Source organism: Rhizobium albus (assembly GCA_030160035.1).
GTDB lineage: Bacteria > Pseudomonadota > Alphaproteobacteria > Rhizobiales > Rhizobiaceae > Georhizobium > Georhizobium albus.
In genome coordinates, this window is sequence record BSNO01000001.1 from 57,114 (window position 1) to 968,038 (window position 910,925).

Here is a 910,925-nt window from a genome sequence, read left to right on the forward strand (position 1 = left end):
CGTGTGTCCCCTGTGGTGGAGACGGTGACCGGCTCTCCGTTCCTGCCGCGCAGCACGATGGAACAGGTCGCATCGAAGCCGATGCCGGCGACGTCCTCGGCGGCGATGCCGGCTTCAGTAACGGCATCGCGGACGGCGCGGCAGACGGCATTCCAGATGTCTTCGGAATCATGCTCGGCATGGCCGGGCAGCGGACGGTGCATGACGATCGGATGCTCGGTGCGCGCGAGGATGTCGCCATGCACATCGAAAATGCCGGCGCGGGCACTCCCGGTCCCGACATCGACCGCAGCGACGAATGCGCGCTTCACCAACACAACTTTCCCGTCAGGTTCTTGTCCCCAGCAGCGCCGGGAGTTGGCGCATGTTATCGAATATCAAGTCGGGCTCAAGGGCGGCGACACGGGCGTGAAGGTCGAATTGCGCCGCGTGGGAGCCTCCCGTGAAGGCGAAAACCCGCATTCCCGCGCGTTTGGCGGCTTCCACGCCGGGTGCGCTGTCTTCGACGACGAGGCAATTTGCGGGGTCGACACCCATTGCAGCCGCAGCGTGCAGGAAGAGATCGGGCGCAGGCTTGCCGTTTTCGACCATCGTGGCGCTGAAGATGTGAGGCGCGAGCCGGTCGAGAAGGCCGGTAACCTCGAGCGAAAGGGCGATCCGTTCTGGTTGGCTGGACGAGGCGACGCAGCAGGGCATCGCGAGTTTGCCGATCGTCTCGGAAATCCCCTCGATGGGTCGAAGGTCGCTGCGGAAGCGCGCGTAGAGCGCGCGTCGCATGGCTTCGAGATGTGCCTCAGTCACGGCGATACCCGGATCCTCGCCGAGCGCGGTGCAGATGCTGGCCATGCTTTTCCCGAGAAAGCGCTCATAGGCGGCCTGCTCGGGAAGTTCGAAGCCGATGTCTGCGACAAGCTCAATCAGCACGGCGATCGAGATCGGCTCGCTATCGACCAGGACGCCATCGCAGTCGAAGATCACGAGATCCGGCTGATCGTTCAAACGGGCGCTGGTCTCGATCGCCAAGGCCTCGCTCCCTATCCATCGCTCAGGAATTTCTGCAACGTCGCTTTCGTGCCGTCCCGCCAGAGTGCCGTCAAATGATCCGCGAATGCCTTGGCGAAGACCGGGTTCGTGCCGACCGTGCCGAAGATGTCCGAAAGCGCCAGAAACTTCGACGGATCGTCGCGGGCATCGAGTGCGGCAGCTTTCAAGCGTTCGTGGCTGGCATCGTTGGGTGGGATGACGCGGCCGCTGTCGGACATTCCGGCGCAGTAACGGCACCAGAGCGCCGAAACGAGCGCAAGGCCATCGACGGACTTGCCCGCTTGCAGCCGGTCGGCGGTCGAAGGCAGGATGAATTTCGGCTGGCGGTTGGAGCCGTCGAGGCAGAGCCGCGCCACGGTGTCGCCGATCTTCGGGTTGGCGAAGCGGCGCTCGATGAGTGCGAAATAGTCCTGCAGGTCCGTATCCGGCACCGGGGGGACGCAGGGAATGATCTCTTCGCGCTCGACCTTTTCAAGGAAGCCTCGCACCAACGGGTCTTCCATCGCCTCATGGACGAAATGGATGTCCAACAAAGCAGCAGGATACGCGATCGTTGCATGCCCGCCATTGAGGATGCGGATCTTCATCAACTCGTAGGGAGCGACATCCTCGACGAAGGTGACACCGACATCCTCGAGTGCAGGACGCCCGGCCGGGAACTTGTCTTCCAGCACCCATTGCTTGAAATCTTCGCAGAAGACCGGCCATGCGTCTTCGATGCCGAACTCACCGGCCAGGATGCCGATCTCGCGGTCTCCCGTCGCCGGCGTGATGCGGTCGACCATGCCGTTCGGGAAGGCGACGTTGGCGCGCACCCACTGGGCGAGATTCGGGTCGAACTGGTCGGCGAGGCCCGCGACGGCGTTCTCCGTCACATGGCCGTTGCCAGGGATGTTGTCGCAGGACATCACGGTGAAGGCTGGGGTGCCGGCCTTGCGCCGTGCGGCGAGGCCCGCGAGGATCAGCCCGAACACCGTCTTGGGTGCGGCCGGATTGGCAGCATCGTGGCGCATGTCGGGATGGTCGGGATCGAAGCGGCCGGAGGCGGGATCGATGTAATAACCACCCTCGGTGATGGTGAGCGAGACGATGCGGATCGCCGGATCGGCAAGCTTTTCGATGATCGCGGCCGTATCTCCCGGCTCGACGTAGTCGACCATCGCGCCGGTTACGCGCGCGGTCGATCTGTCGGCCTCCTGTTCGACCACCGTCGTCAGGTAATCCTGTTGCTTCAGCTTTTCGCGCAGCGGCTTGTCGGAGGGCAGAATGCCCGCGCCGACGATCGCAAAATCCAGATCACGGCCCTGGTTGAAGAGCGCGTCGAGATAGACCGCCTGGTGGGCGCGGTGGAAATTGCCGATGCCGAAATGGAGAATCCCAGGCGACAGCGCGCCGCGGTCATAGGCCGGCAGAGCGGCCTTGCCTTCGAGTTCGGGTAACGTGGCGAGCGATAGTTTGGTCAGCATCATTTTCATTCCTCGAACGCAGCCTTCAAGGGCGCGTCAGCTCATCCAGTTGCCGCCATCGACATTGTAGGTCTGTGCAACGACGTATTCACTTTCGGGACCGGCCAGGAAGATCGCCATGCCGACGAGGTCCTCGGCGGTCCCCATGCGCCCGAAAGGCACTTCCGCGCCCACAAGGCGCTTCTTCTCGCCACGCGGCCGGTTCTCGTATTGCGCAAAGAGCGCATCGACGCCGTCCCAATGCTCGCCATCGACGACGCCCGGGGCGATCGCGTTGACGTTGATGCGGTGGCGGATCAGGTTCAACCCGGCGGATTGGGTGAGGCTGATGACCGCCGCCTTCGATGCGCAATAGACGGCGACGAGCGCTTCGCCGCGACGGCCCGCCTGGCTTGCCATGTTGATGATGCGACCGGGACGGTCTTGAGCGATCATCGAGCGCGCGGCCGCTTGCATCATGAAGAGCGTGCCGGAGACGTTGATGCGGAAGACGCGGTCGAAGCTTTCGCGCGTGATATCGACGATCGGCGCAAGATCGAAGATAGCGGCGTTGTTGACGAGAATGTCGAGGCCGCCGCACCGTGCTTCCACGGCTGAGATCGCCGCATCGATCGATGCCTGGTCGGTCACGTCGAGAGCGACGGCATAGGCTCCGTCACCGATCTCCGCCGCCGTCTTTTCAGCCCGCTCGACATCGATATCGGCGATCGCCACCGTTGCACCCTCGCGGACATAGGCTTCCGCAAAGGTGCGGCCGATGCCGCGCGCCGAGCCGGTGATCAGTGCGGATTTTCCATCCAAACGCTTCATTTGATTGCCAGGCCCTGCGCATCGAATTTGTGGATCTTGTCGGCCTGCGGCGTGAGATAGACCGTGTCCCCATGGGCGAGCATCACTTCGCCGCCTGTGCGAACGGTGATCGTCTCGTCATTGGGTCCGGCGCCATCGAGGTGAACGTGCAGGAACGTGTCGGAACCGAGATGTTCGGATACGCCGACCTTGCCCTTCCACAACCCGTCCGTCGTCGAGATGTCGAGATGTTCCGGCCGCACGCCGATGGCGCTCGCGTCGTGGCGCTTGGCTTCCGCGCCCTCGACGAAGTTCATCTTGGGCGACCCGATAAAGCCCGCGACGAAACGATTTGCCGGATGCTTGTAGAGATCGAGCGGCGAACCGACCTGCTCGATTCGCCCGGCCTGCAGCACGACGATCTTGTCGGCCATGGTCATCGCCTCGACCTGGTCGTGGGTGACGTAGATCATCGTCGTCTTGAGTTGCTGGTGCAGTTCTGAGATTTCGAGACGCATGTTGACGCGCAGCGCCGCATCGAGGTTCGACAGGGGCTCGTCGAAGAGGAAGGCTTCCGGCTCGCGCACGATTGCACGGCCGATGGCGACGCGCTGGCGCTGGCCGCCGGAGAGCTGGCGCGGCTTGCGGTCGAGATAGTCGGTGAGGTTCAGGACGCGCGCCGCATCGCCGACCTTCTTGTCGATCACCGCCTTGTCGTTGCCGGCCATCTTCAGCGGAAAGGCGATGTTCTGGCGCACGCTCATATGCGGATAGAGCGCATAGGACTGGAACACCATCGACAGGCGCCGCTTGGCGGGTGCGAGGCCCGTCGCGTCCGTTCCGTCGATCATGATCTTGCCGCTGGAGACGTCCTCCAGCCCCGCGATCAGCCGCAGCAGGGTGGACTTCCCGCAGCCGGACGGGCCGACGAAGACGACGAACTCGCCGTCATCGATTGCAAGGTCGATGTCCTTGATCACATGGGTCGTGCCGAAGGATTTGGAGACCTTGTTGAGCGTGATGTTTCCCATGTCTGTCTTCCCTACTTCACGGCGCCGAAGGTGAGGCCGCGGACGAGCTGTTTCTGCGAGAACCAGCCGAGAATGAGGATCGGTGCGATGGCGAGCGTCGAGGCCGCCGACAGCTTCGCGTAGAAATTACCCTGTGGGCTCGAATAGGACGCGATGAAGGTCGTCAGCGGCGCCGCGTTCGACGTCGTCAGATTGAGCGTCCAAAAGGCCTCGTTCCAGGCGAGAATCACGCTCAAGAGAACGGTGGAGGCAATGCCCGGCACCGACATCGGCGCCAGCACATGGGTGATCTCCTTCGAAAGCGACGCGCCGTCCATGCGCGCGGCTTCGAGGATCTCGCCGGGAATTTCCTTGAAGTAGGTGTAGAGCATCCAGACCATGATGGGCAGGTTGATCAGGAACAGAACGACGATCAGGCCGACGCGGCTGTCGAGCAGGCCCCAGTCGCGGAAGATGAGGTAGATCGGGATCAGCACGCCGACGGCCGGCAGCATCTTGGTGGAGAGCATCCACAAGAGCACGTCCTTGGTGCGCGGTGTCGGCGAGAACGCCATGGCCCAGGCGGCCGGGATGGCGAAGATGAGACCGAGCGCGGTGGAGCCAAGCGCGAGATAGACCGAGTTCATCATGAAGCGGAAGTAGTTCGAGCGCTCCTGGACCGTGGCGTAGTTCTCCAGTGTCCAGTCGAAGAAGATCCATTTCGGCGGGATGGAGATCGCGTCGAGCTCGGTCTTGAACGAGGTGAGGATCGTCCAGAGGACCGGGAAGAAGATCAGCAGACCGACCGTCCATCCGATGATGGTGAAGGTGATCTTGCGGCGGGTGGACACTGCGCGGGCCATGATCTCAATCCCTTCAAGCGTCGAGGTTCTTGCCGATGATACGGACAAGGAAGAAGGCAACGATGTTGGCGAGGATGACCGCCACGATGCCGCCAGCGGATGCGCCGCCCACATCGAACTGGAGAAGCGCCTGGCTGTAGACGAGATACGGAATATTCGTCGTCTGCAGGCCCGGTCCGCCCGAGGTCGTCACGTAGATCTCGGCGAAGATGGACAGCAGGAAGATCGTCTGGATCAGGATGACGACAGTGATGGCGCGCGCCATGTGCGGCAGCGTGATGTACCAGAAGATCGACAGCGCGCCGGCGCCGTCCATCTCGGCCGCTTCCTTCTGCTCTTCCGAAAGCGACTGCAGCGCGGTCAAGAGGATGAGTGTCGCGAAGGGCAGCCATTGCCAGGCAACGATGATGATGATGGCGGTCAACGGCGCGTTGGAAAACCAGTCGATCGCGCCGATACCGATCCAGTTGAGAAATTGACCGATGACCCCGTAGACCGGGTTCATCATCATGTTCTTCCAGACGAGTGCCGCCACCGTCGGCATGACGAAGAAGGGCGCGATGACCAGGAGGCGCACGATGTTGACGCCGTAGAACACCTGGTCGAGCAGAAGCGCGAGAAGGATGCCACCGCAGACGGTGATGAAGAGCACGCCGACCACCAGCGTCAGCGTGTTGCGCAGCGCGGTGAAGAAGGCCGGATCAGACAGGAAGAAGCGGTAGTTGGTCAGACCGATGAAGGGCGTGTCGGCGGGATTGAACAGATTGTAGTTGAGCGTCGAGAAATAGAGCGTCAGCGACAGCGGCACGATCATCCAGATCAGCAGGGCGATGACGGCGGGTGCCATCATCAGGCGTGCGGCGGATTTCGTCTGCAGGGTTGCCATGGCAAGGCCGTCCTTGGCGGATCGCTATCGATTGCTGCGCGAAGCTTGGGCGTTTCGAGGTGATATGGAAACTGGTTCACCGTTGCGAGACGCGATAGGTCGAAAGCCTGCAGGTTGCGGCTGCCGACGAAGATGGATCCCGCCCGACGGAGGATCTGGCCGGGCGGGATCGGGCGGGCTTACTGAATGTAGCCGGCCCGTGTCATTTCGCGCACGGCTGCCTGCTGGGCAGACTGAAGCGCCTGTTCGACCGTCATGCTGCCGGAGACAGCTGCGGCCATCTGCTGGCCAACCGCGGTACCGAGACCCTGGAACTCAGGAATGGCTGCGAACTGCAGGCCGACATAGGGCTTGTCGTCGGTGATCGACGGGTCGGCATTGTTGATCGCGGCAAGCGTCTGCTCGGCGAAGGGCGCCTCGGACGTGTACTGCTCGTTTTCATAGAGCGAGGTGCGCGTGCCGGGGGGAACGTTCGACCAGCCTTCGTTCTCGGCCACAAGTTCGAGATAGGCCTTGGAGGTCGCCCAGGAAATGAAGGTCTCGGCAGCCTCGGCCTTCTGCGAGCCGGCCGGGATCGCGAGCGACCAAGCCCAGAGCCAGTTGGCGCCCTGGTTCGGGCAGTTTTCGACGCCGCAGGGGAACGGCGCGAAGCCGACATTCTCGGCGACCTGGCTTTCTTCGGGGTTGGTCACGAAGGAAGCCGCAACGGTCGCATCCATCCACATGGCGCAACGGCCCTGGTTGAAGAGCGTCAGGTTTTCGTTGAAGCCGTTGGAGGCTGCGCCGGGAGGCCCGTAATTCGTCATCATGTCGACATACTGGGTGACGGCCGTCGTCCAGCCTTCGCTGTCGAACTGCGGCTGCCAGCTGGCATCGAAATAATTGGCGCCGTAAGAGCGGGCCATGGAACCCAGGAAGGCCATGTTCTCGCCCCAGCCCGGCTTGCCACGCAGGCAGATGCCGTAGACATCGTCATTGGCTTCGGAAATCTGGCGTGCGGCGTCAGCGATGAAGTCCCATGTCGGAGCCTCGGGCATCTCGATGCCTGCTGCCTCGAACAGGTCGGTGCGATAGAGCGTCATTGCGCTTTCGGCGTAGAACGGTGCTGCGTAGAGCGTGCCATCCTTGGAAAGCGCTTCGCGGATCGCGGGGATCAGATCGTCGACGTCGTAATCGTCGCCGAGATTATCGAGCGGAAGCAGCCAGTCGTTTTCGGCCCAAATCGGCACTTCGTAGGTGCCGATCGTCATGATGTCGAACTGGCCGCCATTGGTGGCGATATCGGTCGTGACGCGCTGGCGCAGCACGTTTTCTTCCAGCGTCACCCAGTTCAGCTGGATGTCCGGGTGCTGTTCGGTGAAGGCGTCGGTCAGACCCTGCATGCGGATCATGTCGCCGTTGTTCACGGTCGCAATTGTCAGTGTTTCCTGCGCGGACGCGCCAACGCTGGTGCCGGCAAGCATGGCCGCGCAGGCGGCAAGAAGCGAAAACCTGTGTCTCATGAGTTCCTCCCAAATGAGTGTCGCCGGCAAGAGCTTCTTGAGCAATTGCCTATGCTGTGAGCAATTACTCACATGTTGGCGAGCGATGTCAACGCAGATTAGTCGCTGCAGCGCAGCATCTGCAGGAGACGATTGCGGCGATGGCTTAGGCGAGGAGGGCGGTGGCCGTGTCTTCGTCGGTGATCAGGCCGTTGATCAGCCGACCTTTCACAGCAGCGGCGATGCCGGGCAGCTTGAGCGGTCCCTTGGCGATGCCGACGACGATGCAGGTGTCGCGCGACGGGATGGGCGAACTCGCGACCCGGTCGTTGATGATGCCATCGATCTGGTGCCCTTCGCGGTCGATCGCCCACCCGACGATCTCGGCCACGGCGCCTGCGGCGGTCAATTCTTCGAGCTCGGCCGGGCTAATGAAGCCATCGATGACGAGCGGTGCACCCGGTCCGAGATCGCCGATGCCGACGAAGGTGATGTCCGCCGTTGCCGACAGCTTGAGGGTCGCCTGGATCATCGGCTGCTGGTGCAGCAATTCACGCTCATGCATCGAAGAAGCGATGACAGGGAGCGGCATGGGAAACGACCGGCACTTCACCTTGTCGGCCATGGTGAAGACGACGTTGTAGAATGCGGCTGAGCCATCCGGCGCAATGTTGCCCGTCAGCGACACGACCTTGTGCTGCGGGCAATCCATGCTGGGAAGTTTTTCGATCGCGGCCTTCAGCGTGCGGCCCGTTCCGATGGCGATCGTCACGGGTTCCGGCGCGGACAGGCGTCGCTCCAATTCGGCGGCTGCGGCTTCGGCAACGCCGACCGTGGTGGATTGTGAACCCGGATCGCTCGGCACGACTTCGACGAGCTTCAGGTCGAAGCGCTGCTTTAGCCGCTGTGCAAGTTCGAGACAACTCGCGATCGGATGGTCGATCCGGACCTTGACGAGACCTTCCTTCACGGCAAGCGAAACCAGACGCTGCGCCGATTGCCGCGAAACGCCGAGCTTGCGCGCGATGTCGTCCTGCGTGTTGCCGGCGACGTAATAAAGCCAGCCGGCGCGGGCGGCGTCATCCAGTCGCATGGTGGGTGTCGTCATAGGTGCGTGTTCTGCCAATTGCACATGTCTTCTACGTATCCACGCGCGCGGCGGCGCGCAATCGGGAACGGGAGCTTCGGGGCTGACCGGCGGCACCGACAAGTGTGTCACGGAATCATCATCGATATGTCACGGACCTGTAATGGGCACGGTCAATAAGCCTGCAGCACCGCCATTCGACGACCCGCCACGAAGAGGAAAAGCCCATGAAACTGTTCGCCGCAGCACTCGCCCTTTCGGCTGCCTTCATCCTTCCCGCTCAAGCCCAGTTTGCGCTCGACTCTCGTTTCACGGATGCCGATGGCGACCTGATCGCCGACATCCCGACCGATGCTGCCGATCTGGTCGACCCGGACACGCTGATCTTCACCTACACGCCCGTCGAAGACCCAGCCGTCTACGCCGATGTGTGGCAGGGGTTTATGGACCATCTGGCGGAAGCCACGGGCAAGAACGTCGAGTTCTTCCCGGTTCAGTCGAACGCCGCGCAGCTCGAAGCGATGCGGGCGGGCCGCCTGCACATTGCCGGCTTTAACACCGGTGGCAACCCGATTGCCGTTGCCTGCGCCGGCTTCCGCCCCTTCGCCATGATGGCTGCCAATGACGGTTCGTTCGGCTACGAGATGGAAATCATCGTGCCGGCCGACAGCGAAGCGCAGGCGATCGAAGATCTGCGCGGCGGTGAAATCGCCTTCACGCAGGAAACGTCGAATTCCGGCTTCAAGGCGCCTTCGGCCATTCTTTCCAGCGAATTCGACATGGTCGCAAATGAAGACTTCACGCCGGTCTTCTCGGGTTCGCACGATACGTCGATCCTGGGTGTGGCCAATGGCGACTATGAAGCTGCCGCCATCGCGAACTCGGTCATGACTCGCATGATCGAACGTGAAGTCGTGTCCCCCGACCAGATCCGCTCGATCTACCAGTCCGCGACCTTCCCGACGACGGGCTACGGCACGGTCTACAACCTGACCCCTGAGCTTCAGCAGCAGATCCGCGATGCGTTCTTCTCGTTCGAGTGGGAAGGCTCGGCTCTCGCTGAAGAGTTCAGTGCGTCCGGCGAAGAGCAGTTTATCGAGATCAGCTTCCAGGAAGACTGGGAAGTCATTCGCCAGATCGATGAGGCGACCGGCGTCTCTTACTCCTGCCAGTAAAATTTGGCCAACACAAGCGGGGACGCAGCCTCAAGTCTGCGTCCCCGCATCGCATTTCTGAAGAGGGTCAGGGGCAGGTCATGCTTGAGGTGGACAGTCTCGAGAAGCGCTACAAAACGGGCGACATGGCGTTGCGCGGCGTTTCCTTCACGGTTGCCAAGGGGCAGGTCGTCGGCCTCATCGGGCCTTCGGGTGCCGGCAAGTCGTCACTTATCCGTTGCATCAACCGCCTGGTGGAGCCAACCGGTGGCGCAATTCGTCTGAACGGGCTCGATCTCACGAAGCTTTCAGGCGGCAATTTGCGCCAGGCGCGCAGGCGCATCGGGATGATCTTCCAGGAATATGCGCTGGTCGAGCGTCTGACCGTCATGGAAAACGTGCTTTCGGGCAGGCTCGGTTATGTGCCGTTCTGGCGCTCCTTCTTCCGGCGTTTCCCGCAGGCGGACGTGGACAAGGCCTTCCAGCTTCTGGATCGTGTCGGGCTGCAGGATCACGTGGACAAGCGCGCGGATGCGCTGTCCGGCGGCCAGCGCCAGCGCGTCGGCATCGCGCGTGCGCTCGAGCAGGACCCGGAACTGCTTCTTGTCGATGAGCCGACCGCATCGCTCGACCCGAAGACATCGCGCCAGATCATGCGTCTTATCTGCGAAGTCTGCCGCGAACGCGATCTTCCGGCGATCATCAACATTCACGACGTGGTGCTGGCCCAGATGTTCGTCGATCGCATCATAGGCCTGCGCGCCGGCGCGGTGGTGTTCGATGGTCCGCCGACGGATCTTACGGACACGGTGCTGACCGAAATTTACGGCGAAGAAGACTGGCATGCCATGCGCAAGACGCGTGAGGAAGATGCGGCTGACGAGAGCGAGACGAAGGCGTTCGAAGCCGAGCGTCTGGCGGAGCTGGTCTAGTGGTCAGCGCAGTCGCACCCGCCGCTTCCCGACGCTGGCGCCGACCCCCGGTCTTCATCAAGAGCCGGTTCTGGCGGATCGCCATCTATGGCGGCTTTTTCGCCTATCTCGTAATGGCGCTCTGGTCGATCGACCTCGACTGGACGCGCATCGTGCAAGGCCTCGACCGCGGCCAACGGTTCATCGAAGGCTTTCTGACACCGGACTTCACGAGCCGCTGGCGCGACATTCGCCAGGGCATGGTGGAAAGCATCACCATGACGGTGTGTGCGAGCGTTGTCGGCATCCTCATTTCCATCCCGATCGGGATCGGCGCGGCGCGCAACATTGCGCCTTGGCCCGTCCATGCCGTGTGCCGCAGCATCATCGCCATTTCTCGCGCGTTTCAGGAAATCATCATCGCGATCCTGTTCGTGGCCATGTTCGGGTTCGGGCCATTCGCCGGTTTTCTGACGCTCTCCTTCGCGACGATCGGATTCATCTCCAAGCTGCTTGCCGACGACATCGAGGAAGTCGATGAGGCGCAAGCCGAAGCCATCCGCGCCACCGGGGCCGGTTGGTGGCAGATCGTCAACTACGCGATCCAGCCGCAGGTCATGCCGCGACTGATCGGGCTTTCGCTCTACCGCGTCGACATCAATTTCCGTGAAAGTTCGGTCATCGGCATCGTTGGTGCAGGCGGCATCGGTGCCACGCTCAACACCTCGATGGAGCGATACGATTACGACACGGCAGGTGCGATCCTCATCCTGATCATCATCTTCGTCATGCTGGCCGAATACGGCTCAAGCCACATCCGTAAGAGGGTGCAGTGATGCCGATTGGACCAGATGCCGCCGACAAGACCTGGTCGAAGCACACCCGTCGGGGCGAATGGATGATCTGGGGCGGCTGGTTCGCGCTCGCGGTCGTCTTCGTCCTGTCCTGGCAGGTGATGAACGAGCGGACGATCTGGGCGTTCGTCGAGGATGCTCCGCGCCAAGGCGCCGACCTTCTCTCGCGCTCCTGGCCGCCGCGCTGGGATTATCTCGGAAATCTCTGGCAGCCGCTTTGGGACACATTGAACATGGCGACGCTCGGCACGCTGCTGGGGACGGCCATGGCCGTGCCGTTGGCGTTCATGGCGGCGCGCAATACGTCGCCGAGCCTGCTCTTCTTGCGGCCGGTCGCGCTGTTCATCATCGTCGCTTCGCGCTCGATCAATTCGTTGATCTGGGCGTTGCTGCTCGTCGCGATCATCGGTCCGGGCATTCTCGCCGGGATCATCGCCATCGCGCTTCGATCCATCGGATTTGTGGGCAAGCTGCTTTACGAGTCGATCGAGGAAATCGACGAGACGCAGGTGGAGGCCGTTCGTGCGACAGGAGCGGGCCAGCTGCAGCTGATCGATTATGCGATCGTGCCGCAGGTTCTTCCCGCATTCGTCGGCATGACGATTTTCCGCTGGGACATCAACATCCGTGAATCCACCATCTTGGGACTGGTGGGTGCCGGCGGCATCGGGCTGCAGCTTCAGGGGTCGCTCAACACGCTCGCCTGGTCGCAGGTTTCCGTGATCTTCGCCGTCATTCTTCTGACGGTGATCGTCGCGGAATGGGTGTCGTCCAAGGTTCGCCGCGCCATCATCTGATCGCCGATTTATCAGCGCGCATTTAAAAGCAATCGCTCAATCAGGAGTCGTGAAGATTCCTGTTGCCGATCAATCCGGATCAATATAGCGTTTCATCGTGGGATGGAGCGACGCGATGCCGATGACGGCGATGCATGTGGATGCGGGCATGACGACCGCTGACAGTGAGGATGAGATCGATCGCCACAGTGCGGTCGTCTCGGACAGTGCCGCGCTGGTGCAACTGCGCGCCTATATTCAGAACGCTGGTTTTCAGCGGGGGCAGAAGCTTCCGCCGGAGCGGGTGCTCGGGCCCGAGCTCGGCCTGCGGCGCTTTGAGCTGCGCAAGGCGATGGAGACGCTTGTCGACGAGGGCGTGCTCTGGCGCCATGTGGGCAAAGGCACCTTCATGGCCCGCCCGACCGATCAATCCGACCAAAATGATCTTACGGCTCTTGCAAGGGCGATCAGCCCGGTCGATGTTATGCGGGCGCGCCTCAGCCTCGAGCCGGCGCTGGCGCGCGAAGCCGCAATCCACGCCCCGGCGTCGGCGATCGCAACGCTCAGGCTGACCATGGAGCGCAGCCATCTTGCCGGCACCTGGCGGGAATATGAGGCGCTCGACAACGATTTCCACCGTCAGATCGCCGAGGCGAGCGGCTCGGTCGTGCTGCTTGCGCTGTTCGATCAGTTGAACACGCTTCGGCGCATGGTCGCCTGGGGCAATCTCGCCCGCACCGGCCCGCGGCCGCCGCGCAGCCATTCGAGCTTCAACGAGCATGACATGATTACCGACGCCATCGAGGCGCGCGATGCGGACGCTGCCCACAATGCCATGCGGACGCATCTGCGTTCGGTCGAAGATCGATTGTTCCGCGCATCATGAGCACACTTCCGAAAATCACGGTTGCCTGTTTCGACCACGACCGGGTGATGCCGGTGATGGACGGCCGCGTGCCGGTGAAAGGCTTCGAGATCGAGCCGCATGTGCTGCCGACGTCGAAACTGTTCCCGCTTGCGGTGCAGGAAGCCCGGTTCGACGTGACCGAACTGTCGCTGTCGAGCCATATCCTGCAGGTGGCGCGGGGCGAGGGGGCGTATGTCGCGATCCCGGCGTTTATCTCACGGGCTTTTCGCCATAACGGCTTTTTCCGGCGCACCGATAGCGGCATAGAGACCCCGGCGGACCTCAAGGGTCGTCGCGTCGGTGTTCCGGAATACCAGATGACCGCTGCGCTCTGGATGCGCGGCATCCTCAAGGACCAGTACGGCGTCGAGGCGACCGACATCGAATGGCACACCGGCGCGCTCGATGCCGGTGTGCGGCACGAGCGGCTGCAACTGACGCCGCCACCAAACCTCAAGATCACGCCGATCAGCGAGGGCGAGACGCTGCAGTCGCTGCTGCTCGACGGCCAGATCGACGCGCTGCTTGCGCCCAATCCTCCGAAGGCTTTCGCCGAGGGCGATCCGAGGATCGAGCGGATATTCCCCGATTTCGAGCGCGTGGAGCAGGACTATAACGGCGAAACCGGGTTCTTCCCGATCATGCATGTCGTGGCGGTGCGGCGCACGCTTGCGGAGAAGTGTCCGGAGCTGCCGATGGCGCTTTACGAGGCATTCTCGACGGCGCGCGATCTTGCGCTCAAGCGGCTCGAAGAGATCTGGCTCGGCTCTGCCAACCGGCTCAGCCTGCCATGGTTGAACGCCTCGATGGAGCGCCTGCGCGCCACGATGGGGCGCGATTACTATGCTTACGGCTTCAAAGGTGCCGAACGCGAGGTGGAGGCCATGTGCCGCTACTCGGTCGAGCAGTATCTCGCTCCGCGGCGCGTTGAAGCTGCCGAGCTCTTTCATCCATCGCTGCTGAACACCTGAGAGGAGAGGCGCACGAACGCAACAAGGCCCGGTCAAACGGAAGACATCCATCATTATCTAGGGAGGAGACTAATAATGAGCCTATTCAAACTCAGTGCATCGCTTGCGCTCTGCGCCACACTCATCGGTGTTCCGTCCGCCTTCGCGCAAGAGGAGATGCGCGCGCCGGAAGGTCCGATCGAGTTTACCGTCGGGTCCGGTGCAGGCGGCTCGCCTGACATCATCATGCGGACCATCGCGCAGATCATGAACGAGGAGGGGATCGTCGAGAACCCGATCGTTATTCAGAACCGCTCGGGTGGCGGGCATTCGAACGCCTACAATCACGTGCTCGGCCTGCCGGGCAATGAATCGACGCTTCTGACGCTGGCGTCGCCCGTGTTCACCACGCCGATCGTTCAGGGCACCGATTCCGTCATCGACCAGATCACGCCGATCGCCGGCTTCGTGCAATCGGAACTCGTCCTTTTGACGACGCCGGACAGCCCGTACAATTCGCTTCAGGATTTCGTCGCGGCAGCCAAGGAGCAGCCGGGGCGTGTTCGCATCGCGGGCGGCGCATCGGGTGGCAACGATCATGTTGCGACGGGCCTCGTCGAGAAGGCGGCCGACATCACGCTCACCTACATTCCGCATGAAAGCGGCTCTGCCGCCCGTGCGACGTTCCTTGGCGGGAATGTCGAAGGCCATTTCGCGACGCTTGCGGAAGGTCTGGAAGCCATCAATGCCGGCCAGGCGAAGGCGCTTGCGATCCTGTCGGCCGAACGCCGCACGGAAGAAGGCTATGCCGACGTGCCGACCGCGACCGAGCAGGGCGTCGATGTCGTCTACACGCAGTTCTGGGGTGTCGGCGGACCGCCGGATCTCGATCCTGCCGTTGCCGCATGGTGGGCCGACAAGTTCGAGCAGGCAACGCAGACGGCACGCTGGCAGGAAAGCCTCGAGGCCAACATGCAGCTCGGCGAATTCTACGGTCTCGACGAGGCCGGCGAGTATTTCGCACGGGAGCAGGAAACCTTCCGCACTGTTCTGACCCAGGTCGGTCTGGCTGCGCAGTGATGCGCCCCAGACCCAGCGAGGGCATATCATGAGCCAACCACTCGCCCCTCTGGCGGCATCTCCGGAAACGGAGGTGCCTGCCGCGCCTGTCTACCGGATTACGGCGCTCGACTACGTGCCGGCAATTGCCATGATTGCCTTGTCGCTTGCCATCTTCATCGGAACGGCAGGCCTCAAATACTGGGACAATGTCACGCCCGGTGCCCGCTTCCTGCCGATATGGCTTTCGGCTGCAGGTGGGCTGCTCGGCATCCTGCTCTTCATCTCGCTTCGGCGAGGCGGGGACGGCGGGGTTCTCGACCTGCCCGATCGCGTCGGCTTGCGGCGCGCGGTTCTTGCGCTTTCATCAATGGCGATCTTCGTCGTCGCGGCGCCGGTGATCGGAATGGTTCCGGTCGCCGGGATATTCATGCTGTTCATGCTGCTTGCCGTTCTCGGCCAGCGGCTCGTTCCAAGCCTCATCACGACGGCCATCGTCGTCTTCGGCCTGAAATTCATTTTCGCTTACGGGCTTTCGGTTCCGCTTCCGGCACCGCTCGGCTTTTGACGCGACCATCTGGCGGGACAAGCCATGATCGATCTTCTGCTTCAGGGATTTGCGGTTGCGTTCCAGCCGAGCAATCTCGCTTTCATCTTTCTGGGTGTCCTGCTGGGGCAGGTCATCGGCGCGCTACCGGGTGTGGGGCCTGCCGCCGGCATGGCGCTTCTCTTGCCGCTGACCTTCGGCCTTGAGCCGGCAACGGCGATCATGATGCTCGCCGGCATCATGTATGGCGGCCAATATGGCGGCACACTCACCTCGGTGCTGATCAACGTACCCGGCGAGGCTTCGGGCGTCATGACGGCGGTCGACGGCCACCAGATGGCCCGCAAGGGGCGCGGCGGGGCTGCGCTCAGCGTTGCGGCCATCGGCTCGTTCATCGCCGGTATCGGCGCGGTTGCGGCGGTTGCCTTCATCACCCCGGCGCTTTCGGGCTTCGCGCTTCGGTTCAATGCGCCGGAATACTTTCTTCTTGCCGCACTCGGCATCATCGCGACGGCAAGCCTTGGCGCCACGCCCATCCGCTCGCTGATGGCCGGCGTGTTCGGTCTGATGATTGCGCTTGTCGGCACCGATCCGCTCGCCGGTACGCCGCGGCTTACATTCGGCCAGCCGGCGCTTTACGAGGGTATCGACTTCATTCCCGTCGCCATCGGTGTCTTCGGCATTGCCGAAGTGCTCGCCTCGCTGGAACGCGCCCACGACATGCACCCGATCCGCACGCGGCTCAAGGACATGTGGCTGACATCGGCGGAGTGGGCGCAAAGCCGCATGGCGATCGTGCGCGGCGGCGTCATCGGCCTCTTCGTCGGCATCATGCCGGGCGCCGGCGCCTCCATCGCCTCGCTGCTTGCCTATCTCACCGAGCGCCGCTTCAGCCGCAATCCGGAGATGTTCGGCAAGGGAGCGATCGATGGTGTGGCAGCGGCAGAAGCTGCGAACAACTCCGCGTCGCACGGTGCGATGATCCCGATGCTGTCGCTTGCCATTCCCGGCAATGCGAGCACGGCCGTGCTTCTTGCCGCGCTGATCCTGCATGGCGTGCGGCCGGGGCCGATGTTGATGACGCAGGAGGCGACGCTCGTCTGGGGGCTCATCGCCAGCATGTTCATCGGCAACGTCATGCTCTTGATCATGAACCTGCCGATGGCACCGCTTTTCGCTTCGCTGCTGCGCATCCCCTATGTCTATCTCGCACCGGGTATCCTCGTGATCTCGCTCGTCGGCGCCTATGCCGCGACGCTCGATTTCGGCACGGTGTGGATGTGTATCTTCTTCGGCCTGCTCGGCTGGCTGATGATGAAGTTCGACATTCCGCGGCCGCCGCTGGTTCTTGCGCTCGTTCTTGCCCCGCTTCTGGAAACGTCGCTCAGGCAGTCGCTGCTGCTCTCCTTCGGCAGCCCGATGATTTTCGTCGAACGGCCGATCTCGGCGGTGCTTCTGGTCGTGGTTGCTTTCGCGCTGATCCTGCCGGTCTGGAGCGCGGTGAAGCGCAGGCGCAATCGCATCGCCTGACCAACGGTGATCGATGAAACAAAAACGGGGGCCGCTGGCCCCCGTTGTCGTTCAAGGCTTTCGGCTCAACCCTTGTGGTGGCTTTCCTGCAGGCCGTAGACCGGGGTGGGAATGCCTTCCATCCGCGCCTTCAGCTGCAGCGACAGGAACTGCGAGTAGTGGCGCGACTGGTGCAGATTTCCGCCGTGGAACCAGAGCGCTTCCTGCTGCGTCGGCTTCCACATGTTGCGTTGCTCGCCTTCCCAGGGGCCCGGATCCTTCGGCGTGCCCGAGCCGAGGCCCCAGCACTTGCCCACCTTGTCGGCGGTCTCCTGGTCGATGAGATCGGCGACCCAGCCATTCATGGAGCCGTAGCCGGTGGCGTAGACGATCACGTCGGCCGGTATCTCCTGGCCGTTGTCGAGCTTCACTCCTGTCTCGGTGATCTCCTCCACCTGACCAGCGACGAGCTTGATCTTGCCGTCGATGATCAGCTGCGAGGCACCGATGTCGATGTAGTAGCCCGAGCCGCGGCGCAGATACTTCATGAAGAGACCTGAATCGTCTGCGCCGAAATCGAGCCGGAAGCCGGCCTTTTCCAGATCCTCGTAGAACTTCGCATCGACCTCGCGGATCTTGTCGTAAACCGGCTTCTGGAATTCGTGCATGATGGCATAGGGCAGAGAGGCGAAGATGAGATCGGCCTTGGCCGTCGTCATGCCGCCCTGAACCGCGCGCTCGGAATAAAGATCGCCGAGGCCGATTTCCATCAAACTGTCGGATTTCACGATATGGGTCGTGGAGCGCTGGATCATCGTGACATCGACGCCGGCTTCATAGAGCGCAGCGCAGATGTCGTGCGCCGAGTTGTTGGAGCCGATGACAGCCACCTTCTTGCCCTTGTAGCCGTCCGGTCCCGGGTGCTGCGAGGAATGGTGCTGCTCGCCCTTGAAGCGGTCCCGACCCTTGAAGTTCGGGATGTTTGCCTTGCCCGACATGCCGGTCGCGAAGACCAGCTGCTTCGGCTTCAGCGTGATCTCCTTGCCGTCGCGCTCGACGACAACTGTCCATTCCTTGGTCGTTTCGTCGTATTTCGCCGATTTGGCCGTGGTGCTGGTCCAGTAATTCAGCTCCATGACCTTTGTGTACATTTCCAGCCAGTCGCCGATCTTGTCCTTTGGCGAGAAGACCGGCCAGTTCTTCGGGAAGTCGAGATAGGGCAGGTGGTCGTACCAGACCGGATCGTGCAGGCAGAGCGACTTGTAGCGCTTGCGCCAAGAGTCACCGGCACGTTCGTTCTTCTCGATGATGATCGTGGGAACGCCCAGCTGGCGCAGGCGGGCACCGAGCGCAATACCGCCCTGGCCGCCGCCGATGATGACGACATAGGGCTGCTTCTCGTAGCCGAGCGTGCGCAGTTCTTCCTCGCGCTCTTCGATCCAGTTCTTCGTGCCGACATCCTGGCCGTGCTTGGCGCCGAGCGGGCGGGTGAAGCCGGACTTTTCCTCGTAGCCCTTGAGCTCGACCATCGTCGTCAGCAGCGTCCAGATCTGGCCGTTCTTCACCCGGATCAGGCCGTAGCCGCGAGCGACGTCCGTCTCGAAAGAAATCCAGCTTTCCATCAGGCCGTCGTTTTCGGTGGCGTCCTCGCCCTCGGCGACCTTCCAGTTCGTCGGCTTTACCTCGGCAAGCCGCGCTTGCAGCATGTCCTTGACCTGGGCGCGACCTTCCATGGTCTTGATGTTCCAGGTGAAGGCCACGAGATCGCGCCAGTAGCACTGGTCGGCAAACATGCCGACCGCCTCGTCGATCTGCCCGCTCTCGAGCGCCTTGCCGAACTTGTCCAGAAAAGCCTGCATGCGCGTGCTGGGTGTCTTGTCGAGCATTTCTCTCTCCCTCTGCTCTCAAGTGTATCGGACGGCTCCTCCGCCGCCCGGATGGATCGATCGTCCTAGCGTGACAGGTCGATCATGATCTTCAGGTGCCGGCCGGCCGGGTCGAGCAGTTGATCGAACCCTTCCGCAACGGCCTCCGATAGGCTGATGAATTTGGTGACGATCTTCTTGGCCGGTATCTGACCGCTGGCAATCAGGCGGGCGACGCGCGGCCAATAATGCGTCGGGTATGCCCAGGAGCCTCGAATATCGATGTCCTTGAAGGTGACATCGAACCAGTTGAGCGGGTTCTCGCCGGGATGCAGGCCCGTCTGAACGACCACACCCTGTTTGCGGACTGCATCTGCGCAGGCCTTCAGAGCGTGTTCGTTGCCCACGCACTCGATCGCGACATCGCAGCCGACGCCGCCTTCGGTATGGGCGCGAACGACATCGCCGACCGACTGTCCTTTCGGGTTGATCGTGATGAGGTCCGGGATGGTCTGGCGGGCCATGTCCAGCCGTGTGTCGTTGACGTCGGAAACGAAGAGCTGGGTGGCACCGGCGGCCCGTGCAGCCATCAGGGTCAGCATGCCGATGGGTCCTGCGCCCGTGACGAGCACGCTTGCCCCGGCGGTGACGCCGGCACGGTCGCAGGCATAGACCGCCACTGCGGTCGGCTCGATCAGGGCTGCCTCCTCATCCGACAGATCGTCCGGGATGGGCTGGACATTGTAGTCGTACAGCAGTGCGGCCTCGGCCATTCCGCCCGAATTCCAGGACAGGCCGGCCAAAGCGAGCTGGCTGCTCAGGTGAAACAGCCCACGCTCGGCATAATAATCGCCGACGCGGGGCATGATCAGCGGCTGGACCGACACCCGGTCACCCGGTTTCACATGGCGCACATCCGACCCGACGGCCTTCACGACGCCGCCGAACTCGTGCCCGAGCACCTGCGGGCCACTTGCCTTGGTGAAGGGGTGAGGCTCCTTCGGAATGAAGATTGGACCGTAGGCATATTCATGCAGATCGGTCCCGCAAATGCCGCAGAACCTGTTTTCGATGATCACCTGATCAGGGGCCGGATCGGACGGCAATGGAACGTCCTCGATCCGCAGATCCTTCGCGGCGTGGAAACGGAGTGCTTGCATGGTTCTTCTCCCGACGCTCAGACCAGCACCATGCCGCCGTCCACGACGAGCGACTGGCCGGTCATGTAATCGGAGGCAGAGGATGCGAGGAAACGACTGACGCCGACCAGATCGTCGGAATGGGACGGCCGGCCCAGCAGAATGCCGGAGGAGAAGTTCTCGAAGGCCTCGTTGTCCCTGCTGGTCAGGCCTTCATCCTTGAAGCCCTTGTCGATCAGTTTCCACATGTCGGTGGCGACCACGCCGGGACAGATCGCATTGACGCAGATTCCGTCGCCGCCAAATGCGCGGGCGGCCGCCTGCGTCAAGGCGACAACGGCAAACTTGCTTGCGCAGTAATGGGCGAGGGGCTCGTAGCCCTGCTTGCCGGCAATGGAGGCGGTGTTGACGATCTTGCCGCCGCCGCCTTGGCTCTTCATCTGGCGAACGGCTTCCTGTATGCCGATCAGCACACCGAGGCCGTTGACGTCCATGACCTTGTGCCAATCGTCTTCGGTGATATCGAGAAACGGCTTCACCTGCGCGATGCCGGCATTGTTGAACATGACGTCGAGCCGGCCGTATTTTTCGACCGTTGCGGCAATCATCGCGCGCACGCTCTCCCGGCTTGTCACATCGACCTCAAGCGCAACGGCCTTGCCGCCTGCGCCATTTATGCTGTCCGCGACCTTGCCGGCGAGATCGTGCTGAATATCCGCCACCACCACGCGAGCGCCGGCATCCGCCAGACCACGCACCATGGCCTCGCCAATGCCGCGGCCGGATCCGGTGACGATGATGGAACGGTCTTTCAGGCTGTCCTGCATGTCTTTCCTCCTCATTTGCTCCCGAAGAGGTGGTGAGCAAGCACCATGCCAAGAGGCACACATCGCTGGATCGCCCACGAAACGGTGCCTTCGCTGCTTTCAGCGACACGCAGGCGTGAGCCGATGCAACAGGGAAGCTGCAACAGGTGTTGCAGCTGTTGCAATCAGCGGTTCAAACGACGGTGGATCGTGGAGCGGTTGACACCGAGCTTGCGGGCGAGTGCGGAAATGTTGTTGTCGCAGGCCTGCAGCGCGGTGCGCAGTGCGTCGGCGTCGGATGTCTTTGGTGAATGTGGCAGTCGATCCGGCTGCAGGTGGTCAGGAAGGCAGTCCGGCCCGATCAAGCCGCCATCGGAAAGCGCGGCGGCGACCTTCAGCGTGTTGGTGAGTTCGCGCAGGTTTCCAGGCCAGTCATGGCGGCGAAGGGCGTCGAGGGTCGCCGGCTGGAGACGGTAGGTCTCGGCATTGTCGCGGCCAATGCGCACAAGGATCTGATCCAAGAGGGCCGCGAAATCCTGGCGCTCCTTCAAGGGTGGCAGCCGCAGCGTCGCCGCGTTGATGCGGTAGAAGAGGTCGGCGCGGAAGCGGCCCGCATCGATCAACGACTGCAGCGGCTGGTGGGAGGCGGACACGAGCTTGAAGCGCACCGGGCGTGGCTTGAGGGCGCCGACTGGCACCACTTCGCCCTCCGAAAGCACACGCAGGAACCGGCTCTGCAGCGCAAGCGGCATGTCGCCGATCTCGTCGAGGAAGAGTGTGCCGCCGCTTGCGGCTTCGATCAGGCCGGTCTTGCCTTTCGGGGCAGCGCCGGTGAATGCGCCCGGCGCATAGCCGAAGAGCTCGGATTCGATCAGGTGTTCGGGGATGGCCGCGCAGTTTACCGCAACGAACGGGCCGCCATCGCTGCGGCTGTCATGGAGTGCACGTGCGAGATATTCCTTGCCGGTGCCGGTCTCGCCCTGGATCAGGATGGCGATGTCTCGACCGGCAAGCTTGGCGGCCTTTGCCTGCACCGCTTCCATGGTGGGATCGCCCAACGAGAGGTCGCGCAACGCGCGCGGTACCGGTTCTTGTGCTTTCGAGAGTATCCCGCCCGCTTGGCGCGAGGTGACGACGGGCGCAAGCGAGCTTGCGAAGAACACTGCACCGTCATGGGCGCGCAGCATGCGCTCGCCACCCGTCTTGCCGCGCATGAAGCGGGGCAGATCATCGATCTCCATCTCGAAGAAGCTGTCGATCTTCTCGCCGATCAGGTCGCTCGCCGAAAAGCCGGTGAGCTTCATGGTGCGCGCGAGTGCATTGAAGCCGCCATGGGTCAGTCCCGTCACGCGGCCAGCGCCGTCGAGCGCGATGGCCGCATCGGGATCGACATCGAGGAAATCCGGCGAGCGGGAGAGCCGCAGCACCCAATCGTTGCGGGTGCGCGCCATGAGATTGGCGAACTCGATGCGTCTCGCCGTCGCCGAAACGAGATGGAGGGCCAGTTGCTGGCTCGCCTTTGCCGTGGGTGAGCGCAGTTGCGAGATATCGAGTACGGCCGTCAGGTCGCCGAGCGTGTCGAAGATCGGCGCTGCGGTGCAGGTGAGGCCGATGTGGCTCGTGTCGAAATGATCGTCCTGGTGGATGATCACCGGTTCGCCGGAGACGATGCAGGCCCCAACCGCGCAGGTGCCGGCGCGGTTTTCTGACCATTCCGAACCCAGATAAAGGCCGGCCTTGCGCAGCTGGTTGTCGAAGGTCGGGTCGCCCATGAAATCGACGGTGACGCCGCGCGCGTCGGACAGGAGAAGCACATAGTGCTGCTCCGCGATCTGGTTGAACAGCGTTTCGAGCCCCGAGCGGCCGATGCGGATCAGTTCCTCGGCCTGCTCGCGGTGTTCCTTCAGCGTCGTTTCGGGAACGATGTAGGCTTCCTGGGCGCTTGCGGGATCGAGCTGGTAATCGTGGACGCAGCGCAGCCATGACTGGACGACCGGCGTATCGCGGCCGCTCGCCTGGCCGCCAAGAGCCACGCGCTCAATCTCCTTGATGTGCGACAGCGTCGACACCATGGCCTATCCTCCCGGCCGGGATGCTGGCACAGCGCGGGGCAGGCGACAAGCGCTCTAACGGATAGTTGATGCAGTGAGACTTCTTCTCGCTGCGCGCGTCAGCGGCGATCCTCGAGGATCATGGCGGCGCCCTTTCCGGCGATCATGATTGTCGGCGAATTGGTGTTGCCGGAGGTGATCGTCGGCATGATGGAGGCGTCGATGACGCGCAGGCGATCGATCCCGCGCACGCGTAGGCGTTCGTCGACGACCGCTTGCGGATCATCCGCCAGGCCCATGCGGGCGGTGCCGACGGGGTGGAAAATCGTCGTGCCGAGGTCGCCCGCCGCCACGAGCATGTCTTCCTCGGATTTGATGTGCGCACCCGGCTTGTGCTCTTCGGGCCTGTAGGGCGCCATGGCCGGCTGGCCGACGATGCGGCGCGCCCATTTGAGCGAATCCACCGCGACGCGGCGATCCTCCTCGGTCGAGAGGTAGTTGGGACGGATGTCGGGCGCGTTCGCCGCTTCCGGTCCGGAGATATGGATGGAGCCACGGCTCGAGGGTCGGAGATTGCAGACGCTTGCGGTGAACGCGTCGAAGGCATGCAGGCCCTCGCCCCAAACATCCAGCGACAGCGGCTGGAAATGGAATTCGAGATTGGCCGTCTCGTATTCAGGGCTCGAGCGCACGAAAGCCCCCATCTGCGATGGCGCCATGGTGAGCGGCCCGCGGCGGCGCAGCGCGTAGTCCACGCCCATCAGCGCGCGGCGGAAGAGTTTTGCATAGTCGCCGTTCAAGGTGCGGATACCGGTCACCTTGTAGATGGGACGGATCTGCAGATGATCCTGCAGATTTGTGCCGACTCCCGGCAGATCAACGATCGGCTCGATCCCGTGCGCGCTGAGCACCGCGCCCGATCCGATGCCCGATCGTTCCAAAATGCCGGGGGAAGCGACCGCACCGGCGGAGAGAATGATTTCGCCGGTCGCGCGGGCGATCACCCGGCGTCCGTTCTGGATATAGGAGATCGTCGCCGCACGGCCGTTCTCGATGCCGACCTTCTCCACCAGCGCGCCGGTTTTGACGATCAGGTTCTGCCGCTTGAGCGCAGGGCGGAGAAAGCCGCGGGAAGCACTCCAGCGGCGGCCGCGCTTCTGGTTCACCTGAAAATAGGACGAGCCGGAATTGTCGCCAGAATTGAAGTCGTCGATCTTGGCGATGCCCGCCTGCTCCGCGGCGTCGCGCAGTCGGTCGAGGATCGGCCAGCTGATGCGGGGCTTTTCTACGCGCCATTCGCCGCCCTGCGCGTGATAGCAGTTCGGCGGCGCTTCGTGGTCTTCATGCTTCATGAAATAGGGCAGCACGTCGTCCCAGCCCCAGCCGGTGAGGCCCATCTGGCGCCAGCCATCGTAGTCGCGCGCCTGGCCGCGCATGTAGATCATGGCGTTGATGGCCGACGAGCCGCCGAGGACCTTACCGCGCGGGTAGGCGAGGCTGCGTCCGTTCAGCCCCGGCTCGGCTGCCGTCTTGAACAGCCAGTCGGCGCGCGGATTGCCGATGGCGAAGAGGTAGCCGACGGGGATGTGGAACCAGATCCAGTTGTCACGACCGCCGCCTTCGAGCAGCAGCACGCGGTTGCGCGGATCGGCCGAGAGCCTGTTTGCAAGCACGCAGCCGGCCGAGCCGGCACCGGCGATGATGTAATCGAACTGGCCGTCGTAACGCGTTTCCTCCACGCGGTTCTTCCCCTTGCGTTCGCCTTAGCTTACGAATTTCGCAATTGTTCGTCCGGCCACTGCCAGAAGGTGCGTTCCTCTTTCTCCAAGAAGCGGCTCAGCACCATCTTGTGGACCTCGTCGGCACCATCGACCAGCCGCGCCTGGCGGGCGTAGCGGTAGATCCATTCCAGAACCGTGTCCTTGGAATAGCCACGCGCGCCGTTGATCTGGATTGCGACATCGGCAGCGTCATGCAGGAGATTGGCGACGTGCACCTTCGCCATGGAAACCTCCTTGCGAGCGTAACTGCCTTGGTCGAGCTCCCATGCGGCCTTCATCACGAGAAGACGGCCGATCTCGATGCGCATGGCGAGGTCGCCCAGCATCATCTGCACGCTTTCGCGCTTTGCCAGAAGCTCGCCGAAGGCGTGGCGTTCGGAGGCGTAGGCGCGGGCGATCTCAACGCAACGCTTCGAAAGGCCGAGCCAGCGCATGCAATGGGTCAGACGTGCGGGTCCGAGCCGGATCTGGGTGACCTTCAGGCCGTCACCTTCGCCCATCAGCACGTCTTCGACAGGCACTTCCAGGCCGTCGAACACCAGCTCGCAATGGCCGCCATGTTCTTCCGGCCCCATGATGTCGATGCGGCGCTCGATCCGCCAGCCCGGTTGATCCTTGTGGAACATGAACGCCGTCAGGCCACGGCGCGGGTCGTCGGAGGTGCGCGCCATCAGGATGAAGTGGCTCGCCTCGGCAGCGCCCGTGATGTACCATTTGCGGCCTGAAATGACGTAGCGATCGCCCTTCTTCTCCGCCTTGGTCAGCATCATCGATGGGTCGGACCCGCTGCCGGGCGCGGGCTCGGTCATCGCGAAGGCAGAGCGTACCGCGCCGCTGACGATCGGGTCGAGCCAGCGCTTCTTCTGCTCAGGCGTCGCGACAGCTTCGAGAACCATCATGTTGCCATCGTCGGGGGCCGCCGAATTGAAGATGACAGGCCCGAAGATCGACCGGTTCATCTCCTCGTAGCAGACCGCCATGCCGACCTTGCCGAGGCCGCGGCCGCCGGTCTCCTGCTTCAGCTGCAGACACCAGAGGCCTTCGGCGCGGGCTTTCGCGCGAAGTTCATCGGCAAGATCGATGCGGATGTTCTCGTGCGCGTCATAGGAAGCCCGGTCGGCCTCGAGTGGCAGAATGTGGGTTTCGACGAAGCGGGCGATGCGCTCCCGGTAATCGGCAATCTCGCGCGGCAGATGAAAGTCCATGCATGCTCCTCCAGTCGGACGGATGCTCCCACACCCGGCCTCGACGCTCTGGATAGCGACCTATGGCGCTGGCTCCAACCCCGGCTTTCGGCGAGGACGCACCCCTGCACTCAATCTTGACGCGTGATCAGCGATTGGCCCGTCATGGCGGCGGGTTGGGGAATGCCGGCCATGGCGAGGATCGTGGGTGCGACGTCGGCGAGAATGCCGTCTCGGATGCTGCATTTTCCAGGCATGCGTACGATCACCGGCACTGGGTTCAGCGTGTGGGCCGTGTGCGGTTGACCGGTGACGACGTCGATCATCTCTTCGCAATTGCCGTGATCGGCGATGACCAAAAGCTGGCCACCAACGCGGTCGAGCGCCGCGCAGACACGGCCGATCGCGTGGTCCACGGTTTCGACAGCCTTGATGGCGGCGTCGATGATGCCGGTGTGGCCGACCATGTCGGGGTTGGCATAGTTGATGACGATGACATCGAAGCGATTGCTGTCGATCGCGCTCACCAGCCGGTCGGTCAATTCGTGCGCCGACATTTCAGGCTGCTTGTCATAGGTCGCGACTGCCGGCGATGCGACGAGGATCCGGTCTTCGCCTTCGAACGGCGTCTCAAGACCACCGTTCAGGAAGTAGGTGACGTGCGGGTACTTCTCGGTCTCTGCCATGTGCAGCTGCTGCAGACCCGCCTTGGAGACCGTTTCAGCCAGGCCGTCTTCCAGCGTCTGCGGCGCAAAAAGCGGGTGAACCAGCGGATCGAGTTCGCTGCCATAGGATACCATGCCGATGGTCGACGAGAACGAGATGGGACGCTTGCGTTCGAAGCCATCGAAATCCGGGTCGGTGAGTGCGCTCAGAATCTGGCGCGCGCGGTCGGCGCGGAAGTTGAAGAAGATCAGCCCGTCGCCGTCGCGCATTCCGGCATAGTCGCCGATCACGGTCGGCAGGATGAATTCATCCGTCAGGCCCCGAGCCGTTGCCGTTTCGATGGCGTCGCTGGCAGAGACCGCGTGCTCGCCTTCGGCTTCGACCATGGCGCCGTACGCCTTCCCGACGCGCTCCCAACGGCGGTCGCGATCCATGGCATAATAGCGGCCGCTGACGGTCACGACCCGGGCGCCGGCCGGAAGTTCGGCCTCGAATGTCGCAAGAAAATCGCGCGCCGAAGCCGGTGGCGTGTCGCGGCCATCGGTGAAGGCGTGGATCAGAACCTCAAGACCCACCTCGGTGAGGATACGGGCGAGCGCCACGGCATGGTGCATATGCGCATGAACGCCGCCATCGGAAACGAGGCCAGCGAGGTGGCATCGCCCGCCGGATGTCTTGGTCTTCTCAAGAATGCCGCTCGCCACGACGGCCCGCTTAAGCTCTCCATCAGCGATTGCCGTATCGATGCGGGGCAGCGTCTGCATCACGATGCGACCGGCGCCGATATTGAGGTGGCCAACCTCGGAATTGCCCATCTGGCCTTCGGGGAGGCCGACGGCCGGACCGAACGTCGTCAGCGTCGCATGGGGGCACGTGGCGCGCAGCTTGTCGAAATTGGGTGTGCTGGCCAGCGCGACGGCATTGCCGGTCGTCTCGGCGCGCTCGCCCCAGCCATCGAGGATCATGAGAAGTGTGGGCTTTGCGCGCTGCATGATCGGCATCCTCTGGTCCAGGTCGTTCATCCGCTTCATGCGCGATGAGACGGCATGAAGCGCTGATGCCGCCCCGCGGAGCAGATGTCAAACACTAGCGCATGCGCAGCCGCGAGCTTGATAAAGAGCAAGCCGGCGTCGGTCGCCTGGCGGCGCCAATGCCAAATCTTGATCGTGATCAAGAGGCGCTGTCCGTCGCAATGCTAGCGTGCAGCTGAAACTGCATGTCAGCCAGCAGGCGACTTTCATGAAATCCGGCGTCCTCCTCTGCTTCATCGAAGAGAATGGCCCTTCGGCGCTTCTGGAGAACGCGATCGCCATGGGGCAGGACGATGGTCTTCATTTGCGTTGTGTCGTGGTTGCAGATGCACCTTTGATGCCGATCGGCACGCGCCGCCCGGAGACGTGGCAGCACTGGAAAGAAGCCCAGAAGCAGGTCAAGGCGGCGCTGGACCATCGAGTGGCCAGCGTCTCGGCGCAGTTGCAGCGTCATGACGTTGAGGGCGAGGTGCTGCATCTCATGATCGAGGGCAACACCATCGCCGATGTGGCGGGCCTCTACGCGCGCTACGCCGACATCACCATCGCCGCATCGCCGAAGAAGGCGTCCAGCAGGTTTCACCGCGAGATTCTGGAGGGGCTGATCTTCCGCAGCGGGCGGCCTTTTCTGCTGGTGCCAGAAACGTCGTCGGCGACATTGAAACCAAGACGCGTCCTGATCGGCTGGAATGGCTCGATCCCGGCTGCACGGGCGCTGACGGCATCGCTCGAAATGCTGGCAAGTGCCGAGGCCGTGACAGTCTGCATGATCGATCCCGTCGCGCGCGAATGGGCGAATGGCGAAGAACCCGGCTTCGACATCGCCGTCTATCTCGCGCATCACGGCGTTCGCGCAGATGTCGAGATTGTCGATTCCAGGGGACAGGATGCCGGCCTCGTCTTACTCGACAAAGCCCGCGAAGAGGGTGCCGACCTGCTCGTGATGGGTGCGTATGGCCATTCGCGGCTGGTGGAATGGATCATCGGAGGCAGCACGCGGGAGGTGCTGGCGGCAGCACATCTGCCGGTCCTGTTTGCCCATTGAACGGCTATTCGGTGCGTTCTCGACCGGCGCAATTCGTCGATAAGCTCATTTCACCGAAGGTGCATCGCGTTATCGCGGCGCTGGCCATCATTTCGCTTGGCGCAGGCTTCGGACTCTGGCTCGCCGACGCACAGACCGTTGCGCATCAAGTCTGGATGGCTGGCACAGTTCCGGCGATCGCACTGCTCGGCCTCGTCATCATCCGATCGATCCTTGAAGGGCGGGTGGGTGTGGATGGGGTGGCGCTGATCGCCATGGGGGCAGCCCTCGTTCTCGGTGAGCCGTTGGCGGGCCTGATCGTCGCGATCATGTATACGGGCGGTACGCTTCTGGAAGCCTATGCGACGGGCCGGGCCGAGCGGGATCTCAAGCGCCTGGAGGATCGGGCGCCACGGGTTGCGCATCGGGTCGTGGATGGACAGGTCGAGACGGTGCCGGTCGGCTCTGTCGCAGTCGGCGATCTCCTGACGGTGCGCGCGGGGGAGATCGTCCCGGTCGATGGTATCGTCGAGGGCGAAGCCTTGGTCGACGAGGCGGCGGTGACGGGCGAGCCTTATGCGGTTGCCAAGACGTCGGGGCAGGCCGTCAGAAGCGGCACTGTCAATGCTGGCGAAGCTTTCCAGTTTCGAGCGACGGCCATCTCAGAAGAGAGCACCTATGCCGGCATCGTGCGGATGGTGCGCGCGGCCGGTGAAGCACGGGCGCCGTTCATTCGAATGGCGGACCGATATGCCGTGCTTTTCCTGCCATTCACGTTGATCGTGGCGGGTGGAGCCTGGGCGATCTCGTCGGATCCCGTCCGCGCGTTGGCGGTTCTCGTCGTCGCCACGCCATGCCCGCTGATCATCGCCGCGCCCGTAGCCTTCGTTGCCGGCATATCGCGGGCCGCGCGGCGCGGCATCCTCATCAAAGGCGGCGCGGTGGTGGAAGCGCTGGCGGACGTGCAGTCTGCAATCTTCGACAAGACCGGAACGCTGACGCTCGGCGGCGCGCGGATCGTGGCTATCGAAACGGCGCCGGGGGTTGATCCTGACGCCGTTCTGCAGCTGGCTGCATCGCTCGAACAGGCGTCGCGTCACAGTCTGGCAACGACGATCGTGGAGACGGCCCGCGTGCGCGGATTGCCATTGGTCCATCCCGGTCAGGTTAAAGAATATCGCGGCTCCGGTCTCGAAGGCGTGGTGGGCGATGTTGCCGTCAAGGCAGGCAGCCTCTCGGTGGTGCATGCCGGCGAAGACCTTCCGCAATGGGCCGAAGTTGCGCTGCGCCGTGCCCGGTGGCGGTCCGCGCTCACGGTCTTTGTAACCGTCGATGGCAAGCTGAGTGGCTGTTTGCTGCTGGCAGATGAATTGCGTACCGAAGCGCCTGGAGCGCTTTCGAGCCTCCGGGCGCTTGGCATTCGTCCGCTGACCATGCTGACCGGCGATGATCCGGATACGGCGGCAATGCTGGCCTCGGGCCTGCCGCTCGATGCCGTCCAGGCTCGTTGCACGCCCGCCGACAAGATCGAGGCGGTTCGCCAGCGGCAGGCGGCAGGCTCGGTTGCCATGATCGGCGATGGGATCAACGATGCTCCGGCGCTCGCGGCGGCCAATGTCGGCATCGCCATGGGTGCGCGCGGCGCAAATGCCTCGACCGAGGCCGCCGACGTGGTACTTCTGGTGGAAAATCTAAACCGCGCGCCGGAGGCCATTGCGATCGCGCGGCGCACCCGGCGGATCGCTTCGCAAAGCGTCATCGGCGGGCTCGGTCTTTCCGTCATCGCGATGGGCTTTGCGGCACTTGGCCATCTGCCGCCCGTGGCCGGTGCGCTGATCCAGGAAGCGATCGACGTGGTCGTCATTGCGAACGCGCTTCGGGCGCTGTCTGGCGCACCCGGGCGGCTCCTGCGCATGGAAAGCGACGATGTGAGCGCGGTCGCCCATGCGCATGCATCGATCAGCCAGGCACTCGCCACATTGCAGGCGCTGGCCGATCGGCTTGAAACCGCAAGCGGCAGCGATGCGGCAGCGCTGATCGGGGAAGCAAGCGCGGTCGTCGACCGCGTTATCCTCGTTCATGAGCGTGAAGACGACCGCGTTCGATATCCCGCACTCTTGTCGTCGCCGCATCACGCTGCCCTGCTCACTTCGCTCGGTTATGCGCATAGTGAGATCATGCGGATCGCTGGTCTGCTGTCGATGATGACCCGCGACCTGGATGAGCGCGCGCCCGACCCGTCGCTGGCTCGCGACGCACAGCGGGCGATCGAGCGCCTGGTCGTCCTCGTTCAACTGCACAACCGACAGGAAGATGCCATCGCCGGCGATTGAAAGTTGCCGGAAGTTGATCTTGCGCAAGGTGCCCCGGGTCCGACCGGTCTATGCACGATACGCGGCTGTGACCAAGGAGATGCGACCGTGACCTTCAAGACAGTGCTGAACATCGTCGGCCATGAGCAGGGCGACGGCGACATCAAGCTTGCGATGGACCTGTGCGAGAGCGCCGACGCGCATCTCAGCCTGCTGGTGATGGGCATCGCCGCGCCGCCTCCGATCGGGGACTACGCCTCGGTAATCTCTGACGCGTGGCTCGAGGAACGCCAGGCGGATATGGAGCGGCTTGGCGAACGCGCGGAGGAAATCGAGGCTCTCGTGGCGCTGCGCGGCGTTTCTGCCGATCTCAGCTCCGAATATGTGGAGACGGCGGCTGCCGACGACGTTGCGGGGCTTCGCGCACGCTACTGCGACGTTGCGGTCATGGGGCCGGACCTTTTGGCAACCCATCACCTCAAATACCGTGTTGCGAACGGCGTGCTCTTTCACGCGCAGCGGCCCCTGCTCCTGATGCCGGCGGGCGTGCCCGTGACGCTTTCCCCGAAGCGCATCGTCATCGGCTGGAATTCGACGCTCGAATCAGCGCGTGCCGTGCGCGAGGCCTTGGACATGATCGATGGAGCCGATGACGTTCGGGTGGTGCTGGTCGATCCGAAAACCTCCGATCGGGCGAATGGGCCGGAGCCTGGGGCAGATATCGCCGCCTATCTGGCGCGTCACGGCGCCAAGGTCACAGTCGAGCGGTTGCCAAGCGGTGGCGAGATGGCGGGCGCCATCCTGATGCAACACGCCCGGGACGTCTCTGCCGACATGCTGGTTCTCGGCGCATACGGGCACTCGCGTTTACGCCAACGCATGTTTGGCGGTGTCACAAGCATGATGCTCGACGCGCCTGAACTGCCGACCTTTCTGGCGCGCTAGGGAGCCTCTGCGGCTAGTCGGTAAAATCCCGTCTAATCGAAGTCGGGACCGAGACCGGCACGACGCTTCAGCTGATCAGGTTCCAGAATGATGACGTTGTGCGGCCCGGTGGCGTCGATGACGCGGTCGGACCGCAAGCGCTTCAGTCCCCGGCACACCGTCTCGACGGTTAGGCCGAGATGATCCGCGATGTCGACGCGTGACATGTCGAGCCGCACCCTGCTGCCGCGGCTTATTGGACCGTTAAGCCTACCAGCCAGCCTGACAAGGAAATAGCTGATGCCTTCATCCGCATCCTTGTGGAGATGCATCAGTGTCTCGGCCTGGATATCCCAGGGTTCCCGATCGAGCGCAGCCTTTACCGCTTCGGCCTGGTCGGCTGGCAGATGCGAAAGCTCCACGCGGTGCACCCGGCGCAACCGGCATTCCTGAAGGGCCTCGGCGGTCAGGAGCCGCATGCCGTCATGGGAGAGGCTGAAAACGCCGTTGCCGACGACGAAGCTCGCAATCATGCGCTTGCCGTTCGGCTGGATGTGGGAGAGCGCGATCAGCCCGCTTTCCAGAAGGTGGATGTCGCTGCCGGGATCGCCTTCCACGAATAGTGCTCGACCCGCTGCGAGCGTCTCCGAACGATGCGCGGAAAATGCGCTCAAGAGGGGGCTCGCCGGCTCCTGATGCAATCGGGGCGGCGGGTCCATGTGGTGATCGAGCCCAGCCGGATGTGGCGGTCCAGCCGTCCTCTTGATTTGTCTGAGATGGATTTGCACGGGTCTGTCCTCGCGTCCTGTGAAATCAATGTGTCTTGCTGAGCGCCTCTCCAACCGCATCGAGCAGCGTGCCGTCATCCGACCCAAGTTCCCACAGGATCACGCCGGCATGGCCCTGACGGCGGGCGAACTCGGTCTTCGCGGCCACGGAGCGGGCGTTGTCGTAGCAAATCCAAACGCCCTCGGCAGCGTTGTAGAGGTAAGGCACCTCCGCTTGCTCGTTCCAGAACACCTGGAAGCCCTGTTGGAGCGGTCGAGCGGCGACAAGGTCCCTGTAGGCGATGCCGTCGCCGCTCCAGATGTCGGTGCCGGCGGGATCGCCGGGCCGGAGCAAGCCATCGCCTGACCCCGAAACCTGCGAGAATGCGCGCCCATAGAACGGAATTCCAACCGCAAGCTTGGAGGCGGCAACCCCGGCTGCCTGCCAGGCTGCCATGCTGGCCGCGATGTTCGCGTCGGACTTTGGATCGCCGGGGATCGGCGCAAGCGGCGCGTTGAAATTGGTGACCGTCGCGCCAGCGTGATAGTCGTAGGTCATGACGTTGATGCGGTCGACGTGGTCCGCGAGATCCTGCGGATAGGTCAATGCGATCATGCCGGGGGAGGCCGCAACGGCGACGGTGAGTTCCAGCGCATCGCCATCGCTGAATCCATCCAGCGCTTCGCGAATGCTTGCGAGCAGCAGGGACAGGTTTTCGCGATCGGCCGGCGTTCCTTCCTCGAGACCCCCGGCGACGGGGTACTCCCAGTCGATGTCGACACCATCGAAGAGGCCGGGATAGGGACGGAAGAACACGTCGAGGATCGATTGTGCAAAGCGCGCCCTGCCGTCTGCCGTGGAGGCCAGGCTGCTGAAGGGCGCCGATCCGGTCCAGCCTCCAAACGCCACGAGGATCTTCAGCTGCGGATGCGCCTGTTTCAAAGCGTGGAGGCGCTGAAAGGTGCCTGCGACCGGAATGCCGATCGTTGATGCGTCGATCGGTTGCGGCTCGCCGTCGCAAGCATCGATCTCCGAGCAGGGATCGGCCAGTGCCGCCTCTCCATCCTCGTCGATCGCGCCAAACGCGTAGATGATGTGCGTCAGCTTGTCGGCAGCGAGGTCATCGAACAGTTCGGGTCGATCGGCAGCGCTCCACCATGACAGATAGCCGGCGACGGTGAAGTCCTCCGCGCGTGCCGTGACAGCCGAAGCCGCAGCGAGCAGCATGGCTGCTGCCATAATGCTGACGAGATGCCGCCGCCGCGCCATCGTCACAGTCCTGCCGTCTGGCGCTCGTCCTTGGCGCTGATGATGTTGAGCATGTCTCCCGGATGCATCTCGGTGAAACTGTGCGCCGGCAGGTGCTCGAGGCCATCCGGCGTGCGCCGTACGATCTCCATGCGCATGTGACCCTCGCCCTCCGCAAAGGTGGCTGTATCGAGCGTCGCCACGCGCGCGAGCACCTGAGCGAGGCTCGACCGCGTCGCTTCTTCCTGGGCGGCGGTTGCGCGCAGGGTCTGCAGCTCGCGCTCGACCGCGATCTGTTGTGCGATCTCGTCGTCACGCTCCTGGAGCTGGACTTCGGTGATGTTGCGCTCAAGCCGCGTCATCGCTGCGCGCAGTTCGTTCCAGGCCGCGCGGGCATTGGACAGTTCGCTCCGTGCCACATGCACATTCTGGTCGGTCGTCGCTCCACGTCGCCGCAATTCGTTGAGCACGTCGACCCGCTGGATCTTTTCCATCATGGTCTCTTCGGCATCCGCGATGCTCTGCTCGATGAGCGCACGTTCGGCGGAGAGTGACGTCAGCATGGTGGCGCGTGCCGCACGGCGGGCTTCGACGCCGTTTCGCTCCAGATCCCGCAATGCGAAAGCTTCCGCCCGCAGATCTTCCGCAGCGCGTGGACCGGCGACATTGCGCAGCTGTTCAACGAGCCGCGAACTGCTGCGGTGCGTTTCGTCCGTCAGCACGGAGGCGCGGGCCAGGACGCCCTTCAGCCGAGACTCTGCTTGGCGGACGCGCTCCCGTTCGCGCACCAGATCGAGTTGACGCCACTGATCGCCATCGACGCGGTCGCTCGCTCCGGCAAGCGCAAGCGCGTGCAGCACCGTCATGCCAGGAACGTAGGGAAAATGTCCCGGCTGCGGGATCGCGCCCGCCACATAGACCGGCTCGCGCGCGGTCAGCTGGATCGCCACCGCGACCTCGCCATTGAAGAGGTCCTTGAACTGCTTCTTCAGCGTGTCTTCCAGTTGCGGGCTCGTCAGCATCGCGGTCTGAACGGGTCCAATCAACGGCAGGAAGATGAATCCATCCTGCTGGATGATGTACTCGCCTGTCAGCTCCGAGCGTTCGACGAGCGCAGAGAGAACGCCGGCGTCGACGCCAGCCATATCCTCGCCGAAGCGCTCGAAAAAGGTGATGCGCAGCGTGTCGCCGATCGCGAACGCCGTGCGGGCCTGTACGGTCGACGGGGGAAGTGTGGCTTGCTCGGTCGCGGGGTGCAGCACCAGGTCTTCAGCCGAGATGACAGGCGCTGGCGCAAGGGCCAGACATGTCAGGGCGGCCCCGGCGAGAAGCCGTGCAAGCGACGAAGGCCTTTGAAGAAAGCGATCTGAGTTCGGAGAATGCATCGGTCTCATTCCTTTTATCGCGGTGGCCGTGAAGCGTTCAGGTCAGGGGCTGCATGACGCGGCCGGTGCGCACCAATTTGCCCCAGCCGACGAAGGTGCCCTTCAGCGCTGCCAGCAGCGCCCGAATGGCGGTGATGTAGAGAAGTTGGCGGTAGGTGATGCGCTGCAGCAGCGCCAGGAAAACGGTATCGAGCGTGACGCGCCCGCCGCCGAGACGGACGCCGATGGCAGCTGCAGTGAGGTCGAGCGTCTGGAACCCGATCCAGAACGCTGCAAGCAGTTGCAGCGTAGGCGCGTCGATCGGCTCCGCCGACAGCAAGAGAGATGTGGCTGTTGCGACAAGCAGCAGGAGGAGTGCTGCGTCCATGATCGGCGCAATCAGCGTGAAGAGGAACTGGAGGATGATGTTGGGCAGTGTGACAAGCGATATGCCGCTTGGCCGCGCCGCCATGGCGCCCTTGTGCTTCCAGGCGATCTGCAGCGTTCCGAAGAGCCAGCGAAACCGCTGCTTGAGGAACGGGCGCAGAGTCTCCGGCGCCTCGGTCAGGGCCACCGCATCGAGGGCATTGACGATTTTCCAGCCCTTGCGCTGGAGAGCGACGGTCAGGTCGCCATCCTCGGCGAGCGTGTCGGTGGAGTAGCCACCCACCTCCACGATTGCCGTGCGGCGCCAGGCCCCGATGGCGCCTGGCACCACGCCGATTGCACCGAAATATTCGAAGGCGGAGCGTTCCAGTCCCTGGCCGATGAGATATTCGAGTGCCTGGAAACGCGTGAGAAGATTGATCGTGTTGCCGACCACGACCTTGCCCGCGACCGCGCCGATCCGCTCGTCGGCAAACGGGCGAATGAGATGCTCCACGGCGTCGGGCAGAAGCACGGTGTCTCCGTCGATGGCAACCAGCACGTCTTCGCGGGACATGGCGATGCCGTAGTTGAGGGCCGCCGCCTTGCCCCCATTCTCCTTGCGGAAGACACGCACGCGGGAATTGCCGGCGAAGGTCTCCCGCACGACGTCGCTCGTGCGGTCGCTGGAGCCGTCGTCGATCACGGTGATGGTCAGGCGCTCGCCGAGCGTCGATGCCAGCAGCCCTGCCACCGTCTTTGCAATGACCTTTTCCTCGTTGAAGGCCGGCACGAGCACAGCGACGCTGCCGGCAAAGGGCGGTCGTATTGCCTGACGTTGCCTGCGCTTGTGCTGGAGGAATGCCGCCGCAATGATGAATGTGAGACGGGCCGTTCCGATAATAGCGGCCGAAATGGCAATCAATGCGAGGACGCCGCTGAACCGGGCACCCACGGCCATCGCGGTTGCGCGAATATGGCTGCCGGCACGATTGGCGAAGGTCTCGGGCACATAGGGCTGGATCAGCGCTTCTTGTGGAACGCCAACAAGTTCATGGGTGGATACGAAGCGATAGCCCTCGGCCGTCAGCGTATCGATGATCTTGGGCAGCGCTTCGAGGGTCCCGCGTCGATCCCCGCCGGAATCGTGCAGCAGCACGACCTGGCCTTTACCGTCTCTGACGTCGTCGATCACGCGCTGTGCAAGTTGATCGCCGGTCCAGACGAAGTAGTCGAACGCATCGATGTCGAGGCCGCCGAAGAGATAGCCGAGCCGGGTTGCCTCACTGTAGAGAGCCGGAACGCCTTCCAGGTAATCGTAACCGGCCATCGCATAGGGCGGGCGGAAAAGCACCGATCGAACGCCAAGTTCGGATTCGAACGCGCGCTGCGTCGCGGTCAATTCGGCTGCGATGCGCTCGGCGCCGCTTTGGAAGAGATTGGGGTGCAGGAAGGAGTGGTTGCCGACATCGTGGCCTTCGGCCAGCATGCGCTGCGCGATCGCGGGGTCGCTCATCACCTTGCTGCCGATCATGTAGAAGGTGGCGCGGGCGCCGCGTTCCTTCAGGATGTCCAGAATCTGCGGCGTGAACACCGCATCGGGTCCATCATCGAAGGTCAAGGCGATCGCTTTGGGATCTGCCGGGAACCAGGCGGCGAACTCCGTCTGGCGAGGAATGTCGGGCATGGTTTCACCAACGATCAGTCCGAGGCTTTCATTGAAGGTGAGACCGCGGGTGCCGGTCGTTCCCGGCGCTGCCGAGAGAAGCACGCCCTTGGCCTGCTCGAATGCGCCATAGCCAGGGTCCGTCGTGGTCAATGCGGCACGTGTCTCGGCGTTGGGGATCAGGCCTTTGGCGAGGAAGCGCCACACCCCCGGATCATCCATGCCGAGCCGCCAGATCGCGATCCCTGCGGGAGTGTTGGCAAGAGCGACGCTTGCCTGATTGAAGACGGTAGCAGCATCCAGCATCCACACGGAGCGCGCCGTGCCACCGGCATCCGTGTAATCGAAGGTCGCGTTCAGCGAGGCCGGATCCATGCGCAGTGCCGCTCCGCTGGCAGCTAAGCGATCCCAAGCCATTTGTACCGACACCAGTTCGCTGGTGCCGTGGGCCTTCCAGTCATAGGCGAAGGAGCCGATCGACATGATCAACTTCTCGCGCGGCAGCACGCGCGTGACCTTCGCCAGATAATCCTCGAACCATCCCTGGCTTGCCGTGGGGCCGGAGCGATGGCGCTCACCAGTGTTGTCGTGCGCCTGGACCAAGACATAGTCGGTCGCCGACGAGACGCTTGCGATTTCAGCCATCGATGCGCCCACCGGGGCAATGAAGATGACCTTTCGGCTGGTGGGCTGCAGCGCTTGCCGCAGCATGGCGATGAATAAGCGCGTGTCGCGGTGACCGGCCGGCAGGGCTTCGGAAAAGTCGAGCGCGATACCGGCAGCGCCGAGCGTGTCCAGTTGAGCGCCGATGCGCTCGACCAGGTCCTGTCGTGTTCGCGCAGAGGCGAAGTAGCGGAGCATGTCGCTGGTTGAGGCTTCCGCTTTCAGCAGCGGATAGAGCGCGAGATCCGGCGCGTTCTGCTTGATCCACGGCAGTGTCGGGCTTTCCGTTAAAGAGCTGACGATCTCTGGCCGGCCGCCAGCCGCTCGCAGGCTCAGCCATTCCGGGATGATGCCGTCCAGCCGGTCGGCATTGCGCATCAACGAGACGAAGGCGCCGGTATCCTCTTCTGCCAGAAACGCGAGGCGGAGCGCCTGGCGTCCGGCTTCGCCGACCCGCCGGTTTCGCGTCGCGACCAGCGCGGGCTCGTTTTTGTCGTGCACCAGTTTGCCGGTCTCGCGGGCCTTCAGCTCGGGATGAAATCCGATCAGTTCGCGGAGCGTTGGAGCATTGACGATGCCGTAGGCGACCACGGCGAGGCCGGTGCACAGGGTGAAGACCAAAGCAAGCATGACGGCGTTGGCGAAGAGCGCCCGGCGACCGGAGACGTCGAAGAATATGTGGCCGGCTCTGTGGGTGGTTTCGCTAGTTTCTACGGATGGTACCGTCGCTGCGGGCACGGCATTGCGCTCTTCACTTTGGCCATCATCTGCCATGTTCCCAGCCTCGTAGGCACGCGCCAGCAATCGACCCAGCAATTGCGCGGTCAGCTTTAACGATCAGCAATGCGATGTTGAGCTTGGTCTACTTGATCGGATCTACGTTGCGAGATCGGCGAATATTATTCAGTAAATCCGGATTGCGTAATTTAAGTTTCGGGTACTTACGTGATATTAGAATGATAACATCGAAATATATTGACGTAATCGGCGTTTTTACTAGGTATCAATACGTATGGGACGCGCTGCGCAGTTGGCGGTGCCGAGGCGGGTCGACGGCGAAATCGCCCTCGACGATCATGGCGAGACGCACGAGTTCGGCCACGTTGCGCGCATTCATCTTGGCCATCACGTTGGCGCGATGAACCTCAACCGTGCGCGGGCTGATCCGCAGCTCGTGGGCGATCGACTTGTTGGGAAGCCCTTCGACGACGCCGCGCAAGACGTTGACTTCACGCGGCGTGAGCCGTGAGAGGCGCGCTCGGACGTCGGCGATCTCATCCAGCTCCTCGGTATCGCTGATCGTGCTGTTATCAATCGCTGCGCGCACCGCGTCGACCAGCGCGTTCGGTTCGAACGGCATCTGAAGGAAATCGGCGGCGCCGGCCTTCATGGCTGCGACGGCAGTTTGAACATCGCCTTCCTGAGCGATGAAGATCACCGGAAGCTGCGTGCCGCTCGCTCGAAGTTCGTGCAGACACTGTGCCTCGGAAGGCGATCTGAGGTCTCGCCCAACGACCAGACAGCCCGGGGAGAGACTTCTTGGAAGCGCCAAAAACTGGCTCATATCCCCGTGAAACCGCACCGCAAATCCGGCGAGAGCCAACATGAAGCTGATGGAATGCCGCACCCCGTCATCGGGATGGATCACGTGTATGACGATTTCTTGGCCCATAAGCGTGCCTCGGAACTGGCGATAACGGCTTGAATAGGAGCCATGCAGGCAAGCCTGAGATCGCGTGTTTGCTAATGCAAATCACCTGCAGCTTCACAATGGTAGCACCGACAATTCCGGCTTACTGCGGACGAAGGTCGGGTCCATTGGCCCGACCCTGCAATCGAACTCTACTTCGTTCGCCTCCGCACATTCGTCGGCTGCGGAGGCGAACACAGCCGTCACACGGTCAGTGATAGGTCAAAATTGCTGGAAACCTCGCCGCCGTCGTTGATCTTGATCAGATAAGAGGCGGGGCTGTCGGAGGCATGGAACTTGAGCGTCGTCAGGCGGGCAATAGCTGTTCACGATCTCCGGCGTTCACCATCGCCTGGGCGGATGCTTCGCCTGAAAGCTCGATGAGATGGAGCCGTGCGCGATTAAGCCGGCTCTTGATGGTGCCAATAGCGCAGCCGCAGATTTGAGCGGCGTCGATGTAGCTGATGCCCAGCATCGAAATGAGAATAAGCACTTCACGCTGCTCGTAAGGCAGTTTGCGAATAGCTTGGGTAATCTCATGGCCGCGCATGGTCCATTCCTGGGTCGGGCTCATCACCGGCTTGGCGGACGCGCAGTCGGCCGCTCCGGGGCTCTCGCGGGCGTAAATCCGTGCCTTCGTGTAGAAGGTATTCCGCATGATGGTGAAGAGCCAGGACTTCAAGCTCGTTCCGGGTGTGAACTGGTGGATGTTCGCGATGCCTTTCAGAAGCGTTTCCTGCACGAGGTCATCAGCATCATTGGGGTTTGGGCAGAAGGTTCGGGCGAAAGCGCGCAGCGGCGCGATCATCGCGACGATCTGGCGGTCTGTATCCGTTTCACGCGGCAAGCGAATGGGTGCGCTCGTCGGCGCCCCGGTCGAAATCGTCGGAATCATATTCATGTCCCTTCACTCCACGCCTGTGGCCGCCCCAGCATGGTCGCTCAACGGGTGATGATTATCGTCGTTCCAAAAGAATAACGCCTCGGGAAATCTTTCTTTTTACTGCGAATTAACATGTGTTATTGACCCAACTCGTCTGGCCGGCCAAGCACTGTCGTAGTTGATTAGGCTTTGCTGACGCACAGGGCGTTCTATTTCGTAGGCTGATGAACTTTCATCCTGTGCCATGCGTTGGGCGCCATTGACGGAGTACAGTCCATGGCACGTAAGACACCTTCGAACCTTCGATCCGGCCCACATCCCCATGCGGATACGCCGCGCGAGGAAGCGACCGAGTCGGCAGAGGTTCTTCCTTCCTATTCGGATGCGGAACTGGAGCGCAGCCTCAGCACACTCATCGGCGAGGATGCCTCGATGGACGGATCAAATGTTTCCATCCATGTCGCCGACGGTGTGGCGGAATTGTCCGGGGAAGTGTCGACCGATGGCGAGGTCGAGAGGGCGGAGGAAGTCGCTTTGAGCCTGCCCGGCATAACTGCCGTCCGCAACGCGCTCATCGTGAGAAGCGGCTCGCACTGAATTTGAGCCGCCAACCGAACGCCCTCAGCTCAGCTGGGACGATTTTCGAATTCCAGAGCAATTCCGCCGATCGTCGCTTCGTCGATGATCATCTGCTCGATGATGAGCGCATCGATGTGAAACCGGCGGACCAGCGTGGCAACGAGATCGTTGACCTGAACGGGCGCATTACCGTTGCGGGCCTCGCTCATGACGCGTGAAATCTCCGCGCCGATCATGCCGTTGTCGTTCATCGAAGCTCACTCCAGTTGTGTGATGACCCTAGGTGCATGAGGATGGGGCGGCACTAACATATGTTCCGTTGGCTGAACCGGACCTCGGATGCCCCCGGCCGTTTCGCCGCCAAGGCTGCCATTAACCTTTGTTATTGCGACGCTTGGACGCAAACATGATGGTCCGGGTCCGTTCCAATGGAAGGACAGCGCCATGGACATCGCCCATGAATTGATCACGATCATCGACGATCCAGCCATTCCAGACAAAGATCGCATCATGAAGACACGGTCGCTGGTCGAGACGATGACCGATCGGCTGGACGACAGCGAGGCCGCCGGTCGGATGCGACGAACCTTCAACGATGCCTATCTCAATCTCCAGCTGGCCGTGATGGCTGACCATCCCAGCATGATCCAGCAGTGTCGCCAGCAGTGCCGATCAATCATCGCAGAGATCGATCTGGCCGCGCGGGCGGCTTCCGGCGAAGCGGCGTGAGGGGTCGCTTCCTGCTTTAATGCGAACCTCGAGCGATCAGCTGGTCGTCCGTTCCCTGGTGCAGCCGTCGTTCTTCGATGGTGATGCCGTTGCCCTTGCGCGGGCCCTCATCGGTGCCACGCTGATCGTGCGTGGGGTCGGTGGACTTGTCGTCGAGACCGAAGCCTATCGACACGATGATGCCGCTTCGCACAGTTCCAACGGTGAAACGGTGCGCAACCGCGCGATGTTTGGCCCACCGGGACACGCCTATGTCTACCGGTCATACGGCATCCATTGGTGCCTCAATGTGGTCTGCGCCAGGGGGCAGGCCGTGCTGTTTCGAGCGATCGAGCCGGGCCTTGGCGTGGACGCGATGCGAGTGCGGCGAGGACGCGACAAGCTTGAGGATTTGTGCGCCGGGCCAGGGCGGCTCGGGCAAGCCTTGGGCATCGATCGGGCCGATGATGGGCAACCGTTCGATGGATGTGATTTGCAGATTCACGTCCCGTCGATGATGTCCCAACGAATACTCGTGGGGCCGCGCATCGGCATCACCAAGAATGCGGACCTCCCTTGGCGCTTCGGCCTGTCGGGGTCACCCCATCTGAGCCGCCGCTTCGCCTAAGCAAGATGGAACATCGAGAGTGCGCGTGGCTTTTGGTCTCGAAGGGATCGTCCGGCGAGGAGAGACGATAGTCCCTGCAACAACGCTTGGAGCCAGTCTTGCCGGTTTATCAGTTCAAGTTCACCAAACAGCACGGCACCGAAACGGTCGACGGGATTTTTCTGGCCAACGAAACTGTCCTCCAGCAGGAAGCAATTCGCAGCGCCCTCGATATCATGCACGAGGGGATAGACGAGGGGTTGGATCGCTCGCAGTGGGTCCTGCACGTGTTTGACGCGCAGGGACGTTTGGTGCTTCATCTTCCTTTCGCAAAACTGCTGCAGCCGGATTAGATCATCCCGCTTGCTCGGTCTCTTGATGACGGCCATGAAGGCGCCACTGTCAGTATAACTCGTTGAATGGAAGATGCATGCCGCATTGCCTCAAGCTCAATCTCTCTGCTCGCGACAGGTTGACCGATGCCGAGTGCGCGATCATCGATCAGATGGGAGCTCGGCAGAAGCTGGTTCCTGCCAAACACGACATCGTGCGTGAGGGCGATATCCCCACCGAAAGCTGTCTCGTCCTCTCAGGGTTTTCTGCGCGCTATCACCTTCTCGCAAACGGGAAGCGACAGATCAGCGCCATCCACGTATCCGGCGATTTCGTCGATCTGCACAGCCTGCTGCTGAACGAAATGGATCATGGTGTGGTAGCGTTGAGCGATTGCCAGGTTGCGCTCGTGCCGCACCGCATGTTGCGCGAGTTGACGGAAACCGAACCGCATCTTTCCCGGCTGTTGTGGCTGTCGACGCTGATCGATGCCGCCGTGCATCGGCGCTGGCTTGTCACCTCCGGACGTCTGTCCGCCAGCGCGCAGCTCGCCCATCTGCTCTGCGAAATCTTCCTCCGGCTGCAGGTGGTGGAACTGGTGGATGGCAACCGGTTCAGTTTCCCGATCAGCCAGGTGGAACTGAGCGACGCGCTGGGGCTCTCGACCGTTCACATGAATCGCACCATTCGCGATCTGCGTGAGCACGAGCTCGTGTCGTGGAAGGGCTCTGAGGTCACGATCCTCAACTGGGACCGGTTGGCGGAGCACGGTGACTTCGATGCGGCCTACCTCAATATTGGCCAGCAGGCGCGCTGACGCCTCACGGGTCCGCGTAACCTTCCACGAAGACCTCGAATTCGACCGTGTCCTGCGGCAGGTAAAGCCCGCCGGTCTTGGTCGAGCCGGCCGAGATATGGTCGAGGTGCACCGAACGCCTTTGCATCTCGCCTGAGCCGTCATCGAAGGCAGCAGAGACAATGACATTGGCTGCGGCGCGTGTGCCATCGTTGCGAACGCTGAAGAGCAATTGGCCGGTCTCGCCGAAATCGGCAGCCCGCTCGGTCGTCACACTGAGGTTCGGTGCTCCGCCGGTTGCCGTGGCCCCACGGTGGACGAGAAATCCGACGATTGCGATGATGACGATCGCCGACACGATCCCGATGGCCCATTCGACCTGCTCGGCCTGCTTCTCGGCGCCGGTTGCTCTCTCGGACTTTTCGCGCATGGATTCTCTTACAGGATGAGGCGTGCAGCAGCAGCGCCAAGGGCCGCCGGAAACGCAAGAACGATCGTCGTCATGACGGTCGGAAGAAAGGCCTCGCCGTCCAGCCGTCCAAAGCTCCACAGCACGAACAGGCTGATGAGGATCGCCAGCATGTAGCCGACGAGCGTGAAGCGCACGAAATCGCTGATCCAGGGCTCGTCGTTGGTGGGCAGCGCACTGCCCTTGAACCCGACGGCATAGACGAAGCCGTGCATGACGAGAAGCGAAAGCGCCAGCAGCAGCACCGCATGCGTCGGCGTCATCATCTGGGCGATCATCTGCATCTCGTCGGTCGGCGCCACGTTGAGACTGAGGAAGAGGGCGCCGACGGCCATGAGGAACATCTCGCCGCAATAGTCGCGCATGGGCGTGGTTGAGGACGCAGTTTCAGCGTTCTCCTTGTCCGCCTCGCCACCCTCATTGCCGAGCTGGCTGCGACCAAGCAGTGCCCCGATACTGGCAGGAATTGCCTGCAGCACGATCTTCCCGATCACTTCATCGAACGACATGCCAGGACCGATCACCTTGAAGACGGAAAGAACGACCGTGGCGGTAAGAAGGCCGATGGCGAAGGCGACGCAGGCATCGCGCACGTCCTCCTGCCAGTCCCAGGTATCCTCGAAGCCGATCCGCCGCGCGAGGCCGACGAGCAGTGGCAGGGTTACGACCACAAGCATCGCGAGGCGGAAACGGTCGAGCATGAAGCCCAGCCACCAGAGCTCCATCGTCATCAGCATCGGCAGCGAGAAGATTAGCGCGCCGCCAAAAGCACGCCCGATGCCAACGACCTTGGCGCGCAAAGGTGCGCGCTTTTCTTCGTCGTGCTGGTCATCTTTCGTACTGCCGTTGCGTGTCGACACGATTGCTTGGGTCCCCATCAGTGGCCGCGTAACAATCAGGGCCGCTTCGAGTTCCGCGAAGCTCATGTTGTGACCATTGACGACAATAGCATACCCAGCCGTAAGCAGCGGTTAAGCATCAGGACGAATTGCGGCGGCCCTGCGCTATCCACACGCCCCGGTTTCAATGTCTGGTAATCGCTGACCAGTAGCGTCCCACATGATTGACGGCATCTATTGCGGCCATCGATGCGATCCCATGCGTCGTAACCGATCGATGTCTTGTGCTGGGGAGATGGCAGATGACGGATCTTTTCGCGAATTTCGGGCCAGAAGCGCGCGCGCTTTGGGGGCATCACGACGTGAAGCTGCGGCACCGGCTGCATGAACGTCCGCTGTTCGGTGACGAGCAGCTCGGGCGCGTTCTGGATGCGATCGAACCGCACCAGATGGCAATCAACACCATGGGCCGCGGCGGTCACGATGTGCGGACCTGGTCCTACTGTCAGCGTGGCGATCTGAGCGGCAAGCAGCTGATCGATGCCGTGCGCCAGGGCCGCATCTGGATCAACGTCACCTCGGTCCACAATGTGGTGCCGGAATTCGGCGCGCTGCTCGAAGAGATGTTTGCCGAAATCGGCGCGCAGGTGCCCGAGATGAAGGTCATCCGCAAATCGATGGGCCTTCTGATTTCCTCGCCCAATGCCCAGGTCTTCTACCACGCCGATGTGCCCGGCCAGTCGCTTTGGCAGATCCGCGGCGAGAAGCGGATCTACATCTATCCGAACGGCGAACCCTTCCTGAAGCCGAAGGATCTCGAAAACATTATCCGCGGGCGCACCGAGGAAGAGGTGCCGTACCAGCCCTGGTTCGATGCCCATGCGCGCATCTACGACCTCAAGCCTGGCGACATGCTGCACTGGCCGCTGAACGGGCCGCACCGCGTGCAGAATGCCGATTGCCTCAACATCTCGCTGACGACCGAACATTGGACACCGGCAATCCGCCGCCATTTCGGCGTGCAATACGGCAATGGACTGCTGCGCCAGCACGGCTATACGCCGCGTTCGGCTTCAACCGACGGCCTTGCAGCCTATGCCAAATGCGGCCTTGCGGTCGCATGGCGTCTTGCGGGCCAGCAGAAGCGGCAGAGCTTCAAGCGCGTAATGCGCTACAAGCTGGATTCGCGCGAGCCGGGCTTTCTGGTTCCGCTCGACCGCCAGCCCGAACCGATGCTGCAGGCAGCCGAGTAGGAGCAGGGTCATTTCCAGACGCAGCGACATTCTGGCGCGATTGTTCGATGCCCGTCGGCGACAGGGCCTGACGGTCATCGGCGTGCGCGTGATCGGGGCAGGGCTTGCGCTCGTTGCCCAGATCCTCGCGGCGCGCATGATCGGGCCGGAGGATTTCGGGCGGTATAGCCTGCTGCTCGTCTGGTTGCTGCTGATGGGCCATGGTGCAACGGTCGGCACCAACCAGCTTATCTGCCGCTTCCTCTCGCAGTATCTCGAGGCAGGCGAGCGGCATGCGGCTGCAGGGCTTCTGCGCGCAGTCTTCGGCGTGGTCGCCTGCCTTGCAGGCAGCCTGGCGCTCGGCGCGATCGGCATGCTTTGGCTCAACCCGTTCGGTTTCGATGGCGCCATGGTGGCGCTCGGCATGATCGCCTTCATGGCGGCGCCGCTTCTGACCCTGCAGGATTATCTCGAGGCGATCGCGCGCGGCATGGACAAGCCGACGCTCGGAATCGCGCCTGCTTATGTGATGCGGCATCTGGGCTTGATCGTCGGTCTTGTCGGTCTTCTGGCCATGGGCGAAAGTGCCGATGCCTTTACGGTGATGACGCTGACGATCGCCGGTCTCGCGGCGAGTTGCCTCCTCCAGTACGTCCTGATCCGCTCACATCTGAAAGAGGCGCTGCAAGGTGCTTCGCCTGCCTTCGGCGAACGGCGCAAATGGCTCCGCGCCGCCTTGCCGATCGCGCTCGTCGATGCGGCGGAGGTGCTGTTCCTCAATGCAGACGTTCTGATCCTCGGTCTCTTCCTGCCGCCGGAGCTCGTCGCATTCTATTTCGCCGCCACTCGTCTGGCGCAGGTGCTGGGCTACGTTCCCTATGGGGTCTCGGCGGTGACGGCACAGCGTTTCGCCGCCCTGTCCGCAAGGGGTGACCGGGCTGGATTGCAGACCATGGTCCGCCAGGCCGCTGTCATCTCCAGCACGCTGACGGCGATCGGCGCGATGGCGTTGAGCATCCTCGCGGCGCCGCTTCTCGGCCTCTTCGGGGAGGGCTTCGAGGCCGCTGCGCTCGTCGTGCCACTGCTTTGCCTCGGCACCGTCATCCGCTGCCTGCTCGGCCCCGGCGAGGACGTGCTGACGATGCTTGGCGAAGAACGCGCCTGCTCGCTCAGTTTCATGATGGCGCTTGCCCTCAACATCGCGCTGAGCTTTGCGCTCGTACCTCTGATCGGTCTCTACGGAGCGGCGATCGCCACTGCGGTGTCGATCACGATGCGCAGCGGCCTGATGGCCTATTTCGGTTACCGGCGGCTCGGCATCATTCTGCCGGTCGGTATCCCCGACAGCTTTGGCACTGCAGCCTTGAAAGGAAATCCGTCATGAGCCAGACGCAGGTCCTCGGCGGCAGCGCAACGCTCACAAACAAACGTCGCGCCCATGAGTTCGACTGGTCGATCGGCGATGCGCGCGCGCTGCTCCAGCTCGATGCGCAGGAATGGGATCATCTGTCCGAAGAGAGCCTCGTGGAGAACCCGTTTTACGCACGGTCCTACCTGCTGGCGGGTCTCGGTCGCGTGGAGCGGAAGGCGGGAAAGCGGGCGCTCGTCATGCGATCGCCCGGCGCCGGTATCGTCGGGCTCTTTCCGTTTCGGAATTTCGGCATCGCGCCCTTCAACGTGGCGCGCGGTGCGGCCAATATCTATCAGGCGAGCGGAGCGCCACTCATACACCGCCGCCACGGCGCACGCGTGATCGCGCAGTTCGTGGACCTGCTTGCGGCCGGGCGCATCGCACCGCTTTTCATTCTTCGCCACATCGACATGAGTTCGGTCTTCGCTACGAGCCTGATGCAGGAGGCGCGCCGCGCCGGCCTGATCGTGGAGGAAACCCATCGCTACGATCGCCCGAAGCTGACCCGCATGGAGGGTGGTTTCGACAGCCATATAGATACCGTGCTCAGCCGCAGCCGCGCCAAGGACCTGCAGCGCAATCTGCGCCGGTTGAAGGAAATCGGGACAGTCAGCTTCGAACGCGTTGATTGCCCCGAGGCAGTCGACCGGCGGCTTGAAGAGTTCCTGCGCATCGAGCATTCCGGCTGGAAGGGTGCGCGCGGCACGTCGTTTCTCGCCAATCCGCGCCATGCGGCTTTCGCGCGGCTTGCCTATGGCGGTACGGCCGGGCTGAGCGTGATCGACAGCCTGCTGCTCGACGGCAAACCGATTGCGGTCAGCATCAACATGGCCAGCGGCACCACGAATTTTACGCCGAAATGCGCTTATGACGAGACTTACAAGCGCTTCAGTCCCGGCCTGCTCCTGGAATACTTCGTCATCAAGGCGTTCTACGAGGACAGGCGCTGGGAGCAGATGGACTCAGCGACCGGTATCCAGGACCACATCATCGGTGGCTTCTGGAACGATACGATGCCGATGGCGGATCTGGCTCTTGCGCCCGACACGGTGCGCGGACGCCTGGCCGTTGCCACCCATCGCCAGACCTTGAACGGCATCTCGATCGCCAAGACTTTGCGCGATCGATACTGCCGCCGTGGCTGACGACCGCTCATCCAGCAACGTGCCTTGCTCAATGGCCCGATGGGGCCGTGGGTAGGGGCCTGCGCCGGACCTCTTCGAGAAGGTCCAGCATCCCCCGCACCTGATGGGCAGCGATCTGCCTGCCCTTGTCAGCCGTCGCTGCAGCGGCATTGCCCACCGCACCGGATGACTGCACGTCGGTCGCGATCCAGGCGTAAGAGGGCATGCCGGTCGGGCGAAGATGCTTGTAGTGCGCCTCATCGGCAACGGCGACCGAGGTGAAATTCTCCGCCCGCTGCATGTCGACGAGGTGCGGCTTGAAGTGCAGCACCAGCGATGTCTCCACATCGCCGCCATGGATGCCATGGCGCTGCTCGTCGTGGTCGATCAGCCCGTCCGGATAGCCGAAGCTCCAGCCCGTTTTTACAACGAACATGCCGTGGCGCACGCGCAGTTCGCGCGCGACGATGCCCATGATGTCGACATTGCCGCCATGGGAATTGACGAAAACGAGCTTGCGGATTCCGGCGCGTGCCACGCTGTCGCCGATCTCCGTCCAAGCGTCGATCAAGGCCTTCGCCGTCTTCGTCACGGTACCCTTGGCGAAGAGATGCTCGTTCGACTTGCCAACGGACTGCACCGGCAGAATGCGCAGATCGAGCGTATCCGGTGTCGCGTCGATCAGTTCGTCGAGCAGACCCTGGTTGATGATCGTATCGGTGCCGACCGGCAGGTGCGGACCATGCTGCTCGATGGCCGCAATCGGCACAAGCGCGATCGTCGCCATCGGATCGCAATTGTCGAAGTCGCTGGCGAGAAAGTCGGTCCACCAGATCTTGCGGGCCATGCTGTGTCTCCTTCAGGCTTTGCCGGCCGCCACGAGTTCGATCTCCACGACGAATTCCGCACGGGCGAAACCGGAAACGATCATTAATGTCGAGGCGGGATAGGGCGCAGCGAACAGTGTGTTTCGAACGCTCATATAGTCCGGCAGGTGGCTGCGATCGGTGACATAAGCGTTGATCCTGACGACGTCCGCCAGGGACAGCCCCTCTTCCCTGAGAATTGCCTCGGCGTTTGAAAAGCACAGCCGAGTCTGGCCGGCGCAATCGCTGGGGATCGTTCCATCGGGCGCGATGCCCAACTGGCCGGAACAGAACACGATGCGGTGACCCTCGGGCACAACGACGCCGTGGCTGTAGGCGGAGAACGGTGGGTGGATGTCGGTGGGGCTGAGGCGCTTCATGCAGCGGACAATAATCGTGCCGTGTCACCATGCAATCGAGAAAAGAATGTCGGCTGATTAATGTGCAGGCAAAGCGGTGTTTGATGAATCTTTGGGCTTAACACCTGTTGGCGTTTCGATAGTCTCAGCGGCAAGCCGGACGGGCGAGCATGAGTGCTCTCATCGTAAGCGGCATGCCAAAAAAGGGGACGCATGATGCCAATGTTTGTGAGGTCGCTTTCGTTGAAGGGTTCTCTTGCCGCCGCGCTCGTTGCATCAACGATGCTGACGCTGCCTGCCGCCGCGCAGGACGCCGAGCTGATCGATGTCAGCTATGGCACCAACTGGCTGGCGCAGGCCGAGCATGGTGGCTTCTATCAGGCAGTCGCCGACGGCACCTATGAGGAATACGGCCTCAACGTCACCATCCGTCAGGGCGGTCCGCAGGGCGCGAACCGGGCGCTGCTCGTGGGTGGCCAGATCGATTTCTACATGGGTGGGGCAACCTCCGCGATCAACGCGGTCAAGGAAGGCATCCCGACCATCACGCTCGCGGCGATTTTCCAGAAGGACCCGCAGGTTCTGATCGCGCATCCTGACCAGGGCTTCGACACCTTCGCCGACCTTTCCGGCGCCAGCCAGCTGATCATGGGCCAGGAAGGGTTCACCACCTATTTCGAATGGATGAAGTCGAATTTCGAAGGCTTCTCGGACGAAATGTACACGCCCTACACGTTCAACCCGGCGCCGTTCATCGCAGACCCGAAAGCGGTGCAGCAGGGCTATCTGACATCGGAGCCGTTCGAGATCGAGCGTCAGGCTGGCTTCGAACCGGTCGTCTATCTGCTCGCGGACGAAGGCTTCGATCCCTATTCGACGACGATCGAGGCGATGAAGCCTTTCGTCGACGCGAACCCGGATGTCGCCAAGCGCTTCGTCGAAGCGACTGCGATCGGTTGGGCCAACTACCTCTATGGCGACAACACGGCGGCGAACGAGCTCATCAAGGCAGACAATCCTGAAATGACGGATGAGCAGCTCGCCTACTCGCTGGAGAAGATGAAGGAATACGGTATCGTCGTTTCCGGTGAGGCCGAGGAACAGGGCATCGGCTGCATGACCGATGTGCGCTGGCAGAACTTCTACGACAACATGGTCGAGGCCGGCGTCTTCGAGGCCGGGATCGATATCAGCCAGGCCTACACGACCGAATATGTCTGCCAGGGCGTGGGCGTCGATCTGATGGACCAGTAGGTCCAGGCCTGCGGGTAAGCGAAGAGGCGGGTGCCGTGAGTTTGGCGTTGAAGACACCTTCGGAACAGGTTGCTACCGGGCGTGCGGCTGCGCGCCCGGTTGTTGCTCTCACCAATGTGTCCAAGGTGTTTTCGAACGGGACGATGGCATTGTCGAACATGACGATGTCCGTGCGTCCCGGCGAATTCGTCAGCCTGCTCGGCCCTTCGGGCTGCGGAAAGTCGACGGCGCTCCGCATCATCGCTGGCCTCGGGGCGCCGAGCAGCGGAACGATCGACTGGCCGTCGTCGCAGATCGACAGCCGCGGCCTGCCCGAGGGCGATGTCGGGTTCGTGTTCCAGGAGCCGACGCTGATGCCGTGGCAGACGGTGTTCGGCAATGTCTATCTGCCGCTGAAGCTGCGCGGAAAGCCGAAGAACGCTGTGAAAGACCAGATCATGGAGACGCTGGCGCTCGTCGGCCTCCAGGATTTTGCCGATGCCTATCCGCGCGAGCTATCCGGCGGAATGAAGATGCGCGTCTCGATCGCGCGCGCCCTGGTCACCAAGCCGAAGCTCCTCTTGATGGACGAGCCCTTCGCGGCACTCGACGAAATCACGCGGCAGAAACTCAATGATGACGTGCTCAAGCTCTGGGCACAGTCGGGTCTTACAGTCATCTTCGTGACCCATTCCGTTTTCGAGTCCGCCTATCTTTCCAGCCGCATCGTCGTGATGAAGGCAAGGCCCGGCCAGGTCTTCGCCGATATCGCGCTTGATCCGCCGCTTCAGCGGGATGATCATTTTCGGACGTCGGAAACGTATCGCGCCATTTGCGCGGAGGTGTCCGATGCGCTGCAGGCGGCGATCGTGAAGGGTGGAGGCGTGCACCATGGCTGATGCCGTCGACCGCGATCTCGCAGCGGCGGCGCCGCTTGCCGACGATGCTGCACCGGCGCCCGTTCCCGCGCGCCCTTCGGGTGTTCCCGACAAGGTTCTGCGCATCGTCGTGCCGCTCGGCATGTTCTGCCTCGCGATCCTTGCCTGGCATCTCTACGTCACCATCAACGAGGTGCCGCACTACATACTGCCGAGCCCCGTGCTCGTGGCGCAGGCTCTGTGGAACGACTGGGGCACGCTTGCTCCCGCACTGTTCGTCACCATCAAGATCACCTTCACAGCGCTCTTTCTGGCGCTCGTCGGCGGGGTGGGACTTGCGATCCTTCTCGTCCAGTCGCGCTGGATCGAGCTCGCCCTCTTTCCCTTTGCGGTCATTCTCCAGGTAACGCCGATCGTCGCGATTGCGCCGCTGCTCTTGATCTATGCGTCGGACACGCAGACGGCCTTGCTCATCTGCGCCTTCCTCGTCGCCTTCTTCCCGATCCTGTCGAACATGGTGCAGGGGCTGAAGAGTGTCGACCACAACCTGATCAACCTCTTCGAGCTCTATGGCGCTAGCCGCTGGCAGACATTGATCCATTTGAAGATCCCGGCATCTCTGCCGTATTTCATGGCGGGTCTTCGTATCGGTGGCGGGCTTGCCCTCATAGCCGCCGTCGTTGCCGAATTCGCGGCCGGCTCCGCCGGTGCCGGTTCCGGGCTCGCCTTCCGGCTGCTTGAAAGCCAGTATCGTCTCAATATTCCGCGCCTCTTTGCTGCGCTCGTCCTGTTGACGGCCACGGGCGTCGCGATTTTTGCCTTGACCTCCTTCATCTCCTGGCTCTCGCTACGGCGTTGGCACGAGAGTGCAATCCGCCGGGAGAATTGATGACCGCCACGACTGCAACCGGGGCAAGCCGTCTTGTCCTTAAAAACGCGCGTCTGCCGGATGCGCTTGCCGGAAAGCCGACATCCAGCGCAGTGCCGCGCGTCGACATCACCATCGCGGATGGTCTTGTCACCGGGATCGAACCCTCGCCAAAGGATGGTGCGGACCGCCCGGCGGAAGCGGGCGCCGACATCCATGACATGCGCGATGGGCAGGTGCTGCCCGCCTTCGTCGACATCCACACGCATCTCGACAAGGGCCATATCTGGCCCCGCAAGCCGAACCCCGACGGGACGTGGATGAACGCGCTGCTTTCGGTTGCCGAGGACCGCGAGCGGCACTGGTCCGCGTCCGATGTCGAGCGGCGCATGGAATTCTCGCTTGCCGCGGCTTACGCGCATGGCACTGCGGCGATCCGCACCCACCTCGACAGCGCCCCGCCGCAGCACGGCATCACCTGGGACGTATTCGAGAAGGTGCGCGAACGCTGGGCCGACCGCATCGAGCTGCAGGGTGTGTCGCTCCTCGGGCCGGACCATCTGCTAGACAAGACCATCGTGGCGGAGGTTGCCCGCCGCACCAAAGCCGGCGGAGGCGTTTTGGGCGGCGCGATCGCCGATCATCCCGAGACGCGTGAGGCAATGCGGAACGTCGTGGAAGCGGCCGGCGAGGCAGGGCTCGATCTGGACATCCATTGCGACGAGACGGGAAACCCGGACGCGTCCGCGCTTTACTGGCTTGCCGATGCGGTGATCGAACTGGGCTACACGGGCCGTGTCGCCGCAGGTCACTGCTGCGCGCTCGCCGTGCAGGACGAGACGACATTCAAGAAAACCGTCGAGCGCGTGGCAAAGGCCGGGGTCGCGGTGATCTCGCTGCCGATGTGCAACATGTATCTCCAGGATCGTGGCGAAAGCGGCGCACGCAAGACGCCCCGCTGGCGCGGTGTCGCGCCGTTGCGTGAGCTGGCGGAAGCCGGCGTGCCTGTCGCCATTGCGTCCGACAACACGCGCGACCCGTTCTATGCCTATGGCGACCTGGACGGTATCGAGGTGTTGCGCGAGGGCGCGCGCATCCTCCATTTCGATCATCCGGCCGATGAAGCCTGGGCCTGGACCCAGAGCATGGGTGCCTGGCCTGCCCGTTTCGCCGGCATGGAGACGCGGGCCGAAATCGTCATCGGCGCACCGGCCGATCTCGTGTTGCTTTCCGCGCGCAGCTGGTCGGAGATGATGGCGCGCCCGCAGTCCGATCGAAAGATCATGCGGGCCGGCCGCATCATCGACGCGACACTGCCCGACTACCGCGACCTCGACGATCTCATGGGAGACACATCATGGACCTGAACGGCTTTCGCGCGGCGCTTGGCGATATCCCGATCGAAGATCACCCGAAGCTCGTGCAGCAGAAGAGCCGCGATCACTATTGGTATTCGCCAATCCTGAAGGCACAGCTCGACCAGGTCACGGCCGATCTCGTCGTCATGCCGCGCAGTGTGGCGGATGTCGTGACGATCCTTGCCGCTGCCTACAAGTTCGACGTTCCGATCACGCCGCGGGGCGCCGGCACCGGCAATTACGGCCAGGCCATGCCGCTTGCGGGCGGGGCCATGCTCGATCTCAAAAACATGGACAAGGTGCTGGAGATCAAGCCGGATCGCGTGCGGGCTGAAGCCGGTGCGATCATGGTGAAGATGGACGAGGAAACGAAGGCTACCGTGGGGGCCGAGCTGCGGTTCCACCCCTCCACCTATCGCATGGCGACGATCGGCGGGTTCATTGCGGGCGGGTCGGGCGGCATCGGATCGGTGCGCTGGGGCGGCCTGCGCAATCTCGGAAACATTCTGGGCCTGAAGATCGTCACCTGCGAGGAAACCCCGCGCGTGCTGGACATTACCGGCGCGGACATCATGAAGCTCGCCCATGCCTACGGCACCAACGGCATCATCGTGGAAGCGGAGATGCCGCTGGCGCCTGCCTATGACTGGGTGGAAGTCGTCGTAGGCTTCGACGATTTCCTCGCTTCCTGCCGCTATGCCGAAGCGCTTGCCGGACAGGATGGCATCCTGCTCAAGGAAATCTCGCCGGTCGCCGCGCCGGTGCCCTACGACTATTTCGGCCGCTATCGGGATTTTCTGAGACAAGACCAGTCGGTGGTGCTGATCATGGTCGCGCCGAATTCCGTCGATGCGCTGACGCTTTTCACCTCGCACCATGGCGGCGAGATCCTGCACCGCAGCGATGTGAACGATCTCGATGCGGCGGGCCGCAAACTGCCGCCGATCTATGAGTTCACCTGGAACCACACGACGCTGCGCGGCCTGAAGATCGACCCGACGATCACCTATCTCCAGACGCAGTATCCGACGCTGGAGCATCTTGAGAAGGTCCATCGGATGCTCGGCGATGAGATGCCGATGCATATCGAGATGACGCGCTTCGACGGGCGCATCGTCTTCTCCGGCTTGCCGATCGTGCGCTACACCGGCGAAGAGCGGCTGGAGGAGATCATCCGCCTGCATGAGGAGAACGGTTGTCTCGTCTTCAATCCGCATCGTTACACGCTGGAAGAGGGCGGGATGAAGCAGACGGATCGCGCCCAGCTTGCCTTCAAGAAGGAGGCCGATCCGAAGGGGCTTCTCAATCCCGGCAAGATGATCGCCTGGGACGACCCGGATTTCGATTTCGATTCCGGCCGCGTGTGGCTTTTTGCAGGATTGGCAGAACAGGCGCGAGGCGCTGCCTGATGCGCGTTCATGTCGTGCATGCCCATCCGGTCGAGACGAGCTTCAACCGGACGCTGTTCAATACCGTTTGTGAGACATTGCAGGGTGCCGGCCACGAGGTCGATCCGCTCAGCCTCTATGACGAAGGCTTCGAGGCTGCGCTCTCGCGCGAAGAGCGGCTGAACTACCATGAGGTGCCGGGAAACGTGACGGACACGATCCGGCCCTATGTGGAGCGGCTCAATGCTGCCGACGCGATGGTTTTTGTCCATCCCGTGTGGAATTTCGGGTATCCGGCCATCCTCAAGGGTTATTTCGACCGTATCTTCGTGCCGGGCGTTTCCTTCACCATGTCGGCGGGGGCCGATCGCGGCAGGCTGGTGCCGAACCTCACCCATATCCAGAAGGTCGTGTTCGTAGCAACCTATGGCGGCGACCGCTGGCGTGCCATGTTGATGGGGGATCCGCCGCGCAAGATGGCGCGCCGCTGGGCGTGGGCCACCTTCCGTGGCAAGCGACCCCCGGACTATCTTGCGCTCTACGACATGAACAACAATGAAGCGCCCGAGCTCAATGGCTTCATCGAGCGCGTGCGGAAGCACTTCGAGCGGTTCTGACCTGCAAATGAGCACTCATCGGGAGACGAGGTGACACAACGGCGTCTCCTGCAGATGACCATCGCGGTCCTTGCGCTCGTGCCGATCGGCGCTGGTCTGGCAGGCGTCCTCACCGGGCCGGCCTTCTTGGCGACATCGCCACCCTGGTCGAACGATCTCGACAGTCACGTCCGCTTCCTGTCCGGCGTCTTTCTTTTGCTGGGACTGGCGTGGTGGAGCTGCATTCCGCAGATTGAGACGAAGACCGAGCGGATACGGTTGCTCGGCGCTGCCACATTCGTTGGCGGATTGGCGCGCCTTTATTCGCTCATCCTCGTCGGCGCCCCAACGATGGGGCACCTGATCGGTCTCGGTCTGGAACTCGTCGCTGTGCCGCTCATCCTTCTCTGGCATCCGAGGCTAAGCGCAGACCCAAGACGAGAGGCCTAGCCCTCGATTTCCTCGCGCAGAACTTCGAGCTCCAGCCATTCCTCTTCCATACGATCGACATCGCCGCGCAATGTTTCAAGCGCCTTGGCATCGCGGGCAAAAGCTTCTGCCTGCTTGGTGAAGTAATCGGGCTTTGCCATGCGCGCCTCGATCGCTGCGATCTCAGCCTGCTTCTTCTCGATTTCCTTGGGCAGTGTTTCGAGTGCGAACTTCTGCTTGTAGGAGAGCTTCCGGCTGGGCGCTGCTGCGGGCTGCGCCTTATCACGGGTGCCTGCCGTAGCCGCCTTCTTCTCGGCAGTTGCCTTCTTGGCCGCGTCTGCGGACAGTTTGCGCTGCGCCATCATGTCGGAGAAGCCGCCGGCAAAGACCGTCCAGCGGCCATCCGGTGCGGAAAGATCGGCTGGCGCGATCACCGATGACACGGTGCGATCCAGAAAATCGCGATCGTGGCTGACGAGGATCACGGTGCCTTCATAGCCCGCGACGAGTTCCTGCAGCAGATCGAGCGTTTCCATGTCGAGGTCGTTGGTGGGCTCGTCGAGGACCAGCAGGTTCGACGGCCGCGAAAGGATGCGCGCCAGCATGAGGCGCGCGCGCTCGCCGCCCGACAATTCGCGGATCGGAGTGCGCGACTGTTCCGGCTGGAAGAGGAAGTCCTTCATGTAGCCGGTCACGTGCTTCTGCACGCCGTTGACGAGGAGCGTGTCGCCCCGTCCGTCGGTCAGATAGTGGGCAAGCGTGTCGTTCTCGTCGAGATCGTCGCGGCGCTGGTCGAGAACCGCGATATCGAGATTGGTGCCAAGGCGCACGAAGCCCGTGTCGGGTTCGAGCCGTCCGGTCAGCATGTTGAGCAGCGTGGTCTTGCCTGCGCCGTTCGGGCCGACGAGGCCGATGCGGTCGCCGCGATGGACCCGCAGAGAAAAGTTGGCGACGGCTGGCGTTTCGCCATAGGACTTGCCGATGGCTTCGGCCTCGATGACGAGCTTGCCCGATTGGGCGACGTCGCTTGCCTGTGCTTCGACACGGCCGGTCGGCCCGCGATGCGTGCGATATTCCTGGCGCATCGACTGGAGTTCGCCGAGCCGCCGCACGTTGCGCTTGCGCCTGGCCGTTACGCCGTAGCGCAGCCAGTGCTCTTCACGCTCGATTGCGCGGCCGAGCTTGTGGAGGTTGCGTTCTTCCTCCTCCATCACCTGGTCGCGCCAGTCCTCGAAATGGGCGAAGCCGCGCTCGAGCCGGCGGGTCGTGCCGCGATCGAGCCAGACGGTGGCGCGCGAAACCTTTTCCAGGAACCGGCGGTCGTGCGAGATGGTGATGATGGCGCCGCGGAAACCGGAGAGCTCCGATTCCAGCCACTCGATGGTCGGCAGGTCCAGATGGTTGGTCGGCTCATCCAGAAGCAGCAGATCAGGCGCGGGAGCCAGCACACGGGCAAGAGCCGCGCGCCTGGCCTCGCCACCTGAAAGGCGGGCCGGCTCTTCTTCGCCGGTCAGGCCGAGATGCTCGAGCAAATAGGTCACGCGATGGGGATCGTCGCCCGGTGCAAGGCCTGCCTCGGCATAGGACCGCACATCCGCAAAGCCGCCGAAATCCGGAGCCTGGAAGAGATAGCGGATCGTGGTCGAAGGATGGCGAAACACCTCGCCCGATTGCGGCTCGGCAAGGCCGGCGGCGATCTTCATCAGCGTTGACTTGCCCGAGCCGTTGCGGCCCACAAGGCAGATGCGGTCGCCGGGCTCGACCTGAAGGTCTGCACCATTCAGCAACGCCGTCCCGCCAAAGGTCAGGTGGATGTCGTCGAGCTTCAGGATGGGTGGTGATGCCAAAGGGTCAGGCTCCAGAAAAGTCGTTCGGGCGGGCAAGCAGCAGGGCCGGGCCACCCGCATGCCGGATCGTCACCGGCCCCTCCGCCACATTGGATATGGTGCGTGTCGTGCCGAATGTGCAGTCGAAATCGTGGAGCGGATAGCGCGCGCCCTCGATCGTCAGGCGTGCGATATCGGCAAACGCCAGCACCGAGAAGAGGCTGCCTTTCGGCAAGTCGAAGGTCAGCGGGGCGCCAGGAAGGGGATACCCTTCCTCCTCGCCTGATGTCAGCGTGACATGGATGCCGCGTTCGTTGAGCTTCACCGCCAGCGCCATGTGCGCGAAGGCGTGGTCGGATCGTTCCCCGCCCAGCGCGCCGACGAGCAGGATCCGGCGCGCGCCACGCTCGATCGCCGTCTCGATTGCGATCTCACCATCGGTCGCGTTCTTTGCCGGTGGGTAGGGCTCCCGCCTGACATCCGGCCAGCTCTCGATCAGGCCCGCATCGGCCGAATCGAAGTCGCCGACCCAAAGTTCGGGTGTGACGCCGAGTGCCGCTGCATGGCGCATGCCGCTATCGGCTGCGATCACGCAGGCACCGTGAATCTGAGACTTCAGCCGTTCCGTCACGGTCACCTCACCGCTCAGGAGAACGGCAAAATGGGCATTTGCGTCGGTCGGGGTCGGTGTGGCCTGCATCGCCCGCTGCTCTAGCAGCTTTCACGCGCCTTGCCAGTGCTGCCGGCGGCGATTACACATGGAGTTGCTCTAACGGGGTGTTGTCCGGAAACGGATGGCTGAGAGGCGCATGCCAACCCGAAGAACCTGATCCGGCTCATACCGGCGGAGGGATTAGACGCGTCACAAAACGCCTATTCCCCTGACATTGCCAAAACGGAGGAGGCGTTGATGACGCTGAAGACATTCTTTCCCATCTTGCTTGCTACAAGTTTCCTGGCGCCCGTGTCGGCCGAGGCGCAGGAGGCGACGCGGTCGCTCACCGTCTACACCTATGACAGCTTCGTTGCCGAGTGGGGCCCGGGACCGCTGATCGAAGAAGCGTTCGAGGCGACATGCGACTGCGATCTCATCTGGGTCGGCGCAGCGGACGGCGTGGCGCTTTTGAACCGGCTGCGGCTTGAGGGCGACCGGGCGGAAGCGGGCGTCGTGCTCGGGCTCGACACCAATCTCGTCGCGGAAGCCAAGGAAATCGGCCTCTTCGCTCCCCATGACATCGACACGAGTGCGATCGACGTGCCCGGCGGCTTCGAGGACGACGTCTTCGTGCCCTACGATTACGGCCACTTCGCCGTGGTCTACGACACCGAAGCGATCAACACGCCGCCGACGAGCCTGAAGGAACTGGTCGAGGGCGATCCGAACCAGAAGATCGTGATCCAGGATCCGCGCACATCGACGCCGGGGCTTGGGCTTCTGCTCTGGATCAAGTCGGTTTACGGCGACGATGCGCCTGCAGCCTGGGCCGAGCTTAAGGACCGCGTTCTGACCGTCGCACCCGGCTGGTCGGAATCCTATGGCCTCTTCACCGATGGCGAAGCGCCGATGGTGCTCTCCTATACGACGTCGCCGGCCTACCACATGGTTTCGGAGGATACGGACCGCTATCAGGCGGCTGCGTTCTCCGAAGGGCATTATCTGCAGATCGAAGTCGCCGGCGTGCTCGCCTCTGCCCCCGATATCGAGCTTGCGCGCGAATTCATGGCGTTCATGACCAGCGAAGGGTTCCAGGATGCCATTCCGACCTACAACTGGATGATGCCTGCGGGCCCCACCAGCGAAGACCTGCCGGAAGCATTCTCGCGCTTGGTTCAGCCGGAAGAAAGCCTGCTTTTCTCGGCGGAGGAAGCTGCCGCCAATCGTCGCGCCTGGGTCGATGAGTGGCTGTCGGTGATGGCCGAATAGTCAAAGAGCAGCCGCGATGCGTGTCTACAGGGCCGATCCTCTGGATATCGCTTTCGGCATCGCGGCTCTTGCCATCATTCTCGGCATTGTCGGCTTCGCCGTCGCCGGGCTTCTGGTGGCGGCAGGGGCGGATGCGTCGCGGTCGACGGCATCCGATGCCTATACGGTGCGCGTCGTACGCTTCACGCTGTGGCAGGCCGGCCTTTCGACGCTGCTTTCGCTGGCTTTTGCCTTGCCATTGGCGCGGGCGCTGGCGCGGCGACCGCATTTTGCCGGTCGTGCCTGGATCCTGCGGCTCTTTGCCGTGCCGCTCGGCCTGCCGGCCATCGTCGCGGCCCTTGGCATCATCGCCATCTGGGGACGCCAGGGGGTGGTGAACGACGCCTATCGCTGGCTGGGAGCGGAGCAGCCGATTTCCGTCTACGGGCTCCCCGGTATTCTGATCGCCCATGTGTTCTTCAACATGCCGCTCGCCACGAGATTGCTGCTTGCAGCGCTGGAGCGCGTGCCGGCGGAATATTGGCGCAATGCCGCGCAACTGGGCCTTTCAGCGGGCACGGTCTTCAGATTGATCGAGTGGCCGGCCATGGCGCGGGTCATCCCGGGCATCGCGGGCCTCGTCTTCATGCTGTGCGCCACGAGCTTCACGCTGGTGCTTCTGCTGGGTGGGGGACCGGCAGCGACGACGATCGAGGTGGCGATCTATCAGGCGCTTCGGTTCGACTTCGATCCTCCGCGCGCGGTTACCCTGGCGCTGATCCAGATCGCGCTGACCGGTGCGCTTCTCGGCGTGCTCGCGCTGTTGCCCCGGCCCGAGGAGGGGCGCGGCGAAGGCGCGCTGCCGCGCCGGTTCGATGCGAGATCACCAGGTGCGCTGGCTGTCGACGTGCTGGTGATCGGTCTTGGCCTCGTCTTCGTCGCGGCACCGCTCGCAGCAACTCTTATTTCCGGCCTTGCTGCCGATCTGATCGCGCTTCTGCGTGAAGCCCTGGTCCAGCGCGCGCTGGTGACAAGTCTCCTCATCGCGGGCGCTGCCGCCTGCTTGTCTGTGGTTATGGCCGGCATGATTGCTCGGGCGCGCCACGCTGCCGGCGGTGCCCGTCGCTATCGCTTCGCGGCCAGTGGGCTTCGGACGTCCCTTGCCGGGGCGGGGTTGCTGATTCTGTTGGTGCCGCCGGTCGTGCTGGGCGCCGGCTGGTTTCTCGTCTTGCGGGATCATGTTGATCCGTTCGCTGCGGCGCCGGCCATCGTTGTTGTCGTCAATGCATTGATGGCGCTGCCCTTCGCGCTCAGGGTGTTGGAGCCGGCCTATGCCGGCCACATGATGCGGACGGAGCGGCTCAGTCTCTCGCTCGGGCTTTCGAGAATGCGCCGGCTGTTGCGGGTTGACCTGCCGGCGCTGGCCCCGACCGTCGGCGCAGCGTTTGCGTTTTCCATGGCACTGTCGCTCGGCGATCTCGGCGCGATTGCGCTCTTCGGGAGCCAGGATCTGGTTACGCTGCCCTATCTGCTGCTGCAGCGGATGGGCAGTTATCGCACCGATGATGCGGCCGGGCTGGCGCTCATTCTCGGTTTTCTCTGCCTTCTGTTCATGATTGCCGGGACCCGCTATGGCGGCGGCAGCGCGCGGGAAAGATGAGCATGAGCGGAATGACGTCACCGGCGATCGAATTCGACGATGTTTGCTTCCGCTATGACCGGGGCGCGCTAGAGATGGCTTTCGATGCCAGCATCCCGGCGGGCAGCATCACGGCCGTCATGGGCCCGTCCGGATCGGGCAAGTCCACGCTCTTTGCGCTTCTGGCGGGGTTCGAGCAGCCGCAGCGGGGTGAAATCCGCATCGGGGCGATCGATGTCACGCGGCTGGCGCCGGCCGAGCGGCCAATCTCCGTGGTGTTTCAGGACAACAATCTCTTTGCACATCTCGACGTCGCCGCGAACATCGCGCTCGGGCAGGGCGCGCGCGAGGCCAAAAGCACTGCCGGCAAGGAGCAGGTGTCCGATGCGCTGGCGCGCGTCGGCCTCGGTGGGTTCGAGCGGCGGCGGCCTGCGTCTCTTTCGGGTGGCGAGCGGCAGCGCGTCGCGATGGCGCGTGCACTGGTCCGAGCAAAGCCTGTGCTGTTGCTGGACGAACCTTTTGCCGCGCTCGGACCCGGTCTGCGCGAGGAGATGCGGGCGCTGATCGCGAATCTTCACGGTCAGAATGCGTTGACGACGCTGATCATCACCCATCAACCGGAAGATGCGCGCGCCATCTGCGACCGCATTCTCTACGTCGAACAAGGCTCGATCCGAGCGAACGAACCGACGCAATCGATGTTCGAACGGGCCGATCTTGCCGGATGGCGGGACTATCTTGGTACGAATTGAGGGGTGCGATTGCCGATCCGGACAAAAATGTCACAGGTCGACCCGCGTCCGTGCGATGGGATCAAGCTGGGCAAGATCGGCCTTTGAACCGACCTTTTGCTGTTGTAATGCTCCAGTCATCGGCTGGCATCCTGCGGGGCGACGAACCTGTTTCAATCGATTGCACATGGCTGGGGACCGCGTCGGCGGGGTGTAACGACTGCGAGCGGCAAGGCCGTCGTGGCGGCGATGCTGCTTGCCTGCTTGGTGGTGCTGTCGGGATGCCAAAGCGTCATCAGCGAGCAGGATACGGTCGTTCTTGCTCCTTCTCAGAACCCGCAGACCGTGGAGCGCCTCGCACGCAATGATCCGCGGGCGCAACTGGGTGCGCGGGAACATCCCCGTATCGTCGCGAGCTATGGTGGCGAATATCGCGACCAGCGTACCGAACTTCTGCTCGCGAGAATTGTCGGAAAACTGACCGAGGTTTCGGAAAATCCGAGCCAGACCTATCGGATCACGGTGCTGAACTCGCCGGCGATCAACGCCTTCGCCCTTCCGGGCGGCTATCTTTACATCACGCGCGGGCTTCTGGCTCTTGCCAATGATGCGGCTGAAGTTGCGGCCGTTCTGTCGCACGAGATGGCGCATGTGACGGCCAACCACGGCATCGAGCGGCAGCAACGCGAAGAGGCCGAGGCGATTGCAGGCCGCGTGGTCTCAGAAGTGCTGTCGGGCGATATTGCCGGGCGCCAAGCGCTTGCGCGCGGCCAGTTGCGGTTGGCCGCCTTTTCCCGCAACCAGGAACTCCAGGCGGACGTGATCGGTATCCGGATGCTCGGTGAGGCCGGCTACGATCCGTACGCGGCGGCACGTTTCCTGGAATCCATGGCGTCCTATTCGCGTTTTCGCTCGGCGGAACCGAACGACGACCCGCAGATGGACTTCCTGGCGAGCCACCCCACGGCGCCCCAGCGCATCGAACTCGCCCGTCGTCACGCGCGCGCATTCGGCCCCGAAGGCGTCGGTACGGCGGACCGGGCCCTTTATCTTGACGGTATTTCAGGCCTTTTATTCGGGGATAGTCCCGATGAAGGCTATGTTCGCGGGCGAAGCTTCCTGCATCCGAACCTGCGCATTCGCTTCGATGTCCCGCAAGGCTTCGAGATCGACAACACGGCTGAAGCCGTTCTGGCGACCGGCCCCAACGATCTTGCGATCCGATTCGATGGCGTCGAGGACCCCGGAACCTCGCTGGCCGACTACATGCGCAGCGGCTGGGTCACCGGCCTTGACGAGGCATCGCTTCGGCCGCTCACGATCAATGGACTGGAGGCGCTCAGTGCCCGTGCAGCCGCCGATCGCTGGTCGTTCGACGTCACGATCGTCAAGGTCGACAACCAGATCTATCGTTTCTTGACAGCGGCTCCCCGCGGCAGTCGGGAGTTGGATAGTGCCGCCAACGTGCTGAAAACGACGTTCCGCCGCATGACGGCCGGGGAGGCGGTTGCCCTGCAGCCGCTTCGTCTACGCGTCGTGACCGCCGGCGCAGGCGATACGGTCGCCTCGCTCTCAGCGCGTATGGAGGGCGATGAACGCCGCGAGGAACTGTTCCGCCTGATCAACGCGCTTGGACCGACCGGTCAGGTGGCGCCAGGCATGCGGGTCAAGCTCATCACCCAATAGTGCGGGCGACAGCGACGGCGCCGGTGGGAGCGGGTATATGCTTTTGCATGCACGGCGCCCAAGAGCATGAATTTGCTCATGTCGGGCCCGTTGCAACGCCACGCTTGCAATGGTGGCTGCGCGGCAAAGCGGCATCTTGCAATGGCGCATTAAAGCCGCTACCCCACCACCACTCACGAAGGACGGCGTGGAGCACGCATGACGTATCTGGTCACCGACAACTGCATCAAATGCAAATATATGGACTGCGTGGAAGTCTGCCCCGTGGACTGTTTCTACGAGGGCGAGAACATGCTCGTCATCCATCCGGACGAGTGCATCGATTGCGGCGTCTGCGAGCCCGAATGCCCGGCCGATGCCATCAAGCCGGACACCGAGCCGGGTCTCGACAAGTGGCTTCAGGTGAACACCGAATTCGCGGAGAAATGGCCGAACATCACGGTCAAGCGCGACTCGCCCGCCGATGCTGCCGAGTTCGACGGTGTGGAAGGCAAATTCGAGAAATACTTCTCCGAAGCGCCTGGCGAGGGCGACTGAGACAATCTGCCGCGCATATTGGCTGTGGATGGCGATTCGCTCCTATCGGCGATTCGGTGTTGGCGCATCGAACGATCTGTCGCGCATGACCGACCGAGCAAATATTTGATTTCGGGTGATTTTTGTGTTAGATAAGCACAATTGTCGTCATGTGGCGGCAATGCGTCGACCGCAACGACACCACGAAAGAACGTTCCCTGTCTTTTCAGCTGTATAAGATGGCGACCCCGAGTTGGCCAGTGCCAACCTTGTTTCGCGGCGTGGCTGCGTCTCGCAGGTACTCACGACGGAATGAAACGGGATGGACATGATCGTCCATTTCACTGTCCGGCTCGACCGGGCCTCATGCTTGTCCCGGCCAGGCCGGGGCGCGTAACAGGGAGTCTCGAGAACGAATGACAATGCAGAATAAGAAATCCAATCAGCGTCAGGGCTTCAAGACAGGCGAAGCCATCGTCTATCCCGCTCATGGCGTCGGTACGATCGTCGCTATCGAAGAGCAGGAAGTAGCCGGTCACAAGCTCGAGCTTTTCGTCATCGACTTCGAGAAGGACAAGATGCGCCTGAAGGTGCCGGTCGCCAAGGCCATGAGCATCGGCATGCGCAAGCTGTCGGAAACAGATTTCGTCGAGCGCGCTCTCAAGGTCGTGCAGGGCCGTGCGCGCGTCAAGCGCACCATGTGGTCGCGCCGTGCGCAGGAATACGATGCGAAGATCAACTCCGGTGATCTGATCTCGATCGCTGAGGTCGTTCGCGATCTTTATCGTGCCGAGAACCAGCCCGAGCAGTCTTATTCGGAGCGCCAGCTTTATGAAGCGGCACTCGACCGGATGGCCCGCGAGATCGGCGCCGTCAACAAGATGTCCGACACCGAAGCCGTGCGCTTGATCGAGGTCAACCTCAACAAGGGTCCAAAGCGCGGCAAGGCCGTCGACGAGGACGAGGCTACGGACGAGGCTTCACAGGACGAAGCAGCCTGATCGGCTCCATCGTTTGTTAGATTTCAGAAAAAGCTCGGGTTGCGGCCCGGGCTTTTTTTGTCGCATTCGATCAAATCGCACAAAACATTTGAATGATCCGCAACCTTTGGCTCTGCGTATTGTTTGCAGATAAGCCGACAAAGAGGGTCCGCTGATGGATAGTGCAGCCCGCAGGCATATGGTGAAGGCGGCTATGGCCGCGCCTTATCTCGAACGTGACGAAGAGCACCAGCTTGCCGTTCGATGGAAAGAGCAGCAAGACCAGGATGCGTTGCATCGCATTACGACCGCTCATATGCGGCTCGTGATCTCGATGGCATCCAAGTTTCGCAACTTCGGATTGCCCATGGGCGACCTGATCCAGGAAGGCCATGTGGGCCTTCTGGAGGCTGCGGCGCGGTTCGAGCCCGACCGTGAGGTGCGCTTCTCGACCTACGCGACCTGGTGGATCCGTGCGTCCATTCAGGACTATATCCTCCGCAACTGGTCGATCGTTCGTGGCGGCACAAGCTCTGCCCAGAAGGCACTCTTCTTCAATTTGCGGCGCCTGCGCGCCCGGCTGTCCCAAGGCAGTGAGATGCTGACCGAAAGCGCGATCCACCAGGAAATCGCCACCGCCCTCGGCGTTCAGGTCAAGGATGTGGCGGTGATGGATGCACGCCTCTCCGGGTCTGACACATCGTTGAATGCGCCGGTCGGTGACGGAGAGTCCGGCAGCTCGGACCGCGTGGATTTCCTGCGCTGTGATGCACCTCTGCCAGACGAGCAGGTTCTGCAGTCGATCGACGACGAGCGTCGCTCGGCCTGGCTGAGAAGTGCGCTGACGACCCTCAATCCGCGCGAGCTCCGCATCATCCGCGAACGGCGGCTGGCGGAAGAAGGTGCCACATTGGAGTCGCTCGGCTCAGAGCTCGGCATTTCGAAAGAGCGTGTGCGGCAAATCGAAAGCCGCGCGCTTGAAAAGCTTCGTCAGGCTCTGTCGCACCAGCTCCCGGCCGTGCAAGCCTGAGGTCAGGCGCCCGATCCGCAAGCGTGCGGGCGCATCGGGGCTGGCGTGCTTGACGTCATGGTCGCCCCTGGGGCACGTACCGCCTCCGGAACGAGCCATGGAGTGGACTTGCAATGCGGTTTGACGGCACGGACGCCTATATTGCGGAAAAGGATCTGACGGTCGCTGTGAATGCAGCGATCGCTTTGCAAAAACCGCTCCTGGTCAAAGGCGAGCCTGGCACAGGCAAGACGGAGCTTGCCCGTCAGCTGGCCCAAGCGCTCGGTCTCGATCTTCTCGAATGGCATGTGAAGTCGACTACGAAGGCCCAGCAGGGGCTCTACGAGTACGACGCCGTATCGCGGTTGCGCGACAGTCAGCTTGGCGACGACCGCTTCAACGACATTGCCAATTACATTCGCCGCGGCAAGCTGTGGGATGCCTTCGACGCCGACAAGCGCGTCGTGCTTCTGATCGACGAGATCGACAAGGCCGACATCGAGTTTCCGAACGATCTTCTTCAGGAACTCGATCGGATGGAGTTCCACGTCTATGAAACCGGCGAGACGATCCGCGCACGCCACCGGCCGATCGTCATCATCACGTCCAACAACGAAAAGGAATTGCCGGACGCCTTTCTGCGTCGTTGCTTCTTCCACTTCATCCGCTTTCCCGACATCGAGACGCTGCATCGGATCGTCGAGGTCCATTATCCGGGCATCAAGCAAAATCTGGTACGCGCCGCGCTGACGCAGTTCTACGAGATCCGCGACGTTCCGGGCCTGAAGAAGAAGCCGTCCACATCGGAAGCGCTCGATTGGATCCGTCTGCTGGTTGCCGACGACGTGGCGCCGGAAGATCTGCGCGGCGACGCTAAGAACGCACTTCCGCGCCTGCACGGCGCGCTCCTCAAGAACGAGCAGGACGTCCACCTCTTCGAACGCCTCGCCTTCATGGCGCGGCGTCAGGGTTAGCGCCCGGCCATGTTCCTCCCCTTCTTCCTCGAACTGAAAGCGGCGGGTGTGCCGGTTTCGCTGCGCGAGTATCTTGCGCTGCTCGAAGGGCTGGAGGCGGAGCTCGTCACCTATGACGTCGAGGGGTTCTATTATCTTTCCCGGGCGACGCTGGTGAAGGACGAGCGGTTCATCGATCGGTTCGACCGGGTGTTTGCCCACGCGTTTCGCGGGGTCGAGGCGGTTGCGGGCGAAGAGGGGCCTTCAAGCGTTGCCTTGCCCGAGGAGTGGCTGCGGCGGCTTGCCGAAAAACATCTGAGCGAAGACGAAAAGAAGCTCGTCGAGGCGCTGGGGGGTTTCGAAAAGCTGATGGAGACGCTCAAGCAGCGGCTCGAAGAGCAGAAGGGCCGCCACCAGGGCGGCTCGAAATGGATCGGCACGGCCGGCACCTCACCGTTCGGCGCCTATGGCTATAACCCCGAAGGCGTGCGTATCGGGCAGGAGGGCAGCCGGCACCGTCGCGCGGTCAAGGTTTGGGACAAGCGCGATTTCCGCGATCTCGACGACCGGGTGGAACTGGGCACGCGCAACATCAAGATCGCGCTGAAGCGCCTGCGCCGGTGGGTGCGGGCGGGCGCGGCCGAGGAGCTCGATCTCGGTGGCACCATCAAGTCGACCGCCGAACACGGTTATCTCGACGTGCGCACGCGGCCGGAACGGCGCAACGCCATCAAGCTTCTGATGTTCTTCGATGTCGGCGGCTCGATGGATGATCACATCAAGACCGTGGAAGAGCTCTTTTCCGCGGCGCGCGCCGAGTTCCGGCATATGGATTATTTCTATTTCCACAACTGCCTCTATGAGGGCGTGTGGAAAGACAACCGCCGGCGCCACGAAGCCGTGCTGCCCACCTATGATCTCATCCGCACCTATGGTTCCGACTACCGGGTGATCTTCGTTGGCGATGCGGCGATGAGCCCTTACGAGATCGTCTATCCGGGCGGGTCCGTCGAGCATTGGAACAAGGAAGCCGGGCAGGTCTGGCTGGAGCGGGTGCTTGCCCATTTTCCCAAGGCCGCCTGGCTGAACCCCACACCGCAGGCGCATTGGGGCTACACGCATTCGATCGGGCTGATCCGGCAGATCGTCAACGATCGCATGTTTCCGCTGACGCTCGGCGGGCTCGAAGCCGCGACGCGGGAATTGACGCGCTGAGGCAGAAGTGGTCGGCCTGAAGGAACGTGATGGCTGCGGCTTCCGTTGTCAGATAGCATCCATCACCACATAACAGTCACCGATAAACGGACAGGGAGAGCGTCATGCTGACACGCACGAGCCAGTATCTGAAGGAAGCCAATCTCATCGATGGCGCGTGGGTCGGTGCCGACAGCGGCGAAACCATCGATGTGGTCAATCCGGCGACGGGCCAGCGGATCGGTTCGGTGCCGAAATCGGGCAAGGCTGAAACGCGCCGCGCCATCGACGCTGCGCATACGGCGTTTCTCGAATACCGGAAGACCTCGGCTGCCGAACGCGCCAAGCTGATGCGCGCGCTTCACGATGCCATTATGGACAACCAGGACGCGCTCGCCGAACTGCTCACCATGGAGCAGGGCAAGCCACTGGCCGAGGCCAAGGGCGAGGTCGGCATGTCGGCCAGCTACATCCTCTGGTACGCGGAGGAAGCGCGCCGGGTCTATGGCGACACGATCCCATCTTCATGGGCGGACCGTCGCATGATGGTCATCAAGCAGCCTGTCGGCGTCGTTGCGGCCATCACGCCGTGGAACTTCCCGTCCTCGATGCTGGCCCGCAAGATCGGGCCGGCGCTGGCGACGGGCTGCACGAGCGTCGTCAAGCCGGCGACAGCCACGCCCTATTCGGGCATCGCCTGGGGCGTTCTCGCCGAAGAGGCCGGCTTCCCGAAAGGCGTGATCAACGTGGTCACCGGCGGTTCGGGCGACATCGGTGGCGAACTGACGTCGAACGAGAAGGTGCGCAAGATCACGTTCACCGGCTCGACGGAAGTCGGCCGTAAGCTGCTCGCACAATCGGCCGAAACGGTGAAGAAGGTGTCGATGGAGCTTGGCGGCAACGCGCCGTTCCTCGTCTTCGACGATGCCGATCTCGACCGCGCCGTCGACGGCGCCATTGCGGCCAAGTTCCGCAACACCGGTCAGACCTGCGTTTGCACCAATCGCTTCATCGTCCAGTCGGGGATCCACGACCGTTTTGTCGAGAAGCTCGCCGAAAAGGCGGCCGCGCTCAAGGTCGGCGACGGGCTCGATGACGGCACCACGCAGGGGCCGCTCATCGACGAGGACCAGCTGGAAACGGTCGAAAAGTTCGTCGCCGACGCCAAGGAGAAGGGCGGCACGATCGTCACCGGCGGCGAGCGGCATGAGCTTGGCGGAACGTTCTACAAGCCGACCGTGATTTCAGGCGCCACGAAGGAGATGCGCTTCACCAAGGAAGAGATCTTCGGCCCGGTCGCGCCCGTCTACAAGTTCGAGACGGAGGAAGAAGGGGTCGCCTTGGCCAACGACACGATCTTCGGCCTTGCCGCTTATTTCTACACGCAGGATCTCGGCCGCACGTTTCGTGTCATGGAAGGGCTGGAGTACGGCCTGGTCGGCGTGAATGAAGGGGTCATCACGGCCGTGGAAGCGCCCTTCGGCGGCGTCAAGCAGTCGGGCCTCGGCAAGGAAGGCGGGCATCAGGGCATCGAGGAATATCTCGAGAGCAAATATGTCTGCCTGGGCGGTCTCGGTTTCTAAAAGCGTTTCCAGGTGAAGTGGACACCGGTTCACCGTCAGGAAACGCGCAAGATCAAAAGCTGAGGGCTGAAAGCGTCAGTTCAGGAGAATGCGTCCGACAACGGCTGGCCGTTCCGAACCTTCGGGGACGGGCCCGACAATCACTGCCTCGCCGTCACGCGGGGCGGTGCCCGTCAGGGCCTGCACAACACCGCTGTGGGTGATGAAAAGCTGGTTGCCGGGGCCCCTGAACCCATTGATGCGATCGATGATGGCATCGAGCTGCTCTTCGTCGCTCATCTCCGTCTGGCCCAAGGGGTCCAGTTCCTCAAGCACTTCGACGCTATATGAGCCGAAGGCGAGATCGGCCGTCTCCTGGGTCCGGCAATATTCACTCGTATAGATGCCGTTGATCGTCACGGCGCGTGCGGCAAAACGTGTTCCCTGGCGCCGTGCCTGGGTGCGGCCCCTATCGGAAAGAACTGCCTGGGTGGCGCAATCCTGAGGATCGACCTCGGATGCATCCCCGCCAAGCGTCTGCGTATGCTGGAGCAAGATCGTGTAGCCGCCATTGGACAGGCGCACCCAAGCCGCTTCAGTGGCAAGTGCGGGGCCGGAAGCGATTGCCGATCCGGCGACCACGGCTATGGCTACTGCGGAGCCGGCGATAAGGTTTCTGAGCTTTTTCATCCTGAACTATATCTAGGTGTAACGCTCCGGGATGTCAGCCCTTGATGTCGTGTATGAGCCAGCATGCGCCGAAATGCGCCATCTTGTCGTCTCAGACGAACGTCACGTCATGCGCGAAGGGCATCCGTCGAAGGCGCTCGCCCGTCAGCGCAAAGATGGCGTTGCCCAGCGCGGCGGCCACGGGCGGCGTGCTCGGTTCGCCTGCACCCCCCATGCGCGGGGCGTTCTGCAGGATCTCGACATGAATGGCCGGGCAGCGATCGATGCGCAGCGCATCGAAATCGTGGAAGTTGCTCTGCTGCACGCGGCCTTCGCTGAGCGTGATCTCCTGGCCGAGAGCGGCCGAGAGGCCGAAGACGATACCCGACATCATCTGCGCTTCGAAAATCCCGGGATCCAGGACAATGCCCGGGTCCGCCGCGCACCAGACGTTCTCAACGCGGATGCCGCGATCATCGCGCGCAATTTCAACCACCTCGGCGACCCAGGTGCCGAAGGACAGTGTGAAGGCAAGGCCTCGCGCCCGTCCCTCCGCCGGCTCAGACCGCCAATCGGACATGTCGGCGACCTTCTCGAGAAGCGCGGTTGCGACCGGGTAGGGCGCCATCAGCTTCAAGCGGTATTCGAGGGGATCGATGCCGCTGGCGGCTGCCAGTTCGTCCATGAAGCATTCATGGAAGAAGCCGTTGATGGAATTGCCGACCGACCGCCAGATGCCCACCGGGACTGGAATGTCCGTCTTCACGCCGGCAACACGGTAGTTGGCGATGGCATAGGGCTGGTTGAAGGCGCCATCGACGATGCTCTTGTCCGGCCCCGGAAGGCTGATGGACGGATAGAAACGCGATGCCATGGGCGAAAAGATCGGCGGGGCAGCCACCACCACGTCCAGGGCTTCGGGCAATCCATCGGCGCCGAGTGCGGCGCGCAGCCGTCCGGTCGCGGCGGGGCGGTAGTAATCGTGGGCGATGTCTTCTTCGCGCGTCCAGATCAGTTTGACCGGTCGCCCGCCTGTTTCGCGCGCTATGAGGGCGGCGTAGACGGCAACGTCCGGTTCGGCGCGACGGCCGAAGCCCCCTCCGAGCGAGGTCGTGTTGACCGTGCAGTCGGCCGTCGGAATATCCAGCGCTGCTGCTGCGACAGCCTGAATGAGGTTGGGTGCCTGGTTCGGCAGCCAGAGATCCAGCCGGCCGTCGGCAAAGCGCGCCGTGGCGTTCATCGGCTCCATGGCGGCATGGGCGAGGTATGGCACATGGTATTCCGCCTCGATGATGCGGTCGCGGGCATGGTCGGCGAAAATGATGTCCGTATCGCCATCGTCGCGCATCACATCGCGTGATCCGGTGCCGACAGCCGCCGCGAGAAGCTCGCTGACAGCCGCATCATCCAGCGTCGAATTCGGCTTTTCCCATTCCACCACAACGGCATCGGCGGCCATGAAGGCGCGCCAGGTGTTGTCGGCAATCACCGCGAAACCGCGTCCGAGTCGGTGATCGATCTCGATGATGGAATGGACGCCGCGCATCTGCCGGGCAGCCTCGGTGTCGAGCGAGAGCACGCCGCCGCCGAAATGGGGATTGATCCGCACGGTGGCGTGAAGCATGTCGGGCAGGGCGACATCGACGCCAAAGATCGGCGCGCCGGTGACCTTGGCGCGCATATCGGTGCGCGGCTGCGACTTGCCGAGCAATTTCCAGTTCTCTGGCGCGCGCAGCGGGATGTCGCGCGAGACAGGTGCCTCAACCGCGTCAGCGGCGAGAACGCCGTAGGACAAGGTTTCGCCGGTGGCGGGATTGCGCACCGATCCGGCGTCCGTCTCGAGTTCCGTCGGCTGGACGCCCCAGCGGGTCGCTGCAGCCTGTTTCAGGGCTTCGCGGGCGGTGGCGCCGGCTTGGCGCATCTTCTCGAACGCATCGACAGTAGACGATGAGCCGCCCGTCACGTGCAGTGCCAGGAATTTGCCGGCGATCCCGACGCCGGAGCGGGCGATGGTCGCCATCGTCGACTCGTCATAGGTCGGGAATGGCAGGCCGTCTTCCAGCATCGCGATATTGGCATAGGCCTCTGACGCCGGCCCATGCTCCACCACCACCTTCTCAAGCGACACGTCGAGTTCTTCGGCCACCAGCGCTGCAAGCGTGGTGCTGACGCCCTGGCCCATCTCCGCGCGTGGCACGAAGATGGTGATCGTCTCGTCAGGGGCTATCGTCAGGTAGGGATTGAAGACAGCCTCTCCGTCATCGGCGCGCGCGACCAGCGGATTTTCGGGCGGGCGCCGGTAGGCGTATGCGCCGACCGCGAGCCCGCCGGCGATCGCGGCGGTGCCGATGAGGAAAGTGCGCCGTGCGATCTTGCCGACCGATGCCATGGGCTCAGCTCCGCGCCGACTGTGTGGATGCGGCTCGCTTTACGGCGGCCCGGATGCGCGGATAGGTGCCGCAGCGGCAGAGATTGCCGGACATCGCTTCATCGATGTCCGCATCGCTCGGCGCGGGATTGGACGCGAGCAGCGCTGTGGCCGACATGATCTGGCCGGCCTGGCAATAGCCGCATTGGGCGACCTGTTCGGCGATCCAAGCTTCCTGCACGGCGGTCAGCACACCGTCACCCGAAAGCCCGTCGATGGTCGTGACGGCGCCTTCGACGTATTGCACGGGCAGGGCGCAGGACCGTTCCGGCACGCCATCGATCAGCACCGTACAGGCGCCGCAGGCGCCGATGCCGCAGCCGAATTTCGGGCCCATGATGCCCAGTTCATCGCGCAGCACCCAAAGCAGCGGCATGTCGCCTTCGATGTCGAGCGAATGGCGTTCGCCGTTGACCGTCAATTCCATGGGAGTTCTCCGTCGCGGCTTGAAGCCTTGTCACAGGTAACGTCGGGTCGTGACCTTCACAAGGCAAGTGCGGCTTTCCAGCGCGAAGGGACGTTGACAATGAAGCGGGGCTATATCACCTGAAGCCAGCCGATGGGCTCGCCTATCGGTCCATCGTTTGAAGGACGCGCCATGCTCGATCGCAACCCGAATTCGGCTCAATCCTACCTGACGGCCCCGCTCTCCCGGCGCGCATCGGTCGCGGTGGATGTCGGCGGCGTCATCGTTGGTGGCGGTGCTCCGGTGGTCGTGCAGTCCATGACGAACACCGATACGGCCGATATCGACGCCACGGTCGCCCAGGTCGCCGCGCTGAACCGCGCCGGATCGGAAATCGTCCGCATCACGGTCGATCGGCCGGAAAGTGCTGCCGCCGTGCCGCGGATTCGCGAGCGTCTCGATCGCCTCGGCATCGACGTGCCGCTCGTCGGCGACTTCCATTATATCGGCCACACGCTTCTTGCCGATCATCCCGATTGCGCCGCTGCGCTCGCCAAATATCGCATCAATCCCGGCAATGTCGGTTTCAAGGACAAGCGCGACCGGCAGTTCACGCAGATCATCGAGCAGGCGATCCGTTACGACAAGCCGGTGCGCATCGGTGTGAACTGGGGCTCGCTCGATCAGGAACTGCTGACGCGCCTGATGGACGAAAACCAGGCCAAGGGCTCTCCCATGACGGCGCGCGAAGTGACGCGCGAGGCGATCATCCAGTCGGCGCTTTTATCGGCCGAGCTCGCCGAGGAAATCGGCCTGCCACGCAACCGCATCATCCTGTCGGCAAAGGTCAGCCAGGTGCAGGATCTGATCGCCGTCAATCTCGAGCTTGCGCTGCGCACGAACCATGCGCTGCATCTCGGGCTGACGGAAGCGGGCATGGGGTCCAAGGGCATCGTCGCCTCTGCGGCCGCCATGGGCATCGTGCTTCAGCAGGGTGTCGGCGACACGATCCGCATTTCGCTGACGCCGGAGCCGAATGGCGATCGCACCCGCGAGGTGATCGTTGCGCAGGAACTGCTGCAGACCATGGGCTTCCGCCAGTTCCTGCCGGTGGTCGCCGCATGCCCGGGCTGCGGGCGTACGACATCGACCGTCTTCCAGGAGCTGGCCCAGACGATCGAAGGTGATCTCAGACGCAACATGCCGGTTTGGCGCGACCGTTATCCGGGCGTCGAGAACCTGCAGGTCGCGGTGATGGGGTGCATCGTCAACGGCCCGGGTGAGTCCAAGCACGCCGATATCGGCATCTCCTTGCCGGGAACGGGCGAAAGCCCGGCTGCGCCGGTCTTCATCGACGGCAAGAAGGCCAAGACGCTGCGCGGTCCGAACATCGCCCAGGATTTCCAGGCGCTGGTGGCAGATTATATCGAGCAGCGTTTCGGCCGTTCTGCCTGAGCGCGTTATCTCGCCTAAGCCGAGAGCGGCTGATCAGGCGCGCCGCAGTTCGCTCAGCTCTGCGAGCCAGTGATTGACCTTGGCGGCCAGCATGTCCGGTGAAATCGGCTTCGACATATAGTCGTCCATGCCAACTTCCAGGCACTTCTCCCGGTCGCCCTTCAGTGCATGCGCCGTGATGCCGACGATCGGCGTGCGCGAGAGGCCAAGCTGCATTTCACGGCGGCGGATCGCAGCGGTCGCCTCGTGGCCGTTCATTTCCGGCATCGAGACATCCATCAGGATCAGCGAGGGACGCAACGCTTCCCACTGCATCAGCGCGAGGCGGCCGTTGCCCACGATCTTGAAGGCGTAGGGCAGTTCCTGCAGCGCCTGCGTGAAGACAATCTGGTTCACCTCGTTGTCTTCGGCGACGAGAATATCGATGCGGTCGGTGTTGGTCCGTGCCGGCTTTTGCCGTGTCTCCGCCATGGCTTGTGACGCGTCCTTCACCGGCTTCGGTGCAGGCGTCTTGAGCTCGGCAGGTGCCCGGCTCTCATGCACGACCGGCCGTGCCCTGGGCGCGCCGCTGCGGGCGGCTTGGATCACGCTGGTTGCCGTTTCCAGAAGCAGCGACGAGCGCGTCGGTTTGTTCAGATGCGCCTCGATGCCGAGTTCGCGCACGAAACGCATCTGCGTGTGCTGATCGACGGAGGAGAGGACGAGGATCGGGACATCGGCCAATCGGGCATCGCCGCGCAGGTGGCGGGCGACATCGCCACCATTCATTTCGGGCATCTGATAGTCGAGGACGATCAGGTCGACCTTGGCACCGAGCGAATGAGCCTCCTGCAGGAACGCGATACCGGCCGGGCCGCTCTCGACCGCCACGCAGTCAAAATGCCAGCTCCGGAACTGCTCGATCAGGATGTCGCGGTTGATCGCGTTGTCCTCGATGATCAAAACGCCCGCGCCGCGCAGATCCGTTGGAAGGATGCGCTGCGGCTTGGCGCCTTCCGCTTCGTGGATCGGCAGCTCGATTGCGAAGGAAAAGGTCGATCCGCGGCCATAGGTAGAGGTGACTGCGATGTCGCCGCCCATGAGATTGATCAGGCGGCGTGCGATCGCCAAACCGAGGCCCGTGCCTTCGTGGCGGCGGGTCGAGGATGCATCGACCTGGCTGAACTTGTCGAAGATCGTGTCGAGCTTGTCGGCGGGGATGCCGATGCCCGTGTCCTCGATGGTGAAAGCGATCTCCACATGGCCTTCGCGTACCGTGCCGGAGACGTCGACGAGGACGTGGCCCGCTTCGGTGAACTTGACGGCGTTGCCGACGAGGTTGGTCAGCACCTGACGCAGACGGCCGACATCGCCGACGAGCATGGCCGGAAGATCGGGCTGCACCCGCACGATCAATTCGAGGTCTTTTTCGGAAACGCGGCCGGAAACCAGGGTTGCCACGTCTTCGACCGTCTCGGCCAGGCTGAAGGGCGCAGGGTCGAGCTCGATCTGGTTCGCGTCGATTTTCGAGAAATCCAGAATGTCGTTGATGATCGTCAGCAATGCGTTGCCGGATTTGACGATGACATCGGTGAAGGTGCGTTGCTTCGCCGTGAGGTCAGTCTTAGCCAGAAGCTCCGCCATCCCGAGAACGCCGTTCATCGGTGTTCGGATTTCGTGGCTCATATTGGCCAGGAACTCGGACTTTGCCCGATCTGCGGCAAGCGCCCGGACCATGGCGCGATCGGTCTCCTTCTGCTTCGCCGAAAGCCGCTTGACGATGCGCTGCACGGCAAAATCCATCGGGATGAAGACGAGGAACAGCAGAGCCAGCAGCGCCGCGATGGTGATAAGCAGGAATTGCTGCAGCGTGTTGCCCTGATTGCGCGACAGTCGCTCGAGATAGGAGCGGACTTCGATCTGCGCCTTCAGATTGGTGACGGAGACATTGTTGTCATAGAGCGAGAAGATTTCGCGCGCGGTCCAATGCATGTCGAATTTCGAACGGGCGCTCTCCACCCGCACGCGATCCAGCATTAGCCGGTAGTGCTGAAAAGGGTCGCGGGCCGACATATAGGGCGACGCGTTGATGATCCGCGTCTGCAGGGTGGCTGGCGCAGCATTCCAATAGACTTCCAGGCCACGCATTTCAGCCTCGGCCTTGTCGAGCCGAAAGCGCAACGCGGCCTTCACCGGCTGAACATCGGGATCGACCGGCTGTGCGGCCAAACGCTCGCGCCGCTCGGCAAGCGTCATGGCGCGAAGCGCGGGTGACAGGCGGGGGCGTTCGGACGGAAAGCGCTGCGCGACGGTTTCGGAATAGGTAGCAAGGTCGGCCATCTGCACATCGAGCTGGGCAAATTGTTCGCCGAGCGCCCCGATGCGGTTGATGTCGATCACCTGCTCGCGCTGCTGCAGGAAGAAATAGAAGCAGATGACGCCGATCAGCACCAGGGACAGGACGTAGCAGCACCGCAGGCTCCAGGCCCAGCGGTTGCTTCCGAAGATGCCGATCGAACTGATCCTCGCCATTGATTTCTTTGTGCCCAGCCCGTTGTTGCCCCGCAGCAAACATCGTCGGTCAGGGTTAAGAAAGCGTGCGTTGCCTGTTCGCAGGCCGGAAGGCCGGCGGTCTCAGTTCCGGCGGTTGGCGATGAAACCGGCCGCCTGGCGCAGCGGCTCGGCGCGGTCGCCGAAGGGTTCCAACAGTTCGACCGCCGCGTCGACAAGACCCCGGAGCTGGGTATGTGCCCATTCTGCCCCATGCAGGCTGACGAGTGTCGCCTTGCCCCGATCGGCGTCCTTGCCCGTTGCCTTGCCCATTGCGGCTTCGTCTGCCGTCAGGTCGAGAAGATCGTCGGCGAGCTGGAAGGCAAGCCCGATCGCTTCCCCGAACCGCGACAGCCGTTCGCGGTCGTCCGGCGTGGCTCCGCACACGATGGCGCCGGCCTCGCAGGCGAAGCGCAGCAACGCGCCGGTCTTCATGGCCTGGAGCGTGACGATCTCTTCTTCCGAAAGGTGTCTGTTCTCTGATGCGAGATCGATCATCTGTCCGCCGACCATGCCGCCGAAGCCGGCCGCTCGGGAAAGCGCGCTGACAAGCGCCACGCGCCGTTCGGGTGCAAGGCTGGTCGAGGGGTCCGTGACCATGTCGAAGGCAAGCGTCAGCAGCGCATCGCCGGCGAGTATTGCGGTCGCCTCGTCATAGGCGATGTGAAGCGTGGGGCGCCCACGCCGCAGCGCATCGTCGTCCATCGCGGGCAGGTCGTCATGCACGAGCGAATAGGTGTGGATGCACTCGAGCGCCGCCGCCACGTCCAGCGCAGCCGCCTCGGTGTCGGCATCGGGCATAAAAAGAGCGGCTGCTTCCATGACGAGGAACGGTCGGATGCGCTTTCCACCACCAAGCAGCGCATAGCGCATGGCCGAGAGGATGCGCGGTGGCAGCACGATCTCTCCCGGGCGCGGCGTTCCGTCCAGCCGATCGGCTAGTCGTCGCTCGACGAGCGTTGCGCGGGCGGCCAGTTGGCTTTCGAAATCGAAGGGCAAGTCCATGGCGCCCTCTTGGCATGGGCCGGGCCTCATCGGCAACGATTTCCTGAAAGCAGTGGCAATGCTCCGGCTGCGAAGCTATGGAGAAATCGAGACGGCAGAAGGATAGGCGGCCTTGTCGCAGCGACACCGGCATTTCGGTGAGAACTTTGAAACGAAACCACGCGGCCGCCGCAAACGGGCGGGCATCGGCCGCTGGATCGGGCGGCTGTTCCTCCTTGGCGTCTTCCTTCTCATCCTCCCCTATCTCCTGATCCTGCTTTACCGCATCGAGATCGTTCGGCCCTGGTCGACGCTGATGGCCTATGGCCTCGTCACGGGCCAGGGCGTCGAGCGCACTTGGGTTCCCTTCGAAGATGTGGCGCCGGTGCTCGTTCAATCGGTGATGATGTCGGAAGACGGCCAGTTCTGCGCCCATGACGGCATCGACTGGGAGGCGCTCAACTCGGTCATCGACGGCGCGCTGGAAGGAGAATCGACCCGCGGCGCGAGCACGATCCCGATGCAGACTGCGAAGAACCTCTTCCTGTGGCCGGGTCGGTCCTTCGTGCGCAAGGCGCTGGAGGTCCCGCTCGCCATGGCTTCGGATTACATTTGGCCGAAGCAGCGAATGATGGAGATCTATCTCAATATCGCCGAATGGGCGCCGGGCGTTTACGGCATCGAGGCGGCGGCACAGCACCATTTCGGCGTATCGGCTGCCAATCTGAATGCCAGCCAATCCGCGCTACTGGCCGTATCGCTGCCCAATCCCCACCAGCGCAATGCCGGTTCTCCGGGCGATGGATTGCGGCGGCTGGCCGGCAACATCGAGGGGCGCGCGCGGCAATCGGGTGCCTATATCACCTGTCTTTATGGATAGATGACGCGATCTGACTGGTGCGACCGAACCTCAACGCTATAGGTTCGCCGCCAGTCGTCGGAGAGCCCCATGTCCCGCCTCACCCTGTTCATCGCCAACAAGACCTATTCATCCTGGTCGTTTCGCCCATGGCTTGCGATGCGCATGGCCGGGATCGAGTTCGACGAGGAACTGATCCCCTTCAGCGATGGCGGCACCAATCCTGCATTTCGGGCGTTCTCTCCGACAGGGAAGGTGCCTGTGCTGCAGGATGGCAACCTCGTCATCTGGGAAACTTTGGCGATCCTTGAATATCTGGCAGAAACGCACCCGACGCTCTGGCCTGCGGACACGTCGGCTCGCGCCCGGGCGCGGGCCATTTCCTCGGAGATGCATGCGGGTTTCCAGGCGCTGCGCAACGAATGCCCGATGAACATGCGGCGTGCTCGGCGCGCCATTCCCGTGAGCGCGGCGGCGCAAGCGGATGTCGCGCGCATCACCGACATCTGGACTTCGGCGCTGGCGCAATCCGGCGGGCCTTTTCTCTATGGCGAATTTTCTGCGGCAGACGCCATGTTTGCGCCGGTGGTCAACCGCTTCGACGTGTATGCATTGACCGAGAATGCCGAAGTTCTGGCCTATATGGAGCGGATGAAGGCGCTGCCTGCCTATCAGGAGTGGGCGGATGCGAGCCGCCAAGAGGCGTGGGTGGTGGCAGAAGAAGAACACTGAGGCGTTTCGTCAAAAAAATGCCGTGGCCGCTGGTCAAACGGCTGCCGACACTGTATGAACCCGCCAAATTTCCGAATTCGGCAACGTCTGTCTTCGACGATCAGTCGAGCAATCAGGCGTTTCTTGTCGCCCGCGAATGGAGTGAACCATGGCTGTACCTAAAAGAAAAACGACGCCGTCCAAGCGCGGCATGCGTCGTTCGGCAGATGCTATCAAGGCCCCGACCTATGTCGAGGACAAGAATTCCGGCGAACTGCGCCGTCCGCACCACGTCGACCTCAAGACCGGCATGTACCGCGGTCGTCAGGTTCTGACGCCGAAGGAAAGCGCATAAGCGCTTGTCCGGCGGTCACAATGGATCGCCGTTTCGATCAGATTTTGCGAAAGGCTGGCTTGCGCCGGCCTTTTTCTGTTGCGGATGCGTGTATCGCGCTCATCATGAGGTGACGAATCCGCTGCCGAGGCGCAGGATCGCCTGTCGATAGACTTGGACGGAGACCGCCGTGCTGACCGCCTTCCCCCTGATGATCGTTCCGTTTGTCCTCTACAACATCGCGATGTTCGGCATCGTCGGCTTCGGAGGGCCGGAATGGCTGGCAAGCGAGGTGACGAGCCTGCAAATGGTATCGGGCGCGGTCTGGACGCTCAGCTTCGGCGATTTGATCATCGTCATCGCGTTGGTGATGCTGTTTGCCGAAATCGTCAAGGCAACGCGCACCGGACCGTTCCAGATCGTCGACCATCTCCTGTCGCTGGTCGTCTTTCTCGTTTTCCTGATCGAATTTCTGCTGTTTCAGAGCGCTGCCACGGACGTGTTCTTCATCCTGACCGCGATCGCCTTCGTCGACGTGGCGGCCGGCTTCACTGTCGCGCTGCGCAGCGCATCGCGTGACGTGTCGATCGGTCTCGGCCGCTAGACTGACCAGCGGCCGAAGAGGCGATCTTGGCGCGCTAGTCCTTCTGCGCGACGAGGCCGGCGGCCTCGATGCCGGCAACGGCTACCGTCTCGTCATTGTCGGCGGTATCGCCGGAGATGCCGACTGCGCCGAGGATGGTGCCTTTCTTGTCCTTGATCAGCACGCCACCAGGCACCGGCAGGATCTTGCCGTCGGAGATGCCGACCATGCCCGTCAGGAAGTGGGGCCGGGTCGCGGCCTGGTCATGCAGCCAGCGCGAGCCCGAGCCGACCGATAGCGCGCCATAAGCCTTGCCGGCACCCATGTCGAAACGCAGCATCGATGCGCCGTCCTGGCGCTGAAACGCCTTCACATGGCCGCCCGCATCCAGAACCACGACGCCAAGCGGTTTCAGTCCCATTTCCTTGGCCTGTGCGAGCGCGCCGGTGATGATGCGATTGCCCTTGGCAAGTGGTAGGTCGGTCATCGGTAAGGATTCACTTTCATTTCAATTGGGTTCGCCGCAGTGGATGCCAGAGCACACGGGTTGCCAAGCCTCCCGAAGGCGAAACAGTTGTTCCATGAAGCGCTAGAGCGGCTCACTCGCCCATGCGGTCGAGCTTCTCCTGAAGGGCGCGCAACTGATCCTTGAGCTCGTTCAGGTCGCGATTGTCGCCGGTCTTCTTGCGTTCCCCTTCTGGGCTCGCTTCCTTCGCCGTGGCGTTGAAGGGTGAAAACATGCGCATTGCCTGCTGGAAGATCTCGGTGTTGCGGCGAACCTGTTCCTCGGCCATCTGCATGGGGATCTGCATGTTGCGCGCCATCGGATTGTCGCCGAATGCCTTCGTCATCTGCTCGCGCATCTGGCCCTGCTGCGATGTGAAGGCCTGCATGGTCTGCTCGAGATAGGTCGGCACGACCATCTGCATCTGATCGCCGTAGAATCCGATGAGCTGGCGCAGGAAAGAGACGGGAAGCAAGGTGTTTCCGGTCTTCGATTCCTGTTCGAAGATGATTTGCGTGAGGACTGAATGGGTGATGTCGTCGCCGGATTTGGCGTCCTGGACGATGAAGTCCTCGCCATTCTTCACCATGACCGCGAGATCATCGAGAGTGACATAGGTGCTCGTGCCGGTGTTGTAGAGACGCCGGTTGGCGTATTTCTTGATGATGATGTCACCGTCTTTTTTGGCCATGCTCTCCCCTTACAACCAAAATCGAACCGGCAGCCATACTGCTGGATGCAAACTGTAGGCGATATGCCGCGCCGTTGACAAATGCTTTGTGCGATGCGGCGAACCTTCTTCTACTGCACCGCAGCACGGTGTGCGTCTCGCTCTCAGATGCTGGCCGAGCGAGGCCAAGACGGATTTGACTTGAGGCGGGAGGTCGGTCAGTTTCTCTGGCAAAGGACGCTGCGGCAGCCAGATTGGCTGCGCGGTTAAGAAAAGCACTCGCAAAACGGGATTTTCATCATCATGGCTTCCGCACAATCGATCGTCATCGCCAGCGCCGCGCGCACGGCAGTCGGCTCTTTCAATGGTTCATTCGCTTCGGTGCCTGCCCATGAACTGGGCGCGGTCGCGATCAAGGGCGCGCTGGAACGCGCGGGCGTCGATCCGAAGGAAGTGAACGAGGTCATCCTCGGCCAGATCTTGACGGCGGGGCAGGGCCAGAACCCGGCTCGCCAGGCCGCCATGGGCGCCGGCATCCCGCAGGAAGCGACCGCCTGGGGCCTCAACCAGCTGTGCGGCTCCGGCCTGCGCGCCGTTGCGATCGGCATGCAGCAGATCGCCACCGGCGATGCCGACATCATCGTTGCCGGCGGGCAAGAATCCATGTCGATGGCACCGCATTGCGCGCATTTGCGTGGCGGCGTGAAGATGGGCGACTTCAAGATGGTCGACACCATGATCAAGGACGGCCTGATGGATGCCTTCTACGGCTACCACATGGGCAATACAGCCGAGAACGTTGCCCGCCAGTGGCAGCTTTCGCGCGACGACCAGGATGCCTTTGCCGTTGCGTCGCAAAACAAGGCGGAAGCTGCGCAGCAGGCCGGCCGCTTCAAGGACGAGATCGTGCCGTTCACCGTCAAGGGCCGCAAGGGCGATACCGTCGTCGATCAGGACGAGTATATCCGCGCCGGCGCCACGCTGGAAGGAATGCAGAAATTGAAGCCGGCTTTCGACAAGGAAGGCACGGTCACGGCCGGCAACGCGTCCGGCATCAATGATGGCGCCGCCGCTGCGGTGCTGATGAGCGAAGCCGAAGCTTCCCGGCGCGGTATCACGCCGATGGCGCGGATCGTGTCCTGGGCCACGGCCGGCGTCGATCCGCAGATCATGGGCACCGGCCCGATTCCGGCTTCCCGCAAGGCGCTGGAGCGTGCCGGCTGGAAGATCGACGATCTCGATCTCGTGGAAGCCAACGAGGCGTTCGCGGCTCAGGCCTGCGCGGTCAACAAGGATCTCGGCTGGAACCCGGAGATCGTCAACGTCAATGGCGGCGCGATCGCCATCGGTCACCCGGTCGGCGCATCGGGCGCACGCATCCTGAACACGCTGCTGTTCGAGATGGCACGGCGCGATGCCAAGAAGGGCCTCGCCACGCTCTGCATCGGCGGCGGCATGGGTGTGGCCATGTGCCTCGAGCGCCTTTGATACCGCAGGTTTGATCTGAGCGAGGGGGCCGACAGAGCCCCCGGCTCCCATGAATTTTCAGTGCATCGGGAGGATGGCAGAGAATGGCACGAGTAGCATTGGTGACGGGTGGTTCGCGCGGGATCGGGGCGGCGATTTCCAAGGCGTTGAAGGATGCCGGCTATACGGTCGCCGCGACCTATGCCGGCAATGACGAGAAGGCTGCGGCCTTCAAGGAAGAGACTGGCATTGCCGTCTTCAAGTGGGACGTATCGAGCTACGACGCCTGCAAAGAGGGTATCGCCAAGGTCGAGGCCGAAGTGGGCCCGATCGACGTGCTCGTCAACAATGCCGGCATCACCCGTGATGCCATGTTCCACAAGATGACGCCCGACATGTGGAACGAGGTGATCAACACCAACCTGACCGGCCTGTTCAACATGACCCATCCGGTCTGGACGGGCATGCGCGATCGCAAGTTCGGCCGTGTGATCAACATTTCGTCGATCAACGGCCAGAAGGGCCAGATGGGCCAGGCGAATTATTCCGCCGCGAAGGCCGGCGATCTCGGGTTCACCAAGGCCCTTGCTCAGGAAGGCGCGCGCGCCGGCATCACGGTCAACGCCATCTGCCCAGGCTATATCGCCACCGAAATGGTCATGGCCGTGCCGGAAAAGGTGCGGGACTCGATCATCGCGCAGATTCCGGCGGGCAGGCTCGGCGAGCCTGAGGAGATCGCGCGCTGCGTCGTTTTCCTGGCATCGGACGAAGCCGGTTTCCTCAACGGCTCCACCATTTCCGCCAATGGCGGTCAGTTCTTCGTCTGATCAGGCCCCGGGGCGCGCATTTTCGAGCTCCGTGGTGAAATAATCCATCCGAAACGGGCAAGTCTGGCACATCGCCGGACTTGCCCTTTCTCGTTGCGTCGCAATAGATAGGGCCGCAGACACCAGGGCGGATGGTGACGTAGGAGGATCTGCACAGGATGGCGACGCTCGAGAAAGCCGTGCGATATCTGGCGCTGACGCTGGCGATCGCCGGCGGACTGGCCCTGATCTACATAACCTTGATGACCATCGTCTCGATTTCAGGTCGGGCGTTAGTTTCCGTTGGTCTCCGGCCCGTCCCGGGCGACTTCGAACTGGTCGAGGCTGCGACCGGCTTTGCCGTGTTCAGCTTCCTCGCCTGGTGTCAGCTCAACCGCGAGCATGCCTCCGTCGAAATTCTGACGATGCGTTTCCCTCCGGTCCTCAATCGCGTCATCGATGTCTTGGTCGATGCGTTGATGCTGCTCGTCGCCGGTGTCCTCACCTATCAGCACTGGCTCGGCACGCTCGACAAGCTCGCGTATGGCGAAACATCCTTCATCCTGCGCTATCCCGTCTGGTGGGCCTACGCGCTGGGACTCGTCGGCGCCATCGGCTTCGTCATCGTTGCCGCCTATTGCCTCATCGCCAGCATAAGGGCGCTTGTGCGGCCTGATGATGCGCCTCCCGTTGGTTCGCAGTCTCAAGGTCCGATCGCGTGACGAATTTCGAAATCGGCCTCTGGTCGTTCCCGGTTCTGCTGGTCCTGATCTTTCTCAGAATTCCAATCGGCCTCGCGATGCTGCTCGTCGGGATCGGCGGCAGCTTCGCGATCAACGGCTCGTTCCTGATGATCATGGCGCAGCTGAAGAACCTGACCTACGGCACGTTCTCCTCCTATTCGCTGTCGATCATTCCGCTGTTCCTGCTCATGGGGCAGTTCGCGGCGCTTGGCGGCATGTCACAGGCCCTCTTCCGGGCAGCCGAAACGTGGCTCGGCCACCGCAAGGGTGGTGTCGCCATGGCTGCCATAGGCGCCTGCGCCGGTTTCGGGGCCATCTGTGGATCGTCGCTGGCGACCGCGGCCACCATGGGCAAGGTCGCGCTGCCGGAACTCAAGCGCTACGGCTATGCAGGCGGTATCTCCACCGCGACGCTGGCCGCAGGCGGTACGCTCGGCATTCTCATTCCGCCCTCGGTCATTTTGGTCATCTACGCCATCCTGACCGAACAAAACATCGCGAAGCTTTTTACCGCTGCTTTCGTTCCCGGCATCCTCGCCGCCATTGGCTACATCATCGTGATCGCCATCTATGCGCGGGTGAAGCCCGAAGCAGTGGGCAAGCGCGAGCGCGCACCGTATTCGGAGCGTTTCCGTGCTCTTCTCGGCATCTGGCCCGTCCTCATCGTCTTCATCGCGGTGATCGGCGGCATCTATACCGGCGTCTTCACACCGACGGAGGCTGCGGCCGTGGGCGCGTTCGGCACGGGCGTGATCGCGCTCGTCAATCGCGGTCTCAACTGGACGACGCTGAAAGAGGCGATCGTCTCAACTGCCGGCGCCACGGGCATGATCTTCTTCATCGTGCTGGGTGCCGCGGTCTTCAACAGCTTCCTCGCGCTTTCCCAACTGCCGCAGACGATGGCCGCCTTCGTGACCGAGCAGGGGTTCAGCCCCTGGATGGTGCTGACGATCATCCTCGTTCTTTACCTCGTCATGGGCTGCTTCATGGATTCGCTGTCCATGATCCTGTTGACCGTGCCGATCTTCTTCCCGATCGTTTTGGTGCTGGATTTCGGCCTCACGGCTGAGGAATTCGCGCTATGGTTCGGCATCCTCATCCTCATCGTGGTGGAGGTGGGTCTGATCACGCCGCCAGTGGGAATGAACCTTTTCGTCATCAACTCGATGTCCAAGGAAACGCGCATCTCGGCCACCTACGCCGCAGTCATGCCCTTCGTCGCTTCAGACATCATCCGCACGGCGATTCTTGTGATCTTCCCAGGGATCTCGCTCGCTTTGGTGCGACTGCTCTACTGAGGCTGGCGGTCCTGGTTCTTCAGCCGATAGGCAGTCGGCTGAAGTCCCGTCTCGCGCTGGAAAAAGCGGGTGAAATAGGCCGTATCGGTAAAGCCTAGTCCCAAAGCGATGGTTTTGATGGGCTGAACGCTGAAAATGAGGCTGCGCTTGGCGTCGTCGATCAGCCGGTCTGCCAGCAGCCGCTGAACGGTTCTGTTCTCGGCGCTTTTCAGTATGCGGTTGAGATGCGTGGGGGAAAGCCCGAGCTCCTGCGCGTAGAAGCCGACGGGGCGATGCTCCCGATAATGCCTCTCGACGAGCTGCATCAGCCTGTCGAGCCGTAGGCGGTCCTTGTCGCGCTGCGCCGGGTCGTCGAGTTCGGCATTGCGCTGGCGTATGGTGCGCACGAGCGAGGCGGTCAGCAGGCTCTCGACCAAGGCTGCATAGCCGGGGCGCCGTGCGGCGTATTCCGCCTGGATTTCCTGAAGCATGCCGTGCACGACACGATGGTCGGCGATATCGTCGCCAAGCGGTTCGACCTGAACCTTGGCGGTACTCAGCGCTGGCAGCAGGTCCACCGCCAGCAAAGTGGCGAGCCGTGATGCGGCGATGGTGAGCACGAAGCCTTCGACGTCGTTCGAGAAGCGAAAGCCGTGCACGGTGCCGACCGGCACCATGACGAGGCATGGCAGTGCCAGCCGGTGATGCGAGTGCCCGTCGCTGAGTTCGGCTGTGCCAGATCGAATGTGCAGAATTTGAAAGTAGCGGCGGTGCCGGTGCGGCTTGATCTCCCAGCCATGCATACGCGAGCGCTCGTAGATATCCTCGCAATGCAACAGAAACTCCGGTGCGCCGGAGGGTTGGTCCGATCGGTTCTCGCCATAGAGATCATAGGTCGGGATGATGCGCATGGGCCTACTTGGATCGAGATGGCGGAAAAGTCCACATCAATGCCAGCTCCGTCCATTTGCCGCGAGAGGCGCAAAAGACATTTTGCAGCGAGATACAGATCGAATGGGAGGAGCACTCGGTGTCCGTCATCCGCACGCAGGTCGCGATTATCGGCTCGGGACCGTCAGGGTTGCTGCTTGGCCGGCTGCTCACTCAGGCGGGCATCGACAGCATCATCCTCGACCGGGTCGATGCGGCCTATATCCTCGAGCGCGTCCGGGCCGGTGTCCTGGAAGAGGGCGCGGTGCGGATGCTGGAGGAAGCGGGCGTTGCCGAGCGCATGCACCGCGAAGGCCTGCCGCATTCGGGTTTCGATCTTACCTTCGACGGGCGGCGCCATCGCATCGATCTTGAGAGCCTGACCGGCGGCAAAAAGGTCATGGTCTACGGCCAGACCGAGGTGACGCACGATCTTCTCGATCAGCGCGCGCGCGATGGCGCGACCTCGATCTATAACGCCGAGGATGTGCAGCCGCACGATTTCGATGGCGAGAAGCCCTATATCACCTATCGCACGGACGGCGTGACGCATCGGATCGACTGTGACTTCATCGTTGGGTGCGATGGCTATCACGGACCAAGCCGCAAGGCGGTACCGGAGAACGCTATCAAGCTGTTCGAGAAGGTCTATCCGTTCGGCTGGCTCGGCATCCTGGCCGATGTGAAGCCAGTCAGCCACGAGCTGATCTATGCCAACCATCCGCGCGGTTTCGCGCTCTGCTCCATGCGGTCGCTGACGCGCAGCCGTTACTACGTGCAGTGTTCGCTCGACGACAAGGTGGAAGACTGGTCGGACGAGCGCTTCTGGGACGAACTGCGTCGCCGGCTGCCGCAGGAGGTTGCGGATGGGCTGACGACGGGGCCTTCATTCGAGAAATCGATCGCGCCGCTGCGCTCCTTCGTCGCCGAGCCGATGCGCTTCGGGCGACTGTTCCTGGTCGGCGATGCCGCGCACATCGTTCCGCCGACGGGGGCCAAAGGCCTGAACCTCGCCGTGTCGGACGTGCATTACGTGATGGAGGGGCTGCGCGAGCACTTTCTGGAGAAATCAGAAGCCGCGCTCGATGCCTATTCGACCCGGGCGCTCGCCCGCGTCTGGAAGGCCGTGCGGTTCTCCTGGTGGATGACGACGATGATGCACCGCTTCGACGATACGGGTCCATTCGGCCAGCGCATTCAGGAGGCCGAGCTCGACTATCTCGTGCATTCGCAAGCTGCATCCGCTTCGCTTGCGGAGAACTATGTCGGGCTGCCTTACTGACCCGGGCTGACCGGGGAAGCGACCGCGTCAGTCCTTCTGCATGTCTCCGTGGCGGGCTAGCGATGACAGCGCCAGCACCACGATGAACAGGATCGGCAGAGCGGTGAACACCGCGGCAAAGCCGGTGTACTCGGCGATGAAGCCGATGACCGACGGCGCCACCAGGATGCCTGAGTACCCCATGAAGGTGACGACCGACAGCGCGATACCCTGCGCGAAACCCGGCAAATTGCCGGCAGCCGAAAAGGCGATCGGCACCATGTTCGAAATGCCGATGCCGGCAATGGCGAAGCCGATGACGGCGACGGTCGCATTGGGAGCCTGACCGGCGACGAGCATGCCCACAATGGCGAACATCGTGCAGATGCGCAGCGTCAGCACCGCACCGAGACGGTCACGGATCGGATCGCCGGCAAATCGCATGACGGCCATGGCTGCCGAGAATGCGCCGAAAGCCATGCCGGAGAGAGCCAGCGTCGCGTCGAGTTCCTGGCGGAGGTAAAGCGCGCCCCAATCGAGGACCGCGCCTTCGGGCGTCATGGAAAAGAGTGCCATGATGCCGATGAGATAGGGCAACACGCTTTTCGGCAGTCTAAGCGGTTGTTTTGTTTCCGTTTCGGGAAGCGCATCGCCGCTGATGAAGCGCAGCGCGATGAAGACGATCGCAGCAAGCACGAGCGTGACGATGATGACGTGGTTCATCGTGCCGACCGCTGCAATCAATACGCCACCGAGCGCCGCGCCGACGAGACCGCCCAGGCTCCAGAAACCGTGGCAGGACGACATGATCGCCCGACGCATGGACTTTTCGACATGGACCGCGTTCGCGTTCATTGCGACGTCCATCGCGCCAAGGAGTCCGCCAAAGAAGAAGATGACGATGACGGCCGCAGGAACGGTGGGCGCAAGCGTCAGGAGAAGCAAGGCCGGAATGCAGGCGATCGCGGTGATGCGGGTGACAAAAGCGGAGCCGAGACGCGCGACCATGGCGCCGCCAACGGGCATCATCACGAGCGAGCCGAGCCCGAAGACGAGGATCATCAGGCCGAGCTGGCTTTCGCTCAGGCCCAGGCGTCCGGCAAAATCCGGGATCTTCGGGGCCCAGCTTCCGACAATGAACCCATTGGCGAAGAAGAGAGCGGAGATGGCCGCGCGCTGACTTGGAAAGAAGCCGGTCGCGGCGCTTGAGTGTCCTGTCGTGCCGTGCATGTCACATATCCCGGGCCGAAGCTCTGCGGGTTCCATTAAATCGATTTGATCGCGTTGGAAATGGGGCAGGCGCGCGTTTTCACATGCCCCACTTCACGATTGATGGCAGATCATTCCGCTGTGTAGGTTGCGAGAAGATCCTTGGCATCGATCTGGTCGCCGGCTTTCACCAGCACTTCGCCAATGACACCATCGCGGTCGGCGTGGATCGCCGTCTCCATCTTCATCGCTTCGATGGAGAGGATCACGTCGCCCGACGCCACCTTTTGGCCTGCAGAGACCGCGATTGTGGAGACGACACCCGGCATCGGCGCGCCGATGTGGTGGTCGTTGCCGGCTTCTGCCTTGCGCTTGACGCCGCTGCCGCCTGCTCCGTGGGCGCGGTCGGGCACTTTCACTCGGCGCGGCTGGCCATTGAGCTCGAAGAAGACGGTGATCATGCCCTTGTCGTTGGTCTCGCCGATCGCCTGGTTGCGCACGACGAGCGTCTTGCCCTTTTCGAGATCGACGAACAGTTCTTCGCCGACATCGAGGCCGTAGAAATAGGCGGGCGTCGGCAGCACGCTGACGGGGCCGTAGGTCTCGGAGGCCAACGCGAAATCCGTAAAGACCTTGGGATACATGAGGTAAGAGGCGAATTCGAACTCGTCGACCTCGCGTTCCAGCGTCTCTTCGATCGACTTGCGCTCAGCGGCGAGATCGGCGGGCTCCAGAAGCGCGCCCGGGCGTTCGGTAAACGGCTTCTCGTCCTTCAGTATTTTCTTCTGCAGGGCTGCAGGCCAGCCGGATGGCGGCTGCCCGAGATCGCCGCGCATCATCGATACGACGGAGTCCGGGAAGGAGATGTCCTTTGCGGGGTTCTCCACATCGGCGACAGACAAATCCTGCGAAACCATCATCAGCGCCATGTCGCCAACGACCTTGGAGGAGGGGGTCACTTTCACGATGTCGCCGAACATGCGGTTGGCGTCCGCATAGGCCTGCGCCACTTCGTGCCAGCGGGTTTCAAGCCCGAGCGAGCGGGCCTGTTCCTTGAGGTTGGTGAACTGGCCGCCCGGCATTTCGTGCAGGTAGACCTCCGAGGCAGGCCCGCGCAGGTCACTTTCGAAAGCGGCATACTGGTTGCGCACCGCTTCCCAGTAGAAGGAAATTCGGCGGATCCATTCCGGGTCGAGACCGGGATCGCGCTCGGTGTTGCGCAGGGCTTCCACGATCGAGCCGAGGCAGGGCTGCGAGGTGTTGCCGGACAGCGCATCCATCGCCGCATCGATGACGTCGACGCCGGCATCGACGGCCGCCAGCACGGTAGCGCCGGCAATGCCCGAGGTGTCGTGGGTGTGGAAATGGATCGGCAGATCGGTGGTGTCGCGCAGTGCCTTGAACAGCACGCGGGCAGCGGCAGGTTTCAGCAGCCCGGCCATGTCCTTCAGCGCGATGATGTTGGCGCCGGCGGCCTCAAGTTCCTTTGCGAGGTTGGTGTAGTAAGCGAGATCGTATTTGGCGCGCTCCGGATCGAGGATGTTGCCGGTGTAGCAGATAGCGGCTTCGCAAAGCCGGCCTGTCTCGCGCACCGCATCCATGGCGACGCGCATGTTGTCGACCCAGTTCAAGCAATCGAAGACGCGGAAGACGTCGATGCCGCCCTTTGCCGCCTGTTCGACGAAATGGCGCACGACGTTGTCGGGGTAATTCTTGTAGCCAACCCCATTGGCGCCGCGCAGAAGCATCTGCAACAGAATGTTCGGCGCACCCTTGCGCACGAGATCGAGGCGCTCCCAGGGGTCTTCCGTGAGAAAGCGCATGGACACGTCAAATGTCGCGCCGCCCCAGCATTCGAGCGAGAAGAGCTCGGGGAGCGCGCGGGCGTAGGTGTCGGAGATGCGCGCGATGTCGTAGGTGCGCATCCGGGTCGCCAGAAGCGACTGGTGGCCGTCGCGCATGGTCGTGTCGGTCAGGAGCACGCGCGTTTCACCGCGCATCCATTCGGCGAACTTTTCCGGACCGAGTGCGTCGAGCCGCTGCTTGGTTCCGTCGGGGATTTCCTTCTTGCCCACGTGGGGAATGCGTGGCGCTGCCGCTTCCGCCGGCACCGGGCGGCCCTTCACTTCGGGGTGGCCGTTGACGGTCACGTCGGCAAGGTAGGTCAGAAGCTTGGTGGCGCGGTCCTGACGGCCCACTTGTTCGAAAAGCTCCGGCGTCTCGTCGATGAAGCGGGTCGTGTAGCTGTTGTCGCGGAATTTCGGGTGACCGATGATCGCTTCGAGAAAGGTCAAATTGGTGGCGATGCCGCGGATACGGAATTCGCGCAGGGCCCTGTCCATACGCAGGATCGCCTCCTCCGCCGTCGGCGCCCAGGCGGTGACTTTCTCCAGAAGCGGATCATAGAAGCGCGTGATGACGGCGCCCGAATACGCTGTGCCGCCATCGAGGCGGATGCCGAAGCCGGTCGCGCCGCGATAGGCGGTGATGCGGCCATAGTCGGGAATGAAGTTCTGCTCCGGGTCCTCGGTGGTGATGCGGCACTGAAGCGCGTGACCGTTGAGCTTGATGTCTTCCTGGCGCGGGACGCCCGATTCCGGAGTGCCGATTTTCTGGCCTTCGAGAATGCGGATCTGCGCCTTGACGATGTCGATGCCGGTCACTTCCTCGGTGACCGTATGCTCCACCTGGATGCGCGGATTGACCTCGATGAAGTAGAATTCCTGCGTGTCGGCATCCATCAGGAATTCGACGGTGCCGGCGCCGACATAGGACGTGGCTTCCGCGATCTTGCGTGCGTAGCTGGCGATCTCGGCGCGCTTCTCGTTCGATAGATAAGGCGCTGGCGCGCGCTCCACGACCTTCTGGTTGCGGCGCTGGATGGAGCAGTCGCGCTCGAAGAGATCGACGACGGTGCCGTGTGTGTCGCCGAGTATCTGGCTTTCGACGTGGCGGGCGCGCTCGACGAGCTTTTCGAGGTAGACTTCGTCCTTGCCGAAGGCAGCCTTCGCCTCGCGCTTGGCTTCCGTCACCTCACGCGCAAGATCGGAGGCCTGGCGGATGACGCGCATGCCGCGGCCGCCGCCACCCCAGGACGCCTTCAGCATGAGCGGGTAGCCGATGGCGTCCGCCATTCTAGCCACTTCGTCCATGTCGTCCGGCAAGGGCTCGGTGGCCGGCACGACCGGCACCCCGACTTCGATGGCGAGATTGCGCGCGGCAACCTTGTTGCCCAAGCGACGCATCGTATCGGGGCTCGGGCCGATGAAGATGATGCCGTGCTCGGCGCAGGCGTCGGCGAATTCCGGGCTTTCGGACAGCAGGCCGTAGCCCGGGTGGATTGCATCGGCGCCTGAGAGCTTTGCGACGCGGATCACCTCGTCGATCGACAGATAGCTTTCGATGGGGCCAAGATCGCGCTCCAGATGCGGACCGCGCCCGACCTGATAGCTCTCATCGGCCTTGAAGCGGTGAAGGGCGAGCTTGTCCTCTTCCGCCCAGATGGCGACGGTCTTGATGCCAAGTTCGTTGGCGGCGCGGAAGACGCGGATGGCGATTTCGGAACGGTTGGCAACGAGAATCTTCGAAATCGGCACAGCGCAGCTCTCCTTCGCGGCACAGGCCCGTGCCGGTCCTTAACTTTGGAATGTCTAGCGCAGAATTGCTGCGGTGCAAACCGATTGAAAGATCAGGAAACAAGTCCAAGCCGAAAGGCGAGCGCGACCGCGTGGTGGCGGTTCTTGGCCTTCAATTTCTGCTGAATGCCGTTCATGTACCAATCGACCGTGTGGTTGGAGATTTCAAGAACCGCAGCGATCTCCGGGGATGTCATGCCGTCGGCCAGGTAATGCAACGACTCCATCTCCCGATGGGTGAGTTTGATGTCATCAAGGGCATCGAGCGGGTGCGCCTGTCCCAGGCCCTTCAGGTCAGCCATTCGCCAATAGGCTTTGCTCGCCAATGCTCCGATCACCGCAAGATCGGCACTTTGAAGGTCGACGGGCTCTCCGCCGATGCTGAGATGCGCCAGAAGCCCCCGGCGTCCATGTACCGGGAAGCTGTAGCCATCCTTGAGACCGGCTTTGCTGGCATCCGCCATCATCCGGTCCATCCGCTTTCCGTGCTTGCCGTTCGCATGCAGATCGGCCGCAGTCTGCCAGCGAAAACCAGAGCGTGACTGGCCGAGATGGCGCACGACCGGGTCGATCAGAAGGTACTTCCGCCTCACATAGGTTTCCGCCCACCCCTCGGGCAGGATCCCCGAAAGCAGCGCGTCGCCCAGCGGTTCGTGCGGCAACTGGGCTCGAACAAGGCCGTGATAGGCCACACCATAAGCTTCGAGCGCCTGCTGCAGGATTTCCGTCACTTCCTCCGACGTCTCAGCGTTGTCGATGCGATCGATGGCGGCAAGAACGGCGCTGACAGTCACCTGCGGGCTCCTTGGAAGGCGGGAGAGACGGGGTTCTCGGCAAGGCGCCTAGGGCGCCCCACAAGCTTATGAGATTCGGTGCATGATGCAACGAGACGATGCATTTTGGATGTTCGACGATGTGCGCATGTCGCGCAGGTTGTAGACGCCAAGCTTCCCGCATTTCTTCGAAACAAAGCGGAACGGTCGCCGCGCGCGATGCGTTTGGCAGGGGAGACGGGGGGAGGCTCACAATCAAAGGAGACGAGCATGCCCAAAATCGAATCTGCAAAAATCGCGATCCTGGCAACCGATGGCTACGAACGTTCAGAACTGCGCGAGCCGCTGGATTTTCTGAAGTCCAAGGGTGCCAAGGTCGATGTCGTGTCGTTGAAGTCCGGCGAGATCAAGAGCTGGGACGAAGACAACTGGGGTGACAGCGTCACCGTCGACAAAACCCTCGATGAAATCAGCGTCAGCGATTACGACGCGCTTGTTCTTCCGGGCGGTCAGATCAATCCTGACCTGCTGCGCGTCGAAGAGAAAGCCGTCAACTTCGTTCGTGAATTCGCCGAATCCGGCAAGACGCTCGCTGCGATCTGCCACGGCCCATGGCTTCTCGTGGAGGCTGACGTGGTGCGTGGCCGCAACGTCACGTCCTACGGCTCGATCAAGACTGACCTGATCAATGCCGGAGCGAACTGGAGCGATCAGGAAGTGGTAACCGACGAGGCCGTGATCACCTCGCGCAACCCCAAGGATCTACCGGCATTCAACGCCAAGATCGTCGAGGAAATCGAAGAAGGCCGTCACGAGCGTCAGATCGCTGCCGAGTAAGCCTTCGACCCACTGAAGATTAAGAGAGCGGCCCTGGTGGCCGCTCTTTTTTTGACCTCAGACGAGTTCGTCAGGCACCAGCCACGACTTCTTGGCGTGCGCGTCGAGGTGATGACGTGGCAGCGGGACGATGAAGCCCTGACGCTCTTCGGCCGTGCCCTTGGCGTTCTTCAGCGCAATGGCGTTCCAGCGCTTCAGATGTTCGGACGTCCAGGTCGACGTGTCCATGTCCAGCGCGTGCTCCCAAAGGCGCACGCGGTACTTTTTCACCGACGTCTCTCCTCGCCAGGCGATTGCCGTCTCGGTGTCCGTCACAAGACTGCGGTCATTGAGGTTTGCCGAGCCGATGATCGCGATCTTGTCGTCGCAGACCATCGTCTTTGCATGAATGTAGATCGTGTTCTTGATGATCTCGTCGGGGTCGTCTTCTTCCGGATCCGGAAGCTTGTCGTCGCGCGGCATCTGCATGCAGTAGATGCCGAGCCGATCGCCGAACGCGTCGTAGAGCATGTCGGTGTTCTTCTCACGCAGATACTGCCCGTGGCGTGTCGCAATGTTGGGCTCGTCTTCGACGAAGGCGTCCTCGGGGATGAGCGGGAGAACCAGCATCAATTCGAGCTGCTTGTTCTTTTTAGCACGTTCGCACAGCGCTTCGGCGATGGCGGTCGATCGGATGTACTGATTTTCGATGTAAATGAAGTCCTCGGCCTTCGAAATGATGTCGAGGTAGGTTTCACGTATCTCCGTGATCTGCGTTGTCGGCGAACGCGAGAGCCACGACCTGCTCTGCTTGGAGATCGTGCGCATCGGCTTGACCTCGACGCCGCCCTTGACCGGCTTCGTTTCCGGAACGTCGGTTGCGAGCTCGGGGATCGTGATGCCGTTCGGCATCTGCTTGATCCCCTCCGGCGCCTTCAGCGATTTCATAAATGCGATGCTTTCCTCGCGTTCCTCATTCCAGCGGCTGCGAAAATGACGGGCGAAAAAGGTTGCGACCGGCCCTTCGAGCCTGCAGGCCACGTCATGCCAGGGGAAAGCGTTGTCGTGGTCCCAGTCGTCCTTGCGCTTGGTGGTGATGTCCAGGCCGCCCAGAAAGACGATCCGGTCATCGATGACGCACAATTTCTCGTGATGTGCCGCAGGGTAGAACCCGGGAAAGGCCGTCGGCTTGATCGAGCAGGTTTTGCCATCGAAATTGATGAAAGGCCAAAGGCCAGGCGCCGTTTCGAGATAGGCTACCTTTTCTTTCTTGGTCTTGAAGGCATTGATGATATTGACCTTTTCCGCAAGCTTCCAGCGCAGGATGGGTTGCGCCGCGGTGCGTGCAGCCGGACCCCAGCGGGTATCGTGGCGCGAACACATGATGGAAAAATGATGCTTCTTGTCCTCGGGCAGAACATCGGCGATTGCATGCAGCTTTCGATAGGCTTTCCAGGCATCGAGATGAAAGGTCGTGCCGATCACGGGATCGAAATCCGCCACGACGATGCGCAAATCGACACCCCGTTCCACGACGTTTTGCATGAGCCCGCTCAGCGTTTTGGCCTTCACCTTGCCGGTCGTCTTAATGGAGGGCTCGAGCGTCCAATAAGCCATGTGGACGGACGATTCTGCCCCATCAATGGCTTCTTCGAGCGCGGCGTAGGTTGCCATGCCGCCGATCAGCGGCTCCACTTCGTGGCCGGCCGTAAAATCCATTCCATCGGGATGGGTCGCGAAAAGGTCGCCATCGTACTTCACGCTCTTCGCCATCGCGTTGCTCCGGATCGGTTGGGTTTTGAGAGTCGCAGCCGGAGTAGTCCGTGATCACGGCCAACTCTTGCAGGTAATGAAACGCTAAAACACATGGGCACGGATGCGGTTCCGGAGAACCAGCCGTGAGCTTGTGCGAACGCCGATCGAATCAGATATTTGGGCCAAGTGATCCGGCAATTGTGACAGTTGCGTAAAGGCACCTATGAAAAAGAAGAATCCGGGCGCCAAAATCGCCGTATCGCCAGAACTGCCTGCACGCAATCTCTACCGACAGACGGTCCTCGCCTTGGTTGGGGCGGGGATTGCGCTGTTGATCGCCAGCGCTTTCGTATCAAGCTGGGCAACGCTTGGGCTCATCAGCGCCATGACGTCGCTCGCGATCTACGCCACGGTGGGGGCGGTCGTTCTATCCCGCATCCTGGCGCATCATCCTTACCGGGTCTTCGGCTGGCCCAATACGGTGACGCTAGTGCGCACCGTTCTCGCGGCGCTCGTCGCGGGCTATACGGCAGAGATCTCTCTGTGGACGCTGCAGCCAAGCCAGCAGCTTGCCTGGTTCTTCGCCGGCATCGCCACGCTTGCCGTGGTGCTTGACGGTGTGGATGGCTGGCTGGCGCGTCGCTTCGGCCCGCGGTCGGACTTCGGCGCGCGCTTCGACATGGAGAGCGACGCACTCTTGATCCTTATCCTTTCAGTGCTGGCTCTGGTTCTCGACAAGGTCGGGCCCTGGGTGCTCCTGATCGGCGCCATGCGCTATCTCTTTGTCGGCGCGTCATACCTCATGCCGTGGCTCGACAGCCCGTTGCCGCCGTCGATGCGCCGCAAGACCGTGTGTGTCATCCAGGGCGCAGCGCTCTGCCTGCTCGCTATGCCGCCAATCGTTGGCGTCGCCGCCACGGGTGTTGCCGGATTTGCGGTTGCCGCCATCATCGCTTCGTTCGCGATCGATATCGTCTGGCTGTTCAAGCATCGCCAGCAGGTGGGCGGACCGCAGGAGGGCACGGCCTGATGGATATTCGCACATTCGCCGGCCTTGTCCGCTCGCTGGTCATCTACCGCGGCCAGCCCTGGAAGCAGCGACGGCTCGCTGCCTTCTACGGCGAGCTCCTGACGCCGGGCGATCTGTGCTTCGACGTGGGGGCCCATGTCGGTAGTCGCTCGCGTGCGATGGTAAAGGCTGGGGCACGGGTCGTCGCGCTCGAGCCGCAGCCGGCCTTCCTCGATTTTCTGCGCCGCTTCGTTCGTTCACCCGACATCGAGATCGTCGGCGCTGCGGCGGGCTCCGAAAGCGGACGGCTGACGCTTCACATTTCAAGGCGCCATCCCACGGTCACCACCATGTCACGCGACTGGATCGACACCGTTGGCAAGACCAAGGCGTTTTCATCCGTCGACTGGGACGAAGCGGTCGAAGTGCCGGTAACGACGCTCGATGCGCTGATCGAAACCCACGGCTTGCCGCGCTTTTGCAAGATCGACGTCGAAGGTCTCGAGCCCGATATCCTCGCCGGGCTCAGCCAGCCTATCCCGATCGTCGCGTTCGAATATATTCCAGAGGCGCTCGATGGTGCGCGTGCCTGTATCGACAGGCTCGAGGCGCTTGGTCGTTACCGCTTCAACTGGGTTGTCGGCGAACGCCACAAGTTTGCCGAGCCGCACTGGCTTTCGGCCGCCGACATGCAGGTCGCGCTGACGCGTGCTTCCGCAAACGGGTCCGGCGACATCTACGCCCGGCTGGAGGCTGCCGACGATCGCTTGAGCAGCACGAGCGCGCCGGGCAGGGCGCCCACGATGCTGATCACGCCGTAAAGCAGCGCTGCCGCCAATCCATCTGATCCTGCAAATCCGGCGAGTGGCCACAGCGCGGCGGCGGCACCTTCGCGCAGACCGAAGCCGCCGATCGAAATCGGCACCAGCATCGTCAAAAGCACCAGCGGAATGAGTGCGGCAGCCGCGAGCAGGCCGAGCGGCGCGCCGATGGCGGCCGAGGCGAGCGCGAAAACGGCGATATAGAGAAGCGCGATCGCAAAGCTCAGCGCGCCTTGGATGAGCCAAGCACTATCCGTCAGCCACGCCTTTCTGATCGATGGGCCGAGTGTTTTCAGCCAGTTCGCAAGTGGGCGCGGTGCCAGTCGCGTGCCGACCCAGGCAAGCAGCACGAGCGAGCCGAGAATCAGAGGCGGTGCGGCAAGCAGCCATCCGGTTCCGACCGGCAACGTGTCTCCCAACAGCAGAGGCCAGCAGGCAATGCCGACGGCGGCGACCATGAAAAACGCCACCTGGCCGGCCAGTCGCTCCAGGATGACGGCGCTTGCTGCAACGCCATAAGCCTTGTCGGCTGCACCTTCGCGGGCCTTGCCTTCCCGCGTGGCGCGCACGGCATCACCGCCGACCCCGCCGGGGAGGACCATGTTGAGGAGGCTTGCCAGATAATATTCCGAGATGGCGCGATCGATCGGCAACGGGCGCCCAAGCCGCTTCGTCGTGAAATGCCACCGATAGGCCGAGAGGACGATCTGACCTTGCACGAGGATGATGGCGAGGATGGTCAGCGAAAGATCGGCATCCAGCAGGCCCGCGAGAGCCGCGTCCAGATCGACTGCAAAAGCGACCGCGACAAGAAGTCCAACCACGGCCACCAGCCGTATGACAAGTTTATGACGATCTGGCATGGTGAGAAACGTAAGGCTCGCCTGTTCTTGGATCTTTTCGGCCGGAAGCCGGAATTATCGCCCCGCGACCCACAGAAGGTCATCGTTCCTCAATTCGGATCGTCCAAGTGATGGCAGATAGATTTCGTTCGGACAATGAAAAGCCCAAGCGGTCTGGCCGCCGGCGGCCCTTCGGGATTTTGTTGCTGATTGCGGCGGTTCTTGCCATTGCCGCGGCACTTCTGTTGCCCAACGACCGATCCCGCTTGGCAGCTGATGCGTTTGCCGCCGTTCCCATCGAGCTGCTCGTCCTGATCATCGCGCTTGCCGTCGTGCCCGGCGTTCTCCGGCCACTGATCCGGTGGGGCGCGGCGCTCCTGCTGGCGATTGTTCTTATCGTGAAGCTCGCCGACATGGCGGCGTTCGAAGCCATGGCGCGGCCGTTCAATCCGGTTCTCGACGCGCATCTCCTGAACGCGGTCTGGGATCTGGCGGTTGGGACGCTCGGACAAGCCGCCGCTGTCGGGCTGACCATCTCAGTCGTCCTCCTGCTTGTGTCGATCATCGTGCTCTCGGGCTTTTTGGTCGGAATCACTGCGTCGGGCGTCAGGCGTCATCGCCTTGCTGCCGTGATTGTTGCAGGCGCTTTGCTTCTGGTCGGTTGGCAAATGCCCAAGCTCTATCCCGCGTCTCAGGGCCTGCATTTCCTTACGGCGTCGACCTCCGGGCTCATGCAGCGGCATGCGACCTCGCTCGCAGCAAGCCTCAAGGATCTCGAGGAATTCGATCGCGAAGCCAGCAATGATCCGGCGGCTGATATTGCCGACGATGTGCTGATGTCGCGGCTTGGCGGCCGCGACGTGCTCTTGTTCTTCGTCGAATCCTATGGCCGGACCGTGCTCGACAATCCGCTCTACGCGCCGTCCATCCGGCCGCTTCTGGCGCAGTTGGATCAGACGGTCGACGACCAGGGCCTGCATGCGGCAAGCGGCTTCCTCACATCGCCCGTGTCAGGTGGCCAAAGCTGGCTCGGTCATGCTTCCACGCTTGCCGGTCTCTGGGTCGACAATCAGCGCCGCTACAACTCGATGCTGGTCAAGAACAGGCAAACGCTCATCGACGATTTCAACCGAGCCGGTTATCGCACGGTGGCGGTGATGCCCGCGATCACGATGGCTTGGCCGGAGGGCACGGCGCTCGGCTACGATATGGTCTATGACGAACCGAACCTCGGTTATGAAGGGCTGCCGTTCAATTGGGTGACGATGCCCGACCAGTACACGCTTGCGGCGCTCGACCGCTTCGAGCGGCTGGCAGATCGAGACCGGCCCCTCTTTGCGGAGGTGGCCCTCATTTCCAGCCACGCGCCGTGGACGCCCATTCCGCGCGTCATCGACTGGGCCACTGTCGGCGATGGTTCGATCTTCTCCGAACAGGCACGGGACGGCGCGACGCCGCAAGAAGTCTGGGCCGATCCGGAACGGGTTCGCACACAGTTTCGCCTGTCGATCGAATATGCTCTGGCAAATCTCGATTCCTATATCGCGGAACGGCTTGCCGACGAGTTCGTTCTGATCATTCTCGGGGACCATCAACCTGCCCGCATCATCACCGGCGAAACGGACAATCGCGACGTGCCCATTCATATCATTTCCGACGATGCGCAGATTGTTTCGGATCTGGCTGTAGCGCTCGGCTTCACGGCAGGCATGACGCCACCGGACGATGCGGTAGCGGAACGCATGAGCGTTTTTCGCGGGCGTGTCGTCGAGACGCTGAGTTCGCCACCAGGCACAGTGAATGACGGGGTTGCCGGCACTCGAAGCGTCGGGCCGACCTGATGCGAGAAGAAGCGGTTGTCGGGGGCGCCCAGGCGTCCTGTCTCACCTATGTCGCACCGGGGCAAGTCGAACTGCGCCCAGCGCCCCTCCGTCTCGGCGGCGGCGACGATCTCGTCGTGTTGCAGGCCCAGCATTCCGGCATCAGCCGAGGTACGGAAAGGCTTGTCTTCAACGGCAAGGTTCCGCCAAGCGAGCATGAGCGCATGCGTGGGCCGTTCCAGCATGGCGATTTCCCGTTTCCCGTCGGCTATGGTTATTCCTGGGTGGGGCACATGGTCGGCGAGGACGGGAAGTCCTATTTCGGCCTGTTCCCGCATCAGGATCACGTAGAGGTTCCACGAGAGGCGCTGACTGCGCTGCCGGAGGGGCTGGATCCCCGCCGCGCCGTGCTCACCGCCAACATGGAAACAGCGCTGAACATCGCCTGGGATAGCGGCGCCGGTCCGGGCGACCGGATATCCGTCGTGGGTGGGGGCGTGCTCGGGCTGCTGGTCGCCGGAGTCGTGTCGGACATTGCCGGTACCGATGTGGAGATCGTCGACATCGACGGCGCACGAGAGACGGTCGCCGATGCGCTTGGCGCCGGGTTCGCAACGCCGGACAGGGCTGCCGAGGATCGCGATGTCGTCATTCACACGAGTGCGAGCGAAGCGGGGCTTGCAACGGCGCTGTCATTGGCCGGAACGGAAGCCACGGTCGTCGAGGCCAGCTGGTTCGGCGCGGCCACGCCCAGCGTCCCGCTGGGCGGCGCCTTCCACAGTCGCCGGCTCGTCCTGAAGTCGTCGCAAGTGGGGATGGTCTCGCCTTCACGTCGCGTGCGCTGGTCCTACAAGCGGCGTCTGGAGATGGCGATGCGGCTTCTGCTCGACGACAAGTATGACCGCCTGATCACCGGTGATGTCGCCTTTGTCGACCTTCCGCAACGCATCGGGGACATTCTTGATCCGAAAGCGGATGGTCTGGCGACGGCCGTGTCCTATCTTTGAACGTTCAACACTTCCCCTTCCTTCACGAGGACTGAGCATTGTCGGAATATTTCGTCGAACTGCGTGACTCCATCATGATCGCCCACTCGCTGCCCGATCCGTTCTTCGGCCCGGCTCAGGGCATGCACGGTGCGACCTTTACGGTCGATGTGCAGTTCGTCGCCGATCGCCTGACTGACAAGAACGTCGTCGTCGATATCGGCAAGGCGATGGAGGCGCTTTCGTCGACGCTGAAGCCGCTGAACTATCAGAATCTCGACGAAATCCCTGCCTTCAAGGGCCAGATCACCACGACCGAGTTCCTGGCCCGGCACATCTTCGACGAGTTGGCCAAGACGGCACGAAGCGGCGGCCTGGGCGAGGGTTCGGAGAACATCAAAGAGATCCGCGTCTATCTCCACGAATCCCATTTTGCCCGCGCCGGCTATAACGGGACCCTCTGATCATGGCAGGCGGTGAGGCTTCGGTCACGAAGCCGATTGCGTTCGTCGTGCCGGGCGACATCGAGACCCTGTCGGGCGGCTATGGCTATGCCCGCGCGGTTATGGCCGCATGGCGTGCTGCGGGCGTGCCCTTCGAGCATATCGTTCTGCCGGGCGATTTTCCGTTTCCGTCGACCGCTTCTCTGGAAGAGACCGAGCGGACGATCGCCGCGATCGATCCGGATCAGCCGATCCTGATCGATGGCCTCGCCTATGGCGCCATGCCCCGGGCTCTGATCGATCGCCTTCAGAGCCGCTTTGTCGTCCTCCTCCACCATCCTCTCGGCCTCGAGACAGGGCTGGACGAGACCCAGGCGAAGGCGCTGATCGAGAGCGAGAAAGCTGCCGTCGATGCTTGCGCGCATGTGATCGTGACGAGTGCGGAGACGGCACGGACGGTCGTCGATCTGTTTGATGTGGCGGAGAGCGCCGTGACCGTGGCGGTTCCGGGGACCAAGCGGCGGCCGCGCGCAGTGGCCGGGGCAACGCCGATGATCCTGGCGCTCGGCTCGTTGACGCCGCGCAAAGGGCACCTCGATCTCATCACAGCGTTGTCGCGGCTCAGGGATCACGACTGGACGGCGCACATCGTCGGTTCCGCATCGGCCTCGCCGCAGACCGCCGACGACATCCGGCGGGCAATTGCCGCCGCGGGCCTTGACGATCGCATTCATGTTCCAGGCGCGCTCGGCGGCGAGGAACTCGACCGCTTGTTTGGCCAGTCCTCCATCTTTGCACTGGCTTCCTATTACGAGGGGTACGGGATGGCGTTTGCCGAAGCGATGGCGGCGGGGCTTCCCATCATCGGCTATCGCGCAGGCGCCGTGCCGGATCTGGTTCCAGCCGAAGCGGGCACGCTTGTCGCCCCAGGCGATATCGATGCGCTGACAGAAGCGCTGGAGGCATTGATCCGTGACGGCGACCATCGCGAGCAACTCGCCGACGGCGCATATCGCGTGGGGCGATCCCTGCCGGATTGGCCGGAGACGGCCGCGCTCATCAATGACACCGTGCGGCAGAAGGCTTGAGCATGACAGAAACGTCCGAAATCAGGGGTTTTGCTGCCGACTGGCTGGCGCTGCGGGAGCCTGCCGATCACGCCTCGCGCAACAAAGAGGTTCAGGCAGCCTTTCTTGCCCACATGGCCCAACTGACAGGCGAAGCGGTGATCGTCGATATGGGCGCCGGCACGGGATCGACCGCGCGCGCCCTTGCGCCGGCGATCGCCAAGGCCAATCCAGGCCTGCGCCAAAGCTGGGTCCTCGTCGATGCCGACAGCCTGCTCATCGAGCGCGCGCGTCAGGAGCTGGCAGGTCTCATCGGCCAGGGCATCGGCATCGAATTCGAGCAGGCCGATCTTGCCAACCGCTCGGCGCTGGAAGGCTACATGGCGCGCGCCGACGTGGTCACCGGCTCGGCGCTGATCGATCTCGTGTCAGCCGAATGGCTCGACTGGGCGGCACAGGCTGCTGCCGAGCACCGAACGGCGCTTCTGTTCGCGCTGAATTATTCGGGCACTGAAACCTGGTCTCCACGACATGCGACAGACGAGGCCGTGCTCGCGGCGTTCTTGGCAGATCAGCGGCGCGACAAGGGGTTCGGCCGTGCTCTTGGACCCGATGCGACCGACTATCTCGCGCAAAAGCTCAGTGACACCTTCACCGTGTCTCGCGGAACAAGCGACTGGCGTCTTGGGCGGGCTGATCAAGCGCTCATCGAGGCCCTTGCAGCAGGGATCGCCGAAGGTATCGCGGCGCATCCCGAACCCACGGCTGCAGTGCGCGAAGAATGGCTCAAGTCACGGAAAGTGGCCGAGACCGTCATCGTCGGGCACGAGGACATTTTCGCGCGCCCGATCTGATCTGCTCGAGCGAATGTCTCGCTTGTTGGCTTACGCTTCCGGTTCTGCCACCCGCTTGCCGATGCCCATGCGTCCGACCACCCCGTCGCGCTTGACGAAGGCGTGGTAGAGCGCCCCGGCGACGTGCAGAATGAGCAGCACGAGAAACACTTTCGACGCGATCTCATGCGCAAAGAGCAGGGTCTCGGCGAGGTCCTCGTCCTTTTCGAGCAGGACGGGGACGTGGAAGAGATAAAAGACGTTGATGCCCTGCGCGCCCGCTCCATAGGCCGATTTGCCGAGCCAGCCCAGGATCGGCACCACGAACAGCATGACGTAGAGCCCGACATGCACGAGATGCGAGAGCGTGCGCTGCCAGCCGGTCAAAACCGCGGCAGGCTTGGGAGCCGTGAAGGCGAGGCGGGATGCCACCCTTGCGATCATGAGCGCCAGCACGGTGAGCCCGATCGACCAGTGTAGCGTGTACATGACGTCGGTGACCGGGTTGTAATCCCGTTCGACCATGATAAGCCCGAGCGGAAAGCCGATCAGGATCAGGAGGAAAATGGCCCAGTGCAAGAAGCGCTGTGCGGGATGATAGGTCCTGCGGATCATCGGCTGCGACCTCCAAGTAGGGGTGAGGTCACGGCAAGACTTCAGTCCGCGGACCACACACTCTGCATCGTGCACTCATATAGCACGTCGCCATCGTCAAACCGGATCAAGCGCACTTCCGGGCGAATGGCGCCGTTGAGGCTGTCGATCGGCGTCAGGTTCAAGCCGCTGACGCCGGATCCGAGGATGATGGGCGCCATCAGGATGTGCAGCTTGTCGATCGCACGGTGATTGATGAAGTGGGAAAGTGTGGAGGCTCCGCCTTCCACGAGAATCCGGCGATAGCCGCGTGCGGCGAGGGCGTTCACCACCGATACCGGATCGAGCATCGGCTTGTCTTCGCCTTCGCCGGGCGGAAGCATCGCAACGCCGATCTCATCTTCGTGCTGGACGTCGTCTTCGCGACGGATGAAGAGCGGCTTTTCCGTGTGGGCTTCGAACAGGCGAGCGTCTGGCGGTGTGCGACGGCCAGGGTCGATCACCACGGCGCGCGGCGACGAGCCATTGCAGCGGCGGACCGTCAGTTGCGGATCGTCCGCAACGACAGTGCCCACGCCCACGATGATCGCATCCGCGTCAGCGCGCAGCGCGTGCAAATGGTCGAGCGCATCGGACCCATTGATGTATTTGGATGCGCCATTGGCACAGGCAATGCGTCCGTCGAGCGTCTGACCCAACTGACCGACCACCACGATCTGGTCAGATTTCGCAGTCTTCAATGCATCCATGTCCACGCTGATGTTCACGTTGAGAATCGCCTTTTGCTGATGCCGCCGCATCGCATTTGCCATGCACTACGACCGTCAGCCTTGAGCGGATTTGTATCGAGGCGGGGTCATGGCGCCGAGACGACGGTCCTCGGCTTCTCATATACGTGATCGAGCGTGGAAAGTTCCGAATGCGATACAGTAGGAAATTCAAAATTATGACAAAGCGGGATGGAACGCGTTTATAAGAAACGGATTAACAGAACCGTTGAGCGCGAATGCGGTGTTTGAAAGCACCGTCACTCACATCACTCAAGCCGCTTGACGACCTCTCAACATATGCGGGCAACGAACGCCGATGAATTTTCAGGACAAGTCCCTCGATGATGGTGCGTTGACCGCAGGTTCGACAGAGCCTCGGGATCCTCGACGATCCAGCAGCGGTGCATCCAGCCGCGCAGCCGTCACCAAAGTCCTGAAGCGTATGAACAAGAACGATTCGATCCGCGCGAGCTATTTGTCCGACGCGGACCTCAAGCAGCTTGGCGCGCGGCTTGCCACGGGCGAGGTGCACACGCTGCCTGAGTTTCGCGCCTTCGATCTCGTGGCGCGCCAAAAGGAAAACGAAGCGGCCATTCTCCAGGCCTATCGCTCGACCCGCGAGGCGAACGAAAGCGGGGAGATGATTACGCCGGCGGCGGAGTGGTTGCTCGATAACCACTATCTGGTCGAGCAGAACATCCGGCAGGTGCGCCAGGATTTGCCGCTCAAATTCTATCGGCAGCTGCCGACGATCGATATGCCGGGTGTCGGCGCTTTGCCGCGCGTGCTGAGCATCGCGTGGATGTACATCGCCCATACGCACAGCGCGCTCTCGATGCAGAGTCTGACGGCGATGGTGGATGGCTACCAGTCGAAAAAAGTTCTGAGGATCGGCGAAGTCTGGGCGCTGCCCTCGATCCTGCGCTTCGTGCTGATCGAAAATCTGAGCCGCATTTCGGTGCGCGTCGAGCATGCGCGCAACATGCGCCGGCTTGCCAACGAGGTGGCCGACCGAATCCAGAAGCTCGAGCCAGGCCAGAGCTGCCGCGGTGTGCTTTCGGAGAACGCCAAGCACACCGAAGACAACGCGTTTGCTGCGCAAATGCTCTATCGACTACGCGACGGTTCGGCCGTCGCCGAGGAAGCGATTTCATGGCTTGAGGCGCGGCTTGAAGAGCGCGGCATGGATGCCGAAGAGGTGCTGGTGCGCGAGCACAGCCGCCTTTCCTTCGGCAATGCCACCATGGGCGCGATCATTCGCTCGCTGCGCAAGATCGACGACACGGACTGGACAGTCTGGTTCGAGACCGTCAGCCGCGTCGACAATATATTGAGAGAGCGGTCGACATTCTCTCGGCTCGACTTCCAATCGCGCGACATCTACCGCGACGCGATCGAGCGTCTCGCCCGCCGGGCCAAGAAGGAAGAGGTTTTCGTTGCCGAGACGGCCCTGGCCATGGCCTCCGATGCGGCCTTGCCGGACGAAGAGCTTGATATCGGACCGTTCGTGGTCGGCGATCACCGTGCCAAGCTTGAAGAGGCCATCGGGTACCATCCATCGATCCGTGACCAGATCTGGCAGCAGGCCAAGCGCTTTGGCTGGCTGTCCATCGCGGTTCCGAACCTCGCACTCGTGCCCGTCTTCATGGCGCTTGCGTGGTGGCTGCTCTCCTCGCTCGGCGTTCCAACCGGGCCGGCCATCCTGTTGCTGGCGTTTTTCCTGCTGCCTGCAACCGAAGCGGCGACGGGTCTCTACAACACGCTGGTCTCGCTCACCGTTCGGCCAACCAGGCTGATTGGGTACGAGTTCAAGGAGGGCATCCCGGAGGACCAGCGCACGCTGCTCGTTGTGCCCTCGCTTATCGGATCGCGCGACGGCGTCGACGAGCTGATCCGCAACCTGGAAGTCCATTATCTCGCTAATACTGCGGGCGAAATCTATTTCGCGATTCTGTCCGACTGGACCGACAGCGATGTCGAGGAGAGCCCCAAGGATCTCGAAATCCTCAATTATGCCAACCAGCAGATCAGGGAGCTCAGCGCGCGCTATGCCTTCGACGGCCGCACGCGCTTTTACCTGCTGCATCGCCGGCGGCTTTATAATCCTGCCGAGGGCGCCTGGATGGGCTGGGAGCGAAAGCGCGGCAAGCTGCACGAGCTGAACCTGCTGCTTCGCGGCGACAAGGACACCACCTATCTCGAGCCGGAAACGCCGCTTCCATCCGACATCCGCTATGTGATGACGCTCGACTCCGACACGCGCCTCACGCGTGACGCCGTCACCAAACTCGCCGGCAAGATGGCGCATCCGATGAACCGGCCGGTGTTCGATGCCGAGACGGGACGCGTGACGAAGGGATACGGCATCTTGCAGCCGCGCGTGACGCCGTCGCTGACGACCGGACACGAGGCGTCCGCGTTCCAACGCATCTTCTCGGTCAATCGCGGTCTGGACCCGTATGTCTTCACCGTATCGGACGTCTACCAGGACATCGGCGAGGAAGGGTCGTTTACGGGCAAGGGCCTCTACGACATCGATGCATTCGAGGCCGCTCTCAGCGGGCGGATCCCCGAAAATGCGGTTTTGAGCCACGATCTGCTGGAGGGCTCTTTCGCCCGCAGTGCGTTGGTGACGGATGTCGAGCTGGTCGAGGATTTTCCTGTCCGCTATCAGGTGGAAGCATCGCGGCAGCATCGCTGGGCACGGGGCGACTGGCAGCTTCTCCCGTTCATCTGCAAGGCAAACAGTGGCGTGACCGCGCTTGGCCGCTGGAAGATGATCGACAATCTCCGCCGCTCGCTGACGCCGATTGCCTGGGTGCTCGGATCGGTGGCCGGCTGGACGATCCTGCCGATTAATGCCGCTCTCTTGTGGCAGATGATCATGATCGTCAGCCTGTTCGTCGCTCCGACCATCGGACTTCTGTCCGGCGCGATCCCGCGGCGAACCGATATCATTCCGCGCGCGCATCTTCAGTCCGTGATCGAGGAATTCGCTTCCGCCACGGCGCAGGTCGTACTGCGCGTCATCTTCATGGCGCACACCGCCTGGATCATGACTGACGCGCTCGGCCGAAGCCTTTATCGCCTGTTCGTCAGCCACGAGAAGATGCTGGAATGGCGCACGGCCGCGCAGGCACATTCCAGCGCGAGCGGCGACATCGCGTCCTATTACAGATCCATGTGGCAAGCGGTCGCCATCGGCCTGCTGGCGTTTCTGATACCGTTCCTGTCGATCGGCAATGGCGGCGAGCTGGTCGCCGTGCCGTTTGCCCTGCTGTGGGTTCTGTCGCCGGCGATCGCCTGGTTCGTGAGCCAATCGGCCGAGACCGAGGATCGGCTCGTTGTCAGCGATGCCGATCGCGACGAACTGCGACGCGTCGCGCGCCGCACCTGGAGCTACTTCGAAACCTTCGTCAACGAAGAACACAACCATATTCCGCCGGACAATTTCCAGGAATCGCCAGCGCCTGTCGTGGCAGGCCGCACATCGCCCACCAATATCGGCATCTATCTGCTCTCCATTGTCTCGGCCCGAGACTTCGGCTGGATCAGCCTTGAGGAATCGGTGCGCCGTCTGGAGCAGTGCGTGCGCACTCTCGACCGCATGGAGAAGCATCGCGGCCATCTCCTGAACTGGTACGATACCCGCACGCTGCAACCGCTGCTGCCGAAATACGTGTCCGCTGTCGACAGCGGCAACCTTGCCGGTCACCTGATCGCCGTTTCGTCGGCCTGCCGCGACTGGGCCGATGCGCCTGCGGCGTTCCTGCAAGGATCGATCGACGGCATCGACGATGTCGCGGGCATTCTGGAGGAGACCTTCAATCAGGTTGCGGACGACCGGCGCACCGTTCGGCCGCTGCGCAAGCGCATATCGGAACGCATCGAAGGTTTCCGCCGGGCGCTCGCACGGTTGAAGCACGAGCCTGAATTCGCTTCTATCCGCACCATCAACCTCTCCGTTCTTGCCCGCGAAATTGAAAAGCTCGCCGACGATCTTCATGGGGAGATCGGCTCGGCGGAGACCGAGCAATTGGTCGCCTGGTCGCGCAGCCTCATCTCCGCCTGCGAGGCGCATGTGGCAGATGCGGTGTTCGAGCCGCAGCAGATCAGCGCGCTGCGCTCGCGCCTCGAAGCGTTGCGTGATCGCACACGCGACATCGCGTTTTCGATGGATTTCCGCTTCCTGCTACGGGCTGAGCGCCGTCTTCTGTCGATCGGCTACCGGGTCGTCGAGAACGAGCTCGACGAAAGCTGCTACGATCTTCTGGCATCCGAAGCGCGGCTCACCAGCCTGTTCGGCATTGCCAAGGGCGACCTGCCCACCGAGCACTGGTTTCGTCTCGGCCGACCGATCGTGCCGGTGGGTGCCCATGGCGCGCTGATGTCGTGGTCGGGATCGATGTTCGAATATCTGATGCCGCCGCTCGTCATGCAGGAGCGCCAGGGCGGCATCCTCAACCAGACCAACAATCTCATCGTCAAGCGCCAGATGGAATATGGCGCGAGCCTCGGTATTCCGTGGGGCATATCGGAAGCGGCCTTCAATGCCCGCGACCCGGAGATGACCTATCAGTACACAAACTTTGGCGTGCCCTCGCTCGGCCTGAAGCGTGGGCTGGGCGAAAATGCCGTTGTCGCGCCTTATGCGACGATCCTTGCCAGCCAGTACCGTCCGCGCGATGCGGTCGAAAACCTCAAGCGCCTGCGCAATCTGGGCGCCATGGGGCGCTATGGCTATTACGACGCGGTCGACTTCACGCCGAGCCGTGTGCCGGAGAAGCAGAAATACGCGGTGGTCAAGAACTACATGGCCCACCATCACGGCATGTCGATCACCGCGATCGCCAATGTCGTCTTCTCGGGTCGCCTCAGAGATCTCTTCCACAGCGATCCGGTGATCGAAGCGGCGGAACTGCTGCTTCAGGAAAAGGCGCCGCGCGATGTGCCGGTCATCACCGTCAAGCATGAGGAAAAGCTGGCGGACAAGGGGACGACCGACCTACGGCGGCCAGCACTGCGGATCGTGGAAAATCCGAAAGTCGCAGATCGGACGGTCGTGCTGCTTTCGAACGGTCATTTTTCCACGATGCTGACGGCTACCGGTTCGGGCTATCAGCGCTGGAACGGCCTTGCCGTTTCGCGCTGGCGGCCGGACCCGACCGAAGACCGCTGGGGATCGTACATTTTCCTGCGCGATACGCGATCGGGTGACTGGTGGTCGGCAACGGTCGAGCCGAAACAGGCTCCGGGTGAGAAGGCGACGGCGATCTTTGCCGACGACAAGGCCGAGTTCTACAAGACGGTTGGCGATATCCGCACCGAACTTGAATGCATCGTCGGCGTGGAAAGCGACGCCGAGGGCAAGCGGCTCACGATCTTCAACACTTCGAAAGAGGACCGCTTCATTGAGGTGACATCGTTCGCCGAACTGGTGATCGGGGCCGATGATGCCGACATGGCGCATCCGGCCTTCTCGAAGATGTTCGTCAAGACCGAGATTGCCCGGCAGGGCGATGCCATCTTCGCGGAGCGCAAGAAGCGGTCGCCCGGCGACCCGGACATGCAGGTGGCACACCTGATCGTCGACAGCTCCAACACAAGCCGTGAGACGCAGGTGGAAACGGACCGCCGAGCCTTCATCGGGCGCGGCCGCACGCTCAGCGAGGCGCAGGCCTTCGACGGGCGCGATGCGTTGTCCGGCAGCCAGGGCTTTACGATGGACCCCTGCCTGTCGCTGAGGCGCACTGTGCGCGTTCCTGCCGGCAAGAAGACGCGGGTGATCTTCTGGACGATCGCGGCACCGAGCCGCTCGGAGCTGGAAGAGGCGGTGGCGCGCTACCGCCATGCGGAAAGCTTCAATCACGAGCTGATGCAAGCCTGGACCCGGTCGCAGGTGCAGACGCGCCATGTGGGTGTCAGCTCGCAGGAAGCCGCCGATTTCCAGCGGCTTGCGCGATACCTCGTCTATCCGGATCTCGAGCTTCGCAGCGGGACGGAATCCTTCACGTCGGGTCTCACGCGGCAGTCGGCTCTCTGGCCGCTCAGCATTTCGGGCGACTATCCGATTTGCGCGCTTCGCATCAACGACGACACCGACCTCGAAATCGTGCGCAAGGCGCTTCTTGGCCAGGAATATCTGCGCGCACGCGGGCTTGTCGCCGACCTCGTCGTGATCAACGAGAAGGCCAGTTCCTACGCGCAGGATCTGCAGAACGCGATCGAATCCATGTGCGAGAATGCGCGCTTGCGCGGCACGGCAGACGGTCCTCGCCAGCACATCTTCGCCGTGCGGCGCGACCTGATGGACCAGGCGACTTACGAGCAGCTGCTCGCCGCCTCGCGGATCGTGCTCCATGCCCGCAATGGCAAATTGTCGACGCAGATCGACCGTGCCGCGGCGGCTGCCCGCGCCTCCGCGGAGGCGGAGCGCAAGTTGAAAGGCCGTCCCGCGCAGGTGGATGACGACCGCCAGGCGTTTGCTGCGCCATCGGTAACATCGCCGGTGGTGCCGGGCCGGGCCGTCAAAGCGCTACCCGGTTCCGCAGCGGTCGACGGCAGCGATCTGGAATTCTTTAACGGCTATGGCGGATTTGCCGAGAAGGGCGCGCATTATGTGATGCGCCTGCGTGCCGGCGAAGCGACGCCCCAGCCCTGGATCAACGTTTTATCCAACGGCACGTTCGGCGGGCACATTGCGGCAGAAGGTTCGGCGTTCACGTGGAGCCTGAATTCACGTGACTATCAGCTGACGCCATGGACCAACGATCCGGTCGAGAACCGGCCGTGCGAAGCCTTCTTCGTTGCCGACCGTCAGTCCGGCCGCGTGATGACACCGTTTGCGGCATTCGCCGAGGATGGGCCCGAAATTTATGAAGTGCGGCACGGGCAAGGGTTCAGCACGTTCACGACCGCGCGCGGCGGTCTCGCGCTCGAGCTCACACAGATCGTCGACCCAGAAAACCCGATCAAACTTTCGCGTCTTACCATTCGCAACGACGGCGAGATCAGCCGGCAGCTCAGGATCTATGGTTACGTGGAATGGGTTCTTGGCGGCAATCGCGGCCGAACTGCCCCCTTCGTGAAATCTGAGCGGCCGTCGGAGAACGTGCTGACGGCCACCAACCCGTACAGTATCGACTATGCCGGCCGCACCGCATTTCTGGCGCTGGACGGTGCCGACAGCTTCACCACCAGTCGGCGCTCATTCATCGGCAGCGGTGGCTCAATCTATCGACCGGAAGCCGTCTATGGACTCTATCCCCTCGACGGTACGCTGGAGCCCGATGGCGATCCGTGCGCCGCACTCGCGAAGGATATCGATCTCGCACCGGGCGAAAGCTGCACGGTGATCTTCGCTCTCGGCGATACGGACAGCACGGCAGAGGCCGAGCGCATCGCCGCGCTCGCATCGCCGGCGCATTTCGATCAGGCCCTCACGGCCATCAACGCCGAATGGAACGGTTTCCTCTCGACGCTTACCGTCGAGACGCCTGACCGGGCGATGGACTTCATGGTCAATCGCTGGCTGCCCTATCAGTCGCTGGCCTGCCGTATCCGGGCGCGGTCCGCATTTTATCAGGCAAGCGGTGCCTATGGGTTCCGCGACCAGCTGCAGGACACGCTGTCGCTGATGCTGCATGACCCATCGCTCGCGCGGGCGCAGATCCTGAATGCGGCGGGGCGGCAGTTCCGCGAAGGCGATGTTCAGCATTGGTGGCTGCCTGCCACGGGCGCCGGCGTCCGCACGATGATCTCGGACGACGTCGTGTGGCTCGGCTACGGAACGGCGGAATATCTTCAGGTGACCGGGGACCGAGCAATCCTCGAAGAACCATTGCCATTCCTGGAAGGTCCGGCTCTTGCGGAAGGTCAGCATGACAGCTTCTTCCAGCCGCAGCTTTCGGACGACACCGCGCCGCTCTACGAGCACTGCGCGCGCGCTCTCGATCTTGCGGTCGAACGCACGGGCCCGAACGGGCTGCCGCTGATCCTTGGCGGGGACTGGAACGACGGTATGAACCGGGTCGGTGAAGGCGGGCGCGGTGAAAGCGTGTGGCTCGGCTGGTTCCTGATCCATGTGCTCGATCGCTTCGCGCCGATCGCGCTGGAGCGCGGTGACACGGAGCGGGCGAATGCCTGGCGCGCCCATATGGAAAAGCTCAGCGCGGCGCTTGCTGGACCCGGTTGGGATGGCGACTACTATCGCCGCGGCTATTTCGACGACGGATCGCCGCTCGGCTCGCATGTCAGCGACGAATGCCGGATCGATTCCATCGCCCAGTCCTGGAGCGTGCTTTCGGGTCTCGGTGATCCGGCACGGTCCGAGCAGGCGATGAATGCGGTCATCGATCATCTCGTCGATGACAATGCGCAGATCATCCGGCTCTTCACGCCGCCTTTCGAAAACTCCGACAAGGAGCCCGGCTACATCAAGGGATATCCGCCGGGGGTGCGTGAAAACGGCGGCCAGTACACCCACGCCGCAACCTGGGTGGTCTATGCCCTGGCCGCGATGGGCCGTGGGGACGAGGCGCATCGTGCGTTTGCGATGCTCAACCCTGTGAACCATGCGCTCGATCGGTCTGCAGCCGACCGCTATCGCGTCGAGCCCTATGTCGTGGCCGCCGACATCTATTCCGGTGGTCCACGCGACGGACGTGGGGGATGGACCTGGTACACCGGCTCCGGCGGCTGGCTCTATCGCGCAGCGGTGGAGGCCATTCTGGGTATCCGGCGACAGGGCGATCGCCTTATCGTTGATCCCAGCCTGCCAATAGGCTGGCCCGGTTTCTCCGCGCAGTTGCGTCTCGAGGACAAGACCTATGACATCGAGGTCAAACGCGATGGGACAGAGCTGCGCATCACCGTCAATGACGTCTTGGTGGAGAATGTGAAGACGGGGATCGCACTATAGCTTGCAACCAAACGCCGCTCGTGGCGTTTGAGTTCGTCCGGCCGATCAAGAAGAAAAACAAGATCACCAATCGGCCGGTGCAGGTTTCAAGGGACATTTTTTGCCGGTAGGGCGCGGGCCAGTGGGTGCGCGCGTGCCTTAAACGGTGTCCACCTTGCGACAGCCATCGAGCGTCGCGGGGCGGCGAAGCTTGGACAGGCTTGAAGACCCGATGAGTTTCTTTGGAAGACAGAATGCGCAGTCCTTGCCGCTGGCTGCGCCATTGACTGACAGCCGTGACAGCCGGCTCGATGTGCTGCGCGCGTTGGCGTTGATCACGATCTTCATCAACCACGTGCCGGGCAACCCCTACGAGATGTTCACCAGCCGGAACTTCGGCTTTTCGGATGCAACGGAGGCCTTCGTGCTGATCTCCGGGATCGCCGTGGGGCTGGCTTATGGATCGAAGTTCCAAGCGGGGCAGCGGCTCGCCAGCACGATCCGAGCATGGCGCCGGGCGTTCACGCTCTATGTCGCGCACATCATGGCCACGATGGTGACGATCGCGATCTTTTCTGCCGGGGCAATCTATTTCTCGGCACCGGATCTGCTTGCCCGCATCAACCTCAAGGCTGTCTTCGAAGACACGCCCATGGCGCTCTTCGGCATCGTCACTCTCGGCCACCAGCTCGGCTACAACAACATTCTCACCATGTACGCGGCCGTCCTCGTCATGGTGCCTGTTCTGCTGCTGATCGGGACGCGCAGCCTGCGGCTCATGCTTGCCGTCTCCGCAACGCTCTGGCTGCTGGCTGGTCTCTACCGCATCGGCCCGCCCCACTTTCCGGGTGGCGGCATCTGGTTCCTGAACCCGCTCTCCTGGCAGTTCCTGTTCGCTATCGGCATGGCCGGCGTCATGCATGTGAAGCGCGGTGGGCGCATCGCCATCCATCCTGGTCTGGTGGGTGCTTCGATCGTCTATCTTCTGGTCAGCCTCGCATGGGTGAAGCTGCCGCTCTGGGGGCTGGAAAAGGCCTTGCCGTTGCCCTTCGTTCTCGGGGATTTCAACAAGACGTTCCTGACGCTGCCTCGGCTTCTGCATGTGCTGGCGCTGGCCTACGTTTTCCTCGCTTTCCCGATCTTCTCCAGGTTCACGCGCCTCGCTCACAGCAATCCACTGGCGGTGATGGGGCGTCACGGACTGCCGGTCTTCGTTGCCGGTACGATCCTCTCCATGGCCGGTCAGGTCGTTAGCCAGGTCACGGAAACGGGCTTCCTGCTCGACACGGCGATCTTGAGTGCCGGCATCGCGCTGCAATTCCTGCTCGCCTACTACCTGGAATGGGAAGCACGGCTTCTGAAAGGCCAGAAGACGCGCGTCAGGACCGTGCAGGGCCCAAGTGTGCCGCCGGTTGTCCCTGCCCGAGGGATGACGCAGACGACAACGCCAGCCGAGCAGCAGATCCCTGCTTAGAGGCTAAGCGGCCCAGTATGCGCATAGGCCCGAGGGTTGCCTGAGCGCATCCCTACGGGCAGCTTCTCACATGCAAAACGGCCCCGGTTTGATCCGGGGCCGCTTCGAATGGCGTCGGCAGGGATCTGGGTTCGGGAGGAAAACCGTCTCGCCGCCGAGGCCGCCAATTTGCGCATTGGGTTGCGGACGACGGGGAGCCCCGTCGTCCGTTTTCGGACTTGCCTATTGCGCTGGAGGAGTTGGCTCCTCGGCGGCCGGTGGCACGGCTTCTTCGGTTGCAGCGGGCGCTGCCGGGTCTTCAGGGGGCGCGTCCGTTGCGTCTGCCGGTGCGACGGGCTGCTGGCTCTGGTCAGTCGCCGGTGGCTCCGTGCCGGATGCGTCGGGCACCGAAGCTGGATCCGTCGCCGCATCATCCGGCGTTCCGGCATCAGCTGGAGCCGGATCACCCGGAACCGCATCCTCGGCATCCGGCACAGCGGCGCCATCCGCCGGTGCCTCGGCGGGAGCAGTGTCGAGCGGAGCCTCCATAGTGTCGCCGTCGTTGCCTTCTGCAGCGGGCATGCCGCTCGCCATCTCTGGAGGGCCGGCCAGTTCCGGATGGTCCTGCAGCATGCTGATCCCACCAAGCGGCTTGTTCACGCCGTTGTGGCAGGTGGAGCAGACGGCCTTCGGCACGTCGCCTTGCGGGCCGAGACGATTAGGCGGGAAAACGCCGGTCAGGGGCAGAATGTAATCCTGGTTGATGTCCCGGACCATGTTGATGCCGTACCAAGCCGTCGTGCGCTGCGTCGGGCTCGTCTCCCAGCTCGCGAAGGAGCGGGTGTTGTGGCAGAAGGTGCAATTCACGCCGAGCGCATCCGACATGTGCATCATCAGGCCGTAGGTATTTTCAGCCGACTGGATGGGCATGAGTGGCTTATCTTCGAGCGGCAAGGCATTGGTCGGCACCACACGGATGACCTGGCGGTCGACGAGGTAGTCGGTCAACGCGTCGTAGGGCAGCGAGGAGTAGGCCGCGACCTCGGTGGCGACGTTCTGCCCGTTGCGGTCGCCCGCCATTCCACCGGCACCCGGGAGGTCCTCGTTCTGGTACCAGACCGACTGCGGCACCGGCTGGCCGAGATGGCAGGTGTAGCAGGTGACGCCGGTTTCGGCGACGTGGTCATCCCAGTTCTGGTTGATGTCCCAGGTCATCTGGATCATCGAGCGGGCGACGACCTTGGTGTAGATTTCGTCGGACGCCATGTTCTCCAGGTTGTGGCAGTAACCGCAACCTTCTTGAGGGGCGACCCATTCGGTGATGTGGGCCATCAGGCGATTGAACTGCGCGTCGGAGAGATCGCCCAGCACCTGGACATTCTCATAGACTTCCGAAGCGCGGGTGCCTTCAGGCGATTCCGGCGGATAAAGCGGCTCCGGGATGGCGATGGCTGCGGCTTGGATACGCGGGTTGGTCACCTGTTCCATCCCGGTGCCGCGATAGCCGATCTGGGTGACCTCCATCGGCGGTCGCTCCCAGGTCAGCATCATGGCGATCGTCAGCAAGGCGGCAGCGACGATGCCGATCAACGACAGTGCGATTCTCATGGCGCCCTCCTACTCGATGGCGAGCGCTGCTGCCGGATCCGGCAGCGGTGCCCATGTTTCGGGATACATCGGCGCGACGCCATGCTTGACGGCCCAGAGGTACCAGTTGTCGACGACGGTGCCCGTAAGCAGGATACCGATGCCGCCGGTCAGCGTGACCAGCACGGCGAACCACCACGCCCAGCGGTGGACCGATTCCATCGTGGCGTTGAAGCCCATGGTCCAGCGCCAAACGAGTGCTGCACGTTCCGAGGCCGTGCCGCGGTCGGTGATCTGCTCGATCTCGCGCTCGCCGCCGACACGCGACACCGCAAGGATGGTAGCGGCGTGCATGGCGAAGAGAACAGCCGACCCGTAGAGGAAGGCGATCGAGAGCATGTGGAACGGGTTGTAGAACAGGTTGCCGTATCTGAGAGAAAAGGCAGCGGTCCAATCCAGATGCGGGAAGATGCCAAAGGGAACGGCTTCCGACCAGCTGCCCATCAGGAGCGGGCGAATGAAGCCGAGCACCAGATAGAGGAAGATGGCAGAGGCGAAGGCCCAGGCGACATGGGTGCCCATACCGAGCGCGCGTGCTCTCGTATAGACGCGCACCCACCACAGAAGAATGGACGTCGTCAGGAAGAAACCTGCCATCAGCCACCAGCCGCCTTCGGACATGGGGGGGATCGTCAGGCCATATTCAGGCCGCGGCGGCTCAAGCGCGAGCCATGGCAACTGGCGCACGAACTGGATGGGGTCCCAGTTGACCGAGGCCCACATGTTGAGACCGATGATCTCGAAAGCGATGACACCGCACATGAGCGAGACGATGCCGGTCCACCCCAGATAGATGGGGCCGACCTGAGCGTTGCCGATCTTGCCGAGCCAGTAGGAGAAGCCGGCATGAGGCTCACGCCCCCATGCACCCGTGCGCATCGGAACGCCCATATCGGGCTCGGATCTGACCTGAACACGCGTGAAGATGTTTTGATATTCGAACATGGTATCGCCTCCTCACGACCAGATCGGCAGGTTGAGCCACCAGGTCCACCATTCCGGCCAGCCACGTGACCAGAAGGGACCGGAGATGATGATGCAGACCGCGCTCCAGAACGCGGCGGAAACGGAGAGGAACAGGCCGAGCCGGTGGATACCGAGCGTGCCGATCGAGTAGCCGATCGTGTCGCGGAAGAAGGTGTCTTCGTGCTCCGGTCCTTTGACTTCCTCACCCTTTGGCGGGTTGGTGGCCGACAGGATCAGGCCGCCATGCATGGAAAGCGCGAGCGCGTTCGTGAAGAAGAACGTGATCGCGATCATGTGCGCCGGATTGTAGTGGAAGTGCAGATACTGGTAGCCGACATTCGACACCCAATCGAGGTGGCTCATGATGCCGTAGGGGAAACCATGGCCCCAGGCGCCGAGCAGAACCGGGCGGATGACGACGAGCGAGATGTAGGCGAAGATCGCAAAGGAAAATGCAAAGGGGATGTGAAGCCCCATGCCGAGCTTGCGCGAGATTTCCGCCTGCCGCAGAGCCCACGAACAGAAAGCGCCGATGGCGCAGATGGTGATGATTTGCCAGAGCCCGCCCTCCTTGAGGGGTGCGAGGCCGAGACCGTAGGAAAGGTCGGGCGGGGCAATCGAGATCTGCCACAGGTTCCATGTCGGCCCAATCGCCGCGCCATAAATGATGAGCGCCGTCCCGAGGAACGAGAAGAAGATCGTCGTGACGCCGAAAAAGCCCACATAGAAGGGGCCGACCCAGAAATCGAAGAGGTCGCCGCCGAGCAGCGTGCCGCCACGCACGCGATATTTCCGTTCGAAACTGAGCATTGCCATGGCGCCATCTCCCTTCCCAGAAGGACCCGTTGCCGCGCTCCCGACGAGGGCGGACTTCGCAGCCTATTTTGCGCGGATGGACGCGGGCGTGGCGGACTGGCCGCCGGCGCCCGCACCGGTCTTGAACCGGCCCTATCCGAGTTGATGCTCGGACGGGTTCGGAACGATCTGTTCGATCGATGCGGCGGCGGGGGCGGCTTGCGGCGCGCCTTCCAGCCAGTTGAACCGTTCCGTGCTGAGCAGGATGAAATGGATCAACAGAGCAAGTGCGAACAGGAACGTGAAAAGCGCGACGAGTGCACGACGCGGATCGAAAAGCAGCCAGATTCTCCACATGGTCTTCTCTCCCTCAGCCGACGAGTGTCTGAAGAGCGCTGAGCGCCGGCTGGATGCCGTCGTTGAGCGAGACGTAGCCTTCCGGTCCCGGCAGCCACGGGCGCCACATCCAAACCAGGATGTGAGCGATGACCGCGACGATGACGAAGCCGATAAAGCTACTCATGAAGACGGAGTGGAATTCCCTGGCTTCTGCTTCGGAAAGCCCCGACAGCGCGCCGTCGATTCTCTCAGCCATGGTCTACCTCCTAGGTTTCGGCCCTTCGGCCATGGTCCCCGACGGCACGGGATCGTGCCGGCTGGGTCTTCGTTGCCGTCTCAGCCCGAAGGCCTCCTCGGCGTTTCCCTTGCGGCGGACCGCAGGGGATCTGTCCCCGTTCAGCGATAGGCGAACGGTATGCAGCTGCTTGCTGCGACCCGAACCTCGGTGAGGATCGATCGCTGGCCGCTCAGGGCGGGAACCGATGCGCGCATTCGGCGCGGCGCGAGCCGCAGCCCGACTGCGACGATCAGGAAGAAGGCGAAAACACCAAAATAGGTGAGCCGGTATTCCCGATACTCCGCGCGGCGCTCGCGCCGGTCGTGTCCGGGTCTCGCGATATCGATGACAGCCATGTGCAGTCCCTCCTGCGGCAAAGCCGCCCCGGCATCACGCCGGCTCCAATTCTCCGTTCAGCACCGAGCGCATGCGCCCGATACCGACTTCCTCTTCGCCCGCATTGCGAGCCTGCCGTTCCGCAGCGTCGCGCAGCCGTTTGGCAGCGGAGATGCGGGTCAAGACGGGATGGGCCTCGATCGCCTCGTCCAGCAGCGCACGCGCTGCCTCGTTCCAGCCCAGCGCACGCTCGGATCGCGCCGGCGTCGCTTCGACACGGTCGAGATCGGTGGCCAGCGGCAGAATGTGGAAGAGCGCATCGAAAAGCGCGTTGCAGACTTCCTGGACGAGATAGGTCGCCCCGGCGTAGCCCATGAACGGCGTGCCCGTGTGTCTGCGGATGATGGCGCCCGGAAACGAGGCTGCGATGAAGGCAGGTCTCGGCCCACGCATCGCGCCGAGCTCGGCGGCATACATGCGCTCGTTGAAGGAGCCGAAAAGCACCAGAGGCGGCGACGCCTTGATGGCTGCGCGCACAGCGTCATTGTCGGTCTTCGCACCGGCCATGCGCGCAAATGCGAAGTTACAGGGCAGTCCCATGTCCTCTTCGAGGAAATGCCGGATGCCGCGCGTATAGGTTTCGCCCGCCACGATGCCGAAGCTTGCCGTCGCATAGAAATCCTGGGTGACGGAGCGCCAGAGATCCCAGATCGGCTTGATCGTCGTGTGCTTTTCGGCAGTGATGAACGGTTCGGGATCGAGGCCGGTGAGTTCGCCGAGCTTGCGCAGGAAAAGCGTGGTCGAGTGAAGGCCGATCGGCGCCTGCAAATAGGGGCGATCGAGGTCCTCGCAGAGCTTGCGCCCGAACTCGCGGTACATGCAGACATTGACGTCGGCATCGATCAGGCGCGGAACGTCGGCGAGGTCCGAACCGAGCGGGAAAATGAGATTGATCTCGGCGCCGATGCCTTCGACGAGGCGGCGGATCTCGGCGACGTCGGAGGGCATGTTGAACATGCCGTAGGCGGGGCCGATGATGTTGACGCGCGGCTTGCCCCCGCGCTTTTCGGCGGCTGCCTTGGCTTTTTCCAGCGCCTTTGCCTTGTTTTTCGGGCCAAAGGTTTTCCAAAGCCAGGCGAGTGCGCGGTCGGCGCTCTGCCATTGATCCTCGTCGATCGTGCGCGGCAGGAAGCGCTGAATGTTCATGCCTTCCGGTGTGACGCCGCCGCCGATCATCTCGGCGATGGAGCCCGTCACGACGACCGAGGGGATAGTCGGGTCAAGCGTCGAATGGGCGCGCTTCATCGCCTGTTCGGTGCCGATCTGGCCGAGTTCCTCTTCGCCGAGGCCTGTGACGACAATCGGCAGTTCATGCGGCGGCAGGGCGTCGGTGTAATGCAGGACGGAGGTCACCGGCAGGTTTTCGCAGCCGACGGGCCCGTCGATTATGACCTGCAAGCCCTTGAGTGCGGTGAAGACGTAAACGGCGCCCCAATACCCGCCAGCACGATCGTGATCGAGGACCAGCATCAGACAGACCCTCCGACCTGCGGCCAGACCCCGGCCGTTGCGCCGGTGCCCACACCTTCGAAGAAGTCCGTCATGCGGTCGAAACGCGCTTTGCCGGCAATTGCGGCGTTAATGACCGTCGCCAGCGAACCGGCGCCGGCGATGCCCATCAGTGGACGGGCGGAGATAAGATTGGTGAAATAGAGCGCCGGAACAGAGCGCTGCTTCACGTGCTGGACCACCGGCGTCGTGCCGATCGCCAAATCCGGCGAAAATTCCTCGAAGGCTGCGATATCGTCTTCCAGCGAGGCACGGAACTTCACCATGACACCATGGGCTTCGAGCCAGGCTGCATCCTCCTGCGACCAGCGGGTCTTCGGGCATGCGGTGCCGACATAGCGCAGATCTGCGCCGGATTCTTTCAGGAGCCGACCGACCAGCAGTTCGGAGCCTTCGTAGCCGGAAAGCGTGATGCGGGCGTTTATCGGCGCTGCCTTCAATGCAGCCGCGATCGGGTTCAGGACGAGGCCTTTGGCAGCGTCGATGATGGCGGGCGCGACGCCGGCTGCGTTGCCGACAGCGTCGAGCCAGGCTGCCGTGCCCGACAATCCGACAGGCGCCGAGCCGACGACGGGACGGCCGGCGGCCTCGAACTCGCGGACACTCGCGGTATAGAACGGATGGATCGCGGCTGCGACCGTGCAGTCGAGCGCGCTATAGAGCTCGCGCCATTCGCGGGTGGGCACCACAGGCCCCGCGGCGAGGCCAAGGGGTTCGATCAGGCGGGAGATGCTGACCGGGTCGGCCGGGAACATTTCACCGATCAGGGCAACAGTCGGCTTGCCGGTGACTGCGTTGCTTGGCTGCGCAACGGGCCCCTGTTCGGCTTCGCGGCGGGCATAGGCGAGCATCGCACCGGCCAGAACGTCTTTCGCCTCCGCATGCGTCGGCACGCCGAAGCCCGGCACGTCGATGCCGATGATGCGCACGCCGTTGATTTCCCTGGGCAGAGCGCGAAGTGGGACGCCCGATGCGGTGGGTACGCAGAGATTGGTGACGACGATCGTGTCGTAGAGTTCCGGATCGGCCAGCGTGTGGACGGCGTCGCGGATGTCCTCGTAAAGCTTGCCGGTCACGAGCGTCTCGGAATTGAACGGAACGTAGCCGACCGAGCGCTTGGCGCCGTAAAAATGGGACGTGAAGGTCAGGCCGTAGACGCAGCAGGCGGAACCCGAAAGCACCGTTGCCGTGCGACGCATGCGCAGCCCGACGCGGAGAGACCCGAAGGCGGGGCACATGGATTGCGGCTGGTCATGCGGGCCCGTCGGGTAGTCCGATTTTAGCTGGTCGAGCATCGCGCTTTTGCCGTTGGCGCGCGCTGCCCGGTCCATCTCGGCCTTGCCGCCATGGCAGGAGCCGGCGGCCGACGCGGGGCGGTCATTGACCACCGAATCCAGGACCGGTGAGCCGTGGTCACTTTCGCGGCCCGTCTCGTCACCGCTTTCGACTGAAAGCGGCGATCCTTGATCCATCTGTGTCGGACGCTCATCCATGATGGTGCTCAAACCACGTCGTAGACGACTTCGAGGGACTGCTTTTCGATGACGATGCCGCCACGCATGTCAGCCTGGCTGGCCGGCTGAAGAACGACATCCGCGCCGACATCACTGCCCTTGAAGAGTGCGAGCAGGCCGTCATGCTCCAGCGGGTTTGGCCGTACCGGTGCTGCTTCGGCCACATTGAGCGCCAGCTCTTCGAAGAGCGATCCCCAGCGCCCGCCGGGCAGGCCGATGATCTCGTAATTGGCGCTCTTGCGGCGGATGTCCTCGTCGGCCGGGATGGCTGCAAGGATCGGTATGCCGACCGATTCCGCAAAGGCGGCTGCCTCGCCGGTACCGTCATCCTTGTTGATCACCATGCCGGCAACGCCGACGTTCCCTCCGAGCTTGCGGAAGTAATCCACCGCCGAGCAGACATTGTTGGCAACATAGAGAGATTGCAGGTCGTTGGAGCCGACGACGATGACCTTCTGGCACATGTCGCGGGCGATCGGCAGACCGAAGCCGCCGCAGACCACGTCGCCCAGGAAGTCGAGCAGCACGTAGTCGAAACCCCATTCATGGAAGCCCAGCTTTTCCAGAAGCTCGAAGCCGTGAATGATCCCGCGTCCACCGCAGCCGCGGCCGACTTCCGGCCCGCCAAGCTCCATGGCAAAGACGCCGCCCGTCTTGAAGCAGACGTCGCCGATCTCAACTTCTTCGCCGGCCGCCTTCTTCTTGGACGAAGTCTCGATGATCGTGGGGCAGGCGCGGCCACCGAAGAGAAGCGATGTCGTGTCGCTCTTCGGGTCGCAACCGATCAGGAGCACGCGTTTGCCCTGCTGCGCCATCATGTGGGACAGATTGGCAAGCGTGAACGACTTGCCTATGCCGCCCTTGCCGTAGATCGCGATGATCTGCGTGGCCTTCTTCGCTTCACCGGTCTCTGGCGTCGCAATCGGCTCGGAGGCTTCAGCCCGCAGCGCCGCATGGAGGTCGTCCATCGCGCCGGATTTCGTTTCGCTCGCGCCGATCTTCACGTGAGAATTCATCGGATGTCTCTCCAGTCGAGGATCATTTTGAGGCAGGAGCGGTCGAAAAAGGCGGTCTGGTAGGCGTTGTCGGCATCTTCCGGGTGGCTGCTGTGGGTGATCAGGCCATCGAGCGTGAGGCGGTTCTCTTCGATCAGTCTGCTGACGGCTGCGAGATCATGGGGGCGCCATTCGGCGGCGATGCGGATCGCACATTCCTTGATAAAGGCGGGGGCGAAGGCAAAGCCCACGCGCTGATCATAGAAGCCAGCGAGAACGACCGTGCCGCCGCGCGAGAGATGGCGGATTGCCGGGTCGAGTATTGCGCTGTCGCCGCTGGCATCGCAGATGCAGACATAATCACGCTGTTGGTCCTCGAGCGGATCGACGACCTTGTAGCCCTCTACACCGGTTCGGCGCTCCGGATCGGTTTCCCAGACGGTGGGCGGAGGGGCGCCGCAGGCGATCGTGAGGCGCGCGATAAGCCGCCCGAGAACGCCGTGGCCGATGATGAGATCAGGCGCCCGGCTCGGGCAGGTCTGCAGAGCATGGTAAGCGGTTGCGGCAAGCGCCAGGAGCACGGATTGAGCGGCGCGCGGCGCAATCGTCGTTCTGTTGCCGGGCGTGATGATGCGGGAGGCAGCGCCGCCGAAGAGGCCGCGCATGTCACGGTAGCAGGAAGCGCCAGGAACGAAGACGAAGTCACCCGGCTTGCGTCCGGATGTCGGGCCGGCTTCCACGATCTCGCCAACTGTTTCGTAACCGGGAACCAACGGATAGCCCATGCCCGGGAAGGGCGGCATCGTTCCGCTCCAGAACAGCTTTTCGGTGCCGGTGGAGACGCCGCTGTAGTGCACCGCCACGACCACGTCGTCGTCTTCCCGGCTCTTCAGCCCGAGATCGACCACCGACAGATTTTTGGGCTCGTGAAGGACTACGGCATGCGCGTTCATGACCTGCTCCTGGTGGTTGCGAAAGATGACACTTCCAGCAACCAAGTGTCAGCATATATTGACACATTAGATTGTCAAATCTTTTGTACAAATTGTGACAGGTGGAGGTCTATCGGATTGCCAGAATGCTGCGCGACAGCAGGGGTTGGCGCGATTGAAGCGCGCGGATCTTTTTGAAGCCGGCGGTCTCCAGCATCATCTCGATTTCGTCGGCGGAGCGGGGGCGTCCCTGGCCCATGGCAAGCAGATAGAAGCCGAAATAGGCGTCGGCCATTGCGCTGGTGCCATCGGTTTCGGACATCGGCTCGCTGAGGAGCAGGCGGCTGCCCGGGCTCATCGACCGATGGAGATTGGTGAGCAATCGCTGAGCGTCACCGTCATCGTGGTCGTGCAGCACGCGGTTCAGTGTCACCAGGTCGGCATCGACCGGAAGAGTGTCGCAGAAGGCACTACCGGCGTGCACGTCGATGCGGTGGCCGAGGGGATGTGCGGCCAGACGCTGGCGTGCGATCGTGGCAACGGCGGGCAGATCGAACAGCGCCAGTCTCGCCTTTGTCGTCCGGCCCGCGACGGCCAGAAGAAAGCTGCCGTCGCCGCCGCCGACATCCAACACAACCGAATGATTGTGGATGGGGTAGACGGAGAAAATTTCTGCCGAGATGAAGGATTGCGAGGCGGCCATCAGGTCACTGTAGCGTGCTGCGGCGTCGTCTTCGCTGCCCTCCGCATCACGGTAGTTCCAGAACCGGCGGAGTTCCGTGTCGGATTTCAGCGTGCGCAAAAGCGCCAGCGGATCGGTGAGATCACGGTAAAGCAGACCATGATGGCGGATCATGGCGATGACGCCAGGATTGTCGACGAGCGCTGCCCCGAGCGTTCCGAGCCCGTAGCGACCGTCGGGCTGCTGGTGAGCGAGGTCCAGGGAGGAGAGCGCGCGCATCAATGTGTGCGCGGATGTGATCGGCATGCCGCCGATTTCGGCAATGTCTGCGGTTGATTGAGGATGGCGCGCCATCCGATCGAAGAGATCGAGCGCGACGGCGGCGGACAGGGCCTGGCTGTACACGAAGCCGGCGGTGAGATCGAAGAGGCGAGACGCGTTGCGGCGCGCGATCGGCCGGGTTAGCGGGAAACGCGCGGCAAAATCTCGAAAGTCCCGCCGTGCAACCTGCCGACTCCGGAATGCGTGGAAGGCCGAAAGCAGGCGGCGTAGCGGCGAACCGGCAAAATAGGGGTGATCCACCATGTCATGCGGGCAGGAGCGCGCTGGACGCCGGAAGGAACCGCGCGGATTCGCGCTGGATCTGATGGCGGAGCGCCTCGCGACCGGGACAATCCGGCACGGCTTCGATCGTTTCATCGATGAGCGATGCGAGGCGGCGGACTGCGCCCTTCAGTCCGAGCGCCTTGACCGCATTCGGGCGGCCCAAAGCATCGTCCTTGCCGATGGGCTTGCCGACTTCCTCCTGTGTGGCGCAGACGTCGCGGATGTCGTCGGCGACCTGAAACGCTTCGCCAAGCCTGTATCCAAGCCCGGCCCATGGTTCGTGTGGCTGCCCTGCCGCTGCGGCGCCGGCCATGGCGGCACCCGCAAAAAGGGAGCCGGTCTTGGCCTGCTGGTAGAGCACGAGGTCGATTTCGGGTTCGCTTTCCCAAGCTTGGCCGGCGACGATGCCGCCCGGCATGCCTGTCGCGCGGGCGAGGATCATCGTGAGTTGCAACGCCCGCTCAGCGCTTGAACCACCGGCCATTGCCAGCGTCTGGAAACCAAGAATGATCAGGCCATCGCCCGCGAGAAGCGCGAGCGGTTCGCCGAAGGCGAGGTGCGCGGAGGCTTTTCCTCGCCGCATGTCGGCATCGTCGAAGCAGGGCATGTCGTCATGCACCAGTGATGCGCAATGGAGGAGTTCGATGGCAGCCGCTGCCGCATTGGCCAGCGCCGGGCGGTCATCGCCGCAGGCGGCAGCGACTGAAAGCGTGAGGCGTGGCCTGATCCGTGCGCCGCCTGGAAACACGGCATGGTGGTAGGCGGCGGCGAGCAGGGGTGGCGCGTGACCGGTGCAGGCGCGGGCCAGTGCTTCCGCCAACGCCTCTTCAATCCGGATGCCGGGATCCTGTCCGGGGTCGATCGCTCGCATGCTTCCCTCCACCGGTGTAAAGTGTCATGATCATCTTGCATGTAAATCGAGATTTACACAAGGAGCCTTGCTTGCCATCAGCGGCGGACATTGCGGGGGCCGAAATCGTGGTGGTCGGCGCTGGGGTCGGCGGCTTGAGCGCTGCCTTGTCCCTGGCAGGAACGGGTGCCTGCGTCACGGTGGTGGAAGCGCAAGAGCATGCAGGTGGAAAGCTGAGAAGCCTGGATGTCTCCGGAACCGCCATCGATTCCGGGCCCACCGTGCTGACGATGTTGGATGTGTTCGAAGGTCTGTTCGAGCGGGCCGGATTGCAGTTCTCCAACTACGTGAAAGTGCGGCCGACGCGGTGCCTTGCCCGGCATTTCTGGCCTGACGGAAGCCGGCTCGACCTCTTTGACGATCTTGAGGAGAGTGCAGCTGCTGTCGCGCGTTTTGCCGGTGCCCGTGAAGCGCGCGGCTACCTCGATTTCAGCCGACGGGCGGAAGATGCGTATCTGGCGCTCAAGGATAGCTTCATGGCTGCGCCAGCGCCCAGTGCGGCTTCACTGACACTGAGCGGCGGCATCGGCGCCATGTTCAAGATCGCGCCGTTTCGCTCGCTCGACGCGGTCATCGGCTATCACTTTAAGGATAGGCGGCTGAGGCAGCTTTTCGGGCGTTACGCCACCTATTGCGGCGGTTCGCCCTATCAGGCGCCAGGGCCGTTGATGACGATCGCCCATGTGGAGCGTGCCGGTGTCTACCTCGTCGAGGGCGGCATGGTGCGGTTCGCCGAGGGGCTTGCGCAAGCGTGTCGGGATCGCGGCGTCCGGTTTCTGATGGGGAGCCGCGTCGAGGCAATCGAGCCCGATCCTGCAACGGGATTCACGCTTCATCTCGGCGACGGGCGCGTGCTCGACGCTCAAGCTGTCATTCACAACGGCGAGCCGTCAACGCTGTCGATTATTGGGCATAGCAGAGACACTGCTGCCGCCGTATGTCCGCCGAAGGAACGATCCCTGTCGGCTGTCACGCTGTCGCTCACGGCTGTCGCCGAAGGGGTCGATCTCATTCGCCACAATGTCTTCTTTTCGAGCGATGGTCGCCGGGAGTTTTCCACGCTGTTCGACCGGCGGGCCATGCCGGACGAGCCGACGCTCTATGTCTGTGCGCAGGACCGGGACGACGATGGGCTGCCAACGCCCGGAGAACCGGAGCGGCTCTTCATTCTCGCCAATGCGCCGGCCAATGGCGACGATCATGTCTCGGACGATAGGGAGCGCCAGCAATGGCAAGCCACGATCTTGATGCGCCTGGCGGAGATGGGGCTGACGTTGCGCGAGGTGACGTGCAGGGTGACGATGCCATCGGATTTCGAGGCGCTGTTTCCGGGATCGGGGGGAGCGCTTTACGGCGCGGCGCCGAACGGAGCGATGTCGTCCTTTCGGCGCCCGAAGGTGCGGACCGGGGTGCCGTTTCTCTACCAGGCAGGCGGGGCGATCCATCCGGGACCTGGTCTTCCGATGGTGGCGTTGTCGGGCATCAACGCAGCGCGGGCGGCCAGGATGGACCTCGCTTCGACGTTCATGTCGGCGAAAACGGCTATTGCTGGTGGTATCTCGACGCAACCAGCGACGATGGCCAGCATGCGCTGACCGTCATCGCCTTCGTCGGCAGCGTCTTCTCGCCCTATTATCGGTTCGCGCGAAGGAACGGTCTGGCCGATCCGGAAAACCATGTGGCGTTCAATGTCGCGCTTTACGGCAAGGGCGCGAACCGGTGGGCAATGACGGAGCGGGGTGCGTCGTCCCTTAGTCGTGATGCAACGCGTTTCTCGGTTGCAGCGAGCAGTGTGGAGCGGACGCCATGGGGGCTTGAGTTTCGCATCGATGAGCGTTGCATGCCCGTGCCGAGGGCGTTGAAGGGCTCGATCAAGGTGCGTTTCGAAAAGGCTTTGCGGGTTGCGTTTCCGCTCGATCGTCAGGGCAAGCATAGTTGGCGGCCGCTTGCGCCACGGTCGCGAGTCGAACTCGCCTTCGACCATCTCAAACTGCGCTGGAGCGGCGACGGTTATCTCGACATGAACCATGGGTCGGAGCCGCTTGAAGCGGCGTTTTCCAGATGGTCCTGGTCGCGCATGCATCTCGGTGACCGGACGCGGCTGCTCTATGATCTGACCGAGAGTGACGGGCGATCCCATTGCGTGGCGGTCGATGCGGTCGACGGCGAGATCGTGCCCTACGAGGCGCCGGGTGTCGAAAGCACCGTCAGCCTTCGCCGGGGCCTCTGGGGCATGGAGCGCTGGACGCGCAGCGATCCCGGTATAGAGCCCACGCTTGTGAAGGCGCTTGAAGATGCGCCCTTCTACACACGCTCGTTGATTGATGCATCCATCGGTGAGCGACGCGGCTTGATGGTGCATGAAAGCGTCAATCTGCGCCGCTTCGTCTCACCGGTCGTCCAGACCATGCTCCCCTTCCGCATGCCGCGGTTGCGTTGATTGCTTCTTTGCGGCTTCGGCCCGTTCGCGGTCGTAGCGGCGCAGATTGCGCAGTTCACGAAAGCCGAAGAATAGCGCAAGACCGAGCACCAGCGTCAGTTCAGCGAAGATGATCCAGCCCGGCGACATCCCCGCTAACCTTCCATTTGAGCCGTGCCGCCAGGTTCGCGACGAGCCTTGATGGCGCCCAGCAATTGCAGCATGCGCACGACACGCGCGTCATAGCGCCACCATGGCGGAAGCGTATCGACGCGCGGAGCGCGGACTTCGGTTTCGACGGCATCGACGAGAAACCGGGTCGCCGTCAACGCCGGTCTGCTCAGGCCGTCGGGAGATGGCGGCGGCATCGCAGCCGCTCTGAGGGCGAGCGCGATCTTGCGGCGTTTCGAGATGATGGCGCGCTCATGGAGCGGATCGACGCCAGCGCGGATTTCGTCACCGATCGCATGATAGAGGAGGCGCGATGCCTGGATGCCGCGTCGGCAATCTGCGGGCAGTTCGGCAATGCCCGGCAGCGCGCGATCGTAGAGGAATTCGGCGCGGTCGAGCAGCCGAAGCGTCATCCGCCGCACCGTTTCCGACTGGGAGGCGTCCGGGTTCGCGACGGCTATTTTCGAGAGCGGTTCCCGGCGCAGCCATTCCTCCGGCAGGTAGTTCCGGCCGGCACGTGCGTCCTCGCCGATGTCGCGGGCGATGTTGGTCAGCTGCATCGCCACGCCGAGATCGGCTGCACGGGCGAGCACGAACGGATCTCGCCTTGCCATGACCAGCGTCATCATCACGCCAACCGTTCCAGCGACGCGGGCCGCATAGTCCTCGAGATCCCCAAGCGTGTCGTAGGTGCGGCCGGCGGCATCCCAGGCAAGGCCTTCGATAAGCGCTGCCGGGATCGCTTGCGGGATGGCGAAACGAGCGACGGTTTCGGCGAAACTGCGATCGACGAAATGGTTTGCGGGTCGCCCGCGATAGATGTTGTCGAGCCGCGCGGTAAGCTCAGCGATTGCCTCCGGGCCGCCACCCGCCTGATCGATCATGTCGTCGGCCATGCGGCAGAAAGCATAGATGGCATAAGCCGGTTCGCGCACGTCGACCGGCAGCAGCAGCGACGCGATGAAGAAGGAGTGCGACCCCTGGCGGATCGACTGCCGGCACTGGGCACAGTCGCGCGGCGTCAGCGGCGATCTAGCGTTTGAAGGCGGCGGCATCGGGCACCATCCTGTCGAGCATGCGGGCAGAGGAGATGACGCCGGGCAGGCCGGCGCCTGGGTGCGTGCCAGCACCGACCAGGTAGAGGTTTTCAGCGGCGTCGCTGCGATTGTGCGGGCGGAACCAGGCGCTCTGGGTCAGGATCGGCTCGAGCGAAAAGCCGGAGCCATAGGGCGAGAGATAGCGTTCGGCGAAGTCATCGGGAACGGCAATCGCCTCGGTGACGATCTCGTCCCGCAAGCCTGGCAGCAGGGTCGATGACAGACGTTCGATGATGGCATCGCGGCGTCTTGCCGTCGCTTCCGCCCAGTCGATGTCGGCGCCGAGATGGGGCACGGGCGTCAAGGCATAGAAGGCGTCGCATCCCGAAGGCGCAACGGATGCATCGCTGGCACTCGGGCGGTGCAGATAAAGGCTGAAATCCTCCGTCAGCGGACGGCGTTTGAAGATGTCGTTCAGCAGGCCTTCATAGCGCGGACCGAGCAGGATGGTGTGGTGGCCGACATCGTCATAGCGCCGCTTGGTGCCGAAGTAGAAAACGACGAGGCCCATGGAATAGCGCGACTTAACCAGTCGTTTCGCCTGGCGTTGGCCATTCGGCAAAAGTGCGCTCGTCACGGCGGGATCGGCATTTGAGATGACGATATCGGCATCGAGCCGCGTGCCGTCGGACAGCCGGACGCCGGAAACCTTGCCGTCGGTCAGCGTGATCCCTGCGACTTCGCTGCGCGTGACTGCGAGATTGCCTTGTCCCCGGATGAGCTTCACCAGTCCATCGACGATCTGGTTGACGCCGCCTTGCGGGTAGTGAACGCCCCAGCGACGCTCCAGCGAGGGGATCAGACAGTAAATCGCCGGCGCGCTTAGCGGATTGCCGCCGATGAGCAGCGGGTGAAAGCTCAGCATGGTGCGCAGCTTGGGGTGCTTTACATGCGCCGAGACAAGGCCGAAGACCGACCTGTAGCCCTGCAGCCGCAAAAGGTCCGGCGCGATGCGCAGCATGTCCGTAACGGTCGAAAACGGCTGGTCGGCGAGTTGCTCGAAACCGAGCGCCATGATCTCGTCGCTGAGCTTCATGAAGCGGCGATAGCCCGGCAGGTCGTCGGCGTTCACGCGCCGCACCTCCGCCTCCATGGCAGCGATGTCTTCCGAGCAGGCGATGGTGTCGCCGTCGTCGAAGCGGAGTTTGTAGAACGGCTTCAGGCGAAGCATCTCCACGTCGTCCTGCATTTTCTTGCCGCAGAGCGTCCACAGTTCCTCGAAAAGATGCGGCGCCGTGACGATCGTCGGGCCGCGATCGAAGGTGAAACCCTCCTGATGGATCACACCGGCGCGGCCGCCGAATTCGTCGAGCCGCTCAAGCACGGTTACGCGATAGCCGCGAGCGCCCATGCGGACGGCTGCGGCGAGGCCACCGAAACCGCTGCCGATAACGATGGCGTGGGGTCGCTTGTCGTCAGCGGCGCGCAACGGGCGTTGATTGTCAACGACGGTCAGCATTCATCGATCCTCGCTCGGTTCGGGCTCGCCCGTTCGCGTCGCGCCGGGCGCGATGGCGGCATCGCTTGCCAGAAGTCGCAGCAGGCGCGCCGCTTCGTCGGGCTGTTCTTCGTGGTAGAGATGGCCGCCCTCATTCAGGATGAGCGTTGTAATTGCTGGAGACAGGGCAGCCACCGACTGGCTGTCGGCGAAGGGTACGGCCTTGTCGCCTCTCGTCGCGACCAGCATGGTCGTCGTCTTCAGCTTGCCAAGGTCTGTGTTGAGGCTTTCGAGATCCCAGTTGGCCATCATGCCAAGCGTGCCAGCCACGTGGCCGGAATGGCGGAAGAGGGCGCGATAGAGCGCTACGCCTTCGGGTTCGATCGTCGAACCGGTGCCGGCGAGCAGCCGTCGGGTGGCATCCATGCTTTCCGCCCGCCAAGCAAAAAGCTTGGGCGCCAGCGGGTTGATGAATAGCAGCCGTGCCAGCGGCCCGTAAATGCCGGAGCCGGCGATCGGGCGGATGGCGGCATTGAAGCCGACGATGAGCTTGCATTGCGCGAGGCGCCCATCGAGCGCCATGCGCAGCAGGATCGCCGCGCCTGCCGAGTGGCCGGCCGCACCGACGATAGCAAGCTTGAGCTCGCCAATCAGTGCCGTGAGCGCGCGCGCCATTCCGGACAGTGTGAGATCGTGCCGGCCGGCACCGTGTGTAAAACCGTGGCCGGGCAAGTCTGGCACGATCACCGTGAAATCACGCGCGAGGTCGGGCAGCATGTGGCGAAAGCTGTGGCTTGCCGCGCCCGTGCCATGGATGAGCAGCAGCGGAGGACCGCTGCCTGCGATCTGCACGTGCCAGGTGAGCGCGCCGGACCGCACGAACCGGCTGTGCTCCCGGTTCGGCCAGTCTTTGCCGAGCACGTTCCAGTCCGGATAGCGGTGGATGGAGAGCGCGTTCATGGCCGTTCAAATCGGCCTGGTATTGGAGGATTGCCGATCCATTCGGCTGCGCACGGCAAGGCTCAGATCCTGCGCGCGGCCGGCGGGAAGCGGCAGATACTCGCCGCCCATGGCCCGTGCAAGATCGGCTGCATGTTCGCGCGGGCGCCGTGCCGTATCGACCAGAACGCTCGAGAGGCCGGCAAGCCGGAACGCGGCGGCCATGCGGCGCGTGTCTGCCTCGGCGCGCTCGCGCCCGGCGGTGCCATCGAGCGCAATATTGGCACGGCCGTCGGTCATCAGGATGGTGATCGCGTTCTGACCTCGCTCCGCAGCCTTGCCAGCTAGAAGTCGGGCAAGCGCCAGCCCGCCGGCAAGCGGAGTCGGGCCGCCGCCCGCCATGGCGACGAGCGCACGCCTTGCGCGCAGCAGCGAACGGGTAGGGGGCAGAACTATCTCGGCTTGCGCGCCCCTGAAGACGATCAACGCCACGGCGTCGCGCCGCGCATAACACTGGCCAAGGAGCGTCTCGATCGCGCCCTTCGCTTCGCCGAGCCGTGCATGGGCCGACGACCCGGACGCATCGACGGCGAAAATCGCGAGCGTTTCCGATGGCGCCGAAAAGCGGGTGTAGCGAAAGTCCTCGCGGCGGATCGCGATCGGCCGATCGGTCGCAGCATCCGAAGCGGTCGCTGTCCGTCGGATCGTCTGCCAGGGAACCGCAGCGCGCAATGTTGCAACTATATCCAATGCGCTGCGACCATTTTCAGGCCGCGGCCGGGCAGCCAAGCGTCGGCCTCGGCTTACGGACCGTTGGCTCGGTCCGCGCTTGCCGGAGGATGCTCCGCCGCGTGCGCCCCGTGCTGCGGCAGCGGCTTGAAGCACATCTTCCGGCAGATAGGCGTCGAGGATGTCGACCGCGATTGTTTCGTCGGCGCCGGCATGCTCCGAATCTTCCAGATCGTGCGGCAGGTTTTCGGCTTGATTGCGCTCGGGTTGAGATTCGGCTGCCGTGTCGTCGAGTTGTGGAATGTCCGGTGACTCCGGGTTTTCACCACTGTCGTCTTCGGCGGCGATGGGGGTGAGACCGAAAACAAGGCCGACTGCTTCACGCAGTGCTTCGGTGCTGGCGGTAGCTTCCCCATCCAAATGCGCGAGGATGCGGGTCACGTTCAGAAGATGCGATGGCGCACGCATGGAAGATCGGTTGAGGGCGAGTGCTAACGCGCAGCAAGCCTCCATCACCGGCTCCGGCACTGCGACCTCGCGTGGGGTTTCCTGAGGTGCTGCCAGCGCCGAGGCGGTATCACCCGGTTTTAGAGGCAAGCGGCCCTTGGAAAGCTCCAGCGTCAGCGCGACGCGATCCAGCAGGCAGGGATGGACGGCTTCGTCCGAAAGACCCTCGTCGAGCAACAGAACTGCGAATTCGCGCCGATCGATCGCCGCAGCGATCAATGCGGCCTGCAGCGCTGTCAGCCTTTCCGCCATGGCAATGACCAGGATGCCGCCCTTGGCACGTGACAACATCCCCGATCGTGCAACCAGTTCGCGTTGCGCGAGCGTCGCAGCGAGATCATATCCATCGACAAGATGATCGTCGGCGATCGATGGCGTCATGCGCAGCCAGGGCAGCTGTTTGGAGATGCGCGACTGCAGAATTTCGATGGCCGCGTCACGCACCGGCCCGGCCTGCGACTTCAGATGTATCCCGCCGAGCAGAAAAGGATCCATGGCGAAGACATCCGCCGCCCTCGCGACGGCGGACCAGATGTCTGGTGCATCCGGCCGCTCAATCATCGGGAGATCGCCGGTGTCGGCTGTCATGCGACTGCAACCGATATGGAGGCGATCGCGCGTTCGACACGGATCGACGAGCCGCTTTCGTCCATCGGATCGCGGCGGAGACGGTGCCGCAGGCAGGATGGTGCAACGGCCAGCAGAAGTTCGGGCGTGACACGTTCGCGCTGTTCGTAGGCTGCAAGCGCACGGGCTGCCCGCATCATGGTCAACTCGCCGCGCGAGCCATCGATGCCGAGTTTGATTGCCAGGCCAGCCGCGATTTCGAGGATTTCGTCGCCGACCGCGATTTCGTTCAGTTCCGCGCGGGCCTTTAGGATGCGCTTGCCAAGCGCTGCGTCCTTGCGCGCCCAGCTGTCGAGAAATTGCGCCGGATCGCGCTCGAACGCATCCCGACGCTTCACTACCTCGATGCGCTCCGCGATATCGGTGGGCGAGGTCACGTCGAGCGACAAACCGAACCGGTCGAGCAGCTGTGGCCGCAGCTCGCCCTCTTCGGGATTGCCGCTGCCCACCAAGACGAAGCGCGCCGGATGGCGCAGGCTCAGCCCGTCGCGCTCGACGAGGTTGACGCCCGATGCGGCAACGTCGAGCAACAGGTCGACGAGGTGGTCCTCCAGGAGGTTGACTTCGTCTACATAGAGGAACCCGCGATGGGCTGCCGCGAGCAGTCCCGGCTGAAACGTCTTTTTGCCCTGGGTCAGCGCCGCTTCGATGTCGAGGGCGCCGGCAACCCGGTCTTCGCTTGCGCCGAGAGGCAGATCGATAACCGGAATCGGGCGCTTGTCGATCTTGAGGCGTGCGTTCGAATTGCGCTGGCAGTCCGGACAATCGACCGTCGGTGCCGCCGGGTCGCAATTGAAACGGCAGCCGAGCACTGTCTTGATCGGGGGCAGGAGCGCTGCAAGTGCGCGCACGGCCGTGGATTTGCCGGTCCCCCGATCGCCGAGGACCAGCACGCCGCCGATCGCCGGATCTATCGCTGCGAGCAGCAGTGCGCGCTTCATTTCATACTGACCGACAATGGCGCTGAAAGGATAGGTCTGCGGCATCCGCGTCTCTCTTTTCGAGGGTCAACTGTATGTCGACAGTGACTGTATTATATGTCAATCTGAATTGACATACCCAATCGTCCATCGGCGGTCACAGATTGCCGGAGGTCATGCGGCCGGGAGAGCCATGATGAGCAGCAGGAAGACGCCTTCACCCACGCCGCTTCTCGATAAGGTGACCGAACCCCGCGACATGAAGCGGCTGAGCGACAGGCAGTTGCGCCAGCTGGCAGACGAACTCCGGAGAGAAACCATCGACGCGGTATCGGTGACGGGCGGCCATCTCGGTGCAGGGTTGGGTGTCGTAGAGCTGACGGTTGCGATCCACGCGGTGTTCGACACTCCCAAAGACCGGCTGATCTTCGATGTTGGCCACCAATGCTATCCGCACAAGATCCTGACAGGCCGGCGCGATCGGATCCGTACCTTGCGTAAGGGCGATGGCCTCTCCGGTTTTACGAAACGCGCTGAGAGCCCCTATGACCCGTTTGGCGCCGCGCACTCCTCGACATCCATTTCAGCCGGGCTCGGCTTTGCCGTGGGCCGCGATTTCCAGGGCAGCGACGACCACGTCATCTGCGTGATCGGCGATGGCGCCATGTCGGCCGGCATGGCGTATGAGGCGCTCAACAATGCCGGCGCGCTCGGCAGCCGGCTAATCGTGATCCTGAACGACAATGCCATGTCGATCGCGCCGCCAGTCGGTGCGATGTCGAAATACCTCGCCCGGCTCTATGCCGCCCGGCCGCTGCAGAATCTGAAATTGGCCGCGCGCAACGCCGTTGACCATCTGCCGCCGCCGCTCCGGGAAGGGGCGAGGCGCGCTCGCACGCTGGTCAAAGGCCTGGTGCCGGGCGCGACGCTGTTCGAAGAACTCGGCTTTTCCTATGTGGGCCCGTTCGACGGACACGACCTGTCGCAGATCCTGCCCATCCTTAGGACCGTGAAGGAGCGGTCGGACGGCCCCGTTCTCCTCCATGCAATCACGCGCAAGGGCAAGGGATATCGGCCGGCGGAGGAAGCAGCCGACAAGTACCATGGCGTTTCCAGCTTCGACGTCGCGAGCGGAACTCAGGTCAAGAGCGTGGCCAAGGCGCCGTCCTACACGAAGGTGTTTGCCGATGCGCTGATCCAGGAAGCAGAACGCGATGCGTCCATCGTCGCGGTCACGGCCGCCATGCCGGACGGCACCGGTCTCGACCGCTTTGCCAAACGCTTCCCGTCGCGCATGTTCGACGTGGGCATTGCCGAACAGCATGCGGTGACGTTCTGCGCCGGTCTTGCCGCATCCGGGATGAAGCCGTTCTGCGCGATCTATTCGACCTTCCTGCAGCGTGGTTACGACCAAATCGTGCACGACGTTGCCTTGCAGCGCCTGCCGGTGCGCTTCGCCATCGATCGCGCGGGGCTCGTGGGCGCCGATGGCCCGACCCATGCGGGATCCTTCGACCTCGCTTTCCTCAGCAATCTACCCGATTTCACCGTCATGGCCGCGAGCGATGAGGCGGAACTGGTGCATATGGTGGCAACGGCGGCAGCGCTGTCGGACGGTCCTTCGGCGGTGCGCTATCCACGTGGCGAGGGCACAGGCGTCGAGATGCCGCGCGTCGGCCAAGTGCTCGAGATCGGACGGGGCCGGATCGTGAAGGAAGGCACGCAGATCGCGTTGCTCTCGCTTGGCACGCGCCTGCAGGAATGCCTGGCAGCGGCCGAACGGCTCGACGCAATGGGGCTTTCGACGACGGTTGCTGATGCACGCTTTGCCAAGCCGCTCGACGAAGCACTGATCCTGTCGCTCGCCAGCGAGCATGCGGTGCTGATCACGATCGAGGAAGGCGCGCGGGGCGGGTTCGGTGCCCATGTGCTGCATCTGCTCGCCGAGCGCGGCGTGCTCGACCGCGGCTGCCGCATCCGCACGCTAACCTTGCCCGACCGCTTCGTCCAGCAGGACAAGCCGGAGGCGATGTATGCGGAAGCCGAACTCGATCGCGGCGCCATTCTCGCCGCAGCCGAAGCCGCCATTGGTCTCGGCACGATCGAGCGCCAGCCCGAGATCGTGCGGCTGCATCGCTTGCGGGACTGATCAGACAGCAACGTCTATGTGGTATGGGGCGGCCGGCTGCGGACGCTCTACCATCTTCAAGAGAACTCGGCTTCGGTCTACCGCGGCGACGAGCTGGTGGGCGAGATCAGATTCCGCACGCGTATGCACCTCGTCCGAGTCAAGAGGCCGCCGAAGGGCTTCATCAAGCCGGAGATGGACTATGAGAGGATCTTCGCGGAGATGGGCGCCTGGCACAACGCGCGGCGGGCAGAGCGTGGCGATCCGCTGTTGCCGGAGATCCCGCTCCCGGCATCGGACGGAACTCCAAAGAGTCCCGCCCGAGATAGTGGATAAAAGTCGGCACCTCCATTGGATCAGCCAGCGTTTTGGCTATGGTGGGTGATCCGCAGTTTCTGCGGGTATCTTCTTAGACCGCCAGTGTGGCTATCAGCATCGCCAGAGAGATTGCCACCTGGAGGGTCTGGAGAGTGAGGCTGAGATCGTCTCTGTTCATCGCGCTTCCTTCTGCACGGCTCGACGAGATGACGTCGATTTGAACCGCGCAGGAAGCATGGTCCGACTTGCGGCCGGGCGGTAAGCCTAAATCAGCAAACCGTCAGTCATTTCCACACCAGCAACCGTGGATCGTGGGGAAATGCCGCCAAGCTGTTGACAGACTGTGGAAGACGGGGGGTCACAAAGGCACAAGCCGGATCCCCTGGACACCGTCGCTATAACTCGTCATGCGGCTGGCGGCATCGTTGCAAAGATTAATGCAATGACTGCCACGGCGAGGCTCAGGACGCTGATGATGAACGCGCCCCACGTTTGCCAAGGCCGGTGCCGGATCTCGATCTCTTTAGCGATATTGCGCCTGAGATCCATTTTCCCCTGATCGGTTAATACCCATACCTGGGTGAAGACAGTGATCTCCTAGTCCTGACCTTCTTTATATGCAGGGACGGCAACGCCCCATGAATCCGCTCTTCGAAGGAGTGCTTGTGTTTCGAGATCACTGAGCTCCTCATCGGCAAGCTGCACTTCAAAGAACGCTTCGCGGCTGATCTCATTGAGATCGGCTGCGCTCAGGCCTTTGGAGCGATGTTCCTCAACTGTATTGGAAGCGATGCGGCGAAGGCGGCGTAACCGTCTGCGTAGCCGCCGAACTCGATATCCATCTTTAACAAGGATCAAGCGCCGGCTTCTCTTTCGATTTCAGCTAGCAGATCACGCAACTGCTCAACCGTCACCTTCATGCTGCAGATCTTGTAGTCTTCGGCGGTTGAGGGGTTGTTGGCCGTCAGGACTTCCAATTCAATCGGCGTTCCGAGCTCCAGTTGCTCGTGGTGGGGCTTGCCGACTTTGATCCACCGATCGGAAATAATGCAGCTGAGGCTTTTCTTTCCCCGGCGGTTTAGATCGCGCTTGTAGTGGGAAATTGGAAATTTCTCGATATCAGCCATGTCGCATCCATGTCGCGTGGAACTGCCGAGCATGACCGGAAACCGTTGGAAATCAAGGGAAGTCTGTTGCAACATGACGCAACAAGAGAACAGCGCGGCATGCCCCCAAAAGCGTTGAATCTGTTGGTGATCCCGGCAGGATTCGAACCTGCGACACCAGGATTAGGAATCCTGTGCTCTATCCCCTGAGCTACGGGACCACGCGGGTCTTTCCATAATCGAGACCGCGGCGTTCGCCAAGGGGTTCAGGCGGCCAGGCGGGTCTCGGCGAGGCGGACCCAGTAGGAGATGCCGTGGGGGATCGCCTCGTCGTTGAAATCGTAGCGGGGGTGATGAAGGCCTGCGGTGTCGCCGTTGCCGATGAAGATGAAGGCACCCGGCCGGGCATTCAGCATGTAGGAGAAATCCTCGCCACCAAGCGTCGGTGCCACGTCGCCATCGACATTGTCGTCGCCGGCGATCGTCGCCGCCGCCTGGATGGCGTGATCTGTCTCTTCGGCATGATTGAAGGTAACGGGATAATTGCGGTCGTACCAGATGGAGACCGTCGCGCCATGGGCGGCTGCGATGCCTTCGGTGACCTGGCGGATGCGCGCCTCGCCGAGATCGCGGTTGTGATCGGAGAGCGACCGCACGGTGCCGGAGAAGACTGCTTCTTCCGGGATTACGTTGTGCGCGAAACCCGCCTTGAACTGCGTGACGGACACGACGATTGCATCGACCGGATCGGCATTGCGCGAGGCGATCATCTGCAACGCCTGCACCATCTGCGCGGCGATGACGATGGGATCGATGGTCTCGTGGGGCATGGCCGCATGGCCGCCGCGCCCCTTCACCGTCACGCGGAACTCATCCGTCGCCGCCATGATCGGGCCCTTGCGGGTTGCGAACGCGCCGATGGGAAGGCCCGGCAGATTGTGCATGCCGTAGACTTCGGCGATCTGGAAGCGCTCCATCATGCCGTCTTTCACCATCTCATTGCCGCCGCCGCCGCCTTCCTCCGCAGGCTGGAAGATGACTGCCACGGAGCCTTGGAAATTGCGTGTGTCTGCAAGATATTTTGCGGCGCCGAGAAGCATGGCGGTGTGGCCATCATGGCCGCAGGCATGCATCTTTCCGGGCGAACGTGAAGCCCAGTCCCTGCCCGTCTGCTCGGTGATCGGTAGCGCATCCATATCAGCCCTGAGGCCAATCGTCCGGCCCTCGCCGTTGCGGCCACGGATGATGCCGACGACGCCCGTGCGTCCGAGCCCCGTCACCACTTCGTCGCAGCCGAATTCCCTGAGCTTGCTTTCGACGAAGGCTGCCGTCTCATGCACGGCGAAAAGGATTTCAGGATGCTGGTGGAGATGACGGCGCCATCCCGCGACTTCTTCCTGCAATTCGGCGGCGCGGTTGAGGATGGGCATGAACGATCCTTGATTTTCTGTGCAAGGCCACGAGATGGCAGCCAGTTCGGTCGCCAATATGTGGACCTCGGGAGCGTCCGGATCAACGATCTTTTTGCCACGGTGGCGCCATATAGGTTAAGTACGGCCTTCGGCTTCGCCGCCACTGTCCAAGGAATGCATGACGTGCTGCAAAGCCGCGCTACACATCTGTCCGCCGCCATCCTTCTTTCGGGAGGTCTTCTTTCTTCGATGGCCGGGTTGTCGGCTGCGGATGCCGCTCCGCGCATGCTGGTGGATGTCGAAACGGGCAGGGTGATCGAGCACGAGGATGCGTTCAAGCGCTGGTACCCCGCTTCACTTACGAAGCTGATGACGACCTATATCGCGCTGCGCGCCATCGAAAGCGGCGAGGCGGATCTGACGTCGCCGGTCACGCTCAGCGCGCGGGCAGCGGCACAGCCGCCGAGCAAGATGTACTATGGCGAGGGCGCCACCATGACGCTCGACAACGCCATCAAGATTATCATGGTCAAGTCGGCGAACGACGTGGCGATGGCGATCGGGGAGTCGCTTGCCGGCACGGACAGGAACTTCGTGGCTCGCATGAACGCCGAAGCGGAACGGCTGGGCATGACGTCGACCCGCTTCATCAACGCCAACGGCCTGCCGGGCGAAGGACAGTACACGACGGCGCGCGACATGGCCTTGCTGGCGCTCGCGATCAAACGCGATTTCCCGCAGTACTCCGATTATTTCAGCATCGAGGCCATCCAGGCGGGCAACGATATTTATCCCAACTTCAACATGCTGATCGGGCGCTATCCGGGCGCAGACGGCATGAAGACAGGATTCATCTGTTCCTCGGGCTTCAACCAGGTATCGTCGGCAAGCCGTAATGGCCGCTCGGTGGTCGCCGTCGTCTTCGGAGCCGAAAGTCTGGCCGACCGGGCGGAAGAATCCGCGCGGTTGCTGGAGGAGGGGCTAACCGAAGCCATACCGGCCAGCGCGACGCCGATCATGCAATTGCAGCCCTATGGCGAAGGCAACGCCGAGGTGGCCGACCTGCGCCCGCAGATCTGTTCGCCCGAAGCGGCTGCGCAGCGGTCCGAAGGCCGCGACGACAATGGCGAGCTGATCCTGAGTTCGGCGTTCATCCGCCCGCTCGAACGCGAATTGGAGCCGGTGGCCGTTGCGCTGGGTGGAACGGGCGGGCGCGTCGCTGCGATCCAGGTGGATGTACCGATCCCCACGCCGCGGCCGCGTCTGGTCGAGCTTGAGGAGGATTCTGCGCCCATGGAAGCCTCACTTGCCACATCCGCGCCGGAAGGCGAGGCGTCGACCGACGGGCTGCGGCCTTCGCTCGATGTGCCGCTGCCCCTGCCGAGGCCGCGCCCATGAAGCGTCACGACCCCATTCCAGTGACCGTGCTGACCGGCTTTCTGGGCTCGGGCAAGACGACGCTGCTCAACCGCCTGCTGAAGGATCCGCAGCTCACCGATACGGCCGTGATCGTCAACGAATTCGGCGATGTCGGCATCGATCATCTGCTCGTCGAGCAATCGAGCGATGGCGTGATCGAGCTTTCGGAGGGCTGCCTCTGCTGCACGGTGCGCGGGGAACTGGTGGATACGCTGGCGGAACTCGTCGACAGGCTGCAGACGGGTCGCATCGAGCGCCTGCGCCGCATCGTGATCGAAACGACCGGCCTTGCCGACCCGGCGCCGGTGCTGCAGGCGGTCATGGGCCATCCCGTGCTCGCGGACAGCCTGCGGCTCGACGGTGTCATCACGACGCTCGACGCTCTGAATGCGATGGGCACGCTCGACCGGCATGAGGAAGCCGTCAAGCAGGTGGCGGTCGCCGACCGGATCGTGCTGACCAAGACGGATCTGGCCGGTGATGCATCGCTCGATGCGCTGCGGGCGCGCATCGGCGTCCTGAACCCGGGGGCGCCGCTTCTCGATGGCCAGGAAGCGCAAACAGGCTATGCGGCGCTTTTCGATTGCGGGCTCTACGATCCCGAGACCAAGACAGCGGACGTTCAACGCTGGCTGCGCGACGAGGCGATTGCGGCGGCCCATCACCATCACCACCATCATCACGATGTAAACCGCCACGATGCGCGCATCCGTGCATTCACGCTTGTGCATGATGGCCTGGTCGATCGCGATGCCATCGCGATGTTCATCGATCTCCTGCGCTCGGCGCACAGCGAACGTGTGCTGCGCATGAAGGGGATCGTCGGGCTCTCGGACAATCCGGAGCGCCCGCTCGTCATTCACGGCGTTCAGGGCACTTTCCACCCCCCGGCACGTCTGCCGTCATGGCCGGATGCCGATCGCCGCACGCGGCTCGTCGTGATCACGTGCGATCTGGGCGAAGATTTCGTGCGGGACCTTTTTGGTGCTTTTGCCGGGCAGCCCGCCGCGGACCGAGCCGATCGCGTAGCGCTGGAATCAAACCCGCTGGTCGTGCCGGGGCACCGGTTCTAGAAACCGGGTCTCACCCATAGGATAGCATTCAGGTTTTTTCGATGCAGAAGCGGTGGCCGCTCTCGACCGTTTCGGTGGAAATGAGTTTGTTGCCGCTTTCCTGACAGAAGTGCGGGATGTCGATGACCGCCATTGGATCGGTCGTTTCCACGACCACGCGTGTGCCCGACGGCAGCGCGGCTATGCGCTTGCGCGTCTTCAGCACGGGCAAAGGGCATTTCAGGCCTTTGAGGTCGTAGGTGATCGTTTCGCCTGATCCAGACGTCAATTCCGACCCCAAAGCGACCAGCGGGGGCGTTCCGCAACCTGCTGGGCAGGTGCCGGCGGAGGCGCTGCGTAGAGCGACGTCGAGGTGCCAAGCGGATTGGCAGCCGGAACGGGCAGGGCCGTCGTCGAAACCGGCGTTGCCGCGGTCGGTGCGCTTGCCTCGGCAGGCACGGTCGCCGAAGCCGGCTGTGCAGCCTCGGCTGCCACAGGTGCGCTCGCGGCTGCAGGCGCGACGACGGCCGGTGCAGCGACGGCAGGCACGGCCGTTACGGCAGCAGCCGATGCCGCAGTAGCAGAAGTCGGGGTCGACTGATTTGCGGGCAGCAGGCGCGACAGCGCGCCGGAGCGGCCGGGCTTCTGGCCCAACTGTTTCTGAAGCGCTTCCTGGAAGGCCGCCTCGTAGTCCTGAACGTAGGTCTGGTAAGCGACCTGCAGGCTTTCAGGCGTCGACATCGTGGGGCAAGCGGCCGAGGCGTCGAAGACGGCGTTTGGCTCGGTTGGCACCTGGTTGAAGACGTATTCCTTATTGCAGACGTCGACCTTCGGTGGCGTCTTGGTCAGCTCGAAGTGGTCGTAGCCGACCTTCAGCATTTTCCAGAATTCGTAATTCGGATTGTCGCGGTGACGCGCCATGTTTTCCGCGGTCATGCGAAACGGCAGCGCCTGGACCTGGAAGCTCTCCTGACCACCCTTGAACGCTTCGCGCGCAAAGGCATAGATTTCCAGCACCTGTTCGTCCGTCATCGAGTAGCAGCCGGCGGACGAGCAGGCGCCATGCACCATGAGGTTCGTGCCGGTGCGGCCATGGGCGCGATCGAACCGGTTCGGATAGCCGAGGTTGAACGAGAGGTAGTAGCTGGAATTGGGGTTCATCTGGTGGCGGTTGACCGTATAGAACCCTTCCGGCGCCTGGCGATCGCCTTCGGCGCGCTTCGGACCGAGTTCACCCGACCATTTGCAGATTTCGTATTCGGCGATCTTTTCGTAGCGGCCGTTGGCTTTGGCCTTCCACACTTCAAGAACGCTTTCTTCCTTGAAGATGCGCATCATGATCGGGGAGGCCTCGGTCATGTCGTAGGCCTTCATGCGGTTGACGACCTTCGTCGGCAACGGATGTTCGACCTTGTTCGAGACGCTCGAGAGCGTATCGCCGCTGTTGCATGCCGCCAATGTGAGGCACAGCCCCGAAACCACAAGAAGTCGATGCCAGCGCATATTGGCTGCCCACCCTGCCCGAATCGCCATGCGGTCATCCCCGCGGTCACTGATCAAGCGACCTCAATAGGCTGAATACAGTTCATAAATTCTTATCGCAAGCGTTAACCCTTGATTTTGGAGTGCGAAGAAACCGTTAAACTGCTGTGCGGCACCTAGACTTCGATAATCGGCAGGGCTTTACGAAGCGCTGGCCAAACCGGATAGTCGGCAAATGACACAGACTTCTCAAGAACGTCGGCGCCTTACGGTTCTGGGCGCGACAGGATCGATTGGCGCGAGCACGTTGGACGTGGTGCGCCATCTGGGCGGCAAGGATGCCTTCAAGATCGCGGCGCTGACGGGGCGCGACAACATCGAGGTTCTCGCGCGGGAGGCGATCGCGCTCGGCGCCGATTTCGTGGCGACGGCGGATGAGGATCGGTATGGGGCCCTTTGCGCGGCGCTTTCAGGAACGGGCATCGCTTGCGGAGCAGGGGCCGACGCTTTGATTGAAGCCGGCGAGCGTGAGGCGGATATCGTGATGGCGGCGATCGTCGGCGTCGCCGGGCTGGCACCAACGCTGGCAGCCGCAAGACGAGGCGCCGATATCGCGCTTGCCAACAAGGAGTGCCTGGTTTCGGCCGGGCAGGTGTTCAAAGCGGAAATGGCTGCGGGCGGCGGGCGTTTGCTGCCGGTCGACAGCGAGCACAACGCCATTCACCAATGTCTCGCCGCCGGGGGCAACGAGGCCCTCGAACGCATCGTCCTGACGGCCTCGGGCGGGCCTTTCCGCAACCACACGCTCGAACAGATGGCGCAGGTGAGCGCAGATGACGCTGCCGCTCACCCGAATTGGAGCATGGGGCGCAAGATTTCCATCGACAGTGCGTCGATGTTCAACAAAGCGCTCGAAATGATCGAGGCGCAGCACCTATTCGATCTGCGGCCGGATCAGGTGGAAGTGGTCATTCACCCGCAGTCCGTTATCCATTCCATGGTCGGCTATGCGGATGGGTCGATGCTGGCGCAGCTCGGCGCACCGGATATGCGTACGGCGATCGGCTATGCGCTCGCCTATCCCGAGCGGCGGAATCTCCCGGTCGAGCGGCTCGATTTCACGCAATTGTCGCGGCTGGACTTTCAGGTGCCGGACGAAGCGCGCTTCCCGGCGGTCAGGCTTGCGCGCGAAGCGATGGAGCGCGGCGGGCTTGCCGGTGCGGTGCTGAACGGTGCCAAGGAACGCGCGCTCGACGCTTTTCTCGCCAAGGAGATCGGCTTCCTTCAGATGGCGGATGTCGTGGAACGTACGATGGAGCGGATGGCCGATGCAGGCGCCGCAACTGGGATCGACGCCGTTTATGCGGCCGACGCGGAGGCGCGCGTCATCGCAGCTGAAGAGATCCTCGGTTTGCGCCGGGCAGCGTGAACTGACAAAGCGGCTTGAACAGTGCTCAAGCCGCTTTCCTGAATATCAGGCGACGGCGCGCGACAGGGCGCAGCGCGACCAGAGCGATGACAGAGCCGAAACGAGATGATCGATATCGGCATCGCTGTGAAGCGGCGACGGCGTGATGCGCAGCCGCTCGGTCTTCTTCGGCACGGTCGGGTAATTGATCGGCTGAACGTAGATGCCGTAATTGTCGAGCAGCAGGTCGGAGATCCACTTGCACTTGGCCGCATCACCAACCATCACCGGCACGATGTGGCTCGGGTTCGGCATGTAGGGGATGCCCGTCGCATCGAGGCGCGCCCGCACGCGGGCCACACGATCCTGGTGGCGCAGGCGCTCGAACTGGCTCTGCTTCAGGTGCTGGATCGAAGCCAGCGCGCCCGCGGCAAGTGCCGGCGGCAATGCAGTGGTGAAGATGAAGCCGGAGGCGAAAGAGCGTACGAAGTCGCAAAGCGCCGCGGAAGCGGCGATATAGCCGCCCATCACGCCGAACGCTTTGCCAAGCGTGCCTTCAATCACCGTCAGGCGGTCCATCAGGCCTTCGCGCTCGGCAATGCCGCCGCCGCGCGGGCCATAGAGGCCGACGCCGTGCACTTCGTCCAGATAGGTCATGGCGCCGAACTCGTCGGCGACGTCGCAGATCTCCTTGATCGGCGCGATGTCGCCATCCATCGAATAGACGCTTTCGAAGGCAATCAGCTTCGGCGCCTTCGGATCGGCGGCTGCGAGCTTTGCGCGCAGATCGGCAACATCATTGTGCTTCCAGATGACGCGTTCGGCTTTCGAATGACGAATGCCTTCGATCATGGAGGCGTGGTTCAGCGCGTCGGAAAAGACGATGCAGCCGGGGATCTTCGAAGCGAGCGTGCCAAGGGCCGCCCAGTTCGAGACGTAGCCTGAGGTGAAGAGGAGTGCCGCTTCCTTGAGGTGAAGATCGGCGAGTTCCTGCTCGAGCAGCACGTGGTAGTGGTTGGTGCCGGAAATGTTGCGGGTGCCGCCTGCGCCAGCGCCACAGCGGTCGATCGCTTCCTTCATGGCCTCGACCACCTTCGGGTGCTGGCCCATGCCGAGATAGTCGTTCGAGCACCAGACGGTGACGCTCTGCTCGCCATTTTCCGTGTAGCGGGTCGCGTGCGGAAATTCGCCCTTGCGCCGTGCAAGGTCTGCGAACACACGGTAGCGCCCTTCTTCACGAAGGCCGTCCAATGCGTTCTGAAAAAATCCGTCGAAATCCATTTCTTACGCTCCAATGACTTCAATCGTTTTCGGTTTGGAACCGTTCTAAGTCAAGCTTGAACCGGCAAATTCCTAGCCGAATGGCGCCGTCTACAGGCGGAAACTACCCAATTGCGACGACCCGCCGCACGATTGCGCAAGCCTCTATCTCCTACAACGGTTCTAAGGTGCTGCGCGATTGACGGCGACGGGCGAAGGTCGAAGCGTTGTCGCGAGCGACAGGACGAAGGTCCGGTCTTCGCGGCAAGACAAAGGGCCGAGAGCTTGCGCTCCGGCCCCTCGCGTTTTCGGCGTCCCTACAGTTATTTGGCCGAAGCCACTGCCCGCTTGGCCATCACCTTCACCAGATTGGCGCGGTATTCGGATGATCCGTGCAGGTCGGACAGCATGCCGCCTGGATCGACCGAGAGATTGGCAACGGCATCGGGCGCAAAGTTCGCCGACAGAGCCTGGGCTGCTTCATCCCAGTGGAAGACACCGTCTGCGCCGGCCCCGGTGACGCCGACACGCACGGTCGAGCCGGTTTTCGCAACGAAGACGCCGCACATCGCATAGCGCGAGGCAGGATTGCGGAACTTCTCGTAGCCGGAAATCTCGGGCGCCGTGAACGAGACGGCGGTTACGATTTCATCGTCGTCGAGCACCGTTTCCAGAAGGCCCACAAAGAATTCCGAGGCTTTGACGGCCCGCTTGCTGGTGTGGATCGTGGCATCGAGCGCGATCATCGCGGCCGGATAGTCGGCAGCGGGGTCGTTGTTGGCCACCGAACCGCCGATCGTGCCCATATAGCGCACCTGCGGATCGCCGAGCACGCTCGCCATGTGGTGCAGGCCGTAGCAGACCGACTTGATCTCATCTGAATTCTTGATCTCGAAATGGGTGACGGCGCCGCCGATGCGGACTTCGCGGCCATTGACCGTGATGCCCTTCATTTCCTCGACGTGACGCAGATCGACGAGATCGGACGGTGCGGCGAGACGCTGCTTCATGGCCGGCAGAAGCGACATGCCACCCGACAGGAACTTGCCCGATTCGGTGGAACCCACGAGGCTGACGGCTTCTTCGACCGAGCTTGGACGATGGTAATTCGTTTCGTACATTGGATGTCTCCCTGAAGACGAAAGGCAAGGGCTTGCAGGGTTCAGTCGCTGCGGTGCCGCTTGCTCTTCGATCCTCTGCTTTCTGATGGGTGTCAGGCGTTGTGCAGGGCGGCCCAGACCTTTTGCGGAGAGGCCGGCATGCTGAGCCCATTGGTGCCGATTGCGTCCGTGATGGCGTTGATCACCGCCGGCGGCGACCCGATCGCACCGGCCTCGCCGCAGCCCTTGATGCCGAGCGGATTGCCCGGGCATGGCGTCGTCTGGTGCGAGATCTGGAACGACGGCAGATCATCGGCGCGTGGCATGGTGTAGTCCATGTAGCTTGCCGTGATCAGCTGACCGGTCTGCGGATCGTAATGACATCCTTCGAGCAGCGCCTGGCCGATGCCCTGAGCGAGGCCGCCATGGACCTGTCCTTCGACGATCATCGGATTGATGATGTTGCCGAAATCGTCGGCTGCGACAAAGTTGAGGATTTCCGTCTTGCCCGTGTCGGGATCGACTTCGACCTCGCAGATGTAGCAGCCGGCCGGGAAGGTGAAGTTGGACGGGTCGTAGAACGCGCCTTCCTTCAGGCCGGGCTCCATGCCGGACGGCAGATTGTGCGCCGTGTAGGCGGCAAGCGCCATCTGGAACCAGGGCAGGGTCTTGTCGGTACCGGCCACTTTCAGTTCGCCGTTCTCGATGACGATGTCGCCCTCGTCGGCTTCCATCAGATGCGCTGCGATCTTCTTGGCCTTGGCCTCGACCTTGTCGAGCGCCTTGACGATCGCGCTCATGCCGACGGCGCCGGAGCGCGAGCCGTAGGTGCCCATGCCCATCTGCACCTTGTCGGTGTCGCCATGGACGATGTTGACGCTGTCGATGCCGACGCCGAAGCGTTCCGCCACCAGCTGCGCGAAGGTGGTCTCGTGGCCCTGGCCGTGGCTGTGCGAGCCGGTCAGGATTTCGATCGTGCCGACCGCGTTGACGCGCACTTCAGCCGACTCCCAGAGACCGACGCCGGCGCCGAGCGAACCGACCGCTGCCGACGGCGCAATGCCGCAAGCCTCGATATAGCAGCTCATGCCGATGCCGCGCTTCTTGCCGCGGCTTTCGGACTCGGCGCGACGTGAAGCGAAGCCTGCATAGTCGATCGCCTGCATTGCGGCGTTCAGCGATGCTTCGAAATCTCCCGTGTCGTAGGTCATGATGACCGGCGTCTGGTGCGGGAAGGAACGGATGAAGTTCTTGCGGCGAAGCTCGGGCGGCGAGACGCCCAGCTGGCGCGCTGCCGTCTCCATCATGCGTTCCATCACGTAGGTCGCTTCCGGGCGACCTGCGCCACGGTACGCATCGACTGGCGTCGTGTTGGTGTAGATCGCCTTCACATTCGCGTGGATCGCCGGGATGTTGTACTGGCCCGACAGCAGCGTCGCGTAGAGATAGGTGGGCGTCGCCGAGGAGAAGAGCGACATGTAGGCGCCGAGATTGGCCTTCGTCTCGACCTTGAGGCCGAGAATGTGGTGGTCGGCGTCAAAGGCCATTTCCGCATGGGTGACATGGTCGCGGCCATGGGCGTCGGTCAGGAAGGCTTCGGTGCGGTCGCAGTTCCACTTGACCGGGACGCCGGTGCGCTTGGATGCCCAGAGGCAGACGATCTCTTCCGGATAGATGTAGATCTTCGAGCCGAAGCCACCGCCGACATCCGGTGCGATGACGCGCAGCTTGTTTTCCGGTGCGACGTTGTAGAACGCGCTCATGACCAGGCGGGCGACGTGCGGGTTCTGCGACGTCGTCCAGCAGGTGTAGTGATCTTCCGCCGCGTCGTAGACGCCAAGCGCTGCGCGCGGCTCCATCGCGTTCGGCACGAGGCGGTTGTTGACGATGTCCATCTTGACGACATGCGCCGCCTTGGAGAACGCGTCGGCGGTCGCCTGCTCGTCGCCGAGCACCCAATCGAAGATCAGGTTGTTCTTGGCCTCGGGGTGGATCTGCGGCGCGCCCTCGGCGAGGGCATCTTCAACGCCGGTCACCACCGGCAGCTCTTCATATTCCACATTGACGAGGTCGGCAGCGTCGCGGGCCTGGGCACGGGTGTCGGCCACCACGATCGCGACGGCATCGCCCACGTAACGGACGGTGTCCTGCGCCAGCGGGCGCCATGCGCCCATGTTCATCGGCGAGCCGTCCTTGGAGTGGACCATCCAGCCGCAGATCAGATTGCCGATCCCGTCTTCCGTCAGCTGCTTGCCGTTGAGAATGCCGATCACGCCCGGCATCGCCTCGGCTTCGCTCGTGTCGATGTTGACGATCTTGGCGTGGGCATAGGGCGAACGCACGAAAACGGCGTGCTTCATGCCGGGAACGACCATGTCGTCCGTATAGCGGCCCTTGCCTGTGATAAAACGCTTGTCTTCCTTGCGCAGAACGCTCGCGCCAATACCTTCGATACCCATCAATTCCTCCTCAATATCCGGGGGCCGGAGACCGGCCTGTTCCTCCGAGAAGGCGCCGGCGAAGCTTGCTTGAGGCGCGCCATCGGCGCTGCCCAAAAGCCTGGCCCGCGCCGCTGATCTTATTCCGCGGCCTGGCGCTGCTCCTGCGCACCGGCGGCGGCCAGAACTGCTTTCACGATGTTGTGATAGCCGGTGCAGCGGCAGATGTTGCCCTCAAGCTCATGGCGGACGGTCTGCTCGTCGAGGTCGGAGCCATGGCGATTGACGATGTCGATCGAGGCCATGATCATGCCTGGCGTACAGAAGCCGCACTGCAGGCCATGATGCTGCTTGAATGCAGCCTGCATCGGATGCAGTTCGCCACCCGTGGCAATGCCTTCGATGGTGACGATGTCGGTGCCCTCGGCCTGTGCCGCAAGGATCGTGCAGGCCTTTACCGCCTGGCCGTTCATGTGGATGGTGCAGGCCCCGCACTGGGTCGTGTCGCAACCGACATGCGTGCCGGTCAGGCCGAGATTCTCACGAAGGAAATGAACGAGAAGGGTGCGTCCCTCGACCTCGCCTGAGACCTGACGGCCATTCACCTTCATCGCAACTTTGGTCATTCGGGTTCCTCCCCTTGAACTCGCTGTCATTCATCGACCGAACGTCAGGCGCCTTCAACATCTATCCTGCAGACGACGCCCCGGAGCGATAGTTTGCGCGGAAGGGATCGTTATGCAAGGTCGACGGCGGATCATGATCGTCGGTGACCTTCTCTTCCTCCCGCACAATCCGGCCCCATCAGCCATCGTGCATGAGCGTGGCGAACAATGGCACGGCTTGAAGAAAAGGACATTGTACTTTGGATGGTCCGCCATGCGCGGCGCTGCGCTTGATCCACGTGCTCTCCCTGGAGAATAGTGGTGGTGGGAAGAGGCGAGAGGCAATGGCCGGATGACCTGCCATATCACGACCTATGCGTGCGGCATCGTTGCGATCCACGGCAGCGGTCTCGGGCTTGATGAATTCGCGGGAACGCTTGCCGTCCAGGCGAAGGTTGCCGGTGCCGAACTCGCTTCGCTCTTTTTCTCCCAAGATGCCATCGATGCGCACCAGATCGCAGCGAACATGGCCGAGCACGCGCCGGGCCTACGTTATGTGGGCTGCTCGACAGCAGGCGAAATTACCCCCGACGGGTACGGCGAAGGGTCGATCATCGCCATGCTGTTTCCCTCCGATAAGTTCAGCGCTTCCGCCTGCTTGATCCGCGACATTTCCACCGCGCGCATGGAAAGCGTGGTCAAGGATGTGCGGGAACTGCGCCGCAGCTTCGAGCCCCAGCGGTTCGCCGGCGGCCGCACCTTCGGGGTCGTCCTGATCGATGGGCTGTCGCGCGCCGAAGAAGCGGTGACATCAGCGCTTTACTGGAGCCTCGACGAGATCCCGTTGGTGGGCGGTTCGGCCGGCGACAATCTGCGCTTTGAGAAAACGACGCTCATTCACAACGGCAATGTGGTGTCCGACTGCGCGATCCTGATGCTGGTGCACAGCGCAGTGCCGTTCGATGTCTTCAAGACGGAGAACTTCAATCCCACGAGCCGGAAGCTCGTCGTCACCGCGTCCGATCCGGATACGCGCACCGTCCATGAGATCAATGCCGAGCCGGCTGCAGCGGCCTATGCCCAGGCCATCGGTCTCGATGCGGGGTCGCTGACGCCGATGAGCTTTGCGTCCTATCCTCTCGTCGTGCGGGTCGGCGGAGAGTATTTCTGTCGCTCGATCCAGAAGGCAAACGAAGACGGGTCGCTGACGTTCTTCTGTGCGATTGACAACGGGATCGTTCTGACACTCGCCGAGCCCATGGGCATGGTGGAATCCACGCGGGCAAAATTGCACGACGTGGCGGCGGGGCTCGGCGGGATCGATGTCGTGCTCGGCTTCGATTGCGTCCTGCGGCGTCTCGACGCGCAGAACCGGCAAAGTCTCGCCGCGATCTCGTCGCTCTATCGTGAGAACAACATCATCGGCTTTGGAACTTACGGCGAGCAATACCGGTCGATGCACCTCAACCAGACGTTCACGGGGATCGCCTTTGCGGCGAGCTCGACGGCATCGGAGTGAAGCGGATGCGCGATACGCTCGGGATTGATGACGTCGAGAAGCTACGCAAGATCAACATGGCCCTCATCGAGCGCGTCGAGCGGTCCATGGATCAGCAGGGCAATGCCTTTTCACTGTTTCAAACGGCGATCGGTCTTGAAGCGCAGGTGCGGCAGCGCACCGATGAACTGACGAGCGCATTGCGACGGATCGAACAGACCAACCGCGCTCTGAACGCCGCCAAGGAAGCGGCCGAAGCGGCCAATATTTCCAAGACGCGCTTCATTGCCGCCGCGAGCCATGACGTGTTGCAGCCTCTCAATGCCGCGCATCTGTCCATTTCCGCGCTGGCAGACCTGCAAACGAGCGATCAGGGCAAGAAGCTTGCCCGACAGGTCGAGCAATCGCTCGACACCATGAACGAACTTTTGCGCACGCTGCTCGATATCGCCAAACTCGACAGCGGCGTGATGAAGCCGGACATCGTGAACCTGCCGCTCGACGCGCTGCTCGGCAGCCTGAGCAGCGACTTTCAGCAGATCGCCGCCGCCAAGGGCCTGCATATCCGCTTTCGTCCGACCGATGCGATCGTGCGTTCGGACCGCGGAATGCTGCGTCGGGTGCTGCAGAACATCATTTCCAACGCCATCCACTATACCAGCCGGGGCGGGGTGCTGATCGGTGCCCGCAAGCGCGGGGCTTTGCTGCGCATCGACATCGTCGATACCGGCATTGGGATCGCCGAGGACCAATACGAGGCGATCTTCGAGGAGTTCCATCGCGGCACGATGCCGGCGGGCGGTGATCTCGGCGGTACGCCGGGGCTTGGGCTGGGACTGTCGATCGTGCAGCGCATGGTGTCGGCACTCGGTCACCACATCACCTTCACCTCGCGGCCTGGCCACGGCACGGCGTTTCACCTTTACGTGCCGTTCGGCCAGCCCGATCTCGTGCGCGGACAGACCCGCGAGTATGCGCCAAGGCTGCCGATCTCCAACCATCTCTTCGGCGCCAATGTGCTTCTGATCGAGAACGACCGCTCGGTCATGGAAGCGATGCTGACCCTTCTGGAAAGCTGGCACTGTTCCGTCAGGATCGCGAGCCACAGCAGCGAGGCGATCGGGCTGCTTGCCGATCCGGCCTGGCGGCCGGACATCGTGATTGCCGACCAGCATCTGGACCACGGAGACCTGGGCTCCGTCACCATCGAACACATCCGCTATTATCTTCGCCGGCAGCTGCCGGCTCTCATCGTGACCGCCGACCCTTCGGCCGGCCTCGAGGCGCGCTGTAAGACCCGAGAGATCGAGGTCATGTACAAACCGCTGAAACCAGCCGAGTTCCGTGCCCTGGTCGAGCATCTGCTTGCGGCGGGAAGAGCGGAGTGAGCGTGGTCTGGCGAGGTAAGTTCAGGAATTATCCCGCGCGAACGCGTTCAGGTCGGCGATATCGAGTTTCGTCATCTCGATGACGGCCTGGGTGCGGCTGTACACGTTCAGCTTTCGCAGGATCTCGGAGACATGGGCCTTGATTGTGGTTTCGCCCACGCCGAGTTCGTAGGCGATCTGCTTGTTCAAAAGCCCCTCGCGGAGCATTTGAAGCACGCGCAATTGCTGAGGTGTCAGCGTTGCGACCCTGCTGATCATGGCCTTGCGCCCGCTGTTGTCCACATGATCGCTCGGAGGTTCGTAAAACTCCGGTACGTAGACTGCACCCGCCATCACGCGCTGAACAGCGATGGTCAGTTCCTGTTTGCGTACGGATTTCGGGATGTAACCGGCAGCGCCGTAGGACAGCGCTTCGGAGATGATCCGCGAATCCTCGTGGCCCGAAATGACCACCACCGGGACACGCGGAAACTGGGAACGGATGGCGAGCAGTCCTTCGAAGCCGGTCACGCCCGGGATGGCCAGGTCGAGCAGAACGAGGTCGAACGTCTTGTGCTCGTTGAGGATCGTCAGCGCACTTTGGAAATCCGCAGCGTCCACGGTCTGTATTTCCGGCCCCGCCAGAGCAAGAGCGCTGGTGAGTGCTTCTCGAAAGAGCGGATGATCGTCGACAATCAGAAAGCGTGGCATCCAGACCCCTTAAATCGGCTCGGCGCATTCGTCACGTATAAAATTCGGAATTTATACTTTACGGCTCTTGGAACGTTTACCTTGTCAAAACTGTTTCGGAACCCAGTTATCGAATCCGGGCTGGTTGGAATACGTTGCGACTGAACAAATTTTTTGCATCTGCGAAGTAGCCTTCACGGCATGTTACAGTGAAAGCGAAAATGTTGCAGGTGCGGACGCAACCATCCCTCTGAAATCCCATTGTGTTTCCTAAATTACCCGATAACGCTGCTGCCGATTGGTGCGGCGCACAAAAGTCGCGTTCGGAGTGGTGTGATGTCTTTGACTGAGATTTATTGGCGGGCCCTGCGTTACCTTGGGCACCAGCGCACGGGCGTTCTGTTCGTCTGCGCGGCCAATATCGTTCTGGCGGTGGTAACGATTGCCGAGCCCATTCTTTTCGGCCGCGTCATCGATGCCATCGCCGAAAAGCAGGGCATCTTCGCCACGCTTGGCCTTTGGGCCGGTTTCGGCGTCTTCAACATCATCGCTTTCGTCATCGTCGCCCGCAGCGCCGACCGCCTGGCCCATCAGCGCCGGGTTCAAGTTCTCGGCGATTCCTTCGAGCGGGTTATCCGCATGCCGCTGTCCTGGCATCATGAGAAGGGCACATCGAACGCTTTGCACACCATGCTGCGCGCGGTCGACACGCTGTTCGGCCTGTGGCTCGAGTTCATGCGCACGCATTTGACGACGGCGGTCGCGCTCGTCCTCCTGGTGCCGACTGCGCTCGTCATGGATCTGCGCCTCACGATGGTGCTGTTCGTTCTCGGCGCATTGTATTTCATGATCGGCCGCTTCGTCATGAAGCGCACCAAGGAAGGTCAGGCGGCTGTCGAGCGCTATCATCATGACGTCTTTGGCCATGTGAGCGATTGCATCTCGAACGTTTCCGTTCTGCAGAGCTACAACCGCATGGACAGCGAAGTGCGCCAGCTGCGCATCCACACGTCCCGCCTGATCAACGCACAGTTCCCCGTTCTTGACTGGTGGGCGCTTGCCAGCGGCTTGCATCGCATGGCGTCGACGATCTCCATGATCGTCATCCTCCTGATCGGAGCCATGTTGGTGTCTGCAGGCGAATTGCGTGTCGGCGACGTGGTGGCTTTTGTTGGCTTCGCCAATCTCTTGATCGGTCGTCTCGACCAGATCATGCAGTTCGTGAACCAGGTGTTCGAGGCACGAGCCAAGCTCGTCGATTTCTATGCACTCGAAGATGCCGCTCCGGCGCTGGACGAGGCAGAGCAGGGCCGGGACATTGGTCGTGTCGAGGGCCATGTGCGCTTCGAGAACGTTTCGTTCTCGTTCCCAAATTCCGGCCATGGCATTTTCGATCTGTCGTTCGAAATTCCTGCCGGCAAGACGGTTGCGATCGTCGGCCCAACGGGTGCCGGCAAGACGACGCTGATCAACATGCTTCAGCGGGTCAACGATCCGGCAGAAGGCCGCATTTTCATCGACGGCATTGATGTGCGGACGGCAACGCGCCGTTCGCTGCGCGATAACATCGCCACCGTTTTTCAAGATGCCGGGCTGCTCAACCGCTCAATTGAGGAAAACATTCGCCTCGGTCGGTCGGAAGCCGGTGATGACGAGGTTCTGCGAGCTGCACAGGCGGCGGCGGCCGATGGTTTCATCCATGGCAAGGCTCAAGGCTTTGCGACGCTGGTCGGCGAGCGCGGCGGGCAGCTTTCCGGTGGTGAGCGCCAGCGTATCGCCATTGCCCGGGCCGTGCTGAAGGATGCGCCGATCCTCGTTCTCGATGAGGCAACCAGCGCGCTCGACGTCGAAACGGAACAGCGCGTCAAGGAAGCGATCGACGAGCTGCGGCGCGACCGCACGACGTTCATCATCGCGCACCGTCTGTCGACGGTGAAGGACGCCGACTTCGTGATGTTCCTCGACCAGGGGCGTCTCGTGGAAGCTGGATCGTTTGGCGAACTCGCTGCATCGAGCGGACGCTTTGCAGCGCTGCTTCGCGCCGGTGGGCTGTTGACCGACGACGAAGTACGCCGCGTCAGCCACCTGGCGGCTGCCGCTTGACCGACTGCGATTTCGCGATCTCACAGTTCCTTGTCGCCCGTCACGATCAGGCGGGCGACAATCCCAATTCCGGCCAGCGCTGCAGATAGATCCGGAACCAGGGCGTGATTGTCTCCGGGTTCAATCGGGCTTCGTGCTGCAGCTCGTCGATTTTCACCCAGCGCACCTCGTCGACTTCTGTCGGATCGAACGGGATAACGGCGTCGGGATCTTCGACAGTGCCTTCGAACACGTGAACCCGCTCGTGCTCCGTCAGCCCTCGACCGACATCGGCCCTGTATTCGATCACCGCGCGCGGCTCGAGATCGATTTCCAGGCCAAGCTCTTCCCACAACCGGCGGGTCGCGCAGGCTGAAGGGTCTTCCTCCCAATCTGGATGGGTGCAGCAGGTGTTCGCCCACTGGCCCGGGCTATGATACTTGCCGCCGGCGCGCCGCTGGACGAGCAGCCGGTTCCCACTGAAGACGAAAGCCGAGATCGCCAGATGCTTGATGCCGCGCCGATGCGCATCGAGCTTCTCGACAGGATAGAGCGCGCCATCATCGTCGATCGCAGCGATGATCCGGTCGTCACCACAGCGGGTCGTGTCTGGGGAGCGCATCAACGGCAAAGGCATATGCTCTCCCCTCTGTTCATGGCGGCTGCGCGCCTTGCTTTAGGCGACAGCGCGCGACAAGGCGCAGTGTGACCAGAGATCGCTCAGTGCATGTAGCATTTCAGCCATCGCCCCATCGTCATGCACCGGGGACGGCGTGATGCGCAAGCGCTCCGTCTTCTTCGGCACGGTCGGGTAATTGATCGGCTGAACGTAGATGCCGTAATTGTCGAGCAAAAGGTCCGACAGCCACTTGCACTTTGTCGGATCGCCGACCATCACCGGGACGATGTGGCTCGGGTTCGGCATGTAAGGCACGCCGATCGCGTCCAGTCCCTGGCGGAACTTCGCCACGCGATCCTGGTGGCGCAGGCGCTCGAACTGGCTCTGCTTCAGGTGCTGGATCGAGGCCAGCGCGCCTGCGGCAAGCGCCGGCGGCAGTGCGGTGGTGAAGATGAAGCCGGAGGCGAAAGAGCGCACGAAGTCGCAAAGCGCGGTGGAAGCGGCGATGTAGCCACCCATCACGCCGAACGCCTTGCCGAGCGTGCCTTCGATCACCGTCAGGCGGTCCATCAGGCCTTCGCGCTCGGCAATGCCGCCGCCGCGCGGGCCGTAGAGGCCGACGCCGTGCACTTCGTCGAGATAGGTCATGGCGCCGAACTCATCGGCGACGTCACAGATCTCCTTGATCGGCGCGATGTCGCCATCCATCGAATAGACGCTCTCGAAGGCAATCAGCTTCGGCGCCTTCGGATCGGCAGCTGCGAGCTTCGCACGCAGATCGGCAACGTCATTGTGCTTCCAGATGACGCGCTCGGCTTTCGAGTGGCGGATGCCTTCGATCATGGACGCGTGGTTCAGCGCATCGGAAAAGACGATGCAGCCAGGGATTTTCGAAGCGAGTGTTCCGAGGGCCGCCCAGTTCGAGACGTAACCCGAGGTGAAGAGGAGTGCAGCTTCCTTGCCGTGCAGATCGGCGAGCTCCTGCTCGAGCAGCACGTGGTAGTGGTTGGTGCCGGAAATGTTGCGGGTGCCGCCGGCGCCTGCGCCACAGCGGTCGATCGCTTCCTTCATGGCCTCGACCACTTTCGGGTGCTGGCCCATACCGAGATAGTCGTTCGAGCACCAGACGGTGACGCTCTGCTCGCCATTTTCCGTGAAGCGGGTCGCGTGCGGGAATGATCCATTCCGACGTTCGATGTCGGCAAAAACGCGGTAATTGCCTTCTTTGCGGAGGTCCTCCAATTGGCCTGCAAAGAAACTTTCGAAATCCATCATCGCGTTTTCCTCCCCCTACTCGACATGAACTTTAGCGGGTGCGACGGGCGCTTTCGCGCCAAGTTGTGTCGCCCCGACCCCAGACCGGCTCCAGTTCCAGATCGCGTCCACCGGCAGCGGCAGGACGAGGAACCAATGCTCGACAACGGCAAGAACCAGAAGCGTCAGAAGCAGCGTCAGGCCGGCGATTTGCGCGGCATCACTTGCGTCGATGAGGGCTAGGCCCATCGCTGTGGCGATGACTGTCGAGATGGTAATCGAAACCGGAAAGAAAGCGTTCATCGAACGCTTTCGTAAGAAGCTTTTCAGATAGGCAAGATGCGGCGGCAAAAGGCTTTCGCCAAGATTGCGCACCCCGAAATGCAGGTTGAGCTTGGCGCTGGCGCGCATGCCCCACAGGATCATGAAGGTCCAGAAACCCACCTGGTTTTCCGCACTCCAAGTCAACAAGGCGATGACGATCGCCGCCGCGACGATCAACAGTTCGTGCCAGATGATCGCGCCGATGGCGTGCCCCATATGGGCGAGCCCGCTGCAATGGGCGTGGCAGGGTCGCGTCCGCGTCCCCGTCACGAAGCCCATGAGGAAACTCATCTCGATGAAGGCCCAGATGGCCAGTGCGCTGGTGAAAGCGCCATAGACCGCCGAAACGCCCGCTTGCGTTCCGGTCCAGGCGAGACCGACGAGACCCGCAACCAACATCACCGTCGCCCCGGCCATACTGAAACCGTATGTGCGCCGGGGTAGCCCATCCAGGAAAAGGATCGCTCCTGTGGCGAACCACCAGAGGAACAGGGCGTAGGCGATGGGTGCGAGATAAGCGCTCACGGCTTTTTGCTTACCAGACCGGCTGGAGGCGGCTTGCCTCCGGCAGTGCATTTTCCTTCACCGGCAAAGCGTAGAGGCGGACGAAGATCGCCCCCGCGCGTGCAATCAGCATGGCGCGCGAAGCTTTCGCCCTCACGCCCTGCTTGCCGTTGAGGTCGTTCAGCTTGGCGTTGATGACGCTGAGCTTTTCCAGGCCGCGCGCGAATTTCGGATTGTCGATGTCGAGCACCAGCGGGAACACCTGGCGGGTGATCTCGCTCGTCAGGTGGAAGACGCGGTAGTCGTACTCGACCGGATCGATGCCGAGCGCCTTGTGGAACTCCGGGCGTGCCTGATCGCGGACATACATCGTGGCGAATACTGCGAGCAGGAAAAAGCGCACCCAGAGCTTGTTGGTGCCGACCAGATAATCGGGATTGGCCCGCATCAGCAAAGCGAAGGCTTCACCGTGCCGGAACTCGTCGTTGCACCACTTCTCGAACCATTTGAAGATCGGGTGGAAGCGGCGCTCCGGGTGACGCTCGAGGTGCCTGTAGATGGTGATGTAGCGCGCGTAACCGATCTTTTCTGACAGGTAGGTGGCGTAGAAGATGAATTTCGGCCGGAAGAAGGTGTATTTCTTCGCCTTCGTCAGGAAGCCGAGATTGACGCCGATGCCGAATTCCTTGAGCGCATCGTTGATGAACCCGGCATGGCGGGCCTCGTCGCGGCTCATCAGGCCGAACAGCTTGACGATGTCCGGGTTCTGACCGCGCTTCTTCATCTCCTTGTAGAGCACGCAGCCAGAAAATTCCGCCGTCAGCGAAGAGACGAGAAAGTCTACGAATTCGTTTCGCAAGCCTTCCGGCAGCGCTTCGAAATCGATCTTGTCCCAGTTCTCGTCGCGCTTGAAATGGCCCTTGTTGGGATCGGCTTCCATTTCGGCGATGAGGGCATCCCACTCGCGGCGCACGGGCTCGACATTGGTGCGGTCGAGCTCCGCGAAATCGGTGGTGTAGAAGCGCGGCGAGAGCATGGTGGTTTCGGTCGCCATGCCCGTCGTGTCGCGCGACTGGAGAGAGAGTGTTTCGATGGTCATAGCCGTTCTCCCGACGAGAAGCTGAATTCCAAGAGTTCCATAAATTCGAAGTCGCCGGTCATGCGCACCCAAAGCTTCTCCGGGGAGGATGCCTTGGTCACCGTTGCCATGCGGTTGAAGATGGCCTTTTCACCATAGGGCACGGCGATCTCCGGGCCGTGGACATGCACGCTGTCGCCTGGCTCTATTTCGATGTCACCGGACAGTTCCATGTGCGCGTGCAGGCTTTCGAAGGTGTGGCACACCTCGATGCGGCAGGGCAGGTCGATCCGGGTGCGCGTGAGCGTGAGCTTTTCCATCATCATGGTCGTTCTCCCTGAGAAGTGGTCGGCAGTGCCGCGGCAAGTTTCCGGTCGTCCAGGAAGCGCTCGAAGGCGGCCCGGTTGGTTTGGCCGAAGGCATCCAGAGCAACGAGCCGGCCGGTTGCCGGATCGGAGAGGAGCACATGGCCGTCCTGCGTGCGCTCAAGCGCGAAGGGGAGGTCGTCAGAGATGTCGCGGCGTTTGCGCTCGTTGGCAAGCCCGCGCATCGTGGCGCGCAGGAAGCCGCCTTCGCCGGGCTTTACGCGCTGCAGCACATGGCCGGTGCGGGCATCGATCACATCAACAGCGCCGTTGGAGCGATCCGCAAAAGAAAGCTGTACCGCGGCGACCGTGTGGGCCGGCCGATCGATTGCGCCCAGGCCGAACCCGCCGACCGCAGCGAAGCCGATCGACAACACCATAACCGCGACCATCCAGGCGAGCGGGCTCGCATAGATGCGCTGCTGGCCGGGCTTTGACATGATGTTGATCGGCGCCATCAGATTATCCCCTTGCCGGTGCGGGCTGCGCTACCTGTTGGGCAGGCCGCTCTACGTTCGAGACAACGGTAAAGCGCGGCTGAACCTGGCCGGCGTCGGCGGCCAGCGCACGGGCAACGTGCTTGGCCACGACATCCGCATCTGCAACGGCACGCAGCATCGGCTGGGGATCGCGCAGCGACAACGGGCGCACATGCGGCCAGAGGAGGAGCCAGGCGATCCGATCCGGACGCGCGACCTTCAAAGCGATATTGCCTGCGCCGGATTTCGTCAGTGGCCGCACAGCGGCACTCTCGATGCGCGCGAAGGGAATGTTGAGCGTGACGGGAAGCGCGAGGCCCGAGCGGATCAGCAGGCGCTTGCTCGTCAGTGTGTAGATCGTGGTCCGCGCATAGGCATAGCCGAGACCGAGCAGGATGCCGATGCCGGCGAGCGCCACCGGCACCATCCAGGCGGCATGGACCAGGGCGGCGGTGACGCCAAGGCCATCATAGAGTGCCGTCACGAAGCGCCATGAAAGCAGCAGCCCGAAGTAGATCGCCACGGCGCGCAGGTGAAAGGCATCCCTTGAAAGCGCGCGCCAGTCCGGCGAGCCCTGCCAAAGAAGGGCCTCGTTCTGGGGTAAGGCTTCGGGCAGGCCGGGGGCGTGGTCGAACGCGAAATCGTCGTGGGAGACAGCGCTCATATCAGGGGCTCCAGACGCTCGGGTATCGCGTAGAGATGGCCTCCCGCGAAATACGCCATGATCTTGTCTTCCTCGAGCAGCGTGATCCGGTCCATTGCTTTGAGACCCGGCACGTCTGCGAATTGGGCAGATGTCAGCGACTTCACGTCGACCTGCGTTTTCTTGATGCGGGCGAGATTGTGCGGGACGAGCACGTGGCGCCCGCCCGTCAGTTCCACCTCGAGATAGCGGACCATGTGCTCGGCCCGATCGACCCAGAGATCGGTGACGGTGGCCGCCTGTCGGCGGTCAACGGCTATCACCGGGAGGCCACGGGGATCGAAATCCCCCATCGCGATCATGAAATGGGTGTCGCTCGACCAAGGCACGATGCGCAGGCGGCCATCATGCGTCATGTCGGGGCGATCATCACGCTCCGCCCAGGCGGCCGGACCGACGCCGTCGACGAGAGGATTGCCGGTTGGCGTCAACGGTGCGCCGGGCCATGGCGCTAGTCGGGCAGCGGCGATCGGGCGGTTGTCACGCTTGTTGTTGGGCACGGTGTAGGGGCCGGCCCCGTGGGGGCGGAAGAAGGTCTTCGGCTCCGCCATCAACAATTCGTTTGGTCGATGAATCTCGCCGGTGGGATCACGCTCGAGCGGATAGCCCTCGCGACGATCTTCGCGACGGATGTAGAAGACGAGGCCGGCGAAGAAGAGCCAGAAGGCGTAAAGCGCCAGCTGAGCAACGTCCATGTAGCCTGTGATTGCGCCGATTTCCATTGCCGTGTCCTTCCTCAAGCCCCGAGCTAGTTGGGGAATTCCATTATGCCGAAGCGTTCGCGCGGTGTGCCGGTCCGTGGCCCCGGGTATCGGGCAAGCGGGCCGATCGCGATGAGCGTGGCGAAGAGCAGTCCAATTTCGATGTGGTAGACGACTCCGTAGCCGGCCGAGACCTGGTCGAAGACCGAGCCTTGCGCGGCAAGGTGCATGACGCCGTCGCGGATAAGGCCGCCGGCGGCGATTCCGAGCCCCATGGAGGTGGCCTGCACCGCGCCCCAAGCGCCAAGCGCAATACCACTGTCGCCATTGTCGGAAAGGTCCATGGCAGCGGTCAGCATGCTGACCGCAAAAAGGCCACCACCGAGCCCGATCAATGCCGTGCCGAGACGGAAGATCAGGGCGGATTCCAGCGGTGCCGCGATGATGACGAGCGAGAAGGCCGGAACACCGACCAGCGCGCCGATGGCCGCGAGGCGATAGGCGTTGAAGCCCGATGACAAAAGACGCGCAGCGATGGCGAGACCGACCAGCGTACCGGTTGCGAGAATGGCCGTGAGCATCGTCGTGGCGCCGACCGGCAAGGCCAGCACCTGCCCGCCATAGGGCTCGAGCAGCACATCCTGCATGGAAAATGCAACCGTTCCCAATGCCAGCGCGGCGAGAAGTCGTCCCGAGCGTCCAGACGCCATGTACGACGCCCAGGCTTCGGCAAAGGCCGGGCGCGGGCGGTCATGGCGGGTGCGTGCCGGATCACGGCCCTCCTGCTTCCAGAGGGCGATCACGTTCAGCGCCATCGTGACCATCGCGGCGCCCTGCACGACTTGGATCAGCCGGAGATGCGAATAGTCGGCGAGCAGGGCGGAGAAGACGATCGCGGAGATGAGCATGCCGACCAAGAGGAAAACATAAAGCAGCGCGACGACCCGCGGCCGGTTTTTCGGTTCTGCGAGATCGCAGGCAAGTGCGAGGCCTGCGGTCTGCGTCATGTGCATGCCGGCGCCCACCAGCAGGAACGCGAGCGCGGCGCCGATTTGCCCGCCCAGCGGCCCGTAGTGGCCATCACCCGAAAGCAGCAGGAGCGCGAAAGGCATGATGGCCAGGCCGCCGAACTGAAGCAGCGTGCCCATCCAGATGAAGGGAACCCGGCGCCAGCCGAGATAGGAGCGATAGGTATCGGAGCGGTGGCCCATGAGCGCACGAAGGGGCGCGGCCACGATCGGCAGCGCCACCATGAGCGCAACCAACGCCGCCGGCACGTTGAGCTCGACGATCATGACGCGGTTCAAGGTGCCGGTCAGCAGCACCATGGCCATGCCGACGGAAACCTGAAAAAGCGAAAGGCGAAGCAGGCGTGCAAGCGGCAGCCCGGGGCTCGCGGCATCGGCAAACGGTAGGAAGCGCGTTCCCACCGAGCGCCAAAGCAACGCCATGCCCGTTTTCTGGCTGCGCGCAGTGCTCATCGCCGCATCAACTCCAGAAGTTCGGAGGTGTAGAAGCCATGGCTGATGCGGTGGCGGCCATAGGCCTGCCAGTCGATCAGCGCCGGTGCGCCGGCGATCTGTGCGACGATGGCTTCCGGCGACGTCGGCGTGACGGAAGGCGCACGGTTGCGCCTGGGAAACAGCCGGCCGGTCAGGTGCATCGCGGCGAGCAGCGGCGTGCGCGGCACATAGGTGAAGAGCAGTGTGTGGCGTGTGCGGGCGCCGAGCCCTGCCAGTGCCTCCACGGCATCCGGCGTGCTGTAGTGAATGAGCGAATCCATCGCCACCACGGCGTCGAACGGACCGAGCCCGCTGTCCAGCATGTCGCCATGACGGAACTCGATTGCGCCGTCACGACAATCGGCCGGAAGGTTCTCTTGCGCGTAGGCGATCGTTTCGGGCGAAAGGTCGACGCCGACCACGCTTGCACCGCGCCGCGCCAGAGCGATGCTGATTGCGCCGGTGCCGCAGCCTGCATCCAGGATGCGCCAGCCCTGCAAGTCGGAAGGCAGGCGCGAGAGGATCGTCTCCCGCATCTGGCTGCGGCCTTCGCGCACGCTGTCGCGAATGCGGCCAAGCGGCGAGCCCCCGGCGAAACGCTTCCAGGCTTCGAGCGCGGTCGAGTCGAAATAGGTGCGGACCTCGTCGCGCCGGGCTTTGTAGGTCGGGCTCTCCATCACTCGAACCCCAGGAAATCGAAGATGTCCCGATCCTTCATCGGCTGCGCATCGAATTCCCGATTGTCGGAAAGCAGCGTGCGGGCGAGCGCCATGTATTCGGCGCGGGCGCGCTCCACTTCCGGCGTCAGGTCCATTTCGAACAGCGTCGACTTCTTCAGTCGCGAGCGTCTGACCGCGTCGAGATCCGGGATGTGCGCGAGCCGTTCCAGGCCGACGGCCGCGTTGAAACGATCGATCTCGTCGGTCGCGTGGGATCGGTTGGCAATCACGCCTCCCAGACGCACATTGTAGTTCTTGGACTTGGCTTTGATCGCCGCGATGATGCGGTTCATCGCGAATATGGAGTCGAAGTCGTTGGCGGCCACGACAAGCGCGCGTTCCGCATGTTGCAGAGGCGATGCAAAGCCGCCGCAGACGACGTCGCCGAGAACGTCGAAGATGACGATGTCGGTGTTTTCCAGGAGATGATGCTCTTTCAGGAGCTTCACCGTCTGGCCCACCACATAGCCGCCGCAGCCCGTGCCGGCTGGCGGTCCGCCGGCCTCGATGCAGCGCACGCCGTTGTAGCCTTCGAAGACGAAGTCTTCCGGCCGCAATTCCTCGGTGTGAAAATTTACCTCTTCCAGGATGTCGATGACGGTCGGGATCAGCGACTTCGTGAGGGTGAACGTCGAATCGTGCTTGGGATCGCAACCGATCTGCAGAACGCGCTTGCCGAGCAGCGAAAACGCCACCGACAGGTTCGACGAGGTCGTCGACTTGCCGATGCCGCCCTTGCCGTAGATGGCGAAAACCTTTGCCGTTTCGATCTTCAGGTCGGGATCGAGGTGAACCTGGACGCTGCCTTCTCCGTCCCCGCGGCCCTTGAGGTCTGGTCGTGTATAGACGTTCATGCTGCGGCCTCCACCGATATGCCTTCGAGACGGTCCTCGAGCTCGTCATTCGCCTCGAGCAAGGCGTCGAGTGTTTCGGCGTCCGGCTGCCAGTAACGGCGCTCATGGGCCTCGATCAGCCGACCGGCGAGACGCGCAGAAGCCTGCGGGTTGAGTTCGGCCATGCGGCGACGCATGGCCTCATCCAGCACGAATGTCTCTGTGATGTTCTGGTAGATCCAAGGCGCGACCTGGCCGGTTGTGGCCGACCAGCCGAGCGTGTTCGTCACGTGGCTCTCGATCTGGCGCACGCCTTCGTAGCCGTGATCGAGCAGCGCCTCGTAGAATTTGGGATTCAGCGTGCGGGTGCGGGTTTCGATCGCGACCTGCTCTGCGAGGGTGCGCACCTTGCCGGCGCCGCGGGTCTGGTCACCCACATAGACCGGAACGTCCGTGCCGCTCGCACGCTTCACCGCACGGCTGATGCCGCCGAGCGTATCGAAATAATGGTCGACCGTGGTGACGCCGAGCTCGACCGATTCCAGGTTCTGATAGGCGGCGTCGACACCGGCCAGGATATCGCCGAGAAGTTCCGCCTGACGCACCGGCTTGCCGTCCACGCCGTAGGCGAAACATTTGCGGCGCTGATAGGCTTCGGCCAGTTCGTCCTCGCCGTCCCAGGCCCCGCTGTCGATCAGCTGATTGACATTGGACCCATAGGTGCCTGCCGCGTTGGAAAAGACGCGCAGTGCCGCGGTCTCCAGCAAACAGCCCGATTGCTCCACATAGCGGGTCGCGTGCTTGCGTACGAAATTCATGTGGAGCGGCTCATCGGCGGCGGCAGCCAACTGGCAGGCTTCCGCGAGAAGCTTCGTCTGCAGCGGCAGGAGGTCGCGGAAGATACCGGAGAGCGTCATGACCACGTCGATGCGCGGGCGGCCGAGTTTTTCAAGCGGGATGAGATCTGCGCCTGCGAGCCGGCCATAGCCGTCAAAGCGGGGGGATGCACCGATGAGCGCCAGCGCCTGGCCGATCGGGCCGCCTTCGCTCTTGATGTTGTCGGTGCCCCACAGCACCAGCGCAATGGATTCCGGCAGTTGGCCTGTATCGGCCATGTGGCGGGCCAGCAGCTTGTCTGCCTGTTCGCGGCCATCGGCGCAGGCAAAGGCGCTGGGGAGCCGGAAGGGATCGAAGCCATGAATGTTGCGGCCGGTCGGTAAAATTTCAGGCGTGCGAACGACATCGCCGCCGGCAACCGGGCGGATGAAGCGGGCATCGAGCGCTGCGATCAGGCCGGTGAGCTCGCTGTCGGTCGAAAGATGCCCGTTCGCCGTGGCCAGGCGTTCGGCGAGAATGAGTTGCGCGCCGGTTGGGGCGATGCCGTGCTCCTTGAGAGCAAGAGAGGGGTTGGCGCCATTCGCGATCATGTCGATCACTTCGGGTGGCAGCGCAGTCTGCTGATCGGCCTCGGCGATTGCCTTGAGAAGATCCACGCGCTCAGATGCGGTGATCGGCTCACCGGCCACATGCATGCCGTGCGGTATGAGCGTTGCTTCCAGGTCAGCGAGATCGCGCATGAGTGCCGCGATTTCATCGCTGCCAGCCCCGTCGAACACGGCATCGTCGGCGACGAGATCGAGTGCGGCTGCCTGCGTGCGGATCAACTGGGCCAACGCGACACGTTCGCGATGCGCGGCTGGAGGGGTGGCGCGCCAGCGATCGATCGCCGATTTCAGATCGACCATGCCGCGATAGAGGCCGGCCTTGGTGACGGGTGGGGTCAGGTAGCTGACGAGCGTCGCACCGGAGCGGCGCTTGGCGAGTGTGCCTTCCGACGGGTTGTTCGCGGCATAGAAATAGATGTTCGGTGCGCTGCCGATGAGGCGATCCGGCCAGCAATCTCCGGAAAGCCCGGCTTGTTTGCCCGGCATGAATTCGAGTGCGCCGTGGGTGCCGAAATGCAGGATGGCATCCGACGCGAAATCCTCGCGCAGATATCGGTAAAAGGCGGAAAATGCATGGGTCGGTGCGAAGCTGCGTTCAAACAGCAACCGCATCGGGTCGCCCTCGTAGCCGAACCCCGGCTGGATGGTGATCAGGATATTGCCGAAGCGCTCACCGAGGATCTGGATGTTCTGGCCATCGGTCAGATCGCGGCCTGGTGCCGGGCCCCACTGCCGCTCGATCTCTTCCAGATGCGGTTCGCGCCGCACATGGTCTTCGGCCGAAATGCGTGCGGTGACGTTGGCCGGTGTACCGAACCGTGCTGCATTTCCTTCGAGCACAGCCTTGCGCAGCGCGTTGGCATTTTCGGGAAGAGCGACGTCATAGCCTTCCGCCTGCATGCGCTTCAACGTGTTGAAGAGCGAGCGGAAGACGGAGAGATAGGCAGCCGTGCCCGTGGCGCCGGCATTTGGCGGGAAATTGAAGAGCACGATCGCTACCTTGCGATCAGCGCGCTTCGAACGGCGCAGATGGACGAGACGCTCAACCCTTGCAGCCAGCATCGCAACGCGCTCCGGCTCCGGCTGCATGTCGCGTCCGCCAGCAGAACCTGCCCGGCCGCCATAGATCATGTGGCCACCCGCGCCGTCGATTTCCGGAAGAGCGACCATCATGGTTGTTTCCACCGGTGTCAGGCCCTCGCCCGAGCGGTGCCATTGGTCCAGACCCTGGAACTCGATGGCACAGGCTGAGAGATACGGCACGTCGAGGCGGGCAAGAAGCGTCTGCGCGGCGTGCGAGTCGTTATAGGCGGGCCCCCCGATCAGGGAAAAACCGGTGAGGGAGACCACGGCATCGACGCGCGGCCGATCGTCACCCAGGAAAAATCGCTCCACGGCCTGGCCGGCATCGAGACCGGCAGAAAAAGCCGGCACGACGTTGAGGCCACGCGCTTCCATGGCGCGGATGACCGCATCGTAATGGGCGGTGTTTCCGGCCAGCACGTAGGAGCGCATGATGATGAGGCCGACGGTGCCGCCGTTACCAGCCTTGCGCGGCAGTGCATCGGCGCGGTCGCTTACGCGTGTTTGGAGGTCCGGATGGTAGACGCCGATTTCGGGATATTCCGTGGGCGCTTCGGCGGCAACCGCTGCGCGCAGGACGGCGCGGTTACCCCTGGCGTAACGGCCGACGAGATAACGCACCATGTTGGCGATGTTCTCGTCGGAACCCGCGAGCATGTATTGCAACGTCAGGAAATACGCGCGCAGGTCCTGCGCCTTGCCCGGAATGAAGCGCAGGATGCGCGGCAGCTGTTTGAGCATGCGCACCTGCTGACGCCCGGCCTGCTGGCCTGACTTAGAGGCGCCGCGCAGGCGCTTCAAAAGTCCGATGATGCCGCCGGTCGGGTTGTTCATGGCGAAATCGCCAAGCCGCGTTACCTTCACCACCTCACCGGCGGACAGACAGCCGACGATGGCATCACAATGATCGCGCCGCGCCGTCAGCCACGGCAGCACGGTGCGGATGTGCTCTTCCATGAAGATCATGTTGGCGATGACGATGTCGGCGCAGGCGATATCGTCGCGGCAGCGATCGGCGGCGAGCGGATCGTCGCCCCATTCGGCCACCGAATGCAGGGTCAGGCGAAGCCCGGGAAGCTCCGGCGCAAGAAGCCGTGCCGCACGCTCGACCGCGCTCGCCATGTGACTGTCGAGCGTCACGATGGTCACGGCGATCGGCGTGGTCTCACCGGCTGTAATGCGCTTTTGCATCGTAGAGCGTCTCGATTGTGATGGTGGACAGACCGTGGTCTGTGGCGAAACGTTCTGTGTTGCGGCGTGCCTTTCCGCGGACAAAAAAGGGAATTTTCTTCAGTTCGCTTTCGGCGTCCTGCGCCCAAGCGGGCGCGCCTGGAGGGACGATCTGCGGTGCTTCCGGCTCGCTGGTCTTCTGGCTTGCAGGAGCCAGGTGCGAAGGGTTGGCCCCGTCGTGAAACTCGAAATCGTCGCGAAACATGCCGAGAAGGTGTTCTTCCAGGCCCATCATCAGCGGGTGGACCCAGCTGTCAAAGATGACGTTTGCGCCCTCCGGCCCCATCTGCGGCGAGTAACGCGCGGGGAAATCCTGCACATGCACCGGTGATGAGATGACCGCACAGGGCACCTTCAGCCTTTTGGCGACATGGCGCTCCATCTGCGTGCCGAGCACGAGTTCCGGCTGCGCCGCGATGATGGCATCCTCGACTTCCAGATGATCGTCGGTGATCAGTGCTTCCAGGCCGTAGGTCTTCGCGGCAGCACGGACGTCGCGGGCAAATTCGCGCGTGTAGGAGCCGAGACCGCAAACGGTGAAGCCGAGCTCGTCGCGGGCAATGCGGGCCGCGGCAATGGCATGCGTCGCATCTCCGAAGATGAAGACGCGCTTGCCGGTGAGATAATTGCTGTCGATCGAGGCGGCGTACCAGGGTGCGCGCGACTGGATCTTGGCGAGCGCAGCTTCGACATCGAGACCTGCCAGTTGCGCCACTTCTGCAACGAAATCGCGGCAAGCGCCGCTGCCGATGGGAACCGTCTTCGTGAAGGGCTGGCCGTGACGCTCCTTCAGAAAACTCGCGCTCGTCGCGGCGATCTCGGGGTAGAGCACGACGTTGAAAGCCGCCTGCGGAAGCCGGGTCAAATCGTGCGCGGAGGCGCCGAGCGGGGCGACCACATTGACCGTTACACCGATCGAGACCAGCAGCTGGCAGATCTCCTCGACGTCGTCGCGATGGCGGAAGCCAAGCGCCGTGGGGCCCAAAATGTTGCAACTGGCCGGGTTGCGGCCCTCGGGCGTCGGGCCAGCGGCGAAGCTGCGCACGAGGCGATAGAAGGTTTCCGCCGCGCCCCAGTTTTCCTTCTTCTGGTAGGAAGGCAGTTCCAGCGCCACGACGGGAATGGAAAGACCGAGAGCCGCGGCAAGCCCGCCTGGATCGTCCTGCAGCAGTTCTGCCGTGCAGGAAGCGCCAACAATCATGGCGTCCGGCTTGAAGCGCGCTTCGGCGTCGGCGCAGGCGGTCTTGAAGATCGCTGCGGTGTCGGCACCGAGATCGCGCGCCTGAAAGGTGGTGTAGGTCACCGGCGGACGCTTGGCGTCGCGCTCAATCATCGTGAACAGCAGATCGGCATAGGTGTCGCCCTGCGGCGCATGCAGCACGTAATGAAGCCCGCGCATGGCGGTTGCGATCCGCATCGCGCCGACATGGGGTGGCCCTTCATATGTCCACATCGCGAGCTGCATTACGCTCTCCCGGTCTGAAGAAGCGCGCGACGGCGCAAGGGGCGGATGAACAGCTCGGCGAGATCGCCGGCCTGGTCGTAGCCCTGAATAGGGGTGAAGACGAGCTCGATCGACCATTTGGTCGCGAACCCTTCCGCCTCGAGCGGATTAGCAAGGCCCATGCCGCAAACTGTGAGATCCGGCGCAGCATCGCGCAGCCGATCGAGCTGGCGGTCGACATCCTGGCCTTCGCTGAGCGTCACATCGGTTGGCAGAAGGTCAAGTTCGGCGGACAGGTGCTGGCGGTTGAGGAACGGCGTTCCGACTTCGATCGGCACCATGCCTGCTTCGCGCGACAGAACGCGGGCCAGGGCTGGTTCCAGCTGTGAATCCGGGAACAGGAAGAGCGTCTTGCCCTCAAGTTCGGAGCGGGCGCGCGTCATCGCGATGCGGGCGCGATCGCGTCCCGGCCGGGTTATGGCCTCGAACCGGCCGGGATCGACGCCGAATGCGTCTGCCGCAGCCTGAAGCCAGGCGGTCGTGCCTTCTTCGCCGAGCGGAAACAGCGGATGCAGCAGCTGACAACCGCGAGACTGCAGGAGACGGGCGGTTTCGGTGAGATAGGGCTGCGCCAGAAGCACCGTGGTCGACGGGCCGATGGACGGCATGACCGTGCTTTCGCGCATGGGCAGAAAATCGACCTGCTCAATACCAAGCGCGGTGAAGATGCGGCGGAACTGGTCTTCCACCACGTCCGCCAGGCAGCCGGCGACGAGCAGGCGCGGTTTGGCGTTCTGTTCCTGCGCGGGCAGGGCCGCCACGAGGCTTGCGAGGAACCGGTCCTCGCCTTCGGTGAACGTCGTCTCTATGCCGCTGCCGGTATAAGTGAGGAAGCGAACGCCGTCGTGTTGGCCGCGGGCCTGCAGCCGTTCGGCCGCCTTGGAAAGATCGAGCTTGATCACTTCCGAAGGGCAGGAGCCGACGAGCACGATCATCCGGATCTCCGGGCGCCGCGCCACGACGCGGGCAACGATGCGGTCCAGCTCGTCATGCAGGTCGGCCATGCCGGCGAGGTCGCGATCCTCGATGATCGCCGTTGCAAACCGGGGCTCGGCAAAGATCATCACGCCGGCGGCAGACTGCATGAGGTGGGCGCATGTCCGCGATCCGACGATTAGGAAGAATGCGTCCTGCAGCTTGCGGTGCAGCCAGATGATGGAGGTGAGGCCACAGAAGACTTCACGTTGACCTCGTTCGCGCAACAGGGGCGCAGGCAAGGTAGAAGGTGTTGCGGGTGCGGCTGTCCGGTCGAGCACGGTGGTCATGACGCTGCGCCTCCTGCATAGGAGGCAGCGGTCGCGTCGTCACTGCGTGAAAGCCGGGCCTGCCGCAGCTTCACGATGAACTGGGCGGCGTTGATGACATAGGTTGCGTAGGCGGCCACCGCCAACCAGAGAAGCTGTGTGGTCTCCAGTGCGCCTGAAAGAAGCGCCGCGAGATAGGCGGTATGAAGCGCCAGCACCACCATCGAGAACATGTCTTCCCAGAAGAAGGCGGGTGCGAAGAGGTAGCGACCGAACACGACCTTCTCCCAGATCGAGCCGGTGATCATGATCGCGTAGAGAAGCAAGGTCTTGACGACGACGGATGCGTGGGCTGCCGTCGCTTCCCCGCCGGTTGCGAGATAGCGCGCAATCAAGAGGGCGGAGACGACGAAGGCGAGGAACTGTATCGGCGCAAGGATCCCCTGAACCAGGGTCCACACGGTCCGGTCCCGGCGGGCGCGCTCTTCAACCGTATAAAGCGCTACGCACTGCCTGGTACTCGATCCCGCCATGCGCCTTGCCTCCTGCTGCACTGAACTGCAGCTGTTGAATGGAGAGTACCGCCGCGCAAAGGCATGTGTCAACTAAACATGACGTACATCTAGATTTACAATGGGCTGCAATTGGGTCATGCTCCAATGACACTGATGATGTGCCGGCGCCGGAGCGACCGACGCCCTTCTTTGGTGCCCGATCAACACCAGTCATGGCGATGGGGTCGTCGAGCGAGGTGGCCCATGAGCGATACTGCACATCGTATCCAAGCGGTCGGCTTGAACGGTCGGCCTGCCGATTACCTGCGGCAGATCGGTGCGCAACGCCCATTTGCGCCGCTGCTGCCTATCGATGACATGATGATTGCGGCTTTTACCGAAACGTTGCGGGCGCCCGGCTTCTGGGCGTGCGAGCGTGCGGTGGACATTTTGCGCGACAGGTTGCAACGGCGACAAACCATTCAGGATGCGGTGTTTGCACCAGCCGCGCGGCTTGCGGGTGCCTATTGGTCCAGCGATGTCTGGTCGTTTCTCGACGTCACGGTCGCTGTCTCAAGATTGAAGCGTCTGCTCGTGCAGGAAGTTCGGCAGCGCCATCGACCGCCCAATGTCGGCGCCCGCTCCATCCTGCTTTCCGCGGCGCCGGGTGAGACGCATGATTTCGGCCTTCATTACGTGGCGCTGGCATTCGAGCGTGCCGGTTACGCCGTCGACTTGCGCACGGGAGCCGACGAGGCCGAACTCATGACGGCACTGGTTATGCACAGATACGATCTGGTAGGGCTGTCTCTGTCTGCCGAATGCTTGCTCGACAGGTTGACATTGTTTATCGGGAACGTGCGTAACAGGGAGAAGACCCGGGACGTTTTATTCCTCGTCGGAGGTAATGCGTTCGTCAGTCGCCCAGAGTACGCCGTTGGTGTCGGTGCGGACTTCTTGGCGACGGATCCCGACACGGCGGTTTTTCTTGCGCAGCTGCGATTGGGATCGCATGTGGGGCGGGAGCAAGCTTTGGTGCGGTAGGTAAAGGAACTGGACGGCCTTGATGGACCATCAACCTGCCGACGAATTCAGTCGCTCCTTTGCGAGCCAGCAGTCCCTGCTGGGTGATCTCGGCCCGGCTGCTATCTTGGCGATCGCTCAGACCGCATCCGACATCACGCTCGTGCTGAACGCCGATGGCACCGTCATCGACGTCGCCTATCGCGACCGCGATCTGTCGAAATACAGGCCGGAATCCTGGATCGGCCGGCTTTTCGCAGAGACCGTGACGCTCGAAAGCCTCGAAAAGGTCGAGGCGCTGCTTGCCGATGCGGCGCGCAATTCACGCACGCGAGCGCGGCAGGTCAATCATCCGGCTCTCGGTTTTCCTGACCTGCCCGTGTCTTATGCGCTTTTGAGCTTCCCGGATCAGAAAATCCATCTCGCTCTCGGCTCGGATCTGCGCAGCGTCGCGCAAATGCAGCAGAGACTCGTGGCAGCGCAGATCGAGATGGAGCGCGACTATCGCCGGCTGCGGGATGCGGAAGCCCGGTATCGCGTGCTGTTTCAGGCGGAGGATGAAGGGCTGGTCGCCCTCGACGGCACAAGCCTGCGCATCATCGATGCCAATGAAGCTGCGGGTCGGCTGTTCGGGCGCCCGGTTGCCAAGCTCATCGGCATGTCCTCGGTCCAGCTGCTGGCTACAAGCGAGCCCGCCGAACTGGCGGCGACGCTTGCCGACGTGCGTGCGCGTGGGGTTTCGGAGCAGATCGTCGTCGATGCCGCCGATGGTATCGGCACTCTCACTCTCTCCATCGTACCGTTTCGCCTTGCAGGGGCGGTGGAACTGCTGATCCGTATCAAGCCGAGCGGAGGCCCATTGGCCGGCGAGGCTTATGGCAAGGATTTCTTCAGCGGCCTGCCCGATGGCCATGTGGTGACCGATCGGCAGGGTGTCGTGCTGGAGGCGAACCCTGCCTTCCTCGATCTCATTCGGGTGCTGAGCCCGGAGCGGGTGGTGGGCAAGTCGCTCGATAACTGGCTTGGCGTTACGGGCGTGGACGTGCAGATCATTCTGTCCAACCTGCGAGAGCACCGGGTCGTCAGCAGGTTTCAGACGATCCTGCGCGATGGTTTTGGCGGGCGGCACGATGTTGAATTGTCGGCCGGACAGATCGACGAGGCTGGCGGCACGTTCGGATTTTCGATCAGGGAAGTTGCGGCTGTTGCTGCCGATGTCGTGCGCACGGCCGGCGAGGGCGGCTTGCCCTATCAGGTGGAGCAATTTGCGGACCTAGTCGGGCGCGTTCCCCTCAAGGATCTCGTTCGGGACACGTCCGATATTATCGAGAAAATGTGTATCGAATCCGCGCTTCGCCTCACGGGCAACAATCGTGCATCGGCTGCCGAAATGCTGGGCTTGAGCCGCCAGAGCCTCTACATCAAGCTGCGTCGCTACAATCTCGCGGACTTTACCGGCGAAGAGTGATGTCAATTTAAATTGACAGTATGACCCGTCAGTCGTAGCTTTTGCTATGGCTCAATTTGCGACCGCGCATCCAAATCCTGCCTACCCCTCGCTTTCCGCGACGATCGCGCTGTTGAAGCCGATCACGTGGTTCGCGCCTATGTGGGCGTTTGGCTGCGGGGTTGTTGCATCCGGCGTGCCGCTGCAGGAGCGCTGGGTCGCCATCGTTCTCGGCATTCTCCTCGCCGGTCCGCTCGTCTGTGGCGCAAGCCAGGCGGCCAATGACTGGTACGATCGGTTCGTCGATGCGATCAACGAGCCGCACCGGGTGGTGCCGTCCGGGCGCATGCCGGGACGCTGGGCGTTCTACATTGCGGCCATAGCCAGCGTCATTTCGCTCTGGATCGGCTTTTTGCTTGGCCCCTGGGTGCTGGGCGCAACCGTGGTGGGCCTCGTTCTTGCCTGGATCTACAGCGCCCCGCCGCTGCGCTTGAAGCGCAATGGCTGGCTCGGCGCCGCCGCGGTCGGTCTGTGCTACGAAGGTCTGCCCTGGTTCACGGCTGCGGCTGCGGCGCTTGGCGGCTATCCGGGCCACAAGACGCTGATCATCGCGCTGCTCTACAGTATCGGCGCGCACGGGATCATGACGCTGAACGATTTCAAGGCTGTCGAGGGCGATCGGCGCATGGGGCTCGCGTCCCTGCCGGTGACGCTCGGAACCGATCGAGCCTGCCGGGTCGCCTGCTTCTTCATGGCTGCGGCGCAAATTGCCGTGGTGGCTCTGCTCATTGTTTGGGGCGCGCCAGTGCATGCCGCCATCGTTGCGGCCCTGATCGTGGTGCAGCTTGGCCTCATGCGCCGGCTTCTCGCCGATCCGGAAGGACGTGCAGCCTGGTACAACGCAACCGGCACGACGCTCTACGTTCTCGGCATGCTCGCTGCGGCATTTGCGCTTCGCGGCCTTCAGGGCGGGCTTTGACGATGGGCGATGCGAGGCAAAGCAATGCCCATGGCGCGCTTGGCTGGATCGATATCCTCCGGCTGGGCCTTGTGCAGGCCTCGCTCGGCGCCATTGCGGTGCTTTCAACGTCGACGCTGAACCGGGTGATGGTCGTTGAGCTGGCGCTGGCGGCCATCGTGCCCGGGATCCTCGTGACGCTTCATTATGCCGTGCAGATCACGCGGCCGCTTTGGGGCCATGGATCCGATATCGGCGGTCGGCGCACATCGTGGATTCTCGGCGGCCTCGCGCTTGCCGGCCTCGGCAGTGTTGGTGCGGCCGCTGCAAGCGCTGTGATGGCGACGAATTTCGCGCTGGGCATGGCACTCGCGGTGGTCGACTTCATTTTGATCGGGATCGGCATCGGTGCTGCCGGCACCTCGCTGCTGGCGCTTCTGGCCACGAATACGGCAGCACCCCGCCGCGCGGGAGCCGCCACGCTCGTCTGGCTGATGATGATTGCAGGAATGGCGATTACGTCCATTGCTGCGGGCGCCTTTCTCGATCCCTTCACGCCGGGGCGGCTCGTCGTCGTCACCGCGATCGTCAGTGCCGCCGCGCTGGCGTTGGCCGGCCTGTCGCTTGCCGGCATCGAAGGCAGATTGCGTCGCAATTCCCAGCTTGCACCCGAGCAGGTGGTGGCAAAGGTGTCCTTTCGTGAAAGCCTGGCCGATGCCTGGGCCGACCGGCAGGCGCGTCGCTTCACCATCTTCGTCTTTCTGTCGATGCTCGCCTTCAGTGCGCAGGATCTCATCCTGGAGCCCTATGCGGGCCTGGTTTTCGCCATGACGCCCGGTGAAACCACTACGCTTTCCGGGATCCAGAGTGGCGGTGTCTTCATCGGCATGCTTCTGGTGGGCCTTCTCGGCAGCAGCCTTGGCCGCACGCGCCCAGGCGTTTTGAAGATCTTCACGGTCGCTGGCTGTATCGCTTCGGCCATGGCGCTTGCTCTGCTCGGGGCATCCTCTCAGAGCCATGGCGCATGGCCGCTGACGGCCAATGTGTTTGCGCTCGGTTTTGCCAATGGCGTGTTCGCGGTTGCTGCGATCGGCTCCATGATGGCGCTTGCCGGTGCTGCCAACGGACCGGGTGAGCGGCCGCGCGAAGGCATGCGCATGGGGCTGTGGGGCGCAGCACAGGCGATTGCCTTCGGGCTCGGCGGATTTGCGGGCACGATCGTCGTCGACATCGCGCGTGCCGTTCTTCCCGTCGAAGAGGCTTACGCGCTGGTGTTCATGATCGAAGCCGGTCTCTTCCTGATTGCCGCCGCCGTCGCTCTCGCAATCGCCATGCCGTCCTCGGCAAGGCCCCGCGCGACGACCTCGCCTTCACCAGATGTTCTGCAACCCGCGGAGTAAGCCATGAGCCCTGCCGAATACGACGTTGCCATTATCGGTGGAGGCCCGGCGGGAGCGACTGCCGCATATGAGCTCGCCAAGTCCGGCGCCAGCGTTCTGCTGCTTGATCGGGAAGGGCGGCCCAAGCCCTGTGGTGGCGCCGTGCCGCCCCGGCTGATCGAGGATTTCGAGATTCCGCCGGAGCAGATCGTGGCGCGGGTCGCCACGGCGCGGATCATATCGCCCAAGTCGCAAGCGGTCGAAATGACGATCGACGGCCATCGCCGCCGTGCCGGCACATCCTATGTTGGCATGGTCGATCGCGGAAAATTCGATCGCTGGTTGAGACAGCGCGCTGAAGCCGCCGGTGCCGATTTGAAGCGAGGCACGTTCGAACACGTGGAAGAACGAGATGGTGGCGGCTTCGCCCTTGACTACCGCGATGCGCAAGGCGCGCGGGTTTCGTGTCGGTCGCGTCTCGTCATCGGCGCGGATGGGGCAAATTCAGCCGTGCGGCGGCAGATGTTTTCACCCGCCGCGCGGCCGCCCTACGTATTTGCCTATCACGAGATCGTTCGTTCGCCCGAAAGCGGAGACTTCGACAAGTCGCGGTGCGACGTCGTTTATGATGGTGCAATATCGCCGGACTTCTACGGCTGGGTATTTCCGCACGGGCCGGTCATCAGCGTGGGCGTCGGTAGTGCCAGAAAGGGCTTCGATCTGAAGGCTGCGACCAGCGAATTGCGGCGCAGGTCCGGCCTTGGAGATGCGGACGTCGTGCGGCGGGAAGGCGCGCCGCTGCCGCTCTATCCATTGAAGCGCTTCGACAATGGCCGCGGCGTTCTCCTGATCGGCGATGCCGCCGGCGTCGTGGCGCCGTCTTCCGGCGAGGGAATATATTACGCCATGTGCAGCGGCGAACTGGCGGGCCGATCCGCTCTGGAAACACTGCGGACCAACGATGTCCGCGCGCTAAAAAGCGTCCGGCACGAATTCTCCCGTATGCATGGCCGGACTTTTTTCATCCTGCGCATGATGCAGTATTTCTGGTACTCGAGCGACGGCCGCCGCGAGCGCTTCGTGTCCATGTGCCGCGATCCCGACGTCCAGAAGCTGACCTGGGAATCCTATCTCGACAAAAAGATCGTGCGGCGCGAGCCGATGGCGCATTTGCGCGTCTTTCTGAAGGACATGTCGCATCTGATGGGCATCGCCAAGGCATGATGGCCTGGCTCCTGGAGGGAGGCGGCGTGGCGCTCCTCGCCCTGGCCGTCCTTTCTGCGGAAACGGTGTTGCTTGCTCGACCGGCGTTTCGCCTGAGCCGAAAGGCAGGGATCGGCTATGTTGCTACCTCGCTCTCGGGCATCTTTCTCATTCTCGCCGTCTACCAGGTGGCGGTTGCCGGGTTGGACGCCGCAGTCCTCGTGCTTCTGACGCTCGCTTTTGTCAGTCACCTGACCGATCTTTGGGCCAGGTTCCGCTAGCCGATGGGGTATGATGACTGCCGTCGGACCGTCACGCACGAGGGCGATCGGAACTTCCGACATCGCGCACCATTGGGTGCAAGAATTGCCTTCATCCGGAGCCAGTCAGGTCCATGGCACTCGCAGTTTTCGTCATTCTCGTCCTTGCCGCCGCTTCCACTGGGGCGATCTTCAAGCCCGGCCCCTGGTACGAGAAACTCGACAAGCCTTCCTGGACGCCGCCGAACATCGCCTTTCCGCTCGTCTGGTCGATCCTCTACGTCATGATCGCGGCGGCGGGCTGGCTGGTCTGGCGCGAGGCCGGCTGGTCGCTGCCGATCATTCTGTGGGGCGCGCAGCTCATCTTGAATGCGGCCTGGTCCTGGCTGTTCTTCGGCCGACGGCGCATGGATCTGGCGCTGATGGAGGTCAGTGTGCTCTGGTTCGCGATCGCAGGCTTTATTGTCACATCATGGTCTGTGTCTTCAACCGCATCCCTTCTCTTCGTGCCCTATCTCGTCTGGGTTTCAATCGCAGCCGCGCTGAACCGATCGGTGCTCAATCGCAACCCTCACGCACAATCGCATGCCGCGTGAGCGGTGAACCGATATTCGGCGTTGACCGTATCCGACGGGCTGACTAGCAAAAGAGGAGGGAAAGCGCTGTCTCGGCGGCGCAGGGCTTCCTGCCCATTCAGAGGAACGACCATTTCATGACGATGAAACTTGCTGTTGCGCTTGCCACTGCTTTTGCCGGACTCTCGACATCGATCGCTCTTGCGGCCGATGCGACCATGGGCGCGGTCCCGATGGGACAGGATCCCGTGATCCAGGAAAGCGGTGGTTTGCCTTTCGGCATCGTCGCCGGTGCCTATGCGTTCGTTTCGCCGGTATACGAAGGCTCGGATGAATACCGCGTCATCGGTTTCCCGATCGTCTATCCGCGCTTTTATGGCGATGGACCTGGTCTCGGTGACCGCTTCACGCTCCGTGGACTCGACGATGTCCGCTTTGCTGTCATCCAGCATCAGGGTTTCGAATTCGGCCCGCTCGCCGGCTATACGTTCGGTCGCGACCAGGATGACGCCGATCTCATCAACGGTATCGGCGATGTCGATGGCGGCCTCATCGTCGGCGGTTATGCCGGCTACAAGTTCGAACCGTTCTTCATCGATGCCGCCTTCGCCACGCAGGTGACCGGCCAGGATGACGCCGGGTACCAGATCAAGGTTGCGGCAGGCGTCGATCACACGATCACCGACCGGCTGGACATGACCGCGACGCTCTCCACGGCCTACGCGTCGGACGACTACATGGACACCTACTTCTCGGTCACTCCAGCGCAGGCGGCTTCATCCGTTGCGGGGCTTGCACCTTATGATGCCGATGGTGGTTTCAAGAACGTGGCGCTCGATCTCGCCTTCGACTACCGGCTGACAGAGCGCGCGACGTTTACGGGCAGCGTCGGCTACTCGCGCCTCATCGGCGATGCGGCAGACAGCTCGATCACCGCTTCGGAAAACCAGTTCCGCGGTGGCGTCGGCCTCACCTATACGTTCGGCCGCATTCAGTAAGCTCGACGCCTTCTCTCTCAGCGATCGATCGCCGCCCCGTCCAATAGCGGGGAGGCATCGATCGCATGAGCGTTCAGCATCGTTGCGACGCGCTCGAGCGATGAGACGATCATCGCCTGTTCCCAGCTCTCCAGTGCCTCGAAGCGCTGAGAAAACAATTCCTGAAGCGCGTCGGGAGCCGTTTCCATCGCCTGGCGGCCTTCAGGCGTCAAGCTAATCCAGATCTGTCGCCGGTCGCTTTCACCCCGAATGCGTGTCGCGAAGCCGCGCCGTTCTAGTTTGTCGATCAAAGACGTCACGGTCGCCTGGCTGATCCGAGCCCGTGCCGCAATATCCTTCGGCGTCGTCTCGCCGGCCTCCCCAATGATCTGCATTAGAACTCTTTGCGCGGCAGTCAGTCCGGTACTGCGCGATAGTGCCCGGGCGTGCTGATCCGTTGCCTTGAGAATGCGCCGCAGCGCTACGAGGCTCGCATGCGTTCGCTCGTGCATTTCCTTAGCCTTTCGAAGGGGTATTCGAACATCGTTTGTCTTTAAAGCGTGCAATGCATTTCGTCTATCGAACGAATTCAGGATCGGCTTTTGTAGAATGCCATTCGCCAAGACGCTCAATCATCCGAGAAAAAAGATCATTATTCCTTGGAACCCCAGCTCTCCTGTAAAAAATGCCTGAAATGCGGCGTGATCGTTGAATCGATCTGTGGGTGCTGTATATTTCGGCTATCAAATAAATAAGACCAAGGCGGACGGGACAATGACACATCAGACGATCGAACTTTCGGGGCACCGCAAGCGGCCGGTTGACGGCGTCAGCTTTCGCAAGCCGAAAAAGAGCGATGGCGCCGACGTGTGGCGACTGATCGCGGGCACCGGTAAGCTCGATGAGAATTCCATGTACTGCAATCTTCTGCAGTGCGATCATTTCGCGGACACCTGCATCATTGCGGAACTGAACGGAGAAATCGTCGGCTGGATTTCGGGTTATATCCAGCCTGATGCATCAGACACCTTCTTCGTCTGGCAGGTTGCGGTGTCGGAAAAGGCCCGGGGGCGGGGGATTGCCAAGCGCATGTTGACCGAACTGATGCGCCGCAAGGAATGCGCCGACATCGAGCGCGTGCAGACGACGATTACTAAGGACAATGACGCGAGCTGGGCGCTGTTCCGCTCGTTCGCCAAGCAGTCAGGCGCCGAGCTGCAGGATCGGCCCTATTTCCGCGAAGACGAGCATTTCGACGGCGAACACGACACCGAGCACATGGTGACGATCACCTTCCAAGATAGCGTACGCATCGCTTTCGCTGCCTGATCAGTTCTCCATTTCACCCTTTGAGACTTTCACCAATCCAGACACTGGAGTGGCACTATGACGACTATGACCATGACCGATAAAACCATCTATGAACGTCGCGAGTCCGAAGCGCGCAGCTACTGCCGCAGCTTCCCGAACGTCTTTTCATCGGCCCGCAACTCGGTGCTGCGCGACGAGAGTGGCCGCGACTATATCGACTTTCTCGCCGGCTGCTCCTCGCTGAATTACGGCCACAACGATCCGGACATGAAGGCGGCGCTGGTCGATTACATTACGAGCGATGGCGTGACTCATGGCCTCGACATGCACACGTCTTCGAAGTCGGCTTTCCTGAAAGCTTTTGAAGAGATCATTCTCGAACCGCGTGGCCTTGACTACAAAGTGCAGCTCACGGGCCCAACCGGTGCTAACGCCGTTGAGGCAGCCATGAAGCTCGCCCGTAAGGTGACCGGCCGCACGAACATCGTTTCCTTCACAAATGGCTTTCACGGCGTGACCATGGGTGCGCTGGCTGCCACTGGAAACGGCTATCACCGCGGCGGCGCATCGGCACCGCTCTCGAACGTGCAGCGCGTGCCCTTCGATGCTTATCATGGCGACGGGATCGACACGGCGCAGATGCTGGAAAAGATGCTCGACGATCCGTCCAGCGGCATCGATACACCCGCCGCAATCATGCTCGAGACCGTTCAGGGCGAGGGCGGCCTCAACGCCGCTTCTGCTGAGTGGGTGAAGCGCATCGAAGAAATCGCTCGCGCCCATGGCGCGTTGCTGATCATCGACGACATCCAGGCCGGCTGCGGCCGGACAGGTACGTTCTTCTCGTTCGAGGAAATGGGTGTGTCGCCCGATATCGTCACCATGGCGAAATCGTTTTCCGGGTTCGGACTGCCGTTTGCGGCCGTGCTGATCAAGCCGGAGCACGACATCTGGGGCCCGGCCGAGCACAACGGCACGTTTCGCGGCAACAACCATGCCTTCGTCACGGCACGTGTCGCTCTGGAAAAATTCTGGAAGGGCGATGCCTTCCAGCAGGACGTCCAGGCAAAGGGCGACTATCTCAAGGAGCGCCTTGAGGCCATCGCCGTCATGGTGCCGGGTGCCCGCCTCAAGGGGCGTGGAATGATGCGCGGTGTGGATGTTGGAACCGGCGAGGTTGCTGGTGAGATCTGCAAACGCTGTTTCCAGCAGGGCCTCATCATCGAAACGTCCGGCGCACATGATGAGGTCGTGAAGATCCTCGCGCCGCTGACGATCGAGCAGGAGCTGCTGGCCAAGGGCCTCGATATCCTGGAGGCTGCGGTTGCCGAAAAATTCTCGGCGCACAAGATGGCGGCTGAATAGCCGCCTCTCCACCGCACCTGCCCAAGAAGACTTAAAAAAAGGACTATCACATGATCGTCAGAGATCTGCACACCGCAAAGAACACCGAGCGCCGCGTGGATTCAGAGGGCTGGAATTCGGTTCGCCTTCTGCTTGCCGGCGACAATATGGGCTTCAGCTTCCACATCACCACGATCTACGCGGGCGGTGAGCTGCAGTTTCATTACAAGAACCATTTCGAGAGCGTCTATTGCATCTCGGGTGAGGGCTCCATCGAAGATTTGGCGACAGGCGAGGTTCACGAAATTCGCCCGGGCGTCATGTACGCGCTCAATGATCATGACCAGCACATCCTGCGCGGCAAGACCGAGATGGTCATGGCCTGCGTATTCAACCCGCCGGTGACGGGGAACGAGGTTCACCGGGCGGACGGTTCCTATGCGAGCGCAGACGAGCATCAGCAGGCAGCCGCGGGCTGAACGCCAGCTGTCGCCTCGCCTGAAGCCCTGGACGCAGACAAGATGCCGCCGCCAGCGGCACGGAGAGTGGAATGAGTATGACCGACAGCATGAACGAGACGCGCGGTGTGCACACGGTGGAGAAGATCGGTGGCACGTCGATCAGCCGCTCGCGCGAACTCATCGATAGCATCTGGATCGGAGATCGCGAGGGCAGCGATCTCTACAACCGTGTCTTCGTGGTCTCGGCCTATGCCGGCATGACCAACGCTCTGCTGGAACACAAGAAGACCGACGAGCCCGGCGTTTACGCCCTGTTCTCGAATGCCGACAACGATCATGGCTGGATGGATCAGCTGAACCGCGTCGGCATCATGATGCGGGAAAAGAACGCCGAGATCCTGAGCGATGCCGGTGATCGGAAGGTGGCTGATGATTTCGTTCGCGAGCGCATCGAGGGTGCCCGCACCTGTCTCTTTGATCTGCAGCGCCTTTGCTCCTACGGCCATTTCAGGCTGGAAGAGCACATGATGACGACCCGGGAGTTGCTATCGGGTCTCGGCGAGGCGCATTCGGCTTTCACAACCGTGCTGCTTCTGCGCCGCCACGGGGTCAACGCGCGCTTCGTGGACCTCACCGGTTGGCGCGATGAGAGCCATCCGGATCTCAACGTTCGGATCGAGACTGCCTTTGCCGACATCGATCTGGCACAGGAACTGCCGATCGCGACCGGTTACGCACAGTGCCGTGAAGGCCTGATGCGCGAATTCGACCGCGGATATTCCGAGGTGACGTTCGCCCGCATCGCTGCCCTGACCAAGGCGCGCGAAGCGGTGATCCATAAGGAATTCCATCTGTCGAGCGCAGACCCGAAGCTCGTCGGCGTCGATGCGGTCAAGAAGATCGGTCGGACGAATTACGACGTCGCCGATCAGCTGTCCAACATGGGCATGGAAGCCATCCACCCCAAGGCTGCGAAGACCCTGCGCCAGGCGGGCATTCCGCTTCGCGTCGCCAATGCCTTTGAACCGCACGATCCCGGTACTCTGATCGATGCCGAGCCGGCAAGCGAACCTCGCGTAGAAATCATCACCGGCCTGCCGGTCATTGCCCTAGAGCTGTTCGAGCAGGACATGGTCGGAGTGAAGGGCTACGATGCGGCCATTCTCGATGCGCTGAAACGTCATCGCGTGTGGATCGTCTCGAAGACATCCAATGCCAACACGATCACGCATTACCTGGAGGGGTCGCTGAAGAGCATTCGGCGGGTCGAGCATGACCTTGCCGCTCTCTATCCCTCCGCCGAGATCAAGGTCCGCAAGGTGGCGATCGTCTCAGCCATCGGACGCGAACTGCGCGGTCTCGACGTGATGCTGAACTCGCTGATTGCGCTCAAGGACGCAGGGATCGAATCGCTCGGCGCGCACGAGACAGGCCGTGGCGTGGATGTCCAGATTGTCGTGGCGCAGGAGGCGATGGATGTCGCCGTGAAGAGCCTGCATCGGACCCTTGTCGAAGGTGAGGCCGCAGTAGAGCTCAAGGCAGCGGCCTGATCGCGGCTGCGGGAATAGCTATCGCAGCGTGATGTCCGCGGGTCCGGAGAGGCGTTTCACCCAAGCGACATTCTGCATGTCGTTGTCGAAGGCACGGCTGATGGCTGCTTCCCTCGACAGTCCGTGATGAAGCCAACGCCGGATGAGGCGCTCCTGGAGAGTGTCGTCTTCCACATCGAGCCAGATCGTCAGGTCGAATTGGGAGGACAGGTCCGCCCATGGGGACCGGTCCACCAAGAGATAATTGCCTTCCGTCACGACGATACGGTGATGCGGTGCGACGACCGCGCCTCCGGCGCGGGCGAGATCGAGCATCCTGTCGAATATGGGTACGGCTATCTCGGTCGCTGGCATGGCGCGAACGCGCTGGAGGATGGCTGCATAACCGAGCGCGTCGAAGGTTTCGGGGGCTCCTTTGCGATGCGTGAGGCCCCGTGCCTCGAGCACGATGTTGTCGAGGTGAAATCCGTCCATCGGCAGCAATGCCGCAATCTCGTTTCGATGGTTCAATACTCTGACCAGCCGCTCGGCTACGGTGGATTTGCCGGCACCGGGCGGACCCGCCAGGGCAACGACGAAGCGGTCGCGATCGGATGCACGCTCTGCGACCTGTTGCGCGAGGTCGTCGACGCTTGGGATCATGCGGCCAGAACATCCTCAGGCGGAGATTTTGCCCCCGTCATGAAGGCGACGGCATCGGACATGGAATGATCGCCCGGCCGGACGACGCACAGCCTTCGCCCGAGCCGGTGAATGTGGATGCGATCGGCCACTTCAAAGACATGGGGCATGTTGTGTGAGATGAGCACGATCGGAATGCCGCGCTTGCGGACATCCAGGATCAGTTCGAGCACGCGACGGGATTCCTTGACGCCGAGTGCCGCTGTCGGTTCGTCCATGATGATGACCTTGGAGCCGAACGCTGCAGCGCGCGCAACCGCGACGCCCTGGCGCTGGCCGCCGGACAGGGTCTCGACCGGCTGGGCGATGTTCTGGATCGTCATGAGGCCGAGTTCGGATAGCTTCTCCCGGGCGATGCGCTCCATGGCGCTCCTGTCCAGCATCTTGAAGATGGAGCCGAGCGGACCTGGCTTACGGATCTCTCGGCCGAGGAACATGTTGTCGGCAATCGAGAGCGCCGGGGAAAGCGCCAGCGTCTGGTAGACGGTTTCGATGCCGGCTTCGCGCGCCTGCATGGGCGAGGAGAAGCGCATCGGCTTGCCATCGAGTTCCATCTCGCCATCGTCGATCGTGACGGCGCCGGAGAGCGCCTTGATCAGCGAGGACTTGCCGGCCCCGTTGTCGCCGATCACCGCGAGGATTTCACCCGGATAGAGGTCGAAATCGGCGTTGTCGAGCGCGGTTACGCGGCCGTAGCGCTTCACGAGGCCGCGTGCCTTCAGGATCGGGCGAGAGGCATTTTCTGAAACCGTGCTCATGCCGAAACCTTTCTGATCCACTGGTCGATCGCGACCGCGATGATGATGAGCCAGCCGATGGCGAAGACCTGCCAGAGAACATCGACACCGACGAGGCGAAGGCCGGACTGGAAGACGCCGACGATCAGGGCGCCGATCAAGGGGCCCATGATGGATCCACGGCCACCAAACAGCGAGATGCCACCAATGACGACAGCCGTGATGGACTGCAGATTGCCTTCATAGAAGCTCTGGGGGGACACCGAGCCGACGCGGCCGATGGAGGCCCAGGCGCCGAGCGCGCAGACCAGGCCTGCCAACGCATAGACCGAGACGAGAATTCGATTTGTGCGGATACCGGCGAGTTCGGCGGCTTCCCGGTCGTCGCCGACCGCATAGACATGCCGGCCCCAGGCGGTGCGGTTCAGCATGTACCAGAGTGCGGCGAAGATCAGCACCATCAGCACGGACCCATAGGAGAATTGCGCGCCGAACATGCCGAAGTTCTGGCCGAAAAGCTTGAGGATCGGCGCCTCGGCATCGATGTCCTGGCTGCGGATCGACTGGGCTCCGGAGAGCCAGAGATTGAGCGCGAAGAAGATGTTCCAGGTGCCGAGCGTCGTGATGAAGGGCGGCAGTTTGAGGCGCGTGACCAAAAGGCCGTTCATGGCGCCGGCTGCGGTGCCGCCGACAAAGCCGATCAGTATGGCGATTGGCGCCGGCACGCCCATGGACACAGCGAGATTGCCCATGATGACCGACATCAGCACCATGATGGCTGCAACGGACAGGTCAATGCCGGCCGTCAGGATGACAAGGCTCTGAGCTGCGGCGAGGATGCCGATGATGGAAACCTGCTGCATGATCAGCGACAGGTTGAATGCGGAGAAGAACCGGTCGCCGGCGACAAACCCGAAGGCAATGACCGACACAAGCAACACGATGACCGGCACCATGGTCGGATTGCCGTGCAGGAAGTGCTGCAACCGCTCGATGACAGTCTGATTGCGCGCTTCGAACTCAGCGACCCTTCGGTCGCTCGCCTCCAGGGTTTCCTCGAAGGATTGCCTGCTTCGCACCGCAGCCGAGGGCTGGTCTGTCGTGGTCATGGTGGAAACTCCCATCGTTCGCGACGAAGAGCGTGAAGCGGAATGGACCGCCAATCAATCTGCGGTGCACAATGGCTTGGGCGAATAGGCCTGTTGATCACGCCAGATGGCGGATCCGGGCGGAAAACAGCTCCTGTCTTCCGCCCGGAAGAAAGCTGTCAACCCCAGCAGAGCTCCAGGCCTTCCTGGACGCTGATCGACTCGACGCCGTCGACCGCCTGATCGGTCACGAGCTGCACGCCGGTATCGTAGAAGTCGAGGCCCGGGGTCGGCTCGGGCTTCTCGCCCGTTTCGGCGAATTTCGCGATGGCCTCGATGCCGAGCGCCGCCATTTCCAGCGGATATTGCTGTGAGGTTGCGCCGATGATGCCTTCCTGCACGTTCTGGACACCCGGGCAGCCGCCATCGACGGAGACGATGATCACGTCGTTCTCGCGATTGAAGGAGCGCAGCGTTTCATAGGCGCCTGCCGCTGCCGGTTCGTTGATCGTGTAGACGACGTTGATTTCCGGATCGACCTGAAGAAGGTTTTCCATGGCGCGGCGGCCACCTTCCTCGTTGCCGGCGGTCACGTCGTTGCCGACGATGCGTTCGTCTTCTTCGTCGCCGATCATGTTTTCATCGCCGAGCTCGATGCCGAAGCCGGACAGGAACCCCTGGTTGCGCAGCACGTCGACGGAAGGCTGGCTGGGCGAGAGGTCCAGCATCGCGATCTTGGCGTTGGCAGCTTCGTCGCCGAGCTGGGCCGCGGCCCACTGGCCGATCAGTTCGCCGGCCTTGAAGTTGTCGGTCGCGAAGGTCGCATCGGCGGCGTCGATGGGCTCGAGCGGCGTGTCGAGGGCGATGACGAGCACGCCGTTGTCACGGGCGGTCTTGAGGACGTCGACGATCGCCTTGGTGTCGGACGCCGTGATGAGGATGCCCTTTGCGCCAGAGGCGATGCAGGATTCGACCGCCTGAACCTGGGTTTCGTGGTCACCATCGACACGGCCGGCATAGGTGGACAGCTCGACGCCGAGTTCTTCGGCCTTGGCAGTGGCGCCTTCCTTCATCTTGACGAAGAAGGGGTTGATGTCGGTCTTGGTGATGAGGCAGGCGCTGACCGTATCCTGCGCTTTGGCGGGCGTGGCCATGATGAGGCCGGCGGTGACGGCGGCAAGGGCAGTCGACGCGAGAATGGCGTAGCGTGTCATGATGTTCCTCCCAGAATGACGATCCGGACCACTCCCTGTCCGGCGCTGGGCAAACGAAACACCAAGCGTCGACGCGTGTCAATAAATAAATCACTCTTATTTAGTTATTGACACGCGGGTCGTGTCGCGCTCATCCTTGTCTCTGCCGGTGAGACCTGCGAAGGACGTTCGGCATCGGCAGGGAGGACATCAATGGCGCTGACGGGCGGGCTGCAAGAGGCCGGCGGCCAGCAATTGCGCGGCTCGAACCAGAGCGGGATGCGCGCCTACAACGAACGGCTCGTGCTGAGCCTCGTTCGTCGCCATGCCGTGTTGGTGAAGACCGAGATCGCCCGCATGACCGGCCTTTCCGCTCAAACCATCTCCGTCATCATGCGGGAACTTGAAGCCGACGGGCTGCTGGTGCGCGGTGAGCCCATTCGCGGCAAGGTGGGGCAACCATCGGTGCCGCTGTCGATCAATCCGGAAGGTGCCTTCTTCATCGGCCTGAAAGTCGGCCGGCGCAGCGCCGATCTCATCGTCATCAATTTCCTCGGCAAGCCGGTCGCAAGCCGGCATGCGGGCTACGCTTATCCGGATCCCGATGCCATTCTGGCCTTCGTGCGCGAGGGACTGGCGGAAATGATCGCGGCGCTCGGTGCCGACCAGCAAAGCCGCATCGCCGGGCTCGGCATCGCCATGCCGTTTCAGCTCTGGAACTGGCACGACGAGGTGGGTGCGCCACAGGCGCAGATGGATCGGTGGCGGCATTTCGACCTGAAGCGCGAGATCGACGCGATCTGCAATTTCCCGGTCTATCTGCAGAACGATGCGACGGCGGCCTGCGCCGCAGAGCTGATCTTCGGCGAACGCGCCAGCCGCCAGGATTTCATCTATTTCTATGTCGGCAGCTTCATCGGCGGCGGCATCGTGCTGAACGGCAGTCTCTATGCGGGGCGCAGCGGCAATGCCGGCGCGCTCGGCTCCATGCCGGTTCCGGGGCGCAGCGGCGGGACGGAGCAACTGATCGACCAGGCTTCCATCATGGTGCTGGAAAAGATGCTGGTCGCCGACGGCATCGATCCCTCGCCACTCTGGCAGACACCGGAGGACTGGTCACAATTCGGCCCGTCTGTGGACCGCTGGATCGCAACCGTCGCCACCGGTCTCGCCTATGCCATCGTGGCATCCGTCTCGATCATCGATTTCGAAACGGTCATCATCGATGGCGGCATGCCGCAGGCCGTGCGCGCGGCGCTCGTGATCGAAACCCGGGCGGCCATCGCCGCGATGGATCTGCAGGGCATCGACACGCCCAATGTCGAGGCCGGCTCCATCGGCTCCATCGCGCGGGCGCTTGGCGCAGCCAGCCTGCCGCTCTTCGACAAATATCTGATCGACCAGCACACATTGATGCGCGAAGCCTGATCGCGCATCCAGCCTTCATGGTGAGCCTATCGAACCGCGGAGCTCGGCGAGATCCGGGCCACCCTCGCCCTTCGACGGGCTCAGGATGAGGGTGGAGTGGGCGGAACGCGACAAGTCAAGGCAGGCTCCGGAAGTGAGATCAGGAGTTTGGTGCCTCTCCAGCCCTCATGGTGAGCTTGTCGAACCACGAGGCTGGGCACGATCTGGGTGACCAGCCCTTTGGCGACGATCAGCCGAAGACTTCGGTCAGTGCGGTGCGCGTGGCGTCGACGATCTTGTCGGCTTCCTCGCGGGTCAGGCAGAGCGGGGGTGCAAAGCCCAGGATGTCGCCCTGCGGCATGGCGCGGCCGATGACGCCCTGCTTCAGGACAGCCGCTGAAACGGCTGGACCGATCTTGCGGGAGGGGTCGTAGAATTTCCGGCTCGCCTTGTCGTCGACGAATTCCACCGCACAGAGCATGCCTTCGCCACGGACATCGCCGACCTGGGGGTGATCAGCAACGGCGTCCCTCATCTTTTCGTTCAGATAGGCGCCGACCGTTCCCGCATTCTCGACGAGACCGAGGTCGTCAACGAGTTTGAGGTTCGCGACGCCGGCGGCCGCGCCGATCGGGTGTGCCGAATAGGTCCAGCCGTGGCCGATCGGCCCCATTTCGTCGGAGCCCTTCACCAGAACCTGCCAGACCTTGTCCGAAATGACCGATCCGGAAAGCGGCGCATAGGCCGAGGTCAGGCCCTTGGCGGTGGTGATGATGTCGGGCTTCAGGCCGTAATGCGCCGAGCCCGTCATGGTGCCGAGACGGCCAAAGCCGGTGACGACTTCGTCGGCGATCAGCAGGATGTCATGCTTGTCGAGCACCGCCTGGATGGCGTCCCAGTAACCGGCCGGCGGGGGAACGATGCCGCCCGTGCCGAGCATCGGCTCACCGATAAAGGCTGCAATGGTGTCGGCGCCTTCCGCCGCGATCATCTCTTCGAGCTTGTCGGTGCAATGGGTGACGAAGTCGGCTTCGCTCATGTCGAGATCGGGCCGGCGGAAATAGGACGGCGTCTCGGTGTGCAGCACTTGGCTGAGCGGCAGGTCGAACTTGTTGTGGAAGGGCGTCAGGCCGGTCAGCGATCCGGTCATCAGGCCCGAGCCATGATAGCCGCGCCAGCGCGAGATGATCTTCTTCTTTTCGGGCCGGCCGAGGATGTTGTTGTAGTACCAGACGAGCTTGATGTTGGTTTCATTCGCGTCCGAGCCGCCAAGGCCGAAATAGACCTTGGACATGTGCTCGGGCATGCGGTCCATCACCATCTTCGCGAGCGTGATGGAGGCTTCCGTGCCGTGGCCGACATAGGCGTGATAGTAGGACAGTTCCTTGGCCTGGGCGGCGATCGCATCAGCGATCTCCTGGCGGCCATAGCCGACATTCACGCAGTAGAGGCCGGCAAAGCCATCCAGCAGGCGGTTGCCGTTGCGGTCTTCGATATAGACGCCCGAGCCGCCGGTGATGACGCGGTTGGCGCTTTCGCCGCGTTCGTGCTGGCCCATATGCGTGGAGGGGTGGAAGAAATTCTCTCGGTCCCACTGGTCGAGCTGGTCGTTCCTGAGCATGGCTACTCCGTCGGGTGGTCTCTTGGTTTCCAGCGCCCTCTTGCCGGCAATTCGATGCAGCGGCCGGGCCTTCGGGCCCCTCCATGGCGCATTTTGCGGCAGAAATCGGAGGTGCGGGCCTATAGGGCCACTTTTGAACCCTTACCCCCCGCCTTGGCAACCCCGAGGGCAAAGGTCGCAATGGCGGTGTCCTGCGCGCCGGTGCCAGTCAGATCGCACATGGTGATCGCATCCTCCGACATGCGACCATGGACTTTGCCCGCAACGATGTCACCCAATTCGACCGGCTGACCTGCTCCCCAAAGCCCGGCTTCCATTGCGGTCCGCAGTTCACCGAGCGTTTCGCACTGGCTTGCACGATCGGCGACGTAGAGATCGGCGCGGGCGAGGGCCTCTGGTTCGATTTCGTTCTTCTCAGGGCTGTCGGAACCCATTGCGGTGATGTGGAGGCCCGGATGCAGCCATTCAGCCTTCAGGATCGGTTCGCGGGCAGGCGTCGTCGTCACGACGAGCTGGCTTTTGGCGACGGCCTTTTCGCCATCCGGTTCGGCGACGACCTCGATGCCAAGCTCTGCGGCAAGATCGGCGGCGCAGGCTTCCGTCTTCGCCCGATCGCGGCCCCAGACGATGAGCTTTCGGAACGGCCGGACGAGATGCGCTGCCTTCATCTGCAGCCGCGCCTGGACGCCGGTGCCGAAGACAGCAGCCGTATCGACCGTGTGCGGCGCGAGATGTTTCGCGGCGACCGCGCCGGCTGCTGCCGTGCGGATGTCGGTGAGGTAGCCATTGTCCATCAGCAGTGCCTCGACGAGGCCCGTGCGTGCTGAAAAGAGGATCATCAGGCCGTTCAGACTCGGAAGGCCGAGCTTCGGATTGTCGAAGAAGCCGGGGCTCACCTTGATGGCAAAGCCTTCGAAGCCGGGAATGAAGGCGGTCTTTACGTCCACCTCGCCATGTGCTTCGGGGATCGCCATGGACAGGATCGGCGGCATCACGACCTTGCCGCTTGCCAAAGCCGCGAATGCTTTTTCCACGACGTTGATGGCTGCATGGTCCAGATGGACGAGTTCGCGAAGGTCGCGCTCGGTGAGGATGAGAACGTCGCGTGGCTCAGCCATGGTCGTAGGTCCTTCCTTTCACGGTGACGTCGCCAAGGACGATATCGTCTCCCGCCATGATGCGGTTGAAGACGCCCATATCGACGTTGCGTCCGGTGATGACGGTCGCGACTGGACCTTCAAGCTCTTTGAGCTTTCCAGCCATGATCGCGGCGATGCCCACCACGCAGGCGCCCTCGGCCACGATGCGCTCCTCGTAGAACAGGGCCTGCATCGCCCGGTAGATCTCGTCTTCGGTGACGAGGATGGTTTCATCCAGGAAGTCCCGGCAGAGCTTGAAAGAGTGCTGGTTCTGGAGCCCGATGCCGCCGCCGAGTGAATCGGCGAGGCTCGCGACTTCGGTGACAGCGACGGGACGGCCGGCGCGGATGCTTTCGTGCATTGCCGCGCCGCGGTCCATCGAGATGCCCACCACCCGGATCGAGGGTTTGATGTGCTTGGCGGCAAGCGCCATGCCCGCGGCGAGACCACCGCCGGAAAGCGGGATCAGCAGCGTTTCGATGTCGGGCCGGTCTTCCAGCATCTCGAGCGTGATCGTACCTTGTCCGGCGATGACATGCGGATGGTCGAAGGGCGGGATATCCACCAGGCCCTCCTCGGCCACCAGGCGCGCCGCTTCCTCCTGCGCATCATCCTGGCTAACTCCCACGATCCGCACCTCTGCGCCGAGCGCCCGGATGCCGTCCACCTTGGTCTTCGGCACAAGCGTAGACATGCAGACGACCGCACGAATGCCACGGGATTTGGCGGCATGGGCGACTGCGCGACCATGATTGCCGGTCGAGCAACAGGTGACACCGGCAACATCGGCCGGAAGCTGCATGATCGCGTTGACGGCCCCGCGCAGCTTGAACGCGCCGATGGGCTGCAGCGATTCCAGCTTCAGGAGAAGCTCGGTGCCGAGGAGACGGGACAATGCCGTGGCTTCAACGAGGGGTGTGCGGAGCACATGGCCTGCGATGGTCGCTTGTGCCTGCTCGATGTCGCTGAAGCTGAAGGAAGCCAATACGGCACGTTCTCCGGTGATTTTCCGAGATTTGATGCGTTCTTGAAGCCGCAAGCCGACCACGGCGGCGTCTGCGCTGTCAAGTTTCGCTCCGTTTCAAGCTCCAGGCGGCTGGATCGTCGCGGCATCCGGACGTCGCATTCAGACAGGTTGTTGCCCGTACTGCTTGTAGTGTAGGCATAGTGTGACGGTGCCTAAAAATGTCGTTTTAGATCAGGAAGTCTGCTGATGCCCGCCAGTGCATTGCCTTTCAGCCACGCCGAATATGAGCGCCGCCTGCGTCTCGTGCGCGACTCCATGCGCAGGCAGGAGATCGATGTCCTGTTCGTCGAGGATCCTTCCAACATGGCATGGCTGACCGGCTATGACGGCTGGTCGTTCTACGTGCACCAGGGCGTGCTCATCTTCCACGATGAAGACCCGATCTGGTGGGGCCGCGGGCAGGATGCCAATGGGGCGGTGCGCACCGTCTACATGGAGGATGCGCGCTGCATCCCATACGCCGACCACTATGTGCAGTCGCGCGACATTCATCCGATGCAGACGCTGGCCGCGCTGATCCGCGACAAAGGCCATTCGTCGTCGCGTATCGGGCTCGAGCTCGACAATTATTACTTCTCCGCCAAAGCCTACCTCGTGCTCGAATACGAGCTGCCGAACGCAACCTTCAGCGATGCGACAGGGCTGGTGAACTGGCAGCGCACGGTCAAGTCGAACGAGGAACTCGCCTTCATGCGCAAGGCGGCGCTGATTGCGGAAAAGGTTGTCGACGGCATCGTGGAGCGCGTCGAGCCGGGCATGAAGAAGAACGAGGTGGTGGCCGAGATCTATGCGGACACGATCCGTGGTCTCGACGACGGCACGGAAGAGGGCATCTGGGGCGACTATCCGGCGATCGTGCCGCTCCTGCCGAGCGGATCGGATGCCGCGGCGCCGCACCTCACCTGGAGCGCGCAGCCCTTCAAACAGGGCGAGGCGACCTTCTTCGAGATCGCCGGCTGCTACCGCCGCTATCACGTGCCGTTCTGCCGGACGGTGTTTCTCGGCAAGCCGCCGCAGTACCTGCTCGACGCGGAAATGGCGGTTGTGCTCGGCCTCGAAGCTGGGCTCGAGACCGCGCGTCCTGGTGCGCGCGCCGGCGATGTCGCGCGTGCCTTCCACTACGAGCTCGAGAAGATCGGCATCGATCGCGGCGCGCGCTGCGGCTATCCGATCGGAATTTCTTATCCGCCAGATTGGGGCGAGCGGACCATCTCGTTCCGCGAAAATGACGACACCATTCTGGAAGCTGGCATGACCTTCCACTTCATGCCGGGACTCTGGATGAAGGATTGGGGTCTCGAGATCACCGAGAGCATCCTGATCCGCGACGGCGCGGCGGCCGAATGCCTCTGCAACCGTCCCCGCAAGATGTATGTGAAGGATTAGCGGGCTTCATGTTGCTGGAGCGGACCCGGGCGATCCTTGCCGATCTCATCGCCTATCCGACGGTGTCGTCGGACAGCAATCTCGACCTGATCGCCTATGCCGCGGACCTCTTGAAGCAATCCGGCGCGGACATTCGCATCTCGCAGGATCCGGACGGGCGCAAGGCGAACCTCTTCGCCTCGCTCGGGCCCGGTGTGGATGGCGGCATCGTGCTTTCGGGGCATTCCGATGTGGTGCCTGTCGAGGGACAGGAGTGGACGAGCGAGCCGTTCGCGCTTCGGGAAGCCGACGGCCTGCTCTATGGGCGCGGCACCTGCGACATGAAGGGCTTTATCGCCGCATGTCTTGCCATGGCACCGGTGTTTGCCGCACGCGATCTCGCCCGCCCCGTGCATTTCGCCTTCACCTATGACGAGGAGGTCGGCTGCCTCGGCGCGCGGACCCTGATTGCCGATCTTTCCGAAGCAGGAATTCGACCGTCGGCCGTCATCATCGGCGAGCCGACAGAGATGCGCATCATCGAAGGCCACAAGGGATGCTTCGAGTACACGACGCATTTCACGGGCTCAGGCGGCCATGCCTCCATCCCCGATGCGGGTGTCAATGCCATCGAATACGCCGTCGGCTACATCACGCGCCTGCTCGACTTGCGCGAGCCGCTGAAGGCGCGGTCGCCCGAAGGCAGCCCGTTCACGCCACCGTGGACGACGCTTCAGGCCGGCGCCATCGTCGGCGGCCCCGCACGCAACGTGGTGGCGAGCGACTGCCGCGTCGACTGGGAAATGCGCCCGGTGACGTCTGCCGACGCCGATTTCGTCAAGGCGGAGATGCGTGCCTTCGTCGACCAAGTGCTGAGGCCGGCTATGCGTGCGGTCGATCCAGCAACCGACATCGTGACCCACGTGATCGGCGAGGTCGAAGGGCTGGAGCCGGCGAGCCATTCCGAAGCGCTCGCCATCGCGCGCGAATTGACCGGCCGCAACGAAGCCGACGTCGTGTCCTTCGGCACGGAAGCCGGCCTCTTCCAAAAGGCCGGCATTTCGGCCGTCGTCTGTGGCCCCGGCTCCATCGCGCAGGCCCACAAGCCGGACGAATTCATCAGCCTCGACCAACTCGACCAGTGCCTCGGCATGCTGAAGCGGCTGGCCGATAAGGTGGGCCGGTGAACATTGACCCGGTAGAGGGTACCAGCAAGCGGATGGGCTCCCTCTGTCCCTTCGGGACATCTCCCCCGCAAGGGGTGAGAATAGCTGCGGCTCGATTTCGCCACTTCTCCACTCTCCCTCCTTGCGGGGGAGAAGTCGGTCCTGAGCTTGTCGAAGGATCCGACAGAGCGAGGCTTCACCGCTTGTTGGTGCTATCGGCCGACATAAGGTGCCCCCAATGCATTCTCACACCGACTTGATCGCGCCGCCGTCGCAGCGGATCAGGCCGCCGGTCACGTAGCTAGCCGGCACCGACACCAGGAACGCGGCGACGGAGGCGAATTCGTCGACGGTGCCGTAGCGGCCGGCGGGGATCGAAGCGCGGGCGGTTTCGCGGATGTCTTCGACTGGCTTGCCGGTGCGCTTGGAATTGGCTTCGTCGAGCTCATCGACCCGCTCGGTCTGGATGCGGCCGGGCAGGAGCATGTTGAAGGTGACGCCCGCGCTTGCGTTCTCGTTAGCCATCGATTTCGACCAGCCGACCAGTGCGGAGCGGAGCGCATTGGAGAGGCCGAGATTGGGGATCGGCTGGATGACGCCGGAGGATGCGACGGTGAGGACGCGGCCGAACCCCTGCTCCTTCATCGCGGGCAGGAAGCGCTGCGTGATCGCCATCACGCGCAGCACCATCGTGTCGAACTGCTTGGCCAGAACCTCGAGCGAGGCGTCGGTCATTGCGCCGGGGGGCGGGCCGCCGGTGTTGTTGACGAGGATGTCGATGCCGCCAAGCTTCTCGGCAACTGCTGCGGCGAGCGTATCCACGACGCCCGGATCGGTGAGGTCGGCTTCGACGAAATCGGCCTTGCCACCAGCTTCGCGGATCGTCGCGACGGCGCGTTCCAGCTTGTCGCGGGAGCGGCCGGACAGCAGCACATGCGCGCCTTCTTCGGCGAGCTTGGTGCCGATGCCGAGACCGAGGCCGCGTGTGGAGGCAAGCACGAGCGCGCGTTTGCCGGTCAATCCGAGATCCATGATGCTCTCCTTTTTCATTATTCGGGCCTCGGTATAGCCGCCGGGAGCCGTGAACAACAAGCGGCGCGGCGATTGTCCTTGGCCGACCGGCTCTGCTAACGAGGATCAACGTTACAGACTTGCGAGACCTCAATGACCGAACTGACCATCCGCCGCCCCGACGACTGGCATTTGCATCTGCGCGACGGGGCGATGCTGGAGGGCGTGCTGCCGCACACGACGGCGCATTTCGCACGCGCGATCATCATGCCGAACCTGGTGCCGCCGGTCGTCACCGCCGCCGATGCGCGCGCCTACCGCGAGCGTATTCTGGCCGCTCGGCCGGATGGGTCGGATTTCGAGCCGCTCATGACGCTCTATCTGACGGAAACGACCGACGCCGACGATCTGGCGGACGCCCATGCCAGCGGTCTCATAACGGCGGTAAAGCTCTACCCGGCCGGCGCGACGACCAATTCGGCGAGCGGGGTGCGCGACATCGACAAGGTCATGCCGATCCTGGAGCGCATGGCATCGATCGGGCTTCCTCTTTGTGTCCATGGCGAGGTCACGGATGCGGCCATCGACATCTTCGACCGGGAAGCGGTCTTCATCGAACGGGTGCTGGCGCCCCTGCGAGCGAGACTGCCGGAACTTAAGATCACGATGGAGCACGTCACGACGAAGGATGGCGTGGATTACATCAAGTCGTCCTCCAGCAATCTCGCCGGGTCGATCACCACCCACCACCTGATCATCAACCGAAATGCGATCCTCGCAGGCGGCATTCGTCCGCATTATTACTGCCTGCCGGTCGCAAAGCGCGAGACGCATCGCCTGGCGCTGCGCGCTGCCGCGACGTCGGGCGACGCGCGGTTCTTCCTCGGCACGGATTCCGCGCCGCATGTGGATGCCACGAAGGAATGCGGCTGCGGCTGTGCCGGCATCTTCACCGCCACCAACACGATGCCGCTGCTTGCGCATGTGTTCGAGGAGGAGGGCGCACTGCACCGGTTGGAGGCGTTCACCTCGCTTAACGGCCCGGCCTGGTACGGCCTTCCGGTCAACTCTGGCACGATGACGCTAACCAAGCGCGCCGAGCCGGTCGCTTACCCAGCCAAGATCGAAACGGGCGCCGGGCCGGTCACGCTCTTCGACCCGATGTTCCCGGTTCACTGGGATGTCGTCTGACGGGTAGCGCCACGCATCGCTTGCTGCTAATCAACCGGCGCCCGGTCTTCCCGCCCGCCCGATCAGACAGTCAAGGATCCGCCGATGTTCGCCAACAGCTTCCCCGACAAGGATGTGGCCGCCGAACTCGTCGCGAAAATGCTGCTTGAGATCAAGGCGGTGCATTTCAAGGCGGACGAGCCCTACAAGCTCGCATCGGGCATGCGCAGCCCTGTCTATATCGACTGCCGCAAGCTCTTGTCCTACCCGCGTGTGCGTTCCGCCGTCATCGATTTTGCCGCTAGTACCCTCCTGCGCAATGCCGGGTTCGAGCAGTTCGACTGCATTGCCGGCGGCGAGACGGCCGGTATCCCCTTCGCGGCCTTGCTTGCCGATCGCCTCGGGCTGCCGATGATCTATGTGCGCAAGGCGCCGAAGGGCCACGGCCGCAATGCCCAGATCGAAGGCCACATGCCGGAAGGCGCGCGCGTGCTCGTCATCGAGGACCTGACGACGGCCGGCGGCAGCATGTTCAAGTTCATCGACGCGATCCGCGCAGCTGGCGGCGTCGTCGACCACGGTATCGCGCTCTTTTTCTACGGCATCTTTCCCGAAGCCGAGCAGCGCTTCGAAAACGGCAATGTGCGGCTCCACTATGTCTCCACCTGGCGCAATGTGCTGGCCGTTGCGCGCGAACAGAAACTCTTCGACGAACAGACGTTGTCGGAGGTGGAAGCCTTTCTCAATGCGCCGCTTGCATGGTCGGCGCGCAATGGCGGTATTTCCGAACTGCCGCAATCCTGATTTTCTTTTCTTAGCTCAAACATTCAACGAGGGAGACAGGCCGTGACGAAGCCGAAGCTCTTGATCGTCGGTGCCGGTGGCGTCGGCCAGGTGACAGTTCACAAGGCAGCCCAGTTCCGCGCCGAGTTCGGCGGGATCGTTCTCGCAGCACGCAACGCGGATAAGCTCGCCGCAATCGCGCAAGAGGTACAGGAGCGTTGGGCTGCGCCAGGCGAGGGTGCCCTGATCGAGACGACGGTCATCGACGCGCGCAACCTCGAGGACGTGAAACGCGTGATCGCCGAGACCAGCGCGCAGATCCTGATCAATGTCGCGTCGCCCTATTGCAACGAGACGCTCCTCGACGCCTGCCTGGCCACAGGCACGCATTATCTCGACACCGCGCTTGGCGAGGACGAGCATGTCGAGGACATCAAGGCGCCATGGTATTCCTACGTGGAGTGGCCACGCCGCGAAAGGTTCGCCGAGAAGAAGCTGAACGCATTTCTCGGCATGGGTTTCGATCCAGGCGTCGTGAACATCTTCTGCGCGCATGCGCGCAAGCATCATTTCGACAGCATATCCTCGATCGACATCATCGACGTCAATGCCGGTAGCCACGGCAAATATTTCGCGACCAATTTCGATGCGGACGTCAATCTGCGCGAGGTGAAGGAAGACGTGATCACCTGGGAAAACGGTGCGTGGAAGACCATCCCGCACCATTCCGAATGGATGGACGTCACCCTGCCGCAGGTGGGCTCGCACCGCGTCTATTCCATGGGGCACGACGAGCTGCAGTCGCTGGCCTACACCTTCCCCGGCACCGAGCGCATCACCTTCTGGATGGGCTTTGGGGAACATTATCTCAAAGTGTTCAACGTCCTCGACAATCTGGGACTCACGTCTTCGATTCCGGTGGAAGTCGATGGGGTCGAGGTGGCGCCGAACCGTCTCGTGAAGGCGCTCCTGCCGGATCCGTCGTCGCTCGCACCGGACTACGAAGGCAAGATCTGCATCGGCTGCGACATTCGCGGCGTGATGGATGGTCAGGAGAAGCGGCTCTTCATCTGGTCGAATTGCGACCATGCGGAAAACTACGAGGAGGTCGGCAGCCAGTCGATTTCCTATTCGACCGGCGTTCCCGTCATCACCGCGATCCGGCTGATGGCGAACGGCACGTGGAACCCTCAGACCATGACCCATATGGAGGAGCTGGATCCCGATCCGTTCCTGAAGCTGATGCCGGAAACGGGCATCGACTGGCACGAGACGGAGCTGCCGCTCGATGGCTCCTGGCCGTTCACCAAGCCGGGTGCGGCCTGATGGCGGGTAATTTCGAGCGCTTCGATCCCAGCCGTGTACCGAGCCCCTGCTATGTCATCGATCTCGCCAAGCTCGAGGACAATCTGAAACTGCTGCAATCCGTCGGCGAGCGCGCAGGCGTGGAGATCCTGCTCGCGCTCAAGGCGTTTTCCTTTCCCGGCGCTGGCGATCTGATCGGTCGATATCTGTCGGGAACGGCGGCCAGCGGGCTTTACGAGGCACGTCTCGGGCGCGAGCAGTTCGGCGGCGCGGTCCACACCTACGCACCCGGGCTTTCGGCCGCCAATATCGACGGGATTCTCGAACATTCCGATCACGTCATCCTGAACTCGCTCCATCAGTGGCAGCGTTTCCAAGGAAAGCTTCAAGCCGCATCGGGCGTTGATTTCGGATTGCGCATCAACCCGGGGCATTCGGAAGTGGCGCAACCGCTTTACGATCCGTGTGCACCGTGGTCGCGGCTCGGCGTACCAGCCGACGCGGTCACCGCAGAGGATCTCGCGCCTTTCGAGGGTCTGCACATTCATGCGCTGTGCGATCATGATTTCGATGCGTTCGACCGCCTGCTGGGCGCCGTCGAAGAGCGATGCGCGCATCTTTTCGGTGCGGTTCGCTGGATCAATCTCGGTGGCGGGCTGCTGATCACCGAGGAGGATTTTCCGGTCGATCGGTTGGTCGAACGATTGCAGGCTTTTCGCGAAAGGACAGGCCTCAAGGTCTATCTCGAGCCTGGCACGGCGGTCGCTTTGCATGCCGGCGCGCTTGTTGCCGAATTGCTGGATATCGCCGAGAACGGAGCAGCCATCGGGATTTTGGATGCTTCGGCAACCTGCCACATGCCCGATGTGATCGAAGCGCCGTTCACGCCGGAACTCATTGGCGCGACAGCTCTGCCGCGTGGCTTGGCAGCGTCCGAAGCGGATGATCTGACGATGCGGCTTGGAGGACCGACATGCTTGGCTGGCGATGTCGTCGGCACCTATCGCTTCGAAACGCCTCCCAGGATCGGCGATCGGCTCGTCTTCCTCGATCTCGCCTATTACACGATGGTCAAGAACACGACCTTCAACGGAACACCGCTGCCGTCCATCGCCACCTGGGATGCACGCACCGAAACCGTGGAGATCGTCAAGACGTTCGGCTACGAGGATTTCGAGCAGCGGCTGGGCTAGCCACGACCGGCGGAATTGATTAAATCGATTGAATGCTTGGGAGGGATGCGATGATCGTCTGCTGTGGAGAAGCCCTGATCGACATGCTGCCGCGCAAATCGGTCACCGGAGAGGACGCTTTCGCACCCTATGCGGGTGGGGCGGTTTTTAATACGGCGATCGCTCTTGGGCGCTTGGGAATTCCCACCGGCTTCTTCACGGGTCTCTCCTCCGACATGTTCGGCGATGTCCTGCGAGCAACGCTCGACAGCTCTCATGTCGATCACAGCCATTGTGCGACCCTCGACCGGCCGACCACGCTCGCCTTTGTGAAGCTCACCAACGGCCATGCGAGCTACGCCTTCTTCGACGAGAATACCGCCGGGCGGATGATCACCGAGGCCGACTTGCCGACGCTCGGTGCGGACGTGAAGGCGCTGCATTTCGGGGCGATCAGCCTGATACCGGAGCCCTGCGGTGCGACCTATGAGGCTCTGATGAAGCGAGAAGCGGCACGCCGCGTGATCTCGCTCGACCCGAACATTCGCCCTGGCTTCATCCGTGACCGGCAGGCGCATCTGGAGCGCATGAACCGGATGATCGCCATGAGCGACATCGTCAAGCTGTCAGACGAAGATCTGGCCTGGTTTGGCTTCGACACGCCTGAGGCGGCAGCCGCGCAATGGTTGAAAATTGGCCCATCGCTGGTCGTGGTCACGAAAGGGGCCGAAGGCGCAGTCGGGCTTTCGATCCGCCACCGCGTCAGCGTGCCGGGCAATCCTGTTGAGGTGGCCGATACGGTTGGGGCCGGCGATACGTTCAACGCGGGTATTCTGGCGTCGCTCGAATGTTCGTCCTTGCTTACCAAAAGCTCCATCGCAGAGCTCGGCGAGCAGGCGATTGCAGACGCGCTCACCCTCGGCGCGAAAGCCGCCTCGGTAACCGTCTCGCGCCCGGGCGCCAATCCGCCCTGGGCGCACGAAATCGGATTTTGAGCATACCGCTCTAGGCGTCAGGCGCCGCGCAGGTCCCGGATCGTTTTCACGAGCCCGAGTGTCGAGGCATCGTGGCCTTCGCCGGCATCCTTGCCTTCGACGACGGGCAGCAGGCCGGTGGCGAGCTCCTTGCCGAGCTCCACGCCCCACTGGTCGAAGGCGTTGATGCCGAAGATCTGCGCTTCGACGAAGACACGGTGCTCATAAAGCGCGATGAGGCGGCCGAGCGCTTCGGGCGTCAGCCTGTCATAGACGAGCGTGATGGAAGGGCGGTTTCCGGTGAAGACCCGATGCGGCGCGATACGGTCGGCGTCTGCATCGGAGGCGCCCTTGTCCTTCAGCTGCTGGCGCGCTTCGGCGAACGTGCGGCCGCGCATCAGCGCTTCCGATTGCGCCAGGCAGTTGGCGATCAGCAATTGGTGCTGATGCGCAAGATCGGGCTCGTGACCGTTCGCCGCGATCATGAATTCCACCGGGATGATGTCGGTGCCCTGATGCAGCAGCTGGAAGAACGCATGCTGGCCGTTGGTGCCCGGCTCACCCCAGACGATGGGCCCGGTTGGCGTATCGACAGGAGTCCCGTCGATGGTCACGCCCTTGCCGTTCGATTCCATATCCAGTTGCTGCAGATAGGCAGCGAAGCGGGAGAGACGCTGGTCGTAAGGGATGATCGCGCGCGAAGCGTAGCCGCAGGCAACGCGATGAAAGAATCCGATCAGGCCGAGCAGCATCGGCAGGTTCTGACGGATCGGTGTCTCTGCGAAATGGCGATCCATCCCGTGGGCGCCATCGAGGAAGCGGCCGAAATTCTCCGCGCCGACGGCGATCATCAGCGGCAGGCCGATGGCCGACCAGATCGAATAGCGTCCGCCCACCCAGTCCCAGAAGCCGAAGGTGCGGTTCTCGCTGATCCCGAAGGCGGAGACCTTGTCGAGCGCGGTCGAAACTGCGCAGAAGTGATCGCCGACGGCCGCTTCGCCGAGCGCTTCCACCAGCCAGCGGCGCGCCGTCTGCGCGTTGGTGATGGTCTCGATGGTCGTAAAGGTCTTCGACGCGATGATGACGAGCGTCGTCTCGGGATCGAGCGGCTTCAGCGTGTCGGCGATGTGCGCGCCGTCGACATTCGAGACGAAATGCGCCTTTGGCCCATCATGATAGGGCGCGAGCGCCAGCGTCGCCATGGCCGGGCCGAGGTCCGATCCGCCGATGCCGATATTGACGATGTCGGTGATCTTCTTGCCGGTCGCGCCGCTGGCCGCGCCAGTGCGGATGGCCTCGGCGAAGTCTCCCATCGCTGTCAGCACGGCCTGCACGTCGCCCATGACATCCTTGCCGTCGACCACGATCGGCTTGCCGGAACGATTGCGTAGCGCCGTATGCAGCACTGCACGGCCTTCCGTCTTGTTGATCGCCTCGCCGGAAAACATCGCGTCCCGCCTGGCCTCGACGTTGCTGTCGATGGCGAGCTGTTCGAGAAGCGCGATGGTCGCATCGTCGATGCGGCATTTGGAATAGTCGAGCACCAGATCGTCGAGCCGAGCCGAAAAGCGTGTAAAGCGCGACGGATCCGCCTCGAACGCTGCGCGCATATCGGCCGGAGCCGCCGTTTGCGCATGGGCTTTCAGGGCGTCGAGCGTGGTCTTGCGAGCATCTGCGGTCATCGTGCGGGCCTGTTTTGCTTGGGGGGCTGGATCGTTCTATGCGCGGTCTTAAAGTGCTGTTCAAGGGCAATGAGGCTTGGCAAAAATTGCCAATGCATGGTGAATGGCTTACGTTGATGCCGAGAACGGAGCCGACCCATGCCGACGATGAATGTGAGCCTCACGGCTGAATTTGCTGAATTTGTGGAGCGGGAAATCGCAAGTGGAAGCTACATGTCCGCAAGCGAGGTCGTGCGCGATGCGTTGCGCATGATGAAGCGCGACCACGAGATGGAGGCGGAAAAACTGCATCTGTTGCGGCTTGAGTTGGAGCGGGGGCTCAACGAGAAAGAGCAGCGTCAGTTTTCCAGCCGCTCCGTGGACGCGATCTTTGAAGAGGCCGTTGAGAACGGCACGCAATGAAGCTGAGGCTGACGCGACAGGCCGATGCCGATCTTGCGGCCATAGCGCGCGACACCATACGCCTCTTCGGCGTCAACCAGGCACTTCGATATCGCGACATCATAAAAGAGGGGCTGGCGATGCTGTCGCGGGAACCAGATCGCCCAGCCACGCAGGATCGATCCGAACTCGGCTTGAATATTCGGTCTTTCCACCTTCAGCATGCAGCGCATCGACGCAGCGGCGCTGCCCACATCGTTTACTTCGTAATGGATGCAGAGAAGGAAGAGATCGTCGTCCTGCGCGTTCTGCATGAGGCGATGGAGCCAAAGCGGCGGTTGACGTCCGCTTTGGCTTTGAAGGAATAACCCTATTCGTCGCGCAGCTTGCGGCGCAGGATCTTGCCGACATTGGTCTTCGGCAGTTCGTCGCGGAACTCCACGTATTTTGGGCGCTTGTAGTTGGTCAGGCCTTCCGCGCAGTGCTTCTTCACGTCTTCTTCGGTCAGCGACGCATCCTTCTTGACGACGTAGAGCTTCACGACCTCACCGGAGTGCTCGTCCGGTAGGCCGATGGCGGCTGCTTCGACGATGCCGGGGTGGGACACGGCGACTTCCTCGACCTCGTTCGGATAGACGTTGAAGCCGGAGACGAGGATCATGTCCTTCTTTCGGTCGACGATCTTGGTGTAGCCGTCCTCGTCCATGTAGCCCATGTCGCCGGAGCGGAAGAAGCCATCCGACGTCATCACCTTGGCGGTCTCGTCGTCGCGCTGCCAATAACCCTTCATGACCTGCGGGCCGCGGATGCAGATTTCGCCGACGTCGCCGATGCCGAGATCCTTGCCGTCCTCGTCGCGGATGGCGATATCCGTGGAGGGCAGGGGCAGGCCGATCGTGCCGGTGAATTCTGCCCGATCGAAGCGGTTCGCGGTGGCGACCGGCGAGGTTTCGGAAAGGCCGTAACCTTCCGAGATCGGGCAGTTGGTCAACTGATGCCAGCGCTCGGCCACCGGACGCTGCACGGCCATGCCGCCGCCGAGCGTCAGGATGAGGTTGCTGAAGTCGAGCTTCTTGAAATCGTCGTTGTTGAGCAGCGCATTGAAGAGCGTGTTGAGGCCCGGGAAGATGTGGACCTCATATTTCGCAAGCTCCTTGACGAAGCCCGGAATATCGCGCGGATTGGGGATCAGGATGTTCTGCGCGCCCTGATCGATGCCCATGATCGCGTTCACCGTCAGCGCGAAGATGTGGTAGAGCGGCAGCGCGCAGACGAAGACCAGCCGATCCGGCCGCTCCTTGTTGAGGAAGGCCGCCTGCAGCCAGAGATTGATCTGGGCACCGTTCGACAGCACGTTCGAATGGCTGAGAACCGCGCCCTTGGAAACGCCCGTCGTCCCGCCGGTATATTGCAGGAAGGCGATATCGTCCGGCTTGACCTTGGCGGGCGTGAAGGCCTTGCTGCGCCCTTCGGAAAGCGCGGTCTTGAAGGGAATGTGGCCGGGCAGGTTCCAGGCCGGCACCATCTTCTTCACCTTGCGAACCACGAGGTTCACGACGTGGCCCTTGAGGCCCATCATGTCGCCCATGGTTGCGACGCAGACGTGCTTGACGTCTGTCTTGGCGACCACTTCCTGCAGCGTGTGGGCGAAGTTTTCGAGGATAATGATCGCCTTGGCGCCGGAATCCTTCAGCTGATGCTGGAGTTCGCGCGGCGTATAGAGCGGATTGACGTTCACGACGACGAAGCCCGCGCGCAGCACGGCTGCAATGGCTACGGGGTTCTGCAGAATGTTCGGCATCATCACGGCGACGCGGTCGCCCTGCTTCAGGCCCTTGCTTTGCAGCCATGCACCGAGCGCGGCGGAATGGGTGTCAAGATCGGCATAGCTGATGGACTTGCCCATGCAGGTGAAGGCTGGCCGCTCGGCAAAACGCTTGCATGCGGTTTCGATCAACTCGCCGATGGAGGCGTAGGCCAGTGGCCCGATGTCAGCCGGCGTGCCCGGCGGATAGGAGTTAAGCCAGAGCTTGGCGGAGTTCTGGTCGGTTGTCCTGATATTTTGTTCCACGATGCCCTCCCGGTATCTTGTGGTCTTTTTGGCATTCCCCTCAAACCTCGGCGCCGTCCCACGCTGGTTTGTGAGGCTAGCAGGATTTGCCGGGTGTGACACCCGCACCGTCCGCGCTAATTAATCTGACTTTGACGTAAACGTCGCCCGCGCGCAACTGTCTGAAACAGGGCCGGCGAGGTTGTTGACTCTTTGCTGAAGCTGAGTCCTAAATAGAACATAGCATGAACATTGAAATTGACCTCCAACCGACGATCGAGCCTGATCTCCATGTCTTCCACCCTTTCCCAGCTCAAGCGGCAACTGGCTGCACTGGAACCGGCGCGATCGCCGGGAGAGAAAGGCTTTACGCTTGGCCTCGATCAGGTCGATGCAGCGTTGGGTGGTGGGCTTCCGCGGGGGTGCCTGCACGAAGTTTTTGCCCATGAAGTGGGTGATGCGGGTGCGAGCGCCGGGTTTGCGCTTGCGCTTGCCCTGCGCGCTGCCGGAGAGGGGCGGCACATCGTCTGGGTGCGGCATGCATTTGCGGTGCTGGAGCAGGGCGATCTCTATGCGCCCGGCCTTGCGCAGTTCGGCATCGATCCGGACCGGGTTCTGCTGATCTCGGCAAAAAGCGAAACGATGGTGCTGCGGGCAGGGCTTGAGGCCTTGCGGTCCCCGGCTCTTGGCGCCGTTCTCCTGGAAATCTGGGGCAAGGCAGGGTTTCTCGACCTGACAGCCAGCCGCCGCATGATGCTGGCGGCCTCACGTTCCGGCGTGACGGGTTTCATCCTTCGGGCGGCGGGGCAGCCGCAGCCCAGTTCTTCACTCACCCGATGGCAGGTAAGGGCGGCACCCTCGGTGGGGCTTGCGGCCGGGGCACCGTCCAATCCTGTCTTCGATATTCTTCTGGACCGTCATCGCGCCGGCATTGCGGGCGGGCGCTGGCATTTGGAGTGGAACCGTGACCGCAAAAGCTTCGATCTCTCCGCAGCACAGCCTGCCCGTTTCGACGAGCCCCTCGCAACACCCAAGCGAAGCGCCGCAAAGCCGCTTCCTGGCTCTGTGGTTTCCCTTCCTGTCGACCGACCGGCTGCATCGCCAGAAGACCAGAAGGCCTTCCGCAAGACAGGCTGAAGACGCGCCGAAAGAGAAAAGTAGCAGCCTGTCCAAGCCTCTCGTCATCGTCGAGAAGGTGAAGGGCGCCTTGCGTCTTGCCGCCGCCGACCCGGCGGCACGGGCGCTAGGCCTCTCGCCCGGGCTCACGCTTGCCGATGCGCGTGCGCGCGTGCCCGATATCGAGGTGTGCGAGACGGCGCCGGAAGCCGACCGGCGCATGCTGGAACGGCTCGCCGATGCCTGCGACCGCTTCACGCCGCTCGTCGGTTTCGATGGCAAGTGTCTCGATGGCACGGGAGGGCTCATGCTGGACATCGCCGGCTGCGTTCATCTCTTCGGTGGTGAAGTGGCCATGCTGAAAGATATCGCGGGCAAGTTCGAAACGGCGGGCTTCAAGACCTTCGCTGCGATTGCCTCGGCGCCGGATACGGCGCGCGCCATGGCGCAGTTCGGGTCAGGCGGTATCGTGGCTGAAGGCAGTGAAGAGCAGGCGGTGCGGCCCTTGCCCGTGGCCGCCCTTGGTCTTGGCGCGGAGGTCGAAAACGGGCTCGCCCGCGCCGGGCTCAGGAGCATCGGTGATGTCGCGGCGCGTCCGCGCGGACCGCTTGTCGCGCGCTTCGGGCCGGAACTCGCCTACCGGCTCGATCTCGTGATGGGGCGGCGCCGCTCATCGATCACGCCGCGCCGCACGGTCGGTGACATCATCGTGGAAAAGCGGTTCGGCGAGCCGATCGGCTACGAGGAGGACATTCGGGCGTGCCTGCGCCACCTTGCGGGGCAGGCGGGAGAACTTCTGCAGGAGCGCGGCAAGGGCGGCCGGCTTTTCGAGGCGGCTTTCTTCAGGGCCGACGGCAAGGTGACGCGCATTCCGGTGGAAACGGCACGGCCTTCGCGCGATCCCGCAGCGTTGATGCGCCTTTACGATGCCAAGCTCGAGGGGCTTGCCGATCCGCTGGATCCCGGCTTCGGCTTCGATCTGATCCGCCTGTCGGTCATCTTCAGCGAAACGCTCGTTCCCGAGGCGCAGGAGCTTTCGTCGAAAGGCGTTCCGACCGAAGAGGCGAGCGAGTTGGTGGAGCGCCTGAGTGCCCGGTTTACGCCCGAGCAGGTGGTGCGCTTCGTTTCGCGCGATACGCATATTCCCGAACGTGCCGCCGAAGCCATTCCGGCATTGTCGTCGGAGCAGTCGGCGATCACATGGGTGGTGCAGGACAGTGGTGAGCCGCCCTTGCGTCCGCTTTTTCTCTTCACGCCGCCCCATGCGATCGACGTTACCGCCTCGGTTCCGGATGGCCCGCCGCATCGCTTCTTCTGGCGCCGGGTCGAGCATGCGATCGTCAAGGCGGAAGGTCCTGAGCGCATTGCGCAGGAGTGGTGGCGCGATGCCGGACAGGCGATGACACGCGATTATTTCCGGCTCGAGGATACCGCCGGGCGCCGGTTCTGGGTCTATCGCGAAGGGCTCTACGGGATGGAAGTCACCAATCCGCGCTGGTTCCTGCATGGGATCTTCGCATGATGCGGTACGGCGAACTTGCGGTCTCCACCAATTTCTCCTTTCTGCGCGGGGCCTCCCATCCGCATGAATTCATCACCCGCGCGCTTGAACTCGGTTATGCGGGCATCGGCATCGCCGATTGCAACACGGTGGCGGGGGTCGTCCGTGCCTATAGCGCTCTCAACGAGCTGAATTCCGATTATGCCGCTCAGTATGGAAAGGGTGCCAGGCTCGATTTCAAGCTGGTGGTCGGCGCCCGGCTCGTCTTCGCCGACGGCACGCCCGACATTCTCGCCTATCCGGAAAACCGGGCCGGTTGGGGCAGGCTTTGCCGGCTTTTGACGAAGGGCAAGATGGGCGACACGAAGAAGGGCGATTGCATCCTGAGCTTTACCGATCTCCTGTCGCTTTCGGCCGATCTTCTGTTCATCGTCATGCCGCCCGATCAGCTTGACCAGGTGGAAGCCACGCTTGCGCAGCTTTCACGCGCGGCGCCCGGCTCCATCTGGCTCGGCGCGGCCATGGGTCGTCGAGGGGATGACCGGCGCCGCCTCGTCGCCCTGAAGTCTCTGGCCGATGCGGCGCGCGTGCCGCTGATGGCGCTCAACGATGTGCTTTATCATGCCCATGAACGCCGCCCCCTGCAGGATGTGCTCACCTGCATTCGCGAGAAGACGACGATCGAGGCGGCCGGCCGCCTGCTTCAGGAAAATGCGGAGCGCTATCTGAAGCCACCGCCCGAGATGCAGCGGCTCTTTCGCGATTGCCCGGAGGCCATCGCCGAAACGACGGACTTTCTGGCCCGCATCGATTTTTCGCTCGATCAGTTGAAATACGAGTACCCGGACGAACCGGTGCCGCCCGGTAAGACGCCGCAGGGCTGGCTGGAGGAATTGACGTGGAAACATGCCGGCTGGGTCTATCCCGATGGCGTTCCGCCCAAGGTGGATGCGCTTCTGAAGCAGGAATTCGCGCTGATCGCGAAGCTCGATTACGCACGCTATTTTCTGACGATCCACGACATCGTGCAGTTTGCGCGCAACCGGGGCATTCTGTGCCAGGGCCGCGGATCTGCCGCCAATTCGGCGGTCTGTTTCGTGCTCGGCATTACCTCGGTCGATCCTGCGACCAGCAATCTTCTCTTTGCGCGCTTTCTGTCGGAGGAGCGTCGCGAGCCTCCGGATATCGATGTCGACTTCGAGCATGAGCGGCGCGAAGAGGTCATCCAGCACCTTTATGAGCGCTATGGGCGGCTGCGCGCTGGTATCGCCGCAACCGTTATCCGCTATCGGCCGCGCAGCGCCATCCGCGAAGTCGGCAAGGTGTTCGGTCTGACCGACGACGTGACGGCCAGGCTCGGCGGCATGGTGTGGGGGAGCTTCGGCGACAGCATTCCCGAAAGCCATGTGCGCCAGGCTGGGCTCGATCCGCACAATCCCGTCATCGCCCGCGCGCTCGATTTCGCTCGCCAGCTTCTCACCTTTCCACGCCACCTCTCGCAGCATGTGGGCGGATTCGTGCTGACCAACGGGCGGCTCGACGAGACGGTGCCGATCGGCAATGCGGCGATGGAGGATCGCACCTTTATCGAGTGGGACAAGGACGATATCGACGAACTCGGGCTGATGAAGGTCGATGTGCTGGCGCTCGGCATGCTGACCTGCATTCGCAAATGCTTCGACCTGATCCGGTTGCACGAGGGCAGGGATCTCGATCTCGCCGCCATCAAGCACGATGACGGTGTCTATCGCATGCTGCAGAAGGGCGATTCCATCGGCGTCTTCCAGGTGGAAAGCCGGGCGCAGATCAACATGCTGCCGCGCCTCAAGCCGAAAGAGTTCTACGATCTCGTCATCCAGGTGGCGATCGTGCGGCCCGGGCCGATCCAGGGCGACATGGTTCATCCCTATCTGAGACGGCGCGACGGACTTGAGGAGGTGCATTTTCCTTCGCCCGCCCCGCCGCATGATCCGGACGAGCTCAAGCATGTTCTTTCCCGCACATTGGGAGTGCCGCTTTTCCAGGAACAGGCGATGCAGCTGGCGATCACGGCGGCGGAATTTACGCCGGACCAGGCGAACGGGTTGCGCAAGGCGATGGCAACCTTCCGCCACAACGGCACGATCGGCCGTTTCGAGGAAATGATGGTGGATGGCATGGCGCGGCGCGGTTACGACCGGGATTTTGCCGAGCGCTGCTTTGCGCAGATCAAGGGTTTCGGCGAGTATGGGTTTCCCGAAAGCCACGCGGCTTCCTTCGCACGCCTCGTCTATGTCTCGGCGTGGATCAAGCACCACTATCCGGCGGTCTTCGCCTGTGGGCTCCTCAATTCCCAGCCCATGGGCTTTTACGCCCCGGCGCAGATCGTGCGCGATGCGCGCGAGCATGGCGTCGAAGTGCGGCCGGTGGACGTGAATTACAGCCACCACGACAACACGCTGGAGCGGGCGGCGAATGGCAAACTCGCCCTGCGCATCGGCTTTCGGCAGATGGATGGGTTTCGCGAGGACTGGTCGCAAGCGCTCGTTTTCCAGCGTGGCCGTGGTTACGCGAGCATCGAGGCTCTGTGGCATGGGGTCGAGCTCGAACACCGCGCGCTGAAGGGCCTGGCCGATGCCGATGCATTCCGGTCGATCGGCGTCGATCGGCGTGATGCGCTGTGGGCCGTGCGGCGATTGCCGGAAGATCGGCCGCTGCCGCTCTTTGCCGCGGCCGCACAGCAGGAACTCGGGTTTGAGCAACCCTCCCGCCTGCCGCCCATGCCGCTCGCCGAACAGGTCGTTGCCGATTATCAGACCGTGAAACTCTCGCTCAAGGCGCATCCGATCGCTTTTCTGCGCGAGCGATTTCGCAGCGAAGGCATCATCTCCTGCGCTCAGTCAGGGGAAATGCCGGACCGTGCGTTCGTCAAGGTTGCGGGGGTGGTTCTGGTGCGCCAACGGCCTGGCAAGGGCAACGCGATCTTCATGACGCTTGAGGACGAGACGGGCGTCGCCAATACGCTTTTATGGTCGCGGCTTTTCGACAGGTATCGTCGCGCCGTTATGAGCGCAAAGCTCGTCGTGGTCGAAGCCCAGATCCAAAGAAGCAAGGAAGGCGTTGTGCATCTCATGGTCACTGCCGTGCATGACCGCACGGGAGATCTCGCGATGCTGTCCGATGTCCATTCCGCCAGCATCGAATTGTCACGCGCCGATGAGGTTACCCACCCAACTTATACCCGCCAGGGCGAGGGCGGGCGCCACCCGCGCAATGTGCGGATCATACCGAAGTCACGCGACTTTCATTGACATGAATATCGGCAGGGATCACACGCCACAGACTATTTCGACGAAATCCGCGCACTTGCTTTCGTGGTCGCAGAGGCTGGTGACGCTGCCATGGTATTGCCAACCGCCACGGCCTCGCCTGCACCGAAGAACTTGTCACGCTCCCGCCAGATCGCCGGCAAGGCGAGCAGACCGATCGAGACGACCGCGATCACCGTCTTCGTAAGCTGCGACAGCTCCGGCGTGCGCTGGTCCACATAATAGACTGCGTAGACGATCACGACGTGCCAGACATAAACCTGAAGGGAGTGACGGCCGAGCAGCTGCAGGAAGCGAAGGGTGAAGACCCAGATCAGTCCCTCGGCCACAGCACGCACCACAGCATTGGAGTGACGCGGGCCCGCGATCAGGAGCCATGCCATACCGAAGGCGACGGCGATGAAGTTGACGAGATAAACCGGGCCGAAATCGGCGCGCACTTCGAGCGAGGCGAACTTGCCGATCATGAAGTCCGGCATGAATCCGTGTGCTGTAGCAACGCGCAGCGGCAAGAAGAACAGTACGGTGAGCAGTGCGACTTTCGGCCAAAAGGTCTTTTCCGGTGCGAAGATCGCCGTCCAATCGATCTTCTTCTGCGCCGTGAGCGTGCCAAGGACCAGCGCTGTGAAGAAGACGATCTGCCAGCCCATCATGTTGAAGCTGACGCGCACGCCCTGTTCGTCCGAGCCTTCAACCAAGGTATCGAGCGGTACCGTGACCAGGCGGTGAACGCCGAGCTGCGCGGCAAACCAGACCAGGAATGAGCCCACCATCACGGTGCGCCACTGCCCCTTGAGCGTCAGCCAGATGAGGGCGGGCGCGAAGAGGAGGTAGACCGTGTATTGCGGCAGGATGTCCATGAAAGTCGGCTGGAAGATGAACGTCGCTATGGCGGCCAGCCGAAGCGGATCGCTGAAATTGGTATCGCCCAGCCAGTTCCACCAGGCTTCGTGGCCACCCGGCAGCACCATCCGCACGAGCAGCACGGCAAGAATAAGCCCCATGGCGTAGCGGTAGAGTTCGAACGCGCGCGAATAGACTTTGCGCGATCCTTCATCCTTGCCGTATTTCAGCATCTTCCGGGCATAGACCAGGCCGATCAGCAGGCCCGACAGAAACACAAAACCCTGAGCGTCTTCGACAAACGCCAGTTGGCGATGGTTGATCTCGACCAGCCAATACCCACCGATGAAGACGAGGTGGTTGATCAGCATGAAAACGAGGAAGTAGCCCCGCATTCCATCAATGATATCGAGGCGTTTCACGGGCGGATAACCTTGGTTGAGCGATGAGAGGCCGTTTGGCCGCTCACCAGGAACAACCATGGACACCAATTCTGCGGACGCAACGAACTTCCATGGGAAAGGTTGCGGCAAAGCCGGACCGTTAGACGGCCCGGCGGGTCACGATCAGCGACTCGTTGCCTTTTTAGTTTATCGGAAGCTCAATAAGCGGCCAATCACGCTTGGCCGACGCGGCCGATCATTCGACCGTGTAGCTGCCCGTCTCGCAAAGATCAGCGGCATCTTCCACGACGTCGCCGTCATCGAAGACCATGCGTAAATCGTAGTCACAGGCGGACCGGCCGTCGGCGATGGTGATCTGGACGCTCTGTCCGGAAGAGAGGACATCCGCGCCGAGAATATCCTCTTCCCAGTTCGATACATCGGTGGGGGAGGCGTAGAATTCCATCAACGTGAAATCGGTGTTGTTGTTCAGCGTGAAGACCAGATCTTCGGCTGATGCGGTGGTTGCCAATGCCAAAGACGCGAAAGCGGCTACGGACAGGACGGCGGACTTCATTGCAGTGTTCCCCAGGCGGCACAGTGCCCCAACAGCCACGTGGAATACGCGGCCGTTCATCTCAATAGCCAAAGGCCGAAAACAGCACAATCGAGCCGAACACGCGATCCGAGTTGATGGTGAACGGGCGAGGGCAGGCGTCAGACGCCCATGAACGACCAACCACCGAAGATGATCAGAAGAATGATGATGACGGCGATTAGTGTGTTGCGGCTCATGACGGCTCCTTTTTGAGTGACAGGCAAACTGCTAAGCGGTGGGAAGGTTCCGGTGCTCTCACCCTTCCGCCTGCATCGTCCGTGCGATCTCCAGAAGCTTGTCGCGATCGGCACCGTGCTCGGCGACGAGTTCCTTCGCCTGAAGCGGTGACATGTCGGTGTTCTCGACGAGATACTTGATCTCCGCCTCGTCGTTATCCTGAGGGTTCGTCCACTCGTTGCGATCATCGGCCATGGCGGTCTCCTTCAAGACCAGAACCGGCGACATCGCAGAGTGTTCCGAGCGCAATCATGTGCAGTCGTCGCGGGATGATCGCAGGAGGGTTTCGAAAGGTGAGAGGGGCAGAAGAAGGATGTCAGCCGCCACCCGGCAAACCCGCTCGGTCTGCTATTTGTTATCGAGCCTCTGTTCGACCTTCTTTCGGCTGTTGCCGACTTCTTTCACCGCTTCCTTGACCTCGGCCTTTGATTTGCCGGTCTTGTCGGCTTCGTAGCGAACTTCGTGGTCCTGCTTGCCGGCGACGCGTGAACGATCCTGCGGTGTGTTTCCCAAGGCGGCCTCCAATGATGTTGGTCCGCGACTAACGCCGGAATTGGCGTGTTGTTCATCCAGATGTCATGGAATTCCGGATGAGATTGCAGCCCGCCCGATGAGGCAGTCTGTTTTGCTTTGAGGAAGGCGCCGTGCCATCGAGGCATACTGGCTTGGAGAAGTGGTGCCGCTTAGGTGACTCGAACACCTGACCCCATCATTACGAATGATGTGCTCTACCAACTGAGCTAAAGCGGCCCGGTGGCTGCCCCGAACAGGGCTGCCACGAAAGGTGCCCGCAGATACCGCGATTGTGCGGGCATTTCAAGCGGGCAAAGGCAAATTCCGATCAGAGCGCGTTCAGGCGCAGATGCGGGCCTTGGCGGCGCGGTATTCCTGTTCCAGCCGGTCGACGAACTGGCCGACGGGAGCGACTTCCTTGACGGCGCCGATGCCCTGGCCAGCGCCCCAGATATCACGCCAGGCCTTGGCGCCGGTTGCAGCGCCATCGAAATCCATCTTCGAGGCATCGGCTTGCGGCAGATTGTCGGGATCCATGCCGGCCTTGGCGATCGACGGTTTCAGATAGTTGCCGGGGATGCCGGTGAAGAAGTTCGAATAGACGATGTCCTTGGCCGTGCTTTCGACGATCATGTCCTTGTAGGCATCGATGGCGCGGGCCTCCGCGGTCGCGATGAAGGGCGTGCCGATATAGGCCATGTCGGCGCCCATGGCTTGCGCGGCGAGAACGGCATCGCCAGTCGCGATCGAGCCCGAAAGCAGGAGCGGACCGTCGAACCATTCGCGAATTTCCTGGACGAGCGCGAAGGGCGAGAGGGGGCCTGCGTGGCCACCGGCGCCGGCCGCGACCGCGATGAGGCCATCGGCACCCTTCTTGATCGCTGAATGGGCGTGGCGGTTGTTGATGACGTCGTGCAGCACGATGCCGCCATAGGAGTGGATCGCATCATTGACTTCCGGCACGGCGCCAAGCGACGAGATGACGATCGGCACCTTGTATTTCACGCACATCCGCAGATCGTGTTCCAGCCGCTGGTTTGAGCGGTGGACGATCTGGTTGACGGCGAAGGGTGCGGAAGGGCGGTCTGGGTTCGCAGCGTCATGGGCCGCAAGCGTCTCGGTGATTTCAGCGAGCCACTCATCGAGCTGCGCTTCGGGACGCGCATTGAGTGCCGGAAACGAGCCGACGACGCCGGCCTTGCACTGCGCGATGACCAGCGGCGGGTGCGAGATGATGAACAGGGGGGCAGCGACAACGGGAAGGCGGAGCCGGTCCTTGAGAATGGACGGAAGAGCCATGGAGCATCACCTCGAGAGCGTTTTGATTGACACTTACGTAAACTGCGCTTGTGGCCACCTATGCCATTCGGAGCGTTTTCCGTCCAGCCCACCTTGGCATGCCTGAGGGCGGCGCGATTGTTCGGTACACATCTCGGTCTTGGTTAACGCCTTGCTTGCGCGGGACGAATTGAGCTTGTACCGGTGAGTTTGACGCAAGATGAACTCAATTTTCGCCCAATGCTCTTGGGCCCAGGTGCCCAGAGCGCCTGCCTTACCGAAAGGCCCGCTCGTGCAAGGTCTCGAAACCGCCCTCCGCAATGCCCTGACACGTGCCGGCAATCCCGATGCCGAAACGCGCCAGCGCGTTTATGCGTCGGCGCGCCAGGCCGTCCAGAACTCGTTCGCGAAGCAGGCGGATGTCGCGCCGGAAGTGATCAACCAGCAGCGCATCGAGGCTGAGAGCGTCATTGCCAGGGTTGAAAAGGAATTCGCAGAACGGGAACGCGCAAGCGCGACTACACCGGTTCCGACGATCGGGTCCATCGCGGATCCAGCGCCTTCTGCTCCCGGTGGTGCACCCGACATCGGCAGCGCCCCGCAGGTCATGCCGGACGATGCGTTCCGGCGCAGGTCCGATGCAGAGCCGCCAATCGTGTCGGTCGATCGCGACGGCAGGGCAGGGCGTGACGTTAACTTCGATGATCGGGCACCTTCGGTCGATCGGTCGGACAGCTTTTCGCTCGATGGTCCGCGCAGCAGCATGGGCCGGCGCGAGCCGGATATGGGTCTTGCGACCGAGCCGACTGCATCAACCGCTTCGGCAGCGGTGGAGGGCGCCGCGTCGCCTTCCGTGGCAGGAGACGTTCGGCCCGGCCGGGGAAAAAGAGGCTTTCTGCGCCGTGGTGGCGGCAAGCCCAAAGTCGAAACGGTCGTCGAAGCGCCGCGTCGCAAGAAGAAGCGTCGCGGCGGTGCGCTGATCGGGCTCGCTCTTCAGCTTGGCTTCGTGCTGCTGCTGATTGCCGGAGCGCTCTGGTTCATTTCCGCCAATGGCGGCATCGAGCAGGTGGGTCGCAATCTCGCCGAATCCGGCGCCGGACTCCTGGCTGAGCCGAGCGAGGATGGTGCCAGCGTGCCCGGCCAACGTGTGGGCGCGGGGCAATTCACTGGTGAATGGATCACGGTCGTCGAAACCGACACCGTCGATAGCGTTTCGGCCGGATCGGCGGCGACGGTCGATGTTGTGGACGATACGAGCGAGCCTTTTCTCAGGATCCAGTCCGTCAGCGCCGGCGAAGATGGCGAAGTGCGCATCGCGCTTCAGGGCGACGTGGCAGAGGCACTGGCCGCAGGACCGGCGACCGTTGCGCTGACCGTCCGTTCGGCCGGCGAGGGCGTGACCCAGATCTATGTGCGGTGCAGCTTCCCGGCCGAAGCCGGATGCGGACGCCGTCGCTTCGAGGTCAACCAGACGCCCGCGGACCTCCTGCTCGACATCGACCTCGGTGCCGCCGGCGGAGCAGCGAACGGCGGAACGGTGATGCTGAACGCCGACGTTGCCGGCGAAGGTGCGGGCATCGATCTCCTCAGCGTTCGTCTGCGGCCGGGCGCGTGAGAGCGTTCCGGCGTTGACCCGAAGCCTCCTCAGGCCTGTAGGGCCAGTTCCGGTCCTCCGATGATGGCCGGTTCCTCCTGCCCGATGGCGCTTGTGTTCTTGCCCTCGTAGGGCAGGCCGAGAAGAACGCGGCGGATGAGATTGAGGCGCGCGCAGCGCTTGTCGTCGGCACGCACCACGATCCATGGCGCGAGATCGGTGTGGGTGCTCGCAAACATCTGATCACGCATGGCGGTGTAATCGTCCCAGCGCTGAATGCTCGCTATGTCCATCGGTGATAGTTTCCACGCCTTCAGAATAGTGTGGCGACGATCATGGAAGCGTTCCAGCTGTTTGGCGCGGCCGATATCCAGCCAGAATTTGAAGAGATAGATGCCGCTTTTGACGAGCATCCGCTCGAAATCGGGTGTTTCAGCCAGGAAGTGCGCATGTTCGTCCGGGGTGCAGAAGCCCATGACCGGCTCCACGCCGGCACGGTTGTACCATGACCGATCGAACATCACGAATTCGCCGGCTGACGGCAGGTGCTCCACATAACGCTGGTAGTACCACTGGCCGCGCTCGCGCTCGGTCGGTTTCGGCAGCGCCACGATGCGGGCGCTGCGCGGGTTCATGTATTCGCGCGTCGCTGCGATCGCACCACCCTTGCCGGCCGCGTCGCGGCCTTCGAACAGCAAGACGACGCGATTGCCGGTCTCCTGCTGCCAGGCCTGCACCTTGACCAGTTCAACCTGCAGCAATTCCAGATCGCGGTCGTAGTCCGACCTGCCCAGTTTGTCCGGCTGGCCGACCGCGCTTTGTTCTTGCAGGGTCTTCACCCAATCGGGCAGGATGGGATCGTCGATGTCGAACCGCCTTCTCGTCCCGCCGATCTCGATCTCGACTGCTCGCTCTTCCTGCTCATCTGTCATAAATGTCTCGCATGGGGGCGTCATGGTTGCCGGATGATTCCGGCGTGCCCGGGATCGTGGAGGATTTGGGCCACAGGGGCGCGGCGAATTCAAGCTGCTCGTCTTTCGTGCGTTCATGTGGAGGATAGAACGAGCCATGTCTGAAGGCGGCCTGCCGATGAACGAGCCGACCGAACGCGGTTCGGTGCGGCTTGCATCCATGAGCCTCAAGGATGCGCGCTACATCCTGATCGCCGGAGCGCTTGCCGTTGCGGCGTTCGCAGCGAGTGGAGCCATCGGGTGGCTGTCGGGCGCGCTTCTCTATCTCATCATCGCGCTTGCCGCCGCGCTGCCGCGGCGATCCCGTTCCATGCGGCTGGCTGCCCGGCAGAAAGCACCGGCGATGGACTGGCGCCAGGCGATCGCCCTGCCGCTGCAGGCCATGGACGAGCCGGCCTATCTCCTGCGGGTCGATGGAACGGTGAAATTCCAGAACGAAGCCGCAGAAGCCCTGTTCGGCGTTTCCGAGCCCAACACACATCTTTCCGGCCGCATCCGGTCTCCAGCCATTCTGGGCATGGTGCAGCAGGCGATGGAGGACGACGAGCCTCGCTCTGTCGATCATTCCGAGCGCGTGCCCTCGGAGCGCTGGTTTCAGGTGCGCTGTTCGCCGATTGCAGGCGCACCCGCCCGAGACCACAGCGGCAAGCTCTACCTGCTTACCTTTCGCGATATGACGGAGGCGCGGCGGATGGATCGCATGCGCAGCGACTTCGTCGCCAACGCCAGCCATGAGCTTCGCACGCCGCTCGCCTCGCTGACGGGCTTCATCGAGACCATCAAGGGGCCGGCCAAGAACGATCGCGACGCGCAGGCACGGTTTCTCGACATCATGTACGAGCAGGCGACGCGCATGACCCGTCTCGTCGACGATCTGATGTCGCTGTCGCGGCTTGAAATGAAGACCCACGTGGCGCCGACAGACCGCGTGGACCTCAACCGTCTCGTCGCCCATGTCACCGACAGCATGAAGCCGCTGGCGGCGGAGATGGGTGTGACGGTGGCGTTGACCGTTCCAGACGAGCGCGTGGTCATCCAGGGGGATCGGGATGAACTGATCCAGGTGCTGCAAAACCTCATCGAAAATGCGTGCAAGTACGGGCAGAGCGGTGGGCGCGTCGATGTGGCGGTTGATGTTCTGCCCACTGACGAAGGCTGCGGAAGTGCCGAGCTGCGCGTGCGCGACTATGGTCCAGGCATTGCGCCCGAGCATGTACCGCGGCTGACGGAGCGCTTCTACCGTGTCGACATAGAGAGCAGCCGGTCGAAGCGCGGCACGGGTCTGGGGCTTGCCATCGTCAAGCACATTCTCACCCGCCACCGGACGAGGTTGGTGGTTCAATCGACACTGGGAGAGGGCACGACCTTCATTGTCAGATTTGAGCGTCAAAAAACGCCGAGTGATGTCGTGCTGCGTCTAATTGATAAGGAGGAACAAGCTCTTAGGGTGTCATAAATCCGTTATGCTCTTGTCATAAAAGGTGGGTCAGCGGGGTGTTAGAACACCGACGGCCTCAAGGGGCACCCACAGGCGCTCTTAAGGCGCCCATTCAAAGAGCTAATAAGCGGGAGACATCCATGAACGCTCTTAAGATTTCCGTCGCTGCCCTCGTGGCATCCACGACGTTTGCCGGTTTTGCCGTCGCCCAGTCGCGCGACACCATCCAGATTGCCGGTTCTTCGACCGTTCTGCCTTTCGCATCGATCGTTGCTGAAGAATTCTCCGCTGCTTTCCCTGATTTCGGCACGCCGGTCGTCGGTTCGGGCGGTTCGTCGGGCGGTCTGCGCCAGTTCTGCGAAGGCGTCGGCGAAAACACGATCGACATCGCAAACTCGTCGCGCCGCATCCGCGCCGGCGAAGTCGAAGCCTGCAACACGGCTGGCGTAGAAGACATCCGCGAAATCCAGATCGGCTACGACGGCATCGTTTTCGCAACGTCTGCTGACCAGGGCGATTTCGCTCTCGAGCCGCAGCACGTCTTCATGGCGATCGCTGCCCAGGTTCCGCAGGACGGCGAAATGGTCGCCAACCCGTACACCAACTGGTCGGAAATCGACGCTTCCCTGCCTGACCAGGCGATTGCTCTTGCAATCCCGGCATCGAACCACGGCACCCGCGAAGTCTTCGAAGAGCGCGTCGTTCTTCCGGGCTGCGAAGCTGCTGAACTGCCGGAAATGTCCGAAGAAGAAATGGAAGCAGCTTGCCTCGCATTCCGCCAGGACGTCGTCGTTGAAATCGCCGGCGACTACACCGAGACGCTTGCTCGCCTGCAGTCGAACCCGGCAACTGTCGGCGTCTTCGGTCTTTCGTTCTACGACCAGAACCGCGACACGCTGAAGGTTGCAACCGTATCGGGCGTCGAGCCTTCGCTCGAGACGATCGCTTCGGGTGACTATCCGGTTTCGCGTCCGCTCTTCTTCTACGTCAAGGGCGAGCACATCGGTGTCATCCCGGGCATCGAAGAGTACGTCCAGTTCTTCCTCTCCGACCAGATGGCCGGTGCAGGTGGCGCGCTTGAAGCTGCCGGCATGATCCCGGCTCCGGCTGAAGAAACCGCTGCCGTTCTGGAAGCCTTCGAAGGCGGCGAATCGCTGACCGTCGAAAGCCTCGGCGCCGAGTAATCTACCAAAAGGGGCTTCGCCATAGCGGCGGGGCCCCATTCTGCTTCCCTGACATTTGGTCATTCAAGGCACGCCGATGAACACCCTGATCATCACTGCGCTGATCCTTGCCTTTCTCGGCATCGCCTACCAGACCGGTTCTTCCAGAAGTCGCGCCTTGGCAGGCACTTCAGGCCGTCGTCTGCATTCGCGCCCATCCTATCATGGCTCTGCGATCGCGATCTGGACGCTCGTTCCGCTGCTTCTCCTGCTTGGTGCCTGGGCGCTTCTCGACAGTTACGTCATCCGCACTTTCATCACCTGGTATCTTCCCGAAAGCCTCGTTGCAGAGGGCGGCAATGCGCTGCGCGCCTCGATCGCGCGCGTTGAGGCTCTTGCAACGGGCTACGGCGTCGTCGGTGAGGTTCAGGAGTTCGAGCGGACAGCTGCGCAGGCCGTCGGAAGGTTTCAGACCACAGCTTTCCTGATTGTCGTGGCGGCAGCCACCACGCTTGCAGCGCTTGGCCTCTTCTATGCCCGCAAGCGCATCACGCCTCAGTTTCGCGCCCGCAACGAAGTCGAGGGTGCAGTCCGCATTCTCCTTCTCGCCTGCTCCGTCGTCGCCATTTTGACGACGTTCGGCATCGTGGCGTCGCTCCTGACCGAAGCCATGCGCTTCTTCTCTTTCGTCAATCCGCTCGACTTCTTTTTCGGGACCGTCTGGAACCCGCGCTTCTCCACGACTGGTGCCGGTGGCGGTGGCGAATATGGTCTGATCCCACTTCTGTGGGGTACGATCCAGATCACCATCATCGCCATTCTGACGGCAGTGCCGATCGGTCTGATGGCCGCAGTCTACCTGTCGCAATACGCCAAGCCGCGTGTGCGCAGCGTGGTCAAGCCGCTGATCGAAGTGCTCGCGGGTATCCCGACGATCGTCTACGGCTTCTTCGCTCTGGTGACTGTGGGACCCTTCCTCGCAAGCTTTGGTGACGCGATCGGCGTCGATATCCGCGCCACCAGCGCACTTACGGCCGGCATCGTGATGGGTGTGATGATCATCCCGTTCATCTCGTCGCTATCCGACGACATCATCCGCCAGGTGCCGACTGCCATGCGCGACGGCTCGCTCGGCCTTGGTGCAACGAAGTCCGAGACGATCCGCCGGGTCATCCTGCCGGCTGCTCTCCCGGGCATCGTTGGCGCCATCCTGCTGGCTGTCAGCCGTGCGATCGGCGAGACGATGATCGTCGTTCTTGCGGCCGGCAACAGCCCGGTGCTGCGCTTCAATCCCTTCGAGCCGACGTCGACGATCACCGTTTCGATCGTCAACCAGCTCACCGGTGACAGTGATTTTGCCGGACCCCAATCCCTCGTCGCCTTCGCGCTTGGCCTGACGCTGTTCGTGCTGACCTTGGTTCTCAACGTCGGTGCGCTCTACATCGTCCGCCGCTTCCGGGAGCAGTATGACTGATCATGGCTAATCTCGACAGCACAACGACAGCCAGCGCCGGCACTGCGGTCACCGCCGAAGAGCGGCGCCAGCGGGTCAAGAAGAGCCTGGGCGCACGGCACCGCAAGGAGCGCCTCTTCCATGGCCTCGGCATTACCGCCGTGGTCCTGGCGCTCGGTTTCGTCGCCATTCTTTTCTACGACGTGCTTCAGCGTGGGCTTCCAGCGTTCCAGCAGGCGCAGGTGACGGTCGACGTCTATTTCGATCCCGAGGTCATCGATCTTGGCGAGCGTCCAGTACAGAGCCCAGGTCAGTCTCCGGCTGACTACAGTGCGCAATTGAATGGATGGCTGCGCGCCGCAGCCCTGCTCAACTGGAACCGTCTGCTGGAGACTTCGATCCGCACGATCGTGCCGGAGTTCGAGGGCGACGCGCGTGACATTGCTGCCATCATCGACAGTTCTCAGCGCTTCGTCATCCGTGATGCGTTCACGAGCGACCCGTCGCTGCTCGGTCAGACCCGCGAATTCTCTCTTCTGGCTTCGGCTGACGCCGATAACTGGCTGAAGGGCACGATCGACCGCAGCTTGCCGGATGCCCGCCAGCAGCTTTCGGCGGATGCGCGGGCGCTTGCTGACGACCTTCTGGAGCGTGGCGAGATTCGCTTCGCCTTCGCGTCGCACCTCTTCACCAATGTCGACTCCCGCTCGGCACCGGCCAGCGCGGGTCTCGCGGGCGCCTTCATGGGCTCGCTCTACATGATGCTGATCGTCATCGTGCTCGCCGTGCCGATCGGTGTCGCAAGCGCCGTCTATCTCGAAGAATTCGCGCCGAAGAACCGCCTGACTGATGTGATCGAGATCACGATCAACAATCTGGCAGCGGTGCCTTCCATCGTGTTCGGTCTGCTGGGTGCGGCGGTCTTCATCAACTATTTCCGCCTGCCGCTTTCCGCGCCGCTCGTCGGTGGTCTCGTCTTGACGCTGATGACGCTGCCGACGATCATCATTGCCACGCGCTCATCGCTGCGCGCCGTGGCGCCTTCTCTTCGCCAGGCAGCCCTCGGTCTCGGCGCATCGCGCACGCAGATGGTCTTCCATCACGTGCTGCCGATCACCTATCCGGGCATCCTGACTGCCGCCATCATTGGTGTCGCTCAGGCGCTCGGGGAAACTGCTCCTCTGCTGCTCATCGGCATGAACGCCTTCGTCGCCAACATTCCGAGCAGTCCCATGGACCAGGCGTCTGCCTTGCCGGTGCAGATCTATCTCTGGCAAGGCAACGAAAACCGTAATTTCTTCGAAGCGCGTACTTCTGCCGCCATCATCGTGCTACTCGGCCTGATGCTGAGCCTCAATGCGATCGCAATCTTCCTTCGGTCGCGACTGGAGAAACGCAAGTGACGTCAGATAGCACCATCACCAAGGATCCCGTCATGGCCTCTGGAATGAACTTTCCACATGCGGAACTCACCCCGAACGCGGAGCAGGCCACGGACCACGGCGCAGCCGAGCTCGCCCAGCGCAGTGTTCGCGTGCGCGCCAGCGACGTGTCGGTCTTCTATGGCGCCAAGCAGGCACTGTTCGACGTTTCGGTCGACATTCCTGACCGTGCCGTTACGGCCTTCATCGGCCCATCGGGCTGCGGCAAGTCCACGTTCCTGCGCTGCATCAACCGCATGAACGACACGATCGAAGGCGCGCGCGTCGGCGGCAAGATCGAACTCGACGGCGAGGACATCTACGATCCCTCGCTGGATGTCGTGGAATTGCGTGCGCGCGTCGGCATGGTGTTTCAAAAGCCCAACCCATTCCCGAAGTCGATCTTCGAGAATGTCGCGTATGGCCCGCGCATTCATGGCCTCATCCGCACCAAGGCGGAAGCCGAGGAGGTGGTCGTATCGAGCCTGCGCAAGGCCGGGCTCTTCAACGAGGTCAAGGATCGCCTTCACGAGCCGGGCACCGGCCTGTCGGGCGGCCAGCAGCAGCGCCTTTGCATCGCGCGCGCCATCGCGGTCGGGCCGGAAGTCATTTTGATGGACGAGCCGTGTTCGGCGCTCGACCCGATTGCAACGGCCATCATCGAAGAGCTGATCGACGAACTGCGCGAGAACTACACGATCATCATCGTGACGCACTCGATGCAGCAAGCAGCGCGCGTATCGCAGAAGACGGCGTTCTTCCATCTCGGCAATCTCGTGGAGGAAGGTCCGACCGACAAGATCTTCACGAACCCGGAAGACAAGCGCACCCAGGATTACATCACAGGCCGGTTCGGCTGACCAACCGGCTGTGGCCACGGAGAGAACAATGAGCGATCCGCATATCGTCTCGTCCTTCGACGAAGAGCTGAAATATCTGATGCGCCGGGTCTCGGAGATGGGCGGCATCGCGGAACGCATGGTGGGCGACTCCGTCGCTGCGCTGGTGGCTTCCGATGCGGGGAGCGCGCAGCGGATCATCGCCGAGGACATCATTCTCGACGATGCCGAACGCGACATCAACGAGCGTGCGATCGTCGTCATCGCCAAGCGCCAGCCTATGGCACACGATCTGCGCGAAGTGATGGGCGCGATCCGTATCGCCGCCGACCTCGAGCGCGTCGGCGACATGGGCAAGAACATCGCTAAGCGTGTGGTCGCCGTCCAGGGGTCGGCCCAGCCTAAGCAGCTGGTGCGGGGGCTCGAGCACCTCTCCGAACTCGCTTTGACGCAGCTGAAGGAAGTGCTCGATGCCTATTCGACACGCTCCGCCGTTGCGGCAAACCAGGTGCGCCAGCGCGACGACGAAATCGACGCGATGTACACGTCGCTCTTTCGTGAATTGCTGACCTACATGATGGAAGATCCGCGCAATATTTCTGCCTGCACGCATCTCCTGTTCTGCGCCAAGAACATCGAGCGCATCGGCGATCATGCGACCAACATCGCCGAGACGATCTACTACATGGCGACGGGCGACCGGCTGCTGGGCGAACGCCCGCGCGGCGACAAGACTGCGACAGTGATGGCCAGCGGCCACTGACGGAGACGATGGGAAGATGCTGCCAAAGATAACGGTCGTCGAGGACGAAGAAGCGCTGAGCGTGCTCCTGCGTTACAATCTGGAAGCCGAAGGCTACAAGGTCGACACTGTTCTCCGCGGCGACGAGGCCGAGATCCAGCTGAAGGAGCGCGTTCCGGACCTGCTCATCCTGGACTGGATGCTTCCCGGCGTCTCTGGCATCGAGCTCTGCCGCCGGCTGCGCGCGCGGCCTGAAACCGAACGCTTGCCGATCATCATGCTGACGGCGCGTGCCGAAGAGAGCGAGCGCATTCGCGGTCTCGCGACCGGTGCCGACGACTATGTGGTGAAGCCGTTTTCGACGCCTGAACTGATGGCGCGTGTTCGCGCCATGCTGCGCCGTGCCAAGCCCGAGGTCATCTCTTCGGTGCTGCAGAGCGGCGACATAACGCTCGATCGCGAAACCCACCGCGTCCACCGCAAGGGGCGCGAGATCCGGCTTGGACCGACAGAATTCAAGCTACTGGAATTTCTGATGTCGTCGCCTGGTCGCGTCTATTCGCGCGCGCAACTGCTCGATGGCGTCTGGGGCCATGACATCTATGTCGACGAGCGCACGGTGGACGTGCATGTCGGCCGGCTGCGCAAGGCGATCAATCTCGCCAATATGCGTGATGTCATCCGCACGGTGCGGGGCGCCGGCTACGCGCTGGAAGGCTGAGCGCCTTCCCCATTTTCATTTCAAATGAAGTGTTTGGCGCGCGATCAGCGCGCCCGGCGTCTTTCGCCCGAGACCTGGAAGGCCAGGCGCGCGTGGTATTTGCAGTAGGGCGTGTTCTCGCCTGAATCGTGACCGCAGAAGTGGAAGTCCTCGTGCATGGGGTCGCCGACCGGCCACTTGCACGTGCGCTCGGTCAGGTCGACCAGCGCGAGACGCTTGGCGATCGGCACGACGACATCGCTGACGGGACGCGTCTGCGGTGCTGCTTCCATGGCGACATCTTCACGCACTGCAGCGGCTGCGCCGTCCCGGGAAATCGTGCGCGGTGCAGCAGGGCGGGCGTTGAAGTTGGAGGCCGGGCGAGGAGCCGGCGCCGGGCGTTTTGCGCGCGGCGCAGGGGTGCCGCCGGATTTTGCGCGTCCCGGCAGGTTCAGGCGATGTACTTTGCCGATGACAGCATTTCGTGTCACGCCACCCAATTGTGCGGCAATCTGGCTCGCGCTGAGGCCGTCGGCCCACAATTTGGTAAGTTTTTCGACGCGCTCGTCGGTCCAATTCATGGCCGCAACTCCAGTTTCGATATAGGGCGCAGCAGAATCCCTCGGCGCTGGCCCGAAGTATCAACGGAACCGCGTCGCCTTAATACTGTGTGATGACTAGGTCCGCCGCATGCAGTCTAGTGCTGTTATTTCAACTTAATGGTCGGCAGACTCCGTGACAAGAGTCCCGGGAATCGGCCGATTCGCTTTTTTGAGTTTTCCCCAACTTGGGGCTTTTTGAGCGATTTGCGTGGTAGCCGGCACAAGGGGCGTTTTCTTGACAGCACCGGGCGAAATGAAGATAGTGCGTCGGGCCGCCGCAGGGCGGCTTTTCAATTTTCAGGCCGCAGTCCTTGAGGTTTGCGACGCGAACCGTCCGACCCTTTTGCGGTGTGGCCTTGAGTGGGAGTTTGCGCCAGATGGCACCGGCGTCGCCGCTTTTCGAGACTTACAACCGCGCTCCGCTCCGCTTCGAGCGTGGCGATGGTGTCTGGCTGACGAGCGAAGACGGCAAGCGATATCTGGATTTCGCGGCTGGCATCGCCGTGAATTCCCTTGGGCATTCCCATCCCCATTTGGTCGCCGCGCTCAAGGAGCAGGCCGACAAATTGTGGCACCTGTCCAATCTCTATGAGATCCCCGGGCAGGAGCGGCTTGCGCGCCGCCTGACGGAGGCGACCTTCGCCGATCGGGCGTTCTTCACCAATTCCGGTGCCGAAGCGCTGGAATGTGCGATCAAGACCGCACGCCGTTATCATCATGCGCGCGGGCAGGGCGAGCGGTTCCGCATCGTCACCTTCGAAGGGGCATTCCACGGGCGGACGCTCGCGACGATCGCTGCCGGTGGCCAGCCCAAATATCTCGAAGGCTTCGGGCCCAAGGTCGAGGGTTTCGACCAGGTACCGTTCGACGATTGGGCAGCGCTTGAAGCTGCCGTCACCGACGAGACGGCCGCAATCCTCATCGAGCCCGTTCAGGGCGAGGGCGGTGTTCGGCCGGTTTCCGACGAACGGCTGCGCCAGCTCAGGGCTCTGTGCGACGAAACTGGTAGCCTCCTGATCTTCGACGAGGTCCAGTCGGGCGTCGGTCGCACGGGCAAGCTCTTCGCGCATGAATGGTCGGGCATTTCGCCGGACATCATGGCGGTCGCCAAAGGCATCGGTGGAGGGTTCCCGCTCGGCGTCTGTCTCGCAACGTCCGAAGCGGCCGCGGGAATGGTGCCCGGCACGCACGGCACGACCTATGGCGGCAATCCGCTTGCCATGGCCGTCGGCAACGCCGTTCTCGACGTCATCCTGGCGGATGGCTTCTTGGAGCATGTGCGCGACCTGTCGCTGGTGGCAAAGCAGGGCCTCGAGGCGATCAAGGATCGCTATCCCGATGTGGTCGCCGAAATCCGCGGTCGCGGCCTGATGCTCGGGTTGAAGACCGTCGTGCCGAACACGGAGATGGTTGCGGGCCTTCGCGCGCATCACATGCTGTCGGTACCGGCTGGCGACAATGTCGTTCGCCTTCTGCCGCCGCTGACGATCACGGCCGAGGAAATGCGCGAAGGGCTGTCGCGCATCGACATGGTCGCTTCTGAACTTTCTTCATCCAAACAGGCAATTTCCGCCTGAAAGCAGGCCGGGGCACGGGGATCATCACCATGGGCGCCAACGGCACGCCACGTCATTTCATCGATCTATCGACCACCACGGCAGACGATCTTCGTGGGATGATCGACAATGCGCGCACGATCAAGGATGCCTTGAAGTCGGGTCAGGGCGACAAGCCGCTCGCCGGCAAAGTGCTTGCCATGATCTTCGAAAAGCCCTCGACGCGCACCCGCGTGTCCTTCGATGTCGGCATGCGCCAGCTTGGTGGCGAAACGTTGTTTCTTTCCGGCACGGAAATGCAGCTCGGGCGCGCCGAAACGATCGCGGATACGGCCAAGGTGCTGTCGCGCTATGTCGACATCATCATGATCCGCACGACTGAACACAGCCGCCTGCTGGAACTTGCCGAACACGCGACCGTGCCGGTGATCAATGCGCTGACGGACGACACCCATCCCTGCCAGATCATGGCCGATATCCTGACCTTCGAAGAGCATCGCGGGCCGATCAAGGGCAAGACGGTCGCCTGGTCGGGCGATGGCAACAACGTGCTGCATTCGCTGATCGAGGCATCGGCGCGCTTTGGTTTCACGATGAATGTCGCGGTGCCGGAAGGCTCCGAGCCGGAGGCGCGGTATGTGGACTGGGCACGCGCCAATGGCGGCATCGTCAATGTGACGAATGACCCGATGGATGCGGTGCGCGGCGCCGATTGCGTGGTGACCGATACCTGGTTCTCCATGGGCCAGGAACATCGCGCGCGCGGCCACAACGTCTTCCAGCCCTATCAGGTGAACGAGGCGCTGATGGCGGAGGCCAATCCGGATGCGCTCTTTATGCACTGCCTGCCGGCGCACCGCGGCGAGGAAGTGACCGATGGCGTCATCGATGGCGCGCAATCGGTGGTGTTCGACGAGGCGGAAAACCGGCTGCACGCGCAGAAGGCCATCATCGCCTGGTGCATGGGCATTTGAGTACCTAAATATCCGGCAAATAGTTCAGCCGTGCGCTTGTTGCCGGCACTTCTTCCCCGGAGAAACCCGATGAATGACCAAAGCCCCAGACTGGGCGAGTTCGACTATGCCGGCGACGATCACGTCGTGCCATTCCAGGTGGAGGCGCTCGATGCGCGTGGCCGTGCGGTGCAACTCGGTCCGATGCTCGACAAGATCATGGCGCGCCACGATTACCCCGAGCCTGTTGCGCGCCTGCTTGCCGAAGCGATCACGCTGACGGTGCTGATCGGCACGTCGCTGAAATTCGAGGGCAAGTTCATGGTGCAGACGCAGGGCGATGGGCCGGTCGACCTCTTGGTGGCAGACTTCACCACCCCTGATGCCGTGCGCGCCTATGCGCGCTTTGACGAGCAGGCGCTTGCGCAAGCGGTCGCCGCGAACCGGCTCGAGCCGCATGAACTGCTCGGTAAGGGCATCCTCGCCTTCACGATCGACCAGGGCGAGTTCATGCAGCGCTATCAGGGCATCGTCGAACTGGATGGCGCGACGCTGGAAGAGATCGCGGGCGCCTATTTCCGGCAGTCCGAGCAGATACCGACGAAGGTTCGGCTTTCGGTGGCGCAGCTTTATGATCGCGATGAGGACGGCCGGCCGCGGCATCAATGGCGGGCCGGCGGCGTCATCGTTCAGTTCCTGCCCGATGCGCCCGAACGCATGCGCCAGAGCGATCTGCCGGGCGGCGATGCGCCGGATGATTTTGAGCCGACGGGCGTCGAGGATGACGACGCCTGGGTCGAAGCCGTCGCCATGGTGGAAAGCATCGATGCGGATGAATTGACCGATCCGCTCGTCGGGTCTGAACGCCTGTTGTTCCGGCTCTTTCACGAACGCGGCGTGCGCGTTTTTGAGCCGGCACCCGTTCTCGACCGGTGCACGTGTTCGCGTGAGAAGATCAAGTCGGTGCTCGACAATTTCACCAGCGACGAAATCGCCGAGAGCACCGAGGATGGCGTCATCGCCGTCACCTGCGAGTTCTGTTCGACCGAATATCGGTTCGAACCCGAAGAACTTGGTCAGGACAGCGCGGAAAGCGAAAGCCACCTCCACTAGAATTCTTGAGCCGCGTCATGCGGCTCAAGTCGCTTTGAGCGGGGCACGCATCGCCTTGAGCCGCGATCACATGACAAAACTTTAATTTGCCTTGTCTTCATCCGTTCGGCATCTAGCTTGAACACATATGAAAGCCGTGCGCCGGGGACGTCGGTCGGATGGCGGTTCTCGCGGGACAAAAGGGCCGAAGCGCCGAGCCCGCGACTATCCCAGACGATGAGTTTGACGGAGCACGCTTATGCTGATCTCTCCCCATGACGAGTCCGTATCGACCGATCGCGTGAACGATGCCACGCGTGCGTCCGGCTCGACGATGCAGCGCACCGGTCGCTTCGTCCTCCAATTTGTGCTGATGCTGGCGATCCTCGTCGGATCCTATGTCGTTATGACGATGGTAATCGCCGCGCGTCCGGAGCGTGTGCCGAGCCCGATCACGCCGACGGTCTATGCGGTTGCTGCGCAGGACGTCGTGATCGAGGATCACCGGCCCGAAATTCTCGCCTATGGCGATGTCGTCGCACAGCGCACGGTGGATCTGCGTGCCCAAGTGACGGGCGAGATCATCGAAGTCAACCCGCAGCTGCGGGCCGGGCAGCGCATCGAGCAGGGCGACTTTCTCGCCCGGATCGACCCCTTCGTCTATGAAGGGCAATTGACCGAGGCGCGCGCGAGCCTGGCGCAGGCACAGGCGGTCTTGAGCGAAATCGATGCGCGCATCGCGGCCGAGCGAGAGCAGCAGCAAAGTGCCGAACTGCAATTGGAGATCGCCGAAAGCGACCTTCTGCGGGCGCAATCTCTCTCCGATCGTGGCGCCGGCACGCAGCAACAGCTCGATGAACGCCGTCTTGTCGTGTCGCAGCGCAGCCAAGCCGTCAGCCAGAGCCGGAACACGCTTCTTGTGGAAGAGGCCCGCCGTAACCAGCAGCAGGCGGAGATCGAGCGACAGGAATGGCTGGTGCGCCAGGCCGAGCGCGCGCTCGCCAACACGATACTCACGGCGCCTTTTGCCGGCGTGATCTCCGAAGCCATCGCGGAGCCGGGGCGTATTGCCGGCAGCGCCGACATCATCGCCTCCATTTACGACGACCGGCTGCTCGAGGCCCGCTTCACGCTCACCGATGCGCAATACGGCCGGATCTCGTCCGATGGCGAACCCCTGATCGGGCGCGCCATCGAGGCATCGTGGGTCGTCGGCACGGAGACGTACCGGTATGAAGGCACGATTGACCGCCTGGGTGCCACGGTTGCGACAGACCGCGGCGGCGTCGAGGTTTTCGCGCGGCTCGCCCCGGCCGATCATGCCGTGCAGTTGCGGCCGGGCGCCTTCGTCGCGCTGTCCGTGCCGGATCGGCTCTATGCCGACACAATCGAACTGCCTGAAAGCGCAGTCTACGATCCCGGGCATGCCTATGTCATCGAAGAGGGCGTGCTGCGGCGCCGCGAGGTGACGGTTCTCGCTTATCAAGGCGACACGGTCCTGCTTCGAGGCGACCTGCAGCCGGGCGAGCGCGTTCTGACGACGCGTCTTACGGAGGCCGATGAGGGCCTTGCCGTGCGCATTGCCGGCGAAGCGAGCGATGCGGATCCTGCGGCCGAGGCTGTCGAGCCTGCAGGTGAACGCAGCGGCGGCAGACGGCCTGGTGGCCGAGGCGCCATGCGCGCCTTCGGAGGCTGACGATGGCGCGCTCTCCCATTCGCCAATCGATGGTGGAAGCCCGCCAGCGTGCCGGACGCGCTGCCGGCGGCGGCATCCTCCGCACCTTCGTGCGGCATCCGAATGCCGCCAACATGCTGATGGCGCTGATGATCATCTTCGGGCTTTTCAGCCTGGCGCGGATCAACACCCAGTTCTTTCCGCCTGTCGAGCAGCCGAGCATCTCGGTGTCGCTCGCTTGGCCAGGGGCAAGTGCCGAAGATGTCGAGCGCAACGTGTTGGCACTGGTCGAGCCGGCGGTGCGCTACATCGACGGCGTCGACGACATGTCGTCCACGGCGAGCGAGGGGTCGGGCTCGATCCGGCTCGACTTCTCCGAAGGCACGGACATGCAGCGCGCGCTGGCGGAAGTGGAAAGCGCTGTGCGCGGCGTCTCCAACCTGCCGACCGACGTGGAGACGCCGCGGGTTACCCGCGCGCAGTTCTTCGAAGGTGTCGCCAAACTCGCAGTGACCGGAGCGGCGTCGGAAGATGTAAAACGCAATTGGGCGAAGCGTATCCGTGACGATCTGGTCGCTCGCGGCATCGACCGCATCGAATTCACAGGCCTGCGCAGCCCCGAAATTGTCGTCGATATCGATGAACGCGAGCTTCGTCGACTTGGCATGACCATCGAGGAGGTCTCGCAGGCGATTTCGGCGAACAGCCGGGATGTGCCTTCGGGCAATGTTGAAGGCTCTGTCGAGCGCCAGGTGCGGCTGATTGCCGAGCGGGAGACGCCAGCGCGCCTCGCCGCCATGGAGATCAAGACCCTGCCGACCGGCGAACGCGTGACGCTAGGCGACGTTGCGCGCATCGACGGTGGATACGATCCCGACGAGCAGCGCGGCTTCTCGAACGGCACGCCTGCGATCGAACTGGACGTTCAGCGTGCCGCCAACGCCGATACCCTGCAGACCGCATCGATCCTCAACACCTATCTGGCCAGCCTCACGCCGCAACTGCCGGCCAATATCGAAATCCAGACCTACGACGTGGCGTCGGATGCGCTCGAAGAACGGGTGTGGCTGCTGATCGAGAACGGTATCGGCGGCTTGCTCGTCGTCATCGTGGTGCTTTTCCTATTCCTCGACTTCCGTATCGCATTCTGGGTCGCCGCGGGCATACCAGTCGCGGTGATGGCCACGCTCGGGCTCATGTATGTGTCGGGGCAGTCGATCAACATGATCTCGATCTTCGCGCTGATCATGATGCTCGGCGTCATCGTCGACGATGCGATCGTTGTTGGTGAGCAGACCAACACGCGGCTCGAGATGGGCGACGATCCGCTGACAGCAGCGGAGAATGGCGTCGGGATGGTCATGACGCCGGTCATCGCCGCCATGGCAACGACGCTCGCCGCATTCGCCCCGATCGTGATCCTCGGCGGGCCGATCGGGCAGATGATGAGTGCTTTGCCGCTCGTGGTCATTGCCGTTCTGGTGGCAAGCCTCGTCGAATGCTTCTTCGTGCTTCCGGGGCACCTGGCCCATTCGCTCGGGCGCAAGCGGCGCGTCGGCTGGTCCTATTGGCGCCATCTCGCCATTGCGCTGATGCTGACGCTTGCGGCGGCCGTTTTTCTGTCGCGTCAATCGGGTCTGGCCGTGGAAAGCGCGTCGCTGCTCGGCCGAGCCTCGCTCGCGCTTGGCACTCTGGCGCCGGCGCTTCAGGCGGCGATCATCGGCGCCGTGGCGCTGCTCATCGCGGGTATGCTGGAATTTGCCATTCAGAAACTGCAGCGCCGTGATGCCAGTTCGTCCGCTTCGCAGAAGAGCCGCTTCCGCGAAGGCTTCGATCGCCGGTTCGAAGGCTTCCGCGACGGGCCGTTCAACCGAGTCGTCTCCGCGGCGTTTCATTGGCGTTACGTGACGGTGGCGCTGTCGGTCGGCGTGATGATGATCGTCAGCGTCGGGCTCCTGCGCGGACAGCACGTGCCTTTTGTCTTCTTTGAATCTCCGGAAGCCGAAACGATCTCGGGCAGCATCGTCTTCAATGCGGGCTTACCGGACGATGAAGCCGTTGCCGCCATCGGGCGCATCGAGGCGGCGCTGCGGGAAGCGGAACGAGGCCTTGCCGAAGAGGGCGCGCTGATCGCCGCCACCTTCACGACGCTCGGCACGTCGGGCCGCAGCGGCGATACGACGGCGCGGATCAATGTGCAGCTGACGACATCCGAAAGCCGCACTATCCGCACGCCGGAGATCGTCGCCGCATGGGAGGAAGCCGCGCCGGACATCGCCGGCGTTCGGCGCTTCTCGATCTTCCAGGCACGCCTCGGGCCGCCAGGGCGTGATGTCGAAATCCGCTTGCAGGGCGACCGCATCGGCTCTCTCAAGGCAGCATCGGACGATGTGATTGCGCTGCTCGCGACGATCCCCGGCGTTTTGGGCGTCGAGGACGATCTTCCCTACGGCAAGCCCGAGCTCGTCATGGAATTGACGACGCGTGGCGCGCTACTCGGCTTCACGACGGACGAGGTCGGCCGGCAGATCCGCAATGCCTTCCAGGGCGCGATCCCGTTCCGCTTTGCGCGCGGTGACGATGAAGTGACGGTGCGCATCAGCCAGACGATGCGCCAGCAAGGCTCCGGCGCGATCCGCAATTTCGAGCTGCGCACGGCCGACGGCAGCTATGTGCCGCTGACCGAAGTTGTATCGCTTTCGGAGCGGCAAGGCTTTTCATCGATCCGACGCCGGGACGGGCAGTCGACCCTTTCGGTAACCGGCGACGTGGATCTGGGCCAAACGACGCCCGATGCGGTTCTTGCGCAGGTGAGAGGCAGCGGCGGGCTTGATCTGATTGCCGCCGAACATGGTGTGGATTTCAATTTCGGCGGCCGCGCGGAAGAGCAGGAAGAGGCGTTCTCAGACCTGACGATCGCCACCATGGCGGCGCTGACGGTGATCTACATCATCCTCGCCTGGGTGTTCGGCAGCTATTGGCGGCCAATCGCTGTCATGCTGATCATTCCATTCGGGCTTGCCGGTGCCGTCTTTGGCCATTGGGTGCTCGGCTTCCCGTTGACGATCATGTCGCTTATCGGCCTGCTTGGTCTCGGCGGAATTTTGGTCAACGACTCCATCATTCTCGTTGACCGTATGGAGGAGCGGCTGAAAGCCGGCAACGCCGTCGATGAGGCGGCCATCGGCGCCAGCCGCGATCGGTTCCGGGCCGTGCTTCTGACGTCGCTGACGACGATCGGCGGCCTGTTTCCGCTGATCTTCGAGACGAGCGTCCAGGCTCAGTTCCTCATCCCGATGGCCGTGACGATCGTGTTCGGCCTCGGCATTTCGACCGTGCTCGTGCTGATGCTGGTGCCGGCGTTCATCGGTATCGGGTACGATATCCGCGGCGCGCTTTCGGCGATCTACGGCCGCCGGGCACCGGTGACACCGGCGTCTCTTTAAGCGTGGATCAGGTTCGCCAGAACCGCGGCAGGAAGAGCACGAGGATCGTGAACAGCTCCAGGCGGCCAAGAAACATGCCCGCCGACAGGATCCATTTCGCCGTATCGTTGAGGCTCGCATAGTTTCCGGCAGGCCCGATCAGATGGCCAAGCCCCGGGCCGACATTGGAGAGCGCCGAACCGGCGCCGGACAGCGCCGTCGTCATGTCGAGGCCGGTCATCATCAGGCCGAGGGACAGAAACGCGAAAGCCATGATGAACAGGAAGAAGAAGCTCATCACCGAGGTGATGACCGATCCTTCGATCGGTCGGCCGTTGAACTTCGGCCGGAAGATGCCGCGCGGATAGAGCACGCGGTAGATGTGTTCCCGCACCGCTTCGAACAGCACGATGAAGCGGAAGATCTTGATCCCGCACGAAGTCGACCCGGCACAGCCGCCGGCGAACATGATGACGAAGAAGAATGCGACGGCGTGCGAGCCCCAGAGGCCGTAATCGGTCGACGCATAGCCGGTGCCGGTGACGACGGAGATCACGTTGAAGGCCGCGTGTCGCAGCGCGTCATGGCCCTGGTGGTAGCCGCTGCGATCGGCGATGCCCCAAGCGATCAGGGAAGCCGCGAGTACGAACAGGAGGAACGCCCGTACCTGATCGTCGTCGAAGAGCGAGCGCGCCCGCCCCTGCAGCAGCTGCACGTAAAGCAGGAACGGGATCGACCCGGCGATCATGAAGAAGACCGCGATCCACTCGATGGAAGCGCTGTCGAAATGGCCGAAAGAGGCATCCTTGGTGGAGAAGCCGCCGGTGGCGACCGTGGTCATGGCATGGATGACCGCATCGGTGATGCCCATGCCGGCGGCGCCGTAGCACATGGCGCAGATCAGCGTGATGCCGATGAACACGAAGGTGATGGAACTGGATATCTGGCGCGCGCGCGGCAGGATCTTCTCGGCCGTATCGAAGGCTTCGGCCTTGAACAGTTGCATGCCGCCGATCTGCAGCATGGGCAGCACGGCGATCGCCATGACGATGATGCCGAGGCCGCCCAGCCATTGCAGCAGGCCGCGCCAGAACAGAACCCCGACCGAGGTGGTGTCGAGCCCAATGATGACGGTTGCGCCGGTGGTCGTCAGACCCGACATGCTCTCGAAAAATGCATCGGTGTAGCTCGGCAGAACGCCGGTCCAGACGAAGGGCAGGGAGGCGAAGAAGACGAGCGCCAGCCACGAGATCACCGTCATCAACAGTGCCTGGCGCCGGGAAAGGCCTTGCGCAGTGCCTCTCGTTGCGGCGAAGAGCGAGCTGCCGACGAGCGTGGTGATCAGCGAACAGACGACGAAGACGGTCCAGTCTTCGTCCTGAGCGGCAAACCCGACCAGCGCCGGAACGAGCATGGCCAGCCCGAGCGCGGCGAGGAGGGTGCCTGTAACAAGAAAAACCGGCCGGAAATCGAGCGCATCGCTCAATTGAGCGTTCTCGCCGCTCCTGGTCGATCCAGCGAGAAAGCGGGAATGGCCACTTCGAAGCTCTCCCCGTCTTCCGACTGCATCTCGTAGAGGCCGTACATGACGCCGGACGGCGTATCGAGCGGGCAGCCCGACTGGTACTCATAGCTGTCGCCGGGGCGCAGGATGGGCTGCTCGCCGACGACGCCAGGGCCGCGAACCTCATCGACGCGGCCTTGCTCGTCGGTGATGTGCCAGTAGCGGCTCTTCAGTTGAACGACCGTGTTGGATTTGTTGGCAATCACGATGCGATAGCCCCAGACATAACGGCTGTCGTCCGGGTCCGATTGGTCGTCCAGATAGAAGGGCTCGACCGTTACTTCGATGTCGCGGGTCAATGCGCGATACATGGTCATTCCTTCCAAGCCGCAACGGCGGCCTATTCTCTCGCTGATATTCTACAGCGGCCACGACACGTCAAGAATCATAGTTTCAGTAGTGTTAACGGCATCCTCACGGCAGCGTGACGCGGCGGTGCTGGCCAGAAGCACCAAGGGACGCTACAGCGGCGTGGCATATCGTCGTCAGGGGCAGGCACAATGCTGGACGGAGCAGCCAAATCCATCATCCAGCCGACCCTCGACCGCATTGGCCGGGGGCTCGCAGGCTGGGGCGTCAGCGCCAATCACATCACGATCGCCGGGCTCTTTATCGGCGTCGTCGCCGCCGTTGCGATCGTTGGCGAACACTTTCTCGCAGCCTTTGTCCTCATTCTGGCCAGCCGTGCCCTCGATGGACTCGATGGTGCGGTGGCGCGCGCGACGGCGCCGAGCGATTTCGGCGGGTTTCTCGATATCGTTCTCGATTTTGCGTTCTACGGCCTCATCCCGCTGGCCTTCATCATGCATGACCCGCAGCAGAACGGCATCGCAGGAGGGCTGCTGCTCCTGTCGTTCTACGTGAATGGCGCAAGCTTTCTGGCTTTCGCGACGATTGCGCAAAAGCGTGGCCTCTCGACCGAGGCGCGCGGCGTGAAATCCTTCTATTTCACCACAGGGCTGGCGGAAGCGTCGGAAACGCTGCTTGTCTTCCTCGCCTTCTGTCTGCTGCCCGGATATTTCGCGTGGATCGCGATCGTCTTCGCGATCCTCTGCTTCTATACGGCGCTGTCGCGGATCGTTGAGGCGCGCAGCCTGTTCGCCGACCCGGACTAGATCGCCGATAGCGCCCGGTCGATGTCCTCGATCAGATCGTCGGTATCCTCGAGCCCGACGGACAGGCGGAGCGTGCCGGCGCCAATTCCGAGTTCCACGCGGTCTTCTTCGGCGAGGTTCTTGTGCGTCGTCGTGGCCGGATGGGTGATCAGGCTCTTGGCATCGCCGAGATTGTTGGAGATGCGGATGATCTCGAGCGCGTTCTGGAACGCGAACGCCGCCTCCTTGCCGCCGTCGATGTCGATGGCAACGAGGGTCGAGCCGCCGCTCATCTGCTTGGCGATGATGTTGGCCTGCGGATGGTCGGCCCGGCCCGGATAGATGACGCGGTTGACGCCCTTGCGGCCATCGAGCGCATCGGCGATGCGGGTCGCGCTTTCCGTTTGCTGACGGACGCGCAGCGGCAGCGTTTCCAGACCCTTCAGCATCGTCCACGCGTTGAACGGCGACATGGACGGGCCGGTGTGGCGGAAATAGTCGTGCAGATTCTCGTCGATCCATTCCTTGTCGGAGAGGATCACGCCGCCGAGACAACGGCCTTGGCCGTCGATGTGCTTGGTGGTCGAATAGACGACGATATGCGCGCCAAGTTCCAGCGGCTTCTGGAAGAGAGGTGTGGCGAACACGTTGTCGACGACGACGCGGGCGCCGATCTCATTGGCGAGCGTTGCGACGGCAGCAATGTCGATGACTTCCAGCGTCGGGTTGGTCGGGCTTTCGAGGAAGAAGACCTTCGTGTTCGGGCGAACCGCCTTCTTCCAGTTCTCGATGTCGCGGCCATCGACCAGCGTGGTCTCCACGCCGTAGCGCGCCATCAGCTTTTCGACGACCCATCGACAGGAACCGAAGAGCGCGCGGGCAGCCACCACATGGTCGCCGGCCTTCACCTGGCAGAGAAGCGCTGCGGAAACGGCGGCCATGCCTGTTGCGGTCGCCCGGGCGTCTTCGGCGCCTTCCAGCGCGCACATGCGCTTTTCGAACATGTCGACGGTCGGATTGGCGTAGCGCGAATAGATGAAGCCTTCCGCCTCGCCCTTGAAGCGCGCTTCGGCGGCTTCCGCACTTTCGTAGACGTAGCCTTGCGTGAGGAAGAGGGCTTCGGAGGTCTCGCCGTGTTGCGATCTCGTAGTGCCGTCGTGGACGAGGGTTGTTGCCGTACGCCAGGTCTTCGATGTCATCGTGCTTTTTCCGTTCTCAACCGCAACGCGGTCACAAAAAAACCGGCCGCATAGCTGGCCGGTTCGTGACACCCGACCATTTTAGCTACTTCTTTAACGTGGCTGCAAGCCGGCCGGCCAAATCACCACGGGATAAGGAGGCTATACCGGCACTCCAATCTTGCGTCAATTCTGCATGGCTGCGAATGATGCGCCCTTGAGACGCTGGCGAGGAAACGACTGTGACACCCGGCATACTGGCCGATGCCGCGATTGCGGCGCTGTTCGAAACGGGAGCGCTTGTCACCGAGCGGCCGCTGGACGGCGACCAGATCCAGCCGGCAAGCCTCGATCTTCGCCTCGGTGCACGGGCCTTTCGCGTCCGCGCGAGCTTCCTGCCGGGGCGGGAAACGCTGGTGCGCACGAAGCTCGATCGCCTGAAGCTGCATGAGGTGGATCTGAGCGAAGGGGCGGTGCTGGAGACAGGCTGCGTCTACATCGTGCCCCTGATGGAAAGGTTGGCGCTGCCTGCGGGCCTGAGCGCTTCCACCAATCCCAAGAGCTCGACCGGCCGGCTCGACATCTTCACCCGCGTCATGGTGGATGGTGGTCAGGAATTCGACAAGGTTCCGGCTGGCTATCACGGCGAGCTTTACATCGAGATCAGCCCGCGCACGTTCCCGATCATCGTGCGTGCCGGCTCACGCCTGTCGCAGATCCGGTTCCGCAGCGGCAATGCACTCCTGAACGAGGAGCAGCTCGTCGATCTGCATTCCTCGGAGCGCCTGGTCAGTACGGGCGATGCCAATATCTCCGGCGGGGGCATTGCGCTTTCCATCGATCTGGAAGGCGATGAGCACGGGCTCATCGGCTACCGCGGCAAGCGTCACACGGGCGTCATCGACGTCGATCGTAAGGCCGCTCATGACGTTCTCGATTTCTGGGAACCGATCCATCGCCGCCAGGCGGCCGAGATGGTGCTCGATCCGGACGAGTTCTACATCCTCGTGTCGCGCGAGGCGGTGCATGTGCCGCCGCTCTTTGCGGCCGAGATGACGCCCTTCGACCCGTTGGTCGGTGAATTCCGGGTGCATTACGCCGGGTTCTTCGATCCCGGTTTCGGGCACGATCCTGCCGGTGGAGCCGGCAGCCGGGCCGTGCTGGAAGTGCGCAGCCACGAAGTGCCGTTCATCCTGGAACACGGGCAGATCGTCGGGCGCCTGGTTTACGAGCACATGGCGGAGCGGCCGAAGGCGCTTTACGGCACGGATCTCTCGTCCAACTATCAGGCGCAGGGCCTGAAGCTCTCAAAGCATTTCCGGTCGATCGACTAGGACTGACTGCTCTCCTTGTGAGCCGCCGCCGGGCTGCCGTTCAGTCGAGCGATCTCTGCCTTCAGAGCGGACAGTTCCGCCAGGATCTTGCGCTGGTTTTCCTTCATGTCGTCGCGCTCGTCCGCGGCGCTTGCCTCATGCTCCTCCTGCATCGCCGACACGATGATACCGATGAAGAGATTGAGCACGGTGAAGGATGTCGCCACGATGAACGGGATGAAGAACAGCCAGGAGAGCGGGTAGGTTTCCATCACCGGCCGAACGATGCCCATGGACCAGCTTTCGAGCGTCATGACCTGGAACAGCGTGTAGGCTGATTCACCGATGGAGCCGAACCATTCGGGGAAGCTCTGCGCGTAAAGATTGGTCGCCATGACCGAGAAGACATAGAAGACGAGGCCGAGCAGGAAGACGATCGATCCCATGCCCGGAAGCGCGTTGATCAGGCCGCCGACGACACGGCGCAAGGACGGCACGACGCTGATGAGGCGCAGCACGCGCAGGATGCGCAATGCGCGAAGCACGGACAGATTGCCAGTTGCGGGCAGAACGGCGATCGACACGACCAGCAGATCGAAAATGCGCCAGGGATCACGGAAGAAGGCCATCCGGTAGACGGCGAAGCGCGCGAGCAGTTCCACGACGAAGATGGCGAGGATCGCGCGGTCGAGCACCCTGAGGAAGCCGCCGGCGCGCTCCATGACGGCAGGCATGGTTTCCAACCCGAGCGTGATGGCGTTGATCACCACCAAGGCGGTGATGAACCATTCAAAACGGCGGGATTCGATCAGGGATTTCAGCGAATTCATGGGGCGGCCTGCAGCAGGGAAGAGCGGCCGTTAGGTGGATTGCGGGGCCCTGCAAGTCAAGCTGTCTCAGAAATCGAAAAGGTCAAAGGGCGGAGGCAGGGACGACGCCGCCCTTTGACTGGAGGCCGGAACCTACTGAATCGCAGTTTCCGGTTCATCATCCACGACTTCGGCGACCGGCGTGGAAAGTTCCGAGGGATCGAGCGCGACGATCATTTCCGCGCAGCGCGATGCTGCATCCCGACCGAGACGGTCGACGCCCGGGATCTGCGCCCATGCTGCCTTCTCGACAAAACCGCGCTGCTGATGCGGCCGCATGCCGGTCAGTTCTTCGAAATCGGCACGGGCCGTGTCCACGCCACGGAAATTGTCGACGCAGACGGAGGCGGCCAGTTCGGCACGCGACGCGTTGGCGGCATCACGCGCCATTTCATTGGCAGTGCCACCGGTAACCCAGCCGCCGAGCGTGAAGCCCAGAACGACCGTTGCCACGGCAGAGCCTGCGGCGACCCAGCCGAGAGTGCCCTTGGTCGGCTCGTACGCGTTCCACTTGTCAGAAATGCCCATCTTTTCCCTCCGGATTTGTTTCGAGCTGTTACGGAGTGTGAGCAGTGGGGGTGGACTTGTCAAACTATCAAAAATTGCCTGCGGCAATCCGTCATCGAGCCAGCCTCGTCTGGCCGGACGACTAGCAGTTCCTAAGCTTTTTCGGCTTGCTGAAAGGCGTTTGCACAGATAGGTTTAGCGGCATCGAGCGGGTGTAGTTCAATGGTAGAACGGCAGCTTCCCAAGCTGCATACGAGGGTTCGATTCCCTTCACCCGCTCCAGAAAAACCCTCAGACACTATGGCGAAATCTGGGCCCGATCAGCGCGCTTTCGGTGAAATGATTCTGTGCCGATCACGCGGGCAGGCCGCTGGCAGACTTTGCTCGGCGGGACTTATCGCAGCGCCCGTTGCCGCCAATGTCGGCCGGTGCGGCGTCTTCGCCCAGTGGTGCGGCCGGCGGAGAAGCTCGTAAAGCGCGGTCCAGGCGGCCCATGTCATCAGCGCCCAGTAGACGGGCAGAAGCATCCAGCGCCATCCCACCCGCAGCCGCTCAAGCGGCGACATCGCGCGCCGGCCGAGCAGGACGAAACAGGCAAAGGTTGCCGTCAGAATGGTGATGTCGGCGACGAACAGGATGGATTCGAAGCTCGTGCGGCCGTGGTCGCCGACCGACAGCGCCGAGATCATCGAAGCGCCGAAGAAGTAGACCATTGCCGGACTGAGCAAGGCAGCAACGAGAAGCCCAATCGTCATAATCTGGAAGGTGGCGGAGCGCACGAAACCGAGCGCGTTCGGTCCGCCGCGCGGGCGACGCAGCATCACCAGCCAGGTCTGCATCCAGCCCTTGAACCAGCGTGTGCGCTGGTTGCGCCAAGTGCGGATATCGGTGGGCGCCGATTCAAGCGTCGGCAGGGAGATGACGCCCAGGCGATGACCGTGCGTCGCAAGCCGAAAGCCGAGATCGGCGTCCTCGGTCACATTGAAAGGGTCCCACGCGCCCACCTCGCGCAGCGTTGCCGTTCGAAAATGGTTGGAGGTTCCACCCAGTGGCAGCGGCAGGTCGTTGCGGGCGAGAAAGGGCAGAAGTCCGCGAAAAAGCACCGCATATTCCAGCGCAAAGAGAGCCGTGATCCAGGAGTGGCGCGGGTTGGCGATGACGAGGGGCGCCTGGACGCAGCCGAGCCGAGGGCCGCCCGCCCTGAAGCGCGCCAGCGCCTGGAGCAGTTGTGCCGGGTGCGGGCGGTCTTCCGCATCGTAGATCACCAGATGTTCGCCGCGTGCGCCGGCCATGGCGTAGTTCAGTGCCTTGGGCTTGGTGTGGGGAAGGACCCGCGGCACGACGACGATCTCGTACTCGGGGCCGAGAGACTGCGCGCGCAAGGCAGAGATGGTCTCAGGATCGTTGGCCTCGCAGACGAACTTGATGTCGAGCTTGGCGCGTGGCCAATCGATCGCATCCAATGCGCGCACCAATTGCCCGGCCATCGCATGTTCGCGGTAGAGCGCCACCATCACCGTATAGACGGGTAGCGTCGGATCGGCTGCGTCGGCCGGCACGATCTCCGGATCGAGGCCAAGCCCATCGACCAAGGCTGTTGCCCGCAGCCATAAAAGGGTGGCGAACAGACTTGTCAGGAAAAGATGCGCCGCAATCGACATGAACACGGGGGAGACGATCAACAAGGCCGCCAGTGCCGTGAAGATCGTTCCGAAGATGAACCCCTGGCTGCCGGTCGCCACGATCCGTGCGCTGGCTGCCTGCTGGGTATCGAACAGATGTCCGACGGTCTCCGCGACCCGTTCGCGGCTGCGGACGGCCCAAACGGCTTGCTTAACCCCCGAAGGTGTCGTGATTGCGAAAGCTGGGCGCAGGCCACCGTGCCGGGAGAGCATCTCGGCAAGGCTGACCAGTCCCGCGAGATCCGGCGCGATCAGTTTGCGCGTTCGTCCGCGCTGATCGATGACGAGCGGTTTGTGCGGCATTATCAGCAGCGCGTCGATCGACGGCGTAACGATGACAAAATGTGGATCGATCGTCTCGATGAAGGCGAGGCCGAGTTCGGCGGCGACCGCCTCGTAATAGGCTGTTTCGGTTACGGCTCGGGCGGCGAGCAATTCGCGATCGACGGAGGTGGAATGCCGCGAGGCGCGGTCCGCCGCTTCGGCCAATTGCTGATCTGAGAGGTTCAGCCGTCTCAGAACGCGGGACAGGATGTCGACCGGGTGCGAGCACTTTTCAGTTGCTGATCTTGCAAGGGGCAGGCTAGCACGAGCGATGGCGCGGCCGAGGCCGCCGGCGTCGGAAGTTGGAACGGAAGTCAAAAGCATACTTCGCCGCGCCGCCGCGGACGTGTATTGGTCTTGTGTCACACAGCCCCAGGCGATGCCTGCCCCACTCTGCTCAAGGCCTAGCATGCTAGCGAGACACCAAAATAAAACATCCCTGGCTTTGTATGGGTTAATTGTTTTTTTACTCTGTTTAGCTGGTCCGCTTGGGGGTTCTGCTTGGGCGCAGTCCGTAAAAGTCCCGAATGTTTTTGATCCGCGCGAGCGCCTGTCACTTCCAGCGCTGTCGGGTGTCACGCGCGTACGGTTCTTGATGACGACGGATTTTCCGCCGTTCAGTTTCCTCGACCAGAGCGGGCGGCTTGCCGGCTTCCACGTGGATCTGGCGCGCGCCATTTGCGATGAACTCGACATCGAGCCTCGCTGCCAGGTCCAGGCGCTGCCATGGGACGAGCTGGAACCGGCGCTTGCGGCCGGCGAGGGCGAGGTGATCATGGCAGGCTTGCAGGTGAGCGAAGAGAGCCGAGAGCGCTATCTTTTCACCCGCACGATCATGGACTTGCCGGCGCGTTTCGTCGTGAAGGCCGCTGAGGCCGGAACCGACCGGGTGGCAGCCGATCATTTCGAACTGGGTGCCCGGATCGGTGTCATCCAACGCTCCGCCCATGCGGCGATGCTTCAGCGCTTCTTTCCTGATTTGACGCCGGTTCCGTTCGCGAGTTCCACCATGCTCTACCGCGCCGTCCAGGGCGGCTGGGTCGACGGGATCTTTGCCGACGGGTTGCAACTGTCGTTCTGGCTCGGCAGTCCGGCTTCCGCAGAATGCTGCGGGTTTCTCGACGGGCCTTTCCTATCACGCGAGTTTCTCGGCAACGGGCTTTCCATCGCCATCAGGAACGATCTGCCCGAGTTGGCGGAAGGCTTCGACTACGCGCTGATGTCGCTCAACAAGAGCGGCCGCTTCGCGGAACTCTATTTGCGCTACTTCCCCAACGGGCTTTACTGAGCTCTAGCTATCGAGCTTGCGAAACGGCAGGGCGAGCGCCCAGCCGAGCCTTGCGGTTTCTTCGCCACGATAGTGCTTGAGGCCGATCTCCATGCCGTCATGGCCGCGCCGCGGCTGGTCGACATAAGTACCGAACAGTCGATCCCAGAAGGGAAAGTTGAACCCATAATTGGAATTGGTTTCGCGCATGTCGGTGGAGTGATGAACACGGTGCATGTCGGGCGTCACGATCACGAGGCGCAGCGGCGCATCCAGCCATTTCGGCAGCCTCAGATTGGCGTGATTGAACATCGACGCGCCGTTCAAAACGATCTCGAAGATCAGAACGGCAAGGGCCGGTGCGCCGAGCAGAATGACGATCACAGCTTTCCAGACCATGGAGAGCACGATCTCCAGAGGATGAAAGCGCAACGCGGTGGTGAAGTCGAAGCCGCTGTCGGCATGGTGCATTCGGTGGATGCGCCACAACAGCGGGAAGCGATGGCTCGCCCAATGTTCGAGCCAGATGGCGAAGTCGAGCACGATGAAGGCGATGAGGCCGGCGAGCCAGACGGGAACGTCGAGCATATTGAAGAGGCCGATGCCGCGGCTTTCCGCCCAAAGCGCGGTGCCGACGGCAGCCAGCGGAAAGACGATGCGCAGGCAGACCGACGACAGCACGACCATGGAGACGTTGGTAACCCAACGCTTCGAGCGCCAGGCACCGACCATCTCGGGCCGCTCCAGCCGGGGTGCTGCCAGTTCCAAAAGTGCCATTGCCGCAAAGATGGCGAGGAAGACGCCCATCCGCACGACCGGTTCGCTCAAGCCGAACAGTTCCATCGCGCGGGGTCGCTCCTTGATTGCCAGTTCCACGGATATGGCGCCGAGCACAGGTTGCCGCAACGCAAACTGCGTTCACGAAGGCGCGAAATGTTGACGCGAAAGGGTCGGCACGGCATAGCTGCGGCCGGCCAGCCCCACGGTCGGCCTTGCGGGTGCTTCAGGCGCCGGCCCCTCTGACAAGCACGGACAATTGAGACGATGAGCGATCCCGAGCGAGGCGCAAGCCTGTCCCATCACGAGAGTTTCGATCCGGATGTGATCGCGGCGGCTCAAGGCGGAAAGGCCTGGCCTTTCGAGGAGGCGCGCAAGCTCGTCAAACGCTATGAAAAGAGCGGCTTTCCGGATGTGGTGCTTTTCGAAACCGGCTACGGTCCCTCGGGCCTGCCGCACATCGGAACGTTTGGCGAAGTGGCGCGCACCTCGATGGTGCGCCACGCGTTCCGCGTTCTGACCGGCGACCGGGTGCCGACCAAGCTCATCTGCTTCTCGGACGACATGGACGGGCTTCGCAAGGTGCCGGACAACGTGCCGAACAAGGAGATGATGGCGACGTTTCTCGGCAAGCCGCTGAGCCGCGTGCCGGATCCATTCTCCGATGCGCACCCGTCTTTTGCCGCTGCCAACAATGCCCGGCTGCGCTCGTTCCTCGATCGCTTCGGCTTCGACTACGAATTTGCCTCCGCCACCGATTACTATACGTCCGGCCGGTTCGACGAAGCGCTTCTGCGCATGTTGGCTGTCTATGACGACGTCATGGCGATCATCTTGCCGACGCTCGGGGAAGAGCGCCGCGCGACCTATTCGCCGTTCCTGCCGATCTGCCCGCGCACGGGCGTCGTGCTGCAGGTGCCGATGGTCGATCGCGACGTCGCGGCGGGAACGGTGACCTACCTGGATCCTGAGACCGGCGAGCGCATGGTAACGCCGGTGACCGGCGGCAACGTCAAGTGCCAGTGGAAGGCTGATTGGGCGCTGCGTTGGTTTGCGCTCGGCGTCGACTACGAGATGGCGGGCAAGGATTTGATCGACAGCGTCACGCTGTCCTCCAAGATCTGCAAGGCGCTCGGCGGAACGCCGCCGGAAGGCTTCAATTACGAGCTGTTCCTGGACGACAAGGGTCAGAAGATCTCGAAGTCGAAGGGCAACGGCCTGACGATCGATGAATGGCTCGCATACGCGCCGAGCGAGAGCCTGTCGCTCTACATGTTCCAGAAGCCCAAGACCGCGAAGCGGCTGCATTTCGACGTCATTCCGCGTGCTGTCGACGAATACTACCAGTTCCTCAGCGCCTACGAGAAGCAGGACTGGTCGACGCGACTCTCCAACCCCGTCTGGCATATGCATGATGGTGAGCCGCCGGCGATCGATCTGCCGGTGCCATTCGCGCTGCTGCTCAATCTCGTCAGCGCATCGAACGCCCATGACAATGCCGTGCTCTGGGGATTCATCTCGCGCTATGCGCCAGGCGTGACGGCCGAAACGCACCCGGAGCTCGACCGGCTGGTCGGCTATGCGATCCGCTATTTCGACGATTTCGTGAAGCCGGCGAAGCGGTTCCGGGCGCCGGATGCGGTCGAGCGGGAAGCCTTGGCGGCGCTGTCGGAAAAGCTTGGCACGCTGCCGGCGGATGCGGACGGTGCGGTGATTCAGGACGCGGCGCTCGACGTGGCGCGCGCCATCGAGCGTTACCAGGATCACGCCAAGAAGAGCCCATCGGGTGGGCCCGGCGTGTCGATCGCGTTCTTCCAGATGATCTATGAGGTGCTTCTCGGGCAGGAGCGCGGGCCTCGTTTTGGTTCGTTTGCCGCGCTTTACGGGATCGCGGAAACGCGGGCGCTGATCGACGACGCTCTTGAGGGCCGCTTAACGGCTGCCTGACCTCCGTCTCAGCGCGGATCGGAGCCATGGATGCCGATGCGGGCCTCGCGCGCCGCATCGGCAAGCTCCGCATAGGCGGAACCCGGCTCGGCATCGACCCAGCCATTGGTGACAAGCCAGGCGGCGATATCGGTCTCTCCCCGCATGCAGTTGGCCGTTGCCGTCCCTTCCCAGTTCGCCTCGTCGAGATCGCAGGCGAGCGCGCGGCCGCGCAGGAAATTGCGGAAGGCGGTGCGGGCCATCATGCCACACGGCCAGCGCTGCCCGCTGTCATCGGGGCAAAACCGGTCGGCCGGCGTCGGCACGATGCCCTCGAGCGCAAGATTGCGGCCGGAAATCGAGACCAGTCCAGCGGACAGGGCAAGCGGCCGGTAGAGGAGCGGCTTTGGTTCCTCGCGCGGCGGTGGCGGTTCGGAGATCGGTTGACGCGCCTCGATCCGTTCCAACTCTCCAGGAGCCGCCGTGAAGGGCTGGCCGAAGAGATCGGGATCAACCGGTCTCGCCAAGTTAGTTTGTGAAGGCGGTTGGGGTGATGCTCGGCGCTGCGGCTCTTCGGGCTCCGGCTCGGCCGATATCTCGGCCGCCTGCTGAGGCGGGCGCTCCACCCCTTCCAGCGCGGCGAAATAGTCCATGGCGGTGAACAGGCCGATCAGCAGGCATGCTATCAGCGTCACCGGCAGGATCAGGCTGCGCAGGAAGCGCTTGATCACTGGCTTGCCCAGATGATGCGGGCGACCCATTCGACGTCCGCCATGTCGAAAACCCGGTTTTCATGCTCGATATTGAGCGATGACAGTTCGATCGTGCGGGCCGTCTGGCGGTGCAGGATCTTGGCCATGACCTCGCCTTCTCGCGTCTTGACCACCACACGGTCACCGCGCCGCACTTGGGCATGGGGCTCCACGATCAACACGTCTCCGTCCCGGTAGAGCGGAAGCATGGATTCGCCTTGAACTTCGAGGGCGTAGACGCCCTTGCCGCCGGGAGCCGTCGGGAAATCGACCATCTCCCAACCCTGGCCGGCCGGAAATCCGCCATCGTCAAAAAAACCGCCGGCGCCGGCCTGGGCGAAACCGAGAAGGGGAATGGCGTTCGAACCGGGTGCGGCACGCTCGGATCCTGCGCCTGCCGCCTGGCCGCGCACCATGGCCATGAACTCTTCCAGCGAGGAGCCCGTCGCTTCGAGCACCTTGGCCACGGACTCGGTCGACGGCCAGCGGGATCGGCCGTCGGACGCCTGGCGCTTGGACTTGTTGAAGGAAGTGGGGTCAAGCCCGGCACGCCGCGCGAGGCCTGATGGCGAGAGCTGATGGCGCTCGGCCAAGGCATCGATCGCTGCCCATATGCGGTCATGGGAAAGCATGGTTGGGATCCCGCTCGATCAGGGCGGCCATTGAATGCGGCTGCGTCTTGATCGTTCTACCGCCAGCACAGCGCTGAGTAAAGGGATGTAGGAATAAAATCCCTAGAATGACCTAGGATTTTGCAGCACTGAACGGAGCGCGGCCGGATGCGAGTGCGCGGTCGAGATCGTCGATGCGGTCCTGGCCCCAGAAGACTTCGCCGTTGAGCACATAGGCCGGCACGCCCACGGCATCGGCGGCGATGGCTTCTTGCGTGTTCTGGCGGCGGCGAGCGGCGACATCTTCGCCTTGCGCGGCGCTCAAAATGGCGTCTCCGTCGAAGCCACAGGCATTGAGGTAGCGCGTGATGACGGCGGGATCGGAGATGTTCTCCTCACGCGCCCAGACGGCGGAGAAGATCTCGAACATGTAGGCCGACGGGTCTTGCTTCTCGTCGAGCAGCGCGATCACGGCCTGGTCGGCGAGCGTCGCATCGACCGGAAAATGCCGCGGCGCGAGATTGATGGGCAGGCCGCGGCGGTCGGCTGCCCGCTGCAGTTCCAGAAGCCGGTAGCGCTGGCGGGCAAGCGGCCGCTCCTTCAGCGGCTTGGCGCCGGAATTGCCGAAGACTGCGGCGATGTCGACCGGCTTGTAGGCGATGCCGCAGCCGTGCTTGGCGGCAGTGTCTTCAAACGCCTTGTGGCCTAGATAGACGAAGGGCGATGCGCCGAAGAAATAATAGTCGATCGTGGCCATCGGGCTGCTCCCTGTGATGTGCCTGTTACCAATAGCGTCCGGTCGTGGCGATCACCACCGTCAGCAGGCCGAGCACGAGGTTCATGCCGACCAATTTGCGGATCTTGTCGAGGTTGCGCGCGCCTTGCGCAAAATCGCCTGCGTCGATCGCTGTTCGGAACCGCTTCCAGGGTGCTGCGACGATGTGGAAGAAAAGCAGCATCATCAGAATGCCGGTCAGCGTCATGACATGGACGGAGACAGGCGCGCCGGCAAAACCGCCGAAGGTGACGAAGGTCATCGCGAACCCCGTAACAAGAAGCGCGATGACGGCCCAGCCGACGGCTGGCAGGAATTTGGCGAAGACGTTGCGCCAGAGCGTCAGCCGGGCGGCTGGATCCAGCGGGGCCGCTGCGGGGCGCAAAACGAGATACGCAAAGGCCATGCCGCCGACCCAGAAGACGGTGGCAAGGACATGGATGGCGAGGAGGAGAATGGTCATGCCCGTTCCCTATCGCGCCCTCGATGCTGCGGCAATGGCATAAAAAAACCCGGCGGAGATCGCCGGGTTTCTGGTTACGCGAAAAGGCGCCGGATCAGGCCGCCTGCTTGACGGCGTCTTCCTGGCCGAAGCGCTGGTAGAAGGTCTCGCCGGATTTTGCGAGTTCCTGCACGATGCGGGTCGGCTTGAAGTGCTTGCCGTAGCTCTTGGCGAGCGTCTTGCAGAGTTCCTCGAACTTCGCCGCACCCATGGCGTCGATGTAGGAGATGGCGCCGCCGGTGTAAGGCGCGAAACCGAAGCCGAGGATCGAGCCGACATCGGCTTCACGCGGATCGGTCACGATGCCTTCTTCCATCGTGCGGGTCGCTTCCAGCGCGATGCCAACCAGGAAGCGCTGCTTGAGGACTTCGACGTCGATATCGTCGGCGTTCTTTTGCGGGAAGAGCGTCTTCAGCTCAGGCCAGAGATGCTTCTTTGCGGGCTTGGCCGGGTAGTCGTAGAAGCCCTTGCCGTTCTTGCGCCCGAGACGTCCATGCTTGTCAACCATCGTGTTGACGAGGTCCATGTGGCGCGGATCGACGGCCTTTTCGCCGAGATCGGCGATGGCGGCCTTCAGGATCTTCTGCGACAGGTCGAGCGCGACCTCGTCATTGAGCGACAGCGGGCCGACAGGCATGCCGGCCATCTTGGCGGCATTCTCGATCATCGCCGGCGGGACGCCCTCGATCAGCATGTTGTAGGCTTCGTTCATGTAGCCGAGCACGCAGCGATTGACGTAGAAGCCGCGGGTGTCGTTGACGACGATCGGCGTCTTCTTGATCGCGGCGACGTAGTCGAGCGCCATGGCCAGCGCCTTGTCGCCCGTCTTCTTGCCGAGGATGATCTCGACCAGCATCATCTTGTCGACGGGCGAGAAGAAGTGGATGCCGATGAAGTTCTTCGGACGCTTGGAGTTCTTGGCAAGCCCGCTGATCGGCAGCGTCGAGGTGTTGGATGCGAAGACCGAAGCCGGCTTCAGCACATCCTCGACCGCCTCGGTGACGGTCTTCTTGATATCGCGATCTTCGAAGACCGCCTCGATCACGAGATCGGCGCCATCGAGATCGGCGTAATCGGAAGACGGCGTGATCAGCGAGAGGAGCGCATCGCCTTCCTCCTGCGTGGTCTTGCCCTTCTGGACGCCCTTCTTCACGATGTCGGCAGAATGCGCCTTGCCCTTCTCGGCCGCTTCCATGTCGCGGTCCACGAGAACCACGGGGATGCCGGCCTTGGCCGTCACATAGGCGATGCCTGCACCCATGAAGCCGGCGCCGACGACGCCGATTTTCTTGAATTTCGTCGGCTTCACGTCGGCCGGACGGCGCGCGCCCTTGTTCAGCTCCTGCATGGAGACGAAGAGCGAACGGATCATGCCGAAGGCTTCCGGCGTCTGCAGGACGTGGGTGAAATAGCGCTGCTCGACCTTGAGTGCGGTATCGAAAGGCAGCTGCAGGCCTTCGAAGACGCATTTGAGGATCGCGAGCGCGCCTGGATAGTTGCCGTTGGTCTCGCGGCGCAGGATGCCGGAGGCGGCAGGCCAGAGCTGGGCGCCCTGCGGCGACCAGACGGCGCCGCCGGGAGCCTTGAAGCCCTTCTCATCCCAAGGCTGAACCGGCTTCAGGCCGTCCTTGATCATCTTCTTTGCGGTGGCGACGAGCTTCTTCGGCTCGGCGATTTCGTGGATCAGGCCCATGGCCTTGGCGCGCTGCGGCGACAGCGACGAACCCGTCGTCATCATCTGCAGGGCATCCTGCGCATTGGTGAGGCGAGGAACGCGCTGCGTGCCGCCGGCGCCCGGGAAGATGCCGACCTTGACTTCCGGCAGGCCCATCTTGACCGACTTGTCGTCTGCCGCGACGCGGCCGTGGCAGGCGAGCGACAGTTCCAGCGCGCCGCCCATACAGGTGCCGTTGATCGCCGAAACCCACGGCTTGCCGCAGGTCTCGATCTTGCGCCACAGCCAGCTCATGCGTCCGGCCGCGTCGAAGAGCTTCTTCGTGGCATTGCCGGCGTCCTTGGCCTTTTCCTCGGCCATCATCGCGAACATGCCCTTGAGCATGGTGAGGTCGGCGCCACCGGAGAAGGTCTTCTTGCCGGAGGTGAAGACGACGCCCTTGACCTTGTCGTCGGCTGTCGTCGCGTCACAGATCGCCTCGATCTCGTCCATCACCTCCATGGTGAAGACGTTCATCGACTTGTCGGGCATGTCCCAGGTGACGAGAGCAATGCCGTCATTGTCGGTTTCGACGGTGAAGTTCTTGTAAGCCATGGTTTCAAATCTCCCCGGTTCTCAGACGCGCTCGATGATCGTCGCCGTGCCCATGCCGGCGCCGATGCAGAGCGTGACCAGCGCAGTGTTGAGGTCGCGGCGTTCCAGCTCGTCGAGCACGGTGCCGAGAATCATGGCGCCGGTGGCACCGAGCGGGTGGCCCATGGCGATGGCGCCGCCATTGACGTTCATCTTGTCGTGCGGGATGTCGAAGGCCTGCATGTAGCGCAGCACGACGGCCGCGAATGCCTCGTTGAGCTCAAAGAGATCGATGTCCTCGAGCTTCATCTTGGCGCGCTGCAGGAGCTTCTCGGTGACATCGACCGGGCCGGTCAGCATCAGCGCCGGGTCGGAGCCAATATTGGCGAAGGCCTTGATGCGGGCGCGGGGCGCAAGGCCCATGGACTTGCCGCCCTTCTTAGAGCCGAGCAGCACGACACCGGCGCCATCGACGATGCCGGAGGAGTTGCCGGCGTGGTGGACGTGGTTGACCGTCTCGATCTCCGGATGCGCCTGGATGCCGACGGCGTTGAAGCCGCCCATTTCGCCAGGCATCACGAAGGAAGCGTTGAGGCTTGCAAGACCCTGCATGTCGGTCGACGGGCGAATGTGCTCGTCATGGTCGAGGATCGTCATGCCGTTGATGTCCTTGACCGGGGCAACGGCTTGTCTGAAGTAGCCCTTCTCCCAGGCATTGGCGGCGCGCTTCTGGCTTTCCACCGCATAGGCATCGACGTCGTCGCGCGAGAAGCCGTATTTCGTGGCGATCAGATCAGCGGAAACGCCCTGCGGCATGAAATAGGCCGGGAAGGCGACGGATGGATCCATGAACCATGCGCCGCCGGCCATGCCGAGACCAATGCGCGACATGGATTCCACGCCGCCGGCGATGACGATGTCGTCCGCGCCCTGCGCGATCTTGGCGGCGCCGAAATTGATGGCGTCGAGACCGGAGGCGCAGAAGCGGTTGATCTGGATGCCAGGCGCCTGGGTCTTGTAGCCGGCCTCGAAGGACGACGCTTTGGCAATGTCGCCGCCAGCTTCACCGACCGCGTCGACGCAGCCGAAGATGATGTCGTCGACTGTTGCGGTATCAAGGCCGTTGCGGTCGCGCACTTCCTTCAGCACATGGGCGCCGAGGCGCACCGATGGCACCTCGTGCAGCGATCCGTCCTTCTTGCCGCGGCCGCGCGGGGTGCGGACGTGATCGTAAACATAAACGTCGGCCATTCGTCAGGTCTCCCTAGATTCGAAGCTTTGGCCACCCGCTCAAAGCGAGCGGGCGATCAGAAGCTTCATGATTTCGTTGGTGCCGCCGTAGATCCGCTGGACGCGGGCGTCGCGGAACATGCGGGCGATGGGGTATTCGTTCATGTAGCCATAGCCGCCGAAGAGCTGCAGGCATTCGTCGGCGACCCGGCACTGCAGGTCGCTCAAAAGGTACTTGGCCATGGAGGCCGTCGTGGTCGTCAGTTCGCCCTTGAGGTGCTGACCGACGCAATGATCGACGAAGACGCGTGCCATCGTCGCCTCGGACTTCAGTTCCGCGAGTTTGAACTGCGTGTTCTGGAACTCGATGACAGCCTTGCCGAAGGCTTTCCGCTCCTTGACGTAGTCGATGGTCACGGCAAGCGCCCGCTCGATCATCGCGATCGCCTGGTTGGCGATCAAAAGGCGCTCCTGCGGCAGTTGCTCCATCAACTGGATGAAGCCCTGGCCCTCCTCGGTGCCGAGCATGTTCGACGTCGGGATGCGGACATCGTTGAAGAAAAGCTCGGACGTGTCGTTGGCCTTCAGCCCGATCTTGTCGAGGTTACGGCCGCGCTCGAACCCTTCGACCTCGTCGGTTTCCACCACCATCAGCGAGGTGCCCTTAGCGCCCTTCGCTGGGTCGGTCTTGGCGACGACGATGATGAGATTGGCGTGCTGGCCGTTGGTGATGAAGGTCTTGGAGCCGTTGATCAGGTACTGGTTGCCGTCCTTCTTCGCGGTCGTTTTCACGCCCTGAAGGTCGGAGCCGGCACCGGGCTCGGTCATGGCGATCGCGCCGACGAGTTCGCCGGTCGCCATGCGCGGCAGCCATCTCTGTTTCTGCTCCTCGGAGCCGTAATGCAGGATGTAGGGAGCGACGATCGCGTTGTGGAGCGCGATGCCGAAGCCGTCGGTACCGGTGCGGCCAAGCGCTTCGATGATCACCGCCTCATGGGCGTAGGAGCCGCCCGACCCACCGTATTCCTCCGGCATGGATGCGCAGAGAAGGCCTGCTTCTCCCGCCTTCGTCCAGCTTTCCCGGTCGACCATCTCCTGCTTTTCGAACCGCTCATAGTGCGGCGCGATCTCGTCCTCGAGCCAGCGCGTCGCCATGTCTTCGAGCATGGCGACGTCGTCTGTCCGCCAGGCGGGCAGGGCGGTGCCGAGAACTTCGGATGGCTGGATCATGACTGTTTCCTCCAAAACAGTTCGGGCAGGCACTGCAAGATGCGCCTGCCCAACGAGGCCGATCGACTTCTAGAACGCCTCGGCTGCCAGTTCCATCATGGAATCCGCACCGGTCTCGATGCGGGCGCGGCGCAGTGCCGTTTCCGGCATGACCTTTTCCATGTAGAACTTTGCCGTGATCAGCTTGTTTTCGAGATAGGTCGACTGGCCGTTCGCACCGGCGGCGAGCTTCTCTGATGCGGCTTTCGCCATCTGCGCCCACATGTAGCCGAGCGCGACGAGGCCAAAGAGATGCATGTAGTCGGTGGAGCCGGCACCGGCATTGTCCGGCTTCGCCATGGCGTTCTGCATGAACCACATGGTGGAGGCCTGAAGGTCGCCGAGGCCCTTCTTCAGGTGCTTGGTGAAGAAGGAGAGCTTTTCGTTCTCGCGGTTCTCGGCGCAGAAATCCTCGACCTCCTTGAAGAAGGCCATGACGGCGCGGCCGCCATTGAGGCCGAGCTTGCGGCCTACGAGATCGAGCGCCTGGATGCCGTTGGCGCCTTCATAGATCATGGCGATGCGGGCATCGCGCACGAACTGGCTCATGCCCCATTCTTCGATGTAGCCGTGGCCGCCATACATCTGCTGGGCAGCAACCGCGTGATCGAAGCCCTTGTCGGTCAGGACACCCTTGATGATCGGGGTCATCAGGCCGAGCACGTCATCGGCGGCTTGCTTTTCCTTCTCGTCGTCGGAACGGTGCGCGATGTCGGACTTCAGAGCCGTCCAGAGGAGCAGCGCACGGCCAGCCTCGTTGAAGGCGCGGATCGTCATCAGCGTGCGGCGCACGTCCGGATGGACGATGATCGGGTCGGCCTTCTTCTCGGGCGCTTTGGCACCGGAGAGCGCGCGGCCCTGGATGCGCTCGCGGGCATAGTTGGCGGCGTTCTGGTAGGCGACTTCGGCAATCGCATGGCCCTGCAGACCGACGGCGAGACGCGCCTCGTTCATCATTACGAACATGGCGTTCAGGCCGCGGTTTTCGGTGCCGACCAGGTAACCTTCCGCCTCGTCATAGTTCATGACGCAGGTCGAGTTGCCGTGGATGCCCATCTTCTCTTCGATGGAGCCGCAGGAAACGCCGTTCTTCTCGCCGGGCTCACCGGCTTCGTTCAGCTTGAACTTCGGCACGATGAAGAGCGAGATGCCCTTGGTGCCTTCCGGCGCACCCTCGATGCGGGCGAGCACCAGATGGACGATGTTCTCGGCCATGTCGTGTTCGCCCGCGGAGATGAAGATCTTCTGGCCGGAAATCTTGTAGGAGCCGTCGCCGTTCGGCACAGCCTTGGTGCGCAGCATGCCGAGATCGGTGCCGCAATGGGGCTCCGTCAGGTTCATGGTGCCGGTCCAGGTACCCTCGATCATCTTCGGCAGGTAGGCCTGCTTCTGCTCGTCGGAGCCATGGACCTGGATCGCGGCGATCGCGCCCTGGGTCAGGCCGGGATACATCATCAACGCCATGTTGGCCGACGACATAAATTCGCCGACGGCGGTGTGCAGCGCGTAGGGCAGGCCCTGGCCGCCATATTCCGGATCCGCGGCGAGACCGAGCCAGCCGCCTTCGCGATACTGCTCGAAGGCCTGCTTGAAGCCGGTGGGCGTCTTGACCTGGCCGTCGGCCAGGCGTTCGCAGCCTTCGCGGTCACCGACCTGGTTCAGCGGAAACAGGACCTCTTCGGCGAACTTGCCGCCTTCCTGCAGCACAGCTTCGACGATGTCGGACGATGCGTCGGAAAAACCGGCGAGATTGTTGTACCGCTCGAAGCCCAGCACATCGTTCAGGATGAACAGGGTATCGTCGACCGGGGCCTTGTACACGGGCATGAATGCCTCCTCATTGAAGCGCGAATACAGCAGGAGCGTTTGGTTGAAGACGGCATAGCAAAAATTGACGTTTGCGTAAACGTCAATTTTATCGCGCAGTCGGGCATATGTGTTGATCGATTCACGTCGACGACGACAGCATCTCGCGCACGACGGCCATCGTCTGTTCCAGTTCGCGGATGGCCGTATCGATCTCCACGCGCTGCTCCTTGAGGCGTTGCAGCTGTTCGCCGCCCTTGTCCAGCGCCACCTTCAGTTGTGTCTTGTTTCGGCCTTCTGGATCGTAGAGCTCGATCATCCGGCGCACTTCTTCCAGCGAGAAGCCAAGACGCTTGCCGAGCAAGATGAGCTTCAGCCTGGCGCGATCGCGACGTGAGTAGAGCCTGGTCACGCCGATGCGACGCGGTTGCAGGAGGCCCTTGTCCTCATAAAAGCGAAGGGTTCTCAGCGTCACGCCGAACTCGGAGGCAAGATCGCCGATGCGAAACAGCTGATCGTCCGGCCCGAATGCACCGTCGTCGGTCTCCGCGCGAGGGCTTGAGAGAATGTCCGTCTCGTCGATCTGGGCTTGCTGGCGACTAGGCAAGCTTCACTCCATCTTCAATCATTAAGAGAACTATACGCGTACACCACTAAAAATTGCATCCAGTCGGAATGCCGTCTCGGTGGGGTGCGATGATACAAGCGCAGCTGGCGAGGTCCATGTCTATTTCCTGTGCTGGATGAAGACCAAGACCCAAAAGCTTAACGGCTTGTTTACCACGTTTGGTGGATTGTGCGGCAACTAGAGGTGAATCCCGACCACAGTATTGCGTCTCTTCGGATTGCCTGACGCGCTTCCGGTAGCTTCGTCCGCATCGTTATGCGGGCACCAGCATCCGGCGGCAAAACCCGGCTTCACCGCGATGGTGGGGCAAACCGAGATGAGCTTCGCAATGAACGATACCTCACGCGATACCCGCAGCCAGTCGCAAGGATCCTCGCCCTTCGATGCGTTGAACAAAACGCTCGAAGCGCTCGAGAGCCGCTTGGACGGGATCATGGCATCGAAAAGCCAGCGTGCTCCTGGTACGTTGACGCCGAGTTCGGCGCGGGTCGAACCGGTCGGCGATCAGGAGCCACGGGCTTCCGTCGCCCAGACCGATGCGGTGGCTCAGATCAAGGAGCGCCAGCGCCGCCTCGACGCTTTCCGCTCGAAAGCCGCCGAACGTCGTGAGGCGTTCGTTGCCAAGCCAGCGGTCGAGCCCGTCGCAGCAGCCGACATGGTGCAGACGGGCGGCGCCAGGATGGAAAGCCTGCTCGACACGTTCGGGAAGAACCTGCGCGACGAGATGCGTCGCGATCTGGGAGAAGACGTTGCACGCCATCTCGGCTCGCTGCGCGGCGACCTCATGCATCTGAAGACGCTCGATCAACTGGAAAGCCTGCCCTCCGAGCTCCATGCGGGGCTGGTTTCGATCGAACAGAAGCTCACCGCGCTCAGCGAAAGCGATGGTGGCGATGCGCTGGTCGAGCTGCGCGCCGAAGTGCGCGGCATCTCCGCCATCGTCGATGGTCTTGCCAAGGATGAGACCGTGCGTGGGCTGGACAATCGCTGGAGCGAGATCTGCGACCTGATCAGCGAGATCGATCCAGCCACCATGCGCGACGAGATCGCGGTCATGGTCAAGCGGCTCGACGAGATGCAGGTGCTGATGACCAGCCTGCCCGACGGCGACTGGACCCGCCAGATCGGCGCCGAAATGCGCACGATCGCCGGTGCCGTCGAAATGATCGCGGGCCAGGGCTCGGACATGGAGGGCGTCGGCCGCGAGCTCGATCGCGCGAACATTCGGCTGGACGAGATTTCGCAAGCCATTCTCGCGGTGTCCGACAAGGCCGACATGGCGATCGACAGTGCGCGGCTTGAGCGGATCGAAGCGCTTCTGGCAGAACTCGCGACCCAGGACGAAGCTGTCGCCGGTGGCATCGCTGCTGCTTTGACGCCGCATCTTGCGCTTCTTGCCGACCAGATCGAACGGCTGGGCGAGGGCGGCACAGACAGCGCGGTGCTGAGCCGCCTCGATGCGCTGTCACATCAGGTGGCCGCGCTTTCTAGCGGTGGCAACCAGGAGCCGTCGCAGGCGGTGGTGGAACATCTGGAGCATATCTCCGAGCAGATCGAGACCCTGACGGTCGCTCAGGCAAGCGTGGACTTCGACCGGCTGGAAGCCCTGGTCGATCGTGCCGAGGCGCGCCTATCGGATCCGCTGCCCGTCGCCGGACTGGAGAGTCTCCACCGGCAGCTTGCCGAGATCACAAGCCGTCTCGATCGCGGCACGGCGACCTCGGCTCCGGCAAGCGACGATGCGATGCGCTCGCTCGAAGCACAAATTCTCACCCTCTCGGAGCATCTTTCCGATCGCTCCGGCCTCGCCGGCCTGGAGCCGCGTCTGGCCGCGATCGAAACGCATCTGACGCATGGCCGCCAGGACGTGATCGAGGCCGCAAGCCGTGCTGCCGAGCAGGCCGTTGCCGCCTTCCTCGAAAGCGGCGCGGACGATTATGAGGGCGGCGCCGAGGATCTGTCGGCGGTAACCGGTCTGGCGGAGGATTTGCGGGCGCTCGAAAAGCTCACCCGGATGAGCAACGACCGCAGCGCGCGCGCCTTCGATGCGGTGCACGACACGCTGATGAAGATCGCAGAGCGTCTCGAGAGCCTCGATCGCGGACTGAACGTCTCGCGCGAGATGCCTGTTGCCGCTTCCGCCCTGGCAGCGCCGGCCTTCGCCGAGCCTGCCATTTCCGTAGGGGCCGCTGCTGCCCCGGACCTCGAAAAGCAGGAGCCGCTTTCAGCCAAGGCCGCCAATGTGGTCAAGGCCGACCAGACAGCGCTTGGCAAGACTGTCAGCACCGCCGCCGTCATGGCAGCCGCAACCGCTTCTGCCGCATCGGCCTCGGCCACTGACACGCAGGCGCCGCGCTCGCTGATCGGCCGCATTGCCGAAAAGGTCCGTCCGCGCCGCCAGGCTGCCGCACCTGAGGCGGCGCCGAAAGTCGAACCCGCAGGCACGCCTGCCGTTGCCCGCGAAACCGTCGAGCCGACCCCACCCATCGATCCCAGCCAGCAGATCGATGCGGGGATCGCCAACGAGCCGCTCGAGCCCGGCTCCGGCACGCCTGACCTCAACCGCATCCTGCAGCGGGTGCGCGATCAGCAGACAAGCGGGTCGCGTGTCGGCAACAGCGTCTACAGCGAAGACGACCGCGCCGATTTCATCGCCGCCGCCCGCCGCGCTGCCCAGGCCGCAGCTGCCGATGTCGAAAATTCCGGCCGCAAACAGTCGGCTGGCAAGGGCGACGACAAACGCACCGATGGCGGGTCCTCCCGTCGCCGGCCGATCCTCATCGCTGTCGGCGCCATCCTGCTTGCGGTCATGTCCTATCCGCTCATCTCCGACATGATGAGTGGCGGCTCTCGCCAGGCTGACGCGCCTGTCGCGGTTCAATCCGTTACTCCGGCGGAGACGGATAGCGCAGCGGTCTCCTCCAGCGACGCCACCGGCTCCGACACTGCACCTGAAATTGCCGTGGAAACCGCTGCGCCTGTACAGGCGCCGGTCGCCGAAGCGCCGATCGTCGCTGAGCCGTCGCCCGATCGCTCGGCCGGTCTTTCACAGCAAGCTTTCGCGCCATCTGTGGATGACGAGGCGTCCATGACGACGTCGAGCCTCGATCGTGACACCGCTGCGCCGGTCGCACAGTCCAGCCTCGAATCGTCTTCTGCCGGCGCCGATGAGCCCGTCTCAACCGAGGGTGCGACCGCTGCGACGACTGAGGCCTCTGGTGCAGATGCGCCGGCTGAAGTGACGCCTGCACTGGCAACGCAGACCGATCCGGCCGAGCGCTCGGCGCGCATCGCGGCTCTGCCGGATGGTGTCGGCACAGCGGCATTGCTTGCGGCTGCCGAAGCCGGCGAGGGCCGGGCGCTGTTCGAGATCGCGTCCCGCTACATGGAAGGTCGCGGCGTCGAAGAGAATGTCGACCAGGCAGCGCAATGGTATCTGGACGCTGCACGGCAGGGTCTGGCCCCGGCGCAGTACCGCATCGGCAATTTCTACGAGCGCGGAACGGGCGTCGAGCGCGATCCCGTCGAGGCGGAGCGCTGGTACCGCGAAGCAGCACTCGGCGGCAATGTCAGCGCCATGCACAATCTCGCGGTGCTGCATGCATCCGGCGGCGTCGATGGCAATTCGGATTTCGACGAGGCTGCACGCTGGTTTGCCATGGCCGCGGAACACGGCGTTTCGGACAGCCAGTTCAACCTGGCAGTGCTCTATGCCCGCGGAAGCGGCGTTGAGCAGGATCTTGGACAGTCCTACAAGTGGTTTGCGATTGCCGCCGACCAGGGCGATGCCGATGCGGCCAACAAGCGCGACGAGGTGGCCAATGCCATGAGCCCGGAGGCGCTGGAGCGCGCCCGTGCCGAAGTCGAGCTTTGGGAGCCGCAGGCGGTCGATCCGGCTGCCAATTCCGTCGAACTGCCGGAAGAGTGGGGCGTTTCGCAGACCCGCACCGCGACCATCGACATGGCCGATGCGGTGCGCAACATCCAGCGCATTCTGAACGACCGTGGCTTCGATGCCGGTACGCCTGATGGTGTGATCGGCGCAAAGACGACGGCAGCAATCCGCGCATTCCAGGAAGCCAACGAACTCGAGCCGACCGGCCGCATCGACGCACCGCTGGTCGAAGCCTTGCTCGCGCAGACAAGCGCCGGCTGAGCCGTCACCTCAAGCCTTCAATTCGCGGACGCCCTGAATTGACAGGGCGTCCCGAAACGCGCAGATGATCGTCCCACAACCGGTCGCGGTTGGGCATCGGGCTTTGCGCCCGGTTTCGTCTTAACGGCGAATAAACCCTGTGCTGCCAACATCCCGTTCAACGTTGCGCAATTGCACTGTTGGCGGGACTTCGGCGTTCGGCCGGCGCCTTGAGCAGTTCGCTTCATCAAAGCGGTCCGCTGCTCCAGGTTTGTGACATACCGCGTTTCCAAACGGTGAACCGGTTAGCATTTCACCTGGAAACGCCCGAGAACCGTGCGGAGCGCTCAGGGGCAAGACGTGACCATCTACCTGCCGATCGCAGAATTATCGGTCAACATCTTCGTCATTCTCGGCATGGGTGCGGCGGTCGGATTCCTGTCGGGCATGTTCGGCATCGGCGGCGGTTTTCTCATCACGCCGCTTCTCATCTTCTACAACATCCCGCCTGCAGTCGCCGTCGCCACCGGCGCAAATCAGGTCGTGGCCTCGTCCTTCTCCGGCTCGCTCTGGCATTTCAAGCGCGGCTCTCTCGATATCAAGCTTGGGGTGGTGCTGCTCATCGGCGGCATCGCGGGGGCGGCCCTCGGCATCTGGATCTTCACGCTTTTGCGGCGGCTCGGTCAGCTCGATCTGATCGTTTCGCTGATGTACGTGCTGTTTCTCTCCATCGTCGGCGGACTGATGCTGTGGGAAAGCATCAATTCGATGCGCCGCGCCGCGCGCAAGGAGACGGTTGCTCTGCGCAAGCCCGGCCAGCACATCTGGGTGCACCGGCTGCCGATGAAGATGCGCTTCAAGAAATCGAAGCTCTATCTCAGCGTCATCCCGGTCATCGCGCTTGGATTTGCCATCGGCGTTCTCACCTCGGTGATGGGCGTGGGTGGCGGGTTCATCATGGTTCCGGCGATGATCTACCTCCTGCGCATCCCGACAAACGTCGTCATCGGGACATCGCTCTTCCAGATCATCTTCGTCACGGCCTTCACCACAATCATGCAGGCGACGACGAACTACTCGGTCGATATCGTTCTTGCTTTCCTGCTCATGGTCGCCGGCGTCGTCGGCGCGCAATATGGCGTGCGGGTCGGGCAGAAACTGCGCGGCGAACAGTTGCGTGCGCTGCTTGCGCTTCTCGTGCTCGCCGTTGGCATGCGCCTCGGGCTCGATCTCCTGCTGCCGCCGGATGAAGTCTATTCGGTGATCATCGAAGGAGCGGCGTTCTGACATGAGGCCGTTCGCAGCACTCTTCGGCATCCTCGTCTGCCTGCTGGCAGGGTCAGCGCTCGCCCAGCAACGTGAGCCTACCGAGCGCCTCGATATCGGCGTTTCGACGAACGAAATCGCGATCACATCGGATTTCACCGGGGCCGACATCACGGTGTTCGGGGCGCTCGACAGTGCCGATCCGTTTCTCCTGGAACTCGGCGAGTACGACATCGTCGTGGCGCTGGTCGGCCCGCAGCGCCAGACGACCGTATGGCGCAAGGAAAGGGTGCTCGGCATCTGGGTCAACCGTCGATCGATGGAATTCGAGCCCGTCGCGGCTTCCTATTCGCTGTCAAGCACGCGGCCGGTGGAGCGGATCACAGGGTCGATCGTGCTCGATCGCTACGAGATCGGGTCCAACAACATCCGGCTCGTGCCGACCGGCGCCATTGGCGACGGCAGCAATATCGCGGTGTTTCGCGATGCGCTCCGGCGTCTGAAGCAGACGAGCGGGCTTTATGAAGCCGCGCCGCACGGCGTCGATTTTGTCAGTTCCAGCCTGTTTCGGGCCTCGATCCGCCTGCCGGCCAACGTGCCGCTCGGCGAGCACACGATCCGCGCCTATCTGTTCAAGAGCGGCAATTTCGTAATGGAGCGCGATCTGCCGCTGCGGGTGGTGAAGACCGGCCTGGAGCAGTTCATCTATTCCGCGGCCTACGAGGATTCGCTGCTTTACGGCATCGTCTGTGTCGTGCTCGCCATGCTGACCGGCTGGGTCGGCAGTGTGATCTTCCGCAAGAACTGAGTCTGATTTGTCGGGTTTCCGAACGGTGAACCGGTATCCACTTCACCTGGAAACGCTCATGCCCTATCCGATCAGATTGGCGAAGCGCACCGAATAGAGCCGCTCACGACCGAGCAGATGCGCTGACAGCGTTGCGCGGTCGAAGAGGCCCTGCATGGCGCGATGGCGTAAATCCAGCCCGCCGGTGGTCACGCCGAAGGCCGGCATGACGAGGCGGGTGCCGTCGGAGGCAAAACACGGGCGGCGCACCGCACGACCGCGGCGCACGACGCGGGCGGATGGATGCAGATGGCCGGCGATTTCGCCCCGGCAGTCGGCGCGCCGTGCGGTCGGTTCGTGGCGAAAGCACAAGCCATCGACATAAAGCGCGTCGGTCGCTTCGCCCGGCAGGTTCGCCGGCCGCTCCGGATCGTGGTTGCCGGAAATCCAGAACCACTGCCGCCCCGCCATGGCGTGGCGCAGCCGCTCCTCATAGATCGCCGGCATATGGGCCGCTCCGATCCGGTCGTGGAAACTGTCGCCGAGGCTGATCACGGCTTTCGGCTCGTAGCGCCGGATCGCCGCTTCCAGGAGATCGAGGGTCGCGGCCGTATCGTAGGGCGGCAGCATCATGCCGCGCCGGGCAAAAGCGGCGCCTTTTTCCAGATGCAGATCGCTGACGATCAGCGTGCCGCTTCGTTCCAGATAGGCCACGCCCAGCGCGTCGCACACGACTTCGACGCCTGCGATCTCGATGGCGATCGTGCGGCCGGGCATGTCAGTTTCGGCGGAGGAAAGCCGCAGGGCGGCATGGTGGTTCATGGCGGGGTCTAATCGTTCTTGGCTTGTTCGTCACAGACCGATACCCGATTCGCCCATGGCTTCTGCAATCAAATCTTCCGACGCTTCTTCCAGAATGGCGTCATTGGCCTCGCCGGCCACCGATTCCTTGCCGACTTCGAGCATGATCGGCACGGCGAGCGGTGAAATATGCGACAGCCGCTTCAAGACGATGTGCCCCTTGATGCGCGCGAGCATATCGGAGAGACGCCGGATGTCGAGAAGTCCCGCCGCGGCATCCGCATGGGTCGCCTGCAGCAGGATGTGATCGGGCTCATGACTGCGCAGGACGTCGTAGATGAGGTCGGAGGAGACCGTGACCTGGCGTCCGGTCTTTTCCTGGCCGGGATGGCGGCGCTCGATCAGTCCCGAGATCACGGCGCACTGCCGGAAGGTGCGCTTGAGCAGCCAGGATTCCGCCAGCCATGCTTCGAGGTCGTCGCCCAGCATGTCTTCGTCGAACAAATCTGAGAGAGCAGGCCGGCGCCTGTCGAAGAGTTCGCCCATGTCGGACAGTGCCCAGATCGCCAGGGCATAGTCGGTCGCCACGAAACCGAGCGGCTTTGCGCGTGCCCGCTCCAGGCGACGCGTCAGGAGCATCCCAAGCGTCTGGTGGGCGAGACGGCCTTCGAAGGAATAGGCCACCATGTAGTGCCGCCGGCCCCTGGGAAAGGTCTCGATCAAGAGCTCGTCGCGCGATGGCAGGATCGATTTCTCCTTCTGGATGCGCAGCCAGTCGCCGACCTGGTCGGGCAGCGCGCCCCATTGGGTGGGGTCGGCAAGCATCGCGCGCACCTGGTCTGCCAGATAGGTCGAGAGCGGAAACTTGCCGCCGGCGTAGGTCGGGATCTTCGCGTCGTTGCTCGGCGACAGCGAAACGATGCATTCGTTCTCGCGAATGCCCTCGAAACGCAGCACTCGGCCGGAGAAGAGGAACGTGTCGCCGGCAACCATCGTCTCGAGAAAGTATTCCTCGATCTTGCCGAGCGTTGGCCCGCCACGCGCTGCCGTCACGCCCGCCTTGCCGCGCTTGACGAGCCGGACGTTCAGCGCGGGGGCTTCCACGATCGTTCCGACATTAAGCCGATATTGCTGGGCGATCCGCGGATGGGAAACGCGCCAGAGGCCGTCTTCGGTCAACCGGATCTTGGCGTAGCGGTCATACGTCTTCAGCGCATAGCCGCCTGTCGCCACGAACTCCAGAACCCGGTCGAATGTGTCGCGCTCGACCTCGCGATAGGGCAAGGCCGAGGTGATTTCTGCGAAGAGCTCATCCGCATCGAAGGGCGACGAGCAGGCCATGCCTAGAATGTGCTGGGCCAGAACGTCGAGCGCACCAGCGCCGATCGGCGGCGTGTCCTGGGCGCCGAGATAGTTGGCGTCGAGCGCCGCCTGACATTCCATGACCTCGAAGCGGTTGGCCGGAACGAGGATCGCGCGGCTCGGTTCGTCCATGCGGTGATTGGCTCGACCGATGCGCTGGGCGAGCCGGCTTGCACCCTTCGGCGCGCCCACATGGATGACGAGATCCACATCGCCCCAGTCGATCCCGAGATCGAGCGTGGAGGTCGCGACCACGGCGCGCAGCGCATTGTCGGCCATCGCCGCTTCCACGCGCCTTCGCTGGCTGACATCGAGCGAGCCGTGGTGCAGCGCGATCGGGAGATTGTCCTCGTTCACGTGCCAGAGTTCGCGGAACAGCATTTCCGCCTGGCTGCGCGTGTTGACGAAGAGCAGGGTCGTCTGATGGTCCTTGATGGCCTTGTAGACGTCCGGGATCGCGTAGCGGGCCGAATGACCGGCCCAGGGCACGCGCTCATCCGATTGCAGGATGCTGATCAAGGGCTTGGCGCCGCCGCTGACGACGATGCGTTCGGCCAGCCGGCGCTCACCGCCATCCTGAGCCACCAGCCAGCCCTGCAGCTCTTCCGGCTCCGTCACGGTGGCCGAGAGCCCGATGGTCACAAGGTCCGGGCGCAGACGCCGGAGCCGCGCAAGCCCGAGCGCCAGGAGATGGCCGCGCTTCGAAGTCACCAGCGAATGCAGCTCGTCGAAGATGACAGTCTTCAGGTTGGAAAAGAACCGATCCGCATCCGGGGAGGCAAGGAGAAGCGCCAGCTGCTCCGGCGTCGTCAGAAGAATGTCGGGCGGATTGGTCTTTTGCCGTGTGCGCTTGGTTTGGGAGGTGTCGCCGGTTCGCGTCTCGGTGCGGATCGGCAGCTTCATTTCGTCGACGGGGCGCGACAGGTTTCGCTCGATATCGACGGCGAGGGCCTTGAGGGGCGAGATGTAGAGCGTGTGGATGCCGTTTCTGGCAGCGCCTGGTTTTGCAGGCCCGCGCTCGGCCAGATCAGTGAGGCTCGGGAGAAAGCCGGCAAGCGTCTTGCCGGCGCCCGTTGGCGCGATCAGCAGAACCGACTTGCCCGACCGGACCTTTGCCAGCAATTCCAACTGATGGGCACGGGGCTGCCAACCGCGCGAGGCGAACCAGTCGATGAATTGCGCAGGCAGGGCAAACCCAGGCCCGTCGCCATCCACCTCGAGTTGTGCTGCCAGTCGCGGGTTATGCTCCATGACCCGTTAAGGTAGGCTCGGCATCGGCAATCGCCAAGGCGCGGACGTTCAGTGCAGCACTTCCGTCGACGCGATATCGGATGAAGCGTCGATCACCGGCAGATCGGCGAGGGTGACGCCCGCGGCCGAGCGCCTGCGCGCAACGACCAGAAGGCCGATGATCGTCTCAGCTCCATCCTTGCGGATCGGCCCGCGCTCGGTCGCGACGATGTCGAAGCCATGCCGATCCAGAAGGGCGCGCAGATAACGTTCGCCGTGCCTGTAGCGCAGCGATGGCTGCAGTTGCCAGTCGACATCGGCTGCGCCGTCTTCGACCGAGAAGGCGAAATAGCCGTTCGTCGCAATGATCGCGGCCGCCGTCGCGAAGACCGGCTCCAGATCGCCGAAATACATGAGGACATCGGCGGCGGTGACGAGATCGGCCTTCAGCGCTTCGTTTTCCGGCAGTGGCACGCCACCGTTGGCGGGGCCACTTGCGAGGTCCGCCGGTGCGAGCTGGTCATAAACCGCCTTTTCCGCAGCCTTCGCCAACATGCCCTTGGAGATGTCGTAGCCCTTGAGGAACGAGACGCGGTTGCGCAGCCGTTCGCCCAAAAGCCCGGTTCCGCAGCCGAGATCGATTGCGGTCTTGAAAGGGTCGGGCGCGCTGGCGACGATCAGCGCGGTGAGTTTCTCGGGAATCGCATAGGACAGGCCCTCGACGAGCGCCAAATCGAAGCGTTCGGCGTAGTCGTCGAAGAGCCGCGCGACATAGGCGGCCGGGGGCTGGCTCGGCGCCTGTGCCTGGCCGAGGGCCGCGAGCTTCAGCCCAGCGCCATAAATATCCGCCGGTGCGAGACGCAGAACCTCGCGAAAGGCCTCGCTCGCCGCTTCGAGACGGCCGGACTTTTCCTCAAGCACGCCGAGCGTGAAATAGCCTGCCGGCCAGGTGGGCACGAGTTCGAGCGCCTGTCGCATGAGATCGGCAGCGGCCGCGAATTCGCCGCCATCGGCGAGCATGCGCGCATAATCGGCGCGCCGATCGGCTACCAGATCGCCGGAGGAAAACGACAGTTGTGTCATGATGATCAAGCGCCAAAGGAGGACGGCGCGGGCTATGCGCGCATGGCGATGATTTGGCAAGCGCCTTTTCGCCACACCACAGGCGCCTTATCTAGAGACGATGCGCCCCGATGATCTGCTCAAGCCGCGCCCTGAGGGGCTCTATTGTCCCCCAGGTGATTTTTACATCGATCCGGTGCGCCCCGTGGAGCGCGCGCTGGTCACGCATGGCCATGCCGATCACGCCCGACCCGGCAACCAGAACGTGCTGGCCACCCGGCAGACGCTGGACATCATGGCGATCCGTTATGGCGAGAACTTCGCCGCCAGCCGGCAGGAAGCGGCAATCGGCGAGAGGCTGACGATCAACGGCGTCACCGTGTCGTTTCATCCCGCGGGCCATGTGCTGGGATCGGCGCAGATCTGCGTCGAGAAGGATGGGCTTCGGATCGTTGCGTCCGGCGATTACAAGCCGCGGCCGGACCCGACCTGTGCAGCGTTCGAGCCGGTGCCCTGCGATGTCTTCATCACCGAGGCGACCTTCGCGCTGCCGGTGTTTCGCCACCCCGACGACCGTGAAGAGATCGGCAGGCTCCTGAAGTCCGTGCGGCAGTTTCCCGAGCGCTCGCACCTGGTCGGCGCCTATGCGCTCGGCAAGGCGCAGCGGGTGATCCGGCTGATCCGTGATGCGGGCTATGACGAGACCATCTACATCCACGGCGCGCTGAAGACGCTCTGCGACTATTACGAATCGCAAGGCGTTGCGCTCGGTCCGCTGGCGCCGGCCACCATCGACAACGGCAAGAAGGGCGATTTCGCGGGCGCGATCGTCGTTGGACCGCCGTCGGCCTTTGCCGATCGCTGGGCGCGGCGCTTTCCCGATCCAGTGTCCTGTTTCGCCTCGGGCTGGATGCGTGTGCGCCAGCGCGCCAAGCAACGCGGCGTGGAACTGCCGATCATTCTTTCCGACCATGCCGACTGGGACGAGTTGATCGACACGATCACCGCCATCTCGCCTTCGGAAGTCTGGGTGACGCATGGGCGCGAAGAGGCGTTGGTTCGCTGGTGCGAGTTGAACGGTATCCGCGCTCGCCCGTTACATCTGGTCGGATACGAGGACGAGGCCGAGTGATGATTGCTAAGCTTTTGGGATCGACCGCAGTTCTGCTCGCGGCCTGTCTGCAACCGGTCTCGGCAGCGTCGCCGGATGCCTGGGCCGAATTCGCCAAGACCGTGGACGAGAAGTGCCGGGCGCTGGCGAAAGGCGAGATGGAGATCGAGGCGGTTCGAGTCGACCCGTTCGGCAGCGAAACGTACGGGCTTGCGATCGTTTCCGGCCGGGTTGGCGAGGCGGCGGTCGAGCGCATCTGCGTGATGGACAAGCAGAGCGAGGAGGCCGAACTTGGCGGTGAATTGCCGATGGCGGCGGCAACCGGCGATGCTCTCGGGTTTCTGGTGAGCGAGGATCGAGCCGACCTCGATACGATGCGGGCAGCTGCGGAGCGGACACTGGCCGAGATCGAGTCGAGCGGCGAGCCGCTCGATGCCGGCGCCATGGACGCTGCCGACAACGCATCGACCGGGCTGAACGACACCTTCTCGGCGATCACGTTGGCGCCGGGCGCCTATGCCTGCACGGTCTACTGGTACGGCTTTCTGGACCAGGGCGCACGCCGGGTCGGCGACCATCGCTGTCGCGTCTCGGAGGCCGAGACCGGCACCATCATCGAGAAGATTTCAGGCGAGCGCCTTGCCGCCAATCTCATCGTGGATGAGGACCGGACGGTCTATGTCGGACGCACCTTCCTCGAAGGTCAGAGCGAGAATGCCTATGATGCGGCCAATCCCGCCAATGCGGGCAATTCGAATTTCGGCAACAAGGTGGGCCTGGCGGCGCAACTCGGAGACAGCGTCTATCTGATTTCGACGCAGGCACGCGGCATGCAGCCGAAGGACGAGACGTTCTTTGAAATCATCGCCCTGACGCCCGCGCCGTGATCCGATGAAACGCTTCGCCGAACTGCTCGACCGCCTGCTCCTGACCCCGTCGCGCAACGGCAAGCTTACACTGCTCGTGGATCACTTCACGACAGTGCCGGACCCTGAGCGGGGCCTGGCGCTTGCAGCGATCACGCGCGACCTGTCGATCGCCTCGGTAAAGCCGGCCATGCTGCGGGCGCTGGTGGAGGAGCGGATCGATCCGATCCTGTTCGGATATTCCTATGATTATGTCGGCGATCTGGCCGAGACGATCGCACTGATTTGGCCGACCGAGGCGAGCGCGCTCGACCGGCGAAACGACGTGCCGACGCTTTCGGAAGTGGTGCAGACGCTGGATGCGACGAGCCGGGCGAAGGCACCGGCGGTCATGGCGGACTGGCTCGACCGCCTCGATGCATCAGGGCGCTATGCGCTGATCAAGCTCGCGACCGGGGGCTTGCGGATCGGCGTGTCGTCGCGGCTCGCCAAGCAGGCGCTCGCGGATTTCGGCAAGGTCGACGTGGTCGAGATCGAGGAGCTCTGGCACGGGCTGAAGCTGCCCTATCTGGAGCTTTTTGCATGGCTGGAAGGCCATGCGCCGAAGCCTGAGAGCCTGGCGGCGGCGCCGTTTCGGCCGGTAATGCTGGCCACCGCCATCGAGGATGGCGATCTCGACAAGCTTGACCCTGCCGATTACGCCGCCGAATGGAAATGGGACGGCATTAGGGTACAGGCGACATCGGAGCGGGGGGTTCGCCGGCTTTATACGCGCACTGGTGACGATATCTCCGGCACGTTTCCCGATATCTTGGAGGCGCTTAACTTCGAAGGCGCGATGGACGGCGAACTGCTCGTTGGCCATAGCCCTGACCTGACGGCGGGCAAGCAGGGTCCGGTCGAGATCGGCACCTTTGGCGATCTGCAGCAGCGATTGAACCGCAAGGCGGTGACCGCAAAGACGATGGAGGCCTATCCGGCCTTCATCCGCGCCTACGATCTCATGCAGGACGGCAGCGAAGACCTCCGAGCGGCGCCTTTTCGCGAGCGACGGGCGCGCCTGGAAGCCTTCGTGCTCGGGCTCGATCCAACGCGGTTCGACATCTCCCCGCTCGTTGAATTCACCGATTGGCAGCAGATCGTCGACTTCCGCACCGAGCCACCGCATCCGATCATCGAAGGGCTGATGCTGAAGCGGTGGGACAGCCCTTACGTGCCCGGCCGGCCGCGCGGCCCGTGGTTCAAATGGAAGCGTGAGCCGTTCACCATCGATGCGGTGCTGATGTATGCCCAGCGCGGCCATGGCAAACGGTCGAGCTTCTACTCCGATTACACATTCGGAGTCTGGAAGGGCGATACGCCGGAAACTGGTGAGCTGGTGCCCGTCGGCAAGGCCTATTTCGGCTTTACGGACGACGAATTGAAGCTGATCGACAAATTCGTTCGCGACAACACGATCGACCGCTATGGGCCGGTTCGGTCGGTCAAAGCGACGCCTGAGGTGGGGCTGGTGCTGGAAATCGCGTTCGAGGGGTTGAACCGCTCCGCCCGGCACAAATCGGGCGTCGCGATGCGCTTTCCGCGCATATCACGGCTGCGCTGGGACAAGCCGGCGCGCGAGGCCGACCGCTTGGAAACGCTGGAACGGATGCTGGACTGACGGGGGCGCCTTGCCAAAGCCGCAAAGGCTTCCTACCTCGCCAACTCTAAGACGCGCTGACAGCTTCGGAAAGGCACCAATGTCGGGCAGGGTGACACGGTTTTTGGGCGATACGCCGGGACGGACGCTGGTCAAGCTTCTCGTCGTCTCCTTCATCGTCGGCGTCGTGATGAACGTGATGGGGTGGTATCCGCTGGATATCTACTACTTCGTCCGCGACTTCGCGCTCTATCTCTGGGATTTGGGCTTCGATGCCTTCGGCAGCGTCGGCAATTACCTGATCCTCGGTGCGATGGTGGTTATTCCCGTCTTCCTTATCCTGCGCATTGTCAGCTATCGGAACTGATCCTTTCATGCAGACCAGACGTTTCGTCCTTCTCGGAAGCGGCGCGGCCGGGCTTGCGCTGATTGCAGGGTGCTCGACGCTCGGCACCCGCAGTTCGATCCCGGGCCAGGTCGTCACCATGGACGCGATCGAGCGGGTGAACGCCTTTCGCGTCGCCAATGGGCGGACGCCGCTGCGCCATGATGCGCGTGCCTCGGAAGCAGCGCTTTCCCATGCACGCACGATGGCCGAAAATCGCCGCATGGCGCACAATATCGGCGTCGGCGCCGATTTCGCGCAGCGCATGAAGGGACAGAACGTGACCTTGCCGGCCGCCGAGAACATCGCGACAGGGCAGGCGACTGTCGATCGCGCGTTGCTCGCCTGGGAAGTCTCGGCAAGCCACCGTGCCAATACGCTCGATCCCCGGTTCACCGGGCTCGGCGTCGCCATGGCACAGGACACCGACAATGGCGGTGCGCCCTATTGGGCGATGATCCTTTCGGGCGGCTGAAGCCGTCGCCCAATCAGTAGCGGCTGTTGCCGGAGCCTTCATCGATGATGGGCGTGTCGACCGCGGCATAGAGACTGGCATCGGAATAGACGACCCTGCGCGCATCTGCGCCAAGGTGGAGGCCGACGACCAAGTTGACGTAGCGGTTGACGCCGATCCGTGTGTCCAGAACGCCGTCAGGGGCTCCATTCAGCGCGATGCCTGTCGTTCGGCCTGCCGACCGGCCAACCCGGGTCGCATCCTGGAACTTGTTGCCATCGATCCAGCCATATTGAGAGGCGGCGTCGCCCACTTCTGCGACGAGCCCGGTCCAGGTGGTGTCCGGCTGCTCTACGAGCAGGTCGTTGCCGGTCACGATGAAGTCGCGGGCGCGCATCAGACGCATGCCCGTTCTGAAGGTCTGGAAGTGGCAGTTGGTGATCCAGAAAAGCGGCTTCCCGGCATTGCCCCCGTCCAGCGGGTGTTCGTCCGCCTCCACGAGCACGCCCTCGTCGCAGGCAACGGCAGAGTGCTTGTCGATCGTGATGCCTTCGTGGGTGCCGATGAGATGCACGCCGCAGCCGGCGAAATAGGCCTGGCAATTTTCGATGGTAAAGTCGACCGGGTGGCTCTCGCCGTCGCCCTGGGCAACGATCGCGCTTCCCTGGCGCTCGCCCGGCACCACGTGGCGGACGCCGTTGTGAATGCAGCCGCGCACGACACCGTGCCGCTGGTTGACGAGGCGAATGCCGGTGCGAAAGCCGCGATCATGATCGGTCGCGCTCGTATGCACATTGGTGATGTCGAAGGTGCGGTAGACGGAGCCCGTACCGCCGCTGGCCGTGAGGGTCAGCGCCCCATGCGGCGATCCGGTGACCGCCGACAGCAGGCCGAAATCGCGCGCGGTCAGGGCGTTGCCTGTCGCAATGCCAATCTCGCCGCAGTCGAAATGCAGCGCGTCGCCTTCGGCGTGATCGACGATGAAATGGTTGCGGCCAAGGCCCTGCAGCATGCTCGGCTGGTCGGTGAAGCCGTTGCCGAAGGTGATGGGCTCCGTCAGCCGATAGGTGCCGACCAGTGCCACGCCAAGGCCAGAATGCAGCGCGCGGCGAACGGCATCCGTATCGTCAGCCATGCCGTCGCCAACCGCGCCGAAGTTTTCGGGCGCCGTCCAGCCAGGCACGATGGCGGCCTGAAATTCGCTCGCCCGCTGCGCCCAGGCCTGCGGCATGCCGAGCAGCAGGGCTGTCACCGCGCCTGCGCCTGACCCGAGGAGCGAGCGGCGCGTGAAATGAGCTACTCGGATCATTTGGTCTTGTCGCTCCTACCAGTCTCAGACGAATTCGCGGGCGACGCGAAAGAGTGTCGCGTGGCGCTCGGCGACCGCATCGACATCCTTGCCGTAGCCGCCGCCGATGACCCCGCAGAGCGGAATGCCGCGTTCCCGGAAGAAGCCGATGACCGCGCGGTCGCGCCGCTTCAGGCCCTCGTCGGTCAGGGAGAGCCTGCCGAGCCGATCATCGGAGTGTGGATCGACGCCGGCGTTGTAGAACACGATATCGGGCCTCGGTCCAAGACATGCGCGCGCGAGCGTATCCTCGAGGATTTCCAGATAGGCATCATCGCGGACCTTGTCGGGCAGCGCGACATCCATGTCCGATGGCACCTTGTCGTTCGGATAGTTGCGTTCGGCATGAACCGACACCGTGAAGACGCGGGGCTCGTCTCGAAAGATGTCGGCAGTTCCATCGCCCTGGTGCACGTCGAGATCGATTACCATGGCCCGACGGATCGTCGCCTCATCGAGAAGCTTGGACGCCGCGACGCCGACATCGTTGAAGGTGCAGAAGCCCGCACCATGGGCGCGCCGCGCGTGGTGGCTGCCGCCGGCGGTGTTGCAGGCAAGGCCGGTTTCCAGCGCGATGCGTGCCGCCAGAAGGGTGCCGGAAGTTGCAGCGCGCGCGCGGCGCGATACGCGCTCATTGACCGGAAAGCCGATGGCCTTCTCGATCCGCTCGGGGACGGCGATTGCGAAAACCTGCGCCACATAGGTCGGGTCATGGGCGAGTGCAAAGACCTCCTGCGGTTCGATCCCGGGCACCTCATGGCCTTGTTCGAGGAGGCCATCGCGTCTCAAAATCTCGATCAGCCGGGTGTATTTGCCCATGGGAAAGCGATGGTCAGCAGAAAACTGCGCATCGTAGTCGGGGGTGTGGACGATCGGGAGCACCATCTCAGACTCGATATAGCGGAAGCCGCCGGCAAATGAAGTGCTGCCGGCTCATCGGTGCCCATCGAAGGGCTTGCGGCCCACCCACGCTTCTCTCCTTTCCAGAAACGATCTAGGGGAAGTGCGGCATCCGCTCCGCTTTCTTCAAGGTCGCTTTCTTGTCGTCCAGCCCAACGAATTCCAACGCGTCCGAAGCCCGGCCGTTCGACGTGACCAGCCGATCGGTGATCGCGATCGCGCTGCCGATGACGCTTGCCTTCATGACGACGCCGCTGATTGGGTTGACCGACACGGCGATCGTGGGCCAGTCGGGCGAGGCCGCACCGCTAGGCGGCCTTGCGATCGGAGCGATCATCTTCGATTTCGTGTTCGTCAGCTGCAATTTCCTGCGGGCGGCAACGACCGGCCTCGTCGCACAGTCGGCAGGGCGCGGCGATGTCGGCGAGCAACAGACGATCTTCTGGCGCGCGCTGATCCTTGCGCTCGGAATCGGCATCGCCTTTGTGGTGCTTGCACCGTGGATCACCGGTGCGGGGCTGGCCTTCATGGAGCCCGGTGCGGACGTGCGCGCTGCCGCCGAAACCTATATGGCGATCCGCTTTCTCTCGGCCCCGGCCGCGCTTGCGAACTACGCGATCCTGGGTTTCGTCCTCGGTCGCGGAGAAGCCAGGCTCGGTCTCGGTCTGCAGGTGTTGATCAACGGCGCCAACATCGCCCTCTCGCTCTATCTCGGCGTGGTGCTGGGATGGGGCATCGAAGGGGTCGCCTGGGGGACGGTTGCAGCCGAGTGCATCGGCGCCGTCTGCGGCTTCGCGGTCATCGTCGGGCGCTTTTCACGCCAGCCACGGCCGGGCTGCTTGTCGCTCTTCGACCGGAAGGCGCTCGTTGCGCTGATGGCGCTCAATCGCGACATCATGATCCGATCGCTGTCGCTTCTCACCGCTTTCGCGCTCTTCACGCGTACCGGGGCGCAATTTGGTCCGGTCATGCTTGCGGCCAATGCAGTGCTGCTCAACTTCTTCATGATCGCCGGCTTCTATCTCGACGGCTTGGCGACGGCGTCGGAGCAGATCGTCGGTCGCTCGATCGGCGCGATGCATCGGCCGGCTTTCGACAAGGCAATTCGGCTGACGGTGTTGTGGGGCTTTGCCTTGTCGGGCATCGCAGCCGCGTTCTTCCTGCTGGCCGGTCCGGCGCTGATCGACATCGTCACCACCGCGCCGGAAGTGCGCGAGGCGGCCCGGATCTATCTTCCATGGGCGGCACTGACAGGACTTTCCGGCGTGCTGGCATTTCAGATGGACGGCGTCTTCATCGGCGCAACCTGGTCGCGCGACATGCGCAACATGATGATCCTGTCGCTGATCGCTTTCGTCGCCATGGTGTGGTTCGTCGTGCCCATGGCCGGCAATCACGGGCTTTGGGCTGCGTTCAACCTGTTTCTCGGCTTGCGCGGCATCTCGCTTTTTCTGCTCGTACCGCGCCGCGCACAGGCGACCTTCAGGCAGTGAGCGCGAGATCCGCCCAGGCATCGACTTCGGTATCACGGTAATCGGCAATGACGGCGACGCCGTCGGCATCGAGGCGTTCGGCAAGACCCTTGGTGATGTCGTGCGCGATGGCAGGGCCGCGATAGATGAGGCCTGTATAAAGCTGCACGAGGTCGGCGCCCGCCTTGATCTTCGTCAGCGCCGCTTCTGCGGAATCGACGCCGCCGACACCGATCAGCACCAGACTTGTCCCCACACGTCGACGCAGGCGCGCCAGCATGATGTTGGAGCGTTCAAACAGCGGGCGTCCGGAAAGGCCACCCGTCTCGCGTGCCTTGTCGCTGTTGGTCAGGCCGGCGCGCGACAGGGTGGTGTTGGAAACGATCACACCTTCGATGGCATGGGCCAGCGCCATTTCGGCGACGTCGTCGAGCGCGGCTTCATCCAGATCCGGCGCGATCTTGAGGAACACCGACAGGCGCTTGCCCGTGATGCTGGCGGCAGCTTCGCGCGCAGCGGTCACTGCTTTCAGCAGTTCGGCCAGGCTTTCGCGCGCCTGCAGATCGCGAAGGCCGGGCGTGTTCGGCGAGGACACATTGATCGTGAAATAGTCGGCGACCGTCGCGAAGGTCTTGATGCCGGCCGCGTAATCGGCAACGCGGTCGTCGCTATCCTTGTTGGCGCCGATATTCACGCCGACGATGCCTGCCCGGCGCGAGCGCTTCTTGAGCCTGGCTAACGCCGCCTCATGTCCGCGATTGTTGAAGCCGAGCCGGTTGATGACGGCTTCGTCCTCCGGCAGCCGGAAGATGCGGGGCTGCGGATTTCCCGCCTGCGGCTTCGGGGTCACCGTGCCGATTTCGACGAAGCCGAAGCCGAGCTGCAGAAGCGCATTCGGCACTTCCGCGTCCTTGTCGAAACCGGCGGCCATGCCGATCGGGTTCGGCAGGATCAGATTGGCGACGCGTGTTTCCAGACGCTTGTCGCGCACCGGGGGCGGGGCAGGCACCAGGCCTGCCGACAGCGCTCGAATGGCCAGTCCATGCGCCGTTTCAGGCTGCAACAGAAACAGAAGCTGGCGGCCGATATCGGCGGTGAAAGACATCAGGCGTCCAATGCCGGAAAATTGTGGGAGCCGTCGGCGTTCAGCGGCAAAGGCTTCACCCAGAGCACGGCCGACAATTCCAGCGGCGTATAGAGATGCGGAAAGAGCTGTCCGCCGCGGGACGGTTCGTAGACCAGATGATCGCCGAACTGCGCCGGGTCGATCGCAACGAGCACCAGATCGTCCTGGCCCTGGAAATGCTTGGCTGCCGTCTCGCGGACCTGATCGGCTGTGGAGAAATGGATGTAGCCGTCGATGAGATCGATCGGCGCACCGACGAACTGGCCTGCTGCTTCTGCTGCTTCCCAGAGCGGGCGCGGCGCGATCTTGTAGATCGGTGCTGTCATGCGAGTCCCTTCGCGTGTAACGATCCGGATATCCTATTTCGGACGCGTTTCAATGGGCATAGTGACTGTGATTAAGCAATTGGAGGCGACGATGTTGCACAAATTTCCCGCCGCCGCGCTGATCCTTGGCCTTTTGGCCGGCCCCGCGGTCGCGCAAGACGATGGGCGCTACTCTATGGAGCGTACCGAAGACGGCTTCGTGCGCATGGATCGACAGACCGGGGAGGTCTCGGTCTGCCGGGAGCAGGGCGAGGATCTCGTGTGCCGGCTGGCGGCCGATGACCGGCAGGCCTTCGAGACGGATCTCGACGCGCTGTCGGACCGTGTCACGGCGCTCGAGGAGCGGCTTGCAGAGTTGTCCTCGGCCGATCTGCCGCCCGAGGAAGAGATCGACCGTGCGATGGGCATCATGGAAAGCTTCATGCGCCGCTTCTTCGGCATGATCCAGGAATTCCAGCAGGAGCTGGGTGCGCCCGAGGATGGCACCCGCACCTGATCGCTATGTGGCGAGCGCCGCATCGATCCGGCTGTTGAGGAAGGTTTCTATCCGCTCCTGGCTCGCTTCGGCCAACTTCGTTTCGAAGCTCTGGAAGACGTGACAGCCGCCCGGCGCAATGGCGATCTCGGCCGTGTTGCCGGCAGCCAGCCAGCGGGCCGCCATGAAAAGCGTATCGTCGATCAAGAGGTCGGCGGTTCCGCAGGAAAACAAAGCCGGCGGCATGTCGACCAGGTCGGCAAAGAGCGGTGAAACGGCGGGATCGCGCCGGTCGATCGTTGCCGGCACGAAATTCTCGACGAATTTTTCCACGTCCCGGGTGTTGAGGATCAGCTTGTCGCTGCCCCAGTTCCTAACGCTCGGAGTAAGCGACAGATCAAAGCAGCCCGCCATGAGATTGGCGGCTGCGAATGGCGTCAGCTGGTACCGATCGCGCAAGGCCACGAGCGTGGCGACGGTAAGGTGTGCGCCGGCGGATTCGCCCCCGATGGCCAGAACGGAGCGGTCAAACTCCGAGCCGCCTTCACCGACGAGCCACAAGGCCGCGGTCAGGCAATCGTCGATGGCGGCAGGGAAGGGGTGTTCGGGCGCAAGACGGTAGTCGACCGACACAGCAGAAAGACCGGTTACTTCGACCAGGCGCCGCAAACGCAGGTCGTTCTCGCGCGCCGTTCCCATCACCCATCCACCGCCGTGAAAATGCAGATAGGTGCCACGCGGAGCGCGTGTCAGCGGATGCAGGATGCGCAGGCCGATCGGATGTCCGTCATCGCCCTCAATGGTCTGCTCGATGGCATGGCGGTCGGGTGGCGGAAGTGGAAACGACCCGCGACCGGCAGCGCGCGCCTTCCTGATCTCCGGCAGGCTGAACGACCAGATGTCGGGTGCCGCAGCCAGCCGGGACAGGATGCTTGCGTTGAGATCCCGGGTTTCCCCGTCGATATTTTCGGGCGCGAAAATGTCGGGACCTGGCCAGTCGACTGAAATCATCACGCACGAACCTCTTCTCAAGACTGTCGTTTTGCCCGTCCTGCACCATATGGGTGCGGTCCAGGATGGCAATGGGCGCGTCGACGAGGAGATATGCAGTTGAGGATCATCATTGGACTTTTCGGACTCGCCTTCGGGTTGCTGATCGTTTGGGCGAGCCTGACGGGCGATTTCTGGGCAACCGGCAGCTTCCTGACGTCTGACCCCTGGGGGATCGTGTCTCTGGTGGATCTCTATCTCGGCCTTATCCTGTTCGGCGTGATCATCGCGCTCGTCGAGCGAAGGCCTCTCGCCATCCTGTTGTGGTGCCTGCCGCTGCCTTTTCTCGGCAATCTCTGGACCGTGCTCTGGTTCGTTGTCCGTTGGCGTAAAATAAAAGAGTGGGCCGGCCATGCGGTTGCGTCCGTTCGTGGACAAGGGCAGAAAGCGCTTTGAGCGCAGGACGTTCGCGTCTAGCATGAGCGTCCAATGTCGGCGCCCGGGCGGAGGTCTAACCGAAGCGCCGTCGGGAGGGGCATTTGACATCGAACACCACAATCATCATCGCCGATGACCATCCGCTGTTTCGCGGTGCGTTGCGGCAGGCGCTCAACGGATTGGGCGAGGCGGTCGAGATCGTCGAATCCGGTGATTTCGATGCAACGCGGCAAGCGGTCATCGACCATCCCGATGCCGACATCATGCTGCTCGATCTCGCCATGCCCGGCGTGAGCGGCCTGTCGGGCCTGATTTCCCTGCGCGCGGAATTCGTCAGCCTGCCGGTGGTCATCGTGTCGGCTTCGGACGATGGGGCAACGATCCGCCGGGTGCTTGATCTCGGCGCCTCGGGCTTCATCCCGAAATCCGCGAGCATCGACGATATCCGGGCCGCCGTGCGGGCCGTGCTGGATGGCGAAGTTTGGGTTCCCGCCTCGATCGACGTGGCGGAAGAAGCCGACACCGAAGTGCAGGATCTCATTCGCCGCCTGCAGACGCTCACGCCCCAGCAGAGCCGAGTGCTCGGTATGCTGGCCGAAGGCTTGCTGAACAAGCAGATTGCCTACGAGCTCAGTGTGTCGGAAGCCACCATCAAGGCCCATGTGTCCGCGGTGCTGCAGAAGCTCGGTGTCGACAGCCGAACACAGGCGGTCATCCAGCTGTCGCGCATCGGCATGGGCGGGTTGAACGCCCTGCCCGAAAGCGCCTCGACGCACTGATGCGTCATTCAGCCGCCTGACGACGCGCAGCGGCAATCCTGGTCAAAAACGCGCGCAGCGCTGCAGGCCGAACCGGCTTGTTCTGGATGGCGATGCCTTCGGCGTCCGCCATGGTGCGCACCTCGACCGTCCGATCCGCCGTGACCATGAGCGCGGGAAGATCGGCCGCAAAGCGCTTGCGCAACCGGATGACTGCGCCGATCCCGTCGCCATCATCGAGATGATAGTCGACGATGAGCGCTTCGGGCACCGGATGGTTGGGCGAAAGCGCGTCGATCTCGGCGATCGAATGCAGGCCGGTGACCGAGCAGCCCCAGCCCGTGAGCAGGGTGATCATGCCTTCGGTAATGCGCTTTTCGTTGTCGAGCACAAGGACACGGAGACCGCCGAGGCTTGTCACGGGTCGTATATCGTGAACGCTGCTCTTTTCTGCCGATGTCGCACGGCTTGCCTTTTCCATCGGAACGGTGACGCGGAAATCGGTGCCGCGTCCGGACACGGAACTCAGGCTGACACGGTGATTGAGCACCCGCGCCATTCGATCGACGATGGAGAGACCGAGCCCGAGGCCACTGGCTGTCCGGATACCTTCCTCAAGCCGCGCAAATTCCTTGAAGACGGTGCGGAATTTGGAGGACGGTATGCCGATGCCCGTATCGATCACCTGGATTTCGACATCCTTGCCCCGCCGGCGGGCGCCGACGACGACGCCGCCGCTCTTTGTGTATTTGAGTGCGTTCGAAACGAGATTCTGGATCAGGCGGCGCAGAAGGTTTGGGTCGGTGCGCACGACGAGCGATGTCTTCATGACCTTGAACCGCAGATTGCCGGCCGCAGCGACCGGCGCGAAGTCCGTCTCGATCCGGCGGAAGAGCTCGTCGAGCGCCACGACGGAGAAACGCGGCTTCATCGCCCCGGTGTCGAGGCGGGAAATGTCCAGCACCGCGCCGAGGATCGATTCCACGGAATCGAGCGAGGAATCGATGTTGGTGGCGAGATCGCGGTTTGCCGTGTCATCCAGACGTTCGACGAGCGCCGACGAATAGAGACGGGCGGCGTTGAGCGGCTGGAGAATGTCGTGGCCGGCCGCCGCGAGGAAGCGGGTCTTGCCGATATTGGCTTCCTCTGCCGTCGCGCGGGCTTCCGCGAGTTCTTCGTTCACCTGCGTCAGCTCAAAGGTGCGCTCGGCAACGCGCTGCTCCAGCGTCTCGTTGATCTGCTTGAGGGCAAGATCGGCCTTCACGCGCTGGGTGATGTCGGCATAGGTGGTGACGATGCCCTTATCGGGCATCGGGTTCGATCGGATTTCGATGATCCGGCCTAGGCTCGGCAATTCGAGCGCGAAGGCCTTGTCCATCACCATGAAGTCGGCAAGCACCTTGTCGGCCTGCTTCGGGTCGATGTCACCGCGCTCCTTCATGATCGCGATGATCTCGCGCAGCGGAAACCCGACCTGCCCGACGGCTTCGGGCAAACCGAGCAGATCGCGAAAACGGGTGTTCCAGACGGTCAGCCGGCTCAGATGATCGAAGACCGTGATGCCCTGGTCCATCTGGCCGAGCGCCGTCTGCAGCAGGTCGCGATTGTACTGCAGGGCCTCCGACGCCTCGTCGAGAAGCCTCGCCGTGGCGGCCGATGTGTCGTCATGCTTCTGGAACAGGAGCGAGAGCACGAGCCGCGAGGACGCGGAGCCGATTGCGCTGCCCAGAAGCTGTTCCGCAAAACGCACCAGGCCCATGTCGACGGCGGATTGGGGCTCCAGCCAACGACCGGTGGTCGTCTCGTAGGTGTGGAACGAGCGTTCGGTCCGCCGCTCGCCCAGATAACGCGCGATCGTTGCCTTCAGGTCCTTGACGGTTACCTTCGTGGACCAGCGGCCGGAAGCTGGGTTTGCCAGTGACCGCTGCGGAATGAAGACGTTCGCCTGCAGCCGTTCAAGCGGCTTGAGATCGCGCGACAACGAGCCCACGACGTAAAGCACGATGTTGAGCCCGAGGCTGAGCACCGTTGCGTTCAGCAGCGGATCGGCCATGGCCGGCGACGTGGCTTCCATTCCCGGAAGGAGGAAACTCAGGATTTGGGCCGACAGCATGGTCTGCTCCGGCCCGCCAAGGCTCGGGATGAAGAGGAGATAGAACCAGACCAGCGTGCCGCCGATGAGGCCGGCCACGACGCCTCGGGCATTCGCACCGCGCCAGATGAGACCGCCGAACAGCGCCGGGGCGAGCTGGGCGATCGCCGCGAACGACAGGAGGCCGATCGACGCCAGGCCTCCGCTGACATCCGATGCGCGGAAATAGCAGTAACCGAGAAAGACCGTGAAGAAGATGGCGGTTCGGCGGATTCGCAGGATGGTCAGGGAGGCGTCGCGGCCGGCGATCGAGCGGCGGAACGAGCTTTGACGCAACAACACCGGCATTACAATGTCGTTGGAGATCATGATCGAGATCGCCACGGAGGCGACGATGACCATGGCGGTTGCGGCGGAAAATCCGCCGATGAAGGTGATGAGCGTGAGCTCTGGTACGTCGAAGGCAAGCGGCAGGGAAAGCAGATAAAGATCCGCGTCGCCGCCGCCATCGAAGACGATGAGGCCGGCGAGCGCTACCGGCAGTACGAAGAGATTGATCGCGATCAGATAGGCCGGGAAGAGGAAGGCTGCCGTCTTCAGTTCGTCGTGGGTACGGTTTTCCACGACGGTCACATGAAACTGGCGCGGCAGGAGAATGATCGCGAAGGCCGAGAGCACGGTCAGCAGGAGCCATCGGCCGAGCGACGTTTCATAGGCCATGGCCTCCACGGCCTGCGCGTTTATCTGCGCCGCCTCGAATAGGGCCCCCGGAGAATCGAAGATCCAGTAGACGACGAAGAGGCCCACCATGGTGAAGGCGATGAGCTTGACGACGGATTCCATGGCGATAGCGAGGATCAGGCCGTCCTGGTGCTCGGTCGCGTCCGTGTGACGGGTCCCGAAGATCACGGCGAAGACGGCGAGCATTCCGGCGACGACCAGCGAGATTTCGGTGACGAGGAAGGACTCGCGGATGCCGTCGGCGCCGTTTGCATTGACGATGGCTGTCACGCTGCTGGAGACGGCTTTCAACTGAAGGGCGATATAGGGAACGGCGCTGATGACGGCGATGAGGGCGACGATGCCTGCCACAAGCGGGTTCTTGCCGTAGCGCGCGGCGATGAAATCCGCGATTGACGTGATCTTTTCGGCTTTGGCGAGGCGCACGATGCGGCGGATGACCGGAAAGCCGATCGTGAACATCAGGATTGGGCCGATATAGATCCCGAGAAATTCGAGACCGCGCTCCGTCGCCAAGCCAACGGAGCCGAAATAGGTCCAGGATGTGCAATAAATTGCGAGGCTCAGCGCGAAAATGACAGGCCGGCCGGCAAGCCGTCGCTTGGGGCGCATGCCGATCTTGTCGCCATAGGTCGCAATGGCGAAAAGCAGCAGCATGTAAAACAGCGCCGAACAGAAAATGACCCAGCCGGCGACCATTCAACCTCCCCAATCGCCTCGTCGTCATAAACGGAAAGGCCGTCGATGACGACATGAAAGCATAGCGCGATCGATACGCTGCGCAAATCATGCGAAAGACGGTGCGCAACGCCTGCCACATGCGTGCAATCGTGTCGCAGTGCACCATGAGTTGTGCTAATTCTGGGCGATGCCGGCTTCAGCACGCCGGCTTGGCCGAGGGGTTTCCGGCCGCCAATTGGAGGGTGTCATATGCTGAACGAGTTCAAGGAGTTCATTGCCCGCGGAAACGTCATGGACCTGGCGGTCGGTGTCATCATCGGCGGCGCTTTCGGTCTGATCGTCTCTTCCGTCGTCGATGACATCGTCATGCCCATCGTCGGAGCGATCCTGGGATCGGGCGTCGATTTCTCGAACTACTTTCTGCCGCTCTCCTCGGACGTCACCGCAAACACGCTTGCAGCTGCGCGCGAGCAGGGCGCGGTGCTCGCCTACGGGAATTTCGTCACCGTCATCTTCAACTTCCTAATCCTCGCCTTCATCATCTTCCTTATGGTGAAGGGCGTGAACCGGCTTCGCCGCAAGCAGGAAGACCCGGCTGTCGCAAGTGCGCCGCCTGCAGACATCCTGCTTCTGACCGAGATCCGGGACCTCCTGAAGAAGTAGGTCTCGTCCATCATCAGCATCGATCCGTCGATCAGTGCTTATGACGTGTGCCCCGCCTCGAATCGCGATAGGCAGTGCCGATCAAGAGGCGGAGCACCTTCATGTCCCTCATGGACCATCTGAGCCCGATCGCGCATTCTGTGCCGGAAAGCGGGATCGTCGAAGTCGTCAATCATGGGCGCAGCCGTGAAGGGCTGATTGCGCTCTGGGTGGGCGAAGGCGACCAACCGACCCCGGCATTCATCTCCGACGCGGCGTCGGCCTCGCTGACGCGCGGCGAGACCTTCTACACCTGGCAGCGCGGCATCCCCAATCTGCGCCAGGAATTGGCGAGCTATCATTCCAGGCATTTCGGCGCATCGTTTGATGCCAACGAGTTCTACGTCACCGTTTCCGGCATGCAGGCAATCCGCATCGGCCTGGAGGCGATCGTTCCGGCAGGATCCGAGGTGCTCTATCTATCGCCGGCCTGGCCGAACTTCCCCGCCGCAGTCACCATCAGCGGGTCGCAACCGGTGCCGGTGCTGCTTGAATTTACCGAGCGTGGCTGGAGCCTCGATCTCGGCAGGCTCGAAGCCTCCATCACGCCGCGCACCAAGGCGATCTTCGTCAACTCACCCTCCAACCCGACCGGCTGGACCGCTTCTGCCGACGACCTGAGACAGATCCTCGATCTCGCCCGGCGTCATGGTCTGTGGATCATGGCGGACGAAATCTACTCGCGCTTCTATTATGCCGGTGGCCGTGCACCGTCGTTCTTCGACATCCGGGAAGAGGGCGACCGCATTCTCTTCGTCAACTCCTTTTCCAAGAACTGGGCGATGACCGGCTGGCGGATGGGATGGATCACGGCGCCGCCGGAAATGGGCCAGGTGCTGGAGAACCTCATCCAGTACGCGACGTCGGGCGTGCCGCATTTCCTGCAGCAGGGCGCTGCGGCAGCGCTCGAACACGGCGACGGTTTCGTGGACGAACAGGTCGAGCGGGCGCGGCAGGCACGCGATCTCTTCTGCGATGCCCTGCTGGCCACCAACCGCGTGCGCCTCGTGAAGCCGGATGGTGCCTTCTACGCGTTCTTCGCGATCGACGGCATCGCCGACCCGAGGCGGGCTGCACTCGACATCGTCGACAGCACGGCAGTCGGGCTTGCGCCGGGCACGGCATTCGGTGCTGGAGGCTCGCCTTTCTTCCGCGCCTGCTTCCTGCGCCGCCTTGATCATGTGACGCAGGCTGCCGACCGGTTGCAGGCGTTCATCGCCGACCGCTGACGTCTGGCAAACCTCCCTTCCAAAGCTTGTTGCAACTTCGCCACAGCGTTGAAATCGTGGAGAAGTTGAACTGGATCGTAAAGGATTGGTTCATATTTTCGGCGATAGTGGCGCCATGGAATTCGCGCGATCCACTCCCCCAACCGGGTCGCCTATGGAGAAGACAATGAAGCACATCATCGCAATCGCACTTGCCTCCACCGTCATGTCCGCATCGGCATTTGCAGCCGACGCCATCGTCTACAACGAGCCTGCTCCGGCAAGCGCTCCGATGATCGCCCCCGGCTTCGACTGGACCGGTCCGTATATCGGTATCCAGGCTGGTTATGCCTGGGCTGATCTGGACAATATCCCAGGTGTTGGGTCGGCTGACGCCGACGGTGTTCTCGGCGGTTTCCATGCCGGTTACAATTACGACTTCGGCGGCTTCGTCGTCGGCGGTGAGCTCGATTACGACTTCGCCAACGTCGAGATCGATGGTGGTCTCGGTGAAATCGACGGCGTTGCCCGCGCCAAGTTGCGCGCCGGTGCCGATCTCGGCCAGGTGCTCGTCTACGGCACGGCCGGCGGTGCTTACGCAACTGCAGACACCGTCCTCGGCGATTTCAGCGACTTCGGCTGGCTCGTGGGCGCTGGCGTAGACTTCGCCGCAACCGACAAGATCATCGTCGGTGCCGAGTATCTCTACCACGACTTCTCGGACTTCGATAACACCGGTCTCGACGTCAACGTCCACACTCTGAAGGCCAAGGCATCCTTCAAGTTCTGATTGCTTCCAGCGACAGCGCTACAAGAAGAGGGGCGAGCGCTGGCTCGCCCCTCTTTGCATATCGGCGACTGAGTGTTTGACCGGTTCGGCTGCCGCCCTGCATTCGCATGGCGATCTCAGACCGGCTGGGCTCCGGTGTTTTCGTCGATCGCACCCTTTGCCACCAGTGCCTGATAGTTTCTCATCTTGCTGCGACATTGCGCGATGGCGAACCGCTTCAGGAGGGTATTGATGCCCGTGCTGAAGGATTTGAGCTTCAGCAGGCTGTCATCCCCCCAGCCATCCACCATGAAACACGCATAACCATCACCTCGCCGTGCACAGCAGATGTTCTGCGGCGTCAGATCACTGACGACGATGGATGCCGCCAGCACCTTGCGGAAGAAGTCTTCAACTGCCTGCTCGGCAGCGGGGTTGAACGTCTTGCGCAGGATCATCTGGCGGACATCCGGCGCAAGCGTGCCATCGTCATCGCGCACGATGCCGACGACCAGCCCTGGCCCAAGATTGGTTTCCAGAAGCCCGCGGATCGGCGTCATGAAATCCGGGTAGCCGCCGAGTGCATAAAGAGCGAACTGCTCGCGCAACTCGTCGATCTGCATGGAATGAGCGCCGGAGCGATAGAAATACCGCTTCCAGCCCTGGAAGGGACGGGTCCAGTTCTTCAGGTCCGGGCGAACGATCTTGATGCAGCAACTGGGATCGCCGGGGTGATGAAACACCCGCCGCTTCGTGCCCTGGCCGATGAGAGGCACATCGGTCAGGTCGAGCACATCGTGATGGCTGCTGGACAAAATCGCGGTTCTCTCCGGCGGGAACAAGGTGGTGGACGAGGATTTGCCCGTCATTGAGCCAAAAAGCTCATGCGTCAAGGCAATCGCGTCGACGACGAGGCTGCATCTGTCCCGTGGGCGCTGGAAAAATTTATCGTTCTTCGTCCGTTACGCTTTGAATCATCCTGTGTCGCCGGCGCATGGCGGGCAAATTTTCCGTGGGGTGACGCAGGAGCCGGAAAAGTTCTCGGAGACCCTGTCCTCCCGGTTTGTCAAAAAGCGCCCGGGCTCATATTTAGCCTTCAAGTTTTCCTTGCTTATTGTCGGAGTTCACAATGCCCCAAGCGCGCAGCCTGCTGATCGCAGCTCTCGTTTCGCCCCTTCTCGCCAGCACGGCATTCGCCGCACCGGATGGCTGGAAGCCGCTTCTCGAGCCGCAGGAATTGTCCGCGATCCTGGCGCAGGACGAGACTGTCCGCATCATTCGCGTCAGCGGTGACAGCGGCTTTATCCCGGGCGCTGTTTCCGCACCCTATGCCGATTGGCGTGGACCCGCGGAGAACCCTGGCGCGCTCCGCGAAGTGGAGTACTACCAGGATCTCGTCCAGAGCCTCGGCATCGAGGCGGACACGCCGGTGGTGCTCGTTCATGAAGGCACCGACACGACCGACATGGGCACCGCAGCGCGCGTCTACTGGACGCTGAAGTCGCTCGGCGTCGAGGATCTCGCGCTGGTGAATGGCGGCTTCACGGCCTGGCGCGAAGCGGGTCTCGATGTGGCGAACGAAGCTGGCTCCGTGACGGCGAGCAGCTGGGAGCCTCAGTGGTCGGATGAGTGGCGTGTCTCCACCGAAGAAGTCGAGCAGCATGTCGCTTCCGGCGATGCCCGCCTGATCGACGCGCGCCCGCAGAGCTTCTTCGAAGGCATCATGTGGACTGTTGCCGATCCAGGCACGCTGCCGGATGCCGGCAACCTCACCTATGAGAGCTGGTTCGAAGGCAACCGCATGGTCGATGCGGCAGCGGCCCGCCAGATTGCCGAGGATTACGGCCAGACCGATGCACCGCTCACGGTCTCCTTCTGCAACACCGGCCATTGGGCGGCGATCAACTGGTTCGCGCTGAGTGAGATGGCCGGCGTTGAAAACACCCGCCTCTATGCCGAAAGCATGGCGGAATGGACCCAGGCGGACCGTCCCGTCGCCAACCAGCCGAACGCCTTCACCTATTACTGGCTTTCGACGAAGCGCTGGGTGGAAAGCCTCTTCTCCTGACCTCGGGATCGGGCCTAACGTACACCTCATTGATCCAGACGTCCGCCGCGCCCTGATCGGGGCGCGGTCCGCATTGTTCAGGTAGTGATTGAAATGATCCTCAACCGTCTGTCGCTGATCGTCGCCAGCCTCGTGCTGGTCGTCGTCGTGTTCGGCCTCGCGGGCCCGCGCGCAGCGCTTCTCGTTCTTGTCGGCATCGGCTTTGGCCTTGCACTCGAAGGGCTTCGCTTCGGCTTTGCCGGCCCGTGGAGGTTGATGATCACCGAAAGGGACGGGCGCGGGCTGGTCGCGCAGCTGCTGGCGATCGGGCTGACTGCGGCCGTTGCCATTCCGCTGCTCGCCTCTGCTCCAGGTGAACTCATCGGTGCGCATGCGCCGATCGGCCTGGCGATGATCGCCGGTGCTTTCGTGTTCGGTGCGGCCATGCAGCTGGTCATGGGCTGCGGATCGGGCACGCTGGTCAATGCCGGCAGCGGCAATCTCATCGGCGCCGTTGCCCTTGTCGGCTTCATCGCCGGCAGCTTTCTCGGCACCTTGCATCTCGACTGGTGGACGGGCCTCGGTGCACTGCCCACGCTCACGATCCAGGGGCTTGCCGGGACCAATGGCGGTCTGGCGCTCACGCTCGTAGGACTTGCTGCGGTTGCCGCCTTCGCGATCGCCCGTTCGGCGCCCGGCAAGAAGATGCCGCCGCGCCGGTTGTGGATTGCGGCGATCCTCATCGCGCTTCTGGCCATCGGCAACCTTATCGTCGCCGGACAGCCCTGGGGCATCGTCTATGGTCTCGGGCTTTGGGGCGCCAAGATCGCCCAGGCGGGCGGCATGGATCTCGCCGCCAATGCGTTCTGGTCGGGCCCCGTGCATGCGGAGCGACTGGAGCAGAGCATTCTGACCGACTACACGTCACTCACCAATATCGGCCTTCTCTTCGGCGCGTTCCTCGTCATGCGGTGGCGTGCTCCCGTGGGTGAGCAGGTTAAGCGCCTCAAACTCGAAAGCTGGGCCGTCATCCTGATTGCCGGTCTCGTGCTCGGCTACAGCGCCCGCATCGCGTTCGGCTGCAATGTCGGGGCGTTCTTCAGCGGCATTTCCACCGGCAGCCTGCATGGCTGGGTGTGGTTTGCGGCAGCGTTTATAGGATCCGGCGTCGGCCTGAAGCTTCGCCCCGTGCTGTTGCGGCCGATGACGCCCCCTGTCGGAGAAGGACAACCCGCATGACGAGCGAACACTACCGCTTTCCCGGCCGCACGCTTGTGGCGCTGACCACGATGCTGGTCGTTCTGGTGCTTGCTGCGTTCGATCTTCAGGCGTCGGGCGGCATCGATCCCTTCAACGCTCCGAGCCCCATTGCGCTCGGCTCCGGTCAGGCACCAGGCGGGGCCCACTGTTCCGGCGCGTAAGCAGCGTGTGTCATGCTTACGCGTAGGGTTTCTCGGCTAACGAGGACGGCGGGCATTGGTGCTCGAATGCGGCAAGTATCTCCAGCCAGGCAGGGGAGAACTTGTCGGATTCGGGATAGGGCGCGAAACGGTCGATAAGTCCCTCGACGTGATCGCCCCTGTCGATCACGGTCCCCACCAGCGCTGGATCGGGAGTTGTATCGACAACCAGCAGTCGTCCCGCACTGTGGGTTCCGAATGCCTCTGCGAGCTTCCTGCGCAGCTCGTCCGGCACGCCCTGATTGTCCTTGACGACGAACACCGCGGCCGGATCTTGAAGGCGCTCCCGGAACTTGTCGAGCAGATGCGCGACTTTGGCCGCTTCCTCGGCATGAATTGCGCGTCGTGTGTCCTCATCGTGGAGCCATCCGCCGCTGTCGGACTTCATGCGGGTGTGGAACGCGATGTCGTATGCCGCGTCGCGCACCATGTCGAAATCCGGCATCAGGTTCTCGAACAGGAAGAGATCGGCAAAGTCCTGCTCGAAGAGTTTCAGCAGCGATGCGGGCGGACAGAAGGCCCAGCGCAGCAACCCGCCTGCTTCACAGCCCAGTGCGCGCTGAACGAAGCCGAATTCGCAATTGATACCGACGTTCTCGAACCGCTCGATTTCCGCGATCGTATGCATGCCTGCTTCCCCCAAAGCCTGAGGGCAGAATGGCGGGCGAAGAGTGCGGTGGCAATCCGGCTGCAACGAAAGATTGAATAGAATTCGCAGCCGTTAATCTTTCGTTAACCCCTTTCACCGCAATTTCTGCGTGTACTTCTTTTGCGGCATGACGCGCGCCTTCTTCAGGATTTCCCCTCAGTGACCAGTGTTTTGACCAATCGTGCCGCCATGGCTGCGAGCGCGACCCTGCGTTCTATTGCCCTTATCTCCAACTCTACGCAGCTTCAGGCGTCCAGCGGTCTGCGCATTGGCAGTGCCAGCGACAACGCCGCATACTGGTCGATTTCGACGACGATGAAATCCGATGCAAAGGCGCTCGGCGCGGTCGGCGATGCGCTTGGTCTCGCGCGTGCCAAGGTCGATGTCGCTTATCAGGGCTTGTCTTCGGTGATCGACGTCCTTAGCGAGTTTCGGGCAAAACTGGTCGCTGCGCAGGAACCGGGCGTCGATCCCACAAAAATTCAAAAGGAACTGGATCAACTCAAAGGCCAGGTGGAGTCCATCGTCGCGTCTTCGAGCTTTAACGGCGTGAATTGGTTGAGCACCGACATTGGTGACATCCATGACCGAACGCTTGATGTCACCCATGTGACATCGACGATGACCCGAAGCGCTCATGGCTTCTCGGCACTGTCCACGATGGAATTTCACCTCTCGGAGACATCGCTCTTCAACACCAGCGGCGGCGGGCTGCTGGAGCCCGACAGCCGCCTTTCTCTCACGCTCGGCGGTATTCGTAACTTCGATAACCACCGGGACCAGGACGGTGAGATCGTCATCGATCGTTTCAATACGCGAGCAGGCGAGCGGGCACGCTTTGAATTCGATTTCACCGGCCCCATGACGTTCGATGATCCATCGGACGCGATCACTTTCGACCTGATCGTCGACAAGGACAATCCGAGCGATGTGGCGCCGCCTCACGATCAAGGCCGCACCACATCGCTGCGCATCGACCGAGCCGTCGTCGACGCGGTTCTGCCGTCAGCCAACGGGGTGATCGGGACGTATCAGGACTATATCCGCGTGCTCGATCACGTGCTCGCTCCAGCAGGTGCGCGAGCCGCACAGATCATAGTATCCAACGGGGACGGAACAACTTCGCCGATACACGATCGCATCCGCCTCTCCACATCCGAAAATTCAGGGCTCGACGGGTCCTACCTAGAGATCAGCGGTCTGACGGCAGTTGGCGTTTCTGCAAGTGGCTTGACAGATCGGCAGGTTTTCGGAACGCGTGGCTCGGGCATGACGCTTTCGTTTTCGCCGTTTATCGTGCATCTGGATGGAAAGTCGGATGACGGCGTGAACGTCTCATTCTCCTTTTCGGCAAATGGCGAGCCTCAGCGCTTCTATGAGTTCGATCGCAGCTATGTGAACGCGCTCTTCGACCGGGATACGGGCAAGGTCGAGACGGTCGAGGAGATGCACGAACTTCTGACCTCCCTAATCGCCGCAGATTGGCCGGACGTGCTGATCGAGGTCGACGGCGCGTCCAACATATCGATACGCACCGATCCTGCCGTCGATCGGCTGGCGGGCGGGCGAACGAGGATCGGGTTCAGCAATATCGACGTCAGCATCGAGCCGCTCGCGGATCTGTCGTTTCGAGCCATAGACATCGCAACCAACCCCGCGATGAAGGGGATTTATCTCAACTACATGGACACAGTGCTGCAGAAGGCGATCGATGGCACTGCGACGCTGGGCGCATTCCAAAAGCGCATCGACCTGCAGACCGACTTCAACGCGAGCCTGATCCAATCGATCGAAAAAGGCGTTGGCAGGCTCATCGATGCCGACATGAACGATGTCTCGACGCGGCTGAAAGCGCTGCAGGTGCAGGAACAGCTGGCCGGACAGTCGCTCGCCATCGCCAACGACAATACCGATCTCGTGATGCAGCTGTTCAACTGAGCAGGACACCCCGCGTCGGTTGAGCGGGATCGTCGAACGCACAGAAAAGCCCGGCGCGAGGCCGGGCTTTTGCTTTTCAGATATGAGATCTTGATCAGAAGCGGAAGTTCACGCCGACCTTGACCGCATGGAAGCTCAGGTCTTCCGCGATCGACACGCCGCCGGCGTTGAAGATCTCGTCGTCACCGAGGTCGGTGTAGGAATACTCCGTTTGGAACGAGATGGTGTCCGTGACGGCGTATTCGACGCCAGCGCCAACCGCGAAGCCGTGCTTGACGTCGTTGTCGGTCGAGACGCTGCCGATGCCGGTTGCCGAAAGCGTTTGCTCAGTTTCGCCATAGGCATAGCCGCCGTGTGCGTAAATGAGCAGATCATCCATGGCGAAACCGGCGCGAGCGCGAACGGTGCCGAGGTACTTCAGCGTGGATTCGGCCTGAACCGCACCGAAGCCCGGAACGGCGGCAGTGATTTCGGCTTCATAGTTGGTTGCTGCAATATCGGCAACCGCGCCGAAGACGAGCTGGCCGAACTGCTGATCGTAGCCGATCTGCGCGCCGCCGAGGAAGCCGCTGCCCGAAACGGAGAGATCCAGCGTGTCGGTGCCGTCCGTGCCGGTGAAATCGTAGTCGCCGGTGGTCACGCCGCCGAAGGCGCCGACATAGAAGCCCGACCAATTATAAGCAGCCGCAACCGGCGCCGCTGCAGGTGCAGATGGAACCGACATGATGGCGTCGGCAGCGTATGAAGCAGTACCAAGTGCGAGAAATGCCGCCGATGCGGCAAGAACGATTTTCATGGGAGCCCCCGTTGAAGTTGATTCGCCTGCAATAGGTACAAGCTATGAGGGCGCGGCACTGTCTCCCTAAGGCAACACAATAGCGATAAGTATTTATTATGTTTGGCTAATTTTATGTTGCTGAGGTGTGTGGTGGTTCGACGGGCGCCTGCTGATGAAATCGAAAAGGATAATGTCCTAAGACGTAGTCCTAGAAAGTCTCTCGTATGGGGGAGGGCTGGTGCTGCGAGAGAGGATTGAACTCTCGACCTCTCCCTTACCAAGGCAACGGCCCGAGTAGCCGATCATCCTTTATTTCCAAACCGATACCGCTTCCGCTCGGAAGCCTGTGCCAGATTTGTGCCAACAGGCCCACTTTGTGCATCGAACTTCTCGGCCAACGAACGGCCCGCTTCCCGGCTGTGCACGTAGGTTTCGAGGAAGAGCTTGGCCGACTTCCACCCGCCGGCATCCATCGCCGTCTTGACGTCGGCGCCGCTCGCGATTGCGTTCGTCCCAAATGAGTGCCGGCCGGCTGAATGGGTCGTCCGCTTCTCGATGCCGGCGCGTTTGCACACGGCTGCGATTCGTCGATTGACGGCCTTCGGATCAGTGTAGCTGAAGACGCGCTTGCCAGGCTGAATATCCAAAGCAGCCATGCGCGCGACGAGCTCGGCCGTCAGATGCCGGACGGACCATTCCTCGGTCTTCGTCTTGGCCAGCACGGCAAGCCTCTCCGACAGATCGACATGCTCGCCCATGAGGTTGACGCCTTCCGAGACACGCGCGGCCGTCTGGTTCATGAAGAGCACCAACGCGGACAGGTGCCAGAGTTTGTCTGCATCCGCTTGCGCCATGAAAGCGTCCAGCCAGGCGCGATCGACCGGCTTGTGCTTCCGCGACTTCGCCACATCGAACATCTTGACCTTGATCGGCCCGCACCAGCCTAGGTCATGGGCGTGGTTGATGACTGCTCGAGCGGGGATGATCGCTTGCCGGTTGCGCGTGGCCGCGGCGGCTGTCGGGTAAAGTTTGATGGCGGCGGATCGGATCTCGCCTGGCTTGATGGTGCCGATCGCCCGCCCCCTGAATTCCTTGAGCAGGGGCGCCATGAACCGCGCTTCCCCGCCTTGCTCCATGTAGCTTGCGGCCGCCTCTTCGAAGAGCCTTACGGCTTCCTCGCCATAGGTATGACGTTTCCAGAGGCGCGCTTCGTATTGCGCGCGGAGCTCTTCGGCGACTTTCTGGTCGCGAGTGCCAAGGCTCTCTCGTATGCGCTGTCCACCGATCGTTCCAACGGCATAGTAGACGCCTTTGCGGTTTTTGAGCTGGAGGCTTGGCATGTCATCACTTCCCGTAGCAGGGCGATGTGCTCCTGATAGAACACCTTCTTCGTGCCGCGGCGCTCATAATGCGGGTGCCGCTTCAGCGTGTCGACGAGAAACCGTCGAGACACGCCGAGCAGGACCGCCGCATCATCCATCCCGACCGGCACAAGGCCCTTTGTCCATTCAGGCAAGGCGGCCATCCTAGCTATCCCCGTTGTTCACAGGGGCGGCCTTCTCCCCCATAGAGCGGATAGCGGATGCGATGGTGAGCGCGGCAACCTGCTCGGAGGCATGGACTAGAGCGTCATTTCGATGACCACTCCTGACTGCTCCGTCTTTCAACTCTCCATAGCTCTTGGCAGCGTCCCGCACGAATTGAGCCATCTCCTCCGCACATACAGCGATGGCGGCACGGGAAAGAGGCACGTAGTAGAGCCATCGTGGGCCGTCGTTTGGCGCTCGCTCGTCGGCATCGATGCCATGTTCGACGCACATGGCCCTCGCCACCTTCTCGGTCAGGTCCATCACTGCCGACCTCCGTCAATTACGCCAAATCGCTTCGGACGCTTGGTGAATTGGGCAACCGTCCATTCCGAACAGCAAGGCTCGAAATTAACATCGTAGCCCTGAGCATCGGCCATGCGCTTGAAGACGGTTTCGTTCTCTCGATGGACGGCAACTTCCGGGGCAATCTCATGCTCGCCGCTCATCAAGCGTTGCCATATCATCCCGGCTTCGAAGCCGTTGACGAAGCTATCAGAGCCATCGGGGAAGGGGACGAGGCAGCGGAATTCGGCTGCGTCTTCGCTTGTATCGTCGGACATCACTGCCCTCCTTCGGCTGCATCGGAGAGGGCGCGGCGCGTTTCGGATTTTGTCGGGTCTGGCCACCCAAGCGGAAGTTCTTTAGGGATGCCGAGCGCTGCCGCAGCGATAGTCCCGGCGTAGCCTCGGTGGCGTCGATCCGAACCGCCTCCTTGCCATGCCCAATCCTTGTCGCTGATACGAATGAGAGCCTCACGCAGCCGCTCGACCTCATCGCTTCCCGCTTCCGGTGCAGGGGAAAGGACTGGACGATACTCGGAAATCATGCGGATCAGTTCGAGCGTGGCACCCTTCACATCCATGTTTCTGATCGATAGACCGAGATCGACGTGCGCCGCTTGGTTCAGCAAACGCTCCCATGCCTCATCCGTCACCGCCCCTTGTCCGACCGGATCGGATGGGGGTGCGGTGTCGTCGCCCTCGGCATAGAGTGCATCCTCTAGATGCTGAAACGGGTTTTGAGGCGCCACGAACACGCCCACCGGCTCCACCGCCTCTCGCGTTCCTGATAGGGCGGCAAAAGCCTGATCTACTGCGACGGATTGTTTCCCAAATGTCGAGATGTTCCCATTCTCACGAATGATGACACCGCCGTCACCGTCATAGACGTGGAGCACCTGATTTACTTCATCACTCATGTTCGTTCACTCCGTATTGGGAGAGGTGGGCGCGAACTGCGGCAAAAGCTTCTTCTGTTGCAACGTCGAAATCGTAGCCGAGCGTCCGGCTGTCTTCAAAATCATCATATGCCAACTTCAGCGCCTTCTCTGCGCTGTCGAGACGGGACAGGAGGGCGTCGATGCCGCGCGATGCCTCGAGGAGAAGCCCGTTGATCTCTTCGGCGTCATCCACGTTGAGATTTTCGAACGTCTCAGGGTCTGCGACATAGGTGCGTAAACGGTCCACTGCTGCCATGCGGTCGGCCTTGCCGTCGATGCGGTCTACCAGTGCCTTTAGTTTATCGTGGTCACTCATGTCCGTTCTCCGATCGCTTTCAATGCGTCTAACCGGGCTTGTTGCAGCTCGTGGAAGGCTTCGGCCGATCCGCCGGCGTCTGGGTGCGCGGTGCGGGCTCGGTCGCGATAGAACGCCTCAATGAGCGCGCGACTGGCCGGGACGTCTGGCAGGATGCCCAGAACCTCGCGCCATGTGCGCTTTGGTTCGGCACCGGGCGCCGGCAGAGCCTCGAAGGCTGAGAAAGCCCGCTCAAGCATGTCGGACGCGCCCCAGCGCTCAATCCCTCGCATGGCCTCAATCGTCTTCTGAATCGCCCGGATGTTGTCCTTCACGAGATCCCAGCGGTCGCAGGCGAATACCATCTGCTTGCCCTTCCGCTCGAAGTAGACAGCCACGCCCGGGTCGTTCGGCGTCTTCTGGCTGGCGTAGGGCAGGCCATCCCGGCGCAGTTCAATGTTCGTAGACAGGACCGGGTAGCGGCCGCCCATGCGCGCGATCTCTTCGAACAGGCCGTCGCGGGCCATGACGAATGACACATCGAAACGCGATCGGGCAGGTTGCTGAGTTCGGGGCCAGCCAGCCGGCCATGACAAGGGCCATGCTTCGGCGCTCATGCTCGCTCCTCCTTCCTCTTCAGGTCGTTGCGGCTCTCGATCTTACGACCGGTCGGCCAGTTGCCTGGCTTCTTCGGCCGCGTCTTCGGCTTCTCCGGAACAATGCCGGCGACGATGATCAGGCCCTTGGCGACCCAGTAGGCGAGGGTCCGCTTGTGTGCCCGGCTGGAATAGAAGAGCTCGTCTTCACGGCTTAGCCGGTGCTGGTCGATCGCCTCATGGCAGGCGTGGCAGCCGAAAGCAGCGTTGAAGTCGTCGGACTTGTTGCCCATGCCCTTCGCATCGCTGGGTAGGTGGCAGAGCACGGTCGTCTCCGGTTCCGAGTTGCAGACGCCGGGGATCTGGAACGTGCACTGGTTGCCGCGCGCGCTGTTGCGGAGCTTATTGGAGATCATGCCCATCAGGCGCCTCCGATCTTGCCGGGGCAGTCAAGCATCTCCTCGAAGAACTCGACGGCGGACTCGTAGGACGTCTTGTCGGCGGCGATCGCCTGCGCGCTGCGGAAAACCGTCTGTGCCTGCTCGATGCCTTCCTCACTGAACGCCGTGAAATACGTGTTCTTCCAGACGGCGTGCATCTTCGTGAGCTTGTCGGTCGCCTTCTCCTTATCGACGCCGATGCAGTCACGGCCGCCGGTCAGCATGGCCGATGCATAGCGGATCAGGACATCGCGTTCCTTGCCGGCGCCTTCCAGTTCTGATTGGTCGGACGGTGACGACTGGGAGGGGATATCGTCGTCACCGTCCTGTTCTGCAGGCGCGGAGGAATCGCCTGCATCATCCGAGACAGTTCGGGAGGGGCTGTCGTCGGAATTGGGGCTCGTGGAGAGCGAGGAGGTCATTTCGTTGACCTTGGAGCGGTCGAACCCTTCGCGCTCGTCTCCGGGCTCGCCAGACGCCGCGCGTGCTTGCTTCAGTCGATCCGAAGTGTCACCGCCGCCGGCATCGTGAACGTCTTGAGTGATCTGATCGGCCGCCGTAGCGATCGACTTGAACGTATCCTTCAGTCCTTCGAGCTTGAGCTGTCGCGGTTTGCCCAGCCCGGTCCACCACGTCATCAGGGCCTTCATGCCCTTGTTCGCGGCTTCCAGACCTTCGCGCTTGCTGGCTTCGAGCTCTTGGTCGATCTCCCGGCCTTGCTCGCTCCATGCGCGGACAGACTTGCCCGCATCGATCGTGACCGGGCGACCAGTCGGGAACGCGCTTTCCAGATCACCGGGGCACTTCTGGATCGTCGGGACATGGTCGCCCTCGGACAGCATCATGGAAACCGTCATCTCGTAGATGAACGACTTCTCCTGCACGACGACGAAACCTTCGTTGACGATCTCGGTCTTGCCGTTCTGGCCTTTGACCTGGACGACCTTCTCCTTGACGCGGCAGCAGAAGATCAGGTGCGCCTTCGTCTGGAGCAGCTCGTTCATCAGTTTTTTGTGGCCGGCCTTCGGCTTCTGCCAACAATGCAGGCCCGCACGGTTCGTCTTCTGCTCGATAAGCTCCGCCTGCTCGAGAACGCCGCCGGTACCCTCCCATTCATGCGAGATGCTGTCGATGACGATGGCGCGGTATCCAGCGGCCTCCAGTGCCCGGATCGCCTCGATGTACCGTTGCGAGGTGAAGGGCGGGTCCATGTCGATCACGTCGAAGCCGCCGGCCACATCCGCATAGAAGCGGGACCGCTTGTTCTCGGTGTCGATGAAGCCGACCTTGCCCTCAGGGCCGACGAGGCCGCGGGCATAGAGCAGGGCGCTATAGGTCTTGCCAGATCCAGACGGGCCGGCGATCGAGGTGAGCGTGAATGTCTGCTCGCGGACTGCGCGTTCGATTTTCATTATGCGGCCTCCGCCGGGATTGAGGGTTCACGCTCGATCTGCTTTTCGAACCAGTCGGGCGGAGAAATCGGGATGCCGGAGCCGTAATAGGTCGGCCATTCCTGCTTGCTCCAGCAGTCGGCGAAGATGTCGAGCGCCGCGCGGCATTGACGCATGCCGATCCAGATCAACTGGTTGTCGATCGGCTTGATGCTGTAGGCGTAGGGACGCTTGGTCTCGATGAAGAGCAGCACATGGTCCGTGACCTGGTGGCCGGAAATCGCCTCCAGCCCCATCACGGCCAAGCCCATCTGCATATGATAGCCATAGTCCAGCAGCGACCGTTGGCAGCCGCGATCCGATGCGTCGGCCGTCGTCTTCAGGTCTGCGATGAAGCCATCGGCCGGGATGGAATCGGGCCGGCTCTTGACCCAGATCCCCGTCTTCTCGTCCTGCCAGATGATGGACCGCTCGATGCGGCCGCGCAGCAGCTCCACGAACGTCTGATCTTTCGACACGCGCTCTGCCATGCCCTGGATCGCATCGAGGTCGGACGGCACCAGCACAGTCTTGCCGGCGGCGATCTCGTGGTCCCGCCATGCCTTCGCGTCCTTCGTGCGCCAATCGGTCCAGACATCCGGCCGAACCGAGAACTGGTCACGGAAGCCGTCCTCTGAAAGCAAAAGCGTGTGGACGGCGCGCCCCAGGCTGAAATGCTGCTTTTCCTCTTCCTTCGCCCGGTGCGGGTTCAGATAGCTGGTGTCCCAGTATTTCAGCGGGCAGCCGTGCGGCGGGGTGATCTGACGCAGGCCGCTCGATGAGATCGACGGGCCAGGGCAGCAGTCCGAGTGATAGACCGACATCGGCACATTGCGCCAAATGCCCGGCTCGCTGATCTTGCCGACGGTATAGGTCTTTTCACCCTTCGCGCCGTGGACAACAGCGGATGCCAGATCCCCGATCGACTGCATGGCGTCGGTGTCTACGTCTACGTGCCGGTTCATCATGCCGCACTTTCGAGTTCGGGTGTCTTGGGATCGGTGAGGTGGATAAGCCAGCGGCTGAGGTCGTCCCTCAGGCCTTTCTCAAGCGGCTCTTGGAGCAGGATTTCGAGTGCTTTGATCTGGTCTTCTTCGGATGGACCGGAGATGTCGCGCTCGGCGCGTTCGCGTTCGGAGCGGGTCATGGGCGCCCCTCGGCCTTGGCAACGGCTGCGTCTACAGCAGCGAGCATTTCGAACGTCACCTTGGTGAGCTCTTCGAAGGCCCGTTCCTCGGCCTCGTCCTTTCGCTCTCCCTCCGAGGCGCGACGCTCTGCGGATGTCTCGCCATCTACAGTGAAGTTCCGCATCGTCTCGACGTAGGCGCGATAGGCGGGCAGGAATGGACGCAGCGCTTCCAGCATCTCAGGAGCAGCGGCGATCAACCGGGCGTCTTTGAGACCTCGACCCGTTTCCATGTCGAAGAATACGGCCGCCACTGCGTCATCATCCGGCCCGACCATGTGCAGTCGTGTATTCCTGCCAATTCGCAAATCGCCGCTATGTCGAGTCCCAGCGACTTGCCAAGGTCCAGGAGTGTAAGCTGTCTTGCTCATACCCGCGCCTCCGCTACCCACCGGGCATGATCAGCGACCAGCGCCTCAATCCCGAACCCGATGCATGCGACAGCCGCAGCGGCAGCGATTAGGATGACGAGAGCGCGCGGAGCCCATCCGGCGTCGGTCAGAAGGTTACGAGCGGCACGGTCTGCTTCGAGACGGGTGCAGGGGATGGTGGGGAGGGTGATCGGGGTCATGCTGCATTCCTCCGCTTGGCCGCTTCTTCGCGGCTGCGTCTGTTGCTGCGCTCGGTCGATCTCCAGTCGGCGACTTGCTGCTGGACGATCTCGTCAAGCTGCTCGTCGGTCAGAAAGTTTTCGGCGCCGAGACGGTAGACGGCCTCGGAAATGGCCTTCTCCAGCGCGTGTGTGCCAAATGCTTTGATGAATCGGATGCGGCGTTCGCGGGTCGTGGTCATGGCTTGACCTCGCTCGTTTCGTTGAGCGCCGCGATCATGGCATCGGCCATGCGCAAGTAGAGGTGCGCGCGGTCTTGAAGGTGTTCAATCGGGAGTTCGTTTGGGTATGCGCCGGTGTAATCGTTCTGAGACGCCCAATCGCCCATCATGGCTTGGCCGGCGTAGTACGCACGCAGGCTCATGCCGTCGTGGTCGTATTGGCTGCTGCGGGCCAGTGGGAACGCCGCGCCACCGTTGTTGATCTCAGCCATCACAGCCGCCCTCCACGAGAGACGCCGGTCTGCGCGTGATTGGTCGTCCGGAAATCCGCCCAAGGATCGAACGCCGGAGCATCCTCCCGGTCACGCTTGGCCTCGCACATGGCATCCCATGCGCAGCTGGTGCGGACATACGGCGGAACCACGTTGCGCTCGCTGGGGAGCGTCCCTGGAAACGCCTGTAGATACCCGGCCGCCACATCTTCCGTGACGTCGACCATCGCGGTCTCGTCGTGGGTGAAGATCATGAACTGGATGACAGACGGCAGCTCGTATTCACGGGCAGCGTCGGCGGCTGTCTCGAAGCTGAGAGCCGGGAAGCCAGACCATTCACGGCCCAGGTCCCCATGGTCGAAGCAGACGAGAAGCGTCTGGCCTTTGTCGATGAACATCGGTCAGGCCTCCGCTTTCGCGTTGCGGATCTGGCCGGCGGCGATCTGCCGAGCGTATCGGGCATTCTGCCGATCGCTGGAGAAGGGATAGGCCTTGCCAGTCGTGATCCGGCTTGGATTGCGTTGAAAGCCGATAGTCCTCGTGAACTCCCACGGCGTCACAAGCATCGGCTGGGCATCGGCGGCGCTAAACGAGCGCATCGCAGTGCCGAACTTCATTGCCTCCATCGCTGCGGCCATCATTCCGTAAACCATTCGCATCTCGGTCATTCCCTCATTGTCTGGGGAGCGGGGGAGCCGCTCGGGTGGAGCGGGGGTCAGGCGGCGCGGCGATCAGCGACGAGCGCGTCGTAGGCGCTGATGGCGTCCTGCTCGGATGCGAACACCGTGTCGAAAGTCATGTGATCGAAGGTGATGACGAAGCCGCCGCGCACGGCGTAGATCGTCCAGTCGAAGCCAACGGCGCCGCGCTGCTCGCGAACGATGCGGGCGGTCGGGTCATTGTTCGACGCGTGGTCTTTAAGCTGGATCGTCTGCATCTGGTCGCCTCCATCGTGCGGCACGAGCCGCTGTGTTCGATGGGGAGATCATACCGGAAATAAATTCCGCTTCAAGTGGGATGCGGAAATTAATTCCGATTTATCTTGATTGGGCTTCCGGACTGGAGCATAAGAAAAGCCCCGGCGGGGTGATCCGACCGGGGCTCTGATAGGCTCCAACAATGCATTCCGGTTATGCCTGATAACTTCAGGTTATACAAGGAAAGAGCCCTTCAGAGGCGCAGATATCGCGGCCTCTTGGGTCTGATCGGCGGTTCCCGCCAAGATGAAGCGATGGAGCGCATGAAGCGGCGGTCTTCCGGGCATTGTCCCGCCGGCACTGATCACCCAGCGCATGAATTCCCAAGCGGTTGCCGATGCCAGGCTCATTGGACGGAACTCGACGGGGTTTGACGGGCCCGACCGGGAACACGAGGAAAGCGCCTCGCCGGTAAACACAGGCACTGAAGCACCACTCATGACTACCTCACGCGCTGTGGCGCGGAGTCGGCAAAGATCGGGCGGACCTACCCATCGCCATTATGATCGCCGGGTGCAGCGGAGAGGCGACCTCCGACATCAAAGATCGAGCCTGTGGGGAATTCGAGTTCGATGCATGCTCAGGCGGCCTCTGGTGGTCGCGCCTTCGGGTCAACTGCGGTGGTGCAGTACCCGTCTATAGATCGAGCTATGCCTACTCGACAGTCAGACCGGATCCTGCTTCCCAGACAGCAAGTGGATTGTTCGAAAGATCGCTGCGGAATTCGATCCGAGCGAAGACGTTGCCAGGACCGGCCGCAGCGCAATTCAACGTCTCGGCCACGTATTCTTTGCGCTCAAAGGGCAGGGCGGCATAGAGCCGATCGTTCACCACGACGACAGGCGTCTCGCCCTCAAGGCCAAACGAACGGACGAGCCCGGCAGACTGCTCGGCCATGAAATCGGCTTGGCATGAGAGCGAGGTGCGCTCGGCAGACGCGATTGATGTCGAGGCCAGTAAGGCGAATGCGCAGAAGGTGGTGCGTGTCATAGCTTCAGGTTCCCTTGGATGCCGCCTTGCTTCGCCATCTTACGCATTCCAGACGGTGGCAGTACCGCGAAAATCTCGCCGATCCATTCGAGCGACACATTCTCGATCGGCGCCGCGTTCCACGAGAATAGGCTCACGCTTCCATCGCTCCCGCGCATCACGGTTTTGATGAAGCGTCGGCCGTCGCTTGTCCGGACGGCTGCGTCTTCACCGAAGAAGGACGCGAGCGGTCTCTTCTGCTCTCGATGCACGACGACGATAGATCCGTCCTTGTAGACGGGTAGCATCGAATCTCCACGAACACCGAAAGCGATCATGTCGTCTGGAACGGCAAAGGGGATGTGGATCTGGTCCAGGCCATCGGGTGGCACTTGTTCGAACTCGGGCTCAATCTCGGCGCCGGCACCGATGAAGCCCATAAGAGGGATCGGCCGGTTCTCAGTCTGGACACCTTCAGCAAGCCATAGACGATCGACGCCGAGAACGTCGGCAAGCTTCTCAAGCGTGTCACCGCGCGGCTGGTCGACTGCGCCCTTCAGGTACTTCAGCACGTTGTCATAGGGCACGCCGGAGCGCTCAGAGAGCACACGCTTGCTCCATCCCGTTCGCTTCCAGACTTCGTTAAGTCTTTGATCCCACGTCATGCAGGCATCGTAGACCGGAAGAAAATTCAGTTGTAAGGAATTCCCCGCTTGAATATCGGAATTTAATTCCGTAATGTCTCGGTTATGCGAACCATTTCCGAGATCATCGCCGCAGCAGGCGGCCCCGCTGTCATCGCCGGAAAGGCCGACAAACTGTCGACCGATGCCGTCTACAAGTGGGCGAAGATTGGCATCCCAGATCGTCATTGGCCAATCCTGATTGAGCTTGCCGGCGCGTCGCCGTCTGAGCTGTTCGAAGCCAATAAGGTCACGCGGTCGCAGGGAGCCGCCGCATGACCGACCTCGACCACACCTGCAGGACAGCGATCGAGAGCGGCCGCATGGCGCGGGTGGCTCTGAGCAGGTTCCCATCGGAGGCGGATGACAACGCCCGACCAACGGCGCCGGCCCGGCGCGCTGCCGATACCAGCCGGGCAATCAATTCGGATGGCGCCGCAATCGGTGCAGTGAAGCGAGCCGATGCGCCGCGACTGCCGAACGCCGCTGGTGTTGAGCCGGCCCCATCCGAACCCCATCCCAAGCGCTACCTGCGTCCCAACTGCCAGCATCGCGACATGTGCCGATCGGGCACGTCGGATCATTGCGGGGCGTGCAGGCGCGCGATCCAGGAGGCAGGCCAATGAAACCGCGCCCGAACGATCTCCCGCACAACGCCGGCGAAGGCGAGGTGTAGCCGTGGAAAACATCGCACTCATCACCCTCGGATACGGCCTTCTGTTCTTCGGCGTCTTCATGCTCGGGGGCCTGACATGACTGGCCTGAAGGCAATCGACTATTTCCGCGCCGGCTTGGACACGTCCCAGATCGCCGCGCTGCTTCGCTGCACTGATCGGACAGTCACCGAGGCCCAGGTCTACAACCTGCTTCACCAGCAGCGGGAAGCCGAGCGAGAGCCGGTCCGCACGCCAAGAGCCAAGAGACGCCCGATCAACCCGGTCTGGCGTGACGAGAAGAAGATCGAATACGCCGGCAAGGAGCGGAAGCCCAAGCGCACGGCGGAAGAGCAAGCCGAGATCAGGCGCAAATCCAATGCTCTGGTGGCTCGCCGGCAACGCGAGCGGCTGTCGGCTCTCAGGCATGCGGCGGTGCTCCCATGAACAAGCTCCCGCCTGTGGCCGACGTGCTCGGCTCTGCGATCGATGATCGTCTTCTCAGTGAATTCGGCATCCGCCGTGTGATCCGCCGCTGCCTCGATCATCGAACGATATCGTCGCAGGGCATCAAGGAAGACACTGGCTATTGCTTCATCTCGTTGCCGCGCGTGTCCATCCTGGACGGCCGGCCCGAGGAAAATCAGACGCGGGCGAGCGGCGGCAACCGCTCTCCGCATAGTCCTGAAATCGAGACACAGGCGCCGGGCTCAATCGCGCTGCCTGCGTTTCACAAAGTCCACCCAGCGGCAATTCCAACTGACGGTCGTCGATCGTCGGGCGGGCGCGGCTTGGGCGGGTCATAGGCTCTCCATCTCCTGTCTCTCGTGGTTCCGATCATTGGAACCTAGCGAGAGAGACGGTCGATGCGGTCAACAAATTTGGTGGAAACGGGCGACGCAATGAGCAGCGCAGTAACAAGTGAGATGCTGGACAAGATCGTTGTCCGAGAGATCGCAAACAGCGGCTCTCGCGAGGCGGCAATGGACAAGATTTGCCGCACCTACGGCTTCACCAGAGCACAGATCAAGCACCTGCGGGGCGGCCGGGCGAAGGACGTGAAGCTGAGCCTCTTTCAGAAGGTTCGGTTCGCGTACCTCGACTACTGCGAGAAGCAGATCGCGGCCCTGCAACACGAAATCCAAATCGAGAAAGCGAAGCACTCGGATGCTGATTTGGGAAATCTTGAAGGCGAAGTGGAAGCTCTTGCGGAGAAAGTTCGCAAGGCGAAAGCGAGGTGAGAAATGAGCAGTGTAGGGCACAACTCCAAGGATCTAACGGAAGACGAGCGCGCGGCCCTTTACGGCTATCTCTGCCGGCAAGAACGCGACGAACTGGCAGTGATCGACGGTGCGCAGGCGAAGCGCAAAGAGAACTTTAAGAAGGCCAAGGAATGGGGTTTCTCGAAAGAGGAAGTGGCGTTCCACGAAAAGGCTCGCAAAGCCGGCGACGGCTCGTCGATCGTCCAGAAGCACTCCCTGCACAAACGAGTTTTGATCAAGCTCGGTCTGATCCCTGACGATCGCGGCGGTGACCTCCTTGTCGACCGTGCCGATCGCCTGCAGCTCATCCGGGCGCGCGGCGAGGCTGATGGCCTGGTCGGCGAGGGCGGCCCCGGTCATGCCGGTTTCGCGCAGAACAGCGACGAGGAGGTCACCTACCTCGAAGGCTGGAAGGCCGGGCAGATGCGCTACGCACAGAATTGGCAAGCCGCGATGGAGAAGGCGATCGCTTCGAAGTCGCGTGAAGAGCCCGAAGCATCCGGCGAAGACCCATTCCCTGCAGCGGCTGAATGAACCCAGGCGGCGGCCTGCACCGGCGACCGCGTCCGTAACGCGGGAGGGAGTGGGCGGCGGCCCCTCCCGATCCTCCCAAGGCTACGAGGGCTCCATGAGATTCAGTATGACATTCGAGGGCAAGCTTGCGGCGCATCTGATCGCCGAAGCTGATCTCCACAAGGTGCGACCGTCGACGCTGGTCCGGTCGGCCGTCGCCACGATGGTCAAGGACGATCTGCTCGACACGATGATCGCAGACGTCGACCTCAAGGAAGAAGACCGCTTCGAGGGCGGATGGCGCGGCAACTACATCCACGAGGGCAGGCGCGTGTCTCTCGCTTCCCTCGCAAGGGAGCACGGCATGTCAGCATCGACGCTCTATCGGCGTGTCAGGCGTCTGGGCTGGTCGATCGACAGGGCGATCAGCGAGCCGATTAAGGGCTCGGAGGGCAGGCCATGAGGATTCTCGGTCTCGATGTCTCCACCTGCACTGGCTATGCCTTCTGGGACACAAGCCGCAACATCTCATCCATTCAGGCTGACGTGATCGAGTTGCCGCCTCCTCGCGAACTGCCCAACGGCAAAAAGGATTACAGCTGGGACGATTGGCGGGTAGCCCAGGTGGGCCCGAAGATCGTCAAGCTGATCAGGCAAATCGGGCCCGACTTCATCCTTTGCGAAGAACGCCTACGGTTCTCGAAAAAGGGAGATGGCGCATTTGCGTTCACTCAGGCGATACATGGCGCGATATACGGCCATTGCTGCAGCTTCGGAATCCCATTCGGAACCATCCCGATCTCCTCGTGGAGAGCGCTCGCCTACGGCAAAGGTTTCAAGCCGGCGGTGGAGCCTGTGCTTGATGCCTACGGCAACCAGAAGCTGGATGACAAAACCGGCAAGCCCAAGTTCAAGACGCAGGACTGGGGCGATATCGCTGTCGAAAAGTGCGAGAGCCTTGGGATCGTTCTGCCTCAGAAGAAGGCGACATCGCACAACGCCGCCGAGAGTGCGCTGATCGCGATGCTTTGGCGGTGCCATAGCCGCATCTCAGTCCCCGGCGACAAGAACCGCGAGAAGTATCTCTCTCTTTTGCAGAAACCCAACGGCTCCTCGGTTGAGCGAAACATTCCGCGCCAAGAGGTGGCGGCATGAGGCTCTTCGACTGGCCCTTCGGCGACATCAACCCGCATTCCTTCGACCTGATTATGGCCGATCCTGCGTGGACCTTCGAGCTCCGGTCGGAGAAGGGCGAGAGCAAGTCGGCCCAGGCGCAATACCAGTGCCAGACGCTCGACGACATCAAGGCCCTGCCTGTGCTTGATCTGGCCAGCTCCGATTCCCTGCTGTGGCTCTGGGCCACCAACCCGATGCTGCCGCAGGCCTTCGAGGTGATGTCGGCATGGGGCTTCACATTCAAGACTGCCGGCGCATGGGGCAAAACCACGGTCAACGGCAAGATCGCATTCGGCACTGGCTACATCTTCCGCAGTGCGCACGAGCCGATTCTCATCGGGACGCGCGGCGAGCCGAAGACGACGAGATCCGTCCGCTCGCTGATCATGGGGCAGGTGCGCGAGCATTCCCGCAAGCCGGAGGAGGCATATCGCGAGGCCGAACGCCTGATGCCGCACGCACGGCGGATCGAACTCTTCTCCCGCACCGATCGGCCCGGCTGGACGACATGGGGCAATGAGGCCGGCAAGTTCGGAGCGGCGGCATGAACATGGCAGCGAGAATTCAAGACATAGACCGAGACGCGCATGGTTTCTCTCAGCGAGACATGCCAAGCGCACTGGAGGCAGAGCAGGCGTTGCTTGGCGCCCTCATGATGAACGCCCAGGCGTCGGCGGAGATCATCGACCGGGTGTCGGCCGAAGACTTCAGCGACCCGATCAATGCCGAAATCTTCCGCATCTGCCTGGAGCAGATCGCCAAAGGCAAGCGCCCGAACCCTGTGACCCTCAAGGCCGCGCTTCCCGAAATCCAGATCGGCGAGAAGACCATCTCGCAATATCTCGCCTCGCTCGCTGCCAATGCCGTGAACGTGGTCAACGCTCCGGACTATGCCGACGCCATTCGCTACTCCGGCGCCCGGCGTACCCTGATCAATCTCGGCGGCCGCATAACGGACGTCGGCGTCAAGCTGGCTGATGAAGTGCTGCTTCTCGAAGAGGTCGATGCGCTGGCAACGCGGCTCACTGAGTGCCGTGCGAAGATCGCCGGGTCCGAGGGTAGCGGAACAAGCTTTGCCGACGCCATGGACCGCGCTCTTGACCGCACAGACAAGGCCCAGCGCGGAGAAGACGACAGCGGCATCGATTGCGGCTTCATGGCCGTGACGCGTCTGGTGGGGCCGCTCACGCCCGGCCAGCTGATCGTGATCGGCGGCGGGACGAAGCAAGGCAAATCGGCTCTCGCCCAACAGATGGGCATGGGCGCCGCGCGCAATGGCTGGCCGGTCTTCTACTACTCCGGAGAGATGGGCGCCGACGAGCTCGCCATGCGCGAGATCAGCCGATCGACCGGGATTTCAGTCTCCAGGCAGAAGCGCGGGTCCGTCTCCGATCAGGAATACGAGCACATGATGGTCGCTCGGTCCGATCTCTCAAAGCTGCCGTGGCACATCCAGGACAAACGCCGGACGCTGGACCAGCTGGAGCGCGAGCTTGAGGCCTTCGTGAAGCGAAGAGGGCAGGCGCTGATTATCGTCGATTCCGTCACGCTGATCGAGCGAGACCAGAACAATCGCCGGGTGGAGAACTGGGCCTTTGCTGAAATGGTCACGGACCGGCTCAAGGGGATCGCCCGGAAGCTGGAGAGCCCGATCCTCGCGCTGTCGCAGCTGAAGAAGAACACCTTCGCCGTCGAGCGGTCATCCTATGCCAAGCAGGTCGACGCTGCCGTCTTCAAGAACGTCGTGAACCGCCGGCCGCGCTATTCCGACATCCTCGGCGCGTGCGAGCGCGATGCGGACCATGTGCTGATCCCGTTCAACCCCGAGCCGATCCTGATGGAACTGGAGCCTGCGGAAGGCACGCCGGAACACCTCGTCTGGGAGACCGTGCTCGAGGAATACAAAGGCAGGGCCGAGATCATCCTTGCCCTGTCCCGCGAGCAGAAGTGGCCCCGCAAGCAAGCGGTCCTCTGGGACGGCACCAGAACGACATTCGAGATGCAGGGCGAGAGCCAGAAAGGGCTTTTCTGATGCGCTATGGCTCTGTCTGCTCAGGCATCGAAGCCGCGACCATGGCCTGGCATACGCTCGGCTGGTCGCCCGCCTTCTTCAGCGAGATCGAGAAGTTCCCGTCCCAGGTGCTCGCTCACCACTACGGCAGCAACATGCCCGGTGCGGAGCCGTCAATGAACGGTGTCCCGAACTACGGCGATATGACGAAATTCGAGGAGTGGCCCGACCATGAAATTGACCTTCTTGTCGGAGGAACGCCCTGCCAGTCCTTCAGCGTCGCAGGACTTCGCCAAGGCCTTGCTGACCCGCGCGGGAACCTCATGCTCACCTATCTTGCCATCGCTCGACGCTATCAGCCCCGCTGGCTGGTCTGGGAGAACGTCCCCGGCGTCCTGTCTTCCAACGGAGGAAGGGACTTTGGAACCTTTATCCGAGGGCTGGAAGAATGCGGGTATCATGCGGCCTGGAGAGTGCTTGACGCTCAGTTTGTCCGAGTGGACGGCTATGAAAGGGCAGTCCCGCAGCGACGGCGGCGTGTGTTCGTTGTCGGATATCTTGGAGACTGGAGACGTGCCGCGGCGGTTCTACTTGAGCCCGAAAGCCTGCGCGGGGATCCTGCGCCGCGCCGACAAGCGGGGGAAGGAGTTGCCCCAACAATTAGCGCACGCCCTTCAGGGGGTGGCGGTCTCGGAACCGACTTCGACTTAGACGGAGGCCTGTTCGTGGATGATGCAGCCCGCTGTGACACAGCGGGCTATGCCCAGCGGATAGACGCCGAAAGCGAGAACTTTGTCGCCTTCAATTCAAGGGAAGACCCAGAGGCTACATGGGACCGTTCCGGCCCGCTCGGCGCTTCTAGTCCGCAGGCGCAAGCTATTGCCTGGTCGATCATGCCTCAGAACAGCGGCAAGGATTACAAGGCCCGCGCCGTCGACGTGGCACAACCAGTCATGGCGGGCGGCCCGGTCGGCGGAAATCAGGGCGGCGACTACATCCAGCAGAGGTGGGCAGTCCGTCGGCTAACCCCGACCGAATGCGAGCGCCTGCAGGGCTTTCCTGACCACTTCACCGACATCCGGCCGAACGGCAAGCCAACGGCCGATGGCCCTCGATACAAAGCCCTTGGCAACAGCATGGCCGTGAATGCGATGCGCTGGCTTGGGCAACGGATCGCCCATGTAGAATCTCTCACGGATGCACTGGAGGCAGCCGAATGAACGAATTCCGAGCTTTCGCGCACCCTGTCCACGGCGGATTTCACGCGATGATCCGTCTCGCTCACCAGGCTAAGCCCGAGCCCGTCAAAGGAAGAGGCGGAGCCCCAATCCTCTATGCGACCGAGCTGGATGCGCACAAAGCGGCCACGGCGCATCTGGAAGCCTATTTCAACGGCAGCCTGACCCGCGACGGTGACACGCTTTCCACGGCCAAGCGTGAAGCCGACGTCGTCTTCGCCAAGTTCACGAAGCAGCGGGGCAAGGAGAAGCGGATCGAGGTGGTGCGCCGGAGGGTAGGGGCATGAGTTGGCAAGACTGGCACATCGGCATGAAAGTCGTCTGCGTTGGCTACGAAGGCACGCCCAAGCCGCCCGGCTTTTGGGAAGAATGGTGCAAGGACTGGGGCATAATCAAGCCTGACCGAGGCTGCGTGTACACCATCCGGGACATGCGCATTATGTCGGACGGTGTCCTGCGCATCCGCCTGGATGAAATACGCAACCCGATTGTCGCCTTTGTTGATGCGCCGAACCAGGAGCCGTGGTTCACCGCGAAAGCCTTCCGCCCGGTTGCCGGCAAGAAAACCGACATATCGGTCTTCACGGCGATGCTTGATGGTGTACGTCAGGTCGAGCCCGCATGACCGATCGCATCGCCTCCATAGCAGCCGAGTACGGCGTGACGCTGATCGGGAAGAGCCGATATCCCGAGCCCGGGGAATCGCGCGCTGTGAAGACAATGCACCGGATATTCAACAAGCAGGGCGAGGCCCATTTCAGGATGGTGCTGGTGACCCTGGCCGAGACCGAGAACAATCACGCCTGCATTGACGAGAGCAGCTTATGGGCGGCCTCAGACCTCATCCGGCACTGGAAGGCCACCATCGACGCAGACGCGAGCGCATGGCTTGCTGTGTGGGACAAACTGCCATTGGGCGAGCTGCAGTTCCTTGCCTACCAGCTTCGCGGTAAAGTGCCGGCGCGATTTGCCCTCGGCGGCATGATCCATGAACGCCTGGTCCGGGTCTTCGGTGAGAAGGCAGGGCAGGGCGACCTTTTCGATGACAGACGCGAGGCGGCGGCATGAACGCAGGTGAAATCGCAGAGCGCATGATCGAAGCCGCGGCGATCGAATACCGTCTGCCAGACCAAGGCACAGGCGGCGGATCGGCATGGGTGGCCTACACCCACACTATCGCCGACATGAACGGCTGGGGCGAAAAGCGCTACCAGGAAGAGCGCGAGCAGTTCTGGAACCGAGTGAAGGCCCAGGTCACGGCGCCCGAGGTCAGCCGCTGGGAAGAGTGCCGGCGATGGATCATCGAGCTCGTCGAGCGACCCGAAGAGCGCCGCGCGCTATGGGCATGGGCAGAAGCGAAAGCCGGCGGTAAGGCCTTCAAGCGCTGGTGCCTCAATAGTGAAAATGTGCATCCAATCACCGGAACACGGCGAAAAGATCGGGCAATCGCTCAAATTGTACGTCATTTCACCGGCAGAGGCTTTCTGAATAGCGAAACCGTGCAAACGTGTGTGTTGCCTGAGACCCCCGAAAACGACTACCTTCCGGATAACATCGCGACACTTCGCACCGAACGAAACGGGGTCCAGGCTTGGGCCGACGATCTGGCCTTTCAGCCCTTCATCGCAAGTGTCGAGCACGACTTCTCATGGGCCGAGAAACGTAATGAGCTGAGGCGCCAACGAGCCGCCCGGCTGAAGAAGACGGCATAGGTTCGCGCTGCTACGGCATGCGCCTCAAGACCGGTGAAAACCTGCACAGTTGCGAGGCGGCGGTACTAAGCCCTCCAAGCCCAAAGCCGAGAGCGTGTCGCTCGTCCGCCTCGCATTCATTTCAGCCCCGCTCCGGCGGGGTTTTGCTTTTGTGGAGAGCGGTATGGACGACGCGGCCTTGGGCAGCTTGACGAGCCAAGAGCGCCTTGTTGTTGCGAAGCTTGTGGACACGTGGAACGAGTTTCTCCTTCTTCCGGTCGAGCACGATGATGACGTGACTGAATTCCGGCGGATCATCCATGCAGCTCAAGAGAAGGTGCTGGCTCGCGTTGGCCGACGGCAGATCAACCGATGAACTCCCTCAAATACCTCACCCGCCAAGGGATCAAGAGAGACGAGGCAGTCCGGCTGATCATCATCGCCCAGGCGAAGGTGGCCAAGATGCCGAAGATCAATCCGAGGGTGCGGTGATGTGGACATGGCGCGACATGCTGATCCTGCATCTCGGACGCTGGTGGGAAGTGGGCTTCAGTCTTCCGTTCTTGTCGGTGTCCGTCGGCTGGGACTTCGTGCGCTACCAACTCGGCCTGAAGCTGCGGTGGGGTCAGGCTAAGCCCGAATTTGGCATGATGCCCTACAGGCGCAACGTGTTCATACCGCTGGCACGGTCTCCGTTGTCGAAGCTGCGTAGGCCTGACGCGCCCATGAACCCCATGAGCTACCGTCCACGCACCAAAGCTTGCAGGCCTGATGGGCCACCTCCTGCGCCGCGGAAGATCTGATGAAGCCTCAGCCACCCGAGGATTGGGCGTCCTACAAGAACACGCCGGAAGATCCCATGGATCTGGAGCAAATCATCCGTAACAAGCAAGACCAGCTGCGCGGCAGGCCTCGTGACTGGCTCGATGATTTCAAGGAATGGCGCAGCGGATTTACCGGCCGCCACATTGAAATCGCCCTCCATTTGGCCTTGGTGCCGCTTACCATGGGAAGCATCATCATTTACCTCGCTCTGTTCTGCGGCGTTGAGTGATCCTCCATATGAAAGTTGACCCAATTCCCTCACGCACGGTTAGAAAAGGGAGAGCCATGAGCGACGTTGGAAAGCTGAGCGTAAAGCTCGAGTGTGACGCTGATGAATTCCTCGCCAAGTGCAACGCCGCGCGCGCCGCTCTGGAAGCGCTGACCAAGGCTGCCAATGAAGCGCAGGCTGCGGTCGCCGCTTTTGCATCGAGCAAAGACGACGTCATCACAGTGACTGATGTTCGTAAGCCTATGCGTTCTCGCCCCATCGTTTCTTGAAGTCGGTCCGCAATCCGACCGTGCCCACCAGCAGCATGGGCCAAGTCCCTTATCACGGCTGAGAACCAACGCGTGGACCGACGGGCTCGCGAGCCTTTCATGCTGACGCGTCAATCTGGGAAATGCTGGGCATGCCTCGACTGAAGACGATCAAGCCAAGACTGGGCATGATCGCGCCACAGGTGCCCAAGCGCACCGAGAAGGATCACGACGCCACAAGGCGCGAGACCCTCGACTATCGCAACTGGTACAAGCTGAAGCGTTGGCAGGATCTCCGAACCCGCGTGTTCGTCCGAGACTGCTACACATGCCAGCAGACAGGCGTGCTCCTCACCGGCAAGGCACCGGCGCCCAACAGCCCAGTGGCCCACCACAAACAGGACCACCGAGGCGATCCCGATCTCTTCTGGGATGAAGAGAACGTCGAGACCGTGAGCAAGGCTTGGCACGACACGACAGCACAGTCGATCGAGCGGAGACGTCGAGACGACGAGGCCAAAGCCGCCCTGTGAAGCATCGTTTCCCACGCAACAATCGTGCGTCGAGGAGACAGAAAGTTACGTGACCGCGCAAGAAAATTGCGGGGGGGTAGGCGAAAGGCTGAAAACAGGCCTCTACCGGACCGGCGCGGGAACCCACCAAAACATTTTTTATCGGCGGAGTGAGTTCAGCCCATGGCTGGAAACAAAAACAGCGGCCGTCCCGAGTATCAGGCGACCGACGAAGAACGCGAGAAGGTGCGGGTTCTCAAGGCCGGAGGCATGTCCAACGAGGCAGTGGCCGAAGCCCTTGGAATTTCAGAGCCGACGCTGCGGAAGCATTTTTCTTCGGAGCTTGATCGCGGCACGGCAAAGGTGCGCGCGGATCTTCTGATGGCCCGGTATCGATCGGCGATGGGTGGCAATGTGGCCGCCCAGAACAAGATGATCGAGCAGGTGGCGGCCTCGTCGGCCCAAGCCAAGATCACGGCCAAAGCTCCGAAGCTCGGCAAGAAGGAAGAGCAGCAGGTCGCGGCCCAGGCGGTCGGCGGCAAGTTCGCCCCACCGCAGGCGCCGAAGCTGGTGGTCGATAACCGGTGACAATGCATTGGACTACTGCCTGTCCAGATTGGCAGGAGAGGATCGTTGCGGGTCGGTCTCTGATCCCATTCGATCCGCTTTTCCCTGACGAGGCAGAGGCGGCGCTGTCGGTCTTCAAATCTCTGAAGATCGTGGACGTGGCCGGGCAGCCGACATTCGGCGAGGCGTGCGAGGAATATGTCTTCGACTTCGTCCGGGCGATCTTCGGCGCCTACGACCACGAGAATGCCAAGCGGCTGATCGAGGAATTCTTCCTCCTGATCGCCAAGAAGAACATCAAGAGCACTATGTCGGCTGGCATCATGCTGACGGCTCTGATCCGCAACTGGAGGCACAGCCAGGAACTGCTCATCCTCGCGCCGACGCGGGAAGTGGCGGAGAATTCGTTCAAGCCGGCGGCCGACATGGTGCGGGCCGATCCCGAGCTGACTGATCTGCTGCATGTGCAGGACAACCTGAAGGAGATCACCCACCGGCTCACGAAGGCGGTGCTGAAGGTGGTCTCGGCCGATTCCACATCGACCGCGGGCAAGAAGGCGGCCTTCGTCCTGATCGAGGAGCTGTGGCTGTTCGGCAAGAAGGCTGGGGCCTCGGCGATGCTTCAGGAAGCGACGGGCGGTCTGATCTCACGGCCCGAGGGTTTCGTGATCTACATATCGACCCAGTCGGACGCCCCGCCGGCTGGGGTCTTCAAGGAGAAGCTGGATTATTTCCGCGGTGTGCGGGACGGCACGATCGACGACCCACGAAGCCTCGCGGTGATCTACGAATTCCCCGACGAGATGGTGAAGTCGAAGGCCTATCTGCAGCCTCAAAACTTCTACGTCACCAACCCGAACATGGGCCGATCGGTGCGCGCCGACTGGCTCGAGCGAAAGCTCGCCAAGGTCCGGTCGGGTGAAGACGAAGACGGCGACACGATCCAGACTTTCCTCGCGAAGCATCTGAATGTCGAGATCGGCATGAACCTCCGGGCGAACCGGTGGGCAGGCGCGGACTTCTGGGCACTGCGCGCGGATCCGAAGATTACGCTCGATTACATCCTGAAGCATTGCGATGTGGTGGTGCCGGGGATCGACGGCGGCGGTCTGGACGACTTGTTCGGCCTCTGCATCCTCGGGCGCCACAAGCAGACGAAGGACTGGCTCGCCTGGTCTCATGCCTGGTGCCACAAGGGCGTTCTGACCCGGCGGAAGTCCATCGCCGACCGGCTGCGGGATTTCGAGAAGGCTGGAGAGTTGACGATCGTCGACGACGAGCTCGACGACATATCGGCCATCATCGAGATCATCCAGCGGATCAAGGACGCCGGTCTTCTCGCGGCGGTCTCGGTCGACCCGGCTGGGCTAGGCGAGATCATCGACGCCTTGGCCGACATCGACGTGACGCCAGAGAATGGCGAGATCATCGGCGCGCCGCAAGGCTACGCCATGATGAACGCGATCAAGACGGCCGAGCGGAAGCTGACGAACGGCACGCTGATGCATAGCGGATCGGGACTGATGTCCTGGTGCGTGAGCAATCTGAAAATCGAGCCCACGGCCACGGCCATCCGGGCAACCAAGCAGACCGCCGGCGACGCGAAGATCGACCCGGCGATGGCGCTTTTCGATGCGGTCACGGTGATGAGCCGTAACCCGGAGCCAAAGCGCAAGCCAGAATACCAGATGCTCGTCTTCGGCTGAGCCCACCCGACGATTCAGAAGAACTGGAGGTCCGTCATGACCGTGACGCGCCGCGCCTACTCGTATCTCACGATCAAGAGCGTCAGCGAAGACCGGCGGGTTATCCGCGGCATCGCCACCACGCCGGCCACAGATCGCGTCGGCGACATCGTCGAGCCCATGGGCGTCAAGTTCAACAACCCGATGCCGTTCCTATGGCAGCACGACGCTTCCAAGCCGATCGGCACGGTGAAGTTCGACAAGCCCACCAAGGACGGCATCACCTTCGAGGCGGAGCTTCCGATCCTGGACGAGCCCGGCACGTTGAAAGATCGCGTGGACGAGGCTTGGCAGTCGATCAAGCTCGGCCTGGTGCGCGCGGTGAGCATCGGCTTCCGCGCCGTGGAATACGCCTTCCTCGACGAGGGCGGCATCCGCTTCATGAAGTCAGAAGTATTCGAGCTGTCGGCGGTGACCATTCCCGCGCAGCCCGAAGCGATCATGACTTCTATCAAGAACATGGACGCGACCGGTGTCGCGATCATCAAGTCCTTCGACCCGAACGCTCCAGCCGCGACCGGCACCATCGAGCGTCCTGCGAAGACCCCTCCCGGCGCTGCGGGAAAATCCCATCAACCCGTTTCACTGCGCCCGAAGGAGGGCACCACAATGAAGACCATTCAGGAGCAGATCGCTGCTCTGGAAGCGAAGCGCACGGCACACGCCAAGCGCATGGAAGAGGTTCTGAGCAAGAGCCTCAACGAAGAGCGCACCACGGACGAATCCGAGCAGGAAGAGTTCGACACGCTTGAGCAGGAAGTCGAGGCCATCGATAAGGATCTGAAGCGTCTGAAGGCGCTTGAGAAGGTCATGGTATCGAAAGCCGCGCCGGTTGGTCCCGGAAACGGCCGCGCCGTTGAAGGCGCAGAACCCCGCACGACCGTCGTGGTCAAGGCGCCGTCCAAGCCCGAGAAGGGCATCGACTTCGCTCGTCTCGCCAAGGCTAAGGCGATCGCCTACCTGGAAACGTCCAAGGGCAACAACGTCAGCGCTGCGGCAGTTGCCAAGCAGTTCTGGGGTGAGCAGTCGGACGTCTACGGCGTGCTGACGAAGGCCAACGTGGTGGCCGGCTCCTCGATCGCGGAAAACTGGGCCTCTGGCCTTGTGGGCGACGAGACGTCTGTCTTCGCGGACTTCGCCGAGTTCCTTCGTCCTATGACCATCGTCGGTCGTATGGGCACGGGCAACTATCCGTCGCTCCGCAACATCCCGTTCCGCACGCCCCTCATCACCCAGACCGGTGGTGGCCAGGGCTACTGGGTGGGTGAAGGCAAGCCGAAGCCGCTCACGGCGTTCGACTTCGACCGGTCCACTCTGGACGAGCTGAAGGTCGCATCGATCACGGTCGTGACCGAAGAGCTTCTTCGGAAGTCCAGCCCATCGGCTGACGCGATCCTTCGTGATCAGCTGGCCCGTGCGGTTGCTGAGCGTGTTGACATCGACTTCATCAGCCCGGCCAAGTCTGCCTCGGCTGGTGTCTCGCCGGCGTCGATCACGAATGGCATCACGCCGATCGGCTCGACCGGCAATGACGCCGATGCGGTTCGCGAGGATATCCGCGCACTGATGGCGACCTTCATTGCCGCCGACAACCCGCCGACCACCGGCCTGTTCATCATGTCGTCGCTGACGGCCCTGGCTCTCTCGCTGATGCGCAATCCGCTCGGTCAGCGCGAGTTCCCGGACATCACGATGGCAGGCGGCACGCTGGAAGGCCTTCCGGTCCTCACCTCGGCGTATTTCGCTCCGGTGTCCGCCGGCGGCTTCGTGGCACTGGTCAACGCATCGGACATCTACTTCGCCGACGAAGGCGGTGTGATGGTCGATGTGTCGCGTGAAGCATCCCTCCAGATGCTGGACAACCCGACGAACGACGTCACCACGCCGACGGCGACCTCCATGGTCTCCATGTGGCAGACGAACTCGGTCGCCTTCCGCGCCGAGCGCATCCTGAACTGGAAGCGTCGTCGGGCGTCGGGTGTTGCACTTCTGAACGAAGTCGCATGGGGCACGCCTACCGGCTCCTAAGCCCAGCCTCTGAATATCGCCGGCCGCGGGAAACTGCGGCCGGTCTCATGCCATCCGGAGACAAGCCATGAACGCCTACCGCACTCGCATGCTGAATGCGCGCGATCCGCGCTATGCCAAGATCCACGATGCGATCTATGGCCGCCGCGATGTCCAGGCTGTCGCGCCTGCTCCGGTCGAGACTCTTGCCGATGTCCGCGCCGAATATGAGCGCGTCCTTGGCAAGCGGCCATTCAACGGCTGGGGCATCGAAGAGCTTCGCGCCAAGATCGCCGCGGCAAAGGCTTGAGCCCATGAAGGTCCTCGGCGTGCGCATCCCGTTCACTCGGCAGCCGGCGCAGCAGCAGAAGGCGCTTGAGCCTGTCGGTTCGCGCGGTTCGGGCTGGTATCGCATCCTTGAAAGCTTTTCTGGTGCTTGGCAGCAGAACGTCGAAGTCAACTTCGACTCCGTGCTCTCCAACCATGCCGACTTCGCTTGCCGCACGCTGATTGCCTCAGATATCGCGAAGATGCGCGTGAAGCTCGTGCAGCGCGATCAGTATCGGATTTGGACCGAAGTCGACAATTTCGGCTATCAGGTTCTGATCAAGCCGAACCGCTATCAGACGCGGATCCAGTTCTTCGAAAGCTGGGTGCTGTCGAAGCTGCAGCGCGGGAACACATACGTCCTCAAGCAGCGCGGCGGGCAGCCAGACGGTCGGGGAGTGACCGCGCTCTATGTGCTCGACCCGTCACTCGTGACGCCTCTCGTGGCCAGTGACGGCTCGGTCTACTACGATGTCCAGCAGGACAAGCTATCCGGCGTCGAAGCGCACATTATCGTGCCGGCGTCGGAGATCATTCACGATCGCTTCAACTGCTTCTTTCATCCGCTGGTCGGTCTCTCTCCGATCTTCGCCGGCGGCCTCGCGGCGACACAAGGTCTCGCGATTCAAGGTGACAGCGCACTGTTCTTCCAAAACGGCGCGCAGCCGGGCGGCGTACTGACCGCTCCGGGCGCTATCGCAGATGAGACGGCACAACGCCTCAAGGCCTACTGGGACACCAACTTCACCGGCAAGAATTCTGGAAAGGTCGCGGTTCTCGGCGATGGTCTGAAATATGAGGCTATGCGCGCCAAGGCGGTCGACAGCCAGCTGATCGAACAGCTCAAATGGTCGGCCGAAGTCATTTGTGGCGTCTATCATGTCCCGGCCTTCATGGTCGGTGTTGGCCAGGCGCCGGCCTACAACAACATCCAGTCTCAGCTCACGATGTATTATTCGCAGTGCCTCCAGGTGCTGATCGAAAGCATTGAGGTGCTTTTGGACGAAGCCCTCGGTCTGAACGGTGAAGCTGGCAGCGGTGCGAGCCTGGGCACTGAGTTTGACCTTGAAGACCTGCTTCGCATGGACACGGCTACGCAGTTCGATGTGGCGGCTAAGGGCAAGGGCATCCTCACGCTGGACGAGCAGCGGCGGAAAGCTGGCTATGCGCCGACTGAGGGCGGTAACACGATCTATCTCCAGCAGCAGGATCACTCGCTCGCGGCGATCGCGGCCCGTGATGAGCAGCTTGTCGAGGCGGCCAGCAATCCGACCGATCCGGCGGCTGCAGCAGAGACGGCCGCGAACGACAACCTCGCTCTCGAGGCCACGCGTGCCATGGCTGAAATCTACAAGGGGCTTCGCTGATGTTTGATGGCAAGGCGTTCGGCGCCGAGATCGTGAGCGCGGTCAAGGCGCATATTGCCGACAGCCTCAAGCCCGTCATGGACCGTATCGATGCGATCGAGCGGCGGCTGGATGAGGCGCCGGCGCCCAAGGAAGTCGATCTGGACGGTCTCCTGGCCCAGGCGAAAGCTGCGGGGCAAGAAGCGGTCGCAGCAGTGGAATCCAGCCTCGAAAGCTTCAAGCCTGATCCGTCCGAGGTAAAGGCCCTGCTGGAAGACTTCGTCGCGCAGCACGTTGCCGCCATTCCGGCTCCCCAGGACGGGAAGAGCGTCACGCTTGATGATGTGGCCCCGCTGATCGAGAAAGCCGTCAGCGAGGCTGTCAGCGCCATACCGGCGCCAAAGGACGGCCGCGACGGGATTGATGGCAAAGACGGCCGCGATGGTCTGGACGTCAAAGAGATGTTCCGGGCCGATGGCGGCCGGCTGATCGCCACGATGACCGACGGCACCACCCGCGATCTCGGCGTGTTCGTCGGCAAGGATGGAGCCCCAGGCCGCGACGGCTTCAACCTCGAAGACTTCGACGCGACGCTGATGGACGACGGCCGCACGGTCCTACTGTCCTTCAAGCGGGGCGATCAGGTCTTCAAGTGCGAGCTTGGCATCCCAACCATGATTTATCGGGGCGTCTTCAACGAGGGCAAGAAATACGAGCGCGGCGACACAGTCACGTTCGGCGGCTCGCTCTGGCATTGCGACGAGGAAACCGACGCGAAGCCGGGCGAGGGCCAGAAGGCCTGGACGCTCGCTGCGAAGCGCGGCCGTGACGGCAAGCCGGGCAAGGACTTCACGCCGCCGGCGCCAAAGCAGCCGATCAAGCTCGGGGGCGAGTGATGCTGGTCACGCTTCAGGAATTGAGCCTGCACCTCAATCTCGATCTTGATGCCATGGGCAGCGGATCGCCGGAGGAAGACAAGGCACAGCAAGTCGGCGAGCAGGCCAGCGACATTGTCGTGGACTATCTGAAGAGCACCAACAGCGGCTGGACTGAAGAGACCACACCGCGCCCGGTGAAGTCCGCCATCCTGATCATCGCCGGCGCGCTCTACGACGACCCGCATGGCACAGGGCATGGCGATTATCTGAAGCCTGACGGTGCGGTTGCAAACCTTCTGCGCCGATACCGGGATCCTGCGCTTGCATGAGCCGGCCTGAATGGTTTCCCGACTGGACCGGCGAGACATGCGTGATCGTCGGCAGCGGCCCGAGCGCATCGTCGGCGCCGATCGACATCGTGAAGGGCAAGGCCAAGGTCATCGCCACGAACACGTCATGGAAGCTCGCCCCGTGGGCTGATGCTCTCATGGCCTGCGACTATGCCTGGTGGGCTCATGCGAAGGGCTGTCCTGAATTTCAGGGCCTGAAGCTGACGGTTGACCAGATCGCGGCGCGGACCTTCGAGGATGTGCGACTGGTCAACTGCCGGAAGGGTGACGATCGACTCTTTCTGGAGCCGATCAACACGGTGGGCTGGGGCGGCAACAGCGGTTTCCATGCCTTGAACCTCGCGGTGCAGTTCGGCTGCTCGAAGATCATCCTCGTGGGGATCGACGCTTCGGTGAAGCACGGGCTCCACTGGCACGGCACGCATCCGAGGGGCCTGAATAACCCGACCTCGGGCAACGTGGAGCGGTGGCGCCGCGCGATCGACAGGGCTTGGACGGTGATCGAACCGCTCGGGATCAAGGTCATCAACTGCAGCACCATCTCGGCGCTGACTGCCTATCCGAAGATGACGCTGCAAGAGGCATTGGACGCATGAACGGGGTTCGGATGGAGGATGTCGTCTTCCGAGGGGCGTTCATTCACGCGAAGGCGCACGTCGACGCAACTGTTCGGATCGGCAAGGGGTCCAAGGTCTGGCAATTCGCCACGGTTATCCGGGGGGCGGTGCTTGGCGCTGATTGCGTTGTGGCCGCCGGCGCCAACCTGGACGGACCAATCTTCGGCGATCGGTGCATCATCTCGCCAGGCGTCGACATGGGGCCGGGCTTCGTGATCGGGAACGATGTGTTCCTCGGGCCCGGCGTGGTGTTCTGCAACGACTGGTGGCCGCGCACGCATAAGGACGGTTTCGACTACGAAGGCCTGCGTTCCGGCAAGGTCGTCTGTGTCCGCATCGGCGATGGCGCGAGCCTCGGGGTTCGGGCGACGGTTATGCCGGGCGTTAGCATAGGCAGGGGCGCGATGATCGCTGCCCACGCCGTCGTCACCCACGATGTGCCGGACGGCTGTCTGTGGACCCGTGAGGGCGAAATTAGAACGATCAGGAATGAACCGGAGCGGATGCGCACATGCTGACTGTCGCCACGTTGCTCTGGGATGCGAACCGCAACTCGCTGCCGTTCTCGCGCATGTACGACGAGACGTGGGTCGAGAAGCTTTACCGCGGGTTCGCCCGCAACCTGTCCGATCCGTTCCGCTTCGTCTGCTACACCGATCGGCCGCGGCACTTCGCAGAGCCGATCGAACAGAAGCGGATGTCCACATCCACGCCCGGCTATGGCGACTGCATCCAGCCTTACGAGATGGGCGAGCCGATGATCCTCTGCGGTCTCGACACGGTCATCACGGGCAACTGCGACGCGCTGGCACGGTTCTGCCTGAAGAGCGACATCATCGCCCTGCCGCGGGATCCCTACAAGCCGAGCCGGGCCTGCAATGGCGTGGCCCTGGTGCCCGGCGGCAAGTCCGACATCTGGACCCGATGGAAGGGCGAGAACGACATGGAGTGGATGCGCGCCCAGCCTCACGTCTATCTGGACGAGGCTTTTCCGGGCGCCGTCGTGTCCTTCAAGGGCAGAGCCAAAGCTGCGGGCATCGGTGGCGCGTCCATCGTCTATTTCCATGGCCGCGAGAAGCCGCACGAGCTGCCGGCAGGCCATCCGATCTTGGAGCACTGGGTCTGATGGCTGCTCCCGTTCTCGACAGGCGGATCACGATCCAGCGCGCGACCACAGCGCCCGATGCATTCAATGAGCCTGTTCAGACGTGGACGGACCTGAAGACGCTTTCCGCCGCGCGCCGCGACGTCTCCGATGGCGAAAAGTTTGCGGCCGGGCAGGTGGGCGCGTCGCTCCAGTCTCGGTTCGTAATCCGGCATTCGTCGATCTCGAAGACGATCACCCCAGTCGACCGGCTCTCTCATGAGGGCGCGATCTGGAACATCATGGGCATCAAGGAAACGCAGGACGGGCGCCGGCGCTTCCTGGAAATCACTGCCGCAAGGGATGCTGACTGATGGCTCGATCGACCGTCCGCATCTCTGGGCTGAAGGAACTGGACCGCGCCCTCGGTGAACTGCCCAAGGCGGCGGCGAAGGCCACGCTCCGCAAGGTGCTGACTGAAGCAGCGGAGCCCATGGCGCGCGCCGCTCGTCGGAATGCGCCGAAGCAAGACTATCACCTCTACGAGAGCATCGACGTTTCGCCGCGGCTGAATGGCCGGCAACGGGCGCTGCATCGCAAAGAGAATTCGCCCACCTTCGTCGAGACCTTCGTCGGCACGAACAACCCCGCCGGCGTCCAGCAGGAGTTCGGCAACGAGCGGCATGCGGCGCAGCCGTTCCTCCGCCCCGCATGGGACGCTGAGAAGAAGCCGACGGTCGAGCGCATCGCCAATTCGCTCTGGACCGAGATCGAGCGCATGGCCAAGCGGGTCGCGAACAAGGCAGCACGAGGCCGATAAGCCCATGGAAGAAGCCTTGACCGCGCTGCTGGCCTCAGTTGCCAGCGGGCGCCGCTATTGGGTGCGCGCGCCTCAGACCGTCGCGAAGCCGTATGTCGTCATGCAGGTGATCGACACGCTGCCCAGCTACTCCATGGCGGGGCAGGCCGACCATATCGCGAGCCGGGTTCAGATCGACGTCTATGCCGACACCTACGGCGCGCTGATCAGCACGACCCGCGCAATCAAGGCGATCCTGTCCGGCTACAAGGGCGGCCAGATCCAAGGCGCTTTCATCGCGAGCGAGCGAAACCTTCCAGCGGCCGACGCCGGCGAGGTGTCGCAGCTCTTCCGAACGTCCATCGACATCATGATCCACCACACCCACGCCTGAACGGAGACATTCCAATGGCTGAAACTGAAGCATTGATCGGCTACGGCAGTGAGTTCCGTCTTGGCGACGGCGCGAGCCCCGAAGTTTTCACACCGGTGGCCGAGGTCAACAACATCACTCCGCCGTCCGACACGGTTGACGTGATCGACGCGACCCACATGGCCAGCCCGAACCGCACCCGCGAGTTCATCGAGGGCCTGATCGATCCAGGTGAAGCATCCTTCGAGATGAACTTCGTCCCGGGCGGCCCAGGCGATGAGGCAATCCAGGAATGGAAGGCGACCGGCGGCCGGCGCAACTGCCAGATCAAGTTCGGCAACACCAACGTGATCTGGACCTTCGCCGGCATCCTCACGGGTTACGAACCCGATGTGCCGACCGACGACAAGATGACCGCGACGGTCACCATCAAGGTCACGGGCTCCTACGTCAGCGGAGTTGAAAGCTGATGAAGACTGACTTCACGGGCGACGTCAGCTTCGAGGCGCTGGGCAAGAGCTACACGCTCAAGCTCGGCACCAAGGCGATGCGGAAGATCGAGATCGCGGTCGGAAAGCCCATGCCGGTCATCGGGAAGATGCTCGACAAGGAAGAGACAGCATCGATCGACCTGGTGGCCAAGGTCTTCTGGGGCGCACTCCAGCACCACCACCCGGAGGTGTCTGTCGATGACGTCGACGACATCCTGGATGCGATCGGCCTCGATCAGGCAGGCCCATTGATCGGGCAGGCATTCGAAGCCGCCCAGCAGCCGAAGAAAGGCGGTGACAACCGCCCTCCGGTAGCGACGACTGGACCGACTGGCCGTCGCTGATCACAACATGGGTGGACGCCGGACAGCCATACGAATTGTTCTGGCAGCTCACGCTTCGCGAAATCAGCGCCATTCTCGACGGCGTGTCAGCCCGGTTGATCCGGGAGCACAACGATCGGGCCTGGATGGTCTGGCACACGGAAGCGCTGTCGAGACAGAAGAAGCTCCCGAAGCTTCAGACGCTCCTCGCCGGGCAAAAGCAGCGGCGACAGCAGACAGTTGAAGAGCAGATCAGGATCGCCATGCAGTGGACTGCGGCGGTGCAGAGGAAGAGGTGACTTGTGGCTTCAGCCGTGATCGGTGCGCTCCGGGTCAACCTCGGAATCGATACCGCCCAATTCTCTGAGGGCCTGAGCAGCGTCCGCGCGAGCATGGCCAAGGCCGGCCGGGACATGCAGGCGTGGGGCGGCAAGCTCTCGACCTATGTGACGGCACCGATCAGTGTTGCCGGCGCTGCTGTGACGGCTGCGGTCATCACCATGGCCCGGGATGTCGAACAGCTGGAGAAGTCTGCCCAGATTTCGAACACGACGTTTGAGCAGTTCCAGCGCCTTGCCTTCGCGGCCCGGACCGTCGGTGTCGAGAGCGAGAAGCTTTCCGACATCTACAAGGACGTCAACGACCGGGTCGGCGACTTCATGTCGACCGGCGGCGGCCCCATGGCGGACTTCTTCGAGAACATCGCGCCGAAGGTTGGGGTCACGGCGGATCAGTTCGCTCGCCTGTCAGGCCCCGAAGCCCTGCAGCTCTATTACGACAGCCTGGTCAAGGCCGGTGCCAGCCAGCAGGAGATGACGTTCTATCTCGAGGCTATGGCTTCGGACACGACGGCTCTCATTCCGCTCCTGCGGGAAGGCGGCGCGGCGTTCAAGGAGCTTGGCGAAGGCGCGGCAGTGCTCACGGCAGAGGATGCGGCCAGCCTGAAGCAATACAACGACGCGATGCGTCTGCTTGGCGAATCCATCCGCGCGCTGACGATCGCCCTGGTGAACACAGGCGTGATCGAGACGCTGACAGGGATCGTGCAGAAGGTCACCGAGTGGACGATGGTCCTCTCCAAGACCAACCCCGAGATCATCAAATGGACGGCGGTCGTCGCTGGCATTGCTGCGGCGGTTGGCCCTGCAGCCATCGCGATCGGTCTGCTGGTCACGGCTCTTGCTGCGGTCTCGGCACCTGTCCTGGCATTCGCCGCGGGTATCGCGGCCGGCACAGCAGCGGCCGTCGCCTTCTGGCCTGAAATCGTCAAGATGAAGGACGCAATCGTCAACTTCATGAGTGGCGACGTGCTGGCGAAGATCACCGACATCGGCAAGCAGATTGTCCAGGGCATCGTCAACGGCATCAAGGCGGCGCCCGGTGCGGTGCGTGATGCGCTCCTGAATGTCGTTAGCGGCGCATGGAACGCGGCGAAGGACTTCCTCGGCATCCGGTCGCCCTCGCGCCTCTTCCAGGAGATGGGCGGCTATGTGGTCGAGGGCCTCGGCCAAGGCATGCAGAGCATGTCCGGTCAGGTCGAAGGGATCGCGAGCAATATCGCGTCCACTGTCTCTCAAGCCTTTCAGGGCCTGATCGATGGATCGAAGACGGTCAAGGATGTGATCAAGGATCTCCTGAGCCAGCTGTCGACCATGTGGATCAATCAGGGCTTCCAAGCGCTGCTCGGCGGCGGCATGGGCGGCGGCGGTGGAGGCGGCATCTTCGGCGGCCTGTTCTCCGGCATCGGCAAGCTGTTCGGTGGGTTCTTCGCAGACGGCGGCCGTCTCGGCGCTGGCAAGTGGGGCATCGCTGGAGAGTTCGGCCCGGAGATCATCAAGGGGCCGGCAAACGTGGTGCCTATGAGCGAGATGGTGAAGTCCGGCGAAGGCGGTGGGGGCAAGTCCGTGAACATCCACCAGACCTTCCAACTGTCGGGCGCCGTCAGCAGCGATGACGTGCAGACCATGGTTCGGCAGGGCGCCGGCCAAGCGGTCCAGTACGTCAAGGAAAGCCTTCCTGATTGGCAGTTCCAGCAGCAGACCTTTGGAAAGATCGCCTGATGCTGCGCACGCTGTACGATTGGCCGGCCTCGCTCATTCCGAGCAAGGGGATCGCGCGTTTCGTTTCCACGGTGGAGGAAGGGCGCGTCTCCCGCCGGGTCTTCGAGAACGATGCGGCCATCCCAGGCGGCCGGGTGCAGATGTCGATGGAGTTCGCCTATTGGCAGCGCACAGTCGACATCGAGGCCGTGTCATGGCTCACGTCGAAGCTGCGCGGGAACATCTTCCGCGTGCCGATCCCGCCATCAGTTCAAGTGGCGCGTAATGCGGACCTCGGCCTGGCAAGCACGGACTATCTCGCCGGAATCCCGTTCGACGGCGATGTGTTCTTCGACGAGGGAGTCGGCTTCGACTTCGAGCCCACGCTCGACACGATCGGCACGGCGCTGGAGGGCACGACCTCGGTCGTCATCGACGAGACCAGATGGCCCGGCCTGCTCCGCTACGGCAAATGGATCGGCATCGGCTTCGGCGCCTACCACATCGCGGACCTCGATCGCTCCGGCTCCACTGTCACGGTCGAGATCGAACCGCCGCTGCGCCGCGATGTGGCTGCCGGCGAATTCGTCTCGCTCCGGCCTTCGCTGATTTGCCAGGCGCGTGATGCCTCCAGCTTTGCGAGCATGTTCGAACCGGCCGACCTGATCCAGCCCGGCTCGCTGGTGCTGACGGAGGTGATCGATGAGCGCTTTTTATGAGGCGCTTGAGGCCGAGATCGAGGCGACCCGCAATAGCGATCGTCAGATCCACGTGGTCGATGCGATCTACATGGACATCGAGGGCGCCGATCCATGGCGCATGGCGGGTGTCGAGGGGACGCTGATCACGCCGGATGGCGCGCGCTGGTCCGGCTGGGTGGTCAATGGCGAGGCCAAGCTGACCCCGCCGCGGATCACCGATATTCGGGACGGCTCGTCGCCGCTCTACGAGTTCACCGTCGGCTATATCGACGAGGAGACCTATCTCCGGCTGCGGGACGACAAGGACAAGGTCAAGGGCCGGCTCCTGATCGTCTACAGCATCTATCTGTCGGGCAACTCGCTCCGGGCCAATGTGCCGCCGGGCGATGCATGGCGGCTGCGGATGAAGTCCACGCGCTTCGTGGAGAAGATCGAGAAGGACGGCGAGGGCGGCTACGTCAAGCGCTATGTCGTCTCGGTCATCGCGAAGAACATCAACGACGGCCGCTCGCGGGCTCATTTCGGCACCATGAGCGACACGGGCCAGCGGGCGCGGTCGGAGCAACTGTTCGGTATCGTCGGCGATGCCTATGGGCAGTTCATCCCGAAATACGCAGGCGGCTACACGATCAACCTGGATGCTTGAGATGCTCAGACTTTTGAAGATGTTCGTGAAGACGGAAGTCGAAAACCTCGCGATGAAGGCCCTGCGCTGGACGATCGAGGACGACAACAAGGCGGCTCACGTTGCCATGTACAATCTATGCTTTGCGCGGCTCTCTCCTGAGGACCAGAAGGCCGCCATAGAGAAAGGACAAGGTCCGATCCTTCCACTATCGCCTGAAGATGTCCGCGCTCTGATGCAACAGTCGGCCGCCGAAGCCGTCGCCGCGGTGAAGGTCAATCTTCCGATGTGGCAACAAGATATCGAGATTTACGGCCGCCCTCAGCCGCACCGGGCCGCCTGAAACCTGCCACCCATGACAATCGAAGAAGCTATCGCGGCCACGCTTGATCGGTGGGGCCGGGAGCCGTTCGCGCGCGGGTCGACCGACTGCGACATGCTCATGGCCGACTACGTCCAGATGCTCACGGGCAAGGACCCGGCTGCGGCATGGCGCGGTCGATACCATGACGATGAGGGCGCCGAAGAGTTTATCCGGCTCGCTGGTGGCAACCTCGCCCTAGTCGAGCAGGGCATGGCCTCGATAGGCCTTTCGCCTGTCAGTGAGCCGCTACGGGGCGACGTGGTCGTGGTCGATATCGGGTGCGATCAGATCACCGGGCTCTTTCTCGACCCGATGACGGCAATGAAGATGAAGCGCGGCGTTCTCCGGACCCGCAGGTTTCCAATCCTGAAGGCATGGCGATGCGTCTGAAGCTCTACAGCTATCTGCTGGCAGGGACGACCGTGCTGTGGCCTGTGCAGGCGCATGCCGGGATTATCGAATTCGCCATCGTGTCGCTCACGGCATCGCTTCAGAGCGCGATAGGCGTGGGCGCGGCGAGCCTGCTGATTGGAGCTGCAAAGCTTGTGGCAGGCGTCGCCCTGTCGGCTCTGGCTTCGTCGTTGCTAACGGATCGGCCATCGGCGCCGCCGCAAGAGGTCCAGGCGAACTTCGCGCTCGAAGTGCCGGATCGATACATGGCCTATGGCGCCAACCGTATCGGCGGCAACCTTGCACTTGCCGAGCAGAAGGGCGGCCAACTGTCGAAGCTGATCGCTCACTGCGACAGCGAGGTCACATCGAACATTCGGTATTATCTGAACGATATCCGGGTGGTGCTGAACGGCAGCAATCAGGTCATCTCGACGGAATATCTGGTCGACGACGAGTTCCCGGTCATCACGATCGAGAGCCGGGCAGGGACGATCACTCAGCCGGCCATGGCTACGCTGGTCGCGCGCTTCGACGAATGGACGACTGACCATAAGGGCGCCGGCATCGCGGACACGCTGATGACCATCGCGGCGATGAAGAAGGAGCTTCGGCCCCAGGTCTACCGGCACCGCGGCATCATCGGCATCGGCGAGCCTGATCTGACACGCCTGGCCTACTGGGGCCGGGTCTATGATCCGCGGCTCGACAGCACGCGGCCGGGCGGCTCGGGCTCTCAACGGGTCACGAACCCAGCCACATGGGGTCCGGCGATGGGCAACCTGGCCCTCATGATCGCGACGCACCGGATCGACCCTGAGCGCTTCGCAATGGATCCGGAAGACGTCAACTGGGAGAACATCGCCCAGCAGGCCACCTACTGCGACGAGTTCGTTGTCGATCGCTACGGCGCGAACGTCCGGCGCTATCACGGCGGCGTCGTCATCAACAAGGCGCAGGAATCGAACATCGCGTCGGAAGACAAGATGCTGGCTGCCTGCGACGGCATCCGGTTTGAAGATGAGGAAGGCCGCTTCGGCATTCATGTCGGCCGCTATTACGAGCCGACCCTGATCCTTGGCGACGAAGATATCTTCGAAATCGCCTCATCTGAGAGCGACGACGGCGAGACGGTCTTCACCCATCTCTATGCGAAATACACCGAGCCGGAGTTCGACTATAAGGCGACCGCCTCGGCGCCATGGATCAACACGGATATCTGGTCCGAAGGCGACAAGATCACGAGCAAGGAAGTCGAGCTCTATGTCGCGCAGCATCACAATCACGCTGTCAGGCTTCTGAAGGCTGCCGGCAAACGATCCAGTGCCTCGCTCCGGCTGCAGCTGCTTGCAGGTCTACGGGCCAAGCGGGCGCGGGTAGAGCGGTTCATTCGCCTGGACTTGGCCGATGAGACCCTGTCGGGCGTCTACGAGCTGCTGAGCTTCGAGCGGAGCAACGATCGCCTCACGGTGCCACTGGGCCTGCTGAGGCTCGAAGGCGACCCGTGGAGCCTGGAAGATGGCGAGGAAGGATCGCGGCCGAACTTCTCCACGGCGATCGAGATTGACCCAAACATTCCGAACATTGCCGAAGGCAATATGGTGATCACGCTGCTGTCGATCGGGACCGGCGCGGCGCGCCTGATTGCTGACTTCCCGGCGCCGACCCGTGAGGATTGGACGGTCGAGATCCAGCATCGCAGTGTCGGCGCTTCGGGTTGGGAGAATTTCGACGTCGACACTCAAGACGGCACGGGTGCATCCGGCGCCGTGGCCGAGGGCGACACGCAAGAGGTTCGCTGGAGGGTCGTGGGCCTGTCCGGAAAGTCGTCGGGCTACTCGGCTATCCGCACGGTCAATGTGATCACGAACCCGACACCGCCGGCTCCAGTGGTCGATCTGGACAGCGTCATCGACGGGTCCGATGTGATCCTGACATGGCGCGCCGCGAATGACGTAAACTATCGATCCTCGCGGGTCTTCCGTGGGTCGACCACGGTCTTCGGCGCCGCAACCGAGATCGCAGGCCCGCTCTTCGGGGTGGCCAACCAGACGGTGACATATACGGACACGCCGGCGTCTGGGACGTGGAGCTATTGGATCGTGGCCTACAACCAGAGCAACATCGCATCCACGCCCACCGGGCCGGAGACGGTGACTATATGAGCGGCCGCGGGATCCATGACTTCCGCCGCTTCATGCGCATGCAGGCGGAGAGCGAAGCGCGCGCCACGATGGCGATCGAGGCTGTCCGGTCAGACCTGTCGAATGCTGTCGCTGCTCTCAAGGTTGCGCAAGACGCGCTGGCCACACGGCGGCAGGCTATCGAATTGGGCGATGCTTCGGTCACGGTTGGGTCCACACTCTCGATCACCACGGCCGGCGCCAAGCGCTTCGTCATCCCATTCGCCGGGGTTCGGCCGACCGATGTGCTCTCTGCGCGCCCGCTGATCTATCTGCCGGACGGCTACGGCCTGCCGCAAGTGACGTGCCGGAATGCCGGCCAACTCGAAGTCCGCATCGCTGTCCCGACCATAGCGCTCGGAACGCAGGTCCAAGTTTCGATGGCGATCACCGCCCTCCGCTGAATTCTCGAAAATCTGAGGTAATGCAATGGCTCTGCCTATTCGGCAAATCCTAGGCGGTAACCCGTATCGCGACGAGTACAAGCCGAAGAAGCGCGAGCTTCTGGAATGGCTTGAGACCGTCCTTGGCAATCAGACGGGTGCCAACGCTGGAGCCTTGATCGTTCCGAGCAAGACGGCGCTCGATGCTCTGAGCCCGGCCGCGAACACGATGGCTTGGGTGATCGGGGATCCGAACCCGAACCTCGATGGCGTCTACCAGCGATCCGGCTCGACGTGGGTAAAGCGCGGCCCGCTCCCGTACAACATCGTCTATCTGAACGACGATGGCGGCACGGCGAATGCGATCGAAGTGACCACGGCGTTCGGCTTGCCGTCTGCTGCCTTTGGCGTGCTGATGCTTCTGGAAATCCAGGAGGCCAACACCGGCGCCGTCACGCTTTCGATCAATGGTGCCACGGCCAAGCCGCTCCGCCTGAGCAATGGCGACGCGATTGATGCGGGATACCTGCAGCCGGGCATGACGCTGCTCCTGAGCGACGCCGGCGCCGAATATCGACTACTGACCTATGGCGACGTCGAAGCCGCTGTGGAGGCCGCCTATGAGCAGATCAGGGACGCTCTTGTCGAAGGCCTGACGGTCATCACGGCTGACCATGACCTCGGCCGGTACGAGCGCGGCGTCTCGCTTCGCTCCGATGCCACTGAGAGCGTGCTGGTCACGATCGATGACGACTGGCCGGTCGGTCGCGAAGTCATCCTCGAGAACCTCACGCCGACGCAGGACAACGAAGAAGACGAGATCCTTCTGAACGTCACTGTGCTTGGCGGCGAGAAGATCGACGGCACGGACGAAGATAACATCGGCTATATCCGCCCGCGGTCGCGCCATCGTCTGATCAAGACGCGCGAAGCATCCGGAGGCGATCCTGCGCTGTGGGAAGTCTCGATTCCGGAGACGGCTTATTTCTTCGATGCCGAGCTGTACCCGATCCAGATCGCGACGTTTGCCGAGGCGGACACCTTCTCCATCCCGGAATATGTGACGAGGGTCTACGTCAACGACATCGGCATGAATTTCGCGCGCAAGCCCGGTGAGCCCGCGTCCGGCCTCAAGTTCCTGAACAACGGCCAATGGTGGGGCGCCGACGAGGAAATCGTCTATCCCCGCAACTTCGGGGAAACGGCCGAGAGCCCGCGCCTGTCGCTTGGCGGCGATGAGTACACCTTGCTTGAGGGCGACTATTCCGACGAGCAGGCCGCTGACGACTACGGTGCGTTCGCTGCCGGCTATGATGCGCCCTATGTCCAGGCGGCGTGGTATCGCACCTCGTCGGATGCGCTGCCGGAGCGCCGCTTCGGGATCATGCGCGGGGTGACTGCCGATCAGTCTACTCGCTATCAGGACTTCTTCGACGCGGCTTTTGAGACCGGACGTCCAATGGAGGCCGCGCCTGGTGTGTGCCGGATCGAAGCGCCGCTCATCATGTATCACCCGACCAAGTTCACCGGCGGCGGCACTGGTCTCAGCGTCATGCAGTTCGGAGACTTCGGCGGGTTCGCAGGCGAAGACGGCATCACGATCAGCGTGCCCAGCGATGCGCGATACAAGTCCGAAAGCCGGATCAGCGGCATGGACCTGCTGGCGCTCGGTGGAAATGGTCGATCCGCGATCAAGACGCCGGTCAATGCTGGCGGCACCGGCAACACGCTTTTCAACACGGTTCGCCCGAAGTTTACCTTCGACAACCTGACAATCGGCGGTGCGGTGCGGCGGGCGGCGGGCGCGAACATGCACACCGTGCACGGCTGGGCGAACTGCATTCATTCAGGCGAGAGCGCGGACAGCCTGTTCGAAAACCTCTCGTTCATGCAGCCCTTCCTCGCGACGGATGATCCTGGCATCTGGGCCAACAAGGATGTGACGCATGGCATTTTCCTTCAGGCGGGCGCGGCCGATGCGTCAGGCGGTCCGATCTACAAGCCGCTGATCAACAATTGCAGCGGTCATGGGAACGGTCGCTCGATCCGCATGGAAGGGCTTGTCTCGGTGCCGCGCGTCGCCGAATGCGAGTTTTTCGCGAATGGCTGGGGCGGCGTCTATTCGGAGAGCCCGCTTTCGACTGGTGGCCTCCCATCGGCACCATCGGAATTGACGATCGAGCATTGCCAGTTCAACGGCATCTACGGCGGATCGAAGTTCAAGGCTCTGGACTATGCCGATATCTCCGACGTTCGCTGCACGGACACGAGCTTCGGCGCCGGCACGGTCGACTATTCCGGCGATTGGTTCGGGCTTCAGATCACGGATGAGGTGCCGCAGATCGACATCAACGGCTTCCGTGCATATGCGGCGCGCGTCTCGGCGACCAGCCAGCACACGGGTATCCGGATTACTGGTCGTAGCAGTGGTGGTGGCGAGCCGTCGGTCATCAACGTGACCGACTTCTTCTGGCAAAACCGTACTTCGGGTGAGGCCTACTTCGACAAGGCGATCCACCTGACCAACGTCTCGACCCACAATCTTGTGGCGGCATGGGGCAAGGGCAACATCGGCGACCTGCTGTTCGTGGATGGTGCGGTCGACACCTCGCCTCGCATAAACGTCCTGGCACAAAAGATCGGAGCCATCACTCGCAAGGTCGCGGCGCTGAATACAGGCCTTTCTAACGTCAATCTCCGCTATTTGGGCGAAGCCAGGTACAAGAGCGTGGACCCTGGCACTGTCGCGATCACCACAACCGGCTCAGAAGACCTTATCGTCAACCAGTCTAACCAAGTGCTTCGCCGCTCGATGAACGTGAACGCTGTTCACACGATGAACTTCCTGGCCACCAACGCGGAGGAAGGTGACAACTTCCATATCCACCTTTCCATGCTGGCCGGCGCGCCCGGAACGGCCGGTGTCGTGTTTCGCGACAACGCAGGTGTTACACAGCTGACCATCAACGGGAGCGGCGCTGTCGCGCGCTACTTTATCGAGATGGTCTACACTGCAGCGCCAAGTGTATGGCGCGTCATCAAGGCCGGCCCCAGCTTGCAATGAACCCGCAGGATTGCTCTTAGAAGCGGCAGCGTTCACTATAGAGCAACCGGGGCGGGAGGCGGGGCATGACTGACGAAGTGGAAAAGGTTTTGGAAGGTAAGCATGGATGGCTCTTTCTGAACAACGACACGAACCGCGTTATCAGCCAAATCACCGGGCAGTTTCACGATTTCGACGCCGCTTCTGTTGAGGCGCTTCGCAGCACGATTGCGGAGCGCGCGGCCTGCATCCCGGCGCCCTATGTGTTCGCAGTCGCTCCGAACAAGGAATGCGTCTATGCGGACATGCTGCCGGACGGCATCGGCCTTTCAGAGCATCGGCCGATCCGGCAACTGATGGGCGTTGTCGACGACATCGTCTACCCGCTTGAGCGCATGACAAGGAGCGACCTGCGCCCCGATCTTTATCAGAAGACGGACACGCACTGGAACGCGCAAGGCGCCTTCCTCTTCGCCGAGGCGGTCCTTCGCCGCGCGTCTGAAATGGGTGCGCCTGTAGAGGTGCCATCGCTGTTCGATGTGTCGTGGTCGGACAAAGGCCTTTCACCGGGCGATCTGGGATCGAAGCTTTCGCCGCAGAGGACGTCCACATCCTACGAATCCCGCTTCGATGGGCTGTCGTTCTTTCTCGACTACGACAACGGCATCAACAATCGCGGGCTTGCCCGAGTCTACACGTCCGACAAGCCGCTGCCGACCACGGCCATCATGTTCTGCGACTCCTTCGGGTTCTTCTATCTCGCGCGAATCCTTGCCCGGTACATCGGCAAGGTGATCTGCGTCCGGCAAGCCAGCGTCGATATCGACATGGTCAACCGGGTGCAGCCTGACCTGGTTATCACAGAGATTGTCGAGCGGTTCCTGGTCCATCGCCCTCGGGCATTCGAGCGGCTGGAAGACGTGATCGCCGGCAAGATCGCCGAAGGGCTCGTGAGCCCGGCTGAGCTGGCCAAGATGAAAGCCGCCGGCCCGGACCGCTTCGGCATTATGCCAGAAAGTACCTATCGGCATCTGACGGCCTTGGCCGCCTAAGCCAACCACCGAACATCGCAATCCATCAGAACGCTGCCGGGCGACCGGTGGCGCCCTTTCGCATGGTCAATCGGAGCATCACATGCCCACACCTCTTGGATCCGCTCCCAGCGTCAACCGGCTTGGATCGGCGGCCTTCCGCAATGCAAGTTCCTTTGTCGACGGGCGGCTTGTCATTTCGCCATACCAGTTCGGCGGCAAGGGCGATGGCCTTCAGGACGACACCGGCGCGATCCGTGCGGCTGTGGCTCGATTTCGCGAGATCATGCTCGCTAGCACTGCTCAGACGGCGCCTGTCGCTCTGGTCTTCTCCGGTGGCCGGTGGAGGCACACCGACACCATCGACATCACCAAGATAGTCGGTTGGAACTGGCAGATTGAAGGCGGGAAATTCCTGGGAGAGTGCACCGGCAAGCCAATGTTCGACCTATGCGGCTCACGAGGCTATCAGATGCAGGGCGTGGGCTTCGTCGGCGACCGAGATAACCGTCCCCGGTGTGCCTGGCAGGCAGCTCGACTTGATGAGAGCCAGTTTTGCGACAATGTCGCTTTCGCGGATTGTTCGTCTGTCGGGTATTTCTCCGACACTGTGTTCCATGCCTATGGTCAAGAGACCGCGAACCATCACCACTGCTCCTGGTACAACTACGACCATGAGGCTCGCGTCGGGATCATTGAAGGGTTTAGCGCCAATCCCTTCACGTCCGAGTTCGGCACAGTCATTGAAGGCGCCACCAGCAACATCAATATCGCTCTGACCGGCGTCACCGATCTGCGATACCTGCCGGCCGGCGATCAGTTCAAAATCACCGGAGTTACGAACGCGGCGAACGCTGTCTTCACCTTGCCAGGGCATGAGTTTCAGGCCGGGGATCAGTGCGTATTTGCCTATGTTGAGGGTATGCCCGATCTTTCGACATCAATCGCGAACATCCTTTCGGTTACCGCTACGACGATTACGACGGACATCAACACGACCACGCTCGGCACATATGGCGGCGGCGGCGTCGCGATCCGCCGGCAGACCAAGAGCCCGCTTTACATCGCCCGTGCGGAAGGCGTGAACATCGACGACATCTACACTGTGGCCTACGGGAAGCCGCAAATCGAACTTGGCTTCCCGGACGTGACGGCGCCTCGCATGGACATGATCAGCGGACGGAATGTGCTCTTCGAAGGATCAGGCAATCAGCACAACGTCTTCGTCGACAACGATTTGGTGCCGGTGGCTGATTTGCTCGGCTTCGAGATGACGACATACAACGCTAATGCGACTGAGAGCTTGCTCGGCTGCGGCAATAATGCCGTCTCGGTCTACGCACCCGATATTCGTGCATTCGACATGAAGTGGGACGCGCCGCTCGTTGACGGGCCTGTGGCGGGCGCCAACCAGTGGGCCATGTACGGAGCGAAAATCGTTTATCCAACGCTCGCGCTCACGCGATATGATGTGATGGAAGATTTCAACGGCGACATCACTCAAGTCTCAGACGGCGAGAGCTTTACCATCAACAAGACGTCGCTCTGACCATGGCCCCGCCCAAAGGCGCCGCCCCGCTCCTCAATCTTATCCGATCGGACCAGCTGAAGCACGATGAAGTGCAGGCGCTGCTCGAAGCCGACCCGCTCTTCGCTCGCTGGTATCGGCTGAACGCCGGCCGGTAGCCCATCCGACAATCTGGAGAACACAATGACCGCAGTCTTGCGAGACGGCGCGCTTTGGCATGTCGATGCCGAGGTCGCGCTGGAGGTCGCTGCGCATGAGGCGCTGATCCGACAGACCTATCGGGATTCGGTCGGCGTGCTCACCTGGTGCGTGGGCATGACCAACGCCACCGGTCACACGGTCGAGCGCTATATCGGCAAGCCCCAGACCCTTCAGCACTGCATGAACATCTATGCATGGGCGCTGGAGAACTATGCCGACGGCGTCCGCGAGGCTTTCAAGGGCCTGAAGATCACGAAGGGCCAGTTTGCCGCGGCGTTGTCCTTCCACTGGAACACCGGCGCCATCAAGAGCGCGACGTGGGTGCGGCACTTCCGGGCCGGTGATACGGCAGCCGCCTGCAAGGCCATCATGAACTGGAAGACGCCGCCGGAGATCGAGGGCCGCCGCAAGAAAGAGCGTGCCCTGTTTTTCGATGGCGTCTGGTCGAACAACGGCACGATGACCGAATTCACCCGCCTCACGTCCCGCATGACGCCTGACTGGAGCAGCGGCAAGCGGATCAACGTTTCGGCCGAACTCGCCAAGGCCTTCGCCGGAACGATCAAGCCGCCGGTTCTCGATACCGCGCCGAAGCCGGACAACAAGCCGCTCGCGCCGACGCTCACTCCCAAGCCGGAGCCCATCAATGCGCCTGATCCTGACCCTGTGCCTAGCGCTCCTGTTCCAGACGGGCAGGGCGACAGGCAGACCCTTGCAAGCCTTATCGCGGCTCTGTTCCGCGCGATCTTTCGGAGGACGTAAGAGATGATCCCTGCACCTGTGATCCGCATCATCCTCCGGGTGATCGCCGGCATCATGATCGGCTATGGCCTTCCGAAGGACTGGGCCGACCAGATCGTGACTGACCCCGACGCGCTGTTCGTCGCCGAGACGATCGTCGGTGCGCTGCTATGGGCTGCGACCGAGGCCTTCTACATCATGGCCAAGCGCTTCGGGTGGAAGACATGAGCGCCGGCTTGACTGTGCTGGTGCTCTGCGGCCTCTCCCTTCTGGCTGTCGTCGTTGGCCTCTGGATCCGCGAGAAGAGCAAGCCCGATTATCTCGATGACGAATACCATTGGCGGGGGCCGCTATGATCCCAAGGGTCACAGACTTCATCCGCCTCATCCCAGGGGCAATCATTGGCGCGCTTCTGATGCTCACCGTCTCCAAGGCCATCCTCCAGCCTCAAGCGCACGAGCGAGGCCGAGAGGCTGAAAGAGCCGCCGCGTTAGAACGGTCAATGGACCTCATTAGAAAAAGGAGCGCGACCAATGACAAGATCGGTCGCATGTCGGATGGCGAGCTGTGTTCTGCTCTTGGCGGTCGCTGGGTGCCAGACGAAGCCGTCTGCGAATGACGGGGCGGGCTTCAGCGCGTTGACGCCTTCCCCAGCTACTCGGTCTTTCATCATCACGAATGATCGGCCGTTCGCCGAGCAGGTGGCCAGTCACAACGCCACTTGCCGGTATCTACCAGCCTGCAGCCAGTAGACGGGGGCGTCGTGAGCGGGGCAGAAAAGAGATGGAAGATGATCCTCCTACACGTCCAGCGTAGCTTGAAGGACTCGGTCTATGCCCGAGGCACCGAATGGCTCCTGGCAATCGCACTGATGATGTGGGGCCCGATCCTCTGGAATAATCCGGAACTGTTCGCGCTCCCGCAATACAGCCAGTTCGAATCGCTCATGAACCAGTCGACATGGGCATGGACTTGCTTTCTGCTGGGCACCGGCCGGATCGGTGTCCTGCTCTGGAATGGCGCCTACCGGAGAACCCCGCACATGAGGGTGCTCCTTTCATTGGTCAGCATGATCTTCTGGTATCAGATATCCGTGTCGTTCTGGATGTCGAACATGATCACGGCCACGTCACCGTCCACCTGGCTCGCGGCCTGGCCTGTCTTCTGCATGTTCGAATTCATCAACATCGGCAGGGCAGCGAGGGACGCAAAGATTGCTGACGAGGCTGCTTAGACATGGAAGCTACCGATCCGTGGACTGCCTTGGGCGCAGTCATCGCCGGCGTGCTGATCGCCACAGTCACCTATCTGAAGACCTCGGGTCGTAAGCAAACCGATCCGCATGAGGCCACGGCCGGCCTGTTCATCGATCGCGAGACGATGCGGAAGATATCGGAGAACCTTGAGCGGATCGCCGATGCGGCCGAGCTCTTGGCCGATCGGAAACAAGACCATATGAGCGAGACGATCGACAAGATCCTGAAGACGATGGAAATGGCGGAGACGAGGAAGCCGACACGCCGGCCGCCTTAGCGCCTACCGATCAGTTCAGAAAATCAACAAGCCCCCGGGTCGCCTTCATTGGTGGCTCGGGGGCTTTTTCTGCGTTCTACCGGCCGCACCAGATATTGCCCTCATTGGGCCAGCGCTGGGCAAGGCCATCGGCGATCAGGACTTCGCCGGCGTCTCGGCCATCAGCCAAGCGGATCGTGGCGAGTTCTCGCCCATAGCGCCCGGATCGATCCAGCCACTGGATCTCATAGCCGCCGGCCATCAACTCCCGCAGCCGATCGGTAGCCATGTGGCCCAGCACTCGCTCCCGCTCGCATTCCGGCCGGCTGATCTCGGGCGTGTCGATCCCCTCATATCTCCAGTTGCGCCCGCCTTCCCATCCGGTATCGCCATCGACGAGGCAGGTCAGCCCGCGCTCAGCACGATTCGGCCCAGTGCAGTCGGGCAAGGTCATCAACATGGCGATCATCAGGGCTTCAAGCATTGGGCTTCCTCTTTCTGTCTTCGGTCTTATGTTCGCGTCGATGAGCGATAAACCCAAATCCTCCGCACCTGGAACGATCGGCTGGCTGATCGACAATCATATGTGCCTCACCGTCTACTGCAATGATCTGGATTGCCAGCATCGCGCGGAGCCCGATCTCCAGAAGCTGGCCGACAGGCTTGGACGCGAACATAGCTATCTGCTTCCCAAGCTCGGGCCAAAGCTGAAGTGCTCGGCATGTGGCGGCAAGAATATCCTGATCCAGGTGACGCCCGGCGGGACGATGGGCTATCGGGGGTGAACGCGGCGGGAACAGGCTGTGCCAGATGTGTGCCACAGGACTGTGCCAATGCCTGCATGGCGGTGCACATTTGTTCCGGGCCCGGCTGGGGCCGTATCTCTCGGAACGCCTGATTTCCTAGGGGGTGGCTGGTGCTGCGAGAGAGGATTGAACTCTCGACCTCTCCCTTACCAAGGGAGTGCTCTACCACTGAGCTACCGCAGCTTGATGGCCGGCGCGGGCTTGCCGCGGGCAGGGGCCTATTGCCATAGGTTCAGCGGGAGTGCAAGCCGCATCTCGCATCGTTTGAACGGGCGATGCCGATGGCCGTATTGGCACGACACAGGCTTTGATTGCATGGTGGGATCGGCTAAAGCGACGTGATCATGAGCGATGAAATGGGCAAGAGCGACAGCGGCCAGAGCGACATTGGCGAGCGGGTCCTTGGCGGAAGCGATGAGGCCGGCTCGATCGGAACGACGTTGAGCGGCGCGACGCCCAAGGATGCAGGCGGGGCCGCGGCGCGCGATGCGACTGGCAACACGCAATCGCCTAAACCAGACGCGGCCACGGCGCCAAAGGCGGTCAGTGCGGCCGAGCGTAAGAAAGAGCGGCTGGCCGCAGCGCTTCGCGACAATCTCAAGCGCCGCAAGGCGCAGACGCGCGGGCGTCGCGCTATGGGCGACGGTGCGGACGACAGCGGCAGTTCCTGAGCGTCCTGGCGCTCGGCGAACCGGCCGCGGCGTACTCCGGGAGCGGTTTTTGTGCGGCATGCCCGCTTGGCGCCCTGTGGATGGTGCGAATCAGTCTTGATATCCGCATAATTGATCTCTAGCGCGCCTGTGGGCATCGAAGATGCGGTTCATGGATGGCGCTGGAGATTGCCACCGTGCGGCTGCATCTCATCATGCGCGTCACGCCGCTCTTGCGGTGCCGGCGCGCAGATCTGAATTCAATCGGTCGCAACGATGCGACGGGCAGCCCGCGAATGGGTTTTGTCGATCACCAGGAGAGGGCGGACTGTCGTCCGCATAGCAAGCGCATGGATCGTATCAAAGTCATCGGCGGCAACCCTCTTTCGGGCATCATCCCGATTTCCGGCGCCAAGAACGCGGCGCTGCCCCTGATGATCGCCTCGCTCCTCACCGACGACACGCTCACGCTCGAAAACGTGCCGCATCTGGCGGATGTCGAGCAGCTTGTGCGCATTCTCGGCAATCACGGCGTCGACATCACGGTCAACGGCCGGCGCGAGCGCCAAGGCGAAAGCTATGCCCGCACCGTGCACTTCACGGCGCGCAACATCGTCGACACGACCGCGCCCTATGAACTGGTGTCGAAGATGCGGGCGAGCTTCTGGGTGATCGGCCCGCTTCTGGCGCGCATGGGCGAAGCGCGGGTTTCGCTCCCTGGTGGCTGCGCCATCGGCACGCGTCCGGTGGATCTCTTCCTCGAAGGCCTCGCGGCGCTCGGCGTCGAGATCGAAATCGATGGCGGCTATGTGAACGCCAAGGCGCCGAAGGGCATCGTCGGCGGGCGCTACGTGTTCCCGAAGGTCTCGGTCGGTGCGACGCATGTGCTGATGATGGCGGCGACGCTCGGCAAAGGCGTCACCGAGATCGAGAACGCGGCACGCGAACCGGAAGTCGCCGATCTCGCCAAGTGCCTGAACGCCATGGGCGCGAAAATCTCAGGCGCCGGCACCTCGACGATCACGATCGAGGGCGTCGCCTCGCTTTCGGGGGCACGCCACCGGGTGCTTCCGGACCGCATCGAGACGGGCACCTATGCGATGGCCGTCGCCATGACTGGTGGCGATGTCGTTCTCGAAAATACCGATATCAACCTGCTGCGCTCGGCGATGGACGCTCTTCAATCCGCCGGCGCGGAGATCAGCGAAACGGAAAGCGGCATCCGCGTCGTGCGCAATGGATCGGGGATCGCGCCCGTTGATGTGACGACCGATCCGTTTCCGGGCTTTCCGACCGACCTCCAGGCCCAGTTCATGGGGCTGATGACGATGGCCAAAGGCGAGTCGCGGATCACCGAGACGATCTTCGAGAACCGGTTCATGCATGTGCAAGAACTCGCGCGGCTTGGTGCGCGCATATCGCTTTCGGGCCAGACCGCCACGGTCAGCGGCGTCGACCGGCTGAAGGGCGCGCAGGTGATGGCCACGGATCTGCGGGCATCGGTGTCGCTCGTGATCGCCGGGCTTGCGGCCGAAGGCGAGACGGTCGTCAACCGCGTCTACCATCTGGATCGTGGGTTTGAGCGGCTCGAGGAAAAGCTCACAAATTGCGGCGCGCAGGTCGAGCGCATCTCGGGCTGATCGGCCCGGGTGCGGTAATCACGCTGTCGCCGTTGCGAAACCGGATGGGCGTGCTTATGTTGCGCTGCACAATGAAATGCGAGCACGGCCGCTCGCGTGGCATGGACCGCAGCGGATCGACCGCATTGCGCATCGGCGCCGTCTCCAAGAGAATGCAGTGATGGATCTGATCAAACTCATAGCCCTCGACAGCGAAGACCTCGACGTTCTTTCCGCGCATATGCAGGACGCCGTGCTGAAAGTAGGCGACATGAGCTATGACGCCAAGAGCCGGCAGTTCGTGCTCGGGGCCAACCGGTTCGTCTGGGAAGTCGCACAGGGCAAGCGGCAGAAGAGCTTCGAGCGCCGGCGCGCGGCGATGCATTTCGATCGTGTGCTTGGCGTGCGCTCCAGGGGCTTCGATCGCGGTGCGCGAGAGACAGTCTTGTCGCTGCTCGCGGTTCAGTTCGTGCCCGATGTTGCGACAGAAGGACCGGGTGGAGAGATTGAACTGATCTTCGCCGACGATATTTCCGTTCAGCTCAACGTTGAATGTATCGAGGCGCAGCTTGCCGATCTTGGACCAGCATGGGAAACGCAGCGCCGACCGCGCCATCCAGAACGTGATTGAGCGCTAAAGTATCTGTGCAGGGAGCAAGCCGCTTGGCCATTCGTCTCGATCATCAGGAACCGGATTTCGAAGCACGTTTCGCGGCGTTGCTTGCAACCAAGCGCGAAGTGTCCGTCGATGTCGGCGATGCCGTCGCCAGGATCATTGCCGATGTGCGCGCGCGCGGCGATGCGGCGCTGATCGAATTGTCCAGGCAGTATGACGGTATCGATCTGCAGCATGACGGTCTGGCCGTGACTGAGGCCGAAATCGATGCGGCGATGGATCTGGTCGACGCACGCACGCTGGATGCGCTGCGGCTTGCGGCCGAGCGGATCGAGGCGCATCACCGCCGCCAGCTCCCACGCGATGATTTCTACGAGGATGCGCTTGGCGTGAAGCTCGGCTCGCGCTGGACGGCGATTGAGGCTGTGGGTCTCTACGTGCCGGGCGGCAAGGCGAGTTATCCGAGCTCCGTCTTGATGAACGCGGTTCCCGCACGGGTCGCAGGCGTCGAGCGGCTGGTCATGACCGTGCCGGCGCGGGCCGGCGCGCTCAATCCCGTCGTGCTTGCCGCTGCGCGCATTGCCGGCGTGACTGAGATCTACCGGATCGGCGGCGCGCAGGCCGTTGCGGCGCTCGCCTTCGGAACGGAAACGATCAAGCCGGTGGACAAGATCGTCGGTCCGGGCAACGCCTATGTCGCTGCAGCCAAGCGGCAGGTGTTCGGCCATGTCGGCATCGACATGATCGCCGGACCGTCGGAGGTCCTGGTGGTGGCCGACGGCGGCAACAGTGCCGATTGGCTCGCTGCCGATCTGTTGGCGCAGGCCGAGCATGACGAAGCGGCACAGTCGATCCTCATCACCGATGACGGCGAGCTGGCGGATGCCGTCGAGCGGGCCGTTCTCGCCCAGCTGACGACGTTGTCTGGCCGGGAGCGGGCGGAAGCGAGCTGGCGCGATCATGGTGCGGTCATCACCGTCGCGGAGATCAACGCTGCGCTGCCGCTGATCAACCGCATCGCCGCCGAGCATCTGGAGCTGGCGGTCGAGCGGCCGCACGATCTTCTGCCGCATATCCGCAATGCCGGCGCCGTCTTCATGGGCCGGCACACGCCGGAAGTGATCGGCGACTATGTCGGCGGGTCCAACCACGTGCTGCCGACGGCCCGTTCGGCGCGGTTCTCGTCCGGCCTCTCGGTGCTCGACTACGTCAAGCGCACGTCGGTGCTGGAGCTCGGGCCGGATCAGCTGGGCGCGCTCGGGCCGGCGGCCATCGCGCTGGCGGAAGCTGAAGGTCTCGATGCCCATGCGCGGTCTGTCTCCATCCGCATGAACATGCCGGGTTCGTGATGGGAACAAAGGGCGTCTTCCGGCTCAGCGACGTCGAACTCGACGAATCGATCGGCCGATCGACGCCCGATGTCGAGCATGAGCGCGCAGTCGCCATTTTCGACCTCGTGGAAGAGAACAGCTTCGAGCCGGTGGGACATTCGGGCGGACCATATAAGCTCAAGCTCTCGCTGGTCGACATGCGTCTCGTCTTTGCCGTGACGACGGAAAGCGGCGATCAGGTCGTGACGCACATCCTGTCGCTGACACCCTTCCGGCGGATCGTGAAGGACTATTTCATGATCTGCGAAAGCTATTACGACGCCATCCGGTCGTCGTCGCCGGGCCAGATCGAGGCGATCGACATGGGTCGTCGCGGTATCCACAATGACGGATCGCAGACGCTGATGGACCGGCTCGAAGGCAAGATCAAAGTGGATTTTCCGACAGCGCGACGCTTGTTCACCCTGATCTGCGTTCTGCACTGGCGCGGTTGATGCCACCCGCCGATACCGACACGCCCGCCGAAGAGAGGCGCGATCCGGGTTCGGTTCTCTTCGTTTGCGGCATGAATTCGATCCGCTCGCCGATGGCCGAGGCAATGGCGCGTGACATTCTCGGGCCCGGCACCTATATCGCTTCGGCGGGCGTCAGACCGGGGACGCGCGATCCGTTCGTCGATGCCGTTTTAAACGAGATCGGGCTGGATCTCGGCAAACGGCAACCGCAACTGCTCGACGATCTCGAGGATGACTTTTTCGACGTCATCGTCACGCTCGCTCCGGAGGCGCATCACCGGGCGCTGGAGCTGACGCGGACGAACGCGGTCGACGTGATCTACTGGCCGATGCCGGATCCGACGGTGGCGACCGGGACGCGCGAGCAGATCCTGGAGAGTTATCGCGATGTGCGCGACCGGATCAGGACGGCGATCATGGCGCGGTTCAGGTCCAGGCGCGACTGATCTGACCGCGGTTGGGACAAATGGCATCGCAGTCTCCGGCGTGATCTCGACGGTTCACAAAGGTGACCGGATTGTGTAGTTTCCGCCCAATTTCGGCCGAGGCCTCGGCCTGGGCACTTAAAAACAGAAAGAACCGACCTGTATGGCAAAAGAAGAAGTCCTGGAGTTTCCGGGCGTCGTGACCGAACTGCTTCCGAATGCGACCTTCCGCGTGAAGCTGGAAAACGAGCACGAGATCATCGCCCACACTGCCGGACGCATGCGCAAGAACCGCATCCGCGTTTTGGCTGGTGACAAGGTGCTCGTCGAAATGACGCCCTACGACCTGACCAAGGGCCGCATCACCTATCGCTTCAAATAGCCTTCCAGACGGCCCCAGGCGGCCGGCGGAACGGCTGCGGCTCGGGCTCACCCATGGCGTTGTCCAAGAAACTCATTCTTGCATCCGGTTCGCCTCGGCGGGTCGAACTGCTCGCGCAGGCCGGCATCGAGCCTGACAAGCTGATGCCGATGGAAATCGACGAGACGCCGGCAAAGTCGGAGCACCCTCGCTCACTTGCCCGGCGCCTGTCGAAGGAGAAGGCGGAAGCGGCGCGCGCCGCGATCGTGTCGGATCCAGCGCTCAAGAGCCATTTCATTCTCTCGGCGGACACCGTGGTTTCCGTCGGCCGGCGCAGCATCGGCAAGCCCGAGCGGGTGGATGAGGCATCCAATGCCCTTTACCTGCTTTCGGGCCGTTCGCACCGCGTGTTCACCGGAGTGTGCGTCATCACGCCGTCGGGCAAGCTGCGGCAGACGATTGTGGAGACGCGGGTGCGTTTCAAGCGCTTGTCGACGGTGGAAATCGATTCCTACCTAGCGTCCGGCCAGTGGCGGGGCAAGGCAGGTGGGTACGCCATCCAGGGTTTTGCCGGTGCCTTCGTGGTCAAGCTCGTTGGCTCCTATACGAACGTCGTCGGCTTGCCGCTTTACGAGACCGTGGGTCTTCTAACGGGCGAGGGTTACGACGTGCATTTGAACTGGCTGGAAGCACGCTGAGCATGATTGACGGTGTCGATGGCAAAGTGACGCCTTTGCGCAAGCCGCGGCCGTGCCCGGAATGCGGCAAACCCTCCAGCCGGACCACGTTTCCGTTCTGCTCGACCCGCTGCAAGGAAATCGACCTCAATCGATGGCTGACGGGAGCCTATGTCATTCCGGTGCGCGAAGACGATCCGGAAGAGGGCGATGGCAGCTTGCCGGACGACGATCAAACGGGCCGCGAATAGACTGACAAATTTCGGTGCCGGGTGCTGGACACCGCAATTTCGGGTGGCTATAACCCGCCCACTTCGAAGGGCCAGCCAACGGCCTTTCCCACCGCAGAAATGTCGGCGGATCAAGAAGATGCCCAGGTAGCTCAGTTGGTAGAGCATGCGACTGAAAATCGCAGTGTCGGCGGTTCGACTCCGTCCCTGGGCACCATCTCATTTTTCCGCCCGTGGGCGTTTCCCAACAGCTTGAACGGCATAGAGATTTGCGCGGTTCGATAACCCTCGCCGCGCGCATAGGGCAACTTCTCTGCAAATACGAGTTTTAGTACCGCGCGACGGTCTTCGATGCGAGGCGAATGCCATAGCTTGCAAGGGTTTGCGAGAAAGTCGAATGCGGTTCGATAGGTTTCGTTGAAGCCTTTGAGAGGCTTTCCGCAATTCGCGAGCTTGTCGCGCATGACCGCCTTTTGTGTTTCCATGTCCTGGATGCGCTTCTCATAAGCACGGATGACGGATTCGCTCGAAGCTTCGACCACGCGATCGAGCAGCTGCTCTATTTTCTTCTCGACTAGCTTGATTTCCTTCTCGAGCGACATGCCTTGCGTCCGCGCGCTTGTCAGGCGCGCGTTCCACTGATCGCGAAAGATATCGAACGCGAGATTGAAGAGCCCTTCCGTGGGCTTGAGCGACGAAAGCAAAGTTTCGAATTCACCCTCAATCTTTTCACGGCGAATAGACTTGCGCGTGTCGGGACAACCGCGCGTGTCGCAGAGATAATAGGGATATCGCGCGCTGCGTCCTTTAGACCAGCAAGCAGTCAGGGGCTCTTGGCAATGCGCGCAGGTCACGAAGCCGCGCAGCGGGAAGTCATCCGAGAGATCCTGGCGCGCAGGCACCTTGGGAGTGCCATAGCGGCGTTCCTGGATCGTCTGCCATGTCTGGAGCGAGATAAGCGGCTCGTGTTTTCCAGGGATAAGCCGCAAACCCCAATCCTCATAGGTGATGTGGCCCGCATAAACGCAGCGATCGAACATCTCCGACACGCGCTCGATATGAACCTCATGGTTTTGATTGCGTGGATAGGCGGGCTGGCTTTCAAGAAAGCGCTTCACCTCGGTCATCGTCTGCAGACGACCGCTCGCAAACCCCTCCATTGCGTCTGCGATGATCGAGGCGAGCGGTTCATCGCGCACGAGAAGCTTGCCGTGTCCCGATACGCGCTCGAAGCGATACCCAATCGGCGCGCGTGTCACCCAATAGCCGCCCATGGCGCGAGCGCGCATGCGGTTGGTGGTCTGCTCCGCGTTTTTCTGGCGCTGATGCTGAGAAACGGAGGCGAGAAGATTTTCGACGAGGATCGAGTCCGAGTCTTCGCCAAACTCAATGGACGGGCTCTCCAGCTTGCCGCCAGCAGCGCGGAGAAGATCACGCAGTTCCCAGTGGCCGCGCACGTCGCGCGCGAAGCGGCTTATATCGTCGATGATGACGACCCAGCCATGAGCGCGGTGCTTCTTGAGAAGCTGAATCATCGCCGTCATGGCCGGACGGTGAGTGCTGCCGCCGGAGGCATCGTCGCGAAAAACTTCCGCGACTTCGTACCCTTTGTAAGACGCGAATTCGCGGCAGCGCATCTCCTGGCTGCGAAGGCCATCGCCTTCACGCACCTGCTTGGTGCCCGACACGCGGGCATAGATGACGGCCTTTTGCAGCTTGGCGGAATTCATGGCTGGCACTTCTCTTTCTGGCGTCCCCTATCCGTGCGTTGTTCGAACGCAGCAGAAAGGGTGTTGTCTCCTAGTGTGTTGTGATGTCCTGAGGATATCACGCGAGAGACGGATGCTTCACGCACGAGATCGATTTCATCCCCACCCTTGCGGGCAAGCTGCGCGGCATCGTCGCCAAAGGCGCGATCAACGAAGGAGCGCATAATCTCATGGAGAATGGAGACCATTTCGATCTTGGCCGACAGGGGCAGATCAAGATGGGCGATATGGCTCAGATAACCATCCATCTGTTCTGAGGCCACAGCTTCAGCGTTTTCTACGTCCATCCTGCTCATCGCCGTGTTCTCCTATTCGGTAAATTGAGGCTCCCTTGTTCTATGTCGGCTCATTAGTCCGATATAGAACAATACATGAACGATGCTCAGCTGTAAAGATTATATTCCTATTTGTATATCAAGTTGCTAGTACGATCGGGGTTGATACTAGCACCATGTAGGGATGATGAGGGTACCCACGCCGAACGTCAAGTGGGTACCCACTATTTCGGCTTTAGGGCTTTCTGAATAGCGCGCTCTATCCAGTCGTTACGGTTGAGTTCGGTGCCCTCTACCGCCGCATCGACTTTGTCGATTAAATCAGGAGGCAAACGCAGCTTTACCTGTTTTTTGGGACGGTTCTCCTCCGCCCAGCGGGGGCGAAGCGAAGGCGCTGTAGTACTATCGGACGGATTCTTGCTCACTTCATTCATTAAGTCGGCATTTGGCCGCACTTCTGCAAATATCATACTACGCTGACAACGAAATGAGTAAGTATATTTAGCGGAGCTGACGCTTTGTTTGTCGTTAAAAACGCTTAGGCCATCAGCATCTTCTATGAGCTCGGCGCTGTCAAACCAGAAAATTGCGCGGGGGTTACTTATGCCCTTGAGGGCAATGGAGACCTGAACTCCCCCACTGTTGCGCCAAGACAATAAGACCGGACGCTTGAGGTCCAAGTCGGCATCAGCAGGGACTGAAGCCTTAACGCCACTTCCAAAGGTCCTTGTGATTGCGCACTCACATAGCTGAGCCAGCGCCAACAGAAGGCTTTCATCCAGCGATCTCGAAACGTGACTTCTATCAGACCGGATGCTTTGCAGAAATTCTGACAATCCCGGCTTTGCCGCATCTGAGGAGCTCGTAGCTTTTGTCGATGTGGGAGGTCGAGGCATAGTCTTCGTGATCTCGGAATGCTGGAAGTCACATGGTACCCACGCTGCTCGTTATCACCAAGCGTCGTTCTGGCGTTAGGCAAGACAAATTCCAGCCTTTAGCGATGGCGCGATACCGGACTGCTTCAGCCCGTCAATGTCCTGCCCGCTCCATTCGCCTGCGTGCCGCAGGCTCCCGTGTTGACCATGACGGGCCGTCGCCGCGTCCGGTCTGTTTCGCGCATCGGCTGGAATCGTTTAGCCCACCAACGAAAAGAACAAACCATGAGAATGAGCAAACCGCAGAGCCTTCCTACCCGCCCCTATTCCGTAGTGATGCACCAGACCCGCTCCTACGTCGTTACGATCGAAGCGGCTTCCGAAGAGGCAGCAATCAACGAAGCTGCGGACCTGTTCGATTGCGATAACAGCAGCTTCCTCTTGCGCGACCTCGAAATCGAGGGCTGGGAGGCATCGCCTATAGATCAGTGAGTGCTCCAGCGCCCGATCCTTGCAGCGATGGGGCGACCTCATCGCAGGTCATTGATATGCGCCGTTCGTCGAAGCATGAGAGCATTCACAAGAACACCGCTCAGGCATAGAGTTGCCCAACAGGCCAATTCTCTAATGAGGCGGTATGTTGACCGACCGCCGCCAGGTCCAGCACGCTACAGTGGCCTAAAAGGAGAGCGGGCCATGCCCCACGCCGACAAGCCGTTCATCCCAGGATTGATCGACGCCGACCCTGCGCCAATCCGCCTTGAGATCGAGGTGCAGCCATGGCAAGCGGAGATCTTGCTTGGCTGGAAGATACCCGAAGAGCATTGCGGAAATTCGCTTGCGGAGCGCGTCCAGTTCATAGTCGATGACTATGCCCTCAGCTTAAAGAGCGCTGACGCCGACCGCCAACGATCCGAGCAATATCGCAGCGAAAATCCGTCTTACGCTCCACCACAGAGCGATGACGAGGTGCCGCTATAGCCCTGGCAGGCCAGGTCGAGAGGCGCGCCTCCGGTTGGCGATAGCAGGCCCTATTCTGGAAATATACGGCACGGTGAGCGGAAGCTTCAGTTCCGGGTTGAACCAGCTTCACAGCGTCGGGCGTTCGTAGATCAGGACAGTAAGAGGAAACGCAAGATGTGCGGTGTAGTACCGCAATCTTGGCAGGGGGCCGCTGCGCGCCCCCGTGCACCCCCTAGCCTTTGGTGCATTCGAGCATCGAGCCAACATGCACCAAGCGAAACGTCCGCCGTTTCATCGCGCACAGGTGGGGCTTTCGCTCCCCTCCCGTGACCCACCACGACCACCGTATGCCGATGGAACGCACCAGAGCGTCCGCCGCCCATGGACCCGCGCCATGCTTTCGCGCATGGAGGCGACGATGCGGTTTACGGACCCGCCACATATTAAACTGACAGTTCACGTTTTGGTCGTGTTGTTTTATCATCATTCAACGTTCGGATTGTCATCCTTCGCACGATCGTCAAAACTTGCTCTCGCTCGATCAATCGCTGACAACTATGCCTTCGAAAGCGAGCAGGGCGTGTGCATTGCGCACCCGTTGTATCGTATCATCGAAGCTCTCGCCTTCCTCCCCAGCTTTGATATGTTTTGCCATGGCTTGGTAGCGGGTTCTTACGCCGACGCGTGATATATCGCGACGTGAAGATATTACGCGCACCGCCAAACACTCAGGCGTGTCGCATCCTTCTCGGACGGCTGCTGCTAAGGTCGAAAGTGTGAGCGGCAGCAATATATCCTGACCTTGGGCCGTCTGGCGAGCGGCGCGGAGCCGTGCGGGAAGACCTGCTAAGAACGCGAAATCGGGCACCAGTCTCAATACAAAATGGCGAGCGTGCTTACATTTGGCGCTGTCCGGGCCGTCGGGATATCGCGCTTCAATCACGCTTAGCGGTGCACCTCTCATCCAATGCTCCAGAAAATCAGCCATTATCGGAAGCGCATGCTGCCCTTTCTCTTTGTCAGAGAGTTTTGCAAAATCACCACCAAATAAATCATGGACGTTTTCCGGCCGGAAAACCTCCAGGACATATGTTGGATGGGCGCTAAGCCACTCGATTAGTGCTGCTATGGCGGAGCTAGTAGATTTATAATTCTCTTCAATATCAAAAATCGCTGCGATCTCGCGCAACTTATCTACAGTCATCCCGCTCAGCCCTGATATCTTATCAAGCCATTCCTCACCGACCGGTACCTGAACCTTATTGCGTGCCGCAAAGGCGGCTTGAATGCGGTCTTCTATCCAGGCGGTGTCATTCCGTTGGCGCGCTTGATACGCCGCAAGCGATTTTCCGACGATATTGCGAAGCGATGTCTCGCTACCATCGATATCGGCGGGTGGCAGTCTGCTCACAAAGTAGGCTGGCATCCCTTCTTCGAAGGTGCCTGCGTGGATGCGGTCCAGCAAAGCGCTCGTAGGATCGTCTATCTCCAAGCATTGATCGCTCTGAGAAAAGATCGATTGGAGCGTCATCCAGTGCGCTCCGATCAAGCCTGCTTCATGGTCGAATTCGACTACCTTGCTCGGCACGACGAGGACGATACCCTGCGAACTTTCGCCCGCGCGGCCAGCTCGACCTGCGGCATTGAGAAGTTCATGCGCTTCCAGCTGTGCCATTTTGTCAACGGCAGGATCAAAGCGGCTATCCCCAGCAATGATCACGAGCTCACTGGGCAAGTTCATACCTTGGGCCAAGGTTGATGTCGCAACAAGAATCTCAATGCCATTAGGTCGTTTGAAAAGAGATTCGTGGAGCATCCTTTCTTCGCGGAGCAATAAAGAGTGGTGCCCTGCAGCGCCTGACGAATAAGTCCCGTCAACCGCAACCGAAATGTAACAATGATCGCTACCGCCCATCTCTTCCGAAGCTATCCGATACAGTTCGGCTTCGCTTTCAGTGAGCGTGACAGTTTTGGCTTCGCGCAATTTAGGTAGTTCGCGAACGGCGGATTCTGCCAATACAACCGATTGCACGAAAACTAGGGTTTTCAGCCCCGCATCTGCAGCAGCAGCGGCGACTAACGCACTGGTATGGTTTCCATTTGGAGTAAGATACCAATTCCGGCCCTTCTTAGTCGTTCCCGTAGAAAGATGGTGTGCATCCGGCAATAACGGCAGAAGAGCATAGTCAGCACGATCTGTAGTCGCCCAGGTCTGCTGTAATCCAAAAAAGCCGAAGGGCTGGGCCACGAGTTCTCGCGCGATTTTTGCGGGTGCATTCTTGTTGTTTGAGTTGGCACGTGCTTCCTTCAGAAACTGATTCAGCTCTTCGATACGCTTCGACTCGTAGACTACGGTGCCCCTTACCTGTCGCGTTGGCTTCCACGGAAGATTGAGCGACAGACACGCGCGGCCCGTGAGCTCGCTAATCCACCCGGCAATCTCAGGAGTGTTTTTCATCATCGCAGAAAGCAGAAGAAAATCGGCTTTCGGCGCCGTCGCCGCGAGATTGAGCACAGCTAACATTGAATCGATGCTACGCCGACTTCTTTCCGGGTCTCTCGGATGAAGCAAATGACATTCATCGAAAACAACAAGTCCTAAATTTTCGAAGGCTTCCGGCTGGGTGGTTAGAAGCATGAGACAACGTTCAGGAGTTGTGACCACGGCTTCAGGTAAGACAACCACCTCATCGAATGCGACGTCGTCATCGACATCGCCCAGAATTTCGAAGTCAAACTGATTAAACGTGGATTGAAGCGCACGCGCCGTTTGATCCACGAGTGCATGCGTAGGAGCGAGGAACACAACCTTCTCGCCGCGAAGAAGAGCTGTTGCTATTTTCAGTTCAGCAAGTGTCGACTTTCCGCCGCCAGTCGGGAAGCTAATTGCTGATGATACTCCCTTGTTAAGATAGCCGCTGGCAACCGCTTCACGATGGTTCCGCCAGAGATAGGGGCGTTTTCTGGCCATCTGGCGAATTATTTTCCACCAGTCATCTTCCGATACCTGATCTGGTGTCGGGATGCGGCTTAGTGCTGAGTCAATGAGGTCTCGGTCTACGGCAAGAAGTAGGTTTGCGAGGTGAAGAGGCCCAGAAAAGACGCTGAAAACGGGAACGTCTCCTTCTAATACGCCATCCAATTGCTGGACGCTGAGTGTTTTCACACGCACAAAGAAAGAAGACGGCGATTCATGACCTCCATCGACATCAGGAAGATCGGTGCGCGAAAGCAGCCGCTCAGCCATATTTCGTACGCCCTTAAGTAGTTCTAAATAAAGGGCAGCGACTGCCTTCTCTTCAGGTGCCAAATTCTCCGGCAAATTTGGCAGTGTCACCCGCCGAACTAAGCGCATACGGCCAAAGCAAAAGTGCTTGAGAGCCGTCAACAGAGCCGCCTCTATCGCGCGCTCTGGTTCAGTGGATATGCCGATGCGCTTAGCACATTCTGCTGCGTCAGCGTGCGCTTCTGCGACCAGGAAGAGCAGGCTAGCGCACACTTCAGGTGATAAACTTTCAGCATTGAGATACGAGGCCGGTCGGTCATCGCGCATAGTGGCAAGCAGGTGGACCTGGTGCGCTGAGGCCGACACAAAAGCTGCAGCCGACCTGTTCTCTCGTTCCGGAAGCAGTGCTACGTATGACTCATGTGCGGCTGCAAGGCGCCGCATCTCAAGAAGCGTCTGGTTGAGGCTCTCCAGTGCTATCATGCCTGGCTGCGCGCGGACCTCAATACGTGCCGCGACAATCTGTGCAAAAGCCTGCGTCAGCCTTTTTGGCAAATCAATCAAGTCGAGCCCAGAAAGCGCAGGGGAGCTTGCGATGATAGCTGCGGTAACGGGATCAAACATTGCCCAGCTCCTTCAGCCTTGTGATGACGCGCGCAGAAAAATCACTCATCCATGGCCGAAGATCATCGAAATGCATGGTCTCGGCGCGACGGCGAAGCTTGTCTCCCGCTGCCATAGAGTCGTAATCGACGAATAGGCGGGCTCGGTCTGCATCCTTTTGGTGAATGCTGCCAGTCGAGATACTTAGACGGTAACGCCTTGCTTCTTGCCAAAAGACTTTATCGATTGCTTCGTCTACATTGAGGCCCGGAAATCGATGCTGCTGTGCTTCCAAAAGACCAGTGGCTTCGTGTGTGAGTTCCGTAACGCGCTCACCCGCTTCAAGTTGAGCAATTCCGGGCCAAACATCCTCTCGTATTGTCTTCCGTGGATCATCAGTGGCTTTATCTTCAAACACCACAATAGCAATGACGGTATTGCCATCTGCCGACACCTCAAGCTGGATTCCATCAAAACCTTTGTGTGCTTTAAATATATGTGGGGGCCTCAAGATGGATCCCGTTTGGAGCTGGTGGCTTGCGGCGATCCAAGAGATTATTTGAAACAACCATCCATCGCGCTGCCAAGGATCACCATTTTTCGATACTTGCATCTTGGATATCGCATCCGCAGCGTGCTCTTTAGAGCCTTTAGGCGCAGGCACATTCAACCCTTCCAGTATCGAAGCAATGTGCCGATATTGTCCCATCGCGACACGCGCCACGCGGTCTGCAAGTACGTCTATGTCATCCACAGTCCAGCGCGAGCCGTGGCACAGCTCTCCATGTGCAATTGGCGTCAAAGTTAGCGTCATGACTGCCCCCCCCTCTACGAACATATCCAATACCGCGATTTTTGACAGAAAAAACAATCAGAAGAAGAGGCCTGCATTGGCATCTGAATCGTATCCACTTGAAAACATTCGTTTAATTTGAAATTCACCCGCAGTAATCAGAGGGCTGAAGAATTTGACAATGTCAGCAATTTCTTGATATTATCCTGACATTGGAGAATCGTCATGAGTGATGGACCTCATCGTAGTCTCAATATGCGACCCCACTGGAAAACAACTGCTCAGTGGGCGGCGAACCTTGCGCATACGGCTGAGGAAGTTAGCAGCGCGTTAGAGCATGCAATCAAGAAAGACATTCTCGAAGCGCCTATCGCTGCCATGCGTGAAATTATGAACAGCGATACGCTTTTTCCAGAATTGCGCATCGAGCAGCTAGAGGCTCTCCGCGCCCGTCATCCCCGCTCTTCGGCTGCAAACAGCCTGATCGACTGCGCTGTGGAAGTAGCGGCGAATGGGGGTACTGGTGAAGCGGGCGCAGTAGCCGCGTTGGCAGCAGCAGTGGAAGATCAGGTGCGAGCACCGCTTCGAGGTATAGACGAACATTACCAACGGGAAGCTGATGCGCGAGCAAGTCGGAACGTCCGGCGCAGACTAGATGAAGCGATGGCGAAGATAGACTGCTTTGGAGTTGCCCGTGAATTGCTCGCACCTCAGCGACCGCCGTCGCGACGCTCTTTGGAGCTACGACGCCAGTCCGGCATTGAGGAAGGGCCGCCGCTACCATGAGCACTCTTGCCTATCATGCGAGGGTGCCGTCCCACGCGATTGATGTTGTTTCCAAAGGGCGAGCGCGAAAAGGGCGGTCTGCTTTCAATCTGGAAGAGAACTTCAAATGTTCAACCGCGGCTCTCGAATCCTATGCGTTCGCGCAATGGGAACCAGTAATCTTCGACGCAATGCTTGTTGCAGCGTCGATCGAGTACGCAGACTACGCTTTCAGTCGGTCAAAACTCGGTTGGCGTCGTGAATTCAAAGTGCGCGTTCCTGTTCTTGAGCCCGGACGCTGGGCAGCACATGATGTCTATGAAACACTGCGAGATGCGGCATCGTTCCTGACTGGTGACAGTTGGGATTTTGAATTCGTGCAACGCGAAGGCGAAACGCCAAGGCCATCGCAGAGTTCTCTCCAGTTTACCATGACCACCGACGCGGTCATGGCATATAGCGATGGCATGGATTCGCGCGCTGTCGCTGGTCTAATGGCGGAAAAGCTCGGCCGAAAAATCGTTCGCGTGAGGGTAGGATCAACGGGTGGCGGACGGCCAGCAGAAGGAGAGCCTTTCACAAGAGTGCCATACAACGTCAAGGCCTCTGGAGAGAGCAGTGGTAGAAGTCGAGGCTTCAAGTTTGCACTTATAAGCGGCATTGCTGCGTATCTTACGGACGCTTCACAGATTATCTTACCGGAAAGCGGTCAAGGCTTGTTTGGACCAGTACTCGTCACTTCGTCCGTGCAAGCCTATCCTGACTATCGCAACCATCCGCTATTCACGATGCGTATGGAGCGTTTTCTCACGGCGCTTATCAAACACCCAGTTCACTTTATCTTCCCGCGTGTCTGGTCCACCAAAGCGGAAACGCTGGAAGCATATGCCGCACTGTCCAACGGCGACGATTGGCGCAACACGCGATCTTGTTGGCAAAGCGCCCGGCATTGCTCCCTAAATGGACATCTTTTGCAGTGTGGGGTCTGCGCAGCGTGTTTGCTTCGCCGAATGAGCATTCATGCGGCTGGTTTGAAGGACGATGAGAGCTCTTATGCTTGTCGGGATCTATCTGCTGCTACGTTTGAAGAGGCCATTCAGCCAGGCTGCCGCATAAGCGGCCGCTCGCTGCGCGAGTATGCGATAGCGGGCACGCAGCATCTCGACCACATGGCCGATCTCACTATGCCGATACACTTTGCTGCTCTACGTCGTCATGCCCTCCTAGTTGCCCCTGCGCTTAGCATGTTGGCTGCCGATGTGGAGCCAGCCCTGATGAGCCTGTTTGATCGGCATGCTGTCCAGTGGAATAGCTTTTTGAAAGATAAAGGAGCGCGTTCCTTCCTCAGACAGTGGACGCGGGCATGAACATGACGGAATCACGCGAACGACTATCAGATTCGGAGATAGGTGAGCGCCTTCGCCTCGCACGTGAAGGACGCAAGGTCACGCAAGCGGAGGCAGCCGACTTAATTGGTGCAGCGCGTACGACGATTGTTGCTATTGAGCAGGGAAAGCGGCGCATCCAAATGGATGAACTGCAAAAGCTTGCGGCTGCATATGGCCTTTCAGCCAACGCCGTTCTTCGCCGAGAGGCGGTTCACCTCGATATGGTTCCGCAATTTCGTAAGCTGCGCGAGAGCGAGGATGATGCCGTTGAACAGGCAACTCGTCTACTTAACGAGCTTGTAAGAGCAGAAGTCGAATTGGAGGATGCGCTCGGCGTAAAGCGAGAGTCTCGGTATCCTCCTGAACGTCCAATCTTGCCGGGTGACCTTTACACCCAAGCTGAGCAGCATGCGCAAGAACTTAGAGACTTCCTTGGCCTAGGCCCTGGCCCGATCATGGACATCGTGTCCATCCTCGACCTTCACTTGGGTATACGTGTTTATGTTCGCCGATTGCCTAGCAAGATCGCTGGTTTGTTCGCTTACAACGATCGCGCAGGTGCCTGCATCCTTCTCAACGCGAGTCATCCGCACGAGCGCCTGACGCAAAGTGGTGCACATGAAACGGCTCACTTTATTTCTACGCGTCGTCAGCCCGAAGTTCTGACTGAAGACGAGCGTTTTGTGTCCAGGGAGGAGCGATACGCCAACATATTTCAGCGCTGTTTTCTAACTCCTGGCCGCGCCGTGCGCCAGCGCTTTGCAGAGATCACCGCTGGGCAGTCACACCTCACCCGTCGTCACGTCATTCTATTGGCCGACGCATTCAGTGTCTCACGCGAAGCGGTCGTGAGGCGTCTTGAAGAGCTTGGTCTCGCGCGCAAGGGAACGTGGGATTGGTTCGTCTCAAACGGCGGAATAAGTGATAAAGATGTTGAACAAGTGCTGGGTGAGGGGCCAGCGCGCCCTTCATATAAGAGCCTAGCGCGAGGACTTGTTCCGCCGCGTTTAGCGCTACTTGCGCGTGAGGCATGGAAAAAAGAACTGTACAGCGAAGGGCAGCTTGCTCGTATGCTTCAGCTCGACTTGCATGGCATTAGAGAGGTTTTAGACGGCGCAGAGCGTGAGGAGAGCGAAGCTGATGAGCTTGTTCGCATTCCCCGCTAGCCCTGACGCCCCGTTTGTGGCCGATGCAAGTGTTGTGATCGGTCTCAACGCCAGCGGTCACGCGCGTAAAATTATTCAACTGACAAAAAGCCGAATCATTGTTCCAGAGAATGCAGCGAACGAACTAGCGATCGGTGCGCGATTTGGACATGACGATGGGTACCAGTTGAATTCGCTTATTGCCGATGGGATTGTCGACGTGGAAGCGCTCAAAGGCGCTGCACTTGCGATCTACGAGACACTGATCGATGGCACTTTAGGAGAAACCCTTGACGATGGCGAGGCAGCGACAATTGCGTTAGCCGTCAGTCAAGGTGGAGTCGCGCTCATTGACGAGCGAAAGGCTAGACGCATCTGCGAAAAACACTTCAACGGAATAACTATTGGCAGCACCGCACAGCTCATACTGGCAGCCTCATGCCTTGGTGAATCGGTGCAGATTGAAGCAATGCTCCATGCCCTCCGCAGAGGGCGATTGCGCGTTCCTCCAGAATTTGTAGAGTCAGTCGTCTCGCTAATTGGTGCCCAAGAGGCTGCGACATGTCAAAGCCTACCACGCGTAGCGCGGCTTCTTGGTTCAAACAGTAAGCCCTAATCGGGCGGCTCTCCCCAGTATTTTAATGGCTTTGCCCTCGCCGTTTGCAAGGACGCGGTTCCCGAGGCTCCGCGCCAACGTCTTGTGCGCCCGCCGCGCTATCCCCTTGCAAACGCTACCCCATTCTCGCCGAAGGGCAGAAGGTTATGACATAACCTTATTAGGAATTTCAGAGAGTGTCTGCAGGGTTCAGGTTAAACGCAGTAACGGCGCGTGGCGTAAAGGTGGAGCACGTGTTTATGCCATACTGAGCTCCGTTAATTTTTAGATGGGACTGTCCATTTCTTTTTAATGTATTTAGAAGCGAATTCGATCTCTGGAAACATCGTCCGAGAGTTAATGTTAATTACATCTAATTCATTGAGAATGTCGGCCTTCTTGTCTCTGTCAATTGATATGACATGAGAAGTAAAACCTTTTGAGCTGTCGGGTGCGGTATAACGCAAGAGTCCTGCTGCAACAAACGCCCCAGATTGAGCTATAACACGACGATTATTTTTTAATGGATAAACAAAAAAATATCTAAACAGATGTCTCGGATCTACGAGATTTAAGAAATACGGTTTTTCCACCCGGACGAATTGCATCAAGCGTAGTATCGCGGCTTTTTTTCGAAAGCGCGTTATTGCTGCTTTGCTCCAATTCCCAACGTCATCGTACGCGTCAATGATAGCTTCCCGCTCAGCGTCTGATAATCTTGCTAGATTACAGATTAGGCTTATAGTGTCACTATCCGCATACTTTACGCGCTTATCGATGAAATCGAATACCTTAACGGCACCGTCTTTGTCGTGATGCTCTTCCTCGTTGCAGGCAAAATAGAGGCCCACCAACGGGTTGAGGGACACATCCAGCAAACGCGTTGGTAGGCCGTAATGCTGTGCCCTTACGAGTTTATCGAACATGGATTTGTCGCTGCTGAACTCCGTCGGAGCCTCCAGCATAAGTTCGCTGAAAATCTGATTTTCCGCCTCGTGGTGGACGCCGCGCATTATCGACGGCATTAGCCTCCAGGCGGCATCAGACTCCCCTCGATAACACCTTTCTCCAGTCGTTAGAGGACTGAGAGAAAATACATGTTCAAGATATGACGTGACACTGGTGGCAACCATGCGACTGCGAGTTTTAGACAATTGATCCTCCAGTTAAAACTATTCCACGGTAGCCATAAATTGCCAACGTTAATATTCGAGGAAATGTATGAGTCGAGCCAAATCATCGACATTTTGAGTTATGGGCCGCCTCGGGGAGGTGGCTTTAAGCCATTCATACTTGTCTTGCTTGTCTCTAATGTCGCGAAGCATGCCCGACAGCTCAGGCCGTTCCCAAAAATTGGGCACATCCACGATGAAAAATCCATGATCACGCGCTTCTAACAGGGCTGACTCACCGCCAGTGGCAGCTCGGATGTCCTCGACCTGAAGGAGCGGTCGCGACTGTTCGCCAAGGCTGTCTCCTGATCCGTTCACCTGGTTCTGATTGACGTTGAAGCCGCGCACCATCACGCTCGTTTTGCCGGAACGATGTTCAATATCCCGCAGAGTCTCGTTGTCTGGAAGCCCGCGATAAAGCGTGTGCGCTACGGCTTTCTTCCAGATGCGCGCCGTCTCACGCCCGTATTTGGCTTCAATCTGCGCAGTTGCGTTTTGAAATACGCCGAGGAAGTTGATGCCGCGCTGGCGGTATAAGGTCAGAATTTCATAAAAGTTCGAAACGTAGAGCTGGCCCCACTCCTCCCCGACGAGCAATGCGCGCAGCGGGCCATCCGCATCTGCGAACCGTTCGACGATAGCCGCCGTCATTGCGCCGACAAAGGTTCGGCTTGTCTCACTTCTGGCAGAGCCAATGATGAAAAGCGCCGTGCGCTCACTCTTCATATCACCAGGGTCGAACGTATTGCGTTCCGTGGCCGCACGGGCTGCGTTGCCCGGCTGAAAAGCGCGCAAGCGCTCGATGATTACGGAGTTGTAGGCATTCCACTGATCCTGGGAGGCAGTCAGGCTCGCCAGTTGCAAGCACATGCCCCAATCATCTTTCATCCGGTGGTCACACGCCCAGAGCAGGAAGTCGTCCCGAATGTCCTCGCGACCGCGGGCGAAAAAATCCCAAAGACCACCTGCTGTGCAGGGCCAGCGAGCTGAGGGATTTAGGGCCGTGATTTTGTTGTAGGTCGCAAAGGCGGTGCGAGCGCCTTGCCCAATCCAGCGGTGGTTTGGGTTGGGATCGACCGGAACGAGGTAGCTTGCGCAGTCATAGGCGACATCGCCAACAATCCCACGCAGCTCTGGACGTGCCGCGACTTCGAGAAGGCGCGTGTTGAAGTTGAAACATTCCGATGGGTAGCCGTAGAGGCCATCCGGATTGATGAAGCGGACGCGGTAGCCCTGCCGCTCCAGGGTTTTCCAGGACACCCAGGCGAGTTCCGCATCCTTGGGGTCGGTGATGATTTTGGTGAGATGGGTGGTGCGCGGGGAGACGAGGTTGACGCCGAGGAACCGCGTGAGTTTGCCTTTTCCCGCCTGCGCATCGATGGCCACGGGCTCAGTGCCGCCATAGACGACAGGGCGACCGTTGAAGAAACCGAGTTCGATCCCGAGCCGAAGAGATTGCTGCGGTATGATGGTCAGCTCATTCATATCAGCCCCGCGTCGGTTAAGGCTTGCTCGTCATCCAGCATGGCATGGCCGAGAGAGCCGCTAGGATTGGCGATCAACATCGCTTGCGTCTGCGCAAGCGCCTGGCGCTCGGCTCGGATGCGGGCCAGGCGCATCTGTTCGGCATCTTCCCACGCGAGCCGCTGCTGTTGGTGGGACTCAAGCATCCAGACGAATTGATACAGCTGGACGACTTTGCCGAAGCTCATCGCCCTTTCTCATCATCCCAGCTTGCAAAACGGAACGGGATTTGCGGACGCTCCTGAGGCGGAGGCGGCGCGAGAGGCTGCACGGGCGGAAAGTCTGTTTGTTCGGTGAGTTCTGAGCCAGCCTGATTAGCCATCAGAATGGCCATGCCGAGAGACCCAAGCGCATACCCAAAGAGAACGACGTAGAAAAGGTAATCCGGGTTGAGGCGAAAATCCGTAAATAGCTCCAGAACGAAACAACACAATGGAAGCAGGAAGGCACCGAGAAGGCCGCGCTTCACGAAGCCCCGCGCCTCATCCGGCATGAGGATTTCTTTCCCCAGCCTGCGCGGCTTGTTCCAGGCAAGCAGGCATAGAACCGTCAAAACCAAAGACGCGATTATAAAGACGACGAAGGCGACAAGCGCCAAGGCGTAGAGCATGGCTCCTACGAACGCGAGCACCATAATCATGCCCTTGTTTTCATCGTTCTGCGAAGACATCGGTCATCTCCTATTTTGAGGTCACTATCGTTCGAGGCGAAGTCCAAGCCCCGCGCCAACCGAGCGCGCGGGCGTCGATGTCCGGTTGCGCGATAGCGAGAGGAAGCGGCCAACATCACTTCGCAGCTCGCGAAGTTGTTCGGCCTGTCCGCTGCGCAGTTCCTTGAATTGAGCCTGGAGGACCGCGCGCTCGGCGCGCTGCCTATCGACAAGTTCCTGGCGTTCTTTGGCCTGGCGTTGCCGAGACTGTTCCGCCTCCGCCTCGTTCTGCGCCCGTGTTTTCTGGTATGCCCCGGTCACCCTCTGCCAGAGGCCGCGAATGCCCTTGGGCAGTCGCGCGGCTCGCTGGCGGTTCTCCTCCTCCCACTCGCGCTGCTGGCGCGTTTTCGCCGCTTCGCGCGCGGCGCGGTGGTTGTGGGTCATCTCCATTTTGTAATGTCCGAGCGTGGCAGACCGTTTGAGGAAGCAGGTCCGCGCTTCCTCAACATGACGGCGAATGGCCGGGGTCATGCGGTCGCCGATGATTTTTTGCGTCGCCTCCACGCCGGAAAGCTGATCGCAATCGCCGAAGCGTTGGCGCACTTCCTTCGTTTTGAGACCGAGCATCTTCGGCAGCGAATAAACTTCGCCCTGGTGGTCCAGAATGACGAAGGCTCGTTTGTCGCCCTTGGCGAGGAAGAACCCCCGCTCTTCCAAAGCGCGTGTGAGCGCCTTGCTATCGTCGGACATTGCCCAGCATTCCTGGACAGCTTGTTTGAGCCAGCGGGGATCATTCCCTTGGCGTTTTGCCTGCTGCCATTCGGCGAGCGTGAAGTTCGTCGGGTCGCGCTTCGCTGAATCGCGGATGCCGTCCGGCATTTTCCAGCCATGTTCGAGGTAAAGCCCGCGCGAAATCTCGGTCAGGCGATTCTTGAAAAACGACATCGGACGCGCGGTCATGGTCTCGGCATCTATCCGGGACCAGACGCAATGGGCGTGGCGACGCCCCTCCTTCTCATGGAAGACGATGGCACGCGGTTGACCCTCAAGCCCGAGCCGCTGTTCGACGGTTTCGATTGCCCGCTCAAAGATCGCGGGCGAAACGCGCTCCTGTTCGGGTGGGCTCAATGATAGCGAGAAGAGATATTGGCTGCATTTGGTGCCACGGCTGACCGCCTCAGCTTCCTGAAACGCGCCTTTGAGGTCATCGGCGCAAAATCCGCGCAACTCGTGAAGCTCAACGTGTTCATTGTCATCGAGCTTCATAAGGTGGGCAGCTAGGTTCTGGCCAAATGCGCGCTGAGAGCCTTTGAGGATCATGGCCGCTCCTCCGGTTGAAGGCCGAGGGCGGTGAGGAGCATCTGACGCAGCGCGCGGATTTCCGCGAGCATAGCAGTCAGCTCTTCTTCAAGTTCTGGCGAGACGGGCAGCGATCCGCTGCGGGCGGCATCGGCCATCTCGGAAAGATTTTGGAACAGTCGGGACTTGCCGAGGACCGCGACAAGACGGGCCAGCGCTTCTCTGTCCTGAACGGCTTGGCCAGCCCGGCGCTTGCGAACCGGGGCCGAGCCCAGAACCTTTTCCTTGATGTAGGCACCAAGCGGAGCGCCCGCAGCCTCCATAGCTAAGCGGGCGCGGTCAGCTTCCGAGAGGCGAATGCTGAAAGGCGCGGGACGCGGAGTTGGGTTTCCAGAAGATGGAAGGTGCTGGGGCATTTTCCGCCGCCCTCACAATGAGGGCGGCGTGGGCCGCGCTAGCGATGTGTCCTTGAGGACATGTTCCCATTCCGCTAGTTCTTCGAATATCCGGTTCGTTTCCTCACCGGATATGCGCACCATCTCCCTGAAGCTTGTCTCTCCCGTTTACAGCCGACCAGGAATGACTGGCCGGCTACCTGTAATCTGCTCAAGCTCTATTCAGCTGCTTCCGGTCTGCTCAGCACGCCGCGGCGGACTTGGTCTTCCTCGATCGATTCGAACAGCGCGCGGAAATTGCCTTCACCGAAGCCATCGTCGCCCTTGCGTTGGATGAACTCGAAGAAGATCGGGCCGATCACGGTCTTGGAGAAGATCTGCAGCAGCACGCGGGTCTCGCCGCCACCGACGACGCCTTCGCCGTCGATCAGGATGCCGCGCTTCTTCAGGCGTTCCAGCGGCTCCTGGTGGCCTTCGACGCGTTTCAGGGACATCTCGTAATAGACATCCGGGGGGCCGGGCATGAATTCCATGCCCGCAGCGGCGATGCTGTCGGTCGCGCTGTAGATGTCATTCGTCGCGATCGCGATATGCTGGATGCCTTCGCCGCGATATTCGCGCAGATATTCTTCGATCTGGCTGTGTTCATCAGCGCTTTCGTTGATGGGAATGCGGATCTTGCCATCGGGCGAGGTGAGGGCGCGCGACGTGAGGCCCGTCTGCTTGCCCTTGATGTCGAAGAAGCGGATCTCGCGGAAATTGAAGGTCTCGGCATAGAACCGGTACCAGGTGTCCATGTTGCCGCGCACGACATTGTGGGTCAGGTGATCGAGATAGAAGAAGCCGAAGCCCTGCGGCTTCGGATCGGTCTCACCCAGCCACTCGTAGTCTGCCGAATAGCAACTTCCATTCTCGCCATACTGATCGATGAAATATAGGAGCGATCCGCCGATACCGACGACAGCGGGCGCATCGATGGACTTGCCGTCGCCGTCGTAGGGCTCGGCGCCCAGGCTGACGGCGCGGGCGAAGGCGTGCTCAGCGTCGACGACGCGCCAGGCCATGGCCGGTGCGCACGGGCCGTGTTCGGCGCAAAATTGCGCGGCATGGGAGTGGGGCTCGGCGTTCAGCAGATAATTGATATCGCCCTGGCGGTAGAGCGTGATCGCCTTGCTACGGTGTCTGGCGACTGCGGTGAAGCCCATCTGGCGGAACAGACCATCGAGAACCTCCGGTTCGGGATGGGCGAACTCGACGAATTCGAACCCGTCCGTGCCGGCCGGGTTGGCTTCAGAGATCGTGGCCTTCGGTGCGTCGTGTGGAAAGGGTCCCATGCGTATCCTCCTCGCTGCAGAACGGCCGCCATTCTACTGCCGGAGGCGTGCAAGCGGCTTGCAATCTCATGCGTGCAAGACGACGATGATGCATCGAAATCGATCAGAGAGCAGCCTCGATGCAAGGAACTCGTATCGACCGCGTCGATGCTGCAATACTCAATGCGCTGCAGCGGGACGCAACGCTGACCAATGCCGACCTGGCGGCCGAGATCCATCTGTCGCCGTCGCAATGCTCGCGACGGCGGGCGGCACTTGAAGCCGGCGGACTGATCAAGGGTTACGGCGCGCTTGTGGACGCGGATGCGCTCGGCTTCGGCATGCGCGCAATCACCCGCGTCAACCTCCGTTCGCACGGCCAGGAGCAGGAGGCTGCCTTTGTCGCGTTTCTCGCACGTCATGAGGAGGTGCGGGCAGCGCACTCCGTGTCCGGCGATGCAGATTATGTGCTCGACATCCGCGTTCCCGATCTCGCCGCGTTTGCGCGCTTCGTCCACGAGAAGCTCCTGCCGCAGCCTCAGGTGACGCAGGTACGGTCGGAGATCGTGTTGAAGACGCTGAAGGATGAGGTGGGCGTGAAAGCGGTTCCGGTTGGTTCATGACGAACCGGCTGGATCTTTTATAATGGGCTATCCGACCAGGCCGAGACGCATGGCCTTGATGACGGCGTGGAGGCGGCTGGAGGCACCCATCTGAGCGGCAGCCTGATCCAGCGTCTGCTCGATTTCGCTGACTGGACGGCCCAGCTGGGCGGCGATCAATGTGGTGTCGCGGCCGTCCGCGAGCAGGCGCAGGCAATCCATCTCGTGCTGGCTGAGCGCGCTGGCGCCCAACTCGTTCATCTTGTTCATGGTCGTCTTTCGAACTCTACGATGAGAGTCTGAGGGCTGCCGACATCCATGCGGGCGGCAAAGCGCTTCGCGGCGGGTCAAGGCGACCGGCGGCGATAAAAGCCTAATATACGAATCTGCTTTGACGCGTTTGACCCGCGGCGCCAATCCGGATGCTGCAATGCACAAAATTCAGTGACGAGAGGGGCTCCGCAGTTCCCGACGGAGTTCGCTCGGCGATCGGCCGAACCAGCGTCTCGTCGACCGGGTGAAGGCGCTTGGCTGGGAAAAGCCGAGTTCGTAGCCGATGTCGGAGATGCTGCGCTCGCTGTCACGCAGAAGGCGACGCGCCCATTCGCAGCGCGTCTGGTCGATGAGGTCGTTGTGGGATGTCCCCGCTTCGGCCAAGCGGCGCTGAAGCGTTCGCTCGCTCATGCCCATGTGGCGGGCCACATGCTCGAGCGTCGGTTCACCGGCGGATAGATTCTGCAGGAGAAAGAGCCGGATGCGCGTCTGGAGGTCGTCGTTCTCGACCTTCAATTCCGCCTGCTTGTTGCATTGTTCTTCCATGAGGCGATGGAGACGCGCGTCGGCCTTCGGGTTCGGCGTCGCCATCAGGCTGGCTGGGAATTCGATGGCATTCATTGCCGCGCCGAAGCGCAGATTGGCCGCCAGCTTGCGGCGATAGAGGCCAAGCGCGGCGGGCGGAGGCCGTTGCAAGATGAAGCGCGCTGCGCGCAGGTTCAGCCCGAGGAGACCGCGGTAGCGTGCCGCAAAGAGCGCAGCAAAATAATCGGTGAACTGGTCGTGGCGCACGATGAGCGCGGGCAGCGACCACTCGAGCCGCGCGATTTCCCCTTTGACGACGATGGCACAGTGCTGCGTTTCCATCAGCAGGCGATGATGACGCACTGCAAAGGAGAGCGACTCGGCGAGCGTCGGCGCACTCAACATGCCGTAGCCATAGATGCCCGTGCTGCCGGGCTCCAGGTGATCGGCCGCTTTCAGTCCAAAGGCGGGATCGCCAGAAATGATCGCGAGCGATTCAAACAGCCGACACAGCCGATCCAGACTGATGCGCGTCGAAAAATCGTTGAAGCTCGATGTGTTGAGCCCCATCGACCGCGCAATGCTGTCGACGTCGATATCACGATCGCGAGCCATTGCGAGCAGCGACGCGCCGAGCGACGCGGCCACTTCAAATCGGTCGGCCAGTTGAGGCGGTTTCGACATCGTTGGCGCACAAGGTTAATACTTTGGCGTCGATGGTATCGCGCCGCCCTGGCCGTGTCGAAGGGTTAAAAGGTCGTACCCGCAACATTTGTTGCTGCAACGCAATACTGCCATTATTTATCTTGCGCGGCAATGCAGAAACCCCCTGAAAAGCGAGGGGCGGCGGGACGACCGCTCAGGAACTTGCTCTCGATGGTTAACCTTCGCGCAAGGACTTCGATCATAGTCTCGCCATCACGACGCAGTGGGTGTGGGGGCGCACAGCCATTCCCCTTAGGCATGATGCCGGTTCGTCGTACCGGACAGAAACCGGTATTTTCCCGACAGAGTTCAGGCATGTAAGTGACGTGGCGTTTCCGGTTTCGACCGGGGCGGATGCGCGCCTGCATGACCGGTTAGGATCACCTTGAGGCAGGATCGGCTCAACGAGCATGGTTTTCGCAGCGACCGGACCGCATTCGTCGCATCGACGATCGGCCAGGGCGAGCGCGAAGCCTTGCGGCTCGTGTCGCCCATCCTCGGGGCTTCTGCAAAAAGCAGCATCGTCTCCTGCCTGGACAGCGCGCAACGAAGCGGCGCGATCGACGGGAACATGCAAGGGCGCCTGAAGCACTCACTGGCCCAGCGTCTGGATGCGATCCTTAATGATCAGGACGATCTTGCACGCGCGGACATCGACCCCGTATTGACGGAGGCCGGCGCGCCTATCGGGCTTGTGCTGGCGGCTTATGGGCAGGCCATCGACGCGGCCATCACCACCATCGTCGAACAGCCCCGTCAGCGGCGCTGGCCGTCTCTCGGCAAACCGGAAAGCGTCGATCTGTCGGCGGTCTCGGCGCTGGTGAAGAGCGTTTTCGCCGACATCGAGGCGATGGTGAGCGAACGCGCTGCGCGCCTGGAAGACACATTCAAGCGCGAAGCCGAAGCGCGTCGGCTCGATACCCGCCAGCGGATCGAAACGGTGCTTCTGCCGCCTCTGCAGGACGCCGCACGGGGCGACACAGGCCGTCGTCTCGAGCCTGCACGACTTCCCGACAGCCTTGTAACCGTTGCCGGCACCATCAACGCGGTGCTCGTCGAACTGGATCAGCACCGGGGCGCACTCGCCGAGGCTACGAAGACGCTGAGGTCGAGCGGCGTGCTTGCCGAGAATGCGCAGGAGCAGGTGCTCGCCCTGACCGGCGAAGCGCGTCTTGTCGTGGAGACGGCTCGCCAGAACAGTGCGCATCTTTCTGCTGCCGTCGGCACGGCAGAGGCGCGGCTTGCTGTCGTGGGAACGTCGATCAGTGACACGCGTGCGAAGGCTAGCGAGGGCGACAGCGCCGCTGCCCACACGATGGCAGCGATGGCCGATATCGAGCGGTCGGCAGAAGAGATCAACCGGCTGATCGGCTCGGTCGATGATATTGCGTTCCAGACGAACCTGCTTGCGTTGAACGCGGGCATCGAGGCGGCACGTGCCGGCGACGCCGGCCGCGGCTTTGCCGTGGTTGCTTCGGAAGTGCGGGCGCTGGCGGAGCGCTCGGCGGATGCGGCCAAGGACATCAAACGCATCGTCGGGCAAACGAAATCGCATGTGGGCCAGGGCTCCGCGCGGGTCAGAGAGACCCGCGACATCCTCAAGGACGTGCTGCTGCGCATGTCTGCCGTCGACGCGGACGCCAAGACTGCAGGCGAGGACCTGATCGCGATCAAATCCGATTGCGGCCTTCTCGGTCAGGGTTTCGGGCACATGGCAGAGACATTCGATGCCATCGATCGCGCCGGCCAGGCGGCAAAGGCATCGATCGCTCACATCATGTCGGTCCCGCTTCATGGTGCGTCTCACGTTGAAGATCGCAGTGATGCGCCCGCGGTGCCGAACTCATACGGGCGGCGCGAACAGGGACGACTGACCGAACCTGTCGCGAACAAGCGACCTTCTCGGGACAACGATGCCTGGGGCTACCTGCGGAGCCTTGGAGCATGACGACGACGGCAACGCGGGAAGGCGGCGGGACGGCCGCACTCTTCAAGGGACAGCACGCATGAATGGAACGATGACGATGATGGACGATGCACAGATCGTCGAACTGCCGACGGTCCTGGACCTCAACGCGGCAGCGCCTCTGCGCGATCGCCTTCTTGCGCGCCGCGGCACGCCATTGGCGCTCGATGCCTCGCGGGTCGAGCGGATCGGCGGACAGTGCCTGCAGGTTCTCTTGGCGGCGCGAAATGCCTGGCAGTGCGACGGCGCCGGCTTTTCGATCGATCGTCCTTCCGACGGTTTCCTCAACGCACTCCGGCAGATGGGTTTTGCCGGTGATCTGACGCCCGCTACGGAGACGACACGATGAAGAAGACGGTGCTGACGGTCGACGATTCCCGCACGATCCGCAACATGCTGCTGATGACGCTGTCGGGGGCCGGCTACGAGACCATCCAGGCAGAGGACGGCGTCGAGGGCCTCGAAGTGCTCGCCCGTTCCAACCCGGACGTGATCGTGACCGACATCAACATGCCTCGGCTCGATGGCTTCGGATTCATCGAAGGCGTGCGGCGGGACGAGCGCACCCGCGCCATTCCGATCCTCGTGCTGACGACGGAAAGCGACCAGGAAAAGAAGAACCGCGCACGCCAGGCCGGTGCCACCGGCTGGATCGTGAAGCCCTTCGATCCTGCGAAACTCATCGACGCCATCGAGCGCGTGACGGCCTGACGGGATCGACATCATGGATATGAACGAAATCAGAGAGATTTTCTTCCAGGAGTGCGAGGAGCAACTCGCCGAACTGGAAACGGGTCTTCTCGCGCTGAATGACGGCGATACCGATCCGGAAACCGTCAATGCCGTGTTCCGGGCGGTGCACTCGATCAAGGGCGGCGCCGGTGCGTTCGCGCTCGACGATCTCGTGGCCTTCGCCCATGTGTTCGAAACGACCCTGGACAAGGTGCGCTCTGGACAGCTTGAGCCGACACATGACGTCTTGAAGGTGATGCTGAAGTCGGCGGACGTCTTGGCAGACCTCACCAACGCCGCCCGCCACGGCGACCAGATCGACCAGGATCGCAGCGCATCGCTCGTTGCCGACCTGGAGGCGCTGGCACGCGGCGAAGGCGTATCGAGCGGCGAGAAGCCGGCCGAAGCCGAGCCTGAGTTCACGCCGGTGCCGGTGATGCTGGACGAACCGCAAAGTGCCGACTTCGCGCCTGTGCCGTTCTCCTTCGATGATTTCGATGACGAAGACACCGCCGCAGCCTCGGGCTTTGTCGTGACCTTCCGGCCGCGGGCCGAGCTCTACGGCAAGGGCAACGACGCCTATCTGCTCTTGCGCGATGTCGCCAAGCTCGGTGCGGCAAAGATCGCGTGCGACAGCAGCGATCTTCCGGATCTCGCGCAGATGGACCCGGAGGGTGCCTATCTCTCCTGGACGATCGAAGTGACCGGTCTGGCCGACGAAGCACCGATTCAGCGGGTCTTCGAATTCGCCGAATGGGATTGCGACCTGACGATTGTGCCTTCGGGAGACGTTTCCGCGGTTCAGCCGGCCGAAGAGATCGTGCTGATGGCTCCGATAGAGACGCCTGCGCCGGTCAAGGCGCCGACTCCGGTGATCACGCCTGCGAAACCAGCTGCCTCGGTCGAAGACAGCGGCATGGTTCCCGTGCCCTTCGATCTGTCCGCATTCGACAATCTAACGGTGGCCGATACGATCGCCCCGCAGCCGGTTGCTGCGCCCGTAGCTGCCACGACTGCGGCATCTGCTCCGGTCGCCCCCGTCATCTCCATCGCGGAAGCGGCGGCCAAGCGCGGCGTCGATCCCGATGCGGCCGACCGCCGCCAGGGTGGGGATCGTCGTGCAGCGGAAACGGTCGCTCCGACCATCCGCGTCGATCTCGACCGCGTCGACCGGCTGATCAACCTCGTCGGCGAGCTGGTCATCAATCAGGCAATGCTGGCGCAGAGCGTCAATGAGAGCGCCGCAGGCACGTCGGCCATCAATATGGGCCTTGAGGAACTGCAGCAACTGACCCGGGAGATCCAGGACAGCGTGATGGCGATCCGCGCCCAGCCGGTGAAGCCCGTGTTCCAGCGCATGTCGCGGATCGTGCGCGAAATCGCCGACATGACCGGTAAGAGCGTGCGTCTGGTGACGGAAGGCGAGAACACCGAGGTCGACAAGACCGTCATCGACAAGCTCGCCGAGCCGCTGACGCACATGATCCGCAATGCGGTCGATCACGGGCTCGAGACACCGGAGAAGCGGCTCGCCGCAGGCAAACCGGAAGAAGGGACGCTGCGACTTGCCGCCAAGCACCGGTCCGGCCGCATCGTGATCGAGATCGCCGATGACGGCGCCGGCATCAATCGCGAGCGCGTCCGCAAAAAGGCGATCGAGAACGGCCTGATCAGTGCCGATGCGAACCTGTCGGACGAGGAGATCGACAATCTGATCTTCCATGCAGGCTTCTCGACCGCCGACAAGATCTCCGACATTTCCGGCCGCGGAGTCGGCATGGATGTGGTCAAGCGCTCGATTCAGCAGTTGGGTGGTCGCATCTCCATCGTCTCCAAGCCCGGCGAAGGCTCGGTCTTCACCATGAGCCTGCCGCTGACGCTTGCGGTGCTCGATGGCATGGTCGTCTCGGTCGCCAACCAGACGCTGGTCGTGCCACTGACGGCGATCGTGGAAACGCTGCAGCCGGAAGCCTCGAAGATCCACCGCTTCGGCGCGGAACAGCGCCTGATCTCGATCCGCGACACCTTCTGTCCTCTGGTCGATGTCGGGCGGGTGCTGTCCTTCCGCCGCGAGCAGGCCGATCCGGTCCACGGCGTTGCCGTGCTCGTCGAAACGGAAGGCGGCGGCCAGCGCGCTCTGATGGTCGATGCCATCCAGGGCCAGCGCCAGGTCGTCATCAAGAGCCTCGAAGCCAATTACGATCATGTGCCGGGCATTGCCGCGGCCACCATTCTCGGTGATGGGCGTGTTGCCCTCATTCTCGACGTCGATGCCGTCGTCGCGGGTTCTCGCGGCGACCAGGCGCGGCCCGAACTTTCCCTCGCAGCAGTAGGATAGGACCATGAACGAGCTTGCCAGGACACAGGCCGACGGCGTTCGCGAACTCATCGCTTTCCGTATCGGCGATCAGGAATTCTGCGTCGACATCATGTCGGTGCGGGAAATCCGGGGCTGGACCCCCGCAACCGCCTTGCCGCACTCCCCGGGCTTCGTGCTCGGCGTCATCAACCTGCGCGGCGCGGTGCTTCCCATCATCGATCTGTCGAGCCGTCTCGGCATGAAGGCAGCCGATCCGACTGCGCGGCACGTCATCATCGTGGCCCAGGTGCACAAGAAGGTCGTCGGGCTTCTGGTCGATGCCGTCTCCGACATCTTGTCGGTCACAAGCCAGAACATCCAGCCGACGCCGGAAGTCTCTTCCGAGCTCGACAAGTCGTTCGCCCGCGGCGTGCTGGCGATCGAGGGTCGGATGATCTGTCTCATCGAACTCGAAGCCCTCTTCAAGTCGAGCGAAAGCGAAGCTGCATGACACGCCCACTGGCGCGCGACGGCGGAGGCCTGCCCGGCGAAGAGCTGTTGGTCAGCGGCGAATTTCCGCTGACCCGTCGTGATCTCAACGAGATCGCGGCGATGATCTACGCTGACGCAGGCATCCATCTCAACGAGACCAAGGCCTCGCTCGTCTATTCGCGGCTTTCCAAGCGCATTCGCCAACTGCGCCTGTCGAGCTTCCGTGACTATTGCGAACTCGTCTCTTCACCGGAAGGCGCGGACGAGCGGCGTGAGATGCTGTCGTTTCTGACGACGAACTTCACGCGCTTCTTTCGCGAAAACCACCATTTCGACCATCTGCGCGACACGGTGCTGCCGCCGCTCCTGAAACAGGCGAAAGCCGGGGGACGGGTGCGGATCTGGTCGGCCGGCTGCTCGGACGGCCAGGAGCCCTATTCGATCGGTTTGACCGTCCTGTCGCTGATGCCGGAGATCGCTTCCTACGACTTCCGAATTCTCGCGAGCGACATCGATCCGAAGATCATCGCCAAGGCGAAAGCCGGGCGTTATGACGACCATGCGGTCGAGACGGTGCCATCCGCGCTGCGTTCGCGCTTCATCCACGAGGCGAAAGGCGAGGCCGGTGCCCGTTGGGAAGTCTCCTCGCAGGTCAAGCAACTGATCGCGTTTCGTGAGCTCAATCTTCTGCGTGAATGGCCCTTCAAAGGGACCTTCCAGGTGATCTTCTGCCGCAACGTCGTGATCTATTTCGACGAGCAGACACAGGCGCGCGTCTGGAGCCGCTATTACCAAACGCTGGAGGAGGGCGGTCATCTTTACATCGGCCATTCCGAGCGGGTGTCCGGCCCAGCGAAAGACGGTTTCGACAACGTCGCCATCACCACTTACCGCAAGAACTCGGGAAGGCCGGCAGGCAGGAGCGGCACGTTATGAACTCTCCCATCAGGGTGATCGTCGTCGATGACTCCGCCACGATGCGGATGATGATTTCGGCCGTGCTCAATGCCGATCCGGATATCGAGGTCGTTGGCCAGGCGTCGAACGCCATGGAAGCGAGAAGCGCCATCAAGGCTCTCGATCCTGACGTGGTGACGCTGGATATCGAAATGCCCAGCATGAGCGGGCTCGAGTTCCTCGAAAAGATCATGCAACTGCGACCGATGCCGGTGATCATGGTCTCGACCCTGACGCAGCGAGGGGCCGAAGCGACGCTGGCGGCGCTTGAGATCGGCGCTTTCGACTGCATCGGAAAACCTGTTCCGGGCGAAGGCAAGCCGTTTGCAGGACTGACGACACTGGTCAAGGAAGCGGCCGCATCGCGGCTGAAGCGGAGCTATCAGCGGCCTTCGGAAAAGGCTGCGCCGGCGCCTGTCACCTCGGACTACCGCCCGCGCAACCGCATCATCGCGATCGGTGCGTCGACCGGTGGTGTTGAGGCGCTGATCCAGGTTCTCTCGCGGTTTCCAGCCAACTGCCCGCCGACGGTCATCACACAGCATATGCCGGCAACCTTCACGCGCAGCTTCGCGGAACGCCTGGATCGCCTGTGCGCGCCGAAAGTGGCCGAGGCGATCGATGGCGAGCCCCTGTCCTTCGGCCGCGTTTATCTGGCGCCAGGCGGCGAGCGTCATCTGGAAATCACCAACGGATCGGGACCGCGGTGCCGGCTGGTGGAAAGTGGAACGGTGAACGGCCACCGGCCGTCTGTCGACGTCCTGTTCCGCTCGGTTGCCGCCACGGCGGGCAAGAACGCCGTCGGCGCGATCCTGACCGGCATGGGCCGGGACGGCGCCCAGGGTCTGCTCGCCATGCGCCAGGCGGGTGCTGCAACGTTCGGTCAGGACGAGCGCAGCGCGGTTGTCTATGGAATGCCTCGCGTTGCGCAGGAGATAGGAGCTGTGGCGATGCAGCTGCCCCTCGATGCCATCGGAGATGAAATTATTGCCGCAACGGCGGCCAAGAAGATCGGGGTTGTGTGATGTCGCTTGCGCAAAAAATCAAAGTACTCATCGTTGACGACCAGGTGACCAGCCGCCTGCTGCTCGGCGAAGCGCTCCAGTCATTGGGCTTTTCGCAAATCACCGTGGCAGGCGATGGTCAGCAAGGTCTCGCGATCATGCAGCAGCAGCCGCATCATCTGGTCATCTCGGATTTCAACATGCCGAAGATGGATGGGCTCGGTCTTTTGCAGGCGATCCGCTCCAATGCACAGACGAAGCGGGCAGCGTTCATCATGCTGACGGCCCAGGGCGACCGCGCCCTGGTGCAGAAGGCTGCGCAGCTCGGTGCGAACAACGTGCTGTCCAAGCCTTTCACGGTGGAAAAGATGCAAGCCGCGATCGAGGCCGTCTTCGGTGCGCTGAAATGACAGCCGGTGCGGTCCGGCGCGTTCATGTCATTCAGGGAGAGTATCACGTCAGCGACGATCCGAACGTCGTTCTGACCACGATCCTCGGCTCCTGCGTCGCCGCGTGCCTGCGGGATTCGGCCGCCGGAATCGGTGGGATGAACCACTTCCTGCTGCCCGGCGGACCGGGGTCCTCCGGCAACGCCGCGACCCGATACGGCGTGCATCTGATGGAACTGCTGATCAACGAGCTCTTGAAGAACGGCGCGCGCCGCGATCGGCTGCAGGCGAAGATCTTCGGCGGAGCGCAGACCATCGCGCAGTTTTCCAATGTCGGCAGGCAGAACGCGGAGTTTGCGACGCGGTTTCTGACCGACGAGCGCATTCCGATCATCAACGCCTCGACCGGGGGCGATCTCGGCCGCAAAGTCGAGTTCTGGCCGGTGAGCGGACGTGCCAGACAGCATGCGCTCGACAACACTCAGACGCAGCGCGCCGTTGAAATGGAGCGTCCTCGTCCCGTGGCGCCGGCTCCCGCGGATGGCGGCGTGGAATTCTTTTGATTGACGGCGTCGACCACGCCGAAGTGCCTTTTCTGGAGCATGACATAATGGCCGAGCACGCACGACGCCGACTGGAGCAGGACGAGGCCGGTCAACCACTGAGCCATCTTCTGGGCCGCCTGGCCAACGAAATGATCGATCTTGCCGGCGCGGTGGAGGCGATCGAGCATGATCTGAGCGCCGGAGAGGCAGACCATGGCGACGACGCGCGCGTCATGCGGCTGCAAACGCTGGATCTCACGATCCAGCGCCTGCGTGGCCTCGGCCATTTCCTCGACGCGCTTTCGGTCAATGTTCCTCACGGCGTTGCGATCGACCTTCAGGACGCGCTTCGCATAATGACCTTGTCCGACGTGAAGAGCCGCCTGTCCGGCGAGGCGGACGGTCGCCGCGATGCGGTGAAGGAGAGCGGCGACATCGAGCTTTTCTAAGCCGCTGACGCCCGCTTGCAGCTGTGCCCGGCTGCGTTCAGGGCGCAACATCTTCGCGCAAGTTTCACTGCCTATTGTCGGCCCTGACAGGATCGCATGGCGTGTCACGCCGTGACGCGTCGAATTTTGCAGTTGAACGGGCACAGAATGAATCTGTTGAGCCAACTGGCACCACTTTCCAAGCGGTTCATGGCCCTCGGCCAGATGCGCATCATGGCCATGCTCGGCGGGACCGCGCTCGCCATTGCGATGATCGTGGCGGCGGGCCTCTATCTGAACAAACCGACGATGGAGACGGTCTATGTCGGCCTCGAGCCGGAGGACCTGAGCCGCGTTTCGATGGCACTTTCCGAAGCAAATATGGATTTTGCCGTCGGCACTGATGGTTCGACCCTGCTCGTGCCGGTTGGTCAAGTGGGTTCCGTGCGGGCGTTTCTTGCCGAGCGCGGCCTGCCCGACAGCGCCAATGGCGGCTATGAGCTCTTCGACAATGTCGGTTCGCTCGGCCTGACCTCGTTCATGCAGGAAGTGACCCGCGTTCGCGCGCTCGAAGGTGAGATCGCGCGGACCATCCAGTCGATCAGCGGCATCTCCGCCGCGCGCGTCCACATCGTCATGCCCGATCGCGGCAACTTCCGGCGTGGCGAACAGGAGCCGTCAGCATCCGTCATGATCCGCACGTCCGGCACGAACGGACAGCGGGCCGCGGAATCGGTGCGTCATCTCGTGGCAGCGTCCGTCCCGGGCCTCGGCATCGACAATGTGACGGTGCTCGATTCCACCGGCCAGCTGCTCGCTTCTGGCGACGATATGACCAACAGCGCGCTCAATCGCTCGATGAGCCTTGTGCAGCTGGTGGAGCGCGAGATCGAGACGAGCATCGAGAAGGCGCTCGCGCCGTTTCTCGGCGTCGACAATTTCCGTGCCAGCGTTCGTGCCAACCTGAACACCGACAGCCAGCAGATCCGCGAGACCACCTTCGATCCTGAGTCACGCGTCGAGCGTTCGGTTCGGGTGACCCGCGAGGAAGAGCGCTCGAACCGTGCCGAGGGCGACACGCCTGCGACGGTCGAACAGAACCTGCCGCAGGCTGCACCGGAAGGTGCCGGTGGTGGCCCAACGTCGAACGAGTCGCTCGATCGGCGCGAAGAACAGACCAATTTCGAGATCAATTCGAAGACGATCGAGACGGTCAAGAACAGCTACACGATCGAGCAGCTGTCGATTGCCGTCGTCGTCAATCGCGGCCGCATCGCAGCGATGATCGGCGAGAACGCCACCCAGGAGCAGATCGACGCCTATCTCGCAGACATGGAAAACATCGTGCGCTCGGCCGCTGGCTTCAGCCAGGACAGGGGCGACGTCGTGTCCTTGAACGCCATGGCATTTCTCGAGAACCAGCTTCTCGAAGAAGCCGCGGCCGAAGGCTCCATCTTGGAGAACCTTTCGCGCCATGCCGGCAGCATGATCAATGCACTTGCCTTCATCGTGGTCGCACTCCTGGTCGTGTGGTTCGGGCTTCGCCCGTTGGCCAAGTCTGTCGGCACGGCCGTGGCTCCCGCTCAGGAAGCCGATGCAGCGCTTGGCGACTTCAGCCCGGCGATGGGAACAGGCGCCATGCCGATGGAAGGGTTCGGCGCGGACTTTGGCTTCGATCCGGAAACGGACCTTCTCGGCAGCGAGGAGAGCAGCGGCTACAATCGCCGGATGAAGGAAGGACCGGAGAAGCGTCTTGCTCGCATGGTCGAACTGAACGAAGAGCGGGCAGCCAAGATCCTACGGAAATGGGCGATCGAGAAGGCTGCCTGATCGGGACTGCCTTTAGAAATGGCCGTAGGTGCCGCGCGAGAAGAGAAACACCCCGTAGAGCTCCTCGCCGTCGAACTGGTCCTCGAGCGACCGGTAAGCGCCGAAACAATGCACGATGCGGTGGTCGTCCGACGGCTGCTTGATGGTGGCGGAAAAATTGAACGGCCGGCTTTCAAACGCCGCATGTTCAAAAAGCTTGATGATCTTGTCGTGGATGCTGTCGTCGTAGCAGCGCACGAGTTCTAGCAGGCCGAAAGCCGTTCGGTCTTCCGGGAGGCCATGCAGGGTGCGCGCCCGATGTCCGATCTTCAGCATCGCATTGGCGAGATTGGCCGACCAATGATCGACGATGCAAAACTCCGAAAGAAGATTGATCGTCGCCTGATCGAGAAAATCGGTCGGAGCTTGCATCTTGTTATTCACGCTACAGGTACTCGCCATTCGGAATATGTCGACCCTCCGCCCCGGGTCGACATGAACGCCCTTGGCGATAGTCCATTCTGGTAAACGACAATACAAGTAACCTTAGCGATTAATCGCAATAGATGTCGTTTAAGCCGGTCACGGACCAGTCTTAATGCTGCCAAATGTTGCGCAACCGCCACGCGAATCACTTCACATCGGTAGCCTGCCGTAAATGGCCAGGATTGGCAGTGGACACTCGTGGGAGCCCTGCGTAACGTTTTGTTAAGGGACGAATCACCGATCTGGCTACGTAACGTTTCGCGTTCTTGCGTATCTTCGACACCGTTTGGCGAAGGAGCCAAGAGTGATGTTTTTTTCGGGCGCTGGGCGGGCGTCCTCACTTTTGTCGTGTGCGGATGAGGCATCCGCGGGCGGTCGGCAATCATGATCGACCGCAGCGTTCTTATCGCGAAGCTGGCGCACTGTGCCGAGCGCGGCGATCTGCCGGCCGGCTTCGAACTCATGAGCAGCTTCGTCGGCGCCGAGCATTACATGCTCGCCCGTCAGGACATGCTCAACGAAGATGGCTTCGACCACATCGTCTCGTCCAACTGGCCGTTCGACCTCGTTCGCACGCTCGGGCAGCATGTGATCAAGCAGCAATCCAAGCGCAACGAACTCGAGCGCTGCATGGCGATCATGGAGCCAGCATTTGTCCGCGCGCCAACGACGTTGAGAATGCCCGAGCATCTTAGTCGCATCTATTGCGCCTTCCCGTTCTGCACGGGCCAGGCGCGGCTCTCGGTCATCTTTCTGTTTCGCAGCGATATCGTCGTTGCGCGCGAACGGGTTCACGATGTTGCCTTGCTCAGCGCGTATTTCGCGGCGCGGTTCGACGAAGCCACCTACGTCCCGTCCAGCGTGCTCGACCTTACCGAGCGCGAGATCGAGTGCCTGAACTGGATCGCCGAAGGCAAGACCAGCGACGAGATCTCGATGATCATCGGCATCTCGCGGAACACAGTGAACAACTACATCACGAGCATCATGCGCAAGACGGCGACGAAGACTCGATCGGAAGCGATCGCTTACGCTGTCAGACACAGCTTGATCTAAGGAGGTCACCGCGTTGAACATTCAAATCGGTCACACCAAAACTGCCGGGCAACCGACGTTTCAGGTCAAGGACAAAGAGTGCTCGATGGTTGCGATCGACGAGCAACTGCGCGAGATGGCCGAAGCACTTGGCGCCGAAAGCCGCTTTCTTCTGAGGCTTGCTCCAAACGCCGCGCGCGCTGCGACGCACTGCGTGCTGAGCCGGTGCGCCGGCAAGGGCAGCGGCGACATCGCAAGCGGCTTCAACGCGCGCTTCTCGCGGGCAGTGATCGGTCATATGGAGCGTTCGCTGGCTCCGCTGATCCACGGTTTCACCAGCTCGCCAGATCTGAACGGCTGTGGCTCGCAGATGGGCGCGGCCGGGTGCCTGCCGGTCACGGCCGAAGGGCTCGACATCATCGCGTTTCCGGTCAAGCTTGGTGGTCTCGGCAATGGCTTGACGCTGTTCGCGGGTGAGAACCTTTTCTGTGACGCGGAAATGCTGCTCAACCTTCATCGCCGCAGTTTCAAGGTGATGAAGCTTCTCCTGATGCTCGACATTCGCGAAGCAGCACCACGCCAGAAGCTCAATGAGCGGGAGCTGGAATGCCTGCAACTGGCCGGTGACGGCTTGAAGTCGGAAGCCATAGCCGACCGCCTGGAACTGTCAGTCCACACGGTAAACGCCTATCTCGGCACGGCGACCGCAAAGCTTGATTCCGTTAATCGGATCCAGGCGATCGCCAAGGCAATCCGTCTTGGATATCTCGCCTGAGACCACCTGAAGCTACACAAGGCAGACTTCAGCGCGCTATTGCGCTGCCCCGTCAGTGCGGGAGATGGAGTGCGCCGATTGATTTGCGGAAGCGCGACTTGAGCAGGCTTTCCGACAGGAGAAGTGTGTTCACTTCAGGATCCTCGGACGGATCGTCGAAGGCGATGTGGCTGATCTCGACGCTGCCCTGCGCATCCTCGAGCGTGAGGCGGGTATAAATCGTTACCCCTTCCGGTCGCAACTCCAGGTCGAGCACGACGCGCGGCCGCGTCGACCAGTCCAGCCAGTAATCGCCACCGATACCGAGCGACACGGTGCCCGGCAGGAAATAGAGCTCTGCTGCCGAGGCGACGAGGTCGGCGAGGTCGCCGTAGCACTCGAATTTCAGCATCGAGATCAGATCGCCGGCGTCGATGAGACGCAATTCGCTGGCCACCGGGCGGAGTGCCTCGGCAACGATCATTTCGCGTTCGGCGGTGCAGCTTGTCTTCATCATGGCGGTCAACTGGCCTTGACTGGTTGCGACTGTGCGGGCTTTGCGTAGACCTGATGAATCAGCTCAGCGACGGCCCGGTAAAATTCCGTGGGTATGACACTATCCACGGAGACTTGCGCAAAGATGGAGCGGGCGAGTGGTGGCTCCTCGAAAATCGGGATGCCATGCTCTTGAGCAATCTCACGAATTTTCAACGCGATGAGATCCTGGCCCTTGGCGACGACAAGAGGTGCGCCGCCTTCTTCGCGGACATAGCGAAGCGCCACGGCGTAGTGCGTCGGGTTGGTGATGACGAGCGTCGCGCGGGGGACGGCAGCGATCATGCGCCGGCGTGCGCGGTCACGGGCAAGCGAGCGCTGACGTGACTTGACGATCGGGTCGCCTTCGGACTGCTTGTATTCGTCCTTCACTTCCTGGCGCGTCATGCGCAGGTCGTTGTGCCAGTCGAAGCGCGTCCACAAGACGTCGACGGCCGCGATTGCTGCCGTGGCGATCAAAACGACGATGATGACCTTGCCGACCATGGCTCTCATCATGTCGAGGATCGTTGCGGGATCGGAGAACATGGCAGCCAGGACGCCGAAATAATCGTCGCTGAGGACGACACCGATGATCGACGAGACGACCAGAATCTTGAACAGCGACTTGGCGAATTCCACCATGCCCTTGACGCTGTAGATCCGCTTGATCCCCTTCATCAGGGAGATGCGTTCCATCTTCGGCTGGACGCGGTTCAGGACCGGACGTGGCATGTTCTGGAACACGGACGCCGCGATGCCGAAGGTGATCATCAAGACGAAGGCGGGCAGCAGCACCGCGCCGGATTCCATGAAGAGGTGTTGGAACAGGAAGACGGCGTCCTGACCAGTCGCAAGCGAAAGCTCTTCGGGCTTTTCGAACACGTCGACAAGCGAGCTGGTCAGACGCGCAGCGCCGGCCGGCAGGAAGAAAACAAAGAAAATGAGGATTGCAAGGGCGGAACCGAAGAGCGGCAATTCGCGGGAGAAGGGCACATTGCCCTTGTCCATCGCATCGCGCAATTTCTTCTCTGACGGCTCTTCTGTTTTGCTGTCTTTATCCTGATCCTCAGCCATCATGGCTCCATCGTAGGAACGTCAGGAAGACATTGCGTCCCGGCAGTACCGCATCATGCGGCCTGTGGCGTATCCCTGCGTTCCTTTAGGACGATTCGGCCAGCCGCAGCCAGACGGATCGCTTCCTGTGCGATCGAGCGGCGAGCGACTTCCGTATCGCGCGGCGATCCCCCGCCACCGGCAAGATCCGCCTCGATCATGCGGCGCTGGCGTGCACCCAGTGAGCCGAGGACCGTTTCGCGAAGTTCCGGCCGCGTGTCGCGGAGAGCCGAAGTGATGAGATCGTTGGAAATGTCGTCGAACAGCATGACGCGGCTCTTGGCGGGCATTTCCAGGATATCTTCGAACAGGAAGATCTTTGGGCGAACCCGCTCGACGGCTTTGGTGCTGATCGAGCCCAGAGCGCCGAGAAGCGCGTCGACCTGCGGTTTCTCCAGTTCGTTCATGATGTCGGCGACCTTGTTGGTGCCGGTGGAATTGCGATCCGCTTCGAGCGCCTCGACGAGGTCGACGACCCGCTTGTGAATGATGTCGGCGATCTTCGGGTTCACCTCCTTCATGTTCACGGTGCGGTGCATGATGTCGGCGCGCTTCTCGTCCGGCAGCTGCAGGAGCGTCTTGGCGGCAAAGGCGGAGGGAAGTTGCGTGACGATATAGGCCACGGTCTGCGGATGTTCGCGCGACAGGAAGTTGCCGATGACGACCGGATCGGCGTCCTGAAGGCGGTCCCAGATCGATGTCTCGAGCGCCTGGAAGAACGTGCGCCGGCCGAGCAGACCGTCCACTTCGTCCGGCGGCAGACCTTCTTCCAGAATGTCTTCCATGGCACGGGCATTATCCATCAAGCCGGTGCCCTCGGTGAAGAGGTCCTCGAACTCGCTGACCAGCACTTCCAGCTCGTCGGCCGGGATCGTGCGCAGCGTCTGCGCATTGGCGATGATCAGCTGAAGCTCTGACGAGGCAAAATATTTCAGGAGCTTGCCGGCAACCGGCTTGCCCATAGCGATCAGGATTGCGGCTGCTTTCTGCGCCTTGGTCAGTGCGGGCGCGGGTTCGGCCTGAGCATATTCGGTGAACGCGTTCATCGCGCTTCCCTTCTCGCTTGATGTCGGTTTACTTCGATTTCTCGGTCATGACTTCGATCAGGCGAATGCCGAAACGGTTGTCATCACCGTCCAGCACCGTGATCTCGCCTCGGCCGAAATGGCGGCCATTCACCAGGATGTCGACCGGCTCGCCGATCTGGCGATCCAGCGCGATGAGCGAGCCTTCGGAAAGGTTCATCAGGCTCGCCACCGGCAGGCGGCTGGTGCCGAGAACGATCTGCATGTCGATCGGGATGTCCATGACCAGATCGTAATTGCCGGTCTCGGCCACGTTGTTGATCGCAGAGCCCGATTTCGCACGGTGGCTGTCGCTCGTCCGGCGCGCGGGCTTTTCCGGCTCCGGTGCGAAGAGAGCTGCGGTCGGCTCATCGTCGAACAGAGGCGTCTCAGCACCAAACATTCCGTCGAGACTTGCGCCGGCAGGGCTCGCGTCGAAGGGGCTAGGCCCGTCGTCGAAGTCGCTGCCGAAATCGGCCGGGAAGGCCTTGCTCGGTCCTGTTGCGGCATTCGTCATTTCGCTGACACTCTCCAAATCCTCAGCCGACGTCACGCCGTCGGTATCCTTGCGCAGCACGCCGCGCAGACCATCAATGGCCCGGTTCAATTCCTCATCGGAGCCATCGCCGCGCTCGATTTCGCGGTTCAATTCCGGCTGACCAGCCATTCCCATGTCTCCATCGACATATGCTGCCGCATCATGCGGTCAGTTCCTTCATGAAATCTTCTTCGCTGCCGTGGCGCTCCTGGAGGCGCACCATGTAGCGTTCGCCGGACTTGCCGAGTTCGCACCAGAACAGGTCCTTGCCATTGGCACGCAGAAGGACGCGGGTGTCCTTCGTATCGGCAAACGGGATGACCGAGCCCGGCTGGAGCCTGGCGACGGTGCCGAGCGAAAGTGGCACCAGACGAATGCGGGCCTCCAGCCCGACATTGGACTTCTGAACCTTCTCGCTCAGCTGCTCCGTCCAGTGTTTCGGCCGGGTGTCGATCTTTGCGGTGGCAGGCTCGGCGATCTTCGTCTTGAGAACGACCGCCTGAGGCACCATGGCGCGCAGCTTGAAGCTGGCTTTCCCGATCGTGACGCCCAGAACGAGGACCGCCGCGAAATCAGCGGACGACGCATCGCCTTCGCGCTTCAGCGGGCCCTGAAACGGATTGGAGCAGATCGCCCGATCGCAGTTCGGGTAAACCGCCTTGCGCAGGGTCTCGGCAAAGGTTTCGAAGAGCAGCTTGGCGACGTCCTGTTCGATCTCCGACAGAGGACGCGATGCGGGCACGCCGTCGCTCTCTCCGCCGAGCAGCCGCTCGGTCATGGCGATGACGAATGCTGAATCGACGGCAAGCAGCAGGTCCAGCGACCACCCTTCGATCATTGTCTCGCACAGAACATCCTGCGCACCGAATGTCGCAGCCATGTCGGCCCGCACACCTTGCGGTGCGGTTTCGGGAGCGACTGACACCGCGACGCTGGTCGCCTGCAGCAGGGCTTCCGCCAGGCGATCGGCGGTTGCCTTGCCGATGGCCGCCATCTGCGCCTCGATGACCGATGCCTCGCCGAGGCGCCCGGTCATGCGGGCCAGAAGCGCGGTATCCATGGGTTTGGTGACGGCCATGCCCATTGTCTCAGGCTGCCTTTGCGTCGCCGCCGGGGTTCATCATTTCTTGCTCGACGGCATCGATCGAAGGACGCTCGTAGGCAGAGATCGTCTTGCGGCCGTGCTCGAGCGCCACCTGCGGAACCGAGCCGTTCATGTAGGCGAGCAGGGTCTGCTTGACGATGACGTAGAGGCGGTTCTGCTTTTCACGGACGATCTTGATGTTGGTCGCGATCGGGCCCAACACGTTGTAGGACAGGAAGATGCCGAGGAAGGTGCCGACGAGTGCCGCGCCGATCAGACCGCCGAGGATTTCCGGAGACTGGTCAATAGCGCCCATGGCCTTGATGACGCCGAGAACGGCGGCGATGATGCCGATGGCGGGGCAGGCGTCCGAAACCGTCGTCATGGAATGGTAAGGCTTCATGCGGTCGCGCACGATCGTCTGGATTTCCTCGTCCATCAGCGCCTCGATCTCGTGGGGGCGCGCATTGCCGATGATGATGAGGCGGACATAGTCGCAGATGAAGGCGGTGAGGTCCTTGTTGGCCAGTACGGTTGGCGCAGCCTTGAACAGCTCGGATTCTTCCGGGTTGTCGATGTGGCTTTCGATCTCGTTGCGCGACTTGGCGCGCAGGTCGCGCATCAGCGTGTACAGAACGCCGAGCGTATCGAGATATTCGCGCTGCTTCGGAACCTTGTAGCGCAGTGCCTCACCGATGGCCTTGCCCGTGTCCTTGATGGTCTTCACGGGGTTCGCCATGATGAAGGCGCCCAGCGCCGCGCCGCCGATGATGACGAGCTCGAAGGGCTGCATCAACACCTCGAGGTGTCCACCCATGGCCATGAAGCCACCGAGGATGGAACCGAATGTGAGGATGAGGCCGATAAGGATGTTCATGAACTCTCTCGCGCAGCTGGCGTGGTATCAATCTGACTACGCACCGGGGCTTGCGTGAAGCTGGTTGCTCGGCTGTTCATTAGCAATCGATTAACGTGCCGGGCGCTCATCAAGCCTCGCGCAAGCCAACCGATCTATCGCTCGCACTCAGGGTGCTGAACTGCGCGGGCCCTCTCGCGCCGACGAGCGGGGGTCTCTTAAGAATGACCACGACATTCACCAGCTATCGACTGCTAGCTTCCGATCTGCCGCGTTCGATCGCGCGCGTTTCGGAGGAACCCCTCGTTGCGCGCGAAACCGCATATTTCCATGAGACTGTCGGCAACATCAAATCGATCGATGAATTCATGGCAGACGACCGTGTCTATCGCTATGCGCTGAAGGCGCACGGACTGGAAGACATGGCCTATGCCAAGGCGTTCATCCGCAAGGTTCTGACCGAGGGCGTCGCCAACGACGACAGCTTCGCCAACAAGCTCGCCGACACGCGCTACAAGGAATTTGCGCAGGCGTTCAACTTCGAGACTCATGGCGCGGCGGCAACCAGCTTCGACGCGGCGCAGCAGAAGACCATCGACAAATACATGCGCCAGACGCTTGAAGAGAGCGCTGGTGCCGACAACAACGGCGTGCGGCTCGCGCTTTACTTCGAGCGCATGGCGCCGCGGCTGGAGAACACCTACGAAATCCTGGCGGACGAAGCGCTCGCAGAAGTCGTGCGCACGTCGCTCAACTTGCCGGACGAGTTCGCCGCGACCGACATCGACAAGCAGGCGGCCTATTTCGAAGACCAGTTCAGCCTGGCGGATTTCAAGGATCCCGCAAAGCTCGGTGATTTCATCGACCGGTTCACGACCCTATGGGAAATGAAGAACCCGTCCCAGGAGACACTCGATACGTCCGCTCTTTTCGGCACGCAGGGAGCCGCGGGCATTTCGCCCGATCTTCTCCTGTCCATCAACACACTCAAGCTCGGAGGACGGTGATCCATGGATACCGCTCTTTACGTCTCGCTGTCGTCTCAGATCGCGCTCGAGCGGCGCCTGACGACGCTCTCGGACAACGTCGCCAACTCCAACACGGTCGGCTTTCGCGCCACCGAAGTGAAGTTCGAGGAACTGGTCGACAATCGTCGCCCTGCCGACGTCACCTTCGTGTCCTCGGGTGAAAACTATCTCTCCACGCGCAATGGCGGTTTGCAGCAGACGGGCAGTGCGCTCGATTTCGCCGTGCAGGGCGATGCCTGGTTCTCCATCGAGACACCCGCCGGCCCGGCGCTGACGCGTGACGGCCGCTTCACGATGACCGAGGATGGTGCGCTCGTGACGCTGAACGGCTATCCGGTTCTCGATCCGGGCGGCGCCGCCATTCAGCTCGATGCGGCGGGCGGCGAACCAGAAGTTTCGCGCGACGGCGCGCTTCGCCAGAACGGCGTGCAGCTTGCTGCCCTCGGGCTCTTCACCTTCAATCCTGCCAATGGCTACAGCCGGCACGACAACAGCGCGATCCTGCCCAACGGCGAGCCCGAAGCTGTCGTCGATCGCTTCGACGTGGGCGTCGTGCAGGGCTTTATCGAAAAGTCTAACGTCAATGCCGTTTCGGAGATGACCCAGCTCATCATGGTCACGCGTCAGTTCGAGAACGTGTCCGCGCTCGTGCGAGATGCCGAACGGATCAAGCAGGACGCGATCCGCACCCTTGGCGGCAGCAACACCTAGAGCAACTTCGCGTTTCCCGGAAACGTCCAATCGGCCTGAGGCCGGACAGAAAGCGACATGAGCGTGCATTTCCATTCGCACCGATCCGAAAAGCTGGACGCGCTCGCCAAGGTCGCACGCAAATTTGCAGAGCCGAGCGAAGCCATTCGCTATGGCGGCTATGTCCAGTCGATCGCGGCGGGCCATTACACCGTGTCCGGCCTATCGCGTCATGTCCGGCTCGGCGAATTCGTGGTTCACCGCAGCCAGAGCGGCGACCATCTGGGCGAAGTCGTCAAGGTGGATACGGATACGGTCGTTGTCTGCCCGATCGAAGCTGGGGAGCCGATCGGCGTCAATGAAACGGTCTTCAGCCGCGGTGCCTTCAAGGTCGCGCCAGACCAGTCCTGGTGCGGGCGCACGATCAATGCCATGGGCCAGCCGATCGATGGCGGCCCTGAACTTGTACCCGGCGGCAAGCGGCGCTCCGTCGTCAGCCAGCCTCCGCCGTCGATGAGCCGCCAGCGCGTCGAGACGCCGCTTCGCACGGGTGTGCGCGCCATCGACATCTTTTCGCCGATTTGTCTGGGTCAGCGCTTGGGTGTGTTCGCCGGTTCTGGTGTGGGCAAATCGACGCTGCTGTCGATGATCGCGCGGGCGAGCGCGTTTGATCGGGTCGTCATCTCGCTCGTGGGCGAGCGCGGCCGCGAGGTGCGGGAATTCATCGAGGATACGCTCGGCGATAATCTGGCAAAGAGCGTTGTCGTCGTCGCAACGAGCGACGAGTCGCCGATGCTGCGCCGGCTCGCACCGCTGACCGCCATGACCGTTGCGGAATATTTTCGCGACGCCGGACAGAACGTGCTGATGATCGTCGACAGCGTGACGCGCTTTGCGCATGCGGTGCGTGAAGTGGGCATCGCGTCCGGCGAAGCGCCGATCGCGCGCGGCTATCCGGCCTCCGTCTTCACCGAACTGCCGAAGCTTCTGGAACGGGCTGGGCCAGGCGGGCGAGATGCCGGTTCGATCACGGCAATCGTGTCGATCCTCGTCGACGGCGACAATCACAACGACCCGGTTGCGGATGCGACACGCGGCATTCTCGATGGCCACATCGTGCTCAGCCGTACGCTTGCGGAAGAGGGGCGCTATCCGCCAATCGATCCGCTTGCCTCCATCTCCCGTCTCGCCCGCAAGGCCTGGGCCGGTGACGAGGAAAAGCTCGTCACGCGGCTCAAGGCTTTGATCCATCGCTTCGAGGAAACCCGCGACCTGCGCCTCATCGGCGGCTATCGCCCGGGAACCGACGCGGACATGGACATGGCCGTGAAGCAGGTGCCGGTCGTCTACGAGGTTCTGCGGCAGGGTCCCGACGATCCGCCAGCGGCCGACGCATTCGACGACCTGGCCCACGAAATGAAGAAGGCAGCCGGCCTCATCCAACCCGGCACTCCGCAGCCAGAGCCAAGCAAGGGACGCAAATGAGCGACGAACAGGACATCTTTTTCGACGATACCTTGCCGCGCGAGCCGCTTCTCAAGCGCCTGCTGAACGTCGATACGGCGATCGTCGGTGGCGGCATCGCTCTGGCCGTCGGCGCGGCGTTCTTCCCCTGGTACGTTTTCTTCCATCAGGAATCCTTCGGCGTCCGCCCGATGACCTATTCGACCGATCGGCCGCTGTCGGACTGGCCCGGCACCGGGATGATGAGCGCGTCGCCGATCGTGCTGGAAGGCGAGCCGGCCGGCGAGGGCGAGTTCGACATGCTGATGACGGCGACCGTGCCCGAGCCCCCGATCGAGGAAGAGCCCGCCGCAGCGGCAGCCGATCCGCTCGACCAGCCATTTCCGGGATCCAATGCCTTCCGCCTTCTGCATGTGGCGAATGGCCGGGCACTGATCGAGGATTCTGCAGGCATGTACATGGTGCAGATCGGCTCGGTGCTGCCCGACAACAGCAGGCTTGCAAGGCTCGAGCGGCGCGACGGCACCTGGGTAATCGTGACCTCCGAAGGCGCGGTCATCGAGCGGTGAGGTCTCTCACAAGTCTGACGCAAGATTGAAAGCCTAGGTTCGGTCATCCAAGCGGAACGATCCAGCGGAGACCCGGCATGGAGCCCATTCAACTTTTCGATCTCGCGTCCAGACAAGCCCACTGGCTTTCGGTGCGCCAGACCGTGGTGGCGGGGAACATCGCCAACGCCAACACGCCCGGCTATGCCGCGCGCGAAGTAGCGCCCTTCGAGGATGTGCTGAAGGAAACGGGAAACCGCATGGCGGCCACGCACCCAGCGCACTTCATCGAAGACGAAATGCGCAACTCCGTCTCCTCGAAAACCGTCCAGGATGGCGTCGAAGTCCAGGTTTCCGGCAACTCCGTCACGCTTGCGGATGAACTCCGCAAGACCGGCGAGATCAAGCGGAACATGGAGCTTAGCACCAACCTCGTGCGGACGTTCCACCGCATGATGCTGCAGACGGTGCGCGCATGACGATCGATCCGCTGACCGCATCGCTTCGGATCGCAGCATCCGGGCTTGAGGCGCAGACGACGCGGCTTCGCGTGGTTTCCGAAAACCTCGCCAACGCACAGTCCACGTCCAGCCTGCCGGGTGGAGATCCCTACCGGCGCAAGATCGTCGACTTCAACGCCGAACTCGACCGCGTCTCGGGCGCATCGCTCGTGAATGTCGGCTCGGTCGACGAGGACACGAGCGACTTCACCGTGGAATACGATCCCGGCAACAAGGCCGCCGACGAGAACGGCATGGTCAAGAAGCCGAACGTCAACGTGCTGATCGAAATGGCCGACATGCGTGAGGCCAACCGGGCGTACGAATCCAATCTTCAGACGATCAAACAAACGCGAGAGCTGATTTCGATGACAATCGACCTGTTGAGAGCCTCGCAATGATCGGCGGCATCCAGAACGTTTCGGCGCTGTCGTTCACGCGCGCCATGGAAGGCGCATCGGAAACCGGCAGCAGTTCGTCCATCCTGCAGATGCCGCTTACGGGCCAGATGCAGGGCGTTGCGCCGGCCAGCGGCGATTTCGGCGCGACTCTCGCCAGCATGGCGACCGACATGGTCGGCAGCCTGCGCGGCGCCGAGCAGGCCTCCCTCGACGGAATCAACGGCCAGGCCGACATGCGCGAAGTGGTGGATGCGGTGATGACGGCGGAGCAGACGCTCCAGACGGCGATCGCCATCCGCGACAAGATCGTGACCGCCTACCTCGAAGTCAGCCGAATGCAGATTTAAGGACGTCCAGACCATGAAAGCTCTCGCCATCGCTGCGACCGGCATGAATGCCCAGCAACTGAACCTGGAAGTCATCGCCAACAACATCGCCAACATCAACACGACGGGCTTCAAGCGCTCGCGCGCTGAATTCTCCGATCTGCTTTATCAGGTCGAGCGGCAGCAGGGCGTGCCGAACCGGGCGGACTCCGCCGTGGTTCCGGAAGGTGCCTATATTGGCCTCGGCGTTCAGACCACTGCCGTGCGCAACCTGCACATCCAGGGGTCGCTGGTCACGACAGGCAACAATCTCGATCTCGCCCTGATCGGCCGCGGCTGGTTCCAGGTCGAGACTGCCGAGGGCGACACGCTCTATACGCGCTCGGGTGCCTTCAACACCAACGCCCAGGGAGAACTGGTGACAGCTGATGGTTATCGCATCCAGCCGGCAATCGTCGTGCCGCAGAATGCGAGCGAGATCGTCGTCAGCAGGTCCGGCCAGGTCTTCGCCCGTGTCGAGAACCAGGTCGACCTGCAGGAGCTTGGCCAGCTGGAGCTTTCGAACTTCGTCAACGAAGCGGGGCTTGAGCCGCTCGGTGAGAACCTGTTCCGCGAAACGCCTGCATCGGGCGCCGCCATCGTTGGCGCTCCCGACGATGCCGGCTTCGCGCGCATCCAGCAGGGATATCTCGAAGCTTCGAACGTCGATCCGGTGAAGGAGATCACCGACCTCATCTCGGCGCAGCGCGCCTATGAGATGAATTCGAAGATCATTCAGGCTGCTGACGAAATGGCGTCGGTGGTGTCGCAAGGCATCCGCTAACGGAACTTTAGGATTGAGGCGGACGCTCATGATGGCTCTTCGCACGCACATGGTCTCGTTCAAGATGCTGACGGCGGCGCTTGCCGTTGCGGCCGGCTTAACGGTTCCCGCCAAGGCAAGCGGGCCCGTAGCCGTCGTCCCAAACGAAGTGGTCTATCCAGGCCAGGAAATCGACATCGCGCTGATGCGCGAAGTCGAGGTCACCAATCCGAACATCCGCGCCGATTACATCTCGTCGATGGCCGAACTCGAAGGCGCCGTGGCGCGCCGCACGCTTCTACCGGGCCGGGTCATCCCGACGTCGGCAGTTCGTGCATCCTATGCAGTCGAACGCGGACAACCGGTAAAGCTGGTTTATTCCAGTGGCGGTCTCGTCATCACCGCCTCCGGCAGCCCCCTGAAATCCGCGGCGATCGGCGACTTCATTCAGGTGCGAAACCTCGAAAGCGGAAGCACCGTTTCCGGCACCGTGATGGCGAACGGGACCGTACAGGTCATCGCGCAATGAAATCCTCGATATCAGGCCGCTTCGTCATCATGCTTGCCGCATCACTGGTGATGCTTTCGGGTGGCCTCATCGGCAGCGCCGACGCGAATTCGCGCATCAAGGACATCGCGCAGGTTCAAAGCGCGCGCGACAACCAATTGATCGGCTACGGCCTGGTCGTCGGTCTTCAGGGCACCGGCGACGGTCTGCGTGCCTCTCCATTCACCGAACAATCGCTGCGCGCGATGCTCCAGAATCTCGGCATCTCTACCGATGGCCGTACGACGAACGCCAACAATGTCGCAGCCGTCATGGTGACGGCAACGCTGCCACCCTTCGCGAGCGCGGGTTCGCGGGTCGATGTCACCGTCAGTTCGCTTGGGGACGCCACCTCCCTGCGCGGCGGAACGCTGGTGATGACCTCGCTTTCGGGCGCCGATGGCCAGATCTACGCTGTGGCCCAGGGCAGCGTGGTCGTCTCCGGCTTCCAGGCCGAAGGCCAGGCGCAGCAATTGACCCAGGGTGTGACGACTGCCGGTCGCGTGCCGAATGGTGCGATCATCGAGCGTGAAGTAGGCGCCCAGTTCGAGGCGGCCGATCACCTCGTGTTCCAGCTGCGCAATCCCGATTTCGGCACGGCCGTCGCGGTTGCCGATGTCGTCAATGCCTATACGAGCCAGCGCTATGGCGTCGCGACCGCTGATGCGCGCGACAGCACCGAAATCACCGTGCGCAAGCCGGCCAATGCAGGTGCGCTGACCCGTTTTCTTGCAGAGATCGAAGGCCTAACCGTCGTGCCCGACGCGCCGGCGCGCGTCGTGGTCAACGAGAAGACCGGGACGATCGTGATCGGGCACGATGTGCGCATTTCGCCGGTGGCTGTCAGCTACGGAACACTGACCGTTCGCGTCAACGAAACGCCGACGATCGTCCAGCCGCTGCCGTTTTCCGACGGCGTGACGGCGGAAGAGCCGAACACTGACATCTATGCCGACGTCGAAGGCGGGCAGGTTGCTATCCTCGATGGACCGAACCTGCAGGCGCTCGTTTCCGGCCTCAACGGCATCGGCGTCAAGCCCGACGGCATCATCTCCATTCTCCAGGGCATCAAATCAGCCGGAGCACTTCAGGCGGAGCTTGTATTGCAATGAGCATGAAACGCATGGCACTCGCCTGTCTCGGCTTCAACGCCTGCGCCGTCGGCGCTTTCTTGATCGCGCTGCCGCTTTCGATGAGCGGCGCCAACGCGCAGGGCAATGTCGATCCGGCAATCAGCGCCGATATCGAGGCTTACTGCACCAACATCGCGGACGCTGCCCGTGATCGTCGCTATCTCTTGCAGAAGCAGGAGCTCGACACGCTGCAGGCGGGTATCGACGAGCGCATCGTGGTGCTCGAGGAGCGCCGTGCCGAGTATGAAGACTGGCTGAAGCGTCGAAACGACTTCCTGCAGCAGGCAGAGCAGGGGCTTATCGACATCTACAAGGGCATGCGGCCTGATGCGGCTGCGGAGCGCCTCGAGAACGTCAATGCCGAGATTGCAGCCGCAATCATCATGAAGCTCAGCCCGCGCATCGCCAGCCAGATCCTCAACGAGATGGACAGCCAAGTCGCTGCCGCACTCACCTCCGTGATCGCAAGTGCTGCGGATGAAACGACGTCGAGAAACCCATCATGATGCGCCGATTGCCTCTCATCGCGACGCTCGCGCTTCTCGCCGGCTGTAATTCGCAGACTTTCAACGAGATCGGTCGGGCTCCGGCCATGAGCCCGGTGGGGGCCGGCCTGACCTATGGACAGACGCCACAGATGGCGCTTTATCCGAAGCAGCCCTATACGACCAATCGAAGCTTCTCCATCTGGCAGGACAGCCAGAGCGCTCTTTTCAAGGATGCGCGCGCGATCAATGTCGGCGACATTCTGACAGTTGATATAGCGATCAACGACCGCGCCGCGTTCGACAACGAGACCGAACGAAGCCGCACCAACCGGAGCGGCATCGGGTTCGGCGGCAGCTACAACCTGTTTGGCGGCACCGGATCGGGTGAGGCCGACGTCGATTTCGGCTCGAACACTGCCACCAATGGATCTGGTTCCACGGCGCGTTCCGAGCAGTTGCGCCTCAGCGTTGCGGCCGTGGTGACGGGCATTCTCGAGAACGGGAACCTCGTCATCAGCGGTTCTCAGGAGGTGCGCGTCAATCAGGAGCTTCGCATCCTGAATATTGCGGGGATAGCGCGTCCGCGCGATGTCGACGCCTTCAATCGAATCTCATATGAAAAGATCGCCGAAGCACGCATCTCCTATGGTGGTCGTGGCCGGTTGACCGAGGTGCAGCAGCCTCCGGTCGGTCAGCAGTTCGTCGATATCTATTCGCCGATCTGACGACGGCGGGAACGGGCGGCGGGGGTGACATGACGACACCTGATGACACGGGCGATGCGCCTAAGAAACCTTCGGCAATCATTACGATCGCTGTGGTTCTGGCTTTGTCTGCCGTTGCGGCCGGCGGAGGCTGGTTCGTCGGCGGCATGCTCGCACCGCAGGTGGAGGCCGCCGTGCCACCAGCCGACGCTGAAGACCATGACGGCGAGGCAGAGGGCGAAGCACACGCGGTACCCAAAGTGGTGGCGCTCGATGCCATCACCACCAATCTTGCCTATCCGTCCGAAAACTGGATCCGCCTCGAAGTCTCACTGGTGTTCGCCGAAATGGCGGACGAAGCCATGGCGCAGACGATCCATCAGGATATCATCGCCTATCTGCGCACGGTCTCGCTGCAGCAGATCGAGGGCGCACGCGGCTTCCAGCATCTCAAAGAAGACCTGACCGAACGGGCGGCGTTGCGCTCGCAAGGCAAGGTCGCCAGCCTCATGTTCAGGACCTTCGTGATCGAATGAACCGATTGCTCATAGCTGGCTTCGCCATGATGGCGTTGATGGCCAGCGCCCAGGCCCAGGGGATTGATCCCGGTCTGTTCGAGACGCCCGTCGATGGGTCCGTCGCGAGCTGGATTATCCGTACCTTTGGACTGATCACCGTCCTGTCGGTCGCGCCTGGCATCCTGATCATGGTGACCAGCTTTCCGCGCCTGATCATCGCCTTTGCGATCCTGCGCGCTGGCATGGGACTGCAGACGACGCCGGCGAACCTCATCCTCGTGTCGCTCGCTCTCTTCATGACCTTCTACATCATGGCGCCCACCTTCGACCGCGCCTGGTCGGAAGGCGTGCAGCCGTTGATGGAGAACGAGATCGACGAGACGGAGGCCATCGCGCGCATTTCCGATCCTTTCCGCGACTTCATGATGGCGAACACGCGCGACCAGGATCTCAATCTGTTCATCGATATCGCAACGGAGCGTGGTCAGACGGTCGAAACGGATGGCGAGATCGACCTGCGCGTCCTGACGCCTGCCTTCATGATCTCGGAGATCCGCCGCGGCTTCGAGATCGGCTTCCTCATCGTGTTGCCATTTCTCGTGATCGATCTGGTCGTCGCGACGATCACCATGTCGATGGGCATGATGATGCTGCCGCCAACGGCGATCTCGCTGCCGTTCAAGATCCTGTTCTTCGTCCTAATAGACGGCTGGAACCTGCTCGTCGGGTCGTTGGTGCGCTCTTTCGTTTGAACGCGCTGCAAGCGGATCGTCTACCTTAGCCATCCCTTAACCATGATGCGGGTTATGGCCCGCTCCATGCCTGCCGAACGCGTGTTCGGGAGGCCGGTTAAGTGTTTGGAAAGCGGCCTCGGCGAAGTTGATCTCAACATGGCGGGTTCGCTTCTGACTGAGGTCTAAGCAGAGTGGCATGAAGCCTAAACCGTCATCGCCGGTAATCTTTTGCAGTCCGGTATGTCCCTGAAAAGTATACAGTCCAAGGGATTACACCTATGTCGAGCCTTCTTACGAACACTTCTGCGATGTCCGCTCTGCAGACGCTGCGTTCGATCAATTCCGAAATGTCGCAGACCCAGAGCCGCATTTCGTCGGGTATGAAAGTCGGCGAAGCTTCCGACAACGCTGCCTACTGGTCAATCGCGACCACCATGCGTTCGGACGACAAGGCGCTTTCGTCGGTTCAGGACGCACTCGGCCTCGGCGCTGCCAAGATCGACACCGCCTACACCGGTATGAACGCCGCGATCGAAGTCGTCGACGAAATCAAGACCAAGCTGGTTGCAGCTTCCGAGCCGGGCGTCGACAAGGCCAAGGTTCAGAAGGAAATCACGCAGCTCCAGGAGCAGCTGACCAGCCTGACCAAGTCCTCGTCGTTCAACGGCGAAAACTGGCTCTATCACGACGATAACAACACCGCTTCCACGAAGTCGGTCGTTGGTTCGTTCAACCGTGACGCCAGCAACAACGTCAGCCTGACGACGCTCGATATCGACACGACCACGACGTCGCTGATCGAAGTCAATGCTTCAGGCGCTTACGTGGCTTCCGGCAATGGTCTTTTGTCTAACGATCTGACCTACACCACTGCCAGCGGCGCTTCCGCATCGCTGAGCGGCGTGAACGTCATGAACCTCGACATCACCGACATGTCGGCTGGTGATCTTTCGAACGCTCTGTCTGGCGTCGACTCGGTTCTCCAGAGCATGACCGATGCCGCTGCCGATCTCGGTGCCGTCAAGAAGCGCGTCGAGATGCAGAACGACTTCGTGTCCGACCTGAAGACCTCCATCAACAGCGGTATCGGTCGCCTCGTCGATGCCGACATGAACGAAGAATCCACCCGCCTCCGCGCTCTGCAGACGCAGCAGCAGCTTGGCATCCAGGCACTCTCGATCGCAAACTCGCAGTCGCAGAACATCCTGCAGCTCTTCGGCTAAAAACAAACTTGAGGTTCCGGGCGGAGACGTCCGGAACCTATCAACCCTTAAAAGCGCCGTGGTCCGAATGGGCCGCGGCGTTTTCGCGTTTAGGCTCGTCGCCCCAATGGTAAATGTTCAGGGCCATATGTTAGCATTGCATTAACCTAAATAGATTGTAATCCTCCTCACAGACGAAACGTCGTCGAGTCACTCGCCGACACGCATGAAGCCTTTCGTCTCGCACATGACGCGCTTTCAGTTTGTATCAGTCACGCGATAAAGGGCTTTACCCAGATGACGAGTCTCCTCACCAACAGCGCAGCCATGGGCGCGCTGCAGACACTGCGCTCCATCAATTCCGACATGGAAACGACGCAGAACCGCATTTCTTCGGGCATGAAGGTTCAGACGGCTGGCGACAATGCCGCCTACTGGTCGATTGCCACGACCATGCGCTCGGACAACAAGGCGCTTTCGACCGTTCAGGATGCACTCGGCCTCGGCGCCGCCAAAGTCGATACCGCATACACGGGTCTGAACGCTGCGATCGAAGTCGTCGACGAAATTAAAGCGAAGCTGGTTGCAGCCTCGGAGCCGGGCGTCGACAAGAACAAGATCCAGAAGGAAATCACGCAGCTTCAGGATCAGCTGAAGAGCGTCGTCGGCTCAGCATCGTTCTCGGGCGAGAACTGGCTGTCGCACAGCACTGACAACGTCGCGGGCACGAAGTCGATCGTCGGCTCGTTCAACCGTGACTCCCAGAACAACGTCTCCATCACCAAGCTCGATGTCGACACGACCGCAACTTCGCTGATCGAGACCGACGCAACCGGCGGTTACGTCGCTTCCGGCACCGGCCTTCTTTCCAACGATCTGCGCTACATCAACGCTTCGGGTGCATCCGCTGCAATTACGGGCGTTTCGGTCCTGACACTCGACATTTCCGCCATGACTGCCGGCGCTCTCAGCAACGCACTTTCGGGCGTTGACGCTGTCTTGCAGTCGATGACGGATGCTGCTGCCGACCTCGGTGCTGTCAAGAGCCGCATCGAAATGCAGGAAGACTTCGTCGCCAATCTGATGGACTCCATCGACAGCGGTATCGGCCGTCTCGTCGACGCCGACATGAACGAAGAATCCACCCGTCTGCGGGCCCTTCAGACCCAGCAGCAGCTTGGCATCCAGTCGCTGTCGATCGCCAACTCGAACTCGCAGAACATCCTGCAGCTCTTCCAGGGCTGATAGCCGCCTCCGGTTCGCGCCGGGCGCTTCAAATCAAAACCCCGGGGTCCGATGGATCCCGGGGTTTTTCTGTTTAGGCTGAAATTTTGCGTCAGGCGCGAGGGTATGACTGGCTCCAGTCGATCTTTCGACCGGAAATGCTCTTCTCTTCTGCCCAGGTCGCGATCGATCCCCAGTTGAATAGGATCGTCTTCATCAGCTCGATCGGCTCGTCGGGACTGGTCGGCATGTAGCGCGTTGCGGGGTGCCACGGCATGCCGTCGGTTCCAAGCCGGGTTCGGCTGTGCTCTGGACCAAATAGCAGCGTGGGTACGCCCAGGCCGGCGGAGAGCTCGGCAGTGGCCGTCCCGGCGGAGATGACGAGGTCACAGGCACCCGCAAGCAGGGCCGCTCCGGCGAGATCGTTCATCTGGTCGATGGAGGTAAATTGCGTGACGGGAAGTCCCAATTCCTGCATCAGCGCGACTTCATCGGCGCACTGATCGTACTGAAGACAGATGAAACCGCTTTTCCCTAGAAGCTTCAGAGCTGCGATGTGCTCGGCGCGCAGATAGTTCTTGTCCCGGTGGAGGTTGCGAAGGCTCGAGCGCCAGCAAAGACCGATGACCGGCTGATCGGGTCGCGCATTCATGGCTTCGCGGACGTTGTTTTCGACTTCCGGGCTGCGCTTCAGAAATGGCCTCGCCTTCGTTTTCAGGGCCACGACGGACGGGCGAAGGAACCGCGGAAGAGAGCCGAGCGGGGTCTCGAAATCGAATTCGGCGTAGAGCGCAGGGGTGCGGTTGACCGCAGGCACGACAGGTCGGACGGTGATGTCCGGCAGGGACGGCCGGAACAGCGGGACAAGCTTCGCTGTGCATTCGAAGGTCACGTCGGCGCCGAGCTCGACGAGGTCCGCAAGCAGTCCGGCAAAGCGGATCTCGTCGCCAACGCCTTGCTCGCGCCAGACGAGGATCTTCTTGCCTTGCAGCGCTTCGCCCTGCCACCGCGGAATGTCGAACTGCCGGCGTTCGGATGGAAAATCGCTGATATTCCAGCGAACATCGTAATTGTCGAAGGCATCCGGCAGCTTGCCGGCTGCCATCTGGTGAAGGGAGAGGTGCCAGCGAGCTACGTCGCAATTCGGATCGCGCGCCAGGATTGCTTCCTGAATCGCCATCGCTTTGTCAAAATTCCCGCGATCTTCCTCGATGATCCCTGCGACCGTCTGGATCGAGGCCCAGATCTTCACGTCTGAGTTGCGCCAGACATCAATCAATTCAAGTGCCTGTTCCGGATATCCGGCGGCAACGAGACAGTCGATCCAGATATGGTCGACCGTCGCTTTCTCTTCATCGGTCGTGGCCAGTGCCCGTACCTGGGGATAATGCTCCGCGACGTAAGCGTGGTTGGCAGTCTTGGATGCTGCGGTAAGCCTGTTGATCAACAGCCGGTGCGGCGGCGAGGGGAAAAGAGCGATCGCCTGATCGAAAAGGGCTTCGGCGGTTTTGTAACGCCGCTCCTGAAGTGCCTTCGTGGCCTCGGTGGTAAGCTCGATCGCTTTCTTCGTCGCCTTGCGCTCTGCCTTGGATGCTGGAGGGGCGTTGAAAGCCGGCCTTGCTGCCTGGGTGTGGGTCTTCGCGGCAACCGCGGCCAGCAATGCCTGCGCCCCCTTCATGCGGGCCGTTAGCTGGTCCTCGGCAGGCTTTACGTTGCCGCTTTGGCCAAGGGCAGGCTTGGGGTTCGCCATTGTGCGATCCTCTGCTGGAATGGTTTCCGTCGAGGATGCCTTGTCGCAGGCCTATGTTGTGCGAGCCTTGTCGGCGCGGGCGTCGGTTCTGGTGGAATGCCTAAAGGTCGTCCAGCGTCAGGCGTTCACCCTTGCCGATCGCACGCCGCGCCGGTTTCCCGAGGAGACCAGCGAAATGGCGTGGCTCCAGGCTTGTGCCGGGGCGGCAGATCTTGAGATTGGCTCTGGAGAAGATCTCGCCCTCCCGGATATCCTGCGACGGATAGATCGACTGGCGAAATGCCCGCGAGTTCTTCTCGTTCTCGGTGCCGCCGTAATGAATCGCACCGCGCGAAAGCCAGGCACGCCGGGTCTCCTCTTTGAGAAGTTTGATTTCCCATGGCTCCAGCGAGAAGGCGGAATCGACGCCGCCTTCGGCGCGCGACAGCGTGAAATGCTTTTCGATGACTGTGGCTCCATGCACGACGGCGGCGACGGCAACGCCGGTGCCGGCCGTATGATCCGACAAGCCGACCTGCACGCCGAAGCGGCGGGCCATGTCCGGTATGGTCATCAGATTGGCGTCGGAAGCATCGGCCGGGTACTGGCTCGTGCATTTCAACAGGACGATATCCTTCGCGCCCGCGCCGCGTGCCGTGGTAACGGCTTCCTCGATCTCATCGATCGTTCCCATGCCGGTCGACATGATCAGCGGCTTGCCGGTGGCCGCGGCCTTGGCGATCAGCGGCAGGTGGGTGAGCTCGAAGCTTGCGATCTTGAACATCGGAACACCGAGACTGTCGAGAAAGTCGACGGCGGTTTCATCGAACGGCGTGGAGAACGCCATGACGCCATGCTCCGCGGCCGCGGCAAAGAGATCGGCGTGCCATTCCCACGGCGTATGGGCTTCCTGGTAGAGATTGTGCAGCCTGCGTCCGTTCCAGAGGCTCTTGTCGTCCCGGATGACGAAATCGTCCAGATCGCTGTCCAATGTCAGGGTATCGGCTGTGTAGGTCTGAAATTTTAGACAATCGACGCCGCACCGAGCAGCCGCGCGCACGATCTCGAGCGCACGCTCCTTCGACCCGTTATGGTTGCCGGACATTTCGGCAATGATAAACGGCTCGGCGTCCTGGCCGATCAGGCGATCTGCAATCTTGATACTGGACATCGACACCTCGTGCGCAAGACAGGAGAAGAAGCCGTCTAGCGCGGTGCGGTCGCGCGAAGCTTACCACTTGCTGCCGGGCGCATTCTTTTCCACTCATCGCAAAGGATGGCGAGACGCACCACGTCGACGAACGCTTCTTCCCGCCGATGGTGTTGGCGGAAGACGCCTTCAATCGAGAAACCGAATTTCTGATGAAGTTTTATCACCGGCTCGTTGAACGCCAGGACTTCGCAGCTGAGTTTGTGGAGACCCAACTGCTCGAACGCAAAATCGAGCGCGGCGAACTCCATCTGCGATCCCGTACCGCGTGGCGCACTGATCGCCGCATAGAACGCCCAGACGGCGTTACGGTCGCTTTGCGACACCTGCGAAAACGAGACTACCCCCAGCGGTCGTCCGCTCATCTCGAAGATGAGGTCATGCCGATCCTTGGCGTCGCGCATCCTTCGCCACCAAGCCCGGTGTTCCTCGGCGCTGATCTCATGGCTGGTATACATGTTCTTGCGCACGGCAGGCGCATTGCGCCACACCAGCACTTGGTCGAGATCATCGTCCGACATGGCCCTGAGGGTCCCCGGTATGTCTTCTGTCATGGGGTCTCCTCCAGCAGCGGGTGCGACACATGTGCAAGGACGACGTCGACCACCCGCGCGGCGCCGTTGCCGTCGGTCACTTCGCGTGCCGCAAGGCTGATCGGGTGCGTGGCGGCAGGCTTCAGCAGCGGGGCTACCTTGGCTGCGGCCCATCGGTGTGGGTCGTCTTGCGGCTCGAAGGCCCCACCATCGACAGATGCCCCGGTCAGCGAAAGCGCTTGCGCCGCTTCTTTTTGGTTTTCGGCCAGGATCAGGTTAATCGCAGGCACGCCTAGGCAGCAGCGTTCCCACGATGAGCTACCGGCCGCCCCGATGACGAGATCCATGCGGCTGAGCAATGCCGCCATGTCGGATACATTGTGATGGAGGGTGATGCGTCGACCGCATTGCCCCGCAAATTGCCTCAAAGCATCTTTGTGGGGATAGGCAGGGCCGGTGACGACATGCAGGTCCACTTCTGGCGGCAATTGCAGTTCGCAAAGTCCGCGCAGCACCCAGCCTGTGCAGTCCGCAGTGTCGGCGCCGCCCATGAAGATGAGAATGGTTTGAATGCCCGCGCCCGCCGCAAAGGCTTCGTCGCGCCGTTGAAGCGATGCTCGACGCTCGGCTGCGAAATCTGGCCGCAGAAGCGCGTGACGCGGTCCCGTCAGAACACGACATTCGGATGGTACCAGATGGTCGTAGTCCTTGGTCGATTTGCCGAGCGTCGCATCGAGCACGATATCGCAATCGTGGGACCTCGAGAGATCGTCGAACGCCAAAATGAGAGGCGGCTGGTCCGTATACGAGCGCAGGGCGCGCTCCCAAGCTATGCCGAGCGCGTAATGATCAACCACAATGATCTGTGGTTGGAGTGTCTTCATGTGACCGCCGAGCGCTTCGGCATCATGCTCTTCGGTCGTCCCAAGCCAGGTGCCGTAGGGTGTCGGGCCCGGCGGCGGTCCGTCTTCCGGCAGCATGACCAGTCGATGGCCTGCTTCAGCGAGCTTCTCTTTGAGATCCTCGATCATGAAGCGTGCGATAAAGACGCATTCAAAGCCCTGATCGGTGAGCGTATTGGCCAGCGTCAGGCACCGCATGACATGGCCGAGCCCGATAACAGGCGATGCATCGACGCGTATCGCAACCGCGCGACAGCGTTGGTGGCCACTCATGATGCCTGTCCGGCGGAGCGGAGACGATAAAGCTCCTCGGCCATCTTCCAATCCTCGGGCGTGTCGATGTCGACCACGCGCGACCGTTCGACACGATAGAGCGCGGCATCCGGGCCAAGCACGGGGCGGTTCGCGCGCACCGCGTCGGGGCGGCACCAATAGAATTGACCCGCATCGTGGTATGCGGGTTCGAGATCCTGGGACCGCGTCGAGGCCAGCTCGGGATTGAACATTTCCGGCCGACCATTGCGCAGCCGCAGCGCGCGCTGGATCGGGTAGGCATACTCGGTTGCAGCGAAGACGTAGGAGATGTTGCCTCCATCAAGCAAGTCGAATGCGGTATCCAGATCGTGAGCCGTGACGAAGGGTGCCGTCGCGTAGAGGCAGCAAACCGCATCCACAGCCACACCTTCCGCTTCAACACGCTCGATCGCATCGGCGATGACGGCAAGCGTTGTGGCGTGATCGTCGGATAGCTCCGGCGTGCGCTTGAAGGGAACGTCCGCCCCGGCAGCACGGGCGACCGCAGCGATCTCTTCATCGTCGGTCGAGACGATGACGCGGTCGATGGTCCTCGCAGCAAGCGCAGCCTCGATGGAGTGGGCGATGATCGGCCTGCCGAAGAACGGTCTGATGTTCTTGCGCGGAATGCGTTTCGAGCCGCCGCGGGCGGGTATGAGCCCCAGTCTCACCGCAGGATATCCTTCAGAGCTGTGACAACCTGATCCTGCTGTGGCTCTGTCATCCCATGAAAGATCGGGATGGAGATGGCTCGCGCGTAATAGGCCTCGGCATTCCGGCAGTGACCGGGTTTGAAACCAAGCGCCCGGTAATAGGGCTGCCGATAGATCGGTATGTAATGGAGGTTCACGCCGATATCGCGCTGGCGCAGGCCTTCGAAGACCTGCCGATGCGAGAGGGCGATTTCGTCCAGCCGCAACTGTATGACGTAGAGATGGAGGCTGGACAGGCTGTCGGCGCTGCGTTGCGGCAGATCGATGGGAAGCGAGGCCAGCTCCAAATCATAGCGGTCGGCCAGCCGGTGCCTGTGGTTGATAAAATCGTTCAGCCGGGCAAGCTGCGACAGACCGAGAGCGGCTTGCAGTTCGGTCATCCGGTAGTTGAAGCCGAGATCGATCTGCTCGTAGTACCACGGCCCCTCCGATGGGCCGGACATGTCATTCTCGTCACGCGTGATGCCGTGCGATCGGAGCCGGAGCAACGCCTTGCCGAGGTCCGGGTCTTGGGTGACGCAGCAGCCGCCTTCACCCGTGGTGATGATCTTGACCGGATGGAACGAAAAGACGGCGATGTCGGAATGGGTACAGGCGCCGACCAGATCGCCGTCGTCGCGCGCACCGATGGCATGGCTCGCATCTTCGATAACCTTGAACCCGTAGCGGTGCGCAAGGGCACCGATCGCGGCCATGTCGCAGGGCAGCCCGCACAGATGAACCGGAATCAGGACTTTCGGCAGGCGGCCGGCCGCCTCTGCCTTGCGCAGCTTCTCTTCCAGCGCGTCGACGCTTATGTTCAGCGTCACTGTATCGATATCGACGAAATCGACCTCCGCGCCGCAGTAGAGTGCACAATTGGCCGAGGCGACGAACGAAATCGGAGACGTCCAGACGAGGTCGCCAGGCCCTACGCCGAGCGCGAGACACGCGATGTGCAAGGCAGCCGTCGCGGAGTTGACCGCCACGCAGTGGCGCGCACCGACCGTCTCGCCGAGCGCGCGCTCGAAGGCATCGACGACCGGGCCTTGCGTCAGATGATCCGATCGCAGGACACCCAGAACGGCAGCTATATCGGCTTCGTCGATGGATTGGCGACCATAGGGAACGAAGGGCAAGGGCTCACCTCGGCAGGGACCGATTCGTGTGGTCCGACAGGATCAATAGCCAGAACTGGCCGCGGATTTCAAATGTCAAACATTGCTGATGAACTGCCGGAATCCAGGGGCCGCCGGGCGCGCAATTCGGCAAGTGTCGTGCTAGTCACGAAGGCGGGGCGAATCAGCATCGGTGGCGGGCTGCATGCTGGGCGGTCTCATCGACAGGGCTAAAGACTATTCGGGGAGCGGGCAGCAGATGTTCACGGGCAAGGCAGTTCTCATCACCGGCGGGACCGGATCTTTCGGCCGGAAATACACCGAAACCATTCTTGCGCGCTACAAGCCGTCGCGCATCGTCATCTTCTCGCGCGACGAGCTCAAGCAATACGAGATGGCGCAGACCTTCAACGATCCTGCGATGCGCTATTTCATTGGCGATGTGCGCGATCAGGCGAGGCTTCGCCAAGCCATGGACGGCATCGATTTCGTTATCCACGCCGCCGCCCTGAAGCATGTCCCGGTTGCCGAATACAACCCGATGGAATGCATCAAGACCAACATCAACGGCGCGGAGAACGTCATCTCGGCCGCGATGCAGGCGGGGGTGAGCAAAGTCATTGCGCTTTCCACCGACAAGGCGGCGAACCCGATCAATCTCTACGGAGCGACAAAGCTTGTTTCCGACAAGCTCTTTGTTGCAGCCAACAACATCACTGGCGGTCGGGGGCCGACTTTCGCCGTCGTGCGCTACGGCAATGTGGTCGGTTCGCGTGGTTCGGTCGTACCGTTTTTCAAGAAGCTCATCGCCGAAGGGCGCACGCCTCTGCCGGTGACGCATGAAGACATGACGCGCTTCTGGATCACGCTGCAGGACGGCGTCGACTTCGTTCTCAAGAACTTCGAGCGGATGTACGGCGGCGAAATCTTCGTGCCGAAGATCCCGTCGGTGCGAATTCTTGATCTGGTCGAAGCCTATAGCGGCACACGCGATGCGGAGATCATCGGCATTCGGCCTGGCGAGAAGCTTCACGAGATCATGTGCCCTGCCGACGACAGTCACCTGACCTTGGAATTCGACGATCATTTTGTCCTGCGCCCGACGATCAAGTTCCATCACAGCGATCTCGATTACACGACCAACGCGCTCGGAGAGACCGGTTCACCCGTGCGCGCCGGGTTCGAATACCATAGTGGCAACAATTCCGATTTTCTCGATGTCGAGCAGATCAGGCAGATGGACGCTCGGGCCTGACGGCCCTGCGGTGAGGTGAGGGCAACTGCGCTGATCTCACCTCTCCCCTTCAACCACCCTCACGCAAGCTTCGCCTCCTAGAACAAACCCGAATGGCATACATGGCGGAGTGTGTGTCCGGCTGATTGCGTGTCTGCTCGGGCTGGTTCGAATTGATGGTTTCCATTGCTGATTATCTGCGCGATTTTGGTGCGCCGGACGAGGTTCGCGGCGTGCACGCGACCCGTCTGCGTCCTGTCGAGCCACAGCCGGTCAGCATCGATATCACGCCGGCCGTTCCCGACCGGGACTTCGAGGCGGAACTGACGGCTGCCTTCGCGCGTGGCGAGCAGGCGGCGGCCGCCCGTGCGGAGGCGGAGTTCGCGGCGGCAATCGAGGCCGAGCGCGCGCGGCATCGCGAAGAAATGGACAGTGTCCGCACCTCCTACGAGCAGGATTATGCGACGATGATCGCGTCCAAGCTCGACGGCATCGCGGGCAATCTGTCCGACACGATCGGCGAGCAGGTCAGTGATGTGCTTGCGCCGTTCCTCGACTCCATCATCCGCCGCCGTGTCGTCGACGAACTCGCCCGCGCCATCCAGGCAGCGATTGCCAATGGTCCGGAAGCAAGCGTCTCCGTCTCAGGGCCGAAGGGCCTTCAAGAACAGCTGGCGCGGCACTTCGACGATGCAGGCGTCGCCTTCGCCTTCGAAGAAAGCGACGACATGGACATTATCGTGAATTTCGATGGCACGGTCTTCGCGACGCGGCTCGCGGACTGGTCTGAAGCCTTGAAGGAGGCCGTAGCGTGAGCGGAGACAGCAATCGGCCTGAAATCGAGCGGGAAATCGTCATCGTCCGGCGGGGAGGGCATGGCGAGGAAGAAGGGCATCACGGCGGTGTCTGGAAGATCGCCTATGCCGACTTCATGACCGCGCTCATGGCGTTCTTCCTGGTCATGTGGCTCGTCAATGCCGCCAATGAGGAAACGAAGGCCGCGGTTGCGAGCTACTTCAATCCGATCCAGCTCATGGATGAAAAGCCTGCCGATCGCAGCATCCAGGACGAAGGGCAGGCATCCGAAGGCGAGACCAACCGACCTGCTGCCGATACGCAGGGCGAAGGCACGACGGATGGCGCGAGCACCGAACAGGGCTCGGACCGCAACGCAACCGCCGGAGAAAAAACGGAGTATTCCGAATCGGATTATTTCGAAAATCCCTATGCCGTCCTGGCTGAAATCGCCCGTGAAACGGGGCAGCAGGCCAACATTTCCGACGCAGGGGAGGGTGGAGCGCAGACGTCGGGGCCGGCGACCGGCGCGTCCGGCGGCGAAGCCTATCGCGATCCATTCGATCCGGATTTCTGGTCTCAACAGTCGCTGAACGAAATCAGCCTCGATCCCTCCACTGAGGAGACGGCGCTTGTCACGCCTCAGGCCATCTCCGATGATGCCGCGCTGATCGAAGAAGCGCTTGCCCCGGCCGCCAGCGCTGTCGATCCCGCTGCGGGAGAGGATATCGTGATCGCGCCGGCTGCGGCTCCGGAGCCGGCAGCGGCGCAAAGTCCAGCCGAGGCAGCACCAACTTCCGAGACGCCGCCTGCCGAAATGGTGGCAGCAACACCCGATGCCGTAACCGACACGCAGGCGAATGCCGAAGCCGAGGAACTGCGTACTGAGATTCAGCAGCAGATCGCCGGCGTCGGCGGCAAGCTGGCGGAGGGGCTCGAGGTCACGCCGGCCGAGGGCGGGCTTCTGATCAGCCTGACCGACCAGGTCGATGTCGCCATGTTCGCCAGCGGCTCACCGGTCCCGCAGCGCGAGCTGGTGCTGGCCATGGAGCGCATCGGCGCGCTGCTTGCGGAACGTGACGGCCAGATCGTTATCCGCGGCCATACGGACGCGCATCCTTTCCGCGGCGATGGCAACGACAATTGGCGGCTTTCGACGGCGCGCGCGCACAGCGCCTATTACATGCTCGTGCGTGGCGGCCTGGAGGAAGATCGCATCGTGCAGGTGTCGGGCTTTGCCGATCGCCGGCCGAAGCTGCCTGATGATCCCTTCGCCGATGCCAACCGTCGCATCGAGATCCTCGTGCAGGCCGATGCCAGCGAGATCCTCCCATGACACGGCGCTGGCTCGCCATCGTCGCGGTTGCGGCTTCGGCGTTCGTGCCCTTCAAGGCACAGGCCATGGAGGCTGGTCCGACGCCGCTCTCCATGGTGCGGTCATTGCAGTTCGTGCAGGACGCGGTGATCAAGGGCGATCATTCCGCCATCGAGATGCAGCGTCACCTGCTGACGGTGATCGACGAGCGGCTGCGCGCGGCGAGCGCCGAGACGTTCTACGACCAGCAGGGCATGGATGCCGCGATCATCTACGCGCTCAGCGGAGGCAACCCGGCCACGCTGCCGATGCTTGCGCGCCGGTTTCCGGAAGCTGGCTTCGATCCGCGGCTCATGCCTCTGCTTGAAGAACACCTGCGCGGACGCGGACGCGGTGTCTTCGAACCCCTGCGCGATATTCTGGTGCATTATCAAGGCACGCGCATCGAGCCCTATCTGACGCTTGTCGCGGCGAATGCGGCGGCGCTTTCCAGCCCGGCTGATTCTCTTCCGCTGTTCGACTGGGCAAGGCTCCTGGCTCCAGGCTCGATCATCGAGGAAGCGGCGCTTCGGCGATCCGTCGAGGTGTCCGTGCGGCTCGGCATGGTCGATGAGGGATTGAAGCGTGCCGAACGCTATGCACGGCGCTTCCTGCACTCTCCCTATGCTGGCCAGTTCGCCGATCTCTTCGTTGAACTGGTGCTCTCGCACCCGGACGATGTGAAGAGCGAGCGGATCGCCGAAACGCTGGCGTTCATGGACGAGGCGCGGCAGCGGTCAATCTATCTGCGCATTGCCCGGCGGGCAGCGATCAACGGCAACCGGACTTTGGCACAGGAAGCGGCGGCCGCTGCCGAAGGCCTCGGCGCTCAAGACGAGAAGGCGCAGGCGCTCGCCAATCTCTATTCGGGTGCCGCGGCCATTCCGGGCGAAGATGTGAGCGGCGTCGCTGCCGCCGTTTCCAGCATCGACGATGCGGCGTTGTCGCCGCGCGACCGGGCGCTCCGATCCGCCGCCGAGTCGATCGCCGCTGCCGTCACGCGGGCGCCGACCCTCGAAGCGATTGCCGAGCCGGTCGCGGTATCGGTCGAGCCCGATGCCAGTTCTGCCGCCGACATCGCGCAGCCGGCCATTTTGCCGGGAGGCGAGGGCGCATCCGAAACGACAGATGCGCCGGGCGATGCGGCCGAAGATGAAGTGGACGGCTTCGTCGACGATCGCCGCGCGGTTCTGGAAAGCATCGATGCATTGCTGGAGGAAGACCGATGAGCGCACCTGTGGGAATTGGACTCCCCGCAATTGGCAACGATCCGACGATCAAGGGTCGAACTGGAGGGCAGAAGGACCGCGACGCGGACGACGTCTTCAGCCAGGCGATCGATCGGTTGTCCGCCAAGGACCCGAAAGGGCAGCGCGGCGGCACGGGTAACGGGCAGGCGCCCGCCGAGGCATCAGCCAATGGAAAAGGTGACATCGAGGTGGATATTGCCAACATGCCGCGCGGGCGCAAGGACGTGGCAGGCCCCCGAGAAATCGGCGGCCAGGATCGGAGTTCGCTGCTCGCCCTTTTCGAGAACACGGCCAATGTCGGCAACCGGCCAACGGATGGCACGAAGCCGGATGATATCATTTCCCAGGAAGCGAATGGAGCACAACCTCAAACGCTTGAGTCCGCTTCGGGTGACCTGTCCGAAAGCTCGGATGCGACTGAAGACAGTTTCGATCTGACGCAGGACGTGATGGACTTCGCGGGCACTCAAACCTCGCAGGGCGTCGGTGCGAGTGCCGCTGCATCCTTGCAGCAGGCTGTTGCCAAACCGGATACGATCAGCACATGGCTCCAATCGCGCAGCACCACCACGGCTTTGCCGGTGGTGCCGGCTGATGATCAGCTCGCCATTGATGGTCCGGATATTGCTGCAGTGAAGGGTGCAGAGGTGCCGCAGAGCGCCGATGGCGAAGTCGATGTCTTCCGCATGGTGGGCGGCAAGGGCGACGTGCCGTCCATAGTGGTCGATGCTGTGGCCCGCTCGATCGCGCAGGGCATGGCCAAGGGCGAAACACGAACAGACGGAACGAAGGCCGACCCGATCCGCCTTGATGGTGCATCTCGCGGCGCAAAGGTGGACGGGGTTGATCCCGACCCGCTCAAGACCGCGCCCACGATCGATAGCGGCCGTGGCGTGAGTGACCCAACTCAGAAGACCAGCGCCACCACGCCGGCAGACCGTCTTGCCGATCTGGGTGGTCGGCAGGACCGGGCAGATAATATGCTGCGCGCCGGTGCCGATCTTTCGATCTTGGAAAGCCGCAAGTTTCTTGGTGTGGCCGCGGGCCAAACATCCACCGCCGGGATTATCAGCACCGTGACGGAGAACGGCGAGTGGAACGCGATGCTGCGGGACGTGGCGTCCACATCCGCCACAACGCTCGATACGGCACGCAATGCCAGCAACACGCTGAAGATCCAGTTGAACCCGGTCGAACTCGGCACGGTGACAGCCACGTTCCGCATGAGCGGCGGTCATCTGACCATCGAGCTGAAGGTCGAGACGATCGAGGCCTATCGGCAATTGTCGGATGACCAGAGCGGCCTGGCCAAGGCCCTGAAGGCGCAGGGCATCGATGCTCAAAACGTCGTCGTTCAACATGTAGGAAGCGATCGCGCCACCCAGAGTGCAAACGCAGGCGCGACGGCAGGCAGCGCCTCCACCGGTCAGCAGGGCCAGATGGAGGGCGGCAGCAGCCAGCAATCCGCAACCGGGCAGCAGCGCGGTGACGGCGGCAGCGACGGTCGTCGCGGTTCGGGACGGGAGCAGGGAGATGTCGATGCGCGCAGGACTGATCGCACTGCTTCTGGCGACGTGTATCTCTAGCCAGGCAGCGGCTGCGAGCTGCGAAGCCGAGATCGCCGAAGCTGCCGAGGCCTACGACATTCCTGTCGGCATCCTCTATTCCGTCGGGCTCACGGAGACCGGGATGCGCGGCTCCTTGCAACCCTTTGCACTTAATGTCGAAGGCAAGGCTTACTTCGCGCGGTCGAAGAGCGAAGCGGTGCAGATCCTGAACGACGCTTTGGCGCAGGGTAAGGTGCTGGTCGATCTCGGCTGCATGCAGATCAATCATCACTATCATCGGGACCAGTTCGCCTCGGTCGATGCCATGCTCGATCCGCATGCCAATGTTCGCTATGCCGCGCGATTTCTGCATGAGCTGAAAGGTCGGCATGAGAGCTGGACAATGGCAGTGGCGCGCTATCATGCGGGGCCGAACAACGATCCGGCCCAGAAACGTTACGTGTGCCGCGTCATCAGCAATCTGGTGGCCACGGGATACGGACAATGGACGTCCGGCGCGCGTGCATTCTGCGCGTGATCCGTCACCTCTCCTCTTCAATCTCAGATTGAATTAGCGGAAGCTACGTTCAATTGTGGCCGGCAAGGCCAAATTTAGGCGTTGTTAACTTTTTCCAAAGGAAATTTGTGGCTTCGCCGCGATGCCTCACAACATCTAGTATCAAATCGGCACGCCAAGCGGTCGCAACTGCCAAAAGGCATCAATATTTCCTGTAGTTGTTCCAGAATCTCACGATTCGTAAAACGTGGTTAACGCGATGGGTGCGGTGATTCGGGGGCGACAATGATCGTTGTGGTTGACGAGCGAGAGCTCGTGACGGAAGGCTTTAAATCGCTTTTCGGACGGGAGGGTGTGCCGTCTGCAAGCTTTGAGCCTCGTGAGTTTCAGGCGTGGGTTCACACGGCAGCGGACACGGATCTCGATGCTGTCGAGGCCTTTCTGATCGGTAAGTCGAACTCGACTTTCGAGCTTCCCCGCGCCATCCGCAGCCGCTCTGCAGCGCCAGTGATCGCGGTCAACGATACACATTCCCTGGAAGCCACGCTGGCGCTCTATGACAGCGGCGTCGACGATGTCGTTCGCAATCCGGTTCATCCGCGGGAAATCCTGGCCCGTGCGGCTGCCATCCGTCGCCGCTTGAAGTCGATGGTCAACCATACGGACATCGGCTCGATCCGTGTGTTCTCCGATGGTCGTGATCCAGAAATCGAAGGCGAGACATTCGCTCTGCCGCGCAGAGAGCGTCGCATCCTGGAATACCTTGTCGCCAATCGCGGCAAGCGCGTTACCAAGGGACAGATCTTCAACGCCATCTACGGCATCTTCGACGAAGACGTCGAAGAGAACGTCGTCGAAAGCCACATCAGCAAGCTTCGCAAGAAACTGCGCAAGAAGCTCGGCGTCGATCCGATCGATTCTAAGCGCTTCCTTGGCTACCGCATCGACTGGGACTGAGCGATCTCTCGGCCCGGCGGCGGCCTCTGTCAGGTTCGCGCAAGCCAGGGCCCATAGCATCGTCCCCAACCAATCTACAAAGGGTCTGATCGATGAGTCTCAACGGCATGATGCGCACCGGCGTATCGGGAATGAACGCGCAGGCCAATCGCCTCAGCACGGTTGCCGAAAACATCGCGAACTCCGATACCGCAGGCTACAAGCGCGCCTCGACCGAGTTCTCGTCGCTGATCCTGCCCGGCTCTTCGGGCTCCTACAATTCAGGCGCCGTAACGACCGACGTCCGATACAACGTCAACAAGCAGGGCGAGCTGGAGTTCACCTCCTCGGCGACCGATCTCGCGATCGAAGGCCCCGGCTTTTTCATTGTCGAAAACGGCAATGGAGACCCGTTCCTCACGCGTGCAGGCTCTTTCGTGCCGAATGGCAGCGGTGAGCTGGTGAATGCGGCCGGGTTTACGCTTCTCGGCTATCCTTACAACGGAACCAGTACACCTCAGACGGTCGTCAACGGTTTCGACGGATTGTCACCGGTCAATATTGGCCAGGGCAATCTGAGCGCAACGGCTTCTACCGAAGGTAATTTCGCAGGCAACCTTCCTTCTGGAGCTGTAGTCGGGGATACGGTCAGCAGTTCGCTCGCCGTCTTCGACACGGTTGGCAACACAGTTCTGGTCGATCTCGTCTACACCAAGACCCAGGTTGCCGACCCGTCGACATCGACGCCGGAAGAATGGACGCTCGAAATCGTGCGCCGTGATGATCCGACGGCGACGCCGCTCAACGCGCCCACGACGTTGTCCTTTACGGAAGGCCAGTTGACGAGTGCGGGCACGGTCACCTTTAACCTCGATCCGACATCGCCGACCGTCGTGATGGACCTCAGCCGGATCACTGCGCTCGGCTATCCCTATGACGTAGCCTCCGCCGGTGTGAATGGTAGCGCGCCGAGCAAGCTCGAAAGCGTGCAGATCAGCTCGAACGGCATTGTCTACGGCCAGTATGAGAACGGCGATCTGAAGCCGCTCTATCGCCTGGCAATGGCCAACGTGCAGAGCCCGGACAAGCTGCAGCCCCTCGCCGGCAACGTTTACACGCAAGGGGTCGATTCCGGCGTGATCGTCACCGGCTTTGCCGAAAGCGGCAATTTCGGTTCAATCATTTCCGGCGCACTCGAAGGTTCCAACGTCGATATCGCTGAAGAGCTCACCAGCATGATCGAATCGCAGCGCAGCTACACGGCCAATTCGAAGGTCTTCCAGACAGGTTCGGACCTGATGGAAATCCTGGTCAATCTGAAGCGATAAACCGTCTTTCAAGGGTTTGGCATGTCTCTGACATCGGCACTCAATACGGCTCAATCGATCCTTTCGAACACGTCGACGCAAACGTCGACCGTGTCTCGAAACATTTCGAATGCCGGCGCAGAGAACTATGTCCGCCGATCCGCTACGCTGGCGAGCAACGGTTGGGGCGCGCAGGTCGTGAACATCTCGCGCGCCGCCAATGACGTGCTGTTCCGCGACAGTCTCGTGTCGACATCGTCGGCAAGCGGCCAGAACGCGCTTCTGGACGGCATCGACCAGATCCGTGCCTTGATCGGCGGCAATGATTTTGAAAATGCGCCCGCGGCCCTCATGGGATCTCTGCGTGACTCGCTGCAGCTTTTCGCTTCGCAGCCCAGCAACACCAGCGCGGCCCAGGCGGCTGTCTCCGACGCGATCCTCGTTGCCGACGGCATTCGCCAGTCATCCATCGACTTGCAGAAGATGCGCCTGCAGACAGACACGGAAATTTCGCGTCAGGTCGAGGATCTCAACAAGCTGCTCGGCGAGTTCGAAGTCGTCAACAACGACGTGCGCAATGCGACGCGCAGCGGCCAGGATGCATCCGATGCGCTGGATACCCGCGACGGGCTCTTGAAGCGCATCTCCGAGATCATCGGCGTAACGGTCGTCAAGCGGCCGAACAACGATATCGCACTCTACACCAAGGAAGGCGCTACGCTCTTCGAAACGGTGCCGCGCGACGTGACCTTTGCGCGGACGAACGGCTTTGACGCCAACACGGTCGGCAATGCCGTGCTGGTCGACGGCGTACCGCTTGGTGCCGGCGAAGGGGGAGCGACAACCGCTTCGGGTTCGCTCGGGGCGCTTCTCCAGGTTCGCGATACGATTGCGCCGACTTATCAGTCGCAGCTGGACGAAATGGCGCGTGCTCTGGTGACGACATTCCGCGAAGTGTCGCAAACGGGCGGCACTGATCTGCCGGGTCTCTTCACCTGGAGTGGTGGCACCGTCCCTCCCGATGGGACGATTGTGCCTGGCATGGCAACCTCGCTTGCTGTGAACGCCGCTTACGTGCAGCCGTCCGGCAACGCTTTCCTGCTGCGTGATGGCGGTGCGAATGGCGCAGACTACGTCGTAAACGTCGAAGGCGGCGCCGGGTTCTCGTCACTCATCGAGGGTTTCGTGACGCAAATGTCGGAACCCGTGAACTTCGATGTGAACGCCCAGATCGGTGCGAGCGCATCGCTCTTCGATTTTGCTGCCAGTTCGGTCGGCTGGATGGAAAGCCTGCGCCAGCAGGCAAACACCGCTGCCGAAAACAAGAACGCCTCCTACTATCGCACGACCCAGGCGCTCTCGAATGCCACCGGCGTCAACATCGACGAAGAGATGGCCAAGCTCCTGGAGCTTGAACAGTCCTACAAGGCGTCCGCCCGCATCATCACGGCGGTGGACGAGATGATCAATACGCTGCTGAGCGTGCGTTAGAGCCATGAAGACAACCTTCGTTTCAACCAGTGCCATGCAGAACGCGGTCCGGCTCGCCATCCAGCGGGCGCAGTCGGAAGTGACCGACCGGCAGCAAGAGGTCGTGACCAACCGATATGCAGATGTTGGCCTGGCGCTCGGCTCAAAATCGACGCGATCGATCTCGCTCAACCGCGAAGTCGCGCGCATCGACGCCGTGCTCGACACGAACGCGCTTGTCGGCCAGCGGTTGTCGTCTTCGCAGGTTGTTTTGGGACAGCTGTCGGAGAGCGCGCAGCAGATGCTCGACACGCTGATCACGCTCAGCGACGGCGAAAATGCATCTCTGGTTAAAGTCGCACAGCAGACGATCAACGGCGCGCTCGGCAATTTCTCGGCTTTGGCAAATACGTCGAACAGCGGCGAGTTCTTGTTCGCCGGTGTGAATACCGACGTGCGGCCGATGAACGACTATTTCGCCCCTGGTTCGCCGGCCAAGGCCGCATTCGACAATTTGTTCCAGTCGCGCTTCGGCTTTTCGCAGAATGATCCGCAGACGGAGACGATCTCTGCTGCAGACCTGACGAACTTCCTCGACACCGACGTCAAGCAGATGTTCGAGGGCCCGGCCTGGAACCTGAACTGGTCGAGCGCGTCTGACACGAACCTGACGAACCGCATCAATGGCTCGGAGGTCATTCAAAGCTCGACCAATGCCAACAATGAGGGCTTCCGGCAATTTGCCATGGCAGCAGTGGTCGGCAGCGAGTTGATCGGCGGCAATTGGAACAGTGAAGCACGCGCGGCACTCAGCGATGCCGTGATCAGCATGGCCGGCAGCGCGATCACCTCTGTCGACGAGCAACGGGCAGAGCTTGGCGTTGCCGAAATGCGGGTGACGAAGGCTAATGTCAGCTTGCGAACCCAGAAAGATATCGTTGCGGTCTATATCGGCGAGCTCGAAGGCGTCGATCCTTACGAGGCTGCGACGCGCATGAATACACTGCTCACCCAGATGGAAGCGTCCTACTCGTTGACCGCGCGAATCCAGCAGATGAGCTTGTTGAACTTCCTCTAGCCGCTCGTGCCGTTCCGGCATTGGCGCAACACATGACAAGGCGAGCTGAATGTATCAGTTTTCTTATGCCGAGATACAGCAGGATGATGTTGCTGAATCGAAGGACCGGGAGCGGCAGGTTCTCGACAAGTCCATCGGCCTTCTGGAGCGGGCCCGAGTGGCCGGCCCGAAATCGAGAGATGCCATTGAGGCACTCTACTTCACCAATCGCGTCTGGATGCGCTTCATCGAAGACCTGAACGCGCCGGACAACGAACTCGATCTTTCGCTCAAGGCAAATCTGATCTCGGTCGGTTTCTGGATCCTGCGCGAAAGCGACAAGATCCGGAAAGGCGAATCCGAGAACTTTGAAGGCATCATCGACATTTCGTCGATCATCAGGGATGGACTGAAATGAAGAGTTCGCTGCGGATTTCGCTGAAGAGCGGCGAAAGAATCTTCATCAACGGTGCCGTCCTGCGGGTCGATCGCAAGGTGTCGCTGGAGTTCCTCAACGACGTTACCTTCCTTCTGGAGAACCATGTTCTTCAGCCGGAGGACGCGACGACGCCGCTGAAGCAGCTCTATTTCATCGTGCAGATGATGCTGATCAACCCGGAAGGTGCGGATCAGTCGATGAACATGTTCAAGAAGTCGATCATGATGCTCTTGAACTGCTTCCAGAACGAAGAAATTCGCACGCAGCTGAAGCTGATCGACGAGGTCGTTTCCGGCAAGAAGCCGTTCGAAGCGCTCAAGATGATCCGCAAGCTCTACCCGCTCGAGGATCAGGTTCTGAACACGCCTGAGATGACGCCGGCGACGATCACTGCTATCCAGAAGGAGATTGCGCCATGGAGATAGGGGCCACCGGCAGCGCGACGACGAGCACCGCAGCGACCTCCAGATCGCAGCAGGCGTCGGAAAACGCCATGCTCGACTACGACAATTTCCTGCAGCTTCTGGTCGCGCAGATGCGCAACCAGGATCCGACGGAGCCCATGGACTCGACGCAGCAGATCGCGCAGCTGGCGACCTTCTCGCAGGTCGAGCAGACGATCCAGACCAACCGCCGCCTTGAAATGCTGCTACAGTCTTCAGCATTGTCCGAGGCCAATGCCGTTATCGGCCGGACGCTGACGTCGTCGGACAAGCTGACGACGGGCGTGGTAAAGGAAGTCATTCTGCGATCCGACGGGATCACCGCGGTTCTGGAAGACGGCAAGAAGATCGACGTGACGTCAGGCGTTTCCATCAGCTGAGGCATCGCGCCATGAATGAAGCAGACGCTCTCGAACTGGTTCAGAATGCCATCTGGACGATCATCGTGGCTTCCGGGCCTGCGGTGCTTGTCGCCATGGTCGTCGGCGTCGGTATCGCCTTCATCCAGGCGCTGACGCAGGTTCAGGAAATCACGCTCACCTTCGTTCCCAAGATCGTTGCCATCCTCGTCACCGTCGCCATTTCGGCGCCGTTCGTCGGGGCACAGATCTCGCTTTTCACGAACATCGTCTTTTCGCGCATCGAGAGCGGCTTCTAGTCAGGTCTCCGCTCGCCTGTCGAAATGCTCACGCAAGCTTCGCTCGCTAGGTCTTTGTCAGGCGGTCTCCAACACCGACGCATGACGCGTCCGTGCGACCGGCCCGAAGCGGACGGCAGTGACGATGGCGCAAATCCAGGCCCTTTCCCCGGCATTTCCCAAGAAGCAAGGCCGCGACGTGGGCTTCGCGCTCGGGATCGTAGCTATCCTGGCGATCCTGTTCCTGCCGCTGCCGCCGATCCTCATCGACATGGGGCTGGCCTTCTCGATCGCTCTGTCCGTCCTGATTCTGATGGTCTCGCTGTGGATCCAGCGGCCGCTTGAATTCTCGTCGTTTCCGACAATCCTGCTGATTGCCACGATGCTGCGGCTTGCGATGAACATCGCGACGACCCGCATCATCCTGTCCCAGGGTCATGAAGGCACCGATGCCGCCGGCAGCGTGATCCACGGCTTCGCGAACCTCGTCATGTCCGGCGACTTCGTGATCGGCCTGATCGTGTTCATGATCCTGATCGTCGTGAACTTCATCGTCATCACCAAGGGTGCAACCCGCATCGCGGAAGTCGGCGCGCGCTTTACGCTCGATGCGATCCCCGGCAAGCAGATGTCGATCGATGCAGACCTGTCGGCCGGTATCATCGATGAAAAGGAAGCGCAGCGCCGCCGCAAGGAACTGGAGGAGGAAAGCTCCTTCTTCGGGTCCATGGATGGTGCGTCTAAATTCGTGCGCGGCGATGCGATCGCGGGCCTGCTGATCACGGCCATCAACATCTTCGGTGGCATCATCATCGGCTATGCGCGCCACGACATGCCAATCGGCGAAGCTGCGGACGTGTTCGTGCGCCTGTCCGTCGGCGATGGTCTCGTCACGCAGATCCCGGCGCTGATCGTTTCGCTGGCAGCCGGCCTTCTGGTGGCGCGCGGCGGCACGACGGGCTCGGCCGACCAGGCCGTTATCGGCCAGCTCAGCCACTATCCGAAGGCACTGATCGTCGCGGCAGTGCTGATGTTCGTGCTGGCGTTCATGCCCGGCCTGCCGTTTCTGCCTTTCGTCGTACTGGGCGGCATCATGGCTTTCGGTGGCTGGATCATTCCGCGACAGATCGAGGCGCTGAAGCTCGCGGAAGCTGAGGCCGAGCGCAGCACCAAGATGGAAGAGCAGGCGAAGGAAAAGGACTCGGTCAAGTCCGTCTTGAAGACTGCGGAAGTCGAACTGTTGCTCGGCAAGCACGTCTCGTCGCGACTGCTCGGAGCGCACCAGGAACTGGCTTTCCGTGTCGGCAAAATGCGCAAGAAGTTCGCGATGCAGTACGGCTTCGTCGTGCCGGAGATCAAGGTCAGCGACGATTACTCGGTGCCCCAGAAGGGCTACCAGATCCGCATCCACGGCACCGTCGTTGCCGCAAACGAACTGCGCGTCGGCGAAGTCATGGTCGTCAAGCAGGCCAACCGCATGCCGAGCGTGCCGGGAGACGATATTCGCGAGCCGGCCTTCGGCATGCCGGCCATCTCGATGCCGGAAAGCTTCACGGAAGATCTCAAGCGCGAAGGCTTTCAGCCGATCGACAACGTCTCCGTCGTTTTGACCCATATGAGCGAAGTCATCCGCAACAACCTGCCGCAGCTTCTGTCCTACAAGGACATGAAGGTGCTGCTGGAACGGCTCGATCCCGAGTACAAGAAGCTCGCCGACGAGATCTGTTCGTCGCACATGACCTATTCGGGCCTGCAGGCCGTGCTCAAGCTGCTGCTTGCCGAGCGGGTGTCGATCCGCAACCTGCATCTCATCATCGAAGCGGTCGCCGAGCTTGCGCCGCATGTGCGCAAGACCGAGCAGATCGTCGAGCATGTGCGTATCCGCATGGCGCAGCAGTTGTGCGGCGACCTTGCCGAAAACGGCGTGTTGCGCGTGCTGCGCCTCGGCAACCGGTGGGATCTCGCCTTCCACCAGGCGCTCAAGCGCGACAACAAGGGCGAGGTGGTCGAGTTCGATATCGATCCGCGTCATCTGGAAGAGTTCAGCGAGCAGGCGACCAAGGTCATCCGCGAGGAACTGGACAAGGGGCGCCCCTTCGTGCTCGTCACCGCACCGGATGCGCGGCCTTACGTGCGCATGATCATCGAACGCCTCTTTGCGACACTGCCCGTCATTTCGCATGTGGAGATCGCCAAGGGGCTCGAGATCAAGGTTCTGGGCTCGATCTCTTGATCACGGATCCCGAAGGCTCCGTCCTCGCTCTTTTCGCGGCATTCTGCCGGATCGGCGCCTGCTTCATGCTGCTGCCGGGCTTCGGCACCATTCGCGTGCCGCTGCAGGTCAGGCTCTTCATCGCCATCGGTATTTCCTTTGCGCTCGCGCCGCTCATGTGGGACCAGATTTATCCGCGCGTTTCGGAAGGTGGTCCGGGTTACATCGGCATCGTCGGCGTCGAGCTTCTCATCGGATCGGTCATCGGGCTGCTTGCGCGCTACTACGTGGCGGCATTGCAATTTGCCGGTTCGGTCATCTCCATGGTCATCGGCTTCAACGGCATGCCGGGTGGCGGCATCGAGGACATGGAGCAGCACACCGACCTGTCGCGGCTGATCAGCTTCACCGGCATTCTCATGCTGTTCATGCTCGATTTCCACCACGTGGTGATCGTGTCGCTGACGAGCTCCTACGATTTCATGCCGCTCGGCCTCGCGTTCGACTCCCAGCTGGCTTTGGTATCCTTGACCGACACGCTGCTCGCGTCGTTCCGGCTGGTGCTGCAACTGTCGAGCCCGTTCATCATCTACGGTCTGGTTTTCAACCTTTCTGTCGGCCTCGTGAACAAGCTCGCGCCCCAGATACCGGTCTACTTCATCTCACTGCCTTTCCTCATCGCCGGCGGGCTGCTGCTGATCTATTTCGGCTCGGGCGATTTCTTCCGCCTGTTCGCTGCCGGCTTCGAACCGATCTTCATGGAGCGTTGACATGAGCGCCGAGCGCTACGCCAAGCTGAAGCGTCTTGCGGCCGTTCAGCGACAGATGGAGCGGGTGGCCGATGTCGAGCTCGCGGACATCATGCGGGAGCGCGCGCTTGTTGCGGACAAGATGGATGCGCTTGTCAGCGCGCTCGCTTCGCCGAAGCCGGTTCATGCGAACTTCTCCAAGCTCTACGGCGCGCAGATCGGCAAGCTCAAGGTGCGCGACCAGATCCTGACTGGCCGCATGCAGTTGCAGCAGAAGAAGGTCATGTCCGAGAAGGCGAAAGCGGACAGGCTCGAGGAGTCGACGGCCACGGCGCTGGGCGAGGTGGAGCGAGAGAAGCAGGAGGCCGAACTTGAGCAACTGCTTGAATGCATTGGCGCTATCGACGCTCAAGCCTCCCGTAAGTTTCAAGGCTCATAGTCACGCCATGTTGATTTGACGGTGCGTCGATGCAGATCGCGCCGAAACGTTCCAGCACTGAAGGCTTGTCCATGATGGACGGCGCAGCGCTTCAGCGACGGTGCATATCTTGGCCATCTCTCCCGCGAGCGACATCATTCTCGACGTCATCAACGCAGCAGATCCGTCGAGCGTGCGCGAAGCCCACCGCGCCCTGACGCAGAAGGCCGCCAATGGTACGCAGTCGGCGTCCATCGAGTTTTCGATCGCCCGCGATGGCGGAGCGGCCGCCCGAACCGGCCGAGGCGCACTGTCGCCAGCCGACGATGCGATGAAGACCTACCGCGACTTCGAAGCGATGGTCCTGCAGACTTTCGTGAAATCGATGCTGCCCCAGGATGCCGAGGAAATCTTTGGCGAAGGGACCGCGGGCGAAATCTGGAAAGGCATGATGGCCGAACACCTCGGCCGCATGATCTCCGAGGGTGGCGGCATCGGCATTGCCGAGCAGCTCGCGCCGGATGGCGCCCGCGTGACAGCCGAAGGACGGCTGGTATCACCCCACACACCGGACGCGGCACGCGACCGTGCGACCATGATGCTTGAAGAATTGCAGCGCACGACGCTGAACGACTGGAAAGATATTGAGGGACGGGAACGCTCTGAAGCAGCGGACAATCACGCCTAAGCTTCAGGCAGACCACTTGCTTTGCCGATAACAATGAAAAGGCCAGACATGGAAACCAACGGCACTGAACTGAGAATCTCCGGCGTACTGGGCCGGCTGGAAGCCGTGCTTGAGCGCGAGAACTCGCTTATCGGCACCGATGCTCGGTTCGACATCACCGCATCGAACGCCCAGAAGAGCCGCTGCCTTTACGAACTGAATTTGCTCATGAAGTCGATGGAGCCGTCCGATCTGCCGCGTGCGGCGGGGGATCGTCTGATCCGTCTGCGCAGCGTGGTCGAAACCAACGCGACTCGCGTCAAGGCCCATATGGAAGCCGTGCGCGACGTGACTGACCTGATCAACGAGGCTGTCCAGGCCGCTGAAGCCGATGGCACCTATTCCATGGATACCTTCAGGCCCGCAGCACAATGATCAAGCTTGCGCTCACCGCCGTCTGGATCTGCGCCGTTACGCTCGGCGCGGTCTATTTCGCGATCCAGACATCGACGACCAACGAAGCGGAGGCTGCCGTGCCTCCTCCGTTCTTCGGTGGCCTCGACTATGTGCGCGGTGAGGTGATTTCGGTTCCCGTCATTCGCGATGGCGCGGTGCAGGGCTATTTCCTGGCCCGTCTGGTTTTCACTGCCGAGCCTGAGAAACTCGCAAAGCTCTCCATCCAGCCGCAGACGCTGATCACGGATGAGCTCTATACCCACCTGATGGGCAATCCGAATATCGATTTCACGACGATGGAAACCTTCGACCTGACGCAGTTCCGCGAAGGCGTACGTGATGCGCTGAACGCACGGGTCGGGGAAAAGATCTTCCACGAGATCATCATCGAGCAGGTGGACTACCTGACCAAGGAAGAAATCCGCTCCAACATGCAGCGTCGCCGCCCGGCCGCGCCCGCATCGGCAACTGCCACGGCGCCGGCGGAACCGGCTGCAACGGAAGAACCCGCAGCCCATTGAACCACAAAGCCTGAATTTCTGGACTCGACGGTTGATTTTCTCGTCGCGATAGCGTCAACGCCTGCCTGACGCACAATGCGGAGAGCAGGATGACGGCGCAAATCCTCGACGGCAAAGAGATCGCCAAGGGCGTGATCGCCAGGGTGAAATCGGAAACCGAGGCGCTCGTGCACGCGACCGGCGTGACGCCGGGGCTTGCGGTCATCATCGTCGGCGACGATCCGGCAAGCCACGTCTACGTGTCTTCCAAAAGCCGCATGGCAAAAGAGTGCGGCTTCCGTTCGAGCCAGTACACGCTGGAGGCGACGACCAGCCAGGAAGAGCTTGCGGCTCTCGTTGCAAAGCTCAACGCCGACACTTCGGTCCACGGCATTCTCGTCCAGCTGCCCCTGCCGGCAGGGCTCGATGCCGATGCCATTATCCAGGCGATCGATCCCGCCAAGGACGTCGACGGCTTGGGCGTCGCCAATGCCGGCAAGCTGATGACCGGCGATCTCAAGACAGGCCTGATCTCCTGCACGCCGGCGGGCGCGATGGTGTTCGTGCGTCAAGTGCACGGCCATGACCTCTCAGGTCTCGATGCCGTGGTGATCGGCCGGTCCAACCTGTTCGGCAAGCCGATGGCCGCGCTTCTTCTTGCCGCCAATGCGACGGTGACGACGGCTCATTCGCGCACTAAGGATCTTGCCGCCCATTGCAGGCGTGCGGATATTCTGGTCGCTGCGGTGGGCCGCCCGCAAATGGTGCAGGGCGACTGGATCAAGCCGGGCGCGACCGTGATCGATGTCGGCATCAATCGCATCGATGCGCCGGAGCGCGGCGAGGGGAAGACGCGCCTCGTCGGCGACGTGGATTTTCAGGCAGCCGAGCAGGTCGCAGGCACCCTAACGCCGGTGCCGGGCGGTGTCGGACCGATGACCATCGCCATGCTGATGGCCAACACCGTGATCGCGGCTCACCGCGCCGCAGGCCGCGAACCGCCGGTCTTCTGACAGCGCTTATGAAACTCAGCCGGCCCGTTGCTGGCGGCTGATGTCCAGTTCCGTTGGAGCAGGGCCGGTCGAGGCGCGCATGATCAGTTCCACCGGCCACACTTCCTGCTGCTGATCGAGTTTCGAGCCAGCCACGGCATCGATGAGCCGTTCTCCAATGCGCGCACCGGCAGCCCGGATGGACGACCGCGTCGTCGTCAGCGGTGTCGTGAAGTTTTCGGGCTTCAGGTAGGGGAACACGTCGTCATGCGCGATCAGCGAGATGTCGCGGCCGACCTTCAGGCCGCGCTGGTTGATGGCGCGGACGGCGCCGAGCGCCAAGAGCATGCTCGAGCACAGAACGGCAGTCGGAGGCTCCTCGGTCTCCAGGCAGCGGACCATGCCGCGATACCCATTCTCCTCGGTCATCGCGAATTCCTGGCAGTGCGCCGGGTTCAGGTTCAGGTCGCGAGTTTTCAGCGCTTCTTCGAGGCCCGCGCGCCTGGCGATCGCGAAGGTCAGGTAGTCCGGCCCGTTGAGAAGCGCGATCCGGCGATGCCCCAGTTGCAACAGAAGATCGGCAGCATCGCGGAAGGCACCGTGATTGTCGATGTCGAGCAACGGATAGTCGTGCGGCCCGTCGCTTGCCGCGCGCCCGTGGACGACGAAGGGCAACTTCAAGGATTTCAGGAGATCGATGCGGGTATCGTTTCGGCGCGTATAGGCGAGGAATATGGCATCGACGCTGCCGCTCGCCGCGAGCTTGCGGAATGTGGCTTCCTCATCTTCCGGCCGGCTCGGGTGAACGACGAGGAGGATGTCTTCCGACACGCAGACTTCGCCGAGTCCTGACAGAAATTCGGAGAAATGCAGGTCGGTGTCACGCCCTGGACTGGAGGGCATGATAACGCCGATCGAGCCCGCCTTGCCTGTTGCCAGACGCTGAGCCGCCCGGTTCGGACGATAACCGGTCGCCTGCACGGCTTGCAGAACGCGTTGACGCGTGCGCTCATTGACTTCAGGATAGCCGTTCAGGGCACGACTGACCGTCGTTTGAGAGAGGCTCAGATGCTTGGCCAGCTCTTTGAGGTTCACGGCCGTCACTCCCCAGGTTCGGCATGCTGCATTGCACCAAAGCGCTTTGACAAACGCCCTCCTGTCAGTGGCGAAGAAGCGTTTGCAGATCGCTGCAATGGGTCAGATTTCAGTGTGATGATACCCGCTTATTCATCATAAGCTACCGAGAACAGAGCGATAGTCGCGTAATTCAGGAGTTTATTAATTGGGAGCCTTGACTTGCAGCGCATCATCCAATCTTGTCGCTGCGACCAAAGCGCTTTGGATTTTATGCCGCTCGTTGCAGTGGCCATTTGCTCGACGTTATGGTCTCTGATCAAAAGCATGCGTTCAGACGATTGAATTGACTGGGAGGGAACCCGATGAAGAACTGGCTGATGATGAGCGTTGCCGCCGTGGCCTTGACCGCGGGCACGGCGAGCGCTCAGGAATTGATTTTCGCACCTGGTGAAGACGATCGTTTCAACTGGGAAAGCTTCGAGGCATTCTCTGAAGCGCACGATCTCGAAGGCGAGAGCCTGACGATCTTCGGACCATGGCGCGGGGAGGACCAGGCGCTGTTCGAAAGCGTCGCCGCCTATTTCGAGGAAGCGACCGGCGTCACCGTCAATTACTCGTCCTCCGAGAACTACGAGCAGCAGATCGTCATCGACACCGAGGCCGGCAGCCCGCCGGATGTCGCGATCCTGCCGCAGCCAGGCCTGATTGCCGATCTCGCGTCGAAAGGGCAATTGACGCCGCTTGGGGACGAAGCACGCGACTGGATCAACGAAAACTACGCCGCCGGTGAAAGCTGGGTCGATCTCGGCACCTACGAGGGCCCGGACGGCGAGGCATTCTACGCGTTTCCCTACAAGATCGATCTGAAGTCCATCGTCTGGTACATCCCCGACAATTTCGCCGATGCCGGATATGAGGTTCCCGAAACCTACGAAGATCTGAAGGCGCTGACCGAGCAGATCGCCGCCGATGGGTACACCCCATGGTGCATCGGGCTCGGTTCAGGCGGTGCGACGGGCTGGCCCGCCACCGACTGGGTGGAAGACCTGATGCTGCGCACCCAGGAGCCTGAAGTCTACGACCAGTGGGTCACCAACGAGATCCCCTTCAACGACCCGGCGGTCATCGGCGCGATCGAGGAATTCGGCTTCTTCGCCAAGAACAACGATTTCGTGCAGGGCGGAAGCCAGGCCGTCGGCTCGACTGATTTCCGCGAAAGTCCGAACGGCATGTTCGCATCGCCGCCGGAATGTTTCATGCACCGCCAGGCATCGTTCATCTCGTCCTTCTTCCCGGAAGGCACAGAGCTTGGTCTCGATGCGGACTTCTTCTACCTTCCGGCCTCGGCCGAAAACGATCTCGGCCGCCCGGTGCTCGGGGCCGGCACGCTCGCGATGCTGACACGGGATACGGAGGCTGGCCGCGCCTTCATCAAGTTCCTGCAGACGCCGATCGCACATGAGGTCTGGATGGCACAGTCGGGCTTCCTGACGCCCTACACGGGCGCCAATCTCGAAGCCTATGCCAATGATGCGCTCCGTCGTCAGGGCGAAATCCTGACCGAAGCAACGACATTCCGCTTCGATGCCTCGGACCTGATGCCGGGTGCGATCGGTGCGGGCGCTTTCTGGACGGCGATGATCGACTATGTCGGCGGCGCTTCCGCCGAAGACGTCACGACGGCAGTCCAGAATTCCTGGGACTCCATCAAGTAGCACCGTTCAAGCTGCCGGCTTCCTCTCGAGGGAGCCGGCTGGCTCGGCGCGCGGCATGACGCACACGCGCGGGGCATAGCATACCCTGACCAAAGCCATGGCAGCCGAAGGGGCGGCCAAAGGGGAGGCTGATCGCATGGAACAGCTTGCAGGTGCACTCGTCACCGTCGTCATCGGCGTCTTGGGATGCGCAGCCTATTTCTTCGGCTCCAACTTCCTGCTCGATGCGGCATTTCCGTCGCGGGGGCGCGATCCCCTGACCGCCGCGCGCAACATGCGACGCGCCAATGCCATCCGCCCCTGGCTCTTTCTCGGGCCGGCGCTTCTCGTGCTCGGCATCTATCTCGTCTACCCGGTGTTTGAATCCCTGCGGCTCTCGCTGCACGACCGGTCCGGCCGCAACTTCGTCGGCCTCTCCAACTATGTCTGGATGGCCAACAATCCGGGCTTCCGGGAGTCCATGTTCAACAACATGCTCTGGCTGCTCTTCGTGCCGGCCTTGTCGACCTTCCTCGGGCTCGTCATCGCTGCGCTCACGGACCGCATCTGGTGGGGCAACATCGCCAAGTCGCTGATCTTCATGCCGATGGCGATCTCCTTCGTCGGCGCATCGGTGATCTGGAAATTCATCTACGACTACCGTGCCGCAGGCTCCGAGCAGATCGGCATCCTCAACGCCATCGTCGTCTATTTCGGCGGTGAGCCGCAGGCATGGATCACCATCCCCTTCTGGAACAACTTCTTTCTCATGATCATCCTCGTCTGGATCCAGACGGGTTTTGCGATGGTCATCCTTTCGGCGGCACTGCGCGGCATTCCCGACGAGACGATCGAGGCGGCGGTCATCGATGGGGCCAACGGCTTTCAGATATTCTTCAAGATCATGATCCCGCAGATCTGGGGCACGATCGCGGTCGTCTGGACGACGATCACGATCCTGGTTCTCAAGGTCTTCGACATCGTGCTTGCGATGACGAACGGGCAATGGAACACGCAGGTTCTGGCCAATCTCATGTTCGACTGGATGTTCCGCGGTGGCGGCGATTTCGGGCGCGGCGCGGCGATCGCCATGGTGATCATGGTGCTGGTCATCCCGATCATGGTGTGGAACATCCGCCGCGCCAGCGCCGAAATGGAGGGCCGCTGAGATGGGTGGTGCCGGTTCCGCAAAATCCCCGCTCACCTGGGCCGTTCATCTCTCGGTGCTGCTGCTCGTCGTCCTTTGGACGCTGCCGACCGCAGGCCTCTTCATCTCCTCCTTCCGTGACAAGGACCAGTTGGCGATCTCCGGCTGGTGGACGGCACTCGCTGGCTCCACCCAGAACCTGCAGGCCCGCACCGGAACCTCCGACGACCAGGTCGAGCGCGACGGTGTGTTCATCCTCGAAGGCAATGTCTTTGGCGAGGGGAGCGGCACCGTGTCGGCGTTCGGCACGTCGGGCCTCAACCCGACGGAATACGAGCCCGGCGCCGAAGCGGAGCTTCGTGAAGGCGGGGTGCTGACTGTCGCCGAGGATGGTGCCTATGCGATCACCTCGCAGAGCGAGCTCGACCTGCCGCGCGGGGCACGCATCTTCTTCACCACCACCATCCCGCCACGCTTCACGCTCGACAATTACCGCGAAGTGCTGGCGTCTGAAGGGATCGGTCGGTCCTTCATCAACTCGCTGACGGTCACCATTCCCGCGACGATCATTCCGATCCTGATTGCCGCCTTCGCAGCCTACGCGCTCGCCTGGATGAAGTTTCCGGGCCGGGCACTCCTGATCGCCGTCATCGTTGGACTGCTGGTCGTGCCGCTGCAGATGTCGCTGATCCCGCTCTTGCGCATGTATAACGGCATCGGGGCCTTCTTTGGCGTGCCGGCGAAAACCTATCTCGGGATCTGGCTGGCCCATACGGGCTTCGGCCTGCCGCTCGCAGTCTATCTGCTGCGGAACTACATCGCCGGGCTGCCGCGCGAGATCATGGAATCGGCGCGTGTCGACGGAGCGAGCGACTTCGAGATCTTCATGAAGATCGTGCTGCCGCTCTCTTTTCCGGCGCTCGCCTCCTTTGCAATCTTCCAGTTCCTCTGGACCTGGAACGACCTGCTCGTCGCCATGGTCTTCCTCGGCGCGCAGGACAGCGAACTGGTGCTCACCGGACGCCTGGTCAACCTTCTCGGATCACGCGGCGGCAACTGGGAAATCCTGACGGCTTCGGCCTTCATCACCATCCTGGTGCCGCTCGCCGTGTTCTTCACCCTCCAACGCTACCTCGTCCGCGGCCTTCTCGCGGGCTCCGTGAAAGGCGGATGATCCTCCCACTATGACGATTGCCATGAACGATTTGACCGAAAACGCGACATTGCTCACCGACAAGGCTGCCGATCACGACTGGTGGCGCGGCGCGGTGATCTACCAGATCTATCCACGCTCGTTTCAGGACACGAGCGGCGACGGCATCGGCGACCTTGCCGGTATCGCGCAGCGTATCCCCTACATCGCGTCACTCGGTGTGGATGCGATCTGGATTTCGCCATTCTTCACCTCGCCGATGAAGGATTTCGGCTACGACGTGTCGGATTATCTGAGCGTCGATCCGATGTTCGGCACCGTGCATGATTTCGACGATGTCATTGCCGCCGCACATGCCCACGGGCTGAAGGTGATGATCGACCTCGTAATTTCCCACACGGCCGACATCCATCCGTGGTTCGTCGAAAGCCGATCCAGCAAGGACAATGCAAAAGCCGATTGGTATGTCTGGGCCGATGCCAAGGACGATGGCAGCCCGCCCAACAACTGGCTGTCGATCTTTGGTGGCACGGCCTGGGAGTGGGATTCCACGCGTTGCCAGTACTACCTGCACAACTTCCTGACGTCGCAGCCCGACCTCAATTTCCACAATGAGGACGTGCAGGCGGCGGTCCTCGATGTGGCGCGCTTCTGGCTCGACCGCGGTGTCGACGGCTTCAGGCTCGACACGATCAATTTCTACTTCCACGACCGGCAGCTGCGCGACAATCCGAGCCTGCCGGTGGAGCGCCGCAACGCGAAGACGGCGCCCGCGGTGAACCCCTACAATTTCCAGGAGCACCTCTATTCCAAGAGTCAGCCGGAGAATGTCGAGTTCCTGCGCCGCTTGCGAGCGTTGATGAACGAATATCCGGCGATCGCGGCTGTCGGCGAAATCGGTGACAGCCAGCGCGGGCTGGAACTGATGGCCGAATATACCGGCGGTGGCGACAAGATGCAGATGTGCTACGCCTTCGATTTCCTGGCGCCGGAAGTGCCGACGGTGGAGAGTGTCGAAGAGGTGTTCACAACGCTGCGCCAAGCTTCGGAAGATGCGTGGCCGTGCTGGGCGATGTCGAACCACGATGTCGTGCGCCCAGCGACCCGCTGGGGCGACCATGTGCGCGACCGCACGGCCTATATGAAGCTGCTTGCCGGCCTCATGGCATCGCTGCGCGGCTCGCTCTGCATCTATCAGGGCGAGGAACTGGGTCTGACCGAGGCGGACATTGCTTACGATCAACTCCAGGATCCGTATGGCATTCGTTTCTGGCCGAAGTTCAAGGGTCGTGACGGCTGCCGCACGCCGATGGTCTGGGATGGCGATGGCGTGAATGCCGGGTTTTCCAACGGCCGCCCGTGGCTTCCGATCCCCGGCGACCATCTCGGTCTCGCGGTCGACAAGCAGGACCACGTCCAAGGCTCGATGTTGAACCACTACCGAAAGATCCTGGCGTTTCGGAAGGCGCATGAGGCGCTGCGCGTCGGCACCATGTCGATCCTGAAAGCCGAAGACGGCATCCTGATCATCGAGCGCAAGGCGGGTGACGAGACGATCCTGTGCGTCTTCAACCTGTCGGATGAGCGTCGGGATGTGGCGCTGGAAAGACCCGGCATGCAGGCGATCAGCGATCATGATTTTTCTGGGCTTTACCGCGATGGCACCGTCCACCTCGGTGCCTACGATGCGTTTTTCGGCAAGACGGACTGAGGGTCGGGAGGAAACGTCGAGTACGAATGGCCGCAGGGCCATTCGTACGGACAGGGGAGCGAAATGACTGCACTGCAGCTCAAGAACATCAAAAAATCCTATGGCACCGTGGATGTGATCCACGGTGTCGATTTGGACATACAGGAAGGCGAATTCGTCGTCTTCGTCGGCCCGTCCGGCTGCGGGAAATCCACGCTTCTGCGCATGATCGCGGGGCTTGAGGAAATTTCCGGCGGTACGCTTTCGATCGGCGGGCAGGTCGTCAACGACATCCCGCCGTCCAAGCGCGGCATTGCGATGGTGTTCCAGTCCTACGCGCTCTATCCACACATGACGGTCTACGACAACATGGCTTTCGGCATGCGGATCGCGAAGGAAAGCAAGGAAGAGATCGACCGGCGCGTGCGCGCCGCAGCCGACATCCTCCAGCTGACTCAGTATCTCGACCGTCTGCCGAAGGCGCTGTCCGGCGGGCAGAGGCAGCGCGTGGCTATCGGGCGCGCCATCTGCCGCGATCCGAAGGTGTTTCTGTTCGACGAGCCGCTATCGAACCTCGATGCCGCACTGCGCGTGGCTACCCGCATCGAGATCGCCAAGCTGCATGAATCCATGCCGGACACGACGATGATCTACGTCACGCATGATCAGGTCGAAGCGATGACGCTTGCCGATCGCATCGTCGTTCTGTCGGCCGGCCGCATCGAACAGGTCGGTTCGCCGATGGAGCTTTACCATCACCCGGCAAATCTCTTCGTTGCGCAGTTCATCGGATCGCCGGCGATGAACATTCTTCCTGCGCGGGTCGAAAAGGCGGGGGCCGAAACCATCGTCACGCTCACCGGCGGCAGGCAGGCCTTTCTCGATATCGCGACCGATGCGTCGCAGCAGGGCAAGCCGGCGAAATTCGGCGTGCGTCCGGAAGACCTGACGGTCGCGCAAGGGGAAGACTATCTGTTCGAGGGCCAAGTCGCCTTGTCCGAAGCGCTCGGCGAGGTGACGCTCTATTACATCGAGGGCCTGGTGGAGGGCGAACCGATCGTCGTGAAGGTGCCAGGCAACCAGCCGGTGCGGCGCGGCGAGTCGGTGCGCTTCACGGCGGACCGCTCCAAGCTGCATCTTTTCGATGCGGAAGGGCTCAGCTACCGGCGATAACGGATCTCTTGAAGCTGGATTGGCGGTGCGGCGCGCACGATGTCGTGAGCACGGCGTGACCATGAAACTTGGGCTGAACCGACTCGTATCTTCGTTGTCCCATTTGGAGGACGAGGAACTGCGGAGGTCACCATGCTCAAGACGCTTTCCCTATCGCTTGCTATCACGTCGACGCTTATAGCTGGCGTTGCAATTGCCCAGAGCAATCCCACCGTCGGCGGCGCGCCGATGCTCGAGACGATGAACATCGTCGAGAATGCGGTCAATTCGCCTGTCCACACCACTCTGGTCGCAGCCGTGCAGGCCGCCGATCTCGTCGACACGCTGGCGGGCGAGGGGCCGTTCACGGTCTTTGCTCCGGTGAATGACGGCTTTTCCGCCCTGCCGGCCGGTACCGTCGACACGCTCCTGATGCCGGAAAACAAGGATCAGCTCGTCAAGGTGCTGACCGCGCATGTCGTAGCCGGACGCCTTTCGGGCGGCGAGTTGAAACGCGACGTTCAGGCCAACAACGGTCGGCTCGAATTGACCACGGTCAGCGGAGACACGCTCATCGTGATGGAAGCGGGCAACGGCCTGTCGCTGATGGACGAAAGTGGCGGCACGTCGACGATCACCATCGCCGACGTCAACCAGTCCAACGGCGTCATCCATGTCGTCAACAATGTCCTCGTGCCGCAATAACAGTCTGATACCGACAGGCATCGGGGCGGCGGGGCCGTCCCGGTGCTTTGATTAGTAAAGAACGCTTGCGCCTTCGCTGGCCGGGCCGGCGACGGCGCGGAAGGCTGCGAAGAGTTCGCGTCCCATGCCGAAGCCATTGTCGGTCAGATCGGCTGTCACAGGATCGCGGGCTGCCCATTCGGCGGCATCGACCAGCACCGACAATTCGCCGGTGACGGCATCGACACGCACGATATCGCCTTCACGAACGCGCGCGATCGGGCCGCCATCGGCTGCTTCGGGCGTCACGTGAATCGCGGCGGGAACCTTGCCGGATGCGCCCGACATGCGCCCGTCGGTGACGAGGGCGACGCGGAAACCGCGGTCCTGCAGCACGCCGAGCGAGGGTGTCAGCTTGTGGAGCTCTGGCATGCCGTTCGCCTTCGGTCCCTGGAAGCGGATGACAGCGACGAAATCCTGATTCAATTCGCCGGCCTTGAACGCGTCGATCAGCGACTGCTGGTCGTGGAAGACCTTCGCCGGCGCCTCGATCACATGGCGATCCGGCTTTACGGCCGAGATCTTGACGACGGCGTTGCCAATATTGCCGCTGAGCATCTTGAGGCCGCCGGTCGGCTGGAAAGGTGCATCGACCGTCGCCAGAATCTTCGGCTCTGCGCTCTCCTTGAGCGCGGGGCGCCGTTCGATCGCGCCGGCTGCGTCCATGCCGATTTCGATGGCATAGGGCTGAAGTCCCTGGCCGTAGACCGTGCGCACATCGTCGTGCAGCAGGCCTTTGGAGAGCAACTGGCCGATGAGATAACCCATGCCGCCCGCTGCATGGAAATGGTTCACGTCGGCAAGGCCGTTTGGATAGACGCGCGCAAGCAGCGGGACCACGTCCGACAGTTCGGAAATGTCTTCCCAGGTGAGCCGGATACCGGCCGATCGGGCCATGGCGACGAGGTGCAGCGTGTGGTTGGTCGATCCGCCGGTTGCATGAAGGCCGACGACACCGTTGACGATCGAGCGTTCGTCGATCATCTCGCCGGCGGGTGTGAATTCATTGCCAAGCGCGGTGATTGCCAGTGCGCGGCGGGTCGCTTCCTTGGTCAAGGCATCGCGCAGCGGCGTGTTCGGATTGACGAAGGATGCGCCCGGCAGATGGAAGCCCATGATCTCCATCAGCATCTGGTTGGAATTGGCAGTGCCGTAGAAGGTGCAGGTCCCAGGCCCGTGGTAGGACTTGGATTCCGCCTCTAGCAATTCCTCGCGGCCGACCTTGCCCTCGGCGTAGAGCTGGCGGATGCGGGCTTTCTCGTCGTTGGGGAGGCCAGTCGTCATCGGACCGGCCGGTACGAAGATTGCCGGCAGATGGCCGAATGTCATCGCCGCGATCATGAGGCCCGGCACGATCTTGTCGCAGACGCCGAGATAGAGCGCTGCGTCGAACATGTTGTGCGACAGACCGATGCCTGCCGACATCGCGATCACGTCACGCGAGAAGAGCGAGAGCTCCATGCCCGGCTGGCCCTGCGTGACACCATCGCACATGGCCGGCACGCCGCCTGCGACCTGGGCAACCCCACCGGCTTCGCGCGCTGCCTCGCGGATCATGTCCGGAAACCGCTCGTAAGGCTGGTGGGCCGAAAGCATGTCGTTATAGGCGGTGATGATGCCGAGGTTCGGCAGGCGGTCGCCCGCCAGCGCTTCCTTGTCGGTCGGGCCACAGGCGGCAAAGCCGTGGGCGAGGTTGCCGCAGGCCAGAGCAGAGCGATGCGGCCCTTGACCGGCGGCACGGCGGACGCGGTCGATATAGGCTTCGCGCGTCGGCTTGGAGCGCTCTACGAGGCGCCGGGTGATGGTTTCGATGCGTGTATCCGCAGCCATGGTTCGCTATCCCGTTGTCAGTTCGGTTCGGCTTTCTTGAGCCGAGGCGAAGATCGGGCGTCAGGGCGCCCAGTAGATGTGGATCGGCGCCGGCGCATGGGCGAACACGGCGCGGATCGGCATGTCGTTTGCGTCTTCTCCAGCCAGCGCCTGGTCGAGCACTTGGCGCTTCTCGCCGCCTTCGATGTGCAGCACCACAAGGGGCGCTTCGACGATGCGCGGCAGCGTCAGCGTCAATCGCGGTTCGCCGGCGCCCGGCGCTTCCATCGACAGAACCGACGTCGGCATGCCGGGGTCGATCGCTTCCGCCAGCCGGTCGCCATCGGGAAAGAAAGACGCGGTGTGGCCATCTGTTCCAAGACCCAAGATGGCAACTTCGATCGGCCGGGGCAAGGCGTCGATCACGCCCGACGCGCGGTCGGCGGCGAGATGAACGTCTGGCGCATCGTTGAACAGCGGCACGAAGCGCGCGCGTGCGGCGCGACCGACCAGCAGGTTTTCCACCACGAGCTTCTGGTTGGATCGCTCGTGCGTTTCGGGCACGAACCGCTCGTCGATCAGCGTAACGGTGACCTGGTCCCAGGCGAGTTCCTTGCCGGACAAGGCCTTGAAGAAGGCCTTTGGCGTAGAGCCGCCCGACACTGCGAGCGTCGCGCGGCCCCGCAGGCCGATGGCAGCCTTCAAGGCTTCCGCAACGGCCTCGGCGAGCGCTTCGGCCAGTTCCGAGCGATCGGCAAATTCGTGGAATTCCGGCGACACTCCCATCGGATCAGTGCTCATGCCAGGTGCGGCCGTCGCGTTCGATGAGTGCGATCGCCTGGCTGGGGCCAGACGTGCCCGCCGTATAGCCCTGAACCTGCTGGCCCGTTTCTTCCCACGCCTTCAGGATCGGATCGACCCAGCGCCACGCCGCCTCGACCTCGTCGCGGCGCATGAACAGCGTCTGGTTGTTGCGGATGACGTCGAGGAGCAGCCGCTCGTAGGCGTCGGGGTTTCGCACATCGAAATTCTCGGCAAAGGTCATGTCCAGCGGCACGTGACGCAGGCGCATGCCACCCGGGCCCGGATCCTTGATCATGATCCACTGCTTGACCGCTTCGTCCGGCTGCAGGCGAATAACCAGTTGATTGGCGATGACGCGGCCGGCGCTCTCGTCGAAGATGGAATGCGGGATCGGCTTGAAGGCGATGACGATTTCGGACGCCCGCTCGGCCATGCGCTTGCCGGTGCGCAGATAGAATGGCACGCCGGCCCAGCGCCAGTTGCCGATTTCGGCCTTGATGGCGACGAAGGTTTCGGTGTTCGAGGTGCCGCTCTCCAGCTCGTCGAGATAGCCCTTGACCGGCCCGCCTGCCGATGCACCCGCGCGATACTGGCCGCGAACGGTCATCTGCTGAACATTGCGGCTGGTGATCGGGCGCAGTGCGCGCAGCACTTTCAGCTTTTCATCGCGCACGGCCTCTGCGTCCATGGACGACGGCGGCTCCATGGCGACGAGGCAGAGCAGCTGCATGATATGGTTTTGCACCATGTCGCGCAGCGCGCCGGCGGTATCGTAATAGCCGGCCCGCCCTTCCAGCCCGACGCTTTCGGCAACCGTTATCTGAACGTGGTCGATATGCGCGGAATTCCACAGCGGCTCGTAAAGCGCGTTGGCAAAGCGCAGCGCCATCAGGTTCTGCACCGTCTCCTTGCCGAGATAGTGGTCGATGCGGAAGACCTGCTCTTCGCGGAAAACGCTGCCGATCGTGTCGTTCAGCTGCCGCGCCGAGGCGAGGTCGCGCCCGATGGGTTTTTCCACGACGATGCGGGTCTTGTCGGTGATCAGCCCGTGGTCGCGGATGTGCTGGGAGATATCGCCGAAGAGCGAAGGCGACACGGCGAGATAGAAGGCGCGAATGCGATCTTCGCCCTCACTCAACAAGTCCTTGAGATCATCCCATCCCTTGTCGGATTTGGCGTCTACCGCGACGTAGAAGAGGCGCGCGAGGAACTTCTCGACCTCGGCTTCGTCGAGGCCGCCATTGCCGACATGTTCGACCAGCGCGGCGCGTGCGAATTCGCGGAATTCGTCATGGGAAAGCTCGGAGCGGGATGCTCCGATGATGCGGGTCGGCTCCGTCAACTGGCCCGCTTCCTGGCGGTGATACAGCGCCGGAAGGAGCTTGCGCTCGGAAAGGTCGCCCGTACCGCCGAACACGACATAGTCGAAAGGATCGACCGGAATGATCTGGCTGCTCATCGCATCAAGTCCCTGCAATCGGTGTCGTCGAGGTTTTTAATCTAATCGATTTAAAAAGGCCATAGCATGGCGACGATTTTGGCTGGCCTCAGATGCGGTCACGCAGCGAAAACCATGTCATCGCCAGGAAAAGAAGCGGTTGACGCAAGCGCGTTCCGCCGGGGAAAGCTGGGATCTTGAGGCGCTCGAACTGGGCGAGCCGGCTACGGTCGCCGAGCACCGCATCTGCGTAAAGCTTGCCGCAATAGTTCGACAGTTTAACCCCATGGCCCGAGTAGCCACCGATCGTGATCACATGCGGCATCACTTCGCGCACGAAGGGCTGGCGCGGCATGGTGATCGCGACCGACCCGCCCCAGGCATGGGTGATGTCGATATCGCCGAGATCCGGGTAGATTTCGGCGATCTGCTTGCGGATGTGCGACTTGATGTCGGTGGGGCTTTCCGACGTGTATGCCTCGCGCCCGCCGAAGAGCAGCCGCCCATCGAGGCTCTTGCGGAAGTAGCGCACCACGAAGCGGCTGTCGTCCACAGCTTCGCCACCCGGAATGATGGTCGGCGCGCTGATCGGAACTGTCGCCCCGATGAAAGAGCGGATCGGCATCACATGCGCAGCTGTCACCGGCTCGAGCTCGCCGATATGAGCGTTGCAGGCGAGAAGCGCGTGGTTTGCAGTGATCGTGCCGCGGTCGGTCGTGACGGTGACGCGGCCATTCGCGCTGGCGATGCCCGTCGCGCGCGTATTCTCGTAGAGTTGCGCGCCTGCGTCATCCGTCGCGCGTGCCAGCCCAGCAACAAGTTTCATCGGGTGGATGTGGCCGGTGCCCATGTCGCGCATGCCGCCGAAAAAGCGCGTCGACCCGAGGCGCTCCGCGGTCTCGGCGGCATCCATGAAGGTCGCCTGGGTGTAGCCGTAGCGCTCGGCCAGAATGTCGACATAGGAGCGGAAGTCATCGACATAGCGCTTCTTGTGCGCCACCGAGAGCTGGCCTTGCCGAAACTCCATGTCGATGCCGAGGCGCTCGGCGAAGTCGATCAGATAGCGCTTGCCGTCCTCGGCGAGATCGAAGAGCGCCTTGGATGTCTCAAGCCCGTATTGCGCTTCAAGCGCCGTGACGTCTTCTCGCTGCCCCGTGCCGATCTGGCCGCCATTGCGCCCGGAGGCGCCGTCGCCGAAACGCGCAGCGTCGATCAACACCACATCGACGCCGGCGATCGCCAAATTATAGGCCGCCTGCAAGCCGGTAAAACCGCCTCCGACGATGACGATATCGGCCTGTCGCGAGCCATCGAGAGGTTCAAAGCTTGGCCGCTCGGCAAGCGCATCCTCGTACCAGGAGATGCCGGGCGAGATGGGGCTTTGGTAGGCGATGGGATGCTCCGTCATCATGTGGTGGCTTCGCGCCGGCTGATCAGAGCAATTTCGCTTATGCTCAAATCGCTCAATTGCTCTGCATTTTTTGGTCGCGTTTCCGAACGGTGAACCGGTCTCCACTTCACCTGGAAACGCTCAGACGTTCAGCAGGAGATATTCACGCTCCCACGGACTGATGACCTGCATGAAGGTTTCGAATTCGCCGCGTTTCAGCCCGCAATAGGTGGCGATGAAATCCGCGCCGAACACATCCTGGAATGCGGGTTCGCTTTCGAGCAGCGATACGGCTTCCAGAAGGCCGCGGGGAAGATCGACCGTCGTGCCCTCATTTGCGGTATGGGCCGTCGGTGCCGAAGGCTTTACGCCGCGAACCATGCCGAGATAGCCGCAGGCGAGCGACGCGGCGAGTGCCAGATAGGGGTTCGTATCTGAGGAGGGGAGGCGATTTTCCACGCGCCGTGCGCTTGGGTCGGAACTTGGCACGCGGAAGGCAGTGGTGCGGTTGTCGTAGCCCCACGCATTGTTGACGGGGCAGGCCATGTCCGGCGTCAGTCGGCGATAGGAGTTCACGTAAGGCGCCATCATGACCAGCGCCTTCGGCACGAAATGCTGCATGCCGCCGATGAAGGAGAAGAACTCCTGCGATGCTTCGCCCTTCTCGTCGGCGAAGATATTGCGACCTGTGCTGAGGTCCACGACCGACTGATGGATGTGCATTGCCGAACCCGCCTGGCCCTGCATCGGCTTGGCCATGAAGGTCGCGTACATGTTGTGGTTCAGCGCCGCCTCACGCAGCGTGCGCTTGAAGAGAAAGACCTGATCCGCAAGCTCGATCGGATCACCATGCCGCAGGTTGATTTCAAGCTGTGCCGGACCCTCTTCGTGGATCAGCGTATCGATCTCCAGGCCCTGCGCTTCGGAGAAGTGGTAGATGTCGTCGATCAGTTCGTCGAACTCGTTGACGCCGGCGATCGAATAGGACTGGCCACCGGCGATGGTGCGGCCCGATCGGCCTTTCGGCGGCTGCAGCGGGTAATCCGGGTCGTCATTCTTCGCGACGAGGTAGAATTCGATCTCCGGCGCGACGACCGGCTGCCAGCCGCGCTCGCGGTAAAGGCCGACGACGCGCTTCAACACATTGCGTGGCGTATAGCCAACCTCATTCCCTTGCGTATCGACGATGTCGCAGACGACCTGCGCCGTCGGATCGGTTTCCCAGGGCACGACCGACAATGTCGACAGGTCCGGAACGAGCTTGAGGTCGCCATCGGTCGGGTCATAACGGAAGTCGCCCGTTTCCTCCGGATACTCGCCGGAGATGGTATGGCGGAACAACGCAGAGGGCAGCGACAGTGACGTATTGGACGTGAATTTCGACGTCGGCATCATCTTGCCGCGTGGCACACCGGCAATGTCGGGAGTGATGCATTCGATGTCTTCGATCCCACGCCACTTCAGCCATTCGCTGGCTTGCTTCCAGTCTTTCACACCACGCTTCTGGTCAATGAAGGCTGGCCGTTTGCGAGGACGTTCCGTCCGTGCTGCGCCCGGATGAAGTTCGATTCTGGAAGGCATCAATCACCGTTTCAGTTTATGTCGATATGAGCATAGACCGGTGAAGTGACAGACGAAAGTCCTTGTGTCATCGCCCTCCCGATCGTTGCAGGTCGCGTCCACCGATCACGCGGCTGGATCAAATGCGGCACTTGCGCGTTCATCCGGTCATCACGGGCAAGCAAAAGGATCACCTCCATGTTGAAGTTCATCGGCGGTACTGTCGGCGTCATTTTCCTGATCGGACTTCTGGTCGTCATCGGTCTTCTGAGCCTCATCTTCTGAGTCTGGATCAATCATCTTGCGACCCTGACGTGGGGCCGCAATGCCAAAGTCTACCGGCCCGTGTATCTTCGGGCCGGAGCCCCTAAATTTCTACTGAAAACGCGATCTCTCGCCTGCATTTGTTAAGTTTTCGGCAAGCAGCGTTCCTCATCAATTGTTGCAGGCTGCTGCGAGATTAACTCTCGTGCCGACATGACGTCCCCAAGCCGCGCCATCATGGGCATGTATAGTTGTCTGTGGGTGCAGTTTTCATCAATTACACCGTGATTGATGCGCACCGAGTAAAAGGGGTGAGGGAATGTCGTTGCTCGCCACGAGCAGGCTTGCAGTATACGCAGCGGTCTGGGGGGCTGCTTGTGCGTCCTTGTCCCAGGCATCCGCCACCGGAATTGACCACCGAGAAGCGGTCAAAGCATATTTTCAGAACAATCTGGCCGAGTGGGTTAAAAGCCCCGAGATCATCGAGGCCGTGCGCGCGCAAAATGGCATGACAGCCGCATGGACGCAGGCTGAAATAGATGCCGCGGACGCCGAATGGCGCGCTGAAATCGGTCAGATCCAGCGTCCCCAGATCGACGCCATGATTCAGAATTCCGTCTCGCAATTTCTGCGTCAGAAACAGTCTGCCGCCGACTGGATGATCGTCGAGATCATCGTGATGGATGGCAGGGGGCTCAATGTCGGCGTCAGCACGCCGACGTCGGATTACTGGCAAGGCGACGAAGACAAGTTCCAGAAGACGTTTCTTCAGCCGGAAGCCGGCCTCTTCATCGACGACATCGAATACGAGCCCGATACGCACCTCGTTCTCAGTCAGGCGAACAGTGCGATCATTGATCCAGATACGGGCGAGCCCATCGGAGCGATCACGGTCTCTCTGAACCTGAACAAGCTCTGATCGCGCCAAGGACAGACAAACATGAAAGCTAACGTTTCCAAACCCGGTCCGGTTGGTTTCCTCGGTCGGCTCTCGCTGACCACGAAGCTCGCCGCGGTCATCATCGTGGTCAATCTCATCGGGCTCGGCGCCACGGTGTGGTGGCTTTATCAATCGGCCGAACACACGCTGCGCCAGGATGCATTCGCCAATTGGAGCCGCGAGGTGAAGGAAGTCGGCATGGTTGCAGCCGGCGGCGTGAAATGGAACGTGCCGGAAGCGATCGAAGATGCCTACAAGGGCTACGCAACCTCCGACGAGCACGACCTGGTGCAGATCATCGTCTACAATGCGGCTGGCACGGAAATGACTGCCTGGACGCGCTCCGGTGCAGATGGCGCTGCAGCGCGCCGCGACATCGAAGCGATGATGGCGACACCGCCGCAAAATTCGGTCATCAACGACCTCCCGCTCGGTGACGGCAAGGTTACGATCATCGCGCCGCTGGAGCCGGACAGCGAAGGCAATCCGCGCGGTCATATCGCCACCGTCTGGAGCACGGCAAACCTTCACGCAACTAGCGTTGCTTTCGGTCTGCAGACACTTGCCGTTCAGGGCGTCTCGATCCTCATCGTCGTCGGGCTCTTCCTCCTTGCGCTTCGGACCATCGTCACGCGTCCGCTCGGCGACCTCACGGCGCGCATCAAGCGGCTGGATGAAGGCGATCTCGAAACAGGCGTTCCGCACCGTGCCCGCACCGACACGGTCGGCGTGGTCGCCAATGCGCTGGAGTCTTTCCGCATCTCCGCCATGGAAAAGCGGGAAGCAGAGCTGGAAGCAACGCGCCAGCGCGCGGCCTTCGAGGCTGAGCGTGAACGCAACGAAACCGAGACGCTTCGCACGGCCAAGGCCCGCGAAGAGGCGATGGAAACGGTCGGTGATGCGCTGCGTCGCCTGGCACAGGGCGATCTCACCGTCCAGATCGAACAGATCGACCACGCATTCGCCTCGCTGCAGGAAAACTTCAATGCGGCGGTGAAATCGCTCGGCGAAACTTTGTCCGACATCACCGATGCCACGCAGTCGGTCAGCGGCAGCTCCGGTGAAATCGCCAAAGCGGCAGACGATCTGTCGCGTCGCACCGAGCAGCAGGCGGCGTCGCTTGAAGAGACTGCAGCGGCGCTCGACCAGATCACGCAGACGGTGCGCGCCAGCGCTCAACGCGCCGAAGAAGCCGACCGCATGGTCGTTGACGCAACGACGGGAGCTCGCAATTCCCGTGCAGTCGTCGGCGATGCCATCACGGCGATGGAGCGGATCGAGACATCGTCAACGCAGATCAGCCAAATCATCGGTGTGATCGACGATATCGCCTTCCAGACCAACCTGCTGGCGCTCAACGCCGGTGTCGAGGCGGCGCGCGCTGGTGAAGCGGGCAAGGGCTTCGCGGTCGTTGCCCAGGAAGTCCGCGAGCTTGCCCAGCGTTCGGCCGCGGCGGCGAAGGAGATCAAGGACCTCATCCGCAAGTCGGGCGAGGAGGTCGGCATGGGGGTCGCACATGTCAACAAGACCGGCGCGTCGCTCGAGCAGATCGAACGGCACGTGCACATGATCAAGGACCATATTGCAGCCATCGTCACGTCGGCGCGCGAGCAGTCCGCCGGTCTCCAGGAGATCAACACCGCCGTCAACCAAATGGACCAGGTGACCCAGCAGAACGCCGCCATGGTCGAGCAGACCAATGCCGCCTGCGTGAGCCTCGAGGAACAGGCACAGTCACTGCGCGGTCTGGTCGGCCGCTTCGAAATGGCGGGCCGTGGATCCATGGTCTCGCAGGGCTATGAGCGCAGGGCTGCAAGTGCCGCGTCGGCGGCTCCCGTCTCGCGCCGGCCCACGGCACCCGCTCCGGTTAGGGCAAACAGCGCTGCCGTTGCTACGCGGGAATCTCCGGCACGCGCGCTTGGACGCAAGTTGGCCGGTGCCTTCGGCGGCGGTGGTTCTGCCGCAACTGCGGCAGCATCCACGGAGGAGGAGGGCTGGACCGAATTCTGATCCCGCCACTTCGAGTGTAAATTCAAAGACGCCGGCGCCAACATCGCGCCGGCGTCTGCCGTTTGAGGCGCGGCGGAACCGTTCAACCTGCCATCCGTTCCAACGGATCGATGAGGGGCAATCATGAGACTGACAGATTTGCGTTCGGCAGTAACCTTGAAGGCTTTGTGGCCCATCGCCCTTTTGGCGGTGCTTGGCGCCTGCATGTTCGTCTTTCTCGAGCTTGCAGAAGAGATCATGGAAGGCGAGGGGCTCGACTTCGACGAGCGACTGCTTCTGGCTTTGCGAAATCCTCTCGACACGAGCGATCCACTCGGTCCGCCCTGGCTTGAAGAGACCGCGCTCGAACTCACCGCCTTGGGCGGCTATCCGATCATCGGGCTGCTGACGCTCGCCGTTGCTGGCTATCTCGGTGTCGCAACGAGGCGTTGGGCTGCGTTCTATGTCCTCTTTTCCGTCGCCGGCGGCGCGATCCTCTCCACCGTGCTCAAGGCATTCTTCGAGCGGCCGCGGCCGGATCTTGTCGAGCAACTGGATGTCATCCACACGGCGAGCTTCCCGAGCGGCCATGCGATGGTCGGGACTGTCACCTATCTCACGCTCGGCGCGCTGCTGATCCGCTATGCGCGCAGCCGTGCCGAAGTGATCTATGTCGCGACCGTCGTCTTCATCATCACCGTCACGATCGGGCTGACGCGCGTTTATCTCGGTGTCCACTGGCCAAGCGACGTTATTGCGGGATGGGCACTCGGATTGTCCTGGGCATCGATCGTCTGGTGCGCAATCGCATTGATCGAAAATCGTGCACGGCTTGCCGAACTCGGCGTTCAGGCCCGTGGTTATCTTCACCGCAACGACAAGGCCCCACTTTAATGGTATCTCCGCATCGCCACGTCTGGTTCAAGCCGTTTGCCCGAACAGGCTACGCCGCCCGTGGATTGGTCTACATCGTCATCGGCTTCTTCGCCGTCCTGGCCGCCATCGGCTCGGGCGAGGAGCAGGGCTCTCGCGACGCTCTGCGCACGATCCTCAACACGCCCTTTGGCGACATGACGGCCATTCTCCTGATGTGCGGCATGGTTTCTTACCTCATCTGGCGCTTCATCCAGGCGATCTTCGACACGGACCAGCACGGTCTCGGCTTCAAGGGCGCGGCTATCCGCGGCGGTCTTATCGCTTCCGGCGTGACCTACGGCGTTCTCGCAGTCTTCACATTCGGGCTCTGGAACGGATCGCAAGGTGATGAGGGCGAAGGCGGCAGTGGATCGCAGATCGTCGACTTCATCGTCTCCATCGTGGGCAGCCAGGTGGTGGCCTATGCATTGACGGCCGTCTTCATCGGCGTCGGCATCGCGCATATCGCAAAGGCCGTGCGCAAGGGGTACGCTCGCCATTTCGAAGCACCGCAGAAGGTGATGGACTTCGTGCATCCCATCGCGCGAACGGGTCTGACGGCGCGGGGCCTGTCGTTTCTCGTCGTCGCGTTCCTGCTTTTCTACCGTGGCCTTAATGCCGGAGGCGAAGGTTCGCCCACGCCCGGCGTCGAGGATGCGCTCAGTTTTGTTCAGGGGCTGCCCTTCGGCGGCATTCTCTTGGGCGCAATGGGTGTCGGCCTCATGGCTTTCGCGCTCTATTCGATCCTCGAAGCAATCTGGAGACGGATCAATGTCGAAGATGCCGATGCCGTCAGGTGACAAGGTCGCCGATCATGACCGCACGAACGGTCCGGCAATTGCCGAGCTGTTCGACAGCACGCAAAGAGGCCGTGAACGGCGCGATCTCTTGCGCCGGCTCGAGCAGGTGGAGAAGCTGTTCGACCGCAATTTCAGCTTTCTCGGGATCCGCTTCGGCTGGGATGCGGTGCTCGGTCTCGTGCCGGTTGCGGGCGACACCGTGGCTGCCGGCGCGGCCGGCTGGATCTATTGGAAAGCGCAAAAGCTCGGCGTTCCCGGGCACATCAAACGCAAGATGGTCAGCAACATCGCGTTTGACTACATTTTCGGCTCCATCCCGGTCCTCGGCACAGTCGTCGACGTCGCCTTCAAGGCGAATACCCGCAATGTCCGCATGCTGAAGGAGCACCTTCTGGAAGAGGAAGAGCGCGATCGCGCGGCATGGGAAGCAGAAAGCAAAGGCCCGCCGGCCGCTTGAGCCGACGGGCTTTCGCCACGCATCGTGATGGTGGAGGTCAGCGGCTTTGCGTGACGATGACGGGGATCATCAGGTCGCCCCAATTCCCCTCTGAGTGATGACGGGCCGAGCGAACCAGTTCGACTGATACGCCGGCGTCGACGGCCTTCATGACGGACTGGTTGAGGCGATGCAGGTCGTTGGCCAGCATGCGGATTGCGCTCTGCTGGTCGTCGCTCATGGCCGATGACTGCTCTTCAGCCCGTTCCTTGACGCGTGAGATCGATGCCATTTCGGTAATCTCCGTTTTCAGGCGCCTGAGGCGCAAAATTGGTGGAAGGCTTGGAGCGTGGCGGCGGGGCGCCGCCACGCGGTTTGGAGCCTATTCGGCTGCCGGGCGGAACTGGGCGTGCTCGGTCGATTCACCCATGGCAGTGGTGGAGGAATTGCCGCCGGTGATCGCCATCGACACGGCGTCGAAATAGCCGGTGCCTACTTCGCGCTGGTGCTTGGTTGCCGTGTAGCCGTTTACTTCCGCCGCGAATTCGGCTTCCTGCAGCTCTGAATAGGCAGCCATCTGGCGATCCTTGTAGCCGCGGGCGAGTTCGAACATGCCGTAGTTCAGCTGGTGGAAGCCGGCGAGCGTGATGAACTGGAACTTATAGCCCATCGCGCCGAGCTCGCGCTGGAACTTGGCGATCGTCGCGTCGTCCAGATGCTTCTTCCAGTTGAACGAGGGCGAGCAATTGTAGGCGAGCATCTTGTTCGGATGCACCTTGTGCACGCCTTCGGCGAAGCGACGGGCCTGATCGAGATCGGGCTTGGAGGTTTCGCACCAGATCATGTCCGCATGTTCGGCATAGGCGACAGCGCGGGCGATGCACGGCTCGAGGCCGTTCTTGACCCGGTAGAAGCCTTCCGTCGTGCGGCCGGCGTCATAATCCACGAAGGGCTGGTCGCGCTCGTCGATGTCCGATGTCAGAAGCTTCGCGGCTTCCGCATCGGTGCGCGCGATAACGAGCGAGGGGACACCCAGCACGTCGGCTGCGAGACGGGCAGCATCCAGATTGCGGATGTGGGCCGCGGTCGGGATCAGAACCTTGCCGCCGAGATGGCCGCACTTCTTCTCGGATGCGAGCTGGTCTTCGAAGTGAACGCCGGCAGCGCCCGCCTCGATATAGGCCTTCATGATCTCGAAGGCGTTGAGCGGGCCGCCGAATCCGGCTTCCGCATCGGCGACGATCGGGGCGAACCATGTGTCGACCGAGAGGCCATTGCCTTCCGATGTTTCGATCTGGTCGGCGCGCTGCAGCGTCTTGTTGATCCGCTTGGCGAGCTCCGGGCCCGCATTGGCCGGGTAGAGCGACTGGTCGGGATACATGGCCGATGCCGTGTTGGCGTCTGCCGCGACCTGCCAGCCGGAGAGGTAGATGGCCTTGAGGCCAGCGCGGACCATCTGCATGGCCTGGTTGCCGGAAAGTGCGCCGAGCGCGTTGACGAAGTCATCCGAGCGGATGAGATCCCACAGCCGGTTCGCTCCGTTTTCGGCAAGCGTATAGCGGATCTGCACCGAGCCACGCAGACGCTTCACGTCCTCGGCCGAATAGGGGCGCTCGATGCCATCGAAGCGGCCTTCGGGAGCGGAAGGAACGAGGTTGTAAAAGTCTGTCATGGCACTTCTCCGACTGCTGGAGGCGGCGATCTTTGTGCCGCTCCGTTGCGCTATGTTGATGTGACAATGTTTACATTGCGCTGCGGTTGGTCGCCAGGAAATAAGGGCCGACAGGGTATTGAAAAGGGTCACGCTGTGCTTGAATTTACAAGTCGCTTCTGTAAATTTGTCAATTCTGTAAAGACGGCTGATATGTAAAGGTCTTCACAAATGGCCGATCAGAAGATTTTCGCCGGGCCGCGCGTGCGTCGGCTGCGCAACGGCATGGATATGACCCAGACGGCGATGGCCGAGGCGCTCGGCATATCGGCGTCCTATCTCAACCTGATCGAGCGTAATCAGCGGCCGCTGACCGTCCAATTGCTCCTGAAGCTTTCCAGCACATTCAAGATCGATCTTGATGCCTTGCAGGGTGAGACACCCGCATCGGTAACCGCGCTCAAGGAGATTTTTTCCGATCCGCTTCTGGCCGGTGAGCTGCCCGGCGACCAGGAACTGATCGAGATTTCGGAGGCTGCGCCGAATGCGGCGGCGGGCATGGTGAAACTCTATCGGGCCTATCGAGAACAGGCGGAGCGCCTCTCCGATCTCTCCAGCCTGCTGGCGCGCGAGGGGCACGAGACGGTTGCCGCAGGTGCCAAGCTGCCGATCGACGTCGTGCGCGAGACGTTCGAGCGCCGGTCCAACCATTTTGCAGCCATCGACAAGGCTGCAGAGACTTTTCATGACCGGCTGGCGCCTGGCGAGGATCTGTCGAGCGCCATTCGGGCGTGGTTGAGCCGCGAACATGGGATCGTCGTGCGGGCCCTGCCGGTTCATGCGATGCCCAATCTGCGGCGACGCTACGATCGGCATTCCATGCGGCTTTTTCTGTCGGAGCGTCTGTCGCCGTTCGACCAGTTGCGCGAGGTCGCCATGGAGGCTTGCCAGCTGGCATTGCGCGACGAGATCGGGGCTGCGCTCGATACGCTTGGTCTTGACGGCGACGAAGCGCGTCGACTCGCCCGTTTCGAGCTCGCGCGCTATGCGGCGCATGCGCTGATGATGCCCTATGGCGCGTTTCTCGCGGCAGCCCAGCGCGCGCGCTATGACATCGACGTTCTCAGATCCCGGTTTCGCGTGTCCTATGAGCATGTCGCAAACCGGATCACGACACTACAACGGCCCGGGCAGGAGGGCGTGCCGTTCTTCCTGCTGGAGATCGACAATGCCGGCCACAAGTTTCGGCGCTCGGGCGCCAAGGGCTATCCGCATGCGCGCTTCGGCGGTGATTGCCCGAAGCTCAACATTCACGCTGCCTTCTCACAGCCGGGGCAGATCCTCGTCGACGCCGTCGAACTCACCGATGGTGCCGAGTTTCTGGTCGTGTCGCGTACTCTGGAAGGGCCGCAGGCGGCCTTCAACGAGCGGGTGCGGCGCACTGCGTTGCTGCTTGGCTGCGACATAGGGTTTCGCGACGACATCATCTATGGTGGGGCTATCGAGACCAGGCGTGCGGCTGGATCCTCGGTGGGCCGGGAAACAACGAAAGTCGGTGCGGCGTGCCGCCTATGTGAGCGACAGGGTTGCCTTGCGCGCGCCGAGCCGCCGGTGACGCGGCCGCTCGGGCTCGACGAAATGGTGACCGGTCTCAGTGCCTTCGACTTTCAGTAAGTCCTGCGGGTGGACAGCATGGGCGGTGTTGCTTGGAAAGCGGGCGCGACTTGCCATCAATTTAAGCTTGTGAGGCCCGGCTTTCCCGCCTAGTTTTCAGCCAACAGAATGCCCAATCCATCAATCCCGCAAAGACGGGCAAACGGGCAAAACGGACATAAAGGGAAGTCTTGATCATGAAGAACAGCCGAGTTTTGAGCACAGCCGCAATCCTGCTTGCAGGAACGGTGGCTGCCGGAGCGCAAGACCGCGTGGTCAACGTCTTCAACTGGTCGGATTATATCGACGATGAAATCCTGGCGGAATTCACCGCTGAAACGGGTATTCGGGTCGTCTACGACGTCTATGATTCCAACGAGATGCTGGAGACCCGGCTGCTTGCGGGCGGTTCGGGCTACGATGTTGTCGTTCCCACCGCGTCCTTCATGTCGCGGCAGATCGCTGCCGGCGTCTACCAGGAGCTCGACCAGTCGAAGCTCACCAATATCGGCAATATGTGGGGCCTCGTGACCGAACGCACAGCGGTCTTCGATCCGGGTAACGCCTATTCGGTCAACTACATGTGGGGCACCAACGGCATCGGCTATAATGTCGGCAAGGTGCAGGAAATCCTCGGAGAGGACAGCATCGACAGCTGGTCCGTCGTGTTCGATCCGGAGATCGCCGCGCAGTTCGCCGACTGCGGCATTCACATGCTGGACTCGCCGATCGAAATTTTCCCGGCGATGCTTGCCTATCTCGGCCGCGATCCGAATTCGACGTCGGCCGAAGATATTGCTGCCGCCGAAGAAGCGCTGATGCAGATCCGGCCCTATGTCGAGAAATTCCACTCGTCGGAATACATCAACGGCCTCGCCAATGGCGATATCTGCCTGGCGATCGGTTATTCGGGCGACGTATTCCAGGCGCGCGATCGTGCCGCCGAAGCGGATGCGGGTGTAGAGGTCGGTTACGCGATCCCGGTTGAAGGTGCCGAAATGTGGTTCGACCAACTCGCCATCCCGGCCGATGCGCGCAATGTCGAGGAAGCCCACGAGTTCATCAATTACCTGATGCGCCCCGAAGTCATCGCCAAGGCCTCGAACTACGTCTACTACGCCAATGGCAACGCGGCGTCGCAGGAGTTTCTGGTGGAAGACGTGATCGGCGATCCCGCCATCTACCCGCCTGCCGAAGCACAGGAAAAGCTCTTCACCAAGCCGCCCTATGACGCGCAGGCCAACCGCCTGATCACGCGCGCCTGGACGCGCGTCAAAAGCGGCCAATAATCACGATCCGCGGGCGCGATCGGTCGCGCCCGCGCCCTTGGCCAGTCGGCCGCAATTCATGGGCAGCAGAACCGCATGAGATCCCTTGGCAATATCCGGCGCTCATTCGCGCCGTGGTCCGATGCGAACGCCAAGGCGATGATCTCTATTCGAAACGTGACGAAGCGTTTCGGTGACTTCACGGCGGTCGACAATCTTTCACTGGATATTTACGAGCGTGAGTTCTTCGCGCTTCTCGGGGCCTCGGGTTGTGGCAAGTCCACGCTTTTGCGCATGCTGGCCGGCTTCGAGACGCCGAACGAAGGTGCGATCCTTCTCGACGGTGTCGATCTGACGGGCGTGCCGCCCTATCGGCGTCCGCTGAACATGATGTTCCAGTCCTACGCGCTCTTTCCGCATATGACCGTTGCCGACAATGTCGGGTTCGGCCTGAAGCAGGAGAAGATGGCGAAGCCCGCCATCGCCGAGCGCGTCGCGCAGATGCTGAAGCTCGTGAAGATGTCGGAATTTGCCGGCCGCAAGCCGCATCAGTTGTCGGGTGGCCAGCGGCAGCGCGTGGCGCTCGCCCGGGCGCTCGCCAAGCAGCCGAAGGTACTTCTGCTCGACGAGCCGCTCGGCGCGCTCGACAAGAAATTGCGCGAGGAAACGCAGTTCGAGCTGACCGATCTCCAATATGATCTTGGCCTGACTTTCGTGGTCGTCACGCACGACCAGGAGGAGGCGATGACCATGGCCGACCGCATCGCCGTCATGGATGCCGGGCAGATCCGCCAGGTTGCGACGCCGGCCGAAGTGTATGAAGCGCCGAATTCCCGGTTCGTCGCCGACTTCATTGGAAGCATCAATCTCTTCGACGGCGAAGTGACCCGATCAGACGCGGCCTTGACGGAACTGCAGTCGCCGGAGGGCTTTGCGCTGCGAATGGTGGATGGTCAGTCGCGCGGCATCGGCAGTGATTTGACGCTTGGACTGCGCCCTGAGAAGATCGCCGTCACCCATACGAAGCCGAATTCCGGCGTCAACGCGGTGGAAGGGGAGGTCTGGGATCTCGCCTATCTCGGCGACATGTCGATCTTCCACGTCAAGCTCGACAGCGGCAAGATCATCAAGGCCAGCGTCGTCAACGCATCGCGCAGCGGCTCGGAGGTCTTCACCTATCACGATCGCGTCTGGCTATCCTTCGCGGAAGATGCCGGCGTGGTTCTGGAGCGCTGACGATGGGCGCTGCCGCACGCAGATGGCTTCTGATCGCCATTCCCTATCTCTGGCTGCTGATCTTCTTCCTCGTCCCGTTCTTCCTCGTCTTCAAGATCTCGTTTTCGCAGACCAACATCGCGATCCCGCCCTATCTGCCGGTGTTCGAGTGGACGGATGGGTTTGCGGTCTGGATGGAGAAGCTGCGACAGCTGTCTCTCGACAACTATCTGTGGCTGACCGAAGACCCGCTCTACTTCAACGCCTATCTCTCGAGCCTCAAGATTGCCTTCGTCTCGACGGCGTTGGCGCTCGCCATCGGCTATCCGCTCGCCTACGGCATGGCGCGCGCGCCGGCACATTGGCGACCGCTTCTGGTGATGCTGGTCATCCTGCCGTTCTGGACGAGTTTCTTGATCCGCGTCTATGCCTGGATCGGCATCCTGCGCCGTGAAGGACTGCTCAACCAGTTCCTGCAGTGGCTCGGCGTGATCGACCAGCCGCTCACCATCATCAACACCGACATCGCCGTCTATATCGGCATCGTTTATTCCTATCTGCCGTTCATGGTGCTGCCGCTCTATGCGGCGCTGGAGCGAATGGACGAGAGCCTGATCGAGGCGGCGCAGGATCTTGGCTGCACGCGCCTTGCGGCCTTCTGGAAAATCACGTTCCCGCTGTCGTTGCCGGGCATCGTGGCCGGCTGCATGCTCGTGTTCATTCCGGCCGTCGGTGAATTCGTCATTCCGGACCTTCTCGGCGGGTCAGATACGCTGATGATCGGCCGTACGCTCTGGGTGGAGTTCTTCTCCAACCGGGACTGGCCAGTGGCATCGGCCGTCGCCACGCTGCTTCTGCTGATCCTGGTCGTGCCGATCGTGATCTTCCAATATTATCAGGCGCGTACGCGCGAGGCCGAGACACGATGAACAGGCACTGGTCCGGCTTCAACATCGTGTCTGTGGTGGTAGGCTTCGCCTTCCTCTACATCCCGATCCTGCTCTTGATCATCTACTCGTTCAACGAGTCTCGGCTGGTCACTGTTTGGGCAGGCTTCTCCACGCGCTGGTACGGCGAGATGCTGCGCAACCAGGCGCTTCTCGACGCGGCATGGGTGACGCTGCGCGTCGCGCTCGTGTCGGCGACAGCGGCGACGCTGCTCGGAACGCTGGCAGCCGTGGTCCTCGTCCGGGTCACACGTTTTCGCGGGCGGCTGCTGTTCTCGGGCATGGTTTTCGCGCCGCTCGTCATGCCGGAAGTGATCACCGGCCTGTCGCTGCTGCTGCTCTTCATCGCGATGAATCTCGACCGCACGATCTTCACCGTCATGCTGGCGCACACCACGTTCTCCATGTGCTTCGTTGCGGTGGTAGTTCAATCGCGGCTGGTGACATTCGACCGGTCGCTCGAAGAGGCGGCGCAGGATCTTGGCTGTACGCCGCTCAAGGCGTTTTTGACGGTGACGTTGCCAGTAATCGCGCCAGCGGTGATTGCCGGCTGGATGCTCGCCTTCACGTTGTCGCTGGACGATCTCGTCATTGCGAGCTTCACATCGGGCTCCGGCGCGACGACGCTGCCGATGCGCATCTACAGCCAGGTCAGGCTTGGCGTCACGCCGGAAATCAATGCGGTGTGCACGGTCTTGATCGCGTTGGTGACCACGGCAGTCATCATCGCTTCGGTGATCAACAAACGCAGCATGGTCCAGCGTGAGCGTGCCGAACAGCTTGCCCGAGCCGGCTGAGGTTGATCGACCCCAAGTCTTTGAGCGTGCAGATCCGCCCTGATCCTGTCAGTTGCCCATCACAGGCGAAATCACCGGCGCAGGCCAGGAGCCGCCGACGAAGAACCGCAAGGCCGGCGGAGCCGCGGGGGCTTCGGCACCCTCAGCGGCTTGAGCCGGCGCGTCGGTGATCGCACCGGACATGGCAAGACTGCCGCGATCGAATGGAATGAGGCCAGACAGCGCGACCGTCGTGTTTCCGGACAGGATCTCCGCCGTCTCGATCTCCGCCGTGCCATTGGCGAAGGTGGTGGCGAAGCGTGCTGAGCGGAAAGGCAACTCGCCTTCCGATGCGCGTGTGAGGCTGAAGAACCGTTCCTGGGATGCCAATGTGCGGAATGTCTGCAGGTTGAAACCCGGGATCGACCCTTCGCCGATCGTCATTTCCAGCCGGCCCTGCAGGTCGCGTGCTGTCGTTGCCCAAACGGGGGTGGGCGAGGAGACCGCAAGATTGAGCCTGCCGCGCCCGCGCGGCAGCGGGCCCGTCACGCCGGCAGCCTGATAGGCGGCACCGAAATCGACGTTCTCGGCCGTCAGCTGAATTTCGCCGCCGCCGTCGAAGCCGTTCTCGGAAATGATTATGCGGCCCATAATGGTGCCACCGTAAGCAGAGGCGTCGCCGATATCGAACAGGGCGCGCCCACGTTCGACCCGCGCTGCCGCTGCGAGGTTTTGCAGTTCCAGGCGTCCAATGCGCGCCGTCTGTGCGGAAAAGCGAAGGTCGAGCCCGAGCTGACGCAGAAAACCGGTGTCGATCGACGGGGTCAGCTGTCCACCATCGAGTGGCAGGGGCGCAAACGCGTTCAGGAAAGCGCCGACGTCGAGCGCATTATAGGCCAGCGTCCCGGAGATTGCTGGCGGGGCGTCGTTCGTCCAGTTCAGAGAGAGCGCACCGATCCCACGGTTGTTGTCGATGTCGAGCAGCACATTGGCGAGGTTCACCTGGCCCGCGGCAGCCTGAATTTCGGCCTCCAGTTCGAGCGCGCTGATCGCTTCTCCGGGCTTCAGTTCTGTTCCAGACCATTGCAGCGCGCGGCGCACGGAGGGGCTGGAGAGTTCCAGATCTCCGGTGAAGGATGGCGATGCCGAAGCAAGGCTCGCCGTGCCCGAGAGATTGAACGTCAGAAGCTCGGAAGACACGTTGAGCCGTAGCGGAGCCTGAGTGCCGTTCAGCAGTTCGACCGGCCGCTCCGCGTTGACGACTAGACGCACGGGCTCGCCGCGCAGAACGCCGCCCAGTTCCAGCCGCGCGCCCATGCCGACGCGTGGCCAGACCAGATTGCCATTGATCGCGCTGACGCTTTCGCTGCGATCGTTGCGTCTGTCATCATAAAGAAGCGTGCCATCGCGAAATTCGAGATTGCCAATCCGTGACATGTCGAAGGCGAAAGGCTGTGGTTCGGCCCCGCTGGTGCTCTCAAGCTCTTCGTCTGTCGTCGAAAGGTCGTCTGCATCATGCCAGTTGCTGACGCCGTCTTCGTCCAGCACCACACGCGCGACCGGGCGCTGCAAGGCAATGTCTGAGAACTCCGGATCACCGAGCACCACGGACGCCAGACCGAAATCGGCCTCGATGGTTTCGGCCGTCAGCAGGGGCTGCTCAGGATCGGAATCGGAATGGATCGTGACGTTGGTGATCTTGATGCCCGGAATTGGGAAGAAGACCATCTCCACGGCGGGATCGAAATCTACGCGGTGATTGGTCGCGTCTTCCAGCTCAATCCGGAGATGTTCCCCGATCCGCTGCTCCGAAACGAAGAGGGGGATGCTCAGCGCGCCGCCAATGATGAGAGCTATGGCAAGGACAAGCACGAAGAGCCATCGGACGCGCCTGAAGCCTTGCCGGGATGTGTCGTCAGCGACCAAATGCGTGTTTCCGAAAAGCCGAATGCGATGATCCTGCCCTGTGGTTAGAGCCTCCTTCCCGCAAATGCAATCAAAGCGCAGGACGGGCAACCGTGGGTCGCCGCTCCTTCAACAGCGGTCCGCACAATGCTATGCGGGTATCGCGTGAGCCTCAGGGAGATGAATGAAGCGATGAAGACGGACGACAATCAATTGCTCTGGACGCCTTCGAGCGCTGACATCGACGCTAGCCGCATGATGGAATTTGCCCGCTTTGCCGGTGCGCGAGCCGGCAAGACGTTCGACACATTCGACGCGCTGCACGCATGGTCGGTCGCCGACATTCCTTCCTTCTGGTCGTCGGTATGGGACTATTTCGAGGTCAAGGGCGAGAAGGGCGCGACGCTGGCGGAGCATCTCGACCGCATGCCGGGAGCATCGTTCTTCCCCGATGCGCGGCTGAATTTCGCCGAAAACCTGCTGTCACGGACAGGTGGCGACGATGCCATCATCTTCCGCGGCGAAAACAAGATCGAAACTCGGCTTTCCTGGGATGATCTGCACGCGCTGGTGTCACGCCTGCAGCAGGCCATGCGTGCCATGGGCATCGGAGCCGGTGACCGCGTTGCCGCGATGATGCCGAACATGCCGGAAACCGTGGCGCTGATGCTGGCTGCCACCTCGATCGGTGCCATCTGGTCGTCCTGTTCGCCGGATTTCGGCGAAAGAGGCGTGACCGACCGGTTCGGCCAGATACAGCCGAAGCTGTTCATCGCCTGCGACGGCTACTGGTATAATGGCAAGGAGCAGGACGTCTCCGCCAAGCTCGTGCCGATCGAAGCGTCACTGGCGCCCGAGCTGACGCTGATCATCCCCTATCTCGGCAAGGCGGACGGCGTCGCCGGGCAGCTGAAGAACGCGACCACGCTTCCCCAGTTCATCGCAGCCTATGAGCCGCAGGCCGTCACGTTCGAACGGCTGCCATTCGCGCACCCGCTCTATATCCTCTTCTCGTCCGGCACGACGGGTGTGCCCAAATGCATCATCCACTCCGCTGGCGGCATGCTGCTGCAGCACCTGAAGGAGCATGGTCTCCATTGCGGCATCCGGTCCGGCGAGCGGCTCTTCTATTTCACCACCTGCGGCTGGATGATGTGGAACTGGCTCGTCTCGGGCCTGGCGGTTGGGGCGACGCTTTGCCTTTACGATGGCTCGCCCTTCCATCCCGACGGTAACGTGCTGTTCGACTATGCCGCCGCCGAGCGCTTCGCCGTCTTCGGAACGTCGGCAAAGTTTATCGATGCGGTGCGCAAGGCTGATCTTGCGCCTGGCCGCGATCACGATCTGTCGGCACTGCGGCTGCTCACCTCCACCGGATCGCCGCTTTCGCCCGAAGGCTTCTCGTTCGTCTATGAGGGGATCAAGAGCGATCTGCATCTCGCATCGATTTCAGGCGGCACGGACATTTGCGCGTGTTTCGTGCTCGGTGTCCCGACCAAGCCTGTGTGGCGCGGCGAGATCCAGGGTCCGGGGCTCGGCATGGCGACGGATGTCTGGAACGACGACGGCGAACCGGTCGTCGGCGAGAAAGGCGAACTGATCTGCCACAAACCGTTTCCTTCCATGCCGATCGGCTTCTGGAACGACACGGGTGGCGCCAAGTACCACGAGGCCTATTTCGATCGCTTCGGCAATGTCTGGTGCCACGGCGATTTCGCCGAGCGGACCGAGCATGGCGGATTCATCATTCATGGCCGATCCGATGCGACGCTCAACCCAGGTGGCGTGCGGATAGGAACCGCGGAAATCTACAACATCGTCGAGCAGATGCCGGAGATCACCGAAGCGATCTGCATCGGGCAGGACTTCGATGGGGACGTGCGCGTCGTGCTCTTCGTGCGCATGGCGGACGGAATAACCCTGTCGGAGGACGTTCAAAAGTCGATCCGCACGCGCATCCGCCAGGGCGCGTCGCCACGGCACGTGCCGGCGAAGATCATCGCCGTCAGCGACATTCCCCGCACGAAATCAGGCAAGATCACCGAACTGGCCGTGCGCGATGTCGTTCACGGTCGACCGGTCAAGAACAAGGAGGCGCTCGCCAATCCGCAGGCGCTGGATCTGTTTATAGACCTGCCTGAGCTCAGCAGCTGACGCAGCCCTTCGGCAGCTGCCCTCATTGAATGAACGCTCTTTTTCGGAGGATGATGGTTAACCAGCCCTTTCGGACAAATTAACCAAGCAACGACAAGTGTTGCTGATCCGTTAAAATTGAGGAATTCCGTTAAGAGGTTGGTAACGCCGGACGCGCCATCTTGTGTGCAACTTGAGTGCAGCCACTTGTTGCGACCGTCCCAGCCGATTCGCTTAATGGCTGCTGGTTATTTCTGCTCAAGCCCGCCGAACAGCATTTGACTTGAAGGAGGCCGCCGTGCCTCCTTTTTTTTTGCGCTGCGTCCCAACGCTTAGTCTGCGAGGACGCGCTGGGACGGGAAGGTAACCTGGACCAACGTGCCTTCGCCCGGTGCGGATTCGATGGCGAAATGCGCCCGGTTCGCTTCGACCATTGCCTTCGTCAAAGGCAGGCCGAGGCCCGTGCCATCGCCACGCGGACGCATCGGGCTGGTCGGCCCTTGGCGAAATGGCTTCATCGCATGGTCGAGTTCGCTGCGAGACATGCCGATGCCCGTATCGCGCACGCGCATCACGACCTTGCCGCTCGCATCATAGAACGTGGACACCACGATCTGCCCGCCCGGAGGCGTGAACCGCACGGCGTTTGCCAGAAGGTTGATCGCGATCTGCTTGACCGAGCGCGGATCTGCCACGACGTCCGGCAAAGCCGTGGACAGACTGGTGCGAATGATGACGCGCTCGGCATTTGCCTGTGGCTGAAGAAGCGACACGGCTTCGGCAAGAAGCTCGTTCAGCGAGACGGCGGAGAAATCCATGTCCTGCTGGCCAGCTTCGATCTTGGAGATGTCGAGCAGATCGTTGACGATATCCAGCACATGGCGGCCCGAACGGCCGATGTCGTGCGCGTATTCGAGATAGCGTGCAGAGCCCAACGGGCCGAATCGCTCGGTCGACATCATTTCTGAAAAACCGATGATGGCATTGAGCGGCGTGCGAATCTCGTGGCTGACGCGCGCGAGAAACTCGCTCTTGTGGGCATTGGCCGTTTCGGCGCTGCGCTTGGCAGCACGCAATTCCTCTTCGGTCCGCTTCCAGTGGGTGATGTCTCGCATCACCGCGCAGTAGCCGTTCGAGCCCCGGAGGCGCCCAAGCGTCATGAAAAGCGGAATGAAGCCTCCTGAGGCTTCCCGACCGATGACTTCGCGGCCATCATTCAGCACGCTCGCCACGCCATGGTCCGAAAGGCTCGCCACATAGTCGAGCACGGCCCGCTGGCTCTCATGGGCAAACAGCATGGCAAAGGGCTGATGCAGCGTTTCGTCGGCCTCATAGTCGAAGAGGGCGCTTGCCGAACGGTTCATCGAACGGATCGAGCCATCTTCGTCGAGAATGACGACGCCATCGGTCGCCGTTTCGAGAATGGAGCGCAGTTCTTCCATCTCGATTTCGGCGTTGGAGGGCGAGGCGCGGCGCTCTTCTTCCCCATCGTCGACAAGCTCCTCACGGAGCGGCTCGACGGCAAGTTCCCCGCGGAGCGGCTCGACGACAAGCAGCAGTGCCGAGCCATCGTCCCAGCCGACGGATTGCAGCTTGGCGTCGACCTCGATGGGATTGCCGTTCAGGCGCATGAGGCGCAGGCCCTTGGCGGCCGGGTCGACCGCTGACAAGGCGCTGTCTTCCATGTCGAGAAAGAGCGCGTCGAGACCGCCCGAAGTCTCGAAATGCGCACTGTCGGTGTAGCCGGTGAGGCTCAGGAACTTTGCATTCGCGTACAGCATCCGCTCGCCCCGCAACACGGCCAGAGCGACGGGCAAAGCTTCGATGAAAGCAGCGGTGAGATGGATGCGGCCGGGCCGTCTTGGCGCTTCGCTCGCGACTTCGACCGGCGGGACTTGCGGAAGTTCGGTAACCTCCGCTTGAACCGGATCGACGCGTTCGTCACTGCCACCTTTGAGCGTTACGGCCGGTAGCTCCACCGTCGCGGCAATTGACAGGTCCGGCTCGGGCAGGGTGACCGCTGCGACGAATTCTGCGGCCGGCAAGGCCTTCGGCAGTGTCGGCGCGATAAGCGCGACCGCTGCGACGGGTTCAGCCGGAGGAGGGGGCGCAACGGGGGCTCGCGCCTCTACAGCCGTTGGGGCAGCCGCGTTGCGATCCGCATCTGCGTCTTGCTTGCGGGCGGCATCACGGCTTGCCAGACGACGGCCGAGCTCCTCGCCGATCTGATGGAATACGGCCTGATCGATCTTCGACAAGCCCTCGCGCCCGCGGCTGCGATGCTCATCGAGGTCGATGACCTTGTCCGACGAGCGCCTCGCCGGCGTTTCCACGATGCGCAGTGCCGGCACCTCACCGCGGAATGGATCGTCCGCCAGGTTCTCGCCTGGATCCGACGCGCGATGTTTCGCAGCGGGTGGCGCGCTGTCGTCGTTGGACGGCACGGGGATCACCGCCGGTGGACTTTCTTCGGATGGCCTGCGGAGCGGCAGTTCGATGACAGGATCCTGAGCCTTAAGGTCGAGGACCGCGGGTATCTCGGATAGAAGTGATGGGGCCGCTGCCAGAGGCTCCGGCGTTGGCGAGACCTTGGCTTGTGGCGTGAGGGAGAGACCTAGACGACCGGCATCTTCGACAGCTTCGGCCACGCGCACGATACCGAAGCCCCTGAAGCCTTCGAAGGCGCGGTCACGGGAATAGGTGGGCAAAGCGGCCAGGTCGACCGGCACGACCAGAGGCGTGCCCTGCACGGGCCACATCACGGTCTTGCCGGACCAGGTATCGCGGCGGTGCAGCAGATCGATGATCTTGCGCTCGGGATCGAGATTGAAGACCGTCGCCACATCCTCGAAGGACCGGCCGACGATATCGGCTGCATTCGGACCGATGGTCTTGCCGAATTCGGGCGAGACTTCGCTGAAGAGCCCATCAGCCCCGATCTTCCAGGCAAAGCGCACCGGACGCGCCGTGATGTCGAACTCGAACCGATCGACTGCAGGAACGCCCGAGACCGTGTCCAATTCACGGGACCTATCGGCACTGGGTGCGGCGGATGCAGGTGCAGGCGGTTCAGCGATCTGAGGTGGCGCTTGCAGCATCGGCGACGGTGCGGCGTCGGTGGTCTGCGGAGATGCGGGAGCGGCCTGCGGCGCAGATGCTGCCGCCATTTCAACGACGAAGATGAGGTTCAGCGGCTGGCTGTCGCCGATCCGCGCGATAGCGGCGGGCATCGCCCCGTGGGCCGTGATGATGCTGCGCTTGATCAAGCGGCTCCGCTCGCGATCGACCGAGTCGACCAGGGCCACCAGTTCATCCGGAGAAATTCGCAATCCATCGAAGGTCATCGACTGTGCGAGCATGTTCGCATCGCCATCGAGCACAGCCACATGCGTCTCGGTGTCGCCGAAGCCGGAAATCATCGCCTGGGCGCGGTGGATGCTGTCTCTCAAGCGCTTTTCCGGGGGCATGGCCAGCAGGAGTGCGGGCTCGCCGCCGCTCAAGGTCATCGGCTCCAGAACGCAAGGCGTGGCGACGCGCCGAAAGCCGGAGCCGACGCGCAGGATGAGCTTTTCGGCCTGGCCGGATGCGGCGACACGCCCCGCCGCGGTTTCAACCTGGCGCGCGAGCAGGCCTTCCTCGAAAGCCTCGTCCTCCAGAAACGTATATATGCTTTCATAGCCAAACTGCGTGGCAGCGGCGCCGTTCGCCCAATAGACGTAATCCACCGTCGGCGACAGCACCGCAAGGCCGGCCCCTTCGGAGTACCGCTCACGGATCGAAGGATGAACGGCGATCTCGATGAACGGATAGTCGTGCGCCGGCATATAAAACCCTATCCGCTGGCCGAATTCGCTGGCAAGGCTTTGTTAATCATAGGCTTCATTAAGGCTTTTTTAATAATGCCCGCGCGCCCTTGGGTCCACCCAAAGCCTCCGCCAAGCCCCTGCTTTCGCGGCAAAAGGTTAACGCTGATGCTGCGTCGCAGGAAAAATGTTGCAATGCACAATAACATCCCTTATATGAGCTTCATCGCCAAGGGACGCCTCATGAGAGGGTTCCAAACCAAAGGAGCGCATCATTATGGCTACTGCCAAGAAAACTGCTGAAGCAGAAATCTTCGCTTTCCCGAATTTCGACCCCGCAAAGGTCACCGACACCTATCGCGAATTCGCTGAAAAGGGTGTTGCCCAGTCCAAGGAAGCCTATGCCAAGATGAAGGCTGCCGCCGAAGACGCCTCTAAGACCATGGAAACCACTATGGAAAAGGCGCAGGCCGGCACCGTTGAGCTTGGCCTCAAGGCGATCGACACCATGCGCGTCAACACCGAGACGACGTTCTCCCACATGGAGAAGCTGCTCGGCGTGAAGTCCGTCGCCGAGATGATCGAGCTGCAGTCGTCCTTCCTGCGCACGCAGATGGAAGCCGCCGTCGACCAGGCCAAGGGCTGGCAGGACGCCGTACGCACGGTTTCTGAAAACGTCTCCCAGCCTGGCAAGGTCGCCGTTGAGAAGTCCATGAAGGACATCAACGTCGCCTGATGCGCTGATTGCCCGGGGCGGGTATCGACAGTCGAAAAGGGTTGGCGCAAGCCAGCCCTTTTTTGATTCCATGCAGGACGATGCGCCTCAACCAGACGGCAGTTTCCCTTCAGCTTTCCGCTTGCAAAACCGCAAGCCAGCCGGTATCAGACGCCACACGTGACGCCCCTTACGGGCGCCGACCCTTATGCGGTTGTAGCTCAGTTGGTTAGAGCGCCGGATTGTGGATCCGGAGGTCGGTGGTTCGAGCCCACCCAACCGTACCATTTTATCCAATTAAATCTGATACTTATTGCCAGAGCGGTCTCCGCGAAGTGGGCTTTGCCACCTCGATTTTCGCCATTCGTACCATTCTCGTACCATTTTTTAGACTCTAGGCGCTGTGGATGTTTGTCAACAGACTGCGCCGCGATGGTGTTCACAACCCCGGCGTGTATCCTCTTTAGGGACTGGAAGGAGCATAAGGCGGGCATGACGGCCAGCGAGCTTTGCCGCAAGCATCGCATCTCAGACGCGACCTTCTACACCTGGCGCACAAAGTATGGAGGTGTCGGAGGCCAAACGGCTGAAGGCTTTGGAGGAGGCGAATGTCCGCCTGAAGAAGCTTCTGGCAGAGCCGATGATCGATGTATCGACGCTGCGCGAGATGCTGGCAGAAAACTTCTGACGTTCCGCTCAAGGAGAAATGCCGTGAGTTGGGCAGTCGAAGAGAACTCGCAGCGGCGGGCCTGTGCCCTGGTCGGCATTGCGCCGCGTGTCTACCGATACAGATCCAGCCGGTCGGAAGATGCTGCTTTGCGAGCACGTCTGCGGGAACTGTCATCGCAGCGACGGCGGTTCGGCTACCGCCGCATGTACCTGCTGGTGAAGCGGGAGGGTGTTTCGGTGAACTGGAAGAAGCTCTACCGTATTTACAAGGAAGAGCACTTGACGGTCCGAAAACGTGGTGGGCGCAGACAGGCTCTAGGCACGAGAGCGTCGATGGCCATTCCGCAGGATCCAAACCAGATATGGTCATTCGACTTCGTGTCGGACGCGTTGGTCGACGGACGCCGCTTCCGCATCCTGTGAGTGATCGACGACTTCAGCCGGGAGTGCCTGGCGACGATCTCCGGCGAACGTGTCGCTCGTGAACTGAATGCGATCGCCGAAAGGCGCGGCTACCCCTGCATGATTGTCAGCGACAACGGCACGGAGCTGACGTCAACCGCCATGCTAGCCTGGCAGCAGGATCGCGGCGTCGAGTGGCACTACATCGCACCCGGCAAACCCAAGCAAAATGGCTTCGTGGAGTCATTCAATGGCAGGCTTAGGGACGAATGTCTCAACGAGCACCTGTTCCGAGCTACCGCCATGCACGCGAGATCATCGAGACATGGAGAATAGACTACAACCTGCACCGGCCCCACACAACCTTGATGGGCTCACACCGAACGAATTTGCGATCCTGTCTGGGATGGACCACAGCGTGAACAGAGATAGCCTATGAATGGGGACATTCAGGTGAGGCATGTCAGGTTGGATCTAGAGCGGGTAACTCGTCCCCTAATATGTCAGCGGCAGTTCCGCGATCCGCTCCAGCCCGGGTTGACAGAGATGGACATTATATTGCCAGACGGCGACGATGCTCGCGCAAAATGTCAACATAAGTCCTAAGCAACGCCATCCCGATAGGGCAAAAATGTCAACATTACCGAACGAGCAATCATAACTGCCAGCGATGATCGGGAAAAAATTCGTCTCCTGTACATATTTTTTTTTGACATGACTTTTTTATCGATTGTCGGCATTGTTGTTAATTATCGAGAAAATTGATTCGTCAGCTGTTATTCTGTAAGATGGCGCGTAGCCATTCTTACAGTTGAAGGGTCTGTCGGTATGATACTGGTTGGAACTATGCTGTGGCCGAGCGTTCCAGCAGAGTTTCTGATGTCCAGCCTGTGAAGGATCAAATTCTACTGAGATTCGCCAACTGTTGTGACTGGCAAGGGTGGCGCGAAGCGCCTTATCCCAACCTTGAAACCACAAAAAGTCAAATTATCTATGGCGTGCACCTATTACTAAGTTTGAACGGCATGTTCGATCATAGCATATCAAGATTACAGATTGCAGCGTTATAAGGCAGGCGCTTATTCAATGGAAGTCTTCCCAATTACGTATGTATTTCCGTCGGCTACTGAAGTTATTTGGCCGTTGAATGCAATCATTTGATCAGCCTCCGTCTGATCGAGCGATGAGAAGAGAACCTCTGCGCCGTACATCGCGAACAATTTCGGGTCATTTGATAGTTTCACATCCCATAGGCTTGAAAACATATCGATGACCGGTTTGTAGATCGCGACTACGCCTCCCTCATTGGAGATCAACGACTCAACAGCGTTCGAATTATAAGTCGACAGCTCGAATCCCAAGATGTTCGCCGTCGCAACTGTCCCCGTAGTAAACGCGATGTTGCTTCGGTTTCCTGAGCCCTCGAACAGGATTCGAGGAGCGCTGAACATTTCGATAAATGGAAAACTGGTGTCGGGAAATGCGATTTCGATCTGCGGCTGACCGTAAGCGACAATGTAAGCGTCTGCTAGGTTAATTCCCTCAGTCCTTGCTATGTAAACCGGACTTCTTGTCTGACGGCGAATGGCGACACCGCCACCGGCGTAGGTTCCCAGATTGGTCGTGTCCAAATCAGTTGTAACAGTATCGGCCGTGACAGCGGTGACTTTAGCGATGAGCTGGGACAACTCTCTCATGCCATCGACATAAGCGAAAACCACTTCATCACCTATTTCAAGGCTGTGATCACTCAGCGTGAGTACTGCACTGCGGCTGCTTGTGACGTTGGAAAGGTGCCATTGGTCATGTGTCGGCAGGTAGCGAAAATCACAGTTTCCTTGCAAAGATATGTTGACGTTGCTTGTTGATCCGCGAATGACTTTGCCGAACTCCGAAACGAAGGGATGCGCATCATACCCTTCGACAACCGCAACCCGCCCCTTGTGGTAGCTGTTGTAGTAGGTGCAGTGGTCATGTTTGGCTGTCTCTTGACCAAACGCAATCCAGCAAGCCTCTGAAAAAAAGCCATCGGTCGCCACGTCGTTGAATTGGACGTTATCGCAAAACTGCGCATGCTCCAGCCGCGCAGCCTGCCATGCCGAGCGCGGCATGCGTTCACGGTCTCCGTGAAAGCCGATGCCGTTCATCTCGTAGCCACGCGATCCGCTGAGGTCGAGCATCGGCTTGCCTTCGCATTCCCCGTACAAATGGCCTCCGCTCATTTTCCAGTTCCATGCTGTGATTGCGGTGGCGTCGACGGTATCGGTCAACCGCCATCTTCCTCCGGAAAAGCTCATCTCGATTGGAGCCTGCTGGCCTCCGCTCTGAGCCATCAACTCGCGAAAGTATCGAAACATGGCGTTGATCGCGCCGGTATCATCCTGGATCCCGTCGCCGCGTCCTTGAAACTGGAAGGGAGAGAGCACGATCTCTGATTGGGTTACCCTGCCAGGTGCGATTGCGCCGCTCTGTTGCTCAGCCGGAACAAGGGGCTGGGCACTCGACACCGATGTGGAGGCAGCGAGGCATCCGGAAGCATATAGGAAGTTTCGTCGTGTCAGTTCTGTCATCAATCAATCCAGTGCGTAAGTCGTCATTTTGGGCGAAGTTGCAACTGGAACGGCGCTGATCAAAGCACCCCTCAGCCGCCCAATACCTTGGAGATTTATTTCTTCCTGAAGGCCTTCACACCGTATCGCTCCGACGACGACTGGCCTCGCTGCGTCCATGCAGATATGTCGGATTGCCCCTGCCCACGTCCAGCCTTCAGGGTAGAGACGAGCGCCACTTTTGTGTAACTAGGCGCAACCATGCCGCCAGGAGTTCCGACTTGACCGATATCCCCTTCCTGCTTCAGCAGTTGCGTCATGTGGTAGAGGGCTCCCTGCCAGCACTTCAGGAGAGACGGTTCGACATCACATGGAAGCCGGATGGCAGTCCTGTCACGGCTGCTGATGTGTATCTCGAAGATTTGATCCGAGATTGGCTGACCAACGCGCTTCCCGGCCTCTGTTTCATCGGCGAGGAGAGTTGGACTCCCGATCTCGTGGTGGGGGACGAATGGGTGGCCGTGCTCGATCCTATCGATGGCACCGAGAATTTCTGCTCAGGCCTGAAGGAGTGGGGAACGTCCCTTTCCATCTGGCGCGGTGGAAAGCACGCAGGCAGCATGTTGCTGATGCCGGAACTCGGTGAGGGCATGACGTCGGGAGCGATCCCGCGTGTTCCCCGGTCGCGTATCGTCGGCTTCTCGTCATCATTCAACGACGCGATCGGACAAGGCCTCGCTGAAAATGCCGAGGGCCGGATCATGGGATGTGCCGTCTACAATCTTTTCAATGTCATTCGCGGCGCGTATGCGCGTTTTGTGAATCCGAAGGGTGCCTATAGCTGGGACTTGCTGGCTGGCGTTGCCCTTGCCGAAGAAGCCGGATGTGAGGTGATAATCGATGGTGAAGACTATGACGGACGCTTTCTCCAGCCAGGTAGGCGCTATCGCGTCGACATACGGCACAGATACGATTTTCATCCTGGGGAAGGGGCCGTCCGTCGATGAGATACCTGCCGAGGTATTCTCGGGATCTCTCGTCATCGGCGTCAATGACGCAGAGCGAATCTACCCCGCAGACATCTCGATCTTTCATGCAGACTGGGTTGCCCAGGCATTGCTCGAAAATGGCGCGCGGGCACAGCTTTATCTGACATCGACCGATTTTCGTCCCGATCGCGGACGTGTCTTGCGGGTTCCTCATGCGGAACTGACGCAGGAGACGGCCGACCTGATGGTGCAGCGCCTGCTCTCCGACGAAGTCGTCATCGAGGATGTGCTCTTCATGTCGGCACTGCGCGTGGCTCGCGAAGTCGCGGATCAGCGGAGCAGGCCGCAACAGGTCTATATGGTCGGCTTCGACTTCCGTCCCGAGCTTGGCTATGCTCACCCAGCCGGCCGTCAGTTCACGGTCGGCGATGAAGTCGAGCGCGCGATGCGGATCGGGATGCAGGAAAATTATCTGCTCAACGCGCTCTACATGCTGCAGGGCACCGGGCTGGAACTGAACCATGTCGGCAATCGTCCTTACTCGCGGCTGTCGGTCGATGAGCTGGTCGAGAGCTTCAGCCGTAAGCGAAAAGGAGATCATCACGAACGCGATTGGTCCGTCAGTGTTGTTGCGGAGCTGACGACCAACCATTTCGGTGATCGCTTCAGGCTGGAACGCATGATTCGTGCAGCGGCGGCTGCGGGAGCCGACTTCATCAAGGTTCAGAAGCGCGATGTGGAGAGCTTCTACAGCAAAGAGCAGCTGGCTGCTTCCTATCGCTCGCCTTTCGGGACCACCTTCGGTGATTACCGGCGCCAGCTCGAACTGGATGGTGATGATTTCACCTTCATTGCCGATCTCTGCAAGCAGCTTGAAATCCGCTGGTTCGCGTCGGTACTCGATGAAGCGTCCTACAATTTCGTGCTGGACTTCAACCCGGCCCTGATCAAGCTCCCCTCCACGATCTCAGAATACACCGACTACCTCGCGCGTGTCGCGGCCAGCACGGATCGCGGCATCGTGCTGTCCACCGGCATGACAGACAAGGCCTATGAAGAATGGGTCCTGCAAACGTTCAAGGAGGCGCCGGAATTGTACCTGATGCAGGCGAATTCCGCCTATCCGACCCCTGCACGTGATTGCAATGTTGGCGTCGTGCGGCACTATAGCCGCCTGGCGAAAACCAACCCGCGCATCATTCCGGCCTATTCCAGCCATGACGAAAACTGGTTCGGGTCCACACTGGCAGTGGCCGCCGGAGCGCGGATGGTCGAAAAGCACGTGAAGTTCGGCAACAGCGAGTGGGCCCACTTCGATGCCGTGGCGCTGGATCTGACGACACGCCAGTTCCGGGATTTTGTTGAAAAAATCCGAGAAGCTGAGATCATCGTTGGCTCGGAGGAGAAGTCTGTCGCTCCCAGCGAGCACCATAAATACAGACGTAAATCGCATTAGGAAGAGCAAATGCTTACATACGCAATCGTGGCCGCGCGGTCAGGTTCAAAAGGTTTACCGGATAAAAATATTCGCGACCTCGCCGGCCATCCGTTGATGGCCTACTCGATAGCATTTGCTCGCGCTTTAGGATGCGACAAGGTAATCTGTTCAACGGACTCGCCAAAGTACGCTGACATTGCCGCGCAGTACGGCGCCGAGACGCCATTTCTAAGGTCAGCCCAAGCGGCATCTGATACCGCGATGGAGGAGGACATCTTACGAGATCTCGCTGTCCAGTTTACGTCAAGCGGAATACCGTCGCCAGATTTGATTGTGTGGCTGCGGCCGACTTTTGTCTTTCGCGACATCGAGGCGGTCCAAAACTGCATTGATGTTCTAAAGCGTGATGACACCTTTACTGCGGCACGCACCGTTTGTGAAAGCGAACGGCGGCTTTATTCGATCGACAGTGGCGGGCAGCTAGTCCCAGACTTCGACGATCAAGGTAAATCGATGATACGGCGACAGGATATCGGTATCCGGTACAAGGTCTTCAGCACTGATGTCATCAGGTTTCGACCTGACGATATAACGGACGATTTTCTAGGCCGCCGGGTCTATGGACAGCCCGTTCCCAAATTTTGTGGACTTGATATTGATGATTTGGAAGACTTCCAAGTTATCGAGGCCATAATCCGGGGAAATCGAAGCCTTGTGAGCCGTTATATATACCTCAAATAGGTCCATAATTGCGATCAACTATCGACTTCCGGAATGGCGCCAAGGGGTCATTCTGGAAGAATTCGCGAATCTCTTCGAAATAGTGGTCGTAATCTTCCTGCATCCTGGCGCGTCCTGCGATTTTCCACTTGTTGGCGTCCTCTGCAAAACTTGTTGAGCCAGCATGTCCAACGAATACATTCGTTGCACAGCCGCAGAAATAGCCGGCGGCGCGCGCTCTCATGCTAAATTCGTTATCCTCTCCGTGCCCCTTGTCAAACTTCGTCTCACTAAACAGTCCAATCCGGTTGAAGGTGGAACGTCGCACGTAGGTGCAGAAGCCGTGACTGATTGGCATCTCAACCACTCGCGGAGCCGCTGATTTGGCGGCTCTGTCCTGCTGCGCAACCCAAGCTAACTGATCTTTATCAGGCAATTCTTTGCCGGTTGGAAATGGTATGCTGTAGATTGTTGCGTTGTTGGAAAATGGAACGACTGAGCCGATTTTCGGATGGGCATATGCTGCATCCTGCAGCCGCAGAGCCCAGTCACCACATGAGATTGTGTCGCTATTCAAAAGAATGACGTCGTCACCTTCTGCGGCCAGAATACCTGAATTAACGGTTCCACTGAAACCGACGTTCTCTCGATTTTCGAGATAGATGAAGCCGGACTTCTCGGCGTATTCAGCGCAGAGTTCTTTGAGGTGCAGATCAGGGCCGCGATCCCAGACCATTATAACACGATACTCGTTTTCGGTTTGGCATTTAGCTAATTCTTCAAAGCATAGCCGTGTGCCGTCATAGTCGCCGTATATGGGCAGTACGACGCTGATTGGGGGGCGCTTGGAATTGTTGAACCGCTTCGGGTCGACAGGAAAATTCGCACGGCTGCGAGCCTGCGAATCTTCAAAAAGCCTTTTGCTAATATCCCGGTCCATTTCGCTGTTGATCAGAAAACCTGACTTCATCCGATATAGTCGACTGCTCAATAATCTAGCAAGATCCGTAACATGATGGCGCGTTGGCACGAAATGATCTACACCTATCAAATAGTTGTCAAACAGATCGACGACGTGACTTTTCTGCGCTGCGCTTCGGCCGCTATTGTCGAACTCTGACCATATGTATAGCCTGAGTGCAGCCAAGAAATGCGCTTCATCGACAATATGCTCGCCAACATCTTTACCATTGAGCTCCGACAGACCCAATGTCAGCAAAGGTTTCTCTTTAAGAAGGCATATTGAACTGGCTGTTGTTGAGATTGTTATGCATATGTCTGCGTTCTCGATAAGCTCATCTAGAGAGCTTTCGCGTGCGATTAGAACAAAATCTGCGGACTGAGCCGTCTGTGACGGGTGAGGACGGAGAACAAGAAGCGCATCGGGAAACTTTGATGATACAATTCGACGGATATTGCTGAATGCATCGTCGGAGTTGTTGAACCAATTTACTCTCAAAGGATCCAGGGTAGGGCCGGTTACACCGGCTCCTGCGTCATTCCCGCCAATCACGAGTATCACAGGCCGGCGTTGATCTCGTGCCCGTCGGATAATGGCCAGATCAGACGTCTCTTTTTTCTGAAAAGCAGCGTAAGCTGCATTGGCATGCTGAGAGCCATACCATTCTTTGATTTGTGCAAAGCGGCTTTCGGTGTGCCGTTCATTGCTGCTCTGAGCAGACACATGTTCGATTAGACGGGCCCTGCTGGCCGTGCCGAACTGTCCAATCGGGTCAATGCTGAATGTGCCCGGAAAGTGGCCCCGCTCGATGATCTGATATTCGATACCGAGCTCTTCGCACAAATATATGAAAAGGCGGCTTTTCGGCGCGGTATTGCCCCAGATGAGGAACATTTTGACGCGGTGACGCACGAGTGCATCTCGCCAGAACGCATAGACTCTTTGTATGCGCGAAAAGCATGCATCCAGCCGGTCGCCTTCCGGGTAATCCGTCTTCAGAAAGATGGCTTCAGAGCGGACCAGAAGCTGAAGCTCCTTCTCCGGCAAACCATCACATTCCGGTGCCGGAGCGTCGTCGGGAATGTGGGAAGGCAGATGCAGCATCGCGCGTTCAAGCAGAACGTTCGGACAGGATCGCGTATGCAGGAATTCAACGGGCGGCCCGCCAGACACGACGCACGCGCTGGTTAATCCTTGCATGCCGAGTTCATGCTGGAGATTTGCCAAGCCCTCGTGCAAGGGCTCCAGATTGCCCATCCAGCAGTTGATGATGATATCGATCGCGCCGTGCAGAGCCGTATCCGCATCGGGAAAGAGGCTATGGCTGTTCGTCGAATGGGGAACTGTTCCTTTTGGCGCGTCGACTGCGCGTGGAGCAGAAAGAGATTTGAGGTAACTGACCAGAAGCCGCCCCACATCTTCGCCGGGCTTCATTCGGAGGCTGTTTTCAGACGGTTCAGAAAGGATCAGTGGCTCGGAATTCCAGTCGCTACCATCCAGCAGCGCGACATTTCCGCCAAGTACCGAAGAGACGAGACTGAAGATGCGCTCAACCGCGTGTGCCATCTGACCGTCGCGCTTGACCTCTTCCTCGTTGAAGGAGGCCTGGGAGATCGTGTCGGCGGTCACGCCTGCCAATCGCGCATCTATCCAGAAGCACGTCCCAGCGAAGAAAGCCCAGTCGCGGCCAAGCGATCCTTTTCCCAACCCGATCCTGTCCAAGAGCTGAACCAGTCGATCACCGCTGCCCAGCTCAAAGTCCTGCCCGTTCAGCCAGAACTCGCGCGGACCCGCCATGAGAACCCGGGCATTCGATCGGAACAGTTCAACGACGTCCTGCACGCGCTGTGGCGTTGCGGCGAGTGCATCGAACATTACGCGGCGCCACGTGTCAGGGTATTTGTTGCCCTTCTTCGAGTGCACCTTGCAGAAGAACCGATAGTTTCGGGGCTTCACTCGGCGAACGGTTTCGAGAAAGGCGGCTACGTCCTGCCCGCGGTTTGGAACCGGGAAAATCTCGCGTGCACGCGGGAAAAATTCAGCGATGCGAGCCGGATCATGATCTGGCGAACCTTCGGGAACGCTGATGATGATGTCGACATCTTCGGGGAAGTTCGCGACGAACCTCTGGAGATCGGGCACCGTATCGAGATGATAGAGATGGATGAGAACCGCGTAGTCTTTATTGCCGGTTGGCGCTTCGGCGTTGCGTCCACCCAATCGAGCAGCGCCTGGCCACCAAGTTGGATGGCCCTGGATCTCATAATGCAACAAGGGCAAAAGAGGTGACTGACGTGCGTCCGGTGCGGCCTGGAAGTATTCCGCGGTGTTGAACCACGGTCCGGGGTTGCGCTCCAAATCCTTGCCGATGCGCAGGCAGTGTTCCACAGGGGAGAGGCCGGTCAGGGCGACTTCTCCATAGGTGGTCTCGTACCAGCTCTCTGAGAAGAACGGGCTTGAGCGCAGCAGTATCGCCTGATCGACGCCGCCAAGGGGCACTTCAAAGCCATTGGCCTCGACTTCAGAGCGTAGACGAACTGCGGCTGCGTGCATCAGTGGGCCAACTGCCGCAGCCAAATCGAGCAGGATGCCCGCATTTCGGCTTCCGTTTGGAACCCGGTGAGCAGTTCCACCAATGCATATCGCCACATCCAGCCCAAGATCGACCTTTGGCAGTTGCCCTTCGAAATGGCGGAGAAGGTCGAGAGCGCCCTGAGGGTGAAACGTCTTCATGTCGAACTGGAAACCGGTATTTGCCGGGCTGGTTACGCCCAGCAGCTTGTCGATGTCACCGCGCGGTTTATCGCTCGTGGTGCTGGCGATGTGAAAGCCATGTACAAACAAATCAAGCGTCAACGTCTCGTGCGGGTTATCTCTGCAGAAGAGCCAGCCGTGGAGTTTGCCATCCTGGGTCATGCCGTCGAAGTGGCCGCGCCACTTGGAGCCACCCTCAAGATTGGCAAGACCGCTGGTTACATGGACCATAATGATCGCTTCCGTCTTTCGAATCAGCTTGGGAGGACTGATGAGGTTGGCCTTCAACGCTTCGTCTTAAATGGGAGGCGCCGTGCCATCATGCGAAATGGGCGTGTCAGACGCCAAGAGAGGGTGGAGCGGGCTTCCGCCAGTTTGACTTCGGCCGAGGCCGCCCGTGCTCCCAATGTCGCGAGCTGGTGCTGGACGTTGTTCAGCTGCTGACGCACGGCATCTCGATCCGCTGCGATTTGCGATCGATCCAGTTCGACTGCGGCTGCGTTTTCCACCAGTGCGGCAAGATGGCGATGTGCCTCATCGCGCTCTGCGGCAATCCTCGCGCGATCCAGTTCGACCGCAGCGGCGTTTTCCGCCAATGCCGCTAGATGCTGATGAGCTTCATCGCGCTCATGGCTGATGGTTGCAAGGTCTTCCGCATGTTGGGCCGAGCGCGCGGTCGCCTCGTCCTGATAACGAAGGATGACTGTCTGGATCTTGGCGAGTTCAGCGTCCCGACGCTCGGTCGCTGCCCTCAGCTGAGCGTTCTCTTCGCTTCGTTTCTTCACTTCGACTTCAAGCTCAGCAAGTCTCTGCTGTGCTGCGGCGAGGGCAGTGCGGGCTTCGCTCAATTCATTCCAAACGTCGTCACGTTCCGCTTTGCTTTGGGCGAGCATGCTCGTGTGACGATGGACTTCGGCCGCCAGACCATCGCGCTCTGTCGTCAAAGCTTCGATCTGGTTCTGTTGCGCTACAGTGCTTTCTCTGAGTTCCAAGAGTTGTTGTTCTACGCGTTGAACCTCATCATCTCCTTGCGGGCGCAAGGCGGATAGCTCGGCGATCCGAGCGAGCGCCCCGTCGCGCTCCTCCTTGAGGCGAACGATGACGTTATGTCGTTCATTGCTTTTGGCGCGCACCGCCTCGATCTCAGTTCGGATCGCATCACGCTCGCCGCGTGCCTCATCCCTTTCAAGGAGCAGCGCCCGCGCCTTCGGGGAGACCGCGCCGCTGAATGCTGCAGCACTCTCGTCGAATGATGCCTTGATGACGTCCAACCTCTGGTGATCGTTTAGGTCTTCGCCCTTTGACGCCCATCGCTCAAGGATCGTGTACACTTCATCGATCCAGTTCGTGAGAAGTGCATGAGAAGCGACGGCCGAAGCCGCAGCCTTGTTGTGTCTCAGTTCTGGCCGGATGATGTCGTTCAGGTCCTTGGCGTTGGACGCCGCGAGCTTCGGCCAGGCCAAATCAAATTGACGCGAGATTTTCTCCGCGACAGCGGGCCAGTCGTTAAGAACCGCATCATAACTGGTGAAGGTGCGCCGCTGACCGCGGCTTCCAGCTTCAGCGTCCAGAACGTAACGCAGCCAGACCAGCTTCGAATAATCAAGGTCCAATCCGTTCCGATTATGCAGCGATGCCGCAACCTCGCTTGGTTCGCGATGTGTATGAACGAACAGCGGTTCGACATCGAGATCGTCAAGGGCATCCACCCACAGCGGAACCAGCCTGCACGTCCGCGGATCCTTGGCGACGAAAAGCGCCGAACTTCCGAACTCGGACATCGCCACCTCTTTCAAGGCTGCTCGATACTCGTGAGCTTTCGGCGATTTCATCCAACCTGGGGGGAAGGGTCTGTAGTCGTCCCACGTGAGCCCTGCGCTCGCAAGAACCTTGTCCTGGAGCATATAGATCGGTCGGGACTCAAAGTGACCGAGTTCGTTGTTGGCAGTTGGGCCAAGCAAGTTCGCTGGTCCGTCTCCACCAAGCCGCATCATCAACCCGGCCAAAGCGGACGTGCCCGAGCGGTGCATGCCAAGGACCACCAGTGCCTTCCGAGCACGAGCGGCGCTACGGTTCCGCGAATCGCCGCTCGAATCGAGCGGGCGCTTTTTCTTGATTTTCATCGCTTTTCCTCTGCGCTGGGCATCGATCACGGGAGGTACTTTCCAGGCTTTGTAGGAAGCCCTAATACACCAATGTCCGCGAATAGCGCTCCACGAGCAGTCCAAGAAGAAGCGTAATTGCGCCACATGCGATCAGGTATCCCTTGTCGAGAACCTGGGTGGGATAATCCAGATAATAGGCCGACCGCAACCATTCGACGCCGTGCAATACGGGGTTCCAAGCGAGGACCTCGATCACTGGGGCGGGCAGTGATGAAGCAACAAAAAGCGTCCCCGAAAGAATATAAACGAGGATGGTGGCGAGCATGTATGCCATCGCGACTGCCGGTACAATGGCTGCAGCCAAGCTCATCAAGAAGCCAACGCCTATTGCCAGTACGAGGGTGGCTGCAAGGGCTGCTACGGCGTTTGGTACATCAATCGGCAATGCCGGTTGCCCCATGAGAGCAAAGATCAAGACGACGAGCACTGCCATCAGGCATGATCCGAAAACTTCTAACACTGCGCGTCCGAAAATGATGTCGGTCACGCGGATCGCCGGAAACGATAGCATTGGTCTGTTGGCCTGGATCGAAACCACCATCATCCGAGATACATACATGAAGGCCAATGTCGGGACCAAGCCGGTACCAAAAAAAAGCATTAGGCTGTCGCCGTACGGTGCTGAGCGTCCCAACACGCTGTAGATCAGCAACAAGATCATCATGTGTCCGAGCGGAAAGAAGATGACGATCAAAAATCCAAGACCGTGATCGAAAAAGCGCGTACGCATATCACGCAGCATCACTGCCTTCATGACATTGCCCTTACGACGGGCTGCGGTCAGGAAAGACGTACGACTTGGCACAGCGGTTTCCTCTTCGAAGGCATTCGAGCATCAGTCACTGAAGCAGCACGATGATCTCGGCTACCTGGTTAAGCCTCTGCCATGAATGGCTTTCACGCTGTATCCGGCATCTTCCACGATAACCGGAGTGAGGCGTTCTAGCGCGTGTAGGATTGTCCCATCATAAGCTACCGGTTCTTCTGGAAAATCGGACAATTCAAATTCGGCACCGAAAAGTCTACTCAGCGCTTTCGTTCTGGCGAAGAACATGTTTCCGACTGGAAATTCAATAAACTCCGGGACCGACGACAACCCGACGCGCGGCGCAATCCGAGTGGCAACGTCAAAATTATCGGTCCATCCGACGGATTGAGGATCCTCGGGATAAATGAGCCCTAATTCTGGGTTTCGATCGAACGCTGCTAAAATTTGGTCCAAGGATTTATATCGGCCTCCCAGCAACGTTTCGAGTAGAAAGTCGCGCCAGACTGAGACCGTATCTTCTGCGATGTCCATGCTCTTCTTGCTATGGATGTGCCCGATCACTTCGAAATCAGACATGCGGTCTTTGAACCCACACAGGAATGGACCGATGTCCCGGCCCTTATTCGGAACAACCCGAATTTCTACAGAACCCGAATAATTTGAGAACGCCTCAGCTGCGACCGACGTATTGATCGTTTCGGTGACGGTGATTAGCAAGGTCGGGCGCGAACGATTGAGGGAGATGCGTCGGCAGATTTCCAGAGCTTGGTCCGGATAATGAAGATGAATATGCAGGGCCACATCCGCGTCCCTCAAGGGAACAGCCGGTTTGTCGCTCTGCTTAAGCTGCACGACATCACGGACCCATGGCCCAGATGGTCGACCTGCTCGCAAGAAGTGCGCATAAGCGTTCTCATATGGCAGCTTTGCAAGCGAAGGATGGGACGCGGCATAGTGAGCTGGATAAAAGCCGGGTATTGGCCGGCGTTCTATGCCATTCGACGTTCTGTTTACGGATGCAGCGCACAGCCGGACATAGTTGGACACGACGTCTTTCTGATCAGGATCGTCCTGGATACCGAGCATGTCGAAATCGACACCGCCATGCTTTAATATCGTCTCGACATCTGTTCGCTCTTGTCGGCTAATGGCCACGGCTTGCTCAAGCAGGTTTTGAAGGTTGTCGACATAGTCGACCATGTTGAATTGCTTGGAGGCCAGCCGCTTCAGATGCTCGCTGGTCTTTCGGCTTCTCTTCTCGTTCGACTGCAGTTCAATGAGAGCCGCAGCCGCTGCCTCGATGTCCAGATATGGAACGACGAGCGATGAAAGCAACTCATCGGACTCCAGGTATTCGGAGACGCCATTGGCGTCTTTGAATGAGACCAACGGCAGTCCTTCAGCGATTGCATCGATCGCAACGTTCGGAAACGGATCCAGCCGCGAACTAAGAAGCATCGCATCTGCCGTTCTATACAGTTTCAATAACGCCTCAGCATCCATTGCGGGCATCAGAGAAACGACATCATCGAGACCACTGCGTTCGATTTGATCCTTCAACCAAGCGGAGTAGCCAAGATCGCGCACTGGATCATAGCCCTCTCCAACCCACACAAAAGCGACATTGGTTTCGGGGTTTAGTCGCTTATAGGCTGCCGCTGTGGCGATGAACAGATCAACACCTTTCCGGTACTGGACGTATCCGCAGCCGATGCAAACAAAATCAGCCTTGTCGAATTCAACTGAGGGCTTAGCGGCGACAGTATTGTCCGAGACTGTTGCTCCTACGTTAGGAATTACGCAGCGGCCTTGTGGTCGAACCACCGAATGTCGGAAATGGCCGGTGATGCCAGCTTCTAGTGCTGACTTCTGGGTCAGGGATGACGAAAAGACCACTCTCTGCGAGCTTGCTAGCACAGTCGCAAGGGTGAGCGGTTGCACATAAGTCGCGAATTCATGAATGAGCGACACGATGGGGACATTGGCAACTGAAAGCGCCGCCACGATTGCGGCCGTTTCGACGCTGTTTGCGAGAGCAGCGGTTACGTTGAATTCCGAGACCAGCGGCTGAATAAGCTTTGCCGCTAGCAACTCCGAACTCATTCTGCCGATGTTCACATCGCCGACAACAATCTTAACCGCGAAATCGCCAGCATAGCGAAGCAGCGGGCCATCTCTCAAAGATATGAGGACGACGTTGTGCGTTCGAGCAAATTGCTCAAGTAGGTTTATCCCGAGAATGGGGGCGCCGGTGAACGATCCCTCGTGAATAACCAAAGCGACTGTTTTTTTGGAACTATCGTAAACGCGCTTTCCGGGCCGAAAACACGAGCCGAAATCGTAGTGACCAATTCGGCCCTCCTTTCTGCCATGAAGCAAATAATGATAGAAAAGGGCGCCGTAATTTTTCAGATCGGAATAGGAGCGGTAAACAACAGGGTCGAAATTGGGGTTTGGCCTAAAGCCTCGCGATTCACCCTTTGCCAGATAATGACGTACGGCTTGTTCAGCGTTTTTGAAACGCTCGCCACTTTGCCCTGCGTAATAGTCGACGTCGAATTCCCCTGAATCGATGATTACTCTTTTGATGCTTTTAGCAACGCCGTCAGTGGAACTGATTGGTGACTTAGCCGCCCGTCCCTCTTTGTGCCCATACCGGACATAATGGACGAAAAGGGGTAGCGACCAACCACTCAGATCGGGGTTGGCAGTAAGATAGTATCTGGGATCAAAACCGGGATTGGCGCTAAGGCCTCGGCGTTCGCCCGATTCGATATAATGATATATGGCTGTATACAGGCTAAGATGTCTTTTGCCAGACTGCTTCCGATAATGGTCTAAATCAAACAGTTTGCTATTCTTAATTTCGATCAGAGACCGAATAGTGTCTTTATGGGAGAGTCTCATTACATTGTCCAATCATCTGGTTTTTTTGGCCTGAATGGCTCTGGCAAATGCTCGAACACTACTTTCTGGATCAGCGCTTGGTTTCCACTGCAACAAATCTGAGGCGCGCTGAACATCAAGAATGCTGGCTTGTATGTCAAAAGGCCTTGCGTCCAGATACTTGACGTTGGCCTTCAAGCCAATTTCTTCTTCAAATATTGCAATTAGTCGATTTAAGGATAATCCAATACCTGCGCCTATGTTAAAGACAGAGGGCCTTCGGACGGATGCGCCTTCTTGCAGCATAATTTTAGTGAGCGCTATGGATACATCACGAGCCGGAATGTAGTCGCGCAGATTTTCTCCATCACCCCAAATTGTAATGGGTTCACCTTTTGCGATTTTCTTTGCAAAGATGGGGATGACGCCCTGAAGGCGTGCGGCGGACTGCCCCTCTCCAAATGGGTTGCTAACACGGGCGATGCGTATATCGGCTCCAAGATGCGAATAGTAATCAGCATATTGCTCGGTGGACGATTTTCCCAACCCGTAGGCACCGATCGGATTGAGGGGACATGTTTCCGGCGTCGGAGTAATTGCCGCATTGCCATACACAGTTCCACCAGATGAGACGAAAACGATCGGGATCTTCTGTGATCGAGCGAACTGAAAGAGGGCGACTGTGCCCGCTACGTTTGTAGCAATGTCTTGATAGGGATTTGCTTCCGCAACAGCGGGTGTGGTCGACCAAGCGAGGTGAAATATTCCATCGGCTCCCGTCGCTGCCAGGTTCGACAGAGTGGTCAAATCGCCAAGATCGAAATGCACCATCGTTTGATGCGCGACAGAGTGCCGACCGGCTCTAATCACCTCATGACCACTATGATCGAGGTGTAAGGCCAGATCTGAACCCAAAAAGCCAGTCGAGCCGGTCACAATGTATCGCGCCATCGGATCAGCCTATGTCTGAAGGCGTTCGGTCATTTCCCCCAATCAGCACTCTCATGCGTATTGCTTCTCCAACCAGTTCTTGTAGGCGCCGGATGTGACGCGGTCGACCCAGCCGTGGTTTTCGAGGTACCAGTCGATTGTGCGGGCGATGCCGGTGTCGAAGGTTTCGGCGGGCTGCCAGTTCAGTTCGGTCGCGATCTTGGTGGCGTCGATGGCGTAGCGCTTGTCGTGGCCGGGCCGGTCGCGGACATGGGTGATCTGGCTGGCGTAACTCTGGCCGTCTGAGCGTGGGCGGCGCTCGTCGAGGAGAGCGCAGATGGTGCGCACCACCTCGATGTTGGTCTTCTCGTTGAAGCCGCCGATATTATATTTTTCGCCGAGCCGCCCGGCTTCGAGCACCCGGCGGATCGCCGAGCAGTGGTCGCCGACATAGAGCCAATCGCGGATCTGCGTGCCGTCGCCATAGACGGGCAGGGGCTCGCCCTTGAGCGCCCGGTGGATGACGAGCGGGATCAGCTTTTCGGGGAAGTGATAAGGCCCGTAATTGTTGGAGCAGTTGGTGATGATCACCGGCAGCCCGTAGGTGTGGTGATAGGCGCGGGCAAAATGATCCGCCGCCGCCTTGGAGGCCGAATAGGGGCTGTTCGGCTCGTAAGTGTTGGTCTCCGAAAACGCCGGCGCATCGCGATCGAGCGAACCGTAGACCTCGTCGGTCGACACATGGATGAAGCGGCGTCCGTCTGAGGCAGCATTCGGTCCCCAGGCGTGGCGGGCGGCTTCGAGCAGGCGGAAGGTGCCGGTGACATTGGTGTCGAGGAAGGCTTCGGGGCCATGGATCGAGCGATCCACATGGCTTTCGGCGGCGAAATGGACGACGGCGCGGATATCGTCGGAGGCGAAGATTCTCTTCAGCGCGTCTGCGTCGCAGATATCGGCCTGGACGAAGCGGTGCGCCGGGTTGCCTTCGAGCGAGGCCAGATTGTCCATGTTGCCGGCATAGGTGAGTTTGTCGAGATTGATGACAGGCTCGTCGCTGGCCTTCAGCCAGTCGAGGACGAAATTGCTGCCGATGAAGCCGGCACCGCCGGTGACGAGAATGGTCATGGAAAAAGCTGTCCTGTCGTCTGTTCTTGCGCCGCTACATCGTTCAACCGGGTGAGGCAACCATCACGAGCGTATTGCAACCCGCTTCCTGAGAGTGCCGCTTATTCAAAATGCTTCGCGTCCTTCAGGGGCGGAGCCTTGCCATCCTTCTCCGACACCTGGATGACGGCCGGATCGAGATGCCAGTCGATGCCAAGCTCCGGATCGTTCCAGGCGATCGCACCCTCGCATTCCGGCGCATAGGTGTCGGTCGTCTTGTAGAGAAACTCGGCATGGTCGGAAAGTGTGACGAAACCATGGGCAAAGCCCGCCGGGATCCACAGCTGCCGCTTGTTCTCGGCCGAGAGCACCGCCCCCACATGCTGGCCGAAGGTCGGCGAGGAGCGGCGGATATCGACGGCGACGTCATAGACCTCGCCGGAGACGACGCGCACGAGCTTGCCCTGCGCATGCGGCGGCAGCTGGTAGTGCAACCCGCGCAAGACGCCACGCGACGAGCGGGAGTGGTTGTCCTGAACGAAGGTGACGTCGGCACCGGTGCCCTCGCGGAACCGTGCCGCGTTGAAGCTCTCCATGAAGAAGCCGCGCTCGTCGCCGAAGACCTTCGGCTCGATCAGGAAGACGCCGGAAAGCGCAAGCTCCTCGAACATCATGCCAGAACCCGATCGCTCAAGAGCTGGATCAGGTAACGGCCGTAATTGTTCTTGGCGAGCGGAGCGGCAAGCGCCTTCAGCGTATCCGCATCGATCCAGCCGGAGCGGTAGGCGATCTCCTCGGGGCAGGCGATCTTCAGGCCCTGGCGATGCTCCAGCGTGGCGATGAAGTTGCCGGCATCGAGCAGGCTGTCATGGGTGCCGGTGTCGAGCCAGGCATAGCCGCGCCCCATGATCTCGACGTTCAGCAGGCCCTCGTCGAGATATTGCTGGTTGAGATCGGTGATCTCCAACTCGCCCCGGTGCGAGGGCTTCACCTGGCGTGCTCGATCGACGACGGAACCATCATAGAAATAGAGCCCGGTGACCGCATAATTCGACTTCGGTTGCTTCGGCTTCTCCTCCAGGCTCAGCACCTTGCCGTCCTGGTCGAACTCGACGACGCCGTACCGCTCCGGGTCCTGGACGTGATAGGCAAAGACGCTGGCGCCCTTCTCGCGCGAGGCCGCATTGTCGAGCAGTCTGCGCAGATCCTCGCCATGGAAGATGTTGTCGCCGAGCACCAGCGCGCATGGCGAACCATCGAGGAACTCAGCCCCGATCAGGAACGCCTGCGCCAGGCCGTCGGGCGACGGCTGCACGGCATAGGAGAAGCTGATGCCCCAGCGCGAGCCATCGCCCAGCATCTGCTCGAAGCGCGGCGTGTCCTCCGGCGTCGAGATGATCAAAATGTCCCGGATGCCCGCATGCATCAGCGTCGAGATCGGATAATAGATCATCGGCTTGTCGTAGACTGGCAGCAGTTGCTTGGAGACTGCGCTTGTCACCGGATAAAGCCGCGTTCCGCTGCCGCCTGCGAGTATGATGCCTTTCATGACGCGCCCTTTTTTGCTGTCGATGCCGCGTGTCGATGATCACGCGAATTAGACGTTGGCAGTAAGGATGTGTCTTTTTCCCGTCAAATGGTTTGTTGGCGGGAGTGAATTACAATAGGTCACGATCCGGCAAGTGACTGGTCGCCATTACGTCTGTGATTGTGAGCCAGATAAGCTTTGCTGCAGGCTCAGCCGTATTCAACAAGAAAGCTCTGATTTCTGATGATGAAAATCGCCGTTGCCGGTGCCGGCTATGTCGGTCTCTCCAATGCCGTCCTTTTAGCCGCAGCGCACGATGTTGTTGTTTATGATGTCGATGACGATCGAGTTGCCAAGATCAATGCCAAGAAGTCACCGATTGCCGATGAAGATATCGAAAGGTTCTTACTCGAACGCGACTTATCGATCTCGGCGACCACGAATGATCAGGCTGCCTTTGAGGGGGCCGACTATGTGATCGTCGCAACGCCGACGAACTACGATACGCATACCAACCGTTTTGATACGCAGAGCGTCGAAGGTGTGGTCCAGACCGTTCGGTCAATCAATTCGACGGCGGTCATAGTCATTAAATCGACAGTTCCAGTTGGTTACACGGCTCACCTCAGCGCTAAAACCTCCGACTGTCGGATACTATTTTCCCCAGAATTTCTTCGCGAGGGGCGCGCGCTTCGGGACAACTTATTCCCCTCACGCATTGTTGTGGGGGGACTGCGTCAGGATGCTGAGGCATTTGCAGACATACTTCGTTCTTCTTCGAGTAATCCCGATGTATCGATCCTCCTAACTGGATCGTCAGAAGCAGAGTCCATCAAGCTTTTCTCCAATTCCTACCTTGCTATGCGCGTAGCCTTTTTCAATGAACTCGATACTTATTCGATTACAAATGGGTTGGACACTCAGTCGATCATCGAAGGCGTAGGATTAGACCCGCGCATCGGAAGCCATTACAACAACCCGTCGTTTGGATATGGAGGCTACTGCCTGCCAAAAGACACCAAGCAACTCCTAGCAAATTTTGAAAATATTCCGCAGAGCTTAATCCGTGCAGTCGTCGAGGCGAACGATGTCCGCAAAGACTTTATCGCTGATAGGGTGGCATCAATGTCCCCACGCGTCGTTGGGGTTTTTCGTCTCATCATGAAGAAGGATTCGGACAATTTTCGCGAGTCGTCGATCCAGGGGATTTTGCAACGGATCCGAGATCGCGGAATCGAGGTCTTAATTTACGAGCCAAATTTGTCTGAAAATCGATTCCTGGAGTGCGAAGTGGTCCGAGATGTCAGCGACTTTAAAAACCGGTCAAATATCATCATATCCAACCGCAAATTTGAAGAACTGGAAGATGTGACCCATAAAGTATATACCCGCGATATTTTCGGGAAGGATTAAGGCAGCTAGCCATGATCGTTTTAGAACACGTTTCGAGTGCACCTCGAACGCGATCCTTGCCGGATCGAAGGATCATCGCGTCGACTGATACTGGGTGGCTGCGGCGATCGAGGATAGGCGTTCTCGACAGGAGGGAACACTGTTCCTGGATTCGATTTTGCGCGCCTAACATTTCTGATTCACATTCGGAGAATCCCGTTTCTAAAGTAGGGAGTAACGGAGGGAATGCCGGGATTGGTGTTGAACGGCGTTTATAAGGTCGTCCCGTAATCCTTTGGTCGCGGCGGGCAACCCAGGCTGCTGATGTCAGTCACCCATATCGCTCAGGTGCCGCTTCCGGCGAAACGGAGGCTTGTTTGATTGACGGTACCGCTCAACGAGTTCGTCAAGCGCGATCTCGCTTTGGCGCTCGTCGAAGCCCTGAGCTTTGAGCGCTTCAAGAACAGTACACTGCATCCAGTCGCGGTGTTTCGGCTCAGCTTTCTCTGCCATCCGGATCGACTTCCACAGCCAAACGCGTGCGATGTCGTCGCGATCAGGACGTCGCAAGTCCCGCATCTCATCTCGATAGGCCTGTTGCCGCTCACGCTGCTCTCGCCGCCGGATGGCTGCTTGGCGCGTTTCTGTTGTGCGCTTCTTGGAACGGCTGGTCATGAGCAGCATCCCTTCGGTCCAATGTTGACACGGCGGCGCATGCGCGGTCGGTGGCGTGACGTTCTGGACGTTGGGTGAGTTTGGCAGGCGTCGAGGCGGGTGATGGTCGTTGGCTTTGGTCGATGGGTCATGGAGAATGCTCTGGAGCAAGATGCCCCTTTATAAGGGTGCGTCGCCAAGCCTGTCGGCGCAATCCATCGCATTGGAATTCGTGCAGATGCGGACAGCGCACTTAGCCCATGCTGCCCAGGGTCGGCTCATCCCGTCACCAGCCACAAGTGCAAACGCCGTTCAGCGGGTGAATCGCTTTCGTTAACGTCTGAATCTAAAACATCGAAATCGGATTGAATTACTTCAAATCGACCCGAAGTGTTTGAATGTTCGCACACATCGGAATGCCTTCAGGCGAGGCCGCATGAGAAAGCGGCTTTTTTCTTCGAATATAGGCCGCGAGCGATTCCAACCGGCCAAATTGCGCACATTTAGGGATGCATGCCGGTCGACCATCCGGCCGTGACGTCAACACTGATGCCGATAGCGAGAATGGGTGGCCAGACCCGCAAACGGCGTTGGTCGATGAATCGCAAATGTCACGACGTGAATCAGCATTGTCGACGGCCACCGGGGGCTGCGGTCGGTAGAGTGCCAACGGCTCTCTGCCGCGATTGCGTCGGCTGGAAGAACGCTTGGAAATGGATCGTCAAAACGCGTGGGACGAAGCACGTCCAAGTGAATCCGAGCGAACTTGGGCGGTCTTCTCGCGGCAGCTTTCCGCTCAAGAGCAGCGCCGACCCAAGATCAAACGCCGTTGCTGCGTGACTCGCGTTTATCGCATTCAGAATCGCGAATATCGATTTATGAATCGCCGAGGCAAGCATTGAAGCGATGTGCGGAGACATCATCTCAATTGAATCTGCCCAGCACGCAAATCGAAATGCCTTCATCCGCCAAGCCCTGGGGGCGTGGCCCTTACGTGGGAAGGGGCATGGCGCAGGGAGTCGACGTGCCGGATGCAGGTCGTCCCGTGGATTCAATTGTGCCGTCATGTCAACATCGCGCATCTTGGCCGACCACCGCGCGTGGCCTGCAAACGCCGTTTGCCGGTGAATCGGAATTCTTAAGCTGCAGCTGCTTGATCGAACGGCGAGGGACCGTTGCGGTGGTGTGACGTCCATCCGTTCGTGCCGTCCCTCGCTATTTAATCATGCGACGTTTGTCGTCTGCGCTGCACCACGACGTTTCGCTGATGTCCGCTGCCTCTCCATGAGGCTCTTCACCTGATGCCCAGGCATCGATCCATTTCGCACCAAATGTATTGCGATAGCCTCGACCGCCTGCCGATCAGCCGAAACAATGTCCTTTGCTGTCTTCAGGCAGGATTTGAGGATGGCGTCCACCCGCCCCGTGAGTTTGAGGTCAGATCGACGCAATCGATCGAGGGCAAAGGGGTCTTGGGCATCGTGATAGACGAGCGTCGGACCGAAACCCATCGCTGCTTCCATGATCGTGACAAGGTCAGTTGCCCGCTGCAAATCGCTGCCGGGCACGGCTCCCGCGCCATCTGCATGCTCGCCGTAAAATACGGTCTCGGCTGCCATCCCGGCCATCAGAATGGTGACCTCTTCTAGATAGCTTGCACGTGATCGCCGCTTTAGCGGCTGCTGCAGAAGCGTGACATGGCCGCCTAGCCCAGCATGTTCGCGTCTGAGGGTCCGGTTGATCTCGATCATCTCAACACCGCGCCCGAGTGCAAATGCTACCACCGCATGGCCAGCTTCGTGGATCGCCATGACTTCTACGAGCTCGTCAGGCACCGCGATCTCTTCGGGAAGCTCCGCCATGAAGTCATCCAGCATTACGGCCCGGCGCTCTTTGCGCGCACGCCGCCTTGCGCGGCGGCAGAGTGCTTCCAGGTCAGCACCCGACCAGCCATCGGTCACAGATGCGATCTTCTCGACGACGTCATCGGCCAAGGCATCTGGCTGATGGACACGCAAAATCGCTCGCCGTGCTGCTTCGTCGGGAAGTGGGATGTCGATCTGCCGATCTAAGCGTCCGGGGCGCAGAAGCGCCGGATCGATCCCGTCGCTGTGGTTACATGCCCCGACAATGACAACGCCTTCGCGATCATCGAGCCCGTCAATGCATTCAAGCAGGCCGTTGACGACTTGGATCGAGTAACTGGCATGGTGATCACTGAATTTTGCGCGGTCTCCGATCGAGTCAAACTCGTCGATGAACAAGATGCTCGGTGCGTTTTTACGGGCCTCTGAGAAGGCTTTTCGCATAGCCTTCAAAAGATCGCCCAAATGCCCCGTCGCTTGCCACCGTGCAACGGACGCCGCGACGAGATGCGCCTCGCAACTCTTCGACAGTGCCGCTGCAAAAGTCGTTTTGCCCGTCCCGGGAGGTCCACACAGAAGGACGCCACGATCGACATCTGCCCAGGCGAGCTCTCCGGCTTTCCATGCAGCCAGGTCAGACGCGAGGTCGAGGCCCCATGTTTGCGCAGATCCATAGCCAGAAGTTCCTGAAGCGTCATCGAACGCGGCTGCCGCGATGATGCGTCGGGCTGCTTTAACCGATTCTCTTTCGTACCGTCTTCCGCGATAGCCGCTTCGACTTCTTCGATAATCTCACTGACTGATCTCCGTCGCCCCGTCGCAAGAGCAACGAGGTCGATCGGCAAGCGCGAGATGCGGTCGATCTCCACGTTTGTGGCGGCCAGGCCGAGACAGACTTTCAGCGCTGCCCGCCAGTGCGCAGGTGTCGGAGGCTGCATTTGCAGCACAGCATCGAAACCCAAACGACACCTATGGGGGATGAAATCTAGGCTTTGCGTCAGGAGCAGATACCGTGGCATTTCCATCAGCCGGACGGGCAAGTCCTCCAACCACAATGGCGATGTCTCTGCATCCACTGGGTCGACGTCATAGTCATACGATTCCTGCAGATCGGCCGCGCATTCAGACAATGCGAGCCTCGCAGCGCTGACCAGTGTCTTGGGCTCAAAGCCAGGCGGGACAAGAAGGATAAACCGTCCCGGTTGGCCAGAGCGAAATTCGCGCTCGTTCCGGAGAGCGCGGACGATCATCGCCCGGCGCAGGAAACGGGAAAGGCTCATGAAACCTTTGTGCTTCTGCCGCTGCGACTGATCGGTGATGTGTCGAGGAAACGTAGCGTACGCTTTCATGCTGCACCTCCGATCGCGCTGTTGGTGTTTGGCTGGAGCCGGACGCGTCCTTCTGGATCGGTGATGTGCAGAAGCGCACGACGGTGGATGTGGCTGAGAACCAGAAGGGCGGCGTGATCTCCTGCCAGCCCGTGCCATCCGAGCTGTGTTAGGACTGGCATCGGAACTGACCCGGGCCGGAAATTGCCCATCCGTGCGAATTGCATCGTCAGCCCGATGAGTACTGCTGAATCTGACAGATCAGAAATCCAAGGCGCATTCAGAGCTGCGGGATACGCTTGCCCGACGACCTGATCGTCCGCTCCACGTGGCTGTTGAGAGCGAGCGGTTGACCGATCGGATGTCGGACGGACGCGACGGGAAAGGCGTTTCTCGGACGCCGCTTCGAGGGTGGGTTTGACTGGGAGTTTAATTGGATTTTGCATGACACAGCTCCGCTGCTGCCGCTGCTCGCTTTGGGCGCGGCGCAGTTCAAAGGATGATGAGGGATGAGTAGCGGAGGGCAGGGGCCGAGCCCCTGCGCCTCAGGCGCTGATGCTGACGCTGGCTGGGTGCAGTCGCGCGAGCCCGACCGGGGCCATGGTCGCGGCCCGGCGGTGTGGTGGTATTCGCTTCGTGCCGTCACCGAGATCGTCTTCGTCATCAACGTCGGTCGATGCGACGTCGGTAGAGGACGGATCTGAACCGACCGTCGGTCTGAGCCGCGACAGGTTGAAAGTGCCGACTGCAATCTCTCTCAAAAGGGCGTCGACAGCTGCACGATAGACAACCCGGCATTGCTGCAGATCCGCCGCAAGGCCGGGCATGCCCAGCAGAGCATCCAAGTGGCACATGCCGAAAATGCCGTCGCCGTACGAAGCACGGCTGTCGGCCAGATCAAGGATCGCGATCTCGGTGCGCGCCACCATGGTCCTCTGGTGCTCGTTGTAGAGGATCTGAGGCGCGACCAAAGCTGCCGCCAACATCTTGTTCTTTAGCTGGTTGAGCTGTCGATTGCCGGAGTAAGACGACAACGATCGCTTGACGTCGACAATGATCGCGCGGCTGGTGGCTCTCTCGATGACGATGAGGTCGGGACGATAATGACGCGTCGCCCGTCGATCTGGATCAACTGCCAAGCTGGAAAGTCGCGACCACTCATTCAACGCAAGCATGCGCTCGGCGTCGTCGACCACGGGCAGATCGATGCCGCTATCGAGAACCCGGAATCGGGGTTCGGATAAGACCTTTTCCCGTAGCAGCTGTTCCAGCATGCGTCCCTCGGCTGCGGTTACCTGCGCAGAAAGGGCAATGAGGCCAGCCGACTGCCAATGCGCATCTGTGCTGGCTGAATGGCAAGATCGAAGCTGGCGGATGGCATCGTCGACGACCAGTTGATGCTGTGGGTCGACGGCATGAGACGATGCGGTCGATGACGGTGTTGAAAAGGAAGCTTGGTTTGCGGACGCGGCAAGGCGCACGCCATGGGAAAATGACATGGAGGATTCCATCCTGGAACTGGCGCATCGGAAGCGAAGACGAGCGCAGGTCAGGCGGCATCGAACCGGCGCAAACGAGGAAGCGCTAGAATAAAGCGACGCGACTGATCGGCAGCCCGGGCGACTGGATGCGGAAGATTGAACTGAGGGACCGAGCTGTCGCGGCCGGGTCTACAGCGGACGACTGGCTATGCCGGGGTCGCGCAAGTCTGGGTGACACGATGGCGCTATTGGCGAAACGACGCGGTTGTGGGTGCTCGTTCTCAGTTCTAGGCAGGATGGGGGAATCTGGATATCTGTGTGCATAGCCTGGTGAACCTTTCAGGAGGTTTGGCGGGTCAGGCCTTCGGCAGTGTTGGTAGCACTGGCGGAGGCCGTCTCTCACGATGTGAGAAGATCTAGAATATGCGGTAGATCTGATAATTCAATTGGATAATGCCTCTCGGGCTATCCTTCCGTATCTAATGGTTAATGGCGTGCAGATCTGCATTCTTGCAGATCATGCTGCTTCTCGCTGATCCATCTGCTTAGCCTTTTCTTCCTCATACGCATCAAGGATGCTGTCGGTCCAGGCGGTCATCGCCGTCGACTTGAGGTTGATGTGCTGCGCGCCGCCGTAGGCCATCAATGTGATGCGCGCGGCGCGCTGTCGCCGAAACTCCTCCCGCTGCAGCATCGTCATCCGCTCGTCGTCGAGGCTTTGCGACAGTTTAATCTCGTGCGCCATGATGGCGGATGCGCCGCCAGGCATTCCCAGCTCATCCATTCGCTGGAGCAGGGTGCGGCGGATGTCGTGGGGCGACCACCATAGAATGCCTCTCTCGCTGAAGAGGTCGACCCGGGTCTTCTTGCGCGTCGGTGCGTCGTCGGTGCCTTGTTTCTTCGTGCGCTTTTGGTCCCTCATCGCCATGCGCTTCATCACGTTGTTGATGACTGATTTATGGGTGGGCTTGTCGGGGTTCGTTGAACTCGGGAAGGCCCAGTCGCTTCGGCCGACATATTTGCATTTCGCCAAGTGCTCCTGGATTTTGGCCGAGGCGCGCGGTGGTATCGGCAACACATGCGTCTGCCTGTTTTTCATGACGGACCCGTCCCAGGCCGCGAGCATCCAACCCTCGCGACCAGGCATCGTGTCCGCGTTGAAGTCATATGATTTCAGCATCAAGCCCGCTTGGGCCCGCTGGGCGGTCAGGGCTAGCCACCAGAGCCCCGCCAAGGCGCTCGGTGCCACGCCGACTTTCTTGTTGTATCGGCCCGGGAACGGCTTCGTCGAATACTCCTCTGCAATCAGCAGAGTTTTTACGATTTCCTGAATAGTTGGTCTTCGTGTCCTCGGCCTGACCCCGAAGGGGCTCGAAAGCATTCGCCACCACGGCTCGACTGTCTCCAGTCCCGCCTCCATCGAGTGAAACGCCGCTACGTGATCCATGACCGATCGGAAATTTGTGAGAAGCTTCTCCGAGGGTCGGATGCCATGCTTGTCTTTGATGGCCTTTCGCAGCGTTTCGATTTCACCTCGGGTGATGGAAGTGACCGGCTTCTCCAGCAGCGGCTGAAGGATCGGGCGGCTGAACGTGTGGCGGTATTCATCGACCGATCTGGGTCGCAGCGGTCGCTGCGCACTCGCATCCGACCGTTCCTTCAACGTCTCCTCAAGGCATGTTCGAAAAGTCCAAGTTTCTGCAACTGGCCTCACCGCAGAAACGGCCTTGTCATGATCCTTCAGGGAATGCCGGTTGGAAAGGTAATCGTCGACGAGCGCCTCTTCGCCATTTCGGATCATCGCCTGGACGTGACCAGCAATCTCCTTGGCTTCGATGATCCCCTTGATGGCCCACGGGTGCGTCTTTGGATGAGCGTAGCCGATGACCTTGGAGACCTTTGTGGTCTTCACCATCCAGGACACTTTGCCGCCTCGAAGGCGGAGCGCCAGGCCACGATGGCCTCGGTCCGTGAGGGTGTAGCTCTCATCGATTGCACCCTTCTTCGAGTTCTTGAGCGCTGCCCGGGAAGCCGCATCTACGTGGTGCATTTCAATGTATAGGTTGTGCTTTCCAACCATGAGTTTTGGGCTCCCAGAAAAATCCGTACCATTCTCGTACCATTTCAAATTTGTTGACAAGCCCTTTTCGCACAACGTGTTGAGTGATTCGCTAATGCCGAAACGAGCTCAAAACGTTAAAAAATGTCAACATTATCAGAAATTTATGCCCCAAAAGCGCTGCGCCATCGGGAGTTGTCAACATTTTTGGCTACAACCGAAAAAGCCTCTACTTCGGATTGTGGATCCGGAGGTCGGTGGTTCGGGGTCGAAGACGATCCCAGCAAAATCCACAATCTAAAGATGTATCTTGATGATGCATTGGAGATGGCAGAGATGACTGCGGCGACCTCAATCTGCATCAGATGCAACTGGTCCCGTTCAAGCGCTGGGATCTCTTCCCGATAGTTTAAGTGGATCCGAAGGGCAGGTTCGGATCGGGTGACGTGTGCAAAAGTTGGGTTCTTGCGAGCCGGCCGAAGCAACGACACTTATTCAGGTCGTTCGGCGTCGTGATATTTGGTCGTGCCGGCGGGCTAGGTGACGCGCACTTCAGAAAAATCAGTGATCATCGCCGTTCCCCCTGCATCTCAACCTAATGTTCAGATGTTGCCGAGCAGCTAGCATGGTCATGTCTTAGAAGTGCAGCAGGCGGCGATTTTCTGCCGTGGCGGCTTTATAGGTGTCCCTCATTGCCGCGCATGTTCGAAATTTCGAACTCACGTCGTGAGGCTGTGTTCAGCTTTCTGAACGTTCAGCTTTCTCAGTCCCCCTAAGCATCAGAAATTGCCCATCCTTCCATTCTGGCATGCCGCTTGCTGACCTGTTTGTCACCAGCAAAGAGGAATGCATGCCGTGACATTTGAATGGAGCATATTGATCGCTTTGGCGGGGGCCGTGGTTGCTCGGCCGGTTTCGTCGGTTCTGGGGCGGCACACGGGGTGGGCGATCAGTCTCATTCCGCTGTTCATTTTCGTGTCCATCTTCCTCCACGTAGCGCAGGTGGCGGGCGGGGAAGTGCTGTTTGCGCAGCTCTCCTGGGTGCCATCGCTTGGGGTCGAACTCGCCTTCAGGCTGGACGGTTTCTCGCTGCTCTTTGCCTTGCTCATTACCGGGATCGGCACGCTGGTGACGATCTATGCGGGCGCCTATTTTGCCGAGAAGCCGAGCGGTGAGCTTGGCCGCTTCCTCAGCCTCATCATGCTGTTCATGACGGCGATGCTCGGTACGGTTCTGTCCGACAACCTCATCGTCATGTTCGTCTTCTGGGAACTGACGAGCCTCGCATCTTTCCTGCTGATCGGCTTCGACGGCCACAAGGAGGCTGCCCGCAAGTCGGCTCTTCAGTCGCTCATCGTCACTGGCGGCGGCGGGCTCGTGCTGTTTGCCGGCCTCGTCGTGATCGGCATGACGCTCGGCACGTTTTCCTTCACCGAGGTGCTGGCGCGCTCCGACGAGCTCGTTGCCAGCCCCTGGGCAGGCATGATCGCGGTGCTGATCATGATCGGCGCTTTCACCAAGAGTGCCCAGTTTCCATTCCACTTCTGGCTCCCGAATGCCATGGCAGCGCCGACACCGGCATCGGCCTATCTGCACTCGGCCACGATGGTGAAGCTCGGTGTGTTCCTTCTGGCGCGGTTCGATGCCGTCTTCGCCGAGATGCCGGCCTACGGGCACACGCTTGTGGTGGTCGGTTCCCTGACCATGATCGTTTCGGCCCTTCAGGCGCTCAGGGCCGAAGGCTTCAAGGCGGTGCTGGCGCAATCCACGGTGGCTTCCCTCGGCATTCTTGTCATGCTGATCGGCCTCACCGGCGAGGTCGCGGCCGTGGCGACAGTCGGGTTCATTCTGGCGCATGCGCTCTACAAGGCGGCGCTCTTCTTCTGCGCGGGTACGGCCATTCATGCCACGGGCGAGGCGAGCCTCGGAAAGCTTGGCGGGCTTGCGCGTTTCTTGCCGGTCACTGCCGTCGCGGCGGTGCTCGCCAGCCTGTCCATGGCCGGGCTGCCGCCCTTCGTCGGCTTCATCTCGAAGGAGTATCTTTTCGAAGCGCAGCTTTCGAGCGACTGGAACGTCGTACCGGTCGCTATTGCCGTCCTGGTGAACGCCGTGATGGTCGGTGTCGCCGGTGTCGTCTCTATTCGGCCTTTCTACTTCAAGCCCGAGCGGGTCTCGAAAGTCCACCACGGCGAGACGGCCGGTCTGCTCATCGGCCCGATGCTGCTTGCCGCCGGCGGCATCCTGATCGGTCTCGTCCCGGCACCGGCCGCGCAATGGCTCATCGGTCCGGCCGCTTCGGCTCTCTATGGACAGCCGATCGACGTGTCGTTCTCGCTCTGGCACGGGCTGACCCCGATGCTGTTCCTTTCTGCGCTGGTCGTCTTTATCGGCGCGCTGATCGTCATCAAGTGGACGCAGATCCACACGGCGCTGAAGAGCTTCGACCATGCCTATGGGTTCCTTGGCGACCGCTTCTATCACGGTGCGCTGAACGGCGTTCTTGGTGCGGCGCGCATATCGACGCGGTTGCTGCAGAATGGCGACCAGCATCGCTACACGACGATCGTTCTGCTGACGGTCATCGCCGGGCTGGTCATTGCGTTCTTCGCAGCGCCAAGTGGGGATTTTCTGGCTGGTGAGGGCGATATCCGCATCTCGGTCGCGCTGGTTCTCGCATTGACGGTGATCGGCGCCATAGCAACGATCCTGGTCCGCTCGCTCATCGCGAGCCTGGTATCGGTCGGCATCGTCGGCTTCGGTTCGGCGGTCATCTTCATGCTGAACGGTGCTCCCGACCTGGCGCTGACGCAGATCGCGGTCGAGACCCTCATCGTGATCCTGATGACGGCCGTTCTCCTGCGGCTGCCATCGCGCACCCGTCATTCCCGCACGGTCTCCGAACGGCGGCGCGATGGGCTGATTGCGGGTGGTTTTGCCGCCGCGATGTTCGTCGCGCTCGCATCCATCGGGGTGACACCGGTCGATCTCAGGCTGTCGGAGTATTTCGGCGAGACGAGTTATCTTGAAGCCTATGGCCGCAACGTCGTGAACGTCATCCTCGTCGACTATCGCGCAATCGACACGCTTGGCGAGATCGCCGTCGTCGCCATCGCCACCATCGCAGCGTGGGGCCTGCTGCGCGGTGCCATCAAACCCCTTCGCACAAAGGAGTAAGCGGTCATGTCCGTCATCTTCTCAACCATGTCGCGGCTCTTCTTCGTGCTGATGCTGGTCGCCTCGATCTACATGCTGTTTCGCGGTCACAACGAGCCGGGGGGCGGGTTCATCGGTGGGCTGTTCGCCGCGCTTGCCTTTGCGCTTCTGGCGCTCGCCGACAGTGTTGCGGCGGCACGCAAGGCCTTGATCGTCCATCCGGTCGTGCTGATCGGCTGCGGGCTCTTCCTCGCCTTCCTGAGCGGTCTTCCAGGCCTCTTCTCGGACGGGTCCTTCCTGACCCACTGGTGGGCGGAACTCGGCTCCACGCATCTCGGCACGGCAACGATCTTCGACATCGGTGTCTTTATGGTCGTCATTGGCGGCGTTCTCGCCCTCGTATTCCGTTTTTATGAAGGAGTGGAGCAGTGAGCCTGATCTACGCTTTCGCAGTCGCAGCCCAGATGGGTGCCGGCGTCTATCTCCTCTTGTCGCGTCACGTGATGCGCATCCTCTTCGGGGTGGTGCTTTTGTCGACGGCGGCAAACCTGCTGATCTTCGTCTCGGGTGGCCTGCAGTTCACCGCTCCGCCGGTGATCCCGCAGGGTCAGCAAATGCTCGGCGAGGGAGCGGCCAACCCGCTGCCCCAAGCTCTCATCCTGACCGCAATCGTCATCGGCTTCGCGCTCGTGGCCTTTGCAGCCGCGCTCGTGTTGAAGGCCTATCAATCCTTGGGCTCGGTCTTCACCGACGAACAGAACGATGCCGAAGAGCTCGGCTCGCCCTTTGCAAAGAAGGCTGCCGACAATGTTTGATACGCTTCTCCTCTGGCCCGTCATCCTGCCGCTTGCCGGTGCGGCACTGGCAGCTGCGCTGCATGCCTTCCCGGCTGTACAGCGGCAGGTGGCGCTCACCACCATGGTTCTGACCTTCGGCGCCTCGCTGTTTCTTGTCGATGCGGTCATGGAAGGCGCGATCCTGACCAAGGCGTTCGGTGGATGGATGCCGCCTTTCGGCATCGTTTTCGTTGCCGATCGCTTCAGTGCCGCGATGGTCGTGATCTCGAGCCTGCTTGCTCTCTGCGCGCTCGTGTTCGCCATGGGCGATCTGCGCCAGCGCCAGGTGCGCTCGGGCTTCTATCCGCTCTTCCTCGGCCTCATGATCGGCGTCAACGGCGCGTTTTTGACCGGCGACATCTTCAACCTCTATGTCTGGTTCGAAGTGATGCTGATCGCGACGCTCGGCCTCATCACGCTGGACCGCACGCGGGCGCAGATCGATGGCGCGATCAAATACGCCGTGCTCAACCTCTTCTCTACCATCCTGTTCCTGATGGCGGTGGGGCTGCTCTACGGGGCAACGGGCACGCTGAACATGGCGGACCTCGCAGTGGTGCTGCCGCAGACCGAGCCATCGGCTGCGCTGACGCTCACGGCGATGATGTTCCTGCTTGCCTTCGGCATCAAGGCCGGGTTCTTCCCGATGTTTTTCTGGCTGCCGGCCTCTTACCACACGGCGTCCATCATCGTTTCGGCGGTCTTCGCGGGCCTGCTGACGAAGGTCGGTGTCTACGCGCTCTTCCGCGTCTTCACGCTGTTGTTCGAGGTGGATAACGGCACACTGAAGCCGCTGATCGCGGTCATCGCGGCTGGAACGATGCTGTTCGGCGTGTTCGGAGCCGCGATCCAGTGGGATGTGCGCCGTATCCTGTCGTTCCACATCATCAGCCAGATCGGCTACATCATGCTGGGCCTGGCGGTGGCGACGCCGCTCGCGCTTGCCGGCGCCGTCTTCTACATCATCCACCACATCGTGGTGAAGGCGAACCTCTTCTTCGTCGCCGGCGCCATTCACCGGGCCACCGGGTCGTTCGACCTGCGCAAGTCCGGTGGGTTGATGAAGGCTTCGCCGCTTCTGGCAGTGCTTTTCGCCATTCCAGCGCTGTCGCTGGCAGGTATACCGCCATTGTCGGGCTTCTGGGCGAAGTTCATGGTCGTCGATGCGTCCTTCCAGGGCGAGGCGGCATGGCTTGCCGCCGTTGCGCTGTTCGTCGGGCTTTTGACGATCTTCTCGATGAGTAAGATCTGGATCGAGGCTTTCTGGAAAGAACACCCGCGTGCCGTGCGTGCGCGTCCGGTTCCGGCGGTCATGCTGGTGCCGATCGCGGCGCTCGGCATCATCACGCTCGCCATCGGCTTCAATCCCGAACCGCTCGTCGCATTCTCGAACTTGGCTGCGGAAAGCATGGGCGATCGCACGCAGCTCATCGGCGCCTTCTATGGCGGTGAGCACACAGCAGGAGTAACGCCATGAACTTCATCAATCGCTCCGTTCAGGCGGTGGTTCTGTCTGCCGTCTTCATCAAGGAATTGGTGCTTTCATCGGTTGCAGTGGCGCGTCAGGTTCTCGGTGACAGCGCTGCTCTCCGGCCGGCGATCCTGGCGGTTCCGGTGGGGCTGCGCAGCCGGGCGGGCATCACCACGCTCGCCAATTGCGTCAGCCTGACGCCTGGAACCACCTCGCTGCATGTGAGCGAGGACCTGTCCACACTTTACGTCCACGTTCTCGATGCTCCGGATGCGGACGCCGTGGTGACAAGCATCAAGAATACATTCGAGACGCGCATCAAGGAGATTGAAGGATGATCGAGTTTCTGGACGGCATTCTGTCGACCTTCGCCGCGGCGATGATCGTGATCCTGATGGTGCCGCTGACGCTGGCGGCCATCCGCATGATGACGGGTCCCGGTTATGCGGATCGCTTCGTCGCACTCGACATGCTGACGGGGATAGCGGTCGCGATCGCAGCATTGACGATGATCGTGACCGGGCGCCGGGAATTTCTCGACATCGCCTTCGGCATCGCGCTCATCGGCTTTCTCGCCACATGCTCGCTTTCGGCCCTGCTCGAGAAGAAGAAGGAGAACGAGAAATGATCGCGCTTCTCTCCATTCTGTTCAAGCTCGCGGGCGTCGTCTTTCTCTGCATTGCGGCACTTGGCGTGATGCGTCTGCCCGATCCGTTCCAGCGCATGCATGCGGCCACCAAGGCTGGCACGCTCGGCGCCGGCCTCGTCATCATCGGCAGCGTCATCGCCCATGGCGCGCTCGATGCGACGATCCTCGGTATCTTTACCGTCATATTCCTGCTTCTGACCGTACCGGTTGCCGGCCATCTTCTTGGCCGGGCCTCCTATGTATCGGGGGCGCGGCTGTCACTTGGCGGTGACAACGCTCTCGAAGGCGTGCTCGAGCGGTCGAGCCTGCCGCTGGACGAGCGCATGGGCTGGCTTCCGGCAAATGTGGATGGCGTGAAGTCGCCGGCACCAAAGGCATTTGCGCCGAAGCGTTCGAAGGCCTCGCTGCAGCGGCTGGAATCGGTGCGTTTCGCTGTGATCGATGGCAATGTCGATCTGGTCGCGCAGCGTGCCTCCAGCGTTGCGAAGCAGAACGAGGCCAAGCTTTCCGCGCACGTGCTCATCGATGGCCATGCGATCGACACGGCGGAAGATCCGGCGCAGATGCGCCGGCTCATCCGCGACCGCGCAAGCAAGGCCGTGAACACGCTGAAGAGCTTTATCGGTGTCGATGCCGTGCTCAATTACAGCGAAGGCGATCCGGAACAGCTGCTCGCCTGCGACGGGTCGGGAGAGGAGCTTCTCATCCTGCCATGCCAAGGCTGGTTCCATCACCAGGTCGAGGAACGTCGCAGCCTGACGACATGGGAGCCGGATGGTCTCTTGCGGCTACCGTCCGTTCATCGAGGCCCTGTCCTTTTTACCGGCAAGCACCTCGCGTCGGGCGCGGCGATGGTCGTCGTGCGCGACTGCGGGGAGGACCATCTGCCCGCGCTGGTGGAATGGGCACTCATGGCGCAGTTGTGGCCGGTGGAGAGCCTCGTCCATGTCGCGGATCGCGGTGCCGATACGCGCGCGATCGAAGAAATTGCCAGGAATTTTCGTTGCGGATACCGGCTCATCGAGGCGAGTGCAGAGGGTTGTGCCATCCCGGATGAGTTGCGGGATGCGGACGCCGTCATCCTTGGTGCAACGCCCAAGCCGCTTCGCACCAGCTGGTTCGGCGCCCATTGGCGGTCGCGCATCGCCCCAGACATGGGCGGCGACGTGCTTATCATGGAAGCGCCGGAGGGCCGTGCTTCTGCCTGAGTCTGGTGCAGCGGCGGCAAGGTGATGTATGGCTGTTGCCATGCAGTCGCGACTTCGCCAGACCTTGCCGCTGACCCTGGCTTTGCCGCTGTTTGTGGCGGTCGCGATTTTCGTCGTCGCGGTCGGCACGACCCAACTCGGTATAAGGCTGCTGCAGTCCAACAGCGAATCGGCGCTGCGCGATCAGGCTGCTGTCTTTCTCGACGCGCTTGCGGGCAATATCGCAGCCGAGACGTCGGACACGCCGGCGGCCGTGGAGCGGCAGCTCGAGGCGTCGCTGACCTATCGGACGGCGTTGCTCGAAGAAGCCATGGCGGCGCGCTGGACGGACGTATTCGGTACCACGCAGACGATGGTTCTCGGCGAAGCTCACCGATCGCTTCTCGTCACGGCACTCGATGACGCAGCAAATCTTGGTGCCGGCGAAACGGTCTTCAGCGCGTTTCCCGATCGCGGTCTGCTTCTGGTTCTCAGAACCTATGCCATGGACGATCGCGTCCTGTTTCTGGCTGCGACCTTCGACACGACACCTGTCAAAGAGACGGCCGACACGGCCTCGGGCGTCGCTCTCGGGATCGATTTCCTGGTCGCGATCATCGCGGCCATAGCGGTCTATGTGATCACCTGGCGCGCGCTTGCCCCGCTCGACGCATTCATTAACCGGCTGGCCGATCAGGACGCGCTGACGACCGCGTTGGTCTCGTGGCGCCAAGGCGACGAGTTGCGCCAGCTGGAAGCGGCTTTGGCACTCCGCGAGCGATCTGAAGCCGAACGCATGAAACTGCTCGAACAGATGGCGCAGCAGGAGCGCGATGCTCTTCTCGCGCGCATGGCGGCTGGGATCGCCCACGAGGTGCGCAATCCGCTGGCGGGCCTGAAGAACGGCGTTTCGACCTTGAAGCGCTATGGCGACCGCCCGGATGTTCGCGAACAGACACTCGACTTGCTCGAAAAGGGTCTCGACAGCATCGGTCGTGTCGTTGACGTGACGCTTTCGACCTATCGTCGGCGCTCGGGCACCAGCCGCCTGTTTGCACGCGATATCCGGGACCTCGACCTTCTCATCCAGCCCGAGGCAAGACGGTTCGGCGTTCAGCTTGAGTGGGTGCTGGACGAAGCTGTGGCGATTGATGTCGACGGCGATGCGTTACGGCAGATCCTCATCAACCTGCTCTTGAATGCCGTGCGGGCTTCGCCTGCTAAGGGGAAAGTGACCGTCACGCTCGCGCAGGATGTGCGAGAAAACACGGTCTCGATCGAGATCCAGGATGAAGGCCAGGGAATGCCGCCTGAAATGGTCGCCGCGATCATCTCGGGCCAGTTGGAAGCGATACCGGCCGAGCGGGGAATCGGTATCTGGGTCATCGCCAATCTGGTCGAACAGATCGGTGCCAGCCTTTCGATCCGCAGCGAGGATGGCGCCGGAACGATGGTCAGGATAACGCTTGCCGCACCAACCGCTCCAGCGGCAACCAACGGGTGACTTGATGTCTGGTGCACTGATCTTGCTGGTGGAAGACGATGCCACGCTTGGAGCATCTCTGCGCCAGCGGCTGGAACTGGAAGGGTTCGGCGTCAGCTGGGCGCGGTCGGCCACCGAGGCGCGCACTCTGCTGGCGTCGCTGCAGCCGGCGATCATCCTGTCCGATATCCGCCTGCCCGATGGCGATGGCGAGACGGTCATGCGCAGCCATTTCGACCGCAATGGTCTCGTGCCGACGATCTTCATGACGGCGTTCGGCGACATCGACCAGGCCGTGCGGCTCGTGCGTGCCGGCGCGCTGAACTACGTGACGAAGCCCTTCGACCTCGATCAGCTGATCGAGGAGCTTCAAAACATCACCCGCAGATCGCTGGTGAAGGAGGCTCCGGCCGACCCGTTCGCAAACAGCCCGGCGATGCGCGAGATCGGGCAGATGCTGAAGCGTGCGGCGTCGACCGACATGCCCGTGCTGCTGCTTGGCGAGACGGGCACGGGCAAGGAGGTTGCCGCAAGGTATCTCCATGCCAGCGGGCCACGGGCGTCGGCGCCGTTCGTCCCCGTCAATTGCGGGGCGCTGCCTGCTGATCTCGCAGATTCCATGATCTTCGGTCATGAGCGTGGCTCATTCACCGGCGCGGTCGGCGCACATCGCGGTTTTGTCGAGGAAACGGAAGGCGGGACGCTGTTCCTGGACGAGATCGGCGATCTCCCGCTCCCACTGCAGGTGAAGCTTCTGCGCGTGCTGGAATCGCGGGAATATCGCCGGCTCGGCGGTAGCGACACGCGCAACTTCAATGGCCGGATCGTCTGTGCGACGAACCAGGACCTCGCCGCACTCGTCGCGGAGGGGAAGTTTCGCGAAGATCTGTGGTTTCGTATCAATGTGATCACACTGCAGCTTCCGCCCTTGCGCGAACGGGGCAGCGACATTGGTGGACTGTTGAAAACCTTCGTCGCTTCGGCGGCGCAAAAAGCGGGTCGCCTGCCACCGGAAATCGGTGCGGAAGCGATCGATGCTGCGCTGGCGCACCGCTGGCCGGGCAACATTCGCGAGATGATCAACCGTGTCGATCGGGCGGTGGCGCTCGGCAATGACACCGTGCTGACCGCACGCGATCTTTTTCCCGACGGCAGTATCGCCCGATCGGAGCCACGGGCACAACCCGTGGACGAGACGCTATCAGCCGCCCGGGAGGCGGCCGAACGTGCCCAAATCGTCTCGGCTCTCGCCAAGACAGACGGTTCCTTGAAGGACGCCGCAGAACTGCTCGGCGTGTCGCGCACGACGCTGTGGGACAAGATGCGCCGTTACGGGGTGGGCGACCAATGATGTCTTTGAGCCAAACTGGCCACCTGCTCGGGTCGCGCTATCTCTCTAGTCCTGCGCCCGCATCTCAGGATTGTCCCGTCTCTCATGATCTCGAAATTACCCACGTTAATGCCTGTCCAGCGGCATCCATGTGAGCGAGCTGCCCGTGTCTGAGGCCGTCAAATTCGGCACCAGCGGCGTACGCGGCCTCGTCGATCGCCTGCTCGGCGGCGATGCGGGTATCTACTCACGCGCATTCATCGAGCATCTCCAGCGATCCGGCTTGGTCGGGCAGGGCGGTTCGATCGCCGTCGGCGAGGATTTACGGCCGAGCTCAGCCGCGATCGGCGAGGCGGTTTGCAACGCCATTCTGCGGGCTGGGCTAAGGCCCGTGCGCTGCGGGGTCGTGCCGACGCCCGCTTTGGCGTGCTTCGCGATGGGCCGTGGCATGGCGGCGATCATGGTCACGGGATCGCACATTCCTGCGGATCGCAATGGGCTGAAATTTTATCGACCGGATGGCGAGATCGACAAACAGGACGAAGCCGCGATCGTGCGAATCCTGGCCGAGCAGGGCTCGCATGCGGTCGGCGCTCGTTCGACAGGCGAGATTGCCGCAGCCGAAGCAGACGCGCTCGCGCCCTATCGCGATCGGTATCGCGGCTTTTTACCCAACGCGGCGCTTGCCGGTCGTCGGGTCGGAATCTGGGAGCAATCCTCCGTTGCACGGACGATGCTTGCCGAGATCGTCACCTCATCGGGTGGCCAGCCTGTGCTGCTCGGTCGCTCCGCGCAGTTCGTGCCCGTCGATACCGAGGCGCTGGGCGCGACCGATGCCGCTCGGCTTGCTGCCTGGATCGTCAGCGAGCAGCTCGATCTCATGATTTCGACCGATGCGGATGCCGATCGCCCGCTTGTCATCGACGAAAAGGGGCGGCAGGTGCGCGGCGATGCGCTCGGCCTGATCGCCGCGAAAATTCTCAACGCAGGCAGCGTCGTCACGCCCGTGACCTCGAGTTCGGGAATCGAAGCGGGCCTCTCGGCGCCCGTGCTGCGCACCCGGGTCGGTTCGCCCTTCGTGATTGCCGGCATGGCAGAAGCCGTCTCTGCCGGCCACCGAAACGTCGTCGGCTTCGAGGCCAATGGCGGGTTTTTGACCGGCAGCGACATCACCTATTCAGGCCATGTGCTGCCGGCCTTGCCGACGCGCGATGCGCTTTTGCCGATCCTCTGCATGTTCATTGCCATGGGCGAAACCGGCGCGGCTGCCTCGGAAGTCATCTCGGGGCTTGGCCTGCCTGTGGCGCTCAGCGATCGGCTGCAGGATTATCCGGTCGCCAAGGGCCAAGCGCTGATGCGCCAGGTGGCGAATGACGCTGCGTTTTGCGAGCAGTTTCTCGATGGTCTCGGTGCCGTTGAAGGAAAAGATGCGACCGACGGCGTGAAGTTCTTCCTGGCTGAACGGATGATCTTGCATTTCCGCCCTTCCGGCAACGCACCTGAAATGCGCTGCTACGTGGAAGCGCCAAACCGAGATGCCGCGGAGGCACTGCTTACGGAAGGGCTGAGGCGCCTGAAGGCGTTCGCTCCTGTGGGAGTGGATCACTGATGCCGGCATCGCAGCCGCTCATTCCGGTGCTTCTGGCCGGCGGGTCCGGCTCGCGGCTGTGGCCGCTGTCGCGTCAGCTGAACCCAAAGCAGTTTCTGCCGCTGACCAGCGAGCGCACCATGCTGCAGGAAACGGCGCTGAGACTCTCCGGCATGGCAGCCGCCCCGATCCTCATCTGCAACGAGGAGCACCGGTTCTTGGCCGCCGAGCAGTTGCGCGGCATTGGCGCAAGGGCTCAGTCGATCGTGCTCGAACCGGTTGGTCGAAACACGGCACCGGCCATCGCTGTCGCAGCGCTAAAGGCGCTTCAGGTGCATGAAGATCCTCTTCTCATCGTTCTGGCCGCAGATCACCTGATCCAGGATGTCGCTGCCTTTCGTCAGGCGGTCGAAAAGGCGTTGCCGCTGGCGCAGGCCGGCCGGCTGGTCACCTTCGGCATCGTGCCGGACCGTCCCGAGACGGGGTACGGCTATATCCAGCAGGGTGCTGCGATTGGTGAAGTTGGCTTCGAGGTCGCGCGCTTCGTCGAGAAGCCTAATCGCGCGACCGCCGAGGGCTATGTCGCTTCTGGCGACCACCTCTGGAACAGCGGCATGTTCCTGTTCCGGGCAAGCGATTATCTAAAAGAACTCGAGCACCATGCACCGGAGATCGCTGTTGCGTGCCGTCGGGCGCTCGACGGGGCGGTCGCCGATCTCGATTTTCTGCGCCTGGACCGGGCCGCGTTCGAGGCGTGCCCAGCGATCTCCATCGACTATGCCGTGATGGAGAAGACGACGCGGGCGGCGGTCGTGCCGCTGGATGCGGGATGGAGCGATATCGGGTCCTGGTCGGCGCTGTTCGATGTCCGGGAAAAGGACGCCGACGGCAACGCCTTTCGCGGCGATGTGATCGCGACCGCAAGTTCCCGTAGCTTCGTGGAAGCCGATCACCGACTGGTCGCCCTTGTCGGCACGACAGATCTCGTGGTGATCGAGACGAAGGATGCGGTCCTCGTCGCACACAAGGATAGGGTTCAGGACGTGCGCCACATCGTCGACGCCATCAAAGCCGATGGCCGTCGCGAGCATCTGAACCACGGCGAGCTCTATCGACCCTGGGGCGCGATCGACACGGTCGATAGGGGCGGGCGCGATGCGGTGAAGCGCATCACCGTCAAGCCGGGAGCGGCCATGTCGACGCAGATGCACCACCACCGCGCCGAGCACTGGATCGTCGTGAGGGGCACGGCGAAAGTAACGATGGGCGATCGCGAGGTGATGCTTTCGGAGAACCAGTCGACCTACATCCCAGTCGGCGAGGTTCATCGGCTGGAAAATCCAGGCGTCATCCCGCTGGAGATCATCGAGATCCAGACCGGCAGCTATCTCGGCGAAGACGACATCGTGCGTTTCGCGCCGCCGAAGCTGCCCGGCGACGACGATCGTTGAGCCGACAGTCGATCAGGCGGAGCGCCGGAACCTGGTCTGGTCCACCGCCGCCGCCATCAGCGCCTGCGTGTAGGCTTCCCGCGGATGGTCGAAGATTTCGGCTGTCGCACCTTCCTCGACGATCCGGCCTTCCTTCATCACGATGATGTGGTCGGCCATGGCCCGGACCACCGCCAGATCATGGCTGATGAAGAGATAGGCGAGGTCGTGCGCCTTCTGGAGGTCGCGCAGCAGGTCGACGATCTGTTTCTGCACCGAGCGGTCGAGGGCCGAGGTCGGTTCGTCCAGCACGACGATCTTGGGCTTGAGTATCATGGCGCGCGCAATCGCGATGCGCTGGCGCTGGCCGCCGGAGAATTCGTGCGGGTAGCGGTTGCGCATCAGCGGATCCAGTCCGACTTCGGCAAGCGCCTCGATCGCGCGCGCATCGCGTTCCCGTCGGGTCAGATGCGGTTCGTGCACCAGCAGACCCTCCGTCACAATCTGGCCGACCGTCATGCGGGGCGACAGCGAGCCGAAGGGATCCTGGAAGACGAGCTGCATTTCATGGCGCAACGGCCGCATCGCTTCGCGGTCGGCGTGGGAAATGTCTTTGCCCTGGAATCGCACTGCGCCCTTGGATGGCGCGAGCCTCAGGAGCGCCCGCCCAAGCGTCGATTTACCGGACCCGGATTCGCCGACGATCCCGATCGTCTGGCCTTGTCGCAACTGCAGGGAGATCCGGTCGACGGCCTTGAGATCGATGGCGGGCCCCTTGAGGAAGCCGCCGCCGACGCGGAAGGTGACCGCGACATCGCGGCCTTCGAGCAGCACCGGTGCCGTTGGTGGCGGAGGTGCCTTTGTGCCGGTCGGTTCGGCCGCGAGCAGCATCTGCGTGTAGGGGTGGGCAGGGGCGGTGAACAGCACTTCGGCGTCGTTCGTCTCGACGACCTCGCCCTTCTGCATGACGTAGACGCGGTCCGCAAAGCGCCGGACGATGCCGAGGTCGTGGGTGATGAAGACGATCGCCATGCCGAGCCGCTTCTGCAGATCGGCAAGGAGTTCGAGGATCTGGGCCTGGATCGTCACGTCGAGTGCCGTCGTCGGCTCATCGGCGATCAGGATGTCTGGGTCGTTTGCGAGCGCCATTGCGATCATCACGCGCTGGCGTTGGCCGCCGGAAAGTTCATGCGGATAGGCATCGATCCGCCGTTCCGGGTCGGGCAGCCCGACGAGCTTCAAGAGCTCGATGATGCGCGGCCGCACCTCGCTTCGCTTGAGCTTGCCGTGGTGGATGATGGGCTCCGAAAGCTGCCGGCCAATCTTGTAGAGCGGATCGAGCGACGTCATCGGTTCCTGGAAGATCATGGTGATCTTCTCGCCGCGGATGCGGTTCAGCGCTCGGTCGGAAAGGCCGATGATCTCCTTTCCGCGGTATTGCGCCGAGCCATCCGCCCGGCCATTGCCGGCGAGCAGGCCCATGATCGCCATCATGGTCTGGCTCTTGCCGGAGCCGGATTCTCCGACGATCGCGACCGTTTCACCCGGCATCACGTCGAGGTCGATGCCTTTGACGGCGTAGACGGGCCCGTCATTGGTGCCGAATTCGACCTTCAGATCGCGCACTTTAAGGATCGGGTCTCTCATTCTATCGGTCCTTCGGATCGAGCGCATCGCGCAGGCCATCGCCCAGGAAGTTCAGCGCGAAGAGGATGATCGTCAGCGTCACCGCCGGATAGATCAGGAGCCAGCTCGCGCCGCGCATGTTCGCCGCGCCATCGGAGATCAGGAGCCCGAGGCTCGTCAGCGGGGGCTGGACGCCGAGGCCGAGGAAGGAGAGCAGGCTTTCCAGGAGGATCGCCTTCGGCACCAGAAGCGTGACGAAGACGATCACCGGGCCGAGCGTGTTCGGGATCACGTGCCGGCGCAGGATGCCCCAACTCGTCACGCCCATGGCCTGGGCCGCTTCCACATATTCCTGCCGTTTGATGGTGAGCGTTTGCCCGCGCACGATGCGAGCCATGTCCAGCCATTCGGTGCAGCCGATGGCGATGAAGATCAGCACGAAACTTCGGCCGAAGAAGACGACCAGCAAAATGACGAAGAAGATGAAGGGCAGCGAATAGAGGATGTCGACGAAGCGCATCATGACGTTGTCGACGCGGCCACCGAGATAGCCGGCGACGGCGCCGTAGGTGACGCCCAGCACAAGCGCCATCAGCGAGGCGAGAAGCCCGATCGCAAGTGAGATGCGGATGCCGATCATCGTGCGGGTCAGCACGTCTCGGCCATTGGCGTCGGTGCCGAAGAGGAAGCGCAGCCGCTGCACGTCCGCCACCATTTCGGCGCTTAGACCGTCGGCGCTGAGGTTTTCGATGCGCGCATTGGAGAAGAGGTCCGAGCGGTCGACATAGCGGGTGATGCGGTCGTCGATCGGCTCGTCGTTCGAAATGAGTGCCCGCGCGGTCTGTCCCTCGATCGTGATTTCGCCGATCGTGACACGGCCGCGTTCGATCGCGCTTTCGAAAGCCGGGGTTATGTCGTCCGCACGTGGGTAAGCCTCGAAGCTCGCAGGCGCGCGAACATATTGCGGATAGATGCGGTCATAGGGGTGCGGTGACAGCATCGGCCCGAAAATGCCCGTGAGGGCGAGCGCGATGAGCACGATCATCGAGACGACGGCCGCCTTGTTGCGGCGCAGGCGAAGCCAGGCATCCTGGCCGAGCGAGCGGCTTTGGCGGTAGTCCAGTTCGGAATGGGCTGAAATGGTTTCGGTCATCGCATGATCCTCAATCGTAACGCACGCGCGGATCGAGCCACGCATAGAGGATGTCGACGATCAGGTTGAAGATCACGACGAAGACGGCGATGACGATCACCGTGCCCATGACGAGCGTATAGTCGCGCCCGAGAGCCCCTTGCACGAAATAGCGCCCAATGCCGGGAATGCCGAAGATGGTTTCGACGACGACAGAGCCGGTCAGGAGCGCGGCCGCCGTTGGGCCGAGATAGGAGACGACAGGCAGCATGGCAGCACGCAGCGCATGGGTGACGACCACGACGCGGGTCGGGAGGCCATAGGCGCGCGCGGTGCGCACATGGTTCGATCGCAGGGCCTCGATGGTGGCGCCACGCGTCAACCGCGCAATGATCGCGATTTGGGGCAGGGCGAGCGTCGCCACCGGCAGGACAAGATAGCGGAACTGCCCGCCGCCCCAGCCGCCGGCCGGCAGCCAGCCGAGCATGACGCCGAAGAACAACGACAGGACGGGTGCGATCACGAAGGGCGGTATGGTGATGCCGAGCGTCGCGGTGCCGACCACCATGTAGTCGATCCAGGTGTTTTGACGGAGAGCCGCAAGCGCGCCGAGAGCTGTGCCGACGATCAGCGCCAGCGACAGCGCCATGGCGCCCAACTGAATGGAAACGGGCAGGCCGGTCCGGAACAAATCCATCACCGAAAAGTCGCGCCGGGTGAAGCTCGGCCCCAGGTCGCCCTGCGCCAGATTGCCGAGATACAGCAGATATTGCTGCCAGAGCGGCTTATCGAGATTGTAGGCGCGGTTGATGTTTTCCATGATCAGCGGATCGAGCGGGCGTTCAAGATCGAACGGACCGCCGGGCGCGATGCGGATCATGAAAAAGGCGAGGGTGACGATGATGAACACCGTCGGTATGGCGCTTAACAGACGCCGCAGCACATAGCCGACCATTTAGGGTTTCCTGACGACGCCTATCGGCGAAGGACGGCGCTCAAAGCGCCCAGATCGAATGCGCCCGGCGATTGCGGCCAACGACTGGCCGCTGATCGCCGGGTGAGGGCTGAAAGCCTATTCGGTGATCGACATCCAACGGCTGCCGTGGACGTTCATGACGTTGTCTTCCCAGCCGACAAGACGATCCGACACGAGCGCGTTGGCCGTGTAGTAGAGGATCGGAATGACCGGCACTTCCTGCAACAGGAGCGTTTCTGCCTCTTTGAGGATTTCAGCGCGCGTATCGATGTCCGTTTCCACGGAAGCCTGATCCATCAGCTCGTCGTAATCCTCGTTCACCCAGCGGGAATAGTTGAAGCCGAGATTGTCGCTCTCATGCAGGAAGAGGAAGTTCTGCGGATCTGAATAGTCGCCGATCCAGCCGGCGCGAGCGACATCGAAATCGCCGTCTTCACGCAGATAGTTGAAGTAGGTGGCGCCTTCCATTTCGACGGTCGTTGCCTGGATGCCGATATTGCCCAGCATATCGGCGATCGCGGTCATCGTGTTCGCGTTGTTTTCCGACGTGTTGTAGAGCAGCTCGATGGACAGCTCGTTTTCGCCATAGCCGGCTTCTTCCAGAAGCGCGATCGCGGCATCTTCACGGTCCAGCATGTCGTCATTGGCGTAGGGCATTTCCGCCGGTTCGCCGTAATTGCCGATGCCCTGCGGCACGTAGGAGTGCGTCGGGATCATTGCGCCCTGCCAGATTTCCTCGGCCAGGAACTCACGGTCGATCGCCATGGACATCGCCTGTCGGACGCGCGGATCGGAGAGACCCTCCTTCGTCGTCTTCACCGGCAGATAGTAGGTACCGAGATAGGGAACGATGCGCAGCGCATCGCCGAGATTGGCTTCCATATAGTCCATCTGCTCCAGCGGTACGTCGGAACAGGAATGGACCTCGCCGGCCTCAAAGCGGCGCAGGCAGGTCGCGCGCTCTTCGAAGGGGATGTAGTTCACGACATCGATCGCGACATTGTCCGCATCATGAAATTCGGGGTTCTTGCGCAGAACGATCTGATCGTTCGGCGTGAAGCTTTCCAGCATATAGGCGCCGTTGGTCACCAGATTGCCGGGGCTCGTATAGTTCGAGCCGTGCTCCTCGACAGACGCCTGGTGCAGCGGCAGGCCGGTCTGGTGGGTCAGAAGCTCAAGAAAATAAGGAGCCGGTGTCTTCAGGGTGATTTCCAGCGTGCGATCATCAATGGCGCGAGCTGCGATGTCTTCGAGCGCGCCATCGGCCGTGTTGGCCTCTTCGGCGCCTTCGATCACGTAGAGCATGTTGGCGTAGGGCGCTGCCGTTGCCGGATCCTGGATGCGGCGATAGGCGAAGACGAAGTCGTTTGCCGTCACCGGATCGCCGTTCGACCAGTGTGCGTCTTCGCGCAGATAGAACGTGTAGGTCATCCCGTCTTCGGAAATGTCCCACCGCTCGGCAACGCCCGGCACCACTTCGGCGTCGGCGCCTTGCACGACGAGCCCCTCGTAGAGATCGCGCATGATGTGGCCTTCCGCCACCGTCGACGTGAGATGATGATCGAGCGTCGAGGGGTCGGTGTCATTGCCGCGGTTGTAGACCACTTCTGCGTCCTGCGCGGACGCGCCCGTCGGAAGGGCTGAAATGGCCAGCGCGGAGGCCAGCATCGTCGAAGTGAAAAGGCTCTTGAGCATCGATCGGTGTTCCCTATTGTCTTGTTCTTCGATGACCCCTGCAGGGACGTGCGACCACGTCTTCTGCATCCCCCACTTGTGAAGGTGTTGGAATAAAATTTCCGAGTCAAGCTGAAGCGGACCGGCCGCACGCGCTGTCAAAGGGCTTTGAATGGATCGAACGCCCGGCGTCCGGTTTTAATCGTAAAGTTGCGCAGGCGGAAATGCGACAGCCTCAGTGGCTGGTTTGCTTAGCTTCGATGGCTTCACCCGATTGGAGCGGGCTCGGCGCAAACGATGGGGATCAGCGGGTGATCATCCTCGAGATCGACCCAGTTGACGTTTTGCGGCATGCCGCGTTCGTCGAACTCGGTGGAATCGGTGAGGTCGGCGCGTCGGGTATCGGCGCAATCGAAGATCTGGCGCGCCTGTAGCGTCGGCTGATAGCGCTGGACGAAGATGATATCCGCCATGACATAGCCCGGTAGCGCTTCGTTGCGCTGGATCGACGCCCGATCGACGGCGGTGAAGCGGTTGATGCGCGGCTTGATGAGCGTCCAGGGCTGGAGGGCGCCGCTATAGGTGAAGCTTTCGACGACAGCGACACGCTCGGGCAGTTCCGCAACGGTACGGCCGTACCAGGAGTAGTCGTTCCAGAGGACGAAGATGAGAAGCGACACGCCGCCGACGATCGGCATCAGGCCGCGGGGTACGGGCTTTTTGGCAAAGCGATAAGGCAGCGAAGCGATCGCCCCGGCGCTGACGGCCACGAGCAGGCCCCCGATCAAGATAAAAAACATCGTCTCTTCCCGCCAGGATCGCGTCGGTGCTCCCCCAAGCCCGTGCGTGATCCACCCCGATCATCGAGCGTGGACGAAGCGTCCCACGCTGCTGTGCATTCTAAAGCCCCTCATCGCCCGAATTGCGCTTTGGATCAACCAATCGCGGGCCAGAAGGTAAAAAGACCCCGCAAACAGAAGCTTGCGGGGTCTTCTCTCGTCATTTCGACTGTTCCCGGCGGTAAATTCCGGGAACAGTCCTGTGTCTTAGTGGTCCAGCGCTGCGCTGGCGCCACGCGGCGTGCGGACGCTTTCGACGAGGTCCTGGATTTCGCGCGGCGGTGCTTCGGTCGCGTTGGATACGAAGTAGGCCACGGCGAAGTTCAAAATCGCGCCGATCGTACCGAAGGATGCCGGCGAGATGCCGAAGATCCAGCCAGCCGGATTGTCCGGCAGGATGTTGGTTTCCGGAATGAACAGGAAGCCTTTGTACGCGAAGACGTAGGCGCAGGTCGTGATCAGACCGACGAGCATGCCTGCGATAGCACCCGACGAGTTGATCCGCTTGGAGAAGATGCCCATCATCAGCGCCGGGAAGATCGACGATGCAGCGAGGCCGAAGGCAAGTGCTACGGTCTGAGCCGCGAAGCCGGGCGGGTTGAGCCCGAGCCAGGTGGCGAGTGCGATGGCACCGGCCATGGCGATACGGGCTGCGAGCAACTCGCCCTTTTCCGAGATGTCCGGCTTGATCACGCTCTTGATCAGATCGTGCGAGATCGCCGACGCAATGGCGAGCAGCAGGCCTGCCGCCGTGGACAGAGCGGCAGCAAGACCACCGGCAGCGACAAGCGCAATCACCCAGCCCGGAAGGTTCGCGATTTCCGGATTGGCGAGAACCATGATGTCGTTGTTGACAGTGAGCTCGTTGCCCTGCCAGCCACGCTGCGTTGCCGTTTCGGCATAGGCTGCGTTGTTGGCATTGTAGAACTGGATGCGGCCGTCACCATTCAGGTCGTTGAAGGTGAGAAGGCCCGTGGTTTCCCAGTTGCGCATCCACTCGGGACGATCTTCATAAACGATTGCCGTTTCTTCAACCGCACCGTTGCCGGGATAGATCGTCTCGATGAGGTTGAGGCGCGCCATCGCACCGACGGCAGGCGCCGTGAGGTAGAGGATGGCGATGAAGACCAGCGCCCAACCGGCAGACCAGCGTGCGTCGGATACCTTCGGCACGGTGAAGAACCGGATGATGACGTGAGGCAGGCCGGCAGTACCGATCATCAGGGACATGGTGAACAGGACGATGTTCAGCGTGGAGTCCGTCGAACCGGTGTACTGGTTGAAGCCGAGATCGGTGACGATCTGGTCGAGCGTCGTCAAGAGCGGCTGGCCGGACGCCGTGTGCTCGGAGAAGAGACCGAACATCGGAAGCGGGTTGCCCGTAAGCTGCAGCGAGATGAAGATCGCTGGGATCGTGTAGGCGAGGATGAGGACGATGTACTGGGCGACCTGCGTGTAGGTGATGCCCTTCATGCCGCCAAAGACCGCGTAAAGGAACACGATCGCCGAGCCGATCAGAAGACCGGTCGTGGTATCGGTTTCCAAGAAGCGGGCGAAGGTGACGCCAACACCGGTCATCTGGCCGATAACGTAGGTGACCGAGACGACGATAAGGCAGACGACGGCCACGATACGCGCAGAGCGCGAATAGAAGCGGTCGCCGATGAATTCCGGAACGGTGAACTTGCCGAATTTGCGCAGGTAGGGCGCAAGCAGCATGGCGAGCAGCACGTAGCCGCCGGTCCAGCCCATGAGATAGGTCGAGTTGTCGTAACCGACCGAGGCGATGAGGCCCGCCATCGAGATGAACGAAGCGGCAGACATCCAGTCAGCGGCGGTCGCCATGCCGTTCATCACCGGGTGAACGCCGCGGTTAGCGGCATAGAATTCGCCGGTCGAGCCGGCGCGTGAATAGATCGCGATGCCGATATAGAGCGCGAAGCTCAGACCGACGACGATCAGATTGAGCGTATATTGATCCATTTTACCCCTCCCGAGCGCCGATTACTGCTCGTCGACGTCGAATTCCCGGTCGAGCTTGTTCATGCGCCAGGCATAGAAGAAGATCAGACCAAGAAAGACGAGGATGGAGCCCTGCTGGGCGAACCAGAAACCGAGGTCCGTACCGCCAACAGGAATGCCGGAGAGCAACGGACGCAGAATGATGCCGAAACCGAACGAGACCAGCGCCCAGATGACGAGCGAGATCTTGATGATCCGGAGATTGGCCTGCCAATAGGCATCGGCCTGTGCGGACTTGGGATCCAAAACGATTACCTCCCATTTCGAGCCGTGGCGCGGCCACGGCAAACCCCTGCGGCCAGCCTATGCCACCGCAAGCGAACCGTACTGCCGAGCCCGAAATGCGACCAGTTAGCCGTTCGGATTATAAACGAAGGGCGAATGCGGCCAGGAACGGGCGTTTTGCCTTTTCGCGTTGAGCACGTAGGATACGTTCAGGCTGGGGCGAGAGGAGAAAATCGGCAATGATCTTAAGGTCTTGGAGTTTATCCGTCGCTGCCCTGCTCGTCTTGGCCAGCGGCGAAACGCTTGCACAGGAGGCGCGCCCTGCGCCCGAGCAGGCGACCGGGCGGATCCAGCAGGCGACTGTTTACGCACAGGATTTCATGGTCGCCGCTGCCCATCCGGCCGCCAGCGAAGCCGGATTGGCGGTTCTGGAAGCCGGCGGCAACGCCATCGACGCGATGGTTGCGGTGCAGATGATGCTCAATCTCGTCGAGCCACAGAGCTCCGGGATCGGCGGTGGTGCCTTCCTCGTCTATTTCGACGCCGAAACGGGATCGGTGCGCACGTTCGATGGGCGCGAGACGGCGCCGAAGGTCGCTGGCCCAAACCTCTTCCTTGGGCTCGATGGTGAGCCGATGGAGTTTTTCGATGCGGTGGTCGGCGGGCGCTCGGTCGGCACGCCAGGAACGCTGAAGCTGATGGAGGAGACCCATGCGCTTTTAGGCACCAAGCCTTTTGCCGAACTGCTTCAGCCGGCCATCGACCTGGCGGAGGACGGGTTTGAAGTAGGCCCGCGGCTTGCCGGGCAGCTGATCGGCGACGGCGCTGCGCGGCTCCAGACGTTCGAGACCGCGCGTAACTACTTCTTTTCGGGAGGAACGGCACTTCAAGCGGGAGATATCGTTCGCAATCCGGAGTTTGCCGAGACGCTGCGGCGCGTGGCGGAGGAGGGGACCGAAATCTTCTATGGCGGCGAGATCGGGCAAGCGATCGTTGAGACGGTGCGCACTGCGCCTGGTCGCCCGGGGCTGCTGTCGATCGAGGATCTCGAAGCCTATGAGATCGTGGAGCGCGAGCCGGTGTGCCATTCCTATCGCGTCTACGAAGTCTGCGGCATGGGGCCGCCCAGTTCCGGCGCGACCACGGTCGGCCAGATCCTCGGGCTGCTCGAACATTTCGACATGGCGTCGCTTGGGCCCGACGATGCCGATGCGTGGCACCTCTTCAGCGAGGCGAGCAAACTCGCCTTTGCCGACCGCGCGATGTTTCTCGCCGATGCCGACTTCGTCGACGTGCCTGTCGACGGTCTTCTCGATCCGGCCTATCTGACCGCTCGCGCCCAATCGATCTCGCTGGATGAAGCCGCCGCTGCACCGGTAGCTCACGGCAATCCGCCGTGGCGCGCGCGAAGAGCGCAGGGACCGGATACCTCCCCAGGCCGCGCGGGAACCAGCCATGTCTCCATTGTCGACGCGGACGGCAATGCGGTCTCTCTGACCACGACGATCGAGGGCGGGTTCGGCTCGCAACTGATGGTCGGTGGATTTCTCCTCAACAACGAGCTCACCGATTTCTCGTTTTCGCCGCGCGACGAGGCCGGCCGGCCGATCGCGAACCGTGTGGAAGGCGGGAAGAGGCCGCGCAGCTCCATGGCGCCGACGATCGTGCTGGAGGATGGAGGGCTCGAACTCGTCATCGGCTCGCCGGGCGGCGTCTCGATCATCGGCTATGTGGCGCAGGCGCTGGTGGCGACGCTCGATTGGGACATGGACCTGCAGGCCGCCATCGATCTTGGCCATGTCTTCAATGCGAATGGCCCGACAACGCTCGAAGCAGGAACCGAAGCCGAGCGTTTCGCCGATGAGCTGACCGCCCGCAGCCATGAGGTGCGGATCGGTGACATGAACAGCGGCCTACATGCGATCCGCGTCGAGGATGGTGGATTTGCCGGTGCGGCCGACCCGCGTCGCGAGGGCCTTGTGCTGGGACGATAGACAAATGCGGGCGGTCGTTTAGAGGTTCATAAACTGAACGCCGACGAGAGAGCGCAGCATGGCAGTCGAGGGATCCGGATCCGATCTGGCGCAGGTGGTCGTGCTGCTCTCGGCGGGCGTGCTGGCCGTGCCGATCTTCAAGCGCCTGGGCCTCGGCTCGGTGCTCGGCTATTTCACGGCCGGCCTCATCATCGGGCCGTTCGGTCTCGGATTCTTCTCCGATCCTGAGGCGATCCTGCACATCGCCGAACTCGGCGTCGTGATGTTCCTCTTCGTTATCGGGCTGGAAATGCAGCCTTCGCGGCTCTGGAACCTCAGGCGTGAAATCTTCGGCCTCGGTCTGTCGCAGGTGTTCTTCTGCGCGTTCCTGTTGACGCTGATCGGGATCTATCTGCTCGATCTGTCGCCGGTCATCGCCTTTGTCGCGGCCTCCGGTTTTGTCTTGTCGTCGACGGCCGTCGTCATGCAGATGCTCGACGAGCGGGGCGAGACGTCCACGACGGAAGGACAGCAGGCGGTGTCGATCCTGCTTCTGGAAGACCTGATGATCGTGCCGCTGCTCGCGATCGTGACCTTCCTGGCACCTGGCGAAAGTGCCACGCTGACCCAGCGGCTTGTGGATATCGCGATCGCGATCGGCGCGGTTGCGGCGCTCATTCTCGCCGGGCGCTTCCTGCTCAATCCGTTCTTCAGCATTCTGGCGGCGGCGCGGGCGCGAGAGGTGATGACGGCAGCGGCACTTCTGGTCGTGCTTGGGTCGGCGCTGCTCATGGATGTCGGCGGCCTGTCCATGGCGATGGGCGCGTTCCTCGCTGGCGTGCTTCTGTCGGAATCGACTTTCCGGCATCAGCTGGAAGCCGATGTGGAGCCGTTCCGCGGCATCCTGCTCGGCCTCTTCTTCCTCGCTGTCGGCATGTCGCTCGATCTCGCCGTCATCTGGGCGGAGTGGCAGGTGATCCTGCTCGCGGTAGCGGCGTTCATGGTCACGAAGTCGATCGGCATCTATGTCATCGCGCGGATATTCGGCACGGCCAACCGGGCGGCGATCACCCGCGTAGCACTCTTCGCGCAGGGTGGAGAGTTCGCCTTCGTCCTTTATGCGGCGGCGCTTGCCGGCGGCATATTCGACCCGCGCACGAACGCGATTTTCTCCGCGGTGATCATCCTCTCCATGGCGCTGACGCCGTTGATCGGCATTGCGCTGCAGCGCCTGATGCCGCGCGCGCCGACCGATCTCGATGGCATCGATGAAGCGGATGGGCTTCACGGCAACGTGTTGATCATCGGCTTCGGCCGTTTTGCTCAGGTGGCCAGCCAAGGCCTGCTCGCGCGCGGCTTCGATGTGTCGATCATCGAAAACGACGTCGAAATGATCCGGGCCGCGGCAGATTTCGGCTTCAAGGTCTATTACGGCGACGGAACGCGGCTCGACACGCTGCATGCATCGGGCGCCAAGGAGGCCGAGGCGATCCTCGTCTGCGTCGACGATCGCGCCGCCGCCGACCGGATCGTGGAACTGGTCAAACACGAGTTTCCGCTGGCCAGGCTTTTCGTGCGTGCCTTCGATCGCGGCCACGCGCTCGATCTCATCGCGAAGGGTGTCGACTACCAGATCCGCGAGACCTTCGAATCCGCGATGCGCTTTGGCGAGGCGGCGATGATCGAGCTTGGCGTGCCGGTCGAGGACGCGCAGGCAATCAGCGCCGACGTGCGCCGCCGCGACGAGGCGCGTTTCGAGATGCAGATCGTCGGCGATATCTATTCGGGCAGCGACCTGATGCGCGGCAACATGCCGAAGCCGACACCGCTGACGACGCCAAGGCGGGCCGGCAAGGTCTTTGGCGCCGACACGCTCGGTGAAAACACGACATCCGATCGCGAAAACGAGCGGATCGAATAGGGGTCAGCTTTTGGCGCGGCTGATCAGCTCGAGATAGAGCGCCGCGTGATCGAGATCCGGTTCGTGCATCGCGTGGACGAGCGTCTTGTAGCGTTCGCGAATGCTCTCGGCGAGCGGCAGCTCGATCGCGAGCGCATCCGCTTCCTTCACGATGTTGTTCATGTCCTTCAGCTGGATCGAGGATTTGGCACCCGGCGTGAAGTCGCGGCTATCCATGCGCCAGCCATGGAGTTGGAGGATCGCGGAATCGGCAAAGCCTCCCTTTAGCGCATCACGGAACGCTTCCGCGTTGCCGCCGCCGGACTGAACGAGCAGGGTCGCCTCGGCGACCGCACCGATCGTGATGCCGACGATTGCCTGGTTCGCGAGCTTCGCCAGCTGGCCCGTACCGGATGCTCCGACGCGGACCGGCCGGCCCAGAGCCTTAAGGACAGGAGCGGCTTCATTGAATGTCGCTTCCTCGCCGCCGGCCATGATGGCGAGCGTTGCAGCTTCGGCGCCCTTGGTGCCGCCGCTGACCGGGGCATCGAGATGACGAAGGCCCATCGCCTGAAGCCTTGCCGCATGGTCGCGGGCTTCGGCCGGGGTGATCGAGCTCATGTCGATGAAGATCGCGCCGCTCTTCATCGCGGCCGCCACGCCTTGCGCGAAGAGGAGATCCGCAACGGCCTCGCCATTGCTGACGATGGTGATGACCATGTCGGCTTCTCTCACCGCGTCGGCGGCGCTTGCTGCGATCTCCGCACCGATCTTACCGAGCGGCTCCGCTTTCTCCCTGCTGCGGTTCCAGACCGTGAGGCGGTGGCCGGCCTTGAGCAGATTTTTGGCCATGGGCGCGCCCATGAGGCCGGTGCCCAGGAAGGCGATCTGTCGCGATGTCATGGTGGGAAACCTCGAAAGCCTGTCAAAAGGATTGGAGAAGTGCCTGCGTCAATGCGCTGTCGCGCTCAGCCAGGCCGTCGATGACATCGAAATGGTGCGTCGCTTCATCCACGTGAAACTTGGTCATGACGCCGAAACCGTCCCAGAGTTCGGGCAGGATGCGGCTTTGGCGCAGGAATTCAGGCCGCTCCCTGCCGCCCACCCAGGCGAGAAGCCGCGTGCCGGCCAGGGGGCGCAGGAGCGCCGGGCTTTCCCGGTAGGCCTCTTCCTCATCGATCGCGAGAATCGCGTTCATCTCGGTCAGCATCAGCGGGCGCAGATCGTGAACGCCCGAGATCGAGATCACGTGTTCCACGCGCTCCCGAACGGGTGCGGCAAGCGGGGAATGCTCCGAAACCATGCGCGAGACGAGATGACCGCCGGCCGAGTGGCCCGCAAGCCGGATCGGGCCATTGATCCTATCACTCGCCTTGACGATCGCTGCCGCGACCTCGCGGCCGATCCGCGTCAGCCGCGCCTCGGGCGCCAGCGTGTAGGATGGCATCGCCACGGCGAAGCCTCCATCGACTGCGCCGCGTGCCAGATGCGACCAGAAGGATTTGTCGAAAGCCTTCCAATAGCCGCCATGGACGAAGACAACGAGCCCCTTCGGTGATCCGACCGGCAGGAAGAGATCCAACCGGTTGCGCGGTTCGGGGCCATAGGAGATATCGATCTCAGCGCGATCGCGCTTTGCGAGCTCGGCGCGGAAGGCTGCGGCCTCTGCCGCCCAGCGGTCGGGATAGGCATCTGCGCCATCGATATAGGCGCCGTTCGTATAGGCGTCGTCCCAATCGGTGATCGGGTAATCCTGTTTCGTCATGTGGTCCTCCCGGGCCCGGCCGTCGTGGCGAGATCCTCGATCAGAGCGCCTATCGCCTGATGCAGGGCCTTGTCCAGATCGTCCGCCGTCAGTCCAGGTCCCGCGATTTGCCCTGCACGGCCGTGAAGCCACGCGGCGGCGCTCGCGGCCTCGAAGGGTGGCATGCGCTGCGCGAGCAGCCCGCCGATGATGCCTGCGAGCGTATCGCCGGAACCAGCCGTGGCGAGCCAGGGTGGTGCATTCGTGTTCACTGCTGCGCGACCTTCGGGCTCGGCGATGACCGTGTCGCCGCCCTTCAGCAGAACCGTCGCGCCGCTCGCGACGGCGGCCCGCTCGGCGAGGTCGATTTTCGAGAGACTTTCGTCTTTCCCCAGATCCGGAAAGAGCCGCGCGAACTCGCCGGAATGGGGTGTCAGCACGGTTGGCGCGCGACGCTCCTGGATGCGTGTGAAAAGCGCCTGCGGATCATTCTTGAAGACCGTCAGGGCGTCGGCATCCAGCACCAGCGCGGCGCTGCTCTCTAATGCCGCCAGCACCAGTTTGCGGCTTGCATCGTCGATACCGAGGCCCGGGCCGATGACGACAGCATTCAGGCGCTCGTCCTCGAGCAAGGTTCTCAAATCGTCGGCATCATCGCAGCGGGCGAGCATGATGGCCGTGAGATGTGCGGCGTTCACCAGAAGAGCGCTGCCCGGCGACGCCACGGTCACCAGTCCGGCACCTGAGCGCAGGCAGGCCGTTGCCGCAAGGCGCGCAGCGCCGGTGCGGGTGGGGCCGCCGGACATGACGATGGCGTGGCCCCGGCCGTATTTGTGCCCTTCCGCCGAGGGAACGGGGTAGGGGGAAGACCAAAGTTCACGCGTATTTTCGAAGCGCCGTAGGTCGAGCCGTCGCAACACTGCATGGTCGATGCCGATCTGCGCAACGCGGATCTCGCCGCAGTGGGCGCGGCCCGGAAAGAGAACGTGGCCGGGTTTCTTGCGGAAGAAGGTGACGGTGCGCGTCGCTTTGATCGCAACCCCCCGCACCGTGCCGCTTCGACCATCGATGCCGCTCGGCAGATCGACGGCCAGCACGGGGATACCGAATCGGTTGACGGCATCGATCGTCTCGGCAGCTTCGCCCTGGACCGCGCGATCGAGACCGGCACCGAAGAGCGCATCGATGACGAGCCCGAAGCGGGACAGGTCAGCCGGCAATGCCGAGGACGTCTCACCCTGCCAATCGGCGAAAGCCAGTGCCGCATCGCCACGCAGCCGCTCGCGGGTACCGATGAGAACGACGGTCACGGGCAGTCCCCGCAATCGCAGCACTTCCGCCACCACGAACCCGTCGCCGCCATTGTTGCCGATGCCGGCCAGCACGAGCACCCCGCGTGTCACAGACGGAAATGTCAGCGCCGCCTCGGCGACAGCTTGCCCTGCGACGCGCATGAGACCGATACCAGGCGTGCCCGCGTCGATCGTCAGGCGGTCCGCTTCGCCCATTTCGCCTGGGGTTAGAAGTTCATGCATGGAATTTCAGAGGCTTGTCATTTGTGCAAAGCACAAAATCTGGTAGCTCAAGACCATGATCATCTTTTCCGATCTCGACGGGACGCTGCTCGATCACGCGACCTACTCCTTCGACGCAGCCCGGCCTGCGCTCGATGTCGTCAAGGCTAACGGCATCCCGCTCATCTTCGCAACCAGCAAGACGGCTGCCGAGATCGCGCCGCTGAGGGAAGCGACCGGCATTCATTTGCCCGCGATTGTCGAAAATGGCGCTGGGATCGCGTGGCCGGGCCATGCCGACGGGCAGGACGATGCGTATCGACAGATCCGCGCGGCGCTGGACAGGATGCCAAAGCCGCTCCGCGTGCTCTATCGCAGCTTCGGCGACATGGACGATTCCGAGGTGGCAGAACGCACAGGCCTGTCGTTCGAGGGGGCCAGCCTTGCCCGTCGCCGGCTCTTTTCCGAGCCGGGGCTGTTTTCCGGCAGCGCTAACGAGCGCGCCGCATTTCTGGATGCGCTCAAGGCCGAAGGCTTGTCTGCGGTGCAGGGCGGACGTTTCCTGACGATCTCGGCCGGTGCCAGCAAGGCCGATCGGATGGCGGAAATCGTCGCCTGGCACGAAGCGGAAACTGGGCGGCCGGGCAGGCCGACGCTGGCACTCGGCGACGCGGCCAACGACATCGCGATGCTTGAGGCGGCCGATTTCGGCGTGATTGTTGCAAACAGCGCGCACCCGCCGCTTGCGCCGCTGGCGGGCGAGCAGACCGGGCGGATCAGCCGTACCGAAAAAGAAGGTCCGGCCGGATGGAACGAGGCGGTGCTCTCGTTCATTCGGCGCGTCGGAGCGATCGAGAAGGGGACAGCACAATGACCGATTTTCACCAGACAGGCGCGATTGCGACCCTGCACAATCTCACGCGCCGGCCGGTGGAGGAGATGGAGCGGGAACTCGTCGCCTTCAGCGAAAACAGGCCGATCTCGTTGATCCTGCCTTCGCTCTATTCGGAACTCGAAGGTGAGGCGCTGCCGCTGATCCTCGATCACCTGACGAAGGTGCCGTATCTGAAGGAAATCATCATCGGCCTTGATCGGGCGAGCGAAACGGAGTTCCACAAGGCCAAGGAGTTCTTCGGTCGCCTGCCGCAGCACCATCGTATTCTCTGGAACGACGGGCCGCGGTTGACGGCGATCCACGACAAGCTGATGGACTATGGCGTCGCGCCAACCGAATTGGGCAAGGGGCGCAACGTCTGGTACTGCATGGGCTATGCGCTGGCATCCGGGCGATCGGATGTGGTGGCGCTGCACGATTGCGACATCGTTACCTATCACCGCGAGCTGCTGGCGCGCCTGGTCTATCCCGTTGCCAATCCGCGCTTCGGCTATGTTTTTGCCAAGGGCTTCTATTCCCGCATCGCCGATGGCAAGCTCAATGGGCGCGTGTCGCGCCTGCTGGTCGGACCGCTGCTCGATGCACTGGAAAAGACCATTGGACCCCAGCAATACATCGATTATCTGGCAGCCTTCCGCTATCCGCTCTCCGGCGAGTTCGCGATGCGCATGGCGACCATTCCGGATATCCGTATTCCGACCGATTGGGGTTTGGAAATCGGCGTGCTTTCGGAGATGCGCCGCAATGCCAGCCAGCGCTCCATCTGCCAGGTGGATATCGCGGACATCTACGACCACAAGCACCAGGACCTGTCGCAGGACGATGCGGACAAGGGACTGTCGCGCATGTCGATCGATATCACCAAGGCCGTGTTCCGCAAGCTCGCGACGGAAGGCGTTACGTTCACCTCAGGCACGTTCCGCTCGGTCAAGGCCACCTATTACCGTGCGGCGCTCGACATGATCGAAAGCTATCACGCCGACGCGGTGATGAACGGCCTCCGGCTCGACCGCCACCGGGAAGAGCAGGCCGTGGAGCTCTTTGCCGGCAACATCATGAAGGCCGGCGAGATGTTCCTCGAAAACCCGATGGAAACGCCTGTTATCCCCAATTGGCGGCGGGTCAATTCAGCCGCGCCGGGCATTCTCGATGATCTGCGCGACGCGGTGGAAGCCGACAACCGCGGCAGTTAAGCGTTAAGCGGTTCGGTTGGCGAGCCAGACGCACTGATAGGGGTGAAGCTCGATGGCGGTGCCGATTTCGGCATCGATCTCGTTGCCGCTCAAAAGATCGGTCCAGGTCTCGCCCTTGATCAGGTTCAGGCTGACGAGCGGTAGCGTGATTGCACGATCGGTCACGTTGTGGATGGCGAAGATCGATTGCCCGCGGTCGATGCTCTGGCGCCAGACGCCGAAGAGGCCTTCGCCCAGTTGCAGCGTGAACTGCGTCGCGTTTGGGTGAAACGCCTTCTGGGTGGTGCGGATGTCGATCTGACGCTTCAGTTCGCCAAGCACGATGGCCTGTTCGCTTTCCGGGTCCGTCAGGCGCTCAGTCAGCGCATCGTAATCCCACTGGTGGCGGTTGAGCGACCGGTTGTGACCCGTGCGGGCGCGCCGATCATGGTCGTTGGGGGTGGCGAGCAGGCTGTGGATATAGAAAGCGGGCATGCCTTCGAGCGCCATCATGATCGTTTGCGAGCATAGAAAGCGTTCGCGGCGCCATTCGTCCGGCGTGCCGTCGATCTTGCCCTGGAAGGCGTCGAAAAGCGCAATATTCATCTCATAAGGCCGGTAGGTGCCGTCCGGCATGGCGCGCAGAGACACCGCGCCGCCGAAGGCTTCCACGGCGGCAATCATCTTGGCGATCTCCTCGTCGGGCAGAAGGCCCTCGGCTGGTCGGAGGCCAATGCCGTCATGGGACGCGACGAAATTGAAATAGAAGCAGCCGGCAGGCGCCGGCGGCATCGTCATCTGCCAGCGGTTGAGCGCGGTCGCGTCGCCCGAGAGAAGCGCGTGGACGACGAGCGGCGGGAACGAGAAATTATAGACCGCATGGGCTTCGTTGCGGTTCCCAAAATAGGAGAGGTTCTCCATGTTCGGAACGTTGGTTTCCGTGATCAGAAGCAGCGGCACCTCGGCGTAGTCGGCGAGCGTGCGCATCAGCCGGACGATCTCGTGCGTCTGTGGCAAGTGGATGCAGTTGGTGCCGATCTCCTTCCAGACGAAGGCGACGGCGTCGAGCCGGATCGTGCGGACGCCGCGATCGATGTGAAAGCGCATGATGCGCAGAAACTCGATCAACATCTCCGGATTGGCGAAATTCAGATCGACCTGGTCTTCGGAGAAGGTACACCAGACGTGTCGCTCGCCATGCGCCGTTTCCACCTTCCGCAGAAGCGGATGCGGACGTGGACGCACGACGGCGGAAAGATCGGTCGCGGGGTCGACTTCGACGAAAAAGCCGCTACCGGGCCCCTCGCCGCGCAGATACTGCTTGAACCAGAGCGATGCAGAGGAAACGTGGTTCAGCACCAGATCGGCCATCAATCGGTAGCGCCGGCCAAGCCTCTGGAGGTGCTTCCAGTCGCCGACATCGGGGTTGACGCTGTAATAGTCGACGACGGCAAAACCATCATCGGAGGTGTAGGGAAAGAACGGCAGGACGTGGACGTTGTTCACGCTGCCATCGAGATGCGTATCGAGAAAATCCTGCAGCAGTGCGACGGGGGCGGTCTTCCCGTCGATCAGCGAATTGCCATAGGCGATCAGAGCGGTGTCGCGCTCGCTCCAGGGCGGCTGGTTGGTCAGACGGCCTTTGCTGCGCGGCTTGGCTTTGCCGCTTTCGGGCCAGAAGGCGGCAATCATCGCATCGGTCAGAGCAGCGCTGTCGTGCTCGGGGTAGATGAAGGCGAGATGGCTTTCCAGGCGCGAACGGAGAAATGAGGGCATCGATCAAGCTTACCGCGCTGCAACAACAAAACTCAATGGGTTAAGCTGGAACGTGGCTCAAGTGCGGCGGGGCGCCATGTGGAGGGTCGCGAGATAGACGCACACGCCGCCGGCGATGGCGGCCAGCAGGATGATGATCAGCACGGTGTCGTAGCCACCGAATTCCCAGACCAGAGATCCGAAGAAGGGCGCAACCGCAATGCCGAGCAGGTAGGGCGCCGCCAGTGCGCCGGCGACCGCGCCGAAATTCGTCGCGCCCATGGATTCGCGCGTGATGGCAGGCTTTGCGATGCTCATAACGCCGAAGCAGGCGCCCTGCAGCAGCACGAACCCCGCCACGAACAGGGGAACCGCTGCGGCGGCGATCAGGGCCAGCGTCGCGAGCGTGATGCCGCTGAAGCAGGCGAGCACGATCGCTCTGATGGACGTTCGATGGGCGGTCAGCATCATGGCGATCCGGCCGACGACCTGCATCGGCCCGATCATGGAGGCCGCAAAGACTGCGCTTGACGCATCGAAGCCGCGTTCGCGCAAGAGCGGCAGAATATGGTTCAGGATTACCCCGTGATTGATGGCGATCAGGGTGAAGCCGGCAGCTAGTAGCCAGAAGGTTGCGCTGCGAAGATGCGCGCTCCCATGATGGAGCCCTTCAGGTGCGCTGGAGGTCGCCGTGCGGCGGAACCCAGCTTCGAAATGGCGCGCGCCGAACCACATGAGCGGTGCGGCGATGAGGATGATCAATCCGGCATAGGTCATGGCTGCCACCCGCCATGAGGCAGCTTCCGAAACATAATGGCCGAGCGGAAACGACAGCGTGCCGGCGAAGCCCGCAACCAGCGTGACCAGGGTTATCGCGCGTGTCGCCGTCGGGCCGATCGCGCGGGTCATGAAGGCGAAGGTCGGTTCATAAAGGCCGCCGCCCATCGCAATCCCGATCACCGCCCAAGCCAGGTAGAATTGCCAAACCGTTTGCACTTGCGACAAAGCGAGCATCGTCAAGCCGCCGAGCAGAATGCTGCCGGTGAGCACGACAGGGCCGATGCCCCTGTCGATCAGTCGGCCGACAAGCGGCGACACCAGCGCCGACGCGACGATGGCGAGGGTGAGCGCGCCGGTCAGCGCTGGCTTCGACCAGCCGAAGTCGGCTTCGAAACGCACAAAAAGCGCTGGAAATGCATAGAACGTGCCGCACCAGATCAGTGTTTGGGCGATGGCGATGGCGGCAATCGCCCATATGTCAGTGCGGTGCATCAGGTATCCGTCTCATCAGTCAGCGGTCGTGTCCGTGTAGCGCTTGACGACGATGCCGGCCGTCAAACCATGCACGATCGATGACAGGACGATGACAAGTGCCGTCGCCGCCCACAATTTATCCATGTCCGCGAAGTCTGCGTGCCCACCGGCAAAGGCCATGTAATAGATCGAACCGACACCGCGCACGCCGAAAAAGGCGACATCGTTGCGCGCCTGGCCGCTGAGAGAGGTGCCGATCAGCGACAGCCATGCAATGACCGGGCGGATCACGAAGATCAGGAGAGCGGCAAGCGTTGCCAGGCGCCAGTCGATCAGCGGCAGGAGGTCGAGAAACACGCCCCCCAGCATGAACAGCATGACCGCGGTAAGCGCGTATTCCAAAGGCTCGATGAAATCGTGGAGCTTGCGATGATAGACGTTCTCCGGCTCGTAGCGGCGGATCGTCAGGCCGGCGACGAAGACGGCGACGAAGCCGTAGCCTTCCACCAGTTCCGTCGTGCCGTAGCACAGGATGACGGCCGCGAAGGCAATGACGCCAGCGCCGGACTTGGCGATTGGGTTATGGCTCGGGATGGAAAAGACGATGCGTGAGAGGATGTAACCCGTGACGAAGCCGCCGGCGATGCCCATGGCGATGCGGTAGACGACATCGCGCAACAGCCATTCGAGCCCCCATTGGGCCGGTTCAAAGCCTTGGGCCGCGACGATGATGGCCAGATACACGAAGGGAAAGGCAAGCCCGTCATTGAGGCCGGCCTCGGTCGTCAGCGCCAGGCGCACCGGATGCTCGTTTCCCCGCTGCGGCGGGCCGACCTGGAGGTCGCCGGCCAGGACCGGATCGGTCGGCGACAGTGCGGCCCCGAGCAGGATCGCACCGGCGATCGACAGGCCGGCGAAGGCCCAACCGGTGAAGGCAACAGCCGCAATCGTCAAAGGCATCGCGATGAGCAGCAGGCGCATGGTCGGCGTCAGCAACTGCCGGTTGAAGCGCGTATCGATCCGAATGCCAGCGCCGAAAAGCGCCACGATGACGGCAAATTCGCTGGCAATCTCCCACAGATAGCCATCCTCGATCGGGTGCAGAATGTCCGGCATGCCGGGAAAGAAGGTGTAGGCCACAAGCCCCGATGCGATCAGCAGGGCGGAGGCGGCCGGCTCCCAGCCGGGGATGAAGCGGGGGAACCAATAGGAATTGACGACGCTCGCGCCGATTACGAGAAGCAGGACATGGTAGCTGCTGAATTCGAACATGCGTATCCAGGGCGGCGGTTGCCTGGTGGAATCGTGCCGCTTGTCCTGTCTATAGCGTCTCTCCGCGCGCGATGACGACGCCTTTTCTTAGGTCGTCGCACGCATCGCGGCGAATTGAGAGAGATGAACGCCGCCTGTCAGATGTGCGAGAAATTGCGACGTGCGCAACCGGTCCATGACAGGCCCCTTCACCTCGCTCAAATGCAGGCGAATGCCGGAATCCTTCAGTCGCTGATTGATCTCCTCGAGGCTTTCCAGCGCGCTCGAGTCGATGGCGTTCACGGCCGAGCACATGAGGATGACGTGGCGCAGCGCTGGCCGTTCGGCGACCAGTTCAGCGATGCGGTCTTCGAGGAAGCGGCTGTTGGCAAAATAGAGGCTCTCGTCCACCCGCACCGTCAGCACATGGGGCACTGTCTGCACCTGATGGCGATCGACATTGCGGAAATGCTCGGTGCCCTCGACATTGCCGACGATCGCGATGTGTGGGCGGCTCGTGCGGTGCAAATGCAGGACGAGTGAGAGAACGACGCCGAGCACCACGCCCGGCTCCACGCCGAGCAGCAGCGTGCCGATGATCGTGGCAGCCATGGCGGCGAAATCGGCTCTCGAATAGGCCCAAAGCCGCCACAGCGCACCCAGATCGACGAGTGAGAGCACGGCGACGATGATCGTGGCCGCCAGAGTGGCGCGGGGCAGATCTGTGAGAAACGGTGTGAGAAACAGCGTCGCCAACGCGATGCCGAGCGCGGTGAAAAGACCGGCAGCAGGCGTCTGCGCGCCCGCATCGAAGTTGACGACGGACCGGGCAAAGCCGCCTGTCACAGGGTAGCCGGCCGAGAGGCCCGAGGCGATGTTGGCGGCGCCAAGCCCGATCAGCTCCTGGTCCGGCACGATGCGCTGGCGGCGCTTGGAGGCGAGCGTCTGTGCGACCGATACGGATTCGACGAAGCCGATCAGGCTGATCAGCAGCGCCGGAACGAAGAGTGCCTGTACGACACCGAGATCGATTGCGGGCAGGCCGGGAACCGGCAGACCTTGCGGGATTTGGCCGACGAGGGCGACGCCACGTGCGCCGAGATCCAGAAGCTTCACGGCAACGACGGTGACTAGAATAGCGAAAACTGGACCTGCCTTCGCGATCATGTCGGCCGGGCGCGAGCCGAGACCGAGGCGCATTAGCATGGCTTTGAGGCGCAGGCGGATGGCGTAAAGGAAACCGAGCGTAAGCACGCCCAGAACAAGCGTCGGGACATTGATCGCCTGGGCGTTGGCAAACAGCGCAGTGCCGATTTCCGGCAGCGTGTCCCCGCGCACGGGAACGCCGAGGATCGTCCCGAACTGGCCGATGGCAATCAGCAAGCCCGATGCGGTGATGAAGCCGGAGATCACCGGATGGCTCAGGAAATTGGCGAGAAAGCCGAGGCGCAGGATTCCCATGACGAGCAGGATCGCGCCGGAGAGTAGCGCAAGGACGATCGCGGCCGTGAGATAGTCTGCCGTGCCTGCAGCCGCCACTTCGCCCACGGCCGACGCCGTCATGAGTGAGACGACGGCCACCGGGCCGACGGCAAGCGTGCGGCTTGTGCCGAAGACGGCGTAGGCGGCGAGCGGAAGGATCGATGCATAAAGCCCGACCTCCGGTGGCAGGCCCGCGAGCATGGCGTAAGCCAAAGACTGCGGAATCAGCATGATCGTCACGATGACCGCCGCCAGCAGATCGTCCGCAAAGGTCACGCGGCTATAGCTGCGGCCCCAGGTCAGGATCGGAAAATAGTGGTGGAGCGCGGCCATGGACCAGGTGCCTTTCGTTCGAAAATCAGCCGTTCAGGCCCTGCGCGGTTGCGGCAGGGCGCCGATCATGCGCGCGCCCCACATGCCGATCAGCATGGCCGGGACAAACGCCAACGTGCCAATCGCACCAAGACTGAGCGCGGTCAGTGCAGGACCTGGGCAGAAGCCGCCAAGGCCCCAGCCGATGCCGAAGATCGCCGGCCCGATGAGGATGCGGCTGTCGATGTCGGTGCGGGTCGGCAAATGGAAGCGATCGGCCAGAAGCGGCTTGTCGCGCTTCAGCACAAAGCGGTAGCCGATGAAGGCGACGATGACGGCGCCGCCCATGACGAAGGCGAGCGACGGATCCCAGGTGCCGAAGACATCAAGAAAATTAAGAACTTTCGCCGGGTCGGACATGCCGGAGATGACGAGGCCGACGCCGAAGAGCAGACCGATGACGAGATTGATGAGAATGGACATGGTGCTGTTCCTCAAAGGACGTGGCGCGTCACGAACACCGTGAAGAAGGCGGTGGCCATGAAGACGATTGTCGCAACGAGGGACCGGGCCGAAAGGCGCGAAAGGCCACAGACGCCGTGGCCGGAGGTGCAGCCATTGCCGTAGACCGAGCCGAAGCCGACCAGCAGGCCCGCCGCCACCATCATGGCGACATTGGAGGACACGGTTTGCGTGACGGGTGCGCCGGTTGCGAACCCATAGGCGAGCGGTGCGGCGATCAAGCCGATCACAAAGGCGAGGCGGCTTCTAAAGCCAGCGTCCTCATAGGGCGGAAGCAGGCGGCCGGCGATGCCGCTGATGCCTGCGATACGTCCTTCAAAGGCCATCAGCAGCACAGCGGACAGGCCGATGAGCGCGCCGCCGGCAAGCGAGGCGAGGGGGGTGAATTCGGTCATGGTTCAAGATCCGATCGGGGCTAGGGCCAGGCCCCGGGCCAGGGGAAAGTGTCAGGGCTTTTCGCAGAACATGCGGTGCATCATCGCCACGAACTCCGCGACGCGCGCATCTGCGAGGCTGTAGAAAACGGATTTCGACTCCTTGCGGCCGGCGATGAGGCCGGCTTCGCGCAATTCGGCGATTTGCTGGGAGAGGCCGGGCTGGCGAATGCCGAGCCCGTCCTCCAGTTCGCGCACGGAACGTTCGCCTTCAACGAGCGCGCAGACGATCATCAGCCGGTTGGGGTTGGAAAGCTTTTTCAGAAAGTCGGATGCTTCGCCGACATTCTTCAGCATGTCCTCGACGGCTGCGGTGGTGAGTTCGCTCATCCGTCGGTGTCCCATGGTGCGCCGCCGAGAGCATCGAGCGGCAGTTTGAGATAGCGCCGGCCATTGCTCTCCGGCTCGGGCAGGCGACCGCCATTCATGTTCACCTGCAGGGAATGCAGAATGAGTTTCGGCATCGGCAGGGTCTTGTCGCGCGCCTCGCGGATTGCGACGAACTCGGCCTCGGACTTCGCTTTCGAGATGTGCGTGTTCTTCGCCTTCTGCTCAGCGACGGTCGACTCCCAGAGCGGCTCGCGGCCGTCCGGCTGATAATCGTGGCCGGTGAAGATGCGCGTGTCGCCGGGAAGCGCCAGGATTGCCTGGATCGAGTTCCAGAGCCGAGAAGCGCTGCCGCCGGGAAAATCCGCGCGCGCCGTGCCGCTGTCCGGCATGAAAAGCGTATCATGCACGAAGGCGGCATCGCCGATCACGTAGGTGATTGAGGCTAGCGTGTGGCCGGGTGAGAACAGGATATTCCCGTCGATCCCGCCCAGCTTGAAGGTCTCGCCCTCTGCGAAGACCTTATCCCACTGCGACCCGTCGGCCGGGAAGTCCGGCCAGTTGTAGATGTCTTTCCAAAGCTTCTGGACCTCGACGACGTTCTCACCGATCGCCGTCGGCGCGCCGGTCTTTTCCTTCAGGTAGCGGGCGGCGGAGAAATGATCGGCGTGGGGATGTGTGTCGAGGATCCACTGAACCTTGAGCCCGTGCCTTTCCACATAGGCCAGGATCTTGTCGGCGTTCTGCGTGCCCGTCGCACCAGATTTTTCATCGAAATCCAGGACCGGATCGATGATGGCGCAATCCTTCGTCGCGGGATCGGAAACCACATACTGGATGGACGAAGTGCGCTTGTCGAAGAAGCCGGCCACATCCGGGCGTTGTTTCTTTGCGGCACGCTTGGTGAGCCACGCCTTGACGCTGCCGAGGTCGGCGCCGTGTTCGGCTGCGAGTGCATCAAGGTCGTCGAGCGTCATGCGGCCATCCAACACTTCGCCTGCTGCCCAGAGTCCGAGCGAACGGCCGCCGAGCCTGCAATGGGCGAGAACCGGCCCGTCAGCGCCCTCAAGTGCCTTCTGGAACTGGCGAATGCGGTCTTCCGTCACGACGCCGGGCGTCATGGGAATGTAGACGAAGTCCATGCTGCGTGATTTTGCCGCTTTGCGCGCGGCTTCCAACGCCGGCTGGTCATCTGCCTCGCCCGAGACGCGGTTGTTGATCACGCGGGTGACGCCTGCCTGCCGGGCGCGATCGAAGTCGGCCTCGCTGGGCTGGCCGGAAATCCATAGCTTGTCGGTGATCTTTTTCATGTCGTCATCTTTTCGGTAGTGTCATAGGAGACGGTGTCGGCTTGGTAACGACTAAGTAATATCGATTGCAAAAAAATGCAATAGAAAATTTGCATGTGATGAGGCCGGGATGAGATCGGAACTCCTCAAGGGATCGGCGATCGGCCCGCATCTGGCGGATTTTGCGCGATTGAGAACGACCGTCTTTCGTGCCTTTCCGTACCTTTACGAAGGCTCCGATGCCTATGAAGAGCGCTATCTTGCCACCTATGCCAGGTCGTCGGACAGCGTCTTCGTTCTCGCATTCGATGGCGAGCGGGTGGTCGGTGCGGCGACCGGCATGCCCATAGCCGACGAGACGGATGAGGTGCGGGCGCCCTTCCTCGATGCCGGATGGGATGCCGATCGCATCTTCTATTTCGGCGAATCCGTGCTCTTGCCGGACTATCGCGGACAGGGGATCGGCGTACGCTTCTTCGAGGAACGCGAGGCCTATGCAACGGGCCTCGACCGGTTCGACTGGACCGTTTTCTGCGGGGTGATCCGACCAGACGACCATCCAGCTCGCCCGGCCGATTACGTCCCGCTCGACGATTTCTGGCGCAGACGGGGCTATGCGCCGCTCATGGGTCTCGAGACGGCGTTCAACTGGCGTGACATCGGCGACGACGTGGAAACGGCCAAGCCAATGCGGTTTTGGGGCAAGCGGATCGGCTAGAGCTTCAGACTCCAAGCCACTTCTTCTGGACGGCCTTGTCAGCGACGATGTCTGCGGACGAACCTTTCCAGACGGTCTCGCCGCGTCCGATCACATGGACGTCGTCCGCGAGCTCCGTCGCAAAACCAAAGTTCTGTTCCACCAGCACCATGGTCATGCCGGCAGCCTTCAGTTCCGAGAGCTTCTCGTGAATCTGGCGCACGATGATCGGCGCGAGCCCCTCTGTCGGTTCGTCGAGCAGAAGCAGTCGCGGGTTCATGAGCAGCGCGCGCGCAATCGACAGCATCTGCTGTTCGCCACCCGAGAGTTCGTTTCCCCCGTTCGACAGGCGGCGCGAGAGGTTCGGGAAGAAATCGAGCACCCGCTCCAAGGTCCATTCGGCATTGGCCGGCGCCAGGCGCGTGGCGAGCTGCAGGTTCTCCTTGACCGTGAGGGATGGAAAGATGTCGCGCGTCTCGGGCACATAGGCGATGCCGCGACGGGCAATGTCGAATGTCCGTTCGCCGGCGATATCCTTGCCCTCGATCCGGATTGAGCCGCGCGTCGCCGGCAGGAGGCCCATGATGGCCTTCATGGTCGTCGTCTTGCCGGCGCCATTGCGTCCGAGAATGGCGAGCACGCGCCCAGCAGACGCGCGCAGATTGAGGCCGTAGATGACCTGCGTTTCGCCGTAGCCGGTGTGGAGGTCGTCGATCTCAAGCATCCGCGCGCCCGCCCAGATAGATTTCGTTGACGAGGCTGCTGCCGCGCGTCTCGTCCGGTGTGCCCTCGAAAACAAGCTCGCCGTAATTGAGCACGCTGACGCGGTCTGCGACATCGAGCGCGAGATCCATGTCGTGTTCGATAATCACAACTGTCAGGTCGCGGGGCAGCGTCTTCAGCAGGCGGTGAAAGCCTTGGATCATTTCTGGGCCGACGCCGGATGTCGGCTCGTCCATCAGAATGACGCTCGGATCGGTCGCCAGCGCAAGACCGACTTCGAGCTGCCGCCGTGCGCCATAGGAAACCGCATCGACCGGATGGTCCAGAAGTTCAGACAGCCCGACCTTAGCCGCTACATCGCGAACCTTGGCCAAAATATCGGTGTCGTTCAGAGTATCGCGCAGAAACCAACCCGATGCCCCGGATGCTGTTGCGACCGCCAGCGCCAAGTTCTCCTTGAGCGTCAGCTCGGTGAACAGGTTGTTCTTCTGGTAGGAGCGGGCAAGTCCGCGTTTTGCCCGCGCTTCCACCGTGTCGCCCGTGACATCGCGGCCATCGAGGTGGATCGTGCCGGCGGATGGCTTCAATTCGCCGACGAGAATGTTGAAGAGCGTGGTCTTGCCCGCACCGTTGGGGCCGAGGATGACCCGGCGTTCGCCCTTCTCAACCAGGATCGTCACGTCATTGGTGACGTCGATCTGGCCGAAGGATTTTTTGAGGCCGCGTGCTTCAAGCATGGCTGGCATCCTTCTCGGCGGCGACTTCGAGCGCAGAAGCCTTGGGGGCTCCCTTCTTGCGGCGTTCCAGCAGGTGTTCGATCTGGCCGTAGGCTCCGCGGTTGCCGAGCACGACGACGAGAATGAGGACGAGGCCGACGACCATGTGCCAGTAGCGGGTGACCTCGCTGACTTCGTGCTGGAGGAAGACGAAGAGCACGGCGCCAACGGCAGCGCCGACCAGGGTGCCGAGCCCGCCCAGGATGACGATGACGAGCGCTTCGCCGGACATCATCCAGCTCATCATTTCAGGCGAAACGAACATGGTTTGCTGCGCGGCGATCGTTCCAGCGAGGCCTGCCAGCGCCCCTGAAATGCCGAAGGCGAACGCCTTGTAGCGCAGTACCGGCAGACCAAGCGCGCGCATGCGCACCTCGTTGGAGCGGATGCCGACCAGCGTGCGGCCGAAGCCGGAGCGCATGATGAAGGCGGCGACAGCGTAGGACAGCGCCGCGAAAACGACGGCGAGAAGCGCGAATTGCAGGGAATCGTTGGTGTCGATGCCGATCATCGACAGATCGAGGCGGGCGACGCCCGACATGCCGTCATCGCCGCCGAGCGCGCGATTCTCGAAGGTGTAGACATAGACCATCTGGCCGAAGGCGAGCGTCGTCATGATGAAGAAGATGCCGCTGGTGCGCGACGTGACGGCACCGACGAAGAGCCCAAACAACCCGCTTGCCGCTATGGCGGCAACCAGAGCGATGAAGGGCGAAATGCCCATCATGCCTGTCAGGATGGCGAAGACATAGGCGCCGATGCCGAAGATGGCGCCGTGGCAGAGCGAGACCATGCCGCCATAGCCGGCCACCATGTCGAGGCTGATGGCCAGGATGACGAGATAGGCCGCCTCAATCACCAGTTCGCGGCCGTAAAAGCCTGCAAAGACAGTGTAGATCGCCATGCCGATGAAGAGGAGGAGGATGGTGACGGTTTTGGTGGTCGTCTGGTGAAACATGATGCCGCCCCTTACGCCTTCGCCGGAAACAGGCCGGCCGGCCGGAAGATCAGCACCGCCGCCAGCAGGGCGTAGATTGCGACTGATGCCAGTTGCGGCGCGAGCACGGCGCCGAAGGTCTGGATGAAGCCGACGAGCAACGAGCCCGCGATGGCGCCCTTGAGGCTGCCAAGGCCGCCGATGACCACGACGATCAGAACCGGGATCAGAAGCTGAGTGCCCATGCTCGGTGTCACTGAAAGCACCGGCGCCGCGACCGCTCCTGCAAGTCCAGCCAGCGCGCAGCCGATGCAGAAGACGATGAAAAACAGGCGCTCCACATTGATGCCGAGGCAGGCGGCCATCTGGTCGTTGTCGACGCCGGCGCGGATCATCGCGCCGATCTGGGTGCGCGAGAGCAACAGCCAGAGGCCCGCCATGACGGTGAGGCCGAGGCCGATGATGAAGAGACGGTAGGTCGGGTAGGCAACGCCCAAGACTTCTGAGCGGCCCGTGAATAGCTGCGGCTCGGGGATCGACAGCGCGAGGTCGCCCCAGATGATGCGCGTGATGTCGAGAAGCACGAAGATGAGGCCGAAGGTGACGAGCACCTGGTTCATCGGCCCGGCTTTTCGCATGCGCCGGATGAGGCCGAGATAGAGCACTACGCCGGCAAGCGCGACGGCGATCGGAGCCAGCAGAAACGCGCCCCAATACATGCCTGTCAGCGCGAAGGCCGACACGCCGACATAGGCGCCAAGCGCATAGAGCGCGCCATGGGCGAGATTGACGAAATGCATCAGCCCGAAGATGACGGTCAGCCCGATCGACAGGAGAAAGAGCAGCATCGACAGCTGGAGCCCGTTCAGGGCCTGCACGATCCAGAAGTTCATGGCGTCCGCTTCGGTCCGGTAGGGATAAGGGTGGCGGGAACACGAGAGCTCCCGCCATTCATGCGATCGGTGTCGCGACGAGCGACGCCTCAGGCAGCCGTTTGCGGCTTAAAGTTCGCAGCCGTTCGGTTCGTCGCGAACGGCCTCGACCGTGTCGAGCAGTTCCTGCGTCAGCTTGCCGTCTTCGCCTTCGACGATGTCGTAGATGTAGACGTTCTGGACGATGTTGTTGGTGGCCGGATCGATTTCGAGCGGACCGCGCGGACCGGTGTACTGCACGTCGCGCAGCGCTTCCTTGATGGACTCGCGATCCGTGGCGCCGGCCTTGACGGCTTCCACGAGCGCGCGGCCGGCGTCGTAACCCTGCACTGCGTATTCGGAGGGCAGGCGATTAGCCTTGGCCTGGAAGGCTTCGACAAAGGCCTTGTTTTCCGGCGTATCGAGCGTCGGCAGGTAATGCAGCGACGTGATGACACCCAATGCCGCCGGCCCTTCGGCGTCGAGATAGAGCTGCGACGTCAGGAAGCCTGAGCCATAAAGCGGAGTCTCGTCCTTGATGCCGAAGGAATCGTATTGCTTAACGAAGTTGATCGCCTCGCCGCCAGCATAGAAGACGAAGATCGCGTCCGGATCGGCAGCCTGCGCCGTCGTCAGGTACGGTCCGAAATCCTGTGTCTGGCCGAAGGGCGTGTAGTCCTGGCCGAGCACTTCACCACCAGCGGCCTCGAAGGCCGTGACGAAGGCGCCGATGTGCTGGCGGCCGGCGGCGTAATCGGGAGCGAGTGTGTAGACGGTGCGCACGCCCTGATCATAGAGCCACTGGCCCATGGGGCGGTTGACCTGCGCATTCGAGAAGGACACGCGGGTGATGTAAGGGCTGCAATCGGCGCCGGTTGCTTCGTCGTTACCGGCGTTGGAAACGATCAGCGGCGTCTGCGACTGGTCGACGAAATCGCGGATGGCTGCCAGAACGCCCGATGAAACGAGGCCCGTCAGAACATCGACTTCGTCCTGCAGGACGAGCTTGCGGGTAGCCGCGACGCCGACCTGCGGCGAGGCTTCGGTGTCCTCGCGGATGATGTTGAAGCGATCCGTCATGCCCGCTTCTTCGAGCGCCAGCACGAACCCTTGATCGATCTCTTCGCCAAGCGAGGCGTAGACGCCGACATAAGGCAATATCATGCCGACATCGATAACGTCTTCCTGCGCCATCGCAGTCGTCGCGCTGAGCGCAAATGCGCCCGCCAATGCAGATTTAACTATCAGATTCATTCTGTTCTCCTCCCGTTTTCTCCTCGACCGAGCTTTCCCGTTCGTGAACCGGATTGCAAGCGGCCGTCTCCTCCACCCAAACTCTAATCAAGCAGCGAGCGGCATTCAAGCAATATAATGCACAAGCATCCAGATTTCGGTATTGCGTGTCTATCTATCTGGGTATTATGCATAATTTGGTTCAGGAAGACTGTTTGACGTGTCGTGGGCCGGCAAAAGAATAGGCATTATCTTGCAACATGCGGATTGCTAGGCCATAGTGCCGGTATCGGAAGCGGCGGGGGAGATCGCCGTTTCGGCCGCCAAAGCGGTGCCGATGTGCTTTAGAAAAATGGGAGGACTGGCGTTGCGTAGGGAGAACGCGAACGCTGCGGAATTCTTCGTGGATCGCCACGTGGAAACGCAAGCAGCCGACAAGAACGCCTTCGTCGAGGGCGTCGATCAGGGCAGGGCCCTGACCTATCGCCAACTTGCCGCGCAGGCCGGACGGATGGCTTCGCTTTTCGAGCGCCACGGGCTCACTCGGGAAGACCGCGCCGCGATGATCGTGCTCGACACGATCGAGTTTCCGGTGATCTTCTGGGGCAGCCTGAAGGCGGGCATCGTGCCGGCCCCATTGAACACGCTGCTCTCTGCCGATCTTTACGCCTTCATCCTGCGCGACAGCCGCGCCAAGGCGCTGTTCGTCTCCAAGGCGTTGCTGCCTGTGGTCGAGCCCGTGCTCAAGGACATGCCGTTCCTGAAGGCCGTCTTCGTGATCGGCGGTGATGGCAGTGAAGGCTACCTCGATTTCGCAGCCGAGCTGGATGCGAGCGCGTCGTCGCCGGACACGCTTGAGGTCTGCGGCGACGAAACGGCTTTCTGGCTCTATTCCTCAGGCTCGACGGGCGCGCCGAAAGGGGTTCGACACGTCCATTCCAGCCTGCGTGCGACCTACGAGACCTACGGCGTCCAGGTTCTTGGGATCCGGCCCGACGACGTCGTCTTCTCAGCCGCCAAGCTGTTCTTCGCCTATGGTCTCGGCAACGGCATGACCTTCCCGATGGGCGCCGGGGCGACCGCGGTCCTCTATCCGGGCCGGCCCGTGCCTGCGGATCTCTTTGCCGTCACCGAGCGCGTGCAGCCGACGATCTTCTACGGCGTGCCGACGCTTTACGCTTCCATGGTGCAGGCGATGCGCGATGGACCCCCCGCGGGGCTTCAGCGTTTGCGCCAATGTGTTTCAGCGGGCGAGGCGCTGCCCCAGGAGGTCGGCAAGCGCTGGCAGGCAATCACCGGCGTCGACATTCTCGATGGTGTCGGGTCCACCGAGATGCTGCACATCTTTCTTTCCAACGCGCCGGGATCGGTCGCCTACGGCACGTCCGGGTTCGCCGTGCCTGGCTATGAACTGCGTCTCGTGGATGAAGCAGGCGCCGACGTGCCGGTCGGCGGTGTCGGCGAGCTTCTGGTCAAGGGTCCCTCGGCTGCCGACGGCTACTGGAACCAGCGGGAGAAATCGCGCAGCACTTTCGAAGGCCATTGGACGCGGACCGGCGACAAATACGAACGGCGTGACGACGGCCGTCTCGTCTACTGCGGCCGCACCGACGACATGTTCAAGGTATCCGGCATATGGGTGGCGCCCTTCGAGATCGAGCAAGCGTTGATCACGCATCCCGCCGTGCTCGAAGCCGCCGTCATCGCGCAGAAGGACGAGACCGGTCTCGACAAGCCCAAGGCCTTCGTCGTCGTCAAGGACAAGCCCGCGCCCGCCGATCTCAACGAGGTGCTGAAGGAGCATGTCAAGGAGAAGGTCGGGAAATGGAAATACCCGCGCTGGATCGAGATCGTCGACGAGTTGCCGAAGACGGCGACCGGCAAGATTCAGCGCTTCAAGCTGCGCCAGCAGGAGGTTGCATGACCATGCGCTGGGAGACTGGCAGCGAGCTTACGATCCTGGCTGGTGACAAGAGGCTGGAGGCGCGGTGTTTCGGGCCTGCCCCGGGAACCAAGCCGACGATCGTCATGCTGCATGAGGGCCTCGGCTCAGTGAGCCTCTGGCGCGACTTTCCGGAGCAACTCGCAGAGCGGACAGGCTGCGGCGTCTTCGTCTATTCGCGCGCTGGTTATGGCAAGTCCGAGGCCGCGGAATTGCCGCATCCGCTCGACTACATGACGCGCGAGGCAGTCGATGTGTTGCCCGACGTTCTCGAAGCCATCGGCTTTCAGGAAGGTGTGCTTCTCGGGCACAGTGACGGCGCCTCGATTGCGGCGATCTATGGCGGAAGCGTTCAGGACCACCGGGTTCGCGGCCTCATTTTGATCGCACCGCATTTCTTCACCGAACCGGAAGGCTTGGCCGCCATTGCCGAGGCCAAAATTGCCTATGAAACCGGTGATCTTCGCGAGAAGCTCGCGCGGCATCACGCCCATGTGGATGTGGCGTTCAATGGATGGAACGAGGCTTGGCTCGATCCTGCGTTCAAGGCATGGAACATCGCCGAGGTGATCGACTATTGGCGCATTCCCGTGCTCGCGATCCAGGGCCGAAACGACCAGTACGGGACGCTGGCGCAGATCGAAGAAATCGAGAACCGCATCTATTCGCCGGTCGACGTCGAAATCTTCGACGATTGTCGGCACGCGCCTTTCATCGACCAGAAGGACAGGACGCTCGACGTCATCTCCGACTTCGTCGCACGGCTCGACCGGATCGAGCACAGCAAAGTGGAAATCGCATGAAACTGGAAAGTTATGTCGGCGGCCAATGGCGCGCCGGCGACGGTCACGCACGGGCGTTCATCAATCCAACGACCGGCGAAGCGCTCGGCGAAGTGGTCGATGGGGGCTTCGACATGGCCGAGGCACTGAATTTTGCGCGCGAGAAGGGCACGACCGCTTTGTCCTCCATGAGCTTTGCCGAGCGCGGCAATCTCCTGCGGGGCATTGCGGATGTGCTTACGGCAAATCGCGACAAATATGGCGAGATCGCTCGGCTGAACTCAGGCAACACGGTGGGTGATGCGGCGATCGACATCGATGGCGGCATAGCGACGCTCAAGGTGTATGCCCGCTATGGCAAGACGCTGGGTGATGCACATGGGCTGCTGGAGCCGGGCCAAGATCAGCTGGCCAAGGAGCCAGTTTTCTTCGCGCGGCACATCTGGACGACTCGGCCGGGCGTCGCGCTGCAGATCAACGCCTTCAACTTCCCATCCTGGGGCCTGTGGGAGAAGGTATCGACCGCGCTGCTTTCGGGCGTCGCCAGCGTCGCCAAGCCTGCATCGGCCACAGCGTGGTTGTCCCATGAAATGGTGCGCGACGTCATCGCCGCCGATATTCTGCCAGTTGGCGCGCTTTCGCTCGTCTGCGGCAGCGGGACCGGGCTTGCCGACCATCTCGGCCCGATGGACAGCCTCGCATTTACCGGCTCTGCCGATACGGGGCTGAAGCTGCGTTCGGGCAAAAGCTTGTTGGAAAGCGGTGCTCGGGTCACGATCGAGGCCGATAGCGTCAACGCGACGATCCTCGGGCCAGACGCCGCGCCGGGAACGGCCGTGTTCGATCTCGCGGTTCGGGAAGCGGTGAAAGCGCTGACCGTGAAAGCGGGGCAGCTTTGCACCAATATCCGGCGCATTCTCGTTCCGGCGCAGCATCGGGCGGCATTCGAGGAGGCCGTCGCGGCCAAGCTCGACCAGATCGTGGTCGGTGATCCGGCACTCGAGACTGTCCGGATGGGCCCGCTTGTCGATCTCAAGCAGCGCGATGCGGCGCTTCGCGGTATCGAGGCGCTGAAATCCGAGGCGCGCGTCATTCGTGGCGGCGACATTGGGCAGGCGGAAGGCGCGGACGCGCAAAAGGGTGCCTTCCTGCTGCCGACGCTGCTGCGATGCGACGATCCCGGTGGTGCGCGGATCGTGCATGAGACGGAAGTGTTCGGGCCGTGTGCGACGGTCATGGCCTATGAGCATGCAGACGACGCGGTGCGGCTCGCGGCAAAGGGTGGCGGTTCGCTCGCCGTCAGTCTCTTTTCCGATGACGTTGCGGTCCAGACGCGCATGGTTGCCGGGCTCGCTCCGTGGCACGGCCGGCTTCTGGTCATCGACGAGATGGTCGGGAAGAACCACACGGGCCACTCGATCGTCATGCCGCAGTGCGTGCATGGCGGCCCGGGGCGGGCCGGTGGCGGCGAGGAGTTGGGCGGCCTTCGCGGGCTTCGCTTCCACATGCAGCGTTCCGCCATTCAGGGCTCGCCTGGGCTCTTCGGGGCGCTTCGAAGCGATGCGGTCGAAGCCAATCTTTGAAACCGCGCGAGCGCAGGCGGCCCATCGGGCGGCGCATGATTGGCCACTGCCACCGGAACCTTACCTGCCGGGACTGACGAAGCGGCCGGATAGCGGCGATGACGTGCATCGCGTGGCAGCTCTCGCGCCCGATCCGACCGACCCGAATGCGTGGCGCGAGAACGCTGCGTATCTGGCGGGGTTCAGGCTTTATAATGCAGGGTTCGGTTGGGAAGCGCATGAGGTTTGGGAGCCAGTCTGGATGCATGCGCCGCCCCACGGCGCGGAACGTTACCTGCTGCAAGGGCTGATCCAGCTTGCCAATGCCCGGCTGAAATTCGCGATGAAGCGCGATCGGGCGGGCGGCAGGCTGGTAGGGATTGCGGCCGGGCTGCTCGAACACGCCGACTATGCGGCACGGGGAGAGGACGTGATGGGCGTCGATCTCCCGACGCTTCTGGGAGACACCCGTCGCGCCAGCGATATGCCGGGGCAAACACCAGAACTGCATTATAATGCATAAATTGATATTAAGATTTCCCAATAGCGCAGTTTTATGCTCATGGTGGGTGGACAGCTTGCATTAAAATGCACTAAACGTCATCAACGAACGACAAGGGAGGACAGTCGTGTCCAAGCGCATCGATTTTCAGGTCGACCCGGAGAGCTACCGCCATTGGCGCGTGGAATATGAGGGCGACGTCGCGAAGCTCTACATGGACGTCGACGAGAAGGGCGGCCTCTTCGAAGGCTACGATCTCAAGCTCAATTCCTACGATCTTGGTGTCGACATCGAGCTTGCGGACATCGTGCAGCGTATGCGCTTCGAGCACCCCGAGGTGAAGGCGATCGTGCTTCAGTCTGGCAAGGATCGCGTGTTCTGCGCCGGTGCGAACATCCGCATGCTCGGCAGCGCCACCCATGCCCACAAGGTCAATTTCTGCAAGTTCACCAACGAAACGCGCAACACGTTCGAGGCTGCCGGCCGTGAGTCGGGCCAGCACTACATCTGCGCCGTGAAGGGCGCCTGTGCGGGTGGCGGCTATGAACTGGCGCTTGCCTGCGACCACATCATGCTCGTCGATGACGGTGCGTCCAACGTCGCGCTGCCGGAAGTGCCTTTGCTGGCCGTGCTTCCGGGCACGGGCGGCCTCACACGCGTGACCGACAAGCGCAAGGTACGCCGCGATCTGGCCGATGTGTTCTGCTCGATCGAGGAGGGCGTGAAGGGCAAGCGCGCCGTCGACTGGAACCTCGTCGACGAGATCGTCGCGAAGTCCAAGTTCGAGGAAACGATTTCGGAGCGCGCCAGCGAATTCGCCGGCAAGTCCAGGCGCGCTGCGGCCGAGAAGGGCGTCAAGCTGACGCCGCTCAACCGCACGTTCAACGACGATGGCGGCGTGACCTATTCCACCGTGGAGGTGGACCTCGATCGCACGAAGGGCATCGTCACCATCACCATCAATGGTCCTGATGGCGAAGCGCCGAAGGATGCCGCAGACCTGCTCGCACAGGGTGCCGATGCCTGGATCCTGCGGGCAGCGCGCGAGCTCGACGATGCGATCCTGCATCTGAGGCTGAACGAACTTGAACTCGGCACCTGGGTCATCCGCAGTCAGGGCGATCCTGCCGCTGTGTTGGCGCATGAAAAGGTGCTGACGGACAACGCCGATCACTGGCTGGCCAACGAAATTCTTCTCTATTGGAAGCGCGTGCTGAAGCGTGTCGACGTCACCTCGCGCTCGCTCGTGGCGCTCGTGGAGCCGGGCTCATGCTTTGCCGGCGTGCTGGCCGAACTGCTTTTTGCCGTCGACCGTTCCTACATGGCCGAAGGCGATTTCGAGGGCGACAATCGTCCCATCGCGTCGATCACGCTGTCCGATGCGAATTTCGGACCGTTCCCCATGGCCAACGATCTGACGCGTCTTCAAACGCGGTTCCTCGGCCAGCCTTCGAAAGTCGATGAGGTCAAGGGGCGGATCAGTGAACCGCTCGAAGCGTTCGATGCCAACGAGCTTGGGCTTGTGACTTACTGCTTCGACGACATCGACTGGGAAGACGAAGTTCGCATCTTCCTCGAAGAGCGTGCGTCGTTTTCCCCGGATGCCATGACGGGCATGGAAGCCAATCTGCGCTTCCCCGGACCTGAGACCATGGAAACACGCATCTTCGGCCGGTTGACCGCTTGGCAGAACTGGATTTTCCAGCGGCCGAACGCCGTTGGCGAAAATGGGGCACTGCAACGCTACGGGACGGGGATCCGCGGCGATTACGACATGCGCCGCGTGTGACGGCGTCGGACATCATCGAGGAGAAGACGAATGCTTGATCTCATCAATGTCGCCTACGATACCCAGATCCCGAACAATGTGGGTCTGTCCTCCGACAAGCGCGTGCTGAAGGCGCTGGAAAAATGGCACCCCGGCTATATCAGCTGGTGGAACGACCTCGGGCCGGACGGCTTCCAGGAAAGTCTCGTCTATCTGCGCACCGCGGTTTCGGTCGATCCCAAGGGCTGGGCGAAGTTCGACTACGTAAAGATGCCCGAATATCGCTGGGGCATTCTTCTGGCTCCGCAGGTGGAGGGTCGGACGATCCCGTGCGGCGAACATGCAGGCCAGCCGGCCTGGCAGGAAGTGCCCGGCGAATACCGCAACATGCTGAAGCGGCTGATCGTCATTCAGGGCGATACCGAACCTGCCTCGGTCGAGCAGCAACGCCATCTCGGCAAGACCGCGCCGTCACTCTACGACATGCGCAATCTCTTTCAGGTGAATGTCGAGGAAGGCCGCCACCTCTGGGCGATGGTCTATCTGCTGCAGAAATATTTCGGTGCCGATGGCCGCGAAGAGGCAGACGACCTTCTGCGCCGCACCTCGGGGTCGGAAGAAGCCCCGCGCATGCTCGGCGCCTTCAACGAGGCGACGCCGGATTGGCTGTCCTTCTTCATGTTCACCTATTTCACCGACCGTGACGGCAAGATGCAGCTGGAATCGCTTGCGCAATCGGGCTTCGATCCGCTGTCGCGCACCTGCCGCTTCATGCTGACGGAAGAAGCGCACCACATGTTCGTCGGTGAGACGGGCGTTGGCCGTGTCATCCAGCGCACCTGCGAGGCGATGAAGGAAGCCGGCATCGAGGACCCTTACGATATCGAGAAGGTTCGCGCGCTCGGTGTAATCGACCTGCCGACGATCCAGAAGAAGCTCAACCTGCACTATTCGCTGTCGCTCGATCTCTTCGGCTCGGAAGTGTCGACCAATGCGGCAAATGCGTTCAACGCGGGTATCAAAGGCCGCTATCAGGAAGCCAAGATCGACGACGACCACAAGCTTCACAACGACACCTATCCCGTCATCCAGCTGAAGGACGGCAAGATCGTTTGGGAGGAAGTCGCAGCACTTTCGGCCATCAACATGCGCCTTCGCGACGACTACGTCCGCGATGCATCCGGTGGCGTGAAGCGCTGGAATGCGACGATCGAAAAGACCGGCATCCAGTTCGAGATGAAGATGCCGCATCAGGGCTTCTACCGCCACATCGGCGTCTTCGCAGACGTCAATGTCGATCCGGACGGCACCATAATCTCCAAGGAAGAGTGGGATGCGAAGAAGGACGACTGGCTGCCGACCACGGCAGACGGCGATTTCATCCAGTCGCTCATGAAGCCAGTCTGGGAGCCAGGCAAGTTTGCCGGATGGATCGCGCCGCCGCGCGTCGGCATCGACAACAAGCCGGGCGATTTCGAATACGTCAAGCTCCACATGGCTTGACGGCAGGCTCGCGAATTTCAGTGGCGAGCGCCAAGCTCGCCACTGATCGCATTGGTGACCACGGGAGGCACCCGCCCCATGAACGCTCCGCTGAAACAGCACTTGATCGATCCGGAAATCTGCATCCGCTGCTATACCTGCGAGGAAGCCTGTCCGATCGATGCGATCACTCACAACGAAGACAATGTCGTCGTCGATGCTGCAAAGTGCGATTTCTGCATGGCGTGCATTTCGCCTTGCCCAACCGGATCAATCGATGCCTGGCGGGTCGTCATGCAGCCCTATTCGCTCGAAGAGCAGATGAGCTGGATGGAGCTTCCCGAGCAGGAGGAAATCGCCAAGCCCGATGGGACGGGGCCTGCTGAAGGTGGTGACGTCGAGGCGCTCGAGGATTCCGTCGAGCGGTTGCTCGCCGAAGCCCATGCCGGTGCTGGCGGCAAGGCGCGTGCGCCCGCGACCGCATCGAAGCCCTCGATCAATCTCTACAATCTGAAGAAGCCTGCTGTCGGTATCGTGCAGGGCAATTACCGGCTGACGAGCGAAAGCGCCGACAGCGACGTGCGCCACATCATCATCGATCTTGGCAATCAACACTTCCCAGTTCTTGAAGGCCAGAGCGTCGGCATCCAGCCGCCCGGTACGGATGCCAACGGCAATCCGTATCTGCCGCGACTTTATTCGATCTCCAGCCCGCGCGATGGCGAGCGTCCGAACACCAACAACATTTCGCTGACCGTCAAGCGCGAGGAGCAGGGAGTCTGCTCCAACTATGTCTGCGATTTGCAGAAGGGTGACGAGGTTCGGCTGACCGGGCCATTCGGCGCGACGTTCCTGATGCCGAACGATCCGCAGGCGCAGATCGTCATGATCTGCACGGGCACCGGCTCGGCACCTTTTCGCGCATTCACCATGCGCCGGCAGCGACTCACGGCCGATGGGGGAGAGCGCATGCGGCTCTTCTTCGGCGCCCGCACGTCCGACGCGCTGCCTTACTTCGGGCCGCTCAAGAAGGTGCCTGACACGATCCTCGAAAAGCATCTCGTCTTCTCGCGGGCCGAGGCGGTGGAGAAGGAATATGTGCAGGACCGTATGCTGAAGCAGCGCGCGGATTTGGCTGGGCTGCTCTCAGCACCACACACGCACATTTATGTCTGCGGGCTGAAAGCCATGGAGCACGGCGTCGAGGCCGCGTTCGAACAGATTGCCAAGGATATCGGGACCGATTGGGTAAGCCTGCGCGACCAGATGCGCGAGAGTGGCCGCTACCATGTCGAGACATATTGATGGCTGCAACTGAAGAGCCATCGGACCCGTTCGTTCACACGATTATGGTGCAATGGGCTGACTGCGATCCCGCGCGCATCGCCTATACCGGCCAGATCCCGAAATTTGCTCTGTCGGCTATCGATGCATGGTGGGCCGAGCGAGTGGGGATCGACTGGTTCGCGCTCAATGTCGATCACCGGATGGGGACCCCCTTCGTGCATCTCGACATGGACTTCCGCTCGCCGATCACGCCGCGGCATCCGCTGCTCTGCACCGTGATGCTTACCAAGCTCGGGACAACGTCGCTGACGTTCAGGGTGGTAGGCCGCCAGAACGAGGCGGTCTGCTTTGAAGGCAATTTCGTCTGCGTTGCCGTATCCGCGGATGATTTCAGGCCGGGATATCCTTCGGCGGAAATCCGCATACGGCTGGAGAGCCTGTTGAGCGAGCCGTTTTAATCGACCGCGTTGCTGTGGACGGGCAAAAAGTAGGGCTGTTCAATCAGCAAGATGAAATATAATGCATGAAGCGTTGGCCCTTCTGGCCCGCTGCATTATGGTTCGGCTATGGATGAGATCGTCACATTTGGCGGCAGAGTGACGCTTGGTCAAGACCGCCAGGCGGACGATACCGAACGCTTTCTCGAAATGGTGGGCGATCGGGTGCGCGCAGCGCGCAATCGCCGCAGCATTTCGCGCAAAACACTGTCTGAAATTTCAGGCGTCTCGCAACGGTATCTCGCCCAGTTGGAGAGTGGCACGGGCAACATCTCTATCCTGCTTCTGCGGCGTGTGGCGGAAGCGCTCGACCACAAGATCGAATGGCTGGTGGGCGAGGAAGATCCCTACACATCCGACGCGGTTGCCGTGATGTCGCTCTATCGCCAGGCCACCGGCGAACAGCGCATGCGCGTGCTGGAAATCCTCGACCCGGACAATCCGCATCTGCGGCGTTCACGGCGACTGGCCTTCATCGGCCTGCGCGGTGCGGGCAAATCCACCATTGGCCGTCTTGCCGCCGACCGGCTCAAATTGCCGTTTCTCGAACTCAACGAGGAGATCGAGCAGGCGAGCGGCATGCCGGTCAACGAAGTGATCGCGCTTTATGGCCAGGAAGGCTATCGGCGGCTGGAGAAGCAATCGGTCGAGCGGATCGCCGCCACCTATGACTCGATCGTGCTGGCGGTTGCGGGCGGCATCGTCTCGGAGCCCGAGACGTTCAACTATCTTCTTCGCCACTATCACACGATCTGGCTGAAGGCGCGGCCGGAGGAGCACATGGGCCGGGTGCGCGCACAGGGCGATGAGCGCCCCATGGCCGGCAACCCGGCGGCAATGGACGAACTGCGCAACATCCTGATGAGCCGCGAAGCGCTCTACGCCCGTGCCGAAGCGCAGATCGACACGAGCGGGCGCGGTCTCCCCGAAACGCTGGATGCCGTGCTCGACCTTATCGAAAAGCGCGGCTTCCTCCGCGCCTGACGGTCAGCGGCTCTTGAACGCGGCCGGACGCTTCTCCAGGAACGACAGCACGCCCTCGCGGTAATCTTCCGAGCGGCCGGCGATGCCTTGCAGGCGTGCCTCGTCGGCGAGGTACTCATCGAACGGCATGGTCTCGGCTGCAGCGACGGCTTTCTTGATCAGCCCGTAGCCGAGCGTCGGTCCTTCTGCGAGGCGGCGGGCAATGGCGCTTGCTTCGTCTTGCAGTTCGCTTTCCGGCATGCTTCTCCAGATCAGGCCAGCAGCGGCGGCTTCACTACCCGACAGGCTGCCTGCCGTTAGCAGCAGTGCGCGCGCCCTTGCCGCGCCGAGCGCCTGGACGAGCGTATGTCCGGCTCCGGCATCGACCGAAAGGCCGACCTTGGCAAACGACCAGATGAACTTCGCATCATCGGCGGCGAGCACGATGTCGCCTGCAATGGCGATGGACGCTCCGGCACCGGCAGCCGCGCCATGAACGGCGATCACGACGGGCTTCTCCATCGTGCGGATCAATGTGACGATCGGATGGAAGAGCTCTCTCTGGATCGCCTCGAGATCGAACGGTTCGGCGAACTTGCGGGGGTCGCGCGCCGACAGATCCTGACCCGTGCAGAAGGCACGTCCTGCGGCTCGAACAAGTACGGCGCGAGTAAGCGGATCGGCGGCGGCACGTTCGAGCGCTGCGCGGAACTGCAGGAGCATCGCTTCCGTCAGCGCATTCATGCGCTCCGGCCGGTTCAGGGTGATGGTCATCACGCCGGCTTCGATGGTCTCTTTGATCAGGCGGTCGGCCTGATCGTCATTCTCTTTTGACATTCGTCGGGAATCCACGCAGTTGGCAGTTTGAATATCGTCACGATGCACTATACCGCATCTCGCAACAAGGCTCGGAGGAACATCATGGCCGTCACAGTCGCGCGCGAAGGATCCATCGCTATTGTCCGGCTCGACAACCCGCCGGTGAATGCGATCGGGCTTTCGGTGCGCCAGGGGCTGATGCGGGTGCTGGAGGAACTGGCCGATGCTTCCGATCTCAGGGCAGTGGTGCTGACCGGATCGGACACGATCTTCGCTGCCGGCGCCGATGCACGCGAGTTCGACGCGGATCCGGTGGCGCCGCATCTTCCCGATATTCTGGATGCCATCGAAAATGCGCCGCAGCCCTGGATCGCCGCGCTGACGGGCGCGGCGCTCGGCGGTGGCTGCGAACTGGCCCTTGCCTGCCGCAAGCGGATCGCCGGCCCGAAGAGCACGATCGGCCTGCCGGAAGTGACGCTCGGCGTCGTGCCGGGTGCTGGTGGCACACAGCGGCTGCCGCGCCTGGTAGGTCTGGCCGCCGCACTCGACATCATCGCGAACGGTCGGACCTTGAAGGCCAAGGAAGCGCTCGACGTGGGGCTGGTCGACGAAATCGCGGAGGATCCGCTCGCTCGGGCACGGCAGATTGCCGAGAGCGAGGACCTGTCGGCGATCGTGCCTCTGTCGCAGCGATCGCAGGTGGCTGACGATCAGGCGGCGATTGATGCGGCCAGGGAACGGGCAGCCAAGCGCATGCGCGGACAGGACGCGCCGCAGCGCGCGATCGAACTTGTTGCGCTTTCGAGCTCAATGCCGTTCGCGCAAGCCATGCTGGAAGAGCGGGAGACCTTCCTGACGCTGCGGCAGGGTGCGCAGGCCAGGGCGCTTCGGCATGTGTTTTTCGCCGAGCGCGGGGCAAAGAAGCCGGCGTGGGTGGAGGCGCAGCCGGTCGACGTGAAGACGGTCGTCGTCATCGGCGGCGGGACGATGGGTGCCAGCATCGCCTATGCGCTCGACAGTGCCGGATATGGCGTCGCGCTGGTGGAAACCGATGCGGATGCCAAGGAGCGCGCCAGCCACAATGTCGGCCGGTTGTTCAAGGACGCGGTGAAGCGTGGCCTGATGAGCGAGGCCGATGCCGCCCAGCGGCAGGAGCGCATCCAGTTGCTCGTCGGTTACGACGATCTGCCCGAGGCGGAACTGGTGATCGAGGCCGCTTTCGAAAGCATCGAGGTGAAGCGGGAGATCTTCTCCACGCTGGACCGCGTCATGCCGGCCCACGCGGTGCTCGCGACCAACACGTCCTATCTCGACGTCAACGAGATCGCCGCGTCGACATCGCGGCCGGAGCGGGTTCTCGGACTGCATTTCTTTTCCCCGGCTCATATCATGAAGCTGCTGGAGATCGTTCGCGCCGACCGGACGTCACAGGAGGCGCTGGCAACGGGCTTTGCCGTTGGTGCCAAGCTGCGCAAGATCCCGGTGCTTGCCGGCGTATGCGATGGCTTCATCGGCAACCGCATTCTGTTCCGTTACCGGGAGGAAGCGGACATCCTCATGATGGATGGTTCGCTGCCCTGGCTCATCGACGAGGCCATGGTGGATTTTGGCATGGCGATGGGTCCCTATGAGGTGCAGGATCTTTCGGGCCTCGACATTTCCTACGCCCAGCGCAAGCGTCGCGCACCGACGCGTGACCCCAATCGGCGCTATATACCGATCGCCGATCGCATGGTGGAAGAAGGCCGGCTCGGGAAGAAGGTCGGCGTCGGCTGGTACCGCTATCCGGGCGGGGGTGGCTCCGTCGTCGATCCACTGCTCGAGGATTTAATTACGGAAGAGGCCCATTTCGCCAAGGTTACGCGCCGTGACGTTTCCGACGCGGAAATCCGTGAGCGGCTAACGCTCGCCATGATCAACGAAGCCGCCGACATCCTGCATGAAGGCATCGCGGAAAAAGCGGCTGACATCGACCTCGTGATGATCCACGGCTACGGCTTCCCGCGCTGGCGCGGCGGCCCTCTCCACTACGCCGACACGCTGGGCGCAGCCGCCATCCTCGCCCGGATTGAAGAGCTCGAAAGGCAGGATCCGGTCATGTGGAAGCCGAGCCCGCTTATTCGCGAATTGGCGAAGACGGGCGGGCGGTTCGGTGATGTGAAGCGTGGGTGAATGCCGGGACGGCGACTGATGCGCCTTCGTTCTTCGTCTATCCGATATCCAGCAAGTGGCGCGCGCTTTGGTTATAGAGCGTGGTGTTGTTGCCCGAATTGTGCTCGCCCTTGTTCTGGCGCTCCTTCATCAGCGCGATGGCGCGCTGCACGGCCGGGCGGGCCTTGATCGTTTCGCGCCAGCGCTTCACTTCCGGGAACGGGTCGAGCGATACGTCGAGGTTCTTGGCAATGAACGCCCAGGGGAAGGCCAGCATGTCGGCGATGGAATAGCTGCCGACGATGAACTCGTCCTGGCGCAGGCGCCGTTCCAGAACCGCGAGCGAGCGCTCATATTCGCCGCGATAGCGCTTCAGGGCGTAATCCTGTCCACCGGTCGGTCCGAACATGCGGAAATGGGCCAGCTGGCCGGCCATTGGGCCCTGATTACCGGTTTGCCAGAAGAGCCATTCCATCGTCTCCTTCCGGGCGATCGAGTCGTTCGACATGAACCGCCCGGTCTTTTCGGCGAGGTACCAGAGAATGGCGCCGGATTCGAATACCGGGACGGCTCCGCCGTTGCCGCTATGGTCGACGATCGCAGGCATCTTGGCGTTGGGACTGATCGCCAGAAATCCAGGCGTTAGCTGGGCGCCGTGGAAAATGTCGAGAAAGCGGGCCTGGTAGGGCAGGCCGCATTCCTCCAGCATGATCGCGACCTTCCACCCGTTGGGTGTCGGGGCGTAATAGAGATCGATCATCGCGCCTCTCCCTGATCGCAAATGCGAGGCCTTGCCGCCTTCGTCTTCTTATCAGGTTCGAGTTGCGCGCGTCAGGCGTTGCCGCGGGCTTCGCGCCAAAGCCCGAGCTTTTCCTGCACCGCGCGATCGGAATAGGAGAACAGAACCGTTTCCTCGGCCGGTTCATGGACGATCGTCTTCCAGGAGGGGGCGACGAAGATATCCTGCGGACCCCATTCGATGACCGCGTCGCCGATCCGGCTTTTGCCGCGGCCTTCGACGCAGACGAAGATCGTGGCATCGGTCGAGCGATAGGGGGTCGTGGCACCGGCAGCGAGAAGCTGGATGAAGGTCGCGATCGTCGGCATGGCGAAGCCGCCATCGAGCGGGTTCGTGTAGCGCAGCTTGTAGCCGTGGCAGGGGTCCGGATCTCCGCCCTTCTTCATGGCCTCGAGTGTCGCGCGGCTCTTTTCGTACGGGTAGTTGAAAATCGGCGAGACGTGGCCGCCGCGTGGCGCGTCGACGGGCATCAGATTGTTGCCGAATTCGTTGTAGGATTGGCCGGTCTGACGCGTGATCTGCTGCGCATCCTCGCCAAGACCTTCGGCAAAGGATGCGTCGAGGAAGGAGACGAGCGGAATGTCGAGGCCGTCCAGCCAGAACATCGGCTCGTCGGTTTCGTTGCCGTGGTCGTGCCAGGCCATCTGCGGCGTAATGACGAAATCGCCGTACTGCATCACGGTCTTTTCTCCGTTGACAGCGGTATGGGCACCGGAGCCTTCGAGAACGAAGCGCAGGGCCGATTGCGTATGGCGATGGGCCGGCGCCACTTCGCCTGGCAGCACCAGCTGCACGCCGGCATAAAGCGAGGTCGTGACCTTGGATTCGCCGCGCAAGCCGGGATTTTCGAGGATGAGCACCCGCCGTTCGGCCTCCTTGGCGGTGATCAGTCCGCCGGCCTCCATCATGGCTGTGCGGATTTCGGAAAACTTCCAGCCCACGGCCTGGCATTTGGAGACCGGTTCGGGCGTGACGAGCGCGCCGAGGACCGTCCAGAGCGGCGTCATGTTCTGCTTGTCGATCCTCTCGTAGAAGGCGCGGCGCTCGGGCGTATCCTGCGGCTTGGGGTGCATTGCTGTTCTCCTCTAGAGGCGGGCGAGCGCCTGGCGGTCGAGCTTGCCGGTTCCGGTCTTCGGCAGTTCCGGCAGGTAGGTCACGATGCGTGGATATTTATAGGGCAGCAGGCGCTGCTTCACATGGTCCTGTAGAAGCTTCGTCGTTGCGGCGTCGGGTGTGAACCCATCGCGCAGCCGGACGAACGCCTTCAGGGTCATGCGCCGGTCGTCCATCTGGTGTGCGAGCACGGCGCACTCATGGATGTGGGGATGTTCGGCGAGGCACCGCTCCACTTCGAGCGGCCATACCCATTGGCCGGATACCTTGATCAGATCGTCGGCCCGACCCTGGAAGAAGTAGAAGCCGTCCTTTTCGATAAAGCGGTCGCCGGTGTAGAGCCAGTCGCCGCGCATGGTCTCGGCAGTCTTGTCTGGCCGGTTCCAGTAGCAGGGCGCAGTCGAATGGCCGCGGACCCACATGACCCCTTCCTCGCCAGGCGCGACTTCGCGGCCGTCCTTGTCCTTGAGCAGGATTTCGTAGCCGGGAACGCGCTTTCCGGCCGACCCGATGCGCTTCTTGTCGGGAAGATTCGACAGGTAGATGTGCAGCACTTCGGTCGAGCCGAGGCCTTCCATGACATCGAGCCCGGTGAGGCCTTTCCAGGCGTTGAAGATGTCTTCCGACAATGTCTCGGCGGCAGAGACGGACAGGCGGATCGAACCGAGGTCGCGGTGATCAACGTCATCGGCGCGGCAAAGCGCGGTGTAGAGCGTCGGCAGGCCGAAGAAGATCGTGGGGCGGTAGTTCTCGATCGTAGCCAGGATCCTGTCCGGCTCGGGCCGGCCTGGCATGAGAAGGCTGGTCGCGCCGGCTGCGAACGGAAATGTGATGCCATTGCCGAAGCCATAGGCGAAGAAGAGCTTCGGCACGGAAAAGCAGATGTCGCCGGGCGTGACGTCCAGGAAATGCCGGGCGTAGCTCTGCACCGTGTACGCCATGTCGTGCTGGAGATGGACGATGCCCTTCGGGCGCCCGGTCGAGCCGGACGAATACATCCAGAAGCACATATCGTCCGGGCCGGTGTCGGCTACGGCAAGGGTGTCGCTCTGGCCGCTCACGAACTCGCTTCCATGGACGAAGCGCTCGTCGGGCGTCGCACCTTTGCCATTGGCGATCACGATGTAATCCAGCGCGACACCGGCCAGTGCCTCGTCTGAGAACTTGTCGACGAGATCCGCTTCGCACAGCGCGATCCGGGCGTCGGTATCAGAGAGAAAGAAATTAAGGAGGTCGGGCGTCGTCAGCGTGTTGAGCAGTACCGGAACGAAACCGGCTCTCACGGCACCGAAGAAGGCGGCCACGAACACAGGTGTATCGTCGAGGAAGAACGGTATCCGGTCGCCGCGCTTAAGCCCTGCCGCGACGAAGGCATTGCCCCAGCGCGAAGCCGAAGCGCACAGTTGTGCATAGGTCAATGTACCCGCTGGACCGGTTACGGCGACGGCCTCGGGATTGCGATCGAGATTGTCGAAGAGGATCGCCGATGCGTTCGGATGATCTTCCTTGATGAAGCCGATTTCCCGGCCGCCGGATGTGTCCCCAACGGGATCGGTGATGGGAGAGATCGTGGCTGCGCGGATGGCTGTCGCACTCATGCCGTGCTCCTCATTTTCGAAGCTTCGTATTTGGCCATGAAATTCGGCGCGAGCAGGCGCAGCCTCGCCATGTCGATGCGGCCGGATCTGGTGATGTAGTCGAAGCCGAAATCCAGCGGCGCCAGCGCCATTTTCTCCGCAAACCGGTCGTACCACTCAGCCGAGGTGTTTGCCGCGGTGACGATCTTCTTGGCGATGGGCAACCGCTCCTGCTGATAGGCGGCCAGCGCGTCGTCGAGCTTCTCATGGGCATCGAGCGCGCGGGCGAGTGCGATGGCATCTTCCATGGCAAGCCGGGTACCGGAGCCGATGGAGAAATGCGCCGTGTGCGCCGCATCGCCCAATATGGCGCGGTTGCCGCTGACCCAGCGCTCGCACCAGAGCTTGGGGAAGCGCCGCCAGACCGAACGGTTGGTGATGAGGCGCGCTCCGCCAAGCGTGGTGGCAAAGATTTCCTCGCAGATCCGCGCAGAGGCTTCCTCGTTCAGCCTGTCGAAATCATAGGCTGCGAAAGTTGCCGCATCGCATTCGACGATGAAGGTCGAGCGGTCGGGCGTGTAGCGATAGTGGTGCGCGTTGAACGTGCCGCGCTCGGTTTCGATGAATGTCTGGGTCAGGGTGTCGAATGGCCGGTCGGTACCGAACCAGGCAAAGCGATTGTCAAAATGGTCGAGTGTCGTGCCGAACGCATCCTCGTCGGCTCGGCGGACGAGAGAATTCAAGCCGTCGGCGCCGACGACAAGATCGGCTTCCAGGGCATCGAGATCGGAGGCGGGCTGTCCGAACAGCAGTTCCACGCCTTCGGCGCGCGCGCGCTCCTGCAGCAATTGCAGAAGGTGGAGCCTGCCGATCGCGGCGAAGCCGATGCCGTCGATGACCACGCGCTCGCCCTGCAGCACCAGCGTCATGTTGCGCCAGCGCTCCATATGCGGCGTGATCAGGTCGTGGGTCTCCGGGTCGTCCGACTTCAGAAAATCGAGCGCCTGATCGGAAAAGACCACGCCGAAGCCAAAGGTCGCATCCGACGCGTTCTGCTCGCGAACGACGATACGCGCGCCCGGCATCCTTCGCTTGAGCAGGATACCCGCATATAGACCGGCCGGGCCGGCACCGATGATGTCGACTGTGGAAAGCTGCAACTCGCTCCGCCTCCTCTCCTGCGATACGAGCCATAGATATTGACAGTGAGGCTAACCAAGGATTGCATCATATGCAAATAATTTTACGGAGCGGAAATGACCGCTGAGACTTTCAAGACCGACGTGACGGTCAGCTTCGGTCACTGCGACCCGGCGGAGATCGTATTCTATCCCAACTTCTTCCGCTGGTTCGACGCGGCATTCCATTCGTTCTTGGAAAGTCGCGGCTGCGGGCAGAAGCGGCTGAAGCACGACCTCGGCACCGTGGGAACAGGCCTCATCGACGTGGGCGCGACGTTTCGCTCGCCGGTGACGTTCGGCGAAACGCTGACGCTGTCGCTGACGATCGTCGAGTGGACGAGCCGCACCGTGAAGGTCACCTATGAAGGACATGTCGGAACGCGTCTGGCCTTTACCGGCCATGAGGTGCGCGGTCTCTTCATGGCGGAGGAGGGCGGTCGGCTTCGCGCGGCGCCGATCGAGCCTTTCAGGCAAATGCTGGAGCGCGGCCGTGGCTGAGAGCGACGAGCAGGGCATTGCGACCGAAGCGACGGGCGGCATCCAGTCGCTCGACGCGGCGCTGCGGGTCCTGCTGGCCATGGGCGAGATGAAGGGCGCGGTGGGGCTTTCGGAACTTGCCCGCGCCTGTCATATGCCGGCAAGCAAGGTGCATCGCTATCTTGCATCCTTCATTCATGCGGGTCTCGTTCGGCAGAACGGCCGGTCGGGGACCTACGATCTCGGGCCTCGTGCGATCGATCTGGGATTGGCGGCCCTCGGGCGGCACGATTTCGTCAACTCCGTCGCCGAAGGGATGCCGGAGTTGACGGCGCAGACGGGGCTGACCTCGCTTTTGTGCGTCTGGGGCAATTCCGGCCCGACCGTCGTGCGCTGGGAGCGGGCAGCATCTTTTATCGTCACGTCGCTCGGGCTCGGCACGACCTTGCCTCTGCTGACATCCGCGACCGGCCGTGTCTGCCTTGCCTATCTGCCGGCTCAAGTAACCGAACGGCTGCTGGAGGCCGAATTGGAACGGGCCACGGCCAGCCCACGGATTTTTGACGGGCATCTACCCGATCGATCCGCGATCGCTGCGCTGACCGGTGAGATTCGCCGTCGGGGCTATGCCACGGTGGATGGGCGGTTCATACCGGGACTCGTGGCCATGGCCGCACCCATCCTTGATTGGCAGGGCCAGGCGCAGGCGGTCGTGACGCTGATCGGAGCCGACCCTTCCAGCATTGTCGAAGGGTCGGAAGCGCTGTCTTCCCTAAAGAGCTTTTGCGCCCGCGAGGCGGTTCCGGCTGGCAAGCCGACTGGCATCGGCTAACGACTGCGGATGGAACGATATCGCCCTCGTCGTCTTTTCGTCACGCAAATCAGCACCTATGTGGTTCGAACACTGAGAGCATCGAGGAGGCCCTGGGCATGGACGCTAATGACAAGAAGGCAATCGAGGATCTGTTTGACCGACTGACCGAGGTCGAGCGTCAGGGTATGGCGCGCGACGGGGAGGCCGAGGCTTTCATCCGCGACCAGATCTCGGTTCATCCCGGTGCGCCCTACTACATGGCGCAGACGATCGTGGTGCAGGAGCAGGCCCTCCAAGCGGCTCAGGCGCGTATCGAGGCGCTGGAGCAGCAACAACAAAGCGCGCCGGAGAGTGGCGGGTTTCTCGGCGGACTCTTTGGCGGCGGGCAGCGGCCTTCCGGCCGGGTCCCCAGCATTCCGCGCCGAAGTGCAGCCGGTGCCGTGCTGCCGCAAAGCGCTGCTTTGGGTGGACGAGGCGCTGGCGGCGGTGGCTTTCTTGCCGGTGCCGCGCAAACCGCAATGGGTGTCGCTGGTGGCCTGCTTCTCGGCAACATGATCGCTGGCGCCTTTGCCGGCGATGAGGCTGCCGCAGCCGAAGAGGTGCCGGCCGACGATGTGCCTGCGGACGATTTCGGCGGCGACGACATGGGCGGCGATTTCGGCGACATGGAATTCTAACCGCTTCAGCCCGGCTTTCCCGACTGGACTGAAGCAGCTATCACAGTGCGCAGCATAGGCGACCGGGAAGGTCGTGCGGAGCTCTTGCAGCATGACTGGTCCGGTGGACGATCCCGCGGTTGACGAAATCCCGATGGATGGCGACCGACGCTTGCGTCGGCGTTTCCTGAAACGGCGCAAGAAGAAGCGGCCGCGGTTTTCGCGCATACTCGAGGGGCTCGCTGGCGATCCGACGCGTCAACGCGTGTCGGTCGGCGACATCATTTCGGCGATGGGCGATCGTGCTTTCGGCGCGCTCATGCTTGTGTTCGCGCTCCCCAACGCGATCCCGACGCCGCCGGGAACATCAGCCATTCTGGGCGCTCCGTTGGTCTTTCTGGCCGCGCAGATGATGTTCGGGCGGCGGCCCTGGCTGCCGCAGTTTATCGCCAATCGTTCCATGGCACGGCAGGATTTCGCGACGCTCGTCGGGCGTCTGGGGCCATGGCTTTCGAGAGCGGAAAAGCTGCTGCGTCCGCGCCTCAGCACCCTCACGCTGCCGCCGATGGAGTACCTGATCGGCTTCGTTTGCCTGATCCTGTCGCTCGTGCTCGTGTTGCCCATCCCGCTAGGCAACATGCTGCCCGCGATCGCCATCAGCATCTTCGCCTTCGGCGTTCTCGAGCGGGACGGTGTCTGGACGATCGCGGGCCTGATCATGTCGGCCGTCTCGCTCTTCGTCGCGGCGGGCGTCGTCTATGCGCTGCTCAAGGCGGTGTTCTACCTTATCGCCAACGCTCTACACTGAGAGCAGAATCTTTGCCGAGCACAGGTTCATGGCCGGCCCTCCATGGTAGCCTTTCGTCGCCGCAGTGCCCGAGCCAGGAAATCGCAAAGCGTGCGAACGCGCTGCGGCGACTGATGGCCTTGCGCCGTCAGCACCCAGATGAACGTATCCATCTCGCGCCGCACGGAGCCAATGCGCATCAGCCCGTCGCGCGCATCCCCCATGCAGCACGGCATGATGCCGAGCCTGCGGCCGCTCAAAAGCATCGTTGGAACGAGCGCAAAGCTGTCGGCGCGAAGAACGATGCGTTCGGGTTGCACGTTGTCGTTGATCCAGCCATGAGCGGGTGAACCGGCGAGCGCCTCGCCCAGCCCGACCCAGGCGCACTGCTCGGCAAGCGGGTCGTCGGTGTCGGCGAACTCCGCTGTGGCGCCATAGAGCGCAAAGGACAGGCCCGTTATACTACGACCCGTCAGCCATTGTGGCGGGGCGCGTGAAGGACGCACGGCGATGTCGGCCGCGTAGCGAGCGATATCCAGCTTGGCGTTGGTGACATGCGTTTCGACAACGATATCGGGGTGCAGCGTCCCGAACTCCGCAATCATGTCTTCCAGGCCGCACAGATAGATCGTGTCCGTGGTCGTCAGTGTGACGCGGCCTTCGAGGCGTCGGTGCCGCCCAAGGACCTCCTGCTCAATCTCCGACACCGAATGGCTTACCGAGCGCGCGATCTCGACAATCGCATGGCAAGTCGGCGTTGGGCGATAGCCAGACTGATCGCGATCGAAGAGCTTGACGCCATAGTGCTTTTCCAGCGCGCTCACGCGGCGAAGCACCGTCGTATGGTCGACATCCAGGGCCGCGGCGGCAGCTTTGGCAGAGCCACCATCCACAACGGCAAGTACGAACCGCAGGTCGTCCCAATTGGCAGAATGCATAATCGCACAGCCTGACTGCATTGCTGCAAATTGTCGAGCTTAGAAGCGCGGTCTACAGTCACTTAGGCGATATTGTCTTTAATTCATCAGTTGAGCCGGAGGATGATCGATGGTCAAGAAGTTCAACATGGCCCTAGCCTGCCTTCTGATCTGCACGGGAGCGGCCAGCGCTGATGAGATCGAAGAGCGTCAGGCGCTGATGAAGCGCAATGGCGACACCATGAAGATCCTGGCGCCGATGGCCAAGGGCGAGGCGCCGTTCGACCAGGCGGCGGCCATGGAGGGCTTCGAGCATTTCGTCGACACCGCCAATCGTCTGCCGGATCTGTTTCCCGAAACGTCGCAAACTGGCGGCGATACGGAAGCGAGCCCAAAGATCTGGGAGGATCAGGCTGGTTTTCAGGCGCAGATCGATGCATTTCGGGAGGATGCAGAAGCGGCCGTCGCTGCCGCGCCGGCAGACCTCACGAGCTTTCAGGCAGCATTCGGCGCGGTTGCCGAGAACTGCGGCGATTGCCATGAGACTTATCGCATCGAGAAGGAAAATTGACATTTCTCTGCCGGGCCGCGCTCGAATGTAACAATTGCCGTGCGCAATCCTGAGTGGAGGCCCGTTGATGGACAGGTGATGCCGACCCGACCCGGGATGGTGTTCCAAGCTGGGTCGAACGAGGGGTCTCCGCCCGCTCCGCGAAGGCCGGTCGCGCGAAGTTAAGCTTGCCCGTCAACGGGTTGTTCTTCGTCCCAGAAGGGGAATTTAGCGTTTTAAAATGTCAATCATGCTGACTTACTTAATGCTTATGCACCCACCACCGGTGGCAGCACGATGTGTACAATCCGCGAACTGTCGAAGGCCAGAATAGGCCGGTTAATCACAAATTAACAAACCCGTTTACAGCGAATTCTGCCGCGCGTAATATGCTGAATAGTTGAGACAGCGGGGGTTCAACATGTCGGCGATTTCTATCGCGTTCGTCGACGATCATCCTATCCTGTTAGAGGGGATCGTCAGCGTTTTTTCACGCAGTAATGAACTGAATATCGTTGCCAAGGGCTACACCACAGAAGACGCACTGAAGATTGCCGAAACGCACTCTCCAGACATACTGGTCGTCGACCTGAGTATGCCCGGCGATATCTTCGAAGCGATTTCAAGGATCTCGGGACGACAGGCCAATACGAAGGTCATTGCCTTCACAGCGGCCACGGGTATCGATCAAGCAGTTCGGGCGCTTGATGCCGGGGCAAGCGGCTACGTTCTCAAGGGCAGCACGGCAGACGATCTTCTGAATGCCGTCCATGCGGTCCGAACGGGCGAAACGTTCATCACCCAAGGCTTTGCCGGCAAGGTGATTGCGGCTCTGCGCAACGCGTCGCTTCGCAAGGCTGCGGCCCAGGCCATCAAGCTCAGCATTCGCGAAGAGCAAATCGTGCGGCTTCTCATGCGGGGTCGTACCAATCGCGAGATCGCCGAGCAGCTCCACATCAGCGAAAAGACGGTCAAGCACTACATGACCGTGTTGATGCAGAAGCTGAACGTGCGCAATCGCCTCGAGGTGGTCATCGCGGCGCAGAAGCTGGGCGATGTTGTCGATCCCGGAGCTGCCGCAGCTTCGGCGCATCAGGCCTATTTGAACTGATCCAAGCATACGCCGTCGAAAGACATGTGGGGATGTCTCTCGGGGTGATGCTGGTCGGCCAGTCGGGCCTAAAATGCTCCGGGCAGGCGAAGAGACATTTCGATGAGGGCGCCGGCGTCATGAACTGGTGCCCTTTTTCGTGCGGGGAGCGGTTACAATGCCCTCAGGCGCGGGTGACCGGGGCGATTGCGATTGCGAGAAAGACCCGATCAGGGCTCGGCACATTGCCTAAAGTTGCGGGATATGCGCCGTGATGCGGGTGCCGCCTTCGCGTGAGCTTTGTACATCGAGGCGGCCCGCGAAGGCGCGGATGCGGTTGCGCATCCCCTTCAGGCCTAGCCCCTGCGAGGCGGTGGCGCCCTTGAAGCCTTCGGCTGCGTGAGCGCTCATGCCGGGTCCTCGATCGGACACGACCAGCTCGATTTCCTCGGCGTTGGAATGTGCTGCCACATGCTGGCCGGCGCCCCCGGCATGCTTGACCGCATTCGACAGGCCCTCCTGAACGATGCGGTAGGCGCAGATCTTCACCGGGTGAGATACCGAGGACGGGAGCGTCCCGATGTCGGTAGCGACACTGGTGCCGGTGAGGTTCTCATGTCGGTTGACGGCGAGTTTCACCACTTCTGCCAGCGAAAGATGTTCAAGCTCGGGGAGAGAGAGGCCGGCCGAGACGGTGCGGATCTCGGTCATGATTTCCTCGGCCAGCGCGATGATCTCGCGGTCGCTCTCGGCTCGCTCTTGTGCCGTCATGTGCCCCTCGGCGAATGTGCCGGATCGCGCTCCAAGCTTCAGGATGAGCAGGCTTAGCAACTGCACGGGGCCGTCATGCAGATCTGAGCCGATGCGCCCGAGCAGCGTTTCATTCGTGCGGGTAGAGTCGACGCGCGCCTTGTCGGCGCTGCGGCGCAGCCGCGCATTCTGGGCGGCCAGCTCATTGGCTTCCTGAAGCTGAATGCGCAGCTGCAGATCCTGCGCTTCTATCCTCTTGCTGCCGCGTCGGACGAGCACATGCAGCAGTCCGAGCATCGGAACCGCCGTCACGGCAACGAGCAACCACGTCCAGGTTTCCAGGCGCCTGATCTCTGCCTGCAGCGACGTCGCCTGCTGGTAGAATTCGCCGACGGCAACGATCTCCCCGGTGTCGCGATCGCGCAGCGGTGTGTAGATTTCCACGAGTGGCACGCCGACTTCCACCGGACTTTCGGCATCGTCGTTCTGGCTTTCCTCGTAGCTGGTCACGACGTGACCGGCAAATGCATTGGCGAGATCGTCGCTCGTCGATCGCAGGCCGATATTTGCCTTCTCGTCGCTGAAGATGACGATGCCGTCGCGGTTCCAGATTTTGACGGAGACGATCTGCCTCTGATCGACATTGCTGTTCATTCGGCCGTCGATCTGCCGATGCACGTAAGGGGGGAGGGTCCCCTCAGGTGTCATGTTCTGCACATAGCGCTCCAGAAAGCTCTCGATATAGACCGCGCCGAACTCGCCGGCGGATTTCAGGATCGCGTTTTCCAGCCTGCTGTTTGCCCAGTAGCCCAGAACGAGCATGAGCGTGAAAACCACTGCCGTCGCACCGAGCATGAACTGACTGGCAAGGGGACCTGGGAAAAGCGTCCGCCACACTGTTCGCCATAGCGATACGGCCGTTCGCGCATGATCGCCACTCGAGCTGATCGGCCCCGCAGAGGTCCTGGACGTGGCGCGCTCAGGCATCCGGTGCGATCCGAGGCGAGGCAGTCATCCTGCAAAGTCCCCAAGTGAAGTCGGCTGCATTTCCCATGTTTTATAGCACAAAGTTTAGCGAATGATGGATCGCGGTGGCGCGCAACTGGCGTCTCAAGTTGCGAAGCAGCAAAAGCGCTTGCTGTCATCGGACCAAAGTCGGTGATCGTCTCTCCTCCAAGGTCGAAATTCGTTCCCTCCGAAGTCCTTCTACACCGTTCGACCTTGTGTGCTCGTCACGAAAGCGGGCGCAGGGGATGATCATGCCAGGCTCAGCTAGGTTCCGATTGGGGGAAACGATCGGAACAGGCCGGCTCGGGAGCGAGCGTTTCCGGGGATCGATGGAGCCAGGAAACTCGAGCGTGCTGGACTAGGGGCACGCCATCCGATGGAGGGCAAAATGGCCGTTAAACTCAATCTCGCCGACCTGGAGTTCATCCTCAAGCAAATCAAGATTGCGGAGGGCAACTCCACCGCGCATTCGGGCACGAACGCCCGTGAGTTGACGGACATCTACGTCGACGCGCTGGGCAATGTCGTTCCGCAAGGGACGCCCGGCGCCGTGCTGGCGATCCCGGATCCAAAGACACCGTTCGGTCTGCGCACGGTCGACGGCAGCTACAACAACATTCTGCCGGGACGCGAATTTTGGGGTGCCGCCAACCAGCCGATGCCGCGCCTCTTCGAGCCGACTTTCATCAACGACAATGACGGCGACAGCCTCGATCTCAACGGACCCGGTCCGGGCGGCGTTCTTCAGAACGGCAACTATGCGCCGGGCTCGAGCGTCGTCGATGCCGATCCGCGCACGATCTCCAACCTCGTCGCGGATATGTCGATCAACAACCCGGCCGCGATCTTCGCCGCGCTGGTTTATGCAGGATCGGAAAATCCCCAGGCGGATCTCGAAGCGATCCTGGCGCGAAAGATCACGCCGACTGCCGCAGCCGAAGCGCTTGCTGCGGCCCAGCTCGCCGTCGATGAGGCGACGGACCTGCTGACGCAGGCCATCGCCGAATTCTCGCCGACCGATCCGACGACGATCGACACCATTCAGGACGCCGCTATCGATCTCGCCGAAGCGGAAGCAGCACTTGCCGAAGCACAGGCGGTCGCCGCCGATCCGCAGGCCGCGATGCGCGCGCTGGCGGAAGAAAAAGGCATCACCTTCAACGGCAACACGATCGACATCCCGAACGTCGCTCCCGACGAAGGTCTTTCGGCACCGTTCAACGCCTGGATGACGTTCTTCGGACAGTTCTTCGACCACGGTCTCGACCTCATCACGAAGGGCGGTTCCGGCACGATCTATGTGCCACTCGCTGCCGACGACCCGCTCGTCACGCACGGGCCGGACGGTATCGCCGGCAATGGCGACGAGGTGCCGGCATCATCGCAGTTCATGGTCCTGACCCGCGCGACGCCAGTTGCCGGCCCCGGCGGCGTCCCGACCCAGACCAACGTGACGACGCCGTTTGTCGACCAGAACCAGACTTATACGTCCAACGCGTCGCATCAGGTCTTCTTGCGCGAATACACGCTTGTCGACGGTGAGCCGATGGCGACTGGCCGGCTTCTGTCTGGTGCGGATGGCGGCCTGGCAACCTGGGCGGATGTGAAGACGCAGGCTCTGAACCTGCTCGGCATCCAGCTCTCTGACATGGACGTATTCGCCGTGCCGCTTCTGCGAACGGACGCCTATGGCGAATTCATTCGCGATGCCAACGGCTTCCCGCAGGTCGTGCTCTCTCTCGGCCCCGACGGCATTCCGAATACGGACGATGACGGCGTCGCCAGCGGAACGCCTTCGAACCCAGTCGTTCTTCACACGCCGGTGGCCGGCGTGCCTACGCCTCTCGGCTCGGTTTCACCCGTTCGAACGGCGAACGCTTTCCTCGACGATATTGCACACAATGCCGTGCCGAAGCTCCTTGTCGATCACGACCGCAATCCGGCGACGCCGCAGGTCGCAGTGACGCCCGATGAGGACGATGTCGCCGGCAACGTGATCGTGCCGAACGGGTTTGGCGTCAATCTCACCTATGACGACGAACTGCTCGACCGGCACTTCATCACGGGCGATGGTCGCGGCAACGAAAATATCGGGCTGACCGCCGTTCACCACATCTTCCATTCGGAACACAACCGACAGGTCGATGCGCAGAAACTCACGATCCTGCAGAGCGGCAATCTCGCCTTCATCAATGAATGGCTGACGACGGATCTGCCGCAGGGCACGGTCCTGCCGACCAATCTGGCGCAAGCACAGGCTCTGGCCGCTCAGTTGAACGCGACTGCTGCATGGGACGGCGAGCGTCTTTTCCAGGCGGGCCGTTTCGCCACGGAAATGCAGTATCAGCACCTGGTCTTCGAAGAGTTCGCTCGCAAGATCCAGCCGAACATCGACGTCTTCGTGTTCAACAGCATTCCGGACATCAATCCGTCGATCTTCGCCGAATTCGCCAACGTGGTTTACCGCTTCGGCCATTCGATGCTCACGGAGAACATGCCGCGCATCGACGCTAACGGGAACCCGTTCAACGAAGACGTCGATCTCGTCGAGGCTTTCCTGAACCCGGTCCTCTACGACAACAACCACACGATTTCGCATGACGAGGCGGCTGCTGCCATCGTGCGCGGCATGACGATCGAGCGCGGCAACGAGATCGACGAGTTCGTGGTCAACGCGCTGCGCAACAACCTGCTCGGCCTGCCGCTCGACCTTGCGGCCATCAACATCGCGCGCGGTCGCGATACTGGCATGCCATCGCTCAACAATGCCCGCGAGCAGCTTTATGCCGCCAGCGGATCGACATTCCTGACGCCCTATACGAGCTGGTCGGAATTCGCAGCCAATCTAAAGAACCCGATCTCGGTCGTGAACTTCATCGCAGCCTATGGCAAGCACCCGCTGATCGTCGGCACGATGGAAGAAAAGCGCGCCATCGCTCTGGAGCTTGTTCTCGGCGTCGACGCCGACGGGTTCCCGACCGAAATCGCCGACCGCGCGGAGTTCCTCAACAGCACCGGTACCTGGAACGCCGCCAATAGCGGTCTCAACGACATCGATCTCTGGATCGGCGGCCTTGCCGAAAAGAAGATGCCGTTCGGCGGGATGCTCGGTTCCACCTTCAACGCCGTCTTTGAACTGCAGCTGGAAAACCTGCAGGATGGTGACCGGTTCTATTACCTCACCCGCACGCAGGGCCAGAACTTCCTCAACGAGCTGGAGCAGAACTCCTTCTCCAAGATCATCATGGCCAACACGGCCCTTGCCGATCCCGGTCCAGACGGCATCCGCGGGACGTCCGACGATATCGTGCAACGCCATATCGGCGTCGATTCCTTCGCCCGGTACGACTACGTTCTCGAGGTCAACGAAGCCAACCAGGCCGATCAGAACGGCGACCTGGCGGGCAAGGATCCGGTCGGCCAGGACGCCTATCTGGAAGCCATGGGCCTCGGCAAGGTCGTGCGCAACGATCCTGGTACCGTCGGTCCCGATGCGAACTATCTCCGCTTCTTCGGCGGCGAGCACGTGGTCTTTGGCGGCACCAACGGCAATGACACGATCATCGCCGATTTCGGGGATGACGGCATCTGGGGCGATGCGGGCGACGACCGCATCGAAGCGGGTGCAGGCGTCGACCTCGTCAATGGCGGTGCCGGCAACGACATCATCACCGACTCCGGCGACACGGGCGACTTCCTGAAGGGTGAGGAGGGCGACGACGTCATCGCCAACTCCAACGGCCTCGATATCATCATGGGTGGATCGGGCAAGGACGCGGTCTTCGTTGGTGTGGATGCGACCGAAGTCTTCGGTGGCCAGGGTGACGACTTCATCCTTGGCGGCGACGACATGGACTTCCTCATGGGCAATGAGGGTGACGACTGGATCGAAGCTGGCAACGGCTTCGACACCACGGCCGGTGACAACTCCGAACTCTTCTTTAACTCTGCCATCAAAGGCCACGACGTGATGTTCGCCGGCAATGACGAGCACGATTTCGACGCCGAGTCCGGCGACGACATCATGGTCCAGGGCGAAAGCGTCATGCGCAACGAAGGCATGTTCGGCTTCGACTGGGCGATCTTCAAGGGCATGCAGTTCGACGGCTATGCCGACATGCGCATCCCGATCTTCACCACCGAAGCGGAAGACATCCTGCGCAACCGCTTCGACAAGACCGAAGCGCTGTCCGGCTGGAACAACAACGACACGCTGATCGGCGACGACCGCGAGTTCGGTGACATCGCTCCCGGCGACACGGTCGCGACAACGGAGAACATCTTCTTCCAGGACGATCTCACGCAGGCCGGTGTTGACCGTATCGAAGGCCTGCGCGAATTCCTCGGCGATCTGATCGCTGCGCCTATCGGGGCGACTCCGGAACAGCGCGAACTCGAAATGGCCTTCAACCGTGGCAACATTCTCCTCGGCGGCGCCGGGGCGGACAGGCTGCAGGGCAATGGCGGCGACGACATCATCGATGGCGACCGCTGGCTGAACGTGCGTATCGCGATCCATCTGGGCGTTGATGGCTCGGGACCGGAAGCCGCTTCCGTCGACACGATGAAGCATGTCTTTACCGCCGCCGAAGTCGCGGCCTTGGGGCTTGGTTCACAATGGGCCAACAAGTCGCTCTTCGAACTGATGGTCGCCCGGCAGATTGCCCCGGCCCAGATGAAAATCGTGCGTGAAGTGATCGACAGCAACGACTCCACTTCGGTCGACGTTGCCGTCTTCAACGACGTGATCGAAAACTACACGATCACGCACAATGCCAATGGCAGCGTGACGGTGACGCAGAACGTGGTGAGCGCTGTCGTCAATCCGCAGACGGAACGCAACCTCGTTTCCGACGGTACGGACACTGTCTGGAACATGGAGCAGCTGCACTTTGCGGGTGGCGAGGTCTATTCGGTCGCCCAGGCGGCACAAGGTGCTCCGGTGCTCAGCAGTGCGACGCCGCGGCAGGGTCAGGCGATCACCGCGGATATTTCCGGCATCACCGACCTGAACGGGCTCACCGGTGTCGTTCTTGAGGTGCGCTGGCAGGTGCTGGTCGACGGCGTCTGGGTCGATATTCCCGATGCTACGGGTACGACCTTCACACCAACGGCAGCACAGGTCGGAAATCCGATCCGTGCGGCCATCAGCTTCACCGACAATGGTGGCTTTGCGGAAGAGCTCTTCTCTGCTCCGACCGACCTCGTCGGCATCGTCTACAACGGCAATGGCGCGGCCAACGCGGTGTCGGGCACGAACGGTTCGGACCTGATGAATGGAGCCGGCGGCAACGACGTGCTCAGCGGTCTTCTCGGCAATGATGCGCTGAATGGTGGCACCGGTAACGACACGCTGAACGGTGATGGTGGCGACGATACGCTGAACGGCGATGGCAACAACGACACGTTGAACGGCGGAACGGGCAATGACACGCTGAATGGTGGTGTCGGAACCGATACACTGAATGGCGGCGCGGATAACGACACGCTGATGGGTGATGGCGGCGCCGATACGCTTAATGGCGAAGATGGCAATGATGCACTCTTCGGCGGCACCGCTAACGACACCATCAATGGCGGCGCGGGCGATGACACCATCACCTGGAGCGTGGGCGACGGCCGTGACGTCATCGACGGTGGCGTCGGCGGCACCGACACCGTCATCATCAACGGCAACGCCACAGCGGAACTGTTCCGGGTCTACACGCGCCAAGCTTGGGACGATGTGCAGGGCAACAATATCGCTGCCCTGAATGCCAACACAGACATCGTGATCACCCGGAACGGAACTGGCGTTGGCGCAATCATCGCGGAACTCCGCAACATCGAGGAGATCGTCATCAATACGGGTGACGGGGCGGATACAGTGCTTCCGGTCGGCGATTTTGCACCGACGCAGCTCAGTGAGAACACCATCCGGGTGAATTCCGGCGTGGGCGACAAGACGATCGACATCTCCGGCCTCTTGTCATCGCACCGTCTGCATTTCACCTCGCTCGGCGGCAACGTGACGCTGATCGGGACGCTGCGGCCGCAAGATGTGGTGGTTCTCGCCCCCGGCGATGAGATCACGAGCTATGTGCTGACGACCAACGCGGATGGAACCAAGACGTTCGGCAACGGGACGAACTCGATCACCTTCACGGGCGATCTGCCGCCCCAGTTCCAGCAGGCGTCGCCGCCTGAGGATAATGACGACGAAACCGAGAACGAAGACGACGACGACAACGGCGTCGACGTCGGCGACGACGAGCACGAAGAAGGTGAAGACGCGGAAGACGACGACGACCCCGACGAAGATATCGACGGCTCCGATGAAGATGACGAGTCCGAGGACGGTGAGGACGACGAAAGCGAAGACGAGGACGAGGAATCGGAGTCAGAGGACGACGATGACGACGACTCCGATGAGGATGAGTCCGAGGACGGTGATGACGAGGAATCGGGGTCCGAAGACGAAGATGACGATGATGATGGCGGCTCCGAAGACGACGATGACGGCGATGCCGACCAAGGTACGATCGTCATCGGCGGCACCAATCCCGGCCAGATCATCGGCGGTCATGGTGCGGACATCCTGGTCGGTCGCGCCGTAGCAGACACGATCATCGGACTTGGCGGCGACGACAAGATCAGTGCTGGCGATGGCGAGGATGCGGTCTTCGGCGGCGATGGCGACGACACCATCCATGCCCATGGCAATCAGGACGAAGTTTTCGGCGGAGCCGGAAACGACCGGATCGATGGCGGCTGGGGCCATGACACGGTCTATGGCGAGGATGGCGACGACGTCCTCATCGGTGCCGAAGGCAACGACAAGCTCTTCGGCGGCGACGGCGACGACCTCTTCCTCGCCACGGTGGGCGACGAAGCTGACACGTACTGGGGTGGCGAAGGCATCGACACGATCGACTATGCCGCACTTACCGAGGCTCTGACGATCAATCTCGGCAACGGCCTCAACGAGCGGGGCAGCGTGACGACGGCATCGGGTGTCCGCGACGTCATCTACTCGATCGAAAACGCGATCGGCGGGGGCGGCAACGACACCATCATCGCCAGCGACGCGATCAACGTGCTCGACGGTGGCGAGGGGTCGGACGTCTATCGCTTCCTGTCCACGCTCGCAGCGGATGGCGACACGATCATGAATTTCGAGCCGGGCGACCGGATCGACGTCTCGGCGATCGACGCGAATGTGGGGGCCGCTGGAAATCAGCAGTTCCAGCTGATCTCAGGGGGATCGTTCACGTCGGCAGGCCAGATCAGGCAGAGCCATGTCGTGACGGATGACGGCGAGTTCACCATCCTCTCGGGCAATGTCGACGGCAACACCGACGCGGACTTCGAGATCGCGATCAAGGGCAGGCATCACCTGACCGACACCGACATCTTGAGCTGACAGTGCATGAGAAATGCCGATCCGCCGGTCGAGGAACCGGCGGATCGGACGCAAGAACAGGCAATCGATCCAAAGCAGTTGCCACTCTCCGGGGGTTCATTCGATGAACAAGACCAGCAAGAAGACCAATGCGGCCACGAGTGCCAAGGTGCCAAACGTTCTCGGCAAGATGCGCTCCATAGGCATCTATCTGTTCGCCTTGTCGGGCATCATCAACATTCTGGCGCTGACCGGCGCCATGTACATGCTTCAGATCTACGATCGGGCTTTGACGTCCGGAAGCATGCCGACGCTGATCGCGCTCTCCGCGCTGGCGATCGGCCTTTATCTGTTTCAGGGCATATTCGACATCCTGCGCTCGCAGATACTGGTGCGCATCGGCGCTCGCTACGACGCCGAACTGGCGCCGATGGCGCATAGCGTCGTGATCGAGATGCCCCGCTTCGGCTATTCCACGTCCGAGGCAATGGAACGTGGCCGCGACGTCGACACGATCCGTGGCTTTCTTTCCGGACAGGGTCCGGTGGCGCTGTTCGATCTGCCCTGGATGCCGGTCTTCCTGATTTTCATCTATGCGCTGCATCCCATGCTCGGGCTTCTGACGCTTGGCGGCGCCATCGTGCTGGCCTGCCTGACGATCGCGACAGAAATGCTGACGCGCCGTTCGAGCCGGGAGATGAACAAGGCGGCGCTGATGCGCAACACGCTCGCCGATGGCCACGCCGCCAATGCGGAAATCCTGAAGGCGATGGGCTTCACGGGCCGCGCGGTCGAGCGGTTCGAAGAAGCCAACAAAGCGCATCTGGCCTTGCAGACGAAGACGAGCGACATCACGGGCACGTTCAGCGGCCTTTCCAAGGTGCTGCGCATGATCCTGCAGTCGGCCGTTCTCGGCATGGGGGCGTTTCTGACGATCCAGGGCGAGCTTTCGGCAGGCGGCATCATCGCAGCGTCGATCGTTTCCGCCCGCGCATTGGCTCCGGTCGATCTGGTCATCGGCCAGTGGAAAGGCATGCAGGCAGCCCGGCGCAGCTTCAAGCGGCTGGGCGAAACGCTCGCGGCAATGGAAGACAAATCGGCCTTGATCGATCTCCCGATGCCGGCCCGCAGTCTCAAGGTTGAGAACGTCACGATCGCCGCCCCGGCATCGGGTGCCGTGCTGCTCGGCGAAGTCAGCTTCGAGCTTAAGAGCGGCCAGGCGCTTGGACTGATCGGGCCGAGCGGTGGCGGCAAGACATCGCTGGTTCGTGCTCTGGTCGGCATCTGGCCGCTCCTGCGCGGCGCGATCCGTCTTGATGACGCGGATCTGGAGCAGTATCGCGAGGACGTTCTGTGCAAGGCAATCGGCTACCTGCCGCAGGACGTGGCGCTGCTCGACGGCACGATCGCCGAGAACATTTCGCGGTTCGACCGCGATCAGAATGCCCGCAAGATCGTGATTGCTGCAAAGGCGGCGGGTGTGCACGAGCTGATCGTGCGGCTTCGCGAAGGCTACCAAACGCAGCTCGGTTCCAACGGGATGGCGCTTTCCGCCGGCCAGCGCCAGCGCATCGGCCTCGCCCGTGCGCTTTATGACGATCCGTTCCTGGTGGTGCTCGACGAGCCGAACTCCAACCTCGACGGAGAAGGCGAAGCCGCACTGACGGCGGCGATCGCCGGCGTGCGCAACCGTGGCGGCATCGTCGTGGTCGTCGCGCACCGGCCTAGTGCGCTTGCCGCGGTCGACATGGTCGGCATGGTTCAGAATGGCCGGCTGGTCGCGTTCGGGCCGAAGGAGGAAATCCTTCAGGAAACGCCGCCGCGCCGCAAGCCGGCGTTGGCGGAGCAGGGCGCCCGTCGACCGCTTGAACGCACCAACGCCTGAGAGACCGAGGAACTGGAACGATGGACGAGCGGCTCTTTCTCAATCGGTGGCAGAACACCAACCCCACCGCAGCCAAGAAGCGCTTCGAGGAGACCGAGGGCGGCGGGCGCATGCAGACGATGGCGATGATGCCCTTCATCGCCGTCGGCCTGTTTACCGCCCTGCGAAAGCTCTTTGGCAACGAGGCGGAGGCCTTCGCGTCCGACCGGCCGCTTCGCGACGTAGCGGAAGCTGCGCCGGACCCGCAGAGCGATCCGCTGTCATTCGAGACAGACATTGCTCGCATCGCGCAGATCGCATCATCGCTGAACCAGCTCTCGGCCGATATCGCAGCCGGGATCGGCGCGCGCATCTCGTTTCTCGGGCAGACAGGCGATGCCGTCGCGTTCGAGGCTGGCCTGCGCGCAGCCGGCGGCGGTTCGCTCCGTCCTCTCAAGCCGGGAAAGACCGGGCGGGCGAACGACAACCATGTCGAAGGCACGCCATCACCGCGCAAGGCGAAGCCGGAAGAACGGCCTGCCAAGCGGCGCGACGATGATGATGGCAAGGAGAAGACGCCGAACCGCGCGCCCACGCTTGCCGGGCCTGTCAGCCTGAAGGACAGTCTGGTCAACCAGGCGATCGTCATTGCGGCAGCCGACCTGCTCGTCGGAGCATCGGATGCGGATGGCGACGTCCTGACGATCCAGGACCTGTCGGTTTCGTCCGGTACGATTACGCAGACTGCGCCGGGCAAGTGGCTCTACACGCCGGCCTACGACTATGTCGGCGAAGTGATATTCACCTACAAGATCAGCGACGGGAAGACGTCCGTCCAGCAGGTCGCCTACAGCGATCTCGACCACGAAGATCCCGACATCATCGGAACGAACGGCAACGACATCCTGATCGGCACGCCGGATCCGGACCGGATGTTTGGCCTGGATGGCGATGATCTGATCTACGGTCGGGCGCAGAACGACACCCTTTTCGGCGGCAATGGCAACGACCGCCTCTATGGCGAGGATGGCGACGACACGCTCTTCGGCGGCTTCGGCGACGACATGCTGTTCGGGGGGCGCGGCAACGACCGACTGTTTGGCGAAGAGGGCAACGACAAGCTGTTTGGCGGGGAGGGCGATGACCGGCTCTCCGGCGATGCTGGCCATGACCATCTGGACGGCGGCGAAGGCAAGGACCACCTCGACGGCGGGATCGGGGATGACGTTCTCGATGGCGGGACAGAAGACGACATTCTCCTGGGCGGCCTCGGCAACGACCTCGCCCGAGGCGGCGACGGTGCCGACCTCATCCGCGCAGGTGCGGGCGACGACGTTGCTGAAGGCGGTGCCGGCGATGACGTCATCGAGGGCGAGGCCGGCGACGATTATCTGTCGGGCGGCGATGGTGCGGACGGGATTTCCGGTGGAGACGGCGCGGACCAGCTGAGCGGCGATGCGGGTGACGACTTCCTCGCGGGCGACGCTGGCAATGACACGCTCGATGGTGGCGAGGGTCACGACACGATCGATGGGGGCGAGGGTGCCGATGTGATCCTGGCTGGCGCTGGCGACGATGTTGCCGAGGGCGGTGCAGGCGATGATGTCATTGAGGGCCAGGCCGGGGATGACGAGCTGTCGGGTGGCGATGGTGCGGATGAGATCTCAGGTGGTGACGGCGCGGATCAGCTGAGCGGGGATGCCGGCGACGACGTGCTTTCGGGCGACGCTGGCGACGACGTTATCGATGGGGGCGCCGGTATCGACGAGATCGACGGTGGCGAAGGGCACGACACGATCGATGGTGGCGAAGGCGCCGATGTGATCCTGGCCGGCGCTGGCGACGATGTTGCCGAAGGTGGAGCAGGGGATGATGTCATCGAGGGGCAGGATGGAGACGACGAGCTGTCCGGTGGCGATGGTGCAGATGAGATTTCCGGCGGTGACGGCGCGGATCAGCTGAGCGGGGACGCCGGCGACGACGTGCTTTCGGGCGACGTCGGTGACGACGTTATCGATGGGGGCACCGGGGACGATCAGATCGACGGTGGCGAAGGGCACGACACGATCGATGGTGGCGAAGGCGCCGATGTGATTCTGGCCGGCGCTGGCGACGATGTTGCCGAAGGTGGAGCAGGGGATGATGTCATCGAGGGGCAGGCCGGGGATGATGAACTGTCCGGCGGCGATGGCGCGGATGAGATCTCGGGTGGTGACGGCGCGGACCAGCTGAGCGGCGATGCGGGCGACGATGTGTTGTCGGGTGACGCCGGTGACGACGTTATCGATGGGGGCATCGGCGACGATCAGATCCACGGTGGCGAAGGCCACGACACGATCGATGGCGGCGAAGGTGCCGACCTGATCTTGGCCGGCGCTGGCGACGATGTTGCTGAAGGCGGAGCTGGGGATGATGTCATCGAAGGTCAGGCTGGAGACGACGAGCTGTCTGGTGGCGATGGTGCGGATGAGATTTCCGGCGGTGACGGCGCGGATCAGCTGAGCGGGGATGCCGGCGACGACGTGCTTTCGGGTGACGCCGGTGACGATGTCATCAATGGTGGCATCGGCGACGATCAGATCGACGGTGGCGAGGGGCACGACACGATCGATGGGGGCGAAGGCGCCGATGTGATTCTGGCCGGCGCTGGCGACGATGTTGCCGAAGGTGGAGCAGGGGATGATGTCATCGAGGGGCAGGCCGGGGATGATGAACTGTCCGGCGGCGATGGCGCGGATGAGATCTCGGGTGGTGACGGCGCGGACCAGCTGAACGGCGATGCGGGCGACGATGTGTTGTCGGGTGACGCTGGCGACGACGTTATCGATGGGGGCATCGGTGACGATCAGATCGATGGTGGCGAGGGCCACGACACGATTGATGGCGGCGAAGGTGCCGATGTGATCTTGGCTGGCGCCGGCTACGATATCGTCGAAGGCGGTGCAGGAGATGATGTCATTGAGGGGCAGGCCGGGGATGACGAGCTGTCGGGCGGCGATGGCGCGGATGAGATTTCCGGCGGTGACGGCGCAGATCAGCTGAGCGGCGACGCCGGCGACGACGTGCTTTCGGGCGACGCTGGCGACGACGTCATTGATGGGGGCACCGGGAATGACACACTTTCGGGCGAGACCGGCGCAGACGAGTTGATCGGCGGCGAAGGCGATGACAGCCTGGATGGCGGCGAGGGAGCCGATGTCATCCTCGCAGGCCTTGGCGACGACGTCGCAGACGGCGGATCCGGGGACGATGTCATCGAGGGCAACGAGGGCGACGATGTCCTGTCTGGCGGCACCGGCAATGACTGTGTCGATGGCGGGGCAGGCGATGACCTGATCCGTGGCGGCGCGGGCGGAGACCTGTTGTTGGGTGCTAAAGGCGACGATGTCATCGAAGGCGGTGACGGCAACGACACCGTCAATGGTGGCGAAGGCGCCGATACGCTGAGCGGCGATGAAGGCGACGACGTTCTGATCGGCGGCGCCGGTGACGACCTGATGGCGGGCGGTGAAGGTGACGACGTCCTCCATGCTGGCCTTGGAGACGACGTTCTCGAAGGCGGCGAAGGCGGCGATATCCTGCATGGCGACGAAGGCAACGACGTCGTCGACGGCGGGGCCGGCGATGATGTCATCGATGGTGGCGAAGGCGACGACGTGCTGGTTGGTAGTGCCGGCGACGACATCGTTTCCGGTGGCGAAGGTGGCGATGTCATCACCGGCGGCGAAGGCGCCGACATGCTCTATGGTGATGAAGGCGACGATATCTTCATTGCCATCTCTGAAGATGGCGATGATCTCCTCATCGGTGGCAGCGGTGTCGACACTTACGACCTCTCCCAGATTGTCGCCGACGTGCTAGTCGATTTGCCGGGGGGCTTCGTGCAGAGCCTCGACACGGGGTATGACGAAGTCTTCGATATCGAGAACGTGCGCGGCGGCCGGGGCAACGACTGGCTGGTCGCCGATGACTCCGTCAACGTCTTCACCGGTGGCTACGGCAACGACACGTTCGTTTTCCGCAAGCTGCGCGATCTGACGAATGAGGGTGGCCCTCGCGATGAGATCACCGACTTTACCGTCGGCGATCGGATCGACTTCTCACGATTGTCCGGTCCGGAAGGTCAGCTCTTCGTCGATATCGCCGGCGCCACGTTTACCGAAGCCGGCAGCGTCGGCTTCCGCCATGAGCGGTTCGGCGACCGCGACTACACGATCGTCTCGGGGACAAGCGACAGCGACCCCGACGCAGAATTCGAACTTGCACTTCTCGGACATCACCAGCTGACGCGCGAAGATTTCATTCTCGCGGCACGCGACGTCGACGCACAGGCATGACACGCGGCAGCGAACACGCCGCCTCTTAATTTTGTGGAGCATGAGTATGGGAATGATGATTGGTAAATCGCAGGAAACCCGTGGCGGTGGCTCTTTTGGAATCCGCTCGCGCGTGATCATGTCGGCTTCGCTGGCGGGGCTTTTGATCATCGGATGCGGCGGCTGGGCCGCGCAGGCAAGTCTCGCCGGCGCCGCCATCGCGCCGGGCCAGATCGCGGTCAAGCGGCAGGTCAAGGAAGTCCAGCATCGCGATGGTGGTATCATTGCCGAGATCCGCGTCTCGAACGGAGACCGCGTGAGGGAAGGCGATGTCCTGGTCAAGCTGGACGAGACCGATACGCGGGTCGAGCTGTCGATCATTCGCTCGCAGCTGACGGAACTCACCGGTGTCTATTCCCGCCTTCAGGCAGAGCGCGATGGCGAGGCCGAGGTTGCGTTTCCGGAAGGTTTTGGGTCCACCGACGGCACATCCGGCGTGATTGCCGGTGAAATGAAACTGTTCCTCGACAATCGCGCGATGCGCGACAGCCAGAAGGAGCAGCTGTCGCTTCAGGCCGAGCAGTTGCGGGACCAGATCAAGGGGATGGAGGCGCAGCTTGCTTCCAACCAGGCCGAGCACACGCTGCTGCTCGATGACATCACCCTGATGCGCAAGCTTCTGGAGCGCAAGCTGACCGAAGGTTCGCGCGTGCGGCAGATGGAACGGGAACTGGCCCGCATCGAGGGGCAGAGGGGTGAGATCGAAGCACGGGTGGCGCAGGCGCGCGGACAGATCAGCGAAACCGAGTTGAAGATCATCGCGATCGACCAGGAATTGAAAGCGACCGCGCAGACGCAGATCCGTGACATCGACGCACGCATCGCCGAATTGCGCGAGCGGGAGATCGCCGCGGTCGATCGCCTGTCGCGCACCGAACTCAGGGCTCCTGCGTCCGGTCTCGTCTACGATCTTGCGGTTCATACGGTGGGCGGCGTCATCGGCTCGGGTGAAACGATCCTGTCGCTCGTGCCAGAGGACGAAGAAATGATGGTCGAGGTGCGCGTCTCGCCGACTGATATCGATCAGGTGACGATCGGCCAGCCCGCGCGTCTTCGCCTGACGGCCTTCAACCAGCGCACGACGCCGGAATTCGAGGGCCAGGTCACTGCGATGGCCGCGGCTGCGACACGCGATCCCGTGTCTGGACGCGACTTCTATCTGGGAACGGTCGAAATCACGTCCGATCTGGCGCCGCTCGGAGACAAGACCCTGATCCCCGGCATGCCGGTCGACGTGCTGTTGGTGACCGGCGAGCGCTCCGCGCTCTCCTATCTCGTCAAGCCATTTGCGGATCAGATGGCGAAGGCTTTCCGCGAGGAATAGGCGTCGCCTGAAGACGCGGACAGCGGCGGGTGGGTACAGCATCCCGTCAAAAAGCCGGCGCTCTCAAAAGGGGCGCCGGCTTTTTTCTCAAGTTAGCTCGATGATCTCAGTGATGATGCGGCTTGGCGTCGTGGCCATGTGCGTGGCTGTGGTCTTCGCCATGACCTTGCCCATGCGCCGCATGATCATGGACAGCTGCCACCGGCTGGGCTGCATGGTCACCATGGTGGTGTGCAGGATCGGCATCATGCGCGATAGCTTCCGCGCGGGCGGTCATGATGTCTTTCGTGCGGGTTTCGAGGTAGCTGATGAGATCGGCCGCGTCGTTTTCTGTGAGTGCGAAGGACGGCATGCGCACGCCGGGGAAGCGCGCCACCATGTCGAGGGCGACGGGATCCCCGGCGCGGCGGCTCGTTTCAGGATCGCGGATGAAGGCCGCAAGCCAATCGCGCTCGCGCCGTTCCGTGACCCCCATCAGGTCGGGGCCGACCATGTCGCCCACGCCGACGGTGTGGCAGGGCGCGCACATCTTCTTGAAAAGCGCCTGGCCTGGTTCCGCGCTGATCTGCAGGCCGGCCAAGTCGGCGGGATCGAGATAGGCCTGATCCGGCATGCGACGTTGTTCGCGCCAGACTGGATCGAGATCCAGAACTGCGCTGGTCAGCGTTTCTATTTCGCCGAACGGGGTGTTTCTGGACCAGTCGCCGGTCAGCGCATTGCCGAGCACGACCTCGTTTCGATGGTTTGCCGGCACTTCGGAATTGTTGCCGAGCTTGGAGCCGATCAGCCGCAAGGTCTGCTCGTCGCCGGTAATGAACGTCCAGCCAGGTCCGTCATAGAACGCGTCGGCGAAGGCTTTCAGGCGTTCCGGCGTATCGTTGAGCGGGTCGACGCTGATCGACACGAAGAAGATATCCTTACCCATCCGGCCTTCCAGGCGGCGGGCGACTTCCGCCAGCCGCGCTGTGTTGATGGGGCACAGATCGCGGCATGAGGTATAGATGAAGCTGATCACAACCATGCGGTCGCGGATCAGATCATCGAAGAACTTCACATCGGTGCCGTCCTGCGTGATGACGGTGCTGTTTGGAAAGTAGTTCTCCCCCCAGGGCGAGGCGGCGTTTGCCGCGGTCGCAGCGAGGAGGCTGGCGGCCAGTGCCGCCAGTATGCGTTTCGTCTTGCCCATTTGCCGAGCCCCTTCGGATCGTGGTCAGTTCTTCGGTATGAGATCTGTGACCGACGCCAGCTGCTGTCGGTTCATGTCGCGCGGCACGCCCTCGGGAATGATTTCCGGCTTGGTGAAGAATACGCCGTCCGGCGTCGGATTCGGTGTCGGCGTGATGGCCCGCTGCGGCGATCCCGGCACGCCGGTGAGCAGCTGGAATCGCGCAAGCATCGCGAAATCCTCGTGCACCGTGTTGTGGCAGTGGTTCACGTAGGAACCGCCATATTCACCGAACTGCACCTGGAAGGTCACGCTGCCGCCTTCGCCAAGCCGCCAGACATCCTTTCGGGCGCCCTTTTCGAAAGTGGGCATCGACATGCCGCGCCGGCTGATCGTGACGCCTTCCTCGAAATGAAGATGGATCGGGTGATCCCAGCCTCCGCCGCCGTTTTCATAAGTCCAGTGCTCGACATCGCCTGCCTGCGGGATCACCATCGAAATGCGGTTGGCGTTGAAGGAATGGTGGTCTTCGCCATTGATGCGGACGGTCCAGGGGAAGGTCGCATGTTCCGGGCAGTCCGGCGTGCACGAACCGTCTGGCCCGCGCGAGTTCCCGCCGGATTTCTTGAACTCCACATGGCGCTTGCGGACCGGCTGCACGATCGGGATCTGCTCGGTCAACTGCATCGGCACCTGGCTGCGATCGAGATCGGTCCGCTTCAGGACAACACCTTCGACATCGACGCTCTGCACCTGGTTGACGATGCGGAACTCCATGATAGACCCCACGACCGGATCGTCCTTGTCGCCGCGCATCGACGTCTTGATCGACAGCTGTTCCTTCATCCGCAGGCCATCCACGTGCTTGGCCTGATTGACGAGATAGAAGCGTTGGCCGAGCGGGAAACCGGTAAAGTCCACGACGATGTCGAAGCGCTCGCCCATGCCCTGCGGCGGGAGCGTCGAAAGCGTGTAGGGTTGCGGCAGAAGATTGCCATCGGTCGAGATCAGCTGGAACGGAACGGGGTTGCCGTTCTGGTCCGCGATGGCGAATTTCCAGAAGCGCGAAACGCTGGCGTTGAGTATTCTGAACCGGTACTTGCGCGGCAATACTTCCATGAAGGGCGCATAAGTGCCGTTGACCACAGGCATGTCGCCCAGGAAGCCATCGACGTCGAAAATGTCGAAGAAGAGCTGGCCGCTTGCATCACAGGCACAATCCCAGACCAACAAATTCACGTCGAAATCGGTGTTGCCCCAGTCGAGCAGCGATCCGCTCGGCAGGCGCAGGTTGACACCGTCGTTCAGCGCTTCGTTGCCCCGGTCGGGGCCGCTATACATGTTAATCGCGCCGAAATTGCCCTTGTAGACATTCTCGGCGGTGAAGAAGAAGCGATGATCATGGGCCCACATGGAGCCTTGGATCTCGCGATAGTCGCCCTTCACATGGACCAGCCCTCCATTGCCATCCGGGCCGGATGCGCGGGGATCACTGGCTGTCGTGTTGATGCGGTCGGCGCGCGCGAGCGTCGTGCTCCACCGATAATCGTAGAATGTGCCGGGGAAATGGTGGGTGTTGGCACCGCCATCGCTCTCCGCGCCATTATGGGCGTTGTGAAAGTGCAGTTGCGTTTCGTTGCGCCCGAAGCCGTTGTTCTGTGACCGGTTAACCGGCATGTTGTTGTAGATGCGGGTGAGAACCGGCTCACCATAGCGCATCTTGATCAGGAACGGCGGCATGGAGCCGTAGCTGTTCTTGCCGGATCCATAGCACCAGAAACTGTCCGGAGACTGGGTCGGAAAGTAATCGTGAAGATACGTGTCGCCGGCGCACTGGCCGATCGACATGATGTAGCCTGCCTGGGGAAAGTATTCTTCCCAGCGCTGATGGGCGAATATCTCACCGGGCGGACGGCCCTCGATGGGGCCGCGCTGCGTCAGCGGATTGACATAGGCCATGTCGACATAGGGGTTCTTGCTGAACTCCGTATGGTAGGACAGACGTCGCGCCGGCGGCTCCTGGAGCTGGGTCGGGAAGACGGCGTTGAACTCGTTGCCTTCCTGAAGCGTGTCGCGCTGACGCTGCAACGGAATGGGCTTTTGCAGCTGCGTCCTGTGGATCGGCTGGGTGAATTTCTTGATGCCGAAGAGGGGGCTTCTTGGAGTGCCGGTCGGTACGGCTGCGTAGGCGCTTGTCGCGAACGGGCTGAGACCGTTCTTCAATGCCAATGCGCCGGAGGCGGTGAAAATGCCCCAGCGGATGAGATCACGCCGCGATACTTGCTCTTGATTGAGCGCCTGTACGATCTCCGCGCGGTTCGCGCGTGCCCGCTCAGCTTCCAACTTCCGGATTCTCGATGCGTTTTCCGCTATATACATTGCCTAGTCCCCGCTCGGAACGTGTTGAAAATTGATTTTTTTGTGATTTTATCTCTTCTATATTACGCTTCCGCTTTAGGTATTCAATTATTAGCAAAGTCTATTTTTCTATAGGACCAAGGTCCAAGCCGGTGGAGACCTTTGTCTCTTTATATATTCGACATCGGAGTATTCGCTTTCCTTGCCGATAGCCTTAGTTTGAATGCCTGTTCTCAAGGGGAACGGTGAAGAAAATTAGGGGCTTAGATTTCCTACGGCCCAAGGTCTGATGCAGGGGCACACGCGTCAGCCATAGGGCCGAAAGGAGCTTCCACAGGCGAGCGGGCGCCAGGGAACATGCAGGGATTTCGATTCAAGGCACTGACCCCGGACGGTCAGGTCGTCGAAGGCGTCGAACACGCCGTTTCACGCACCCAGGCGCTCGTCGCGCTCGAGGCGCGCTCGCTGGTTCCCGTGCTCGTTCAGGATGCCGTTGCGGATATTTCGGCGCCAAAGAATGCATCAACGCATGTCGCTCGGCGAGAGATCACCGATGCCACCGAACAACTGGCTTTGCTGTTGCGCGCCGGTGTTGCCCTCGACCAGGCGCTTGCCCTTGTCGCGCAAGGGGCAGCGCGCAGCTTAGCGCGGGTTCTCGATCAGATTGCCCGGTCCGTTTCGTCCGGTTCTGCCTTGTCGGAAGCGCTTGCACCCCATGCGGCGCATTTCGGATCCACCTATCTCGGTGTCGTTCGCGCTGCAGAACGGTCCGGCGCGATGGAGGCATCGCTCGAATTGCTCGTCGTCGAAAGGCGGCGGGTCGAGCGCCTGCGTGAGCGGCTGTTTGCATCGCTTGCGTATCCGGCCTTCCTGGCGGTGGCGGCCGTCGCCGTGCTTGCCTTTGTGCTTCTCTACGTGATCCCGCAGTTCAAATCGGCCCTGTCGGATCTCGAGATTGCAGCCGGTGGCCAGGCGTCGTTGGTCTTTGCGCTGTCGGATTTCGCGCTTGATCATCAAACAGCGCTGCTCGTGAGCGCAATACTTCTGTTGGTCGGAGCCTTGGCCGTCATGCGCAGTGCGGCTGCGGCCGACCTGTTCTTCGATGTGGCCGGTGTGTTGCCGGGTGCAAAGCGCATCCTCGAATATGAGCGGACGGCGAGCCTGACGGCGATCCTCGGGCTTCTGCTCGCGAGTGGTGCCGACCTTCCGTCTGCGCTTCGCCATGGTGGCGACGTTCTGCGCCAATCGCGCCATCGCCGGGATCTGGCGGAGGTGGTGCGCGCAGTGCGGGGCGGCATGCGGCTCAGCGCCGCGTTTTCGCGCAGTTCGATCATCGCCCCGGCGGCCGCACAGATGGTGAGGGTTGCGGAAGAAAGTGGCGAGCTTGCCGATGCGTGCGCGCGGGTTTCGAGCGTCTATCAAGCGATGCTCGACAAGGCGCTTGATCGAATGACGGCGGTTGCCGCACCGGTGCTGCTCCTGCTCGTCAGCGCGCTCATTGCCTGGATGATCGTCGCCGTCGTCGGCGCGCTCCTCAGCGTCAACGAGATCGTGCTATGAGCAACCGCAAGCATCCCACCGCCAAAGATCTTTACCTGGACGCCCAGCGAGGCACCCGGCGCGGCGAGGAAGGTTTCACGCTCGTCGAGCTTTTGGTCGTGCTCGTCATTCTCAGCCTGATCTCGGGCCTCGTCGCGCCAAGGGTGCTGGGCTATCTGACCGATGCGCGTGCGCGCTCGAGTGCGCTCCAAATGACGGCGCTGACGGCAGCGCTCGATCTCTTCTACCTCGATACCGGACGCTACCCGTCGGATGCCGAGGGTCTCGGCGCGCTGGTCAATGGCAACGGCATCGCCCGCTGGTCTGGTCCCTACATCCAGCAGGCTGCCATCCCGAGCGATCCTTGGGGCAACGCCTACGCCTACCGGGCAGAGCCGGGCGGGCGGTACCGCATCATCTCGTTCGGGCCGGATGGCGTAGAGGGGGGAGGCGACGATGCCGACAGCCAAACGCCCTGATGATGCAACGGCCGGCTACGCTCTTCTCGAAACGATGATCGCCATCGTCGTCTTCGCTTTGGCCGCAGCGCTCGTGGTACCACCGGCTCAGGCGCTCGTGGCATCGGCACGGCTCGAGCGCACGACGAGCGCCATCGTCTCGCTGCTGCGGGCGGATCGCAATTCCGCCCTGCGCAGCGGCTCGCCGGTTGCAACCACCACAGATACCGATGGGCTTTTTATCCGGTCCGACGCAAACGGGATCATCGTTCCCATACCGGATGGCGTGACCGTCAATATGCAGGCGCATCAGGGCGTGGTCTTCTATCCCGACGGGCGATCGTCTGGCGGAGTGTTTCGCCTGTCCCAGGCGCAGTCGCTCAACGTCATCTCCATCGATGCCGCCACCTCCGCCATCAGGCTCAGTGCTCCCAATGCCGGGAGCGGCCGATGAGGACCCCAGCACGCGACAGCGAGGCCGGTTTCACGCTCATCGACAGCCTCGTTGCCGTCGCCACGCTCTCTGCCATGACTGCGCTTCTGCCGCAGGCGATCGTGACAGCGCGGCAGATGTCGAGCGAGACAGCGAGCCTGGTGAGCGCGCGGCTCGTTGCCGACAGCGTGCTGGCCGATCTGGCGCAAAGCTCGCCCCATGCGGGCCAGCAAACCGGTGCCACCGATGGTCACAGCTGGCGCGTCGAAACAAAAATTCGCGAAGCCGGACTGACGTCAAGATCGGAGGACGGCACGTCGCCTGCGCTCTTCACCACGCGCATCAGCATTCAGGTGAGCGGCAACCGAACCCTTGTGGTCGAGCGTCTTTCCTATGGGGCGGTCAAATGAGCGGCACCGTTTCCACAAGCAGGGAAGATGGCTTCGCGCTTCTGGAGGCGGTCGTCGTGCTGGCAATTACGGCGATGGTGTTCGTCGCGCTCGCGGTCTCGACCGGTCTCGTGGTGCGCAACGCAAAGGCCATGAGCGAGCGGACCAACCTTGCCGAAACGCTGATGGGTGGCCTGGAAGCATGGCGGCACGATGTTTCCGCGGCCTTTATCCCGGGCGACGTCAGCAACGGCCCGTCGATGACAGGCAGCGCTGACGCCATGACGTTCGTTACAGCACGCTTTGGCATCGACGGCATCCCGGCGCGCGTCACATATCGAGCGCAAAGCACGCAGGTCGACCGCACGGTCGCGAACTACACCTCCGTCGCAGCCGGTCGAAGCCCGGCCGCAAGCGCCGAAGCGGTGCTTGATGGCCCCTGGCGCTTCCGCTTTGCCTATCGCGCCCGCCACGGCGAACGACGTTGGCTCGACAGCTGGACCCGCGCCAATGAATTGCCGGCGTTTGTGCGGCTGAGCGTCCTGACCGCGCAGGCGCCGCAAACCATCATCGCCGAAGTCGTGGCGCCCATTCGCGCCAACCGGACCACTGTATGCCTCGATGCTTGCGTGGCCGTGCTTGACAGGACGAGCCGGCCATGACGCGCGCACTGGATGTTTCCGAAGCGAGACGGAACGACGCCGGATATGTGACCATATCGGTGCTGCTGGTCTGCTCGCTGCTTGCCACGGTTGCAGCCGGTCTTCTCATGACACCGCGGCCAACCCTTGGCCGTTCGCTGATCGACTTGCAGATGGTCGAGGTCGAAGCGCTGCTCGACAGCGGGCTCGACCTCGCAGCGTTTCGGCTGTTCGGGGCCGATAGCGGCGAAGAGAACTGGCAGTCCGGCGCGGAGACGATCGCGCTCGAGAATGGCCGCGTCGTGATCGAGGCGGTTGCGGAAACCGGTCGGGTCGATGTGAACTGGGCCGATGCGGATTTCCTGGCCAACCTCTATTCCGAGGTCGGCGCCACTTCCATGCCAGCGGCAAGTTTCGCCGATCGGGTGCTGGCGCTGCGTTCCGTCGGCGATCCGCAAACGCACGTGTCGGGGGCGCTGACGACGATCGGTGATCTCGCAGCAATCGATGGGTTGGCGGCAAGCGATTTTGCGCTTCTTTCCCCCTATCTCACCGTGTTCGGTGGCATGGGGCAGGTTGATCCCTGGAGCGCGGACAGGCAGGTGCTTCGCGCGGTGCCGGAGATATCGCTGCGCGAGGTCGAGCGGATCCTCTCGGCGCGCCAGGCACGAAGCGCGACCGGCGACGAGACGATCCTCGAGATTGCCCGCGACCACGCCGACTATCTGTCCACGCAAAAGCCGCAGCGGTTTCGCGTGACCGTCGACGCCTGGGCCGAAAACGGGCTGGCTGGTCGGGCCGAGGCCATCATTGAAGACGGAACGGATCAAGACCCGTTCACAGTGCTTGCCTGGGCGCGGCGCCCGATCACTGACGCCGGACGGGGGGAACGTTGATGCGCGCGCTCCTCTCTCCTGTGCACCGCGTCTGGGCGCTTCTGGTCGACGAGGCCGCTGTATTGATCACACCAATGCATGAGCGTCGCTCGCGAAGCCGTCACGTCCTCACGCAGACGGCCGGTGGTTTCGTTCTGCAAAAGCGGCGCGGCCGTAAGCTGGTGACCGTGACGGAGGGATCTCTGGCGAGTATCGGTTCTGCCCTCAAGCGAACCGTCAAACAGCAGGCGCTCGATGTCGATGTTCGCCTTAGCGAGCGCATGGTGATGCGGCGCGTCGTGCAGTTGCCGCCGACGCCCCCCGAGCACATCCCGGCCGTTGTGGGGCTGCAGATCGAAAAGCTCAGCCCGTGGAACAGCGGCAGCGCGCTCCATGCGTTTCGGATCGAGCGGGACGGTGCGCAGGCGCCCGGCGCGCTGATGGTCCAGATCGCCATCACGGCGCGGAAGTTCTGGGAGCGGATGGAGAAGGACCTCGCCGCAGCCGGTCTGCGCGCGGCGACACTCGGGCCGGTTTCCGAAAGCCTGTCCGAGGGACCGCCGCTCGATCTGCTGGCCGATCCGCAGGCGCGTCACGCAAAAGCGCGGCGGAACGCGTCCGCTCTCCTTCTGCTCCTGCTTGCCGGAGCGCTCATCGGCAGCACGATCGCGTATCTGCAGGTCGCCGCTGCGGAGCGCGAACTGGTGGCTCGAGCGGCGCAGGCGGCCGAGCTTCGCACAGAGCTCGAAACACAAATGGCCGACAATGCGCCCGCTGAGGGTGCACAAAAATTGCTGCAGGCGAAATTGGCGGACGAACCGCTGGTGATTCTGCTCAACGCCTTGAGCGCGGCATTGCCGGATGGGACCTATCTCACGGCTTTCGAGGCGTCCGGAGCGGAAATCCGTCTTTCAGGTTATTCGGATGACGCGGGTGCGTTGATCCCGTTGCTTGAAAGCGAGCCCAATCTCGATCAGGTCCGCTTTGCCTCGTCCGTATTTGTTGATCGCGAAACGGGGTCGGAACGCTTTGAGGTCGTAGCCGTCCGGGCAGGAGACGCGTCATGAGCCGCGCGCGCGCCGCTATGGTTGCCTGCCTGGCGCTGATGGCGATGGCACCAGTCGCTGCATTTCTCTGGGGCCAGGATCGGCTCGCCGATCTGCGGCAAGAGACGGCGATCGTCGAAAACACGATTGCGGAGCTGCAACAGCGGCTGCAATCGAGCGCCGACGGGAATGACCGTTCAGCCGAAGCGATGCTTGTCGATTTCCACGTGGATGGGGCGACCGAGGCGGTCGCTGCCGCTGCTCTCCAGGCGCAGCTTGCGACGGTGGCGCGTGACGCTGGAATAGACATCGACGAGTTCGAGGTCATGCGCGCCCTCGACACGGACATCCAGGCGGAAGCCGAACCGGGCATCCGGCTTCGGCTGGCGTTCAAGGCCGAGAACCATGCCTTTCAGGAGATGCTCTACGCGATCGAACAGGGTCGGCCGGCCATGCGCGTCCAGTCGCTGCGGCTGGCGACGTTCGATGCCGACGAGGCGCCGATCCTCAATGCCGATCTGGTCGTGGAAGCCTATCGGAGGCTGGAGCCATGACGCGCCGCATTCTTGAGCCAGTCATCGCCCTGATCTGCTCCGTCATGGTCTGGACGGCTGCGATGGCCGATGGCGCGGGGGAAACCGCTGCTGGAGCACCCTTCTTTCCGCAGATGTCGCTTGAGGCGATGACGGCCATGCGGGAGCGGCCGCTGTTTGCACCTTCCCGGCGACCCCCCGCGCCACCACCACCTGCCATCGTTCAGCCGGTTGCCATTGCCGAACCCATGGCGCCACCACCTGCGCCGCCATTGCCGGAGCCTGCCGTGCGGCTGATCGGCGTCACGATCGGGAACGACGCAGGCTTTGCGATCATCGAGCACCAGCCAACGGGCGAGGTGCTGCGGATGAAGGATGGCGCCTTGCTCGATCGCTGGGTGCTGTCGGTCGTCGATGCGCGCACCATCGCCTTCGAGCATGAGGGGAGGCGCGCGGTCTATGCCCTGTTTCAGCGATAGGCGCGAACCATGCCGTGCTTCAGATGGTGGCTTTCAGCAGCTCGTCGACGCTCGTCTGGCCGGCACACACTTTGGCATAGCCATCCTGCAGCATGGTGATCATCCCGCTCGACACGGCCGCGGCTTCGATGTCGCCGGCGGAGCGACCCGCTCGGACCATGCCGCGCAGGGGCTCGTCCATGCTGAGTACCTCGAAAATGCCGATCCGTCCGCGGTAGCCGGTCTGTGCGCACTGGCTGCAGCCTTCGGCGCGGTAGATGATTGCATCGCCCTTCGTCGTCAGACGTCCGCTGTCGGCAAAGGGCTTGAGGGCTTGCCCGGCATTCTCGTCGACCGTCCGGCAATGCGGGCAGAGTTGCCTCACGAGGCGTTGGCCGACGACGCATCTGAGCGTCGCGTTGATCAGGAACGGCTCGACGCCGAGATCCACCAGTCGCGTCACGGCGTCGGCGGCGCTGTTGGTGTGCAGCGTCGTCAACAGCAGATGGCCAGTCAGTGCGGCCTGTATGCCGACGGCCGCCGTCTCGCCATCGCGCATCTCGCCGACCATCAGAATATCCGGGTCGTGGCGCAGGAAAGCGCGCAGCGCCGTGGCGAAATCCAGCGCGATGCCCGGCCGAACCTGGGTCTGGCTGATGCCGGGGATCTGGTATTCGATCGGATCTTCGACCGTCATGATCTTGCGGTCGGATCGGTTCAGCGCGGCGAGCGCCGCCGTCAGGGTCGTCGTCTTGCCGCTGCCTGTCGGACCCGTCACCACGATCATGCCATGCGGTTGCTCGAGATGCGCGCTGAAGCGCGCGAGGTCGTCGGGTGCCATGCCAAGCCGGGCGAGATCAAGCGCGTGGGCTCCGCGCGCCAGAAGTCGCATGACGAGGCTTTCGCCGTGAAGGGCAGGGGCCGTGGCCACGCGAATGTCGGTTTCAAGCGTGCCGATGCGCATCCGGGCGCGTCCATCCTGTGGCAGGCGGCGTTCGGCAATATTGAGACCCGACAGGATCTTCACGCGCGAGATGATGCCGCGCGCGGTTTCCTCCGAGACGCGCTCATGCAGACGCAGCACACCGTCGACGCGCAAGCGGATGCGTGCGCCGGATTGCTCCATCTCGACATGGATATCGGTTGCACCCGCGATCAGAGCCGCTTCCACGAGCCCGTCGACCGCGGTGACGATCGGCGCATCGCTTGCGAGGTCTTGCAGCCGCTCTATCTCGCCTTCGCCGATGGGCGCCGGACGTTCCACCGCTGCGGCTGTTCCAGCGTGGCGGCGCTCGGACGTCGCCTCATCGAAACGGGCAGCGAGCGCATCGAAGGACGCGACAACCAACGGCACATCTTCGCCCATGGCAAGCTGAAGGACAGCGATGTCTTCGGTGCGGGTCGGGTCGGCGGTCGCAATGGCGACGGTGCCGTTCAATCGGCAGGGAAAGAGCCAGTTGCCGCGCAGGAAGCGGATCGACAGGCCTTCCAGCAGATCCGGATCATAGGCGATCGACTGGTCATCGGCACGCTGCAATCCGTGGAAGGCGGCGATGGCATCCGCAAGGCGCGGCGCGGGTATCAAGGCTGCGTCGTGCAGATCGCCGTAAGACGTGCGTCCAGCCTGGCGAAGGTTTCCCAGAATAGGCTCGTTGCCGGACAGGTATCCGTTCTTTTGCAGGAACGCGATAAAGGGCACCGGATCCCTGATTTGAGCATCTGTAACGAAAGCATCCATGTGGATTTTCTAACGCCTTGCCGAGGGAAGCTGCATCGAGCCCATGGCTTATTGCAGGCTTTGACAATACCATTACGGCACTCGCCTTACGAATCAGTTTTCGGAAAAGTCGAGAGCGCGTTTTCTGTTCGGGGACGGTCAACGCTCGGGGTGCTTGCTTCGGCAATACATGCGCGGCGCGGCCGGTGGTGGGCCAGGAGGAACGGCGTTGCCTAACAAGCGTAGTATCGGCGCTGTGGCCGTCTTCCTGCTCATGGTGCCCATCGTTGGCGGCTGCGCCAATTCCGACGGCGGGGCCAACGCCGAGCGGCCTTCGGTCCTCAGCCAGGTCTTCCGGCCGGACTTCTCGGCACGGTCTCCGCGCAGCGGCGGCAGCAACAATGGTGTCAGCGGCCCGCAGGGCAATCAGGAGATTGCCACTTCTCGCATTTTCGGCGCAAGCAATCCAGGGATCGATGGCACGGTGACCGGCCAGACGCCGACATCGACCAATGGCGGCGTGCAGCTCAATTTCGAAGATGCCGACCTGCGGGAATTTATCGACACGGTTCTCGGCCAGACCTTGCAAGTGAACTACACGGTCGACCCCAGCGTTTCGGGAACCGTGACCTTGTCGACGGCGCGGCCGATCGGTCGCGAGAGCCTGCTTGAGCTGCTGGAAGCCGTGCTGCGCGTCAACGGCGCGGAGCTCACGCGCAGTGGCGAAACCTATCAGGTGATCGAGGCGACATCTGCGACGGCCTCGCGTGTCGATTATGCCAGGGCGGGCGCCGGCTATGGGCTCAGCATCATTCCCTTGCAGTTCATCTCACCGCAGACGCTCAGCCAGTTGATCAACGGCTTTGGCGCGCGGCCCGGATCGCTGCGGGTGGAGACGACACGCAACTTGCTGATCGTGCTCGGCAGTTCCGCCGACCGGCGGTCGGCGATCGAAACGGCAACCGCTTTCGACGTCGACTGGATGCAGGACCAGTCCGTCGGCATTCTGACCATGCGCACGGCAAAACCCGAGGCCGTCATTCCCGAGCTCGAGCGCATCTTCGCTGCGCAGGGCGGCGGCAGCGGCTCCAGCGTTATCCAGTTCATGCCAATGCCGCGACTGCAAGCCGTTCTCGCCGTTTCCCAGAACCGGTCGCTGATCGAGCGCGCGCAGACCTGGGTCGAGCGGCTCGACCGCGAGAACGCCGATCTGGATGAAAGCGTCCACGTGTATCGGTTGAAGTACCGCGAAGCTTCCGTCGTCGCCGAACTCCTCAATCAGCTTTTCCAGGGTCAAAGCGCGAGCCCCTCGGCCTCCTCGCTTGCACCAGCGGAGGATTTGACGCTGGCTGCAAGTGAGCCTCTGACCCAGGGAGAGCAGTTGATCGACGCGGCTTTCGGTGGCGACAATGCCGTATCGGGTGCTTTTACGGTGGCCTCGCAGCCGGTGCAGATTTTCAATGCGCCGACGGCCAGTGGCGGCATCCCGCGCATTCAGCCCGATACGTCCAACAATTCGATCATCATCTACGGCGATCTCGATGCCCGCCAAAGGGCACTCTCGGCGCTTGGGCGCATCGACGTTCCGCAATTGCAGGTGGCGATCAACATCACCATGGCCGAGGTCCGGCTGACGGACGAGCTGCGCTATGGCGTCCAGTATTTCGTCAAGAGCCAGAATGTGGGGCTCGGCACCGACAACGGATCGATCGGGCTGTTCAACACGCTCGCCGACAACATCGCGCGCGAACTGCCGGGCTTCAATTTCGTGGTCGGCAGCGAGTCCAGTCCGGACATCATCATCAATGCGCTCGATGCGGTAACCGACGTGCAGGTGCTGTCGTCACCGTCACTCGTTGTGATGGAGAATGAGGAAGCGCGCTTCCAGGTGGGTGACCAGATTCCGATCGTCACGCGCACCGTCACGTCGGTCGAAGACGCGAATGCGCCGGTTAGCAACCAGGTCGAGTATCGCGACACGGGCATCATCATGCGCGTCCGGCCCCGCATTTCCGAAGATGGCATCGTGACCATGCGGATCGAACAGGAAATCTCCGCGGTGTCCTCGAATGCGGGAACGCTGACGCCCGTCATCTCGAATCGCTCGATCTCGAGCAATGTTGCGGTGGTGGACGGACAGACCGTGCTCCTTGGTGGTCTGATCCGCGATCAGTCGGAAGCTGGCAAGGACGGGATCCCGGGTCTGCGACGCATGCGCGGCATCGGCAATCTTTTCGGCAGCACCAACCGGTCCAACGAACGCACGGAGCTTCTAATCCTGATCCGCCCGTCGGTCATTCGCGATGGCAAGGATGCGCAGACGGTTGCGGAAGAGCTGCAGTTGCGCATGTGGGAACTGGGGCCGCGTTCCATCAAGCGCTGAACCGATGTCCATGATGTCGAGGGCAGAGCTGATCGGGATTGGTGCCGGTGCAGCAGGGCTCACGGTTGCCATCGCCTTGACGTCACAGGGAGACTTCGACCCGACATGGCCGTTCGCGCTGTGGCTTGGCGCTCTCTGCCTCGCGATTGCTGTCGAGGATGTGCGCCACCTGCGCGTCGCCGATAGCGCCAATGCGCTTCTGTTTGCCGGTGGTTGCACCTGGCAGGTCCTGCAGTCGCAAGGGGAAGTCTTCGAAACGCTCATGCTCGCGCTTCTGGCCTGCGTCATCTGCGGCGGGGCGTTGTTGGCGGTGCGCGCACTGCATGCGCGCATCACCGGGCGCATCGGGCTCGGGCTCGGCGATGTCAAATTCTGTAGTGCCGCCGCGGCATGGACGGGCCTATCTGGTTTTCCGTTCATGCTCTTGCTGGCAAGTCTCACGGCCTTGATCGTCTTCGGTCTCATAAGCGTGACCCGCTCTGGATGGGGCAGGCAGCGGCGATTGCCGTTCGCGGCCTTCCTGGCGCCGGCGCTGTTCATGGTCTGGCTGGGGAGCGCCTCTTCCGCCGGTTCTTTTCTGGATGGGGTGTTTCTGAGCCGCTGATTATCGTCGGTTCGGCCCTTGGTCGCTTATCAGGCTGACTTTCGTCCAGTTGTTCAAGGCGCTGCGCAATCGTAGACTTTTTGCAATTTGATCCGCTGCTGGAGTGCATCAACGATGCTTGGCGGGCCCATGGGACGCTTGTCACTTTCGCTTCGTTTTGCTTTGGCCGGTGCGGTCGTTCTGATCTTAGGAACGATGATTATCGGAAGCTGGGTCGTTGCCCGGATTTCCAGTGGCGTGACCGCCAATGTCGCGATTTCGACCGCGCTGGTTGTCGACGGGTTGGTGACGCCCATCGCCCAGGAGCTGAAGGACAAAAACGTTCTCTCTATCGGGCCCGTTCGGGCGCTCGACGAGTTGCAGAAGAGTGCTCCGCTCGTCAATCGCGTCGTTGGCATGCGCATCTGGAAGCCTGATGGGCGTGTCGCCTACAGCAACGATTTCGACATGATCGGCATGCACTTCACGCCGTCCGACGAATTGCGGCGGGCGATCGCTGGAGAGGTCGTGGCAAGCCGCGATTCACTTCATGACGACGAAAGTGCCCGCGTCGCCGCGCTCGGTGTGCCGCTCCTCGAAATCTACAGCCCCGTCCGCGACCGCTGGACAGGCGAAGTTCTGGCGGTGGCCGAATTCTACGAGGATGCAACGAAGCTCGAGGCGATGCTGGCGCAGGCGCGCCGGCAATCCTGGCTCGTCGTCATCGCGACGATGAGCGGCATGGGGCTTCTTCTGTTCGGTGTCGTGCATGGCGGCAATCGGCTGATCGAACGGCAGAAGACCGCGCTGCAAGACGAAATCGAGCGCGTTGCTGCGATGTCGCATCAGAACGCCACGCTGAGGGAGCGGATCGAGCGGGCTTACACGCTGTCGACCGAACTCAACGAGCGCTATCTGCGGCGCGTGAGTGCCGATCTGCACGACGGACCGGCGCAACTCGTTGGCCTCGCTTCGCTACGGATCGGCAGCCTTCGCGACAGTGCCGACGAAATGCGCCGCCGCTCCGAAGCGGGGCTCGTGCAGCAGGTGCTGGGTGAAGCGATGAGCGACATCCGCACGATCTGCCATGGATTGTCGCTGCCGCAGATCGAGAACCAGTCTCTGACCGAGCTGCTCTGGGATGCCGTTCGATCACACGAACGTCGAACAGGCACGAAGGTGGAACTCAGCGTCTGCAACGACGATCTCGACCTGCCGGTTCACCTGAAAATCTGTTGCTACCGCTTCGTGCAGGAAGGCCTGAACAATGCTTTCCGACACGCTGGCGGGAACGACCAATCGGTGCTTTGCCACCTGGAGCACGGCGTGCTGCATCTCAACGTGACGAACGGGCCCTATCGGCCGGATCACCTCAGACCTCCTAACGAGCGCAAGAGCTTAGGACTGGAGGGGCTTCAAGGTCGGTTGGAAGCATTGGGCGGCCGGTTCCATTTCGAGACATTTCCCCAGACCGGCAGCCGGCTGGAAATGTCCGTCCAAGTTGAAAGGATTGCGGCATGAACAGTGCCATACGGCTCGTGGTGGTCGACGATCATCCCCTTTATCGCGATGGCGTGGTGCGCACGCTGAAGGAGCATGACGGTCTGGAGGTGGTCGGCCAGGGTGGATCGGCCGACGATGCGGTGCTGCTGTGCATGGCGCACAAGCCGGATGTCGCCTTGCTCGACGTGTCGATGCGCGGTGGCGGCATCGCTGCCGCCGGTCGGGTGATGGACGCCGTGCCCGACACGAAGGTGATGATGCTGACGGTCTCGGAACAGGACACGGACGTTATCAATGCCTTGGAACAGGGCGTCAAAGGCTATGTGCTGAAGGGCGTGGAAGGCAGCGAACTCGTCTCGATCATTCACCGGGTGGCATCCGGCGAATCCTACGTCGCGCCGTCGCTTGCGGCGGGACTGCTGGTTTCGATGAAGCTAACGATGAAGCGCAATGGCGAGGGCACGCGCGCCAGCATGCTGACGGAACGGGAGGAGGGCATTCTCCGGCTCGTCTCGCTCGGATGCTCCAACAAGGAGATCGGGCGCCATCTCGATCTGCAGGAAAAGACGGTCAAGCATTACATGACCGGCATTTTGCAGAAGCTGAACGTGCGCAACCGCGTGGAGGCCGCCGTCGTCGCCCGCGAGCAGCTCGGCATGCGCCCGGGCGACAGCGCGTAAGCGTCCTTCCGATCGCGCTTCCGGTCTGAAAATCTCGAACAAAAGAAAACCGGCAGCGGCCGAAGCCGCTGCCGGATCGCTGAACCCCTTGGGGGCGGGGGCTAGAAGGCGGAGTTCAGCCGATCGATGTCAGACTGTGTCGCCGCTCTCTCGACGACAGTCTGGTTGGTTGGATCCTTCAGTTCATAACGGCCGTTTTCGACTTCTTCTTTCCAGCCGTCGCTGTAGGTTACTTCAAGGGCAGTGCCCTCGCTTTCTGCTTTCGCGACCGAGCCGCGTTCGCGATCCGGCGAGAAGAATTCCGCCAGGTTGGACGGCCTGCTATCGCGGCCGTGTCTTCCGTGGTGATCGTCGTCGTCATCGTCGTGCCGGCCATGTCGCCTGTCGTCGTCGCGATCCCTGTCTCGGCCGCGATCGTCGGCCCGGTCACCACGATCGTGGTCGTCGCCGCCCCGATCATCGCCGCCACGGTCATCGCCGCCACGGTCATCGCCACCACGGTCATCGCCGCCTCGGTCACCACCACCACGGTCATCGCCGCCACGGTCATCGCCTCCACGATCGCCACCGCCATGGTCACCACCACCATGGTCACCGCCATCGCTATCGCCGCCGCCGCGACCGGAGCTGTCGCCATCCTTCGCAAAGGACTGGCCGAACTTGAGCTCCAAACGCATCCCCCCATCGCTGTCCTTAACTAGGCCGCCGGTCAGCGCCATTCCGGCTGATACGACCGCCATCGCCAACAGTGTTCGATTGAGTTTTGCCAATGTCATCGAATGCTCCTTGGATATCCGCCACGTGTATTCGTAGTTGCTTTCATAACCGCCGAAAATCCGGCCCGGACCGATGCGCGAGGCTGCGGCCCCTGGGTCGGTCGCGGGTTCGGACCATGGGCTGAATGGTTTCGGACCTGCACATCAGGACATGGCGAAGCCGTGATGGGCTCAAACGCGCCCATTTCCGCCAAACTGCCTGTGGATGGGCGGTCTGATGGACCGGCAAAGGTCGCTTGCGGTTGGGTTTGGTTCTAATGTCCAGTGTTTCTGCCATTGCGTCGGGTCTGAAGCCATCAGCCCGCTGAGGACATCTTGAGCCGCTTTCGATTCATCCATGCCGCCGATCTGCACCTGGGCAGTCCCTTTGACGGACTTGCGATCAAGGACCGTGTCATCGCAGAGCGCTTTGCAGCGGCGACGCGCGACGCCTTCTCCGAGCTGGTTCGCCGTGCGATCGAGGAGGAGGTGGCGTTCTTCATCGTCGCGGGTGATGTCTATGACGGAGAATGGCGCGACAATTCGATCGGGCTTTTCTTCAACCGCGAAGTGGCGCGGCTCGACCGGGCAGGCATTCCTGTCTTTTTGCTGAAGGGCAATCACGATGCGGACAGTGTCGTGACGAAGAGCATCACGCTGCCCGCGTCGGTCAGCCAATTCGACACCCGCAGACCCTCCAGCTTCTCGTTGGACGGGCTGAAGGTCTCGCTTCACGGACAGGGCTTTGCCGAGCGGGCGGCAAGTGACAATCTCGCGCGGGCCTATCCGGCGCCTGTGACCGGGCATTTCAACATCGGCGTGCTCCACACGTCGCTCACCGGCAGGCCGCCGCATGCCAACTACGCCCCTTGCTCCGTCGATGATCTGAAGGCGCGCGGCTATGATTACTGGGCGCTCGGCCATGTGCACGACCATGAAATCGTCGCCAACGATCCGCCGATCGTCTTCCCCGGCAATCTCCAGGGCCGAAACATCCGCGAGAGCGGCGAGAAGGGCGCGGTCCTCGTCAGCGTCGAGGACGGCCGCGTTGCGTCGATCGACCGGCTCGTCGTGGATCAGGCCCGCTGGCAGCAGGTGCGTGTCGATGTCTCGCAAGCAGAGACCGTGCCGGCGCTGCTGCGACTTGTCGAAGATGCGCTCGCTTCGAGCTGTGACGACGTCGCCGGGCGGCTGACGGCGCTTCGTGTGACGCTCACCGGTGCCAGTGCGCTTCGCCCGCAGGTCCTGATGGGCCGCGCCGAACTGGTCGACGAGATCCAGGCAGCGTGCCATCGCATCGATCCCGACATCTGGCTGGAGAAGCTCGATCTCCGGGTCGGCCCAATCGAACGACCAGTCGCGGTGGATGAAGGCGATGCACGCGTCGATCTGCAGCCGCTGCTCGCCGAACTCGTTCACGATCCGGCCCTCGTCGATGCGGCGGAGGCCGCGTTGCGGGACATTCTGGCGAAGCTGCCTGCGGCGTCCGGCTCGGGCGAAGCTCCGCTTGGCGCGACTGTCGACGAGCTTCTGGCCGAAGCGCGCGACGTGCTGCTCGCGCGCAGCGGGAGCGACTGACCGTGCGGCTGTTGCGCCTCCATTTGCTGCGTTACGGTGCCCTGACCGATCGGGTTCTCGAATTTCGGCCCGATGCGCGCCTCCATCTCGTCTATGGGCAGAACGAGGCCGGCAAGAGCTCGGCCCTATCGTCGCTTTCGGACCTGTTTTTCGGTTTTCCTCACCATGCTCACTACGCGTTCCTGCACAATGCGCAGACGCTGAGGCTAGCGGCGACGATCAGGGCGCGCTCGGGCGATGAATTGTCCTTCCGGCGCCGCCGCGGGAAAAAGGATACGCTTCTCGCAGACGACGAGGCGGAGACGCCACTCAAGGACGACGCGCTTGCGCCGTTCCTCGGAGGTTTGTCCCGCCCGGTTTTCGAACGGGCCTTCGGGCTTGATTCCGAACGGTTGCGCCTGGGGTCGCGGGCGATGCTCGACGCCGACGGTGAGGCGGGCGACCTGCTTTTTGCAGCGTCAGCCGGAATTCTTGGCCTGCGTCAGGTCAAGACGGCGATGGATGAGGAGGCGAACGCGCTTTTCACGCCAAGGGCTGCCGCCGGGAAGGCCTTCTACCAGGTGCTCGCCCGCCACGAGGAGGCGCGGCGCCTGGAACGCGACCACGAATTGCGTGCCGGCGATTGGAAATCCGTGAATGACGCCATCGACGATCTGTCGGAGCGTCACGCGGCCAAGGTGGCCGAGCGGACAGAGCTTCGACGGCGCGAGCAGGGCCTGGTTCGGCTGAACCAGTTGCGGCCGATCCTTGCCGAGATCGACCGCGAGAGGGAGCAACTGCGCGCTTTTGCGGATCTCGACCATGTCCCGGAAGGGCAGGGATCGGCGATTTCGGCGGCCCTTGCGACGCTGCGCCAAGCGAACGAACGGGTCGCGGCTGCGGAAAAGGCGCGGGAACGGGCGGAGGCCAAGCGTGCGGATATCGCGATCGACGTTGTCTATCTCGACCACGGGGATGCGATTGCCGAGTTGTTGTCGCAGTCGGCATCCCACCTCAAGGATCTCCGGGATCTGCCGCGGGTCACGGGCGAACGCGACGATTTCAGTCGCCTGCTGGAGGATCTTGCCCATCGTCTGGGGCTGGTGCGCAGCGATCTCGACCGACTTCAACCGACCGATATGGCAATCGCTGGCCTTGCCGAACGTGCCGCGGCCGCGCGGCAGGCGGCGGAGCGTGTTGCCCTGCTGGATGAGCGATTGGCGGCGGAAATGGTGCAGGCCAGCACGCTCGAAGCGCAGGCAACTGAGGTTGCCGCTATCGATCCGCGCCCCTGGCTCGACCGGCTGGAGCCTCTGCGCCCCGACATCGAGTTACTGGGCGATGTGGATAGCCGGACGGTCAAGCTCGAGACGGAGCGGCGCCGGATCGCGGAGGCGGTGAGCAGGCTCGTTCCGCCGGTCAAGGATCTCGATGCGCTGGCGAAGACCAGCCTGCCTGAAGAGACGACGCTTGCGGCTCAGCGCGATCGCATGCGCGATCTGCAGCAGGGCGCGCGCGTGTTGCAAGACCGTATCGATCGCGAGCGTGTCGAAATCGACGCGCTCGAAGCTGAGGCACGCGCCGAGGCGCATCGAGGCGTTACAGCAAGCCCGGCTGCGATCCATCAGGCGCGTTCGGATCGCGATGGTCTGTTCAGAGAGATCGCCGCTTCGTTGACGGGCGAGGCACCGCCGATCGAACCAGCCATCGCCGCAGTCTCGATCGGGCGCTATCGTTCTGCCGTAACGGCAGCCGATGCGCTTGCCGACGCCGCACTGGAGCAATCGGACCGGCTGGCCGAGGCGGCGGCGAAGTCCCGTCGCCGGGAAGATCTGCTGCGCAGCCATGCGGCCCTTCTGAAAGACCTCGATGCCAATGAGGCCGCGCAGGCGAAGGCGCGGGCCGAGTTCGCCCAACCGTTCGCTTCACTCGGGCTGGCTGCCGGTTCTCCGGACGAGATGATCGTCTGGAGCCGTGCGCTCGCTGCGCTCCTGGCTGCCCGGCAAGCTCTTCTCGAAGAAGAAGACCGTTTGGCGAGCCTCAGGCAGACCGCGCAGCGACTGCGCGATCCGTTGGAGCTGATCGCCCGCGGCATTCGGCTTGAGGGAAGCGAGAGCCTCCCCTTGCGTGCACTTGATCGGGGTTTGCGCGAACGGCTGCGGCAACTGGGCGAAGCGTGGGATGCGAGCCGGGATCTGGCAGCGCGCAAACGGGACACGGCGCGCAGGGTTGAGGATCTTCGCGAACGGCGCGCCGCGGCAGATCGGTCAGCGCAGGAGGCGCTTGCCGCGCTCCAGGCAGAAACCGCCCGTCTCGGGTTGTTCGAGCCGGGCACGCCGGCCGAAACCGAAGCTGCGCTTGCTCTGTGGAAGAAGGTGCCCGACCTGCGGCGCGAAGAGGACAACCGCGCGCGACGCGTCGCGGGCATCGAACGCGACATTCGCGGATTTCGCGAAAGCGTCGAAGCGCTCGTTGCGAAGCTGGATGCATCCATGTCGGGCTTTCCGCCGGCCGAGGCGATCCGCGTCTTTCACAACCGGGCCCAGGCGGCACGAACGGCCGACACCATGGATCGTCAGGCGCGACAGGATATCTCGGAGGCCGAGGAGGGGCTTACGGAGGCGAATGCAGCGCGCGTCGATGCCGAGGAGCGTCTCGCTGCCCTGGTTGCCGGGTTTGGCCAAGCGCCGGATGCGGATGCTATTGCCGGCCGGCTCATCGAACGCGATGGCCTCCGGGTCAGCCTTTCGCGGTGCCGTAGTCGGCTCGGCGAAGTGGCTGCGGGAGAAGACGAGACCTCGATCCGCGCGGCCATTCAGGAAGCAGATCGGGATGCCGCCTTGCCGGACCTTGCGCAGCTTTCGGAGGACATCCATCGGCTCGACGGTGAGGTCGACGAACTCTTCGCCCAGCTTGCCGCCGAAAAGGCGCGGCGCGAAGGAATGATGGGCGCCAAGGGAGCCGAACTCGCAGCTTTCGAGCGGAAGGCCGCCGAAGCCGAGCTCGTTCAGGTCGCGCGCCAATGGGCCGTGCTGAAATTCGGATCGCTGCTTCTCGGTGCGGCGATGGAACGGCAGCGGGCGGCGCAGAGCAACCCGATGCTGCAAAGGGCGGGCGCGTTATTCTCAGCCATCACCGAAGGCCGGTTCGATGGCCTTCGTCAGCAGTTCGACGAGAACGACCGGCCGACGGTCGTTGCTGTGCGGAGCAATGCCGATTTCGTCGGCGCTTCCGGAATGAGCGACGGGACACGCGACCAGCTTTATTTGGCGCTCAGGCTTTCCTATCTAGAGGATTATGCGGAGAGGAACGAACCGGCGCCTTTCATTGCGGACGATATCTTTCAGACCTTCGACGATGAGCGCACGCTTGCTGCACTGAAGGTCCTCGGGGAAACTTCCGAACGGATTCAACCAATCGTTTTCACGCATCACGGACACGTCGTGGAACTTGCGAGGGCTGCTCTTGGTTCTGCGCTCGACGTCGTGGAACTTTAATGGCACCCCCCTTAATCTAAGGGGTTCGGCGAAGCGATGCTGGTCCTATGTTAATGTGAGGTGACTATAACCGGTCCAGATGAGGTGATCGCCGAGATCGCGGAAGTAGAAGCAATGCCGCCTGCTGAGCATGCCGTACTGACGGGCGCCCATTGGGGCCTGACCAGTGCAGAATTGATGAATGCCATGCCCGTTGCTGTGTACACCACAGACAGCGCAGGTTTCATCACGTCGTATAATGACGCTGCCGAGAAGCTTTGGGGCCGGGCTCCGACGTTGAACGAGACGCGCTGGTGCGTTTGGGAAACCTTCTTCGACGATTTGGGCGTGCCCATTCCAACTGAGGAGTGCCCGATCGCCAGGGCGCTGACGGAAAAGCAGGATATGGAGCCTGTGGAGCTTTGGGCGGTGCGTGCCGATGGAAGCCGCGTCGCCTTTCTTGCCCATCCGAAGCTTCTGCGCGGTATGGATGGAGAGGTCGAGGGCGCGATCAATACGCTCGTCGACATCACAACGCACAAATCGGCCCAGGCCGCGGAATCGCGACTATCGGCTCTCGTTGCGTCATCGGCCGATGCGATCGTGAGTAAGGATTTGAACGGCGTCATCACCAGCTGGAATGATGGCGCGATGCAGCTTTTCGGCTACGCGCCGAGTGAGGCGATCGGTCGGTCGATCCGTATGCTGATCCCGCCGGACAGGGCCGGAGAGGAAGATCTGATCCTCGCGCGTATTCGTGCCGGTGAAAAGGTGGAGCACTTCGAGACCCGCAGACGCCACAAGGACGGGCGACTGATTGCCGTTTCGCTGACGATTTCGCCGATCCGTTCCCGGCATGGCCAGATCATCGGCGTTTCGAAGATCGCGCGTGACATTTCCGGGCAGCTCGAGCGTGAAGGGCGCATTCGCTCCCTGATGGGCGAAGTCAATCACCGCGTGAAGAACCAGTTCGCCGTCATCCTTTCGATGGTTCGAGAAACGCATCGGCGCAGCGGCGATGCCGGAGATTTCGAAAATCAGGTTCAGGATCGGATCCTGGCCTTATCGCGCTCGCACGATCTCTTGGTGCAGGGCGATTGGCGCGGCACGACGCTGAGTGAGCTGGTGCGGGCGCATGTGCTGCCGTTCGGTCTGGAGGAGAGAATCGAGCTGTCAGGACCGCGCATTCTGTTGCGGCCGATGGCCGTCCAATATCTCGGCATGGCGTTTCACGAGCTTGCCACGAATTCGGCACGGTACGGTGTCCTCAAGCAGGATACGGGCAAAATCCTGATCAGTTGGTCCATAGCCGAGAGTCAAAACGGACTGCGCTTCCTGCTCGACTGGCAGGAAGAGTTTCAGGGCCGATCGACAGAGCCTACGGAAAAGCGATCGGGGCTCGGCATGGCCGTTCTCGAACGCATTGCACCGTCGGCCGTAGGCGGGAAGGGGCTCATCGAGATCGATGCCGAGCAGGCTCGATGGTCATTGAATGCCCCCGCCCGCCAAGTCGAAGTCGCAGAAATCGACCTCGACGAGACGAGCCCATGGTCCAATCTTGGGGCTCAGAGGCTTTAAGGTAATCGTATTGTCGCGTTTCCGGACGGTGGACCGTACCCCTTTACATGGAAACGCTAGCTGACAGGCGTCCCGCCATTGGGATGGAGCACCTGTCCCGTGATGTACGACGCATCTTCGCAGGCAAGGAACAGCAGCGACGGCGCCACTTCGTTCGGCTGGCCTGGCCGTTTCAGCGGTGTGCTCTTGCCGAACTCCTCGACCTTGTCGGCAGGAAATGAAGCCGGGATGAGCGGCGTCCAGATCGGGCCCGGCGCAACGCCGTTCACGCGAATGCCTTTTTCCGCAAGATTGGCCGACAGTGCACGGATAAACGCCAGCAGCGCACCTTTCGTGGAGGAGTAATCCAGAAGCACCGGCTGGCCCCGATAGGCGGTGATCGATGTGGTGCAGATGATCGACGAGCCTTCCTTCAGGTAGGGCAGCGCGTGCTTGGTGATGTGGAACGCACCGAACACATTGGTGCGGAACGTGCGCTCCATCTGTTCTTCGGAAATGTCGGTGAGTTCTTCCTGGTAGTGCTGCTCGGCGGCATTGTTGACGACGATATCGATGCCGCCGAACTCCTCCACCGCTTGGGCAACGAATGCTTCGGCAACGCCGCTCAGCCCGATGTCGCCCATCTTGGCGAAGCACTGCGCCCCTTCTTCCCGAACGAGCCGCATCGTCTCCTCGGCATCGGCCGTCTCTTCTTCATCCTTGTACAGGATGGCAACCTTCGCGCCTTCGCGCGCGAAGAGAATTGCCGTGGCGCGGCCGATACCGGAATCGCCGCCAGTGATGATCGCAGATTTGCCGCTGAGCCGGCCGGAGCCCGGATAGCGTGGCATGAAATCGGGCTCGGGACGCATTGCTGCCTCCGAGCCCGGCTGGTGGTCTTGTTCCTGGCGTTCTGGTGCCTTGGTCATCGTCGAGATCCTTGGGGTTCCTTCACCCAACAGCAGCGAGACGATGAAGTTCCTTTCAGCGCAGGCCAGCCTTACGCTCAATGGCGGCACCGGTCTTCTCCGCGACCGTTTCGACCTTTTCTGCGACCGTGGGTCCACCATGGGCGGACGCAGGAGCAAGCCCCTCGTCCTGCATCGCCTCACGGGCCGTCCGCAGCGTGTCCTTGACCGCATCGGCGGCGTCATGGCGGGCTTTGCGAGCGCGCTTCCTGACACCCTCGACCGCATCGTCGTGCAGCTCGCCGAGCAACTCGTCCTCGCGCCGTGTCGATGGCAGAGCCGCGCCGATCGCGATGCCGGCAAGGACTGCGCCAAGGCCGATGATCAGCGGGTCATTGTCGAATGTGCGGCCGATGGCAGTGTCGCGCCAGGTGGACCGCTTCGACGTCACTGGCAGGTTTCTCGGATTGTTCATGGGTTGAATCCTTTTTGGCCGTGATCGCGATGGTGACGCTGCTGGCCCGGCCGACGTTTTGTAGATCAGCCAGCCGATACCGGCACCAACAGCAGCGAGCGCCAGTGGCTGACGCGAGAGTGTTTCTGGTAGGGTGTCGTCGCCAAGGCCAGTGCGATTGGCAGCCTCGTCGACGATCTTGCGGACGGAGAACTGGTCGCGCAAAGCGTCCAGCCTCAGGCTCAATTCGGTGCGTTTGAGTTCGACTTCCTGCGCGAGCTCGGCCGATGATTGCCGGATATCAGACATGGGTTACCTCAGGCGCGATCGTCGGTGCCAAGCACCGATGTGGAGCGAGCGGCATCCGTTTCCTGCTCGAAACCGCTCATGCCCGTGCCAGCATCGTCTTCGACATAGGGGCTCTCGTCATCGTCGTACGCCTCAAGCTCATCGTCTTCGTATTCATATTCCTCAGCCCGCTCGCTGCTCGCCTTCAAGAAGCGCGCGATGGTCAAACCGGCCAGCAGTCCACCCGCCACGAACAGGAGCGGGTGTCGGCGCCCAATATCGCGCAGATCGTCGGCCGCGTTGACGATCGAGCGTTCCTGGATGGAGCGAGAGAGATTATCAAGCCCATCGGCCGCTTCACGGGCAAGCTTGCCGGTCAATGCCGCGCCTGCCGTGTCCTCGCGCACGGATCCTCGAACGCGGTTGGCGATATCGTGCAGGCCTTCGGCAAGCGCATCCTTGCGCTGGTCCGCCTCGTCGATGGCCTTCAGCCGGACCTTTTCGCTAAAGGACGCCGCCTTTGATCGCGTGCGCGCGCCGGCGTCGGCAAGCTTCTCGCGCGCATCGTGCATCTCGGCGTCGAGCGCGTCGCGGATGGGCGTATGCTTCTCCGATGGGTGATCGCGGGTGTCGATGTCGGTATGGTGGGGATAGGTTGCCATTGGCTGATCCTTTCACGTGCGGTGGGCCGCGCCTTTGGGATCTGAACCGCTCCTGAAGAAAATTGTTCCTCGATTGCGACGCCGGAAAAATTCGGCCGTGGTGGAACTTCGCTCGGTGGCGCCGGTTTCACGTCCAGCGAACCGCGGCTGCGTCAGCCGGACGCGGCGGTATAGGACACAGGCTGGTTTTTCCGGCTTCCTACCTGGCCTCGGGATTGGCACCCATCCTTGTCCCGCCCAGCCGCGGTTCGCTGCTTCCCAGCCGCTAATTCAGAACGATCGAGAAGATCGTCGCATAGGCGACGACGACGGCGATGATGCCGATGGCGAGTGACAGGGCCACAATGGGGCGCATCGCTGTTCTCCCTCAGACCATGTCGAAGATTTCGTTGGTGATCGTGCCGAAAGGTACTCCGAGCTTCAGGAGGTCCTGACGTGCGGCGTCGGTCAGCGGCTTCGGTCCGCACAACATGTGTGGCCAGTCGCGGCTGGATGCAGGCAGATGGCGTTTCAGGATCTCGGCCGAGAGGCGGCCGGTTTCGCTGTCCCTATCTTCGGGAGGCTCTTCTAGCACGTGAACGACCTTCAAATTGATCCGGCCGGACAACTCGGCGAGTTCATCGCGAAAGGCGGCATCGTCCCAGGCCTTGTTGCAGTAGAACAGGACGGCAGGCCGCTTGTCGCGTCTGGAATCCATCGCATGGAGGTTGGAGATCATGGGCGTGATGCCCACGCCGCCCGCGATCATGATAAAGCCTTTAGCGTCCGGGTGAGTGTCGATGGAAAACGTGCCATAGGGACCGTCGAGATAGGCGACGGCGCCTTTTTCGACTTCCACCGCCTGTTCCGTGAAGTCGCCGAGTGCCTTGATCGACAGCGTCACATCGGGACCATGCTCAGGCGGGGAGGAGATCGTGAAGGGGTGTTCCCCGAGACCAAACGGCGACCGCTCGAGCGTCAGCCAGGCGAATTGTCCCGGTTTATGGCCGCTCAGCGGCTTACCTTGCGGCCTCAGCACGAGTTGGTGGACGCCGCCGTGATGGGCGATGTTGTCGACAACGATCCAGGGATTTCTCTTCTGGTTCCAAGGCTTGCCGATGCGCACCCAGAGCAGCATGGCCAGCCAGCCGATCGTCACGCCCAACCAGAGAAAGCGCGTGCTTGGATCGGCAGTGAACCGCCCGACGCCGAGGACGTGGGCGATGGCCGCGCCGAAGCCGATGATCGCGAGAGCCACGTGCAGATAGCGCCACCAGCCATATTCGAGCTTCAGCCACTTGCGCAGTTCGGATGTGACGACAAGGCCGGCGAAGCACAACAGCGCGAGCCGAGCAGCTGTCAGTTCCCAGCGCGCCTCGAGAGGATTGAGAACGCCCAGCACTTCCTCGAACCAGAAGTACAGAATGCCGAAATGGGCGAGCATCAGGCCGAGCGCGCCGATCGCCATGTAGCGGTGGAAGACATAGACGATGTCGACACCGAAGGGGTGCGACAGCCGCCGGAAGCGGGCAGTCAACGCAAATTGCAGCCCGGCCACGGCAAGCGCGCCGAAGCCGAAACCCATCGATAGATCGAACAGGAAGCCATTGCCCTCGACCCGCTCACCGCGAAGGAGGACGAGAAAAGGCAGCGCCAGCACCGCCGGAATGGCCGCAATCCAGGCAATTTGCCTCACGGTTCGGCTCATGTGCGGCTCCCTTGAGCGGTCAATGGCACGGGCTTAGCGCCACGACCGGGCCGAAGGTGAAGATGATGCAGAACAGGGCCACGATGTTGAGCCTGTCTGCCGCCACGCCGATCGTATCTCGGCGTTCATGCAGTTCCGATCGACGATAGAGACGGATCATTCCGATATTCGCGATACAGGCCAGCAGGGCGAGAGTGACGAGCACAATGCGCTGCAGCGACAGGCCGAACGCATGGTCGGTCATGTGCCAGCTAAAGGCACAGCCGAGCGTCAGCACCATGTAGAGCGTGAGGAAGGTGAGCGACCACAGGCCGAAACCGGCCACCAGCCACAGGATCGGAAAGCGTCTAACGGTTTCAGTCGCCGGGCTTTTCATGGCTGCTCTCCGCTCGGGATGTTGAAGCCGATGAGAAGCGGCAGCAGGAGGACGAGACCGACCCCAGCCAGCACCGAGAGGGCGGTGTAGTCATGCCAAAGCTTGCCGATCCTGAGGTCGAGTGTCCGCCGGGCCGATACATAGCCGGCGTGCTGGCGCCATGCACCGAAGCCGGCGAAGATTACGCCGAGGCCGGTATGCAATGCGCAGTAGCCGAGCACGACGAAGCTCGCTGCCAGATAGGCGTGGGTCGTCGGGTCGGGGATAGCGGTCGCCATCAGCCAGACGAGGATCAGACAGGCACCGAGCTGCGCCGCGGCCGCCAGCACATGGGGCATAAATGCCGAGCCGGATCTCTGCGCCGCGGCGATGCCACTGCGGGCCAGAAGGGGTGCTGCCGCTGCGAGCAGAACGGCCGCAAGAGGCAGGACGAGGCCCGGCTCCGCAACGGCGGGCGGCGGCCAGCCGGGAGCGACGAGCCAGAGGAACAGCACGCCGAACAACAGCGAGGTGTAGAGCGTTCCGTTGCCGACGAGCGCAAAGACCATCGCCCACCAGGAGGGCGGACGGTCGACCTCGTAATGAATCGGAAGATCCAGACCGTTGCCGATGGGGAGAGGGCCGTGATCTTCGCGGAAACCGCATGGTACCGTCCAGGCAAGCAGCAGAACGAGGACGCCGGCCAATGGGACAAGCGAAATCCAGTAGAGCTTGAAGAGCAGGCAGAGCACGAAAGCGCCGGTGGCGATCGCGGTATAGAGCGGCAGGAAAGTGGAGTTCGGCAGAAGCACGATGTGGTCGGGCTTTCCCGTCGTCATGTCGACGGCGAGCGTCTCCATCCAGCCATTGCGCGTGAACCCGAGATAGCCTTTGCCAGCGGCGAGCTCCGGGCCGATCTTTGCCGGCTCCAGTCCGTCGGCGCGCCGGTCGATCTGCGGCAGCGACGCAAACGCATAGGATGGAGGCGGCGTCGCTGTCGCCCATTCCAGCGTCCCTGCCTTCCAGGGGTCGCGACCATGTGCCTTGCCGAAGCGGACCTGAAGGATGATGTCGACCACGACGAGGGCGAAGCCGATCGTCATGATGAAGCCGCCGACCGATGACAGGAAGTTCAGCCACTCCCAGCCCACCCCGTCCGGATAGGAGTGGACACGCCGCGGCATCCCCCGAAGACCTGTCAGGTGCATCATGAAAAAGGTGATGTGGAAGCCGACGAAGATCAGCCAGAAGGCCGGCACGGACAGATGGTGCACGGGGAATTTGCCGGTGATGTGCGGCAGCCAGTAATAGGCCGCGGCGAGCATCGGGAAGACGAAGCCGCCGACGAGCACGTAATGGAGGTGTGCCACGACGAAGTGGGTGTCGTGCGCCTGCCAGTCGAAGGGCACCATCGCCAACATCACGCCGGTCAAACCGCCCATCACGAAGACGACGAAGAAGCCGATCATGTAGAGCATCGGCACGTCGAAGCGCGGCCGGCCTTGGGACAGCGTCGCGAGCCAGGCGAAGATCTGGACGGCGGTGGGAATGGCGACGAGGGCGCTCGCGGCCGAGAAGAAGGCCAGCGCCAGGTGGGGGATGCCGACCGTGAACATGTGGTGGACCCACAGGCCGAAGGACAGGAAGCCGACCGCGATCGCAGCGACCACGATCGCGCCATAGCCGACGAGCCGGGTCTGGGCGAACACCGGCAGCATGGTTGAGATGGCGCCGGCGGCGGGAAGGAAGATGATATAGACTTCCGGATGACCGAAAAGCCAGAAGAGGTGCTGCCAAAGCAGCGAGTCGCCTCCCCGCAGCGGGTCGAAGAAGGGCAGGTCGAAGGCCCGCTCCAGTTCCAGAAGCACCGAGGCGAGGATCATCGGCGGGAAGCCGACCAACATCATCAGAGCGACGACGAGCAGATACCAGGCGAAGATCGGCATGCGGGTAAGCGACATGCCCGGCGCCCGCAGCTTGAGAATCGAAACGGTGATCTCAACGGCGGCCGACATGGCCGAGATCTCGACGAAGGTGATGCCGAGCAGCCAGACATCGGCGTTTATGCCCGGCGTATAGGTCGAGGAGGAGAGCGGCGTGTACATGAACCAGCCGCTGTCGGGCGCCGCTCCGAAAAGCAGCGCGATGATCAGGATGGAACCGCCGAAGATGTAGCAATAGAAGCCGAATGCGGTGAGCCTGGGGAAAGCAAGATCGCGTGCGCCAAGAAGCTTCGGCAGCAGGTAGATCGCGAAGCCCTCGAACATCGGGATCGCGAAGAGAAACATCATCACCGTGCCATGCATGGTGAAGACCTGATTGTAGATATCCGGTCCGAGGAAAGCGCTTTCGGCGGTCGCAAGCTGGATACGGATCAGCATCGAGAGCACGCCGCCGATCGCGAAGAAGGTGAAGGCGGCGATCATGAAGCGGCGGCCGAGGACAGTGTGATTGACGGCCGCCAGGCGCCCAAGTCCTGGTTTCGTGTCCCAGATTGTCGCCAGCGCGTGGTGCAGGCGAATGGCGTCGCTGTCTGGCTCGGGCGTCGTCGTCATTGCGATGCTTCCGTTGCGGCGCCGCTCACGGTGGCGGCGTAGTCTTCTGGTTCATGGGCTTGCACGACGAAGTCCATATTGGCGTGGCCGACCCCGCAGAACTCGGCGCAGACGCCACCGTAGGTGCCGGGCTGGTCGGCCAGCAGGCGCAGAACATTCTCATGCCCAGGGATGGCATCGAGCTTGCCGCCGAGGCGCGGCACCCAGAAGGAATGGATCACGTCTTCAGCGGTGATCACGATATCGACCGGCTCCCCGGCCGGGATATGCAACACGGAGATCGTGTCGGCGGCACCTTCGCGATCGGGGTATGAGAATGTCCAGACCCACTGGCTCGCCCGCGCCTCGACGCGCTCCGGCGCGCTGGCAAGCGGACTGGCGATGAGCCTTTCGCCCATTGCGAGGGCGAAGATAACGAGAGCGGTCAACACGACGACCGGCATGGCGAGCCCGCCCCACACGATCCAGCGACGCGGCGAGAGGCTCTTGCCGAAGCCCGGCTTGAGGAGTGTCGCCAGAAGCAGGCCGATCGTCAGGACAAACAGGATGACCGAGCCGGCGAACATGACGTAGAAGAGATTTGCAATGGCACCCGCCGATGGCCCTGCCGGGTCAAGCGTGGACAGCGGACCTGCACAGCCGGCAAGCGCGGCGCCACCGGCTGTGAGGAACGTTGCCTTGATCCATGAGTTGCGGGCCGGCAAGGTAGCGCGGCGCAAACCCAACGGAGTGATGGAATGAGCGAAACGGAAAATCTCGAAAGCCCGGTGATTCAAAAGGTCGCCGAAAGCAAGATCGATTCCGCCATCGCCGTTGCCGGCCACCCGATCCATGCCATGAGTGTCCACTTTCCGATCGCGCTGGTCTTCGCCACGCTCGGCGCCGATGTGTTCTACTGGTGGAGCGGCGATGAGTTCTGGGTCAGAGCATCGGTCTGGTCGTCGGGTTTTGCCTTCGCTACGGGCGTTGCGGCCGGTCTGGTGGGCACAGCCGAACTGCTGTTCGTGCGCGGCATTCGCATTCGCGTGGCCAGCTGGACTCATGCGGTTGCGGCGATGACCCTGATCGCCATCATGGGCACCAATTGGGGCATGCGGCTTGCCGATGACGCCATGGTCCTGCCGCACGGACTTCTGCTGTCGGTCCTCGCGAGCATCATGGCCGGAATGGCCGGGTGGCACGGTGGCAAGCTTGTGTTCGATCATGGTGTCGGACTGGTCATAAATAGCGATCAATGAGAGGCTGGAACATGTCGCCAAGGGCGCCAGGCTCCGACAGGATGTCAGGCAGGAGCTGATCTCCGAGATCCGGCTTCAGCAGCACCACGCCAATGATCGCGGTTGCGACGATCACCGTGAGGATGGTCACGACGACTGCCCGCCAGGTCGAGTAGGTCTCGCCTTCCCGGAACAGCCGGATGATGACGAGACCCGTCAGCACGTGGACGACCACGAGCAGCGCGACCAGCAAGAGCTTCAGATGGAACCACGGCTCGAAGGTTTCCTGCACGAGGATGAGCGCCGTGCCGGTCGCGATCGCGATGAAGGCGGCCGGCGAGATCAGGGCCACATAGGCGAACCTGACCATGCCCTGCAGGCGATAAAGCGTATCGTCGTCACGCGCATGGGCACGCTGGACGTAGAGCCCCGGCAGGCTAACGAGCCCGGCGCTCCAGATCGCAATCGTCGCGATGTGAAGGAATTTCAGCCATACCATCATCCTCGGTCATGCCCGGCGGATGCTGCGAAACGCTCTTGAACCAGCGCCGACGAGAAGATCAGGGCGACGAGGAGGTAAGGCAGGGCAGCCGGTACCCACATGAGGATGCCCGCTAGCTGCTGGTCCGCCAGGGGCGATAGGCCGAACGCCTCGGTCGTCGCTATATGGTGGCCATAAAGCGGCGTGCGGGCGAAGGTCAGCAGCGCTCCCAGCATGCCCATCTGAACGATCGAGCCGAAAAGCGCGGCCAGGGCAGGCAGAGAATGCGCGCGGCGCGCTGCGAAGATCAGCTGCCACAGGAGGATGGCGGAACCGAGCAGCGTTATCTCCATGGCCCAATAGACCCAGTGGGACGACAGCGCGAACGCGTAGGGCGCCGGTGCATGCCAGATCCAGACGAAGATCGTATGGACGAGGAAAGCTGCCGACAGCAGCCCGGAGTTGCGCGGCCGGCGCATCGGCAAAGCGAGCGCGATCAGGGGGGCGGCGATCGCAATCAGCATCACATGGTGGAAGATGCGCGCCGAGAAGAGCGCTGAGCTCAGCGCGCAGAGCGGCGAGACGAACGCGACGAACAGTGTGACGGAAGCAGCGACTGCGTAGAGCGGGCCGTGCCGCGTGGCGGCCGTTCGTGAATTCGCGATGAGAAGGCCAGTCGTGACGAACAATGCGCCCAAGAGGTACGGGTCGAAGTTCCAGCTCTGCCAGAGCGTGTCCGGCGTGGGGCTCGGGCCGCAATAGACCTCTGAATTCATGTGGGGCGCTTCCTTGCTGTCACGCGCATCCTTTCATTTCACGACGCGAATTCAAACTGATTTTGCTCGAAAAACCAGATCGGGCGGGATTGACCCGCCCGAGCATGTTGCTGCCTAGGCGATTCCGCAGCGGCGTGCCACTGCCTCGCAGACCGGCAATCTTCTTTCTACAGCTTTACTTTAGGCTCGCGTGCCCAAAGCCGCAGCTTGCCGCACATCTCGATGAAGCCCGGAATGTCTTCCGCGCTCTCGATCTGGACCACGCCTTCATCGATCTCGATCGCTGCTTTGTCCAACAGCGGGCGTGCGTCCTCGACGAAGGCGATGAACTTGCAGTGCGCGAAAGCATCGGCCACGAAATCCCGAGCGGTTGCTTCCTTCACCAGTTTTTCCGCACCTTCCGGGCTGATGATGATGGCGACGGCATCGTAGAGAACCGACGGGCCGCCATCGATCATCTGGTCGCCTTCGATGAAGGACCCGTCGGAGGCTTCCACCCCGCCGACCTTCGGAGCGACGATCTCGATGTTTGCACCTTCCTCGGCCAGAGCCGAGCGCAGGGCTTCTACCAGATTGGCGTTGCAACCGTCGCTGACGAGCACGCCGAGCTTGCGTCCCTCAAAGCTTTCGGGCCCATTCTGGATGATCGACAGGGCCGCCGATGGCTCCAGATCGTCGCGCGGGGAGACGGCGGCGTCAGCCGCTTCCGGCATCTCACGAATGCCGAGATTTTCGGCCACCATTGTTGCCAGCGCCTCGTCGATGTTGAGCAGATGGGCAATCATCCGTTCCCGGATTGCCAACGTCTCGACTTTGGAAAGCTCAAACGTCAGAGCCATCGCGATGTGCTTCTGCTCGACGGCTGTCTGGCTGCTATAGAATTGCCGCGCCTGACTATAATGGTCGGCGAAGCTTTCGGCGCGCAGCCGGACCTTGGGGCCTTCGACCTCGTCGCGATAGGATCGATGACCGCGTTTGGGATCTTCGCGCGGACCCTCTCCCCACGAATTGGGCTGGTAGTTCGCTCTCCCAACGCGATTGCGCATCGCCATGTGCCCGTCCTGCTGGAAGTTGTGCATCGGGCACTTGGGCGCATTGATCGGCAGATGCGTGAAGTTGGTGGAGCCCAACCGCTTCAGCTGCGTATCCAAATAGGAGAAATTGCGGCCCTGAAGCAGCGGATCGTTCGAGAAGTCGATACCGGGCGGGACGTTCTGGGTCATGAAGGCGACCTGTTCGGTCTCCGCGAAGAAATTGTCCGGCATGCGATCGAGCACGAGGCGACCAACCGGAATCGGCTTGATCACCTCTTCCGGTATCAGCTTGGTCGGATCGAGCACGTCGAAGTCGAAGCTGTCGGCAAATTCCTGGTCGAACAGCTGGACGCAGAGCTCCCATTCCGGAAAGTCGCCGGCTTGGATGGCGTCCCAGAGATCACGGCGGTGGAAGTCGGGGTCGGCGCCGTTGATCTTCACGGCCTCGTTCCAAACCACGGATTGAAGCCCGAGCTTCGGCTTCCAGATGAACTTGACGAAGGTGGACTCGTCGTTCTCGTTCAACAACCGGAATGTGTGGACGCCGAAGCCTTCCATGAAGCGGAAGGAGCGCGGGATCGTCCGGTCCGACATGATCCACATAATCATGTGCATCGATTCCGGCGTGAGCGATATGAAGTCCCAGAAATTGTCGTGTGCCGACTGGGCCTGCGGAAAGCCGCGATCGGGTTCAGGCTTCACCGAGTGGACGACGTCGGGAAACTTGATCGGATCCTGGATGAAAAACACCGGAATATTGTTGCCGACGAGATCCCAGTTGCCTTCCTTGGTATAGAGCTTGACCGCAAAACCGCGCACGTCGCGTGCCAGGTCGAACGAGCCTTTCGATCCTGCGACGGTGGAGAACCGCACGAAAGCCGGCGTCTTTTCGCCGGCGCGCTGAAAAATGTCGGCGCGGGTGAATTCCGCAAGTGAATCGTAAGTTTCGAAATAGCCGTGGGCACCGTAGCCACGCGCATGCACGACGCGCTCGGGAATGCGCTCGTGGTCGAAATGAAACATTTTCTCGCGAAAATGAAAGTCCTCGATCAAGGCAGGGCCGCGCTCGCCGTATTTCAACGTGTTCTGGTCATCGGCCACCGGCACGCCATGCGCCGTCGTCAGGACTGGCTGGCCTTCCTCTGCCACCTGGTGGAGTTCGCCGCCATTGCCTCGCTGCAGTGTCAGATCATGCACGGTCGTCGTCTCGGATCGGCGCGCGCTCCGCTTATCAGTGTCGGCCATTGTGAGGGTTTTCCTTTGCGAGCTGATACACCCCGCTTGAGGGGCATGCCGGCCGAAGCGCCGAGCAAGCGACATGTTCCGAGTTCTCATTGGATGAGAGGCGCGGCCTGACTCATTTCGTGATCGGCTAAAGCACGATGCTCGATTGTCAAAGCGCTCGTGTTGTGCGAATGAACATTCGCTCTCATTTTGGATCGCGCGGTTTCCATGAACATTTCAGTGCTTCTCAAAGCGGCCGATACGCCGGAAACCGCCCAGTACTGTCGCCGGCGCCATATCATGGAAGCCGCCGAGCGCTGTTTCGCGCGATCCGGCTTTCACAAGACTTCGATGCAGGAGATCTGCGCTGAGGCGGCGATGAGCCCCGGCGCGCTCTATCGCTACTTCAAATCCAAGGAAGCGATCATCGAAGCCATTTGTCTCGATGAGCGGCAGCGCTGCCACGGCACGCTGGAGCCGCTTCTGGTGGAGGGCGATTTCACCGAAGCCTTCGTTGACATGGCCATGGCCTATTTCGAGCAGATGCGCCGGCCCGGCGCCACGCCCATGATGCTCGAAGTTTTTGCGGAGGGCCTGCGCAATGGTGCGGTCGGCCGAAACTTCCTCGAAAACGAGGCGATGGTGCGCGAGCACATCAGCGATTTCGTCAAACGGGCAGCGGATCGCGGCGACATCGATGCGACTGTCGACCACGATGCGGCGATCGGGATGATGATGGCGCTCGGTGAAGGCATCGTCATGCGTTCGGCGATCGATCCGGCGCTTGAGCCGGAGCGTATTCGCGCGATGCTGGCTGCGATGATCGATGCAGTGTTCGGGCGCGGAAAGCGCCGTTGAGAGACTTTTGTCGCCGCCGACCTTTGGCGGATGGCGCAGACTGAATGGCATGCATTGTTGGAAACACGACCGCTCGATGGCTGTGGAGCCCATTTGCTCCTCAAAACTTCGATGCGCGCTTTTGCGGAACCAGTAACGATGACCGAAGCCTTGGATTTTCCTTCGCACATGCCACGTGCGGGTGACACGGTGGGGATGCGCGGATGGGCGATGCTCCTGTTCGTGGCGTCGCTTTTGGCTGCGCCCATGGCGCTGGCCCAAGAGCCGCCTCAGACCCCACAGGTGCGCGCCCCTGCCATTTCCACCGTCGAGGCACGCGAAGGTGAGATCGCGACGACTGCCACGGTCACGGGAACACTGGTCGCCCGTGAGGAAGTCATCGTCGGCGTCGACGTCGAAGGCTTCAAGATCGTGGAGGTGCTTGCTGAAGTCGGAGACACGGTCAAAGCGGGTCAGGTGCTGGCGCGCCTCGATGCGGCGACTATCGACATCCTGCTTGCCCAGAACACATCGCAATTGGCCAGGGCGGAAGCCGGTATCGCGCAGGCGCGTGCAAGCATCGCTCAGGCGGAAGCCGCCAAGCTCGAAGCCGACTCCGCTCTGGAGCGGGCGCAGAGCTTGACGGGCAGCGGCGTCACCGCGCAGCAGACGCTTGATCAGCGGATCGCCGCGGCGAGTTCGGCGGAAGCACAGCTGAATTCGGCGCGCCAGGGCCTTGAGCTTGCCATTGCCGACAAGGCGCTCGTCGAAGCGCAGCGCCGCGAAATCGATCTGAACATGACCAAGACCGAGATCAAGGCGCCGACCGACGGTCTGGTGCTGTCGCGCTCGGCACGGATCGGCGCGGTCGCTTCGCCTTCAGCCGAGCCGCTCTTCCGGCTTGCCGAGGACGGCGATGTGGAATTGAGCGCGGATGTCACGGAAACGAGCCTGGCGTCGCTTTCAACCGGCATGGTGGTTCATGTAACCCCGGCGGGCTTTTCGCAGCCCGTGGAAGGCGAGGTCCGGCTGATCTCCCCGCAGATCAACGCGGCCAGCCGACTTGGCGAGATGCGGGTTTCTCTCGAAGCCAATCCCGCGCTTCGGCCCGGCGCCTTCGCGCGCGGCGTCGTCGAGGTGGCAAGCTCCAATGGTGTCATCATTCCTCTGTCCGCGCTCGTCGTGATCGATGGCGAGGCCACCGTGCAGGCCGTGGTCGATGGGCGCATCGAGACCCGAACCGTGACGACGGGCCTGCGAACGGCTGACCGCGTCGAAGTGTTGACGGGTCTGGAGGCGGGCGAAGTGATCGTCAGGCGCGCCGGTTCCTTCGTGCGCGACGGCGATGCCGTGACAGCTGTGGCTCAGGCCGAAAGCGGGGATCAATAGCCATGAACTGGAACATTTCCGCCTGGTCGATCCGCAACCCGGTTCCGTCCATTCTTCTCTTCGTCGTGCTGGTTGTTCTCGGTTGGGTGTCGTTCCTGAACCTGCCGATCACGCGTTTTCCGAACATCGACGTGCCAGTCATCTCCGTCGTCATCACCGAGTCCGGTGCTGCGCCGGCCGAACTGGAAACGCAGGTTACGAAACTCGTCGAGGACAGCGTTGCCGGCATCGCCGGGATCGACGACATCCAGTCGACCGTCACGGACGGTCAGTCCGTCACCTCTGCGATCTTTCGGCTCGAGGTCGATACCGATCAGGCGTTGAACGACGTCAAGGATGCGGTCGCCGAGATCCGAGCCGACCTGCCGCGCACCATCGACGAACCGATCATCAGCCGCGTCAACGTCGAGAACCAGTCGATCGTCACCTATGCGGCTTCCGCGCCGGGCATGACGCCTGAAGAACTTTCCTGGCTTGTCGATGATGCGGTGATCCGCGAGTTGCAGGGCCTGCCGGGTGTCGGTCAGGTCGACCGCATGGGCGGCGTAACGCGCGAAATCCACGTCGAGCTCGATCCCGATCGCCTTTTATCGCTCGGCATCACCGCGACCGAGGTCAATGCGCAGCTGCGCGCGACCAACGTCAACCTGCCGGGTGGCCGCGGCGATTTCGGCGGTCAGGAACAGACGATCCGCACACTTGCCTCGGCCGATTCCATCGAGACGCTCGCCCAGACGAGCATCGCGCTTTCAGGCGGCCGAACGGTGCGTCTCGGAGACATCGGAACGATCTCGGACAGCTGGGAGGAGCCGCGCTCCTTCGCTTCGCTCGATGGCAACCCGGTCGTGTCCTTCTCCATCTACCGCGCGAAGGGCGCGAGCGACACGTCGGTGGCCGATGCCGCTGCTGCCAAGGTGGCGGAACTTGCCGCGCTTTATCCGGACGTGACCTTTTCGAAGATCGACGACAGCGTCACCTATACCTATGGCAACTTCGAATCCGCGATGCACACCCTGGTCGAAGGGGCGGCCCTCGCGGTCATCGTGGTGTTCCTCTTCCTGCGGGACTGGCGGGCGACGCTGGTTGCGGCCGTAACCCTACCGCTGGCGGCCATTCCCACCTTCTGGGCGCTGGACATGATGGGCTTTTCGCTCAATCTCGTCAGCCTGCTCGCCATCACGCTCGTGACGGGGATTCTCGTCGACGATGCAATCGTGGAAATCGAGAACATCGTCCGGCACATGCGCATGGGCAAGTCGCCCTATCGCGCGGCGATGGAGGCGGCCGACGAAATCGGCCTTGCCGTCATCGCGATCACGCTCACCATCATCGCGGTTTTCGCGCCGGTGTCCTTCATGGGCGGCGTCGCGGGCCAATACTTCAAGCAGTTCGGTCTCACCGTTGCCGTGGCCGTCTTCTTCTCGCTGCTCGTCGCGCGTCTCATCACGCCGATGATGGCGGCGTATTTCATGAAGAACCATGGGGACGAAGACGAGCGCGAAGGCTGGTTGCTGCGCGGCTATACGCGCTTCTTGCGCGCAACGCTGCGCTTCCGTTTCGTGACGCTGGCTGTCGGCATCGGGCTATTTGCAGCTTCGGTTTGGAGCATCGGCTTTCTGCCGACCGGCTTCATTCCGCGCGAAGATTCCTCGCGTGTCGTGACGTCGGTCGAGCTGCCGCCGGGTTCCACGCTCGACGATACGCGCGAGACCACCAACGCGATCGCCGCCAGCCTCAAGGAGATTCCCGAAGTGGCTTCGGTCATGGTCGTTGGCGGCTCCAGTCCCACCGGGACGCTCGAAGTGCGCCGCGCGTCGATCATCACCAATCTGGTGCGCAAGGGTGAGCGTGAGCGCACGCAGTTTGCCGTCGAAGAAGATATGGCTGCGCGCATGGCACAGGTGCCTGACATACGCTTCTTCAACGTCAATGAGCGTGGCGAACGCGAATTGTCGGTCGGTGTTCTCGGCCAGGATGGCGCTGCGGTCGCGGAAGCAGCGCGCATGCTCGAGGAAGAGATGCGCGACGCGCCGATGTTCTCCAACCCTTCGGCCATGTCGGCGTTCGACCGGCCGGAAATCCGCATCACGCCACGGCTCGACCAGGCGGCCGATCTCGGTATCGCGCCTGAGCTGATCTCGCAGACGATCCGTGTTGCCACCATCGGCGATGCGGGTGCCAATCTCGCCAAGTTCAACCTGCCGAACCGGCAGATCCCGATCAAGGTCCAACTGAGCGACGTAGCGCGCAACGACCTGGCGACCATTCAGGCCATGCGCATCCCGACCGGCAGTGGCGGCACCGTTCCGCTGACGGCGGTCGCCGATGTCAGCTACGGTCAAGGCGCGTCGACGATCGACCGCTTCGACCGCGAGCGGCTGGTCAAGGTCGGCACGGGCATGGCTGCCGGCTACGAGATCGGGCAGGGCACGGAATGGATCATGGCCAGCGAGGCGGTGAAGAACTTCCCCGCCGGCGTTCGCATTCAGGAAACGGGTGACGCGGAGATCCAGGCCGAGGTGTTCGCGGGTTTCGCGACAGCCATGGGTGCCGGCATCATGATGGTGCTGTGCGTGCTCATCCTGCTGTTCGGCTCGTTCTTCCTGCCGATCACGATCCTGGCGTCTCTGCCGCTGTCGATCGGCGGCGTGGTGCTCGCACTTCAGCTGACAAACAACGCCGTCTCCATGCCGGTCGTCATCGGTATCCTCATGCTGATGGGCATCGTGACGAAGAACTCGATCATGCTCGTCGATTTCGCCGTCGAGCAGGAAAAGCACGGCATGCCGCAGATCGATGCCATCGTCGATGCGGGGCGCAAGCGTGCGCGGCCGATCATCATGACGACGCTCGCCATGGCTGCCGGCATGGTACCGGCGGCACTCGGCACGGGCGAGGGCGGGGAGTTCCGGGCGCCCATGGCCATTGCGGTCATCGGCGGACTGCTTGTCTCGACGCTCCTGTCGCTGATCTTCATTCCGTCCTTCTACACGCTGATGGATGACCTGACGCACCATGCGTCCCGTCTGGCCGGCTGGATCCTCAAGCCCAACGCGCCTGACGAGCCGGATCTTCCGACGGGTGGTCATGGCGGTCGCGACGAGGGGAATGAGCGGGACGATCGCAAGCGGTATCCCATGCCGATCGCCGCTGAGTGAACGTTGTCTAAGCCGGCCGCGTCTGAAATCGCGGCCGGCGCGCAGATCGCGTCAAAACGTCCATTGGCAAAATGCAACTCTGCTCCATCTTCTCAGTTACTCATATAACAACAAGAAGGAGCATGCCGTGAGCAAAGCACAGAAGGCGCTGGATCCCAAGCCGCGCGAAGAAAACGTCAATTTCGGTCTCGACGACAAAGCGCGCGAGACGATTGCGCAGAACCTGTCGGCCATCCTGGCGGACACCTATGCGCTTCTGGTCAAGACGCACATCTATCATTGGAACGTAGTCGGGCCGTTGTTCCACTCGATCCACGAGATGACCGAGGTGCAGTACAACGATCTCTTCAAGGCGACGGACGAAATCGCCGAGCGCATTCGTGCTCTGGGCTACCGAGCGCCTGTCGTCGGCAACAAGGGGCACGATATCGTCATCGAGCTCGGCGCCGAGAGCAAGACGGCGCACGAGATGATCGAAGATCTTATCTCCGAGCACGAGAGCACCATTCGCAAGATGCGCGAAGCTGCGGAAGTCGCCGAAGAGGCTGACGACTTCGTCTCACACGACATGCTCGTCGGCCGCATGACCATTCACGAAAAGACGGTCTGGATGCTGCGGGCGCTTGTTACGGACTAAGCTGCGTCGCTTCGATGTAGGAAAAAGGCCGCACGCCAATCCCGTGCGGCCTTTTTACATTTGAGCAGGCGGCCAAGTCTGGCGGCCCGAAGCGCCCGCTGCAGCCTCACGCATCATTCACTGCCGCATTTGTATGCATGGTGCGTCTTCCGCAGGCGTCTTGTATACAATTTTGCTCTCGCTGCAGAGCCCGAAGCCCTACGAAACGACTGATCCTCCGATCTGGCATGCACATTGCTAGCCATGGTGCGCATCTTCCCAAGCGCACATTCAGATCCGAGGACACTCCATGAAACGCCGCAACTTTCTGACAGCATCCGCGTTCGCTACGGCCAGCGTTCCACTGACCGCGCCGTCGATCGCGAGGGCCCAGGACACATTCACCTGGCAGATGACGAATGCATATGGGCCTGGCTCGCCCTTCTACGTGGAAGGTCCGGGCAGCCCGACGGATTTCTGCGCCAAGGTCGAGCGCATGTCGGGAGGACGGCTGCGGATCCAGCATTTTGCTGCGGGCGAACTGATTCCTGCATTGGAAGGTTTCGACGCCGTCTCATCCGGCACGGTGCAGATGAACGCGGCAAACTCCTATTTCTGGGCCGGCCGCGTGCCTGCCGCGCAGTATTTCACCACGGTCCCGTTCGGCCTCAACTTCCAGGGCCAGAACGCCTGGCTCTATCATGGCGGCGGCATGGAACTGTGGGACGAGCTTTATGAGCCGCTTGGCGTCAAGGCGCTGCCCATGGGCAACACGGGCGTGCAGATGACCGGCTGGTTCCGCGAGCCGATTGAAACCGTCGAGGACTTCCGCGGTCTCGTCATGCGTATTCCGGGTCTTGCCGGACGCGTCTATGCGACGCTCGGCGTCGATGTGCGCCTGCTGCCGGGCGGTGAAATCTTCCCGGCTCTCGAGCGCGGCGTCATCGATGCGGCCGAGTTCGTCGGTCCCTACCAGGATCGTCGCCTCGGCCTGCAAAACGCGGCGAAATACTACTACACCACCGGCTGGCACGAGCCGTGCAACGTCACTGAACTTTTGATCAACCGGGCAGCCTGGGATTCGCTTCCCGACGATCTGAAGGCAATCGTCGAAGCGGCCGCCATGGCCTGCAACGTCGAAAGCCATACCTGGTGCGAAGCAACCAACTCCGAAGCGCTCGCCGATCTCGTGGCCAATGAAGGCGTCATCGCCGGCACCTTGCCGGACGACGTGGTAACAGCGCTGCGCGAAGCAACGATGGCGGTTCTTGAAGAAGGTGCCGCGGCGGACCCATCGGTGCGCAAGGTGCATGACGCGTTCATGGCGTTCAAGGCCCAGCACGACCAGTGGTCGGGTGTCTCGGAGCGGCCTTACCACAACATGGCCGGCTGATTGCCATGACGGCAATGCTCGAAAAGACTGCGAACGGCACCGCGCGTGTCGTTCGCATTGTCGGCCAGATGGCGGCGTGGCTCGGTCTCGCGCTCGTCCTTCTCGTCGCATTCAACGTGCTGTCGCGCTACGCGCTCGGCATCAGCAGCGTCGCGACCCAGGAAGCGGAATGGCACCTGATGGCCGCAGGCGCGCTGCTTGGAATGTCCTATGGTCTGAACCAGGGCGGTGAGGTCCGGGTCGATGTTCTTTACGACAAGTTTTCACCCGAGTTGAAAGCGACGATCGACATCATCGCGGCAGCGATGCTGATGCTTGCGTCGATCTTCATCGTCTGGCTGTCGATCAGCTACGTAAACCAGAGCTATTCAATCGGCGAGATTTCGCCGGATCCGGGCGGCCTGCGCTATCGCTTTCTGCTGAAGGCCCTGATCCCTATCGCCTTCGTTCTGCTCGCGCTTCAGGCGCTGTCGATGATGCTCGAAAGCATCGTGCGGCGTGTGCATCTGAAGCAGCCTTTGGCCAATCCGGACACGCACTGACATGCCATTCACCGAATTTCTGGCGCTCGCCATGATCGGCGCCTTCTTCGTCATGCTGATGGCGGGCATTCCTGTCGCCATCTGCCTTGCCGTTACCGGCTTCGTGTTCGGCTATGCGGGCTTCGGGCCCATGCTGTTCAATCTGGTGCCGGCGCGCATCTACGGCGTCATCACCAACTATACCCTCCTGGCATTGCCTCTCTTCATCTTCATGGGCCTGATGCTGGAGCGATCGAAGATCGCGGAGCAATTGCTCGACGTCATCGGTCTGGCGATGGGCGGCATCCGCGGCGGCATGGCGCTTGCCATCATCATCGTCGGCGTTTTGATGGGCGCTGCGTCCGGCGTCGTCGGCGCAACGGTCGTCACGCTTGGCCTCATTGCGCTCGCACCGGTGATCAATCGCGGTTACGACAAGGGTGTTGCGACCGGCGTGATCTGTGCGTCCGGTACGCTTGGGCAGATCATTCCGCCAAGCCTGGTTCTGATCCTGCTGGCCGATATCATGGGCCAGTCGGTCGGCACGCTGTTTGCCGCAGCCCTCATTCCCGGTCTTCTGCTGTCGGGCATGTTCGTCCTCTACATCATCGTTCTTGGCCTGATGAAGCCGGACTCCATGCCTCCGATCCCGCAGGCCGAACGCGACGCCATCTCAGGCCGAGAGCTTGCGGTAAAGCTCCTGCAGGTCGTCGCGCCGCCCATCGCGCTGATCTTTCTCGTACTGGGATCCATCATCGGCGGTGTTGCGGCGCCGACGGAAGCAGCCTCCATGGGCGCGCTCGGCTCCATCCTGCTCGCGGCGTTTACCGGCCGGCTTACCTATCCGATGATGCGGGAGGTCGTGCGGGCGTCCTTCATCGCCTCGGCCATGGTGTTCATGATCCTGATCTTCGCTCAGCCCTTCGCTCTCGCTTTTCGCGGTCTCGGCGGCGAGCGTCTTGTTCACGATGCTTTCAGCATGGTGCCCGGCGGACTGGATGGGCAGATCCTGTTCCTGATGATCCTGATCTTCTTCCTCGGTTTCTTCCTGGAGTGGATCGAGATTTCCTACATCGCGCTTCCGCTGTTCCTCCCGGTTTTCGCGAGCGCCGGCGCCGACCTCACCTGGATCGCGATTCTCGTTGCGGTGAACCTGCAAATGTCGTTCCTGACGCCGCCCTTCGGCTGGGCGCTCTTCTTCCTGAAGGGCGTCGCGCCGCCGGGCGTGACCACGCTCGATATCTATCGGGGGGTTGTGCCCTTCATCGCGATTCAGGCATTGGCGGTGTTCATGGTCTATCTGTTCCCGGGCCTTGCGACATGGCTGCCGGAAGCAATCGGTTGGTGATGACATGCTGAAGAGTGCGTTGGGTTACAAAGGTGCGTTCACCGCGCCGCATCGTGCGGCGGCGCTTGCCGGGCGCGATATCCTCCAAGCGGGCGGTACAGCCGTCGAGGCGATGGTGGCAGCGGCGGCGACGATCGCTGTCGTCTATCCGCACATGAACGGCATCGGTGGCGACGGCTTCTGGCTTATCAAGAAGAAGGGCGCAGCGCCCATCGGTATTTCGGGCTGTGGACGGGCTGCGGCTCTCGCGGATGTCGCCTTCTACAGGAATGCCGGCCATGCCGACGCCATCCCGGCGCGCGGCGGCCTGGCTGCGTTGACCGTGCCCGGGACCATCGATGGATGGCGGCTGGCCTTGCAGCATGGTGGCGGACCCTTGCCGCTTTCCGATTTGCTGGCATCGGCCATCGGCTACGCGCGCGACGGCATTGCCGTCACTGGAAATCAGTCCGATTGCACCCGCGACAAGCTGTCGACGCTTGCAAACGTGCCGGGATTTGCGGAGCAGTTCCTTGTCGATGGCGCACCGCCTCGCGCCGGGCACCGGATGAAGCAGGCGGCGCTCGCTGATACACTGGCCCATCTTGCCGAACACGGTCTTGAAAGCTTCTACGAGGGCGACATCGCTGCTGCCCATGCGCGCTATCTCGAAGCCAATGGGAGTCCGCTGCGACTGTCCGACTTCCACAGCTTCGCGGCGAGCGAAGTCGCGCCGCTGTCGCTCACCACCTCGCTCGGCACGCTCTTCAACATGACGCCACCGACGCAGGGTATCTCGTCGCTGATGATCCTCGGGCTGTTCGACCGTCTGGGCATCACGGAAGCCGAAGGTTTCGACCATCTTCACGGCCTGATCGAAGCGACCAAACAGGCCTTCATCAAGCGCAATGCCGAACTTGGCGATCCGGACGCGATGACAGAGCCGGCGCAATCCTGGCTCGATGCGGCAGGACTGGATGCCATGGCCAGCCGGATCGACCGCCAGCGCGCGCTGCCCTGGCCTTACGAGCCGAAGGAAGGCGACACGATCTGGATGGGCGCAGTCGATGCCGAAGGCACCGTGGTGTCCTTCATACAGAGTGTCTTCTGGGAGTTCGGCTCCGGCCTGACTTGTCCGGCAACGGGCGTGTTCTTCCAAAACCGTGGCGCTGGGTTCTCCCTGAAACCCGGGCCGAACGAACTTGCGCCTTTCAAGCGGCCTTTCCACACGTTGAACCCGGCCATGGCCGAGCTCTCGGATGGGCGCATCTTTGCTTACGGAACGATGGGTGGCGAAGGCCAGCCGCAGACGCAGGCGGCTGTCTTCACCCGCTACGCACAGTTCGGCCAGGATTTGCAGCAGGCAGTAACGGCACCGCGCTGGCTCCTCGGCAAGACGTGGGGCGATGCCACGACGACGCTGAAGCTCGAAAGCCGTTTCCCCGCGGACCTGATCGAAGATCTCGGCCAGGCGGGTCACGAGGTGGAGATCATTCCCGAATTCTCCGATCTCGCAGGTCATGCCGGCGCGGTCGTTCTCCACGCCGATGGGCTGATGGAGAGCGCTTCCGACCCGCGCTCGGACGGGGCAGCTATCAGCTACTGAAGCATGGTCGCGCCCGGTCGGCGGATCAGTTCCGCCGATCGAGCACCGCTCGTGCCGCACTTTGCAGATGGCGGCGGAGCGCTTTTTCCGCGTCGCGCGCGTTACGATCCAAGATTGCCGTGACGATCGTGTCGTGCTCGGCACAGGAGCGGGCGATGCGCTCGGTCATCCGGAACTGCGAGGAGCGGAACGGCGCGAGCTTGAGGCGCAAGGCCTGCGCGATCTCGACGACTTCGCCATTGTGCGAGCCGTCGAAGATCATGCCGTGAAAATCGGTGTTCGCCAGATCATAGCTTTGAAAATCGCGCTGTTCGGCCATGCGCTGCATCTTCAGATGCAGCGTTTCGAAGGCTGCGCGCTCGCTGACCGTCATCCGCTCGGCAGCCAGCCGACCGCAGAGCGCCTCGATCTCGCCCATCGCCTCGAACATCTCGCCGATCCGCTCGCTCGATTGCTCCGAGACGATAACGCCGCGATAGGGCACGCGTTGCGCGAGCGACCTGGATACGACCACATGAAGCGCTTCGCGCACGGGTGTTCGGGAAACGCCGAAACGCTTGGCCAGCGCGTTTTCATCGAGCTTGCTGCCCGCCGGCAGAACCTGATTGACGATTTCCCGTTCCAACTCGGCGGCGATGAATGCGCTGTGGACGTTCTTGTGCATGTGCATGACGTAATTTTGGACCAAACGCTCGGCGGCAGTTCATTCAGGCTTTCGCTATGAAAGTGTCTTCCGAACGGCCGCGCCGCGCAACATGCATTCAGATTTGTCCTCGACCGATGTGGAGCTCCACTGCGCTCGCTGATTAAGAGGCGTTCTTCCTGCGATTGCTCTCGCGCCAGGCGAGGAGCAGGGCGCCGCTGACGATCAGGGCCGCACCGATAAAGCTCGTTGCCGGCGGCACGATGCCGAACAGGGCGAAGTCGTAGATCGCCGCGAATATGAGCGTTGCATAGAAGATCGGCATGACGAGGCTGGCATCGCCGCTCTTCATGGCCTGGATGAAGCACGTCTGGGCGCAGACCATGATCGAACCGAGAAGCGCGAGCATCAACCATTGCGTGGTGGTCGGCCAGATCCAGACGAAGCTCGCGGCCGTGACCGCAATGAGCATGCCGATTGTGTTGTTGATGACGAGGATTCGCAAGGGCGGCTCGCCACCCGCGAGCACCTTGATCATGATGGCTTCAAGACCGAGAAACAGCGCGGAGGCGAGGGCGACGAAGACCACCGGCTGGAAAGCCTCGCTGCCGGGCCGGATCAGCACCATGGCACCGATGAGCGCGAGCCCGGCGGCGGCCCAGCGCCACGGCCCGACGCGCTCGGAGAGAAGCGGGATGGCGAGGATCATCGCGACGATCGGGTTGAGAAACGAAATCGCCGTGGCATCGGCAAGCCGCATATAGGCCGAGGCGGCGAACAGGCAGGTGACGCCCGCCCAACCGGCGACGGAACGGCCGATGTGATAGGGCAGCTTGGCGCTCTTAAGGGAAGGACGAAGGATCGCGACGATCGGCATCAAGGCGAGCCAGGCAAACAGAAAACGGCCCGCGCTCACCTGCAGCGGATGCAGCGGTGAACCGCCGTCTGAACCGATCCCTTGACCGAGCGCCTTGGCGATGAGCGTCGTCGCCGCGATCAAAGCGCAGGCAAGCAGCATCATCACGATGCCTCTGAGGGCGCTGCCTACCGGCTCGGCAGGGTGTTGAGCAGCATGGGGCGCTGTCGCGTGGGTCGAGGGCAAGGTCGAACTCCGATTGGGTCGCATCGGCGCCTCAATGCCATTGTTTTCCATACGCAACCAATAGAGACTGATGCGGCATCTATTCATTCTGGATATGGATCATGCGTCCGTCGGCCCATCAGCTCGAATGTTTCTCTGCCGTCATGAGGCTCGGCACGGCGACTGCGGCTGCTAATGTGCTCAACACCTCGCAACCGAGCGTGACCCGGGCATTGAAGCAACTGGAGGACGCAACGCGGCTCCAGCTGTTCGAGCGTCGCGAGGGGCGACTGCATCCGACCGCGGAAGCCAGGGAACTGATGGCGCAGGTGGAGGCGAGCTTTGCAGGCCTGGAGCGGATCGGGCATGCGGCCGAGATGATCCTGCGCCGCCGTCGCGGCATGGTCCGGATCGGTTGCCTGCCGGCCTTCGCGCAAGGCTTCATCGCTCGGGCAACGGCTTCTTTTTTGCGCGACGAGCCTGACCGTCACGTCTCCCTGGTGCCGTTGACAGTTCGAGACCTCCTGCGGGCGTTGCGGGACCAGGAATTGGACCTCGGGATCGTGGCGTTCGAGGTGGCCGCGTCGGATGAACTTGCTGCGGAGCGGTTCACCGACATGAACGAGATTGCGTTGCTGCCGCCGGGGCATCGGCTGGCGGGATGCGGCGCGATCAGCCTCGCGGACCTCGACGGCGAGGCGATGATAGCGATCGCCGAGACCGATCCCTATCGGCGCCGAACGGAGGCGATCATGGATGCGGCCGGCGCTCGTCCACGCCATGTGGTGGAAACGGCGACAAGCCATGGGGTCGGGTCCATGGTCGCAGCCGGGCTCGGGGTCGGGATCATGAACCCGATCACCGCTCTCGACTTCCTCGGCTCCGGTGCAACGATGCTCCGCCTCAAAGATCGCCTGCCTTTCCATACGACATTGGTGACGCCGCGGCGGCTTGAACGGCCTGGCGCAATCCAGAACTGCATCGATTCCCTGAACGCGGAACGGGTCGCATCGCTCGAAAGAGTCGACGCCCTGCTTGGGCCAGTGATGCCGGTAAAGGAGGACTGAAGATGTATCGGGCGAACCCTTGGAAGGCAAAGGAACTGCCTGCGGAGCTTGCGGCACTGCCGCAGCTTGCCGATGACGCTGGCCCGGTGCTTGCGTTGCTGTCGCGATGTCCGGCCTATCTTCCGACGCCGTTGTTGCGCATGTCGTCGCTCGGCGCATCGATCGGCGGTGCAAGCCTTTGGGTCAAGGACGAGACGGCGCGGATGGGGCTCGGATCGTTCAAGGCGCTCGGCGCCGCCTATGCGATTGCGCGCGATGCCGTTGCGGCTGCGGGCGATGACAATCTCGCGTCGGCGCTTGCTGGCCGGACCTATGTGACGGCGAGTGCTGGCAATCACGGAATGTCGGTCGCGGCCGGAGCGCGCGTCTTCGGCGCGCATGCCGTCATCTTCATCAGCGAGACGGTGTCGGACGAGATCGCCGGAAGGCTCCGCCGCAAGGGGGCACGGGTCGTCCGTCAAGGCCATGACTACGAGGCCAGCATGGCAGCGGCGGCCGAGGCTGCCGACGCCAATGGCTGGACGCTGCTCTCCGATTCCACGTGGCCCGGCTATACGACGCCGGCCCTCGACGTCATGGCCGGCTATCTGGCGCTCGCCGAAGAGATCGTGAACGAGATGGTGACGCCGCCGACGCATGTCGTTCTGCAGGCAGGCGTGGGTGGGTTCGCGGCAGCGATGCTCGCGCGCTTCAGAAATGCCTGGGGAAGCGATGGCTTCGAGGCGCTTGTCGTCGAGCCGGCATTCGCGCCATGCATCATGGAGAGCCTTGTCGCCGGGCGCGCGGTGCGCGCCGATGGGCCGGTCTCGGCCATGGGGAGGCTCGACTGCAAGGAGCCGTCGCATGTCGCTTTGGCCACGATCGCCCGGCTCGCCGATGGCTGCCTAACCGTGACGGAAGAGGAGGCCGCCGATGCCGCCAGCATGCTCTTGACAGTGGGGATTGCCACGACGCCTTCCGGTGCTGCGGGATTTGCCGGCGCGATCGGCTACCAGAAAGCGGTCGGTGATCTTGGTGCTGATGCCCGCGTTCTGGTCGTAATCACCGAAGGCACGTGACGCTCAACGATGGGGATGGATCGTCAGCGGACGATGTTCCTCGATAGCTTCCATCGCGAAATAGGACGTCACGGATTCGAGCTCGACCGCCTCGATCAGGCGCTGGTAGACGGCGTCGTAGCTGATCATGTCGCGGGTGACGATCTTCAACATGTAGTCGTAGTCGCCGCCGATCCGAAAAAAGTCGGTAATGTCCGGGATCGACGACACATGGGTGCGGAACGTCTTCAGCCAACTCGTCGAGTGGTGGCGGGTGCGCACCATGACGAAGACGACGAGGCCCAGTTCGACCTTGTGGCGGGCAACGCGGATCGTGCGGCCGGCAATGATGCCGTCGTCTTCCAGCGCCTTCAGCCGTCTCCAGCACGCATTTTGCGACAGGCCGATCTTCTGGGCCAAATCGCGCTGCGACAGGCCAGCGTCTAGCTGAAGCTCTCGCAATAGTCTTGCGTCAAATTGATCGATTTTTCGGGTCATCGTCGTTCATTTGACCCAATTCGTGTTTGTTTTGCAAACATTTTGATGAACATTTCCCACTGCATCTGCGTCAAACTTGTTTCAAGAAATCGAACCAAGGCATGCGCAGATGGATGGGAGCCTGGAAAACTGGGCCAAGGAACTGGCGGGCGAGGGAGATCTGATCGCTCGGCTTCGTGACGGCCTGATCGGCGAGGGTGCCTTGATCGAAGGCCCTTTTGGGCCGCGCCGGCTCGTCTATGCTGACTACACTGCTTCCGGCCGGGCGCTGCGGCAGATCGAAATGTTCGTGATGGAAGAGGTTCTGCCGCTTTACGCGAACAGCCACACCGAGGCGTCCCATTGCGGGGCCTATTCCACCCGCCTGCGCGAAGCTGCACGCGCATCGGTCAGCCGCATGCTCGGCGCTGGCAGTGCACATAGCGTTATTTTTACCGGATCGGGTGCGACAGCCGCAATCAACCGGCTTGTGGGCTTGCTGGCGATCACGGAGCGGATTGCGCGCGGCGAAGCCGTCACGGTCATCATCGGTCCCTACGAGCATCACTCCAACCTTCTGCCGTGGCGCGAGAGCGGCGCGCGGATCGTGGAGATCTCCGAAGAAAAGGGCGGCGGCCCGGACCAGGTTCAACTGACTGAAGCGCTTGTGGATGCAACGTCGCGAGGCTTTACGGTTGCCGCGTTTTCTGCCGCGTCCAACGTGACGGGCATTGTCAGCGATGTCGTCGGCATCACGCGGCTCGTGAAGGCCCATGGCGCGATCGCGATCTGGGACTATGCTGCGGGCGCACCCTATCTGCCGATGTCCATGGTGCCTGCGGACGACGCGGCGATCGATGCCATTGTCTTTTCGCCGCATAAATTCATTGGCGGGCCGGGAGCGTCCGGCATCCTCGCTTTGAAGAACGATATCGTTGCGACCGCGCGGCCGACTCTTCCAGGTGGGGGAACCGTGTCTTTTGTCTCGCCATGGGCGCATCGCTACAGCGACAAGATCATTGCACGCGAGGAGGCGGGGACGCCGAACGGGATCGGCGATATTCGCGCCGCACTCGTGCTCCTGGTCAAGCAGGCGGTCGGTCAGTCCTTCATCTCCAGGCGTAACCGCGAGTTGCGAGTGATGGCGTTGAAGCGCTGGTCGAACAATCCGCGGCTTGAGGTTCTGGGCGGGCACATTGAGGATGCCTTGCCCGTCATGTCGTTGCGCGTGCGCGACGGTCGGGGGGGACATGTTCACCATCAACTCGTCACTCGCATGCTGAGCGATCATCACGGCATTCAGGCACGGGGCGGCTGCGCCTGCGCCGGGCCTTATGCGCACCGACTTCTCGGTATCGACGAGGCGGCTTCGCGCGATCTAGCCGCCGCAATCGATGCGGGAATGGAAATGGAAAAGCCGGGCTGGGTGCGGTTGAACTTCAGCTATCTGCTGAGCGACGAGAAAGCGCGCTTCATCGTCGATGCGGTGGACGGACTGGCGCTAAAGGCTGCCGATCTTGCCGGTGACTATCGCCCAGATCCCGCAACCGCGCGCTTTGCGGCAGGCCGAGAAGGCAGTGTCGCGGCATGACATGAGGGACCGCCATTGACGCTTGCCGCATCGCTGAACCTCGGGCATGATGTCCTCCAATATATTGGAGGAGGCATTGCCCGTATGGATCTGGGAAAGAGGATTTCCGAGCGCCTTAAGGAGATCCGCCGGGAGCGCAATCTATCGCTCGATGCCGTCGCCCGGCTGTCAGGCGTCTCGCGCTCGATGCTGTCGCAGATCGAACGCGGAAGCTCCAGTCCCACCGTCTCTACTTTATGGAATTTGACGCGCGCGCTCGACGTCGATTTTGCGGGTTTGATCGACGGAAAGGTGCCGGTCAATGACGGCTTCCGGGGGATCGTCAAGGCCGAACGGATCCCCACAATCGAGTCAAAAGGTGAGGGATGTCGACTGAAAATCCTCAGTCCACCGGACTACGCGGGCGACTGTGAGCTCTACGACGTAATTTTTGATGCCGGAGGTGCGCTTGTCAGCGAACCGCATCGCGACGGTTGCGAAGAGCACCTGACTATCCTGGAGGGGGAGATCACCGTCAAATCCGGCTTGCGCTCTCTCGATCTCGAAGAGGGTGATACGGCCTGCTATCGGGCAGACCGGCCGCATTCTTTGGAGGCCAAGAACGGCCCCGCACGCGCAATTCTCATGGTGCGCAACTCCTAGTTTGCATCAATCGCGGGCAGTGACATTCCGTGCATTCTTGTTGTTCAACATCGATTGACATGTCCGCTATATTGGATAACGTTCTTAGTCGAAAGTGTTAGCCGGCGTCTGCAAGGAGACCGTCTTGTCCGCATTCCTCGCCCGCATCGATGCCGAATTGGCGGAGATCCGCGCTGCCGATCTTTACAAGAGGGAGCGGCCGATCCAGTCGCCACAGGCTGCGCGGGTGTCGATCGAAGGCCGCGGCGGCGAGATCATCAATCTCTGCGCCAACAACTATCTCGGTCTTGCCGATAATCCGGAACTTGTCGCGGCGGCGACCGCGGCGCTGGAAAGTTCTGGCTACGGCATGGCTAGCGTACGCTTCATCTGCGGCACCCATGATCTGCACCGCGAACTGGAAACGTCGATCGCGCGCTATCTCGGCAAGGACGATGCGATCCTGTTTGCCGCTTGCTTTGACGCGAATGGCGGGTTGTTCGAGCCGCTTCTGACCGATCAGGATGCGATTGTCTCCGACAGCCTGAACCATGCCTCCATCATCGACGGTATCCGGCTCTGCAAGGCAACGCGCTATCGCTACGCCAATTCCGACATGAACGAACTGGAAGCGGCGCTGAAGCAGGCGCGGGCCGATGGTGCGCGTACGATCATGATCGCGACGGACGGCGTCTTCTCGATGGATGGCTATCTCGCCAAGCTGCCGGAGATCGTTGCATTGGCGCGAGCCTTCGATGCGGTCGTGATGGTCGACGATTGTCATGCGACGGGCATCATGGGCGAGCGCGGCGCAGGCACCCACGTGCACCACGGCGTGGCTGATGGGATCGATATCCTCACCGGCACGCTGGGCAAGGCACTCGGCGGCGCGATCGGCGGCTATATCGCTGGTCCGCAGGCCGTGATCGATCTTCTGCGCCAGCGCGCGCGTCCGTATCTATTTTCAAATGCCCTTCCACCCATGGTCACGGCTGCCAGCATCAAGGCAATCGAACTTGCAGAAAAGGGCGACCATCTGCGCGCGCGGCTTTACGCCAACACGACGAAATGGCGCTCGGGACTCGAGGCGCTCGGCTTCCGCCTGCTGCCGGGCGAACATCCGATCGTGCCGGTCATGTTCGGCGAGGCGTCCGTTGCGCAGGCCATGGCCAAGCGGGTTTACGAAGCAGGCGTCTATGTCAGCGGCTTCTTCTATCCTGTCGTTCCCAAGGGCCAGGCGCGGATCCGCACCCAGATGAATGCGGCTTTGACCGAGGACGATTTGGATGCGGCACTTGCTGCGTTCGGCGAAGCAGGGCGCGAACTGAAGGTGATCTCGTGATCTCGAATACCGGAACCATGTTCGCCCTGGCCAAGTCGGAACCCCGTGAGGGGCTTTGGCAAACGGAAGTGGCCATTCCGGAAATCGGTCCGGATCAGGTGCTGATCAAGGTCTCGAAAACCGGAATCTGCGGCACCGATGTGCATATCTGGAAATGGGACGAGTGGGCGCAACGCACCATTCCTGTGCCAATGGTCGTCGGACATGAATATTCCGGGACGATCGTCGATGTGGGCCGCTCCGTCACCAATCTGAAGGTTGGCCAGCGCGTTTCGGGCGAAGGCCATATCGTCGGCAATTCGAGCCGCGCCGCACGCGCGGGACGCTTCCATCTCGATCCTGAGACGCGCGGGATCGGCGTCAATATTCCGGGCGCCTTTGCGCAATATCTGGCGCTTCCGGCGTTCAATGTCATTCCGCTGCCCGATGAAGTGGACGACGAGATCGGCGCTATCCTCGATCCGCTGGGCAATGCCGTGCACACCGCTCTTTCCTTCGACATCATTGGCGAGGATGTGCTGATCACCGGCGCGGGGCCGATCGGCATCATGGCGGCAATTGTCGCACGCCATGTCGGCGCACGGCACATCGTGGTGACCGATGTGAACCAAGCCCGGCTCGATCTTGCCGCCAAGCTTTGCGATGTCGTTCCGGTCAACACAGCCACGCAGGACCTGCGCAGTGAGATGGGCCGCATCGGTCTGCGGGAAGGTTTCGACGTCGGTTTCGAGATGAGCGGCTCAGACGTCGCTTTCCGCCAGATGGTCGACACGCTCGTCATGGGCGGCCGCATCGCGTTTCTGGGTCTGCCTGCACAACCGATGCTCGTGGACTGGTCGTCGATCGTGCTGAAGAGCCTCGTCATCAAGGGCGTCTATGGCCGTGAGATGTTCGAGACCTGGTACAAGATGCTCGCCATGCTGCAGTCCGGGCTGGATGTGCGCGGCGTGATCTCCCATCGGCTTGCTGCCGCTGACTTCGACAAGGGGTTTGAGGCGATCAAGCGCGGCGAAGCCGCCAAAATCGTGCTCGACTGGTCGGATGCGGGCACGAGCGGCTTCGCCATGCAGAGGACGGCAGCGCAATGAGCCGATCACCGTTGGACACCGATGACTCGGGGCTTGATGCGCTCAATGCACGGGTGCGCAAGGATCTGGAGCTTTTGTGCCGCCCGCCGGCCAATTGGGTGCCTCCACGCCATGTAGAAGGCCAGCCGGTCGTGGATGTTGTGATCATCGGCGGCGGTATGTGTGGCCTTGTCGCTGCCTTCGCGCTTCAATCCGCCGGCATCCGCAATGTGCGCATCTTCGATCGCAATCCGGCCGGCTACGAAGGGCCTTGGGTGAATTACGCGCGCATGGAAACGCTGCGGTCGCCCAAACAGTTGACCGGTCCGGCCTACGGCGTTCCTTCGCTGACTTTCAGGTCATGGTTCACTGCGCAGTTCGGCGAAGCGGAATGGGACGCGCTGGACAAGATCCCGCGGCCCATGTGGATGGACTATCTGCGCTGGTACCGCGCAGTGCTTGAGATCCCGGTCGAGAACGAAGTGAATGTCGATCGCATTCTGCCCGAAGGTGATTATCTGAAGCTCGATCTCTCGGGCGCCGGCACGAATTACGCCCAGGTTTTTGCGCGCAAGGTCATCATGGCGACCGGCCGTGACGGGACCGGGCATCCGAACATCCCAGCCTTTGTCGAAGGATTGCCGAAATCGGCCTGGGCGCATTCGTCGGAAGACATCGACTTCAAGGCGTTGAAGGGCAAGCGCGTGGCGGTCATCGGCGTCGGCGCCTCCGCTGTCGATAATTCCGCCGAAGCGCTCGAAGCCGGTGCCGCGGAAGTGCGCCATCTGATCCGGCGGAAGCACATGCCGACCATCAACAAGATGATGGGCATTGGCTCCTTTGGTTTCACGGCGGCGTTTCCGCGTCTTTCGGATGCGTGGCGCTGGCGCTTCATGCACTATTCGTTCTTGACGCAGACACCGTCGCCGCGCGGGTCGACCTTGCGCGTCAGCCGGCATCCCAATGCATACTTCCACTTCGGCAAGGGCATCGACCGGATTACCCATGACGGTCGCGAGCTCGACATCGCGATGCAGGACGGCAGCCGTCTGAAGACGGACTTCCTCATTCTCGGCACAGGTTTCACGGTCGAGCCGCTGGCACGCACCGAGCTTGACGGCTATGCCGACAAGATCCTGCTTTGGGGCGATCGCTATGCCGCGCCGGCCGAACTCCGTCATTCGGAACTGGCGAAGTTTCCCTATCTCGCCGACGATTTCGCCTTCCAGGAGCGCGATGCGGGCACCGCGCCGTGGCTCTCGGCGATCCACTGCTTCAATTACGGCGCATCGGTGAGCTTGGGTAAGGTCAGCGGCGACATTCCTGGCATCAGCGAAGGCGCGGCGTGGCTTGCCCGCGAAATCGCTGCCACGCTCTATCGCGAGGATGTCGAGACCCATTTCGCGGCCATGGAAGCTTACGACAAGCCGGAGCTTCTGGGCGACGAGTGGACCGAAACGCCGCTCCCCGGCGAGGAGCTCGACGAGCCCGCATTGAAAACGGGGAGCGACGCCCGATGAGCACTGATGTGGTGACACGGCTCGCATCTGTGAGTGACGATGGCTCTAAAGTCGCGGCTGCCGTAGCGTTGCGAGCCGATGTGTTCGCAATGACACAAGCGGCGCATGATGCAGCGCTGAAGCCGAACGATACCGGTGGTTTCACCCACGTCGAACGCGCGGCGCTTGCGACGCGGATTTCGAAGCTCAACCGATGCGCGGAGCTTGCCGAGCACTATGCGGCACTGCTCGCCACCTACGACGCAGACGAAGACACGCTCGCGATCGCCGATCCCGCCTTCGATGGCGATGCCTGGTCGCGCATCAACGCCGTTTTGACGTTTACGGATCTGGTCGCGGCCAACCCGAAGGCGACGCAGCCTGACGACGTGGCGTCGCTTCAGGCGGCCGGCGTTTCGGATGCCGACATCGTTCGACTGGCCGAGCTCAACGCCTTCCTCGCCTACCAGATCCGGTTGCTTGCGGGATTGAAGCTGATGCGGGGTGCGGCATGAACGCGGTGATCCACGACTTCACCACCGAGGTTCCCGAGTGGCGCCCGCGGGTCAAACCCATCGACCTGGCCGAGGCGACCCCGGAGCAGCACGATGCGCTCAAGGTGACGCCGTCGAACACGAAAGTTTCCGACTACGTCTTGGTGCTCGCCAACGATGTCGAGACGCTGAAAGTCCGCACGCCGCTCTTCAACGCGATCATGTACAACAAGGGTGGCTTGAGCCGTGCGGAGCGGGAGATCGGCGCGACCGCGGCGTCGGTCGTCAATCGCTGCGTCTATTGCGCGGCCGTCCATTCCAGCCGCTACAATCAGCTTGCCAAGGACGAAACGCTCATGCAGCGCATCTTCGCGGATGGCGAAGAGGCTGACCTGGATGAGCGCGCATCGGCGATCTTCAAATTCGCGACCAAGCTTTCCAAGGCCCCGAGCGAAGCGGATGCAGACGACATGCAACGACTGCGCGACATCGGCATGAGCGAGGAGGAAATCCTCGATCTCATCCTGTCCACGGCGCTGTTCGGCTGGGCAAACCGGCTAATGCACGTGCTTGGCGATCCGGTGGCGAAAGCGGACTGATTCTGGGCCCACAAAAGCCCGTTCGAAATGATGAAATGAAAGGAATCGAGAGTGGAGCAGGGCAGCAAGGGGATCGTGAAGGTCGGTATCGTGGGGGCAGGGTCCATCGCATTTGGCGCGGCTGCCTACTTGGAAAATGCCGGTCACCGAGCGATGCTCTGGTCGCCATCCGGCGAGCGCACCAAGCGCCTGGCAGCCGGTGAAGCGCTTATTGCTTCCGGTGCACTGGAAGGCACATTCCACCCTGCAGTCGCGGGGTCGGCGCAGCAACTCGTCGAAGCCAATGACGTGCTGATGATCGCCTTGCCGGGCTATGGCCACAAAGCTGTCATGGATGCCATCGCGCCCTTCATCCGCGAAGGTCAGACCGTCCTGATCAGCTCGCATGCCTCCTTCGGCGCGCTCTATCTCAACCGGCTTCTTGCCGATCGGGGCATCGTCGTTCCGATCGTCGCCTGGGGGACGACGGTCACCACCGGACGGCAGCCGAGCCTCGTCGAGGCGCAGGTCAACACGGTGCGCAGCAAGGTCGATGTCGCGACCGTGCCGGCATCACTGAGCGCCGAGGGGCTCGCTGTTTGCCAGACGCTCTTCGGCGACCGGTTCGTGCAGCGCGACGGTATCCTCGCCATCGCGCTTTCAAACCTCAATCCGCAGAACCACATGGGCATCGCGCTTTGCAACATGACGCGCATGGAGCACGGCGAAATCTGGCCGCAAGGGCTCAACGTCACGCCCAATGTCGGCCGCCTGCTCGAGGAACTCGATCGCGAACGCATCGCGATCGCCGAAGCGCTCGGCCTGAACGTGCGCGACATCTTCGAACACTTCCATCTGTCGTTCCACGTGCCGAAGGACAGTGTTTCGGCAATGAACCAGGAAATGCACCGCGAAGGGCGTGGCGGGACCGGCCCGGCCACAGCGGATTCACGCTACGTCACCGAGGATGTGCCGTTCGGCCTTCTGATGACGGTTAAGCTCGGCGAACTCACTGGCCGCCCCGCGGTCCTTCACGACGCCGGCGTGCGCATCTTCTCCGCCATGTATGGCCGGGATTTCGCAGCCGAGAACACGCTTCTCGACGCGATCGGCATGTCCGATCTTTCCCTGGAGCGGCTGCGCCAACTGGCTCGCGACGGCTTCGAGGTTTCGACGGAGGCGCGCGCCGCAAGCTGATTTTTGAGTACACGGGACGAAGAAGCCCGGCCCAACAAAAGATCATGACAGGCACTGGCCGTTAAACCTCCGCGTGCGAGACGGCCGATCATCACCGGAAACAGAGGGAGACTACGCAATGACGAAATTTCACATCAATCGCCGCAGGCTGATCCAGACGTCGGCCGCTGGTGCCGCTATTCTGGCCGCACCGTCCATTCTCCGCTCGCGTGAAGCGCGTGCACAGGAAGGCACCGTCAACATCTGGACCTATGCCAACTTCATTCCGCAGGACTTCATCAGCGAGTTCCAGAACGAGACCGGCATTCAGATCCAGGTGCGTCTCGTCGACGACCAGGGCAAGCAGTTCAACCTTCTGGCGGCCGAACAGCCGCAGCCGACCGTCGACATTCTGACGGTTGCCGGCCACCGCTTCCTGCAGTTCATCGAATCCGGTCTCCTCGCACCGATCGACACGGACCGTCTGACGAACTGGGGCAACATCAACACCATTTACTCGGAAAGCGACTGGGGCACGATCAACGGCGAGAAGTGGGGCGCACCCGTGCTCTCCGGCGCCGAGGTGCTGGCCTGGAACACCGAAATGGTCGACGCGTCCGAGACGACCAGCTGGGACGTGATGTTCGACCCGAAATACCAGGGCCAGACCGCGTACATCATCCAGGACATGATGTCCGTCATGATGCTCTATAAGGGCTATGACGGCAACATGATCGAATACATGGACGATCCGGAGCGTGCTGCCGAGATCGTGCGCGAAACGCGCGATTTCATGATCGAAAACAAGGGTATGGTTCGGAAATTCTACGACTCCGGCGCCGAGATCCAGCAGATGTTCATCAACCAGGACGTCGTGCTCGCCCATGCCTGGAACGGCCCGATCTCCAAGCTGATCATGGACGGTTTCCCGATCGACATGACGATCCCGAAGGAAGGCTCCTACGGCTTCATCTACACGTTCAACATCGCCGAGAACGCGCCGAACGCCGACAACGCCTACACCTTCCTCGACGCGCTTCTGGCTCGTCCGGAGATTGGTGCGGCAATGACGCGCGCATCGGGCTACCTGTCGACCATGAACGGCGTCAACGATCACCTGAGCGAGCTTGAGCAGCGTGCATCGTCGTTCACCGAAGAGGAACTGGAAGGTCTGCAGTTCTTCCGCGCCGAGGCCAACGAGATGAAGTACCAGCTCGTCGACCCGGCCGTCGAAGAAATCAAGGCAGCCTGATCTTTCACCGGAGCGGGCGGTCTAGCGTCCGCTCCGGCCATTTTCGTACTTCAAGCCAGACGTTACCGCGCGCCGGTCAAGCGTCGAAGGAGCATCGCTGATGGCTCATACCCAATCCTCCACGCTCGAAGAGAGCCGTGAACGGTCACCAACCGGGCGGCGCAGCTTTTGGGGTGCGCTGGCGCAGAACGGAACGTACAACGCGGCGACGGGCGTGCTATTCAAGACGCAACGGCGCCAGTTCCTGTTGCTTGCCAGCTTTCCGCTGATCTGGGTGTTCGTGGCGCATCTCGGACCCATCATCCAGATGTTCTGGATCAGCTTTCTGGATTCCTACCCGCCGCGCGTCGGCTATGAGCCGCAATTCACGCTCGACAATTGGGCGACCTTCTTCGGGCAGAGCATCTTCGTCACGCCGTTCATCCGGACACTGGTCTATGCCTTCACCTTCACCTTCGCGACGCTGCTGATCACCTATCCGGTTGCGTATTTCCTCGCCAAGCACGTCAAGCGGCAGAACCAGCTCATCTTCCTGCTTCTGCTCCTCATCCCCTTCTGGGTCGGCGAAATCGTGCGCACCTATGCGATCATGATCCTGCTCGGCAATACGGGCGCGCTGAACCGGCTGCTGATGATGCTTGGCATGATCGAGCGGCCGATCCCCTTCATGTATACGAGCTTTTCGCTGGGCGTCGGCATCGTCTACCTGACCTCGCTCTACATGCTGCTGCCACTCTATTCGGCGCTGGAAAAGATCCCGCGCAGCTACCTCGAAGCGGGTGCCGATCTCGGAGCGGGTGCCTGGACCCGGTTTCGCAGGATCACGCTGCCGCTCTCCAAGGAGGGGATCGCGTCGGGTTGTACGCTCGTCTTCCTGATCTCGACCGGCTACTACGCTACCCCGGTTCTTCTCGGCGGGCCGAGCACCACCGTTTTCGCTGAAACCATCGCAGGCTTCTTCCATGTGGCAGGCGACCAGTGGCCGACGGGTGCTGCGTTCTCCTCGATCATGCTGATCGCCGCACTGTCGATCACCGGCATCTTCTTGAAACTCATGGGCCGCTCCGGAAAAGGTCTGATGAAATGACCAAGTCCACCCGCATCTTCATGTCCGTCATCTACTGGGCATTCGTGGTCTATCTGTTCGTGCCGCTGGTGCTGATGGTGGTCATGGGGTTCAAGGATTCCGCTTTCATCGGTTTCCCGATCCAGTCCTGGACGCTCGATTGGTACAAAGGCGTCTTTCAGGACACCGAAGTGATCAACGTCTTCATCTATTCGATGACGATCGCGATCACGAGCACGCTTCTGTCGCTCGTCATCGGCACGTGGGTGGCATCCTTCCTCGGACCCTACAAGTTTCCGGGCAAGGTCATCATCTTCGCCATCACCTGCCTGCCAGCAGTCATTCCCGGGATCATCTCGGCAATCTCGTTGCGCATCTATGCGCGTTTCCTGGATATCGAGCCGGGCATGCTTGCCATCATTCTCGGCCATACGGTGCACAATGTGCCCTTCGTGGCGCTGGTGGTGATGGCGCGGCTTGCGACCTTGCCGAAGAGCCATATCGAAGCGGCGCGCGATCTCGGTGCCGACAGCCTCATCGCCTTCTTCCGCGTGACGCTGCCCTATCTTCGCCCGGCGCTCATCGGAGCCGGTATCTTCTGCATGCTGCTCAGCTTCGACGATTTCGTCCGCGCTTTCTTCCTCGGCAGCTACCAGCCGACCCTGCCGGTGCTGATCTTCGCCAAGCTGCGCTCGGGCATGTCGCCGGAAATCAACGCCATCTCCACGGTCGTGCTTGTCATGACAGCAATTCTGGGCATCTGGGCAGAACGCTCGATGCGCCGCATGAACAAAGGGGCCTGACATGGACCAGCAGGGCAGAAAAGCGATCGTTCACATCGAGAACGTGTCGAAGAGCTTCGGCCAAACCAAGGCGATCGACAATCTCGACATGAAGATCATGGCGGGTGAGTTCGTCACCTTCCTCGGACCGTCGGGCTGCGGAAAGTCGACGACACTGCGCATCCTCGGCGGGTTCGAAAGCCCGGATCAGGGCCGCGTCATCCTCGACGGCGTGGACGTCACCAAGCAGCCGCCGAACAAGCGTGACGTGAACATGGTCTTTCAGGACTATGCGCTCTTCCCGCATATGACGGTGGGCGAGAACATCGCATTCGGTCTCGAACTGAAGGGCCAGCAGCGCGGCGAGATCGACCGGAGGGTCGCAAGCCTTCTCGATTTCCTGCAGCTTTCCGGCTTCCGCGATCGCACGCCCGATCAGCTATCGGGCGGCCAGCGACAGCGCGTGGCACTCGCACGCGCGCTTGCCCCCGATCCCAAGCTTCTGCTTCTCGATGAGCCGCTCGGCGCGCTCGACGCCAAGCTGCGCGGTCAGGTTCAGGTGGAACTGAAGGACATCCAGCGCCGCACCGGCAAGACGTTCTTCTTCGTCACCCATGATCAGGAAGAGGCGCTGACCATGTCCGACCGGATCGTCGTCATGAACGCCGGTCGCGTGGAGCAGGACGGCACGCCGGAGGACCTTTACTACCGCCCGGCGAGCCGCTTCGTCGCTGAGTTCATCGGGGAGACCAATCTGCTCGAAGGCACCGTGCGCGGCAGCGACCAGGGTGCGGTCATCATCGATTGGAAGGGCCACAGCGTCTATGGCTCGGCCAATGGTGGTCAGCCGCAGACAGGATCAAGCGTTGCCGCGTCGATCCGGCCGGAGAACGTGATCTGCCTGCCGCAAAGGCCCGCCAACGACCGTGCGCTCAAGGGCCGCATCGTCAATCGCGTGTTCAAGGGCAGCAAGACGACCGTCGACGTCCAGGTCGACGAGCGCGATCCGCTGATCATCAAGGCTCATGTGGACCCTGCGGTGGCGCACCAGTTCGCCGACGACACGGTGTGGGTGACCTGGGACACGAACAGGCTGGCCGTGCTCGCTGGCTGATCGGAAACGATCGCCGGCGACTTAATTTGCTCTGATTTGCCGGCGAAGGCTGGCTCTTTGCGTGCTTCTTCTGGTATGCGGCACGACAAAGAGGCCCCATTCATGACATCGTCCATCGAAAATGCGCCGGCATCCCTGCCGGCCGCCATCCATCCTGCTCTCTCCTCCGCGCTTGAAGCGCACGGCTACGCCCAGCTTACACCCGTTCAGACGGCCATGCTGGACGACGCCCATGCGGGGGCGGACCTGCTCGTCTCGGCACAGACCGGATCGGGCAAGACAGTCGCCTCCGGGCTCGCCATTGCGTCCACGCTGCTCGATGGCGCGGAGACCTTCGGTGCTGCCGGACGGCCACTCGGTCTCGTGATTGCGCCGACACGCGAACTGGCTTTGCAGGTCCAGCGCGAACTCGACTGGCTTTATGCCGTTGCCGGCGTGCGCACCGCCACCTGCGTTGGCGGCATGGACATGCGCAACGAGCGCCGGGCGCTCGAACGCGGCGCCCATCTCGTCGTCGGCACGCCCGGTCGTCTGCGCGATCACATCAACAAGGGCGCCCTCGATCTTGCCGACCTTCGGGCCGTCGTCCTGGATGAGGCCGACGAGATGCTGGATCTCGGCTTCAAGGACGATCTCGAATTCATTCTCGCCGCGGCACCGGACGACCGCCGGACGCTGATGTTCTCGGCAACCGTCTCGCGGCCGATCGCCGAGCTTGCCAAGACCTATCAGCGCGACGCGGTGCGCGTCGCCGTCACGGCATCGACCGAGCAGCATGCGGATATCGACTATCAGTTGATGCTGGTGCGCCGCGATGAGCGCGAGCATGCCATCATCAACACGCTTCTCCATTCCGACAGCAAAAGCGCGCTCGTCTTCTGCCATACGCGCGAATCCGTGCGGCATCTGACGGCGCGGCTCGGCAATCGCGGTTTTGCGGTCGTGGCGCTGTCGGGCGAACTCGCCCAGTCCGAGCGTTCGAGCGCGCTGCAGGCGATGCGCGACGGTCGGGCGCATGTCTGCGTCGCCACCGACGTCGCCGCTCGCGGCATCGACCTGCCCAATCTCGACCTCGTCATCCATGCGGATGTGCCGAGCAACCCGGCCACGCTTCTGCACCGGTCCGGGCGTACCGGCCGAGCCGGGCGCAAGGGCGTGTGCGTGCTGATCGTGCCCGAACATCGCCGTGGTGCGGCAGCAAGGGTGCTGTCGCTTGCAAAGCTCAATGCTGCGACCGTTCCGGCCCCCGGCATTGCGGCCATCGAGGCGCGCTATCGCGAGCAGATCCTCGAAGCTGCAGTATCCACGCCACCGGTCGAGCAGCACGAGGAGCCGTTCATTGCCGAGCTTCTGGAAAAGGTGACGCCGGAACAGCTTGCTGCCGCCTATCTCCGCCAGCAACTGGCATCGCGCCCCATTCCCGAAGATGTGGCCGAAATTCCGATTCGTCCGATCACGCCGCGCGCGCCGAAGGGCGAGCGCGGCTTCGAGCGGGACGGCAGCGCTCCCCGTGAACCGCGGGAGCCGCGCTCCGAAATGGCCGGCGGCGTCTGGTTCAAGCTGTCGCTCGGGCGCAAGCAGCGCGCCGATCCGAAGTGGCTTCTGCCGATGATCTGCAAGGCAGGCGGCGTCACGAAGAAGGACGTCGGCTCCATCAAGATCGACGAGACCGAAACGCGGTTCGAGATTGCCGGCGACCAGGCCGACGCTTACGTCGAACATCTGGCGGAACGCGGCACCGGTGAAAAAGGCGTGACGATCGTGCCGCTCGATGGTGCCTCCAGCCATCGGTCTGCACCGCGTGGCAAGCCCGCCGGCGCGAAGCCATCCGGTCCCAAACCGGCCAAGCGGGCTGCCGAAAAGCGTGCGGACTGGTCAGACCGCCCCGCGCGGACCGACGAGGCGCGCAAGGGTCCGAAGGCGGACAGGCCAGGCAAGCCGGGGAAGCCCGGCAAGTTCAAGGGCGCGAAGCGCCGGGACGCATGAGCGTACCGCGGAATCCCGGTCTGTCGTCTTCTCGGGTGGTGGGCTTCAGCAAGCGCGCTGCGTGATGTAAGGCCGGTGGTTCACATTTCGCGTTGCAAGAGCTGGGGTTGCTTCGATGGACTTCGTGCCGCTGATCGATCGGGTCGGTGAAGAGATGACGGCGACGTTTGGTGGCGGCGTCATCGGTTTCATTCTCGGTTTCGCGCTGCTGAAGACGGGCTTCTGCACCCGCATGGCGGTGATCGACATGGCGCGAGCACGGAGCCTCACCGGGCCTGCCACCTGGCTGCTCGGCTTCGCTGCCGCGCTTCTTGCCGTGCAGGTGATGCTTTATTCCGGCGTGATCGCCGTGGACACGAGCCGCTTCTTCGCCAGCGGCCAGAGCCTCTCCGGTGCGCTCATTGGCGGCGCAATCTTCGGCATCGGCATGGTGCTGACGCGCGGATGCGTGTCGCGCCTGCTCGTTCTCGGTGCGGCCGGCAATCTGCGTGCGATCTACAGCCTCGTTTTCGTGGCGCTGGCTGCCTATGCCACGCTTTACGGTTTTCTGGTGCCGGGTCGCGATGCGATCGCGCCGCTTCTGAGCACAGCTGCGATCGGCGGCAACGCGCTCGTCGACCACACGGGTGGCGGCAATGTTTCAGGCGTTATTCTTGGTGCCGTCGTGGCGGTGGTTGCCTTCGCCTTGGCCGCCCGGGCGAAGCTTGGTCTCGGCCAGTCGACCGGCGCAGTCGTCGTCGGGCTTATGGTGGCCGCTGCGTGGTACTTCACTGCGACGCTGACGGCGCAGCTGTTCGAGCCGATTGCCATCGACAGCATTTCCTTCATCCGACCGCTTGCGCAGACGAGTGGCGCCCTCATCGGCACAGTTGCCTTGCCGACCTTCGACTTCGGTCTGGTGGTGGGCACTTTTGCGGGTGGGCTTCTCGCTGCGCTCGTGCTTCGTAGGTTCAAGGTCGCAACGTTTTCCGAACCTGACGCGCCGCATATTCTGCGCTACACGATCGGTGCCGTCATGATGGGCTTCGGCGGTGTTCTGGCCGCTGGCTGCTCGATCGGTGCAGGACTGACGGGCGGGTCGGTGCTGGCCGCGTCAGCGCTCATAGCGTTGCTGTCCATGGCCGTTGCGGGTGCGGTCGCCGACACCGTGCTTGATCGTCCGCGCGAGCGAAGCCCGGCTTAACGACAACACCTGCGTCAGGTGATAAATTCACCCGTGGAACCGGCTCGCGCGAGAAGATTTTTGCGCGGATGTCGGTCAACGCGCATGTCGTTCCTTTGAGCTTTGGCTGTATCTCATCGATATTGGGGTTGATTGGCCGGATTTGATCGGCCGGTCACTGGCTGGGAGTTGCTCATGATACAGGCCACACGACGGCATGTGCTCACGCTGACTGCAGGTGCGGTCGCCGCTTTCGCAGGCGGCGCGATCGGTATTGCGCCGGCACGTGCAGACGAGGAGGCTTTTCAGGCGGCCATCCGTGATTTCACCGGTGGCGTGGAGCCTCAAGCCGGCCGCGTGACGTTGACGCTTCCCGATGCGGTCGAGAATGGCAGCTCTGTTCCGGTTTCGGTGGCGGTCGAGAGCGCGATGAGCGACGGCGATCTCGTGGAGGAAGTGGCGATCTTCGCTGATGGCAATCCGCTGCCGGGCGTTGCTGCCTTCGCCTTCACAGCGAGAAGCGGCGTGGCATCGGCGGGAACGCGCATTCGGCTGGCCCAGTCGCAGACAGTCGTCGCCGTCGCGCGCTTTGCCGACGGTTCGGTTTTCATGGACAGCCGCTCGGTGGAAGTCACCGTTGGCGGTTGCGCAGCCTGAGCGGGGAGAGATTTCATGTCATCGAGACCACGCGTGAGCGTTCCCGCGACAGCCGCCTCGGGCGATATCATCGAGATCAAGGCCCTGATCTCGCACACGATGGAATCCGGCCAGCGCCGCGATGCTTCCGGCAACCGCATTCCGCGCAAGATCATCAACGCGTTCGCCTGCACCTTCAACGGCGAACCGGTCTTCTCCTGCGCCATCGAACCGGCCGTCGCTGCCAATCCGTTTCTGTCGTTTTCGGCGCGTGTGACGGAAAGCGGAACGTTCCGCTTCACCTGGACCGATGACGATGGCTCTGTCTTCGAGGCGGAAGAGGCAATCGAAGTTAGCTGACGACAAGTGAAGGCGGCGCAGCCGAGGGTGGGGGAACGATTGGTCAAGGTATTTATCACTCTTGCTGCAGCGATGCTGGCAGGTCTTCCGGTGCCGGCTGGGGCGGAGGAAAAAGCCGGAGCGGCTGCGGATGTCGAGGCGTATGTTCAGCGCGTGAGCGAACTTGCTGTCGACCCCGCCTATGGGGATTACCTCTCGTCGCCATGCACGTCCTGTCACGGAGCCAATGCAGCGGGCGGCATCCCCGCCATCCAGGGGCAGCCGGCCGAAGCGATCATCGCTGCACTTTATGAATACAAGTCCGAGGTCCGTGAGAACGCGGTGATGCGCTCGGTCGCGTCGGCGCTGTCGGACGAGGATGTCGCGGCGCTTGCCGCGCATTTCTCGCAGCAATGAATTTCCACGAAGATCACATTTATCATTGGGGGCAAACACATGACATTGATTAAAGATCGCCGCGGCGCGGGGCCGCTCTTGACGCGCCGGACGTTCGGTCTGCTCGCGGGGGCCGGTGCGGCAACCCTTGCACTGCCATCCTATCTGCGGGCGCAGGACAAGCCACGGGTGGTCGTCATCGGCGGTGGTGCCGGCGGCGCAACGGCTGCGCGCTATCTCGCCAAGGACAGCGATGGTGCGCTCGACGTCACGTTGATCAACAACACCGAGACTTACACCACCTGCTTCTTCTCAAATATCTATCTCGGTGGCTATCGCGATCTGCAGTCGATTACGCATGGCTATGACGCGCTCGTTTCGCAATACGGGATCAACAAGGTCACCGGCACGGCCGTCGCCATCGACCGCGACGCCAAGACGGTTCGCCTCGAAGATGGTACGGACATCGCCTATGACCGCCTGGTCGTCGCGCCCGGCATCGACATTATCTACGATTCCATCGCCGGCTATTCCGAAGAAGCCGCGGAGACTGCGCCGCATGCCTGGAAGGGCGGCCCGCAGACGGAGATCCTGAAGACCCGTCTCGATGCGCTGGAAGATGGCCAGAACATCGTGATGGTCACGCCGCCGAACCCCTATCGCTGCCCGCCAGGACCCTATGAGCGCGTGTCGATGATGGCGCATGTCCTGAAGGCGAAGGGTTACACGCAGTCGAAGATCTTCGTGCTCGATCCGAAAGAGACCTTCTCCAAGCAAGCGCTCTTCCAGGAAGGCTGGGAGACACACTATCCGGGCATGGTCGAGTGGTATGGTCCCGATGTCATCGGCGAGATCGCCGGTGTCGACGTCGCGGCCGGTGCTGTCGAGACGGGCTTCGATACATTTGAGGGCGCGCTTCTCAACATCATTCCGGCGCAGCGTGCCGGCGCCATCGCGGTGGAGGCGGATCTCGTCAACGAGACCGGCTTCTGCCCGATCGATGCCGCTTCGATGAAGTCGTCTGCCGACGAGAACATCTATGTCATCGGCGATGCCAGCATTGCCGGCGACATGCCGAAGTCCGGCTTCTCCGCCAACAGCCAGGCCAAGGTCGCGGCGATGAGCATCCGTGCGGAGCTCACCGGATCGAGCGCGTTCCCGGCCCGCTACGCCAACACCTGCTGGAGCCTCATCGAGACGGATGACGGCGTGAAGGTCGGTGCCCAGTACGAGCCTGCTGAAGGCAAGATCACGGCGACTTCGACCTTCGTCAGCCAGCCGGGCGAGACTGCCGAGCTGCGCAAGGAAACCTACGAGGAATCCGTCGTCTGGTACGACAGCATGATCGCCGACACGTTCGGCATCACGGCCTAAGACAAAGAGAGCCGGGCTTCATCCAGCCCGGCCCTTTCATTCTGGCTTTCAGCGATTATTGGGCTGGAAGGCGTTGGCAGATCTGGATGAGTGACATGCGGGTCATCTCGGCTTCCTGGCCATCGTCTTGTGCACTGTCTTCGCCTGCATCCTGATCAGGACTTGCCGGGGTCGACGCAGAGCCGATCGAGCCGGAGGATTGGGCATTGATACCAACGCTTCCCGATGTGGTGGGGGCAGGTGTCGTTGGATTGGCCTCCTCGGCCATCACACCATCAACCGCCTGACTGTCGGGATCGGTCGCGCTCGAAGGTGCGGTGCCTTCGGGTTCACCCGTTGAAGCGGCAGAGACGCCGGCTGCCTCGCAATCCTCGCGGATGCTTGCTTGTTGCTCTGCGTCGAGGTCCGCGAAGTTGGTCTCGATCTCCTCGTCGGAACGAACGGTTCTCAGCGTTTCGTCGGTGAAGAAAGCCCCCCGCAATTCGTCGCTCCAGTTCACGTCGGCCGTACTGGTGTCCGACGCGATTGATTGACTGTTGCTCGTTTCGCTGGCGCCTTCGCCTTCAATCGGCTGCTGCGCATGCGCGAAGGGCAGGGCTGCGAAACTCACAAGGGCGAGCGTCGGCAGGAAGTTCTTGATCGTCATGGTGTGGCTCCTCTGGATGGAAACGCACAATCCAGGGATCAGGTCGATGTTCCGCTTCTCAGGCCACCTTGGAGCAGATCAGGCGCAGAAGCGGTGCATTTTGCTGGGTCACGCGGGCCTTCAAGAGGCTGAGCGGCATCCGCTCGTCCTTCACGAATTCCATGAACATCATGTTCAGATTGTTGAAGATCATTTGCCCGATCGCGACCGTGTCGAGCTCCGCCCTTACGAGACCTGCGGCCTGCAGCCTCTTCAGCAACTGGCAGATCTGATCGGCCAGTTGCTGGTCGAGTGCGGTATAACGCAGGCTCACCGGTCCGTTCGGATCGCGGATCGACAAGGCCATCGCCATACGCCACATCTCCTTGTTCAGGTAGACGAGCGAGTGATCGTAATAGTGAGCGATCAGGCTGCGCACTGCCTCCTCGACGTCGTGATGCGGGCGATCGATCATCAAAGCGCCGTCACCGAGGATTTCTTCGACTTCCATGGCGACGATGGCGACCAGAACGTCGCCCTTGTATCCGAAGTAATTATAGACCGTTCCCGGTGACACACGCGCGAGTTCCGCGATGTCTTCCATTCGCGCGGCCTCATAGCCCAAATTGCGGAAAAGCGCCGACGCGGCATCGAGGATGCGACGATGCCGGTCCGCCTTCTGCTGCTCTCGCAATCCAGTCACACGCCGCGCTCCGGAAATTTATAGTCCACTACAAAATTCAAATTGACTTCAAAAATAAGTCGCGTCAACCTCGTCTCCAGCATCGGAACAAGGTGCACCCAACAGAGGAGAGAACGATGACTGCCGCGCCCGTGTCTGCTTTCCGCAAATCGATTTCCCTATCGCTTCTGGCTGCCACGGCGCTGACCGCTGCAGCGCCTGCGACCATCGCGCCTGCCTTCGCGCAGAGCCAGGAGCTCAATGCGCTGGTGTGGTGCGACCATACAGATCCCGAACTCGTTCAGCCCTTTGAGGAAGAGCACGATGTGCGGGTCAATCTGCGCGAGTATGAAGGCACGGCTGCCGGTCTGGCGATCCTGGAACAATCGCGTCCAGGCGATTGGGATGTGCTCGTGATCGATGCCGTCGATGTTGGCCGTGCGGTCGATCTCGGCATCATGGCGGCCTTGCCTGCCGACGAATTGCCGACCGGCGATTTCTTCCCCGAGCTCGTCATGGAAGACCTCAACACCCGCGACGGCACGACCTACGCGGTGACGGAGAAGTTCGGCTACAACACGATCGCCTACAACAAGGCAGCCGTCGATCCGGCCGACATGACGAATTTCGAAACGCTCTTCTCCGGCAAGTATGACGGTCGGATCGCCATCTATGACTATTATCTGCCGGTGCTTGGCATGCTCTCGCTCAGCGAAGGCATCGATACGGGTGATCTGGACGCCGAAGCGCTCGAGACCCTGCGCGAGCCTCTCTTCGATCTGCGGGCACGCTCAAGCCAGGTCAGCGAAGTGGTCGCGAGCCAGACGGCGCTCGCAACGGGCGAAGTCGATATTCTCGTCGGTGGCGGCGAATGGCTGACGGCAGTTCTCGCCAGTGAAAACGCCGATCTCGACTGGACCATTCCGGAGCAGGGCGGCGTTCTCTGGGCACAGTCGATCGGGGTGCTGGAAAGCAGTGAGAACAAGGATCTCGCAACCGAGTTCGTGAAATACATCGTCAGCCCGGAAGGCCAGGCACGGCTTGCGACCTCATCCTGCTACTGGGGCATGCCGGCCAACGCGGCTGCCGGCGACGTGCTGACGGATGAGGAAAAGACGGTGCTGCGTTGGGACGACCAGCCCGACTTTCTCACCCGCGTGCAGCGCTATCCCGTTCCCGACGCCGAACTCGACACCGCCATGCAGGATCTCTGGACCGACATGCTGCAGCAGTGAAGCGGTTTGAAAGCGGACGGTGACGGCCGTGGCGCGCGCACATGACAACCGGCAGGGCTGGGGCCTGGTTGCTCCCGCCCTGATCTGGACGACCGCCTTCTTCGTCGTGCCCTTCCTGATGATGCTGGCCTTGAGCTTCGCCAAGATGGAAGGACGCAGCGTCGTCACCGGCTTCTTTCCGGACAATTACATTCGCATCTTCACCGAGCCGTCGCTTTTGCGCGGACTCGTCGTCTCGCTCGAGATCACGGTCACCGTGACGGTGATTTCGATGGTGCTTGCCTATCCGCTTGCCTGGATCATCGCGTTTCGGGTGCCGGAGCGCTGGCAGCGTCTCGTGCTGATCCTCACCATCCTGCCGTTCTGGACGTCTTACGTGGTGCGGTCCTACTCATGGCTGCTGGTGCTCGGGCAGAACGGGGTGATCAACAAGACGCTGATGACGCTCGGCGTCATCAGTGAGCCCATTTCCATGTCGGCGTCGCGCTTTGCCACCGTGACGGGCTTCGTGCACTTCTTCGTCATGCTTCTGACGCTGACGATCTACGCGAATCTGAAGGAGCTTTCGCCGAACTACGCCCGCGCTGCGCAGGATCTGGGCGCAGGGCGCTTGGCCACATTCCGGCATGTGATCCTGCCGCTCACGCTGCCCGGCCTGATGACCGGCGCGTTTCTCACTTTGGTGCTCTGCATCGGCGACTACATCACGCCGCAGATTCTCGGCGGCAACAACGAGTTGACCTTGCCGCAGCTCATCATGATGCAGCTCGGCCGGCGCGGTGACTTTCCAATGGCTTCGGCCATGGCCGTTGTGTTGATGGGAATCGTGACGCTCGCCTATCTCTTCAGCGCGCGCTGGCTTCGGATCGACCGGCTATGACGCGCGCGTTCGCCTGGATCTACCTCGCCGTCGCGCTCGGCTTCATCTTCCTGCCAGTCGGCATGCTCGTGCTGTTTTCCTTCCAGGACGGACGCCTGCCGGTGCCGCCCTTCAACGGGCCGTCGCTCCGCTGGTATGCCGATGTGCTCGGCGACCGGCGGCTGATGTCGGCGCTCGGCAATTCCCTCATCGTCGCTGCGGTTTCCTCCGCGATCGCGCTCCTTCTCGGCTTTCTCGCGGCGCAGGCGCTGGCGCGCTACCGCCTGCCGGGGACACTGCTGATGCGGGTGGTGCTGATCGCGCCATTCACCGTGAGCTATCTCATCATCGCGCTCGGTCTGCTCACTCTCTACAATCGGACCGGCATCGGCCTGTCGCTTTGGACCGCCGGCGTCGGCCATGTGGTGATCAACCTGCCGCTCTGCTTCGCGATCCTCTACGCGGCGATAGGCGACCACCACCGCAATGCGGAGCGGGCGGCGCGTGATCTTGGTGCGTCCGAGGTGAAGGTGCTTGCGCTCGTGACCGCGCCGATGCTGATGCCATCGATGCTGGCGGCGTTCTTTCTCTCCTTCACCTTCAGCTGGGACGAGTTCATCATCGCGTTTCTGCTGACCCGTTTCGACGTGACGCTGCCGGTGGAAATCTGGTCGCTCTTGCGCTCTGGGCTGACGCCCCGTGCCAATGCGGTGGGCAGCCTCGTCTTCCTCGTCTCCGTCAGCCTGCTCCTTCTTCTGGAGCTCACCGTCTTCCGCAAGGTTCGCCGATGACCGCCGCTCTTTCGATCCAATCCATCGACATGAAGTTCGGCGAGGTTCGGGCGCTGCATGCCGTCGAGCTCGAGATCGAGGCCGGCGAGTTCATCGTGCTGCTCGGTCCATCGGGATGCGGAAAGACGACGCTGCTTTCGATCCTTGGCGGCTTCCTGCAACCGACGAGCGGCAAGGTCATGATCGGCGGGCGCGACATGACGCATGTTCAGCCGAAAGACCGGCCAACGACGACGATGTTTCAGGATTACGCGCTCTTTCCGCATATGAGCCTGATCGACAACGTCGGGTTCGGCCTGAGGATGCGGGGTGTCGGCAGGAAGGAGCGGCATCGCCGTGCGGGCGAACTGCTTGCGCTCGTCGGGCTACCGGATGCCGGGCATCGCCGGCCACATGAGCTCTCCGGTGGTCAGCGCCAGCGCGTCGCGCTCGCCCGCGCCCTTGCCGTCGACCCCGATGTGCTTTTGCTCGATGAACCGCTCGGCGCGCTCGACCTCAAGCTGCGCCGCCAGATGCAGGACGAATTGAAGGCGATTCAGCGGCGCGTCGGAACGACCTTCATCCACGTCACGCACGACCAGGAGGAGGCGATGGCGCTTGCCGATCGCATCGTCGTGATGAATGCCGGCCGCATCGAGGATGTCGGCGCGCCGCAGCATGTCTACCTCCAGCCGCGGACGCTTTTTTCCGCCGCCTTCATGGGCGAGATTAATCGGATAGACGGACAGGGAACCGGCGAAGGCCTCGATACGCCGCTCGGACGCCTGCCGCTTGCGGCGAACGGCAAGACGGCGCTGCTGATCCGGCCGGAAGCGATCGGCGGCAGCGGGGACCTCGCGCTTGGGCCGGCCAAACTCGTCGATGCCGCCTTCTTCGGAACCCATCACCGCTGCCATTATGCGCCGATTTCCGCGCCCGAGCTCAGGATCGTCGCGCATCTGCCCCAATCGGCCGTGCCGGTGGAGGGAAGCGTCAGCGAGCTCTATGCCGACCATCATGTGCTGATTGCGGAGGACCGATGAGCGCGCTGCAACGGGCAAAGCCCGACGACTGGTACCGCATCCGTCCGCTCTCCGATGGCGTGACCTGGATCGACGAGCCGCATATTCTCGAATTCTTCCGCTGCAATGTCTGGCACGTGCGGGGACGCGACCGCGACATGCTGGTCGACAGCGGCATGGGCGTCGTGTCCTTGCGCGAATGGGTGCCGCTCGTCACCGAGCGCGCGCTGGATGCGGTGGCGAGCCACACGCATTTCGACCATGTCGGCTGCCATCATGAATTCGAGTGCCGGCTCTGCCACGCGGCGGAGGCCAATATTCTGGCCAATCCCGACCGCACCAACACGCTTGCCGCCGACTACGTGACGGACGATATCTTCACGGCGCTGCCGCCCGAGCCCTACAGCTCGGTGCTTTACGACGTGAAGGCGGCGCCCGCGACGCGGATCCTGCAGGAAGGCGATGTCATCGATCTCGGTGACCGCGCCTTCGAGGTGATCCACACGCCAGGCCATTCGCCGGGCGGTATCGCGCTGTTCGAAAAGGCGACGGGCATCCTGTTTTCCGGCGACATCGTCTATGACGGCGAACTGATCGAGGGCCGCACGGCAAAAGATCAGGCGGACTACATAAGCAGCATGAAGCGCCTGCTGACGCTGCCCGTGACAATCGTGCATGGTGGTCATTTCCCGAGCTACTCGGGTGCCCGGCACCGGGACATCATCACCCAATGGCTGAAGACGAAGGAGACGGGCGCATGATCGAGCGACGCCAGTTCTATATTGATGGCGCCTGGATCGATCCGGTGACGCCGCGCGACCACGCGGTCATCGATCCGGCCACCGAAGAGCAGATCGGCGTGATCTCGCTCGGCACCGCGGCCGATATCGACCGGGCGGTGGCGGCGGCGAACCGGGCGTTTCCGCTCTGGTCGACGACATCACCGGCGGAGCGGCGGGCGGCCTGCGAGCGGCTTCTCGCCGTCTACAAGCGCCGATACGACGAGATGGTGGAGACGATCACGCTGGAACTCGGCGCGCCGGCGACCATGTGCCAGGGGCAGCAGGCCGATGTCGGCATCGGCCATCTGGAAGGGTTTCTAGCCGCCTTCGACCGGCTGAAATGGCGCGAGGTTTTGCCAAACGGCGATACGATGCTGCGCGAACCCATCGGCGTCTGCGGGCTGATCACGCCCTGGAACTGGCCGATGAACCAGATCGTGCTGAAGGTGATCCCGGCGCTTCTGACGGGCTGTACGGCGGTTCTCAAACCGTCCGAGCTGACGCCGCTGAATGCCATGCTCTATGCCGAGATGATCCATGAAGCCGGCATTCCGGCCGGGGTCTTCAACCTCGTCAACGGCACCGGGCCGGAGGTTGGCGCGGCCCTCTCGCGCCACCCGGACGTGCAGATGATGTCCTTTACCGGCTCGACGCGGGGTGGAACGGCGGTGGCGCAGGATGCTGCGCCGAGCGTCAAGCGGGTCACGCTCGAACTCGGCGGCAAATCGCCGAACATCGTCTTCGCTGATGCCGATCTCGAGGCCCGCGTGCCGGCTAGTATCCGCGAGGTGTTCAACAACACGGGCCAGAGCTGCGACGCGCCGACCCGCATGCTGGTGGAGCGCAGCGTTTACGATCAGGTCGTGAACCTTGCGCGTGAGACGGCGGAAGCCCAGGAGGTCGGCGATCCGAAGCAGGAAGGCGACCGGATGGGACCGCTCGTCAGCGACACGCAGTTTGGCCGCGTGCAGGCGCTGATCGAGGCCGGTGTCGCGGAAGGCGCACGGCTCGTGGCCGGCGGCCCGGGACGGCCGGCCGGGCTTTCCAAAGGCTATTTTGCGCGGCCGACGATCTTTGCGGATGTCAGCAACGACATGCGCATCGCGCGCGAGGAAATCTTCGGGCCCGTCGTCTGCCTGATCCCGTTCGACACAGAGGAAGAGGCGATCAAGATCGCCAACGACACGCCTTATGGGCTTGCCGCCTATGTGCAGACCGGCAACCGGGAGCGCGCCGAGCGCGTTGCGTCCCGCCTTCGCGCCGGCATGGTTCACATCAATGGCGGGCCGCACCGCTATGGCAGCCCGTTTGGCGGCTACAAGCAGTCCGGCAACGGGCGTGAGGGCGGGCTCCTGGGGCTCGAAGACTTCCTCGAAATCAAGACGCTGCATTTTCCGGAAAGCGCAACCGCATGACGACGCACCGCTTCAACCAGCCGCTCGGCGGCAACGAGATGCCGCGCTTCGGCGGGCCGGTCACCATGATGCGGCTGCCGAGCCAACCCACCGCGGAAGGCCTCGACGCCTGCTTCGTCGGCATTCCGATGGACATTGGCACGTCGAACCGGCCGGGCACGCGCCTCGGTCCGCGCCAGATCCGCGACGAATCCCGAATGCTGCGGCCTTACAACATGGCAACGGGCGCGGCGCCATTCGAGCATCTGCAGGTGGCCGATATCGGCGACGTGCCGATCAACACCTTCGATCTGAAGAAATCTGTCGACATCATCACGGAGTTCTATCGCGGCATCCTTGCCCATGACGTGATCCCGCTGACGCTTGGCGGCGACCACACGCTGACCTGGCCGATCCTGAGGGCGATCAAGGAAAAGCACGGGCCGGTCGCGCTCATCCACGTCGACGCGCATGCCGATATCAACGACGAGATGTTCGGCGAGAAGGTCGCCCATGGCTGTCCGTTCCGCCGCGCCTATGAGGACGGCTGCCTGATCAACGACAAGGTGTTTCAGATCGGCCTGCGCGGCACCGGCTACGGGCCTGCCGATTTCGACTGGGGCCGCGAGCGCGGCTGGCGGGTCGTGCAGGCGGAGGAATGCTGGCACAAATCGCTGACGCCGCTGATGGCCGAAATCCGCGCAATCATCGGCGATGCGCCGGTCTATCTCACCTACGACATCGACAGTCTCGACCCTGCATTCGCGCCGGGCACGGGCACGGTCGAGCCGGGTGGCCTCACGATCTGGCAGGGGCTGGAGATCGTGCGCGGTGCTGCCGGTCTCAATCTCGTCGGCTGCGATCTTGTCGAAGTCTCGCCGCCCTACGATCCTTCAGGCAACACGGCGCTGATCGGCGCAAACCTGCTTTATGAAATGCTGTGCGTCCTGCCGGGTGTCGGCAAGGGCCACGCGGGTTGATCCCTGCCTGATTGTTGAACGCCGCCTCGACAAGCGTTGCCGCCGCGCCAGATAGGTGCTGGCAGCAATCGAGGCGACATTCTTGACCGAGCGACGAAGAAGAGAAGGATCCGCGATCCCTTCAAGCCGGCTGTCGCGGCTGTTCAGCATGGGTGGCATTGCGGCCGGCATTGCCGGTAATGCCGCGGCTTCGGGTTTGCGGCAGATGGCTTCCGGCCAGCGCCCGCAGCTCTCCTCCATGCTGCTGACGCCGTCCAACGCGATGCGGCTCACCGAGGGCCTGTCGCACATGCGCGGCGCTGCGCTGAAACTCGGCCAGATGCTGTCGATGGATCCGAGTGTCGTGCTGCCGACGGAGATGGCGTCCATCCTTGCCTCGCTGCAGGCCGACGCGCGTCACATGGCGCCGCATCAGCTCAGCCGCGTGCTCGATGCCGAATGGGGCGAGGGCTGGCGGTCCCGGTTTGCCCGGTTCGACGAGGTGCCCTTCGCCGCCGCCTCGATCGGACAGGTGCACCGGGCGCAGAGCCTCGATGGGCGCGACCTTGCGATCAAGGTTCAGTATCCGGGCGTGCGCGACAGCATCGACAGCGACATCGACAACATCGCAAGCCTGTTCCGCCTGCCGGGCCTCGTGCCGCCGGGCATGGACCTTGTGCCGCTTCTCACTGAGGCCAAGCGCCAGCTGCATGACGAGGCCGATTACGAGCGCGAGGCGGCATGGCTCGTGCGCTTCGGTGCGCTTCTGTCGGGTTCTGCCGATTTCCTCGTGCCGGCCCATGTCCCAGAATTCTCCACGCCGCGCGTGCTGGCCATGAGCTTCGTCGAGAGTGTGCCGCTCGATGCGCTGGCGCAGGAGCCGCAAGAGACACGGGACCGGGTCGCCGAGCGGCTCATCGACCTCGTGATGCGCGAACTTTTCGCCTTTCGCGCGATGCAAACCGACCCGAACCTCGCCAATTACCGGTACGAGCCGCAATCGGGTCGCATCGTGCTTCTCGATTTCGGCGCGGTGCGCGCCTTCGATGTGGCCTTAGGCAAGGATTTCCGCGCGCTGCTTTCTGCCGGGCTCGACAATGAGCGCGAGGCGATCCGCGCGGCGATGCTGAAGATCGGTTATTTCGGCGAGAAGACGCCCGCCATGCAGCGCGAGCTCATCATCCGCATGTTCCAGACGGCGATGGTGCCGCTGCGCCAGCCGACGCCCTTCGATTTCAAGGCGTCCGACCTCCTGGAGCGCCTGCGCGCCATGGGCCAGACCATCGGCACGGACCGCGACCTGATGCATGTGCCGCCGGCCGAAACGCTGTTCCTGCACCGCAAGATCGGCGGCATGTACCTGCTCGCCGCCAAACTGCGCGCCCGCGTCGATCTCGGCCACATCGTCGCGCCGTACCGGGCGTTCATCGGACCGGTGTGAGGCTCTAAGAACCGGCGTCGCACTTGCTCTGCAGCGCGCGAATATCCGCTTCCGTCACGGCGGCGAGTGGGGCGAGGATGCGGAGTTTTTGGGGGCGGCATCGGGGGCGGACGATGGCGATCACCGTTTCCACATCGGGACAGCCGGCATCCGGGCAGGCGAGCTGCGCGACGGACACCGCGGCATCCTCTTCAAGATCGAACCCGGCGCGGACCCATGTCTTGATCTGGCGGGCCTGCACGCCTTCCGGGTTGCGTGGCGCGAACGGGTTGATGAAACGCACTGAGGTCGCCTCACACTTGTAACGGTATAACGTAAAATAAATTTGACGAATGAAATAACATAACGTACTGCGCTGTCAATCAACGCCGTGCGCCGGTGTCTCGTCCTTCGGCCAGAAGGCAGGCGTGGCGCTCGGTTGCCTTTTTCGATTGTCACATCATGGAGTATCGCATGAACCGCATCCGCCTCGCCGCCTCCGTCGCCGTGTTTTCTGTGCTTTTCGCTGGTCTCACCGCCATGCCGTCACCGGCCATGGCGTCGGGCACGCATGACCACACCGAAGCCAACGGCCACGCGGGCCATGACCACGCCCATGGTCACGACCATAATGCGGATGCCGAGCGCATCTATCGCGGCGAGTTCGAGGATGCGGAGGTGCGCGACCGGCCGCTTTCCGACTGGGGCGGCGATTGGCAGTCGGTCTATTCTCTTCTCCAGGATGGCACGCTCGATCCGGTCATGGCGCACAAGGCCGAGACGGGTGACAAGTCGGAGGACGAGTACAAGGCCTATTACGAAACGGGCTATCGCACCGATGTCGATCGGATCGAGATCGGCCGTGACAGCGTCACGTTCCATCGGGGCGAAGCGACCGTTTCGGCGCGCTACGAAGGCGACGGATATGAGATCCTGACCTATGAAGCCGGCAACCGCGGCGTGCGCTTCATCTTCGAAAAGACCGAGGGCGACGCGGATGCCCCGCAATTCATCCAGTTCAGTGACCACCGCATCGCGCCGTCGGCATCCGACCACTACCACCTCTATTGGGGCAACGACCGCGAAGCGCTGCTGTCGGAGGTGACAAACTGGCCGACCTATTATCCGGCAGCTTTGTCGGCCGATGCGATCGTTGCGGAAATGATCGCCCACTGACTTTAACGGCCCCGGCAGCGACTGCCGGGGCGTTCATCAGTTTCGAAGCTAACGGTCAGGCCGTTTCGGTCTTGTACCAGTCGAGAATCTCCGAGCCGGTCATCAGCGCCACATCGGGATGGCTCAGGATGTGGTCGTAGAGCATTTCGAGATATTTGATCCGGTGCGGCGCGCCGGTGAGGTAGGGGTGGATGGAGATGGCCATCACGCGGGCGTTGTCGGCCCCTTCCTGATAGAGCCGGTCGAACTGGTCGACGCCGCGCAGATAGATCTCGTCTGAGCGGTGCCCTTGTACTGCGGTGATGACGACGTCGTTGATCTCGACCGAATAGGGCACGGAGACGATCGGGCCCGAGCGGGTCTGCATCGTCACCGGCTGGTCGTCCAGGCACCAGTCGCAGACATATTCAATGCCTGCTTCGGCCAGGAGATCGAGCGTGTCTTCTGTCTCGGTAAGGCCGGGACTTTCCCAGCCGCGCAGCGCCTTGCCGGTGAAGGCGCGGATCGCTTCGACCGTGTCGATGATCGACTGCTTCTGGTCCTCGACCTTGTGCATCGGCCGTTGGATATAGCCGTGGCCGACGAAATCCCAACCGGCGTCCAGCGCAGCGCGGCAGGCGGGCTCATAGACGCTGAGTGCCGTGCCGTTGACCGCAAAACTTGCCTTCAGCCCCCGGCTCGACAGGGCTTCGAGGAAGCGCCAGAAGCCCACCCGCATGCCGTATTCGTGCCAGGCCCAGTTGGGGATATCCGGTAGGAGCGGCTGGCCCATGGGCGGCGAGAGGACTGCGCGCGGCATGGCGCCGGCGGGCGACCAGTTCTCGACATTGACGATCGTCCAGACCGCGACGCGCTTGCCGTCCGGCAGCTTCAGTTTCGGACGCTGCGTGATCGGCTCATAGGGCAGGCGGCTGCGGATGCGCGCCGCATCGATGATCGGATCGGACATGAATGAAGCCTTTCGTGATGGATCAGGCAAAAGCCTTGAAATGCGTCTCGATCTCGTCGGTGGCGAACCCGGCGCCCAGCAGGCAGGCGAGCAGAAGCCGCGCCTTGTGCGGGGGCAGAAGGCCCGCGGGGATCAGGCCGCGACGGATGAGATCCATTTCCGAGCCGGCAAAACCATAGCTGTTTTCGAAAACCGTGCCGCCTGGGACTCGGGTTGAAAGCACGACCGGCATCGATCGGGCAAGCGCGTCGAGGCGCTCCACTATGGCAGCCGGCACATGGCCTGCGCCCATGGCGGCAATGACCGCACCCTGGAACCCGGCATCGGCAAGGGTATCGATCAGGCGGCCATCGTCTCCGAGCCCGGTCTGGATGATGGCGACCGGCGCTGCTTCCGCGATCGGTAAGGCGGGGCGGGGCAACGTTACCGGGAGGAGGCGCAGCCGGAAGCTCCCTTCCGTCACGGTGCCGATGGGGCCAAGTCCCGGCGCAGTGAAGGCCGAGGGCAGGCCCGTGTCGGATTTCTGCACGTATCGTGCGGCATGGACTTCGTCATTGAGCACGACCAGCGTGCCGAGCGACTTCGCCTGGGGCGCTGCCGCAACCGTGACGGCAGCGAGCAAATTGGCATGGCCGTCGGCGCCCGGTGCGGCTGCGCCCCGCATGGCACCCGTGACGACGATGGCTGGATGGTCCGGGCCGGTCTCGCAGGCGAGATCCAAGAGGAACGACGTTTCGTCGATCGTGTCGGTGCCCTGCACGACGACGACGCCATCGGCGCCGTTCGCGCCAGCCGCCGTGACCATGTCGGCCACGGTCGCCATTTGCGCGAAGGTGAGCGATGCGCTTGGCACGAGAAACGGCGTGACGACATCGATCTCTGCGACATCGACAAGGGCCGGGACGGCGGCGACCAGATCGTCGCCGCTGACCGACGGCGCAATGCCGCCGGATGCCTGCGGCACCATGGTGATGGTGCCGCCGAGCACGATGATGGTGACGCGCGGCATCACTTGCCCTGAGCGTCGGTGCGCCAGAAGATCAGCTTGCGGTCGAGCCATTCGAGCAGGAAGTAGCCACCGGCGCCGATCGCCGCGAGGATCACGATGACGGCGAAGACGCGGTCGATGCGCAGCTGGTTCTTGTAGAGTTCGACGAGATAGCCGAGGCCTTCGGAAGCGCCGACGAATTCACCGACGATCGCGCCGATGACGGCGAAGGTGAGCGCAGCCTTCACACCGGCGAAGATGACCGGCAATGCATGCGGCAGCGACACTTTGCGGAATGTCTGCAGCGGCGTGGCCTTGATGGAGCGCATCAGCTTGCGGGCATCTTCCGGCACGCTTTCCAGGCCGACCAGCGTGTTGATCAGCACGGGGAAGAACGAGATCACAACGGCCATGACGACCTTGGAGCTCATGCCGAAACCGAACCAGGCGATGAAGAGCGGCGCGAAGACGATCTTGGGGATCGCCTGGAAACCGACGACGAACGGGTAGGCAATGCGCTTCGCCGTTGGCCAGACCGCCAATGCGATGCCGAGCGCGAGCCCGATCGAAGTGCCGAGCACGAAGCCGATGAGGATTTCCGTCAGCGTGACGGAGAAGTGGCGCAGGAAGAAGTCCTGCTGCATGAGCGAGATCAGGGCGCCGACGACGGCCGAGAAGGATGGCAAAATGATCGGCGAGACGAGGCCCATGCGCGGTGCGAGTTCCCACGCAGCCAGGATCACCACGATGATCGCCAGCGTGTAGAGCTTGTAGCGCAGTTCCTGGTTGGCGTTCTTATAGGGCGATGCAGCCTTCACCGGCTCGGCATCAAGCGTGACTGTCTTGGCCATGGCCGAGGATTCCTCTGACTTTGAAGATGAGATCGGTGAAGGTCTGGCTCTGCATCTGGTCGATCGTGCGCGGGCGCGGCAGCTCGACATCGATGACGCCGGAAACCTTGCCCGGACGGGGCGTCATGACCACGACGCGGTCGGCCATGAAGACGGCCTCGGTGATGTTGTGCGTGACGAAAAGCACGGTGATGCCTGCCGCCTGCGTGATGCGCATCAGCTCGAGGTTCATCGCTTCGCGGGTGAATTCGTCGAGCGCGCCGAACGGCTCGTCCATCAGGAGAACATCGGGCTCGTAGGTGAGCGTGCGGGCGAGCGACACGCGCTGCTGCATGCCGCCCGAGAGCTGGCGCGGATAGGCGTTCATGAAATCGCGCAGACCGACGGCCTCAAGCACGGTGCGCGCCTTCTGGCGCGTGGCTTCGCTCTTGGTGCCGAAGACTTCTGCCGGCATCAGCACGTTTTCCTCGACCGTGCGCCACGGCAGGAGAACGGCTGTCTGGAACATGAAGCCCACCTGGCGGGATGGCTCGTTGATCGCGCGGCCGTTGAGCGTCGCTGCGCCTTCAGTTGCCGGCAGAAGGCCGGCCACCATGTTGAGCAAGGTCGACTTGCCGCAACCGCTGGGGCCGACAAAGGAAATGAACTCGCCCTTGCGGATCGTCAGATCGACGCTTTCGAGCGCGATCACCGGACCGGAATCCAAGGTGAATGTCTTGCCGAGACCTTTGACGTCGATGATGGTTTCGGCAGGCGCCGCTCTTTCGAGCGGCGTCCCGTTGTCGATGCGTGCGGCCATCATTGTGCGGCTTCCACGGCCGCGCGGTCGAACTCGTTTGCCGCCTCGATCAGCGAGCTGTCGAGCGCAACCGAGAGATCGACGTCGGTCGGCAACGCGCCTTCTTCCTCGGTGCCCTGGCGCAGGAAGTCGTGATAGGCCTGGAAACCTTCGAGATAATGCGTGCCGAAGGGCTCCTCTGCCAGCGCGGCCGGCGGGGTCTTCAAACGTCGGGCAACTTCCCAGTTCGGAGCGGCAATCGCTTCGTCCTCGAACTCTTCCCGCCGGATTTCCTTGGCCATGGCGAAGGCGCGCTCGTCATTTGCGGCTGCGTAGACGACGCCCTTGGCGACGGCGCGCAGGAAGCCTTCGATCTTGTCCGGATCGCTGGCGAGAAGCTCGGCCGAGACGACAACGCCGTTCGCCGGGAAGTCCTGAGCTTCCTGCGGCAGGATCGTGACCATGTCGATGCCGCGCGACTGGATCGCGGCGATGTCGAAGAGGCTCGACGAATAGGCATCGACCTGGCCGGATTCGAGCGCCTGGACGGTCAGTGCCGAGCCGTCGCCGACTGGAATGAGGCTGACGTCTTCGCCTGTCAGGCCGGCTTCTTCGAGGACGGCGCGCACGAGTGGCACTTCGCCGCCCGAGAGATCGGATACGCCGACGCTCCGGCCCTTGAGGTCCTGGATCGTCGTGATGCCGGATTCAGCGGTGGCGGCCAGCGTGAAGATGTTCGCGTACTGGTAGGAATAGACCCACTTCAGATCGAAGCCCTGTGCGACGGCGTTGAGGAATGCGCTCGGTGCGGGAAGCGCGGCGTCGGCATTGCCTGCGATGACCTGCTGGATGGCCGCGCTCGATCCGCCCGCGTCCTGGAACGACACTTCCAGGCCTTCCTCGGCGAAGAAGCCCAGTTCGTCGGCGATGTAGAAGGGGTGGAACTGGTTCACGCTCTCGACGGGAAACATGAAGGTGAAGGTTTCCAGATCCTGTGCCGCGGCGAAGGATACGGAAAGCGCAAGCGCTGCGGAAGCGGCGGCGGTGATGCTGACGGCGCGTAGAGTGTGCAACATGATGATTGATCCTGGCCTCTGGTTTTCGGGTCGATCGCCACGGCTCTGCGTCCGTCTCGTGGAAGCGATCCTGTGCGGGAAAATCCGCTTGTGATCTGACGACTAATATATTAGATCACGGATATCAAGATGATTTTTGGGCATGCATCCTTCACGCCTAGAAATTGAGCGAGGCGCAGCTGATTGCAAACGTCGTAGCTTTGCTGAACAAAAGACCGTCGGACGAGGAGCCGAATTGATGATCGAACTTTCGCAGGAAGAGGCGCGGCTGATCAGCCAGCCCATGAGCCGCAAAGACATCGTTCTTGGCCTCATCCGCTCGGCCATCGTCGACGGGCGGCTGCCTGCAGGCATCAAGCTCGATCAGAACGAAATCGCCGCCACGCTCGGCGTCAGCCGCATGCCTGTTCGCGAGGCACTCAAGCAGTTGCAGGCCGAGGGGCTCGTGGTCGTCTATCCGTATCGCGGAGTCGAAGTGGCCAGGCTAGACCCGGCCGATATCCGCGAAATGTTTGCCATTCGCGGCTCACTGGAACGTCTTGCGGTCGGCAAGGCGCTGGAAAATCTGCGCCCGAAGGATTTTCGGGGCATGCGCGAGACGCTGGAGGCGATGGACCGGCTGATTGACGACGAGAACGCGAACGACAGCTGGCCGGAGCTCAACCGCAAATTCCACGCCGCAATCAACGATGCCTGCTGCTGGCCGCGCCTCCTCGAAACCATCGACCAGTTCCGCTCGAACGTCGAACGTTATGTGCGGCTCTATATCTCGGTGCGTGGGCGCGAACAGTCGCAGCGCGAGCACTGGGATCTGCTGACGGCCTGCGAGCGAAACGATGTCGCGAAAGCGCAGGAAGTCATCGAGGCCCATTCGCGCAACACGGCGGAATATCTGATCAGCGCGATCGAGATGTCGGAAGCTCAGGCGCGCCGTCAGCCGGCAAATCGTTCCGCAGCCGAAGCTCTCCGCGGCAAGGCCTAGACCTTTTTACAAACACCAGGGTGACATGTGACAGACACGAGCGAAAACCGCGCGCGCCGGATCGATATCCATGCGCATTATTTTCCGGAACGCTACATCGCGGCGCTCGAAACCGAGGGCTGCAAGTGCGGTGCCTGTGTGCGGCGCGATCCGCGTGGCACGATCATCGATGTCGGTCCGCTGCATGCGGGGCCTCTGGAGAAGCGCTTCACCGATCTCGACATGCGCATCGCCGACATGGATCGACAGGGCGTCGACGTCCAGGCGCTGTCGCTCACCCAGCCGATGGTCTATTTTGCCGATGCGCCGGTGGCGCGGGCGCTGTCCGTCGCCTTCAACGATTCGCTTGTGGAGGCGCATGAGCAGTTTCCCGATCGGCTTGTGGGCCTTGCGATGATCCCGGCAAACCACGCTGAAGAAGCGCTGGCGGAGCTGGAGCGCGTCAAGGATGCGCCCGGCATGTGCGGCGTTTATATGGGCACGGCGATCGGCGACTGGGACCTGTCGGATGAGCGGCTGCTGCCAGTATTCGAGCGCATCGAAGCGATGGGCTGGCCGATCTTCCTGCATCCCCTGAAGGTCATCGGCATGACCGACCGGCTGAAGCCATATTTTCTGGCAAACCTGCTCGGCAATCCGTTCGATACGGCTGTCGCCGCTGCGCATCTCATCTTCGGCGGCGTTATGGATCGCTTTCCGAAGCTCGACATCGTTCTGCCGCATGCGGGCGGCGCGTTCTCGTTTCTTGCAGGACGTCTGAACCATGGCTGGGCGATGGGACGGCCCGAACTGAAGCACATGGAGAACGGCGCGCTCAGCTACCTCAAGCGCTTCCACTATGACACGATTTCCCATTCGGACGCCGGTCTGTCCTTTCTGGTCGATCAGGTCGGCGCCAACCGGATCATGCTCGGTTCGGATTATTGCTTCGACATGGGGCACGATGCGCCCGTCGATGTGGTCGATCGGCAGCAGTCCCTGTCGGACGCCGATCGTCAGGCGGTGCTCGGTGGCACGGCCGAAAGCCTGTTGAAGCTTAAATGATTGGGAGAATGCCGGTCGCCTTCAGGCGGTCGGCATGCCCTTCGGCCGCATGTGACGCTTCTGCGCGGCGATCCGGAACGTCGCGTTCGGGGCACCGTAGCCACGATAGTCTCCACGTCGTTCGATGATCTCGAACAGGAAGCCTTCGCCCCAGGTGGGAGCGTAGAGCTGAAAAAACTCGCCGGTCTCGTCTCGGTCGTAGAGAATGTTTTCCGTCCTCAACCGGTCGGCAAGTTCGGGTTCCAGTCCGAAGCGGGCCTCGACGTCGTCGTAGTAGTTCGGTGACAGCGCCAGTGGCGTGAAGCCAGCCCGGCGCAGGGACGCCGCCGTCTCGAAGATGTCGTCCGTCGCGAACGCAATGTGCTGCACGCCCGAGCCGAAGCTTTGGGAAATGAAGTGGCCGGCCAGCGTGCGCTGGTTGTCGGCGCCATTCAACGTCAGGCGCAAGCCGCCGTCATCGGATTCGATTGCCTGGCTGCGCACAACGCCGGCCGGATCGATGACGTCAACCGTCGGGGTTTTGTGGGCACGGAAGATGGACGTGTAGAAGAGAAGCCATGACAGCATCTCGCCATGCTCCATGGTCTGGCCGACATGGTCGATGCGGGTGAGGCCGGCGCTGTTCGCCTGCGAAGCGCCATCGGCAGGAGCAAAGTCGATGTCCCAGAGCTTGGAGAGATCGGAGTTCCGGTCGAGGAAATAGATCACGCCGCCACCGGCGCCACGGATAGCGGGGATTTTGAGCTCGCCCGGGCCGACTTCCTGCTCGAACGGTTCCGCGCCGAGTGCACGGGCACGCTCGACCGTTGCCTGCGCATCGTCGGTCCAGAGAGCGAAGGCGTAGACCGAAGTCCCGTGAATGAGGAAGGAGGAGTGCGCGAAGCCTGAACTGTTGGTGTTGACGACAATGTTGATATCGCCCTGGCGCCACAGCGCGACGTCTTTCGAGACGTGCCGGCCGACTTCGGAAAATCCCATCGCGGACAACAGCCGTGCAATGTCGGCCGCGCCCTTCTTGTCCGTTGCGAATTCGACAAACGCGACGCCCTCGACGCCGATCGGTGCAGGCATGTCGGGAAGGTCGACCTTCAAAGCGGGCTCGTCGCGCCGGATCCGGTCCATCAGCCAGATGAGCGACCGATGCCCATCGACGGCGATCGCCCGCGGCGATCCACCGCGGAACTGGTCGTTGAAGATCTCGAGTGACAGGTAGCCGTCATAGCCTGTTGCGGCGACGGCTGCCATGAAGGCCGGAACGGGCAGGTCGCCTTCGCCCGGCATGTTGCGATAATGACGGCTCCAGTAGAGCAGATCCATGTCGATCGCCGGCGCATCGGCAAGCTGCACGAAGAAGATCTTGTCCTTCGGAATCGAGCGGATGGATTTCAGATCCGTGCGGCGCGCGAGCGTGTGAAAGGAATCGAGAATGAGGCCGACATTGGGGTGATCGGCGCGCCGCACGATTTCCCAGGCGTCGCGGTGGTCGTTGACATGCCGCCCCCAGGCGAGGGCCTCATAGCCGATGCGCAGGCCGCGTCTCGCGGCACGCGCGCCGAGTGCGGCAAGATCGTCCGCCGCGCGATCGATGCCGCCCATGGCGATTGGCGAAACAGACGAACAAACGAGGATGAGGTCGGTCCCCAGTTCCTGCATGACGTCGAACTTGCGCTCCGCCCGATCGAATGCGCGGGCGCGTTGCGGCTCCGGCAGTCCCTCGAAATCGCGGAACGGCTGGTAGAGCGTGATCGCAAGACCGGCATCGGCTGCCATTTTGGCGACATCGCGCGGCGAGCCATCGAAGGCGAGGAAATCGTTCTCGAAAATCTCGATGCCGTCGAAGCCGGCGCGGGCGATGGCTGCGAGTTTTTCGGTCAGATTGCCGCTGATCGAGACGGTGGCGATCGAGGTTTTCATGCCTGCTCCAGCGCCTCTGCTCTCAGCGCATGGCGCAGTTCCTTCGTATCGACCCTTGCGCCGGTGAAGGCGTGGAACGCGTCGATGCCCTGATGGAAGAAGAGTTCGTAGCCGCTGATGGTTGCCAATCCGCGCTTTTGCGCGTCCATCAGGAATTGCGTGTCGACCGGCGTATAGACCGCATCGAACGCCCAGCCGGCCTTCGGCATGAGAGCTGAAGGAACAGCTGTGCCGGGAATGCCGGACATGCCGAGGGGCGTGCAATTGACGATCCCGTCGGCGCCTTCTGTCGCGTCCTCGATCGTGGGGGATACCGAGACAGTCATACCGGGAGCATTTGCGCGAAGCGCGTTTGCCAGCGCTTCGGCACGCACGGCGTCGGTGTCGAAGATGTTCAGCGCGGTCGCCTTGAGTTCGGCGAGCGCAAAGGCCACCGCCTTGCCGACCCCACCGGCACCCGCCATGGCGACCGTGCCGGGCTTCATGCCCGGCAGGCTCTCACGGAACGCGGCGACGAAGCCGGTGTAGTCAGTGTTGGTGCCGGACGGGCCATCGGCATCGAAGATCACCGTATTGCAGGCAGCAATCGCCCGCACGCGGGGATCGGGCACGTTCAACGCCGGAAACACGCGCTCCTTGTAGGGATAGGTGATATTGATGCCGCGAAAGCCGCTCTCACGGCACTGATCGAACACCGCGTCGAAATCGAGACCCATGTCGGCCGGGATCAGCGGCTCGTAAGTGACGTCCAAGCCGCAAAGCTTGCCCGCCAACCGGTGCAGCATGGGCGACTTGGAGCGCTTGATGTTGTCACCGATCAATCCGAGCCGAAACATGTTCTGTGATCCTGTCGTCGCAACGCGCGGCGCCCCGATGCGCCGGTACAATGACAACAGACATAATCCATTTCATCGGATATTTTCAACTTTGAATGATCAATGCCCGATCAGGTTCTGTATCAGGTCTTGATCGTTCCTGTGGCCAGCGCGTGCTCGACGCCGCCGCCCACGTGCTTTTCCAGCATCGATTTCGCCGTTGGAGCATCGCGATCGAGCGCCGCTTCCAGCATCACGCGGTGCTCGCGCGCCGCGATGTCGCCTCGAAACGACAGCGCGATCATCTGGTAACGCAGATATTTGTCGAAGATGGCGGCATGGGTATCCATCAGCACCTTGGAGCCGCAGGCCGAAATGAGCGCCTGGTGAAACTCCCAGTCATAGCGCTTCCACATCTCCGTCTGGCTCATGTCGCCATCGCGCATGCGCTGCTCGAGCGCCGCGAGCTTGTGGTGAGCAGCAACGACGCGGCCTTCCCATTCCACATCGCCCGCCGCAAAGGACTGTTCGAGCGCGAAACCTTCCAGAAGCTGGCGCAGCGCCGCGACCTCGCGCAGGTTTTCCACCGACACCGGGGCGGCCTCGAAGCCACGCTGACCTTCGGCAACGACCAGCCCTTCGGAGGTCAGCCGGCTCAGGATCTCGCGCAGGGTGCTGATGCTTGCTCCATAAACATCCTTCAGCTTGTCAAGCTTCAGCTTCTGGCTGGGGGCGATTCGGCCGAAGATGATATCGGCGCGGATGCGGCGATAGGCATTGTCGCCGATCGTTTCTGTATGAGTAATCGGTTCAGTCATCTTTCATTCTCTACCGCATATCTCTGCCGAAGCTGCCCGAGCACGGTGCGCAATTCGACTGATCTCACTGAGCCGCCAATGGGAAGAGCCCCTGTTCGACAGTGTAATCCACGCAGGCGTGGATGTGTCGGTCGAGCGTGCGGAGGGCGGTGTCGGCGTCGCGCACGAGCGCGCAATCCAGCAGTGTCCGGTGTTCACCGACCGCGATCTCGCCGCGAAAACGCACGGCCAGAATCTGGTAGCGCAGGAACTGGTCGAAGATGACGCTGTGCGTGTCCATGAGCGCGCGGGATCCGCAGGCCGAAATCAGCGCGTGATGAAATTCGCGGTCGTAGTGCTTCCATGCCGATGTCTGTTCCAGGTCGCCAGCAAGAATGAGCGTTTCCAGGCGTGCCAATTTGTGATGGGCGGCGACGACTCGGCCCTCCCACTCGATGTCGCCGGCCGCAAACGATTCCTGCAGCGCATGGCCTTCGAGCAGGCCCCGCATGGCCGCGACTTCCCGGAAATTCGCCGCCGAAATCGGCGCGACCTCGAAACCGCGTTGACCTTCGGCGGTCACCAGGCCCTCCGAAGACAGGCGGTAGAGGACCTCGCGCAGCGTGCTGACGCTTGTGGCATAGCGCGTGCGAAGCCGCTCCAGCCGCAGGCGTTCGCCCGGGCCCAGATGGCCGAAAATAATATCGGTTCGAATGCGGCGATAGGTTGCGTCGCCCGCAGTCTCCGGTGAATGGATGTCGCCGCTCAAGCGCAAATCCTCCTCAGCGCTCCATTCCTCTGCCCGACCTGATGGCTCCAGGCAAGTTCACCGAGCACTTCCTCTGTGACCATATATAATCAATAATCTCATATGAAATCCACGACGCCTATTGAAATGCGCTTTGTCGAGTGGCATGAAAAGCGGTATCCGCCGGCTGGAGGCCATGGGCGGGCAAGAAATTCAAAGGGAGGACCCTCATGTTTTCGACGTTTTCACGCCGCTCCATCCTCGCCGCTGGCGCGCTGATCCTGTCAGCTGCCGTCAGCGTTCCGGCGATTGCCCAAGAGCCTGTCGAGCTGCGATTCTCGGCTGTCTTCTCGGATCAGGACATCCGCGCGCGCATGATGGAGCGCTTCACTGAGGAGCTCGGCGACGAATTCCAGTTCCAGGGCTATTACGGCGGCAACCTGTTCAAGCAGGGCACGGAGCTGGTCGCACTTCAGCGTGGCAATCTGGAAATGGGTAACATCGCCCCGCAGGATATCTCCAACCAGATCCCGGCCTGGTCCATCCTGACATCGGCATATCTCTTCCGCGACGCCGATCACCTGCGCACCTTCTTCAACAGCGAGGCTGGTGAGGAAATGAAGCAGATGGTCGAGGACCAGCTTTCGGTGAAGATCCTCGGCCCCACCTATTTCGGTGCCCGCCATGTCGGTCTTCGCACCGAAGGACGCATCGAGACACCTGAAGATCTGCAGGGCGTGAACCTGCGCATGCCGGGTGGTGACGCCTGGCAGTTCCTCGGGCAGGCGCTTGGCGCAAACCCGACGCCGATGGCCTATGCCGAAGTCTACACCGGCCTGCAGACCGGCGCGATCGACGGCCAAGACAATCCGCTGCCGAACGTCCAGAACATGAAGTTTTACGAAGTGATGTCGCAGATCGTGCTGACGTCGCATCTCGTCGGCTTCGACCTTCTGACGATCTCGCTGGATGCCTGGAACGGACTGACGCCCGAGCAGCAGGAAACGCTGCAGACGGCCGCCGACAACGCGATCGACTGGAGCCAGGCCGAGCACGTGAAGCAGGAAGAGGAACTTGCCGCCTACTTCAAGGAGCAGGGTCTTGAGGTTTACGAGCCCAATCTCGATGCCTTCCGCGAGTATGCCCAGAACCTCTACCTGGAATCGAGCCTCGCCGAGAGCTGGCCCGAGGGCATGGTCGAGACCATCAACGGCATGTAATGCGATAGCGAACAGCCGTGGCTCCGCGCGGAGCCACGGCTGTTCGGCTTGCAATTGTCGAGGAGGTCACGATGCGTCTCATGCCCGTGTTGCGCTGGCTTAACCGGCGCGCAGAGAACATTCTCGCCATCATGATGGGCGTGATGTTCGTCGCGTTCATTACGCAGATCGTATTTCGATACTTCCTCAATTTCCCGACGGGCTGGACGTCCGAGCTGTCCGTCATTATGTGGCTGTGGATGGTTCTCTGGGGTGCGGCCTTCGTCATTCGCGAAGACGAAGAGATCCGGTTCGACCTCCTGTTCTGGATGGTGCCTCCAGCCGCACGTCGTATCATGCTGATCGTCGGCGGTGCCTGGCTGATCGGGCTCTATGCCTTTTCGCTGCCGGCGGTTGTGGATTACGTCACCTTCATGAAGGTGCAGTCCACGGCTTACCTGAAAATCCGCTTCGACTGGCTCTTCTCGATCTACGTGTTCTTCGCCGTCGCCGTGATCTGTCGTTACGCCTATCTCGTCTGGCGGGCCATCCGGGGTGGCGAGAACCGCGACGCCGATCCTACAGAAGCGAGTTCGGGCCTATGAGCCTTTCCGATCCGTTCACGCTGTGCATCGTCACGTTGGTCGCAATGAGCCTCCTCGGCCTGCCGATCGGCCACGCGATGATCGGCGCCTCTATCCTCTATCTCTACGCCGCCGGCCTCGACATGGGTACGGCTGCCGAGCAGCTGCTGAACAGCATGTTCACCAGCTACACGATGCTTGCCGTGCCGCTGTTCATCCTCGCAGCCGAGCTGATGAATTCCGGCTCGATGACGATCCGGCTTCTGAATTTCTGTAATGCGCTCGTCGGGCGTTTCCGCGGAGGGTTGGCGCAGGTCAACATCCTGCAGAGCCTCATTTTCGCGGGCATGTCCGGCTCGGCGATCGCCGATGCCGCCGGCATGGGCAAGATGATGCAGAAGATGATGACGGAGAACAACAAGTACACACCGAGCTTCGCGGCATCGCTGACCGCCGTGTCGGCCGTCATGGCGCCGATCCTGCCGCCGTCCATTCCGCTCGTCATCTATTCGCTGGTATCCAACGCCTCCATCGGCTTCCTGTTTCTTGCCGGTATCTTGCCTGGACTGCTCATCGCGCTGAGCCAGATGGTGATTGTCGCCTGGAGCGCGCGCCGCCAGAACTTCCCGACGGAAGCGCCGGTGCCTGTGCGCAAGCTGCCTGGGATCACCATGCGCGCGCTGCCGGCACTGATGCTGCCCGTTGTGCTTCTCGTCGGCCTGCGCGGCGGCGTGATGACACCGACGGAAGCAGCGGCCGTCGCTGCCGGCTACGCGCTGGTCGTCTCCGCCATCATTCACCGTGACGTCGGTTTGCGCGAGTTCTTCGCCTCGCTGCTGTCAGCCGGCCGCATGACTGCGTCCGTCGGCATGCTGATCGCCGGCGCGATGGTCTTCAATTATGTGGTGACGGTCGAGAACATCCCGGCGTCGCTCAGCGCCTTTCTGCTGAGCTTCGAACTCACGCCGCTGACGTTCCTCATCATCGTCAACATCGTCTTGCTGTTGCTCGGCTGCCTCCTGGAAGGAACCACGATCATCCTCGTGATCGTGCCGGTGCTCGTGCCGACGGCGCAGGCGCTTGGCATCGACATGGTGCATTTCGGGATCGTGGTGGTGTTCAACGTGATGCTCGGCCTCATCACGCCACCTTATGGGCTGCTGCTCTTCGTCGTCGCCCGTGTCTCGGGCGCGCCGCTGCGCGATATCGTGCGTGACACAATGCCGTTCCTGATCGGCATGTTCGTCGCGCTGGCGATCATCACCTTTATCCCGTCGGTCGTGCTCTTCGTGCCGCGCCTGTTCGGCTACTCCGGCTAATCTTGGAATTCGTGCCCATGCCCAATCCGATCTATGTCCTGAACGGTCCGAACCTCAACCGGCTCGGTAAGCGCGAGCCTGAAATCTACGGGCACACAACACTGGCCGAGGTCGAGGCCATGTGCCGAGAAGCTGCGGGCGATACGGAAATCGTGTTTTACCAGTCCAACCGTGAATACGAGCTGGTCGACTGGATCCATGAGGCGATCGACCGGCCGGCTGCGGGCATCATCATCAATCCGGCTGGGCTGACCTTCACGTCGGTGCCGATCATGGACGCGTTGAAGATGTTTTCGGGCCCGATCATCGAGCTCCACATCTCCAACATTCATCGCCGCGAAGTGGTCTACCACAACTCGCTGATGTCGAAGGTCGCGACCGCCGTCATCGCCGGGCTTGGCCCGAAGGGTTACCGCACGGCTGTGCGGGCCATGGGTGATCTCGTCGACGCCTGACCCTTTGCCAGGCGTCGACGAAAGCTCAGAGCATGTCGGCCGGAAGAAGCGCCTCAGGCAGGTTCTGGTAGGCGACCGGGCGCAGAAATCGGCGGATCGCGAGCGTTCCGACGGATGTGGCGGCGACGTTGGTGCTGGCAGGGTAGGGGCCGCCATGCATCATGGCATCGACCACCTCGACGCCTGTGGGAAAGCCGTTCGCAAGGATGCGCCCGGCCTTCTGTTCCAGGATCGGCATCAGCCGCTGGGCCGTGTCCGAATCAGCGGCATCCAGCTGCAGCGTAACGGTGAGCTGGCCTTCGAGTGCATTCGCGATGGTCAGCAGGTGATCTTCGCTGTGGGCTCGCACCACGATGCCCGCGGGACCGAACACTTCTTCCGCCAGTTCCGGGTTTGAGATGAAGGTGTCGGCGTCGGTTGCGAACAGTCCAGCGGTAGCAGCGCGTCCGTTCACCTCGGGCGCGCAAATGGTGCGCACGGCGTTGCCGGCGGCGAGCTTTGCGGCATTGCGTCCGAAAGCCTCGGCGATGCCGGCTGACAGCATCGTCTGCTGAGGCACCTGCCGAAGCTGAGTGGCCGCCTCGGTTTCGATGAGGTCGGCGCTGGCTTCCGGAACGATCAGGACGCCGGGATTGGTGCAGAACTGGCCGGCACCCATCGTGAGCGACGCTGCCCAGTTGCGCGCGATTTCGGCGCCACGGGTCTCGGCCGCGTGAGCGAGCACGAAGACCGGATTGACCGAACCCAATTCGCCGAAGAACGGAATGGGTTCCGGTCGGCTGACCGCCAGATCGAAGAGCGCGCGCCCACCGCGCAGCGACCCGGTGAACCCGATCGCCTTGATGAGCGGATGCTGGACCAGCGCGGCGCCTGCCTCGTTTGTGTCGGACTGCACCAGCGCGAAGACGCCGGGGTGCTGGTCCGTCGCGCGGATCGCTGCGAGGATCGCGTCGGCAACGATTTCAGATGTCCCGGGGTGCGCCTGGTGGCCCTTGACCACGACGGGGCAACCGGCGGCGAGCGCCGAGGCGGTGTCACCGCCGGCCGTCGAAAAGGCTAGCGGAAAATTGGATGCACCGAAAACGCCGACCGGACCGATCGGCCGCTGGACGAGGCGGATTTCCGGGCGCGGCAGCGGCTTGCGCTCCGGGTCGGCCGCGTCATGGCGTCGGTCGAGATAGGCGCCGTCACGGATGTGCTTCGCGAAGAGCCGCAACTGGCCGTTCGTACGGCCGCGCTCGCCTTCGAGGCGTGCGGCAGGCAGTCCCGTTTCGGCCATCGCGACGGCAGTGATTGCCGCGCCGCGCTCTTCGATGGCGTCGGCGATCGCTTCGAGAAACAAGGCTCGGCTTTCGCGGCTCGACCGGCTGTAAGGCAGGAATGCCGCCTCTGCCGCCTGAACTGCACGGTCGATATCGGCAGTTGTTGCGCGCGCAAATCGGGTCTCCACGCCATCGGTGCGGTCGGCCGTGAAAAAGTCGGAGCCCTCGATCCAGGCCCCGTTAATCAGATGGCGGCCGTGGAGTGTGATGGGATCAGTCATGGAAATCTCATTCCTCGAAAGGTTCAACCGTGATCTTGCGGCCGAGCATGAAGGCGTCGGCGACATGGATCAGCGGGGCGAGATCCACATCGATCTCGCTTGCGTCGATCAGTTCGGCGAAGCGGCGGTAGATGCCGGCATATTCGACATCGGCTTCCGTCATCTCGCGCCGCCCGCCGATCGTCAACTCCGCACCGCCCTTTGACAGAAGAAGAGAGCCCGTGTCGGTAACGACATCGATGTCCCAGGTTTGTGGACCGGTCTGGCGCCAGTCGAAATCAGCTTCGACCGTGAAGCCGGCCGAGCCCCTGAATCGCAGCGCCGCGGCAATGGGCGCCTGACGTCCGTCGGGGATTTCGAGCGTCGATCGCACGAGATGGACCGGCTTTGGCAGGATTTCCGTCATGATCGACAGGGCATTGATGCCCGGATCGAACACGCCGAGACCGCCCGGCTCCCAGATCCAGGCCTGGCCCGGATGCCAGCGCCGCACGTCCTCCTTCCAGGTGATGCGCACTTGCCTGACCTCGCGCTCGGCGAGCCAGGCGCGGGCGGCGGGAACACCTGCTGCGAAACGCGAATGCCACGTCGCGAAGAGGGTGACGTTCTTGAGAAACGCTTTTTCGACGAGGTCCTGAACCTCGGCGATGGTTGCCCCGGGCGGCTTCTCCAAGAGGACATGCCGGCCGGCTTCGATTGCGATCCTGGCGGCCTCGTAGCGCATCTGCGGGGGCATGCAGAGGGCGACCGCGCGAATATCGGGCCGCTTGTCCAGAAGATCGGTCAGCTGGGCATGATTCTCGATGCCGGGCAGGCCGTCTCGGCTGCTGACGGTCGCCGCAAGCTCGAAGCTCTCGTTGCCGGCGATGGACGGGACATGCTGGTCCTGCGCGATCTTGCCGACGCCGACGATGGCGATTTTAGTGACTGTCACGTCCGACATCCTTGCCGCGATGGCCCTTGAGGAAATCGAAGTCGGCTCCGGTATCGGCGCCTTGCACGTGGTCGTGGAAGAGGCGTGCATATCCGCCCGCAGGCTTTTCGACCGGCGGTGCCCAGGCGGCAAGTCGCGTCGCTATCTCCTCCTCCGAACAATCGAGATGGAGCCGTCGGTTCGGGACGTCGAGCTCGATCATGTCCCCGGTCCGCACGATCGCGAGCGGCCCGCCGACCGCCGCTTCGGGCGTCGTGTGCAGCACGACCGTGCCATAGGCGGTGCCAGACATCCGCGCATCCGAAATGCGCACCATATCGCGGACGCCCGTGCGCAGCACCTTCGGCGGCAGACCCATATTGCCGACTTCTGCCATGCCGGGGTAACCGCGCGGTCCGCAATTCTTCATGACCATGATGCAGGACGCGTCGATGTCGAGGTTCTCGTCGTTGATCCTCGCCTTGTAGTCGTCGATGTCCTCGAACACCACAGCGCGGCCGCGATGCTGCAGAAGTTCCGGGCTCGCCGCCGATGGCTTGAGCACGGCTCCATTGGGCGCGAGATTACCTTTGAGAACGGCGATCCCGCCATGGGGCGTCAGCGCGCGCTCGACCGGCAGGATCACGTCCTCGTTCCAGTTGCGGGCATCCTTCACCTCGTCCCAGATGCCGGAACCCGAAACGGTGATCGCATCGCGGTGGAGCAGGCCGGCTTCGCCGAGCCGCTTGATCACCACGGGCAATCCTCCCGCGTAGAAGAACTCCTCCATCAGGTATTTTCCGGACGGCATGAGATTGACGATCGTCGGAACGTCGCGGCCGAGCCGGTCCCAATCGTCGAGCGTCAAATCGATGCCAACGCGTCCGGCAATGGCAAGAAGATGGATGACGGCATTGGTGGATCCGCCGATCGCGCCATTGGTGCGGATGGCGTTCTCGAAGGCGTCGCGCGTCATGATGTCGGATGGCTTGAGGTCGTCCTTGACCATGTCGACGATGCGGCGGCCGCTCAGATGCGCCATCACGCGGCGGCGGGAATCGGCGGCCGGGATTGCGGCATTGCCGGAAAGCGCCATGCCGAGCGCTTCCGCCATGGAGGCCATGGTGGAGGCCGTGCCCATGGTGTTGCACGAGCCGGGGCTGCGCGACATGGACTGTTCCGCCTCCAGGAATTCGTCGCTGGTCATGGTGCCGGCCTTGATGGCCTCGCTCATCTGCCAGAGTGCCGTGCCGGAACCGACACGTTCGCCACGGAACCATCCGTTCAGCATCGGGCCGCCCGAAACGGCGATGGCTGGAATGTCGACACTGGCGGCACCCATCAGAAGCGCGGGCGTGGTCTTGTCGCAACCGACGAGCAGGACGACACCGTCGATCGGGTTGGCGCGCAACGCTTCCTCGACATCCATTGCGCAGAGGTTGCGGTACATCATCGCGGTCGGGCGCAGCGTGCTTTCACCGGGCGAGAAGACCGGGAACTCGACCGGCAGGCCGCCGGCCTCGTAGATGCCGTGCTTCACGCGCTGCGCAAGATCGCGCAGGTGCGCGTTGCAGGGCGTCAGTTCCGACCAGGTGTTGCAGATGCCGATGACCGGGCGTCCGTCGAAGAGATCGGCCGGCAATCCCTGGTTCTTCATCCAGGAGCGGTGGTAGATGTGGTCGCGGCTCGTGCCACCGAACCATTCCGTCGATCGCAGTTTGCGCGGCCATTTAGCCTTCTTGAAGGTCATCTCTCAGGCCTTGTTCTTGTTGTAGACGTCGAAGATGACGGCAGCGAGCAGCACCAGGCCTTTGATGACCTGCTGGTAGTCGATGCCGATACCGAGGATCGACATGCCGTTGTTCATCACGCCCATGATGAAGGCGCCGATGACGGCACCGACGATCGTGCCGACGCCGCCGGACATCGACGCGCCGCCGATGAACACGGCAGCGATGACGTCGAGCTCGAAGCCGAGGCCGGCTTTCGGCGTGGCGGTGTTCAGCCGGGCGGCGAAGACGAGGCCGGCCAGTGCTGCCAGCATGCCCATATTGGCGAAGGTGAGGAACACGAGCCGCTCCGTACGGATGCCGGACAGCTTCGCGGCCTTCTCGTTGCCGCCGATCGCATAGATGCGGCGGCCGACCGTCGTGCGGTTGGCGACGAAGGAATAGACGGCGATCAGAAGCGCCATGATGATGAAGACGTTCGGCAGGCCGCGGAACGACGCCATGAGATAGCTCATATAGGCGATGGCGAGGGCGATGAGCGCATTCTTCACGGTAAAGAGCGCCGCCGGTTCGGTCGGCAGCCCGCGCTTGATCTCCTGGCTGCGGGCGCGCATCGCGAGATAGAGCAGAAGTGCTGCAACGCCGAGGCCCATGACCAGCGACAGGATGTTGATGCCGTCGCCGCCGAAGACATCCGGCAGGAAGCCCGACGACATCAGCTGAAAGGTGGGCGGGAAGGGACCGACGGACTGGCCGGCGAGCAGCCAAAGTGTCAGGCCCTTGAAGACCAGCATGCCCGCAAGCGTGACGATGAAGGAGGGAATGCGGAAATAGGCGATCCAGAAGCCTTGCGCGGCACCGATCGCGGCGCCGACGCCGAGACACAGTATCGAGGCCAGCACGTAGTTCATGTCCCACTGGACGATCATGACCGCGGCGAGCGCGCCGACGAAGCCGAGCACCGATCCGACGGACAGGTCGATATGGCCTGACACGATCACCAGCAGCATGCCGACGGCCATGATCACGATATAGCTGTTCTGCAGGATCAAGTTCGTCAGGTTGACCGGTCGGAGCAGGATGCCGCCCGTTGCGAACTGGAAGAAGGCCATGATCACGACCAGCGCGATCAGGATGCCATATTCGCGCATGTTGGCGCGGAAGAAGCTGACGCCGGAGGCGCGGACGGGCGTCGGTTCCGTGGTTACGGTCTGGTCCATGGGTCAGCCGCCCGCCTTGATGATGATGGACATGATCTTCTCCTGGCTGGCTTGCGCCGTCGGCAATTCACCGACAAACCGGCCCTTGTTCATGACGTAGAGACGGTCGGTGATGCCGAGCAGTTCGGGCATCTCCGACGAGATGACGATGATGGATTTTCCCGATGCGGCGAGGTCGCGAATGATCGTGTAGATCTCGAACTTGGCGCCGACATCGATGCCGCGGGTGGGTTCATCGAGAATGAGAATGTCCGGATCGGCAAAGAGCCATTTCGACAGAACCACCTTCTGCTGGTTACCGCCGGACAGATTGACCGTTGCCTGCTCGATCGACGAACTTTTGATGCGGACGCGATTGCGGTAGTCTTCCGCGACATGCGCCTCGCGGTGTCGATCGACGACGCCTTTGCTGGCGATGCCATCGAGATTGGCAAGCGGCACATTGCGGCGGATTGTCTGGTCCAACACCAGACCGAAGGTCTTGCGGTCCTCGGTGGCATAGGCGAGGCCTGCATCGATCGCAGCCGGCACACTCGACAGATCGACGGTCTTGCCGCGGATCAGCGCCTCGCCGCTGACATAGGTGCCGTAGGAACGGCCAAACATGTTCATGGCAAGCTCGGTGCGGCCCGATCCCATCAGCCCTGCGATGCCGAGCACTTCGCCTTCGCGCAGCGTGAAGTTGACCTTGTCGACCACGAGCCGGCTGGTGTCGATCGGATGGCGTACGGTCCAGTCGCGCACGTCGAGGATCGTCGGGCCGATCTTCGGGTCTCGCGATGGATAGCGGTCGGACAACGAGCGTCCGACCATATCGCGGATGACGCGATCCTCCGGTACCGGGCCCTTGGAACAGTCGAGCGACGTCACTGCCATGCCGTCGCGCAGGATCGTGATGGTATCGGCGACCTTCGAGACCTCGTTCAGCTTGTGCGAAATGAGGATGGAAGAAATCCCGCGGCGGCGAAATTCGATGAGAAGCTCCAGAAGCGCGTCGCTGTCGTGTTCGTTCAGCGAGGATGTGGGCTCATCCAGAATGAGCAGGCGCACTTCGCGCGACAGTGCCTTGGCGATTTCGAGCAGCTGCTGCTTGCCGAGACCGAGGTGCATGACCTTCGTTTCGGGCCGTTCGCGCAGACCGACGCGCGCGAGCAGTTCCCCGGTCCGCCGGTTCGTCTCGCGCCAGTCGATCACGCCGCGCGATGCGCATTCGTTGCCGAGAAAGATGTTTTCCGCAATCGACAGCAGCGGGACGAGCGCGAGTTCCTGATGGATGATGATGATGCCGTCGCGCTCGGAGTCGGCGATGCCGCGGAAAGCCTTGACCTCGCCCTCGTAGACGATGTCGCCTTCATATTCGCCATGGGGATAGACGCCGGACAGCACCTTCATCAGCGTGGATTTGCCGGCACCGTTTTCACCGACAAGCGCGTGGATTTCGCCACGCCTGACGGAGAAGGAGACGTCGTCGAGTGCTCGCACGCCCGGAAACGTCTTGGTGATGTTGCGCATCTCAAGGATGGTTTCGCTCATGGCGCACTCCAGATCGCCGTCGGTTGCCCTTCCACGGTCTGCAGGCCCCGGCCGATGCCGGGACCCGCTGTCCTTGGGAGGATCACTCGATCTCGGATGCTTCGTAGTAGCCGCTGTCGACCAGCACTTCACGCCAATTGGCTTCGGTCACCGGAACCGGCTCGAGCAGGTAGGACGGCACGATCTTGACGCCGTTGTCATAGGTTTCCGTGTCGTTGATTTCCGGCTCACCGTCGGAGAGAACCGCATCGACCATGCCTACGGTGACACGGGCGAGTTCACGCGTATCCTTGAAGATCGTCGAATATTGCTCGCCAACGAGGATGGACTTCACGGATTGGACTTCGGCGTCCTGTCCGGTCACGATCGGCATCTCCATGTCGCCGGAGCCATAGCCGACGCCCTTGAGCGACGAGAGGATGCCGATGGAAAGGCCATCATAGGGCGAAAGCACCCCATGCACCTGGTCGTCGGTGTAGTTGGCCGACAGAAGGTTATCCATGCGGGCCTGGGCGACCGAGCCGTCCCAGCGCAGCGTGCCAACGGTCTGCATGCCGGTCTGCCCGGACTTCACGACGATATCGCCGCTATCGATCAGCGGCTGGAGCACGGACATGGCGCCGTCATAGAAGAAATAGGCATTGTTGTCGTCGGGCGAGCCGCCGAAGAGCTCCACATTCCAGGTTTCGACATCACCAAAACGGTCTTCAAGTCCGGCCACCAGCGTCTCGGCCTGCTGCACGCCTACCTGGAAATTGTCGAAGGTGGCGTAATAGTCGACATTCTCGCTGTCGCGGATCAGGCGGTCATAGGCAATGACCTTGATATCCGCAGCGGCCGCGTTGGCGAGCGCGTTCGACAGGGTCGTCCCGTCGATCGCCGCAATCACTAAGACGTTGACGCCCTTGGTGATCATGTTTTCGACCTGGGCGAGCTGGTTCGGAATATCGTCCTCGGCATATTGCAGGTCCGTCTCATAGCCGGCAGCCTGGAACTGCTCGACCATGGAATTGCCGTCGGAAATCCAGCGTGCGGAAGACTGCGTCGGCATGGCAATGCCAACGAAGCCCTTGTCCTGCGCGAAAGCCGGTACGGCCAACGCAGTCGTAGAAAGCAATGCTGCGACAATCGCAGCTGACATATAGCGCATGAGTTCCTCCCATTGGCGGCGTGACTGCGCCGGCCTCGATCCGATCTCCTCATCGGACCCCGAGAGTTAGGCAAAAGAGATATGACCGTCAAATTCCGTATCAGCCTAATGATATACCGTTCCCGGTATGCCCGGCTGCAACGCCTCAATCGATGAGGACAGCCGGCTCGGGCCGCCCGCAGACGTCGAGGCGGACACTGTAGGTCAAGCCGTCGGCGGGAAGAGGGGACGGAATGTTTTCGAGCGCGCTCGTCACGAAGAGGGTCGAAAAGTCTGCTCCGCCGAAGGCGGGGCACGACACATGGACGGCAGGTAGAGGAACGACCTTCCTCAGCGATCCGTCCGGCGCGTAGCAGGCGACACGCGAAGCGCCCCATTGGGCATTCCAGAGACAGCCTTCCGCATCGGTCACCGCACCGTCCGGCGAAATGTCTTCAGAGGCCAGATCGAGGAACACTTCCGCCTCGCCTGCCGGCCATCCTTCACGGTCCAGCGTCACCGCGTAGACCATGCCGGAGGCCGTGTCCGCGTAATAGGCTCGGCGTCCATCCGGCGCAAAGCAGATGGCGTTCGGAATGGTGATGGCGTCGAAGAGCTTTTCCACGCGGCCCTTGTAAAACCGGTAGATCGCGCCTCTGCCCTGTTCTGCCTTCTTGCCCATCGTGCCGAACCAGAAGCCGCCGAAGGGATCGGCACGGCCATCGTTGGAGCGGGTGGATGCATCGTCTGCTTCGACCGCGGCGATCCCCGTTCGCGTTCCGGTCGAAAGATGGAAGAGGCTCAGGCCAGTTTCGCTGGCGATCAGCAGCCGGTCGCTGTCGACCCAGCCTGCCGCCGAAACGCACTCGCCGAAGCTCCATTCGAGAGGGCCGTCGGCTGACCGGCTGAGGAGCTTGCCCGCGAGAATGTCGAACCAGAAGAGCTGGCCGCGCTCGGGATGCCAAAGCGCGCCTTCGCCCAGCATGCATGCGCGCTCATCATGAACCTGAACCTCGCTCATGCGCGCGCCGCGCCGAACGCCGTCAGGCGAAGAAGACCCTTCTGCAGCAGGATGAAGAGCAGGAGCAGCATGCCGATCACGATCTTGGTCCACCAACTGGAGAGGCTCCCATCGAAGACGAGATAGGTCTGTATGAGCCCCATCGTCAGTACACCGAACAGGGTGCCGATCACATATCCGGCGCCGCCTGTCAGGATGGTCCCCCCGATCACCACGGCGGCGATCGCAGTCAGTTCGGTGCCGACGGTGGCCAGCGGATAACCGGAGCCGGTATAAACGGAGAAGACCACGCCCGAGAGACCGGCCATCAGGCCGGAGAAGGCGTAGATCAGCACGGTTGTCCGCCCGACATTAACACCCATCAGCCGCGCCGTCTGTTCGCCGCCACCGAGAGCGAAGACGCTCGCGCCAAACCGTGTACGATGGGCGAGCAGGGCGCCGGCGAGCACGACGACGACCATCAGGACGCCGATCAGCGTCAGCCGTCCTCTGCCAGGCATCAGCCAGTAGGCGTTCTGGATGGCGGCGAAGAAGGGGTCGGTGATGGCGATCGAGTCGATCGTCAGCATGTAGGCAGCGCCGCGCGCCAGGAACATGCCGGCAAGCGTGACGATGAAGGCCGGCATCGCAAGCGCATGGATCAGCCACCCCATCGCCGCTCCGAAGGCGCTCGTGATGACCAGCAGCATGACAATGATCAACGGCGCCGGCAGATCGGTATCGCGCAGCATCACGGCGATGAACACACCGGAAAATGCGATGACGGAGCCGACCGACAGGTCGATGCCACCCGAGAGTATGACGATCGTCATGCCGACGGCGACGATGCCGAGATAGGCGTTGTCGGTCAAGAGATTGCCGACGACGCGGGTCGACAGGATGTTCGGGAACTGCAGGTAGCAGAGAAAATAGCCGACGATGAAAATGCCGATCGTCGTGAGCAGGGGATAGAGGCGCGGATTGATGGTCATGACGCTTCCTTCCGCTCTGCCCGTGCGGTGCGCTGTTCACTGATCAGCGTCTTCAGATAGAACCAGTCGGCCGAGAGGTTCGGCGACTGCATCACCAGGATGACGAGGACCAGACCGGCCTTGATGACGAGATTGTACTCCGACGGAAAGCCGGCAAGCACGATGCCGGTGTTGATCGTCTGGATGATCAATGCGCCGATCATCGCGCCGGCGATCGAGAAACGTCCGCCGAGCAGCGAATTTCCGCCGATCACGACGGCCAGGATCGCGTCGAGTTCCAGCCAAAGCCCGGCATTGTTTGCATCCGCGCCGCGAATGTCGGCTGTCGCCACGATGCCTGCCAGCGCCGCGCAGAACCCGGATGCCATGTAGACGGCGATCAGGATCACGGTGGCGTTGACGCCGGCGAGGGCGCTTGCCGCACGATTGATGCCCGTCGCTTCGATGAGAAGTCCAAGCGCGGTTCGCCGCATCAGCGCAGCAACCAGGATCGCGGTTGCAAGCCAGAGGATGGTGGGGAACGGAATGCCGTAAACCGTGCCCGAGCCGATGAACGCGAAATCATTGTTGGAGAAGGTGAGAATGCGGCCTTCGGTGATCAACTGCGCGATCCCGCGCCCGGCCGTCATCAGGATCAGCGTCGCGACGATGGGCTGGATGCCGATGAGCGCGACGAGACAGCCGTTCCACAAACCTGCGGCGAGACCCGCCAGCAGCGCCAATGCCAATGTCGCGGGAAGGCCGAAGCCGGACGTGATGGCATAGGCGGCGACGGCGCCGGCGATCGCCATGACGGTACCGACGGACAGATCGATCCCGCGCGTGGCGATGACAAGCGTCATGCCGACTGCGAGCAGCGCAACCGGTGCCGATCGCTTGAGTACATCCACGATCGGCCCGACAAAGCGTGTGCCATCGTAGGAAATGGAAATGAAGTTCGGGAAGAACAGCGTCACAAGCGCGACGAGGGCAGCCAGCGTCAAGAGCTGCGGCGTGATGCGTTGAAGCGAGCGTCTCATCAAGCAGCCTCGGGCTGTGCGATCGCGCGGACGATGGCGTCCGTGCTGATGTCGGCGCCGGCGAGTTCGGTGACATGGCGCCTGTCGCGCACGACGATGACACGATCGCAGACGGCGACCAGCTCTTCGAGTTCGGACGAGATGACGAGCACGGCCATGCCGGTCTTCGTGATTTCCTGGATGAGCCGAACGATCTCGGCGTGGGCGCCGACGTCGATGCCGCGGGTGGGCTCATCGAGGATCAGGAAGCGCGGGTTCATCGCCAGCCATCGTGCGAGAACCACCTTCTGCTGGTTGCCGCCCGACAGTTCTCCGATCGGCTTGTCCGCGCTCGATGTACGGATGTCGAGGCGGCCAATATAGCGTTCGGCGAGCGCATCCTGCTCCTGGCGCGAGATCTTCGACATCCAGCCACGTTTGGCCTGCAACGCCAAAATGATGTTTTCGCGCACGGACAATTCGGCGATGATGCCATCCACCTTGCGGTCTTCCGGCGCAAAGCCGAAGCCGGCGGCGATCGCCTCGCGCGGGCTGCCATGGGCGATGCGTCCGTGCTGGTCGGAGGCGCTGCCACTGTCGCTGGTGCGAACACCGAAAAGAAGCTCCGCGCTTTCGGTGCGCCCGGAGCCGAGCAGGCCGGCCAGACCTATTACCTCGCCCTTGCCCACAGCGAGGTCGAATGGTTCGATCATGCCGGCGCGGCCGATGGCCTCGAATGTCAGCAGCGGTCCCCGCTGATCGTCACCGGCTTCGGTGTGCTTGCGGTGTTCGTGCGCCGCTTCTTCCAGGTCGCGGCCGAGCATATGGGAAATCAGACGCACGCGGTCGAGGTCGGCAGTTTTTTCCGTGACGATCTTGCGGCCGTTGCGAAGCACGGTGACGCGATCACAGATGGCGAAGACCTGATCGAGGAAATGCGAGACGAAGATGATGCCGAGGCCTTCGGCGCGCAGCTTGCGCACAATGGTGAACAGCATGCGTACCTCGGCCGCATCGAGGCTCGCGGTCGGCTCGTCGAGGATGAGAACCTTGCCTGAAAGCGCGACGGCGCGCGCGATGGCGATGATCTGGCGGATCGCGACCGAGTAGGCGCCAAGATCACGATCGACATCGATATCGAGCCCGTAAGGCTCCAGCATTGCCCGTGCCTGCGTCCTTTGGGCTCGTGCGTCGACGAAGCCAAAACGGCGCGGCTCGCGGCCAAAGGTCAGGTTCTGTGCGACAGTGAGATTCGGCAGGAGGTTCACCTCCTGATAGACGGTGCCGATGCCGAGCGCCTGCGCTTCTGCGGTCGAGGATGGATCGATCGAAACACCGTCCAGGCGGATCTCGCCGGCGTCGCGCTTGTAGGCGCCCGTCATGCATTTGATCAGCGTGGATTTTCCTGCGCCGTTTTCGCCGAGCAGTGCGTGCACTTCGCCGGCGGCAAGCTCGAAATCGACGCCCTGAAGCGCCTTGGTGCCGACGAAGCTTTTCGACAGCGATGTGATCGACAGGAGCATCGGTTCTTTCCCGCAAGGAAACCGGGGCAATTGCTGCCCCGGTTCTGGTTGGCAGGATCTCTTAGTAACCGAGATCCTTGCGAGCCTCATACTCGGCTGCCGGATCGTCTGCCTGGGTGTAGAGGCGCGATTCCGTCTGGATGAATTTCTCCGGCTCGGTGCCATCCGCCCAATAGGCTTCCAGCGCGTCGAAGGCGGGGCCAGCCATGTTCGGCGTCAGTTCCACCGTTGCATTCGCCTCGCCTGCAGCCATGGCCTGGAAGATGTCCGGAACGGCGTCGATGGAGACGATCTTGATGTCTTCGCCAGGTGCAAGCCCGGCTTCCTTGATCGCCTGAATGGCGCCGATCGCCATGTCGTCATTGTGGGCGTAGAGCGCGCAGATGTTTTCGCCGCCGCCTTCGGCCTGCAGGAAGCTTTCCATCACGCTCTTGCCGCCGGCGCGCGTGAAGTCGCCGGTCTGGCTGCGCACGATCTCGACATTGGCATGGCCTTCGATGGCATTGCGGAAGCCCTGTGCCCGGTCGATTGCCGGTGATGAACCCGTGGTTCCCTGCAACTCGACCACACGACACTCCTCCTCACCGACTTCGCCGAGGAGCCATTCGCCGGCGACTTCGCCTTCGTGGACGAGATCCGAACCGACGGCTGTCAGATAGAGATCGTCCGAGGAATCGACCTGGCGGTCAAGAAGCACGACCGGGATTTCGGCCTCCTGTGCTTCCTGAAGCACGCTGTCCCAGCCGGTCGCGACAACGGGGGCGATGAGGATGGCGTCGACGCCCTGCGCGATGAAGGACCGCAAGGCTGCGATCTGGTTTTCCTGGCGCTGCTGTGCGTCGGAGAACTGAAGTGTATAGCCGCGCTCTTCGGCCTGCTGCCGCGTGAGCGTCGTTTCGGCGGCGCGCCAACCGGATTCCGATCCGATCTGCGAGAAGCCGACTGTCTGTGCTGATGCTGCTGCCGATAGAGCGAGCAAGGCCGCCCCGGCAAGAAGTACTCTGGTCATGGTGTTCCTCCACTGTCCACGGGTGGGGCTATCGCGCCCAGCCATGTTCCTCCTCGGACCCGTCCGCGCCGGCCCCCTCGCGCTTGCGATCCGGCAGCTTGGCCGGATCGTGTCTCTTCCCGACATCGACAGCGCAACCAAGTGCGCGTTGAAGCCTCCAATTTCAAAGCATGCGCACGGACTGGCGCTTTTCCTTGTCAGGCTTCATGACGATCTCCAGCCGATTGGTCAGGGGCAAACCGAAGGAAGCAGCCTCGATTTCGAAGACGTCGCCATTCTGCGCCGCAAACCCTTCGGCAAAGGAAAGCGTCGCCGTCCCGAACATGTGGACGTGCACGTCACCCGGCCGGCGGAAGATGCCGTATTTGAAATGATGATGCTCGAGGTTGGCGATCGAATGGGACATGTTCGCCTCACCCGAGAGGAACGGCTTTTCGAAGACAACTTCTTGGCCACGCCGGATACGGCTCGTCCCTTCGATGCTGTCCGGCAAGGGGCCGACGAGCAACTCCGGTCCCACCGCCGCCTGGCGCAGCTTGGAGTGCGCGAGATAGAGGTAGTTCCGCTTTTCCATGATGTGGTCGGAAAACTCGTTGGCGAGGGCAAAGCCCACCCGATAAGGCTCCCCATCGTTTCCGATGACGTAGATCCCGGCAATTTCAGGCTCTTCGCCACCGTCCTCGGCATAGGCGGGACAAGCCAGCGCGCCGCAGGGCGAAACGAGCGCATCGCCATTGCCCTTGTAGAACCATTCCGGCTGCACGCCCGGTGCGCCGTTCAATGGCTTTCCGCCTTCAAGACCCATGCGGAACATGCGCATGGAATCGGTCTCGTCGTCGCTTGCCTTCTCGTGCATCGCCGCACGTGTCGACGCCGATCCCAGATGCGTCAGGCCGGTTCCCGTCAGATGCAGGTGGCTCGGATCCGGATGCAAGACGGGGGGCAGAAGTCGGCCCTCGGCGCACAGCGCAGCCAGATCGACGGCCTTGCGCAGTCCAAGGTTCAGGATCGAGGACTTGAGATCGGCGCCATCGTTCGCGCAGGCCAGTGCCAGTTCGTAAAGCGATGCATCGGTCGCGACGTCATAGGCTTCCGTGCCCTCGCGAGCGACGATCTGGGCCTTTCCATCTTCGCGACGGTACTGTGACAGCAGCAATTCGGACCTCCTCCAATGCTTCTCGGCGCCCGCCGCGGCGGGTGCGAAGAAGTTTGGCCCGCAGTCTCCCCCCGCAGACCTGTTCTTGTGAGCCCGTGGGTATCATCGGCTGATATGCGGTACAAATTCCAATATTTGCCGCAGCTATACCACTCCAGCCATATCAAGGGATCGAGCGGCGAATTTCAAAGAGCGTTTCGCTAGTGTAGACTTCTCCCGGCTGCAGAATGGCGTCTGGAAAATTCGGACGGTTCGGTGCATCGGGCCAGGCTTGAGCTTCCAGGGCGAGGCCTGCGAAGGCAGGGAGGCTGCGCCCAGCTTCATCGACAGCAAATTGCGTGTTTTCGCCATCGTAGAACTGAAGGCCGGGCTCGGTCGTCGAGACATGAAGCGCGATGCCCGCATCGGGCGCTTCCAGCATTGCGGCCGGCCGCAGTGGCCCCCGCCGATCTCGAAGACAGAAATTGTAGTCGTAGCGATGCCCGCCGATCCGGCGCGGTTGCTGGAAGTCAAAGGCGGTGCCGTCGACCGAGGCAATGTCGCCGGTCGGGATAAGCTCTTCGTCGACCGGCAGATAATGCGCGGCGTCGATCGTCAGCATCTGCTGCCGGATGTCTCCATCTCTCAGCCGGAAAAAGGCATGGTTGGCGATACTGCAGGGTGTGGCGTGGTCTGTCGTCGCCGTTGTCGTGATCCGGAGTGAGGAGGGCGTCTCGATCTCATACCGGGTCTGAACGTGCATGTGACCCGGAAACCCTTCGTCGCCGTCGGGCAGATCGATCGTCAAGGTGACATGCCGATCGCTCTGGTCAGCGATGTTCCAAATGTGGCCGTGAAGTCCGAGGCTTCCGCCATGGAGCGTGTGGCGGTCGAGGAAATTGGGGGTCGTCTGGTAGGTCGTCCCGTCGATGGAGAACTGGGCGTTGCCGATGCGGTTGGCGAAGCGACCGACCATCGCCCCGTAATAGGCCATGGGCCCGAGATAGGGCTCAAGCGTCGGGGCACCGATGACGAGCGAATGGTCGACGCCGACCAAATTCAGCGATTGCAGCCGTGCCCCGTGGGTCAAGATGCGAGCGCTCAAACCTCCCGCCTGAAGGCGAACCCCGACGACCTCCTGCCCATCGGGCATCGTTCCGAACACAGCCAAACCATTCCCTCCATTGCATGGTTCGAGCCAGCGTTGCTAGAAGTCGACATGCGCGTCAAATCGCATTTCCGCTTGGAGAGATAACAGTATGGTCATGTCATGAGCCAGGCCGAGGGTCTCACCAGCCAGAACCACCTCGTTCGCAAGGGGCTGAAATTCTCGCAATTGCGGCTGCTGGCCGTCTTGCGGGACACCGGGCAGATCGGCGCGGCGGCCGAGCAGGTGGGCATGACGCAGCCGGCCGCATCGCGCCTCATGGCACAATTGGAGGAGATGATCGGCACGCCGATCTTCACCCGCCATGCGCGCGGCGTTTCCTTGACGGAAGCCGGCCACATCATGGCCGATCAGGCGGTGCGGACCCTGCGCGAGCTCGATCTTTCGCAGGAACGTGTGGTCCAGGCGATCCAGGGAACGCGCGGCCTCGTGCGCATCGGATCGGTCACCGGGCCTTCGCTCGAGCTGATCCTGCCGCTTGTGCGCGAGATCCGGGTGCTCTCGCCGGCCGTGGAAATCGCGGTTCAGGTTGATACATCGAACAAGCTCGCCGAAGCGCTGCTTGCGCGTGAACTGGATTTCTATGTCGGCCGCATACCCGATGGTGCCCACGCGCAACCATTCGCGGTGTCCGATATCGGTGACGAACCGATCGGCCTCGTGGTGCGGGCCGATCATCCCTTGACCCGGATCGATCCGTTGTCGCTCGACCGGTGCCTGGATTACGATTGGGTGATGCAGCCGCCGGGCGGCCTGTTGCGGCGTACGGCGGAGGACTACATCCTCTCCAAGGGCTTGCGTCTGCCCCGCCGCGTGCTCGGCACCGCGTCTACGCTTTTCACCCTTGCGCTCGTGCAGAAGACGAACGCGATCGCGCCGTTGGCCAGGGCGGTGGCGGAATTCTTCATCGACAGCAGCGGCCTCGGCAGCCGGCTTGCCACCTTGCCCGTGGCGCCCGACCTGACGGTCAAGACCTATGGCGTCGTGACCCGCCAGGAACGCGATCTCTCTCCCGCTGCAGAAACGATCCTCGCGACGCTGCTGCGCCGCTGTTCACCCGGCAGCATTCAAGGCGGAGAGGCGGGTGGCTGACCGATGAGCAATGGCAGTGCGCGCCATCCCGTCACGCCGGATGGTCGCTACTTCGTCGTGCGCGGTAGGCTCTGGCGGACAACCAATCCCGATCTCGATGCCGATGCGCGGACAAGGCTCGTGAAGGAGCTCATGGATGCGCCTCGCGCGGTCAAGTCGGCGAAGGCCGCGACCAATGCCGACGCACTCGCTGATGCCCGCGCCGCCGTGCACACCGCCAAGGTGGCTCTCGGCGAACGCGGCGCTGTCTGGTGGAACGACGGCGCCCCCGATTTCAACCGCCACCTCGCGCGAAACACGCCCTACCGCGACTGGTTCGAGGCTTTGCCGGCGGACGGTGGAAGCAGTACCATCGAGACATGAGCCAGCGCCGGCAGTCACCATCCCTCAATGCTCGATCCGCAACTCGATGCGGTCGGCTGCGAAGCGGGTTCGGGTCAGGTGGAAGACCCGTCCGTCGAGCGTGGTATTGGTTCCAGTCGCCACGAGCACGATCGAGCCTTTGGGTAGGTCGAGATGCGTGAGCTCGGCCTCGCCGGCGCCTTCGGCCAGCACGCTGGTTTCGCGGCGGATATAGTCGTCAATGCCGAATTTGCGGAACGCTGCGGTCATGGATCCGGTCGCTTCGAAGGCGTCGGCAAGGCCCTTGAACCGCCCGGCGTCGAGCCAGTGCGTGGCGAGCGAGATGGGGCGGTCTGCGGCGATGCTCACTGTCTCCAGTTCCAGCACGCTGTCGCCGGGCCTAAGGCCGAGTTCTGCGGCGATGCTCGGGGTCGCCTCCCGTTCCTGCGTGCCCAGCAACCGACTTATGATCGAAGCGACCTGATCGGACAGTCCTGTGCTGAGCCGTGTGCGCAGGCGGATCGGGTAGGACAGGCGGCCTGAGCGGGTGACGATGGTGCCAAGCCCGTGCCGGGTCTGCACCAAACCTTCCGAAGCAAGATGCGCGATTGCTGCGCGTGCCGTGTGGCGGTTGACGCCGAACTGTCGGCCGATCTCGAATTCGGACGGCAGCTTCGAGGCGGGCGGAAACTCGCCGCGGTCGATCGCGCCGCGCAGCTGATCCGCCACCTGCCGCCACAGCGCGACGCCGCTTCTGGAAATGCCCACCTTGTCCGCCATCGTCACAGCCTTGTCATCGATCATCCGTAGTGTAGGCTACAGTTGTCTAGATAAACAGACAAGTGACGGGATGCTTCGATGAGTTGGGACGGCCGGAAAGAAGCGATGGGTCTGCTTGCCCGCGCTGACATGACATTACTGGATCACTTGTGCCAGGAGGCTGATCTGCCGCGCGAAACGCGCGTCGTCCGGCCGCCGGAAACGGGCCTCGTCACGCTGCGCGGACGTATTGGCGGCGGTGGCTCGCCGTTCAATGTGGGAGAGGTGACCGTGACGCGGGCGAGCGTCGAACTCGACGGTCACATTGGTCATGCCTATGCGCTGGGACGCGATCGCAAGAAGGCGCTGCAGTCGGCGATCTGCGATGCGCTCTGCCAGGATGAAACGCGGCGCGAAATGATCGAGCAGCAGATCCTCAAGCCGCTGCGTAAGGCGGAGCAAGAGGCCGACGCGCGGCGTGCCGAAGAGACCGCGGCCACGAAGGTCGACTTTTTCACCATGGTTCGCGGCGAGGACTGAAGATGACCGCTTTCGCAACACAGCACCTTGCCGATCCGGTCTTCCGCGCACAGGCGAATTTTCGAGCATTGATGGATGCGCTGTCGCGTCCCGGCACGATCCAGCGGCTGGTCGTCGACGAGGACGCCGGCGACATCGATGTGGATCTGGCCGCCATCGCGCTGACGCTCATCGATCACGAAACGTCCCTGTGGCTGAGCCCGTCGCTCGCCGACGATCACAAGGTGCGGGAGTGGCTCGCTTTCGCAACAGGCGCGCCGCTCGTCGATGCGCCCGAGCGCGCCGCCTTCGCGCTCGTCGCCGAGGCCGATCCGCTGCCCGACCATCGCGCTTTCGGGCAGGGAACGCAGGAATATCCGGATCGCTCGACCACCATCGTCAAGGCCTGCGGAGGCCTGACGCATGGACCGCGCCTGGCTTGCTCGGGCCCGGGCATCAAGGCGTCAGCGACTGTGGCACCCGCCGGTCTCGGCCCGAACTTCGTCGAGCGCTGGGCGGAGAACCGTGCGCTGTTCCCCCGCGGTGTCGATCTCATTCTGTGTGCGGGAGGCGCCGTGATGGGCATGCCGCGCACGCTCACCATCAAACGCCTGGAGGTCTGACATGTATGTTGCCGTCAAGGGTGGCGAAAAGGCGATCGCCAACGCCCACCGGCTTCTGGCCGACCGTCGTCGCGGCAATCGCGACCTGCCTGCCATCGGGCTCGACCAGATCGTCGAGCAGCTGGCGCTCGGGGTCGATCGCGTCATGGCGGAAGGATCGCTTTACGATCGCGAACTGGCCGCACTCGCACTGCGTCAGGCGCGGGGCGACATGATCGAGGCGATTTTTCTGCTGCGGGCCTATCGCACCACGCTCAGTCGCTTCGGCTATTCGCGCCCGATCGAGACGGGCGAAATGCGGATCGAGCGACGCATTTCAGCCACGTTCAAGGATCTGCCTGGCGGGCAACTGCTCGGGCCGACTTTTGATTACACGCACCGGCTGCTCGATCCGTCACTGGCCGGCGACGAAGCGATCCCCGAAGGCGAGCGGATCAGCGTCGACGATGCATCGCCGCCGCCGCGCGTGTCGGCGCTGCTTGCCGAAGAAGGTCTGGTGGAAGAAGACGGCAGCGTCGAGGGCGACCATATCGCCGACATCACCCGCGAGCCGCAGGACTATCCGATGGGTCGTGACGGCAGGCTTCAATCTCTCGCCCGCGGCGACGAAGGCTTTCTGCTCGCGCTCGCCTATTCGACGCAGCGCGGCTTTGGTCGCTCTCACCCTTTCGCCGGTGAAATCCGCATCGGCGAGGTGGAGGTGGAGCTCGATGTTCCCGAGCTCGATTTTGCCGTGCCGCTTGGGCGCGTGCGTGTCACCGAATGCCAGATGATCAACCAATTCAAGGGCTCGGCGAAGGCGCCGCCGCAGTTCACCCGTGGTTATGGCCTCGTCTTCGGCCAGTCGGAACGCAAGGCGATGGCCATGGCGCTCTGCGACCGGTCACTGCGGGCCGGCGAACTGGGCGAAGAGACGGGCGCACCGGCGCAGGACGAAGAGTTCGTGCTGTCCCATTGCGACAACGTGCAGGCCACCGGGTTCGTGGAGCATCTGAAGCTGCCGCATTACGTTGATTTCCAGGCCGAGCTCGATCTGGTGCGCCGCATGCGCGCGGTGCACGAAGCGGAAAACGAGACTGCCGAAGACCAGCGCGAGGCCGCCGAATGACCGGGGAACCCTTCTACAATTTCGCCTATCTGGACGAGCAGACAAAGCGCATGATCCGGCGCGCGATCCTAAAGGCGATCGCGATCCCCGGCTATCAGGTGCCGTTCGCCAGCCGGGAAATGCCGATGCCTTACGGCTGGGGAACCGGGGGCGTGCAGGTGACCGCCGCCATCATCGGCCGGGACGATGTGCTCAAGGTCATCGACCAGGGCGCGGACGACACGACGAATGCCGTTTCCATCCGGGCATTCTTCCAGAAGGTGACCAATGTCGCGGTGACCACCGATACGGGCGCTGCGACAATCATCCAGACCCGCCACCGCATCCCCGAACATCCGCTGATCGACGGCCAGATCATCGTCTACCAGGTGCCGATCCCCGAGCCGCTGCGCTTCCTCGAGCCGCGGGAGACCGAGACGCGGACGATGCATGCGCTTGAGGAATACGGCCTGATGCACGTCAAGCTCTATGAGGACATCGCCCGCCACGGCGAAATCGCGACGACCTACGCCTATCCGGTCAAGGTGGAGGGTCGCTACGTGATGGACCCGTCGCCGACGCCGAAATTTGACAATCCGAAAATGCACATGTCGCCCGCACTGCAGCTTTTCGGGGCAGGGCGTGAACGTCGCATCTATGCGATCCCGCCCTATAGCGACGTGGTGAGCCTCGATTTTGACGACCATCCCTTCACGGTGCAGCGCTTCGACAAGCCGTGTGCGCTGTGTGGCGGGGACGATGTGTATCTCGACGAGGTGATCATGGACGACCGCGGTACGCGCATGTTCGTCTGCTCCGACACGGCGCACTGCGATGGGCGACGCTCGGAAGGTCATGTCGGAAAACAGGCCGCTGTCGAGGAGGCACGGCGATGAGCGACCAGCCCCTGATGACCGCACGCGGCGTCACGAAGATCTATGGCGAGCGCATCGGCTGCGAAGCCGTCGACCTCGACATCTACCCGGGCGAAATCGTCGCGATTGTCGGCGAATCCGGATCGGGCAAGACCACACTTTTGAACTGCCTCTCCGCGCGGCTCGCCCCGTCGGCCGGCAGCATTTACTACCGCATGCGCGACGGTCGGCTGCAGGATCTCTATGCGATGGGTGAGGCCGAGCGCCGGTTCCTCATGCGCACCGACTGGGGCTTCGTGCACCAGAATCCAGCGGACGGACTGCGCATGGGCGTCTCGGCCGGCGCCAATGTGGGCGAGCGGCTGATGGCTGTCGGCGAGCGCCACTATGGGCGGATTCGCGACACCGCGCTTGACTGGCTGGAGCGGGTCGAAATTTCGACAGATCGCATCGACGACAGGCCGAATGCCTTCTCCGGCGGCATGCGCCAGCGGCTCCAGATCGCGCGCAATCTCGTCACCGGCCCGCGGCTTGTCTTCATGGACGAGCCGACCGGCGGTCTCGACGTCTCGGTCCAGGCCCGGCTTCTCGACCTGCTGCGCGGGCTTGTCGGCGAACTGGGGCTTGCAGCCATCGTCGTCACCCATGACCTCGCCGTGGCGCGGCTCCTGTCGCAGCGGATCATGGTCATGAAGGACGGCCGCGTCATCGAGCATGGTCTGACCGACCGGGTGCTCGACGATCCGCGCGAGCCCTACACGCAGCTCCTCGTCTCTTCCATCCTGCAGGTGTGAGGAAAGACCATGTCAGATCCACTCGTCGTTTCGGGCGTCGCCAAGAGTTTCACCATGCATCTGAGAGGCGGGCTGCGTCTGCCCGTCGTCGACAATGTCAGTGTCCGTGTGGCGCGCGGCGAATGCGTCGTGCTCGGCGGCCCCTCGGGTGCCGGCAAGAGTTCGATCCTCAAGATGCTCTACGGCAATTACGCGGTGGACGGCGGCGAGATCCTCGTCACCCACGATGGCGAGACCGTCGATCTTGCCCGGGCCTCCCCACGCCAGGTGCTGCAACTGCGCCGCAACGTTATCGGCTATGTCAGCCAGTTCCTGCGCACGGTGCCACGCGTCTCTGCGCTCGATGTCGTCGCGGAGCCACTGATCGCGCGGGGCCATGACGCAGAGGCTTCGCGGCAGCAGGCGAGCGCGCTGCTTGACCGACTGAACCTTCCGCACGCGCTCTGGTCCCTGCCACCGGCGACGTTTTCCGGCGGCGAGCAGCAGCGGGTGAACATCGCGCGAGGCTTCATCACCGAACATCCGGTGCTGCTTCTCGATGAACCGACGGCATCGCTCGACGCGCAGAACCGGCGCGTGGTCATCGCGATGATCGACGAGAAGAAGCGGGCGGGCACCGCGCTGCTCGGCATCTTCCACGACGAGGAAGTGCGCGAGGCGGTGGCAGACCGGATCATCGACGTCACGGCCTTTCGGCCTGCGCGTGAGGCCGCCTGATCATGGGACGACTTGCGCCTGAACCGTCCATCCACGAAACGGCCGAGATCAAAGGATGCACGCTCGGGCGCTACACGGAAATCAGCGCGCGCAGCCGCGTGGCCGAGACGGTTCTCGGCGATTATTCCTACATCATGCAGGATTGCGATGTGTGGTGCACGACGATCGGCAAGTTCGTGTCGATCGCCGCGGCCGTGCGCATCAATGCCACCAACCATCCCACCTGGCGCGCCAGCCAGCACCATTTCACGTACCGGGCCGGCGACTATTTCGACGGCGCCGAAAACGATGCCGCGTTCTTCTCCTGGCGTCGCGAAAATGCTGTCACAATCGGCCACGACGTGTGGATCGGCCATGGCGCGACACTTCTTCCCGGCGTATCGATCGGCAACGGCGCGGTGATCGGTGCAGGTGCCGTCGTGTCGAAGGATGTCGAGCCTTACACGATCTTCGGCGGTGTCCCCGCCAAACAGATCCGCAAGCGTTTCGAGGCCGATATCGCCGCCGAACTCGACGCGCTTGCCTGGTGGGATTGGGACCACGACAAGCTGCACGCGGCGCTTGACGACTTCCGCACGCTGGCCATCGGCGACTTCATCGCCAAGCATCGCTGACGCCCTGCCGAGGCTGCGGCCATCGCGTCCCGCGGGCCTTCATCAATCTGTTGCAATACCGTCAACCCATTGTCGTGAACGCTCGGTAGGGAGTGGATGCCAGGCCGGATGGGGTGTCCGGACCGCACATATTCCAATTGATCGTGGAGATCATGATGATCGCTCAAATCGCTCGCGGCGCCGTCAACGTAGCGCTCGCAACCAGCCTTCTCGCCGGCTCCGCCCTTGCTCAGGATATCGATGTCTTCCGCGTCGGCCTTCTCGGCGGTGAAAACGAAGCCGACCGTCTGCGCAAGAACGACTGCATGGTTCAGCAGCTCGGCGAAATCCTCGGCGTGCCCGTCGAGCTTTATCCGGCTTCGGACTATGCCGGCGTGATGCAGGGCCTCGTTGCAGGCCAGCTCGATGCCGCTCAGCTCGGCGCCTCCGGCTACGCCGGCATCTACCTGCAGGATCCGGAAGCCGTCGAGCCTGCCTTTGTTGCTCTCGAGGCCGACGGTTCGGATGGCTACTACGCCATGATGTACACCAAGGCCGACAGCGGCATCGAGTCGCTCGAAGACATGGAAGGCAAGTCTCTCGCCTTCGCTGACCCGAACTCCACGTCCGGCTACCTCGTGCCGAAGGCGGAACTCGAAGCCCAGGAAATCGTCATCGACGACTATTTCTCGCAGACCGGTTTCGGTGGGGGCCATGAGCAGGCCGTGATTGCCGTTCTCAACGACCAGTACGATGCTGGCGTCACCTGGACCTCGGGCGTCGGTGAAGAGTCCGAAGGCTTCTCGCGCGGCGCTCTGCGCTCGATGGTCGACAAGGACCTTCTCGACATGTCGGACCTGCGCATCATCTGGCAGTCGAACCTCATCCCGAACGGTCCCTGGGTAAACCGCAAGAGCCTGCCGCAGGACGTCAAGGACAAGGTCAATGGCTGGCTCGAGACGCTGAACGAGACCGACCCGGAGTGCTACATCAACGTGTCGCAGGGCGAAGGCCAGGGCTTCAAGGCCGTGGACCACTCGTTCTTTGAAGGCGTCGTTGCCATGCGCCAGCGCGAACTCGAAGGCTCCCGCTGAGCTGATCGCACACCAGCGATAAGTCAGACAGGTCCGCAGCTTCTGCGGGCCTGTCTTTCCGCGAATGGCAGCCACCCGTCCGGGTACCGGCAACCTCGAAGGACATCCCATGCTTGCGATCAAGAACCTGACCAAGAGCTTCAAGACGCGCAATGCCGTCGACAATATCTCGCTCGATATCCCAGACGGCCAGATGGTGGGGGTCATCGGGCGGTCCGGTGCCGGCAAGTCGACGCTTTTGCGGATGATCAACCGGTTGGCAGAGCCGACCGGCGGCTCGATCATCTTCGACGGCCGCGACGTAACGGCGCTCAAAGGCCGGGAACTGCTCGAATGGCGGGCAAATTGCGCCATGGTGTTCCAGCAGTTCAATCTCGTCGGTCGCCTCAACGTTCTGACCAACGTGCTGACCGGGCGTCTCTATCACCATGGCCTCATCGCCAGCATGTTCCAGGTGTTCACGCCTGCCGAACGTGCCTTTGCCATCCGCGCGCTCGATCGGCTGGGCATGGCGCATACGGCTTTGCAGCAGGCCGATACGCTGTCGGGTGGTCAGATGCAGCGCGTGGCCATCGCCCGTGCGCTTGCCCAGGAACCGAAGATCGTGCTTGCGGACGAGCCGATCGCGTCGCTCGATCCGATGAACGCGAAGGTCGTCATGGATGCGCTGCGCACGATCAACCGCGAAGACGGCATCGCCGTCATCTGCAATCTTCATACGCTTGATACAGCCCGCAACTACTGCGACCGCGTCATCGGGCTTTTCGAAGGCCGTGTCGTGTTCGATGGGCCGCCATCCGCACTGACCGAACAGGCGGCACGCGAGATCTACGGTGCCGAGGCGGACGAGGCCTTCAGCGAAAGCATGACGTCGACGACGCTGAAGCCTGCAGGCACCGAGGTGCCGGCCGAGCGTCTGACGGAGGCGGACCTGCAGCAGCGCGCCCGCGCAGAACTCCTGGCAGGCTGAGCCCATGGCCTCCATAGATGTGAACGCCGGACCGCAGCCCAACGACGCTGTTTCCGTATTCGAGCATCATCGCAGCGAATTGCGCCGCCAGCGCCTCGGTATGAACATCCTGTTTATCGGCGCATTTCTGCTGGCGCTTGGCCTCTCGATCTGGGTGTCGCGCTTCTACCCGGATCGGCTGGCTGCCGGCCTGCCGCGCATCTTCGAGTATTTCGGCACGATCATGCCGAACCTGCAGTTCGACCTGCTGTTCGAAGGGCGGGGAGCCGACGGACGCGCCGTGCCCGGTTCGCTGACCTTCTGGTACTCGGATTTCAACGTCTACATTCGCCTCATCGTCGAAACGATCTTCATGGCGCTCACCGCGACCATTCTCGGCGCAACGGCCGCCTTCCTCCTCTGTTTCCCGGCTTCGCGAAACCTCGCGCCGAACAGCTTCATCTACATCGTGTCGCGCCGCTTCATGGAGATCTGTCGCGGCGTGCCGGAAATCCTCTATGCCCTGGTCTTCGTCTTCGCGATCGGCATCGGCCCGCTTGCCGGCGTGCTGGCAATCGCAATCCACTCCGCCGGCGCACTCGGCAAACTGTTCTCAGAGGTCAACGAGAACGCGTCGATGCGTCCGGTCGAGGGCATACGCGGCGTTGGCGGCAACTGGTTCGAGGAAATCCGCTACGGCGTCGTTCCGCAGGTCATGCCGAATTTCGTCTCCTACACATTATTGCGCTTCGAGATCAACGTGCGCGCGTCCTCCATCGTCGGCTTCGTCGGTGCCGGCGGCATCGGGGCGGAACTCAATCGGGTGATCAGCCTCTATTCCGACGATCGCGTCGTGGCCGTCCTGCTGCTGGTCGTCATCACCGTCACGCTGATCGACCTGCTTTCCGAACAGATGCGGACGCACTTCATCGGCCGGGAGAACCTGCAATGACCGCGATGACGCTGCAGTCGATTTCGTCGAGCGACATAGCCAGTGTTCGCCAAAGCCATCCGCAAGCGTTCGGCTCCACCTTCTCGACGATCACGCGGTGGGCGATCTGGCTCTCGGTCATCTTCTATGTGATCGGCTCGCTCTATTATTTCGAGGTCTACCGGCTTCTCGATGCCTCCGGGCGCGCCCTCAACCTCATCGCGGCGTTCTTCATCTGGGAAGACATGGGCGAGTGGCAGTATCGGCAGATCTATATCGGGATCGCACAGACCCTCGGGATGGCATTTCTCGGCACGTTGCTCGGCACCCTCATGGCGCTCTTCATCGGGTTCTTCGCAGCGCGCACCACAATGCCGTTCGTCGTCGTGCGCCAGATCGTGCGGCGTATTCTCGATATTCTGCGCGGTGTGGATCAGCTTGTCTGGGGTCTGGTGTTCGTTCGGGCCGTCGGACTGGGTCCGCTCGCCGGCGTGCTCGCGATTGCAGTCTCGGATACGGGAACGTTGTCCAAGCTCTACTCGGAAGCGCTCGAAAACGTGGACCGCAAGCAGGTCGAAGGCATCCGCTCAACCGGCGCCGGTCCACTGAAGATCGCGCGCTACGGCTATCTGCCCCAAGTGCTGCCGATCTTCATTTCGCAGTCGCTCTACTTCTTCGAATCCTCGACGCGCAGTGCAACGATCCTCGGTCTTGTCGGAGCCGGCGGCATCGGCATGATCATCATCGAGCGCTTCCGCGCGAACCTCTTCGATCAGGTCGCCTTCGTCGTCTTGAACGTGCTCGTCTGCATCTTCGTCATCGACTGGTTGTCGAAGAAGATCCGTGCGCGGTTGATCGGCGAAACGTCTCACTAGATCGGGTCTATTCCACCACGCCCAGGATCGGGCCGTAGCCCCCGTGCCAGGAAAAATCGTTGCGTCTTTTTTCGGGGAGAAAGAGACCAGCGCCGCGGCCGCCGTCGAGAAAGAGCGCGTTGGGGCAGGCCAGTTGGTCGCGGAAGAACCGCGCGAATTCATGAAAGTTCACGCGCCAGTCACTGATCGCGAACCGGATGAGCCCGCCTTCGCAGATACCGACGCCGCTGCGTCGGGTCGTGTCGGTCGAGCCGGGGATCAGCGCAGGGTGGAGCACGTTCTCGATGACGAGCATTGGTCCCGACTGGGTGGCCAATTGCACATCGGGCTTTGCGGCAAGAAAGTCTTCCGTCGGTAGGATGCCCGCTCCATCCTCTCCGGAAAAGAACACGCCGTTGGGCTTCTTGTAGAAATTCGGCACCTGTCGCGGCGGGCCTTCGATTGTGGCGGTATCGGCCGGATGCAGTTCCGCCCCATTCTCGATGTAAAGGCCAAGAGGTGCAAAATCGGCCTGGTACATGCCAGCATTGATCGCGAAGATAAGGTTCTGCTCCTGCTCCCGGAGCGCGCTAGCAAGGCTGGAGAAGCGGCGGTAGGGCTGACCCTCTTCATTTTTCCAGAACAGGCGCAGGTCGGACACGGCCGGGTCGATCGTACAGACGACATAGCCCGAGCCCTCGAAACGTTCGTCGCTGCACTGCAGAGCCTTGGCCTCCGGAAGCGCGAAGAGCACGGCGATCACCGCCAACACGGCTGTCAACGCGGCACCGGCCAAGTCTCGTATTGCAGTCATCCATTGTCCTCGCTCGCTGTGATCGGTCGGTCGATAGCAGGAGAGTGCCGTAATTCTAAGACCAGGCTTCGCCGTGCCGTGGAAATTTCGAGGTATCGGCGGCAATCGAGATCTAGCGAAGAAGCCCGTCGAGGTCGAAGTCGTCCCAACCTTTTAGGCCGGACGCCTGTTTGCCCCCGCTGACAGTGCCTTCGGCGCGGCCGAACGAGCCGCCCAATTTGCCCGCCTTCTTCAAAGCAGCTTTCTGAGCTCCGCGTCGTCTGTTTTCGGCCGCGGTCGCCAAGTCTTCTTCACGCCAGACCTCGGGAAGATCGCGATCGAGCACATCCTCGATATGCCGCGGGTCGAACACGTGAAAGGTGATCTTGCGCGCCCGGCCACGGAGCTTGACGGTTCGGGTTCCGGCACTTTCCAGCCGGCCGTCCTTCAACCAGCGATGGCGTTCGGCGGGCTTGATGGCCAGGATGTCCTCGACCTCGCGGGGTATCACCGGAAGGCTTTCGATGCCGACAAGTTTGCTGGTGACGGCCTTTACCAGTTCAAGATGTTCGTCCTCATCGTCTTCCGGAACGCGCAACACGATCGCGCCGGATTCGATGTCGATCTTCTTGCGTTCCTTGAAAGGAAGATGCGCACGGATTTCGAGGAGGATGCCCCTGGTGCGCACAGCCGAACCCAATGTCGCGGCCGGTGAAAGGGGCCATTCCTGGATCAGTCGCGTCGGTGGTTTGGGTTTGGGCGCTCGGGGCATGATGCTCAGATGGAGCGTGGCGCATCAGCCTTCAATCGGTTTCTTTGCATCAGTGCTGCCAAGCCCTATGCGATTTCGTGAATTTTGGGGATCATCCGCCCATTCGCGATCTGAACCGTCGCCAGGGTGATGGGCAATCTGAACCTTCGCGGCCCTGCACTGCCAGGGTTGAGAAAGAGCACCTCATCCTGCATTTCGATGCCGGCACGATGGGAGTGTCCCGAGATCACCAGATCGAACCCTTCATCGCTCGGAGCAAACACAAGGTCCTTCCGGTCATGGATCACGAAGATTTCCCGATCGAAAAGCCTTGTTCGCACCGTTTCGGGATGGATCGCCGCCCAAGGCTCGCGATCGATGTTTCCACGAATGGCCGTAACCGGAGCGACTGCTTCTAGCCTCTCGATGATGGTTGGCTCTCCGATGTCGCCGGCGTGGATGATGTGATCGACGCCTTGCAGCAGGGCAATTGCCTCAGCGCGCAGGAGACCATGGGTATCCGAGATGATGCCAAGCGTGGGCATGGCAGAAGCGATCCTTTCTATCGGTTCGTCACAGCGGCTTCTTGTTTGCCGTCGGCGCAATGGCGCGGCCCGCCCGCATGAACCGTGTCAGGGCAAGGAACGTTCCTGACAGGCTAGGGGATAGGCAGACCAATAAGATTGTCAGTCCAGCGGTGGCCGGCCAGGACATCCGGGCGGGTAACGGTCATCCGAAGTCGACTTCGATGCGTCGGTCGCCGCGGACCCGGACCCGGCAGGCGCGGGAGAAATCGTCGGCCATGATAAGCAGCTTGAAGCGATCGGGGACATCGGCGGTGCTGGTGAAATCGATCCCAGCGCCGCTATCGGACAGGGTGCGCACGGTGCAGTCCATCGTCGACCGGCCCCCATTGAACGCGATGCGTCCGCCCTTCAACACGCGACGACGCACATCGGCTGATTGCGGCGGTTCAAAGGATTGCCAGCCGATGCACCGGTTTCGTCCGTCCGACTTCGCGACATAGAGCGCCGCGTCCGCCCGTTCGAGCAGAGTGTCTATGTCCAGCGTGGTCCGATCGAGACCGGCCACGCCGACACTGATCGTCGCGCCGACCGGTCCATCGACATGCTCTATTCGAAGACGGGCAACCGCAGAGCGGAGTTTTTCCGCGACGTCAAGCGCTGCCGCGGCGCTCGATTGATGGAGGATGATGGCGAATTCCTCGCCGCCAAGTCTTCCGATGATGTCTGAGTGACGGGCGTTCGCCTTAAGCGTCGATATGACCTCGACCAGAAGCCGATCGCCAAACCGATGCCCGTAGGTATCGTTGACGCGCTTGAAGTGATCGAGATCGATCATCATCACGCTGAGATCGGTGCCATGACGCCGGGCGAGGCCGATGGCGCGCGCTGCCTCTTCGCGGAATGCACGGCGGGAGAGGGCACCTGTCAACGCATCGGTCATGGCCAGCGTTCGCAGTTCCAGTTCGCTGACGACGAATTGGGCGAGATCGGCGAGAATGCCCTGGTCGCGCTTCGAAAAAGTACGGGGCACCGTGTCCGCCGCGCAGAGCGTGCCGATGACGTGACCATGCGGTGTGCGCAGCGGCATCCCGGCGTAGAAGCGCAGCTTCAATCCCTCGATTACCGCCGGATGATTGTGAACGGTGGGATGAACCAGTGCATCTTCGACGATGAGCGGCTCGCCATTGACGACGGCGATTTGGCAAAGCGATTGCGACAGGTCGGTTTCCGCCACATCGACGCCCTGGCGGGATTTGAACCATTGTCGATGCCCGTCGATCAGCGTCACGGTCGAGATCGACACATCGAAGATCTGACGCGTAAGCCGGGTGATCCGATCGAAGCCTTCCTCCGGTGGCGTGTCGAGCACGTCATAGCGCTCCAGGGCAGCGAGACGATCATTCTCGTCGTCCATCTCGCGCAGGGCATCGCGCTCGCTCACGCTCTCAATCTCCTTCAACGATTAGCGGAAACGTGCTGCCTGAAAGTAAAGAATGCCTTAACGCACGGCAGGCGATTTAACGGGTCGTTTCGACAGATGATGTGGTGCCGGGACCGTGCTTCGCATGAACCCCGCCGAAACGATAATGGCGTCGATCGTTATCTCCGGCGGGATGTCGATTGCTGGCCTGCTTCACTTTGGTATCCACCACTTCGGCGCCTTGCAACAGGGGGTGGATATTGCCATATCCCGTGCAGCGGACCGGGCCCCTCTGGCGACCTTCTCGAAGCGTCGCGATGTCGGACCGTTTGGATACTGGCCCGCTTTGCGACTTCTCAGCGGGCAACTGGAGCAACGGTTGCCATGATGAATCTCGGACGTTTTCGCTTTTTCGCCCTGCTGTCGGCGGCATTCATCGCTATGACGCTTGTCTCTGTCGATTTTGCCGAGGCGCGTCGTGGCGGCAGTTTCGGCAGCCGCGGCTTCCGCACGCAACAGTCCGCCCCACCCACGCGAACCGCACCGAACCAGACCGGTCCGGTCGAGCGCAGCATGACGCCGGCGCCAAGCACCGCGCCGCGCCAGCAGCAGACGGCAGCTCAGCAGCAGCAGCGGCCGGGCATGTTCGGTGGCCTGGGCGGCGGGTTGATGCGCGGCATCTTGATCGGTGGTCTGTTCGGCATGTTGCTCGGTTATGGCTTCGGCGGCTTGGCCGGTGCGCTCGGCTTCCTGGTGCAGTTGCTCCTCATCGGCGGGCTCGTGTGGCTGGCGATGGCGTTCTTCCGCTCGCGCCGGCAGCCGGCCGTCGCCGGTGGCGCCCGCACGCAAGCCTCGGCCGGTGGACCGGGCTTTGGACATTCCTCGATGCGTGATGCGGCGCCCCAGTCGTCGCCGAAGGCATCAGCTGCGGGTTTCACGGTCCCGCGGATTGGCGGAGGCGCAGCTGCTGCTGCCCCTCAAATGACCGACATCGCCGTCGATCAGGAAGATCTCGACATGTTCGAACGCCGTCTCGGCGAGGTGCAGCGCGCGTTTGCAGACGAGGATCACGCTGCTCTGCGCCGGCTTTCCACGCCCGAGATGGTCTCTTATTTCTCGGAGGAACTGGCCGACAACGCAAAGCGCGGGGTGCGCAACGAGGTGACCGGCGTGAAGCTTCTGCAAGCAGATATTGCCGAAGCGTGGAACGAGGGCGAGGACGACTATGCCACCGCCGCGTTCCGCTACGAGGCGACGGATGTCCTGCGCGATCGCACCACCGGCGCTTTGGCGGGCGGTGTCGACGAACCGACCGAAACGATCGAGTTGTGGACCTTCGTGCGCAGGAACGGTGGCGAATGGAAGCTTTCGGCGATCCAGGAAGCTGCCGTCTAGAGCTGCAACCCCCCCGCCGATCGCGTTGCGACGTCATGTAAAACCGAGCTTGTGGTGCGGCAGCTCTTGCGCCGCAGGCGGCAGGATGGTTTGAGGCGGCTCCCCTCTTAAACTGACCTGGACACCGCGCATGATCCGCCTTGAAAGCATCGGCAAGCAGAACGGCAAGCAGATCGTCTTCATCGAGGCGTCGGCAGCACTTCAGCGCGGCGACAAGATCGGCCTTGTCGGCCCGAATGGGGCTGGCAAGACAACGCTTTTTCGCATGATCACCGGCGAGGAACTGCCTGACGAGGGGCAGGTCTCGGTCGATAAGGGTGTGACGGTCGGCTATTTCAGCCAGGATGTCGGCGACATGGCCGGGCGCAGCGCAGTGGTCGAGGTGATCGACGGTGTCGGCCCGGTCAGCGCGCTGGCAGCCGAGATGGCAGAACTCGAAGCCGCGATGGCGGACCCGGACCGTGCCGATGAGATGGACGACATCATCACGCGTTATGGCGAGGTACAGGGCCGCTACGACGAGCTCGACGGCTACGCGCTCGATGGGCGCGCGCGCGAGGTCCTGGACGGGCTTGGCTTCAGCCAGGACATGATGGATGGCGATGTCGGCAAGCTTTCGGGCGGCTGGAAGATGCGGGTGGCGCTCGCCAAGATCCTGCTGATGCGGCCCGACCTGATGCTGCTCGACGAGCCATCGAACCATCTCGACATCGAAAGTCTCATCTGGCTCGAAACCTTCCTGAAGGGGTATGACGGCGCCATCCTGATGACGTCGCACGATCGGGAATTCATGAACCGCATCGTCGGCAAGATCATCGAGATCGATGCGGGCGCGCTCACCACCTATTCCGGCGACTACGAATTCTATCGCCAGCAGCGCGCAATTGCCGAAGTGCAGCAGCAGGCGCAATTCGAGCGCCAGCAGGCGATGCTGGCGAAGGAAGTCGCCTTCATCGAGCGCTTCAAGGCGCGTGCAAGCCATGCCGCGCAGGTCCAAAGCCGGGTGAAGAAGCTCGACAAGATCGAACGCGTGGAGCCCCCAAAGCGCCAGCAGACCGTGCGCTTTGAATTCCAGCCCGCACCGCGCTCCGGCGAGGATGTCGCGACCGTCAAAGGCGTCCACAAGAGCTATGGTGACCGCACGATCTATGATGCGCTCGACTTTCAGGTGCGCCGGCGCGAGCGCTGGTGCGTGATGGGCGTCAACGGCGCCGGCAAGTCGACGCTGCTCAAGCTGATCGCAGGCGCTTCGGAGCCAGATGCCGGCTCCGTCACGCGTGGACCGAGCGTGAAGATGGGCTATTTCGCGCAGCACTCCATGGAGTTGCTGGAGGGCGAGCGCACGGTGCTGCAGTCGCTGGAAGACAGTTTTCCGCTGGCGGGGCAGGCGCCTTTGCGGGCTCTTGCCGGCTGCTTTGGCTTTACCGGCGACGATGTGGAGAAGAAGTGTCGCGTGCTTTCCGGCGGCGAGAAGGCCCGGCTCGTCATGGCCAAGATGCTGTTCGATCCGCCGAATTTTCTCGTTCTCGATGAGCCGACGAACCATCTGGACATTGCCACCAAACAGATGCTCGTCGAGGCGCTGTCGCGGTTCGAAGGCGCGATGCTGTTCGTCAGCCACGACCGTCATTTCCTGGCCGCGCTCTCCAATCGTGTGCTGGAACTGACGCCGGAGGGCCCGCATCTCTATGGCGGCGGCTACACCGAATATGTGGAGCGGACGGGCCAGGAGGCCCCTGGCCTGCGGAGCTGAGCCAGTCGCTCTGGCACTTTCGGCATCAAGCCCTATCTGCTTCGTCCAGGTCACGGACGACCGGTAAATTGCTTTCCGGTCACAGGCAGAGGTCGACGGCCATGGAGCTTCGGGCAATTGGACTTACAGACGCTTCATGACCGGTAACCTTGCTGCGCCTGCCACAGTCTCTGCCGAAGCGGATGACGCACTGCTCGAGATCGTGCAGCGGCAGACCTTTCGCTACTTCTGGGAAGGGGCGCATCGTCCGAGCGGGCTTGCACGGGACCGGCAGAAGACGACCGGCGATCCGAGCAACGATCTCGTCGCGATCGGCGGTTCCGGTTTCGGCTTCATGGCGATCGTCGTGGCGGTCACGCGCGATTGGATTTCGCGGGATGCGGCACTGGACCGATTAGGCGCGATGCTGTCCTGTCTGGAGCAGGCGACGCGCTACCGGGGTATGTTCGCGCACTTCATCAACGGACGCACGGGGCAAACCATACCATTCGGCCGGAAGGACGACGGAGCAGACGTCGTTGAGAGCGCCTTGCTCTTCCAGGGGCTTCTCTGCGTCCGGCAATTCTTCGACCGTGCCACGTTCGTGGAGGGGTCGCTTCGCCAACGCATCGATCGGCTGTGGCAAGAAGCGGAGTGGGACTTTTACCGGCGCGACGGGGGCAACCACCTTTATTGGCACTGGAGCCCGAACCATGGCTTCGTCATGAACCAGAAGATTACGGGCTGGAACGAAGGGCTGATCGCCTATGTGCTGGCCGCAGGCTCGCCGAGCCACCCGATCGATGCGGAGGTGTATCATCAGGGTTTTGCGTCAGGGCCGGGCTTTCGAAACGGGCGCAGCTACTATGGCATCGAACTTCCGCTTGGCATGGAATTCGGTGGTCCGCTGTTTCTCGCGCATTATTCGTTCTGCGGCCTCGATCCGCGCGGGTTAAGCGATCGATATGCCGATTATTTCGAGCAGAATGTCCGCCATACCCAGATCAATCACCGGCACTGTGTTGCCAATCCTCATGGCCACAAAGGCTATGGACACGATTGCTGGGGGCTGACGTCGGGCCACAGCCCTTCAGGCTATGTCGCGCACGCACCCGATAACGACATCGGCGTGATCACACCGAGTGCTGCGCTTTCCAGTTTCAGCTATACGCCTGAGGAGGCGATGCGGGCACTTCGGTCGTTCTCGGCCAAGCCCACCAACCGCATCTGGGGCCGGTTCGGCTTCGTCGACGCGTTCAGCGAGAGCCGCAACTGGTTCGCCCGCACCTTTCTCGCGGTCAATCAGGGGCCGATCGTGATCATGCTGGAGAATTTTCGGAGCGGCCTGCTCTGGGATCTGTTCATGGCCGCTCCCGAAGTGCAAATCGGGCTTGCGAAGCTGGGCTTCACCAGCCCGCACATGACGAAGAACCGTGCTTCGATCGGTTCCTGATGCAGCGTTCGGACCGACCGCCTGTGTGGTCGGCCCGAATGGTCAGTGTTAAAGTCGCACGAGATAATTACCGTGCGCGGGCAACCTTCTGGTCGTGAGCCATGGCGTTCTTGTCTCCTTCGCCTTTGGCGAATGACGACGTGGCGGGAACGCCCTGATAGCCGGAGATCGATTCCGCGCTCGCCATGCCCGGAGCGTCCGACGTGCCGCCGACCAGATCGCGAGTGGCTTTTTCGATCCGGTCACCGATCTCCTTGTCGACGTTGCGCCAGTAGTCGAATGCCCGTTGCAGGATCGGCTCGCTGACGCCATTTGCGAGATGACCTGCAACGTTGTCGACGAAGCGCGCGCGTTGTGCATCGTCCATAACTTCGCGGACAAGCGCGCCGGGCTGGCTCCAATCGTCGTCTCCCTCGCGCAAGGTGTAGGCGGCGCGAACCATCTCGCCGTCTGCCATCCATGTCGCTTCTCCCCCCACTTCCGGCTGAGCAGCCGGTCCACCGTAGGAGTTGGGCGCGTAGACCGGATCGACGGCATTGACCGTCCGGCCACGACCGGCGCGGGAATAGGAATGCACCTCGGCCGCCTTTGCCTGATTGACCGGTATTTGCTTGTAGTTCACGCCGAGGCGGGCGCGGTGGGCGTCGGCGTAAGAAAAGCCGCGTGCCAAAAGCATCTTGTCGGGGCTGAGGCCGATGCCGGGCACCATGTTGTTCGGCTCGAACGCCAACTGCTCGATCTGCGTGTCCCAATCGACCGGGTTGGTATCCAGCGTCAGCTTGCCGACTTCGATTAGCGGATAGTCCTTGTGCGGCCACGTCTTGGTGAGGTCGAACGGATTGATGCGATAGGTCTTGGCGTCTTCGAACGGCATCACCTGGAATTTCAGCGTCCAGCTCGGGAATTCGCCTTTGGCGATATGATCGAAGAGGTCGCGGCGATGATAATCACCGTCCTGTCCGGCCATCTTGTCCGCTGCGTCCTGGGTGAGGTGCGCATTGCCGTCACCGAGATCGGTGTGGAAGTGCCATTTGACCCAGAACTTCTCGCCCGCCTCGTTGATCAGCATGTAGGTGTGGCTGCCATAGCCGTTCATTTCGCGCCAGTTCTTCGGCACGCCGCGATCGCCCATGAGATAGGTGACCTGGTGGGCGCTTTCCGGGCTGAGCGTCCAGAAATCCCACTGCATATCATGATCGCGCAGGCCGTTATCGGCACGCCGCTTCTGGCTGCGAATGAAATGCTGGAACTTCATCGGGTCGCGGATGAAGAAGATTGGCGTGTTGTTGCCGACCATGTCAAAATTGCCGTCCTCGGTGTAAAATTTCACCGAGAAACCGCGCGGATCGCGCCATGTGTCGGGGCTGCCGCGCTCACCGGCGACGGTCGAGAAGCGGATGGCAGTCTCGACCTTTGCACCGGGCTGAAGGAACTTGGCCTTGGTGTACTGGCTGATGTCTGCCGTCACTTCGAAATGGCCGAACGCACCGCTGCCCTTGGCGTGGGGCTGGCGCTCGGGAATGCGCTCGCGGTTGAAGTTCGCCATCTGCTCGATCAGGTAGTGATCGTTGAGCACGATCGGGCCGTCTCGTCCTATGGAAAGCGAATGTTCGTCGCTTTGTACCGGGATCCCGGCATCGGTCGTCGTGCGGGGGGCGAATGTTTTCTCGGCCAATATCGTGCCCTCGGAGCGTGTTGTGGGGATAATATCGCTCAACGGCAGAGCGAGCAGCCGGTTCCGTCAATAGTTGAAGAAGATGATCCCGCGGGATCGCAGTGCCATAGCCCCGGGACCGGCTGTTCCCAAAGACGTCGGATCCACTCAACACCATTTCGGCGGACGTTTCGTTGACCCATGTCAATGGCGTCGCCCGTCCCGGGGCATAGAATTCGCCTTTCACGGAGGACTTCACCATGGAACGATATGGATGGCAGGATTGGGTGATCACGCTTCTCGGCGGATGGCTTGTTGTGTCGCCCTTCGCGTTGCGCACCCTCGGATATGAAAGCGGGCCGGCGCTTGCCGCGGATTGGAACGCCTACATCGTCGGCGTTCTTGCCTTGGGTCTCGGCATTGCCGCGTTGCTGGCACGACGGATCTGGGAAGAATGGGCCGATGTGGCGCTTGGTGCGTGGCTTATTGTGTCGCCCTGGGCTCTGGGATTTGCGTCCGATCGTCCGATGACCACGAATGTCATTGTCGTCGGCGGGCTCATGATCCTGGTGGCTGCGTCGACCATTGCCACAGACCGAATATCCCATGCGTGAGAAAATGGGAAATGCCGACGGGCTCGATGTCGATGCCATGCGGCGGATATTGACGGCGCGCAGGGATGAACTGGATCGGCGCCTGGGGAGGATTGGCGCCGATCTGGCCCAACCGGGCGACCGGGATCTGGAAGATCAGGCCATCCAGCGCGAAAACGACGAGGTGCTGGAGGAACTGGGCGAGGCCGGCCTTGATGAACTGCGCCAGATCGAAGCTGCCCTGAAACGGGTCGAGGAAGGTACCTACGGGATTTGCACGCGCTGTGGGAAGCCAATCGACGCGCGGCGGCTGCAAACCCTTCCCTCGACGCCCTTCTGCGGAGCCTGCGCCAAAAAACGCTGAACGGCGGGACCTTGATGATCACTGAGATGACCAGCGAAGACTGCATGGCGCTTCTCTATCAAGTTGCGACGGGGCGTCTCGCCTGTGCGCGTGACGATCAGCCTTACGTGGTTCCGATCCTCTTCGTGGCCGAGCCGGGGCACCTTTATGGATTTACGACCCTGGGACGCAAGGTCGAGTGGATGCGTCAGAACCCGCGCGTCTGTGTTCTCGTCGACAGGATCGAGCATCGGGAATCGTGGCAAAGCGTCATCATCACCGGCCGATATGAAGAGATTTCTCCGAATAACGGCCACGAAGGGCAGCGCGATCATGCCTGGTCCCTGCTGCAGGCCAATGCCGCATGGTGGGAACCCGGTTACCAGCACACGCGCATCGGCGATATCGACCGCCCGCTGCTTCCCGTGTTCTTCCGCATCGCCATCGTCGAGATGACGGGGAGACGGTGTGCAGCCGAGAAACGGGCGCAGTTGCCGCCACAGTCAGGCTTCGTCGAGCGGATGATCGCCCGATTTACGTCGCGAACTTGACCCTGATCAACGCACAGCCCGGACATTGTTCTAGAAGTGGACCCGAGAGGCTGGAAGGTGGCTCATCCCAAGGAGGACCACATGCTCGACAAGACACTCAGGCAAACCATCATCGACGCGCTGGATTTCGATCCTGGACTGGATTCCGCCGATATCGGTGTTGCAGTGGAAAACGGCGTCGTCACGTTGACCGGCCATGTGCCGACCTTCGACGAAAAACTGACGGCGGAAGATCTGGTCAAGCGCATCAAGGGCGTGCGCGGCATTGCGCAGGAGATCGAAGTCCGCCCAGCCGGCACGCATCGCACCGCCGATGACGAGATCGCAAAGCGTGCGCTGAACGTCATCCGTTGGAACACGACGATCCCCGACGAGCACATTCAGGTGAAGGTGCAGAAGGGCTGGGTCACGCTGACCGGGAAGGTGGAATGGCAGTATCAGAAGAATGCCGCAGCCGGTGCAGTCCGCGGTCTCTCAGGCGTGACCGGCGTCTCCAACATGATCGAGATTCGGCCGCGGGCGGAGGCGACCGACATCAAGAAGCGCATCGAAGATGCCTTCAAGCGCGATGCCGAACTGGAGGCCCAATCGATCAGGGTCGACGTTCACGACGGAAGAGTGACGCTGGAGGGCCATGTGAAAGTGTGGGCCGACCGGCAGGCCGCTGAACGCGCCGCATGGTCGGCGCCGGGCGTGACGGCCGTTGAGGACCGCATCACCCTGGCCTGACGCGGTTCGGGTAACGTCGTGGAAACGCGGTCGTCGCAAGGCGACCGCGTTTTGCTGTGCAGCTGAGGAAAGAGGTGGCTCGAAACTCAGCTTTTGACCCTAATCGATGCCGACAGTCGTTCTCTCAAAGAGAATAAGGACAACAGTGCGTGCCCATGCGCTGCCGGTTTTCAAGCGATGTAATAGATGTGATTGCCTCTCTGGCCCGCACTAGTGATGCGTCATCTTGGGGAGGGGTACGGCCATACCGGGATGCTGCAGATAGTTCTCTTGAAAGCCGGCGAGATCCATCAGTCCATCAAGATCGATGATTGACAGCATCTGTCGGTCCCAGCGCACCAGCTTGGCAGCACGCAATGCCTGCAATGTCCGATTGGTATGGACGACCGATAGGCCGATCATGTCGGCAATATGGGCTTGCGTGGCTGGAAAGCGGAGTTGAGAGCCATTCGTGAGGCCGGCCGCTTGCGCCCGCAAAAACAGTTCGCAAATTATGTGAGCGAGGTGCTGTTCTGCGTTCCGTCTGCCGAGCGAGGCGATCCAGGCGCGCGCAATGGCGCCGTTTCTTTCCGACAATTGGCAGAGGCTGTTTGCAAGAACTGCACTTTTCAACGCCGCTCGGCTCATTGTGTCGTTACGGAACTTGGTGGTCGAGCAAGCGCCCATGGCAACCAATCCATCGCTCGACGGATTATGCGCGCAAAGGCGCAGATCAATGAAATCCCCGCACATATAAATCGCGGTAATCTGCCGCGACCCGTCCAGGGTCAAATGGTAGCGGACGGCAAAGCCATGCTCGATCAGGTGGCTGTAAGCGGCCTCATCTCCTGTGTGCAGCAAATGTTCGTGGCTGCGGTAATGGGCCGATTGACCTGTTGTTTCATCGGACAGAACCGTGAGAGCGGGGTCCTCTTTATGACAATGTTGCCTCTCCGCAGGCCCGTGCAACGTTCCATAGGTCAAAATGCTGTCCTTCCGGTCCGTTCAATGGTGCCAATATGCGCTTGTGACGAAAACGTTTCAAGTCACGAACTATTATTGCCAATCCTGACAGCTCGCTTCCGCAGTAGTACGCAGCAGCGGCACGCAGAAGATGGGGGTGCGCTTGATGCTCTGAATGCATGTTCGATCGACGTCCAGATGGTCGGACCGTGCAGAATGGAACCGCTTCGCGCGTTGGAGTGTTCGCTGCAAAAACAGGGGGCAGAATGATGTTGGAAGACGCCAGGCATTTGCAGATCGCCATAGCAGCGCTCGAATATGCAGGAATTGCAGCGATTATCGTGGGCGCTCTTTATGCTGTCGTCATGTTTGGCATTGCTCTGTTCTCTGGCGCGCATGATCAGCCATTCAGGGCCATGCGGGCGAGGCTGGGACGTTCCATCCTGCTTGGGCTGGAGTTTCTGGTTGCAGCCGATATCATCGCCACCGTCGCGATCGAGCCGACACTGCAGAAAGTTGCGACTCTCGGAGCACTCATCCTCGTACGAACATTTCTGAGCCTCTCTCTCGAAGTGGAGATTGAGGGTCGCTGGCCATGGCAGCGCGCTCGCGCCGAGGCCGAGCATCCCTTGCAGCGGTAGACGCCCACTGATCATTGCAGGCTCTCGAGGCTCAGCTGGGCACGGTACGGCTCAGGCGAAGCGCGCGCTCGTCATTGGAACCGAGACGCGTCTGCGCTGTTGCCCTTGCGCAAACACGAGGAGACAGCACCATGGATCACAGCAAACACGCCCGGCTCTCGGATATCGAGATCACCGAGCGCAATCTCAAAGGCGCAACCGTTTATGGCGCCAACGACGAAAAGGTCGGCAGCGTCGCCCACATGCATGGCGTGGGCAAGACCGCTCGCGTCGTGATCGACGTTGGCGGCTTTTTGGGCTTTGGCGCGAAATCGGTCGCGGTCGCTGCCAGCGAGCTCGATATCATGCGGGACGAGGGTGGCACGGTCCACGCCGTTACGGCCTGGACGAAAGACCAGCTCAAGGACATGCCCGAGCACACTGACTGACGGTGGAGGAGGCCCGGTTCGCGCCGGGCCTTTGGCCATTAGGCCTGCGCGAGCCATCATGCATCGATTATAGTTGGAACAAACCGGGGTCGGCGCGTCTTAGCCCTCCAATCAACAGGAGGCGATGACATGAACTATCTGTGGTTTTTTGCCGTTGCGGGCGGCGCCGTCATACTTGGGCTGGTTCTTGCTTACGCCGCGATGAAAACACGTGATCGCACGCCTGCCGAAGCCGCTAGAGGCAAGGCTAAGACGCGCGAGATGTATCAAGAACGCGATGATGAGACCAATCCTCTCGATACGGTTATCGACAGCCGGCCTACCAAGCAATCGGATCATTACGCTGCAATGCCATCGCCATCAGGGACGTCAACGGCAAGCCACCGCAACCTGGGACCTCAGATGAGCGCCCTCGGTGGGAAGGGCCAGTGGAAAGCCGGCCGCGCGGTTACAAACCTGCAATCGACGATCCGAGCCAAGCATAGCGCAACTTCTGAAGGTGGCGTCACTCCGCAAGACTGCAAATGCTGATTGCGGTGATACCGCGTCTGAATGATGAAGACGGTGGCTGTATAGCTGCTGCAGGCATGGTATTTGCTTGGAGAGCCGAGTAGCTCGTTCGGAGAAGCAGCATGATCGACCTCGTTTTGCTTGCATGCCTCATTTCGCAGCCGAATCAATGCCGTGAACACATCATTTCCTCGGAAGGGTCCAAGGCTGCCTGTGTGCAGACGTCTGTCATGACGCTTGCGCGCTGGGCCGGCGATCATCCCGGCTGGCATATCGAGAAGTTCCGCTGCGAAGAGTTTAGCCGAGACGCCTAATCGGCGTGCATCAGGGTCTGCCTCGCGCTTCGATGCCGGCTGACCGGCTCATCGCACATCAAGCGGCCGCGCTGTCCTGTCCTGCGCTGGATGGACCTTTGACATTGGACGGGCCTTTGAAGATGCGGAAAGTGCCGCGGCCAGCAGACTTTGCCGCGTAAAGCGCCGTGTCGGCATTGGCAAAGAGATCGGCTGGGTCGGTCTCTCTTGCTAAGGCAATGCCAACCGAAGCGCCGAGCGTTAGGCTGTGTCCTGCAAGCTCAAAAGGGTTGGCCATGGCAACAGTGATCGCGCGGGCGCATTCAGCGATGTCCTCCAGATTGGCACCCGCACCCATCAGCACTGCAAATTCGTCGCCGCCGATCCGCGCGACGAGATCGGCCGACGCACACGTCGCCAGAAGCCGTGCAGCCGCTTCGCGCAGGCAGGCGTCTCCCACCATATGGCCGTGCCCGTCATTGACCTGCTTGAAGCCATCGAGATCGATGAGGAGCAGTGCGGAAATCGCGTCGGTGGCTCCCTGGTTGACCAGCCTCTCCTGAAATTGCGATCGGTTCGGCAGGCCGGTCATCTCATCGAACGCTGCGAGGTGACGCAGGCGGTCGACAGCGCGTTTTTCGGCTGTGATGTCCTGCTTCATGCCAAAAATGCGAACCGCGACTCCGTTTTCGCATTCGACCTGCGCAGTGATGCGCATGAACTTCTGAACGCCTTTCGCAGTGACGATCTCGGCGTCGAACGAAAAGCCGGTGCGGTCTGCGATCGCCTGGCAGCGTCGTCGCTCCAGCTCTGCCCGCGACTGCGGTGTATAAAGTGCGAGCGTGGCTTCTCGCGTCGGCATCGAGCCTCGCGGCAGATCGAAAATGTCATAGACGACATCCGTCCAGCGCAGCGAATTGTCTGCGAGTTCGCACTCCCAGACGCCGATCTGTGCTGCCTCGGACGAGCGCGCAAAGATTTTGCGAGAGTGGGCGAGTTCTCGCTCTTGTCCGGCGACTACTGCAAGCAGTTCGTCGACGCGCCGGCGCAACACAGCCACATCGTCAAATTGATCTGCCAGAAACTCGTGCACCAGTGCGCATCCTCGATGTTGCGCCGGAAGTCTAGTGCGGGAGAATTAAGGATTGCTCACTTGCCGTCGCAGCGCGAGCAGGCCGACAGGGCGTCGCTCGGTCGCGCGGATCATATCCTCCGGCTCAGAGACCCAGCGCGACACCGTCGCTGCGGGGATCATGTGCGCCTTCAATTCTGTCGGCTTCGATGCGGATGAGACCGGCCTGACCCGAAATCGGACTGTGCGGTTCCAGGAGGCTGATCTCGTGGCCGCGCGTCGCAAGTCCGTTGAGTACATCGGCACCGACGGTCTCTTCGATTTTCAGGCTGTCGCGGCTGTCCGAAAAGGTGCGGCCAAGTAGGAAGCGTGGCGCCGCCAGTGCGGCAGCAGGATCGAAGCCATGGTCGATCACCCGCGACAGAAGCGTGGCAAGCGTTTGCGGCTGACCGTCGGCGCCCTGCGTCCCATAGAGGAGGTGCGGCCTGCCGTCCTTCAAGGCCATGCCTGGGTTGAGCGTATAGAAGGGACGGGCGCCCGGACGAAGGCGGTTGGGCGAAGCCGGATCGCGCGAGAATGCCGCTCCCCGGTTTTGCCACAGAATGCCCGTGTCGCCGGCCACGACACCGCTGCCCCAATCAAAATAGATGCTCTGCAAGACACTGGCGCTGCGGCCTTTCGCGTCGACGGCGGCAAAAAACACCGTATCCCCGGTCTTGAAGGTGTGAGGCCAAGGCAAGGCGACTTTGCGATCGATTTGGGCGACTTTGTCGGCCAGGCGTTCAGGTGCGAGCCATGCATCGACGTCCAGAGGGCTGAAGTCCGGATCGGCGATGTCGGTCCGTGACAGGAACGCCTGTTTAATGGCCTCGACAACGAGATGATAATAGTCGGCGCTGTCGGCCGCAGCCTCGGCGATGCGAACGCGGTCCAGCAATGCCATGATTTCAAGCGTCGTCACGCCCTGCGTCGGAGGCGGCGGAGCCAGCAACTCCAGTCCGCTATAGGCAAGACGCAGCGGCGGTTCGATGCGCGTGCGCGTGGCAGCGAGATCGGAGGCGCTCAGCGGCGAGCCGGCCGCCTCCAAACCTCTGGCGATCTTGGCGGCAAGTTCACCTTCGTAGAAGCTGCGGTATCCGTCGCGCGCGATCATGCGGAGGCTCGCTGCCAGCTGCGGCAGGCTGACCCGGTCGGTTTCGGGCGTCAGGTGCGATATGTCGTAGAGTGCTGAGAAGCCGGCCCAGTTGCCCATCTCGCTGCGGCGGAAATTGAGCCAGAAGGCCTGCGATGCGCTGAGGGGAAACCCCTCCTCGGCCAAGGCTATCGCCGGCTCCAGAAGTGATGCGAAGCTCGGTCCGCCGCCCCAGCGTGTCCGAGCGTAGTCATGGGCAGTGCCCCAGCTGTCGACGACACAGGCGCTCGTGATCGCCGACATGGGACCGCGCAGCGGTATCGGAGCAGGGATGTCGTTGACGTTCGCGGCGGCCTGGCCGATGCCGGACAGAGTGTCAGCCTTGCCGGTCTCATCACTGACGATCCAGATGGCATCGCCGCCAAGTCCGCAGAAATGCGGGTAGACGACGGCGAGCGTGGCGCCGATCGCGATTGCCGCATCGATCGCACTGCCGCCTGCGGCCAGCACATCTCGTCCGGCCTCGCTCGCCAGGTGGTGGGGGCTTGTGACCATTGCCGTCCTGGATGTCGCGAGCCGGCCTTTGGTGTCGTGCATGGTCAATGTCCTTCAGCAGCAGCCGGCATGATCGCGGAACCAGCCTTCGAGCGCCGTCTCGATCTGCGGCCAGGCGGCATCGAGTTCGGCGAAGCGGTCGGCCTGCTGGCGATACCGTGCGCGCAGTTCGTCTTCGGCTGCGGGAAGATCGACGCCCAGGACTCTACCGTTCTTGACGATGCTGCGGCCGGCCACGACGACCTCCTCGATATGGATCGCGGTTGCCCGAGCGAAGAGGAGGTCGATCGGATCGACTTCCATGATGCGATCGCGGTCGAGGGCCTCGTGGTCGATGACGATGAAGTCGGCGGCCTCGCCGGCCGCGAGCGCCCCTGTTCCCGGCGCACCGGTGGAACGGCGCCCATGCGCAACGCTCTCGAGGAGAAACTCCGCCCGGTTCCAGCTTTCGTCGAAACCGAGGCCGCCATGCAGGGCGTTGGCGATGCGGGTTTCGCGCATCATGTCGTCGTCTTCGTCAAAGGCCAGGCCGTCCATGCCGATCGCGATCCGGCAGCCTCGTTGCCGCGCTTCGGCAATGGGCCCGATGCCCGAGCGCAGATGCATGTTCGACGAGGAGTTCGTGACGATGGATGCGCCTGCTTCGGCGATCATGTCCAATTCGTCCGGCCTTGCATGAATGCAGTGGGCGAGCGTGAGGCGCGGCGACAGGAGCCCGATGTCCTTCAGATAGGTCACGATGCCCTGGGGAAAGGTCCGGTCTGCCCAGTGCCGCTGATAGGGCGTCTCAAGCAGGTGCATGTGGACGCGCCGGCCGGTTTGCGCCGAACGCTCCGCGACACGGACGAGAAGTTCATGCGAGCACCATTGAACGGCGGCCGGGCCATACTGCACATCGACCATGGGTTCGGCGATCGCATCCGCGATCTCGTCCGTCATGTCGATCAGAGTGTCGGCGGTGAGCGGAGGCCGGCAGTAGGTCTCTTTCACGATTTTCGCCGCCTCGGGCGATAGACCTTCAAGCAGGCTCGTTTCATCGCCATAGACGATCGGATTCTGATCGCGGATCGCAGGCGCATAGGCGATCCGCACGCCGATATCGCGAGCGGCGCGGGCAACCTCCCGCGCCTCGTCGACCGGCGACAGCTTGCCGCTCGGACGGGTGTAGTGAACCATGACGGATCCGCAGCCCGAGCGTGCCGCGCGTGCGAGCGGTGCCAGAGCCGCAAGATAGGCGTCTGGCGGTGTCGCGAGCATCGAGCGAGGCAGCCATGTTTCGAGCGGCATGAAGGCGGCGCCGAAAGACGACAGCGTAAGCGGCCGCGCGTGATCATGCGCATTGACAAAAGCGGGGATGATCAGTTTTCGCGGCGCATCCGGTTGGAGAGGCGCTGTTGAAGCCTGCGTGATGAGCTCGTCTTCCCACGACAGGGCGAGCGGGACCGAGAGGTTGGCTCCGGGACCCGTCAGCGCGTGGCGTGCTTGGATTGTGGGCATCGGACTGCGCCCGCCTCTGCTTGAATTGACTGCGGCGCCGGCAAAGCCAGCGCCGCCTGATCGTGGAGATCGACGTTAGCCGGCCTCAGTTGGCTTCGTAGACCAGTTCACGCTCTCCGCGCGGCGGCAGGAACTCGCGCGAGAAGACCTGGTCGACGGCCGGGGTCGCGGTAAGCCCATAGCCTTCGACCACGATGTCGATGGCCCGTGCGAGACGCTCGTCGTCGACATCGCCAAGGCCGATTTCGGCCGCCTCTTCCGAGGCCATCAGCCGCTCATAGGCGAAGTTCAGGCGCTGGCGCTCGATCTCGGCGTTGACGAGGTTGTCGTAATTGACGACGGCTTCCATCGCCGTGTCCTGATCGACGCCGATCTCGATCGACGCCTTGTTCACCGCACGGACGAGGCCTGCCACTGCATCTGGGTTTTCGTCGAGCAGCCGCTGCGACACCATCAGGCCGTTGGAATAGAGATCCATGCCGTAGTCGCCGAACTGCCACCAATCATAGTCGGCTTCCGGATCCTGGCGGTTTGCGAGCAGATTGAAGTAGCTGGTGATGTTGAAGACCAGCGCACCGTCGATCTCGTCGCGGATGAGCATCGGTTCCTGGAGGTTCGGCGCCATGTTCGAAATCTCGATGGCTTCCATGTCGAGTTCGTTGGTGCGGGCGAAGACGGGCAGGAGGCGCGTGGTCGGCGTGCCTTGCGCGCCGCCGAGCGTGCGTCCCTGGAAATCCTCGATCGAGGTGATGCCGCTTTCCTTCTTCGTCACGATGGCGAAGGGCGGCTGGTTCCACATCATGTAGACCATGACCGGCGCTTCGTCCGGCCGTTCGGAAGCGTTCTGGATGATGGCGTTGATGTCGCCGAAGCCCGCATCATAGGCGCCGCCCATGATACGCGTGACGGTCGCGCCTGAGCCTTCGCCCTGATCGATGATGACGTTGAGGCCTTCCTCTTCGAAATAGCCCTTATCCTTCGCAACGAAAAACGCAGCGTCGGAGCCCTGGGTCTTCCAGCCGAGCGTGAAGCGGATATTGGTCAAGTCTTGTGCCAGCGCGGACGAGGCAAGCAGCGTCATGGCCAGCGTGGCGGTCAGGAAAGTCTTCATGGCAGTTCCCCTTTGTTTTTGATGTTCGGCTGATGGTTGGTCGTTGGGTTCAGGTGGCGATTTCGTTCTTGCGGGTCGCCCAGCCGATGACCCGGCCCTCGATCGCAGAGAAGATCGCGTAAAGCGTCACGCCCATGCCTGCGAGAATGAACAGGCCGGCAAAGACGAGCGGGACATCGAAGTTGGAGGAGGCCGACATCATCACGTTGCCGATGCCGCGGTTGGACGCGACGGTTTCAGACAACACGGTGCCGACAAAGGCGTAGGTGATGGCCACCTTCAGCGCAGCAAAGAAGAAGGGCATGGTGCGCGGCAGGCCGACATTCCAGAGAATGTCGAACTTGCTGGCGCCGAGCGCCTTCAGCGTGTCCTCCTGTTCGGGCTCGGTCGTGGCGAGGCCGGTCGCGATGTTCACGACGATCGGGAAGAAGCAGATGACGATGGCGGTGAGAATGGCAGGGACCGTGCCCGAGCCGAACCAGAGCACGAAGATCGGCACGACGGCGACCTTCGGGATCGACGAAAAGCCGATCAGCAGCGGATAGGCCGTGTCGTAGGCCGTACGCGATACCCCGATCACCGATCCGATGATGACGCCGACGGAAACGCCGCAGGCAAAGCCCACCATCGTCGTCATCAACGTCTGGACGATATGCGGCCACAGCACGTTGATGCGGGTGAAGAGCGTGGTGAAGACCTGCGACGGACGCGGCAGCACGAGATCCGACACGCCGAGCAGGATGCACAAAGCTTCCCAGGTGACGAAGAACGCGACGATGAGCGCGCCAGCCGCAATGCGGCGTTTGAACTGCTCGTTCATGGGCGCACCTCGCTGGTGGCGGTGTTTCCGCTTCGCGCTTCGACGATCAGTCCGCGCAGTCGCTGGTTGAGCTCGACGAAGCCCGGTTCGAACGTCATCTCGACCGTGCGCGGACGAGGGAAGTTGACGGCGCTGTCGTCAAGGATGCGACCCGGTCGGGCGCTCATGACGCAGATGCGCTCTGCGAGATAGCCGGCTTCCTTGAGGTCATGGGTGACGAGCAGCACCGTGGGTTTCAGCTTCAGCCACAGGTCCTGCAGCGTGCTCCACAGCTCCTCGCGGGTGAACTGGTCGAGCGCGCCGAAGGGTTCGTCGAGCAGCAGAAGGCGGGGTTCATGGACAAGCGCGCGGCAAAGATTGGCGCGTTGGAGCATGCCGCCCGACAATTGCCAGGGATAATGGTTGGCGAACCCCTTGAGCCCGACTTCTTCAAGCAGGGCATGGACGCGATCCCTGAACTCCGTTTTCTTCTTGGCGCGGAATTCGTGCCGGAATGGCCGCACGATCTTGAGCGGCATCATCACGTTCTTCTCGATCGTGAGCCAGGGCAGCAATGTGGGGTTCTGGAAGGCCATTCCGATCCGCAGTGCCTTGGCTTCGACTTCCCTGCCGCCGACAAAGACCGCTCCGGTCGTCGGCTTGATCAGTCCGGCGGCAAGCTTGAGGATCGTGGATTTGCCGCAGCCGGAAGGGCCGACGAGGGCGAGAAACTCGCCATCGCCGATCTTAAGCGACGTCTCGGAAAGCGCCGGAACCTGATTGTCGCCCCGTCCGAACGTCACGGTTGCCTGGGAAAGCTCCACGGCCGGCGTTCGGATATGCCGCTGCGCTGCTGCGATCTGCGAGCCAACCGGAGAAGGGGTCAATTTGTGCATACTGTTCATAACTAAGAGTGTATGCAATCACGATGCCAGTTTCTCGTGGACCGGAGAAGGGCAGTGTTTTCAATGGTCCACGAGAAATCGGCGGAGCAACGACGCGGCGAGCAATCGATCGATGGCCGTTGCTGCACACGAATTGAGCAAAGCGTTGGCTGTAAATTGAGCGGCGAACTGCATGCGCACAGTGCTCTCCTTGATTGATAAAGACATGCGCTGCCGTTAATCACTCTGTCGCTGGGATGGAGAACTTCTGTGGTTCGAGAAGATAAGGCGCCGGGTTCCCTCGGCTCGCGCGATGGTCTGGGTGACAAGGCGGGCATGATCTGTCGTGCAATCCGCCGCGCCATTGTGGAGCAGGCGCTTCGGCCGGGCGATCGGTTGCCGGAAGATGCGCTCGGCGAGCGCTTCGGGGTGAGCCGTACGATTGCACGCCACGCCCTCGGGCAGCTCGGCGCAGAAGGTCTGGTCGACCTGCGGCGCAACCGCATCGCGGTGGTCGCCACGCCCTCGATGGAAGAGGCGCGCGACACGTTCGACATCCGCATCGAACTGGAAGGCTTGGTGGTGAAGGCGCTTGCAGGCCGGCTCGAGAAGAAGCAGATCGCTCGGCTGCGAGAGCATGTGGAGGCGGAGCAGGCGGCGCGCCAGGGCAGTGAGGCAACCTCGATCAGGCTTGCGACCGAGTTTCATGTGCTGCTTGCCGAAATGACCGGAAAGCCGATCCTCACGCGCTACGTCAACGAGGTCTCATACAGATGCGGCCTTACGCTCTCCACTTTCGGCCGGCCGCACTCGTCGGAATGTGCCGTCAACGAGCACAGCGTGTTGATCGATGCGCTTGCTGAGGGTGATGTTCAGGAAGCCATGCGGCTGATGCGTGAGCATCTCGAGCAGGTGGCCGATCGCGCGCTGCTGGTCGCGCCGGACGCGCGCAATCGCGAGCTCATGGATATTCTTGCACCTTATGCGGAAGAGGTCGCTTCGCGATCGAAGCGTCCGCGCAAGGCTTGAGTCCTGCCTGCAGCCTCAGCTGCGGGAAACCGAAGGATCGAGGATCCATTCGGCGCTGTCGTTCCAGACATCCATCTTCACGATCTTGCCGTTGCGAACGACGAACCGGTCGACGTAGCGGTTGTCCTTGAAGGGCGTCCCGTCTGGCCATTCGCCGTACAATGTTCCGATGCTGTAGACGACGGTCTCACCATTGCCCGGCGCGACGTCGAACCGATCCATTCTCTTCTTCACCCATTTGTAGCGGGCGGCGTTGAACGCCGTGGGGCCGCGCGGATGGTCGAAATCGCGCCCACCGGTGAAGGTCACGACGAATTCCGGCGCGACGAAAGCGGCGGCGCCTTCCGGATCCGGGATCATCGATGTCTCCAGATAGCGGCGCACGATCTCGGCATCGTCATGAATGCGATAGTCAGGGGCATTGGCCAGGGATTGGACGGACATGATCGCTCCTTCGTTCGCTCGTGCGGTGTGTCAAGTAATCGGCTTGATTGAATACACTTTGACATGCATATTGCATGCTGTTCTTTCGCGCAAGTGAGCGGTCTTCAATGCTTGATCTGGTTCTCCGCAACGGGCGGATACGCGGCCGCGCCGAGCCCGTGGACATTGGCATCCGTGGAGCGCTGATCGCGGCAATCGAGCCAGGGATTTCGTCATCCGCACCGCATGAAGATCTAGGCGGCAGGCTGATCCTGCCGGGCTTCTGCGACACACACGTGCATCTGGACAAGGCGTGCCTCCTGAACCGCTGCGGCGATGACCATGGCGGCCTGGCCGATGCCATCGCTGCCGTTTCCCGCCTCAAAACCGATTTCACCTGCGAGGATGTCTACGCCCGCGGCGCACAATGCCTCGACCGCGCAATCACTCAAGGAACAACCCACATGCGCACGCATGTGGAACTGGACCCGGCGGTCGGGCTGCGCAGTTTCGAGGCGATCTTAAGCCTGAAGCAGGATTATGCTTGGGCCATTGATCTCAGCATCTGCGTGTTTCCGCAGGAGGGGCTGTTCAATCGCCCGGGCACGGAAGCGCTTCTCGTCTCAGCGCTCGAGCAGGGCGCCGACGTCCTCGGTGGCTGCCCCTATACCGACACGCGTCCCGATGATCATGTCGTACGCATCTTCGATCTGGCCCAACGCTTCGATGTCGATCTCGATTTCCACCTCGATTTCGATCTCGACCCCAGTTGGATGCATCTCGACGCCGTCATGCGCGAAACGGAGCGGCGCGGCTGGGGAGGGCGGGTTGCCGTGGGGCACGCGACGAAGCTTTCCGCGCTCTCCACGGACGCCCTGGCGCAGATCGCAGTACGCCTGGAGCAGTCTGGCGTTGCCGTCACCACCTTGCCGGCGACGGACCTCTATCTCATGGGCCGCGCACATGACGGAAATGTGCCGCGCGGCGTGACGCCGGTCCACCGCCTGCAGGCGCAGGGCGTCACCTGTTCGATCGCCACCAACAATGTGCTCAACCCGTTCACGCCATTCGGCGATCTCTCGCTGCTGCGCATGGCGAACCTCTACGCCAATGTCTGCCACGCCGGTCCTTCGGACTTTGGCTCTGTGCTCGACCTCGTGACGGAAAGTCCTGCACGCTTGATGCGGCTTCCGAATTACGGGATCGCCAAGGGGGCCGCTGCGGACCTGATCGTTCTCGATGCTCAAGACGAGGTCGAGGCCATCGCGGCACTTCCAGATCCGCTCAAAGGCTACAAGCGCGGCCAGCCGACATTCGTGCGCGAAACGGCGCGACTGCTCGCTCCGTCGCACCTCAAGCAGGCAGCGCTGCGGAGAGGCAGTTCCAGCTTCGGATAAGGCCGTCCAGAGGCTCGGCAGATTCTCACTCGCACTTCCGTTCGCGTCACCAGCCGTTCAAATTGGCCTGCGAGCAGCTAGAAGTCTCAGGGATCTGTCTGCGGCCAGCTGGCCATCACGCGATCCACGATTCCCAGCAGCTTGGTCCTGGAGGCTCCGTCCTTCGCCAGTGTCGACATGCCCTGTATGACAGCGAAGACGTGGCCCGCCAGTATCTCCGCATCGGATCCTGATGGCAGGATGCCCTCACGGATATCCCGCTCGATCCGGGCGCGCAGGGCCGCCTCGATGCTTCGGCGGATAGCGGCGAGCGACTCGCGCACGGCATCGGCTTCCGTCGAACTGCTGACGAGGGAACTGGCGAGAAGACAGCCGGGCGGCGCATCGTCCCGCGTGTCACCGAGTGCTGCGGCGACGAGCAGGTCCCGGGCTGCATCATGGGCTGTGGGCGCCTCGGCAATTTTTTGCTCGATGGCATCGAGGCCGCCCAGATAGCGCTGAACCGCCTCCAGGAAGAGGCGTCGCTTGTCCCCGAAAGCAGCATAGAGGCTTGGCGGCGTGATGCCCATGACACGTGTCAGGTCGGCGATCGAAGTGGCCTCATATCCATGGCGCCAGAAGAGGTGCATGGCGCTGTCAAGCGCCGCGTCCCTGTCGAAGGACAGCGGGCGACCAGCGCGTTTTGTCGTGGATGCGGCCGTTGATTTCATAAGGTTCACTATAGAATGCTTGACCGACTATCTCAAGGCGGCTAGAGAGGTTTTGTAGCGATCACTAGGAAACCATCGTATGTCTCTGGATTCATATCGTCCGCTGGGTCGGTCAGGCCTTCTCGTAAGCCCGCTTTCACTGGGGACCATGACCTTTGGCATCGATCGGTGGGGCATGGAGCGTGCCGACGCGGAAGCTGTTTTCGATGCCTATGTCGAGGCGGGTGGAAACCTCATCGACACCGCCGACGTCTATGCCGGAGGCCGCAGCGAGGAAATGGTCGGCGAAATCATCGCGGATCGCGGGCTGCGCGACAGCCTCGTCGTTGCGACGAAATCCGGCTTTGCTACCGGTCGTGGGCCACATGTCGGCGGCAATGGCTCCAAACACGTTCATGCCGCGCTTGAGGGATCGCTGCGCCGGCTTGAGACCGACTATGTCGACCTCTATTGGGTCCATATCTGGGATACGCTGACGCCGGCGGAGGAACTTCTGGAGACGATGACGAACCTCGTGCGGGCAGGCAAGATCCGTTACTGGGGACTGTCCAACGCGCCTGCTTGGTATGCCGCGAGAGTGGCGACGCTTGCGTCCGTCCACGCCATGCCTGGCCCCATCGCGCTGCAGTATTTCTATTCTCTCGTCAGCCGTGAGGTGGAGGCCGAGCATCTGCCGCTTGCTCGGGCGATGGGCCTCGGCATGGTTCCCTGGAGCCCGCTTGCCTACGGCCTGCTCACGGGCAAGTATGATCGCGCTGCGGTCGAAGCGGGCGCGCCCCGTGCCGGAGGGCTGCCGAGCGATGCCGGGACCGGTGCTTCGCGTCCGGAAGGCGACAAGCGGCTGGATGGGAGCAATCCCTTCGGCGATACGCTGTTCACCGATCGCAACTGGGCCATCGTCGAAGCGCTTCGCGGTGTTGCCGATACGATCGGCGAGACGCCTGCGCGCGTGGCGCTGGCCTGGGTTCTGTCGAGACGCGGGGTCGATACGGCCCTGATGGGGGTGAGCCGCGTGTCTCAGGTTCACGACAACGTTGCTGCCACCGAGCTTCGGCTGCCGGCAGACCAGATCGCCATCCTCGACGAGGTCAGCAGCCCACAAACCGCGATGCTCTATGGGCTCTTCTCACCGCAGGCGCGCCAAAACTTCGTCTTCGGCGGAGCCTCCGTCGTTGATCGGGAATAACACGACAGGTTCCCAGCACGTTTGATGGAGGCGCAGCTCAAGGCTTGCCCGCTGCCTGCTTCAGTCAGTCTGGCCATCTCACGGCCAGATGAGGAAGACGTAGCCAGCATAGAGTGCGAGCAGCACGCCCCCCTCCCATCTGCTGACGCGTCTGCTGGTGAGGGCGAAGGCGAGGAGCAGGAAAGACACGGCGATCATCACCAGATTATCGAAGGTGGCGATTTCACGCGGTACCGCACCCGGGGCGATGAGAGCGGTAAAACCGCCGATGCCGAGAATATTGTAGATGTTGGAGCCGACGATGTTGCCGAACGCGACATCGCCCTGTTTTTTCAGGCCGGCGACCACCGAGGTCACCAGTTCGGGCATCGAAGTTCCCACTGCCACGATCGTCAATCCGATGACGGTTTCGGAAATGCCAAAGCCCCGTGCAAGCGCAACGGCGCCCGATACGAGAAACGTGCCTCCGATGATCACGAGCGCCAACCCTGCGATGGCGGTGGCGAGGGAAAAGCCGAGAGACCGGGCCGGGCGCACTTCAGTCGGAGTCAGGGCAGAACCTGCCTCCTGCCGCGCAGCACCTTTATCGAATGCCGCTCCATGATCGGATGGGCCCGTGCTTTCCTGGCGAAACGCGATGTAGATATAGGCGCAAAGCGCAAGGATGAAGACCAGGCCCGCCAGTCTGCTCATCGGCATGAAGGCGGCAATACCCGCGAATACAAGCGTGGCTGCGACCATCGTCACGCCATCGCGCCGCAATGCGCGCGATTGCACCGCAATTGGCATCACGAGTGCTGCAACGCCCATGATCAGCAAGGTGTTGGCGATGTTCGATCCGACGATATTGCCGTACGCAATGCCGCTGGAGCCGGCAAGCCCGGCCTGAACCGAGGTGACGAGTTCGGGCATCGAAGTTCCGAAGCCTACGAGCGTCAGCCCGATGACGAGAGGCGAGACACCAAGGCGCGTGGCCACGTTCACGGCACCGCGAACGAGGAGTTCGCCGCCAACCAACAGCAGAACAAGGCCTCCGAGCAGTGGGAGCCAGACCTCGAACATGAATAGAACTCCTGATTAGAGCGCGGCCCGCGAGCGCGGTGCGACTGATTTGATGCCTGCGGTTCAGCATGAGCCGACATCGACCACGCTTCCGGTTCGATGTAGCCGTGTTGTCGAAGTAAGCAAGAGCCAAGCACCGGCGCGGTCGACGCTGACAGTACGTTTCCCCGCGCCATCAGCCAAAACCGTGCTCAGTCTGCGTTCGATAGCAGCGTGTTGAAGGTCTTGTTTGTGCGCGCGGAAATGACGTCGTGCCGAGAAGGAAAGGCCTGGCATATGGCGGTGCCTAATCCAGAAATCGATATCCCACGCCCGGCTCATTGAGGATGAACCTCGGTGCTGCAGGGTCGTCGCCGAGCTTGGCGCGGAGGCGGCCGATGAAGACGCGCAGATATTGGAGATCGTGCTCGTGGGCGGGGCCCCAGATGTCAGCAAGCAATTGGCGATGGGTGATGATGCGGCCGGCGTTGCGGGCAAGCAGCGCCAGAAGGTCGAACTCCTTTCGCGTTAGCTTGACCGGCTCGCCAGCGAGAGCAACTTCATGTCGGGCGAGGTCGATGCGCAGGTCGCGTCGCAGAATTTCTGTCTCGGGTGTCGCGCCGCCCGGCGCCGATCGCAGCAGTGCCCTCACGCGGGCCAGCATCTCCGCAATGCCGAAAGGCTTGACGACGTAGTCGTTGGCGCCGGCGTCGAGGGCTGCGACCTTCTCATCCTCGGACTGGCGCACCGACAGGATCAGGATCGGCACGTTCGACCACTCACGGATGCGCGCGATCACAGCCTTGCCGTCCATGTCCGGCAGACCGAGATCGAGCACGACGAGATCAGGCTGCGCCGTCGCTGCCTTGGCGATCCCGCTTTTGCCCGAAGCCTCTTCGTCCAGCGTGAAGCCCTGCGCCTCCAGAGCCACGCGCAGGAACTTCCGAATGCCCGGATCGTCCTCGATCAGAAGGATGCGGCCAGTGTTCATTCCGGCTCCGCCGACTGTCTGATGGCGGGAAGGGTCATCACGATGCGCGTTCCGCGGCCATCTTTCTGCGCGGCCTCGGCACGGATAGAGCCGCCATGCGCATCGATAATCCCCTTGGCGATCGCAAGGCCAAGACCTGTGCCACCGGGTTGGCCATCACCCGCGCGGACGCGAAAGAACATGTCGAAGACCTGATTGCGATCGCTCTCGGCAAGGCCAGGGCCCTCGTCCGCGATCGAGAGAGTTACGCCGTTGCCATTCGCTTCGGCAGATAGCGTCACCTGCGAACCGGGCGGCGCATACTTTGCAGCATTATCCAGGATGTTCGCCACCACTTGCTCCAGAAGAACGGCATCGCCCGAAATCTCCGGCAATGTCTTGGGCAGGTTGCGCACGATTCGATGTCCGGCGAGATCGCGTTCCAGCCGCCGCAAGGCAAGGCCCACCACCTCGCGCAGATCGATCGGCTGCTGGGCCACCTTCAGCGCACCATAGCCGAGCCGGGTCATGTCGAGAAGGTTTTGAACATAGCGGTTCAATCGTTCGCCCTCGTCGCGGATAGTTTCGGCCATCATCCGTCGTCCCGACGTGCCGAGCACTTCGTCCGCATCGACGAGAGAGGTCGCGGCGCCGATGATCGATACCAATGGGGTCCTCAGATCATGGCTGACGGAGGATAGCAGGGCAGCGCGCAGGCTTTCGGTTTCGGAGAGCAGACGCGTCTGCTCCATGTCGGAGGCAAGTTTGGTGCGTTCAACGGCAAGACCGACCTGGTCCACGAGTGAATCCAGCAGCCGCCGCTCATCGGCGGTGATGTACTGGCGCGCACCAAACTGGACACCGAGCAGGCCATGAGTCCGGCCCGCGCTTTTCATCGGCAAGAAGAGCCAGCTGGCGGATGGCAGGGTTTCCGACGACCAGCCAGCAGGCTCGCGCTTTTCCCACGCCCAGTCGGCGGCGGCGCGGTCGCGGGTCTCGAGTTGGTCTTCCGGCGGCATGCCGCCGATGATCGAAAGCCTGCCTGTGTCGTCCGGCATGAGGATCATTGATGAGCATTGCATCGTGGAGGCAACGTGGGTCACGGCTGCCCAGACCACGTCATCCAGAGAGGCGACGCTTGCGACCTTGCGCGAAAAGTCGAACAGGTTCGCTGTCCTTTTTGCGATAGCGCGCTGGGTCTGTGCCTGGTCGCGAAGCCGTGCCGCGAGATTTCCGGTGACGATCGCGACTGCCAGAAAGAGGAACAGCGTCAGCACCAGATCCTGATTGGCAATCTCGAAGGTGAAGAATGGTTCGGTCAGGAAGAAATTATAGCTGAGGAAGGCAAGTCCGCTGGCAAAGATCGATGGCCACAGGCCGAAGCGGGCGGCAACACCCAGGACCGCAACCAGAAAGAAGAGCGATAGGCTCTCGACCGGGAAAATGCGATTGACGATAATCGCCGTGGCGGTCGCGACCATGACGGCGGCTGCCGACCACAGATAGGCTTTGGGGTTGCGCTCGGGAACGAGGACTGCCCCGCGGATCGCTGCTTTTCTCGCTTCGCCGGGATCGGCCGATACGATGGTCACCTCGAAATCGTCAGCCTTGCGGATGATCTCCTCGGCCACCGTTTCGCGCGTGAAGCGGGCGGTGAAAAAGCGCGGCCGGGGGCGTCCAAGCACGATGCGCGAGACGTTGCGGCTGCGGGCGAAGGCGAGGATCTCGTCGGCGACATGGCTTTCGGCATAAATCGTGGCGATTTCGGCGCCGAGCGTTTCGGCCAGCCGCAGGGTTTCGGCGATCGCATCCTTGGCGGCATCCGGCAGATGCTCGGATGCGGGCGTCGTCACGCTTGCCGCAATCCAGTCCGTCCGCGACCGTTCCGCCATGCGCTTGGCGGCCCTGACCAGCGCCTTGGAGACCGGAGCTTCATTCACGCAAACGAGCACCCGATCCTGCGCCGGCCAAGGACCGGAAATCGCATGGCTCTTCATGTGGGCGGTCATCTGCGCGTCCACCCGGTCGGCAGCAACACGCATCGCCAACTCGCGCAACGCGGTCAGATTGCCCTTGGAGAAGAAATTCTGGATCGCGCGAGCAATCTGGTCCTGCACATAGACCTTGCCTTCCCGAAGGCGCTCGATGAGCTCGTCCGGCGGCAGGTCGATGAGTTCAATGTCGTCGGCGAGTTCCAGCACCTTGTCGGGCACGGTCTCGCGCACCTTCACCCGAGCGATACGGGCAACAACATCGTTCAGGCTTTCCAGGTGCTGGATGTTCAGCGTTGAATAGACATCGATCCCCTTCGCGAGAAGTTCTTCCACGTCTTGCCAGCGCTTGGCGTGGCGGCTGCCCGGCACGTTGGTGTGGGCCAGTTCGTCGACAAGGACCAGCTTCGGTTGCCGAGCGATGATGCCGTCAAGATCCATTTCGGCGAGCAGACGCCCGCCATAGTGGATGCGCGCGCGCGGCACGATTTCGAGACCGGCGACGAGGCGCTCGGTCTCCGCCCGGCCATGCGTCTCGACGACGCCGACGACCAGATCAAGGCCGTCCGCCCTGCGACGCTGGGCCGCCTCCAGCATGGCATAGGTCTTGCCGACACCGGGCGCCGCGCCGAGAAAGATTTTCAGCCGCCCGCGCCCTTCCTTTGCGGCTTCCGCAAGGAGGGCGTCGGGTTCCGGGCGGCGTACCTGTTCCATGATCAGTCTGTGACCGGAAAGCGCTCATCGAGAGCGAGATTGAGCAGGAGGACATTAACGCGGGGTTCGCCCAGCAGGCCGAGCGTCCGGCCCTCGAGATACTCATTGACCAAAGCGCGCAGGGTCGCTGGGTCTGCCCCTCTTGCGGCGGCAACGCGCTCGATCTGCACGTATGCGCCCGCCGGCGAGATGTGCGGGTCGAGACCGCTGCCTGACGCGGTCACGAGGTCGATCGGGACCGCAGCGCCACCATTTTCAGCGCTCAACCTCTGTGCATCGGCCGTCACGCGGTCGATCAACGCTGCTGATGTCGGACCGAGATTGCTGCCCCCGGTGGAGGCAGCGTCGTAGCCGTCGGCGCCGGCGGTTGAGGGGCGGCCATGAAAATAGGTCTCGCCGGTGAAAGCCTGGCCAATAAGAGACGAGCCGATGATCTGGTCGTCACGCTCAACCAGGCTACCACTGGCCTGCGCCGGGAAGAGCCCCTGCGCTGCTCCCGTCATGGCCAATGGATAGGCCATTCCGGTGATGAGCGTGAACAGTGCGAGCAGTGTCAAAGCGGGTCTCAGTTCGGAAATCATGGGTTCACCTCACACGATGCCGGCAGCGTTGACAATCAGGTCAATCACCTTGATGCCGAGGAACGGAACGATCAGGCCGCCAAGGCCATAGATCAGCAGGTTGCGGCGCAGCAGTACGGCTGCCGTCGCCGGCTGGTATTTTACGCCGCGCAATGCGAGCGGAATGAGCGCGATGATGATCAGTGCGTTGAAGATGACGGCCGACAGGATCGCGCTGGCAGGACTGCCGAGCCCCATCACGTTCAGCGCATCGAGCGCCGGATAGGCCGTCACGAAAAGCGCCGGGAGGATGGCGAAGTATTTCGCCACATCGTTGGCGATGGAGAAGGTGGTCAGCGAGCCGCGGCTGATCAGCAACTGCTTGCCGACGAGCACGATCTCAATGAGCTTCGTCGGGTCAGAATCGAGGTCGATCAAATTGCCCGCCTCTTTTGCGGCGGGTGTGCCGGTGTTCATCGCCACGCCGACATCGGCCTGGGCCAGCGCGGGTGCGTCGTTCGAGCCGTCGCCACACATGGCGACGAGTTTGCCCTCGGCCTGCTCCTTGCGGATGAGTTCCAGTTTGCGCTCGGGCGTCGCCTCGGCGAGGAAATCGTCGACGCCTGCCTCCGCGGCAATGGCAGCGGCCGTCAGCGGATTGTCACCCGTCACCATCACCGTGCGCACGCCCATCCGACGGAGTTCGGCAAACCGTTCGCGAATGCCCGGTTTGACGATATCCTTCAGGTGGATGACGCCGAGTACTTGCTTGTCGCGTGCAACGAGAAGGGGAGTGCCGCCTGACTTGGCGATGCTTTCAACAAGTGCACGGAGCTGTGGCGAGGGATCGATGCCGCACCATCTCAAAACGGCATCGGAAGCGCCCTTCCGCAACTGAGAGCCGTCCTTGAGATCCGCGCCCGAAATGCGGGTGTTGGCCGAGAAGGGAATGGCTTCGGCGACCTGTTCGGTGCCGTCCAGCGCCCGCCCTAGCTGCTTTCTGGCAAAATCAACGATCGAGCGGCCTTCTGGCGTTTCATCGGACAGGGACGCGAGCAGCGCGGCTTCCGTCATGTCCTTTGCGGCGACGCCAGGCAAGGGCTCGAAACCATCCGCCTGCCGAGCGCCGAACGTGATGGTTCCCGTCTTGTCCAGAAGCAGCACATCCACGTCGCCGGCTGCCTCCACCGCACGGCCGGATTTGGCGATGACGTTTGCCTTCACCAACCGATCCATGCCGGCAATGCCGATGGCGGACAGGAGGCCGCCAATCGTCGTCGGGATGAGTGTGACGAGAAGCGCGATCAGAAAGACCACCGGCACGAACGCGCCCGAATAGATCACAAAGGGTTGCAGTGTCACCACGACGATCAGGAAGATGATCGTCATGCCCGCCAGCAGGATGTTGAGTGCGATCTCGTTTGGGGTCTTCTGACGTTCCGCGCCTTCGACCATGGCGATCATGCGATCGAGAAAGCTCTCGCCGGGCTTGGAAGTGATCCGGACCTTGATCCAGTCCGACACCACGCGCGTGCCGCCGGTCACTGCGGAGCGATCGCCGCCGGCTTCACGAATGACCGGTGCGGACTCGCCCGTGATCGCGCTCTCGTCGACCGAGGCGATGCCTTCGACGATCTCGCCATCGGCGGGAACGATATCATTGACCGATACCAGCACCAGATCACCTGGCTTGAGCGAACGGCTGGACACCATTTCCGGTTCGGGCGCATCTATGGAGGCGAGCTTCCGCGCCGGTGTCTCGGACTGGGTTGCACGCAGCGAATCGGCCCGGGCCTTGCCTCGGCCTTCCGCCATGGCCTCGGCGACATTGGCGAAATAGACCGTGAACCAGAGCCAGGCGGCGATCTGCCCGCTGACGGCAACGTTTTCGCCGCCGACAATCAGATCGCGCAGGAACAGCAGGGTGGAGAGTGCCGCCACCACCAGGGTGACGAACATGACGGGATTTCGCGCCATGGCACGAGGGTTCAGCTTCCAGAACGCCACTTTCAGGGCGGGACCGGTCACACGCCAGTCGAGTAGGGAAATTTCGGGTTTCTTGCGCATGGGAGTGCCTCAGAAGGTTTCGCCGGAAAGCATCGAGACGTGCTCGGCGATCGGCCCCAGCGCGAGCGCCGGGAAGAAGGTCAGCCCGCCGAGGATCAGGATCACGGCGACGAGTAGTGTGATGAAGAGCGGGCCATGTGTCGGAAACGTGCCGCTCGATGCGGGCGCCGACTTCTTGGCAGCCAACGACCCTGCAACCGCCAGCATCGGCACGATGTAGACGAACCGTCCGAGCAGCATGGCGATGCCCTGCATCGTGTTGTGGTAAGGCACGTTGGCGCCGAAGCCTGCGAAGGCCGAGCCATTGTTGCCCGTCGCCGACGAGTAGGCATAGATGATCTCAGACAGACCGTGCGGTCCCGCCTCTTGCAGCGAAGACAGCGAGATCGGAAGTACGGCCGCGAGCGCGCCGAGCCCGAGCACGCCAAGCGGCATCACCAGGAAGGCGATGACCGAAAGCTTCACCTCGCGCGCCTCGATCTTCTTGCCGAGATATTCCGGCGTGCGGCCGACCATCAGCCCTGCGAGAAAGACGGTCAGCACGACGAAAGACAGCATGCCGTAGAAACCAGAGCCGACCCCGCCGAAGACAACCTCGCCGACCTGCATCAGAAGCATCGGAGCGAGTGCGCCGAGCGGCATGAACGAGTCGTGCATGGAATTTACCGATCCGTTGGATGCAGCTGTCGTCGCTGTTGCCCAAAGCGCGGAGTTGCCGACGCCGAAACGGACCTCCTTGCCTTCCATGTTGCCGGCCGATTGTTCGACCGGAAGCTCTGCGAATGCCGGGTTGCCGCCAATTTCCGAGGAGTAGGTCAGCACAAGTGCGCCGAGGAACAGGATGCCCATGGTGGCGAATATCGCTGCGCCCTGGCGCATGTCGCGCACCATCTTCCCGAACATGAAGCAGAAAGCGGCCGGGATGAGCAGGATGGCGACCATCTCGATGAAGTTCGAGAGCGGCGTCGGGTTTTCGTACGGCACGGACGAATTTGCGTTCCAGAAACCGCCGCCATTCGTGCCGAGCTGCTTGATCGCGATCTGCGATGCGGCGGGACCCTGGCTGATCGTCTGCTGCGCGCCTTCGACGGTCGTCGCGGACACATAGGCCATCAGGTTCTGCGGCACGCCTTGCCAGACGAGGAACAAGGTCAGCACGATCGATAGCGGAAGCAGCACGTAAAGAACCGAGCGGGTCAGATCGACCCAGAAATTGCCAAGCGTCTTCTGTTCGCGGGCAAAGAAGCCGCGGATGATCGCGGCACAAACGGCCATGCCGACACCGGCCGAGACGAAGTTCTGCACCGTCAGCCCGGCCATCTGGCTGAAATACGACATGGTCGTCTCGCCGCCATAGGCTTGCCAGTTGGTGTTGGTCGTGAACGAGACCGCCGTGTTGAAGGCGAGGTCGGGCGAAAGGGGCCCTAGCGCCTGCGGATTGAACGGCAGCAGATGCTGCAGCCGCAGGATCGCGTAGAGCAGAGCCCAGGAACCGAGGCTGAAGGCGAGCACGCTGAGCGCATAGCGCGTCCAGTGCTGGCCTTGGTCGGGTCGCACACCAGCGAGCGTGAACAGCGTCCGTTCGACAGGGGCGAGGACAGGCGACAGCCATGTCGTCCCGCCTTCATAGACGCGGGCGAGATAAAAGCCGAGCGGCCAGGCAAGCGCGGTGACGATCACCGCGTAGAGGATGAACTGCAGAATATCGGGTGCCATGAGAGAATGTCCTTGCGCGCGGTCAGAACCGTTCCGGACGGGCGAGCGCATAGCCGAGATAGACAAGGAGAAGCGCAGCGACCGCGCCGCCAATGATGAGGTCGAGTGCCATGGCAGGACCTCAGAGCCGTTCGAGCAGGCGCACAGCGGTAGCAGCCGCGACAAAAAAGCCGGCAGCCAAAGCGATATAAAGAACGTCGAGCATGGGAGGCTCCATGGTTTCAGGAGCGTCCTATTTATGGCTCGGCGGCATCAACGCGCGATGTGTGATCGCCGGCACCGGCATAAACGATGCATAAACGCGGGATACCTTGCGAGCCCACCTAAATGGTTTGAAGAACTACTAAAGCCCGAGGTCGCTCAATTCCGCATGGTCAGTGGGCCGTTTACCCATGGGCCAGTGAAATTTTCGATCTTCCCAAGTGATTGCGAGATCGTTGATCGACGCGATGCGGCGCTGCATCAAGCCTTCGGGCGAGAACTCCCAGTTCTCGTTGCCGTAGGAGCGGAACCAGTTTCCGCTGTCGTCATGCCATTCATAGGCGAAGCGCACGGAGATGCGATTGTCATGATGCGCCCAGACCTCCTTGATGAGGCGATAGTCGAGCTCGCGCGCCCATTTGCGCTCAAGAAAAGCTTGGACGGCATCACGGCCTTGCAGAAACTCGGCGCGGTTTCGCCAGATCGTGTCGGGCGTATAGGCCAAAACGACCTTGCCTGGGTCGCGGGTATTCCAGGCATCTTCCGCCATGCGCGCTTTCTGGGCGGCAGTCTCTGCTGTAAAAGGAGGCAAGGGCGGTCGCGACATCGTTCAGATCTCCAAGCGGCATCGATGCTGTGCGGGCAGGGGCTTTTGACGCTTCCCGCCCGCGCCGTGGTTCAGATCACCAAGCGTTGTAGGCCAGGTATTTGCCCCGCATCTTGAGCTCGACCCGATCACCCTTCGGGCTTGGAATCCGGTCGATCTCCATGTCGAAATCGATGGCACTCATGATGCCGTTCCCGAACTTCTCGTTGATCAATTCCTTGATCGTGTCGCCATAGACGGCAACAATCTCGTAAAGGCGGTAGACGCAAGGATCGGTCGGGACGGCTTGCGAAAAGATCTTCGTCGGGAATTCGGCAAGGACCAGCGCCGCTTCCTGCGGAAGGCCGAGGTTGCGTACCAGCAGATCGGCCTTGTCGCGCGGGAAAGCATTCATGCCGAGGCAGGCGGAGGTGGTGAACACTTCCGACATGCCGATATCCGCCGCGATCTTCTCCCAGGTGAGACCTGCGGTGCGCTTCTTTTCGATGATCATTTCCGTAACGTCGATTTTCTTCATCATGGTCAGCGTTTCCTCGTGTTGGTTATGGCGTTGAAACATCCAGCTCAGCCGGCGAGCGAGACGAGATGGGGACGGACCCGTTCGGCGTCCGGGGTCGGTTTTTCGTCGTCCGCGCCGGGGCGCACGGTCAGCGGCTGGCGCCGTCCACCGCTCTGCTCACGCGGGCTTGCCGCGATTTCGCCGGAGCGCCGGGACAGGAAATCGACGAGGTGGTTGCGGATCTTGTAGTAGGCCGGGTGGTGGATCATCTCGGCACGCTTGCGCGGCCGTGGAATATCGATGACGACGCTTTCGGCAACTTCGGCAAAGGGCCCGTTGCTCATCAGCAAAATGCGGTCGGCGAGAAGGATTGCCTCGTCCACGTCATGGGTGATCATGAAGACGGTCTGGCCGCTGTCCTGCCAGATCTTCAGAAGCTCGTCCTGAATGGTGCCGCGCGTCAGCGCATCGAGCGCCCCAAACGGCTCATCGAGCAGCAAGAGCTTCGGCTGTGTCGCAAAGGCGCGGGCGATGGAAACACGCTGGCGCATACCGCCCGAAAGCTGCGACGGCTTGCGATGCTCGGCACCGTTGGTCAGGCCGACCATGCGCAGATATGCGTAGCTGTGCTCCTCGACCTTCTCCTTGGACCAGGTGGGAAAGCGCGCCTTGACGCCGAACATCACGTTCTTCAGCGCCGTCAGCCAGGGCAGCAGCGAATAATTCTGGAAGACGACGCCGCGATCGAGGCTCGGGCCCGATACCTCCTTTCCATCCATTGTCACCACGCCTTCGGTGGGCTCGTCGAGCCCGGCGAGAACGTTCATGATGGTGGACTTGCCGCAACCGGAATGGCCGATGATGCAGACGAACTCGCCCTTTTGAATATCGAAGTTGACGTTTTCGAACACCGTGAGCTGCTCGCCCTTGCTGCCCGGAAACCGCTTGGCCAGCCCGTCGATCTCGAGGAATGGTTGTGTCATGACGCTCTCCTATTCGGTGTAGGTGACGGCGCGCTGCAGGCGGCCGAATGCGGCATCGAGCGCCATGCCGACGACGCCGATCATCAGGATCGAAAAAATCACGCTGGTGAGATCGAGATTGTTCCACTCGTTCCAGACGTAGTAGCCAATGCCCGTGCCACCGACGAGCATTTCGGCGGCTACGATCACAAGCCAGGCGATGCCGATCGAGATGCGCATGCCGGTCACGATGGTCGGTGCGGCAGCCGGCAAGATCACCTGAAAAGCCGTCTTCACCGGCCCGAGTTCGTGAGTACGGGCGACATTCACCCAGTCCTTGCGGACCGAAGCGACGCCAAAGGCCGTGTTGAGCAGCATCGGCCAGATCGAACAGATGAAGATCACGAAGATCGACGATGCCTCGCTGTCCTGGATGATGAAGAGCGCAAGCGGCATCCAGGCGAGCGGCGAGATCGGCCGCAGCACCTGAATGAAGGGATCGAGAGCCCGGAACATCAGTGGCGACATGCCGATGAGGAAGCCAACCGGCAACGCGATCAGCGCCGCAAGCGCATAACCGGAAAGCACCCGCATCAGTGAATAGGCGATCTGGATGCCGATGCCCTTGTCGTTGGCACCGGTGTTGTGGAACGGATCGGAAAGCTCCTCCCACGCCTTCTGCATCACGGCAGAAGGCGCAGGCACGCCGGCATTCTGGCTGCCGCCGCCCATCAGCCGCTCATATTCGGTCATCTCGCCGGCGCCGGGCAGGATTTGCGTGTTCGTCGACAATTCCCAGGCGCCGAGCGCGACTACCAGGATGACGATCGTGAGTGCGAGTGCCCTGAAGTCGTAGGAGCGCGTCATCTCACGTCCTCCGGATCGCGAAGCTCTCGACATAGGCTTCGGGCTCGGCCGGATCGAAGGTCTTGCCCATGATCATATGCGACTTGTAGGTTTCGTTCGGCACTTCGAGCCCCAGATCGGCCATGACCTTCCCGCAATCGGCAGCGAGATAGACTTGCTCGGCCACCGCGGCGTAGTCGATATCGCCCTCGATGTAGCCCCAGCGCTTCATCTGGGTCAGGATCCAGACGCCCATGGAGTGCCAGGGGAACGGGTCGAAGTCGATCCGGTTCGGTTCGTCGCGCACATTGCCGAGACCGTCGGCGAAGCGGCCGGTCAGCACCTGCTCGATGACCGGCACCGGCTGATTGAGATAGTTGGTCGGCGCGATGGCCGCGGCGATCTCGGATCGGTTGGCGCTGTCGCTGGCATATTGGGTGGCGTCGACGATCGCCTTCAGGAGGTTGCCGTAGGTGTTCGGGTAGGTTTCGGCAAATGCCTGCGAGCAGGCGAAGGCGCAGCAGGGATGGCCTTCCCAGATGTCCTTGGTGAGAATGTGGATGAAGCCGATCTCTTCCCAGACTGCGCGCTGGTTGAACGGATCTGGCGACAGGAAGCCGTCGATGTTGCCGGCGCGCAGGTTCGCGACCATTTCCGGCGGCGGCACGACGCGGATATGAATGTCGCGATCCGGATCGAGACCTGCCTCGGCCACGTAGTAGCGCAGCAGGAAGTTGTGCATCGAATATTCGAACGGCACCCCGAAAGTGAGGCCGCGCCAGGTCGACACGTCCTCGTGCTTGTCGCGGTGGTCGTTGTGCAGGACGATCGCCTGGCCGTTGATGTTCTCCACGGCAGGCATCAGGAACGGCGTTGCCGTGGAGCCGGCGCCAAGCGTGATCGCGAGCGGCATCGGCGTCAGCATGTGCGAGGCGTCGTATTCTCCGTTCAGCGACTTGTCGCGGGCGACGGCCCAGCCGGCGGTCTTCACGACTTCGACGTTCAGGCCGTAGCGCTGATAGAAGCCGAGCGGCTCCGCCATGATGATCGGCGTGGCGCAGGTGATCGGAACGAAGCCGACGGAGAGGTCGGTTTTTTCCGGCGTGCCGATTTCGTCGAGGATCGCAGCCTTCACCTTGTCGATGGGCAGGACCGACGCGAGTGCTGCAGCGAGCGTCGTACCGCCAAGCATCTTCGCGAATGAGCGGCGCGACAGCTCGTTGTGCCCGAACACGGAGCGCACGACCGCACTCTCCACAGCCCGCTCCAGAATGTCTTCAGACGACATCGGCGCACGCTGGTCTCTTGCCGAGATCGCCTGCATGCGATGGCCCGCATCGTCCACGCAATCGCTGCAGGTACAGGCCAGGCCATGGCGAAGATCGGTATCGCCGTCATATGGATTGCCCAAGGACTTGATCGTCATTTGCTGAACCCCTTTTTTTGACGGCGCAACCGGTTGCCACAGCTGCGCCAGCCTCCACGTCCAGGGTGAAGCAATGGCCGTGCCATGTGCTCGCCGCTGACCAAAAGCCCGCGCCATCAGACGGAATCGGTGTGTGCTGGAAGTCGGAGAAATTACGAACATTCGTAATTTACAGTTTTTCGTAACGGCGTTATGAGATTTCGTAAAAGGGGCGCGTAGTGGCGAAGGATTTTCGGCTGGGAGAATTTGCCTCAACAAACGAAGCTCACAGCACGGTGCTGTTCGCCGAGGCGTTTCATGCCGATGTCGAGGCGTTGCTGCTGGTTCGCCCCGCGGCCAATAGCATCGTGCAAGCGAATGCAGCAGCAGCCAGTCTCTTCGAACATTCCATCGACGTTTTGCGTGAGACGCCGGTCACGGCACTGTACGACCATGCGATCGGGGCACTGCATGTCCTGACGGAAGAGGCACTCGAACGCGGGCATGCCTACAGCCGCGACATTTCCATTCCGCGAGCGAAGGCCGAGCCTCTGGAGGTGGAGCACAGTGCTCTGGCGCTCCAGACCGCCGGCGAATTTCATATTCTCATCCGCATCAGCGATCTGGACGCGAGACGGCGTCGCTCCATTGACGAGGAGGCCAACAACTACCATCGCCAGGGGCTGGAGGAATGGCGCCGCGCCGAACGCTTCTTCCGCGAGATCGAGCGGGAAAATCAGCTCATTCTGGCGGCGGCGGGAGAAGGCATCTACGGCGTCAATGCCGATGGCGTGACGACGTTCGTCAATCCGGCCGCCGAAGCGATGCTCGGCTACAGCGCGGCTGAACTCGTCGGTCACGACATGCACAGCATGGTGCACTACAAGCATCCGGACGGCAGCCATTACCATTCGTCCGACTGCCCGATCTACAAGGCGTTTCGCCAGGGCACGATCAATACGGTGGACGACGAGGTCTTCTGGCACAAGGATGGTCATCCCGTACGCGTGGAATACACCTCGACGCCGATCAGCGACAACGGCGCGCATGTGGGCGCGGTGATCGTCTTTCGCGATATATCCGAGCGCAAGCGCAACGAAGAGAAGCTGCGGTCGGCTCTGGAAGAAAATGCCCGCCTGCGCGAGCGGCTCGAAATGGAAAATGCCTATCTGCAGGAGGAGATCCTGACGCAGGCGAACCATTACGACATCATCGGCAACACCGGTCCCATCCACAAGATCCTGCAGCAGATCGATCTGGTCGCGCCGACCGACGCCAACGTCCTCATCACCGGCGAAAGCGGAACGGGAAAAGAGCTCGTGGCGCGTGCGATTCATCAGGCTTCGAAGCGCCGGGACCGGCCGTTGATCCGCGTCAATTGCGCAGCCATCCCGCGCGAACTTTTCGAAAGCGAATTCTTCGGACACGTGAAAGGCGCCTTCACCGGCGCGGTCCGTGACCGCATCGGCCGATTCGAGTTGGCAGACGGTGGAACAATCTTTCTTGATGAGGTGGGAGAAATCCCACTCGATCTTCAATCGAAGCTCCTGCGGGTGCTGCAGGATCGTCGTTTCGAGCGGATCGGCGAAGAAAAGACACGCGAGGTGGACATCCGGCTGATCGCCGCGACCAACCGCGATCTCAAGTCGGAAGCTGCCAAAGGCCGATTCCGCGAAGATCTCTATTTCCGCCTGAACGTCTTCCCCATCGAATGCCTGCCTCTGCGCGCGCGGCGGGAGGACATTCCGCTGCTTGCCCAGCATTTCCTCAAGATCGCATGCGCGCGCCTGAACATCGACGAGCCGCTGATGACACGCGCGAACATTGCCGAACTCAAGAGCTATTCCTGGCCGGGGAATGCCCGCGAATTGCAGAACATCATCGAGCGCGCCGCCATTCTCGCGCGCAACGGACGGATGGAATTCCACCTTCAGGGGCAGGCCGAAAGGCCCGTCGAGGAGCGCCGCCCGCCCGAGGTGATCAATGATGCCCTAGCGCCAATCCTCACCGCCCGCGACATGCAAGATTTCGAGGTGGCGAATGTTCGAAGGGCACTCGCAAGCGCGAATGGTCGTGTGTCCGGCAAGGATGGCGCTGCAGCTCTACTCGGAATGAAACCGACCACGCTTTACTCCAGGCTGAAAGCGCTCGGGATCGACAGGAATGGTCAGTAGCCGCCAAAACCCGGGCAGACATTTTTTTAGCGGGCTGCCCAGACACCCGTGCCAGTAACTTGTGCGCGACGCCGGCTATATGACCGTGAACCCGGAAACCGTCGCCTCGACGCGAGCCGGTGTGTTTTCGCTGTTTGATGAGACCGCAACGGCTACAAGACGTTCGAGCGGTTGGCCGAAAACCTTCGGAAAGTCCGCTGCAAGGTCGACGGTTTCGGTGAAACGACCCGTTCCTGCCGGACGCGTGATGAGGTTGCGAAGACGCTCTGGCGCGTGCGGGCTCGGCACCACGCTTCCAAGGGGTGTGTTTCCGCCCCACGTGTACATGAGGATCCGGGCCGACCGGTTGGTCATCAGACTGCGGATATTGGTTCCCGGACGCACGCGTTCGGCTCCGGCCGCATCGAGACTTACAAAGAACAGTCCGAGATTGCGATCGTCTGCGCCGATCGTGGACAGATCCGACGGCGGCACCGAACTGTCGACCTGCCATGTCCAGCTTGCTCTCTGGGCTCCGTGAAAAGATGGCTCCAGCATACGGTAGAAGATCGAAGAGCTGCCATCGGCGACGACGCGCAACTGTCCGTCGCCCAACGTGAACTGGTTGGGTTCAAGACGGCGGAAGGTCAGATGCTCCCAGCTCTCGTCAAACGGCACCGCGGCCGCACGCGTCACACCTATGCCGGAAAACAGCGCTCCGGCGGCTGCGGCAGCGCCCAGGCCAAAAGCGCGACGTGTCAAGGGAAGTCGGTTCAAAGCCATCTACGGTTCCTCCGTCAAGAATTGGTCTGGGTGCAGTGCGTGAAGCGATGATTGCTCTCGGGCAGAATGGGTGTCTTGCACGGGTGTGCGGACCTGAAGTTTTTCGAAGATCATCCGCCGCATGATCCTGCCGGCGACCCCCGGCAGGAGCCGGCCGAGGATAGAGACGCCGTTGGCCGCCATCCCCGGTACGATCAGAAAGCCCGATCGGTTCCGCCAGATGGCGTCGGCGACGAAGGCAGGCGCGACCCGTGCACGGCGATCGTCAGGCGAGGGCGAATGCTCTGTCGCATGATCGGTGTCCATGGGTCCGGGAGCCACCACCTGAACGCGGATGCCGAGAGACCGACGCAGAGGCCGTCGGAGGCTGCGCGCGAAGATAGTCAGTCCGTCCTTGGTGCCGGCGTAGGTGCTGGCACCCGGATAAGAGACGAAATGGGACAGGGAGCTGACGAAAACGAGCCGCCCATCACGCGCGATCTTGTCGGCCTGGATCAAGGCGGTGGTGAGCGCCATAGGTGCGGTCAGGTTGACGGCGATGAGCTTTGCCTGCCGTTCCACCGGAAGCGTTTCGAACGGCCCGGTCGCATTGATGCCGGCATTCATGATGACGATGTCGAATGGCTCTGAAGCGCTCAGTCGATTGATGGCCGATCTTAGTTCGGCTGCATCAGCGAGATCAGCATAAATGGCCGAGACACCGGCGGGCAGCTGCGTAAGACCGTTGGCGTCGGCATCCAGCACAGTCACATGGCAGCCGTCTGTGAGTGCGGTGCGCACGCAAGCTTGCCCTAACCCCTTCGCCCCGCCCGTGATGAGCACGCGCGTCATCGCACGGCTCGCAACGGCAGTCGGGCCAGATATCGGCCGTAAGAGATCGTCCGGCGATAGCCCCTGTCAGCTTCGAGCCCGTCGATGACCATGTCCGCAACGGCATGTGGCGGCAGCATCAGCTTCGTGAGCCAGTCTGCCGGCCGCCCAGCCCGCTCGGCCATCCCTGTCCTAGTCGGACCGGGATGCAACACACGGACGGCAACACGGTCTTGCCATTCCAGAGCAAGCGCACGCCCAAACCCATCGAGCGCGGCCTTCGTCGCCGCATAGACCGGCATGGCGGCCGCCCTCTTATGGGCGACGGAGCCCACCAGGCCCAGACGTCCATGGCGCGCAGCGAGCTTTCCGTAAAGTCCGTGTGCAAGTCGGATCTGGGCGGTGAAATTGATCGAAACGATGTGCTCGACGTCGCTCACGCATTCCTCTTCAATGCCTCGATAAAAGCCTGCGCCGGCGCAGAGGATTGCCCGATCCAGGCCGACTATCTGATCGTCGATGAAGCGCTCGATTGCAGCCGCCTCGGTCAGATCAACGGCGCGATAGTCGATATCGGGATAGTCGACCGGCAATGATGTGCCTGATCTCCGGCCTGTCCCGATGACGCGATGGCCCTGCGCGCAGAGCTGCTTCACGACCGCAAGCCCGATACCGGAACTTGCGCCGGTTACCAGATAGGTCCTCAAGAGGCGGTTGGCTGTCTGCCGCTTCAACACTCGACATCCCTTCGCTCAGTGCAATGTGCGAAGGAACATGAGCGCGCGACCGCGTAAACTGCAGTCGGCTCATCTCACGCCGATTTGAAAGCTGGTGAGGCCTCGTCTCCCGGAAGGTCACCAACATGCGCTATCCCATGCGCTCGCCGATACTTGCACCTGAGTGGCTGTTGCTCATCACCGGACCAGTCTCGTCGAAAATAGGATTCTCAACGCCCAGCGCTGGATGATCAATGATGTTCCAGTTTCCGCCAAACGGAGGACTGTCGTTTGGAAAGCCAGGCAACGTCGCGCACCGTCTGTTCCAGAGGCTTGGGTTGGGATTGAACTATTTCCCGTAAACTACCCCCGTTCGTCAAAGACGTTGTTGGCATCATCCAGCACGGCTAGAAGGTAGTGTCGTACGGCTTCGTCCTCTGTCAGCGAGACGGCGGTCCTAAGCGCGGTTGAGGCCTCTTCCCGCCGCCCCGCCAAAGCAGCGATCCTGCCGCGCGCGACCCACCATGGCTGATGGTCCTGCATGCGATCAGCAGGCAGGGCGTCCAGTTCCGCCAGTGCTTCCAACGGCGCACCAGCCTCGGCGATCACGACGGCCCGGCCGATCCGCGCCCCGAGGCTGTCGGAGCGGCTGACCAAAAGGTCGTACAATGTTCGCAGCGCCGTCAGGTTGAGCCGGCCCGTGACCGGCCGCTGGACATGGACGGACTGGATCGCGGCCTCGCACTGGTAGCGGCCGAAGCGGCCCGACTGTGAGGCAGCCGTCAAAAGGTTTTCCGCCTCGATGATATGGTCGCGGTTCCAGAGCCGCGCATCCTGCCGGTCGAGCGGCACGAAGCGACCCTCAGCGTCGCGCCGAGCCAGCCGCCGCGCATCGCAATAAAGCATCAGCGCGAGCAGGCCCTTCGGCTCAGGCTCGTCCGGCATCGTCGCAACGAGCAGACGCGCCAGCCAGATCGCTTCGCCGGTAAGCCCATCGGGGTTCTCGGGTGCGTCCAAGCTATCCCAGCCCTGGCCGAACGCCGCATAGATCGCATCGAGCACCGCCTCCAGTCTTTCGGACCTGTCCTCAGGTTCGGGCACACCGAAGCGCAACCCTGCATCGCGGATACGAGATTTGGCGCGAACAAGACGCTGCGACATCGCCTGCGCGTCGACCAGGAAGGCCCGCGCGATGCGCGCGGCACTAATGCCCAGCACCGTCTGGAGAATCAGAGGAGCCCGCGTCGCAGGGTCGATGGCCGGGTGGGCTGCCACGAACATCAGGGCCAGGCGGCTATCGACCAATGCCTCGTCGGGTTCGGGCAACTCGAGGCGCCGGGCCACCTCCGGCTCCGCGAAGCGCCGCACCTGAACCGCGCGATGGTCGTTCCTCTGACGGTTCCGCGCCGCCGTCAGCAGCCATGCATCGGGATTGCCGGGCACGCCGGTCTTGGGCCAGACCCGCAGCGCAGCCAGAAGCGCGTCCGACAGGGCATCTTCGGCGGCCGCGATGTCGCGGTTGCGCGCCGCGAGGATGGCGACCAGCTTGCCATAGCTGGCGCGGGCCGCCTGCTCGGCGGCCCGGTAAGATGAGGCTGTTTCGACTGGCGCCGTCACCGGCCGGGTGTGGGCATCGGCGGAAGGACGGGTCGTACCTCGACCGAGCCGGTGAGCACACACGGCGCCTTCGAAGCCCAATCCAGCGCCTCGTCGAGAGATGGCACTTCGACGACGAAATAGCCACCGAGCTGTTCCTTCGTCTCGGCGAACGGACCATCCTCGACCGTCCGCTTGCCATCGCGAATGCGTAGGGTGGTGGCAAGTTGCGGTCCTTGGAGGCCATCGCCCTTCACGATGATGCCGGCCTGTCCCATGGCCGCGATAAAGGCGTTCCAGCCGCCCCAATAGGCTTCGGCGCGTGCGGGGTCGTTGCGTTGTTCGAAATCGTCCGTTGTTTCGTTAAGGATGAGCATGAACTGCACGGGTTTCTCCTTGGCGTTAGCAATAGCAGGTGTTCGGGCGTCGCCCAGAGCGGTTCAGCCTTTTGCAACGGTGAGGCGGCTCAGCGCAAAAAGCGCTGCCGCGATGCCCACGACGATGGTCAAAATCACGACCTGCCCGATACCGAGGGCGGCAAAAACGCCGTAGACCAAATCGCCCATCCAGAGTGCAATGTAAGCGGCCAGCGAGACGCCAAGGATGGGCATGGCGCCGGTATGGCGCATGAAGAGCAGCACGCTGCCAATTAGCCCGCCGGCGACGCCGATCGCGAAGGCAGCCGTCATCCAGACAGGATAGCCTGTCATCACCGCGGCTTGCGCCGGCGTCATTCCTTGAGCGATGAGGCTCGCCTCAGTTGCTGTAATCGAGCCGGCGAATTGCGCGGCGCCGAACAGGTTCCAGGCGATCCCGGCCAGCGAAGCGGCAGCCAGCCAGCGTGGAGCGCGGATGGGCGCTGCAGTCATTGAAAGTTCCGACATCATATCTCTCCTGTGTCGGAAGCGTCCGGAATTGGTGCTTCCAAGCATATGACACCCTGCGCCGAATCATTTCGACTCGGAGGCTGAAAATTTTTCGGGATGACAGGGCCGCTACTCGGCAGCGGCCTATGAGGACGTTTTTGTGACGCCAAGGCTCCGCGCCAGATCAAAAAACGCACGCACTTTTGCCGAAACCAAACGGCCAGAGGACCATATCGCGTGGACGGCGACAGGCATTCTGGACCATCCGGAAAGCACGGGTGCAAGTTGCCCTGCAGCAACGACGAGCGCGGCCTGGAAATCAGAGAGAAACGCCACTCCCAGTCCCTTCGGGCGAGACGGGCTTGTCTTTGTCAGCTCGGCTGAAATGATCCACGGCGGCCATCGCATCTTCGTAGCTGCGGTCGGTTCCGGTCATCAAGATGACGACATGGTCGCCGGTATAGCGCCCATAAAGTGAGTTGACTGGTCGCATCCAACCCGGCCCTGCTGGAAGATCGGCGCGTCGGCTATGGGCAGGGCTGTTTAGCCGGGAAGCTGTCTTTTATAGAAGGCTACGAGCCTCTCGACAGCTTGGCTGACATATTCTGGCTTGTAGTACAGGTCGTAATGCGCCGCTCCGTCGATGACGAAGAAGTCCTTGTCCGGGGACGGTGACAGGTTGAATAGGCGTTGGCCACCCTCATACTGCTTGCTTGGGCCGCGCTTGCTGCCCACGATCACCTGTAGCGGCTGGGTCAGCAGTTCCGGCACCAGATGATAGGCATCGAAAGCGAGCATGCTGCCGTAGCTCGTGAAGAGCAGGCGGTTAGTGGATCGGGGATGCTTGTACTCGGTCTCACGATAGAAGGTCACAGCCTCCAACAAATCCGGCTCGGTAATTCCCTGTTCCTTGGCCTGATGCAGGCTATCGGGGATCCAGGGATCGCGACGCGGTCTACCGCCACGCGCCTCTGCGGTGCGGGCTCTGCCGATTTCGGCGACGGTGTTGAGCAGGTCTTCTCGTGTTGGCTGGAACGCGCGGAAGGCGGTGCCGATATCATTGGCGACGACGGTACCGATGGCCTTGAAGCGGTGCTCGGTCAATGCAGCATGGATACCGTAACCGCCTCCGGCGCAAATGCCGAGCAGCCCGATCCTATTTTCGTCCACGAACGGCTGAGTCATCAGGAAGTCGACGCCGCAGCGTATGTCCTCGGCGCGCGTTGCTGGGTCTTCCAGATCGCGGGGCAGGCCGCCGCTCTCACCCTGGTAGGACGGGTCGAAGGTCAATGCAACAAAGCCGTGTTCGGCCATGCGCGAGGCGTAGATGTAGCCAATCTGCTCCTTGACACTACTGCCTGGCGTCGCAAGCACGAGGGCCGCATAACATTTGGTCTCGTCGAAATCGGGCGGCAGATGCAGATTGCCGGCAATGCGGATAGTACGGTTCTTGAACCAAACCTGTTTCACAGGGCTCTTCCTTGCATTAGTTTTTGTTCGCGCTGCACCACCGCTAGCGGCGGCAGCAGAAACCGAAATTGCCACTGTCGAGACGATGAGGCATCGTCTGGATATCGGCAGTTTGGAGCGCGCCATCTCCGGACCCCGCTCTGCCGTTGGTCAACAACGAACACGGATCAATGTAGTTTATAATCGGAACAGTTCAAGAATGGAACTAAATGCGTGAGGCAGAAGCAGAGCGGATCTTTCGGCTCAATCTGGAGCTGTCGACGGGGACGTTGGCCGCTGCAGCTCCTGAAATTGAATCGCTGGGTCTGGAACCCAAGGCATTCTTCGTTCTGGACGGAATAGATGAGCAGCCTTTTCCCGCCAGTCTGGCGCGACACCTCTCAATGCCGAAGCCGACCATGACGTCCTATCTTAAGGCACTGGAGGCGGCGGGGCTGGTGACACGCGCCATCGACGCCCAGGATCTGCGTCGTCATCGCATCGCATTGACGACGCATGGACGCGAGGTGCTGACCAAGGCGCGGGCGAGCCTCGCCAAACACTACGGCGACAAGCTGGCTCGCTTGAGCCGAGAGGACGTGACGGAATTTACAAGGTTGCTGGAGGCTCTGACCCGCTAAAAACGTTGCAGAGAGAATTTGGCGAGACTTGACGCGACAAAGCCACCAAGCGCTCAGCTGTGCCTCGTTCCATTCTGAAACTGGCATCAAAATAAACTGAATCTTGGACAGGGATCGGGCGTATCCGATCCGATCTCAGTCCCAGGAGGTTGACGGCGGATTGACGCGGATGAAGTTTTAGTCATAAGATTAGTTACCAAACTAATTAATCCGAGAACCTTGAAGGAGCGAGGTATCGGATTGAGCAATTTGAATGGGAGGACATCATGAATTTTTCACGGAAGATCGTATCTGCCGTCGCAATGGCATGCCTGCTGGGAACGCAGGTGCCCGCCTCTGCGCAATCGCTCAATCTTACGCTTGCCGGTGCAAGCCCAGGCGGCCTCTGGACATTGATGGGCGCTGGTCTCGATGCAGCGTTGAAAAAGGGAGCACCAGGTTCTTCCGTCACATATCAAACCACAGGTGGAGGCTTCGCCAATGCCGCCATGGTCAGCCAAGGGCGCGCCGAAATCGGTCTTATTCACGACGCTGAGCTGGCGATAGCCGTCGCGGGCGGCGAGCCATTCCAGCAGCCGATCGAGAACTTGCGGACCATTGGCTATCTTTACGACTGGGCACCGATGCAGTTTGTCGTGAACAAGAACTTCAGCGACGAGTACGGCATTACGTCACTCGCTGATCTGGTCGAGAAGGAGGCGCCGGTCCGGATCACGATCAACCGCGCCGGCAACATTACGGGGCAGGTTGCATCTGCCATGATGGCGGCGGCTGGTGCCGACGACGAAGCGATCGCGTCCTGGGGTGGAAGCGTCGTGCAGGCCGGCTCTTCAGAGCAAAGCGGCCTTCTCCTGAACGGGCGCGTCGACGTCTACACCAACGGTGTTTTCGTCGGTCACAGTTCGATTCGCGAGATTGAAAACAGCCTGGACATCAAGATCCTCGATATTCCGGAAGATGTGCGCAAAAGCGTGGCGGAAGAGTTTTCGATCGGCGAATTTACGATTCCTGCGGAGACTTACGAGAACCAGCCCGAAGATATCGAAACCGTGGCACTCGGAGCCGTGCTGGTTGCTAGCGAAGACATGTCAGAAGAAGATGCCTATACGCTTACCAAGGCCATTCTCGAAAATGTCACGGAAATTCAAACCGTGCATCCTGCCATGGCTGATCTAACCACAGAACTCCTCGTTCGGGAGACGGCGGTTCCATTTCACGATGGTGCACTGCGCGCCTACCGTGAAGCGGGCCTGATGCAATGATCGGTCGTCTGCTCGACACGGGGCGGCGTCGTCACTTTGACGGCGCCTTCCGGTTCTGGCTGTTTGCGGCTTCGGCGGTGTTCGCTGCCGGGGTCGTCTACGCCAATATCTTCGCGCTCCCCGACGCGCTCCTGATCGGGATCCTATTTGTCTGCGGCATCTATACGCTACTCTTCCTGGCGGTCGGCGCATCGCGGCACTCGCCTGCCATGCCGAGCGCATTCGACTGGATTCTGTCGGCCGCGAGCGTCGCGTGCGGCATCTATTTTTTCATGATCCGCGGTTACCTCGCCAATCACATTACGCTGCTGAACCCGCTTGGCACGGACGAGCTATTTTTCGGTGCCTTGCTGCTTGGCCTGACGCTTGAGGCGACGCGTCGAACGACTGGTCCGGGACTGACGATCGTCGTTCTCGTCTTCCTCGCTTACAATCTCTACGGCCACGTCCTTCCGCCGCCTTTCGGCCACGGTTACATCGATTTCGGCTCATTTATTGACACGCTCATGTACACGACTGACGGCGTGTTCGGCGTCCCGATCCAGGTTGCGGCGAGCTATGTCTTCCTCTTTGTGATGTTCGGCGCGTTGCTGTCCAAGGCCGGCGGCGCCGATTTCATGTTCCAGCTTGCTGCCGCGCTAACAGGCAAATCGCCCGGCGGCCCGGCCAAGATCGCGGTCGTTTCGTCCGGAATGTACGGCATGATATCGGGAAGTCCCACATCGGACGTGGCGACGACCGGTGCGGTGACGATCCCGATCATGAAGCGCTTGGGCTATTCGGCGCGCTTTGCGGGTGCCGTTGAAGTTGCTGCGTCCACTGGTGGTTCTGCCATGCCGCCGGTAATGGGATCGGCGGCCTTCATCCTCGCCGAGTACACCGGTATCGATTACCGAGACGTGGTTATCGCCGCGCTTATCCCGGCGCTGCTCTACTACCTTGCGGTTTATCTCCAGGTGCATTTTCGAGCAGTTCGCCAAGGCCTGCGGGGCATCGATCAAGCCGATCCCATCCTGGAAACGCTGAAGTCGGGCTGGGTCTTCGTACTGCCGCTCGCCGTAATCGTCTGGGCGTTGCTCGTCGGCTATACGCCGACTTATGTGGCGGTCTACGCAACGGTCGCTCTCGTGATCGCCTCCTTCTTCACGAAGCGCACGCGCATGACACCGCGGGACGTCATGGAGGGTCTGGGCGAGACAACGTTACGGATGCTACCGGTGGCTGGCGCATGTGCAGCTGCGGGTCTCGTTATTGGCGGGCTGACGATGACGGGCTTAGCGATGAAGGCGTCCAATATCGTCATGCTGGTTGCTGGTTCGGGGACTCTGCCTCTTTTGTTGATTGGCGCGGCGATTGCCATTCTGCTCGGCATGGGCATGCCCACGCCAAGCGCCTACATCCTCGGTGCGGTCCTGGTGGGGCCGGCGTTTGTCGCAGCGGATATCCCCGTGCTGCCGGCCAACATGTTCCTGCTTTACTACGCCGTCCTTTCTGCACTGACCCCGCCTATCGCGGTCGCTGCCTTCGCCGCCGCGGCGATCGCCGACGAGGATGCGTTAAAAATCGCGGTGACGTCGGTAAAGCTTGCGGCATTCGGCTTCATCGTTCCGTTCTTCTTCGTTTGGAACGAAGCATTGCTGTGGCAGGGGCCGGGCCTCAATATCGCGATTGCCGCGTTGGGGGGTGTCGTCGCGGTCGTCATCCTTGCATTGGCGCTGGAGAGCGTAATGGCCCACTGGCTCCGTCTGCTGTGCTTTATGGCGGCAGGCGCTGCCATGGCACCTTATCTGGAACTGTCGGTGCCGGTCATTGTCGGCGCAGTTGTTCTCGGCGTCATCTGGTGGCGAAGAGGGACTTTGCCGCTCATCCGGACCCCAGGTGAAATTGCGGTCCAGTCCGACAGTTGAGCAAAAAGATCCCCGCCGTCGAAACGCGACGGCGGGGATTGTCAGACCGATTGCACCTGCTCTCCGCCGGGACGAGCCGCAGGAGAAACAGAGCGTCTTGATAATCGGTCCCCTTTTCGCCCTTTTTGGTGCACTGGCCTTCGCACTGGCCAATGTCGCCATCGCCAAGGGCGCGCATGAGGGTGAGAGAAACAATGGCGCCTTTCTTTCCATCCTCATGACAGCCTGCCTGTCCGGCAGCCTCTGGCTGCTGCTTGGACCGCCTTTGCCCGCAATGACGACCGAGGTCTTTGCTGGTCTCGGCTTTTTCGCGGCGAGCGGCATGCTCGCGACAGTCATAGGCAGATTGACGCTTTTCCGTTCCGTCATCCTCGCCGGAGCGATCAATGCCGGTCTGTTCCGTCGCCTGATCCCGCTCTTCGCAACGCTCTTCGCCTTCATCATCCTCGGCGAGACGATCGGCTGGCTGGCAGGCGCCGGCATGGCAATCATCCTCGCCAGCCTTCTCGGGGTCATGTCGGCGCGGGATGATGCGCGGCGAAGCGGACAAAAACCCGGGCGGAGGTTGAGCGGGCTTGGTCGCGGCAGGATGTTCGGCGCTTTATCGGCTGCGTCCTATGGCGCCTCTTATAGTGCGCGCAAGCTCGGCATGTCGGCCGTTCCGGATCCGATATTAGGCACCTTCATCGGCGCCCTGACGGGCATCATCTGGTACGCGGGCGGCAGCCTTGTTAGCCGCAACTACAGAAAGGTTGTAGCAACGTCATTCAACGGTATGGAGAAGTGGCAGTTTGTTGCTGCATTGTCGATGTCGTTTGGGCAGATGGCTCAGTTCTTCGCGCTTCTCCACGCCGACGTCGCCGTGGTGGCGATCATCGGCTCGCTCGAGGTCTTTCTCGGCATTTACTTGGCGGCCTATGTCTTTCGGACGGAGGCGCCACCAGAACGCCGAATAGTCGTGGCCTCATTCGTCGCCACAATAGGTGTCGTGCTCGTCGCTCTGCCGTAAATGGGCGGTTTACCGTTCGATCTTCGCAGAAAGATTCAGTTGCACTTTCGCGAGCAATTCGAGCATGGCCTCTTTGTCGCTTTTTGTCAGTGTTGAGGCCGCATCCTCGACGACTTCGCGTGCGAGAGGCAACAGCTTCTCTTGAAGCGCACGGCCTTCCCCCGTCAAAAAGACGTTGATCTTCCGTCCGTCGTCGGTGTTTCGCTCTCGGCGGATGAAGCCGCTGCGCTCCATGGATCGCAGAGCCGTCAAGGTCGTGGGTTCCATTGTCCCGACGCGCTGTGAAAGCTCACGCTGGGTCAATCCGTCCTCTTCCCAAAGCACACGCAGGAAATACCACATGCCGAGAGACACGCCGAAAGGCTCAATCTTGCCTTGTAGATAGCGCTGGAAAAGCCGGTGGGTTGCTCGGATTTGATAACCAAGGCTTGTTTCCAACGGGAGCACGGCTCCAGTCGATCGGCTTTTGGTCATGCTGCTGATCCTCGATCTCTACGGGCGCCTGAACACGCGCAGCAATACCCGCTGTCCGGCGAATATCAAGTCGCGGGTCAGCGCCTCGCTGATAATCGTGTCGATGGTCGCGTAACGAGTGCAATCCCCATAAAAATCAGCAGCATGCCAACCAGGTGATAAGGCTTGAAGGCTTCATCGAGCACCAGGACTGCGAGGACAGTGGAGAAAATCGGCATCAGGTACATGAAAAGACCTGTCTTTCCCGGACCGAGTGCAGCGACGGCACGGTTCCAGAAATTGTAGGCAAGAAGCGATGGAAAGATCGCGAGATATATAAGGGCCGAGATGTTTGCCCCGTTGGCAACGAAAGTCCCGCGCTGGCTCACTTCCCAGATCACGAACGGCAAGTGAATGACGACGCCAAAGGCAATGGTCACAGTCAGGAACACGCTCGTCGGCAGCGCGGTTTTGCGCCAGCGGATCAGCACCGTATAGAGTGCCCAAAAGGTCAGACCAGCGAGCACAAGAATGTCGCCGACATTGATAGCCAGGTCCGCGAGATTGGACATCTGCCCGCGCAGTACGATGAAGAGAGCACCGAAAGCACAGCCCGCCACACCGACTATTTGACGCGAGCTCAGCCGGTCGCCAATGAAGATCAGCGCCAGCAAGAACGTCACTACCGGCATCAGCGAATTGATCAGCGCCGCGTTGACGACGGTAGTGTATTGAAGTGCCACATAAATGAAGCAGTTGAACGCTGCGATTCCTATGCCGCCAACGAGAAAGAGGAAGCCAAGTTCCTGTTTGATCATCGGTCGCGATGCGACCACCGCGCGCAGCGAGAACGGAAGAATGATCGCGAGGGCGAGTAGCCAGCGCCAGAATGACATCTGAAAAGGTGGGATTTCCTCGTGGAACTGACGTGCAACGAGAAAATTTCCCGCCCAAAAGAGCGGTGGAAGGATAGCGAAGACATAAATTGCGGTTCGTGGTTGGTCCGAGGGCGCGACCGCCATACGCATCACCGTCACTTTCGAAGGGATTTCGGCCAATCGGCTTGAGCAGAAGATGAATGATCCCGCTCAAGAGGAGATCATTCATCCCAACCCTAGATTGGTTTACTATTCAGCCGCTTCGCGGCTTTCCGAGGTATCAACCAGCGTCCGCCAATCGACGGTTTTCGGGTAGACGCCTTCGCGTGATGCGATGCGGGCATGGGGCGTACGCGGCTGTTGGGTGCCGATCGCTTCGCCGCCCTCTGCGACCTTGCGGGCCGCGTCCACCATGAGGCGTCGGAACTCAACGATCGCGAGATCGGAAGCGCCGAGAATGTCATCGGTCCGATTGACGATCTTGCCCATCGAAACCCACATGATGATGTCCTGATTGGGGATGCCCGGGACACCGGTAAAGCTACCTTGCTTCATGGCTTCACGGTCCTGCAGGAAATTGTTTTCCAAGGTCCGACGTGATCTCCACTTGTCGTCCAGGTCGATGCCAGGTTGCGCGTGGTTGAACCGTCGCCATTCCTCCGTCGAGGGACACTTTTGACCGCCCCAAGCGACAAAGTGAAACGCTGTCGTTTCGTCGTCGATCGGAACGATGACGCTTGCGACGTTGTAGTTGTTGTTCGGCGGAATCAGCGACATGTAAGGCGCGATGAATTCGGTGATGCGCAGGTAGTTGTGCGTGGCAGCATTCTTGATCGGCTTGCGGATCGCGGCATAGTGAAAGCCATAGCTCGTCGTCTGTGTCTGCATGCGCGGCGACTTGTCGGTGGAAGGCCGATACCACGCCTGCTCGTCGGCGGAAGCGCCTTCGACGCGGGCTGGTTTCATGTCGGAAGAATGCAGCGACGACGAATGAGCGCTGTCGATCTGGCCCTCGTGGATTTGCGCCCAGTTGCAGGGAATGCGTATCTTGACGATCGCAACCTGCGTGTCTTCCGTCGGCGCAAAAGCCGGCGGGTCGAACTCCGGCACGTTGTCCTCTTCGCCGAGCCAGGCCCAAACAAAGCCTCCCCATTCCCTCACTGGATACGCGCGATGCTTGACCTTGTTCAGGAGAGGGCTGCCTTCGGGTTCGGATGACATGGCGACCACGTTGCCATCCACATCCATCTTCCAGCCGTGGTAAAGACAACGCAGTCCGCACTCTTCGTTGCGGCCGAATACCAAGGATGCCCTTCGATGCGGGCAAAGCTCGTCGAGAAGACCAAGGCGTCCGTCGGTATCGCGGAATGCCACATAGCGCTCACCGAGTACCTCGACTAAGAGCGGCGTACCATCGCGCTCCTCCACCTCTTCGACCAAGCAGACCGGTGTCCAATGTTGGCGCATCAACCTGCCCATGGGTGCATCCCCGGTTACCCGGGTCAGCAGCTCGTTTTCCTCATGCGTAAGCATCCACATGGCTCCATCAATTAGTTTGCTAACTGAACATATCGTGCGTCGCTATCAGCGTCCAGACGTTGACACCATATAATTAGGTTACTAAGTAAATTGCCGCTGGGCGAGGGAAACCGCGTCCTGGGAAAAGCCTGAGGAAAAGGGCCGCGCCATGGAACAGAGCGAACAGAAACTATCCGTGAAGGTCGTCGATCGACGGGATTTGACGGCCACAATCACGGAATTCACTCTCCAACACGCGGATGGCGAAGCGCTGCCGTCGTTCGGAGCAGGAGCGCACGTGACGGTCGAAACGCCCGCTGGGGCGATGCGGCGGTATTCGCTGCTTGGTTCAGGGTCGTCGCCGGACTGTTATCGAATTGCAGTGAAGAGGGAGCCGCAATCACGTGGCGGTTCTCAGTCAATGCATGAAGAAGCCCAGATAGGGACGGCGCTCACGATAGGTTCGCCTGAGAACGATTTTCCGCTGAAAGAAGCGCCGAGTTACCTTCTGATTGCGGGAGGAATTGGCGTTACGCCGATCTATGCGATGGCGACGGAGCTGGCGGAGGCAGGCAAAGATTTTCAGATCATCTACTGCACGCGCAGCGCCAACGAGACCGCCTATCTCGATGAGATGCGATCAGCCTTCGGCGATCGCCTCAAACTGCATCATGACGATGGGGATCCGGAGAAGATCTACGACTTCTGGGACCACTTCGAGGAAGCACGCAACATGCATGTCTATTGTTGCGGTCCCCAGCCCCTGATGGAGGAGATCAAGGCCATTTCCGGTCATTGGCCTGAAGGGCGGGTAAACTTTGAAGACTTCAAGCCTGTCGAAGTCGTTCGCGCTGACGATCTCCCCTTTGACGTTGAGCTAGCGAAGAGCGGCAAAACGATCACGGTACCCGCAGATCGATCGATCCTCGAAGCCGTTCGCGACGCCGGCATTCCGACCGTCAGTTCCTGCGAAAGTGGCACCTGTGGCACCTGCAAATGCGGGTTGATTGCCGGCGATGCCGATCATCGCGACATGGTTCTGATGGACGATGAAAGAGATGATTTCATCATGATCTGCGTATCGCGGGCCAGAGACGGGAATCTCGTTCTTGACCTCTGATCCGATCCGCCTCGGTGTCGTCGGGCTCGGCCGCGCTTTCATGCTCATGCTGCCGACGTTTCGCGCTGACCCGCGTGTTGCCCTAGTCGCGGCGGCAGCGCCGCGCGCCGCGTCGCGGCAAGCCTTCGAGAAGGAGTTCGGCGGCCGCGCCTATGAAACGATCGAAGGTCTATGCGCCGACACCAGCGTGGAAGCGATCTACGTGGCAACGCCGCACCAGATGCATCGTGCTCACGTCGTCGCTGCCGCTTGCGCCGGCAAACATATCTTGGTCGACAAGCCGCTCGCCATCTCGCTTGAAGACGGTGCGGCGATGGTGAAGGCCTGCCGGGACGCAGGTGTTCAGCTGATCGTGGGGCCCAGCCACAGTTTCGATGACCCCGTCGTCCAGGCCAAGCGCCTGATCGATGAAGGCGCCATCGGCGCGGTGCGCATGATCAACGCGTGGAACTTCACGGATTTCCTCTACCGTCCGCGACGTCCGGAAGAGCTCGATACCAGCCAGGGTGGCGGCGTCGTGTTTTCGCAAGGCGTTCATCAGATCGACATTGTTCGGCTTCTGGCCGGGGGACACGGGAGAAGCGTCACCGCCATGACAGGACAATGGGATCCTCAAAGGCCGACCGAGGGAGCCTATGCTGCGCTGATGTCATTCGAAGGCGGCGCCTTCGCGGCGTTCACCTATTCCGGATATGCGCATTTCGACAGCGACGAATGGATGGAATGGACGGGCGAGTTGGGTCATCTCAAAGATCCCGCCCAATATGGTGGCGCCAGACGCGCGCTCGCGACCATTGCTTCCGCACAGGAAGAGGCGGCGCTCAAGACGGCGCGGACATTTGGAGCCGGCGCCGAGCCGTCCATGCCGGATCACCATGAACATTTCGGCCCCATTATCGTAAGCGGGGACCGCGGGGACCTGCGCCTGACGCCACAGGGAGTTCATGTCTACGGCGACGAGGTGCGCACTTTTCATCCGGCCGCGCCCGTCGACGTACCGCGTGCCGAGGTTGCCAAGGCGTTGTTCGACGCCGTTCGCCGTGGCCGTTCACCGGCTCAGACCGGCGCCTGGGGGCTCGCCAGCCTGGAGGTATGCCACGCCATTCTGCAATCGGCGGAGACCGGACTGCCGATCAACTTGCGCCACCAAGTTTCAGTTACAGGGGAAGAGGGACGAAATGACCGACCTTAAGCTATCGCTCGCCATGGGCGACTATGACCGCACACGACCGATCGCCGACGGACGCGTGAAGATTGATGGCGTCGATCCAACCTGCATGCTGCTCTCGCCCGAGGAAATGTTCTTCCGCGCTTTCCGCCACCAGGCTTTCGATGTCAGCGAACTGTCGCTGTCATCCTATTCTATCTCGGTCGCTCGCGGCGATCCCCATTACGTGGCGATCCCGGTCTTCCTCTCACGCGCATTCCGCCACACCTCGGTGTACATCCGCACCGACAAGGGGATCGTGAAACCGGCAGACCTCAAGGGCAAGAAGATCGGCATTGCCGAGTATCAGCTCTCCGCCAATGTCTGGGTACGCGGCATCCTGGAGGATGCCTATGGTGTTAAGCCATCCGAAATCGACTGGGTGCGCGGCGGCATGAACACCCCGGGCAGGCCCGAAAAGATCAAGGTCGACCTTCCGTCAGACATCCGCATCGAGGCGGCGCCGGAAGGCGCCACTCTCAACCAGATGCTGATCGACGGCACCATCGACGGCTTCGTCGGTCCGCGTGCTCCATTGTGCTTTGACGAGGGCTTCGACAAGATCGATCGGCTGTTTCCCGACACCAGCGCGGCGGAGGAATGGTACCGCGAAACGCGCGTGTTCCCTATCATGCATGTGCTGGGCATGCGCCGCTCGCTCGCCGATGCCTATCCGTTCTTGCCGGGGGCGTTGCTGAAGGCCTTCTCGGAAGCGAAGGCCATGGCCCAGACAGCGCTGTCGGATACATCTGCGACCAAGGTGACGATGCCCTTCGTCGAAGACAATCTGCGCCGTGCTGGTGTGCTGATGGGGTCCGATATCTGGACCTATGGCCTCAACGGCAACCGCGAAACGCTCGCGACCTTTCTCGATTATCATTATCGCCAGGGTCTGTCCCCGCGGAAGGTCGAGGTAGAGGAGCTGTTCCACCCAGCCACGCTTGAAGCCTACAGCCTTTGAGCGCTAACAGGAGCGGACCGAAATGGGATTGATCCCCGGTGACATCGTCGAAATCAAAACTGATAGGGGCCTTGCCTATGTGCAGGTGACGCACGACCATCGGTCTTATCCGCAAGTCGTGCGGGTCCTTGAAGGCCTTCACCAAGAGCGGCCATCAGATGTCGAGGAAATCGCTGCCACAGGCACGCTTTTCAGTGCGCTTCTGCCGTTGGAGAGCATGCTTAAACGTGGTGCAGTGCCCGGCGAACGGATTGGCCGTGCAGCAATCCCGGAAAGCGACAGAGACTTTCCGACATTCAAGACGCCGATCCGGGATAAGGCCGGTGCCATCGCCTACTGGTGGTACTGGGACGGGGAGGGCCTGCGCTACGATGTGGAGCCGCGGGAGGCGACTGACAGCATGCCAATGCGCGAAGTCATGACCGCGCGCACTTTACTGAAGCGGCTCGTCGAGGCCTGAGCGTTTAGGCGATCTAAAAGAAAATGGCCCTCCGGTTACCGGAGGGCCATTTTTTGTTCGTTCAGTCAGCCTGCGCGTGCTTCCGCCGGCTGCGCTTGCGCGACGGGGCGGATCATCGCCCAAAGGACCCCGAAAGCAAGCACGCCGACCACGTCGGTCCAGATAAATCCTGGGAGGATGCTCGCTGGCAAAAGGGCAAGAGTGCCCGCCACAATCAACATTCCTCGTTCGGCCAGGCTGACCGACCGTCGGAAGAAGCCGACGATGCCTGCAGTCACGAGGTAGATGCCGAGAATGGCGGTGGACAAGGTCCAGATCACTTCCAGCCAAGTGCCGTCGAAGATCAGCGCAGGCGTGAAGATAAACAGGAACGGTACGATATAGGCCGGCCAGGCAAGCTTCATGGATTCGATGCTGGTCGCCCAGGACGAGGCGCCGGCGATGTTTGCCGCTGCGAAAGAGGCAAGCGCCACGGGTGGCGTCACCATCGACAGAAGGCCGAAATAGAAGACGAACAAATGCGCGGCGATGACTGGCACGCCGACTTCCACAAGGGCGGGTGCGACGAGGGTTGCCAGGAGGATGTAGACGCCGACCGTCGGCATTCCCATGCCTAGCACCACGCTGATCAGCGCGGTGATGACCGCGAGCACGATGACGTTGCTGCCAGCAGCCGCGACGATGTTCATCGTCAGGTTGAAGGCAAGGCCAGAGATGTTGAGAACGCCGATGATGATGCCTGCCGCGGCACAGACGATGATCAGATCGAGCGCTGACCGTCCGGTATCGGCGATGAGCGGCAGGATATCGCGGGCCTTCATGCGCTGACCCTTGTAGCCCATCACGAAACTGACCACGAGCAGCACGATCGTCGCCAGAACCGCCGCCCGTTCCGGCCGCATGTTGAGCGCGAAGAGCGCATAGAAGAGAACCGCGAAGGGGATGATGAAGTGCCAGCCGGCCTTCAATGCGCCCCAGCCGCTCGGGATGGCGTCTGCTGGTACAGCAAGCAGGTTGCGCTTGCCGGCCCGCAGGTCCACGTTGATGAAGATAGCGACGTAATAAAGGATCGCGGCCGGCAACGCTGCCAGCATGATGTCGACATAGTCGACCTGAATCATGTCGGCCATGATGAAGGCGGCCGCGCCCATGACCGGTGGCACCAACTGTCCGCCGGTGGATGCTGTCGCTTCGACGGCTCCAGCATAGGCAGGCGAGAAGCCCGCGCGCTTCATCATCGGAATTGTGACGACGCCGGTTCCGACAACGTTCCCAACCGCATTGCCCGAGATCGAGCCGAACAGCGAAGAAGCTGTAACAGCGACTTTGGCGGGCCCGCCGCGATATCGTCCCATCAGCGCGAGCGCGCCGTCGTTGAAGAAGTTGGCAGCACCACAAGCAGAGAGCAGCTTGCCGAACAGCAGATAAGGAACCACGATGACGACTGCGACCTTGAGCGCCTGTCCAAGCATGCCGTTGGCGTCCGTCGCCAAATAAATTGCGAGCTCAGAAAACATCGTCTCTCGGCTGCGAAACTCGCCCGGCATCAGATGTCCGAATAGGCCGTATGCCATGAAGAGAAGTACGACGACGAAGATGCCCATGCCGACCGATGGCACGACGTTGAGCATGAGTGCCGCCAACACGACACCAGAGAGCGCTACCAGCCAGAAAGGCAGGTAGGGCGCTTCCATTGTAATGTTGATGTAATCGATGGCGAGATAGAAGCCGACGCCGAGTGTCACGGCGGCGGCGAGCAGGCTTGCCACTTTCAACAAGCTGCTCACCGACGTCCTGGCGATCGCCAGGAAGCCAGTGGTCAGTGCCAATGTGAGACCTGCCGCCAGAAGCTGAGCATCATAGATAGAGACGCCAAGATAGCGATGCAGGTCGCCTGCATACCCGATCGAAAGGAGGACGATGAGCGTGCCGCTCAAGCGTTCCAGCCAGAGAAGCGGTCCACGACGGGGCGCTTCCACGTTGCTCTCTTCCAGCGACATCGCCTAAGCCTCAGTCCACCAATCCGATTTCTTGGTAATAGGCAGACGCTGCCGGATGATATTCGATGCCCTCGAATTGCGGTGCCATCTCAGCCGGTTCGAACTCGGCAAATGTATTGAGGATTCCACGCACCTTTTCCGGGTTGTCATGCAGGAGCTCAACAATCTGGCGCACCACGTCGTCGTCGAGATGGGCCCCTCCGGTCAGCACGTAATCGTAGCCCATCATGGGCGTGTCTTCTTCGACCCCGGGTGCAGATCCACCTGGCACAACCTTGATGTATGATGTCGGGACGAACTCCTGCATCGCGGCTTCAGCTTCAGGCGTTTCCTCCACGGCAAGCCAGCGAATGCCGATTGCTGCGTCGGCTTCACGGGTTTTTCCCCCTTGGAGGGCGAAGAATGCAACATCCACATTCCCCGAGATCAAGTCGTCGACGCCATTTGGCACCGATGGGACATTGCTGGCTCGCATGTCGTCGATCGAGAGACCGCCAGCGGCGAGAATGCCATCGACCTGTAGGCGAAGTGTCGGTTGCGCAGCGAAGCCATAGGTGATCGTCAGTCCCTCGATGTCGGAGACTGTTCTGTAGTCGGAATCAGCGCGTACCATAAAGCCGTATGCCGAAGAGCTCAGCGACCCAATCGCTCGGATGTTTTCGAGTGGACGACCATCGAAGGGCTCATCACCGAACGCTGCAGCAGCGAAGTCGGGGCTGGGGACCAGTTGAAGATCCAGGCGGCCGGCATCGATGAGCGGCATGGACTGACCTGAACCCCCATACGCTTGCACGCGCACGTCCAGACCGAGTTCCTGCGACAGGAACTCGGCGAAGCCAGCATTGACGGCGTAATTCTGCGAGCCCTGGGTACCCGCTCCGATGCCCAGCGACTGTGCGTTTGCCATGCCGGTCAGCATAAGGCTTGCCGCTACGCAAGCACTCGAAAGAATGTGATAGTTCATGTTGGTCTCCTCCTTATTTAAGATTGGCCGGCAGATCTCCCATCCGCCGCCGCTCATTCTCAAAGTCCGCTGAAGCCGGCTCGGCCGACCCAATAGTCCCAGGCACGCGCCAGAGGCATTTCGCTGAGCAGCATCTTGCTGGCCATGTCGATTTCGCCATCGGTCAGGTACGTAACCTCACCGAGCTGCCGCGTCTGCTGGATGAGTGCGGCATTGTCCTTGAGCGCGATCGAAATCATGATGACCGAGCGGATGTCGTCGGCCGCACAGATGCAGCCATGGCCACGCAGCAGCGCAACGCGGTTGTTGCCGAGCGTGCGCGCGAGCGAGTGGCCCATCTCCATGCTATCAACGAGCATATTGGTGTCGCCGAATTCGTCTTGGCTGTCCCAGGTGTGAATGTCCTTGCCGATGACCGACGCCATGTGAAACATCGGTCGCAGCGAGATGTCGACCATTGTGAAGGGCAGAACTGACCGGGCATGGTGGTGCGTCACCGAATTGACGTCTGGGCGATCCTTGTAGATCGCGCCATGGATGTGACGCTCCGCGTATGGCCGACGGTGATCGTCGCCGACTAGTTCGCCGTCCAACGTGAATTCCATGATATCGCCGCGGGTCACGACGGCGGGGCTTCGCGACCGCGACAGAAAGTACGTGTTCGGATTGAGCGGGTTGCGGACGCTGATATGCCCAAAGTCGTCAATCACATCCTCTCGCGCGAGTATTCGGTTGGCGATGACCAGAGCGGTCAATGTCGCGTCCAAAACTGCTGCGTCGCCCTGACGTGTAATTTGCTGGTTCATGCTTGTGGCCCTCCATCTGCTGAAGTGAGCCTAGCTTGCCGCATGCCAGGCATCGAATATATAGTTCCGATCTCACTATAGCTCGGAAGCTATCATGCGCTCATTGATCTCGCAGATCTCGATCCATAAACTCGAGGTCTTTTGTCTCGTCGTCGAACTCGGCAGCTTCTCGCGTACCGCGGAACGCATGGGCATCGCTCAGCCGGTCGTCTCGGCGCATGTGAAGGCGCTTGCTGAGAAGTTTGGCGCGCCCCTAACGGGAAGGACAGGGCGTAAAGTCACCCTTACGGAGGAGGGGCAACGGGTCTATAGCTGGGCACGTGAGATCGTGAGCCGTACCCGCGAAATGGAACGCGAGATGGCCGATTTTCAGCGCGGATTTGTCGGTAAAGCAACCGTTGGCGCATCCATGACGCTCGGCTCATATGTTCTGCCGGGTTTGATCTCGCAGTTCCACGAAATCTATCCGAAGGGAGAGATCTCAGTGCGTGTGGCAACGCCCGTGTCGGTAACGGACGCCGTCCATATCGGTGACTGCGATTTCGCCTACACCATTCTGGATCCACGCCACGAGACTGCGGGTCTTGAGGTCGACAAGGTCATGGATGAAGAACTCATCCTCGTTGTATCCAGCAAATCCAAGATCGGTGGCAGCAACCTCAGTTCATCCCAACTGACCAAGCTGCCCTTCATTACTGCACAATCAGGTACACCTCGGCGCGAGATCGAAGAGCATTGTCTTGCGCGTTACGGCGTGAAGCGCGAGCACATTGCCATGGAATTCGGGCACGCCGAGTCCATCAAGCAGGCTGTTCGCGCCGGCGCTGGTGCCGCCTTTCTGTTCCGTTCGTCCGTGTCTGACGAGTTGGACGCGGGTACACTGCGCGTGATCATGACGCCGGGAATGGAACTGCGGGTCCCCGTCTATCTCGTCAAGCGACGGGGCAAGCAGCTCTCCCATTTCCAGGTATCGCTGATGGAAGAGCTGAGCCGCGGTTTGAAGGGTCAGGAGCCGCTGCGCAGAGCCCCAACCATGGAAGGCGCATAACCCTTTGCCGTGTCGATTTCTACGACTGCGGTTCCGCCATCGGCTACGACGGCGAGCGCATCGTCCAGCGTCCGAAGCAGCGCATCGGCACCACGTACCAATCCAGGACTGAAGGCGCCGAACCCGCGAGCAATGGCGCTGATGTCGATATCTGGATCATTCATGACGATGCCCACGTGCTTGTTCTCCGGTGGGCGATTCCTGTGCTTGGCGACGGTCTCCTGGTGCACTTCGTCATTATAGAAAGACCTATTGTTGAGCACGATGACGAGCAGCGGAACGTTCTTGTTGATGCCGGTCCAAAGAGCGGATGCATTCATCAGGAAGTCGCCATCGCCAAGTACCGCCAACGGCAGTCGGTCGCTTTCTGTATCGCGCAGCGCGAGCGCCGCGCCGACGGCCATGCCGCAGCCCGAGCCGATACCGCCACCACCGTCGTAGCCGAGCGCCCCGAGCGGATGGTCCACCGGCCAGTCCGCTCCTGTCCAGCTCAATGGTCCACGGATAAGACAGGGGCTGTGAGCGTCAAGCTTTGAACGCAGGAGTGCAGCAATGTCCTGTGGTGTCAGGATATCGCCGGTCGGCAGTTCTGGTTGTGCCGGCAGACCGGGCGAGGTGGCTTCCGCAAGGCCCAGTGTCGCAGCAAGCGCTGCAATCACGCGGTCCGGTTCGTTCATGAAGGCGATGTCTGCCGGGAACGGCGCGCCGCCATCCTTCGACCAGCCGCGATGGGCGTAACTGTCGAGCGATGCCGAGATGATCTTCGCGGGTACGACCCCATCGGTGAAGACCGACCGCAATGTTCCGCCAAAATCCAGCCAGTCCAGATTGATGATCAGATCGGCGGCAGCAATCGCTGCCTTTGCATCGGCATCTGGAAAATAACCTGCTTTGCCGACAGTCGCAGGGTGGGCTGTGGGGAAGGTGGATCCGGTCTTGAAATCGGTGATCACGCGCGCGCCGAGATGTTCGGCCAAAGCGATGCGGCGGGTCCAGTCGTCGACATCGCGCGACATCCGGCCCATCATCATCACGATGTTCTTTGCATCTCCGAGCATAGTGACAGCTGACGCAATGAGTTCTGCAGCCGGGTCTGTTGAAACTGGTGCGCCGCGACGGCGAACATCGATCGGAGCCAGTGCCGTCACGACTTTCTCTTCCTGGAGCGCCGCATCAACGTTGACGTACACGGGGCCGCGCGGGGCGGTTTCCGCGATAGCAGTGCCCTGAAGCAAGGCCTCACGTGCTGCAGCGACGCTGCCGGGTTGATCGTCCCACTTGATGAAGTCGCGTACCAATGCGCCTTGGTCCTGCGCGGTATGAATCCACTCGATCCATGGCCGCCGCTTGGCAGCATCGAGCGGTCCCGTCGCCCCGATCACCATCATTGGCACCCGGTCACAGAACGCGTTGAATATCCCCATGGACCCGTGCATGAGTCCGACATTTGAATGAAGCGCTACGGCCATTGCCCGGCCGGTGATCTTGGCCCAGCCGTGGGCGATCGCGACGGCCGCCTCTTCATGGATGCAAAGGAGAATTTCCGGGTCGTCGTTGGTGAAATTCACCAGGCTATCATGGATGCCGCGATAACTAGCGCCCGGGTTGAGCGCGATGTAGCGCATGCCAAGCGCGCTTAGCGTCTCGGCGATAACGTCGGAGCCCCATTCAGGCGTCTGGTTCTGTGTTTTGTCCTGCATGGCGATCCCGTCAGAGCATGATGTTGATGGTTTTGGTCTCGGTGTAGCTGTAGAGTTCTTCGCGGCCTTCCTCGCGGCCGACGCCGCTGGTCTTCATCCCGCCGAATGGGACGCCGAGGAAGTGCATGCTGGCCCCGTTGATCCACAAATGACCCGAGCGGACCTTGCGCGCCATGCGCAGCGCATCGCGGATATCGTTCGTCCAGATCGCCCCGGTCAGCCCGTAGTCGGTGGAATTGGCCATTTCCACAGCCTGGTCGAAGGACGTCCATTTGCTAACGGCGAGCACCGGGCCGAACACTTCGTTTTGCCAAAGCCTATGCGCTGGCGTGATGTCGGCATAGACGGTGGGTGCGACCCAGTAGCCCTTTTCGAATTGCTTGCCGGCCGGTCGCCCGCCACCAAGCATCTTGCGCGCGCCATCGGCATCGGCGGCGGCGCAATGCTCCAGGATGCGCTTCATGTGCACCTCGGAATTGACCGGCCCAACATCTGTGGTTTCGCTCAATGGATCGCCGAGCTTTAGGGCGGATACCCGTTCGACAACTGCCTTGAGCACCCGGTCATGGATGTCTTCGTGCAGAAGAAGCCGGCTCAGCGATCCGCAGCTTTGACCCTGCCAGGAGAAATTCATGCCGGCGACGGCCGCATCGGCAATCTTCTCCGGATCGCAATCCGGAAAGACGATCATCGGGTTCTTGCCGCCGAGCTCCAGCGAGATGTGCTTGACCGTCACCTCAGCCGCGGCGCGTTGAATGGCGCGGCCGGTGACTGGTGAACCGATGAAGGCGATGCGCTTGATGCGCGGATGCCGAACGATGGCATCGCCGGCACCGCGCCCGTCGCCGGTGACGATGTTGAACAGACCAGCCGGAAGAACCTCCTTGGCGATCTCAGCGAGGATCATGGCCGACAGTGGCGACGTCTCCGGAGGTTTAACGATCACCGCATTGCCGGCTGCCAACGCTGCGGATGTTCGCGCGACCGCGAACATCACCGGATGATTGAATGGTGCAATGCGCGCCACCACGCCATACGGCTCGTGCAGCGTCATATGGATATGGTCGCGCGTTGCCGGGATCGTCTCGCCGCGCAGATCGGGCGCCAGACCCGCATAATAGCGCAGCGACTCCACCGCGGTCGGAACATCGATCATCCGCATGGGACGGATCGTGTTGCCTGTGTCCGTCACCTCCACGCGCAAAATCTCGTCGGCCCGCGCGGCAATCGCGTCGGCAAACCGGTTCATGACCTCGGCCCGCTGCATCGGCGTGCGCGCCGCCCATTCGGGCCAGGCCTTCTCGGAGGCAACCACGGCGCGCTCCACGTCGTCGCGCGTCGCGACGGGCACGCGACCGATCGGTTCTTCAGTGGCTGGATTGACTGAGGTCGACCATTCGCCACCTCCACCCTCGACGAGTTCCCCGCCGATAAGCATGCGCTCGGCCTGAGTGATCCGTTCCATACGACTGCCTCCCTGATGACCCGAGAGGAATCGCGTGTCGCGAACGATCAGTCAAATATATAGATGTTTCTCTTTCTATAGCGTAGAGAGTATCCCGCTAACCATCCTCGCATCGTTTGTGCGAATTCATCTTTATGGCTTAACGATGATGGATCAGGCTTCCCGAAGGCGCTCTCGTCTGACATGTCTTGATCGAGTTGAAGCGTGCCCGTCGGCCTTTGTCTCGCATTGCGTCAATCGAGGTTCCGTCGTCTCACTGTGCCAGTGACCGGCGCGAAAGGCTGCGGCGGAATATATCGAAAAGCTTGTCGCGCACCGTCCAAAACATCGCGGCCAAAATCATGAGAGCTACGACCATGCCAACACGCAAGAAGTAGCTACCACCTCAGGCGAGCGCGAAGTGGGCAAGCACCTGACAGAGGCGTCTCGTAAGCCAAGCTTTCAGCGACGGCCGGAGTCGGTATCTCAGGAACTGAAGGCAGAGGGACTGGTCTACCGGAATGCTCAACCCAACTCATACACTCGACAAGACGCTGGCGGGCCTCCTGATAGTCGGCCGTCCTCAAAGTTGCTCTGTAAAGCTTCCGTCCTGCCATGGTTGCGACGTGACGGCAAGCCGAGCTTGCACGTAGTAACGCCCGTCCCGGCGCGTGAGGTAGGAAATCCGACCCATTACATCTCCGCGTACATTGGCGCGAGATGTCACACATAAAACTGAACCCCTGTTCGGCCTTAAGTGTTTGATTTTGCATGGATAAAGCAATGGTAGCGGAGGAGGGATTCGAACCCCCGACACAAGGATTATGATTCCTCTGCTCTAACCTACTGAGCTACTCCGCCGGGTCCCGTGCGACAGGTCTTGGTGCGGGTGCGCCGCTCAATCGCTGGGGTCGGCGGCATATAAGGTGTGGCGGTTTTCGGTGTCAAGCGGCTGAGATTGAAAAGCTTGGGACCTGGGTGATCTCCGGGTGGGCGGTGGTCCCAGCGTCGTGCGCCCCCCTACTGCCGACTTGCGCTTCAATGGCGGGATGACTATCCCAGCCGCAGGCAAGAAGAGGCGGAAAACCATGACGGAACGGGACGTGCCGGCCATCGCGGTCATCGGAGCGGGCTATTGGGGCGCAAACCATGCGCGGACGCTGCGCGGCCTCGGCGCATTGGTGGCGGTCGCCGATCGCAATCCGGAGCGGGCGGCCGCGATTGCTGAAGAGACCGGGACGGTCGCGCGCATGCCTGCGGAGGTTCTGGCAGACCCCGATATCGACGGCGTCGTGCTGGCACTGCCGCCGCAATTTCACGCCGAGAATGCTCTGGCCGCGATCGCCGCCGGCAAACATGTGCTCGTGGAGAAACCGATCGCGCTGAAGATCGAGGACGGCGAGGCGGTGGTCGCAGCCGCGCGCGACGCCGGCCTCATCGCCATGACGGGTCACGTGCTGCGCTTCCATCCGTCGTTCGAAGGGCTCATGGATCTGATCGATAGCGGCCAGCTCGGGCAGATCCGCTACATCCACTCGCACCGGGTCGGGCTCGGCAAGTTTCACCCGGAAAACGATGCGCTGTGGGATATCGCGCCGCATGATCTGTCGCTGATCCTGGCGATCACGGGGGAAGAGCCCTCGCGCGTGTCGGGCGAGGGCACGGCCGTCATCGATCATTTGAGCGATTTCGCCCATCTGCATCTGACGTTTCCCTCCGGACTTCGCAGTCACGTGTTCACCTCGCGGCTCAATCCCTATCGCGAGCGGCGGCTTTCGGTGATTGGCGATAAGGCGATGGCCGTGTTCGACGATGTCGCGCCGTGGGCCGAGAAGTTGCAGCTTTATCCGCACCGGGTTTGGCGCGAGGACGGCAGCATCCATTTCGAAAGTGCCGAACCGATCTATCAGCCAATTGCCGAAGGCCTGCCGCTGACGCGCGAATGCGCCCATTTCCTGCACTGCATCAAGACGGGCGAAGCGCCGCGCACCCCTGTCTCCGATGGCTTGGCGGTGATGCGCATCCTCACGGCCGGCATGGTGCGTCACCAGAGCTGAGGCTGCTTATCTGTCAGGCAGTTGCCGGCACCGAAGGGCTGCCGCGCGATCGCATCATGATGAAGGTGATGATTGCGACGTTGAGCACGTTCCAGGCGATGCCGTTGATGAAGGCGGCGTGGTAGGAGCCGGTCCATTGATAGATCGCGCCGGATAGCCAGCCGCCGAGTGCCATGCCGAGCACGGTTGCCATGATGACGATGCCGACGCGGCGGCCGGCTTCCTCGGCCGGCAGATATTCGCGCACGATGATCGCATAGCTCGGCACGATCCCGCCCTGGGACAGACCGAAGACGAGCGACACTACATAGAGCGACGTCAGCCCATCGGAGGGCAGATAGAGCGTCAGCGCAATAAGCTGGCCGATGGTGCCGAGAAGCAGGGTCCGGATGCCGCCGATCCTGTCGGCGAGCACCCCTGACAGGAGACGGCTGACGACGCCGCCGGCTACCATGACGGCCAGCATTTCAGCGCCCGCCGTCACGCCATAGCCGAGATCGGCGCAGAGCGCGACGATATGCACCTGTGGCATCGACATGGCGACGCAGCAGCCGACGCCCGCGACGGCCAGCAGCCATTGCAACTGGCGCGGCGAAAGCGTCATGCGCTGGCCGGTGGCCGGGTCGATGCCCACGCGATTGGCGTCGGCCTTGAAGTTGGCTGGAACGCGGGGCCGCAGGAGTAGCGCGCCGGGAATCATCACGCAAAGCGAGATGACGGCGATCGTGAAATAGGCAGTGCGCCAGCCTTCGACCGCGATGATATCCTTGAGCAGAAGCGGCCAGATCGAGCCGGCAAGATAATTGCCGCTGGCCGCTGCCGCGACCGCGATGCCCCGGCGGCGCCGAAACCAGTGCGAGACGTCGGCAATCAGCGGGCCGAAGGATGCCGCAGTCCCGATCCCGATGAGAAAGCCCTGGATCAGGGTGAAGACGATGAGGCTCGGCGCCATGGCGGCGCCGGCAAAGCCGATGGCGAGCGCCACGGCCGCGCCCAGCAGGCACGGTGCTATGCCGAAACGATCGACGACGCGGCCGAGCAGCAGGTTGCCGACGGCAAAGCCGAGCATGGTTGCCGTGTAGGGCATGGACGCCATCGATCGGCTGACCGCGAACTCCGCCTCGACGGCGGGCATGACGAGAATGACTGACCACATGCCGGCGCTGCCGACCGTGCCGATCAGAGCCGATATGGCAAGCCGCGTCCAGGAGTAGCGGCCATCGAGCGCAAAGGATGCGGGAACGCGCCCGGAGAGAAATGACGAAAACACTTGGACGACCCCGCTCGTGACCCGCTGAAGAGGGCCGCGACATGCTGGGCAGCGCCCGCACGACGCTGATTGCGCCGCCCGTCTGCTGCCCGGCCAGAATGCAACCGTGGTCCTTCCTGCACAAGTTTTAATCGCTGTCGGATCTCTCAGAAATTCTGATGGATCGGAAAGCCTGCATTCAGGCCTTCAGGCCGTCTGGCACGCTGGTTGCATGGTCTTGTTCAAGGTCCAGAGGGGACCAGCAACACGGCATCGAACGATGCCAAAGGCAAAGGCCGCCGGGCCCGGAACGCGACCTCGGATGAACAGGCGCAAACCGGGTTCCGGCGGCCTTTCGTTTTCGATGCGCCCGCGAAACCGAACCAATCAACAGTTTGGAATAATTCTAAACTATTGATTTCATGGCGCGATCTGTCCACGGCCTTTGACAAAGTTGATCCGCTGGCTCATATAAGACTGGTGAGCCCAGCCGATCAGGCGCCTTTCGCTGCCCTGCGATGCGAGATGGCGACCGGTCGGCGATCATGGCCGTCGGTTAACGCGGCGGCATTGCAGAGTGGTTGGACATGATCGTTTGTCACTGCAATTACATTAGTCAAAAAGACATCGAGTCGACGATCGTGTCGCTGCTCGACGAAGATCGCTGGCAGCTTATCGTGCCCGCAAAAGTCTATCATGCGCTCAGCAAACGCGGTAAATGTTGCGGATGTTTCCCCAATGTGGTGGATACGATCCTGAGGGTCACCGAAGAGTATCACACCCGCAACACACCAAGCGCTGAGGTCCTTCCTTTCATGGAGCGGCTGAACGCGCTGCTCGATCAGTATGGAAGGACGAGGCATCATGAAGGGCGACGAACGGGTCATCGAGCGACTGAACAAGGCGCTGTTTCTCGAATTGGGAGCGGTGAACCAGTACTGGCTCCACTACAGGCTTCTCGCTGACTGGGGTTATGGCCGCCTCGCCAAGAAGGAGCGCGAGGAATCCATCGAAGAGATGCAGCACGCCGACAAGATCATCGAGCGCATCATCTTCCTGGAAGGCCATCCGAACCTGCAGTCGGTAGCGCCGCTGCGCATCGGGCAGAACGTCAAGGAAGTTCTCGAATCCGACCTCGCTGGTGAGTACGACGCACGCACCTCCTACAAGGAGTCTCGCGACGTCTGCCACGATTGCGGCGACTACGTCACGATGGAGCTTTTCGAAGACCTGCTGAAAGACGAGGAAGGCCACATCGACTTCCTCGAGACACAGCTGGAGCTGATGGCCAAGATCGGCGAAGAGCGCTACGGCCTCCTGAACGCATTGCCGGCCAACGAAGCCGAGTAATCATCGAGCCGGCGGCATCCAGGTGCCACCGGTTTTTCTTTGACGCGCGATCGCTGCAGATCGCGACCAAGCCTCAGGCTTTCGCCGTAAATCTCCCACTTTCGGTTTTCTTTCGTTTGGCGCATAGTGCACCCGAAATGTGCGTTTCGAGGTCGTGCCCGGGGGAGGGTGTGGCGGCATTTCGGCGCCGCTGATCGGGTGCACGCAGTCGAGGCGAGTTCTGGTGAGGAGAGGCGTGCATCATGTTTCTGTCGGTTCGGCAGCAGCAGATTCTCGATATTGCCAAGGCTGATGGCCGGGTCATCGTCGATGACCTTGCGTCGAAGTTCGGGGTCACGCCGCAGACCATCCGCAAGGATCTCAACGATCTTTGCGATCATCGCCAGCTCGTTCGCATTCATGGCGGCGCGGCTCTGCCGAGCGGCAGCGAGAACCTGCAGTATGAAAAACGCCGACTGATCGCCTCGCGCGAAAAGATCGCCATCGGTCGTGAGGCGGCGCATCTCATTCCGAACAACGCCTCCTTGTTCATCAATATCGGCACGACGACGGAAGCCGTCGGCGAGGCGTTGACCGACCACACCGAATTGATGGTCATCACCAACAACATCAATGTTGCCAACAGGTTACGTCTTTACCCATCGATCGAAGTGGTGATCGCCGGCGGCGTGGTCCGTGGGTCGGACGGCGGCATCGTCGGCGAGGCGGCAGTCGATTTCATCCGTCAGTTCAAGGTCGATTACGCCGTGATCGGTGCCTCCGCCATCGATGAAGACGGCGCATTGCTCGATTTCGATTTCCGAGAAGTGAAGGTCGCGCAGGCGATCATCGCCAATGCGCGTCATGTCATCCTGGTGTGCGATTCCACAAAATTCGAGCGCACGGCGCCCGTCCGGATCGGCCACATATCGCAGGTCGACAGCTTCATCACGGATCGCTGTCCAGACCCCAGAATTCGCGGGATTTGTGAGGAGTCCGACGTCCGCCTGGTGGAAGTCGCCATCTGATTTTCTTGCTGTGCCTGCTGATCGCGGGCCAGAATGACGTGCGTTCTTCGAATTCGCCTTTGACATTCGTTTTTGGTTCGTTATGCTTTCACTAACTTTCGTGCAGCGCAACAGAATGCTGCATTGCGAAGTGGGAGGGGTTCCGTGTCCGGTTCGAAGGCGTTCGACATTTTCATTGTCGGCGGTGGCATCAATGGATGCGGCATCGCGCGGGATGCCGTCGGTCGCGGCTACAGCGTCTGCCTGGCCGAAATGAACGATTTTGCATCTGGCACATCCTCGTGGTCGACGAAGCTCGTCCATGGCGGTCTTCGCTATCTCGAGCATTACGAGTTTCGACTGGTTCGCGAAGCGCTCATGGAGCGCGAAGTGCTATGGGACATGGCGCCGCACATCATCTGGCCGCTGCGTTTCGTGCTGCCCCACCACAAGGGTCTGCGTCCTGCCTGGCTGCTGCGCCTCGGGCTCTTCCTCTACGACCATATCGGCGGGCGCCGCCGTCTTCCGGCAACGAAGACGCTCGACATGAAGCGCGATCCAGCCGGTAAGCCGCTTAAGCCGCTGTTCTCAAAAGCGTTCGAATATTCCGACTGCTGGGTCGATGATGCGCGTCTCGTGGTGCTAAATGCTCGCGATGCGGCCGACAGAGGGGCTGTCATCCGGCCGCGCGCCAAGCTCGTTTCTGCCCGCACGGAAAAGGATGGCTGGTTGCTGACGATCGAAGATCAGGCGAGCGGCCGGCGAGAAGACGTTCGGGCGCGCGCCGTCGTCAATGCGGCAGGTCCCTGGGTCGATCAGGTTCTCTCGCGTGCGGTCGGTCGCAACGATGTTCACAACGTGCGGCTCGTGAAGGGCAGCCATATCGTCGTGCGGCGGCTTTTCGAGCATGACCGGTGCTACATCTTCCAGAACGCCGACGGCCGGATCATCTTCGCCATTCCGTATGAGGGCGATTTTACGCTCATCGGCACCACGGATCTGGACTACGAAGGCGACCCGAAGGACGCTGCCATCTCGCAGGCGGAAATCGATTATCTGTGCGATGCCGCCAGCGAATATTTCGCCAATCCCATCAAGCGCGACGACGTCGTTTGGACCTATTCGGGCGTGCGGCCGCTTTATGATGACGGCGCCAGCAAGGCGCAGGAGGCCACGCGCGACTACGTACTGAAGCGCGATGGTGCAAATGGCGGACCGGCGCTGATCAACGTGTTCGGCGGCAAGATCACCACCTACCGGCGCCTGGCGGAATCGATGATGGAGAAGATCGCCGAGGCGATCGGGCCCAAGGGCAAGCCATGGACGGCCGGCGCGACTTTGCCGGGCGGCGATTTCGATGCCGAAGGCTTTCCGGAGCAAGTGCGCCGGCTTGAGGGCGACTATCCGTTTCTGAGCGAGCAGCAGGCGCATCGCCTAGTCCGGCTTTACGGGACGCGTGCCTGGAAGCTCCTCGGCACTGCCGCTCAGTCAAGCGATCTCGGCCATCATTTCGGGGCTGATCTCTACGAGTTGGAGGTCGTCTACCTGATCGAGCAGGAATGGGCGCAATCGGCCGAGGACGTCCTGTGGCGTCGCACCAAGCTCGGCCTGAAGACCGGCGCGGAGGAGGCAGCCGCGCTCGACCGATACATGCGGGAAAAGAGAAGCGGCATCAGCCATTCGGCGGCCGAATAAGACGGGCGGTCGCGGCCTTGCCGCGAGACTGCGCGAAGGGAGGAGGACACATGCTGGAGCTCAAGGGCGTCACCAAGATGGTGGGTGCCGAGACGCATATCAGCGACATCAACCTGACGCTGGAGCCGGGAACGCTAAACGTCCTGCTCGGGCCGACGCTGTCCGGCAAGACGAGCCTGATGCGGCTGATGGCGGGTCTCGACCGGCCCACTTCGGGACAGGTGTTTTTCCGCGGCAAGGATGTGACCGGCGTTTCCGTGCAGAAGCGCGATGTCGCGATGGTCTACCAGCAGTTCATCAATTACCCGGCGCTGACGGTTTACGAAAACATCGCTTCGCCCATGCGCGTCGCCGGCGTCGACAAGGCAACGATCGACCGGGAAGTGCGCAAAGCCGCCGAACTGCTGAAGCTCACGCCGATGCTCAAGCGCACACCGCTCAATCTGTCCGGCGGGCAGCAGCAGCGCACTGCGCTGGCGCGCGCCATCGTGAAGAATGCCGGTCTGGTGTTGCTCGACGAGCCGCTCGCCAATCTCGACTACAAGCTGCGCGAGGAACTGCGTCTCGAATTGCCGCGCATCTTTGCGGAAAGCGGCGCGATCTTCGTTTATGCGACGACCGAACCCAGCGAAGCGCTGCTGCTTGGCGGCAACACGGCAACGCTGAGCGAAGGGCGCGTCACGCAATTCGGCCCGACAATCGACGTCTACCGCGAGCCCGCCGATATTCTGACGGCCGAGACCTTCGCCGACCCGCCGTTAAATGTGATCGACGTGGTCAAGCGCAACGGGCGCTTCGTGATGGAAGATGAGGCCAGCGTGCCGGCGCAAGGCGCGCTCGCATCGCTTGCCGACGGTCCGTACCGTATGGCTTTCCACCCGCATCAATTGCGCCTCGAGCGTTTGGGCGAAGATCATGCACCCATCAAAGCGCGGGTGACGGTCACGGAGATCACCGGTTCGGAAAGCTTCATCCACCTGGATTTCGCCGGTCAGAAATGGGTGGCCCTGGTGCACGGCATCCACGAGTTCGAACCGGACGCGATGGTCGAAGCCTATATCGACCCGCGCCACATCATGATCTTCGACGCGCAGGACCGACGGGCCATGGCGCCATCGTCGCTTGCGGCTTGAGGAGAAACCGATGGCACGCATTGAACTCGACCATATCCGTCACGCCTACATGGCCAATCCGCAATCGGCCGACGATTACGCGCTGAAAGAGGTACACCACCAGTGGAGCGACGGCGGCGCCTATGCGCTGCTCGGCCCTTCCGGTTGCGGCAAGACCACGCTGCTCAACATCATCTCGGGTCTCTTGAAGCCCTCGGAGGGCCAGATCCGGTTCAACGGCACCGATGTGACGAACCTGTCGACCGAAGAGCGCAACATCGCCCAGGTGTTTCAGTTCCCGGTCGTCTACGACACGATGACGGTCTTCGACAATCTCGCCTTTCCGCTGCGCAATCGCGGCTTGCCGGAAGCGGACGTCAAGAAACGCGTCACCGAAACGCTGGAGATGCTTGATCTCTCCGACCGCGCGAACAAGCGGGCGCGGGGCCTGACCGCCGACCAGAAGCAGAAGATCTCGCTCGGGCGCGGGCTGGTACGGCGGGACGTGAACGCCATTCTTTTCGACGAGCCGCTGACGGTCATCGATCCGCATCTGAAATGGGTGCTGCGTTCGGAATTGAAGAAGCTGCACCGCCGCTTCGGCTTCACGATGGTCTATGTGACGCACGACCAGACCGAAGCGCTCACCTTCGCCGACAAGGTCGTCGTCATGTATGAGGGCGAGATCGTCCAGATCGGCACGCCGGACGAGTTGTTCCGAAAGCCTGCCCACACATTCGTCGGTTATTTCATCGGTTCGCCGGGCATGAACATCGTGCCGATCAAGCTCGATCAGGGGCGTGCGCGCCTCGGCGAACATGTGATCGACATGCCTGGCGCGACGCCCATGCCTGGCAAGATGGAGCTCGGCATCCGGCCGGAATTCGTCACGCTCGGCCGCGAAGGCATGCCTGTCTCGATCTCGAAGGTGGAGGATATCGGCCGCCACCGCATTGTTCGGGCGCAACTGGCTGATCACGACATCGCGGTCGTGGTTCCGGAGGATGGCGACATTCCGGCGGATCCGCGGGTTACCTTCGTGCCCGAAGGCATCAATCTCTATGCCGACTCCCGGCGCGTCGAGACGAGGGGCTGATCATGGAAAAGACCTACAACAATAAGGCCTGGTTCCTCGTTCTGCCGGTTCTGGTGCTGGTTGCCTTCTCAGCGGTCATCCCGCTGATGACAGTGGTCAACTACTCGGTGCAGGACACGTTCGGAAACAACGTCTTCTTTTGGGCCGGCACCGAATGGTTCGAGCAGGTTTTGACATCGAGCCGCTTTCACGGCGCGCTGATCCGCAGCCTCAGCTTCTCGCTGGTGATCCTGGCCATCCAGATCCCGCTCGGCATCTTTGTCGCGCTAAACATGCCGCGCAAAGGCATCGGCGTGCCGATCTGCCTCGTCTTGATGGCGCTGCCGCTCCTCATTCCGTGGAACGTGGTCGGCACCATCTGGCAGGTTTTCGGCCGTGGCGATATCGGTCTGCTCGGCTACACGCTGCGCACGCTCGGCATCTCCTATAATTATGCCACCGATCCCTGGCATGCCTGGATCACGGTCGTGGTCATGGATGTGTGGCACTGGACGTCGCTTGTCGTGCTGCTCTGCTATGCCGGTCTCGTCTCGATCCCGGACGCCTATTATCAGGCGGCAAAGATCGACGGCGCGTCGCGCTGGTCTGTCTTCCGCTACATCCAGCTGCCGAAGATGAACCGCGTCCTTCTGATCGCCGTGCTGCTGCGCTTCATGGACAGCTTCATGATTTACACCGAGCCGTTCGTCGTCACCGGCGGTGGACCGGGCAGCGCCACCAACTTCCTGTCGATCGATCTCGTGAAGATGGCGATCGGGCAGTTCGACCTCGGACCGGCTGCCGCCATGTCCATCGTCTACTTCCTGATCATCCTGGCGCTGTCATGGGTCTTCTACACCGTCATGACGAATTACGACACGGCGAACCGCTGAGATGGCCGAACGGGAGGCAAGTGCCATGGCAACCACCACGACGACCATGCTGAGGGAAACGGCGTCTTCGCACCACGAGGCGCTCGGCCAAAGCGAGGCAGTGGCGCGCAAGATGCGCCGAAGGGGGCGTGAATCGCGCTTCTGGTGGCTCGTTCCGACGCTCTACATCGTGTTCCTGATGTTGCCGATCTACTGGCTCGTCAACATGAGCTTCAAGACGAACACCGAGATCCTCGGTTCGTTCTCGCTGTGGCCACAGAACCCGACGTTGCGCAACTACATGGTGATCTTCACCGATCCGGCCTGGTACTCGGGCTATATCAACTCGATCATCTACGTGACGCTGAACACGATCATCTCGGTGGGTGTGGCTCTTCCTGCGGCCTATGCGTTTTCGCGCTACAAGTTCCTCGGTGACAAGCACCTGTTCTTCTGGCTCCTGACCAACCGCATGGCGCCGCCGGCTGTCTTCGCGCTGCCGTTCCTGCAGCTCTATTCGTCCTTCGGCCTCATCGATACGCACATCGCGGTGGCGCTTGCGCACTGCCTATTCAACGTGCCGCTGGCAGTCTGGATTCTCGAAGGCTTCATGTCGGGCGTACCGAAGGAGATCGACGAGACGGCCTATATCGACGGCTATTCGTTCCCGCGCTTCTTCGTGAAGATCTTCATGCCCCTCATCGCATCCGGCATCGGCGTCGCTGCATTCTTCTGCTTCATGTTCTCATGGGTCGAACTGCTGCTGGCCCGAACGCTGACCACGACCGAGGCGAAGCCGATCGCCGCGACGATGACGCGCACCGTTTCGGCGTCGGGCCTTGATTGGGGCGTGCTGGCTGCTGCGGGCGTGTTGACCATCATTCCCGGTGCGCTCGTGATCTATTTCGTGCGCAATTACATCGCCAAGGGCTTTGCCCTCGGCCGCGTCTGAAGAAGAGGAGACCGGATATGGATTTCTCATGGATGGCCTGGACGACGCCGACGGCGTTGTTCTTCCTCAGCATTCTGACGCTGCTCCTCGGCATGGGCGTGTGGGAATATTTCTCGCCAGGCGGCAATCCTCGGGTTGGCATCCTGCGCTTCGAGACGACGCGCGGCGACCGGCTGTTTCTGTCGCTGCTCGGCTCAGCATTCATTCATCTCGCATGGCTGGGGCTCGTCAGTCCCAATCTGTGGTGGGCTCTAGCCCTATCGGTGGTCTACGCGATCGGCGTGTTCCGCTTCGTCTAGGGAGAGGCAACGGGTCGCCCTCAAGGCGGCTTTCGGACGGCAAACTGCAATCGCACTCAAAGGGAGGAACCTCATGCGAAAGCAACTGTTCTCAACGACCACGGCGCTTGCGCTGCTTTGCGGAATGGGCGTCGCCCATGCCGACATGGAAGCAGCGCGAGCCTTCCTCGATGCCGAGATCGGCGACATGTCGTCGCTTTCGCGCGAGGAACAAGAAGCGGAAATGCAGTGGTTCATCGATGCGGCGGAACCGCTTTCCGGCATGGAGATCCGCGTCGTTTCGGAAACCATCACGACGCACGAGTATGAAAGCCAGGTTCTGGCTCCGGCCTTCACCGCGATCACCGGCATCCGCGTCACGCACGATCTCATCGGCGAAGGCGACGTCGTGGAACGTCTGCAGTCGCAGATGCAGACCGGCGAAAACCTCTATGACGCCTATGTCAACGACTCGGACCTGATCGGCACCCACTGGCGCTACCAGCAGGTCCGCAACCTGACCGACTGGATGGCAGGCGAGGGCGCCGACTTCACCAACCCGAACCTCGATCTGGAAGATTTCGTCGGCATCTCGTTCACGACCGGTCCGGACGACAAGGTCTATCAGCTTCCGGTTCAGCAGTTCGCGAACCTTTACTGGTTCCGTTACGACCTCTTCACCGATCCTGAAATCATGGCTGAATTTGAAGCCGAGTATGGCTACGAGCTCGGCGTGCCGATCAACTGGGCGGCCTATGAAGACATTGCCGAGTTCTTCACCGGCAAGGAAATCGACGGCACGTCGATGTACGGTCACATGGACTATGGCCGCCGCGATCCGTCGCTCGGCTGGCGCTTCACCGATGCGTGGCTTTCGATGGCCGGCAACGGCGACAAGGGCCTGCCAAACGGCCTTCCGGTCGACGAATGGGGCATCCGCGTCAACGAAAACTCGCAGCCGGTCGGCTCGTGCGTCGCTCGCGGCGGCGACACCAACGGCCCGGCTTCGGTCTATGCCATTCAGAAGTATCTCGACTGGCTGGCAGCTTACGCACCGCCGGAAGCGCAGGGCATGAACTTCTCTGAATCCGGCCCGGTTCCGGCTCAGGGCAACATCGCCCAGCAGATCTTCTGGTACACCGCCTTCACCGCAGACATGGTTGGCGAAGGTGCTTCCGCAGTCCTCAACGAAGACGGCACGCCGAAGTGGCGCATGGCGCCCAGCCCGCATGGCGTCTACTGGCAGGAAGGCATGAAGCTCGGCTACCAGGACGCCGGCGCTTACACGCTGATGGAGTCGACCCCGGTCGATCGTGCCCAGGCGGCCTGGCTCTATGGCCAGTTCATCGCCTCAAAGACTGTGGATGTGAAGAAGAGCCATGTCGGCCTGACCTTCATCCGCGAGTCGACCATCCAGCATGAGAGCTTCACCGAGCGTGCGCCTGAACTCGGCGGCCTCGTTGAGTTCTACCGTTCGCCGGCCCGCGTCCAGTGGTCGCCGACGGGCACCAACGTGCCGGACTATCCGCGTCTCGCACAGCTGTGGTGGCAGGCGATCGGCGATGCGTCTTCGGGTGAGAAGACCGCGCAGGAAGCCATGGACCAGCTTTGCGCCGAGCAGGAAGCGGTGATGGAGCGCATCGAGCGTTCGGGCATCCAGGGCGACCTGGGTCCGGTTCTGAACGAGGAAGAAAGCCTCGAATACTGGAATGAGCAGGCGCAGGCCAACGGCACGATCGCGCCGCAGCTCAAAAAGGAAAACGAGGATGAAGAGCCCCAGACGATCACCTATGACGAGCTGATCCAGAGCTGGCAGGCCGCTGATGCATCCGCGCCGGCCGAAGGTGAGGCTGAAGGCGAGCAGAACTGATCGTTCTTCAACCAACAAGGGGGCCGGGGTTCATCCCCGGCTTCCGTTTATGCGCATAGGCACGAATAGGCGAATTCATGACAGCGAAGCACATCCTCGCGATCGATCAGGGCACGACGTCGAGCCGTGCGATCCTCTTTGACGAGGCGCGTCGCATCGTTGCCGTGGGCCAAAAGGAATTTCCGCAGCATTTCCCACACTCCGGCTGGGTCGAGCACGACCCGGAAGACATCTGGGAAAGCGTGATCTGGTCCGTGCGATCGGCGCTGGAGAAGGCAGGTCTCGAAGCCAGCGATGTCGCAGCCATCGGCATCACCAATCAACGCGAAACTGTTGTCGTCTGGGACCGGGCGACGGGTAAGCCGATCCACAACGCGATCGTGTGGCAGGACCGCCGCACCGCTGCGCTTTGCGCCGAGCTGCGCGATGCCGGGCATGAGCCGATGGTCACGGAACGGACGGGGCTGCTGCTCGACCCGTATTTCTCGGGCACAAAGCTTGCCTGGATTCTCGATCATGTTCCCGATGCGCGCGCCCGCGCCGACAGGGGCGAACTGTGCTTCGGCACGATCGACACGTTTCTCATCTGGCGCCTGACGGGTGGCCAGTCTTTCGTGACAGACGCGACCAACGCCTCGCGCACGCTTCTCTGCAACATCGATACGGTGAGCTGGGACGAGAAGCTTCTGTCTCTCCTTAACATCCCAGCCCAGGCGCTTGCGGAAATCCGTGATTGCTCCGGCGAATTCGGCGTCACGGACAAGAGCGTCCTTGGCGCTGCGATCCCTATCCTCGGTGTGGCGGGCGATCAGCAGGCGGCCACGATCGGCCAGGCCTGCTTCAAGCCGGGCATGTTCAAATCGACCTATGGAACGGGATGCTTCGCGCTGCTGAATACCGGTGCGGATCGCGTTGCATCGAACAACCGCCTGCTGACGACGATCGCCTATCGCCTTGACGGTGAGACGACCTATGCGCTGGAGGGCTCGATCTTCGTTGCCGGGGCGGCTGTCCAATGGCTGCGCGATGGCCTGAAAATATTGAAGGACGCCTCGGAGAGCGGGGCGCTGGCGGACAAATCGGATCAGGAACAGGCGGTCTACCTGGTGCCGGCCTTTACCGGGCTCGGCGCGCCGCATTGGGACGCAAACGCTCGTGGTGCGATCTTCGGCCTGACCCGCAGCACGGGCCCGGCAGAACTGGCGCGCGCTGCGCTGGAGTCGGTCTGTTTCCAGACCCGCGATTTGCTCAACGCCATGCACCGCGACTGGTCCGGCGCCAATGGGGATACGGTGCTGCGCGTCGATGGTGGCATGGTGGCGTCCGATTGGACGATGCAATGTCTCGCCGACATTCTGGATGCACCTGTCGATCGGCCGCGGATCCTGGAAACCACGGCCCTTGGCGCGGCGTGGCTTGCCGGCTCCCATGCCGGGATCTGGCCGGATCGGACGGGCTTTGCGGAAGATTGGGAGCGTGATCGCCGTTTCGAGCCGAAAATGAGCGCCGAGACCCGCCAGGAAAAAATCGCCGGCTGGGACGATGCTGTTTCAAGAACGCTCTCCAGGTCTTAGCTTGGGCCGGTTTCAGAAGAGCGTCTTTTGACTTTTTTAACGGTCGAGCCACCTCGTTGCGCTCAACGTAGGGAACTTGCTCCGCTGAGCTTTTCCGAAGGCTCGAACTGCACTATACAACCGGCGGCTGTTGTTGCTGGGAGGTTGCGGTTGTGGAACAGGCGGATATTGAAGAAAGCGTAGGGATCGGCTCGGCAGAAGCGATCGAGCCCGAATACAGGCTGTCATTGCTGCGAGAGTGGCATTGTGCGCTGACAAGCATCGTCGCTGCGGATCCGGCAACCCCCGAGACACGACGGACCCTCGACACCATCGAAAGCGAAATCGCCGAGCTCGAAATTTTCTGCAAAAAAATCTGTAGAGCGCGGAACCGAAAATCGGGTCGAGTGTTATTGGGTCGTAGCGTTCACAACGACGGGTTCTTTTCCCACCCCCCGAAACGCCCTGTCCGACGCCTACATTGCCTTGATGCCCGCCCCGAACCTCAAGGCAACCATAAAAACCGGCTCTCCCCCCAGAGCCGGTTTTTTATTGTCCTGAATTCAGAAAGTCTCAGGCCACCTTCTGCCGGAGAGGCTTGGCGGGGATAATTGCTTCCGGCAGGTCGGCGACCACCTGCTCCGCCTTGGGAGCATTCTGCGCCAGCATGACGTCGAGTGCATTCTTGGCGAGGGGGCGTCCGAAATAGAAGCCCTGGACCTCGTGGCAGCCTTCGGCATTGAGGAAGGCGAGGTGTTCCTCCGATTCTACACCCTCGGCAAGCACGGGAATATCGAGGCTCGATCCGAGGATGATCGTCGCGCGCACGATCGCCGCGGCCTGTCGATCCGTATTGACGCCATCGACGAAGGACCGATCGATCTTGATCTTGTCGAACGGGAAGTTCTTGAGCGTCGCGAGGGACGAGTAGCCTGTGCCGTAGTCATCCATGGCGATCCGCACGCCAAGGCTCTTCAGCTGTCGGATGACGTGAAGCGCGCGCGTCTGATCCTCGATGATGCCCGTTTCGGTTATCTCGAGCTCCAGTCGCGAAGCGGCGAGACCGGAGTTCAGGAGGGCTTCATGGACAATCGTGGGCAGGTTGGTCTGCGCCAGCTGTAGCGGCGCGACATTGACGGCAATGCGGTAGGGCTGAGCCCACGTCGATGCCTCACGGCAGGCCTCGCGCAGCACCCATTCGCCAATTTCGCAGATCAGACCTGATTCCTCGGCGATCGGGATGAACTCGCCAGGCGACACCATGCCCCGCTCCGGGTGGTTCCACCGCAGCAGGGCCTCAAACCCGACAAGCTGGCGCGTCGCGGCATCGTTTTGTGGCTGATAGTAGAGCTCAAGCTCGCCCTTCGCCACCGCCTGTCGCAGACTGACGGCAAGCGCGCGCCGCGAGCGTTGGCCCTCGTCCATGGACTTGTCGTAGAAGCACACGGATGGCCCTTCGATCGACTTGGCGCGATACATTGCCAGGTCGGCCTTGGTCAGCAATTCTTCCGGCTTCTGGCCATCGATCGGGAAGATGCTGATGCCGATGCTCGCCCCAATCGAGAGCAGGTGCTCGTCATAGGGGAAGGGCTCGCAGACCGCGGCGACGATCGCATCGGCGAACTGGCTTGCTTCGGCCTTTGTGTAGATGCCCGTCTTGACCGCAACGAATTCGTCGCCGCCGACGCGGGCCAAGAACTCACCGGGCTTCATCATGCGCTGGATGCGGGCTGCGAGTTCCCGCAGGAGCACGTCGCCTGCGGCATGGCCGTGCACGTCGTTGACGAGCTTGAAGCGGTCGAGGTCGAAGGCGAAGAAGGCGGTGCGTGCCGCGTCAACAGCCCTGTCGTCTGTCAGACTCTCGAGCTTGGTGTTGAGGTAGGCGCGGTTCGGCAGGCTCGTCAGCGGGTCATGGAGAGCAAGGTGGCGATAGCGATCGACAGCTTCGTTCTGCGTTTGCACGTCGATGAAGTGGATGGCGGCGCCGGTTGCGAGCACCAGAACCATGATGGAGACGACACCAAAGGCCAGGATCGACTGCGGGATCAGCATTTCGGGGCGGAACGCGCCGGCATCCGGGATGACTGTCATCGCGCCCATGGCGGTGAAATGGGTGCCGCAAATTGCCAGGATCAATGCTGCGACGCTGCCATAACGGCAGAAGCGCGTGACCGGACGCACGGCGCGGTTCATGGAAAGTGCGCCGAAGAAGGCACCGATCACCAGCGAGGCGATGACGAGGTTATCGTCCCAGACGATGGACCCCTGGAGCTCATAAGCCTTGACGCCGGAATAGTGCATGGCGCCAACGCCGAGGCCCAGGATCGCTCCGCCCGCTTCCGCGAGGTATGTCTCTCGACCGAGCGCCGTAATGAAAAAGCCTCCGAAGGTCGCTGCGACGCCGATCAGCAAGGATAGGAATGTCGACTGCGGTTCGTAGCCATGTGGCACGCCGGGGTCGAAGCCCATCATCGCGGTAAAATGGGTCGTCCAGATCGTCGCTCCGGCCAGGAAGCTCGCCAGAAACAGCCAGGCATAGCGCCTGCCACCCTCCGAGCGACGAACACGCGAAAACAGCCGGATGGCAATCATGCATCCTGCGAGGCAGATGAGAGCTGCCAAAAGCACGAAGCGAAGATCGTGATCGATAACCAGGCAGGAGAGAACTTTGACCATGCGACGGTGCCTCTTGTGTAGACACTTCGCATAGCCCCTAAATTCACACCAAATTACAAATAGCGCTTATGTTCTCGCAGCATGTGAGATGAGATGCGGTGAAACAGTAAGACGTGATTAATTGATCGTTGCGCTACCAAGTAATTGGAAGCCCTTTGTGATCGAAAAAGCCTGCATTGTCTTCAGTTTTTAGACGATCGATGACCGTCAGAAGTTTTTCGGCGGCCTCATGGGGCTGTTGGATAGACAGGCCCTGCTTGGAGAACGGTGCGGACAGGTCGGTTGCGACCGTGCCGGGATGCAAAGCGCAGCATATGGCATGAGGCCGGGTGCGCCTCAGCTCGATCGCCGCGGTCCGCGTGAACTGGTTAAGCGCAGCTTTCGAAGCGCGATAAGAATACCAACCGCCGAGCTCGTTGTCGCCGATGCTGCCGACCCGGGCAGACAGCGTCGCGAAAACGGCTTTTCCATCGCGCGGCAGCAGCGGCAGATAATGCTTCATGATGAGGGCCGGGCCGATGGCATTGAGCGCGAATGCCTTGACCATATGCTGGGGTGTCAGCTCGCGCAAAGCCTTTTCCGGCCTGTGCTCTTCATTGTGCAAAAAGCCGGTGGCATCGATGACGAGGCGGATAGCCCGACCACCCTGGGCGACGGCCTTTGCCGACCCAGCGATGCTCTCCTCGTCCTCCAGTTCCAATGCCGGATCGGTGCGGCGTCCGATGAGCATGACGTCGGAGAATGCGGAACTTGCTTCAAGTGCGTGAGCGAGCGCCGTGCCGATGCCGCCGGTGCCGATCACGATGGCGCGACCGCCTGTTTCAAAAGATGTGAGGATCATGAGGGGTGAAATGGAACGCGGTTACGCGATGTCCATTCCCCTCGCGCAGAATGCGTCCTAATCATCGAACTGGCGCATGGCAGCGGCTCGACTATGCTCGCGTCGCGGACCGACCATATTCATCAAGCGAGTTTCCCCGACATGATCGAAACTGTTGAGACCACGCCCTTCCGTGATCAAAAGCCCGGTACATCGGGGCTTCGCAAGAAGGTCCCGGAATTCCAGAAGCGTGGCTATGTGGAGAACTTCCTGCAATCCATCTTCGATGTGCAGGAAGGCTATGAGGGCAAGACCCTGGTCGTTGGCGGAGACGGCCGGTTCTATAATGAGGATGTCATTCAGATTGCGATCCGGATGGCGCTCGCCAACGGGTTTGGCCGCATCCTGATCGGGCAAAACGGCATTCTGTCTACGCCTGCGGCATCCAATGTCATCCGCAAATACAAAGCCTTCGGTGGCATCATTCTGTCGGCCAGCCACAATCCGGGCGGCCCGAATGAAGACTTCGGCATCAAGTATAATGGTGCCAATGGCGGACCGGCCTCAGAGACGGTGACCGGCGCGATTTACGAGCGCAGCCTGGTGATCGATCGCTACAAGACGATGGACATCCCGCAGGTCGACCTCTCGCGCATCGGCAGGGTCGAGGTTGCCGGTGGCGTGGTCGAAATCATCGACCCGGTCGCCGACTACGCCGATCTGATGGAGACGCTGTTCGATTTTGCGGCTATTCGCGATCTTTTCGCGTCAGGCTTCCGCATGCAGTTCGACGCGATGAGCGCCGTCACCGGCCCTTATGCGGACGAGATCTTCGTGAAGCGGCTCGGCGCCGATCCGGCAGCGATGATGAACACCACGCCGCTGCCGGATTTCGGCGGGCATCATCCAGACCCTAATCTCGTGCATGCCAAGGAACTCCACGCCGCGATGATGGCCGAGGACGGGCCGGATTTCGGCGCCGCGTCCGATGGCGACGGAGACCGCAACCTAATCATCGGCAAGGGCATGTACATCACGCCATCGGATTCGCTTGCCATGCTTGCCGCGAATGCGCATCTCGCACCCGGCTATGCCAAGGGCATTGCCGGCATCGCACGGTCGATGCCGACGAGCCAGGCAGCAGACCGCGTCGCCGAAGCGCGTGGGCTGCCATGCTTCGAAACCCCGACCGGCTGGAAATTCTTCGGCAATTTGCTGGATGCCGGCAAGGTGACGATCTGCGGCGAGGAAAGTGCCGGAACTGGATCGGATCATGTTCGCGAGAAGGACGGGCTTTGGGCCGTTCTGCTCTGGCTGAACGTGCTTGCCGCTCGGCGCCAGTCGGTGGCCGAGATCGCGCGCGATCACTGGGCAACCTTCGGCCGCAATTACTATGCCCGCCACGATTACGAGGCGCTGGACACGGCAACCGCTGATGACATGGTCGCAGCACTGCGCGAAAGGCTGCCGTCGCTTGTCGGGCAAACTTTCGGTAACCGGACGATAAGAGCGGCGGACGATTTTGCCTATCACGATCAAGTCGATGGGTCTTCGAGCGCCAAGCAGGGCATTCGCGTCTTCTTCGCTGACGGTGCGCGGATCGTCTATCGGCTTTCAGGCACCGGCACGACCGGCGCCACTCTCCGCGTATATCTGGAGCGTTATGAGCCGAACGACGGTGATCTCTCCATGCAGACCAATGATGCTCTGGCTGACCTCGTGACGGCGGCGGACGAAATTGCCGAGATTTCGGCCCGGACGGGTCGTGGATCCGCCGATGTGATCACCTGACGGGCAAAAGACCTGCATGATTGTACAGCGGGGTGGTCCAGACGCTGGACCGGCCCACCTCCGGCATGCTAGGAAAAGCCATACTCTGGAATTATTCTAATGTTCCATTGCCGATTCACTTTGGACGGATCTGACACCCGATGCGCCTGACCAAACAGACCAATTACGCCATTCGCATGCTGATGTATTGTGCATCGGCAGACGAGGGCAGCTTGAGCCGTGTTTCGGAAATCGCCAAGGCGTACGGCGTGTCTGAACTGTTCCTGTTCAAGATCCTGCAGCCGCTGGTCGAGGCCGGGCTGATGGAAACCGTACGCGGGCGTAAAGGTGGCGTGCGCCTCGCGCGCCTCGCATCGGACATCACGCTCTATGACGTGGTGCGGGTCACTGAAGATAATTTCGCGATGGCGGAATGTTTCGAAAACGACGCGGCCGAATGCCCGCTCGTTGAATCTTGCGCGCTGAATTCGGCACTTTACAAGGCGCTGAACGCCTTTTTCGCCGTTCTGCAGGACTACACCATCGCCGATCTGGTGCAGAACCGGCCGCAAATGCGGATGCTGCTCAATATGATGCAGGGCGAGGCAGTCGCCGTTCAGTGAGTTGAAGGGCCGGCCGGCTGAGTATCAGCCGACCGTCGCTGGTTTGGCTGTCACCTGGGCCAGGCGCGCTGGCCGGCTCGACAGGAAGATATCTCCGATCGTTTCCAGCACGCGATAAACGCTCTCCGAGGCGATCGAATAATAGATCGTCTGAGCGTCTCGCCTGGTACTGACCAGCTTGCGGGCACGCAATTTGGCCAGATGCTGCGACAGCGCCGATTGGCTTAGACCTACGGTCTCGGCCAGCTGTCCAACGGGCATTTCACCTTCGATCAGATTACAGAGAATCAGAAGGCGTTTTGCATTGGACATTGCCGAAAGCAGGTCTGCTGCCTCGTCGGATTTCAACTTCAGCGCCTCGGCGTCGGATTTCAGGGACGATGAGGGGCCGTTTGACGTGTTCTTGTGGGTTTTCGTGCTCATCATGCCCCAATAACGGACTTTGATGGGCCAAGTTCCAGCATAGGTTAAAGGCATTCGAATTTAATCGTTTGCTCTTGCACTTTTTGCGAGGTCGGCGAGAACCCTGCGGAGATCTCCCGCATCATCGAGCAACTTCGGGAAGCGGATGCGGCGCAATTGATCGCCACGCTGGATCTCGAAGCCTGCGGGATCGATGCCGCAGATGCGCCAGCCGCTCTCTTTTTCGCCAGCGAGATGTGCGGCGTAGAGGTCGATGGCGTCGGAATGGTCGGAATTCATATGGGCGATGGCGCCTTCCTCCATTTTGTCCAATGCCGACGCGGCGGGCGAAGCGATATCGAGATCATCGCCGGACAATTCGTAAGCCTTGCCAAAACCGCCATTGAGGCTTGCAGACAGGGTGAGCAGCCGGAAGAAGCTGAAATCGGGGAAGTCGATGTAAAGCTCGGATTTCGGATGACGTGCCAGAAAACGACGCCTCAAGGCTGGACGTTCGGTTGAGTCGCGCGTGATGTGCTCGGCGCGGCATTTCAAGGAGATGCGGGGATGCGCGAGCGGATCGCCCTTGCCAGGCTCGCCGAAAAGAAGGCCGGCCCGCGCATCGGCAAGAAGCGCCTTGGTGTGGCTCGACAAGGCCGAGACAAGGATCACGGGTCGGCCGACACTATCCGTTGCCACAAGCGTTCGGCTGACAATGGGATGGCCCGTCACTGGTTCGAGAACTGAGAGCGCCGCATGCCGTGAGCCGCGGATCAGACGGTCAGCTTCCGTCCGTGCGAACTCGTCCGTTTCGCGGATCGTCTTGGCGGCTTCCGGCTTGCGTATTTCCTCGGGCATGCAGTTTTTTGAACTCCCCTTGATCGTCCTCAAGCTGTTGATGGCCTGCGGGTCTGCCCGGTCAGCACTGGTAACACCGGCCGGCAACAGTCAGATAGAGTGCGTATCGAACCGAACCAGTGGACGTTCGTCTTGGCCAAACTCTATTTTCATTATGCTTCCATGAATGCCGGCAAGTCGACCTTGCTGCTGCAGGCGTCCTACAATTACGAGGAACGGGGGATGCGGACGCTGCTGTTGACCGCAGCCCTCGACGACCGGGCTGGCCATGGGCGCATTGCTTCCAGAATCGGTCTCGGATCGGACGCGCTGACCTTCACGGAGGCGGATGACCTTTATGGCGTCGTGGAGCGGGAGATCGAACAGGAGAGCGCAGGCCGGTTGGCCTGTGTCTTCGTCGACGAAGCCCAGTTTCTCAGCGAGGCTCAGGTGTGGCAACTCGCGCGCGTCGTTGATCGGCTGAACGTGCCGGTGATGACTTACGGGTTGAGAACCGATTTCCGTGGCGAGCTCTTCCCTGGCTCCAAGGCACTTCTCGCCATCGCCGACAGTCTGAGGGAAATTCGGACAATCTGCTTTTGCGGAAAGAAGGCGACCATGGTGGTCCGGGTCGACGCAGAGGGCAAGGCGCTGAGCGAGGGCGCCCAGATCGATGTCGGCGGCAACGACAAATACGTGCCCTACTGCAGGGAACACTGGATGGAGAAGACCGGGCGGCGGCCGGACCGGGGATAGTTCTTTAGATCGGGGGACTTGCCGTTCTCAGCCGCGACGCTATGTCTCTTACGTCTCACGACAGTCGTGATGGGAGAGAGATATGGTTCGTTATTTGCTTGCCGCAGGTTTTTCCGTACTCGCACTGACTTCGGTCGCTTCCGCTCAGGATGCTGCCGCCGGTAAGGCCACTTTCCGTCAGTGTCAGGCCTGCCACGTCGTCGACCAGGAACAGAACCGGGTCGGCCCGCATCTTGTCGGTATCGTCGGTCGTCCCGTCGCTTCGATCGAAGGCTTCAACTACTCCGACGCAATGCGCGCCTACTCCGAAGATGGCGCCAAGGTGTGGGACGAAGCGACGCTTGCAACCTACCTCGCCGATCCGCGCGGTGTGGTTCCAGGTACGCGCATGGCATTTGCCGGTGTGAAGGATGAGGCTGCGCTTGCCAATCTGATCACCTATCTCTCCGATCCTGCCGCTGCCGAATAGTATTTCGTTCAGCCGCTTTCTTCGGTATCGGTCATCGACGCGTCTAGAAGGCGAGATGATTGCCGATGCCCGCTCCTTCTTCGAATGATCAATCGATCGAAGCGCTGCTGTCGCTTCGATCGCTCACCTTGCACGTCGTTCATGAGGCGGATGGCATCGTCGCAGCGGTTTCCCGCAATCTGGGAAGCGCCGGGGAGCAGCCAGCACTCGGAGACCGTGTCCGTACGCTGAATGGGGCGGTTGCAGGCATGCACCATCATGCTTCAACGCTTTTGCAGCGCCTCGGCAGCGCTGTGGGTGAGGCTGGCGACAGAGCCGATCATCCGCCGAGACGGAAGACCCTGCGTTTTTCAAGCTCACCGCAATCGGGTGGCGCGGGGATGGGCGAAAAGCTCGCAGCCGATCTCCATGCCTTGTCTCGGTTGATCGATCTTCTCGATGAGCATCGTGATGCCGTCGCGCATCGGGTGACACTGACCGAAGCGCAATCGGAAGCCGCGGTGCGATCCGTTGCGGCCATGCGGGCAGCTGCGGGCGTCGGAGGCAGCGCTGACCCTCGGATGGATGCCGTGTCTGACGCCATCGGCAACGCCGAGGCTGCGATCGGCGTTCTTTTGCACGATCTGCGGATCGTCGATGCCATGGCTGCTCTGGCGCGCCTGGAATTGGAGCGTGGCGTTCTTATCCATGCCGCATCCGGTTGCGCAGCCATCGAGGAGCCGAGCGGGTATCTCGGCGAGGCCCTGGAACTGCACCAGCAGCAGTTGCTGGCGGCGAGCGACATCGAGACCCGTCGGCAGAAGGCAGGCGATCTTCTTTCGGCGCTGAGGGCGCCGCCGGCCACCGGGCCTAGACGGGAAGATGCCCCGTCGTCTTGACCTCTTCCATGACGGCGTAGGTGTGCGTTTCCCTGACGCCCGGCAGGGACAGGATCACATCGGAGAGGAAGGTGCGGTACGCGTCCATGCCCGCGACGCGTGCCTTGACGAGGTAGTCGAAGCCGCCCGCCACCATGTGGCATTCCATGACATCGTCGCTCGTCTTGACTGCCTTGGCGAAGGCATCGAACACGTCGGGCGTCGTCCGATCGAGCTTCACCTCGACGAAGACCAGTAACGTACGTCCAAGCTTTGCTGGGGAGAGGCGCGCGCCGTATCCTTCGATATAGCCTTCGCGTGTCAGCCGTTTGACCCGCTCGGCCGTCGCCGTCGGCGACAGCGCGATCCGGTCGGCGAGTTCCGTGTTGGTCAGTCGACCGTCCAGCTGGAGTGACCGCAATATCTTGCGGTCGATTCGATCAAGATCCTTCATGTGAACATGAATAGCGCCAAACGGTGGAGAAATCCACCAATTCGCCTAGGAAATATAGCGGATAATACGGTTCCAGCTTTGCTAGGATCGCGGCAGATTTTCGGAGATCTCTGATGACTGCTGCACCGCGCCTCTCCACCTTGCGATTTGATGCACCCTACGGGGGCGACGACGACACGATCATCCGCGGCCATCTGGGCCTGATAGGCATGGACCAGGCGCAGGACCGCGCGATCGATCAGCGGGCGACCCGGCTGATCAATGCGATCCGATCGGAAGCGGGCTCGATGGGCGGGGTTGAGGATTTCCTGCGCGAATACGGGCTCTCCACGCGCGAAGGCCTTGCGATGATGGTGCTGGCGGAAGCGCTGTTGCGGGTGCCGGATGCGGCGACACAGGACAAGCTCATCGAAGACAAGTTGCGCGAGGGCGGCTGGAGCGAGCACGAGGCGCATGGCGAGACCTGGTTTGTTTCCGCCTCCGCCTGGGCGCTCGGTCTTTCTGCACGGGTCCTGAAGCCAGGCGATACGCCCGAAGGTGTGATGCAGGGGCTCGTCCGTCGGCTCGGCATGCCAACGGTCAGAACCGCAACGCGGCAGGCGATGCGATTCCTCGGACATCATTTCGTGCTCGGCGAAACGATCGAGGATGCGCTGTCGCGTGCAGCGCGCAACGAGGCGAAAGGATATCGGCATTCCTTCGACATGCTCGGGGAGGGCGCGCGCACGGCCGACGATGCGGCGCGCTACTGGCGCTCCTATGCCGAAGCGATCGAGGCGATCGGCAAGGCGCAGGCCAAAAGCGGCAAGGAGCGACGCCTGCCGGAACGCATGGGCATCTCGGTCAAGCTGTCCGCGCTCCATCCGCGCTATCTGGCGACCCATCGGGACCAGGTGCTCAAGGAACTGGTGCCGGACGTGCTGCGGCTTGCCCAGCGCGCGAAAGCACATGACCTCAATTTCACGATCGATGCCGAAGAAGCGGACCGACTGGAGCTCTCGCTCGACGTCATCGATGCGGTCTTTGCCGATCCGTCGCTGGCGGATTGGGACGGGTTCGGTCTGGCGATCCAGGCCTATCAGAAGCGGGCGCCGATGGTGATCGAGCATATCGACATGCTCTGCCGGAAGCTTGGCCGGCGGATGATGGTTCGGCTCGTCAAGGGCGCCTATTGGGACACCGAAATCAAGCGTGCGCAGGAGCGGGGACTTCCCGACTATCCGGTCTTTACGCGCAAGCCGGCCACGGATGTTTCCTATCTCGCCTGTGCCCGCAAGATGCTCGACCGGCGGGCGCAGCTCTATCCGCAATTCGCCACGCATAACGCCCTGACGATTGCGACGATCCTCGAAATGGCCGGTAGCGACCGCTCGGGCTTTGAATTCCAGCGCCTGCACGGCATGGGGGAGGCGGTCTACGCCGATCTCGCCAAGAGCAACGAGCGCGTGCCGTGCCGCATCTATGCGCCGGTCGGCGGCTATCGGGACCTGCTTGCCTATCTCGTGCGCCGTCTTCTGGAGAACGGGGCGAACTCGTCTTTCGTTGCCGTGGCGGGCGATGCGAAGATCCCCGTCGCCAAGCTTCTCGTCAGGCCGCAAACGCATCTGGCCCTCGACAAGGGACATTCGGCCCGTCACGAGAAGATCCCGCTGCCGGCCAAGCTCTACGGGAACCGTCGCAACAGCGCCGGCCTGGAATTCGGATATCGCGCCGATCTGGACCAATTGGTTGCCGGGTTGGAGCGCGCAATCGCAACTGTGAATGCCCAGCCGCTCATCCCGGGTCTTGCCGCATCCGGAAAGGCCCAACCCGTTCTGGCTCCTGCCGATCCCGGCCGCGAGGTCGGCTCAGTGGTTTTCGCAACGGCTGCTGACGTCGACAAGGCGATGGCGGCGGCGCGTGCCGGCTTTGCCCGCTGGTCGCGCACCCCGGTCCAAGATCGGGCCGCGGCGCTGGAGCGCGCTGCGGATCTTCTGGAAAAGAACCGCGATGCACTGATGGCGCTTGTGGCGCTCGAGGGTGGCAAGACCCTCGATGACGGGTTGGCGGAGATCCGGGAAGCCGTCGACTTCTGCCGATATTATGCGGCGCAGTCCCAAGAGCATCTTGCCACGAAAGAACGGATGCCGGGACCGACCGGCGAGGACAATCACTATGGCTGGCGCGGGCGTGGCGTCTTTGCGGCGATCAGTCCCTGGAATTTTCCTCTGGCGATTTTCCTGGGGCAGGTGACCGCAGCGCTTGCCGCCGGCAACGCGGTGATCGCCAAGCCAGCCGAGCAGACGCCGCTGATTGCCTATCGCGCGGTGCAGCTTCTCCACGAGGCCGGTGTGCCCAAGGATGTGCTGATCTACCTGCCCGGGGCCGGGGATGTCGGCGCGGCATTGACGGCGCATCCGTCAATCGCGGGTGTCGCCTTCACCGGATCGACGGACACGGCGCGGGCGATCAACCGCACGCTTGCCGAGAAGGACGGTCCGATCGTTCCGCTGGTCGCCGAAACCGGCGGCCTCAATGCGATGATTGTCGATGCCACCGCGCTTCCCGAGCAGGTGGCGGACGACGTGGTCATGTCGGCGTTCCGTTCGGCCGGCCAGCGGTGCTCTGCGCTGCGGTTGCTCTTCCTGCAAAACGACGTCGCCGACCGCATGATGGATATGATCGAGGGTGCGGCAAGCGCCCTGAAGATCGGCGATCCGATGGATCCCTCCACCGACATCGGCCCCGTGATCGACCATGCGCAAAAGGAGATGCTGGAGACCCACATCACGTCCATGCGGAAAAGCCACGCCGTTCGTGCGACCGGCAAGGCACCCGAAACCGGAACGTTCTTCGCGCCGCACATTGTTGAGCTCGATCGTGCGGACCGGCTGAATCGTGAGATCTTCGGACCCGTTCTTCACGTGGTTCGCTACCGCGCGAAGGATCTGGACCAGGTGGTGGAGAGCATAGCGGCGTCGGGCTACGGGCTGACGCTCGGCATCCATTCCCGCGTCGATTCCACAGTCTCGCGCATCATCGATCGCCTCGATGTCGGCAATGTCTACGTCAATCGCAACATGATCGGGGCCGTGGTCGGCACCCAGCCTTTCGGTGGCTCCGGGCTGTCTGGCACTGGGTTCAAGGCAGGTGGCCCATACTATCTGACCCGGTTTGCGCAAGAGCAGGTGGTGTCGATCAACACCGCTGCCGCCGGCGGCAATGCAAGCCTGATCGCCATGGGGGACGGCTGAGCCGCAGCTCGGTGCCATGCCTGACCGCTGAATAAGTGATGCGCCATCTTGCGCGATGGCGTATCCGCGTAGCACCGTGGGCGCGTCAAGCTGCGGTGAACGGCAGCCGTGCAAGCGAGGGGGAAATTCATGACGAGTGTCCAATCCGACATCGAGATTGCACGCGCCGCCGCGAAAAAGCCGATCATGGAGATTGGCGCCGCCCTCGGTATTCCTGCAGACCAGCTTGTTCCCTACGGCCATGACAAGGCAAAGGTCTCGGCGGACTTCATCGGCAGCCTGAGTGGCCGACCCGATGGCAAGCTGATCCTCGTTACGGCCGTCAACCCGACGCCGGCCGGCGAAGGCAAGACAACGACGACGGTCGGCCTCGGCGATGGACTGAACCGGATCGGCAAGCGCGCGATCGTCTGCGTGCGCGAACCCTCGCTCGGTCCATGCTTCGGCATGAAGGGCGGCGCAGCCGGTGGCGGCTACGCCCAGGTCGTGCCGATGGACGACATCAACCTGCACTTCACCGGCGACTTCCATGCCATTACGGCCGCTCACAATTTGCTGTCGGCGCTGATCGACAACCATCTCTATTGGGGCAACGCGCTTGGCATCGACAGCCGCCGGGTCGTGTGGCGCCGCGCGCTCGACATGAACGACCGGGCGCTGCGCGACATCGTCTGCGGTCTCGGTGGCGCATCGAACGGCTTTCCGCGCCAAACCGGGTTCGACATCACCGTCGCGTCGGAAATCATGGCGATCCTCTGCCTCGCATCCGACCTTGAAGACCTGGAGCGGCGGCTGGGCGACATCATCGTCGCCTACCGGCACGACAAATCTCCCGTCTTCGCGCGCGATTTGAAGGCCGATGGCGCGATGACGGTCCTGCTCAAGGATGCGATGCAGCCCAATCTCGTGCAGACGCTGGAAAACAATCCGGCCTTCGTCCATGGCGGGCCGTTCGCCAATATCGCCCATGGCTGCAACTCGGTGGTGGCAACGCGAACGGCGTTGAAGCTTGCCGACTTCGTCGTGACCGAAGCGGGGTTCGGCGCCGACCTCGGTGCGGAGAAATTCTTCAACATCAAATGCCGCAAGGCGGGCCTGAAGCCAGCGGCCGCCGTTATCGTCGCGACGATCCGGGCGCTCAAGATGAATGGCGGCGTCGCCAAGGCCGATCTCGGCCATGAGAATGTCGAGGCGGTGAAGGCCGGCTGCGCCAATCTCGGCCGCCACATCGAGAATGTGAAGCAGTTCGGCGTGCCGGCGATCGTCGCCATCAATCATTTCTCAGGCGACACCGACCGCGAGATCGATGCGGTTCGGGACTATGTCGCAGACTTCGGCGAGGAAGCGATCGTCTGCCGCCACTGGGAAAAGGGCTCTGCCGGCATCGTCGACTTGGCGGAAAAAGTGGTGGAACTGGCAGAGACCGGCCACGCGCAATTTGCGCCGCTCTATCCGAACGAAATGCCGCTCTTTTCCAAGATGGAGACCATCGTCAAGCGCATCTACCGCGGCGCGGAAGCCGTCGCCGAGCCTGCCGTGCTCGATCAGCTGTTGCAGTGGGAAGCGGCTGGATATGGCAATCTTCCGGTCTGCATGGCCAAGACCCAGTACTCGTTTTCAACCGACCCGTCCGCGCTTGGCGCTCCGCAAGATCATACGGTCGCGATCCGCGAGGTCCGTCTGTCGGCCGGCGCCGGGTTCGTCGTCGCGATCACGGGCCAGATCATGACGATGCCCGGCCTACCGCGGACGCCGGCGGCGGAGACGATCCATCTCGACGACCGCGGCCAGATCGAAGGTCTGTTCTGATCCGATGATTCCCTGGGTGCATCTCGATACGGCAATCGTGCCGGGCGATGGAACGCCGCTGAAGCTGATGCAGCGCGGCCATGAATTCTCGATCATGACCGGCGCGACCGAACTGATGAACAGCCGCTTGAGCGGTTCGGAAGAGGTGCTGGCGGAACGATCCTGCGCCCTGATTGCGGACCGCGCAAAGCCGCGCATTCTGATCGGCGGCCTCGGCATGGGCTTCACGCTGCGGGCGGCGCTGAAAGCCTTGAAACCCGAAAGCGAGATCGTCGTCGCCGAACTGGTGCCGGCCGTGGTCGCCTGGGCGCGCGGACCGCTGCAGCCGATCTATGGCGAAAGCCTCGGCGACCCGCGCGTGACGATCATCGAACGCGATGTCGGCGCAGTCATCGCGGCCGAGCCTGGCCGCTATGATGCGATTCTGCTCGATGTCGACAATGGCCCCGACGGCCTGACGCGCGATGCCAATGAGGGGCTCTACAGTTTCGCCGGCCTGGAAAGAGCGCGACGTGCTCTGACAAAGAACGGCGTTCTGGCCGTCTGGTCGTCCGCGCCGGATGCAGGGTTCACCCGCAGGCTCAAATCCTCGGGATTTGCCGTGGAAGAAGTGAAGGTGCGCGCCAGACGCTCACGCGGAGCGCGGCACCTCATCTGGCTCGCGACGCACACGGGCTAGCCCGTCACGGCGTCTGGCAAAGCCGGTAATCGCTCGAGCGTTCGGCGATGTCGAGATGCAGATGGTCGTCGTGATAGGCGTCCGAGCCCGGTCCAAGAACCGTCGTGAAGTGCAGGCAAGCGCCTGAGCCGACCGCTTTTTGGAAAGCTTCGCTGGCGTCGCCGTCACCCTCTTTGGGTGAGACGGTGATCGCCTCTCCGCTCTCGAACGTGAAGCTCATGATATCGATGGCGTTGCCAAGCGCATGCTCCGATATGTCGGCCTCCTCGACATTGTTGCGCGGACGGCAGACATAGGTCGAGCCGTGGTTGAGCGTGGTTAGCTGGCCAAGCTCGAGCGCGCGGGCGGCAGGCAGCACTTCTGCACGCACCCATTTCGCCAGTGCCAGCGCGGTTGCGCAGCGCATCTGCGTTTCCGGTTCGAGCGCGATGCCCGGCAGGATGCGTGTGACGGCGAAGGGCGTGTCAACGCCGCATCCAGCCTGTTCGGCACCTTCGGGTTCGATCGTGTCCAGTATTGTGAATTCCGCGCCGAGGCCGCGCAGTTCGGCACGGCAGGCACGCAGCGCGGCTGCGTCTTCAGGCTCGGGCGGGAGGGGCTCAGGGATCTCCTCTTCGACGGCCTCTTCCTCGACTTGGTCGTCTCCGGCGTCGGTGTCGGCGTTGTCATCGGAGGCTTCGTCGCCATCTTCCTCGGGGCGCTCATCTGGGACCGGCACATCGTCGGGGACGGTCTCTTCTGCTTCTTCGCCATCGGCCGGCTCTTCGGCGTCATCGCTCGGTTCGGCGTCGGCGGGCAGATCCGGCCGCTCCTCGGGCAGGGGCGCGTCGCTTGCCTGCGGCAGCGTCGGGTCGGGCTCGGTCCCTTGCGCGTTGGCAGGCGTCACGAGCGCGAGCGAGAGAATTGCGGCGGCTACGCTGCAGGCAAATCGAGTGTCCATCAAGGATTGATCCTCTCCCACGACGCGATCGCGTCGAGCGCTCCCCGGTGCCTGAACGCATGGTGTGAGTCGCGGTTCCCATGGGCGACGGGAGAGTGGAGCCTACGCTCGCGAATCCAGTTGCGGCGGGCCGCTTTCGCCGGTATTGAGAATGCATGAACATGGCACGCGCAAACAAGAATTGGTGGTGGGCACGCTAGAGCGGCCGCGACCAGTCGTGCGTGACTGATAGACCGAAGCCGCCCAGGATCACTCCCGGCGGCTTTTTTGTTTAAGCCCGCCGGACAGGGTGGCCGGGCTGAACAAAAAGGGTGGGCAGCGACGATGGCTCGGATTGAAGAAGACGGCGCGCAGACTTTCCTGACGGAAGGTGGCGTTGAGGTTTCCCGGCTGCGGCGGGAGGTCGGCTATGGCGGTGCGATCGACAGCTATATCGATCGGCTCGATGAGCGGCGCGGTGCCGTCTTCTCGTCAAACTACGAATATCCCGGCCGCTATACCCGTTGGGATACGGCGATCGTCGATCCCCCGCTGTCGATTACGGCTCGCGGTCGAGCGGTCACCCTCGATGCCTACAACGATCGCGGTGCAGTGCTGCTTGAGATGATCGCAGCGCGGCTCGCCTCCGAGCAGGAGATGACGCTCGTCGAGCGGACGGATCGCAAGCTTGCGCTTCAGGTGCATGAGCCGAGCCGCCTGTTCACCGAAGAAGAACGCTCCCGCGTCCCCACCGTGTTCACGGTGCTGCGCGCCATCGTCGATCTCTTCCGGTCGTCGGAAGACAGCAATATCGGGCTCTACGGAGCGTTTGGCTACGATCTGGCCTTTCAGTTCGATCCGGTGAAGCAGTCCCTGCCGCGGCCGGACGACCAGCGCGACCTGGTGCTTTTCCTGCCCGACGAAATTCTGGTCGTCGACCACTATTCGGCAAAGGCCTGGATCGATCGATACGATTTCGCCAAGGATGGCGCGACGACCTTCGGCCAGGACGGGTCTGTCGAAGCCGAGCCGTTTCAGGACACGGGCACGGTTCCGGAAAAGTGCGATCACCAGCCGGGCGAATATGCCGATCTGGTGCGCCGCGCGAAGGAGAGCTTCAAGCGCGGAGACCTGTTCGAAGTCGTGCCGGGGCAGATGTTTCGCGAGCGCTGCAAGTCGAAGCCGTCCGCGATCTCGCGCCGGCTCAAGGCGATCAATCCGTCGCCCTATTCGTTCTTCATCAATCTCGGAAACCAGGAATATCTCATCGGCGCATCGCCGGAGATGTTCGTGCGGGTCAATGGCCGGCGCGTCGAGACCTGCCCGATCTCGGGCACGATCAAGCGTGGCGAGGATGCAATTTCTGATTCAGAACAAATTCTCAAGCTGTTGAATTCAAAGAAAGACGAGTCCGAACTCACCATGTGCTCGGATGTCGACCGGAACGACAAGAGCCGCGTCTGCGAGCCTGGTTCGGTCAAGGTGATCGGCCGCCGTCAGATCGAGATGTATTCGCGGCTCATCCACACGGTCGACCATATCGAAGGCCGGCTGAGGGATGGGATGGACGCGTTCGACGCATTCCTCTCGCACGCCTGGGCCGTGACGGTGACAGGGGCGCCGAAGCTCTGGGCCATGCGCTTCATCGAAGCCAACGAGAAGAGCCCGCGCGCCTGGTATGGTGGCGCGATCGGCATGGTGAACTTCAACGGTGACATGAACACCGGGCTGACGCTGCGCACCATCCGCATCAAGGCCGGCGTGGCGGAAGTGCGCGCCGGCGCAACGCTGCTCTATGACAGCGATCCGGAGGAAGAGGCAGCGGAGACCGAGCTCAAGGCCTCGGCGATGATTTCGGCCATTCGCGACGCCGGCAGCGCGACGGTGGCTGCGGGCGCTCGAAAGACCGACCGGGTGGGCGACGGGGTGTCGATCCTGCTCGTCGACCACGAGGACAGCTTCGTCCACACGCTGGCCAACTATCTGCGCCAGACCGGTGCTACGGTCACCACAGTACGCTCGCCGGTGGCCGACGAAGTGCTCGATCGTATCGATCCGGATCTGGTGGTGCTTTCGCCTGGCCCCGGCAGCCCGAAGGATTTCGACTGCAAGGCGACGATCAAGCGCGCGCGGGCGAGAGGCCTGCCCATCTTCGGCGTCTGCCTGGGGCTGCAGGCGCTGGCGGAGGCCTATGGCGGCCAGTTGCGCCAGCTTGCCCTGCCCATGCACGGGAAGCCCTCGCGCATCCGCATCATCGATCCCGGCGCGGTCTTCGACGGTCTGCCGTTCGAAGTGACCGTCGGCCGCTACCACTCGATCTTCGCCGATCCGGCGAGCCTGCCCTCGGATTTCCGCATCACGGCGGAGAGCGAGGACGGAACGATCATGGGCATCGAACATTCCCGGGAACCGGTCGCTGCCGTGCAGTTCCACCCGGAATCGATCATGACGCTCGGCCAGGATGTCGGCATGCGCATCATCGAAAACGTGGTGGCACGGCTTGCGCGCAAGGCCGATGTGGCGGCTGCCTGAAGGACGACGAGCGTGGTGCCAAGCAACAGTGTGCGGGTGAGGCAACTCGCCTTCTGGTCGATCCCGATCGCCTTGGTCGTAACGGGCATGAAGCTGGTCGCGTGGTGGGTGACGGGCTCCGTCGCGCTTTTGTCCGACGGCCTGGAGTCGATCGTCAACATCATCGCGGCACTGATTGCGTTCTACGCCGTCTCCTACGCCCACAAGCCGGCCGACGCGGACCATCCGTTCGGGCACCACAAGGCTGAATATTTCTCCGCAGTCATCGAAGGCGTACTGATCGTCGTGGCGGCCATCGCCATCATGCAGCAGGCGATCCCGGCGCTCTTCGAACCGCAATTGCCGGAAGCCGCAGGGCTAGGTCTGACCATCAACCTCGCCGCTGCCGCCATCAACGCGGCCTGGGCCTATCTCCTCATCCGCGAGGGGCGCGCCTATCGATCGCCCGCGCTCGTCGCCGACGGTCACCATATCGTGTCGGACGTCGTGACATCTGTCGGCGTCTTCATCGGTCTCGTCGCGGCGCTCGTTACGGGCTTTGCGATCCTCGATCCGCTGCTCGCCATTATCGTCGCCATCAACATCCTCTTCCAGGGCTGGAAGGTCATCTCGGCATCTGTCGGCGGGTTGATGGACCGCGCCGTGGATGCGCAGGACGATGCTCTCATCCGTGCCGCGATCGCTGACCACGCTGCAGGCTCGGTGAATGTGCACGATCTGAAAACCCGCCAGGCGGGGCCGGCGACCTTCGTCGATTTCCACATGGTCGTGCCGGCCGAGATGACGGTGGCAGCCTCTCATGTGATCTGCGACCGGATCGAAGATGCGATCCGTGCCGCGGTGCCGGGCGCCCGCATCGCGATCCATGTGGAGCCGGAGGGCGTGAAGGCGCACGGCATCCGCGTCATGCCGCAGCAGAGCTAATTGCAAGATGGCGGGTCGCGACGATGCGACCCGCCATGCAGCTTGTTCTCAAAATACCGTGTCGACCGGAAGTCCCATCGCCATTGCCCCTGCATAGGCCGCCTGGGGGCCGCGTTGCAGCGGGTGGAACCGGGCTCCCTGGACGTCGCGGAAGCATCGCTCCAGCCCGGCCTTTCGGTAGAAGCCGGTTCCGCCGGCAAGCTCTAGCGCCAGTTCAACCGTCTCGATCGCTTTGTCCGCCACCAGCGCGCGTCCCATCATTACCGCATTGACCGTCTCGGCGGAGGCATCGCCACGCAGGGCGGTTTCGACCATGAAGCGGTGCGCCAGTTGGGCAGCCTTGAGGCTCGTCACCATGCGGCCCGCCAGATCGAGCGTGTGCGCCGTCTGCGGCTTGCGCGATGCGATCTCCATCGCAATGTCGCGCGCACGCTCTGCAACGCCGAGATAGACCGCATAGATCAGCGGGAAGGCGACGGTCGCGATGATCTGGAACACGGGGTGCCACCGACCCGCAGGGCGCTTGAACGCAATGGCGGCATCGGCAACGAACAGCCCGTCGATCACGACATCATGCGATCCCGTGCCCCGCATGCCGAGCGCGCGCCAGGTCGGCTCGATGGAGACCTCCGCGGCTTTCATGGGGATGCCGAAATGGATGACCGACGACGTTCCGTCGCCCTCATCCAGAAGCGCTCCCGACATGAGGATATCGCCCGCGGGCGACGCGGACGTGAAGACCTTGCGGGCCCGAATGCGATAGCCGCCATCGACCCGCTCAGCCGTCCCGGAGCCGCCGATCCAATCCGATCCACCGCTTGAGAGCAGGATAATGCGTTCGCTTGCGACGCGGCGCAGAAGCGGCTCGACCGCCGCAACCTGCTGATGGCGCCATCGCCAGGCGGGTACGGCGACCTGATGTGTGTGCATTGAAAACGCGAGCGCCGTCGAACTGCAGCCATGGGCAAGCGTGCGCAGCATCTCTGCAAGCTGCTCGACATTGGCGCCGCCTCCACCGAGTTCGATAGGGACGCCTGCCTCGACAAGTCCGGCGCCCTTCAGAAGAGCGAAATCTTCCGCAACGAATGCATCTTGTTCGTCAGTGCTTTCAGCGCGTTTCCTCAATTCTGGAATCAGTGATTTTGCGATGTCTACCGGATCCGTTCCCGTGCTCCGCATGCGGGTTGCATTCGTGTCCTGAACAGCCAGTGCCATGATCATTCTCCCTCGACTGATTAATCGAGCTTGATGATCCGCCTGCTTGCTCGGGATTTCCAGTTCAGGAACTGTACTGCGCTTTTCGTATCGCGCGCCGCGAGAAGGCGGTATTATCCGTTCGGGCAGTGGGGCGGCAGGCGAGGGCCAGCCCATGACGGAACATGCCGGTTACGGACAATTCTGTCCGGTTGCGATGGCGGCCGAGATCCTCTGTTCGCGCTGGACGGTGCTGATCGTGCGTGAGCTCATTTGCGGCACGACGCGCTTCAACGATCTTCGCCGGGGGGTGCCGCGCATGTCGCCAGCGCTCCTGTCGAAGCGGTTGAAGGAACTGGAGCAAGCGGGCGTCATCGAAGCCATCCGGCGCAACGACGGCACGGCGTCGGAATATCACCTCACCCGAGCTGGGCGCGATCTCGAGCCACTCGTTATGGGGCTCGGCATCTGGGGTCAGCGCTGGGTGGAATCGCGACTTTCTCTCAAGAATCTCGATCCGTCGCTTCTGATGTGGGACATGCGACGGCATCTCAATCCGCAACCGCTTCCGCCGCGACGGTGCACGATACAATTTCTGTATTCCGAACTACCCACGAACCGGCAAAGCTGGTGGCTGGTCGTCGACCGCGGCCATGTGGATCTCTGCAATTTCGACCCGGGTTTCGATCTCGACCTTCTTGTCACGGGGGACTTGCGCAGCATGACAGCCGTCTGGATGGGGCTCGCCCCTATCCGCAGCGAAATCGACGCGGGGAGGCTCGTCGTCGATGGCGATCCCGTCATCGCCAAGGCCATGCAGCAATGGCTCGGCCTCAGCCCTTTCGCACCCCACGCCCGGCAGGCCAGCTAGGTGTTCGACAAATCACTAGGAAAATCAACGAACGACTTGCGTCTGTCGAATGAGCGCGATAGCGTCCACCCATTCGACAGGGGTGCTCCGAATTGCCGGGGCTGAGATGCGAGGCGCGTGAAGCCTCCGGACCCTCAAGCTGATCTGGTTAATGCCAGCGGAGCGAGGCGACGACATGTTTTCCGGTGCGCAGATTTCCCTTTATCCGATGTCCGACGATTTCGTCCGGATCATCCTCGATGCCGTGCAGGCGCTGGATCCCTATCGGGATCGGTTCCGCATCGAGACCGACGATGTGTCGACGCTGATCGTCGGGCCGCCGGAGGACCTTTTTCCCGCCATGCGCGATGTCTTCGTGCGTGCGGCGCAGTCCGGCGTCCACTGCGTTCTCTCCGCAGCCGTCTCGCGCGGCTGCCCGGGCGAACCGGACGATCCGATCTGCACGCCGATCTCGGGCGCTGGCAATGCGCTGCCGCTCGCCGAGCGGATCGAGGCGGCGTGCGCGCATGTGGCCGATGCGCCCGTCACAGGTCAGCATGTGGCGGCGCAATTTTCGCTCTACCCGCTCGGCGAAGGGCACCACATGGACGAGATCTATGGGTGCATCGACTTCCTGAAGTCATCGGGCGTATTCGATCGCTCGAAGAATTTCTGCACGAAGCTCGGGGGTGACGCGGGCGCGGTCTTCGCAACGCTGTCGGAAGCCTTCCTGCGCTTTGGCGATGCGCGTGGCCATGTGGCGCTCGACATAACCGTTTCGGCCAACAGCCCGAGCAAGCGCGCCTGAGGGCGCGGCGCTAACCCTCTCTCCTGTTTCATATTTTCTCTCAAGAGGCCTGTCATGCACAGCAACAGCTGGACCCTGCGCGAAATCCTGATCGTCGCCTTTCTCGGGGCGGTCTTCGGCGTTCTTTATCTGGCCTGGGTGCAGGTCTGGCTCATCACGCAGGCGATCTTCGGGCCAGTGACGATGGATGTCGTCATGGGGTTCTGGTTCATCGTCTCGATCATCGCTGCCGCAATCATCCGCAAGCCGGGTGCGGCGCTTCTGTCGGAAGTGCTCGCCGCGGTCGTCCAGGTACTGCTCGGAAGTCCGGCGGGCCTGCTGCTGATCGTCACCGGGCTGGTCCAGGGTGCAGGTGCGGAAGCCGTTTTCGCTGCCACGCGCTGGAAAAATTATCGCCTGCCCGTGCTGATGGCTGCAGGTGTTGGGGCTGCGGTCGCGTCCTTCATCTACACCTGGATCCGCTTCGACTATGGCGCGCTCGCACCGGGCCTGCTGATCGCGATGTTCGTGATCAGATGCCTGAGCGGCGCGCTGCTCGGCGGCCTGCTCGGACATTGGGTGACGCAGGCCCTCTATCGTACGGGCGTGCTCTCCGGTCTCGGCATCGATCGCGACCGGCGGGTCGTGCATGGCTGACGAGCCTGCCGCGGTTCTTATCGACGGGGTCTCGGTCACCTATGCCGCATCGGACAAGACGGCGGTCGGACCCGTCGATCTCGTCATCCGACCGGGCGAGCGGTGGCTGCTGCTCGGCGCATCCGGGTCGGGCAAATCCTCGCTGCTGAACGCGCTAACCGGGCTGATCCCGCACGCGATCGCGGCGAAGCGCTCCGGCGAGGTAAGACTTCTTGGCGAAGACGTTGCCGCGCGCACGCCGGCGGAATGGAGCAGCACGGTCGCGCGGCTTTTCCAGAAGGCGGAACAGACGCTCTGCGGCATGACGGTGGCCGACGAGATTGCTTTCGCGCTCGAAAATCAGGCCCTACCCGTAGCCGAGATTGCCACGCGCACGGAAACAGTAATGGGATCGCTCGGCCTGCCGCCGGAGTGGCGCGACAGACGGACGAGCCGCTTGTCCGGCGGTGAAAGGCAGCTTGTAGCCATCGCTGCCATCATGGCGCAAGACGCGCCCATCCTCGTTGCCGACGAGCCGACGGCACATCTTGCGCCCGAGGCTGCACGCCGGCTGGAACGGCGCTTGCGCGACGTGCCACCCGACGGCGCCGCACTCGTCGTCGATCACCGGCTCGACGATCTCATCCCGCTCATCGACCGTGTCGCCGTGCTCGGAGACGATGGCCGCATTGTCGTCACTGGCTGCCCGCGAAAAGTGTTCCGGGATCACGGGCAAACGCTCGATCGTCTGGGCATCTGGCGGCCGATCGGCAGCCGTCTTGCAGACCGGCTGATGGCGCTCGGTCATGAGGCCGACCCGCAGCCGCTGACCTTGGCTGAAGCGCTTCAGGCCATGGATCGGCTGCCCCTTACGCTGCTCGACCGAGCACGCGCAACGCTTGTCGACTTCATTGCGCCGCGGATCGCGCAAGCCGGAGCAATCGGCGCAACCGTTGCCCAGCTGCAAAACGCGTCCTGCGCGCCGCTCTTCGCCAAGCCGGTCCTTCAAAAGGTGACGCTGTCGATCGCGGCGGGCGAGGTGGTTGCGATCCTCGGCGCCAACGGAGCGGGCAAGTCGACCCTTGCTGCCAGCCTGGCGGGGCTCCTCCGCCTGAAGGCTGGGCGCCGAGATGGGGCGATGGGCGGCATCTCGTTTCAGAATCCAGACAGCAAGTTCATCGCGGGTTCGGTCGGCGAAGAGCTTGCCGCCGCACTCGAGGCCGCCGGCGCAAAGGCGGAGGCAGCCGATGTGGCGGCACTTGCCGAGCGTTGGCGACTGGTCACGCTTCTCGAGCGCCATCCGATGCAGCTTTCGGAAGGGCAGAAGCGGCGGCTCTCGCTAGCCCTGTTGATGGCCGGCGACCGGTTCCCACTGATTGTCTTGGATGAGCCGACCGGCGGGCTGGATGCGGCGGGCACTGAGGCGCTCATGGATGAAGTGGACCGGCTCCGCGACGGTGAGCGCGCGGTGGCGATCGTCACGCACGACATGGACTTCGCGCTCGCGACAGCCCCACGCTGGATCATCGTTGGCGAAGGGCGCATTCTCGCCGACGGCCCGGCTAGCGAGCTCATGCGGGATGGCGCGCTGATGAAACGGGCAGGGCTTGCGCCACCGCACCTTCTTCAAGCGCTCGACTGGCTGGAAAAGGAGCCGGTGCCCGCATGCTGAAGACGGTTCATCCGCTGCCGAAGCTTATCGTCGCGCTGGTCTGGCTTGCCGGCTCCATCGCGGTGTTCGATGCGTCGTTCCAGATTGTGATGATCCTGACATGCGTGACCGTCCTCATCCTCCTCGAACGCCTTTCGCCAGTGCTGGTGCTCGCCTTGATGGTGCCCTTCGCGCTCTTCGGCGCGGGCTTCATCACCACCAGCGTGCTCTTCCGCCAAGAGAGCGAGTTTGCGGTGCAGATGGCGCAGGAAACGCCTTTCGGCGACGGGCGGCTGCAGGCGGGCATCGTACTTTTCCTGCGCGCGATTGCCTGCGGAATGGTGTCGGCGGTTTTCGTGCTGACCACCGACCCGGGCAGCTTCGTGAAAGCACTGATGGTCAATTGGCGCCTGTCGCCGCGCGTCGGCTATGCGCTCTTCGCAGCGCTGCAGCTGGTGCCGGATCTCGCTTCCGAACTGCAGCAGATGCGACTTGCCCGCGCCATGCGACGCGGCGCTCCACCACGGCGCATCCCGGGCCCGATCGAAGTCGGTTCGCTCGTCGTGCCGCTCATCGCCTACGCCATCAGGCGAGCGGGGGACACAGCACTCGCGATGGAAAGCCGTGGTCTTGGCGCCTCGTCCCAGCGTACCGTCATCGGTGCGCCGGTTTCATCCAAACGAGACGCGATCTTCTGCTTGGCGGCGTCCGCCTGGCTCCTGTCGATCTACTGGCTCACGTCGCAGGCGCCTTTATGATGCATGGACTGTCTTCAAGATCGGCATGAAACTGGTGTAAAGCAGCCCGATCGATCGAAAATTCGGATCGCCTGTCGGCTGACGGCTGTTGCCATCGTCCTTGGCAGTGTCGACCACAGATTGAGATGGGCCACGCCATGACGTCAGACGCATACCGTGAAAGCGCGCCGGAACCTGCCATCGTGGCCAAAGGGCTGATCAAGCGCTTCGGTGACGTGACTGCCGTTGCAGGAATCGATCTCATCGTGCCGCGCGGCATGATCTTCGCCATTCTCGGCCCGAACGGCGCCGGCAAGACGACGCTGATGCGCATGCTGGCGACGCTCACCGTTCCCGATGGCGGCGCAGCCACGGTGATGGGTCATGATCTGACCGCCGCGCCCGATGCCGTGCGCAGCGCGATCGCCATGACCGGTCAGTTCGCCTCGCTCGACGAAGATCTGACGGGGCGCGAGAACCTCATCCTCATCGCGCGGCTCTGGGGCTTCAAGGGCCGGGCAGCGCGCGAGCGCGGCGACGAGCTCCTCGCCGCCTTCGATCTTTCCGATGCGGCGACGAAGCAGGTGAAGGACTATTCCGGCGGTATGCGCCGGCGGCTCGACATCGCCGCATCGCTGATCGTGACCCCCGGTGTCCTCTTCCTTGATGAGCCGACGACGGGCCTCGACCCGAAGGCGCGACAGGGCGTCTGGCGGATGATCCGGGGGCTGGCCGACAGCGGCGTGACCATTCTTCTCACGACCCAATATCTCGAGGAAGCCGACCAGCTTGCCTCGCGCATCGCGGTCATCGACCACGGGCGCAAGATCGCCGAAGGCACGAGCCGCGAGTTGAAGGCTGCGACCGGTTCCGGCTTCCTGCATGTGGCGCTCGCCGATCCCGGGCATCTCGACCGCGCCGCAGCGGTGCTCGAAGAGCAGCTGCAGAGTTCCGTTCAGAGATCGGCGGAAGGTGCGACGCTGTCGATCATCGCCAAGTCGCCGGAAGCGGCGAATGCTGCTTTGGCGACTTTGATCGCCGACGGCATCGCGCTCGCCGATTTCTCCATGGGGCAGCCGACGCTGGACGAAGTGTTCTTTGCGCTGACGGGCGAGCGCACCACCACGGACATGCCGGAAAGGGAGGCTGCGGAATGAGCGATCGACCGATGAACGATCTGCCGGACACGGCCGGCCTCAGACATGTCGCCCGGCCGCCGAAGCCGTCCGCGTTCTCCAACGCGCTCGTTTTCGGCTGGCGTGCCGTCCTGAAGTTCAAGCACGTGCCGGAGCAGCTTTTCGATCTGGTCATGACGCCGATCATGTTCACGCTGCTCTTCACCTTCGTGTTCGGTGGCGCGCTTGCCGGTTCGACGGGGGACTATCTGCAGTTCTTCCTGCCCGGCATTCTCGTCCAGACGGTGATGTTCAACTCGGTCTATTCCGGCATGGGGCTGTCGACCGATCTCGGCAAGGGTCTCTTCGATCGCTTCCGCTCGCTGCCGATCTGGCCGCTGGCGCCCTTTGCCGGGCTGATGGTGGGCGATATCCTGCGACACCTGATCGCCGCCACGATCATCCTGACCATCGGCCTGATCCTCGGCTACCGGCCGGAAACGGGGATCCTCGGCGTGCTCGGCGCCTTTGCGCTGCTTGTCGCGATCGGCTTCGGCATGGGCTGGATCTTCATGGTGCTCGGACTTTTGATCCGCACGCCGACGACGGTGATGACGATGGGCTTCACCTTCCTCTTTCCGCTCGTCTTCGCCTCCAACATCATGGTGGATCCGGCAACGATGCCCGGCTGGCTGCGCAGCTTCGTCGACGTCAATCCGGTCAGCCTGATGACGACGGCGATCCGCGGGCTGATGAATGGCGGCGGCAGTTTCGCCGATGTGGGCCTGGCTCTGATCGCGCCCGCACTGGTGACGGCGATCCTCGCGCCGGTGACCCTGATGCTCTATCGGCGGCGCTGAGGTCTTTCGCCACCGTCCTGTTTGGGCCATAGAGCTAAGAGCGTTGCCAGGCGAAGTGGATGCCGGCTCACCGCCCGGCGACGCGATCAATCAACACCAAGAGCGATTGATCCATTCGAAGACGGGCGAAGTTGCGCCAGGAGCGCGGGTTCGACCGGCCACAACGGGGAGTGACGAAGAGTTCATGCATGATTTCAGTCTTCTCGACTTCAGTCCCCTTGTCATCATCGATGGTCGGATGGAGGCGGTACCGGTCGAAAAGCGCAGGGATATCGCGTCACGGGAGCGGCTGAAGCTGCGCGACAAGCCGCCGATGATGGAAATCGAAGGCCTCGTCCTCAAGCGTCCGATCACGCGCATCTTCGAAAAGGAGGTCTATCTCTCGGGCCTCAAGCTCAAGGACGCCGAGAACCAACGCGTCGTAGCAATCGGTCGCCCCCACGAGGACCGCTTTCACCTCTACAACTACATCATCCCTGAAACGGGCACTTCCTTTGCCAACCGCGCTCTGACACCGGGTGCGCGCGTGCGGCAGATCGTGTTGCTTACGGTCGCTTTGCTTATCGCGTTCGGAATGGCCTTCTTTTCGCTCGGCTTCTTCCAGCGCAGCATCTTCATGGGTCTGATATGGCTGACCGCCGCCGTGGTTTTCCTCTCGGTCGCCAAGCACTTCTGGGAGCAATACAAGGCGGATCGGATGCTGGTGGAGTATGTGTCGCGGCTGTGAAGCGAGGGCTTCAACTCACCGGTATTGAGCATGGTTTCAGAATAGCTGTCAGCAGGGCCGATGTGTCATCGTTTCAGTCCGGCTGCCAGATGCCCTCGTCCCACGCCCTCAGAGCCATCCCCGCATCGAGTTTCTGCGGCCACTGAGAATTTCGGATACGCTCCAGTGCATGCCGCGCCTCGACGGGCGCAATGGAGCGGGTCGCCTTAGCGGCCAGCAACCTCACCTCCATGCTCGGATTATCGTAAAGGCGCAGTAGAGCGCGACGCTGGTCGCCGTGGCGGGATCGCAATTCGGTTTCGATGGAACGTTTTTCTGCGTAAAGCGTCCGATATCTCGACATTCGACCTTCAATGCTCGCTTCGTCCATCCTTCGAGCGACGTCGGCGAAGGCATCCACCAGTTGGTCGACAGATGCAGCCCCAAGATCTTCATTCATGGTTTCAGCACTCCCGCATCGACCAAAGCGTTCAGTCCGACCCGCCGCTGCTCGTCCCACGGCTTGCCCTGGAGAAACTCCTTCGGCGACAAGCCACCGAATTCATCATTTGGTCTGGCATACCATCGATTAATCAGCCAGTGCCGCATCCGCGGTATCAGCACGATGTTGTCAGGATCATTGATCATATCCTCGGAAAATCCGCTCAGCCTAGCAGTCGATCGTTCGACGATGACATGGAAGCCCCCAGCAACCGTCCCAGAATACGGTCGGTGCTGCGGGCGGGGATGAAGTCGATCGTGGATTAGACGTCGCGCTGGTGGCGATCCCGGGGAGCCGGGATCTATGCCTGTCAAGTCTCCCGCTTGCCTCTCTCGGCGTCCTCGGCTATCACTCCTTCCATGAGCAAGAGGCGCAACACGGCTGGATCCTTCCGCGACATGGGCATTTCGTCCGTGTCAGTCCGTGCGCGTACGCTCAGCTCGCTTCTTCTTCTCGGCCTTACGCGCGGTTGCCGGGTCCTTTGAGGAGCGCCCGGCGGCCGTAGAGGCTTTGCCGGCAACAGCTCCTTATCCCTTTGACACTGCCAGTGAATTGACCGATTGAGGTCCCGCTTGTGCGCTGTTTCTGCCCCTTTTGTCGGGCAGCGCGTTTGAAGCGGAGGAGACGGAGACGAGAGCCATGACTGTCCACGCCAAGCAAGAGAAGCCTGCTGCCCGCATTCAAAAGGGCATGCCGAGCGCGCCCCAGAAGTACCAGCCCTATCCGCAGATCGATCTTTCCGATCGAACCTGGCCGTCGCGCCGGATCGAGAAGGCGCCGATCTGGTGTTCGGTGGATTTGCGCGACGGCAATCAGGCGCTGGTCGACCCGATGGGGCACGATCGCAAGGAGCGCATGTTCAAGCTTCTGCTGGACATGGGCTTTCCGGAAATCGAGATCGGCTTTCCATCGGCCTCGCAGACGGATTTCGATTTCGCGCGCTGGTGCGTGGAGCAGGGCAATGTGCCGAACGACGTCTCGCTGCAGGTCCTGGTGCAGTGCCGGCCGGAACTGATTACGCGCACCTTCGAGGCGCTTGAGGGCGCGCACCGTCCGATCGTGCACTTCTACAATTCGACCTCGGAGCTGCAGCGCCGCGTGGTGTTCCAGAAGGATGTTCGCGGCATCAAGGAAATCGCGACCGATGCCGCAAAGATGATCATGGACATGGCGTCCAAGATCGGCGGCGGTGCCGACAGCTACCGGTTCCAGTATTCGCCGGAGAGCTTTACCGGCACCGAACTTGAGGTTGCGCTCGAAATCTGCAACGCGGTCGCCGAGATCGTAAAGCCGACAGCCGACAACAAGCTGATTATCAATCTGCCGTCGACGGTGGAGATGTCGACGCCGAACATCTATGCCGACCAGATCGAATGGATGTGCCGCAACCTCGACAACCGCGAGAACCTGATCATCTCGCTGCATCCGCACAACGACCGCGGCACCGGCATCGCTGCCACCGAGCTGGGCTTGATGGCCGGCGCGGACCGTGTCGAAGGCACGCTTTTCGGCAATGGCGAGCGTACCGGCAATGTGGATGTGGTGACGCTCGCGCTCAACATGTTCACGCAAGGCGTCGATCCTGAGCTCGATTGTTCCGACATCGAGCGCATGAAGGCCGTCTACGAATATTCCAACCAGATGACGATCGCCGAGCGCCACCCTTATGTGGGTGAACTCGTCTACACGGCGTTTTCCGGATCGCATCAGGATGCGATCAACAAGGGCATGAAGGCGATCAAGGTCGCCAACAAGCCGCTCTGGGAAGTGCCGTATCTGCCGATCGACCCCAAGGATGTCGGCCGCACCTACGAGGCGATCATCCGCATCAACTCGCAATCGGGCAAGGGCGGCATCGCCTATATCCTGCAGGAGGATTACGGGCTCAACCTGCCGAAGAAGCTGCAGGTCGAGTTCCGCGAAGACATCCAACGCATCACCGACGAGGAAGGCAAGGAACTGCCGTCCCGCCGCATCTATGATCGCTTCATGGAGCGCTATGTCGGCCAGCCGGGTTCGCGGCTCTCCTTCGTCGATCATCACACCTATGCGGATGGACCGGTGAAGGGCCGCCGCATCGTTGCCGCTGAAATCACGGATGGCGGCGAAACGAAGCGGATCGAAGGCAAGGGCACCGGTCCCGTGGATGGGTTCGTCGATGCGCTCAACAAATATCTGGGGATCGAAATGACGGTGGCCGATTATTCGGAGCATTCGATGCAGCACGGCTCGAATGCGGCCGCCATCTGCTACATGGAGATGGAGCACGATGGGCGCACGATCTTCGGCGTCGGCGTAAACCAGAATATCGTCGCGGCCTCGCTCGAGGCGATCGTGTCTGCTGCCAACCGTATCATCGATCGCAGCGGTGATGCCGGATGACGGTGGAAAAGACCGGCGCCGACCAGTCCGAGACACCGTTGTTTGCTGCGACGGAGGGAGATCCGACGGCACGGGCGCCGGTCGTCTTCCTGCACGGCTTCGGCGGATCGGCGGATATCTGGAAAGAGGTCGCCGCCGCCATCGCCGTCGAACATCCGACGGTCGCCTATGACCTTCCGGGGCATGCGCGTTCTCTTGCAGCTGCCGGTATTGGCGGGGCAGGGCGGATGGCGAAGGCGATTGCGGCCGATCTCGATAGCCGCGGGATCGCCGGCGTCCATCTCGTCGGGCATTCGATGGGCGGGGCAGTGGCGGCGCTTCTCGCCTTGCGCGACCCGGACCGGGTCGCATCGCTGACGCTGCTCGCGCCCGGCGGGTTCGGGTCGGAGATCAACCATCGGCTGCTTGAGCGCTATGCGCAGGCGGCCGATGCGCACGCCATTCGGCTTGCGCTTGAGGAAATGTATGGCTGGAACCGGCCGATCAGCGATGCGACCGTGGAGGCTTACGTGGCCTTGCGGGCGCAGCCCGGTGCCATCGAAACGCTGCTCGCGATCCATGACACCATGACCACGGGTACCGGCCTCGACCGGCGGCAGGGCATGATCGCGCGTGCCGATCTCGAAACGCTGACGATGCCGGTCAAGGTGCTCTGGGGTACGCAGGACCGCGTCTTGCCGACGCGCCAGGCACATCGGCTGCCACCGCTTTTCGCAGCCCATGTCTTTGAGGATACGGGGCACATGCTGGTCGACGAGCAGCGCGAAGCGGTCATCACACTGGTTCGGCAGTCGGTCAAAACCAGTGGTTAGCTCTTTCGTGCCGCCGCCGTCTCCCTCGCCAAGGCCGCTCGCGGTGTGTTAATAAACAGTTAAGCCGCCTTGTGGCTCAGCGAGGGTTCTGCGTGATGAGCGATCAGTCGAGATCTGCGCGCCAGCGGCGCCTTTCGGAGATCATCCGAGAGGTGAAGGTGGCGGCTGCCGAGCGCGACGACGTGGTCGTCGACATGCGCGATGCGGATCGGGCGCGTCTGGAACTGCTCGCGCAGGAACTGGAACCTGTCATCGCCGATGTTCCGGCGCAAGACGATCAGTTCGATTTTGCCCTGTCCTCCGGCTTGCAGCCACGGTTCTGGATCGACGCGGTTGCGCATGTGCACATGGCGCGCGACCGGCGCACCTATCGCTTCGTGCGCGACACAAGGCTTGGCCGTACGCTGATGAGCGAAACCGCCGACATGGCGCAGACTGCGGACGCCGTCTCGCGTTACATCGCCGAGCGGATCATCCAGCGCCAGCGCCTGCTTGAAGGCGATTTCGAAGCAATGCGGACGTCCTACGAGACCGAGGAGCGCTCGAGCGGACGCCGTTCGTCGGAGCAACGTGATCGGGCACGGCATGAACGGGCAGATGCGCCAACCGCGCCGTCGGCTGCTGTCACAAATGCGCTGAACTCACCGAACTCTCAAGCGATGGCAGCCACCGAGCGGGCGCAGGGCATCAATTCGAGAAGCCTACTTGTCAGCTTCATTTGGTTCCTGAGCGGTTGCATATTGGGCGGCCTGCTTTTGATGGCGTCGTTCGCCGATCGCTTCCTGCAGCAGTGACGCGCCATCCTGACCGAGCGCCGGGTCGATGTGGCCTGGCGGAACCGTTTCGGGCCGCATCAGGTCGTCGTCGCTGATCCGGATCGGCTTGTCGCCACCATCTTCCGGCAGCTGGAAACGTTCCAGCCGGCACTGCCAATCGTCCGGTTTCCCGTCGATCGAAATGTAATTGTAGGTCGCCGTCGGTTTGGCGCCGCCCGGCCCCTGGCTTGCAGACGCGATGCCGACCACGGGCACGAGCCCGCCCGGCGAGGGCAGCCAGTGGATCGTGTTGAGGTGCGTGTGGCCGTGCAGAACCAGTTCGGCGCCGGCATCCCGCAGCACGCGCGAAAAACGCCCGATGCCGATCATGCGCTTGTGCCAGATCGCCGCGCGCCGGACCGGCGGGTGATGGATCATGACCACGCGGAACAAGCCGGCACTTTTCGCCTGTTTCAGCAGTTCCACCGTCCGGCGGGCCTGCGGAATGCCGAAATAGCCGCTCGCCACGAAGGGCGGCGTTGCGGTGGCCGTCGAAATGCCGATCAGCGCGACGTTGTCGCGAACGCGCATGAAGGGAAAGAGCCCGTTGTCGGGACGGATCAGGCGCTCGTCGTCGCTCGTCATATAGCTGCGCCAGGCTTCGGCCACCTTGTCGTAGGCGCCGGGCACGTAGGCATCATGGTTGCCGGGCACCACCGACGTGCTCAGCCCGTCGCCGATGGCCTCCAGCCACGCGGTGGCGACCTCCACTTCGTTGTCGGTGGCGAGATTGACCAGATCGCCGGTGATGGCCAGGTGATCGGGCTTCTTGTCGAAGATGTCGTCGAGCAGCGCTTCCAGCACATTGCCGAACAGCGCCTTGCGCCGATGGCGCCGCCAGTTCACATAGCCGGTGATGCGCTTGGATGCGAGTTCGCGCATGGAGGGGACGTGTTCGAGCCCCAGATGGATGTCGGAAATATGAGCCAGCCGAAACATTCAGGCACCGATCCGCAACTGCGTCAGGCCGAACCGACGGGTTTCGATCTGCGTCGACTGGCGCGACGCTTGCGGCTGAGGCTCTATCATGTCTTCTTCCTGGTCAGGCGACCGATGACGCTTGGCGTGCGTATGCTGGCATTCGATCGGGATGGCCGAATTTTTCTGGTGCGGCACACCTATGTGAGCGGGTGGCATCTGCCGGGTGGGGGCGTGGAACCCGGCGAGACGGTTCTGCAGGCGGTTGAAAAGGAACTTTTCGAAGAAGGCAACCTCACGCTGGTCGAAGCGCCACGGCTTGCCGGCATCTATCTCAATCGCGGAGCAAGCAGGCGGGATCATGTGGTCCTTTATCACTGTGCGCTCGTGGCGCAGGAACGCGTCAAACAAGCGGATCGCGAGATTGCCGAGGCGGGGTTCTTCGACGTGGATGCCTTGCCGGAGGGTACGACCCCGGCCACTCGGAAAAGGCTCGCGGAGCTTAATGGTTCCGAAGCCTCTCCCTATTGGTAGGCCGGCGGTCAGGCAGCCTGCGCCAGATGGCCCCGGCCATGCGGTGCATCGTAGTCCAGTGCAGGGCCAACGGGCACGATGCCGGTCGGGTTGATGGTGTCATGGCTGCCGTAATAGTGCCGCTTGATGTGCAGCAGGTTCACGGTCTCTGCGATGCCCGGCATCTGGTAGAGTTCGCGCATGTAGCCTGAGATGTTCGGGTAATCGGCAATGCGGCGCAGATTGCATTTGAAGTGGCCGACATAGACCGGATCGAAGCGGACCAGCGTCGTGAAGAGCCGCCAATCGGCTTCCGTCAGGCGCTCGCCGACGAGATAGCGATTTTTCGCGAGACGTTCCTCGACCTCATCCAGCGCATCGAAGAGAGCGACGAAATGCTCTTCATAGGCTTCCTGGGTCGTAGCGAAGCCGCATTTGTAGACGCCGTTGTTGATCGCGTCGTAGACTAGCGCATTGATCTCATCGATCTCGCCGCGCAGCTCCTTCGGGTAGAAATCGAGTGTCTCGTCGCCGATGTCGTCGAAGGCGGAATTCAGCATTCGGATGATGTCGGCGGACTCGTTCGAGACGATCGTCGCGCGCTCCTTGTCCCAGAGCACCGGCACTGTAACCCGGCCTGAATAAACCATGTCCGCCTTGGTGTAGACCTGCCAGAGCTTCGTGAAGCCGAAGAGGTGATCGACCGTGCCGCCATCCCGGTCTTTGAACTCCCAGCCATTCTCGCCCATGTGATAGTCGACGACCGAGACGGAGATCGCGTCCTCGAGCTTCTTGAGCTTGCGGAAGATCAATGTGCGGTGCGCCCACGGGCAGGCGTAGGAGACATAGAGGTGATAGCGGCCGGCTTCGGCCTTGAAGCCTTGTTGGCCGGTGGGACCGGCGGAGCCATCGGCTGTCACCCAGTTGCGAAACTGCGATTCAGACCGCTTGAAATGGCCTTTCGTTTCCTTGGTGTCGTACCAGACGTCCTGCCATTGACCTTCGACGAGCAAGCCCATTTACCGATCTCCATTATTTTAGCTTCTTGTGAGCATTGTAGGCGGAACGCGGCTCTCCAAGAAACGATGCAGCGAAGACAGTCTGTTTTTCCTGTTGGCGGTGGCGCGGGCCCATGCTATCGCCGCGATGCCCTGACCTTGGGGCGATAGGAAGCAGCTTTGCATCAGCCGACCAGACAGCGACGATCCTGATCGTTCCCGTGCCTCGCAAGAGGGCGCGGCGCACCCTCGTTGCGGTTCATTGCTGGTCCAGCCTTCATGCACAATCCCGATATCGTCTATCTGACCGAAGACCCGTCGCACGACGGCATCATTCAACTGATCAACCAGGAAGCATTTGGACCGGGTCGTTTTACCCGCGCCGCGGAGCGTGTGCGCGAGCAGGGGCCGCATGATCGTCGCTTGTCTTTCGTCGCCAGCGAGAACGGCGCGATTGTCGGTTCAGTGCGGCTGACGCCCGTGCTTGCCGGGGGTGCGAAGGCGCATCTTCTCGGGCCGCTGGCCGTCCGACCGACGCACAAGAACCGGGGGATCGGGCGGGCGCTCGTCGCCATCTCGGTCGGTCGTGCACTCGATCAGGGCAGCGAAGGCGTCATTCTCGTTGGAGACCCGCCCTATTATCAGCCGCTTGGTTTTGAGCCGGTGGCGATCGGCACGCTGGCGTTTCCCGGCCCTGTCGATCCATCCCGCATTCTCATCGCCGGCTGCTCGCCGACGGCCCGCGCAAGGCTGAAGGGCACCGTCGGCTGGCGGGCTTAAGCGAGCGACCCGCGATCAGCGGCCTTCGCGATACCAGGTCGAGCCAAGTGCCAGGAGCAGCAGCGCCAAGCCCAGGAAGCCGGAGAACAGCGGAATGCGGTTGACGCCGATCAGGACTGTCTCGTCCGTCACCCTGAGCGGCATGCGGCCGGAGCCGGTATCGCGCACGGCGCCACGCACCGGAAGGATGGTCGGAAGCTCGTTGCCGGAGACGCGGGTGACCGACCCGCCGGTCTCGCGGGCGATCGGCTGAAGCAAGCCTTCCGTCGAGACGGTGGCGCGAAATTCCGGTGCGTCGATCGCACCGATATGGGCAAGTGCCGTCAAATCGCCATTCGCCACTTCGAACAGGCCGACCTCTCCCGTTTGAAGTTCGGCGCGGAACAGACCCTCTTCGGCCTGCGAGAGGGCGAGATCGATCACTTCTCCCGCCGGTGTCGTCACGGAGGCCGGCCCGGGCTCGTTGCCCATGGTCTGGCGCTCGACAATGAGCGTGCGGCCCCGCGCGCGCGCCGTCAAAGCCTCTTCTTCGAGCGATGGCTCCTTCATCAGCCAATGCGCGACCCGGCGATAGAGATCGACATGTGGGCCGCCGCCTTCGAAGCCGCGCGCCCACAGCCAGCCATGGTCGGAGAGCAGCATAGCCACCCGGCCTTCGCCTGTCCGATCGAGGACGAGCAGCGGCGATCCGTCGGGACCGTCGAGCACAGTATTGCCTTGTGGAGCATCCACCTCGACGGCGCGGAACCAGCGGCCCCAGGACGGCGGCTCTTGCTCGCTGCCCGGCAGGTCGCGCGTCACCGGGTGCTTGCGACCATCTTCCGAAAGGCGCGGGAAAAAGCCGACATCGTTTACTTCGCCGGTCGGCATGGCAGGCAGGACGGGCGCCAGCGGTGTCGTCGCGATCGACTGCGAGCCCGCGTGTTCGGGCCCGGCGGCGATGAGAAGCGCACCGCCTGCTTCGACATATTGGGCGATGTAGTCGTAATAGAGCACAGGCAATACGCCGCGCCGCTGGTAGCGATCAAAGACGATCAGATCGAATTCGTTGATCTTCTCCACGAACAGTTCGCGCGTTGGAAACGCGATCAACGACAACTCGTTGATCGGCGTGCCGTCCTGCTTTTCCGGCGGCCGCAGAATGGTGAAATGAACGAGGTCGACGGAAGCGTCCGACTTCAGCAGGTTGCGCCATGCGCGCTCACCGGAATGCGGCTCTCCGGAAACGAGCAGAACGCGCAGGTTTTCCCGAATGCCTTCCAGTTCCATCACCGCTCGGTTGTTGGCCGGCGTGATCTCGTCGTCGAGCACACCCACCTCGAATTCGAGGATGTTCTTGCCACCGCGCGGAACTTCGAAGCTCAGGCGCTCTTCATTGCCGACCGTCACGGGCGCGCTGGCGATGTCTTCGCCGTTCAATCGAACCGAAATGAAGGCTGGTTCGCTCGATGGCTGACCATCGTCGATGACGCGGTAGCGCACCGTCTGCTCTTCGCCGACGATGCCGAACCGCGGGGTCTCGATCAGCTGAATCCGCCGATCCACTTCGTCCGGATGGCCGGTGACCAACGCATGAATCGGCGCATCGAAGCCAAGGGCGGCGGCGTTGTCGGGAATGTCGTGAACTTGGCCGTCGGTGATCAGGATCGCGCCGGCAAAGCGGGATGTGGGGACATCTTGGATCGATGAGGAGAGGGCCTCGAACAACCGGGTCGACGGCACTTCTTCATTCTCGTCGGTGCGACTTTCGACAACGCGAACGTCGAAGCGGCTTTGGCGCTCGAGCCGTTCGATCAGTTGCTGCAACGTGTGATCGGTCTGCTCGGTGCGCTCGAGAGAGTTCTGGCTCTGGCTGCGATCGACCACCACGCTGACCACGCTTTGCAGCGGCTCGCGTTCTTCCTGGTAGAGCACGGGATTGACGAGTGCCATCAACACAGCGGCGAGCGCTGCAACGCGCAGGATGCGGCCGCGGGCACCCTGCACGATCAGGCCAGCGGCAACCAGCACGGCGCCAAGCGCCAGGGCGACGAGCGCGTAGAAGGGCAGCAACGGGGCGAAATCGAGTGTCATCTGACGGGGCGCCTCACTGGCCGAGCCGTTCGAGAAGCGCGGGAACGTGCACCTGGTCGGTCTTGTAGTTGCCGGTCAGCATGTACATCATGATGTTGACGCCGGTCCGGTAAGCAAATTCGCGCTGGGCGGGATCGGCCGGAACCGTCGGATAGATCGGCACGCCATTGGTGTCGATCGCCCAAGCGCCGGCCAGATCGTTGCCGGTGATGATGACCGAGGTCACGCCATCGGCGGATGTCATCGTGCGCGTTTCACCGGCTTGCGGCAATTGCTCGATCCACATTTCGCCGCCGCGGTACCGGCCCGGAAAATCCGGAAGCAGATAGAACGCCTTCGTCAGCACGTGATCTTCGGGCACAGGTTCCAGCGGCGGTATGTCGAGGTCGGCCATGATAGCCCGCAGGCGATCGGTCTCCGGGCTTGCCGCATTGCCGAGGCCGGAGAACTGATCGCGCGTGTCGAAAAGAACGGTCCCGCCGGCCTTCATATAGGCGTCGATGCGGCTGATCGCCTGCGCGCTCGGCATCGGCGCGGTCGCGCTGACGGGCCAGTAGATCAGCGGGAAGAAGGCCAGTTGATCAGTCTCGATATCGAGCCCTGCCGGAGCCCCAGGTTCGAGTGACGTTCGGTAGGCCAGGAACTCGGCGAGCCCCGCAAGGCCGCGCTCGGAGATGCGGTCGACCTCGTCCTCGCCGGTCAGCACATAGCCGATCCGGGTGGTGTTGAGCTGCTCCAGGATAACGTCGTCGCCGGCGCGCGTGTCGTCCGTCTGCGCGCTCGCATCGGGTGTCAGCGCAAGCGACACTGCAAATATAGCGACCATGCCAGCTGCCGTGCGGCCGAGGGCGGGCGATCCGATCCGCAGACGCCGTGCAAAGCCAGCCATGAAAAGAACGATGGCGCTATCGACGAGCAGCAGGATCATCGCTGCGGTGAAGAGATGCGGGCGCAGCGACACGGCATTGTCTGTCCCGTAGCCCGTCCGCGTCGCGGAAACGGCGTCCGGCCAGGCGACAGGTTCAAGCGCATCGCGTCCGTCCATCAGGTTGAGCGCGATGAAGCCATCCTCGGTGCCGTAGAGACCGGGCGGGTTTTCCGGGCTGACTGTGGGCGCTTCGTTTGAGAGCACGAGTGGACGGGCTTCGCCCGATGGCGCGACCAGTTGGCCGGCGGCGTCGAGCAGCCGATAGGGCGGCAGGGATGCGGCTTCGCCCGCGCTGCCACCGGCCGGCTGCCCGCCTGCACTGGACAGCATGACCGTCCGGCGCAGCATCTCGACGAAATCTCCGGAGATCGGCAGGTTCGACCAGGTCGCTTCGGCAGTGACATGGAACAGCACCGTGCGACCCTCGCCGATCTGGCGGGTCGTAACGAGCGGCGTACCGTCTTCCAGGCTCGCCCAGGTATTGGCGGAAAGCTCAGGGGAGGGTTGCGCGAGCACCTGGCGGTTGACGACGATGTTTTCGGGCGGCGGCATTCCGGCGAAGGGGCCCTGATCCGGATAGGGCGCAAGGTTTTGCGGCTCCGTCCATGACAGGGCGCCGCCGAGCGCGCGCTCGCCCTGACGCAGCGTCACGGGAATAAGGGGGTCGTTTTCGTCCGCGCCGGCAAGCCTTGGCCCGGCAAAGCGCAGGAGCAGGCCACCGTCTTCCACCCATTCGGTCAGCGGGCCGTAGACATCGTCCGGCAAGGTGCCGATGTCGGCCATGACGATGACCGACGGGTTGGTCTCGATGAGCTCGGGAATGGCAACCGATAGTTCCGGATCGCGTGGTCGCACGATGTCGGCAAAGGGTTCGAGCGCGCGTTCGATGTAATAGAGCGGGGCGAGGAGCGGCTGTGCCAGATCAGCAGAAGCGCCTGAGAGCAAGGCCACGCGCCGGCGGCGGAAGCTGTCGTCGAGCAGATAGGCGGAGCCGGCGCTGCGAATCCCCGGGATCGCGAAGCGCGCGAAATCGTTGCGGAGTTCGAACGGCGCCCGGATAGAGCCGGTGCCCGTGGTCTCGCCATCCGCGAAATCGATGCTGCCCTCGGCAATCGCGCGGCCCTGGATGTCGTGAGCATTGAACGAATAGCTCACGGCTCCGGCACCGACCGGCCGCTCAGCTTCGACGACGAAGGCGTCGGCGCCATTCTCGGCGTCGACGAGCGCAACGGCATCGGGTCCGTCCTCAAAGAGCAGGACTGACGCCGCGTCGGTCGCCCCGAGCTGTTGAGAGAGACGGTCAGTCTCTTCCGCGTCGGACGTGACGCCATCGCTCAGGATCACCAGCGTGCCAGGTGTTGCATCACCAAGCGCGTCCGCCACGGCTGCTAGCGCTCTGGCGCGATCGCCATGCTGGGGCAGGGCGCTTGCAGCCTGCAAGCGCTCCAGGGCCTGGGCGGCCGAGCGCGGGTTGGCGTCGTGGCTTGCGTCGGCGGTGAAGACGAGCGAAACCGGAATTTCGCGTTCCTCGGCTTCGGTGATCAGTTGCGATGCCACCGCTGCGCGATCATCCCAATCGGCGGCGGTCGCCCAGCCATTGTCCATGACGATCAGGAGCGGCCCTTCGGTCGAGATGCTGTTTTCACGCGGATTGAGGATCGGATCAGCAAGCGCCAGAATGATGAAGCCGGCAATGGCAAGCCGCAAAATCGTCAGCCACCACGGGCTCTTTGACGGCGTTTCCTCACGCTTCATGACGCGCGCGAGAATCTTGAGCGGCGGGAAAATCTCCGCCTGGGGGCGCGGCGGCGTCAGGCGCAGCAACCACCAGATGACCGGCAGGGCAAGCAGGCCGAAAAGCACGAGCGGCGCGGAAAAGGCGAGCGGCAGACCAAGCATCAGCCAGCCCTCGCCAAAGTCGTCGCTGGCATGCCGGAAAGGTGCATGTGCAGAGCGACAAGCGCTTCCGATGCGGGCCTGTCCGTGCGGTGGGTCGTGAAGCTCCACCCCAGGCGTCTGAGCGCGCCACCCAGGACTTCCCGTCGTGCGAGATAGGCGTTGCGGTACTCTTCGCCGGCCGTTTCCGCACGCCCGAGCGTTAGCTTGCCGCCGGTCTCCGGATCGACGAATTCCGTTCGTCCGGCATAGGGGAATATCTCTTCTACCGGATCGCAGACTTCCAGCACATGGCCGCGGATACCGCGCTTTGCGAGCGGCGCGAGCATGGCCAGCACATCTTCAGGCGGATCGAGGAAGTCGCTGACGACGACGATGTCGTTGCGGGCGGTGATGCGGGTGAGATCGGGCAGAGCCGTGCTTGGCGGTGCCAGCACCAATGCGCCCGCCAGCCGTTCGGCCGCGTTGCGTGCCGCGACCGGCTCCATCGCGCCGGGATAGGCGATGCGTTCGCCGGACCGAGACAGGATTTCCGCCAGCGCCAGCACGACGACGAGCGCGCGGCTTTCCTTGGAGACCTGACCCAGATCCGATTTGAACATCATCGAAGCGGATGCGTCGGCCCAGAGCCAAAGCGTGTGCGCGGCTTCCCATTCGCGGTCGCGCAGATAGGTGTGGTCGTCGCGCGCGGAGCGGCGCCAATCGATGCGTGACAGGCTTTCACCCGGAGCGTAGGGGCGAAACTGCCAGAAATTTTCGCCGATGCCCCTGCGGCGGCGGCCGTGCCAGCCGGCGATGACGCTGTTGGAAACCCTACGCGCTTCAACGAGGCAATCCGGCACAAGCGCAGCGCGCTGGCGCGCACGCGAAAGCGCCTCGCTGCTCGATGTGGGTTGAACCGTTTTTCCGAGGGCTGCCATCAGGATCGCTTCGCTTACCGCCTCGCTTTTGATTTCACGAGATCGGCGATCACGTCGCGCAGGCTCATGCCTTCCGCGCGCGCTGCAAAGGATAAGGCCATGCGGTGCTGCAGCACCGATTCGGCCAGTGCGTCGACATCGTCGATCGAAGGTGCAAGCCGACCATCGTAGAGAGCTCGGGCACGGACGCAAAGCATGAGCGCCTGGCCGGCACGGGGACCGGGGCCCCAGGCGACATGCCGGTCGGTGGACTCGTTGCCGTTGCCGGGCCGGGCCGCGCGCACGAGCGAAAGGATGGCGTCGACCACGGTTTCACTCACTGGCATCTGGCGGATGAGCGCCTGAATTTCCTGAAGACGCGCCGCATCGAGCACCGCCGAAGCATCGCTCTCACGCACACCTGTAGTTTCGAGCAGGATCTGGCGCTCGGCTTCGAGCTCTGGATAGCGCACATCCACCTGCATCAGGAACCGGTCGAGCTGTGCCTCTGGCAGGGGGTAAGTGCCTTCCTGCTCAAGCGGGTTCTGGGTCGCGAGCACATGGAACGGGGCAGGCAGATCGTTGCGCTCGCCTGCCACGGTCACGTGATATTCCTGCATCGCCTGCAGGAGTGCCGACTGGGTGCGGGGCGAGGCGCGGTTGATTTCATCCGCCATCAGAAGCTGCGTGAAGACAGGGCCGCGCACGAAGCGGAAGGATCGCTTGCCGCTGTCATCCTGGTCCATGACTTCCGAGCCGATGATGTCGGACGGCATGAGGTCGGGCGTGAACTGGATGCGGTTGGCATTGAGGCCGAGCACGGTGCCGAGCGTTACGACAAGCTTGGTCTTGGCCAGCCCAGGAACGCCGACGAGCAGCGCGTGACCGCCCGAGAGAATCGCGAGCAGCGTTTGCTCGACCACGCTGTCCTGGCCGAAGATGACCTTGGCGACTTCCGCGCGAATGCGGGCAATGTCTTCCAGTGCCTGCTCGGCGGAGCGAACGATCGCCTTTTCATCCAGCGGCGTGGCGGTCGGTTGCATGGCGCCCATTGGGTCGAAGCCCTTTCGATCGGTTCCTGACGGAGCTCTGGCGAACGGCCGGAACGCTTTTCTCGCTCGTCCCGCATCAAGGATCAGGTGACCGCATGAGGGGATCAAAGCCAAGCTTATTCCGACGCCCTTCGCTGGCAAGCATGTTTCGAATAACTATCTGGTGAGTTAGCGGGCAAGCTGGACGGAACAATGGCAGGAAGCAAAGCAGATATGACGCAGCACGACCCGGCCAAATCCGACAAGGGCGAGAGCGATCTTGCCGCTTTGATAAGTCGAGCTGTCACCGGGCGTGGCCTGCCGCCTGTCGAGACGTGGAATCCGGATCATTGCGGCGATATCGACATGCGCATCGCCGCCGACGGTACCTGGTTTTACCAGGGCACCCCGATTGGCCGGGAGCGGCTCGTGCGCCTCTTTTCCACGGTCCTTCGCAAGGATGAGGACGGGCAGACCTATCTCGTCACGCCTGTGGAAAAGGTTGTCGTGCATGTCGAAGATGCCCCTTTTCTCGCGGTCGAGATGAGCGCGACCATGCGCGATGGACACGAAGTGCTGACGTTCCGCACCAATGTCGGCGATCTGGTCGAAGCCGGGCCCGAGCATCCCATCCGTTTCGAGGCCACCGAACCCGATGGTGCACTCAAGCCCTATCTGCATGTGCGGGGACGGCTAGAAGCGCTCGTCACCCGGGCGCTGACTTACGATCTCGTTGAACGCGCCGTGACAGAGGACGTCGATGGAAAGGCGACTGTTTGCCTGCGATCGGCCGGCGCCGTCTTTCCGATCATGCCCGCCGACGATCTCGCAGCCGGGTGACATTGACGATGCGTTTCGAAGATCCGGCGGGGCTCCATCGCTTCAGCGCCGAAACCTTCCGGCAGCGCGCGGCCCATCACCAGCGCAGCGCTACCGAAATCGCAGATGCGTTCCGCCACCATGGCGACCATGCCCTGAACCCGGACCTCGCAGATCAGCTAGAGGCGGTTGCGCGACGCGATGCGGCCGTTCTGATACCGGTGATCGATGATGGCGCAGCCGATGCGCGCCTCATCCTCACGCAGCGGGCGGGAAGCCTGCGCCAACACTCCGGACAAGTCGCGTTTCCGGGCGGCAAGATCGATCCGGAGGATGGCTCGCCCGAAGCGGCTGCCATCCGCGAAGCGCAGGAAGAAATCGCGCTCGATCCTGCCTTCGTCACACCTGTCGGTCAGTTGCCGCCTTATCTCACCATGTCGGGTTTCAGGATCATGCCGGTTCTCGCGGTCGTGAAGCCGGGATATTCGCTCGTTCCCAATCCGGATGAAGTGGCCGAGGTCTTTGAGGTGCCGCTTTCTTTCCTTATGACCCCTGAGAATCACATTCGCGAAAGTCGGGTGTGGCAGGGGCGCGAACGCCATTATTACACAATGCCGTACGAGAATCGGTTCATCTGGGGGGTGACCGCGGGGATTTTGCGGATGCTCTATGAGAGGCTTTACGGATGACGACGGACGTTACGGGGGATGTGGCTTCCAGCGCTGAAACATTGCGCGAGGCGCCGTGGTTCAAGGCTGCCGGGGTTCAACGCGTTCTGGATCTCTTGAACGACGAGGCCGCGGATACGCGGATCGTCGGCGGGGCGGTGCGGAATGCGCTGATGGGGCTGCCGGTCGTCGATATCGATCTGGCTACGAACCTGAAGCCGGAGGAGGTCATCCAACGGGCCGAGACGGCGAAGATCAAGTCTCTGCCGACCGGTATCGAGCACGGCACGGTCACTCTGGTCGTGGACGGCCAGACCTTCGAAGTGACGACGCTGCGCACGGACGTCGAAACCGATGGGCGACGCGCCGTCGTCGCTTTTGGAACCGACTGGGCCGAGGATGCCGCCAGACGCGATTTCACGATCAACGCGCTCTATCTCGATCGCAATGGGGAGCTTGTCGATCTGGTCGACGGGCTTGCAGACATCGAGACGAAGACAGTCCGCTTTATCGGCGATGCTGATTTGCGGATAACCGAAGATTACCTGCGCATTTTGCGGTTTTTCCGCTTCTTTGCCCATTTCGGCGGCGGACGTCCGGATGCCGATGGGATCCGTGCGGCTGCGCGCCACAAGCAAGGCATCGCCAAACTGTCGGCCGAGCGGGTGTGGGCGGAACTCAAGAAGCTCCTCGCTGCCCGCGATCCATCCCGTGCGCTGCTGTGGATGCGCCAGTCCGGCGTTCTGACGGAAGTCCTGCCGGAAACCGAAAAGTGGGGAATCGATTCGATCCATGGTCTCGTCCATGCCGAGGAGGCGTTCGGCTGGGAGCCGGATCCGCTCCTTCGGCTGCTCGCGATCGTGCCGCCGGACGAAGCCCGGCTGGACGCGATGGCCAAGCGATTGAAGATGTCGCGCGCCGAGGCGCGCCGACTACAGGCCTATGCGCGGGCTGAAGATCCGGCACATGGTGCAACGGACGTCGTCTTCCACAAGCATGCCTACCGCGCGAGTGGGCCCGCCTTAATGGATCGGCTCAAGCTCAAGCTCGCTTCGGCCCGGATGCGGGCGCGGTCGGAGACGGGCGCCCTTGCAGAGGCCGCCGGCTACGCGCGGCTGATCGAGCGCCTTGGAAAGTGGCAGCGGCCGGTCTTTCCAATCAGCGGAAAGGACCTGTCGGATCTTGGTTTGAAGCAGGGGCCGAAGCTCGGTGCGCTGCTGTCGGATCTCGAAGAGGCCTGGATTTCCAGCAATTTCATCATGACGCGCGACGACCTCCTTTCGAAGGCCGCCGCGCGGATCGCTGAAAAGGAGAGCTGATCAGCTTGCCTGACGGCTCGCTGGCCCGTCTTCTATGCGCTGCTTGATGGCGTCGACCATGGATTCGCGAATGACGGTTTCGCCGTGTGTCGTGCGCATGTGGTCGACGGCGCGGCGCACGACTTCCGCTTCTTCATCAGCGCTCGTTTGCCAGGAACAGCCAGGCACGAGCGATCCGCATTGGAACGTCTTCATGATCGTTTCCTCCTCTGTCCGGAACTTGAAGACTACCAGCAAAACGCGCTGGCGCCCAATTTGTTCGTGACTGAGGACGGTCGTGATTAGGGCCAGCGCACCACCGGAGGCAAAGAAGACAGGATCGAATCGACGTTTCCGCCGGTCTTCAAACCAAAGATCGTGCCACGGTCGTAGAGCAGGTTGAACTCGACGTAGCGGCCGCGGCGCACGAGCTGCTCGTCGCGGTCTTCTTCCGTCCAGCCCTTGTTGAAATTGGCGCGCACCAGCTTCGGATAGACGATCGCGAAAGCGCGGCCGACATCCTGCACGAAGGCGAAATCGGCATCCCAGCCGCCTTTATCCTCGCTGGAGCGCAGCCAGTCGAAAAAGATTCCGCCGATGCCGCGCGGTTCGTTGCGGTGCTTCAGGTGGAAATACTCCTCGCACCAGGCCTTGTAGCGCGGATAATCGGCAACCTTGTGCCGGTTGCACGCAATTTCCATCGCCCGGTGGAAGAGCTGGGTGTCGGGATCGTCCTGCGTGCGACGGCGGTCGAGCACGGGGGTGAGATCGGCGCCGCCACCGAACCACTGACTCGATGTCACGACCATGCGGGTGTTCATGTGCACGGCAGGCACATTCGGGTTGACCGGGTGCACGATCAGCGAAATGCCCGATGCCCAGAAGCGCGGGTCTTCCTCTGCGCCGGGGATCTGGCTGCGAAATTCGGGTGAAAACTCGCCGAAAACGGTCGATGTGTGGACACCGGCTTTTTCGAACACGCGGCCGTTGAGGAGCGACATGACACCGCCGCCGCCCGCACCGTCGTCCCGGCTCCAAGGCGTCTGAACGAAGCGACCGGGCTCCTGATCGGAAAGCGGACCCTGAACTTCATCCTCCAGCGTTTCGAACGCGGCGACGATCGTGTCGCGCAGCGTTTCGAACCAGGCGCGTGCGCGCACCTTCTTGCCTTCGATGTCGTCTGGATGTGTGGCCGGAAGGTCCGGTCTTTCCATAGCTTAATGCCCCCGTGTCGGCGGCTCGTCCGCCCGATGCGCAGTTTGCCCGGCAAGCCGCGATTTGCAACCGGCTTGGCACGGCCCGGCCGCGACGATTCGACTCGCTTTCGCCGATACCGATGTCTATCTTTTGATGATCAGGACTGGAAGCCGCGAGGACATGATGGTTCGTCGACAGCCGCAACCCCCGATGGAGGGCCTGCGCAGGCAGATCAGCAAGGGGCGGCGCGAAGGCGCCACGGGCTCCACGTCGACCTTCGTGCGCGAAACCTTCGTGCTGCCGCGCATGGCTGCTCGCGCCAAGGCCCGCGAATGGCTCGATACCTGGCCCAAGGCCGCCTACTGGACGGAAATCGAGACCTGGCGGCAGCTTCCCGACGACCGGATCGAATTCACCATGCGGCGCCTGCCGACCGCCGACTGATCTTCGCCCTTTTGCCCTTCACTCCTACTCGACGGCAAAAGCACCCGTTTGTCTGAGTGCCTCGCCGGCGACCATCGCTGTTGAAATTGCGAGATTGAGCGATCGCATGCCGGGCTGCATCGGTATGAGAATGCGGGCGTCCGCAAGTGCGTGGACATCGTCCGGAACGCCGGCACTCTCGCGCCCGAACAGAAGGATATCGCTCGGGTCGAACCGGAAGTTCGTATAGGCGACGGCGCCTTTCGTGGTCGCGAGCACGAGACGCCGCTTCTCTTCCGACCGCCACGCTTCGAAATGATCGAAATTGATGTGGCGCACGAGCGCCGCCTGCGCCGCATAATCAATGCCGGCGCGTTTCAGAGCCTTGTCCGAGAGATCGAATCCGGCGGGCTCGATGATGTGGACCGACAGGCCAAGACAAGCCGCCATGCGCAGGATCGTTCCGGAGTTTCCGGGGATGTCGGGTTGAAAAAGGGCAAGTGAAAGGCTCTGCATGCCGTGCCGCTATGCCAGTGTCACACTGTGCTGGCAATGGGATGCGTGAGACGGCCGCGGTCGGTCTGGCGAAATCCGTATCGACGCACTATCTGGCTGAAACATTCCTCTTGCCCCATCGGCGATCTCCCGCGCACGGCCGGGACCGAGTTCAACGGTTCCATTCCGAAGACAGTGTTCGCACCGTGCCGTCTGCCAGATCGCCTTTTGCGAGGCACTCTCCAGCGCCTGCTGGACCCATATTGAAAGATGTCTTGATGTTTTCGTGGTTCGAACGCCGCCTCAATCCCTATCCAGAGGCTGATCCGGAGCGTCCACCGCAGGGTTTCGTGGCGTTTTGCTGGCATTATTCAAAGGATGCCGCGCCTTATCTCATCGCCATGGCATGCCTGACCGCGATGATCGCGATCGGCGAAGTTTTGCTCTTCGGCTTCCTCGGCTCGATCGTCGACTGGCTGGCGACAGCGGAGCCTGAGGGCTTCCTTCAGCGCGAGGGCTGGACGCTGTTCGCCATGGGCGCGCTGGTCCTGGTCGGCCTGCCGACGGTCGTTCTTCTGCAATCGGTGCTTATCCACCAGACGCTGCTCGGCAACTATCCGATGATCGCGCGCTGGCAGATGCACCGCTATCTTCTGCGCCAGAGCCTGACCTTCTTCGCCAACGAGTTCGCGGGCCGCGTCGCCACGAAGGTAATGCAGACCTCGCTCGCGGTGCGCGAAACGGTGATGAAGATGCTGGACGTCTTCGTCTATGTCTCGGTCTACTTCATCTCGATGATCGTGATGATCGCCGCGGCGGATTTCCGGCTGGCCATCCCGCTGGTCTTTTGGCTGATCATCTATGTGTCGCTCGTCGTCTATTTCGTGCCGCGCATGCGGGCGGTGTCCAGCGTCCAGGCCGATGCCCGCTCGATGATGACGGGGCGGGTGGTCGACAGCTACACGAACATCTCGACCGTCAAGCTTTTCTCCCATGCCGGCCGTGAAGAAGCCTATGCGCGTGAAAGCATGGACAACTTCCTGGGAACGGTTCATCGGCAGATGCGCCTGGTGACCATGTTTCAGGTCCTGATCTACGTGAACAACGCGATCCTTGTCTTTGCGGTGGCAGCGCTTTCGATCGGCCTGTGGCTCGGCAATGCCGTCTCCGTCGGCGCGATTGCCGTTGCGATCGGTCTCGCGCTGCGCATGAACGGCATGTCGCAGTGGATCATGTGGGAAGTCTCGGCGCTCTTCGAGAATATCGGCGTCGTCATCGATGGCATGGACATGATGGCGAAGGAGCGGGACGTCGTCGACAAGCCGAATGCGAAGCCGCTGCAGACGCGCAAGGGGCGCATCGATTTCGACGGCATCCGCTTCCATTACGGCAAGGACAACGGCGTCATCGAGAACCTGACCCTGTCGATCGCCGCCGGCGAGAAGATCGGCCTGGTGGGGCGTTCGGGTGCCGGCAAGACAACGCTGATCAACCTTCTGCTGCGCTTCTACGACGTGGAGGCGGGCCGTGTGCTCATCGATGGACACGATATTTCTGACGTCACGCAGGACAGCCTGCGATCGCATATCGGCGTGGTGACGCAGGATACCTCGCTGCTGCACCGGTCCATTCGCGACAACATCGCCTATGGTAAGCCGAAAGCGAGCGATGCGAAGATCATCGAGGCAGCGAAGCGCGCCAATGCCTGGAGTTTTATCTCGGAACTGAGCGACCAGCAGGGTCGGACCGGGCTCGACGCACATGTGGGCGAGCGGGGCGTGAAACTGTCGGGCGGCCAGCGTCAGCGCATCGCGATCGCACGCGTGTTCCTGAAGGATGCGCCGATTCTGGTACTCGACGAGGCGACGTCCGCGCTCGATTCCGAGGTGGAAGCTGCGATCCAGGAGAACCTGTTCGACCTGATGGAGGGCAAGACGGTCATCGCGATCGCGCATCGCCTGTCGACGATCGCGGAAATGGATCGGCTTGTCGTGCTCGACGAAGGCCGGATCGTCGAAACCGGCACGCATGGCGAACTGGCGGGGCGTGGAGGTCTCTATTCGGACCTGTGGTCGCGCCAGTCCGGCGGCTTCATCTCCACCGAACCGCGACAGGACGAAGCGGCCGAATAGCCATTCCTCAGGCAAACGCACGCTCCCACAATTGCGGGAGCGTGCGAGCGCATTATATGCGGGTCGATGGTCAAGCGCATTTTCCGGCTGTTTGAAGGCTGGGTGGATCCTTTTCGCGAAACGCAGAACCTCCAGCCGCCCTCCAGCGTGCTGGCCTTTATCTGGTTCTATATCCGCCAGGCGCGCTGGCCCTTCTTCGCCATGCTGGTGCTTGGCGGCCTCGTCGCCTTGCTGGAAGCGGCGCTCTTCTATTTCGTCGGTCGGATCGTCGATCTGCTGGACACGGTCGAGCGCGCCAGCGGCTGGGAAGGTCTGATCGCCGCGCACGGGCCCGAATTGCTGTTCATGCTGCTCGTCATCGTCGTGGCCCGCTTCGTGATCACAGCGCTGGCGGCGCTCGTCGAAGAGCAGACAATCGTGCCGGGGTTCTACAATCTCGTGCGCTGGCAGGCCTATTCGCATGTGGCGCGCCAAAGCCTCAGCTTTTTCCAGAACGATTTTGCGGGCCGTGTGGTCACCAAGGTGTGGCAAGCGGGGCAGGCGACCGGCGATTTCATGGTCAGCCTGCTGCAGGTCGTCTGGTTCGTGATCATCTATACCGCGACGACCATGGCGCTGATCGCGCAGCTCGATTGGCGGCTTTCTGCCATGGTCGGACTCTGGATCGCGGCGTTCTGCGGGCTTGCCTATTTCTTCGTGCCGCGCATCCGCCGCTGGGCGCGGGCGTCCGCCGAAGCGTCGTCGATGCTGAACGGCCGGCTCGTCGACAGCTACCAGAACATGCAGACGCTGAAGCTGTTTGCCCGGGAAGACGAAAACGACCGCTACATCCGCGACGGTTTCGACCGCTTCATCGCGGCCATCATCCCGTTTACGCGAAACCTGACGGCGGTTCGCGCGACACTCGCGCTCCTGTCGGGCCTGATGATCGCGATGATCGGTGCCTTTTCGGTCCACCTCTGGTTGACGGGTGCCGTAACCAGCGGCGCGGTCGCCTTTACCATGGCGCTCGTCTTGCGGCTGAACATGCTGCTCGGCCGCATGATGACGCAGCTGAACGGCCTGATGCGCAATTTCGGCACGATCCAGAATTCGGCCGAACTGGTGGCCCAGCCGATCGGTCTCGTCGACCACGCCGGGGCGGAGACGCTCACCGTCCATCGACCGAGCATCGCGTTCGAGAACGTCACCTTCCACTATGGCAAGGGCTCGGGCGTCATCGAAAATCTGTCGCTGACGATCAAGCCTGGCGAAAAGGTGGGCGTCATCGGCCGGTCCGGTGCCGGCAAATCGACGCTGGTCAACCTTTTGCTCAGGTTCTTCGATCTGGAGGGTGGTCGCATCCTGATCGATGGCCAGGACATCGCAAACGTGACCCAGGAAAGCTTGCGAGCACAGATCGGCATGGTCACGCAGGACACATCGCTACTGCATCGCTCGATCCGCGACAATATTCGCTTCGGACGTCCGGATGCGGACGATGCCCTGTTGCTGAAGGCCGCGGAGCGCGCCGAGGCAGCGGGCTTCATCGGCAAGCTCGAAGATGCTCGGGGGCGCACCGGTTTCGACGCGCATGTGGGCGAGCGCGGGGTGAAGCTGTCGGGCGGCCAGCGCCAGAGGATCGCGATTGCGCGCGTGATGCTCAAGGACGCTCCGATCCTCATCCTCGACGAGGCGACGTCGGCACTCGATTCCGAGGTGGAAGCCGCGATCCAGGACAATCTGGCGCGCCTGATGGAAGGCAAGACGGTGATTGCGATCGCGCACCGCCTGTCCACGATCGCGGCGATGGATCGGCTGATCGTCATGGACGAGGGCCGGATCATCGAAGACGGCACGCACAAGGAGCTCGTCGCGCGCGGCGGCCTCTATGCGGACCTCTGGTCGCGCCAGTCGGGTGGCTTCATCGCAGGAGACATGGCAGCGGAATAGGGCCACTGTTGCCACATTGTGGCGTTCGGACCGCAAAGAGCTTGTGGAACCTCAGCGTGCGGGCGCGACAATCTGCCCATATGACTGTGACGAGACTGGACATAATTTGACTGTGAGCATAGAACGCGCCCAATTGACGGGCGATCGGCGAGGGCTGTCGCGCGGGGGAATTGTCTCCTGTTCCACAGGCCGCAGCCGCGTTGCTGCGACGTCCGCCATGATCATGCGCAAAGGATGTTTGAGCCGTGAGCGAACACGAAACGACAGCAGACCTCAGCGGTGAGCCCACCCGCCGGGACTTTCTTTATCTGACGACGGGCATGGTAGGTGTGGTCGGTGCGGCGGCAGTCGCCTGGCCGTTCATCGACCAGATGCGCCCAGATGCATCGACCCTCGCCCTCGCTTCGATCGATGTCGACGTTTCCGGCGTTCAGCCCGGCATGTCGCTGACGGTACAGTGGCGCGGACGCCCGGTCTTCATCCGCAATCGTACGGAAGAAGAAGTCGCCGAAGCCCAGGCCGTCGAGCTTTCCGATTTGAAGGATCCGACGTCGCAGAACGAAAATGCGCCTTCCGAGCCTGCCACCGATCTCTACCGTTCCGCCGGCGAAGGCCGCGAGAACTGGATCGTGATGATCGGTTCATGCACGCACCTTGGTTGCGTGCCGCTCGGTCAGGCAGGCGATTTCGGTGGCTGGTTCTGCCCGTGCCACGGCTCGCACTATGATACTGCGGGCCGCATCCGCACCGGTCCTGCGCCGCTCAATCTGCCGATTCCCCCCTATACATTCGCATCCGACACGATGATCACGATCGGCTGAGGCGAGGAGAGATTTCCAACATGAGCGGTGAACACTCTACCTACGTACCTGCGTCCGGCGTCGGCCGGTGGATGGACAGCCGGCTGCCTCTGCCGCGGCTGTTGCACGATTCGTTCGTTTCCTATCCGGTCCCGCGCAACCTGAACTACGCCTACACATTCGGCGGCATTCTCATGGTCATGCTGGTCATCCAGATCCTGACCGGTATCGTGCTGGCCATGCACTATGCGGCGGAAACAGGCGTTGCCTTCGATTCCGTCGAAAAGATCATGCGCGACGTCAACTCCGGCTGGCTGCTGCGCTACATGCACGCCAACGGCGCGTCGTTCTTCTTCATCGCCGTCTACATCCACATCGCTCGTGGTCTCTACTACGGCTCATACAAGGCGCCGCGCGAAGTCCTCTGGATCCTCGGCGTCGTGATCCTGCTTCTCATGATGGCAACGGCCTTCATGGGTTACGTTCTTCCCTGGGGCCAGATGTCCTTCTGGGGTGCGACCGTCATCACCGGTTTCTTCACGGCATTCCCGGTCATCGGCGAGCCGATCCAGCAGCTGCTGCTTGGTGGCTTCGCGGTCGACAATCCGACGCTGAACCGCTTCTTCTCGCTGCACTACCTGCTGCCGTTCATGATTGCCGGCGTCGTGATCCTCCACGTCTGGGCGCTCCATGTGACGGGCCAGACGAACCCGACGGGCGTCGACGTGAAGACCAAGACCGACACGGTCGCCTTCACGCCTTACGCCACGACGAAGGATGCGCTGGCACTGGTCGTGTTCCTGGCGGTCTATGCCTACTTCATCTTCTACATCCCGAACTATCTCGGGCATGCTGACAACTACATCCCTGCCAATGCGCTGGTGACGCCGTCGCACATCGTTCCGGAATGGTACTTCCTGCCGTTCTACGCGATCCTGCGCGCCATCACCTTCAACATCGGACCGATCGACTCCAAGCTCGGCGGCGTTCTGGCCATGTTCGGCTCGATCATCGTCCTGTTCTTCCTGCCCTGGCTCGACACGTCCAAGGTTCGGTCGGCTGTCTATCGCCCGTGGTACAAGCTGTTCTTCTGGATCTTCGCCGTGAACGCCGTCTTCCTCGGCTGGCTCGGCTCGCGCCCGGCAGAAGGCTGGTACGTGACGGCTTCGCAGCTTTCCACCCTCTACTACTTCGCATTCTTCCTGATCATCATGCCGCTGCTCGGCATGTTCGAGACGCCGCGTCGCGTGCCGAATTCGATCTCGGAAGCCGTGCTTGCGAAGAAGGCTGGTGCGGGCCGACCTGCCGCAGCGCCTGCTTCGCCGGAACACCGTGGTTGACGTCCAGACGAGTCTGAAAGGAAATTCTCATGAAAATTCGTCTGGCTAGCCTTCTGTCGGCCGCCTTGGCCGTCGGTATCGCCTTCACGGCGACACTCGGCGCGCAGGCTGCGGAAGGTGAGACCCCGCATTACCCGATCAACAAGCCGCGTCACGTGGACTGGTCGTTTGCAGGTCCGTTCGGCACCTACGACAAGGGCCAGCTGCAGCGTGGCCTGAAGGTCTACACGGAAGTCTGCGCCGTCTGTCACTCGATGAACCGCGTTGCTTTCCGCAGCCTCGCCGATCTTGGCTACTCCGAAGATCAGGTTCGCACCTTCGCGGCCCAGTACGAGGTTCAGGACGGTCCGGACGCCAATGGCGACATGTTCACGCGTCCGGCAACTGGCTCCGACCACTTCCCGGCACCGTTCGCCAACCCCCAGGCCGCTGCAGCGGCGATGGGCGGCGCCATTCCGCCTGACTTCTCGTTGCTCGCCAAGGCACGCGCGGTCGAGCGAGGGTTCCCGAACTTCGTCTTCGACATCTTCACGATGTATGCCGAAAACGGTCCCGATTATCTGTACTCGCTGCTGACGGGATACACGGATGCGCCGGAAGGGGTGACGATCCCCGAGGGCACCTACTACAATCCGTACTATATCGCGGGTCCCTCGCTTGCGATGGCGCCGCCGCTCTCCGACGGGCTCGTGACCTATGACGATGGTTCGCCGGAGACGCTCGACCAGTATGCGGCCGACGTCAGTGCCTTCTTGATGTGGGCGGCCGAGCCGCACCTTGAAGATCGTAAGCAGACCGGCTTCCGGGTCGTCATCTTCCTGCTGATCTTTGCCGTGCTGTTGTTCTTCACCAAGAAAGCGGTGTGGTCGCGGACGGATCATTGATCCGGTTTCCAAAACCAGTCATTGAGAAAAAGGCGTCACAAGAGTGGCGCCTTTTTCATGTCCACCACGCGCGTGCTTCGCGCTCCGAAACGTCCCAACTGGTCTCAGATTTCTGTTCATGCGTTTTCGGGACGGCGAGCCGTTAGCCGCTCTGTCTTGTCACGCGCCACGCCCTGTAGGAGAGCTTGATGGAAAACCGCTATCGCGACCTCGTTTCGTCCATCCGCGCCATTCCGGATTATCCGAAGCCGGGCATCGTCTTCCGTGACATCACGACGCTGCTTGGCGATCCGCGGGCGTTTCGCCGGGCGGTGGATGATCTCGTGCATCCCTATGCTGGCACCAAGATTGACAAGATTGCGGGGATAGAGGCACGCGGGTTCATTCTCGGCGGCGCGGTTGCGCATCAGCTCTCGGCCGGCTTCGTGCCGATCCGCAAGAAGGGAAAGTTGCCGCACGACACTGTGCGGATCGCCTACAGCCTGGAATACGGCGTGGACGAGATGGAGATGCACCGAGACGCGATCACGCCTGGCGAGAAGGTCATCGTCGTCGACGACCTGATTGCCACCGGAGGGACGGCGGAGGCGGCCTGTAAGCTTCTGACGCAGATGGGGGCGGATATCGTTGCGGCTTGCTTCGTGATTGACCTGCCGGATCTCGGTGGCCGCAAGAAGCTGGAAGACATGGGCGTCGACGTGCGCACCCTCGTCTCCTTCGAAGGTCACTAAAGTCCAACTGACTCCTAGATCTGAATCAAGACGGCGCTGTCGAATTCCATGACGCGCTCGCCTTGAGCGTTTTCGGCAAAGTTGCGCGTTTCAACGATGCCCCAGCCGGGCTTTGAGCGCAGTTCTCGGGCGTTCACGACGTCGCAGCCGAAGCGGATCGTCTCACCGGCGAAAACCGGCTTCAGCCAGCGCATGTTGCGGATGCCGGGGGAGGGGCCGAGGATCGGCGGAGTGCCGCCTTCCGCCTTGATGCGCGCGGTCTCCTTCTCGCGGAAATCGCAGATCATGCGCATCCAGACGGCGCCCGTATGCCAACCGGACGCACAGAGGCCGCCGAAGAGGCTCTCTTTCGCTGCGTCCGCATCCACATGGAAGGGCTGCGGGTCGAACGTCTTGCCGAAGGCGATGATCTCTTCGGCGGTGAAGGTGTGCGTGCCGAAATCCTGACGCGCGCCGATCTCGTAATAATCAAGCGGGCTCATGCCGTGGCCCCTGCCGTGGTGTGGTCGCGACGGCGGATCATGGTCGGCTGCTTCGTCTCGCAGACGAGTTCGCCGCGCTGGTTATAGAGCTTGTTCTCGATGGTCACGATCCCGATCACTGGTCGCGACGCCGACGGACGTGCCTCCAGCACAGTGCAGGTGCCGGTGAGCGTGTCGCCGGCAAGCACAGGCTTCTTCCATTCCGCGTAATCGATGCCTGGGCCACCCTCGGAAGCCGTGCGGCTGATCATGGCATCGTACATCATGCGGTGCAGGATGGCGCAGGTGTGCCAGCCTGAGGCTGCCAGGCCGCCGAGAATGCTGGCCTTGCCGGCTTCTTCGCTGAGATGCATTGGCTGCGGATCGAACTGGCGAGCAAACTCAATGATCTCTTCCGCCGAGACCGTGACCGGACCAAGCTCAAACGAGCGGCCGGGTTCCATGTCCTCGAAATGGAAGAAGCTTTGATCGTACATGGCGGGTCTGGCCGTCGCTTAGGTGTTGAAGCGGAACAGGAGAACGTCGCCGTCCTGAACGACATATTCCTTGCCTTCGTCGCGCGCCTTGCCGGCCTCCTTGGCGGGCACTTCGCCGCCGAGCTCGACATAGTCGTCATAGGCAATCGTCTGCGCGCGGATGAAGCCGCGCTCGAAGTCCGAATGGATGACGCCGGCGGCCTGGGGGGCCTTGGAACCACGCTTCACGGTCCAGGCGCGCGTTTCCTTCGGGCCGGCCGTGAAATAGGTGATGAGCTCGAGCAGGCGGTAGCCCGCGCGAATGAGGCGATCGAGGCCGGGCTCTTCGAGGCCCATGGCGTCGAGGAATTCGCGCGCTTCGGCTTCCGGCAGCTGGGCCACTTCCGACTCGATCGCGGCGGAGATGACCACTGCCTCGGCGCCCTGGGCGGCAGCCATCTCGGCGACAGCCTTCGTGTGCGCGTTGCCGTCCGCCGCATCGCCTTCGGCGACGTTGCAAACGTAGAGCACGGGCTTCGAGGTCAAAAGGTTGAGCGTGCGCAAGATCTTCAGGTCTTCCGCAGCCATGCCCTCGAGCAGCAGGCGCACGGGCTTGCCTTCCTGCAGAAGCTTCAGCGACGCTTCCATCATCGGCAGGAGCAGAGCGGCTTCCTTGTCCTTGCCGGTTGCGCGCTTGCGGGTCTGTTCGGTGCGGCGCTCGAGGCTCTCCAGATCGGCGAGCATCAGCTCCGTCTCGATTGTTTCGGCATCGGCGACCGGATCGATCCGGCCTTCCACATGGGTGATGTCGTCATCCTCGAAGCAGCGCAGCACGTGCACGATGGCATCCACTTCGCGGATGTTGGCGAGGAACTGGTTGCCGAGACCTTCGCCCTTCGAGGCGCCGCGCACGAGCCCAGCGATGTCGACGAAGGAGATGCGCGTCGGGATGATCTCCTTCGACTTCGCGATCGTCGCAATCTTGCGCATCCGCTCATCGGGCACGGCAACTTCGCCGGTGTTCGGCTCAATGGTGCAGAACGGATAGTTCGCTGCCTGGGCTGCCGCCGTCTTGGTCAGCGCGTTGAAGAGCGTCGACTTGCCGACATTGGGCAGTCCGACGATGCCGCATTTGAAACCCATGGATGGTGCGTCCGCTATTTCTTAAAAGATGATGGGGTGGCGTATGCGGGAAGGGGTCGACGATCGTCAACCGCTTTCACCGTCACTCGCCGTTCTTGTTGCCGAAGAGCCGCTTCAGCATGTCTGCCATCGGGCCGGAAACCGGCTGATTTGTGCCTGCTGGCCGGTTGGCCTGTCGGATGTGGCTTTTCGCGTTGCCAGCGCCTGAAGCCTTCGCGGAAGGCGCATCGCCGACACTTTCCGAAGAACTGCCGATCGCGGTGGCGATCTTGTTCATGAAGCCGGCATCGTCGCCTGAGACGAGAAGCCCCGCATGGGCGCCGATCGCGTCGAGCAGCGGATCGCGCCAGGCTGCATCCGCCTTCGCAAAATCGCCGAGCACATGGTTGTGCACGAGCTCCTTCGCTCCCGGATGGCCGATGCCGAGACGCACGCGGCGGTAGTCCTTGCCCACATGCGCATCGAGCGACTTGATGCCGTTGTGGCCGCCATGGCCGCCGCCGGTCTTGATCCTGACCTTGCCGGACGCAAGGTCGAGCTCGTCATAGATCACGGTCAGCGCATCCGGGCCGAGCTTGTAAAAGCGCAAGGCCTCGCCGACGGACTCGCCCGACAGGTTCATGAAGGTCTGCGGTTTGACCAGCAGAACCCGCTCGCCGCCGATCTCGCCCTCCGCGATCTCGGCCTTGAACTTCTTCGACCAGCCGGAAAAGCTCTGAGCCCGCGCAATCGCATCGACGGCCATGAAGCCGATATTGTGGCGGTTTGCCTGATAGCGTGAACCGGGATTTCCGAGCCCTGCAATCACCAGCATGCGCGTGATCCTTACCTTGCGGCTGTTTCAAGGTCGTATAAAGCGATCGGCCCGGAGCGCCAAGCGTCCGGGCCGACCCAAAGACAACAGGGACAAAGAGAATTACTTCTCTTCGCCGCCTTCTTCTTCTGCTTCGTCGTTCTGCTCGGTGGCTTCGACTTCATCGGCTTCCGGCGCTTCCTGGCCTTCAGCTTCTTCCTCGGCCGTCAGGACAGCCGGAGCAGCGATCGTTGCGATGGTGAAATCGCGATCGGTGATCGTCGGCTCGACGCCTTCCGGAAGGGTGATGTTGGAGATGTGGATGCCATCGCCGATTTCAAGACCGGTGAGGTCTGCGATGAAAGCGTCCGGGATCTTGTTTGCCGGGCAGTGAACTTCGACCGTGTGGCGCACGACGTTGAGGACGCCGCCTTGCTTGATGCCGGGCGAGGCTTCTTCGTTTTCGAAATGAACCGGGACTTCGACCGTGACGACCGTGTTCTTGCCGACGCGCAGAAAGTCGACATGCATGGTGAAGTCACGGACGGGATCCAGCTGGTAGTCCTTGGGGAGAACCTGGATCTTCTTGCCATCCACGTCGATCGTCGCAACCGTGGTCATGAAACCACCGCCACGGATCTTCAGCGTCACTTCCTTGGAGGGAAGCGTGATGGCCATTGGGGGCTGCTTGTCACCGTAGATGACTGCAGGGACTTTGCCGTTGCGGCGGAGTTCACGGGCGGACCCCTTACCAACCCGTTCGCGCGCCTCGGCCTTGAGCTCGTATGTGTCGCTCATGGCATTTCCTTTCGAGGTATGATCTGGAGCGCCCCGCCTTTCCATTTCAGGAAAGTGGCGGAACGTGGAACCGCTCATGTCGAGAGATCCATCCGCGTTGCCTCCAAGGGTGTCTACGCGGACGGCGCGTCTATAACCGACAGGTGGAAAAAGCGCAAGCACGGGCGGCTTTCGCGCGTATACTTCAAATCTTGGAAGGCCTTGCCTTGTGATCATCGCTCCGGCCGCTAGAACGACACGGGACTGTTACACGGGCGCGCCATGGGTGCCTGAGTAAAACGCATCTTATCAGGACCGCGACGATGACAGTGCAGCGATCGACGATGACCAGCGACAATCTCGCTGCCGAACGGCCGACCGTCGAGATGGGCGAGCTCTTTCAAACCTTCGGCAAGATCGGGCTTCTCTCCTTTGGGGGGCCTGCGGGCCAGATCGCGCTCATGCATCGCATCCTAGTCGATGAAAAACGCTGGTTGTCCGAGCCGCAGTTCCTTCATGCGCTGAATTTCTGCATGCTGCTGCCCGGCCCCGAGGCCATGCAGCTCGCCACCTATTCGGGATGGCTTCTGAAAGGTGTTCGCGGCGGGCTTCTGGCTGGGCTTCTCTTCGTCCTACCGGGCTTTTTCGTACTGCTGGGGCTTTCGATCCTCTACATCACGCTGGGCGATGTCCCGATCGTCGATGGGTTGCTGTTCGGCCTGAAGGCAGCGGTTCTCGCAATCGTGCTGGAAGCAATGATCAAGGTCGCCAAGCGCGCGCTGCACGGACGCTTCGCCTATGCCATCGCGGTTGCCGCTTTCGTGGCGATAGCGTTTCTGCAGGTGCCGTTCCCGCTGATCATCGCGACCGCAGGCCTTGTGGGTATCCTTCGTCATCGCCTCTCGGGTGCAGGTCCGGATAATGCAACGGATGTGGTGCTTTCGGAACCGCGCGTGCCGGCGTCGGCGACCCTGAAGACGCTCGCCATCTGGGGCGCACTCTGGCTCGGGCCGCTTGCTCTGCTGCTCGTTTTATTCGGGCGAGGGCAGGTGTTTGCGGATCAGGCTCTGTTCTTCTCACAAACCGCGATCGTCACATTTGGGGGGGCCTATGCGGTTCTCGCCTATGTGGCGCAGCAGGCGGTTGAGTTTTATGGCTGGCTGCGGCCGGACGAGATGCTGACGGGCCTGGGACTGGCTGAGACGACGCCGGGGCCGCTCATTCTCGTTCTGGTCTTCGTGGGCTTCCTGGGCGCATCGCGCATGTCCGGTCTCGATCCGGTCACAGGCGGCATTCTCGGCGGCACGACGGCGCTGTTCTTCACGTTCATTCCCTGCTTCCTCTGGATCTTCGTCGGCGCGCCTTACATCGAGCGCCTGCGTGGCGTGAAATGGCTTTCCGCCGCACTTTCCGCCATCACGGCCGCCGTGGTGGGCGTCATCGCCAATCTCGCCGTCTGGTTCGGCCTGCAGGTTCTCTTCGGCGAAACGTCGACTGTCGATTGGGGCCCGTTCTCGCTGCCCTCGTTCGATCCGGCGGCGCTGGATCTTGCGGCTCTTGCCATCGCGGTCGCCGCCGGCATCGCGCTCATCCGGTTTCACCTCAACATCTTTCTCGTTCTCGGAGCGGCTGCAGCCGCGGGCGCGATTCTCACGCTCGGCTGAAGATCCGGAACTGGAAATTCCGTTCCATCGGTGGACAAAGCCGGATGCTTGACCGAAGGTGCGGCCCGAATTACGCAACGGCATTTCCTGACACCGACACGGATTGAAATAATCATGCCCGCATATCGCTCCCGCACCACGACCCATGGCCGCAACATGGCTGGCGCGCGCGGCCTTTGGCGCGCCACCGGCATGAAGGACGGCGATTTCGGCAAGCCGATCATCGCGGTGGTGAACTCCTTCACCCAGTTCGTGCCGGGGCACGTGCACCTCAAGGATCTCGGCCAACTGGTCGCGCGCGAGATCGAGGCCGCCGGCGGTGTCGCCAAGGAGTTCAACACGATCGCGGTCGATGACGGCATCGCCATGGGCCATGACGGCATGCTCTATTCGCTGCCGTCGCGCGAGATCATCGCCGACAGCGTGGAGTACATGGTCAACGCGCATTGCGCGGACGCCATGGTCTGCATCTCCAACTGCGACAAGATCACGCCCGGCATGCTGAACGCTGCCATGCGCCTCAACATCCCCGCCGTCTTCGTGTCCGGCGGGCCAATGGAAGCCGGCAAGGTCGTTTTGAACGGCAAGGTGAAGGCGCTCGACCTCGTCGATGCGATGGTGGCTGCAGCCGACGACAGCGTGTCCGACGAAGACGTCAAGGCGATCGAGCGCTCCGCCTGCCCGACCTGCGGCTCGTGCTCGGGCATGTTCACCGCCAATTCGATGAACTGCCTGACCGAAGCGCTCGGCCTCTCGCTGCCGGGCAATGGCTCCACGCTCGCCACGCATGCGGATCGCAAGCGGCTGTTCGTGGAGGCCGGTCACCTTATCGTCGATGTCGCCAAGCGCTATTACGAGCAGGAGGACGAAAGCGTCCTGCCGCGCAATGTCGCGAACAAGCGGGCCTTCGAAAACGCCATGTCTCTCGATATCGCCATGGGTGGTTCGACCAACACCGTGCTGCATATCCTCGCCGCCGCCCATGAGGGCGGGATCGATTTTACCATGGATGACATCGACCAGCTGTCGCGCAAGGTGCCGTGCCTGTCGAAGGTGGCGCCGGCGAAGTCGGATGTGCACATGGAGGACGTCCACCGGGCAGGCGGCATCATGTCGATCCTCGGCGAACTGGAAAAGGGCGGGCTCATCCATCGCGATAGCCCTACCGTGCATGCACCCACGCTTGGCGATGCGATCGACCATTGGGACATCGGCCGCACCTCGAGTGAGAGCGTGCGGAAGTTCTTCAGCGCGGCACCCGGCGGCATACCGACCCAGGTGGCCTTCAGTCAGGAAGCGCGTTGGGAAGAGCTCGACATCGACCGCGAAAATGGCGTCATCCGCTCCGTCGCCAATCCCTTCTCGAAGGATGGTGGGCTCGCCGTGCTCAAGGGCAACATCGCGCTCGACGGCTGCATCGTGAAAACGGCGGGCGTCGACGAGTCGATCCTGAAATTCACCGGTCCAGCGGTCGTCTTCGAAAGCCAGGATGCGGCGGTGAAGGGCATTCTCGGCAATGAGGTGAAGGCCGGCGATGTGGTCGTCATCCGCTACGAAGGCCCGAAAGGCGGGCCCGGCATGCAGGAAATGCTCTATCCAACGAGCTATCTGAAGTCGAAAGGTCTCGGCAAAGCCTGCGCGCTCGTCACCGATGGTCGCTTCTCGGGCGGCACGTCCGGCCTCTCCATCGGCCACGCGTCGCCCGAAGCGGCGCAGGGCGGAACGATCGGCCTGGTGCGCGATGGCGACATGATCGAGATCGATATTCCGAACCGCACGATCAATCTGGCCGTCACTGAAGACGAGTTGGCTCAGCGCCGTGCCGAACAGGACAAGCTCGGCTGGAAGCCTGCGGCACCGCGCAAGCGCAACGTCACCAAGGCGCTCAAGGCCTACGCCGCCTTTGCATCGAGCGCCGACAAGGGTGCCGTGCGGATCTTGCCGGAGTAACGCAGCGCCCCACCTCATTCTCAGCTTGTCGAAGGGCGCGGTGGCCCCGATGGTGCCGCAGCGTCCTGCCACGCCCTCGTGGTTCGACAGGCTCACCATGAGGGCTGAGTGAAAGCGCCGTGTCGATCCACCTCATCCTGAGCTTGTCGAAGGACGAGGTGGCCCCAGTGGTGCTGCGCGGCCTCAGTCGAAGAGGCTGGAAACCGATTCTTCGGCTGCGGTGCGGTTGATGGCTTCGCCGATCAGGTTCGCCGTCGTGATGACGCGGATGTTGTGGGCCGCCTGGACCGCTGGCGATGGCTGGATGCTGTCGGTGATGACCAGCTCTTTCAGCTTGGAGGAGGTGACGCGGGCGACCGCACCACCGGACAGCACGCCGTGGGTGATGTAGGCGGTGACGCTTGTCGCGCCCTGGTTCAGCAAAGCCTCTGCTGCGTTGCAGAGCGTGCCGCCGGAATCGACGATGTCGTCGATCAGCAGGCAGTCGCGGCCGACGATGTCGCCGATCACGTTCATCACTTCGGACTCACCGGGCCGGTCGCGGCGCTTGTCCACGATGGCGAGTTGTGCATCGAGGCGCTTCGCCAACGAGCGGGCACGCACCACGCCGCCGACGTCGGGCGACACGACGGTGATGTTCGACAGATCGTAATGCTCCTTCACGTCGCGCGACAGGATCGGCACGGCGTAGAGGTTGTCGGTCGGGATATCGAAGAAGCCCTGGATCTGGCCAGCGTGGAGATCGAGCGTCAGAACGCGATCGGCGCCGGCATGGGTAATCAGATTGGCCACAAGCTTTGCCGAGATCGGCGTGCGCGGACCGGGTTTGCGATCCTGGCGGGCATAGCCGAAATAGGGGAGCACCGCGGTGATGCGGCGGGCCGACGACCGGCGGAACGCGTCGATCATGATCAACAGTTCCATGAGGTGGTCGTTGGCGGGGTAGGAGGTCGACTGGACGACGAAGACGTCTTCGCCGCGCACGTTCTCCTGGATCTCGACGAAGATTTCCTGGTCCGCGAAGCGGCGGACGCTGGCCTTGCCGAGTTGTAGATTGAGATAGGTGCAGATGGAGTCGGCAAGCATCCTGTTGGAATTGCCCGCGAAGATTTTCATGATTGTCCGCCCGTGCTGCGCGCCGTTGCCGGCCTTTTAGCCAGTCTCGTCTCGATTGCAAGCCGCGGCGGCAGATTGTTCGCCAAGGATCAGCCCTGCCGCTGGCTTTCCCACAGTGTGAAGGCTTGAAGGCTCTGCTCAGCCACGCTCTCCATGGCTGCGCTCGGGATGTCATCCCAGGACGTCGCGCCTGCCTGGCTCGGCTTTTCGGCTTCGATCGTGCCGCGAATGCGGTGGAGACGGTTGCCGCTGCCGTCGAGCACGTCCCAGACGTAATAGACCGTGTTGGTGGTCTCGCCGCGCTCGGCCGACAAATAGCCTTTCAGCACGTAGGCGCTGGTTTCGTCCTGGAAAGGCAGGACAGTCAGGCCCAGCCGTCCCGCTTCGGTGCGCAAGCGGCGTGACATCGGTGTCACGGCTTCCAGCGGAGCACCGATGATCGGCATGAAGCGGATTGTCGGCGTGGCGGACTGGTCTGAGGTCGGTGGGACAAGGGCGAGCTCGGCACCATCGCCTTCGCCAGCCGGTGTCGCGTAGGTCGCAGCGTCGATTTCGATCGGGCTGGTCGGATTGCTGCTTTGACCGGCTGTCTCGATGGCGGCAACAGGGCCATCGGTCGATGTGCAGGCGGCCAGCCCGGCAAAGAGGCCGAGCGCCAAGATGATCCGGATCGGTCCGGGAGCACGCCTCATGCCGTTATCCCTGTCGTCTCAACGTCCCGTTTGCAGCTGGGCACACAAGTGCAGCCCCGGGCCAACTTATGGTTCGGGGCGTTCGGCCAAGTCAACGCTGAATAAGTTCAAGCTTATGTTTGGACAGCGCTTCCGGCGCGCCCGGCGTCGTCAGATAGGTTTGCCCGAGCGTCATGGCGACGCCTGCGTCGGAGTCCATGATGATCATGTGGACGAAGAGCGACATGTCCGGCTCGATCGGCTGCGGGCTGCCCTGGTAAAACATCTGGTGTTCCATCCATGACGGCGCAAAGCGCGCGCCGAGCGAGTAGCCGCAAGCGTTCAGCCGGTGACGGGCAAGGCCACGCTCATCCATCACCCTGGCATGAACGTCGAAAACCTCGCCAAAGGTGTGACCCGTCGTCAGCACCGGCTCGATCTGCTGGATCGCATCGAGGCAGGCGTCGAAAAGCTCGATGTGGCGCTGCTTGGGCTTGCCGATCATGATCGTGCGCATCATGGCGGCATGGTAGCGCGCGCTGGTGCCGGCCCACTCGAGCGTCAGTTGATCGGTCTTGTTGAGCTTGCGACGACCCGATTTGGAGCGGCAGAGCAGGGCATCGTCGCCCGAGCCGATGATGAACTCATTGCCGGGATACTCGCCGTCGCCAGCCAGTACGGCGCCCTGCATGGCAGCCAACAGATCCGCTTCGCGTGCACCGGGCTCGATCAGCGGCAAGGCCGCGTCGAGCGCGGCATCGGCGAGCTTTGCCGCCTTGCGCACATGCACGATCTCGGCCGGGCTCTTGGTAAGGCGCAGATTGCTGACGACGTAGGATGCATCGATGATCTTGCCGAAGGATTGGAGCTGGTTGTCCAGTCGGCGCGTGTTCGTTCCGGTCAGCCCGTGCGTGTCGTATTCGACGCCGATGCGCGCGCCGAGCAGGTCCATCTCGTCGAGCAGGTTCTTCAGTTCCACCGTCGGATCGGCGTTGGCGCGATCGGTCCACACGGTGATGTTCTCGATCGTGGACGTGTGGCGTGCCTGACGAAGATCGGCCGAGCGCGTCAGAAGGCTCATCTGCCCATCGGCCTTCACGATCAGGCTCTGGAAGAAGCAGAAGCCGAAGGTGTCGTAACCGGTCAGCCAGTACATGCTCTCCTGGGCAAACAAAAGCAGCGCGTCGAGCCGCTCCTCCTTCATGGCCATGAGCAACCGTTCGAGACGGCCGGAATATTCTTCCGGGGCAAAGCGCGGGGCCATGGGGGTCACTCCGTGATTGCGATCGCTGCGATCTGCCGACCGTAGTCCGGCTCGCCGCGATGGGTGGTGCGCCTATAGGAGAAGAAGGCGGCCTCGTCTTCATAGGTGCAGTGGCCGGTCGATTCTGCCGCGACGCCGGCCCGCTTCAAACGGTGAAGCGTGTAGGCCGGCAGATCGAACATGGCATGCCCGGCACGATCGGAATCGGCAAAAAAGCGCTGGTTGTCGGGATCGGCGTCTGTGAAACGCTCCACGAACTCCGGGCCGACCTCGTAATTGCGCACGCTGATGGATGGGCCGAGGCTTGCTCGGATCGACCGACGGTCGGCACCAAGGTTCTCCATGGCGGCGATCGTATTTTCCAGCACGCCGGTCAGGGCGCCGCGCCAACCTGCGTGTGCCGCTCCGACAACGCCTGCATCCGGGTCGCAGAACAGGATGGGTCCGCAATCGGCCGTCAAGACGCCGATGACGACGCCGGGGATGTTGGTGACCACGGCGTCCGCCTTCGGGCGCTCGTCCCCGAAAGAGCCGGTGGCGACAACCACATCCGGCGAATGGATCTGATGCGGCGTGGCGAGATCGTCGATCGACCGGTTGAAATGGCCGCAGACACGCACGCGATTCTCGATGACTGCATCCCGCTCGTCATTGGAGCCGAGGCCCACATTAAGGCCCTGATAGATCCCTTGGGAAACACCGCCGTGGCGGGTGAAAAACCCATGTCTGATAGGGGTTCCGCTCGTCGCCTGCGCGATCAGATCGCTCTCGATCGGCTGGGGTGGTGAAGTGGCAAGCATCAATCGTCCCGTCCCTTGGTCGAAGCGCGGCGATGGTGGCGACGGCTCGGCAGTCTGTCAATCATCAAGCTCAGCGGCCCTTGGGGGCGGCTTCGCCAAAGCGTGCAAAGGGAGCGAAATCCATCGGCTGGCTGGAAATGGCAAGCACCTTGAACAATTCGCCCATCCGCCCCGGGCCCGTCCCTGCGATGCGGTCCACCGCAACTTCGATCGCTTTTTGCGTTTCCCGGTCTTTGTCCGCACCGAGCCGACCCGCGCGATCAAGAAGACCAAGGCCGAGGAGAAAGTCGCTCTGGCAGGTCAGGCCGAGTACGTGTGCGCCTGAAGCCTGTGCAGCGGCGCTGAGGCTTGCGAAATCCACATGGCTGGTCAGGTCGGCTTCGCCGGGATGCGCCAGCGGATCGTCGAAGCCGTGGTAGCGCATGGCCTGCAGGGTATCGCCGAAACCCGGCACGCGATGGCCATAGTCGATCACAGCAGCAAGCCCGCCTTCAGCGCGAAGCTTCGTCGCGAGTGCGGCCATGAACGCTTCGCGAATGGGCGAGACTTCGAACACGGTGCCCTCAGGCTGGCTTTCCCAGTGATGGGGCAGGGCGCTTGCCTCGATTACCGCCGGTCCGATGCCGAAGGTGAGCTCGCCCGCCGCGTCGAGGCCGATGACCTTTTCGCGAAAGGCCGATCCGGATTTGACGAACTGCCGGATCGGAAGCGCGTCGAACAGCTCGTTGGCGGCCAGAAGCATGTGCCCTTTCGGCACGTCTTCGAGGCGCTCGTGCCATGAGCAGAGATCGGCATAATCCCGCAGCGTTTCGGCCTGGATGGCGCGCAGCCGTGGGCTCGTCTCCACGAGGTGAGCGCTCCAGCCGGCCATGTCGGCGCCCAGCACCTTGCGGATCGTGCGCAGCATGTCCTTCATGAGCGTGCCGCGGCCCGGGCCAAGTTCTACGAGGCGCACCGGTCTCGGCATTCCGGCCGCCTGCCAGCCGCCGAGCAGGAAGATCGCGATCATTTCGCCGAAGAGCTGCGTGACCTCCGGAGCGGTGATGAAATCACCTGACGCACCGAACGGCTCGCGGGTCATGTAATAGCCGTGTTGCGGATCAGACAGGCAGATATGGAAGTAGTCGGAGACGCTGAGCGGCCCGCCCGTTTCGATCAGGCGGACGATCTTGTCGGCAAGTGGGGTCTTGCGCGGTGGGCGCCCGCTCATGTCAGGATGGAGCGCCACTGGTCGAAGCCGCCTTGCGGCCACCGGCGGTGGCCATGGCCCACAGGCCAGCGGCGAGCATCGGCAACGACAGCAGCATGCCCATGGTGAGCCAGCCGCCGGAGAGGTAGCCGATATGAGCGTCCGGCTCGCGGAAGAACTCCACGAAGATGCGCGAGGCCGCATAACCGGCGACGAACGTGCCGGCAATGAAGCCCGGCTGCTTCAGCTTGCGGCCGAAATGGATGAGCAGCCAGATCACGACGAAGAGCACGATGCCTTCGAGCGCTGCCTCGTAGAGCTGGCTCGGATGGCGCGGTTCCGGGCCGCCTGTCGGGAAGACGAACGCCCATGGTACGTCCGTCGGCCGTCCCCACAGCTCCGAATTGATGAAGTTCGCGAGGCGTCCGAACAGAAGGCCGATCGGAACGACGGCAGCCACGGTGTCGAGCAGCGTCCAGACCGGGATCTGGCGCGATCGCGCAAAGAGGATGATCGCGATCGTTGTGCCGAGGAAGCCGCCATGGAACGACATGCCCCCGGTCCAGACGGCGAAGATCGACAGGGGGTTCGCCAGGAAACTCGCGAAATCGTAAAACAGCACGTAGCCGATGCGCCCGCCGGCGACGATGCCGACCGCCGCCCACAACAGGAAGTCATCGAGATCCGTCAGCGTCATGGGCGCCCGGCCTGTCGGCCACAGACGCTCGTTCGCGACGAGCCTGCGGGCATAGATCCAGCCGAGGATGATGCCGGCCACATAGGCCAGTCCGTACCAGCGAACGGCAATCGGGCCGATCTGCACGATGACGGGATCGATCGTCGGGAAGGGGAGGACCGCAAGCGGTGTCAGGAGATAGTCCAAGCTCTCGGAACCCTGGTTGATGGCGGGCGGAAGATGACGGTGGAACGTGGTGTGGTCAAGGCGCGAGACACAAACGTCCCGACCATCCTCTATTCGCTTGAATTTAGGGCCTCGCGCTCCTAGTTCGAAGGCTCAAAGGTCGTGGTCGGCCTGACAGAGACAGAAAGGGTACTTCATGGCCTCCGGATCGAACCGAATCCTCGACGAATTCGCTAAGCTGATGACCGACGCCGCCGGCACGGCGCAAAGCGTGCGGCAGGAATTCGAAACGGCCTTCCGCAGCCAGGCCGAGCGCGTCTTGAACACGATGGACGTGGTCAAGCGCGAGGAGTTCGAGGCCGTGCGCGACATGGCGATCAAGGCGCGCGACGAGAACGAGCGTCTTCTCAAGCGCATCGAAGCCCTCGAAGGCAAGACCGCGACGAGCACGACCGCGACGGGCACGACCGACAAGATCGGCTGATCGTCGCTGGATCATCGGTGCTGGCCCGGGACATGCGCGGGTCGTCGACACACTTATCCATAGATTTTTAACCATGCCCTTCCGGCTCCTGCCGGAGGGAAAAAGACGAGGCGGCAGAGTCAGTTATGACTCACCGCTGAATCTGTCTGGCAGGAACTGTCCACACCCCATTTCCATCCTCCGCCGTGACAGGGCTGGCGCAAGCAATCTCCCGTTATAGACTGATTTTTAATGATGATTCGAAACGGGCTCTTTGAGTTCGGCTTGGCGCATGATGCGCTTGGTGAACACGGATCGTCGTCCAAGGGGTAGGTCCGGCAAGACTGTCGCATAAGCGCCGCGGTTTCCTGATGAGAGGGATACGGGTGCGATGGTTCCGGCTGACAAAGGGTGTGGCATGAGCCTTCAGGAAGTGAGCTTCGAACGCGCGACGAATCCGGTCGATATGATCGAGTTCGTTGCTGCGACGAACCAATGGTCGTTCGAACGCTCAGGCGAAGACGAAATCGCCATGACGGTCGAAGGCAAGTGGTCCGACTACCACATCTCCTTTTCCTGGATGGAAGAGTTCGAGGCCCTTCATCTGGCCTGCGCCTTCGACATGAAGGTGGCGCCGAGCCGCGTCACCGAGGTCGTGCGGCTTCTGTCGCTGGTTAACAGCCAGGTGCTAATGGGTCATTTCGATCTGTGGGAGCAGGAAGATGTCGTGATCTTCCGTCAGTCCCTGCTGCTGGCCGGCGGTGCGGAGCCGACCAACCAGCAGGTGGAAGTGCTGCTTTCGAGCGCGCTCGAGACCTGCGAGATCTATTTCCAGGCTTTCCAGTTCGTGGTCTGGTCCGGCATGGAAGCGAAGAGCGCTCTGGAAACGGTTCTGTTCGAGACCGTCGGCGAGGCTTAAGGCCTTGGCGATCGGAGATATCGCAGCACACGGGCCTGTCGTCCTCGTTGGCGCAGGCAATATGGGCGGCGCCATGCTGCGCGGCTGGGTCGCCGCCGGCCTGTCGGGCGCGGATATCCGCATCGTCGATCCAAATCCATCTCCAGCGATGTCGGCCTATTGCGAGGCGTCGGGCATCCAGATCGATGCAGTAGCCTCCAGTGACGTAAAGGCCGGCATCCTCTTCGTCGCGGTCAAGCCGCAGGCCATGGCGGCGGTGCTGCCGACCCTGCGTCCCCTTGTCGATGCACAGACGGTTGTCGTTTCGGTCGCTGCCGGCACGACGATCGACACTCTTCGCGAGGGGCTGGGAGCGGAAGCGATCGTACGCGCCATGCCGAACACGCCGGCCATGGTCGGGCGGGGCATCACCGCAGCCGTTCCTACACACGCCGTCGATGACCGGCAGAAATCTGCGGTCGATGCGTTGCTCGCCGTTTCCGGCCCAGTTGAATGGCTGGACGACGAAGCGCTCATCGATGCGGTCACGGCTGTCTCGGGCAGCGGGCCGGCCTATGCGTTTTATCTGGTTGAATGCATGGCAGAAGCTGGCCGTAAGGCCGGCCTTCCGGAAGATCTGGCGATGCGCCTTGCGCGGGCCACCGTCTCCGGTGCCGGGGAACTGATGCATCGTTCATCCGATGATGCCGGGACGCTCCGCAAGAACGTAACCTCGCCCAACGGCACCACTGCGGCGGCGCTCTCCGTGCTGATGGAAGACGGCGCGATGCAGGCCCTCTTCGACCGGGCCGTTGCAGCCGCCAAGAACCGATCCGAAGAACTGTCCAAGAGCGAATGATGAGCGAAGAGACGAGTGCCGAGATCGCATGGAGCGACTTCGAAAAAGTCGATATCCGCGTTGGCACGATCGTGGAAGCAGAGCCGTTTCCTGAGGCACGCAAGCCGGCGATCAAGCTCAGGATCGACTTCGGGCCGCTCGGCATCAAGAAGTCGTCGGCGCAGATCACCAAGCATTATGAGCCCGGTGAGCTCGTTGGACGCCAGGTCATCGCGGTGGTGAACTTCCCACCGCGACAGATCGGCCCGATGCGCTCGGAAGTGCTGACGCTCGGATTGCCGGATGAAGAAGGTCAGGTCGTGCTGGCAGCAGTCGACAAGATCGTGCCGAATGGCGGCCGCCTGTTCTGATACACCTAAACCTCTGCCTTAACCTTTTCGCCACCACGCAGCTCAAATCTCGGCAACATCCGGAGAGTGTCCATTTCGGTTGACGTCGTCTTAGGGTTTCATCCTCAAAGGTGACGCCGTCAACGGGCAGGGCGTGGGTATGGGTTTCGATCAAGTGTCACTTCTTGCAGCGATCGGTTTTTCCGGCGCTGCATTGTGTGTCACCCTCCTGGGCGCCTGGCTGGGGTCGCGCACCGATCTCTTCCTGGTCAACTGGTCAGGCGGATTGGCAGCCATTGTCGCTGGCGTGATCCTGTTTGCAATGCTCGGCGAAGCCTACAACGAACCCCTGCAGTGGGCCTCGTTCCTGGCCTTCCTGTCGGGGTTTGGGTTGATCTATGGCGGGTCGATGCAGTTTCGTACCGGGCGCGCCAACTGGCGTCTGGTCGGGTTTGCCGTCTTCGCGGGTGTCGCACCAACCACGGTCGCCTTTCTTCTCGGTTACTCCGGCATTGGAACGATCGTCGGAAACGTGACGATCGGCGCGATCCTGCTTTTGATCGCGAGAGAATACTGGGCGGGCCGGAAGGAAGTGCCGCTTGCGATGACGACCGGCGCCATTCTCTATGTCGCCACTGCGATCTCGTTCTTCCTCTGCGGCTTCGTCCTTGCGGCGGATGGGCTCTGGATTCTGACGGAGCGGCCGTCCAACTGGGCTGAAGACCTGAATTCGATCGTCGCCATCATCGGTCTCACGGGCATCGGCGCACTCTCGCTCGGCGTCAACCAGTCACGTATCGCGCGCTATCATCATCTTCAGGCACAGACCGACCCGTTGACCGGCCTTTTGAACCGGCGCGGGCTGGCTGAGCGCTATGGCGCGGTCACGCAAAATGCCCGCTCTGCCGTCATCGTCTTCGACCTCGATCGCTTCAAGGCGATCAATGATCTCTACGGCCACAGCGTGGGCGATATCGTGTTGTCGCGATTTGCAGGCGTGATGAGGGCGAATATCCGCTCGACAGACATCGCGGCCCGGTTTGGAGGCGAGGAATTCTGCGTGATCCTCCAGGATGCCGACCAGCGAACTGCCGTGGCGATCGCCGAGCGCATCCGTCATGAATTGGCTGCACAACTTTTCGCAGCCGAGGGCCGCAGCATCGCTGCCACCGTGAGCGCCGGCGTTACGGTGAGCTCGGAGCGCGGCCAGCCCATAGATGCGCTGATAGCCGTCGCCGACGACGCGCTTTACCGGGCCAAGACCGAAGGGCGCAATCGCGTCCGAAGCGGTCCGTATCCCCGGGCTGCCTGACGGTTCAGGTCGCGTCTGTCACGCCGGGACGCGGATGATTGCCCGCAGGCCCCCGATTGGACTGTCATCCAGTATCACGTCGCCGCCATGGCTGCGTGCGATGTCGCGGGCGATGGCGAGGCCGAGCCCGGTGCCGCTCTCGTTTAGATTTCGCGCTTCATCCAGCCGGAAAAATGGTTTGAACACATCCTCGCGCGCCTTCGGCGGGATGCCGGGGCCGTCATCATCGACCGTGATCGTCAGCCATCGCGGCCCGTGGACAGCCGTGAGGCGCACATTGTCGGCATATCGAAACGCGTTCGACGTGAGGTTGTGGACGAGCCGCGAGAAGGCGTTTGGCCGGACGTTGACCAGCGGATCGCCATCGATCGAGATCATGATGCCGGATTCGAGCAGGGCCGCCTCGTCGCGGATGCGGCCGAACAGCGTCTCGATGTTCAGCGTGCCGATGTCTTCCTCCGCTTCGCCCTTGGCGAACGAGAGGTAGCCCTCCAGCATCAACTGCATGTCCTCGACATCCTGGTTGAGGCTTTTGACCTCCGGGCTGTCCCCCAGAAAGGCCAGTTGCAGTTTGAAGCGCGTCAGGATGGTGCGCAGATCGTGGCTGACGCCCGAAAGCATCGCCGTGCGCTGCTCGATCTGCCGCTCGATGCGCTCGCGCATCTGGATAAAGGCCTGGCCCGCGCGTCTCACCTCGTCGGCGCCGCGCGGCTGGAAACCGGACAGCTTCTGGCCCTTGCCGAAGCGCTCCGCCGCTTCCGCAAGCTTCAGGATCGGCCTGATCTGACCGCGCAGGAAGAGAATGGCGATGGCGAGCAACACGAGTGACGTGATCACCATCCAGAGCAGGAAGATGTGGGTATTGGACGCATAGGCCTGACTGCGCCGCGCGAAGATCCGGAGGATCGAATTGTCCATCTGGATGCGCACTTCGACGAGATCGGAATTGCCGACCGTGTCGATCCAGAAGGGGCGGCGCACTTGGCGGGACAGTTCTTGCGACAGGATGCGATCGAGGATCGAAAAGAACGGCTTCGGCCGGGGTGGAGGCAGGTCTCCCGGCGGTTCAATGGCGATGTTGAGCGCCAGGCGCTCACGCGCAATACGAATGATCTCGGCGTGGTCCGGTGTCTGCGGATAGGTCTCGATGACGTCGATGATTGCCGCGATGTCGCGCGTCACCGCTGTCGAGAGACGTTGCGTCACGGTTTGCCAGTGTCGTTCCATGAAGTTGAACGCGATCACCGACTGCAGGATCACCATAGGCAGGATGATGATCAGAAGCGCCCGTGCGTAAAGACCGCGTGGCACGCGACGCTTGAGCCAGCGCGTTACGCGGCGCAGGCCGCTGACGGGGCGGCGGTCCTCCAGCGAGCTCGCGGACAAGGCGTGCTGGCCCGGGCCCGCCTGCGGCGGTGCCTGTGCCGCATCGGTCGGCTGTCTCTCGTGCCGACCCATCGGCCAAGCCTCCGTCTATTCCACGCTCAGGCGGTAGCCGATGCCTCTGACAGTCTGCAGCCAGATGGGGTTTGCAGGATCGGTCTCGATCTTGCGGCGCAGGCGGTTGATCTGCACGTCGATCGTGCGTTCGCCGACCTCGGCGTCGGAGCCGACAAGTTCATGGCGTGGGATCGTTTCGCCGGCGCGTTCGGCGAATTGCGTCATGATCTCCTGCTCGCGGTCGGTGAGGCGGATCGGCTCGCCGGCGCGTTTCAGCTCGCGCTTGGTGATCACGAAGGTGTAGGGACCGAAGACCACCTGTTCGATCTTGGGCGTTGCCGGCTGCGCGCCGCGCTTCAGGATGTTGCTGACCCTCAGTGCCAGTTCGCGCGGCTCGAACGGCTTCGGCAGATAGTCGTCCGCACCGGCTTCGAGGCCTTCGATCCGGTTGTCGGCTTCCGTCAACGCCGTCAGCATCAGGATGGGCACGTCCTTTACGGCCCGCAGGCTGCGCGTGAGATCGACGCCGGACTCACCGGGCATCATCACGTCGAGGATGAGCAGATCGAAATCGATGCCCTCGAGCTTGCGGCGCGCTTCCGCAGCGTCGGCTGCGGTCGTGACGCGGAAGCCGCGTTCGGAGAGATAGCGCTTCAGGAGATCGCGGATGCGGGTGTCGTCATCCACGACGAGCAGATGGGCAGCATCGTCGGAAATCGGTTCAGGCGATGGATTTTGTGTCACGCAGTACCTCTCACATCCTCTGCACGCCGGGCGGCGGCAAAGGTCCACCGCCGGTCGCTACTTGCCCCCATCCAGCATGCCGCGCAGGAAACTCACGACCGTTTCGCGGCTCCCGGCGGGCAGATCGCGCAATGCCTTCGCGATACGGCGAGACTGTGGCTTTGCCAGATCGAGTGCGAGTTTGCGCCCTTTTTCGGTCGTATACAACTTCCGCTGCCGCCTGTCTTCAGCGCCCATGACCTGATGGATGTGGCCTGCATCGACCAGCTGCTTCAGCACGCGGGCGAGGCTCTGCTTCGTGATGCGCAGCGTGTCGAGCAGATCTGCAACAGTCAGCCCTGGTTGACGGTCGACAAAGTGGAGCACACGGTGGTGCGCCCGGCCGAATTCGATGCGCTGGAGGATCTGGTCGGGGTCCGATGTGAAGTCTCGATAGGCGAAGAACAGAAGCTCGATGAGTTCCGTATCGATGGATGCGAGATCCGAAGCCTGGCTTCTGCCTGTCTCGGCTGCCTGCGATTTTGTTGCGCCTGGTGCCATCGTCGCGTTCGATCCTTTCAGATATGTCAGGCATATTGACATATTTTTACCGGATTGCTAGCTTTTCGTTCTGCCTCAAACTGTACCGGCCGGGTTCGACGCGTAGCCGGGTCATGCAGATGGGCGTCCACAACTAGAGCCGCAACCGATCCACAAGAGCTCCGGCGCGGCGGAGGAAACACGATGGCTTCCGTTCCTTTCGATCAACTCGATGGTCACATCTGGTTCAATGGCGAATTCGTGCCTTGGAAGGACGCGAAGATCCACGTGCTGACGCATGGTCTTCACTATGCTTCGGCGGTATTCGAGGGCGAGCGGGCCTATGGCGGTCGCATTTTCAAGCTGACCGAACACACCGAACGCCTCATCAAGTCCGGCGAGATCCTCGGTTTCGATATTCCCTACAGCGTGGCCGAGATCGATGATGCCTGCATCAAGCTTCTCGAAATGCAGGGTTTTCAGGACGCCTATGTTCGCCCGATCGCCTGGCGCGGTTCGGAGATGATGGGCGTTTCCGCCCAGGCCAACCGGATCAATGTCGCGATCGCCATCTGGCAGTGGCCGAGCTACTTCAAGCCGGAAGAGAAGCTGAAGGGCATCCGCCTTGATATGGCGGAATACCGCCGGCCGGATCCGCGCACGGCTCCCTCCAAGTCGAAGGCGGCCGGTCTTTACATGATTTGCACCCTTTCGAAGCACGCAGCCGAGAAGAAGGGCTATGCCGATGCCCTGATGCTCGACTGGCGCGGCCAGGTGGCCGAAGCGACGGGCGCCAACGTGTTCTTCGTCAAGGACGGCGTCATCCACACGCCGACGCCCGACTGCTTCCTTGACGGCATCACCCGTCGCACGGTCATCGATCTGGCAAAGCGCCGCGGCTACGAGGTCGTGGAACGGGCGATCATGCCGGAAGAACTGGAAAGCTTCGAGCAGTGCTTCTTGACCGGCACGGCGGCGGAAGTGACGCCGGTTTCCGAAATCGGGCCCTACAGCTTTACCGTCGGTGAAATCGCGACCAATCTCGTCAACGACTACGCTGCCGAAGTGCAGCCGAAACGTCTCGCCGCCGAATAGGGCAGCTCGAATATTGTGCCATTACGCCGGATCACGGGACGTGGTCCGGCGGAACATTTTCTGAGTGATCTTCGTTTTTGGGAGTGATGCTGCGCCCTCGGCGCCGCTTTCTCTATCATGGAAAACTCAGATGATTGATCGACACGGTGTTGTAACCCCCGTCGCTTCGTGGGGCAGCATTTTCGGCGGCGCAGTAACTGTGATTGCCGTTTCCATTCTCCTTTCCCTTCTGGGCGCCGGTCTCGGCTTTGGCGCCGTAGATCCCCAGTCGAACGATCCGCTCGGCGGCATTGGTGTCGGGTTCGGGATTTGGTCCGTTCTGTCGCTCTTCATCAGCCTTGCCGCCGGCGGTTTCGTTGCAGGTTACCTCTCGCTGCAGGCTGGCTGGGTCCACGGTCTTCTGTCCTGGGCTACAGCTTTGATTGCCGCTGTCGTTCTTTCGGCATTCGCCATCAGCGGTGCGACGCAGCTCGCAGGCTCGGCGATCGGCTCGGTCGCCTCGCTGACCGGCTCTGCCATTTCCACCACTGCTGGCCTCGGCGGTGATGCGATTTCCGCCGTCGTTTCCAATTTCGACGAAGACCAGTTCGCCGATGTGGACGCCGAGGGTGCCGCTGCCGACATTCGTGAGCTTCTCCAGGACACCGATATCGAGGCCCTTCAGCCGGAAGCGATCTCCGAGGAACTGCAGGGTACGCGGGCGGACTTTGCCGATGCGTTCGAAGCGCTCCGCAGCAACCCGACGGAGTATGCTGCTGTTCTGGACAATCTCGCCAACGACCTGCAGACGCGTCTTGAAGGGTTTGGCGAAGAGATCGATCGCAATGCGATCGTTGCTTCGCTGACTGAAAACACCGACATGACCCAGCAGGAGGCCGAGCAGGCGACCGACCAGGCGATTGCCCGTTACGAAGAGTTCTCGACGTCCGTGCGCGAACAGGTCGATGCCGCTGTCCAGTCGGTCCAGGGTCTCGGCACGGAGATCGAGCAGCTTGAAGCGCAAGCGCGCGAGCAGGCCGCTCAGGCAGCCGATGCGATTTCCAGCGCGTCGCTCTGGGCGTTTCTGGCCTGCCTCATCGGCGCCGGGATTTCGGCCGTTGCCGGCTTCGGCGGTGCGCGAACGCGTGAGCTGATGGAACTCTAAGCACACATTTTCGAGATTGCGATCTATGGGCCGTCTCTGAGAGGCGGCCCTTTTCACATGGAGCGCGAGGTGCTAGCCCGCGTCAGCAACAGGGGTTTCGCTTATGGGACAACTTCAGGCAGGCATCATCCCGGTCACGGCATTTCAGCAGAATTGCACGATCCTCTTCGACAGCGAGACCAAGCGCGGTGTCGTTGTCGACCCGGGTGGTGAGGTGGACAAGATTCAGGAAGTAATCGCGCAAAACGGCTTCGTGATCGAGGCGATCTGGCTGACGCACGGACATATCGACCATGCGGGCGGTGCCATGGAGCTCAAAGAAGCACTCGGCATCGACATCATCGGTCCGCACAGGGATGATGGTTTCCTGCTCGAGGGGTTGGACGAGCAGGGCCGCCGGTTTGGCGTCGACGATCCGGTGCGCAATTGCACACCCGATCGCTGGCTCGACGATGGCGACAGCGTGAGCGCCGGCGGTCACGTCTTCACCGTGCGCCATTGTCCGGGACACGCGCCTGGCCACGTCATCTTCGTCAATGACGAAGCCAAGTTCGCCCATGTCGGCGACGTTCTGTTTCGCGGCTCGATCGGCCGGACAGATCTGCCGGGCGGTGATCACGACACCCTCCTTCGTTCGATCAAGGACAAGGTGCTGCCGCTTGGCGACGATTTCGGCTTTCTCTGCGGGCATGGGCCCGGTGGTCGCATTGGCGAGGAGCGGCTGACCAATCCCTATCTGAAGGGTCTTTGACCCACAAAACGAAAAGGCCGGTTCTTGCGAACCGGCCTTTTCGTCGCGACGTTCGATCGATCGTCAGTTGGCGACGCAGAAGCGCTCCTGACCATCATAGCCCACGAACGTGCCGGACGAGGGGTCGAAGGACCGGTAACGGCGAGAGCAATAGTCGTACCATGCTGGGCTCCAGGGCTGAAAACCCTGGCTGACGACAGGCCGGTAGACCGGGGCCGGGCGATAGGCTGGCGCCGGGTGGTAGACGGGCGCAGGCCGGAAGGCAGGCTGATAGCTGGGCGCCGGCGGGTAGTAGGTCGGCTGCGGCGGGTAATAAGTCGGCGCCGGATCGATATAGACGCGGCGGTTGTTGTTGCTGTCGGCAATCGCGCCGCCGATGATGGCGCCGGCGGCGAGACCCAGCACACCGAGCGCAACGGCATCGCCGCGATCACGGTTGTGCCAATGACGATGGCCTGCTTCAGCCGGAGCCAGCGTGGTGAAGAGGGTCGCCGCTGCGGCGACACCAAGAACAAGCATCTGCGACAATTTCTTCATGGTCTTGATCCCCAAGGAGCCTCGCTCCTGAACAGAACCCCGCAGCCTTTGGAAGCGCTGGGCGATGATGAGAATTTATCGGGTGCTGCCTGAACGCTGGCTGAACGAATTTCGTGAGCTTCCCGCCGTACGATTTTATGAGCGGAGAGATGCCCGGCCACGCATGGCCGGGAGGTTTTCATGTCCGCAAGCACTTGGCCTCGAGCTGTTTGATCAGCCGTCTACGGCGAGGTTCACCGCTTTCGGCCCTTTCCCGTGTCGATCGGGCTCGGTGTCGAACTTGACCTTCTGGTTCTCGGCCAATCCCGACAAGCCGGAGGCCTGCACGGCAGAGATATGGACAAAGATGTCGGCGCCGCCCCTGTCGGGTTTGATGAAGCCGAAGCCTTTTTCGGAATTGAAGAACTTGACTGTACCGGTCTCGGGCATTCTACGCAGTCCCTTTTTCCGCCGCCCGCTGGGTGGCGCGCGGCCATGCTTGAACGACCCCACTGCATGCATGGGGCATGCCTCGGTCTCGATCGGTCATGAGAGGAAAAGTGTTCGTGTTGTTGCGGCTGCCAATGCTTTCGACAAGCAAGGCCAAGTCTATCCGCCCGGAGGATTCTTGCGTCTCCGGAACGCATCTTTCCTTCGTTCGCGACGGGTCCGAACAATGGGAAGACTGATTGAACTCCTTAGATTTCGCAAGTGAAAGTTTCTTGCGAAATCTCAACTGGAGGCGGCAGCGTTTCGAGCCTGACGCGCAGGCAGGACTTCGATGAGCAGGATGGCGACGAAGATGCAGAGGCCGCCGAGATAGCCGAGGCTGCCGATGGTTTCGCCGAGCAGTACGGCGCCGAAAAGGGCGGCAAAAAGCACTTCGGTCGACAGCAGGATGGCGGCAGTGGCGGGCGCGGCATAACGCTGGCCGATGGCCTGCAGGGTAAAGGCAAGGCCGCTCGCGATGGCGCCTGCATAGAGAATCTCGGGCAATGCTGCCTGGATCGCGGTCCACTCGATGGGTTCGAAGACAAGCGCTGCGGCAAGGCCAAGCAGGGTGCAGACGCTGAACTGCATGAGGGCCAGCGCAACAGGTCGGCCGGTCATCGATGCCTGCCGGCCGACGAGGATCACCTGCATGGCCCAGAAGACTGCGGCGAGAATGGTGAAGAGGTCGCCCGGCCGGAGCGAGGTGAGCGCACCATCGGAGAGGAGCACGAGGCCGGCAAAGGCGAGGATCGCGCCCGGCCACACGACGGGATGCGGCGGCCGCCTCAGGATCACCGTCATGAGAATTGGAACGAAGACCACGTAAAGGCCGGTCAGAAATCCGGAATTGGTGACGGTCGTGGTCACCAGTCCGATCTGCTGGAAGACGATGCCGCCAAAAAGCGCGAGGCCGGCAAGCACGAAGCCCGGGCTGAAGGCGATGACGGGGCCGTCTGCCGCCCTTCGACCTTCGGCGATCGCGAAGGGAAGCGTCACCAGCATGGCGATGGCGGAACGCAGGGCGACGAACAGCAGCGGACCGATCGCGTCCATCGCGGTCGACTGCGCCACGAAGCCCATGCCCCAAATGGCGCCGGCGGTCAGCAGGATGGAATTGGCAAGCAGACGGGACATCAAAAGCCAGCGGGAAGGAGAGGGGCAGGACGACGACAGGAGTCGGATTGCTATCGCCCGCACTTGCGCTAACAGTTGGTGAAAGCCGCTGCAAGACGCGCGGCATTATCGTCGCCACGCCGAGGATCTGCTGGATGAAAAAGGCCCACTTACAGCACCTTTCGCTCGCCGCAGTCGGGCTTTTCATCCTTACGGAGGCTGCAGTCGCCTCCGGATATCGCGAGTTTCGCGACTGGCAGGTGAACTGCTCCTCTGCGCTCACCTGCCGGCTGACGCCGACCCTGCCGGATGACGCGCCGTTCTATGCGTTCACTTTCAGCCGCAGCAACGCGCCGGATGCCCCGGTGGAACTCACCGTCGGCTTTCGGGAGACGCTTCCGGACGCAAACGCACGCATGGATATCGAGATCACGGGCGGCCCGGCCCTGTCGCTTGAATTTGCCGGGGCGGAGCGGCGCGAGGATTATTCCGAGCTTCACTTCGAGGACGATGCGGTTCTGCGCAGCCTGATCGAGGCCATGAAGAACGGTACGGCGATGACTGTCTCGATTTCGTCCGACGATCCATCGGCGATCACAGAAGTGTCGCTTTCGGGCGTCACCGCGTCGCTGCTCTTCATCGACGAAAGCCAGGACCGCCTGGAGCGCACCGATGCGCTGCACGCCATCGGCGATCGCGAGCCGCCGGCTTCATCGCCGATCAGTGCGATCACCTCCTTCGACGAACTGCCAGCCCATATCGCCGCGGACTTCACCGACGACATGGGCTATTGCGGCGGCCTCGACGACGACCGCTTTGCCGCGATGGAAGGCGTGCTCGTGGATCGCGGCGATGAGGGCGTGATGCTGCTTTTGCCCTGCGGGCTCGGCGGTGCCTACAATTTCCCCTATGCGGTCTATATCGGCGGTGAACTCGCCACCGTGCGCGCACGGGATTTTCCGGTGATGGGCGAGGATGGCCCGCAATCGCAGCCCTTCGCCTACAACATCGATTTCGACCAGAAGACCGACCGGATCACATCCTTCTTCAAGGGGCGCGGCATCGGCGATTGTGGAACGCTGTCGGTCTGGTCTGTGGCAAACGACGGGTACGGCCCCTCTCTTACGCTTGTCGAACAGCGTGTGAAGGACGACTGCGACGGCGATTATGGCGACGGCCCAGACTCCTGGCCGCTTGTCTGGCCGGCTGCGCAGTAGCGCCTGCTCACCTGACGTCGAAAAGCTCTTCCAGCCGCTTCCTGTTCGTGCCGAGATCCGATCGCCCCAGTTTCGAGCGGGAATAGGCGCGGATGGCGGGTGCGCCATCCGAACGTTCAGTGACTTCGATGTCGAGCGTATCGGGGAAGCGCATCAACGGCGTGTAGACGACGAAGCGGGCATAGAGGGGATTGCTGCGATCATCGACCCGACGCACATGCGCTTCGATGGCTGCGAGCCGGTCGGCAAGCCGGGCAACGATCTCGGTCGGCGGCTGGTCGGGCGTCGCGATCGTGACGTCTGGTGCAGTGCAGGCGCCCTCGGTGCACGCAAGGGCATCGTTGGGCGAACCGCTGCTCCGGCCTTGCGTGAAATCATAGCGGCCGAGATCCGCCGGTCCGGTCATGCGTTCCCAGATGCGTTCGCGACCATAGACGATGGCCGCCAGAACGATGAGGCCGATGACGACGACGAGGATTACGAAGAACATCTTCATTCGCAGATGGCTTCAATCGGGGCCAGCAAATCGGTCATATCATGCCGGGGCGGCTTAGCGGCCGCGTTTGCCGAAGGTTTTTCGGGCCGTGATTGGCCGCTGCGGGACGGGTGGCGGAGCGATGATCGACGGCGCTTCCGGCAGCACGGGAGCCACGGCTGCCTCGTGCAACCGCGGTGCCTCGGTTATTGATGAGGCGCCCGGTTGATCGGGGAAAAGATCGTTGAACTTGCCGAGGATCGTGTCCGGCTTCGCCAGCGCGTAGCCCTGCAGCAGATCCACCTTCAAGTCGATCGCGACATCTACATGCCATGGATGCTCCAGTCCCTCGAACAATGTCGCGATGCCGTTTGCCCGGAACCGCTGCACCGTGTCCCGCAGCAGGTCTACACCGGGTGCATGTTCCATATAGCGCAGCACCCAATCCCCGTCGAATTTCACGATGTCGGGCTTGAGCAGTTCGATGCGCGCGATGTCGGAATCTTCCGCGCCATAGTCGTCGACCGCGATGCGGAAACCGCATCCACGGAAATCGTCTACGACGGCGACGAGCGCGGCGCGATTGGCAGCCTTCTTTTCGGTGATCTCGCAGACGATCTGCCGCGGTGCCAGGCCGATCTGCGAGGTGAGATCCAGGAGGCGCGCGACTTCCGTTGCGGTTGTGCGCGCATCGTTGAAGAGCCTCGGATCGAAGTTGAGAAACAACGTCGCCGTTGGTCGATCGAGCTGGCCCATGTTCAGAAGATGCAGTTGGCGACAGAGCGCATCGACAGGCCCGCCATCCTCCGGGGGCACGCTTGCGAAAAACCCGTAGGGCGAAACGCTCTGGCCGCCCTTGCTCGGCCGGATCAGGCCTTCGAAGGCTTCCAGGCGGAGTTTGCCGTGCCCGATCTGGCGAAAAATCGGCTGGAATGCGGATTTGAGCGCAAAGGGACCATAGACGGCAGCGTACCAGCCATCTTGCTGCCGAACGATATTTTGCGAGAGCGTATGGTTCTGCATCGCCCCGTCTCTCTCCCAAGCGGCCGATCAGGCACTGTCGCAGCTTCCAACTGACATCTTCTTAACACAACCGGCCCACTGATCTTGCCGGTGCGCTTGAAAGTCGCGGGCAGATTGGACATACCAGACCGGCATTTTCCCCGCCGGCGCGTGCCGCACTTCAATCGGCGCACCGGTGTCATCGAACCGGAGTAAAGAGCATGGCTTTTCTCGCCGACGCGCTCTCGCGCGTCAAACCATCGGCAACGATCGCTGTCAGCCAGAAGGCCCGCGAACTGAAAGCGCAGGGCCGGGACGTGATCGGGCTTGGCGCAGGTGAGCCAGACTTCGATACGCCGGACAACATCAAGAACGCGGCCATCGCTGCGATCAATCGCGGCGAGACGAAATATACGCCGGTTTCGGGCATCCCGGAACTGCGCAAGGCGATCGCCGACAAGTTCAAGCGCGAAAACGGGCTCGACTACGATCCGTCCCAGACGATCGTCGGCACCGGCGGCAAGCAGATCCTGTTTAACGCCTTCATGGCAACGATGAACCCCGGCGACGAAGTCGTGATCCCGGCTCCCTACTGGGTGAGCTACCCGGAAATGGTCGCGATCTGCGGCGGTACCCCGGTCTTCGTCGAAACGACCATCGACAACAGCTTCAAGCTGACACCGGACGCGCTCGACAAGGCGATCACGCCGAAGACCAAGTGGCTGATCTTCAACTCACCGTCGAATCCCTCTGGCGCCGCTTACAGCGAGGCTGAGCTGAAGGCCCTGACGGACGTGCTTTTGAAGCACGAGCATGTCTGGGTGCTGACCGACGACATGTACGAGCATCTTGTCTACGGCGACTTCACCTTCACGACGCCGGTTCAGGTGGAGCCGAAGCTCTACGACCGCACGCTGACGATGAACGGCGTATCAAAGGCCTATGCAATGACGGGCTGGCGCATCGGTTATGCGGCTGGTCCGCTTCAGCTGATCAAGGCCATGGACATGATCCAGGGCCAGCAAACCTCGGGTGCCTGCTCGATTGCACAATGGGCCGCTGTCGAAGCGCTCAACGGGACGCAGGACTTCATTCCGGAGAACAAGAAGATCTTCGAACGGCGCCGCGATCTCGTCGTGTCGATGCTGAACCAGGCCAAGGGCATCAACTGCCCGACGCCGGAAGGCGCGTTCTACGTCTATCCGTCCTGCGCAGGCCTGATCGGAAAGACGTCGCCGAGCGGCAAGGTCATCGAAACGGACGAGGATTTCGTGAGCGAGCTTCTGGAAGCCGAAGGCGTGGCCGTCGTGCACGGCTCGGCATTCGGCCTCGGCCCGAACTTCCGCATTTCCTACGCGACTTCGGAAGAGCTTCTCGAAGAAGCCTGCAGCCGCATCCAGCGCTTCTGCGCCGCCTGCCGCTGAGGCAGCCAATCTGACGCCGAACACAGCGCCGCTCCCGGCTTCGTGGGCGGCGCTTTTTTATGGCGGGCGGATATCCGGACAAAAAAAGAGGGCCACGGGAAGACCCGGGCCCTTTTAAGTTTGAAGGTCAAAACCTCCAGAGGGGAACAGCAAGATGCGATGACGTGGGAGGAAAGTAGTCACCGTGTGCATCTGCTGTAGGCGATATGATGCTTCGATAGGCAAACGGCAAGGTTCGGCCGCGCATTTCTGCCATGCGTCACGCACATATCACTGGACGGTGGATGTCGAAGAGGCAACGGTGCAGGATCGTTGCGCGCCAAAGAGGCAATTGTGTTTCCGCTAAGTAGTCTCCTCACACGACCATTGATGTTCGTTTCCGGCTTCCTCGGGTTCTATCCAGCTATTTTCCTGTCGATGGCATATTGGGGTTTTAGAATTTTCCGAGGCCGGAAAATGCGACCTAGCTCTGATCTGGAGAATTTCGCGCGCGAGCGAGGCATCATTCCGCCGCCGCTGGAACCGATGCCTCGGTCATCCGTCAATGCCTTGATTTGGGATCACTCGTTTTTCGGTATTGGATTATATTTTTATTTTTCTAATCGTGACCAAATTAACGGTGTGCTGAACTCCATCGCCTAATAGTTCCAGTTTCTGGCTTTCGAGATCAGGAAGTCGCGAAATGCCTTCAGCTTGGCGGCATTCTTTATTTCTTCCGGATAGCAGAAATAGGTGTCGAAGGAGGGGGCGTCAGCGGTCGTCTCCAGCTGCACGAGGCCCGAATCGCGGCCGACCATGTAGTCAGGCAGCATGGCGATGCCGATGCCCATCTGCACCGCCCGCTTCACGGAAGTGAGATTGTTGATCTGCAGGTGCGGCACGCGGGGATTGTCGGCGGTCCGACCGGCGACCTCGAGCGAGTTGAGGCCGAGGAGATAGCCCGGTGCCGGCTCGCCGAAGGTGATGATGCGGTGGCCGTCAAGATCCTGAGGCGATCTGGGCTCGCCGAAGCGGTTGATGTAGCCGGGCGATGCATAGACGTGCAGATGCACCGTAAAGAGCTTGCGCTGAATGAGGTCCGGTTGTTGCGGCTGGCGCAGGCGGATCGCGCAGTCCGCGTGGCGCATGTTCACATCCAGCTCCTCATTGTCGAGGATCAGCTGAAGCTGCATTTCCGGGTAGAGTTCAAGAAACTCCTGGACCTTCTCCGTCAGCCAGCCTTGGCCGAGACCAACCGTCGTCGTCACGCGCAGCTTGCCGCTTGGCTTGTTGCTGGTCTCGGTCAGCCTGGCGCGGACCGTCTCCAGCTTGAGCAGCACGTCATGCGCCGTGTGGTAGAGCATTTCGCCCTGTTCGGTCAGGATGAGGCCGCGGGCATGGCGGTGGAAGAGCTTGGTGCCGACTTCGTGTTCCAGCGCGCTGACCTGGCGGCTGATCGCGGACTGCGACAGATGCAGGGCGTCCGCCGCGTGGGTAAACGAACCCGCCTCGGCGGCTGCGTGAAAAATCCGCAGCTTGTCCCAGTCCAATGGAGCTACCATGTGATCAGACCATCCCCTCAGGTCGTCTTATTTATTCGGCCGCTTCCGCGATGTGGACGTAGCCGGCAAGGTATCGTTCTACTTCGAGCGCCGCCATGCAGCCCATGCCCGCTGCGGTGACCGCCTGCCGGTAGACGTCGTCGGTCACGTCGCCGGCGGCGAAGATGCCCGGCACGTCGGTCGCCGTCGAATCCGGCGCGCTCCAGAGATAGCCGTTCGGCTTCATCCGGAGCTTGTCCTTGAACAGATCGACGGCCGGCGCATGACCGATCGCAACGAAGACCCCGTCGACAGCGAGATCCTTGATTTCACCCGTCTGCGTATCCTTGAGCCGCACGCCCGTCACGGAAGGCGGCATCGGCGGCTTGGCCGGCGTTCCGGTGATCTCGTCGATCACGGCGTTCCAGACGACATTCACGTTGTCCTTGGCGAAGAGGCGATCCTGAAGGATGCGTTCCGCACGAAGGCCCTCGCGCCGGTGGATGAGCGTGACGGATTTCGCGAGATTGGAGAGATAGAGCGCTTCCTCGACAGCGGTGTTGCCGCCGCCGACGACCGCGACATCCTTGCCGCGATAGAAGAAGCCGTCGCATGTGGCGCAGGCCGAGACGCCGAAGCCCATGAAGGTCTGCTCGCTCTCGATGCCGAGCCATTTGGCCTTGGCGCCGGTGGCGATGATCAGGGCATCGGCGGTGAAGACCTGCCCACCATCCGTGCGCACGCGGAAGGGGCGGCGGTCAGTCTCGACCTCGACGACGAGGTCGTTGACGATTTCAGCGCCCACATTGATCGCCTGGTTGAGCATCTGCTCCATCATCCAGGGGCCCTGAACGGGATCGGCATAGCCCGGATAATTTTCCACATCCGTGGTGATCATCAATTGGCCGCCCTGTTCCATGCCGGCGATGACGATCGGCTTCAGCATGGCGCGGGCTGCGTAGATGGCGGCGGTGTATCCCGCGGGGCCGGAGCCGATGATCAGGACCGGCGTGTGACGCTCGCTCATGTCGGTAATGTCCTATTGGTCTTTGGCGACAGTCCATATCACCACTGTCGCTAATCTACGAATGGGGGCGCCGCCGTTTCAAGGCGTACCCACGACTTTCTCACAAGAGGTATCTCGCATTTGCGGCGATTGTGCTACTTGGAGACACGAGAATCGCCCCGCAATAAAATTGCGTGAAACGGCGAAATGAACGCAATCTTATTGCCAGAGGCATCAGGAATGGTATTTCGCGCTGATCTCGACGCGATCGATATGAAAATCCTCCGCGAATTGCAGCGCGAAGGCCGGATCACCAATGTCGAACTGTCAGAGCGCGTCGGAATCTCAGCGCCCCCCTGCCTGCGCCGGGTGCGCAAGCTGGAGGAGGCTGGCATCATCCGCGGCTACCGGGCGCTGATCAATGCACAGGCGCTCGGCTACGACCTCGTCGCCTTCACCATGGTCGGGTTGATCCACCAGTCGGACGGCAATCTGAAGGAATTCGCCGCCATGACCACGATGTGGCCGATCGTGCGCGCTGCGTGGATGGTTTCGGGCGAAAGCGACTTCCTGCTGCATTGTGTCGCAAAGGACCTGTCGAGCTTCCAGGATTTCGTCGTGGATACGCTGACGGCGGCACCGAACGTGGACACCGTTCGCACGATGCTGACCATTCGCCAGATCAAGGACGAAGGCGAAGTTGCCATCTGAGGTCTCGCATCGAGCCTTTCGAGCATCGCAGCTCAAGACACAAGGAGCGCAGCGGTTGCCCGCCACGCCCCTGATCTATCGTCGTGCAATGGGCTGGAGCCTGTGGCTCAGCCCCAGTTGATCGCGAGGATCTCGTAGGCCTTGGAGCCGCCGGGCGCGTTGACTTCGATCGAGTCGCCAACGCTCTTGCCGATGAGGGCGCGCGAGATCGGCGAGGAGATCGAGATCCGACCATCCTTCACATCGGCTTCCTGGTCGCCGACGATCTGGTAGGTCTTTTCTTCTTCGGTGTCCTCGTCGACGATCTTGACGGTCGCGCCGAACTTCACCGTATCGCCGGACATCTTCGTCAGATCGATGACTTCTGCGCGTGCGAGCAGGTCTTCGAGTTCGGTGATCCGGCCCTCATTGTGGCTCTGCGCTTCCTTGGCGGCATGGTATTCCGCATTTTCGGAGAGATCCCCATGGGCGCGAGCCTCGGAGATCGCCTCGATGATGCGCGGGCGCTCTTCCTGTTGGCGCATGCGCAGCTCTTCCTGCAGCTTCTTGAAGCCGGAAGGCGTCATGGGCACTTTGTCGACCATTGTCGTATCCCTTTCCGTAGCGTGCCCGATTCAAAGCACCATCGCCCGGTCCGTGTTCCGGGCCGCTGAAAAGTGCTCAATCGGGCAAAAAAGAAAACGGTTCTCGAGCAGTGATCTCGGAACCGTTCTCGCTGTCCATCGCGAGTGATTATCAAATAATGCCAGCGAATTCACCTGAAAAGATGCGACCGCATGGATCGCACTCTTCTTAAATGCTGAAATAACTCTGCAAAGGCCGCACTTCAAGATTTCCGGCCTTCAGTGCAGCGATTGCCTTCGCCGCTGCCACGGATCCAGCCATCGTGGTGAAGTACGGCACCTTCTGCATCAGCGCTGCACGGCGCAGCGATTTCGAATCAGACACGGCCTTGGCGCCATCCGTCGTGTTGATCACGAGCTGGATCTGGCGGTTGCGGATTGCGTCTTCGACATGCGGCCGGCCTTCGAGCACCTTGTTCACCCGCTCCACCGTGATGCCGTGCTCCTTGAGGAAGCTCGCAGTGCCGCTCGTCGCGATGACGCGGAAGCCGACCGAGACCAGCGTTTCGATGGCAGGAAGGACGCGCTCCTTGTCGTCGTCCCTGACCGAGACGAAGACCGCGCCGTCGCGGGGCAGTTCGACGCCCGCACCGAGCTGGGCCTTGGCGAAAGCAAGCGTAAAGTCGCGGTCGAGGCCCATGACTTCGCCAGTCGAACGCATCTCCGGTCCAAGCAGCGTGTCGACGCCGGGAAAGCGGGCGAAGGGGAAGACGGCTTCCTTGACGGCGATGTGGTCCAGCTTCTTCGGATCGGCGGACGCACCATAGGCATCGAGCGCCTGCGACAGCGTTTCGCCCGCCATGATGCGCGCGGCAATCTTGGCAATCGGCGCACCGATTGTCTTCGCAACGAAAGGCACGGTGCGCGAGGCGCGCGGATTGACCTCAAGCACGTAGATCGTGCCGTCCTTCACCGCATACTGCACGTTCATCAGGCCGCCGACATTCAGCGCCTTGGCCAAGGCCTCGGTCTGCGTCTTCAGCTGTGCAACGATGTCTTCCGGCAGCGAATAAACCGGCAGCGAGCAGGCGCTATCGCCGGAATGGATGCCGGCTTCCTCGATGTGCTCCATGATGCCGCAGACATAGACGTTCTGGCCGTCGCACAGGCAGTCGACATCGACCTCGATCGCGTTCGTCAGATAGCTGTCGAAGAGCAGCGGGTTCTTGCCGAGCAGCGTGTTGATCTGGCCGGTCTTGTCGTTGGGGTAACGTGCCTTGATGTCTTCCGGCACCAGTTCCGGCACCGTGCCGAGCAGGTAATTTGAGAGCGTCGTCTCGTCCCGGATGATCTGCATGGCGCGGCCGCCAAGCACGTAGGACGGACGAACGACGAGCGGGAAGCCGATCTCGGCCGCGACGATGCGCGCCTGCTCGACGGAATAAGCGATGCCGTTCTTGGGCTGGGCGAGGTCCAGCTTGACCAGCAGCTTCTGGAAGCGGTCGCGGTCTTCGGCAAGGTCGATCATGTCCGGGGCGGTGCCGAGGATCGGAATGCCGGCTTTCTCAAGAGCTTCTGCAAGCTTCAGCGGCGTTTGGCCGCCGAACTGGACGATGACGCCGTGCAGCGTGCCCTTCGACTGCTCGATGCGCAGGATCTCCAGCACGTCCTCAGCCGTCAGCGGCTCGAAATAGAGCCGGTCGGACGTGTCGTAGTCGGTCGAGACCGTCTCCGGGTTGCAGTTGACCATGATGGCTTCATAGCCCGCATCGGCGAGCGCGAAGGCTGCGTGGCAGCAGCAATAGTCGAACTCAATGCCCTGGCCGATGCGGTTCGGCCCGCCGCCGAGGATCACGACCTTCTTGCGATCCGAGACGAAGGCTTCCGAGCGCAATTCGCCTGCAAAGGGTGTCTCGTAGGTCGAGTACATGTAGGCGGTCGGCGAAGCGAATTCGGCCGCGCAGGTGTCGATGCGCTTGAAGACCGGATGCACGTCGAGCGCTGTGCGCAGCTTGGCGACATCCTTTTCGCTCTGGCCGGTCAAGCCCGCAAGGCGGGCATCGGAAAAGCCCATGCTCTTCAGCATGCGCAGGTTCTCTGCATCCTGCGGCAGGCCATGGGCGCGCACGCGCGCTTCCATGTCGACGATCGCCTTGAGCTGGGCAAGGAACCACGGATCGATCTTGCAACTCGCATAGATTTCGGCTTCGCTCATGCCGAGACGGAGCGCCTGCGCCACCATGCGCAGGCGATTGGGTGTCGGCGTGCCGAGCGCGGCCTTGATCGCGTTGCGGTCGTCGGATCTGTCGCCATCGATGCCGAGGCCCGGGATTTCGATCTCGTCGAGGCCGGTGAGGCCGGTTTCCAGGCCGCGTAGGGCCTTTTGCAGGCTTTCGGCGAAGGTACGGCCGATCGCCATGACTTCACCGACCGATTTCATCGCCGTGGTCAGCGTCGGTTCGGCGCCCGGGAACTTCTCGAACGCAAAGCGCGGGATCTTGGTGACGACGTAGTCGATCGACGGCTCAAAGGAGGCAGGTGTCGCGCCGCCGGTGATGTCGTTGTCCAGTTCGTCGAGTGTATAGCCGACGGCGAGCTTGGCTGCGATCTTGGCGATCGGGAAACCGGTCGCCTTGGAGGCAAGTGCGGACGAGCGTGACACACGCGGGTTCATCTCGATGACGACCAGGCGGCCATTGTCCGGGTTGACGGCGAACTGCACGTTCGAGCCACCGGTCTCGACCCCGATCTCGCGCAGCACCGCGATCGAGGCGTTGCGCATGATCTGGTATTCCTTGTCCGTCAGCGTGAGTGCCGGCGCGACCGTTATGGAATCGCCCGTGTGCACGCCCATAGGGTCGATGTTCTCGATGGAGCAGACGATGATGCAATTGTCGGCGTGATCGCGCACGACCTCCATCTCGTACTCTTTCCAGCCGAGCACGCTTTCCTCGATCAGCACTTCGGTGGTCGGGGAGGCATCGAGGCCGGAGGAGATGATGTCGAAGAATTCGGTGCGGTTGTAAGCAATACCACCGCCGGTTCCGCCCATGGTGAAGGACGGACGGATGATGGCCGGCAGGCCGATTGTGTCGAGGGCTTGCGCTGCGATCGCCATGGCGTGGCTCATGTAACGCTGCTTGCGGTCGCTCTCGCCGAGGTTCCACTGCGTCTCGAGATCGTCGAGCGCCTTGTCGAGCGCATCGCCCGAATGGTCGGCGCGAATCTTCGCCTTCAGCGCTTCGTGGGCCTTGCGGTCTTCTTCCTTGATGGCGGTGGCGTTGGCGAGCAGCGAGCGGGGCGTTTCGAGGCCGATCTTTGCCATCGCCTCGCGGAACAGCGCGCGGTCTTCGGCCTTGTCGATCGCCTCGGGCTTGGCGCCGATCATCTCGACATTGTAGCGCTCCAGCGTGCCCATGCGCTTCAGCGACAGGGCCGTGTTCAGTGCGGTCTGGCCGCCCATCGTGGGCAGCAGCGCATCGGGCCGCTCCTTGGCGATGATCTTGGCGACGACTTCTGGCGTGATCGGCTCGATATAGGTGGCATCCGCAAGCTCCGGATCGGTCATGATCGTCGCCGGGTTGGAGTTGACCAGGATGACCCGGTAACCTTCCTCTTTCAGAGCTTTGACAGCTTGGGTGCCGGAATAATCGAACTCGCAGGCCTGGCCGATGATGATGGGGCCGGCGCCGATGATCAGGATCGATTGGATATCGGTTCTTTTCGGCATGGGTCATCCATCTGTCAGGTCGGCACCGGGTATGGCATGGCCAAGATTGGCTCATGCGGCACCCGCGCTCGTCTATCGATTTTGAGGCTAGGCCGGCCTTATAGGGTAAAGGTTCTGAGAGGAAAACCCTGCACGCGCACGTTCCGACGCTTTTTCAGGCAGGGGTCAAACCTGCGCTCATTCGCTCTCGTAAATCAGTTCGGATGCGTCATAGCGGGTGACGCCCTGGGAAATGGCATAGCAGGCCAGCGCGACGGCAACGGGGATTTCAACGGCCTTACCGTCCCGGTCGCCCTTCTCGTAGTATTGGATGACGCGCTTCTTCAGTCCGAGCGCGTCGGCGGCATCTTTCTGCTTGAGCCCGAGCGCCTTGCGCCAACGGCGGAAATCATCTGGCGTCATATCGTGTCGCTGCCCGTTTTCTGATGCCAACCCGTTTGCCAGCAATCCCGTTATGAACCCCGTAGTCCTAATGAACCGAATCGGCCCATACTTAAAAAGCATAAACTTAAATACATTGATTTGCTTGCCCGTTTATTCGGTCATCAGCTGACCATGCCTTCCATCGGCACAGCTTGGGCCGCACTGTTGCAGATGTTTGTGACAGATGTGTTCGACCGCCTTTGAAGTGGTGAGGGGAGGCTGGCCGAGGTCGGCGGATTCGATAAGATCGTCGGCCAGTGACGTCGTTCCGGAACCAAAATGACGGCGGGCACTTTCGGTGGATCGATGATCCTTTTCGCGGAGAGATGCGGATGCGTTGGCGGGGCAGGCGACAGAGTTCCAACATCGATGATCGGCGCGGACGATCGGGTGGCTTCGGCGGTGCAGGCCCACGGATGCGCATTCCCGGTGGCGTGATCCGCGGCGGTCGCGGTGGCGGCGGTATCGGGTCGATCTTCGTGCTCATCGTGCTCGGCATCATCCTGTGGGCGGTCGGCATCAATCCGATGATCCTGCTCGATGGCGGGAGCGGTACTTCTACGAGCATCGAGCAGCAGGCAGGGCCATCGACGCAGGGTCTTGCTCCCGGTCAGCGTGACGAAGCTTCGGAATTCATCGCCACGGTGCTTGCCGAAACGGAGGACACTTGGAACGGCATCATGGAAGCGGAAGGCGCGGATTATCCGGAGCCGACGCTGGTTCTGTTCGAAGGCGCGGTATCCTCGGCCTGCGGCCAGGCAAGTTCCGCCGTCGGGCCATTCTACTGCCCCAACGACCAGCAGCTTTACATCGATCTCGGCTTCTTTAATGAATTGGCAGAGCGGTTCGATGCGGCCGGCGACTTCGCGCAGGCTTACGTGGTTGCGCACGAGGTCGGGCATCACGTCCAGAACGTGATCGGCGTTCTGCCGCAGTTCAACCAGATGCGACAGCAGATGGGCGAAACGGAAGCCAATGCGCTTTCGGTTCGTGTCGAACTGCAGGCCGACTGCTTCGCCGGCATTTGGGGACACTACACCGCTGAACGCGGGTTGCTCGAAGCGGGCGACCTCGAGGAAGCGCTGAATGCCGCGACGCAGATCGGTGACGACACCCTTCAGCGGCGCACGCAGGGCTACGTGGTGCCGGACAGCTTCAATCACGGCACATCGGCCCAGCGTCGCGAGTGGTTTCAGCGTGGCTTCGAAAGCGGCCGGCTGGAGGACTGCGACACGTTCAATGGTCCAGTCTAGGCCTTGGGCATCTGAAGAAGCGTTATGAAATGGGAAAGCAATTCCTCAACATGACGACACCTGAATAATCCTAGGGTCTGAATTCACTGAAATTTTAGTGCTTTCTGGTGATGTGAAACATCATTCTGGGGAGTGCTTTGATGCTTCGTCGTTTCGCAACCAATCAGTCCGGCAATTTTGCGATCATGTTCGGTCTGGCGATGGTTCCGATCGTCGGAGCCGTGGCGCTTGCGGTCGACTACACGGCTGCGTCCCGTCAGCGGAGCGAATTGCACAATGCCGCCGATGCCGCGGCGCTCGCCCTTGCCCGCCGCGGGGACGAGCTCAGCCAGCTGGAGGCCGAGCAGCTCGCGGATGAATTCATCCAGGCGCATTTCGCCGGTTCCTACTCCGATCTTACGGTCGTCAAGACCGACGATACCTGGTCGGTTGCCGTGGCGGCGTCGTCCGCGACGCGGTTTGCCAAGATCTTCGGGGTCGATGCATCGAGCGTATCGGTCGAGTCGGCCGCTACATTCGCGCTGAACACTTACGAGATCGGGCTTGTTCTCGATACGACCGGATCAATGCGCGGCGAAAAGCTCGAGCAGCTGAAATCCGCTGCAACGCAGCTCGTCGATACGATGGCCGAAAGCGCGGTCGATCCCGACATGGTGAAGATGGCGCTCGTGCCATTCTCGTCCTTCGTCAATGTCGGCCCCCAGTTCGGACCGCAATTCGACGCCGACGGCAAGGTGACGCGCGAGGCTGCGCCGTGGCTCGACATGCGCGGCAAGAACCCCATCCCGCAGGTGGAGCTTGCGCACAATCTCAGCCGGTTTCAGATGTTTCATCATCTGGGCCAAGAGTGGGAAGGCTGCATCGAGACACGTCCGCCGCACAAGGACATGGCTTATGATGTGACCGATGCGCCTGCGACCTCCAAGGACCGGCGCTCGCTTTTCGTGCCGGCTTTCTCGATCGACGAACCGGATGACAGAAGCCGCACGGGACGTCCTCTCTACCCCAACAGTTACCTGGAGGACGACGGCACCACGCTGCGCGATCCCAAGCGCAAGCGCCTGCGCGAAAAGTATCACGTCGAGTTGCAGGGATCCGGTGACCCAGATCTGATCGGAGGGCTCCTCGACACGGTGACGGATGTGCTTTTCGAAGAGCCGCCGGCAGTCGACGATTCAAGAGCCGTATTCTGGAGCGGCGAGAACTGGTCGAAGGGGCCGAACCTCGACTGCCAGGCCCAGCCCATCCTGCCGCTGACCAGCGACTACGATCTCATCAAGGAGCGCATCGACGGTCTGGTCGCCGAGGGCGCCACCAACATGCTCGAGGGTGTCACCTGGGGTTGGCGGGTGCTGTCTCCGGGCGAGCCCTTCGCCGAGGGCCGCGCCAAGAGTGTGGCCAACAACGAGAAGATCATGATCTTCCTGACTGACGGGGCCAACACCTGGAACCAGCTCAGCAACAGCCTGGGCTCTATGTATTCCAGCTTCGGCTACGCGGTGGACGAGCGCCTTGTCAGTGCCGGATCGGGTGCGGTGATGGTCTCGAATGCTATGGATACCAAGACGCTCGCAGGCTGCACGAACGCCAAGGCCGACGGCATCACCATCTATGTGATCCGGCTGGAACTGCAGGACAAATCGACCGGAACGCTGCTGTCACAATGCGCGACGTCGGAGGCGCATTATTTCGACGTGCCCGATGCGGCAACGCTTGACGAAACCTTCGGGAAGATCGCCGACAGCATCCGCCGGGTCCGGATCAGTTCCTGATCGACTGGAAAGAGGATACCGGCCGATCAGGCCGGTTCCGCGGCCTTCTTGGCCTGATGGGCTTCGACCATGTCCATGAACCGACGGAACAGATAGTGGCTGTCCTGCGGGCCGGGCGAGGCCTCGGGATGATGCTGGACCGAGAAGATCGGCATGCCTTTGACCGCCAGTCCGCAATTGGTGCCGTCGAACAGCGAGATGTGCGTTTCTTCAACGCCCGCGGGCAACGACTGCGTGTCGACCGCAAAGCCGTGGTTCATCGAGACGATCTCGACCTTGCCGGTGGTGAAGTCCTTCACCGGGTGGTTCGCGCCGTGATGGCCCTGATGCATCTTCACGGTCTTGCCGCCAAGCGCGAGCGCCAGCATCTGGTGTCCGAGACAGATGCCGAAAATGGGGATGTTGCTTTCCATGAGCTTGCGGATCGTGGGCACCGCGTAAGCTCCCGTGGCGGCAGGGTCGCCGGGGCCGTTCGACAGGAAGATGCCGTCCGGCGCCATGGCCAGGATATCCTCGGCCTCCGTAGCGGCCGGTACGAGCGTGATGCGTGCACCGAGGCCGGTGAGGAGGCGCAGGATGTTGCGCTTCACGCCGTAATCGATGGCGACGATGTGCGGACCCGTCGCGTCGTCGCCTACCGTTTCATAGCTCTTGTCCCATGCCCACGGCTTTTCGCTCCAGCGTGAGGACTGGCCGCTCGTGGCCTCCTTGGCGAGATCCAGATCAACGAGACCATGCCACTGCCTGGCCTTGTCTTTCAGCGCGTCGATGTCGAACTCGCCGCGGGGATCGTGGGCGATGACGGCGTTCGGCGCGCCATTCTCGCGGATCCATGCGGTCAAGGCGCGGGTGTCGATACCGGTCATGCCGACGATGCCGCGCGCTTTAAGCCAGGCATCGAGATGCTGGACGGAGCGGTAGTTGGAAGGGTCGGTCACGTCGGCCTTGAAGATCGCGCCGACGGCGCCGCGCCGCGCGGCGGGCGTCAGGTCTTCAATGTCTTCGTCATTCGCGCCGATATTGCCGATATGTGGGAAGGTAAAGGTAACGATCTGGCCGAGATAGGAAGGGTCGGTAAGGATTTCCTGGTATCCAGTCAGTGCGGTGTTGAAACACACCTCAGCCTCGACCGTGCCCGTCGCCCCGATACCGCGGCCCTTGATGACCGTACCATCGGCCAGCACGAGAACCGCAGTCTGCGGTTGCGCGGTCCAGGGGGCGGGGCTTTGCGCGGGGGTAGCGGTCATGAATGCAGGTCCTTCTGTGTCCCGGTCGGCTCTTGAAGAAGCGCAGCGTCAGTGCCATCTGATGCTGCTGGTGGCCGAAGCCGCGTTCCGGCCCCAGTCATCGTTGATGACAGGTAGGAGACGCGGCACTATGTGGATGCTGTGGCCGGAAAATAGAGATTGCGTCGCGGATCGTCAATGATGCGCTCGCACCTATTGGCAGACGAAAAACTCTTATCAATACAGGTTCTTAGTTCCGTCGCCTTTGCCCAAGTGGCATTGCGCGCTAAGGTTAAGTGTTCAATTCCAGGAGTTCAGGGCGATGCGCGACAGGTTCGCACAGTCGTTGAAAGATGCATTGAAGGCGCGCGATAGCCGCAAGGTTTCTACCTTGCGCTTGATCCAGGCTGCCATAAAGGACCGCGACATCGCTAATCGCGGATCGGGCAAGGACCATGTGAGTGATGACGACATCACCCAGATCCTCGCCAAGATGATCAAGCAGCGCGAGGAATCGGCCAGGATCTACGACGAGGCGTCGCGCTTCGAACTGGCCGAGCAGGAGCGCGAGGAAATCGCGATCATCAAAGAGTTTCTGCCCGCGCAGCTGTCCGAGGCCGAGGTGGAGAAGGCGTGCGCCAAGGTCGTCGAGGAAACCGGCGCTCACGGCCTTCGTGATATGGGCAAGTGCATGAACGCTCTGAAGGAGCGTTATCCCGGTCAAATGGACTTCGCCAAGGCTTCCAATAAGGTCAAAGGCCTGCTTCGCTAATCACGAAGCCGCACTGTCGATCAACTGGACGTGCGCTTGCCGAGATAAACAGGCGCTGAGAATTCTTGAAAGCCCGGTTCTCCGGGCTTTTTTCTTGACTGCCGATCACAATCACTGCGGCTCACCTTCCGCTCAAGTCCATGTGACGCGACCGGATCAAGCGCCGGGAATATATCTTTGTCATCTGATTGTAAGCGCGGCGGTGGTCGCGGCGCTGCAGATAATCGAGGCGCGTAAGGCCGGCAATACCGCCGCCTTATATTCGCCAGTGACCGTAAAAGGGATGACTTCGATGAAAACTCTTCTTGTTTCTGCGATCGCTCTTGCTGCTCTCTCGCAGGCTTCATTTGCCCAGAGCACGCATAATCGCGTCATGTCTTTCGAAGGGCCGGTTCTGGAAAGCCCGCTCGGCGGCAGTTCCACCGGTATCGACCGGTTCACGACCGGCAGCGTCTCGAACGATGCCCGCTCCGACGGCCGCTCGAATTCCTTCGTCATGTCGACGAACGGCCCGGCCTATCTCGACAAGTAGGCCAATCCAGGCTGATCACCGCTCAAGCCGGTCCGGCAAAACGCCGGGCCGGCTTGAGGCGTCTAAAACTATTGCGGCGTGGCGCCAGTCGGGCCATGGTCAAGCGGGGACGCGAAGTGTAGGTCACGCGCTCCCGACAGCTGGATGAACCATGCGCTTTTCACCCGCCTTTCTCGATGAGATCCGCGAACGCGTCCCTATCTCGGACGTTATCGGCAAGCGCGTTTCCTGGGACAAGCGCAAGACGAACACCGGTCGTGGCGACTGGTGGGCCTGCTGTCCGTTCCATGGTGAGAAGTCGCCGAGCTTCCACTGCGAGGATCGCAAGGGCCGCTATCACTGCTTCGGGTGTGGCGTGTCGGGCGATCACTTCCGCTTTCTCACGGAATTGGAGGGGCTGTCGTTTCCGGAGGCCGTCGAGCGGGTCGCGGACATGGCCGGCATCGCCATGCCGATCGCCGACCCGCAGGCGGAACGCCGGGAGCGCGAGCGCGCGAGCCTGCTCGACGTGATGGAGATGGCGGTCGCCTGGTTTCAGGATCGGCTGCAAAGCTCCGACGGCGCGAAGGCGCGGGCCTATCTGCGTGATCGCGGGCTGACCGGGCGGTCGCTGGAGACCTTCGGGCTTGGTTATGCGCCACCCTCGCGCAATGGGCTGAAGGAGCATCTCGCTTCCAAGGGAATCGAGTTGCAGCAGATGGAAGCATGCGGGCTTCTGGTGCACGGCCCCGACATTCCGGTGTCCTACGACCGCTTTCGCGACCGCATCATGTTCCCGATCCTGTCTGCGCGGGAAAAGCCGATTGCCTTCGGCGGTCGTGCCATGGCGGCGGACGCGCCGGCGAAATACCTGAACTCCAACGAGACCGAGCTCTTCCACAAGGGGCGGGTGCTCTACAATTTCACCCGCGCACGGCGCGCCGCGCAGCAGTCCGGGTCCAGCGGTCAGATCGTGGCCGTCGAAGGCTATATGGACGTGATCGCGCTGCATCAGGCCGGGTTCGAGCAGGCGGTTGCGCCGCTCGGGACAGCGCTGACGGAAGATCAGCTGGAGCTTCTGTGGCGCATCGCGCCGACACCCGTTCTCTGCTTCGACGGCGATGGAGCAGGGCAGCGCGCGGCTTTTCGCGCGGTCGATCTTGCGCTGAAGGGGTTGAAGCCCGGCCGGTCCGTCCAATTCGCGATGCTGCCCGAGGGCAAGGATCCGGATGATCTCGTGCGTCGCGAGGGCAGGGCGCCTTTCGACGCGGTGCTTGCCGCGGCCCGGCCACTGGCCGACATGGTGTGGCTGCGCGAACTTGGTGGCGGATCCTACGATACGCCGGAGCGGCGCGCGGAACTGGAAGCCAGGCTGAAGGCGGTGACGGCGGCGATCCCCGATGACAGCGTGCGCTATCATTACGCCCAGGACATGCGTGAACGAATGCTCGGCCATTTCCGTGCGGCACCCCAAGGGGCGGGCCAGCAGCGCGGTGGCCAGCCGGGTCGTCGATCGGGCGGCGGGCGAGGGCAGAATGCGGGCGGGTTCGGGACGACGCCGGCGCGCCTGACACCATCGGATCGGCTGACGCGCTCTGCGCTGGTGCGCGGCGTCTCGGATGTGCCGGCGCTTCGGGAAAGCGCGCTCGCTCTAACCGTCGTCAATCATCCCAGCCTGATCATCGAGGAGTTCGACGAGATCACCAGCGTCGAATTCGACAATGTCGATCTGGATCGGCTGTGGAAGGCGATCCTTGGCGCTTCGACAGACAGCGCCCGCATCGACCGCGAACGCATGCTTGCGCATCTGGAGGCGCAGGGATTTTCGCCGCTCGTTGCCACGCTGGAACGCCAGATCCGAAATGCACGCCTTTGGGTGGCGACGCAGGAGGCTGCTCTTGAAGATGCCCGGGAAGGTTTTTTCCAGGCGCTCTCGCTCAACAAGCGCGCCCGTGTGTTGAAATGGCAGAAGCAGGAACTCGAGCGTGACATCGCGGAAGCGACCGAGGCCAGCGACGAAGAGCTGATCTCGACCTTGTTGCTCAATCTCGAGCAGGTTCAGATGGAAATCACCCGGTTTGAGAATCAGCACGCCATCATCGACGGGTTCGGGGTGTTGTCCGGACGGTCGAAGGCCGTCGCCCGCGTCTGATGAGTTGCACTCCTTGATCGGGAACATCCAGCCGGGCAGACGGTTAAAGCGTCGCCTCAGCCCTTGCGAAATGGGAGTCGTCACCTAAATCTAGTGCTGACTGTACAGCCGCTCGCAAATTGGCAGGCGCGCCACTGGCTATCGTTATTCTCGTTGCGGCGTCTGGCCGGAGTGGAAATCGGGCGAAACGGCCCTTTTTTCAGTGTGAGCCTTGACGACGACCGAATTTGTGGGAATCACCATTGCCTATGGCATTAACCCAAAATCTTACGGTGTTCGGGAGACCCGATTTTCCCGGAGCGGTTGTTGCGACGTCAAGGGGATCGCATTTTTTTGCTCCAGTGACGTTACCTTATCAGATTGTGAACCAAAAACTTGCAGATAGCCGCGAGCGCAGCCGGCGCGCCGCAGCCGATTTGGCTTCGGAATGTGCGCCTCGCTCCATCGGCGTCGAAGGAAAGTGATCAGACCATATGGCCACAAAAGTTAAGGAAAACGAGGAAGCCGAAGTCGAACGCGAGGGTTCCGGCGATGGTCCGCTTCTCGATCTTTCCGATGACGCCGTCAAGAAGATGATCAAGGCCGCCAAGAAGCGCGGCTATGTCACTATGGACGAGCTCAATGCCGTCCTGCCTTCCGAAGAAGTCACGTCCGAGCAAATCGAAGACACCATGTCCATGCTTTCAGACATGGGCATCAATGTGGTCGAGGACGAGGAAGAGCAGGAAGAGAAGCCGGACGACAGCGCCGACGAAGAGAGCGATGGCAACGAGATTGCCACGAGCAGCGGCACCGCGCTCGCTACGGCCAAGAAGAAAGAGCCGACCGACCGTACCGACGATCCGGTGCGCATGTATCTGCGCGAGATGGGTTCGGTCGAGCTTCTGTCGCGCGAAGGCGAAATCGCGATCGCCAAGCGCATTGAGGCTGGCCGCGAGACGATGATCGCAGGGCTTTGTGAAAGCCCGCTCACGTTCCAGGCCATCATCATCTGGCGCGACCAGTTGAACGAAGGTTCGACGCTGCTGCGCGAGATCATCGATCTCGAAACCACCTATTCCGGTCCCGAGGCGAAGGCTGCTCCGCAGTTCCAGAGCGCCGAGAAGATCGAGGCGGACCGCAAGGCTGCCGAGGAAAAGGAAAAGGTGCGCCGCGAGCGTGCTGCGAGCGACGACGTCACGAATGTCGGTGGCGAGGGCCTTCCCGGCGAAGAGGAAGAGGATGACGACGACGAGTCGAACCTCTCGCTCGCCGCGATGGAAGCCGAACTGCGCCCCCAGGTCATGGCAACCTTCGATCTGATCGCCGAGACCTACAAGAAGCTGCGCAAGCTGCAGGACCAGCAGGTTGAAGCGCGCCTTGCCGCTTCGGCCACGCTGTCGCCCAGCCAGGAGCGCAGCTACAAGAAGCTGAAGGAAGAGCTGATCACGGCTGTGAAGTCGCTGGCGCTCAACCAGAACCGCATCGACAGCCTCGTCGAGCAGCTCTACGACATCAACAAGCGCCTCATGCAGAATGAAGGCCGCTTGCTGCGTCTGGCGGAGAGCTATGGTGTCAAGCGCGAGTCCTTCCTCGAGGAATATCGCGGCGCCGAGCTCGATCCGAACTGGATGAAGTCGATCGCCAACCTTTCGGCCAAGGGCTGGAAGGAATTCGCCAAGAGCGAGAATGGCGCGATCAAGGATCTCCGCGGCGAAATCCAGAATCTCGCAACCGAGACCGGCATTTCGATCACCGAGTTCCGCCGCATCGTGAACATGGTGCAGAAGGGCGAGCGCGAAGCGCGTATCGCCAAGAAGGAGATGGTGGAAGCCAACCTCCGTCTCGTGATCTCGATCGCCAAAAAGTACACGAACCGCGGCCTGCAGTTCCTGGATCTCATCCAGGAAGGCAATATCGGCCTGATGAAGGCCGTGGACAAGTTCGAGTACCGCCGCGGCTACAAGTTCTCCACCTACGCCACGTGGTGGATCCGCCAGGCGATCACCCGATCGATCGCCGACCAGGCGCGTACAATCCGTATTCCGGTGCACATGATCGAGACGATCAACAAGATCGTCCGGACATCGCGCCAGATGCTGCACGAAATCGGCCGCGAACCGACGCCGGAAGAGCTGGCCGAAAAGCTTGCGATGCCGCTCGAGAAGGTCCGCAAGGTCCTCAAGATCGCCAAGGAGCCGATCTCGCTCGAAACGCCCGTCGGCGACGAGGAAGATTCGCATCTCGGCGATTTCATCGAGGACAAGAATGCGATCCTGCCGATCGACGCTGCGATCCAGGCGAACTTGCGTGAAACCACCACGCGCGTTCTCGCCTCGCTGACGCCGCGCGAGGAGCGCGTGCTGCGCATGCGCTTCGGCATCGGCATGAACACCGATCACACGCTGGAAGAGGTTGGCCAGCAGTTCTCGGTGACGCGCGAACGTATTCGCCAGATCGAGGCGAAGGCACTGCGCAAGCTCAAGCATCCGAGCCGGTCGCGCAAGCTGCGCAGCTTCCTCGACAGCTGATGCAACGCCATCCGAATACATAAGGGACGCCCTCGGGCGTCCCTTTTTTGTTTATCGCTCCGCCGCGCTGGCGGCCAATCCTTCGATCAGGCCGTGCAAGGCAGCGCGGTGATCAGCGATGGCATCGCCCATCTCGATGCCGAGCGCGGCTGCGTCGAAGGCTGCCGATAGCTGGGCTGTCAGGGCGCCAGCCGGAAGAGCGGGTAGCGCGCCTGCGGCAATGGCCGCCTCGAGGCCCTCGCGCAGCGCCTTGCGCGCGTGACGTTCGTCGATTGCCCGCATTGCGGTTGGTCCGAGCACAGCGGGACCATCGAGAAGCAAAAGCCGCGTGCGGCCCGGTTTGGTCATGGCCGTGACGAAAGCTTCACCGCCCTTGATAAGAGCGCCGATGGCCGTGAGTTCGCCATCGCTGACCTCGTCGATAGAGCGTGCCACTGCCTCAGCCTCTGCCTCCACCACCGCCTGGAAGAGCGCCTTCTTGTCCTCGAAGTGGTGATAGAGCGCTCCGCGCGTCACGCCGGCCGCCGCGACGATGTCAGGTGTCGAGGTCTCCGCGTAGGGTTTCGCCACGAAAAGGGCTCTGCCGGCGTCGAGCAAAGCTCTGCGCATCGCTTGGCTTCTTTCCTCATTGCTGATTCGCGGACGCTTCCCTTGCATACATACAGCCTGTATGTTATTTACATGCAGACAGTATGTATGTTTTATCATCGGAGGGGAAGACCGTGCAGATCAAAAGCTATTACCCCGTCATCATGACCGACCGAGTGGCCGACACCGCTGCGTTCTATCAAACCCATTTCGGTTTCGAGCCAGCGTTTACGAGCGACTGGTACGTGCACCTGACGATGCCCGAGCAACCGGATGTCAATCTCGCCGTGCTCGATCGCAATCATGAAACCATCCCGCAGAGCTCGCGGGGCGGATCGGCGTCGGGTCTGCTCCTGAACTTCGAAGTCGATGATGTCGATGCGGAGTGGGAGCGGCTTCAAGGTGCCGGCCTCCCCATGCTGCTCCCGCTCCGTGACGAAGCCTTCGGCCAGCGCCATTTTATCACGGCCGATCCGAATGACGTCTTGATCGACGTCATCAAGCCCATCGCGCCAGCGGCGGAATTTGCCGAGGCCTACGCGCCCGGATCAGCCGCATCATGAAGGCCGAGTGTTAGCATTTGCTACAGCGTCGATACGGAAAATTCACCAGACCGAGCGCCTGATCGACCAAGTGCTGCTGGGGTGCTCCATGACAAGTTCAGGACGTCGAAATCGGATTTTGGCGGTCGCGATACCGCTCGTGCTTTTGGGTATCAACAGCTGGTTTCTACACACAAGTGTCAATCATCTGTTCCTGGCAAGCCAATGGGTGCGCCAATCGCTGGAAGTGCGCGAGACGCTCATCGGCATCAAGGCTGACCTATTGAGTGCCGAGACGGGTCAGCGCGGTTACCTTCTGACGTCCGAACAGCTTTATCTTGCGCCCTATCACCAGGCGGAGGTGGAACTGCGCCAAAAGATGCGGGTGCTCGACCAGACACTCGCCCAGACGGAGGACTACAGGCGTCGCTTCCGGGAAATGAGCCGGCTTGTCGATCAGAAGCTCGACGAGTTGGCCAGCACGATCCAGGTGCATGCGGAACGCGGCAGCGACGCTTCCAACGCGCTGGTCGCGCAAAACCGCGGCAAGTTCATGATGGATCGGCTGCGGCTGCTCATCGGTGAATTGCAGCAGTTGGAGAACCAGGAGTTGAGGGAGCGCGAAGCGCGCTATGAAGCAGCGCGTATCGTTGCTTTCATCTCCTTTGCCGTGCTCATGGTTGCTGTCGTGGGCCTGTTTGCCACCATCTGGTGGAGCACGCGGCGCGCGGTGCTCAACAAGCACGAAGCTGCCAAGCAGATCGAGAGCTATGCGAATTCCCTAAACGATACGGTGTCGCGGCTCACCGTGGAACGGTCGGAAATCACGCTTCTCAACGAGGCTGGCAGCTTTCTTCAAAGCTGCAACACCATGTCTGAAGTGGCCGACCTGGCCGGGCCTTTCATGCAGCGGCTGTTCCCTGTGCTTTCCGGCGGGCTCTATATCTATGCGGCGTCACGCAATCAGCTGACGGTCCTGGTCCAGTGGGGCGAGGGCACTGCGGACGAGGTCATCGATCCTCAGGAGTGCTGGGCGCTGCGCCGCGGCATGGTGCACCATCATGAGCAGGCAGGCTCCGCACCGTCGTGCCGGCATCATCATGACGCGGGCGACACGCTGTGCCTGCCTCTGCTCGCTCACGGAGAGGCGATCGGTGTGCTGGCGCTCAAAGCGCCAGACAGCAACGGCCAGATCGCGCCGGAGACGATCAGGCTTGCCAAAATGCTTGTCCATCAACTCGGCTTGACGCTCTCTAATATCCGCCTGCGCGAGACATTGAACGAACAATCTATCCGCGACCCGCTGACCAACGCCTTCAACCGACGCTATCTCGACATGGTGGCGGAAAAGGAAATCGCGCAGGCCCGTCGCCTCGGCCAGAACGTCGCCATAGCGATGCTTGATATCGATCACTTCAAGCGGTTCAACGATCTCAACGGCCATCTGGCAGGCGACGTGGCGCTTTCGAGCGTCGTCGATCATCTGCAGGAAAATCTCCGCTCCGGCGACTGGCTCTTCCGGTATGGGGGCGAAGAGTTCCTTGTGATGATGCGCGGGGTTTCGCCCGAAAACGCGCAGTCACGCTTCGAGCGGATCATCGCGAGCGTCTCGGAACTGCAACTCTCGCACGAAGAGAGGGCATTGCCGAAGGTCACGATCTCTGTTGGCATGGCGATGTTCCCGGAGAACGGTTTCGACTTCACCGATCTGGTGGCGCTCGCCGATGACGCGCTCTATCGAGCCAAGAAGGAAGGCCGCAACCGGCTCTGTGTCGCCGAGCGAACCGAGTCGCTCATGCTCCTAACCGCCTGAGGCTTTCGCAGCCCGCATTGCCCGCCTAGAGTGGCGTCATGGCGATGCAGGAACTGATCACGCTTCAGACCAAGGGGCAGGGGCTCTACGAATTCACCGACAGGGCTCGTGCCTTCGTTGCCGCTCAAACGTCAGGTCCCGGACTGCTGACGGTGTTCGCGCGCCACACATCCTGCTCCCTGCTCATTCAGGAGAACGCGGATCCAGATGTGCGGCGGGACCTCGATGCCTTCTTCCGTCGGCTGGTACCGAGCGCGGATGATCCGTCCATGGGCTTTATTGTTCACCGCTCCGAAGGCGTCGACGACATGCCGGCGCACATAAAGGCCGCGTTGACAGCGGTGTCGCTCTCCATCCCCGTCGCAAAGGGGCGGCTCCTGCTGGGGACCTGGCAAGGTCTTTATCTCTTCGAACACCGCGACCAGCCCCATTCCCGCGAAATCGTGCTCCATTTGGCCTCGTGAGATCGCTAGCGCGGGGGCAAGCCGCCATTCGCGGTCCCTGAATTAGCGAATTCGTGCTTTCACGGGAACGTTACCGCAAGATCCGCGTTCATTTCGCGACGGACAAACGATAATGGAGGCCATCAGATGGTCGATAACAGAGATCCTCGCTACACCGATCCGGCACGTCCCGCAGACCCGACGCGTCCGGCCGATTCACTTCACACCCACACGACGCGCGAAACCGTTGTCAGCAACAATGGCGGAAGCGGCGGCGGCGCCAGCTGGTTCATCGCTGGTCTCCTGGTTGTGGCGATCGCAATTGCAGCGTTCTTCTACATGAACTCCGGTGGCGGCGACGGAGCTGGCGTTGATGTGGACGTGACTGCACCCGCGGACACGGGGACCGATGCACCGGCTGCCACAGACACTGCACCGGACGCCGCACCGGCAGCCCCTGAGGCTCCTGCCGCACCTGAAGCTCCCGCTGCACCGGAAGCTCCGGCTGCTCCGGAAGCGCCTGCTGCCCCGGCCCCCGCACCGGCACAGTAAAGCGACACGCATTGGCAGCATCCTCATTGGGGAAGAGACAAACAACCAAGCTGCCAGCTTCAACTCATGCCCGGCTCTGCCGGGCATTTTCTTTTCAACCGCGGCACCTTTGAACGATGTTCAAAACCACTCGAATGAGGAAATTGGCGATGCGTATCAACTGTCACGGCCTCAGGACCAACGTCCACTTGAGTGTCGCTCTTGCTGCGTCGCTTGCCTTGTCGGGCTGCAGCGGCTTTGTCTCGGGGGGCGTCGCAGGCGCTTCGGTGAGCGACGGCCGCATCGCGGTCGAGAGCCGCAGTGCGACGGCCGCTGTCGGACCAGGCGGCACCAATGTGCAGACACGTCGGGGATCAACTGCGATCTGCGTCGATCCTGTCACCAATGCAGCCGTGGCCTGCTGAGAACGCCCGCATGGACAGTGCAACCATCGTCACCCAATTTCTCGACGCTCTGGAAGCGGTCGATGGCGACGCCCTTGCGGCTTTGCTCGACGAAGACGCTGTCTATGACGATGGCGATGGGCGGCGGATCGTTGGCGCAAGCGCTGTCCGGGACACACTTGTCGAACGCGCCTCGGCCTTGAACGAACGCTTTGCCGATCGGGTCCTGCTTTCATCGCAGGCCGGCGATCGCATTGCCGTTGAAGCCACGCTTCGAGGCACCTATGAGCGCACGCTCGATGGATGGTCAAAGGCCGGCAGCCAGCCGTTTTCAGTGTCGTCCGGCCTGTTTTTCGAGATCGACGGCGCGAAGATCGTGCGCTTCACGCGCTATCACGATCAGCAGGCGCTGACTGCCGCGCTCACATAATCCAGAGCCGCAGCGCCTCTCCCATGAATGCGGGATGAATGCGCGGTTCCGGCACGGTTCACACTCCTCCGCCTAATCTCACCTTCGGTCGCATGGGACGGCGATCTTCGGTCAAAGATTTCCTGGTGGAGAGACAATCATGTTCAAGAAAATGATCAAAGCCGTCGTGCTCAGCGCTGCCCTTGTCGCCGGCGGCATGGGCACTCTTGCTGCGACCGCATCGGCAAGTGGCCAGGCAGCCGCTCAGTCGATCGAGCTTCGCTTCGGTAATGGCCATGCGCCGCGCTATCATCACGGTCCGCGCCATGGCGGGCGTCATTTCGCACCGAACTTCTGCGACCCGCGCCATGCGCTTGGCAAGGCTCAGAGCATGGGCATCCGCCGCGCCCATGTGGTGCGCAATGCGCCGCGCCGCGTCGCCGTCGCGGGCTTTCAGCGCGGCCAGCAGGTACGGGTCGTGTTTGCCAATCAGCGCGGCTGCCCGGTAATCGGGTACCGATAAGCGAGCGACTGCCGCCAAGCGCTGCCGCACATCGCATGCTGCATGAAAAATCCCCGCCGGCGACCTGCCGGCGGGGATTTTTAGTTCAATCTCTTCGAGCAAAAGGCGACCGATCTATTCCGCCGTGCCTTCGTCGATCTCGAACCGCATGGTCACGGTGATCCGATAGGCGTCCTCACCGGTTGCGACGGGCACGGCAGCCGCCGCGTCGAAACTGCGGGCTTCCATGCGCGCCATGGGGATCGGCTGCGGCATCATCGTCTGTTCATCGATCGACAGGATGCGGCCCAGTTCGACGCCTGCCGCTTCGGCCAAAATCTCGGCGCGTTCACGTGCATCGCCGACGGCATCGCGGCGCGCCTCGTTCAAGGTCGCGCTCGGATCGTCATTGGTGAAGATGATGTTGCCGCCCTGGTTGACGCCGAGTGTGACTGCCTCGTCCAGAAGCGTGCCCAGCTTTTCCAGGTCGCGCAGGCGGACCGTCAGCGTGTTGGACGCCTCATATCCCGTGATCCGCGGCTGCTGCGGCTGGCTGTCACCATCCGGATAGACATATTGCGGCTGGATGGCGAAATTCGAGGTCTGCAGGTCGCGATCGGCGATCTCGGCCGCGCGCATGGCCGCCAGCACCTCGTCCATCGCCTGGTTGCTGGCCGTGAGCGCCTCGCGGGCCGTCTCTGCTTCGCGCACGACGGTTAAGGTGACGATGGCCATGTCGGGAGCGATTGCCGCTTCGCCTTCGCCCATGACGGAAATAGTCGCCGGACGCTTCTCGTCGTCACTCGTCGCGCTTTGCGCGAAGGCCGGCTGAGCTGCCACGATCGCAAGGGCAGAGGCGAGGGCAAGGACGTTCATTTTGGCGATCATTGGGGCTCCTCGATTGATCATTTGCGCCGAACGGCGCGCCACATGAGGCGCCAGTGTTGATCGCGGATTGTGGGACAATTGCGGCGTCTGGTTGCGGTGCCGCTTTCGCGCTTCCTCATGAACCCTTGTCTGCGCTACGCTGAGTGTGCTTTACACCATGAACCGGGCGAAGCGCCCGAAGGTGGGGCCTGTAGCTCAATGGTTAGAGCCGGCGGCTCATAACCGCTTGGTTGGGGGTTCGAGTCCCTCCGGGCCCACCAAAATATCTGCATTAAATCAATGACTTAGATGTATCGTAGCGAATGCTGTTCCGCCCGGGTTGGGCAGCGGCCTGTTGCGCGCCGCCCTTATTCTTCCCCGATCATGCCTGTCGGCAGCTCGCCGTGATGGGCGAGGATGACGGGGTCGTCGAGGACTTCGCCGGTTTCCGTGTCGACGGTCTGCGCCACGGCGATGACGCCTGCGAATCGTCCGACGTCGCGGTCGGCGCGCGCGATAGCCTGTTCGGCGGATGGCAGCTCCATCTGTCGGCCCTGGACGAGCTTTTTGCCCTGCTTTTCAAACTGCTGGACGATGAAGAGGGTTTTATCGGGCACAGGGCTCTCTGAGCTGGGCGAATTTGCCGGCGGACACTGTCACCGGGGTCGGGCAACTGCAAGCTGAACCTGCTACAAAGTCGCGCCGAGCGATTTGAGGGCTATGGCGTCGCGCTTCGGGGCTTGCCCGAAGAGGCGGGCATATTCCCTGCTGAACTGCGACGGACTTTCGTAGCCGACATGGAAAGCGGCGCTCGTGACATTGGCGGCTTCGGCGACCATCAGCCGGCGCGCCTCGAGCAGCCGCAGCTGCTTGTGGTACTGGAGCGGGGTCATGCTCGTCAGCATCTTGAAGTGCTGGTGAAACGAGGACACGCCCATGCGGGCGGCGCTCGCCATGTCCTCGATGCTGAGTGGACGCGCAATATGCTGCCGCATCAGGTAGATCGCGTCCGCGATGCGCTGCGTGTGGCTGTCGCCGTGGGCGATCTTGCAGATCTCGCGCCCGTTTGGGCCGGTTAGCAGCCAATAATAAAGCTCTCTCATGATCGACGGATAAAGCACCGGGACGGCCTCCGGGCTGTCGAACAGCCGCACGAGGCGGTTGATGCAATCTTTCACCGGTTCCGACAGTTGCTCGACGAAGACGCCGAGACGCTCTCCGGCCGGCCGAGGCGGCTTGGCCATCTGTTCCAGAACGTCGCGCATGAGGCCGATGTCAAATTCGATGGTCATTCCGAGAAATGGTTCGGCCCTGGACGCCTGGACCACGCTTCCGTAGCCAGGCAGTTCGACGCTGACGACAAGCGCCGTGCCCGCCGCATAGTCGAAGGTCTGGTCTTCGAGTTCGATCTTCTTTGCTCCCTGGACCACCACACACAAGGAAGGCTTGTAGATGTGGCGGAAGGGCAGACGCTCCTGCGTGCTGCACATGATGCTGACGCCCTGGATCGGCGTTGCAGACACCGCATCCGGTCCTTCATGGGCCGCAACGTAGCGGGCCACGGTTTGCGTCAGGTCTGCCATACGCTTCTGTCCTCGTCGGGCTGTGATCTTCGAAGCGTAGAGAAAGCTTCATCGGGACGAAAGTGGCTTGGAGGATCAGGCAAGTTTTTTGTGGGTTCAAGCGCGAACATCAAAGCGGTGCTCGCCATAGTCGTCTCATATAAACAACTTAAGGGTTCCCCATGTCGCCTCGGCTCCACGAACAAGACCGCACGCCCTGTGCATCGTCGGATGGCGCGCGCTTTTTTCGTTCCTGGCTTCAGGACCCCTTGCGTGTGGCTGCCGTCGCCCCATCCGGTCCTTCGTTGGCGCGGCTGATGACGGAGAACATTGCGATCGAGGACGCCCCGATCCTGGAGCTTGGACCCGGCACCGGCGTTTTCACCCAGGCTTTGGTCGATCGCGGCATCGCGGAAAGAGATTTGACGCTCGTCGAGTTCGACGAAGAATTTGCGGCTCTGCTTCGCATGCGCTTTCCGCAAGCGACGATCGTTCATGGCGATGCGACCAAACTGAAGGCGATGCAGATCCTGGCGCGCGGTGAGGCGGGCGCGGTGATCAGCGGCCTCGGGCTGTTGTCGATGACGCCACGCGCCGTGATGTCGATCCTATCGGGAGCCTTCGCCTATCTGCGCCCATCGGGCGCGTTCTACCAGTTCACCTACGGCCCGCAATGTCCGGTCAGCGCACCGATCCTGGATCGCTTGGGCCTTGAGGCCGAGCGGGTGGGTGGCACCTGGCGGAATCTGCCGCCCGCTGCGGTCTACCGCATCCGCAGACAGTCGAAGTCACCCTCTTCGAACTGATCATCGCATCTTCAAGCAGAGCGTTCGGCGGTGGAGCCCACCGCCGAGGCCGCGTTGCGTCAAAAAACCTGGAAAGCACGATCATGAAAACGAATTGGACTGCCGCCGACATGCCCTCGCAGGCCGGACGGAGCTTCGTCATCACCGGCACCGGTGGCCTTGGATATGAATGCGGCCTGGCACTCGCGCGCGCAGGAGGCGACGTCATCCTTGCCGGCCGCAATGCCACGAAAGGGCAGCAGGCGGTGAACTCAATCCGCGCAGCGGTCGCGGGTGCAACCATCAGCTTCGAGCTGCTCGATCTCGCCAGCCTCGCCTCCATCACCGCGTTTGGCCAGCGCATGAGGCGTACAAGAAGCAATCTGGATGTGCTGATCAACAATGCCGGCGTCATGGTGCCGCCGAGACGGCAGATGACGGAAGACGGCTTCGAACTGCAGATCGGCACGAATTACCTTGGCCATTTTGCGCTTACGGCACACTTGCTGCCGCTGCTTGCCAGGGGGGACAAGGCGCGTGTCGTCAGCTTGTCGAGCATCGCCGCGAGACAAGGTGCAATCGACTTCTCGAACCTCAATGCCGAGCGCTCCTATACGCCAATGCCGATCTATACTCAGTCCAAGCTCGCCTGCCTGATGCTTGCCTACGAGCTTCAGCGGCGCAGCAACGCCGCAAACTGGGGCATCACCAGCATTGCCGCGCATCCTGGCGTCTCTCGGACGGATCTCCTGCACAATGCGCCGGGTCGCTTCAGCTTCAACCGTTTTGCCCGGAGCTTTCTCTGGTTCCTGTTCCAGCCCGCGGCACAGGGCGCGCTTCCGACACTCTACGCGGCGACGGCTCCCGATGCGCAGCCCGGCGGCTATTATGGACCGCACCGGCTCAGCGAAACGCGTGGCTATCCGGCTGTCGCCAAGCCGATCCCGCAGGCCGCGGACGAACAGGTTGCGCGCAGACTCTGGGAGGTGTCGGAAGACATGACGAATGTCAGGTTTGGCGAAGCGATCTAGCGGTAGCGCAGTGATCCCATCGGGTACCCTGGAAGGGCCGGTATCCGATGGCGCGTCTGTGGATGCTATTCGGTGCTCACCGCATCGGAAGTCCGCAGGTCCGGGTCTGCGATGCCGTCGGTTCGTTCGATCATGATGGTGACCGGGCCGGGTTCGACCTCGCCGAATGGCGTTGCAAAAGCCACCTCGGCGGCATCGCGGCCGACGCCGATCCTCACGAGACCATCGAGATGGGCTTGGCGCGTCGCATCGAAGAGCCACCAGCGTCCGTCGAGATAGGCTTCGAAAACGGCATGGAAGTCGGAGGGGTGGAGACCGTGCGCATAACAACTGACGAAGCGCGCGGGAATGTTCAGCGCGCGGCAGAAGGCGATGCCGAGATGCGCGAAGTCGCGGCAAACACCGGCGCGCAGGATGAGGCTCTCATCTGCCGTGGTTTGCGAATCGGATGATCCACGCTCGTAATCGATGTTCTCGTAGATCCAGTTGCAGATCGCGGTCACCAGGCTGTGGCCGCGCATCATGTGGCCGAATTCGCGATTGGCGAAAGCAGCCAGCCTGTCGGACGAAACGAAGCGCGTGGGGAGCAGGAACGGCATGATCTCCAGCGGTAGCTCGCCGAGCGGCGTCTCCTCGATCGTGGCCGGATCCGTGCAATAGGGGTCGAGGGTCACTTCGGCCCGGTAGCGGACATTCAGCGGGCCGGGCTGTGCCGTGATGCTGAGGAAGCGGTTGAGCGAGGTCGGATCGATATAGGTCCGCCGGTTCTCGCCCGCCGAGATCGTGAGCGTCTCGCTGACATCCAGATGTCGTGCGAGCCTGGCGACCTCGAAGTTGAAAATGAATACGGCCTCGGACTGGATCTCATAGGAAAGGTCGCAGCCGAGAATGAACTTCGTCGCCATTGAGTCAAATGCCTTGTTGGAGGAAGGCCGACCCTATGACGCGCCGCCTGCAGTGCCAAGCGGGGCAGGGGCGTTTTGCAATACCGTCTCAAGCCTTCCCAGGCGAGATAGGTAAAACGTTTACCTGGAACCGTTTTAAGCGGCCGGCTTCAAATTGGCCCCGTCGCGAGCTGGAGCAGCTATCCGGTCCCTCGCGGATTTAAGGGCGGCAACGCAGGCTGCGTCGAACTCCACACCGGCTTTTTGATCCAGATAGTCGAAGGCCTGGTCGATGGTCCATGCCGACTTGTAGGGCCGCTCGGTCGTCAGCGCGTCGAACACATCGGCGACGGCGGCAATGCGGCCTGAAAGCGGGATCGCATCGCCGGCAAGGCCGTGGGGATAGCCGGTGCCGTTCCAGCGTTCATGGTGGGCTTCGGCTATTTCCGCAGCCAGTTTCATCAGCCGACACTTGGAATTTGCCAGAATAGCGGCGCCGATGGCGGTGTGCTCGTTCATGTGAGCGCGCTCTTCAGCATCAAGCGCGCCAGGCTTCAGCAGCACCGCATCGCGAATGCCGACCTTGCCGATATCGTGCATCGGCGCGGCCAGCTCGATGTCCCGGCAGAGCTCGTCGTCGAGCCCGAGGCCTTCTGCGACCAGGCGGCAATAGCGCGCCATGCGCACCGTGTGCTCGGAGGTTTCGCGGTCCTTGTAACCTGCAGCCAGGGCGAGCCGGTGGACGATCTCCTCCTCACGTTCGCGAAGCTCGGCCGTGGCCTTTTCGATTTCCGAACGAAGCCATGCTGCGCGGTCGGCGAGCTGGCGCTGGACGATGCTCAGCCGGACGATGTTGGCGAGCCTTGCCTTGAACTCGACCGGATCGATCGGCTTGTGCAGAAATTCGACCGCGCCCGCCTGGAGGGCCTCGATGCGGATTGCCTTTTCCTGATCGGCCGTAATCATCACCAGCGGCTGGTCGCGGTAGGAGGGTGCGGCGCGCAGCGCTTTCAGAAGCTCGACGCCGTTCATTCCCGGCATCTGATAGTCGACGAGCGCGATGTCGTAGGACACGCCAGCCAGTCCATCATGGAGCTCAACGGGATCCATGAACGTCAAGGCCACGCAGTCCGGCACCTGCAGGACAAGACGCTCCATCATCATCAGGTTCGTTCGGTTGTCTTCCACGATCAGAACGCTCGTCTTCATCGTGCTCAGGCGGCGTGCGCCTGCTCCCCTGCTTCGCGGATGGTGGCCAAACGCTTTTCGATTTCTGTCCCGAGATCGGCCCTCAAGGTTTCGCTGCGTGCTCTCTCGGTAAACGTGGAGAAATCGACGAACCCCAAATTTGCCGAGGCTCCTTTCAGCGAATGAAGCGCCCTGTCGGCGGATGCGGCGTCGCCGACGCTCAAGGCTGCGTGGAGCGCCCGAAGAATCCCAGCAGCATCGGAGAAGAAGCTTTCGTCGAGTTCCTTCAGGCCATCGGGACCGAAGGCTTCCGTCAGTTCGAGGCGGCGTTCCTGATCGATGACCGGATAATCGGAATGGGTGTCGCTGCTGATCGGGGACGAGGAGCTCGCTTCTGGGCCGCGCACGATTTCGGCCAGCCGCGCGAGGGTGATCGGCTTGGCGACGAAGGCGTCCATTCCGGCTTCCATGCAAAGCGCGCGGTCGGTGTCGGAGGCGTTTGCGGTCATGGCGACGATGCGCGCGCGCTTGCCGGTTTGCAGTTCGTGCAAGCGGATCTCCCGGGTGGCAGCCAAGCCGTCCATCACCGGCATCTGCATGTCCATCAGGATCAGGTCGAAATCGCCCGCCTTCGCCTGGGAGACACCTTCCAGGCCATCGATCGCCATGGTGACCCGCTGGCCAAGCTTCTTCAGGAAACGCTGCGCGACATCGCGGTTCACGGCATTGTCTTCGACAACAAGGATGTTTCGTACGGGCAATGCGGCGCTTGGGTCGATCGATGCGGTGTCAGCCAGCGGTGCCTGCACCGTTTCGACCGGCAACTCGAACCAGAAGACGCTGCCGGATCCCGCGGTGCTTTGCACACCGATATCCCCGCCCATGGCCTCGATCGTTTTTTTGCAGATCGCCAGCCCCAGACCCGTTCCGCCGAAACGACGACTGATCGTGCCGTCTTCCTGGGTGAAGGGGTTGAACAGGCGGGGCAGCGCTTCGGCCGATATGCCGATGCCGGTATCGGCGATTTCGAAACGGATGCGGTTCGGTGCGGGCAGCGAAACGTGCAGCCGCACCTCTCCGTTCTGGGTGAACTTCACAGCGTTCGAGAGCAGATTCAAAAGCACCCGGCGGATGCGCGTCGGATCCGAAAGCACGGCAAGACCTTGCAGGGAGCTTGATACCTCCAATGCCAGGCGATCGCCCTGATCGGCGGCACGACCGGCGACAACCTCCATTGCGTCTTCGGCGAGCTTCCCTGGCTCGAAGGGGATCGTCTCAAGCACGAGGTCGCCATGCTCGATCTTCGCGAAGTCGAGGATCTCGTTGATGATCTCGAGAAGCGCCTGGCCGGAACTTGCGATCACCTTCACGCCGCGGCGGTCTTCCTCCGGCAGATCGGCATGGGCCAGCAGCTCCGTCATGCCTAGGATCGCGTTCAAGGGCGTGCGGATCTCGTGGCCCATCACTGCCATGAATTCCGATTTCGCCCGGTTGCCGGCCTCTGCCGCAGTGTAGGCCTTTGAAATTTCGTTAGCGGCCTCTTCCAGCTGGCCGGTGGTGCGGCGGGTCAGTTTCAGCTGGCGCATCAGATTGAGGATGAGCAAAGCGATGGAGACAGCAATGATCAGAACCAGAAGCGCGGTCGCCTGCTGGATGCGCATAACCTCGGCACGGGCATCCGCCCGCACTGCGGAAACGGAGGTGTTCGTATCCGTCAACATGCGCTCGGTGATGGGAATAAGAGCCAAGAGGTCGGACGTGGTGACTGCGAACTCGTCGCGATCGAGGGGCGCAGATGAAGCCATGGCGTTGAAGAACGGTTCAAGGCCGAGGACCTTGTCGCGGATCGACGCGCGGCTTCCGACAAAGCCGGCGCTCGATGCGAGCGACGTTTCGTATTTGGCGTTGCTGAGGATCGACAGGCGCGAATAGAGGATGTCGTAGCGCAGAGAGAGCTCCGTGATCCTCGATGCTTCAACTGGCCACTGGGACTGGGCCGCGCTCATGGCATGGGCAAGCGTGCGCGCTTCGCGATCGAGCTGATAAACGGCCCAGAGCGCGTCTTCACGAATGCCGTCCTGGAGCGCGTTCTGGCGGGCGTAGAGATAGCCGAACGTCGCCACGAGAATGGCCATCAGCACCGCCGACAGGACGACCAGAAAGGTCGTCTCCCTGCCGGCGCGCTTGATGGCCCTTCGGCTGTGGCGCAGCGCTGGTGTCACTCGATGACCTCGATCGCCTTGATCTGCCAGACCGAGCGGGAGAAGTACTTTTCGTTATAAAGTTCGGGGTTGAGGTCGAACGGGTAGACCATGAACAGCGGGCCCTTGTCGCGAACCGACATCGGCTTGCCGTTCATCGCAAGTGCGAGAATGGTTTCGTAGTCGGTTGCATCGGAGACGGGCACTTCTGCGGAGTAGTCGTTGAGCGCGGTGACCCGAAGCGTTTTGCCGTGCGCGCCGACTTCCGCAAGAAGCGCACGCAGAAGCGGGCCATCGAAAGCGGTCTCGCCCTCGGTCCACGGAGTTTCCATGGTTCCGGTGCGGCCGGGCAGGTCCTGCAGCATCGGGAGGTCGAAAACGGCAGCGCCATCGCTGTTGGTCTCGGTGATGGCGCCGGTGATGGTGAGGATGACGGGGTCGGTCGGGGCATCGAGTGCCAGGGCTGGCTGGCAGAAAAGCATTGCAAGTGCAGCGGCGCTGGCGAGAACTTTGGCTCGCATGATGACACCTATGGGTTGCCTTCAAGGGCAAATGGATGTGGGGGATGAGACTGGCATGCCGCATTCAAACGGCGCGGACCGAGTGGCCTGATGCCGCCGGCACGATGTGGCCGGTCGATCCAATGCCAACGTACAACAGGCGTATCTAAAACACCTTAAGGTGATGCCTAAAAATGTGGGGATCGCCAGCGTTTGGACAACGCTGACCCCACATGAATTGAAACGAAACGTTGCGGTGCGTGTCGAATTAAAGGATCGAACCACCGACGCTTGCGCCGCCGCAGACATAGAGTGTCTGGCCGGTCACGAAGCTCGATTTCGGATCGCAGAAGAAGAGGAATGCGTTCGTCACATCCTCCACCGTGCCGAGACGGCCAACGGGGATCTTGGTGGCGAGTTCCGCCTCGCGGTCGCTGTCCTTGGGGATGATGCCCCAGAAATTGTCGGTCAGGATCGGGCCCGGCGCAACGACGTTGACCGTAATGCCGTGTTTGGCCAATTCCAGCGCCCAGGTGCGCGCCATGCCGATCATGCCGGCTTTCGAGGCGCTGTAGGCCGTGCGGGTCGGGGCGCCGAGTGCTGCGCGCGAGGCATTGAACATCACGCGGCCGAAGTGCTGTTCCTTCATTGCCGGCAAAAACGACTGAAGCAGGGTCAGCGCCGATCCGAGATGAAGCTGCGCGAGGCCGGTGATGTCCTCCGGTTTCGCATCCTCGATCAGGTTCGGCCAGATAAGCCCGGCATTGTGGACGAGATGTGTGACCCGGTGATCCTTCGCGATCGTCGCAGCCGCCTGTTTCACTGCGTCCGCATCGAGAAGATCGGCTTCCACCGAAAACAGCCGGTCATGCGATTTTTCCGGCGCGCGGCGTGCGACGGACACCACAGTGTAGCCCTGTTCGAGCAGGCGGTCGGCAAGATCGGCGCCGATGCCCTTGTTGCCGCCGGTGATGACGGCCGTGAACTGAGGCTTGCTCATGCATCTTTTCCCGGAACAAGCGCGATGACGCGCAGGGGGCTGCCAGTGCCCTTCTTGATCTTCAGCGGGGTCGCCACGATGACCGCGCCCGTCGGCGGCAAGCGGTCGAGATTGTTGAGGCACTGCAGCCCATAGCGGCCCGCGCCATGCAGGATGAAATGCGCGGGGTAGGGCGGCGTGTAGTGCATGCCTTGGCCGGCGTCCGTGCCGACTGTCTCCGTGCCGAAGCCGCGGATGCCACGCTCCTCGACCAGAAGTCTGATCGCGTCGGGTGTCGGGCCCGGTGAATGGGGGCCGTCGTCGCGCATGTTGAGATAATGGGCACCGCGTCGCTTCGACCAGTCCGTGCGCATCAGCACCCAGCTATCTGCCGGGATCGGCCCATGGGACTTTTCCCAATCGAGGATGATCTCGGGCGTCAGCTCGAAATCTTCGTTCTGACGTGCACCCGCCGAGCAATCGATCACGCAGACCGGACCGACGAAGCGATCGACCGGGATCTCGTCGACATTGCCGTTCGGGATGTCGCGGCCGGAGATCCAATGCGACGGTGCATCGAAATGCGTGCCGGTATGCTCGCACAGGCTGATATTGTGCCACTTCCAGGCCGGACCGCGATGGTCGTAGGCGGAAATTTCCTCCATGCGAAAGCGGGCACATTGGCCGAATTCCGGCGGCAGGATGATGACGGGAAAATCCTGGTCCAGCGTGTGGGTGAGATCCACCACTTCGATGCTGCCCGAAGCGATGGCGCCCGCCATCTGCGCCAGCAGATCGGCGCTCTTGATATCGACCGCGTTCATCGGGCTTCTCCCGCCTCGGCAATCATCTCGCGTTCCAGGAGCTTCGGGCCTTGGCGCCAGCGCTCGATCAGATCCTTGGCGACGTCGCCGACATAGACGTCCTCGAGCCCATCCTTCAGACCTGCCACGACGGATCGCGCAAGGGCGGAGGGCGCGACCTTGGGTGGCGGCAGCGGCTGGTGCCATTCGTCCTCGGTGGGGCCGGTATAGACGTTGAGGACGCGCACGCCACCCGGCGCCATTTCCGCCCGCAGGCATTGAGACAGCGACAGCGCAGCGGCGTTGGACGCCGAGAACACACCATAGGCCGGCATGTTGGCATAGGCGTAGACGGACAGGATGTTGACCCAGGCAGCGGCGCTGTTGACGCCGTCGGCGCCCCTGTTCCGCATGGGGGGTCCAAAGGCCTGGGCGAGCCGCATGAGGCCGAGCACGTTGGTCTCGAATTCGTCGCGGGCGAAGACGGTGTCGCCGCGGTCCATGATGCCGCCGGGGCGGATGAAGCGCGCATTGTTGACGAGGATGTCAGTCTTGCCGCCGATCTCGCCGGCTAGCTCGGTCACGGATTGCGTGTCGGTGACATCGAGCGGAACGATCGCGACATTGGCGATGGCCGCAAGTGCAGCACGATGCGGGTAGGGCCGCCAGCCTTCCGGCTCGCCGACGAAGATGGTCGTGGCGCCCGCATCCGCAAACGCCTTGGCGAGCGCCACCGAGTTTTCGTTGCGCGCATCGGTGATGAGCACACGGCGGAATTTCGGATCGGCGGTCAGTTCGCGCAGTTGAGGATCGTCCGCCATGTTGGCACTCCCATCCACGGGCAGAGCGAAGAAGACGCCCTGGCCCGATTTGTCGAGGCGATTGATGAGCCGCACGGCCGCTTCGCGCGCGACATCACCGTGCACATGCGCCATCACCGATGGCCCTGCATCGAGTTTCACCGAGCCGACGCGCCATGGCGTCCGCTCACGGAAATAGACACTGGTCGACGTTCGAACCGTCGTCTCCGCGATCAGCTGGCCGGTCGGTTCGACGTCGCGCCATTTGAGGTCGACGGAAAGGCACGTCGAGCAGGCATCGCGCGGCGGATACTGCAGCGCGCCGCAGGCTTCGCAGCCCTGCAGCATGAACCGGCCTTCCGCGGCCGCGACCGCCAGCCCGAGCGCGGCACGGCTGCGCATGCCGGATGGCAGCGCCGGAACGCGCGTGCGCTTCTGGGGGTCTTTCTTTGGTGGCGGCGAGAGCGGATCGGTCATGCACCCGCTCCCGAGATGATGGCGGCATTGGAGCAAACACCGCGGTCGTAGTTGATCATGCCGAAACCCGAGACCATCGCGGTCCTTGCCCCGGCCACCTGTGTCGGCCCGGCCGTTCCGGTCACCTGCCGGATCGCTTCAACGAGACCGATGTAGCCGCCGGCCGCACCCGCCTGACCGGCCGAAAGCTGGCCACCGGACGTGTTGTGCGGAAAGTCGCCGTCGATGGTGAGATCCTTGCCGCGCACGAATTCGGGGCCTTCGCCTTTGGCGCAAAAGCCCAGATCCTCGAACTGCATCATCGAGATCACGGGATAGTCGTCATAGGTCTGCAGGAGATCGATATCGTCAGACTTCGCATCAGCCATCGCATAGAGCTCGTCGATGTCCATCGCCCAGCCGCCGCGCATCTGGATGGCGTCCTCCGGGAAAGCATTGTGCCGCTCGATTGTCGAGCGGATATGCGCGTGTGGCAGACCGGCGGCGCGGGCGTCATCTTCGCGCATCACGAGAAACGCCTCCGAACCGGCGACAGGCATCACGCAATCGAACAGGGCGATCGGGTCGGAGATCATCCGCGCCGAAAGATACTGGTCCAGCGTCAGTGGCGCCTTCATCACTGCATGCGGGTTCTTCAGCGCATTGTCGCGCTGCGCCACGCAGATGCGGCCGAAATCTTCGCGCGTCGCGCCAAACTTCTGCATGTAGTGGTCGGTCAGCAAAGCGAAGGACGCGTTGGGGCCGCCGGCGCCGTACGGGTAGGAGGCATCCTGCGCAAAGCGCGAGAAGCTCGAGAGCATGCGGCGGAAACTGTCGACCTGGTTCGTGTCGCCGGCGACACAGGCGACCACGTCGACATCACCCGCCTGCACCGCGCGTGCTGCGCGGCGAAGCGCTGCGATCCCGCTCGCGCCACCCATGGGGATATGGTCGAGCCACCGTGGCGTGAGGCCAAGGTGTTGGGTCAGCCCGACTGCGGTGTCGGGAAACAGGCTGAAGCTCGAGACGGCGAAACCATCGAGTTCGGCAGGCCGGATGCCAGCGGTCTTCAGGCACTCCGCAAGCGCGCGGGCGATCCACCAATGGGCCGTTTCAGTCGAGAAGCGCTGGTAGGGTATCGTGGTTGGAGCGGCGAGCACCACACCATCATAGGCTTGCCGCGCACGCGCCATCAGGCGGCCTGCCGCTTCTTCATGGACCGCGTGTCGACCGTTGCCGAATCCGTCATGAGCTGCGGCACGAGCGTCTTCAACTCGCCGCGCTGGATCTTCTGCGTTGCGGTCAGCGGCAAGGCATCGAGAAAGGCGATGTAGCCGGGCACTTTGTAATAGGCGACACGTTCCAGACACCAGGCGACGATGGCACGTGCCCTTGCATCCGTGCGATCGCCGTCGACGACCAGACAGGCAAAGACCTCGTCCCCGCGGATCTCGTCCGGTGCGGCGGCCACCGCTGCTGCCTTGATATCCGGGTGCTGCATCAGGATCGATTCCACTTCGACGGCGGCGATGTTCTCGCCTGATCGACGGATAACGTTTTTCTTGCGATCGACGAAGAAGATGTCGCCATCTTCGTCACGCCGCACGATGTCGCCCGTGTGGAACCAGCCATCCGCCCAAGCTTCGGCCGTCGCTTCCGGGTTCTTATAGTACTCGGAGAAAAAGCCGTAGCGCGGATCGTCGCCGGCGTGCCGGACCAGGAGTTCGCCCGGTTCGTTGGCTGCAGCGTCGTGACCGTCAGCGTCGACAATGCGCGCTTCCACGCCGCCTCGCGGTTGGCCAAGACAACTCGTTCCGCGCTTGCGTGGCTCGATGTTGGCGGCGATCACGGCGCCCGCGCCGGTCTCGGTCATCGCCCAGGCTTCGACAAGCGGGATGCCGAAGCGATCTTCGAACAAGCCGTGCAGTTTGGGATCGATGCCGGCACCGAAGCCGAAGCGGACATCGTGATCGCGGTCGGCATCAGCCGGTTCGGCCTTCATGAGGATGGAGGGCATGACGCCGAGATAGTGGAGGCAGGTCGCGCGAGACTGACGCACACTCTGCCACCAGCTTTTGGGATGAAAACGATCGAGCGCCGTCAGGCAACCGCCGACACCGATCATCGCCATCAGCGAATAGGCCATCGCGTTCATGTGAAAGATCGGCAGCGGCGTGATCATCCGCTCGCCGTCTTCGCGCAGCGTGCAAACCCCACCGGCTTCGGCGTACCAGCGGCCGGCGGCGAGGAAATAAAGGTTGGAGAGCACGCAGCCTTTCGGCTTGCCGGTCGTGCCGGACGTATAGAGCATGGCCGCTTCAAGCGTAAGCGGATCACCTGTTGGCGCGACGATCCGCCTGGCCAGCTCCGCTGAAAGTTCAGGCGGCGTGGCGTCCGGAGCGATGACCGGAAAGCCGACTCCTGACGCTAAAGATGCCTTTTCAAGATCGGCAATACGCGCGGGAATGGCGACGGCCAGAACCGGCTCTGCGTGTCCAGCCATGTATTCGAGTTCGGACGATTGAAGGTCCGGATTGACCGGCATGACCGACAGACCCAGCGCATTCAACGCGAACCAGTGCAGGAAGAAGGCCGGTCGGTTCTCCATGAGCAGCATGACGCGACCACCTGCCGTGTAGCCCGCAGCGGCATAGGCATCGCGCAGGCGTTCCACTTCACGCAGAGCTTCGGCGTAGGTCCATTCACGCGCATCGATGCCGTAGATGCGTGCCGTCTCTTCGAGCACATTCAGGAACGGGCGGTCGGGCCAGCGTTCTGCGGCAGACCGGAGTGCGGTGAAGACTGTGGCGTGCGGCGCGATCTCGATCATGGCGTTTTCTACAGAAACATCTGGATGTTGCCGAAGGCGGCGTCGGAATTCAGCAGATCGACGCGCTTGCGCTTGATCTTCAGCTTGCCGTCCACCAGCACCAGATCGTGCCGGGCATTGGCGGCCAGAAGCGTCTGGTCGTCCAGCCGCGTCTCGACATAGTGAAACGCCGTGCGGGTGACGAATTCGCCGGCGTCGACGTCGAGCCTGTCGACGAAGGGTCGCTGGATGACATGGTGGCAGCGTGTCTTCGGCTTCTGCGAGAAGGTGCGCTCGCCCTTGAAGCGCTCGACCCGCAGCTTGATCATGAAGAAATCCTCATGCAGCAGCGACGTGACGAGGTTTTCGTCCTGCTGGTTGTATTCGAGCGGCATCCAGTAGATGCCGTCGGGCGTCCAGAGATCCAGCCACTCGTCGAAGCGCCCATCGTCGAGCATTCGGGCTTCTTCATAGATGAAATCGATGAGATCGTCCTTGCTCGGCGCACTCATTGGGCGGCCTCGTCCATCGTCATCGTCATGTATTTGGTCCAGGCGTCGAACTGGTTGCGCATCTGGCGCTCGGTGGTGCCATTCTCGATCGCTTCCTGCTCAAAGCTCTCGCCTGGCTGATAGAGACGCTGGACGTTGACCCATTCGAGACCGTCGGAATGCAGGCCTTCCTGCGCGCGCTCGTACATTTCCAGATCGTCGTGACCGACCATGGATGTGGGCGCGTTGATCAGGCGGTTGTACATGGCCGTGCGCTGGAGGAGCATGTCGGGCGCATCGACAAGTCGGTAGATATAGCTCTCCACCAGCGTCTTGTTCGCCGAGATGGGCTTGAAGAGCCTGAGCTGCTGGATCGGGCCCTTGATCATGATGTTCGGGAAATAGACCGTGTTGTGCCGATTTTCACCCAGGATTTCGCGCGCGCGGTCCTCACCATAGGCTTCGCACATCTGCTCGAAGTAGCCAGGGATCGCCGAATAGTCCGAGTGGATCGAATGGTGCACGCCGGTGTGGCCGTGGCCGTTCGGCCAAGTGCGAATGCCCATGTTCTCGAAGAATTCGTATGACGACATGAAGGGCGCGATCACCTCCATGGCCATCGGCTTCTTCGTGCCTTCGGGCTTTTCCATCTCTTCCCACAGCTTGATCGCCGTGCCGGCAGAGCTTTCGTGGGCGACCATGGGGTGGCAGGTGTCCGTCTGGTTCTCGACCAGCATTTTCCAGTTGCACCGGTGCATGTAGCGCAAAGGCGGGCCTGCCACTTCGAGGCGCCCGGCCGGCGAACGGTCGACCATGTTGTCGATCGAGCTCAAGGAAGAGCCGAAGAAGTCTTCGAAGGACACGCCTTCCGGCGCAAGCCGGGCGAAGACGAAGCCGCGGTAGTTCTTGACGGCGCCGACGGGCGCCATGCCCTTGACGCTTTCGCTCTCTTCGAGCCCGGTGTCCTTGTAGCCCTTGCGCAACGGTATCGCGAGCAGGCAGCCGTTCGTCTTGAACGACCATGCATGGTAGGGGCAGCGGAAGAACTTGCCGGTGTTGCCGGCGCGGTCGATGGCGATCTTGGTGCCCTTGTGCGGGCAGCGATTGTGCAGGACGTAGATCTCGTCGTCCGAATGGCGCACCATGATGACGGGCTGCGTGCCGATCTCGGTCGTGAAGTAATCGCCCTTGTTCGGGGTCTGGCTGTCATGGCCGACGAACACCCAGCAATTGGCAAAGAGGTGCTTCATCTCGAGCTGGAAGACATCCTCGTCGATGTAGATGTCGCGGTGAACTTCCGTCGGACGCACCAGGGCGGCGATGGCGGAGCGGTCATTGGCATGGCGGCTCATGAACTTCCTCCTAGAGATCGAGCACGAGGCGAGGGGTCTTCGATCGCGATACGCAAATCTGCATCACGTCGTTGGCCGCCCGCTCCTCGTCGGTCAGGATGACATCCCTGTGGTCCGGAACACCTTCGAGCACGGTGGTCTGGCAGATGCCGCAATCGCCGCGCTGGCAGTCATAGACGAGATCGACGCCGCCTTCTTCCAGAACCTCGATGATCGTCCGGCCGGGTGCAACGGTGAAAACTTCGCCGGTCGACTTCACTTCCACTTCGAATGGCTGGTCGCCGGCCTGTTCCTCCGGCTGGTCGAACAGTTCGAAGTGCACGCGCTCCTTGTCGAACCCCTTGGCGAGCGCGCGTTCGCGTACGGCTTCGATCATGCCGCGGGGACCGCAGACGTAGAAATGGGCGTCGGCCGGCGCTCGTTCGATGAGACCGACAAGGTCGAGACAGCGTTCGGCCTCGTCGTCGCAATAGACCTTCAGTGCGTCACCGCACGCCGCTTCGATCTCGTCGACGAATGCCATGAGCGGACGTGATCGGCCGGAATAGTGGAATTCGAACGGCCGGCCCGACCGCTGCAGTTCGGCCGCCATCGAAATCATCGGCGTGACACCGATCCCCCCGGCCAGCAGGATGGCTGGACCGTCATGCGTGGCGAGGGCGAAATCGTTCTTTGGAGCCGATGTTTCGATCGTGTCGCCCGGCGACAACGCATGCATGAAGAGCGAGCCACCTTTGCTCGCCGCTTCCTTCAGAATGCCGAGCCGATAGCTGTCCCTACCGTGGGAAGTGTCTGTCTCGGCATCGGAATTGATCAGCGAGTAGTGGCGCTCGCCACCGGTCGGGATCGTGATCTTGATATGAGCGCCGGCTTGGTATCCGGGAAGCTTGCGGCCATCGGCGGATGTCAGCGTGACCGCCCGGATCCTGTCCGTCAGCGCTTCAACAGAAGAAACTTTTAGCCGCAGTTGCGACATGCGCAGTACCTCCGCTTTCGGCTTCGGCCATCTCGTCGGCGGCACTCGCAGCGTCGACTGAAAGAATATGAATTATCATGTTTTCACCTGTCAACCTTCAGGCATAAACTTATGCAATTTCATCTTTTCAAGCTTGAAGGGATCGAAAACCTGTGTCAGCATTTCGGTTGTAAGGCGTCCGATAACAAGGGGAACCACGGTGACCGCCATGCTCAAGAAACTTGCATATGCATCTATTTCGCTGCTTGCGCTCAGCGTCTCCGCGTCTGCGCAAGAGACTGTCCTTCGCATGTCGAACTGGCTTCCGACCTCTCACCCGATCATCAAGGACATGATGATCCCGTGGGCGGAGCAGCTTGAGGAAGCGACGGACGGACGCGTGAGCGTTCAGATTCTCGATGCGCCGCTCGGGCCGCCGCCCGCCCATTTCGATCTGGCCGCCAACGGCGTCGCCGATCTCACTTTCGGTGTCCACTCTTATACGCCGGGCCGCTTCGCGCTGACCGAAATCGCCGAGCTGCCGTTCATCGCCGACACGTCGGAAAGCCTTTCCGTCGCGTTCCAGCGCGTCTACGAAAGCGATCTTGCCGCCGCGGACGAACATCGCGGAACCAAGGTGCTCGGTGTCTTCGCGCATGGCCCGGGCATGCTCTTCACCAAGGGCCAGCCGGTCACTCCGATCTCAGGTCTTTCCGGCCAGAAGGTGCGCGTCGCCGGCAACATCACCAACGTGCTCGCCGAGGGGCTCGGCATGGTGTCGATCCAGGCGCCTTCGCCGCAGTCCTACGAAATCCTGTCCGGCGGCGTCGCCGACGGCATTTTCTTCCCGGTGGAATCGATCCCCTTCTTCAAGCTCGAAAGCTTGGTCGATACCGCGCTTCGCGTTCCGGGCGGGCTCTACAACGTCTCGTTTTTCTTCGTCATGAACCAGGCGAAGTTCGACAGCCTTTCTGCAGAAGACCAGGCGGCGATCGAAGAAATTTCCGGTGAAGCTTTCGCCCGCATGGCCGGTCAGGCCTGGGATGCGGCGGACGCGGCCGGCATGGAAGTGATCGGTGAAACGGTCACGTTCCATGACGCGACCGAGGAAGAGGTCGAGGAGCTGCGAACGGCAGCGCAGCCGATCTTCGATGGCATCAAGGCCAATTACGAGGCCAAGAGCGTCGATTTCGACGCCATCCTCTCCAAGCTCGAAACCGAAGTGCAAGCAGTCGCGAGCGAGTGATGACACCCGCTCCCGAGGCCTTCTTCACAAGGGCTCGGCGGGGATTGCGCATGATTACGGCAGTGCTCTGCGGAGCGCTGCTGATCGCCCTGACATGCGTCACGGTGATCGATGTCGTCGGGCGCTATTTCCTGTCCAGTCCGTTGCCGGGTGCATCCGAATATACGGAGCTCCTGCTGATGGCGATCATCTTCTGCGGGCTGCCGGCCGTCTGTCTCGATGACGGGCACATTTCCGTCGATCTCATCACGTCGAGGCTCAAGGGGTGGGCCGAGATCGCGCAGCTTCTGATCGCGCGGCTTTTCGTGAGCGTCATACTTGCCGTCATCGCATGGCAGCTCTGGAAGCACGGCAGCCAGCTCGCAAGTTACAACGAGGTCACGGTCTATCTGCGCGCGCCGATCGGGCCCTTTTCAAAGGCTGCCGCAATCATCGCCGGCGCCTGTTCCGTCGTCACCTTCGTGATGGCCGTCATGCGGCTGTCCAAAGGCCGAGAGGGAGCCGTGTGATGGATTGGCCGATCGGCGTTGCCCTGCTCCTGGGCCTCATTTTCTGCGGCGTGCCGATCGCTTTCGCCATGGCGGGCGTGGGCCTGGTCGGGGTTGCCTCGATCATCGGCTGGACGCCGACGCTTTCTCTCATTGGCCAGACCTATTTTGATGGCGGCCGCAGTTATACGCTGTCAGTCGTTCCGCTCTTCCTGCTGATGGGCAATCTGGTCGTCCAGTCGGGTGTGGCGGCAGAGCTTTTCAAGGCGGCGAATGCCTGGCTCGGCCACCGGAAGGGCGGACTTGCGATGGCGACGATCGTCGCCTGCGGCGGGTTCTCGTCGGTGTGCGGCTCGTCACTTGCGACGACAGCCACGATGGCGCGCATCGCGCTGC

The 910,925-nt window shown here is 62.0% G+C and carries 854 protein-coding genes, 8 tRNA genes, 6 pseudogenes and 3 riboswitches (2 of these 871 cut by a window edge); of the genes and pseudogenes, 485 read left to right on the top strand and 383 right to left on the bottom strand.

Annotated features, from left to right (window positions below):
• From QQL76_RS00275 to QQL76_RS00315, 9 genes are all read right to left on the bottom strand, one after another.
• Positions 1–311, bottom strand: partial view of an FGGY-family carbohydrate kinase gene (locus QQL76_RS00275; RefSeq protein WP_499207073.1) — the beginning only. It extends 1,279 nt beyond the left edge of the window; the window shows 311 of its 1,590 coding nt (coding positions 1–311); its start codon is at positions 309–311; its stop codon lies beyond the left edge, outside the window.
• Between the two features lie 16 nt (positions 312–327).
• The gene (locus QQL76_RS00280; protein ID WP_499205869.1) at positions 328–1,023 is read right to left on the bottom strand and encodes an HAD family hydrolase; all 696 of its coding nucleotides are present in this window, start codon (positions 1,021–1,023) and stop codon (positions 328–330) included.
• An 11-nt stretch (positions 1,024–1,034) separates the two neighbouring features.
• Positions 1,035–2,510, bottom strand: coding sequence for a mannitol dehydrogenase family protein (locus QQL76_RS00285; protein WP_499207074.1), 1,476 nt, complete (start codon positions 2,508–2,510; stop codon positions 1,035–1,037).
• A 36-nt stretch (positions 2,511–2,546) separates the two neighbouring features.
• Positions 2,547–3,320: a sugar alcohol dehydrogenase gene (locus QQL76_RS00290; protein ID WP_499205870.1), complete on the bottom strand. Its 774-nt coding sequence runs from the start codon at positions 3,318–3,320 to the stop codon at positions 2,547–2,549.
• Positions 3,317–4,330 carry an ABC transporter ATP-binding protein gene (locus QQL76_RS00295; protein ID WP_499205871.1) on the bottom strand — a complete coding sequence of 338 codons (1,014 nt, stop codon included), beginning with the start codon at positions 4,328–4,330 and terminating at the stop codon, positions 3,317–3,319. The genes QQL76_RS00290 and QQL76_RS00295 overlap by 4 nt, the downstream gene beginning before the upstream one ends.
• Positions 4,331–4,341: 11 nt before the next feature.
• Positions 4,342–5,172 carry a carbohydrate ABC transporter permease gene (locus QQL76_RS00300; RefSeq protein ID WP_404863612.1) on the bottom strand — a complete coding sequence of 277 codons (831 nt, stop codon included), beginning with the start codon at positions 5,170–5,172 and terminating at the stop codon, positions 4,342–4,344.
• A 13-nt stretch (positions 5,173–5,185) separates the two neighbouring features.
• Positions 5,186–6,058, bottom strand: a complete 873-nt coding sequence (locus QQL76_RS00305) for a carbohydrate ABC transporter permease (RefSeq protein WP_404863613.1) — start codon at positions 6,056–6,058, stop codon at positions 5,186–5,188.
• 179 nt (positions 6,059–6,237) lie between these two features.
• On the bottom strand, positions 6,238–7,560 hold the full coding sequence (locus QQL76_RS00310; protein ID WP_499205872.1) for an ABC transporter substrate-binding protein: 1,323 nt from the start codon (positions 7,558–7,560) through the stop codon (positions 6,238–6,240).
• Between the two features lie 145 nt (positions 7,561–7,705).
• Positions 7,706–8,647, bottom strand: coding sequence for a sugar-binding transcriptional regulator (locus QQL76_RS00315; RefSeq protein WP_499205873.1), 942 nt, complete (start codon positions 8,645–8,647; stop codon positions 7,706–7,708).
• A gap of 206 nt (positions 8,648–8,853) precedes the next feature.
• On the opposite strand from QQL76_RS00315, the gene phnD (QQL76_RS00320) reads away from it, so the two are divergent.
• From phnD (QQL76_RS00320) to QQL76_RS00360, 9 genes are all read left to right on the top strand, one after another.
• Complete coding sequence (phnD, locus tag QQL76_RS00320) at positions 8,854–9,801, top strand: type 2 periplasmic-binding domain-containing protein (RefSeq protein ID WP_499205874.1); 948 nt, start codon at positions 8,854–8,856, stop codon at positions 9,799–9,801.
• Positions 9,802–9,881: 80 nt separating this feature from the next.
• Positions 9,882–10,712 carry a phosphonate ABC transporter ATP-binding protein gene (phnC, locus tag QQL76_RS00325; protein ID WP_499205875.1) on the top strand — a complete coding sequence of 277 codons (831 nt, stop codon included), beginning with the start codon at positions 9,882–9,884 and terminating at the stop codon, positions 10,710–10,712.
• Complete coding sequence (phnE, locus tag QQL76_RS00330; protein WP_499205876.1) at positions 10,712–11,527, top strand: PhnE/PtxC family ABC transporter permease; 816 nt, start codon at positions 10,712–10,714, stop codon at positions 11,525–11,527. Before phnC (QQL76_RS00325) ends, phnE (QQL76_RS00330) begins: the two co-directional genes overlap by 1 nt.
• Positions 11,527–12,342, top strand: coding sequence for a PhnE/PtxC family ABC transporter permease (gene phnE, locus QQL76_RS00335; RefSeq protein WP_499205877.1), 816 nt, complete (start codon positions 11,527–11,529; stop codon positions 12,340–12,342). Before phnE (QQL76_RS00330) ends, phnE (QQL76_RS00335) begins: the two co-directional genes overlap by 1 nt.
• Positions 12,343–12,457: 115 nt before the next feature.
• Positions 12,458–13,207 carry a FadR/GntR family transcriptional regulator gene (locus QQL76_RS00340; protein ID WP_499205878.1) on the top strand — a complete coding sequence of 250 codons (750 nt, stop codon included), beginning with the start codon at positions 12,458–12,460 and terminating at the stop codon, positions 13,205–13,207.
• The gene (locus QQL76_RS00345) at positions 13,204–14,199 is read left to right on the top strand and encodes a substrate-binding domain-containing protein (protein WP_499205879.1); all 996 of its coding nucleotides are present in this window, start codon (positions 13,204–13,206) and stop codon (positions 14,197–14,199) included. The genes QQL76_RS00340 and QQL76_RS00345 overlap by 4 nt, the downstream gene beginning before the upstream one ends.
• A gap of 75 nt (positions 14,200–14,274) precedes the next feature.
• Positions 14,275–15,258 carry a Bug family tripartite tricarboxylate transporter substrate binding protein gene (locus QQL76_RS00350; protein ID WP_499205880.1) on the top strand — a complete coding sequence of 328 codons (984 nt, stop codon included), beginning with the start codon at positions 14,275–14,277 and terminating at the stop codon, positions 15,256–15,258.
• Positions 15,259–15,286: 28 nt separating this feature from the next.
• Positions 15,287–15,805: a tripartite tricarboxylate transporter TctB family protein gene (locus QQL76_RS00355; protein ID WP_499205881.1), complete on the top strand. Its 519-nt coding sequence runs from the start codon at positions 15,287–15,289 to the stop codon at positions 15,803–15,805.
• Positions 15,806–15,829: 24 nt separating this feature from the next.
• Positions 15,830–17,314 (top strand): tripartite tricarboxylate transporter permease, encoded by a 1,485-nt coding sequence (locus QQL76_RS00360; RefSeq protein WP_499205882.1) that lies wholly within the window; start codon positions 15,830–15,832, stop codon positions 17,312–17,314.
• A 65-nt stretch (positions 17,315–17,379) separates the two neighbouring features.
• Here the strand turns inward: QQL76_RS00360 and QQL76_RS00365 are convergent, their stop codons facing one another.
• The 7 genes from QQL76_RS00365 to gpmI all read right to left on the bottom strand — a co-directional run bounded on the left by QQL76_RS00365 (position 17,380) and on the right by gpmI (position 27,777).
• Positions 17,380–19,179: an NAD(P)/FAD-dependent oxidoreductase gene (locus QQL76_RS00365; protein WP_499205883.1), complete on the bottom strand. Its 1,800-nt coding sequence runs from the start codon at positions 19,177–19,179 to the stop codon at positions 17,380–17,382.
• A gap of 65 nt (positions 19,180–19,244) precedes the next feature.
• A complete protein-coding gene (locus QQL76_RS00370) occupies positions 19,245–20,318 on the bottom strand; it encodes a 2,3-butanediol dehydrogenase (protein ID WP_499205884.1) in 1,074 nt (357 codons plus the stop codon).
• 17 nt (positions 20,319–20,335) lie between these two features.
• The gene (locus tag QQL76_RS00375; RefSeq protein ID WP_499205885.1) at positions 20,336–21,124 is read right to left on the bottom strand and encodes a glucose 1-dehydrogenase; all 789 of its coding nucleotides are present in this window, start codon (positions 21,122–21,124) and stop codon (positions 20,336–20,338) included.
• Positions 21,125–21,288: 164 nt separating this feature from the next.
• Entirely contained in the window at positions 21,289–23,175 is a 1,887-nt protein-coding gene (locus QQL76_RS00380) for a sigma-54-dependent Fis family transcriptional regulator (RefSeq protein ID WP_499205886.1), read from the bottom strand.
• Between the two features lie 98 nt (positions 23,176–23,273).
• Positions 23,274–24,893: a GMC family oxidoreductase gene (locus tag QQL76_RS00385; protein ID WP_499205887.1), complete on the bottom strand. Its 1,620-nt coding sequence runs from the start codon at positions 24,891–24,893 to the stop codon at positions 23,274–23,276.
• A 29-nt stretch (positions 24,894–24,922) separates the two neighbouring features.
• On the bottom strand, positions 24,923–26,140 hold the full coding sequence (locus QQL76_RS00390) for an acyl-CoA dehydrogenase family protein (protein WP_499205888.1): 1,218 nt from the start codon (positions 26,138–26,140) through the stop codon (positions 24,923–24,925).
• Positions 26,141–26,250: 110 nt separating this feature from the next.
• Positions 26,251–27,777 carry a 2,3-bisphosphoglycerate-independent phosphoglycerate mutase gene (gene gpmI / locus QQL76_RS00395; RefSeq protein WP_499205889.1) on the bottom strand — a complete coding sequence of 509 codons (1,527 nt, stop codon included), beginning with the start codon at positions 27,775–27,777 and terminating at the stop codon, positions 26,251–26,253.
• Positions 27,778–28,024: 247 nt separating this feature from the next.
• Here gpmI and QQL76_RS00400 point away from each other — a divergent pair, with 247 nt between their 5' ends.
• From QQL76_RS00400 to QQL76_RS00410, 3 genes are all read left to right on the top strand, one after another.
• Positions 28,025–28,861 (top strand): universal stress protein, encoded by an 837-nt coding sequence (locus QQL76_RS00400; RefSeq protein WP_499205890.1) that lies wholly within the window; start codon positions 28,025–28,027, stop codon positions 28,859–28,861.
• A gap of 11 nt (positions 28,862–28,872) precedes the next feature.
• Positions 28,873–31,173, top strand: a complete 2,301-nt coding sequence (locus QQL76_RS00405; protein ID WP_499205891.1) for a heavy metal translocating P-type ATPase — start codon at positions 28,873–28,875, stop codon at positions 31,171–31,173.
• 87 nt (positions 31,174–31,260) lie between these two features.
• Positions 31,261–32,097, top strand: coding sequence for a universal stress protein (locus QQL76_RS00410; RefSeq protein ID WP_499205892.1), 837 nt, complete (start codon positions 31,261–31,263; stop codon positions 32,095–32,097).
• 32 nt (positions 32,098–32,129) lie between these two features.
• Here the strand turns inward: QQL76_RS00410 and QQL76_RS00415 are convergent, their stop codons facing one another.
• The 6 genes from QQL76_RS00415 to QQL76_RS00440 form a co-directional block, all read right to left on the bottom strand.
• Positions 32,130–32,750 (bottom strand): Crp/Fnr family transcriptional regulator, encoded by a 621-nt coding sequence (locus QQL76_RS00415; protein WP_499205893.1) that lies wholly within the window; start codon positions 32,748–32,750, stop codon positions 32,130–32,132.
• Between the two features lie 139 nt (positions 32,751–32,889).
• On the bottom strand, positions 32,890–34,113 hold the full coding sequence (locus QQL76_RS00420; protein WP_499205894.1) for a glycoside hydrolase family 18 protein: 1,224 nt from the start codon (positions 34,111–34,113) through the stop codon (positions 32,890–32,892).
• 2 nt (positions 34,114–34,115) lie between these two features.
• Complete coding sequence (locus tag QQL76_RS00425; RefSeq protein ID WP_499205895.1) at positions 34,116–35,477, bottom strand: polysaccharide biosynthesis/export family protein; 1,362 nt, start codon at positions 35,475–35,477, stop codon at positions 34,116–34,118.
• A 37-nt stretch (positions 35,478–35,514) separates the two neighbouring features.
• The gene (locus QQL76_RS00430) at positions 35,515–38,925 is read right to left on the bottom strand and encodes a polysaccharide deacetylase family protein (RefSeq protein ID WP_499205896.1); all 3,411 of its coding nucleotides are present in this window, start codon (positions 38,923–38,925) and stop codon (positions 35,515–35,517) included.
• A 229-nt stretch (positions 38,926–39,154) separates the two neighbouring features.
• Positions 39,155–39,823, bottom strand: coding sequence for a response regulator transcription factor (locus tag QQL76_RS00435; RefSeq protein ID WP_499205897.1), 669 nt, complete (start codon positions 39,821–39,823; stop codon positions 39,155–39,157).
• Between the two features lie 325 nt (positions 39,824–40,148).
• Entirely contained in the window at positions 40,149–40,649 is a 501-nt protein-coding gene (locus QQL76_RS00440) for a sigma-70 family RNA polymerase sigma factor (protein ID WP_499205898.1), read from the bottom strand.
• A gap of 351 nt (positions 40,650–41,000) precedes the next feature.
• Between QQL76_RS00440 and QQL76_RS00445 the strand changes: the two genes are divergently transcribed.
• Entirely contained in the window at positions 41,001–41,321 is a 321-nt protein-coding gene (locus QQL76_RS00445; protein WP_499205899.1) for a BON domain-containing protein, read from the top strand.
• Positions 41,322–41,350: 29 nt separating this feature from the next.
• Here the strand turns inward: QQL76_RS00445 and QQL76_RS00450 are convergent, their stop codons facing one another.
• Positions 41,351–41,554 carry a hypothetical protein gene (locus QQL76_RS00450; protein WP_499205900.1) on the bottom strand — a complete coding sequence of 68 codons (204 nt, stop codon included), beginning with the start codon at positions 41,552–41,554 and terminating at the stop codon, positions 41,351–41,353.
• A 193-nt stretch (positions 41,555–41,747) separates the two neighbouring features.
• Here QQL76_RS00450 and QQL76_RS00455 point away from each other — a divergent pair, with 193 nt between their 5' ends.
• From QQL76_RS00455 to QQL76_RS00470, 4 genes are all read left to right on the top strand, one after another.
• Positions 41,748–42,032 carry a hypothetical protein gene (locus tag QQL76_RS00455; protein WP_404863638.1) on the top strand — a complete coding sequence of 95 codons (285 nt, stop codon included), beginning with the start codon at positions 41,748–41,750 and terminating at the stop codon, positions 42,030–42,032.
• A gap of 19 nt (positions 42,033–42,051) precedes the next feature.
• Positions 42,052–42,639, top strand: a complete 588-nt coding sequence (locus QQL76_RS00460) for a DNA-3-methyladenine glycosylase (RefSeq protein ID WP_499205901.1) — start codon at positions 42,052–42,054, stop codon at positions 42,637–42,639.
• Positions 42,640–42,737: 98 nt separating this feature from the next.
• Positions 42,738–42,971: a DUF6894 family protein gene (locus tag QQL76_RS00465; protein WP_126008051.1), complete on the top strand. Its 234-nt coding sequence runs from the start codon at positions 42,738–42,740 to the stop codon at positions 42,969–42,971.
• A gap of 77 nt (positions 42,972–43,048) precedes the next feature.
• Entirely contained in the window at positions 43,049–43,768 is a 720-nt protein-coding gene (locus QQL76_RS00470) for a Crp/Fnr family transcriptional regulator (RefSeq protein WP_126008053.1), read from the top strand.
• A 4-nt stretch (positions 43,769–43,772) separates the two neighbouring features.
• On the opposite strand, the gene QQL76_RS00475 is transcribed toward QQL76_RS00470, so the two are convergent.
• Together QQL76_RS00475 and QQL76_RS00480 are read right to left on the bottom strand one after the other, a co-directional pair.
• Positions 43,773–44,177: a hypothetical protein gene (locus tag QQL76_RS00475; RefSeq protein WP_499205902.1), complete on the bottom strand. Its 405-nt coding sequence runs from the start codon at positions 44,175–44,177 to the stop codon at positions 43,773–43,775.
• Positions 44,178–44,185: 8 nt separating this feature from the next.
• Positions 44,186–45,142 (bottom strand): TIGR02587 family membrane protein, encoded by a 957-nt coding sequence (locus tag QQL76_RS00480; protein ID WP_499205903.1) that lies wholly within the window; start codon positions 45,140–45,142, stop codon positions 44,186–44,188.
• Between the two features lie 215 nt (positions 45,143–45,357).
• Here QQL76_RS00480 and QQL76_RS00485 point away from each other — a divergent pair, with 215 nt between their 5' ends.
• The 3 genes from QQL76_RS00485 to QQL76_RS00495 are packed head-to-tail and all read left to right on the top strand — an operon-like array spanning position 45,358 to position 48,843.
• The gene (locus QQL76_RS00485) at positions 45,358–46,308 is read left to right on the top strand and encodes a cupin domain-containing protein (protein ID WP_499205904.1); all 951 of its coding nucleotides are present in this window, start codon (positions 45,358–45,360) and stop codon (positions 46,306–46,308) included.
• A gap of 40 nt (positions 46,309–46,348) precedes the next feature.
• A complete protein-coding gene (locus tag QQL76_RS00490; protein ID WP_499205905.1) occupies positions 46,349–47,671 on the top strand; it encodes a lipopolysaccharide biosynthesis protein in 1,323 nt (440 codons plus the stop codon).
• A complete protein-coding gene (locus QQL76_RS00495; RefSeq protein ID WP_499205906.1) occupies positions 47,668–48,843 on the top strand; it encodes a GNAT family N-acetyltransferase in 1,176 nt (391 codons plus the stop codon). The genes QQL76_RS00490 and QQL76_RS00495 overlap by 4 nt, the downstream gene beginning before the upstream one ends.
• 28 nt (positions 48,844–48,871) lie before the next feature.
• Here QQL76_RS00495 and QQL76_RS00500 read toward each other — a convergent pair whose 3' ends face one another.
• Entirely contained in the window at positions 48,872–49,669 is a 798-nt protein-coding gene (locus QQL76_RS00500) for a creatininase family protein (RefSeq protein ID WP_499205907.1), read from the bottom strand.
• A gap of 12 nt (positions 49,670–49,681) precedes the next feature.
• On the bottom strand, positions 49,682–50,068 hold the full coding sequence (locus QQL76_RS00505) for a RidA family protein (protein WP_499205908.1): 387 nt from the start codon (positions 50,066–50,068) through the stop codon (positions 49,682–49,684).
• A gap of 201 nt (positions 50,069–50,269) precedes the next feature.
• Between QQL76_RS00505 and QQL76_RS00510 the strand changes: the two genes are divergently transcribed.
• From QQL76_RS00510 to QQL76_RS00540, 7 genes are read left to right on the top strand one after another with little or no spacing between them, the layout of a single operon-like run.
• Positions 50,270–51,301, top strand: a complete 1,032-nt coding sequence (locus QQL76_RS00510) for an ABC transporter substrate-binding protein (protein WP_499207075.1) — start codon at positions 50,270–50,272, stop codon at positions 51,299–51,301.
• Between the two features lie 41 nt (positions 51,302–51,342).
• On the top strand, positions 51,343–52,179 hold the full coding sequence (locus QQL76_RS00515; protein WP_245451520.1) for an ABC transporter ATP-binding protein: 837 nt from the start codon (positions 51,343–51,345) through the stop codon (positions 52,177–52,179).
• A complete protein-coding gene (locus tag QQL76_RS00520) occupies positions 52,172–53,047 on the top strand; it encodes an ABC transporter permease (protein ID WP_499205909.1) in 876 nt (291 codons plus the stop codon). The genes QQL76_RS00515 and QQL76_RS00520 overlap by 8 nt, the downstream gene beginning before the upstream one ends.
• Positions 53,047–54,393, top strand: coding sequence for an amidohydrolase family protein (locus tag QQL76_RS00525; protein WP_499205910.1), 1,347 nt, complete (start codon positions 53,047–53,049; stop codon positions 54,391–54,393). The genes QQL76_RS00520 and QQL76_RS00525 overlap by 1 nt, the downstream gene beginning before the upstream one ends.
• Positions 54,381–55,793 carry an FAD-binding oxidoreductase gene (locus QQL76_RS00530; RefSeq protein WP_499207076.1) on the top strand — a complete coding sequence of 471 codons (1,413 nt, stop codon included), beginning with the start codon at positions 54,381–54,383 and terminating at the stop codon, positions 55,791–55,793. The genes QQL76_RS00525 and QQL76_RS00530 overlap by 13 nt, the downstream gene beginning before the upstream one ends.
• The gene (locus QQL76_RS00535; protein ID WP_499205911.1) at positions 55,793–56,389 is read left to right on the top strand and encodes an NAD(P)H-dependent oxidoreductase; all 597 of its coding nucleotides are present in this window, start codon (positions 55,793–55,795) and stop codon (positions 56,387–56,389) included. The genes QQL76_RS00530 and QQL76_RS00535 overlap by 1 nt, the downstream gene beginning before the upstream one ends.
• A 30-nt stretch (positions 56,390–56,419) precedes the next feature.
• Entirely contained in the window at positions 56,420–56,818 is a 399-nt protein-coding gene (locus QQL76_RS00540) for a DUF4345 domain-containing protein (RefSeq protein ID WP_499205912.1), read from the top strand.
• Here QQL76_RS00540 and QQL76_RS00545 read toward each other — a convergent pair.
• Both QQL76_RS00545 and QQL76_RS00550 read right to left on the bottom strand, forming a co-directional pair.
• Positions 56,815–58,644 carry an ABC-F family ATP-binding cassette domain-containing protein gene (locus QQL76_RS00545; protein WP_499205913.1) on the bottom strand — a complete coding sequence of 610 codons (1,830 nt, stop codon included), beginning with the start codon at positions 58,642–58,644 and terminating at the stop codon, positions 56,815–56,817. The two genes, QQL76_RS00540 and QQL76_RS00545, sit on opposite strands and share 4 nt — an antisense overlap.
• Positions 58,645–58,648: 4 nt before the next feature.
• Positions 58,649–59,323, bottom strand: a complete 675-nt coding sequence (locus tag QQL76_RS00550) for a thiamine pyrophosphokinase (RefSeq protein ID WP_499205914.1) — start codon at positions 59,321–59,323, stop codon at positions 58,649–58,651.
• 63 nt (positions 59,324–59,386) lie between these two features.
• Positions 59,387–59,493: riboswitch (TPP riboswitch) on the top strand.
• A gap of 40 nt (positions 59,494–59,533) precedes the next feature.
• Between QQL76_RS00550 and thiB the strand changes: the two genes are divergently transcribed.
• The 10 genes from thiB to QQL76_RS00600 all read left to right on the top strand — a co-directional run bounded on the left by thiB (position 59,534) and on the right by QQL76_RS00600 (position 70,817).
• On the top strand, positions 59,534–60,547 hold the full coding sequence (gene thiB / locus QQL76_RS00555; protein WP_499205915.1) for a thiamine ABC transporter substrate-binding protein: 1,014 nt from the start codon (positions 59,534–59,536) through the stop codon (positions 60,545–60,547).
• A gap of 16 nt (positions 60,548–60,563) precedes the next feature.
• The gene (gene thiP / locus QQL76_RS00560; RefSeq protein ID WP_499205916.1) at positions 60,564–62,186 is read left to right on the top strand and encodes a thiamine/thiamine pyrophosphate ABC transporter permease ThiP; all 1,623 of its coding nucleotides are present in this window, start codon (positions 60,564–60,566) and stop codon (positions 62,184–62,186) included.
• An 11-nt stretch (positions 62,187–62,197) separates the two neighbouring features.
• Entirely contained in the window at positions 62,198–62,917 is a 720-nt protein-coding gene (locus QQL76_RS00565; RefSeq protein ID WP_499207077.1) for a thiamine ABC transporter ATP-binding protein, read from the top strand.
• 228 nt (positions 62,918–63,145) lie between these two features.
• Positions 63,146–64,582, top strand: a complete 1,437-nt coding sequence (locus QQL76_RS00570) for a M48 family metalloprotease (RefSeq protein WP_499207078.1) — start codon at positions 63,146–63,148, stop codon at positions 64,580–64,582.
• A gap of 198 nt (positions 64,583–64,780) precedes the next feature.
• The gene (fdxA, locus tag QQL76_RS00575; protein WP_126008096.1) at positions 64,781–65,119 is read left to right on the top strand and encodes a ferredoxin FdxA; all 339 of its coding nucleotides are present in this window, start codon (positions 64,781–64,783) and stop codon (positions 65,117–65,119) included.
• 395 nt (positions 65,120–65,514) lie between these two features.
• A complete protein-coding gene (locus QQL76_RS00580) occupies positions 65,515–66,099 on the top strand; it encodes a CarD family transcriptional regulator (RefSeq protein WP_126008098.1) in 585 nt (194 codons plus the stop codon).
• 154 nt (positions 66,100–66,253) lie between these two features.
• Complete coding sequence (locus QQL76_RS00585; protein ID WP_499205917.1) at positions 66,254–67,108, top strand: RNA polymerase factor sigma-32; 855 nt, start codon at positions 66,254–66,256, stop codon at positions 67,106–67,108.
• Between the two features lie 113 nt (positions 67,109–67,221).
• A complete protein-coding gene (locus tag QQL76_RS00590; RefSeq protein WP_499205918.1) occupies positions 67,222–68,061 on the top strand; it encodes an AAA family ATPase in 840 nt (279 codons plus the stop codon).
• Between the two features lie 9 nt (positions 68,062–68,070).
• Positions 68,071–69,255 carry a vWA domain-containing protein gene (locus tag QQL76_RS00595; RefSeq protein WP_499205919.1) on the top strand — a complete coding sequence of 395 codons (1,185 nt, stop codon included), beginning with the start codon at positions 68,071–68,073 and terminating at the stop codon, positions 69,253–69,255.
• Positions 69,256–69,359: 104 nt separating this feature from the next.
• Positions 69,360–70,817: an NAD-dependent succinate-semialdehyde dehydrogenase gene (locus tag QQL76_RS00600; protein WP_499205920.1), complete on the top strand. Its 1,458-nt coding sequence runs from the start codon at positions 69,360–69,362 to the stop codon at positions 70,815–70,817.
• Positions 70,818–70,892: 75 nt separating this feature from the next.
• Here QQL76_RS00600 and QQL76_RS00605 read toward each other — a convergent pair whose 3' ends face one another.
• The 3 genes from QQL76_RS00605 to QQL76_RS00615 all read right to left on the bottom strand — a co-directional run bounded on the left by QQL76_RS00605 (position 70,893) and on the right by QQL76_RS00615 (position 74,320).
• Positions 70,893–71,486 (bottom strand): histidine phosphatase family protein, encoded by a 594-nt coding sequence (locus QQL76_RS00605; protein ID WP_499205921.1) that lies wholly within the window; start codon positions 71,484–71,486, stop codon positions 70,893–70,895.
• Between the two features lie 91 nt (positions 71,487–71,577).
• Positions 71,578–73,854 (bottom strand): xanthine dehydrogenase family protein molybdopterin-binding subunit, encoded by a 2,277-nt coding sequence (locus tag QQL76_RS00610; RefSeq protein ID WP_499205922.1) that lies wholly within the window; start codon positions 73,852–73,854, stop codon positions 71,578–71,580.
• Between the two features lie 4 nt (positions 73,855–73,858).
• Complete coding sequence (locus QQL76_RS00615; protein WP_499205923.1) at positions 73,859–74,320, bottom strand: (2Fe-2S)-binding protein; 462 nt, start codon at positions 74,318–74,320, stop codon at positions 73,859–73,861.
• A gap of 171 nt (positions 74,321–74,491) precedes the next feature.
• Here QQL76_RS00615 and ispG point away from each other — a divergent pair, with 171 nt between their 5' ends.
• Positions 74,492–75,754 (top strand): flavodoxin/ferredoxin-dependent (E)-4-hydroxy-3-methylbut-2-enyl-diphosphate synthase, encoded by a 1,263-nt coding sequence (gene ispG / locus QQL76_RS00620; protein WP_499205924.1) that lies wholly within the window; start codon positions 74,492–74,494, stop codon positions 75,752–75,754.
• A gap of 33 nt (positions 75,755–75,787) precedes the next feature.
• Here the strand turns inward: ispG and QQL76_RS00625 are convergent, their stop codons facing one another.
• On the bottom strand, positions 75,788–78,265 hold the full coding sequence (locus tag QQL76_RS00625) for a hybrid sensor histidine kinase/response regulator (protein WP_499205925.1): 2,478 nt from the start codon (positions 78,263–78,265) through the stop codon (positions 75,788–75,790).
• 102 nt (positions 78,266–78,367) lie between these two features.
• On the bottom strand, positions 78,368–79,288 hold the full coding sequence (locus tag QQL76_RS00630; protein WP_499205926.1) for a polyprenyl synthetase family protein: 921 nt from the start codon (positions 79,286–79,288) through the stop codon (positions 78,368–78,370).
• A 184-nt stretch (positions 79,289–79,472) separates the two neighbouring features.
• On the opposite strand from QQL76_RS00630, the gene QQL76_RS00635 reads away from it, so the two are divergent.
• The 4 genes from QQL76_RS00635 (at position 79,473) to QQL76_RS00650 (ending at position 81,775) form a co-directional block, all read left to right on the top strand.
• A complete protein-coding gene (locus QQL76_RS00635; RefSeq protein ID WP_499207079.1) occupies positions 79,473–80,147 on the top strand; it encodes a biosynthetic peptidoglycan transglycosylase in 675 nt (224 codons plus the stop codon).
• 69 nt (positions 80,148–80,216) lie between these two features.
• Entirely contained in the window at positions 80,217–80,858 is a 642-nt protein-coding gene (locus QQL76_RS00640) for a glutathione S-transferase family protein (protein WP_499205927.1), read from the top strand.
• Between the two features lie 148 nt (positions 80,859–81,006).
• Positions 81,007–81,192 carry a 50S ribosomal protein L32 gene (gene rpmF, locus QQL76_RS00645; protein ID WP_126008123.1) on the top strand — a complete coding sequence of 62 codons (186 nt, stop codon included), beginning with the start codon at positions 81,007–81,009 and terminating at the stop codon, positions 81,190–81,192.
• A 169-nt stretch (positions 81,193–81,361) separates the two neighbouring features.
• The gene (locus tag QQL76_RS00650) at positions 81,362–81,775 is read left to right on the top strand and encodes a hypothetical protein (RefSeq protein WP_126008125.1); all 414 of its coding nucleotides are present in this window, start codon (positions 81,362–81,364) and stop codon (positions 81,773–81,775) included.
• 34 nt (positions 81,776–81,809) lie between these two features.
• Here QQL76_RS00650 and QQL76_RS00655 read toward each other — a convergent pair whose 3' ends face one another.
• Complete coding sequence (locus QQL76_RS00655; RefSeq protein WP_499205928.1) at positions 81,810–82,241, bottom strand: GlcG/HbpS family heme-binding protein; 432 nt, start codon at positions 82,239–82,241, stop codon at positions 81,810–81,812.
• A gap of 112 nt (positions 82,242–82,353) precedes the next feature.
• The gene (gene phaR / locus QQL76_RS00660; protein WP_499205929.1) at positions 82,354–82,950 is read right to left on the bottom strand and encodes a polyhydroxyalkanoate synthesis repressor PhaR; all 597 of its coding nucleotides are present in this window, start codon (positions 82,948–82,950) and stop codon (positions 82,354–82,356) included.
• A 282-nt stretch (positions 82,951–83,232) separates the two neighbouring features.
• Between phaR and QQL76_RS00665 the strand changes: the two genes are divergently transcribed.
• The 4 genes from QQL76_RS00665 (at position 83,233) to QQL76_RS00680 (ending at position 87,243) form a co-directional block, all read left to right on the top strand.
• Positions 83,233–84,417 carry an acetyl-CoA C-acetyltransferase gene (locus QQL76_RS00665; RefSeq protein WP_126008132.1) on the top strand — a complete coding sequence of 395 codons (1,185 nt, stop codon included), beginning with the start codon at positions 83,233–83,235 and terminating at the stop codon, positions 84,415–84,417.
• A gap of 83 nt (positions 84,418–84,500) precedes the next feature.
• Positions 84,501–85,223 (top strand): beta-ketoacyl-ACP reductase, encoded by a 723-nt coding sequence (locus QQL76_RS00670; protein WP_499205930.1) that lies wholly within the window; start codon positions 84,501–84,503, stop codon positions 85,221–85,223.
• Between the two features lie 158 nt (positions 85,224–85,381).
• Positions 85,382–85,924 carry a TRAP transporter small permease gene (locus tag QQL76_RS00675; RefSeq protein WP_499205931.1) on the top strand — a complete coding sequence of 181 codons (543 nt, stop codon included), beginning with the start codon at positions 85,382–85,384 and terminating at the stop codon, positions 85,922–85,924.
• Entirely contained in the window at positions 85,921–87,243 is a 1,323-nt protein-coding gene (locus QQL76_RS00680) for a TRAP transporter large permease (protein ID WP_499205932.1), read from the top strand. The genes QQL76_RS00675 and QQL76_RS00680 overlap by 4 nt, the downstream gene beginning before the upstream one ends.
• On the opposite strand, the gene QQL76_RS00685 is transcribed toward QQL76_RS00680, so the two are convergent.
• Positions 87,237–88,133 (bottom strand): helix-turn-helix domain-containing protein, encoded by an 897-nt coding sequence (locus tag QQL76_RS00685; protein ID WP_499205933.1) that lies wholly within the window; start codon positions 88,131–88,133, stop codon positions 87,237–87,239. The two genes, QQL76_RS00680 and QQL76_RS00685, sit on opposite strands and share 7 nt — an antisense overlap.
• A gap of 128 nt (positions 88,134–88,261) precedes the next feature.
• Here QQL76_RS00685 and pobA point away from each other — a divergent pair, with 128 nt between their 5' ends.
• A complete protein-coding gene (gene pobA, locus QQL76_RS00690) occupies positions 88,262–89,434 on the top strand; it encodes a 4-hydroxybenzoate 3-monooxygenase (RefSeq protein WP_499207080.1) in 1,173 nt (390 codons plus the stop codon).
• A 27-nt stretch (positions 89,435–89,461) separates the two neighbouring features.
• Here pobA and QQL76_RS00695 read toward each other — a convergent pair whose 3' ends face one another.
• From QQL76_RS00695 to QQL76_RS00705, 3 genes are all read right to left on the bottom strand, one after another.
• Positions 89,462–90,643 carry an MFS transporter gene (locus tag QQL76_RS00695; RefSeq protein ID WP_499205934.1) on the bottom strand — a complete coding sequence of 394 codons (1,182 nt, stop codon included), beginning with the start codon at positions 90,641–90,643 and terminating at the stop codon, positions 89,462–89,464.
• A gap of 110 nt (positions 90,644–90,753) precedes the next feature.
• A complete protein-coding gene (gene pyc, locus QQL76_RS00700; RefSeq protein WP_499205935.1) occupies positions 90,754–94,218 on the bottom strand; it encodes a pyruvate carboxylase in 3,465 nt (1,154 codons plus the stop codon).
• Positions 94,219–94,310: 92 nt separating this feature from the next.
• Entirely contained in the window at positions 94,311–95,051 is a 741-nt protein-coding gene (locus tag QQL76_RS00705; protein WP_499205936.1) for a LuxR family transcriptional regulator, read from the bottom strand.
• Between the two features lie 249 nt (positions 95,052–95,300).
• Here QQL76_RS00705 and QQL76_RS00710 point away from each other — a divergent pair, with 249 nt between their 5' ends.
• A complete protein-coding gene (locus QQL76_RS00710; RefSeq protein WP_499205937.1) occupies positions 95,301–95,867 on the top strand; it encodes a type 1 glutamine amidotransferase domain-containing protein in 567 nt (188 codons plus the stop codon).
• Positions 95,868–95,924: 57 nt separating this feature from the next.
• Here QQL76_RS00710 and QQL76_RS00715 read toward each other — a convergent pair whose 3' ends face one another.
• Positions 95,925–97,619 (bottom strand): phospholipase D-like domain-containing protein, encoded by a 1,695-nt coding sequence (locus tag QQL76_RS00715; protein WP_499205938.1) that lies wholly within the window; start codon positions 97,617–97,619, stop codon positions 95,925–95,927.
• A 205-nt stretch (positions 97,620–97,824) separates the two neighbouring features.
• Between QQL76_RS00715 and QQL76_RS00720 the strand changes: the two genes are divergently transcribed.
• On the top strand, positions 97,825–98,631 hold the full coding sequence (locus QQL76_RS00720; RefSeq protein WP_499205939.1) for a CDP-alcohol phosphatidyltransferase family protein: 807 nt from the start codon (positions 97,825–97,827) through the stop codon (positions 98,629–98,631).
• Entirely contained in the window at positions 98,631–99,431 is an 801-nt protein-coding gene (locus tag QQL76_RS00725; protein WP_499205940.1) for a class I SAM-dependent methyltransferase, read from the top strand. Before QQL76_RS00720 ends, QQL76_RS00725 begins: the two co-directional genes overlap by 1 nt.
• Here the strand turns inward: QQL76_RS00725 and QQL76_RS00730 are convergent.
• Positions 99,347–100,255, bottom strand: a complete 909-nt coding sequence (locus QQL76_RS00730) for a lysylphosphatidylglycerol synthase transmembrane domain-containing protein (protein WP_499205941.1) — start codon at positions 100,253–100,255, stop codon at positions 99,347–99,349. The two genes, QQL76_RS00725 and QQL76_RS00730, sit on opposite strands and share 85 nt — an antisense overlap.
• A gap of 149 nt (positions 100,256–100,404) precedes the next feature.
• Here QQL76_RS00730 and QQL76_RS00735 point away from each other — a divergent pair, with 149 nt between their 5' ends.
• The 5 genes from QQL76_RS00735 (at position 100,405) to QQL76_RS00755 (ending at position 105,443) form a co-directional block, all read left to right on the top strand.
• Complete coding sequence (locus QQL76_RS00735; protein WP_499205942.1) at positions 100,405–102,114, top strand: sulfatase-like hydrolase/transferase; 1,710 nt, start codon at positions 100,405–100,407, stop codon at positions 102,112–102,114.
• Positions 102,114–103,100 carry a zinc-dependent alcohol dehydrogenase gene (locus tag QQL76_RS00740; protein WP_499205943.1) on the top strand — a complete coding sequence of 329 codons (987 nt, stop codon included), beginning with the start codon at positions 102,114–102,116 and terminating at the stop codon, positions 103,098–103,100. The genes QQL76_RS00735 and QQL76_RS00740 overlap by 1 nt, the downstream gene beginning before the upstream one ends.
• Positions 103,101–103,174: 74 nt before the next feature.
• Positions 103,175–103,543: a 6-pyruvoyl trahydropterin synthase family protein gene (locus QQL76_RS00745; protein ID WP_499207081.1), complete on the top strand. Its 369-nt coding sequence runs from the start codon at positions 103,175–103,177 to the stop codon at positions 103,541–103,543.
• A gap of 2 nt (positions 103,544–103,545) precedes the next feature.
• Entirely contained in the window at positions 103,546–104,610 is a 1,065-nt protein-coding gene (locus QQL76_RS00750; RefSeq protein WP_499205944.1) for a glycosyltransferase family 4 protein, read from the top strand.
• A 2-nt stretch (positions 104,611–104,612) separates the two neighbouring features.
• Complete coding sequence (locus QQL76_RS00755; protein WP_499205945.1) at positions 104,613–105,443, top strand: class I SAM-dependent methyltransferase; 831 nt, start codon at positions 104,613–104,615, stop codon at positions 105,441–105,443.
• Between the two features lie 30 nt (positions 105,444–105,473).
• Here the strand turns inward: QQL76_RS00755 and QQL76_RS00760 are convergent, their stop codons facing one another.
• Positions 105,474–106,037: a cytochrome b gene (locus QQL76_RS00760; RefSeq protein WP_499205946.1), complete on the bottom strand. Its 564-nt coding sequence runs from the start codon at positions 106,035–106,037 to the stop codon at positions 105,474–105,476.
• A 41-nt stretch (positions 106,038–106,078) separates the two neighbouring features.
• Positions 106,079–106,783, bottom strand: coding sequence for a RibD family protein (locus QQL76_RS00765; protein ID WP_499205947.1), 705 nt, complete (start codon positions 106,781–106,783; stop codon positions 106,079–106,081).
• Positions 106,784–107,228: 445 nt separating this feature from the next.
• Between QQL76_RS00765 and QQL76_RS00770 the strand changes: the two genes are divergently transcribed.
• Entirely contained in the window at positions 107,229–115,706 is an 8,478-nt protein-coding gene (locus QQL76_RS00770; RefSeq protein ID WP_499205948.1) for a glycoside hydrolase family 94 protein, read from the top strand.
• Between the two features lie 211 nt (positions 115,707–115,917).
• Positions 115,918–117,159 (top strand): OpgC family protein, encoded by a 1,242-nt coding sequence (locus QQL76_RS00775; protein ID WP_499205949.1) that lies wholly within the window; start codon positions 115,918–115,920, stop codon positions 117,157–117,159.
• Between the two features lie 222 nt (positions 117,160–117,381).
• On the opposite strand, the gene pufC is transcribed toward QQL76_RS00775, so the two are convergent.
• From pufC to QQL76_RS00835, 12 genes are all read right to left on the bottom strand, one after another.
• On the bottom strand, positions 117,382–118,746 hold the full coding sequence (gene pufC, locus QQL76_RS00780) for a photosynthetic reaction center cytochrome PufC (RefSeq protein ID WP_499205950.1): 1,365 nt from the start codon (positions 118,744–118,746) through the stop codon (positions 117,382–117,384).
• Between the two features lie 9 nt (positions 118,747–118,755).
• Positions 118,756–119,730 carry a photosynthetic reaction center subunit M gene (gene pufM, locus QQL76_RS00785; protein ID WP_126008178.1) on the bottom strand — a complete coding sequence of 325 codons (975 nt, stop codon included), beginning with the start codon at positions 119,728–119,730 and terminating at the stop codon, positions 118,756–118,758.
• Between the two features lie 12 nt (positions 119,731–119,742).
• A complete protein-coding gene (pufL, locus tag QQL76_RS00790; protein ID WP_126008180.1) occupies positions 119,743–120,567 on the bottom strand; it encodes a photosynthetic reaction center subunit L in 825 nt (274 codons plus the stop codon).
• Between the two features lie 132 nt (positions 120,568–120,699).
• Complete coding sequence (pufA, locus tag QQL76_RS00795) at positions 120,700–120,903, bottom strand: light-harvesting antenna LH1, alpha subunit (protein ID WP_126008183.1); 204 nt, start codon at positions 120,901–120,903, stop codon at positions 120,700–120,702.
• A gap of 13 nt (positions 120,904–120,916) precedes the next feature.
• The gene (pufB, locus tag QQL76_RS00800) at positions 120,917–121,141 is read right to left on the bottom strand and encodes a light-harvesting antenna LH1, beta subunit (RefSeq protein WP_126008185.1); all 225 of its coding nucleotides are present in this window, start codon (positions 121,139–121,141) and stop codon (positions 120,917–120,919) included.
• A 140-nt stretch (positions 121,142–121,281) separates the two neighbouring features.
• Positions 121,282–121,518, bottom strand: coding sequence for a hypothetical protein (locus tag QQL76_RS00805; RefSeq protein ID WP_126008187.1), 237 nt, complete (start codon positions 121,516–121,518; stop codon positions 121,282–121,284).
• A gap of 34 nt (positions 121,519–121,552) precedes the next feature.
• Positions 121,553–123,028: a chlorophyllide a reductase subunit Z gene (gene bchZ, locus QQL76_RS00810; protein ID WP_499205951.1), complete on the bottom strand. Its 1,476-nt coding sequence runs from the start codon at positions 123,026–123,028 to the stop codon at positions 121,553–121,555.
• Positions 123,028–124,560 carry a chlorophyllide a reductase subunit Y gene (gene bchY, locus QQL76_RS00815; RefSeq protein WP_499205952.1) on the bottom strand — a complete coding sequence of 511 codons (1,533 nt, stop codon included), beginning with the start codon at positions 124,558–124,560 and terminating at the stop codon, positions 123,028–123,030. The genes bchZ and bchY overlap by 1 nt, the downstream gene beginning before the upstream one ends.
• Positions 124,561–124,568: 8 nt before the next feature.
• Positions 124,569–125,549 carry a chlorophyllide a reductase iron protein subunit X gene (locus QQL76_RS00820; protein WP_499207082.1) on the bottom strand — a complete coding sequence of 327 codons (981 nt, stop codon included), beginning with the start codon at positions 125,547–125,549 and terminating at the stop codon, positions 124,569–124,571.
• A gap of 44 nt (positions 125,550–125,593) precedes the next feature.
• Positions 125,594–126,529, bottom strand: a complete 936-nt coding sequence (bchC, locus tag QQL76_RS00825; protein WP_499205953.1) for a chlorophyll synthesis pathway protein BchC — start codon at positions 126,527–126,529, stop codon at positions 125,594–125,596.
• A gap of 109 nt (positions 126,530–126,638) precedes the next feature.
• A complete protein-coding gene (locus QQL76_RS00830; protein ID WP_499205954.1) occupies positions 126,639–127,775 on the bottom strand; it encodes a class I SAM-dependent methyltransferase in 1,137 nt (378 codons plus the stop codon).
• Position 127,776: 1 nt separating this feature from the next.
• Entirely contained in the window at positions 127,777–128,667 is an 891-nt protein-coding gene (locus QQL76_RS00835) for a polyprenyl synthetase family protein (RefSeq protein WP_499205955.1), read from the bottom strand.
• Between the two features lie 71 nt (positions 128,668–128,738).
• Here QQL76_RS00835 and QQL76_RS00840 point away from each other — a divergent pair, with 71 nt between their 5' ends.
• Positions 128,739–130,301 carry a phytoene desaturase family protein gene (locus QQL76_RS00840; protein ID WP_499205956.1) on the top strand — a complete coding sequence of 521 codons (1,563 nt, stop codon included), beginning with the start codon at positions 128,739–128,741 and terminating at the stop codon, positions 130,299–130,301.
• Between the two features lie 5 nt (positions 130,302–130,306).
• Positions 130,307–131,146 carry a carotenoid 1,2-hydratase family protein gene (locus QQL76_RS00845; RefSeq protein WP_499207083.1) on the top strand — a complete coding sequence of 280 codons (840 nt, stop codon included), beginning with the start codon at positions 130,307–130,309 and terminating at the stop codon, positions 131,144–131,146.
• Here the strand turns inward: QQL76_RS00845 and QQL76_RS00850 are convergent.
• From QQL76_RS00850 to bchI, 6 genes are read right to left on the bottom strand one after another with little or no spacing between them, the layout of a single operon-like run.
• The gene (locus QQL76_RS00850) at positions 131,096–131,275 is read right to left on the bottom strand and encodes a hypothetical protein (protein ID WP_499205957.1); all 180 of its coding nucleotides are present in this window, start codon (positions 131,273–131,275) and stop codon (positions 131,096–131,098) included. The two genes, QQL76_RS00845 and QQL76_RS00850, sit on opposite strands and share 51 nt — an antisense overlap.
• 5 nt (positions 131,276–131,280) lie before the next feature.
• A complete protein-coding gene (locus QQL76_RS00855) occupies positions 131,281–132,351 on the bottom strand; it encodes a phytoene/squalene synthase family protein (protein WP_499205958.1) in 1,071 nt (356 codons plus the stop codon).
• Entirely contained in the window at positions 132,329–133,852 is a 1,524-nt protein-coding gene (gene crtI / locus QQL76_RS00860; protein ID WP_499205959.1) for a phytoene desaturase family protein, read from the bottom strand. The genes QQL76_RS00855 and crtI overlap by 23 nt, the downstream gene beginning before the upstream one ends.
• The gene (gene bchO, locus QQL76_RS00865; RefSeq protein ID WP_499205960.1) at positions 133,853–134,791 is read right to left on the bottom strand and encodes an alpha/beta fold hydrolase BchO; all 939 of its coding nucleotides are present in this window, start codon (positions 134,789–134,791) and stop codon (positions 133,853–133,855) included. It abuts the gene before it with no gap.
• Between the two features lie 6 nt (positions 134,792–134,797).
• Positions 134,798–136,594: a VWA domain-containing protein gene (locus QQL76_RS00870; RefSeq protein ID WP_499205961.1), complete on the bottom strand. Its 1,797-nt coding sequence runs from the start codon at positions 136,592–136,594 to the stop codon at positions 134,798–134,800.
• Positions 136,591–137,619, bottom strand: a complete 1,029-nt coding sequence (gene bchI, locus QQL76_RS00875; RefSeq protein WP_499205962.1) for a magnesium chelatase ATPase subunit I — start codon at positions 137,617–137,619, stop codon at positions 136,591–136,593. The genes QQL76_RS00870 and bchI overlap by 4 nt, the downstream gene beginning before the upstream one ends.
• 130 nt (positions 137,620–137,749) lie before the next feature.
• On the opposite strand from bchI, the gene dxs reads away from it, so the two are divergent.
• The gene (gene dxs / locus QQL76_RS00880) at positions 137,750–139,702 is read left to right on the top strand and encodes a 1-deoxy-D-xylulose-5-phosphate synthase (RefSeq protein ID WP_499205963.1); all 1,953 of its coding nucleotides are present in this window, start codon (positions 137,750–137,752) and stop codon (positions 139,700–139,702) included.
• An 894-nt stretch (positions 139,703–140,596) separates the two neighbouring features.
• On the opposite strand, the gene QQL76_RS00885 is transcribed toward dxs, so the two are convergent.
• From QQL76_RS00885 to QQL76_RS00900, 4 genes are all read right to left on the bottom strand, one after another.
• Positions 140,597–140,857, bottom strand: coding sequence for a hypothetical protein (locus QQL76_RS00885; RefSeq protein WP_499205964.1), 261 nt, complete (start codon positions 140,855–140,857; stop codon positions 140,597–140,599).
• Complete coding sequence (locus tag QQL76_RS00890) at positions 140,854–141,126, bottom strand: hypothetical protein (protein WP_499205965.1); 273 nt, start codon at positions 141,124–141,126, stop codon at positions 140,854–140,856. The genes QQL76_RS00885 and QQL76_RS00890 overlap by 4 nt, the downstream gene beginning before the upstream one ends.
• 124 nt (positions 141,127–141,250) lie before the next feature.
• Positions 141,251–141,326 (bottom strand) — tRNA-Arg (locus QQL76_RS00895).
• A gap of 45 nt (positions 141,327–141,371) precedes the next feature.
• Positions 141,372–142,535, bottom strand: coding sequence for a M20 aminoacylase family protein (locus tag QQL76_RS00900; RefSeq protein ID WP_499205966.1), 1,164 nt, complete (start codon positions 142,533–142,535; stop codon positions 141,372–141,374).
• A gap of 168 nt (positions 142,536–142,703) precedes the next feature.
• Between QQL76_RS00900 and QQL76_RS00905 the strand changes: the two genes are divergently transcribed.
• Entirely contained in the window at positions 142,704–143,915 is a 1,212-nt protein-coding gene (locus QQL76_RS00905; RefSeq protein WP_499207084.1) for a D-alanyl-D-alanine carboxypeptidase family protein, read from the top strand.
• Positions 143,912–145,009: a CobW family GTP-binding protein gene (locus QQL76_RS00910; protein ID WP_499205967.1), complete on the top strand. Its 1,098-nt coding sequence runs from the start codon at positions 143,912–143,914 to the stop codon at positions 145,007–145,009. The genes QQL76_RS00905 and QQL76_RS00910 overlap by 4 nt, the downstream gene beginning before the upstream one ends.
• Before the next feature lie 28 nt (positions 145,010–145,037).
• Here QQL76_RS00910 and QQL76_RS00915 read toward each other — a convergent pair whose 3' ends face one another.
• Complete coding sequence (locus tag QQL76_RS00915) at positions 145,038–145,277, bottom strand: sulfurtransferase TusA family protein (protein WP_499205968.1); 240 nt, start codon at positions 145,275–145,277, stop codon at positions 145,038–145,040.
• The gene (locus QQL76_RS00920; RefSeq protein WP_499205969.1) at positions 145,274–146,521 is read right to left on the bottom strand and encodes a L,D-transpeptidase family protein; all 1,248 of its coding nucleotides are present in this window, start codon (positions 146,519–146,521) and stop codon (positions 145,274–145,276) included. The genes QQL76_RS00915 and QQL76_RS00920 overlap by 4 nt, the downstream gene beginning before the upstream one ends.
• Before the next feature lie 184 nt (positions 146,522–146,705).
• Between QQL76_RS00920 and dxr the strand changes: the two genes are divergently transcribed.
• Positions 146,706–147,899: a 1-deoxy-D-xylulose-5-phosphate reductoisomerase gene (gene dxr / locus QQL76_RS00925; protein WP_499205970.1), complete on the top strand. Its 1,194-nt coding sequence runs from the start codon at positions 146,706–146,708 to the stop codon at positions 147,897–147,899.
• Positions 147,900–147,944: 45 nt separating this feature from the next.
• Here the strand turns inward: dxr and hemA (QQL76_RS00930) are convergent, their stop codons facing one another.
• The 4 genes from hemA (QQL76_RS00930) to QQL76_RS00945 all read right to left on the bottom strand — a co-directional run bounded on the left by hemA (QQL76_RS00930) (position 147,945) and on the right by QQL76_RS00945 (position 153,302).
• A complete protein-coding gene (gene hemA / locus QQL76_RS00930) occupies positions 147,945–149,159 on the bottom strand; it encodes a 5-aminolevulinate synthase (RefSeq protein ID WP_499205971.1) in 1,215 nt (404 codons plus the stop codon).
• A gap of 302 nt (positions 149,160–149,461) precedes the next feature.
• Positions 149,462–150,259 (bottom strand): FAD binding domain-containing protein, encoded by a 798-nt coding sequence (locus QQL76_RS00935; RefSeq protein WP_499205972.1) that lies wholly within the window; start codon positions 150,257–150,259, stop codon positions 149,462–149,464.
• Positions 150,260–150,351: 92 nt separating this feature from the next.
• Positions 150,352–152,697 (bottom strand): xanthine dehydrogenase family protein molybdopterin-binding subunit, encoded by a 2,346-nt coding sequence (locus QQL76_RS00940; RefSeq protein WP_499205973.1) that lies wholly within the window; start codon positions 152,695–152,697, stop codon positions 150,352–150,354.
• Positions 152,698–152,816: 119 nt separating this feature from the next.
• Positions 152,817–153,302 (bottom strand): (2Fe-2S)-binding protein, encoded by a 486-nt coding sequence (locus QQL76_RS00945; RefSeq protein ID WP_126008234.1) that lies wholly within the window; start codon positions 153,300–153,302, stop codon positions 152,817–152,819.
• A 331-nt stretch (positions 153,303–153,633) separates the two neighbouring features.
• Here QQL76_RS00945 and QQL76_RS00950 point away from each other — a divergent pair, with 331 nt between their 5' ends.
• Positions 153,634–154,800, top strand: a complete 1,167-nt coding sequence (locus QQL76_RS00950) for an FIST signal transduction protein (protein WP_499205974.1) — start codon at positions 153,634–153,636, stop codon at positions 154,798–154,800.
• Positions 154,801–154,805: 5 nt separating this feature from the next.
• On the top strand, positions 154,806–156,167 hold the full coding sequence (locus QQL76_RS00955) for an ATP-binding response regulator (RefSeq protein ID WP_499205975.1): 1,362 nt from the start codon (positions 154,806–154,808) through the stop codon (positions 156,165–156,167).
• A gap of 21 nt (positions 156,168–156,188) precedes the next feature.
• Here the strand turns inward: QQL76_RS00955 and QQL76_RS00960 are convergent, their stop codons facing one another.
• On the bottom strand, positions 156,189–156,857 hold the full coding sequence (locus QQL76_RS00960; protein ID WP_404863715.1) for a response regulator transcription factor: 669 nt from the start codon (positions 156,855–156,857) through the stop codon (positions 156,189–156,191).
• A gap of 315 nt (positions 156,858–157,172) precedes the next feature.
• On the opposite strand from QQL76_RS00960, the gene QQL76_RS00965 reads away from it, so the two are divergent.
• Positions 157,173–158,939, top strand: a complete 1,767-nt coding sequence (locus QQL76_RS00965; RefSeq protein ID WP_499205976.1) for a glucan ABC transporter ATP-binding protein/permease — start codon at positions 157,173–157,175, stop codon at positions 158,937–158,939.
• 46 nt (positions 158,940–158,985) lie between these two features.
• On the opposite strand, the gene QQL76_RS00970 is transcribed toward QQL76_RS00965, so the two are convergent.
• Genes QQL76_RS00970 through bchF form a run of 15 tightly spaced genes read right to left on the bottom strand, consistent with a single transcriptional unit; the run spans position 158,986 to position 175,038 of the window.
• Positions 158,986–159,555 carry an isopentenyl-diphosphate Delta-isomerase gene (locus QQL76_RS00970; RefSeq protein ID WP_499205977.1) on the bottom strand — a complete coding sequence of 190 codons (570 nt, stop codon included), beginning with the start codon at positions 159,553–159,555 and terminating at the stop codon, positions 158,986–158,988.
• Positions 159,556–159,594: 39 nt separating this feature from the next.
• On the bottom strand, positions 159,595–160,809 hold the full coding sequence (gene hemA, locus QQL76_RS00975) for a 5-aminolevulinate synthase (RefSeq protein ID WP_499205978.1): 1,215 nt from the start codon (positions 160,807–160,809) through the stop codon (positions 159,595–159,597).
• Between the two features lie 18 nt (positions 160,810–160,827).
• Complete coding sequence (puhE, locus tag QQL76_RS00980; RefSeq protein ID WP_499205979.1) at positions 160,828–161,640, bottom strand: DUF3623 domain-containing protein; 813 nt, start codon at positions 161,638–161,640, stop codon at positions 160,828–160,830.
• Positions 161,641–161,650: 10 nt separating this feature from the next.
• Positions 161,651–162,718, bottom strand: coding sequence for a magnesium-protoporphyrin IX monomethyl ester (oxidative) cyclase (acsF, locus tag QQL76_RS00985; protein WP_499205980.1), 1,068 nt, complete (start codon positions 162,716–162,718; stop codon positions 161,651–161,653).
• Positions 162,715–163,023, bottom strand: coding sequence for an O2-dependent cyclase accessory protein (locus QQL76_RS00990; RefSeq protein WP_499205981.1), 309 nt, complete (start codon positions 163,021–163,023; stop codon positions 162,715–162,717). Before QQL76_RS00990 ends, acsF begins: the two co-directional genes overlap by 4 nt.
• Positions 163,020–163,520 carry a photosynthetic complex assembly protein PuhC gene (gene puhC, locus QQL76_RS00995; protein WP_499205982.1) on the bottom strand — a complete coding sequence of 167 codons (501 nt, stop codon included), beginning with the start codon at positions 163,518–163,520 and terminating at the stop codon, positions 163,020–163,022. The genes QQL76_RS00990 and puhC overlap by 4 nt, the downstream gene beginning before the upstream one ends.
• A gap of 4 nt (positions 163,521–163,524) precedes the next feature.
• Entirely contained in the window at positions 163,525–164,205 is a 681-nt protein-coding gene (gene puhB, locus QQL76_RS01000; RefSeq protein ID WP_499205983.1) for a PH domain-containing protein, read from the bottom strand.
• Positions 164,202–164,966 carry a YlmC/YmxH family sporulation protein gene (gene puhA / locus QQL76_RS01005; RefSeq protein WP_499205984.1) on the bottom strand — a complete coding sequence of 255 codons (765 nt, stop codon included), beginning with the start codon at positions 164,964–164,966 and terminating at the stop codon, positions 164,202–164,204. The genes puhB and puhA overlap by 4 nt, the downstream gene beginning before the upstream one ends.
• Before the next feature lie 26 nt (positions 164,967–164,992).
• Positions 164,993–166,426 carry a BCD family MFS transporter gene (locus QQL76_RS01010; protein WP_499205985.1) on the bottom strand — a complete coding sequence of 478 codons (1,434 nt, stop codon included), beginning with the start codon at positions 166,424–166,426 and terminating at the stop codon, positions 164,993–164,995.
• On the bottom strand, positions 166,423–167,124 hold the full coding sequence (bchM, locus tag QQL76_RS01015) for a class I SAM-dependent methyltransferase (RefSeq protein WP_499205986.1): 702 nt from the start codon (positions 167,122–167,124) through the stop codon (positions 166,423–166,425). The genes QQL76_RS01010 and bchM overlap by 4 nt, the downstream gene beginning before the upstream one ends.
• On the bottom strand, positions 167,124–168,020 hold the full coding sequence (gene bchL / locus QQL76_RS01020) for a ferredoxin:protochlorophyllide reductase (ATP-dependent) iron-sulfur ATP-binding protein (protein WP_499205987.1): 897 nt from the start codon (positions 168,018–168,020) through the stop codon (positions 167,124–167,126). Before bchL ends, bchM begins: the two co-directional genes overlap by 1 nt.
• Positions 168,017–171,718 (bottom strand): magnesium chelatase subunit H, encoded by a 3,702-nt coding sequence (locus QQL76_RS01025; RefSeq protein WP_499205988.1) that lies wholly within the window; start codon positions 171,716–171,718, stop codon positions 168,017–168,019. Before QQL76_RS01025 ends, bchL begins: the two co-directional genes overlap by 4 nt.
• Positions 171,693–173,222 (bottom strand): ferredoxin:protochlorophyllide reductase (ATP-dependent) subunit B, encoded by a 1,530-nt coding sequence (gene bchB / locus QQL76_RS01030; protein WP_499205989.1) that lies wholly within the window; start codon positions 173,220–173,222, stop codon positions 171,693–171,695. The genes QQL76_RS01025 and bchB overlap by 26 nt, the downstream gene beginning before the upstream one ends.
• Positions 173,222–174,526 carry a ferredoxin:protochlorophyllide reductase (ATP-dependent) subunit N gene (locus tag QQL76_RS01035; RefSeq protein ID WP_499205990.1) on the bottom strand — a complete coding sequence of 435 codons (1,305 nt, stop codon included), beginning with the start codon at positions 174,524–174,526 and terminating at the stop codon, positions 173,222–173,224. The genes bchB and QQL76_RS01035 overlap by 1 nt, the downstream gene beginning before the upstream one ends.
• Positions 174,523–175,038: a 2-vinyl bacteriochlorophyllide hydratase gene (bchF, locus tag QQL76_RS01040; RefSeq protein ID WP_499205991.1), complete on the bottom strand. Its 516-nt coding sequence runs from the start codon at positions 175,036–175,038 to the stop codon at positions 174,523–174,525. The genes QQL76_RS01035 and bchF overlap by 4 nt, the downstream gene beginning before the upstream one ends.
• Before the next feature lie 225 nt (positions 175,039–175,263).
• Here bchF and QQL76_RS01045 point away from each other — a divergent pair, with 225 nt between their 5' ends.
• The 8 genes from QQL76_RS01045 to QQL76_RS01080 all read left to right on the top strand — a co-directional run bounded on the left by QQL76_RS01045 (position 175,264) and on the right by QQL76_RS01080 (position 182,842).
• A complete protein-coding gene (locus tag QQL76_RS01045; RefSeq protein ID WP_499205992.1) occupies positions 175,264–176,043 on the top strand; it encodes a cobalamin B12-binding domain-containing protein in 780 nt (259 codons plus the stop codon).
• A 22-nt stretch (positions 176,044–176,065) separates the two neighbouring features.
• Positions 176,066–177,490, top strand: a complete 1,425-nt coding sequence (gene ppsR, locus QQL76_RS01050; RefSeq protein WP_499205993.1) for a transcriptional regulator PpsR — start codon at positions 176,066–176,068, stop codon at positions 177,488–177,490.
• A gap of 46 nt (positions 177,491–177,536) precedes the next feature.
• On the top strand, positions 177,537–178,448 hold the full coding sequence (chlG, locus tag QQL76_RS01055) for a UbiA prenyltransferase family protein (RefSeq protein ID WP_499205994.1): 912 nt from the start codon (positions 177,537–177,539) through the stop codon (positions 178,446–178,448).
• Between the two features lie 2 nt (positions 178,449–178,450).
• The gene (locus tag QQL76_RS01060; RefSeq protein ID WP_499205995.1) at positions 178,451–179,827 is read left to right on the top strand and encodes a BCD family MFS transporter; all 1,377 of its coding nucleotides are present in this window, start codon (positions 178,451–178,453) and stop codon (positions 179,825–179,827) included.
• Between the two features lie 3 nt (positions 179,828–179,830).
• Complete coding sequence (locus QQL76_RS01065; RefSeq protein ID WP_499205996.1) at positions 179,831–181,030, top strand: Rossmann-fold NAD(P)-binding domain-containing protein; 1,200 nt, start codon at positions 179,831–179,833, stop codon at positions 181,028–181,030.
• Positions 181,027–181,290 (top strand): hypothetical protein, encoded by a 264-nt coding sequence (locus QQL76_RS01070; protein ID WP_499205997.1) that lies wholly within the window; start codon positions 181,027–181,029, stop codon positions 181,288–181,290. The genes QQL76_RS01065 and QQL76_RS01070 overlap by 4 nt, the downstream gene beginning before the upstream one ends.
• Positions 181,291–181,403: 113 nt before the next feature.
• Positions 181,404–181,865 carry a TspO/MBR family protein gene (locus QQL76_RS01075; RefSeq protein ID WP_499205998.1) on the top strand — a complete coding sequence of 154 codons (462 nt, stop codon included), beginning with the start codon at positions 181,404–181,406 and terminating at the stop codon, positions 181,863–181,865.
• Positions 181,866–181,981: 116 nt separating this feature from the next.
• Complete coding sequence (locus tag QQL76_RS01080; protein ID WP_499205999.1) at positions 181,982–182,842, top strand: MipA/OmpV family protein; 861 nt, start codon at positions 181,982–181,984, stop codon at positions 182,840–182,842.
• Between the two features lie 17 nt (positions 182,843–182,859).
• On the opposite strand, the gene QQL76_RS01085 is transcribed toward QQL76_RS01080, so the two are convergent.
• The gene (locus tag QQL76_RS01085; RefSeq protein WP_499206000.1) at positions 182,860–183,444 is read right to left on the bottom strand and encodes a MarR family winged helix-turn-helix transcriptional regulator; all 585 of its coding nucleotides are present in this window, start codon (positions 183,442–183,444) and stop codon (positions 182,860–182,862) included.
• Between the two features lie 151 nt (positions 183,445–183,595).
• On the opposite strand from QQL76_RS01085, the gene ectA reads away from it, so the two are divergent.
• From ectA to QQL76_RS01105, 4 genes are all read left to right on the top strand, one after another.
• Positions 183,596–184,150, top strand: a complete 555-nt coding sequence (gene ectA, locus QQL76_RS01090) for a GNAT family protein (protein ID WP_499206001.1) — start codon at positions 183,596–183,598, stop codon at positions 184,148–184,150.
• A gap of 57 nt (positions 184,151–184,207) precedes the next feature.
• Positions 184,208–185,497: a diaminobutyrate--2-oxoglutarate transaminase gene (gene ectB, locus QQL76_RS01095; RefSeq protein ID WP_499206002.1), complete on the top strand. Its 1,290-nt coding sequence runs from the start codon at positions 184,208–184,210 to the stop codon at positions 185,495–185,497.
• Positions 185,498–185,547: 50 nt separating this feature from the next.
• Entirely contained in the window at positions 185,548–185,955 is a 408-nt protein-coding gene (locus QQL76_RS01100) for an ectoine synthase (RefSeq protein WP_499206003.1), read from the top strand.
• Between the two features lie 71 nt (positions 185,956–186,026).
• Positions 186,027–187,487 (top strand): aspartate kinase, encoded by a 1,461-nt coding sequence (locus QQL76_RS01105; protein WP_499206004.1) that lies wholly within the window; start codon positions 186,027–186,029, stop codon positions 187,485–187,487.
• An 18-nt stretch (positions 187,488–187,505) separates the two neighbouring features.
• On the opposite strand, the gene QQL76_RS01110 is transcribed toward QQL76_RS01105, so the two are convergent.
• The 4 genes from QQL76_RS01110 to QQL76_RS01125 all read right to left on the bottom strand — a co-directional run bounded on the left by QQL76_RS01110 (position 187,506) and on the right by QQL76_RS01125 (position 191,147).
• A complete protein-coding gene (locus QQL76_RS01110) occupies positions 187,506–188,129 on the bottom strand; it encodes a nucleoside/nucleotide kinase family protein (protein WP_499206005.1) in 624 nt (207 codons plus the stop codon).
• A complete protein-coding gene (locus QQL76_RS01115; RefSeq protein WP_499206006.1) occupies positions 188,126–188,926 on the bottom strand; it encodes a sugar ABC transporter ATP-binding protein in 801 nt (266 codons plus the stop codon). Before QQL76_RS01115 ends, QQL76_RS01110 begins: the two co-directional genes overlap by 4 nt.
• Positions 188,923–190,014 carry an ABC transporter permease gene (locus tag QQL76_RS01120; protein ID WP_499206007.1) on the bottom strand — a complete coding sequence of 364 codons (1,092 nt, stop codon included), beginning with the start codon at positions 190,012–190,014 and terminating at the stop codon, positions 188,923–188,925. The genes QQL76_RS01115 and QQL76_RS01120 overlap by 4 nt, the downstream gene beginning before the upstream one ends.
• 158 nt (positions 190,015–190,172) lie before the next feature.
• A complete protein-coding gene (locus tag QQL76_RS01125) occupies positions 190,173–191,147 on the bottom strand; it encodes a sugar ABC transporter substrate-binding protein (protein ID WP_499207085.1) in 975 nt (324 codons plus the stop codon).
• Between the two features lie 252 nt (positions 191,148–191,399).
• Here QQL76_RS01125 and QQL76_RS01130 point away from each other — a divergent pair, with 252 nt between their 5' ends.
• Positions 191,400–192,614, top strand: coding sequence for an ROK family transcriptional regulator (locus QQL76_RS01130; protein ID WP_499206008.1), 1,215 nt, complete (start codon positions 191,400–191,402; stop codon positions 192,612–192,614).
• Between the two features lie 229 nt (positions 192,615–192,843).
• Here QQL76_RS01130 and QQL76_RS01135 read toward each other — a convergent pair whose 3' ends face one another.
• The 3 genes from QQL76_RS01135 to eutB form a co-directional block, all read right to left on the bottom strand.
• Positions 192,844–194,214 carry an aspartate aminotransferase family protein gene (locus QQL76_RS01135; RefSeq protein ID WP_499206009.1) on the bottom strand — a complete coding sequence of 457 codons (1,371 nt, stop codon included), beginning with the start codon at positions 194,212–194,214 and terminating at the stop codon, positions 192,844–192,846.
• Between the two features lie 119 nt (positions 194,215–194,333).
• The gene (locus QQL76_RS01140) at positions 194,334–195,332 is read right to left on the bottom strand and encodes an ornithine cyclodeaminase family protein (protein WP_499206010.1); all 999 of its coding nucleotides are present in this window, start codon (positions 195,330–195,332) and stop codon (positions 194,334–194,336) included.
• Positions 195,325–196,338 carry a threonine/serine dehydratase gene (gene eutB / locus QQL76_RS01145; RefSeq protein ID WP_499206011.1) on the bottom strand — a complete coding sequence of 338 codons (1,014 nt, stop codon included), beginning with the start codon at positions 196,336–196,338 and terminating at the stop codon, positions 195,325–195,327. Before eutB ends, QQL76_RS01140 begins: the two co-directional genes overlap by 8 nt.
• A gap of 228 nt (positions 196,339–196,566) precedes the next feature.
• Between eutB and QQL76_RS01150 the strand changes: the two genes are divergently transcribed.
• Entirely contained in the window at positions 196,567–197,766 is a 1,200-nt protein-coding gene (locus QQL76_RS01150; protein WP_499206012.1) for a M24 family metallopeptidase, read from the top strand.
• 8 nt (positions 197,767–197,774) lie between these two features.
• Positions 197,775–198,932: an acetylornithine deacetylase gene (argE, locus tag QQL76_RS01155; RefSeq protein ID WP_499206013.1), complete on the top strand. Its 1,158-nt coding sequence runs from the start codon at positions 197,775–197,777 to the stop codon at positions 198,930–198,932.
• A 225-nt stretch (positions 198,933–199,157) separates the two neighbouring features.
• Here argE and QQL76_RS01160 read toward each other — a convergent pair whose 3' ends face one another.
• On the bottom strand, positions 199,158–199,943 hold the full coding sequence (locus tag QQL76_RS01160; protein ID WP_499206014.1) for an SDR family oxidoreductase: 786 nt from the start codon (positions 199,941–199,943) through the stop codon (positions 199,158–199,160).
• Positions 199,944–200,075: 132 nt separating this feature from the next.
• Here QQL76_RS01160 and pyrC point away from each other — a divergent pair, with 132 nt between their 5' ends.
• The 5 genes from pyrC to QQL76_RS01185 all read left to right on the top strand — a co-directional run bounded on the left by pyrC (position 200,076) and on the right by QQL76_RS01185 (position 205,347).
• A complete protein-coding gene (gene pyrC, locus QQL76_RS01165) occupies positions 200,076–201,113 on the top strand; it encodes a dihydroorotase (protein ID WP_499206015.1) in 1,038 nt (345 codons plus the stop codon).
• 84 nt (positions 201,114–201,197) lie between these two features.
• A complete protein-coding gene (locus QQL76_RS01170; RefSeq protein WP_499206016.1) occupies positions 201,198–201,896 on the top strand; it encodes an orotate phosphoribosyltransferase in 699 nt (232 codons plus the stop codon).
• Between the two features lie 42 nt (positions 201,897–201,938).
• On the top strand, positions 201,939–203,201 hold the full coding sequence (locus QQL76_RS01175) for a saccharopine dehydrogenase family protein (protein WP_499206017.1): 1,263 nt from the start codon (positions 201,939–201,941) through the stop codon (positions 203,199–203,201).
• Positions 203,201–204,373, top strand: a complete 1,173-nt coding sequence (gene nspC, locus QQL76_RS01180; protein ID WP_499206018.1) for a carboxynorspermidine decarboxylase — start codon at positions 203,201–203,203, stop codon at positions 204,371–204,373. The genes QQL76_RS01175 and nspC overlap by 1 nt, the downstream gene beginning before the upstream one ends.
• Positions 204,374–204,423: 50 nt before the next feature.
• Positions 204,424–205,347, top strand: a complete 924-nt coding sequence (locus QQL76_RS01185; RefSeq protein WP_499206019.1) for a carbohydrate kinase family protein — start codon at positions 204,424–204,426, stop codon at positions 205,345–205,347.
• Between the two features lie 17 nt (positions 205,348–205,364).
• On the opposite strand, the gene pgi is transcribed toward QQL76_RS01185, so the two are convergent.
• Positions 205,365–207,008 carry a glucose-6-phosphate isomerase gene (pgi, locus tag QQL76_RS01190; protein ID WP_499206020.1) on the bottom strand — a complete coding sequence of 548 codons (1,644 nt, stop codon included), beginning with the start codon at positions 207,006–207,008 and terminating at the stop codon, positions 205,365–205,367.
• A 138-nt stretch (positions 207,009–207,146) separates the two neighbouring features.
• Between pgi and QQL76_RS01195 the strand changes: the two genes are divergently transcribed.
• Both QQL76_RS01195 and QQL76_RS01200 read left to right on the top strand, forming a co-directional pair.
• Positions 207,147–207,410 (top strand): ribbon-helix-helix domain-containing protein, encoded by a 264-nt coding sequence (locus QQL76_RS01195; RefSeq protein ID WP_499206021.1) that lies wholly within the window; start codon positions 207,147–207,149, stop codon positions 207,408–207,410.
• Positions 207,407–207,757, top strand: coding sequence for a type II toxin-antitoxin system RelE/ParE family toxin (locus tag QQL76_RS01200; RefSeq protein WP_499206022.1), 351 nt, complete (start codon positions 207,407–207,409; stop codon positions 207,755–207,757). Before QQL76_RS01195 ends, QQL76_RS01200 begins: the two co-directional genes overlap by 4 nt.
• Positions 207,758–207,759: 2 nt before the next feature.
• Here QQL76_RS01200 and QQL76_RS01205 read toward each other — a convergent pair whose 3' ends face one another.
• Positions 207,760–209,460, bottom strand: coding sequence for a long-chain fatty acid--CoA ligase (locus tag QQL76_RS01205; protein ID WP_499206023.1), 1,701 nt, complete (start codon positions 209,458–209,460; stop codon positions 207,760–207,762).
• A 270-nt stretch (positions 209,461–209,730) separates the two neighbouring features.
• On the opposite strand from QQL76_RS01205, the gene QQL76_RS01210 reads away from it, so the two are divergent.
• The 3 genes from QQL76_RS01210 (at position 209,731) to QQL76_RS01220 (ending at position 215,346) form a co-directional block, all read left to right on the top strand.
• Positions 209,731–210,576 (top strand): ImuA family protein, encoded by an 846-nt coding sequence (locus QQL76_RS01210; protein ID WP_499206024.1) that lies wholly within the window; start codon positions 209,731–209,733, stop codon positions 210,574–210,576.
• A gap of 70 nt (positions 210,577–210,646) precedes the next feature.
• On the top strand, positions 210,647–212,077 hold the full coding sequence (locus QQL76_RS01215) for a Y-family DNA polymerase (protein WP_499206025.1): 1,431 nt from the start codon (positions 210,647–210,649) through the stop codon (positions 212,075–212,077).
• The gene (locus tag QQL76_RS01220) at positions 212,074–215,346 is read left to right on the top strand and encodes an error-prone DNA polymerase (RefSeq protein WP_499206026.1); all 3,273 of its coding nucleotides are present in this window, start codon (positions 212,074–212,076) and stop codon (positions 215,344–215,346) included. Before QQL76_RS01215 ends, QQL76_RS01220 begins: the two co-directional genes overlap by 4 nt.
• Before the next feature lie 32 nt (positions 215,347–215,378).
• Here QQL76_RS01220 and QQL76_RS01225 read toward each other — a convergent pair whose 3' ends face one another.
• From QQL76_RS01225 to QQL76_RS01250, 6 genes are all read right to left on the bottom strand, one after another.
• Positions 215,379–216,629 (bottom strand): OpgC family protein, encoded by a 1,251-nt coding sequence (locus tag QQL76_RS01225; protein WP_499206027.1) that lies wholly within the window; start codon positions 216,627–216,629, stop codon positions 215,379–215,381.
• A gap of 217 nt (positions 216,630–216,846) precedes the next feature.
• Positions 216,847–217,167, bottom strand: coding sequence for a hypothetical protein (locus QQL76_RS01230; RefSeq protein ID WP_404863761.1), 321 nt, complete (start codon positions 217,165–217,167; stop codon positions 216,847–216,849).
• A 276-nt stretch (positions 217,168–217,443) separates the two neighbouring features.
• Positions 217,444–217,620 (bottom strand): hypothetical protein, encoded by a 177-nt coding sequence (locus QQL76_RS01235; protein ID WP_499206028.1) that lies wholly within the window; start codon positions 217,618–217,620, stop codon positions 217,444–217,446.
• A gap of 153 nt (positions 217,621–217,773) precedes the next feature.
• Positions 217,774–217,950, bottom strand: coding sequence for a DUF3606 domain-containing protein (locus tag QQL76_RS01240; RefSeq protein ID WP_499206029.1), 177 nt, complete (start codon positions 217,948–217,950; stop codon positions 217,774–217,776).
• A gap of 149 nt (positions 217,951–218,099) precedes the next feature.
• Positions 218,100–218,175: transfer RNA gene (locus QQL76_RS01245), tRNA-Thr, on the bottom strand.
• A gap of 102 nt (positions 218,176–218,277) precedes the next feature.
• Positions 218,278–219,237: an NAD(P)H-dependent flavin oxidoreductase gene (locus QQL76_RS01250; RefSeq protein WP_499206030.1), complete on the bottom strand. Its 960-nt coding sequence runs from the start codon at positions 219,235–219,237 to the stop codon at positions 218,278–218,280.
• A 271-nt stretch (positions 219,238–219,508) separates the two neighbouring features.
• Between QQL76_RS01250 and QQL76_RS01255 the strand changes: the two genes are divergently transcribed.
• A complete protein-coding gene (locus QQL76_RS01255; protein ID WP_499206031.1) occupies positions 219,509–220,831 on the top strand; it encodes a hypothetical protein in 1,323 nt (440 codons plus the stop codon).
• A 29-nt stretch (positions 220,832–220,860) separates the two neighbouring features.
• Here QQL76_RS01255 and ppk2 read toward each other — a convergent pair whose 3' ends face one another.
• Positions 220,861–221,742 (bottom strand): polyphosphate kinase 2 family protein, encoded by an 882-nt coding sequence (gene ppk2, locus QQL76_RS01260; RefSeq protein WP_499206032.1) that lies wholly within the window; start codon positions 221,740–221,742, stop codon positions 220,861–220,863.
• A gap of 136 nt (positions 221,743–221,878) precedes the next feature.
• Between ppk2 and phoR the strand changes: the two genes are divergently transcribed.
• From phoR to phoB, 7 genes are all read left to right on the top strand, one after another.
• Positions 221,879–223,237: a sensor histidine kinase gene (gene phoR, locus QQL76_RS01265; protein ID WP_499206033.1), complete on the top strand. Its 1,359-nt coding sequence runs from the start codon at positions 221,879–221,881 to the stop codon at positions 223,235–223,237.
• A 122-nt stretch (positions 223,238–223,359) separates the two neighbouring features.
• Complete coding sequence (locus QQL76_RS01270; protein WP_499206034.1) at positions 223,360–224,403, top strand: type 2 periplasmic-binding domain-containing protein; 1,044 nt, start codon at positions 223,360–223,362, stop codon at positions 224,401–224,403.
• Between the two features lie 76 nt (positions 224,404–224,479).
• The gene (pstC, locus tag QQL76_RS01275; RefSeq protein WP_499206035.1) at positions 224,480–225,856 is read left to right on the top strand and encodes a PstC family ABC transporter permease; all 1,377 of its coding nucleotides are present in this window, start codon (positions 224,480–224,482) and stop codon (positions 225,854–225,856) included.
• Between the two features lie 2 nt (positions 225,857–225,858).
• Complete coding sequence (pstA, locus tag QQL76_RS01280) at positions 225,859–227,238, top strand: PstA family ABC transporter permease (protein WP_499206036.1); 1,380 nt, start codon at positions 225,859–225,861, stop codon at positions 227,236–227,238.
• Entirely contained in the window at positions 227,235–228,116 is an 882-nt protein-coding gene (pstB, locus tag QQL76_RS01285; RefSeq protein WP_499206037.1) for a phosphate ABC transporter ATP-binding protein, read from the top strand. Before pstA ends, pstB begins: the two co-directional genes overlap by 4 nt.
• A 28-nt stretch (positions 228,117–228,144) precedes the next feature.
• Positions 228,145–228,858 carry a phosphate signaling complex PhoU family protein gene (gene phoU / locus QQL76_RS01290; RefSeq protein ID WP_499206038.1) on the top strand — a complete coding sequence of 238 codons (714 nt, stop codon included), beginning with the start codon at positions 228,145–228,147 and terminating at the stop codon, positions 228,856–228,858.
• Positions 228,859–228,874: 16 nt separating this feature from the next.
• On the top strand, positions 228,875–229,558 hold the full coding sequence (phoB, locus tag QQL76_RS01295) for a phosphate regulon transcriptional regulator PhoB (protein ID WP_126008365.1): 684 nt from the start codon (positions 228,875–228,877) through the stop codon (positions 229,556–229,558).
• Positions 229,559–229,602: 44 nt separating this feature from the next.
• Here the strand turns inward: phoB and QQL76_RS01300 are convergent, their stop codons facing one another.
• Positions 229,603–230,118 (bottom strand): GcrA family cell cycle regulator, encoded by a 516-nt coding sequence (locus QQL76_RS01300; protein ID WP_499206039.1) that lies wholly within the window; start codon positions 230,116–230,118, stop codon positions 229,603–229,605.
• A gap of 398 nt (positions 230,119–230,516) precedes the next feature.
• On the opposite strand from QQL76_RS01300, the gene QQL76_RS01305 reads away from it, so the two are divergent.
• The 5 genes from QQL76_RS01305 to QQL76_RS01325 all read left to right on the top strand — a co-directional run bounded on the left by QQL76_RS01305 (position 230,517) and on the right by QQL76_RS01325 (position 238,861).
• Positions 230,517–231,716, top strand: coding sequence for an aspartate aminotransferase family protein (locus tag QQL76_RS01305; RefSeq protein ID WP_499206040.1), 1,200 nt, complete (start codon positions 230,517–230,519; stop codon positions 231,714–231,716).
• Positions 231,717–231,745: 29 nt separating this feature from the next.
• On the top strand, positions 231,746–232,669 hold the full coding sequence (gene argF, locus QQL76_RS01310) for an ornithine carbamoyltransferase (RefSeq protein ID WP_499206041.1): 924 nt from the start codon (positions 231,746–231,748) through the stop codon (positions 232,667–232,669).
• A gap of 69 nt (positions 232,670–232,738) precedes the next feature.
• A complete protein-coding gene (locus tag QQL76_RS01315; RefSeq protein WP_499206042.1) occupies positions 232,739–233,761 on the top strand; it encodes an Hsp33 family molecular chaperone HslO in 1,023 nt (340 codons plus the stop codon).
• A 238-nt stretch (positions 233,762–233,999) separates the two neighbouring features.
• Entirely contained in the window at positions 234,000–235,436 is a 1,437-nt protein-coding gene (locus QQL76_RS01320; RefSeq protein ID WP_499206043.1) for an efflux RND transporter periplasmic adaptor subunit, read from the top strand.
• A 2-nt stretch (positions 235,437–235,438) separates the two neighbouring features.
• Complete coding sequence (locus tag QQL76_RS01325) at positions 235,439–238,861, top strand: efflux RND transporter permease subunit (RefSeq protein ID WP_499206044.1); 3,423 nt, start codon at positions 235,439–235,441, stop codon at positions 238,859–238,861.
• 7 nt (positions 238,862–238,868) lie between these two features.
• Here the strand turns inward: QQL76_RS01325 and QQL76_RS01330 are convergent, their stop codons facing one another.
• Positions 238,869–240,326, bottom strand: a complete 1,458-nt coding sequence (locus tag QQL76_RS01330; RefSeq protein ID WP_245451443.1) for a TrkH family potassium uptake protein — start codon at positions 240,324–240,326, stop codon at positions 238,869–238,871.
• A complete protein-coding gene (gene apaG / locus QQL76_RS01335; RefSeq protein ID WP_126008378.1) occupies positions 240,323–240,715 on the bottom strand; it encodes a Co2+/Mg2+ efflux facilitator ApaG/CorD in 393 nt (130 codons plus the stop codon). The genes QQL76_RS01330 and apaG overlap by 4 nt, the downstream gene beginning before the upstream one ends.
• 189 nt (positions 240,716–240,904) lie before the next feature.
• On the opposite strand from apaG, the gene QQL76_RS01340 reads away from it, so the two are divergent.
• Positions 240,905–241,519, top strand: coding sequence for a CDP-alcohol phosphatidyltransferase family protein (locus QQL76_RS01340; protein ID WP_499206045.1), 615 nt, complete (start codon positions 240,905–240,907; stop codon positions 241,517–241,519).
• Here the strand turns inward: QQL76_RS01340 and QQL76_RS01345 are convergent.
• The gene (locus QQL76_RS01345; protein WP_499206046.1) at positions 241,516–242,697 is read right to left on the bottom strand and encodes a PLP-dependent aminotransferase family protein; all 1,182 of its coding nucleotides are present in this window, start codon (positions 242,695–242,697) and stop codon (positions 241,516–241,518) included. The two genes, QQL76_RS01340 and QQL76_RS01345, sit on opposite strands and share 4 nt — an antisense overlap.
• Before the next feature lie 60 nt (positions 242,698–242,757).
• A riboswitch (SAM riboswitch) is annotated at positions 242,758–242,836 on the bottom strand.
• 82 nt (positions 242,837–242,918) lie between these two features.
• On the opposite strand from QQL76_RS01345, the gene QQL76_RS01350 reads away from it, so the two are divergent.
• A complete protein-coding gene (locus QQL76_RS01350; RefSeq protein WP_499206047.1) occupies positions 242,919–244,010 on the top strand; it encodes a 2'-deoxycytidine 5'-triphosphate deaminase in 1,092 nt (363 codons plus the stop codon).
• Here the strand turns inward: QQL76_RS01350 and QQL76_RS01355 are convergent.
• Together QQL76_RS01355 and QQL76_RS01360 are read right to left on the bottom strand one after the other, a co-directional pair.
• The gene (locus QQL76_RS01355) at positions 244,007–244,819 is read right to left on the bottom strand and encodes an ion transporter (protein WP_499206048.1); all 813 of its coding nucleotides are present in this window, start codon (positions 244,817–244,819) and stop codon (positions 244,007–244,009) included. The genes QQL76_RS01350 and QQL76_RS01355 overlap by 4 nt on opposite strands.
• 132 nt (positions 244,820–244,951) lie before the next feature.
• Entirely contained in the window at positions 244,952–245,386 is a 435-nt protein-coding gene (locus tag QQL76_RS01360; protein ID WP_126008388.1) for a hypothetical protein, read from the bottom strand.
• Positions 245,387–245,573: 187 nt separating this feature from the next.
• Between QQL76_RS01360 and QQL76_RS01365 the strand changes: the two genes are divergently transcribed.
• Positions 245,574–245,647, top strand: a tRNA-Gly gene (locus QQL76_RS01365).
• Positions 245,648–245,685: 38 nt separating this feature from the next.
• On the opposite strand, the gene QQL76_RS01370 is transcribed toward QQL76_RS01365, so the two are convergent.
• Entirely contained in the window at positions 245,686–247,695 is a 2,010-nt protein-coding gene (locus QQL76_RS01370) for a glycosyltransferase family protein (protein WP_499206049.1), read from the bottom strand.
• 271 nt (positions 247,696–247,966) lie between these two features.
• Here QQL76_RS01370 and QQL76_RS01375 point away from each other — a divergent pair, with 271 nt between their 5' ends.
• Positions 247,967–248,659, top strand: coding sequence for a type 2 periplasmic-binding domain-containing protein (locus QQL76_RS01375; protein WP_499206050.1), 693 nt, complete (start codon positions 247,967–247,969; stop codon positions 248,657–248,659).
• A 3-nt stretch (positions 248,660–248,662) separates the two neighbouring features.
• Here the strand turns inward: QQL76_RS01375 and QQL76_RS01380 are convergent, their stop codons facing one another.
• Positions 248,663–249,481, bottom strand: a complete 819-nt coding sequence (locus QQL76_RS01380) for a sterol desaturase family protein (protein ID WP_499206051.1) — start codon at positions 249,479–249,481, stop codon at positions 248,663–248,665.
• 201 nt (positions 249,482–249,682) lie between these two features.
• On the opposite strand from QQL76_RS01380, the gene QQL76_RS01385 reads away from it, so the two are divergent.
• A complete protein-coding gene (locus QQL76_RS01385) occupies positions 249,683–251,362 on the top strand; it encodes a lysine--tRNA ligase (protein WP_499206052.1) in 1,680 nt (559 codons plus the stop codon).
• Between the two features lie 8 nt (positions 251,363–251,370).
• Here QQL76_RS01385 and QQL76_RS01390 read toward each other — a convergent pair whose 3' ends face one another.
• The 9 genes from QQL76_RS01390 to QQL76_RS01430 all read right to left on the bottom strand — a co-directional run bounded on the left by QQL76_RS01390 (position 251,371) and on the right by QQL76_RS01430 (position 261,141).
• Complete coding sequence (locus QQL76_RS01390) at positions 251,371–252,102, bottom strand: thermonuclease family protein (RefSeq protein ID WP_499206053.1); 732 nt, start codon at positions 252,100–252,102, stop codon at positions 251,371–251,373.
• Positions 252,069–252,725: a S24 family peptidase gene (locus QQL76_RS01395; RefSeq protein ID WP_499206054.1), complete on the bottom strand. Its 657-nt coding sequence runs from the start codon at positions 252,723–252,725 to the stop codon at positions 252,069–252,071. The genes QQL76_RS01390 and QQL76_RS01395 overlap by 34 nt, the downstream gene beginning before the upstream one ends.
• 112 nt (positions 252,726–252,837) lie before the next feature.
• Complete coding sequence (locus QQL76_RS01400; RefSeq protein WP_499206055.1) at positions 252,838–253,461, bottom strand: 2-hydroxychromene-2-carboxylate isomerase; 624 nt, start codon at positions 253,459–253,461, stop codon at positions 252,838–252,840.
• A 25-nt stretch (positions 253,462–253,486) separates the two neighbouring features.
• Entirely contained in the window at positions 253,487–253,942 is a 456-nt protein-coding gene (locus QQL76_RS01405) for a CopD family protein (RefSeq protein WP_499206056.1), read from the bottom strand.
• 94 nt (positions 253,943–254,036) lie between these two features.
• Positions 254,037–256,250 (bottom strand): fatty acid beta-oxidation multifunctional protein, encoded by a 2,214-nt coding sequence (locus tag QQL76_RS01410; protein WP_499206057.1) that lies wholly within the window; start codon positions 256,248–256,250, stop codon positions 254,037–254,039.
• 21 nt (positions 256,251–256,271) lie between these two features.
• Positions 256,272–257,480 carry an acetyl-CoA acetyltransferase gene (locus QQL76_RS01415; RefSeq protein ID WP_499206058.1) on the bottom strand — a complete coding sequence of 403 codons (1,209 nt, stop codon included), beginning with the start codon at positions 257,478–257,480 and terminating at the stop codon, positions 256,272–256,274.
• Between the two features lie 39 nt (positions 257,481–257,519).
• Positions 257,520–258,689, bottom strand: coding sequence for an acyl-CoA dehydrogenase family protein (locus QQL76_RS01420; RefSeq protein ID WP_499206059.1), 1,170 nt, complete (start codon positions 258,687–258,689; stop codon positions 257,520–257,522).
• Between the two features lie 69 nt (positions 258,690–258,758).
• Complete coding sequence (locus QQL76_RS01425) at positions 258,759–260,555, bottom strand: acyl-CoA dehydrogenase family protein (RefSeq protein ID WP_499206060.1); 1,797 nt, start codon at positions 260,553–260,555, stop codon at positions 258,759–258,761.
• A gap of 121 nt (positions 260,556–260,676) precedes the next feature.
• Positions 260,677–261,141, bottom strand: coding sequence for a MerR family transcriptional regulator (locus tag QQL76_RS01430; RefSeq protein ID WP_404863794.1), 465 nt, complete (start codon positions 261,139–261,141; stop codon positions 260,677–260,679).
• Between the two features lie 349 nt (positions 261,142–261,490).
• On the opposite strand from QQL76_RS01430, the gene QQL76_RS01435 reads away from it, so the two are divergent.
• From QQL76_RS01435 to QQL76_RS01445, 3 genes are all read left to right on the top strand, one after another.
• A complete protein-coding gene (locus QQL76_RS01435; protein ID WP_499206061.1) occupies positions 261,491–265,318 on the top strand; it encodes a peptidoglycan-binding protein in 3,828 nt (1,275 codons plus the stop codon).
• 339 nt (positions 265,319–265,657) lie between these two features.
• Positions 265,658–266,584, top strand: a complete 927-nt coding sequence (locus tag QQL76_RS01440) for a sulfite exporter TauE/SafE family protein (RefSeq protein ID WP_499206062.1) — start codon at positions 265,658–265,660, stop codon at positions 266,582–266,584.
• Between the two features lies 1 nt (position 266,585).
• Entirely contained in the window at positions 266,586–267,371 is a 786-nt protein-coding gene (locus QQL76_RS01445) for a TIGR02186 family protein (RefSeq protein WP_499206063.1), read from the top strand.
• A gap of 63 nt (positions 267,372–267,434) precedes the next feature.
• Here QQL76_RS01445 and pdeM read toward each other — a convergent pair whose 3' ends face one another.
• The 3 genes from pdeM to QQL76_RS01460 are packed head-to-tail and all read right to left on the bottom strand — an operon-like array spanning position 267,435 to position 271,826.
• Positions 267,435–268,172: a metallophosphoesterase gene (pdeM, locus tag QQL76_RS01450; protein WP_499206064.1), complete on the bottom strand. Its 738-nt coding sequence runs from the start codon at positions 268,170–268,172 to the stop codon at positions 267,435–267,437.
• A gap of 30 nt (positions 268,173–268,202) precedes the next feature.
• On the bottom strand, positions 268,203–270,764 hold the full coding sequence (locus tag QQL76_RS01455) for a ligase-associated DNA damage response DEXH box helicase (protein WP_499206065.1): 2,562 nt from the start codon (positions 270,762–270,764) through the stop codon (positions 268,203–268,205).
• A gap of 48 nt (positions 270,765–270,812) precedes the next feature.
• Positions 270,813–271,826, bottom strand: coding sequence for a class I SAM-dependent DNA methyltransferase (locus tag QQL76_RS01460; RefSeq protein WP_499206066.1), 1,014 nt, complete (start codon positions 271,824–271,826; stop codon positions 270,813–270,815).
• A 100-nt stretch (positions 271,827–271,926) separates the two neighbouring features.
• Here QQL76_RS01460 and QQL76_RS01465 point away from each other — a divergent pair, with 100 nt between their 5' ends.
• The 5 genes from QQL76_RS01465 (at position 271,927) to QQL76_RS01485 (ending at position 276,281) form a co-directional block, all read left to right on the top strand.
• A complete protein-coding gene (locus QQL76_RS01465; protein WP_499206067.1) occupies positions 271,927–272,937 on the top strand; it encodes a ligase-associated DNA damage response exonuclease in 1,011 nt (336 codons plus the stop codon).
• On the top strand, positions 272,937–273,803 hold the full coding sequence (locus QQL76_RS01470) for a hypothetical protein (protein ID WP_499206068.1): 867 nt from the start codon (positions 272,937–272,939) through the stop codon (positions 273,801–273,803). The genes QQL76_RS01465 and QQL76_RS01470 overlap by 1 nt, the downstream gene beginning before the upstream one ends.
• Before the next feature lie 4 nt (positions 273,804–273,807).
• The gene (locus QQL76_RS01475; protein WP_499206069.1) at positions 273,808–275,442 is read left to right on the top strand and encodes an ATP-dependent DNA ligase; all 1,635 of its coding nucleotides are present in this window, start codon (positions 273,808–273,810) and stop codon (positions 275,440–275,442) included.
• Between the two features lie 79 nt (positions 275,443–275,521).
• Complete coding sequence (locus QQL76_RS01480; RefSeq protein ID WP_126008428.1) at positions 275,522–275,788, top strand: DUF6460 domain-containing protein; 267 nt, start codon at positions 275,522–275,524, stop codon at positions 275,786–275,788.
• A gap of 7 nt (positions 275,789–275,795) precedes the next feature.
• Positions 275,796–276,281: a CAP domain-containing protein gene (locus tag QQL76_RS01485; protein ID WP_499206070.1), complete on the top strand. Its 486-nt coding sequence runs from the start codon at positions 275,796–275,798 to the stop codon at positions 276,279–276,281.
• Positions 276,282–276,294: 13 nt separating this feature from the next.
• Here the strand turns inward: QQL76_RS01485 and QQL76_RS01490 are convergent, their stop codons facing one another.
• Positions 276,295–277,569, bottom strand: a complete 1,275-nt coding sequence (locus QQL76_RS01490) for a hypothetical protein (protein ID WP_499206071.1) — start codon at positions 277,567–277,569, stop codon at positions 276,295–276,297.
• Positions 277,570–277,593: 24 nt separating this feature from the next.
• The gene (locus QQL76_RS01495; protein ID WP_499206072.1) at positions 277,594–278,493 is read right to left on the bottom strand and encodes a histone deacetylase family protein; all 900 of its coding nucleotides are present in this window, start codon (positions 278,491–278,493) and stop codon (positions 277,594–277,596) included.
• A 155-nt stretch (positions 278,494–278,648) separates the two neighbouring features.
• On the opposite strand from QQL76_RS01495, the gene QQL76_RS01500 reads away from it, so the two are divergent.
• Positions 278,649–280,001: an MATE family efflux transporter gene (locus QQL76_RS01500; RefSeq protein ID WP_499206073.1), complete on the top strand. Its 1,353-nt coding sequence runs from the start codon at positions 278,649–278,651 to the stop codon at positions 279,999–280,001.
• Here the strand turns inward: QQL76_RS01500 and QQL76_RS01505 are convergent.
• Both QQL76_RS01505 and QQL76_RS01510 read right to left on the bottom strand, forming a co-directional pair.
• Positions 279,991–281,085 (bottom strand): dihydroorotate dehydrogenase, encoded by a 1,095-nt coding sequence (locus tag QQL76_RS01505; protein ID WP_499206074.1) that lies wholly within the window; start codon positions 281,083–281,085, stop codon positions 279,991–279,993. The genes QQL76_RS01500 and QQL76_RS01505 overlap by 11 nt on opposite strands.
• Positions 281,085–281,432, bottom strand: coding sequence for a DUF952 domain-containing protein (locus QQL76_RS01510; RefSeq protein WP_499206075.1), 348 nt, complete (start codon positions 281,430–281,432; stop codon positions 281,085–281,087). The genes QQL76_RS01505 and QQL76_RS01510 overlap by 1 nt, the downstream gene beginning before the upstream one ends.
• 91 nt (positions 281,433–281,523) lie before the next feature.
• On the opposite strand from QQL76_RS01510, the gene QQL76_RS01515 reads away from it, so the two are divergent.
• On the top strand, positions 281,524–281,928 hold the full coding sequence (locus tag QQL76_RS01515; protein WP_499206076.1) for a hypothetical protein: 405 nt from the start codon (positions 281,524–281,526) through the stop codon (positions 281,926–281,928).
• A gap of 3 nt (positions 281,929–281,931) precedes the next feature.
• Here the strand turns inward: QQL76_RS01515 and QQL76_RS01520 are convergent, their stop codons facing one another.
• Positions 281,932–282,918 carry an alpha/beta hydrolase gene (locus QQL76_RS01520; RefSeq protein WP_499207086.1) on the bottom strand — a complete coding sequence of 329 codons (987 nt, stop codon included), beginning with the start codon at positions 282,916–282,918 and terminating at the stop codon, positions 281,932–281,934.
• Positions 282,919–283,017: 99 nt separating this feature from the next.
• Here QQL76_RS01520 and QQL76_RS01525 point away from each other — a divergent pair, with 99 nt between their 5' ends.
• Entirely contained in the window at positions 283,018–283,353 is a 336-nt protein-coding gene (locus QQL76_RS01525; protein WP_499206077.1) for a hypothetical protein, read from the top strand.
• 83 nt (positions 283,354–283,436) lie between these two features.
• Positions 283,437–284,114 carry a response regulator transcription factor gene (locus tag QQL76_RS01530; protein ID WP_499206078.1) on the top strand — a complete coding sequence of 226 codons (678 nt, stop codon included), beginning with the start codon at positions 283,437–283,439 and terminating at the stop codon, positions 284,112–284,114.
• A 4-nt stretch (positions 284,115–284,118) separates the two neighbouring features.
• On the opposite strand, the gene QQL76_RS01535 is transcribed toward QQL76_RS01530, so the two are convergent.
• Positions 284,119–287,625 carry a PAS domain-containing hybrid sensor histidine kinase/response regulator gene (locus QQL76_RS01535; RefSeq protein ID WP_499206079.1) on the bottom strand — a complete coding sequence of 1,169 codons (3,507 nt, stop codon included), beginning with the start codon at positions 287,623–287,625 and terminating at the stop codon, positions 284,119–284,121.
• A gap of 231 nt (positions 287,626–287,856) precedes the next feature.
• Here QQL76_RS01535 and mscL point away from each other — a divergent pair, with 231 nt between their 5' ends.
• The 3 genes from mscL to QQL76_RS01550 all read left to right on the top strand — a co-directional run bounded on the left by mscL (position 287,857) and on the right by QQL76_RS01550 (position 290,307).
• On the top strand, positions 287,857–288,270 hold the full coding sequence (gene mscL, locus QQL76_RS01540; protein ID WP_499206080.1) for a large-conductance mechanosensitive channel protein MscL: 414 nt from the start codon (positions 287,857–287,859) through the stop codon (positions 288,268–288,270).
• Between the two features lie 101 nt (positions 288,271–288,371).
• Entirely contained in the window at positions 288,372–289,538 is a 1,167-nt protein-coding gene (locus QQL76_RS01545) for a pyridoxal phosphate-dependent aminotransferase (RefSeq protein WP_499206081.1), read from the top strand.
• A gap of 166 nt (positions 289,539–289,704) precedes the next feature.
• A complete protein-coding gene (locus tag QQL76_RS01550; protein ID WP_499206082.1) occupies positions 289,705–290,307 on the top strand; it encodes an outer membrane protein in 603 nt (200 codons plus the stop codon).
• 116 nt (positions 290,308–290,423) lie between these two features.
• Here the strand turns inward: QQL76_RS01550 and QQL76_RS01555 are convergent, their stop codons facing one another.
• Positions 290,424–291,155, bottom strand: a complete 732-nt coding sequence (locus QQL76_RS01555) for a YrbL family protein (RefSeq protein ID WP_499206083.1) — start codon at positions 291,153–291,155, stop codon at positions 290,424–290,426.
• A gap of 260 nt (positions 291,156–291,415) precedes the next feature.
• Between QQL76_RS01555 and QQL76_RS01560 the strand changes: the two genes are divergently transcribed.
• The 3 genes from QQL76_RS01560 (at position 291,416) to QQL76_RS01570 (ending at position 293,754) form a co-directional block, all read left to right on the top strand.
• Positions 291,416–292,354, top strand: coding sequence for a sulfurtransferase (locus QQL76_RS01560; RefSeq protein ID WP_499206084.1), 939 nt, complete (start codon positions 291,416–291,418; stop codon positions 292,352–292,354).
• A 93-nt stretch (positions 292,355–292,447) separates the two neighbouring features.
• Positions 292,448–293,572, top strand: a complete 1,125-nt coding sequence (locus QQL76_RS01565) for a YeeE/YedE family protein (protein WP_499206085.1) — start codon at positions 292,448–292,450, stop codon at positions 293,570–293,572.
• On the top strand, positions 293,569–293,754 hold the full coding sequence (locus QQL76_RS01570) for a hypothetical protein (RefSeq protein ID WP_126008464.1): 186 nt from the start codon (positions 293,569–293,571) through the stop codon (positions 293,752–293,754). The genes QQL76_RS01565 and QQL76_RS01570 overlap by 4 nt, the downstream gene beginning before the upstream one ends.
• Before the next feature lie 16 nt (positions 293,755–293,770).
• Here QQL76_RS01570 and QQL76_RS01575 read toward each other — a convergent pair whose 3' ends face one another.
• A complete protein-coding gene (locus QQL76_RS01575) occupies positions 293,771–294,421 on the bottom strand; it encodes a hypothetical protein (RefSeq protein ID WP_499206086.1) in 651 nt (216 codons plus the stop codon).
• A gap of 180 nt (positions 294,422–294,601) precedes the next feature.
• Between QQL76_RS01575 and QQL76_RS01580 the strand changes: the two genes are divergently transcribed.
• On the top strand, positions 294,602–296,380 hold the full coding sequence (locus QQL76_RS01580; protein ID WP_499206087.1) for a flagellin family protein: 1,779 nt from the start codon (positions 294,602–294,604) through the stop codon (positions 296,378–296,380).
• A 94-nt stretch (positions 296,381–296,474) separates the two neighbouring features.
• On the opposite strand, the gene QQL76_RS01585 is transcribed toward QQL76_RS01580, so the two are convergent.
• From QQL76_RS01585 to QQL76_RS01680, 20 genes are all read right to left on the bottom strand, one after another.
• On the bottom strand, positions 296,475–297,176 hold the full coding sequence (locus QQL76_RS01585; RefSeq protein WP_499206088.1) for an outer membrane protein: 702 nt from the start codon (positions 297,174–297,176) through the stop codon (positions 296,475–296,477).
• 284 nt (positions 297,177–297,460) lie between these two features.
• Positions 297,461–298,498 (bottom strand): tyrosine-type recombinase/integrase, encoded by a 1,038-nt coding sequence (locus tag QQL76_RS01590; RefSeq protein ID WP_499206089.1) that lies wholly within the window; start codon positions 298,496–298,498, stop codon positions 297,461–297,463.
• A 186-nt stretch (positions 298,499–298,684) separates the two neighbouring features.
• Entirely contained in the window at positions 298,685–299,008 is a 324-nt protein-coding gene (locus tag QQL76_RS01595; RefSeq protein ID WP_499206090.1) for a hypothetical protein, read from the bottom strand.
• Positions 299,008–299,307, bottom strand: a complete 300-nt coding sequence (locus tag QQL76_RS01600; RefSeq protein WP_499206091.1) for a hypothetical protein — start codon at positions 299,305–299,307, stop codon at positions 299,008–299,010. The genes QQL76_RS01595 and QQL76_RS01600 overlap by 1 nt, the downstream gene beginning before the upstream one ends.
• Positions 299,307–299,945 (bottom strand): hypothetical protein, encoded by a 639-nt coding sequence (locus tag QQL76_RS01605; protein ID WP_499206092.1) that lies wholly within the window; start codon positions 299,943–299,945, stop codon positions 299,307–299,309. Before QQL76_RS01605 ends, QQL76_RS01600 begins: the two co-directional genes overlap by 1 nt.
• Positions 299,938–300,282, bottom strand: a complete 345-nt coding sequence (locus tag QQL76_RS01610; protein ID WP_499206093.1) for a hypothetical protein — start codon at positions 300,280–300,282, stop codon at positions 299,938–299,940. Before QQL76_RS01610 ends, QQL76_RS01605 begins: the two co-directional genes overlap by 8 nt.
• Positions 300,279–300,878 carry a J domain-containing protein gene (locus tag QQL76_RS01615; protein ID WP_499206094.1) on the bottom strand — a complete coding sequence of 200 codons (600 nt, stop codon included), beginning with the start codon at positions 300,876–300,878 and terminating at the stop codon, positions 300,279–300,281. Before QQL76_RS01615 ends, QQL76_RS01610 begins: the two co-directional genes overlap by 4 nt.
• On the bottom strand, positions 300,875–301,273 hold the full coding sequence (locus QQL76_RS01620; protein ID WP_499206095.1) for a nuclease domain-containing protein: 399 nt from the start codon (positions 301,271–301,273) through the stop codon (positions 300,875–300,877). Before QQL76_RS01620 ends, QQL76_RS01615 begins: the two co-directional genes overlap by 4 nt.
• Positions 301,274–301,278: 5 nt before the next feature.
• Positions 301,279–302,709: a DEAD/DEAH box helicase family protein gene (locus tag QQL76_RS01625; protein WP_499206096.1), complete on the bottom strand. Its 1,431-nt coding sequence runs from the start codon at positions 302,707–302,709 to the stop codon at positions 301,279–301,281.
• Positions 302,709–303,692, bottom strand: a complete 984-nt coding sequence (locus QQL76_RS01630; protein ID WP_499206097.1) for a PD-(D/E)XK nuclease-like domain-containing protein — start codon at positions 303,690–303,692, stop codon at positions 302,709–302,711. The genes QQL76_RS01625 and QQL76_RS01630 overlap by 1 nt, the downstream gene beginning before the upstream one ends.
• Positions 303,692–303,874: a hypothetical protein gene (locus tag QQL76_RS01635; RefSeq protein WP_499206098.1), complete on the bottom strand. Its 183-nt coding sequence runs from the start codon at positions 303,872–303,874 to the stop codon at positions 303,692–303,694. The genes QQL76_RS01630 and QQL76_RS01635 overlap by 1 nt, the downstream gene beginning before the upstream one ends.
• Positions 303,871–304,284: an XkdD/Y8K6 family phage-associated protein gene (locus QQL76_RS01640; RefSeq protein ID WP_499206099.1), complete on the bottom strand. Its 414-nt coding sequence runs from the start codon at positions 304,282–304,284 to the stop codon at positions 303,871–303,873. The genes QQL76_RS01635 and QQL76_RS01640 overlap by 4 nt, the downstream gene beginning before the upstream one ends.
• On the bottom strand, positions 304,281–304,484 hold the full coding sequence (locus tag QQL76_RS01645) for a hypothetical protein (RefSeq protein WP_499206100.1): 204 nt from the start codon (positions 304,482–304,484) through the stop codon (positions 304,281–304,283). Before QQL76_RS01645 ends, QQL76_RS01640 begins: the two co-directional genes overlap by 4 nt.
• Complete coding sequence (locus QQL76_RS01650; RefSeq protein ID WP_499206101.1) at positions 304,481–304,705, bottom strand: hypothetical protein; 225 nt, start codon at positions 304,703–304,705, stop codon at positions 304,481–304,483. Before QQL76_RS01650 ends, QQL76_RS01645 begins: the two co-directional genes overlap by 4 nt.
• Positions 304,702–304,956, bottom strand: coding sequence for a hypothetical protein (locus QQL76_RS01655; protein WP_499206102.1), 255 nt, complete (start codon positions 304,954–304,956; stop codon positions 304,702–304,704). Before QQL76_RS01655 ends, QQL76_RS01650 begins: the two co-directional genes overlap by 4 nt.
• The gene (locus QQL76_RS01660; RefSeq protein WP_499206103.1) at positions 304,956–305,354 is read right to left on the bottom strand and encodes a hypothetical protein; all 399 of its coding nucleotides are present in this window, start codon (positions 305,352–305,354) and stop codon (positions 304,956–304,958) included. The genes QQL76_RS01655 and QQL76_RS01660 overlap by 1 nt, the downstream gene beginning before the upstream one ends.
• Before the next feature lie 3 nt (positions 305,355–305,357).
• Positions 305,358–305,624, bottom strand: coding sequence for a hypothetical protein (locus QQL76_RS01665; protein WP_499206104.1), 267 nt, complete (start codon positions 305,622–305,624; stop codon positions 305,358–305,360).
• A 47-nt stretch (positions 305,625–305,671) separates the two neighbouring features.
• On the bottom strand, positions 305,672–305,893 hold the full coding sequence (locus QQL76_RS01670; protein ID WP_499206105.1) for a hypothetical protein: 222 nt from the start codon (positions 305,891–305,893) through the stop codon (positions 305,672–305,674).
• A gap of 694 nt (positions 305,894–306,587) precedes the next feature.
• A complete protein-coding gene (locus QQL76_RS01675) occupies positions 306,588–306,923 on the bottom strand; it encodes a hypothetical protein (protein ID WP_499206106.1) in 336 nt (111 codons plus the stop codon).
• Positions 306,920–307,774: a LexA family transcriptional regulator gene (locus QQL76_RS01680; protein ID WP_499206107.1), complete on the bottom strand. Its 855-nt coding sequence runs from the start codon at positions 307,772–307,774 to the stop codon at positions 306,920–306,922. Before QQL76_RS01680 ends, QQL76_RS01675 begins: the two co-directional genes overlap by 4 nt.
• On the opposite strand from QQL76_RS01680, the gene QQL76_RS01685 reads away from it, so the two are divergent.
• The 51 genes from QQL76_RS01685 to QQL76_RS01935 all read left to right on the top strand — a co-directional run bounded on the left by QQL76_RS01685 (position 307,721) and on the right by QQL76_RS01935 (position 343,612).
• Positions 307,721–307,864: a hypothetical protein gene (locus tag QQL76_RS01685; RefSeq protein WP_499207087.1), complete on the top strand. Its 144-nt coding sequence runs from the start codon at positions 307,721–307,723 to the stop codon at positions 307,862–307,864. The genes QQL76_RS01680 and QQL76_RS01685 overlap by 54 nt on opposite strands.
• On the top strand, positions 307,861–308,211 hold the full coding sequence (locus QQL76_RS01690; RefSeq protein ID WP_499206108.1) for a hypothetical protein: 351 nt from the start codon (positions 307,861–307,863) through the stop codon (positions 308,209–308,211). Before QQL76_RS01685 ends, QQL76_RS01690 begins: the two co-directional genes overlap by 4 nt.
• 126 nt (positions 308,212–308,337) lie before the next feature.
• A complete protein-coding gene (locus QQL76_RS01695) occupies positions 308,338–308,685 on the top strand; it encodes a hypothetical protein (protein ID WP_499206109.1) in 348 nt (115 codons plus the stop codon).
• 14 nt (positions 308,686–308,699) lie between these two features.
• Entirely contained in the window at positions 308,700–309,044 is a 345-nt protein-coding gene (locus QQL76_RS01700; protein WP_499206110.1) for a hypothetical protein, read from the top strand.
• Between the two features lie 96 nt (positions 309,045–309,140).
• Positions 309,141–309,479, top strand: coding sequence for a hypothetical protein (locus tag QQL76_RS01705; protein WP_499206111.1), 339 nt, complete (start codon positions 309,141–309,143; stop codon positions 309,477–309,479).
• A 3-nt stretch (positions 309,480–309,482) separates the two neighbouring features.
• Positions 309,483–310,034, top strand: coding sequence for a hypothetical protein (locus QQL76_RS01710; RefSeq protein WP_499206112.1), 552 nt, complete (start codon positions 309,483–309,485; stop codon positions 310,032–310,034).
• Positions 310,035–310,128: 94 nt separating this feature from the next.
• Complete coding sequence (locus tag QQL76_RS01715) at positions 310,129–310,476, top strand: helix-turn-helix domain-containing protein (RefSeq protein ID WP_499206113.1); 348 nt, start codon at positions 310,129–310,131, stop codon at positions 310,474–310,476.
• Between the two features lie 83 nt (positions 310,477–310,559).
• Positions 310,560–311,168 carry a hypothetical protein gene (locus tag QQL76_RS01720; protein WP_499206114.1) on the top strand — a complete coding sequence of 203 codons (609 nt, stop codon included), beginning with the start codon at positions 310,560–310,562 and terminating at the stop codon, positions 311,166–311,168.
• Positions 311,165–311,737, top strand: a complete 573-nt coding sequence (locus QQL76_RS01725) for an MT-A70 family methyltransferase (protein WP_499206115.1) — start codon at positions 311,165–311,167, stop codon at positions 311,735–311,737. The genes QQL76_RS01720 and QQL76_RS01725 overlap by 4 nt, the downstream gene beginning before the upstream one ends.
• A 59-nt stretch (positions 311,738–311,796) precedes the next feature.
• Positions 311,797–313,221, top strand: coding sequence for a replicative DNA helicase (locus QQL76_RS01730; protein WP_499206116.1), 1,425 nt, complete (start codon positions 311,797–311,799; stop codon positions 313,219–313,221).
• Entirely contained in the window at positions 313,221–314,420 is a 1,200-nt protein-coding gene (locus QQL76_RS01735; protein WP_499206117.1) for a DNA cytosine methyltransferase, read from the top strand. The genes QQL76_RS01730 and QQL76_RS01735 overlap by 1 nt, the downstream gene beginning before the upstream one ends.
• Positions 314,417–314,725 carry a hypothetical protein gene (locus QQL76_RS01740; protein ID WP_499206118.1) on the top strand — a complete coding sequence of 103 codons (309 nt, stop codon included), beginning with the start codon at positions 314,417–314,419 and terminating at the stop codon, positions 314,723–314,725. Before QQL76_RS01735 ends, QQL76_RS01740 begins: the two co-directional genes overlap by 4 nt.
• The gene (locus QQL76_RS01745; RefSeq protein WP_499206119.1) at positions 314,722–315,063 is read left to right on the top strand and encodes a hypothetical protein; all 342 of its coding nucleotides are present in this window, start codon (positions 314,722–314,724) and stop codon (positions 315,061–315,063) included. The genes QQL76_RS01740 and QQL76_RS01745 overlap by 4 nt, the downstream gene beginning before the upstream one ends.
• Positions 315,060–315,506: a hypothetical protein gene (locus QQL76_RS01750; protein ID WP_499206120.1), complete on the top strand. Its 447-nt coding sequence runs from the start codon at positions 315,060–315,062 to the stop codon at positions 315,504–315,506. Before QQL76_RS01745 ends, QQL76_RS01750 begins: the two co-directional genes overlap by 4 nt.
• Positions 315,503–316,150: a hypothetical protein gene (locus QQL76_RS01755; protein WP_499206121.1), complete on the top strand. Its 648-nt coding sequence runs from the start codon at positions 315,503–315,505 to the stop codon at positions 316,148–316,150. Before QQL76_RS01750 ends, QQL76_RS01755 begins: the two co-directional genes overlap by 4 nt.
• A gap of 163 nt (positions 316,151–316,313) precedes the next feature.
• Entirely contained in the window at positions 316,314–316,505 is a 192-nt protein-coding gene (locus tag QQL76_RS01760) for a hypothetical protein (RefSeq protein ID WP_499206122.1), read from the top strand.
• Positions 316,506–316,931: 426 nt separating this feature from the next.
• Positions 316,932–317,183 (top strand): hypothetical protein, encoded by a 252-nt coding sequence (locus tag QQL76_RS01765; RefSeq protein ID WP_499206123.1) that lies wholly within the window; start codon positions 316,932–316,934, stop codon positions 317,181–317,183.
• Between the two features lie 56 nt (positions 317,184–317,239).
• Positions 317,240–317,452, top strand: a complete 213-nt coding sequence (locus tag QQL76_RS01770) for a hypothetical protein (RefSeq protein WP_499206124.1) — start codon at positions 317,240–317,242, stop codon at positions 317,450–317,452.
• Positions 317,453–317,583: 131 nt separating this feature from the next.
• Complete coding sequence (locus QQL76_RS01775) at positions 317,584–317,964, top strand: HNH endonuclease (protein ID WP_499206125.1); 381 nt, start codon at positions 317,584–317,586, stop codon at positions 317,962–317,964.
• 162 nt (positions 317,965–318,126) lie between these two features.
• Complete coding sequence (locus tag QQL76_RS01780) at positions 318,127–318,531, top strand: helix-turn-helix domain-containing protein (RefSeq protein WP_499206126.1); 405 nt, start codon at positions 318,127–318,129, stop codon at positions 318,529–318,531.
• A 2-nt stretch (positions 318,532–318,533) separates the two neighbouring features.
• On the top strand, positions 318,534–320,216 hold the full coding sequence (locus tag QQL76_RS01785; protein WP_499206127.1) for a terminase large subunit: 1,683 nt from the start codon (positions 318,534–318,536) through the stop codon (positions 320,214–320,216).
• Positions 320,217–320,252: 36 nt separating this feature from the next.
• Entirely contained in the window at positions 320,253–322,283 is a 2,031-nt protein-coding gene (locus QQL76_RS01790; protein WP_499206128.1) for a phage major capsid protein, read from the top strand.
• A gap of 67 nt (positions 322,284–322,350) precedes the next feature.
• Positions 322,351–322,572 (top strand): hypothetical protein, encoded by a 222-nt coding sequence (locus QQL76_RS01795; RefSeq protein WP_499206129.1) that lies wholly within the window; start codon positions 322,351–322,353, stop codon positions 322,570–322,572.
• Positions 322,573–322,576: 4 nt separating this feature from the next.
• Complete coding sequence (locus tag QQL76_RS01800) at positions 322,577–323,956, top strand: phage portal protein (protein WP_499206130.1); 1,380 nt, start codon at positions 322,577–322,579, stop codon at positions 323,954–323,956.
• A complete protein-coding gene (locus QQL76_RS01805; protein ID WP_499206131.1) occupies positions 323,956–324,831 on the top strand; it encodes a hypothetical protein in 876 nt (291 codons plus the stop codon). Before QQL76_RS01800 ends, QQL76_RS01805 begins: the two co-directional genes overlap by 1 nt.
• Positions 324,831–325,142, top strand: coding sequence for a head-tail connector protein (locus tag QQL76_RS01810; RefSeq protein WP_499206132.1), 312 nt, complete (start codon positions 324,831–324,833; stop codon positions 325,140–325,142). Before QQL76_RS01805 ends, QQL76_RS01810 begins: the two co-directional genes overlap by 1 nt.
• A gap of 41 nt (positions 325,143–325,183) precedes the next feature.
• Positions 325,184–325,759: a hypothetical protein gene (locus QQL76_RS01815; protein WP_499206133.1), complete on the top strand. Its 576-nt coding sequence runs from the start codon at positions 325,184–325,186 to the stop codon at positions 325,757–325,759.
• An 11-nt stretch (positions 325,760–325,770) separates the two neighbouring features.
• Complete coding sequence (locus QQL76_RS01820) at positions 325,771–326,298, top strand: DapH/DapD/GlmU-related protein (protein WP_499206134.1); 528 nt, start codon at positions 325,771–325,773, stop codon at positions 326,296–326,298.
• Entirely contained in the window at positions 326,292–326,906 is a 615-nt protein-coding gene (locus QQL76_RS01825; RefSeq protein ID WP_499206135.1) for a hypothetical protein, read from the top strand. The genes QQL76_RS01820 and QQL76_RS01825 overlap by 7 nt, the downstream gene beginning before the upstream one ends.
• Positions 326,906–327,238, top strand: a complete 333-nt coding sequence (locus QQL76_RS01830; protein ID WP_499206136.1) for a head-tail adaptor protein — start codon at positions 326,906–326,908, stop codon at positions 327,236–327,238. Before QQL76_RS01825 ends, QQL76_RS01830 begins: the two co-directional genes overlap by 1 nt.
• The gene (locus tag QQL76_RS01835; RefSeq protein ID WP_499206137.1) at positions 327,238–327,684 is read left to right on the top strand and encodes an HK97-gp10 family putative phage morphogenesis protein; all 447 of its coding nucleotides are present in this window, start codon (positions 327,238–327,240) and stop codon (positions 327,682–327,684) included. The genes QQL76_RS01830 and QQL76_RS01835 overlap by 1 nt, the downstream gene beginning before the upstream one ends.
• 16 nt (positions 327,685–327,700) lie before the next feature.
• Positions 327,701–328,057, top strand: coding sequence for a tail completion protein gp17 (gene gp17 / locus QQL76_RS01840; RefSeq protein WP_499206138.1), 357 nt, complete (start codon positions 327,701–327,703; stop codon positions 328,055–328,057).
• Between the two features lie 14 nt (positions 328,058–328,071).
• On the top strand, positions 328,072–328,506 hold the full coding sequence (locus QQL76_RS01845; RefSeq protein WP_499206139.1) for a phage tail protein: 435 nt from the start codon (positions 328,072–328,074) through the stop codon (positions 328,504–328,506).
• A complete protein-coding gene (locus QQL76_RS01850) occupies positions 328,506–328,871 on the top strand; it encodes a hypothetical protein (protein ID WP_499206140.1) in 366 nt (121 codons plus the stop codon). Before QQL76_RS01845 ends, QQL76_RS01850 begins: the two co-directional genes overlap by 1 nt.
• 11 nt (positions 328,872–328,882) lie before the next feature.
• On the top strand, positions 328,883–329,149 hold the full coding sequence (locus QQL76_RS01855) for a hypothetical protein (protein ID WP_499206141.1): 267 nt from the start codon (positions 328,883–328,885) through the stop codon (positions 329,147–329,149).
• Positions 329,150–329,152: 3 nt separating this feature from the next.
• On the top strand, positions 329,153–330,910 hold the full coding sequence (locus QQL76_RS01860; RefSeq protein ID WP_499206142.1) for a phage tail protein: 1,758 nt from the start codon (positions 329,153–329,155) through the stop codon (positions 330,908–330,910).
• The gene (locus QQL76_RS01865; protein ID WP_499206143.1) at positions 330,910–331,608 is read left to right on the top strand and encodes a hypothetical protein; all 699 of its coding nucleotides are present in this window, start codon (positions 330,910–330,912) and stop codon (positions 331,606–331,608) included. The genes QQL76_RS01860 and QQL76_RS01865 overlap by 1 nt, the downstream gene beginning before the upstream one ends.
• On the top strand, positions 331,592–332,236 hold the full coding sequence (locus QQL76_RS01870; protein WP_499206144.1) for a hypothetical protein: 645 nt from the start codon (positions 331,592–331,594) through the stop codon (positions 332,234–332,236). The genes QQL76_RS01865 and QQL76_RS01870 overlap by 17 nt, the downstream gene beginning before the upstream one ends.
• Position 332,237: 1 nt before the next feature.
• Positions 332,238–332,558 (top strand): hypothetical protein, encoded by a 321-nt coding sequence (locus QQL76_RS01875; RefSeq protein WP_499206145.1) that lies wholly within the window; start codon positions 332,238–332,240, stop codon positions 332,556–332,558.
• Between the two features lie 12 nt (positions 332,559–332,570).
• Entirely contained in the window at positions 332,571–332,969 is a 399-nt protein-coding gene (locus QQL76_RS01880) for a DUF6950 family protein (protein WP_499206146.1), read from the top strand.
• On the top strand, positions 332,960–335,134 hold the full coding sequence (locus QQL76_RS01885; RefSeq protein WP_499206147.1) for a phage tail protein: 2,175 nt from the start codon (positions 332,960–332,962) through the stop codon (positions 335,132–335,134). The genes QQL76_RS01880 and QQL76_RS01885 overlap by 10 nt, the downstream gene beginning before the upstream one ends.
• Positions 335,131–335,556, top strand: coding sequence for a hypothetical protein (locus QQL76_RS01890; protein WP_499206148.1), 426 nt, complete (start codon positions 335,131–335,133; stop codon positions 335,554–335,556). Before QQL76_RS01885 ends, QQL76_RS01890 begins: the two co-directional genes overlap by 4 nt.
• A 25-nt stretch (positions 335,557–335,581) precedes the next feature.
• Entirely contained in the window at positions 335,582–338,599 is a 3,018-nt protein-coding gene (locus QQL76_RS01895; RefSeq protein WP_499206149.1) for a hypothetical protein, read from the top strand.
• Between the two features lie 65 nt (positions 338,600–338,664).
• Positions 338,665–339,630, top strand: coding sequence for an alginate O-acetyltransferase AlgX-related protein (locus tag QQL76_RS01900; RefSeq protein ID WP_499206150.1), 966 nt, complete (start codon positions 338,665–338,667; stop codon positions 339,628–339,630).
• Positions 339,631–339,712: 82 nt separating this feature from the next.
• Positions 339,713–341,158 carry a hypothetical protein gene (locus QQL76_RS01905; protein WP_499206151.1) on the top strand — a complete coding sequence of 482 codons (1,446 nt, stop codon included), beginning with the start codon at positions 339,713–339,715 and terminating at the stop codon, positions 341,156–341,158.
• 2 nt (positions 341,159–341,160) lie between these two features.
• Positions 341,161–341,295 (top strand): hypothetical protein, encoded by a 135-nt coding sequence (locus tag QQL76_RS01910; protein ID WP_499206152.1) that lies wholly within the window; start codon positions 341,161–341,163, stop codon positions 341,293–341,295.
• 25 nt (positions 341,296–341,320) lie between these two features.
• On the top strand, positions 341,321–342,100 hold the full coding sequence (locus tag QQL76_RS01915; RefSeq protein WP_499206153.1) for a lysozyme: 780 nt from the start codon (positions 341,321–341,323) through the stop codon (positions 342,098–342,100).
• A gap of 3 nt (positions 342,101–342,103) precedes the next feature.
• Positions 342,104–342,307: a hypothetical protein gene (locus QQL76_RS01920; protein WP_499206154.1), complete on the top strand. Its 204-nt coding sequence runs from the start codon at positions 342,104–342,106 to the stop codon at positions 342,305–342,307.
• On the top strand, positions 342,304–342,435 hold the full coding sequence (locus QQL76_RS01925; RefSeq protein ID WP_499206155.1) for a hypothetical protein: 132 nt from the start codon (positions 342,304–342,306) through the stop codon (positions 342,433–342,435). Before QQL76_RS01920 ends, QQL76_RS01925 begins: the two co-directional genes overlap by 4 nt.
• Before the next feature lie 434 nt (positions 342,436–342,869).
• Positions 342,870–343,313, top strand: a complete 444-nt coding sequence (locus QQL76_RS01930; protein WP_499206156.1) for a hypothetical protein — start codon at positions 342,870–342,872, stop codon at positions 343,311–343,313.
• Positions 343,314–343,315: 2 nt separating this feature from the next.
• Entirely contained in the window at positions 343,316–343,612 is a 297-nt protein-coding gene (locus QQL76_RS01935; protein ID WP_499206157.1) for a hypothetical protein, read from the top strand.
• Between the two features lie 76 nt (positions 343,613–343,688).
• On the opposite strand, the gene QQL76_RS01940 is transcribed toward QQL76_RS01935, so the two are convergent.
• Positions 343,689–344,075, bottom strand: a complete 387-nt coding sequence (locus tag QQL76_RS01940; RefSeq protein ID WP_499206158.1) for a thermonuclease family protein — start codon at positions 344,073–344,075, stop codon at positions 343,689–343,691.
• On the opposite strand from QQL76_RS01940, the gene QQL76_RS01945 reads away from it, so the two are divergent.
• Positions 344,050–344,376 carry a hypothetical protein gene (locus tag QQL76_RS01945; protein WP_499206159.1) on the top strand — a complete coding sequence of 109 codons (327 nt, stop codon included), beginning with the start codon at positions 344,050–344,052 and terminating at the stop codon, positions 344,374–344,376. The two genes, QQL76_RS01940 and QQL76_RS01945, sit on opposite strands and share 26 nt — an antisense overlap.
• Before the next feature lie 129 nt (positions 344,377–344,505).
• Here QQL76_RS01945 and QQL76_RS01950 read toward each other — a convergent pair.
• A tRNA-Thr gene (locus tag QQL76_RS01950) sits at positions 344,506–344,580 on the bottom strand.
• A 161-nt stretch (positions 344,581–344,741) separates the two neighbouring features.
• Here QQL76_RS01950 and QQL76_RS01955 point away from each other — a divergent pair.
• The 10 genes from QQL76_RS01955 to QQL76_RS02000 all read left to right on the top strand — a co-directional run bounded on the left by QQL76_RS01955 (position 344,742) and on the right by QQL76_RS02000 (position 351,038).
• A complete protein-coding gene (locus tag QQL76_RS01955) occupies positions 344,742–345,068 on the top strand; it encodes a hypothetical protein (protein ID WP_499206160.1) in 327 nt (108 codons plus the stop codon).
• Positions 345,069–345,397: 329 nt separating this feature from the next.
• Positions 345,398–346,687 (top strand): UDP-N-acetylglucosamine 1-carboxyvinyltransferase, encoded by a 1,290-nt coding sequence (murA, locus tag QQL76_RS01960; RefSeq protein ID WP_499206161.1) that lies wholly within the window; start codon positions 345,398–345,400, stop codon positions 346,685–346,687.
• Positions 346,688–346,847: 160 nt separating this feature from the next.
• A complete protein-coding gene (locus QQL76_RS01965) occupies positions 346,848–347,297 on the top strand; it encodes a DUF2948 family protein (protein WP_126008476.1) in 450 nt (149 codons plus the stop codon).
• 32 nt (positions 347,298–347,329) lie between these two features.
• Complete coding sequence (hisD, locus tag QQL76_RS01970; RefSeq protein WP_499206162.1) at positions 347,330–348,631, top strand: histidinol dehydrogenase; 1,302 nt, start codon at positions 347,330–347,332, stop codon at positions 348,629–348,631.
• The gene (locus tag QQL76_RS01975; protein ID WP_404864451.1) at positions 348,631–349,107 is read left to right on the top strand and encodes a UPF0262 family protein; all 477 of its coding nucleotides are present in this window, start codon (positions 348,631–348,633) and stop codon (positions 349,105–349,107) included. Before hisD ends, QQL76_RS01975 begins: the two co-directional genes overlap by 1 nt.
• Positions 349,107–349,574, top strand: coding sequence for an arsenate-mycothiol transferase ArsC (locus QQL76_RS01980; RefSeq protein WP_404863823.1), 468 nt, complete (start codon positions 349,107–349,109; stop codon positions 349,572–349,574). The genes QQL76_RS01975 and QQL76_RS01980 overlap by 1 nt, the downstream gene beginning before the upstream one ends.
• Before the next feature lie 142 nt (positions 349,575–349,716).
• The gene (gene infA, locus QQL76_RS01985; protein ID WP_004435948.1) at positions 349,717–349,935 is read left to right on the top strand and encodes a translation initiation factor IF-1; all 219 of its coding nucleotides are present in this window, start codon (positions 349,717–349,719) and stop codon (positions 349,933–349,935) included.
• 53 nt (positions 349,936–349,988) lie between these two features.
• Positions 349,989–350,612, top strand: a complete 624-nt coding sequence (locus tag QQL76_RS01990; protein ID WP_499206163.1) for a Maf family protein — start codon at positions 349,989–349,991, stop codon at positions 350,610–350,612.
• 2 nt (positions 350,613–350,614) lie between these two features.
• Positions 350,615–350,842 (top strand): DNA gyrase inhibitor YacG, encoded by a 228-nt coding sequence (yacG, locus tag QQL76_RS01995; protein WP_499206164.1) that lies wholly within the window; start codon positions 350,615–350,617, stop codon positions 350,840–350,842.
• Positions 350,843–350,962: 120 nt separating this feature from the next.
• Positions 350,963–351,038 (top strand) — tRNA-Phe (locus tag QQL76_RS02000).
• Between the two features lie 547 nt (positions 351,039–351,585).
• Here QQL76_RS02000 and QQL76_RS02005 read toward each other — a convergent pair.
• From QQL76_RS02005 to QQL76_RS02015, 3 genes and pseudogenes are all read right to left on the bottom strand, one after another.
• Positions 351,586–352,551: pseudogene (locus tag QQL76_RS02005) on the bottom strand (recombinase family protein); the annotation flags it as partial.
• A complete protein-coding gene (locus tag QQL76_RS02010) occupies positions 352,548–352,886 on the bottom strand; it encodes a hypothetical protein (RefSeq protein WP_499206165.1) in 339 nt (112 codons plus the stop codon). The pseudogene QQL76_RS02005 and the gene QQL76_RS02010, both read right to left, overlap by 4 nt.
• Before the next feature lie 203 nt (positions 352,887–353,089).
• On the bottom strand, positions 353,090–353,545 hold the full coding sequence (locus QQL76_RS02015; RefSeq protein WP_499206166.1) for a YlcI/YnfO family protein: 456 nt from the start codon (positions 353,543–353,545) through the stop codon (positions 353,090–353,092).
• A 480-nt stretch (positions 353,546–354,025) separates the two neighbouring features.
• On the opposite strand from QQL76_RS02015, the gene QQL76_RS02020 reads away from it, so the two are divergent.
• Positions 354,026–354,232 (top strand): hypothetical protein, encoded by a 207-nt coding sequence (locus QQL76_RS02020; RefSeq protein ID WP_499206167.1) that lies wholly within the window; start codon positions 354,026–354,028, stop codon positions 354,230–354,232.
• Positions 354,233–354,436: 204 nt separating this feature from the next.
• Complete coding sequence (locus QQL76_RS02025) at positions 354,437–354,721, top strand: hypothetical protein (RefSeq protein ID WP_499206168.1); 285 nt, start codon at positions 354,437–354,439, stop codon at positions 354,719–354,721.
• A 523-nt stretch (positions 354,722–355,244) separates the two neighbouring features.
• On the opposite strand, the gene QQL76_RS02030 is transcribed toward QQL76_RS02025, so the two are convergent.
• Both QQL76_RS02030 and QQL76_RS02035 read right to left on the bottom strand, forming a co-directional pair.
• Positions 355,245–358,553, bottom strand: a complete 3,309-nt coding sequence (locus QQL76_RS02030; RefSeq protein WP_499206169.1) for a DEAD/DEAH box helicase — start codon at positions 358,551–358,553, stop codon at positions 355,245–355,247.
• Positions 358,546–359,346: a hypothetical protein gene (locus tag QQL76_RS02035; protein WP_499206170.1), complete on the bottom strand. Its 801-nt coding sequence runs from the start codon at positions 359,344–359,346 to the stop codon at positions 358,546–358,548. The genes QQL76_RS02030 and QQL76_RS02035 overlap by 8 nt, the downstream gene beginning before the upstream one ends.
• A 204-nt stretch (positions 359,347–359,550) precedes the next feature.
• Here QQL76_RS02035 and QQL76_RS02040 point away from each other — a divergent pair, with 204 nt between their 5' ends.
• The 4 genes from QQL76_RS02040 to QQL76_RS02055 are packed head-to-tail and all read left to right on the top strand — an operon-like array spanning position 359,551 to position 363,239.
• Complete coding sequence (locus tag QQL76_RS02040; protein ID WP_499206171.1) at positions 359,551–360,111, top strand: hypothetical protein; 561 nt, start codon at positions 359,551–359,553, stop codon at positions 360,109–360,111.
• Entirely contained in the window at positions 360,108–361,457 is a 1,350-nt protein-coding gene (locus tag QQL76_RS02045) for a 7-cyano-7-deazaguanine synthase (protein ID WP_499206172.1), read from the top strand. Before QQL76_RS02040 ends, QQL76_RS02045 begins: the two co-directional genes overlap by 4 nt.
• The gene (locus tag QQL76_RS02050; RefSeq protein ID WP_499206173.1) at positions 361,454–362,644 is read left to right on the top strand and encodes an XRE family transcriptional regulator; all 1,191 of its coding nucleotides are present in this window, start codon (positions 361,454–361,456) and stop codon (positions 362,642–362,644) included. Before QQL76_RS02045 ends, QQL76_RS02050 begins: the two co-directional genes overlap by 4 nt.
• Complete coding sequence (locus QQL76_RS02055; protein WP_499206174.1) at positions 362,619–363,239, top strand: PIN domain-containing protein; 621 nt, start codon at positions 362,619–362,621, stop codon at positions 363,237–363,239. The genes QQL76_RS02050 and QQL76_RS02055 overlap by 26 nt, the downstream gene beginning before the upstream one ends.
• A gap of 257 nt (positions 363,240–363,496) precedes the next feature.
• Here the strand turns inward: QQL76_RS02055 and QQL76_RS02060 are convergent, their stop codons facing one another.
• The 7 genes from QQL76_RS02060 to hppD form a co-directional block, all read right to left on the bottom strand.
• A complete protein-coding gene (locus tag QQL76_RS02060; RefSeq protein WP_499206175.1) occupies positions 363,497–364,351 on the bottom strand; it encodes an FRG domain-containing protein in 855 nt (284 codons plus the stop codon).
• Between the two features lie 69 nt (positions 364,352–364,420).
• The gene (locus QQL76_RS02065; RefSeq protein WP_499206176.1) at positions 364,421–365,875 is read right to left on the bottom strand and encodes a type IV secretory system conjugative DNA transfer family protein; all 1,455 of its coding nucleotides are present in this window, start codon (positions 365,873–365,875) and stop codon (positions 364,421–364,423) included.
• Positions 365,872–366,102, bottom strand: coding sequence for a hypothetical protein (locus QQL76_RS02070; protein ID WP_499206177.1), 231 nt, complete (start codon positions 366,100–366,102; stop codon positions 365,872–365,874). Before QQL76_RS02070 ends, QQL76_RS02065 begins: the two co-directional genes overlap by 4 nt.
• Positions 366,099–366,584: a hypothetical protein gene (locus tag QQL76_RS02075; RefSeq protein ID WP_499206178.1), complete on the bottom strand. Its 486-nt coding sequence runs from the start codon at positions 366,582–366,584 to the stop codon at positions 366,099–366,101. The genes QQL76_RS02070 and QQL76_RS02075 overlap by 4 nt, the downstream gene beginning before the upstream one ends.
• Positions 366,585–366,608: 24 nt before the next feature.
• A complete protein-coding gene (locus tag QQL76_RS02080; RefSeq protein WP_499206179.1) occupies positions 366,609–367,883 on the bottom strand; it encodes a relaxase family protein in 1,275 nt (424 codons plus the stop codon).
• Positions 367,880–368,278: a hypothetical protein gene (locus QQL76_RS02085; RefSeq protein ID WP_499206180.1), complete on the bottom strand. Its 399-nt coding sequence runs from the start codon at positions 368,276–368,278 to the stop codon at positions 367,880–367,882. The genes QQL76_RS02080 and QQL76_RS02085 overlap by 4 nt, the downstream gene beginning before the upstream one ends.
• A 197-nt stretch (positions 368,279–368,475) precedes the next feature.
• Complete coding sequence (gene hppD, locus QQL76_RS02090; protein ID WP_499206181.1) at positions 368,476–369,591, bottom strand: 4-hydroxyphenylpyruvate dioxygenase family protein; 1,116 nt, start codon at positions 369,589–369,591, stop codon at positions 368,476–368,478.
• Positions 369,592–369,710: 119 nt separating this feature from the next.
• Here hppD and QQL76_RS02095 point away from each other — a divergent pair, with 119 nt between their 5' ends.
• Positions 369,711–370,193 carry an Lrp/AsnC family transcriptional regulator gene (locus tag QQL76_RS02095; protein WP_499206182.1) on the top strand — a complete coding sequence of 161 codons (483 nt, stop codon included), beginning with the start codon at positions 369,711–369,713 and terminating at the stop codon, positions 370,191–370,193.
• 27 nt (positions 370,194–370,220) lie between these two features.
• Here QQL76_RS02095 and QQL76_RS02100 read toward each other — a convergent pair whose 3' ends face one another.
• Complete coding sequence (locus tag QQL76_RS02100; protein WP_499206183.1) at positions 370,221–370,442, bottom strand: helix-turn-helix domain-containing protein; 222 nt, start codon at positions 370,440–370,442, stop codon at positions 370,221–370,223.
• A gap of 171 nt (positions 370,443–370,613) precedes the next feature.
• Positions 370,614–371,654: an AraC family transcriptional regulator gene (locus tag QQL76_RS02105; protein WP_499206184.1), complete on the bottom strand. Its 1,041-nt coding sequence runs from the start codon at positions 371,652–371,654 to the stop codon at positions 370,614–370,616.
• A gap of 406 nt (positions 371,655–372,060) precedes the next feature.
• Between QQL76_RS02105 and QQL76_RS02110 the strand changes: the two genes are divergently transcribed.
• The 11 genes from QQL76_RS02110 (at position 372,061) to fliF (ending at position 382,317) form a co-directional block, all read left to right on the top strand.
• Positions 372,061–373,623, top strand: coding sequence for a methyl-accepting chemotaxis protein (locus QQL76_RS02110; protein ID WP_499206185.1), 1,563 nt, complete (start codon positions 372,061–372,063; stop codon positions 373,621–373,623).
• A gap of 58 nt (positions 373,624–373,681) precedes the next feature.
• Positions 373,682–373,990, top strand: coding sequence for an STAS domain-containing protein (locus QQL76_RS02115; protein WP_499206186.1), 309 nt, complete (start codon positions 373,682–373,684; stop codon positions 373,988–373,990).
• A complete protein-coding gene (locus QQL76_RS02120) occupies positions 373,987–374,352 on the top strand; it encodes a response regulator (protein WP_126008498.1) in 366 nt (121 codons plus the stop codon). Before QQL76_RS02115 ends, QQL76_RS02120 begins: the two co-directional genes overlap by 4 nt.
• A 13-nt stretch (positions 374,353–374,365) precedes the next feature.
• Positions 374,366–376,711 carry a chemotaxis protein CheA gene (locus QQL76_RS02125; protein ID WP_499206187.1) on the top strand — a complete coding sequence of 782 codons (2,346 nt, stop codon included), beginning with the start codon at positions 374,366–374,368 and terminating at the stop codon, positions 376,709–376,711.
• Positions 376,712–376,715: 4 nt separating this feature from the next.
• A complete protein-coding gene (locus QQL76_RS02130; protein WP_126008502.1) occupies positions 376,716–377,183 on the top strand; it encodes a chemotaxis protein CheW in 468 nt (155 codons plus the stop codon).
• Entirely contained in the window at positions 377,180–378,100 is a 921-nt protein-coding gene (locus QQL76_RS02135) for a protein-glutamate O-methyltransferase (RefSeq protein WP_499206188.1), read from the top strand. Before QQL76_RS02130 ends, QQL76_RS02135 begins: the two co-directional genes overlap by 4 nt.
• Positions 378,097–379,146, top strand: a complete 1,050-nt coding sequence (locus QQL76_RS02140; protein WP_499206189.1) for a protein-glutamate methylesterase/protein-glutamine glutaminase — start codon at positions 378,097–378,099, stop codon at positions 379,144–379,146. The genes QQL76_RS02135 and QQL76_RS02140 overlap by 4 nt, the downstream gene beginning before the upstream one ends.
• The gene (locus tag QQL76_RS02145; protein ID WP_126012811.1) at positions 379,146–379,535 is read left to right on the top strand and encodes a response regulator; all 390 of its coding nucleotides are present in this window, start codon (positions 379,146–379,148) and stop codon (positions 379,533–379,535) included. Before QQL76_RS02140 ends, QQL76_RS02145 begins: the two co-directional genes overlap by 1 nt.
• Positions 379,532–380,077 (top strand): chemotaxis protein CheD, encoded by a 546-nt coding sequence (locus QQL76_RS02150; RefSeq protein WP_126008505.1) that lies wholly within the window; start codon positions 379,532–379,534, stop codon positions 380,075–380,077. The genes QQL76_RS02145 and QQL76_RS02150 overlap by 4 nt, the downstream gene beginning before the upstream one ends.
• 47 nt (positions 380,078–380,124) lie before the next feature.
• Complete coding sequence (locus QQL76_RS02155) at positions 380,125–380,508, top strand: DUF8776 family protein (protein ID WP_499206190.1); 384 nt, start codon at positions 380,125–380,127, stop codon at positions 380,506–380,508.
• Between the two features lie 147 nt (positions 380,509–380,655).
• Positions 380,656–382,317, top strand: coding sequence for a flagellar M-ring protein FliF (gene fliF / locus QQL76_RS02160; RefSeq protein ID WP_499206191.1), 1,662 nt, complete (start codon positions 380,656–380,658; stop codon positions 382,315–382,317).
• A 12-nt stretch (positions 382,318–382,329) separates the two neighbouring features.
• Here the strand turns inward: fliF and QQL76_RS02165 are convergent, their stop codons facing one another.
• Positions 382,330–382,728, bottom strand: coding sequence for a hypothetical protein (locus QQL76_RS02165; RefSeq protein WP_499206192.1), 399 nt, complete (start codon positions 382,726–382,728; stop codon positions 382,330–382,332).
• Positions 382,729–383,166: 438 nt separating this feature from the next.
• Between QQL76_RS02165 and visN the strand changes: the two genes are divergently transcribed.
• Both visN and QQL76_RS02175 read left to right on the top strand, forming a co-directional pair.
• On the top strand, positions 383,167–383,838 hold the full coding sequence (visN, locus tag QQL76_RS02170; protein WP_499206193.1) for a helix-turn-helix transcriptional regulator: 672 nt from the start codon (positions 383,167–383,169) through the stop codon (positions 383,836–383,838).
• A 13-nt stretch (positions 383,839–383,851) separates the two neighbouring features.
• Complete coding sequence (locus QQL76_RS02175; protein WP_499206194.1) at positions 383,852–384,592, top strand: response regulator transcription factor; 741 nt, start codon at positions 383,852–383,854, stop codon at positions 384,590–384,592.
• A gap of 52 nt (positions 384,593–384,644) precedes the next feature.
• Here QQL76_RS02175 and QQL76_RS02180 read toward each other — a convergent pair whose 3' ends face one another.
• From QQL76_RS02180 to motA, 6 genes are read right to left on the bottom strand one after another with little or no spacing between them, the layout of a single operon-like run.
• Positions 384,645–385,088 carry a BspJ family T4SS effector nucleomodulin gene (locus QQL76_RS02180; RefSeq protein WP_499206195.1) on the bottom strand — a complete coding sequence of 148 codons (444 nt, stop codon included), beginning with the start codon at positions 385,086–385,088 and terminating at the stop codon, positions 384,645–384,647.
• 5 nt (positions 385,089–385,093) lie between these two features.
• Entirely contained in the window at positions 385,094–386,182 is a 1,089-nt protein-coding gene (gene flhB / locus QQL76_RS02185) for a flagellar biosynthesis protein FlhB (RefSeq protein ID WP_126008514.1), read from the bottom strand.
• Positions 386,183–386,235: 53 nt separating this feature from the next.
• Entirely contained in the window at positions 386,236–387,267 is a 1,032-nt protein-coding gene (locus QQL76_RS02190) for a flagellar motor switch protein FliG (RefSeq protein ID WP_499206196.1), read from the bottom strand.
• A 28-nt stretch (positions 387,268–387,295) separates the two neighbouring features.
• The gene (fliN, locus tag QQL76_RS02195) at positions 387,296–387,952 is read right to left on the bottom strand and encodes a flagellar motor switch protein FliN (protein ID WP_499206197.1); all 657 of its coding nucleotides are present in this window, start codon (positions 387,950–387,952) and stop codon (positions 387,296–387,298) included.
• A gap of 31 nt (positions 387,953–387,983) precedes the next feature.
• Positions 387,984–388,901, bottom strand: coding sequence for a FliM/FliN family flagellar motor switch protein (locus QQL76_RS02200; RefSeq protein ID WP_499206198.1), 918 nt, complete (start codon positions 388,899–388,901; stop codon positions 387,984–387,986).
• 10 nt (positions 388,902–388,911) lie between these two features.
• The gene (gene motA, locus QQL76_RS02205; RefSeq protein WP_126008522.1) at positions 388,912–389,784 is read right to left on the bottom strand and encodes a flagellar motor stator protein MotA; all 873 of its coding nucleotides are present in this window, start codon (positions 389,782–389,784) and stop codon (positions 388,912–388,914) included.
• Between the two features lie 203 nt (positions 389,785–389,987).
• Here motA and QQL76_RS02210 point away from each other — a divergent pair, with 203 nt between their 5' ends.
• The 16 genes from QQL76_RS02210 (at position 389,988) to QQL76_RS02285 (ending at position 402,093) form a co-directional block, all read left to right on the top strand.
• On the top strand, positions 389,988–390,770 hold the full coding sequence (locus QQL76_RS02210) for a DUF1217 domain-containing protein (RefSeq protein ID WP_499206199.1): 783 nt from the start codon (positions 389,988–389,990) through the stop codon (positions 390,768–390,770).
• Positions 390,771–390,773: 3 nt separating this feature from the next.
• On the top strand, positions 390,774–391,502 hold the full coding sequence (gene flgF, locus QQL76_RS02215; RefSeq protein WP_126008525.1) for a flagellar basal-body rod protein FlgF: 729 nt from the start codon (positions 390,774–390,776) through the stop codon (positions 391,500–391,502).
• A gap of 57 nt (positions 391,503–391,559) precedes the next feature.
• A complete protein-coding gene (fliI, locus tag QQL76_RS02220; protein ID WP_499206200.1) occupies positions 391,560–392,966 on the top strand; it encodes a flagellar protein export ATPase FliI in 1,407 nt (468 codons plus the stop codon).
• Entirely contained in the window at positions 392,963–393,514 is a 552-nt protein-coding gene (locus QQL76_RS02225) for a flagellar protein (RefSeq protein ID WP_126008529.1), read from the top strand. The genes fliI and QQL76_RS02225 overlap by 4 nt, the downstream gene beginning before the upstream one ends.
• 77 nt (positions 393,515–393,591) lie before the next feature.
• Positions 393,592–393,972 (top strand): flagellar basal body rod protein FlgB, encoded by a 381-nt coding sequence (gene flgB / locus QQL76_RS02230; protein ID WP_499206201.1) that lies wholly within the window; start codon positions 393,592–393,594, stop codon positions 393,970–393,972.
• Between the two features lie 2 nt (positions 393,973–393,974).
• Positions 393,975–394,394, top strand: coding sequence for a flagellar basal body rod protein FlgC (gene flgC / locus QQL76_RS02235; RefSeq protein WP_126012816.1), 420 nt, complete (start codon positions 393,975–393,977; stop codon positions 394,392–394,394).
• Complete coding sequence (fliE, locus tag QQL76_RS02240) at positions 394,391–394,741, top strand: flagellar hook-basal body complex protein FliE (protein WP_126008533.1); 351 nt, start codon at positions 394,391–394,393, stop codon at positions 394,739–394,741. The genes flgC and fliE overlap by 4 nt, the downstream gene beginning before the upstream one ends.
• Before the next feature lie 13 nt (positions 394,742–394,754).
• Entirely contained in the window at positions 394,755–395,543 is a 789-nt protein-coding gene (flgG, locus tag QQL76_RS02245; RefSeq protein WP_126008535.1) for a flagellar basal-body rod protein FlgG, read from the top strand.
• Between the two features lie 28 nt (positions 395,544–395,571).
• A complete protein-coding gene (gene flgA, locus QQL76_RS02250) occupies positions 395,572–396,051 on the top strand; it encodes a flagellar basal body P-ring formation chaperone FlgA (protein WP_126008537.1) in 480 nt (159 codons plus the stop codon).
• A 29-nt stretch (positions 396,052–396,080) separates the two neighbouring features.
• Entirely contained in the window at positions 396,081–397,181 is a 1,101-nt protein-coding gene (locus tag QQL76_RS02255; protein WP_499207088.1) for a flagellar basal body P-ring protein FlgI, read from the top strand.
• An 11-nt stretch (positions 397,182–397,192) separates the two neighbouring features.
• A complete protein-coding gene (locus QQL76_RS02260; RefSeq protein WP_404864454.1) occupies positions 397,193–397,708 on the top strand; it encodes a MotE family protein in 516 nt (171 codons plus the stop codon).
• Positions 397,705–398,415 carry a flagellar basal body L-ring protein FlgH gene (gene flgH, locus QQL76_RS02265; RefSeq protein ID WP_499206202.1) on the top strand — a complete coding sequence of 237 codons (711 nt, stop codon included), beginning with the start codon at positions 397,705–397,707 and terminating at the stop codon, positions 398,413–398,415. The genes QQL76_RS02260 and flgH overlap by 4 nt, the downstream gene beginning before the upstream one ends.
• 29 nt (positions 398,416–398,444) lie before the next feature.
• Positions 398,445–398,930, top strand: coding sequence for a flagellar basal body-associated FliL family protein (locus tag QQL76_RS02270; protein WP_499206203.1), 486 nt, complete (start codon positions 398,445–398,447; stop codon positions 398,928–398,930).
• Positions 398,927–399,664, top strand: coding sequence for a flagellar type III secretion system pore protein FliP (gene fliP, locus QQL76_RS02275; protein ID WP_126008543.1), 738 nt, complete (start codon positions 398,927–398,929; stop codon positions 399,662–399,664). The genes QQL76_RS02270 and fliP overlap by 4 nt, the downstream gene beginning before the upstream one ends.
• Before the next feature lie 260 nt (positions 399,665–399,924).
• Complete coding sequence (locus tag QQL76_RS02280) at positions 399,925–400,869, top strand: flagellin N-terminal helical domain-containing protein (RefSeq protein WP_499206204.1); 945 nt, start codon at positions 399,925–399,927, stop codon at positions 400,867–400,869.
• A 276-nt stretch (positions 400,870–401,145) separates the two neighbouring features.
• The gene (locus tag QQL76_RS02285; RefSeq protein WP_499206205.1) at positions 401,146–402,093 is read left to right on the top strand and encodes a flagellin family protein; all 948 of its coding nucleotides are present in this window, start codon (positions 401,146–401,148) and stop codon (positions 402,091–402,093) included.
• 91 nt (positions 402,094–402,184) lie between these two features.
• Here the strand turns inward: QQL76_RS02285 and QQL76_RS02290 are convergent, their stop codons facing one another.
• The 6 genes from QQL76_RS02290 to pseC all read right to left on the bottom strand — a co-directional run bounded on the left by QQL76_RS02290 (position 402,185) and on the right by pseC (position 408,571).
• Complete coding sequence (locus QQL76_RS02290) at positions 402,185–403,822, bottom strand: tetratricopeptide repeat-containing glycosyltransferase family protein (protein WP_499206206.1); 1,638 nt, start codon at positions 403,820–403,822, stop codon at positions 402,185–402,187.
• A gap of 100 nt (positions 403,823–403,922) precedes the next feature.
• Positions 403,923–404,972: a pseudaminic acid synthase gene (gene pseI / locus QQL76_RS02295; RefSeq protein WP_499206207.1), complete on the bottom strand. Its 1,050-nt coding sequence runs from the start codon at positions 404,970–404,972 to the stop codon at positions 403,923–403,925.
• A 35-nt stretch (positions 404,973–405,007) separates the two neighbouring features.
• Positions 405,008–405,565, bottom strand: coding sequence for a UDP-4-amino-4,6-dideoxy-N-acetyl-beta-L-altrosamine N-acetyltransferase (gene pseH / locus QQL76_RS02300; protein ID WP_499206208.1), 558 nt, complete (start codon positions 405,563–405,565; stop codon positions 405,008–405,010).
• Positions 405,562–406,719 (bottom strand): UDP-2,4-diacetamido-2,4,6-trideoxy-beta-L-altropyranose hydrolase, encoded by a 1,158-nt coding sequence (pseG, locus tag QQL76_RS02305; RefSeq protein ID WP_499206209.1) that lies wholly within the window; start codon positions 406,717–406,719, stop codon positions 405,562–405,564. Before pseG ends, pseH begins: the two co-directional genes overlap by 4 nt.
• Positions 406,716–407,411 (bottom strand): glycosyltransferase family protein, encoded by a 696-nt coding sequence (pseF, locus tag QQL76_RS02310; RefSeq protein WP_499206210.1) that lies wholly within the window; start codon positions 407,409–407,411, stop codon positions 406,716–406,718. The genes pseG and pseF overlap by 4 nt, the downstream gene beginning before the upstream one ends.
• Positions 407,408–408,571, bottom strand: a complete 1,164-nt coding sequence (pseC, locus tag QQL76_RS02315) for a UDP-4-amino-4,6-dideoxy-N-acetyl-beta-L-altrosamine transaminase (RefSeq protein WP_499206211.1) — start codon at positions 408,569–408,571, stop codon at positions 407,408–407,410. The genes pseF and pseC overlap by 4 nt, the downstream gene beginning before the upstream one ends.
• Positions 408,572–408,809: 238 nt before the next feature.
• On the opposite strand from pseC, the gene pseB reads away from it, so the two are divergent.
• From pseB to folD, 21 genes are all read left to right on the top strand, one after another.
• The gene (gene pseB, locus QQL76_RS02320; protein ID WP_499207089.1) at positions 408,810–409,805 is read left to right on the top strand and encodes a UDP-N-acetylglucosamine 4,6-dehydratase (inverting); all 996 of its coding nucleotides are present in this window, start codon (positions 408,810–408,812) and stop codon (positions 409,803–409,805) included.
• Between the two features lie 155 nt (positions 409,806–409,960).
• On the top strand, positions 409,961–410,599 hold the full coding sequence (locus QQL76_RS02325; RefSeq protein ID WP_499206212.1) for a hypothetical protein: 639 nt from the start codon (positions 409,961–409,963) through the stop codon (positions 410,597–410,599).
• On the top strand, positions 410,596–411,915 hold the full coding sequence (locus QQL76_RS02330) for a MotB family protein (protein ID WP_499206213.1): 1,320 nt from the start codon (positions 410,596–410,598) through the stop codon (positions 411,913–411,915). The genes QQL76_RS02325 and QQL76_RS02330 overlap by 4 nt, the downstream gene beginning before the upstream one ends.
• A complete protein-coding gene (locus tag QQL76_RS02335; protein ID WP_499206214.1) occupies positions 411,912–413,162 on the top strand; it encodes a chemotaxis protein in 1,251 nt (416 codons plus the stop codon). The genes QQL76_RS02330 and QQL76_RS02335 overlap by 4 nt, the downstream gene beginning before the upstream one ends.
• The gene (gene fliK / locus QQL76_RS02340) at positions 413,159–414,769 is read left to right on the top strand and encodes a flagellar hook-length control protein FliK (RefSeq protein WP_499206215.1); all 1,611 of its coding nucleotides are present in this window, start codon (positions 413,159–413,161) and stop codon (positions 414,767–414,769) included. The genes QQL76_RS02335 and fliK overlap by 4 nt, the downstream gene beginning before the upstream one ends.
• Entirely contained in the window at positions 414,723–415,268 is a 546-nt protein-coding gene (locus tag QQL76_RS02345) for a lysozyme family protein (protein ID WP_499206216.1), read from the top strand. Before fliK ends, QQL76_RS02345 begins: the two co-directional genes overlap by 47 nt.
• A gap of 264 nt (positions 415,269–415,532) precedes the next feature.
• Positions 415,533–416,204, top strand: a complete 672-nt coding sequence (locus QQL76_RS02350) for a response regulator transcription factor (protein WP_126008572.1) — start codon at positions 415,533–415,535, stop codon at positions 416,202–416,204.
• Between the two features lie 92 nt (positions 416,205–416,296).
• Positions 416,297–417,511, top strand: a complete 1,215-nt coding sequence (locus QQL76_RS02355; protein ID WP_499206217.1) for a flagellar hook protein FlgE — start codon at positions 416,297–416,299, stop codon at positions 417,509–417,511.
• A gap of 21 nt (positions 417,512–417,532) precedes the next feature.
• Entirely contained in the window at positions 417,533–418,981 is a 1,449-nt protein-coding gene (gene flgK / locus QQL76_RS02360; RefSeq protein WP_499206218.1) for a flagellar hook-associated protein FlgK, read from the top strand.
• A gap of 4 nt (positions 418,982–418,985) precedes the next feature.
• Positions 418,986–420,038: a flagellar hook-associated family protein gene (locus tag QQL76_RS02365; protein ID WP_499206219.1), complete on the top strand. Its 1,053-nt coding sequence runs from the start codon at positions 418,986–418,988 to the stop codon at positions 420,036–420,038.
• A 49-nt stretch (positions 420,039–420,087) separates the two neighbouring features.
• Entirely contained in the window at positions 420,088–420,435 is a 348-nt protein-coding gene (gene flaF, locus QQL76_RS02370) for a flagellar biosynthesis regulator FlaF (protein WP_126008580.1), read from the top strand.
• Positions 420,432–420,881 carry a flagellar biosynthesis repressor FlbT gene (gene flbT / locus QQL76_RS02375; protein ID WP_126008582.1) on the top strand — a complete coding sequence of 150 codons (450 nt, stop codon included), beginning with the start codon at positions 420,432–420,434 and terminating at the stop codon, positions 420,879–420,881. The genes flaF and flbT overlap by 4 nt, the downstream gene beginning before the upstream one ends.
• Positions 420,872–421,279 carry a flagellar hook assembly protein FlgD gene (gene flgD / locus QQL76_RS02380; RefSeq protein ID WP_499206220.1) on the top strand — a complete coding sequence of 136 codons (408 nt, stop codon included), beginning with the start codon at positions 420,872–420,874 and terminating at the stop codon, positions 421,277–421,279. Before flbT ends, flgD begins: the two co-directional genes overlap by 10 nt.
• 11 nt (positions 421,280–421,290) lie before the next feature.
• Positions 421,291–421,557: a flagellar biosynthesis protein FliQ gene (gene fliQ, locus QQL76_RS02385; RefSeq protein ID WP_126008586.1), complete on the top strand. Its 267-nt coding sequence runs from the start codon at positions 421,291–421,293 to the stop codon at positions 421,555–421,557.
• A 124-nt stretch (positions 421,558–421,681) separates the two neighbouring features.
• A complete protein-coding gene (gene flhA / locus QQL76_RS02390) occupies positions 421,682–423,769 on the top strand; it encodes a flagellar biosynthesis protein FlhA (protein ID WP_499206221.1) in 2,088 nt (695 codons plus the stop codon).
• A complete protein-coding gene (fliR, locus tag QQL76_RS02395) occupies positions 423,766–424,518 on the top strand; it encodes a flagellar biosynthetic protein FliR (protein WP_404863858.1) in 753 nt (250 codons plus the stop codon). Before flhA ends, fliR begins: the two co-directional genes overlap by 4 nt.
• Position 424,519: 1 nt before the next feature.
• Entirely contained in the window at positions 424,520–424,936 is a 417-nt protein-coding gene (locus QQL76_RS02400) for a hypothetical protein (protein WP_499206222.1), read from the top strand.
• 109 nt (positions 424,937–425,045) lie between these two features.
• On the top strand, positions 425,046–425,603 hold the full coding sequence (locus tag QQL76_RS02405) for a rod-binding protein (protein WP_499206223.1): 558 nt from the start codon (positions 425,046–425,048) through the stop codon (positions 425,601–425,603).
• A 48-nt stretch (positions 425,604–425,651) separates the two neighbouring features.
• Positions 425,652–426,017, top strand: a complete 366-nt coding sequence (locus QQL76_RS02410; RefSeq protein WP_126008596.1) for a hypothetical protein — start codon at positions 425,652–425,654, stop codon at positions 426,015–426,017.
• A complete protein-coding gene (locus tag QQL76_RS02415) occupies positions 426,014–426,559 on the top strand; it encodes a hypothetical protein (protein ID WP_499206224.1) in 546 nt (181 codons plus the stop codon). The genes QQL76_RS02410 and QQL76_RS02415 overlap by 4 nt, the downstream gene beginning before the upstream one ends.
• A gap of 89 nt (positions 426,560–426,648) precedes the next feature.
• A complete protein-coding gene (gene folD / locus QQL76_RS02420) occupies positions 426,649–427,551 on the top strand; it encodes a bifunctional methylenetetrahydrofolate dehydrogenase/methenyltetrahydrofolate cyclohydrolase (protein ID WP_499206225.1) in 903 nt (300 codons plus the stop codon).
• A 15-nt stretch (positions 427,552–427,566) separates the two neighbouring features.
• Here the strand turns inward: folD and QQL76_RS02425 are convergent, their stop codons facing one another.
• Entirely contained in the window at positions 427,567–428,625 is a 1,059-nt protein-coding gene (locus QQL76_RS02425; RefSeq protein WP_499206226.1) for a substrate-binding domain-containing protein, read from the bottom strand.
• A gap of 344 nt (positions 428,626–428,969) precedes the next feature.
• On the opposite strand from QQL76_RS02425, the gene QQL76_RS02430 reads away from it, so the two are divergent.
• From QQL76_RS02430 to QQL76_RS02455, 6 genes are all read left to right on the top strand, one after another.
• A complete protein-coding gene (locus QQL76_RS02430; RefSeq protein WP_499206227.1) occupies positions 428,970–430,322 on the top strand; it encodes an ABC transporter substrate-binding protein in 1,353 nt (450 codons plus the stop codon).
• Positions 430,323–430,458: 136 nt separating this feature from the next.
• Positions 430,459–431,469 (top strand): carbohydrate ABC transporter permease, encoded by a 1,011-nt coding sequence (locus QQL76_RS02435; RefSeq protein WP_499206228.1) that lies wholly within the window; start codon positions 430,459–430,461, stop codon positions 431,467–431,469.
• 1 nt (position 431,470) lies between these two features.
• The gene (locus QQL76_RS02440) at positions 431,471–432,622 is read left to right on the top strand and encodes a carbohydrate ABC transporter permease (protein WP_499206229.1); all 1,152 of its coding nucleotides are present in this window, start codon (positions 431,471–431,473) and stop codon (positions 432,620–432,622) included.
• A 22-nt stretch (positions 432,623–432,644) separates the two neighbouring features.
• On the top strand, positions 432,645–434,312 hold the full coding sequence (bglA, locus tag QQL76_RS02445; RefSeq protein WP_499206230.1) for a beta-galactosidase BglA: 1,668 nt from the start codon (positions 432,645–432,647) through the stop codon (positions 434,310–434,312).
• 63 nt (positions 434,313–434,375) lie between these two features.
• Complete coding sequence (locus QQL76_RS02450; RefSeq protein WP_499206231.1) at positions 434,376–435,464, top strand: ABC transporter ATP-binding protein; 1,089 nt, start codon at positions 434,376–434,378, stop codon at positions 435,462–435,464.
• A gap of 132 nt (positions 435,465–435,596) precedes the next feature.
• The gene (locus QQL76_RS02455; RefSeq protein WP_499206232.1) at positions 435,597–436,148 is read left to right on the top strand and encodes a fasciclin domain-containing protein; all 552 of its coding nucleotides are present in this window, start codon (positions 435,597–435,599) and stop codon (positions 436,146–436,148) included.
• A gap of 51 nt (positions 436,149–436,199) precedes the next feature.
• Here QQL76_RS02455 and edd read toward each other — a convergent pair whose 3' ends face one another.
• From edd to QQL76_RS02480, 5 genes and pseudogenes are all read right to left on the bottom strand, one after another.
• On the bottom strand, positions 436,200–438,017 hold the full coding sequence (gene edd / locus QQL76_RS02460; protein ID WP_499206233.1) for an IlvD/Edd family dehydratase: 1,818 nt from the start codon (positions 438,015–438,017) through the stop codon (positions 436,200–436,202).
• Positions 438,018–438,077: 60 nt separating this feature from the next.
• Entirely contained in the window at positions 438,078–438,776 is a 699-nt protein-coding gene (gene pgl / locus QQL76_RS02465) for a 6-phosphogluconolactonase (protein WP_499207090.1), read from the bottom strand.
• A gap of 10 nt (positions 438,777–438,786) precedes the next feature.
• A complete protein-coding gene (gene zwf, locus QQL76_RS02470) occupies positions 438,787–440,259 on the bottom strand; it encodes a glucose-6-phosphate dehydrogenase (protein WP_499206234.1) in 1,473 nt (490 codons plus the stop codon).
• A gap of 88 nt (positions 440,260–440,347) precedes the next feature.
• Positions 440,348–441,646, bottom strand: coding sequence for an NAD(P)/FAD-dependent oxidoreductase (locus QQL76_RS02475; RefSeq protein ID WP_499207091.1), 1,299 nt, complete (start codon positions 441,644–441,646; stop codon positions 440,348–440,350).
• 123 nt (positions 441,647–441,769) lie between these two features.
• Positions 441,770–443,131: pseudogene (locus QQL76_RS02480) on the bottom strand (glutamine synthetase family protein); the annotation flags it as partial.
• A gap of 255 nt (positions 443,132–443,386) precedes the next feature.
• Between QQL76_RS02480 and QQL76_RS02485 the strand changes: the two are divergent.
• The 6 genes from QQL76_RS02485 (at position 443,387) to QQL76_RS02510 (ending at position 448,553) form a co-directional block, all read left to right on the top strand.
• Positions 443,387–443,473, top strand: a complete 87-nt coding sequence (locus QQL76_RS02485; RefSeq protein WP_126012834.1) for a small membrane protein YohP — start codon at positions 443,387–443,389, stop codon at positions 443,471–443,473.
• Positions 443,474–443,960: 487 nt separating this feature from the next.
• The gene (locus QQL76_RS02490; RefSeq protein ID WP_499206235.1) at positions 443,961–444,371 is read left to right on the top strand and encodes a hypothetical protein; all 411 of its coding nucleotides are present in this window, start codon (positions 443,961–443,963) and stop codon (positions 444,369–444,371) included.
• Positions 444,372–444,392: 21 nt separating this feature from the next.
• Positions 444,393–446,402 carry a methyl-accepting chemotaxis protein gene (locus QQL76_RS02495; RefSeq protein WP_499206236.1) on the top strand — a complete coding sequence of 670 codons (2,010 nt, stop codon included), beginning with the start codon at positions 444,393–444,395 and terminating at the stop codon, positions 446,400–446,402.
• Positions 446,403–446,525: 123 nt separating this feature from the next.
• Entirely contained in the window at positions 446,526–447,275 is a 750-nt protein-coding gene (locus QQL76_RS02500) for a phosphatase PAP2 family protein (RefSeq protein ID WP_499206237.1), read from the top strand.
• Positions 447,275–448,096, top strand: coding sequence for a DUF1206 domain-containing protein (locus QQL76_RS02505; protein WP_499206238.1), 822 nt, complete (start codon positions 447,275–447,277; stop codon positions 448,094–448,096). Before QQL76_RS02500 ends, QQL76_RS02505 begins: the two co-directional genes overlap by 1 nt.
• Positions 448,068–448,553: a DUF4112 domain-containing protein gene (locus QQL76_RS02510; RefSeq protein ID WP_499206239.1), complete on the top strand. Its 486-nt coding sequence runs from the start codon at positions 448,068–448,070 to the stop codon at positions 448,551–448,553. Before QQL76_RS02505 ends, QQL76_RS02510 begins: the two co-directional genes overlap by 29 nt.
• A gap of 37 nt (positions 448,554–448,590) precedes the next feature.
• Here QQL76_RS02510 and QQL76_RS02515 read toward each other — a convergent pair whose 3' ends face one another.
• Positions 448,591–448,824, bottom strand: a complete 234-nt coding sequence (locus tag QQL76_RS02515; RefSeq protein ID WP_126008630.1) for an SMc00767 family acetate metabolism repressor — start codon at positions 448,822–448,824, stop codon at positions 448,591–448,593.
• 90 nt (positions 448,825–448,914) lie between these two features.
• Positions 448,915–450,204 (bottom strand): isocitrate lyase, encoded by a 1,290-nt coding sequence (gene aceA / locus QQL76_RS02520; RefSeq protein ID WP_126008632.1) that lies wholly within the window; start codon positions 450,202–450,204, stop codon positions 448,915–448,917.
• A 210-nt stretch (positions 450,205–450,414) separates the two neighbouring features.
• On the opposite strand from aceA, the gene QQL76_RS02525 reads away from it, so the two are divergent.
• The 5 genes from QQL76_RS02525 to QQL76_RS02545 all read left to right on the top strand — a co-directional run bounded on the left by QQL76_RS02525 (position 450,415) and on the right by QQL76_RS02545 (position 456,063).
• Positions 450,415–451,857 (top strand): helix-turn-helix domain-containing protein, encoded by a 1,443-nt coding sequence (locus tag QQL76_RS02525; protein WP_499206240.1) that lies wholly within the window; start codon positions 450,415–450,417, stop codon positions 451,855–451,857.
• Between the two features lie 176 nt (positions 451,858–452,033).
• On the top strand, positions 452,034–453,125 hold the full coding sequence (locus QQL76_RS02530; protein ID WP_499206241.1) for a polyamine ABC transporter substrate-binding protein: 1,092 nt from the start codon (positions 452,034–452,036) through the stop codon (positions 453,123–453,125).
• Positions 453,126–453,263: 138 nt separating this feature from the next.
• Positions 453,264–454,340, top strand: a complete 1,077-nt coding sequence (locus QQL76_RS02535; protein ID WP_499207092.1) for an ABC transporter ATP-binding protein — start codon at positions 453,264–453,266, stop codon at positions 454,338–454,340.
• 2 nt (positions 454,341–454,342) lie between these two features.
• The gene (locus QQL76_RS02540) at positions 454,343–455,248 is read left to right on the top strand and encodes an ABC transporter permease (protein ID WP_499206242.1); all 906 of its coding nucleotides are present in this window, start codon (positions 454,343–454,345) and stop codon (positions 455,246–455,248) included.
• Entirely contained in the window at positions 455,245–456,063 is an 819-nt protein-coding gene (locus QQL76_RS02545) for an ABC transporter permease subunit (RefSeq protein ID WP_404863882.1), read from the top strand. Before QQL76_RS02540 ends, QQL76_RS02545 begins: the two co-directional genes overlap by 4 nt.
• Positions 456,064–456,111: 48 nt before the next feature.
• Here the strand turns inward: QQL76_RS02545 and QQL76_RS02550 are convergent, their stop codons facing one another.
• On the bottom strand, positions 456,112–457,914 hold the full coding sequence (locus tag QQL76_RS02550) for an AsmA family protein (RefSeq protein ID WP_499207093.1): 1,803 nt from the start codon (positions 457,912–457,914) through the stop codon (positions 456,112–456,114).
• A gap of 225 nt (positions 457,915–458,139) precedes the next feature.
• Between QQL76_RS02550 and QQL76_RS02555 the strand changes: the two genes are divergently transcribed.
• Entirely contained in the window at positions 458,140–460,101 is a 1,962-nt protein-coding gene (locus QQL76_RS02555; protein ID WP_499206243.1) for an acetoacetate--CoA ligase, read from the top strand.
• A gap of 311 nt (positions 460,102–460,412) precedes the next feature.
• Here the strand turns inward: QQL76_RS02555 and QQL76_RS02560 are convergent, their stop codons facing one another.
• Positions 460,413–463,904, bottom strand: coding sequence for a sensor histidine kinase (locus QQL76_RS02560; protein WP_499206244.1), 3,492 nt, complete (start codon positions 463,902–463,904; stop codon positions 460,413–460,415).
• On the opposite strand from QQL76_RS02560, the gene QQL76_RS02565 reads away from it, so the two are divergent.
• From QQL76_RS02565 to QQL76_RS02580, 4 genes and pseudogenes are all read left to right on the top strand, one after another.
• Positions 463,863–464,186, top strand: a complete 324-nt coding sequence (locus tag QQL76_RS02565) for a hypothetical protein (protein ID WP_499206245.1) — start codon at positions 463,863–463,865, stop codon at positions 464,184–464,186. The genes QQL76_RS02560 and QQL76_RS02565 overlap by 42 nt on opposite strands.
• A complete protein-coding gene (locus QQL76_RS02570) occupies positions 464,161–464,619 on the top strand; it encodes a phasin (protein WP_126008648.1) in 459 nt (152 codons plus the stop codon). Before QQL76_RS02565 ends, QQL76_RS02570 begins: the two co-directional genes overlap by 26 nt.
• Positions 464,620–464,808: 189 nt before the next feature.
• A tRNA-His gene (locus tag QQL76_RS02575) sits at positions 464,809–464,885 on the top strand.
• Positions 464,886–465,030: 145 nt separating this feature from the next.
• Positions 465,031–466,108 (top strand): annotated as a pseudogene (locus QQL76_RS02580) (IS3 family transposase).
• Positions 466,109–466,748: 640 nt separating this feature from the next.
• On the opposite strand, the gene QQL76_RS02585 reads toward QQL76_RS02580, so the two are convergent.
• Positions 466,749–468,239 carry a ubiquitin-activating E1 FCCH domain-containing protein gene (locus QQL76_RS02585; protein ID WP_499206246.1) on the bottom strand — a complete coding sequence of 497 codons (1,491 nt, stop codon included), beginning with the start codon at positions 468,237–468,239 and terminating at the stop codon, positions 466,749–466,751.
• A gap of 260 nt (positions 468,240–468,499) precedes the next feature.
• Between QQL76_RS02585 and QQL76_RS02590 the strand changes: the two genes are divergently transcribed.
• The 3 genes from QQL76_RS02590 to QQL76_RS02600 all read left to right on the top strand — a co-directional run bounded on the left by QQL76_RS02590 (position 468,500) and on the right by QQL76_RS02600 (position 471,386).
• Complete coding sequence (locus QQL76_RS02590; RefSeq protein ID WP_499206247.1) at positions 468,500–469,225, top strand: inositol monophosphatase family protein; 726 nt, start codon at positions 468,500–468,502, stop codon at positions 469,223–469,225.
• 226 nt (positions 469,226–469,451) lie between these two features.
• Complete coding sequence (locus QQL76_RS02595; RefSeq protein ID WP_499206248.1) at positions 469,452–470,663, top strand: N-acetylneuraminate synthase family protein; 1,212 nt, start codon at positions 469,452–469,454, stop codon at positions 470,661–470,663.
• 9 nt (positions 470,664–470,672) lie between these two features.
• On the top strand, positions 470,673–471,386 hold the full coding sequence (locus QQL76_RS02600; protein ID WP_499206249.1) for an acylneuraminate cytidylyltransferase family protein: 714 nt from the start codon (positions 470,673–470,675) through the stop codon (positions 471,384–471,386).
• On the opposite strand, the gene QQL76_RS02605 is transcribed toward QQL76_RS02600, so the two are convergent.
• The 8 genes from QQL76_RS02605 to rfbA form a co-directional block, all read right to left on the bottom strand.
• Entirely contained in the window at positions 471,379–475,368 is a 3,990-nt protein-coding gene (locus QQL76_RS02605) for a rhamnan synthesis F family protein (RefSeq protein WP_499206250.1), read from the bottom strand. The two genes, QQL76_RS02600 and QQL76_RS02605, sit on opposite strands and share 8 nt — an antisense overlap.
• The gene (locus tag QQL76_RS02610) at positions 475,365–477,203 is read right to left on the bottom strand and encodes a sulfotransferase family protein (protein ID WP_499206251.1); all 1,839 of its coding nucleotides are present in this window, start codon (positions 477,201–477,203) and stop codon (positions 475,365–475,367) included. Before QQL76_RS02610 ends, QQL76_RS02605 begins: the two co-directional genes overlap by 4 nt.
• Positions 477,204–477,264: 61 nt before the next feature.
• Positions 477,265–477,999 (bottom strand): ABC transporter permease, encoded by a 735-nt coding sequence (locus QQL76_RS02615; RefSeq protein ID WP_126008664.1) that lies wholly within the window; start codon positions 477,997–477,999, stop codon positions 477,265–477,267.
• Between the two features lie 111 nt (positions 478,000–478,110).
• Positions 478,111–480,921 (bottom strand): rhamnan synthesis F family protein, encoded by a 2,811-nt coding sequence (locus QQL76_RS02620; RefSeq protein ID WP_126008666.1) that lies wholly within the window; start codon positions 480,919–480,921, stop codon positions 478,111–478,113.
• Positions 480,922–480,933: 12 nt separating this feature from the next.
• Positions 480,934–481,851, bottom strand: coding sequence for a Rossmann-fold NAD(P)-binding domain-containing protein (locus QQL76_RS02625; RefSeq protein ID WP_499206252.1), 918 nt, complete (start codon positions 481,849–481,851; stop codon positions 480,934–480,936).
• A gap of 51 nt (positions 481,852–481,902) precedes the next feature.
• A complete protein-coding gene (gene rfbB, locus QQL76_RS02630; RefSeq protein WP_499206253.1) occupies positions 481,903–482,955 on the bottom strand; it encodes a dTDP-glucose 4,6-dehydratase in 1,053 nt (350 codons plus the stop codon).
• 101 nt (positions 482,956–483,056) lie between these two features.
• Positions 483,057–483,608: a dTDP-4-dehydrorhamnose 3,5-epimerase gene (rfbC, locus tag QQL76_RS02635; RefSeq protein WP_126008672.1), complete on the bottom strand. Its 552-nt coding sequence runs from the start codon at positions 483,606–483,608 to the stop codon at positions 483,057–483,059.
• Complete coding sequence (rfbA, locus tag QQL76_RS02640) at positions 483,605–484,483, bottom strand: glucose-1-phosphate thymidylyltransferase RfbA (RefSeq protein WP_126008673.1); 879 nt, start codon at positions 484,481–484,483, stop codon at positions 483,605–483,607. The genes rfbC and rfbA overlap by 4 nt, the downstream gene beginning before the upstream one ends.
• 222 nt (positions 484,484–484,705) lie before the next feature.
• On the opposite strand from rfbA, the gene QQL76_RS02645 reads away from it, so the two are divergent.
• The gene (locus tag QQL76_RS02645; protein WP_499206254.1) at positions 484,706–485,875 is read left to right on the top strand and encodes a UDP-glucose 6-dehydrogenase family protein; all 1,170 of its coding nucleotides are present in this window, start codon (positions 484,706–484,708) and stop codon (positions 485,873–485,875) included.
• A 306-nt stretch (positions 485,876–486,181) separates the two neighbouring features.
• On the opposite strand, the gene QQL76_RS02650 is transcribed toward QQL76_RS02645, so the two are convergent.
• The 5 genes from QQL76_RS02650 to QQL76_RS02670 form a co-directional block, all read right to left on the bottom strand.
• Complete coding sequence (locus QQL76_RS02650; RefSeq protein ID WP_126008675.1) at positions 486,182–486,529, bottom strand: hypothetical protein; 348 nt, start codon at positions 486,527–486,529, stop codon at positions 486,182–486,184.
• Between the two features lie 1,202 nt (positions 486,530–487,731).
• Positions 487,732–488,904 carry an AAA family ATPase gene (locus tag QQL76_RS02655; protein WP_499207094.1) on the bottom strand — a complete coding sequence of 391 codons (1,173 nt, stop codon included), beginning with the start codon at positions 488,902–488,904 and terminating at the stop codon, positions 487,732–487,734.
• Positions 488,823–489,722 (bottom strand): hypothetical protein, encoded by a 900-nt coding sequence (locus QQL76_RS02660; RefSeq protein WP_499206255.1) that lies wholly within the window; start codon positions 489,720–489,722, stop codon positions 488,823–488,825. Before QQL76_RS02660 ends, QQL76_RS02655 begins: the two co-directional genes overlap by 82 nt.
• Positions 489,723–490,246: 524 nt before the next feature.
• On the bottom strand, positions 490,247–491,200 hold the full coding sequence (locus QQL76_RS02665; RefSeq protein ID WP_499206256.1) for a hypothetical protein: 954 nt from the start codon (positions 491,198–491,200) through the stop codon (positions 490,247–490,249).
• 499 nt (positions 491,201–491,699) lie between these two features.
• A complete protein-coding gene (locus tag QQL76_RS02670; RefSeq protein WP_499206257.1) occupies positions 491,700–493,097 on the bottom strand; it encodes a hypothetical protein in 1,398 nt (465 codons plus the stop codon).
• Between the two features lie 990 nt (positions 493,098–494,087).
• Here QQL76_RS02670 and mbhE point away from each other — a divergent pair.
• From mbhE to QQL76_RS02725, 11 genes are all read left to right on the top strand, one after another.
• Positions 494,088–496,415: a hydrogen gas-evolving membrane-bound hydrogenase subunit E gene (mbhE, locus tag QQL76_RS02675; RefSeq protein WP_499206258.1), complete on the top strand. Its 2,328-nt coding sequence runs from the start codon at positions 494,088–494,090 to the stop codon at positions 496,413–496,415.
• Positions 496,416–496,421: 6 nt separating this feature from the next.
• Positions 496,422–496,826, top strand: a complete 405-nt coding sequence (locus QQL76_RS02680) for an MnhB domain-containing protein (RefSeq protein ID WP_404863906.1) — start codon at positions 496,422–496,424, stop codon at positions 496,824–496,826.
• Entirely contained in the window at positions 496,823–497,209 is a 387-nt protein-coding gene (locus QQL76_RS02685; protein WP_126008687.1) for an NADH-quinone oxidoreductase subunit K, read from the top strand. The genes QQL76_RS02680 and QQL76_RS02685 overlap by 4 nt, the downstream gene beginning before the upstream one ends.
• Positions 497,202–498,707: a proton-conducting transporter membrane subunit gene (locus QQL76_RS02690; protein WP_499206259.1), complete on the top strand. Its 1,506-nt coding sequence runs from the start codon at positions 497,202–497,204 to the stop codon at positions 498,705–498,707. Before QQL76_RS02685 ends, QQL76_RS02690 begins: the two co-directional genes overlap by 8 nt.
• Complete coding sequence (locus QQL76_RS02695) at positions 498,704–499,039, top strand: Na+/H+ antiporter subunit E (RefSeq protein ID WP_499206260.1); 336 nt, start codon at positions 498,704–498,706, stop codon at positions 499,037–499,039. The genes QQL76_RS02690 and QQL76_RS02695 overlap by 4 nt, the downstream gene beginning before the upstream one ends.
• Positions 499,036–499,329, top strand: a complete 294-nt coding sequence (locus tag QQL76_RS02700; RefSeq protein ID WP_126008693.1) for an MrpF/PhaF family protein — start codon at positions 499,036–499,038, stop codon at positions 499,327–499,329. Before QQL76_RS02695 ends, QQL76_RS02700 begins: the two co-directional genes overlap by 4 nt.
• A complete protein-coding gene (gene mnhG / locus QQL76_RS02705; RefSeq protein ID WP_499206261.1) occupies positions 499,326–500,558 on the top strand; it encodes a cation:proton antiporter in 1,233 nt (410 codons plus the stop codon). The genes QQL76_RS02700 and mnhG overlap by 4 nt, the downstream gene beginning before the upstream one ends.
• A gap of 40 nt (positions 500,559–500,598) precedes the next feature.
• Positions 500,599–502,041: a sensor histidine kinase gene (locus QQL76_RS02710; RefSeq protein ID WP_499206262.1), complete on the top strand. Its 1,443-nt coding sequence runs from the start codon at positions 500,599–500,601 to the stop codon at positions 502,039–502,041.
• Between the two features lie 4 nt (positions 502,042–502,045).
• Complete coding sequence (locus QQL76_RS02715) at positions 502,046–503,371, top strand: sigma-54-dependent transcriptional regulator (RefSeq protein ID WP_499206263.1); 1,326 nt, start codon at positions 502,046–502,048, stop codon at positions 503,369–503,371.
• A gap of 145 nt (positions 503,372–503,516) precedes the next feature.
• Positions 503,517–504,959, top strand: coding sequence for a phosphohexomutase domain-containing protein (locus QQL76_RS02720; RefSeq protein ID WP_499206264.1), 1,443 nt, complete (start codon positions 503,517–503,519; stop codon positions 504,957–504,959).
• Positions 504,959–506,389, top strand: a complete 1,431-nt coding sequence (locus tag QQL76_RS02725) for a mannose-6-phosphate isomerase type 2 family protein (RefSeq protein WP_499206265.1) — start codon at positions 504,959–504,961, stop codon at positions 506,387–506,389. Before QQL76_RS02720 ends, QQL76_RS02725 begins: the two co-directional genes overlap by 1 nt.
• Positions 506,390–506,401: 12 nt before the next feature.
• Here the strand turns inward: QQL76_RS02725 and QQL76_RS02730 are convergent, their stop codons facing one another.
• The 7 genes from QQL76_RS02730 to QQL76_RS02760 form a co-directional block, all read right to left on the bottom strand.
• Positions 506,402–508,015 (bottom strand): ABC transporter ATP-binding protein, encoded by a 1,614-nt coding sequence (locus QQL76_RS02730; protein WP_499206266.1) that lies wholly within the window; start codon positions 508,013–508,015, stop codon positions 506,402–506,404.
• Between the two features lies 1 nt (position 508,016).
• Positions 508,017–509,147: an ABC transporter permease gene (locus tag QQL76_RS02735; protein ID WP_499206267.1), complete on the bottom strand. Its 1,131-nt coding sequence runs from the start codon at positions 509,145–509,147 to the stop codon at positions 508,017–508,019.
• Positions 509,148–509,157: 10 nt separating this feature from the next.
• On the bottom strand, positions 509,158–510,081 hold the full coding sequence (gene oppB, locus QQL76_RS02740) for an oligopeptide ABC transporter permease OppB (RefSeq protein WP_126008705.1): 924 nt from the start codon (positions 510,079–510,081) through the stop codon (positions 509,158–509,160).
• A 117-nt stretch (positions 510,082–510,198) separates the two neighbouring features.
• Positions 510,199–511,770, bottom strand: coding sequence for a peptide ABC transporter substrate-binding protein (locus QQL76_RS02745; RefSeq protein WP_499207095.1), 1,572 nt, complete (start codon positions 511,768–511,770; stop codon positions 510,199–510,201).
• A 272-nt stretch (positions 511,771–512,042) separates the two neighbouring features.
• The gene (locus tag QQL76_RS02750) at positions 512,043–512,576 is read right to left on the bottom strand and encodes a hypothetical protein (protein WP_499206268.1); all 534 of its coding nucleotides are present in this window, start codon (positions 512,574–512,576) and stop codon (positions 512,043–512,045) included.
• 246 nt (positions 512,577–512,822) lie between these two features.
• A complete protein-coding gene (locus tag QQL76_RS02755) occupies positions 512,823–514,598 on the bottom strand; it encodes a sodium:solute symporter family protein (RefSeq protein WP_499206269.1) in 1,776 nt (591 codons plus the stop codon).
• Between the two features lie 21 nt (positions 514,599–514,619).
• Positions 514,620–514,883, bottom strand: a complete 264-nt coding sequence (locus QQL76_RS02760; protein WP_499206270.1) for a DUF4212 domain-containing protein — start codon at positions 514,881–514,883, stop codon at positions 514,620–514,622.
• 218 nt (positions 514,884–515,101) lie between these two features.
• Here QQL76_RS02760 and ggt point away from each other — a divergent pair, with 218 nt between their 5' ends.
• Positions 515,102–516,856 (top strand): gamma-glutamyltransferase family protein, encoded by a 1,755-nt coding sequence (gene ggt / locus QQL76_RS02765; protein WP_499206271.1) that lies wholly within the window; start codon positions 515,102–515,104, stop codon positions 516,854–516,856.
• A 58-nt stretch (positions 516,857–516,914) separates the two neighbouring features.
• A complete protein-coding gene (locus QQL76_RS02770) occupies positions 516,915–518,756 on the top strand; it encodes a monovalent cation:proton antiporter-2 (CPA2) family protein (RefSeq protein WP_499206272.1) in 1,842 nt (613 codons plus the stop codon).
• A gap of 3 nt (positions 518,757–518,759) precedes the next feature.
• Here QQL76_RS02770 and QQL76_RS02775 read toward each other — a convergent pair whose 3' ends face one another.
• The 3 genes from QQL76_RS02775 to QQL76_RS02785 are packed head-to-tail and all read right to left on the bottom strand — an operon-like array spanning position 518,760 to position 522,014.
• The gene (locus QQL76_RS02775; RefSeq protein WP_499206273.1) at positions 518,760–519,638 is read right to left on the bottom strand and encodes an NAD(P)-dependent oxidoreductase; all 879 of its coding nucleotides are present in this window, start codon (positions 519,636–519,638) and stop codon (positions 518,760–518,762) included.
• Positions 519,639–519,660: 22 nt separating this feature from the next.
• On the bottom strand, positions 519,661–520,500 hold the full coding sequence (locus QQL76_RS02780; RefSeq protein ID WP_499206274.1) for an alpha/beta hydrolase: 840 nt from the start codon (positions 520,498–520,500) through the stop codon (positions 519,661–519,663).
• On the bottom strand, positions 520,497–522,014 hold the full coding sequence (locus QQL76_RS02785) for a bifunctional ADP-dependent NAD(P)H-hydrate dehydratase/NAD(P)H-hydrate epimerase (protein WP_499206275.1): 1,518 nt from the start codon (positions 522,012–522,014) through the stop codon (positions 520,497–520,499). The genes QQL76_RS02780 and QQL76_RS02785 overlap by 4 nt, the downstream gene beginning before the upstream one ends.
• A gap of 55 nt (positions 522,015–522,069) precedes the next feature.
• Here QQL76_RS02785 and QQL76_RS02790 point away from each other — a divergent pair, with 55 nt between their 5' ends.
• Both QQL76_RS02790 and QQL76_RS02795 read left to right on the top strand, forming a co-directional pair.
• Entirely contained in the window at positions 522,070–522,867 is a 798-nt protein-coding gene (locus QQL76_RS02790; protein WP_499206276.1) for an HAD-IIB family hydrolase, read from the top strand.
• Entirely contained in the window at positions 522,864–524,081 is a 1,218-nt protein-coding gene (locus QQL76_RS02795) for a glycosyltransferase family protein (RefSeq protein ID WP_499206277.1), read from the top strand. The genes QQL76_RS02790 and QQL76_RS02795 overlap by 4 nt, the downstream gene beginning before the upstream one ends.
• 3 nt (positions 524,082–524,084) lie before the next feature.
• Here the strand turns inward: QQL76_RS02795 and QQL76_RS02800 are convergent, their stop codons facing one another.
• From QQL76_RS02800 to blh, 8 genes are all read right to left on the bottom strand, one after another.
• On the bottom strand, positions 524,085–525,836 hold the full coding sequence (locus QQL76_RS02800) for a sugar phosphorylase (RefSeq protein ID WP_499206278.1): 1,752 nt from the start codon (positions 525,834–525,836) through the stop codon (positions 524,085–524,087).
• Between the two features lie 57 nt (positions 525,837–525,893).
• On the bottom strand, positions 525,894–527,087 hold the full coding sequence (locus QQL76_RS02805) for an MFS transporter (RefSeq protein ID WP_499206279.1): 1,194 nt from the start codon (positions 527,085–527,087) through the stop codon (positions 525,894–525,896).
• A 15-nt stretch (positions 527,088–527,102) separates the two neighbouring features.
• On the bottom strand, positions 527,103–528,341 hold the full coding sequence (locus QQL76_RS02810) for a cation:proton antiporter (RefSeq protein WP_499206280.1): 1,239 nt from the start codon (positions 528,339–528,341) through the stop codon (positions 527,103–527,105).
• A gap of 87 nt (positions 528,342–528,428) precedes the next feature.
• Positions 528,429–530,135 (bottom strand): SulP family inorganic anion transporter, encoded by a 1,707-nt coding sequence (locus tag QQL76_RS02815; protein WP_499206281.1) that lies wholly within the window; start codon positions 530,133–530,135, stop codon positions 528,429–528,431.
• 33 nt (positions 530,136–530,168) lie between these two features.
• Positions 530,169–530,597 carry a YeeE/YedE family protein gene (locus tag QQL76_RS02820; protein WP_126008734.1) on the bottom strand — a complete coding sequence of 143 codons (429 nt, stop codon included), beginning with the start codon at positions 530,595–530,597 and terminating at the stop codon, positions 530,169–530,171.
• Positions 530,598–530,608: 11 nt separating this feature from the next.
• Positions 530,609–531,031, bottom strand: a complete 423-nt coding sequence (locus QQL76_RS02825; RefSeq protein WP_499206282.1) for a YeeE/YedE family protein — start codon at positions 531,029–531,031, stop codon at positions 530,609–530,611.
• Positions 531,032–531,082: 51 nt separating this feature from the next.
• Positions 531,083–531,400 carry an ArsR/SmtB family transcription factor gene (locus QQL76_RS02830; RefSeq protein WP_126008738.1) on the bottom strand — a complete coding sequence of 106 codons (318 nt, stop codon included), beginning with the start codon at positions 531,398–531,400 and terminating at the stop codon, positions 531,083–531,085.
• Positions 531,397–532,707, bottom strand: coding sequence for a bifunctional sulfur transferase/dioxygenase Blh (blh, locus tag QQL76_RS02835; RefSeq protein WP_499206283.1), 1,311 nt, complete (start codon positions 532,705–532,707; stop codon positions 531,397–531,399). The genes QQL76_RS02830 and blh overlap by 4 nt, the downstream gene beginning before the upstream one ends.
• Before the next feature lie 109 nt (positions 532,708–532,816).
• Between blh and QQL76_RS02840 the strand changes: the two genes are divergently transcribed.
• Positions 532,817–533,404, top strand: a complete 588-nt coding sequence (locus QQL76_RS02840; protein WP_499206284.1) for a GNAT family N-acetyltransferase — start codon at positions 532,817–532,819, stop codon at positions 533,402–533,404.
• A 4-nt stretch (positions 533,405–533,408) separates the two neighbouring features.
• On the opposite strand, the gene QQL76_RS02845 is transcribed toward QQL76_RS02840, so the two are convergent.
• The 5 genes from QQL76_RS02845 to QQL76_RS02865 all read right to left on the bottom strand — a co-directional run bounded on the left by QQL76_RS02845 (position 533,409) and on the right by QQL76_RS02865 (position 537,984).
• On the bottom strand, positions 533,409–534,107 hold the full coding sequence (locus QQL76_RS02845; RefSeq protein ID WP_499206285.1) for an ABC transporter ATP-binding protein: 699 nt from the start codon (positions 534,105–534,107) through the stop codon (positions 533,409–533,411).
• Positions 534,100–534,843, bottom strand: coding sequence for an ABC transporter ATP-binding protein (locus QQL76_RS02850; protein ID WP_499206286.1), 744 nt, complete (start codon positions 534,841–534,843; stop codon positions 534,100–534,102). The genes QQL76_RS02845 and QQL76_RS02850 overlap by 8 nt, the downstream gene beginning before the upstream one ends.
• On the bottom strand, positions 534,836–535,840 hold the full coding sequence (locus QQL76_RS02855; protein ID WP_499206287.1) for a branched-chain amino acid ABC transporter permease: 1,005 nt from the start codon (positions 535,838–535,840) through the stop codon (positions 534,836–534,838). Before QQL76_RS02855 ends, QQL76_RS02850 begins: the two co-directional genes overlap by 8 nt.
• 11 nt (positions 535,841–535,851) lie before the next feature.
• Entirely contained in the window at positions 535,852–536,712 is an 861-nt protein-coding gene (locus QQL76_RS02860) for a branched-chain amino acid ABC transporter permease (RefSeq protein WP_126008750.1), read from the bottom strand.
• 108 nt (positions 536,713–536,820) lie between these two features.
• Complete coding sequence (locus QQL76_RS02865) at positions 536,821–537,984, bottom strand: ABC transporter substrate-binding protein (protein ID WP_499206288.1); 1,164 nt, start codon at positions 537,982–537,984, stop codon at positions 536,821–536,823.
• Between the two features lie 346 nt (positions 537,985–538,330).
• Here QQL76_RS02865 and QQL76_RS02870 point away from each other — a divergent pair, with 346 nt between their 5' ends.
• The 9 genes from QQL76_RS02870 (at position 538,331) to QQL76_RS02910 (ending at position 548,769) form a co-directional block, all read left to right on the top strand.
• Positions 538,331–539,887 (top strand): benzoate-CoA ligase family protein, encoded by a 1,557-nt coding sequence (locus tag QQL76_RS02870; RefSeq protein ID WP_499206289.1) that lies wholly within the window; start codon positions 538,331–538,333, stop codon positions 539,885–539,887.
• 2 nt (positions 539,888–539,889) lie between these two features.
• Positions 539,890–540,708 (top strand): alpha/beta fold hydrolase, encoded by an 819-nt coding sequence (locus QQL76_RS02875; RefSeq protein WP_499207096.1) that lies wholly within the window; start codon positions 539,890–539,892, stop codon positions 540,706–540,708.
• Positions 540,705–542,270 (top strand): aldehyde dehydrogenase family protein, encoded by a 1,566-nt coding sequence (locus QQL76_RS02880; RefSeq protein ID WP_499206290.1) that lies wholly within the window; start codon positions 540,705–540,707, stop codon positions 542,268–542,270. Before QQL76_RS02875 ends, QQL76_RS02880 begins: the two co-directional genes overlap by 4 nt.
• The gene (locus tag QQL76_RS02885) at positions 542,248–542,772 is read left to right on the top strand and encodes a DUF309 domain-containing protein (protein WP_499206291.1); all 525 of its coding nucleotides are present in this window, start codon (positions 542,248–542,250) and stop codon (positions 542,770–542,772) included. The genes QQL76_RS02880 and QQL76_RS02885 overlap by 23 nt, the downstream gene beginning before the upstream one ends.
• Before the next feature lie 106 nt (positions 542,773–542,878).
• A complete protein-coding gene (gene boxC, locus QQL76_RS02890) occupies positions 542,879–544,540 on the top strand; it encodes a 2,3-epoxybenzoyl-CoA dihydrolase (protein ID WP_499206292.1) in 1,662 nt (553 codons plus the stop codon).
• A gap of 30 nt (positions 544,541–544,570) precedes the next feature.
• Positions 544,571–546,022 carry a benzoyl-CoA 2,3-epoxidase subunit BoxB gene (gene boxB / locus QQL76_RS02895; protein ID WP_404863940.1) on the top strand — a complete coding sequence of 484 codons (1,452 nt, stop codon included), beginning with the start codon at positions 544,571–544,573 and terminating at the stop codon, positions 546,020–546,022.
• A gap of 78 nt (positions 546,023–546,100) precedes the next feature.
• A complete protein-coding gene (gene boxA / locus QQL76_RS02900; RefSeq protein WP_499206293.1) occupies positions 546,101–547,306 on the top strand; it encodes a benzoyl-CoA 2,3-epoxidase subunit BoxA in 1,206 nt (401 codons plus the stop codon).
• Positions 547,306–547,746: an acyl-CoA thioesterase gene (locus QQL76_RS02905; RefSeq protein WP_499206294.1), complete on the top strand. Its 441-nt coding sequence runs from the start codon at positions 547,306–547,308 to the stop codon at positions 547,744–547,746. The genes boxA and QQL76_RS02905 overlap by 1 nt, the downstream gene beginning before the upstream one ends.
• Before the next feature lie 108 nt (positions 547,747–547,854).
• Complete coding sequence (locus QQL76_RS02910) at positions 547,855–548,769, top strand: helix-turn-helix transcriptional regulator (RefSeq protein WP_499206295.1); 915 nt, start codon at positions 547,855–547,857, stop codon at positions 548,767–548,769.
• A gap of 3 nt (positions 548,770–548,772) precedes the next feature.
• On the opposite strand, the gene QQL76_RS02915 is transcribed toward QQL76_RS02910, so the two are convergent.
• Positions 548,773–549,585 (bottom strand): Clp protease/crotonase-like domain-containing protein, encoded by an 813-nt coding sequence (locus QQL76_RS02915; RefSeq protein WP_499206296.1) that lies wholly within the window; start codon positions 549,583–549,585, stop codon positions 548,773–548,775.
• An 84-nt stretch (positions 549,586–549,669) separates the two neighbouring features.
• On the opposite strand from QQL76_RS02915, the gene QQL76_RS02920 reads away from it, so the two are divergent.
• A complete protein-coding gene (locus QQL76_RS02920; RefSeq protein WP_499206297.1) occupies positions 549,670–551,739 on the top strand; it encodes a fatty acid beta-oxidation multifunctional protein in 2,070 nt (689 codons plus the stop codon).
• A gap of 37 nt (positions 551,740–551,776) precedes the next feature.
• Here QQL76_RS02920 and QQL76_RS02925 read toward each other — a convergent pair whose 3' ends face one another.
• The 4 genes from QQL76_RS02925 to QQL76_RS02940 form a co-directional block, all read right to left on the bottom strand.
• Positions 551,777–552,478, bottom strand: coding sequence for a glutathione S-transferase family protein (locus QQL76_RS02925; protein ID WP_499206298.1), 702 nt, complete (start codon positions 552,476–552,478; stop codon positions 551,777–551,779).
• A gap of 71 nt (positions 552,479–552,549) precedes the next feature.
• Complete coding sequence (gene gtdA, locus QQL76_RS02930; protein ID WP_499206299.1) at positions 552,550–553,590, bottom strand: gentisate 1,2-dioxygenase; 1,041 nt, start codon at positions 553,588–553,590, stop codon at positions 552,550–552,552.
• 12 nt (positions 553,591–553,602) lie between these two features.
• Positions 553,603–555,228, bottom strand: coding sequence for an acyl-CoA synthetase family protein (locus tag QQL76_RS02935; protein ID WP_499206300.1), 1,626 nt, complete (start codon positions 555,226–555,228; stop codon positions 553,603–553,605).
• Complete coding sequence (locus QQL76_RS02940) at positions 555,225–556,367, bottom strand: FAD-dependent monooxygenase (protein WP_499206301.1); 1,143 nt, start codon at positions 556,365–556,367, stop codon at positions 555,225–555,227. The genes QQL76_RS02935 and QQL76_RS02940 overlap by 4 nt, the downstream gene beginning before the upstream one ends.
• Positions 556,368–556,463: 96 nt before the next feature.
• On the opposite strand from QQL76_RS02940, the gene QQL76_RS02945 reads away from it, so the two are divergent.
• The 4 genes from QQL76_RS02945 to QQL76_RS02960 all read left to right on the top strand — a co-directional run bounded on the left by QQL76_RS02945 (position 556,464) and on the right by QQL76_RS02960 (position 559,143).
• Entirely contained in the window at positions 556,464–556,886 is a 423-nt protein-coding gene (locus QQL76_RS02945; RefSeq protein WP_499206302.1) for an acyl-CoA thioesterase, read from the top strand.
• Positions 556,879–557,697 carry an IclR family transcriptional regulator gene (locus QQL76_RS02950; RefSeq protein WP_499206303.1) on the top strand — a complete coding sequence of 273 codons (819 nt, stop codon included), beginning with the start codon at positions 556,879–556,881 and terminating at the stop codon, positions 557,695–557,697. The genes QQL76_RS02945 and QQL76_RS02950 overlap by 8 nt, the downstream gene beginning before the upstream one ends.
• A gap of 98 nt (positions 557,698–557,795) precedes the next feature.
• The gene (locus QQL76_RS02955; protein ID WP_499206304.1) at positions 557,796–558,356 is read left to right on the top strand and encodes a DUF2076 domain-containing protein; all 561 of its coding nucleotides are present in this window, start codon (positions 557,796–557,798) and stop codon (positions 558,354–558,356) included.
• A 91-nt stretch (positions 558,357–558,447) separates the two neighbouring features.
• Positions 558,448–559,143 (top strand): exopolysaccharide biosynthesis protein, encoded by a 696-nt coding sequence (locus QQL76_RS02960; protein WP_499206305.1) that lies wholly within the window; start codon positions 558,448–558,450, stop codon positions 559,141–559,143.
• Positions 559,144–559,169: 26 nt separating this feature from the next.
• Here QQL76_RS02960 and QQL76_RS02965 read toward each other — a convergent pair whose 3' ends face one another.
• Complete coding sequence (locus QQL76_RS02965) at positions 559,170–560,060, bottom strand: LysR family transcriptional regulator (RefSeq protein WP_499206306.1); 891 nt, start codon at positions 560,058–560,060, stop codon at positions 559,170–559,172.
• Positions 560,061–560,169: 109 nt separating this feature from the next.
• Between QQL76_RS02965 and QQL76_RS02970 the strand changes: the two genes are divergently transcribed.
• Positions 560,170–560,610, top strand: coding sequence for a c-type cytochrome (locus tag QQL76_RS02970; protein ID WP_499206307.1), 441 nt, complete (start codon positions 560,170–560,172; stop codon positions 560,608–560,610).
• Positions 560,611–561,010: 400 nt separating this feature from the next.
• Positions 561,011–561,700, top strand: coding sequence for a response regulator transcription factor (locus tag QQL76_RS02975; RefSeq protein ID WP_499206308.1), 690 nt, complete (start codon positions 561,011–561,013; stop codon positions 561,698–561,700).
• 228 nt (positions 561,701–561,928) lie between these two features.
• Here the strand turns inward: QQL76_RS02975 and QQL76_RS02980 are convergent, their stop codons facing one another.
• Entirely contained in the window at positions 561,929–563,266 is a 1,338-nt protein-coding gene (locus tag QQL76_RS02980) for a sensor histidine kinase (protein ID WP_499206309.1), read from the bottom strand.
• A 559-nt stretch (positions 563,267–563,825) separates the two neighbouring features.
• On the opposite strand from QQL76_RS02980, the gene QQL76_RS02985 reads away from it, so the two are divergent.
• The 4 genes from QQL76_RS02985 (at position 563,826) to QQL76_RS03000 (ending at position 578,382) form a co-directional block, all read left to right on the top strand.
• Complete coding sequence (locus QQL76_RS02985) at positions 563,826–570,839, top strand: peroxidase family protein (protein WP_499206310.1); 7,014 nt, start codon at positions 563,826–563,828, stop codon at positions 570,837–570,839.
• Between the two features lie 169 nt (positions 570,840–571,008).
• Complete coding sequence (locus QQL76_RS02990) at positions 571,009–572,703, top strand: type I secretion system permease/ATPase (protein ID WP_499207097.1); 1,695 nt, start codon at positions 571,009–571,011, stop codon at positions 572,701–572,703.
• A gap of 20 nt (positions 572,704–572,723) precedes the next feature.
• Positions 572,724–577,019, top strand: a complete 4,296-nt coding sequence (locus QQL76_RS02995) for a cadherin-like domain-containing protein (protein WP_499206311.1) — start codon at positions 572,724–572,726, stop codon at positions 577,017–577,019.
• Positions 577,020–577,071: 52 nt separating this feature from the next.
• Complete coding sequence (locus tag QQL76_RS03000) at positions 577,072–578,382, top strand: HlyD family secretion protein (RefSeq protein WP_499206312.1); 1,311 nt, start codon at positions 577,072–577,074, stop codon at positions 578,380–578,382.
• Between the two features lie 106 nt (positions 578,383–578,488).
• Here the strand turns inward: QQL76_RS03000 and QQL76_RS03005 are convergent, their stop codons facing one another.
• Both QQL76_RS03005 and QQL76_RS03010 read right to left on the bottom strand, forming a co-directional pair.
• On the bottom strand, positions 578,489–579,568 hold the full coding sequence (locus QQL76_RS03005; protein WP_499206313.1) for an SCO family protein: 1,080 nt from the start codon (positions 579,566–579,568) through the stop codon (positions 578,489–578,491).
• A 24-nt stretch (positions 579,569–579,592) separates the two neighbouring features.
• Positions 579,593–581,890 (bottom strand): multicopper oxidase family protein, encoded by a 2,298-nt coding sequence (locus QQL76_RS03010; RefSeq protein WP_499206314.1) that lies wholly within the window; start codon positions 581,888–581,890, stop codon positions 579,593–579,595.
• Positions 581,891–582,262: 372 nt separating this feature from the next.
• On the opposite strand from QQL76_RS03010, the gene QQL76_RS03015 reads away from it, so the two are divergent.
• Genes QQL76_RS03015 through QQL76_RS03055 form a run of 9 tightly spaced genes read left to right on the top strand, consistent with a single transcriptional unit; the run spans position 582,263 to position 588,298 of the window.
• Positions 582,263–583,465 (top strand): type II secretion system F family protein, encoded by a 1,203-nt coding sequence (locus QQL76_RS03015; protein WP_499206315.1) that lies wholly within the window; start codon positions 582,263–582,265, stop codon positions 583,463–583,465.
• A complete protein-coding gene (gspG, locus tag QQL76_RS03020; protein ID WP_499206316.1) occupies positions 583,462–583,923 on the top strand; it encodes a type II secretion system protein GspG in 462 nt (153 codons plus the stop codon). Before QQL76_RS03015 ends, gspG begins: the two co-directional genes overlap by 4 nt.
• The gene (locus QQL76_RS03025) at positions 583,901–584,356 is read left to right on the top strand and encodes a pilus assembly FimT family protein (protein ID WP_499206317.1); all 456 of its coding nucleotides are present in this window, start codon (positions 583,901–583,903) and stop codon (positions 584,354–584,356) included. The genes gspG and QQL76_RS03025 overlap by 23 nt, the downstream gene beginning before the upstream one ends.
• Positions 584,353–584,745: a hypothetical protein gene (locus QQL76_RS03030; protein ID WP_499206318.1), complete on the top strand. Its 393-nt coding sequence runs from the start codon at positions 584,353–584,355 to the stop codon at positions 584,743–584,745. The genes QQL76_RS03025 and QQL76_RS03030 overlap by 4 nt, the downstream gene beginning before the upstream one ends.
• A complete protein-coding gene (locus QQL76_RS03035) occupies positions 584,742–585,386 on the top strand; it encodes a type II secretion system protein (protein ID WP_499206319.1) in 645 nt (214 codons plus the stop codon). The genes QQL76_RS03030 and QQL76_RS03035 overlap by 4 nt, the downstream gene beginning before the upstream one ends.
• Positions 585,383–586,261 carry a hypothetical protein gene (locus QQL76_RS03040; protein ID WP_499206320.1) on the top strand — a complete coding sequence of 293 codons (879 nt, stop codon included), beginning with the start codon at positions 585,383–585,385 and terminating at the stop codon, positions 586,259–586,261. The genes QQL76_RS03035 and QQL76_RS03040 overlap by 4 nt, the downstream gene beginning before the upstream one ends.
• Positions 586,261–587,307 (top strand): PilN domain-containing protein, encoded by a 1,047-nt coding sequence (locus QQL76_RS03045; protein WP_499206321.1) that lies wholly within the window; start codon positions 586,261–586,263, stop codon positions 587,305–587,307. The genes QQL76_RS03040 and QQL76_RS03045 overlap by 1 nt, the downstream gene beginning before the upstream one ends.
• The gene (gene gspM, locus QQL76_RS03050) at positions 587,304–587,840 is read left to right on the top strand and encodes a type II secretion system protein GspM (protein WP_499206322.1); all 537 of its coding nucleotides are present in this window, start codon (positions 587,304–587,306) and stop codon (positions 587,838–587,840) included. Before QQL76_RS03045 ends, gspM begins: the two co-directional genes overlap by 4 nt.
• Complete coding sequence (locus tag QQL76_RS03055; RefSeq protein WP_499206323.1) at positions 587,837–588,298, top strand: hypothetical protein; 462 nt, start codon at positions 587,837–587,839, stop codon at positions 588,296–588,298. Before gspM ends, QQL76_RS03055 begins: the two co-directional genes overlap by 4 nt.
• Positions 588,299–588,317: 19 nt before the next feature.
• Here QQL76_RS03055 and QQL76_RS03060 read toward each other — a convergent pair whose 3' ends face one another.
• Complete coding sequence (locus QQL76_RS03060) at positions 588,318–590,015, bottom strand: GspE/PulE family protein (RefSeq protein ID WP_499206324.1); 1,698 nt, start codon at positions 590,013–590,015, stop codon at positions 588,318–588,320.
• 208 nt (positions 590,016–590,223) lie between these two features.
• On the opposite strand from QQL76_RS03060, the gene gspD reads away from it, so the two are divergent.
• The 8 genes from gspD to QQL76_RS03100 all read left to right on the top strand — a co-directional run bounded on the left by gspD (position 590,224) and on the right by QQL76_RS03100 (position 602,509).
• Complete coding sequence (gspD, locus tag QQL76_RS03065; protein ID WP_499206325.1) at positions 590,224–592,377, top strand: type II secretion system protein D; 2,154 nt, start codon at positions 590,224–590,226, stop codon at positions 592,375–592,377.
• A 4-nt stretch (positions 592,378–592,381) separates the two neighbouring features.
• Entirely contained in the window at positions 592,382–592,981 is a 600-nt protein-coding gene (locus QQL76_RS03070; RefSeq protein ID WP_499206326.1) for an A24 family peptidase, read from the top strand.
• Between the two features lie 129 nt (positions 592,982–593,110).
• A complete protein-coding gene (locus QQL76_RS03075; protein ID WP_499206327.1) occupies positions 593,111–594,481 on the top strand; it encodes a sensor histidine kinase in 1,371 nt (456 codons plus the stop codon).
• Positions 594,478–595,143 carry a response regulator gene (locus QQL76_RS03080; RefSeq protein ID WP_126008826.1) on the top strand — a complete coding sequence of 222 codons (666 nt, stop codon included), beginning with the start codon at positions 594,478–594,480 and terminating at the stop codon, positions 595,141–595,143. Before QQL76_RS03075 ends, QQL76_RS03080 begins: the two co-directional genes overlap by 4 nt.
• 341 nt (positions 595,144–595,484) lie before the next feature.
• Positions 595,485–595,844 (top strand): hypothetical protein, encoded by a 360-nt coding sequence (locus QQL76_RS03085; protein WP_499206328.1) that lies wholly within the window; start codon positions 595,485–595,487, stop codon positions 595,842–595,844.
• A 390-nt stretch (positions 595,845–596,234) separates the two neighbouring features.
• Positions 596,235–597,476, top strand: a complete 1,242-nt coding sequence (locus QQL76_RS03090; RefSeq protein WP_499206329.1) for a metallophosphoesterase family protein — start codon at positions 596,235–596,237, stop codon at positions 597,474–597,476.
• A 2-nt stretch (positions 597,477–597,478) separates the two neighbouring features.
• Entirely contained in the window at positions 597,479–600,952 is a 3,474-nt protein-coding gene (locus QQL76_RS03095; protein WP_499206330.1) for an ATP-binding protein, read from the top strand.
• 114 nt (positions 600,953–601,066) lie between these two features.
• A complete protein-coding gene (locus QQL76_RS03100) occupies positions 601,067–602,509 on the top strand; it encodes a PAS domain-containing HWE histidine kinase family protein (protein ID WP_499206331.1) in 1,443 nt (480 codons plus the stop codon).
• Between the two features lie 56 nt (positions 602,510–602,565).
• Here QQL76_RS03100 and QQL76_RS03105 read toward each other — a convergent pair whose 3' ends face one another.
• The 7 genes from QQL76_RS03105 to coxB form a co-directional block, all read right to left on the bottom strand.
• A complete protein-coding gene (locus QQL76_RS03105) occupies positions 602,566–603,417 on the bottom strand; it encodes a Rossmann-fold NAD(P)-binding domain-containing protein (RefSeq protein WP_499206332.1) in 852 nt (283 codons plus the stop codon).
• Between the two features lie 55 nt (positions 603,418–603,472).
• Positions 603,473–604,159, bottom strand: a complete 687-nt coding sequence (locus QQL76_RS03110; protein WP_499206333.1) for a hypothetical protein — start codon at positions 604,157–604,159, stop codon at positions 603,473–603,475.
• An 8-nt stretch (positions 604,160–604,167) separates the two neighbouring features.
• Positions 604,168–604,800 carry a hypothetical protein gene (locus QQL76_RS03115; RefSeq protein ID WP_499206334.1) on the bottom strand — a complete coding sequence of 211 codons (633 nt, stop codon included), beginning with the start codon at positions 604,798–604,800 and terminating at the stop codon, positions 604,168–604,170.
• Between the two features lie 367 nt (positions 604,801–605,167).
• The gene (locus QQL76_RS03120) at positions 605,168–606,487 is read right to left on the bottom strand and encodes a ferredoxin reductase family protein (protein ID WP_499206335.1); all 1,320 of its coding nucleotides are present in this window, start codon (positions 606,485–606,487) and stop codon (positions 605,168–605,170) included.
• A 19-nt stretch (positions 606,488–606,506) separates the two neighbouring features.
• Positions 606,507–606,863 (bottom strand): hypothetical protein, encoded by a 357-nt coding sequence (locus tag QQL76_RS03125; RefSeq protein WP_499206336.1) that lies wholly within the window; start codon positions 606,861–606,863, stop codon positions 606,507–606,509.
• Entirely contained in the window at positions 606,860–609,397 is a 2,538-nt protein-coding gene (ctaD, locus tag QQL76_RS03130; RefSeq protein WP_499206337.1) for a cytochrome c oxidase subunit I, read from the bottom strand. Before ctaD ends, QQL76_RS03125 begins: the two co-directional genes overlap by 4 nt.
• Positions 609,394–610,101, bottom strand: a complete 708-nt coding sequence (gene coxB, locus QQL76_RS03135) for a cytochrome c oxidase subunit II (RefSeq protein ID WP_499206338.1) — start codon at positions 610,099–610,101, stop codon at positions 609,394–609,396. Before coxB ends, ctaD begins: the two co-directional genes overlap by 4 nt.
• Before the next feature lie 33 nt (positions 610,102–610,134).
• On the opposite strand from coxB, the gene QQL76_RS03140 reads away from it, so the two are divergent.
• Positions 610,135–610,635 (top strand): DUF2231 domain-containing protein, encoded by a 501-nt coding sequence (locus QQL76_RS03140; RefSeq protein WP_499206339.1) that lies wholly within the window; start codon positions 610,135–610,137, stop codon positions 610,633–610,635.
• Here QQL76_RS03140 and QQL76_RS03145 read toward each other — a convergent pair.
• The 3 genes from QQL76_RS03145 to katE form a co-directional block, all read right to left on the bottom strand.
• Complete coding sequence (locus tag QQL76_RS03145; protein WP_499206340.1) at positions 610,616–611,116, bottom strand: CopD family protein; 501 nt, start codon at positions 611,114–611,116, stop codon at positions 610,616–610,618. The genes QQL76_RS03140 and QQL76_RS03145 overlap by 20 nt on opposite strands.
• Positions 611,113–611,871, bottom strand: coding sequence for a cytochrome c oxidase assembly protein (locus tag QQL76_RS03150; protein WP_499206341.1), 759 nt, complete (start codon positions 611,869–611,871; stop codon positions 611,113–611,115). Before QQL76_RS03150 ends, QQL76_RS03145 begins: the two co-directional genes overlap by 4 nt.
• A gap of 167 nt (positions 611,872–612,038) precedes the next feature.
• Positions 612,039–614,150: a catalase gene (gene katE / locus QQL76_RS03155; protein WP_499206342.1), complete on the bottom strand. Its 2,112-nt coding sequence runs from the start codon at positions 614,148–614,150 to the stop codon at positions 612,039–612,041.
• A gap of 207 nt (positions 614,151–614,357) precedes the next feature.
• Between katE and QQL76_RS03160 the strand changes: the two genes are divergently transcribed.
• The 8 genes from QQL76_RS03160 (at position 614,358) to QQL76_RS03195 (ending at position 624,976) form a co-directional block, all read left to right on the top strand.
• Positions 614,358–614,987, top strand: a complete 630-nt coding sequence (locus tag QQL76_RS03160; RefSeq protein ID WP_499206343.1) for a TetR/AcrR family transcriptional regulator — start codon at positions 614,358–614,360, stop codon at positions 614,985–614,987.
• Positions 614,988–615,125: 138 nt separating this feature from the next.
• The gene (locus tag QQL76_RS03165; RefSeq protein WP_499206344.1) at positions 615,126–616,355 is read left to right on the top strand and encodes an efflux RND transporter periplasmic adaptor subunit; all 1,230 of its coding nucleotides are present in this window, start codon (positions 615,126–615,128) and stop codon (positions 616,353–616,355) included.
• 2 nt (positions 616,356–616,357) lie between these two features.
• The gene (locus QQL76_RS03170) at positions 616,358–619,513 is read left to right on the top strand and encodes an efflux RND transporter permease subunit (protein WP_499206345.1); all 3,156 of its coding nucleotides are present in this window, start codon (positions 616,358–616,360) and stop codon (positions 619,511–619,513) included.
• 127 nt (positions 619,514–619,640) lie between these two features.
• On the top strand, positions 619,641–620,150 hold the full coding sequence (locus QQL76_RS03175) for a Dps family protein (RefSeq protein WP_499206346.1): 510 nt from the start codon (positions 619,641–619,643) through the stop codon (positions 620,148–620,150).
• Positions 620,151–620,439: 289 nt separating this feature from the next.
• Positions 620,440–621,522 carry a TRAP transporter substrate-binding protein gene (locus QQL76_RS03180; RefSeq protein ID WP_499206347.1) on the top strand — a complete coding sequence of 361 codons (1,083 nt, stop codon included), beginning with the start codon at positions 620,440–620,442 and terminating at the stop codon, positions 621,520–621,522.
• Positions 621,523–621,527: 5 nt separating this feature from the next.
• Positions 621,528–622,064 carry a TRAP transporter small permease subunit gene (locus QQL76_RS03185; protein ID WP_499206348.1) on the top strand — a complete coding sequence of 179 codons (537 nt, stop codon included), beginning with the start codon at positions 621,528–621,530 and terminating at the stop codon, positions 622,062–622,064.
• 1 nt (position 622,065) lies between these two features.
• Entirely contained in the window at positions 622,066–623,391 is a 1,326-nt protein-coding gene (locus QQL76_RS03190; RefSeq protein WP_404863991.1) for a TRAP transporter large permease, read from the top strand.
• Positions 623,392–623,395: 4 nt separating this feature from the next.
• Positions 623,396–624,976 carry a gamma-glutamyltransferase family protein gene (locus QQL76_RS03195; protein WP_499206349.1) on the top strand — a complete coding sequence of 527 codons (1,581 nt, stop codon included), beginning with the start codon at positions 623,396–623,398 and terminating at the stop codon, positions 624,974–624,976.
• A gap of 25 nt (positions 624,977–625,001) precedes the next feature.
• Here the strand turns inward: QQL76_RS03195 and QQL76_RS03200 are convergent, their stop codons facing one another.
• Entirely contained in the window at positions 625,002–625,646 is a 645-nt protein-coding gene (locus QQL76_RS03200) for a GntR family transcriptional regulator (protein ID WP_499206350.1), read from the bottom strand.
• 136 nt (positions 625,647–625,782) lie between these two features.
• Positions 625,783–626,721: a DMT family transporter gene (locus QQL76_RS03205; protein WP_499206351.1), complete on the bottom strand. Its 939-nt coding sequence runs from the start codon at positions 626,719–626,721 to the stop codon at positions 625,783–625,785.
• Between the two features lie 101 nt (positions 626,722–626,822).
• On the opposite strand from QQL76_RS03205, the gene QQL76_RS03210 reads away from it, so the two are divergent.
• Both QQL76_RS03210 and QQL76_RS03215 read left to right on the top strand, forming a co-directional pair.
• Complete coding sequence (locus tag QQL76_RS03210; RefSeq protein WP_499206352.1) at positions 626,823–627,767, top strand: LysR family transcriptional regulator; 945 nt, start codon at positions 626,823–626,825, stop codon at positions 627,765–627,767.
• A gap of 2 nt (positions 627,768–627,769) precedes the next feature.
• Positions 627,770–628,825, top strand: a complete 1,056-nt coding sequence (locus QQL76_RS03215) for a PALP domain-containing protein (RefSeq protein ID WP_499206353.1) — start codon at positions 627,770–627,772, stop codon at positions 628,823–628,825.
• 3 nt (positions 628,826–628,828) lie between these two features.
• Here the strand turns inward: QQL76_RS03215 and QQL76_RS03220 are convergent, their stop codons facing one another.
• The gene (locus tag QQL76_RS03220) at positions 628,829–629,302 is read right to left on the bottom strand and encodes an Lrp/AsnC family transcriptional regulator (protein WP_499206354.1); all 474 of its coding nucleotides are present in this window, start codon (positions 629,300–629,302) and stop codon (positions 628,829–628,831) included.
• A gap of 109 nt (positions 629,303–629,411) precedes the next feature.
• On the opposite strand from QQL76_RS03220, the gene QQL76_RS03225 reads away from it, so the two are divergent.
• The 18 genes from QQL76_RS03225 to QQL76_RS03310 all read left to right on the top strand — a co-directional run bounded on the left by QQL76_RS03225 (position 629,412) and on the right by QQL76_RS03310 (position 647,756).
• Positions 629,412–630,872, top strand: coding sequence for an aminotransferase class V-fold PLP-dependent enzyme (locus tag QQL76_RS03225; RefSeq protein ID WP_499206355.1), 1,461 nt, complete (start codon positions 629,412–629,414; stop codon positions 630,870–630,872).
• Positions 630,873–630,887: 15 nt separating this feature from the next.
• Positions 630,888–631,514: a helix-turn-helix domain-containing protein gene (locus tag QQL76_RS03230; protein WP_499206356.1), complete on the top strand. Its 627-nt coding sequence runs from the start codon at positions 630,888–630,890 to the stop codon at positions 631,512–631,514.
• 124 nt (positions 631,515–631,638) lie between these two features.
• Entirely contained in the window at positions 631,639–632,835 is a 1,197-nt protein-coding gene (locus tag QQL76_RS03235; protein ID WP_499206357.1) for a PLP-dependent aspartate aminotransferase family protein, read from the top strand.
• Between the two features lie 17 nt (positions 632,836–632,852).
• Entirely contained in the window at positions 632,853–633,923 is a 1,071-nt protein-coding gene (tdh, locus tag QQL76_RS03240) for an L-threonine 3-dehydrogenase (protein ID WP_499207098.1), read from the top strand.
• Positions 633,920–635,422, top strand: a complete 1,503-nt coding sequence (locus QQL76_RS03245; protein WP_499206358.1) for an NAD(P)/FAD-dependent oxidoreductase — start codon at positions 633,920–633,922, stop codon at positions 635,420–635,422. Before tdh ends, QQL76_RS03245 begins: the two co-directional genes overlap by 4 nt.
• On the top strand, positions 635,419–635,916 hold the full coding sequence (locus QQL76_RS03250) for a CMD domain-containing protein (RefSeq protein ID WP_499206359.1): 498 nt from the start codon (positions 635,419–635,421) through the stop codon (positions 635,914–635,916). The genes QQL76_RS03245 and QQL76_RS03250 overlap by 4 nt, the downstream gene beginning before the upstream one ends.
• On the top strand, positions 635,913–636,494 hold the full coding sequence (locus QQL76_RS03255; RefSeq protein ID WP_499206360.1) for a carboxymuconolactone decarboxylase family protein: 582 nt from the start codon (positions 635,913–635,915) through the stop codon (positions 636,492–636,494). Before QQL76_RS03250 ends, QQL76_RS03255 begins: the two co-directional genes overlap by 4 nt.
• 75 nt (positions 636,495–636,569) lie before the next feature.
• Positions 636,570–637,670 carry an NAD/NADP octopine/nopaline dehydrogenase family protein gene (locus tag QQL76_RS03260; protein ID WP_499207099.1) on the top strand — a complete coding sequence of 367 codons (1,101 nt, stop codon included), beginning with the start codon at positions 636,570–636,572 and terminating at the stop codon, positions 637,668–637,670.
• Between the two features lie 118 nt (positions 637,671–637,788).
• Positions 637,789–638,901: an extracellular solute-binding protein gene (locus QQL76_RS03265; RefSeq protein WP_404864004.1), complete on the top strand. Its 1,113-nt coding sequence runs from the start codon at positions 637,789–637,791 to the stop codon at positions 638,899–638,901.
• Positions 638,902–639,001: 100 nt separating this feature from the next.
• On the top strand, positions 639,002–639,988 hold the full coding sequence (locus QQL76_RS03270; RefSeq protein ID WP_126008887.1) for an ABC transporter permease: 987 nt from the start codon (positions 639,002–639,004) through the stop codon (positions 639,986–639,988).
• Positions 639,985–640,770 (top strand): ABC transporter permease, encoded by a 786-nt coding sequence (locus QQL76_RS03275; protein ID WP_126008889.1) that lies wholly within the window; start codon positions 639,985–639,987, stop codon positions 640,768–640,770. The genes QQL76_RS03270 and QQL76_RS03275 overlap by 4 nt, the downstream gene beginning before the upstream one ends.
• 1 nt (position 640,771) lies before the next feature.
• A complete protein-coding gene (locus tag QQL76_RS03280) occupies positions 640,772–641,863 on the top strand; it encodes an ABC transporter ATP-binding protein (protein WP_499206361.1) in 1,092 nt (363 codons plus the stop codon).
• A 102-nt stretch (positions 641,864–641,965) separates the two neighbouring features.
• Entirely contained in the window at positions 641,966–643,849 is a 1,884-nt protein-coding gene (locus QQL76_RS03285) for a DEAD/DEAH box helicase (protein WP_499206362.1), read from the top strand.
• 115 nt (positions 643,850–643,964) lie between these two features.
• Complete coding sequence (locus QQL76_RS03290) at positions 643,965–645,032, top strand: YeeE/YedE family protein (RefSeq protein WP_499206363.1); 1,068 nt, start codon at positions 643,965–643,967, stop codon at positions 645,030–645,032.
• Between the two features lie 174 nt (positions 645,033–645,206).
• Complete coding sequence (locus tag QQL76_RS03295) at positions 645,207–645,668, top strand: thiosulfate oxidation carrier protein SoxY (protein ID WP_499206364.1); 462 nt, start codon at positions 645,207–645,209, stop codon at positions 645,666–645,668.
• Between the two features lie 15 nt (positions 645,669–645,683).
• Positions 645,684–646,007: a thiosulfate oxidation carrier complex protein SoxZ gene (soxZ, locus tag QQL76_RS03300; RefSeq protein WP_499206365.1), complete on the top strand. Its 324-nt coding sequence runs from the start codon at positions 645,684–645,686 to the stop codon at positions 646,005–646,007.
• A 39-nt stretch (positions 646,008–646,046) separates the two neighbouring features.
• Positions 646,047–646,403 carry a c-type cytochrome gene (locus QQL76_RS03305; RefSeq protein ID WP_499206366.1) on the top strand — a complete coding sequence of 119 codons (357 nt, stop codon included), beginning with the start codon at positions 646,047–646,049 and terminating at the stop codon, positions 646,401–646,403.
• A gap of 39 nt (positions 646,404–646,442) precedes the next feature.
• A complete protein-coding gene (locus QQL76_RS03310; RefSeq protein ID WP_499206367.1) occupies positions 646,443–647,756 on the top strand; it encodes an NAD(P)/FAD-dependent oxidoreductase in 1,314 nt (437 codons plus the stop codon).
• A gap of 55 nt (positions 647,757–647,811) precedes the next feature.
• Here QQL76_RS03310 and QQL76_RS03315 read toward each other — a convergent pair whose 3' ends face one another.
• Both QQL76_RS03315 and QQL76_RS03320 read right to left on the bottom strand, forming a co-directional pair.
• A complete protein-coding gene (locus tag QQL76_RS03315; protein WP_499206368.1) occupies positions 647,812–648,402 on the bottom strand; it encodes a hypothetical protein in 591 nt (196 codons plus the stop codon).
• Positions 648,403–648,460: 58 nt separating this feature from the next.
• Positions 648,461–649,084, bottom strand: coding sequence for a TetR/AcrR family transcriptional regulator (locus tag QQL76_RS03320; RefSeq protein WP_499206369.1), 624 nt, complete (start codon positions 649,082–649,084; stop codon positions 648,461–648,463).
• Positions 649,085–649,200: 116 nt separating this feature from the next.
• Between QQL76_RS03320 and QQL76_RS03325 the strand changes: the two genes are divergently transcribed.
• From QQL76_RS03325 to QQL76_RS03360, 8 genes are all read left to right on the top strand, one after another.
• Complete coding sequence (locus QQL76_RS03325) at positions 649,201–650,298, top strand: polyamine ABC transporter substrate-binding protein (protein WP_499206370.1); 1,098 nt, start codon at positions 649,201–649,203, stop codon at positions 650,296–650,298.
• A 28-nt stretch (positions 650,299–650,326) separates the two neighbouring features.
• Entirely contained in the window at positions 650,327–651,178 is an 852-nt protein-coding gene (locus QQL76_RS03330) for an ABC transporter permease (RefSeq protein WP_499206371.1), read from the top strand.
• Positions 651,175–651,948 (top strand): ABC transporter permease, encoded by a 774-nt coding sequence (locus tag QQL76_RS03335; RefSeq protein ID WP_499206372.1) that lies wholly within the window; start codon positions 651,175–651,177, stop codon positions 651,946–651,948. Before QQL76_RS03330 ends, QQL76_RS03335 begins: the two co-directional genes overlap by 4 nt.
• A complete protein-coding gene (locus QQL76_RS03340; RefSeq protein ID WP_499206373.1) occupies positions 651,945–652,970 on the top strand; it encodes an ABC transporter ATP-binding protein in 1,026 nt (341 codons plus the stop codon). The genes QQL76_RS03335 and QQL76_RS03340 overlap by 4 nt, the downstream gene beginning before the upstream one ends.
• Complete coding sequence (locus tag QQL76_RS03345; RefSeq protein ID WP_499206374.1) at positions 652,967–653,710, top strand: MBL fold metallo-hydrolase; 744 nt, start codon at positions 652,967–652,969, stop codon at positions 653,708–653,710. The genes QQL76_RS03340 and QQL76_RS03345 overlap by 4 nt, the downstream gene beginning before the upstream one ends.
• Positions 653,707–655,146, top strand: a complete 1,440-nt coding sequence (locus QQL76_RS03350; protein WP_499206375.1) for an aldehyde dehydrogenase family protein — start codon at positions 653,707–653,709, stop codon at positions 655,144–655,146. The genes QQL76_RS03345 and QQL76_RS03350 overlap by 4 nt, the downstream gene beginning before the upstream one ends.
• Positions 655,143–656,105 (top strand): agmatinase, encoded by a 963-nt coding sequence (gene speB, locus QQL76_RS03355; RefSeq protein ID WP_499206376.1) that lies wholly within the window; start codon positions 655,143–655,145, stop codon positions 656,103–656,105. Before QQL76_RS03350 ends, speB begins: the two co-directional genes overlap by 4 nt.
• A gap of 148 nt (positions 656,106–656,253) precedes the next feature.
• Positions 656,254–657,525, top strand: a complete 1,272-nt coding sequence (locus tag QQL76_RS03360) for an ABC1 kinase family protein (RefSeq protein ID WP_499206377.1) — start codon at positions 656,254–656,256, stop codon at positions 657,523–657,525.
• Positions 657,526–657,529: 4 nt separating this feature from the next.
• Here the strand turns inward: QQL76_RS03360 and QQL76_RS03365 are convergent, their stop codons facing one another.
• Positions 657,530–657,808 carry a nitrate reductase gene (locus QQL76_RS03365; protein WP_499206378.1) on the bottom strand — a complete coding sequence of 93 codons (279 nt, stop codon included), beginning with the start codon at positions 657,806–657,808 and terminating at the stop codon, positions 657,530–657,532.
• A 170-nt stretch (positions 657,809–657,978) separates the two neighbouring features.
• On the opposite strand from QQL76_RS03365, the gene QQL76_RS03370 reads away from it, so the two are divergent.
• A complete protein-coding gene (locus QQL76_RS03370; RefSeq protein ID WP_499206379.1) occupies positions 657,979–658,680 on the top strand; it encodes a ZinT family metal-binding protein in 702 nt (233 codons plus the stop codon).
• 55 nt (positions 658,681–658,735) lie between these two features.
• On the opposite strand, the gene QQL76_RS03375 is transcribed toward QQL76_RS03370, so the two are convergent.
• From QQL76_RS03375 to QQL76_RS03395, 5 genes are read right to left on the bottom strand one after another with little or no spacing between them, the layout of a single operon-like run.
• A complete protein-coding gene (locus QQL76_RS03375) occupies positions 658,736–659,629 on the bottom strand; it encodes a polysaccharide deacetylase family protein (RefSeq protein WP_499206380.1) in 894 nt (297 codons plus the stop codon).
• Positions 659,630–659,651: 22 nt separating this feature from the next.
• Positions 659,652–660,638, bottom strand: coding sequence for an asparaginase (locus tag QQL76_RS03380; protein ID WP_499206381.1), 987 nt, complete (start codon positions 660,636–660,638; stop codon positions 659,652–659,654).
• A complete protein-coding gene (locus QQL76_RS03385) occupies positions 660,638–661,468 on the bottom strand; it encodes an ABC transporter permease (RefSeq protein ID WP_499206382.1) in 831 nt (276 codons plus the stop codon). Before QQL76_RS03385 ends, QQL76_RS03380 begins: the two co-directional genes overlap by 1 nt.
• Complete coding sequence (locus QQL76_RS03390) at positions 661,446–662,270, bottom strand: ABC transporter ATP-binding protein (RefSeq protein ID WP_499206383.1); 825 nt, start codon at positions 662,268–662,270, stop codon at positions 661,446–661,448. The genes QQL76_RS03385 and QQL76_RS03390 overlap by 23 nt, the downstream gene beginning before the upstream one ends.
• The gene (locus QQL76_RS03395) at positions 662,267–663,322 is read right to left on the bottom strand and encodes an ABC transporter substrate-binding protein (RefSeq protein ID WP_499206384.1); all 1,056 of its coding nucleotides are present in this window, start codon (positions 663,320–663,322) and stop codon (positions 662,267–662,269) included. The genes QQL76_RS03390 and QQL76_RS03395 overlap by 4 nt, the downstream gene beginning before the upstream one ends.
• 238 nt (positions 663,323–663,560) lie before the next feature.
• On the opposite strand from QQL76_RS03395, the gene QQL76_RS03400 reads away from it, so the two are divergent.
• Positions 663,561–664,304, top strand: a complete 744-nt coding sequence (locus QQL76_RS03400) for a GntR family transcriptional regulator (protein ID WP_499206385.1) — start codon at positions 663,561–663,563, stop codon at positions 664,302–664,304.
• A 27-nt stretch (positions 664,305–664,331) separates the two neighbouring features.
• Positions 664,332–665,348 (top strand): amidohydrolase family protein, encoded by a 1,017-nt coding sequence (locus QQL76_RS03405; protein WP_499206386.1) that lies wholly within the window; start codon positions 664,332–664,334, stop codon positions 665,346–665,348.
• A 21-nt stretch (positions 665,349–665,369) separates the two neighbouring features.
• Here QQL76_RS03405 and QQL76_RS03410 read toward each other — a convergent pair whose 3' ends face one another.
• The 4 genes from QQL76_RS03410 to QQL76_RS03425 all read right to left on the bottom strand — a co-directional run bounded on the left by QQL76_RS03410 (position 665,370) and on the right by QQL76_RS03425 (position 669,643).
• A complete protein-coding gene (locus QQL76_RS03410) occupies positions 665,370–667,262 on the bottom strand; it encodes a bifunctional sugar phosphate isomerase/epimerase/4-hydroxyphenylpyruvate dioxygenase family protein (RefSeq protein ID WP_499206387.1) in 1,893 nt (630 codons plus the stop codon).
• The gene (locus QQL76_RS03415) at positions 667,259–668,098 is read right to left on the bottom strand and encodes a shikimate dehydrogenase family protein (protein ID WP_499206388.1); all 840 of its coding nucleotides are present in this window, start codon (positions 668,096–668,098) and stop codon (positions 667,259–667,261) included. Before QQL76_RS03415 ends, QQL76_RS03410 begins: the two co-directional genes overlap by 4 nt.
• 122 nt (positions 668,099–668,220) lie before the next feature.
• Positions 668,221–668,895 carry a GntR family transcriptional regulator gene (locus QQL76_RS03420; RefSeq protein WP_499206389.1) on the bottom strand — a complete coding sequence of 225 codons (675 nt, stop codon included), beginning with the start codon at positions 668,893–668,895 and terminating at the stop codon, positions 668,221–668,223.
• A gap of 64 nt (positions 668,896–668,959) precedes the next feature.
• Positions 668,960–669,643 carry a GntR family transcriptional regulator gene (locus QQL76_RS03425; protein WP_245451466.1) on the bottom strand — a complete coding sequence of 228 codons (684 nt, stop codon included), beginning with the start codon at positions 669,641–669,643 and terminating at the stop codon, positions 668,960–668,962.
• Between the two features lie 209 nt (positions 669,644–669,852).
• Here QQL76_RS03425 and dctP point away from each other — a divergent pair, with 209 nt between their 5' ends.
• The 4 genes from dctP (at position 669,853) to QQL76_RS03445 (ending at position 673,179) form a co-directional block, all read left to right on the top strand.
• A complete protein-coding gene (gene dctP / locus QQL76_RS03430) occupies positions 669,853–670,842 on the top strand; it encodes a type 2 periplasmic-binding domain-containing protein (protein ID WP_499206390.1) in 990 nt (329 codons plus the stop codon).
• A 71-nt stretch (positions 670,843–670,913) separates the two neighbouring features.
• Positions 670,914–671,426 carry a TRAP transporter small permease gene (locus QQL76_RS03435; RefSeq protein ID WP_499206391.1) on the top strand — a complete coding sequence of 171 codons (513 nt, stop codon included), beginning with the start codon at positions 670,914–670,916 and terminating at the stop codon, positions 671,424–671,426.
• Positions 671,423–672,724, top strand: a complete 1,302-nt coding sequence (locus QQL76_RS03440) for a TRAP transporter large permease (RefSeq protein ID WP_499206392.1) — start codon at positions 671,423–671,425, stop codon at positions 672,722–672,724. The genes QQL76_RS03435 and QQL76_RS03440 overlap by 4 nt, the downstream gene beginning before the upstream one ends.
• A gap of 17 nt (positions 672,725–672,741) precedes the next feature.
• A complete protein-coding gene (locus QQL76_RS03445; RefSeq protein WP_499206393.1) occupies positions 672,742–673,179 on the top strand; it encodes a type II 3-dehydroquinate dehydratase in 438 nt (145 codons plus the stop codon).
• Positions 673,180–673,204: 25 nt separating this feature from the next.
• Here the strand turns inward: QQL76_RS03445 and QQL76_RS03450 are convergent, their stop codons facing one another.
• The 13 genes from QQL76_RS03450 to QQL76_RS03510 all read right to left on the bottom strand — a co-directional run bounded on the left by QQL76_RS03450 (position 673,205) and on the right by QQL76_RS03510 (position 689,057).
• Positions 673,205–674,722, bottom strand: coding sequence for an aldehyde dehydrogenase (NADP(+)) (locus QQL76_RS03450; protein WP_499206394.1), 1,518 nt, complete (start codon positions 674,720–674,722; stop codon positions 673,205–673,207).
• Positions 674,723–674,729: 7 nt separating this feature from the next.
• Complete coding sequence (locus QQL76_RS03455) at positions 674,730–675,656, bottom strand: Gfo/Idh/MocA family protein (protein ID WP_499206395.1); 927 nt, start codon at positions 675,654–675,656, stop codon at positions 674,730–674,732.
• Positions 675,643–677,385 carry an IlvD/Edd family dehydratase gene (gene araD, locus QQL76_RS03460; RefSeq protein ID WP_499206396.1) on the bottom strand — a complete coding sequence of 581 codons (1,743 nt, stop codon included), beginning with the start codon at positions 677,383–677,385 and terminating at the stop codon, positions 675,643–675,645. Before araD ends, QQL76_RS03455 begins: the two co-directional genes overlap by 14 nt.
• Before the next feature lie 3 nt (positions 677,386–677,388).
• Positions 677,389–678,585 carry an ABC transporter permease family protein gene (mmsB, locus tag QQL76_RS03465; RefSeq protein WP_499206397.1) on the bottom strand — a complete coding sequence of 399 codons (1,197 nt, stop codon included), beginning with the start codon at positions 678,583–678,585 and terminating at the stop codon, positions 677,389–677,391.
• Positions 678,586–678,588: 3 nt separating this feature from the next.
• A complete protein-coding gene (gene mmsA / locus QQL76_RS03470; protein WP_499206398.1) occupies positions 678,589–680,118 on the bottom strand; it encodes an ATP-binding cassette domain-containing protein in 1,530 nt (509 codons plus the stop codon).
• An 82-nt stretch (positions 680,119–680,200) separates the two neighbouring features.
• On the bottom strand, positions 680,201–681,268 hold the full coding sequence (gene chvE / locus QQL76_RS03475) for a type 1 periplasmic-binding domain-containing protein (protein ID WP_499206399.1): 1,068 nt from the start codon (positions 681,266–681,268) through the stop codon (positions 680,201–680,203).
• Positions 681,269–681,413: 145 nt separating this feature from the next.
• Positions 681,414–682,268 (bottom strand): SMP-30/gluconolactonase/LRE family protein, encoded by an 855-nt coding sequence (locus tag QQL76_RS03480; protein WP_499206400.1) that lies wholly within the window; start codon positions 682,266–682,268, stop codon positions 681,414–681,416.
• The gene (yjfF, locus tag QQL76_RS03485) at positions 682,265–683,233 is read right to left on the bottom strand and encodes a galactofuranose ABC transporter, permease protein YjfF (protein WP_499207100.1); all 969 of its coding nucleotides are present in this window, start codon (positions 683,231–683,233) and stop codon (positions 682,265–682,267) included. Before yjfF ends, QQL76_RS03480 begins: the two co-directional genes overlap by 4 nt.
• Positions 683,234–683,235: 2 nt before the next feature.
• Complete coding sequence (locus QQL76_RS03490; protein WP_499206401.1) at positions 683,236–684,258, bottom strand: ABC transporter permease; 1,023 nt, start codon at positions 684,256–684,258, stop codon at positions 683,236–683,238.
• Positions 684,258–685,760 (bottom strand): sugar ABC transporter ATP-binding protein, encoded by a 1,503-nt coding sequence (locus QQL76_RS03495; protein ID WP_499206402.1) that lies wholly within the window; start codon positions 685,758–685,760, stop codon positions 684,258–684,260. The genes QQL76_RS03490 and QQL76_RS03495 overlap by 1 nt, the downstream gene beginning before the upstream one ends.
• Positions 685,761–685,821: 61 nt before the next feature.
• Positions 685,822–686,769, bottom strand: coding sequence for a galactofuranose ABC transporter, galactofuranose-binding protein YtfQ (ytfQ, locus tag QQL76_RS03500; RefSeq protein WP_126008975.1), 948 nt, complete (start codon positions 686,767–686,769; stop codon positions 685,822–685,824).
• A gap of 163 nt (positions 686,770–686,932) precedes the next feature.
• On the bottom strand, positions 686,933–687,925 hold the full coding sequence (araD1, locus tag QQL76_RS03505) for an AraD1 family protein (RefSeq protein WP_499206403.1): 993 nt from the start codon (positions 687,923–687,925) through the stop codon (positions 686,933–686,935).
• A 163-nt stretch (positions 687,926–688,088) separates the two neighbouring features.
• A complete protein-coding gene (locus tag QQL76_RS03510; RefSeq protein WP_499207101.1) occupies positions 688,089–689,057 on the bottom strand; it encodes an aldose epimerase family protein in 969 nt (322 codons plus the stop codon).
• Between the two features lie 117 nt (positions 689,058–689,174).
• Between QQL76_RS03510 and QQL76_RS03515 the strand changes: the two genes are divergently transcribed.
• Positions 689,175–690,164 carry a LysR family transcriptional regulator gene (locus QQL76_RS03515; RefSeq protein WP_499206404.1) on the top strand — a complete coding sequence of 330 codons (990 nt, stop codon included), beginning with the start codon at positions 689,175–689,177 and terminating at the stop codon, positions 690,162–690,164.
• A 3-nt stretch (positions 690,165–690,167) separates the two neighbouring features.
• Positions 690,168–690,527: a hypothetical protein gene (locus QQL76_RS03520; RefSeq protein WP_499206405.1), complete on the top strand. Its 360-nt coding sequence runs from the start codon at positions 690,168–690,170 to the stop codon at positions 690,525–690,527.
• 24 nt (positions 690,528–690,551) lie between these two features.
• Here the strand turns inward: QQL76_RS03520 and phnF are convergent, their stop codons facing one another.
• Positions 690,552–691,286 (bottom strand): phosphonate metabolism transcriptional regulator PhnF, encoded by a 735-nt coding sequence (phnF, locus tag QQL76_RS03525; protein ID WP_499206406.1) that lies wholly within the window; start codon positions 691,284–691,286, stop codon positions 690,552–690,554.
• Between the two features lie 78 nt (positions 691,287–691,364).
• Here phnF and phnG point away from each other — a divergent pair, with 78 nt between their 5' ends.
• The 11 genes from phnG (at position 691,365) to phnE (QQL76_RS03580) (ending at position 700,322) form a co-directional block, all read left to right on the top strand.
• Entirely contained in the window at positions 691,365–691,805 is a 441-nt protein-coding gene (gene phnG / locus QQL76_RS03530; protein WP_499206407.1) for a phosphonate C-P lyase system protein PhnG, read from the top strand.
• A gap of 2 nt (positions 691,806–691,807) precedes the next feature.
• Positions 691,808–692,407, top strand: a complete 600-nt coding sequence (gene phnH / locus QQL76_RS03535; protein WP_499206408.1) for a phosphonate C-P lyase system protein PhnH — start codon at positions 691,808–691,810, stop codon at positions 692,405–692,407.
• Position 692,408: 1 nt separating this feature from the next.
• On the top strand, positions 692,409–693,515 hold the full coding sequence (locus QQL76_RS03540) for a carbon-phosphorus lyase complex subunit (protein ID WP_499206409.1): 1,107 nt from the start codon (positions 692,409–692,411) through the stop codon (positions 693,513–693,515).
• Positions 693,512–694,390 carry an alpha-D-ribose 1-methylphosphonate 5-phosphate C-P-lyase PhnJ gene (locus tag QQL76_RS03545; RefSeq protein ID WP_499206410.1) on the top strand — a complete coding sequence of 293 codons (879 nt, stop codon included), beginning with the start codon at positions 693,512–693,514 and terminating at the stop codon, positions 694,388–694,390. The genes QQL76_RS03540 and QQL76_RS03545 overlap by 4 nt, the downstream gene beginning before the upstream one ends.
• Positions 694,387–695,163 (top strand): phosphonate C-P lyase system protein PhnK, encoded by a 777-nt coding sequence (gene phnK, locus QQL76_RS03550; protein WP_499206411.1) that lies wholly within the window; start codon positions 694,387–694,389, stop codon positions 695,161–695,163. The genes QQL76_RS03545 and phnK overlap by 4 nt, the downstream gene beginning before the upstream one ends.
• Before the next feature lie 9 nt (positions 695,164–695,172).
• A complete protein-coding gene (gene phnL / locus QQL76_RS03555; RefSeq protein WP_499206412.1) occupies positions 695,173–695,880 on the top strand; it encodes a phosphonate C-P lyase system protein PhnL in 708 nt (235 codons plus the stop codon).
• Positions 695,880–696,494: a DapH/DapD/GlmU-related protein gene (locus tag QQL76_RS03560; protein WP_499207102.1), complete on the top strand. Its 615-nt coding sequence runs from the start codon at positions 695,880–695,882 to the stop codon at positions 696,492–696,494. Before phnL ends, QQL76_RS03560 begins: the two co-directional genes overlap by 1 nt.
• A gap of 155 nt (positions 696,495–696,649) precedes the next feature.
• Positions 696,650–697,567 (top strand): substrate-binding domain-containing protein, encoded by a 918-nt coding sequence (gene phnD, locus QQL76_RS03565; RefSeq protein WP_499206413.1) that lies wholly within the window; start codon positions 696,650–696,652, stop codon positions 697,565–697,567.
• A 109-nt stretch (positions 697,568–697,676) separates the two neighbouring features.
• The gene (phnC, locus tag QQL76_RS03570; RefSeq protein WP_126009003.1) at positions 697,677–698,537 is read left to right on the top strand and encodes a phosphonate ABC transporter ATP-binding protein; all 861 of its coding nucleotides are present in this window, start codon (positions 697,677–697,679) and stop codon (positions 698,535–698,537) included.
• 4 nt (positions 698,538–698,541) lie between these two features.
• The gene (gene phnE, locus QQL76_RS03575; protein ID WP_499206414.1) at positions 698,542–699,468 is read left to right on the top strand and encodes a PhnE/PtxC family ABC transporter permease; all 927 of its coding nucleotides are present in this window, start codon (positions 698,542–698,544) and stop codon (positions 699,466–699,468) included.
• Entirely contained in the window at positions 699,465–700,322 is an 858-nt protein-coding gene (gene phnE, locus QQL76_RS03580) for a PhnE/PtxC family ABC transporter permease (protein WP_499206415.1), read from the top strand. Before phnE (QQL76_RS03575) ends, phnE (QQL76_RS03580) begins: the two co-directional genes overlap by 4 nt.
• Positions 700,323–700,329: 7 nt before the next feature.
• Here the strand turns inward: phnE (QQL76_RS03580) and QQL76_RS03585 are convergent, their stop codons facing one another.
• The 4 genes from QQL76_RS03585 to QQL76_RS03600 all read right to left on the bottom strand — a co-directional run bounded on the left by QQL76_RS03585 (position 700,330) and on the right by QQL76_RS03600 (position 703,813).
• Positions 700,330–701,106: a phosphodiester glycosidase family protein gene (locus QQL76_RS03585; RefSeq protein ID WP_499207103.1), complete on the bottom strand. Its 777-nt coding sequence runs from the start codon at positions 701,104–701,106 to the stop codon at positions 700,330–700,332.
• Positions 701,107–701,227: 121 nt separating this feature from the next.
• Complete coding sequence (locus QQL76_RS03590) at positions 701,228–701,866, bottom strand: hypothetical protein (RefSeq protein ID WP_499206416.1); 639 nt, start codon at positions 701,864–701,866, stop codon at positions 701,228–701,230.
• Positions 701,867–701,931: 65 nt separating this feature from the next.
• Positions 701,932–702,390 carry a metallophosphoesterase family protein gene (locus tag QQL76_RS03595; protein ID WP_499206417.1) on the bottom strand — a complete coding sequence of 153 codons (459 nt, stop codon included), beginning with the start codon at positions 702,388–702,390 and terminating at the stop codon, positions 701,932–701,934.
• Positions 702,391–702,574: 184 nt separating this feature from the next.
• The gene (locus tag QQL76_RS03600; RefSeq protein WP_499206418.1) at positions 702,575–703,813 is read right to left on the bottom strand and encodes a sensor domain-containing diguanylate cyclase; all 1,239 of its coding nucleotides are present in this window, start codon (positions 703,811–703,813) and stop codon (positions 702,575–702,577) included.
• Between the two features lie 124 nt (positions 703,814–703,937).
• Between QQL76_RS03600 and QQL76_RS03605 the strand changes: the two genes are divergently transcribed.
• The 4 genes from QQL76_RS03605 to QQL76_RS03620 all read left to right on the top strand — a co-directional run bounded on the left by QQL76_RS03605 (position 703,938) and on the right by QQL76_RS03620 (position 708,372).
• A complete protein-coding gene (locus tag QQL76_RS03605) occupies positions 703,938–704,180 on the top strand; it encodes a hypothetical protein (protein ID WP_404864062.1) in 243 nt (80 codons plus the stop codon).
• A complete protein-coding gene (locus QQL76_RS03610) occupies positions 704,177–705,187 on the top strand; it encodes a Tim44 domain-containing protein (RefSeq protein WP_499206419.1) in 1,011 nt (336 codons plus the stop codon). The genes QQL76_RS03605 and QQL76_RS03610 overlap by 4 nt, the downstream gene beginning before the upstream one ends.
• Positions 705,188–705,317: 130 nt before the next feature.
• Positions 705,318–706,940 (top strand): ABC-F family ATP-binding cassette domain-containing protein, encoded by a 1,623-nt coding sequence (locus QQL76_RS03615; protein ID WP_499206420.1) that lies wholly within the window; start codon positions 705,318–705,320, stop codon positions 706,938–706,940.
• A gap of 136 nt (positions 706,941–707,076) precedes the next feature.
• Positions 707,077–708,372: a glucoamylase family protein gene (locus QQL76_RS03620; RefSeq protein WP_499206421.1), complete on the top strand. Its 1,296-nt coding sequence runs from the start codon at positions 707,077–707,079 to the stop codon at positions 708,370–708,372.
• A 67-nt stretch (positions 708,373–708,439) separates the two neighbouring features.
• Here QQL76_RS03620 and QQL76_RS03625 read toward each other — a convergent pair whose 3' ends face one another.
• Positions 708,440–710,047 (bottom strand): catalase, encoded by a 1,608-nt coding sequence (locus QQL76_RS03625; RefSeq protein ID WP_499206422.1) that lies wholly within the window; start codon positions 710,045–710,047, stop codon positions 708,440–708,442.
• Between the two features lie 239 nt (positions 710,048–710,286).
• Between QQL76_RS03625 and QQL76_RS03630 the strand changes: the two genes are divergently transcribed.
• From QQL76_RS03630 to QQL76_RS03645, 4 genes are all read left to right on the top strand, one after another.
• Entirely contained in the window at positions 710,287–710,640 is a 354-nt protein-coding gene (locus QQL76_RS03630; protein WP_499206423.1) for an SPW repeat protein, read from the top strand.
• 4 nt (positions 710,641–710,644) lie between these two features.
• The gene (locus tag QQL76_RS03635; RefSeq protein WP_499206424.1) at positions 710,645–710,983 is read left to right on the top strand and encodes a TraR/DksA family transcriptional regulator; all 339 of its coding nucleotides are present in this window, start codon (positions 710,645–710,647) and stop codon (positions 710,981–710,983) included.
• A gap of 14 nt (positions 710,984–710,997) precedes the next feature.
• Complete coding sequence (locus tag QQL76_RS03640; RefSeq protein WP_499206425.1) at positions 710,998–711,513, top strand: pyridoxamine 5'-phosphate oxidase family protein; 516 nt, start codon at positions 710,998–711,000, stop codon at positions 711,511–711,513.
• 81 nt (positions 711,514–711,594) lie between these two features.
• On the top strand, positions 711,595–712,242 hold the full coding sequence (locus tag QQL76_RS03645) for a BON domain-containing protein (RefSeq protein ID WP_499206426.1): 648 nt from the start codon (positions 711,595–711,597) through the stop codon (positions 712,240–712,242).
• 210 nt (positions 712,243–712,452) lie between these two features.
• Here the strand turns inward: QQL76_RS03645 and QQL76_RS03650 are convergent, their stop codons facing one another.
• Positions 712,453–713,205 (bottom strand): Crp/Fnr family transcriptional regulator, encoded by a 753-nt coding sequence (locus QQL76_RS03650; RefSeq protein WP_499206427.1) that lies wholly within the window; start codon positions 713,203–713,205, stop codon positions 712,453–712,455.
• Between the two features lie 158 nt (positions 713,206–713,363).
• Between QQL76_RS03650 and QQL76_RS03655 the strand changes: the two genes are divergently transcribed.
• The 4 genes from QQL76_RS03655 to QQL76_RS03670 all read left to right on the top strand — a co-directional run bounded on the left by QQL76_RS03655 (position 713,364) and on the right by QQL76_RS03670 (position 715,077).
• Positions 713,364–713,825, top strand: coding sequence for a DUF1622 domain-containing protein (locus QQL76_RS03655; protein WP_499206428.1), 462 nt, complete (start codon positions 713,364–713,366; stop codon positions 713,823–713,825).
• A gap of 131 nt (positions 713,826–713,956) precedes the next feature.
• Positions 713,957–714,253 (top strand): PRC-barrel domain-containing protein, encoded by a 297-nt coding sequence (locus QQL76_RS03660; protein WP_499206429.1) that lies wholly within the window; start codon positions 713,957–713,959, stop codon positions 714,251–714,253.
• 129 nt (positions 714,254–714,382) lie between these two features.
• Positions 714,383–714,784, top strand: coding sequence for a hypothetical protein (locus tag QQL76_RS03665; protein ID WP_499206430.1), 402 nt, complete (start codon positions 714,383–714,385; stop codon positions 714,782–714,784).
• Positions 714,785–714,885: 101 nt separating this feature from the next.
• Positions 714,886–715,077 carry a hypothetical protein gene (locus QQL76_RS03670; RefSeq protein ID WP_499206431.1) on the top strand — a complete coding sequence of 64 codons (192 nt, stop codon included), beginning with the start codon at positions 714,886–714,888 and terminating at the stop codon, positions 715,075–715,077.
• A gap of 58 nt (positions 715,078–715,135) precedes the next feature.
• Here QQL76_RS03670 and QQL76_RS03675 read toward each other — a convergent pair whose 3' ends face one another.
• The 6 genes from QQL76_RS03675 to QQL76_RS03700 all read right to left on the bottom strand — a co-directional run bounded on the left by QQL76_RS03675 (position 715,136) and on the right by QQL76_RS03700 (position 722,118).
• The gene (locus tag QQL76_RS03675; RefSeq protein WP_499206432.1) at positions 715,136–716,149 is read right to left on the bottom strand and encodes a diguanylate cyclase domain-containing protein; all 1,014 of its coding nucleotides are present in this window, start codon (positions 716,147–716,149) and stop codon (positions 715,136–715,138) included.
• A 124-nt stretch (positions 716,150–716,273) separates the two neighbouring features.
• Positions 716,274–717,815: a gamma-glutamyltransferase family protein gene (locus QQL76_RS03680; RefSeq protein WP_499207104.1), complete on the bottom strand. Its 1,542-nt coding sequence runs from the start codon at positions 717,813–717,815 to the stop codon at positions 716,274–716,276.
• Positions 717,816–717,869: 54 nt separating this feature from the next.
• Entirely contained in the window at positions 717,870–719,312 is a 1,443-nt protein-coding gene (locus QQL76_RS03685) for an amidohydrolase family protein (protein ID WP_499206433.1), read from the bottom strand.
• A gap of 85 nt (positions 719,313–719,397) precedes the next feature.
• A complete protein-coding gene (locus QQL76_RS03690) occupies positions 719,398–720,423 on the bottom strand; it encodes an ABC transporter substrate-binding protein (protein ID WP_499206434.1) in 1,026 nt (341 codons plus the stop codon).
• 49 nt (positions 720,424–720,472) lie between these two features.
• Positions 720,473–721,243 carry an ABC transporter permease gene (locus QQL76_RS03695; RefSeq protein WP_126009046.1) on the bottom strand — a complete coding sequence of 257 codons (771 nt, stop codon included), beginning with the start codon at positions 721,241–721,243 and terminating at the stop codon, positions 720,473–720,475.
• Entirely contained in the window at positions 721,240–722,118 is an 879-nt protein-coding gene (locus QQL76_RS03700) for an ABC transporter ATP-binding protein (protein ID WP_499206435.1), read from the bottom strand. The genes QQL76_RS03695 and QQL76_RS03700 overlap by 4 nt, the downstream gene beginning before the upstream one ends.
• 324 nt (positions 722,119–722,442) lie before the next feature.
• On the opposite strand from QQL76_RS03700, the gene QQL76_RS03705 reads away from it, so the two are divergent.
• Positions 722,443–723,135 carry a GntR family transcriptional regulator gene (locus QQL76_RS03705; RefSeq protein WP_499207105.1) on the top strand — a complete coding sequence of 231 codons (693 nt, stop codon included), beginning with the start codon at positions 722,443–722,445 and terminating at the stop codon, positions 723,133–723,135.
• A gap of 15 nt (positions 723,136–723,150) precedes the next feature.
• On the opposite strand, the gene QQL76_RS03710 is transcribed toward QQL76_RS03705, so the two are convergent.
• Positions 723,151–723,579 (bottom strand): nuclear transport factor 2 family protein, encoded by a 429-nt coding sequence (locus QQL76_RS03710; RefSeq protein WP_499206436.1) that lies wholly within the window; start codon positions 723,577–723,579, stop codon positions 723,151–723,153.
• Positions 723,580–723,686: 107 nt separating this feature from the next.
• Here QQL76_RS03710 and QQL76_RS03715 point away from each other — a divergent pair, with 107 nt between their 5' ends.
• Entirely contained in the window at positions 723,687–724,955 is a 1,269-nt protein-coding gene (locus QQL76_RS03715; RefSeq protein ID WP_499206437.1) for an amidohydrolase family protein, read from the top strand.
• 86 nt (positions 724,956–725,041) lie between these two features.
• Here QQL76_RS03715 and QQL76_RS03720 read toward each other — a convergent pair whose 3' ends face one another.
• Complete coding sequence (locus tag QQL76_RS03720) at positions 725,042–725,665, bottom strand: TetR/AcrR family transcriptional regulator (protein ID WP_499206438.1); 624 nt, start codon at positions 725,663–725,665, stop codon at positions 725,042–725,044.
• Positions 725,666–725,744: 79 nt separating this feature from the next.
• Here QQL76_RS03720 and QQL76_RS03725 point away from each other — a divergent pair, with 79 nt between their 5' ends.
• Positions 725,745–726,851, top strand: a complete 1,107-nt coding sequence (locus QQL76_RS03725; RefSeq protein WP_499206439.1) for an aldo/keto reductase — start codon at positions 725,745–725,747, stop codon at positions 726,849–726,851.
• Between the two features lie 78 nt (positions 726,852–726,929).
• On the opposite strand, the gene QQL76_RS03730 is transcribed toward QQL76_RS03725, so the two are convergent.
• From QQL76_RS03730 to QQL76_RS03785, 12 genes are all read right to left on the bottom strand, one after another.
• The gene (locus QQL76_RS03730; protein ID WP_499206440.1) at positions 726,930–727,913 is read right to left on the bottom strand and encodes a sodium:calcium antiporter; all 984 of its coding nucleotides are present in this window, start codon (positions 727,911–727,913) and stop codon (positions 726,930–726,932) included.
• 286 nt (positions 727,914–728,199) lie between these two features.
• Positions 728,200–728,883 (bottom strand): response regulator transcription factor KdpE, encoded by a 684-nt coding sequence (locus QQL76_RS03735; protein ID WP_499206441.1) that lies wholly within the window; start codon positions 728,881–728,883, stop codon positions 728,200–728,202.
• Positions 728,880–731,567, bottom strand: a complete 2,688-nt coding sequence (locus tag QQL76_RS03740) for a KdpD family sensor histidine kinase (protein ID WP_499206442.1) — start codon at positions 731,565–731,567, stop codon at positions 728,880–728,882. Before QQL76_RS03740 ends, QQL76_RS03735 begins: the two co-directional genes overlap by 4 nt.
• A 2-nt stretch (positions 731,568–731,569) precedes the next feature.
• The gene (gene kdpC / locus QQL76_RS03745) at positions 731,570–732,148 is read right to left on the bottom strand and encodes a potassium-transporting ATPase subunit C (RefSeq protein WP_499206443.1); all 579 of its coding nucleotides are present in this window, start codon (positions 732,146–732,148) and stop codon (positions 731,570–731,572) included.
• A 9-nt stretch (positions 732,149–732,157) separates the two neighbouring features.
• Positions 732,158–734,194 carry a potassium-transporting ATPase subunit KdpB gene (gene kdpB / locus QQL76_RS03750; RefSeq protein ID WP_499206444.1) on the bottom strand — a complete coding sequence of 679 codons (2,037 nt, stop codon included), beginning with the start codon at positions 734,192–734,194 and terminating at the stop codon, positions 732,158–732,160.
• 9 nt (positions 734,195–734,203) lie between these two features.
• The gene (gene kdpA, locus QQL76_RS03755) at positions 734,204–735,910 is read right to left on the bottom strand and encodes a potassium-transporting ATPase subunit KdpA (RefSeq protein WP_499206445.1); all 1,707 of its coding nucleotides are present in this window, start codon (positions 735,908–735,910) and stop codon (positions 734,204–734,206) included.
• A gap of 22 nt (positions 735,911–735,932) precedes the next feature.
• Entirely contained in the window at positions 735,933–736,022 is a 90-nt protein-coding gene (kdpF, locus tag QQL76_RS03760) for a K(+)-transporting ATPase subunit F (protein ID WP_499206446.1), read from the bottom strand.
• Between the two features lie 231 nt (positions 736,023–736,253).
• Positions 736,254–736,718: a nuclear transport factor 2 family protein gene (locus QQL76_RS03765; RefSeq protein ID WP_499206447.1), complete on the bottom strand. Its 465-nt coding sequence runs from the start codon at positions 736,716–736,718 to the stop codon at positions 736,254–736,256.
• A 76-nt stretch (positions 736,719–736,794) separates the two neighbouring features.
• Entirely contained in the window at positions 736,795–737,238 is a 444-nt protein-coding gene (gene cynS / locus QQL76_RS03770; RefSeq protein WP_286165545.1) for a cyanase, read from the bottom strand.
• A gap of 44 nt (positions 737,239–737,282) precedes the next feature.
• The gene (locus tag QQL76_RS03775) at positions 737,283–738,200 is read right to left on the bottom strand and encodes an ABC transporter ATP-binding protein (protein WP_499206448.1); all 918 of its coding nucleotides are present in this window, start codon (positions 738,198–738,200) and stop codon (positions 737,283–737,285) included.
• 9 nt (positions 738,201–738,209) lie between these two features.
• Positions 738,210–739,046 (bottom strand): ABC transporter permease, encoded by an 837-nt coding sequence (ntrB, locus tag QQL76_RS03780; protein ID WP_499206449.1) that lies wholly within the window; start codon positions 739,044–739,046, stop codon positions 738,210–738,212.
• A gap of 1 nt (position 739,047) precedes the next feature.
• Positions 739,048–740,445, bottom strand: coding sequence for a CmpA/NrtA family ABC transporter substrate-binding protein (locus QQL76_RS03785; protein WP_499207106.1), 1,398 nt, complete (start codon positions 740,443–740,445; stop codon positions 739,048–739,050).
• Positions 740,446–740,669: 224 nt separating this feature from the next.
• Here QQL76_RS03785 and QQL76_RS03790 point away from each other — a divergent pair, with 224 nt between their 5' ends.
• Entirely contained in the window at positions 740,670–742,604 is a 1,935-nt protein-coding gene (locus tag QQL76_RS03790) for a sigma 54-interacting transcriptional regulator (RefSeq protein WP_499206450.1), read from the top strand.
• Positions 742,605–742,679: 75 nt separating this feature from the next.
• On the opposite strand, the gene QQL76_RS03795 is transcribed toward QQL76_RS03790, so the two are convergent.
• The 8 genes from QQL76_RS03795 to QQL76_RS03830 all read right to left on the bottom strand — a co-directional run bounded on the left by QQL76_RS03795 (position 742,680) and on the right by QQL76_RS03830 (position 748,824).
• Positions 742,680–743,366, bottom strand: coding sequence for a DUF3047 domain-containing protein (locus QQL76_RS03795; protein WP_499206451.1), 687 nt, complete (start codon positions 743,364–743,366; stop codon positions 742,680–742,682).
• On the bottom strand, positions 743,367–744,197 hold the full coding sequence (locus QQL76_RS03800) for an SDR family NAD(P)-dependent oxidoreductase (RefSeq protein ID WP_499206452.1): 831 nt from the start codon (positions 744,195–744,197) through the stop codon (positions 743,367–743,369).
• Positions 744,194–744,910: an SDR family NAD(P)-dependent oxidoreductase gene (locus QQL76_RS03805; protein WP_499206453.1), complete on the bottom strand. Its 717-nt coding sequence runs from the start codon at positions 744,908–744,910 to the stop codon at positions 744,194–744,196. Before QQL76_RS03805 ends, QQL76_RS03800 begins: the two co-directional genes overlap by 4 nt.
• A gap of 345 nt (positions 744,911–745,255) precedes the next feature.
• Positions 745,256–746,509, bottom strand: a complete 1,254-nt coding sequence (locus QQL76_RS03810; protein ID WP_499206454.1) for an RNA polymerase sigma factor — start codon at positions 746,507–746,509, stop codon at positions 745,256–745,258.
• Positions 746,506–746,865 carry a YciI family protein gene (locus QQL76_RS03815; protein WP_499207107.1) on the bottom strand — a complete coding sequence of 120 codons (360 nt, stop codon included), beginning with the start codon at positions 746,863–746,865 and terminating at the stop codon, positions 746,506–746,508. Before QQL76_RS03815 ends, QQL76_RS03810 begins: the two co-directional genes overlap by 4 nt.
• A gap of 63 nt (positions 746,866–746,928) precedes the next feature.
• Positions 746,929–747,372 carry a hypothetical protein gene (locus QQL76_RS03820; protein ID WP_499206455.1) on the bottom strand — a complete coding sequence of 148 codons (444 nt, stop codon included), beginning with the start codon at positions 747,370–747,372 and terminating at the stop codon, positions 746,929–746,931.
• A gap of 126 nt (positions 747,373–747,498) precedes the next feature.
• A complete protein-coding gene (locus tag QQL76_RS03825) occupies positions 747,499–747,762 on the bottom strand; it encodes a LysR substrate-binding domain-containing protein (protein ID WP_499206456.1) in 264 nt (87 codons plus the stop codon).
• Between the two features lie 135 nt (positions 747,763–747,897).
• Positions 747,898–748,824: an alpha/beta hydrolase gene (locus tag QQL76_RS03830; RefSeq protein ID WP_499206457.1), complete on the bottom strand. Its 927-nt coding sequence runs from the start codon at positions 748,822–748,824 to the stop codon at positions 747,898–747,900.
• A 209-nt stretch (positions 748,825–749,033) separates the two neighbouring features.
• Between QQL76_RS03830 and QQL76_RS03835 the strand changes: the two genes are divergently transcribed.
• The 4 genes from QQL76_RS03835 (at position 749,034) to QQL76_RS03850 (ending at position 753,622) form a co-directional block, all read left to right on the top strand.
• Positions 749,034–749,444: a MarR family winged helix-turn-helix transcriptional regulator gene (locus QQL76_RS03835; protein ID WP_499206458.1), complete on the top strand. Its 411-nt coding sequence runs from the start codon at positions 749,034–749,036 to the stop codon at positions 749,442–749,444.
• 266 nt (positions 749,445–749,710) lie between these two features.
• Positions 749,711–750,706, top strand: a complete 996-nt coding sequence (locus QQL76_RS03840) for a TAXI family TRAP transporter solute-binding subunit (RefSeq protein WP_499206459.1) — start codon at positions 749,711–749,713, stop codon at positions 750,704–750,706.
• The gene (locus QQL76_RS03845) at positions 750,703–752,613 is read left to right on the top strand and encodes a TRAP transporter permease (RefSeq protein WP_499206460.1); all 1,911 of its coding nucleotides are present in this window, start codon (positions 750,703–750,705) and stop codon (positions 752,611–752,613) included. The genes QQL76_RS03840 and QQL76_RS03845 overlap by 4 nt, the downstream gene beginning before the upstream one ends.
• A 97-nt stretch (positions 752,614–752,710) precedes the next feature.
• The gene (locus QQL76_RS03850) at positions 752,711–753,622 is read left to right on the top strand and encodes a DMT family transporter (protein ID WP_499206461.1); all 912 of its coding nucleotides are present in this window, start codon (positions 752,711–752,713) and stop codon (positions 753,620–753,622) included.
• 9 nt (positions 753,623–753,631) lie between these two features.
• Here the strand turns inward: QQL76_RS03850 and QQL76_RS03855 are convergent, their stop codons facing one another.
• The 3 genes from QQL76_RS03855 to QQL76_RS03865 all read right to left on the bottom strand — a co-directional run bounded on the left by QQL76_RS03855 (position 753,632) and on the right by QQL76_RS03865 (position 756,486).
• A complete protein-coding gene (locus tag QQL76_RS03855) occupies positions 753,632–754,096 on the bottom strand; it encodes a MarR family winged helix-turn-helix transcriptional regulator (RefSeq protein ID WP_499206462.1) in 465 nt (154 codons plus the stop codon).
• Positions 754,097–754,173: 77 nt separating this feature from the next.
• Positions 754,174–755,103, bottom strand: coding sequence for a DMT family transporter (locus QQL76_RS03860; protein ID WP_499206463.1), 930 nt, complete (start codon positions 755,101–755,103; stop codon positions 754,174–754,176).
• 99 nt (positions 755,104–755,202) lie between these two features.
• On the bottom strand, positions 755,203–756,486 hold the full coding sequence (locus tag QQL76_RS03865; RefSeq protein ID WP_499206464.1) for a Rieske 2Fe-2S domain-containing protein: 1,284 nt from the start codon (positions 756,484–756,486) through the stop codon (positions 755,203–755,205).
• A 154-nt stretch (positions 756,487–756,640) separates the two neighbouring features.
• On the opposite strand from QQL76_RS03865, the gene QQL76_RS03870 reads away from it, so the two are divergent.
• From QQL76_RS03870 to QQL76_RS03885, 4 genes are read left to right on the top strand one after another with little or no spacing between them, the layout of a single operon-like run.
• Positions 756,641–757,591: a PDR/VanB family oxidoreductase gene (locus QQL76_RS03870; protein ID WP_499206465.1), complete on the top strand. Its 951-nt coding sequence runs from the start codon at positions 756,641–756,643 to the stop codon at positions 757,589–757,591.
• Entirely contained in the window at positions 757,581–758,783 is a 1,203-nt protein-coding gene (locus QQL76_RS03875) for a Gfo/Idh/MocA family protein (protein WP_499206466.1), read from the top strand. Before QQL76_RS03870 ends, QQL76_RS03875 begins: the two co-directional genes overlap by 11 nt.
• The gene (locus tag QQL76_RS03880) at positions 758,770–759,759 is read left to right on the top strand and encodes a substrate-binding domain-containing protein (RefSeq protein WP_499206467.1); all 990 of its coding nucleotides are present in this window, start codon (positions 758,770–758,772) and stop codon (positions 759,757–759,759) included. The genes QQL76_RS03875 and QQL76_RS03880 overlap by 14 nt, the downstream gene beginning before the upstream one ends.
• A gap of 22 nt (positions 759,760–759,781) precedes the next feature.
• Positions 759,782–760,219 carry a hypothetical protein gene (locus QQL76_RS03885; protein ID WP_499206468.1) on the top strand — a complete coding sequence of 146 codons (438 nt, stop codon included), beginning with the start codon at positions 759,782–759,784 and terminating at the stop codon, positions 760,217–760,219.
• Between the two features lie 65 nt (positions 760,220–760,284).
• On the opposite strand, the gene QQL76_RS03890 is transcribed toward QQL76_RS03885, so the two are convergent.
• Genes QQL76_RS03890 through QQL76_RS03900 form a run of 3 tightly spaced genes read right to left on the bottom strand, consistent with a single transcriptional unit; the run spans position 760,285 to position 763,989 of the window.
• Positions 760,285–762,219 (bottom strand): TRAP transporter permease, encoded by a 1,935-nt coding sequence (locus QQL76_RS03890; RefSeq protein ID WP_499206469.1) that lies wholly within the window; start codon positions 762,217–762,219, stop codon positions 760,285–760,287.
• A gap of 10 nt (positions 762,220–762,229) precedes the next feature.
• Entirely contained in the window at positions 762,230–763,240 is a 1,011-nt protein-coding gene (locus QQL76_RS03895; RefSeq protein WP_499206470.1) for a TAXI family TRAP transporter solute-binding subunit, read from the bottom strand.
• Between the two features lie 2 nt (positions 763,241–763,242).
• Positions 763,243–763,989 (bottom strand): class II aldolase/adducin family protein, encoded by a 747-nt coding sequence (locus tag QQL76_RS03900; protein ID WP_404863515.1) that lies wholly within the window; start codon positions 763,987–763,989, stop codon positions 763,243–763,245.
• A 94-nt stretch (positions 763,990–764,083) separates the two neighbouring features.
• On the opposite strand from QQL76_RS03900, the gene QQL76_RS03905 reads away from it, so the two are divergent.
• A complete protein-coding gene (locus QQL76_RS03905) occupies positions 764,084–765,037 on the top strand; it encodes a LysR family transcriptional regulator (RefSeq protein WP_499206471.1) in 954 nt (317 codons plus the stop codon).
• Here QQL76_RS03905 and QQL76_RS03910 read toward each other — a convergent pair.
• The 3 genes from QQL76_RS03910 to QQL76_RS03920 all read right to left on the bottom strand — a co-directional run bounded on the left by QQL76_RS03910 (position 764,995) and on the right by QQL76_RS03920 (position 769,042).
• Positions 764,995–766,737, bottom strand: coding sequence for a thiamine pyrophosphate-binding protein (locus QQL76_RS03910; protein WP_499206472.1), 1,743 nt, complete (start codon positions 766,735–766,737; stop codon positions 764,995–764,997). The two genes, QQL76_RS03905 and QQL76_RS03910, sit on opposite strands and share 43 nt — an antisense overlap.
• 10 nt (positions 766,738–766,747) lie before the next feature.
• On the bottom strand, positions 766,748–768,202 hold the full coding sequence (locus QQL76_RS03915) for an aldehyde dehydrogenase family protein (RefSeq protein WP_499206473.1): 1,455 nt from the start codon (positions 768,200–768,202) through the stop codon (positions 766,748–766,750).
• Positions 768,203–768,965: 763 nt separating this feature from the next.
• Positions 768,966–769,042 (bottom strand) — tRNA-Met (locus tag QQL76_RS03920).
• Positions 769,043–769,269: 227 nt separating this feature from the next.
• Here QQL76_RS03920 and QQL76_RS03925 point away from each other — a divergent pair.
• Positions 769,270–770,238: a Gfo/Idh/MocA family protein gene (locus QQL76_RS03925; protein ID WP_499206474.1), complete on the top strand. Its 969-nt coding sequence runs from the start codon at positions 769,270–769,272 to the stop codon at positions 770,236–770,238.
• A 13-nt stretch (positions 770,239–770,251) separates the two neighbouring features.
• On the opposite strand, the gene QQL76_RS03930 is transcribed toward QQL76_RS03925, so the two are convergent.
• Complete coding sequence (locus tag QQL76_RS03930; RefSeq protein WP_499206475.1) at positions 770,252–771,508, bottom strand: MFS transporter; 1,257 nt, start codon at positions 771,506–771,508, stop codon at positions 770,252–770,254.
• Positions 771,509–772,074: 566 nt separating this feature from the next.
• On the opposite strand from QQL76_RS03930, the pseudogene QQL76_RS03935 reads away from it, so the two are divergent.
• From QQL76_RS03935 to glpK, 11 genes and pseudogenes are all read left to right on the top strand, one after another.
• Positions 772,075–772,380, top strand: a pseudogene (locus QQL76_RS03935) ((2Fe-2S)-binding protein); the annotation flags it as partial.
• Entirely contained in the window at positions 772,352–772,837 is a 486-nt protein-coding gene (gene bfr / locus QQL76_RS03940; protein WP_126009060.1) for a bacterioferritin, read from the top strand. The pseudogene QQL76_RS03935 and the gene bfr, both read left to right, overlap by 29 nt.
• 242 nt (positions 772,838–773,079) lie before the next feature.
• On the top strand, positions 773,080–773,844 hold the full coding sequence (locus QQL76_RS03945) for a DeoR/GlpR family DNA-binding transcription regulator (RefSeq protein ID WP_404864084.1): 765 nt from the start codon (positions 773,080–773,082) through the stop codon (positions 773,842–773,844).
• Between the two features lie 144 nt (positions 773,845–773,988).
• The gene (gene glpD, locus QQL76_RS03950; protein ID WP_499206476.1) at positions 773,989–775,518 is read left to right on the top strand and encodes a glycerol-3-phosphate dehydrogenase; all 1,530 of its coding nucleotides are present in this window, start codon (positions 773,989–773,991) and stop codon (positions 775,516–775,518) included.
• 50 nt (positions 775,519–775,568) lie between these two features.
• Positions 775,569–776,651 (top strand): ABC transporter ATP-binding protein, encoded by a 1,083-nt coding sequence (locus tag QQL76_RS03955; protein WP_499206477.1) that lies wholly within the window; start codon positions 775,569–775,571, stop codon positions 776,649–776,651.
• 10 nt (positions 776,652–776,661) lie between these two features.
• A complete protein-coding gene (locus QQL76_RS03960) occupies positions 776,662–777,726 on the top strand; it encodes an ABC transporter ATP-binding protein (RefSeq protein WP_499206478.1) in 1,065 nt (354 codons plus the stop codon).
• A 2-nt stretch (positions 777,727–777,728) separates the two neighbouring features.
• On the top strand, positions 777,729–778,598 hold the full coding sequence (locus QQL76_RS03965; RefSeq protein ID WP_499206479.1) for a carbohydrate ABC transporter permease: 870 nt from the start codon (positions 777,729–777,731) through the stop codon (positions 778,596–778,598).
• A 112-nt stretch (positions 778,599–778,710) separates the two neighbouring features.
• A complete protein-coding gene (locus QQL76_RS03970; RefSeq protein WP_126012907.1) occupies positions 778,711–779,529 on the top strand; it encodes a carbohydrate ABC transporter permease in 819 nt (272 codons plus the stop codon).
• 17 nt (positions 779,530–779,546) lie between these two features.
• A complete protein-coding gene (locus QQL76_RS03975; protein ID WP_499206480.1) occupies positions 779,547–779,828 on the top strand; it encodes a DUF2160 domain-containing protein in 282 nt (93 codons plus the stop codon).
• Positions 779,829–779,901: 73 nt separating this feature from the next.
• On the top strand, positions 779,902–781,677 hold the full coding sequence (locus QQL76_RS03980; RefSeq protein ID WP_499206481.1) for an ABC transporter substrate-binding protein: 1,776 nt from the start codon (positions 779,902–779,904) through the stop codon (positions 781,675–781,677).
• Positions 781,678–781,754: 77 nt separating this feature from the next.
• Positions 781,755–783,251, top strand: coding sequence for an FGGY family carbohydrate kinase (gene glpK / locus QQL76_RS03985; RefSeq protein WP_499206482.1), 1,497 nt, complete (start codon positions 781,755–781,757; stop codon positions 783,249–783,251).
• A 552-nt stretch (positions 783,252–783,803) separates the two neighbouring features.
• On the opposite strand, the gene QQL76_RS03990 is transcribed toward glpK, so the two are convergent.
• Together QQL76_RS03990 and QQL76_RS03995 are read right to left on the bottom strand one after the other, a co-directional pair.
• Positions 783,804–785,906, bottom strand: a complete 2,103-nt coding sequence (locus QQL76_RS03990) for a putative bifunctional diguanylate cyclase/phosphodiesterase (RefSeq protein ID WP_499206483.1) — start codon at positions 785,904–785,906, stop codon at positions 783,804–783,806.
• A 133-nt stretch (positions 785,907–786,039) separates the two neighbouring features.
• A complete protein-coding gene (locus QQL76_RS03995) occupies positions 786,040–786,747 on the bottom strand; it encodes a Rossmann-fold NAD(P)-binding domain-containing protein (RefSeq protein ID WP_499206484.1) in 708 nt (235 codons plus the stop codon).
• A 141-nt stretch (positions 786,748–786,888) separates the two neighbouring features.
• Here QQL76_RS03995 and QQL76_RS04000 point away from each other — a divergent pair, with 141 nt between their 5' ends.
• Positions 786,889–788,517, top strand: coding sequence for a phosphohexomutase domain-containing protein (locus tag QQL76_RS04000; RefSeq protein ID WP_499206485.1), 1,629 nt, complete (start codon positions 786,889–786,891; stop codon positions 788,515–788,517).
• A gap of 140 nt (positions 788,518–788,657) precedes the next feature.
• A complete protein-coding gene (rirA, locus tag QQL76_RS04005) occupies positions 788,658–789,119 on the top strand; it encodes a helix-turn-helix domain-containing protein (protein WP_499206486.1) in 462 nt (153 codons plus the stop codon).
• 24 nt (positions 789,120–789,143) lie between these two features.
• Here the strand turns inward: rirA and QQL76_RS04010 are convergent, their stop codons facing one another.
• Together QQL76_RS04010 and QQL76_RS04015 are read right to left on the bottom strand one after the other, a co-directional pair.
• Positions 789,144–789,542 (bottom strand): ArsR/SmtB family transcription factor, encoded by a 399-nt coding sequence (locus tag QQL76_RS04010; RefSeq protein ID WP_126012910.1) that lies wholly within the window; start codon positions 789,540–789,542, stop codon positions 789,144–789,146.
• A gap of 60 nt (positions 789,543–789,602) precedes the next feature.
• Positions 789,603–790,379 carry a HugZ family pyridoxamine 5'-phosphate oxidase gene (locus QQL76_RS04015; protein ID WP_499206487.1) on the bottom strand — a complete coding sequence of 259 codons (777 nt, stop codon included), beginning with the start codon at positions 790,377–790,379 and terminating at the stop codon, positions 789,603–789,605.
• 132 nt (positions 790,380–790,511) lie between these two features.
• On the opposite strand from QQL76_RS04015, the gene QQL76_RS04020 reads away from it, so the two are divergent.
• The 3 genes from QQL76_RS04020 (at position 790,512) to QQL76_RS04030 (ending at position 792,461) form a co-directional block, all read left to right on the top strand.
• The gene (locus QQL76_RS04020) at positions 790,512–791,114 is read left to right on the top strand and encodes a thymidine kinase (protein WP_499206488.1); all 603 of its coding nucleotides are present in this window, start codon (positions 790,512–790,514) and stop codon (positions 791,112–791,114) included.
• 82 nt (positions 791,115–791,196) lie between these two features.
• On the top strand, positions 791,197–791,583 hold the full coding sequence (locus QQL76_RS04025) for a c-type cytochrome (RefSeq protein ID WP_499206489.1): 387 nt from the start codon (positions 791,197–791,199) through the stop codon (positions 791,581–791,583).
• Between the two features lie 65 nt (positions 791,584–791,648).
• Positions 791,649–792,461 carry a hypothetical protein gene (locus QQL76_RS04030; RefSeq protein ID WP_499206490.1) on the top strand — a complete coding sequence of 271 codons (813 nt, stop codon included), beginning with the start codon at positions 791,649–791,651 and terminating at the stop codon, positions 792,459–792,461.
• Here the strand turns inward: QQL76_RS04030 and QQL76_RS04035 are convergent.
• Positions 792,433–792,894, bottom strand: a complete 462-nt coding sequence (locus tag QQL76_RS04035) for an Lrp/AsnC ligand binding domain-containing protein (RefSeq protein ID WP_126009093.1) — start codon at positions 792,892–792,894, stop codon at positions 792,433–792,435. The genes QQL76_RS04030 and QQL76_RS04035 overlap by 29 nt on opposite strands.
• A 113-nt stretch (positions 792,895–793,007) precedes the next feature.
• Here QQL76_RS04035 and putA point away from each other — a divergent pair, with 113 nt between their 5' ends.
• From putA to QQL76_RS04050, 3 genes are all read left to right on the top strand, one after another.
• A complete protein-coding gene (gene putA / locus QQL76_RS04040; RefSeq protein ID WP_499206491.1) occupies positions 793,008–796,127 on the top strand; it encodes a bifunctional proline dehydrogenase/L-glutamate gamma-semialdehyde dehydrogenase PutA in 3,120 nt (1,039 codons plus the stop codon).
• Between the two features lie 129 nt (positions 796,128–796,256).
• On the top strand, positions 796,257–797,936 hold the full coding sequence (locus QQL76_RS04045) for a formate--tetrahydrofolate ligase (RefSeq protein WP_499206492.1): 1,680 nt from the start codon (positions 796,257–796,259) through the stop codon (positions 797,934–797,936).
• A gap of 4 nt (positions 797,937–797,940) precedes the next feature.
• The gene (locus tag QQL76_RS04050; protein WP_499206493.1) at positions 797,941–798,615 is read left to right on the top strand and encodes a spermidine synthase; all 675 of its coding nucleotides are present in this window, start codon (positions 797,941–797,943) and stop codon (positions 798,613–798,615) included.
• 4 nt (positions 798,616–798,619) lie between these two features.
• On the opposite strand, the gene QQL76_RS04055 is transcribed toward QQL76_RS04050, so the two are convergent.
• Positions 798,620–799,555 carry an extensin-like domain-containing protein gene (locus QQL76_RS04055; RefSeq protein WP_499206494.1) on the bottom strand — a complete coding sequence of 312 codons (936 nt, stop codon included), beginning with the start codon at positions 799,553–799,555 and terminating at the stop codon, positions 798,620–798,622.
• Positions 799,556–799,879: 324 nt separating this feature from the next.
• On the opposite strand from QQL76_RS04055, the gene QQL76_RS04060 reads away from it, so the two are divergent.
• Positions 799,880–802,066: an anthranilate synthase gene (locus tag QQL76_RS04060; RefSeq protein WP_499206495.1), complete on the top strand. Its 2,187-nt coding sequence runs from the start codon at positions 799,880–799,882 to the stop codon at positions 802,064–802,066.
• 12 nt (positions 802,067–802,078) lie between these two features.
• Complete coding sequence (locus QQL76_RS04065; RefSeq protein WP_499206496.1) at positions 802,079–802,990, top strand: cation diffusion facilitator family transporter; 912 nt, start codon at positions 802,079–802,081, stop codon at positions 802,988–802,990.
• A 48-nt stretch (positions 802,991–803,038) separates the two neighbouring features.
• Here QQL76_RS04065 and QQL76_RS04070 read toward each other — a convergent pair whose 3' ends face one another.
• Positions 803,039–804,205 carry an acyl-CoA dehydrogenase family protein gene (locus QQL76_RS04070; RefSeq protein ID WP_499206497.1) on the bottom strand — a complete coding sequence of 389 codons (1,167 nt, stop codon included), beginning with the start codon at positions 804,203–804,205 and terminating at the stop codon, positions 803,039–803,041.
• 154 nt (positions 804,206–804,359) lie between these two features.
• Between QQL76_RS04070 and QQL76_RS04075 the strand changes: the two genes are divergently transcribed.
• The 8 genes from QQL76_RS04075 (at position 804,360) to QQL76_RS04110 (ending at position 811,547) form a co-directional block, all read left to right on the top strand.
• Positions 804,360–805,055 (top strand): winged helix-turn-helix transcriptional regulator, encoded by a 696-nt coding sequence (locus QQL76_RS04075; protein ID WP_499206498.1) that lies wholly within the window; start codon positions 804,360–804,362, stop codon positions 805,053–805,055.
• Positions 805,056–805,123: 68 nt separating this feature from the next.
• Positions 805,124–805,238: riboswitch (TPP riboswitch) on the top strand.
• Positions 805,231–805,842 carry a YkoF family thiamine-binding protein gene (locus tag QQL76_RS04080; RefSeq protein WP_499206499.1) on the top strand — a complete coding sequence of 204 codons (612 nt, stop codon included), beginning with the start codon at positions 805,231–805,233 and terminating at the stop codon, positions 805,840–805,842. It overlaps the preceding riboswitch by 8 nt.
• A 54-nt stretch (positions 805,843–805,896) precedes the next feature.
• A complete protein-coding gene (locus tag QQL76_RS04085; protein WP_499206500.1) occupies positions 805,897–806,478 on the top strand; it encodes an ECF transporter S component in 582 nt (193 codons plus the stop codon).
• The gene (locus tag QQL76_RS04090) at positions 806,471–808,129 is read left to right on the top strand and encodes an ABC transporter ATP-binding protein (RefSeq protein ID WP_499206501.1); all 1,659 of its coding nucleotides are present in this window, start codon (positions 806,471–806,473) and stop codon (positions 808,127–808,129) included. Before QQL76_RS04085 ends, QQL76_RS04090 begins: the two co-directional genes overlap by 8 nt.
• Entirely contained in the window at positions 808,123–808,866 is a 744-nt protein-coding gene (locus QQL76_RS04095) for an energy-coupling factor transporter transmembrane component T family protein (protein ID WP_499206502.1), read from the top strand. Before QQL76_RS04090 ends, QQL76_RS04095 begins: the two co-directional genes overlap by 7 nt.
• A gap of 137 nt (positions 808,867–809,003) precedes the next feature.
• Positions 809,004–810,002: an ATP-binding cassette domain-containing protein gene (locus QQL76_RS04100; protein WP_499206503.1), complete on the top strand. Its 999-nt coding sequence runs from the start codon at positions 809,004–809,006 to the stop codon at positions 810,000–810,002.
• The gene (locus QQL76_RS04105; RefSeq protein ID WP_499206504.1) at positions 809,999–810,820 is read left to right on the top strand and encodes an ABC transporter permease; all 822 of its coding nucleotides are present in this window, start codon (positions 809,999–810,001) and stop codon (positions 810,818–810,820) included. Before QQL76_RS04100 ends, QQL76_RS04105 begins: the two co-directional genes overlap by 4 nt.
• Before the next feature lie 184 nt (positions 810,821–811,004).
• Positions 811,005–811,547: a hypothetical protein gene (locus QQL76_RS04110; protein WP_499206505.1), complete on the top strand. Its 543-nt coding sequence runs from the start codon at positions 811,005–811,007 to the stop codon at positions 811,545–811,547.
• 73 nt (positions 811,548–811,620) lie between these two features.
• Here the strand turns inward: QQL76_RS04110 and QQL76_RS04115 are convergent, their stop codons facing one another.
• Positions 811,621–811,986, bottom strand: a complete 366-nt coding sequence (locus QQL76_RS04115; RefSeq protein WP_499206506.1) for a DUF2019 domain-containing protein — start codon at positions 811,984–811,986, stop codon at positions 811,621–811,623.
• Entirely contained in the window at positions 811,983–812,174 is a 192-nt protein-coding gene (locus tag QQL76_RS04120) for a hypothetical protein (protein WP_499206507.1), read from the bottom strand. The genes QQL76_RS04115 and QQL76_RS04120 overlap by 4 nt, the downstream gene beginning before the upstream one ends.
• Before the next feature lie 493 nt (positions 812,175–812,667).
• Here QQL76_RS04120 and leuA point away from each other — a divergent pair, with 493 nt between their 5' ends.
• The 3 genes from leuA to QQL76_RS04135 all read left to right on the top strand — a co-directional run bounded on the left by leuA (position 812,668) and on the right by QQL76_RS04135 (position 816,016).
• Positions 812,668–814,410, top strand: coding sequence for a 2-isopropylmalate synthase (gene leuA / locus QQL76_RS04125; protein ID WP_499206508.1), 1,743 nt, complete (start codon positions 812,668–812,670; stop codon positions 814,408–814,410).
• Positions 814,407–815,222: an alpha/beta hydrolase gene (locus QQL76_RS04130; RefSeq protein ID WP_499206509.1), complete on the top strand. Its 816-nt coding sequence runs from the start codon at positions 814,407–814,409 to the stop codon at positions 815,220–815,222. The genes leuA and QQL76_RS04130 overlap by 4 nt, the downstream gene beginning before the upstream one ends.
• A gap of 95 nt (positions 815,223–815,317) precedes the next feature.
• Positions 815,318–816,016, top strand: coding sequence for a hypothetical protein (locus QQL76_RS04135; protein ID WP_499206510.1), 699 nt, complete (start codon positions 815,318–815,320; stop codon positions 816,014–816,016).
• A gap of 96 nt (positions 816,017–816,112) precedes the next feature.
• On the opposite strand, the pseudogene QQL76_RS04140 reads toward QQL76_RS04135, so the two are convergent.
• A pseudogene (locus tag QQL76_RS04140) lies at positions 816,113–816,976 on the bottom strand (metallophosphoesterase family protein); the annotation flags it as partial.
• On the opposite strand from QQL76_RS04140, the gene QQL76_RS04145 reads away from it, so the two are divergent.
• Positions 816,959–817,489: an NUDIX domain-containing protein gene (locus tag QQL76_RS04145; protein ID WP_499206511.1), complete on the top strand. Its 531-nt coding sequence runs from the start codon at positions 816,959–816,961 to the stop codon at positions 817,487–817,489. The pseudogene QQL76_RS04140 and the gene QQL76_RS04145 overlap by 18 nt on opposite strands.
• A gap of 8 nt (positions 817,490–817,497) precedes the next feature.
• Here the strand turns inward: QQL76_RS04145 and QQL76_RS04150 are convergent, their stop codons facing one another.
• Positions 817,498–818,487: a glutathione S-transferase family protein gene (locus QQL76_RS04150; protein ID WP_499206512.1), complete on the bottom strand. Its 990-nt coding sequence runs from the start codon at positions 818,485–818,487 to the stop codon at positions 817,498–817,500.
• Positions 818,488–818,745: 258 nt separating this feature from the next.
• Between QQL76_RS04150 and QQL76_RS04155 the strand changes: the two genes are divergently transcribed.
• Complete coding sequence (locus QQL76_RS04155) at positions 818,746–819,246, top strand: GNAT family N-acetyltransferase (protein ID WP_499206513.1); 501 nt, start codon at positions 818,746–818,748, stop codon at positions 819,244–819,246.
• Between the two features lie 15 nt (positions 819,247–819,261).
• Here QQL76_RS04155 and QQL76_RS04160 read toward each other — a convergent pair whose 3' ends face one another.
• Genes QQL76_RS04160 through QQL76_RS04175 form a run of 4 tightly spaced genes read right to left on the bottom strand, consistent with a single transcriptional unit; the run spans position 819,262 to position 826,094 of the window.
• Positions 819,262–821,319 carry a hypothetical protein gene (locus QQL76_RS04160; protein WP_499206514.1) on the bottom strand — a complete coding sequence of 686 codons (2,058 nt, stop codon included), beginning with the start codon at positions 821,317–821,319 and terminating at the stop codon, positions 819,262–819,264.
• A gap of 13 nt (positions 821,320–821,332) precedes the next feature.
• Positions 821,333–824,146: a DUF4159 domain-containing protein gene (locus QQL76_RS04165; RefSeq protein ID WP_499206515.1), complete on the bottom strand. Its 2,814-nt coding sequence runs from the start codon at positions 824,144–824,146 to the stop codon at positions 821,333–821,335.
• Positions 824,146–825,063 (bottom strand): DUF58 domain-containing protein, encoded by a 918-nt coding sequence (locus tag QQL76_RS04170; protein ID WP_499206516.1) that lies wholly within the window; start codon positions 825,061–825,063, stop codon positions 824,146–824,148. The genes QQL76_RS04165 and QQL76_RS04170 overlap by 1 nt, the downstream gene beginning before the upstream one ends.
• 14 nt (positions 825,064–825,077) lie before the next feature.
• Positions 825,078–826,094, bottom strand: coding sequence for an AAA family ATPase (locus QQL76_RS04175; RefSeq protein ID WP_499206517.1), 1,017 nt, complete (start codon positions 826,092–826,094; stop codon positions 825,078–825,080).
• 213 nt (positions 826,095–826,307) lie between these two features.
• On the opposite strand from QQL76_RS04175, the gene QQL76_RS04180 reads away from it, so the two are divergent.
• From QQL76_RS04180 to QQL76_RS04190, 3 genes are read left to right on the top strand one after another with little or no spacing between them, the layout of a single operon-like run.
• The gene (locus tag QQL76_RS04180) at positions 826,308–826,913 is read left to right on the top strand and encodes a DUF1285 domain-containing protein (protein WP_499206518.1); all 606 of its coding nucleotides are present in this window, start codon (positions 826,308–826,310) and stop codon (positions 826,911–826,913) included.
• 8 nt (positions 826,914–826,921) lie between these two features.
• Entirely contained in the window at positions 826,922–827,581 is a 660-nt protein-coding gene (locus QQL76_RS04185) for an NUDIX hydrolase (RefSeq protein WP_499206519.1), read from the top strand.
• Complete coding sequence (locus tag QQL76_RS04190) at positions 827,578–828,879, top strand: CCA tRNA nucleotidyltransferase (RefSeq protein ID WP_499206520.1); 1,302 nt, start codon at positions 827,578–827,580, stop codon at positions 828,877–828,879. Before QQL76_RS04185 ends, QQL76_RS04190 begins: the two co-directional genes overlap by 4 nt.
• Here QQL76_RS04190 and QQL76_RS04195 read toward each other — a convergent pair whose 3' ends face one another.
• Together QQL76_RS04195 and hemF are read right to left on the bottom strand one after the other, a co-directional pair.
• Positions 828,880–829,074 (bottom strand): DUF1059 domain-containing protein, encoded by a 195-nt coding sequence (locus QQL76_RS04195; RefSeq protein WP_499206521.1) that lies wholly within the window; start codon positions 829,072–829,074, stop codon positions 828,880–828,882. It lies immediately after the preceding gene.
• An 86-nt stretch (positions 829,075–829,160) separates the two neighbouring features.
• Positions 829,161–830,072: an oxygen-dependent coproporphyrinogen-III oxidase gene (gene hemF / locus QQL76_RS04200; RefSeq protein ID WP_499206522.1), complete on the bottom strand. Its 912-nt coding sequence runs from the start codon at positions 830,070–830,072 to the stop codon at positions 829,161–829,163.
• A 166-nt stretch (positions 830,073–830,238) separates the two neighbouring features.
• On the opposite strand from hemF, the gene QQL76_RS04205 reads away from it, so the two are divergent.
• A complete protein-coding gene (locus QQL76_RS04205; protein ID WP_126012931.1) occupies positions 830,239–830,499 on the top strand; it encodes a hypothetical protein in 261 nt (86 codons plus the stop codon).
• Between the two features lie 24 nt (positions 830,500–830,523).
• Here the strand turns inward: QQL76_RS04205 and QQL76_RS04210 are convergent, their stop codons facing one another.
• Positions 830,524–830,994, bottom strand: coding sequence for a tRNA (cytidine(34)-2'-O)-methyltransferase (locus QQL76_RS04210; protein WP_499206523.1), 471 nt, complete (start codon positions 830,992–830,994; stop codon positions 830,524–830,526).
• Positions 830,995–831,251: 257 nt separating this feature from the next.
• Between QQL76_RS04210 and QQL76_RS04215 the strand changes: the two genes are divergently transcribed.
• From QQL76_RS04215 to QQL76_RS04240, 6 genes are all read left to right on the top strand, one after another.
• Positions 831,252–833,105 (top strand): ABC transporter ATP-binding protein, encoded by a 1,854-nt coding sequence (locus QQL76_RS04215; protein ID WP_499206524.1) that lies wholly within the window; start codon positions 831,252–831,254, stop codon positions 833,103–833,105.
• Between the two features lie 66 nt (positions 833,106–833,171).
• A complete protein-coding gene (locus QQL76_RS04220; RefSeq protein WP_499206525.1) occupies positions 833,172–835,037 on the top strand; it encodes an ABC transporter ATP-binding protein in 1,866 nt (621 codons plus the stop codon).
• Positions 835,038–835,282: 245 nt separating this feature from the next.
• Entirely contained in the window at positions 835,283–835,858 is a 576-nt protein-coding gene (gene petA / locus QQL76_RS04225) for a ubiquinol-cytochrome c reductase iron-sulfur subunit (protein WP_126009158.1), read from the top strand.
• Between the two features lie 20 nt (positions 835,859–835,878).
• A complete protein-coding gene (locus tag QQL76_RS04230; protein WP_404864132.1) occupies positions 835,879–837,177 on the top strand; it encodes a cytochrome b in 1,299 nt (432 codons plus the stop codon).
• Positions 837,178–837,206: 29 nt separating this feature from the next.
• The gene (locus tag QQL76_RS04235) at positions 837,207–838,061 is read left to right on the top strand and encodes a cytochrome c1 (protein WP_126009162.1); all 855 of its coding nucleotides are present in this window, start codon (positions 837,207–837,209) and stop codon (positions 838,059–838,061) included.
• Between the two features lie 188 nt (positions 838,062–838,249).
• Entirely contained in the window at positions 838,250–838,792 is a 543-nt protein-coding gene (locus tag QQL76_RS04240) for a purine phosphoribosyltransferase family protein (protein ID WP_499206526.1), read from the top strand.
• 14 nt (positions 838,793–838,806) lie between these two features.
• On the opposite strand, the gene QQL76_RS04245 is transcribed toward QQL76_RS04240, so the two are convergent.
• From QQL76_RS04245 to QQL76_RS04265, 5 genes are all read right to left on the bottom strand, one after another.
• The gene (locus QQL76_RS04245; protein ID WP_499206527.1) at positions 838,807–839,274 is read right to left on the bottom strand and encodes a MaoC family dehydratase; all 468 of its coding nucleotides are present in this window, start codon (positions 839,272–839,274) and stop codon (positions 838,807–838,809) included.
• The gene (locus QQL76_RS04250) at positions 839,271–839,750 is read right to left on the bottom strand and encodes a MaoC family dehydratase (protein WP_499206528.1); all 480 of its coding nucleotides are present in this window, start codon (positions 839,748–839,750) and stop codon (positions 839,271–839,273) included. The genes QQL76_RS04245 and QQL76_RS04250 overlap by 4 nt, the downstream gene beginning before the upstream one ends.
• A gap of 18 nt (positions 839,751–839,768) precedes the next feature.
• Positions 839,769–840,872 (bottom strand): redox-regulated ATPase YchF, encoded by a 1,104-nt coding sequence (ychF, locus tag QQL76_RS04255; protein ID WP_499206529.1) that lies wholly within the window; start codon positions 840,870–840,872, stop codon positions 839,769–839,771.
• 82 nt (positions 840,873–840,954) lie between these two features.
• Positions 840,955–841,686, bottom strand: coding sequence for an aminoacyl-tRNA hydrolase (pth, locus tag QQL76_RS04260; protein ID WP_499206530.1), 732 nt, complete (start codon positions 841,684–841,686; stop codon positions 840,955–840,957).
• A 102-nt stretch (positions 841,687–841,788) separates the two neighbouring features.
• On the bottom strand, positions 841,789–842,463 hold the full coding sequence (locus QQL76_RS04265) for a 50S ribosomal protein L25/general stress protein Ctc (protein WP_499206531.1): 675 nt from the start codon (positions 842,461–842,463) through the stop codon (positions 841,789–841,791).
• Between the two features lie 302 nt (positions 842,464–842,765).
• On the opposite strand from QQL76_RS04265, the gene chrA reads away from it, so the two are divergent.
• A complete protein-coding gene (gene chrA, locus QQL76_RS04270) occupies positions 842,766–844,106 on the top strand; it encodes a chromate transporter (RefSeq protein ID WP_499206532.1) in 1,341 nt (446 codons plus the stop codon).
• A gap of 114 nt (positions 844,107–844,220) precedes the next feature.
• Complete coding sequence (gene ilvD / locus QQL76_RS04275) at positions 844,221–846,056, top strand: dihydroxy-acid dehydratase (protein WP_499206533.1); 1,836 nt, start codon at positions 844,221–844,223, stop codon at positions 846,054–846,056.
• Between the two features lie 183 nt (positions 846,057–846,239).
• Here ilvD and QQL76_RS04280 read toward each other — a convergent pair whose 3' ends face one another.
• The 6 genes from QQL76_RS04280 to lgt all read right to left on the bottom strand — a co-directional run bounded on the left by QQL76_RS04280 (position 846,240) and on the right by lgt (position 851,979).
• Complete coding sequence (locus QQL76_RS04280) at positions 846,240–847,172, bottom strand: ribose-phosphate pyrophosphokinase (RefSeq protein ID WP_126009180.1); 933 nt, start codon at positions 847,170–847,172, stop codon at positions 846,240–846,242.
• 89 nt (positions 847,173–847,261) lie between these two features.
• A complete protein-coding gene (locus QQL76_RS04285; protein ID WP_126009182.1) occupies positions 847,262–847,864 on the bottom strand; it encodes a hypothetical protein in 603 nt (200 codons plus the stop codon).
• A gap of 91 nt (positions 847,865–847,955) precedes the next feature.
• Positions 847,956–849,107 (bottom strand): M24 family metallopeptidase, encoded by a 1,152-nt coding sequence (locus tag QQL76_RS04290; protein ID WP_126009184.1) that lies wholly within the window; start codon positions 849,105–849,107, stop codon positions 847,956–847,958.
• A 5-nt stretch (positions 849,108–849,112) separates the two neighbouring features.
• The gene (pgeF, locus tag QQL76_RS04295; RefSeq protein ID WP_126009186.1) at positions 849,113–849,907 is read right to left on the bottom strand and encodes a peptidoglycan editing factor PgeF; all 795 of its coding nucleotides are present in this window, start codon (positions 849,905–849,907) and stop codon (positions 849,113–849,115) included.
• Between the two features lie 70 nt (positions 849,908–849,977).
• Positions 849,978–851,117 (bottom strand): class I SAM-dependent methyltransferase, encoded by a 1,140-nt coding sequence (locus QQL76_RS04300; protein WP_499206534.1) that lies wholly within the window; start codon positions 851,115–851,117, stop codon positions 849,978–849,980.
• Between the two features lies 1 nt (position 851,118).
• Positions 851,119–851,979: a prolipoprotein diacylglyceryl transferase gene (lgt, locus tag QQL76_RS04305; protein ID WP_499206535.1), complete on the bottom strand. Its 861-nt coding sequence runs from the start codon at positions 851,977–851,979 to the stop codon at positions 851,119–851,121.
• A 175-nt stretch (positions 851,980–852,154) separates the two neighbouring features.
• Between lgt and QQL76_RS04310 the strand changes: the two genes are divergently transcribed.
• The 5 genes from QQL76_RS04310 (at position 852,155) to QQL76_RS04330 (ending at position 855,819) form a co-directional block, all read left to right on the top strand.
• The gene (locus tag QQL76_RS04310; RefSeq protein WP_499206536.1) at positions 852,155–852,442 is read left to right on the top strand and encodes an accessory factor UbiK family protein; all 288 of its coding nucleotides are present in this window, start codon (positions 852,155–852,157) and stop codon (positions 852,440–852,442) included.
• 397 nt (positions 852,443–852,839) lie between these two features.
• Positions 852,840–853,340, top strand: coding sequence for a type III secretion system chaperone family protein (locus QQL76_RS04315; protein ID WP_126009194.1), 501 nt, complete (start codon positions 852,840–852,842; stop codon positions 853,338–853,340).
• A gap of 4 nt (positions 853,341–853,344) precedes the next feature.
• Positions 853,345–854,178 carry a pyrroline-5-carboxylate reductase gene (proC, locus tag QQL76_RS04320; protein WP_499206537.1) on the top strand — a complete coding sequence of 278 codons (834 nt, stop codon included), beginning with the start codon at positions 853,345–853,347 and terminating at the stop codon, positions 854,176–854,178.
• Positions 854,178–854,528, top strand: a complete 351-nt coding sequence (locus QQL76_RS04325) for a tRNA-binding protein (protein ID WP_126009196.1) — start codon at positions 854,178–854,180, stop codon at positions 854,526–854,528. The genes proC and QQL76_RS04325 overlap by 1 nt, the downstream gene beginning before the upstream one ends.
• Positions 854,529–854,667: 139 nt before the next feature.
• Positions 854,668–855,819, top strand: a complete 1,152-nt coding sequence (locus tag QQL76_RS04330; RefSeq protein WP_499206538.1) for a GGDEF domain-containing protein — start codon at positions 854,668–854,670, stop codon at positions 855,817–855,819.
• Positions 855,820–855,837: 18 nt separating this feature from the next.
• On the opposite strand, the gene QQL76_RS04335 is transcribed toward QQL76_RS04330, so the two are convergent.
• From QQL76_RS04335 to QQL76_RS04345, 3 genes are read right to left on the bottom strand one after another with little or no spacing between them, the layout of a single operon-like run.
• The gene (locus tag QQL76_RS04335; RefSeq protein ID WP_499206539.1) at positions 855,838–857,277 is read right to left on the bottom strand and encodes a sensor histidine kinase family protein; all 1,440 of its coding nucleotides are present in this window, start codon (positions 857,275–857,277) and stop codon (positions 855,838–855,840) included.
• A 15-nt stretch (positions 857,278–857,292) separates the two neighbouring features.
• Positions 857,293–858,003, bottom strand: a complete 711-nt coding sequence (locus tag QQL76_RS04340) for a response regulator (RefSeq protein WP_126009203.1) — start codon at positions 858,001–858,003, stop codon at positions 857,293–857,295.
• A 57-nt stretch (positions 858,004–858,060) separates the two neighbouring features.
• Positions 858,061–858,543 carry a MarR family winged helix-turn-helix transcriptional regulator gene (locus QQL76_RS04345; RefSeq protein ID WP_499206540.1) on the bottom strand — a complete coding sequence of 161 codons (483 nt, stop codon included), beginning with the start codon at positions 858,541–858,543 and terminating at the stop codon, positions 858,061–858,063.
• Between the two features lie 183 nt (positions 858,544–858,726).
• On the opposite strand from QQL76_RS04345, the gene QQL76_RS04350 reads away from it, so the two are divergent.
• The 3 genes from QQL76_RS04350 (at position 858,727) to QQL76_RS04360 (ending at position 861,512) form a co-directional block, all read left to right on the top strand.
• Positions 858,727–859,617: a branched-chain amino acid aminotransferase gene (locus tag QQL76_RS04350; protein ID WP_499206541.1), complete on the top strand. Its 891-nt coding sequence runs from the start codon at positions 858,727–858,729 to the stop codon at positions 859,615–859,617.
• A 130-nt stretch (positions 859,618–859,747) separates the two neighbouring features.
• Positions 859,748–860,761: a hypothetical protein gene (locus QQL76_RS04355; RefSeq protein WP_404864144.1), complete on the top strand. Its 1,014-nt coding sequence runs from the start codon at positions 859,748–859,750 to the stop codon at positions 860,759–860,761.
• Between the two features lie 103 nt (positions 860,762–860,864).
• Positions 860,865–861,512 carry an MBL fold metallo-hydrolase gene (locus QQL76_RS04360; RefSeq protein WP_499206542.1) on the top strand — a complete coding sequence of 216 codons (648 nt, stop codon included), beginning with the start codon at positions 860,865–860,867 and terminating at the stop codon, positions 861,510–861,512.
• Positions 861,513–861,575: 63 nt separating this feature from the next.
• Here QQL76_RS04360 and QQL76_RS04365 read toward each other — a convergent pair whose 3' ends face one another.
• From QQL76_RS04365 to QQL76_RS04375, 3 genes are all read right to left on the bottom strand, one after another.
• Positions 861,576–862,049 carry a BA14K family protein gene (locus QQL76_RS04365; RefSeq protein WP_499206543.1) on the bottom strand — a complete coding sequence of 158 codons (474 nt, stop codon included), beginning with the start codon at positions 862,047–862,049 and terminating at the stop codon, positions 861,576–861,578.
• A gap of 213 nt (positions 862,050–862,262) precedes the next feature.
• Entirely contained in the window at positions 862,263–862,478 is a 216-nt protein-coding gene (locus QQL76_RS04370) for a cold-shock protein (RefSeq protein ID WP_126009215.1), read from the bottom strand.
• Between the two features lie 282 nt (positions 862,479–862,760).
• On the bottom strand, positions 862,761–863,654 hold the full coding sequence (locus QQL76_RS04375; RefSeq protein WP_499206544.1) for a DMT family transporter: 894 nt from the start codon (positions 863,652–863,654) through the stop codon (positions 862,761–862,763).
• 134 nt (positions 863,655–863,788) lie between these two features.
• Here QQL76_RS04375 and QQL76_RS04380 point away from each other — a divergent pair, with 134 nt between their 5' ends.
• Positions 863,789–864,850 carry a DUF1176 domain-containing protein gene (locus QQL76_RS04380; RefSeq protein ID WP_499206545.1) on the top strand — a complete coding sequence of 354 codons (1,062 nt, stop codon included), beginning with the start codon at positions 863,789–863,791 and terminating at the stop codon, positions 864,848–864,850.
• Positions 864,851–864,857: 7 nt separating this feature from the next.
• On the opposite strand, the gene QQL76_RS04385 is transcribed toward QQL76_RS04380, so the two are convergent.
• Both QQL76_RS04385 and QQL76_RS04390 read right to left on the bottom strand, forming a co-directional pair.
• Positions 864,858–865,346: a DUF1499 domain-containing protein gene (locus tag QQL76_RS04385; RefSeq protein WP_499206546.1), complete on the bottom strand. Its 489-nt coding sequence runs from the start codon at positions 865,344–865,346 to the stop codon at positions 864,858–864,860.
• A gap of 54 nt (positions 865,347–865,400) precedes the next feature.
• Entirely contained in the window at positions 865,401–866,348 is a 948-nt protein-coding gene (locus QQL76_RS04390; protein WP_499206547.1) for an EAL domain-containing protein, read from the bottom strand.
• 200 nt (positions 866,349–866,548) lie between these two features.
• On the opposite strand from QQL76_RS04390, the gene QQL76_RS04395 reads away from it, so the two are divergent.
• A complete protein-coding gene (locus QQL76_RS04395) occupies positions 866,549–867,751 on the top strand; it encodes a pyridoxal phosphate-dependent aminotransferase (RefSeq protein WP_499206548.1) in 1,203 nt (400 codons plus the stop codon).
• Positions 867,752–868,389: 638 nt separating this feature from the next.
• Here QQL76_RS04395 and QQL76_RS04400 read toward each other — a convergent pair.
• Complete coding sequence (locus QQL76_RS04400; protein WP_499206549.1) at positions 868,390–869,292, bottom strand: LysR family transcriptional regulator; 903 nt, start codon at positions 869,290–869,292, stop codon at positions 868,390–868,392.
• A 31-nt stretch (positions 869,293–869,323) separates the two neighbouring features.
• Positions 869,324–870,298, bottom strand: coding sequence for an NAD(P)/FAD-dependent oxidoreductase (trxB, locus tag QQL76_RS04405; RefSeq protein WP_499206550.1), 975 nt, complete (start codon positions 870,296–870,298; stop codon positions 869,324–869,326).
• Positions 870,299–870,517: 219 nt separating this feature from the next.
• Here trxB and QQL76_RS04410 point away from each other — a divergent pair, with 219 nt between their 5' ends.
• Positions 870,518–870,988, top strand: coding sequence for an Lrp/AsnC family transcriptional regulator (locus tag QQL76_RS04410; RefSeq protein ID WP_499206551.1), 471 nt, complete (start codon positions 870,518–870,520; stop codon positions 870,986–870,988).
• A gap of 107 nt (positions 870,989–871,095) precedes the next feature.
• On the opposite strand, the gene greA is transcribed toward QQL76_RS04410, so the two are convergent.
• The 3 genes from greA to QQL76_RS04425 all read right to left on the bottom strand — a co-directional run bounded on the left by greA (position 871,096) and on the right by QQL76_RS04425 (position 875,683).
• On the bottom strand, positions 871,096–871,572 hold the full coding sequence (greA, locus tag QQL76_RS04415) for a transcription elongation factor GreA (protein ID WP_126009233.1): 477 nt from the start codon (positions 871,570–871,572) through the stop codon (positions 871,096–871,098).
• A gap of 208 nt (positions 871,573–871,780) precedes the next feature.
• Entirely contained in the window at positions 871,781–875,281 is a 3,501-nt protein-coding gene (gene carB / locus QQL76_RS04420; protein WP_499206552.1) for a carbamoyl phosphate synthase large subunit, read from the bottom strand.
• A 177-nt stretch (positions 875,282–875,458) separates the two neighbouring features.
• Positions 875,459–875,683 carry a helix-turn-helix domain-containing protein gene (locus tag QQL76_RS04425; protein WP_126009237.1) on the bottom strand — a complete coding sequence of 75 codons (225 nt, stop codon included), beginning with the start codon at positions 875,681–875,683 and terminating at the stop codon, positions 875,459–875,461.
• A 353-nt stretch (positions 875,684–876,036) separates the two neighbouring features.
• Between QQL76_RS04425 and ypfJ the strand changes: the two genes are divergently transcribed.
• The gene (gene ypfJ, locus QQL76_RS04430) at positions 876,037–876,957 is read left to right on the top strand and encodes a KPN_02809 family neutral zinc metallopeptidase (RefSeq protein ID WP_404864153.1); all 921 of its coding nucleotides are present in this window, start codon (positions 876,037–876,039) and stop codon (positions 876,955–876,957) included.
• 140 nt (positions 876,958–877,097) lie between these two features.
• Positions 877,098–878,729, top strand: coding sequence for a TadE/TadG family type IV pilus assembly protein (locus QQL76_RS04435; protein ID WP_499206553.1), 1,632 nt, complete (start codon positions 877,098–877,100; stop codon positions 878,727–878,729).
• A 26-nt stretch (positions 878,730–878,755) separates the two neighbouring features.
• Here the strand turns inward: QQL76_RS04435 and carA are convergent, their stop codons facing one another.
• A complete protein-coding gene (carA, locus tag QQL76_RS04440; RefSeq protein ID WP_499206554.1) occupies positions 878,756–879,976 on the bottom strand; it encodes a carbamoyl-phosphate synthase small subunit in 1,221 nt (406 codons plus the stop codon).
• 301 nt (positions 879,977–880,277) lie between these two features.
• On the opposite strand from carA, the gene QQL76_RS04445 reads away from it, so the two are divergent.
• The 4 genes from QQL76_RS04445 to rpoD all read left to right on the top strand — a co-directional run bounded on the left by QQL76_RS04445 (position 880,278) and on the right by rpoD (position 885,900).
• A complete protein-coding gene (locus QQL76_RS04445) occupies positions 880,278–880,727 on the top strand; it encodes a GatB/YqeY domain-containing protein (RefSeq protein ID WP_126009244.1) in 450 nt (149 codons plus the stop codon).
• A gap of 292 nt (positions 880,728–881,019) precedes the next feature.
• Positions 881,020–881,259: a hypothetical protein gene (locus QQL76_RS04450; protein ID WP_499206555.1), complete on the top strand. Its 240-nt coding sequence runs from the start codon at positions 881,020–881,022 to the stop codon at positions 881,257–881,259.
• A 151-nt stretch (positions 881,260–881,410) separates the two neighbouring features.
• Positions 881,411–883,390: a DNA primase gene (gene dnaG, locus QQL76_RS04455; protein ID WP_499206556.1), complete on the top strand. Its 1,980-nt coding sequence runs from the start codon at positions 881,411–881,413 to the stop codon at positions 883,388–883,390.
• A 473-nt stretch (positions 883,391–883,863) separates the two neighbouring features.
• Positions 883,864–885,900 (top strand): RNA polymerase sigma factor RpoD, encoded by a 2,037-nt coding sequence (gene rpoD, locus QQL76_RS04460; protein WP_126009248.1) that lies wholly within the window; start codon positions 883,864–883,866, stop codon positions 885,898–885,900.
• A 51-nt stretch (positions 885,901–885,951) separates the two neighbouring features.
• Here the strand turns inward: rpoD and QQL76_RS04465 are convergent, their stop codons facing one another.
• Entirely contained in the window at positions 885,952–886,557 is a 606-nt protein-coding gene (locus QQL76_RS04465) for a TetR/AcrR family transcriptional regulator (protein ID WP_499206557.1), read from the bottom strand.
• Between the two features lie 65 nt (positions 886,558–886,622).
• On the opposite strand from QQL76_RS04465, the gene QQL76_RS04470 reads away from it, so the two are divergent.
• From QQL76_RS04470 to QQL76_RS04500, 7 genes are all read left to right on the top strand, one after another.
• Positions 886,623–887,051: a VOC family protein gene (locus tag QQL76_RS04470; RefSeq protein WP_499206558.1), complete on the top strand. Its 429-nt coding sequence runs from the start codon at positions 886,623–886,625 to the stop codon at positions 887,049–887,051.
• 208 nt (positions 887,052–887,259) lie between these two features.
• Positions 887,260–888,843 (top strand): diguanylate cyclase, encoded by a 1,584-nt coding sequence (locus QQL76_RS04475; RefSeq protein WP_499206559.1) that lies wholly within the window; start codon positions 887,260–887,262, stop codon positions 888,841–888,843.
• A gap of 44 nt (positions 888,844–888,887) precedes the next feature.
• Positions 888,888–889,307, top strand: a complete 420-nt coding sequence (locus QQL76_RS04480; RefSeq protein WP_499207108.1) for a secondary thiamine-phosphate synthase enzyme YjbQ — start codon at positions 888,888–888,890, stop codon at positions 889,305–889,307.
• A gap of 126 nt (positions 889,308–889,433) precedes the next feature.
• Positions 889,434–889,838, top strand: coding sequence for a hypothetical protein (locus QQL76_RS04485; RefSeq protein WP_499206560.1), 405 nt, complete (start codon positions 889,434–889,436; stop codon positions 889,836–889,838).
• Between the two features lie 149 nt (positions 889,839–889,987).
• On the top strand, positions 889,988–890,242 hold the full coding sequence (locus tag QQL76_RS04490) for a hypothetical protein (RefSeq protein ID WP_499206561.1): 255 nt from the start codon (positions 889,988–889,990) through the stop codon (positions 890,240–890,242).
• 10 nt (positions 890,243–890,252) lie between these two features.
• Positions 890,253–890,651: a nuclear transport factor 2 family protein gene (locus QQL76_RS04495; protein ID WP_499206562.1), complete on the top strand. Its 399-nt coding sequence runs from the start codon at positions 890,253–890,255 to the stop codon at positions 890,649–890,651.
• Positions 890,652–890,790: 139 nt separating this feature from the next.
• The gene (locus tag QQL76_RS04500) at positions 890,791–891,153 is read left to right on the top strand and encodes a hypothetical protein (RefSeq protein ID WP_126009262.1); all 363 of its coding nucleotides are present in this window, start codon (positions 890,791–890,793) and stop codon (positions 891,151–891,153) included.
• 114 nt (positions 891,154–891,267) lie between these two features.
• Here the strand turns inward: QQL76_RS04500 and QQL76_RS04505 are convergent, their stop codons facing one another.
• Positions 891,268–892,020 carry an SIMPL domain-containing protein gene (locus QQL76_RS04505; protein ID WP_499206563.1) on the bottom strand — a complete coding sequence of 251 codons (753 nt, stop codon included), beginning with the start codon at positions 892,018–892,020 and terminating at the stop codon, positions 891,268–891,270.
• 184 nt (positions 892,021–892,204) lie between these two features.
• Between QQL76_RS04505 and QQL76_RS04510 the strand changes: the two genes are divergently transcribed.
• A tRNA-Ile gene (locus tag QQL76_RS04510) sits at positions 892,205–892,280 on the top strand.
• Between the two features lie 87 nt (positions 892,281–892,367).
• Here QQL76_RS04510 and QQL76_RS04515 read toward each other — a convergent pair.
• Positions 892,368–892,616 carry a hypothetical protein gene (locus QQL76_RS04515; protein ID WP_499206564.1) on the bottom strand — a complete coding sequence of 83 codons (249 nt, stop codon included), beginning with the start codon at positions 892,614–892,616 and terminating at the stop codon, positions 892,368–892,370.
• 72 nt (positions 892,617–892,688) lie between these two features.
• Positions 892,689–893,582 carry an AraC family transcriptional regulator gene (locus tag QQL76_RS04520; RefSeq protein ID WP_499206565.1) on the bottom strand — a complete coding sequence of 298 codons (894 nt, stop codon included), beginning with the start codon at positions 893,580–893,582 and terminating at the stop codon, positions 892,689–892,691.
• A 161-nt stretch (positions 893,583–893,743) separates the two neighbouring features.
• On the opposite strand from QQL76_RS04520, the gene QQL76_RS04525 reads away from it, so the two are divergent.
• Together QQL76_RS04525 and QQL76_RS04530 are read left to right on the top strand one after the other, a co-directional pair.
• Entirely contained in the window at positions 893,744–894,367 is a 624-nt protein-coding gene (locus QQL76_RS04525; protein ID WP_499206566.1) for a class I SAM-dependent methyltransferase, read from the top strand.
• 83 nt (positions 894,368–894,450) lie between these two features.
• On the top strand, positions 894,451–895,377 hold the full coding sequence (locus QQL76_RS04530) for an SDR family NAD(P)-dependent oxidoreductase (RefSeq protein WP_499206567.1): 927 nt from the start codon (positions 894,451–894,453) through the stop codon (positions 895,375–895,377).
• Between the two features lie 65 nt (positions 895,378–895,442).
• On the opposite strand, the gene QQL76_RS04535 is transcribed toward QQL76_RS04530, so the two are convergent.
• The 13 genes and pseudogenes from QQL76_RS04535 to QQL76_RS04595 form a co-directional block, all read right to left on the bottom strand.
• Positions 895,443–896,282: a transglutaminase-like domain-containing protein gene (locus tag QQL76_RS04535; RefSeq protein WP_126009272.1), complete on the bottom strand. Its 840-nt coding sequence runs from the start codon at positions 896,280–896,282 to the stop codon at positions 895,443–895,445.
• A gap of 135 nt (positions 896,283–896,417) precedes the next feature.
• Positions 896,418–897,470, bottom strand: coding sequence for an HD-GYP domain-containing protein (locus tag QQL76_RS04540; RefSeq protein ID WP_499206568.1), 1,053 nt, complete (start codon positions 897,468–897,470; stop codon positions 896,418–896,420).
• A gap of 5 nt (positions 897,471–897,475) precedes the next feature.
• A complete protein-coding gene (locus QQL76_RS04545) occupies positions 897,476–898,171 on the bottom strand; it encodes a response regulator (RefSeq protein ID WP_499207109.1) in 696 nt (231 codons plus the stop codon).
• A 102-nt stretch (positions 898,172–898,273) separates the two neighbouring features.
• Positions 898,274–899,584, bottom strand: a pseudogene (locus QQL76_RS04550) (sensor histidine kinase); the annotation flags it as partial.
• An 83-nt stretch (positions 899,585–899,667) separates the two neighbouring features.
• Complete coding sequence (locus tag QQL76_RS04555; RefSeq protein ID WP_499206569.1) at positions 899,668–900,171, bottom strand: putative pterin-binding protein; 504 nt, start codon at positions 900,169–900,171, stop codon at positions 899,668–899,670.
• Positions 900,172–900,418: 247 nt separating this feature from the next.
• Entirely contained in the window at positions 900,419–901,150 is a 732-nt protein-coding gene (locus tag QQL76_RS04560) for an SDR family NAD(P)-dependent oxidoreductase (RefSeq protein WP_499206570.1), read from the bottom strand.
• The gene (locus tag QQL76_RS04565) at positions 901,147–901,953 is read right to left on the bottom strand and encodes a cyclase family protein (protein WP_499206571.1); all 807 of its coding nucleotides are present in this window, start codon (positions 901,951–901,953) and stop codon (positions 901,147–901,149) included. Before QQL76_RS04565 ends, QQL76_RS04560 begins: the two co-directional genes overlap by 4 nt.
• Positions 901,950–903,209: an SDR family NAD(P)-dependent oxidoreductase gene (locus tag QQL76_RS04570; RefSeq protein WP_499206572.1), complete on the bottom strand. Its 1,260-nt coding sequence runs from the start codon at positions 903,207–903,209 to the stop codon at positions 901,950–901,952. The genes QQL76_RS04565 and QQL76_RS04570 overlap by 4 nt, the downstream gene beginning before the upstream one ends.
• Entirely contained in the window at positions 903,206–904,381 is a 1,176-nt protein-coding gene (locus QQL76_RS04575; RefSeq protein WP_499206573.1) for a thiolase family protein, read from the bottom strand. The genes QQL76_RS04570 and QQL76_RS04575 overlap by 4 nt, the downstream gene beginning before the upstream one ends.
• Positions 904,381–906,018: an acyl-CoA synthetase family protein gene (locus QQL76_RS04580; RefSeq protein WP_499206574.1), complete on the bottom strand. Its 1,638-nt coding sequence runs from the start codon at positions 906,016–906,018 to the stop codon at positions 904,381–904,383. Before QQL76_RS04580 ends, QQL76_RS04575 begins: the two co-directional genes overlap by 1 nt.
• An 8-nt stretch (positions 906,019–906,026) precedes the next feature.
• A complete protein-coding gene (locus tag QQL76_RS04585; protein ID WP_499206575.1) occupies positions 906,027–906,509 on the bottom strand; it encodes an aromatic-ring-hydroxylating dioxygenase subunit beta in 483 nt (160 codons plus the stop codon).
• On the bottom strand, positions 906,506–907,840 hold the full coding sequence (locus QQL76_RS04590; RefSeq protein WP_499206576.1) for an aromatic ring-hydroxylating dioxygenase subunit alpha: 1,335 nt from the start codon (positions 907,838–907,840) through the stop codon (positions 906,506–906,508). Before QQL76_RS04590 ends, QQL76_RS04585 begins: the two co-directional genes overlap by 4 nt.
• Positions 907,841–907,850: 10 nt before the next feature.
• Positions 907,851–908,816, bottom strand: coding sequence for a PDR/VanB family oxidoreductase (locus QQL76_RS04595; protein ID WP_499206577.1), 966 nt, complete (start codon positions 908,814–908,816; stop codon positions 907,851–907,853).
• A gap of 289 nt (positions 908,817–909,105) precedes the next feature.
• Between QQL76_RS04595 and QQL76_RS04600 the strand changes: the two genes are divergently transcribed.
• The 3 genes in view from QQL76_RS04600 to QQL76_RS04610 are tightly spaced (at most 50 nt apart) and all read left to right on the top strand, a layout consistent with a single transcriptional unit that may run on beyond the window.
• The gene (locus QQL76_RS04600) at positions 909,106–910,041 is read left to right on the top strand and encodes a TRAP transporter substrate-binding protein (protein WP_499206578.1); all 936 of its coding nucleotides are present in this window, start codon (positions 909,106–909,108) and stop codon (positions 910,039–910,041) included.
• A gap of 50 nt (positions 910,042–910,091) precedes the next feature.
• Positions 910,092–910,550 (top strand): TRAP transporter small permease, encoded by a 459-nt coding sequence (locus QQL76_RS04605; RefSeq protein WP_404864182.1) that lies wholly within the window; start codon positions 910,092–910,094, stop codon positions 910,548–910,550.
• Positions 910,550–910,925 carry the 5' end (the start) of a TRAP transporter large permease gene (locus QQL76_RS04610; protein WP_126009302.1) on the top strand. 911 nt of this gene lie beyond the right edge of the window, so the window shows 376 of its 1,287 coding nt (coding positions 1–376); it begins with the start codon at positions 910,550–910,552; the stop codon falls past the right edge of the window. The genes QQL76_RS04605 and QQL76_RS04610 overlap by 1 nt, the downstream gene beginning before the upstream one ends.

Coding starts and splice junctions, on each gene's coding strand:
- QQL76_RS00965 (WP_499205976.1), top strand. CDS start 157,173: ATGTCTTTGACTGAGATTTATTGGCGGGCCCTGCGTTACCTTGGGCAC.
- QQL76_RS00830 (WP_499205954.1), bottom strand. CDS start 127,775: ATGGTGGATCACCCCTATTTTGCCGGTTCGCCGCTACGCCGCCTGCTT.
- katE (WP_499206342.1), bottom strand. CDS start 614,150: ATGGCCGACACTGATAAGCGGAGCGCGCGCCGATCCGAGACGACGACC.
- QQL76_RS03000 (WP_499206312.1), top strand. CDS start 577,072: ATGATGATTGGTAAATCGCAGGAAACCCGTGGCGGTGGCTCTTTTGGA.
- QQL76_RS03795 (WP_499206451.1), bottom strand. CDS start 743,366: ATGGCTTTGAACCGACTTCCCTTGACACGTCGCGCTTTTGGCCTGGGC.
- QQL76_RS01875 (WP_499206145.1), top strand. CDS start 332,238: ATGCTCAGACTTTTGAAGATGTTCGTGAAGACGGAAGTCGAAAACCTC.
- QQL76_RS00755 (WP_499205945.1), top strand. CDS start 104,613: ATGACAGAAACGTCCGAAATCAGGGGTTTTGCTGCCGACTGGCTGGCG.
- mmsB (WP_499206397.1), bottom strand. CDS start 678,585: ATGGACCAGACCGTAACCACGGAACCGACGCCCGTCCGCGCCTCCGGC.
- pdeM (WP_499206064.1), bottom strand. CDS start 268,172: ATGAACCACCATGCCGCCCTGCGGCTTTCCTCCGCCGAAACTGACATG.
- QQL76_RS03685 (WP_499206433.1), bottom strand. CDS start 719,312: ATGCCCACAATCCAAGCACGCCACGCGCTGACGGGTCCCGGAGCCAAC.
- QQL76_RS03670 (WP_499206431.1), top strand. CDS start 714,886: ATGATCGACCTCGTTTTGCTTGCATGCCTCATTTCGCAGCCGAATCAA.
- phnK (WP_499206411.1), top strand. CDS start 694,387: ATGAGCGACCAGCCCCTGATGACCGCACGCGGCGTCACGAAGATCTAT.
- chrA (WP_499206532.1), top strand. CDS start 842,766: ATGACAGTGCAGCGATCGACGATGACCAGCGACAATCTCGCTGCCGAA.
- QQL76_RS02830 (WP_126008738.1), bottom strand. CDS start 531,400: ATGAGCGAACTCACCACCGCAGCCGTCGAGGACATGCTGAAGAATGTC.
- QQL76_RS02400 (WP_499206222.1), top strand. CDS start 424,520: ATGAGCGCCGAGCGCTACGCCAAGCTGAAGCGTCTTGCGGCCGTTCAG.
- QQL76_RS03100 (WP_499206331.1), top strand. CDS start 601,067: ATGCCGCCTGCTGAGCATGCCGTACTGACGGGCGCCCATTGGGGCCTG.
- QQL76_RS03180 (WP_499206347.1), top strand. CDS start 620,440: ATGAAACGCCGCAACTTTCTGACAGCATCCGCGTTCGCTACGGCCAGC.
- QQL76_RS03735 (WP_499206441.1), bottom strand. CDS start 728,883: ATGAACACTGGCCGCATCCTTCTGATCGAGGACGATCCGGGCATTCGG.
- QQL76_RS01075 (WP_499205998.1), top strand. CDS start 181,404: ATGGCACTCGCAGTTTTCGTCATTCTCGTCCTTGCCGCCGCTTCCACT.
- QQL76_RS00870 (WP_499205961.1), bottom strand. CDS start 136,594: ATGACAGCCGACACCGGCGATCTCCCGATGATTGAGCGGCCGGATGCA.
- QQL76_RS00675 (WP_499205931.1), top strand. CDS start 85,382: ATGGCGACGCTCGAGAAAGCCGTGCGATATCTGGCGCTGACGCTGGCG.
- QQL76_RS02210 (WP_499206199.1), top strand. CDS start 389,988: ATGACCACGACATTCACCAGCTATCGACTGCTAGCTTCCGATCTGCCG.
- QQL76_RS03270 (WP_126008887.1), top strand. CDS start 639,002: ATGGCTCATACCCAATCCTCCACGCTCGAAGAGAGCCGTGAACGGTCA.
- QQL76_RS01990 (WP_499206163.1), top strand. CDS start 349,989: ATGGCGTTGTCCAAGAAACTCATTCTTGCATCCGGTTCGCCTCGGCGG.
- QQL76_RS01880 (WP_499206146.1), top strand. CDS start 332,571: ATGACAATCGAAGAAGCTATCGCGGCCACGCTTGATCGGTGGGGCCGG.
- QQL76_RS02625 (WP_499206252.1), bottom strand. CDS start 481,851: ATGGCGCGATACATTGTGACCGGCTCGACTGGCTTTTTGGGTTCAGAT.
- QQL76_RS02100 (WP_499206183.1), bottom strand. CDS start 370,442: ATGAACAAGATGAACGAGTTGGGCGCCAGCGCGCTCAGCCAGCACGAG.
- QQL76_RS02025 (WP_499206168.1), top strand. CDS start 354,437: ATGCCCCACGCCGACAAGCCGTTCATCCCAGGATTGATCGACGCCGAC.
- QQL76_RS00425 (WP_499205895.1), bottom strand. CDS start 35,477: ATGCATTCTCCGAACTCAGATCGCTTTCTTCAAAGGCCTTCGTCGCTT.
- QQL76_RS00450 (WP_499205900.1), bottom strand. CDS start 41,554: ATGAACGACAACGGCATGATCGGCGCGGAGATTTCACGCGTCATGAGC.
- QQL76_RS03730 (WP_499206440.1), bottom strand. CDS start 727,913: ATGTTCGAGGTCTGGCTCCCACTGCTCGGAGGCCTTGTTCTGCTGTTG.
- QQL76_RS00955 (WP_499205975.1), top strand. CDS start 154,806: ATGCGCGATACGCTCGGGATTGATGACGTCGAGAAGCTACGCAAGATC.
- QQL76_RS04240 (WP_499206526.1), top strand. CDS start 838,250: ATGGAAAACCGCTATCGCGACCTCGTTTCGTCCATCCGCGCCATTCCG.
- QQL76_RS03820 (WP_499206455.1), bottom strand. CDS start 747,372: ATGTCGGAACTTTCAATGACTGCAGCGCCCATCCGCGCTCCACGCTGG.
- QQL76_RS03715 (WP_499206437.1), top strand. CDS start 723,687: ATGCTTGATCTGGTTCTCCGCAACGGGCGGATACGCGGCCGCGCCGAG.
- rpoD (WP_126009248.1), top strand. CDS start 883,864: ATGGCCACAAAAGTTAAGGAAAACGAGGAAGCCGAAGTCGAACGCGAG.
- QQL76_RS03815 (WP_499207107.1), bottom strand. CDS start 746,865: ATGCTCATCCTTAACGAAACAACGGACGATTTCGAACAACGCAACGAC.
- greA (WP_126009233.1), bottom strand. CDS start 871,572: ATGGTCGACAAAGTGCCCATGACGCCTTCCGGCTTCAAGAAGCTGCAG.
- QQL76_RS02555 (WP_499206243.1), top strand. CDS start 458,140: ATGAAGACGGACGACAATCAATTGCTCTGGACGCCTTCGAGCGCTGAC.
- phnC (WP_126009003.1), top strand. CDS start 697,677: ATGCTTGCGATCAAGAACCTGACCAAGAGCTTCAAGACGCGCAATGCC.
- QQL76_RS02725 (WP_499206265.1), top strand. CDS start 504,959: ATGCCGGCATCGCAGCCGCTCATTCCGGTGCTTCTGGCCGGCGGGTCC.
- QQL76_RS04285 (WP_126009182.1), bottom strand. CDS start 847,864: ATGAGGCGTGCTCCCGGACCGATCCGGATCATCTTGGCGCTCGGCCTC.
- QQL76_RS02485 (WP_126012834.1), top strand. CDS start 443,387: ATGTTGAAGTTCATCGGCGGTACTGTCGGCGTCATTTTCCTGATCGGA.
- QQL76_RS03165 (WP_499206344.1), top strand. CDS start 615,126: ATGACCGAAGCCTTGGATTTTCCTTCGCACATGCCACGTGCGGGTGAC.
- QQL76_RS04220 (WP_499206525.1), top strand. CDS start 833,172: ATGGTCAAGCGCATTTTCCGGCTGTTTGAAGGCTGGGTGGATCCTTTT.
- phaR (WP_499205929.1), bottom strand. CDS start 82,950: ATGGCCAAAAAAGACGGTGACATCATCATCAAGAAATACGCCAACCGG.
- QQL76_RS01740 (WP_499206118.1), top strand. CDS start 314,417: ATGAACGAATTCCGAGCTTTCGCGCACCCTGTCCACGGCGGATTTCAC.
- QQL76_RS02755 (WP_499206269.1), bottom strand. CDS start 514,598: ATGGATCAATATACGCTCAATCTGATCGTCGTCGGTCTGAGCTTCGCG.
- QQL76_RS00850 (WP_499205957.1), bottom strand. CDS start 131,275: ATGTCGCCGGGCTGGATCATCTTCGCTGAACTGACGCTGGTGCTCGGT.
- QQL76_RS02225 (WP_126008529.1), top strand. CDS start 392,963: ATGAGCGACGAACAGGACATCTTTTTCGACGATACCTTGCCGCGCGAG.
- QQL76_RS01900 (WP_499206150.1), top strand. CDS start 338,665: ATGACTGACGAAGTGGAAAAGGTTTTGGAAGGTAAGCATGGATGGCTC.
- rirA (WP_499206486.1), top strand. CDS start 788,658: ATGCGCCTGACCAAACAGACCAATTACGCCATTCGCATGCTGATGTAT.
- QQL76_RS03160 (WP_499206343.1), top strand. CDS start 614,358: ATGAACATTTCAGTGCTTCTCAAAGCGGCCGATACGCCGGAAACCGCC.
- QQL76_RS03630 (WP_499206423.1), top strand. CDS start 710,287: ATGGAACGATATGGATGGCAGGATTGGGTGATCACGCTTCTCGGCGGA.
- QQL76_RS03055 (WP_499206323.1), top strand. CDS start 587,837: ATGACGCGCCGCATTCTTGAGCCAGTCATCGCCCTGATCTGCTCCGTC.
- QQL76_RS02620 (WP_126008666.1), bottom strand. CDS start 480,921: ATGAGACTCTCCCATAAAGACACTATTCGGTCTCTGATCGAAATTAAG.
- QQL76_RS01475 (WP_499206069.1), top strand. CDS start 273,808: ATGAAACGCTTCGCCGAACTGCTCGACCGCCTGCTCCTGACCCCGTCG.
- QQL76_RS03200 (WP_499206350.1), bottom strand. CDS start 625,646: ATGCACATGCACAAGAACGTCCACAGCGCATTCATCGCCGCCGAGTTG.
- QQL76_RS01315 (WP_499206042.1), top strand. CDS start 232,739: ATGAATGACCAAAGCCCCAGACTGGGCGAGTTCGACTATGCCGGCGAC.
- QQL76_RS02610 (WP_499206251.1), bottom strand. CDS start 477,203: ATGAAAATCAAGAAAAAGCGCCCGCTCGATTCGAGCGGCGATTCGCGG.
- bchY (WP_499205952.1), bottom strand. CDS start 124,560: ATGGATGAGCGTCCGACACAGATGGATCAAGGATCGCCGCTTTCAGTC.
- QQL76_RS02530 (WP_499206241.1), top strand. CDS start 452,034: ATGAAGAACAGCCGAGTTTTGAGCACAGCCGCAATCCTGCTTGCAGGA.
- QQL76_RS02125 (WP_499206187.1), top strand. CDS start 374,366: ATGGATATGAACGAAATCAGAGAGATTTTCTTCCAGGAGTGCGAGGAG.
- QQL76_RS04205 (WP_126012931.1), top strand. CDS start 830,239: ATGGTTCGTCGACAGCCGCAACCCCCGATGGAGGGCCTGCGCAGGCAG.
- QQL76_RS01890 (WP_499206148.1), top strand. CDS start 335,131: ATGAGCGGCCGCGGGATCCATGACTTCCGCCGCTTCATGCGCATGCAG.
- QQL76_RS01425 (WP_499206060.1), bottom strand. CDS start 260,555: ATGCCCGTGTACAAGGCCCCGGTCGACGATACCCTGTTCATCCTGAAC.
- QQL76_RS01195 (WP_499206021.1), top strand. CDS start 207,147: ATGCCGACGATGAATGTGAGCCTCACGGCTGAATTTGCTGAATTTGTG.
- QQL76_RS03645 (WP_499206426.1), top strand. CDS start 711,595: ATGCTCGACAAGACACTCAGGCAAACCATCATCGACGCGCTGGATTTC.
- QQL76_RS03080 (WP_126008826.1), top strand. CDS start 594,478: ATGAACAGTGCCATACGGCTCGTGGTGGTCGACGATCATCCCCTTTAT.
- QQL76_RS01655 (WP_499206102.1), bottom strand. CDS start 304,956: ATGGCTGAGATCAACAACGGTGGCGCGGCGTTCCCACTGGCCCGCAGC.
- QQL76_RS04075 (WP_499206498.1), top strand. CDS start 804,360: ATGACGGAACATGCCGGTTACGGACAATTCTGTCCGGTTGCGATGGCG.
- QQL76_RS02780 (WP_499206274.1), bottom strand. CDS start 520,500: ATGACGAAACAGGATTACCCGATCACCGATTGGGACGACGCCTATACG.
- QQL76_RS03315 (WP_499206368.1), bottom strand. CDS start 648,402: ATGACGATCAAGAACTTCCTGCCGACGCTCGCCCTTGTGAGTTTCGCA.
- QQL76_RS01715 (WP_499206113.1), top strand. CDS start 310,129: ATGAGATTCAGTATGACATTCGAGGGCAAGCTTGCGGCGCATCTGATC.
- QQL76_RS02165 (WP_499206192.1), bottom strand. CDS start 382,728: ATGCAAGCTCCGACCGATTTTCTCGATCAGGCGACGATCAATCTTCTT.
- QQL76_RS02155 (WP_499206190.1), top strand. CDS start 380,125: ATGGCCGAGCACGCACGACGCCGACTGGAGCAGGACGAGGCCGGTCAA.
- QQL76_RS04410 (WP_499206551.1), top strand. CDS start 870,518: ATGGTATTTCGCGCTGATCTCGACGCGATCGATATGAAAATCCTCCGC.
- QQL76_RS02510 (WP_499206239.1), top strand. CDS start 448,068: ATGTCGAAGATGCCGATGCCGTCAGGTGACAAGGTCGCCGATCATGAC.
- QQL76_RS04100 (WP_499206503.1), top strand. CDS start 809,004: ATGACGTCAGACGCATACCGTGAAAGCGCGCCGGAACCTGCCATCGTG.
- QQL76_RS00520 (WP_499205909.1), top strand. CDS start 52,172: ATGGCTGATGCCGTCGACCGCGATCTCGCAGCGGCGGCGCCGCTTGCC.
- QQL76_RS01405 (WP_499206056.1), bottom strand. CDS start 253,942: ATGACCATTCTCCTCCTCGCCATCCATGTCCTTGCCACCGTCTTCTGG.
- QQL76_RS04060 (WP_499206495.1), top strand. CDS start 799,880: ATGGCTCGGATTGAAGAAGACGGCGCGCAGACTTTCCTGACGGAAGGT.
- QQL76_RS03515 (WP_499206404.1), top strand. CDS start 689,175: ATGAGCCAGGCCGAGGGTCTCACCAGCCAGAACCACCTCGTTCGCAAG.
- QQL76_RS00350 (WP_499205880.1), top strand. CDS start 14,275: ATGAGCCTATTCAAACTCAGTGCATCGCTTGCGCTCTGCGCCACACTC.
- QQL76_RS03700 (WP_499206435.1), bottom strand. CDS start 722,118: ATGCACAAATTGACCCCTTCTCCGGTTGGCTCGCAGATCGCAGCAGCG.
- QQL76_RS01400 (WP_499206055.1), bottom strand. CDS start 253,461: ATGGCCACGATCGACTATTATTTCTTCGGCGCATCGCCCTTCGTCTAT.
- QQL76_RS03995 (WP_499206484.1), bottom strand. CDS start 786,747: ATGATCCTCACATCTTTTGAAACAGGCGGTCGCGCCATCGTGATCGGC.
- ntrB (WP_499206449.1), bottom strand. CDS start 739,046: ATGACGCGCTCCTACGACTTCAGGGCACTCGCACTCACGATCGTCATC.
- QQL76_RS03145 (WP_499206340.1), bottom strand. CDS start 611,116: ATGATGGTATGGCTGAAATTCCTTCACATCGCGACGATTGCGATCTGG.
- QQL76_RS02200 (WP_499206198.1), bottom strand. CDS start 388,901: ATGGCCGTCACCAAACCCATGGATACCGCGCTTCTGGCCCGCATGACC.
- QQL76_RS03290 (WP_499206363.1), top strand. CDS start 643,965: ATGGACTTCGTGCCGCTGATCGATCGGGTCGGTGAAGAGATGACGGCG.
- QQL76_RS04245 (WP_499206527.1), bottom strand. CDS start 839,274: ATGAGCCCGCTTGATTATTACGAGATCGGCGCGCGTCAGGATTTCGGC.
- phnF (WP_499206406.1), bottom strand. CDS start 691,286: ATGGCGGACAAGGTGGGCATTTCCAGAAGCGGCGTCGCGCTGTGGCGG.
- QQL76_RS04300 (WP_499206534.1), bottom strand. CDS start 851,117: ATGAGCGGGCGCCCACCGCGCAAGACCCCACTTGCCGACAAGATCGTC.
- QQL76_RS03450 (WP_499206394.1), bottom strand. CDS start 674,722: ATGACTGATCCCATCACACTCCACGGCCGCCATCTGATTAACGGGGCC.
- QQL76_RS03215 (WP_499206353.1), top strand. CDS start 627,770: ATGTATCGGGCGAACCCTTGGAAGGCAAAGGAACTGCCTGCGGAGCTT.
- QQL76_RS04120 (WP_499206507.1), bottom strand. CDS start 812,174: ATGATCAATGATCCTGACAACATCGTGCTGATACCGCGGATGCGGCAC.
- QQL76_RS02350 (WP_126008572.1), top strand. CDS start 415,533: ATGATCGTTGTGGTTGACGAGCGAGAGCTCGTGACGGAAGGCTTTAAA.
- crtI (WP_499205959.1), bottom strand. CDS start 133,852: ATGCTGACCGTCGTTGACAATCAACGCCCGTTGCGCGCCGCTGACGAC.
- QQL76_RS01480 (WP_126008428.1), top strand. CDS start 275,522: ATGTCGGGCAGGGTGACACGGTTTTTGGGCGATACGCCGGGACGGACG.
- pseH (WP_499206208.1), bottom strand. CDS start 405,565: ATGACAGAAGACATACCGGGGACCCTCAGGGCCATGTCGGACGATGAT.
- QQL76_RS00775 (WP_499205949.1), top strand. CDS start 115,918: ATGAGTTTCTTTGGAAGACAGAATGCGCAGTCCTTGCCGCTGGCTGCG.
- QQL76_RS00950 (WP_499205974.1), top strand. CDS start 153,634: ATGACCTGCCATATCACGACCTATGCGTGCGGCATCGTTGCGATCCAC.
- QQL76_RS01730 (WP_499206116.1), top strand. CDS start 311,797: ATGCCAAGCGCACTGGAGGCAGAGCAGGCGTTGCTTGGCGCCCTCATG.
- QQL76_RS04365 (WP_499206543.1), bottom strand. CDS start 862,049: ATGAAGAAATTGTCGCAGATGCTTGTTCTTGGTGTCGCCGCAGCGGCG.
- flbT (WP_126008582.1), top strand. CDS start 420,432: ATGAAGAGTTCGCTGCGGATTTCGCTGAAGAGCGGCGAAAGAATCTTC.
- QQL76_RS03410 (WP_499206387.1), bottom strand. CDS start 667,262: ATGAAAACCTCGATCGCCACCGTCTCGATCAGCGGCAATCTGACCGAA.
- QQL76_RS03350 (WP_499206375.1), top strand. CDS start 653,707: ATGATCGAGCGACGCCAGTTCTATATTGATGGCGCCTGGATCGATCCG.
- QQL76_RS00380 (WP_499205886.1), bottom strand. CDS start 23,175: ATGGTGTCGACGCTGTCGCACATCAAGGAGATTGAGCGCGTGGCTCTT.
- QQL76_RS00760 (WP_499205946.1), bottom strand. CDS start 106,037: ATGATCCGCAGGACCTATCATCCCGCACAGCGCTTCTTGCACTGGGCC.
- QQL76_RS00605 (WP_499205921.1), bottom strand. CDS start 71,486: ATGAAAAAGCTCAGAAACCTTATCGCCGGCTCCGCAGTAGCCATAGCC.
- QQL76_RS01495 (WP_499206072.1), bottom strand. CDS start 278,493: ATGGTGCTCCCGATCGTCCACACCCCCGACTACGATGCGCAGTTTTCT.
- QQL76_RS00455 (WP_404863638.1), top strand. CDS start 41,748: ATGGACATCGCCCATGAATTGATCACGATCATCGACGATCCAGCCATT.
- ypfJ (WP_404864153.1), top strand. CDS start 876,037: ATGCGTTGGCGGGGCAGGCGACAGAGTTCCAACATCGATGATCGGCGC.
- QQL76_RS04600 (WP_499206578.1), top strand. CDS start 909,106: ATGTCGAACTGGCTTCCGACCTCTCACCCGATCATCAAGGACATGATG.
- QQL76_RS02990 (WP_499207097.1), top strand. CDS start 571,009: ATGCGCTCCATAGGCATCTATCTGTTCGCCTTGTCGGGCATCATCAAC.
- QQL76_RS03040 (WP_499206320.1), top strand. CDS start 585,383: ATGACGCGCGCACTGGATGTTTCCGAAGCGAGACGGAACGACGCCGGA.
- QQL76_RS00475 (WP_499205902.1), bottom strand. CDS start 44,177: ATGCGCGAAAAGTCCGAGAGAGCAACCGGCGCCGAGAAGCAGGCCGAG.
- phnE (WP_499206415.1), top strand. CDS start 699,465: ATGACCGCGATGACGCTGCAGTCGATTTCGTCGAGCGACATAGCCAGT.
- QQL76_RS02880 (WP_499206290.1), top strand. CDS start 540,705: ATGAAACTGGAAAGTTATGTCGGCGGCCAATGGCGCGCCGGCGACGGT.
- kdpB (WP_499206444.1), bottom strand. CDS start 734,194: ATGCGCAAGAAACCCGAAATTTCCCTACTCGACTGGCGTGTGACCGGT.
- QQL76_RS01785 (WP_499206127.1), top strand. CDS start 318,534: ATGCATTGGACTACTGCCTGTCCAGATTGGCAGGAGAGGATCGTTGCG.
- boxA (WP_499206293.1), top strand. CDS start 546,101: ATGAACGCTCCGCTGAAACAGCACTTGATCGATCCGGAAATCTGCATC.
- flgH (WP_499206202.1), top strand. CDS start 397,705: ATGATGCGCCGATTGCCTCTCATCGCGACGCTCGCGCTTCTCGCCGGC.
- cynS (WP_286165545.1), bottom strand. CDS start 737,238: ATGATGAAGAAAATCGACGTTACGGAAATGATCATCGAAAAGAAGCGC.
- fliE (WP_126008533.1), top strand. CDS start 394,391: ATGATCGGCGGCATCCAGAACGTTTCGGCGCTGTCGTTCACGCGCGCC.
- QQL76_RS01345 (WP_499206046.1), bottom strand. CDS start 242,697: ATGACATCGAAGACCTGGCGTACGGCAACAACCCTCGTCCACGACGGC.
- QQL76_RS00720 (WP_499205939.1), top strand. CDS start 97,825: ATGAAAAAGAAGAATCCGGGCGCCAAAATCGCCGTATCGCCAGAACTG.
- hppD (WP_499206181.1), bottom strand. CDS start 369,591: ATGGGACCCTTTCCACACGACGCACCGAAGGCCACGATCTCTGAAGCC.
- QQL76_RS04050 (WP_499206493.1), top strand. CDS start 797,941: ATGATTCCCTGGGTGCATCTCGATACGGCAATCGTGCCGGGCGATGGA.
- QQL76_RS03400 (WP_499206385.1), top strand. CDS start 663,561: ATGATCGAACTTTCGCAGGAAGAGGCGCGGCTGATCAGCCAGCCCATG.
- QQL76_RS02010 (WP_499206165.1), bottom strand. CDS start 352,886: ATGAGCAGGATGGACGTAGAAAACGCTGAAGCTGTGGCCTCAGAACAG.
- QQL76_RS01380 (WP_499206051.1), bottom strand. CDS start 249,481: ATGGAACTGTTCGGCTTGAGCGAACCGGTCGTGCGGATGGGCGTCTTC.
- QQL76_RS03545 (WP_499206410.1), top strand. CDS start 693,512: ATGACCGGGGAACCCTTCTACAATTTCGCCTATCTGGACGAGCAGACA.
- QQL76_RS02035 (WP_499206170.1), bottom strand. CDS start 359,346: ATGACGCTAACTTTGACGCCAATTGCACATGGAGAGCTGTGCCACGGC.
- QQL76_RS02850 (WP_499206286.1), bottom strand. CDS start 534,843: ATGCTTGAAGCACGCGGCCTCAAAAAATCCTTCGGCCAGATCGACGTC.
- QQL76_RS02690 (WP_499206259.1), top strand. CDS start 497,202: ATGTTTGATACGCTTCTCCTCTGGCCCGTCATCCTGCCGCTTGCCGGT.
- bchZ (WP_499205951.1), bottom strand. CDS start 123,028: ATGCTGGTCCTCGATCACGATCGTGCTGGCGGGTATTGGGGCGCCGTT.
- QQL76_RS01185 (WP_499206019.1), top strand. CDS start 204,424: ATGATCGTCTGCTGTGGAGAAGCCCTGATCGACATGCTGCCGCGCAAA.
- QQL76_RS03605 (WP_404864062.1), top strand. CDS start 703,938: ATGAACCCCGCCGAAACGATAATGGCGTCGATCGTTATCTCCGGCGGG.
- puhA (WP_499205984.1), bottom strand. CDS start 164,966: ATGGAAATCGGCGCAATCACAGGCTACATGGACGTTGCTCAGCTGGCG.
- QQL76_RS01080 (WP_499205999.1), top strand. CDS start 181,982: ATGACGATGAAACTTGCTGTTGCGCTTGCCACTGCTTTTGCCGGACTC.
- phnH (WP_499206408.1), top strand. CDS start 691,808: ATGACCGCTTTCGCAACACAGCACCTTGCCGATCCGGTCTTCCGCGCA.
- gspG (WP_499206316.1), top strand. CDS start 583,462: ATGAGCAACCGCAAGCATCCCACCGCCAAAGATCTTTACCTGGACGCC.
- QQL76_RS01965 (WP_126008476.1), top strand. CDS start 346,848: ATGGATCTGATCAAACTCATAGCCCTCGACAGCGAAGACCTCGACGTT.
- QQL76_RS02770 (WP_499206272.1), top strand. CDS start 516,915: ATGGCAGTCGAGGGATCCGGATCCGATCTGGCGCAGGTGGTCGTGCTG.
- QQL76_RS02945 (WP_499206302.1), top strand. CDS start 556,464: ATGACCGCTGAGACTTTCAAGACCGACGTGACGGTCAGCTTCGGTCAC.
- QQL76_RS04385 (WP_499206546.1), bottom strand. CDS start 865,346: ATGAAGATGTTCTTCGTAATCCTCGTCGTCGTCATCGGCCTCATCGTT.
- QQL76_RS01835 (WP_499206137.1), top strand. CDS start 327,238: ATGGCTCGATCGACCGTCCGCATCTCTGGGCTGAAGGAACTGGACCGC.
- QQL76_RS01795 (WP_499206129.1), top strand. CDS start 322,351: ATGAACGCCTACCGCACTCGCATGCTGAATGCGCGCGATCCGCGCTAT.
- pufM (WP_126008178.1), bottom strand. CDS start 119,730: ATGTTCGAATATCAAAACATCTTCACGCGTGTTCAGGTCAGATCCGAG.
- QQL76_RS03990 (WP_499206483.1), bottom strand. CDS start 785,906: ATGGTCAAAGTTCTCTCCTGCCTGGTTATCGATCACGATCTTCGCTTC.
- QQL76_RS03195 (WP_499206349.1), top strand. CDS start 623,396: ATGCTGAAGAGTGCGTTGGGTTACAAAGGTGCGTTCACCGCGCCGCAT.
- QQL76_RS02970 (WP_499206307.1), top strand. CDS start 560,170: ATGGTCAAGAAGTTCAACATGGCCCTAGCCTGCCTTCTGATCTGCACG.
- QQL76_RS00485 (WP_499205904.1), top strand. CDS start 45,358: ATGACGGATCTTTTCGCGAATTTCGGGCCAGAAGCGCGCGCGCTTTGG.
- QQL76_RS00290 (WP_499205870.1), bottom strand. CDS start 3,320: ATGAAGCGTTTGGATGGAAAATCCGCACTGATCACCGGCTCGGCGCGC.
- QQL76_RS04115 (WP_499206506.1), bottom strand. CDS start 811,986: ATGAATGAAGATCTTGGGGCTGCATCTGTCGACCAACTGGTGGATGCC.
- QQL76_RS00355 (WP_499205881.1), top strand. CDS start 15,287: ATGAGCCAACCACTCGCCCCTCTGGCGGCATCTCCGGAAACGGAGGTG.
- QQL76_RS02455 (WP_499206232.1), top strand. CDS start 435,597: ATGCTCAAGACGCTTTCCCTATCGCTTGCTATCACGTCGACGCTTATA.
- QQL76_RS02535 (WP_499207092.1), top strand. CDS start 453,264: ATGATCTCTATTCGAAACGTGACGAAGCGTTTCGGTGACTTCACGGCG.
- QQL76_RS04335 (WP_499206539.1), bottom strand. CDS start 857,277: ATGGGTCGGCACGAGAGACAGCCGACCGATGCGGCACAGGCACCGCCG.
- flgG (WP_126008535.1), top strand. CDS start 394,755: ATGAAAGCTCTCGCCATCGCTGCGACCGGCATGAATGCCCAGCAACTG.
- QQL76_RS03680 (WP_499207104.1), bottom strand. CDS start 717,815: ATGGTCACAAGCCCCCACCACCTGGCGAGCGAGGCCGGACGAGATGTG.
- QQL76_RS01550 (WP_499206082.1), top strand. CDS start 289,705: ATGAAGCACATCATCGCAATCGCACTTGCCTCCACCGTCATGTCCGCA.
- QQL76_RS03360 (WP_499206377.1), top strand. CDS start 656,254: ATGGGTGGCATTGCGGCCGGCATTGCCGGTAATGCCGCGGCTTCGGGT.
- QQL76_RS04290 (WP_126009184.1), bottom strand. CDS start 849,107: ATGGCCCCGCGCTTTGCCCCGGAAGAATATTCCGGCCGTCTCGAACGG.
- QQL76_RS01865 (WP_499206143.1), top strand. CDS start 330,910: ATGCTGCGCACGCTGTACGATTGGCCGGCCTCGCTCATTCCGAGCAAG.
- QQL76_RS01625 (WP_499206096.1), bottom strand. CDS start 302,709: ATGAAAATCGAACGCGCAGTCCGCGAGCAGACATTCACGCTCACCTCG.
- QQL76_RS00285 (WP_499207074.1), bottom strand. CDS start 2,510: ATGCTGACCAAACTATCGCTCGCCACGTTACCCGAACTCGAAGGCAAG.
- apaG (WP_126008378.1), bottom strand. CDS start 240,715: ATGTATCGCGCATTGACCCGCGACATCGAAGTAACGGTCGAGCCCTTC.
- QQL76_RS01355 (WP_499206048.1), bottom strand. CDS start 244,819: ATGAATTCGCTGAAATCCCTGATCGAATCCCGCCGTTTTGAATGGTTC.
- QQL76_RS02500 (WP_499206237.1), top strand. CDS start 446,526: ATGAGACTGACAGATTTGCGTTCGGCAGTAACCTTGAAGGCTTTGTGG.
- QQL76_RS03975 (WP_499206480.1), top strand. CDS start 779,547: ATGGATTTCTCATGGATGGCCTGGACGACGCCGACGGCGTTGTTCTTC.
- QQL76_RS01620 (WP_499206095.1), bottom strand. CDS start 301,273: ATGATCTCCAATAAGCTCCGCAACAGCGCGCGCGGCAACCAGTGCACG.
- QQL76_RS04265 (WP_499206531.1), bottom strand. CDS start 842,463: ATGAGCGACACATACGAGCTCAAGGCCGAGGCGCGCGAACGGGTTGGT.
- QQL76_RS00360 (WP_499205882.1), top strand. CDS start 15,830: ATGATCGATCTTCTGCTTCAGGGATTTGCGGTTGCGTTCCAGCCGAGC.
- QQL76_RS03870 (WP_499206465.1), top strand. CDS start 756,641: ATGGAACAGAGCGAACAGAAACTATCCGTGAAGGTCGTCGATCGACGG.
- QQL76_RS04355 (WP_404864144.1), top strand. CDS start 859,748: ATGATTGATCGACACGGTGTTGTAACCCCCGTCGCTTCGTGGGGCAGC.
- zwf (WP_499206234.1), bottom strand. CDS start 440,259: ATGAGCAGCCAGATCATTCCGGTCGATCCTTTCGACTATGTCGTGTTC.
- QQL76_RS01110 (WP_499206005.1), bottom strand. CDS start 188,129: ATGATCCCAAGCGTCGACGACCTCGCGCAACAGGTCGCAGAGCGTGCA.
- QQL76_RS01635 (WP_499206098.1), bottom strand. CDS start 303,874: ATGACCCGCTCCGAACGCGAACGCGCCGAGCGCGACATCTCCGGTCCA.
- QQL76_RS00315 (WP_499205873.1), bottom strand. CDS start 8,647: ATGACGACACCCACCATGCGACTGGATGACGCCGCCCGCGCCGGCTGG.
- QQL76_RS02080 (WP_499206179.1), bottom strand. CDS start 367,883: ATGATCCTCAAAGGCTCTCAGCGCGCATTTGGCCAGAACCTAGCTGCC.
- QQL76_RS00935 (WP_499205972.1), bottom strand. CDS start 150,259: ATGTACGAAACGAATTACCATCGTCCAAGCTCGGTCGAAGAAGCCGTC.
- QQL76_RS00745 (WP_499207081.1), top strand. CDS start 103,175: ATGATCGCCCACTCGCTGCCCGATCCGTTCTTCGGCCCGGCTCAGGGC.
- QQL76_RS00400 (WP_499205890.1), top strand. CDS start 28,025: ATGAAATCCGGCGTCCTCCTCTGCTTCATCGAAGAGAATGGCCCTTCG.
- QQL76_RS00615 (WP_499205923.1), bottom strand. CDS start 74,320: ATGGAATTGACGGTCAACGGCGAACGCCATTCGCTCGACATCGAAGGC.
- bchL (WP_499205987.1), bottom strand. CDS start 168,020: ATGAACGTCTATACACGACCAGACCTCAAGGGCCGCGGGGACGGAGAA.
- QQL76_RS02260 (WP_404864454.1), top strand. CDS start 397,193: ATGGCACTCGCCTGTCTCGGCTTCAACGCCTGCGCCGTCGGCGCTTTC.
- QQL76_RS03185 (WP_499206348.1), top strand. CDS start 621,528: ATGACGGCAATGCTCGAAAAGACTGCGAACGGCACCGCGCGTGTCGTT.
- QQL76_RS03775 (WP_499206448.1), bottom strand. CDS start 738,200: ATGACACAACCATTCCTCGAGATCGACGGGCTGGCCAAGCGGTTTCCG.
- QQL76_RS03910 (WP_499206472.1), bottom strand. CDS start 766,737: ATGCAGGACAAAACACAGAACCAGACGCCTGAATGGGGCTCCGACGTT.
- QQL76_RS01850 (WP_499206140.1), top strand. CDS start 328,506: ATGAAGACTGACTTCACGGGCGACGTCAGCTTCGAGGCGCTGGGCAAG.
- QQL76_RS03740 (WP_499206442.1), bottom strand. CDS start 731,567: ATGGAACAGGTACGCCGCCCGGAACCCGACGCCCTCCTTGCGGAAGCC.
- QQL76_RS03705 (WP_499207105.1), top strand. CDS start 722,443: ATGATCTGTCGTGCAATCCGCCGCGCCATTGTGGAGCAGGCGCTTCGG.
- QQL76_RS02190 (WP_499206196.1), bottom strand. CDS start 387,267: ATGAACGCGTTCACCGAATATGCTCAGGCCGAACCCGCGCCCGCACTG.
- QQL76_RS02845 (WP_499206285.1), bottom strand. CDS start 534,107: ATGCTTGAGATCGACGACCTCCACACCGGCTACGGCGAAACGCAGGTC.
- QQL76_RS01505 (WP_499206074.1), bottom strand. CDS start 281,085: ATGTCTTTCACCGCCGATATCGGCCGCCAGCTTCTGTTTCTGTTGCAG.
- QQL76_RS00480 (WP_499205903.1), bottom strand. CDS start 45,142: ATGAGCTTCGCGGAACTCGAAGCGGCCCTGATTGTTACGCGGCCACTG.
- QQL76_RS03395 (WP_499206384.1), bottom strand. CDS start 663,322: ATGTTGCACACTCTACGCGCCGTCAGCATCACCGCCGCCGCTTCCGCA.
- QQL76_RS01320 (WP_499206043.1), top strand. CDS start 234,000: ATGCTGATCTCTCCCCATGACGAGTCCGTATCGACCGATCGCGTGAAC.
- QQL76_RS01545 (WP_499206081.1), top strand. CDS start 288,372: ATGTCCCTCATGGACCATCTGAGCCCGATCGCGCATTCTGTGCCGGAA.
- QQL76_RS03280 (WP_499206361.1), top strand. CDS start 640,772: ATGGACCAGCAGGGCAGAAAAGCGATCGTTCACATCGAGAACGTGTCG.
- pufC (WP_499205950.1), bottom strand. CDS start 118,746: ATGAGAATCGCACTGTCGTTGATCGGCATCGTCGCTGCCGCCTTGCTG.
- QQL76_RS00665 (WP_126008132.1), top strand. CDS start 83,233: ATGGCTTCCGCACAATCGATCGTCATCGCCAGCGCCGCGCGCACGGCA.
- QQL76_RS03610 (WP_499206419.1), top strand. CDS start 704,177: ATGATGAATCTCGGACGTTTTCGCTTTTTCGCCCTGCTGTCGGCGGCA.
- QQL76_RS03255 (WP_499206360.1), top strand. CDS start 635,913: ATGAACGCGGTGATCCACGACTTCACCACCGAGGTTCCCGAGTGGCGC.
- QQL76_RS01200 (WP_499206022.1), top strand. CDS start 207,407: ATGAAGCTGAGGCTGACGCGACAGGCCGATGCCGATCTTGCGGCCATA.
- QQL76_RS01650 (WP_499206101.1), bottom strand. CDS start 304,705: ATGACCACGACCCGCGAACGCCGCATCCGATTCATCAAAGCATTTGGC.
- QQL76_RS02935 (WP_499206300.1), bottom strand. CDS start 555,228: ATGAGTGCGACAGCCATCCGCGCAGCCACGATCTCTCCCATCACCGAT.
- QQL76_RS00740 (WP_499205943.1), top strand. CDS start 102,114: ATGCGAGAAGAAGCGGTTGTCGGGGGCGCCCAGGCGTCCTGTCTCACC.
- QQL76_RS00300 (WP_404863612.1), bottom strand. CDS start 5,172: ATGGCCCGCGCAGTGTCCACCCGCCGCAAGATCACCTTCACCATCATC.
- QQL76_RS00535 (WP_499205911.1), top strand. CDS start 55,793: ATGCGCGTTCATGTCGTGCATGCCCATCCGGTCGAGACGAGCTTCAAC.
- QQL76_RS03140 (WP_499206339.1), top strand. CDS start 610,135: ATGAGCGAAACGGAAAATCTCGAAAGCCCGGTGATTCAAAAGGTCGCC.
- QQL76_RS00770 (WP_499205948.1), top strand. CDS start 107,229: ATGAACAAGAACGATTCGATCCGCGCGAGCTATTTGTCCGACGCGGAC.
- thiP (WP_499205916.1), top strand. CDS start 60,564: ATGCGTGTCTACAGGGCCGATCCTCTGGATATCGCTTTCGGCATCGCG.
- QQL76_RS04590 (WP_499206576.1), bottom strand. CDS start 907,840: ATGAGCCGCCATGCCAATGACCGCTCCGCCATCGCCGCCCTGGTGCGT.
- QQL76_RS01705 (WP_499206111.1), top strand. CDS start 309,141: ATGAGCAGCGCAGTAACAAGTGAGATGCTGGACAAGATCGTTGTCCGA.
- QQL76_RS01060 (WP_499205995.1), top strand. CDS start 178,451: ATGGGCGATGCGAGGCAAAGCAATGCCCATGGCGCGCTTGGCTGGATC.
- QQL76_RS01490 (WP_499206071.1), bottom strand. CDS start 277,569: ATGATCCGAGTAGCTCATTTCACGCGCCGCTCGCTCCTCGGGTCAGGC.
- QQL76_RS02095 (WP_499206182.1), top strand. CDS start 369,711: ATGCAAGGAACTCGTATCGACCGCGTCGATGCTGCAATACTCAATGCG.
- QQL76_RS00600 (WP_499205920.1), top strand. CDS start 69,360: ATGCTGACACGCACGAGCCAGTATCTGAAGGAAGCCAATCTCATCGAT.
- QQL76_RS01975 (WP_404864451.1), top strand. CDS start 348,631: ATGGGAACAAAGGGCGTCTTCCGGCTCAGCGACGTCGAACTCGACGAA.
- QQL76_RS04310 (WP_499206536.1), top strand. CDS start 852,155: ATGGCCTCCGGATCGAACCGAATCCTCGACGAATTCGCTAAGCTGATG.
- QQL76_RS00640 (WP_499205927.1), top strand. CDS start 80,217: ATGTCCCGCCTCACCCTGTTCATCGCCAACAAGACCTATTCATCCTGG.
- QQL76_RS02665 (WP_499206256.1), bottom strand. CDS start 491,200: ATGTCATTTTCCCATGGCGTGCGCCTTGCCGCGTCCGCAAACCAAGCT.
- QQL76_RS02410 (WP_126008596.1), top strand. CDS start 425,652: ATGGAAACCAACGGCACTGAACTGAGAATCTCCGGCGTACTGGGCCGG.
- QQL76_RS02965 (WP_499206306.1), bottom strand. CDS start 560,060: ATGCATTCTGCCAATTGGGACGACCTGCGGTTCGTACTTGCCGTTGTG.
- QQL76_RS03025 (WP_499206317.1), top strand. CDS start 583,901: ATGCCGACAGCCAAACGCCCTGATGATGCAACGGCCGGCTACGCTCTT.
- QQL76_RS00500 (WP_499205907.1), bottom strand. CDS start 49,669: ATGGCCCGCAAGATCTGGTGGACCGACTTTCTCGCCAGCGACTTCGAC.
- QQL76_RS00440 (WP_499205898.1), bottom strand. CDS start 40,649: ATGATCGCGCCGCTGCGCGCTTTCGCCCGAACCTTCTGCCCAAACCCC.
- fliP (WP_126008543.1), top strand. CDS start 398,927: ATGAACCGATTGCTCATAGCTGGCTTCGCCATGATGGCGTTGATGGCC.
- pseB (WP_499207089.1), top strand. CDS start 408,810: ATGTTCACGGGCAAGGCAGTTCTCATCACCGGCGGGACCGGATCTTTC.
- pstA (WP_499206036.1), top strand. CDS start 225,859: ATGGCTAATCTCGACAGCACAACGACAGCCAGCGCCGGCACTGCGGTC.
- QQL76_RS02855 (WP_499206287.1), bottom strand. CDS start 535,840: ATGTTTCACCAGACGACCACCAAAACCGTCACCATCCTCCTCCTCTTC.
- mscL (WP_499206080.1), top strand. CDS start 287,857: ATGCTGAACGAGTTCAAGGAGTTCATTGCCCGCGGAAACGTCATGGAC.
- QQL76_RS03955 (WP_499206477.1), top strand. CDS start 775,569: ATGCTGGAGCTCAAGGGCGTCACCAAGATGGTGGGTGCCGAGACGCAT.
- QQL76_RS03190 (WP_404863991.1), top strand. CDS start 622,066: ATGCCATTCACCGAATTTCTGGCGCTCGCCATGATCGGCGCCTTCTTC.
- QQL76_RS02790 (WP_499206276.1), top strand. CDS start 522,070: ATGATCATCTTTTCCGATCTCGACGGGACGCTGCTCGATCACGCGACC.
- QQL76_RS02860 (WP_126008750.1), bottom strand. CDS start 536,712: ATGAACTTCTGGATCGTGCAGGCCCTGAACGGGCTCCAGCTGTCGATG.
- QQL76_RS03005 (WP_499206313.1), bottom strand. CDS start 579,568: ATGGGCAAGACGAAACGCATACTGGCGGCACTGGCCGCCAGCCTCCTC.
- QQL76_RS02600 (WP_499206249.1), top strand. CDS start 470,673: ATGCTTACATACGCAATCGTGGCCGCGCGGTCAGGTTCAAAAGGTTTA.
- QQL76_RS02995 (WP_499206311.1), top strand. CDS start 572,724: ATGGACGAGCGGCTCTTTCTCAATCGGTGGCAGAACACCAACCCCACC.
- QQL76_RS03900 (WP_404863515.1), bottom strand. CDS start 763,989: ATGAACCAGCAAATTACACGTCAGGGCGACGCAGCAGTTTTGGACGCG.
- QQL76_RS04395 (WP_499206548.1), top strand. CDS start 866,549: ATGGCTTTTCTCGCCGACGCGCTCTCGCGCGTCAAACCATCGGCAACG.
- QQL76_RS04090 (WP_499206501.1), top strand. CDS start 806,471: ATGGCTGACGAGCCTGCCGCGGTTCTTATCGACGGGGTCTCGGTCACC.
- pgeF (WP_126009186.1), bottom strand. CDS start 849,907: ATGCTTGCCACTTCACCACCCCAGCCGATCGAGAGCGATCTGATCGCG.
- fliQ (WP_126008586.1), top strand. CDS start 421,291: ATGAATGAAGCAGACGCTCTCGAACTGGTTCAGAATGCCATCTGGACG.
- QQL76_RS01305 (WP_499206040.1), top strand. CDS start 230,517: ATGGCACCGGCGTCGCCGCTTTTCGAGACTTACAACCGCGCTCCGCTC.
- QQL76_RS03340 (WP_499206373.1), top strand. CDS start 651,945: ATGACCGCCGCTCTTTCGATCCAATCCATCGACATGAAGTTCGGCGAG.
- fliI (WP_499206200.1), top strand. CDS start 391,560: ATGAGCGTGCATTTCCATTCGCACCGATCCGAAAAGCTGGACGCGCTC.
- mbhE (WP_499206258.1), top strand. CDS start 494,088: ATGCATGCCGTGACATTTGAATGGAGCATATTGATCGCTTTGGCGGGG.
- QQL76_RS01600 (WP_499206091.1), bottom strand. CDS start 299,307: ATGTCCGACGATACAAGCGAAGACGCAGCCGAATTCCGCTGCCTCGTC.
- QQL76_RS02475 (WP_499207091.1), bottom strand. CDS start 441,646: ATGACGGAGCATCCCATCGCCTACCAAAGCCCCATCTCGCCCGGCATC.
- QQL76_RS01125 (WP_499207085.1), bottom strand. CDS start 191,147: ATGGCCACGCCCGCCAAAGCGCAGGATACGGTCAGCGCCTGCCTCATC.
- QQL76_RS00505 (WP_499205908.1), bottom strand. CDS start 50,068: ATGAAGCGCCTCAGCCCCACCGACATCCACCCACCGTTCTCCGCCTAC.
- QQL76_RS03855 (WP_499206462.1), bottom strand. CDS start 754,096: ATGACCAAAAGCCGATCGACTGGAGCCGTGCTCCCGTTGGAAACAAGC.
- QQL76_RS02030 (WP_499206169.1), bottom strand. CDS start 358,553: ATGTTTGATCCCGTTACCGCAGCTATCATCGCAAGCTCCCCTGCGCTT.
- QQL76_RS01945 (WP_499206159.1), top strand. CDS start 344,050: ATGGCGATCATCAGGGCTTCAAGCATTGGGCTTCCTCTTTCTGTCTTC.
- QQL76_RS01485 (WP_499206070.1), top strand. CDS start 275,796: ATGCAGACCAGACGTTTCGTCCTTCTCGGAAGCGGCGCGGCCGGGCTT.
- QQL76_RS03520 (WP_499206405.1), top strand. CDS start 690,168: ATGAGCAATGGCAGTGCGCGCCATCCCGTCACGCCGGATGGTCGCTAC.
- QQL76_RS01270 (WP_499206034.1), top strand. CDS start 223,360: ATGAACGCTCTTAAGATTTCCGTCGCTGCCCTCGTGGCATCCACGACG.
- QQL76_RS01340 (WP_499206045.1), top strand. CDS start 240,905: ATGCTGGACGGAGCAGCCAAATCCATCATCCAGCCGACCCTCGACCGC.
- QQL76_RS02145 (WP_126012811.1), top strand. CDS start 379,146: ATGTCGCTTGCGCAAAAAATCAAAGTACTCATCGTTGACGACCAGGTG.
- ectA (WP_499206001.1), top strand. CDS start 183,596: ATGACACATCAGACGATCGAACTTTCGGGGCACCGCAAGCGGCCGGTT.
- QQL76_RS03885 (WP_499206468.1), top strand. CDS start 759,782: ATGGGATTGATCCCCGGTGACATCGTCGAAATCAAAACTGATAGGGGC.
- QQL76_RS02060 (WP_499206175.1), bottom strand. CDS start 364,351: ATGGTTGCCACCAGTGTCACGTCATATCTTGAACATGTATTTTCTCTC.
- QQL76_RS02825 (WP_499206282.1), bottom strand. CDS start 531,031: ATGACCGAATTCACCCCCCTCGCCTCGCTTGCCGGCGGCGCGCTCATC.
- QQL76_RS04095 (WP_499206502.1), top strand. CDS start 808,123: ATGCTGAAGACGGTTCATCCGCTGCCGAAGCTTATCGTCGCGCTGGTC.
- QQL76_RS04345 (WP_499206540.1), bottom strand. CDS start 858,543: ATGGCACCAGGCGCAACAAAATCGCAGGCAGCCGAGACAGGCAGAAGC.
- QQL76_RS02775 (WP_499206273.1), bottom strand. CDS start 519,638: ATGACATCGCGACAGATCGCCTTCCTGGGCACCGGCCTCATGGGCGCG.
- ilvD (WP_499206533.1), top strand. CDS start 844,221: ATGCCCGCATATCGCTCCCGCACCACGACCCATGGCCGCAACATGGCT.
- QQL76_RS03015 (WP_499206315.1), top strand. CDS start 582,263: ATGCAGGGATTTCGATTCAAGGCACTGACCCCGGACGGTCAGGTCGTC.
- QQL76_RS01420 (WP_499206059.1), bottom strand. CDS start 258,689: ATGATCCAGCCATCCGAAGTTCTCGGCACCGCCCTGCCCGCCTGGCGG.
- QQL76_RS02735 (WP_499206267.1), bottom strand. CDS start 509,147: ATGACCGAAACCATTTCAGCCCATTCCGAACTGGACTACCGCCAAAGC.
- ispG (WP_499205924.1), top strand. CDS start 74,492: ATGCTCGATCGCAACCCGAATTCGGCTCAATCCTACCTGACGGCCCCG.
- QQL76_RS03030 (WP_499206318.1), top strand. CDS start 584,353: ATGAGGACCCCAGCACGCGACAGCGAGGCCGGTTTCACGCTCATCGAC.
- QQL76_RS01895 (WP_499206149.1), top strand. CDS start 335,582: ATGGCTCTGCCTATTCGGCAAATCCTAGGCGGTAACCCGTATCGCGAC.
- QQL76_RS03225 (WP_499206355.1), top strand. CDS start 629,412: ATGGATGGGAGCCTGGAAAACTGGGCCAAGGAACTGGCGGGCGAGGGA.
- QQL76_RS01560 (WP_499206084.1), top strand. CDS start 291,416: ATGCCCCAAGCGCGCAGCCTGCTGATCGCAGCTCTCGTTTCGCCCCTT.
- flgB (WP_499206201.1), top strand. CDS start 393,592: ATGGAGCCCATTCAACTTTTCGATCTCGCGTCCAGACAAGCCCACTGG.
- QQL76_RS00945 (WP_126008234.1), bottom strand. CDS start 153,302: ATGACCAAAGTTGCGATGAAGGTGAATGGCCGTCAGGTCTCAGGCGAG.
- QQL76_RS02365 (WP_499206219.1), top strand. CDS start 418,986: ATGAAGACAACCTTCGTTTCAACCAGTGCCATGCAGAACGCGGTCCGG.
- QQL76_RS04135 (WP_499206510.1), top strand. CDS start 815,318: ATGAGCGATCAGTCGAGATCTGCGCGCCAGCGGCGCCTTTCGGAGATC.
- QQL76_RS02865 (WP_499206288.1), bottom strand. CDS start 537,984: ATGAATCTGATAGTTAAATCTGCATTGGCGGGCGCATTTGCGCTCAGC.
- QQL76_RS02440 (WP_499206229.1), top strand. CDS start 431,471: ATGGGTGGTGCCGGTTCCGCAAAATCCCCGCTCACCTGGGCCGTTCAT.
- QQL76_RS02135 (WP_499206188.1), top strand. CDS start 377,180: ATGACACGCCCACTGGCGCGCGACGGCGGAGGCCTGCCCGGCGAAGAG.
- QQL76_RS02730 (WP_499206266.1), bottom strand. CDS start 508,015: ATGAGAGACCCGATCCTTAAAGTGCGCGATCTGAAGGTCGAATTCGGC.
- chlG (WP_499205994.1), top strand. CDS start 177,537: ATGGCTCAATTTGCGACCGCGCATCCAAATCCTGCCTACCCCTCGCTT.
- pseI (WP_499206207.1), bottom strand. CDS start 404,972: ATGTCCAGTATCAAGATTGCAGATCGCCTGATCGGCCAGGACGCCGAG.
- QQL76_RS02615 (WP_126008664.1), bottom strand. CDS start 477,999: ATGAAGGCAGTGATGCTGCGTGATATGCGTACGCGCTTTTTCGATCAC.
- QQL76_RS01805 (WP_499206131.1), top strand. CDS start 323,956: ATGTTTGATGGCAAGGCGTTCGGCGCCGAGATCGTGAGCGCGGTCAAG.
- QQL76_RS00550 (WP_499205914.1), bottom strand. CDS start 59,323: ATGCAGGCCACACCGACCCCGACCGACGCAAATGCCCATTTTGCCGTT.
- QQL76_RS00820 (WP_499207082.1), bottom strand. CDS start 125,549: ATGGACGACCTCCATGCGGCGCTGCGGGCTGAAGCCTCCGAGCCGATT.
- QQL76_RS03765 (WP_499206447.1), bottom strand. CDS start 736,718: ATGTCGCGACCGCCCTTGCCTCCTTTTACAGCAGAGACTGCCGCCCAG.
- QQL76_RS03265 (WP_404864004.1), top strand. CDS start 637,789: ATGACGAAATTTCACATCAATCGCCGCAGGCTGATCCAGACGTCGGCC.
- QQL76_RS00580 (WP_126008098.1), top strand. CDS start 65,515: ATGACAATGCAGAATAAGAAATCCAATCAGCGTCAGGGCTTCAAGACA.
- QQL76_RS01120 (WP_499206007.1), bottom strand. CDS start 190,014: ATGACCACGACAGACCAGCCCTCGGCTGCGGTGCGAAGCAGGCAATCC.
- QQL76_RS00610 (WP_499205922.1), bottom strand. CDS start 73,854: ATGGCATCGGTCGGCAAGATCGCACGGCGCACTTTCCTCATCGGCACC.
- ppsR (WP_499205993.1), top strand. CDS start 176,066: ATGGACCATCAACCTGCCGACGAATTCAGTCGCTCCTTTGCGAGCCAG.
- QQL76_RS01460 (WP_499206066.1), bottom strand. CDS start 271,826: ATGACACAACTGTCGTTTTCCTCCGGCGATCTGGTAGCCGATCGGCGC.
- phnE (WP_499206414.1), top strand. CDS start 698,542: ATGGCCTCCATAGATGTGAACGCCGGACCGCAGCCCAACGACGCTGTT.
- phnG (WP_499206407.1), top strand. CDS start 691,365: ATGAGTTGGGACGGCCGGAAAGAAGCGATGGGTCTGCTTGCCCGCGCT.
- fdxA (WP_126008096.1), top strand. CDS start 64,781: ATGACGTATCTGGTCACCGACAACTGCATCAAATGCAAATATATGGAC.
- QQL76_RS04085 (WP_499206500.1), top strand. CDS start 805,897: ATGCACAGCAACAGCTGGACCCTGCGCGAAATCCTGATCGTCGCCTTT.
- kdpF (WP_499206446.1), bottom strand. CDS start 736,022: ATGGCACTCGACCTCATCATTGGCGGCGCGGTCGCTGCGCTTCTCCTT.
- QQL76_RS01885 (WP_499206147.1), top strand. CDS start 332,960: ATGCGTCTGAAGCTCTACAGCTATCTGCTGGCAGGGACGACCGTGCTG.
- QQL76_RS04070 (WP_499206497.1), bottom strand. CDS start 804,205: ATGGCACTGGCTGTTCAGGACACGAATGCAACCCGCATGCGGAGCACG.
- QQL76_RS04560 (WP_499206570.1), bottom strand. CDS start 901,150: ATGAGCAAGCCTCAGTTCACGGCCGTCATCACCGGCGGCAACAAGGGC.
- bchC (WP_499205953.1), bottom strand. CDS start 126,529: ATGAACGCGCATGCCGTAGTCCTTCACGAGCCCAAAAATCTGTCGGTG.
- QQL76_RS04360 (WP_499206542.1), top strand. CDS start 860,865: ATGGGACAACTTCAGGCAGGCATCATCCCGGTCACGGCATTTCAGCAG.
- QQL76_RS01575 (WP_499206086.1), bottom strand. CDS start 294,421: ATGCATACGATCGCGGAAATCGAGCGGTTCGAGAACGTCGGTATCAAT.
- QQL76_RS03970 (WP_126012907.1), top strand. CDS start 778,711: ATGCGCCGAAGGGGGCGTGAATCGCGCTTCTGGTGGCTCGTTCCGACG.
- QQL76_RS01100 (WP_499206003.1), top strand. CDS start 185,548: ATGATCGTCAGAGATCTGCACACCGCAAAGAACACCGAGCGCCGCGTG.
- oppB (WP_126008705.1), bottom strand. CDS start 510,081: ATGGTCGGCTATGTGCTGCGGCGTCTGTTAAGCGCCATACCGACGGTG.
- ppk2 (WP_499206032.1), bottom strand. CDS start 221,742: ATGACAGATGAGCAGGAAGAGCGAGCAGTCGAGATCGAGATCGGCGGG.
- QQL76_RS01130 (WP_499206008.1), top strand. CDS start 191,400: ATGGCGCTGACGGGCGGGCTGCAAGAGGCCGGCGGCCAGCAATTGCGC.
- QQL76_RS02085 (WP_499206180.1), bottom strand. CDS start 368,278: ATGCCCCAGCACCTTCCATCTTCTGGAAACCCAACTCCGCGTCCCGCG.
- QQL76_RS02430 (WP_499206227.1), top strand. CDS start 428,970: ATGAAGAACTGGCTGATGATGAGCGTTGCCGCCGTGGCCTTGACCGCG.
- QQL76_RS04025 (WP_499206489.1), top strand. CDS start 791,197: ATGGTTCGTTATTTGCTTGCCGCAGGTTTTTCCGTACTCGCACTGACT.
- flaF (WP_126008580.1), top strand. CDS start 420,088: ATGTATCAGTTTTCTTATGCCGAGATACAGCAGGATGATGTTGCTGAA.
- QQL76_RS03980 (WP_499206481.1), top strand. CDS start 779,902: ATGCGAAAGCAACTGTTCTCAACGACCACGGCGCTTGCGCTGCTTTGC.
- QQL76_RS03220 (WP_499206354.1), bottom strand. CDS start 629,302: ATGACCCGAAAAATCGATCAATTTGACGCAAGACTATTGCGAGAGCTT.
- QQL76_RS04325 (WP_126009196.1), top strand. CDS start 854,178: ATGAGCGAAGAGACGAGTGCCGAGATCGCATGGAGCGACTTCGAAAAA.
- QQL76_RS02115 (WP_499206186.1), top strand. CDS start 373,682: ATGAATGGAACGATGACGATGATGGACGATGCACAGATCGTCGAACTG.
- QQL76_RS03110 (WP_499206333.1), bottom strand. CDS start 604,159: ATGTCTGATATCCGGCAATCATCGGCCGAGCTCGCGCAGGAAGTCGAA.
- QQL76_RS01535 (WP_499206079.1), bottom strand. CDS start 287,625: ATGGTCGCCGGCTGGGTCATTTTCTGTTCGGCGCTGTTTTACATGCTG.
- QQL76_RS01140 (WP_499206010.1), bottom strand. CDS start 195,332: ATGGCTGAGCCACGCGACGTTCTCATCCTCACCGAGCGCGACCTTCGC.
- bchM (WP_499205986.1), bottom strand. CDS start 167,124: ATGGAGAGCCCGACCTACAAAGCCCGGCGCGACGAGGTCCGCACCTAT.
- QQL76_RS03490 (WP_499206401.1), bottom strand. CDS start 684,258: ATGAGACGCTCGCTTCAACGCATCACGCCGCAGCTCTTGACGCTGGCT.
- QQL76_RS04160 (WP_499206514.1), bottom strand. CDS start 821,319: ATGACACTCGATTTCGCCCCGTTGCTGCCCTTCTACGCGCTCGTCGCC.
- QQL76_RS02050 (WP_499206173.1), top strand. CDS start 361,454: ATGAACATGACGGAATCACGCGAACGACTATCAGATTCGGAGATAGGT.
- QQL76_RS01595 (WP_499206090.1), bottom strand. CDS start 299,008: ATGGACCTGACCGAGAAGGTGGCGAGGGCCATGTGCGTCGAACATGGC.
- QQL76_RS02505 (WP_499206238.1), top strand. CDS start 447,275: ATGGTATCTCCGCATCGCCACGTCTGGTTCAAGCCGTTTGCCCGAACA.
- rpmF (WP_126008123.1), top strand. CDS start 81,007: ATGGCTGTACCTAAAAGAAAAACGACGCCGTCCAAGCGCGGCATGCGT.
- QQL76_RS00670 (WP_499205930.1), top strand. CDS start 84,501: ATGGCACGAGTAGCATTGGTGACGGGTGGTTCGCGCGGGATCGGGGCG.
- QQL76_RS02820 (WP_126008734.1), bottom strand. CDS start 530,597: ATGTCCATTCTCATCAATCTCGTCATCGGTCTGCTCTTCGGCGTCGGC.
- puhC (WP_499205982.1), bottom strand. CDS start 163,520: ATGGCGCCGATCAACATCATGTCAAAGCCCGGCCAGCAGCGCATCTAT.
- QQL76_RS04480 (WP_499207108.1), top strand. CDS start 888,888: ATGCAGGAACTGATCACGCTTCAGACCAAGGGGCAGGGGCTCTACGAA.
- QQL76_RS01135 (WP_499206009.1), bottom strand. CDS start 194,214: ATGCTCAGGAACGACCAGCTCGACCAGTGGGACCGAGAGAATTTCTTC.
- speB (WP_499206376.1), top strand. CDS start 655,143: ATGACGACGCACCGCTTCAACCAGCCGCTCGGCGGCAACGAGATGCCG.
- putA (WP_499206491.1), top strand. CDS start 793,008: ATGACTGCTGCACCGCGCCTCTCCACCTTGCGATTTGATGCACCCTAC.
- QQL76_RS04215 (WP_499206524.1), top strand. CDS start 831,252: ATGTTTTCGTGGTTCGAACGCCGCCTCAATCCCTATCCAGAGGCTGAT.
- bfr (WP_126009060.1), top strand. CDS start 772,352: ATGAAGGGCGACGAACGGGTCATCGAGCGACTGAACAAGGCGCTGTTT.
- carA (WP_499206554.1), bottom strand. CDS start 879,976: ATGACCGCTACCCCCGCGCAAAGCCCCGCCCCCTGGACCGCGCAACCG.
- QQL76_RS01105 (WP_499206004.1), top strand. CDS start 186,027: ATGAGTATGACCGACAGCATGAACGAGACGCGCGGTGTGCACACGGTG.
- phnE (WP_499205877.1), top strand. CDS start 11,527: ATGCCGATTGGACCAGATGCCGCCGACAAGACCTGGTCGAAGCACACC.
- QQL76_RS04180 (WP_499206518.1), top strand. CDS start 826,308: ATGACGCAGCACGACCCGGCCAAATCCGACAAGGGCGAGAGCGATCTT.
- QQL76_RS03325 (WP_499206370.1), top strand. CDS start 649,201: ATGACTGCCGCGCCCGTGTCTGCTTTCCGCAAATCGATTTCCCTATCG.
- rfbB (WP_499206253.1), bottom strand. CDS start 482,955: ATGACCATTCTCGTCACCGGCGGTGCCGGCTTCATCGGCAGCAATTTC.
- QQL76_RS03420 (WP_499206389.1), bottom strand. CDS start 668,895: ATGACTGAACCGATTACTCATACAGAAACGATCGGCGACAATGCCTAT.
- QQL76_RS02040 (WP_499206171.1), top strand. CDS start 359,551: ATGAGTGATGGACCTCATCGTAGTCTCAATATGCGACCCCACTGGAAA.
- QQL76_RS01980 (WP_404863823.1), top strand. CDS start 349,107: ATGCCACCCGCCGATACCGACACGCCCGCCGAAGAGAGGCGCGATCCG.
- QQL76_RS02450 (WP_499206231.1), top strand. CDS start 434,376: ATGACTGCACTGCAGCTCAAGAACATCAAAAAATCCTATGGCACCGTG.
- QQL76_RS01025 (WP_499205988.1), bottom strand. CDS start 171,718: ATGCAAAAGCGCATTACAGCCGGTGAGACCACGCCGATCGCCGTGACC.
- pufA (WP_126008183.1), bottom strand. CDS start 120,903: ATGTGGAGAATCTGGCTGCTTTTCGATCCGCGTCGTGCACTCGTCGCG.
- QQL76_RS02130 (WP_126008502.1), top strand. CDS start 376,716: ATGAACGAGCTTGCCAGGACACAGGCCGACGGCGTTCGCGAACTCATC.
- kdpA (WP_499206445.1), bottom strand. CDS start 735,910: ATGGCACCCGATATTCTGCAGTTCATCCTCTACGCGGTGATCGTCACC.
- QQL76_RS03665 (WP_499206430.1), top strand. CDS start 714,383: ATGAACTATCTGTGGTTTTTTGCCGTTGCGGGCGGCGCCGTCATACTT.
- QQL76_RS00685 (WP_499205933.1), bottom strand. CDS start 88,133: ATGCGCATCATCCCGACCTATGATCTCTATGGCGAGAACCGATCGGAC.
- QQL76_RS04380 (WP_499206545.1), top strand. CDS start 863,789: ATGAAAAAGGCCCACTTACAGCACCTTTCGCTCGCCGCAGTCGGGCTT.
- QQL76_RS01820 (WP_499206134.1), top strand. CDS start 325,771: ATGGAGGATGTCGTCTTCCGAGGGGCGTTCATTCACGCGAAGGCGCAC.
- QQL76_RS03285 (WP_499206362.1), top strand. CDS start 641,966: ATGACATCGTCCATCGAAAATGCGCCGGCATCCCTGCCGGCCGCCATC.
- QQL76_RS03380 (WP_499206381.1), bottom strand. CDS start 660,638: ATGCCGCGCGTCACCATCATCGTGCTCGGCGGCACCATCACCATGGTG.
- QQL76_RS04575 (WP_499206573.1), bottom strand. CDS start 904,381: ATGGCGCGTGCGCGGCAAGCCTATGATGGTGTGGTGCTCGCCGCTCCA.
- QQL76_RS01725 (WP_499206115.1), top strand. CDS start 311,165: ATGAGGCTCTTCGACTGGCCCTTCGGCGACATCAACCCGCATTCCTTC.
- QQL76_RS00510 (WP_499207075.1), top strand. CDS start 50,270: ATGTTTGTGAGGTCGCTTTCGTTGAAGGGTTCTCTTGCCGCCGCGCTC.
- pyrC (WP_499206015.1), top strand. CDS start 200,076: ATGACCGAACTGACCATCCGCCGCCCCGACGACTGGCATTTGCATCTG.
- QQL76_RS00565 (WP_499207077.1), top strand. CDS start 62,198: ATGACGTCACCGGCGATCGAATTCGACGATGTTTGCTTCCGCTATGAC.
- QQL76_RS00920 (WP_499205969.1), bottom strand. CDS start 146,521: ATGGCGATTCGGGCAGGGTGGGCAGCCAATATGCGCTGGCATCGACTT.
- QQL76_RS00590 (WP_499205918.1), top strand. CDS start 67,222: ATGCGGTTTGACGGCACGGACGCCTATATTGCGGAAAAGGATCTGACG.
- phnD (WP_499205874.1), top strand. CDS start 8,854: ATGAAACTGTTCGCCGCAGCACTCGCCCTTTCGGCTGCCTTCATCCTT.
- QQL76_RS04585 (WP_499206575.1), bottom strand. CDS start 906,509: ATGAGTGCGCCGAGCAAGGACGATCTCATCGATTTCATCTATGAAGAA.
- QQL76_RS02645 (WP_499206254.1), top strand. CDS start 484,706: ATGATGAAAATCGCCGTTGCCGGTGCCGGCTATGTCGGTCTCTCCAAT.
- QQL76_RS01670 (WP_499206105.1), bottom strand. CDS start 305,893: ATGCAGACGATCCAGCTTAAAGACCACGCGTCGAACAATGACCCGACC.
- murA (WP_499206161.1), top strand. CDS start 345,398: ATGGATCGTATCAAAGTCATCGGCGGCAACCCTCTTTCGGGCATCATC.
- QQL76_RS02795 (WP_499206277.1), top strand. CDS start 522,864: ATGACCGATTTTCACCAGACAGGCGCGATTGCGACCCTGCACAATCTC.
- QQL76_RS03250 (WP_499206359.1), top strand. CDS start 635,419: ATGAGCACTGATGTGGTGACACGGCTCGCATCTGTGAGTGACGATGGC.
- QQL76_RS02105 (WP_499206184.1), bottom strand. CDS start 371,654: ATGTCGAAACCGCCTCAACTGGCCGACCGATTTGAAGTGGCCGCGTCG.
- QQL76_RS01830 (WP_499206136.1), top strand. CDS start 326,906: ATGGCTGCTCCCGTTCTCGACAGGCGGATCACGATCCAGCGCGCGACC.
- yacG (WP_499206164.1), top strand. CDS start 350,615: ATGATTGACGGTGTCGATGGCAAAGTGACGCCTTTGCGCAAGCCGCGG.
- QQL76_RS01210 (WP_499206024.1), top strand. CDS start 209,731: ATGTCTTCCACCCTTTCCCAGCTCAAGCGGCAACTGGCTGCACTGGAA.
- QQL76_RS01010 (WP_499205985.1), bottom strand. CDS start 166,426: ATGAGCACTGCGCGCAGCCAGAAAACGGGCATGGCGTTGCTTTGGCGC.
- QQL76_RS01150 (WP_499206012.1), top strand. CDS start 196,567: ATGCCCGCCAGTGCATTGCCTTTCAGCCACGCCGAATATGAGCGCCGC.
- QQL76_RS03895 (WP_499206470.1), bottom strand. CDS start 763,240: ATGAGCGGCGGCGGATGGGAGATCTGCCGGCCAATCTTAAATAAGGAG.
- QQL76_RS02955 (WP_499206304.1), top strand. CDS start 557,796: ATGGACGCTAATGACAAGAAGGCAATCGAGGATCTGTTTGACCGACTG.
- QQL76_RS02670 (WP_499206257.1), bottom strand. CDS start 493,097: ATGGTGAAGACCACAAAGGTCTCCAAGGTCATCGGCTACGCTCATCCA.
- QQL76_RS01745 (WP_499206119.1), top strand. CDS start 314,722: ATGAGTTGGCAAGACTGGCACATCGGCATGAAAGTCGTCTGCGTTGGC.
- QQL76_RS02355 (WP_499206217.1), top strand. CDS start 416,297: ATGAGTCTCAACGGCATGATGCGCACCGGCGTATCGGGAATGAACGCG.
- mmsA (WP_499206398.1), bottom strand. CDS start 680,118: ATGAGCGAAACCATCCTTGAGATGCGCAACATCACCAAGACGTTTCCG.
- QQL76_RS02525 (WP_499206240.1), top strand. CDS start 450,415: ATGGCCGATCAGAAGATTTTCGCCGGGCCGCGCGTGCGTCGGCTGCGC.
- chvE (WP_499206399.1), bottom strand. CDS start 681,268: ATGCGCTATATGTCAGCTGCGATTGTCGCAGCATTGCTTTCTACGACT.
- QQL76_RS04155 (WP_499206513.1), top strand. CDS start 818,746: ATGCACAATCCCGATATCGTCTATCTGACCGAAGACCCGTCGCACGAC.
- dxs (WP_499205963.1), top strand. CDS start 137,750: ATGAGCAGCAGGAAGACGCCTTCACCCACGCCGCTTCTCGATAAGGTG.
- QQL76_RS01675 (WP_499206106.1), bottom strand. CDS start 306,923: ATGACACGCACCACCTTCTGCGCATTCGCCTTACTGGCCTCGACATCA.
- QQL76_RS04170 (WP_499206516.1), bottom strand. CDS start 825,063: ATGGCAGCCCTCGGAAAAACGGTTCAACCCACATCGAGCAGCGAGGCG.
- QQL76_RS04210 (WP_499206523.1), bottom strand. CDS start 830,994: ATGCAGAGCCTTTCACTTGCCCTTTTTCAACCCGACATCCCCGGAAAC.
- QQL76_RS03925 (WP_499206474.1), top strand. CDS start 769,270: ATGACGGAACGGGACGTGCCGGCCATCGCGGTCATCGGAGCGGGCTAT.
- QQL76_RS03640 (WP_499206425.1), top strand. CDS start 710,998: ATGATCACTGAGATGACCAGCGAAGACTGCATGGCGCTTCTCTATCAA.
- QQL76_RS03105 (WP_499206332.1), bottom strand. CDS start 603,417: ATGACCAAGGCACCAGAACGCCAGGAACAAGACCACCAGCCGGGCTCG.
- QQL76_RS02515 (WP_126008630.1), bottom strand. CDS start 448,824: ATGGCATCGATCTCACGCGTCAAGGAACGGGCTGAAGAGCAGTCATCG.
- QQL76_RS00940 (WP_499205973.1), bottom strand. CDS start 152,697: ATGGGTATCGAAGGTATTGGCGCGAGCGTTCTGCGCAAGGAAGACAAG.
- QQL76_RS01935 (WP_499206157.1), top strand. CDS start 343,316: ATGGAAGCTACCGATCCGTGGACTGCCTTGGGCGCAGTCATCGCCGGC.
- QQL76_RS01115 (WP_499206006.1), bottom strand. CDS start 188,926: ATGAGCACGGTTTCAGAAAATGCCTCTCGCCCGATCCTGAAGGCACGC.
- QQL76_RS01735 (WP_499206117.1), top strand. CDS start 313,221: ATGCGCTATGGCTCTGTCTGCTCAGGCATCGAAGCCGCGACCATGGCC.
- bchI (WP_499205962.1), bottom strand. CDS start 137,619: ATGCCGCAGACCTATCCTTTCAGCGCCATTGTCGGTCAGTATGAAATG.
- QQL76_RS00970 (WP_499205977.1), bottom strand. CDS start 159,555: ATGCCTTTGCCGTTGATGCGCTCCCCAGACACGACCCGCTGTGGTGAC.
- QQL76_RS04315 (WP_126009194.1), top strand. CDS start 852,840: ATGAGCCTTCAGGAAGTGAGCTTCGAACGCGCGACGAATCCGGTCGAT.
- QQL76_RS00695 (WP_499205934.1), bottom strand. CDS start 90,643: ATGCACGGCACGACAGGACACTCAAGCGCCGCGACCGGCTTCTTTCCA.
- QQL76_RS01470 (WP_499206068.1), top strand. CDS start 272,937: ATGATTGCTAAGCTTTTGGGATCGACCGCAGTTCTGCTCGCGGCCTGT.
- QQL76_RS04540 (WP_499206568.1), bottom strand. CDS start 897,470: ATGAAGACGAGCGTTCTGATCGTGGAAGACAACCGAACGAACCTGATG.
- QQL76_RS04435 (WP_499206553.1), top strand. CDS start 877,098: ATGCTTCGTCGTTTCGCAACCAATCAGTCCGGCAATTTTGCGATCATG.
- QQL76_RS03070 (WP_499206326.1), top strand. CDS start 592,382: ATGTCCATGATGTCGAGGGCAGAGCTGATCGGGATTGGTGCCGGTGCA.
- QQL76_RS03615 (WP_499206420.1), top strand. CDS start 705,318: ATGATCCGCCTTGAAAGCATCGGCAAGCAGAACGGCAAGCAGATCGTC.
- dctP (WP_499206390.1), top strand. CDS start 669,853: ATGTTTTCGACGTTTTCACGCCGCTCCATCCTCGCCGCTGGCGCGCTG.
- QQL76_RS02710 (WP_499206262.1), top strand. CDS start 500,599: ATGCAGTCGCGACTTCGCCAGACCTTGCCGCTGACCCTGGCTTTGCCG.
- QQL76_RS04580 (WP_499206574.1), bottom strand. CDS start 906,018: ATGATCGAGATCGCGCCGCACGCCACAGTCTTCACCGCACTCCGGTCT.
- QQL76_RS01390 (WP_499206053.1), bottom strand. CDS start 252,102: ATGGGTCGCCCGCATCATCTGGGCAAGCCAGTGATCAAGCGCTTCCTG.
- dxr (WP_499205970.1), top strand. CDS start 146,706: ATGACACAGACTTCTCAAGAACGTCGGCGCCTTACGGTTCTGGGCGCG.
- QQL76_RS04565 (WP_499206571.1), bottom strand. CDS start 901,953: ATGAACGCGGTCGATATCAAGAGCGCCGATCTGCTGGCGCAGATGGCG.
- phnL (WP_499206412.1), top strand. CDS start 695,173: ATGTCAGATCCACTCGTCGTTTCGGGCGTCGCCAAGAGTTTCACCATG.
- QQL76_RS01160 (WP_499206014.1), bottom strand. CDS start 199,943: ATGGATCTCGGATTGACCGGCAAACGCGCGCTCGTGCTTGCCTCCACA.
- QQL76_RS01680 (WP_499206107.1), bottom strand. CDS start 307,774: ATGACGATCTGGGATGCCAATCTTCGCCCACTTGTAGACGGCATCGGT.
- QQL76_RS02975 (WP_499206308.1), top strand. CDS start 561,011: ATGTCGGCGATTTCTATCGCGTTCGTCGACGATCATCCTATCCTGTTA.
- QQL76_RS01605 (WP_499206092.1), bottom strand. CDS start 299,945: ATGAGTGATGAAGTAAATCAGGTGCTCCACGTCTATGACGGTGACGGC.
- QQL76_RS02905 (WP_499206294.1), top strand. CDS start 547,306: ATGGCTGCAACTGAAGAGCCATCGGACCCGTTCGTTCACACGATTATG.
- QQL76_RS04605 (WP_404864182.1), top strand. CDS start 910,092: ATGATTACGGCAGTGCTCTGCGGAGCGCTGCTGATCGCCCTGACATGC.
- QQL76_RS04425 (WP_126009237.1), bottom strand. CDS start 875,683: ATGACGCCAGATGATTTCCGCCGTTGGCGCAAGGCGCTCGGGCTCAAG.
- visN (WP_499206193.1), top strand. CDS start 383,167: ATGATCGACCGCAGCGTTCTTATCGCGAAGCTGGCGCACTGTGCCGAG.
- QQL76_RS01920 (WP_499206154.1), top strand. CDS start 342,104: ATGATCCCTGCACCTGTGATCCGCATCATCCTCCGGGTGATCGCCGGC.
- QQL76_RS03840 (WP_499206459.1), top strand. CDS start 749,711: ATGAATTTTTCACGGAAGATCGTATCTGCCGTCGCAATGGCATGCCTG.
- soxZ (WP_499206365.1), top strand. CDS start 645,684: ATGTCATCGAGACCACGCGTGAGCGTTCCCGCGACAGCCGCCTCGGGC.
- QQL76_RS01750 (WP_499206120.1), top strand. CDS start 315,060: ATGACCGATCGCATCGCCTCCATAGCAGCCGAGTACGGCGTGACGCTG.
- pth (WP_499206530.1), bottom strand. CDS start 841,686: ATGCTGGTGATTGCAGGGCTCGGAAATCCCGGTTCACGCTATCAGGCA.
- QQL76_RS01375 (WP_499206050.1), top strand. CDS start 247,967: ATGACGACGGATTTTCCGCCGTTCAGTTTCCTCGACCAGAGCGGGCGG.
- phoU (WP_499206038.1), top strand. CDS start 228,145: ATGAGCGATCCGCATATCGTCTCGTCCTTCGACGAAGAGCTGAAATAT.
- folD (WP_499206225.1), top strand. CDS start 426,649: ATGACGGCGCAAATCCTCGACGGCAAAGAGATCGCCAAGGGCGTGATC.
- QQL76_RS01590 (WP_499206089.1), bottom strand. CDS start 298,498: ATGCCAAGCCTCCAGCTCAAAAACCGCAAAGGCGTCTACTATGCCGTT.
- QQL76_RS02695 (WP_499206260.1), top strand. CDS start 498,704: ATGAACTTCATCAATCGCTCCGTTCAGGCGGTGGTTCTGTCTGCCGTC.
- QQL76_RS04185 (WP_499206519.1), top strand. CDS start 826,922: ATGCGTTTCGAAGATCCGGCGGGGCTCCATCGCTTCAGCGCCGAAACC.
- QQL76_RS04190 (WP_499206520.1), top strand. CDS start 827,578: ATGACGACGGACGTTACGGGGGATGTGGCTTCCAGCGCTGAAACATTG.
- argF (WP_499206041.1), top strand. CDS start 231,746: ATGGGCGCCAACGGCACGCCACGTCATTTCATCGATCTATCGACCACC.
- QQL76_RS02325 (WP_499206212.1), top strand. CDS start 409,961: ATGGTTTCCATTGCTGATTATCTGCGCGATTTTGGTGCGCCGGACGAG.
- QQL76_RS04495 (WP_499206562.1), top strand. CDS start 890,253: ATGGACAGTGCAACCATCGTCACCCAATTTCTCGACGCTCTGGAAGCG.
- QQL76_RS03345 (WP_499206374.1), top strand. CDS start 652,967: ATGAGCGCGCTGCAACGGGCAAAGCCCGACGACTGGTACCGCATCCGT.
- QQL76_RS02495 (WP_499206236.1), top strand. CDS start 444,393: ATGAAAGCTAACGTTTCCAAACCCGGTCCGGTTGGTTTCCTCGGTCGG.
- QQL76_RS02715 (WP_499206263.1), top strand. CDS start 502,046: ATGTCTGGTGCACTGATCTTGCTGGTGGAAGACGATGCCACGCTTGGA.
- QQL76_RS03590 (WP_499206416.1), bottom strand. CDS start 701,866: ATGCCCCGAGCGCCCAAACCCAAACCACCGACGCGACTGATCCAGGAA.
- QQL76_RS03495 (WP_499206402.1), bottom strand. CDS start 685,760: ATGCTCCTGTCGATCACATCGCTGTCGAAAAGCTTCGTCGGCACCAAG.
- thiB (WP_499205915.1), top strand. CDS start 59,534: ATGACGCTGAAGACATTCTTTCCCATCTTGCTTGCTACAAGTTTCCTG.
- flgK (WP_499206218.1), top strand. CDS start 417,533: ATGTCTCTGACATCGGCACTCAATACGGCTCAATCGATCCTTTCGAAC.
- QQL76_RS00655 (WP_499205928.1), bottom strand. CDS start 82,241: ATGACCGACCTACCACTTGCCAAGGGCAATCGCATCATCACCGGCGCG.
- QQL76_RS04485 (WP_499206560.1), top strand. CDS start 889,434: ATGGTCGATAACAGAGATCCTCGCTACACCGATCCGGCACGTCCCGCA.
- QQL76_RS04165 (WP_499206515.1), bottom strand. CDS start 824,146: ATGCTTGGTCTGCCGCTCGCCTTTTCCGCGCCGCTCGTGCTTTTCGGC.
- QQL76_RS00470 (WP_126008053.1), top strand. CDS start 43,049: ATGCCGCATTGCCTCAAGCTCAATCTCTCTGCTCGCGACAGGTTGACC.
- QQL76_RS02810 (WP_499206280.1), bottom strand. CDS start 528,341: ATGTTCGAATTCAGCAGCTACCATGTCCTGCTTCTCGTAATCGGCGCG.
- mnhG (WP_499206261.1), top strand. CDS start 499,326: ATGATCGCGCTTCTCTCCATTCTGTTCAAGCTCGCGGGCGTCGTCTTT.
- QQL76_RS00390 (WP_499205888.1), bottom strand. CDS start 26,140: ATGGACTTTCATCTGCCGCGCGAGATTGCCGATTACCGGGAGCGCATC.
- QQL76_RS00805 (WP_126008187.1), bottom strand. CDS start 121,518: ATGGCTGTCATCGATATCGCGAGACCCGGACACGACCGGCGCGAGCGC.
- QQL76_RS04010 (WP_126012910.1), bottom strand. CDS start 789,542: ATGAGCACGAAAACCCACAAGAACACGTCAAACGGCCCCTCATCGTCC.
- QQL76_RS02545 (WP_404863882.1), top strand. CDS start 455,245: ATGAACAGGCACTGGTCCGGCTTCAACATCGTGTCTGTGGTGGTAGGC.
- phoR (WP_499206033.1), top strand. CDS start 221,879: ATGTCTGAAGGCGGCCTGCCGATGAACGAGCCGACCGAACGCGGTTCG.
- QQL76_RS04130 (WP_499206509.1), top strand. CDS start 814,407: ATGACGGTGGAAAAGACCGGCGCCGACCAGTCCGAGACACCGTTGTTT.
- QQL76_RS03295 (WP_499206364.1), top strand. CDS start 645,207: ATGATACAGGCCACACGACGGCATGTGCTCACGCTGACTGCAGGTGCG.
- QQL76_RS04150 (WP_499206512.1), bottom strand. CDS start 818,487: ATGGGCTTGCTCGTCGAAGGTCAATGGCAGGACGTCTGGTACGACACC.
- QQL76_RS00910 (WP_499205967.1), top strand. CDS start 143,912: ATGAAGCGTCACGACCCCATTCCAGTGACCGTGCTGACCGGCTTTCTG.
- QQL76_RS01325 (WP_499206044.1), top strand. CDS start 235,439: ATGGCGCGCTCTCCCATTCGCCAATCGATGGTGGAAGCCCGCCAGCGT.
- flgA (WP_126008537.1), top strand. CDS start 395,572: ATGATGGCTCTTCGCACGCACATGGTCTCGTTCAAGATGCTGACGGCG.
- pgi (WP_499206020.1), bottom strand. CDS start 207,008: ATGACCGCAGATGCTCGCAAGACCACGCTCGACGCCCTGAAAGCCCAT.
- QQL76_RS00570 (WP_499207078.1), top strand. CDS start 63,146: ATGCTGCTTGCCTGCTTGGTGGTGCTGTCGGGATGCCAAAGCGTCATC.
- QQL76_RS01660 (WP_499206103.1), bottom strand. CDS start 305,354: ATGTTCATCGACAAAGGCCAGACGCTTCTCGTCTGCTTCGACCATGGG.
- rfbC (WP_126008672.1), bottom strand. CDS start 483,608: ATGATGTTCGAGGAGCTTGCGCTTTCCGGCGTCTTCCTGATCGAGCCG.
- QQL76_RS04035 (WP_126009093.1), bottom strand. CDS start 792,894: ATGAAGGATCTTGATCGAATCGACCGCAAGATATTGCGGTCACTCCAG.
- QQL76_RS03540 (WP_499206409.1), top strand. CDS start 692,409: ATGTATGTTGCCGTCAAGGGTGGCGAAAAGGCGATCGCCAACGCCCAC.
- QQL76_RS03800 (WP_499206452.1), bottom strand. CDS start 744,197: ATGACGCGCGTGCTCATCACGGGCGGGGCGAAGGGGTTAGGGCAAGCT.
- QQL76_RS02680 (WP_404863906.1), top strand. CDS start 496,422: ATGTCCGTCATCTTCTCAACCATGTCGCGGCTCTTCTTCGTGCTGATG.
- QQL76_RS02020 (WP_499206167.1), top strand. CDS start 354,026: ATGAGAATGAGCAAACCGCAGAGCCTTCCTACCCGCCCCTATTCCGTA.
- QQL76_RS00725 (WP_499205940.1), top strand. CDS start 98,631: ATGGATATTCGCACATTCGCCGGCCTTGTCCGCTCGCTGGTCATCTAC.
- pseG (WP_499206209.1), bottom strand. CDS start 406,719: ATGAGTGGCCACCAACGCTGTCGCGCGGTTGCGATACGCGTCGATGCA.
- QQL76_RS00715 (WP_499205938.1), bottom strand. CDS start 97,619: ATGGCGAAGAGCGTGAAGTACGATGGCGACCTTTTCGCGACCCATCCC.
- QQL76_RS02435 (WP_499206228.1), top strand. CDS start 430,459: ATGGAACAGCTTGCAGGTGCACTCGTCACCGTCGTCATCGGCGTCTTG.
- QQL76_RS04080 (WP_499206499.1), top strand. CDS start 805,231: ATGTTTTCCGGTGCGCAGATTTCCCTTTATCCGATGTCCGACGATTTC.
- QQL76_RS03635 (WP_499206424.1), top strand. CDS start 710,645: ATGGGAAATGCCGACGGGCTCGATGTCGATGCCATGCGGCGGATATTG.
- QQL76_RS02885 (WP_499206291.1), top strand. CDS start 542,248: ATGCGGTCGAAGCCAATCTTTGAAACCGCGCGAGCGCAGGCGGCCCAT.
- QQL76_RS03510 (WP_499207101.1), bottom strand. CDS start 689,057: ATGCCCGATGGGCAGGAGGTCGTCGGGGTTCGCCTTCAGGCGGGAGGT.
- QQL76_RS04235 (WP_126009162.1), top strand. CDS start 837,207: ATGAAAATTCGTCTGGCTAGCCTTCTGTCGGCCGCCTTGGCCGTCGGT.
- hemA (WP_499205978.1), bottom strand. CDS start 160,809: ATGGATTTCGAAAGTTTCTTTGCAGGCCAATTGGAGGACCTCCGCAAA.
- QQL76_RS03125 (WP_499206336.1), bottom strand. CDS start 606,863: ATGAAAAGCCCGGCGACTGAAACCGTTAGACGCTTTCCGATCCTGTGG.
- QQL76_RS03170 (WP_499206345.1), top strand. CDS start 616,358: ATGAACTGGAACATTTCCGCCTGGTCGATCCGCAACCCGGTTCCGTCC.
- QQL76_RS01585 (WP_499206088.1), bottom strand. CDS start 297,176: ATGAAAATCGTTCTTGCCGCATCGGCGGCATTTCTCGCACTTGGTACT.
- QQL76_RS02745 (WP_499207095.1), bottom strand. CDS start 511,770: ATGCTGGCCTCCGCGCTGGCCATTTCAGCCCTTCCGACGGGCGCGTCC.
- QQL76_RS04490 (WP_499206561.1), top strand. CDS start 889,988: ATGCGTATCAACTGTCACGGCCTCAGGACCAACGTCCACTTGAGTGTC.
- pufL (WP_126008180.1), bottom strand. CDS start 120,567: ATGGCAATGCTCAGTTTCGAACGGAAATATCGCGTGCGTGGCGGCACG.
- tdh (WP_499207098.1), top strand. CDS start 632,853: ATGTTCGCCCTGGCCAAGTCGGAACCCCGTGAGGGGCTTTGGCAAACG.
- puhB (WP_499205983.1), bottom strand. CDS start 164,205: ATGAGCGCTGTCTCCCACGACGATTTCGCGTTCGACCACGCCCCCGGC.
- QQL76_RS01915 (WP_499206153.1), top strand. CDS start 341,321: ATGACCGCAGTCTTGCGAGACGGCGCGCTTTGGCATGTCGATGCCGAG.
- QQL76_RS03865 (WP_499206464.1), bottom strand. CDS start 756,486: ATGCTTACGCATGAGGAAAACGAGCTGCTGACCCGGGTAACCGGGGAT.
- flhA (WP_499206221.1), top strand. CDS start 421,682: ATGGCGCAAATCCAGGCCCTTTCCCCGGCATTTCCCAAGAAGCAAGGC.
- araD (WP_499206396.1), bottom strand. CDS start 677,385: ATGACCTTCAAGAAGGCTAAATGGCCGCGCAAACTGCGATCGACGGAA.
- trxB (WP_499206550.1), bottom strand. CDS start 870,298: ATGAGCGAGCGTCACACGCCGGTCCTGATCATCGGCTCCGGCCCCGCG.
- QQL76_RS01955 (WP_499206160.1), top strand. CDS start 344,742: ATGAGCGATGAAATGGGCAAGAGCGACAGCGGCCAGAGCGACATTGGC.
- QQL76_RS02540 (WP_499206242.1), top strand. CDS start 454,343: ATGGGCGCTGCCGCACGCAGATGGCTTCTGATCGCCATTCCCTATCTC.
- acsF (WP_499205980.1), bottom strand. CDS start 162,718: ATGACCATCGAAACACTCTCTCTCCAGTCGCGCGACACGACGGGCATG.
- QQL76_RS03595 (WP_499206417.1), bottom strand. CDS start 702,390: ATGCCCACGCTTGGCATCATCTCGGATACCCATGGTCTCCTGCGCGCT.
- QQL76_RS00585 (WP_499205917.1), top strand. CDS start 66,254: ATGGATAGTGCAGCCCGCAGGCATATGGTGAAGGCGGCTATGGCCGCG.
- QQL76_RS00460 (WP_499205901.1), top strand. CDS start 42,052: ATGCGAACCTCGAGCGATCAGCTGGTCGTCCGTTCCCTGGTGCAGCCG.
- rfbA (WP_126008673.1), bottom strand. CDS start 484,483: ATGAAAGGCATCATACTCGCAGGCGGCAGCGGAACGCGGCTTTATCCG.
- QQL76_RS01515 (WP_499206076.1), top strand. CDS start 281,524: ATGTTGCACAAATTTCCCGCCGCCGCGCTGATCCTTGGCCTTTTGGCC.
- QQL76_RS02650 (WP_126008675.1), bottom strand. CDS start 486,529: ATGACCAGCCGTTCCAAGAAGCGCACAACAGAAACGCGCCAAGCAGCC.
- ychF (WP_499206529.1), bottom strand. CDS start 840,872: ATGGGTTTCAAATGCGGCATCGTCGGACTGCCCAATGTCGGCAAGTCG.
- QQL76_RS01045 (WP_499205992.1), top strand. CDS start 175,264: ATGAGCGATACTGCACATCGTATCCAAGCGGTCGGCTTGAACGGTCGG.
- QQL76_RS02055 (WP_499206174.1), top strand. CDS start 362,619: ATGAGCTTGTTCGCATTCCCCGCTAGCCCTGACGCCCCGTTTGTGGCC.
- QQL76_RS01910 (WP_499206152.1), top strand. CDS start 341,161: ATGGCCCCGCCCAAAGGCGCCGCCCCGCTCCTCAATCTTATCCGATCG.
- QQL76_RS00420 (WP_499205894.1), bottom strand. CDS start 34,113: ATGGCGCGGCGGCGGCATCTCGTCAGCATTATGGCAGCAGCCATGCTG.
- QQL76_RS03845 (WP_499206460.1), top strand. CDS start 750,703: ATGATCGGTCGTCTGCTCGACACGGGGCGGCGTCGTCACTTTGACGGC.
- QQL76_RS03435 (WP_499206391.1), top strand. CDS start 670,914: ATGCGTCTCATGCCCGTGTTGCGCTGGCTTAACCGGCGCGCAGAGAAC.
- QQL76_RS04195 (WP_499206521.1), bottom strand. CDS start 829,074: ATGAAGACGTTCCAATGCGGATCGCTCGTGCCTGGCTGTTCCTGGCAA.
- QQL76_RS01615 (WP_499206094.1), bottom strand. CDS start 300,878: ATGAGCGCCGAAGCATGGCCCTTGTCATGGCCGGCTGGCTGGCCCCGA.
- QQL76_RS02270 (WP_499206203.1), top strand. CDS start 398,445: ATGACGACACCTGATGACACGGGCGATGCGCCTAAGAAACCTTCGGCA.
- bchB (WP_499205989.1), bottom strand. CDS start 173,222: ATGCAGCTCGCGATGTGGACATATGAAGGGCCACCCCATGTCGGCGCG.
- QQL76_RS02700 (WP_126008693.1), top strand. CDS start 499,036: ATGATCGAGTTTCTGGACGGCATTCTGTCGACCTTCGCCGCGGCGATG.
- QQL76_RS01570 (WP_126008464.1), top strand. CDS start 293,569: ATGACGAGCGAACACTACCGCTTTCCCGGCCGCACGCTTGTGGCGCTG.
- QQL76_RS01170 (WP_499206016.1), top strand. CDS start 201,198: ATGTTCGCCAACAGCTTCCCCGACAAGGATGTGGCCGCCGAACTCGTC.
- QQL76_RS03480 (WP_499206400.1), bottom strand. CDS start 682,268: ATGAGCGAGGTTCAGGTTCATGATGAGCGCGCATGCATGCTGGGCGAA.
- QQL76_RS04000 (WP_499206485.1), top strand. CDS start 786,889: ATGATCGAAACTGTTGAGACCACGCCCTTCCGTGATCAAAAGCCCGGT.
- flgD (WP_499206220.1), top strand. CDS start 420,872: ATGGAGATAGGGGCCACCGGCAGCGCGACGACGAGCACCGCAGCGACC.
- QQL76_RS02925 (WP_499206298.1), bottom strand. CDS start 552,478: ATGATCGATCTCTATTACGCCCCGACACCCAACGGGTGGAAGGTCGCG.
- QQL76_RS04535 (WP_126009272.1), bottom strand. CDS start 896,282: ATGGCGACGAAGTTCATTCTCGGCTGCGACCTTTCCTATGAGATCCAG.
- QQL76_RS01520 (WP_499207086.1), bottom strand. CDS start 282,918: ATGATTTCAGTCGACTGGCCAGGTCCCGACATTTTCGCGCCCGAAAAT.
- gtdA (WP_499206299.1), bottom strand. CDS start 553,590: ATGCACCCCAAGCCGCAGGATACGCCCGAGCGCCGCGCCTTCTACGAG.
- QQL76_RS04570 (WP_499206572.1), bottom strand. CDS start 903,209: ATGACCGATCCGCTCTCGCCGCCACCAAAGAAAGACCCCCAGAAGCGC.
- QQL76_RS01455 (WP_499206065.1), bottom strand. CDS start 270,764: ATGGAGCATAACCCGCGACTGGCAGCACAACTCGAGGTGGATGGCGAC.
- QQL76_RS02875 (WP_499207096.1), top strand. CDS start 539,890: ATGCGCTGGGAGACTGGCAGCGAGCTTACGATCCTGGCTGGTGACAAG.
- bchO (WP_499205960.1), bottom strand. CDS start 134,791: ATGAACGCGCTCTCCATCCACCGCTATCCGGACTGGAACGTGCTCGGC.
- QQL76_RS01630 (WP_499206097.1), bottom strand. CDS start 303,692: ATGAACCGGCACGTAGACGTAGACACCGACGCCATGCAGTCGATCGGG.
- QQL76_RS01810 (WP_499206132.1), top strand. CDS start 324,831: ATGCTGGTCACGCTTCAGGAATTGAGCCTGCACCTCAATCTCGATCTT.
- QQL76_RS00430 (WP_499205896.1), bottom strand. CDS start 38,925: ATGGCAGATGATGGCCAAAGTGAAGAGCGCAATGCCGTGCCCGCAGCG.
- QQL76_RS03060 (WP_499206324.1), bottom strand. CDS start 590,015: ATGGATGCTTTCGTTACAGATGCTCAAATCAGGGATCCGGTGCCCTTT.
- pstC (WP_499206035.1), top strand. CDS start 224,480: ATGAACACCCTGATCATCACTGCGCTGATCCTTGCCTTTCTCGGCATC.
- QQL76_RS04145 (WP_499206511.1), top strand. CDS start 816,959: ATGAGCCAGCCGAAACATTCAGGCACCGATCCGCAACTGCGTCAGGCC.
- ytfQ (WP_126008975.1), bottom strand. CDS start 686,769: ATGACCAGAGTACTTCTTGCCGGGGCGGCCTTGCTCGCTCTATCGGCA.
- QQL76_RS02785 (WP_499206275.1), bottom strand. CDS start 522,014: ATGCATGAACTTCTAACCCCAGGCGAAATGGGCGAAGCGGACCGCCTG.
- QQL76_RS00375 (WP_499205885.1), bottom strand. CDS start 21,124: ATGCAGGACAGCCTGAAAGACCGTTCCATCATCGTCACCGGATCCGGC.
- phnD (WP_499206413.1), top strand. CDS start 696,650: ATGATCGCTCAAATCGCTCGCGGCGCCGTCAACGTAGCGCTCGCAACC.
- QQL76_RS02595 (WP_499206248.1), top strand. CDS start 469,452: ATGGTGCAGCGCCTGCTCTCCGACGAAGTCGTCATCGAGGATGTGCTC.
- QQL76_RS02120 (WP_126008498.1), top strand. CDS start 373,987: ATGAAGAAGACGGTGCTGACGGTCGACGATTCCCGCACGATCCGCAAC.
- QQL76_RS03375 (WP_499206380.1), bottom strand. CDS start 659,629: ATGTCCGATCCGATCATCGATGCGGCGCGCATCCGCAGCCGCCTGCCC.
- QQL76_RS01565 (WP_499206085.1), top strand. CDS start 292,448: ATGATCCTCAACCGTCTGTCGCTGATCGTCGCCAGCCTCGTGCTGGTC.
- QQL76_RS03245 (WP_499206358.1), top strand. CDS start 633,920: ATGAGCCGATCACCGTTGGACACCGATGACTCGGGGCTTGATGCGCTC.
- hemA (WP_499205971.1), bottom strand. CDS start 149,159: ATGGATTTCGACGGATTTTTTCAGAACGCATTGGACGGCCTTCGTGAA.
- flhB (WP_126008514.1), bottom strand. CDS start 386,182: ATGGCTGAGGATCAGGATAAAGACAGCAAAACAGAAGAGCCGTCAGAG.
- boxB (WP_404863940.1), top strand. CDS start 544,571: ATGCTTGATCTCATCAATGTCGCCTACGATACCCAGATCCCGAACAAT.
- QQL76_RS04555 (WP_499206569.1), bottom strand. CDS start 900,171: ATGCGAGCCAAAGTTCTCGCCAGCGCCGCTGCACTTGCAATGCTTTTC.
- leuA (WP_499206508.1), top strand. CDS start 812,668: ATGACTGTCCACGCCAAGCAAGAGAAGCCTGCTGCCCGCATTCAAAAG.
- bchF (WP_499205991.1), bottom strand. CDS start 175,038: ATGGCGGGATCGAGTACCAGGCAGTGCGTAGCGCTTTATACGGTTGAA.
- QQL76_RS01465 (WP_499206067.1), top strand. CDS start 271,927: ATGCGCCCCGATGATCTGCTCAAGCCGCGCCCTGAGGGGCTCTATTGT.
- QQL76_RS01760 (WP_499206122.1), top strand. CDS start 316,314: ATGGACGACGCGGCCTTGGGCAGCTTGACGAGCCAAGAGCGCCTTGTT.
- QQL76_RS03120 (WP_499206335.1), bottom strand. CDS start 606,487: ATGAGCCGAACCGTGAGGCAAATTGCCTGGATTGCGGCCATTCCGGCG.
- QQL76_RS01930 (WP_499206156.1), top strand. CDS start 342,870: ATGATCCTCCTACACGTCCAGCGTAGCTTGAAGGACTCGGTCTATGCC.
- QQL76_RS01665 (WP_499206104.1), bottom strand. CDS start 305,624: ATGACCGAGATGCGAATGGTTTACGGAATGATGGCCGCAGCGATGGAG.
- fliN (WP_499206197.1), bottom strand. CDS start 387,952: ATGGCTGGTCAGCCGGAATTGAACCGCGAAATCGAGCGCGGCGATGGC.
- QQL76_RS00625 (WP_499205925.1), bottom strand. CDS start 78,265: ATGGCGAGGATCAGTTCGATCGGCATCTTCGGAAGCAACCGCTGGGCC.
- argE (WP_499206013.1), top strand. CDS start 197,775: ATGTTGCTGGAGCGGACCCGGGCGATCCTTGCCGATCTCATCGCCTAT.
- QQL76_RS01845 (WP_499206139.1), top strand. CDS start 328,072: ATGGCTGAAACTGAAGCATTGATCGGCTACGGCAGTGAGTTCCGTCTT.
- QQL76_RS04280 (WP_126009180.1), bottom strand. CDS start 847,172: ATGAAAATCTTCGCGGGCAATTCCAACAGGATGCTTGCCGACTCCATC.
- QQL76_RS00960 (WP_404863715.1), bottom strand. CDS start 156,857: ATGCCACGCTTTCTGATTGTCGACGATCATCCGCTCTTTCGAGAAGCA.
- dnaG (WP_499206556.1), top strand. CDS start 881,411: ATGCGCTTTTCACCCGCCTTTCTCGATGAGATCCGCGAACGCGTCCCT.
- QQL76_RS01755 (WP_499206121.1), top strand. CDS start 315,503: ATGAACGCAGGTGAAATCGCAGAGCGCATGATCGAAGCCGCGGCGATC.
- carB (WP_499206552.1), bottom strand. CDS start 875,281: ATGCCGAAAAGAACCGATATCCAATCGATCCTGATCATCGGCGCCGGC.
- QQL76_RS01790 (WP_499206128.1), top strand. CDS start 320,253: ATGACCGTGACGCGCCGCGCCTACTCGTATCTCACGATCAAGAGCGTC.
- QQL76_RS01445 (WP_499206063.1), top strand. CDS start 266,586: ATGAGGCCGTTCGCAGCACTCTTCGGCATCCTCGTCTGCCTGCTGGCA.
- ectB (WP_499206002.1), top strand. CDS start 184,208: ATGACGACTATGACCATGACCGATAAAACCATCTATGAACGTCGCGAG.
- QQL76_RS01230 (WP_404863761.1), bottom strand. CDS start 217,167: ATGAAGTCCGCCGTCCTGTCCGTAGCCGCTTTCGCGTCTTTGGCATTG.
- QQL76_RS04390 (WP_499206547.1), bottom strand. CDS start 866,348: ATGCAGAACCATACGCTCTCGCAAAATATCGTTCGGCAGCAAGATGGC.
- QQL76_RS02560 (WP_499206244.1), bottom strand. CDS start 463,904: ATGCCGGCGCACGACTATCCGTTCATCGAGATCGCCGTTCATCCTTCG.
- bglA (WP_499206230.1), top strand. CDS start 432,645: ATGAACGATTTGACCGAAAACGCGACATTGCTCACCGACAAGGCTGCC.
- QQL76_RS02660 (WP_499206255.1), bottom strand. CDS start 489,722: ATGAAAGCGTACGCTACGTTTCCTCGACACATCACCGATCAGTCGCAG.
- QQL76_RS01640 (WP_499206099.1), bottom strand. CDS start 304,284: ATGAGCAAGACAGCTTACACTCCTGGACCTTGGCAAGTCGCTGGGACT.
- phoB (WP_126008365.1), top strand. CDS start 228,875: ATGCTGCCAAAGATAACGGTCGTCGAGGACGAAGAAGCGCTGAGCGTG.
- fliK (WP_499206215.1), top strand. CDS start 413,159: ATGAGCGCACCTGTGGGAATTGGACTCCCCGCAATTGGCAACGATCCG.
- QQL76_RS03415 (WP_499206388.1), bottom strand. CDS start 668,098: ATGTTTCGGCTCGGATTGATCGGTGACAACATCAAGCGCTCCAAGTCG.
- QQL76_RS03335 (WP_499206372.1), top strand. CDS start 651,175: ATGACGCGCGCGTTCGCCTGGATCTACCTCGCCGTCGCGCTCGGCTTC.
- gspM (WP_499206322.1), top strand. CDS start 587,304: ATGAGCCGCGCGCGCGCCGCTATGGTTGCCTGCCTGGCGCTGATGGCG.
- QQL76_RS03445 (WP_499206393.1), top strand. CDS start 672,742: ATGCCCAATCCGATCTATGTCCTGAACGGTCCGAACCTCAACCGGCTC.
- QQL76_RS01435 (WP_499206061.1), top strand. CDS start 261,491: ATGAACGATACCTCACGCGATACCCGCAGCCAGTCGCAAGGATCCTCG.
- QQL76_RS02985 (WP_499206310.1), top strand. CDS start 563,826: ATGGCCGTTAAACTCAATCTCGCCGACCTGGAGTTCATCCTCAAGCAA.
- QQL76_RS04595 (WP_499206577.1), bottom strand. CDS start 908,816: ATGTCGCAACTGCGGCTAAAAGTTTCTTCTGTTGAAGCGCTGACGGAC.
- QQL76_RS02335 (WP_499206214.1), top strand. CDS start 411,912: ATGACACGGCGCTGGCTCGCCATCGTCGCGGTTGCGGCTTCGGCGTTC.
- QQL76_RS00435 (WP_499205897.1), bottom strand. CDS start 39,823: ATGGGCCAAGAAATCGTCATACACGTGATCCATCCCGATGACGGGGTG.
- QQL76_RS03210 (WP_499206352.1), top strand. CDS start 626,823: ATGCGTCCGTCGGCCCATCAGCTCGAATGTTTCTCTGCCGTCATGAGG.
- QQL76_RS01235 (WP_499206028.1), bottom strand. CDS start 217,620: ATGGCCGATGATCGCAACGAGTGGACGAACCCTCAGGATAACGACGAG.
- QQL76_RS03620 (WP_499206421.1), top strand. CDS start 707,077: ATGACCGGTAACCTTGCTGCGCCTGCCACAGTCTCTGCCGAAGCGGAT.
- QQL76_RS01065 (WP_499205996.1), top strand. CDS start 179,831: ATGAGCCCTGCCGAATACGACGTTGCCATTATCGGTGGAGGCCCGGCG.
- motA (WP_126008522.1), bottom strand. CDS start 389,784: ATGAACATCCTTATCGGCCTCATCCTCACATTCGGTTCCATCCTCGGT.
- QQL76_RS03390 (WP_499206383.1), bottom strand. CDS start 662,270: ATGATGGCCGCACGCATCGACAACGGGACGCCGCTCGAAAGAGCGGCG.
- QQL76_RS03890 (WP_499206469.1), bottom strand. CDS start 762,219: ATGTCGCTGGAAGAGAGCAACGTGGAAGCGCCCCGTCGTGGACCGCTT.
- QQL76_RS01780 (WP_499206126.1), top strand. CDS start 318,127: ATGGCTGGAAACAAAAACAGCGGCCGTCCCGAGTATCAGGCGACCGAC.
- QQL76_RS00990 (WP_499205981.1), bottom strand. CDS start 163,023: ATGATGATGGAAAAGCTCACGCTCACGCGCACCCGGATCGACCTGCCC.
- QQL76_RS01555 (WP_499206083.1), bottom strand. CDS start 291,155: ATGACGGGCAAATCCTCGTCCACCACCTTGTTCCCGCCGGAGAGAACC.
- QQL76_RS03690 (WP_499206434.1), bottom strand. CDS start 720,423: ATGAAGACTTTCCTGACCGCCACGCTGGCCATGACGCTGCTTGCCTCG.
- QQL76_RS02920 (WP_499206297.1), top strand. CDS start 549,670: ATGGCCGTCACAGTCGCGCGCGAAGGATCCATCGCTATTGTCCGGCTC.
- QQL76_RS04110 (WP_499206505.1), top strand. CDS start 811,005: ATGCATGATTTCAGTCTTCTCGACTTCAGTCCCCTTGTCATCATCGAT.
- infA (WP_004435948.1), top strand. CDS start 349,717: ATGGCAAAAGAAGAAGTCCTGGAGTTTCCGGGCGTCGTGACCGAACTG.
- QQL76_RS01360 (WP_126008388.1), bottom strand. CDS start 245,386: ATGGGCATTTCTGACAAGTGGAACGCGTACGAGCCGACCAAGGGCACT.
- QQL76_RS03960 (WP_499206478.1), top strand. CDS start 776,662: ATGGCACGCATTGAACTCGACCATATCCGTCACGCCTACATGGCCAAT.
- QQL76_RS03150 (WP_499206341.1), bottom strand. CDS start 611,871: ATGAATTCAGAGGTCTATTGCGGCCCGAGCCCCACGCCGGACACGCTC.
- QQL76_RS02565 (WP_499206245.1), top strand. CDS start 463,863: ATGAACGGCGATCTCGATGAACGGATAGTCGTGCGCCGGCATATAAAA.
- QQL76_RS03720 (WP_499206438.1), bottom strand. CDS start 725,665: ATGAAATCAACGGCCGCATCCACGACAAAACGCGCTGGTCGCCCGCTG.
- QQL76_RS03710 (WP_499206436.1), bottom strand. CDS start 723,579: ATGTCCGTCCAATCCCTGGCCAATGCCCCTGACTATCGCATTCATGAC.
- QQL76_RS00855 (WP_499205958.1), bottom strand. CDS start 132,351: ATGCCGCCGCCTTCAAACGCTAGATCGCCGCTGACGCCGCGCGACTGT.
- QQL76_RS01510 (WP_499206075.1), bottom strand. CDS start 281,432: ATGACAGCACCGATCTACAAGATCGCGCCGCGCCCGCTCTGGGAAGCA.
- QQL76_RS02150 (WP_126008505.1), top strand. CDS start 379,532: ATGACAGCCGGTGCGGTCCGGCGCGTTCATGTCATTCAGGGAGAGTAT.
- QQL76_RS01765 (WP_499206123.1), top strand. CDS start 316,932: ATGAAGCCTCAGCCACCCGAGGATTGGGCGTCCTACAAGAACACGCCG.
- QQL76_RS02805 (WP_499206279.1), bottom strand. CDS start 527,087: ATGCACCGCACTGACATATGGGCGATTGCCGCCATCGCCATCGCCCAA.
- QQL76_RS00310 (WP_499205872.1), bottom strand. CDS start 7,560: ATGAGACACAGGTTTTCGCTTCTTGCCGCCTGCGCGGCCATGCTTGCC.
- QQL76_RS02840 (WP_499206284.1), top strand. CDS start 532,817: ATGAGATCGGAACTCCTCAAGGGATCGGCGATCGGCCCGCATCTGGCG.
- QQL76_RS03310 (WP_499206367.1), top strand. CDS start 646,443: ATGACATTGATTAAAGATCGCCGCGGCGCGGGGCCGCTCTTGACGCGC.
- QQL76_RS02960 (WP_499206305.1), top strand. CDS start 558,448: ATGACTGGTCCGGTGGACGATCCCGCGGTTGACGAAATCCCGATGGAT.
- hemF (WP_499206522.1), bottom strand. CDS start 830,072: ATGGAAAGACCGGACCTTCCGGCCACACATCCAGACGACATCGAAGGC.
- QQL76_RS00365 (WP_499205883.1), bottom strand. CDS start 19,179: ATGCTCGACAAGACACCCAGCACGCGCATGCAGGCTTTTCTGGACAAG.
- QQL76_RS01300 (WP_499206039.1), bottom strand. CDS start 230,118: ATGAATTGGACCGACGAGCGCGTCGAAAAACTTACCAAATTGTGGGCC.
- QQL76_RS00525 (WP_499205910.1), top strand. CDS start 53,047: ATGACCGCCACGACTGCAACCGGGGCAAGCCGTCTTGTCCTTAAAAAC.
- QQL76_RS03660 (WP_499206429.1), top strand. CDS start 713,957: ATGGATCACAGCAAACACGCCCGGCTCTCGGATATCGAGATCACCGAG.
- QQL76_RS04370 (WP_126009215.1), bottom strand. CDS start 862,478: ATGCCCGAGACCGGTACAGTCAAGTTCTTCAATTCCGAAAAAGGCTTC.
- ctaD (WP_499206337.1), bottom strand. CDS start 609,397: ATGACGACGACGCCCGAGCCAGACAGCGACGCCATTCGCCTGCACCAC.
- QQL76_RS00445 (WP_499205899.1), top strand. CDS start 41,001: ATGGCACGTAAGACACCTTCGAACCTTCGATCCGGCCCACATCCCCAT.
- QQL76_RS04230 (WP_404864132.1), top strand. CDS start 835,879: ATGAGCGGTGAACACTCTACCTACGTACCTGCGTCCGGCGTCGGCCGG.
- QQL76_RS00835 (WP_499205955.1), bottom strand. CDS start 128,667: ATGCGAGCGATCGACCCCGGACAGGATCCCGGCATCCGGATTGAAGAG.
- QQL76_RS01385 (WP_499206052.1), top strand. CDS start 249,683: ATGAGCGATCCCGAGCGAGGCGCAAGCCTGTCCCATCACGAGAGTTTC.
- QQL76_RS01415 (WP_499206058.1), bottom strand. CDS start 257,480: ATGGCCGACGTTTATGTTTACGATCACGTCCGCACCCCGCGCGGCCGC.
- QQL76_RS01800 (WP_499206130.1), top strand. CDS start 322,577: ATGAAGGTCCTCGGCGTGCGCATCCCGTTCACTCGGCAGCCGGCGCAG.
- QQL76_RS04015 (WP_499206487.1), bottom strand. CDS start 790,379: ATGCCCGAGGAAATACGCAAGCCGGAAGCCGCCAAGACGATCCGCGAA.
- QQL76_RS04055 (WP_499206494.1), bottom strand. CDS start 799,555: ATGGACACTCGATTTGCCTGCAGCGTAGCCGCCGCAATTCTCTCGCTC.
- QQL76_RS02180 (WP_499206195.1), bottom strand. CDS start 385,088: ATGATGAAGACAAGCTGCACCGCCGAACGCGAAATGATCGTTGCCGAG.
- QQL76_RS04500 (WP_126009262.1), top strand. CDS start 890,791: ATGTTCAAGAAAATGATCAAAGCCGTCGTGCTCAGCGCTGCCCTTGTC.
- aceA (WP_126008632.1), bottom strand. CDS start 450,204: ATGACAGACTTTTACAACCTCGTTCCTTCCGCTCCCGAAGGCCGCTTC.
- QQL76_RS02290 (WP_499206206.1), bottom strand. CDS start 403,822: ATGGCGAACCCCAAGCCTGCCCTTGGCCAAAGCGGCAACGTAAAGCCT.
- QQL76_RS03035 (WP_499206319.1), top strand. CDS start 584,742: ATGAGCGGCACCGTTTCCACAAGCAGGGAAGATGGCTTCGCGCTTCTG.
- QQL76_RS03905 (WP_499206471.1), top strand. CDS start 764,084: ATGCGCTCATTGATCTCGCAGATCTCGATCCATAAACTCGAGGTCTTT.
- QQL76_RS02070 (WP_499206177.1), bottom strand. CDS start 366,102: ATGAGCTTCGGCAAAGTCGTCCAGCTGTATCAATTCGTCTGGATGCTT.
- fliF (WP_499206191.1), top strand. CDS start 380,656: ATGAATCTGTTGAGCCAACTGGCACCACTTTCCAAGCGGTTCATGGCC.
- QQL76_RS04525 (WP_499206566.1), top strand. CDS start 893,744: ATGTCGCCTCGGCTCCACGAACAAGACCGCACGCCCTGTGCATCGTCG.
- QQL76_RS00735 (WP_499205942.1), top strand. CDS start 100,405: ATGGCAGATAGATTTCGTTCGGACAATGAAAAGCCCAAGCGGTCTGGC.
- phnC (WP_499205875.1), top strand. CDS start 9,882: ATGCTTGAGGTGGACAGTCTCGAGAAGCGCTACAAAACGGGCGACATG.
- edd (WP_499206233.1), bottom strand. CDS start 438,017: ATGGCTGCGGATACACGCATCGAAACCATCACCCGGCGCCTCGTAGAG.
- QQL76_RS04330 (WP_499206538.1), top strand. CDS start 854,668: ATGGGTTTCGATCAAGTGTCACTTCTTGCAGCGATCGGTTTTTCCGGC.
- QQL76_RS01410 (WP_499206057.1), bottom strand. CDS start 256,250: ATGGCTTACAAGAACTTCACCGTCGAAACCGACAATGACGGCATTGCT.
- QQL76_RS01610 (WP_499206093.1), bottom strand. CDS start 300,282: ATGAGTGACCACGATAAACTAAAGGCACTGGTAGACCGCATCGACGGC.
- QQL76_RS01825 (WP_499206135.1), top strand. CDS start 326,292: ATGCTGACTGTCGCCACGTTGCTCTGGGATGCGAACCGCAACTCGCTG.
- nspC (WP_499206018.1), top strand. CDS start 203,201: ATGGCGGGTAATTTCGAGCGCTTCGATCCCAGCCGTGTACCGAGCCCC.
- QQL76_RS02910 (WP_499206295.1), top strand. CDS start 547,855: ATGGATGAGATCGTCACATTTGGCGGCAGAGTGACGCTTGGTCAAGAC.
- QQL76_RS00345 (WP_499205879.1), top strand. CDS start 13,204: ATGAGCACACTTCCGAAAATCACGGTTGCCTGTTTCGACCACGACCGG.
- QQL76_RS01905 (WP_499206151.1), top strand. CDS start 339,713: ATGCCCACACCTCTTGGATCCGCTCCCAGCGTCAACCGGCTTGGATCG.
- QQL76_RS02915 (WP_499206296.1), bottom strand. CDS start 549,585: ATGTCAAAAGAGAATGACGATCAGGCCGACCGCCTGATCAAAGAGACC.
- QQL76_RS03725 (WP_499206439.1), top strand. CDS start 725,745: ATGTCTCTGGATTCATATCGTCCGCTGGGTCGGTCAGGCCTTCTCGTA.
- QQL76_RS03655 (WP_499206428.1), top strand. CDS start 713,364: ATGTTCGATCGACGTCCAGATGGTCGGACCGTGCAGAATGGAACCGCT.
- QQL76_RS01710 (WP_499206112.1), top strand. CDS start 309,483: ATGAGCAGTGTAGGGCACAACTCCAAGGATCTAACGGAAGACGAGCGC.
- QQL76_RS00595 (WP_499205919.1), top strand. CDS start 68,071: ATGTTCCTCCCCTTCTTCCTCGAACTGAAAGCGGCGGGTGTGCCGGTT.
- QQL76_RS03825 (WP_499206456.1), bottom strand. CDS start 747,762: ATGCGATGGCCGCCGTGGATCATTTCAGCCGAGCTGACAAAGACAAGC.
- QQL76_RS01645 (WP_499206100.1), bottom strand. CDS start 304,484: ATGACCCCGATCACCCTCCCCACCATCCCCTGCACCCGTCTCGAAGCA.
- QQL76_RS00370 (WP_499205884.1), bottom strand. CDS start 20,318: ATGCAAGCACTCCGTTTCCACGCCGCGAAGGATCTGCGGATCGAGGAC.
- QQL76_RS02045 (WP_499206172.1), top strand. CDS start 360,108: ATGAGCACTCTTGCCTATCATGCGAGGGTGCCGTCCCACGCGATTGAT.
- glpK (WP_499206482.1), top strand. CDS start 781,755: ATGACAGCGAAGCACATCCTCGCGATCGATCAGGGCACGACGTCGAGC.
- QQL76_RS00295 (WP_499205871.1), bottom strand. CDS start 4,330: ATGGGAAACATCACGCTCAACAAGGTCTCCAAATCCTTCGGCACGACC.
- QQL76_RS02750 (WP_499206268.1), bottom strand. CDS start 512,576: ATGTTTTTTATCTTGATCGGGGGCCTGCTCGTGGCCGTCAGCGCCGGG.
- QQL76_RS03915 (WP_499206473.1), bottom strand. CDS start 768,202: ATGGAACGGATCACTCAGGCCGAGCGCATGCTTATCGGCGGGGAACTC.
- QQL76_RS04400 (WP_499206549.1), bottom strand. CDS start 869,292: ATGGTAGCTCCATTGGACTGGGACAAGCTGCGGATTTTTCACGCAGCC.
- QQL76_RS04250 (WP_499206528.1), bottom strand. CDS start 839,750: ATGTACGATCAAAGCTTCTTCCATTTCGAGGACATGGAACCCGGCCGC.
- QQL76_RS04520 (WP_499206565.1), bottom strand. CDS start 893,582: ATGGCAGACCTGACGCAAACCGTGGCCCGCTACGTTGCGGCCCATGAA.
- QQL76_RS03945 (WP_404864084.1), top strand. CDS start 773,080: ATGTTTCTGTCGGTTCGGCAGCAGCAGATTCTCGATATTGCCAAGGCT.
- QQL76_RS04030 (WP_499206490.1), top strand. CDS start 791,649: ATGCCCGCTCCTTCTTCGAATGATCAATCGATCGAAGCGCTGCTGTCG.
- QQL76_RS02800 (WP_499206278.1), bottom strand. CDS start 525,836: ATGCCCTCATTTCTCCGTTCGCGCCTGGAAAGCCATCTCGCCTTCATC.
- QQL76_RS04445 (WP_126009244.1), top strand. CDS start 880,278: ATGCGCGACAGGTTCGCACAGTCGTTGAAAGATGCATTGAAGGCGCGC.
- QQL76_RS00305 (WP_404863613.1), bottom strand. CDS start 6,058: ATGGCAACCCTGCAGACGAAATCCGCCGCACGCCTGATGATGGCACCC.
- QQL76_RS01770 (WP_499206124.1), top strand. CDS start 317,240: ATGAGCGACGTTGGAAAGCTGAGCGTAAAGCTCGAGTGTGACGCTGAT.
- gpmI (WP_499205889.1), bottom strand. CDS start 27,777: ATGCAGCGCGCAAAGCCCACACTTCTCATGATCCTCGATGGCTGGGGC.
- QQL76_RS01220 (WP_499206026.1), top strand. CDS start 212,074: ATGATGCGGTACGGCGAACTTGCGGTCTCCACCAATTTCTCCTTTCTG.
- QQL76_RS02585 (WP_499206246.1), bottom strand. CDS start 468,239: ATGACAGAACTGACACGACGAAACTTCCTATATGCTTCCGGATGCCTC.
- QQL76_RS03835 (WP_499206458.1), top strand. CDS start 749,034: ATGCGTGAGGCAGAAGCAGAGCGGATCTTTCGGCTCAATCTGGAGCTG.
- QQL76_RS01035 (WP_499205990.1), bottom strand. CDS start 174,526: ATGACCACCGTGCTCGACCGGACAGCCGCACCCGCAACACCTTCTACC.
- QQL76_RS03385 (WP_499206382.1), bottom strand. CDS start 661,468: ATGGCCAAGACAGTCACGCTTGATGCCGAGCCGGTGAAGGCTGCATCG.
- QQL76_RS02815 (WP_499206281.1), bottom strand. CDS start 530,135: ATGGCCGCGCTCCACCACTATTTTCCGATCCTGACCTGGGGCCGCAGC.
- QQL76_RS00890 (WP_499205965.1), bottom strand. CDS start 141,126: ATGGCTGATATCGAGAAATTTCCAATTTCCCACTACAAGCGCGATCTA.
- QQL76_RS04375 (WP_499206544.1), bottom strand. CDS start 863,654: ATGTCCCGTCTGCTTGCCAATTCCATCCTGCTGACCGCCGGCGCCATT.
- QQL76_RS03075 (WP_499206327.1), top strand. CDS start 593,111: ATGGGACGCTTGTCACTTTCGCTTCGTTTTGCTTTGGCCGGTGCGGTC.
- QQL76_RS02345 (WP_499206216.1), top strand. CDS start 414,723: ATGCGCGCAGGACTGATCGCACTGCTTCTGGCGACGTGTATCTCTAGC.
- QQL76_RS02490 (WP_499206235.1), top strand. CDS start 443,961: ATGACAGCCGCATGGACGCAGGCTGAAATAGATGCCGCGGACGCCGAA.
- QQL76_RS04105 (WP_499206504.1), top strand. CDS start 809,999: ATGAGCGATCGACCGATGAACGATCTGCCGGACACGGCCGGCCTCAGA.
- ggt (WP_499206271.1), top strand. CDS start 515,102: ATGATCTTAAGGTCTTGGAGTTTATCCGTCGCTGCCCTGCTCGTCTTG.
- QQL76_RS04175 (WP_499206517.1), bottom strand. CDS start 826,094: ATGGGCGCCATGCAACCGACCGCCACGCCGCTGGATGAAAAGGCGATC.
- QQL76_RS00340 (WP_499205878.1), top strand. CDS start 12,458: ATGCCGATGACGGCGATGCATGTGGATGCGGGCATGACGACCGCTGAC.
- QQL76_RS04505 (WP_499206563.1), bottom strand. CDS start 892,020: ATGATCGCCAAAATGAACGTCCTTGCCCTCGCCTCTGCCCTTGCGATC.
- QQL76_RS01395 (WP_499206054.1), bottom strand. CDS start 252,725: ATGCTTTCCCATGACCGCATATGGGCAGCGATCGATGCCTTGGCCGAG.
- QQL76_RS01695 (WP_499206109.1), top strand. CDS start 308,338: ATGACTGGCCTGAAGGCAATCGACTATTTCCGCGCCGGCTTGGACACG.
- QQL76_RS04450 (WP_499206555.1), top strand. CDS start 881,020: ATGAAAACTCTTCTTGTTTCTGCGATCGCTCTTGCTGCTCTCTCGCAG.
- kdpC (WP_499206443.1), bottom strand. CDS start 732,148: ATGATTTCCGAACTGAGACCCGCTTTGACACTGCTCGCACTGTTCACG.
- QQL76_RS02280 (WP_499206204.1), top strand. CDS start 399,925: ATGTCGAGCCTTCTTACGAACACTTCTGCGATGTCCGCTCTGCAGACG.
- QQL76_RS04350 (WP_499206541.1), top strand. CDS start 858,727: ATGGCTTCCGTTCCTTTCGATCAACTCGATGGTCACATCTGGTTCAAT.
- flgF (WP_126008525.1), top strand. CDS start 390,774: ATGGATACCGCTCTTTACGTCTCGCTGTCGTCTCAGATCGCGCTCGAG.
- QQL76_RS03880 (WP_499206467.1), top strand. CDS start 758,770: ATGACCGACCTTAAGCTATCGCTCGCCATGGGCGACTATGACCGCACA.
- QQL76_RS03370 (WP_499206379.1), top strand. CDS start 657,979: ATGAACCGCATCCGCCTCGCCGCCTCCGTCGCCGTGTTTTCTGTGCTT.
- QQL76_RS03965 (WP_499206479.1), top strand. CDS start 777,729: ATGGAAAAGACCTACAACAATAAGGCCTGGTTCCTCGTTCTGCCGGTT.
- pufB (WP_126008185.1), bottom strand. CDS start 121,141: ATGGCTGAGAGAATCGACGGCGCGCTGTCGGGGCTTTCCGAAGCAGAA.
- QQL76_RS01925 (WP_499206155.1), top strand. CDS start 342,304: ATGAGCGCCGGCTTGACTGTGCTGGTGCTCTGCGGCCTCTCCCTTCTG.
- QQL76_RS00900 (WP_499205966.1), bottom strand. CDS start 142,535: ATGCCCATCCTCAACCGCGCCGCCGAATTGCAGGAAGAAGTCGCGGGA.
- QQL76_RS02255 (WP_499207088.1), top strand. CDS start 396,081: ATGCTTGCCGCATCACTGGTGATGCTTTCGGGTGGCCTCATCGGCAGC.
- QQL76_RS04045 (WP_499206492.1), top strand. CDS start 796,257: ATGACGAGTGTCCAATCCGACATCGAGATTGCACGCGCCGCCGCGAAA.
- QQL76_RS00630 (WP_499205926.1), bottom strand. CDS start 79,288: ATGGACTTGCCCTTCGATTTCGAAAGCCAACTGGCCGCCCGCGCAACG.
- QQL76_RS02285 (WP_499206205.1), top strand. CDS start 401,146: ATGACGAGTCTCCTCACCAACAGCGCAGCCATGGGCGCGCTGCAGACA.
- QQL76_RS03695 (WP_126009046.1), bottom strand. CDS start 721,243: ATGAACGAGCAGTTCAAACGCCGCATTGCGGCTGGCGCGCTCATCGTC.
- QQL76_RS02570 (WP_126008648.1), top strand. CDS start 464,161: ATGGCTACTGCCAAGAAAACTGCTGAAGCAGAAATCTTCGCTTTCCCG.
- QQL76_RS04465 (WP_499206557.1), bottom strand. CDS start 886,557: ATGCAAGGGAAGCGTCCGCGAATCAGCAATGAGGAAAGAAGCCAAGCG.
- QQL76_RS00495 (WP_499205906.1), top strand. CDS start 47,668: ATGAGCCAGACGCAGGTCCTCGGCGGCAGCGCAACGCTCACAAACAAA.
- QQL76_RS03275 (WP_126008889.1), top strand. CDS start 639,985: ATGACCAAGTCCACCCGCATCTTCATGTCCGTCATCTACTGGGCATTC.
- QQL76_RS01690 (WP_499206108.1), top strand. CDS start 307,861: ATGACCGACCTCGACCACACCTGCAGGACAGCGATCGAGAGCGGCCGC.
- QQL76_RS02415 (WP_499206224.1), top strand. CDS start 426,014: ATGATCAAGCTTGCGCTCACCGCCGTCTGGATCTGCGCCGTTACGCTC.
- QQL76_RS01870 (WP_499206144.1), top strand. CDS start 331,592: ATGAGCGCTTTTTATGAGGCGCTTGAGGCCGAGATCGAGGCGACCCGC.
- QQL76_RS02065 (WP_499206176.1), bottom strand. CDS start 365,875: ATGAATGAGCTGACCATCATACCGCAGCAATCTCTTCGGCTCGGGATC.
- QQL76_RS01370 (WP_499206049.1), bottom strand. CDS start 247,695: ATGCTTTTGACTTCCGTTCCAACTTCCGACGCCGGCGGCCTCGGCCGC.
- QQL76_RS00750 (WP_499205944.1), top strand. CDS start 103,546: ATGGCAGGCGGTGAGGCTTCGGTCACGAAGCCGATTGCGTTCGTCGTG.
- QQL76_RS00710 (WP_499205937.1), top strand. CDS start 95,301: ATGCCCAAAATCGAATCTGCAAAAATCGCGATCCTGGCAACCGATGGC.
- QQL76_RS01250 (WP_499206030.1), bottom strand. CDS start 219,237: ATGGCTCTTCCGTCCATTCTCAAGGACCGGCTCCGCCTTCCCGTTGTC.
- QQL76_RS01940 (WP_499206158.1), bottom strand. CDS start 344,075: ATGCTTGAAGCCCTGATGATCGCCATGTTGATGACCTTGCCCGACTGC.
- QQL76_RS04530 (WP_499206567.1), top strand. CDS start 894,451: ATGAAAACGAATTGGACTGCCGCCGACATGCCCTCGCAGGCCGGACGG.
- QQL76_RS01070 (WP_499205997.1), top strand. CDS start 181,027: ATGATGGCCTGGCTCCTGGAGGGAGGCGGCGTGGCGCTCCTCGCCCTG.
- QQL76_RS02140 (WP_499206189.1), top strand. CDS start 378,097: ATGAACTCTCCCATCAGGGTGATCGTCGTCGATGACTCCGCCACGATG.
- QQL76_RS02075 (WP_499206178.1), bottom strand. CDS start 366,584: ATGTCTTCGCAGAACGATGAAAACAAGGGCATGATTATGGTGCTCGCG.
- QQL76_RS03115 (WP_499206334.1), bottom strand. CDS start 604,800: ATGGCAACCTATCCCCACCATACCGACATCGACACCCGCGATCACCCA.
- QQL76_RS03860 (WP_499206463.1), bottom strand. CDS start 755,103: ATGCGTATGGCGGTCGCGCCCTCGGACCAACCACGAACCGCAATTTAT.
- QQL76_RS03045 (WP_499206321.1), top strand. CDS start 586,261: ATGCGCGCGCTCCTCTCTCCTGTGCACCGCGTCTGGGCGCTTCTGGTC.
- QQL76_RS01775 (WP_499206125.1), top strand. CDS start 317,584: ATGCCTCGACTGAAGACGATCAAGCCAAGACTGGGCATGATCGCGCCA.
- QQL76_RS03440 (WP_499206392.1), top strand. CDS start 671,423: ATGAGCCTTTCCGATCCGTTCACGCTGTGCATCGTCACGTTGGTCGCA.
- blh (WP_499206283.1), bottom strand. CDS start 532,707: ATGAAAAAGATCACCGACAAGCTATGGATTTCCGGCCAGCCCAGCGAG.